At 38.8% G+C, this 688,427-nt stretch carries 572 protein-coding genes, 6 tRNA genes, 2 pseudogenes, 6 riboswitches and 2 other annotated features; of the genes and pseudogenes, 165 read left to right on the top strand and 415 right to left on the bottom strand.

Annotated features, from left to right (window positions below):
* Window positions 1-110 precede the first annotated feature (110 nt).
* From QCD85_RS02980 to QCD85_RS03000, 5 genes are all read left to right on the top strand, one after another.
* Window positions 111-932 carry a hypothetical protein gene (locus QCD85_RS02980; RefSeq protein WP_301261592.1) on the top strand — a complete coding sequence of 274 codons (822 nt, stop codon included), beginning with the start codon at window positions 111-113 and terminating at the stop codon, window positions 930-932.
* A 200-nt stretch (window positions 933-1,132) separates the two neighbouring features.
* Window positions 1,133-1,876: a response regulator transcription factor gene (locus QCD85_RS02985; protein ID WP_273615365.1), complete on the top strand. Its 744-nt coding sequence runs from the start codon at window positions 1,133-1,135 to the stop codon at window positions 1,874-1,876.
* Entirely contained in the window at window positions 1,876-3,237 is a 1,362-nt protein-coding gene (locus QCD85_RS02990; RefSeq protein WP_273615364.1) for a sensor histidine kinase, read from the top strand. The genes QCD85_RS02985 and QCD85_RS02990 overlap by 1 nt, the downstream gene beginning before the upstream one ends.
* 37 nt (window positions 3,238-3,274) lie before the next feature.
* Window positions 3,275-4,303, top strand: coding sequence for an RluA family pseudouridine synthase (locus QCD85_RS02995; protein ID WP_301261593.1), 1,029 nt, complete (start codon window positions 3,275-3,277; stop codon window positions 4,301-4,303).
* Between the two features lie 113 nt (window positions 4,304-4,416).
* Window positions 4,417-4,932 carry a hypothetical protein gene (locus QCD85_RS03000; RefSeq protein ID WP_301261594.1) on the top strand — a complete coding sequence of 172 codons (516 nt, stop codon included), beginning with the start codon at window positions 4,417-4,419 and terminating at the stop codon, window positions 4,930-4,932.
* A gap of 105 nt (window positions 4,933-5,037) precedes the next feature.
* Here the strand turns inward: QCD85_RS03000 and QCD85_RS03005 are convergent, their stop codons facing one another.
* Together QCD85_RS03005 and QCD85_RS03010 are read right to left on the bottom strand one after the other, a co-directional pair.
* Window positions 5,038-7,152: a methyl-accepting chemotaxis protein gene (locus QCD85_RS03005; RefSeq protein WP_301261595.1), complete on the bottom strand. Its 2,115-nt coding sequence runs from the start codon at window positions 7,150-7,152 to the stop codon at window positions 5,038-5,040.
* Window positions 7,153-7,471: 319 nt separating this feature from the next.
* Window positions 7,472-9,586: a methyl-accepting chemotaxis protein gene (locus tag QCD85_RS03010; RefSeq protein WP_301261596.1), complete on the bottom strand. Its 2,115-nt coding sequence runs from the start codon at window positions 9,584-9,586 to the stop codon at window positions 7,472-7,474.
* Window positions 9,587-10,015: 429 nt separating this feature from the next.
* Here QCD85_RS03010 and speD point away from each other — a divergent pair, with 429 nt between their 5' ends.
* Together speD and QCD85_RS03020 are read left to right on the top strand one after the other, a co-directional pair.
* Window positions 10,016-10,837, top strand: a complete 822-nt coding sequence (speD, locus tag QCD85_RS03015) for an adenosylmethionine decarboxylase (RefSeq protein WP_273615359.1) — start codon at window positions 10,016-10,018, stop codon at window positions 10,835-10,837.
* Window positions 10,838-10,842: 5 nt separating this feature from the next.
* Complete coding sequence (locus tag QCD85_RS03020) at window positions 10,843-11,352, top strand: DUF6985 domain-containing protein (protein ID WP_301261597.1); 510 nt, start codon at window positions 10,843-10,845, stop codon at window positions 11,350-11,352.
* Between the two features lie 80 nt (window positions 11,353-11,432).
* On the opposite strand, the gene QCD85_RS03025 is transcribed toward QCD85_RS03020, so the two are convergent.
* From QCD85_RS03025 to QCD85_RS03040, 4 genes are read right to left on the bottom strand one after another with little or no spacing between them, the layout of a single operon-like run.
* Window positions 11,433-12,089: a cyclodeaminase/cyclohydrolase family protein gene (locus QCD85_RS03025; RefSeq protein WP_301261598.1), complete on the bottom strand. Its 657-nt coding sequence runs from the start codon at window positions 12,087-12,089 to the stop codon at window positions 11,433-11,435.
* 38 nt (window positions 12,090-12,127) lie between these two features.
* Window positions 12,128-13,000: a sulfate ABC transporter permease subunit CysW gene (cysW, locus tag QCD85_RS03030; protein WP_301261599.1), complete on the bottom strand. Its 873-nt coding sequence runs from the start codon at window positions 12,998-13,000 to the stop codon at window positions 12,128-12,130.
* 24 nt (window positions 13,001-13,024) lie between these two features.
* Window positions 13,025-13,891, bottom strand: a complete 867-nt coding sequence (gene cysT, locus QCD85_RS03035) for a sulfate ABC transporter permease subunit CysT (protein WP_301261600.1) — start codon at window positions 13,889-13,891, stop codon at window positions 13,025-13,027.
* Window positions 13,891-14,967, bottom strand: a complete 1,077-nt coding sequence (locus QCD85_RS03040) for a sulfate ABC transporter substrate-binding protein (protein WP_274170608.1) — start codon at window positions 14,965-14,967, stop codon at window positions 13,891-13,893. The genes cysT (QCD85_RS03035) and QCD85_RS03040 overlap by 1 nt, the downstream gene beginning before the upstream one ends.
* A 321-nt stretch (window positions 14,968-15,288) precedes the next feature.
* On the opposite strand from QCD85_RS03040, the gene QCD85_RS03045 reads away from it, so the two are divergent.
* Together QCD85_RS03045 and QCD85_RS03050 are read left to right on the top strand one after the other, a co-directional pair.
* On the top strand, window positions 15,289-16,275 hold the full coding sequence (locus QCD85_RS03045) for a Gfo/Idh/MocA family protein (protein WP_274172958.1): 987 nt from the start codon (window positions 15,289-15,291) through the stop codon (window positions 16,273-16,275).
* A gap of 62 nt (window positions 16,276-16,337) precedes the next feature.
* Complete coding sequence (locus QCD85_RS03050; protein ID WP_301261601.1) at window positions 16,338-18,434, top strand: YheC/YheD family protein; 2,097 nt, start codon at window positions 16,338-16,340, stop codon at window positions 18,432-18,434.
* 112 nt (window positions 18,435-18,546) lie between these two features.
* Here QCD85_RS03050 and QCD85_RS03055 read toward each other — a convergent pair whose 3' ends face one another.
* The 4 genes from QCD85_RS03055 to QCD85_RS03070 form a co-directional block, all read right to left on the bottom strand.
* Window positions 18,547-20,412, bottom strand: coding sequence for an S-layer homology domain-containing protein (locus QCD85_RS03055; RefSeq protein ID WP_301261602.1), 1,866 nt, complete (start codon window positions 20,410-20,412; stop codon window positions 18,547-18,549).
* 210 nt (window positions 20,413-20,622) lie between these two features.
* The gene (locus QCD85_RS03060) at window positions 20,623-21,351 is read right to left on the bottom strand and encodes an HAD family hydrolase (RefSeq protein ID WP_301261603.1); all 729 of its coding nucleotides are present in this window, start codon (window positions 21,349-21,351) and stop codon (window positions 20,623-20,625) included.
* On the bottom strand, window positions 21,348-21,785 hold the full coding sequence (locus tag QCD85_RS03065) for an HD domain-containing protein (protein ID WP_273615350.1): 438 nt from the start codon (window positions 21,783-21,785) through the stop codon (window positions 21,348-21,350). The genes QCD85_RS03060 and QCD85_RS03065 overlap by 4 nt, the downstream gene beginning before the upstream one ends.
* Before the next feature lie 101 nt (window positions 21,786-21,886).
* On the bottom strand, window positions 21,887-22,594 hold the full coding sequence (locus QCD85_RS03070) for a DUF4241 domain-containing protein (protein ID WP_273615349.1): 708 nt from the start codon (window positions 22,592-22,594) through the stop codon (window positions 21,887-21,889).
* 460 nt (window positions 22,595-23,054) lie between these two features.
* Here QCD85_RS03070 and QCD85_RS03075 point away from each other — a divergent pair, with 460 nt between their 5' ends.
* Together QCD85_RS03075 and QCD85_RS03080 are read left to right on the top strand one after the other, a co-directional pair.
* Window positions 23,055-23,780, top strand: a complete 726-nt coding sequence (locus QCD85_RS03075; RefSeq protein ID WP_273616257.1) for a threonine/serine exporter family protein — start codon at window positions 23,055-23,057, stop codon at window positions 23,778-23,780.
* A gap of 29 nt (window positions 23,781-23,809) precedes the next feature.
* Window positions 23,810-24,232 carry a threonine/serine exporter family protein gene (locus tag QCD85_RS03080; RefSeq protein WP_273615348.1) on the top strand — a complete coding sequence of 141 codons (423 nt, stop codon included), beginning with the start codon at window positions 23,810-23,812 and terminating at the stop codon, window positions 24,230-24,232.
* Window positions 24,233-24,297: 65 nt separating this feature from the next.
* Here QCD85_RS03080 and QCD85_RS03085 read toward each other — a convergent pair whose 3' ends face one another.
* The 3 genes from QCD85_RS03085 to QCD85_RS03095 are packed head-to-tail and all read right to left on the bottom strand — an operon-like array spanning window position 24,298 to window position 26,172.
* Window positions 24,298-24,669 carry a hypothetical protein gene (locus QCD85_RS03085; protein ID WP_301261604.1) on the bottom strand — a complete coding sequence of 124 codons (372 nt, stop codon included), beginning with the start codon at window positions 24,667-24,669 and terminating at the stop codon, window positions 24,298-24,300.
* 24 nt (window positions 24,670-24,693) lie between these two features.
* On the bottom strand, window positions 24,694-25,194 hold the full coding sequence (locus QCD85_RS03090) for a hypothetical protein (RefSeq protein ID WP_301261605.1): 501 nt from the start codon (window positions 25,192-25,194) through the stop codon (window positions 24,694-24,696).
* Window positions 25,195-25,203: 9 nt separating this feature from the next.
* Window positions 25,204-26,172 carry a DUF4261 domain-containing protein gene (locus tag QCD85_RS03095; protein WP_301261606.1) on the bottom strand — a complete coding sequence of 323 codons (969 nt, stop codon included), beginning with the start codon at window positions 26,170-26,172 and terminating at the stop codon, window positions 25,204-25,206.
* Between the two features lie 220 nt (window positions 26,173-26,392).
* On the opposite strand from QCD85_RS03095, the gene QCD85_RS03100 reads away from it, so the two are divergent.
* A complete protein-coding gene (locus QCD85_RS03100; protein ID WP_301261607.1) occupies window positions 26,393-26,899 on the top strand; it encodes a DinB family protein in 507 nt (168 codons plus the stop codon).
* A gap of 277 nt (window positions 26,900-27,176) precedes the next feature.
* Entirely contained in the window at window positions 27,177-28,265 is a 1,089-nt protein-coding gene (locus QCD85_RS03105; protein WP_301261608.1) for a M24 family metallopeptidase, read from the top strand.
* Window positions 28,266-28,413: 148 nt separating this feature from the next.
* On the opposite strand, the gene QCD85_RS03110 is transcribed toward QCD85_RS03105, so the two are convergent.
* Both QCD85_RS03110 and QCD85_RS03115 read right to left on the bottom strand, forming a co-directional pair.
* Window positions 28,414-29,175, bottom strand: coding sequence for a queuosine precursor transporter (locus QCD85_RS03110; RefSeq protein ID WP_301261609.1), 762 nt, complete (start codon window positions 29,173-29,175; stop codon window positions 28,414-28,416).
* A 301-nt stretch (window positions 29,176-29,476) separates the two neighbouring features.
* The gene (locus tag QCD85_RS03115) at window positions 29,477-30,874 is read right to left on the bottom strand and encodes an L-cystine transporter (RefSeq protein WP_273615341.1); all 1,398 of its coding nucleotides are present in this window, start codon (window positions 30,872-30,874) and stop codon (window positions 29,477-29,479) included.
* A gap of 510 nt (window positions 30,875-31,384) precedes the next feature.
* On the opposite strand from QCD85_RS03115, the gene QCD85_RS03120 reads away from it, so the two are divergent.
* Window positions 31,385-33,076, top strand: a complete 1,692-nt coding sequence (locus QCD85_RS03120) for a methyl-accepting chemotaxis protein (protein WP_273615340.1) — start codon at window positions 31,385-31,387, stop codon at window positions 33,074-33,076.
* Here the strand turns inward: QCD85_RS03120 and QCD85_RS03125 are convergent.
* Window positions 33,044-33,256, bottom strand: coding sequence for a hypothetical protein (locus QCD85_RS03125; RefSeq protein ID WP_301261610.1), 213 nt, complete (start codon window positions 33,254-33,256; stop codon window positions 33,044-33,046). The two genes, QCD85_RS03120 and QCD85_RS03125, sit on opposite strands and share 33 nt — an antisense overlap.
* A gap of 433 nt (window positions 33,257-33,689) precedes the next feature.
* Between QCD85_RS03125 and QCD85_RS03130 the strand changes: the two genes are divergently transcribed.
* Both QCD85_RS03130 and QCD85_RS03135 read left to right on the top strand, forming a co-directional pair.
* Window positions 33,690-34,691: a lipoate--protein ligase gene (locus QCD85_RS03130; RefSeq protein ID WP_274170618.1), complete on the top strand. Its 1,002-nt coding sequence runs from the start codon at window positions 33,690-33,692 to the stop codon at window positions 34,689-34,691.
* Between the two features lie 30 nt (window positions 34,692-34,721).
* On the top strand, window positions 34,722-35,519 hold the full coding sequence (locus QCD85_RS03135) for a Cof-type HAD-IIB family hydrolase (protein ID WP_273615338.1): 798 nt from the start codon (window positions 34,722-34,724) through the stop codon (window positions 35,517-35,519).
* Between the two features lie 130 nt (window positions 35,520-35,649).
* Here the strand turns inward: QCD85_RS03135 and QCD85_RS03140 are convergent, their stop codons facing one another.
* From QCD85_RS03140 to cysT (QCD85_RS03190), 11 genes are all read right to left on the bottom strand, one after another.
* A complete protein-coding gene (locus QCD85_RS03140) occupies window positions 35,650-36,570 on the bottom strand; it encodes a response regulator (RefSeq protein ID WP_273615337.1) in 921 nt (306 codons plus the stop codon).
* Between the two features lies 1 nt (window position 36,571).
* Complete coding sequence (locus QCD85_RS03145) at window positions 36,572-37,912, bottom strand: sensor histidine kinase (RefSeq protein ID WP_301261611.1); 1,341 nt, start codon at window positions 37,910-37,912, stop codon at window positions 36,572-36,574.
* A 184-nt stretch (window positions 37,913-38,096) separates the two neighbouring features.
* A complete protein-coding gene (locus QCD85_RS03150) occupies window positions 38,097-38,747 on the bottom strand; it encodes an amino acid ABC transporter permease (protein WP_069327184.1) in 651 nt (216 codons plus the stop codon).
* Between the two features lie 71 nt (window positions 38,748-38,818).
* Window positions 38,819-39,472 (bottom strand): amino acid ABC transporter permease, encoded by a 654-nt coding sequence (locus QCD85_RS03155; protein WP_273615335.1) that lies wholly within the window; start codon window positions 39,470-39,472, stop codon window positions 38,819-38,821.
* A gap of 114 nt (window positions 39,473-39,586) precedes the next feature.
* Window positions 39,587-40,429: a glutamate ABC transporter substrate-binding protein gene (locus QCD85_RS03160; RefSeq protein WP_273615334.1), complete on the bottom strand. Its 843-nt coding sequence runs from the start codon at window positions 40,427-40,429 to the stop codon at window positions 39,587-39,589.
* A 50-nt stretch (window positions 40,430-40,479) separates the two neighbouring features.
* Complete coding sequence (locus tag QCD85_RS03165) at window positions 40,480-41,208, bottom strand: amino acid ABC transporter ATP-binding protein (protein ID WP_204825180.1); 729 nt, start codon at window positions 41,206-41,208, stop codon at window positions 40,480-40,482.
* A gap of 232 nt (window positions 41,209-41,440) precedes the next feature.
* On the bottom strand, window positions 41,441-42,250 hold the full coding sequence (locus tag QCD85_RS03170; RefSeq protein WP_301261612.1) for an MBL fold metallo-hydrolase: 810 nt from the start codon (window positions 42,248-42,250) through the stop codon (window positions 41,441-41,443).
* Window positions 42,251-42,470: 220 nt separating this feature from the next.
* On the bottom strand, window positions 42,471-43,535 hold the full coding sequence (locus tag QCD85_RS03175; RefSeq protein ID WP_301261956.1) for a sulfate ABC transporter substrate-binding protein: 1,065 nt from the start codon (window positions 43,533-43,535) through the stop codon (window positions 42,471-42,473).
* A gap of 75 nt (window positions 43,536-43,610) precedes the next feature.
* Window positions 43,611-44,675 (bottom strand): sulfate/molybdate ABC transporter ATP-binding protein, encoded by a 1,065-nt coding sequence (locus QCD85_RS03180; RefSeq protein ID WP_273615332.1) that lies wholly within the window; start codon window positions 44,673-44,675, stop codon window positions 43,611-43,613.
* Between the two features lie 2 nt (window positions 44,676-44,677).
* Complete coding sequence (locus QCD85_RS03185; protein WP_301261613.1) at window positions 44,678-45,475, bottom strand: sulfate ABC transporter permease subunit; 798 nt, start codon at window positions 45,473-45,475, stop codon at window positions 44,678-44,680.
* Window positions 45,475-46,290 carry a sulfate ABC transporter permease subunit CysT gene (gene cysT / locus QCD85_RS03190; RefSeq protein WP_273615330.1) on the bottom strand — a complete coding sequence of 272 codons (816 nt, stop codon included), beginning with the start codon at window positions 46,288-46,290 and terminating at the stop codon, window positions 45,475-45,477. Before cysT (QCD85_RS03190) ends, QCD85_RS03185 begins: the two co-directional genes overlap by 1 nt.
* 303 nt (window positions 46,291-46,593) lie before the next feature.
* On the opposite strand from cysT (QCD85_RS03190), the gene QCD85_RS03195 reads away from it, so the two are divergent.
* Entirely contained in the window at window positions 46,594-46,995 is a 402-nt protein-coding gene (locus QCD85_RS03195) for a secondary thiamine-phosphate synthase enzyme YjbQ (protein WP_273615329.1), read from the top strand.
* Window positions 46,996-47,217: 222 nt separating this feature from the next.
* Here QCD85_RS03195 and QCD85_RS03200 read toward each other — a convergent pair whose 3' ends face one another.
* From QCD85_RS03200 to QCD85_RS03210, 3 genes are all read right to left on the bottom strand, one after another.
* Window positions 47,218-47,799 carry a TetR/AcrR family transcriptional regulator gene (locus QCD85_RS03200; RefSeq protein WP_273615328.1) on the bottom strand — a complete coding sequence of 194 codons (582 nt, stop codon included), beginning with the start codon at window positions 47,797-47,799 and terminating at the stop codon, window positions 47,218-47,220.
* 38 nt (window positions 47,800-47,837) lie between these two features.
* Window positions 47,838-48,479 (bottom strand): YigZ family protein, encoded by a 642-nt coding sequence (locus tag QCD85_RS03205; protein WP_273615327.1) that lies wholly within the window; start codon window positions 48,477-48,479, stop codon window positions 47,838-47,840.
* A 191-nt stretch (window positions 48,480-48,670) separates the two neighbouring features.
* On the bottom strand, window positions 48,671-50,026 hold the full coding sequence (locus QCD85_RS03210; RefSeq protein ID WP_301261614.1) for a glucose-6-phosphate isomerase: 1,356 nt from the start codon (window positions 50,024-50,026) through the stop codon (window positions 48,671-48,673).
* A 125-nt stretch (window positions 50,027-50,151) separates the two neighbouring features.
* Here QCD85_RS03210 and QCD85_RS03215 point away from each other — a divergent pair, with 125 nt between their 5' ends.
* Window positions 50,152-51,048 carry an NAD(P)-dependent oxidoreductase gene (locus tag QCD85_RS03215; protein ID WP_273615325.1) on the top strand — a complete coding sequence of 299 codons (897 nt, stop codon included), beginning with the start codon at window positions 50,152-50,154 and terminating at the stop codon, window positions 51,046-51,048.
* Between the two features lie 168 nt (window positions 51,049-51,216).
* On the opposite strand, the gene QCD85_RS03220 is transcribed toward QCD85_RS03215, so the two are convergent.
* The gene (locus QCD85_RS03220; RefSeq protein ID WP_204825190.1) at window positions 51,217-51,528 is read right to left on the bottom strand and encodes a pyrimidine/purine nucleoside phosphorylase; all 312 of its coding nucleotides are present in this window, start codon (window positions 51,526-51,528) and stop codon (window positions 51,217-51,219) included.
* A gap of 112 nt (window positions 51,529-51,640) precedes the next feature.
* Window positions 51,641-53,701, bottom strand: a complete 2,061-nt coding sequence (gene tkt / locus QCD85_RS03225) for a transketolase (protein ID WP_301261615.1) — start codon at window positions 53,699-53,701, stop codon at window positions 51,641-51,643.
* A 470-nt stretch (window positions 53,702-54,171) separates the two neighbouring features.
* Between tkt and QCD85_RS03230 the strand changes: the two genes are divergently transcribed.
* Complete coding sequence (locus QCD85_RS03230; protein WP_301261616.1) at window positions 54,172-54,645, top strand: hypothetical protein; 474 nt, start codon at window positions 54,172-54,174, stop codon at window positions 54,643-54,645.
* 295 nt (window positions 54,646-54,940) lie between these two features.
* On the opposite strand, the gene purU is transcribed toward QCD85_RS03230, so the two are convergent.
* Window positions 54,941-55,840: a formyltetrahydrofolate deformylase gene (gene purU / locus QCD85_RS03235; protein WP_274170625.1), complete on the bottom strand. Its 900-nt coding sequence runs from the start codon at window positions 55,838-55,840 to the stop codon at window positions 54,941-54,943.
* A gap of 153 nt (window positions 55,841-55,993) precedes the next feature.
* On the bottom strand, window positions 55,994-57,112 hold the full coding sequence (locus tag QCD85_RS03240) for a deoxyribonuclease IV (RefSeq protein WP_301261617.1): 1,119 nt from the start codon (window positions 57,110-57,112) through the stop codon (window positions 55,994-55,996).
* 398 nt (window positions 57,113-57,510) lie between these two features.
* Between QCD85_RS03240 and QCD85_RS03245 the strand changes: the two genes are divergently transcribed.
* Window positions 57,511-58,413, top strand: coding sequence for a TIGR01777 family oxidoreductase (locus tag QCD85_RS03245; RefSeq protein WP_301261618.1), 903 nt, complete (start codon window positions 57,511-57,513; stop codon window positions 58,411-58,413).
* A 286-nt stretch (window positions 58,414-58,699) separates the two neighbouring features.
* Here QCD85_RS03245 and QCD85_RS03250 read toward each other — a convergent pair whose 3' ends face one another.
* The 10 genes from QCD85_RS03250 to QCD85_RS03295 all read right to left on the bottom strand — a co-directional run bounded on the left by QCD85_RS03250 (window position 58,700) and on the right by QCD85_RS03295 (window position 69,802).
* The gene (locus QCD85_RS03250) at window positions 58,700-60,562 is read right to left on the bottom strand and encodes a DUF6382 domain-containing protein (protein WP_301261619.1); all 1,863 of its coding nucleotides are present in this window, start codon (window positions 60,560-60,562) and stop codon (window positions 58,700-58,702) included.
* A 110-nt stretch (window positions 60,563-60,672) separates the two neighbouring features.
* Entirely contained in the window at window positions 60,673-61,185 is a 513-nt protein-coding gene (locus QCD85_RS03255) for an A24 family peptidase (RefSeq protein WP_273615318.1), read from the bottom strand.
* 48 nt (window positions 61,186-61,233) lie between these two features.
* Window positions 61,234-62,400: a TadE/TadG family type IV pilus assembly protein gene (locus tag QCD85_RS03260; RefSeq protein ID WP_301261620.1), complete on the bottom strand. Its 1,167-nt coding sequence runs from the start codon at window positions 62,398-62,400 to the stop codon at window positions 61,234-61,236.
* The gene (locus tag QCD85_RS03265) at window positions 62,369-64,651 is read right to left on the bottom strand and encodes a TadE/TadG family type IV pilus assembly protein (RefSeq protein ID WP_301261621.1); all 2,283 of its coding nucleotides are present in this window, start codon (window positions 64,649-64,651) and stop codon (window positions 62,369-62,371) included. Before QCD85_RS03265 ends, QCD85_RS03260 begins: the two co-directional genes overlap by 32 nt.
* Before the next feature lie 19 nt (window positions 64,652-64,670).
* Window positions 64,671-65,342 carry a TadE/TadG family type IV pilus assembly protein gene (locus QCD85_RS03270; protein ID WP_273615315.1) on the bottom strand — a complete coding sequence of 224 codons (672 nt, stop codon included), beginning with the start codon at window positions 65,340-65,342 and terminating at the stop codon, window positions 64,671-64,673.
* A gap of 4 nt (window positions 65,343-65,346) precedes the next feature.
* The gene (locus QCD85_RS03275) at window positions 65,347-65,541 is read right to left on the bottom strand and encodes a Flp1 family type IVb pilin (RefSeq protein WP_301261622.1); all 195 of its coding nucleotides are present in this window, start codon (window positions 65,539-65,541) and stop codon (window positions 65,347-65,349) included.
* Between the two features lie 12 nt (window positions 65,542-65,553).
* Window positions 65,554-66,432, bottom strand: coding sequence for a type II secretion system F family protein (locus QCD85_RS03280; RefSeq protein ID WP_301261623.1), 879 nt, complete (start codon window positions 66,430-66,432; stop codon window positions 65,554-65,556).
* Between the two features lie 43 nt (window positions 66,433-66,475).
* Window positions 66,476-67,348: a type II secretion system F family protein gene (locus QCD85_RS03285; RefSeq protein WP_301261624.1), complete on the bottom strand. Its 873-nt coding sequence runs from the start codon at window positions 67,346-67,348 to the stop codon at window positions 66,476-66,478.
* 49 nt (window positions 67,349-67,397) lie between these two features.
* Complete coding sequence (locus QCD85_RS03290; protein WP_273615311.1) at window positions 67,398-68,666, bottom strand: CpaF family protein; 1,269 nt, start codon at window positions 68,664-68,666, stop codon at window positions 67,398-67,400.
* The gene (locus tag QCD85_RS03295) at window positions 68,663-69,802 is read right to left on the bottom strand and encodes a hypothetical protein (RefSeq protein WP_274170634.1); all 1,140 of its coding nucleotides are present in this window, start codon (window positions 69,800-69,802) and stop codon (window positions 68,663-68,665) included. The genes QCD85_RS03290 and QCD85_RS03295 overlap by 4 nt, the downstream gene beginning before the upstream one ends.
* 419 nt (window positions 69,803-70,221) lie before the next feature.
* Between QCD85_RS03295 and QCD85_RS03300 the strand changes: the two genes are divergently transcribed.
* Window positions 70,222-71,469, top strand: coding sequence for an outer membrane protein assembly factor BamB family protein (locus QCD85_RS03300; protein WP_301261625.1), 1,248 nt, complete (start codon window positions 70,222-70,224; stop codon window positions 71,467-71,469).
* Between the two features lie 102 nt (window positions 71,470-71,571).
* Here the strand turns inward: QCD85_RS03300 and QCD85_RS03305 are convergent, their stop codons facing one another.
* The 3 genes from QCD85_RS03305 to QCD85_RS03315 all read right to left on the bottom strand — a co-directional run bounded on the left by QCD85_RS03305 (window position 71,572) and on the right by QCD85_RS03315 (window position 73,200).
* The gene (locus QCD85_RS03305; protein WP_273615308.1) at window positions 71,572-72,069 is read right to left on the bottom strand and encodes a thiol-disulfide oxidoreductase DCC family protein; all 498 of its coding nucleotides are present in this window, start codon (window positions 72,067-72,069) and stop codon (window positions 71,572-71,574) included.
* Window positions 72,070-72,167: 98 nt separating this feature from the next.
* Entirely contained in the window at window positions 72,168-72,443 is a 276-nt protein-coding gene (locus tag QCD85_RS03310; RefSeq protein WP_273615307.1) for a hypothetical protein, read from the bottom strand.
* A gap of 343 nt (window positions 72,444-72,786) precedes the next feature.
* A complete protein-coding gene (locus tag QCD85_RS03315; protein ID WP_301261626.1) occupies window positions 72,787-73,200 on the bottom strand; it encodes an organic hydroperoxide resistance protein in 414 nt (137 codons plus the stop codon).
* Between the two features lie 163 nt (window positions 73,201-73,363).
* Here QCD85_RS03315 and QCD85_RS03320 point away from each other — a divergent pair, with 163 nt between their 5' ends.
* Window positions 73,364-73,873, top strand: coding sequence for a glutathione peroxidase (locus QCD85_RS03320; protein WP_301261627.1), 510 nt, complete (start codon window positions 73,364-73,366; stop codon window positions 73,871-73,873).
* 129 nt (window positions 73,874-74,002) lie between these two features.
* Here the strand turns inward: QCD85_RS03320 and QCD85_RS03325 are convergent.
* A tRNA-Leu gene (locus QCD85_RS03325) sits at window positions 74,003-74,085 on the bottom strand.
* Between the two features lie 189 nt (window positions 74,086-74,274).
* Window positions 74,275-74,637: a helix-turn-helix domain-containing protein gene (locus tag QCD85_RS03330; RefSeq protein WP_204825209.1), complete on the bottom strand. Its 363-nt coding sequence runs from the start codon at window positions 74,635-74,637 to the stop codon at window positions 74,275-74,277.
* Between the two features lie 215 nt (window positions 74,638-74,852).
* Between QCD85_RS03330 and QCD85_RS03335 the strand changes: the two genes are divergently transcribed.
* The gene (locus QCD85_RS03335; protein WP_273615305.1) at window positions 74,853-75,059 is read left to right on the top strand and encodes a helix-turn-helix domain-containing protein; all 207 of its coding nucleotides are present in this window, start codon (window positions 74,853-74,855) and stop codon (window positions 75,057-75,059) included.
* A gap of 216 nt (window positions 75,060-75,275) precedes the next feature.
* Here QCD85_RS03335 and QCD85_RS03340 read toward each other — a convergent pair.
* The 3 genes from QCD85_RS03340 to QCD85_RS03350 all read right to left on the bottom strand — a co-directional run bounded on the left by QCD85_RS03340 (window position 75,276) and on the right by QCD85_RS03350 (window position 75,558).
* Window positions 75,276-75,358: transfer RNA gene (locus QCD85_RS03340), tRNA-Leu, on the bottom strand.
* Between the two features lie 35 nt (window positions 75,359-75,393).
* Window positions 75,394-75,469, bottom strand: a tRNA-Lys gene (locus QCD85_RS03345).
* Window positions 75,470-75,483: 14 nt separating this feature from the next.
* Window positions 75,484-75,558 (bottom strand) — tRNA-Glu (locus QCD85_RS03350).
* A gap of 159 nt (window positions 75,559-75,717) precedes the next feature.
* Between QCD85_RS03350 and QCD85_RS03355 the strand changes: the two genes are divergently transcribed.
* From QCD85_RS03355 to QCD85_RS03365, 3 genes are all read left to right on the top strand, one after another.
* Window positions 75,718-76,503 carry a DeoR/GlpR family DNA-binding transcription regulator gene (locus tag QCD85_RS03355; protein WP_274170636.1) on the top strand — a complete coding sequence of 262 codons (786 nt, stop codon included), beginning with the start codon at window positions 75,718-75,720 and terminating at the stop codon, window positions 76,501-76,503.
* Window positions 76,500-77,375 (top strand): Cof-type HAD-IIB family hydrolase, encoded by an 876-nt coding sequence (locus QCD85_RS03360; protein ID WP_273615303.1) that lies wholly within the window; start codon window positions 76,500-76,502, stop codon window positions 77,373-77,375. Before QCD85_RS03355 ends, QCD85_RS03360 begins: the two co-directional genes overlap by 4 nt.
* 303 nt (window positions 77,376-77,678) lie before the next feature.
* On the top strand, window positions 77,679-79,196 hold the full coding sequence (locus QCD85_RS03365) for a cohesin domain-containing protein (RefSeq protein ID WP_301261628.1): 1,518 nt from the start codon (window positions 77,679-77,681) through the stop codon (window positions 79,194-79,196).
* Window positions 79,197-79,418: 222 nt separating this feature from the next.
* Here QCD85_RS03365 and QCD85_RS03370 read toward each other — a convergent pair.
* The 3 genes from QCD85_RS03370 to QCD85_RS03380 form a co-directional block, all read right to left on the bottom strand.
* Window positions 79,419-79,510 (bottom strand) — tRNA-Ser (locus QCD85_RS03370).
* Between the two features lie 3 nt (window positions 79,511-79,513).
* Window positions 79,514-79,589, bottom strand: a tRNA-Asn gene (locus QCD85_RS03375).
* A 39-nt stretch (window positions 79,590-79,628) separates the two neighbouring features.
* Window positions 79,629-80,114 carry a SprT family protein gene (locus tag QCD85_RS03380; protein ID WP_273593461.1) on the bottom strand — a complete coding sequence of 162 codons (486 nt, stop codon included), beginning with the start codon at window positions 80,112-80,114 and terminating at the stop codon, window positions 79,629-79,631.
* A 131-nt stretch (window positions 80,115-80,245) separates the two neighbouring features.
* On the opposite strand from QCD85_RS03380, the gene QCD85_RS03385 reads away from it, so the two are divergent.
* Window positions 80,246-80,611 carry a hydrolase/acyltransferase gene (locus QCD85_RS03385; protein ID WP_301261629.1) on the top strand — a complete coding sequence of 122 codons (366 nt, stop codon included), beginning with the start codon at window positions 80,246-80,248 and terminating at the stop codon, window positions 80,609-80,611.
* 245 nt (window positions 80,612-80,856) lie between these two features.
* Here QCD85_RS03385 and QCD85_RS03390 read toward each other — a convergent pair whose 3' ends face one another.
* The 10 genes from QCD85_RS03390 to QCD85_RS03435 all read right to left on the bottom strand — a co-directional run bounded on the left by QCD85_RS03390 (window position 80,857) and on the right by QCD85_RS03435 (window position 91,040).
* Entirely contained in the window at window positions 80,857-83,082 is a 2,226-nt protein-coding gene (locus QCD85_RS03390) for a Tex family protein (protein WP_274170640.1), read from the bottom strand.
* Window positions 83,083-83,275: 193 nt separating this feature from the next.
* Window positions 83,276-83,626 (bottom strand): type II toxin-antitoxin system PemK/MazF family toxin, encoded by a 351-nt coding sequence (locus QCD85_RS03395; protein ID WP_069326106.1) that lies wholly within the window; start codon window positions 83,624-83,626, stop codon window positions 83,276-83,278.
* A 3-nt stretch (window positions 83,627-83,629) separates the two neighbouring features.
* A complete protein-coding gene (locus QCD85_RS03400) occupies window positions 83,630-83,911 on the bottom strand; it encodes a CopG family ribbon-helix-helix protein (protein WP_069326107.1) in 282 nt (93 codons plus the stop codon).
* Window positions 83,912-84,133: 222 nt separating this feature from the next.
* Complete coding sequence (gene alr, locus QCD85_RS03405) at window positions 84,134-85,321, bottom strand: alanine racemase (protein ID WP_441005594.1); 1,188 nt, start codon at window positions 85,319-85,321, stop codon at window positions 84,134-84,136.
* A 248-nt stretch (window positions 85,322-85,569) separates the two neighbouring features.
* The gene (locus QCD85_RS03410; RefSeq protein WP_301261630.1) at window positions 85,570-86,235 is read right to left on the bottom strand and encodes a hypothetical protein; all 666 of its coding nucleotides are present in this window, start codon (window positions 86,233-86,235) and stop codon (window positions 85,570-85,572) included.
* Between the two features lie 67 nt (window positions 86,236-86,302).
* A complete protein-coding gene (locus QCD85_RS03415; RefSeq protein WP_301261631.1) occupies window positions 86,303-87,058 on the bottom strand; it encodes a hypothetical protein in 756 nt (251 codons plus the stop codon).
* Window position 87,059: 1 nt separating this feature from the next.
* Window positions 87,060-88,316 carry an SPFH domain-containing protein gene (locus QCD85_RS03420; RefSeq protein WP_301261632.1) on the bottom strand — a complete coding sequence of 419 codons (1,257 nt, stop codon included), beginning with the start codon at window positions 88,314-88,316 and terminating at the stop codon, window positions 87,060-87,062.
* A 183-nt stretch (window positions 88,317-88,499) separates the two neighbouring features.
* Entirely contained in the window at window positions 88,500-88,991 is a 492-nt protein-coding gene (fur, locus tag QCD85_RS03425; protein ID WP_373461906.1) for a ferric iron uptake transcriptional regulator, read from the bottom strand.
* A 323-nt stretch (window positions 88,992-89,314) separates the two neighbouring features.
* Window positions 89,315-90,388, bottom strand: coding sequence for an SDR family oxidoreductase (locus QCD85_RS03430; RefSeq protein WP_301261633.1), 1,074 nt, complete (start codon window positions 90,386-90,388; stop codon window positions 89,315-89,317).
* A gap of 70 nt (window positions 90,389-90,458) precedes the next feature.
* Window positions 90,459-91,040 carry a TetR/AcrR family transcriptional regulator gene (locus QCD85_RS03435; RefSeq protein ID WP_301261634.1) on the bottom strand — a complete coding sequence of 194 codons (582 nt, stop codon included), beginning with the start codon at window positions 91,038-91,040 and terminating at the stop codon, window positions 90,459-90,461.
* Between the two features lie 249 nt (window positions 91,041-91,289).
* Between QCD85_RS03435 and arfA the strand changes: the two genes are divergently transcribed.
* The 4 genes from arfA (at window position 91,290) to QCD85_RS03455 (ending at window position 96,096) form a co-directional block, all read left to right on the top strand.
* Window positions 91,290-92,777, top strand: coding sequence for an arabinosylfuranosidase ArfA (arfA, locus tag QCD85_RS03440; protein WP_273616253.1), 1,488 nt, complete (start codon window positions 91,290-91,292; stop codon window positions 92,775-92,777).
* A 96-nt stretch (window positions 92,778-92,873) separates the two neighbouring features.
* Window positions 92,874-94,217, top strand: a complete 1,344-nt coding sequence (locus tag QCD85_RS03445) for an ABC transporter substrate-binding protein (RefSeq protein ID WP_273615295.1) — start codon at window positions 92,874-92,876, stop codon at window positions 94,215-94,217.
* Between the two features lie 117 nt (window positions 94,218-94,334).
* Window positions 94,335-95,225: a carbohydrate ABC transporter permease gene (locus QCD85_RS03450; RefSeq protein ID WP_204825221.1), complete on the top strand. Its 891-nt coding sequence runs from the start codon at window positions 94,335-94,337 to the stop codon at window positions 95,223-95,225.
* Window positions 95,226-95,253: 28 nt separating this feature from the next.
* Window positions 95,254-96,096 (top strand): carbohydrate ABC transporter permease, encoded by an 843-nt coding sequence (locus QCD85_RS03455; protein WP_069326116.1) that lies wholly within the window; start codon window positions 95,254-95,256, stop codon window positions 96,094-96,096.
* Window positions 96,097-96,191: 95 nt separating this feature from the next.
* On the opposite strand, the gene QCD85_RS03460 is transcribed toward QCD85_RS03455, so the two are convergent.
* Window positions 96,192-97,145, bottom strand: coding sequence for an ArsR/SmtB family transcription factor (locus QCD85_RS03460; RefSeq protein WP_274170645.1), 954 nt, complete (start codon window positions 97,143-97,145; stop codon window positions 96,192-96,194).
* Window positions 97,146-97,318: 173 nt separating this feature from the next.
* On the opposite strand from QCD85_RS03460, the gene QCD85_RS03465 reads away from it, so the two are divergent.
* From QCD85_RS03465 to QCD85_RS03475, 3 genes are all read left to right on the top strand, one after another.
* Complete coding sequence (locus tag QCD85_RS03465; protein ID WP_301261635.1) at window positions 97,319-98,800, top strand: alpha-N-arabinofuranosidase; 1,482 nt, start codon at window positions 97,319-97,321, stop codon at window positions 98,798-98,800.
* Window positions 98,801-98,819: 19 nt separating this feature from the next.
* A complete protein-coding gene (locus tag QCD85_RS03470; RefSeq protein ID WP_301261636.1) occupies window positions 98,820-99,107 on the top strand; it encodes a hypothetical protein in 288 nt (95 codons plus the stop codon).
* A 79-nt stretch (window positions 99,108-99,186) separates the two neighbouring features.
* Complete coding sequence (locus tag QCD85_RS03475) at window positions 99,187-99,714, top strand: hypothetical protein (RefSeq protein ID WP_273615291.1); 528 nt, start codon at window positions 99,187-99,189, stop codon at window positions 99,712-99,714.
* 123 nt (window positions 99,715-99,837) lie between these two features.
* Here QCD85_RS03475 and QCD85_RS03480 read toward each other — a convergent pair whose 3' ends face one another.
* From QCD85_RS03480 to QCD85_RS03490, 3 genes are all read right to left on the bottom strand, one after another.
* Window positions 99,838-103,113 (bottom strand): S8 family serine peptidase, encoded by a 3,276-nt coding sequence (locus QCD85_RS03480; RefSeq protein WP_301261637.1) that lies wholly within the window; start codon window positions 103,111-103,113, stop codon window positions 99,838-99,840.
* Window positions 103,114-103,507: 394 nt separating this feature from the next.
* Complete coding sequence (locus tag QCD85_RS03485) at window positions 103,508-106,738, bottom strand: S8 family serine peptidase (protein ID WP_301261638.1); 3,231 nt, start codon at window positions 106,736-106,738, stop codon at window positions 103,508-103,510.
* Window positions 106,739-107,058: 320 nt separating this feature from the next.
* Complete coding sequence (locus QCD85_RS03490) at window positions 107,059-107,613, bottom strand: GbsR/MarR family transcriptional regulator (RefSeq protein ID WP_273615288.1); 555 nt, start codon at window positions 107,611-107,613, stop codon at window positions 107,059-107,061.
* A gap of 333 nt (window positions 107,614-107,946) precedes the next feature.
* Between QCD85_RS03490 and QCD85_RS03495 the strand changes: the two genes are divergently transcribed.
* A complete protein-coding gene (locus tag QCD85_RS03495) occupies window positions 107,947-109,149 on the top strand; it encodes a quaternary amine ABC transporter ATP-binding protein (RefSeq protein WP_273615287.1) in 1,203 nt (400 codons plus the stop codon).
* Window positions 109,142-110,977: pseudogene (locus QCD85_RS23990) on the top strand (glycine betaine ABC transporter substrate-binding protein). The gene QCD85_RS03495 and the pseudogene QCD85_RS23990 overlap by 8 nt, the downstream one beginning before the upstream one ends.
* A gap of 132 nt (window positions 110,978-111,109) precedes the next feature.
* Here QCD85_RS23990 and QCD85_RS03510 read toward each other — a convergent pair.
* The 3 genes from QCD85_RS03510 to QCD85_RS03520 form a co-directional block, all read right to left on the bottom strand.
* Window positions 111,110-111,268 (bottom strand): hypothetical protein, encoded by a 159-nt coding sequence (locus QCD85_RS03510; protein ID WP_161594229.1) that lies wholly within the window; start codon window positions 111,266-111,268, stop codon window positions 111,110-111,112.
* Between the two features lie 54 nt (window positions 111,269-111,322).
* Window positions 111,323-111,769 (bottom strand): NucA/NucB deoxyribonuclease domain-containing protein, encoded by a 447-nt coding sequence (locus tag QCD85_RS03515; protein ID WP_204825230.1) that lies wholly within the window; start codon window positions 111,767-111,769, stop codon window positions 111,323-111,325.
* A gap of 192 nt (window positions 111,770-111,961) precedes the next feature.
* Window positions 111,962-113,650: a methyl-accepting chemotaxis protein gene (locus tag QCD85_RS03520; protein WP_301261640.1), complete on the bottom strand. Its 1,689-nt coding sequence runs from the start codon at window positions 113,648-113,650 to the stop codon at window positions 111,962-111,964.
* A gap of 434 nt (window positions 113,651-114,084) precedes the next feature.
* Between QCD85_RS03520 and QCD85_RS03525 the strand changes: the two genes are divergently transcribed.
* Window positions 114,085-114,861: a sporulation protein gene (locus QCD85_RS03525; protein WP_301261641.1), complete on the top strand. Its 777-nt coding sequence runs from the start codon at window positions 114,085-114,087 to the stop codon at window positions 114,859-114,861.
* A 173-nt stretch (window positions 114,862-115,034) separates the two neighbouring features.
* On the opposite strand, the gene QCD85_RS03530 is transcribed toward QCD85_RS03525, so the two are convergent.
* Entirely contained in the window at window positions 115,035-115,796 is a 762-nt protein-coding gene (locus QCD85_RS03530) for an MBL fold metallo-hydrolase (RefSeq protein ID WP_301261642.1), read from the bottom strand.
* Window positions 115,797-115,914: 118 nt separating this feature from the next.
* Between QCD85_RS03530 and QCD85_RS03535 the strand changes: the two genes are divergently transcribed.
* The 3 genes from QCD85_RS03535 (at window position 115,915) to QCD85_RS03545 (ending at window position 117,334) form a co-directional block, all read left to right on the top strand.
* Window positions 115,915-116,325 carry an Lrp/AsnC family transcriptional regulator gene (locus QCD85_RS03535; protein WP_301261643.1) on the top strand — a complete coding sequence of 137 codons (411 nt, stop codon included), beginning with the start codon at window positions 115,915-115,917 and terminating at the stop codon, window positions 116,323-116,325.
* Window positions 116,326-116,396: 71 nt separating this feature from the next.
* Window positions 116,397-116,714: a hypothetical protein gene (locus tag QCD85_RS03540; protein WP_273615279.1), complete on the top strand. Its 318-nt coding sequence runs from the start codon at window positions 116,397-116,399 to the stop codon at window positions 116,712-116,714.
* 14 nt (window positions 116,715-116,728) lie between these two features.
* Window positions 116,729-117,334, top strand: coding sequence for a hypothetical protein (locus QCD85_RS03545; protein ID WP_301261644.1), 606 nt, complete (start codon window positions 116,729-116,731; stop codon window positions 117,332-117,334).
* Window positions 117,335-117,428: 94 nt separating this feature from the next.
* Here the strand turns inward: QCD85_RS03545 and cls (QCD85_RS03550) are convergent, their stop codons facing one another.
* Entirely contained in the window at window positions 117,429-118,883 is a 1,455-nt protein-coding gene (gene cls / locus QCD85_RS03550; protein ID WP_301261645.1) for a cardiolipin synthase, read from the bottom strand.
* A 280-nt stretch (window positions 118,884-119,163) separates the two neighbouring features.
* On the opposite strand from cls (QCD85_RS03550), the gene QCD85_RS03555 reads away from it, so the two are divergent.
* Both QCD85_RS03555 and nagA read left to right on the top strand, forming a co-directional pair.
* On the top strand, window positions 119,164-119,949 hold the full coding sequence (locus QCD85_RS03555) for a DeoR/GlpR family DNA-binding transcription regulator (RefSeq protein ID WP_301261646.1): 786 nt from the start codon (window positions 119,164-119,166) through the stop codon (window positions 119,947-119,949).
* 25 nt (window positions 119,950-119,974) lie between these two features.
* On the top strand, window positions 119,975-121,114 hold the full coding sequence (gene nagA / locus QCD85_RS03560; protein WP_301261647.1) for an N-acetylglucosamine-6-phosphate deacetylase: 1,140 nt from the start codon (window positions 119,975-119,977) through the stop codon (window positions 121,112-121,114).
* Between the two features lie 166 nt (window positions 121,115-121,280).
* Here the strand turns inward: nagA and groL are convergent, their stop codons facing one another.
* From groL to QCD85_RS03605, 9 genes are all read right to left on the bottom strand, one after another.
* Window positions 121,281-122,921 carry a chaperonin GroEL gene (gene groL, locus QCD85_RS03565; protein WP_204825240.1) on the bottom strand — a complete coding sequence of 547 codons (1,641 nt, stop codon included), beginning with the start codon at window positions 122,919-122,921 and terminating at the stop codon, window positions 121,281-121,283.
* Between the two features lie 85 nt (window positions 122,922-123,006).
* Entirely contained in the window at window positions 123,007-123,288 is a 282-nt protein-coding gene (gene groES / locus QCD85_RS03570) for a co-chaperone GroES (protein WP_069326136.1), read from the bottom strand.
* A gap of 290 nt (window positions 123,289-123,578) precedes the next feature.
* Complete coding sequence (locus QCD85_RS03575; protein WP_301261648.1) at window positions 123,579-128,942, bottom strand: diguanylate cyclase; 5,364 nt, start codon at window positions 128,940-128,942, stop codon at window positions 123,579-123,581.
* A complete protein-coding gene (locus tag QCD85_RS03580) occupies window positions 128,942-130,111 on the bottom strand; it encodes a small-conductance mechanosensitive channel (RefSeq protein WP_273615272.1) in 1,170 nt (389 codons plus the stop codon). Before QCD85_RS03580 ends, QCD85_RS03575 begins: the two co-directional genes overlap by 1 nt.
* Before the next feature lie 342 nt (window positions 130,112-130,453).
* On the bottom strand, window positions 130,454-131,221 hold the full coding sequence (gene tatC / locus QCD85_RS03585; RefSeq protein ID WP_273615271.1) for a twin-arginine translocase subunit TatC: 768 nt from the start codon (window positions 131,219-131,221) through the stop codon (window positions 130,454-130,456).
* A 65-nt stretch (window positions 131,222-131,286) separates the two neighbouring features.
* A complete protein-coding gene (gene tatA / locus QCD85_RS03590; protein WP_301261649.1) occupies window positions 131,287-131,520 on the bottom strand; it encodes a twin-arginine translocase TatA/TatE family subunit in 234 nt (77 codons plus the stop codon).
* 173 nt (window positions 131,521-131,693) lie between these two features.
* A complete protein-coding gene (locus QCD85_RS03595; protein ID WP_204825245.1) occupies window positions 131,694-132,191 on the bottom strand; it encodes a MogA/MoaB family molybdenum cofactor biosynthesis protein in 498 nt (165 codons plus the stop codon).
* A 121-nt stretch (window positions 132,192-132,312) separates the two neighbouring features.
* Complete coding sequence (gene moaC / locus QCD85_RS03600; protein ID WP_301261650.1) at window positions 132,313-132,834, bottom strand: cyclic pyranopterin monophosphate synthase MoaC; 522 nt, start codon at window positions 132,832-132,834, stop codon at window positions 132,313-132,315.
* Window positions 132,835-132,886: 52 nt separating this feature from the next.
* Window positions 132,887-133,510 carry a 5-formyltetrahydrofolate cyclo-ligase gene (locus QCD85_RS03605; protein WP_301261651.1) on the bottom strand — a complete coding sequence of 208 codons (624 nt, stop codon included), beginning with the start codon at window positions 133,508-133,510 and terminating at the stop codon, window positions 132,887-132,889.
* A 246-nt stretch (window positions 133,511-133,756) separates the two neighbouring features.
* On the opposite strand from QCD85_RS03605, the gene QCD85_RS03610 reads away from it, so the two are divergent.
* A complete protein-coding gene (locus QCD85_RS03610) occupies window positions 133,757-135,700 on the top strand; it encodes an ABC-F family ATP-binding cassette domain-containing protein (protein WP_301261652.1) in 1,944 nt (647 codons plus the stop codon).
* Window positions 135,701-136,023: 323 nt separating this feature from the next.
* Here QCD85_RS03610 and QCD85_RS03615 read toward each other — a convergent pair whose 3' ends face one another.
* The 12 genes from QCD85_RS03615 to thpR all read right to left on the bottom strand — a co-directional run bounded on the left by QCD85_RS03615 (window position 136,024) and on the right by thpR (window position 152,902).
* The gene (locus QCD85_RS03615; RefSeq protein ID WP_301261653.1) at window positions 136,024-137,628 is read right to left on the bottom strand and encodes a 2-isopropylmalate synthase; all 1,605 of its coding nucleotides are present in this window, start codon (window positions 137,626-137,628) and stop codon (window positions 136,024-136,026) included.
* Window positions 137,629-137,720: 92 nt separating this feature from the next.
* Window positions 137,721-138,007: a binding site (T-box leader), on the bottom strand.
* A gap of 102 nt (window positions 138,008-138,109) precedes the next feature.
* Window positions 138,110-138,397: a binding site (T-box leader), on the bottom strand.
* 63 nt (window positions 138,398-138,460) lie between these two features.
* Window positions 138,461-139,540, bottom strand: a complete 1,080-nt coding sequence (gene tsaD, locus QCD85_RS03620) for a tRNA (adenosine(37)-N6)-threonylcarbamoyltransferase complex transferase subunit TsaD (protein ID WP_273615265.1) — start codon at window positions 139,538-139,540, stop codon at window positions 138,461-138,463.
* A gap of 2 nt (window positions 139,541-139,542) precedes the next feature.
* The gene (rimI, locus tag QCD85_RS03625) at window positions 139,543-140,049 is read right to left on the bottom strand and encodes a ribosomal protein S18-alanine N-acetyltransferase (protein WP_273615264.1); all 507 of its coding nucleotides are present in this window, start codon (window positions 140,047-140,049) and stop codon (window positions 139,543-139,545) included.
* A gap of 15 nt (window positions 140,050-140,064) precedes the next feature.
* Window positions 140,065-140,901, bottom strand: a complete 837-nt coding sequence (gene tsaB, locus QCD85_RS03630; RefSeq protein ID WP_301261654.1) for a tRNA (adenosine(37)-N6)-threonylcarbamoyltransferase complex dimerization subunit type 1 TsaB — start codon at window positions 140,899-140,901, stop codon at window positions 140,065-140,067.
* Window positions 140,898-141,395 (bottom strand): tRNA (adenosine(37)-N6)-threonylcarbamoyltransferase complex ATPase subunit type 1 TsaE, encoded by a 498-nt coding sequence (gene tsaE, locus QCD85_RS03635; RefSeq protein WP_301261655.1) that lies wholly within the window; start codon window positions 141,393-141,395, stop codon window positions 140,898-140,900. The genes tsaB and tsaE overlap by 4 nt, the downstream gene beginning before the upstream one ends.
* A gap of 161 nt (window positions 141,396-141,556) precedes the next feature.
* Window positions 141,557-142,987: a cardiolipin synthase gene (gene cls / locus QCD85_RS03640; RefSeq protein ID WP_301261656.1), complete on the bottom strand. Its 1,431-nt coding sequence runs from the start codon at window positions 142,985-142,987 to the stop codon at window positions 141,557-141,559.
* 220 nt (window positions 142,988-143,207) lie between these two features.
* Window positions 143,208-143,984: an ABC transporter permease gene (locus tag QCD85_RS03645; RefSeq protein WP_301261657.1), complete on the bottom strand. Its 777-nt coding sequence runs from the start codon at window positions 143,982-143,984 to the stop codon at window positions 143,208-143,210.
* Window positions 143,981-144,937, bottom strand: a complete 957-nt coding sequence (locus QCD85_RS03650) for an ABC transporter ATP-binding protein (RefSeq protein ID WP_301261958.1) — start codon at window positions 144,935-144,937, stop codon at window positions 143,981-143,983. Before QCD85_RS03650 ends, QCD85_RS03645 begins: the two co-directional genes overlap by 4 nt.
* A gap of 278 nt (window positions 144,938-145,215) precedes the next feature.
* A complete protein-coding gene (gltB, locus tag QCD85_RS03655; RefSeq protein ID WP_301261658.1) occupies window positions 145,216-149,817 on the bottom strand; it encodes a glutamate synthase large subunit in 4,602 nt (1,533 codons plus the stop codon).
* A 589-nt stretch (window positions 149,818-150,406) separates the two neighbouring features.
* Window positions 150,407-151,093 carry a metal-dependent hydrolase gene (locus QCD85_RS03660; protein ID WP_274170671.1) on the bottom strand — a complete coding sequence of 229 codons (687 nt, stop codon included), beginning with the start codon at window positions 151,091-151,093 and terminating at the stop codon, window positions 150,407-150,409.
* 133 nt (window positions 151,094-151,226) lie between these two features.
* Window positions 151,227-152,054 carry a cell wall hydrolase gene (locus QCD85_RS03665; RefSeq protein ID WP_301261659.1) on the bottom strand — a complete coding sequence of 276 codons (828 nt, stop codon included), beginning with the start codon at window positions 152,052-152,054 and terminating at the stop codon, window positions 151,227-151,229.
* A gap of 275 nt (window positions 152,055-152,329) precedes the next feature.
* A complete protein-coding gene (gene thpR / locus QCD85_RS03670; protein WP_301261660.1) occupies window positions 152,330-152,902 on the bottom strand; it encodes an RNA 2',3'-cyclic phosphodiesterase in 573 nt (190 codons plus the stop codon).
* Window positions 152,903-153,105: 203 nt separating this feature from the next.
* On the opposite strand from thpR, the gene QCD85_RS03675 reads away from it, so the two are divergent.
* Complete coding sequence (locus QCD85_RS03675) at window positions 153,106-154,059, top strand: D-2-hydroxyacid dehydrogenase (RefSeq protein WP_301261661.1); 954 nt, start codon at window positions 153,106-153,108, stop codon at window positions 154,057-154,059.
* Window positions 154,060-154,200: 141 nt separating this feature from the next.
* Here QCD85_RS03675 and QCD85_RS03680 read toward each other — a convergent pair whose 3' ends face one another.
* The 5 genes from QCD85_RS03680 to QCD85_RS03700 all read right to left on the bottom strand — a co-directional run bounded on the left by QCD85_RS03680 (window position 154,201) and on the right by QCD85_RS03700 (window position 160,453).
* The gene (locus tag QCD85_RS03680) at window positions 154,201-155,148 is read right to left on the bottom strand and encodes an MsnO8 family LLM class oxidoreductase (protein ID WP_273615254.1); all 948 of its coding nucleotides are present in this window, start codon (window positions 155,146-155,148) and stop codon (window positions 154,201-154,203) included.
* A 62-nt stretch (window positions 155,149-155,210) separates the two neighbouring features.
* Window positions 155,211-156,623 (bottom strand): deoxyguanosinetriphosphate triphosphohydrolase family protein, encoded by a 1,413-nt coding sequence (locus QCD85_RS03685; protein ID WP_301261662.1) that lies wholly within the window; start codon window positions 156,621-156,623, stop codon window positions 155,211-155,213.
* Between the two features lie 280 nt (window positions 156,624-156,903).
* Entirely contained in the window at window positions 156,904-157,797 is an 894-nt protein-coding gene (locus QCD85_RS03690) for an ABC transporter permease (protein WP_273615252.1), read from the bottom strand.
* A gap of 11 nt (window positions 157,798-157,808) precedes the next feature.
* Window positions 157,809-158,813 carry an ABC transporter permease gene (locus QCD85_RS03695; RefSeq protein WP_273615251.1) on the bottom strand — a complete coding sequence of 335 codons (1,005 nt, stop codon included), beginning with the start codon at window positions 158,811-158,813 and terminating at the stop codon, window positions 157,809-157,811.
* A gap of 20 nt (window positions 158,814-158,833) precedes the next feature.
* Window positions 158,834-160,453 (bottom strand): ABC transporter substrate-binding protein, encoded by a 1,620-nt coding sequence (locus QCD85_RS03700; protein ID WP_301261959.1) that lies wholly within the window; start codon window positions 160,451-160,453, stop codon window positions 158,834-158,836.
* Between the two features lie 484 nt (window positions 160,454-160,937).
* Here QCD85_RS03700 and QCD85_RS03705 point away from each other — a divergent pair, with 484 nt between their 5' ends.
* Window positions 160,938-162,848 (top strand): 5'-nucleotidase C-terminal domain-containing protein, encoded by a 1,911-nt coding sequence (locus QCD85_RS03705; RefSeq protein WP_301261663.1) that lies wholly within the window; start codon window positions 160,938-160,940, stop codon window positions 162,846-162,848.
* Between the two features lie 371 nt (window positions 162,849-163,219).
* Here the strand turns inward: QCD85_RS03705 and QCD85_RS03710 are convergent, their stop codons facing one another.
* From QCD85_RS03710 to QCD85_RS03805, 20 genes and pseudogenes are all read right to left on the bottom strand, one after another.
* Window positions 163,220-163,495 (bottom strand): holin, encoded by a 276-nt coding sequence (locus QCD85_RS03710; RefSeq protein WP_301261664.1) that lies wholly within the window; start codon window positions 163,493-163,495, stop codon window positions 163,220-163,222.
* A gap of 106 nt (window positions 163,496-163,601) precedes the next feature.
* A complete protein-coding gene (locus tag QCD85_RS03715; protein WP_301261665.1) occupies window positions 163,602-164,567 on the bottom strand; it encodes a glycoside hydrolase family 25 protein in 966 nt (321 codons plus the stop codon).
* A gap of 421 nt (window positions 164,568-164,988) precedes the next feature.
* Window positions 164,989-165,396, bottom strand: a pseudogene (locus QCD85_RS03720) (phage holin family protein); the annotation flags it as partial.
* Window positions 165,397-165,500: 104 nt separating this feature from the next.
* Window positions 165,501-165,620: a CD1375 family protein gene (locus tag QCD85_RS03725; protein WP_274170676.1), complete on the bottom strand. Its 120-nt coding sequence runs from the start codon at window positions 165,618-165,620 to the stop codon at window positions 165,501-165,503.
* Between the two features lies 1 nt (window position 165,621).
* Complete coding sequence (locus QCD85_RS03730) at window positions 165,622-166,050, bottom strand: hypothetical protein (protein WP_274170677.1); 429 nt, start codon at window positions 166,048-166,050, stop codon at window positions 165,622-165,624.
* A gap of 15 nt (window positions 166,051-166,065) precedes the next feature.
* The gene (locus QCD85_RS03735; protein ID WP_301261666.1) at window positions 166,066-168,636 is read right to left on the bottom strand and encodes a hypothetical protein; all 2,571 of its coding nucleotides are present in this window, start codon (window positions 168,634-168,636) and stop codon (window positions 166,066-166,068) included.
* Window positions 168,626-169,222 carry a YmfQ family protein gene (locus tag QCD85_RS03740; RefSeq protein ID WP_301261667.1) on the bottom strand — a complete coding sequence of 199 codons (597 nt, stop codon included), beginning with the start codon at window positions 169,220-169,222 and terminating at the stop codon, window positions 168,626-168,628. The genes QCD85_RS03735 and QCD85_RS03740 overlap by 11 nt, the downstream gene beginning before the upstream one ends.
* Window positions 169,215-170,354, bottom strand: coding sequence for a baseplate J/gp47 family protein (locus QCD85_RS03745; protein WP_301261668.1), 1,140 nt, complete (start codon window positions 170,352-170,354; stop codon window positions 169,215-169,217). Before QCD85_RS03745 ends, QCD85_RS03740 begins: the two co-directional genes overlap by 8 nt.
* Before the next feature lies 1 nt (window position 170,355).
* Entirely contained in the window at window positions 170,356-170,814 is a 459-nt protein-coding gene (locus tag QCD85_RS03750) for a DUF2634 domain-containing protein (RefSeq protein WP_273615244.1), read from the bottom strand.
* The gene (locus QCD85_RS03755; protein ID WP_301261960.1) at window positions 170,807-171,178 is read right to left on the bottom strand and encodes a hypothetical protein; all 372 of its coding nucleotides are present in this window, start codon (window positions 171,176-171,178) and stop codon (window positions 170,807-170,809) included. The genes QCD85_RS03750 and QCD85_RS03755 overlap by 8 nt, the downstream gene beginning before the upstream one ends.
* Before the next feature lie 31 nt (window positions 171,179-171,209).
* Window positions 171,210-172,193, bottom strand: a complete 984-nt coding sequence (locus QCD85_RS03760) for an XkdQ/YqbQ family protein (RefSeq protein ID WP_301261669.1) — start codon at window positions 172,191-172,193, stop codon at window positions 171,210-171,212.
* Window positions 172,190-172,834, bottom strand: coding sequence for a LysM peptidoglycan-binding domain-containing protein (locus QCD85_RS03765; protein WP_301261670.1), 645 nt, complete (start codon window positions 172,832-172,834; stop codon window positions 172,190-172,192). The genes QCD85_RS03760 and QCD85_RS03765 overlap by 4 nt, the downstream gene beginning before the upstream one ends.
* Before the next feature lie 38 nt (window positions 172,835-172,872).
* The gene (locus QCD85_RS03770; RefSeq protein WP_301261671.1) at window positions 172,873-174,804 is read right to left on the bottom strand and encodes a hypothetical protein; all 1,932 of its coding nucleotides are present in this window, start codon (window positions 174,802-174,804) and stop codon (window positions 172,873-172,875) included.
* 204 nt (window positions 174,805-175,008) lie between these two features.
* Window positions 175,009-175,443 carry a phage tail assembly chaperone gene (locus tag QCD85_RS03775; RefSeq protein ID WP_273615240.1) on the bottom strand — a complete coding sequence of 145 codons (435 nt, stop codon included), beginning with the start codon at window positions 175,441-175,443 and terminating at the stop codon, window positions 175,009-175,011.
* Between the two features lie 266 nt (window positions 175,444-175,709).
* Window positions 175,710-176,117, bottom strand: coding sequence for a phage tail tube protein (locus QCD85_RS03780; RefSeq protein ID WP_273615239.1), 408 nt, complete (start codon window positions 176,115-176,117; stop codon window positions 175,710-175,712).
* A 94-nt stretch (window positions 176,118-176,211) separates the two neighbouring features.
* Window positions 176,212-177,690 carry a phage tail sheath family protein gene (locus QCD85_RS03785; RefSeq protein WP_273615238.1) on the bottom strand — a complete coding sequence of 493 codons (1,479 nt, stop codon included), beginning with the start codon at window positions 177,688-177,690 and terminating at the stop codon, window positions 176,212-176,214.
* Window position 177,691: 1 nt separating this feature from the next.
* Window positions 177,692-177,946, bottom strand: a complete 255-nt coding sequence (locus QCD85_RS03790; protein WP_301261672.1) for a hypothetical protein — start codon at window positions 177,944-177,946, stop codon at window positions 177,692-177,694.
* Between the two features lie 69 nt (window positions 177,947-178,015).
* A complete protein-coding gene (locus QCD85_RS03795) occupies window positions 178,016-178,942 on the bottom strand; it encodes a hypothetical protein (protein WP_301261673.1) in 927 nt (308 codons plus the stop codon).
* 502 nt (window positions 178,943-179,444) lie between these two features.
* Window positions 179,445-179,597, bottom strand: coding sequence for a hypothetical protein (locus QCD85_RS03800; protein WP_301261674.1), 153 nt, complete (start codon window positions 179,595-179,597; stop codon window positions 179,445-179,447).
* 107 nt (window positions 179,598-179,704) lie between these two features.
* On the bottom strand, window positions 179,705-180,211 hold the full coding sequence (locus QCD85_RS03805) for an ArpU family phage packaging/lysis transcriptional regulator (protein ID WP_273615234.1): 507 nt from the start codon (window positions 180,209-180,211) through the stop codon (window positions 179,705-179,707).
* Window positions 180,212-180,629: 418 nt separating this feature from the next.
* Between QCD85_RS03805 and QCD85_RS03810 the strand changes: the two genes are divergently transcribed.
* Both QCD85_RS03810 and QCD85_RS03815 read left to right on the top strand, forming a co-directional pair.
* A complete protein-coding gene (locus QCD85_RS03810; protein WP_204825285.1) occupies window positions 180,630-181,067 on the top strand; it encodes a helix-turn-helix domain-containing protein in 438 nt (145 codons plus the stop codon).
* Window positions 181,068-181,233: 166 nt separating this feature from the next.
* Window positions 181,234-181,647, top strand: coding sequence for an ImmA/IrrE family metallo-endopeptidase (locus QCD85_RS03815; protein ID WP_204825286.1), 414 nt, complete (start codon window positions 181,234-181,236; stop codon window positions 181,645-181,647).
* A gap of 102 nt (window positions 181,648-181,749) precedes the next feature.
* Here the strand turns inward: QCD85_RS03815 and QCD85_RS03820 are convergent, their stop codons facing one another.
* The gene (locus QCD85_RS03820; RefSeq protein WP_301261675.1) at window positions 181,750-183,177 is read right to left on the bottom strand and encodes an alpha-L-fucosidase; all 1,428 of its coding nucleotides are present in this window, start codon (window positions 183,175-183,177) and stop codon (window positions 181,750-181,752) included.
* 113 nt (window positions 183,178-183,290) lie between these two features.
* Window positions 183,291-184,004, bottom strand: coding sequence for a metal-dependent hydrolase (locus tag QCD85_RS03825; protein ID WP_204825288.1), 714 nt, complete (start codon window positions 184,002-184,004; stop codon window positions 183,291-183,293).
* Between the two features lie 337 nt (window positions 184,005-184,341).
* Here QCD85_RS03825 and QCD85_RS03830 point away from each other — a divergent pair, with 337 nt between their 5' ends.
* Entirely contained in the window at window positions 184,342-185,274 is a 933-nt protein-coding gene (locus QCD85_RS03830) for a M23 family metallopeptidase (protein ID WP_301261676.1), read from the top strand.
* Window positions 185,275-185,410: 136 nt separating this feature from the next.
* On the opposite strand, the gene QCD85_RS03835 is transcribed toward QCD85_RS03830, so the two are convergent.
* On the bottom strand, window positions 185,411-186,259 hold the full coding sequence (locus QCD85_RS03835; RefSeq protein ID WP_273615230.1) for an EcsC family protein: 849 nt from the start codon (window positions 186,257-186,259) through the stop codon (window positions 185,411-185,413).
* A 253-nt stretch (window positions 186,260-186,512) separates the two neighbouring features.
* Window positions 186,513-186,680, bottom strand: a complete 168-nt coding sequence (locus QCD85_RS03840) for a hypothetical protein (RefSeq protein WP_273615229.1) — start codon at window positions 186,678-186,680, stop codon at window positions 186,513-186,515.
* Between the two features lie 246 nt (window positions 186,681-186,926).
* Between QCD85_RS03840 and QCD85_RS03845 the strand changes: the two genes are divergently transcribed.
* Together QCD85_RS03845 and QCD85_RS03850 are read left to right on the top strand one after the other, a co-directional pair.
* A complete protein-coding gene (locus QCD85_RS03845) occupies window positions 186,927-187,340 on the top strand; it encodes a hypothetical protein (protein WP_273615228.1) in 414 nt (137 codons plus the stop codon).
* A gap of 93 nt (window positions 187,341-187,433) precedes the next feature.
* On the top strand, window positions 187,434-188,111 hold the full coding sequence (locus QCD85_RS03850; RefSeq protein ID WP_273616249.1) for an AIM24 family protein: 678 nt from the start codon (window positions 187,434-187,436) through the stop codon (window positions 188,109-188,111).
* A 71-nt stretch (window positions 188,112-188,182) separates the two neighbouring features.
* Here the strand turns inward: QCD85_RS03850 and QCD85_RS03855 are convergent, their stop codons facing one another.
* From QCD85_RS03855 to fosB, 4 genes are all read right to left on the bottom strand, one after another.
* Window positions 188,183-188,782, bottom strand: coding sequence for a hypothetical protein (locus QCD85_RS03855; RefSeq protein ID WP_301261677.1), 600 nt, complete (start codon window positions 188,780-188,782; stop codon window positions 188,183-188,185).
* A 263-nt stretch (window positions 188,783-189,045) separates the two neighbouring features.
* The gene (locus QCD85_RS03860) at window positions 189,046-189,342 is read right to left on the bottom strand and encodes a hypothetical protein (protein ID WP_273615226.1); all 297 of its coding nucleotides are present in this window, start codon (window positions 189,340-189,342) and stop codon (window positions 189,046-189,048) included.
* Between the two features lie 39 nt (window positions 189,343-189,381).
* Window positions 189,382-189,639, bottom strand: a complete 258-nt coding sequence (locus QCD85_RS03865) for a hypothetical protein (protein WP_301261678.1) — start codon at window positions 189,637-189,639, stop codon at window positions 189,382-189,384.
* A gap of 69 nt (window positions 189,640-189,708) precedes the next feature.
* A complete protein-coding gene (gene fosB, locus QCD85_RS03870) occupies window positions 189,709-190,104 on the bottom strand; it encodes a metallothiol transferase FosB (protein ID WP_441005600.1) in 396 nt (131 codons plus the stop codon).
* A gap of 462 nt (window positions 190,105-190,566) precedes the next feature.
* Window positions 190,567-190,610: riboswitch (PreQ1 riboswitch) on the top strand.
* Between the two features lie 228 nt (window positions 190,611-190,838).
* Between fosB and queC the strand changes: the two genes are divergently transcribed.
* From queC to QCD85_RS03910, 8 genes are all read left to right on the top strand, one after another.
* On the top strand, window positions 190,839-191,522 hold the full coding sequence (gene queC / locus QCD85_RS03875; protein ID WP_301261679.1) for a 7-cyano-7-deazaguanine synthase QueC: 684 nt from the start codon (window positions 190,839-190,841) through the stop codon (window positions 191,520-191,522).
* Window positions 191,519-192,007: a 6-carboxytetrahydropterin synthase QueD gene (queD, locus tag QCD85_RS03880; protein WP_301261680.1), complete on the top strand. Its 489-nt coding sequence runs from the start codon at window positions 191,519-191,521 to the stop codon at window positions 192,005-192,007. Before queC ends, queD begins: the two co-directional genes overlap by 4 nt.
* A 158-nt stretch (window positions 192,008-192,165) precedes the next feature.
* Window positions 192,166-192,897, top strand: a complete 732-nt coding sequence (queE, locus tag QCD85_RS03885) for a 7-carboxy-7-deazaguanine synthase QueE (protein ID WP_301261962.1) — start codon at window positions 192,166-192,168, stop codon at window positions 192,895-192,897.
* Between the two features lie 87 nt (window positions 192,898-192,984).
* A complete protein-coding gene (queF, locus tag QCD85_RS03890) occupies window positions 192,985-193,482 on the top strand; it encodes a preQ(1) synthase (RefSeq protein WP_301261681.1) in 498 nt (165 codons plus the stop codon).
* Window positions 193,483-194,164: 682 nt separating this feature from the next.
* Window positions 194,165-195,883, top strand: coding sequence for an acetolactate synthase AlsS (gene alsS / locus QCD85_RS03895; protein ID WP_301261682.1), 1,719 nt, complete (start codon window positions 194,165-194,167; stop codon window positions 195,881-195,883).
* A gap of 83 nt (window positions 195,884-195,966) precedes the next feature.
* Window positions 195,967-196,683: an acetolactate decarboxylase gene (gene budA / locus QCD85_RS03900; RefSeq protein WP_274170696.1), complete on the top strand. Its 717-nt coding sequence runs from the start codon at window positions 195,967-195,969 to the stop codon at window positions 196,681-196,683.
* Window positions 196,684-197,026: 343 nt separating this feature from the next.
* Window positions 197,027-197,989: a S8 family peptidase gene (locus tag QCD85_RS03905; protein WP_301261683.1), complete on the top strand. Its 963-nt coding sequence runs from the start codon at window positions 197,027-197,029 to the stop codon at window positions 197,987-197,989.
* Between the two features lie 387 nt (window positions 197,990-198,376).
* Window positions 198,377-199,633 carry an MFS transporter gene (locus tag QCD85_RS03910; protein ID WP_273615218.1) on the top strand — a complete coding sequence of 419 codons (1,257 nt, stop codon included), beginning with the start codon at window positions 198,377-198,379 and terminating at the stop codon, window positions 199,631-199,633.
* 95 nt (window positions 199,634-199,728) lie between these two features.
* Here the strand turns inward: QCD85_RS03910 and QCD85_RS03915 are convergent, their stop codons facing one another.
* Entirely contained in the window at window positions 199,729-201,315 is a 1,587-nt protein-coding gene (locus QCD85_RS03915; protein WP_301261684.1) for a TolC family protein, read from the bottom strand.
* Window positions 201,316-201,613: 298 nt separating this feature from the next.
* On the bottom strand, window positions 201,614-201,781 hold the full coding sequence (locus QCD85_RS03920; RefSeq protein WP_273615216.1) for a hypothetical protein: 168 nt from the start codon (window positions 201,779-201,781) through the stop codon (window positions 201,614-201,616).
* A 267-nt stretch (window positions 201,782-202,048) separates the two neighbouring features.
* On the opposite strand from QCD85_RS03920, the gene QCD85_RS03925 reads away from it, so the two are divergent.
* From QCD85_RS03925 to QCD85_RS03935, 3 genes are all read left to right on the top strand, one after another.
* Window positions 202,049-203,527, top strand: coding sequence for an efflux RND transporter periplasmic adaptor subunit (locus tag QCD85_RS03925; protein ID WP_301261685.1), 1,479 nt, complete (start codon window positions 202,049-202,051; stop codon window positions 203,525-203,527).
* Window positions 203,524-206,649, top strand: a complete 3,126-nt coding sequence (locus tag QCD85_RS03930; RefSeq protein ID WP_273615214.1) for an efflux RND transporter permease subunit — start codon at window positions 203,524-203,526, stop codon at window positions 206,647-206,649. The genes QCD85_RS03925 and QCD85_RS03930 overlap by 4 nt, the downstream gene beginning before the upstream one ends.
* Window positions 206,650-206,761: 112 nt before the next feature.
* The gene (locus QCD85_RS03935) at window positions 206,762-207,649 is read left to right on the top strand and encodes a TetR/AcrR family transcriptional regulator (RefSeq protein ID WP_301261686.1); all 888 of its coding nucleotides are present in this window, start codon (window positions 206,762-206,764) and stop codon (window positions 207,647-207,649) included.
* A gap of 75 nt (window positions 207,650-207,724) precedes the next feature.
* On the opposite strand, the gene QCD85_RS03940 is transcribed toward QCD85_RS03935, so the two are convergent.
* The 13 genes from QCD85_RS03940 to QCD85_RS04000 form a co-directional block, all read right to left on the bottom strand.
* On the bottom strand, window positions 207,725-208,114 hold the full coding sequence (locus QCD85_RS03940; RefSeq protein ID WP_204825309.1) for a DivIVA domain-containing protein: 390 nt from the start codon (window positions 208,112-208,114) through the stop codon (window positions 207,725-207,727).
* 157 nt (window positions 208,115-208,271) lie between these two features.
* Entirely contained in the window at window positions 208,272-209,846 is a 1,575-nt protein-coding gene (locus tag QCD85_RS03945; RefSeq protein ID WP_301261687.1) for an ABC transporter substrate-binding protein, read from the bottom strand.
* Between the two features lie 20 nt (window positions 209,847-209,866).
* Window positions 209,867-210,772, bottom strand: coding sequence for a carbohydrate ABC transporter permease (locus QCD85_RS03950; RefSeq protein WP_273615211.1), 906 nt, complete (start codon window positions 210,770-210,772; stop codon window positions 209,867-209,869).
* A gap of 16 nt (window positions 210,773-210,788) precedes the next feature.
* Window positions 210,789-211,697 (bottom strand): ABC transporter permease, encoded by a 909-nt coding sequence (locus tag QCD85_RS03955; RefSeq protein WP_204825312.1) that lies wholly within the window; start codon window positions 211,695-211,697, stop codon window positions 210,789-210,791.
* A gap of 826 nt (window positions 211,698-212,523) precedes the next feature.
* Window positions 212,524-213,456, bottom strand: a complete 933-nt coding sequence (locus QCD85_RS03960; protein ID WP_274170702.1) for an alpha/beta hydrolase — start codon at window positions 213,454-213,456, stop codon at window positions 212,524-212,526.
* A gap of 191 nt (window positions 213,457-213,647) precedes the next feature.
* Window positions 213,648-216,776, bottom strand: coding sequence for a beta-galactosidase (locus tag QCD85_RS03965; protein ID WP_301261688.1), 3,129 nt, complete (start codon window positions 216,774-216,776; stop codon window positions 213,648-213,650).
* A gap of 473 nt (window positions 216,777-217,249) precedes the next feature.
* Window positions 217,250-218,581, bottom strand: a complete 1,332-nt coding sequence (locus QCD85_RS03970; RefSeq protein WP_301261689.1) for a glycoside hydrolase family 125 protein — start codon at window positions 218,579-218,581, stop codon at window positions 217,250-217,252.
* The gene (locus QCD85_RS03975; RefSeq protein WP_301261690.1) at window positions 218,575-222,099 is read right to left on the bottom strand and encodes an alpha-mannosidase; all 3,525 of its coding nucleotides are present in this window, start codon (window positions 222,097-222,099) and stop codon (window positions 218,575-218,577) included. The genes QCD85_RS03970 and QCD85_RS03975 overlap by 7 nt, the downstream gene beginning before the upstream one ends.
* 79 nt (window positions 222,100-222,178) lie before the next feature.
* A complete protein-coding gene (locus QCD85_RS03980) occupies window positions 222,179-224,479 on the bottom strand; it encodes a glycoside hydrolase family 3 N-terminal domain-containing protein (protein ID WP_301261691.1) in 2,301 nt (766 codons plus the stop codon).
* 595 nt (window positions 224,480-225,074) lie between these two features.
* The gene (locus QCD85_RS03985; RefSeq protein ID WP_301261692.1) at window positions 225,075-226,589 is read right to left on the bottom strand and encodes an ABC transporter substrate-binding protein; all 1,515 of its coding nucleotides are present in this window, start codon (window positions 226,587-226,589) and stop codon (window positions 225,075-225,077) included.
* A gap of 213 nt (window positions 226,590-226,802) precedes the next feature.
* Complete coding sequence (locus tag QCD85_RS03990) at window positions 226,803-228,671, bottom strand: cache domain-containing sensor histidine kinase (protein WP_301261693.1); 1,869 nt, start codon at window positions 228,669-228,671, stop codon at window positions 226,803-226,805.
* 2 nt (window positions 228,672-228,673) lie between these two features.
* A complete protein-coding gene (locus QCD85_RS03995; RefSeq protein WP_274170709.1) occupies window positions 228,674-229,756 on the bottom strand; it encodes a response regulator in 1,083 nt (360 codons plus the stop codon).
* Window positions 229,757-229,947: 191 nt separating this feature from the next.
* Window positions 229,948-231,162, bottom strand: a complete 1,215-nt coding sequence (locus QCD85_RS04000; RefSeq protein WP_441005601.1) for an aminopeptidase — start codon at window positions 231,160-231,162, stop codon at window positions 229,948-229,950.
* A 312-nt stretch (window positions 231,163-231,474) separates the two neighbouring features.
* Between QCD85_RS04000 and QCD85_RS04005 the strand changes: the two genes are divergently transcribed.
* Complete coding sequence (locus QCD85_RS04005; RefSeq protein ID WP_301261695.1) at window positions 231,475-233,091, top strand: methyl-accepting chemotaxis protein; 1,617 nt, start codon at window positions 231,475-231,477, stop codon at window positions 233,089-233,091.
* 147 nt (window positions 233,092-233,238) lie between these two features.
* Here QCD85_RS04005 and QCD85_RS04010 read toward each other — a convergent pair whose 3' ends face one another.
* Window positions 233,239-234,459 carry a nitrate/nitrite transporter gene (locus QCD85_RS04010; protein WP_274172967.1) on the bottom strand — a complete coding sequence of 407 codons (1,221 nt, stop codon included), beginning with the start codon at window positions 234,457-234,459 and terminating at the stop codon, window positions 233,239-233,241.
* A 437-nt stretch (window positions 234,460-234,896) separates the two neighbouring features.
* Here QCD85_RS04010 and QCD85_RS04015 point away from each other — a divergent pair, with 437 nt between their 5' ends.
* From QCD85_RS04015 to QCD85_RS04035, 5 genes are all read left to right on the top strand, one after another.
* Window positions 234,897-237,203 (top strand): FAD-dependent oxidoreductase, encoded by a 2,307-nt coding sequence (locus QCD85_RS04015; RefSeq protein WP_301261696.1) that lies wholly within the window; start codon window positions 234,897-234,899, stop codon window positions 237,201-237,203.
* Window positions 237,163-239,298 carry an assimilatory nitrate reductase catalytic subunit NasC gene (gene nasC / locus QCD85_RS04020; RefSeq protein ID WP_301261697.1) on the top strand — a complete coding sequence of 712 codons (2,136 nt, stop codon included), beginning with the start codon at window positions 237,163-237,165 and terminating at the stop codon, window positions 239,296-239,298. The genes QCD85_RS04015 and nasC overlap by 41 nt, the downstream gene beginning before the upstream one ends.
* Window positions 239,299-239,484: 186 nt before the next feature.
* Window positions 239,485-240,603, top strand: a complete 1,119-nt coding sequence (locus QCD85_RS04025; protein ID WP_301261698.1) for a GNAT family N-acetyltransferase — start codon at window positions 239,485-239,487, stop codon at window positions 240,601-240,603.
* A 69-nt stretch (window positions 240,604-240,672) separates the two neighbouring features.
* Window positions 240,673-242,412, top strand: coding sequence for an ABC transporter ATP-binding protein (locus QCD85_RS04030; RefSeq protein ID WP_301261699.1), 1,740 nt, complete (start codon window positions 240,673-240,675; stop codon window positions 242,410-242,412).
* Window positions 242,409-244,214 (top strand): ABC transporter ATP-binding protein, encoded by a 1,806-nt coding sequence (locus QCD85_RS04035; protein WP_301261700.1) that lies wholly within the window; start codon window positions 242,409-242,411, stop codon window positions 244,212-244,214. Before QCD85_RS04030 ends, QCD85_RS04035 begins: the two co-directional genes overlap by 4 nt.
* A gap of 106 nt (window positions 244,215-244,320) precedes the next feature.
* On the opposite strand, the gene QCD85_RS04040 is transcribed toward QCD85_RS04035, so the two are convergent.
* The 18 genes from QCD85_RS04040 to QCD85_RS04125 all read right to left on the bottom strand — a co-directional run bounded on the left by QCD85_RS04040 (window position 244,321) and on the right by QCD85_RS04125 (window position 268,227).
* Window positions 244,321-245,688 (bottom strand): hypothetical protein, encoded by a 1,368-nt coding sequence (locus QCD85_RS04040; protein ID WP_301261701.1) that lies wholly within the window; start codon window positions 245,686-245,688, stop codon window positions 244,321-244,323.
* A gap of 262 nt (window positions 245,689-245,950) precedes the next feature.
* Window positions 245,951-246,961, bottom strand: a complete 1,011-nt coding sequence (locus QCD85_RS04045; protein WP_301261702.1) for a hypothetical protein — start codon at window positions 246,959-246,961, stop codon at window positions 245,951-245,953.
* Between the two features lie 165 nt (window positions 246,962-247,126).
* The gene (locus QCD85_RS04050; protein WP_301261703.1) at window positions 247,127-249,988 is read right to left on the bottom strand and encodes a CHASE3 domain-containing protein; all 2,862 of its coding nucleotides are present in this window, start codon (window positions 249,986-249,988) and stop codon (window positions 247,127-247,129) included.
* A gap of 133 nt (window positions 249,989-250,121) precedes the next feature.
* Window positions 250,122-251,690, bottom strand: coding sequence for a response regulator (locus QCD85_RS04055; protein WP_301261704.1), 1,569 nt, complete (start codon window positions 251,688-251,690; stop codon window positions 250,122-250,124).
* Window positions 251,691-251,694: 4 nt separating this feature from the next.
* The gene (locus QCD85_RS04060; protein ID WP_301261705.1) at window positions 251,695-253,437 is read right to left on the bottom strand and encodes a sensor histidine kinase; all 1,743 of its coding nucleotides are present in this window, start codon (window positions 253,435-253,437) and stop codon (window positions 251,695-251,697) included.
* Window positions 253,438-253,827: 390 nt separating this feature from the next.
* Entirely contained in the window at window positions 253,828-255,498 is a 1,671-nt protein-coding gene (locus QCD85_RS04065) for an extracellular solute-binding protein (RefSeq protein WP_274170723.1), read from the bottom strand.
* 90 nt (window positions 255,499-255,588) lie between these two features.
* Window positions 255,589-256,473 carry a carbohydrate ABC transporter permease gene (locus QCD85_RS04070; protein ID WP_373462034.1) on the bottom strand — a complete coding sequence of 295 codons (885 nt, stop codon included), beginning with the start codon at window positions 256,471-256,473 and terminating at the stop codon, window positions 255,589-255,591.
* Between the two features lie 462 nt (window positions 256,474-256,935).
* Entirely contained in the window at window positions 256,936-257,913 is a 978-nt protein-coding gene (locus QCD85_RS04075; protein WP_301261706.1) for an ABC transporter permease, read from the bottom strand.
* A gap of 325 nt (window positions 257,914-258,238) precedes the next feature.
* Window positions 258,239-259,441: a multiple monosaccharide ABC transporter permease gene (mmsB, locus tag QCD85_RS04080; protein WP_273615185.1), complete on the bottom strand. Its 1,203-nt coding sequence runs from the start codon at window positions 259,439-259,441 to the stop codon at window positions 258,239-258,241.
* A 67-nt stretch (window positions 259,442-259,508) separates the two neighbouring features.
* The gene (gene mmsA / locus QCD85_RS04085; protein ID WP_274170724.1) at window positions 259,509-261,041 is read right to left on the bottom strand and encodes a multiple monosaccharide ABC transporter ATP-binding protein; all 1,533 of its coding nucleotides are present in this window, start codon (window positions 261,039-261,041) and stop codon (window positions 259,509-259,511) included.
* A gap of 421 nt (window positions 261,042-261,462) precedes the next feature.
* Window positions 261,463-262,548 (bottom strand): multiple monosaccharide ABC transporter substrate-binding protein, encoded by a 1,086-nt coding sequence (gene chvE / locus QCD85_RS04090; RefSeq protein WP_273615183.1) that lies wholly within the window; start codon window positions 262,546-262,548, stop codon window positions 261,463-261,465.
* A 649-nt stretch (window positions 262,549-263,197) separates the two neighbouring features.
* Window positions 263,198-263,698 carry a toxin-antitoxin system TumE family protein gene (locus tag QCD85_RS04095; RefSeq protein ID WP_273615182.1) on the bottom strand — a complete coding sequence of 167 codons (501 nt, stop codon included), beginning with the start codon at window positions 263,696-263,698 and terminating at the stop codon, window positions 263,198-263,200.
* Window positions 263,695-264,453: a helix-turn-helix domain-containing protein gene (locus QCD85_RS04100; protein WP_301261707.1), complete on the bottom strand. Its 759-nt coding sequence runs from the start codon at window positions 264,451-264,453 to the stop codon at window positions 263,695-263,697. Before QCD85_RS04100 ends, QCD85_RS04095 begins: the two co-directional genes overlap by 4 nt.
* Before the next feature lie 182 nt (window positions 264,454-264,635).
* The gene (locus QCD85_RS04105; RefSeq protein ID WP_301261708.1) at window positions 264,636-264,962 is read right to left on the bottom strand and encodes a helix-turn-helix domain-containing protein; all 327 of its coding nucleotides are present in this window, start codon (window positions 264,960-264,962) and stop codon (window positions 264,636-264,638) included.
* Window positions 264,949-265,440, bottom strand: coding sequence for a hypothetical protein (locus QCD85_RS04110; RefSeq protein ID WP_301261709.1), 492 nt, complete (start codon window positions 265,438-265,440; stop codon window positions 264,949-264,951). Before QCD85_RS04110 ends, QCD85_RS04105 begins: the two co-directional genes overlap by 14 nt.
* Window positions 265,441-265,618: 178 nt before the next feature.
* A complete protein-coding gene (locus QCD85_RS04115) occupies window positions 265,619-266,707 on the bottom strand; it encodes a helix-turn-helix domain-containing protein (protein WP_301261710.1) in 1,089 nt (362 codons plus the stop codon).
* A gap of 183 nt (window positions 266,708-266,890) precedes the next feature.
* Window positions 266,891-267,811 carry a cysteine synthase A gene (cysK, locus tag QCD85_RS04120; RefSeq protein WP_301261711.1) on the bottom strand — a complete coding sequence of 307 codons (921 nt, stop codon included), beginning with the start codon at window positions 267,809-267,811 and terminating at the stop codon, window positions 266,891-266,893.
* A gap of 14 nt (window positions 267,812-267,825) precedes the next feature.
* Window positions 267,826-268,227, bottom strand: coding sequence for a MerR family transcriptional regulator (locus QCD85_RS04125; RefSeq protein WP_301261712.1), 402 nt, complete (start codon window positions 268,225-268,227; stop codon window positions 267,826-267,828).
* Between the two features lie 107 nt (window positions 268,228-268,334).
* Here QCD85_RS04125 and QCD85_RS04130 point away from each other — a divergent pair, with 107 nt between their 5' ends.
* Window positions 268,335-268,721, top strand: a complete 387-nt coding sequence (locus tag QCD85_RS04130) for a carboxymuconolactone decarboxylase family protein (protein ID WP_274170728.1) — start codon at window positions 268,335-268,337, stop codon at window positions 268,719-268,721.
* A 163-nt stretch (window positions 268,722-268,884) separates the two neighbouring features.
* On the opposite strand, the gene mnhG is transcribed toward QCD85_RS04130, so the two are convergent.
* The 8 genes from mnhG to QCD85_RS04170 all read right to left on the bottom strand — a co-directional run bounded on the left by mnhG (window position 268,885) and on the right by QCD85_RS04170 (window position 276,350).
* Window positions 268,885-269,298: a monovalent cation/H(+) antiporter subunit G gene (mnhG, locus tag QCD85_RS04135; RefSeq protein WP_373461903.1), complete on the bottom strand. Its 414-nt coding sequence runs from the start codon at window positions 269,296-269,298 to the stop codon at window positions 268,885-268,887.
* Complete coding sequence (locus tag QCD85_RS04140) at window positions 269,252-269,566, bottom strand: Na(+)/H(+) antiporter subunit F1 (RefSeq protein ID WP_274170729.1); 315 nt, start codon at window positions 269,564-269,566, stop codon at window positions 269,252-269,254. Before QCD85_RS04140 ends, mnhG begins: the two co-directional genes overlap by 47 nt.
* Window positions 269,566-270,042, bottom strand: coding sequence for a Na+/H+ antiporter subunit E (locus QCD85_RS04145; protein WP_301261713.1), 477 nt, complete (start codon window positions 270,040-270,042; stop codon window positions 269,566-269,568). The genes QCD85_RS04140 and QCD85_RS04145 overlap by 1 nt, the downstream gene beginning before the upstream one ends.
* Before the next feature lie 8 nt (window positions 270,043-270,050).
* Window positions 270,051-271,565: a Na+/H+ antiporter subunit D gene (locus QCD85_RS04150; protein WP_274172968.1), complete on the bottom strand. Its 1,515-nt coding sequence runs from the start codon at window positions 271,563-271,565 to the stop codon at window positions 270,051-270,053.
* A gap of 10 nt (window positions 271,566-271,575) precedes the next feature.
* A complete protein-coding gene (locus QCD85_RS04155; RefSeq protein WP_069326639.1) occupies window positions 271,576-271,914 on the bottom strand; it encodes a Na(+)/H(+) antiporter subunit C in 339 nt (112 codons plus the stop codon).
* Window position 271,915: 1 nt separating this feature from the next.
* A complete protein-coding gene (locus QCD85_RS04160; RefSeq protein ID WP_301261714.1) occupies window positions 271,916-274,846 on the bottom strand; it encodes a Na+/H+ antiporter subunit A in 2,931 nt (976 codons plus the stop codon).
* 235 nt (window positions 274,847-275,081) lie between these two features.
* Window positions 275,082-275,249, bottom strand: coding sequence for a hypothetical protein (locus QCD85_RS04165; RefSeq protein ID WP_175425127.1), 168 nt, complete (start codon window positions 275,247-275,249; stop codon window positions 275,082-275,084).
* A gap of 144 nt (window positions 275,250-275,393) precedes the next feature.
* Entirely contained in the window at window positions 275,394-276,350 is a 957-nt protein-coding gene (locus QCD85_RS04170; RefSeq protein WP_301261715.1) for a helix-turn-helix transcriptional regulator, read from the bottom strand.
* A gap of 92 nt (window positions 276,351-276,442) precedes the next feature.
* On the opposite strand from QCD85_RS04170, the gene QCD85_RS04175 reads away from it, so the two are divergent.
* Entirely contained in the window at window positions 276,443-276,880 is a 438-nt protein-coding gene (locus QCD85_RS04175) for a VOC family protein (protein ID WP_301261716.1), read from the top strand.
* Window positions 276,881-277,032: 152 nt separating this feature from the next.
* Here the strand turns inward: QCD85_RS04175 and QCD85_RS04180 are convergent, their stop codons facing one another.
* The 19 genes from QCD85_RS04180 to QCD85_RS04270 form a co-directional block, all read right to left on the bottom strand.
* Window positions 277,033-278,343, bottom strand: coding sequence for a response regulator transcription factor (locus QCD85_RS04180; RefSeq protein WP_301261717.1), 1,311 nt, complete (start codon window positions 278,341-278,343; stop codon window positions 277,033-277,035).
* A gap of 117 nt (window positions 278,344-278,460) precedes the next feature.
* Window positions 278,461-280,335, bottom strand: coding sequence for a cache domain-containing sensor histidine kinase (locus QCD85_RS04185; protein WP_301261718.1), 1,875 nt, complete (start codon window positions 280,333-280,335; stop codon window positions 278,461-278,463).
* Complete coding sequence (locus QCD85_RS04190) at window positions 280,325-281,335, bottom strand: substrate-binding domain-containing protein (protein WP_273615169.1); 1,011 nt, start codon at window positions 281,333-281,335, stop codon at window positions 280,325-280,327. Before QCD85_RS04190 ends, QCD85_RS04185 begins: the two co-directional genes overlap by 11 nt.
* A 691-nt stretch (window positions 281,336-282,026) precedes the next feature.
* Window positions 282,027-282,755, bottom strand: coding sequence for a nucleoside phosphorylase (locus QCD85_RS04195; protein ID WP_273615166.1), 729 nt, complete (start codon window positions 282,753-282,755; stop codon window positions 282,027-282,029).
* 4 nt (window positions 282,756-282,759) lie between these two features.
* Window positions 282,760-283,434 (bottom strand): sulfite oxidase-like oxidoreductase, encoded by a 675-nt coding sequence (locus QCD85_RS04200; protein ID WP_274170739.1) that lies wholly within the window; start codon window positions 283,432-283,434, stop codon window positions 282,760-282,762.
* Window positions 283,435-283,533: 99 nt separating this feature from the next.
* Complete coding sequence (locus QCD85_RS04205; RefSeq protein WP_204825357.1) at window positions 283,534-284,457, bottom strand: ABC transporter permease; 924 nt, start codon at window positions 284,455-284,457, stop codon at window positions 283,534-283,536.
* Entirely contained in the window at window positions 284,457-285,506 is a 1,050-nt protein-coding gene (locus tag QCD85_RS04210) for an ABC transporter permease (protein WP_273615163.1), read from the bottom strand. The genes QCD85_RS04205 and QCD85_RS04210 overlap by 1 nt, the downstream gene beginning before the upstream one ends.
* The gene (locus QCD85_RS04215) at window positions 285,503-287,011 is read right to left on the bottom strand and encodes an ABC transporter ATP-binding protein (protein WP_273615162.1); all 1,509 of its coding nucleotides are present in this window, start codon (window positions 287,009-287,011) and stop codon (window positions 285,503-285,505) included. Before QCD85_RS04215 ends, QCD85_RS04210 begins: the two co-directional genes overlap by 4 nt.
* Window positions 287,012-287,119: 108 nt before the next feature.
* A complete protein-coding gene (locus tag QCD85_RS04220) occupies window positions 287,120-288,166 on the bottom strand; it encodes a BMP family lipoprotein (RefSeq protein ID WP_274170740.1) in 1,047 nt (348 codons plus the stop codon).
* A 361-nt stretch (window positions 288,167-288,527) separates the two neighbouring features.
* A complete protein-coding gene (locus QCD85_RS04225; RefSeq protein ID WP_301261719.1) occupies window positions 288,528-289,565 on the bottom strand; it encodes a pectinesterase family protein in 1,038 nt (345 codons plus the stop codon).
* Between the two features lie 16 nt (window positions 289,566-289,581).
* Entirely contained in the window at window positions 289,582-290,553 is a 972-nt protein-coding gene (locus tag QCD85_RS04230; RefSeq protein ID WP_301261720.1) for a LacI family DNA-binding transcriptional regulator, read from the bottom strand.
* Between the two features lie 116 nt (window positions 290,554-290,669).
* On the bottom strand, window positions 290,670-292,259 hold the full coding sequence (locus QCD85_RS04235; RefSeq protein ID WP_301261721.1) for an extracellular solute-binding protein: 1,590 nt from the start codon (window positions 292,257-292,259) through the stop codon (window positions 290,670-290,672).
* Window positions 292,260-292,327: 68 nt separating this feature from the next.
* Window positions 292,328-293,275 carry a carbohydrate ABC transporter permease gene (locus QCD85_RS04240; protein ID WP_301261722.1) on the bottom strand — a complete coding sequence of 316 codons (948 nt, stop codon included), beginning with the start codon at window positions 293,273-293,275 and terminating at the stop codon, window positions 292,328-292,330.
* A gap of 39 nt (window positions 293,276-293,314) precedes the next feature.
* Complete coding sequence (locus QCD85_RS04245; protein WP_420540661.1) at window positions 293,315-294,208, bottom strand: ABC transporter permease; 894 nt, start codon at window positions 294,206-294,208, stop codon at window positions 293,315-293,317.
* A 327-nt stretch (window positions 294,209-294,535) separates the two neighbouring features.
* Window positions 294,536-295,702, bottom strand: coding sequence for a pectate lyase family protein (locus QCD85_RS04250; protein WP_301261723.1), 1,167 nt, complete (start codon window positions 295,700-295,702; stop codon window positions 294,536-294,538).
* Window positions 295,703-296,093: 391 nt separating this feature from the next.
* Entirely contained in the window at window positions 296,094-297,422 is a 1,329-nt protein-coding gene (locus QCD85_RS04255; RefSeq protein WP_273615154.1) for an AAA family ATPase, read from the bottom strand.
* Window positions 297,423-298,856, bottom strand: coding sequence for an RtcB family protein (locus QCD85_RS04260; RefSeq protein WP_204825365.1), 1,434 nt, complete (start codon window positions 298,854-298,856; stop codon window positions 297,423-297,425).
* 73 nt (window positions 298,857-298,929) lie between these two features.
* Window positions 298,930-299,736 carry a nucleotidyltransferase domain-containing protein gene (locus tag QCD85_RS04265; protein ID WP_301261724.1) on the bottom strand — a complete coding sequence of 269 codons (807 nt, stop codon included), beginning with the start codon at window positions 299,734-299,736 and terminating at the stop codon, window positions 298,930-298,932.
* A gap of 988 nt (window positions 299,737-300,724) precedes the next feature.
* The gene (locus tag QCD85_RS04270; protein WP_273615151.1) at window positions 300,725-300,874 is read right to left on the bottom strand and encodes a hypothetical protein; all 150 of its coding nucleotides are present in this window, start codon (window positions 300,872-300,874) and stop codon (window positions 300,725-300,727) included.
* A gap of 335 nt (window positions 300,875-301,209) precedes the next feature.
* On the opposite strand from QCD85_RS04270, the gene QCD85_RS04275 reads away from it, so the two are divergent.
* Window positions 301,210-301,935 (top strand): GH12 family glycosyl hydrolase domain-containing protein, encoded by a 726-nt coding sequence (locus QCD85_RS04275; RefSeq protein ID WP_441005602.1) that lies wholly within the window; start codon window positions 301,210-301,212, stop codon window positions 301,933-301,935.
* A gap of 70 nt (window positions 301,936-302,005) precedes the next feature.
* Here the strand turns inward: QCD85_RS04275 and QCD85_RS04280 are convergent, their stop codons facing one another.
* Entirely contained in the window at window positions 302,006-302,770 is a 765-nt protein-coding gene (locus QCD85_RS04280) for a class I SAM-dependent DNA methyltransferase (protein ID WP_301261726.1), read from the bottom strand.
* Between the two features lie 116 nt (window positions 302,771-302,886).
* On the opposite strand from QCD85_RS04280, the gene QCD85_RS04285 reads away from it, so the two are divergent.
* Window positions 302,887-304,089, top strand: coding sequence for an acyltransferase (locus tag QCD85_RS04285; RefSeq protein ID WP_301261727.1), 1,203 nt, complete (start codon window positions 302,887-302,889; stop codon window positions 304,087-304,089).
* Between the two features lie 145 nt (window positions 304,090-304,234).
* Here the strand turns inward: QCD85_RS04285 and QCD85_RS04290 are convergent, their stop codons facing one another.
* The 8 genes from QCD85_RS04290 to QCD85_RS04325 all read right to left on the bottom strand — a co-directional run bounded on the left by QCD85_RS04290 (window position 304,235) and on the right by QCD85_RS04325 (window position 311,211).
* Window positions 304,235-305,971, bottom strand: a complete 1,737-nt coding sequence (locus QCD85_RS04290; protein WP_273615148.1) for a sensor histidine kinase — start codon at window positions 305,969-305,971, stop codon at window positions 304,235-304,237.
* 299 nt (window positions 305,972-306,270) lie between these two features.
* The gene (locus QCD85_RS04295; protein WP_301261728.1) at window positions 306,271-306,573 is read right to left on the bottom strand and encodes a hypothetical protein; all 303 of its coding nucleotides are present in this window, start codon (window positions 306,571-306,573) and stop codon (window positions 306,271-306,273) included.
* 11 nt (window positions 306,574-306,584) lie between these two features.
* Entirely contained in the window at window positions 306,585-307,043 is a 459-nt protein-coding gene (locus QCD85_RS04300) for a cupin domain-containing protein (RefSeq protein WP_204825371.1), read from the bottom strand.
* A gap of 40 nt (window positions 307,044-307,083) precedes the next feature.
* Window positions 307,084-307,527, bottom strand: a complete 444-nt coding sequence (locus tag QCD85_RS04305; protein ID WP_273615146.1) for an OsmC family protein — start codon at window positions 307,525-307,527, stop codon at window positions 307,084-307,086.
* Window positions 307,528-307,684: 157 nt separating this feature from the next.
* Window positions 307,685-308,554, bottom strand: coding sequence for an ABC transporter permease subunit (locus tag QCD85_RS04310; RefSeq protein ID WP_301261729.1), 870 nt, complete (start codon window positions 308,552-308,554; stop codon window positions 307,685-307,687).
* A complete protein-coding gene (locus QCD85_RS04315; RefSeq protein WP_301261730.1) occupies window positions 308,554-309,534 on the bottom strand; it encodes an ABC transporter ATP-binding protein in 981 nt (326 codons plus the stop codon). The genes QCD85_RS04310 and QCD85_RS04315 overlap by 1 nt, the downstream gene beginning before the upstream one ends.
* Window positions 309,531-310,679 carry a hypothetical protein gene (locus QCD85_RS04320; protein ID WP_301261731.1) on the bottom strand — a complete coding sequence of 383 codons (1,149 nt, stop codon included), beginning with the start codon at window positions 310,677-310,679 and terminating at the stop codon, window positions 309,531-309,533. The genes QCD85_RS04315 and QCD85_RS04320 overlap by 4 nt, the downstream gene beginning before the upstream one ends.
* Window positions 310,680-310,704: 25 nt before the next feature.
* Window positions 310,705-311,211: a sigma-70 family RNA polymerase sigma factor gene (locus QCD85_RS04325; RefSeq protein ID WP_273615142.1), complete on the bottom strand. Its 507-nt coding sequence runs from the start codon at window positions 311,209-311,211 to the stop codon at window positions 310,705-310,707.
* 283 nt (window positions 311,212-311,494) lie between these two features.
* Between QCD85_RS04325 and QCD85_RS04330 the strand changes: the two genes are divergently transcribed.
* Together QCD85_RS04330 and QCD85_RS04335 are read left to right on the top strand one after the other, a co-directional pair.
* Window positions 311,495-312,517: a hypothetical protein gene (locus QCD85_RS04330; protein WP_301261732.1), complete on the top strand. Its 1,023-nt coding sequence runs from the start codon at window positions 311,495-311,497 to the stop codon at window positions 312,515-312,517.
* Window positions 312,518-312,582: 65 nt separating this feature from the next.
* Window positions 312,583-312,825, top strand: a complete 243-nt coding sequence (locus QCD85_RS04335) for an NHLP leader peptide family RiPP precursor (RefSeq protein ID WP_204825378.1) — start codon at window positions 312,583-312,585, stop codon at window positions 312,823-312,825.
* Window positions 312,826-312,920: 95 nt separating this feature from the next.
* Here QCD85_RS04335 and QCD85_RS04340 read toward each other — a convergent pair whose 3' ends face one another.
* Complete coding sequence (locus QCD85_RS04340) at window positions 312,921-314,816, bottom strand: sensor histidine kinase (RefSeq protein ID WP_301261733.1); 1,896 nt, start codon at window positions 314,814-314,816, stop codon at window positions 312,921-312,923.
* Window positions 314,817-315,155: 339 nt separating this feature from the next.
* On the opposite strand from QCD85_RS04340, the gene QCD85_RS04345 reads away from it, so the two are divergent.
* Window positions 315,156-315,413, top strand: a complete 258-nt coding sequence (locus QCD85_RS04345) for a hypothetical protein (protein ID WP_273615139.1) — start codon at window positions 315,156-315,158, stop codon at window positions 315,411-315,413.
* A gap of 95 nt (window positions 315,414-315,508) precedes the next feature.
* Here the strand turns inward: QCD85_RS04345 and rnhA are convergent, their stop codons facing one another.
* Window positions 315,509-316,177 (bottom strand): ribonuclease H, encoded by a 669-nt coding sequence (gene rnhA / locus QCD85_RS04350; RefSeq protein ID WP_301261734.1) that lies wholly within the window; start codon window positions 316,175-316,177, stop codon window positions 315,509-315,511.
* Between the two features lie 80 nt (window positions 316,178-316,257).
* Entirely contained in the window at window positions 316,258-317,496 is a 1,239-nt protein-coding gene (locus QCD85_RS04355; protein WP_441005595.1) for an MFS transporter, read from the bottom strand.
* A gap of 216 nt (window positions 317,497-317,712) precedes the next feature.
* On the opposite strand from QCD85_RS04355, the gene QCD85_RS04360 reads away from it, so the two are divergent.
* Together QCD85_RS04360 and QCD85_RS04365 are read left to right on the top strand one after the other, a co-directional pair.
* Complete coding sequence (locus QCD85_RS04360; protein ID WP_273615137.1) at window positions 317,713-318,198, top strand: hypothetical protein; 486 nt, start codon at window positions 317,713-317,715, stop codon at window positions 318,196-318,198.
* 24 nt (window positions 318,199-318,222) lie between these two features.
* The gene (locus QCD85_RS04365; RefSeq protein WP_273615136.1) at window positions 318,223-318,432 is read left to right on the top strand and encodes a hypothetical protein; all 210 of its coding nucleotides are present in this window, start codon (window positions 318,223-318,225) and stop codon (window positions 318,430-318,432) included.
* Between the two features lie 64 nt (window positions 318,433-318,496).
* Here the strand turns inward: QCD85_RS04365 and QCD85_RS04370 are convergent, their stop codons facing one another.
* From QCD85_RS04370 to QCD85_RS04385, 4 genes are all read right to left on the bottom strand, one after another.
* On the bottom strand, window positions 318,497-320,566 hold the full coding sequence (locus tag QCD85_RS04370; RefSeq protein ID WP_301261735.1) for a class I SAM-dependent methyltransferase: 2,070 nt from the start codon (window positions 320,564-320,566) through the stop codon (window positions 318,497-318,499).
* Between the two features lie 109 nt (window positions 320,567-320,675).
* Window positions 320,676-321,935, bottom strand: a complete 1,260-nt coding sequence (locus tag QCD85_RS04375) for a pectin acetylesterase-family hydrolase (protein WP_274170760.1) — start codon at window positions 321,933-321,935, stop codon at window positions 320,676-320,678.
* Entirely contained in the window at window positions 321,863-323,227 is a 1,365-nt protein-coding gene (locus QCD85_RS04380; RefSeq protein ID WP_301261736.1) for an N-acyl-D-glucosamine 2-epimerase, read from the bottom strand. Before QCD85_RS04380 ends, QCD85_RS04375 begins: the two co-directional genes overlap by 73 nt.
* Window positions 323,224-323,919 carry a M50 family metallopeptidase gene (locus tag QCD85_RS04385; protein WP_273615132.1) on the bottom strand — a complete coding sequence of 232 codons (696 nt, stop codon included), beginning with the start codon at window positions 323,917-323,919 and terminating at the stop codon, window positions 323,224-323,226. Before QCD85_RS04385 ends, QCD85_RS04380 begins: the two co-directional genes overlap by 4 nt.
* 132 nt (window positions 323,920-324,051) lie before the next feature.
* On the opposite strand from QCD85_RS04385, the gene QCD85_RS04390 reads away from it, so the two are divergent.
* The 5 genes from QCD85_RS04390 to cysC all read left to right on the top strand — a co-directional run bounded on the left by QCD85_RS04390 (window position 324,052) and on the right by cysC (window position 329,901).
* Entirely contained in the window at window positions 324,052-326,025 is a 1,974-nt protein-coding gene (locus QCD85_RS04390; RefSeq protein WP_301261737.1) for a DUF2339 domain-containing protein, read from the top strand.
* A 43-nt stretch (window positions 326,026-326,068) separates the two neighbouring features.
* Window positions 326,069-326,989, top strand: a complete 921-nt coding sequence (locus QCD85_RS04395) for an AEC family transporter (protein WP_273615130.1) — start codon at window positions 326,069-326,071, stop codon at window positions 326,987-326,989.
* Between the two features lie 147 nt (window positions 326,990-327,136).
* On the top strand, window positions 327,137-327,925 hold the full coding sequence (locus QCD85_RS04400; RefSeq protein ID WP_273615129.1) for a peptidylprolyl isomerase: 789 nt from the start codon (window positions 327,137-327,139) through the stop codon (window positions 327,923-327,925).
* 145 nt (window positions 327,926-328,070) lie between these two features.
* Window positions 328,071-328,165: riboswitch (cyclic di-GMP riboswitch) on the top strand.
* A gap of 119 nt (window positions 328,166-328,284) precedes the next feature.
* Window positions 328,285-329,094, top strand: a complete 810-nt coding sequence (locus QCD85_RS04405) for a hypothetical protein (protein WP_301261738.1) — start codon at window positions 328,285-328,287, stop codon at window positions 329,092-329,094.
* A gap of 210 nt (window positions 329,095-329,304) precedes the next feature.
* Entirely contained in the window at window positions 329,305-329,901 is a 597-nt protein-coding gene (cysC, locus tag QCD85_RS04410) for an adenylyl-sulfate kinase (protein WP_301261739.1), read from the top strand.
* 68 nt (window positions 329,902-329,969) lie between these two features.
* On the opposite strand, the gene QCD85_RS04415 is transcribed toward cysC, so the two are convergent.
* From QCD85_RS04415 to QCD85_RS04465, 11 genes are all read right to left on the bottom strand, one after another.
* Window positions 329,970-331,766: an ABC transporter ATP-binding protein gene (locus QCD85_RS04415; protein WP_273615126.1), complete on the bottom strand. Its 1,797-nt coding sequence runs from the start codon at window positions 331,764-331,766 to the stop codon at window positions 329,970-329,972.
* Window positions 331,763-332,962, bottom strand: coding sequence for a nucleotidyltransferase domain-containing protein (locus QCD85_RS04420; protein ID WP_273615125.1), 1,200 nt, complete (start codon window positions 332,960-332,962; stop codon window positions 331,763-331,765). The genes QCD85_RS04415 and QCD85_RS04420 overlap by 4 nt, the downstream gene beginning before the upstream one ends.
* A gap of 138 nt (window positions 332,963-333,100) precedes the next feature.
* On the bottom strand, window positions 333,101-333,541 hold the full coding sequence (locus QCD85_RS04425) for a lasso peptide biosynthesis B2 protein (protein ID WP_307296289.1): 441 nt from the start codon (window positions 333,539-333,541) through the stop codon (window positions 333,101-333,103).
* Window positions 333,531-333,845 (bottom strand): lasso peptide biosynthesis PqqD family chaperone, encoded by a 315-nt coding sequence (locus QCD85_RS04430; RefSeq protein WP_273615124.1) that lies wholly within the window; start codon window positions 333,843-333,845, stop codon window positions 333,531-333,533. The genes QCD85_RS04425 and QCD85_RS04430 overlap by 11 nt, the downstream gene beginning before the upstream one ends.
* A 26-nt stretch (window positions 333,846-333,871) precedes the next feature.
* On the bottom strand, window positions 333,872-334,846 hold the full coding sequence (locus QCD85_RS04435) for an aldolase (RefSeq protein ID WP_273615123.1): 975 nt from the start codon (window positions 334,844-334,846) through the stop codon (window positions 333,872-333,874).
* A 144-nt stretch (window positions 334,847-334,990) separates the two neighbouring features.
* The gene (locus tag QCD85_RS04440; protein WP_137221162.1) at window positions 334,991-335,125 is read right to left on the bottom strand and encodes a paeninodin family lasso peptide; all 135 of its coding nucleotides are present in this window, start codon (window positions 335,123-335,125) and stop codon (window positions 334,991-334,993) included.
* Between the two features lie 47 nt (window positions 335,126-335,172).
* Window positions 335,173-335,307, bottom strand: coding sequence for a paeninodin family lasso peptide (locus QCD85_RS04445; RefSeq protein ID WP_273615122.1), 135 nt, complete (start codon window positions 335,305-335,307; stop codon window positions 335,173-335,175).
* Window positions 335,308-335,351: 44 nt separating this feature from the next.
* A complete protein-coding gene (locus tag QCD85_RS04450) occupies window positions 335,352-335,486 on the bottom strand; it encodes a paeninodin family lasso peptide (RefSeq protein ID WP_273615121.1) in 135 nt (44 codons plus the stop codon).
* 33 nt (window positions 335,487-335,519) lie between these two features.
* A complete protein-coding gene (locus QCD85_RS04455) occupies window positions 335,520-337,463 on the bottom strand; it encodes an asparagine synthase-related protein (RefSeq protein ID WP_301261740.1) in 1,944 nt (647 codons plus the stop codon).
* Window positions 337,460-338,731: a sulfotransferase family protein gene (locus QCD85_RS04460; protein WP_301261741.1), complete on the bottom strand. Its 1,272-nt coding sequence runs from the start codon at window positions 338,729-338,731 to the stop codon at window positions 337,460-337,462. Before QCD85_RS04460 ends, QCD85_RS04455 begins: the two co-directional genes overlap by 4 nt.
* Window positions 338,732-339,170: 439 nt before the next feature.
* Window positions 339,171-343,001, bottom strand: coding sequence for an S-layer homology domain-containing protein (locus tag QCD85_RS04465; RefSeq protein ID WP_301261742.1), 3,831 nt, complete (start codon window positions 342,999-343,001; stop codon window positions 339,171-339,173).
* A gap of 256 nt (window positions 343,002-343,257) precedes the next feature.
* Between QCD85_RS04465 and QCD85_RS04470 the strand changes: the two genes are divergently transcribed.
* Window positions 343,258-343,971 (top strand): expansin EXLX1 family cellulose-binding protein, encoded by a 714-nt coding sequence (locus QCD85_RS04470; RefSeq protein WP_441005596.1) that lies wholly within the window; start codon window positions 343,258-343,260, stop codon window positions 343,969-343,971.
* A gap of 84 nt (window positions 343,972-344,055) precedes the next feature.
* On the opposite strand, the gene QCD85_RS04475 is transcribed toward QCD85_RS04470, so the two are convergent.
* From QCD85_RS04475 to QCD85_RS04485, 3 genes are all read right to left on the bottom strand, one after another.
* On the bottom strand, window positions 344,056-345,036 hold the full coding sequence (locus QCD85_RS04475) for an aldo/keto reductase (RefSeq protein ID WP_274170778.1): 981 nt from the start codon (window positions 345,034-345,036) through the stop codon (window positions 344,056-344,058).
* 181 nt (window positions 345,037-345,217) lie between these two features.
* Window positions 345,218-346,195: a hypothetical protein gene (locus QCD85_RS04480; RefSeq protein ID WP_301261743.1), complete on the bottom strand. Its 978-nt coding sequence runs from the start codon at window positions 346,193-346,195 to the stop codon at window positions 345,218-345,220.
* A gap of 602 nt (window positions 346,196-346,797) precedes the next feature.
* Window positions 346,798-348,312, bottom strand: a complete 1,515-nt coding sequence (locus QCD85_RS04485; protein WP_301261744.1) for a copper amine oxidase N-terminal domain-containing protein — start codon at window positions 348,310-348,312, stop codon at window positions 346,798-346,800.
* A 136-nt stretch (window positions 348,313-348,448) separates the two neighbouring features.
* Here QCD85_RS04485 and infC point away from each other — a divergent pair, with 136 nt between their 5' ends.
* Window positions 348,449-348,928, top strand: coding sequence for a translation initiation factor IF-3 (gene infC / locus QCD85_RS04490; protein ID WP_301261745.1), 480 nt, complete (start codon window positions 348,449-348,451; stop codon window positions 348,926-348,928).
* A 71-nt stretch (window positions 348,929-348,999) separates the two neighbouring features.
* On the opposite strand, the gene QCD85_RS04495 is transcribed toward infC, so the two are convergent.
* The 3 genes from QCD85_RS04495 to QCD85_RS04505 all read right to left on the bottom strand — a co-directional run bounded on the left by QCD85_RS04495 (window position 349,000) and on the right by QCD85_RS04505 (window position 354,724).
* Entirely contained in the window at window positions 349,000-352,512 is a 3,513-nt protein-coding gene (locus QCD85_RS04495; RefSeq protein ID WP_301261746.1) for a PAS domain S-box protein, read from the bottom strand.
* A 30-nt stretch (window positions 352,513-352,542) separates the two neighbouring features.
* Window positions 352,543-353,460 (bottom strand): PD-(D/E)XK nuclease family protein, encoded by a 918-nt coding sequence (locus QCD85_RS04500; protein WP_301261747.1) that lies wholly within the window; start codon window positions 353,458-353,460, stop codon window positions 352,543-352,545.
* A gap of 196 nt (window positions 353,461-353,656) precedes the next feature.
* Window positions 353,657-354,724 (bottom strand): NAD(P)-dependent alcohol dehydrogenase, encoded by a 1,068-nt coding sequence (locus QCD85_RS04505; RefSeq protein WP_301261748.1) that lies wholly within the window; start codon window positions 354,722-354,724, stop codon window positions 353,657-353,659.
* A 234-nt stretch (window positions 354,725-354,958) separates the two neighbouring features.
* Between QCD85_RS04505 and QCD85_RS04510 the strand changes: the two genes are divergently transcribed.
* The 10 genes from QCD85_RS04510 to QCD85_RS04555 all read left to right on the top strand — a co-directional run bounded on the left by QCD85_RS04510 (window position 354,959) and on the right by QCD85_RS04555 (window position 370,500).
* Window positions 354,959-355,969, top strand: coding sequence for a LacI family DNA-binding transcriptional regulator (locus tag QCD85_RS04510; RefSeq protein ID WP_274170784.1), 1,011 nt, complete (start codon window positions 354,959-354,961; stop codon window positions 355,967-355,969).
* Between the two features lie 401 nt (window positions 355,970-356,370).
* Window positions 356,371-357,294 (top strand): aldo/keto reductase, encoded by a 924-nt coding sequence (locus tag QCD85_RS04515; RefSeq protein WP_301261749.1) that lies wholly within the window; start codon window positions 356,371-356,373, stop codon window positions 357,292-357,294.
* Complete coding sequence (locus QCD85_RS04520) at window positions 357,294-358,055, top strand: sugar phosphate isomerase/epimerase family protein (RefSeq protein ID WP_273615106.1); 762 nt, start codon at window positions 357,294-357,296, stop codon at window positions 358,053-358,055. The genes QCD85_RS04515 and QCD85_RS04520 overlap by 1 nt, the downstream gene beginning before the upstream one ends.
* Window positions 358,056-358,112: 57 nt before the next feature.
* On the top strand, window positions 358,113-359,084 hold the full coding sequence (locus QCD85_RS04525) for an ABC transporter permease (RefSeq protein WP_274170787.1): 972 nt from the start codon (window positions 358,113-358,115) through the stop codon (window positions 359,082-359,084).
* 27 nt (window positions 359,085-359,111) lie between these two features.
* Complete coding sequence (locus QCD85_RS04530; RefSeq protein WP_273615104.1) at window positions 359,112-360,842, top strand: extracellular solute-binding protein; 1,731 nt, start codon at window positions 359,112-359,114, stop codon at window positions 360,840-360,842.
* 95 nt (window positions 360,843-360,937) lie between these two features.
* The gene (locus tag QCD85_RS04535; protein ID WP_273615103.1) at window positions 360,938-361,834 is read left to right on the top strand and encodes a carbohydrate ABC transporter permease; all 897 of its coding nucleotides are present in this window, start codon (window positions 360,938-360,940) and stop codon (window positions 361,832-361,834) included.
* Window positions 361,835-361,926: 92 nt separating this feature from the next.
* Entirely contained in the window at window positions 361,927-362,892 is a 966-nt protein-coding gene (locus tag QCD85_RS04540; protein WP_273615102.1) for a carbohydrate kinase family protein, read from the top strand.
* 16 nt (window positions 362,893-362,908) lie between these two features.
* Entirely contained in the window at window positions 362,909-366,079 is a 3,171-nt protein-coding gene (locus QCD85_RS04545; RefSeq protein ID WP_301261750.1) for an alpha-mannosidase, read from the top strand.
* 3 nt (window positions 366,080-366,082) lie between these two features.
* Window positions 366,083-367,393, top strand: a complete 1,311-nt coding sequence (locus QCD85_RS04550) for a glycoside hydrolase family 125 protein (protein ID WP_441005597.1) — start codon at window positions 366,083-366,085, stop codon at window positions 367,391-367,393.
* Complete coding sequence (locus tag QCD85_RS04555) at window positions 367,390-370,500, top strand: glycoside hydrolase family 2 TIM barrel-domain containing protein (RefSeq protein ID WP_301261751.1); 3,111 nt, start codon at window positions 367,390-367,392, stop codon at window positions 370,498-370,500. Before QCD85_RS04550 ends, QCD85_RS04555 begins: the two co-directional genes overlap by 4 nt.
* A gap of 96 nt (window positions 370,501-370,596) precedes the next feature.
* On the opposite strand, the gene QCD85_RS04560 is transcribed toward QCD85_RS04555, so the two are convergent.
* Entirely contained in the window at window positions 370,597-372,786 is a 2,190-nt protein-coding gene (locus QCD85_RS04560) for a glycoside hydrolase family 52 protein (RefSeq protein WP_301261752.1), read from the bottom strand.
* A 160-nt stretch (window positions 372,787-372,946) separates the two neighbouring features.
* Here QCD85_RS04560 and QCD85_RS04565 point away from each other — a divergent pair, with 160 nt between their 5' ends.
* The 3 genes from QCD85_RS04565 to QCD85_RS04575 all read left to right on the top strand — a co-directional run bounded on the left by QCD85_RS04565 (window position 372,947) and on the right by QCD85_RS04575 (window position 376,170).
* Window positions 372,947-373,876, top strand: a complete 930-nt coding sequence (locus tag QCD85_RS04565) for an AraC family transcriptional regulator (protein ID WP_274170793.1) — start codon at window positions 372,947-372,949, stop codon at window positions 373,874-373,876.
* Window positions 373,877-374,006: 130 nt separating this feature from the next.
* A complete protein-coding gene (gene uxuA / locus QCD85_RS04570; RefSeq protein WP_301261753.1) occupies window positions 374,007-375,071 on the top strand; it encodes a mannonate dehydratase in 1,065 nt (354 codons plus the stop codon).
* A gap of 196 nt (window positions 375,072-375,267) precedes the next feature.
* Window positions 375,268-376,170, top strand: a complete 903-nt coding sequence (locus tag QCD85_RS04575) for an SDR family oxidoreductase (protein WP_301261966.1) — start codon at window positions 375,268-375,270, stop codon at window positions 376,168-376,170.
* A 202-nt stretch (window positions 376,171-376,372) separates the two neighbouring features.
* Here QCD85_RS04575 and QCD85_RS04580 read toward each other — a convergent pair whose 3' ends face one another.
* The 7 genes from QCD85_RS04580 to QCD85_RS04610 all read right to left on the bottom strand — a co-directional run bounded on the left by QCD85_RS04580 (window position 376,373) and on the right by QCD85_RS04610 (window position 386,358).
* Window positions 376,373-377,683 (bottom strand): MFS transporter, encoded by a 1,311-nt coding sequence (locus QCD85_RS04580; protein ID WP_301261754.1) that lies wholly within the window; start codon window positions 377,681-377,683, stop codon window positions 376,373-376,375.
* Window positions 377,684-378,051: 368 nt separating this feature from the next.
* Window positions 378,052-379,281: an RtcB family protein gene (locus QCD85_RS04585; RefSeq protein ID WP_301261755.1), complete on the bottom strand. Its 1,230-nt coding sequence runs from the start codon at window positions 379,279-379,281 to the stop codon at window positions 378,052-378,054.
* 66 nt (window positions 379,282-379,347) lie between these two features.
* Window positions 379,348-381,987, bottom strand: a complete 2,640-nt coding sequence (locus QCD85_RS04590) for a polynucleotide kinase-phosphatase (protein ID WP_301261756.1) — start codon at window positions 381,985-381,987, stop codon at window positions 379,348-379,350.
* Complete coding sequence (locus QCD85_RS04595; protein WP_301261757.1) at window positions 381,984-383,447, bottom strand: 3' terminal RNA ribose 2'-O-methyltransferase Hen1; 1,464 nt, start codon at window positions 383,445-383,447, stop codon at window positions 381,984-381,986. Before QCD85_RS04595 ends, QCD85_RS04590 begins: the two co-directional genes overlap by 4 nt.
* A 460-nt stretch (window positions 383,448-383,907) precedes the next feature.
* Window positions 383,908-384,132: a hypothetical protein gene (locus QCD85_RS04600; RefSeq protein WP_273615091.1), complete on the bottom strand. Its 225-nt coding sequence runs from the start codon at window positions 384,130-384,132 to the stop codon at window positions 383,908-383,910.
* A gap of 78 nt (window positions 384,133-384,210) precedes the next feature.
* A complete protein-coding gene (locus QCD85_RS04605) occupies window positions 384,211-385,449 on the bottom strand; it encodes an acyl-CoA dehydrogenase family protein (RefSeq protein ID WP_301261758.1) in 1,239 nt (412 codons plus the stop codon).
* 27 nt (window positions 385,450-385,476) lie between these two features.
* Window positions 385,477-386,358: an AraC family transcriptional regulator gene (locus QCD85_RS04610; protein ID WP_273615087.1), complete on the bottom strand. Its 882-nt coding sequence runs from the start codon at window positions 386,356-386,358 to the stop codon at window positions 385,477-385,479.
* A 248-nt stretch (window positions 386,359-386,606) separates the two neighbouring features.
* Between QCD85_RS04610 and QCD85_RS04615 the strand changes: the two genes are divergently transcribed.
* Genes QCD85_RS04615 through QCD85_RS04625 form a run of 3 tightly spaced genes read left to right on the top strand, consistent with a single transcriptional unit; the run spans window position 386,607 to window position 389,399 of the window.
* Window positions 386,607-387,668 carry a Gfo/Idh/MocA family protein gene (locus QCD85_RS04615; protein ID WP_301261759.1) on the top strand — a complete coding sequence of 354 codons (1,062 nt, stop codon included), beginning with the start codon at window positions 386,607-386,609 and terminating at the stop codon, window positions 387,666-387,668.
* Entirely contained in the window at window positions 387,665-388,522 is an 858-nt protein-coding gene (locus tag QCD85_RS04620) for a sugar phosphate isomerase/epimerase family protein (RefSeq protein WP_301261760.1), read from the top strand. The genes QCD85_RS04615 and QCD85_RS04620 overlap by 4 nt, the downstream gene beginning before the upstream one ends.
* A 4-nt stretch (window positions 388,523-388,526) precedes the next feature.
* On the top strand, window positions 388,527-389,399 hold the full coding sequence (locus QCD85_RS04625) for a sugar phosphate isomerase/epimerase family protein (RefSeq protein WP_301261761.1): 873 nt from the start codon (window positions 388,527-388,529) through the stop codon (window positions 389,397-389,399).
* 174 nt (window positions 389,400-389,573) lie between these two features.
* On the opposite strand, the gene QCD85_RS04630 is transcribed toward QCD85_RS04625, so the two are convergent.
* Window positions 389,574-390,680 (bottom strand): GntR family transcriptional regulator, encoded by a 1,107-nt coding sequence (locus tag QCD85_RS04630; protein ID WP_301261762.1) that lies wholly within the window; start codon window positions 390,678-390,680, stop codon window positions 389,574-389,576.
* A 223-nt stretch (window positions 390,681-390,903) separates the two neighbouring features.
* Here QCD85_RS04630 and QCD85_RS04635 point away from each other — a divergent pair, with 223 nt between their 5' ends.
* From QCD85_RS04635 to QCD85_RS04650, 4 genes are read left to right on the top strand one after another with little or no spacing between them, the layout of a single operon-like run.
* The gene (locus QCD85_RS04635; RefSeq protein ID WP_301261763.1) at window positions 390,904-392,202 is read left to right on the top strand and encodes an ABC transporter substrate-binding protein; all 1,299 of its coding nucleotides are present in this window, start codon (window positions 390,904-390,906) and stop codon (window positions 392,200-392,202) included.
* Window positions 392,203-392,241: 39 nt separating this feature from the next.
* Window positions 392,242-393,099: a carbohydrate ABC transporter permease gene (locus QCD85_RS04640; RefSeq protein ID WP_301261764.1), complete on the top strand. Its 858-nt coding sequence runs from the start codon at window positions 392,242-392,244 to the stop codon at window positions 393,097-393,099.
* Window positions 393,096-393,959: a carbohydrate ABC transporter permease gene (locus QCD85_RS04645; RefSeq protein WP_301261765.1), complete on the top strand. Its 864-nt coding sequence runs from the start codon at window positions 393,096-393,098 to the stop codon at window positions 393,957-393,959. Before QCD85_RS04640 ends, QCD85_RS04645 begins: the two co-directional genes overlap by 4 nt.
* A gap of 52 nt (window positions 393,960-394,011) precedes the next feature.
* Window positions 394,012-394,995 (top strand): glycoside hydrolase family 43 protein, encoded by a 984-nt coding sequence (locus tag QCD85_RS04650; protein ID WP_301261766.1) that lies wholly within the window; start codon window positions 394,012-394,014, stop codon window positions 394,993-394,995.
* Window positions 394,996-395,171: 176 nt separating this feature from the next.
* Here the strand turns inward: QCD85_RS04650 and QCD85_RS04655 are convergent, their stop codons facing one another.
* The gene (locus tag QCD85_RS04655) at window positions 395,172-395,792 is read right to left on the bottom strand and encodes a LysE/ArgO family amino acid transporter (protein WP_301261767.1); all 621 of its coding nucleotides are present in this window, start codon (window positions 395,790-395,792) and stop codon (window positions 395,172-395,174) included.
* Between the two features lie 128 nt (window positions 395,793-395,920).
* Here QCD85_RS04655 and QCD85_RS04660 point away from each other — a divergent pair, with 128 nt between their 5' ends.
* The 3 genes from QCD85_RS04660 to QCD85_RS04670 all read left to right on the top strand — a co-directional run bounded on the left by QCD85_RS04660 (window position 395,921) and on the right by QCD85_RS04670 (window position 399,448).
* Window positions 395,921-397,369, top strand: coding sequence for an aminotransferase-like domain-containing protein (locus tag QCD85_RS04660; protein ID WP_301261768.1), 1,449 nt, complete (start codon window positions 395,921-395,923; stop codon window positions 397,367-397,369).
* A 127-nt stretch (window positions 397,370-397,496) separates the two neighbouring features.
* Window positions 397,497-397,593, top strand: a riboswitch (cyclic di-GMP riboswitch).
* A 63-nt stretch (window positions 397,594-397,656) separates the two neighbouring features.
* Entirely contained in the window at window positions 397,657-398,301 is a 645-nt protein-coding gene (locus QCD85_RS04665; protein ID WP_301261769.1) for a class D sortase, read from the top strand.
* Between the two features lie 90 nt (window positions 398,302-398,391).
* Window positions 398,392-398,476: riboswitch (cyclic di-GMP riboswitch) on the top strand.
* 68 nt (window positions 398,477-398,544) lie between these two features.
* Window positions 398,545-398,622, top strand: a riboswitch (cyclic di-GMP riboswitch).
* Window positions 398,623-398,635: 13 nt separating this feature from the next.
* On the top strand, window positions 398,636-399,448 hold the full coding sequence (locus QCD85_RS04670) for a transglutaminase-like domain-containing protein (protein WP_274170811.1): 813 nt from the start codon (window positions 398,636-398,638) through the stop codon (window positions 399,446-399,448).
* Window positions 399,449-399,597: 149 nt separating this feature from the next.
* On the opposite strand, the gene QCD85_RS04675 is transcribed toward QCD85_RS04670, so the two are convergent.
* On the bottom strand, window positions 399,598-400,167 hold the full coding sequence (locus tag QCD85_RS04675) for a DUF1641 domain-containing protein (RefSeq protein WP_273615074.1): 570 nt from the start codon (window positions 400,165-400,167) through the stop codon (window positions 399,598-399,600).
* Complete coding sequence (fdhF, locus tag QCD85_RS04680) at window positions 400,151-403,144, bottom strand: formate dehydrogenase subunit alpha (protein WP_301261770.1); 2,994 nt, start codon at window positions 403,142-403,144, stop codon at window positions 400,151-400,153. The genes QCD85_RS04675 and fdhF overlap by 17 nt, the downstream gene beginning before the upstream one ends.
* Window positions 403,145-403,596: 452 nt before the next feature.
* On the opposite strand from fdhF, the gene QCD85_RS04685 reads away from it, so the two are divergent.
* The 3 genes from QCD85_RS04685 to QCD85_RS04695 all read left to right on the top strand — a co-directional run bounded on the left by QCD85_RS04685 (window position 403,597) and on the right by QCD85_RS04695 (window position 405,570).
* Window positions 403,597-404,277, top strand: coding sequence for a futalosine hydrolase (locus tag QCD85_RS04685; RefSeq protein WP_301261771.1), 681 nt, complete (start codon window positions 403,597-403,599; stop codon window positions 404,275-404,277).
* A 1-nt stretch (window position 404,278) separates the two neighbouring features.
* Entirely contained in the window at window positions 404,279-405,115 is an 837-nt protein-coding gene (locus QCD85_RS04690; protein WP_273615071.1) for a 1,4-dihydroxy-6-naphthoate synthase, read from the top strand.
* Window positions 405,116-405,405: 290 nt separating this feature from the next.
* Window positions 405,406-405,570, top strand: a complete 165-nt coding sequence (locus tag QCD85_RS04695; RefSeq protein ID WP_204825444.1) for a DUF1540 domain-containing protein — start codon at window positions 405,406-405,408, stop codon at window positions 405,568-405,570.
* Between the two features lie 212 nt (window positions 405,571-405,782).
* On the opposite strand, the gene QCD85_RS04700 is transcribed toward QCD85_RS04695, so the two are convergent.
* From QCD85_RS04700 to nrdI, 16 genes are all read right to left on the bottom strand, one after another.
* A complete protein-coding gene (locus QCD85_RS04700) occupies window positions 405,783-407,534 on the bottom strand; it encodes a methyl-accepting chemotaxis protein (RefSeq protein WP_301261772.1) in 1,752 nt (583 codons plus the stop codon).
* A gap of 262 nt (window positions 407,535-407,796) precedes the next feature.
* Window positions 407,797-410,496: a rhamnogalacturonan lyase family protein gene (locus tag QCD85_RS04705; protein WP_301261773.1), complete on the bottom strand. Its 2,700-nt coding sequence runs from the start codon at window positions 410,494-410,496 to the stop codon at window positions 407,797-407,799.
* A gap of 224 nt (window positions 410,497-410,720) precedes the next feature.
* A complete protein-coding gene (locus QCD85_RS04710; protein WP_301261774.1) occupies window positions 410,721-412,469 on the bottom strand; it encodes a CotH kinase family protein in 1,749 nt (582 codons plus the stop codon).
* A gap of 117 nt (window positions 412,470-412,586) precedes the next feature.
* Entirely contained in the window at window positions 412,587-413,318 is a 732-nt protein-coding gene (locus QCD85_RS04715) for a DUF4956 domain-containing protein (protein ID WP_273615067.1), read from the bottom strand.
* Between the two features lie 3 nt (window positions 413,319-413,321).
* A complete protein-coding gene (locus QCD85_RS04720) occupies window positions 413,322-414,044 on the bottom strand; it encodes a polyphosphate polymerase domain-containing protein (RefSeq protein WP_301261775.1) in 723 nt (240 codons plus the stop codon).
* A 267-nt stretch (window positions 414,045-414,311) separates the two neighbouring features.
* The gene (locus QCD85_RS04725) at window positions 414,312-416,342 is read right to left on the bottom strand and encodes a hypothetical protein (protein WP_301261776.1); all 2,031 of its coding nucleotides are present in this window, start codon (window positions 416,340-416,342) and stop codon (window positions 414,312-414,314) included.
* Window positions 416,317-417,222 (bottom strand): ABC transporter ATP-binding protein, encoded by a 906-nt coding sequence (locus QCD85_RS04730; RefSeq protein ID WP_301261777.1) that lies wholly within the window; start codon window positions 417,220-417,222, stop codon window positions 416,317-416,319. Before QCD85_RS04730 ends, QCD85_RS04725 begins: the two co-directional genes overlap by 26 nt.
* Window positions 417,215-417,604 (bottom strand): GntR family transcriptional regulator, encoded by a 390-nt coding sequence (locus QCD85_RS04735; RefSeq protein ID WP_301261778.1) that lies wholly within the window; start codon window positions 417,602-417,604, stop codon window positions 417,215-417,217. Before QCD85_RS04735 ends, QCD85_RS04730 begins: the two co-directional genes overlap by 8 nt.
* A gap of 214 nt (window positions 417,605-417,818) precedes the next feature.
* Complete coding sequence (locus QCD85_RS04740) at window positions 417,819-418,931, bottom strand: sensor histidine kinase (protein ID WP_301261779.1); 1,113 nt, start codon at window positions 418,929-418,931, stop codon at window positions 417,819-417,821.
* Window positions 418,924-419,622: a response regulator transcription factor gene (locus tag QCD85_RS04745; RefSeq protein WP_273616237.1), complete on the bottom strand. Its 699-nt coding sequence runs from the start codon at window positions 419,620-419,622 to the stop codon at window positions 418,924-418,926. Before QCD85_RS04745 ends, QCD85_RS04740 begins: the two co-directional genes overlap by 8 nt.
* Window positions 419,623-419,743: 121 nt before the next feature.
* A complete protein-coding gene (locus tag QCD85_RS04750) occupies window positions 419,744-420,622 on the bottom strand; it encodes a M15 family metallopeptidase (RefSeq protein ID WP_301261780.1) in 879 nt (292 codons plus the stop codon).
* 168 nt (window positions 420,623-420,790) lie between these two features.
* Window positions 420,791-421,270 carry a hypothetical protein gene (locus tag QCD85_RS04755; protein ID WP_301261781.1) on the bottom strand — a complete coding sequence of 160 codons (480 nt, stop codon included), beginning with the start codon at window positions 421,268-421,270 and terminating at the stop codon, window positions 420,791-420,793.
* Between the two features lie 41 nt (window positions 421,271-421,311).
* Window positions 421,312-421,638 carry a thioredoxin family protein gene (locus QCD85_RS04760; protein ID WP_301261782.1) on the bottom strand — a complete coding sequence of 109 codons (327 nt, stop codon included), beginning with the start codon at window positions 421,636-421,638 and terminating at the stop codon, window positions 421,312-421,314.
* A 550-nt stretch (window positions 421,639-422,188) separates the two neighbouring features.
* Window positions 422,189-423,157, bottom strand: a complete 969-nt coding sequence (nrdF, locus tag QCD85_RS04765; RefSeq protein WP_301261783.1) for a class 1b ribonucleoside-diphosphate reductase subunit beta — start codon at window positions 423,155-423,157, stop codon at window positions 422,189-422,191.
* A gap of 260 nt (window positions 423,158-423,417) precedes the next feature.
* Window positions 423,418-425,502, bottom strand: coding sequence for a class 1b ribonucleoside-diphosphate reductase subunit alpha (gene nrdE / locus QCD85_RS04770; RefSeq protein WP_301261784.1), 2,085 nt, complete (start codon window positions 425,500-425,502; stop codon window positions 423,418-423,420).
* On the bottom strand, window positions 425,489-425,857 hold the full coding sequence (nrdI, locus tag QCD85_RS04775) for a class Ib ribonucleoside-diphosphate reductase assembly flavoprotein NrdI (RefSeq protein WP_273615056.1): 369 nt from the start codon (window positions 425,855-425,857) through the stop codon (window positions 425,489-425,491). Before nrdI ends, nrdE begins: the two co-directional genes overlap by 14 nt.
* Before the next feature lie 649 nt (window positions 425,858-426,506).
* Here nrdI and QCD85_RS04780 point away from each other — a divergent pair.
* Window positions 426,507-427,883, top strand: coding sequence for a glycoside hydrolase family 64 protein (locus tag QCD85_RS04780; RefSeq protein ID WP_367317618.1), 1,377 nt, complete (start codon window positions 426,507-426,509; stop codon window positions 427,881-427,883).
* A gap of 144 nt (window positions 427,884-428,027) precedes the next feature.
* Here the strand turns inward: QCD85_RS04780 and QCD85_RS04785 are convergent, their stop codons facing one another.
* The 3 genes from QCD85_RS04785 to QCD85_RS04795 form a co-directional block, all read right to left on the bottom strand.
* Window positions 428,028-429,326, bottom strand: a complete 1,299-nt coding sequence (locus QCD85_RS04785; RefSeq protein ID WP_301261786.1) for a galactokinase — start codon at window positions 429,324-429,326, stop codon at window positions 428,028-428,030.
* Between the two features lie 221 nt (window positions 429,327-429,547).
* A complete protein-coding gene (locus QCD85_RS04790) occupies window positions 429,548-431,269 on the bottom strand; it encodes a helix-turn-helix domain-containing protein (protein ID WP_274170827.1) in 1,722 nt (573 codons plus the stop codon).
* Between the two features lie 187 nt (window positions 431,270-431,456).
* Entirely contained in the window at window positions 431,457-433,808 is a 2,352-nt protein-coding gene (locus QCD85_RS04795) for a rhamnogalacturonan lyase (protein WP_441005603.1), read from the bottom strand.
* Window positions 433,809-434,395: 587 nt separating this feature from the next.
* Here QCD85_RS04795 and QCD85_RS04800 point away from each other — a divergent pair.
* The 3 genes from QCD85_RS04800 to QCD85_RS04810 all read left to right on the top strand — a co-directional run bounded on the left by QCD85_RS04800 (window position 434,396) and on the right by QCD85_RS04810 (window position 437,976).
* Window positions 434,396-435,721, top strand: a complete 1,326-nt coding sequence (locus QCD85_RS04800; protein WP_301261788.1) for a nucleobase:cation symporter-2 family protein — start codon at window positions 434,396-434,398, stop codon at window positions 435,719-435,721.
* Between the two features lie 267 nt (window positions 435,722-435,988).
* A complete protein-coding gene (locus QCD85_RS04805) occupies window positions 435,989-436,774 on the top strand; it encodes a Cof-type HAD-IIB family hydrolase (RefSeq protein ID WP_273615050.1) in 786 nt (261 codons plus the stop codon).
* Between the two features lie 116 nt (window positions 436,775-436,890).
* On the top strand, window positions 436,891-437,976 hold the full coding sequence (locus QCD85_RS04810; protein ID WP_301261789.1) for a hypothetical protein: 1,086 nt from the start codon (window positions 436,891-436,893) through the stop codon (window positions 437,974-437,976).
* Between the two features lie 87 nt (window positions 437,977-438,063).
* Here the strand turns inward: QCD85_RS04810 and QCD85_RS04815 are convergent, their stop codons facing one another.
* The 10 genes from QCD85_RS04815 to QCD85_RS04860 form a co-directional block, all read right to left on the bottom strand.
* On the bottom strand, window positions 438,064-439,632 hold the full coding sequence (locus QCD85_RS04815; protein ID WP_301261790.1) for a cellulase family glycosylhydrolase: 1,569 nt from the start codon (window positions 439,630-439,632) through the stop codon (window positions 438,064-438,066).
* A 306-nt stretch (window positions 439,633-439,938) separates the two neighbouring features.
* Window positions 439,939-441,225 (bottom strand): MFS transporter, encoded by a 1,287-nt coding sequence (locus QCD85_RS04820; protein WP_274170832.1) that lies wholly within the window; start codon window positions 441,223-441,225, stop codon window positions 439,939-439,941.
* Between the two features lie 249 nt (window positions 441,226-441,474).
* Window positions 441,475-443,919: a restriction endonuclease-like protein gene (locus QCD85_RS04825; RefSeq protein WP_301261791.1), complete on the bottom strand. Its 2,445-nt coding sequence runs from the start codon at window positions 443,917-443,919 to the stop codon at window positions 441,475-441,477.
* Window positions 443,891-446,128: an McrB family protein gene (locus QCD85_RS04830; protein ID WP_301261792.1), complete on the bottom strand. Its 2,238-nt coding sequence runs from the start codon at window positions 446,126-446,128 to the stop codon at window positions 443,891-443,893. The genes QCD85_RS04825 and QCD85_RS04830 overlap by 29 nt, the downstream gene beginning before the upstream one ends.
* Window positions 446,129-446,248: 120 nt before the next feature.
* Window positions 446,249-447,163, bottom strand: coding sequence for a phospholipase D-like domain-containing protein (locus tag QCD85_RS04835; protein ID WP_301261793.1), 915 nt, complete (start codon window positions 447,161-447,163; stop codon window positions 446,249-446,251).
* A gap of 16 nt (window positions 447,164-447,179) precedes the next feature.
* Window positions 447,180-448,952, bottom strand: coding sequence for an ATP-binding protein (locus QCD85_RS04840; protein ID WP_301261794.1), 1,773 nt, complete (start codon window positions 448,950-448,952; stop codon window positions 447,180-447,182).
* Window positions 448,953-448,971: 19 nt separating this feature from the next.
* Window positions 448,972-450,693, bottom strand: a complete 1,722-nt coding sequence (locus QCD85_RS04845; RefSeq protein ID WP_301261795.1) for a DEAD/DEAH box helicase — start codon at window positions 450,691-450,693, stop codon at window positions 448,972-448,974.
* A 173-nt stretch (window positions 450,694-450,866) separates the two neighbouring features.
* Window positions 450,867-451,745, bottom strand: coding sequence for a hypothetical protein (locus tag QCD85_RS04850; RefSeq protein WP_301261796.1), 879 nt, complete (start codon window positions 451,743-451,745; stop codon window positions 450,867-450,869).
* Between the two features lie 5 nt (window positions 451,746-451,750).
* The gene (locus QCD85_RS04855; RefSeq protein WP_301261797.1) at window positions 451,751-455,218 is read right to left on the bottom strand and encodes a hypothetical protein; all 3,468 of its coding nucleotides are present in this window, start codon (window positions 455,216-455,218) and stop codon (window positions 451,751-451,753) included.
* Between the two features lie 2 nt (window positions 455,219-455,220).
* Window positions 455,221-456,108, bottom strand: a complete 888-nt coding sequence (locus QCD85_RS04860) for a DUF4007 family protein (RefSeq protein ID WP_301261798.1) — start codon at window positions 456,106-456,108, stop codon at window positions 455,221-455,223.
* Between the two features lie 278 nt (window positions 456,109-456,386).
* Between QCD85_RS04860 and QCD85_RS04865 the strand changes: the two genes are divergently transcribed.
* Complete coding sequence (locus QCD85_RS04865; RefSeq protein ID WP_301261799.1) at window positions 456,387-456,632, top strand: helix-turn-helix domain-containing protein; 246 nt, start codon at window positions 456,387-456,389, stop codon at window positions 456,630-456,632.
* A 148-nt stretch (window positions 456,633-456,780) separates the two neighbouring features.
* Here the strand turns inward: QCD85_RS04865 and QCD85_RS04870 are convergent, their stop codons facing one another.
* A complete protein-coding gene (locus tag QCD85_RS04870) occupies window positions 456,781-457,245 on the bottom strand; it encodes a hypothetical protein (RefSeq protein WP_301261800.1) in 465 nt (154 codons plus the stop codon).
* A 204-nt stretch (window positions 457,246-457,449) separates the two neighbouring features.
* The gene (locus QCD85_RS04875) at window positions 457,450-457,734 is read right to left on the bottom strand and encodes a hypothetical protein (protein ID WP_301261801.1); all 285 of its coding nucleotides are present in this window, start codon (window positions 457,732-457,734) and stop codon (window positions 457,450-457,452) included.
* Between the two features lie 813 nt (window positions 457,735-458,547).
* On the opposite strand from QCD85_RS04875, the gene QCD85_RS04880 reads away from it, so the two are divergent.
* Both QCD85_RS04880 and QCD85_RS04885 read left to right on the top strand, forming a co-directional pair.
* A complete protein-coding gene (locus tag QCD85_RS04880; protein ID WP_301261802.1) occupies window positions 458,548-459,150 on the top strand; it encodes a biliverdin-producing heme oxygenase in 603 nt (200 codons plus the stop codon).
* A 41-nt stretch (window positions 459,151-459,191) separates the two neighbouring features.
* The gene (locus QCD85_RS04885; RefSeq protein ID WP_301261803.1) at window positions 459,192-461,744 is read left to right on the top strand and encodes a diguanylate cyclase domain-containing protein; all 2,553 of its coding nucleotides are present in this window, start codon (window positions 459,192-459,194) and stop codon (window positions 461,742-461,744) included.
* A gap of 93 nt (window positions 461,745-461,837) precedes the next feature.
* Here the strand turns inward: QCD85_RS04885 and QCD85_RS04890 are convergent, their stop codons facing one another.
* On the bottom strand, window positions 461,838-462,317 hold the full coding sequence (locus QCD85_RS04890; RefSeq protein ID WP_301261804.1) for a hypothetical protein: 480 nt from the start codon (window positions 462,315-462,317) through the stop codon (window positions 461,838-461,840).
* A gap of 274 nt (window positions 462,318-462,591) precedes the next feature.
* Here QCD85_RS04890 and QCD85_RS04895 point away from each other — a divergent pair, with 274 nt between their 5' ends.
* On the top strand, window positions 462,592-463,593 hold the full coding sequence (locus QCD85_RS04895; RefSeq protein WP_301261805.1) for a cation diffusion facilitator family transporter: 1,002 nt from the start codon (window positions 462,592-462,594) through the stop codon (window positions 463,591-463,593).
* Between the two features lie 45 nt (window positions 463,594-463,638).
* On the opposite strand, the gene QCD85_RS04900 is transcribed toward QCD85_RS04895, so the two are convergent.
* A complete protein-coding gene (locus QCD85_RS04900) occupies window positions 463,639-464,532 on the bottom strand; it encodes a LysR family transcriptional regulator (protein WP_301261806.1) in 894 nt (297 codons plus the stop codon).
* Window positions 464,533-464,671: 139 nt separating this feature from the next.
* Here QCD85_RS04900 and QCD85_RS04905 point away from each other — a divergent pair, with 139 nt between their 5' ends.
* Both QCD85_RS04905 and QCD85_RS04910 read left to right on the top strand, forming a co-directional pair.
* The gene (locus QCD85_RS04905) at window positions 464,672-465,856 is read left to right on the top strand and encodes an MFS transporter (RefSeq protein ID WP_301261807.1); all 1,185 of its coding nucleotides are present in this window, start codon (window positions 464,672-464,674) and stop codon (window positions 465,854-465,856) included.
* A gap of 215 nt (window positions 465,857-466,071) precedes the next feature.
* Window positions 466,072-466,245, top strand: coding sequence for a hypothetical protein (locus QCD85_RS04910; RefSeq protein WP_301261808.1), 174 nt, complete (start codon window positions 466,072-466,074; stop codon window positions 466,243-466,245).
* A gap of 113 nt (window positions 466,246-466,358) precedes the next feature.
* On the opposite strand, the gene QCD85_RS04915 is transcribed toward QCD85_RS04910, so the two are convergent.
* Window positions 466,359-467,006: a hypothetical protein gene (locus QCD85_RS04915; RefSeq protein WP_273615025.1), complete on the bottom strand. Its 648-nt coding sequence runs from the start codon at window positions 467,004-467,006 to the stop codon at window positions 466,359-466,361.
* Between the two features lie 161 nt (window positions 467,007-467,167).
* Here QCD85_RS04915 and QCD85_RS04920 point away from each other — a divergent pair, with 161 nt between their 5' ends.
* The 3 genes from QCD85_RS04920 to QCD85_RS04930 all read left to right on the top strand — a co-directional run bounded on the left by QCD85_RS04920 (window position 467,168) and on the right by QCD85_RS04930 (window position 469,910).
* Complete coding sequence (locus QCD85_RS04920; protein ID WP_301261809.1) at window positions 467,168-468,094, top strand: dipeptidase; 927 nt, start codon at window positions 467,168-467,170, stop codon at window positions 468,092-468,094.
* A 117-nt stretch (window positions 468,095-468,211) separates the two neighbouring features.
* Window positions 468,212-468,799 (top strand): sigma-70 family RNA polymerase sigma factor, encoded by a 588-nt coding sequence (locus QCD85_RS04925; protein ID WP_301261810.1) that lies wholly within the window; start codon window positions 468,212-468,214, stop codon window positions 468,797-468,799.
* Window position 468,800: 1 nt separating this feature from the next.
* The gene (locus tag QCD85_RS04930) at window positions 468,801-469,910 is read left to right on the top strand and encodes a hypothetical protein (RefSeq protein WP_301261811.1); all 1,110 of its coding nucleotides are present in this window, start codon (window positions 468,801-468,803) and stop codon (window positions 469,908-469,910) included.
* A 120-nt stretch (window positions 469,911-470,030) separates the two neighbouring features.
* Here QCD85_RS04930 and QCD85_RS04935 read toward each other — a convergent pair whose 3' ends face one another.
* The 5 genes from QCD85_RS04935 to QCD85_RS04955 all read right to left on the bottom strand — a co-directional run bounded on the left by QCD85_RS04935 (window position 470,031) and on the right by QCD85_RS04955 (window position 476,622).
* Window positions 470,031-471,029 (bottom strand): Gfo/Idh/MocA family protein, encoded by a 999-nt coding sequence (locus QCD85_RS04935; RefSeq protein ID WP_301261812.1) that lies wholly within the window; start codon window positions 471,027-471,029, stop codon window positions 470,031-470,033.
* A gap of 326 nt (window positions 471,030-471,355) precedes the next feature.
* Window positions 471,356-472,864 carry an alpha-glucosidase/alpha-galactosidase gene (locus QCD85_RS04940; RefSeq protein ID WP_301261813.1) on the bottom strand — a complete coding sequence of 503 codons (1,509 nt, stop codon included), beginning with the start codon at window positions 472,862-472,864 and terminating at the stop codon, window positions 471,356-471,358.
* 241 nt (window positions 472,865-473,105) lie between these two features.
* Window positions 473,106-474,002, bottom strand: coding sequence for an AraC family transcriptional regulator (locus QCD85_RS04945; protein WP_273616236.1), 897 nt, complete (start codon window positions 474,000-474,002; stop codon window positions 473,106-473,108).
* A 153-nt stretch (window positions 474,003-474,155) separates the two neighbouring features.
* Window positions 474,156-475,562, bottom strand: a complete 1,407-nt coding sequence (locus tag QCD85_RS04950; protein ID WP_301261814.1) for an NAD-dependent malic enzyme — start codon at window positions 475,560-475,562, stop codon at window positions 474,156-474,158.
* Window positions 475,563-475,743: 181 nt separating this feature from the next.
* Window positions 475,744-476,622 (bottom strand): LysR family transcriptional regulator, encoded by an 879-nt coding sequence (locus tag QCD85_RS04955; protein ID WP_301261815.1) that lies wholly within the window; start codon window positions 476,620-476,622, stop codon window positions 475,744-475,746.
* A gap of 163 nt (window positions 476,623-476,785) precedes the next feature.
* Here QCD85_RS04955 and QCD85_RS04960 point away from each other — a divergent pair, with 163 nt between their 5' ends.
* Window positions 476,786-477,748, top strand: a complete 963-nt coding sequence (locus tag QCD85_RS04960) for a DMT family transporter (RefSeq protein WP_301261816.1) — start codon at window positions 476,786-476,788, stop codon at window positions 477,746-477,748.
* A gap of 49 nt (window positions 477,749-477,797) precedes the next feature.
* Here the strand turns inward: QCD85_RS04960 and QCD85_RS04965 are convergent, their stop codons facing one another.
* The 9 genes from QCD85_RS04965 to QCD85_RS05005 form a co-directional block, all read right to left on the bottom strand.
* Window positions 477,798-478,658 (bottom strand): MetQ/NlpA family ABC transporter substrate-binding protein, encoded by an 861-nt coding sequence (locus tag QCD85_RS04965; RefSeq protein WP_273615018.1) that lies wholly within the window; start codon window positions 478,656-478,658, stop codon window positions 477,798-477,800.
* Between the two features lie 44 nt (window positions 478,659-478,702).
* A complete protein-coding gene (locus QCD85_RS04970) occupies window positions 478,703-479,383 on the bottom strand; it encodes a methionine ABC transporter permease (protein WP_301261817.1) in 681 nt (226 codons plus the stop codon).
* Entirely contained in the window at window positions 479,383-480,138 is a 756-nt protein-coding gene (locus QCD85_RS04975) for a methionine ABC transporter ATP-binding protein (protein WP_301261818.1), read from the bottom strand. Before QCD85_RS04975 ends, QCD85_RS04970 begins: the two co-directional genes overlap by 1 nt.
* 280 nt (window positions 480,139-480,418) lie before the next feature.
* Window positions 480,419-482,101, bottom strand: coding sequence for an alpha-keto acid decarboxylase family protein (locus tag QCD85_RS04980; RefSeq protein ID WP_301261819.1), 1,683 nt, complete (start codon window positions 482,099-482,101; stop codon window positions 480,419-480,421).
* Window positions 482,102-482,323: 222 nt separating this feature from the next.
* Complete coding sequence (gene nirD / locus QCD85_RS04985; RefSeq protein WP_301261820.1) at window positions 482,324-482,650, bottom strand: nitrite reductase small subunit NirD; 327 nt, start codon at window positions 482,648-482,650, stop codon at window positions 482,324-482,326.
* Window positions 482,651-482,665: 15 nt separating this feature from the next.
* A complete protein-coding gene (gene nirB / locus QCD85_RS04990) occupies window positions 482,666-485,086 on the bottom strand; it encodes a nitrite reductase large subunit NirB (protein WP_301261821.1) in 2,421 nt (806 codons plus the stop codon).
* A 222-nt stretch (window positions 485,087-485,308) separates the two neighbouring features.
* Complete coding sequence (locus QCD85_RS04995; RefSeq protein WP_301261822.1) at window positions 485,309-486,940, bottom strand: ABC transporter substrate-binding protein; 1,632 nt, start codon at window positions 486,938-486,940, stop codon at window positions 485,309-485,311.
* Window positions 486,941-486,967: 27 nt separating this feature from the next.
* Window positions 486,968-487,882 carry an oligopeptide ABC transporter permease gene (gene opp4C / locus QCD85_RS05000; RefSeq protein ID WP_367317619.1) on the bottom strand — a complete coding sequence of 305 codons (915 nt, stop codon included), beginning with the start codon at window positions 487,880-487,882 and terminating at the stop codon, window positions 486,968-486,970.
* A 60-nt stretch (window positions 487,883-487,942) separates the two neighbouring features.
* A complete protein-coding gene (locus tag QCD85_RS05005; RefSeq protein ID WP_301261823.1) occupies window positions 487,943-488,890 on the bottom strand; it encodes an ABC transporter permease in 948 nt (315 codons plus the stop codon).
* 365 nt (window positions 488,891-489,255) lie between these two features.
* Here QCD85_RS05005 and QCD85_RS05010 point away from each other — a divergent pair, with 365 nt between their 5' ends.
* Complete coding sequence (locus QCD85_RS05010; RefSeq protein ID WP_301261824.1) at window positions 489,256-490,290, top strand: cupin domain-containing protein; 1,035 nt, start codon at window positions 489,256-489,258, stop codon at window positions 490,288-490,290.
* 352 nt (window positions 490,291-490,642) lie between these two features.
* Here the strand turns inward: QCD85_RS05010 and QCD85_RS05015 are convergent, their stop codons facing one another.
* The 12 genes from QCD85_RS05015 to QCD85_RS05070 form a co-directional block, all read right to left on the bottom strand.
* Window positions 490,643-491,116 (bottom strand): DUF523 domain-containing protein, encoded by a 474-nt coding sequence (locus QCD85_RS05015; RefSeq protein WP_301261825.1) that lies wholly within the window; start codon window positions 491,114-491,116, stop codon window positions 490,643-490,645.
* A gap of 39 nt (window positions 491,117-491,155) precedes the next feature.
* Window positions 491,156-491,788, bottom strand: a complete 633-nt coding sequence (locus QCD85_RS05020; RefSeq protein WP_301261968.1) for a DUF1273 domain-containing protein — start codon at window positions 491,786-491,788, stop codon at window positions 491,156-491,158.
* A 327-nt stretch (window positions 491,789-492,115) separates the two neighbouring features.
* Entirely contained in the window at window positions 492,116-492,331 is a 216-nt protein-coding gene (locus QCD85_RS05025; RefSeq protein ID WP_273615007.1) for a hypothetical protein, read from the bottom strand.
* 84 nt (window positions 492,332-492,415) lie between these two features.
* Window positions 492,416-492,961, bottom strand: a complete 546-nt coding sequence (locus QCD85_RS05030) for a histidine phosphatase family protein (RefSeq protein WP_301261826.1) — start codon at window positions 492,959-492,961, stop codon at window positions 492,416-492,418.
* A 79-nt stretch (window positions 492,962-493,040) separates the two neighbouring features.
* Window positions 493,041-494,264 carry a VWA domain-containing protein gene (locus QCD85_RS05035; RefSeq protein ID WP_301261827.1) on the bottom strand — a complete coding sequence of 408 codons (1,224 nt, stop codon included), beginning with the start codon at window positions 494,262-494,264 and terminating at the stop codon, window positions 493,041-493,043.
* 2 nt (window positions 494,265-494,266) lie between these two features.
* Window positions 494,267-496,627: a DUF5682 family protein gene (locus tag QCD85_RS05040; RefSeq protein ID WP_301261828.1), complete on the bottom strand. Its 2,361-nt coding sequence runs from the start codon at window positions 496,625-496,627 to the stop codon at window positions 494,267-494,269.
* Window positions 496,624-497,724 carry an AAA family ATPase gene (locus QCD85_RS05045; RefSeq protein WP_301261829.1) on the bottom strand — a complete coding sequence of 367 codons (1,101 nt, stop codon included), beginning with the start codon at window positions 497,722-497,724 and terminating at the stop codon, window positions 496,624-496,626. The genes QCD85_RS05040 and QCD85_RS05045 overlap by 4 nt, the downstream gene beginning before the upstream one ends.
* The gene (locus QCD85_RS05050; protein ID WP_301261830.1) at window positions 497,724-499,628 is read right to left on the bottom strand and encodes a HEAT repeat domain-containing protein; all 1,905 of its coding nucleotides are present in this window, start codon (window positions 499,626-499,628) and stop codon (window positions 497,724-497,726) included. The genes QCD85_RS05045 and QCD85_RS05050 overlap by 1 nt, the downstream gene beginning before the upstream one ends.
* Window positions 499,629-499,820: 192 nt before the next feature.
* A complete protein-coding gene (locus QCD85_RS05055) occupies window positions 499,821-501,275 on the bottom strand; it encodes an SWIM zinc finger family protein (RefSeq protein WP_301261831.1) in 1,455 nt (484 codons plus the stop codon).
* A 141-nt stretch (window positions 501,276-501,416) separates the two neighbouring features.
* Window positions 501,417-502,172: an SMI1/KNR4 family protein gene (locus tag QCD85_RS05060; RefSeq protein ID WP_301261832.1), complete on the bottom strand. Its 756-nt coding sequence runs from the start codon at window positions 502,170-502,172 to the stop codon at window positions 501,417-501,419.
* Window positions 502,173-502,356: 184 nt separating this feature from the next.
* A complete protein-coding gene (aroD, locus tag QCD85_RS05065; RefSeq protein WP_301261833.1) occupies window positions 502,357-503,136 on the bottom strand; it encodes a type I 3-dehydroquinate dehydratase in 780 nt (259 codons plus the stop codon).
* A gap of 131 nt (window positions 503,137-503,267) precedes the next feature.
* Window positions 503,268-504,284 (bottom strand): potassium channel protein, encoded by a 1,017-nt coding sequence (locus QCD85_RS05070; protein WP_301261834.1) that lies wholly within the window; start codon window positions 504,282-504,284, stop codon window positions 503,268-503,270.
* A 289-nt stretch (window positions 504,285-504,573) separates the two neighbouring features.
* Between QCD85_RS05070 and QCD85_RS05075 the strand changes: the two genes are divergently transcribed.
* Window positions 504,574-505,188 carry a TVP38/TMEM64 family protein gene (locus tag QCD85_RS05075; protein WP_301261835.1) on the top strand — a complete coding sequence of 205 codons (615 nt, stop codon included), beginning with the start codon at window positions 504,574-504,576 and terminating at the stop codon, window positions 505,186-505,188.
* Between the two features lie 106 nt (window positions 505,189-505,294).
* Entirely contained in the window at window positions 505,295-505,936 is a 642-nt protein-coding gene (locus tag QCD85_RS05080; RefSeq protein ID WP_274170869.1) for a TVP38/TMEM64 family protein, read from the top strand.
* A gap of 128 nt (window positions 505,937-506,064) precedes the next feature.
* Here the strand turns inward: QCD85_RS05080 and QCD85_RS05085 are convergent, their stop codons facing one another.
* The 8 genes from QCD85_RS05085 to QCD85_RS05120 all read right to left on the bottom strand — a co-directional run bounded on the left by QCD85_RS05085 (window position 506,065) and on the right by QCD85_RS05120 (window position 515,707).
* On the bottom strand, window positions 506,065-507,678 hold the full coding sequence (locus QCD85_RS05085) for a gamma-glutamyltransferase family protein (RefSeq protein ID WP_301261836.1): 1,614 nt from the start codon (window positions 507,676-507,678) through the stop codon (window positions 506,065-506,067).
* Between the two features lie 535 nt (window positions 507,679-508,213).
* Window positions 508,214-508,783 (bottom strand): type II secretion system protein GspM, encoded by a 570-nt coding sequence (gene gspM / locus QCD85_RS05090; RefSeq protein ID WP_274170871.1) that lies wholly within the window; start codon window positions 508,781-508,783, stop codon window positions 508,214-508,216.
* On the bottom strand, window positions 508,767-510,359 hold the full coding sequence (gene pilM, locus QCD85_RS05095; protein ID WP_301261837.1) for a pilus assembly protein PilM: 1,593 nt from the start codon (window positions 510,357-510,359) through the stop codon (window positions 508,767-508,769). The genes gspM and pilM overlap by 17 nt, the downstream gene beginning before the upstream one ends.
* Before the next feature lie 16 nt (window positions 510,360-510,375).
* The gene (locus QCD85_RS05100; protein WP_301261838.1) at window positions 510,376-511,131 is read right to left on the bottom strand and encodes a prepilin peptidase; all 756 of its coding nucleotides are present in this window, start codon (window positions 511,129-511,131) and stop codon (window positions 510,376-510,378) included.
* Between the two features lie 110 nt (window positions 511,132-511,241).
* Complete coding sequence (locus QCD85_RS05105) at window positions 511,242-511,679, bottom strand: prepilin-type N-terminal cleavage/methylation domain-containing protein (RefSeq protein WP_301261839.1); 438 nt, start codon at window positions 511,677-511,679, stop codon at window positions 511,242-511,244.
* Window positions 511,680-511,730: 51 nt separating this feature from the next.
* The gene (locus tag QCD85_RS05110; RefSeq protein WP_301261840.1) at window positions 511,731-512,936 is read right to left on the bottom strand and encodes a type II secretion system F family protein; all 1,206 of its coding nucleotides are present in this window, start codon (window positions 512,934-512,936) and stop codon (window positions 511,731-511,733) included.
* Window positions 512,936-513,985, bottom strand: a complete 1,050-nt coding sequence (locus QCD85_RS05115; protein ID WP_301261841.1) for a type IV pilus twitching motility protein PilT — start codon at window positions 513,983-513,985, stop codon at window positions 512,936-512,938. The genes QCD85_RS05110 and QCD85_RS05115 overlap by 1 nt, the downstream gene beginning before the upstream one ends.
* A 57-nt stretch (window positions 513,986-514,042) precedes the next feature.
* Window positions 514,043-515,707: a GspE/PulE family protein gene (locus tag QCD85_RS05120; protein ID WP_274170877.1), complete on the bottom strand. Its 1,665-nt coding sequence runs from the start codon at window positions 515,705-515,707 to the stop codon at window positions 514,043-514,045.
* Between the two features lie 212 nt (window positions 515,708-515,919).
* On the opposite strand from QCD85_RS05120, the gene QCD85_RS05125 reads away from it, so the two are divergent.
* On the top strand, window positions 515,920-520,536 hold the full coding sequence (locus QCD85_RS05125; RefSeq protein ID WP_301261842.1) for a DUF5057 domain-containing protein: 4,617 nt from the start codon (window positions 515,920-515,922) through the stop codon (window positions 520,534-520,536).
* 139 nt (window positions 520,537-520,675) lie between these two features.
* Here the strand turns inward: QCD85_RS05125 and QCD85_RS05130 are convergent, their stop codons facing one another.
* From QCD85_RS05130 to QCD85_RS05145, 4 genes are all read right to left on the bottom strand, one after another.
* A complete protein-coding gene (locus QCD85_RS05130; RefSeq protein ID WP_301261843.1) occupies window positions 520,676-522,496 on the bottom strand; it encodes a hypothetical protein in 1,821 nt (606 codons plus the stop codon).
* 49 nt (window positions 522,497-522,545) lie between these two features.
* A complete protein-coding gene (locus QCD85_RS05135; RefSeq protein ID WP_301261844.1) occupies window positions 522,546-523,127 on the bottom strand; it encodes a PulJ/GspJ family protein in 582 nt (193 codons plus the stop codon).
* Window positions 523,111-523,641 (bottom strand): type IV pilus modification PilV family protein, encoded by a 531-nt coding sequence (locus QCD85_RS05140; RefSeq protein ID WP_301261845.1) that lies wholly within the window; start codon window positions 523,639-523,641, stop codon window positions 523,111-523,113. The genes QCD85_RS05135 and QCD85_RS05140 overlap by 17 nt, the downstream gene beginning before the upstream one ends.
* Window positions 523,642-523,953: 312 nt before the next feature.
* On the bottom strand, window positions 523,954-525,078 hold the full coding sequence (locus QCD85_RS05145; RefSeq protein WP_274170882.1) for an FAD-dependent monooxygenase: 1,125 nt from the start codon (window positions 525,076-525,078) through the stop codon (window positions 523,954-523,956).
* 255 nt (window positions 525,079-525,333) lie between these two features.
* Between QCD85_RS05145 and QCD85_RS05150 the strand changes: the two genes are divergently transcribed.
* Both QCD85_RS05150 and QCD85_RS05155 read left to right on the top strand, forming a co-directional pair.
* On the top strand, window positions 525,334-526,029 hold the full coding sequence (locus tag QCD85_RS05150; protein ID WP_301261846.1) for a hypothetical protein: 696 nt from the start codon (window positions 525,334-525,336) through the stop codon (window positions 526,027-526,029).
* 60 nt (window positions 526,030-526,089) lie between these two features.
* Window positions 526,090-526,512 (top strand): VOC family protein, encoded by a 423-nt coding sequence (locus tag QCD85_RS05155; protein ID WP_301261847.1) that lies wholly within the window; start codon window positions 526,090-526,092, stop codon window positions 526,510-526,512.
* A gap of 109 nt (window positions 526,513-526,621) precedes the next feature.
* On the opposite strand, the gene QCD85_RS05160 is transcribed toward QCD85_RS05155, so the two are convergent.
* The 6 genes from QCD85_RS05160 to QCD85_RS05185 all read right to left on the bottom strand — a co-directional run bounded on the left by QCD85_RS05160 (window position 526,622) and on the right by QCD85_RS05185 (window position 531,382).
* On the bottom strand, window positions 526,622-527,296 hold the full coding sequence (locus QCD85_RS05160; protein WP_273614981.1) for a deoxynucleoside kinase: 675 nt from the start codon (window positions 527,294-527,296) through the stop codon (window positions 526,622-526,624).
* Window positions 527,274-527,915 (bottom strand): deoxynucleoside kinase, encoded by a 642-nt coding sequence (locus tag QCD85_RS05165; RefSeq protein ID WP_274170886.1) that lies wholly within the window; start codon window positions 527,913-527,915, stop codon window positions 527,274-527,276. The genes QCD85_RS05160 and QCD85_RS05165 overlap by 23 nt, the downstream gene beginning before the upstream one ends.
* Window positions 527,916-528,000: 85 nt before the next feature.
* Window positions 528,001-528,393 carry a response regulator gene (locus QCD85_RS05170; protein WP_273614979.1) on the bottom strand — a complete coding sequence of 131 codons (393 nt, stop codon included), beginning with the start codon at window positions 528,391-528,393 and terminating at the stop codon, window positions 528,001-528,003.
* Between the two features lie 124 nt (window positions 528,394-528,517).
* Window positions 528,518-529,195, bottom strand: a complete 678-nt coding sequence (locus QCD85_RS05175) for a Na-translocating system protein MpsC family protein (protein ID WP_273614978.1) — start codon at window positions 529,193-529,195, stop codon at window positions 528,518-528,520.
* Window positions 529,196-529,416: 221 nt separating this feature from the next.
* Window positions 529,417-530,097: a DUF2294 domain-containing protein gene (locus QCD85_RS05180; protein ID WP_274170888.1), complete on the bottom strand. Its 681-nt coding sequence runs from the start codon at window positions 530,095-530,097 to the stop codon at window positions 529,417-529,419.
* 514 nt (window positions 530,098-530,611) lie between these two features.
* Window positions 530,612-531,382: an SDR family NAD(P)-dependent oxidoreductase gene (locus tag QCD85_RS05185; RefSeq protein WP_301261848.1), complete on the bottom strand. Its 771-nt coding sequence runs from the start codon at window positions 531,380-531,382 to the stop codon at window positions 530,612-530,614.
* 274 nt (window positions 531,383-531,656) lie between these two features.
* Here QCD85_RS05185 and QCD85_RS05190 point away from each other — a divergent pair, with 274 nt between their 5' ends.
* Window positions 531,657-532,925: a stalk domain-containing protein gene (locus QCD85_RS05190; protein ID WP_441005598.1), complete on the top strand. Its 1,269-nt coding sequence runs from the start codon at window positions 531,657-531,659 to the stop codon at window positions 532,923-532,925.
* Between the two features lie 171 nt (window positions 532,926-533,096).
* Here the strand turns inward: QCD85_RS05190 and QCD85_RS05195 are convergent, their stop codons facing one another.
* The 4 genes from QCD85_RS05195 to QCD85_RS05210 form a co-directional block, all read right to left on the bottom strand.
* Entirely contained in the window at window positions 533,097-533,510 is a 414-nt protein-coding gene (locus tag QCD85_RS05195) for a hypothetical protein (protein WP_301261849.1), read from the bottom strand.
* Window positions 533,511-533,627: 117 nt separating this feature from the next.
* Window positions 533,628-534,812 carry an MFS transporter gene (locus QCD85_RS05200; RefSeq protein WP_273614974.1) on the bottom strand — a complete coding sequence of 395 codons (1,185 nt, stop codon included), beginning with the start codon at window positions 534,810-534,812 and terminating at the stop codon, window positions 533,628-533,630.
* 183 nt (window positions 534,813-534,995) lie between these two features.
* Window positions 534,996-536,027 carry a Gfo/Idh/MocA family protein gene (locus tag QCD85_RS05205; RefSeq protein ID WP_301261850.1) on the bottom strand — a complete coding sequence of 344 codons (1,032 nt, stop codon included), beginning with the start codon at window positions 536,025-536,027 and terminating at the stop codon, window positions 534,996-534,998.
* Between the two features lie 14 nt (window positions 536,028-536,041).
* Window positions 536,042-536,878 (bottom strand): sugar phosphate isomerase/epimerase family protein, encoded by an 837-nt coding sequence (locus QCD85_RS05210; RefSeq protein WP_301261851.1) that lies wholly within the window; start codon window positions 536,876-536,878, stop codon window positions 536,042-536,044.
* A 128-nt stretch (window positions 536,879-537,006) separates the two neighbouring features.
* On the opposite strand from QCD85_RS05210, the gene QCD85_RS05215 reads away from it, so the two are divergent.
* Entirely contained in the window at window positions 537,007-537,924 is a 918-nt protein-coding gene (locus QCD85_RS05215; protein ID WP_274170894.1) for an AraC family transcriptional regulator, read from the top strand.
* A gap of 220 nt (window positions 537,925-538,144) precedes the next feature.
* On the opposite strand, the gene QCD85_RS05220 is transcribed toward QCD85_RS05215, so the two are convergent.
* From QCD85_RS05220 to QCD85_RS05235, 4 genes are all read right to left on the bottom strand, one after another.
* On the bottom strand, window positions 538,145-538,972 hold the full coding sequence (locus tag QCD85_RS05220) for a DUF4261 domain-containing protein (protein WP_301261852.1): 828 nt from the start codon (window positions 538,970-538,972) through the stop codon (window positions 538,145-538,147).
* A gap of 196 nt (window positions 538,973-539,168) precedes the next feature.
* Window positions 539,169-539,435, bottom strand: a complete 267-nt coding sequence (locus tag QCD85_RS05225; protein ID WP_301261853.1) for a NifU N-terminal domain-containing protein — start codon at window positions 539,433-539,435, stop codon at window positions 539,169-539,171.
* 59 nt (window positions 539,436-539,494) lie between these two features.
* Window positions 539,495-539,950, bottom strand: a complete 456-nt coding sequence (locus QCD85_RS05230) for a HEAT repeat domain-containing protein (RefSeq protein ID WP_273614969.1) — start codon at window positions 539,948-539,950, stop codon at window positions 539,495-539,497.
* A 93-nt stretch (window positions 539,951-540,043) separates the two neighbouring features.
* Window positions 540,044-540,220, bottom strand: coding sequence for a DUF3934 family protein (locus QCD85_RS05235; RefSeq protein WP_069326814.1), 177 nt, complete (start codon window positions 540,218-540,220; stop codon window positions 540,044-540,046).
* Between the two features lie 186 nt (window positions 540,221-540,406).
* On the opposite strand from QCD85_RS05235, the gene QCD85_RS05240 reads away from it, so the two are divergent.
* Window positions 540,407-542,653 (top strand): hypothetical protein, encoded by a 2,247-nt coding sequence (locus QCD85_RS05240; RefSeq protein ID WP_301261854.1) that lies wholly within the window; start codon window positions 540,407-540,409, stop codon window positions 542,651-542,653.
* A gap of 99 nt (window positions 542,654-542,752) precedes the next feature.
* On the opposite strand, the gene QCD85_RS05245 is transcribed toward QCD85_RS05240, so the two are convergent.
* The 8 genes from QCD85_RS05245 to htpG all read right to left on the bottom strand — a co-directional run bounded on the left by QCD85_RS05245 (window position 542,753) and on the right by htpG (window position 555,654).
* Complete coding sequence (locus QCD85_RS05245; RefSeq protein ID WP_301261855.1) at window positions 542,753-543,043, bottom strand: hypothetical protein; 291 nt, start codon at window positions 543,041-543,043, stop codon at window positions 542,753-542,755.
* A gap of 117 nt (window positions 543,044-543,160) precedes the next feature.
* Window positions 543,161-543,448 (bottom strand): hypothetical protein, encoded by a 288-nt coding sequence (locus tag QCD85_RS05250; RefSeq protein ID WP_301261856.1) that lies wholly within the window; start codon window positions 543,446-543,448, stop codon window positions 543,161-543,163.
* 416 nt (window positions 543,449-543,864) lie between these two features.
* Entirely contained in the window at window positions 543,865-544,497 is a 633-nt protein-coding gene (locus QCD85_RS05255; RefSeq protein WP_301261857.1) for a hypothetical protein, read from the bottom strand.
* A gap of 24 nt (window positions 544,498-544,521) precedes the next feature.
* Complete coding sequence (locus QCD85_RS05260) at window positions 544,522-550,200, bottom strand: RHS repeat domain-containing protein (RefSeq protein WP_301261858.1); 5,679 nt, start codon at window positions 550,198-550,200, stop codon at window positions 544,522-544,524.
* Window positions 550,201-550,406: 206 nt separating this feature from the next.
* Window positions 550,407-550,646: a hypothetical protein gene (locus QCD85_RS05265; RefSeq protein ID WP_301261859.1), complete on the bottom strand. Its 240-nt coding sequence runs from the start codon at window positions 550,644-550,646 to the stop codon at window positions 550,407-550,409.
* Window positions 550,647-550,883: 237 nt separating this feature from the next.
* Complete coding sequence (locus tag QCD85_RS05270) at window positions 550,884-551,501, bottom strand: DUF6707 family protein (protein ID WP_301261860.1); 618 nt, start codon at window positions 551,499-551,501, stop codon at window positions 550,884-550,886.
* A 184-nt stretch (window positions 551,502-551,685) separates the two neighbouring features.
* Window positions 551,686-553,386 carry a methyl-accepting chemotaxis protein gene (locus QCD85_RS05275; protein ID WP_301261861.1) on the bottom strand — a complete coding sequence of 567 codons (1,701 nt, stop codon included), beginning with the start codon at window positions 553,384-553,386 and terminating at the stop codon, window positions 551,686-551,688.
* Between the two features lie 369 nt (window positions 553,387-553,755).
* On the bottom strand, window positions 553,756-555,654 hold the full coding sequence (gene htpG, locus QCD85_RS05280; protein ID WP_273614961.1) for a molecular chaperone HtpG: 1,899 nt from the start codon (window positions 555,652-555,654) through the stop codon (window positions 553,756-553,758).
* Between the two features lie 203 nt (window positions 555,655-555,857).
* On the opposite strand from htpG, the gene QCD85_RS05285 reads away from it, so the two are divergent.
* Entirely contained in the window at window positions 555,858-556,898 is a 1,041-nt protein-coding gene (locus QCD85_RS05285; RefSeq protein WP_301261862.1) for a BtrH N-terminal domain-containing protein, read from the top strand.
* A 78-nt stretch (window positions 556,899-556,976) separates the two neighbouring features.
* Here QCD85_RS05285 and QCD85_RS05290 read toward each other — a convergent pair whose 3' ends face one another.
* The 3 genes from QCD85_RS05290 to QCD85_RS05300 all read right to left on the bottom strand — a co-directional run bounded on the left by QCD85_RS05290 (window position 556,977) and on the right by QCD85_RS05300 (window position 559,791).
* Window positions 556,977-557,357 (bottom strand): response regulator, encoded by a 381-nt coding sequence (locus QCD85_RS05290; protein ID WP_273614959.1) that lies wholly within the window; start codon window positions 557,355-557,357, stop codon window positions 556,977-556,979.
* 57 nt (window positions 557,358-557,414) lie between these two features.
* Window positions 557,415-558,458: a fatty acid desaturase gene (locus QCD85_RS05295; RefSeq protein WP_273614958.1), complete on the bottom strand. Its 1,044-nt coding sequence runs from the start codon at window positions 558,456-558,458 to the stop codon at window positions 557,415-557,417.
* A 691-nt stretch (window positions 558,459-559,149) separates the two neighbouring features.
* A complete protein-coding gene (locus QCD85_RS05300) occupies window positions 559,150-559,791 on the bottom strand; it encodes a DUF1349 domain-containing protein (RefSeq protein WP_273614957.1) in 642 nt (213 codons plus the stop codon).
* Window positions 559,792-559,918: 127 nt separating this feature from the next.
* Between QCD85_RS05300 and QCD85_RS05305 the strand changes: the two genes are divergently transcribed.
* The 4 genes from QCD85_RS05305 (at window position 559,919) to QCD85_RS05320 (ending at window position 564,352) form a co-directional block, all read left to right on the top strand.
* The gene (locus QCD85_RS05305; RefSeq protein ID WP_301261970.1) at window positions 559,919-561,118 is read left to right on the top strand and encodes an MFS transporter; all 1,200 of its coding nucleotides are present in this window, start codon (window positions 559,919-559,921) and stop codon (window positions 561,116-561,118) included.
* A 116-nt stretch (window positions 561,119-561,234) separates the two neighbouring features.
* Entirely contained in the window at window positions 561,235-562,473 is a 1,239-nt protein-coding gene (locus QCD85_RS05310) for an aspartate aminotransferase family protein (protein ID WP_273614956.1), read from the top strand.
* Between the two features lie 92 nt (window positions 562,474-562,565).
* Entirely contained in the window at window positions 562,566-563,603 is a 1,038-nt protein-coding gene (locus QCD85_RS05315; protein ID WP_274170903.1) for a zinc-dependent alcohol dehydrogenase, read from the top strand.
* Window positions 563,604-563,632: 29 nt separating this feature from the next.
* Complete coding sequence (locus QCD85_RS05320) at window positions 563,633-564,352, top strand: HAD family hydrolase (protein ID WP_301261863.1); 720 nt, start codon at window positions 563,633-563,635, stop codon at window positions 564,350-564,352.
* A gap of 133 nt (window positions 564,353-564,485) precedes the next feature.
* On the opposite strand, the gene QCD85_RS05325 is transcribed toward QCD85_RS05320, so the two are convergent.
* Both QCD85_RS05325 and QCD85_RS05330 read right to left on the bottom strand, forming a co-directional pair.
* Window positions 564,486-565,361, bottom strand: a complete 876-nt coding sequence (locus QCD85_RS05325; RefSeq protein WP_301261864.1) for an aminoglycoside 6-adenylyltransferase — start codon at window positions 565,359-565,361, stop codon at window positions 564,486-564,488.
* A gap of 105 nt (window positions 565,362-565,466) precedes the next feature.
* Window positions 565,467-566,321, bottom strand: coding sequence for an SDR family NAD(P)-dependent oxidoreductase (locus QCD85_RS05330; RefSeq protein ID WP_301261865.1), 855 nt, complete (start codon window positions 566,319-566,321; stop codon window positions 565,467-565,469).
* Window positions 566,322-566,537: 216 nt separating this feature from the next.
* On the opposite strand from QCD85_RS05330, the gene QCD85_RS05335 reads away from it, so the two are divergent.
* Complete coding sequence (locus tag QCD85_RS05335) at window positions 566,538-566,993, top strand: MerR family transcriptional regulator (protein WP_273614951.1); 456 nt, start codon at window positions 566,538-566,540, stop codon at window positions 566,991-566,993.
* Between the two features lie 79 nt (window positions 566,994-567,072).
* Here the strand turns inward: QCD85_RS05335 and QCD85_RS05340 are convergent, their stop codons facing one another.
* Window positions 567,073-570,060 carry an S-layer homology domain-containing protein gene (locus tag QCD85_RS05340; RefSeq protein WP_301261971.1) on the bottom strand — a complete coding sequence of 996 codons (2,988 nt, stop codon included), beginning with the start codon at window positions 570,058-570,060 and terminating at the stop codon, window positions 567,073-567,075.
* A 287-nt stretch (window positions 570,061-570,347) separates the two neighbouring features.
* Between QCD85_RS05340 and QCD85_RS05345 the strand changes: the two genes are divergently transcribed.
* Together QCD85_RS05345 and QCD85_RS05350 are read left to right on the top strand one after the other, a co-directional pair.
* Window positions 570,348-570,950, top strand: a complete 603-nt coding sequence (locus tag QCD85_RS05345; protein ID WP_274170907.1) for a TetR/AcrR family transcriptional regulator — start codon at window positions 570,348-570,350, stop codon at window positions 570,948-570,950.
* A gap of 149 nt (window positions 570,951-571,099) precedes the next feature.
* The gene (locus QCD85_RS05350; RefSeq protein WP_273614949.1) at window positions 571,100-572,290 is read left to right on the top strand and encodes an MFS transporter; all 1,191 of its coding nucleotides are present in this window, start codon (window positions 571,100-571,102) and stop codon (window positions 572,288-572,290) included.
* Window positions 572,291-572,362: 72 nt separating this feature from the next.
* On the opposite strand, the gene QCD85_RS05355 is transcribed toward QCD85_RS05350, so the two are convergent.
* The 6 genes from QCD85_RS05355 to QCD85_RS05380 all read right to left on the bottom strand — a co-directional run bounded on the left by QCD85_RS05355 (window position 572,363) and on the right by QCD85_RS05380 (window position 578,139).
* Entirely contained in the window at window positions 572,363-572,893 is a 531-nt protein-coding gene (locus QCD85_RS05355) for a hypothetical protein (RefSeq protein WP_301261866.1), read from the bottom strand.
* 25 nt (window positions 572,894-572,918) lie between these two features.
* A complete protein-coding gene (locus QCD85_RS05360; protein WP_301261867.1) occupies window positions 572,919-573,443 on the bottom strand; it encodes a GrpB family protein in 525 nt (174 codons plus the stop codon).
* Between the two features lie 150 nt (window positions 573,444-573,593).
* Entirely contained in the window at window positions 573,594-575,108 is a 1,515-nt protein-coding gene (locus QCD85_RS05365) for an efflux RND transporter periplasmic adaptor subunit (RefSeq protein WP_301261868.1), read from the bottom strand.
* A 69-nt stretch (window positions 575,109-575,177) separates the two neighbouring features.
* Window positions 575,178-576,695 (bottom strand): DHA2 family efflux MFS transporter permease subunit, encoded by a 1,518-nt coding sequence (locus tag QCD85_RS05370; RefSeq protein ID WP_273614945.1) that lies wholly within the window; start codon window positions 576,693-576,695, stop codon window positions 575,178-575,180.
* A gap of 12 nt (window positions 576,696-576,707) precedes the next feature.
* Window positions 576,708-577,361: an HlyD family secretion protein gene (locus tag QCD85_RS05375; protein WP_301261869.1), complete on the bottom strand. Its 654-nt coding sequence runs from the start codon at window positions 577,359-577,361 to the stop codon at window positions 576,708-576,710.
* Between the two features lie 160 nt (window positions 577,362-577,521).
* Window positions 577,522-578,139, bottom strand: coding sequence for a TetR/AcrR family transcriptional regulator (locus QCD85_RS05380; RefSeq protein ID WP_273614943.1), 618 nt, complete (start codon window positions 578,137-578,139; stop codon window positions 577,522-577,524).
* 459 nt (window positions 578,140-578,598) lie between these two features.
* Between QCD85_RS05380 and QCD85_RS05385 the strand changes: the two genes are divergently transcribed.
* Window positions 578,599-580,317 (top strand): cellulase family glycosylhydrolase, encoded by a 1,719-nt coding sequence (locus QCD85_RS05385; RefSeq protein WP_301261870.1) that lies wholly within the window; start codon window positions 578,599-578,601, stop codon window positions 580,315-580,317.
* An 83-nt stretch (window positions 580,318-580,400) separates the two neighbouring features.
* On the opposite strand, the gene QCD85_RS05390 is transcribed toward QCD85_RS05385, so the two are convergent.
* The 11 genes from QCD85_RS05390 to QCD85_RS05440 all read right to left on the bottom strand — a co-directional run bounded on the left by QCD85_RS05390 (window position 580,401) and on the right by QCD85_RS05440 (window position 593,103).
* A complete protein-coding gene (locus QCD85_RS05390; protein WP_301261871.1) occupies window positions 580,401-580,769 on the bottom strand; it encodes a hypothetical protein in 369 nt (122 codons plus the stop codon).
* A 223-nt stretch (window positions 580,770-580,992) separates the two neighbouring features.
* A complete protein-coding gene (locus QCD85_RS05395; RefSeq protein WP_301261872.1) occupies window positions 580,993-581,550 on the bottom strand; it encodes a GNAT family N-acetyltransferase in 558 nt (185 codons plus the stop codon).
* Window positions 581,551-581,607: 57 nt separating this feature from the next.
* Window positions 581,608-582,267 (bottom strand): M48 family metallopeptidase, encoded by a 660-nt coding sequence (locus QCD85_RS05400; protein ID WP_273614939.1) that lies wholly within the window; start codon window positions 582,265-582,267, stop codon window positions 581,608-581,610.
* Window positions 582,268-582,455: 188 nt separating this feature from the next.
* On the bottom strand, window positions 582,456-583,352 hold the full coding sequence (locus QCD85_RS05405) for an SDR family oxidoreductase (RefSeq protein ID WP_273614938.1): 897 nt from the start codon (window positions 583,350-583,352) through the stop codon (window positions 582,456-582,458).
* A 169-nt stretch (window positions 583,353-583,521) separates the two neighbouring features.
* Window positions 583,522-584,382, bottom strand: a complete 861-nt coding sequence (locus tag QCD85_RS05410) for a MurR/RpiR family transcriptional regulator (RefSeq protein ID WP_301261873.1) — start codon at window positions 584,380-584,382, stop codon at window positions 583,522-583,524.
* An 83-nt stretch (window positions 584,383-584,465) separates the two neighbouring features.
* Complete coding sequence (locus QCD85_RS05415; protein WP_301261874.1) at window positions 584,466-585,137, bottom strand: hypothetical protein; 672 nt, start codon at window positions 585,135-585,137, stop codon at window positions 584,466-584,468.
* A gap of 13 nt (window positions 585,138-585,150) precedes the next feature.
* On the bottom strand, window positions 585,151-587,295 hold the full coding sequence (locus QCD85_RS05420; RefSeq protein WP_301261875.1) for a hydantoinase/oxoprolinase family protein: 2,145 nt from the start codon (window positions 587,293-587,295) through the stop codon (window positions 585,151-585,153).
* A gap of 67 nt (window positions 587,296-587,362) precedes the next feature.
* Window positions 587,363-588,655, bottom strand: a complete 1,293-nt coding sequence (locus QCD85_RS05425) for a citrate transporter (RefSeq protein ID WP_301261876.1) — start codon at window positions 588,653-588,655, stop codon at window positions 587,363-587,365.
* A gap of 32 nt (window positions 588,656-588,687) precedes the next feature.
* Complete coding sequence (locus QCD85_RS05430) at window positions 588,688-590,037, bottom strand: FAD-dependent oxidoreductase (protein ID WP_301261877.1); 1,350 nt, start codon at window positions 590,035-590,037, stop codon at window positions 588,688-588,690.
* 144 nt (window positions 590,038-590,181) lie between these two features.
* On the bottom strand, window positions 590,182-590,592 hold the full coding sequence (locus QCD85_RS05435) for a helix-turn-helix domain-containing protein (protein ID WP_301261878.1): 411 nt from the start codon (window positions 590,590-590,592) through the stop codon (window positions 590,182-590,184).
* 147 nt (window positions 590,593-590,739) lie between these two features.
* On the bottom strand, window positions 590,740-593,103 hold the full coding sequence (locus QCD85_RS05440; RefSeq protein WP_301261879.1) for a polysaccharide lyase 8 family protein: 2,364 nt from the start codon (window positions 593,101-593,103) through the stop codon (window positions 590,740-590,742).
* A 142-nt stretch (window positions 593,104-593,245) separates the two neighbouring features.
* Between QCD85_RS05440 and QCD85_RS05445 the strand changes: the two genes are divergently transcribed.
* On the top strand, window positions 593,246-596,167 hold the full coding sequence (locus tag QCD85_RS05445; protein ID WP_301261880.1) for a glycoside hydrolase family 9 protein: 2,922 nt from the start codon (window positions 593,246-593,248) through the stop codon (window positions 596,165-596,167).
* Between the two features lie 42 nt (window positions 596,168-596,209).
* Here the strand turns inward: QCD85_RS05445 and QCD85_RS05450 are convergent, their stop codons facing one another.
* The 12 genes from QCD85_RS05450 to QCD85_RS05505 all read right to left on the bottom strand — a co-directional run bounded on the left by QCD85_RS05450 (window position 596,210) and on the right by QCD85_RS05505 (window position 612,295).
* The gene (locus QCD85_RS05450; RefSeq protein ID WP_301261881.1) at window positions 596,210-598,390 is read right to left on the bottom strand and encodes a GH92 family glycosyl hydrolase; all 2,181 of its coding nucleotides are present in this window, start codon (window positions 598,388-598,390) and stop codon (window positions 596,210-596,212) included.
* Between the two features lie 15 nt (window positions 598,391-598,405).
* The gene (locus QCD85_RS05455) at window positions 598,406-599,530 is read right to left on the bottom strand and encodes a glycoside hydrolase family 88 protein (protein ID WP_301261882.1); all 1,125 of its coding nucleotides are present in this window, start codon (window positions 599,528-599,530) and stop codon (window positions 598,406-598,408) included.
* A 33-nt stretch (window positions 599,531-599,563) separates the two neighbouring features.
* The gene (locus tag QCD85_RS05460; protein WP_301261883.1) at window positions 599,564-600,439 is read right to left on the bottom strand and encodes a carbohydrate ABC transporter permease; all 876 of its coding nucleotides are present in this window, start codon (window positions 600,437-600,439) and stop codon (window positions 599,564-599,566) included.
* Between the two features lie 19 nt (window positions 600,440-600,458).
* The gene (locus QCD85_RS05465) at window positions 600,459-601,313 is read right to left on the bottom strand and encodes an ABC transporter permease (RefSeq protein WP_301261972.1); all 855 of its coding nucleotides are present in this window, start codon (window positions 601,311-601,313) and stop codon (window positions 600,459-600,461) included.
* Between the two features lie 190 nt (window positions 601,314-601,503).
* Window positions 601,504-603,126, bottom strand: coding sequence for an extracellular solute-binding protein (locus QCD85_RS05470; RefSeq protein WP_301261884.1), 1,623 nt, complete (start codon window positions 603,124-603,126; stop codon window positions 601,504-601,506).
* Between the two features lie 251 nt (window positions 603,127-603,377).
* A complete protein-coding gene (locus tag QCD85_RS05475) occupies window positions 603,378-605,744 on the bottom strand; it encodes an AraC family transcriptional regulator (RefSeq protein ID WP_301261885.1) in 2,367 nt (788 codons plus the stop codon).
* Window positions 605,745-606,118: 374 nt separating this feature from the next.
* Window positions 606,119-607,489 carry an amino acid permease gene (locus tag QCD85_RS05480; RefSeq protein ID WP_301261886.1) on the bottom strand — a complete coding sequence of 457 codons (1,371 nt, stop codon included), beginning with the start codon at window positions 607,487-607,489 and terminating at the stop codon, window positions 606,119-606,121.
* Between the two features lie 294 nt (window positions 607,490-607,783).
* The gene (gene truA, locus QCD85_RS05485; protein ID WP_301261887.1) at window positions 607,784-608,530 is read right to left on the bottom strand and encodes a tRNA pseudouridine(38-40) synthase TruA; all 747 of its coding nucleotides are present in this window, start codon (window positions 608,528-608,530) and stop codon (window positions 607,784-607,786) included.
* Window positions 608,531-608,731: 201 nt separating this feature from the next.
* Window positions 608,732-608,908, bottom strand: coding sequence for a hypothetical protein (locus tag QCD85_RS05490; RefSeq protein ID WP_301261888.1), 177 nt, complete (start codon window positions 608,906-608,908; stop codon window positions 608,732-608,734).
* Between the two features lie 137 nt (window positions 608,909-609,045).
* Window positions 609,046-609,912, bottom strand: a complete 867-nt coding sequence (locus tag QCD85_RS05495) for an aminoglycoside phosphotransferase family protein (protein ID WP_301261889.1) — start codon at window positions 609,910-609,912, stop codon at window positions 609,046-609,048.
* A gap of 198 nt (window positions 609,913-610,110) precedes the next feature.
* Window positions 610,111-610,713, bottom strand: a complete 603-nt coding sequence (locus QCD85_RS05500; protein ID WP_301261890.1) for a hypothetical protein — start codon at window positions 610,711-610,713, stop codon at window positions 610,111-610,113.
* Window position 610,714: 1 nt separating this feature from the next.
* Window positions 610,715-612,295, bottom strand: coding sequence for a glycosyltransferase family 39 protein (locus QCD85_RS05505; protein WP_301261891.1), 1,581 nt, complete (start codon window positions 612,293-612,295; stop codon window positions 610,715-610,717).
* A 337-nt stretch (window positions 612,296-612,632) separates the two neighbouring features.
* Here QCD85_RS05505 and QCD85_RS05510 point away from each other — a divergent pair, with 337 nt between their 5' ends.
* Entirely contained in the window at window positions 612,633-613,793 is a 1,161-nt protein-coding gene (locus tag QCD85_RS05510) for a leucine-rich repeat domain-containing protein (RefSeq protein ID WP_301261892.1), read from the top strand.
* Window positions 613,794-613,851: 58 nt separating this feature from the next.
* Here QCD85_RS05510 and QCD85_RS05515 read toward each other — a convergent pair whose 3' ends face one another.
* Complete coding sequence (locus tag QCD85_RS05515; RefSeq protein WP_301261893.1) at window positions 613,852-614,208, bottom strand: hypothetical protein; 357 nt, start codon at window positions 614,206-614,208, stop codon at window positions 613,852-613,854.
* Between the two features lie 235 nt (window positions 614,209-614,443).
* Between QCD85_RS05515 and QCD85_RS05520 the strand changes: the two genes are divergently transcribed.
* On the top strand, window positions 614,444-614,959 hold the full coding sequence (locus QCD85_RS05520; RefSeq protein ID WP_301261894.1) for a pyridoxamine 5'-phosphate oxidase family protein: 516 nt from the start codon (window positions 614,444-614,446) through the stop codon (window positions 614,957-614,959).
* A 54-nt stretch (window positions 614,960-615,013) separates the two neighbouring features.
* Here QCD85_RS05520 and QCD85_RS05525 read toward each other — a convergent pair whose 3' ends face one another.
* From QCD85_RS05525 to QCD85_RS05540, 4 genes are all read right to left on the bottom strand, one after another.
* Window positions 615,014-615,283, bottom strand: a complete 270-nt coding sequence (locus tag QCD85_RS05525) for a hypothetical protein (RefSeq protein ID WP_274170924.1) — start codon at window positions 615,281-615,283, stop codon at window positions 615,014-615,016.
* Between the two features lie 42 nt (window positions 615,284-615,325).
* Complete coding sequence (locus QCD85_RS05530; protein ID WP_367317620.1) at window positions 615,326-615,835, bottom strand: DUF4279 domain-containing protein; 510 nt, start codon at window positions 615,833-615,835, stop codon at window positions 615,326-615,328.
* A 241-nt stretch (window positions 615,836-616,076) separates the two neighbouring features.
* Window positions 616,077-616,412 (bottom strand): hypothetical protein, encoded by a 336-nt coding sequence (locus tag QCD85_RS05535; RefSeq protein ID WP_301261895.1) that lies wholly within the window; start codon window positions 616,410-616,412, stop codon window positions 616,077-616,079.
* A 27-nt stretch (window positions 616,413-616,439) separates the two neighbouring features.
* On the bottom strand, window positions 616,440-617,141 hold the full coding sequence (locus QCD85_RS05540; RefSeq protein WP_301261896.1) for a CPCC family cysteine-rich protein: 702 nt from the start codon (window positions 617,139-617,141) through the stop codon (window positions 616,440-616,442).
* Window positions 617,142-617,271: 130 nt separating this feature from the next.
* Between QCD85_RS05540 and QCD85_RS05545 the strand changes: the two genes are divergently transcribed.
* A complete protein-coding gene (locus QCD85_RS05545) occupies window positions 617,272-618,144 on the top strand; it encodes a phosphotransferase (protein WP_301261897.1) in 873 nt (290 codons plus the stop codon).
* A gap of 95 nt (window positions 618,145-618,239) precedes the next feature.
* Here the strand turns inward: QCD85_RS05545 and QCD85_RS05550 are convergent, their stop codons facing one another.
* From QCD85_RS05550 to QCD85_RS05565, 4 genes are all read right to left on the bottom strand, one after another.
* On the bottom strand, window positions 618,240-618,800 hold the full coding sequence (locus QCD85_RS05550) for an SF0329 family protein (protein WP_301261898.1): 561 nt from the start codon (window positions 618,798-618,800) through the stop codon (window positions 618,240-618,242).
* Between the two features lie 130 nt (window positions 618,801-618,930).
* Complete coding sequence (locus QCD85_RS05555) at window positions 618,931-619,911, bottom strand: tRNA dihydrouridine synthase (protein WP_301261899.1); 981 nt, start codon at window positions 619,909-619,911, stop codon at window positions 618,931-618,933.
* 219 nt (window positions 619,912-620,130) lie between these two features.
* The gene (locus QCD85_RS05560) at window positions 620,131-621,111 is read right to left on the bottom strand and encodes a toll/interleukin-1 receptor domain-containing protein (protein ID WP_301261900.1); all 981 of its coding nucleotides are present in this window, start codon (window positions 621,109-621,111) and stop codon (window positions 620,131-620,133) included.
* Between the two features lie 243 nt (window positions 621,112-621,354).
* Window positions 621,355-622,329 (bottom strand): phosphotransferase enzyme family protein, encoded by a 975-nt coding sequence (locus tag QCD85_RS05565; protein ID WP_301261901.1) that lies wholly within the window; start codon window positions 622,327-622,329, stop codon window positions 621,355-621,357.
* A 296-nt stretch (window positions 622,330-622,625) separates the two neighbouring features.
* Between QCD85_RS05565 and QCD85_RS05570 the strand changes: the two genes are divergently transcribed.
* Complete coding sequence (locus QCD85_RS05570; RefSeq protein ID WP_301261902.1) at window positions 622,626-623,663, top strand: S66 peptidase family protein; 1,038 nt, start codon at window positions 622,626-622,628, stop codon at window positions 623,661-623,663.
* Between the two features lie 281 nt (window positions 623,664-623,944).
* Window positions 623,945-624,199, top strand: a complete 255-nt coding sequence (locus QCD85_RS05575) for a hypothetical protein (protein WP_301261903.1) — start codon at window positions 623,945-623,947, stop codon at window positions 624,197-624,199.
* An 814-nt stretch (window positions 624,200-625,013) separates the two neighbouring features.
* Here QCD85_RS05575 and rlmD read toward each other — a convergent pair.
* Window positions 625,014-626,540, bottom strand: a complete 1,527-nt coding sequence (gene rlmD / locus QCD85_RS05580; protein ID WP_301261904.1) for a 23S rRNA (uracil(1939)-C(5))-methyltransferase RlmD — start codon at window positions 626,538-626,540, stop codon at window positions 625,014-625,016.
* Window positions 626,541-627,037: 497 nt separating this feature from the next.
* Here rlmD and QCD85_RS05585 point away from each other — a divergent pair, with 497 nt between their 5' ends.
* Entirely contained in the window at window positions 627,038-627,868 is an 831-nt protein-coding gene (locus QCD85_RS05585) for an alpha/beta fold hydrolase (protein WP_301261905.1), read from the top strand.
* 204 nt (window positions 627,869-628,072) lie between these two features.
* On the opposite strand, the gene QCD85_RS05590 is transcribed toward QCD85_RS05585, so the two are convergent.
* The 7 genes from QCD85_RS05590 to QCD85_RS05620 all read right to left on the bottom strand — a co-directional run bounded on the left by QCD85_RS05590 (window position 628,073) and on the right by QCD85_RS05620 (window position 634,484).
* A complete protein-coding gene (locus QCD85_RS05590; RefSeq protein WP_273614919.1) occupies window positions 628,073-628,966 on the bottom strand; it encodes a diacylglycerol kinase in 894 nt (297 codons plus the stop codon).
* Between the two features lie 23 nt (window positions 628,967-628,989).
* Window positions 628,990-629,757, bottom strand: coding sequence for a sirohydrochlorin chelatase (locus QCD85_RS05595; protein ID WP_301261906.1), 768 nt, complete (start codon window positions 629,755-629,757; stop codon window positions 628,990-628,992).
* Window positions 629,758-629,762: 5 nt separating this feature from the next.
* On the bottom strand, window positions 629,763-630,053 hold the full coding sequence (locus tag QCD85_RS05600) for a YerC/YecD family TrpR-related protein (RefSeq protein ID WP_069327488.1): 291 nt from the start codon (window positions 630,051-630,053) through the stop codon (window positions 629,763-629,765).
* A 119-nt stretch (window positions 630,054-630,172) separates the two neighbouring features.
* The gene (gene corA, locus QCD85_RS05605; RefSeq protein WP_273614917.1) at window positions 630,173-631,138 is read right to left on the bottom strand and encodes a magnesium/cobalt transporter CorA; all 966 of its coding nucleotides are present in this window, start codon (window positions 631,136-631,138) and stop codon (window positions 630,173-630,175) included.
* A 143-nt stretch (window positions 631,139-631,281) separates the two neighbouring features.
* Entirely contained in the window at window positions 631,282-632,283 is a 1,002-nt protein-coding gene (locus QCD85_RS05610; RefSeq protein ID WP_273614916.1) for an inorganic phosphate transporter, read from the bottom strand.
* A 154-nt stretch (window positions 632,284-632,437) separates the two neighbouring features.
* Complete coding sequence (locus QCD85_RS05615; RefSeq protein ID WP_069327490.1) at window positions 632,438-633,052, bottom strand: DUF47 domain-containing protein; 615 nt, start codon at window positions 633,050-633,052, stop codon at window positions 632,438-632,440.
* A gap of 193 nt (window positions 633,053-633,245) precedes the next feature.
* The gene (locus tag QCD85_RS05620) at window positions 633,246-634,484 is read right to left on the bottom strand and encodes a DUF3048 domain-containing protein (protein ID WP_301261907.1); all 1,239 of its coding nucleotides are present in this window, start codon (window positions 634,482-634,484) and stop codon (window positions 633,246-633,248) included.
* 437 nt (window positions 634,485-634,921) lie between these two features.
* Between QCD85_RS05620 and QCD85_RS05625 the strand changes: the two genes are divergently transcribed.
* Window positions 634,922-635,449 (top strand): DoxX family protein, encoded by a 528-nt coding sequence (locus tag QCD85_RS05625; RefSeq protein WP_273616231.1) that lies wholly within the window; start codon window positions 634,922-634,924, stop codon window positions 635,447-635,449.
* 239 nt (window positions 635,450-635,688) lie between these two features.
* Here the strand turns inward: QCD85_RS05625 and thiE are convergent, their stop codons facing one another.
* The 4 genes from thiE to QCD85_RS05645 all read right to left on the bottom strand — a co-directional run bounded on the left by thiE (window position 635,689) and on the right by QCD85_RS05645 (window position 639,210).
* Window positions 635,689-636,360, bottom strand: coding sequence for a thiamine phosphate synthase (thiE, locus tag QCD85_RS05630; protein WP_301261908.1), 672 nt, complete (start codon window positions 636,358-636,360; stop codon window positions 635,689-635,691).
* Window positions 636,344-637,165: a bifunctional hydroxymethylpyrimidine kinase/phosphomethylpyrimidine kinase gene (thiD, locus tag QCD85_RS05635; RefSeq protein ID WP_301261909.1), complete on the bottom strand. Its 822-nt coding sequence runs from the start codon at window positions 637,163-637,165 to the stop codon at window positions 636,344-636,346. Before thiD (QCD85_RS05635) ends, thiE begins: the two co-directional genes overlap by 17 nt.
* Window positions 637,166-637,204: 39 nt before the next feature.
* Window positions 637,205-638,014 (bottom strand): hydroxyethylthiazole kinase, encoded by an 810-nt coding sequence (gene thiM, locus QCD85_RS05640; RefSeq protein ID WP_301261910.1) that lies wholly within the window; start codon window positions 638,012-638,014, stop codon window positions 637,205-637,207.
* 93 nt (window positions 638,015-638,107) lie between these two features.
* Window positions 638,108-638,210: riboswitch (TPP riboswitch) on the bottom strand.
* Between the two features lie 169 nt (window positions 638,211-638,379).
* On the bottom strand, window positions 638,380-639,210 hold the full coding sequence (locus tag QCD85_RS05645; RefSeq protein ID WP_273614912.1) for an alpha/beta hydrolase: 831 nt from the start codon (window positions 639,208-639,210) through the stop codon (window positions 638,380-638,382).
* Between the two features lie 148 nt (window positions 639,211-639,358).
* Between QCD85_RS05645 and QCD85_RS05650 the strand changes: the two genes are divergently transcribed.
* The 3 genes from QCD85_RS05650 to QCD85_RS05660 all read left to right on the top strand — a co-directional run bounded on the left by QCD85_RS05650 (window position 639,359) and on the right by QCD85_RS05660 (window position 641,732).
* Window positions 639,359-640,027 (top strand): DUF1129 family protein, encoded by a 669-nt coding sequence (locus QCD85_RS05650; RefSeq protein ID WP_273614911.1) that lies wholly within the window; start codon window positions 639,359-639,361, stop codon window positions 640,025-640,027.
* Window positions 640,028-640,199: 172 nt separating this feature from the next.
* A complete protein-coding gene (locus QCD85_RS05655) occupies window positions 640,200-640,778 on the top strand; it encodes a TetR/AcrR family transcriptional regulator (protein WP_301261911.1) in 579 nt (192 codons plus the stop codon).
* Between the two features lie 219 nt (window positions 640,779-640,997).
* Window positions 640,998-641,732, top strand: coding sequence for an MBL fold metallo-hydrolase (locus QCD85_RS05660; protein ID WP_301261912.1), 735 nt, complete (start codon window positions 640,998-641,000; stop codon window positions 641,730-641,732).
* Between the two features lie 38 nt (window positions 641,733-641,770).
* Here the strand turns inward: QCD85_RS05660 and QCD85_RS05665 are convergent, their stop codons facing one another.
* Genes QCD85_RS05665 through QCD85_RS05675 form a run of 3 tightly spaced genes read right to left on the bottom strand, consistent with a single transcriptional unit; the run spans window position 641,771 to window position 645,713 of the window.
* Window positions 641,771-642,790 (bottom strand): FecCD family ABC transporter permease, encoded by a 1,020-nt coding sequence (locus QCD85_RS05665; protein ID WP_301261913.1) that lies wholly within the window; start codon window positions 642,788-642,790, stop codon window positions 641,771-641,773.
* Window positions 642,787-643,740 (bottom strand): FecCD family ABC transporter permease, encoded by a 954-nt coding sequence (locus tag QCD85_RS05670; RefSeq protein WP_301261914.1) that lies wholly within the window; start codon window positions 643,738-643,740, stop codon window positions 642,787-642,789. Before QCD85_RS05670 ends, QCD85_RS05665 begins: the two co-directional genes overlap by 4 nt.
* Window positions 643,741-643,778: 38 nt before the next feature.
* Window positions 643,779-645,713 (bottom strand): ABC transporter substrate-binding protein, encoded by a 1,935-nt coding sequence (locus tag QCD85_RS05675; protein WP_301261915.1) that lies wholly within the window; start codon window positions 645,711-645,713, stop codon window positions 643,779-643,781.
* A gap of 267 nt (window positions 645,714-645,980) precedes the next feature.
* Here QCD85_RS05675 and QCD85_RS05680 point away from each other — a divergent pair, with 267 nt between their 5' ends.
* Entirely contained in the window at window positions 645,981-646,988 is a 1,008-nt protein-coding gene (locus QCD85_RS05680) for a hypothetical protein (RefSeq protein WP_301261916.1), read from the top strand.
* Between the two features lie 286 nt (window positions 646,989-647,274).
* Complete coding sequence (locus tag QCD85_RS05685) at window positions 647,275-648,288, top strand: nuclear transport factor 2 family protein (protein ID WP_274170948.1); 1,014 nt, start codon at window positions 647,275-647,277, stop codon at window positions 648,286-648,288.
* A 112-nt stretch (window positions 648,289-648,400) separates the two neighbouring features.
* Here the strand turns inward: QCD85_RS05685 and QCD85_RS05690 are convergent, their stop codons facing one another.
* Window positions 648,401-649,225 carry a copper amine oxidase N-terminal domain-containing protein gene (locus QCD85_RS05690; RefSeq protein WP_301261917.1) on the bottom strand — a complete coding sequence of 275 codons (825 nt, stop codon included), beginning with the start codon at window positions 649,223-649,225 and terminating at the stop codon, window positions 648,401-648,403.
* A 141-nt stretch (window positions 649,226-649,366) separates the two neighbouring features.
* Entirely contained in the window at window positions 649,367-650,467 is a 1,101-nt protein-coding gene (locus QCD85_RS05695) for a glycerol dehydrogenase (protein ID WP_274170951.1), read from the bottom strand.
* A 392-nt stretch (window positions 650,468-650,859) separates the two neighbouring features.
* Here QCD85_RS05695 and QCD85_RS05700 point away from each other — a divergent pair, with 392 nt between their 5' ends.
* The 3 genes from QCD85_RS05700 to ppk1 all read left to right on the top strand — a co-directional run bounded on the left by QCD85_RS05700 (window position 650,860) and on the right by ppk1 (window position 654,486).
* Complete coding sequence (locus tag QCD85_RS05700; RefSeq protein WP_273614898.1) at window positions 650,860-651,795, top strand: polysaccharide deacetylase family protein; 936 nt, start codon at window positions 650,860-650,862, stop codon at window positions 651,793-651,795.
* Window positions 651,796-651,945: 150 nt separating this feature from the next.
* The gene (locus QCD85_RS05705; RefSeq protein ID WP_273614897.1) at window positions 651,946-652,173 is read left to right on the top strand and encodes a hypothetical protein; all 228 of its coding nucleotides are present in this window, start codon (window positions 651,946-651,948) and stop codon (window positions 652,171-652,173) included.
* A gap of 168 nt (window positions 652,174-652,341) precedes the next feature.
* Window positions 652,342-654,486, top strand: a complete 2,145-nt coding sequence (gene ppk1, locus QCD85_RS05710; RefSeq protein ID WP_273614896.1) for a polyphosphate kinase 1 — start codon at window positions 652,342-652,344, stop codon at window positions 654,484-654,486.
* On the opposite strand, the gene QCD85_RS05715 is transcribed toward ppk1, so the two are convergent.
* The 7 genes from QCD85_RS05715 to QCD85_RS05745 form a co-directional block, all read right to left on the bottom strand.
* Entirely contained in the window at window positions 654,419-655,975 is a 1,557-nt protein-coding gene (locus QCD85_RS05715; RefSeq protein WP_274170954.1) for a Ppx/GppA family phosphatase, read from the bottom strand. The two genes, ppk1 and QCD85_RS05715, sit on opposite strands and share 68 nt — an antisense overlap.
* 344 nt (window positions 655,976-656,319) lie before the next feature.
* Window positions 656,320-656,973, bottom strand: a complete 654-nt coding sequence (locus QCD85_RS05720; RefSeq protein WP_301261918.1) for a type 1 glutamine amidotransferase domain-containing protein — start codon at window positions 656,971-656,973, stop codon at window positions 656,320-656,322.
* A 524-nt stretch (window positions 656,974-657,497) separates the two neighbouring features.
* Window positions 657,498-658,322: a bifunctional hydroxymethylpyrimidine kinase/phosphomethylpyrimidine kinase gene (thiD, locus tag QCD85_RS05725; protein WP_301261919.1), complete on the bottom strand. Its 825-nt coding sequence runs from the start codon at window positions 658,320-658,322 to the stop codon at window positions 657,498-657,500.
* A 40-nt stretch (window positions 658,323-658,362) separates the two neighbouring features.
* Window positions 658,363-659,589 carry a thiamine pyridinylase gene (bcmE, locus tag QCD85_RS05730; RefSeq protein WP_301261920.1) on the bottom strand — a complete coding sequence of 409 codons (1,227 nt, stop codon included), beginning with the start codon at window positions 659,587-659,589 and terminating at the stop codon, window positions 658,363-658,365.
* Between the two features lie 43 nt (window positions 659,590-659,632).
* A complete protein-coding gene (locus QCD85_RS05735) occupies window positions 659,633-660,397 on the bottom strand; it encodes a class I SAM-dependent methyltransferase (RefSeq protein WP_274170958.1) in 765 nt (254 codons plus the stop codon).
* Window positions 660,397-661,398: a thymidylate synthase gene (locus QCD85_RS05740; protein ID WP_301261921.1), complete on the bottom strand. Its 1,002-nt coding sequence runs from the start codon at window positions 661,396-661,398 to the stop codon at window positions 660,397-660,399. The genes QCD85_RS05735 and QCD85_RS05740 overlap by 1 nt, the downstream gene beginning before the upstream one ends.
* Window positions 661,388-661,855, bottom strand: a complete 468-nt coding sequence (locus tag QCD85_RS05745) for a nucleoside 2-deoxyribosyltransferase (protein WP_273614888.1) — start codon at window positions 661,853-661,855, stop codon at window positions 661,388-661,390. Before QCD85_RS05745 ends, QCD85_RS05740 begins: the two co-directional genes overlap by 11 nt.
* 165 nt (window positions 661,856-662,020) lie before the next feature.
* Here QCD85_RS05745 and QCD85_RS05750 point away from each other — a divergent pair, with 165 nt between their 5' ends.
* A complete protein-coding gene (locus tag QCD85_RS05750; protein ID WP_301261922.1) occupies window positions 662,021-662,464 on the top strand; it encodes an NUDIX domain-containing protein in 444 nt (147 codons plus the stop codon).
* Window positions 662,465-662,546: 82 nt separating this feature from the next.
* On the opposite strand, the gene QCD85_RS05755 is transcribed toward QCD85_RS05750, so the two are convergent.
* Complete coding sequence (locus QCD85_RS05755) at window positions 662,547-662,978, bottom strand: helix-turn-helix domain-containing protein (RefSeq protein ID WP_301261923.1); 432 nt, start codon at window positions 662,976-662,978, stop codon at window positions 662,547-662,549.
* Complete coding sequence (locus QCD85_RS05760) at window positions 662,965-663,516, bottom strand: DUF6932 family protein (RefSeq protein WP_301261924.1); 552 nt, start codon at window positions 663,514-663,516, stop codon at window positions 662,965-662,967. Before QCD85_RS05760 ends, QCD85_RS05755 begins: the two co-directional genes overlap by 14 nt.
* A 436-nt stretch (window positions 663,517-663,952) precedes the next feature.
* Here QCD85_RS05760 and QCD85_RS05765 point away from each other — a divergent pair, with 436 nt between their 5' ends.
* Window positions 663,953-664,912, top strand: a complete 960-nt coding sequence (locus tag QCD85_RS05765; protein ID WP_274170962.1) for a polysaccharide deacetylase family protein — start codon at window positions 663,953-663,955, stop codon at window positions 664,910-664,912.
* A 105-nt stretch (window positions 664,913-665,017) separates the two neighbouring features.
* Here QCD85_RS05765 and QCD85_RS05770 read toward each other — a convergent pair whose 3' ends face one another.
* From QCD85_RS05770 to QCD85_RS05800, 7 genes are all read right to left on the bottom strand, one after another.
* On the bottom strand, window positions 665,018-665,668 hold the full coding sequence (locus QCD85_RS05770) for an S-layer homology domain-containing protein (protein ID WP_301261925.1): 651 nt from the start codon (window positions 665,666-665,668) through the stop codon (window positions 665,018-665,020).
* Window positions 665,669-665,697: 29 nt separating this feature from the next.
* Window positions 665,698-667,848, bottom strand: a complete 2,151-nt coding sequence (locus tag QCD85_RS05775) for a S8 family serine peptidase (protein WP_301261926.1) — start codon at window positions 667,846-667,848, stop codon at window positions 665,698-665,700.
* A gap of 368 nt (window positions 667,849-668,216) precedes the next feature.
* Entirely contained in the window at window positions 668,217-668,516 is a 300-nt protein-coding gene (locus tag QCD85_RS05780; RefSeq protein ID WP_273614883.1) for a putative quinol monooxygenase, read from the bottom strand.
* Window positions 668,517-668,724: 208 nt separating this feature from the next.
* Complete coding sequence (locus tag QCD85_RS05785) at window positions 668,725-669,024, bottom strand: putative quinol monooxygenase (RefSeq protein ID WP_273614882.1); 300 nt, start codon at window positions 669,022-669,024, stop codon at window positions 668,725-668,727.
* A gap of 94 nt (window positions 669,025-669,118) precedes the next feature.
* Window positions 669,119-670,390, bottom strand: coding sequence for a threonine ammonia-lyase IlvA (gene ilvA, locus QCD85_RS05790; RefSeq protein WP_274170966.1), 1,272 nt, complete (start codon window positions 670,388-670,390; stop codon window positions 669,119-669,121).
* A 230-nt stretch (window positions 670,391-670,620) separates the two neighbouring features.
* Window positions 670,621-671,418, bottom strand: coding sequence for a DeoR/GlpR family DNA-binding transcription regulator (locus tag QCD85_RS05795; RefSeq protein ID WP_204825615.1), 798 nt, complete (start codon window positions 671,416-671,418; stop codon window positions 670,621-670,623).
* 468 nt (window positions 671,419-671,886) lie between these two features.
* On the bottom strand, window positions 671,887-672,810 hold the full coding sequence (locus tag QCD85_RS05800) for a nucleoside hydrolase (protein ID WP_301261927.1): 924 nt from the start codon (window positions 672,808-672,810) through the stop codon (window positions 671,887-671,889).
* 412 nt (window positions 672,811-673,222) lie between these two features.
* On the opposite strand from QCD85_RS05800, the gene QCD85_RS05805 reads away from it, so the two are divergent.
* From QCD85_RS05805 to QCD85_RS05815, 3 genes are all read left to right on the top strand, one after another.
* Entirely contained in the window at window positions 673,223-674,671 is a 1,449-nt protein-coding gene (locus QCD85_RS05805; RefSeq protein WP_273614878.1) for an amino acid ABC transporter substrate-binding protein/permease, read from the top strand.
* Window positions 674,664-675,392, top strand: a complete 729-nt coding sequence (locus QCD85_RS05810) for an amino acid ABC transporter ATP-binding protein (RefSeq protein ID WP_301261928.1) — start codon at window positions 674,664-674,666, stop codon at window positions 675,390-675,392. The genes QCD85_RS05805 and QCD85_RS05810 overlap by 8 nt, the downstream gene beginning before the upstream one ends.
* 206 nt (window positions 675,393-675,598) lie before the next feature.
* Window positions 675,599-675,889, top strand: a complete 291-nt coding sequence (locus QCD85_RS05815; RefSeq protein ID WP_301261929.1) for a DUF5316 family protein — start codon at window positions 675,599-675,601, stop codon at window positions 675,887-675,889.
* A gap of 199 nt (window positions 675,890-676,088) precedes the next feature.
* On the opposite strand, the gene hxlB is transcribed toward QCD85_RS05815, so the two are convergent.
* From hxlB to QCD85_RS05835, 4 genes are all read right to left on the bottom strand, one after another.
* Window positions 676,089-676,655 carry a 6-phospho-3-hexuloisomerase gene (gene hxlB / locus QCD85_RS05820; RefSeq protein ID WP_301261930.1) on the bottom strand — a complete coding sequence of 189 codons (567 nt, stop codon included), beginning with the start codon at window positions 676,653-676,655 and terminating at the stop codon, window positions 676,089-676,091.
* Window positions 676,656-676,679: 24 nt separating this feature from the next.
* Complete coding sequence (gene hxlA / locus QCD85_RS05825; protein ID WP_301261931.1) at window positions 676,680-677,375, bottom strand: 3-hexulose-6-phosphate synthase; 696 nt, start codon at window positions 677,373-677,375, stop codon at window positions 676,680-676,682.
* A gap of 108 nt (window positions 677,376-677,483) precedes the next feature.
* Window positions 677,484-678,782, bottom strand: a complete 1,299-nt coding sequence (locus QCD85_RS05830; RefSeq protein ID WP_301261932.1) for an MFS transporter — start codon at window positions 678,780-678,782, stop codon at window positions 677,484-677,486.
* Between the two features lie 2 nt (window positions 678,783-678,784).
* Entirely contained in the window at window positions 678,785-680,686 is a 1,902-nt protein-coding gene (locus QCD85_RS05835; RefSeq protein WP_301261933.1) for a PfkB family carbohydrate kinase, read from the bottom strand.
* Window positions 680,687-681,012: 326 nt separating this feature from the next.
* On the opposite strand from QCD85_RS05835, the gene QCD85_RS05840 reads away from it, so the two are divergent.
* Window positions 681,013-681,459 (top strand): GNAT family N-acetyltransferase, encoded by a 447-nt coding sequence (locus tag QCD85_RS05840; protein WP_301261974.1) that lies wholly within the window; start codon window positions 681,013-681,015, stop codon window positions 681,457-681,459.
* A 104-nt stretch (window positions 681,460-681,563) separates the two neighbouring features.
* Here the strand turns inward: QCD85_RS05840 and QCD85_RS05845 are convergent, their stop codons facing one another.
* A complete protein-coding gene (locus tag QCD85_RS05845) occupies window positions 681,564-682,589 on the bottom strand; it encodes a LacI family DNA-binding transcriptional regulator (protein ID WP_301261934.1) in 1,026 nt (341 codons plus the stop codon).
* Window positions 682,590-682,789: 200 nt separating this feature from the next.
* Here QCD85_RS05845 and QCD85_RS05850 point away from each other — a divergent pair, with 200 nt between their 5' ends.
* On the top strand, window positions 682,790-683,242 hold the full coding sequence (locus tag QCD85_RS05850) for a MarR family winged helix-turn-helix transcriptional regulator (protein WP_301261935.1): 453 nt from the start codon (window positions 682,790-682,792) through the stop codon (window positions 683,240-683,242).
* 62 nt (window positions 683,243-683,304) lie between these two features.
* Complete coding sequence (locus QCD85_RS05855) at window positions 683,305-684,642, top strand: SCP2 sterol-binding domain-containing protein (RefSeq protein ID WP_301261936.1); 1,338 nt, start codon at window positions 683,305-683,307, stop codon at window positions 684,640-684,642.
* A 144-nt stretch (window positions 684,643-684,786) separates the two neighbouring features.
* Here QCD85_RS05855 and QCD85_RS05860 read toward each other — a convergent pair whose 3' ends face one another.
* From QCD85_RS05860 to QCD85_RS05880, 5 genes are all read right to left on the bottom strand, one after another.
* Window positions 684,787-685,326, bottom strand: a complete 540-nt coding sequence (locus tag QCD85_RS05860) for a GNAT family N-acetyltransferase (protein ID WP_301261937.1) — start codon at window positions 685,324-685,326, stop codon at window positions 684,787-684,789.
* Between the two features lie 92 nt (window positions 685,327-685,418).
* Complete coding sequence (locus tag QCD85_RS05865) at window positions 685,419-685,919, bottom strand: hypothetical protein (RefSeq protein ID WP_301261938.1); 501 nt, start codon at window positions 685,917-685,919, stop codon at window positions 685,419-685,421.
* Window positions 685,920-685,974: 55 nt separating this feature from the next.
* Window positions 685,975-686,439, bottom strand: coding sequence for a hypothetical protein (locus QCD85_RS05870; protein ID WP_301261939.1), 465 nt, complete (start codon window positions 686,437-686,439; stop codon window positions 685,975-685,977).
* A 393-nt stretch (window positions 686,440-686,832) separates the two neighbouring features.
* Window positions 686,833-687,699: an SMI1/KNR4 family protein gene (locus tag QCD85_RS05875; RefSeq protein ID WP_301261940.1), complete on the bottom strand. Its 867-nt coding sequence runs from the start codon at window positions 687,697-687,699 to the stop codon at window positions 686,833-686,835.
* A gap of 413 nt (window positions 687,700-688,112) precedes the next feature.
* Window positions 688,113-688,244: a hypothetical protein gene (locus tag QCD85_RS05880; RefSeq protein WP_301261941.1), complete on the bottom strand. Its 132-nt coding sequence runs from the start codon at window positions 688,242-688,244 to the stop codon at window positions 688,113-688,115.
* Window positions 688,245-688,427: the final 183 nt, after the last annotated feature.

Here is a 688,427-nt window from a genome sequence, read left to right on the forward strand (position 1 = left end):
GTAGAGTTCTTATACTTTTATCATTTCATACACTTTTCACACATCTATTCCATTATTCTCACATAACCTCTTGATAAGATGAATTTACATTCTAAGAAGAGGTGATTCCAATGAAAAAATGGACAAAAAATGCGGCAGTATTATTAACAACAATCAGTGTATTAGGAGGAGCAACAAGCGCTTTTGCAGCTACACCGACAACAGCTACTCCAACCACACAAAAAACGACTACACCTGTAACAGCAACGCATAAAACAACAGCTACTCCAGCTAAAAAAGTAACAATGCCAGCAAAATCGACTGCAAAAACAGCAAAAACGGTTACAGCTAAACACAGAGCAACCAAAGCGAAACATAAAGCTACTAAAGCCGCTCATAAAGTAAAACACAAAGCTACCAAAGCAAAACATAGAGCTACCAAAGCCGCTCATAAAAAAGCGACAACTCACAAAACAGCAGGTACTACACATAAAGTCGTTACTACAACTCCAAAACACAAAGCAGCTCGTCATGTCGCTAAATCAGTAGCTACCAAACACCATGCTAAAAAAACGACTCACAAAAAAGCGACTGCTCATAAAAAAGCAAATACTACACACAAAGTAGTGACTAAAGCTCCAAAACACAAAGCAGCTCGTCATGTCACTAAACCAGTCGTTGCCAAACACAACACTAAAAAAGCTACTGCTACAAAAGCTACAGCCCACAAAAAAGCAGCTACTACACACAAAGTAGTAACTAAAGCTCCAAAACACAAAGCAGCTCGTCATGTGAGTAAACCAGTCGTTGCTAAACACAATGCTAAAAAAGTTACTTACAAAAAAGTAGCTCATAAAAAAGCAGTTGCTCACAAAGCAACAACGAAAACAACTGCTACAAAAGCACCTGTAACTAAAGCAACAACACCTGCAAAAACAACAACACACAAATAAAAGGATCGCTTAGATACATCAAGTTCCTTTTAGCTACAAACGTAAGCTTGCTAAGTTATGACTAAAACTCACTCTTAAAGACGGGACTGCCTAGCAGGTTCCTGTCTTTTTGCTTTAGGCAAACTTTGATATTGGTGACCCTGCTCTGCTACATTAAGATTAGAACGTTTATATCTCTGGAAAGATAAGGAGTTACCGCTATGACCAAACTATTTGTAGTTGATGATGATCCGTCTATTTTGCAATTAATTTCTGAGTATTTACGCAAAGAACAGTATGAAGTATTTTCCTTTGCTCATGGACAACAACTGGTTGAACAGGTACAACATGAACATCCGGATTGTTTGATTTTGGATATTATGATGCCTGGTATTGATGGGCTTACTTTATTAACCGAACTTCGTACATTTACAGGTATTCCTATTATTATGATCTCGGCGAGGGGCGAAGAAGTGGATCGGATCAACGGTTTGGAATTAGGTTGTAATGACTTTTTGAGTAAACCTTTCAATCCTCGTGAATTGGTTGCACGTGTAAAAGCAATGCTTCGCTTAATTGACACTGGTAAGCGTGCAAGCAACCCGATTAGCGTGTCTGCTGTTACAGATACGGCTACACCATCTGTACCTGAAGCTTCTACCTCTTATGTTTATGCAGGTAATTTATCGATCTCGGAAGAATTTCGGCAAGTGCTTATTCAGAATAACGAATTGTATTTTACTTCACGCGAATTTGAATTGTTGTTATTTTTGGCGACCCATTTACAGCGTCCATTCAGTAGAGAACAATTGATTCAGCAAGTATGGAATTATGATTTTTTCGGAGAATTACGAGTTGTAGATGATCTGGTCAAACGGATTCGCAAAAAATTAGTCCAGTATCAATCGACACTGACGATAGACACGGTATGGGGATTCGGCTACAAAGCCGCTATACATGAATAATGAAAACGATTCGTGGCAAAATGTTGCTGTCACTTTGTGTAGGTATGCTGATGACGGTAGCGATTACCGTCTTTTTCTTTGTACAATTAATGGATGATATTTTACTCAATCAAGTCAAACAACAATTATCTGCTCAGACGATCAAAGCAGCCCACATTTTGAAAGACCAAGATATTGATGGACTGGATAGTACAGACTTCCGCTTTTTTATTAAAGATATTTTGTTTTATGCTGATTATTTTGTACTTGATAAAAACAATAAAATTATCACTTCCAGCAATACACAAAACAATGGTAAAATCCTCAAAAACTTTTCCAGTAATCATCAAGGATATATGCAGTTAAACGGCAGTAAAGTGTTATACAGTGAAGCTCAACTCAATCATCAGCCATTTCGCGTGATTCTGTACTCTCCTTTATCATCAGTACGTGCCCTATATATTCCTTTGTTACGAACCACTTTATTATCTATCGGTGCTAGCTTTATCGTTATTTTATTTATTGCTTTATTTGCTGTCTGGCGCATGGTACAACCGCTCAATCGGTTAAAAGAAGCAGTCAGTCGGTATGAACCTCATTTACAACCTAATGAACACTTTTTACAAGCAGATCATACCGAAATAGGGGAATTGATCAGTACGTTTCAATTGATGGCCAACCGATTACAGCGACAACATCAATACCAGATTGAATTTTTGCAAAATGTATCCCATGAACTGAAAACACCACTGATGTCGATTCAAGGGTATGTCTTTGCGATTCAAGATCAGGTCGTCACAACCGATCAAGGATTAGAGATTATTACTACTCAATCGAAGCGCTTGATTCATATGGTCGAGAAATTACTGCAATTATCAAGACTTGAAAGTGTAGATGAAGTCTGGCAACAGACCACGATTGATCTCAAAACGATGGCAGAAGAAGCTATTCATTTACTACAGCCAGCAGCGCAAGAGCGCAATATTCAATTACAAGTCATCGGCCCTTCACTGATTATCGCGATTGCGGCTGAACAAGTTTTTCAAATTTTACTGAATCTGCTTCAAAATGCTGTTCGTCATACTGCAACACAGGTACAGTTGATCATCGAACCGACTTCAGATCAGCAATCATGGTGTATTCATATCGACGATGATGGAGAAGGATTATCAGAGGAAGAACGACAGCAGATTTTTCAACGCTTTTATACAGGCAAAAGTGGAGTCACCGGTCTAGGGCTTGCGATCTGTCAACAAATTGCATCCCATTTGCAAGCAGAGCTTCTATGTACTTCTTCCCCGCTTGGAGGGGCTAGATTTACCTTAATCCTACCCAAAACGACAGAATTAACAAATACGGGTGCAAGATCACTATCTCCATGATATAGTGAAGGGGTTAATTACAGGAGGCTTACAGCTTATGCAAAAGAAAAATTCCCGTTCTCATTCATCTTCAAATCGTTCCAAAACAACGAAATCAGGTCATAAAGGTAAACCGACCGCCCACTCATCCAAAGCGAAAAGCAGCTCATCTCGCAATGGTTCCTATCGTGGCAAACCACTTCCACCTACGGTCTATACAGTGAAGGAAGCGACAGAACTTCTTCCTTTTTTACTGGATAATCTTACACATATCAGCCGTAATTCGGTGAAATCGATATTGGCGCGTGGTCAGGTCATTATTAATGAAAAAACCGTTACAGCGTACAATCATATGCTTCGTCCCGGTCAAGAAGTAATGGTTCACAAAGAACCTCCGGTTGCCGCACCTGCGATGGTCGGTCTATCGATTATGTTTGAAGATGAGCATTTGATTGTGATTCACAAAGATGCTGGACTACTTTCTATCGCATCGGATAAAGAAAAAGATGTCACAGCTTATCGTCAGCTTACCGAGCATGTACGTGCGACTGATCCAGAACAACGTATCTTCGTAGTTCATCGGTTAGATCGAGATACATCCGGTATAATGATGTTCGCCAAATCTCATGAAGTTCAACAACAATTGCAAAATACATGGCGTGAAAGTGTAGAAGAACGTACCTATGTAGCGCTTGTTGAAGGCGAAGTGAAAAAGCCTGAAGGAACGATTTCTTCATGGCTGAAAGAAAGCAAAACACTTAAAATGTTCTCCAATTCACATGATAATGGTGGACAACATGCTATTACTCATTTCAAACGATTACAAAAAACACGCGAATATTCCTTATTAGAAGTTCGCTTAGAAACAGGACGCAAAAATCAGATTCGTGTTCATATGGAAGATCTAGGACATCCTATCGTTGGCGATAAAAAGTACGGCGCTCGTGCTCAAGGTGTAGGTCGTCTTGGTCTACATGCACGTGTACTCTCTTTTATTCATCCTGTTACCGGTGAAACGATGCGCTTTGAAACGGATATTCCTAAAAGCTTCAAACATCCTTTTAAAGATGCGCCTGAATCCATATAAGCGATCATGTATGCTGTTAAGAAAACAGGTGCTGAACTGCACCTGTTTTTTGATGCTTATCTCTTTTTACGTATGTTATAATCACCACTACCCATTATTTATAGGAGGCAATTATGCTTAATTTTGAACAAAAGCTTGAACTGCTACAATCGTATCCACAACTACAACGTAAAGATGTTTCTCTAGGTCGTGTGAACTTCCACTATGAAGACAGTGCCTATGAGAAAAAAATTGTCGCTTTCCATATTCATCCGAACGGTAACGGTTATATTTATGCTGGATTATTGCATAACTACGAAACCGATGATAAAGGATTTGTAAATATCCGCGATTATTCAGAAGAACAGTTACGTACTCTACTTGATGAGACGATCCAAGCGATGTCGTACAACCACAAAGCGGTTGAGTTGAAAGAAAAAGAAGAAGCTAAAGCTTCTTTCAAATTAGCAACGACGACTTCTACAGGCGGTACATGGATCGATGAAGATGGACATATTCTAACGCTAAAATACGAAGATGATATGTGGTGTGTGTATTCCGGTCTGAATTTAGATATGGCTTTTGAATCCCGCAGTGAAGCTGGCGACTATCTCAAAGACGAAGGATTCAAGCCACAGACTCAAGCTTGATTTTTATGGTAAAATTAATCGTTACATCGGTAATCATATAAAAAAAGGTCATCTACTCTCAAACTACAGAGCAGACGACCTTTTTTTTGTGGAATGATATCTATATTAATCGCGCAACTTGAATTTACTTAGATCTTCTTGCAGTTGGGTAGACATATCACTTAATGATTCTGCAGAAGCATTAATTTCTTCCATCGAAGCTAATTGTTGCTCTGTTGCCGCAGCCATTGTCTCTGCTTCGTCCGATGTACGCATTGACACTTCAGACACTTCTACAATAGAAGCTGTTACTTCTTCCATCCCTGCTGATATTTCTTCAGAGGTAGCTGAGACTTCTTGAATCTGTGCACTCACTAACTGGGTAGCATTCAAAATTTCATTTAACGTCTGATGAGCATTCTGAATAGCTTCAATACCGCTCTCTGTTTCTGTCTGTGTCTGTTCCATCGATTGAACGGCTTGTTGAACCAACTGTTCGATATCAGCCACCAGACGGGAGATTAAGCCTACAGATGATTTGGTCTGCTCTGCTAACTTACCTACTTCTCCAGCCACCACAGCGAATCCACGTCCATGCTCTCCTGCACGAGCCGCTTCAATATTCGCATTTAATGATAACAATTGAGTCTGTGCGGCAATATTCATAATCACAGTGACAATCTGTCCAATTTCTTGCGAATGCTCTGCTAACACTTTGACGGTATCGCCGGATTGATGAACCGAATCACGAATACTTTCCATTTGATTGACAGCAGATACCAATTGCTGATCGCCAAATTGAGCACGTCCTGTCGCTTGAATCGAAGATTCAGCAACTTCTGATGCTGATTCAGCAATACGAGCGATACCAACCGACATTTCATTCATTGCATTAGCCGTTTCTTCAGTTGCTTTTTTCTGCGTATCGGTTCCTGAAGAAACACCTTGAATCGCTTCTGCAATTTGTTGCATCGCTTGAGTCGATTCATTAGCGACATCTTTAAGTTGTATAGAAGCGGCGGATGATTGGGCGGCAATATCCTGATTACGACGTAATAATAGATTCAATTCTTGAATGGTCTGATTAAAAGCGTCTCCGACCTGACGAAGCTCATCTTGAGTAGTGAGATGAATATGCTGAGATAAATCGCCTGATGCCATCGCTGTCGCTCCATCACGCAAACGTTGTACAGCTTCACGAACACTCCGGTAAAAAGCAAGATAAAATAAAGTCACTAATAGTAAAGCGAGTATAGTAATTCCGATAATAATGTTTCTGGATTCGGTTAAGCGATGAATTCGTTGTTGCAACAATTCATTCAGCTCATTAGATATACTAGTTGTAAATGTATGTGTAGCCTCTATAGTCTGAGTTGCGGCATCATAAAATGTTGATGGGGTTGTAGCAAACGTTTTATCTGTGATTAGATCATTATTTACAGTTGTAAGGAATTGATCTAATGTTGCAAGTGTTGTTTTCCCTTGTGCACCCAAAATACTTTCTAATTGACTGTTATTTTTATACGCTGTGTCTAGAGAATCAGCAATTCCGTCACGGAGAGATTGCATTTGACCTTTTTCTAGCAAAATATCAACCAATTCAGCTTCTGTTATCTTTTTCTTTTGTAGAATGTTCTGACCTTCTCCACGAAGTTGAGCATTTTTTTCCATAGTCTGAGTTAGTTGATTCACGAAAACATCCATTAAATAATAAGAATCAATCTCTGTATCTAATGACATGCCTGAATCGTCTGCTGTAATCAGTACAAAATTATTCATTTTATTAATAATAGCGGTATGGCGATCAAAGCTGTCTGCATTATTTAATGAGAATTGTTCTGTTTGTAGAGTTTTCCAATCTGCTTGGATCGATTGCCACTGCTTGCTAGAATCAGCAAATTCATTTTGAGCTACAACTTGATCGATCTTTTGGATTTGTGTATCGATTTCTTTTTCTGTACTTTCGATATCTGGTTTGACGTTTGTTAATCCATTGGTATAACTGCTATATAGTGCGCGATGTTCTTGAACCGCTAGAAAAAGAGGAATAATGCTATTTATAGAAGTAATTCCTTTTTGTTCTTGATGAGTAATATCAATTTTTTCTTGATGTGTGTTAAACCAAATGACAAATAGCATAATAATCGGAATACAGAACAAAAAACTAATCAGCATAAATTTTTGTGCGTAATTCAATCTAGATATTACTTTGGTAAAAGGCAACAGAATCTTAGTTGACATTGACATTTTCCACCTTTGTTCGACATTTTTTTCGTTGAATCCACTATTTTTATCGGACAGTTTACACTGTTAAGTAATAGAAAAAATAAAATGATGTTCTATTTTAGGTATCTCATGTCATTCATTATGATGTAATCTTTACTGCTTACGTGTATCTGTGCTGGTATCAATAAAAATATCATTTTGCATTTTACAGTACCGTTAGTAATGATCTATATAACAAAAGATGTAATTCATAAGCTCAATTTGTAATTTCAAAAAAGGCTATCTACTCTGAATGTACAGCACAGATAACCTTTTTTGAGACATACTATCTATATTAATGACGCAATTTGAACTTGCTGAGATCCTCTTGCAATTGGGTAGACATACCACTTAATGATTCTGCGGAAGTATTGATTTCTTCCATAGAAGCTAATTGTTGTTCAGTTGCTGCTGCCATCGTCTCTGCTTCACTCGATGTTTTGGCAGACACATCTGCAACTTCAATCATAGAAGCTGTTACTTGCTCCATACCTGCTGATATTTCTTCAGAGGTAGCAGAGACTTCTTGAATCTGTGCACTTACCACTTGAGTCGATGCCAAAATATCTTTTAACGTCTGATGTGCTTGTTGAACTGCTTGAATCCCTTGCATCGTTTCGTGATCTGTTAGTTGAATGGAAGCGACCGTTTGCGATACTAATTCAGTAATATCACGGACTAACATAGAAATCATTTCTACGGAAGACTTCGTTTGCTCTGCTAACTTACCTACCTCTTCAGCTACTACGCTAAATCCGCGGCCATGTTCACCCGCGCGTGCGGCTTCGATATTTGCATTTAATGATAGCAATTGAGTCTGTGAAGCGATCCCCATAATGACAGTTACAATCTGTCCAATTTCGTTAGAATGTTCGGATAATGTACGGACTTTGTGACCTGATCCATCTACTGACTGACGAATACTTTCCATTTGTGCTACAGCGTCGACCAATTTTTGATCTCCAACATATACCAGTTCTGTTGCTTGGATAGACGACTCTGCTACGCCTGATGCCGCTTCAGCAATCCGTGTAATACCTATCGACATTTCGTTCATCGCATTCGCTGTTTCATTCATTGATTTCTTCTGTCCTTTGTTACCTTCAGAGACGCTTTGAATCGCATCAGCAATTTGTCCCATCGCTAATGTCGATTCAGTCGATACGATTTTCAAATGAGCAGAAGCTGTTGCAGATTGATCGGATACTTGTTGATTACGATGTAACAACTCATTTAGAGACACCATCGTTTGGTTAAATGCATCTCCCACTTGTTTCAGTTCATCTCTAGTCTGAAGAACAATCGTTTGCGAGAGATCCCCTTGTGCCATAGCATCTGCACCATTTTGTAAGCTTCTGACTGATTGCAAGACATTGCGGTAAAAAGCGATATAAAATAGTGCCACAAGTATAAGGACGAATAAAGTAATTCCCAAAATCAGATTGCGCATATACGTTAATTCTTGTATACGTTTGGCAATCAGAACATCTAATTCATTAGCAATAGATTCTGAAAACTGTTGTAAAGACTGAATCGTTTGCGTACCTGCTGCAAAATAATCGTTAGAAGAACCTTTTAAGCTTTCATCATTAATAATTTGATTAGTGACGATATCTACAAATGCATTCATTTGACTGATATTTTCGTTTCCTTTTTCAGCAAATAATTGTTTTAGTTGCGGGTTATTCTCATACGCTGTATTTAAAGAATTAGTGATATCTTCAATCGTTAATTTCATTTTACCTGTATTTTCTGTGATTTTTACAACGGTATCATGATTATTCTGTTTGCTAATCAGTAGCGCTGTTCCTCTACCACGCATTTGTGCTACCATATCTGACGTTTGCGCTAATTGTTTGGTAAAAATACCAGCTAGTGAAGTGGAGTCGATATCGCTATCTAGAGATAATCTCGATTCATTCGCACTTTTTGTAATAAAATTCATCATTTTTTGGATCAATTCACTGTGACGAGTAAAACTATCTTCTGCATTTAAAGAAGATTGTTCTTTTTGTAATGTACTCCAATCTGTTTGAATACCTTGCCAGATTGTAATCGACTGAGGTAATTGTTGCGATTGGATAATAGGATCAATTTTTTTTATTTCTGCGCTAATATCTTGTTCAGTCTGACTCAATTGTGATTGAGCATTGGTATCTCCTGATACATAATTTCCATAAAAAGCACGATGATTCTGCATCAGTAAAATAAGCGGGAAAATGCTATCAATATTAACTATTCCTTTTCGTTCTGAAGATGACATTTGAATTTTAGCTTGTTGATTCTCAAACCAAATACTGGTTAATAAGAGTAAAGGTAGCGCACATAATACACTAATTAATATAAATTTTTGTGCGTATTTGAGCTTAGATATAACAAACGTAAATGGGGATAGCAACCTCTCTATCACGACAATAACCGCCTTTTTTCGACATTTTATAGTTCTTAATACTTATCGTCACTATCGTTATTTTATTTAATAGATAGCGCAAAATTTTTTTGTGGACTATAAAATAGCGCAAAACTCAATATCTTATCTACTCAAATGACCTAGCTGTTGAAGTTGATGTTTTACATTTATAGCTATGGATATTAGGCAAGGCATCTGTTAACATTGAATCGTATGTAACGACCATATTCAGCATTCGATTCGGCATTTTATCATGCTAATACGTACAGCTTAATAGCTGAATGTTTTTGAATAAGTCAATGGGGTATATGAATAGTATTTGCTATTACTAAGTGCTCGGCACTTTAAATATACAACTGTCCGATCCATACTATGTATTGAAGCAACACAACATGGATATCGATATCGACGACAATAGGGGGAATACAGATGGGATTGACACCGCAACAGCGCATTCAGCTTCATAATTTTAACAACTTAACAAAATCTTTGAGCTTCAATATGTACGATATTTGCTATACACGCACGAAAGAAGAGCGTGAAGCCTATCTTGCTTATATTGATGAACAATACAATGCAGATCGTCTAGGGAAAATCTTAACGAATGTATGTGATATTATTGGAGCTCATGTGCTGAATGTGGCGAAGCAAGATTATATTCCACAAGGAGCAAGTGTAACGATGTTGATCTCTGAAGGTCCGGTAGAGACAGCACCTAATGCTTCTTTTGAAGAATCACCTGGTCCATTGCCAGAGCATGTATTGATGCATCTGGATAAAAGTCATATTACCGTGCATACGTATCCTGAATACCATCCTGATGAAGGTATCAGTACATTCCGCGCGGATGTTGATGTGTCTACTTGTGGCGAAATCTCACCACTAAAAGCATTGAACTTCCTTATTCATTCATTTGATACGGATATTATGACAATGGATTATCGGGTACGTGGATTTACTCGTGATATTCAAGGACACAAGCTATTTATCGATCATGATATTAGCTCGATCCAGAACTATATTCCTTCTGAAATCAAAGACACTTACGATATGATCGATGTGAACGTCTATCAAGAAAATATTTTCCATACGAAATGTAAATTAAAAAAATTCGATCTGGATAATTATCTATTCGGCTATACCAAAGAAACATTGACCGAAGAAGATCAAGATCAGATTACACAACGTCTCAAAATGGAAATGGACGAAATTTATTACGCCAAAAATATGAATACAGATCGTTCGGTCTAGTCATCATGAGTGAAGCTATTCTACGAAAAATAGACCGACGCAAAGAAGATTGGGGCGCAGAGTTCTATGCCCCTGTTTTTAATCAATATATGGGCGTCTATGTTGGTGATCCGGACATTTCTACAGAAGCGGTAGAAAAAGTAGTTCAAGCGTTTAATCAGTTGGATCAGGATACCCTTGCTAAATTATTTCAATTTTCATGGGATTACTGCAAAAGCTTCTGCGATTATGTAGGCGACCAAGAGTGTCCGTCTATTCAACAACCAGAAGAAATTTTACAGTATATCGAACCTATTGATATGATGATAGAGATGGATCCCGAACGAACCGAGACGATTATTCGTATAGAGCTAAATTGCGATTGGGAAGTAGAACATGGATTAGAATGGTTGATTCGAGATCAGCAAATTTTGTATGTAGGTAGTTGCGAAGTTCCTGACGCGTGGAAAGAACTATCGTACTATGAGAACTACAGTCTTAACTTTGCTTTTGGTAACAATTACGATAATCTTTAGCAAAAAAAGCTCCAAACCTATTCACTGTGCTTGAGCGTGAATGGTTTGGAGCTTTTTATGTTGTACGATCATTTGAGCTTCTACGCATGATCGTTAGCGATACGTTGTCGAACTTGTGTTAGACATTTTTGTTTTAATGTAGTTACTTTTTGCATAAAGCTATCTGCACGCTGTTGGTAATAATGATGTTGTTCTTCATCTTGCAGAGTCACCAGATTAATTTCTACGGTTAGCAGTAAAGATTGCGCCGAAGCTTCAAATAAAATAATACTGATGCCGACATCCGACAAAACAGTTCGATTGCATATCTCAATCAGCGGTGATGCGCTATACAGACCGTACAGGCAACATTCCATTAACTGTAGCGGAATATCAATCGACTGTAATTTCATCGTCTGTAGCGTTTGTTTGCGTTCCTGCTTTTCTTTGTCAGTATGATGTGGCAGACGTAAAGCTTCAATATATTGTCCAAATGACTCCATATCTTTATTCATCAAATGCTCACAAGCACTTCTGATCTTATCCATATCTTGTAGTGCTTGATTCACTTCTACTTGCACTTCTTCATATCCTTTGCCTTGCGAAAAGTGGGCGGTCATCGAAGTCATCGCCGCACCGAGCGCTGCAACAATTGCAGACACACTACCTCCACCCGGTGTCGGTTCTGCTTCTCCTAATTGCTTCATTACTTCACGCAAAGATTGATCCCAAGATACTGTATTAACTTCTTTATTCACCTGTACGCCCTCCTGATAAAATCATCTTATGATGTATTTTACCCTGTTTGGCGACGATTCATTTGCCATTCCAAAAAAGCTTTGGTCAATAACGTTAAGACCGCTAGAAATACCAGTAACGATGACACTGCAAATGAAGCGGAAAATTGATATTCATTGTACAAAATTTCGATATGCAGTGGTAATGTATTGGTTTCTCCGCGAATATGACCGGATACCACCGATACAGCTCCAAATTCGCCCATAGCGCGTGCATTACACAAAATAATGCCGTACAGTAAGCCCCATTTAATATTGGGCACAGTCACCCGCCAGAAGATTTGCCAGCCTTTCGCTCCAAGACTTGCTGCGGCTTCTTCTTCCTGTACCCCTTGTGCTTGCATAAGTGGAATTAATTCACGCGCTACAAAAGGAACAGTCACAAAAACAGTCGCTAATATAATCCCCGGCAAAGCAAACACAATCTGAATATTATGCTCATCTAACCATGGTCCAAGATATCCTTGAGCACCAAATAACAAAATATAGACTAACCCTGCAATAACAGGCGACACAGCAAAAGGTAAATCGATCAACGTAATCAGCGCATTTTTACCACGAAAACGAAATTTACTAATCGTCCATGCCGCCGCTATACCAAATATCGTATTCAGCGGTACAGCAATCAAAGCGACGACTAATGTTAAGCGTAGTGCTGACAAAGCATCTGAATCTGTAATAGAAGCTTCGTATACACTCCAACCTTTTTTGAAAGCTTCGATAAAGATACAGACTAACGGCAACACCACCATTAATCCTAGAAATAACAGGGCAATACTAATCAATGTCCAGCGTACAATGCCTGATTCATTGATATGCCGAGGACGATCCGCAGATGTGTGCGAAAGGTGTGCAGTAACAGCACCAGCCATATGTCGATCTCCTTTCTTGGCAATCTATCCGCCTTCAATCGTGCGGCGATTTAACCGCCATTGCATAAAATTAATCAGCAATAACAACAAAAACGAAATAATTAACATTACCAATGCAATCGCTGTAGCTCCTGCATAATCATACTGTTCTAATTTGGTCATAATGAGCAGTGGCGCAATCTCTGTTTTGAGTGGCATATTACCGGAAATAAATACAACAGATCCGTATTCCCCTATCCCACGAGCAAATGCCAGTGCAAAGCCTGTCAGTAAAGCAGGCATTAATTGTGGCAATACCACTCGATAAAAAGTTCGCCAGCGATAAGCACCTAACATCACTGCGGCTTCTTCTGTTTCTTGATTCAAGTCTTGCAATACTGGCTGAACCGTACGAACGACAAAAGGAATACCGATAAAGATCAGCGCAATCGTGATACCCAGAGGGGTATAAGCAATTTTCCAACCGAGCGGGGTAAATAAATGCCCTATCCACCCATTCGGTGCATAAATTGTTGTTAATGCGATCCCTGCTACAGCTGTTGGCAAAGCAAACGGCAAATCGATTAAGCTATCGATCACCTTTTTACCTGGAAAACGATAACGCACCAGCACCCATGATAACAGTAGCCCGAATATCAGATTAATGGCTGCCGCGCAAAAAGCAGTGCCAAAACTAATTCGATACGATGCCAATACACGCGGATCAAGAATGGTATGCCAGAACTGTGCCCAACTGAGTTCGGTCGTTTTGATAAAAATACTTGCCAGTGGAATCAAAACAATTAGACTCAAATAAGCAATCGTGAACCCCATCGACAATCCGAACCCCGGCAAAATAGTACGTGCTTTGGATGGACGAAGCTTGGTGGTACGAACAGGTTGAGTAATCATTAAGAACCCGGTGTATAAATCTGATCAAATAATCCACCATCACTGAAATGCTTCTGCTGTGCTTCTCTCCATCCTCCGAAATCTTTATCTATCGTCAATAACTTCATTTCTTTAAATGTATCTTTGTATTTAGCGGCGATCTTTTCATTGATCGGACGGTAGTAATTTTTGGCGGCAATCTCTTGTCCTTCATCAGAATAGAGATACTCCAGATACGCTTTGGCAACATCCTGTGTACCATGTTGCTCGGCTACTTTGTCTACAACAGCAACCGGTGGTTCTGCTAAAATACTGATCGATGGATAGACAATTTCAAATTGATCAGGCCCTAACTCATTAATAGATAGAAAAGCTTCATTTTCCCAGGCTAACAATACATCGCCTAATCCTTTTTCTACAAAAGTAGTCGTAGCTCCTCTGGCTCCAGTATCGAGAACAGGGACATGTTTGAATAATTGAGCAAGATAAGCTTTTGCTTGTTCTTCATCATTGTTGTTTTGTTGTAGTGCATAACCATAAGCGGCAAGATAATTCCAGCGTGCTCCACCGGATGTTTTGGGATTAGGTGTAATAACCTGTACATCGTCTTTGATCAGATCATTCCAGTCTTTAATATTTTTGGGGTTGCCTTTGCGTACAAGAAATACAATCGTGGATGTATACGGAGAACTATTATGTTCAAATTTGGATTGCCAATCTTCAGCAAGCAATCCTTTATCTGCAATCGCATCAATATCATAACCAAGTGCTAAAGTAACCACATCTGCTTTGAGACCATCAATAACAGAACGTGCTTGCTTACCAGAACCGCCATGAGATTGTTTGATCGTAACGTCTTGACCGGACTTCTCTTTCCAATATTTTTGAAAAGCAGTATTGTATTCTTCATACAATTCACGTGTTGGATCATACGATACATTCAGTAGCTCTACCGCATCTTTACTGGAACCTGCATTTCCTTCAGCGTTGTTAGTAGCATTACTATTTCCCCCGCAAGCACTCAGCACAAGTACTAAACTTAACAAAACACTAAATACAGACCATAATTTGTAGCTTCCCTTTTGATTGTCTCTCAATCTCAACACCCCATCATTTCGATTTTTCTACTTAAATTTAATAATTCCTACCTGTTTACTTTGTTATGTAGAAACTTTATCAAGCTTTGTATCGACAATCAATATAACTTTTTATATTTTTGGGTAAAACTGGATAGAAGTTTGTAGCATTTCAAGCGTTCAGATAAAGAACATCTATATCATCTCCAAAATGAATCTTTTTTCTTTTACAAACATGCTTTGTCATATCAAGGGTGACTCGGGTATAATATTGTATATTGAATACATGTATCCGTACATATTTCGGGGTACCCATATATGACGAATAGAGAGGACGATTCCATGATCCGGTTTGGTATTATAGGCACTAATTTTATAACAGAGCGATTTATTGATGCTGCGCAACGGAATGATGATTTGCAGATTACTTCACTGTACTCACGTACACTTGAACGTGCACAACAATTTGGTGGCAAACACAATATTCCACATGTGTTTACAGATATTGCAGAAATGCTAGAAAGCGGGCAAGTAGACGCTATCTATATTGCTAGCCCTAACTCTTTTCATGCAGAGCAAGCGATTCTATGTATGAATCATGGTAAGCATGTATTATGTGAAAAGCCACTGGCTTCTAACGTAACCGAAGTTCGCGCTATGATCGAAGCCGCTAAGCAAAACAACGTTACTTTGATGGAAGCAATGAAATCAACGATGATGCCGAATCATATTGCGATTCATGATAATTTGTATCGGATCGGACAAGTACGTCGTTATTTTGCAAATTACGGGCAATATTCTTCTCGTTATGATGCTTACAAAGAAGGCAATATCCAAAATGCATTTAAACCTGAATTCTCCAATGGCGCTTTGATGGATCTCGGCGTTTATTGTCTGTATCCGCTTGCAGTAATGTTCGGTCGCCCGAATGAAGTGAAAGCTACAGGGGTAATGTTAGAATCCGGTGTCGATGGTGAAGGTAGTATTATTTTGTCTTATGACGAAATGGATGCTGTCGTAATGTATTCCAAAATCACAGACTCCTCCCTCCCTTCTGAAATTCAAGGTGAGTTAGGCAGTGTACGTATTGACAAAATCAGTGAACCTCAACAGATTACGATTACGTATCGTGGCGGATATGAAGAAGAGATTAATGTGAGTCAATCCGAACCACCGATGTATTACGAGATTCGTGAGTTTTTGAATTTGATTATCGAAGGTAGACAACAATCGTCTATCAATTCATGGGAACATTCTTTGATTACATTTGAAATTATGGATGAAGCCCGCCGTCAATTAGGTCTGGTCTTCCCTGCTGATTCTAACTAATCACAGACTAGCAACAGAATAAGCGCTTACGCTTTTCTGGATAAAAGGAGTGTCTATCACCTTTGAGTATTGGTATATATCATGCTACTCATCCTTTGCAGTTGCTTCCTTCTGCACGTATAGAGGCTATGGTGGATGCGGCAGTAGAGCTTCAAGTGCAGATTCTTTTTTTCGATGAAAAAGGACTTGATCTCAAAAACAAACAGGTTACTGCTTCGGTTCCAGACCCTGATCAACCAGGGCAATGGATTATTCAGACACTTCCTTTACCAGATATCGTGATCAACGAAATGGGCAAGCTACCTAAAGAGCGATCTTCGGTAGAACAAAAGTTAAATCGGATGGTCACGTTCACATCCCATCCGATTCATGGCAAATTGCGTATTCAACAATATTTGAGTCAATCGGAATCTCTAGCTCAACTGGTTATTCCTACACAGCCCTGTCGTAATATCCACAGTCTACAAGATTACTTATCACATTATCGTCATGTGATTGTTAAGCCAGATCGTGGACGACAAGGTCAAGGGATTGTAAGTATACGTATGACCGGACAAGAAGAATTTCTATGGCAGACAGCCACAACTGAACAGATTATGACATCTGCTGGATTAGAGAAGTCATTGATGGCGCTGATTGAACATCAAGATTATCTGGTGCAACCGTATATTCATTGTCAGACTACAGATCATCGTCCATTCGATTTTCGTATTCATGTACAACGTAATCATCAAGGAACTTTTCAGATCACAAAAATCTATCCACGGATTGGTGAAGCACATACTGTTGTAAGTAATTACAGTCAGGGTGGAACTACAGCGCTGTGGACATCATGGTTACAAGCACAATTTCCACAGACCGCAGATTATTGGATCGATACTTTACCTGAAATTGGATTGCAATTAGCAGAGTATATTGATGCGATGTATGATTATCCTTTGGATGAGTTAGGAATAGATGTAGCGATTGATCATGAAGAAAAGTTATGGTTCTATGAAGCGAATACAGCTCCACAGACACGTGATCATGAGTATGAACGTGCTATGCATACGATCGGTTATGCTCATTATTTAAATCAGCGTTATCATATATTGGAGCAATTGCCTTCGCTACCTGATGATCAGATTATGATTGGACTGTTAGCCGAACATCATGGCAATGATAGTGATGAGAATTTTATCGAAGCTTGCGCTGCTGTTGCTGCTGTTAATGGAGCTAGATTAGTACGTATCTATGCTGATGATATCTTTTTTCGGCAACAACGACTATTAGGTTATGTATGGGAGCAAGGCGGATTTGTTCCTTATGCTTGTCGTTATCCTGATGTAGTATTTGATCGATTGAAAAAAAGAGGAATTGCTGCTTATTCTCGCATGTATGATGCGCTGGCTTCGATTCCTGCTACTCATGAATTGAAAAGCGGTTCGATGAGTAAAGTGCATATATATCGTCTGCTAGCAGATGCTTCTGAGATCGTATCGGCATCGGTGATTCCTTTTCACGATATGCAACAATCTGATCAAGTGGTGGAATTTATGGAGCAGTATGAAAATACGGTGCTCAAACCTGATACTGGCTCACATGGGCAAAATATATTTAATATTCAGCAACGGGAGTCAGATTATGAAGTGTATGATCAATCGTATCTGCATTACCTAGATGCTACTCAATTGGATCATTTTGTCCGTATGTCATTAGGTAAAGGTTATATTTTTCAACAGTTTGTAGATAGTTCTACTACAGAAGGTCATCCTTTTCATCTACGCACCCATGTGATGAAAGTTGGCGAAGGACAATGGAAAGTTGCTTTTGTACAACCTTTTGTTGCCGTATCCACGTATCGTAAAGTGACTAACCATGCTCAAACGTTACGTTTATCTACCAAATGGGACTGGTTTCTAAATATGGAATACGGCGAAGCGCCCGGACAACAAATGGATCGTCGTGTTCGTCAATTAGCGATCGAGACAGCAACTCATCTTGAGAAACGTCTGGGACGTAACTTCCCTGAAGTGGCGATTGATCTAGGAGTCGATAAGCAACGTAATATTTGGATATTTGAAGCGAATTTTAACCGAATTGGCAATTCATTTCATGCTTTTGAAGCCGCTAAATATGCAGTTCCTTATGCGATCTCTTTGTATAAGCCTTTATCTTAATCAGAAAGTAATCTGTTATGCTTATATACAAAAATAAAACCGGAATATCCTGCTGGTATAGATCAGCAGTGAATATTCCGGTTTTTTGTTGCTTTCTATGCGGTTACGATTATTAATTAAGAAGCCCTGAATCTTGTAGCCATTTCACCAGCATAGTCGCTCCTTCAGACTGGGTCGTAGTTGGAGAAGCTGTTAATGCGGATCCTTTAGCAGATTCTACACCTGTATCATTCCCTGAAGAGATCGCTTGATCTAATTCTGCTTTTGCCCATTGGCTAGATGAATTATTACTAGCGTTCGCCATATTGTTAGCGTTACTGCTTTGATCCAATCCATAAGCAGAAGCGGCTCGTGTTAAAATAACAGCCAGTTGCTCTTTACTAATCGTACGGTTCGGAGCAAATTGAGTAGCTGATATTCCGCGTAATACACCTGCATGATAAAGTGCTTGAATTGCTTTAGCTTCCGATGATGATGGATCAATATCAGTGAATGTTGAAGCTGGAGCACTATTCACATTTATACCGAGTGCATTGACTAGATAGGAAGCCAATTGTCCGCGTGTTAACAATCCATCATTAGCCACTGTAGCTTGATTGCTAACCGGAATAATTTGTTTATCGACTAATTTTTTCAATTCTGGTGAAGCATTGGTCACATTGTTAGAAGGATTGACTTTGACAATAGTAAATGTCCCATTTTCCAGACTATGAATACTGGCTTGACCTTGATTATCAAATACAACAGGAACTACATGCGTACTTCCATCGCTATCGGTAGATAATGCAATATATTGATCATCGCTAGCAGCATTTTCAGGAGCAGCTACACTTAATTGTACATAACGATTGTTGTAATTATTAAGTGTATTGACTGTACCGTCATTATCGATTTGAACACTGACTTGATATGTTCCACCTGCTGTAGTGACCGGATTGCCTGCCCAGTTACTGAACGACGCAGGTGATACTTTTTCAGCTTTGATCGTCCAATTCGCTGTAGTATTATTACTCAGATTGAGATTGCGATTAACATTGGTAAATGCAGATGCTGGCACATAGATGCGAACATCTCCTGTTTGAATCGCTAATCCATTTTGCTTGGCTACTAATGATTGCACCACATTACCTGCAAAATTGAATTGATATTGTTGCTTACCTGTAATCGCATTAGCAGCAATCGTAATCGTTTCTTTCGGCGCGGCGACTTCGGTAGCTGCATGAACACGATCGTAGATCAGATCAAGTACAGCACTATTATCGTCCGACTTGGATAAGGTTGCTGCACCTTTGGTACGTTCACTATTACTACCTGTTGCTGTTCCATTGGTATCTTTTGTCGAATGTACTGCATCAATAGTTACCGGTTGTGCCGCCACAGGTGTAGGTGTAGAAGGCGTAGTTGGTGCTGGTGTTGTCGGTGTATTTGATGAAGGATCTTTATCTTCTTTGTCTTTTTTCACTTCGATTGTTACTGTAGCGACTTCTGATTGATTGTTTTGTGGATCAGTAACGTTATACGTAAAAGTGTATGTTCCGACAACTGTTCCCGAATATTCAAATGTACCTGTAGATGTATTGGTTAATACGACTTTCCCTTGTTGTGGTTGAGTCAGTAAATGATATGTTAGATTGTCGTTAGTTTCTTCATCTGTAGCTTGTAACTGACTGCTAAATACTGTTGATTTTTTGATGATAAAGCTTAAACTTTTCGCGATTGGAGCCGCTCCACTTTCTCCATGTGTCAAAGAAGAAGAGCTACCAAAGAAATTTTGCTCAAAATAAAGCATTGAATTACCATTGTATACGGTAGGTTGGTCTGAAGAAGTCTGATATGAACTGGAAGAAGTAGAAGGCGATGATAGACTTTGTGCTCCTGTTACACTTGGTGATGCGACTAATCCAGTCGCCAGAATAGAAGTACCTGCGATTTGCATAACCTTTTTAACTGTAGAATTCTCTTTGTTTGTATTTTTCATACTTAATGATCCGCCTTCTCCCTAATGAATATAACGTAACGGTTTGAAATACTTAACTTATTAATATATTGTATTTTTATCGGAATGTTATACATTTTTTTGAATAGAATTTTAGCGAATATTGTTAAAATATAAAGAAAAAGCAAAGACTATAGATAGTGTCTTTGCTTTTCTTTATATTTTCTTATTCTAAATTGTAATAATATGATATTAAGATAGTTGTGTAGCGATCATCGTTAGTAGCTGAGTACGAATCTCTGTATAATTGACAGCTTCTGTATCTGGCTGATGATTCGATTCACGAATCGCATGACGAGCATTGAACCAGATCATATGCCAGTGAGCACTAACGGCCCCCACTACATCATTACGCCAGGAATCACCGATAAAGTAGCTATATTCCGGCACTGTATCTGTCTGTCGATTGACATAAGCAAATATAGCAGGATCAGGCTTTTCCAAACCAATCTCCCCTGAAATAAATATTCGATCACGCGCAAATACTTGATCCATATGTAATGCGCAAATCTTTTTCCATTGATGTTCAGCAGGCCCATTGGTTAATAAGCCCACCGTGTAACCTTGATCCATCAATTCATGAATCAATTCGACTACCCCATCATACGGACGAATATCATACTGGCATCCTAAATAAATCTCCTGCATCTGCTTGGCTTGTTGCTCATTGATCTCAATCTCAAATTCCTTCAAAGTCAAAATGAAGCGCTGGTAACGCATTTCTTCTAACGAAAGAGCATGAGGATTCTGAGGCGATACTAACACTTCACTATAATAACGAAAACGTTGATATACATCGCCATACGATAATGACTCCTGTTGGTCTGGAATCACTGTTTGCAATGCTTCAAAGAGCGGTTGCAAATGATCGTATAACGTGTCATCAACGTCAAAAAAGATACCTATTTGTTGTGGATTCAATGGGTCGGATTCTCCTCGGTCATTAATTCATCCAGCGCTTTACCATATTTACTGATACGTTCCATATCTTTGTCTGTTGAGCTCAAAATACGTGACGGGTCCATATTATCTTCAATATCGGCAATTTTGACTGGACGAGCTAATGAATTTTTTTTAGCACGTTTTACAAATTCATGATAATCTTCATCTTCACTACGACTTAATGCTTGGACAGCTTCTACAATTTCATTAGAAAATCCTTCAGCAGATAAATCATGAGCTGTTACATCGGTGTCTTCCAACACATCATGCAAAACAGCAATAATTCGTTCTTCTTCAGTCGTCATTTTTAACATCACGCGCAATGGATGTAAAATGTAAGGTAAGCCTGATTTGTCTGTTTGCCCTGAATGCGCACGGGTCGCTAAAATAATAGCACGATCTAAATTACTCATCTTATTCACATCCTTTGGTTAGAGTGATTATGTTGATACACATGTTATTTATTACACACGTATAGCCGGATGAATCACTTCACCCGGCTGAACGTTATCAATTAATCAGGATATACATTAAAATCAGTTAACAATTGTACACATTGACCATCGCTATCATAACCGATATAACTATGGTAAATACCGTTACCAAAACCGCTAGAAAACAGTGCGATATTATGCCCGTTATCCAGTTCTTGCACCAGCCAGCTTCGTGTATGAAGATAGGACTCTTCTGCTGCTAATTCCCATGCTTCCATTAATTCTTGAGCCACTTCAGGATTTTCTTGTTCTTGTTGAAAAGAAAGCCATGCATATGCTTCGGCATCTAGAAAACTACCTGTGCCAGAATCCACTGCATACCCCCAACGTTCATGTTCATCCATTTGATATAAGCTAGCATCTGGCTGAACTTCACGCTCTGCACCTACCCATCTAGCAACAGGAGCTTGACTAAACGTAATGCGTGCAAAAGCAATCCGTTCATCTACATGATCTTTATGCCGATCTGTTGGATCGGTAATACGAGCAATAGATAATTCTATTGGAAAAGAACCTGTGGGGAAAGTCTGTACAAAAGGTGTAGATTCGATCAAGCTGTATGGATCATCGGCTACAATTTTGCCGGTTATCACACGCAGTTCCCCGATAGACTTGGTATAAAAAGCAAGATTACGTCTCTGGCCTCTCCATAATTTAACTTGTTCTAAGGCAAATCCGTCTTTAAAAACTTCTTCCAGCACCTTACTTTCTTTAAGAACCTCGCCCATCTTCTTTTCCTCCAATCAGATGTAGATTATTTCCCATTATACTCCTATTTAAAGAATACGGTACATGTTATGATCAAAAAGTTTTGAATTTTCACTTAAAATTTTTGGATATTGAGTGCAATATCTGCATTACTCGCATAAACCTCACATTTACCATTGAATGATAGCGTAGAATCAAGCATAATATGATACGATGCTGTAACAAGAGTTCATTCAGAAAATATTGCTTTGCCGCGCTTATAGTTCCAAGCGCTGGATGTAAGATATTTTGCTTTGCAAAAATCGCTTTTGATTTGAATAGAAGAATTCGCGCTTATGGTGCCAAGCGCTAGATGTAAGATATTTTGCTTTGCAAAAATCATTTTTTTATTTTATATGTCGCGCTTATAGTGCTAAGCGCTTAGAACGGAGAATAGCTTTGGATCAACCATCAACGATCAGTCGGGCGATTTTTGAAATTATGGATACTTGTCTGCTGGCCGGTAAAATTATGTTGCAAAGTGGTGCAGAGACTTATCGGGTAGAGGATACGATGATTCGTATTGCAGAGACGCTCGGTATTCCCGGGTCGCACAGTTATGTAACCCCTACAGTGATTATGTTTTCTACCAATGGAACAGATCCTGCTAAATTGATACGTATTGCAGAACGGACAACCGATTTACACAAAATTGCTCAAGTGAATCTGGTGTCACGCCGTATCAGTAGCGGGGAATTGAATGTCAATGAAGCGTATGAGTTATTAAAAGTGATTGAAGCTGCACCAAGTGAATACAGTGTTCGTTTGCGAATTATTGCAGCGGCGATTGCTAGTGGATGTTTTAGCATTATGTTTCAAGGAAGTTGGAGCGACTTTTTGCCTGCTATTGTAGCAGGTGGGGTAGGTTATGCGGCTTCACTTTATTTACACCGCTGGGTACAAGTAAAGTTTTTCGCTGAATTGTCTGCGGCATTTCTGATCGGATTATTAGCGGCTATATTTATTAATTTGGGCTGGGGCGATCAACTGGATAAAATTATTATCGGTTCTATTATGCCACTGGTTCCCGGGCTACTTATCACCAATGCGATTCGTGATCTGATGGCAGGTCATTTGGTATCCGGTATTTCCAAAGGAGCCGATGCGCTTTTAACCGCTTTTGCGACCGGATCAGGAGTAGCGATTGTGTTAACATTTATCTATTGAATTTAGAATGAGAGAAGGTTATATGCATTATGCTGGCGCAATTAATTACCAGCTTTATTGCTTCGGCAGGGTTTGGTATTATTTTCAATGCTCCGCGAGCTTCTTTACTACAATGTGGCATCTCAGGAATGTTAGGCTGGATGGTGTATATATTGCTGTATGAAACATTGACTCCTGTCTCCGCTTCTCTGATCGCAACTGTTATTGTTGGTGGAGTCAGTCAGATTTTTGCTCGTATGTACAAAACACCGGTGATTATCTTTAGTGTAGCCGGTATTATTCCACTTGTTCCTGGAGGACTTGCTTACAACGCTATGCGCAAATTTGTTGAAAACAATTATGCTGTAGCTATGGAATTAGCTGCTCAAGCTGCTATGATATCCGGCGCTATTGCTCTTGGTCTAGTGTTATCCGAAGTTTTGAATCAAATGATACGCCGCGTGATCAAATAGATCCCGGCGTATTTTTTATAGTTTATCTCGGATGCAATGCTATTAACAGGATATTCTATTTATGATTATACGGGCAACCGTTCTGCGCTATAATCTTCAATCAAGCGATCAATAAACTGATCTTCCACTTCTAATATGGAAGCAGTACAGATCATATCGATATCATCACTTACATACGCCGCTAGATCCGAATCTCCGCCACCTTGCATCACCTGTGTAAAAGCTAAGCGGCTCCATTCGGTAATCTGTGCTTGCTCTGCTTCGGTAAGACGATCTCGCTCTAATTTCTGATAAGCACCGATCCACTCGGTATCAAAATCAGCACGATCTCGATACGCCAGGTACGATGCACTGTCTAGTTCTTTGAGCAAAGAAGCAGGCAGTAATGATCCTTGTTGCAATTTTATTTTCAAAGCTTCGATCGATTGCTTATCCATGCGCAACCTCCTTGAATTTTATCACTAGACAATCGTACCTTGTTCTAACCGAATCCATAGATTCACATGATCAAATCCAGCAACGACTGCTTTTAACAAATGCCCCGGATATAAGCTTTCAGCAGGAATCCCTTTTACACAGTCGCCTACATTAATCACACCTAGCGCATCATTCGGTAGACTCAAAATAATGCCTTGCGGATAAATAACTTCAACGATGCCTTTAACATGATCGCCTATTTTAAATGTTTGTTGCGTCTTTTCCCAATCTTTCATATAAGGCTTCATTGCTTCTTGCCATACTTTTTCAAATTCTTCGGCTGAAATATCTTCCCGAATCGCTTGATTCATATCTTGATCAAACTGTTGATCATATAGACAAAAATGTAGCTCTTCATCACGTTGACTGGATACGATCCACCGTTCTTCATCTTCGATCACTTCACGCAATACCGTCTGTTCTTCATTAATTTCAAAATAATAATTCTCATCATTCTCTTCATAGCTCAAACGGTAATATTCCATAACCTTGATCTACTCCTGACTTTGGGAACGACTAGATTCCTGTACTCCTGCATAATAAAGATTACCCGGATTAAGATCGATCACTACTCTACGAGGGGCAATCAATGAAAATTGATGCTCACACGTCCAGCGCTGTTCTTCATCTTGTCCAATCGTTTCTCCATCGGTAATAATATCGCCTTGCTCATATAAATAATGCGCAATATCCATCAAGAAACCAGCCACTTCATTCGGATTCATATCGTAAAAGTGACACTGCACATCCGGCACACCGAGCGCAGCTAACCCACAACTATCCATAACCATCTCTTGACGTTGTTGCTCGGATTGAATATTGTACAATCGAATATTTAGCGCGCCATACAGATCTTGTTCTTCTTGTAGAGCAGCTAAAAAAGCTTCCGGTTGAATCATTTTATCACTGCTACGCCAGTAAATTGCATCACATGGAGCAACTTCAAGTATAGCACGCAACACTTGATTAAAAAGTTTTAGGCGCTGTTGATGAGGTAGCCCGCGTGCCATCATATCGGTCAACATCAATTCATATTGGCATTGCTCAACCACTGCCGAAGCTTCTTGCCAGTGCCATGATTGCTGTAAAGCAGTCGCATAGGATTCCACTTGAATTGGCGTGTCTGAAGGCATAAGCACCGTTTGTACAGGCAAGTCTCCATCTTCATAATTGATGATATGATTGAGATGGAAAAAATGGTAATAATCTTTCGGGTCTACTTCTGTCTCCACATCATCAGTAGGGTTAGCTTCCCATACAGCCAGTGATTCTTGTTCGGTTCCTTCATCATCTACAATGGTATGAAGAGGCCCTGTGTATTCCTGTACTTTGGCATACAGTATATCTCGATCTATAGTGGGTGGTGTACGATATAGCAATTGTGCAGAGTATATATTAAAAAATCCAAAATCCTCATCAGCTTTTTCATTTTGCTCATTATGATCGTGTTCATTCATACTCATAACATATCTTTCCCCTTTCGCTCAATGGCTCGCTTAAGTAGTATTAACCTTTTTTTATGTAGTCGGCGCATTATTCTATGATTTACTGGTAACAGATGTTCGTCTTTTATCATACAATTCCTATGTGTTAACGTAAACCTATGATTTGGTCAGATTGGATTGTAAAGGGTGAAGTATGTTTAAATAGACTTATAGGCTAACAGCCAAGGAGGTCATGAATATGATTCATCCCAATACGATTAAAGTACGTGAAGATATTTGGAATTTTGCAAATGCTATTGATGAAAATGTAATGAATGAACATAGTCAGCCTAATAAATGGACGATAGCACAGGTGTTAGAACATTTGTATCTGATGGAAACGGCAATTACAGCAAGACTAAGATTGAAAGTAGCAGAAAACAATCCAGCTCCTTCTTCTATGCCGTCGACTCCATTTCATCTTACTCTGGATCGCAATCGTCATACGCCTGCACCTGCTGCCCTAGTACCTGCTGATAAGCACTGTACACTGATTGAATTGCAGACAAGGCTGATACGTTCACGCGAACTTTTTGTTGAATTGATCGAAAGTATAGATCCAGTGATGCTGGAAAATCGTACGATGGATCACCCTATTTTCGGCCCACTTACTTTGCAAGAATGGACTGAATTTATTGGACTTCATGAACAACGCCATTTAGAGCAAATGAAAGAAATCGAAGCAGAATTATCACAATATCATTAATAGGCATATCCTTTATCTTAAAGATCACATAGATAATCCTCGATATGAGCAATGATCCAGAAGTAATCCTGCTTTCTAACAAGCCTTCTCTTCTATAAGAGAAGGTTTTTTTAATCTATAATACGTATCAGATCGTTCTATACTATGTAACAGATCGTTAGGATAAATGAGATGATAGAAGTGCTGAATCTTGTACGTATTTGTCCTAACAGCTATTCCACGTTAAAATAGATATAATGTGACAACGTATTCTATAAACGATAAGGGGACTATACACATGGACGACAGAATCGCCAAAATTCGTGGACATATGCAAACAAATGGATTGGACAGCTTACTGATTACCGATCCCAAACATGTATACTATCTTACTGGATTCGCCAGTGATCCACATGAACGCTTTTTAGGGCTTTTTATTCCAGATGGAGACGAAGCCTTTTTACTATTACCTGCACTTGATGAAGACAAAGCTCGGAGCGCTTCTAGCGTCCCACGTATAGAGACACATACGGATACAGACAATCCTTATGTACGGTTGAAACAATGTGTCAAAGGCAGTATTGGCAATCTAGGTATTGAAAAAGAAAATTTATCTGTTGCGAGATATGAACAACTGTCAGAAGTACTCGGGGCGACTTCGTATCAAGATATCGGCAGTATGCTTAATTCGATGAGATCCCACAAATCACCGGACGAAGTGAAACGGATGAAACATTCTATCCAATTGATCGAAGAAGTACTACGTCGTGGTCTATCCAGTGTACGTATTGGAGTAACAGAGATAGAATTAGTCGCAGAACTTGAATACCAGATGAAAAAAGTAGGTGCTGAAAAGCCTGCTTTTGATACGATGGTTCTATCGGGTCCGAATACTGCTCTTCCTCATGGCGTACCGGGTACTCGTAAAATTGCTGCAAATGAATTATTGATGTTTGACCTCGGTCTATTTGCAGATGGATATGCTTCAGATATTACGCGTACATTTGCTATTGGAGAAATCGATGCTGAACTGAATAAAGTCTATCATACGGTGTTAGCTGCTAATGAAGCCGCTATTCAAGCGACTAAGCCAGGAGTAACTTTTGCCTCTATCGACAAAGCTGCTCGTGATGTGATTACAGAAGCTGGATACGGTTCTCGATTTGTCCATCGTCTTGGTCATGGATTAGGTATGGATACTCATGAATATCCTTCTGTACATGGTCAAAATGAAAACCTATTGCAAGAATGTGTATTGTTCACTGTTGAACCAGGTATCTATATTCCAGGTCATGGTGGCGTACGAATCGAAGATGATGTTATTGTGACTGCGGATGGTGTAGAAGTACTAAGTTCATTCCCTAAAGAATTAACAGTTTTAGGTTAATTTGCACCTCTGCATATACTATTTCTGATTAATATTGCTGATTTTGATAGTTTTTATAGCAGTACGTTATATGCTGTTAGTTCATCTCATACAAAAAAGACACGCTCCAGATCAGTTAATCTTTTCTGGATTGCGTGTCTTTTTTATATTATGGCTTGGCTATTTCTTGTGTTTCTGCTTCTTTTTCTTTAGCGATCTGGTAGCTAATCATTAACGGTTTGTCTTCTTCTGCTACTTTCATACCTCGTGCAATGTACAAGAACGGTGTACCTGCTGCAGTAAGTACGAATTTAAGAATATACGTTGTTAAAAATATTTCAATCCAGACTTGCCATTCGTATACACCCAAGAAAGCAATACTACAAAATACCAGTGTATCGACAAATGAACTGATCATTGTACTTCCGTTATTACGTATCCATAATTGATGTGGCGCAGGAAACAATTGGCGCAACCATGTATATAGACGTACATCTAGGAATTGACTAATTAAATACGCTGATAGACTAGCTACCATCAATCTAGGAAGCTGACCAAAAATAGTAATTAGCGCAGACTGTGCTTCACTCATTCCATCGACACCGTAAGCATCGAATTCTAAAACCATTTGCATAATAATCGTCGTCATAATCAATGTGAAAAATCCAAACCAAATCGCTTTCCTTGCTACTTTGGGTCCAAATTTCTCATTCAACAGATCGCTTGCTAAATACATACTCACATACATCGTATTACCAAGTGTCGTCACAACCCCAAACAATTCAATCGTTTTGATCACTTGAACGTTAGCGAGTACTGTAGCAACCCCAATCCAAGCATACATTCCTTTAATTCCAAATAACCGATAACATAACGTAAACAATCCATAATTGACGATAACAAATAAAATGCCCCACCATATATTAAACATACTTTTCCCCCTAGTTTTGATAACGCGGGATGGTTACGAACCGCGGATCAATCACTGAAAACCTGTTTTACTTTATCATACGAGCAAGCAAGCTGCCAACTATTATAACTAATTTTCCCATAAAAGATATGTCATTATAGATATTGATCTTCTTTTGAGCTGAAAATAACAGGCATCATATCCACACTACTACTTTATTGAAACCCAAAAAGTCTACTCTTTATCTATAACGATAAGGAATAGACTTTTTGAATGTTTATCTATTATTGCATGTACGCTAAAATGAATGATTATTTACGAATTAAGAAGCTTCTGCTGTATCCAGATCACGATCAGGTTGATTGTATACCTCTTTATTCTGTTCTTTTAGCAATTTGCTACTAATTACGCCAGATGTCATTGATCCGCTAACATTCAGTGCTGTACGCCCCATATCGATCAATGGTTCTACAGAGATCAATAGACCTGCTAGAGCAACCGGTAGATTCATCGTAGACAATACGATCAATGCTGCAAATGTAGCTCCACCGCCTACACCAGCTACACCTAATGAACTGATCGTAACCACTGCGATCAATGTCAAAATAAACTGCCAATCTAACGGATTGATGCCTGCCATTGGTGCGATCATAATCGCTAGCATAGATGGATAAATACCTGCGCATCCATTTTGCCCGATAGTCGCTCCAAAGCTAGCAGATAAGTTAGCAATCCCTTCGGATACACCTAACTTCTTCGTTTGTGTTTCTACATTCATTGGAATCGTAGCCGCACTTGAACGGGAAGTAAAAGCAAATGTAAGTGTAGGAATAATCTTTTTAACATATTGAACTGGATTCAGACCTGAGATCGCTAAAATAATCAGATGAACAACAAACATTGCGATCAAAGCTACATAAGAAGCCACTACAAAGTTAATCAATTTCAGTATTTCTTGACCACTTGTCGTTGCAACCATTTTAGCAATAAGAGCTAAAATACCGTAAGGCGTTAGGCGCAGAATAATCGTTACCATGCGCATAACTACACCATAGATCGCTCCCATCATACTCTGGAACATCTCACCTTGTTTTGGATTTTTGCGTATAAGACCCAAGGCTGCTACCCCAACAAATGCTGAGAAAATAACAACTGCTAACGTAGAAGAACGACGAGAGCCTGTCATATCTGCAAAAGGATTAGTCGGAATAAATTCTAACAACTGTGCAGGTAACGACATATCTTCGACATCACCTAGACGTTCTTGCAATATCACGCCACGTTGTTGTTCCGCTTCACCAGCAGGAATATCAAGAGCAGTTAGATTGAAGCCAAGTGCTACTGTAATTCCTATCGCTGAAGCAATTGCGGTAGTGAATAGCAATACCCCGATAATCGAACCACTGATTTTACCTAGATTTTGCTTACCACTCAGATTAAGAATCGCCATAATGATCGATACCATAATAAGTGGAATAACGACCATTTGTAACAATCCTACATAGCCACTACCTACAAGATCGAACCATTCCATAGAGTCAGAGATCACTTCTGAATCCGGCGTATAGATCCATTGCAAGACTACTCCGTATGCAATACCAAGGATTAACCCGGCAAATACTCTTTTTGTAAATGAAATATGCTTTTTCTGCATCCAACCGAGAAGAACGATCAGTAAGATCAGAACAGCTATATTCACAATAACTAGCAAAACATTCATTTTGACACCCCTTTTGATATATATGTAGTGACTGAATAGCGAGTCGCATTTCATTTTAGCATAATGTCGAGTAAACAGGTAGGGTTATTTATAAGATATATTCATCATGCTTTTTCTACATTTTTTGCGCTTTTTATAGAAAAAAATTAGTTTTATAGCTAAATAAATGAAAAAATACCTATTCAAACAGTGGTCGATTGATATAATATAGATAATTATTTGTATCTTTTTACTCAGTACTTTAAGCTTATATACGCAATTATTCATGTCATATTTACAGATAAACCTGTTTAAATAGGATGGATATTGAGAGGGGTCGAATAAATATAGTTCTTTTTACTTAAAATATACATAGAATTGTATATTTAGTTTGTTTCACTTGGAATATTTGCGCAATTATCTATGTCACATTTTGTCACGTCACTAGGGGTCCGTTGGAAAAGGTTGTTTAGCTACTTTTTGATGAAAGAAAGAGTAACTGTTTTTAAGTATGGGAAGGGGTAAGTTTGCATGTTCAGAATCAATCAATTTATTAGCCGTAAAATTATGGTGACGTTCGCTTTACTTATTGTAGCAGTCTGTATTGTACTCAGTCTTTTCTTTTTCTTTATGACTCAAAGAATAATCAATCAAAATGTAGTTCCTCAATTCCGTCAGGTGTTGAATATCGCTATGGATGGTATTATCAAAGGAATGGATAATACACAAGCTATGCAAGCAGCACAAGGCAACAGTGGCGAGATCATGAAGATCGAAACATACTTAGAAACTCAACTTCAAGCCTATCAATTGGATAATCTATATCTACTTCGTATTGAAGAAAATAAAGCCGTTGTAGAAGCTGTAGCAAATAGCTCCAAAAATTTTAAAGACAAGCAAGAAGTTCAACTAAGTGACAATATCAATACTGCAATGTCACAAGGCAAGCTTTTGACAGATTTATATCAGACCGATGCTGGTTCTACAGTGACTTATTATTATCGCGTACCGGGTAGTTCAGTAATTGTCGCAGCTAGTATGGATGCTAGTTTTGTAAATGGAATTATTTCTAACTTAATTTGGACAACTGTAATTGTAGCAATTGTGGCTCTTGCCGTATGTCTATGGGTCGCTTACAAATTCAGTCGTAAAATTACTCTTCCTCTTGCCCGTCTGGTTCGTCATACTCGTCTAGTCGCAGAAGGTAATCTACAACAAGAGATCAAAATGACAGGAAATGACGAGATTGCTCAATTGGCTCGCGGATTCCGCCTGATGACCGAGAACTTGCGAACAATGGTTCATCAAGTATTGGATAGTTCAGACAAAGTAGCTGTAGGTACAGAAGCATTAACTACACGCTTAAACAAAATGCAACATATGGTGGATCAATCAGTTCAATCTGTAACCAGTATCGAATCAGGTAGTGAAATGATCGCTAATACCACTTCTGAAAATGCACGTGCGATGGAAGAAATCACTACAGGTATTCAGCATATTGCTTCGTCTACTGCTGAAATTTCAGAACAGATCGGTGATGCTTCAGATAGCGCAATTACCGGTAACCAAATGGCACAACAAGCTGTTACACAAATGGGTTCTGTCGAGCAAGCAGTACAGGATACCAAATTATCTGTACAGACATTAATCGACCGTTCTGAATCAATCAGTCAAATTCTAGTAGCAATGAGCGATATCACTAAACAAATCCGTATGCTTTCCCTAAATGCTTCGATTGAAGCCGCTCGTGCAGGCGAACATGGACGCGGATTCGCTGTTGTTGCTCAAGAAGTAGGTAAGCTTGCTGAGCAATCCCGTCACTCTACTTATGAAATCGAAGAAGCATTAGAATCGATTCGCGAAGAATCTCAAAAATCGACACAATCAATGGATATCGTTAATAACGAAGTCAGATCAGGAACAGAGTTAGTTCAACAAGCAGGCGAAGCTTTCAATCGCTTTGTCGAAATGATGCAAATCGCTAACCAAACTGTTCAATCTGCATCAGCTGCTACCCAAGAAATCTCTGCTGGTTCAGAAGAAGTGAGCGCTTCAGTCGACGAAACTGCCGAAATCACTCACAAATCCCTATCCAACGTCAAAGCCATCGCCAAAAACGCCGAACGTCAATCCGGCGAAATGTTAGCCTATGTGGAAATCATGCGCGAACTCAACAACGAAGCTCTATCTCTACAAAATATCGTGAGCAAATTCAAAATCTAATCCATTTGCCAACCATATACCAAAAAAACTTATATCCACAAATCCTATCCAGACCAGTATAGCCATCAAGCTATACTGGCCTTTTTTTTCAAAACCACCATCACCCTCATCTTTTCTTTCCCCCTCCACCAAATCCCTATTACCCTTTCTTAATATCCCACCATCTATATCTATATCCATTCCCTATACTATTTCCTTTTTCATCTTTCTTGTTCACGTTCTTTTCTATTACACCTCCCCACTTCACTCCCCCCACCTATTTTCATCCCCTACTCCCTGTACCACCTTATCTTTTCTGCCCTTCTCCCCCCGGGTTTAAGCATTTTCTCCCTAGCCGATACCCAGCGGAGGGGATCAATTCTTCTGAAAGAGCGAAGCGCTCGCCTTTGTAAAGAAATCCCGACCGCTAAGCGGTTATTCAAAGGGATTCCTTTACAACAGCGACGACAAGAAGAACTGATCCCCGTAGCCTTCTCAGCTCCCAACCCACCCCCTTTTCAATTCACCTCCCCCTTATATTTTCCTATTGTTTGGTTTACAATAAGAAAGCAGACAATTTACCATACTTTTTGATAAAAATCTGTTAATGATGAGTACAAACGGAGGAAGAATCATGCTTTTTATTGATAATCAGGGAATTCACGATCCAACCATCAATCTGGCAATCGAAGAATTCGTACTTAAACATTTGCCAATGGATGATAGCTACCTGCTTTTTTATATTAATGAACCCTCAATCATTATCGGTAAGCATCAGAACACGATCGAAGAGATTAACGCTGAATATGTAAAAGAAAATCATATTCATGTCGTGCGTCGTCTTTCTGGTGGTGGAGCAGTGTACCATGATCTAGGGAATTTAAGTTTTAGCTTTTTGACCAAAGATGACGGTCAATCGTTCCATAACTTCCGTAAGTTTACTCAACCGGTGGTTGAAGCATTACACCAATTTGGCGTTAATGCTGAATTGTCTGGCCGTAATGATCTTCAAGTCGGTGAACGCAAAATTTCAGGAAATGCACAATTTTCTACACGTGGACGGATGTTCAGCCATGGTACATTGATGTTTGATTCTGAACTGGATAATGTACAATCTGCTCTTAAAGTAAATCCAGAGAAGTTCAAATCCAAAAGTACCAAATCGGTTCGTAGTCGTGTAGCAAATATCACCGAGTTTTTGGAAAAACCGTTAACGATGGAGCAATTCCGCGACGATATTTTGCGCCATATTTTCGGTGTCGAACCTTCCGAAGTCCCTCAATATGTACTGACAGAAGACGATTGGAAAAAAATCCACGAAATCTCTGCCGAACGTTACCGCAACTGGGATTGGAACTATGGTCAATCACCTGAATCCAATATCAAGCATACTCGCAAATTCCCTGTAGGGATTATCGATCTACGTATGGATATCAAAGACGGTCATATTCATGAGATCAAAATCTATGGTGACTTTTTCGGTATAGGCGATGTAGCAGATATTGAAAATAAATTGCGTGGTCAGCGTTATGAAGAAAGTGCAGTACAGACAGCACTTGCTGATACAGATATTAAGCACTACTTTGGTAATATTGAATTAGAGGAATTTGTAGGATTGGTATTTTTGCAAGACTAGAATGAGATAGATAAAAGGAGAGTTACCTACATGTATAAATTAATCGCAATCGATATCGACGATACACTGATCAATGATAATAAAGAAGTAACACCTGCTACACAGACTGCTCTTGAACAAGCTGTAGCCAAAGATGTAGTGGTAACACTCGCTACAGGTCGTGCTTATGCTTCTGCTCAAGCGATCGCTCGTCAAACAGGACTTAATGTACCGATTATTACGTATCAAGGAGCATTAGTTAAAAACTTGATGGATGAAAAAGTATTGTATGAGCGTTATGTACCGATCGAAGCCGCTCGTAAATTATTTGAATATTGCATCGAACACAATTTGCATTTGCAAACCTATATCGATGATAAATTATATGCGCGTGAAGTAAATCAACATTTGATTGATTATGCAACATTGAACGGTACACAGTACCATATCGAACCTGACTTCAACAAATTGATTGAGCAACCTACACCTAAAATGCTGATTATTGATGATCCTGCATTTTTAGATGAACTACAACCTATTTTGCGTGAATTGCTAGGCGACAGTGTTCATATCACCAAGTCCAAACCTCAATTCCTTGAAATTATGCACAAAGAAGGAACCAAAGGGGCTGCACTCACTTTTCTTGCAGATTATTTCAATTGTGATCTAAAAAATGCAATCGCTGTAGGTGATTCTTGGAATGATCATGAAATGTTAGAAGTAGCGGGTCTGGGCGTAGCGATGGGTAATGCGATTCAACCTCTAAAAGATATTGCTGATTACATCTCTGCTAGCAATAATGAAGATGGCGTAAAAGAAGTGATCGAGAAATTTATTTTGAACGCTTAATATAGCTTTCATCTGAAAATCGTATGTAACAAACAAGCACCTTGCCAAGGAGTATAGGATCATCTGCATCATTATGTGCTAGATAATCCTATACTCTTCGGAAGGTGCTTTTTTATGCGTTTTGACTTCATTATCTATTTTTCATCTGGTCGAGTGCTTCTAGATATAACACTTGCAAAAACTTTTTGATACTAACTTTGCTTTTGCCATCGTCTCGCTCTTCATCGATTTCTTTCATTTTGGCACGAATATCTTCAAAGTCGAAATACAGTGGCGCATAATGTTCAAACTTGGGATTACCATAATCGGTTAGCCCTATCGAAGCTAAATGATTCAGCGCTGTTGTCACTGTCCGTCTGATGCGTTGCTCAATCGCTTTGGCTTCTTTATCGACTTCACGTGGAGTATGCTTGTAACGACTCGCTGCGGCTTCGTACAATTGTCGAAGAGGTGGAAATGAACCTGGCTTACCTTGTTGTTCCAAAAGGATCTCCATAATCGCTGTCAAATCACCACACCCTGATTCGCCTACGATCCCTAGATTCATATAAATAGGACGTACCATATCATCGACTGTTCGTGGCTTCACAGATGTAGAAGAAGACGTATGAGGTGATATCTGACTAAGGGTATCCAGTTTGGATAAAGATGATTTGAGTTCATTCAAATAATGCTTAATTTCTGTATGCTCACTCACCCGAGACAGTACTGATTCTACTTCTATCCGGTTGATCGGCTTACGAATAAAAAATTCAATCCCGGATTGATAAGCTTCGCCTACCATTTCTTGATTTTCAATCTGTGAGATCATGACGTATTTACCATGATAGCCCTGACGCTTCAATTGGGTAATCGTTTCTAATCCATCTTGATCCGGCATCAACCAATCGATTAGCACTACATCAGGATGCGTCTCTAAAATAATACGTGTTCCTTCTTCCCCACCGCGTGCTGTACCAATCACTTCGCCAAGCTGACTTTCTTTGATGATATTTTCAAGCATCGCACGAGTTGCTGGATCATCATCTACAATACAAAAAGATAAAGCCATCTTATTCCCCCTTTTTCAACAATAACGTTGGTAATTTCACTTCAAAGACTGTTTTCCATAGTGATGTATCTGCTTCTTGTAATTGAATACGTCCTCCTAGCGAAGATACAATATCATGTACATGGGAAAGCCCTATGCCTGTAGCCGCACTTCCACCTTGAGCAAATTTAGTCGTAAATCCAGGTTCAAAAATCAATTCACGTGCTTGTTGCTCTATTCCTTTACCCGAATCATACACAGTTAGTACCGTATCTTGTCCTTGTTCACATACACTAACCTCAATCGAACCTTTTTCACCCAAAGCTTCGACAGCATTGGATGTCAAATTGTTCAATATCGTCAGCAAAGGAATATATTCAGAAGTACTATAATTCACTTCTAAACGAGCGGTAAATGTTACTTTTTTGTCTAACATGGTGGCATATTTACGATTGCCGCGTATTGTATAATCGAGAATTTCAAACAGTGATAATACTGTTTTTGATTGTTGATCAAATAATTTGAGTAAGCCTGCCGCAATACGTTGTGAGTCTTTTTTGACTTCATGTATTTCCTGGGTAATACTCAGTTGTCGTTGACTGTATTCTGTCAGACCTTCTCGCTTCATATCGGTATACAATCGGTAACTACTACTGGTTAGATGTTCTATCGTATCCATTGATTTGCGTAAATAAAACACTTCACCATATAAGCCTGCATTGACAGCTAACATCTGTTCCATCCGCTTTTTCTGTTCACTATGAAGCGCACGAATCTGACTGACAGCGATACTGCTATATAATCCAGTCGTAAAAAACCCACGAATAACAGCGACTAGAAAAATATAGCCCCATGTAGCTGGAATCATAATATCACTACCTGTAAGTCCCCAGCGACAGATCATTTCGACCGTATTAGAGCCAAAATCGATAAGTGCAGTCACTCCACTTAATAACAGTAGATTCATCTGAGGAAGTCGACTTTGAATAACAAACATTCCAATCGCAAAAGTCATATAGTACAACCCTGCTGAAGTATGCACACGTCCACTTTCCTCGATTGAAAATAAATGAGGTGCCGAAATAAAATCTAACACCATCCGAAATACAACTACAGTCAAAGCAGTAAATATCCCTGTTTTCAAATAAGGCAGACGATTCATCAATAACATTAATAATAGAAAAGCACTACCACCCAGACCAATACGGAACAGATCACCTTGTACCGGATTGATTTTAAATTCCCCTGCTACTGCTGTACCGATTGCTACAGTAAGGATCTGGATTTTTTCATTTTTAAAAAAAGTCGCCATCCGTCCTTCCGCTCCTCTGGAACTGGTTTCTGCTGCGACTTGCTGATTCACTAACGAGTACTTTACCTTTGTCATTAGCTTATAAAAAGTATTTTGAAATTGTTTATATGGTATCATACATTTTCCCTTTCAGGCTGTATACTTTTACAAATTACTTACAAATCTTGATTACACATACCAAAAACCGGCTTCCCTGCGGAAACCGGTGATATAAAGGCACACATAATGATCCATGTTAAGCTGTTTTGGTTTCTAACCGTTTGGAAATTAACGATAACGCATAATTAATCACAAAATAAATAACAGCGATTAATAATAAGATGGGAATCGGGTAATTTGAATTTTGTCCCATAATAATCTGTGCATTGTGTACCAATTCCGCAAGCGAAATAATAACAGCTAACGACGTATCTTTGAGTAGCGAAATAAACTGACTCACTAATGGTGGAACCATTTTGCGTAGTCCTTGTGGTAACACAATATGCCATAACGTTTGCATTTGCGTGAGCCCTGAAGAACGTGCAGCTTCTACTTGTCCTTTGGGAACTGAAGTTAGACCGGCACGTACAATCTCCGAAATCATCGAAGCTTCAAAAGCAGTTAACGCTACAATCGCTCCAAAGGTGATCGTCATTTTGATACCAATCTCTGGCAAGCCAAACTGTACAAACAAAATAATAAGCAATAATGGCAAATTACGCAAGACTTCTACAATAACCATTAAGATCGGTGATAAAATAGGTACTTTAGCGTACCGAATCGTACCGACAATACAGCCGATTACAAAGCTAAGTATAATAGCGATAAAGGCTACAAAAAGTGTTATTTTCAGCCCTTCCATAAGAAAGCGCAAGTTATCCGGTGAATATGCTCCTATGAAATCCATAGATTGCCCTCCTTTGGTTCCTCTGACTCTTACTTTTTATTTCTGTGTTATGAGAGATTCTATCTCAATCGTTATGAATTTTTCGCCCATTTGCGTTCTAATACAGATGCTCCATAACTCATTGGTAAAGTCAGCACAAGATAGAACATCGCTGCAAAAATATAAGTACTGAAGATAACATATGTCTCGCTACTGATTTTGTCTGAAAAATACATCAGATCTAGACCAGCTACGATCGTAAGTACAGAAGAGTTTTTGATCAGATTAATAAATTGATTACTAAGCGGTGGAATAACCAATTTGATCGCTTGTGGCAAAATAACATGAATCATCGTCTGAATATAAGTCATTCCCGCTGAACGTGCTGCTTCAGATTGTCCTTTAGGTACTGATTGAATACCTGCTCGAATCGCTTCTGCTATAAATGCCGACGTATAGACGGTTAAGCCTAATGTACCTGCGGCAAATCCATCTAATTTGACACCGATTGAAGGTAATCCCCAAGAGAAAAACAACACCACGATCAAAATAGGAATATTTCGTATAAATTCAACATAAGCGGTACCGAACCACTGTAATGGCTTTACACCACTAATTCGGAAAATAGCAATAATCGTTCCTAATACAAAGCTACCAATCAATGCCAGTACACTCGCTTTGATCGTATTCAGAAACCCTTCCAAATATAAAGGCAAATAATCGACAAGAATCGAAAAGTCCAACATATATTCTGTACCTCCTTAGCCTGTGTATACATCATCAAACAAAAAGGTAGGCAACGATTGCCTGTTGCCCACCTTCTGTATGTGTTACGAATGATCGCTTCAAGAGATCATGATTTAGGTTGTTGGCTCTTTACCAATCCATTTTTTATAAATTTCATTGTAAGATTTGTCAGCTTTCATATCGGTAAGAGCTTTATTGATCGCTTCAACCAATTTGGTTTCGCCTTTTTTCACAGCGATACCGTAAGGCTCATCTGTAAATGGCTTACCTACTACTTCATAGCCAGGATCTTGCGCAGCCATACCGTACAGAATCGCATCATCTGTTGTTAAAGCATCACCTTTACCTGCTTTGAGTGCGTTGAATGCATCTTGATAATTATCAAATTCCAATACCGTTACACCTGGTACTTTGTCTTCAATATTTTTAATCGAAGTTGCACCTTTAGAAGCAAGTACAGTCGTATCTGCGGTTACATCTTCAATTCCTTTGATCGGGCTACCTTTTTTCACTAATAGAGATTGTCCTGCTTGGAAATACACATCCGAGAAGTCTACTTCTTTTTTACGCTCATCTGTAATCGTCATCGTTGCGATAACCATATCAATATCGCCATTGTTAAGCATAGGGATACGTGTTTTGGATGTCACTTCTTTGAACTCTACTTTGCTCGCATCTCCTAAAATACTTTTGGCTAGCGCATGAGCCATATCAATATCGAATCCTTCTACATCACCTGTAGACGGGTTTTTCAGACCGAATAATTTGGTATCGTATTTTACACCTACGATTAATTTATCGCGTTCTTTAATTTGATCCAGAAGAGCATTTGAACTTGCTGTGGACGAAGAAGTCGGTTTGCTTACGCTACATGCTCCGAGTACTGTAACAATAGCTACCATACACGCTAACAACATCGCTAATTTTTTAACATTGTATCTTTTTTGATTTTTCATAAGTAAATCCCCTTTTCTATGTGTTATTAGTGAACTATAGAGATTAGATATTAGTGATTTAATAAGCGACTCAAGAACAATTGTGCACGCTCTTCTTTTGGATTGGAGAAGAATTCTTCAGGTGTAGCTTCTTCTACAATTTTGCCTTGATCCATAAAAATCACGCGGTCTGCGACTTCGCGAGCAAATCCCATTTCATGAGTAACGACAACCATAGTCATTCCTTCTCTAGCGAGTGCTTTCATAACATCAAGTACTTCACCGACCATCTCAGGGTCTAATGCAGAAGTCGGTTCATCAAATAACATAATTTCAGGTTTGACAGCAAGACCTCTAGCAATCGCGACACGTTGCTGTTGTCCCCCGGATAATTGGGAAGGGTACGCATTCGCTTTTTCTGCTATACCTACTTTTTCTAAATAATACATAGCTGTCTCCGCAGCTTCTGCTTTGGATACACCTAATGCTTTGATAGGAGCCAGTGTAATATTATCGATTACTTTTTTATGGGGATACAAATTAAAATGTTGGAACACCATCCCAATTTTGCGGCGAAGCTTATTAAGATCTGTTTTGCGATCATCTACTCTTACATTGTTGACCGTTAACTGTCCACTACTGGTATCTTCAAGACGATTGATACATCGGAGCATAGTGCTTTTACCAGAACCGGAAGGCCCGAGTACAACAACCACTTCTCCTTGCTTGACATGAAGATTAATTCCAGTCAGCACTTGAAAATCTCCATAGAACTTGTTAACTTCATGGAAGGTAATCATCATATTCCTCCTTAAAATTCCATAAATAGTATATGTTATGTTTCTCTTGTTAGTTATACTTACATTTTATATAATCTTAAGCTACACCTATGTAAAACTACACAATCCTACATTAAATAGTAGTAAATTTCTGTTTTATTCTAAATAATGATCATAAAAATGCAAATAAACCGGTAAACAATCTACCGGTTTATCGTATTTCTCTATATGGTGAATACATTTATTCTTAGTGTTATTCAGATAATAGCGAAGAATAATTGCCTAAATCTACAGTCATGCCTGTGCGAGCGATACTAACACTGGCAGCCAAATTCAAATCTTCACGCAAATCTACTTGATGAGACATATGCGTATAGATCGTTTCAGAAGGAACCACTTCATCTATAAGTTCGGCCGCTTCATACATATCATAGACAGAACGAGTATAATATTCTGCTTCTTCACGAACAAAGCTTGTTCCTAAAATCAACAAATCTAACATATGCATCGGTTTTTTCTGTTCTTTATCAAGTCCAATAGCATCCGAACAATATACCCAGGCAAACTCATTTTTTTCAAACCGATAGGCATAAGAGTATCCGTTATGTCCATGATGTACTTTCCATGGAGTAATACTCCAACCATTCAATTCCATTCCTTGATCATTCGCTATCAATTCAATATAACTACTAATCCACGGAAATTGCTTACCGATCGCATCCAATACTTCTTGTGGAGCAAATAAGCGACCTTTTAACTGTTGCCAGCGACAAGCGTCCGCCCATTCTGGCAAACCTCCAATATGATCAAAGTGTGCATGAGTGACAATAACGTCTGTAATATCTGCACGACGATTGATCATTTCCATCTGTGTTCGCCAATCAGGCCCACAATCTAATAAAAAGTCGCCTTCAATACCTTCTACCAGTACAGAAGATCGTAATCTTCGGTTCGTTCCACCACTACGTGCTTCTTCACATACTTCACACTCACAATATACTCTTGGCACGCCCATTGCATCGCCTGTTCCTAAAAATGTTAATCGATCTACTCGTCCGTTCATGTTTATATTCTCTCCTTGAGCGTTGCCATCTAGTATCATTTATTATATCATTTTCTTGTATCTTTCGACATATGAATCGTGACCTTTGGCTTAGTTAAAAAGGTAAGGTATTTAGGTCTTGTTCTGCTTTTACCCACAAAAAAACTTCTTTAAGCGTGAAATGAGCTTCACGTAAAGAAGTTTTTTAATTTTATGCCCAATAACATCTATTTATGTTATTTTATATCCCAGCTAGCACCTGATACCATATTCCACGACTAGAATATAGATTTTTACGTACTTCACTCCATCCACCCAAATAGTTAATATCAAACAGTCCTTTTGGTGTAGGATACTCACTTACGTGTTTTGCCATCACTTGCTCGTTTACAGGACGGAACCCATGCTTTGCAAATATTTCTTGGGCTTCTGGTGTCCACAAATAAGCAAGAAATGCTTCAGCCACTTTACGTGTTCCATGTTCATCAACATATTTATCGACAACTGCGGCTGGATTTTCGATCAGAATAGTATCGTCAGGTATAACCACTTCGTATTTAGCTCCTTGCGCCATTCGTGCAAGCAATTCATTTTCATACGTTACAATCACATCGCCTACACCGTATTCAAATGCCGCCATAGAAGCACGTCCGCTTTTGTCCAATGACTCCACATTTTGATGCACTGCTTGTAGAAAAGCTTTTGCCGCCGCAGGATCTTTTTGACCTTCATCTCGTTCAGATTGCTTGAGACCTGCACCATAGATCGCATTGATATCCCACTGCGCACCACCGGATGTTTTGGGATTAGGGTATAACACTTTTACCCCTGGCTTGGTGAGATCATTAAAGTTATGAATACCGAGAGGATTGCCTTCACGTGTACCTAATACAACGATAGAACGTGTAATCATGCCTTTATGCGGTTCATCTCTCCATGTATCTTTGACCAGTCCGGCTTTTACTAATTTATCAATATCACCTTCTAGTGATAACAAAGTAACATCAGCTTCAAATCCACCTGCAATTGCTCTAGCTTGCGTACCTGAAGCTTCATACGATTCTTGAAATTTTACATTTTGCCCTGTTTTGGCTTTCCATTCTGCTTGAAACTTGGGTAAAATCTCGCCTACAGCATCTTTGGCGACACTGTATGCACCAATCACTAAAGTAATATCTTTGCCATCATTGGACACAGCACTAGCAGAAGCTGTAGCATCTGTTTCTGTTTGATGACTACAAGCTGACAAGACTACACTCATAACAAGTAGTAAAGCCAGCACTAAACGACTACGGATCATAGACATTCTCAAGCGATTGTTCTTCAAGCCCAATCCCTTCCCTTCCCGCGTTCACAGACCATACTCAGCTTACTTTTGCTGTTAAATAAACATCGATAACGTATCATTTTTCAGGCGGTTTTCAGCGATCCAACTTTCTTGATCATTAAATAGATATGCCCGGTGCACCATCACATGTACCGATTGTCCGATTTCTAATGTTTCTTTTTCCAGTGAACGATAGGTGATCAATGAATTCTGCCCCACCTGTACTTCAACCAACCACTGACTGCCGCGGAAATGAAGATGTTTTACTGTACCTTTCTCGGTAGCAGATAATAATGGAAATTCACTGGCATGACCTACTTCAATATATTCAGGACGAATCAATGCATGAATACCCGGATGAGACTGCTCATGATCGAATCCTTTTAACAGCGATACTTCATCTACAATTGTTGATTCTCCGATAAAGGAAGCGACAAAAGGAGTCGAAGGTTGTTTGTAAATATCCCATGGTGTTCCTTTTTGCTCTAATCGTCCACCGTTAATAATCATAATCTCATCTGCTACTTCAATCGCTTCATCTTGATCATGAGTCACAAAGATCGATGTAATACCGACACGTTCAATCAATTCACGAAGCCATGTACGTAATTCTTGCCGAATCTTAGCATCAATCGCAGCAAATGGCTCATCCAGCAATAACAATTGCGGTTCAGGCGCAAGAGCACGCGCAAAAGCTACCCGTTGTCGTTGTCCGCCTGATAACTGATGCGGATAGCGATGTTCAAATCCTGCTAATCCTGTGAGTTCTACTAATTCCTGTACACGTTCTTTAATCGCAGACTTTTTCATTTTTTTTACGGTTAGACCAAAAGCGATATTATCGAATACGGTCATATGTTTGAACAACGCATAGTTTTGAAAAACAAAGCCGATCTCGCGTTCTTGTGGAGGTAGTTGATTGACTTTTTGTCCATGAAAAATAATATCGCCACTATCCGGTGATTCTAGTCCAGCTAACATACGCAAAATAGATGTTTTTCCTCCGCCACTTGGACCTAATAATCCGATCAGATGACCTTTTTGTACATTGAAGCTAACGTCTTGTACAGCGTGAAATTGTCCAAAATGTTTATCAAGGTTACGAACTTCCAGATGCATACTCAGTGCACTCCCTTTCTCTTCTTGGCGCGTTCCATTAACAATAATAATCCTACAGAAAATACAGCCAACACCAGAGCAACTCCATTAGCAGCAGTGACATTGAAGTTCTCCATATCTTGATACACCAGCGTGGTTGCTGTTTGTGTTTTGTTAATAATATTGCCTGACACTACCAATACCGCTCCAAATTCACCCAAAGAGCGTGCAACTGTCAAAATCGTACCGTAAATCACAGCCCAGCGAATCGAAGGCCAGGTGACTTTCCAAAACGTTGTCCAACTATACGCGCCTAATGTAGAAGCCGCTTCTTCTTGATCGTTTCCTAATTCTTGTAGTACAGGCATGACTTCACGCACCATTAATGGAAATGTAACAAATAGTGTTGCAATAACCATCCCTGGAAAAGCATAAACCACTTTAAATCCAATCTGTTCAAAAAAGGTACCAATCACTGTATCCGGCCCTAGCAATAACACAATCATTAATCCGCCGATTACTGGTGAGACCGCATAAGGTAGATCGACAATACTGTTGAACAGTTGTCTTACTCTACGGCTTAGCCATGTTCCCCGTACCAGATAAATGCCCATCATAATCCCAAAGATTCCATTTAAAATAGTCACCACAATAACGATAAGCCCTGTCATCATCAGTGCATGTCTTGCTTCGGGACGACTTAATGCATCAATAAATCCACTGGTTCCTTTATCAAAAGCTCCGGTTGCCAGTACAGCCAAAGGAATCAAAATCAATATGCTAAAAACGATCCATGTGAGCGGAATCCAATATTTTCTCATTAGCGTGCTCTCCTTGTCTGTACTGCATTAATCAGCCAAAGAATAAGAAACGATAATGTTAATAAAATAACCGATACAGCAGCGGCTCCTGCTTCATTATCACTTTCTACTTCACCAAAAATATATACGGAAGCAGTAAGTGTACGTCCTGGAATATTACCAGCTACCAGAACGACAGCTCCAAATTCAGCCAATGCTCTTGAAAAAGCCAGCATAGCTCCACTCACAATACCCGGTGTCATCGATGGTAAGATCACTCGAAAAAAGGTATCTCGTTTGGAAGCTCCTAGTGTATAAGCCGCTTCTTCAGCCGAATGATCGATTTCTTCTAATAATGGCTGTATCGCCCGAATCACAAATGGAAAGGTGACAAATACCATCGCAATAATAATCGCAGGCTGATGAAATACGAACTGAAAGCCTAGCGTATCTGCTAATTTACCCATCCAACTGTTCGGCCCTAACAAAACGAGAATCATCAATCCGCCTACAGCAGTCGGTAAAGCAAAAGGCAAATCTACAATACTATTTAATAAAGACTTCCCTGCAAAATCATAACGTACCAACACCCATGCAGACATCGTACCGATCAACACATTAATAAGCGTAGCAATCAGCGCTAATTTTAAGGTTAATAGAACAGCTTTCCATGCGATAGGATCACTGATATTCTGTACAAATGCTGCCCAACCTTCTGAAAATGAGTTCACATACACTCCTGCAATCGGTAGTACAATCAATAGTAGAAAATACAATAATACGGTAGAGCGAAATCCCCAAGTCCATCCTTTATGACGCAGCAATGTACTATTCACGATATGACTCCTTTGCTTTAACCTTTATTTCCTATTAGTATACTCGGCTTTAAATCTTAGCAATACTTTAGCAAATTGTTATGCCTACCGTCAATTAAAAGAGTACTTTTTGTCAAAATGGTTAATAGTGTTAAATGTATTGATATGATAAGCATTTCGTGCAAAATGGGTAATACAGAAGTAGATAGTCACTTATTTTGCGATCTGATTTCAGATCAATTTTCGCAATATTTTGTCTATATATGTAAAATAATAATCGTTGAATATCCAATTTGAAAAAAAGCAGAGAAAGAAGGAATAATGATGCTGTATACATTGCCCATTTCAACGAGTAAACGTGATGCAATGAGAGATATTACGCGTGATGTGTCTTCTTTAATTACGCAAAGCGGAGTACAAGAAGGTATTGTCGTGATCTATTGTCCGCATACAACCGCAGGCATAGCGATCAATGAAAATGCTGATCCTGATGTAAAGCATGATGTGATTATGCGATTGGATGAAGTCTATCCGTGGGAACATCCCAAATACCGTCATATGGAAGGCAACACAGCTTCTCATCTAAAATCAATTACAACCGGCCCTTCACAGACCGTGATTATTCAAGAAGGTCGTATGTTACTTGGACGCTGGCAAGGAATTTACTTCTGTGAATTCGATGGTCCTCGCAAGCGTGAATATATGGTCAAAATTATAGCAGGTTAATACAAAAGGCGATCTATCCATATATATATTGTGGATAAATCGCCTTTTGGCATGATACATTGTTACCCCGTCATGTATGTAGTGTCTATAGTGATACATGAATTTACTATAGGGAATTACCGTTTTGACAAGGGAAAGTCTTAAAGTATGCAGATATAATCCCGCTTGCTTTGAATCAGTGACCTGATTCTTATTTGTATAAGCAATCATTGTATTGTCCCTTCACAGTACACGACATAATGTCTTGACATGGGCAATAACAGCTGGCTTAATTTCATCATATCCAACACGATCTTGAATATAATACGAAATAAAACCATGAATCGATAAAAATAAACTCAATGGCACAGTATTCATTGCTTCAGCGGTATGATTGGATGTGTTCATAGATTGACGGATAATAGAAGCAAATAAATCAAAACATCGTGCTTGTTCTGCACGACAATAACTTAACAGCTCTTCATCTCGTGTCATAAACATAATTTCATACTGATGCGCATTGTCCAGCCCGAACCGAATAAATTCGATCAACAAAAGCTCTACTTTGCTCCATTCCCCATGTTCAGGTTTGTCTTTGACTTCTCTAAATAACACACATAGATGATCAAAATCTTCCATCACAATCGCATAAAACAATTCTGCTTTTTCTTTAAAATGATAGTACAACGAACCATGACTATACCCCAAATGTTGACCAATACTACGCATTGAAATTGCCCGATATCCTTTGGTGACGAACAGATGTCTGGCAGCTTCGAGAATTCTTTCTCTGGATAATTCTTGTTCTACCGCTCTTCGTGCCATGATTACGATTCTCCTTCAAGCATTTTGCATAGTCTGATTCAAAATGCAGCTTCGATAAAGTAACGCTGTTCACCTTCAGTGATCACAGATTGTCCCTGCGTAATATCAGTGATCCATGCTTTGAATGCTTCGGCTTCACTTGCAACAGGTAAGCAATTCATAATCACTTTATCGGTAAAATCAGTCTCGGCTGTGCGAATACCGCGATTTCGCAATTCATTTTCTACTTTGCCGAGCCAGGTGTAATCCAATTCTACTGCAACTTCTTGATGAAGTATACGAGTAATTGCTTCCCCTGCTTCAATCGCCGCTACAGCGCCGTCTGTATACGCACGAATCAATCCACCTGCGCCTAACATAATCCCTCCAAAATAGCGAGTGACTACAATCGCTACATCTTGAAGTTGCTGATTTTTGATCACCTCCAAAATTGGCTTACCTGCTGTACCGCTTGGTTCTCCATCATCTGATTGACGTTGTATTTCTGCACGCGAACCAATCAAGTAAGCAGAACAATTATGAGTTGCATTCCAGTGTTGCTTTTTAATTCGTTCTATAAAAGCAATCGCTTCTTCTTCATTTTGTACAGGCATCACATGTCCTAGAAAACGAGATTTTTTGATCACGATTTCTTTGACACCTTCTTGCTTTACTGTACGATACCGTTCAGGCTTATCCATTTTAATCCCCACTTTATTCATTAGACACTGTACTATTCTGCTATAATGCTGGATGTATGTAACGCAGAATAGCGCTTGTGTTTCCAAAGATATAATACACTATATTTAAGTATCAAGAAAGCAGTTCCCTGACATCACTGTCAAAGAACTGCTTTCTCGTATTGATTTATTCTATTTTAACTTAAAGTGACTTATTCGGAAAGTCTTGCTTCAAGTTCTGCTTTTTGTTTTTCAAATCCTGGTTTACCTAGCAATGCAAACATATTCTTTTTGTAAGCTTCTACGCCTTCTTGGTCAAATGGATTTACACCTGACAAGTAACCGCTGATTCCGCAAGCTTTTTCAAAGAAATACACAAGGTATCCGAAAGAATACGGTGTTTGATCTTCGATATTTACAATCAAGTTAGGTACTTGACCATCAGTATGAGCAAGCAATGTACCCTGGAATGCTTTTTTGTTTACAAAATCAAGTGTTTTGCCTGTTAAGAAGTTCAAGCCATCCAAGTCATCTGGATCAGATTCGATCGTAATATGACTAGCTACATTTTCAACTTGTACTACTGTTTCGAAAATGTTACGGCTACCATCTTGGATAAATTGACCCATAGAGTGCAAGTCTGTTGAGAAATCTACAGCTGCTGGGAAGATACCTTTGAAGTCTTTACCTTCACTTTCGCCGAATAGTTGTTTCCACCATTCAGATACAAAGTGTAACGAAGGCTCATAGTTAACTAGAATTTCGATCGCTTTACCTTTACGGTATAGAGCATTACGCACTGCTGCATATTGGTAGCTTTCATTTTCAGCAACATTAGGATTGCTGTATTCTTTCGCTGCGTCTGCTGCACCTTGCATCATTTCTTCAATATTGATACCTGCTGTAGCGATAGGCAACAATCCTACAGGAGTCAATACAGAGTAACGTCCACCAACATCATCAGGAATCACGAATGTTTCGTAACCTTCTGCATCAGCCAATGTTTTCAAAGCGCCTTTTGCACGGTCAGTTGTTGCATAGATGCGTTTTTTCGCTTCTTCTTTACCATATTTTCTCTCAAGTTCTGCGCGGAAAATACGGAAAGCAATCGCTGGCTCTGTTGTTGTACCTGATTTGGAGATAACATTCACAGAGAAATCTTTACCTTCAATATTTTCAAGCAATTGGTTTACATACGTAGAACTGATGTTGTTACCAGCGAAATAAATTTCAGGCGTTTTGCGTTTGTCTTTAGGTAGTGTGTTATAGAACGAATGAGTTAACATTTCGATCGCTGCACGAGCACCTAAGTACGAACCACCAATACCGATAACGATCAATACTTCGGAATCGCTTTGAATTTTTGCTGCTGCTTTTTGAATGCGAGCAAATTCTTCTTTATCGTAAGCTGTAGGCAAATCAATCCATCCTAAGAAATCAGAACCTGCGCCTGTGCCGTTATGCAATTGTTCGTGAGCCAAACGAATCGGCTCTGCAAAATAATCCACTTCGTGTTGAGCGACAAAAGAAAGAGCGTTACTGTAATCAAATTTAACTGTTTTAGCCATAATATTGTTACCCTCCCAAAATAAATTATGATACGGTCCCATACCCAATATGCTAGTGAACATGCTACACTAAATGGATAAGTATAGATGTTCTAACTCACTTACGATATGGAGGAAATCAAGCTATGAAAAAAATCGGATTTATTGGCCTTGGCACGATGGGTCTACCTATGGCAGCCAATTTGCTCAAAGCAGGTTATACCTTAACTGTATACAATCGTACAGCATCCAAAGCAGAATCTCTAGTTCAACAAGGAGCCCATCAAGTACATACTCCGCGTGAAGCCGCTACAGATCAAGATATGGTGATCACGATCATTAGTGATGATGCTTCGATTGTTGATGTGTACGAAGGTGAAGATGGTATTTTAAATGCTGTCCAAAACGGATTAACCGTTATGGATTGCAGTACCATTTCTCCATCACTTGTCAAACAACTAGCTACTTCGATTACAGATAAAGGCGGTCAATTTCTAGATGCTCCTGTAACCGGTAGTGAGCCTGCTGCTATTGATGGAACACTTGTATTTATGGTTGGCGGTGACCCACACGTTATTGATGCTCATCAAGATGTATTTGAGACACTAGGTCGCAAAGTCATTCCAATGGGTGCTAACGGTAGCGGTGCAACTGCCAAACTTGCTCATAATACCATCGTAGGTATTCATACGGTTGCTCTTGCTGAAGCTTTTGCTGTAGCAGCCAAAGGCGGGATCGATCCATCGGCGTTTTATGAACTGGTACGTATGGGCGCAGCCGGCAGTCGCACAGCTGAACTCAAAGGTCAAAAAATTATCGATGGTGATTACACCAACCAATTTTCATTAGCATTAATGCTCAAAGACCTCAAACTTGCCTCTGTGCTTAACGATACCAACGGTGTACCTTCGCCCATGCTAAATCTGGCAAAAAGTATGTTCCAGATCGGTCAAACTAAAGGGTATGGTGATGACGATCTTTCTGTTATCGCTAAATGTTATGAAGAATGGATCGGTCAAACGATCAACGGCAAAGAGCTGTAATCCTATATCCATAGTACAGTATAACGGTATTTCATTGTCTTTCGCATGATGTATCGCACAGGTGATGGATCACTTGATTACGCATGAAAAGGGTAAGTTCTCAGTATAATCTATACTGATGAGCTTGCCTTTTTTTACGATCTACTTTTTGTACTAACTATATTGCTATTAAGCATAAGAGCAACAATAATCAGTAACCACAGCAATTTCAAGTTTGAACTTGGTATGAGCAGGCACTTCAAATGTTGCCTGTCCTTTAATATCTAACCATTCTTCGGTATCTGGTAACAGGACACGAAGTTCACCGGACAGAATTTCCATCGTTTCGTGTTGATCTGTTCCAAATTCATAAGAGCCCGGCAACATAATCCCTAACGTAATTTTGCTACCATCTGGCAAAATCACAGCACGGCTTGTTACTTTGCCTTCATAATAAATATTAGCTTCTTTGATTACTGTAACCTGTTCTAATTGCGTCATAAATTCAGACCGCTCCCCTGCTCATCATTTGAAATACAGACCTAGAAATAGTTATAAAAAGGTGCAGAAATGGCGCTTTGCCAACTTCTGCACCTTTAACAGTACTTTATAATTATTTAGACAATAGACCTTTAACATGTTGAACAACGTTCTCAACAGTAAAGCCATATTCAGCCATTACGCGATCTCCTGGAGCAGAAGCACCGAAAGTTGTAATTCCGATAATTCCACCTTTGTCACCAGTATAACGTTCCCAACCGAAAGTTTGAGCCATTTCGATCGCAAGACGTGGTTTAACATCAGGCAACAATACAGAATCTTTGTAAGCTTGGTCTTGTTGTTCGAACAATTCCCAGCTTGGCATACTGATAACACGTACTTCGATACCTTCAGATGCTAATGCTTCTTGAGCACGAACAGCCAATTGTACTTCAGAACCTGTTGCAATCAATTGTGCTACTGGTTGTCCCGCTTTAGCATCAGATACCACATAAGCACCTTTTTTGATGTTTTGACGAGAATGTTCTACAGTACCTGGCAAGATCGGCAAGTTTTGACGAGTCAATACAAGCGCGATAGGACCTTTTTGGTTTTCCATAGCATGAGCCCAAGCAGCAGAAGTTTCGTTACCATCAGCTGGACGAATCACTGTCAAACCTGGAATGATGCGTAGAGAAGCCAATTGCTCGATCGGTTCGTGGGTAGGACCATCTTCACCAACAGCAATACTATCATGAGTCAATACATACGTTACAGGCAATCCCATAAGAGCAGCCAAACGTACAGCAGGACGCAAGTAATCTGTAAATACGAAGAATGTACCACCAAAGATTTTAACGCCTGTATGAAGAGCAATACCGTTCATTGCCGCAGCCATACCGAATTCACGTACTCCGTAATAGATGTTACGACCAGCATAACTTTGAGGAGTAAAGCTGTCTAGACCATTTAGGTGAGTCATTGTTGAACTCTCAAGGTCAGCAGAACCTCCTGCTAATTGAGGAACACCATTGATTAGACCATTCAAAGCATTACCAGAAGCTACGCGAGTAGAAACTGCTTTGTCTTCTGTAGTGTAATGAGGAAGTTCTTTGTCCCATCCTTCGCTTAATTCGCCAGCGATAACTGTTTCGAATTGAGCAGCTAATTCAGGGTTTGCTTTTTTGTACTCAGCAAATTTCTCGTTCCATGCATTATTCGCTTCTACACCACGCTCTTTTACCTTAGCGAAATATTCACGAACTTCGTCTGGTACGTAGAAATCTTCTTCGTATGTCCACTCGTAAGCTGCTTTAGTCAATTTCGCTTCAGCAGAACCTAGTGGAGAACCGTGAGTACCACCGTGACCGCCGATACCTTGTTTGTTCGGGCTACCGTAACCGATCACTGTTTTTACTTCGATCAATGTTGGACGAGAAAGATCAGCTTTTGCTTCTTCCAAAGCAGCTGCAAGTGCAGGAAGATCGTTACCGTCTTCTACACGAATCACTTGCCATCCATAAGCTTTATAACGGTCTTCTACATTCTCAGAGAAAGAAAGACCTGCTTTACCATCCAATGTAATATCATTGGAATCGTACATCATGATCAATTTACCTAATTTCATATGACCAGCCATAGAAGCTGCTTCACTAGAAACGCCTTCCATCATATCGCCATCACCACAGATAGCGTATGTGAAGTGATCAACAACATTGAAGTTGCCTTTGTTGTAAGTCGCTGCCAAATGAGCTTCAGCAATCGCCATACCTACAGCCATACCTACACCTTGACCTAGAGGTCCAGTAGTAGCATCAACACCAACAGTATGACCAAACTCAGGGTGACCTGGAGTTTTACTGCCCCATTGACGGAACTGTTTGATTTCGTCCATTTCCAAGCCATAGCCGGAAAGGTGTAGCAAGCTGTACAATAGCATAGAACCATGTCCAGCAGAAAGTACAAAACGGTCACGGTTGATCCAAGTAGGATTAGCCGGGTTATGTGTCATTGTTTTAGCAAATAATTGGTAGCCCATTGGTGCAGAACCCATCGGCATACCAGGATGTCCGGAATTAGCTTTCTCGATAGCATCGATAGAAAGCGTACGGATTGTTGAAATCGCCAGATTGTCCACGTTGGAGTTCTCTGATTTACTTATACTTTGTTCTTGCTCTTGTTTCTTGTCAGTCATGTTAATCCTCCTCATTCTTCTTGGTAAAGCGAGGTGCTTGAGATTCTATTTCATCTGAATATCAGATCTTAGCAAAGTCGCAAATGAAATAAATCCTCTTGAGTCTTTCAATTTGACTTATTAGCCTTCAACCATTGTAACACTTGTTTGAGAAGTTTGCCAGAACGTTATTTAACTTCATCCTTATTTATACCCAAACTGGCTATAACGAAAAGGAAGTTACGCATTTAGTTTTAGAAAAACACGTTTTATTTTATCGTTTTTCGCCTGTTATTCCGGCTAGTCTGTTGTTATAGCTGTTAGTAAATATTGTCTGTTATTAACTATTGTGTGTTAGGAACTATTTTTGCTAGTGGTAATAATATACGGATAAGCGATCGTTCAACATAATGTACGTTGCAAAAATTATTATTCATTTTATGACATCCAGTCGCGCCATTAATTTTAAGCGCTAAAGAAATGAGGTTTTCATGATAAAGCAGAATCGGATATGGGTCGTCGAGTTCACGTATGCATTGTTGTTGGGCTTGATTAGCGGGTTTATTTTGGGCTTCTTTTTGAAATGGGTTCAATATGCAACTGGTTCATTGGTTTATACACTTTTATTGAATATCGATTTTATTCCTTTTTTACCGGAACGTTTGCCTGAACCGATTGAATTTGCTTTACATCTTGTGGTGGCGATCATTATTGCCTGGATCTACAGTATATGGATTCGAATTTCTCCGCATCCGTGGAAGTACGGTCTATATATTGGTATTGCCTCTTCTTTTTTATTTATTCCGTTAACATTGATGTCTGATCGAGTGCCAGACATTACCGATATAGTGGCTTACGGGTACTGGTTAGCAGGTCATTTATTATACGGATTGTCTTTAGGGTTACTTGGAACATTATTATTACGCCGAAATAGAGCCGAAATAGAAAAGAACAATAAGCTTTAGTTCCAGATTTCCTTGTATGCAGATTAGTGAATACTATGTAGATCATTTCCACTATTTTTTATGCAATTTGATGTAGCAGGATTACATTTATAAATTTTCTTTGGATAGAGCTGTATCTATATACTCTTTAGCATACTTGATCTGTATTAATACAACATTAACGTAGCAACAAAAAAGCACAAATGATTTTCTGCTAAATAACAGCAAAAGATCATTCGTGCTTTTTACATATTTATAATACAGCTTGTCATATACTGTTATCGATTGAATAAAAAGCGATTATGATGACAAAGGATTAATTAAAAACGACTGTTTTGTTTTGATGTACCAGTACACGATCTTCTGCGTGCCATTGCACTGCACGTGCTAATACTACACGTTCAATCGTACGACCAATACGCTTCAATTCATTTACATTGTCGCTATGACTTACACGTTGTACGTCCTGCTCAATAATCGGGCCGCCATCAAGCTCTTCTGTTACATAGTGAGCTGTTGCACCAATAATTTTAACACCACGATCATACGCTTGCGCATAAGGCTTACCACCTACAAATGCAGGCAAGAACGAATGATGAATATTGATAATCCGATTACGGAAATGCTCGATAAATAACGGCGAAATAATTTGCATATAACGAGCAAGTACAATCAGATCAATATCTGAACCGATCACTTCTAATTGCTTTTGTTCTGCTTCTTTTTTCGTATCCGCAGTCACTGGAATATGATGGAAAGGAATACCAAATGATTCTACATAACTACGCATATCATTATGGTTACTGATCACCATTGCAATATCTGCATCCAGATCACCTGCTTGCCAGTGCCATAACAATTCCACCAGACAATGGTCTTCTTTGGATACAAAAATCGCTAGTCTTTTTTTGCGGCTTACCTGATTAATTGTCCATTCCATTTTGAACTGATCTCCTACTGCTTGAAAATCACTTTCTAGCGCAGGTAGATTTTTACTTAATTCAGGTAGATCAAATTCGACACGCATAAAGAACATACCGCCTGCTGGATTCATCGTATATTGATCGGATTGAACAATATTCGCTCCATGTTCAAATAAAAAGCGTGATACAGTAGCTACGATTCCAGGGCCATCCGGGCAAGAAATCAGCATACGGGCGCGATTTTCTTGTTGTTCTTCTCTTGCAGTTTGATTTCGTTTTACATGTACTTCCATTGAATCTTCGTTCCCCCTTCAAATATCTTATATTACAATCTATGTCATGATGCTAAGAAAGTAAATATATTTATTCAAATTTATTAATATTCATTCAAAAAAATGTTTTTACTTATCCTGATGTGATTAGCTATTCATAGACATTGGGTGCAATTAAAGAATACTTTTCCCTGCAAAGTAAGCAGTTAAGCGGTGATTCAATGCTTCTTCACTCAACTCGCTAAATAACCCTTCAGCAATCACCATATCGTATAGACGTTCCATCGGTTCACGCGGATCTGCTTTACGCGCTTTAGCATCGCTTTTCAGCATATCCCATGTTTCCAAAATATATGGACGTGCTTCAATCTGTTGCCCTTCAAAGAAATGATGTAATTTTTCTACATCTTCCAAGAAACCTGCTCCAAAGCGACCAGTTAGATCACCACGTAGCAAAGCAATTTCAGCTTCATACATCGGACGCTGTGTTTTCGCATCTTTACCGATCCACGGCGTTTCCAAAATAAACGGACGACCTTTCAACTGATCATGATGCACAACACGACTAAGCGCTTCATAACCAATCCAACCTGAACCAAGTGTAGTATGACGGTCTTTGCCTGCGCCTGTAGGATTTTTACTATCGTTCACATGGACAACAGTAAGTCGATCCAATCCGATAAGACGATCAAATTTCTCCAAGACTCCGTCCAAATCATTAACAAGATCATAACCAGCATCATGGGTATGACATGTATCAAAACAAATCGTTAAGCGCTCATTATGAGGAACCATATCAATAATCTGCGCAATTTCTTCAAAGCTACGTCCTACTTCTGTTCCTTTACCAGCCATTGTCTCCAACGCGATATTTACATCCGTTTCGGATACACCGGATAATACTTTTTCCAGACCTTCTGCAATACGTTTGATACCAAATTCAGCATCCATATCTGTAAAAGCACCTGGATGAAGCACGATATTACGCACACCGATTTGATGAGTACGACGAATTTCTTCTTGTAAAAAATCAACTGCCAATTCGTAGATATTTTCTTTGTACGAACCTAAATTAATGATATAAGGTGCATGCACAACGATTTCTTCTACACCCATCGTTTGCATTTTTTGTTTGCCTTCTTCAATAAATAGCGTATCTATAGGTTTACGGCGCGTATTTTGCGGCGCTCCGGTATATATCATAAATGAGCTTGAGCCATATGTATCTGCCTCATTCGCTGCACTGAGTAACCCTTTACTGGAAAGTGATACATGGGAACCGATCTTTAACATAGTGTATTTCCTCCTTATTGTTCCGCTATTCGCGAATCTCACCTATTTTAACGTGAATACCAAAATAAATCTAGAAATAGCTGTGCTTTTCATCGTAAATTCATCGTCTGTTGATCAGATCACCTGTAGCAATTATGGGTAATCATTGAATAGAAGAATAATTAATGCTTAACATCAGTGGAATAAGATTAATCTATCTTATACATGGATAACTATATTGATTATATGACTGGATTCATAGTTTGAATGTACTAATATATTTTCAATAAAGATTATATAGAAAAAGAATGTATAGAATCGGATAAACATAATAAATATTGTTGATGTAAACAGACTCTACTATAGGCGTAACGAACAGGACATAGTGAACTCACTTTAGATTAAATAGGAGGATTTATATGAATATTGTTGTGTGTGGTGGTACAGGTTTAGTAGGTAGTCATTTGGTTCCATTTTGGCTCCAAGAAAATCATGATCTGACTGTAGTGACTCGTAAGCTTCCAGATACATCAAAATCTAATCCAGCAGTAAACTATATCACCTGGAACGATATGGAACAAAATCCTACTCAATTAGAAGGGGCAGACGTGATCGTTAATCTTTCAGGAGAAACGCTAAATCAAAGATGGACAACCAAAACCAAACTTGAATTAGTAGAATCAAGAATGAGAACGGTTAATATCGTTTCCAAAGCGATCGAAGCATTAAAGAAAAAGCCTGAAGTCGTTGTTCAAGCAAGTGCTATGGCAATCTACGGTACTTCAGATACGGAAACATTTGACGAAAATAGCCCTAAAAGAACGATGAATTTTCCTTCTAGCCTTGCAGAACAATGGGAAGCAGTAGCGGATAGTATCAAAGGTGTCCGTCTAATCAAGCTGAGAGTTAGTATTGTACTCGACAAACATAAAGGTGCATACCCGATGATGAGACTCCCTTATATCCTTATGGCTGGGGGTAAATTAGGATCAGGAAAGCAGTGGAACTCATGGATTCATATTGATGATATGGTGAGATTGATCGACTTTTGTGTTAAAAATAAAGCGATTGAAGGCCCGATCAATGCGTCTTCTCCTAATCCTGTACGTTATGCTGATCTGGGCAAAACGATTGCTAAAGTCACGCATCGTCCACACTGGTTCCATGTTCCAAGTATTGCGCTCAAACCAACATTAGGCGAAATGTCAGATATTTTACTAGATGGACAACGTGTTATCCCGAAAAAAGCAATGGACCATGGATTTACGTTTCTTTTCCCTGAGATATATGGAGCTTTAGAACATATCGAAAAAACGCAATAATTAGAGATATTTAGAGATATGATGTAATATGGTATCTTCTAATCATCAACCCGATAATCATATATGTAAAATAATAGACTGTTTGCTTATACTTATTATTTGTACAGGTTGGAAAAAAGAATAAAGGCGATTTCTTTAATATACTCTAAAGAAATCGCCTTTTTGCTGTAGTGTCTTACGTCTTTGTTGTAGCGTCTTACTGCCTGACTCTTTTGCTATAGTATCTTAATTATTTAGCTTTTATCATTTATTAATCACAATGATAGTACATAGCTTTAAAATTATATCAACCTAATCGCAACGTATACACTGCTTGCGCAATAGTAAAAGTATCACCTTCATGTAAAAGATACTCTTTGTACGGTACAATTGGTTCTCCTTTAAGAATTGTTCCATTACGTGAACTTAAATCTTTGATCGTAATTTGTTGGTCACTAATTTCCAATTCTACATGATTACGTGAAGTGCCAGTCGATTTTTCTAAATAATGAACACCTTCCGCAGCTCTACCAATAATAAAGCTTCCTCGTGTTAAGCGGATAGGCTCCATCTGCATCGTTCCATTTTCTCTACGTTCTAAATATCCTGTAAAGGGTTGAACTCCTGAATGATTATAAGCCTGATCATTAGAAGCATCTTGTCCTAACAATACAGTTGCCATATGAGGAGAAAGCATTTCTGTACTATGATGAGATGATTGTTGTGAATAATTGTCTTCATGATAATTAGGTATAGATGAAGCCTGTGCTGAACGACCAAACTCTATAGGTGAACCTGTAGTAGAATAGGAGCCTGACTGTTGTTCATTTCTATTCATCATCGCATTTTGACTACGAATCGATGATTGTTCTGATGTATCAGAACCAAAAATAGCAGCAATATTCTCATCCCGCCAACGCATCGGATCAGGTGCTGGTGTGGAAGGTATCGTTGCTGAAGCTAACCCTCCTCCGCCTGCTAACACAGGATCTGCTTGCCAGCGCCAACTTTCGTTTCCATCTTCCTCTTCTGACTTCTTATTACGAACAAAAGAAGGCATTTGAAGCCCATTTTTTAGTGGTGATTTACCTTTTAATATCATATAAATAACTAAACTGATCGCTACAGTCAAAGCTGTACAGCCATACAACATAAAATCATTGCTGTGCGAAAGGTAGCCAAATTTCCAGATCATAGCTGTTACTAAAGCTCCTCCTGCTAGCAAATAGGTTCGATGAGCTGAAGGCATCGGTTGTACTTCCTGATCTGGTGTCGGTTGTGTTGGTGTAGCTGAACTTTGACCTTTAGACATTTTGGTTGGCTTATGATTGTGCTGGCTTGGCAAAGAAGGCGCTGATACTTCTGATAGATCTGTTCTTTTTTTCTTATTCTGCATATGTTGTAAAATAGGATTGGTTGCAGGTTGAGCTGGAATATTTACTTCTTGTTGGTATCTAGCGTTAGCAGATAACGATTCTTGTGATGGTATAGCATTTGAAAATGACGGAACTTGCTTATTTCGTAATTCTGCCGGATCAATCCATTTTGAAGTAGAAGATTGAGTAGGTTGTGGTGTAAGATCTATCATTTGCTGTGGATTGCCAAGTAATTCAAGCAGTAACATTTTGATGCCTTTGATCGTAAAATCTTCTGCATGACAGTAACGCAAAATGCGCTGAATCTGATTACCGCTTAATTCAGCTACAGAAGTCATCCACCTGGAAGCCAATTGACTCAAAATCATTTGTACAGGTTCTTCATTTAATGTCTCCATAACCGGAATATATGTAAAATGTAATGTGCCCGCTTGTAGTGAACCTTCTACAAAAATATATTCTTCATCCAGTACATAATTGGTCATCGACAACATATGCTGACTACTTTCTTCGAGAGTAGAAACCACTTGTAATAATAGACCTAGATACTCTGCAATGCCCATCATTTCGCCTTGCATACAATGTTTAAGCATTCGTTTGCCTGTAATGTCATAACGTAGTACAGCTTGTAGATCGACTTCTTGTAAATGAAGTTGTAACACTCCGCGAATACGAGAAGCTAGCATCATTCCTGTCTGTGCTTTACTCAGATCACTATTTTGAAAACCTTGCTCACGACCTACAATCATATATGTTTTGCCATCTTGTACAAAATCCTGTGTTAATTTTTGCATGATCATACATGCCCCCTTACTTTCTTTGCCTAATATTAATGTGTATACGACATACTCAAATGACAGCATGTAAATGATTGTTCACTTATGCTGTGTAAGCAGATTTAGTTTTATGTGATAAAAAAATAACAAAAAGCGACTCCTGGTAATACGGCGGTCATAAAAGGGAATGTTAAAAATTGTTGGTGTTCAGCTTCTGTTGAGCGAATCGATTGTTTCCATAACACAGAACCTGCAAGCTTCCAGAATACTCTACGCATACGTACAATCGTTTCACGTCTCCACAGCATAATAAAGAGACCAATGATGCCTGCGAAAATAATAGAATATATCATTACCTGTGCAGTCATTCCCATCCCAAACCATACACCGATCCCACCAAACAATTTCACATCACCTGCGCCTACAGCCTTCATCCAATGAAGAATAAGCATGATACCGAATCCCAATAGAAACCCTTTACCAGCAAAAGCTAGACCATCCCAACCAGACATTACCGCATGATATAGTAATCCACTGACTATAAATAAAATATTCAGTATATTAGGAATTTTGCGCTCTTTGATATCTGTCCAAAATGCCCATAATATAAAAACTCCACCGCCGATAAATATCGTTTCCATTGCTATTCTGTATCCCCTTTTAATATCCAAATAAATATTATAGTTTGATTATGAAGCTGCACTACCAATAACAGGTCGACCATCGTACTCTGCCACTTGGAATACACCTCTAACTTCTTTTCCATCTGCTGTAGTGATTGTGTAGTTCGCCCATCCCGGTGTTGCATTAGAAGGGATTTTCCATGTCCAATTCACATTGCCTTCTGCATCTACTGTCGCCTGACCCAATCCCTGTGCAGTACTGTTTCCACTTTTATATTGAATATTAAGATGAACCGTTGTACCGGGTGGTGCTTTGGCTACAATTGAAATATTTGATTCTGGATGAGCAGGTGAAGGAACCGACACTACAGATACGCCTGTATCTTTAGTGGCTTCTGCGGCTGCATCTTCACCAAATTCTCCAGTATCTCCAATCCACAATCGTTCGGTTGCTCTTGCTTGCAATACAATCGGTTTGAAGATCAAAGGAATTTTGAACGGTAATTCGTAACGGATCTCAATTCCAAAATACGGATGCGTTTTGGCTGTAAGATCAGGTACGGTGACTTGAGTGACATGAATACGTTCATAATCCAATTTATTTTCTGCTGATAGCTTCTGCATCAATGGTTTGATCATTGTATCGAGTGCAGGTGCAGATAACTGATTTTTCATTTCTTGTAACTTGATATCTCCACTACTTGCCGCTTCCATCATCCATGTATTTAGCGGAGCAGGGACAGAATCTTGATATTTGGATGCCAGTTCTGTAAATGTTAATTTGGGTAATCGCATGGATTCAGCTGGCAGAATTTTTTTGGCAACCAAATTGTCTGCGGCTAATTGAACAGGATACATATGAGTAGCGACATATCTGGCTGTATCAGAAGTTACATTTTGCATCGCTGTATATACCAACGTCATTTGCACTAAATAGACTAGAAAAATAGAAATAAACAAAAAAATCGGTAATACCATAGCGGCTTCTAATACGATACTGCCTCGTTCTCCATTTTTAAAAAAAGTACATTTTGCACGACGATTTGGAGGAGGATTTTTGAGTTCATATACATTATTAGAAGGTGAAGATTGGGAATGATAGGTATGATCAGATCGATCATTTGTACTTTTGGAAGAGTAGGTAGCAACAAATCGGGATGCAGTGTTAAACACACCGATTTGCTGAATCCTATTTTTGCTTTTAATAGGAGTAATCTGCTTGTTTATCTGCATAATACACACCCTGTTCTATAGAACTATTCACGCTGGTTGAGTTCACCATTTTGATTACACCTGGTAAAAACCAAATAGGCATCGCTGTTCGTATATGAGCAGACGCATACGTATTTCGTTCTGCTGGATTGATATCTGTTAAAAAGCGAATTAACGCCAACATACGAGACATTTTTTTCTCATTACTAGGTTGCAACAAAAACAAACGCATATAATCTCGATATTCAAATTCTATCGGGAAATACGCCGATAACTTCGTTTTACCTGTATTGAGCAGTTCGATCATGTCTTTGATCGCCATCTCTACTCCATAGGCAACTCCTGCTGCAAGAACAGCTAGTGGATGCCCTAGATTTGCATTTTTAACAAGTCCTTCAGCAGTACGAATCGCAAGTCTCATTCCAAAAATTTCGCTATATGCCGCAGCAATATTAGCAGAAGGATCGTTAATACCGTAAATAATGTATTCAATCTGCTGATTACGTACTCCAGCCTCTTCAAGCGCATCTGTAATTGAGCCTTCTGATAACGTATCTAATAACCCTTGAAGCTGAATAATATCGAACGTATTAAAATACTGAATCGCATATTCATTTTGGAAAAATTCATTTCTACCTGCTAGAAGAGCATCGGATAAACCACCAAATACAACATCCATCGCACCCATAGCGTTTTTGCTTTCTTTATAAGGATCATTATCCATAGTAGAGTCAGAGGTAGCTCCTCCATCTGCACCGTTAAAAGCGATACTTTCTTTGTAATATCCATCTACTTCATCGAATTCTTTAGCTAATAACCTTGCAGCAGCAGCTGCCCCTACGATTTGAGCCAACATTTTTTTAGCTTTTTTCAATTCTTCTTTTGCTTTCGCTTCTGAAGCTGCTTTTGTTTCTGTTCCTGATCTTGCTGCTTTGAGATCATGCTCGATCACACCCATGATTCCGTTAGGCGCTTTGCCTGTATAATTATCAATATATTTTTGTAAAAGCTTAGCGGTACGAATGGTACTGCTTTTTAACGAGTTAGCATCGCCAGTTGTTTTGGTAAGTTGAGCTGTAGCTTCTGTAATTAAGTTGCTAATAGCATACGTAGCTGTCGTGTAATCATCTTTTTGTGTTTTGATCGAACTTTCCATTTTGCCCAGTAGATCATCCGATAAAACAAGTTGTTCTAGATTTTTGCGAAGTTCTGCTAATTTAGCTTCTGATTCTGCATCTCCGGCATTCGATCCACCCGGTATATTTGTATTTCGTACTCGTTCATATGCTTCATTTTGTGTACGTGTTTTGGCTTCTTCAATAATGCGAGCAATTTCTTGATTATATTGTTTGATTTTAACCATAATTTCGTTGGCTTCTTTGTACGTATTTTCGTGAGTATTAATTAGATCTTTGTAATCTCGTGACAAATTAGATAGAAATGTTTTAGATTTACTTTTGTAAGCAGAAATTTTGGCTGTATTGATCGGACTTTTATCTTTTTTCTTACGCTTTTTATCTTCTGCTATCAAAGCTGTATAATTATTGAACTGAGCTGCAATATCGGCGACTGACGTAATCGCTCCTACATTTTTGTTAGCGATAGAATTTTTGACAGGATTCATAATTTTAGTTGTTAATTCTTGAACTTCACCTGCCGTTTTTTTCTGTAAAGCTATTAATTTATCTATTTCTTGTTCACGCTTATCATAAGGCTCGCGTACATCTTCTAGGACATTAACCGTTTGACTTGCTTCTTTTAGTACACCGGACATGCCTTTAAATTTATCTACAATTTCTATGGTGAAATCTATAGGCGCTTTATATTTCATTTCTTCTTGAATCTGGTGATTAAAAACATCATAACTTCCTAAAGGTCGACTTAATTGAATCGAAGTGTTAGCTGCTTTCATTGGAATTAATTTAAAACTATCTGTATTCTCGGTATAATTAAAATTCTCATTTAACGCCGTATCTAACAGTTGTGTAGGATCAGATTCTCCCGCAGCAAATAATCCATATTGTTGTTGGAGATCGGTATCAAACGCAGACATTGCTGAACGAACAGCCGCATGTGCTAATCGCTCGGATTGTACTTCCATCGCTGCTATACGCGAGTAATCGATAAAAACTGCTGTAAATAAAAAAACACCTGCAAGTACAACAATCATAAAAATAGAGACAGCGCCTTGTGTATCTGCTAACTTGCGTAGTAATAACTTTTTCCAATATGTGATTTTTAGTCTTACTTGTGATTTACGTGCTTTTCTCAAAATGATTCACACTCCTGCTTCAACTACCTGCTGCTGTAGAAAACCATTGCAGTACGGTTCCAGCACGTCCCATGTTCATAGCCGTACCATATTTCCCCGTAAATTTGGCTCCGTAATAACGCATTAATTCAATCGTACGAATAAATTCTACTGGTTCCACAACAACTGAACTTGCGCTAACTTCACTTCGTAGTGGTTGACCCAATTCACGTTCTAATGCCCCTAATGAAATAGGTTCACTTAAAGTTGTATTTACATTTCGCATCATCAAATGGTTGTTATACGTTGTATTCCCAGTCATTTTGCCCGGTATCCATGAAGCAGCCGCTGATAATTTAGTTGCTGGCAATGATCCACTACCTCCACCTGGAATAGCAACATTTGCTGTATTGGTAGCTCCTGCCCATCCAAAGAGTGCACTGATCATACTATCATCTGTAATGCGCCAGTACAGACCATCATCTTGACCTTGCGGAAAAGCACCTGTATTGATATCTTTATGACTGTTATCCCATGTATACGCAGCACGCTCTGAAGTTTTGGATGCTGCTTGTTTGAGCATTGTATTTTGATATTGGTACATACACATAAACAGAATCAACAACGTTGTGAACAGGATAATAGGAAAAACGATGGAAGCTTCAAGTGTGAAGCTCCCTTTAGTATTTTTCCAAAAACGTTGGATGTTCACTTTTTTATTTAAATCCTTCACTTTTAGTTTTAACAGTTTCAAGTAATCCATTAACAATATCTGTGATTTGCTTTTTGAATGCTAAAGCAATAATCAAAATAACTGCTACGATAAGTACCATTTCTAATGTCCCAATACCTTCTTCATTACTCCAAAAGTTTTGAACTGCACCCCATGAACCTTTAATTAAATTTGTCATTATATTTTCCTCCTACATATTCATCATCATAAATGCTGGCGTACCGACAAGAACCATAACTACTACAAAAATCAAAACCATAGGAAATACCATTTTAGAAGAAGCTTGTTCTCCTCGTACACGACTTACAGCTTTACGCTTATCCCACAACGTACGTGAAAGATCGCGTAATGCTAATCCAAACTCTCCACCACCCCGACGGAAATTAAGCAGTACTGTTGTTGTAAACACCGAAACTTCCTGAACTCCACATCGTTTACTGAATGACTCTAATCCTTGCTGAAAAGAGTAGCCATTCTCCATTTCACGTACCATACGATATAATTCTTTGTACAATGGATGATCTGCGTCTTCACCTTGTTTACGTTGTACACAACGTACAATCGCTTTTTGGACTGTTTCGCCTGCACCTACAAGAAGTACAATTTTATTCAAAAATTCAGGCAATTCCAGTAAAATATCTTGTTCACGTTCATGAACTTTTTTTTGCAGATCGCGGAATAATCCAACAGGAAGCATTACCGCTAGCCCTACTCCCATAACTAACCATGTCATACTACCGCCCGAGATCGCCGCCATCACAAGTCCACCTGTTAGTAATAACCAGATATATCCCGCCATCTCTGCAATATAAAGCAAGGTCATTTCACCGCTACGATGTACCCCAAAACCTTTTTGAATCGAGCTTTGAATTCGGTAAAATACCCCTGAAAATCGTGATACAAAGCGAATTTTTTCGAGCAATACCAACATAGCTGGTAAAAGTGGTCTTAGCTTAATCACTTCTAATGGTAGCTTGGCAAGCTCTTTATGTAACGTACTGGCACTTTGATTCAGTACGACCCATCCGATCACTAATGCTGTCGCCAACAACCCTTCCAACCATATCAAAAGCAGTTTGTTCACCTCCCTTCCAGCTTATTGTGACACTGGTTTACACTTTGATATTCATAAACTTCCGAATTAACCAGTAACAGAACCCCAATGCCGCCAAACAAATCGTAGAAATCACAATACCAATCGGATTACCATACAATGGCTTCATAAAATCGGCTGCTGTTACATTTAAAAAGATCAGAAAGAAAAAGGGAGTCGCTACAAGCGCATTGGATTCAAATTTTTTCTGCGAAATCATAACAGATATCTCTTGCTGAATATCTAACTTTTCACCGATGGTTGCAGACGTTTTACGTACTACTTCTACCAGATCACCACCAGTACGCTTACACGTCACAAATACATCTGCAAAATTCGTAATATCTTCATTCATCGCTCGATCGCTAAAATCTTGTAATGCTTCTTCTATGGGTTGCCCATACTCCAAGCGTGTAGTAATAATATTCAGTTCTCGAATCATATCGTTATCACCATCTGGATATAACATCCGTAAGTCCTGCGCTGCCTCGCGAAATCCATTTTCCACTGAACGTCCTACAGCTAGTGAAGATGACAATGAATATAACGCTTGTTTGAAATGGGAGCTCAAAGCAGCACGTTTGCGTTCTAGTAAATGTTTGCGAAGTAACTTCGGCATAAACCATGCTCCTATCGCCAATACACTAGCAATAATCCATTGATGGTAAAATAAATAGCCGATCATCATAAACAAAACTGCGCACAATACAATACAGCTTATTCGCTGTAAAGCAGATAAATGATACACCGTATAATCAGCTAACTCTGCGCGCGGCTGTTCAGAACGTGCAAGTGGTGGAAGTGGCGACGAAGATGGATTAGGTACAACAGGATTGACTTGTGCTACAGGTGTAGCTGGTTGCCTTTTTCCTGCTTGATTAGCTTTGAACATATTGTTCTCCTTTCTTCATATGTCTTTACGTAAATGCTGAGTGAATACGTTACACTCTGCTATGTTCCGCAGTAGGTGTATACATCGAAGCTAATTTACGCCATTCTTCGATTCCAGCTGCTCGTAATTTATCTGTATGAATCAATAGATTGCCTGTAGGTACAAGATCGCCGATAATTCGACCTTCTTTTTCGCCAGACTCTTGAAATACGAACAAAGGATTCAAAACTACTTCACCATCTACCATTCCTCGTACTTCGGAAATTTCTACAATACGACGTGAACGATCACGCAAGCGAGCCAAATGAACAAAAATATCAATCGCTGAACTAATCTGCTTACGTACGACTTGCATCGGTAGATCTGCTCCGCTAAGCACCATCGTTTCTAGACGACTGATCATGTCTACAGCGCTGTTAGCATGACCTGTAGATAATGAACCATCATGGCCTGTATTCATCGCTTGTAGCATATCCAGCGCTTCTGAGCCCCTAACCTCACCGACTACAATCCGATTGGGACGCATACGTAGAGAAGAACGAATCAGATCACGTATTGAAATTTCACCTTTTCCTTCAGTATTGGAATTACGTGTCTCCATAGAGACCAGATTAGGAATCGTTTTGATCTGTAATTCCGCCGAATCTTCAATTGTGATTACACGTTCATCCTCAGGAATGTATTGAGAAAGAGCGTTAAGAAAAGTAGTTTTTCCAGAACCCGTACCACCACTGATAAAGATATTAAACTTACTTTGTACAAGCGTCTGTAGCAAGTTAGACGCAACAGGAGCAATTGCGCCCATACGAACCAGATCACTCATCGTCATCGGTTGCTCTGGAAATTTACGAATCGTCATCGTAGGACCTTTAAGCGCAACAGGTGGAAGTACAATATTGACACGTGATCCATCTTTGAGTCTTGCATCAACAATCGGAGAAGATTCATTGACCACCCGGTTAACACCCGATACAATCGTCTGAATGATATCTTCTAATCGATCTCTAGATTCAAAGACTGTAGCATTACGCATCACTTGTCCATTACGTTCAATAAAAATATCGGTATGGCTATTGATCATAATCTCGGTCACACTTTTATCATCTACAAGCGGTTGTAAAATATCTAATCCACGAAATGAGTCAAATACTTGCCGTACTAACCGTCTTTTCTCACCAGCTGTTAAGTTAGGATAACGTTGTTGATCTAATACTTTCTGCTCGATACGTTGCATCAGTTCATCATCATCGATAGTAAATGTTACATCTAATCCAGATCGTACTTCATCCCGTAATGTTATAAATAAGTCTTCGTTCACATTTCCACCCCATTAGTACTGCGAAGATCATATGTACCGGACTGGCATAATTTCAGAATATCTCGTTGAAAAATAGGAGAGCACCATAACAATTCGCTATTCGTCACTTGCTTCCAAGAAGGAACATATGCCAGTGTACCTTCTAATTGCATATCTTCTACCGGCAATACATTCACAATACTGCCGTTAAATTTGTTCATAATAAACGACGTTTTGGCTCGCAATTCCTGATACAAGCTTGCATAATGATTTTCCCAATAAGACATCCAGATCGCTGTTTTGTTCATACAAGGTAGATCATCCGTTAATAGCCATAACACTCGATCACTTTCTTGTAATGCCACCTGTATCCGGTCATGCCAGCTAGATTCTCCATCAATAACGATATGATCGTATTCACCGCTATTTACAAGATAACGAATTAACATTTGCGTTTCTTCTTTTGTCATTCGCAATAATTCATTTAAATTCTCAGGCGGTTCAAAGGTATCAGCTTTCATTTCTTCGGCATACACTGCGTATGAAGAAGGAAGATGAGTAGGCATTTCTTTTTTTTCAGCGAATGCTTGGAGATCATACAATAAGCGTGATAGTCCATTACCTTGTTCTCGTTGCTGATCCCAATGAAGTAACCATGTGCTACTTGCTGATTCTAGATTCAGATAAAATACATGATGCCCGCTCATACTAAGTTGCTTGACCATATTAATTGCAGTGATCGATTTGCCACTACCTGGAACAGCAGAATGTACCATCGTCACAACAGTACGATTATCACGCCGTATTACATCTGTGCTTGCAGGCTTGGTCATTGCACATAATTGTTCTAGCAAACTTTGTAAAGGTTGATATTTCGCAATTGAAGGACCTTCAAGAGTTTTTTCTCCGTATTCATTTAGACAGACCCACCGATGTTTCTGAATATTTTCACTATCTAACCAGCTTTTAAGAAAAGAATCTTCTGCCGCTACCAACCCTGAATGTTCCCCACTATTCATATAGGTGCGAAATGTAGCTATATTCGAAAATGCTCTGATTCTTACTTTAGATCCATATTCACTGTCTCTTACATAGCGCAGTAACAATTCAATATACTGGCTATCTTCAACGCCCAGAACAATTTGTACTGGAGCCATAGACGTTCCCCCTCAAAAATGCAATAAAAAAAGCACCGTTTAAATACCACACAATATACATTGTGCGATGCTTAAACGGTGCTTCCGTTGCATGTGTTATCCAATTAACGATAGAATATCATACATCTTATAGGTCTGCAATACTATTTTACTAAAAAATTCAAAAAAATATTGAATAATATGAATATATAGTCTCACTTTTAGTTAGTATCTTTATGATTTAGTAAAGTATATATACCTATACAGTAGTCTAAATAACTATTTTATAGGTATAATAGATATTTACCATTTGTATAGTACAAGTTTTTAATATAGAGATATTACATTATAGTTACATCTGTTGCATTTAATTAAGATAAGGTTAAATGGATACAGAGTAATCAACTCAGTCTATGCCAATCAGGAGAGGTGGAAAATTTATGTTTCAACGCCCTATTAACACTAAGCCATGGGCAGCTTTGCTTTTGACAGGAGCAATCTGTATGGCTTCACCTTCATTTATGTATGCAGCGGATACCGTTATGCCATTAACGAATCCTTCGTGGACTTCAACGTCCCTGTTCACCGATAAGATGGATAATGCTATCGCGACTCGTGCAACCGATGTACACGCGCTTCCATCTAAAAATCTGGTGTATGTACATACGCAGCAAGATATCCCTAATACAACCGGTCAGACGAAAAATAACTGGTATCTAGATACAGTCAAGGCTTTCGATATCAAAACGGGGAAACTGAAATGGCAATACACTCTACATGAATCTGCGGGGCCTTACACATTAAATACAGATATGATCTATTCAAGTTATGGAACAGTGTATGTGTATGCCGCATATTCTGATGGAACGTACAAACTTCACTCGATCAATTCAACAGGTAAACTCAATTGGGTCAAAACATTAACAGAAGCAAGCAGTATTACAATGCTCAAAGATAGTTCTTTATTAGTCTCTTCTCAAGGAACTGTAAATACAAAAGGTGTTGTCAAATCAACAATCAGTCGTTACGATTCTATGGGGACATTACTGAATACAAAAAATATTCAAGGTACTGTGCTCAAAGCAGAAGGCGATCGTATTATTGTGACTGCTAGTAACTTGCTCAAAAATCAAAATGGTTGGGAAGCTGTTCCTAATCCGAAGATCGATGTATACGGTTTAGCATTAACCAAACTATATTCTTATCAGTTCCCTGCGAATATCAATATTTATGGAGATGGCAGTGACTCGATGTTTGTTCTAAAAGACAGCACCGTCTTAATTCGGACGAATATCGATCGTACCAAAAATAAAATGTTTGCATTCAATGCCAAAGGTAAATTGATGTGGGGACGCAATATTCCAGGTGGTTCACTCACTCAATCTACTGGCACTGGATACGTGGTTTATGATAAGCAAATGATGAAATTATATAACACGTCTTCTAGCAAAGTGATCGCTTCTCGTGAATTGGAAGGTGAACCTTCTGCTGATTATACATGGGTACAAAAAACAAATGATGGCAATCTAGCTGTTAATTTGGATGATCGTACGTATATTTTATATCCAACAAATCTTTCAACTGTGCATGTATTCAAAAATAATGCGTTAAGTGCACCGAATGATTATGTGAACCATACTATTTATTCAGTAGATGAAGATATGCTTGCCAAAATGATATTAAAATAATATTCTCTAGCTTTTGATCTTTAAAATAGTATTCAAAAAGCACCTCTATCCCATAAGGACAAAGGTGCTTTTTAATATATATCTTTTTAGTATACATATAGATTAATCTATAAATCGTCCACGAATCTCTGGACTAGGTAACATGCATTGATCTGATTTGCCAAACCAACGGTAACGGTTTTGAGCTACATAATTATAGACGGCATCACGGAATGGTTTGGGCACAAGCATTAATGCAAACATCATCGGCCACGGAAAACGTAATTTGCGAGCAATACGCAGTGCTCCTGTAGAACGAGTATAATACTTACCATTTTCGATCAATACAAAAGTATCCATCGTATCGGTGCGGATTCCACCGCGTTTGAGCAATTCTTGTCCTATCTCTGATTGAATCGAAGCAAAATGGAATGTTCCTTTAGGATCACGAGCAATAATGATTTTGGTTAAGCCCTGACAAAAGTGACACACTCCATCTACTAGCACAATAGAATGATCCCCATGAATTAATTGTTGTACTTCTGTTGATGTTTTATCTGTTGGATCACCTGGTTTGGATACTGGTGCTTGACTGGTTGCAGGTACATTAGCAGTTACCATTATAGTATTCCTCCTTATAAATTCATAACAGAATATAGAAAAAAGACGCAAGGGTACAAAACCCCCGCGTCTTCAATTTAATGAAAACTATTTACATATTAAGAAAGTGCTTTATCAATCAATTGACGATCTTGAATCTGTTGATTGATTTCGCCTGCAAATGCATCCATACATTTACAAATAAAATCTTTACGGCATACTGGGCAAGGTGTTGTTAACAAACGATTGATGTTTGTCATTTTCCACTCTGGGAAACGATTGTAAAACACACGGCATTGTGTTCCATCAGCAAGTGTCAAAACAAATTCGTACAAACCATCTTTTTCATTGATACCAGCTTTTTGTAATTCCGTAATATTCGGTCTATATGCCATTAATGATCACCCATTATCCTTTAAATTTCGGTCTAAAACAATAGAAATTCACCTATGTCATCTTAAAGAATTTTGCTTTGCCTGTCAACTCATTTTGATTGCGGGGGAGCAACAATATCGTCAAAAAGGCAATCATAGCAATAGATTTGATCATTTTACTTGTACAAATTTATTTTAAAAATACTCTGTTATCTACACTTACCCTTCTCTATCATTTTTAATCTTTTGATTCTAAGATAATGATCATTTTCAACCTAAATTGTATAGATACAGTAAAAAAAGAACCTGAAAATATTCAGGTTCTTTCATCTATTGTGCTTATTTAAAACAAATACAATCGAAATTAGACGATATTCAATTGTACATCAATATTTCCGCGAATTGCTTTGGAGTAAGGACAGAATTCATGTGCTTTTTTAGCAATGTCTGTCGCTTCTTCTTTTGATAGTCCAGGAATATTAATATCCATACGTACGGATAATTTGAATCCACCATCTATATCTTTATCAAGCATAACGTTATTTACAATTGTAGTATCTTTTACATCCACTTTAGCTTGGCGTGCTACGTTTGCTAGTGCACTTTGATAACAAGCACCGTATCCTGCTGCAAATAATTCTTCCGGATTCGTACCTGTACCTCCGCCGCCACCTAATTCTTTAGGCATAACCAAGTCTACATCGAGTCCACCTGTAGTTGATTCCACTTTACCTTGACGTCCACCGTGGACTGTTACTTTTGCTGTATATACTGCCATTTCTTTTCAGCTCCTTGTAATAGGCTATTTTAGACCAACACTATATTTGTAAAGCATTTCTAGCAAAATGAAACGTAAGACACACAATGAACTCTATTTTTTGAAATTAAATTGTATCATGTTATAATAGGTTACCAAACAAAAAAGGTGGTGGAGTATTAGTATGAGTGTCTATGATTACGCTGTTGATAATATTCGTGGAGAAAAAGTACCGTTAGAGAATTACAAAGGCAAACCTATGTTAATCGTCAATACAGCGAGTAAGTGCGGATTCACTCCTCAATTTGCCGGTCTTCAAGACTTATATGATGAGTTTAAAGATCATGATTTCGAAATTTTAGGATTTCCAAGTAATCAATTTGGTCAACAAGATCCTGGTTCTAACGAAGAAATTTCCGAATTTTGTCAGTTGAATTATGGAGTTACTTTTCCTATGTTTGAAAAGCTAGAAGTCAAAGGTTCTTCTGCACATCCACTTTTTCAATATTTAAGCAAAGAAGCTCCCGGGATACTAGGCTCCAAAGCGATTAAATGGAATTTTACCAAATTCTTAATTGATCGTAATGGTAAACCTGTCAAACGATATTCACCTCAAACGACTCCAGACAAAATACAAGCAGATATCCTTGAATTGTTAAAAAATGATACGGATTCTTCATCTACACTATCATAATTTTTTATAACATCCTAAAATTTCATACAAAAAAGCCTTTTAAACCTAGAGACATATAAATATCTCTTACTGTTTAAAAGGCTTTTTGTGTTGAGGAATATGTAACTTTGTATTCGATAAAGCTTATAATGCGGTCGAGAGGACTCGAACCTCCACGGGTATACACCCACTACCCCCTCAAGGTAGCGTGTCTGCCATTCCACCACGACCGCGTACATATCACGTTCTTATAGCGAACCTCCATATTATACTATCCTGAACGTCACTTGTAAACCTTCTTATACTTCCCATACTTAATAAGCAATAAAATGAACACTGTCTACTACGCTTTGTTAACTATAGTACAAATTACTTCATATAAAAAGCCCGTCAATGAACGACGGACTTTGGAATACCTTATATTATTGATCTTGCTTTTTATTTTTGCGATACACTGTGAATTCAATATATTCTTTGATAAAACCTTTTTCCTGTTCTGACAGTATTTCATCTTGGCAATTCAATTGCCCCATTAGTTCAAAAAAATAAGGATCAGTCTGCTCTTTAATTAATTCAGGAAGACGTTCTTGCCCTGTAAGCAACCAATCCAGACTTGTGTTAAAGTAAGCGGCAATTTCTATAAGCTTATGTGTACCGGGTGTCGATTTGCCTCTTTTCCAATCACCAAAATTACCTGTACTGATTTTTAATTGTTCACAAAATGATTTTTTAGTAATCCCTTTATTCTTAATCAATATTTCGATTCGATCATAGATAGATTGCATATTGTACCTCCACTCCCGACGTTATTATCTTTAGATACTCAATTAAGTTATTTTTATTGATTAACAACTTAAAAAAGTATATACTTACTTTAGCGACATTTTTTTACTACTTTCCCTAAATAATTATATCATAGGTTGTTCAATAATGAATTTGAAGCTCTTTATTTACAACCTAAGCATACATCATTTTATGTTAAATTAAGGGGTGATTTCTATTGAATCGTAAGCAGCCCGTTACCCCCTTCGGTTGGGCAATCAAGCAACGTCTAGCAGAATTACAGATGGATCAGAAGACATTTTGCACGCGTTACGGGATTCCTCCTTCCCGCTTATCCAATCTTATTAACGGGACACGCAAAGCAACCAGATATCGTAAACAAGTCGCTGACCTGCTTGATATTCATGATTACTGTAACCACTGATATGCGTACATAGGTCACCTATAGCTCTTGCACTATACAGCAGATCAAGATTGATTCGCATCATATTTATGTATTCAAAGCTCTACTGCGAATATGACGAATAGAAATGAATCACTCGTTATATTCTACCAAAAATAAGCACTCTATTCTATCCTATATTTATAACATTAGAAAAAAAGTCCATGCTATAACAGCTAGGACTTTTTTTACTTTATATGCGGTCGAGAGGACTCGAACCTCCACGGGTATACACCCACTACCCCCTCAAGGTAGCGTGTCTGCCATTCCACCACGACCGCTCAATAATATAACTGAGGACTATTGTTTACAAAAATGGTGAGCCATGAAGGGCTCGAACCTTCGACACCCTGATTAAAAGTCAGGTGCTCTACCGACTGAGCTAATGGCTCTCAATGTAGATAAATGGTGACCCGTAGGGGACTCGAACCCCTGTTACCTCCGTGAAAGGGAGGTGTCTTAACCACTTGACCAACGGGCCATGCTTTTAACAACAGACATGAGTATAACAAGAATCGATATAGATAGCAAGCATTTCATAGTGAAATTATTTTACTTATCATTTACAGAAATGTACTTGTTAAACGACTTAATATTACTTATAATTACTTATATATACTTAATCAAAAGGAGTATTCTTATGTATCAAGAGGAACGAATGCTTCATATTTTGGATTATCTGAAGAATCATCAACGGATTAATATTGAAGATATTTGCCGATTGTTCGATGTATCCAGAGATACCGCTCGGCGTGATCTTGTACGTATGGAAGAGCAAAATTCGATTATTCGTACACGTGGCGGTGCACTGCTTCCTTCTTCCGAAATGATTATCCCCAGTTACCAAGATCGACTAAATACGGTTTCTTCTGAAAAGAAAAGTATCGGTAAAGTCGCTGCTTCACTGATTAGTGATCGTGATCGGGTTATTCTTGATTCTTCGACAACTGTACAAGCTTGTGCTGAATTTCTAGATGCTACCGGTTGTACAATTATTACTAATTCTATCAATCAAGCAGATATTTTATCTGAAAAAGAAGATATTACGATTCATCTCTTAGGCGGACAACTACATACTCAGCATCGTTATGTGTATGGTTCAGCAGCGATTGAACGACTTTCGCATTATTTTGTTCAGCGTGCTTTTATTGGTATTGGTGGCATTTCGGCTAAAGGGCTTACTTCGGTATCTGATGAAGAAGGCATGATTAAGCATAAAATGATGCAACAAGCAGATATCGTTATTGTTTTAGCAGATCAATCCAAATTCGGCAGAGAACTTTTTTATAAGTTTGCAGATTTGTCTGAAATTGATCTTATTATTACAGATCGTGCTCCTACACCAGAAATGGCGGAGTTATTAAAAAAATATGAAATTGAAGTGCATATTGCCAATCAACCTATTTTAAAGGAGATAAGTCTATGACTGTTAAATTAATTGCTATCGATTTGGATGGAACGTTATTAAGCGCCCATACTCATGTAAGTGAAACAAATATTCAAGCGATTCGTACTGCGCAACAAGAAGGGATTTTAGTTACTATTGCTACAGGGCGCGAACATGGTAACGTACGTGAAATCCTGCAAGCATCTGGTCTTCAAACTCCTGTTATTTCTTCAAACGGTTCTGTTATTCATGATGAACAAAAAAAACAACTATTTGCTTTGCCATTGGATCGTCAAGCAGCTAATGAAGTATTGCAATGGTTAGAAAGCAATGAATACTATTATCAGGTGCATAGCGACCGCGGCATTTATACAGTAAACAATAGTCATCAATTATTAGCGATGGAAGTAGATCGCCTGCTGAGTACCGATCCTGATCCAAGCTTGCTCAAGATGCTAGAAGCGATGCAGTTCCACCATGAAAATGCAGGATTTTTACGAATCTCTTCCTTTACTGAAATTCCAGATCAAGCGGATTTGTATAACGTTATGGCATTGTCTTTAGATTCAGAGAAGTTACAAATAGGACGAGACAAATTCTCTAATCGCGATGATATGACGATGGTGATCTCAGGTAGTCATAATTTTGAAATGGAACATAAACAAGCTTCTAAAGGATTTGCTCTGCAACGTCTTGCTGAACATTTCAATATTGCGATTGAAGATACAATGGCTATCGGTGATAACTACAATGATGTATCAATGCTTCAAATCGCAGGCAAAGGTGTAGCGATGGGCAACGCCGATCTAGAAGTCCAATCCTATGCTGATGAAGTTACCAAAAACAATGAAGAAGATGGCGTAGCTCATGCGATTTATAAAGCAATGGGTATGACGATCCCTTCTGTTTAAGCATTTCTATTTTCAATTGTATTGTTGCAATTAGTTACTATAATTCAAGCGAAAGTGAACTCTGAAGATATTCAGGTTCGCTTTTTTTGTTTATTTAAAATAAATACTAAGACAAAAGTTTCACTAAATATTCGACAATACTAGATATATCAGCTTATATTTGACCTTCTTTATACATATTAGCAATAATAAAATAAAACATTAAAATTACATAATCCCATATTTAGTAATAAGTGTTTTGACAATAGGTTCTTTGTTCCTATATGATTTTTTTTGGTAATAAAAACAATTAAGGGGGAAGTTATGAAAAAGAGAATTTTTAGTCAATTAAGTTTATTTTTATCAGTTTTGTTTGTAGCCGTATCCGTACTTACAGCTTTGCCAACAGCAACACAAGCAGCTACACCACCAGTAACATGGAAAAATGGTTCTTTAACTACGCTTTTATCAGGAAATGCAGGGGATACTGAAATTGCCACAGTAGGGAAAACTTCTGGAAAGTGGTATTGGGAAACTACAGTAAATTGGGAAGATTGGACCACTAATTTTACTTACTCTATGATAGGTATATCTACCAATGATAGAAAACAAACTTTCAACTATTATGGAGCTAATGGTAATATTTTAAAAAACTATGGAAGTACACCCTATACTAATACTCCTTATGGAGTAGCTTATAAACAAGGAGACGTCATTTCTGTGGCATTAGATATGGACAACAATACTATCACCTGGTATAAAAATGGCGAATCTCAAAAAACTCTTAGTTATTTGCCAACTGAAATAAGCACTCCTATTTATGCAGAAGTAATGACAGCAACTAGCTCTGGAAATCGTAGATTAATAGCTAATTTTGGTGCAACTCCTTTCAAATATGCAAATATAATTCCAGCTGGTTACTTAGCTTATGATCAAAGTAATGCTATCGTTGTTGGTGCATCTACTTTGAAAGCTACTGCTGGCGATGCTAAAGTTGATCTCACTTGGTCAGAAGCAAATAATGCAACTAGCTATAATGTAAAACGTGCTACAACTACAGGTGGCCCTTATACGAATGTAGCGACTAATGTAACAGGTAACACATATTACACGGATACAACTGCTGTTAATGGCACCCCTTACTTCTATGTAGTCACAGGCGTAAACGGTACTACTGAAGGTGCTGTGTCTAATGAAGTAACGGCTACACCGATCGCAGCGGTGAAACCGAATGAGCAAGCAACACTTGATGTTACGATCGACAAAGAAAAAGTCAAAGTTGGCGAAGGTTTTATCGCTGATTTGTCTTTGAAAAAAGCAACAAATATTTATGCAGAAGATTTTGTTGTGAACTATGATGCTACATTAATGGAATACTTGGGCGCTACTGAAGTTCCGGGTTATAAAGTATATAATGAAACAAACGATAAAAAAGGAACGCTTCGCTTTATCGTAGCTAGCCAAGGTAAAAACTATGGTATTTCCGCAGATACTGTATTTTTGAAATTGAAATTTAAAGCTATTGCTGTCGGAACAGGTAAAGTTGATTCACTATCTGGTCGTATCGCAGATACGGATAACGAATATGATATCGCTCCTGCTAACGCTTTAGAAGATACAATTTTAATTGAAAAGCCAGCTTTTTTGGACGTGAATAGATCTGGTTCTTATACGCTTCTAGATCTATCTATTGATGCATTCTACTTCGGTCAAAATGCAGCAGACACGGATAAAACATTGCATGATGCTGATCAGACTGAAGATGATCAAGTTGGTGACGATGATCTAGTATATATTGTTGGTCAAATGTTGACTAACCCTGATTACACACCTAACAAATAATTCGATTTTAGATGAATAGGCATGAGACACTTTCTATCATAGAAAGAATCTCATGCCTATTTTTTCTACTTCTACTTCTACTTCTACTTCTACTTCTACTTCTACTTCTACTTCTACTTCTACAAATATTATGGTCTATTTTTAAATATAAAAAAGGACCAGCAATTGCTGATCCTTTTGTTGTATGTACCTATGATCTTACTTATTCTACTCATTCTTATATGGCGGAGAGAGAGGGATTCGAACCCTCGCACCGCTAACGCAGTCTAACCCCTTAGCAGAGGGTCCCCTTATAGCCACTTGGGTATCTCTCCATATGGCTCCCCGAACAGGACTCGAACCTGTGACAACTCGATTAACAGTCGAGTGCTCTACCAACTGAGCTATCAGGGAATATCTACAAAGAATAATATAGGTAGTACAAGAAATAATTTACCATGATTCCTGAGGCAAGTCAAGCTGTTCCAAAGTTAATTTACCGCTGCATTTGCCACAACGATATTTGTCTGGATTCATTTTTCGTTTGCGTAAATATTGAGTCTGACATGCAGTACATAATAGTTTGTAACGGTACAATTCTTTGCGTTTTTGTTGTTCTATCGCAGGTGGAGCCTGACAATATCGGCTTCCTCCTACACGTTTGAGCCAGTATTTGAATTCCGCATCACGGTGCCGATAACCCATTCCATGAATATGTAAATGATAATGACACAATTCGTGTTTGATAATCCGTTCTACTTCTTCTATACCAAATGCTTCTAGTTGATGCGGATTGATCTCTATATGATGACTTCGCAAAAAGTAACGTCCACCTGTCGTACGTAATCTAGCATTGAATACAGCACGATGACGAAAAGGCCATTCGAAATGCTCCAGCGACAGTTGTTCCACCCACGTTTGTAATTCTTCGTTAGTCATGGACAATATGGCTCTCCTTTGTATCTGTTTTCCTGTATTTTAATCTCTTCTCTTGAATTTTAACTTTATTGTAAGCTACACTTCAAGTATAAATTATATAACCTATTCGATATCTAAAGGAGAATCTAATGATGACTGCTACAAACATGCGTTATGTGCTATTGCAACAAAATTCACAGCTTTTTTATATAGAAATGCCTGCTGATTATGCTTATCAATTAAGCGCCCTTAACCTTAGATTACATAAAGAAATCAGTAAATTAACAGCCGCAGACATTCCTTCTCTGCCTCGTGCTATTGCAGAATGCAATGATTTAGAACTGTTAGATGAGCATGCTTCGATTACAGGCGGACTGGATTATATTAATAAATTAGAACGTTCTTTTGCAGTGCTCAAAGAAAATCATTATCCTTTGATCTCCTTATTGACCGAAATTAGAGCTTTGCAAGCGCAGTTGGAACAATGGTATGAAGAATACGAAGAGACTCAAATGTAATACTTCTTTTCACTTAGTTATTTTTCTATCGTAAAATTCTATTTCTCAAACATCCGATATCCAGCAAATGAATATTCATCCCTACCTTATATCTGGCTACAGCAAAAAGCGTACATCTCTCGAACGACTATTCGAAGAGTGTACGCTTTTTAGATTACGTTTGGAGTTATTTATCTTTTACGATTTGTACCATGTAATCTCGTATACATAACAAGAATACCTTAGAAAATGCTATTCTAATTGCTTTACGCTTGAGCAGCTTCATCCGCAGAGGATTTGCGCATCGTTAAGCCGACACGACCTTTTTTGTGGTCTATATTCAATACCCACACTGTTACATTATCTCCAACAGACACGACATCCATCGGATGTTTTACAAAGCTGTTGCTCAATTGTGAGATATGCACCAATCCATCATTTTTGATACCGATATCGACAAACGCACCAAAATCAATAACGTTACGAACGGTACCTTGCAATTCCATACCTGGTGATAAATCTTCTATTTTCAAAACATCTGTACGGAAAATAGGCAAAGGTAATTCATCACGTGGATCACGTCCTGGACGTTGTAAGCTATCCAAAATATCGCGTAATGTAGGGACACCGATATCCAATGTTTCTGAAGCTTGTTCTACATCTACATTCGATAACGCTGTTACTGCTTCAGGTGTACCTAATTGTTCCGGTGTAATTTTCAGTGATTTAAGCAATTTGGTTGTCGCTGCATAAGACTCTGGATGAATCGATGTATAATCGAGCGGATTTTCTCCACCATTGATTCGTAAAAAGCCTACACATTGTTGCAAAGATTTCGCACCAAGACGAGGTACTTTTTGCAATTGTTTACGACTTGTAAATTTACCGTTTTCTTCGCGGTATTTTACAATGTTTTTGGCAATCGTCGCATTAACGCCTGCTACATACGATAACAGCGATGGAGAAGCTGTATTCACATCTACTCCAACATGGTTAACTGCGGACTCTACAACGGCTTTTAGACTGCTCTCCAGATGTTTCTGAGACACATCATGCTGGTATTGCCCTACACCGATCGCTTTTGGATCGATTTTGACCAATTCAGCTAGAGGATCTTGAACACGACGAGCGATCGAAGCAGCACTACGTTGAGCTACATCGAGATCTGGGAATTCTTCTTGTGCTAATTTGGAAGCGGAGTATACACTTGCTCCTGCTTCACTAACGATCAAATAAGACAATTCTTGATCTGTAATTTCTTGAATGAGTTCTGCTACGAACTGTTCGGATTCGCGCGAAGCGGTTCCGTTACCGATAACGATCAATTCAATATCATACTGCTTGATCATACGACGGAAGATTTCAGCCGCTTCACGCTTTTTGTTATGCGGTGGAGTTGGATAGGTCACTTCTACTTCAAGCAGTTTACCTGTACCATCTACAGCCGCTAATTTACAGCCTGTACGATAAGCCGGATCGACACCAAGCACACGTTTTTCTTTGATCGGTGCTTGTAGCAATAGATTCCGAAGATTGCCTGCAAAAATAGAAATTGCTTGTTGATCGCCTTTTTCTGTTAGCTCTGCGCGCACTTCACGCTCAATCGATGGTGCAATTAGACGTTTGTATGCATCTTCAATCACTGTAAGCAAAAGATCACGCACTGCCGAAGAACCTTTAACCAGTTGTTTTTCCATATAACGATGGATCGACTCTGGTTGTACTTCAAGCTGTACTTTCAAAATATTCTCACGCTCTCCGCGGTTGATCGCTAAAATACGGTGAGGCGGCATTTTTTTGGCTAATTCACGATAGTTGTAATACATTTCGTATACAGACTCTTCTGTTGGTGCTTTGGCTTCTGTGACCAACATCCCTTGATCTAACGTATATCTTCTAATCCATGCACGTAGATTCGCATCGTCGGATATCGTCTCAGCAATAATATCCATAGCACCTTGTAGTGCTTGATTACTGTCTTCTACGCCTTTATCTGCATCAATATAGCGCTCTGCTTCAACTAATGGCGCAGGGCTTGCATGCTGTTCCATAATCCAGTTAGCAAGGGGTTCTAATCCTTTTTCTTTGGCTACACTGGCACGTGTTTTACGTTTCTGGCGATATGGACGGTACAAATCTTCTACAACCTGCAATTTAGCTGCATTTTGTATCGCTGTTGCTAATTCTTCTGTTAATTTATCTTGTTCACTGATGATACGTAGCACTTCATCTTTACGTTCTTGCAGATTACGCAAATATTGATGGCGTTCTTCGATATCTCGTAATTCATTTTCATCCAATTCGCCTGTCATTTCTTTACGATAACGGGCAATAAACGGAATAGTATTACCTTCTGCAAGTAAATCGATCGTTGTACGAATCTGTTTTAAAGAAATCTGTAATTCGCTTGCGATTTGTTTAATAATTTGTTCACGAACCTGCTGTTCGGTGACTTTGGCTTCTGCTTCTGTAATTACTTTTTGTTCAGACAAATCCTATCCCTCTTTCTCTTCTCCCTACAATGGAGATTCCTCGCATAATACCTTTATTATCTCAGACAACGCTTTTGATTTCCACCTGATTGCATAACTTCTCTCTTAGAGATGCTCCAGAGACACTTTCTTATTCTCTATATCCACACAAAAAAACCCGGTGTCATTCACCGGGTCGGAATTGTGGTCAGGCTTAAAATTCAACTAAGCCCAAACTGATCTGGAGCGCATCATGTACACGACGCATTGTTTCTTCATCCAGATGTGTGATTTTGTCAGTCAGACGCTGTTTATCAATAGTTCGAATCTGTTCCAGCAAAATGACGGAATCTCTATCAAATCCATGAGATTTCGCGTCAATCTCCACATGTGTTGGCAATTTGGCTTTTTGAATCTGTGCCGTAATTGCCGCCACAATAACCGTTGGACTGAAACGGTTGCCGATATCATTCTGGATAACCAGAACCGGCCTCACGCCGCCCTGTTCGGAGCCGACGACGGGCGATAAATCTGCAAAAAATACATCGCCACGTTTTACGATCAATGTCTACACCCCGCTAACTAAACGGTCCAGAGTGATGTCCGCCTCTTCCTCCGCATGAAAAGCTTCGCAAGCAATTCTCAGATTAATTTTGGCCATTTCCATATATCCACGCTGCATCGCTTCACGGATATACCGCTTTTTGCGTTCAGTGAGATAAATTTTTGTGGCTTTTCTGATTAGTTCACTGCGATCGGAATCTTCTAAAGCTGCGATACCATCCACTTCTTGCAGAAGTTGATCCGGCAAACGGATCATAATGCTCTGCGCATTTTGCATGTTGTCCAACTGTCAAGCACCCCCAAAACCTTTTCCAGCTCTACCCCTATAGCGGCTGTATTGGCATCTTTCGTGCACGAATCTAACTTCCTGGTCTTTGCGACACATACGACATATGAGGCAAGTTTGCTGCCATCATTATAAACCAGATCATAGGTGTGCGTACAGACCTTTCTTGATACTTATGTAAGATTCGCCGTAAATAGTTGGTTTCCTTCTGAATTTACAAATTTAATTTGTAAATTGTGTAAGGGGATTCCAAAGGGTGACAATGGCATTATTCCGGTAATAAGCACGCGGAACTCTAGCGGCAATCATGCAAACGACTTCGTAGTGAATCGTACCTAGCTTAGATGCAAGCTCATCAGCAGTAATCACAGCATCTTGCTGTCTGCCAATTAAGACAACCTCTTCGCCGATTTGGATTTCTTCTGCTTCTTCAGCAAAAGATTTAAGTGATACCATGCATTGGTCCATACAAATCGTTCCTACTACAGGGACACGACGACCACGAATCAATACTTCCGCTACTCCCGTTAACATTCGAGAATAACCATCAGCATAGCCAATAGGAAGTGTTGCAATATATTCATCACTTTCGGTAACATACTTACCGCCATAACTTACTTTGGAATGATCAGGAAGTTGTTTGACATATGTTACTTCTGTTTTGAGCGTCAATACTGGAGTTAATTCTATCGCCTGTTCGTTCACTTCAGCTGAAGGATACAGCCCATACAATGCAATACCTATCCGAACCATCTGAGGTGATAGTTCAGGAGTATCAATAGCGGTAGCACTGTTCCCCGTATGTATGATAGGGATAGAGTAACCCAGTTCACGTAATTGCATGTTCACCTGTTGAAAACGTTCATATTGTTCCAATGTATAACTTTTGTCTAACTCATCAGCTTTGGCAAAATGGGTAAACATTCCTTCGATCTCAAGTTGTGGCACCTGGAAAGCTCTTGTAATAAAATCAACTGCCACATTTGTTAAAAGACCAATTCTACCCATTCCACTGTCGATCTTGATATGAGCTTTAAGCTTGCGTTCGGAAGAATCAAGCACAAGTTCAGCTATCGCTTCAAGTACATCCTCCGTGAATACATTAAGAGTAATATCATATTCATAAGCAGCAGATATACCTGCCGGTCCGGTATAGCCCAGAACAAGAATAGGCATACGTATACCTTGCTGACGCAGCTCAATCGCTTCATCCAAAAATGCCACACTCAAATAATCCGTACCTAATCGTTCCAATTCTCGTGAAATTTCAACTGCTCCATGTCCGTATGCATTACCTTTGACACAGCATAACAATTGAGTTTGTGGAGATAATGCTCCACGAAAAGCTTCGTAGTTGGCACGTAATGCATCCAAGTTAATGTCTGCTCTTGTTGCTCGATACTGTTGCACTTGCAGTCACCTTCTAATCCGTTTTTGCCTATAAAGGGCAATAAATATATGTTAATGCGGAAGTAAGATAACTGTCAATTACACTTGGATACATTAACAAGGCAAATATTAAAAAAGACGATGTTCCGTAGTGCAATGATGCCTTGCGGTTTCGTCTTATATCGTAGTATTTACCCGCTTCATGGTCGATAGAAGCGGGATTTTGAGGATTTTGCAAATTTACATTTAAAATTAGAACATTTACTTTTCTATTCATACACAACTGTGTTTCCACAGTATTCACAATCCTTCGTTTCATGCGGTGCAATCGTATAAATCGCTCCACAACCGGAACAATCTACCTTTTTAGGTTGAAGATTAGGAGTAGGTGGTGGAGTGGGTGAAGGATTCATTTGCTGATTACGTTGCTGTTGTTGCCACGATGTATAAGGTGCTGTTTTAGGATCTAATGGATTAAAAATTTTGTAATCGGTTGTTGTCGTACTGTTGCCATTCATATTACTCGTTGTCGTTGTGGTAGATGAATATGATGTTGTCGTATTACTATGATGATTAGGATTCGGCTGACGATGTGGAATATGTTGCATATCTTCGCGATCAATTGTATGAATAGAACCTGATGAATGATTTTGGTGCTGCTGTTGACGCTCATTATGAATTTCATTTTGGCGAGCATACCAATCTTTTTGTGCTTGAATTTTTCGATTATGCAGTTTGATTTGTTTGACACCAAAATAAACAAGTAAAAAACCTGGTAAAAATGTAAATAAGGATACTATAATCCAACTTCCCCAAAGACTACCCATAGGAATAGAAGCTCCTGATGGATCTGGAATAAAAATCCCAATAGATGTTATTCCCCATACTAATAAAAAAGGAATACCAATTATAATCATAATGATACCTAGTGCCATATAATAAACCCCTTTATATGTTTCTCTTTTCTTATTCTTCAAATTACTCTCTTACTATTTATGTGTATCAAGACTTTACAGTAATAAGCTTACGATTACGTTGTTGCAGTACAGTTTGAACTGAATCAAATAATGCTTTTACATTCTGTACTTGCTGAGTAGCTTTGTGTTCATCTTGCATTTGGCTTTGCATCATTTGTTCTTGTAAACGTCTGACTTCATGCATTAACTGCTCTTCTTCTTGCCAAATATCAGGATGAGTCACAGGATCACTAAAGCGTACATTTTCTTCAAGATTAGTGAGTAATTGTTTGAGTTCGCTGCGATAAGGTTCTTGCCAACCTTTTAATTGCAGATTTGATTCGCTAAGTATAGAACGAATTTCTTGAATACCGAGCATTTGTAATCGTTCTTCTTTATCAATGCCACGTTCTGTCTGCATAAACCAGATCAATAACCCACCAATTACAAAAACAGCACCAAACGTAATCAATTGAATCCAGATATACAAGCTAGCCGGTACAGCAATCACTAACCAGAGCACTACAGCATACAGAATTGTTAAAGCTTGATACAAAACAGCTACAACAGCCAATCCCATAAAAGCAGGAACTGTCTTTTTAAATTGTTCTGCTCGTAATGCACCCCAGCCTGCTAAAGACCATACACATGTTTCTGCCAACACAATCGTAGCTAAAGACACCCAGAAGCGAATATCTAATATATGAAAAGAAGCTAACAAAAAAAAGCCAATCACTGTAATCGTCAAAATAACACCGTATAGTAATGTGATGATTTTGAGTCCTAAGCGGTTATCAGTCATATTATTGTTCTCCTTCTGGTGTGACCCGTTGACCACATTCCGGACAGAACTTTTGACCTGGCTGAACAGCATGTCCACAACTACTACATGTCATCACTGCTGAAGCTCCACATTCCGGACAGAATTTGACTCCTGCTTTGAGTGCTGTCCCGCAACTACGACAAGGCTTCGCAAATGCTTGTCCACAGCTTTTACACGCTGTAGCGTTTTCTGGATTATCTGCTCCACAGTGTTCGCAAGAGTGATATTTATCTCCACAATGAGCACAAAATTTGGAACCTGGTGTTAACGGTTGACTGCATTTATCACATGTTTGTGTAGCTGCCGAATGGGATGAGGTAGAACTGTTAAATTGCACATTTCCTGATCCACCATTAATATCCATCACACGTCCAAGACCTGCCATTCCTTGTCCAAAAGCACCACCCAGACCAAAGCCCATCCCCATGCCTAGTCCAGCACCCATCACTCCTGCTTGTGTACTACCTTCATTTTTGGCGGCACCTTCTAATGTATCAAAGCTACGTTCTTGTTGATAGGTATATCCGACAATATCCATTTCAGCTTTGCGTGCTAAAGCTTCTTGCAATCTTTTGACTGATGGATCGTCATCCGGTGTATTCACAGAATCCATATACAGATTAACAATCTCAATCCCAAAGTCTGCGAAAACCGGCATCATTTTTTCTTTCACATGATTAGAAATTTCGCTTATGTAAGCATTAATTTCCAGGATACTGATCTGCTTGTGAACCAGATAAGAAGAAATACTCTCATTGATATTCATTAACAATAGTCCGCGGAAATAACGTGAAATATCTGCCTGATCAAATTGAGATAATGTCCCGACCAATTTCACCAAAAATTTACGTGAATCTTCAATGCGAATACCCATCTGTCCAAAAGCACGTACTGGAATAATAATTTTATACTTAGGGTCTTGTAGTTGAATCGGTGCCGTTGTGCCCCATTTCATATCTAAATTGCTAACTCGATTCACATACCATATTTCTGCTGCAAATGGAGAATGTCCACCAAACGGAATATTAACAATATTATTAAGTAGTGGAATATTGAGCGTGCTCAGTGTATGTCTGCCTGGCCCAAAGGTATCAAATGCTTTACCGCCTTTGTACAATATAGCTTCTTGAGATTCGTTAACGATCAATTGCGTCCATGTGCCTAACTCTTCATTAGGATGTTTCCAAGCATATACATCTGGTGTTCCGTCGTATTTTATTACTTCTACTAATGCCATCTTTCTTCCCCTTTTCTCTATCTTTATATTCGTATTATTACATACGTATGACCTATGAGATAAGTCTCAATTTTGGCAAATGAAGGACAAACTGTTATTTCGCGCTATCCTTTATTTCGGTTGCGTATTTGTGAAAATAAAGATAAACACAAAAAAAAGAGCCATTCATGGCTCTTTCTGGAATTAAGAAACTGCTTTGCATTTGTTGTTTGCTTTATTTTTGTCACGCTCTTTGACCCGACACTCTGTGCAGATGCCCTGAAAATCAAGACGATGATCGGTAACAGTAAATCCATATTCACGTTCAATACGCTTTTCAAGCGGTAGTAACCAATCATCCATAATTTCTTCTACATTTCCACATTCTGTACAGATCAGATGATGATGCAAATGAGGGCTATTTGCTTGACGAAGATCGAATCGAGCTGCTCCATCGCCGAAATTCACTTTCTGAACGACATGAAGTTCGGTCAACAGATCAAGTACACGATACACCGTCGCCATACCAATCTCAGGAAATTGCTCTTTTACTAATAAAAATACTTCTTCCGCACTTAAATGATCTTTTTCATGTTGGAGTAATACACGAATTGTTGTTTCACGTTGAGGTGTTAGTTTGTAGCCTTTTGATTTTAAGCGCTCTTTAATCCGGTTCAATTGTTCTGTCAGTATCATTATGTGTTCACACCTTCCGGTTAAATTTGCAAGATATCTACAGATTCTAAGATGAGCATAATCTGGTTTTCACGATAAATCTATATGTTCTAGCACAACTTGTTATGCAATTATTATAATACGATAACAATATATAGTATTTATACTTAGAATAATTATAATTCTATAATAACTAAAATGTAGATGTCTTGTAAAGCATATTGGATAAAAAAGTAAATTTCTTACGCAAAAAAACGTCAATAAAAAAAGATAAAATCTAAAATCGATTTTCATCCTTTTCTTGACGTTGTTATTACAAGCTATTCTATCTCTATCGTTGTCATTTATATATGAGACTGAAGTTGAAGACGAGCATGTAGATCATGTATCACTTTTTGCAATCCATTAATAGTAATTACAGATTGAATACCATATTTAGCTTCGATCTGGCGTACAGATTCTAATGGATAGTCTTGATTAACAATAAAATCAATAGAAGCTGCTGGCACACCTAACTTTTGCCCGAGCGATGTACCCAGTATATATTTGGCTAAGTAAGGCGGAACAGACCCTATCGGTTGAGGAGCATTCAATTCCGAACTGATTAGCTTCACCAATTGCTTCATGTCATGTGTATGTGCAGGGCGATTTAATAGATAGTATGCTTGCATATGAGGTAGCTGTGAGTGTTGCTGTTCCGATAATAAGCAGATCAGAAAGTCAGCGATATAATCGACATGAACTAAAGGCAACCAATGATGTTTTCCACCCGGTACAATACGCATCTTTCCTTTACGTACAGCATCGACTACGATTCCTAATCCTCCTAATTGCGGAGTGTCTCCTGTTATTGAATCTCCAATCACCACTCCTGGATGAATAACAGACAATGGAAATTGATGTTGTAATGATTGCTTACGAATATAAGCATCGGCTTTGAATTTCATCTGTTCATAAGGGGCTTCATGTTGTAATAACTGATTCAATCGTTCTGGAAACTGTATATGTTCTTCAGTGACCGGGCTTTTGTAACCTACAATATGAATAAATTGCTTTAAAAGTTGTGCTTGATGAATCTGGCTTGCCAACTCTGCAATATGAATAGCACCTTGCATAAAAGCAGACTGGGCTTGATCGGAATGAAGTAAAATATCCATCGGTCCGCCTGCATGAATAATCGTATGAGCTTGCATCGCTAGGCTCCAATCTTCATGAGACAATCCTAAATGTGGAAATCCTAGATCTCCTTCTATCGCAATAATTTGTAAGGTGTCACTCCACTTATGTAATCTTCTCCATTCTTTCCATCGTTGTAAAGAACGAACCAGTACAATGATGCGATAATCGGTTGCTAAACATTTTTTCAAAATTGCCTTTCCAATAAACCCTGTAGCACCTGTCAAAAATAAAGTATCCATATTGTCTCCTTTTGATGTTTATTCACATTTTTATATTAGTACCGATCTGTACTAATATATTCAAAAAAAATTACTTCAGCATCGCTGCCAAAGCAAAAAGTGATGATCGAATCATTTGTGGATTTTGATGAACATGACCTAAAAAAAGTCCTCCTTCTATAGTAGATACGATTAATGAAGCAACGGCTGGTGGTTGCAACGAATCATTAAATTCTTTACGCTGTATCCCTTCAATGATCAATTGTTCTACGACTATCACTTGCTGTTCGAAAAAATGCTTGATCGTATTGCGAATATGTTCTGCTTCAATCGGTGTCTGAGTGTATAACGTCAAAAATGGACAACCTCCCAAACAATAGACTTCTTCCATGATTAGAAGTTCAGTAAATCGTTGCAGACGTTCCCATACAGATTGATCATGCTGATCAGCGATATGTGTAATCTTTTCTGTATACTGTGCAATCAACTGATGAATAATAGCTGCTAACAGTTCTTCTTTACTTGCAAAATGGTAATAAATATTAGTCTTAGAGACTTTGCTTACTGCTACAATCTCATCCATTCCTGTCGCTAAATATCCTTTTTGTAAAAACAATTCTGTGGCTAACTGCATAATCAGATCACGATTTGAGGTTTTATTTTTTTTTGTCATATTTAGTACTATACGGTACTAAAATTAATATAGTCAACTGTTATTGCTTTGTGTAGGCCTATCATTTACATTTTTATTTTAGTTAATGTTTATGTTAATTATTAATATTATTATTGACTGGATAAAAAATATATGCTACATTTGCTTTGTTAAATTATGCAAGAAGTATCCAAATGAAGCGTTATCATTAATGATGATCGATGATAGAAAGGATGAATATTATTGTCACAGTCTAACCTCAAAGCTAAGATGGTCGTGGATAAAGCTTTCCGTATCGCCGAAATTGATAAACGCATTTATGGTTCCTTTATCGAGCACTTAGGTCGTGCCGTATATGGTGGTATATATGATCCTTCTCACGCGTCCGCAGATGAAAGCGGTTTCCGAAATGATGTCAAACAATTGATACAAGAGCTACAAGTGCCTATTATTCGCTATCCTGGCGGTAATTTTGTATCCGGTTACAACTGGGAAGATGGTGTTGGCCCTGTTGCTTCTAGACCGAAACGCTTAGAGCTAGCTTGGAAAACAGTTGAGCCTAATGAAGTCGGTACAAATGAATTTATGAAATGGGCAAAAGAAGCAGGTTCGGAAGTGATGATGGCTGTCAATCTGGGAACACGCGGTATCGATGCTGCTCGTAATCTTATCGAGTATTGCAATCACCCGGGCAACTCTTATTACAGCGATCTACGTAAACAACATGGAGCTAGTGATCCTTACAATATCAAAACATGGTGTCTTGGTAATGAAATGGATGGCCCGTGGCAAATCGGTCACAAAACAGCCGATGAATACGGTCGATTAGCATTAGAAACCGCTAAAGCGATGCGTCAAGTTGATTCTAGTATTGAATTGGTTGCTTGCGGAAGTTCCAATACAGGCATGCCTACATTCCCTGAATGGGAAGCTACAACACTGGATCACACGTATGAAGCGGTTGATTACATTTCACTTCATCAGTATTACGGTAATCCTACCAACAATACAGCAGATTACCTTGCTCGTTCGATGGATATGGATCATTTTATTCATACCGTTATCTCTACATGTGATTATATTAAAGCGAAAAAACGTAGCAAAAAAACAATGAACTTGAGCTTTGACGAATGGAACGTATGGTATCACTCTAATGAAGCAGATAGCAAAATGGACCCTTGGAGTATTGCTCCACCACAATTGGAAGATGTCTATAATTTTGAAGATGCGTTGTTAGTTGGAAGTATGCTACTTACCTTCTTACGTCACGCGGATCGTGTCAAAATGGCTTGTCTGGCTCAATTGGTCAATGTTATCGCTCCGATTATGACTGAAGATGGCGGACGTGTATGGAAACAGACGATTTTCTATCCATATATGCACACTTCTACATTTGGACGCGGTGTATCCCTCAAGCCTGTTGTTGATTCTCCTAAGTATGATGCTAGTGATTATACAGATGTTCCTTACTTAGATAGCGCTGTTGTGTATGACGAAGAGAACGAATACTTAACGATCTTTGCACTGAACCGTCATTTAAGTGAATCGTTAGATTTGAATTGTGATGTACGTTCATTCGAAGGTTACCAGATTGAAGAACATATTGTTCTTGAAAACGATGATCTCAAAGCTGTAAATACAGCAGATGAAGAAAAAGTTGCGCCACATCGTGGTGGTCAATCTCAACTAGATGATGGCATGTTAACCGCTCGCCTTGCTAAAGCTTCGTGGAATGTAATTCGTCTACGTAAAGCGTAAGCTTCGCCTTATTGCCTAAAATCAACAAGGTCATGATTTGAATCTGTACAGTGGTCTATGAATTACTTTTTTGAAATTAAAGGGGAGGTTTAAACTATGTTGCGTCAAAAAAGTTGGCTGATTGTCTTGGCGAGTGTGTTGATGTTGTCTTTGGTGCTTGCAGGCTGTGGAGGTTCTAAAAAGAATTCAGATCCAAATCAATTAACATTTATGTTCCGTGGTGGACCGGATGAGCAAAAAGCATATAATGCGGTAGTCGAAGAATTTAAAAAAGATAATCCTGGAGTTACGGTCAAAGTCATTCAGACGACCGGTGATCAATATGCTACTAAATTACAAGCAGCGATTACAGGAAACAGTATTCCTGATGTATTTTTCTACAATCCTGCTGACCTTAAAGCATATGTAAATAGCAATATCCTATTAGACATTAGCAAGTATATCGAAAACAACAAAGAAGTTGACCTGAAAAACATGTGGGCTGATGGCGTGAATTTCTATCGCTACGATGGTAAAGAAGTGGGCAAAGGCGCACTATACGGACTACCAAAAGATTTGGGTCCTTTCTCCCTCGGCTATAACAAAACCATGTTTGAAAAAGCAGGCATCCCTCTGCCGGACAAAAACAAACCTTATACCTGGGATGAATTTATCAAAGTCAATCAAGAGCTAACCAAAGATACCGATGGCGATGGCAAATTAGATCAATTCGGTACTGGACTTAACGTACAATGGGCGCTGCAAGCGTTCGTATGGAGTAATGGCGCTGATTGGATTGATAGTACACATACGAAAGTGACAATCGATGAACCTAAATTTATCGAAGCTCTTCAATTCTTTGCAGATATGCAGAACAAATACAAAATCACGCCTGCTATTGAGCAAGCACAAACACTGGATACGTACCAACGTTGGATGAGAGGCGAACTTGCATTCTTCCCTGTTGGACCTTGGGATCTAAGCACGTATGATCGCGAATTGAAATTCGATTATGATCTGATTCCTTACCCTGCTGGTTCTACTGGCAAAACAGCAACATGGATCGGAAGTCTAGGTATTGGTGTATCTAGCAAAACAGCTAATCCTGAACTTGCTGCTAAATTAGTAACCTACTTGTCTGCTTCAAAAGAAGGTCAAGAAGCGTTAGTTAAATCTGGCGTACAGATTCCTAACTTGCAAGATATGGCGAAAACATGGGCTGCTGATACATCAACCAAACCAGCTAACAAAGAAGAATTCCTCAAAATCGTAACTGAGTATGGCAGACCATTACCAGGTCAATATACGTACAATGCAGAATGGTATGACCTTTTCTTCACAGATATTCAACCAGTAATCGATGGTAAAATGTCTGCTGCTGATTATGTCAAACAAGAACAACCAAAAATGCAAAAACTACTTGATCGTGCAGTAGAACAAGATCAAAAATCTAAAAAGTAAGCTGTACCTGCTGTAATAAATCAGAGCCATTTTGAATATGGTGAAAATGATGTTAGCTTTCCCTAGATCCAGATGGGACTAACATCATTTTCATTCCAGATGAATTAGGGGTGAATTATGAAAACCAAATCTAATCTGTATCGTAAAGAAAAATATTTTGGTTATTTGTTTATTTTGCCACCCGTTGTCGGTTTCTTACTGTTCACACTTTATCCTGCACTATATTCGGTATATGGATCATTTACCGATTGGAATGGTCTTGGACAGATGAACTTTATCGGGTTGGATAACTTTAAAGATATTTTGACAGATGATTTCTTCTACAAATCAATGTTTAACACCTTATTCTTAATGATCGGTATTCCGATTGGATTGGTTATTTCTTTGCTACTAGCACTTGGACTTAATCGTAAAATTCCAGGTACCACTACATTTCGTGTGATCTATTATGTACCGGTTATCTCTTCACTGGCTGCAATCTCGATCCTTTGGCAGTGGGCATATAATGGGGATTATGGACTTGTGAATCAGTTCCTCGATCTATTTGGTATCAAAGGCCCTAACTGGTTAGCAAATACGACGACTGTCAAGCCAGCGTTGATTATTATGACGATCTGGAAAGGTCTTGGATATTCAATGCTTCTATATCTAGCTGCTCTTCAAAGTGTGTCTCGTAGTTACTATGAAGCAGCTGAATTGGATGGTGCAAGTGGATTCAAAATGTTCCGCCACATTACATGGCCGATGGTGAAACCAGTTACGTTCTTCCTTGTCGTTACGAATATTATCGGGGGATCACAGATCTTTACCGAGATCAATATTATGACACCTACAGGTGGACCGGAGTACTCTTCAGCTACAATCGTATTCTATATCTGGCAAAAAGCTTTTGATAACTTACAAATGGGTTATGCTTCCGCAATGGCTGTTATTTTAGGACTATTTATCTTTATCGTTACATTAATTCAGTTCAAAATGAATGAGCGTTCAAGCTTTGATGTCGATTGATTATTAGCTGTAAAGGAGTGAGTACAGAATGGTTCATACGAAGCAACAAAAGATAAGCAATGCGTTCATTTTTGTTTTACTGTGCATAGGAGCTATTGTTATGATCGCTCCGCTACTTTGGATGGTATCTACTTCCTTCAAAGATAGACAAGATGTATTTGCACTTCCACCTAACTGGATTCCGGCTGTGTTTCATTTTAATAAATACCAAGAAATCTGGACAGCGGGTCCTCTATTAAGCGGTATTATCAACAGTCTTATTGTGGCTTTAACCGTAACGATTATCGGAACGATTACATCCAGTCTGGCAGCTTTTGCTTTTGCCAAACTACGCTTTCCTTACAAAAATCAAATCTTTTTACTATTGCTTTCTTCAATGATGATTCCGTATCCAGCAGTCATGATCTCTCAATTTATTATGTTCTCTGAATGGGGATGGGTAGATACGTTACTACCACTGATTGTACCGGGATTATTCGGTAATATTATTATGATCTTCTTTTTAAGACAGTATCTGTACAGTATTCCTAATGCGATTATTGAAGCTGCCAAAATCGATGGAACATCGTACTTCGGCATTTATGCCCGTATAATTTTCCCGTTGATCAAGCCAGCGATCGCCGCTCAGTTAATCTTATGGTTTATGGGAATCTGGAATGATTACTTACCTCCTATTCTCTATCTGAATTCTCCTGAAATTCAGACGTTACAGATCGTTATTGCTAACTTTAACGCCAACTATGCGATCCAAAGTGATTATCCGTTGATTATGGCGGCATCTGTTGTATCGTTGTTACCAATCTTAATTATTTTCTTGATCTTCCAACGTCAGATTATCGAATCTGTGGCGATCTCAGGGGTAAAAGGATAATCTTTCCCCCCTCCCCATCTGTTCTAACTCAATGTTAACAACACAAAAAAACGGCTAGAGCCTATGCTCTGTAGCCGTTTTTTTGTACGGTTTGATTATGATTGTGGTTCTGCTTCGCGTGCACTTGCATTCGCAGAATGAATTAATTTGTCATAATATAATCGGAACACAATATCTTGATTATAGTTACCAAATCCTCTACCGAACAGTGTTAACCCACCGACATGCTCAGACGAAGGATCTACAGCAATGCGTAATGTCCATTGACGATCACGTACATTGACCTGATCCAGATTTACATCAGACAACTTTTGTCCATCCATATATGTACCATCTCTGGATACAGTCAGATGCTTGAGTAGTCCATATTGATTTACAATATCTGGCCACCACTGTGGATTGTACTTACCACGCTTATCTCCGTAATCGCCTGGACTTGTCCATGTTCCTAATTTCACTTCATTTAAATAAAATGTAATGTCTGAAGGAAAACGGTTATCTGTCAAAGGAGCTTCTGAAGAAATCTCAAGTGAAACTAATAATTCTAAAGGATTTTCGGTAGACAACAAAAAGTTAGGAATCTTATACTCTATAAATCCTTCACTAAACCACAAAATCTTGGCTTGAAAACGTTCTGCATCAAAAAAATAACGGGTATCATCTACTTGCCCGATAAATTTCTCAGCTGACGCTAAACCACAAGTCGGTTCTACTTTGAGGTCTGTATAATGTCCTATCGAAATTTCACTTTCATGGTATTGGCGTAAATGCTCGACTTTGTTCGGAAAGTTAATCTGCGCTTCCTCTACTTGAAGTGAACATATTTTTTGTACGCCACCTTTACCAGGTTGCATACTGGTTGAAATAATTCCTGCTTTTTCTAGCTTTTTTACATGCATAGATACAATGGCACTGGTTAAACTTACTGCTTCCGCTAGTTCACGAATATTCATAGGTCGTATAGCAAGTAATTGAATGATTTTGTGCCTTACACTGCTTGCGAGTGCTTCATACACAGGCAATGATTTATCCGAAATATCCAGATTCATATTCAGGCTCCTCCAATACCAAATGTGTGTAACGTAAACGAATACCTTTCCACTATATCGTTATGTTAATAAAAATACAAACGTTATTCTATTTATGTCGCAAAATTATATTATATATTATCAAAAAACGTGTTATTATCGTCATGTAAGCGATATCAAGGAGGTATATATATATGATTAATATGAATATGAATATTCAAGATATCACAGGGAAAATTAGTCGGCATATCCACGGACAATTTGCTGAACATCTAGGTCGTTGTATTTATGAAGGCATCTGGGTAGGTAAAGATTCACCGATTCCTAATATCGAAGGCATGCGTATTGATGTGATTGAAGCGTTACGAAAACTACATATTCCCGTTCTGCGCTGGCCGGGAGGTTGTTTTGCAGATGAGTATCATTGGAAAGATGGAGTCGGCCCTGTAGACCAACGTGCTCGTATGGTCAATAACAACTGGGGTGGCGTAGAGGAAAATAATCATTTTGGTACACATGAATTTCTACGATTATGTGAGTTACTTGAGACAGAACCTTATATCAGTGGCAATGTAGGTAGTGGTACAGTCCATGAAATGCAGCAATGGGTGGAATATATGACACTGGATGGACAATCTCCAATGGCAGACTGGCGTAAACAGAACGGTCAGGACGAACCGTGGACATTGACTTATTTTGGTGTAGGAAATGAAAATTGGGGTTGTGGTGGTAATATGCGCCCTGAATATTATGCTGATCTCTACAGACACTATTCTACGTATGTTCGTAACTATGGAGACAATCAGATATACAAAATCGCTTGCGGAGCCAATAGTGATGATTACCACTGGACAGAAGTGTTGATGCGCGAAGCAGGACATTTAATGAATGGATTGAGTCTACACTATTACACGCTTCCTTCTGGTGATTGGACATCAAGCAAAGGTTCATCCACTCATTTTACAGAAGAAGAATGGTTTACTACGTTCAAAAATACATTGTATATGGAAGAATTGATTATTAAGCATTCCAAAATTATGGATAAATATGATCCTGAGAAAAAAGTAGGCATGATTATAGATGAGTGGGGAATCTGGACAGATGTAGAGCCAGGAACCAATCCAGGCTTTTTATATCAGCAAAATACATTGCGCGATGCTATCGTCGCTGGAGTGAACTTAAACCTCTTTTACAAATATGCTGATCGGATCAAAATGGCAAATATTGCGCAGATGGTCAACGTACTGCAAGCAATGATTTTGACAGAAGGCGATCAATTGATACTGACTCCAACCTATCATGTATTTAATATGTATCAAGTGCATCAGGATAGTGAGAGAATAGACTTGCAGTATACTAGCCCTAAATATACGATGGGTGCTCAATCGATCGATAAAATCAGCGCAGCGGCTTCAAAAGACCATCTGAATCGTGTTCATCTGACGATCTGTAACTTGAGCCACAATGAGAGTGAATCGTTCTCTTGCCAAATTGAAGGTTTCACCCCTGCTGATATTCAAGGCAAAGTATTAACAGCTTCAGCATTGAACACACATAATACATTTGAACAACCAGAACAGATCGTACCGGTAGGTTTGGATGTTTCTTTTGCCAAAGACGGCACGCTAACTTTTGAGCTTCCAGCGGCTTCTGTCGCAGCGATTACGTTGATCTAACAGAGAGGACGGTCTGCTGATGCCAGCAATCACTCATGGGTGCAAAGGTTGTAACCGTAGCCCTCAATTGTCTGAAGAAAAGATTGAAGTATTGGTCGCTATAGCGATCCAGCACAAACAGCCACATGAGCTAACACCTGAACCTATACAACAAGCACGTATGAATACCTGTCTGTCTTGCCCTTCTTTACAATACGGAACCACCTGCAAACACTGTGGATGTCTTGTTCATATCCGTACACGATTGGCTGCATCTTATTGCCCTTCTCCTTATGGATCACAATGGGAAAAAGAAGATGTGCTATAAGACATTCTAAGGTATAATGCAAACGGGAATGGTTAAGTAATAGAATCACAACCCGTATTGAATTCTTGGAGGTCTGGATATGACAACACATCAAATTGAACAATTATATGTTGAAGGTATTATCAATGACGATACACTAACTGATATTTTGCACCAATGGGCTGTTGTGCCCCTACTGTATGATGATGGTCATGAGATCAAAGTCGAAGATTATTTCAATCATTTGGAACATTCATTGGGTGTAGAAGCTTATGCTGCTGCTCAATCCCTATATGAGCTATCTGTACAAGCTTCTCGCCGTTTTGCAGAACCGGATGTATATGAAGTGTTGCAAGACTGTATCAGCTTACAGGAAGACCTGTGGATGACGAATGTTCTGACATTGGGAGATTGGATTCACTGGATGGAACAAGCGGCTCAAGGGCAATTGAATCTGCCTGTAGTTGATTTCCATAGTCTGTTCGAAGATTTGCCAGAAGGATATATGATTCAAGATTTTCATGATGATCTATTATTTATGCTTGAGCAAGAAGATCATCCTAAATATCAGGAAGCTTTACAGCAACAACAATCCTTGTATCGCCAACTAGGTGTGTCTGCTTCGTAATCAGGCGATTATAATGATACGCTACTCATATTACTTTATAGCAACAAAAAAGACGCTCAGCTAATAGCTAGAGCGTCTTTTTGTTAGATATTACTTATTTGGCGTGTATATGCTGCTTCAATATTACTTTTTAGGAGCAGTAATTTTAACCAAAGCATTTACAGTTACTGTTGCTGTTGGATCAGTCACAGAAGTGATTTGAACTTTCAACTTCGCCATACGTGAACCGGATGCTGGATACTTGATTAATACACCATTGTTATCTACATATTTCGGATCATCGCTAGACAATACTTTGTAATCTACACGATTATCAGTTGGTAATGTAAATACAGATTGTCCAAGGACATTATTACCATCAATGATGTAGTTAAATGGTTTTTTCGCTGTTGCAATACGTGTTTTCTCTGTACCTACAATACGGTATTGAGCAGAAGATGTGTAAATAGAGTTGCTATCTACTGAACCTGTTGGAGATACATTGTAAGCAGCCAATTGCAATTTGTACGTGCCTGGCTCTAATGCTTTAAGAGATACTTTACCATTTTCAGTAGCCATAATTACATTATCAATATCATTGAATTGGTAGTATCCTGGATCAAATAAAGGATAACCGTCTTCTGTTGGAGTCTGTACATATTGAGCCGCTGTTCCTCTAAGCTCATCATCCAGACCGTATACATTCAATTCAATAACATTTGAATTTTTGGATGTTAAGTGGAAACCAATATCCGTTACATCTTGTTTACCATCCAAGCGAATATTCGTGTTGCTTACGGTTACTTCTTGAATACCCAAGCCTGTATCCGGTAATTCAGTACCTACATGAAGTACAAACGGTAAATGCAATGTAGGATATCCGTTCGCTGTTAATACTACTTCGCCTTCATAAGGCCCTGTTGCCGCAGAAGCATTAGGTTTCACAGCTAATGAAAATTCTTTTGTTGAATTGCCGCCTAGCAAGATCGAACCGTTAGCATCCAATCCTTTAAGTGTAGCACTGATATTGCTCACATCCGGTGTTGACGTCGAATTGTAAGGATCAGAAGTTACATCAGAATGCAATTTGATGCTTGCTTTGTAAGACACAGATAATGAAGAAGTGTTTTTCAATTGTAGTTTTTTCGTTTGTTCTGCACTACCTGGTTTTAATACGCCAAATGCAGCAGAAGAACCATAGTTAGTGACTGTTTTCTTATTCAAGTTTTTGTCTAGAATCACGATAGGTTCTACCGTTTCTAGTAAAGCTGGTGAATAGACAGCCGCTGCTACATTCGCACGTCCAGCACCTTGAGAATATACATCATATTGTTGATCATTTTCATCTTTGATCACATCTGCTGTATTCACCAATGCTGCACGAATATCAAATGGTGTCCAATCTGGATGTTCTTGCTTGAGCAATACAGCTAGACCTGCGATATGCGGGCTTGCCATACTTGTTCCGTTTTGACGCGTATATGCTTCTGCATACGAAGCATCTTTGATAAATTTACCATAAGCAGGAATCGTTGATTCAATACTTACACCTGGAGCTACAAGATCTGGCTTGATACCTAGTAATCCATCTTGGTTCGGTCCACGTGAGCTGAAGTCAGCCATCGTATCGCCACGTTTTTCTGTTTTTGGATAACTGCTTCCGAATTTGAATGTTAGCGCATCAGCAGAAGATTTCAATGCTTCTCTTGCAAGAGCACGTCCTTCTTTACCAGCCATATCAAATGTTGGAATGTATTCAAAACCATCACCCAAGAAAGCGCTAGAACCGATCTGTCCGTCACGTCCACTTACACTTTCAGACAAATCAGCTTGCAATGGATCAGACGCTTTAACATTACCGTTGAAAATGATTGCTGCTTTGGCTCCATTTTCTTTGGCTACTTTGATTTTGTCTACGAATGTAGCACTACCACGCGAGATCAGAACCACTTTATCTTTTACATCTTTTCCTACATAATCACCGACTAGACCTAATCCTACATAGACACCGTCTAGTGGAGAAGTACCCAGTATTCTTTGGAAATCTTCATTTCCTGTACGCCAAGCCATCAAGTTCAATCCATACGATTGACCATAAGCATCTGCTGTTACTGTTGTAGTGTCATCAGCATTATGATAATTGACTGCCGCTGCACTCACTGCTTCTGCTGTAGCATCAACTTCAGTTTTGTATACAGATGCTGTTACTGTCGAAGTAAACTGTTTGGTAGGGATTGTAGAAGCTCCTACAGAAATCGCTAGCTGAGACGATGCAGGTGAACCCATAGAATAGTAGTAATATCCTTGTTTGGCTGCATTACCGTTCGCAATAACAGCAACGACACCGCTAAGTACAGCATTGTTGATCGCGATAACGTCCGGTGAGTTTACATCTTTTTCAGCATCAGAACCTAGAGACAAGTTGATAACGTCCATACCGTCTTTAACCGCACGTTCGATACCATCTATTACCTGTGCAGAAGAACCTGAAGAACGTCCTGTTTCTGCGTTACGTCCTAATACTTTGTATACATAAAGGTCTGCATCATAAGCGATCCCTTTTTGTACAATATCACTTGTTTTGTTAGCAGCACGACCTACGATTGTTCCAGATACGTGAGTACCATGCGATGTACCTGCAAATCCTGTACCGTATGGATCATCTTCGATTGCGATTGGTGGTTCTTCATACGGATCGTTATCTTTTTCAAAAGAATCGTATCCGCCTTTATAAGCGCCTTTCAAATCTGGATGCTCATAATCGACACCTGTATCAATAACGCCGACTTTGACACCTTTACCTGTCAAACCTTTTTGCCAAGCTACAGGCGCACCGATTAAGTTCAAAGGTGAAGCATCATATGTAGCAGTTGTTGCTGTCAACGAAGGAGGGTCTTGCACGGGAATTGTGTAATACACACTGTTTTCATAGATAGATTTTACACCTGGCAATTCAGCCAATTTAGGAATTTGATTCGCTGGAATCGAAACTTCCATCCCGTTAAGAACAGTGTTATAGCGATAGTTCACTTTTAACAAAATGCCTTGTTCTTTAGCGGCATTGACGATAGCCGCTTGCTGAGAATCAATCGCTCGTTCTGTTGATTCAGTTGCAAAGCTACGAACGCCTGCTTCAGCTGCATATTGACCTACAGCAACTGGCTGATTGGACAACTGCACAATAACGCGAACCACTTTACTGGAAGTTACATTTAATTTAGGAGAAATAACCGGTGCTTCGTTAGAAGTCTGATTTAGTAAAACACTTGGTAGATTACGTCCTATTTCATAAGGAGAGGATGCTGTGCCTGTGCCTGCTTCAGCTGCGAAAGAAGCAGTCGGCGATAATAAAGTACCTACAGCAAGAACTGCTGCCATGGAGACAACAGAAAATTTACGGATAACGTGTAACTTCGTCAAATGATTTCCCTCATTTCGTTAAGTTAGATAGCGTACTCGATGATTTTTTTACCGAACTTGAAAGTAGCCCCAGAATTAAATCGTTAACATCTTACTTTTTGTGTGAGCTATAGTAACCTCCTTTACGAAGAATGTGAGGAAGATTTTGTAACATAAAATTATATTACCACCTGAATTAACCAGTGGCTAGATATTTTATCCATCTATAGACAAAATTTGCGTTAGTTATAATGAAATAATGATTTTTTATCAATCTTTACCCATTAATTAGATATATATTACATTAAATGGAATAAAAAGAACCTTCCATATCGTACTAACTTACCAGGCGGTTTGTTAGTTTCTATTATGAAAGGTTCTTTTTATAATTATGCGTTCTATTTACATCCTTTGATTATTTTGCAGGTGCTTTGATTTTGATCAATGCTTTGACTGTTGTTTTGACGGTAGGATCTGCTACTGATTGAATCTGAATATTTAATTTGACGATACGCGATCCAGATGTTGGATATTTTAAAAGTGTTCCGTTGTTGTCTACATACTTCGCATCGCTTGAAGATAATACTTTGTAGGTGATGCGATCTGTATCGTTCAGTGCAATGACTGGCTTGCCGATTACCTGTTGCCCATCCAAAATATAACGAAATGGTTGTTCCGCAGTATGAATCCGATCTTTCTCTGTTCCTGTAATCCGATAAGATGAATATGCAGGATGAACCGACTCAGGATCGGTCACACCTTGTGGGCTCACATGATATACAGCTAATTCTAATTTGTATTGTCCCGGTGGCAGTACTTTCAGCGAAGTTCCGTTATTATCAGCTACCATTACTACATTATCGATATTATTAAAGTTATAATATCCTGGCTTGTATAGTGGATATCCTTCATCTGTAACAGGTTGTACGACCTGCGCCAGTGTTCCTTGAGCAACATCGTTCATATCATATACATTCAATTCCATTACATTGGAATCGGTAGCTGTCAAATGAAAACCGACATCTATACTGTCTTGCTTGCCATTCAAACGAACATTTCGATCACTTAATGTCACTTCTTGTATTCCTAGACCAGCATCAGGAAGACTGGTTCCTACATGGAGAACAAATGGTAAATGCAATGTAGGATACCCATTCGCAGTTAATACAACTTCTCCTTCATAATCTCCTGTTACGGCTGTAGCATCCGATTGAACGGCCAGAGCAAACTCTTTTGTTGATTTACCGCTCACTACAATCGAACCGTCTGGATTTGTTCCTTTTAACCTTGTAACGATATGGCTTACATCCGGTGTGGATACAGGTTGATACGGGTCTGAAGTAACGCTTGGATTCATGTGTACACTAGCTTGATATTGAATACTGGTTGTCGATGTATTTTTGATCTGTAATGTTTTGGATTGTTCTGTTCCACCTGCTGTGATTACGCCAAAAGCAGCAGACGAACCATAATTCATCACTGTTTTCTTTTTCAATTCTTTATCCAAAATTGTAATCGGTTCTACCGTTTCAAGAACAGCCGGAGAATAGACAGCATCTACTACATTGACACGTCCACTTCCTTGAGAATAGACATCATATAAAGTACCTTCTGCGTCTTTGAGTGGTGTCGCTGTATTCGCTAGTACTGCTCGAATATCAAAAGGAGTCCAGTCAGGATGTTCTTGTTTTAACAAAGCCGCTAATCCGGCTACATGAGGACTAGCCATACTTGTTCCATTTTGCCGTAAATAAGCTTCTTTGTACGAAGCATCTTTAATAAATTTGCCGTACGCTGGAAATGTGGATTCAATATTGGTACCTGGCGCAACCACATCCGGCTTAATTCCAAGCAATCCATCTTGATTAGGGCCGCGAGAACTAAAATCAGCTATCGTATCTCCTATTGAAGATGTTTTGGGATACTGATTGCCAAATGTAAATGTTAATGGTGTAGCCGGAGATTTCACAACTTTTCTTGCTAATGCACGTCCTGCTTGTCCTGCCATATCAAAGCTCGGAATATAAGGATACCCATCTCCAATATAAGCTCCATTTCCGATATTTCCGTCTCGCCCTGCGATATGTTCGGATAAGTCAGCTACAGTGGAATCATTGACTTGAGCATCACCATTGAAAATAATAACCGCTTTGGCTCCTTTGGATTTGGCAAGTGTGATTTTGTCTGTAAATTTAGAACCTCCGCGTGACATTAACACCACTTTATCTTTTACATCTTTGCCTTTATAATCATCATCCAATCCCAAGCCAACATATACACCTTGATACGAAGCTTCTCCCAAATATTGAGCGAAATCATCTTGTTTGGTGCGCCATGCGATTGCATTTAATGGATAACTTTGTGCATACGTATCTTTACTAACTGTATCCGCACCATATACAGAAGCTGTAACAGTCGCTTGGTATTGAGTACCGGGAACGGTAGAAGCTCCTACAGAAATCGCTAATGGCGAACTAGCTGGAGAACCTAGCGAATAATAGTATGAGCCTGGCGCCGCTGCATTGCCGTTCGCAACCACGACCACGACACCGCTTAATACCGCATTATTAATAGCAATCACATCTGGAGAATTGACGTCTTTGTCTGCATCTGTACCTAACGATAAATTAATAACATCCATATGATCTTTGACAGCATGTTCAATTCCATCGATAATTTGCGCGGTTGTACCTGTAGAGCGTCCAGTCTGCGAATCACGTCCTAATACTTTGTAGACATGCAGTTCAGCATCATAAGCGACTCCTTTTTGCGCAATTTCACTGGTCTGATTCGCCGCTTGACCGACGATTGTACCGGATACATGTGTACCATGCGATGTACCTGCAAATCCTAATCCTTGCGGGTCGTCTTTTACAGATAAAGGAGGATCTTCATAAGGATCATTATCATGATGTACTGAATCATATCCTCCTTTATAAGCGCCTTTCAAATCAGGATGTTCATAATCAATACCTGTATCAATAACACCGACTTTGACCCCTTTACCGGTTAACCCTTTTTGCCAGGCTAACGGCACGCCGATAAGATTAAGCGGTGAAGCATCATATGTAGCACTTGTTGCAGTAAGCGAAGTTGGTTCCTGCACAGGAATGGTGTAATAATTATTATTTTCATAAATCGACTTGATCCCCGGAATTTCAGCCAATGTAGGAATCTGATTGGCAGGTATAGAAATCTCCATTCCATTTAGTACAGTGTTATAGCGATAATTGACAGTCATCTTAATTCCTTTAGCTTGAGCAGCAGCACTAAAATTAGACTGCTGTGAATCTATCGTTGTAGCTGTAGACGCCATTACTTGCTTATCTTCTATAGATGAAGTGGTTAAACTTTGTGTTCCTTTATCAGCTTCATATTGATTGACAGCAACAGGTTCATTATTTAGCTGTACAATCACGCGAATAATCTGACTCGATTTTACATTGATATTAGGCGAAATGATTGGAGCTGAATCAGCAGACGAATGTAGTAATGATCGATTCGCAGTTGACGTTAATTCATACGGAGAAGTGATCGTGCCTACTTCAGTAGCAAAAGAACGGGTCGGCGATAACAAAGTACTTACGGTAAGTAATGCTGTTAGTGTAATCATAGAACAGGTACGCATAGCTTTGACTTTATTCAAATGATATCCCTCTTTTCAGTGACTAACGTTCACTTATTTTTTCCTTACAATCGTTTGACATAAATTAGAAATACGTCACAGCACTTCGCAAATACAGATTTATATGCTTTTTTATTATGCCAATTTTGTAATACAAAGCTATATTACCATCAGATACCATGATCGACCAGACCTAATATATAAATATGTTTAATGTTTTGATAGTTATATTTGGATAATTATATTCTAAGTAAATAAAATAGTGATTACTTATATTAAAACAAAAAACCACCTTTACCTGATCAATAGGTGAAAGTGGTTTTATTTTATAGCTCACTATTCTATTCTTCTTTAGGCACAAAATCGAAAATCTGTCCTTCTTCCATCAGATCAATCAATCGATCTAACCACATATAATAGCGAACCGCTTCTTCCATTTTTTCTTTATCTTTATTCAATACTTCTGTAGCTGGTGACTCGCTATCCAATTCTACAATCAATTTATCGATTTCTTTGATCGATTTGCGTAATACTAAAATATTACTTTCTACCGATTTGCGCCATTTGATTGCAAAGAAATCCGTAAATGTCTGGTACCAATCATATTCGACTTCATATAAGTCTTTGCGTGATCCTTTTTCCCATACTTTATTGACCATACGTAAATCTAATAAATTACGAATACCGGTACTCATACTTGTTTTGCTCATTGCCATTTCTGTTCCCATATCATCTAAAGTCATAGGCTTGTCTGCAAAAAAGAGCATGCCATATAAATGTCCTGTCGATAATGTGACTCCATACAAATCCATATTGCGTCCTATCACTTCAATGACTCGTTTTCTTACTTTCTCTACTGCTTCTTGCTGTGATTCATTTAATTGGTCCAAGCTCATGCTTGCACACTCCTATTCTATATATACAGTTTATTCTTTATGATCTGAATTTTAAGTTTCCTAAATCATTTTAAAAAAGATATTGTCAAAAGTAAAGTTTCAAAATGAATAGCATCGGTGAGTATATGAGAGAATATTAAAGTATTCCATATAAACTTTCTGTACAGTTTTTTCTGTACATACTAAATATACGGGTTTTACGGTTGATTTGCAAACTTATATTTGTTACAATGAATCTCGTTGGTTTGCAAATGATGAAAATAATCATTTATTTTCTGTAAATATAATGTTTTTCATCTTTATCTTCCTACTATATAAAAGGGGTGACAAATAGTGTCTATTTTAGAAATCAAAAATGTAAGTAAGTTGTTCGGTCCTAATGCAGAACAAAATGCCAAATTATTGGATCAAGGCTGGACGAAAGAAAAAATGGCGAAAGAAAAACAGATTACTGTTGGTGTCAATCGTGTAAATATGGAAATTGAAGAAGGCGAGATTTTCGTTATTATGGGATTGTCCGGTAGCGGTAAATCTACATTGGTTCGTATGTTCAATCGTCTGATCGAGCCTACATCCGGTGAAATTCTGGTGAATGGTAAAGACCTTCGCAAAATGAATAAAGAACAACTTCGCAATGTGCGTCGCAAAACAATCAGTATGGTATTTCAAAAATTCGCTTTATTCCCTCATCGTAGTGTTCTCGAAAATGTGGAGTATGGACTTGAAATTCAAAAAGTGGCTAAAGCTGAACGTCGTACCAAAGCAGAGACTTCTCTTGAATTGGTTGGACTTAAAGGCTGGGAAAACAAAATGCCTGATGAATTAAGTGGTGGTATGCAACAACGTGTAGGTCTAGCACGCGCTCTAGCAAATGATCCTGAAGTTCTTTTGATGGATGAAGCATTTAGTGCCCTAGATCCACTGATTCGTCGTGATATGCAAGATGAATTGCTTGAACTGCAAGACAAAATGAAAAAAACAATCATCTTTATTACGCATGATCTGGATGAAGCGCTTCGTATCGGTGATCGTATCGCTCTTATGAAAGACGGAGCTGTTGTACAAATCGGTACACCGGAAGAAATTATGATTCAGCCTGCTAACTCGTATGTAGCACGCTTTGTCGAAGACGTTGATTTGTCTAAAGTATTAACTGCTGCTCATGTCATGCGCAGACCAGAAACGATTACATTGGATCGTGGACCTCGTGTAGCGCTTGAATTGATGCGTGAACGTGGTGTATCTAATCTATTTGTAATAGATCGTTCCAAAAAATTACTCGGTATTATTACCGCAGAAGATGCTGTAACAGCAATGAAAACACAACAAAAACTAGAAGACATCTTAATTCGCGATGTGCCTCAAGTTGAACCGGAACGCATGCTAAATGAGTTGTTTGAATTAGTCAGCACAGCTAAATTGCCTGTTGCTGTAGTAGATGAACGTGATCGCTTAACAGGTGTATTGATTCGTGGAGCCTTACTTGGTGCACTTGCCGGCGAAGTAGATAATGGAGAGGTGAATGAATATGCCTAAGATTCCTTTAGCACAATGGATTCAAACGTTAGTAGATTGGCTGAGCCTGCACTGGGCAGGATTTTTTAAAGGCGTATCTAACATCATTAGTTATGTCGTCGATATTTTTACGTATTTCTTTATGTTGCCACACCCGTTCTTATTCGTCATCATTGTCGGTATACTCGGTTATATCGCGAATAGATGGTCGCTCGCTATATTCTCAGCACTTGGATTTTTACTGATTTACAATCTAGGATATTGGACAGAAACGATGAATACATTAGGTCTTGTTATCACGTCTGCTCTGATCTCCATTATCATCGGTGTTCCACTAGGTATTATGTGTGGTTCTAGCAAATTAGCTGCACAGATCATTACACCGTTACTTGATTTTATGCAGACGATGCCAGCATTCGTATACTTGCTACCGGCTGTAACATTCTTCAGTCTAGGTGTTGTACCTGGTGTAGTTGCATCTGTTATTTTCGCTATTCCACCAACGATTCGCCTGACTCATTTGGGAATCAAACAAGTTTCTGAAGAATTAGTAGAAGCGGCTGACGCATTTGGGTCAACCGGTGGACAGAAATTATTTAAAGTTCAATTGCCATTAGCATTACCAACAATTATGGCAGGTATTAACCAAACGATTATGTTATCTCTATCTATGGTTGTTATCGCATCTATGATCGGTGCTCAAGGTATCGGTGCTGTTGTATACCGTGCTGTAGGACAACTTAAAATCGGTGAAGGTTTTGAAGCAGGTCTAGCTGTTGTTGTACTTGCTATCGTACTTGACCGTCTTTCTCAGAGCTTATTCAAAAGCGGTCGCAAACAACGCGCTTAATAGTAACTCACTAACTACAACAGCAACATTTGAAAATATGAATAAAAGGGGCGAATTATACGCATGAAAAAGCATAAAAACTTGCTGCTTTTCTCCTGTATTATATTGATCATGATCATTTCTGCCTGTAACCCGAACCGTCAACCATTTCCATCGTTCCCGGGCAGTAAAACAACCAATAGCTCCGATGCTATTGGCGATCAAGTCGGTTACCAGATTATCGGTATCGATGCAGGCGCAGGCATAATGAAAGCTACACACAAAGCGATTGAAGATTATAAATTAACAGACTGGACATTGGTTGAAGGTTCTAGTGCAGCGATGACAGCTACACTGGATAAAGCAATCAAAAATGAAGAGCCTATTATTATTACAGGTTGGACACCACACTGGATGTTCAGCAAGTACGATCTTAAATATTTAGATGATCCGAAGAAATCATACGGAGATGCTGAAGAAATTCATACTCTTGCTCGTAAAGGATTGCAAAAAGATGATCCAACAGCTTACCAATTTTTAGACCGTTTCGAATGGAGTTCTGATGAAATGGGTGAAATGATGGTAGCCATTCAAGCAGGTACTGATCCTGCTGTAGCTGCTAAAGATTGGGCTGAAGCTCATGCTGATCGTGTAGACGAATGGACGAAAGGCTTGAAAAAAGCGAATGGTAATACATTAACACTAAGTTATGTAGCTTGGGATTCTGAAATCGCAAGTACCAATCTTATGAAATATATTTTAGAAAATAAATTAGGTTATAAAGTCACTGCTCTACAAGTAGAAGCAGGCCCTATGTTCACTGGTGTTGCTAATGGTGATGCAGATGCTACTGTAGCTGCATGGTTACCACTCACACATGCTGACTATTGGGAAAAATACAAAGCCAAATTGGATGATCTTGGTCCTAATATGACCGGTGTCAAAGTAGGTCTTGTTGTTCCTAAATATGTAAATGTGGATTCGATTGAAGATTTGCAACCTCAAGCTGCTACTAAATAATCTTTACCTTTGATAACATTTACTTTTATAGCATTTAAATAGAAAGACAAAAAAAGCTATCTTTGAAATCGTCAGTGATTTCAAAGATAGCTTTTTTAATGCATTACAATAGCAGTCTATATGGATTGAAGCTTATTCTGGATCATCTTTGGTATCGTTAAGTTTTTTAACCCACAATCCAAAAGCAATACAAGCTACTACTATCATTACTGCATACAATAAAATGTAAGGTGTGTGTGCATTAAATTCCATAAATAAAGGCAACACAGCCGGCAAAATAGAAGTTCCCATCAGGTATTCCTCCTTTATAAATTTTCAATAACGAATTTTTAATCAATCCTTATCTTATTTTACCTCAAATAATACCCTTGTGCCATCTGAATAATTGTCTAATTGGTTACCTATCCATGAACCTGCCCCTCGATTATCCGAAGGTTTGATATAACGAATATCTGCACCCTCTCCACCTTCCTGACACATTGCCATAGGCCACTCATCTCGATCATAGCCTTTTTTGGTAGCTACTCCTCGCAAAGATAGCTGACGATTCGCTTTGGCGCCCCCACGATCTATCGTACAGATCGCAGAATGTCCTTCTGCTATAGCATCTTTAATGTGAGCTGCGGTCTTAGGATAACGATCAGCAGGCACAACAAGGGTATAATCAGCTTGTCCATTTGATGCTTGGTTAGGATTTAGTATCCCGCCTAGATCAACATGTCCATTCACTAGATAAATAACCCCTGCCAGAATCGCAGTAACCACAAATCCCCATATTTTTTTAGAAGACATCAATCGTTCCTCCTGTTGTTCTGATCTCCTTATTATACCCTGTCCTCCAACTAAATAGGAACAGACGTTTCATATATCAAAAAAAACACAAAATTCTTCTATCTAAAAGACGAACTCTGTATCATTAGTTCATCTTCTATACAGAAGAATTTTGTTATCTTTTACTTACTTATTTATCTATTGAATCTAATCTTATACGCGGAACTTCGCAACTTCACTCTGCAATTCCATAGATAGATGGCTTAACGATTCTGCTGCATTGGAGATTTCACGCATAGATTCTAATTGGATCGTTGAAGCTTGTGTTGCTTCTTTAGAATCTGACGTGATTTGTTGAGAAAGATCTGCAATTTGACGCTCAGAATCTAGAATTTTAGACGAACTGGATGAAATTTGATTAGATGCCGCCGACACTTCTTGTACCTGTTCTGTAACAAGCTGGATTGCACTTTGTACATTTTGGAAAATAGTACCCATTTGTTGTACAGCTTGAGTACCACTTTGTACTTCTTTGGCGCCCTCTTCCATTTTACTTACAGCATGAGAAGTTCTTTGAATAATATCTTCGATCTTTTCGTTGATCTGTCTAGCTGAGTCATTTGAATATTCAGAAAGTTTTTTCACTTCACTCGCAACAACAGCGAATCCAAGACCATGTTCTCCTGCACGAGCAGCTTCGATAGAAGCATTCAAAGAAAGCAAGTTAGTCTGTCCAGCGATATCACGAATCACTTGTACAATCGTAGCGATCTCTTTCGATTGCTCTGCTAATTCATAAAGCGCTGTAGCTGTTGCTTGTACAGTCTGATCTACATTTTTCATTTGTAATACAGTTTGCTCTACATTGCTTCCACCATGTTCTACATCACTCAATGCTTTGGAAGAAGAGTCAGCTACTAATGCTACAGATTCAGCAATACGATAAATATTGTTTGTATTTTTTTCTAACAATTGTTGGTTATCCATGACTTGTTGTAATTGACGTCCTGCCGAAGATGAGATTCCTGTTACAGTAGTTGTAGCTTCATCTGCTGTTTTTACAGATTCTTCGGATGTCGCTGTTAATTCTTCTGAAGCCGCAGCCATCTGCTCTGCACTAGAACCGATAACTTGCATCAATCCACGTAGATTATTTTTCATCTCATTAAACGAATTTGCCATTTGTCCCAATTCATCTTTACTTGTAATTTGAAGATCAGCAATCGTTAAATTACCATGAGCGATTTCTTTAGCACCTTCAGCGACAAGAGCAATTGGTTTAGAGAACATACGGATAACGAAGTATGCAATTAGAATACCAACAATCACAGCAATCACACTGATAATCATTAAAGTATACAATGTTACATTTGCACTATTATTCGTTTCGACCTGTGCTTCTTTTAATAGGTTAGCATGATATTCTTCCATTTGTTGTGCTTTATCTGCTAAAGATAATGCCATTGGAACACACTGTTCTTGTACCATTTTTGTATAAGCGGCTACATTATTTTGTTGTTTATATACGATAAGTTGATCTGTAATACCACCATATTGCGTTTCAAGGTCAGATAATTCTTGTAACATTTGCGAAGCTTTGGAATCGTCTGCTAACTTTTGTTGCCATGTAGCGATATCTGCAATTAATTTTTCTTTGTTCTGCTTGAACATGTCTAATTGATTGGTATCCCCTGTAAGTAAATATCCTCTTAAATATTTCGTCTGATCGCCTGCCAAATAACGAAGATCTTTAATCGCTAATATGGTCTGTACTCGTCCATTAAGCAAATTTTGATAATTTTTGCTTGCGGTGTGAACTTCATATCCTCCAATAGCGCCTACAAGCAAAACGATAAGTATCATAATAGAAAAAACCCCTGATAATTTCTGTTTAATATTCATTTTGCATACTCCTCTACTTTCATATCCATTGCCCACAATTTAAAATTACAATTTCAGGAAATCGTTGATAATAATATTATCGGTTTAATCAAGATATGTAACATAAGCATTTGTACCTATTTTTCGATAAAAAACGACATATTGCGCATTTTTATATATTGTTTATTTTTCTTGAAATGCATTTCTAATCCTTTAAAGTTAATGTTTCCAACTTATTGCTCCTTTTCTCAATTAGTAACAAACTTTAAACCTACATCTTAATACCTACATTTATAATAAATGAAACATTATGTTCACTTATATTTGTCGAATACTGTTGGGTATTAAAAGAACAGATCACAACATTTTATAAAAAATAAGAAACGTCTGTATGAATCTGCCGTATATGTTCATATCTGAATCAGCAATTTATTATACAAAAGGGGAAATGTCCAATGTCATTCTTTAACAAAATGCTTGCTCGTGTAGGCGTAGGCGCAGCCAAAATCGATACTATTTTAGAGCGTACAGAGTATTATCCTAACGAAGATATTAACGGAGTGGTTCATATTCAAGGCGGTAACGTCGATCAAGAAGTTGGTAATATCTATATCAAAGTGATGACTGAATATATTCGTGAACATGATGAGAAAAAAGAACATGTACAATATGCGATGGCTCAATACAAAGTGTCTGACGAAATGGTTGTAAAAAAAGGACAAAAGTTAGAAATCCCGTTCTCCTTTATTTTACCGTCTCAGACTCCTATTACTTTTGATCGTCAAAAAGTATGGTTGCATACCGGACTAGATATTGGCATGAGCCTTGATCCGACCGATCACGATTATATTACCGTTCATCCTCACCCTTATATGGATACCGTATTCCATGCTACCGAGTTGTTAGGATTCCATTTCCACAGTTCGTCAGTAGAATATCTATCCCGTTCTCGTTATGGTGTACCGTTCGTACAAGAATTTGAATTTACACCAGGACGCGAATTTAGTAATCGGATTACCGAATTAGAATTAGTGATGCGCCTAGAACCTCATGGACTACAAGTACTGGTTGAAGTGGATCGCCGTGGACGCGGACTAGGTGGATTATTCGCTCAAGCATTTGATATGGACGAGCGTCATGCATGGTTAGAACTGCGTGAAAGTGAATTAAATCGTGGCGCAGAATATATCGCAGACAAATTAGAAAATTTAATTATTAAGCAAAGTCGTTAAAAAGCAGAAATGGCTAAGCATTGATAAAATATAGGCAAACTTAAAAGGACGATCTACGCAAGTTGGTGTAGATCGTCCTTTTTTCACTTGATCGCTTCTAATTTTGATCTAACGTGATTGGACGTATGAATACTTCCAATAGTAAAGTTCCTCTATTCCTATCATTTCTAATCTTATAATGTGTATGATTCTCCATCTTCTGGCACTAATAGTTGAGAAGAGAACTCCTTTTCAGCGGCAAATCTTCTCAATTCTTGTCTGGATAGTCCCCAATGGTTCGCTGCTTCCATATGAACAGCCATGATCGTTGCAGTCGGTGTTGCTTGATGAACTTCATACACATCCTCTTTGTCCATAATGATTGGGCCACCTTGCAAAAGTTGATTGGCTCCTGCATTTACTACAATCACTTCCGGGTTATGAGTATGAATCGTTTCTTCCACGCTCTGGTACCATACCGTATCACCGGCTATATATAATGTTTTCTCCTCGTGATGCTTAAATACTACTCCAGATACATGCCCCATAACGTTCACCAGATCACCTCTACCATGCTCTCCTTTTGTTTTGGTCAATTGAATGCCTTCAAATACAGTATCTTCTTGCAAAACCTCTACATGTTGAAAACCAGCACTTCGAACTTTGTTTGCATCTTCTTCGTTTTGAGTGAACAGTTTTACGTGTTTTGGTAATACTTCTTTGGCAGCATCATCCCAGTGATCCAAATGTAAATGAGTCACAATCACTGCATCGATATGGTCGATAATGTCATTTATAGGCACAGGTAAATTTTGTAACGGATTATGTTGATCTTGTCTTGCTGAATTTGGGAACGGAGGATATGCACCTTTTTCTGCCAAAAAGGGATCAATTAGAAACTTTTTTCCTGCATAGTTGACGATCAATGTGGCGTTGCGTATGAGCTGTATATTCATGTGTGTAACTCCTTTTGTTTGATTTACATACAGTGTATACTATTGAAACATTGCAAATACATGGCATAAATAAAGTGTTTTTGCTGTTTGACTTTATTAATGAAGGGATTTGAAAAAGATGTTGGATAACACAGATAGGCAAATCCTAGAAGAGCTTTCTAAGAACAGTCGAATCTCTATGAAAGAACTAGGAGCAAAAATACATTTAAGCGGACCTGCCGCTTCTGCACGAGTCGAAAAACTAGAAGCTAGTGGAATGATTGAAGGATATACGATCAATATTAATCAGATCAAGATGGGGTATTTTGTTCATGCATTGATTAATATTTACACCAAAAGTACTCATCATCAGCCTTATCTTTCTTTTCTAAAAACACAAGAACTTTATGTGATCCATAATTATAAAATCAGCGGAGATAGCTGCTATATTCTAGAATGTAAATTCCCCTCTAATGAAGAACTGGATAATTTTCTTGTTCAATTAAATGAACATGTCAATTATAAATTATCGATTATTATCAATAAATAAAGAACTTTCGTGTATGCACAGAAATCTATAGCCTATGATAGAATAGTTATAGTATGAAAGGAGCTGATATTATGTCTAAATTTTATATGGTTAGAGAAGAAAAATATTCTAGTTATATTCAAGAGACGTTGAATCAGTTAATCCAAAAAGAACAACTTGCGTTATTAGAAGCAGGTCATCAAACCACTCATCAAGATAAAGTTCTATTGTACTGCTCCACTCATCATGATGAAGAAGATACTCCTTATAAATATATTTATTACTTAAATGAAACGGCTAGAATCATTTTTGAAATCCATAACATTCATCTTACGTATTCAGCAACGATTCCTGAAATCGCTCTTCCCCCTCATTGCTCTAAGTTAATAGAAGCGATACGATCTGTATAAAACAAGCGCACTCCATGTATTGGGGTGCGCTTGTTTTTGTAATATCTAATATAAAAAAGATAATGATTGAACAAATGATTGAATCATTTACGTTGAGTGATAAAGTAACTACTGCCAATAATGAAGTAACTACTGAACAAGCAACAAACTCTGCTGAAACAGTAACAGCTGATATGATGACTGAAGTTGTACCTAATGTGGTAGAAGATGGTGCTCTGGATGATTCTACCTATAACTATATTGTAGACAATTCTAACCTATTTCCTGCAACTACTGCTGCTGACAAAAAGTTAGCTAAAGCTGAAGTTGATTCTACTATTACTTCAAAACACCTTTTTAAAAATATCAATCCTTATTTAGACACTATGGTTTCACTTACTGGTGATATTATACAAGTTCAAGAACAAGAAACCGCTTATGGTACAGTTGCAACGATTCACATCTCTGATGAAAATGATAATTCTATTGTAGGCATTTATAAAGGTTCTACAGGTGACATACTTGATGGAGATAATGTTACGATGAGAGGTGTGCCTACAGCATCTTATTCTTTTGAGAATGTTGGTGGCGGAACAACGAATGCTGTATTATTAACTGTTTCTACTATCCAAAAAAATTAATTATAAGCAAATAAAAGCAATTTCTAGAGGTTATCTAGAGATTGCTTTTTTGTTATACAAACAATATTAATTATCTACACTTGATTGTTATTTTTTACAGAATAGGTGAAAGCAACCTGGAAATACCTTCTTTAAACTTGATGATCCATGATCTATTCTGGTAACGCTCTAATGTAAGTTCACTGCTCACTAGACTGTCTTGATCAAATAAATCATGGAGTTGCTTCGCGATCTGCTCATCGTACACAATCGCATTAATCTCAAAGTTCAACCTAAAGCTACGAGAATCAATATTCATCGTTCCTACAGAAGCCACTTCTTCATCCACCACAATCGTTTTAGCATGTAAAAATCCTTTTTCATACAACAGAATTTTAGCTCCATAATCCAGTAATGTCCCTACATGTGCCCATGTTGCCCAATAGACAAACGGATGATCTGGTTTGTTAGGGATCATAATTTGCAGATCAATCCCTGAGATAAGAGCAATTTTACACGCATCCATAAAACTCGCATCTGGAATAAAATAAGGAGTCTGAATATAGACATTCTTTTTAGCCGATAAAATCAGCTTGATATACATATTTTTGAGATGTTCTGTCTCCGAGTTAGGTCCACTGGACACGATCTGGATCATACTGTGACCATGATGCTTTTCAGAACGGTATTCAAATTCATGATAATCTTCTTTTTGTTCTTTGCGAGCTTGATGCCAATCTAGAATAAATCTGCCTTGAATATGGTTAACTGAATCGCCTTCTATTCTAAAATGGGTGTCTCTCCAATAACCAAATTTTTGATCTAACCCAAGATATTCATCGCCGACATTGAATCCACCAATATACGCAATCGTTCCATCAATAATGCACAGTTTGCGATGATTTCTATTGTTAATACGGAAGTTGATTAATTTGAAAAAGGAAGGGAAAAATACTTCCACTTCTCCACCCGCTAACCGTAGCTCTTTAAAAAAGGAACCTGAGATTTTCTTAGAACCTACTTCATCATAAAGTAATCTTACTTTTACACCTTCTTTAGCTTTTTGAGTTAAAGCATCTCTTAATCTTTTGCCAAGTACATCGGGTTGAATAATATAATATTGGATATTGATTTCTTGAGTAGCTGATTGAATATCTTGGAACAAAGCATCGAACTTAACATGACCATCGTCGAAAATAACGATCTCATTGTCATTCGATAATAAAGCATTGGTTGATCTAAGATTGAGTGTGACTAATTCATCATATTTGGAAGGTATCGGAAATTCATGAGACTGCTTATCTTGCAGTGTGAGTAACTGCTTATCGACTTCAGCTTGTACAAATCCGCGTTCTTCCGCAGAAAGCCCGTAGAAATTTTTCTTTTTAAGATTACGCCCCAGAAAGATATATACCAGAAAACCGACAATCGGAATAAAAAAGAGAATCATCAACCAAGCCCATGTATAGCCAGCATCTCTTTTCTCAAAAAACAGAAATCCGATCGACAACGCAATATTAATGACGGTAACGATTGAAACGATTAGTGTGACTACATTTCCATATTCCATATGTACGTCCCTTCTTATAAAGTCACTTTTACTTCATCTATTAACGTAATAACACGTCTTTGTATGAATGTATAATCCTAATATAGTTAGTTTAAAGCTTCAAGTCATGAATCACAAATAAATATTACATTGTTACATCATAATTACACTATTATGTTAAACATTGATGTACTTTATCATATTAGCACATCCAAAATACTTATAAATCATTAATTATTTTAAAATAATACTTGAATATCATTAAATAAAAACATAATATTACTTAAATGAGGTGATTATAATGTATCAAGAAGAACGATTATTGAAAATACTAGAATATTTAAAACAGCATCAATCGATGAGCGTAGCTGAAATATGTACTGAATTTGAAATATCCAAAGATACAGCTCGTAGAGATATTGTTAGATTAGTGCAAGAAGGAGTCGTTATCCGTACTCATGGAGGAGTATCATTACCTCAATTAAAAAAAGAAATATTATCTTATCAAGATCGCCTGATTGATGAAGCCGAACCTAAAAGAAACATTGGAATGTTAGGCGCTCAACTTATTCAAGATCATGAAACGATTATTTTGGATGTATCCACGACTGTACAATTTGTCGCAGAACAAATTAAAGCTCAACATCTTACCGTTATTACTCACTCTATTGATAATGTAGGTATCTTATCAGATCGAGAAGATATGCAAATTTATTTGCTTGGTGGTTATTTGAATGTAAAAAACCGTTCTTTATTTGGTCCTTCTATTCTTGATAAACTTAGTCAGATTCGCGCAGATAAAGCTTTTATTGGGGCTGTAGCTATCGGTTCAGATGGTATTTACTACTCTTATGAAGAAGATGCCCGGGTGAAGCAGGAAATAGCTAGAAGATCAGATCAAGTCATTGTAGTAGTAGATCATACTAAATTTACAAGTAAATCATTTTATCGATTAGATTTTGATCATGTAGATATTTTAATTACGAATCAGCCTGTTCCTAACCCATTAAAAGAAATACTTAGTCATAATAATATTACGGTTATTACTTATCAAGAGGATGAACATGGAATAGATTATAATGACTAAGTCATATCATAAGGATGATATATCTATGTATACTATTTTGCAAAATGTAGAACTGGTACTTCCAAATGAAACTTTAACCCTTGTTCATGTAGGAATCCAAAATGGAAAAATTGTAAAGATGGATATAGCCCCTATTTCTATACATGGAGAATATCAAAAAATCGATTGTAAAGGACATCGGTTAATCCCTGGCATGATCGATGTTCATATTCATGGAGCCAATGGTTTTGATATGATGGATGGTCGTGAAGAAAGTATACAAGAAGTGTCTCGTATATGTGCTTCTACAGGATGTACCTCGTTTCTTGCTACTTCTGTCAGTTCTACGATTGAAGATCTTTTAGCGATGATCGACAGTGTGAAACGTGTCGTCGGTCATGAAGTAGGCGCTAAGATCGCAGGTATTCACTTAGAAGGGCCTTATTTAAATCCAATACGTAAAGGTATGCAAAATGAAAAGTATTTGCGTCATCCTGATCTAGAAGAAATGAAGATGATCTTTAAAGAAGCCGATTCTCTGATTAAAATGGTGACGATTGCTCCAGAGTTACCGGGAGGGATGGAACTAATCTCATTTCTCAAAGAACAAGGTGTTATTATATCTATTGCTCATTCGGATGCGACTTACGAAGAGGCCAAAAAAGCGTTTGAAGCTGGTGCAAGTCATGTTACACATTGTTTTAACGGGATGCGACCGATCCATCATCGTGATCCAGGAATAGTGGTAGCTGCTTTTGAAGAAGAACATGTTAGCCTTCAAGCGATTGTAGACCATATTCACTTGCATCCTGCTATTATTCGATTAATGCATCGTTCAAAAGGTGCTGAAGGTATCGTTTTGATCACAGATGCTTTACAAGCGATGGGTATGGGAGACGGAGATTATCTGTTTGGAGGTCACCATGTAACGGTAACCAATGGCGTGGCTAGATTACATGATGGAACACTAGCTTCAAGTACAGTTACGATGAATGAAGCACTTCGGTATACGGTTGAAACAGGAATTTCTTTGACAGATGCTGTACAGATGGCATCCACTACGCCAGCACGTATTCTGGGTCTACAGCAAAAAGGAAACATTGCAGTAGGCATGGATGCAGATTTAGTGCTACTGGATGATGACTTTCAAGTACAATGGACTATGATCGATGGTCAAATATTATAATAGTATTCCACTTTATTGCTCTAAATCGTGCAGAACATATGATATATTTAATAGAAATAATAGGTATAAATAATAAAAAGAGGTTGCCCGCAGGTATTAAAACCTGTAGACAACCTCTTTTTTTGAAAGAATAGTTGGATGATATAAAAGATTCAAAAGAATCTTATTACATCATTCCGCCCATTCCCCCCATGCCACCCATACCGCTCATATCAGGAGCGCCACCAGCGCCAGCAGGTTCTGGTTTGTCAGCGATAACTGCTTCTGTTGTTAAGAACATAGCTGCTACAGAAGCTGCATTTTGTAGTGCAGAACGAGTTACTTTCGCCGGGTCAACGATACCCGCTTCGAACATGTTTACCCATTCGCCTGTAGCTGCATTGTAACCAATACCAACTACTTCTTTTTTCAGACGCTCAACGATTACAGAACCTTCTTGTCCAGCATTCGCAGCGATTGTGCGGATAGGCTCTTCAAGAGCACGTAGTACGATGTTTACGCCTGTTTGCTCGTCGCCTGTCACTTGTACAGCAGATACTGCTGCATATACGTTCACAAGCGCTGTACCACCACCAGATACGATACCTTCTTCAACCGCAGCGCGAGTTGCGTTCAAAGCATCTTCGATGCGTAGTTTGCGCTCTTTCAATTCTGTTTCTGTTGCTGCACCGACTTTGATGACTGCAACGCCACCAGCTAATTTAGCTAGACGCTCTTGCAATTTCTCTTTGTCGAACTCGGAAGTTGTTTCTTCCAGTTGGGAACGAATTTGGTTCACACGAGCATCGATATCCGCTTTGTCTCCAAAACCGTCTACGATGATTGTGTTTTCTTTTGTTACACGTACTTGGCGTGCTGTACCCAATTGCTCGATTGTTGCTGTTTTTAGGTCTAGACCCAATTCTTCAGTGATCACTTGACCACCTGTAAGAGCAGCGATATCTTGCAACATAGCTTTACGACGGTCACCGAATCCTGGAGCTTTAACAGCTACAGCATTGAATGTACCACGCAATTTATTTACAACAAGCATAGCTAATGCTTCGCCTTCGATATCTTCAGCAACCAATACCAATGGTTTGCTTTGTTGTACTACTTTTTCAAGCAATGGCAAGATTTCTTGTGTGTTTGTGATTTTTTTGTCTGTGATCAAGATATATGGATTTTCTAGAACAGCTTCCATTTTATCTGTATCTGTAATCATGTATGGAGAAAGATATCCGCGGTCGAATTGCATACCTTCTACGACTTCAAGTTCAGTAGCGAATCCACGAGATTCTTCAACAGTGATAACACCGTCTTTACCTACTTTTTCCATAGCTTCAGCGATCAATTGACCTACTTCTTCGTCAGCCGCAGAAATAGATGCTACTTGAGCGATAGACTGTTTGTCTTCCACATGTCTAGAAATGCTTTGCAATTCTTGAACAGCAGCACGAACAGCTTTTTCAATCCCTTTACGGATAACCATAGGGTTAGCACCAGCAGTTACGTTTTTAAGACCTTCACGAATCATCGCTTGAGCCAAAACAGTAGCTGTTGTTGTACCATCACCAGCAACATCGTTTGTTTTAGTAGCAACTTCTTTTACTAATTGAGCTCCCATGTTTTCGAAAGCATCTTCTAGTTCGATTTCTTTTGCAATCGTTACACCATCATTTGTGATCAATGGGCTACCGAATTTTTTCTCAAGAACAACGTTACGTCCTTTAGGTCCCAATGTAACTTTTACCGCATTTGCAAGAGCATCTACACCACGAAGCATTGCGCGACGAGCATCTTCACTGAATTTAATTTCTTTAGCCATAAGAATAGTTACCTCCTTGATATTTTAAAATCATTATAATGACAGACCGGCGTATGCCGACTGTGTAAATGTATATTCGTTGGTATTAAGATAGAATAGCGTGAATATCGCTTTCTTTCATAATCAAATATTCTTTACCTTCGAATTTAATCTCTGTTCCAGCATATTTGGAGAAAAGGACACGATCGCCTTCTTTTACTTCCAAAGGAATACGCACTCCATCTTTTAATTGACCGCTACCTACAGCAATAATTTTGCCTTCTTGCGGCTTTTCTTTAGCAGAGTCTGGAAGGACAATACCAAATGAAGTTGTTTGTTCCTGTTCGATCGCTTCTACCAATACACGTTCACCTAAAGGTTTGATCATGAAAAATAGCCTCCTTAAAATAATATATTGATTTGTTTCATGTGATGGTTGTTATTTATGTAATTAGCACTCGACACCTTTCAGTGCTAACAACCAACTTTATGATACTCAACTTGAGCGATAATTTCAAGTCTCTTTGTGTAAATTTATAAAAGTTCGGTTCAAAATAAGAAATAACGCACCATACAATCACTCTTACAATTACCCAATCCCAGGGAATAAAACATCATTCTGGTTATAAAAAAAGAAATCAACATGATTTGGATATCTTCACATTGATTTCTTTTGCTTTATAAAACGTTGATTGTAACGCAGTTTCTACCTTTGGTTTTGGAACGATATAACGCTTCATCTGCCAGTCGATAAATCTTTTCTTCAGTCAGTTCATCATCTACCGCGGTCACAACCGCCAGACCTACCGAAACAGTAATATACGGGCTGGCATCATTTTGATTATGAGGAATACGCAATTCTTCGATACAAGCACGCAATGATTCAGCAAATTCATGAGCTTCTTCAATGCCTGTACTAATATGCAAAATAGCAAATTCTTCCCCGCCCAGACGAAAAGCCATATCTGTTCTTTTGCGCATCTGAGCTGTTAGTGTAGAACCGATCATTCGTAATACATGGTCACCTTCATAATGACCATACGTATCGTTGTACTTTTTGTAATGATCGATATCTAACAACATAAAAGCAAGCCCTTTTTGCTCTTTAGCTGCTTTTAAGATTTTGTGCACAATACGATCGTTAAAGTGGCGACGATTATACAAACCTGTTAGATCATCTATAATCGAGATACGTTCAATTTTCTTTTTGTCTGTAATATTATGACCGATAAACGTATACCCGATAATCTGATTATGATTCAAAATAGGCTCGATAATCATAGCTAACCATAACAGACTTTTATCTTTTTTCGGTTGGATCAATTCGCCATTCCATGTATTTTCTTCATTCATCACAAAGATATCATAAGAACCTTCGCGGCGATCTTTAGAATATAAGAAATGGTGCTTGGTACCGATCAATTCTTCGCGTGCATACCCGGTCATAAGACAGAATTCTTCGCTGACCATCGTAATTTCACCCAGCAGATTCGTTTGAACGATAATTACATTTTTATCTACAATGTTAAAGTATTTACTTAGTTCTTCATTTTTGATTGCCAATTCTTCTGTGCGTTCTGCCACCAGGCTCTCCATATTGGCATAAAGACTAGCATTTTCTATAGAATAGACCATATCTCTAGATAATAAATTAATCATTTTTAGGCGCTCATTGGTGAATGCACCTGTCATCAAATTATTTTCCAGATAAATAATAGCAATCAATTTGTTCTGATTGTATAACGGCATACATAATACAGATTTAGGTTGATGTTCTGTAATATACGAATACGCCGCTAGTCCGATTCCAGAGCGAGCATCGCTATGAAGCAACGTTTGTCCACTGTGGGCGACATAATCAATGATTTCCCACGGGAAATGATGATGTTGTTCTCGGTCTTGATCATGGTGCAAGACAATATCCATTTTATTGCCTGCATGATTGTACTCCCCTTCTACCCACAGTGAAAAATTCGATTGCATAATCATACAACCGCGTTCTGCACCTGCATTCATAATCACAACTTCCATGATTTTTTGTAGCAGTTGATCAAGATCAATTTCTTTGGAGATCATCTGTGATGCTTTGAATAACAAATGAATATCGATATTATCGGTGGAAGAAGTGAGTGTAGTCTCTGTATGCGATGGAATCCACTGCACATGATACATCAAGTCTTGATACTGCTTTTCCAGATGTTCTACTTTGGCTTTGGCACCCCAGACCGAATAATAATAAGAAGCTTGCTTGAAAAAATAAGCCGCCAATTCATTTAACGTTCTAGATTTGTAGAAACGGGCAATTTGTTCGCTTGCTATCGCTTTGTAACGCGTAAAATTACCATGTCCACTAGAGGATAACGCAAGATGATAATATTTTTCTGCTTCTTTGTATTTGCGATTGATCCGTAACCATTCAGCTTTCATCATATGTTGCTGGGTTAAAAAGTTATGAGGAAAATGAATTGCCCATTTTTTCATTCTTCGGTACTCTTTGCGCATACGTAGACGGGCAGTCTGCTTCTCTCCTACGCTTAGCTCATCATAACAAGCTGCAATATTCATAAACGTATAAAACGAGAACTCTTCCAAAAATGTTGAACCTGCCAGTGTCCCAACGACTTTGTATGCTTTATCGATATATTCCAGCGCTTGCCGATAATTTTCAAAAATAAAAGCAATCTGGATTTTGTTAATATAATAAATAGCAATTCCCGAGTAATAATTGGCAGCCGTCAACTGCTCCAAATACGCTTGTTCGCTAAAAGAATCATCGTCAAATGAATCGGTCTGCTTCAATTCTCCGGCAAGTACGCGAAACTTCTGACGTGATAGATGGGCGGTTGCTAGCGCTTCTTTGTATTTGGTATTTTCGATCATAGATATCATCTGATCGCTTTCTTGCAGATACTTTTCAATTTCAAGTGCTGGATTCCAGAGATTGATATAATAACAAGCATGTGCCAGATACAACATATCACCAGACAGTATACTAGAATCAATCGCTTGACTATACTGTTCTTCTAACAATTCCCACTCATGACTCCAACTGTAGCAAAATAAGGTATATAACACTTTAACAAGGCTACGCCATTGTAGATCATTGAACTTCTCATTAATATCGATCGCCAGTTTGCCATAATCTTTTGCACCTTTGAGATCGCCCATACCCGATAATAACATCGCATATCCGATATAAGCACCTGCTGATTCAGGTCCATTTCCATATTGGATCGATAGATACGTTTTTTTCAAAACAGCCCATGCAAATAGTGTCTGTTCTCCTGAAATAAAAGCAGGCGGAATAAAACTTACTAACAAGCGCATCACTAATTTGATTTTCTCATCTTGCACTTCAGGGCCATGCAATAATTGATGAGTTGTTTTACCACGAAGCTTGAGTTTGACACGTATAATCTCTTTGCCTACAATCGCCATATTCAGTTTGGTCGGCACAGACATACCAAGACTCGCCAGACCTAATTTACCAGCATCTATCGCTTCTTTCATCATCCCAAGATACATATAATGGTTAGACTGCATTTCATAGATGGTAGCGAGTTCGAGCGCTGTCTGTACATGATTAATTAGTATAAGACTGGCTTGATCTGCCGAATCCAGTTGATGAACAAGATAAGAACATTCGCTATACAGATAATACAGGTCAAATGTAGTCTGATAATCTGTTGTCCAACTGTCCGTATCCAAAAGACTTAACGCCATTTCAAGAAACTGGCATGCAATCTCATAACCAAATGCTTCTTTTGCACGCTTGGCAGCTCGAAGATTGATCTGAATAATTCGCTCACGCTCTTGAGTCGATTGAACTAACGATATTCCTTTGTTCAAATGCCCTGCGATATCCATACTATTTTCACGCACTTTATCGATTGACCAGTGATCTAACAATAACCATCCGATCTGCAGATGTAGACTTTGACGACTCTGTGGATCTAGCATTTGATACAACGCTTGCTGAAGCTTATCATGTCCGAATGCAAATGGAACATCTAACTGCTTCAATTCGATACTTACTTCTTCTACACTGCTTAGCATTTGATAATTGGAATGCAGAGGTGTAATAATATCGTCTTGAACTGCCTGGGTTAAAGACTCTATGATCACTGTAGGGGTGGCATCGCTGACCAGATGAAGAATTTGCCAATCAAAACTACGACCAATAGCAGCAGCTAATCCAAGAATATGTTGCATGTGTACAGGCAATGTTTGCATTTTACTAATCAGATAATCAATCAGATCTTCATTCATCGTCATCTGTGTAACTTGCGCCTGATTCAGATTCCATGTGCCTAATTGATCATCAAAAAAGATCGCTTTATTTTTGTACAAATCTTTTAGAATTTCATGGATAAAAAATGGATTCCCTTTGGTCTGGTGATAGATATTGTCGCGTAAAGGCTCAATAATGGTCGCTGTTGTTGTACCTAATGTATCTTCGATCAGATGTTGTACATGCAGTGCAGATAACGAAGTCAATTCAATATGATGCACCATTGCCTGTGCTTCTATCTCCTGCAACGCTGTCGCTAACGGATGACCAGGATTGACTTCATTAGCACGATACGAACCGATAATAAATAGCTTTTTGAGACTGCTACTTTCCATCAATCGTCCTACCAATTGAATACTGGATACATCTGCCCATTGTAGATCATCTAGAAATAAAACTAATGGTCGTTGTCCTGCGGTTAAACCTTCAAGAAAACGTATAAATGATAAGAAAAAGCGATTGTTTTCTTCTGTAGGATTGAGTGGTTCTAGCATCGGCTGTATACCGAGTATTTGCTCTAATTCAGGCAACCATTTGGTGATAACACCTGCATTGTTACCCAGACAATTACGCAGAGAATGCTGTAGTTGTTGCTTTTCTTCAGGCAGTCCTTTGAGATACTGCACCAGCAATGTACGAAAAGCTTGAATAATAGCACTATACGGAATATTTTTATTATACTGTTCGAATTTTCCTTGAATAAAATAACCACGTTCTTGTGAAATAAAGCTGTGTAGCTCATTTACAAAAGAAGTTTTACCTATTCCTGCTTCTCCAGATACTAATGCCAATTGAACTCGCTCTTGAATCCCTTCGGTCAAAATGCGTTTCATTTTACTTAACTCTTCATCACGTCCATGCAATCGTTGTGGAATATGAAATAGACTTAAACGGTCTTCATGCCCGATCTGAAAATCAGCTTGAGGATCATAGCATTTTCTAAGATCCGCTTTGATCCCGTAGGCACTGCGATAACGATCCTCTGGTGATTTTTCTAACAGCTTCATAATGATATCCGATAATGGACGAGCGATTTCACCATTTGAAAGTTCATACGGTGAGATTGGCTTTTTGGCTATAATCGCATAGATCTGTTCTACAACTGACTCAGCAGGATGTGGCTTTTGTCCGGTAACCATCTCGTACAATACAACACCTAGAGAATAAAAGTCAGAACGGTAATCGATATTACGATTAATCCGTCCTGTTTGTTCAGGTGAAATGTATGATAATGTTCCTTCCATCACGCCTGCATTTTGAAATTCTTGCTTTTCATTGGTGAGTTTGACAGATAGATCAAAGTCGATAATTTGAATCTGATCGCTTTCACGATTCCAGATTAAATTAGCAGGTTTGAGGTCTTTGTGAATAATCTGCTGTTCATGGATACGTCCAACAATATCAACAATTTTGATCGCTAAGCGCAAAATCGTTGATATTTCTAACGGCTCATCCCGGATTATATTGCGTAGCGATTGCCCATCGATATCTTCCAAAGTAAGTACAAAAAAACCACCGCGTTCTTCAAGTTGAATCGGTTGGATTACACCGTCTACTGCACCTTTCAGTTCGGATAGCATTTTGTATTCTTTTTTAATACGCATCACTGCTTCATATGTGGATGCTTTGGCTCCTAGAACCTTGGCAATAACTGTTTGTCCGGAAAGATTATCAATGCAACGATAGATCGCCTTACTTCCATGATCGGCGATCTCTTCAATCACTGTATATTTTTGATCTTTCCATATCATTAGTGTTCCCTCGCTTTATCCCCTGTTCCTACAATTTCAAAATTAGGATCAAATTTAAATACATATGCACCTGTTAGCCAAATAACCCAACAATTGACACCAAAGAATAAATAACCGAAATAGCCCAGAATAGGCATTTCTGAAAAGATATGAATTTTATCTAAATAAGGAACAGAATATTTCCAATAATTCGGATTGACTGGAATCCCCTGATTAAACCATTCACTACCAAAGTTCCACATTTCCCAGAAGAAACCATTCGCTACGGTAGCAATCGCTATTAACAGAAGGGGCGACCAATTACCATTCTTAATCGATGTAAATGGTGTCCAAAAGCCGATTAATCCCATAGCTGCTGATAACATAGGCACCAATGCCACCCATAATACAAAAAACAACTCGAACGGGAAATATCCCATCGCAAAAGCAAGGATCAACCCTACGATATAGAACCCTATAAGCAATGGTTTGTTCAAATGAATTTTAGGTCCATTGCTGTACCTCTTTTTCAAAGCTGGAAACGTCTGCAGCAATAAATACCATTCGATAATCGCTGGTAATACAGTAGTATACGACAATGCAAACCAAAAAATATTACCAAAGTTCGAAAATACATCTTTATTTGGATAATACCAATTTTCCATAACAAAAAAGTTCAAATATTCAAACGCAAACCAACTAAAACAAGAAACAATTGCCAGCAACTGCATTATGTATAGCTTGCTGGATAAAAGAGAAACCCCGTTATTTCTTTTGTATACGATACCATCCAAAATTAAAATAAATGCCCACCATAATGGTACAAAAGTATACGGTTCAAGTAAACTTACAAATCCTGCGCGAGACCATATAATAAACCAACAGATCAATAATATTGGAAAAGCAGCCCAGAACCAGATCGGAAAAGCTACTTTTGATCGGACAACACGTACCGTTTTCTCTTTTTTAAATCCAAACAAACGTGGAAATAACAAAAAAGCAAGTATAAAAGCAGCGATCACACATGCTCCTATAAAATAGATTAAGTTAAATCCAGGATCTTGTACATTATTCTGTACAGGAAATACTCCGTATCCCGGAGGTAATCCGTCCCATTTTGCCAGACTCCCCAGTAATGGCAAAATAAAAATCAACGCAAATGTAGTCAATAAAAACGATATTTTTTTCATGATATTTATCCCCTTTTTCGTTCCTTCCCTTACCATTTTAGTACAACCACTCTGTACAAATACTGAACAAAAGGCGCTCTTTTTTGCTTTATCTATGCTTTTTTGCAGTATTTGTCATATTTTGACGATTATTTTGTTTTCCTTTCTATATTCAAGAATAATTTCTATTTTCTCTCTTCTATTTATAATAGTTGCTCTTCAAAAAAGATAGTGATTTTTTTAGAAAAATGCACATTAAAAAAGAGCATTTTGACTAGCTTTGTCTGATTTGTCAGATCAACGCTATTGCAAAAATGCTCTTTTCTTTTGATTGATATCTTAATATCACTTGTTGAGTTGAAGTTAGTCGTACTTTTGCAGTTCTTCATCGAGCCTTATAGCATCTAAACGTTGTTGTTTACGATAAACGATCCCTGACAAAATAACACTTAACTCATATAAAAATAACAATGGAATAGCAACTAAAATATCCGATACAAAATCCGGTGGGGTAATCACAATAGCTATAAATACGAGTACAAGATAAGCAATTTTTCGTAATTTCCGCAAAAGTGCTGGATTCAAAATACGTAAAGTCGTCAAAAACATAATTAAGATAGGCAATTCAAACAGAGCCGCTACAGGAAACACGATATTGGACATAAACGTAAAGTATTGTACCACTCCATACGTTTCAGCAAGTCCCATATTCCGAGTCACATTGGATGTAAACGTCAGCGCCATTGGAAATACAACATAATAGGCAAATAGAACGCCTAACAAAAACATCATAAATACAAAAGGAACATAACGTAATGCTGCTCGGCGTTCTTTATCTAAAAGTCCCGGACTTACAAATGCCCATATCTGATATACCGTCACTGGTAGAGTTAGCAACAAAGCAACTACCATTGCAATTTTCATATACAATCCGATACCATCCCAAAATGAGAATACATGAAATACGAGATTTCTTGCGGTCTCTGCGGCTACTAAATACTGATAAATCGGTTGAGCTACAAATAGTCCCAAAATCATTCCTAGAAACAATACAGCAATAATAACAATCAATCTACGCCGTAACTCTCCTATATGTTCGATCAAAGACATCTGCTTTTCAGGATTATCCATATGTTCCTCCTATCTCAAAAGAAAATCCCTTCCGTAGGGAAGGGATTCGGAATCGTCTACATTCTTTAACGTTTATCTTCTGGTTGAGCAGGTGGAATCACTTCTGCGGACTGGATCGAGTCGGTACGAGTCTTAGATGTTGTATCTTCATCTTTCATCATATCGCGTGTACCTTCCTTAAATTCACGGAAAGTTCGTCCTACTGCACGTCCTAATTCAGGTAATTTGTTCGGACCAAATAAAATAAGCGCCAATACAATCAACAATATAAATCCAGTAGGTCCTATACTAGTTAGCATTCGGTATTCCTCCTTATTCATGAGACAAAGCGTGCTTTGTCTGTTTCATCATAGCATATCGAAATGTACACTTCATCTTTAGCCCTATTATAAGTTAACGACAAAAAAGCACAATTCTTTAAGCAAAAAAATTGTGGAACATCAATCACTCTGCTGTATACACTTCATCAGTCTCAACGCTCATCGGTATTGCTGTACTGTCCGGTAATCATTAACAACGCTTCAGGTAATTGATCCATAATCGCTGCTAGATGCTCGTGTACACCTTTGGGAGTGCCTGGCAAGTTCACAATCAGACTACGTTCACGAATACCACAGATCCCGCGAAATAGCATTGCCGAACGATTCTTTTTCATTACTGTAGCTCGCATCGCTTCTGCCATACCGGGTACTTCGCGTTGAATGACACGACGTGTGGCTTCAGGGGTTACATCACGCTGAGCTAGTTCTGTTCCTCCTGTGGTTAATACCAAATCAGCATTGAAGTACTCTGTCATTTCAATCAATGCAGCAATGATCTCATCAGGCTCATCAGGCACGACCCGGTATTCAACAATTTCTCCACCTAACTCTTCTTCAATTAATTCGCGAATGACTTGTGCACTGGTGTCTTCTCTTTCTCCTCGTGCACCTTTGTCACTGGCTGTAAGAATAGCTGTTCTCCAAACCATGCTCTCACCCTCCCCGTCTATCTGGCATATTCATCTATCGATTACAACTATTTTCATGTGTTCAGGTGGATCACTATTCTTACTCTATAATATTCGGCTAAATGCTACATATGGATGACTTCTATTCTTCTCTTTTAAAATCTCCACTTTTTCCGCCGCTTTTCGACCACAACATCGTTGGCCCAATCACCATATCTTTTTGTAATGCTTTACACATATCATATACGGTTAAAGCAACCGCTGATGCTGCTGTCAAAGCTTCCATTTCGACGCCGGTTTTGCCTTCTGTTTTGACTTGTACTTTGATCTGAAGTTCATCATGACCGTTATCGTCAAACATAATATTTACACCGGTCAATGGCAACGGATGACACATTGGAATCCAATCGGATGTACGTTTAGCCGCTTGAATACCAGCTACCTGTGCTACAGCGAGTACATCTCCTTTACCAATTTGTCCTGCTTTGATCGCAGACAATGTCGTCGGAAGCATCTTCACTGTTGTTACCGCTATAGCTGTACGTGATGTACTTTCTTTATCTGAAATATCAACCATTCGGGCACGACCTTGCTCATTAAAATGAGTCAATTTCCCTGTCGGTGTTGGTAATCCTTCATACTCTTGATTGTGGTTATCAGTCATGTATATTCATCCCGCCTACGATCTTTACTGGTATTGATACTATCTACTATTTCTATTTATCGATTATCACATATTCAGACGCCATAAACAGCACGTCGATACGGAAATCATGCGATTCCATAGGAATCTTTTCCGTGATTTGCGTGCCAAAAACAAACGCTCCGCATACAGGCAAATCAGATGAATATTGCTGTAATCTGGACATAAAACGATCATAATATCCGCCACCGTAACCGATCCGTCCACCTTGTCGATCATAACCAAGTCCCGGTACAAGCATAAGATCAATCTGATCCCATTGCGATTCTGGTAATGCAGACAAATGATGTCTTGGTTCAGGAATACCATAAGCACCCGGTTCGATATCATGAACACCTGTAATTGGGTATACATGAAATAGTGCATCTTGCTTTGCATCAATTCGTGGAGCAAGTACAGTATCTCCTGCTTGCCAGCATTGATGTAATAATGGCATCGTATCCGGTTCATCTCGATATGCTAGGTAAGTAAATATAGTTAACGCAGATTTCTTTTTCTGTTGACGCAGTTGATTCATATATGATGCAGCAGCAGCACAAATGTCTGCTGATTCTTGTATTCGTTGTTCAGGAGTTAAAGCCATACGCTTACGCTTTAATTCTTGTCGTAAACGTTGTTTATTTGAGATCATTTCCATCGTTTACCTCCTAATACAGACCAGGCTGTCATAGGAATAATAAGCCTGAATGACCATTGCAAATTTCGCAAAAATCCCGATAGTGACAGTGTATCATTCTTCTTTCCAAAAACCAACTTCACCTTCTATTAAAAATGATCATACGGTGCAAATTAACATCCTTTCATGTAAACTAAATACAATAACTCTTTTTATACAAATATATGATTGTCCATTATATAGATGATGTGGAGGCTCGATAAGTCAATGTTACTGCAAGCAAATGGAATTACAAAACGATATGGAATCACCCCTATTTTGGAAGGCTTAAATCTACAAGTCGAAGAAAGAGAACGGATCGGTCTTGTCGGAGTAAATGGCGCAGGCAAATCCACGTTGCTCAAAATTATTGCTGGTGAAATGTCTTACGATAGTGGACAGATTTTCCGCAACAAAGAGATGACGCTTGGTTATCTAGCGCAAAATAGCGGATTGCATCACGGGAGTACGATCGGTGAAGAAATGCGTTCTGTGTATGCGAACTTGATTGATACCGAACAAGAATTACGGACCATGGAACAGCAGATTGCTGATCCTGCTATGATGGAAGATGATAAAGGATATGCCGATCTACTTGCCCGCTATGCTGAACGCTCGGAATGGTTCCGCGAACAAGGTGGATATGAAATGGATACTCGTATTCGTAGTATTCTACATGGTATGGGTTTTGGTGACTTTTCCCAAGATACTACTATTGATACGTTAAGTGGCGGTCAGAAAACAAGACTTGCTTTAGCCCGTATTCTTCTACAAGCGCCTGATCTATTAATGTTGGATGAACCGACCAACCATCTGGATATTGATACATTAACATGGCTAGAAGATTATTTACGCGGTTATTCTGGCTCATTAGTGGTTGTATCGCATGACCGTTATTTTCTAGATCGCTTAGTTACAACGATCGTTGAGATCGAACGTCATCGTTCCAAACGTTATACCGGTAATTACAGTCGCTATATTGATATCAAAGCTGCTGAATACGAAACAGCTATGAAGCAATTCGATAAGCAACAAGGCGAGATTGCTCGTATGGAAGCTTTTGTGCAGAAAAATATTGTAAGAGCTTCTACTACCAAACGTGCTCAAAGTCGTCGTAAAGCACTCGATAAAATGGATCGATTGGATCGACCTGCTGGTGATCTCAAAAAAGCTAACTTCTCATTCGGTGTCTCTGTGGTCTCTGGTAAAGAAGTATTGCGTGTACATCAGCTTACGTTGTCCTATGAAGATAAGCAGAAGCTATTTGAGCCGATTTCATTTGAATTAAGACGTGGAGATATGGTTGCACTTATCGGACCTAACGGAACAGGCAAAACAACTATGCTCAAAGCACTTATTGATGAACATGAACCTGATACAGGCAAGATTGAATGGGGAGCCAAAGTAAAAATTGGTTATTATGATCAAGAACAAGGTCATCTGAATCCAAATAATACAGTGCTTGAAGAAGTATGGAGTAGTTTCTCCCATCTGGAAGAAGTGCGTATTCGTACAGTGCTAGGTAACTTCTTATTTAGCGGTGAAGATGTACTCAAAAAAATATCTGCACTTAGCGGTGGCGAAAAAGCGAGAGTGTCTTTAACCAAGTTGATGTTGCTTGATGCAAATATGTTGATTCTGGATGAACCGACCAACCATCTCGATTTGATGAGTAAAGAAGTATTGGAATCAGCATTGATGGATTATGAAGGCACACTACTATTTATTTCGCATGATCGGTACTTTTTAAATAAAATGGCTGAACGAATCTTAGAACTTCGACCGGAAGGCTTAACTGCTTATCTGGGTAATTTCGATGATTATTTAATCAAAAAGCAAGAATTACTTGAAATAGCGACAGAAAATGCGTTGCTACAATCGAAAAATAATTCGACTTCAACAGCTACCACTGAAGAATCTGTTGCTAACTCTTATGAAGAAAGCAAACAAGCCAAACGAGACGAACGTAACCGTCAACGCCGTACAGAACAATTGGAAAAAGAAATTGCAGATTGGGAAGAACGTATCGGTGAATTAGAGCAACAATTGACGCTACCTGAAGTCTACCAAGACTATGAACAAGTGCAAAAACATCAAGCAGAAATTGCTGATTTGCAACAGTCTTTGGAACAAGCTTATGAAGAGTGGGAGACATTAGCTGTAGAATCATAAGCTATTTTGTCAATACTTGTACACGGAATTGTAAAAGATCAAAACATTTATTAAAATCAAGTAAAAAAGTTTACGAACAAAGTTATCCACAAAAATAACGATTTATTCACTATAAAAAATGACCCATAAGGGTCATTTTTCACTGTTATTATACTATTTTTTGTCCATATCCATATTTATCCACCGAGTTATGCACATTATCCACAGATTTTGAGCAAATAAGGTGATAAACATATCCCCTATTTCATGATTTTGAAAAAGCTTCGTATAATCACTTATTTTGTACTTATGCACAATTTGTAGGGGATATGTGGATAACTTTGTTAACATCTTGACAAATCGCTCTTCATTCTAACGGTTTCTGTAAACGCCTGATTACATGCAGATACAAAAGCAACAGCTGCGGTTTGCAACGAATCTTGTCCAGAAGCCGTACCACGGAATGTTTGTTTCTGGTAACAGATTGTTGCCACAGCATCTGTGTATGCTACTCCGTTTGTATAGAACGATTGCATTTCCATATCTTCCAATTGTATACCTTCTATTTCACCTTCTGTACGTTCTATAATCTCTTGTTCAATATATTGCTGAATTGCTTGTTGAATACTATTCATAATTGATTGCATCGTTCCAATAGCGCTCGATTGAGTTGTATATTGATGATTATGGCTGTTAAGAATAACTTTGGAGGCTATCGTTCCATCTGAATGAGCATTCCACTGAATATCCGCAATCGAAAGTTGAGACTGCGTAATTGCAGTTGAATTTCCTGTCAACATTAATAGCTCTTCATCTGTCACATGATGCTTGTGATCTGCGTATTTTTTAAAATCTTCATACCATTGCTGAAGTTGTTGTTCTTCAGGATAAATATCATATTGTGCTAGACGATTAGATAGAGCATGTCTACCTGAATGCTTCCCTAATATAATCATAGTACGCGGAATACCTAATCGTTCTGGACTCATAATTTCATAAGTCGATAGATCTTTTAACAATCCGTCCTGATGAATTCCTGATTCGTGCCGGAATGCATTTCTACCGATTACTGGCTTGTTATATGCTACTGGAAATCTCATCGCTCGACTAACCTCATGGGAAATCTCATATAATGCATTTGCGCGTATATTCGTTGTTACATCCAGACTATTACGGCGCGTTTCTATTGCCATAACCAATTCTTCCAATGCACAGTTACCTGTACGTTCACCGACTCCATTAACAGTGACTTCTACTTGATCTGCGCCTGCTTGAATAGCTGCTAGACTATTTGCTACTGCTAATCCTAGATCATTATGACAGTGTGCACTCAATTGAACATTATTGGCTCCTCGTGCTCCTTGGCGAACCGCTCTAAACATCTGTCCATATTCGTCGGGTAAAGCATACCCTACGGTGTCAGGCAAATTAATAATAGTAGCACCTGCGGCAATAGCAACCTCTACCATTTCTATCAGATCATCAATAGCTGTTCGAGAAGCATCCATCGCTGTAAATTGCACACGATCTGTAAACTGCTTGGCAAAAGACACCATATCATGTGCAATCTGCACGGTCTCTGCTCTTGTTTTGCGTAATTGATGTTGCAAATGGATATCGGAAGAAGATAAAAATAAGTGGATTCTACGATTAACAGCATCTTCTGTTGCTTTGGCGGCGGCTTCGATATCGATCTTTACTGCTCGTGCAAATCCACAAATCTCAAATTGCTGAAATGTTCTAGCTATTTTCTGTACTGCTTCGAACTCTCCTGGACTGGAAATAGGAAAACCAGGTTCTATCACATCTACACCTAATGCTTGTAGTCGTTCTGCCAATGTTATTTTCTGATTCCATTGTAGTGTCGCTCCCGGCGCTTGTTCTCCATCACGCAAAGTGGTATCCAAAATAGTAATCTTTTTATAGTTTGGCTGATTGATTTGACTCATCACATTCACGCTCCCGAATTGTTTTTTGCGTACATTGATACATACATTTTAAGAAAAAAGAATACAAAAAAAGCCTAACATCTCTCACTAATGTAAGAGACGCCAGACTATGCTGTCGCGGTACCACTCTTGTTGGAATCGTCTTGATTCCCGCTTGATCTGAACAAGTTCATGTACATAGATAAAAAGGATATGTACTTGTCAGCATTGGATGACGGGAATGACCCGTAAGTAAGTACGATGATTACATGAATAATCATGTTCCCTACTTCCGCTCCCAGGCGAGTTCAAAAGACGGCCTACCTTATTGCGTCGCACCTTCCCGCAACTCTCTGATTTTGGTAGCTTTCTTTTTACTACTCCTGTTCTTTGCGTGTGTGTATATGATATTATAAGCATATTTGTGAATTCACATTCGTTATCTATTCCAATAGAGCGATAATATCCTTTTACGAAAATACCAAAAAACCGCCATCTCTGTAAAAGAGACGACGGTTGATCTACCTTCGCGGTACCACTCTTATTGGACGCTGATTAGAATCATTCAAAACGGCGTCCCGCTTTATCCATTAAAATGCATTATATGAAATACACGTTTAATGGTATCCGATGACGGGGATCAACCGTAATGATGTACCTGTCTACTTGCTAGACTTTCCATCATTCCGCTCCCGGGTGAGTTCAGGGCTGCCTTCATACTGCGTTGCACCATCCCGCAGCTCTCTGGATTCAGACTAATCTCCCTACTAATCCCGTTCCAAGCGTTTATTCTATTTAAGATGAAGTTCATTATAGATAACGAATTATTGGTATTATAAAAGCAAGAGTTGTATTAGTCAATACTATTTTCTGTTTGTGGAACAGGTTGATACGTAACTGACCATTTTTCAAGCGAAAAAGAAGGTTCTGCTTTCATATCTAATGCAGTAAATTGTTGATGTTTCCATTTCAGATACGCAGCCGCTCCGATCATAGCAGCATTGTCTGTACAATATTCAAATGGTGGGATCAATAACTGAATCTGTTCTTTTTCACAACGCTCGGTTAGATTCGCTCGTAGTCCACGATTCACAGCTACCCCGCCGCACAATAACAACTGCTTGGCTCCGTACTGTTTGACAGCGCGTACTGCTTTTTCCACCAATACTTCAACCACTGATTCTTGAAATCCACGTGCAATCTCGCCTATCATCGGTTCTTCGCCACGCATCTTTTTCTGATTGACTACATTAAGTACAGCCGACTTCAATCCACTAAGACTGAAATCATATGAATCTGCTTCTAACCATACTCGTGGCAAAGCCACTGCCGATTCTGCTTCCATCGCCAGGTTATCTACATACGGGCCACCAGGATAAGGGAATCCCAAAGCACGAGCTACTTTGTCGTATGCTTCACCTACAGCATCATCACGTGTGCTACCGATCAATTCAAATTGACCTTCTGATTGTAATAACACCAACTCTGTATGTCCACCGGATACGACCAGTGCCATCGAAGGATACTGGATATCTGCGGTTAAATTGTTAGCATAAATATGCCCTGCGATATGATGTGTTCCGATTAATGGTTTGTCCAGCGCAAATGCTAAACTTTTCGCCGCCATAATCCCTACTAATAATGCGCCTACCAGACCAGGTCCTTGTGTAACAGCGATAGCAGAAATATCTTGTAACGATACGCCCGATTCGTTGATCGCTTCTTCGATCATCAATGTGATACTTTCCACATGCTTACGTGAGGCTACCTCCGGTACAACACCACCAAACGCTTTGTGCGTCTCAATCTGACTTGATACGAGATTGGACAGCACGATTTTACCATCTCGCACAATAGACACTGACGTCTCGTCACAGCTCGTCTCTATCGCTAGAATATGGCATCCTTCACTTTGTATATCTTGTTGCATCATGTTTATTCCACGCTTCCTTCCAGCTGATCTTGCGCGTCTGATAGCTCACACCACATAATCATGGCATCTTCATTATTATCAGAATAATATCCTTTGCGAATACCTGCATTGGTAAATCCAAGCTTCATATATAATTGCTGAGCAATCTCATTAGAGACACGTACTTCAAGCGTCATACGTATCATGCCTAATTCTAGCGCCCAGTTCATCAGTTCAATTAACAATCCTTCACCCAGTTTGCGTCCACGATAGGCTTCTCGAATTGCAATATTGGTCACATGCGCTTCATCCATAATCGTCCACATGCCTGCATAACCGATCGTGCGTCCATCGATCACCATCACCATATAACGGGCAAAATGGTTCATCGTCAATTCATTGCGGAACGCTTCTTCTGTCCAGGGCAGTGTGAACGCTTCATGCTCAATCTCCATCACTTCTGGAATATCGTCAATCGTCATTTTACGTAGCACAGGTTGCTGTTGATTCTGCTCGTACAATAATGCCATGAGCACACTTCCTTTCTATTTCGATTGGCGTAGCAAATTCGCTTCTGCTTCTGACAACTGTGTGTAATTAGGCAATAGATGATGCGTCTCATCATATGTTTCAGTGAAAAGAAGACTTGCTCCTATTTCTCCTGCACAACCTGCATCCAATCCACACTCTACTATAGTCACTCTGTCTTTTACTATATCTCGTAGTTGCTCTGCTCGTTCTTGATGATTCGGTGTTTCACCTACGATCAAAATATGATCCGGGCGCTCTTGTTCAGGTAATGCTTGATATTGCTCTGCTATTTGATTCATCCAGTGATCCATTAACATGATGCGATCTTCTTCTAAACGATGGGGTAAAGATAGAGTCTGCTCTGTCTCAGTTATGTGATTAGCTCGAAACTCAAATAACGACGTATATACTTGAGCACGACGACCATCCATCAATGGAATAATCCAGAATGTTGATTCTGCCTCATCTGTTGTTGAAGCTGAATCTGCTGGTACTGTATGGATGTATTCTTGATATCCACTCCAAGCCAGTGCTGCTAGGCTGGAAAAGCCTACTACTGGAATATTTAATGTCCATGCTAATGTTTTGGCTGTCGTTACTGCAATTCGGATACCTGTATATGAACCAGGGCCTACGCCTACAGCAATACCTGTTAATTCATTACGTGCTGTGTTGGACTGCTCCATTAGCTTCTGAATTCCATTGACCAGACCTACCGAATGATTACGATCGGCATAACTATTTTCAGCTACAAGTACTGTGTGGTCTTGCATTACAGCTACATTCTGAGCAGCTGTAGATGTATCCAAAACCAAAAACCGCTTGCGCGGCTGTTCGTTGATTTCACTCATTGATTGTCACTAACTCCATTCTGTATTAACTCACGACACCATGCTGAATAAGGCTCTCCATAACCTGTACAGATGAACTTGCGTGTATCGTCTTCATGGACTGTAATCTCAATCTGCAAACGCTGGGCTGGCACCAAGTCAGGAATAATACTTGCCCATTCAACCAGTGTAGCACCCTGTCCATAAAAGTATTCATCTAACCCCAGATCAGCCGCTTCATCTTCACTAATCCGGTATACATCCATATGATAAAAAGGCATACGTCCTTCATATTCCTTAATAATCGTAAATGTGGGGCTATTCACCAAAGCAGTTACACCTAGATAAGAAGCAAATGATTTGGAAAAATGCGTTTTGCCTGCACCCAAATCTCCATCTAGCGTAATGATCGTGCCCGGTGCAGAACGTTTTGCTAAAAAAGCAGCCAATTGATCGGTATCTTCCAAGCTTTTGCTTATAAATGTATATGATATTACAGGTAATCGTTCAGACATGTGTTCCTCCATATAAAAGGGCAACCGACAGATCATCTATACTTGATACGTATCGTTTGCCAAATCTTTTGATAGAGCGATTATACCATATTCTTGAGCCAGTTCCTTGTTAAGATCACAGACTGTTGCAGAAACATGCAAGTGGATAGATAGGTGCTATTTTATAAAAGAGGTGATAACATTCGTGATAACGTCTCCATCGTTTTTTGCATACGAGATCGCTTGATAAATTGCTCATAATTCAAAAGACGACTATGTTCTAGATCCCGTTCAAAATCTTCCATCAACCGCTCAATCGTAGACTGCTCTGCTAACACAGCAACTAATTCAAAATTGCTATAAAAGCTACGCATATCCATATTAGCGGTACCTACTGAAGCCAATAGATCATCAATGACCATCACTTTAGCATGAACGAATCCTTTTTCATATTGATGAATACGCACTCCTGCACGCATCAATTCTTGCATATACGATAGTGACGCATAATGTACAACCTGTGAATCAGATACTTTAGGAATAATAATATCGACCTGTACACCACTAACAGCGGCTGTTTTGAGTGCAGTATAGATACCTGCGTCTGGAATAAAATAAGGCGTGGTAATACAAATACGTTGCTTCGCTACAGCAATTGCACTAAAACACAACTCTTGAATAGCATCCCAGTTCCGATCAGGTCCACTGGATACAATTAATGCACGTTCATTGCCTGCACATTGATGTTTTGGAAAATAAATTGAATCTGTGATTCGTTGCCCTGAAGCAAATTCCCAATCTTCTAGAAATACCGTTTGCAAAAAGTAAACAATATCTCCGCGTGCCTCCAGATGAGTATCCCGCCAGTATCCAAGCTTAGGATCATAACCCAGATAATCATCCCCTATATTTAATCCACCCATAAATCCTACTTCACCATCAATCACCAAAATTTTGCGATGATTACGATAATTGACTTCACGCTGAATAAACGAAGTAAACGGAGGTAAAAAGAAATAAAACTCAATCCCTGCGGCTTTTAACTGACGTACAAATTTGTATTTCAAATGATAACTTCCTAATCCATCACATAACATTCTAACTTTGACTCCTGCTTGTGCTTTGCGGATTAGAATCTCGGTAAATTCTTTGCCTATCATATCGTCTCGAAAAATATAAAACTGAATATGGATATGATGCTCTGCTTGCTCTAACGCTCGCAACATAGCTGAAAAAGTAACTTTTCCATCTGTTAGCACTTTAATATCATTACAAGCAGTGATTGGATTTTCAGTTAAATGAGACAATAATCCGAATAAACGCTCTTCGTTTTCAAATTTCGGATTACCCATATCTTGTGCATGACGTATTACATGAGATTGTCTCCACAGACGATGACGAACTTCGCGGAAAATAATCGTTCCTTTTTTGCGAATCGTACGACGAATCCGATAATTACGAGCTACAAAATAATAAAGTACAAATCCTAAAAAGGGCACACAATATGAAATAAACATCCACGCAACTGCTTTGGATGGACGACGAAACTCAAGAATTAATATAATCCCTGTTTGAAAAATAAAAATAAGACAAATCAGTACAATCCAAATCATATGATGCTTCCTTTCTATACCACTTTTCTTGAAAACCTATTATCTATCAGCGAAACTACAATATCCTTTAGATTCACTGTTATAGGTTAATCACTTCCTCTATCCTTATAACCAACTCACTATAAGTTGATTCATTCATTTAAATGTAATTATTACCATATCAAAAAACGCTACTCTTCCGCAGAAGAATAGCGCGTATCTTATGATCATGTAATAGCGTTTAAGCTCGAACATCTCTTTTGACAAAAGAAAACCATGTTATTGCAATAAACACAATCATATACACAAGCAATACACCTAAAGAGAATCCTAATGAAGTCACACCAAATGTACCTGTAGGTGAATTAAAATACTGTGTCAGATCCAAATTCGTAGACAGTAAATATTTCACAACTCCACGATCTTCCGGCTCAAGGAATAGTCGGAAAATACCATTCAATGTTCCACCAGAGAAATACAGCAAAATCGAAACCATAATCGCTAACGCTGTAGAACGGAATAACGAGGACAGCATAAAGGCAACAGTGATTAAGACTAAAGCGCGAATATAATTATATACAATCGTCAGTAACAGATCAGGTGTAGGCCCTGATAGAACGCTACTGCCTGTCGTTGGAAATAAAATATAAGCAAAAATCATATTTAAAATAACAAATAGGATTGTAGCTACTAACGAAAATAAAATCACAGCAATATATTTAGATAGTAAAATTTTCCAACGATCCCATGGACGAATCAATAACAGCTTAATCGTTCCTCTTGAAAATTCACTTGATACCGATTCGGAAGCAATAATCAGCGATAACATAATAACAATAAAATACAAAATAAATGATTGATATAGTACACCTGATGCTGTAAAAGGAACATCTACGATTTTAAGAAAAATCGGCACAATCGGTGAACCGATAATCATCAAAATACTCAAAATCCATGTTGACTTTTTAAGTACAATTTTGAGATTTTCATTATGTACCAGTCTCCAGAAATTCATCATAATTGTCCTCCTCGCGTCAATTCTAAGAATTGATCTTCTAAGCTACGTTTGATCGGACGAATCGAATACACAGCTATACCATTTTGCGCAAATAACGTATTCAGTCGTGCTACTTCTTGACGATCAGCTTCAATCGTCCATGTATTGCCTTCCACTTTGCCGGCTGACGCTAATTGAGCTGCTAATTCAGGTTGATCCAGTTCAAATACAACCGTTACTTTCGCTATCAGATCCGCTTCTGCTTCTTGAGTCGTATGAAGTTCACGTACATCTATTAATTTCCCGCCATCAATCACAGCAATCGCATCACACATCAATTCCATTTCAGCAAGCAAATGACTGGATACAAATACAGTCGTTCCTTGTTCACGAGTCAACGCACGTAAATAATCCCGTAGCTCTCGTATCCCCTGCGGATCAAGTCCATTGGTAGGCTCATCCAAAATTAATAACTTGGGACGATGTAGCAATGCTTGTGCGACTCCTAGACGCTGGCGCATACCTAGTGAATAGGTGCTTACTTTTTCATGAATACGTCCTGTTAAGCCGACAAATTGAATTACCTCATCAATTCGTGCTGGATCTACACCAGGCGACATACGAGCATATTGCATTAGATTCTGTCTACCTGTCATATACTTGTACATTTCGGGATTTTCGACAATCGCGCCCACTTTGGCAATAGCTTCTTCAAAATGAGTACGAATACTTTGACCTTCGATCAAAATATCCCCTTCTGTAATGCTCATCAGCCCTACCATCATACGGATCGTCGTCGTTTTCCCTGCACCGTTAGGGCCTAGAAATCCAAATACTTTACCTGCTGGAATATCCAGAGTCAAATGATCGATTAACGTTTTGCCACCGATTACTTTACTTACATTTACAAATTGAACTACAGGTAGATGACCTGCTGCATAAGGGACTTTGATGTCTGTGAGTGGCTCTTTCATATGCTGTTCTGTAGAAGACATGATTGTATCGGAATTGGATTCCATCTGTTTTCCTCCTGCTCTATGTATCAATCTCAATAATAGATACGTACTCCATCTTTTACCCAGTGTATCATAGTTCAAGCTAGACATAAAAAAAGAACCTGTTCACTGGAATATTCCAGTAACAACAGGTTCTTCAATCCATTATTTAGATAACCATTACTTGAGATGCTTTAATCCTTTTCTATTCTATAACATCGAAAAGGGCTAACAACCATCCCAACGATGCTAACATACTACGCACCGGAACGTGCCAGTTCACGCATATTGGCTTCAAAGGCTGCAAGTAATGCTGCTTCGCCTGTTAGACCTGTATCGTGAACTTTTTGAATTTGCTCGGTCATCCGTTTGTAGTCTTTAGGGATAACACGTACAAAGTCTTGAGATTGTTGATTCCAGTCTTGCAATACACGTTGTCCTGCTTGGCTACCTGTATACTCCACATGACGTTCGATCAGAGATCGTACTTCTTCCAGTTCAGCTGCATCTTCAATCGATTCAAGTAGAACCATTTCAAGATTACAACGCTCTACAAAGCTACGATCTGGATCAAGCACATAAGCAATACCGCCAGACATCCCTGCTGCAAAGTTACGTCCTGTACTGCCTAGAACAACAACCCGACCACCCGTCATATATTCACAACCATGATCTCCTACGCCTTCAACGACTACATTTGCGCCAGAGTTACGTACAGCAAATCGCTCACCAGCGATACCATTAATATATGCTTGACCGCTTGTAGCGCCATACAGAGCTGTATTTCCGATAATAATATTATCTTCTGCTACAAATGTAGCTTTGGCATCTGGACGAACGACTAATTTACCACCAGACAATCCTTTACCTACATAGTCATTACAGTCGCCTTCTACTTTGAGCGTCATTCCTTTAGGAACAAATGCGCCAAAGCTCTGACCTGCTGATCCTTTGAAGTTAAATGTGATTGTATCTTCCGGTAAACCTGCTGCGCCATATTTACGTGTGATCTCGCTACCTAAAATGGTACCTGTCGCCCGGTTCACGTTGCAGATCGCAAGGTCAGCTTCTACACGCGTACCATTTTCAAGAGCTGGAGTTGCCAGTGGAACCAATTGTTGCATATCCAATGTCTCTTCCAGTTGGTGATTTTGTCTTTGGATTCTGTAGCGTTCACTACCTTCTGCAAGCTTAGGCTCATGAAGCAATACAGATAGATCCAGACCTTTTTTCTTCCAGTGTTCTGCCGCATCGACAGCGTCCAGACAATCCATACGTCCAACCATTTCTTGAACAGTACGGAAACCAAGTTCAGCCATAATTTCGCGGAAATCTTCAGCTACAAATTTCATAAAGTTTACAACATGATCAGGATCACCTGTAAAGTTTTTACGAAGCTCTGGATTCTGTGTCGCTACACCTACAGGACAAGTATCCATCTGACAGACACGCATCATAATACAACCTAACGCTACAAGTGGTGCTGTAGAGAAACCATATTCTTCTGCGCCCAATAAAGCGGCTACCGCTAGATCACGTCCGCTTAGCATTTTACCATCGGTCTCCAACACAACACGATCACGAAGATTGTTCATAATCAATGTTTGTTGTGTCTCCGCTAGACCGAGTTCCCACGGCAAGCCTGCATGACGAATAGATCCTTGTGGAGATGCACCTGTACCGCCATCATAACCACTTACCAAAATAATATCTGCACGACCTTTAGCAACACCTGCTGCGATCGTACCTACCCCTACTTCAGCTACCAATTTTACATTGATATCTGCGCGTGGATTTGAATTTTTGAGATCATAGATCAATTCAGCCAAATCTTCGATCGAATAAATATCATGATGCGGTGGTGGTGAAATCAGACCTACACCCGGTGTGGAACCTCGAACTTCAGCAACCCACGGGTACACTTTACGTCCTGGTAATTGTCCACCTTCGCCCGGCTTCGCACCCTGCGCCATTTTGATCTGAATTTCATCGGCATTGACCAGATAATTCGATGTAACACCAAAGCGTCCAGAAGCCACCTGTTTGATTGCACTACGACGTGAATCTCCATTCGCGTCTGGAACAAAGCGTGCAGGATCTTCGCCACCTTCACCGGTGTTACTTTTCCCACCGATACGGTTCATCGCAATAGCCAGACTCTCATGCGCTTCTTGACTGATCGAACCGAACGACATTGCGCCTGTTTTGAAGCGCTTGAAGATCGATTCCAGTGGCTCTACTTCTTCCAAAGGAATAGGTGCGCCATTTGGTTTGAATTTGAGCATCGAACGCAATGTCAGACGTTGCTCATTTTCACCTTCAACCAGTGCTGCATATTTTTTGTACAATTTATAATCGCCAGTACGTACAGCATGTTGTAATAAATGGATCGTTTGTGGGTTGAATAAATGTTTCTCCCCGTCATTACGCCATTGATAATCTCCACCAGAATCAAGCACTTTGTCATTGCCATCTTTGTCTGTAAACGCACGATTATGCTGAGATAGACTTTCGGCTGCAACTTCTTCCAAACCAATACCGCCAATACGAGAAGCGGTCCAGGTAAAGTATTGATCGACAAAATCTTGCTTCAATCCTACAGCTTCAAAAATCTGTGCGCCACGATAAGATTGAATCGTCGAAATACCCATTTTAGAAAGAATTTTAGTTACGCCTTTGGTAACACCTTTAACATAGTTTTTCACAGCTTTTTCATGTGAAATTCCACGTAGTAATCCTTGTTTGATCATATCTTGCAACGATTCAAATACCAGATACGGATTGACAGCACTAATACCGTAACCTAATAACAAAGCAAAATGATGCACATCACGAGGTTCACCAGATTCAAGCAACAAACTGACTTTCGTTCTTGTTCCTTGACGAATCAAATGGTGATGCAAACAAGCGACAGCAAGCAATGAAGGAATAGCTGCATTTTCTTTATCTACACCACGATCGGAAAGAATCAAGAAATTATGACCTTTACGAATAACACGATCTGCTGCTGCACATAAATTATCTAATGCTTTACGTAATCCTTCTGCACCTTCTGCTGCTGTATAGAAAATAGGAATAGTCATCGCTTTGAATCCAGGGCGACGAACATGACGGATTTTGGCAAAATCTTCGTTCGACAATACCGGTGTATTCAAAATAATCTGACGACAACTTTCCGGTTGTGGATCTAATAAATTGCGCTCCGGTCCAATCGATGTTGCTGTTGACGTTACAATCTCTTCACGAATCGAATCGATCGGAGGATTGGTTACCTGTGCAAACATCTGCTTGAAATAATTGAATAGTCGTTGCGGACGATCAGACAGTACCGCAAGCGGTGCATCATAACCCATTGAACCAATCGCTTCAGCACCTGTAGATGCCATAGGCTCTAGCACTTTACGCAACTCTTCAAATGTATAACCGAACGATAATTGCAATTGCTCAATATTGCTATGATCCGGTTGAATTGCTTCCGGTGCGTCTGGAATCTCATCCAGATTCATCAAATGCTCTTCAAGCCATTCGCCATACGGTTGCTCGGAAGCAATTTTATCTTTGATTTCTTCGTCTGAAATAATACGACCTTCTGCTGTATCTACCAGCAACATACGTCCTGGACGCAGGCGATCTTTGTACAGAATATCTTCTGCTGGAATATCCAGTACGCCTACTTCAGAAGACAAAATAATACGGTCGTCTTTGGTAACATAATAACGTGCTGGACGTAGACCGTTACGGTCAAGTGTCGCTCCGATCTGAATTCCATCGGTAAATGCCATTGCTGCTGGGCCATCCCATGGTTCCATTAGACAACTGTGATATTCATAAAATGCTTTTTTCTTCGCATCCATGCTGTCATGGTTACTCCACGGTTCAGGAACCATCATCATAGCGACATGCGGCAATGAACGTCCATTCAAATACAAGAACTCTAACGTATTATCAAACATCGCTGTATCAGATCCATCTGGATTGATAACCGGACGAATTTTATCAATATCATCACCGAATACTTCACTCTCGAAGAGTGATTGACGAGCATGCATCCAGTTTACATTTCCACGCATCGTGTTAATCTCACCGTTGTGAATCATAAAACGATAAGGGTGAGCACGATCCCAACTTGGGAATGTATTGGTACTAAAACGAGAGTGAACCAATGCCATAACAGATTCAAACTCTTCATTGCGTAGATCCAAATAAAACTCGCCTACTTGAATCGTGGTTAACATTCCTTTGTAGACCACTTTGCGACAAGACAAACTTGGGATATAGAATGTTTCTCCACCCGGTTCACTTGCAAAGCGAATATGACGTTCTGCTAAACGGCGAATCACATATAATTTACGTTCAAACGATAATTCATCTTGAGATTGTAACTCTGCGCTACGTCCAATAAAAAATTGGCGAACGACTGGCTTCGCATCTTTTGCCGATTTGCCAAGTGTACTGTCATCTGTAGGCACAGTACGTACACCAAGAAGAACTTGTCCTTCTTGCGCAATAATATCTTTCAGCATGTCTTCATGACGGTTACGTAGTTCTTCATCACGGGAGAGGAACACCATCGCTACACCGTACTGACCTTTTTCAGGCAATTCAAAATCAAGTGCTTTTGCTTCTTTAACAAAAAAACGATGAGGAATCTGCACCATAATACCGGCTCCGTCACCGGAATTTGGCTCGCTACCCTGACCGCCACGATGCTCCATATTTTCAAGCATTGTCAGCGCCTGGCTAACGATCTGGTGACTCGGTGTTCCTTTGATGTGTGCAGTAAAACCCATACCACAAGCATCTTTTTCAAATTGAGGATCATAAAGCCCCTGTTTTGGAGGCAAACCAGTAATGTTCATAATACGCAACCTTTCTATTATGAAGTGAGATGTCAAGAGAACAGCCAGTGGACGGCACTACGAGGACGACAGTGAATATCGCAATTTCAGAGATAGGGTATAACAAAACAGGCTGCTCTTCCAATCATCACGACCTGTATACGTAAATTGACGATACAGATGGTTGGAAGCAGCCTATCTGAATATGATATTAGAAATGAATAGTAGAAGTATAATTATCCGAATCTCTGTTAGTAGAGATTATACGTAGCATAAGCATGTTTGCTTTTACCCTGGATTAGTTATCTTATTTTAACACTGACCTGACATCGTGGCAATTCAAAATTTTTATAGTTCTGATAAAATATTATTTTGCGTCAAAGCATTAGTGCAATAACGTATCGCATTAGCTTCTTAACAATATAGTGTATTATTATACATTAAAATTAATAATTTATACATACTTTTTATCTATTATTTTGTTGTTATTTTTGCAAACAAATAAAGCCTACCTTTTTATAGTAAAGGTAGGCTTTTGATTTGGATACTGCTTTATACTATTTATCTAAAGATTCATTCTTTTATTACAAAGTGAATCTGCTGGCACAAATTAGATCTCTACACTTTCACCGATCGCTAATGGCAAACCTTTCATGCCTTCACGCTCTAGCTCTTTTGCAAACGCATCAGCATCTTGTTCGATTGGCGGGAATGTATTGTAATGAATCGGAATCACTTGATCTGCTTTGATCCATTTCGCCGCGATCAATGCATCTTCTGGGCCCATCGTAAAGAAATCTCCGATTGGCAAAGCAGCTACATCAATCGTATTCAATTCACCGATTAATTTCATATCTCCAAATAGCGCTGTGTCTCCTGCATGATATAGCGTTTTACCACCCATCGTTAACAGAATACCGGCAGGCTCTCCAAGATAAATATTTTGACCATTTTCTTCAATCGATGAAGAATGGAACGCTAGCGTGTATTTTACTTTGAACCCGTCGAATTGTTTGCTACCGCCAAGGTTCATGCCTACTGTATTTTCAACACCTTTGCTTGCTGTGTATTGAGCCAATTCTACGACTGCAATCACAGGGCAATTGTTGTTATTAGCAATTTCGACTGTATCTCCAAAATGATCGCCATGACCATGAGTTAAAATAATAGCGTCTACTTTAATATCTTTTGGAGCAACATTTACATGTGGGTTTCCTGATAGAAAAGGGTCAATAATAACTGCTTTTCCATCTTGTTCAACCAGTAAGCAAGACTGACCATAATATGTGATTTTCATAAATAAATGCACCTCCGAAATAAATTAATATACCCGCATTGATTTTATCATTCTCGCCAATGAAAGTATAATTCCTCTACTTCTTATAAACTAGAAAACAGCAAACTAAAACAAACCAGCTTATTTCATGGTTTTATTTAAAGAAAGTATGATGTCCAATTTGTACTACTTTGGTACGGGTACGTTCAATCGTATCATCGGTCGCCAAAGACAATGACACAAAATAATACGTGTTATCAGGCACTTCTTTATGACCGGATAGAGCTGCACTTACTGCTTGAACAGACTCAGCATTAGGTTTCACACGATCAAATCTACCGTTGTTTACAGGCGAAAACTGGTATCTTTGATAAATCACATCTTTGATAGTTTTGGGAAAATTAGCTGACCGTAGCCGGTTTAAGACAACGTTGGCAACTGCCACTTTGCCTTCGTACGGTTCGCCTTCAGCTTCTGCCATAACGATACGTTCTAACAGTAGCCGATCTTTACTAGACATTGCGTAGGTCCAGGTTGCTTCGGATTTCTCCTTCTGGTTAAGTAGCTCGGTCCGAGTAAAGTATAAGTGGGTTGGAGTTGAATGATTAATAGACGAACTTGCCGTTACAATGCCAGACGATGCTTTCGCTTTGGCTGAACGTGCGTTCGCTGCTTTCAATTTTGCTTGTTTCGCCAATTTTTTAGCTTTAAGAGCTTTGGTCTGTGCTGCTGTTGTTTCTGCTTTGACTTGCTTAATCACTTTTTTGGTATGTGTATTATTCCAGGTGACAAAGCTTAGACTTGTCCTTGCTTCAAGCGGAGATGCAGACGCCACTACAGGCTTAGTTCCCCATATCGGCAATTGAGTAAAAGATTCTTCTTTGGTTGTACGGTTATCCATCCAAAAAGGCATAGACATTACAAATATAAAAAGCACGCCTAACAAAGGCGTAATCCATTGGTTGCGTTTAATAAACTCCATTTTTTTCCTCCAATATTGTTAGCTTACTCCATCCTCTATGTAACCTATCCGATTTCAATTGAATACACCAACATTCAAATTTTGAATCATTTTTTCAATTTATGATTCAGTCGAATATACGATTACAAGCCGAAGTTACTAATCTAATTTGAATTTTCTTATTCCCGAAAATTCGATTTCCATCCCGCCTTCAATTACAAAATTGCAGCAGAACGTATAGTAGTATAGTTACTTATCTTTTGTCAAATTGACAAAAAGCCAATATTAGGCATAGGTCACTCTTTCACTAAGGGAAATGTAGTAATATTCTCATATGAGGGTTGATGTCCTATTCGTATTTTGCACAATACGATCTCTGTGACTTGCCATCCTATAGGTGGCAACTGAAAGGTATGATCCAGCTCTGAAAAAGGAATTTCACCTTTATATTTGCGAGCTATTGTAATATGCGGTCGATATGGACGATCATCTATTACATATCCCAACTCTGTACAAGCTTGTCCAATCTGCTGCTGAAGAATATGCAATGATTGAAGATCACCTTCAGGATGTACCCACCACACTCTGGGTGCTTCGATCAGACCAAATGTATCTAATGATCCAATCTGTAATGAAAATGATTGGGTCTGTGCTGCTATTTGAGCAATGGCTTGTTGTAATGGGGGAATCTCTTCTACCCATACATCACCTAGAAACTGAATTGTGATATGTAAATCCTGTGCATGTGTCCATTTGCGAAAATTATATTTCTCATGTAACGAAGCACTCCAATCACTTAAAGATTCTGCTGCTTCTTGTCCGATCCGCAAAGCAACAAACATTCGCTCTTGTCCTGCTTGTGTACCCATGATCCATATAACCTCCTTCATACTAAAATCACTTTTAACGAACACACGTTCTATCATTACTTCCACTTAGTATACACCAAATGATATAAATCTGCAAAACACTACATTCCTTTACTGCTTCTAATTTGGTGTGCGGGTTATTATTTGATATCATTTAAAACAGAAATAAACATTCAAGCTTTACTACTCGAGGAGGGAATCACATGTCTACCATTGTCTTTCTACAAGAACTAGATGAAGCTCAAAAACAACAGATTCAAAAGGCAGCGCCCCATTATGAGTTGAAAGCTGTTCCTGCCAAACAAGCAGATGCTTCCCTTTTTCAAGATGCCGAAATTATTGTAGGATGGTCTAAAAAGCTGGCTGATTATATTCTTGCCGAAGACTGTCCGGTTAAATGGGTTCAAACCTGGTCAGCAGGTGTGGATAATATGCCTTTAGACAAGTTGAGTCATAAGCAAGTTCAATTGACCAGCGCTAACGGTGTACATACCGTTCCAATTTCAGAACAAATTTTTGGATATATGTTGTCATTCTCTCGTAACTTTCATCAAGCGATTCGCAATCAGAGTCAACAGACATGGGATACGAGTGGAACGTTTACCGAACTTAAAGGAAAATCGATTGCTATTGTAGGTGTTGGTAATATTGGACAAGAAACGGCAAGACTTGCTCAAGCATTCGGTATGCATACAATCGGTGTTCGTCGTTCAGGTAAAGCAACAGAACATATCGAAGAGATGTATACGATGGATCAATTAGACGATGCTTTGGCTGAAGCAGATTATGTGGTGAATATTTTGCCACTAACGGATGAGACGAAACAGTTATTTAATCAAGAACGTTTTGCAGCGATGAAGAAAAATGCTATTTTTATAAATGTGGGACGTGGTTCTACAGTGGACACCGATGCATTGGTTCATGCTTTGGAAGATCACGTAATTGCTGGAGCAGGGCTTGATGTGTTTGACCCGGAACCTTTACCTGAAGATCATCCATTATGGAAAATGGATCAAGTGATTATTACCCCTCATATTGCAGGTAGTAATGAACATTATACAGAACGTGTATTAGATATTTTCCTAACGAACTTGAAAGCTTATCAGAACGATCAGACTCTTCCTATCAATCTAGTTGATTATGGTAAAAAATATTAATTAAAACAATAAAAAGACTCGTTCCCAATAAAAGGACGAGTCTTTTTTGTAATGAAAAAGTATGATTTATTCAATAGTTCGTTTATTTATTCAATCGCATTTATCTTTTAAATATAATCTATACTTTTATTTTTTAGCATTTTATAACAACGAAACAGAAGATACCGATTGATTGGCTTCTGCAATTTTTTGATACACATGGATACGTTGATCGTACGTTTGCAATGGACAAATGAGTAGTAGTTCGTCCGCCTTATATTGAGTTTGCAATTGTTGTAACTGCTCTATAATATTTTCGGTGCTTGCTACAATCGGAGCTGGAATTTCGTCAGTACTTCCGCCCGGCGCTTGAGAATGACTTTTCCAATGCTCATATAACTGCTCTGCTTCTGTTTGCGTATCTGCGCAAATAACAGAGATTGCCATCATGACTTTAGGATGAGACTGTAACGATGTAGCTTGATATTGTTCAAGATAATGTTGGATGGCTTTCTGACCATCATTATCACTCATAAAGTAACCAAATACATATCCTGTTCCATATTCAGCGGCTAGACCTGCACTCTTAATATTGGTACCAAGTAACCAGCATTCCGGCTCTTGTGCAGGAATCGGTCTAGCAAAAACTTCTCCGCCTTCAATCTCATATTTATTTTGCAACAAATGAGTAAGGTCTTGCATCAATGTAGGCATCTGAGCCACATGTTCTAAATAATTACCACTGAGTGCAATCGAAGCATGAGCAGATCCACCGGGTGCACGTCCTATACCAAGATCAATTCTGCCTGGATACAGCGCTGATAACATCCGAAACGTTTCTGCGATTTTGAGTGCACTATAATGAGGCAATAATACACCGCCAGAACCTAGACGAATCGTTGACGTGTGCGCTCCAATATAAGTGATTAATATTTCAGGTGCTGTACAAGCAAGCCCTGCCATGTCGTGATGCTCTGATAACCAGAATCGCTCATATCCTTGTTCTTCTGCCATTTGTGCTAATCGTACAGATTGTTGTAATGCTTCTTCAACCGATACGCTTTCTAATACAGGTGACATATCCAGAATGCCAAGGGGTAATGCTTTCATGGTTTCACCTCTTCTATGATGTTTCTTCTATAATATAGTTTTTTGTAAGAACATAAATAATATTAATCGAGATCGTAAATAGACCCGACTTTGAGACCGTATAATTCATTATATATTTTCTCGGCAAATGCGTCGGTCATTCCAGCAATATAATCAATGACCATTCGCTCCCATGTCCATACAGGATTCGGGCTTAATTGATCACGTTCAAATCGTTGCAACCAATCCGAAGGAATAATAGACACAGACGATTCTTGATCAAGAAAAGCATCCCATAAGCGGCGAATAATCCACTCACTGCGTTTTTGTAATCGTTGCACACGTAGATCACGAATCATCGTCACCCATGCAAAACTTTTGAGTACACTTACAGTTCGCAACAAATCTTCGTCTTCTGCTTGATCATTGATAAAAGTGACCTTTTTCCAATCACCATCATCAATCACACCCAGATGACTTACAAAATGACTTACCCAGTACGCTTTGACCTCGCGGCGAGTACGAGAGTAATCATGATCACAAACAGGCAACTTTTCACCCCAAATACGCAAGTATGCTGTTAAGACTTCATCTACTTTAGCTGCTATACTTTCACGACTCCATCCTAACCAGAAACGATCTTCAAGGGTCATAATTTTTTCGATAATTAATTTATGCGTATATGGATCATGCATAAAATGTTCATGGACTTCTATTTTACCTGCTTTGATCCCATCTTCTAAATCGTGAGCCGAATAAGCGATATCATCACACAAGTCCATCAATTGAGCTTCCAGTGTAATTTTACGATCTGGAATTTGCCACTGCTGACGAATCTGGTTAATATATTGCCACTCCCGATGGTACAGTCCTTTTTTATTAACGATTCCGGTATAAGGATATTTGTTAATACCGAGTAGAACAGCATCGCACAGATTGAGTCCATCCAAATTTTCACGTTTTTCCAAAAACATAATCAACCGAAAATTATGAGCATTGCCTTCAAAGTGTTCATATTTTTCTCGCATTTGCTGACGCACAGCTTCCCGTTCAGCAGAAGTTACTTTTTTGCCTTTTAATGCTTTTTGCGTTTTCTCGGTAATTAAATTTTCTAATATACTCTCCAGTACTTCTTCTCCCTTATGTCCAAACGGCGGATGCCCGAAATCATGAGCAATTGAAGCACATTCTACTACTTCAGGATGAATAATCAGCCCGGGATTACTAGCAGATGATTCATCAATTTCAGGATAACGACTAAGTAGACTTTTGGCTGCTTGTCTGGCGATCTGTGCCACTTCCAAAGAATGAGTCAATCGTGTACGGTAATAATCACCTGTCCCTGCTCCAAATACCTGTGATTTTCCTTGTAAACGACGAAACGTTGGAGAATGAATCAATCGCGAATAATCGCGTTCGTAAGCTTCGCGGGAAGCTTCATGTTTGTCCTCTGTGTATTGACGGTGTTCACGCATTGATTTTAAATTATTTTCCATATGGTTTCTCCTATATCTCTATATCTATTGGCTATACATGGTTGGAGTGATTATACACATTTTTGCACACTTCGCAAAGTAACGCATTTTCACAAATACATGCCTAACTAAATGGTAAACTATTTATACCCATTTTACACTGAAAAATATACGTTACAAAATGACTGTATATATAGAAGAAAAAATTTAGAATTCTTATATTGGATATCAAAAAAGAAGATATACGAGCCTACAATCGGTTCGCATATCTTCTTTTCATTTAGTCATAATCATTTCTAGCTTAGCGCTTCATCCTCGGATCAAATGTATCACGTAATCCATCGCCCATTAGATTGAATCCAAGCGACGTCAACAGGATCGATACTCCGGGAAAAATCACTGTCCAGGGAGCGGTCTGAATAAACTGACGCGAATCAGATAACATCTTACCCCATTCAGGTTCAGGTGGTTGAGCACCCATTCCTAGAAAGCCTAGTCCTGCGGCTTCTATAATCGCTGTTGCCACTCCGAGTGTTCCTTGTACAATAATCGGCGTAAGACTGTTCGGCAAAATATGTCTAAATAAAATCCGTACATCTCGAACACCTGTTGCACGAGCAGCTGTAATAAATTCTTCTTGCCGTAGCGAAAGGACACGTGATCGCACCAATCGACCATAGGTTGGAATATTGACGATTGCAATCGCATACAGCGCATTTTGCAGAGAAGGCCCTAATATCGCTACAATCGCAATCGCTAACAGGATAGCTGGAAACGCTAGCAATATATCAAATACACGCGAGATTAACATATCTACCCAGCGACCATAAAATCCTGCCAGTATGCCTAAAAATGTACCGATAATAATAGAACCGATCACAGATACAAAGCCGACCCATAATGATATACGTGCTCCATATAATGTACGAGTCAAAATATCTCTACCAAGATCATCTGTACCAAACCAGTGTTCAGCAGATGGCGCTTGCAGACGTTCTGATAATACTTGTGCTTTGTAATCATAAGGCGAAATCAGTGGTGCGAGTAAAGCCAGTATAATGAAAAATACGACAATTGCTAATCCTACCACAGCTGTTTTGTTACGCATAAATGAACGTATGCCATCACGCCACGGCCCAGACTTTACATGTTTGACGTTGCCACCTGATCCGGTATTCAGGGTTGCTTGTGTCATCAGATCACCTCTTACTTGTACTGGATACGTGGATCGAATAAAGCGTACAGCAGATCCACCAGCAGATTAATAACAACAAAAATGATAGCAATAATTAATATGCCTGATTGGATTACCGGATAATCACGATTGCTAATTGCTTCATAAATATATCTGCCTACACCTGGCCAAGCAAAAATTGTCTCGGTCAGTACAGCTCCACCTAGAAGTGCACCTGTTTGTAGACCAATAACAGTCAAGACTGGAATAAACGCGTTTTTTAGTCCATGTCGATAGACTACATAAAATTGAGATAACCCTTTGGCTTTGGCTGTACGAATATAATCAGACTGCATGACTTCAAGCATACTGGAACGTGTCATTCTTGCGATAACCGCCATCGGAATTGTTCCTAGTGCTACAGAAGGCAAAATAAGATGTTTGATTACTGTCCATAACTGTGCTGTTTGCCCTGAAATAATAGCATCGATTACATAAAATCCAGTTACCGTTTCTAATGGTTCGCGTACATTCACACGCCCGATCGAAGGTAACCAATGCAATTTATTGGCAAAGATCCATTGCTCCATTAATCCTAACCAGAAAATAGGCATAGATACGCCAACCAACGCAATAATCATACAGATATAATCAAACCACGAATTGTGTCTCCAAGCACTGATAATCCCTGCATTGACACCAATCACTATTGCAAATAGCATACTGGCTACAGTGAGTTCCATCGTTGCCGCCAGGTAAGGACCTATTTCTTGCGAAATAGGCTCCTTTGTACGGATCGAACTTCCTAGATCACCTGTTAGCAAATCTCCTAAATAAGCAAAATATTGTTCTAACCACGGACGATCTAATCCTAACTGTTCACGCAAAGCTTGCTTTGACTGTTCTGTTGCTTTTTCCCCTAGAATCGTATCTGCCGGGTCACCTGGAATCGCATGGATAATCGAAAATACAATAATAGTCATACCTAGCAATACGGGAATGAGTACAATCAGGCGTTTAAAAATGTAAGAGCCCATGCTGATCACCTACCATGCTTTTATTGTTCGATGTATACATTGGTGTATGCTTCTGAGCCGGTTGGTGAAGGTACATACCCTTTCAATTCAGCTTTGGCTGCAAGTAATGGCGTAGAATGTACCAATGGAACCCATGGCGCATCTTTTTTCACAATCACTTGAGCTTGTTCATACAATTTACTACGCTCTGCTTGATCGGTTTCTTGTTGAGCTTTGACAATTAGATCATGGAATTCTTCACTATCGTATTGACTATAGTTGTTACCACCAATAGAATCTTTATCAAGTAATGGATAGAAGAAATTGTCAGGATCTCCATTATCACCCGTCCAACCAATAATAAATAGATCGTCTTTTGTACCGTTTTTCAAATCTTCCAAATAAGTTGCCCACTCTGGAGATTCAATTTTTACTTTCACACCAATTTGTTCAAAGCTAGCTTGAATCACTTCAGCTACTTTACGTCCATCTGGCATGTAAGGACGTGGTACAGGCATAGCATAGAACGTTAATTCTTGATCAAGTCCATTCGGGTAACCTGCATCAGCTAGCAATTGCTTAGCTTTCGCTAAATCATACGGATAATCTTCAACCGATTTGTTATATCCCCATAAGGTTGGTGGAATTGGATTGACCGCTGGTTCTGCTTGTCCTGCGAAAAACGCATCAATCAGACCTTTTTTATCAACAGCATAATTTAGTGCTACACGTACTTTAGGATCATCAAATGGTTTTTTGGTGGTATTGAAACCGAGATAAGCGACGTTAAATGGTGGACGGTTGATTTTTTGTAGTGCTGGATTAGCTTCTAATGTAGCTAAATCATCTGGACTTAAATCTTCCATCATATCTATTTCGCCGTTTTGAAGGGCATTGTAACGAGCAGTGTTATCGGGAATAGAGCGGATAATGACTTGATCCATTTTTGGCAATCCTTCTTGCCAGTAGTTAGGATTTTTGTCGAGTGTGATCGAATCGCTACGTTTCCATTCTTTAAATACAAATGGACCTGTACCGACTGGATTGGATTTGAAGTTTGCTTTCTCATCTTCGATTGCTTTTGGACTAGCAATACCGAAGCAAGTCATCGCTAGATTTTGTAGAAATGGAGCTTGTGGTTTATTTAATTTGAAAACAACCGTTGTTGGATCAGTTGCAGTTACACTTGCAATCACGCGATCTTCTTCCGGTCCAAACATGGAATCATAATAATCGAAAGAGTCACCTTCAAATTTGTATTTACTTTTGGTATCGCCCCAGCGGTTGAAGTTAAATACAACTGCATCAGCGTTAAAATCAGTACCATCATGGAATTTGACACCTTCACGTAATTTGAAAGTATACGTTAGTGCATCATCTGAAATCGTCCAACTTTCTGCGAGTGATGGCATAACTTCAGTTGTTCCTTCTTTGTAATCTAACAGTGTATCAAAAACCTGTTGTGCAATTTTGAGCGATTCCCCATCAGTAACGATTGCTGGATCGAGTGCGGCTGAATCTCCACCCCGTCCTACTATTAATGTTCCGCCTCCAGTAGCAGCGGTCTCTTCTGTTCCATTAGCTTCTGGTGCTGTTGTAGCTGATTTGTTTCCGGTACAACCTGCCAACAATAAAACAGACATAAGCATCAACGTAAACATCAACAATAATCCCTTTTTCACAAGCAACAAACTCCCTTCTGAATTAGAAAATCATGGATACGTACTCAATCCTTTTTATCCAGCATATTCTCTTGTATATGTATTTTGAGAATGTTGGCTAAAATTGGAATTGACCACAGGTTGAACTTAATTTACATCATTGTTACTTGTTTGGCAATGTTTTTTCACATAAAACGTTTATTTGTTACAAAAGGCTACATCAAACGACAGTAATATCAAATTATTGCGTTTATATTATATTAAAATCCTTTTATATGCTGTTAAATTGACTTCTCATTATCAATATACTTTGATTTTAAAAATGAATGATATCAATGATTGTTTTAAGATAATGTATATAATGTCATATTAACTAACTTTTCTTAATATTTTTTACAAATAGTTTGCTCAAATCTAGTGACACCGTTAACAATTAACTGATAGAATAAGGAGAATACCAAATAAAAGGGGGCATTTCATTTCTATGTTTACAAAGAAAACGTTTTTATCATTTGCCGCGTCAGCATTGCTGACTCTAAGCTTTTCAAGTGTTCTATCTGCGGCTGCACCTTCCACACTAACGATAGAAGGTATTAATCAGCAGGCTCAACAAGATGCTGGTACTGGAACACATATCACTCTCTTACATACGAATGACGTTCATGCTCATGCTACAGAAGCTACGCCTTATATGGGCTATGCCAAACTTTCTGGAATCGCTAATTTGTATCGTGAAGCGAATCCGAATACGTTGTTGTTAGACGCTGGAGATCAGATTCATGGTACTTCTTTTGCTACATTGGTTAAAGGCGAAAGCGTCATCCAAACGATGAATCTAATGGGTTATGCAGCAATGGAACCCGGTAACCATGAATTTGATTATGGGTATGATCGCTTGCTAGAACTTTCCAAAATGGCTAATTTCCCGATTATTTCTTCTAACATTGTCGAAAAAAATGGAAAGGCTCCTTTTGAACCTTATATTATTCGTGAAGTAGACGGAGTCAAAATCGGTATTTTCGGATTAGAAACGCCTGAGACTGCATACAAAACAAATCCTAAAAATGTAACCAATATTGAATTTACCGATCCTGCGGTAGCTGCTAAAAAAATGGTTGCTGAATTGCAAGGTAAAGTGGATGTCATTGTTGCTCTAGGGCATTTGGGTCTGGATCAATCCAGCACAGATACAAGCTTGAAAGTGGTTAAAGAAGTTCCGGGTATCGATGTATTTATTGATGGTCACAGTCATACATTGCTTGAAAATGGACAGACTGAAAATGGAACACTGATCGCTAGTACAGGCGAATATGGTGAACATATGGGCGTTATCGATCTATGGGTAGACGGCGGTAAAGTAACGAAGAAACAAGCTTATGTATTAGACGAAAAAGCAGCAGCAAATGTTACTCCAGATCCGAAAGTTGCTGCACTGGTTGATTCTATTCAAGAATCACAAAAATCGATCCTTGAAGAAACAGTTGCTGAATCTTCCGTTAAACTAGACGGTGAGCGTACTCAAGTTCGTGCAGGTGAAACGAATCTTGGGGATCTGTTAACAGATGCTATGCGCAAAACAGCAGGTACAGATGTAGCGATTACGAACGGCGGAGGTATTCGTGCTTCAATCGCTGCGGGTAAAGTAACCAAAGGTGATGTGATCACTGTTCTTCCTTTCGGTAATCTAATCGTTTCGATCAATGTAACAGGTGCTGAACTGTTAGCGGCATTGAACAACGGTGCTAGTGATTTCCCGAACGAAAAAGGAGCATTTACTCAAGTATCTGGAATCACGTACAAAATCGATACCGCTAAAGAAAAAGGCAAACGTGTCCACTCGGTAACAGTCGGTGGCAAACCACTTGATTTAAAAGCAACCTATAGTCTTGCAACAAATGACTTTATGGCTGTTGGTGGAGACGAATACACAATGTTCAAAGGTAAAGCGCAAACGGGTATCTATGGTTCATTAGATGAAGCATTGATCGAATATATGCAGTCTCTGGGCAAAGTTAATATCAAAACAGATGGACGGATTGTAGAAGCAGCTACTCCTGCTTCAAGTACAGGTGAAGCGACTACACCTGCGACTCCAGTGAAGCCGGTTCCTGCCAAACCATCTACAACTAAGCCTGCAACACCAGCTAAACCTGTTCCTGCTAAGCCTTCTACAACCAAACCCGCTAAGCCTGCTAAACCAACACCAGCCAAACCGGTTCCAGCAGCAAGCGATGTATATGTAGTTAAAGCCGGGGATACATTGTATTCAATCGCTGTAGACCATGGTACAACTTGGAAAGTACTACGCGATCTGAACGATCTTACGAATGCACACTGGATTTATCCAGGTCAAAAAATCAAACTACCTGCTATGACTGCAACAGCAGCATCTTAAGCTAAGCTCTTGGTAAAGATGCTATAAGAGCAATCAGGTATATGTAAAATAAAGAAGTTATACCATCATGCATAATGGTAACTTTCAATGTAAAAAGTAAAAGGATCTGGATTCTTCCAGATCCTTTTTTTGTTGTCTATCGAGAATGTGTTTGTTATCGATTTGAAAAATGAACAATAGTACATATAGCGACAGTATTCAAGAATGAGTCGAATGTTTTCAATCATACTATTCTTTAAATAGCTCTAGATAAGCCCTTTTTAGCATAGATTAGATTGGTATTACTACGTTACCCATATAGTGATATACAAGTGATCGTTTTCCTATGCGTACACACATTTCTCAGATCATATAATCTTCATAGTTCACTATTACATACTTTTACTGGTGCCTACTTTTGGATTAAAAGCTAATTCAAATAATCCTGTTGCAGACAGTCCAGCAAGCCCACCTGCCCACAGACGAGGAACCAATCCCAATTCTGTAAATGGATAAGCTGCTGCCCCAATGCCTACACCAATAATAATCCCAATCACTGGAATCCAATTTTTCGGTGTAGCGACTGCGGTTTTGAGTGCTTGTACAAGTGCTAATACGATCAGCGACAAGGTAGAAGCAAATGCTAATACATTATTTAATTCTTCCATATCCTAACTCCTCTCTCTTTATCAAAAGTTTATTGGTATCACTTTTATTTTGTTTATTTGGTTATAGCTATTTATTAGTAGATCTATTCATATCATGAAGATGGTATTAAATGAGACCTTTACGATGTAATACGGTGAGCAAACGATAAAAGTCGTAACTGCCACCTTCTGCATCTTGAATTAGACCAGTAGCTAATGCGCTATCCACCGCTTCTTTGGCCCAAGTAGGAATATCCATTTTTTGAGTTTGCTCGATCCGTTGGATACGTGTATCTACTTTCGTAATACTAGTTTTGAGTAGATCACGACTGTCTGTTAATGCAGCAATACGATCTGCTTGTGCTTTGACAGTAGCTTCTAATGCTTGAAAAGCTTTTTTCTCTTCTGCGGTCATCGGTTGTTCTCCCTCCTCTACTGGTTCATGATCTTGCTTGTGACGATAAGTGTCTATTAACTGTGCTAATGTGCCTTTATAAATATTGAGATCTACATTGCCACCGATTCCATTTACATATCCAGAATCTGAGTACTGCCAGAAATCCCATGATTTCCATGCGGTACAATCGTCAGGAATACGGGTGTTACTGTATCTTGCGATCCATAATGAATACTTGCTGAGTGAAGTATCAAAATGAGCAGCAAACGCATTACCTGTGTAGATCATAGGCTGAATGGTAGTTAAGCGTTCTACTTCTTCTAGAAAAGCTTTAGCAATAGCATTAATCGAGCTTTTATTTAATCCACCCGGGTTATTTTCGTAGTCTAGTACAGGTGGAAAATCTAATGCTTTCGCTCCGCCAATCTCTTGCAGTCTTTGGACAAAATGAGTAGCTTCTTTCTGTGCAATACTGGTACTGGTAGCATTTAGAAAATGATACGCACCTACTAATAATCCAGCAGCTTTCGCGCCTTTAATATTCGCAATAAATCTAACATCTTTATTACGCGTACCTTCAGTCGCTTTGATAAAAGCATACTGTTTGCCTGCGGCTTTGACTTTGTTCCAGTCGATATTTCCTTGCCAGTGCGATACATCAATGCCCTGTGCACCATCTGCTGTTTTGGCTTGCAATCGATTCACCTTCTCTCTGGTGTATTTACCAATTTACTTGCGTGTTACGTTACGTCTATTCTGCTATTGCGCAAATAAAACATAGTATCAGGCTCAGCTCTACTTGAAGCGAATACTGAGACGTAGATATGAATGCAATATATTATTCTGGAAAAATGAAGTTTTCTAGCGTGTTTTCTTTGCGTACAAATTGCTGATCTCGTTCTGCTTGTGCCATTGGAGATAGTTCGTCGGTAACTGTTAGATCGTCGTCTTGCTTTGGCTTATCCTCTGCTACTGGATCAGATGGACGATTATTGTTGGATTGGTGAGATTCTGGATTGTTATGGTGATCTGACTCAATCTGTCCATTCGTTGTCGGTAAGATGGTTGCCGAATGGCTTGTTGAGCGTTGAGAAGAAGAGTTAGCGTCTTCATTCGGTTCATCTTCTCCACTATGAGATTCGAAGATTTTGACAGCATGACGTAACACTTTAGGCATAGGTACACCCATACGTCCCATATTTTCAATCACAGATAATAATTCATTCGCTAAATAGAAAAAGATGACAGCATCTTGAAAATAATGCAGATCACCTACCGCTTTATCAATAAAATGAGCGATCGTAACCATAACAAAAATAGCAACTTTGCGAGCAATTCCGCGGTAACCTGTTCGACTTTTTAATTCTCCATTGATCCATGCAGCTGCCCATCCTGTTACCCAATCGACGATGACAAGCATCAATAGTAGATTGATCATTACACTCCACTCCCCGAAAAAGTACCCGATCATGGCCCCCGCACCAGTCGATACCGATTTGACAATGGCTTCAACCTCCCCACCCATGGACCTTTCCTCCTGTTATTGTAGTATGTTGTTTTGTTTAGGTTAAAAAGAGCCCCCAGGCGAAGTGCCGGAGGCTTGAGGACTTGGTTTATCTATACTTGTATTTAGGCTTCTTTGACATTATCCAATAATTGTTGTACCTGATTGCGCATTCCTTGATACGTAGGCACATCTTCTATTGTTTTCAATCCTTTTTGAATGAGACTCACATAAATGGCAGCCATATTATTTGCCACCTCCTTCAATAGAAGTCATACTGGCTAATTGTTCATATAAATCAGCAACAGCTAATTGTAAATTCGTGGTCTCTTGTTGAGAAGCTGTTAACTTTTCGAATGTATCGGTAAGTGCCAGCTGGGTATTCGTAAGTTCTTGCTGCATTTGAGTAATATCTGTTGATGGTGGGCTAGTCGATAATTTTTTTAATTCATCAATCTCTATTTGTGTTAGTCCTTCCACCCATTGATTATGATCCAAATCCCATTTTGGTTGATACAGACCACTTGGAACACCAGTGCCAATAAGATAACTAGTAATCGGAGAATCCGTATCTGATGGATCGGTATAAAAAGGGACGATACCGCTAAAGGTATCGTCCTGAATAACATCTTCGATATATAGACCATTTGCGTCTACTTTAGGTACAGCTTTCATAGAACTAACCTCCTTTTAGTCTAAAGGATAACTAAATCCTTCAAATGAAATATAAAGTTGAGCAGTATTAGTAACAAAAGAGACTCTACCATTAGAAAAGAAATCGATAGCTACTGTTGAACTTGTAGATGCTGTGTATGAGCCAAATGTAGCTGTAAAACCTCTTTTTGTACGATATTGTTCTGGCATTGTAAAAATTAAGCCTGTTGGTGTTGGAGTACCCCCGCGTAAAATACCTTGTAAATAAACCCGATTCCCTTCGATTCGATATCCAAATCCTAATGCACCTTCCCATCCAAGAAATATTGTAGGTGTAATCCAAGTCGAAGTATATTGATTTATTTTTTTATTTTCAACAATAGAAAGACGTGTATTAGATTGTTGTACATCTTTGATCAGTTCTTCTAGTATTGTTTTTTCGTTAAGAGCATAGGACCCTATAAAGTTAGTTAAAGGAGATCTTTCATTAGTAATATAAGTGATTGTATACGTTGCTTTGGGATCATAATTGTTAGAATTGATAGGAATATAAGCATCTCCACCACCTTGCGCTGTAAGACTTTCTCCATGATTACGAATAAGCCAAGCATTATCTTGCTTATTATTTTTATATACTTTTAAAATTCGAGTCGTTTTGTAAAAAAGCGATGAGCCATTTTGGTTAATAAACCAATTATCATTTGGCATATTTGGTTTAGCAGTTTCTCTTAAAATAATACCTGTTCCAACCTCGACTTGATTACTCCTTTCTTTTAAAAGAAGTTCACCTTCTGTAAGAAGCGGTTCAAGATCAGGTTTGTTTAATCTATAGACTAGTTGATATGAATTAACTTCTCTGGATTGCCGATAAACAATTCCACTTGTCTCTGGCTTAACTAAAGGTACAGTAGTAGTAGCACCAGAATAGTTAATATTGTTATAACTAGCTAGTGGAGTCCATGCCTTATTTGTTCCATCTGTACGATTATAAGAAGTATTACCTGAACTATCTGAACTATCATACATTTTCCAACCAAGAAAATAAGCTTTAATCTCATCTGATGTTGGTGTGTAAGTATCACTCCAACCACTGTCTGCTATAGAAATAGATATATAAAGATCTCCTGCTGCTGTAATTGCATTTGTATCAGGAATACTTCCTGTACTTCCTTGTAGTATTAATTTTCCATCAAATTTAATAGAAATACCACTTGCTACTAATGCACCAGTAGTCAATCCTGAAATTTTCACTTGTCTACTTCCATTTGTAGCTTGTGCGTCACCAAGTACCCATTTTTTATCACCATCTAAAATTATCTTTTTCCATTTAGATAATTTAAAATATTGTCCATCTTTTTCAAATACTTCATCTGCATTAGCTCCTGTGACTGGATCAGCATACAGATCTGTTTGTAGTGCTAACATAGAATCTTCTCGAGGGACAAATGCGTTCGCTGTAGTTCCAATATTCAGCATTAGATTAGAAAGATTAACAGCAGTTGTACTTGTTCCTAAGACTCTTACTTCAACTACGTTTACTCCAACCGGTACTTTAAATGTAGCAAATATTGTTCCACTACCTGTACTATCCGCTAAGGCTACAGAGCCGTTTGTATTATATACAAAAATGCGCCCCGTAGAACCACTCGAAACAGCAGACAATGTATACGTAGCGCCTGGCACAACAGCTACAGAATTATGAATAATCTTATTAGTACTACTTACATCAACACTGTACCGATTATTTATAACTGGTGTTCCTTCTGTATTTGACCATTCTTGCAAAGCAGGCAACAAATTTTCACCGTATGCAATCACATATGGATTACGTACAGGCGAAATGCTATCCACATAAGGATAAGCAGAAGCAATTTGTTCGGATGTCATTGTAGCAAGAGTGGCATATTCTGCGTCTGAAATTTCATATAAACGTAATCCGTCTGCATATCCTGCATTTCCAACTGCACTCGCATTAAGTCTTGCAATAGGATAAGCATTGCTCACATTTCCTCCAGCAGTAAATGGAATGTATACAAACTCCCATTTATTTTTAGATGTAGTTACAGGACTTTCGATAGCAGTGTTTTGGATGACTAACTTCATGCTTTGCCCGGTTTCATTGTAAAGGTGTCCTAGAGCAATATATTTTTTTCCGGAAACTAAGTTGATTGCATTTTTACCAAATCCGTCTGCAATACTATTAGCGACAGTTGCTGTAATTTTAAGAGCATTTCCACTTGTTACACTTTTATTATTATCTACACTCAGTGTAGATTGATAATTGATAAATCTTGTTATATTTTTGGTAGGTGTCCAATCAGATCCAGTTAAGTTTAACAAGGTACGACCTTTTAAACCTGTTAATCGAAAAGGTGAAGCTTTCTCAGCATTTATAATTTGTAGCCCTGGCTGTAATGTAATATCTTTGGTTTTCATTGTATTCAAACGTGGTAAAAGATTACCATCTACTTTATTAGCCATGTCTTGAGCATAGGTATCGACTTTGTCCCAATTATCATTTAACATCGTATCAATATTAAAATACTGTTCTCCATCGGCAACTGGATCTACCTTAAGCAATTTCAATTTATCTGTATTACTCGACATTGTGTATACCTCCTGCGAAATCTGACATTTTTTTACCATCTAGTTCTTTAATTTTCATTTGTTGATGAATTTCTTTTATTCTTAAATAACGGAATACATAACGTGCTACTAAATGAGCTGGCTTGATCTGCTCAATCATATTTTGTAAGTCTGATAAATTTGGTGGTACACCAATCGTATCTACAAAAGTAATCGTAAATGCCCATTGTGCAGGTTCAAAAGAAATATTTACTGCACCTCGTTCATAAGCAGCAGCTACATTTTTGACCAGTTTACCTGAAAATTTACCGCCACCACGTAGTTTGGATTCAACCACTGCGCGTCTTTGCTCTAATGGCTTGTTGAGGTTCGTTTCAATACCTAATTCAGCTTCCCAACGGGGTAATCCCCATGTTGCTGTACGGACAAAAAATTGCTGGAAGGTTTCTTCCAGCGCTTGATAGAAATGATCCATTTCATGTCCTTTGGTATTCATATCTGCACGCATGACACGGGATGTCTCATAGTATGCAGGTAAATAAGAAAACAATTCAGCACCTTTTACACTGGAAAAAGAAAAAGGAGCACTACCAGACAGATTACTCATGAACGGTCACCGTCCCGAGTACTGCTACTTGATTAGCGCTCATTTCAATATTTTTGTCACTTGTACCATTCACTGTTAACTGTGCATAATCGATGATCGGTGGAATATCCAATAAAATAGCAGCAATGCGTGTATACCTCACAAGCGAATCTGTAAAAGCCAACTGCTTCAGATAAGCTTTTACTCCTTGTTGAATTAAATTCTTAACTTCGGCGACTGAAGCAGTACTAGCAAGTGTTAATGTAACATCAATATTCATCGGTACTTCTTCAGCTGGCATCACTGTAATAATGGGACCTGCTGGAGCTGTTCCTTCTCCTTGTCCATCTTGCGTAGGGTCGATATAATTTTGTACTGCTCTTACAATATCGGTATTGGCTGCACGCTTATCTGTATCTAACACATAAATGCCCACAGTACCTGGCCCTTTCCATAAAGGACTCACTCGTGCTCCACCCACTCCAGCAATTTCACCAGCCCACTGCATATATTGGGCTTTGTTACCGCTTGTGCCTTGATTACGCACTTTCGCATAAAAACGTTCTAGCAAAGACATATCAGATTCGATATCGGCTCCACCTTTGATCTCTACGGTATTGTTCACACCCGTAACACCATTAAGCGAAGTAGATACAATCGTAATAATACCTGTAGGCACATTGCTTGCTTTGCCTGCAACGACTGCGCGAACAGGCACGGTGGCTTTACCTGTACTATCCAAAGTACCGGCTACAGTTGTCTCATATTCCAATGACGCTTCGCCTGAATTTTCATCTGCTGGCGTAGCAACTACAGTCCCAATAGGGATAGGTTTACCGACTTCACCTGTAAATACAACTGCGCCGGATGCTGCTACTGCTGCTCTACGAGTCACACCATGCTCTGCTGCACGTAAATCTAATTCATCGGAACGAAAATTCTCATCTGTACTGGCTACCGTACTAGCGAATCCACGTCGTAACAATTCTTGTGCCCAAATAGCTGCTTCAGATAACATAAAAGCAACCGGTGCTTCTGCATCCCAAATAAAAGAACCTTCCGACTTGTCTAGATCAGAAGGTACTCGTTCTAGCATACGCTGCATAATATTTTCTTCTGTTTGCTCCGTTAAATACTGAGGAAGTTCTGCCAAGTTAGATCACCTCACTTTCCAAAATTTGTGTATCTTCTTGCACACTTGTAATCCGGCAGGTAAATACACATTGATCGTCTACCCATTTAAAAGTAAACTGATCTACACTTTCTGTGCGCTCATCGGTCAATAATGTTTCGGTAACCATTCGAGTAATCTCACTCTCCATGATTGCATGCCCGTATCCTTGACCTACTAATTCTTCTAATTCACTTCCATAATCACGAGAATAGATCACATGCCGATAACGAGGGGTCAAAATAGCTTTGTGGCACCACTGCACCCATGCTTCTTTCTCATCAGCAATGGCTACTTTACCACTAGGAGTAAGCACAAAATCACCTGCATCATAGTCATAACGCCAACTTTTGCCGAATATGACTTCTGTGCTGTCTGTTGCTGTCGTCTCTTCTTCGTCTCCCCAAATAAAAGCATCCGTATCAGGAAAAAGGTTAGCCATTGCCACTCACCACCTTGCATACGATGACCACATCGTTACCGCTATTTACACGAAGAGCCAGTACTCGATCACCAGCTTTGAGACCTTTGTTCAAGTGAAGCACCGTTTCTTCTACTTCGACTTTATCGAACACAAAATCACTTTTCGTTGCGGTTCCACCGTTCCCACCTTGACCTAAAGGATAAGTACGTCCTACATCAGTACGTTCTGGCATTTCGAACATCCCTGGCAATTCAGCGATCATATAATCTTGAATTTCATGTTTGAAATCATCTAACTTTACTCCTGAGCCAGTCATTGTTCCAAGTACTGCACCTAGACCACTCATCGCTTGTTGGGTATGCTTGGACATCGTAGAGCGCATTAGATCTGCGAAATGTCCATAAGGATCTTTTTTACTCAAGATAATACCTCCTTCTCACATAATCTGCTGTACCTAACTCTAATGTCATTGTTCCAGGATTGCCTAAATCATGACTAGCAGATGTAACCAATAGTTTCATACCGCTTAAAGTTACAGCATCTCCAGCACGAATCGTATTGATATCTGGTGCAGTAATAGTAAATGTCTGTTGAATGCCTGTTAAATAATTTTTAGCAGATTTTTTAGCTGCATCTGCTGTTTTAATCTGATCATCATTAATCATTTTTTGCAGAGTTCCTAATTCTTCAGTTCCTTTTTCCTCAACAGCTAAAACTTTAGAGGGCACTTCTTTATCTCCACTAGATTCTGAAGTTGCTAATATTTTCACTTTAGTTACAGCACCTTCTAGTGTACGCATTTGAGTTAAATCGATAAGACGATCTAGCTCAACAACTTCACTGTTACTTCCAATCTCAAATAAACTCAAACCTTTACTTGTCATTCGTGGATGATACATAGTACCTCCAGATTTAGCTGTTTCTTTAAGGTCTGCAAAAATCATTGAAAATATAGTCTGAGCACGATAAGCTGCTTTTCCCAATTTAACTTTTGTATCTGGTATATCACCTAATCTAATTTGCCAATCTTTTGCATATTTTTTTAAGCGTTGACTAGCTGTCTGATCTTTAGGTAAAAGGTATTCATCTTCCGATTTTTCTAAATAAATCATGCGATCATATACAGTCATAGATAACCTTTTTGTTCCACTATTGGAACTTTCAACTTCCCAAATCACACCTAAATCGAGTATCGGATGATATGCTTTTTGATTAAAAGTAATACCGCTAATCCGAATATCCATCCCTGGAGCAATAGTAGGTAAGCCTAATTTAGAAGATACTGCTAAGCGAACACTAGCTTGATAAGCTATTTGATCTAAAGAATCTTTCATACTTAGTGTTTCTACTAAAGAAGTGATATCATACTTGTCTTTGATAATAACTTTATAGCTCATGTTGGCATCACCAACTTTTGTCCAGGTTTGATTTGATTGGGATTGGCACCAATTAACTTAGTATTTAATTTGTAAATATCATTCCATTTGGAGCTATCACCAAGTTCAAGCTTAGCAATTTTAGAAAGAGAATCTCCAGATTTGACAGTATACGATTTATTGCTAGTTTTAAGATCAGCACGAGAACCAGATTTGTTTGTAGTTTTACCATTCTTACTGGTTTTCTTTTGTTTTACTTTAGCATCACGCCATGTGCGGAAAGTGAGATCAAACGAAATATCACCTGGTTCTCCACCTTTAAAAGAACTATTAAATGAAATTAGATAAATAGGGACATTTATTCCTGTAGTGGTGATCATTAATTGCATAGGATGATCTGAAATAAGAAGTTCATTTAATTTATTGATTGCTATATTTGGTGCAGGAATATTTTTATATTGGCAATATGAAGGATTATATTCTTTTGGAAAAAAAGAAGAAAAACTAATTTCTTTTACTTTATCTCCTTGAACAAAATCAAACTCTCCATATTGCAACATATTTACTGTTTCATATCCCTTTGATCGAGAGATACTTATTTCTTCTGGATTTACAGGAAAATGAAAAAAACGACGTTTACCATCAATCAGAAAAATATCCACAGTAATCCTCCTTTCTTATAAAAATTATAAAGTTTACACTACATAGGTAATGGGGTAGCTTTTGAAGGATTGGGCTTCATATTTTGCATAGATTTACGAAGCTCATTTGCAATACGATGACCAATCTGTAAAGCTAATCCTTCATAATCCAATTCGTTTTCTTTGACTGTTACTTGAACGGCTCCTGTTGGGACAGTAATCGATACTTTATTAACTACTTCAGACTTAAATTCTTTTAGCATGCCTGAAATAGCTCCCATTTGTGTTTCATTGATTTGAACGGCTTTCGTTGCATCTCCACCTGGACCTTTGCTTGCAGGTTTATCAGAATTAGTTGCTGCATTTTTAACTATTTGGGCAGCAGGAGTTGTCATTGCGGGGTTAGCTATATTGGCATTGGTCGCAAGCATCGGGTTGTTAGGTTGTTGAGCTACTTGAGCTACTGCTGGAGTAGCGGCAGCTTCTTGTTTAGCCTTATCTCCACCACCAAACCAACTCATAATTCCATCTTTCAATCCATTGGCTTTGTCTGAAAGATAATCTTTGACACCTGTAATGCCATCACCTACTGCGCTAACAGCAGCTTTACCTAGATCACTACCACCAACCAATCCACCTAATTTCTCCCCAGCCCAACCACCGACCATAGAACCTGCCCAAGTACCAATACCTGGTAAGATAGCTGACCCAATTACAGCCCCCAGAGCTGTTCCTGCGGTACTACCTACAGCGGAACCAACTGCTTCTCCTCTATTTTCCTCTGAAGAAGTAGCGATATTGACCATGTCTGATATAAATCCTAGTGGTTTCAAGATCTTACCGCCACCGTCAGCTAGTCCGCCACCGACCATTTTCAAAAACTTATTATTACTTCCAGATAAATGTTCCGAAAGTTTACCCATGCCTTCTTCCATATTTGGTAATCCGGCTGGACCTGAACCATCCATACTAAAAAAGCCTGATAAAGCACTTTTGATTTTCCCTCTTCTACCGCCTGTAGCAGTATCGTTATCACCATCAGTAGCAGTATCATTTGGATTGGTTCTATGAAGGGTTCTATTCCTAATTGCATCTGTAGTTCTAGCATTTAATACTATTCTACGTTGTGCAGGGTTTGTATTATTGGGCGGATTAGGTGAATCAGCAGCTGGCGAAGGTCCTCCTGTAGAAATTCTTTGATTTCCGAATCGTCCTCTCCTCACCTTTTTACCATTTGCTGCATTATCACGATTTGGATTATTTGCTGCCGGATTAGGTTGATTGATGATACTAGAAGATCCACCAGATCCGCTTTTGTCTGAACAACAGCAAGAACATTTGTCATTGCTTCCGTTTGCAGCAGTGTCACTATTGGAATTACCGTTTGTATCTGTAGGATCTTTTTTCTTACCAGTAATAAAATCGCCAACCCATTTTCTTCCTTTATCTACCGTTTCTTCTCCAAATACATTCTTTATTCCATCCATAATTTTGTTAAACTGATCGACTTTATCTACTGCGTTTTCAAACCATCCTTTAGGTTCTTCTTTTGCTGCTGAGCTAGTCGATTTATTAGTCAGACTATTATTAGAAACATTAATTAAACTAGGACTCATATTAACTGTAGCAGGGGCTACTTTTGAATTGGGTAATTTAAGACCTTTAATCGTAGCATTAATTTGTTGTTGAACCGTAAAGTTACCTGACGCACTAATCATTTGGCTTTTCACACTGCTCAATTTTTTAAGCAATCGATCCAGTGCTGGAGAAGCTTGATCATTCAAACTTACCTGTAGTGTAATTCGAGTACTAGCCAATTTTGAAGCTGCGCGAGAAATATTATCAAAGTAACGAGTAGTAGATTTTAATTCGTTATTCATTTTGATAATATTCTGATATCTTGCACGTCCCAATCGATCAGATGATCGCTGAATCTGATCAAAGTATCTGACTGTTGCTTTCAATTGACTATTATCTATACTTTCTGCCATACATTCACCTCCCTATTTACTCAAAGGAATTACTAGTAAATATCTTTTATCTTCCCATTTGGCTACTGATCGATTGCAGTTCTTCTTGCGAAAAAGCTAACAACAGTGAGCGCTCGCCCTGGGGCAAATTCCAAAACTCTCCGGGACGGAGGTTGTGCCGTACCCACATGTGATACAGCATCGTTGTGATCCCGCCGGAGTGAATTAGTTTTTTAGGTCATCAAGCTCCACACCGAAGCCAGATAGTTCAAGCACTTTGTCTCCGACTGCATCCAATTCACCCGCTAGTAACATACGACGTACCGCTTGTTCGCCACCGGATAATTTCAAACGACTGGTAATACGTGGATCGCCCCAACCGTTTAACTTCAATCCTTTGACTTCCAATTGAACCGTCGCTTCTGAGATCAACAATGCGTTAAATGTTTCGCTATCTACTTTTTCTTCTGTGCGACCTTTGGTCGTTTTGCGAACCGTACAACGTTCACGAATACTGTCTACTTTACTCGAAGTGAGTCCACGCAACGTCATTTGCAAATCCAGACGTTGAATCCCTACTGTTTCTTCTGGCAATTTGTCTGCTGCTTCAAATAGGCTATCCAAGATTTGTTCTTCTGATAAATTTTCGTTCAAACTCATGATTATGTCCTCCTCAGGATCGTCAATAATAGTGTTTTGCTACAAACAGAAAAATGATTTCATATTCAGTCCACGCCAAGTAGCGACAAAAGAAGAAATAGCTAATAAGTTCTTCTCTTGCCGCTTACCCTATAGTGGAATAAGATATAAAAGCTTATAAATATCCAAAACAGTAATAGTAAAAAGTAGCCTTTTTAGCCTTACCTATTCGCATACTAATTTACTCATACACTGTGAAGTTATTGAGTAGTTTATGAATAGTTGAATTAGTTCGCTACGATTGGATCTAACAACTCATATCCTTCAAACGTAAACGCTGTTTCTTCTGGAACCTCTTCACCAGCTGTCCAGTTTGCCAGTTGAATTTTGTCTGGCATGCAACGGATCAAGCGAACACGCTCATGACCATACGATTCAGGATCGTCTAGTTTGGAGATAATATCGAATTTTTGGAAACCACGTACCAACATATCCGAAGTCACTTTATAACCTGTCATTGTACCTGTACCTTTTTTGGAACCATTTTTGTGTACTTTCCATTCGTTACCCACCAGATTCAGCTCACGTTTTTCAATTTCTACGCTTGCTTCCAGTTTGTTGATATGCGTTTGCCATACCCCATCGATGTGCAATTGTCCGTGTGTACCCAGAATAACTCTTGAAGCGTCTAACATATATATTTCCTCCTTTGATTTTCGGTTCTTAGTTTTGTTTGTAAAGGGAATAAGCTATACCTAAATGAATAGATATAGCGCTGACGACGACTATTTATTGCACGTAAAATGTGCCAAACAATTGCTCCATGACATCTGTCAATTTCACATTCCATTGCAAGAATACTTGGTCTGCTTCTGGACGTAAGATTGGAGCTGCGCCATAATAAGCAGGATCTAAGATTACATCGAAGCCAGATGCTTCAATAACACTACTTTGCGCCAAAAGATTCAGATATTCTTTCATGGCACCAATAAGAGCAAGGCGACCTTCTTCAGTGTTATTCACTTTACCGATATAAGAATCTTCTGCCGCACGTTGTAAGTCACCATTGATCGCATCCATAACACGAATCGAACGGATTTTTTTCCAAGCATTATTTTGTCCAGCAGCCGGAATCACAAGACTATTCACCCCACGAAGAGCTTTCACTTGACGACCATCATGGAAGAAAATAAACACACCATTTTTTACAGCTTGTTCTTGCTCAGAACGTGTCCAACGACGAGTCACATCATCGAAAGGCGTAATATGGTACGTTGTCGATTCGTTTAAACGTTGACCTGCAATCAGACCTGCTACATAAGCACTTGTTTGTGCAGAAGTATAATCTGTTGTCCCAATGCGCACACCCGTACCTACATTGATAATACCTTCGTAGTTCAATGAAAGAGAACGTGTTGCTGCAATCGTAGCTGCTTTGGAAGATAGATCATCTGCTGCTGTACCACCGACTACTGCAACCGTATGTTTACCCTCACTACGTACACGTTTGATCCAAGCGGCAAAGCTTTTCAGTAAAGCAGGGTCAGCTGCAAAGTCTAATGCCAACACATCGAATTCTTCGCTTTCCAGTGCTGCTTGTGCTTCAATATAGTCAGCATTAGCTAGACCTGCGTTACCACTTGCGCCCCCTGCAAATGCAGCGTTCGCTACGTTAGCTGGAATACCACCATCTACTAAAGCTTTTGCTGTAATCCATAGATTATCTGTATCTTCGTTAATCGCTTTGGCAAAAGAAGATGCTTTTCCATCTTTGGCTACAAATGTGCGTACCAATTTGGTTCCTTCATATAGACGAATTTCTTGTTGAGTACTGTCTGTTAAGTTCGGCTGAACCGTTACAGTAAAGCCATTACCGCGTGTACCGGTATATTTTGTATCCAATTGAAGCACGTTAGCGCCTGCTGTGCCTTCTGTAGCACCTGCCGCTTTCAATACTAGACTAGAAGATTTAGCTGTATCATCTGCCAAACGGTAAGCCAACAATTTTTTAGGGCCACCTAACAATGCCAAATAGAGTGAATTGTAAGCTGTTGCTCCATTTTCGCTGTCTCCAGAAAAATGTTGTGAGATCGCTGTTTCACTACCAATTTCCACAAACTCTCCTACAGGTCCCCAGTTTCCTTTGACCAAAACAACCACTGTACCACGATTACCTGCTTGAATTGCTGAAGCAGCTGCTGCCTCAAAATTCATATATAAACCCGGAAGTACCGGTTTGTTCGTGCTTTCCCATGTGCCACTTGCCATTTTACTTCACCTTCTCTTTCATAAATTGTTGGATTTTTTGTGTAGCTTCTTCTACTGAAAATAATTTTTCGGAATCATCGTAAAACACACCATGCAATACTTCAGCCTTTACTCCAAAAAGCTCATCTGCATGTTGCAGAAGTTCAGTCAGCGTATATTGAGGCTGACTTGCTTTGGAAGAGGACTGCTCCGTATCTTCATGTACTGGAGTGTTGCTTGTTTTAGCAGTTACACTCTTTTTGCTGACATTTGCCATCAGAACACCTCATTTTCTTAGCATGACTATGAAATGAGTAAGCTTGCACTTATTCGCTTCAGCATACATTTAGTAATCTAAAACAGGTTTGTTGGTCACTTCGCGAATTAACGGTGCATTAGGTAATTCTCGCTGGACACGACGTAACAACGTTAAACGAATCTGTCCATTCAAAAAAGCATCTGCTTGTAAATCTACAGATGCTTCACTTACCATTAAATAACGTCGATCAGCCAGATCGAGTGGGATTCGTGTCTGTGAACTCAGACGTTCTACCAACCCGGTCGCTATTCGCTGTGTTTCTTGTGCATTTCGCCCATAGACATGCCCTATCCATTGCTTGCGTACATCAAAAGCAGAAGTTCCTGCCGCCGCAAAGTTACTTGCAGTCAATCGCCAGAGCACAGCAGGAGCAACATAACCAGCAGGCCACGCTTCCTTATAGATTGTCCACTCATTGCCTAGTTGTTCTTGTGTCCAATCGTGTAAGGCGGTGAGCCATGAATCGGGTTGTCCAGATTCAAGTGTTGCAGACGGATTGGCATCAGCAATGCTGGAAGTCAGAAGCGCATTATTGCTAGTAGATGTATCTAATGGTTCAGGAACATAGATACCGAATCGTATCGCTCGTGTAGCTAATCCACTGAGTGTATCGATTCGGTCACTGTCCGAAGCACCAAGATAGATACATGTAAATGCATGCCCATCTTTATCTTCCAAACGCACATCATGTAATGCTTCAATCAATTGTTGTGTCCAAGCTTCTACTTGTTCAAAGCCGCCATTATTCACCCGGGCGTAAGGCCAGACTTTAACAATCCGGCGATAACCTGCCCAAGATGACTTCTGTACTTCTTCTGCAAAAGTAACGACTGCACAAGAACCTGGCAAAATCAAATCAAGTGGCGGAAGGTCGTAAACCTGACCTTTCCATTCTGGAATAATCTCTGCCAGCTTGGACTTGATCGTAGCTCGCATCTTAGGAATATTGTTCACCTCCTTTATCCAGAAATATAAGCAAAGGAATCATCTCACCGCATGAAAAAAAGACTGAATCTCTAGGATCAGTCTGTACATTAGCGTATGTGCTTTCGGTTGATTGTGTTCCTTTTGCTTCATTTCCGATAATACAATCTTACCTCGTTTTTCTCCTAATGGAGACGGTGTATCGGACGAAAAAAGGACGGTTAATAGATGACTTACGGTGGTAAAAAGAAGAGGTATTGGAAACCCTCTCGATAGGCATGATTTTCGTTGATATAACAGGCTTTATAGCGCTTTTTCTGCCTGATTGAATTCTTTTCTTCTATATAAATGAAGGTTAAAACAATTTAGCCCTATTAGTGAATCAAGCCATATTCGTTTTGTTATTCTCATTATTCCGCTCCATTTCGAATATGATACTGAAATCTATTATGAAAAGCTTCCATAATAAAAACAAAAAAACGTCTGCTTGTAAGCAAACGTTTGGGACGACTTATATATGATTGAATATTACTTATTTCACTGGATGGTTGCCTGTCGATGTATCTACAGCGTTGGGATACGATTGACTGACTACTTTGCGAGAAAGTACAATATCGACTGCACATACTAGCACAGATGCTGTAGCAACTTTGATCCACCATGCAGGTTTTGCTTTTAGGCTCATGATTCTTCCTCATTTCTATTGAGATCTGTCTAAAGGTAACACATTACCATTGGACTCTCTATCTTCCTTACAATGATTATATGAATCTGTGCTTTATCATATAATCATTATGAACTATAAGGAACTTCTGTACTGCGACGGGTACGGTTTTTTTTCGGCATCAATTCATCTAATTTGATCATTCCTGTATCGGCAAGTGCTAACGCCATTTTGTAAAAAGCTTTGGTTCTGACTTTAACATACGTGTCTTTACTGATCGGCGGATCGAACAAATAACTGTACACTTTATAATCGAATACATCATCGTGTTTGAGATAACGCTCTTTAAGCAACAATTGCTCGCGTTCTCCCAAACGCTCTACAATCGCTTCTACTCGTTCACAATAAGCACGACGTGCGGCTGGTGTATCTACATTATAGATCGCAGCATTTGCTGTAGAATCGCTAGTTACATTTGTAGGGCCATGCATCCGTTCTTGATAAGAAGCAGTCATCGACGTTTCACGCATTTCAAATGTGATTGTTTTGTAAATTCGATATTTTTCAAATACCGCTTCGACAGCAGTACGAGTTTGGCGGCGATCTAATTCAGGTAGAGCAGTTAATAAATTCATGAGACAACACTCCTTTAATAGGGTTAGTATAGTTATAAAGTAGAACGGAGCTAACAAAATACAACCACCTGGCAATATTCTTGCTATTTCACCCATTACCTTTTGGCAATACTTTAAACAATAATGACTTTCTCTCATTCTATAAACCGATCAAAAATTCCAATTTATTGATCTTGTTCGTATTTTGTTCGTATTTTATGTTTTTACAATATCATACCGGAGAATATTGGTAAAATCGGAAATAAAGCGATTTTCGCACAAAAAACATATATTATCTCGCTTTTGCTCACAAACCCATACCTTTTGGCAAAGAAATAAAAGAGTGTGTTTACCTAATGGCAATACTAGGGTATATTATAAGTGTTCTTACTTTCATTGAATATTTCGCAAGTGTACCTATAGAAAGGGTGTATTGTCGGTGGATAATCTTTCATTTGGTCTATATTTGAAGCAAATACGTGAGCAAAAACACTGGAGTATTAATCAGTTGGCAGAGATCGCCGGCATCAGCACTTCACAAATTTCGCGGATCGAAAATGGTAGACGTGGTGTGCCTAAGCCACAAACGATCGAAAAACTAGCCAAAGCGCTAGCTATTTCTTATTCCGAAATGATGGATCAAGCAGGATATTTGCGCCCTGAAGAAGCGGAACAAATTCCCGAGTGGGCTAGTTCGCGTGATAAAAGAGATTTTAAAAAGATGTTAGAGGAAGATGGTGAATTAATGTTTGATGGAGTGCCACTGGATGATGAAGATAAGCAACGGATCAAAGATGTATTAACCGGTTTGTTCTGGGAAGCCAAGCAAATGAACAAACGGAAACCTCTTTCTTCTGACGATTCTACATCCAAATAAACACTTTATCTTATATATAGTAAGCAGTTACGTATTCTATAGAAGAAAGGCGCTTTTACTGCCAAGCGCTTGAACGAAAGAAGTTTTGCTTTGTAAAAATCACTTTCTTATCAGACTAGAAGAAGTCGCGCTTATTCGACTAAGCGCTCGGAGGTGGCTTGTAACGATGGAAGAGAACGCAGCTCATCTGGTCCGCAAATATAAAACCAATTGCCCTTTTGAAATTGCTGAAGCGCTCGGCATACATATTCGCTATATGGATCTTGGGAAATCAACCAAGGGATTGTATTACAAAAAATTGAGACGACGCTTTATTATTATTAATGAAGGGCTTTCGGATCAATGGCAGCGATTCGTATGTGCGCACGAACTAGGACATGACCGACTGCATAAAGGCATTAATCGCTTTTTTTTAGAAGAACATTCTTACTTCTGGCCGGGTAAATTAGAAAGACAAGCCAACTATTTTGCGATTACATTACTAACAGTTGGACAAGAACAACGAATAGGAGAAACGACCGAAGCTTTTGCTAAACGAACAGGCATCCCACCAGAGATGTATTATTTTTTTGATTATTAATCGAACATACGTTCTTTTTAACGTTTTTAAGCTTATATTGCCTACAAAAAAAGAGTGGCTTAAGATAACCACTCTTTTTGCTGTACAGATCTAGATTATCTTTTAAGATTGTTGAATACGAAATACATGAGCAATTGGCGCACTTGTTACATCGGTTACAGAGGCAGGCAATTTCACCACAATACCTTCTTCATTTTGTTCAAAGTCTAATCCTTCAATGACTTCTTCGCCTAATAAATCGATACTTGCGATCTGTTCCATATAAGGAATACTGATCGTAGACGGAACCACTATCGCTTCATTCGCATATAAATACGACGCATATACGGTCTGCTGAGCTGCTTTACCTGTAAATGCCCATCCTTGTGTATACACAGGTGCAACACTGCGTGTTCCATATACAGCTTCTCCATACACATTGAGCCAAGCACCCAATCCTTTAATCCGATCGATAGCTCCTTCTGGCAAACGTCCATCCGGTTGTGGCCCTACATTCAGCGCTAGATTACCACCTTTGGCGACAATCTCCATTAACATATGCACTAACTCACGCACTGACTTGTAGTTATCTTCATAGCGGAAAGAAAACGAAGTTCCCATCGTCACACAGCTTTCCCATGGAATCGACATCGCATGTTCTGGAACTGTCTGTTCAGGGGTTACTATATTTTCATAAGCTCCTCCTACAGTACGATCTGCTGACAATAACCACGGTTGCTGTTTACGTGCTTTTTCCACCACTTCACCCAGACGAATATCTTGATTGCCTTTCCCCGGTCTAACCCATCCTGCATCTAACCACAGTACATCAATCCGTCCGTACTTCGTCAACAATTCCAAAATCTGCTCATGTGTAAATTCAACAAACTTTTCCCATAACCATGGATATTGAGCAGGATCATAAGAAGGACCACGCCATGAATTTTGTCCACGTTCCATGCCATCTGCCCAGTAATATGGCGTATGCCAATCCGCTTTGGAGAAATAAGCAGAGATTGCTAATCCTTTTTCCCGAAAAGCATTGAACACATTGCCTACAATATCGGCGTATTTATGTTGATGAAAAGGAGTATCTTTGCCTGTAATACGATAATCGGTTGTGTGCGTATCCCACATACAAAATCCATCATGATGCTTGGTTGTAAAATTTAAATATTTGAATCCACCTTCTGCCGCAAGTTCTGCCCAGACTCCCGGTTGAAAGCGGATCGGATTAAATGTTTTGTTTAGATCAAAATACTCTCTTTTCAATTCTTCTTTGTCCTGTTGCCAATCGATCCCGTCTCTTGACCAATCGCCATCATCATCACTAAGCGCCCAGGATTCGACTACCCCTAGCTGTGAATAAGGCCCCCAATGCATCATCAGCCCTAGCTTCTGATCTTTGAACCATTCTAATCGTTCCAAAATGAACGGATCTTCTGGCTTAACCCAGGATTCCTCACTGCTGTAATTATGTACCCCACCCTGTACTTCCATCAGCTTTTCCATCAATTCACGTTCTTGTTCATTCATCGGTTGCTCACTCATTGCTTTTTCCCCCTGTCGCTTAGTTATAGATTGAAATGCTTACTATATCAATTGGCGATACAGAGGGAACTTCCTGCAAGATTCTTTTATGATTGTGTATACTTTTTTTCGTTCTACCCTGATAACTTCGGTAAAAAGACGATTCCTAGCAAAATAAGTGTCAATACGATACATATATTTTCAAATTTATCGCCTTTTTTGGTTCCTGTGCTCATCAGGTTAAAACGCAATCTCCATTTGAGCGGTGGCAATAATTTTACACCTCGGTTGGTAAGAGAATCCGCTAATAAATGTAGAAAATAAGAAACTCCGCCCGCTATCCAGATACTTTTGCCTAGATGAGCAGTCGTTCCATACAACAATGCTGACCATGCGGCTGTACCATAGATCGTATGAGTTAATCCCCGGTGAGGTAAAAAGGTACAAATAATCAGCAGACTACCTGCCATATAATTCCATGGAGCTATATCTCGGCCATAAATAATCATACCGACTCCAATCATAAACATCACAAATTTGCGCAAAGAACGAACAGGCAAAAAAGCTATAAAGACAACAGCGACTGCGATCCCTATATCCCACGGCATTCCAAAAAGCCCTTTCCACAAAATCCATACGACCGATACCAGCATAATCGTCTGTAATACGCGCAATAGAGGTTCAGATAATGTTTTGGAGACAAGCAGTGAATTAGGCTCATCGATATCGGGTAATAAAGAACTAACAGCCGCTGCAACAACAGCTGCTGATGTCACCGGTATTCCTGCAAGTGTCATCAACGAAACGGTGACGCCGGTACTAATAATAAAATGCGATTTACCCATCATAATAAAAAAATCTTCCTTTCTGCCAAGCACATCCAGTTATTCATGTTGTTTTGTAAATGAAATGTTTGATTTGTTAGATGAATGTTAAATTTTTACTATTCGCCTTTTTATCCTGATTATTCATAGTAAGATAGCTATAAAGACATCATATAAGAATCCAAGCACATTTTCTAACATCTTTTAAAGGAGCGTTCATATGGGAACATTATCAAAATTGCTCCGTATTACATTATATTGTTCACTATTGAGCCTGATGCTTACCAGTTGTAATACAGACCACCTAGCTTCTTCATCTGTAACTAGCAAATCATTCAAGATACAGTCAGGAGAACAAATTATGCATAAAACTTCACAATCTGTGCGTGTCACACCTAGCGATACATCAGAATATCCGATTCATCCCGATCATCTGGCAAATGAATTAGTCAAAGGAAATTATGAGCAAATTTATTCTCAGACATCTCAAGCTTTCAAAGAAGAAGTATCATGGGATACGTTTCTCAAAGTTATTTCTTCGTTTGGTGATGATGCCAAAGGGTTCCAAGCTATATCTGAACTCAAACAAGACCATACGATTCGCAAAGTCTGGGTAGACGAACAACAACGTCGCGGAATCGTTGCTGTGTTCGCTGATCAGCTACCTGATTATCCAGATCATACAATTTTAGGATTACGTGTAAACGAGCTAGAAAAGTATCCTGCTACAGATCATATACAGACTCAAACGATATTCAGTCCACCTGTTCAGCAAAACTGGCAAGTGGTCTGGGGTGGCTCTAATACATTGATCAATTACCATTATGAATATCCGAATCAACGTTATGCTTATGATCTTATCGTTACTCAAAATGGATCTTCTTATCGTGGTAATGCAAAAAAGAACAGTAGTTACTTTGCTTTTGGCCGACCAGTTACTGCACCTGCTGATGGCAAAATCATTAAAGTCGTGAACGATATTGCAGATAATATTCCTGTAGGTTCAACAAATGAACAACAGCCTGCTGGTAATTACGTGATCATTCAACATGCTGATCGTGAATACAGTATGCTTGCTCATTTCCGTCAACATTCGATTACAGTACAAGTCGGTGATACGGTGAAACGTGGACAAGTGATCGGACAATGTGGTAATTCTGGCAATTCCAGCGAACCTCATATTCATTTTCAAGTGATGGATCAAGCCAATTGGGCAGATTCTACTTCGTTACCTGTACAGTTTGTCAATAACATTTCACCTATTCAAGGCGAGGTTATGTACCCCTCATTATAGCACGTATGTTCGCTTTTGTATAAAAGAGAAAGACAAGCGTTATCTCCACGATTACGATGGAGAACGCTTGTCTTTGTTTACAATAATTAGCTATTCAAATATTTCGCATAGAACCTGCTCGATCAGATCTATTCTATTACATTTTTTCTAATGAAGGAGAACTTGATTCAGCTTGTTGTAATTCTTGTAGACGTTCTTGAATACGACGTTTGCGATACAACATTTTACCTGCTTCTGCGACACTTTCAAGTGCAGTATGGTTCGTAAATGCGCCAAAAGCAATCCCGGCAACAGGGATCAATTGAAATAATTTTTTGATCCCAAAATTATCACGATAGGTGGTGATGACTTCATGCCACCCTTTCATTTGTGAAAATACTTCTTTGGATGTATCTGCATGATCAAAATCTGATAACTCTGCTAAAATTGATTTTTTGCCTACTACATCAGAAGAAGCGAATTGCAGACATTTCATAATAAACAAACGCTCTTTCGGATCTTTTGGATCATAACCGTAACATAATGCAATCTCTTGTAGTATTTTGAGCGACATCCCAATCATTGCTGGAATATCTGCCGAAATAGTGAAAATACCGCCTATGCCTGTTGTTGCTCCTTGAAGCGCTGCCCAGTTGGAACGATTTTTGGATAAAGAGTCTGCTGTTTTGTTCATCACTTGCAAAGGTAATTGAGATGCTTGTGATATCGTTAGCTCTTGCTCAGCTTGACCTTGTTCTTTAGCTAGACGTTGCAGGACTGCTTTGGATGAAATTAGATATGTTCCTCCACTTTGAATAAAACGTCCTAACTCATTCAAGACTACTCCTAATTTGTTACGGATCATTTTAGGTGTCATTTTATCGAGGATCATAAAAGGGATACGTCCCAATTTGTCCCAAAACATAAGACCACCTTGATTTTTTTCCCACTTTTTAATCTGTTGTAATGCTTGTTCAAGTTCAGCCTGACTCTCCATAGTGTTCATCGTATTGGGCTCCTTCAATCCATAATTAATGCTCTATTTTACTTATTATAATAGATATTAAGCAGTTACTACACCTATGTTACCTATTTATTTATCAAAAAAAGCCCTATAACCATTTTCTCTATCTACAGAAAAAATAATTATACGGCTTATTGTCTTTGTAGATGCTCCGTACACATAATTTTAGATATAAAAAAGCCGCGGGTCGTGGATCTCCGCGTCTATCGGTGATACTCATTATATTAATGTTTATTTAGATAGAAGATATGGCTTGATGTTGATTCGCTTTATCTGCTTGATTGTCTTCTTCACGTAAAGGTGCATAAGTGACACGATCTAATACCAAACCGTCGCCTACTGGCTCGCCATTTACTGTAATTTGAATCTTTCTGTAATTATGATCAAAGTTAGAATTGTACATTTGTCTTTCACTCCTAGTATAGTTAATCTTCGTATTTGTATGTGGTGGAACTGGAAATTTTTCTTGGCCTGTCTTAGTATTACCCGTATTTAGAAGAAGTTAAACATCTTTCATATGTTTTTGCCGGAAATGTATCTGAGTCATATAGAACAAAATGTATTTTTTCCTATAAACCATGTAATATTAGGGTATATGTATTATGATACATCTTTACACTGAATCTATTGAAAAGAAAGGGGGATCACAATGCCAAAAAGGACTCAACCGTTACGAATATTTTTGGTCGGCTTCATCGTATTATCAGGGCTATTTACAAGCCAGACGATGGCACATGCAGGTTGGTGGGAAGACTACAAAAATGGGATTGAGACTTTTACGAATTTGCCCCAGGAAGTGAATGAACTCAAACAAGGGTACGATCAGGCATTAAATAAACTTGATCAAGCTCAATCGAATATAGAAGCTTATCGTACAGAAAATGCACGTCTGGCTGAACAAAATGCTTTGCTCGCACAAACGGTAGAACAACTCAAACAATCAGAAGCTGATCGTGCACAAAGCGCTCGTTTTTGGAAAGGATTAGTCTTTACTGCTATAGGGATAGTTGTACTTTTCTTTATATCTACCCGTCTGATCCGTTTTGGCTTACGTCGCCGTTAATGATACGATTGACCGAAAAGAAAACAGTGACTATGTTAATTATAAATTTCAGGAGGAACCCTTTTGCACTTGGAATGGCAACAATCAACCAAAATGCCTTCGTCCGGACAAGCGGTAACGATTGTACTAGATGAAGCGGAAAAATTGCATATGCTCCATCCCGGTCAAGTGATAGCATATACCGGCCCTTCTGGAGGACGCAGTGATCGCTTTATGGATGTTAAAGGAATGTACCGCAAACGTAATCTGATTCGAGCAGACTTTACAGGTTCATGCCGATTTATCGCTTCTCTTCCCCCCGGTTTTAATTTGATGCCTATTCCTATTAGTGGGGGTAGTGATCTTCTTTATGATTTCCGACACCTTTTTTATTATACAGACGGCATCAAAATGCAAACCCGACTCTTACAGTTCAAAAATATGTTAATTACCCGTGATGCGATCAAAGTAAAATTTAGCGGTGAAGGTGAAATCGGTATTTTGACCAAAGGTGCTGTTGTTGAAATGAAACTGCATCCTACCGAACCTTTATATGTAGATGCTCGTAGTCTACTTGCTTATCCTGAAAATGCTCAATTAAAGTTAAGCGTCTATGGTAATCATCTGGCTAGCCAGCATATGCATTATCAATGGCAGATGACAGGCAATGGCTCGGTACTGATTCAAAGTGGACATGATAGCGGCGAACTGGAAAAGCATTTGCAAGGCGATGGATTGTTCAAGCGAGTGCTACGTGAAGTAATTCCTTTTGGTGGCATATTTATTAAATAATAAGTTGAATACAACAATGGATCGATTAGCACACCTTGTTATCTCAGGTAGCTATTCGATCCATTTTGCGATTAACCAGCTCCATTATCCCATAATTCAAACTCGGGTTTGATCCATTTGTTAAGCTGTTTGAACTGCTTCTGATCAATATATGCAATCAATAAATGATGATCTTGCGGGCTAGCGACAAATTGTCGTTCTGGATTACGTGTGCGATCCAGCGCAATCATATGATCAAAAAAGCTTTTATCAATCCATTCATTTTTATACTCCAAATTCCATTCTATCCGTTCTCCGTGATAGATAAACGAAAACAGTACATTGCGTTTCTCATGATCGACACAACTGCGAATATGTTTCATTTCAAGGGCGCCATCGGTCATTTGCACCATACGCTCCGCCAGTTGAGTATAAATATCGGTATCTTCTACCGCTTTGAGATCCACATACCAGATATTACTTGTATGATTTGCCCATTCTTCTTCGATCAATGTCTGCCCGCCCAATGCGATCAATAGATGCACATAAGGCTTCTCCTCAAACCAAGCTTTATCTTTACCACTCATTAAATGTTCAAGACTAATTCCTTCATTTACGGTAATGCCTGCTTCTTTCAGACGTGTCCACTGATCAGCTAAAGGAACCGTTTTGTTACGAAAAAAACCAATCATCATACATCTCCCTTCCATATGTGTTGTCTATTATAAGCTACGATGTGTGCAATTATTGCTGCATCAAAATCATGCCGCCTGGAACTCCTACTTTCTCTCATTAGATATATGAATATGGAATAGCTCTTCTTTTGCATATTATCCTATAATAACCCTTTACGCCAAGTGTTATAACTCCATTGTATGTAAAAATAACAAAAAATAGCTAACATCCTGTCTAATGATGACGGATATTAGCTACTTCTTCTTAGGTTGGCTATGATTTATTCGGAAGCAGAGTTTTCTTCATTCGCTTCATAAAAATCCCAAACCGCATCAATAATGCGATCAAACGTATCATCATCTTCACTAATCAGCGTTTCCAGTGCCAGAATTTCTTCTTCTTTACCGGGTTCATTGAGAAAGTGCAAGCTATAATCCCACTCTTTGCCACGTTTGGTGAACAGTGTCACTTCATAAGGTTCTGCATGCCCTTCGACGACTAATTCCACTTTGCCAATATACCCTTTATCCGGTTCAGGCACTTGCTCCAATTGAGCATTACGTATCGTGATATTCATTGTATATTCTCCTTTGTTGATGAAAATCAGTTGTTTGTTTTATTGTAACATGGTTTGATCAATATATTTATACCAACCTATATCGACCACTTCCTGCTTACTCGCTTCTATAATAAATCCATATTTAAATCGAGTCCCTTTTTGATTAGTTAGAAAATCTTCAGGATGATCCCATTCTATTTCACATTCATCACAGTATACAAAGTATTTTTGACTGGAGATTTCTTTAACAACAATAATCCAACCTTGTGAGCATACACAACATTTTCCAACAGGTTGTTCTTTGACAGAACTCATTTATAAACTCCTTACTGAATACTTCTAGGCTCTTTTGATATTAAAATTTTCTTTATTTTAGAATACTAATTATCTGCGATAATAATCCAATCGTTGTTCTAAGGTCCCTGTATGAAATTCCAATAAATGTCCATCAGGATCGCGGAAATAGATAGATTGTCCTTCTCCTTCTGGATTGCGCTGACGACCTTCTTCTATTGTTGCACCTGCTCTTTGAAGCCTAGCTTGTAAAGTTTCTAAATCTTCCTCTTTTACCGAAAAAGCAATATGAGTATATGATTGGTGAATCTCTTGTCTTGGTATATCTTCTTGTACATTCAATGCTAACCAAATACCGGCTATTTCAAAATAAACAGTCTTCGGTTTGACTAATACAGGCTGAACAGCAAATACATTAATATAAAAAGTCATTGCATGCTCGATATTAGCTACAGAAAATGTAATATGTCCTATCCCATGAATAATAGGCTCTTCCTTCTTGTCTGGATCAACATTTATATTTTTTAATTGCATTCTTGCATCCCAATGCTCAGGCTGATTTTGATATGATCCTCTCCATGGGCTTCCATTCTCTAACCAACGTTTGCGATATTCTTCGACACTAACAGGGTAACTCGCTCCATCATCATCAAATCCTGCTTGAAAAAAGCAACAATCACATATTTGATAACTTGGCGAATCACCTTCCCATTGCGGTTCGTCCAATTGATCATATCCACATACAGCACATATGTATTTTTCCATTGATTGCTCCTTTAAAATCTTTATAAATTATTTAGTTCTAATCATGCATCATTGCTTGCAAATATGCTATACTAACGAAGCAGTTTTTTTAAGTTTTATCCTGAACAGAAGATAATCCGTGATGTCCTGCAAAGAACTACTTTCTGCTGATAAAGTAGATAACGTGGTTCTGTACAGAGCAACGCGGGAGAGGTTCGCGAACTCCCTCTATAAAAAACTATCAATCCTGATTAATGCAGCGATTAAAAAAGATCATTTTTGTCTTTTTTAGCATTGATATGAGGTTTGTTTTTTGTTGGACAGGTTCATGGAACTCTCTTCTTCCCGAAGGACGACAAGATGTAGTATGTAGAACACTTTGCTAACTAGAATGATGCAGATCATTTTCTTTTCTAAGCAAGTAATCTTCATTCTAATGTCTTGATATCCCTTTAAGGAAATGGAGAGATTTTTTTATGCTTAAAAATGAAAAAGCGGTCGTCGTTTTCAGTGGTGGCCAAGATAGTACAACCTGTTTGTTCTGGGCAAAAGAACAATTTGCTGAAGTAGAAGTGGTAACGTTCAACTATGGTCAACGTCATAGCGCAGAGATCGAAGTCGCTACTCAAATCGCTAACGAATTAGGTGTACAGCAAACGATTCTCGATATGAGTCTACTCAACCAATTGGCTCCTAATGCGCTAACTCGTTCGGATATTGATATTACGCACGAAGAAGGCGAATTACCAAGTACATTTGTGGATGGACGTAATTTGTTGTTTTTGAGCTTTGCTTCAATTATGGCCAAGCAAAAAGGCGCACGTCATATTATTACCGGTGTCTGTGAAACGGATTTTAGCGGATATCCCGATTGTCGTGATATTTTCGTCAAATCACTTAATGTAACGTTGAATCTATCCATGGATCATCAATTTGTGATTCATACTCCTTTGATGTGGCTTGATAAAGCTCAGACATGGGAAATGGCAGATCAATTAGGTGCTTTTGATTATGTACGTGAAAAAACGTTAACTTGCTACAACGGTATTGTTGGCTCCGGTTGCGGAGAATGCCCTGCTTGCAAATTGCGTCAAGCTGGACTGGATCGTTATCTGGCAGAACGTCAACAAAATAACTCTACTGAAGGTGCACATCGATGAATCAACCGGGCCCTTTCCGTATCGTCGAAAAGTTGCAGCAGTATGGTATAGATATCCAACATGAACAGCTCCGCTACCATCGTAGACGGGTGCTTATCAATAAAGAATTTACATTTGATGCGGCGCATCATTTACATGCCTATGAAGGTAAGTGTATGAATCTGCATGGTCATACGTACCGGGTGATTTTTGGAATTAGTGGTATTCCGAGTGATAATGGAATCGTTGTAGATTTTGGCGATATTAAAGACATTTGGAAAGCACATATCGAACCTTTTCTGGATCACCGTTATTTGAATGAGACACTACCTCCGATGAATACAACGGCTGAAAATATGGTCGTGTGGTTATATGAACAAATGGAATTAGCATTACAAAGTGAGCCTTATGCAGCTCAAGTCGAAGGCGGACGTGTAGAATTTGTACAATTGTATGAGACACCAACCAGTTACGCAGAAGCAAGACGGGAGTGGATGCAAGCATGAGTACAACCTTTAAAGTAAACGCCGAGCAAGTTGCCAAAGCGAACCAGTTAGCCAGTTCAGATGCTAACGACCATCATCATGCTGAACACACCACTCAAGCCAAAGTAGCTCCTATCCCTGTACTGGAGATTTTTGGACCTACTGTACAAGGTGAAGGAATGGTGATCGGGCAGAAAACGATGTTTGTCCGTACAGCTGGTTGCGATTATCGTTGTAGCTGGTGTGATTCTGCTTTTACATGGGATGGCAGTGCCAAAGATCAGATTATGCGTCTTAGTGCTGAAGAAGTATATGCTCAATTGTTTGAAATTGGTGGTAATCGCTTTAACCATGTGACGATCTCAGGCGGAAATCCGGCATTACTTCCTCAATTAGGTGAGCTCGTGAAATTGCTTGCTGAAAAAGGCATTCGTACTGCTGTCGAGACTCAAGGTTCCAAATGGCAAGATTGGTTGACTGATATTAATGAAGTTACGATCTCTCCTAAGCCACCAAGTTCAGGAATGACAACGAATTTTGAAATGCTAGATGATATTATTCGTCGTCTCGAACACAATCAGATTAGTCGCTATACTGCTCAAGCGCAAGAAACGTCTTTATCTTATGCAGGAACATCACAGTTTGCCCATTCGTTTAGCCTTAAAGTGGTTATTTTTGATGAACATGATCTGGCTTATGCAGAGAAAGTACATTTGCGCTATCCGAATGTATTGCTTTATTTACAAACCGGTAATCCGGATGTGACCAGTGCAGACGATCAGATCGCTGCTTCTTTATTGAAGCGTTATGAGTGGCTGATCGATCAAGCGATGGAGATGCCTGCTTTTAACGATGCTCGTATTTTACCGCAACTGCATACACTTGTATGGGGCAATAAGCGCGGAGTGTAGCAGATCATAATATACTCTATTTTTTCACGTAACATGCTAAAAGCAGTAAAATGAAAGTCATTATATATTTAGAGGAGATTTGTTCTTATGTCAGGAAGACAACCAGATGAAATGCAAGATTTAACATTGCTCGGCAATCAAGGCGTCAAATACAATTTTGAATACGATCCAAGTATTCTTGAAAATTTTGATAATAAACATCCTTATCGTGATTACTTCGTCAAATTTAACTGCCCTGAATTTACAAGCCTTTGCCCGATTACAGGACAGCCTGACTTTGCTACAATCTATATCAGTTATATCCCTGATCAAAAAATGGTTGAAAGTAAGTCTCTCAAACTGTACCTGTTCAGTTTCCGCAATCATGGTGATTTCCATGAAGACTGTATGAATATTATTTTGAACGATCTGGTTAAATTAATGGACCCTCGTTATATCGAAGTCTGGGGTAAATTTACGCCACGCGGCGGAATCTCTATCGATCCATATACAAACTACGGCAAGCCAGGTACGAAGTATGAGCAAATGGCAGAGCACCGTATGATGAATCATGATATGTACCCTGAGACGATCGATAATCGTTAATTGTAATATTAAAATGCTCTATAAATAGAATTTTGCTTGAAGCTAACGTGTTATTGCGTTAGCTTTTTTTGTTATTTTTCTATGATAAAGCATATATTATTTTGTCGATTTATGGTGTTCACAAAATATACTAAAAATATTTTATTTCCAAATTATCTTTAAATTCTTTACTTTCTCTACTTCATTTCAACTTCCATAATGATAGAAAAACCTATCCCTATAGTCGGAATAAGCGTATGAACAATCTGGCTAACACCTTATCATTATTCTCTTTTATATATAACAATTTGAATATAAAAGTCACTTATAATTCTTTTTAACAATCCCTCTGCGCTCAATGGTAGCCGTACATATGATCTTATAATGATATTAATTTGTTATTCATTTATTTCCATTAAAATAGACTATTTAAATTCATTTAAAAATCAACAATCTGGTATTTATGATATTTCATATTCAAAAACTATTGTTACGAAAGCGTTATTTTAAATTTCGCTATAATTATATTCTGTGATTTTTAACTATTTTTTGTAGTATTTTCTGGTATCGCTTCCATCAAATATTTAAAATTTTAACAGTTGATTTTACTTTATTTGGGAATAAAATAGGTTATGTACTCTTTTCCATACTTACAAGAAAGTACAGAAAAGAAAATGATTATTTTCATAAACAGAAAAAGGAGATGGACAGATTGAGTACAGAAACCAAAATTAAAACAACCAATCCAACCGACGTAGCGAAAACAAAGGTGACAACAGGTGCTGATGTTGTTGTTGATAGCCTCATCGCTCAAGGAGTTGAATATATCTTCGGAATTCCAGGAGCTAAGATTGATGCAGTATTTGATGTTTTGCAAGATCGAGGTCCACAATTAATCGTGTGTCGTCATGAACAAAACGCTGCTTTTATGGCGGCAGCAATCGGTCGTTTAACAGGGAAACCTGGCGTATGTCTTGTGACTTCAGGTCCAGGCGCATCTAATTTAGTCACAGGGCTTGCAACAGCCAATGCCGAAAGTGATCCAGTAGTTGCTCTTGCAGGTGCAGTCTCCAGAACAGATCGTCTCAAACGTACTCACCAATCGATGGATAATGCAGGATTGTTCGAACCGGTTACCAAATACAGCGTTGAAGTCGAACATCCTAACAATGTAGGCGAAGCAATTACGAATGCGTTCCGTGAAGCTTCTGCTTCTCAACCGGGAGCTGCTTTTGTTAGTTTGCCGATGGATGTACTGGTAAGTGAAGCGAAAAAATTCAATTTCCATACGATGCATACACCACAGCTTGGTACAGCACCTACTCATCTGATTGATGAAGTGGCTACAGCGATTCGCCAAGCCAAATTGCCTGTAATTTTATTAGGTATGAAAGCAAGTAGCCCTGAAGTAACGCAAGCGATTCGTGAATTGATTCGTGATACTGATATTCCAGTAGTCGAAACGTTCCAAGCTGCTGGCGCTATTTCTCGTGATCTCGAAAAACATTTTCTAGGTCGAGTCGGACTGTTCTGTAATCAACCCGGTGATCTACTACTCAAACAATCTGATCTAGTGCTCACTGTGGGTTATGATCCTATCGAGTATGATCCTCATTTATGGAATCAAGAAGGTCAACGACTTGTTTTTCATTTAGATAATCGCAAAGCGGATATTGATCATTATTATCAACCACAAAGCGAATTGATCGGTAATATTGCGCTTAATATAGAAGCTTTGTCTACACAGTTGGAAGGTTTACGACTTTCTTCACAATCGCTTGAAGTGCTTGCACGTTTACATCATAAACTAGAACAAGATGGTCAAGGATTCCATTCTTCGCATCCAGATCTTGTTCATCCGATAGAATTTATGAAAACATTACGCGGTATGATCGGCGATACAGTCACTGTGGCTTGCGACGTTGGCTCCCATTACATCTGGATGGCACGGTACTTCCGTTCTTACGAACCTCGTCGTCTGTTGTTCAGTAACGGTATGCAGACGTTAGGTGTGGCGATGCCTTGGGCAATCGGCGCTTCATTAGTACGTCCGAATGAAAAAGTAATTTCGATTTCTGGTGATGGCGGCTTCTTATTCTCTTCGATGGAACTAGAAACAGCTGTCCGCTTAAATACACCACTGGTGCATATTGTATGGCGTGATGGTGCTTACGATATGGTTGCTTTTCAACAAGTGATGAAATACGGTCGTACCTCTGGTGTCGATTTTGGCAAAGTCGATATTGTAAAATATGCTGAAAGTTTTGGCGCATTAGGGCTACGTGTCAATCGTCCTGAAGAGTTAGAAGATGTACTCCGTCAAGCGATGGCACATCAAGGTCCTGTTGTTGTGGATGTACCTATTGATTATCAAGATAATATCAAATTAGGTGAAAAACTATTGCCTGATGCGATCAACTAATATAGATCTATTGATTTCAACAATCGTATAACAATTATTTATGGATAATATTGGATTTTATTTGAAAAAGGAGTCAGACAGAAATGGGAAATCACGTAATATATCAAGCTTCAACAATGATCGCTTTACTCAGCGGTATGTATGATGGTTCAGTCACATTTGGCGAACTCAAAAAACATGGTGATTTCGGCATTGGTACTTTTCATCAATTGGATGGTGAAATGATCGCTTTTGATGGTAAATTCTATCACCTGTATCCAGACGGTAGTGCTCAGCAAGTAGGTATGCAAGAAAGTACACCGTTCTCGACAGTGACTTTTTTTGAAGAGGAAAAAACATTCCAGATCAATCGCACACTGACTCGTCAACAATTGGAAAAAGTACTGGACGATCTACTGGATAGCCCTAATATTTTTCATGCAATACGTATCGATGGTCAGTTCCGTGAAGTGAATACACGAACTGTACCGCATCAACAAAAGCCGTACAAACCGTTTATCGAAGTAACCAAATCGCAGCCCTCTTTCCATTTCCCTAATACAGGCGGAGTGATTGCAGGCTTCTGGACACCAGCATTTGCTCAAGGAATTGGTGTAGCAGGTTATCATTTACACTTTATTAATGATGAGCGTAATGGTGGTGGTCATGTGCTCGACTTTATTGTGGATCACTGCACGATTTCAATATGCAGTAGTGAAGATTTCCAATTGGCTCTTCCACATGATCAAGAGTATTTACATGCCAATCTTGAAGCTCCTAATCTGGAGCGCGATATTATGACTGCTGAAGGTGCTTATTAAGTCAACACACTTTATAGTGTTTGATGAATATTTTTGATGCTAGACCAGTTATACCCTCCCTATTACTTAACCTACCTTTCTTTTGACGAAGAAGAGGTAGGTTCTTTTTTGTATTGTTTTTCGTCAATTTTTAACAATTTTTGTATATATAAAAGCAAAAGAAGTTCAATATCTAAGGCTATAGCAACTGTGTTGGGCTCTTTATTATTGTTACACTGTACCTATATTCGAATATACACTTTTGTTGATACTTCCATCCTACCTTATCGTTCGTTCATGCAAGTAAGCTTTCAAGCTTTATTGTTGTTGATCTGATCAGATATGATTTAAAGGAGGGTAAAACATGGAACGTAATATGCGTATTATTCCTTACGAAGTGATTGCTCATGCAGAACAAGTTACTGAAACACCAACAGGTGTAGAAATGATTCAAGCTCCGCAAGTCTGGGACACTACCAAAGGTGCAGGTATTACTGTCGCTATACTCGATACAGGCTGTGATACAGACCATCCTGATCTACAAGGTCGTATTACCAAAGGACGTAACTTTACAGATGATGATCAAAGTAACCCTGATATCTATGAAGATTATAATGGTCATGGTACTCATGTAGCAGGTACGATTGCAGCGATCCAAAACAATACAGGTGTAGTCGGTGTAGCTCCAGAAGTGAATTTACTCATTGGTAAAGTTTTAAATAAAGATGGTTCCGGACAAATTGACTGGATTATTAAAGGAATCGAGTATGCTATCGAGCAAAAAGTAGATATTATTTCGATGTCTCTTGGTGGGCCTGATGATGTACCTGAATTACATGAAGCGATTCAAAAAGCAGTCAACAGCAATATTCTAGTGATCTGTGCCGCTGGAAATGAAGGCGATAACGATTCTAATACTGACGAATATGGATATCCTGGTTATTATAATGAAGTCATTAGTGTAGGCGCAATCAATCTTAATCGCCAATCTTCCGAATTTTCGAACTCGAATAATGAAGTTGATCTAGTGGCTCCGGGTGAAAATATATTATCGACATATTTGGATGGTAAATATGCCACACTGAGCGGAACCTCTATGGCTACCCCTCATGTATCCGGTGCGATGGCGTTAATCAAAGTAATCGCGAATCAAAGCTTTGAACGAGAGTTAACAGAGCCTGAACTTTATGCTCAATTGATTAAGCGTACGATTCCTCTCGCTGACTCTCCTCGTCTCGAAGGAAATGGAATGGTCTATCTGACTGCTCAAGAAGAGCTTGCCAAATTATTCAAACCACAGACTATTGCTAGACTGTTAAATATTTAAATGCATCAGATTCTTATTCTGCGTATTTATGTCTACTTTAGTGTAGATGTAGATACGTTTTATTTTTTTCTAGAATGAACCTGTATGTCATTTCTGATATACTGATAAAAAGACAATATCGGTAGATCCGAATTGTACTTTTAGCTTTACAAATAGCTATACAATACATATGTATGTTGGAGGTGTTAGGACTAAGCCAGTGAATGGGTGAATATCCATTTAAGCTGACTTTACATTGTTTTCTGCTCTGATCCTGCTTGGGACCGAGACGGAAAAGATGATCGCCATGTGATTCTTTTTTGGACTCAGTGCCTTTTTAGTGATGAACTAAAAGGTTTTTTTGTGTTACAGCGTGTATATCATACTGAAAAAAGGAGTATTATGAACATGTCGTTGCCATCACTCACCAAAAAGATAAACAATGCTTCTCCAGGTTCTACAGCGAATCAGACAATATTCGGAGTTTTACTTGCAATCTCCCTTGTTCATTTGTTTAACGATTCGATGCAATCAGTCATTCCAGCTATTTTTCCTATTTTGAAAGAAACGATGAATCTTAGTTATACACAAATCGGTTGGATTGCGTTTGCGATTAATTTTACCGCTTCTATTATGCAACCTGTTGTTGGTCTTTTTTCAGATAAGCGCCCTACCCCTTCTCTCCTGCCTATCGGAATGGGATTTACATTTACAGGCATGTTATTACTTGCTTATGCAAGTTCTTATTCGGCAGTGTTGCTAGCTGTAGTATTTGTCGGATTAGGGTCAGCAACTTTTCATCCTGAAGGTTCCAAAGTGTCTCATATGGCGGCCGGGAATCGAAGAGGATTGGCTCAGTCTATTTTTCAGGTGGGTGGTAATGCAGGACAATCACTAGCTCCCCTGCTCACTTCACTGATCTTTGTACCGTATGGTCAATTCGGAGCTATCGGATTTACCGGAGTTGCAGCGGCAGGAATTATTGTTCAAATCTTTATCGCACGCTGGTATGGACGAACGATTCGTAGTGAAAGTTTTGCTAAAAAGCATCGCAATGCTGGAAAAATTCGTCCTGAACTGAAAAATCGAATTGCGTTTGCGATGATTATTTTAATTTCACTTGTTTTTGTACGCTCCTGGTATTCGTCTTCGATTGCAAGTTATTATAGTTTTAATCTAATCGAGGGTTTTGGACTAAGTGTAGGTGATGCACAGATTTACATTTTTCTATTTTTAGCTGCTGGAGCTTTAGGTACTTTTTTCGGTGGTACACTAGCAGATCGTTTTGGAAAACGAAATCTTATTTTTGCATCGATGGCAGGTTCAGCACCTTTAGCTTTGATTTTACCGTATGCTAATTTATTTTGGAGCGGCGTATTGTTAACGATTATCGGATTTATTCTTATTTCTAGCTTTTCAGTCACTGTCGTCTATGCTCAAATGCTTATCCCTGGCAAAATTGGTACTGTATCTGGCTTGATTACAGGATTAGCTTTTGGATTAGGCGGACTTGGAGCCTTAGTCGTAGGTAACTGGATTGATAAAATAGGGATCTCGCCTGTGATGCAGTTATGTAGCTTTTTGCCATTACTTGGAGTCATCACGTTCTTACTTCCTTCTGATCGCAAATTAAGTGAATGGACAGAAGGTGCTTCTGAAGCGTAATCGCTATATAATCGTGCTTTTAGTAAAATCATATATATAGAAAAAAGCCTACCCTTTATACAAAGGATAGGCTTTTTTTGTTGAATAGATAATACTTAACCTGCGCTAGAAGCAGATGAAGCACCGGAAGCAGCAGCACTAGAAGAAGCTGCAATATATCCATTTTCCATAGCTTGTACTTTAGCTTGTTGTACATAAAATTGTAGTTTAGCCAAGTCTTGTTTCACTTGATCTACATGTACTTGATATTGGAATTTATCAAAATCGTATTTTGTCACTACGCCAGCGTTGTAACGAATCTGCATATTAGTATTATCCAGAGTCACATCACTTACTGTACGTTGCGCGGTTACAACACTTTTATATGCTGTATCTGCATCAGTGTAACTTGATTCGATAGATTTAGCCAAATCAATTTTACCTTGAGTCAATTGTTGTCTCGCAATTTCAGTATTTGCTTTGGTTGCTTGCTCATCAAAGCTGTTGGCTGCATTTTTATCTTGGTTATCTTCTTCCCATTGAGCTTGAACAATGCCATTAGCAAGCGTCTGTACTTGGTATGAAGAAGACAAGATTGTATCTACATTTTTCTTTGTGACTGGTTCTACAGTTACATCAATATCTGTTAATTGAATATTTGGATTGTATTCAATACCTAGATCAAATGAAATAGTAATCAATGCTTTTTGGTAAGCATCTTCAAGATTAGTTAAGTTATCTTTTTCTGCTAACAAAGCACGATTTGCTTTATCGATATCTTCTTGTGTACCTGATCCTAGAGATTGTAATGTTTGAGCACGTTGTACATCACGAGTCAATACATCGATATAGTCTTTAGACAATTGAACTTGTTTTTGACTTGCCAACAGTTGTACATATTGACCTGTCATACCAAGTTTGATACCTTCTTTAGCTTCATTGATTTGAAGTTCTGTATTTTCTTTTTGAGTATCCAAGCTGTTAATATTTTTTTCTAGTGTTTTACGAGAAGTTTCAAGTTGTGTGTTTTGAGCGGCTGCACTTTTATTTAGTCCATCCGAAATTTTACCTACAGCATCTTGAAGTTCTTTTAATTGTTGCTCGTAAGCATCACTTGGATCTGGCTTTGATGGTTCAGGGGTAGGAGTAGGTTCTGGTGTAGGATCAGCAGCATCTGTAGCACTAGCAGATCCAGAACCACTATTGTCTGTTGTTGCAGCTGGCGTAGCATCTTCTGCTTGAGCGCTCACTGTATTAGCAGCTTTTAGTGAAGGACTTACTGTAGTTACAGAACCACTTTGTGAATCATCACCATTAACACCAGAATCTGTACCACTATTATTATCAGATGGAACATGCAATACAGGAGAACCATTACCTGCTTGAATATTAAAGCTATTATTCAAGTCAACTAGATTTACACCTAGACTCGCATTTTGTTGATCTAACACTTTATATTTTAATTGAAGAAGTGCAAGGTTATAAGAATCATTTAGTGCTAGATTGATAACTGTATTTAGATCCAAAGTATCAAGCTTTTTCAATTCGCCTGCTCCAGAGATCGTTAATTGTGATGCTGGGGTAGCTGTTGTGTCTGTTACAACTGGAGTCGGTATTGCATCCGCAGCATGAGCCATAGTTAGTGGTTGAGATGCTACAAGTACCATAGCCAGAAGAGAAGCGCCGACCATTCCTTTTTTCATATCCATATTACCTCTTTTCATATATTCAAAAAAATACTTTCACTCGCAAATGAATGCTTCTGCCAAAAACATTTAGTATAGCTAATAAAATTAATTTAGCATTACTAACAAAATAAATCAACTACAATTCAATAAATCATTTATAATTAAAAATAAGTTTGATTTAAAAAATCGTTTCTTCTACTTATATAAATGTATGAATACCCTACCTCTATATTATATACCTTAAATGACATATACGTAATCCTTGTTCAAACATTATTTCAAAATAAAATTATACCTTCAGATATCTCTTTTCTTAAGTCCACTCTAATAAAATGACCACCAGTGCTACCAAAATAGACGCAGCAAGTAAAAGATGTATTTTTTCTCGCACCATAGCAGGCTTTGTATTTATATAATGAAGTTTGTGATTTGGCGTATTATTGTTCCTCTGATCTGGATCATAATGATCTGTCGGTCTCACAATGAATCACCTTCTCTTCCATATATTGTATATATTATGATACTACAATCTTACCATTCGTCACACAATATTCACAATCTTATTCTGCATAAATGAAGCATCCACTTTTAGATTTAATTTATCTTATCCAAATCTACATCCAGAGGTTGAGGTCGGTTCAAATTTAGTTTGATACAATTGACAAGCACCGTAAAAACAATCTATAATTCAGCCATGAACTATAGAGTATAAATTAAACTGGTGAGTTCAGAGGAGGATACTGTAACTATGAAAAAAAGCTGGCCAACGGCCTTTACAGCGATTCTGTTAGCTGTTAGTTTGACAGCATGTTCAACAGAGAAAGCTGCAGTGGAGCCGGCAAGTAGTAGTGTCGAAGTCACAGCCGTCAAAGAAGTAACATTAGATGCGGTCTATGACTTATCAGGCACCCTACAAGCATATGATGAGACCCCTGTTTCTTTTAAAATCGGTGGAACAGTCACTTCAGTGAATGCCGATATTGGAGATCAGGTTACAAAAGGGAAAAATTTAGCCCAACTAGATAGCGCAGATTTACAACTTGATCTCGACAATGCCAACCAAAGTGTTGCCGCAGCTCAAGCATCCCTCAGCAACGCACAAGCTTCTCTTACCAGCGCACAAGCTTCTCTTAGCAATGCGCAAGCCGCCAAACAAGCAGCTCAAGCAGGTATCGCATCTGCGGATGCACAAATTCAAAGTGCGAAAGTTCGTGAGCAAGGCGTAGCCGCTGGAGCTCGTACACAAGAAAAAGCACAATCACAAAATGCAGTGAACAAAGCACAAACTGCTTACAATCAAGCCAAAACAGCAGCTGATCGTGCCAAAACACTATTTCAAAATGGTCTATTAACGCAACAAGAAAATGAACAAGCTCAAACAACTCTTGCTACAGCGCAAGACAGTCTGAATGACGCCAAAGAACAACTTTCTCTTCTATTAGAAGGAGCAAGCGCATCAGATCGTGCAGCAGCTGCTTCTACGGTTAAAGAAGCTGAAGTTGGTCGTCAAAGTGCTGTTGCTAGTGTAGAACAAGCCAATTCAGGAATTGAGCAAGCAAATGCAGGTATCGAACAAGCGAATGCAGGTATTAGCCAGGCACAAGCAAGTTACGAACAAGCTGTTATTGCTAAAGAAACGGCTCAATTGAATTTATCTAGAGTAGGACTTGCTGCTCCTGTATCCGGTGTCGTGTTAGAAAAAACGATTTCTAATGGACAAACGGTAACTGCGGGTACAGCTATGTTTACACTGGGTGAAATTAATAAACTTAAAGTGTTGCTTCCTATTGCAGATAGTGAAATCAGTAAGTGGAAAGTTGGACAACAAGTTAGCTTAAACCTTTATGATGAAGCACGTACAGGTAAAGTCACAAAGCTTTATCCTGCCACTAATGAAAATACAGGTTCTATCAATGCGGAAGTAACGATTGATAACCCTAAATTAGATTGGAAACCCGGTCAGGTTGTCAAAGCTTCTCGTCAAGCTGCTTCATTAAAAGGAATCGCTATTCCTGTAGAAGCGGTTGTAAGTACAGGCTCTGAACCGTATGTATTCAAAAATGTAAATGGTAAAGCTGTCCAAATCCCTGTTGAAATTGGTAATCTATACGACAATCGTTATCAGATTACTAAAGGCTTAAAAGTAGGCGATCAGGTGGTGACTCAAGGAGCCGACCGTTTATTTAATGGAGATGCCCTTACAGTAAGTGAGGCGACCACTAAATGATCAAATATATTGTCAAAAAGCGTAAAATTACGCTTGTCTTCTTTATCATGCTTATCCTTTTCGGTATCGTAAGTGCATTGCAGTTGCCTAAACAATTAATGCCAGATATCGTTGTAAAAACAGCAACAGTTACTACTACTTATCCTGGTGCAACTCCAGAGTTAATGGAACAAACGGTCACCAAAGTGTTAGAGCAGAAGATTAAAGAAGTTACCAATCTGGATACGATCTCTTCTACTTCCAGTAACGGAGTATCCAGTATCGTGATTCAAGCTCTTCCCTCAGCAAACGCTAAAGACACATGGAGTGAGTTACGCCGTAAAGTGCAAGATGCTGAAGGCGAACTTCCTTCTGATGCTAACACGCCTGTCGTTAATGACAATTTAACACAGACATTTGTTCAATCATTTGCTGTATATGGCAAAACCAAAGAAGATATTTATGCTTTAAGTGATCTTATGAATACATGGCGTGACCAACTTCGCTCTGTACCGGGTATTACCGATGTAGCGATTAAAGGCATCCCGGATCAGCAAGTTCGAGTAGACGCTGATATGGCGAAGTTAAAACAGTACAATATTTCGTGGGAATCGGTTATGCAAGCGATCCAGTCTGAAAATAACCGCGTACCTACAGGTGATATTGCCTACCAATCACGTACTTATCAATTAACGGTTGATGAATCTCATGATGTAGATTCCCTCAAAAATATTGTTGTTTTTCAAACAGAAGCCGGTATTCCTGTTTATGTTAAAGACATAGCTAATGTGCAATTGGTAACGGATAAAGAAACGTACTTGGGATATTACAACGGTGTACCTGCAATTTCACTCGATATCAGTAGTGAAACAGGTTCTGATGTACCTACAATGCATGAGCGTGTAGCAGAAAAAATGTCTTCACTTGAAAAAACATTGCCTGCTAACATCAAGATTACTTCCCTATTTGCTCAAAAAAATGAAGTAGATCGTATTTTCAATGATTTGATTCGTGAAATGTTAATTGCGATTTTGGCGGTTATTATTATCTGTATGCTTGGATTGAACTGGTTAACAGCTTCTTTTGTAGCTTTGGCTATTCCAGTCTCAATCGCACTTGGTCTGATCCTTTTGCCCACTCTGGGAATATCGCTGAATCAGATTACGATTGTAGGATTGATTATCGTACTGGGGATACTGGTCGATGATGCGGTTGTTGTGAATGATAACATTGAACGACGATTAACCGTACTCAAAGAAAGCCCAACCGATGCAGCTATAAACGGTACCAAAGAAGTATCGATCTCTATTATTACTGCTACATTAGCAACAATCGCGGCTTTTGCTCCATTAATGTTGCTTGAAGGCGATATGGGATCATTTATTCGTCCGATTCCAACGATTATCTCGTTATGTATGTTAGCTTCGATGATTATGGCATTAACGATCATTCCTATTTTCCGTGAATGGTATGAAGAGCGTCGTAATGAACAAGGTAAAACACATGGCACAGAAAAACCTGCTGGACTATTAGGTAAACAAATCCAATCGTTAACGAATGGCTATGCTAAAAAATTAATGCCTAAAGTGTTAAAACGTCCATTAATTGTCGCTTTAACAGGACTTATTGTGAGTACACTTGCTTACGGGTTAGCTGCTTTTACACCAATCGAGCTATTCCCAAGTTCATCTGATCCTCAGTTAACGATTAATGTATCGTTGCCTACAGGTACTTCTTTACAGAAAACAGATGAAGTCGTACAAGGTGTTGCGAAATGGGTCAAAAAACAGCCAGGTGTTGAAAATATAGCTTATGCTTCTGGTGGCGGTGCACCTCAGTTGTTTACCAACCTTAGTCTAGGTGGCGGCGGTGTAACGACCGGACAGATTCTAGTCACCGGTGAAGAACATAAGCTCGATGTAGCTACAGCGTCAGAACAGTGGTCTGATCAACTTAAAAAAGATTATCCAGGTATCAGTATCTCTGTAAAAGCTACAGATTTGGGTGTCTCTGTAGGTAAAGCAGTATCGATCCGTATTCTAGGTGATGATCTAGAAGAAATTCGTAGTTTGACAGATAAAGTGAAACTTGCGATTGCTGATACACCAGGAACATATGGTATTACTGATAGTATCGGGGTCGAAAATTATGCTTTGAACTTTGTCGTTAATAAACAAGCGATGGATCAATATAAAGTGAGTTATGAGAACTTAACACGCACGCTATTGATGATGGGTAGCGGTATTAGTGTAGGTGACTTTGATAATGGTGAAGACCTAATCGATATCAAGCTTTATATGAAAGATTCTACAAACGCTAGTCCAACAGCACTATTCCAACAAGTCAGTATTACCAACTCTGCTGGAACTCAGATTCCATTATCACAAGTGGTTGAAATGAAACCATCATTTGCGATTCAACAAATTGATCGTTATAACTTAACACGAGTGAATACGATTGAGGCAGATGCGAATGGACGTACCGCTACAGAAGTTATGCAGGAATTAGAACCTAAAATACAACAAATTAATTTCCCAGAAGGATACACATGGGATGTCGGTGGAGCAACGTCTAGTCAAACAGATACCTTTACTGATTTGGGGCAACTGTTTGTAGTCGTTATCTTCCTGATTATTATCTTAATTATGATTCAGTTCTACTCGCTTTCGATTCCGATGATTATTATGACTACAGTCTATCTAGCGGCTGCGGGCGGTATATTAGGATTATTTATTACTCGTACACCAATCGGATTTATGTCAGTCATGGGGATTATAGCACTCGCCGGAATTGTTGTAAGGAACGGTATCGTATTGATCGAATTTATAGAAGATGCAAGGCATGAAGGTATGGAACTAACCGATGCTATTATCTCTGCGGCATCTGCTCGTTTCCGCCCTATTCTTCTTACCTCGTTGACAGCGATTGTGGGTATGATTCCTATCGCTACTGTCGGTGAACTATTGTTCCGACCGCTTGGGGTTACTATTATTTTCGGTCTTGTATTCTCGACGATTTTGACATTGTTTGTAGTGCCTTCCTTATACATGGTTGTTGCTAGACGGAAAGATAAAAAAGCAGCCCGTAAATTAGAACGCAAGCAACAACGTCGTGAAAAGTTGAATTTAAGTAAAAAAGTGTAATCGAATTATTCTGTAGATATGAATGTGTACTGGATAAGAACAGGCTTCTTTTCAAAGAGCCTGTTCTTATTTTATAATGACGTGATGACGTAGCGGTAAAGGAGATGTGCACTTGAAAAACAAAGAAGATGAAATTATTGAAGTAGCACTTCAACTCTTTTCCGTAAAAGGGTATACAGCTACTTCTGTAGATGAGATTGCGAAGGAAAGCGGAATAGCCAAAGCTTCTTTTTATAAATTTTTTCAAAGTAAAGAAGATGTGCTAGTGGCTACCGTAATGATGCATGGACGCAAAATCGATGATGCGATTCGTATCATGTATTCTGATACTCAGCTAGCTTCCGAGCAAAAAATTGCTGAATTTGTCCGTATTTATTTACAAAATTCGTTAGATACCAAATTCCATACGATGATGATGTCGATGCATGATAAAAGTTTATTTCATAGCGAAAAGCTAATCGAAGCTTTTTTGATTGTAGAATTCAAACTAAGCAAATGGACTACCGATTGTCTGGTAGATATCTATGGTGAACAGGTTGAACCTTTTGCTTACGATGTTATTTTTATGATTCGTGGCATGATGATGCAGTACTTGATTTTACCGATGATGGGTCTCAAACCCAATACTACAGATGAAGAATTTGCTGCCCTTCTGGGGAATACAATCGATATATGGATCAAAGGCATGATAAAATACGATTATGTACCGATCTGGGATTGGAAGCAGCTTAAAGTAGATCCTGAACATATTAAAGAAAGCCCTGTTTTTAAAGGAATTATTATTCATGATGCCCTGCTAGACCTCAAAAGATTACTGCATCATCTGCAAGTCTCTGATGAGCAAAAAGAAGATTATCGTCAGGTTCTACACGAGCTAGAACAAGAAATATTAAGTACTCATCAACGAAAAGGAATGCTCAAAGCGATGTTCTCTTTTCTTTCGCAAGAATCTTCACTTGTAGAAAAATGTAATCTTTTGCAATCTGTGTTGGATATCTAATCGTATTGATGCCAAAAAGCTGCTTCCTGTTATGATGACAGAAAGCAGCTTTTTGTTTTATATTCTAGTAATTTATTAGATCATTTTTTTGTTATCACTATCACGCAAGCGAACTTTGAGCTGATCAATCGTTCTCTCCAGTGTTCCAATAGCATCGGTTACAATACTGCGATCTACTGAATCTTCAACCTCTTTCATACGTGCAGAAGCTCGCTCACTTTCATACGTCTGACGACGTTGAAGTTCATTATATTTATCAAGCAAGTCTGTAATGACTTTGTAAAAACGCTCATAATCTAAAATAACATCATCTAGAAAAAAGTCGACTTCTTCTTGAGAATAGCCACGCATTTTGGTCGCAAAATCTTTTTCATGAATCGTAAGTGCATCGAACTTAATCCCCAACTGTTTAAATAAACGCTTTTGATCTTCTAGCTTACGCTGATAATTCTCATCTACAGCCATGATGATGATCCCCCTATTCCCGTAAGAACTTATACTCACATACAGTTCTTTTTTATAAATGTACCATAAACATAGCATAGGGGAAAACAATCTGCTCAAAGATATTTCACCTGAGGATACAGATGATATCGAACTTGTCAGAAGATACGTTATAACATCAAGGCATAGATGATGTTGACGATTGTGCTGCTCTCCACAAATCCAGTTGTTTTTGCTCTTCTGCTATTAAGCGTTCGACGCCTGCTGATTGTAATTTTTGCAAAAAAACAGGCAGTACTTTTTGCGGATTAACAGTTCCATTGATAAGAGGACGATAATACTCTGCCAGTACATTATTAATTGCTACTACTTCTGTAGATACGGGCGCAATATTCATATTAAATCCAAGTGCTGGTGCTGGGATATTGCCACTATTAAATGCTTCGTATTGTTCATACGTATCTTGAGGATACGATTTATCAAAATAAGAAATAAAAATATTGCCCCACATCCAACCATATCCATAATCGTACTTGGGATTCAGCGGATCGATTTCAGGCGCAGGCTCAATATGCTTATCGTCTACTTTGACATAATGAACTCCTTCAATACCATGCTTCAATAGATTAGCAAGATAAGGATCAGTGTATAACAATTCCAAAAACATCATCGCACGTTCAGGCTGCTCAGAAGATCGAGGAATGGCAAAAGCACCACTCTGTACATCGCCTGTCTCAATCACACCCTGCCCGATATTAACATAATCGAGATCATAACCCAATTGACTGCTACGCTCATATACATAGTTAGGCGCATAAGATAGGGCTCCTGCGAATATTTGACCTGTTTTCCAATCATTTTCCGCCTCATACATCGGATCTTTTGGCAAATAGCCTGCTTGATTCCAGCGATACATCGTTTCTACAAAATGCTTAAATTCAGGGGTAGCATACTGATTGAATACGTTAGCATCATCATGCTTAAAAGCAGGTGATTCTCCGATATTGATCGCACCTGGCAAATACCAATCTCCTGCAATATGATTCATTGGAATAGAGCGGTATAACATTTCCGGTGTATCGAGCGGTCGTAATTGAGGTTCATGTTGATGAACGATCTGCAAGAATGGCTCTATATCTTGCCATGTTCGAATATGATTGATCTTCAAATCATATTTATCTACAATGTCTTTGCGCATCAGTATACCGTATTGATGTCCGATTTCTTTGTTAAGAGGTACAGCATACGTCTGATTATCAACCAGCATCCCTTTCCACAAAATAGACGGAATCGATTTTTGCATACCTACACCATATTCTTTTAACAAATGATCCAGCGGCAAAAAAGCTCCTTTAGACACATTGGCCAAATAATTATTTGTCCAAGAGCTGGTGAATACTAGATCGGCTGGCTGACCGGAAGCTAGAATAGCCGGTATTTTCGCTTCAAATTCGGTTGGATTCAACGTAATAATCCGAATGGTGGCATTGATTTTGCGCTTTAGATATTTGTTCACTTCGTCCATCACTTTGGCTTGATCTGGCATTGGATTCGCATAATTGTAAAATACCAGTTCCGCAGGTGGAAGATTGCTTTGCGTGACCTCTTGCCCTGTCTGTGATGATTGTGAAGTCGCTGAATATAAAGTGATATCTGTCTTACCCTGCTTCTGACAACCTGCTCCAATAAACAACAATACAGATACCACCAGAATCAAAACAATTCGGTGATACCTGTATCTGGAATGATTCATAAAATCCTCCTTACTTTGTGTTAGCCTTTGATACCACCAATCGTTAATCCTTTAACAAAGTACTTCTGGAAAAACGGGTATGCACAAAGAATCGGTGTTAACACAATGACCAGAATAGCCATTCGTGCGCCTTCTGCTGGAATCTGTGCCATCAGCATATTGTTGGTGGCTGAAGTCGCGTTACTGGTCACAAAATCAATATTAGACTGCAATTTCATTAACATGTATTGTAGACTGACTAATTTGGGATTGGTGATATACAGTTGTCCAAGAAACCAATCGTTCCAATACGTCACTAAAGTAAACAAACCAACTGTAGCCAGACCTGGCTTGGACAATGGTAGCACGATACGGGCAAAAATATACCACTCTCCTGCTCCATCTATCCTTGCTGCTTCTAAAATTGCTGTTTCGATAGACTGCTGCATAAACGTTCTCAAAATAATAACATTAAAAGCACTCAGTGAATACGGTAAAATCAAAATCCAAAACGTATCTGCCAGATGCAGTACATTTGTATTTACAATATAGGATGGAACCAATCCACCGTTAAATAACATTGTGAAAAATAAGAAAAATGCCATCACATTACGATAACGAAAATCACGTCGTGACAATACATACGAGAATAACGCAGTGACCAGCAAGCTGAATAATGTTCCAATAGCGGTAACTCCGATCGTAACATATGCCGATTGTAGAATCTGATCTCCGTTGCGGAACACATAACGGTACGCATCCAGACTCCATTCAGATGGCAAAAACTGATATCCTTTTGCAGATAAGCTAGCTTCACTGGTGAATGAGATCGCATAAACCAGAATAATTGGAATAATACAGACTACACACAGCACAATCAAAATCAGGTTAAATACAAGATTCCAACTTTTTGGAAGCTGATTGAATTTACTAGATGTTTGCTCCATCGAAATTCCCCCTTTTCTAGAACAGCGCGCTGTCTTTGTCCATTTTTTTGACGATCCAGTTGGTAATAATCACAAGTACGAATCCGACAAACGATTGATATAAGCCTGCTGCTGCCGTCATACCGTAGTTCCCCATCGAAGTTAGACCGTTGTAGACATACGTATCAATAACCTGTGTAACAGGGTACAGAGCGCCCGAGTTATATGTCACCTGATAGAATAATCCAAAGTCAGCGTAGAAAATTTTACCGATACTTAGAATGGTCATAATAATAATGATAGGCTTCAGACAAGGAATCGTAATAAAGCGAATTTGTTGCCATTTACTAGCGCCATCAATCGTAGCGGCTTCATAATACTCTGGTGAAATACCTGTGATCGAAGCAAGATAGATAATACTGCTGTACCCTACACTTTTCCAGAAAAAGACGAAGATCAAAATATACGGCCAGTATGTCGTCTCGGAATAGAAATTAATCGGGTGCATCCCCATGTAGGTGAGTGCTTGATTGATAATCCCTTTGTCTGCGCTAAGAAAAGCGTAAAAGATCAAGGCTACAATCGTCCATGATAAAAAGTAAGGCATAATGAGGATCGTCTGATAGGTTTTGGAAAGGAATCGGTTACGAATCTCATCGAGTACAATCGCTAGGGCGACTGCGAGAATCAGTCCGAAAATAATAAAAACGAAGTTATATAACAATGTATTACGGGTAATCAGCCAAGCATCGCCTTTGAACAAATATTCAAAGTTTTTGAATCCGATCCATGGACTGCCTAGAATCCCATCGTAGAAATTATAATTTTTGAAAGCAAGGATGACTCCGAACATCGGCAAGTAGTTAAACAAAACTAGCAAAATTAATGCAGGTAATGCCATCAAAAAAAGAACTTTGTTTTTACGCAATTCATACAAAAAGGTCATGATTGAAGTCCCCTTTCTCTCCGGTATCTCTCTTATATGCTTATACTTTTATTATGAGCAAGAGACGGTAAGGAAACTACGCTAAGTTCTTTAGGTTATGTGTACTTTTTTTAGGTAAGCGTTATCAAAATAGAATTGTGGGATCAAGAGCAACTTCACTATGTCAGTTATAGTTACATATTTACTGATAGATAATTTAAGTTGATATATTTGTAGACCGCTCCGATAAAGGATTACCCTGTCGATCGCTGGTAAGACTTGGATATCTTGATTTGACCGCTTAACGGTCGATATCCAAATCTTAAAGGCGAACGCTTCGCTTCTATCGGGTAATTCCTTTATCTCCGCTCTGTGCTAGGATCATATTTGGGAGACGATTAATTTAAAAACTTTTGAATAAAGTTAAGCATAATAATGATATGAAAGTAAATGTAGTATGTTGGAAATGGACACAGCATGGGGTTGAAAGTTTGAGGTAAAGAAAAAGGATACTATTTGTAGTAAATAGCATCCTTTTTCTTTATTCTTTATTTAATTCTGACCAGAGTAGATAACCTATACCTATGATCACAAAAATGATAGGTATAGCTAAGTTGTATGGTGTAAGCGTCCAAGTTAGCATCTCTTGTATAGCTGTATTAGACATGCCATTACTATGAAAAGTCATTGCGGTTACTACTATAAAACGTAAACTTTATTGCTCGATGATAATGATTAATCCTAATGATAAAAATATAGTTCCTGTAGCTCTTTTATTCAAAATAATTCATCATGTCTTATAATCTACTTCCTTAGCAGATTATAATTTAGAACCACTTTCAAATTGTTACTTTATACTGTTCATAAAACTTTGCAAATCATCTGCGATAGCTTTGGATTGAGTGTAATGCAGATAATGGGTACCGTCTAATAGAACCACTTTACCATGTACTGAATTTTTGATCTGTTCTTCATGTTGAGTTGTCCAGTTTTTAATATCAGGATCATTTTGGACTAGAAAGAAAATAACAGGCAAGTTTTTAGGGAATTGCAAGCCTTGTACCGCTTTGAAATTGGTAGGTAATAACTGTGCTTCGCTGACAATATCAGGATTCATCAAGTTTTTGAGCGTGATCATTTTAATTTGTTGTTTAGTATTGTCATCTACATCCGGTGTCATGATCTGAGATGGATTCAATTTGACTAATAAACGGTAAAAACCTGATTTTTGCAATAAACTCACCGATTCGGTATCCATCACTTCTGTCGGCTGTGTAGGGAAACTAGAATCAATTCCCGCAAAAGCAGTCACTTCATTAGGATATTTATTGACATAATCTAATCCATAGATTCCTGAAATCGAGTGACCCATCAGAATGTATTTATTGATTTTCAATTGTTGCAATGCTTCATGAATCTCGTTCGTAATATTGTCTACCGTACGCGGTTTATCGGTGACATCACTTAATCCATAACCGAATGGTTCCACAACGACCACTTTGTAATGTGGAGATAGTTGTTCGATTAATGGTTTGAAATCAAGTGCTGGCGATGCTGTACCGAAGCCTGGCAATAACACAATCGTTTGCTTGCCTTCTCCTTGAATCATAACATTCATGTTCTTCCCATCGACCACAACAGATTGTCCGTATGGTTGAATTTTGCTTTGTTCTGACTTGCTAGCTACTACATTAACAACATAGACTGTCGCTAGAAAAATAACAATTAACAACACAATCACTGCGACAGCTTTGAGCATAAACTTAAATACCTTTTTCATAAATTCATTCCTTTAATTCTAATTTGATACATATGTATATCATTATTTAATTATAAAGCATTGTATAACGTTTATCCAACTTCGTGTTATACGAAGTTATTGACATATACTATATACAAAAAGAGATTACCTTTACAGGTAACCTCTTTGCAATCGATATCATCATTATGCTTTTTGATAATTTCTTTAGCTTATTTCGTCACATCAATATTAACTTCTTCCGGGCGATAGATCGTAGTAATCGACCCTTCAATATCAGTGGCAAACATCACCGTACGTTCTGCATCCAATAGAAAATTATAGATTTTGGTGCTAATCGGATCTTTCACTTGAATCTGAGCATTAGCTCCGTATTCAGATACAAAGATATACAGATTGCCTTTGTCGAAAGATAATTTGCGTCCATACACTCCAGATAATTCATCACCTTGTATCCATTCCAATTCAGACGATACGTCTGCTTCAGCTAATGCATATTCGTAGAGGGCAATCTGTGTTTCTGTACGATCGCTTAATTCTACCGGCAATGGACTCCAAATGATTTTACCTTTACCGATATTAACATTTTTCACTTGAGAAATACCTGTTAACGGTGCTTGTTTGACCAATTCAGCAATACGCTTACGACTGAACGATACAGGTAAAATCTCTTCACCTAACTGCAACGCTTCTTCGCGGCGTACATTAGATAAAGGAGCGCTCTCAGTCACTTCACTAAGGCGATCGGTATGTTGCCAGTATTCATCTAATGCTAGTGGACCTGTAAATAGTAAAGTACTGCCATACTCTTCTACATAATCTAACAATTGCTTGAGCGCTGCGCTCTGGAAGTTATGAGGACTGGATACGATAATTAATTTGGGTACATCACCTGTCGTTAATTCGTGTAAATGATATTCACCAAAAGCACGCGCATGTACATTTAATTCATACGATAAGGTACGAATCAATTTGGTAGTCGCATCATGAGCGAATTTACGATTAGACAGATCATTAGAATAAGGGAAAACAACAGCCACTTCTTCCAATTGACGATTTTCAAATAAATCACGAGTCGCCGCCATAAAGCGTCCAAAATCATAAGATACATCGGCTTCTGGCTTTTCTGTGCCATCGGCTCGCACTGCTCCGATATGAGATTCATTCACATTATGCATATAGAAATTAATATTCCAGATCCACTGTACAGCCCCTGCTCCGCCTGTTGAAAAAGCATACGCATATTTGCGTTCTAAAATATATTTCAATTCATTTTCGCTACGTTTAGCTTTACCTTCCGGTGTCTCAATATACATAATGCCTGTTTCTTGAATCAAATTCGGCTTTTGCGGTGTCTTGGTGAAAATGCCGTCCCACACCAGATCATCCATTTCCCACCATGAATGTACCGTTGTATAATCGACTGTCTCTGCATACAGCAATGGCGATGGTCGTTGTCCGGCTAGACCTTCATCTTGTCCAACAGTAACTAATTGCTTGGGCTGAATACTTTGGATCATACGGGTAAGATCCGTCGCCCAGCGGTTATGCATATCCATCGTAAACAAATTATAATCCAGCCAACGGGTTCCTTTTTTCGGATGAATCGATGTAGGATTGTAGCTAATATCATTCACATGAACTGGATATACTGCATCAAAGTTTGGTAATTCTTCTGGTGTCATATTCCAGCGCTCTTGCACTCTAGTAATATCGCTATCATAACGCTTTTCGACCCATTCTTTGTAAGCGGCAATCTCAAATTCATCGTATACCGGTTGTGGGCCTGAAAATGGAATATCTGGATTGAACATCGATGGTTCATTGATCAGATCCCAATGGATATTAGATGTGTGACGATGACGGGTCACAATCGCTGAAATAAAACGCTTCTGCGCTTCTACACTGCGTGGATCAAGATACGGGTTAACCCCTTCCCAGGCTTCCGGTGTAAATGCAAAAAAGTTAAATGTTAATTCATGACCATGCTTTTTACTTGTCAAAATAAACGCATCGATCGCACGCATCACTTCTTCATACGGATGACCATCGACAAACATCACATGGCGCCAAGCGCTCCATACGCCTGTGCGCAGATAGTTAATCCCTGCATGCTTCATCTGTGCCATATCTTTATCCCAGACTGCCGCATTCGGTAAAAATAAAAATTTACGCGCTACATCTGAAGTCATATATGTCATGCCCACAATCGGTAATGGACGACCTTCTTTGCGGAAATAATCACGATCGGCTGTTAACATTTCACCTGTTGCCAAAAAGTCTGCATCAAATCCCCAGAATCCTTGATGAATATTACGAATCTCACCAGACGGAGACGTGATCGTTCCTTCCAGACGGTAATATCCAGCTTCAATTGTGATCTCAACAGGCAAGCGTACAATATCCAGTTCACGCGAAGATGAGATATTGAATTCTTTTGTCCAGACGTCTGTAAATTGACCGGATAAATCCTGATCTTCTTTAGCCACTTGTAGCTTAAATGTCCATTCTCCGCTAATATCTGCACTTGTGGAATGACGTTGTAAAGATTGCAGTTGAATCGTTAGTGTTGGACGTTCTCCTGGTTCATAGCTGGCATAGTTAGGCTTTACCCAGATTTCTGTCACGCCTTTAGCAGCGAATTCGCCCCACCTAGAAATAGCTTCTACTCCTTTTTCCCAGAACGATGCTCCTGCTAGTTGATTGACAAATACCCAGCGTCCACCTGCATAAGCGCCTTTTGTATTTTCGAGCAAAATAGCAGGCGCAGCTACTTCACGTCCGTCTTTGGAGATTCCTTTGAGCAATGGATAAATATGAGCATCCATCGGTCCACTAGAGCCACCCTGTGCAGGATGATCGTTAGCTTTGGTTACATGAAGTGCGAATCCCCATGTGCTCTGACGCTCAAATAAAGATTCTTGTCCTGCAAATAACGGAAAATCTGTACTTGCTTTATAATGATCAATCGGTGTTACTTCTACAGGCAACACTTCATTTATATTCAAAATTTGATGATACGCTGTTTGTTCATGTTCAGCTTGCCATCCATCTGCTGTTTCATTTACAGGATTGCGGAAAGGAATACCGCCCATATGTACAAACCCTTTACTGTCATTCAAATGATTATGAATAGCTGTCCATGCTTGTTTGGGAAAATAACTGCCATGCAGATGAATAAACAAATCTGCTTGCGTAAGCGCTTTAGCAAGTTCGTTCGCATTAACAACCGTACCTTGTTTTTGTAAATGAGTCAGTTGTTGCTCATTCGGACGTTGCCCATCAAATGGAAAAGCAGGATCATAAAAAATAACAGTATGGAGCTTAGAAATTAGAGTCATAACAATCTCCTTCATATACATTGGATTGGAATACAACTGGATTGGAAAGTTTCGGATACTGGGAGTTAGACCGCTATGAGAAGATGAATGTTCTTGTCGCCGCTGTTGGACATGAATCCTAGGTATAACTGCTTTGCAGTAAAGATTCATGTCCAAAGGCGATCATAGTCTATGCTTCCGAAGTACCTTGCGAAAGCTTGTAACTCTTTCAGAACAATCATATTCCCTTCGCTCTATGCTCTTGCATCCTCATTTCTAAATCGGTTTGTTCGTAATGAGGGTGAGTAAAGGGAAGCCTTTTACAGATAAATTTAGTTGAACATAGATACATGATAAAGATTGGTTAGTTATAGCTAAGTGTTGTTATATTCTTTTACTATAACTTTCTTTTACTATAACTGATTTTATTAAGTTACGCATTAAGTAATTTTTGAAATGATTAATTTCAACTTTATTCAACTTTTTAATGTGTTTTAAGATGATGAATGGGTCAGTAAACCTTTTTGCATCGCTTTATAGATTAATTGTGAAAATAAGCTATTCGACCATGCAAACCATGGACGGGTAAAAACAGTCGGATCGTCTGAATGGAATCCTTCGTGCATATAACCTGTATTGGCATCCGTACTTTCTAATAGATGGATCATCTCCAATATTTCAGCATCATTGTTAGCTGTTAAACCTTGCATCGACAATCCCATATGCCAGATATAACCTGCTGGTGTATGAGGACTACCCATTCCTTTAGCCGCTTTCCCTTCAAAATAATACGGATTTTCAGTACTTAAAATAAATTTGCGTGTATTCAGATACATCGGATCGTTCACATCACAATATCCTAGATAAGGCATTGATAATAAGCTCGGTGTACCGGCATCATCAACCAGACAGTAATTGCCAAACCCATCCGTTTCATACGCATACATATTGCCATGTACCGGATGTCGATAAATGCCATACAATTCGATTCCATGCCGAATTTCTTCTTCCATTTCGGCTAATTCTGCGCAAAAAGCTTCATCCCGATAAACAGCTCGTACCATTTCTTGCATTTGGCGTAACGACACGACCGCAAACATATTGGAAGGAATACTATAATGAAATTCGCACGCATCATCGCTTGGACGGAATGCTGACCAGATCATCCCTGTATAGTTCACCGGCATCCCTAACCCTTTGTTCCGAATCGTATCAATAGCCGGACAATTGCGTCTGGTAAAACGGTACGGTGATTCTTCCATATGACGTTGTTCTGTTCGCCATAACTGGAAAATTGTACGCAACCCCTGCTTAAATCCTGCATCAAAAATATCGGTATTCCCGCTTGTTTTCCAATAGTGATACGCTAACCGAATCGTAAAACAGAGTGAATCTAACTCGAACTTGCGCTCCCATACCCACGGACTCATCTCTGTTTCATCTGCAGGGTCCCAGTGCCAATCATTCGCTGTTTCGTTAAAAGAATTCGCATACGGATCAATCTCCAGATAGAACATATGTCGCTTTATCAATCCGCTAATCATACGTTGCAAATCTTTATCTTCTTTACAAAGAGGAACATAGTGTATCAACTGTTCTACTGAATCTCGCAACCACATCGCTGGAATATCTCCTGTAATCACAAAAGTAGTGCCATCATCCATCAATTTGGTAGTCGTCTCTAACGTATTGGGAAAACAATTGCGGAACAGTTCAGCTAACTTGGGACGGTGAGCTAATGTTTGCTCTGCTTCTGCTAGCACATCCTGAACTGCCTGTGGCAGCTCGAATGTGGACATTTGAACATGTTCTAACTTTTCTAGCATGATGATTCCCCCTTATTCCATTTCAACGTTTTGATCTCATACGGTTTGAATGATAGTTCTAGTTGATTATCTATCACAGGTAATGTTCCAACATGATCTTCCAGTATATTGACCAGTGTGATCGCATGATCGTCTGTTATATCAGTCTGTACAGGCCATTGAATACGAGCGGTGCCACGACTACCAGAAGATTCATACAGACGGATAATCGTACCTTGTCCATCTTCTGCTGGCTTGATCGTATCGAGAATAATATGCTCACTATGATAGGAAAATAACGATGTAGATAGCTGATGATCTACAACTGTCGATATTTTTTTATCCATAGTCGATGTGGTTTCAATGATTCTATAAGATGCAGGTTGATTGAGTTCTGCTGCTGCACGTACAATGTGCGCTTCACGCCAATCTCCGCCATGTGGTAATAGTGAATAGGTGAACTCATGATGACCTAGATCGGCACCTTTATCAGGCCATTTGGGTGCGCGTAGTAACGAAAGGCGCATATTGCAATCTTTGATATCATAGCCATATTTACAATCATTAAGCAGACTTACTCCATAATTACCTTCTGAAATATCTGCCCAGCGATGTCCACAGACTTCGTATTGAGCTTTGTCCCAACTCGTATTAGTATTCATCGTGCGTTGCAAAGCACCAAATGGAATCTCATATGTCGCTTGCTCTGCTATCAGATCTACAGGGAACGATACTTTTAGCAACTTATGACTTTCATTCCACTCTATTTCTGTTTTAAAATCGATTCGGCGATTGTCATTATACAGATATATATGTTGGGAAATGATCGACTGTCCGATCTGCCAGCGGAATTGTAATATATCTCCTGTCTGTCCACTCATAATTACCTGAGAAGAAATACACACAGCTGTATCAGCTATCTGATCGGCAAAATGAGGATCAATATCCCACGCATCCCATAGCAACGGGCGATCATGATAAAAGCCAAATACATTACCATGCTGATTTTCTTTTAATACGTTGCGTTCATATTGCTTATCATACAAAGCAGCAATCTCGCCTTGCTCGCTAAACTGAATACGATAAAAAGGAGTTTCCCAAACTGAAGGCACTGCTTTTCCAATTTTTACTTGAGATTGGAACCTTCTATCGGTATCTATACTACTAGCAGATGAAACACTGTGATCACTTTCTGAACGCAACCAGATCACGGTATAACCGAATGCAGGAATCGATGGTATATAGACTCTTAAAGTGTATTTATTTTCCAATTGAGACTCATTTTCTGTGGATAACTTTGTTGCATTTTGCGCTGTAGATAGATCGGTATTGGTTGTATGTCCTGGTAAAACAGGCTTGGCTGATGTAAACAGTAACTGTGGTACTTGAGTTGTTGTAGACGGAATCGATGTGGGTACAGTCTGCTCAACAGTAGCTTGTGAGACCACATCACTGCGCAACACTGTTCCTGCTTGATCATATACATGAACAGCAGCTAACTCGGCGCCACCTTCAATCTCGATCCATTCTCCATGTTCCCAACTTAGACTATTGAACACAGCATACGCTGTACCTTGTTGATCCGACTGTGCTAACTGCTGTCCAATCCATGCTGTCCATGGAGTGAGCGCTTGATCCAGAGCACTTGCCCCAATCTGTAAAATCTGAGCATATTCGACTTCAGACGTATCGTACACTTCTGGAATCGCCGAACCCGGGACAATATCATGAAACTGATTAAGCATAATACCAAGCCATCCATTTTTGAATTGTTGTCTGGTAATTGCTCCATCTTGTTGTTGTTCAAAAAGAGCAGGATGTACTGATAAACCCTTATCCGCAGATTGCTTCGCTAGTACTTTTATACTTTCAGATGTTAATGTGTCATCTTGTTCTATAGATAATTCGGTAGGTTCACTATTCGATAGACTGCTTTGATTAAAATAGATCGTGGTGAGTCTTTCCCATACTTCAGCTTCACGATACAGTAATTCTGCTTTGCGGTTATGACGTTTATTCCATGCTTGCGTCGTATACGTTCCGCGATGTAATTCTAAATACAGATCACCACGCCATACAGGTAGCTCTTCTGCTGATTCCAAAGTCTGTTCAAAAAACTGCTTGGCTGTTCCAAATTCTGCTTGGGGTAATCCCACCATCAACTCGGCATGTTCTACATACTCAATCATTTCATGGGTGACTCCGCCGCCGCCATCTCCATGTCCGTAGAGTAGCATCTGCTGAGGATGTATATCTTTTTGACGGAAATATTCCCAGTGTTCTGCGATGTCTTTAGGTGTAGTCGATTCGTTCACACCATGATTCAGATAAGAAAGGATCGGCGTACCATCAATGCCTACCCAGTGGAACAGATCATACGGAAAAATATTCGTGTCATTCCAATTCAGCTTGGTCGTCATAAAATAATCGATTCCGGCTTGACGCAATAATTGTGGCAATGAAGCACAATAGCCAAATGTATCCGGTAACCATTCGATCGTAGAAGTGATACCAAATTCTTCACGATAAAAGTGCTGTCCATACAATAGCTGACGAGCTAATGACTCCCCACTTGGAATATTCAGATCAGGCTCGACCCACATTCCTCCAACCAATTCCCAGCGACCTTCCGCGATTCGTTCTTTCACTTTGGCATATAGCTCTGGATAATGATCTTTCACATAAGCGAACAATTGCGGTTGACTCTGAGAGTAAATAAAGTCAGGATATTGCTCCATTAACGTACACATGGTTGAAAATGTACGACTGGACTTACGAACAGTCTCCCGCACAGGCCATAACCATGCGATATCAATATGCGATTGTCCGATCATGTACATATAGCCACTTTCGGATGCATCGGGAGCAAATACGACTACCTGTTCTCGTAATATTTCTTCCAGTTGTTGCCACGGTTCTTCCAGTTGCCATGATTCTTCCGGAAGTGCATATGCAGCATGCATTGTTTGTTCTAACGCTTTTTGGATTTCGATTCGGCGCAATTCATTTTCAGGCAAACGGCGCATACTATGTAGCAATATCCGTACACTATACATCAGACTACGCAGTCCACTGTTGATACTGACCAGACTAGCCTGATACCCTCTCAATGGAGCTACATATTCGGGTTGTCCATTTAACGGATCATGAGGTTCAGGAATCGGATCGTATAATTCAATATCAAGCGTTATATCTGTACCGATGTATGACTCTCGCAAAGGAATAAATATATGATTTTTATCCAGCCCATGATAGAACTCGCCATTGATTTTCAGTAATCCTTCTCCACCGCCTGCGTTAAAAACCAAGCCGACAGGATGGGCTGACCATGAAGCTGGAATCTGGATATTGGTTTGTAAAAAGTAGGTGATCCCATACTCTTCTTTCAATCTCATATCACTGTTCTGACGTGGTACTAAAATCTCATAATGATCAGGTGTAATATAACGAGCTTCTTCTACCGTCCATTGATTCAGTTCTTGCGTATCCAACCATTGTTTTGTAGATAAAAGTTTGATAAATCGTTCGATCCGGTACATATACAGCCTCCTCGAGTAATCAATGTTTTGAGATACAATCATACATGTTGATATCAATACTCAGATAACCTATTCCAGACTAGCGTACAGTCAACGTTACAACCTGACCTTCTACTGAATTACTGCCTACTTGTATATGAAAATCTCCTGGTTCTACAATACGGTCTAATTGAGAAGTGACTAATTCTAAATGTTCTGGTGTCAAAGTAAATGTAACAGTTGTAGTCTCTTCAGGTTGTAAAAAGACTTTTTTAAATCCTTTGAGTTCTTTTTCCGGACGAGTAACAGAAGCGAACAGATCAGTCAAATACAATTGAGCGACTTCCCATCCAGCTACCTCTCCTGTATTGGTAATCTGTACACTGACTTGAGCATGCTCGTCCGGTGCAATAACCGCAGGAGTCACTACAGGTGCATCATAAGCAAATGTGGTATAACTTAGCCCATGTCCAAAAGCATACGCAGGTTGCAAATCCATTTCAAGATAACGCTTACCACGTGTACGCTTGCTATTGTAATACACAGGCAATTGTCCCACATGTCTAGGCACAGAGATTGTCAAACGACCGGATGGATTCACATCTCCATACAAAATTTCTGCCAGTGCATGCCCACCTTCTTGCCCCGGATACCATGCTTCTATAATCGCATCCGCATGTTCATCAATCCACGGTTCTGCTACAGGTCGTCCATTGATATAGATAACAATCAACTTTTTGCCAAGCGCATAAATCTGCTGACACAATTCGAGCTGTACACCTGTCAGATTCAGATTAGAACGGTCAATCCCTTCCCCACATTCCATATCACTTTCCTCTGAATCATGCACTAATGATTGACCTGTGCGCAAATCAATCGTTCCTTCGCCAAAATCACGAGCACTTGATCCACCGAGTACTAGAATAACTGTATCTGCTTGCTTGGCGGTATCTAAAGCAAGATCAAATCCTTCGCGGGAGTCGTCTTTGATCCGGCAACCCGGTGCATATAGCAGTTGATCACTATCCGCTCCTAACTTTTGACGTAATCCTTCTAACACGGTTATCACTTTGCCTGCTGGTTGTGGAGAAGTATAATCGCCTAACTGGTTATATGGTTTATTCGCATTTGGGCCAATAACTGCTATTTTGCCTGTTGTTGATGGTTGTAATGGTAATGCGGATGCTTCGTTTTTGAGCAAAATAATTCCTTGTCTAGCGACTTCACGAGCCAATTCAATATGTTCTGGACTATGGATCACACGTGCGGCACGTTCTGGATCGACATAAGGTTGATCAAATAATCCTAACTGAAATTTTACTTTTAGCAGACGACTGACGGCTTGATTCAAATGAGCCTCTTGAGCGATTCCTTGCTCCAAAGCAGATTTGAGGTATTTTCCAAACATATACCCTGACATTTCCAGATCGATTCCTGCTTGGAGCGACAGTGCTGTCGCTTTTTCTCCTGTCTCTGCCACATTATAACCATGCACCAGCATATTCATAGCGCTTGCATCGGTGATAATAAAGCCATCAAATCCCCACTGTTGGCGAAGCACATCATCCAATAAATATTCACTGGATGTACAAGGTACTCCATCAATTTCGTTATACGCAGTCATGACCGAGATGGCTCCGGCTTCAATTGCTTTGCGAAACGGAACTAGATCGATCTCATGCAATTCTTTCATTCCCATATGTACAGGTGCAGCATTGCGTCCACCTTCTGAAGCTCCATAACCGACAAAGTGTTTTAAGGTGGCAATCACTGTATCCGGTGAATCTAATCCTTTGCCTTGCAAACCGATCACAGCAGCAGCGGCAAGTTCTCCTGCGAGGTATGGATCTTCTCCATATGTTTCTTCTGTTCTTCCCCAGCGTGGATCACGCACAATATCGAGTACCGGTGAATAGGTAGCCACGCCCCCTTGACTGCGCGTTTCTATCGCTACCGCTTCACACATTTGTTGATACAAAGCTGGATTCCATGTGCTTGCTGCAAGTAGTGGAACAGGATAGACTGTTGCACCGATTGCCATATGTCCATGTGAACATTCTTCGCCAAACATCAGCGGAATCCCTAATCTGGAATGTTCGATCACAAATCGCTGAATATCATTGAGTGCAGCAGCGCCTTCGGCTGGGGATAAGCCCGTTTCCAGTGTGACTTCTGTCCATGGATCAGCACGTAAAGTGGCATATAAGGAACCGATTTTCCCTTGACGAATGTCTTCTTTAAATTCTTCAGTCAGGGTAACTGTTCCATCTTCATTTTTGGTAAAAGTGCGCCAGCCAAACAATTGGATCAGTTGCCCTACTTTTTCATCCAGTGTCATTTGAGCAAGCAGGTCTTGCACGCGTTCTTCGATAGAAAGTGCTGGATTTTTATAACTAGTCATAGTGATCATCCTTTCGATTGGAGTTGCAGGGTAGGAATAAAGTGGAAAGTTTCTGCACGTCTAGGGACACCGCTGCGGGGGAAGAGTGGCTATTATCGTCGCTGTTGTAAAGGAATCCCTGAATAAACCGCTTAGCGGTAGGGATTTCTTTACAAAGGCGAGCGCTTCGCTCTTTCATAGCCTCTCTTCCCCCTCCGCTCTGTGCTAGGTGCGAATTTCTCACGTTTATTTCTAGCAACTTGGGTGGGCAGTGTAGGGACATGGTAAAGATAGAATAGTAGTGATGATAGGGAAATATGAGTTTTGGTTTGATGTTTTGATTTAGAGTTCATTTTAGGTTTGTTTTATTTTTTTAATTGTTTTGGTTTGGGTGAACGTTTTTATTTTTATTGGTTAGTGTATTGGTAGTTTGATTTTTTTTGATATTTTAGGTTTTAGTTTTTTGAAAAAAATGGGCTATAGTAATTACTTCTGTTCTTGAGGTGGGATACCTGTATGAATTTGTTTATTATTTGATTTGTTTAAAAAGAAAAGGACGGAATTGGGGTTCCGTCCTTTGGTGTTGATATGGAATTGCTGATGGTGCTTTTGGAAATTAGGAACCGGTTTGTTGGGATTTCCATGTGTCGTATTGAGTTTGCATTTCAGCGAGCATGTTGTCTACACCAGCGTCTTTTAATTTCTGAATAAATTTAGGTAAATATTCATCTGGATTGACGGTTCCGGTGACAAGTGGCTTGTAGTATTCGCTAATCACATTATTGATTGCAGCAATCTCGGTCTGTACCGGTGTAGTATCAAAGTTAAATCCTAGTGCCGGAGCAGGGGTATTGTTGTCTTCGAATTTTTTGAATTGTTCTAATGTATCTTTAGGATACGATTGATCATAGTAGAATATATTCACATTTCCCCACATCCAACCATAACCGTAGTCATAATCAGGATTTGCAGCGTCTACACCTTCAGCAGGTTTGATAAATTGATCGTCTACTTTGGTATAATCTTGTCCTTCGATTCCATGTACAAATAAGTTAGCTAAAGTTGGGTCAGTGTATAACAAGTTCAAGAACATCATCGCACGTTCTGGATTTTTGGATGAACGTGGGATTGCATAAGCTCCACCTTGTACATCACTTGTTTCTACTACCCCTTTGCCAAGATTTTGATAATCCAGTTCATAGCCTAATTGAGCGCTACGTTTGTATACATAATTCGGTGCGTATAGTAGAGAACCGGCAAATACTTTACCTGCTTTCCAATCATTTTCACTTTGGTAATCGACATCTTTAGGCGTGTAGCCTGCTTGATTCCATTTGTATGCTGTTTGTACGAACTCTTTAAATTCAGGTGTATCGTATTGGTTGAAAATTTTATCGTCAGAACGTGCATAATAAGGTTTGTCGCCTACATTGATAATTCCCGGCAAATTCCAGTCACCTGACATATGTTGTACAGGGAATGAGCGATACATTCCTTCGGTTCCATCTAATGCTAGAATACTTGGATCTTTTTCATGCAACGTTTTTAAAATAGGCTCCATATCTTTCCATGATTGAATGCCTGCTACATTTAATTTGTATTTATCCACCAAGTCTTTACGGAACAACACGCCTACCTGATGACCAATTTCTTTGTAGATCGGTACAGCGTACAACTCTTTGTTGACTGTCATCCCTTTCCAAAGCGTATCAGGCACTGTCTTTTTCAAATCTTGTCCGTATTGATCAAGTAATGAAGTTAATGGTGTAAATGCTTGCTTGGAGACATTGGATAAGTAGTTATTTGTCCATGAACTGGTAAACACGATATCCATTGGCTGACCTGAAGCCAACATCACAGGTACTTTGGTTTCAAAGTCACTGCCTTCCATCGTAACTACTTTGATCGTAGCATTGATTTTTTTCTTCAAGTATTCGTTTACTTTCTCCATAACTCGATCTTGACCTTTCATCGGTGTTGCATAGTTATAAAAGACCAATTCGACTGGAGCGAGCTGACCATCGGCTGTGGTTCCGTTACTTTCTTTGGAACCGCCACATGCAGACAACACAATAGACAACATCATAATAACAGCTAGACTTAAAGACCATGCTTTTGGTTTACGTAACATAGACCCATCCCCTTTTTCGTTCATGATTCATCTTTACCGACAAATTAGTATTTTCTACGCGTTGTTTAAAGAATAATATGTACTATTTTCTAATGATAGTGTACAGAGATTATTCTTTAGCCACTCCGTAGATTGTATCTTTTGGAATGGCTTAGACTTTGTATCCTTATTATCCGTCAGGCTGTCACAAAGGTGTACCGTATTTTCTTTAGATTAGGTGGATATTTTTTCGGTAAGCGTTCTCTTACTTACTTTATACGGAATAGTGATGACAGATTTCATTACACTATCTGTATAATAAAACCGTAAACCAAACATCTCATCTGCATAATGTAACTTAATTCGTTGATGAATATTACTAATTCCAATTCCATCTGAACTGTGTAATACTTCTTGCTCGCGATCCAAATAATCATTTAATAATTCGGTATCTGCTCCTGGTCCGTTATCTTCTACAATAATTCGTACTACAATTCCATCGGTATAGGCACGCAATACAATGTTGCCATGATCGGCAATCTGTTCAGTTCCATGCAAAATCGCATTTTCAATCAACGGCTGAATAATAAATTTAGGCAACAGATAATCGTATAATTCAGGTTCGATATCATAGCTAATGTCAAAGTTATCTCCATAACGAAGCGATTGAATATTAACGTAATTCTGTACATGTTCAATCTCTTGTCGTAACGGCACTTGTTCATTGGGTTGCTTGATACTGTATCTCAAAATATGAGCCAGTGACGATACCATAGTGACAATGTCTTCTTCATTTTTACTAAGTGCCATCCAATTGATCGAATCCAGTGTATTGTAGATAAAATGAGGATTAATCTGCGCTTGCAAAGCTTTCATTTCTGCTTGTCGTTCTCGTTCACCGCTTTCGATCACATCGTCTACCAATCCGTTGATACGTTTCATTAGATTGTTGAACTGACGATACAATACTCCGACTTCATCTTGCTCTGGTGGTTCGATAAATACATCCATCGTCGAACCGTCTTTTATATTTCTCATCACATTGGCTAATGTAATCACCGGCTTGGCTATGCTGTTGGACAATAATAACGTAAAGCTGATTCCTGCTACAATCACTGCGACGGTAATTCCAACGATAATATCGAAAATAATCGACAAGCGATCTGTAATATCACTGTATGGAATAAGAGCAATCAGATTCCAGCCCCATTTTAAAGGATACGTATCGGCAATATACTGTGTATGGTTGTACTTCAGATCACTGGTTCCACCAATATCGGTATATTGTAATACAGGAGCTAAGTCGGGTGTATGACTAATATCTACTCCTTTGAGCGCAGGATTGTTACTATATAACACTTGATTATTCTGATCCGCTAACAATAATTGCGTTCCCTGCGTCAGCCTTGAGGCTTCGATCTGCTTGCCAAATTCAGCCGTATCAATCGCAATAACTATAACGCCCATTTCATTCGTCGTATTCAGAATTAAAGGATTACGAACTTGCTTGGCAAAATAGACACGATCACGATTTTGATCCGCATAAAAGATATTCAATGTTCCACTTAATTCGACTGTTCGCTTGAACCATTCTTCATTTTCCGCTTCATTGGAATTAAAAAAGCGATTTGATCCTGTACCACCGGGCAATTTATTTAATTGTTCCAATTGAATAGTAGGCAATTCAGCAGCAACTGGAAATGTATTTTTGACAAAAAAGGTAGCCGAATACGTGCTGACTACATTGCTTAGTGGCACATCCAGATATTTAATAAACTGCTGATTGATCGTATTAAGATCCCGATAACTTTCAATATCGTCAAATGTAGTTTTGTTCAGAATATCGGCTATCGTTTTGTCTGTCGAAAAATAATAAGTCGCCTGATCGATGCTATTCTCTACATTTTGCACATTACTACGACTTTGAAGCATAATATTCTGCTGATCTTCCAGCAACTGCTCTCGCATAATGTTCATAAATACAAAGTACAGTATTCCATTAGACAACAGCGCCGATAAAGTAATCAGCACAATAAAAAGAACAGCAATTTTCACTTTTATACTCGCTTTGGGAATCAACGAAATCGATTTGTTTTTGAACAATATTATTTCACCTCAGCATCCGCGCGTACACTATGGTTCAGATACAAGTTACGGTATTCTGAAGGTGTAATACTTTCGACTTTTTTGAATACACGAGCAAAGTAATGCGGATCTTGAAATCCTAATTTCTCTGAAATGCTATAGATCGGCAGTGACGGATCAAGTAACAATTGTCTGGCTTGATCAATACGCTTCTGCGTGATATATACATTTAATTTCACCCCGGTATTCTGGCTAAATACAGCACTTAGATACGCAGGCGAACGCTCCATATGATAAGCAATATCAGCAAGGGATAGATTCACATTATAAATATTATCATGCACATATTGCTTCACATACTGTACTAACGAATGTTGGCGATCTTCCTTTTTCTCTGTTGCCAGTTCATTCACCTGACGGAATAGATCATACGTAAAAGCAATCGCTTCATGACGGGTCTTGAGACTGAACAGATCATCCAGACGGGCAGATTTGGATTGCAACAATGTAGACGCTCGATCCCCACCTACACCTTGATAAAAATCAAACAAAATAGTAAGTAGACGCATACATAATTCTTTGATCTCATTAGCATTGGCTGTCGATAAAGCTAACTCGTGTTCAAATAGCTCTTCGAAAAAAAGCCTATTGCCTGTTTTGAGCGCTTCATAACAATTGATTTCAAGCTGACGGTTAAAAAGCGAAGAATAATGATGAAGCTTTTCATTTTTACGACGAGAGACTTCTTGAATATACGTGGTTAATTGACTGATTTCTTTACGTGCCATCGGCTTGACGATATACGTATCGACACCGTATTGCATCGCTTGACGAGCATAATCGAATTCTTCATGAGCACTAAGTAATACGATCGCTGTATCTGTCATCAATTCACGAATACGACAACATAATTCAAGACCATCCATAATAGGCATTTTGATATCGGTAATGATTAGATCAGGATGTAGACGCAGTGCAATCTCCAACGCATCTTTGCCATTACGTGCTTCTCCAATCACTTCGGCTCCTAATTCCTGCCATGGAATAATATTGCGAAGTCCGCGGGATACTATGACATCATCATCAACAAGTAATACTTTCATGATCCAGCCACCCTCTGTCGAAAATTGTGAAATTGTGTCGTGAGTTATTATGCTTATCTTACCGTTATTCTTTACTTCATGACAAGTCTTCTTACATGTTATTCTCATTTATTTATTTTCATATTTTACCTTTTCAAAATGATAGCGTTACCAAAATTAGGTATTCTAAAAAAAAGAAAAAGAAAAAGGGCTTAAAAAGCCCAATTTCCTTGACGGAATACAGGTTCTACCGTTCCATCTTCCAATTCTCCATCAATATCCAGTTGATCTGAACCAACCATAAAATCTACGTGAGTTAAGCTTACATTTGCACCTTTAGCTTTCAATTCTTCTTTGGTCATTTGTGTACCGCCTTCAAGATTGGTCGGATACGCACTACCAAGAGCGAAGTGACAAGAAGCATTTTCATCTATGCCTGTATTGTAAAAAACACGTTTTAAATGCGAAATAGGTGAATCATATGGCACGAGGGCAATTTCTCCTAAATAAGAAGCCCCTTCATCTGTTTCTAACAATGACGTTAAATGTTCACGTCCAGATGTTGCTTGATAATCTACAACTTTGCCATCTTTAAATGTAAGTTCGATTCCTTCCACCAGACGACCGTTCAAGTTCAGCGGTAATGTACTTCTCACTGTTCCATTTACGCCTGTACGGTGAGGCATGCTATATACTTCTTCGGTCGGCATATTCGCTACAAAGTACACCCCTTTTTCATTTTCTCCACCGCCCCCACGCCATAGATGACCTTCTGGTAATTGGACGTGCAGATCGGTTCCCGGGGCGCGATAATGAAAACTTTTGTATCGTTTGTTATTCAGAAGATCCTGTCTTTTTTTCAAATGATCGATATGTTCTCTCCAAGCAGCTACCGGATTATCTGAACCTACACGATTCATCTGGAATACCGCTTCCCACATCGCAGGTACACGTTCTTCTTCTGGCAAATCAGCAAATACTTTATTTGCCCATGCTTTGGTTGGTGCTTTGACTAATGACCAGCTAATCCGGCTATTACGGGTATACCCTTGATAATTTTCGCGAGCTATAGCCGCGGCTTTGACAGCTGTAGACACTTTCCACGAGTCAATGCCTTTAAATAATTCAGGATCAGGCACTTTGATATGTAAAATCGCTCCGCCTTCTTCTGCAAATTTTTCCAACATATCAGCATGCCATTGTGGATAATAGCCAAACGAATCATCGGTCGCTTTTTCATAACGAATACGAGTTATCTGTTCATCATCCCAATCGACCTGTACATATTTAGCTCCTGCTTCATAAGCTTTGCCTACAATAAGACGGGTCAAATCTACTGTTTCTAGTGGTGCTTGTACAATCAGTACTTGACCAGGTTGAATATTTACACCGACTTTGACTACAAGTTCTGCATATTTTTCTAACATCAATTTGAATTCGCTCAATTTCTTCGCCCCTTATGTGATCTATTTTGAGTAAAGTTACGAACAAGTAATGCCAGAATCAATTAAAACAATTATTTTGTGCTCAATATAATTAAATCTTAATTAATTCTTCATGTTTAAATGTTACAAAATGTGTTGAAATAGACGATATATTACTTAGCTACTTAGCAAGCATGATCCTTTCATCTTGAATCAACGCTATCTATTATACTCTTTATCATTACAAACCACACTATTTTCACCTAATTGATCTTTCGATTACCCATCTTATCTGAATTTAGAGGAGCCCCACACATGTACGCGAAAAATAAAGTTATGAATATGTTATGTTTGATCACTGTTCTTTTATCTTTTATTGTATTTGCTCTACATCAATACACTCATCTTATCCCTGTGGATCGTATGGCAGGTATGGATCACTCTGCAATGAGTCATTCTTCGATGGAACATATCACTATTTTTCGCTATATTTTGTTAGCGGTTCCACTTATCCTTTTAATATGGTCAGCTTCGCTATTTCGTAGTCGGTCAGATCATGCTTATCTTCCTGTCATCAATACGTTGGTACTTACTTTAGGCAGTATTGGCTTGATCGCAGCAGGTAATGGATTGGTTGAATATCACTTTTCTGTTTTTATGGTAGTTGCTTTTGTCGCTTTTTATGATTCGATCGCTTTGGTTTTACTCAGTACTGCTATTTTTGCTTTTCATCATTTAGCTGGCTTTTTCTTATTCCCTGAACTGCTGTGTGGCGAACATGCTTATTCTTTTTCGTTACTTCTGATCCATGCTATCTTTTTGTTATTAACAAGTGGAGCCGCTATCCTGATTATTGTTGCCAAAAAGAATACCACTCAAGCGTTACAATCCCAAAATGACGAAGCTTCCGTACGTAACCAGCAATCGTTAATTAATTTACAGCATACTGAAAAATATATGGAACAATCTGCTGGATCGTTACGACTTCATTCACAATCGTTGGTCTCATTATCTGAACATATTGCTGATGCTGTTCAACTATTACGTACACAAGCAAGCGATGAATTGTTACCTTCGCAACAGGTGAGTGAACAACAGCTCACACAAGTCGCCGATGCTATCTATCAAATAGCCGCTTCTCTGGAACAATTACATCAATCTTCTACGATTACACTTGAACGTGCGCAATTAGGGCAACAATCTCTGACTCAAATAACCGATCAAGTGTCTTCATTACAAGTCGATGTAGACGATATGGCTTCAGGTATTCATGCAATGTCTGATCAATCTTACGAAATCGCTCGCTTTGTCGATATTATTGCTAATTTGGCTGAACAGACCAATTTGCTCGCATTAAATGCTTCTATTGAAGCGGCTCGTGCCGGACAACATGGACAAAGCTTCGCTGTTGTTGCTCAAGAAGTCAAAAAGTTATCTCTGGAGACTAGCTCTGCTCTTAAAATGATCTCAGGTATTATTGCACAATTTAGCTTGTCGACTGCTTCTGCTATTGAATCGTCTGAACGTGGAGCCGCTAAAATGCAAGATACTTTACAAACAGCTACACAGACACATTCAACATTCGGAGTTATTTTGACAGCCACAGAAGAAACCAGTCTTCAGATCGCACATATGTCCAGTCAGGCACAGTCTCTTAATGGTTCTGCTGAAAAAATCAGTCAATCTATGAGCTATGTCACCCATATTATTCAAGATTCGATGAAAAGTCATGAAACGGTAAATCATACTGTTCAACAGCAATTAGAAAAAACACGTCTGGTTAATGAAGAAGCAGATCTTCTCAATCAAATGAGCGATAAATTGGGTCAACTGGTTCACGATCTTGAGCCTGTGGCTGCTAATTTATCTGCTGATTATACACAAGATTCATTCTCTTCTTCTTCAAACCGTACTGTACCTGCTGTAAGTTAATATAACTGTACACAACAAAAAGCACGATCTGCGACTCTTTTATCAAGTCATATGATCGTGCTTTTTGAATATTTGAGAACCGCTGAGAAGATAGTATAGATTATTGCTTAACCTGTATCAAAAATATCATTATCGTTAGCTGGCTTGTTAACTGGCTTGACGTGCTGTTTTGGTCACACTATGACTTAACCAGCTTGTCCGCCATTTCATTTGCATCACAACAAGCAAGCTCAAGCAACATAATACAATAATGCTTAACATAATAAATCCAATCGTATAAGAACCTGTAGCTTTGTACAGATTGCCTAGAATAAGCGGTAACGCGTATCCGCCCAATCCGCCGGCTGCACCTACAATCCCTGTCATTAATCCAATCTCATTACCAAATCGTTGCGGTACTAATTGGAATACCGATCCGTTCCCTGCTCCCAGACACATCATTCCAACGAACAGCAAGCTTACAACAACCGGAAGTGGTGGCAAAAAGGAAACACATGCCAACATAATTCCTGCGCCCGAGTATAGATACATTAACATTTTGGTTCCCCCAATACGGTCTGCCAGAAATCCACCGACTGGACGGAAAAAGCTTCCTGCAATAACACAGATGGTAGCAATATCCGCGGCTTGTACTGCTGTTAATCCATATTGAGTATTAAAGAAAATCGTTAAGTAATTGGCAAGCCCTACAAACCCGCCAAATGTCACACAATAAAATGCACAGAATACCCAAGCATCTCTTTGTTTAAGTACGGTAGCATATTGCGATAACTTTTTAGGTTCAGGACGATTAGGGCTATTTTTGGCAAAAATCGTAAAGAAAATAAATACCAGAATAATCGGAATCATCGCTATTCCAAATACAATTTCCCAGCTACCAAAATGTTGAGCTAACCGATTCGCAAATAAAGTCGCTATTACAGTTCCGCTATTGCCTGCTCCTGCAATCCCCATCGCTAGACCTTGATGTTCTTTGGGATACCATTGTCCTGCAAGTGGCAAAGCCGCCGCAAAAGATGCTCCTGCAATACCTAGCAAGATGGCCACCACATATAATTGCTCTAACGATTGTACCCATTGCCAGCCCAACAGTAGAGGAATTAGAGTAAGAATCATGCCAATCTGCGCGGTTAACTTGGGCCCTATATAATCAGATAAGAACCCTAACACCAATCGCAAAATTGAACCGCCTAATACAGGTAAAGCAACCAGTTGTGCTTTTTGTACAGGGTCCATAGGATAATCCAGTGCAATAATGACACTAAGTGGTCCAATCATCCCCCAGATCATAAAGCTGATATCAAAGTATAAAAAAGAACCGAGTAATGTAGGCTTATGCCCGCTTTGCCAAAAACTTTTTTTGTCCATCATTGTGTATCATCCTCTCCATAGTTGGTTTATTTTTGTCTATAGTTATAATAAAAAGCCGCAATTTGCCCGTATATTACATTCGGGACAAGTTGCGGCTTCATTGCCGTTAGGAAATGGTACACGTCATTGTGTGCCATCTTATAAATGTATGATATTGTTGTGCAGTTGGTTGCCATCACAAATATGAATTTGATTCAAATTATATGAACGACAGACTCATATGTCAATATAATTAACTCAAATTCTAAATATTTTTATTTTATGTTAATTATATTGACATTAAAAGCATCATCTATTAATGTTATTGATAAGATTTCACACAATGGAGTGTGATTACGTAACGGCAATGATGCCCTTTTCCAGAATACGGAGAAGGGCTTTTTCTGTGTAAATGACGATGCACCTTTGAAATAACACCAAAGGAGGAACTTGTTATGCGACAACAATTAGTCGTTATCGGTAACGGCATGGCAGGTGTACGCTGTGTCGAAGAGATCCTAAAGTTAGCACCCGATACATTTGAGATTACGATTTTTGGTACAGAAAAGCATCCAAATTATAACCGCATTTTGCTATCTAAAATGTTACAAGGTGAACATACATTTGAACATATTATTTTGCATGATTGGTCATGGTATGAACAGCAACAGATCCAATTATATACGACAGAAACAGTAACTCATGTTGATCCAGATACTCGAATATTAACTACTGCTTCAGGTCTACAACACACCTATGATATCCTGATTTTTGCTACCGGTTCGATTCCTTTTATTCCTCCTATTCAAGGTGCGGATAAAAAAGGAGTGATTTCTTTTCGTACTGTAGAAGATTGCGAGCAGATGAAAAGATATGCTCAGCATTATCAACAGGCGGCTGTTATCGGCGGAGGATTGCTCGGACTGGAAGCGGCTCGTGGTCTGCTTCATTTGGGAATGGACACTCATGTGATTCATAATGCACCTTACTTGATGAACCGTCAGTTAGATCTACTATCTGCGCAATTGTTACAACAAGAACTAGAACAACAAGGAATGACCTTTCATCTCAATGAGAATACGACTCGCATTACAGGCGCTACTCGTGCTCAAGGGTTACGTTTTGCAAGTGGAGCCAAATTAGCAGTTGATCTTGTAGTATTCGCTGTGGGGATACGACCTCATATTCGTCTAGCAGAGTATGCAGGATTGCATGTTCAGCGTGGAATTGTTGTGAATGATTATATGCAGACCAGTATAGAGGGCATCTATGCGGTGGGAGAATGTGCAGAACATCAAGGTATTACATACGGTCTGGTGGCTCCACTTTACGAACAAGGCAAAGTGCTTGCACAGCATCTTTGTCAGCAAAATCCTTTACCTTATCAAGGCTCGATTCCTTATTCACAGTTAAAAATATCCGGTGTATCGGTATTTTCAGTAGGCGATACAAATGCTTCTGATTGTCAGCAAATCGTACAGCAATATGATGGTGTACGCAAAACGTACAAAAAAGTGAGTGCTGTTGGAGATAGAATTACAGGTGCTATTTTATACGGAGATACCACAGAAGGCATTTCATTATTAGAAATGATCAAGCAAGGCACTTCTGCCCATTCTTATCTTCAGCAGTTACAAGCGGTAGATACTTCAAGTGCCAAACCAATAAACAATCCTACAGATATCGCCGCCGCCAAACTAGAACATACTTCCACCGTTTGCGCTTGTAATGCAGTTACCAAAGCGACCATTTTGCAATCTATACAGACACATGGATTACAGACCGCAGACGAAGTTCAGCAACATACCCAAGCATCCGGCTCATGTGGAGGTTGTCGCCCGATCGTTGAAGCGCTTGTTCGTTATAGCTTATCCGGCACCATCGAGGAAGATCAAGATCATACTCTCGATACTCCTCTCCATGCTTCGCTTGTTACACATCCTGATCATATCCCTGTCTGTTCATCAATATCTTTAACACATACGGCTCTAAAGCAACAAATTCAACAACATTCATGGAGAACAGTTACAGAAGTGCTAACTCAATTGTCATCTACTGATACACCTATTGCATACAGTCCTCTCGATATCCAAGATGCAGATAGCTTTCATGTAGACGATTTGTCTATCTCCGATCAATCAGAGCATGATGGTTGTGACACCTGTATCACAGCAATTCGTTATTATCTACAATTGTATTTAGACAGTTCTTTGGCAATAGATCATGCAAATCTGTTACCTCATCTACAGATATTGTCAGATCGTGAATGGCTAGCAGGGTATCCTGACCATCTTCATACTGTAGATGGGTCAAATGTGATCGAGCAGATACAGCAATGGCAATCTACAGTACAACATCTGATATTACCTTATCCTACACGTATAGCTGTAGCTCAGAATATCTATTCTCCTATTAGTGTTCGTGTGCAAGATATCGGCATATTATATTCACCGGCTGGTTGGGAAATTTATATTGGAGGATGTGCTACAGATCGTATTCAAGAAGCGCATCTGTTGACTACAGTAGATCATTTGCCAGACGCGCTATATCTAATCTATCTGTGTCTGGAATTGTATCGTTATCAAGCATATTACAGTGAACCGATATGGAAGTGGGTACAACGGACAGAAGTATTGCCTTTGCGGGAACAGGTATTATCTTTATTTTACAACAATGCGATAGCAGATGCTTATGATCGAGATCGTAAAGGAGGCAAAACTTATGATGCAGACGCAATGTCCTTTTTGCAGCGTACAATGTAAAATTACTCTTCATTCTTCTGAATCTTCAACGTTGCACCCTACTCTACCTCTCGTGACTTATCAGGCAGAAGGTACACCAAATGCGGCTTCACAAGGTCGTCTATGTATCAAAGGTATGAACGCTCATCAACATGTATTTAATCGCGAACGCTTGAAATATCCTTTACTTCGTCGTCATGGAAAGCTTGTACGTGCTTCGTGGCAAGAAGTTACTGATTATATCGCAGAACATCTACAACAATCTATTGATCAATCAGGGCGTGACTCTATCGGCATCTATGGCGGCGGTTCGCTCACAAATGAGACCGCTTATTTATTGGGCAAATTTGCACGAGTCGCTATCGGTACCAAGTATATTGATTATAATGGGCGCTTTTGTATGTCAGCCGCGGCGTCTGCTGGAAGTAAAACATTCGGAATTGATCGCGGACTCACCTGTCAGTTATCTGATATTCCATTAGCTAAATGTATTATTCTGGCTGGCACTAATATTGCAGAATGTCAGCCTACATTGATGCCTTATTTGAATCAAGCCAAACAAAATGGCGCTCAGATCATAGTCATTGATCCTAGAGTTACCGCTACTGCGGCAATCGCAGATATTCATTTACAGATTCGTCCGGGCACCGATGCTTTGTTAGCCAATACGATACTCAAGATTATGTTAGATCAAGATTGGATCGATCACGACTTTATTGAGCAACGAACCAATGGATACGAGCAATTAGCTGAGCTTGTTCATGATATCGATATCGAACAATCAGCCGTTATCTGTGGTATTCCTGTTGAATTAATCTATCAAGCCGCTCAGGTGTACAGTCAGGCAAGTACAGGTATTATTTTTACTGCTCGTGGCGTTGAACAGCAGACCGATGGACATTTGGCTGTACGCTATTTTCTTAATCTGGTATTAGCTACTGGTAAAATTGGCAGAGCCGGTTGTGGATATGGAGCAGTAACCGGACAGGGCAACGGACAAGGTGGACGCGAACACGGGCAAAAAGCAGATCAATTACCCGGCTATCGCTCAATCGAAAATCTAGCAGATCGTGCGTATATCTCTTCGATCTGGAATATCGATCCCGAAGATTTACCAGATAAAGGCGTGTCTGCTTATGAAATGATGGAACTGATTGATCAACAACAAATCTCCACGTTATTCGTTATGGGTTCTAATCCTGTCGTATCTAATCCAAATATCCCTCTAGTGCGTGCCGGATTGGAAAAGTTAGACATGCTTATTGTTGCAGATCTATTTTTGTCTGAGACCGCGCAATTAGCTGATGTTGTTCTGCCAGTCACAGCTTATTTAGAAAATACAGGCACATTGACCAATCTGGAAGGCCGAGTATTATTGCGAGAAGCAGCCCGTCCGATTCCATATGAAAGTAAACACGATTGGCAGATTCTATGTGAATTAGCACAAGCTCTTGGCAAAAAAACTGGATTTGATTTTGCACAGGCAGAAGATATTTTCAACGAATTGCGGATCGCTAGTCGCGGCGGATTAGCTGATTATTATGGGATTACATATGATCGGTTACGCAACGAAGAAGGCATCTACTGGCCTTGTCCATCTATCGATCATGCGGGTGTGCCGACGATGTTTGAACAGTCTTTCGCCCATCCTGATGGTCGTGCGGTATTTACTTCCATTACAAATGTAGCGATCAAAGATACCATTTCTTCTGCTTATCCACTGATTATGACCAATGGACGTGTGCTTGCTCATTATTTAACAGGTGTACAGACTCGTCGCAGTGCTACACTTACTGCTCGTGAACCAGAGAACTTTATGGAAATTCATTCTCAGACTGCTAAGCAGTATCATATTGAAGATAACGATTGGGTCGAAGTCACTTCTGCTCGCGGTTCATTTACGATTCGTTGTAGGATCAAAGATCATATTCGTACCGATACGATATTTGTCCCGATGCATTGGGGCGGTGAGCAAAATGTAAATCAAGCTACTGATCCTACACTGGATGCTTATTGTAAAATGCCCGGCTTCAAAGTATCTGCTGTACGTATTCGACCTGCGACGATGCACTCGTCATTAGCAACAACTTCTTCTGCTTCACTACATTATCTATAAACGCTAACCTTCTCTAAATCTGATACATTCAGGTTTAGAGATTTTTGCATATGTACATCTAATCTTGCCCTTATGAACCATCGTATTTGCTCTATAACTAATGTATGCTAGAACTATTCAACGATACTTGATAGGTTGCAGATGATTTTACATTTGACTTTATTATTCTCAATAGGAGGACTACATATGCAAATTAGACGTGTGCTTACCGATGAACTGAAACAAGCTGCTTTATTAGCCGAAGATGTATTTTGCGCAGATGGAGATCGATATATGGAATCTTCTTTTCCTGCTCTTTTTCAAGCAGGTATTAGTCATTCGTACGGTGCTTTTACACCGGAAGGTACACTGGTTTCTTTTATGGGAATGGTTCCGGTACAAGTTCAATCAGGCACATTTACTATATCAGCGTATTCAATCGGCGCAGTATGTACACATCCTGATTATCGGGGACAAGGATTGGCAGGACAGCTATTAGAATTATGTAGACAACATGCACGTTCAGCAGGAGCTTCTGTGTTATTTATTTCAGGAGATCGTTCATTATATACACGAGCAGGCAGTGTACCCTTTGGACAAGTCAGTACGTTTAAATTATCTTCAGATATCGCCAAAACATTGCATGATGACAATACACATCTCACATATCGGGATCTATTACCACAGGATATTTTTGCTATAGCTCATCATATCCAAAATCAATATGCTCATATTCAGTGGGGACTTGGAGATCTTCAACAATTTATCGCTTCTCAACCCATCGCTAATATCAACAAACAGCAACAACAGATTCAAGTAGCCGAAAATGCCGATCATCAAGTGGTCGGATTTGTAGCCCTTTCTATACCATACGCTGAAGATTCGTCTGCTGAGCCAATCGGTAGTGTTATTGAGTACGGTGGTGATCCTGAGGTTATTCAGCATTTATGTGTAGAGGCTATGACTCATTATGCCCTGTCTTCACTTACTGTACGTATTCCATGGCAAGATAAAGCGCTGAGCGATTTACTGCTTGAAGAAGACGTTCCTGTAACGATCGAACCAAATAGTGGTACTTTACTGGTATTGGATGATCAGCTTTTATTAGAGCAAACAGGTGTAAAGGCGTTTCTAGCTTCTTATGATATAAAGTTCCAATTAGAAGAGGATTACGTGCTACATACACCATCTGGTTCGTATCCACTGAAAGATGTTTCGGAATTGTATACGCTATTATTCGATCCTGATGCTAAGCTTGCAGACCGTCTAGATTTTTCATTCCCGACTGTTCCTTTACCTTATATGTATGGATTATATTTTATCTGAACTGTTTAACAATCGGAATTCAAGGGTTGTAAAAAGATATACCGTTTAAGAAAGAAGGAACATATAAATATGAAAGATCGGAGTATTCTAACTGATTATGTCCAAAAGCATTGGCGATATTATTTACTCGCTGTCAGTTTGATCATTCTGTCTAATATCGGGCAAGCTGCTATCCCCCGTGTACTGGGACAATTTACAGATGCTCTGCTGAATGGTGGAATACAATATCAAATGATTATTGAATATAGCGTAATTCTGGCTGTGATCGGGATTATGTATAATCTCTTTTTCGGTGCAGGGCAATTCACAGTCATGCGATTAGGACGCAAATTCGAATTTGAAATGCGTCAAAGTCTTTTTAGCAAGTTCTCCACACTCAGTGAATATTACTTCTCCAAGCAAGGAACAGGTAAATTACTAAGTTCGATGACCAATGATGTCAATTCTGTTCGTGAATCGATTTCAAATGGGGTCACGATGACCACCAATGCTATTTTTTTGTTTTTATCGTGTATTGTAATGATGTTACTCAGTCATATTCCATTGTATTTGATACTGGTAAGTGTTATTCCAATGGTAGGGATTCCTTTTCTAGTCATTTACTTTGGGCCACGAATCCGCAAACGTTCGCAAAATGTACAGGAATCATTAGCCGTTATGACTGAATCGGCAGAAGAACAATTGAGTGGTATTCGAGTGACCAAGACATTTGCGATTGAACCTACAGCACGTCAGCGTTTTGGCACAACAGTCAATCATATTCGTGATAACCAGTTACACCTTGTTCGCATGTCTTCTTTATTTCAAGCGGCTGTTCCATTTCTAGGCGCATTATCGCTTGTGATTTCGCTATTATATGGAGGGTACTTAACGATTCAAGGTACGATTACGATCGGTAATTTTATCGCATTAACGTTGTACTTGCGAATTATGTCAGGCCCTCTACAGCAAATTGGTAACGTGATCAATATGATGCAACGTTCAGGGGCTTCGCTGGATCGCGTAAATCGTTTACTTGCTGAAAAGCCAGATATTGAAGATCATCCTAATGCACAACCGTTAGCTTCAACACCTGATCTCAAAATAAAACATTTATCATTTGCTTATCCTGGCAGTGAACGTTATGCGCTGTCTGATATTAATCTGCATATTGAAGCCGGACAAACTGTCGGGATCGTTGGCAAAACAGGTTCTGGCAAAAGCACGTTGGTGAAGCTGTTACTTCGTCTATACGATCCACCTGAAAATACAGTCTGGTTAGGCGGTACAGATATTCGTCAGATCTCACTGCAAAGTCTACGCTCACGTATCGCTTATGTGCCTCAAGATGGATTTTTATTTAGCACGACGATTCGTGACAATATTGCTTTTAGTGATCGGGATACACCGCTTGAAAAAGTAGAAGATCATGCACGTCAGGCGATGATCTATGATCCTATTTCTAATTTTCCAGAAGGATTCGATACCAAATTAGGTGAGCGCGGTATTACTCTATCCGGTGGTCAACGTCAGCGTACCAGTCTTGCACGTGGATTGGTGAAAAAAGGGCCCATCTTGATTCTGGACGATAGTATGAGCGCTGTCGATGCAGTCACCGAGACAGGAATACTAAATAACCTGATTCGTGAACGTAACGATTATACGAACTTGATTATTTCGCATAGGATCAGTGCAGTAAAACATGCTGATCTCATTATTGTGCTGGACGAAGGTACGATCGTACAACAAGGAACCCATCAACAATTGTTGCAACAACAAGGCATCTATTCATCCTTGTATCAATTACAGGAAGAAGGGTTGCGCGCATGAGCAAACTATCATCGACTACCAAATCCAGTACGCCTATCCGCTACGAAGCATTGCGTGCAATCTTAGCCTATGCTCGTCCTCATCGTTGGACATTTGTCGGTATTTTCTTTGCAACGATGCTTGCTATCGCTGCGGATCTATTACAGCCGTATCTGGTCAAAATTGTGATTGATGATCATATTGCTGCCGGACAAAATGGATTGCCTTTTTTAACAGGAATGGCAGCTATTTATCTAGGGTTAGCCGTAGTCAGCTTTCTGTTCTCTTATTTACAAAGCAATCTGTTGCAATATGTCGGTCAACATATTGTCGCCAGTATTCGTAATGATCTATTCTCTCATATTACTAAGCTACCGATGAGCTTTTTTGATCGCTCTAGCAGTGGCGGATTGGTAACAAATGTATCCAGTGATACTGAAACGATCAGCCAATTTTTTACACAGGTATTATTAAGTCTGATTCGTGATGGTATGATGCTTGTGTTTATTATTTACTTTATGTTCCGTCTGGATACTACATTAGCGTGGTATTCGATGATCACTTTACCTGTTATTGCTACACTAGCGATTTTATTTCGTGGTAAATTGCGACAGGTCTATCAGTATACACGCAGTCGCTTATCCAAATTAGTTGGATTTACAGCAGAGAACTTATCCGGTATGGGCTTAATACAGATTTTCCATCAGGAACAAGAACAGAAAAAACGATTCAATGAATACAATGCGGATTACTGGCAAGCCAATGTCGAGCAATTAAAATCAAATGTATTTTTCAATCGTACTTTTGATATTTTAGGCAATATTGCTCTGGTCTTGATGGTCTGGCTTGGAGGCGTAGCTGTATTTAACAAACAGATTGAAGTTGGTGTATTGTATGCTTTTATCAGTTATATCCGTCAATTTTTTCAACCGATTAATCAGATTACGATGCAATGGAATACATTTCAATCTACCACTGTCTCTATGGATCGAATCTGGCGTATTCTCAAACTTCAACCAGAGATTCAAGATCCAACACCTGATCAAGCCGTAACGGTGGATCTAGACAAAGTAAAAGGAAAAGTAGACTTTAACCATATTTCATTCGGATATAATCCAGATCAGACAGTGATTCCGCATCTGGATCTGCATATTGAACCCGGTGAAATGATCGGTGTAGTAGGTACAACCGGAGCAGGCAAAAGTACATTGATTGCTCTACTCAATCGTTTCTATGATGTCGGTCAAGGTTCTGTCGCTATTGATGATATTGATCTACGACAGATGCCCCAAGAAACACTTCATCGTATTGTAGGACTGATTCAGCAAGAACCTTTTTTATTTTCCGGTTCGATTATCGACAATGTACGAATGTTCCAGCCGAACATCACTGATGAGCAAGTCATCGAAGCTTGCCGATTTGTAGGTGCCCATGAGATGATTACACGCTTACCGCAAAAATACGATACTCGTCTATCAGAGCGAGGAAGCGGATTGTCTGCTGGTGAACGTCAATTGATTTCATTTGCCCGTATCGTCGTCTTCCGCCCTAAAGTATTAATACTTGATGAAGCTACCGCTAATCTGGATTCGCATACCGAACAACTGGTGCAACAAGCTCTTGATACGGTATCCGAAGGACGTACAACGATTGTGATCGCTCATCGTCTCTCGACCATTATGCATGCAGATCGTATTCTGGTGATGGAACATGGTGAAATTATTGAACAAGGTACTCATGCTCAGTTAATTGCTCATCATGGCACTTATGCCAAGTTATACCTTCATGCTAGGCAATCCAATCAACACGTTATTCAAGCGTAGAACAAAAAATCCCTTTGGTGCATACTCCTACAGGATAATGGTCGATATTGACCTGATCCAGTATGCATCAAAGGGATTTTTGCATCATTCTATCATACAATACCTCTTACTTCCGAAGTCCAAGTACATTTTTGGTAGATGTACTTGTTGTAGAAGCTGTAGTCGGAGCTGTAGTCGTTGTTGGCGCTGTTGCTGTTGTAGTTGTTGGAACAACAGTAGATGTAGATTTTGGCGTTAACAACGGGCTTGTCACTGATACTAAAGGTGCTGACGTTGTTGATGTTGGTGTAGAAGTTGATGATACCGGAATAGATGTGCTTACGGTAACAACGTTAGGCACAGTGACCGGAATATTAACTGAAGTAGAACTGGTTGTTGTATTGTTACTAGTCGAATTTGTTGTAGTGCTCACCGGTGTACTAATCGTGTTTGTTGTAGATGGTGCTGGTGTTGGTGTACTTGTTGGTACTGGTGTCGGCGTTGTCGCTACTGGCTCTGGTGCTGGCGTACTTGTTGGCACTGGTGTCGGTGTTGTCGCTACTGGCTCTGGTGCTGGCGTACTTGTTGGCACTGGTGTCGGTGTCGACGTTGTTGCTACTGGCTCTGGTGCTGGCGTACTTGTTGGCACTGGTGTCGGCGTTGTCGCTACTGGCTCTGGTGCTGGCGTACTTGTTGGTGCTGGTGTCGGTGTCGGCGTTGTTGCTACCGGCTCTGGTGCTGGTGTACTTGTTGGTACTGGTGTTGGTGTCGGCGTTGTCGCTACTGGCTCTGGTGCTGGCTTAGTTACTTCAGATCCTGGTACAGATGGATTGACTGTTGAAGGGATCGAACCTGTAGCTGTACCTACTGGAGTCAATATCGGCTTCACCATAGAAGCTGGCGGTGAATATACACCTGTTTTGATCATAGATGGATCAGTTTTTGGTTTGGAAATCTGATCTGATACAGGATTCAATTGTCCATAGACAGCTTCTACATATTTATCATATGCATTTTTGCTAATTTCCATTTTCATCTGATGTACTTTGGAAGTCAGCGTCATTTTTTCCTCATTGGAATCCACTTGAAATCCTTTGTTAAACAAACTCTTCATCGTTTCATCCATATTTTCTTTCGTAAGCGCTATCCCATTTTGTGCACCAAGTTGATAAAATCCATTGTTTGTTAATGTCTCATGTACTTGCTTATTTATTTCTTCTTTACGTTGCTGTTGATTATCAAAAAGTTCATCTAATTCTTTATCTCTTGTTTCCTTTTTTTGCAGTTCTTTTTTGTATTCTTTATTGCTTTCTATTTTTTGTTCGGCTGGTGTTTTGTCGGTTCGATTGTTATCAGTAGGTGAAGTAGGATTAGTAGATACTGCATTTTTTCCATTAGTTGTTGTCGATTTATTAGAATCACCAGAGAGTGAGGAGTAGTAGTATGAATTCTGGCTAGCCGTCGAAGAGTAACTCGCATTAGGTGTAATATTCATAAGGCAGTCTCCTTCATAATATTGATATTTAATATCGATCGAATGGCAAATATTCTCTTTCCATCAAAGAAACATAATAGTAATATTTATCCAAATTAGTATAGTAATAATTTACTGTTTAACAACTTAGTTAGCAAGGGTAATTTGAACTATAATTTTTAAAAAATACCATAAAATGGAATCACATTTTGTCGAATATATGTACTTCTACAAAAAAAACTCTTATTCGACATTTCTATCGCATAAGAGTAAATAAAGATATTTATTTCACTAATCCGCCAGTCAAAATAGAGCCGATACCATTTCCATTATTTGATGAGGTATTGCCAGAAGATGAGGTGTTACTTCCAGATGATCCACTTGTAGAAGTTGTAGAACCGCTGGATTGATTCGTACTGGATTGATTAGCTGTGCCTGTAGTAGAACTATTATTATTGCTACTGGTTGTTGGTGTTGTCTGCGTTGGTGTAGCTGCTGGAGAAGGCTGTGAGGTTGATGTGCTATTGTTGGTTGTCGTGGCTGAAGTCGGCTCATTAGTCGATGATTCTGTTTGTGTTGTCTGTGTTGAAGGTGTAGTCGCTGGAGATGAATGAGTTGCACTTACTGGTTCGGATTGTGGCGTAGCTGGTGGTGCAGATTGATGTGTTGTCGAGGATGATGTTGTTGTTGTAGCACTTCCTGTTATCGTATTGCCGGAATGGGCTGGAGCAGGAAATGATGACTGATCTGTATCTGTATCTGTATACTCATCCGCAATTTCTTTACCATATACTGTTTTAACATATTGATCGTATGATTCTTTACTAATTTCTAATTTCAGTTGATGTAGCTTAGAACTAATCGTTAATTTCTGCTCATCTGTATCAATTTGAAATCCTTTGGCAACCAGACTTTTAACAGTATCTCCGTAATTGTCTTTGTTCAATGCTAGCTGGTTGTCTATCCCAATCTGAGCAATTCCTTGATTGGCTAACATCTCATAAGCGATTTTGTCGATCTCTTCTTTATGCTTTTGTTGTTCTTCAAAAAATTGATCAGCTTCTTTCTTTTTTAATTCTTTTTGCTGATCTTCTTTTTTGTATTGCTTGGCTTCTTCCAATTGCTGTTCCTGTGGACTTTTTTCATTAGGCAATATTGTTGCTGGTCTAGCGTCACGATCTTGAGAAGATAATGAATCGGTTGATGTGCTTTTGGCGATTGGATCATTGCTAGCTGATGAATGATATCCCAGATTACTTGTTCCGGCATAGCTTGCAGATGAAGAAATGTTCATACACTGTACTCCTTTTTTGAAATAAATACCCATTTTTTAGTAAGTTAGTTAGCTTTAATAATAGTTCAAATTTACTATTAAATTAAATATTACTCAAGGGTATTAAGACCTAAACGACAAAAAAAGATACTTCCACTAAGGAAAGTATCTTTTTAGGATTTTCATTTATGTTGTAAAATAATCGATCTGCGTTTTGCCTAGCCAGTGTTCGATACGAAGCAATACTTGCTGCATTTCTAGTGGCTTGCTCATATAGTCAGAAGCTCCTGCTTGAATAGCTTTCTCACGGTCTTCTTTCATCGCTTTGGCGGTTAAGACGATAATCGGAACTTGAGCATATCCATACAGATTACGAATTGTACGCATCGTCTCATATCCGTCTAATTGGGGCATCATAATATCCATAAGAATCAGATCAATATCCTGTGTCATATGCAAAATTTCTAAAGCATCCCGTCCATTTTGTGAAATTAGAATATTCACACTATGACGCTCCAACAGACTGGTCAATGCATATACATTTCGAATATCGTCATCTACGATTAGAATTTTTTTGCCGTCTAGACCTTCGTACTGCTCTTCTGTCATCACCTGCTTCACCACATCGGCTACTTGTTCATTGCTAGCTGTTGTCATACGATCCATCTCTGAATACGATGTAGCTAGACGTGACGATTGAATCGATGTGTTGGTATGAAGCTCCGACTCGGTATTTGTTGATGTGAGTTGATCTTTTTCAAAAAAGACAGTATGACTGATCGGTTGCTGAACAGTAAATAGTTCACTTTCATCATTCGGATCTGATTCCAGACAAGGAATATAGAATGTAAATGTACTACCTTCGCCTACTGTACTTTCTAGCGTAATTTCTCCACCTAACAAATGAGCCAATTGGGAGGAGATCGATAAGCCTAATCCTGTACCGCCATATTTGCGAGCTGTCGCCCCATCTGCTTGTCGGAACGCTTCAAAGATCAAGCGGCTATTTTCAGGTGAGATTCCTATACCTGTATCACGAACAGTAAAAGCAATCATCGGTTGATCGGATTGATACTCTTGGGTCTGTACCTGATCTAACTTCTCGATCGTTAACGTGACACCACCGACTTCAGTAAATTTGAACGCATTCGATAATAAGTTACGCAATACTTGCTGTAGACGCATATCATCGGAATAAATCATATCCGGCACATTATCATTGACCTCAATATTGAAATAAAGATCACGTAATGCTGCACCTTCTTTGAAGTAACGTTCCATTTGTTCAGGAATCGCTTGTGTACTAACCGGATCAATCTCGATATGCATTTTGCCTGCTTCTACTTTGGATAGATCTAGAATATCGTTGATCAGATTGAGTAAGTCTTTACCTGAATGATGAATAATAGAAGCATATTCTTGCTCTTTTTCTGTCAACGTATTGGCACTATTTTCAGATAGAATTTGTGAAAGAATCAACATACTATTGAGCGGTGTACGTAATTCATGAGACATATTTGCCAAAAATTCTGATTTGTAACGTGAACTGACTTGTAGCTGTTGAGCATATTTATCAAGTTCAATCGCTGTACTTTCAGCTGCCATCTTGCCTTGTTCCAGACGTTCGTTCAGCATTTGCAATTCTTCTGTCTGCATATGCAGTTCATCGGCTTGTGTCTGAAGTTCTTCCGATTGGACTTGTAATTCCTCGGATTGAACTTGCAACTCATAATTCATATTTTGAGAATCATGATACATTTGCTCAATCTTTTTACGAATCAATAACGAGTTCATCGTAACCGCAAAAATATTTAATAAATGCTCAAACAAATCCGATTGTTCTATTGTCATCGGTTCGATAAAAGCAATTTCAACAACAGCTAATACTTTACCTTCAAACATAATCGGAGCCGCTACTAATGCTTTGGCTTCTGCACTACCTAATCCTGAAGTGATCTGCACATAACCTTTAGGAAGCGGGCTGTACGTTAACATTCTTTTTTCTACAATACATTGTCCAGCTAATCCTTCGCCTTCAGTAATATAAGCTGCCCCTAATTCAATATCTTTGGTATGAGCGGCAAAAGAAGCAGATTTGAGCCAGCCGTCTTCTTCATTTTCGCTATCATAATAGACAACACCATATGAAGCGTCGAACCATTTATTCATTTTTGTTAATAATGCAGAAGATAGCGATTCAATACGATCCGCTTCTTGAAAACGAGTCGATGCAATCGCGATCTGGTCTTTGATCCAATTCTCATGCTGTACATGATCTAACAATTGGTTAGTTGCTGTACCCAACTCTGCAATCTCATCGCGCGTACGAATAACGATCCGTTTGTTCAGATCGCCACCTTCTCCAATATCATGAATCGTATCGGTTACATCACGCAATGTTCTTACAATTTGACGCGCAATCACCCATGCTGTAATCAGAGAGACAATCGCTACTACAATCCATAATGCAACCATAGCTATAAATAGACGCTCATTACTAGCGGCAATACTTTCAATACGTGCATCAGTTAATGCTTTTTCAGTCACACGAAAAGCTTCAAGTTCGCTACGCAAACGATCAATCTGTTCTTTACCAGGATCGACTTTGAAAAATTGTGTAATCCCTGCTTCATTGTTATTACGTCGCATGGAGATAACCGGATCGCCCGCATCTTGAATCCATTTGTTTATGCCTGTCTTGATCGTACCCAAATTGCTACGTTGCAATTCGTTATCTTCAACCAGAGTTACTAATTTGTTATAATCGGATTCCCATTGCAGAACTCCGTTGTTATAAGGAACCAGATAACTATCATCGCCAGTCAAAGCAAACCCGCGCTGCCCTGTTTCCATATCAAGCACATGCTTTTCGATCAGATTGGTTAGATTATGAACTTCCAGATCATGATCGTTAATATATCTATTTTCTTGTTCTAATTGATTCACACGTCCAGACATCATCAGTAACACAACGCCTACGCATAAAATAATGACCACATACCCAGAAATAATTTTGGTGCGAATACTCCAATTTGCACGCTTGGGCAATCATAAAACCTCCAATACCTACTCCATATTCCGTAATTTCATCGGTACTTGCTTCATTATTTTACTGCAAACTTTAATGAAAAGGAATCTATTTCTTGCATATGCAATTATTTTTTATTATTTGCTTTCATAATTAGATCAAAGAGCGCACATTCATTTTGGAACGATACTCCTGCGGGGTAATTCCTTCTAGTTCTCGGAACACTTTTGAAAAGTGACGACTGCTCTCAAATCCTACCTGTTGACTGATTTCGTTTAATCGGTAAGAACTTTCGGTTAGCAATAATTTGGCTTTGGCAATACGTACTTTTTTGAGATAGATAACAAAGCTCTCACCTGTATATGCTTTGAAAGCTTCACTAAAATAAGAGTAATTGAGTGAGACATGATTGCTTACGATTGCCATATTTAACGGACGATCATAATGAGCATGAATAAATTGCACCGCTTCTTTGAGATGTTGAGGCTCAGTATGAATAATGCGCAATTGCCGGATATAATCATCAAGACAGATCAGTACATTTTCTAGATCACGGAAATAGTCTTGAAAATAACGATAATGATTCAGATTGCCTACACGCCGATACAGACGCAACACTTCTACTGAAGCTTCGCCGTAATGTCTAAAAATCTCATCCAACACCTGTTCATTGATACACTGAGCCACTTGCTCAATATAAGCGATTGGCAGATAGATCAATTCATGAATTCTAAAAATCTGATACAATCGCTGCTCAATCTCTGGATCACGATCACTTCCGAGTGTATTGCCTAGCAAGCGAATCTCTTCTTCTGGAATACTCCATGTTGTATAGATCTGCTCCACAACACGATAATGGATAAGATGAATACCAGGATGAAGAAATCCATAATGAAGTGCCTGACAAGCTTCTTGATAATGCTCAGCAATACTTTGCAACTGACTGCCTTGTTCGCTAATTCCGATAAGAAGTCCTTCTACTTCTCGCTGTGCTGCTATCTCTGCTAGGTGTTCTAAATGATGTAATTCAGTAGCAGGTATAATCCAGACCAGCCGATCTTCTTTGTCATACAATTGTGCAGTACACTGAATATTCATCCCTGCACATAATCGCTTCATTAAGACGGTAAGCTCCTGCTGATCGATCAAGATGCCTTTTTTATTTTTGTACTGAAATACACCGATCACATAATGTTCTGGCAACCGCAAACTATCCATTTGTTCCGATAATGCAGTAAGCTCTAATGGATCTGCATACAATAGACTTTGTAATTGCTCTTGATCTTTTTGCAACCGATATTGTTCGACTTCAGCAAGACTACGAGAAACATGATCACGCTTTTGCAATTCTTCTTCTAACCGACGCAAAGCATCAAATAAATCTTCACGTCGAATCGGCTTGAGCAAGTATTCGCTCACCTGATAACGAATAGCTGCTTTGGCATATTCAAAATCATCATATCCACTTAATACGATGACATAGGGTTGGACAGCTAACGTCTTGAGACCACGCATCTGTTCTAAAAACTGCACACCATCCATTACAGGCATCCGTATATCGGTAATCACAATATCAATAGCAGTATTCATCATCTGATCTAAAGCTTCTTGTCCATGACGTGCATGTATATATTGATAATGCGCAGGAAATTCTCGCTCAATCATCACTTGTAATCCTTGTCTGATATTACGTTCATCATCTACGATCATTATTTGAGTCATCTGATCATTCTCCTCCTGTCAGCAGTACTTTCGGAAATCGTAAAGTTACAATCGTTCCTTCTCCCAAAGTACTGGTAATATGTAGCCCGTAATCTTCTCCATAAAATAAAGCAAGTCGTCTCTGTACATTGCGTAGACCTATTCCACCTTTACGTGACTGTTGCTCTTCAGACGCATGGGCAGGATAGCTATTGCTCATATGAGAATGATGAGGTTCATCTGGCATATGAATCCATTGTTGTAACGCTTCTAATTGCGCCTGACTCATTCCACTACCGTTGTCTTGAACCGTTACCGTAATCACTCGATCCGGTTCGGCAACAACCTGAATCATTAAGCATCGTTCTATATATTCATCTTCATTCCAAGCATGTTTAAATGCATTTTCAACTAATGGTTGTAAAGACATTTTTAGGATTTCTAGCTCTAATAATAACGCTGGAATATCAATATGAAGTTGAACCGGCTCTTCAAAACGGATATTCATAACATCGATATAATTATGAATATGACGTATTTCTTCGCTCAATTTCACATATTCACCCGACCATTTGAAGTTATAACGCATCATTCCGCCAAGTGAAGTTAACGCATCCGAGATGTGGCGCTGATCTTCAATCTCCGCTAACATTTTGATATTTTCAAGCGTATTATAGAGAAAATGAGCATCAATCTGACTATATAACGTACGCAGTTCAGCTTCTTTCATCAAAGCTTGCTTGCTGACAGCTTGGGCTATTAATTCATTAATCGTGAGTGTCATCCGATTAAAATGATACGCCAGTTCTCCAATCTCTCCTCCACCATCCACTTTGACCCCATGATGAAGTTCACCACGACGTACTTTTTTCATAGCGGCTGTTAATCGGCGTAGATTTTTAAGAATAATCGTATTCGCAAGATACGTAATAAGAGATACTAACAAAATAAATCCGATATTCAACAGCACAATACCATTACGAGCACGCTTCGTATCTTGTAGTACTTTTTCTAATGAAACGATATGAACCAACTGCGCCCCTAATCGATCGATCCGGGTAGATGTCGCTAAATAAGCATTGCCTTGATCGGTATACCGAATCGAAGACATGTTTTCGTCTGTGGTGTAGTTGTCTACCGACTGATGTTCTACTTGATATGATGGGTTCTTGGCTTGTACTTGATTCTCTTTCAACCATTGTTGTAAAGGAGCAGTATACTTCTTATCCTGAGGAGAAGAAGGGATATATCCACCGCCTGCATCTAACAGCAACATTTGCGATTCATCTTCCTGTAAAGTTCCATACGTACGTGGAGCAAAATTGGATAACAACATATCGACCTGTACAATACCGGCATGATGTCCTTTAGGTAACTGAATTTCGCGTAACAATGATATTTTCGGTGGATCAAGTTCAGGCACTCTCGTACGGTCAGAAGGTCGTGATAAATCTTGCTGTTGCACATACCATCCTTCAAGATCACCTAACATACGCGCAAGCTTGTACCATGGCTGATCCTGTACTCGCTTTTCCTGAAAAAAAATCGGCCAAATCTCATACGTATATTCACTGGCACTATATAAACGAAGATGTAAAATAGTCGGGTTATTAATCTCAATTTGTGCCAGATTGGTATAAAAACTGTTGTTAAACTCTATTAAATCTGACGTAGGTGCACTTTCATTGCCAGCAAGATATTGGATCACTTCTTTGTCTGATAAAGCTAGCTGGGCTGCACGCTCCATCGTTTCAATCTGTGTTAACAAAACCTGCTTCTCATTTTGCAACGCATCTATACTTTTAAGCCGTGTATCTTCAATATACGTTTCATTGACCTGATTATAAAAATATAATGACACTGCTGTAGTCGGTAACAAAATCACAATAATATAGGTGCCGATCAATCGACTTTGTAAAGAAAGAGTGTTCAGCCAATGCAGAAAAGGCTGTATAATTTGACGAAACGTAATCTATTCCTCCCTATCAAACAACTCCAATGATGATCACAACTTATAAATGTAAGCGGTTAAACTATGTATTCTATTGTAACTCAATTAACTGGAAAATTGTGTACAAAAAGGGACTTTTACAGAATAGGCTTCTGCTCAAGTCCCTTTTTATACTATTGTATGCAATCTGTATCGCTATCTGCTCTTTTATTGTGCTTCTAGTTTGGCTTTATTTTTCTCATATTCTGTTTGTTGATATGCTTGTACTTTGGCTAATCCATCTGCTTCACGTTTACTCAAGTATTCGTTAAAGATCTGATCAAATTCACTATCAGAAGAAGCTAACAACAATTTAGGTAATGTTTTACCCCATAGTTGTGAGATCTTGGTGTTGATGATTCCTTCTGGTGAATTACCTGTTGGATTCAATTGATCAAATTCAGACGCACTAACTGTTTTGCCTTTCGTCCATTCTTCCATTTGTTTGAATGGTTCTACACTCTCTGGTTTCCATTGATCGGTGATATTCGTGTTCATTTGCATCCAATATTTATGAGAAGCTCCGTATTTGGTATCAAATTCTGAACGATCACTGTTTAGTGATTTCAATACTTCTGGCTTGAATTGATCTTTGCCATCCACCGTATCGTATGTGACTCCTTTTTCACCTAAATAGAAGTCTTTTTGTCCTTCTTCACTAATCATATATTCAAGGAAACGGATCGCACGTGCTTTGTCTTTGACATTTTTGGAAATTAAGGTTACTGTCCATCCTGAGATGACCGGGCCAGATAAAATAGGTTGATCTAATTTGGAATCAGACGGGCCATCGACTGCGATATAGACTGAATTAGGATCTTTAGCATATAACGCATTTTGTTGTGTATTAAAGTCACTACGTTGATACAACATTGCAAAGTAACGCCCTTGTGCTATTTTCTCTTCCATTTGCGAACGCTTGTCGATAAAGATATCTTTGGATAATAATCCATTTTGATTTGCTTGACGGAACGTTTTAAGCCAGCGTAGATATTCTGGATCGGTTGTACGATCATACAACTTGCCGTCTTTTTCCATCGGGATTGCTAAGAAATTCTGCAAATATCCTTCTAATGAATAGTTCCCGTTTTCCGTAAATTCGTGTAATCCTAGTGGAATTAGCGGCTGTCCATTCACTTCAGGGAATTTCTCTTTTGCCATGTTGAGCGCTTTCAAAAATCCTTCCGGTGTACGCATATCTGGTTTACCTAGTGCTTCATACATGTCTTTGCGTACAACAAACACCTGATTGGACAAATAATTCTTGCCATACTTTGCAAAATCCGCAGGAGAAGAAGACGCATTCGGATATCCATATACATTACCATCTGGCTGAGTGTACCATGCTAATTTGGCTGGATCGGTTACTTTGTAGAAATAAGGATCATACTGGTCTGCTAATTCATTCAGTGGCAAAACCAATTTACCTTCGATCATTTTTTTGACTGCATCTTCACCCCATGCCAGTGTGATAAAGTCAGGCAATTTGCCAGAAGCAATCATTGTATTTAGTTTTTCATTTTCATTACCAGCAGGCACGATAAAGTTTAAGCTAACCCCTGTTTTCTTTGTTACATATTGGCTTGTTGGATCAGTTCCCCAATCACTTCCAGTATACCAGGAGAAGTTCATATACCAGTCAAATGTAATCGGTGATGTATCTACTTTCCAACCCGGTTCATTAGCTGAAGCTGCTTTGACCGGTGTATTATTTTGTTCAGATGCACTTTTACTTCCTCCACCAAAGTAAGAACAAGCTGTAGTGAACATCATCAAGCTGGCTAGTGTTAGCATCAATGCAGGTTTGTGCCATTTGCGATGATTTATATTTCGTTTCATCAGATCAATACCCCTTTTCTATTTGTAATCATTAGTTATTCATATCAAGTGAACAAGCTGTTACCGCTTTGACTAGCAAACGAATCAGACTTAGCCTTTAATCGAACCAATCATCATGCCTTTCACAAAGTATTTTTGTAAAAATGGATAAACGAATACGATTGGCATCGTTGTAACGACCATTGTAGCTAATTTGATCGACTGCGACGTCACTGAACGGGTAATTCCTCCCGGTACCGCAGAAAGCATCTGGTTAGAGCTAGATTCAGCAACAACCCGGTAAAGATACGTCTGGATCGGTTGTAGACTGGTATCATTCATATAGATCATACCTGTAAAATAATCATTCCACTGGAACACTCCATGAAAGAGAGCAATCGTGGCGATAACAGGCATAGACACTGGCAATACAACCCGTAGGAAAATCGACCAATCATTCGCACCATCGATCCGCGCGGCTTCTTCTAGTCCTTCCGGTATTTCACGGAAAAAGGTCATAAAGATAATAAGATCGAAAAAGCTAAACATCGCTGGAATAATATATACCAAAAAGTTATCTAACAACTGTAAATCCTTCATCAATAAAAAGGTAGGAATCAATCCGCCACTGAAAAATAAAGTGATAGTTCCGATCCAGATATAGACTTTGCCTCCGATCAACCCTTTTCGAGACAAGGCGTAAGCTACCATTGCTGTAAAAAATACATGTATGACTGTACCAATCAACGTCTTAGCTACAGTAATCCACATCGCTTGCATAATACCCGGGCTCTGGAATACCGCTTTGAAGCTTTCCAGACTAAATATTCGTGGCCACCAATAAATCCCACCACGCATCGCATCGGTTCCTTCATTCAGTGCATTTACAAGCACATACCAGATCGGATACAGCGTAATAAAACAAATCAAGATCATCAATACTGTATTCAACGTATCAAAAATCGCTTCACCACGCGTCTTACGATCTGCCTTCATACTAATCATCGTCATTCTCCTTTACCATTAGAGTGAGGGGTCTTTCAGGCGCACTTTCTTTTAAAGCATTTTTAGATTAAAGATTAAGAGATTTAAAGATGAATTGCTTTATTTAAGTACAGTGATCTAAGTACAGAGAATTAAACACAAAAATTTAAAAGCAATAGATCAAATTCGGTAGGTCAAGAAATTATGCTTCTTGCAAGAGCTTGGTTGGAGAGTTAGCAGCTTAAAAACTCCTAGCTAAATCATTGAAGCAGTAAAGTCAGTTAAACTAACTAATCTTTCCTGCCCCTCCCCCACCCAGGGTAGCTTTAGCGGCGAGAATAGAGTGTTCTGAAAGAGCGAAGCGCTCGCCTTTAAGGATTAATATTTACTGCTAAAAGCAGTGATCAAAATATTCATCCTTAACAGCGACGACAAGAACACTCTATTCTCAAAGCGCTAACGCTCACCCCCTTTTTAAAAGAGTGAAGTATTATTTAGCTTCTTCGTCACCTGATTAGCAATCACCAGTAAAATCAAAGCGATAATCGATTTGATAAGACCGATAGCTGTTGAGTACGAGAAGCGTCCGGATAATAGACCCGTTTGATAAACATAGATATCGATAACGTTACTAGCACTCTCATTGAGCGAGTTCCGTAAGACGAGAATTTGGTCAAAGTTAGAGTTCAGTACACCGCTGACTGCTAGGATAAATAGAATCGCAATCGTGGCTTGGATACCGGGCAACGTAATGTACCACATTTTTTGAAAACGTCCTGCGCCATCGATCGTAGCCGCTTCATACATTTCTGGAGATACACCTGCCATCGCTGCTAGGTAGATAATCGCTGACCAACCTAGCTCTTTCCATATATCCGAGGTAATCACGATTGTCCAGAAGTATTGCGGTTCCGCTAAGTAAGAGATCGGTTCTTTAATCAGATGAAGTGCCATTAGAACATTATTGATAATACCGACATCGGCTAACCAAGTAGTCAAAATACCGCCAAGAATAACCCATGATAGAAAATGCGGTAAGTAAGAGATCGTTTGAACTGCTTTTTTGAAACGTACTGACCGTAATTCATTTAGAAAAAGAGCAAAAATAATCGGTAGTGGAAATCCGATAAATAGCTTGATTAAGCTGATTCCTAACGTATTACGGATCACATCAGGTAGATTTTCATCATCCATAAATGCTTTAAAGTGCTCCCATCCAACCCACGGTGCATCGGCAATACTTTCAACAATATTAAATTCTTTGAACGCAATAATAATGCCGTACATAGGAATATAGTTGAAAATCAACATCCAGACGACACCAAGCAATGCCATCACCTGCAAATGTCGCTGAGTATACAATCGGCGGAACCAGCGTTTGGTAGGTGAAGTGGTAACTTTATCTTTTGTTTTTCGTGTGGTTTTGGATTCTCTTTTGATATCTGTATCCATAAATAACTCCTCCTTTACGTTCTCTATCGATGTCTGTGTCGCTGTAGTCTCCTATCCTCCGTTTGTGAAATCAATGTTCTCCATCTTCTTTCTTTTTATGTAAGCGATTACATTTAATGAATTAATTATATCGTGCTGATGTTAGATCAGTAATGCTTCATATTTCGTATCAGGTGTATCATTTTTCGGGTGAACACAACTAAAAACCGCCAGAACGTATTGTCCTGACGGTTTGGGATAGTTATTTTGTTAGAATGAATGATTTTAATTCGGTATCATAACCATCTGATTTACATGCTACGTTTACGTTATCGTAGAACTTTTTTTATACAGATGATGTACCTTTGTTTTTGTTATAAATATCAAACGCAACCGCAAGTAGTAATACCAGACCTTTGATTCCTTGTTGCCAGTCGATACCTAGTCCTACAAGAGACATACCGTTATTCAGTACACCCATAACCAGACCACCGATAATCGCTCCGAATACTGTTCCAATACCACCTGAAGCGGAAGCACCACCGATAAAACAAGCTGCAATCGCATCTAGCTCAAAGTTCGTTCCTGCTCTTGGTGTAGCTGCATTTAGGCGAGCTGCGAAGATCAACCCTGATACAGCAGCCAATACGCCCATATTCACAAATACCCAGAATGTTACTTTTTTCGTTTTAACACCGGATAATCCAGCCGCTTTTTCATTACCACCGATCGCATATACATGACGACCCATGACTGTTTTGTTCATTACGAAAGAGTAGATAATAATAAGCAAGAATAACAGTACTAGAATCGTTGGAATCCCTGCATAACTAGCCAGTACAATAGTGAAAGCATTGATAACAGCAACTACCAGAATCATTTTCACAAGGAAGATTGCTTGTGATCCGGTATCAAAGTTATATTTGCGTTGTGCCGAACGATTACGCAGTTCAGTTACAATGTAGAGAATCGATAAAGCAATTCCGGCAAGTACAGCTACAATATTCGTAGCCATATTCGAAAAGTCAGGGATAAAGCCTGAACTGATCTTCTGGAAACCATTCGGGAATGGCGAAATGGACTGCCCTTCCAACACGATCATCGTTAATCCACGGAATAATAACATCCCGGCAAGGGTTACGATAAAGGCGGGTATGCGTACATAAGCAACCCAGAATCCTTGCCATGCACCGATCAGTCCACCGATTACGATCGACAACACAACCGCTAAAATCGGGTTCATTTGCCATTGCACCATAAAGATTGCCGATACCGCACCAACAAACGCTGCGATAGAACCAACCGACAGATCAATATGCCCGGTGATAATAACAAGTACCATCCCGATCGCAAGTACCAGTATGTAACTATTTTGCAAAATCAGGTTGGTAATATTGATCGGTTTGAGTAGCAAACCTCCTGTTAAAACTTCAAATAGTAACATAATAAATAGTAATGCGATAATCATGCCGTACTGACGAATATTTCCTTTAAACATTTTGCCAAGTGTCGATTCTTTTTTTGCCTCTGGCTTGGTTAATGTAGACATACGTTATGCTAACCCCTTTCGTTTGTTAAATAGATTGTATTTAGCTCACCCGATGATCATGATTAATTTATGAGGAACTGCGTGTCATATAAGTCATCAGCTTTTCTTGAGTCGCTTCCTGACGGTTGACTTCCCCTGTAATACGTCCTGCATTCATCACATAAATCCGATCACAAATGCCTAGAATTTCTGGCAATTCTGATGAAATGACAAGCACTGTTTTGCCTTCGTCTGCCAGTCGATTAATAATCGTATAAATTTCATACTTGGCGCCTACATCAATACCACGTGTAGGTTCATCCAGAATTAGAATATCTGGACCGGAAAAGATCCATTTGCCAAGTACGACTTTTTGCTGATTCCCACCGCTGAGATTGCCTGTTTTCTGCAAAATATTCGGTGTTTTGATTTTCATTTGTTTACGCATATCTTCAGCAACCATTACTTCTTCTTGCTCATTGACGACGGTATTTTTGGTGATTTTGCCAAGTCCGGTTAATGAAATATTGCGCTTAATATCATCCATTAGAATCAGACCGTAGTTTTTGCGATCTTCGGTCACATAAGCGAATCCATTATCGATAGCCTGGGTAACGGTATTATTGGTGATCGGCTTACCATTTTTGATCAATGTACCATTGATTTTTTTGCCATACGATTTGCCGAAAATACTCATGACCAGCTCGGTACGACCGGAGCCCATCAATCCAGCAATCCCTACAATCTCACCACGACGTAGATTCAAGTTAGCATTGTGAATCATCTGGCGGTCTGCATGTTGCTCATGGAATACATTCCAATCTTTGACCTCAAGCACCACTTCACCGATCTTCGGTTCACGCTGTGGATAACGATGAGTCAGATCACGTCCTACCATTCCGCTAATAATCCGGTCTTCGGTAATCTCGTCTTTGTGCATATCCAGCGTCTCAATCGTTTGGCCATCTCGCAAAATAGTTACTGAATCCGCGACTTTGGAGATTTCATTTAACTTGTGAGAGATCAGAATACAGGAGATACCTTGACGTTTAAATTCAAGCATCAGTTGAAGCAAATTCTCACTATCATTTTCATTCAAAGCTGCTGTCGGTTCATCCAAAATCAGCAATTTTACTTCTTTGGATAGTGCTTTGGCGATCTCTACCAATTGCTGTTTACCGACTCCGATATTGGTAATCAGCGTATTCGGTGATTCGTTCAAGCCTACTTTGGTCAGCAATTCTTGTGTCCGTTGAAGCGTCTCATTCCAATCGATAATGCCACCTTTTTTACGTTCATTACCGAGAAAAATATTTTCAGCAATCGATAGATAAGGAATCAAAGCTAGTTCTTGATGGATAATAACGATGCCTAGTTCTTCACTTTGCTTAATATCGCGAAATTCGCAGGTTTTACCTTGAAAAATAATATCGCCTTCGTAGGTTCCATATCCGTAGACGCCACTGAGTACTTTCATGAGCGTGGATTTGCCAGCGCCATTTTCGCCACACAGTGCATGGATTTCACCTTGTTTGACTTGCAAGTTTACATTTTCCAATGCTTTTACACCGGGAAATGTTTTGGTGATATTTTTCATTTCTAAAATGATGTTGTTGGACATGGTGGTGCTCCTTTCATTAGATGGTGGGAGTGGAAAAACACTCTTGAGTTGGTGGTGATGGCGTACGGTGATGGGAGACGCTACGGGAGGGGAATCTTCTTGCAGTCGCGGTAAGGATGGGATCCTTACAAGGCGACTTTCAGAATGATTCCTCTCCCTTCGCTCCGTTGGCACGTACGCTGTCCTTTTAAAGATGGGAAAGATTTAGGGATTAGGGATTAGAGATTAAGGGCATGTTTTGTCCACTTGTTGGGTGGGGTTGGCAGTTTTTTTAAGAATAGAGCATTAGTTTGTTTTGAGATTAGGGCTTGGTGAATGGATTCAAGAAGGTACTTTGTATACACATTTCGCTTCAGAATCTTTGTTATAAAAAAACGTATTCTGTTTCTAAAGGATAAAATTCTGCGAAGTGAGGTCTTGATTAGTTACCTTTCACTTCTGCTTCGGTATAGTATCCGCTGTCGATGATGATTTTTTGGACGTTGGATTTGTCTACTGAGATTGGGTCTAGCAAGTATGCTGGCACGACCATAATGTTATTGTTGTATGATTTGGTATCGTTGACTTCGGCTTTTTTGCCTTGCAAGATGCTATCTACCATATCTGCTGTTTTTTCAGCAAGTTGGCGTGTATCTTTGAAAATCGTTTGTGTTTGTTCGCCGGCTACGATCGATTTGATCGATGCTAATTCACCATCTTGTCCGGTGATTACAGGTAACGGTTTCTCTGCTGATCCGTAACCTACACCTTTTAGTGATGAAATAATACCGATACTGATACCATCATAAGGCGAAAGAACAGCATCCAGATTGGCATCGGCGTAATAAGCGCTGACTAGATTATCCATACGAGATTGGGCTAATGCGCCATCCCAGCGTAGGGTTGAAATCTGTGCCATCGTTTTCTGATTACTACGAACAACTAACTTGCCTGAATCGATGTACGGTTGCAGGATAGACATAGCTCCATTGAAAAAGAAGTACGCATTATTATCATCCGGTGAACCGCCAAAAAGCTCGATATTAAAAGGGCCTTTGCCTTTTTTCAGTCCTAACTTATCTTCAATGTACGATGCTTGTAGCACCCCGACTTTGAAATTATCAAAAGTCGCGTAGTAACTTAAGTATCCTGTATTCATAATTAGGCGATCATACGCGATAACTTGAATACCCTGTGCATGTGCTTTGCTAATGACATCGGTTAACGTATTGCCATCTACAGAAGCGATAACGATCACATCGACTTGTTTGGTGATCATATTTTCAATCTGAGAAATCTGATTCTCGACTACATCTTCTGCATATTGCAGATCGGTTTTGTATCCTTTAGATTGGAAAAGCTTCACCATGTTGCTACCATCCGCCACCCAGCGTGCCGATGACTTGGTCGGCATCGAGATGCCGATATATCCCTTTTCCTTACTTCCTGCACTGCTCTCCGCAAGATTACAGGCAGATAAGGTAAACATCATGAGGATGATCAAGGTTAATAACGATCCTCTTTTCATCAGTTATTCTCCTTTCGAGTAGGTGTTCAGTGAACGTCTTTTATTTTGGTAACGCTTTCTTTTATGTATAATAACATGGTAAAGATTGGGAGTCTTTTTGATAAACCGACCTTTTTTATAAAAATCGGACATAGTTTGGTGGGGAAGGTGAAATGAGGGGCTTTCGCTACGGGGAGGGAATCTTCTTGCAGTCGCGGTAAGGATAAATCCTTACAAGGCGACTTTCAGAATGATTCTCTCCCCTTCGCTTGATGCACCTGGATTTCATGGGGTGGGGTGAGCAGGGAAAGATTTACGACATTGAAATCTTAATTCATTTTAGTTGTAGTTGGAATATGAGGATAATATGATGTTGATGCAAGGGTGGCGGAATCTGTTATTTATGAGTAAGGAATTAATGATAGCGTAGTAGAGTTATTGAGGATTTTAATTAAATGATTTCGAAAGGTATATGTTGGTTTTCAACATCTTATATAATTTCTCATCTTTTAAAATTTTTTATAACGTTATTTACCAACTCTATTTTGGTAAGCGATTTATCATTTTACTTTTATTGAAAAATAAAGTACTTTTCTAGTTATTTTATTTACTAATAATTGATTTGAAATACTAAAAAACCTTGTAGTATTAGTACAAGGTTTTTTAGTATTTATCTTTTAGAATCAACTGAGCTAGAGACATCTTTATAGTACACTTCACCTGTTTCAATATAATACGCAATATACATAAAAACTCGATCTAATGTACGAATATAACTACTTTTTCGCTTACTTCGTTGATCAGGATCGTAATGATGATGATGCGGTTCTGTAGTTACCTGTAAATATTGCGGTGTTGTTTCTGGAGGATGAGGATCGTTTCCCCAAGAAGAAATATGACTAAATTGAATGCCCTGAGTAGGAATAATTCGTTTCCAAGAGTAAGAATATAATTCTATCGTTCCTGCATCGTTATATTTCTCATACACATGTAAACCTGTAATCCCATGCACCGGATGTTCTTTGAGAGGAAACAATACTTCAAGACGTTTCTGAGTTCTTTTATAATCAGTAAAAATAGAATGACGCTCACGTAGAGCAGGGTATACTTTTAGCAAATGACCATAATCTTCTAAAATTTGATCGATGTCTGCAGGTAGCAATAGAGTCACTGATCTTTTTTCCCTCCACGCCAACCAAGAATGTCTGTCATTTCTTCTTGTAAGTCTTTCCACCGATAATAATCAGTAGGGTCATCCATATTATCTCCGTTGTACTCACTAAATGCTTCTTGTACTGTCTGTGTTCCATATTTCAATTGTAGATCAGCCAATTCTTGTATCACTTCATGATAGCGATCTTCAGGTGTTTGTTGACGAAGCTTTTTAGATTGAGCAATCTGTTGCATCCGAATGCTATAAATAGGATCTTTCATAATTTCAATTGCATATTTTGGAATCCGTTTGTGTGTCTGATTATCTATATATTCTAAGCCTTGTTTCACATACTTATTTAATGTGACTTTGGATATACCCAGTGCATCAGCCGCAGCTTGTGGTGTTAATAAATAATCTTCTTGATAGACAAATTGGATACTTTCTCCACCTAATTCATAATACCAGTATTCAAAATCTATTTTTAATTTTCCAAATTCTAGTTCTGAATGAAAATCATCTATATCTTTTAAACGTTGAACCCATTTGTTCAAATTCTTTTTGTGTTTATCTGAAAATAAATATTCTTTAGGTAAGATAAACGGTTTAGGATCAACTTTAATACTAGATACTTTATCTGAAAACAAAGTCAGAATGCAAAAAAACAAATTTTTAAAAATCGTATCCGTTTCTTTTTCTAAAATGACTTCACTTTTTTGATCATAAGCTAATTGAATACTAGAAGAAAATTGATCTAGCACATTTTTCTGCATAATAGTGCTCTCCTTTCCTTACTTTATTTAATTATACTTTATAGTTAACGAAAATAAAATATCGAAAACATACTATATAAAATTATCATAAGAAAATATTTAAATGAATAGATAAATGTTCTGATTAAAAATAGAAGATTGTCTACTGACAATCTCCTACTTGATACATATTAATTTAAAACTTAATGTTTGATCAGTTCTGGATTTGTATCTTTTTCTTCAGCATATATAGCTTGAAGATTAACTATTTCTAATATATGAAAAACTTTATTTAATACCTCACTGGTTATATTACTATCTCCTGATTCAATCATTGATATTCGGGCTTGAGTGGTCTGAGCAAGTTTTGCTAATTTCGATTGCGAATAGCCTAGTTGTAATCTTCGAGATAGTACCAAGTGACCAATAGTTACAGAAAAACTATCTAAATAATCTTTAACTTCTGGAATCTCTCTAGCAGTATTCTTTAACTCTGCAAAACTCTGTCCTAATTTTTTACGAGGGCTCATTTGATTCAACCTCCTCTAAATTAATATATTTATTAGGATTCTCTAAGAAATTTGAATATAACAATTCTGACTGCTGTATTATTTTTTCAAATTCTTGAGAATATGTAGTTTTCTTTACGATAGCTTTTGTAAAAATAAGAATTTGAGTATTAGAATAATAATATTCAAAAAATATTGCTCTAAAAGCTCCCAAACCTTTCCAATTCACTCTAAATTCTAATAATGGAACATGATCTCTTAATTCCTTAACAAGTTGTATTGTATATGGTTTACCATCTTCTCTCATATCTACAAAATATTTTTGTGTAGCAACAGGTATTCCATGCTTCTCTAAAAATTCTAGTCCATTCATAATAAATTTAAACATTTGCATTTGATCTACGTTTTGTGAAGCTTCTTGTCTAACTTGATTGATTAGTTCATATACTTCTTGTTTTCCTGTATTAGGATCTTCAATAAACTCAATTATAGTTTTCATTATATCGCACACGATATAAGTTGTAAATTAAAATTCACAGCTTATACATTCTCCTTTTAGATTTTGAAATATTAGTATCGTAAATAAGTATATATTATACACGTAAAAATGCCACTGTTTAAAATCAAAAAAAGACTGACTCTGATAATATCAGTGTCAGCCTATCCTACTTCTGTATTTACACCTCTCCTCTTACCTTCTCAATTAACTCCAAATACTGCCGATCGCCAAGTCCGTAGCGTTGGAATAATTTCAGCATATTGTGTATGACCTCTTCTTTGCTTTCTTTGGGATGACTCCAAATGTAGCGGGTTAGTTCATTATCGTCTTGGTGCAGGTCTAGGTACAATGAAATGCCTTGGTACATCACAGGCATCAACTGAACATCTGGCATTCTCTTATCTAACAACACTTCACGATACACTGACGTATATCCGCCTAATGGTATCTCCGTTTGTTGTACATCGTAAGTCTGCTCCTGTACGGCATTAAAATATATGATTCCTTTGTATCCTTGTTGCTCCAGATAAGCGAGTATGGTCAATAGATTGATCTGGCAGAACATATCTTCTCCGAACCAGAGAACGATACAGCGATAGTCTTTGGTTAATAATGGGGTCAATGGATCAACTACAATCTGTTCATATCCTGTTAATGAGCTATGGTGTCCGTCTGCACGAATTTGGTTGAAGGCGGGGCTGAAAATATCGGCGGTTGCCTCATGGACACACATTGCTTCGTTAAAAGGTACATACTCACTTTTGCCCATTAATTCCTGTGTACGGAATTGTTCAAACATCACTTGCCCGTTCAATACATTAAGAATATCTTGATCGGCAAAAGTGGTTAATTGATTTTGTAATTCGGTAATGACTAATTTTTGAGAAATGTCTAACATCGTGATATCCTCTCCTTGTTCGATATTGAGTTTGAAATACGATTGCCACGGCTTCTGTTGCTTGCGAAAGGTCATGGGGGTTACACCAAATACATCTTTGAACGCTCTAGCAAATGCTTCTTGAGAAGAATAACCATGTTCGATCGCAATATCGAGTATCCGATCTTGGCTGTTTATTAGAGAAACCGATGCTACGTATAATCTCCGAAAGGTACGATAACTTTTAATACTCACTCCTGTGTGATGGCGGAATTTGAATGAACAATAATACGGAGAATAGCCCATTTTCTCGCTCAACCGAAGCAATGAAAAATCTTCAAATAGATGGGCTTCAATCCAATCGATCATCTCTTGAATCCAATCGTTCATGATCACTTCTCCTTTCTGATCTTATTATGTAAGAAGATAAAGATTATTTTTTGATACTGGTTGTGTTCTTTGTTTTTGCTTAATGGTAGAATATACTACTTTTTTTCTGTACTTTACCTATCCAGTCAAAGTAAAACCTACAGCATTCTCATACTGTAGGCTAAATGATTCTATAAATTAACGTTAAAATAAATTCATACTCAAATACCGCTCTCCATTATCCGGAGCAATACATAATACTTTATGACCTGCACCGAGACGCTTCGCTTCTTGTAGTGCTGTCCATACAGTTGCTGCTGAAGAAGGGCCGACCAGAATCCCTTCATATCTCGCCAGATCACGCATCGTCTGAATCGCATCTTCGTCAGACACCTGTACAATTTGATCATAAATAGACGTATTCAAAATCGCCGGTACAAATCCCGGACTGGTGCCGACAAGCTTATGCGGCCCTGGCTGTCCACCAGACAATACAGGCGATCCTTGCGGTTCGACAACCAGAATACGGACATCCGGCAAATGCTGTCTTAATGTCTCGCCTGTGCCTGTGATCGTACCTCCTGTTCCTGCGGAAGCTACAAATGTATCTAATTGATATTCCATCTGCTCCAAAATTTCAATAGCTGTTGTATTGCGGTGAGCATCTGCATTGGCTGGATTATCAAATTGTCTTGGCATATAACTGTTTGGAATTTCAGTCAGCAATTGTTCTGCTTTGCGAATTGCGCCTGGCATTTTCTCGGCAGCAGGTGTTAATACTACTTCGGCTCCATATGCTTGCAATATCTGGATGCGCTCGCGTGACATATTGTCCGGCATGATCATAATCGCTTTGTATCCTTTTGCCGCTGCGTTCATCGCTAGCCCTATTCCTGTGTTCCCACTGGTAGGTTCGATAATGGTACTACCTGCTTGCAATAGCCCCTCTTGCTCCGCACGTACAATCAGGTTTAGTGCCGCTCGATCTTTGACACTACCACTCGGGTTAAAATACTCTAACTTCACATAGACAGCCGCATCTTCTGTATCAGGTAAATGATGCAAACGTACAACAGGTGTATCTCCGACTAATTCGGATATATTTTGAACAACTTTTATATTCATAGGGGTGCCTCTCCTTATTCAGAATCTTTGCCAATTGTTGATAGATCTACTTGTTTTTCTAATTGAGTGTAATGGTTTACTTTGTCAGCAATTTTGTTCAAATGCTGTTGCTGTTGATCGATCTTTGACTGCACCAATTGATAATGACTTTGCAATAATTGTTTTCGTAATGCAACGGTATGATCTCCTTGACTGCGCAGATCAGCAAATGCCTTCATGTCTTGTATCGACATTCCTGTTTCTCTCAAACGCATTAAGAAATCTAACCATAGTATATCTGTGTCTGTATATTGTCGATAACCTTTAGAATCTCTTTGAATATCGTGTATCAGATGAATCTTTTCATAATAGCGTAGTGTATGTGCAGATAATCCTGTAATTTCGGTAATTTGCTGAATCGAATATAATTTGTCCATATCTCTATTATACTACGATCTCCAAAAAAAGATTTGCATTAGAGCGCGCTCTAACGTTTACGATTGCTCTTGTACTTCATAGTCATGAATATAAAGGAGCTGTCTATATGTCTAATGATCGTTATACTCAAGGTTGGAACAAGCTGGTGGAAGTGGATGGCGAAGCAGGGCAACGAGTGATCGATTCTTTGGCTTCGATCGCACCTGATCTTGGCAAATACATTATTGAATTTGCTTTTGGTGATATTTATTCTCGGGATACTCTTACGTTGCAACAACGCGAACTGATCACTATTTCTTCACTGATTACTCAAGGTGATTGTGCTGCGCAGTTAACTGTTCATCTGAACGCTAGTCTAAATGTAGGGATTACACCTACCGAAATTGTAGAAACGATTATTCATTGCTCCCCTTATATTGGATTTCCACGGGTATTAAATGCAATGAATATAGCTAAGGACGTATTTGCACAACGAGGTATTGAACGGCTGTAACTGTTTTTCTTGTTCTCCATACCACTATTAGCAATAATCGCAAAAGCCCACACCTCTACAATAGGATAGAAGGTGTGGGCTTTTGCGATTGAGATATTATCTTGAGCTGTGTTGTCTGGTTATTTGAAGTATAGTGCGATCATCTTAATGACTTATTCTATACTTAATTTAGCGGTTCTTTTTTCGCTTTTTCGCGGTCTATTCCTTTTTCTTTCAATGCTGGTTTTAATTCATCTTTTTCCAGCTTCCATAAAGGGACACCTGTCCGATACGCTGCTCTTGCATTCAAATGTCCGGCTACCGGAGCAGTAATAAATACAAATAAGATTCCCAGTAAAATACGTGCACTTGGATAATGATCATATACCCAAAAAAACAAAAAGGCACTGGATAATACACATAACACACCTAACGTTGCACTTTTGGTAGCAGCATGAGAGCGCAAGTACACATCAGGGAAGCGAATAATACCGAATGCACTCAGTACGCTTAATAGCGCTCCAAGCAACACCAGAATCGATATTACGGGTTCACCGATCCACTGGATCATCTCGATCATCTCTGTCTTCGTCTTCATGTTCGATGACCACCCCTCTTTCGATATACTTGGCAAAAGCAACCGTTCCTAGAAATGCTAAAATTCCTACTAACAGCATAACTTCTAAATACGCTTGTGTATCTAACATCATTGATAATACAGCAATAATTGCAATCAGATTGACACCGATCGTATCCAATGCTGTAATTCGGTCTGCCATAGAAGGGCCTTTTAATACCCGGAACATACAACCCATCACAGCCAGCGATAACAAAATCAAAGCAATCAATAAAGAGATTTGTAACATTATCGGGTCACCTCCTTAATTGCTTGTTCAAAGGTTCCACGAATATGCGCAGACAACTCTTCAGCATCTTGAATATCCATAGCATGAATATATACCAGATGCTGATCACGCGAAATCTCAATCAGAATCGTACCCGGCGTTAACGTAACCAGTGTAGACAATAAGGTCAGTTCCCAATCTGAAGTGAGTTCAGTCTGATACGTCAAAATTCCTGGTTTGAACTTGAGACGTGGGCTGATAATATGTTTGAGCACAACAGCACTCGATACAATCAATTCTTTGATAAACAATATCAATAACTTAATAACCGCCCATATTTTGATCCCATAAAATTCTCTTGGAAAAAAGCGACGCATAATATAAATTAGCAATAACCCGATCAGATAACCAATCACAAAGTTGAGTGTATCCCAAGTCGTATGCAAGGACATCCAGATCAAAGCTATCAACAGATTAAGAATAATTTGAAAAGCCATAGCTTCACCTACTCCTTCAATACGGCTTGGATATACAATGTCGGATCAATCAGTACATCTGTCGCTTGTGCAACAAATGTCTCGATCCAACCTGCACCCAGTCCGATCAGAATCACAAACGCAAATAATACAGAAGATGCTCCAATCAATCGGCGAGGACGGAAAGGCGACCATTCATGATAAACTTCTCGCTTCACTTCAGGGCTATCTTGAAATGCTGCTCGATCATCAATAAGCGGGCGATCTTTGCCCCAGAAGGCTAACATAAAGATACGCATCACTGAATATAACATCAATAGACTGGCTAGCAGACTAATAATCGTCATCGTATACCAGCCGCGCTCCATACCGCCTTGCACAATCAATAATTTTCCGACAAATCCGCTCAGCGGTGGTACTCCAGCCAGTGCAAGCCCTGTAATAAAGAACATCCACCCTGTAAACGGATAACGCTTAATCAGCCCGCTCATATGTTTTAACTCTGTCGTTCCTAATGCGGCAATCATAATACCTGCTAATAAGAACAATAGTGCTTTGACAATCATATCGTGAAGCATATAAAAGATAGCGCCTTCGATGCCTGCACTATTTGCAGTAGCCAATCCAAAAGCGATCAATCCTACACCTGCAACAACATTGTAGACCAGAATTTTATTCACATCTCGATATGCAACCGCTCCAATCACACCTAGTACCATCGAAGCAATTCCCATCCAACCGATCAATGTATATAAAAATCCGGTATCATGATAAAAAATCAATGTAAATGTGCGGATAATAGCGTACAGCCCTACTTTGGTAAGCAGACCTGCAAAAATCGCTGTAATCACAGAAGGTGGAGCAGCATATGAACCCGGTAACCAGAAGAATAAGAATAATCCTGCTTTTAACCCGAATACGATTAAAAATAAAAATGCGATTACACCTAGAATTCCATCTTGTCCGGCTTCAGATACACGCTGTGATAAATGAGCCATATTTAGCGTGCCCACAGCCGCATACAGATAAGCCATCGATGCTACAAACAGAGAAGAAGATACAATATTGATCAAAATGTATTTTAACGTCACTTGCAATTGACGCTTCGTTCCACCCAATACAATCAACGCATACGAAGATACCAACATCACTTCAAAACAAACAAATAAGTTAAATAAATCACCTGTTAGAAATGAACCGTATACTCCCACTAGCAAAAATTGAAAAAATGGATAAAAGTGATGCTTTTCACGTTCTTCTCCGATACTGGCGAAGGCGTAAAATAAACATACAGCACCTAGTATCGATGTAGTTAATACCAGTAAAGCGGCAAACATATCTGCTACAAATACAATCCCGTAAGGAGCCGCCCAGCCACCCATCGCAAGCGTCTGAATACCTTCCATTCGTACACTGATCACAATCCATACGGCTACACCTACATTGGCAATAACAGCAATTCCACCTAACCAGCGCTGGATCGGCACATGACGCATCCCGAATATTTGAAGGACTGCGGCTATCAAAGGAATCAATAGTGGCATAATTAATAAATTATTCGTCACTTTCCATCTTCACCTCCTCCATATCATCGGTCTTCAGCTTAAGATACGAACGATAAGCGAGGACAAAGAAAAATGCAGTTACACCAAAATTAATAACGATCGATGTCAAAATCAACGCTTGTGGTAAAGGATCTACATAAGACCCTGATTCTTCCCCTAATAATGGTGGTGCGCCTGACTTGAGTCTCGACATCGTAAGCAATAATAAATGCACACCATGTGTCAAAATCGACGTTCCTAAAATAATGCGTAGCAGACTGCGCGACAAGATCAGGTATACCGCGACTGCAAATAATATCCCAACAGCAATGGACATCCATACTTCCATATCAGCGATCCTCCCCAATCTGTAAAATAATTGTCATCGTCACACCAAGCACTGTCAGAAACACACCTAGATCAAATAGCGTCGCTGTAGCAAGTTCCGTCTTACCCAATAAAGGCAATTCAAAATAACCAAAAGACTGACTTAAAAATGGAGCATCAAAGAAAAATGAACCGATACCTGTCGCATACGCAATACTTAATCCGACTGCGGTGACTGTGCGATAATCGATAGGCAATATCCGTCTTACCGTTTCTGCATTAAACGCTAAAGCAAGTAAAATCAAAGCCGAAGCTGTCATCAACCCACCGACAAATCCACCACCTGGATTGTTATGACCGGCAAAGAATAGATACAACGCAAATGTTAAAATAATAAATACAATCACTTTCGTGCTTGTTTCCAAAATTACATCGTTACTTTTGAACTGTGTCATATTGCGTTGCACAGTTACCGTTTCTCGACGAGTACGACCGACATCAACACGATGCGTCTGTACATCTTTATTGCGCAAATAATGAATACGAGCGCCGGTATCATTTCCTTTGACCTGAAGCTGAATCAAAGAATAGATACCTAACGAAGCGATAGCCAGTACTGTAATTTCAAGCATCGTATCAAATCCACGGAAATCTACCAGAATAACATTGACGATATTATCGCCACCACCCAGATCATGACTACCTTCTACAAAAAAGGTAGCGATCGAATCGAATGTGCTACTACCGCTGGCCGCTAACGCGATAAAGGTCATCACTATACCGACCCCTACAGACACAATAATATTGATAATACGATACCGTTTCGATACAATTTCACGCCGTAATTCAGGCATATGGTAAAAGCAAAGTAAAAATAAAGATACAGACACAGTCTCCACAATCATCTGAGTCAAAGCCAAATCCGGTGCGCGAAATAGAACAAAAAACAAAGTGACCAGATAACCGACAGCTCCGGTCATAATAATCGCTGTAAGACGTTTACCTGCAAATGGAACAGCGATAGCAGTGACCACCAGACCAATTAACAATACAATTTCATAGATGCTAATCGGTGCCGCTCCTGCTGTAAGTAACGACATTCCATCTGCTCGCCAGAATACAGTGACCATCAAAACAATCATAAATATAAAAATATAAATTAAATAGTTATGCACAGAACCGCTCATATATTGATTGGTTAGTGCTTTAGATCCTTTTTCGCCCCATTTCAGGGTGCTGTCATACAGATGATTCCATGTTAACGTTTGAGGATATTTGCTATAAATCCCTTTCCAGCGTGCTAATAACAGATACATTAGCGTTCCCAACACAATAATGCCTATTGTCATTAGCAAAGCAGGTGTAATACCATGCCAGAATGAAATATGCACTTCAAAATGTTCGCCCGGCGCTACCAGACTTGGTAATACTGCTCTCATAGTAGGTTCGATTATGCTATAAGATAACAGATTCGGGAAAAATCCTAACCCTACTACACACAATCCCAAAATAACCGGTGAGATCAACATGCCAATCGGTGCTTCATGCGGAGTACCGCCTAATTTGTCCGGTTGAAGTGGTCCTCTGAATGTTTTGAACACCAGAATCATACTGTAGACAAATGTAAATACGCTGCCTACAAAAGCAAGAATAGGGAATAAGATGCCCCATGTCTCTAAGTGATATATGTCCATATGGCTTAGTTCTACCATCGCTTCTAGAAATAACTCTTTACTCAAAAAGCCGTTAAACGGCGGAATACCCGCCATTGCAAATGCACTTACACCTGCTAACGTAAATGTAATCGGCATCACATTCATCAATCCACCCAGACGACGCAGATCACGTGTACCTGTTTCATGATCGACAATGCCAGCTACCATAAATAAAGCACCTTTGAATGTCGCATGATTAATCAGATGGAAAATAGCAGCCATCGTCGCTGTTGTATATAGAAGTGACTCATTGCCATATCCATAGTACACAGCAGCAGATCCTGCTCCGAACAAAGACATAATAAGCCCCAATTGCGAGATTGTTGAATAGGCTAGCAATGCTTTGAGATCCGTTTGTTTGACAGCAAGTATCGATCCATAACACATCGTGACAATGCCTACTGTTGATACGATCCAGAACCATTCTGCTTGAACAGCGAAAATTGGACTAAAGCGTGCTACTAGATAGATTCCTGCTTTGACCATCGTAGCTGAATGTAGATACGCACTGACTGGAGTGGGTGCTTCCATCGCATCAGGCAACCAGATATGGAAAGGAAATTGAGCAGATTTGGTAAAAGCGCCCAATAAAATCAGTATCATTGCTGGTAAAAATAAAGATTGTCCTTGAATATCTGTTAATACAGCGATCGTCTCATGAATACTAAAAGTGCCGGTCATATTATGTAGTAATATAAAACCAGCTAACATCGCAAAGCCACCAAGTACAGTAATTAGCATCGACTTGAGTGCTCCATAACGCGAACGATCACGTTCATACCAAAAAGCAATCAGTAAGAACGAAGAAATACTGGTCAATTCCCAGAATGTATACAACACGATCATATTATCTGAAAGCACAATCCCGAGCATAGCGCCCATAAAGATCATTAGATATAAATAAAATCGATGAATCGCTTCTTTGGCAGGATCAAGATAAAAAATAGAATATAAAACGACTAAAGCGCCTATCCCTGTAATCAATAGAGCAAATAATAGACTTAAACCGTCTAAATATACGGTAAAGTTAATTCCTAACGAAGGAACCCAGGGTACACTAATCGTTTCACTGGTATCTGACTGAATCGCAGGTAAATAACGTAGAAAATTTGCAAATAATAAGGTCGGAATAGCTAAAACGATCCAACCTGTATGTACACGCGGCAATCCTTTACGGATCAGAGGCACGAAGATTGCAAATAAAAATGGAATAATAATAGCAGCATGCAATACATACACTCTTGTTGACACCCCCAATTTCTTTATCTATTACTTCCTGTATTCTTCTAATGAATGTATACAAAAAGCTCTTTACCTTTATAGTACCCAAAAACAGTACCTTCTGCCCGTAATTTCATTATTTCAGGTCAAATTAGCTCAAAATAACCCAAAAAACAGCAAAAAGGAGCCTTGGTGACAGGCTCCTCCGTTTTATATACCGTATGATGTTAATTACGAATCCGATCGCATATGTTTATGAGAACATAGGGAAAATATACTTCACTAAGAACCATAACACAATTGCCAAAATAATAATATAAGCAGCATATTTAATAAAAGTAGAAGCGACCATACTTGAATCTGATTTACGTTCTACACGTACCTCTTTTTTGTCCACATCTACGTTACGATTTTCGTCCATTGTCCGTAATCTCCTTTGAGCGCCCTTTGCGGTACGCATTATGATCTTGTGAGCATTATTACACGGAAATTTGATCAGTGAATCGCTATTGATTTGTACTCTTTAAAATTTTAGGCAACTGAATAGACGACCTCTAATAAAGGATTACTCATACTGAGCTAATATCTTTTTGACATATTGCTGATATTCGGTACGCAAAAGTGGTGGCGATACAATTTCAATATGCTGACCAAATCCCAAAAAGTACTCTACTAGAAAAGAAATTTCATGCTCGCCAAAGGTTCCTACAATATAATGCTCTTTATTTTCGTTATCATTTCCTGTGTCCACCTGTTGCAAAGACATATTGGAATATCTTTTTTTATAAAAGTGTTCGATACCTTTTAGATCTACTTTGACTTGAAAAGATAGCGGACGTTGTATATCAAATTGTTGGTTGGCTAACGTATGAATCTGCTCTGCTGTCCACTCGGTGCCTTGCTGATCCGTGATATGTAACTCCTCTATATAATCGCAACGAAAATTCCGAAATTCGTTTTTATTGCGATCCCAGCTCAAACAATACCAGTATCCATCCCATATCGATAAGCGTAGCGGTTGAATAATCCGTTTGTCCTGCTGATACCGATTATATTGAATTTCGATGACCTGCCTGCCAACAATTGCAGCAAATAGTTCTACAATCCATGGCACTTCTTGTTGCTGTTCTACACCAATCCACTGAATCCATTGTTCCGCTTGCGCCATTTGTTGTTTGTGCTTATCCGGTAATGTAGCTAATAATTTAGTTTTGATCTCTTGATAGTTCTGTTGAAAAGGAGTTTTTACTAATCCTTTTAACAATTGTAGCGAAAAGAAAATGGAGTGTAATTCATTGGTATTAAAATAAATCGGTGGTAATAAGGAGTTCGTTAGTACACGATAACCGCCATGACTTCCTTTTTCTGAATACAGCGGAACCCCTAATTGTTCTAACGAAGCGATATCTCGTAAAGCCGTACTTCTAGAAATACCGAATGTTTCGATTAGATCGCTAAGATTAAAATACTTTTTGGTATTGATATAGATCATCTGCTGAATCAGACGTTCATTTTTGTTCATAGGATGCTCCTTTATTTTGGTTTTTTAATAGTGTCATGATTTGACACTATTCTACCATACAATAAAAGTATTCAATCAAAGGAGTGATTACTATGTCTAATTTAACCGTCAGTACTTTTTTATCTCTACATGGTCAAGCCAAAGAAGCGATCTCTTTTTACCAGACTCATCTTCAAGCTCAACTTGTGTTCTGTATTACTAATCAAGAGATTACAGAGAAATTAGATCCCACCTATACGTATCCAGCAAGTGAAAAAGATTGGATCGCTCATTCTGTGTTAACTATTGGCAATAGTGAATTAATGATCGCTGATGAATTGATGAGTGATGCTCCCAATTTGGTCAAAGGGACTAATTTCTCGTTGTGTATCACATCATCGCAAGCAGAGATTACTACATTGTACAATCTGCTTTTGGAACATAATCAGACACGTGTTATCGTTCCACTTGCACCTAATTTATTTTCCAAAGCATATGCGATTGTAGAAGATCCTTATGGAGTAGTTATCCAGTTAGTAACCGAAAAATAAGAATAGGTAGATGATTAATCAATAATAAGTAAAAAAACAAGCAAAAAGACCTTATCGCTCTCGTTAAGGTCTTTTTGCTTATGAAATTGTATTTGTTGTCTAAAAAGTACATCTATTGTGACGGGTGGTGAACATTGTTTTTAGCATATTGCTTACGATTGCTCTACCGTATCTCGACGATATTGATTGGGTGACACACCGATCATTTTTTTAAAAGCTGTACTAAAATAATGCTGTGAATCATAGCCCACTTGTAGCGCAATCTCAAGAATCGATAGCTCGGTTTCTTTCAGTAGATGCACTGCTTTTTGAATCCGAACCTGTACTAATACATGGATAAAAGAATGCCCTAGCTCTCGTTTCATTAAGCGGCTCAGATAGGTTGGAGAGACTTGTAACACATCTGCCAGCTTTTCCAATGTTAATTCTGGATTATGGTAATGGTTCTGGATATAATCACGCGCCCGTCTTACCAGTGGAGATAACCTAGATTGCCCGTCTAATTGCAATTTGGCATGTCGATAAGCAGTAGTCATGACTTGGCTGTAATCTACCTCTTGTTCTAAAGATAGCAAAGGGTCATCAGGTATATCTGTATTGTTGATTTCTTCATCTATACTATTCACCGATTGCAAATGCACTTGCACATGTAGACCTATACAGTCTTTGACCGCACTCATCATTTTATCAGCCTGTTGCTCATTATCATATATAGCAGATGCAGTAGAATGATCGGGCGGACACCATGTACAAATGACTAACAACCCTGATGATTCTCTACAAATCACAAGTGGTGCTGGCTGTAAAAGCTCGGCGGCAATATTACCTATAGCGAACAACATCAATTGCTTATCTTGTTCTTTGAGCATCGGTCGTCCTTCCGCATGACCCGACCAGCGGATTAATGCTAATGTAGATGGCAAGCACACAGGTAAGTGCAAAAACTCTAATTGTTGCTTGATCTCCTCATGATGGAGTCTACCGCTTAACCAATCCAGACAAAATTGTTCTTGTAGTAAAGATGTATTTTTCTGAATCTGATCGGTTGCTAACTTTAAATACTGTTCTTGATGTAGTGTTCCATTCATTTCGGTGCGAATATGGTGCAGTACATCATACAGATGGAGCGGATCAACAGGCTTGAGAATATAATCTTTGACCCCTAATCGAATAGCTTCTTGAGCATATTTGAATTCATCATGTCCGGTAATAATCACAAATCGGCAATGCGGTCGCTCGGTACGTAATCGTTTCATTAAAGAAATACCGTCCAAAAAAGGCATATTCATATCGACCAACAAAATATCGATCTGTTGTTCCAATGCAATCTCTAAAGCTTCTTCTCCATCTTCTGCTTCTGCGGTAACGATCATCCCCAGACTATCCCAGTCGACGCAATCTCGAATTCCTTCGCGAATAATCGGCTCATCATCAGCGATTAATACGTTATATACCGCACTCATTGATATTCGTCTCCTTTACGATCTGGTTTTGCAAAAATCACTTTTTTACTACACTGAGTCGCGCTTATACTGCCAAGCGCTTAATGTAAGATATTTTGCTTTGCAAAAATCATTTTTTCATTCGTTTGGGTCGCGCTTATGGTGCCAAGCGCTTGGCATATTCCATAACAATGGTTGGGTGACCTTGATGGTTGTTCCGCCTTCTGGGCGTGGGTGAATACTTACACCGTAGCTTGTGCCGTAGGCTAGGTGGATACGGGCTTGAATATTTAGCAGACCATAGCTTCCTGTTGGTTCAGGGCCTTGTTGCCCGATCCAATCGAGCGGTTCGGCGAGTTGGTGTTGGATTTGAATCAATCGCTCTTCACTAAATCCTGCACCATCATCGCTAATGGTATACACTAATTTGTCGTCTTGTTGTTGTGCTGCAATATAGATATTACCGGGGCCTCGTCTTGCTTTGATTCCATGATAGATGGCATTTTCTACAATCGGTTGTAGTAGTAATTTCATCACATATACATTGCGGATTGCATCATCGATCTGGATATCGTATTGTAGTCGATCCCTATAACGTGTTTTCTGAATTTGCAAATAACTGACGATATGCTGTTCTTCTTCAGCCAGTGTGATCATATCACTGCCACGACTTAGCCCAATACGGAACAGTTTGGATAATGCATCCACCATACTAGACACATCGTCTGCTCCTTTTTTCTGCGCCATCCAATGAATTGTATCCAGTGTATTGTATAGAAAATGAGGGCGAATATGGGCTTGCAGACTGCGTAATTCAGCTTCTCGCTTTTGCTGTTCTTTTTGCTGATTTAGTGAGATTAGATTACGAATCTCATTCATCATTCGATTAAAGCTACGTCCCAACATCCCTACTTCATCCCGTCTATTGCTAATATAACGAGAAGTCATATCGCCTGATTCTGCTTTTTGCATCAACGAAGATAGTCGGTAGATCGGTCTAGAGATCGAATTGGCTAATCCGTATGAAGCGGTAAGCCCTGTAAAACAGACGCAAAATAGAAAAATAACGATATAAAAGCGAATCGTACGCGCTTCAGCTACTGATTCACTAAATTGGAAAACGCCCACTGTTTTCCAGCCTGTATATGACGATGTGCGATAAATAAATTGTAATTGTTGCCCTTGAATCTCTTCAGTAAATACATTCTCTGATTGCCGAAGCGAAGCGGTTAATTTGGCAGGAATACTTTGCATAAAGGTATCGGACGGTGCGTAAATAACATGCCCCGTAGGATCTGTTACCATCAGATACCCTGTTTTACCGAGTGTCACATCTTTGGCTGCTTGAGCAATCACCCGTAACTTGAGATCGATCAAAATCACACCTTTGACTTCACCTGTGGTCGGATCATTGATCGAACGCACAACCGTTACAACTTCATCTTCTCCATAATTCGCATGGCTTGTAATATTGCGACCGGATGGATGACCAATAATCGTAAAGATTCCTTTTTGCTTGATCGCCTGTTGATACCAATCTTCTTTGGTCAGACTTTGATTGTACCTTGCATACAGTTCATTACTGATATAATCGCCTTTGGTATTAACGATTAAGATGCCGGCAATCTCGGAATAAACAGTTGTAAATCCTTGCAAAAACTGCCGGATCTGATACGTTGATGTATCGGAAGCATCATTTTTGTTTAACGATTGACCGGCTAGAAATTGATCAACATTCCGGTCAAAACTGATTAAATACGTGATGCTTTGCATATTTTCCATATACGTATCTAGCGTTTGGTTGACCTTGCTAATTAATTGCATCGTATTCGCTGTCACCTGACGCTCAATAATCTGATTGGATGTCCAATTCACCATAATTCCCAGTAAAATTGCAGGCAAAATACCTACCATCAAAAACAACACAATCAATTGATGGCGCAAAGGTAAATTTTCAGGATGCCAGTAACGCCAATCTTTTTGCAAAGAGCGACGTATCCATTTATTTCGCATAATAATCAGCCACATTTTCTTGAGTTACCACAGAGATTCCTGTATCTACACGAACAGGTACAGGCGATACAATGCCACTAAGCGAACGGGCAGGAACTGTTAATCCATGATGCAAATGAAACAGATATTGGAGCGACCAATAACCCATATTCCATGTTCCTTGCGCAATCGTTGCATTGATCGTACCGGACTTGATCATATCTAATGTTTCTTTATTGGTATCAAAGCTAATAATGACAGGCTTACTTGCTCCTGTACGTCCGGATTGTTCTACTGCTCGCCCTACTCCATAGCTTCCTGTAGCTTCGGTAATAAAGATACCTTTGAGATCAGGATATTGACGCAATAATCGAGTTGTGATCTGCTCGGCTTTGACTGCATCGCCTTCATGATTTTCGACTGCTACAATATTCATCTGTGGATAACGATTTTTAATTTCTTGCTCAAATCCCTGAGTGCGTTCTTTATGATTTTGCTGATTGGTTAACGTAATAATCGCTATCTTTCCTTGATGCTTGGTTAATGTAGCCATCTGATCTGCCGCGGTCGTACCTGCATTGGTATTATCTGTTGCTAAAAAAGAATACGCTTTGCTACCAGATGCTTCGGCATCGAACATTACGACAGGAATCCCTGCATCTACTGCTTTATTAACCGATTTGACCAATGCTGGTGAATCAATCGCAGATATCGCAATACCGGCTGGCTTTTTAGCAATAATCTGATCTAGCACAAGCGCTTGCTCACGCGCATCATATTGCGTTGCCCCGCGATATTCAACCGATACATTGAGCGCTTCAGCAGCATCTTCGAATCCTTTCAGCCCGCTTTTCCAATATTCCATTCCAGACTGGAAAGTGACCATTACATAATTCTCGTCAATATTCCCCTTTAACCCCTGCTCTGTCCAAGCCGCAGATTTCTCATCTAATCGATATTGCATAATATAAATAATCAAAGCGCCGATCAAAATCATATAGATCAACAACATTTTACGCATACTTCTATATTCCCTCCAGATCATGTCACTGACCACTCTTGATATGATCTAATATAACTCAAATCAAGAGTTAAGAAAACGCTTTAATTGTAAAAGGTGGACGATGGTTGTATGCTTGAAAGCTATTCAGAAGTCGAGTATAATAATAGATATAAAGAACTTTGCATTGGGCAAAGAGCAGCCCACCTTAAAAAATAATAGCCCATGAATTTAATTTTAAAAAGGAGACATTGCTCTCCTTTTTTTTATATTTAAAATATTTTAAAGGATGATATCATTGACCAAACACTCCCCTCGATCCGATCTACAATATTTTAAACTACAACAATTGTCTTCAGCATTTACTCAAGATCATCCTGTACCTAATATGATGGATACACATCAATATAAAGGTCGGGGATATGCTATCACATTATTCCAATATAAAAGTAGAACACGAAAATTTCATTAAAAAGAACTTTATAAAATTTATTGAAAATGATATACGTGCTGTACATAATAAAGATAAAAACGTATTAAAACGTGCTCTATATTCAAAATCCACTTTACCGTATTACCATCATCAACTAGGAATTCACTTGGATATAGAACATGACTAAACAAAAAACCTGCACTCACAATGATTATGAGTACAGGTTTTTTTCTTATCTGATTTTGCATTTATCATAGTTTATCTATTTTTTGTACTTATTTATCCACGTTTTGCAAGTTGTACTGTTGCTTGAATTGCCGCTTCGATCTCACGTTTGACTGCGTTCGCTACAGTATCTGTATTCGGATCATATTCTTCTGCTAGATCAGCATCAGCATAACCATCCAAAGCTACAATTGCTCCTGCACGAATACCGCGAAGCGAAGCGATAATATACAATGCAGAGATTTCCATTTCTACAGCTAAAGCACCAGCTTGTTTATACTTTTTGTGCGGGAATTCTTCTACCCCGTTGAAAAAGACATCCAATGTAACAGTGATTCCTTTTTGCACAATGCCTTCACTTTGACGTGCTGCTTGATATAATGCTTCGGTTACTTCACTATCGGCAACCGCAGGGAATGCTTCTGGAACCAGTTGGCGAGTTAATCCATCGGTACGTACGGCTGCGGTACTGACGATTAAGCTACCTGCTGGATGATCGGCAGAATACGAACCTGCTGTACCGACACGAATAATCGTTTTGACACCTGCACGAATCAATTCTTCAAAACAAACGGCTGCTCCAGGCGAACCTACACCATGACTAACAACAGCCAATTCAATGCCATCACGTGTACCAACAAAACTACGATATTCACGGCTAAATGCTAATTCCCTTGTATTGTCTAACAATGAAGCGATATGAGCCGCACGCTTAGGATCACCGCAGACAATCGCGTATTCAGGTACATCTTCACTATTGATTTGCAAAATAGGCATTAACATTGAATTAATCAAACTCCTTTTTTGTCCATTCATCTTCCGGTATCGGCAAAGCTTCACCAGAGAAACGTTGTTCTGCAAAGGGATCGGCTTCATTATGAAAACCATTTTGTTCCCAGAATCCGGGGCGGTCTTCTTTCATAAATTCAAGCCCTGTAATCCACTTCGCACTTTTCCAAAAGTACAGATGTGGTACCACCAGACGTACAGGATATCCATGCTTGGGTGTCAGTGGCTTATGATCATAATGATACGCTAGCAATACATTGTCAGACAATAGGTCCGCCAGTGGAACATTGGTCTCGTAATCATTACCACCGTGTACCATCACATATTGTGCTTCTGGCTTCACCTGCAATACGTCTAGCAGATCACGAAAGCGTACCCCTTCCCACAGCGTATCAAATTTTGACCAGCGCGTCACACAATGGATATCGCTAGTCATCTGTACTTTAGGCAAATTCAGCAAATCTGCATATGAAAATGTCTGTTCTTGCTCAACCTCACCGAAAATCTTCAACTGCCATGTATCTGTATCTACATCAGGTACATCGCCTTCATGCAATATCGGAAACGTTTCGGTTAAAAATTGTCCTGGTGGTAAACGATCTGCCTGATCGACTCCTAGATTTTTGGATAATGGTACTTTGGCATTTTTGATCCGTTCCGCTTTATTTTTCACTAGATACCCTCCTTTTGATCAGATTAAATTCTCTCTATAGCATTTCTTTGGCTGCATTAATACATACTTCAATCTTAAATACATATTTCAGTCTTACTATTAACGTGAGCTTCCGTTAGCACGTTGAGCATCTTTAAGATAACTGCGATCTTTGAAAAAGAACATCGCCACCAGCGTCACAATATACGGTAACATCTGTGTAAATTGAGCAGGTAACGCAAAGCCTTGCAGACGAATACTAAAGGCATCCATAAAGCCAAATAGCAAGCTAGAAGCGACCACACCAATCGGATTGGATTGCCCTAACATCGTAGCAACTAGAGCGATAAATCCACGACCTGCGGTCATTCCTTCGGTGAACATCGTGACCTGTCCTAGCGATAATTGTGCTCCTGCCAGACCACATAATACTCCTGACATCAATACTGCTCCATATTGAATACGACGCACAGGAATACCCAGACTTTGAGCAGCTACAGGATTTTCACCTGCGGCACGTAAGCGGAATCCACTGACTGTTTTGAATAGATAGATTTGCATCAGAATTGCTGCAAAAAAAGCTAAATAGACAAGCGGTGAATGACCGGATACGATTCCGCCTAATACCGGAATATCTTTGATAACAGGAATATCCCATTTGGGTAAACCCATCATATTTTTATCATAATAAGCGCCTTTTACATCGAAGATCGCTCGCAGACAAAAGGTCGTTAATCCTGCCGCTAAAAAGTTCATCGAGATCCCGACAACAATTACATTTGCCCTCAAATTAATACTAATATATGCAAAGATCAGCGAGAATAACATCACACATAAAATAGCAAAAATAATCGCCAACCATACATTGCCAAGCAAGTGATTTCCTAAAATAGCAGAAAAGGCTCCGATCAATACCAGACCTTCTAACCCTACATTAAACAGTCCAACCCGGGCACAGATCGCTCCACCTAGAGCGGCGAGAAGAATAGGCGTCACAATACGCAACATGGAATTAAATAAAGACACATCGAATAACTGATCCATTATTTCTTCTCCTTTCTGCGTTTGAGGAACGCATAGCCAAATCGTGCCGATACAAATAGTGTCAACACCGCTTGAATCACACTAGCCACCTCTAGCGGTACGTTCGTATTACGTTCTACACCCATCGCCCCTGTTTGTAAGGCGGCTAGTAATATTCCTGCTACGGCTGTTCCTAACGGATTAGACGAGGCTAGCAATGTCGCCATAATACCGCTCCATCCATAATCTGCGGAAGCAAGTGCACCATCTAAATAACGATGCTGTGTACCCAATACCTCGCCAGCACCTGCAAGCCCGGCGAGTGCACCGCTTGTTAACATCGCTACCACCATCATCCGACCTCTTTTCACACCACCATAAGCCGCGAAAAAAGGATTGTTCCCCAGCATCCGAATCTCATAACCGGATACACTTTTTTGAATAAAAATGTACAAAGCAATTGCCGCAACAATCGCTAAAATAAAACCAGCATGTAGACTCATACCGGAAAATAATTTGGGTAACCAGATACTTTTATCAATCATAGGTGTCTGTGCCATAGCAGCTGAACCACTTTGATCTTTTAACGGAAAAGCAACCATATAGCCAGCAAATAGCGAAGCGATATAGTTCAATAATAATGTCGATATCAAAAGGTTAATACCGAACTTGGCATCCATATACCCTGCGAATAATGACCATAGACCACCAATCGCCATTCCTACGACTAGAGACACGATCAATACCATCCAACCCGGTCCCGGTAAATATAGAGCGGTAATTGCCGCCGCAAGTCCTCCTAATACCATCTGTCCGGTTGAACCCATATTAAAGAATCCCGCGCGGAAAGCCAGAGCGACACCTAGTCCTGTCAAAATAATCGGTGTAGCCCGTGTTAATGTATTGGTTAAAAAGTAAAAGCTTCCGAAAGCGCCATTCCACATTTCGCGGTACGTATCAATAACAGAATCGCCTAACAATATAATTGCAATTGCGCCTGCTAGCAATCCAATGATTACCGCTATAATCGGTTGTAGAAGCGCCAAAAGATTTCGTTTCAGTCTGGTCATAGTTTGCGCTTCCCTCCTGCCATCAATAGACTAATCTGTTCTTCGGTCGCTTCTGCCGCAGATAATTCTCCTGCAATGGCACCTTCATACATGACCAGAATCCGATCGGATAATGTAAGAATTTCTGTTAACTCGGAAGAGACTAGCAAAATGCCATCTCCTGCTTTGCATTTAGCAAGCAGTTCACCATGAATCGTCTCCATAGCCCCTACATCGACACCACGTGTAGGCTCAGCTGCAATCAGAAATGGTTTATTTTGAGCAAATTCACGAGCTGCAATTAATTTCTGTAAATTACCACCGGATAGGAATTGTGCTTGCGTATCCAGTGATCCTGTTTTGATTGAAAAGCGCTGTACCCATCCATCTACAACTTTGCGAAGTTTGTGGCGCTGAATTAGACCACCTTTTTTGTATTGGTGTTGATGCCCCATCAGTCCATTATCCAGCACAGTTGCTTCACGCGAAGCTCCCCACATATAGCGATCTTCTGGAATATGTGCCATTCCTTGTTCACGAATTGCACGTACAGACTCTCCAGTTACATCTTTGCCGTTCAGTTCGACAATGCCACTGTCTGGTTGTACAAGCCCTGATATCACCTGTAGTAATTCAGATTGGCCATTGCCTGAAATGCCTGCAATCCCGACAATCTCACCCTGACGTACCGTTAATGTAATATTGTCCAATAACGGCTTGGCGCCTTTAGCTCCTGCAAGTGTTACATTTTGCACATGCATAACAGAGGCTCCCGGTTCATTGGCAACACGACTCATCGGAATCAGATCACGTCCTACCATCAGACGAGAAATTTGCTCTTCATCAGTTGTATTGGATTCCATATGTCCGGTGACTACACCATCTCGTAATACCGTAATTCGATCTGCCGCTTCCATCACTTCGTGTAGCTTATGTGTAATTAAAATAAAGCTTTTGCCCTGCGCTGCTAGACGTTTGATCGATTGTAACAATTCTTTGACTTCACTAGGCGTTAGCACACCTGTAGGCTCATCCAGAATAATCACATCTGCTCCTTGATACAACACTTTCAAAATCTCGGTTCGCTGCTGAATACCTAGCGGACAATCGCCTGCTTTGCGCCACGGATCGACAGGCATTCCATACATTTGCCCTAGTTCGTTCACTTTATCTGCCGCCGCTTTGCGATCAAATAATCCACTTCGCTTTGGCTCTCCACCGATTACGATATTTTCAGCCAGTGTAAAGCTTGGAAATAACATAAAATGTTGATGCACCATGCCAATGCCTTGACGAATGGCTTCGGATGGATCGTGAAAATGAACTTCTTTTCCATTGATCGTAATGCTACCGGAAGTCGGTTCTTCCATGCCATATAACATGCGCATTAAGGTCGTTTTACCTGCACCATTTTCACCGACTAAAGCATGAATTTCACCTTTACGCACATCAAAATTGATATTATGATTCGCCGTAAAATCTCCATACTTTTTGGTTATATTTTTCATTTCTAATAACAACGTCATCGGTATAAACCTCCATTCCAGATTACAATGTACATCAGATAACAACAAAACCGGCTGCTCGGTATAGCAGCCGGTTGATCAACTTGCCGTGCTTATCAATTGTATGTCTTATTTTTGTTCTAACGGGTTTTTGACAACGATTTTGCCAGCGATAATATCGTCACTGATTTTTTTCACTTTATTCACAACTTCTTCTCCGATAAATGGACTAAGCTTCGATGTGCTGTCTGTTGTTACGAAAGTAAGACCTACACCTTTTTCTTTCAATCCATATGCTGTCGTACCGAATTTGAAGTTACCATCTACAAAGTCTTTTACAGTCTCATAAGCAACTGCATCTGTACCTTTTAATTGAGACAATACAACATGATCTGGATCTTCTACAGTGCGATCTGTATCTTGACCAGATGTGTACAAGTTTTTCTCTTTCGCTGCTTCAAATACACCTAGATCACTTGTTGCTGATGCTCCTGCGACAAAGTCAGCACCTTGACCGTATTGTACCAATGCTAATTCTTTCGCTTTAGCTGGATCGTTAAAGCTACCTACATAACCAATCAAAAATTTCGCTTTAGGGTTCACAGATGCTAATCCTTCTTTGAAGCCTTCACTGTATTTTTTAAGCAAAGGTACATCTTGTGCCGCTACCATACCAACAACATTGGTTTTGGTCGCTAGTCCTGCTGCTGCTCCTAATAAATAAGAAGCTTCATATTCACGGAAACCTACACTACGTACGTTAGGAAGATCAACCGTTGTATCAATAATGGCAAATGATTTGTCTGGATTTTCTTCTGCAACTTGCTTCAACACATCTTCAGCTTGGAACGTTGCAGTAATAATCAGATCATAATCTTCGGCTACTGTTGCACGCATATTTTGTTCAAATGCTGTCGGGTCAGAAGATTGGATTGTTTTTGTCTCTACACCAAACTCTTTACCTGCTTTTTGGAAACCTTCGTCCATTTGTACGAAGAACTGATTAACCCCTATTTCTTCTGGAAGAACAAGAGCCATTTTTAACTTTTTACCTGTGCCTTCAGCACTGCTACCATTGGATGCTGATTGTTCGGAATTAGACCCACCAGAACTACATGCTGCTAATAATGCGAACACCATAACCATAGTAATTACGAACATTAAACGCTTCTTCATTCTTTTTTATTCCCCATTCCATCCAAATTTAACGTATGTTTTCACTAATCCTAAGAAATTTGTCGCCTTTTGTCAAACCTTTTTTAGGTAATATGACGAATAAACGATCATTTTATAACAAATTGCTCTTTTATTGCGTCAAATGCGTGCTTAAACTTTTATATTACTTTAATATGGTTAACACCTTTATACAAGGCTTTTTGCTTGTTATTCACTTAAAATCCAATCGAAAAAAAGTCCTGAATATTATCATTCAGGACTTTACGTTATACATTGTAAGCGATTGGACTTGGCAAAAATTATAGTTTTATTAAATGAAGTCGCGCTTTTCCTACCAAGTATAGATACTATAGATTACTAATTATTTGGGTACCCAACCATCGTCTCCTGCCAAAATATGTTCGACAGTATAATCTTCTGCTTCTGTACTATCTAATAAGTAACTCCATGATACTCGATCTTTAATAGAAGCACTTGCACCCTCATTATTATACTCTTGATATACAACCGTAGATTCTGCTTCAGGCTTATTCCAGTTATCCCAACCTGTAGGATGAATATGAGCTCCCATATGACATCTGATCCATGCCACTTTAGCATAATTACGCCACGGTCTACCTAAATAAAAGCTATGTGGTGGTGCATCACCGGTTAACTGGCAATCCAAAAATACATATCCGTATTGCACATCTTCTGGTGTCGAAGCCGCTGTTAACCAGCCATGTATCACTGGTTCATGACTACCCTCCGCACCTATAGATAAGGTAGACAGACTTTCACGCTTTCTAGCAAAAATCTCGCACTCATCAAATACAGCAGTCGCCGAGCCGAAAATAAAATCAATATTTCCTTCTATATAACAGTGCTTATAATATTGCCGTTGATAATGGCGAGGTACACCTTCACGCGGGCCACCAAATGTACTACGATCGATTGGCTGAGGTGGTAATGGACCTGTGAATAATGTATCTTGCTGTCCAATAAACCGACAGTTATAAAAACCAGCTCGATCACTATCCACATACATCGCCAAAGCTTGCCCTACTTGTTCGCCTGCACCTGCGCTGTTGATAAAAGATAGATGTTCTGCTCTAAAATCATCACTACCTACAAATACAGTATAGGAATAAAAAGTATGATAGAGCGATCCGTCAGGAAATGTTTTGCGTGCATAATCATCATACACAATAACAGTGGGTTGATCAGGATCACCGATCAAATGAACAAACGGCTTTTCAATATGAAGCTTTTCGTAATACGTTCCAGCCTGAATATATATAACAGTAGGATATTCACGATGATGTGGTATCTCATCAATAGCACGCTGGATGCTAGTGTAGTCACCGCTCCCATCCAAAGCAACGGTTACTTCCAATAATGAAGCTGGAATATCCCGCACAGTTCACCCTCCTCACTTATGTAGCTTTGTATGAAGCAACTGATTGACGATGATATAACTGTGGCTGGATAATTACAGGATATTGAACCTCTTCTCCTCGAATTAAAGCCACAATCAATTCAGCCGCTTGAATAGCTAGCTCATCTAATGGTGGTCCAATCGTAGTCAACGCTACTTCTGCATATTGCATATCAGGAAGATCATCATAACCAATTAACGAAATATCCGATGGTACTTTATAACCCGCCTCCAGCAAAGCACGCAGAGCACCACGTGTGACCATATTGTTCAATCCGATAAAAGCTGTCGGTGATGTGGAAGTCCACTCATAATTTCGAATCGCAAAATACCCATCTTCCCACGAAGAGTATGCCGGTAATATATAATCTTCATTCCATTTCAATCCTGTACGTTGTAATGCTTCACGATAGCCTTCTAGCTTGATCGGTTGAGAATTACCGATAAATCCAATCTCTGTATGTCCATTGTTTTTAAGATGTTCTACCGCTTTGTAAATACCTTCTTTACGGTCAATTTTGATATATGGAGAATTAGGTGAATCATCGGTTCCTAGTACAAAACAAGGGATTTGAATATTGGCAAATCGTTGCCAGAATGCTGCTCGATCGGTCATTTCATAATCCCAAAAAATACATCCGTCTACTCGTAAATGATCTAATACATCCATACCTTCATCAGCCACTACCAGAATCATTTGATACCCTAATTTTTTTAATTCTGCATGAAGATTACCGGATATGTTGGCAAATAACGGATTATTCAGTTCATCCAATACAAATCCGATTATATTACTTCTGCCTGAAGATAACTGTTGTGCCATAATATTTTTGCGATAATGATGCTTTTCCGCTACAGCCAGTACTTTCTCACGTGTCGTGTGTTTGATACGTGGATCATGATTTAATGCTTTGGACACAGTGCTATAGCTAACTCCTGCTAGCTTAGCGATGTCTTTAATAGTAATCATATAACACCTTCTTTTTCGTAAACGATCAGGAGCAGATGGGCAATACTTTGTTCTTCTTCTATTATATAGGTTGAATGAAATATTTCCCAAATCTCTACCCTATAAATAAGATTACATTATTTTTTCTGAGCTGCTAGATAGCGATCGTACTGAGCTTGTTTGTTAGCAATAACTTGATCAATATTCATACTTTTGAGAGTACTAAGATAACTATCGAATTGATCTAATCCCAGACTACCACTCACAAATTTGAAATTCATTTCTTCTACATACGTAGTAATATCAGGCATCGCCATACTATCTGTACTCGCTTCTTCTGGAAGAGCATATACAAACGGAAAAGGAGCATGGATATACGGTTCTAATTTTTTATCTAATTGCGAATGCCATGCAGGAACTAATGCGTCAGCAGATTCGGCTGATTGAATATTAGGTAGATTCACAGGCCCAATCCCTAGCTTTTGGATATAATCATTATCTCGACCTTTAGCTGTAAACTGTTTTTTGCCATCTTTGTCGGTATACGTATCATCTTTGATACCCCAAGTGTAATACGTCTGTGCTTCTTCGCTAACAGCATAGTCTAGAAATTTAAAAGCTAATGCAGGATTTTTACTATCTCTTGAAATTCCAAAAATTCCACTAACAGGCGTACGCCCAATATAAAATTGATCTCCATTCGGCCCTTTGAGTGGTAAAATTCCTTTGAATATAGGTTCTTTTGGATTGTAATCTTTAAATAATGGACTATAGACCATCGACATATACCAGCTAAAATTAAACGTCGCTCCAGTTACATTTTGTGAAATTCTTGAAGTCACCTGATCGCTGGTCGTACTTGCATAATCGACACCTAATAATCCTTCTTTGTATAGACTGTTCAGGTAAGTTAAGTATTGCTTGTAAGCAGGTTCATTATAACTAAAATGCACTTTTCCTTGATCATCTGCATAAAATTGATTCGACAAATCTAATCCAAATACAGGGCCAAATGCCATTTCTAAAAACTTGGGTTCCATCGACATTGGAATCTCGTCTGCTTTGCCATTTTGATTCGGATCTTTTGTTTTGAATTGACGTAACATCTCTGTAAATTCATCCAGAGTTGTCGGTTCTTGCAGACCTAGAGTTTTTAGCCAACGTTCATTAACCATAAATACAGGCATATAATTTTTGGTAAGTGTCTGTTGAGGTACATAATACATTTTACCATTAGGCGTAGTTAGACTGGCTTTGACATCAGGAGATTGCTCATAGATTGTTTTCAAATTCACTCCGTATTTTTCGTACAGTTCATCGATCGGGATCACAATACCACTATTGATATATTTCATTAATTGATCTTGATCAGGCATATAAATAATGTCTGGTAAGTCTACTCCTGCGGCGAGTCTTGGATTAACAGCATCAGCATAGTTTTGAGGCGGAATCAGATCCCAATTCACTTTAATACCGGCATTATCTGTAATTTGCTGTACGATCTTAGCATGAGCCAAATCCACATTGGTTGTCCAGGCATTCGTCGCAAGTACAGACAATTCGGCATCTTTGATCGCTGTTACAGGTCCTTTCCCTGTATATGTAAAATTCGGCTCTGCTTCGACCGCTGCACTTGTCTGTGATCCATTGCTTCCACTGTTACAACCTGCTAGACTTGCTGCTAACATTGTGACCAATACCAGTTTGCTTACTTTTTTGGCTTTCATCCTGCTTGCCCCCTTTATGATCATACCCAAATCGCATATTTCATCGAATCTCGCATATCACTAGCCACTTATCCTTTTACTGCACCCAACGTAATTCCTTTGACAAAATAACGTTGAATAAAAGGATAGATTGTTACAATTGGCAAAATGCTCACTACAATAGAAACATAACGTACCTGCAAGGTAGATACTGCTAATGCACTGGTAGACATTGATCCGCCCATTTTCTGCATCACTTCAGGCGAAGCCATAATTAACACTCTGCGTAAAAACATCTGTAGCGGTTGCAAATCCTGTTGCCCCAGATATAGGAGAGCCGAGAAAAAGTTATTCCAGTGATAGACTGCATAATAAAGTGTCAATACAGCCAGTGTAGGCTTAATGATCGGAATTGCTAATTTAAATAACATCGTAATATCGTTTGCTCCATCAATGTTAGCGCTCTCAAATATTTCATTCGGTATGCCTTCAAAAGCAGATCGACAGATCATCACATTAAATGTAATCACTAGCACAGGTAACACCATAGCCCAGCGTGTATTGTATAACCCTAACGAAGTAATTAACATATACACAGGGATCAATCCACCGGAAAAGTACATTGTAAACGCGATAAAAAAATTCAATTTGCGACGTAAAAAAAATCGAGGTCTGGATAAAGGAAATGCCGCCAAACAGGTAAATAAAATATTCAGTACAGTCCCTACAACCGTATACCAGAGTGTATTGTAAAAGGAGACCCACAGCTCTTGATACTGCAACACCATTTTGTAACCAGACAATGTAAAGCCTACCGGAAATAAAATGACTTTCTGCTGATCAATCGCTTCTACAGAACTAAATGAAATACTGAGTACATACAAGAATGGATACAAAGTCACTATAATCGCTACAATCGTCATAACATAAATCAATCCGTAAAATGTACGATCGCTTAATGATTTTTTAGGTGTAAATGTATCGCTGTTGATCTTCACATACGACCGATGCGGACTTTCGAGCATAGATTTTTTCATGGGCGTCTCCTTTAGGTACTCTGGCTACCATGTACAAAACTACCAGAGAGACATATTAGTCATACGTCTTGTTATCCGGTTCACTGTGAACACAAGCACAAATGTAATGATAGAATTAAACAAACCGACCGCTGTCGCAAATCCGTAATTTTGCCCTTCTATACCCATACGATATACATAGGTGGATAATACATCTGCTGTCTCATAGGTTGCACCGTTGTAGAGTAGATATACTTTTTCAAAACCGACACTCATAATCCCACCCAGAGATAACAGTAACAAAATAACAATCGTAGGCTTGATACTTGGTAATGTCAGATGCCATAATTCTTGAAATTTGCTAACACCATCAATTTTGCCGGAATCATACATTTCAGGATCGATGCTCATAATAGCAGCGATATAGATAATAGAGCTAAACCCAAAACTTTGCCAGATTTCAGAACTGGTAAAAATCGTTCGAAACCAACCTGCTTCCATCATAAAATTCACTTTTTCAAAACCGAATCTTGCTAACAATGTATTCACAATTCCATCAGCTGGGGATAAAAAATTGATTAACATACCGGCAACGACGACTGTGGATATAAAATGAGGTAAATACGTAATCGTTTGGGCAAATCGTTTAAACACTTGATTTTTGATCTCAACAATACATACCGCGAATAAAATAGGAATACCGAATCCAAAAAGTAGAGGTAAAAAAGCGAGTAAAAACGTATTGCGTAACAACCGCCAGAAGTAAATAGAGTGAACAAATTGAGCAAACCATTGCAACCCTACCCAGTCTCCACCGAAAATGCCATGTCCTGGTGTAAAATTTTTGAAAGCAATCAGTACACCGGGCATAGGAATATACATAAAAATCACATAATACACAAAAACAGGTGCAAACATAATCAACAAGTACTTATCACGCTTGACCAATTTCATAAATGAGATTGCTTTTTGACCCACTATAGACCACTCCCTTTCATTACTTTCATCGGTATATCTTTGAATAGTTTACTTAATTACAACGTTGTAATTTTGATATTAAAATAAAAGGATACGCAAAATATAAAGTGATTGTGATCTATATTATCATTTTAAAAGCAATATAATTAGCACAATTATTCTTTTTATTTTTAATTATCCTTTTTCCTTTTAAAATTACAACGTTGTAAATTTGGTATTTATGAATACGCTTACATTCATTTTTGTTTATTCTAGCAGACTCTTCTGTTTTTGACAATCGTTCTCTTATGAATTACCTGCTTGTTATTTAGGACCTGCATTCGCTTGGACTAGATTCGGTACATTGGCTGCCGGGTCTAACGAATAACTATACGGGAATGATGTTCCATCTGGAAATGCTGCTCCTGTGGCCGATGTTCCTGTAACTGCATTATACACATTGTTGCGTTCATAAAATTTATAAGCATCTCCATTACTGTCTAGACCAATTTGATGGCTGTTATTGGTTTTGTAAAAATAGTTATTTTCCGAAAAAATGTTACCTCCACTACCGATCTGTGCTGCATTATATTGTTGTTGTGAATAACCTTGTGCATTATTGCCTGATGGTGTTGTACTGTTATCAAAGTAGTTATCATACATATGCACATATCCACGTAACAAAGGACGTCCTTTTAGATTAGGCCCGAACCAGTTGTGATGCATAGTCACATGCAATTTGCCACCACCATAAGTATACGAATCATTTTTGTTAGAGCCGATAATCAATGCCAACCGTTCAGAAGCCAAATCTTGATTGCTTCCTACCCAGTTCCAGATTGGATTAGGATTCATTTTTAACCAGCTATCTGTAAAATAAAAGTGACTGTTTGACAAAGTCGCATAATCAGAACCTTGCGAGATCACAAATAGATCATCGCTGATATTATACATAGTGACATGATCTACCAAAATATTGCTTGTACGGCGGAAAGAGACTCCCAAATAGTTGGTGCCTATCCCACCGGGCTGTGTATCTGCTCCACTTAGGTTTTGCAAATCTTTAATATTTCCGTAAAACGTAATATTTTTGATCACTACATTTTCGATATTTGTTCCTGCTGGAAGATTTTCGCCACTAAATTTTAACTGAATATTTTGTAGTACTGCTCCTCCACCGCTTGCCCCTTCGATCGTTGTATTATTCCAATTGGTTGTAGCAAATGTAAGTGTTAATGGTTTGGCTCCACCATAAATATTGCCTTTGATCACAATATGATGTTTACCTGCATTAAAGGCATTTTTCAATTCAGCCAGTGTCGTTACTGTCACAGCGGCTTCATTTGAACCTGTTGTAGTAGCATATCCACCTGTTGATGCTGCATGTGTATAACTCATTGTGAGTCCCGGAAACAACAATGTGGATAACATGATTACACTAAGGAAAGACATCGTCATCCCTGCGAAAGATGTTTTACTTCTTTTGGTCATTGTATACCCTCCTGAATGATTATATTGTGATCGTTATACCCTGTAGACTCCCAAGCCTTTTACTGAACGATACTCCTTTCTATCGCAATCTTTTGTTACTGTTTTGCGATGTATCCAATTATATATTTCTATGTATTTTTATTCCATATACGATTAACGATGTATTTTATGATTCTATTTTCATATCGCATCTAATAAGAAATAGATTATTTAATTCAATAATTACATATAAGAATACCGAAAATTTCATATTTTTCTATTTAGTAGAAAATCATATATATTACTTTTACTAAACACACAAAAAAAGGACTAGAAAAGTAAAAAATTCTACTTTTCCAATCCTTTTATAAAATAATCATTAGAGAACGTTATTACGATCATCATAGGCTACTTAGAAATGAAAACCGACTCGACCTTCACCATTATGAAGCCATACACCTTTGCGACTTTTATCCAATTCACCGCGAAGTCCTTGAATCAATTCTTTCATATCCAATTGACCATCTTCATGCCAGTGCAATGCTGCCGAGATATACAATTCGCCCAGTTGAGCAAAAGTAAATCCTTCTGTTAACTTGGCTGTTTCCTGCACTATATCGTCTCCTGCAAATTCATGCAGACGTTTGCGATAAAAGAATTCTGCTCGTAATTTCTCATCAGGCAAAATAATCTCATACGCGCGATCAAAACGTCCGGCACGATTCATCAAACCAGGATCGATTTTTTCAGGATAGTTAGTCGTTCCGATCAAAAATACACCTTCTTTGGACGTTGCTCCATCCAATGTATTCAAAAAGAACGAACGTGCATCTTTGGGCATCGAATCGATATCTTCGATCACAAGCACCATCGGGGTCATACGCACAGCCGCATCGAACACTTCTTCGATCGATTCACTGCTTGTATACTCTGTAATCTGCCAGTACGCGACAGGTCCCGGTACACTACCAGCAATCGATTTTACCAGTGTTGTTTTACCATTACCGGGATGCCCGTATAGTAAAATACCACGTTTATACGGAATATCATACGTTTTGTAAAAAGAACGATCTTCTGCAAAAAAGCGATCTAACGAACGATAAATATCTTGTTTGATCTCTGGAGCCATAATCACATCATCGCGTGAAACGGCGCGACTCACCGGTTCCATTTGGCGATTGATGCCATGACGTGTATCTGTAAACACCGTCACACGACGCAAACTTTGCTCCCGCTGACGTACACGTACATCCCCCAGAAATTTCAATAATGATTCATCACTTGTTGCAAAAACAAGATCTTCACTGCTGACTCCATGAGGACGGAATACCGGCATACGTGCTAATGCTACACCTGCTTGCGCATACGCAAATACATTATTCATCACTGAAGGATGTACACAATAATCAGGTTCTGTACGATCTCCGTCATAGACAAAAGTACGTTCTTCCAAGCGATCATAGATACGAATAACATGCTCTACATCGGTGCTACTATGACGCAAATCTTCGTCAAGTAATTCCCAATATTCAGTATTCGGATCACTGCTTGAATATAATTTATAAGTCACTCCATAACGCGCTGTTAACGATTCTTCAATTCCTTTAATCACCCGAGCATAATCTGCATATTCGGTAGGTAATTTCTGTTCATCTTTTGTATAAATCACAATTGCTTCAGGAGTGTTTTCACTATCGATCGGTTCCACGTTAGTATGACTTGTCTGAAAAAGTGAATCCATTCATTTAGCCCCCTTGATTGCCGCAAGCGGCTTACATTTAGCGACTACAGAAGCAAGTCCTGCTCCTGTAACACTTTCAATAATCTGATCTACATCTTTATATGCTTGTGGTGACTCATCTAATATCGATTCAAGCGAACGCTGATTAACGACGATCTCATCGGCTGTACCGACTTGAAGTGAACTGGCAAATTGATCGACAGTCACTAATTTTTTGGTCGCTGACCGAGAACGTGCACGTCCTGCACCATGACAGATCGAATAATAATTATCATATCCACCGGGCTGACCCACCATAATATACGATGAAGTGCCCATCGAACCTGGGATCAATGCGGGATGACCTGTAGCGAGATAAGGCTTCGGATTACCTGCATGACCGGCTGGAAGAGCGCGAGTGGCTCCTTTACGATGAATAAATACAGCTCCTTCGTCACGCTCTTCTGCCCACGCATAGTTGTGCATTAGATCATACAATGTACGCATTTCACAGGAACGACCGAATACATCACGGAACGCTTCACGAATACTATAAGCGATCAGATGACGATTCACTGTAGCATAGTTCAGCGCCGAATACATCATATTCACATAATACTGACCTTCAGGATGAGATAAAGGTAGAAAAGCCAGTCTAGGATCGGCTGTTCCTAATCCCAATCGTTGCATCTGAGAAAGCATCACACGATTGCTTTCCTGACTAACACTTCCACCCCATGAACGTGAGCCAGAATGAATCATCACAACAATTTGTCCGTCACTCATGCCCCATGCTTCAGCGATATGACGGTTTTCTTCATCAATTTCAAGCGCTTGAATCTCTGCAAAGTGATTGCCACCACCAAGTGTGCCTAGTTGACGATGCGCTCTACCCCATGTCTGATCTCGAACACCATTTAACACTTCTTCATCAAAAGAAAAACGGCTTTCTTCTACATGAGTCAGCGATGTCGATTTTTTCGGTGTATAGCTATCCGGTACATATTTGCCCGGCAGACCATGTAATCCTTTGCGTACGACATGTTCTAATCGTAAATCTGCAAAATGTCCTCGTTGCTGGGATTCCATCGGTAAATATTTTTCGATAGCTTTGACTAATTTACGGCGTAATTTTACATCTTGCAGATCATCCCGATGCAAATTCGTCAGATGAACACGCATACCACAGCCGATATCGCTACCCACAATCGAAGGCGATACATAACCAGCACTTGCATCCCAGACCGCAGTTGTGCCAATACATGTGCCGATGCCTACATGCACATCAGGTGTATATCCCATATACTGAATACCCGGGATTTGTAAATTATTATTAGCCATATTAAATACTTTATAATCCAATCCTGCAAATAATTCTGGATTGGCATAGACATGTACACTTCCCGCAGGAAGTTTTACTTCATGAATATAAGAAGATGATATTGGAGTACTCATAATCGGTAAAACCTCTTTCAATTCAGCCCCTCTATGTTTAGAGAGGCTTCTTTATTATTGTAAACGAGTCTGCTTACAAAAGCGAAACTTCGTTTGGATACGCATATTGCAGTGTTTCCCGAAACAACTGATCTAATAGCTCATCTTGCAGTTGTTCAGAAGTAGGCATATGCACGACTTGTTGTTCTAAAATATCGATCATATCGGTTAAAAAATTCTGGATCGATGGAATCTGTTGTTCTAAATGTAATTCTTCGCCTGCTTTTTTACGAGTCAGTAGTTGATCAATATCACTACGAAGTTGCCCCGGTGGCAACATTTCGTCAATCAACTCATCAAAGCTTACCGGTGGCATCGTTCCTTTTTCATCGATCCACAGACAAGCCAGTATCGGACGCAAAACGTAAAAATACTTTTTGATTTTGACGGTGTCGCCTTGCAAGTAACCACGGAAGTTCCCTTTCGCCATATGCAGGTAATGATACATGCACGAACGAGGAGAAAAATGGTTTGGTGATACGTTTCGAATTCGCTCAGCAAGTGAACCATTTTCAGCATATAGAATAGGGGAATGCAACCATTCCAATAATGGTGGATTGGATTTGCGGAACAAATTCAATGCTTTACGCAAGTCCCAACCGTTAATATCTAACTGCTCATTAATCGGGTATTCGATAACGTCTCGCCTGTTGAAAATCGACAAATACCATTCTGGAGGATGAACATAAATAAAGCGCACATCATAGTCGCTATCTTGAGAAGGAAATCCCCATGCGCGACTACCGGATTCGCAAGCATATAAAATACGAACTTGTTGTTCTTGTTCAATACGTTTTAATTCAGTCTGAATGATAGAAGTCATGGCTTGAGTAACGGGCATGATCGATCACTCCTTTCATATGAAGGGGATGGGTGAAAATTCACTTTACGTTTTTTTGGATTAGAAACCGCTACAGAAATAAAATGGTTCTTGTCGTCGCTGTTGAAACGGAATCCCTTGATAAGACTGCAAGCAGTCGGGATTCCATTTCAAATGCGAGCGCTGCGCTCTTTCAGAATCCATTTTATTTCTTTCGCTCTGTGCTGGGTGGTACTTTTTCTTTTCAGTAAAAACGATGAGTTAGAGCGTTATTTATTTTCTCCTTTTGGAGGAGATGCAGCAATTAGATTACTGCTTTGATGATTGGTTATTTTGATTTTGTGATTTATATTTGTGTTTTATCTTTTCATTTTTATTGATGTTTGGTGTTTGGATATCAGTGTTGTGTTGATGAATATCAGTGAGCTACAAATATCCTTTTTTTATAATTGCTTGTTCTATAATTTCTTGCTTATGATATTTTTTGACGATCTTATTTTTAATTTATTTGCTGATATGGAATAGTGCATTTTAAGCTTGTTATTCGATTTATAGTTATCGTCTATAGCTATTAGTTCTATATGTTGAAAAGGTTCATTTGAATTGAATATGTCTGTTAAAGATATATTTCATTAGTAAGACGTATTCAATATTGAAATGGTTTTATTTTATGATTTTGATTTATTTGGGTTACATTAATATGTTGTACTTAGTGATTTACACTGATTATAAAAAGGTATTAAAATCCTTTTTATAAACTTTATGGATGTTAAAGACATAAAAAAGCCGCGGACCCCTGTATACGGTCTGCGGCTGGTGGTTTATGAAGCAAATAGGTGTAACGGCACTATTTGCTATCCAATAAACCCTGCATATTTAATTCGGTGCCTAATTGGATCATGGCACAGATTGAACTGGAAATTATTTAGCTAGTTAGCATCGAATATACACAATTATGTATAAAGTAACTGTTCCAATATAAACTAAGCTTTTATTTCCGTATTGCAGTTTATGTCGTCCGTAAGAGATTGAAGAACATGAAGCAAGTGTATGAAGTTTTCAAGCAGCAGTTGATATTACGTTCATCTTGTAATCCTAGATCAATATGCTGATCCGGCTGATACGGGTTCTGAATATTCATATCGTTGCGTAAAATCATGTCCTTCAACCTCCTTCCTTGTTTATAATATAGCCATCATACTCGGTATATTTTGACATTGTCAATTCCATATTTGGAAAATAGGTCTATAGACACAAGCTTTTCAGGGTTATATAAAGACCTATTTTGGTGCGAAAATAACGTATTTCAACATATTTATATGACATATCATTATAGTCGGAAATGGTTATAATTCCATAAAATGACTGGTATAATCGGGTCAGTGTACAGCACACTAATCCCATTATTCAAGGAGGACATTTATGGTTACTCAATGGATTCGTCATCGTCTAGGGTCTCGTTTTTTGGTATTCACGGTTGTATTATCGTTGGTTATGGTTTTACCGCTTCAGGCTTCAGCCGCTTCCTCATCTACAGCCTATGATAAGCTCAATTTTGCTAACAATAAGTACTATGTATTTAACAATGTGTGGGGTCAGGATACGGTTCAAGGATGGTGGCAAACAGTCTATCATAACAGTGATACCGATCTAGGCTGGGTATGGCACTGGCCAAGCACTACATCTTCTGTCAAAGCGTATCCATCGCTTGTTAGCGGATGGCATTGGACAGAAGGATATACACCGAGTAGTGGTTTCCCTACTCGACTTTCCGACAATAAAAATATCAATACCAATGTAGCGTATTCTATCAAAGCAGACGGAACGTACAATGCGGCTTATGATATCTGGTTCCACAATACGAACAAAGCTAGTTGGGATTCTACCCCTACCGATGAAGTAATGATCTGGTTGAATAATACGAATGCAGGGCCACTTGGTTCTTATGTTGAGACCGTCACGATCGGCGGCAGTAGCTGGAAAGTGCACAAAGGTTGGCTTGATGCTGGGAATGGCAAAGGGTGGAATGTGTTTTCTTTTGTACGTACTTCTAATATCTCTAGCGCTTCATTGAATGTGAAAAACTTTACCGATTATCTAGTGAACAGCAAAAAATGGATGGCAAATACGAAATATGTAAGTAGTGTTGAATTTGGTACAGAAATATTCGGTGGTGATGGTCAAATTAATTTTTCGAAATGGAATGTAGCGGTACAATAACATAGCAAAAATAAAGGCTAGTCATACCAAGAATATCCTCTTGTGCGACTAGCCTTTATTGATTTCCTTATTAACATTTACGACAAATAGTTATAATAGAGTTACTTTTACTTTCTAAAGATTGGCAGTTCCACCCTCCATATTGATGCAAAACTTCAAATCCATGTTGATGCAGCATACGCAACAGTTCTTGTGGAAATGTATATTTAATATGTATATATTCTTGAGTGGTTGTGAGCAACTGATTCAACTCATTATCATACACTTCTTTTTGAATAGTACATTCTAATATTTGCGATATAAGATCATACTGTTCATAATGATGTTCAATTACCTTTTGTTGGTTATGATTTATATATTCTTCTGTATATCGATCTATTTCTTTGAGTTCATCCAGCTTTGTCATACGTGTATCAAATATAAATATACCTCCTGTGGATAAGTGTTCATACACTTTTATTAACATTTCATCTTGTTGACTATTTGTTAATATATGCTGAAACGTATTGCCTACCATATACATCATTGAATATGCTTTTTCTAATTGTAAATCGGTTAAATTCATACAATAAAAATTTGGTTTTACCACATACATTTCCGCTTTTTGTTTTGCTAGTTCTAACATTTCTTTACTAAGATCTACGCCATCTACTATTTTGCCTTCGTCCACTAACCGAAATAAAATTCTACCTGTTCCACAACCCAAATCTAATATACGACCCTTTGTACGATTTGCCCATTCTTGTATCAATTCATAATCTTCAACATAAGATCCGTATTTATGGTCATACTCTTTTGCATTTTCATATATACTTTTTTTATTTGAAATTTCCACTGTTTATTTTCCTTTCTACACGCTTTAATTATCTTTAAATTCATCTTCTATTAACAATTGTCTGATATACTGCTTTACTAGTGTAAAGAATGGTTATGGATGATTGAGGTGAATATATGTCTAGAGAACGGATCAATGAATGGGCATTGCTACGTGGGTTTGCCTTTTTAGCGGTTGTGATGCAACATTCGATTGGTGAATATATTTATCGAAGTGGCAGTATACAAGCTGATTCGATAATGTTAGGTATGCTTTATCATTTTACACGATTTGGTACGTTAACGTTTGTCTTTTTAGCCGGAGCTATTTTATTTTATCAATATGGAGATGGACGCAAATACCGTTCGGTTATCTTTAGACGAATTGGCGATATCTATGTTCCTTTTGTTGTATGGACAATCATTTATTGGATCGTCATGCAGTGGATATTTAATGCGCCATTGCTTCGAGCAGATAGTTTGCAAGATATTGTACAACAATTATTCGCACCTACCAATGGATATCATCTCTGGTTTGTAATTATGATTTTTCAATTTTATCTGTTATTTCCGCTTTTCCGCTGGCTCGGTAAGCAATTTCAAACACGATTATTGGACAATCGCTCACTACACGAGCAAAAGCGACATATCGTTATTATGTTAATCGTCATCGGAATCATCTATGGCTGGTTAATGTGGTTATGTTATTATGCTATGCCTACGTGGAATGTACAGGGGATCTGGAAAATTATTTTAGATCATCGTACTAGCGAATTTATGTTTTACTTTTTTTATTTTGTACTGGGTGGAATCTGTGGTTCTGCAATTCAGCGTTGGAGAGCGATGATCATCAAAATACTACCTTGGACGGCTGTATCGTTTTTGATTATGTATATCTGGTTAGGTTATGATCTGTTACGCTTTGATCCTGTAGCTATTAATCTAAATGTATCGACATATCTCAAGCCGACTACCTTTTTGGCGGTCGTGAGTCATATGTTGTTGATGTACGGATTAGCTTTGTACCTTGTAGAACGAAAAGGTGTAATGGTTCGCTTTCTTCAGTGGTGTGGACGTTACTCCTTTGGTGGTTATCTATCTCATGCCCTGATATTGATGGGCGTATCTTACTTTACCCGCCAGATCACAGCGCCTGGACTGAATCTTGTGCTCACAATCCTTACCTTTATGATTGTAGCTCCTACAGCTATCGCACTAACGAGCGGACTCTCTCGCTTACCGGGAGGACAATGGTTAACCGGATCGGCAGGTAAAAAAGGGAAACATTCGATACGCACTCATGCTTCCAGACCGCAATCCACATTGCCTCAAGATTCTTAAATAAATAAAACCGCTATGTTCTCTTGTGACAGAGAATGTAGCGGTTTTATTTGTGCTGTTATCAGCTTATCCCATATGTTACGAACATATAGAGCATGATTACCAAGATTCACTTGATCCATTTCTTGCATTGCATACTTTAGGATTAAAGTGGTAAACGAACAGAGAACTCTGTCCATTCTTCATCACTTTCAACCCGAATAATCCCCCGATGTTTGGACAAAATTTTCTGTACTATCGCCAGACCTAATCCTGAATTTTTGCGGTTAAGCGGCTTGGTACTGAATCCTGCTTCGAAAATTTGTTGTTTTAATTTTTCGGGAATCGGATTGCCATTATTTCCAACTGTGAAGGTTAACTGTTCTCCGCGAACACGTCCGGTCACTTTGACCATTTTATCCGGTTTGTCGGTTTCGCTCACAGCATCAAAAGCGTTATCAATTAGATTACTAACAATCTTAACCAGTTCTGTCGATTTGACTGTCCCAAATTGAACCGATTTGAGATTACTGATATCATATTCGAACTTGATTCGACGGTCATACGCTTGTGTGGTTTTGGCTTGAATCAATGCAGATAATGCAGGCAGATTGATATTGATAATCTGATTCATCGCAATCGATTCCCCTACCAGTTCAGCGGTATACGTCGATAAGTCGTCATATTTTTTCATTTTGACCAATAATTGAATCGTATTCACATGGTTGTTGAAATCATGACGTTGTTCTTTGATCGAGTTAAAAAGGGCGTCTATATTTTCCAAATAGACATTTTGCACACTTTGCGCTGCTGCTTCGGTGCGACGATTCAGAATAGTGATCAATCCTAATACCAACGCAATAATAGCGATTGAACAAGCAGAAATCGTCAGTGTTAATCGGATCAATTGTTCATTAAGTGTCTGCTGAACTTCTGTCAAATCCGATACGACCGTTATAATAGCAGGATACGTTAACTCTACCGGTATAAATGTTTTGAGCACAGGGACATTATCAAATTCATCTGTAATAGATATGGTATTCCCTGATTTATTAACTTGCTTAATATTTGTTTTGTCGGTAGCACTCTTATAAGAGTAATCGTTATATAATGTCTCATTATCAGAGTACCAGATCACACCATGCGAATTGAATTGATTCGCTTGATCGAGAAAGATAGGCGGATTAAAAATAGCAATCCCTAATGTCTGACGACTACGCTCACCATTCAGGATTTCACGAATAATCGCTTCTACGCCTGTTTTTTCTTGAAATTCTCGTACAGACTTATCATTCGTATAGACATTTATCACATAATTCGTTTTGCCATCGTAGTAATAACCCCACTTTTCACCAGCAGAGTTAGCATTATCTACTTTGGAGATCATAGGCGCTCCCCAATAATCAGGTAGCTTCTGTCCAATATCGACAGTAGGCGTTTTGCGAGCAAGCAATTCTTGAACCGCTTTGAGCCAATCTGCTCGCCATTCTTCTTTCACCGATAATTCATTAGGGTCTGAAGAACGTATAGGAACAATATTATTACCTGAAGGAGCTAACAGTGTAATCCGATCTACACCTACTTCTTTGCTCACTTCAGCAAGTTGTTGATTGGTAACTTCATTCATGTCTGACCCAATCTTAGACTGTGCAGCTTGAGCTGCCATTCTCAGGTTCTCGCCTATCAAGTCCTCTACAAAAGCTTCTCCACTTTGAGATAATTTGATAGATGATCTAATCTGATCAGTGATTGCACGCATATTTTGTTCTTGGACCGAAATCAATGCTTTTCGTGTTGTTACATAATAGGTAGTATTCACAATAATCAACACAACTGTCATAACAGCCAAAATATATACAGTCACCGGAAAAGGTTTGGGTACCAGGCTCTTACGTTGTTTCATTTTAGGAAATTAACCCCCATCTATATCAGCCGCACTTGCTCCATGCCTTTTAGCCGTATTAAAAATCTAAATGCCCGAATATCGACAAAATTCGATTCTTTTTTTAGTATCATACCATGAACCGCATAGGACTACACCTTATTTCCATAAAACCGGACTATTAATTTATGGAAAAGATACCTTTATTTATTGTAACGTAGCGGACTGAATAAATCTATAAATAAAGGTCCTGTCAGCACTGTAAATGCTATTCAGGACCTTTTTTTGGATAACTAGACTATACAATTTATAGAAATAGCTTACTTTAAGGAATGTTTACGTTCAGTCCACCATTCCATGTATTGATTTTCGATCATTTCATATTCATGCTGTTCATACTGCTCACGCTCGGAAGAAGAGATCAATCCTTCTTCATCTTCGTACATATGCCATAAGTCGGAAAACAAATAATCTTTGATTTGGACGTATTGTCCTTGCTCTCTACCATTGAACCAAATGATGCCTTTGGTTGTACGCATGATAATACGTGCTTCATCCATAGTACTGGCTTTTTGACCCACACGAATACTAGCGATCATTTGTCCAAACGTATACCATTTCATCTCATTTGGTCCTAGCGTTCAATCAATTTGAAATCATCGTAATGGAATCCCGGTGCCACCACACATGATACAAATACAGGATCATTCCCAAGTGGTCTAGCCATTTGCCATTCTCCTGCTGGAATCAATACTTGTGGTGTCTGTCCAGCTTCGATATCCATACCCAAAATCATTTTTTTGCCTTCTACTGGTTGATCGCCTTTACCACCTAGCGTTAATTCTAGTGGGCTACCGGAATGAATCAACCACAATTCATCAGAGTGAACAACATGCCAATCTGAGATTTCATCACCATGCAGTATAAAATAGATCGATGTTGCTGAGAAACGCGGTCCTGAATATTGTTCTGGTAAAATATCTTTTGGAATTTCAAAAGAAGCTTTCCACATTTCTTTATACCAACCGCCTTCGCGGTGTTCATTCATATCTAGCAATTTAACTAACGGTGATAAAGGTAATTTGGTTCCCATGTATCATGACCTTCTTTCCTCAGAGTTTGGAGTATTTTACTTAGTCAGCAATACTAATTAACGGTTGGGTCGTGATCGTCACATTACCAGCAATCGCACGTGAGATCATACAAGACTGCTCTGCTTTGTGTGCAAGTACAGTTGCTTTTTCAACTTGATCGGCTGATTCGGCACTTAAGACAATTTCAGGTCGATGAATCAATTGTTCGTACGTAAAAATATTATTGGTCACATCTACAATACCTTCAGACTTCATCGTCAGACGTGCAACAGTAATATTGGAACGTTCAAGCATCGCTGCAAGTGTAATAATATAACAAGTTGCGGCTGCTCCTAACAACATCTCATCAGGATTAGTACCTATACCTGGTCCGCCCATAGGTTGCGGAATGGAGATCGCTGTTTTGAGATTGCCTGACTCGATCGTTCCTTCGCTATTACGTCCACCCTGCCAATTAGCATCCAATACAAATTGGTGTTTCATAATACATTCATCTCCTTGCTCTACTTACACATTTCATCTTGAACATTTTACCATATTCTATGGTTAGTATCATTTCCAAAATAAAAACGTTCTTACTAAACGCGTAATTGCGTATAGAAGAACGCTCTGTAAGCAATAGAATCTTCTGTCATATCGTTTAAAAATCTTTTTTATAAAAGCGACGCATTCCCCAGAAGAAGAAAATAACTGTATAAATACCAGCATAAAAAATAAATGTAGCAGATGGTACTTGACCAACTCCCATACCGGCACGCATTTGCTCATCAATATTAAACATCCCTGCTAATTGATCTACATTTAGTATGACCGCTAACATTTTACGCTGGATTGCATCGGCTGGCATCACTAATGAAATCATGCCTGTAATATTATACAGAGAACGAGCCATTTCTGGCTTCAATTCAGCACTACTGGATAATTTCTCTACCATACCACCTAACCAACCTGCTCCATATAACATGGTCATAAATACACCATTTCCCAATGCCGAAAAAAAGGTGGCTCCTAGTAAAGTCACAGTAACCAGTAAAGGTACGGTAAGTGCAAATAATAAAAACGATTGTATATGTACAACAAGACTTTGCGGTACAGTCGCATAGATGTTCGCAATAACAACAATCGCAATATACAAAACTAAAGCATAGGCGATACCAAATAACGTATATCCTAGCCAACGTCCCAGATACCATTTCCAACGCTGAATCGGACGGGTTAACATCGATTGCATCATACTAACTTCGGCTTCTCCAGATATGGAAGAAAACGAGCTGAAAATAATTAAAAAAGCTAAAATAAAACTGCCAAAAAAGAAACCTAATGTCAAAATAGAAGCTCCTGTCATAAACTGGGCTACTAACTGTTGACTTGGTTCTATATCAGATGTTTTTCCGAGAATTCGAGCAATAAATGAAAAAACGATAATAAATAATACGGTCATAATCAGTGTCATTAAAACCACTTTTTTACGCATTAATTCTTTCCAGGTCATACCAATCACTGTTGTCATTATTGCTCCCCCCTGTGACTTAGCCCGGATACGGCATCCATAAACCATTCTTCTAATTTTTCTTTGACCGGTTCTACATTGTATAAGGTCATTCCTTGATTCACGATTAATGTGTTCAACCAACCAATCTGCTCTTCGTTATCTATCGTTGCCTCTAACCAGACAGTCTCTTGTCCTGCAGGCGGTGTGGTCGTTGCAGATGATATCGTTGGTGTAGCATATCGCTCTATCGAAATACCGCTAGTCTCGCTTAACCACGGTAGAATCTCCGGTGTGAATCCACCTACTTTGAATCTCCATTTGGTCTGGGTGTATAAGACCTGACTGACTTGTCCATGACGCAAAATCTGTCCATTATTCAGTAGTGCGATGCGTTCACATAGACTTTCTACTTCTTCTAACAAATGTGAATTTAAAAAGATCGTTTTACCTTCATTTTTTAAATTTTTAAGCAGTTCACGTACTTCTAAGCGTCCAATCGGATCTAAAGCTGAAGATGGTTCATCGAGAAATAAAATAGGTGGATCATTGACTAATGCGCAAGCCATCCCTAGACGTTGTTGCATTCCTTTAGAATAATGTTTGACTCTGTCTGTTCCACGCTTACCAATACCTACTTGATCTAACAATTGCTTGATTCGTGGCTTAATTGTACTCTGATCCATTCCACACAGACGACTATGCAACCGAACAACTTCTTCACCGGTTAACCATTCTTGATAACGATACAGCTCAGGTAGATAACCGATATGTCGCTTGGCTTCTAAAGAACCAATAGGATCACCAAATAATGTAGCACTTCCTGAAGTGGGTGCTGTTAATCCAACTAACATTTTGACCAGTGTACTTTTCCCTGCGCCATTGGGACCGAGGAAGCCAAAGGCTTCCCCTTCTCCCACACTAATCGTTACATTGCGACAACCACGACCATTATCATATTCTTTTGTTAATTGCTGAATATCGATCGCCATTGTACTCATGATTGAATCAACTTCTCGATTTCTTTTGTAAATGATTCGTATGTGGTATAGGCACTTCCACCATCCAATGTAAATAATTCTCCATTATGAATCCATGTTCCACTATAAGATGTTGGATTCTCATTATCTGTATACACTGAGATCAAAACAGGTTCTCCTGCGATAGTCACACGTTCCGTTTTACCGCCTGATTCAATAGGTAATGGCAATGAACCGTTAATAATTTTATCGCTTTGCAATGAGTCTTTAAGTGATTGCGGCAAGAATGGCAGATCAGCAATCGCTTTAAATACTTCATCTGTCGAAACAGAAGCATCAAATTGGACTGTTGGAACTTTAGTTTGGGTTAAAGATGCTATATCTTCACCTTTAAACATCGTGTAGTAAATGCTTTCCGGGAAATACATAGTAATCGGAGTATTGTTCAGCGATTGAGGTAACAATTCTTTCCCTCCTAGACTTTGGATTGCTTTGTTAACCTCATCGACATTCATAATTAATGTCTCTGTTCTTGAACTTTGTACTTGTACCGATTCTTTATCATCTTGAGCAGCTTCTTTCATTAATGTGTAATTTAATAACGCTGCTGCTTTGGAAGGACTAAATTCCCCTTCTAGGTTGCCATACGTTGAATTAAATGTTCCAAACCGACTTTCCATTTCCCCTAATTCATTTTTACTTTTGTATTGATCGAACATATCGGACAATTGCTGACTATCTACGGCTGTTAACGTCTGTACACGGAATTGATCCAATAAGGCAGCCATCGCATTATTGCCAAATGGAGTAGCTATCACTGTTCCAGCGACTACACAAGCAGCAATACCTGTTGTCCATCTTTTGCGAGCGGAACTCATTTTACGACGACGCTTAACGGTTGGTTCTGTTTCTGTTGATGAAGTATATGATTGTTCTTCATTAGATTTTTTCATAGTAATTGCACTCCTTTGAGATTGTTGTAGTTGTGATGATGAATCATCGATTTGAAATAAATGCGGTTCATTAGCCCATTTTTCCCAGTTAGAATGTGGCGTTTCATTAACAAGCTGGCTTTTTAATTTTGCCCATGCTTCATCTGTGGCATTGGATGAATCTACTGGCTCTGTAGGCTGGATGTTATTAGGGTCTTGTGGAAACTTGCTCACGTCTATTCCTCCTTTTGCTCTTTATTTACGTAGAACGTAGCATTTTTTTACGTAATTTATTGGTTGCCCGATGTAGTAATGTACCGACAATAGGTTGCTTTAATTGAAGTTCTTCAGCGATCTCTGCATAACTGTAACCCGAGTATTTCATGAGTAAAGCTTGCCTATCCCGTTGAGGTAATTGTTCTAACCATTCTTGTACCTCTTCTTGTTCCATTTGTTGTATTACGATATCCTCACCCGAAGGTGGAGAGTGTTGAAGATCATAGTATTGCTCTTGTTTATTTTGCAGTCGGCGTTCTCTTGCCTTTTTATCCATATAATCATAAGCAATCCGGGTCAGAACTCTGTGTAGCCAAGCCCCTATCGCTTGCGGATCATCGGGTGGATTGCGATATAGACGGAGAAAGACTTCCTGTGCCAGATCATCGGCTATAGCTTCGTCACGTAACAATGCATGAAGTTTACGTTTGACGATTGGATAATGTTCATAAAATATCTGTTGAAATTGTTCCGGTTCCGGAATGTCCATGTTGTCATGCTCCTTTCCGCTGCAGCTATAAGAAAGACGAGCGGTATTCACTTTTTGTATCTATTCCCTATCAATTTATTTTTTATCATTGTGAATATGTCTATCTACTCAGGCTATATGTATGATTTTCGACAATATCATACATGTATTATTGATAATTTTGTTAGTCAACGTGTATAAAGTTCGATATAATAGCACATGAACATCCAATATATTCAAATGATGTCGTATACTACCTGTAAAAAGTTCTTTGCTTATATAAGAATTTGAGGAGTGGAAGCTAATGCTTTGGTTAAAACCATTTGAACTTCAATTAGATGCTGTCTTTGAGGAAGCGAAGCAAAAAGTAGCCCATTTTCCAAAGCCACTACACGAATTAGGATTAGCCTATCTAGCCAAATTTGATATCCGGCAAAAACATAGCACTAAAAATTATGTCTGTTATTTGTTACCTTTTTGGATAGCTGAAACGATTCAAGTTCATACGGCTAAAGCAGTGAGTCATCCCTCTTCAGCTACTGTTTCTTCCCTTCATCTGCAATCGTTGCCTGAATTATCGCATCGTATGGGTGTTGCTAATATTTTTTGTATGCTTCATTTTTTTATTCAAGATGATCTTATGGATACGCCTAATTTATCAACAGATCAATTACATGATCTGATCCCGCTTAGTCAGTTGTTCTGGAATGAATTTGTAAGTATCTGTGGAGAAAATCTAGGTAACGACTCTTCGTTCTGGCAATACTATAAGCAGTTTTTAGCCGAGTGGGCAAGCGCTGTATACAATGAAGCCGATGCCGATTATTTGTTTGAACAACCACAACAAATTGCAAGTAAAGTGAGTCCATTGAAGATTTCTTTAATTGCGATGTTGCTTCAATTGGACTGTATGTATATGTTACCTGATCTATTACAACAATTGGATCAAGCTTTGATTGTATTACAAATGAATGATGATCTTAGCGATTGGCAAGAAGATATGATCGAACGCAATTACAATTGCTTGCTCGCTTTTATTCGCTATGAGGCAGTCGAGCATCAGCAAGCTTTATTTTCAGATAAAGTTACTGCGGTACAAGTGCAGCAAGCGATCTATGATCAAGAAGTTATTCGTCGTTATGCTCAGTATGCACAATCTTCTTTTACCAGTGCTCCTTCATTATTTGTATCCGACTCTTTAATTGCATTTCGAAATTATTTAATTGAGCAATTGCATGAAGCAGCCACATCTATCCATGAAGCTCGAAATACCCTTTTACAGGGAAGCTTACTATACTTTATTCAAAAAGACCTTACATCTTCATAGATTTTTAGAATTAGACATGATACACTGAATAGGTAATTATAACCATTTAAGGGAGGAAGATTAATATGTCCAGCCAAGCTATTTTTCAAGCACAAGTTATTCAAAAGGCGTGGGAAGACCCTAGTTTTATGGAGATGTTAAAAACCGATCCAAAATCAGCATTGAAAGATGTCTTGGGTATTTCTTTTCCAGAACATGTGCAACTCAAAACAGTTGAAGAAAAAAGCGATGAGTTCTATCTGGTAATTCCTCCAAAGCCTTCATCTATGATGGCTGACGCTAAAGTGAAAGTTGACGCTGGTTGGTAATATTCCCCTTGTATTGTTAATATGGTTTTCTATACTTATACATGTCATACAATCGTACACAAAAAAACTGTTACCACCTTCTGGCAGCGAACCCCTTAGACTTGCGGGTCCGCTGCTGGAAGATGAATAACAGCTTCTGTGCCTACATTCTTTTTACTTTTAAATTCTAATACTCCCCCGAGTGCTTCTATAATGCGAAAAGTCACCATCAGCCCCAGGCCTGTTCCTTTAGTTTTATTCGAAAAGTATGGTTCTCCTAATCGTTTTAACTCTTCTTCTGTCATACCACTTCCGTTATCCTGAATATGAATTTCAATTTCTTTGTCATTTTGTTCTGCCCAGATATGAATCTTACCTTCTTCAGGTAAAGCTTCTATACTATTTTTCACAATATTAATTAAAGCTTGCTTGAACTTGGAAGAATTGCCCCGGATATCAATATTTTCAGGGATATTCATAGTGATCGTTCCTCCTGCTAATGTAGCAAGTGGTCGCATAATCCCTTCGATATGTTGGAATTCTTGTGCCAAATTAAGTGTATTAACTTTATCAAATTCAGGCTTGGCAAATGTTAAAAAGTCTGTAATAATCGCTGATGCGCGGTCGAGTTCTTCTAAGGCAATCTTGAGATGCTCTCGTCCTTTATCATCTGTATTCATTTGTAACAATTGCAAAAATCCACGTGTCACTTGTAACGGATTGCGTACTTCATGAGCTACAGAAGCGGCAAGTTCGCTGATAATGTCCATTTTTTCTGAGCGCTGAAGTTCATTGTTAAATAATTCTAAGCGACTGGAGTAGAGCACCATCTGTTGATGATTTTGAGCAAATCGTCTTGCCATCACAGATATTAGTGAAATCACAAAGATCATTACGCCCCATTTCCAGAGGGTTACACTATAACTTCCAGCTTGAATATAAAACCATGTTAATTCTCCCCCGCTGATCAAAGCGAAAATAGAAAAGCCGGAAGCGAACAAGATCGCATCTTTGTTTTTGCGAAAAGCATACGTTACTGCTACGATCATCAAAATCAATAATTGAAGAATCAGCAGAATACCTAATGTTTTGACAGAAATAAAGTAGTAGACTGCAAAGTATCGTTCATTTGTTAAAATGTTAAAAATCATTGCCATTACACAGATAAACGAATAGGCGTATTGGATTTTTTTCATTTTAGTAATGATGCCTTTGTAACCACTACCAAACACACATTCAAAAAAGTAAAGCAATGCAGGCAATAAGATAAATAAACTCAAATCGAGTAAAACCGAATACAATTTGTAATAAGTCGGATAAAAAGTAAACAAAAATGGCGAGTAAGTTACCACTAATATGCCAAGAGAAAGAATAATGGCTGCTAGACTAAGCCACATTCTTAATTGATCTCGTCGTAAAAATACGGAACAGATCACCATGACCAGAGAGATAAAAATACAAGCACTACCCAGTACCACATCAATCAGATCCGAGCTAACATAAGAAATCAACATATCTTGATAATCGCCAACCATAATGCCTTGCTTCAGACTAATCTGTTCGCGCGCCGATTCTACCCAGATATACAGCAACTTGTAAGAATCTTGTTTGGTTAGTGGTAATAACAATTGATTTTGTTCATATGCATAACTACGTTTCGATTCAAAAATCTTATCTTGATCCAAATACACAATAATATGCTTACCATTCAGTTCCGGAATCAGTACACCGGCTGTATTCCACGATAATTCAGGCAAAGGAATACGAATCCATGCTGATGAACTATTCACCGGTTTGCCATCTTTCATAATTTCAGATGAAATCCAGGGGCTATCTTGATCACTATCCCATGGTTTGGATGTTAACGTATTTTGCGATTGCCATTTAATTTGCCAGTAATTAATAGAATGACCTGTTCGTTTTTCACTTTGAGTTGAAAATAAAGATAACGCCAAGACGACCACTATAACTGCGATTAAAACCCCGATTAAGGCTTTGGACAGAATCTTCATTTCAGCACCTCATTATAAATAAACTATGTAATACATATTCGTTTGGAAAATATACCCACCTTTATCTATTATACTTGCTCTCTTACTTCAGAGATACTATTAATTTTACAATGATACACCATCTACAAAACATTTCAAAATGCTTGCTCTATCGACTGATTTTGCATATTATTCTATATTACTTCACGTATATTTACATCATGCTTCAGTTGTTGATATAGGACACAAATGACTAATAAATAATAAACTTTTATTTATAAAATAATACCGATACCGTTTGGTCAGCGACAGACTAGGGTAAGCACTATTGATATACGGACGTATTGGAGGGATTTACTAATGACAGACGACAAACATTACGATGACGTATTTTGGAAGACACGCAACACGATTTTAAATGATGAAGATTCCCAAACAAATACCGAAGAAGAACTGCCTGAAGATGCTAAAAAGGCTGTAATCTTACCGGAAAAGATGGATAATCCTTTGTTTGGACAGCTTGCTGATGAAGAAGATGCAGGTCCACATCCAAGTGCTGATCCAGAAGATCCTGAATCAGATGCAGCTCATATTAGCAATGATAAGCAAGAAGAATAATATAGGTTAACTCCTATCATTCATACAAAAAGATACCTGTTTTCGCACATATTGTGAAAACAGGTATCTTTTTGATGTTTTTTATTATCCTGATTCTATTTGCGTCCATAATCGGCTTTGATCTCGCCCCAGCTTTTTGTTTCCCATTTCAGAATCTTATTATCATACTTATGTGTACGTAGCCATTGTTCTGCACGATCCACCAAATTCCAAATCTCGGCTGTAGATTCATCACGAACCAGTGTAGAGACTGCCTTTTTTTGTTTTACCCATTTCAGTGCGTTGGCAGAATCACTATAGATTGTTTTGCTACTACCCTGACGATGCAGATAAGCAAGCGCGTGAACAATCGCTAGAAATTCCCCTAGATTATTTGTTCCTTTGGCAATCGGGCCACAAGTGAAAATGACTTTACCTGTCTGTGTATCCACTCCCTGATATTCTACAGGCCCCGGATTACCACGTGTGCCTACATCTACTGATATACTATCGTAGTCTATTAGATCTTTAGAAATGGTTGCTGAAGACGAAGTACGCTTACTATAGCTATTACCGCTAGTTGAACTGCTAGAAGAACTACTTTTGCCTTGTCCCCAGTGCTTTTTCCAGCCTTCTGCATATACTTTTTCAGCTTCAGCAAGCGTTTCATATGATTTATATTTAGCATCTTTGTATCCATTAGTATGTTGCTGACAATCTGCCCAAGAGGTATAGATTCCTGGACGATGTCCTTCCCATACTACATAATATTTTGACTTTGCCATACAGACCTCCATATTGTATTCCATCATTACTATTGATTTAGATTGTAGTATTCTGTTCCTCTGTGTGAACTTAATTGTATTTATGAATGAGGTACTTTACCAATCGATTCAGAGGAATTCTCCAGTACAGGAATTTCCCAGCTACGTCGCTTCACAAAAAGCGCGCAGATCAATAACATAATCCCATTGATCACAAATACCCAGCGAATATCAATCCAGTGTCCGAGCAGACCACCGATAATCGGCCCTGCCATCGTAGCGATCTGGGAAGCAGATTGATTCAATCCAAAAGCTCTACCGCGAAAATCAGACGGTGTGACTTTGACAATTAAAGCATTGATCGATGGTAATACTGCCGCATAAAATAATCCATACGCAAATCGCAATATACCAAATCCCCAGATATTCGTAAAGAAAAATTGTAACAGATTTCCGATACCGCTTCCTAATAAGCCGATAAATAAGATTTTACCGTATCCTATTTTACCACCTACTTTACCCCAGCGTGGAGCCATAATTAATGTAGCTACACCGACAGCGGAGAACACAATTCCTGAACTTAATGAAGCATTATTGTTCGATACTCCCAAACTTTGTACATAGATCGTAATCAGCGGTTCCAAAATCATAATTGAAAAGGTGCTGATGCCCGCCAGTATCAATAGCGCTACAAATATAGGATTCCCTGCGGCTTGCTTGAGATCATCACGAACATGAGAACGCTTAGCTGAACGATTAAAATTATGTTCTTTTGCCCAGAAGGTAGCGATAAGAGCTGCAATCAATACAATTGCTGCTGAAAATAAAAACGTATTACGATTACCAAAATAATAACTCACAACTCCGCCAATCAGCGGGCCTATAATCGTACCTGTTGCGCCTGAGGTTGCCATGACTCCCAGTGCATAACCGGTTTTATTTTCCGGTGTGTTGGTGCCGACAAGAGCAATCGATGCTGGTACAAACCCTGCAAGCAATCCTTGAAAAATACGCACCACCAAAAATAAATAAGGGTCTGTCACAAAATAATTAATCAAGTATAGAGCCGCTAGACTAAAGCCTGAACGAATCAGCATCGGTTTCCGTCCGTATTTATCCGATAATGATCCCCAGAATGGTGAAATTAACGCACTCGCCAAAAAAGTAATCCCAAACGCAATCCCTGACCATATCTCTAAATTGCTTGTTACGCCCAGATCGGCTTTTAGAAAAATAGGTAGAAATGGAATAGAGATAGAGTACGCTGTACTACAAAAGAAGACTCCTAACCACAGTACAACTAAATTCCGTTTCCATGAAAAGTTCTCGATAGCTACCACTTATGCCTGCACGTCCTTTCCATCACACCGCTTAAATATCTTACATTCTACTCTTGTTTAACCCATTCTCCAAATTCATTATCTTTTATAAGGAATGAATAACAATTTATAAGAGAGCGATTGCAATATTATAAATTCGGGTAAAGTACATGTAAGCCAAATCAATACGTAAATTCAAAATAGATATATTTATAACGTTAAGGGAGATGAATGATAATGAACAAACCATTTGATGATAATAGAGATGCTGCGGCGCAGGAATACAATAGATACCGGACGACTGAACCTGTCACTTCGGATGTAGAAGATGAATTGCGTACGATTCCTGAAAACGATCTAGATATTATTAATCCTACAATGCGTGATGAAGAAGGTATTCAACCGATTACAAGTGAAGATGTGGCTGTACGTGAAGCTAATGCAGAACTTGAAGATGAGCATGACGTGTCTCCATACAGTATTGATCTAGATGTAGCTGAGACGCCGATTGATACAGGAAACGACTTGAATAGCGATCCACTTACAGATTTGGAAGATGTTACGATGGATGATGAGTTCCCAGACATTCCAGATGCTGATCTGTTAGATGGAGAGACTCCTGTCGATCCGGCGGCTGTCCCTTTAGAAGATCAAGATGCACATGGAACGGATATCTTAAACGGATCAACAGGCGAAGACGAACCAGACCGTTACGGACGTTAAGATAGTAACAAGGAGGAATCTACGATGAGTACTCATGATAAAGATCAGGATAAAGAAAAGAAAAACCTGGTGACTGAACGCGATAATGATGATGAATTTGGATTGTTCAAAGAAGATTCTTTTCCCGATTCAGCACCGGATGAAATTCAAAAAAGAGTGATCGATAACGAGCTTCCGCATGATAATGAATTACCACGTCATGAAGAAGACAAAGATAAACCTGAAATAGAATAGAGTCTATACACCAAAAAGAACCTTTTCCTTATTGATTACAGGAAAGGTTCTTTTTGATTGTATATTAGGTTTTTTCAATCACGATAATACAGGTACTATCTGGCAAAGGAACAGATTCGCCCCACTCATCTGTTATGTTTACTTTTGGTTGTAATGCTTCGGTATAACCGGCTTGTAAAAAAGATTCTAAATGAACAATATGTGCTTGTGCTCCTAAAGTCTGCTCGATAAAAGTACGATATTGAGAAGGTGTCATATACCCGAACTGCTCCTGTACTTCATGCACATAAGCTTCTTCTCCCCATGTGTACGTATATAGAAATTCCATCGCATCATTTACAAGCATCATCACTTCTTGCTCCCCTGTCACTTCATACTCAATCGAACGACCGACAAAATCTTGAGCATATCGTTCTAATGCGGACAGACCATCATCTTGCAAAAACTGAATCCGGCGCTTCTGCCCTGTCGGTTCGGTCATAATGCCATCCCGAATAATAATGCGTCCACCTGTAGAAAGAACATCATACGCACTGGATAAAGCCGCAGCGACCGTTTCCAGATTGAACTTATGCCCGTTAAATGGAACGTATGAATATAACTCATGTAAAATCGACGAAAATAACACACTATCCACACTGCCAGGTTCAACAATTTCTCGTAATGCTAGCGCATCGCCTTTCATTACTTCCCACGAGCGACCTTCTAATTGCTTTTTACGTTGTAAAGCTTCGATCACATTTTCCGAGATATCGATACCGATTGCACGTTTATCCGACCATTCTTCTTCGATCAAGTCTAGCATCACACCGCCACCTGGCCCGATATCTATAATCGTCTCGCCGACTATATAACGAAGCAATATACGCTTATAATCGACCGTCTGATTCATCATTTCAAGATAACTTTCTTCATTATGAAAACGATCATAAGCATCACGCCGTAATCCAAATAGATCAAATAATAACAAGACAGCTTTCTCATATAGCGGTGACTTTTCTGCTTCGATACAGAATTCAATTAATTTCTCTGCCGCTGGTGAAAAAACAAAGTTAAAAAAGACTGTATCCGCAATATGAGGCTCTTGCACACATTCATAACTCAAATGCGGACTATCTTGTCCCCATGTACCTGTAGACAATTGATCCCAAGAGCACTCTGCCAACACTTTCTCAATCATTCTTTTTTTGTAGACATTTACTTTTTTAATGCCTTTATAATCGTAATACATCGTATTCATTAATCGTTCAAAACTGATATGGCGTACATCTTTAGGAACGATATGACTGATCAATGTAAATATTTTGGCAAACTCTTCAAATGAGAAATCTTGTAATGCCGCTTCTACATACCAGAACGTCTGATGGTCAAGCAATGCAAAAGATTGCTCTAGATTAATCTGTGCATTCAGTTGGTGTAGGCTCTCAACTGTATTTTCTCCTTTATGAATACTGGCAGCCCGTAAGCGAAGTATCCGATCTTCGGTTGTCCAATCTAAAGGTTGCTCTTGGTAGACAATCGGTTGGATCAATGCAAGCACATCATCTTGTACTTGTTGCCATAATTCTGACGAAACGGCTTCTATAATACAGCGGTTCAGTATCAGTAAAGTCGTTTTCATTTCTTCTGGTGATAAAACGCCATGACTGACTTGATCGGTTAACGGGACATTTTCAGCAAAAGGCACTTCTCCACGCAGACATTGACCGATTAGTCCATGTGTCCGAATCAACGTAGTCACTAATTGAGTACGTTCTTGCTGTGGATCAGCAGAAGCATGCATATACAGTTCTGCCGAGCCTTCATTATGTACAAATAAATTAATGCCTTGTTCTTGCCAGCGTATCCGTTCACGCATCGTTCCGCCTTTGGCTGTTTCAGACCATATCAGCACTTCTTCGATCAGCTCTTTTTGCCAGTACGATACTCGCAATTGATCTAGAATGCGTAATGTACGTTCTACATAATCCAGTACAGGATTAGCATTGCTTAATTCTTGCAAAGTCGTTACACGTTCTAGATTGACAATCCGTTCTTCAGCGGATACCAAATAATGTAACCAAAGATACGGATTATCGGCAGATAAATAACCAAGATTACGATAATTGTCTATAGCAGTTAATGAATGTAGCATACGGTCACATCCTTATTTTCTCCAAAGTATAGGGTTATTGTTAGTTTACCCGTTTTGATGTCGATTGATAATAAAAAAGCGTTGAACCTGATGTTCAGCGCTTTTGAGTTTATTTGCCCATAGGAGACTCTACAAATTCTTTTCCTACAGAATACAGTTTATCTTTGTTAATAATATCTCCCAACCAACGGCTTAATTTCACACCACTTTCTTCAGCAGTGTAAAAAACGCGTGATGGTGATAACGTATGCGGTGTACTTCGTTTCTTCGTACCGACCCCATAATCGGTCACAAAGTAATAATAATTGTCTAACTCTTGATCCAATTGTCCGGCAGAATCAAGCATACCTTGAGACCAGCTCTGCGTCATAACATCGTCTCCACTCACTAATCCAATCGTCTGCTGATTCAGTACAGCTTCATAGGAAGGTAAGACTTTATCGTATAACGTATTGGATTGTAGCAAGATCGTATTCGCTGGAAGCTTCTGCGCATTATAACGAAATGCCGCTGCAATAATATCTTCTTCGATCGGATAGCCAAAATGCTGTTCAAATTTGGATTGCCATACTTCATCAATAATATGATGCCACTGATGAGACGATAAATAAGAACCATCTGCATAATGATAAATTTGGGCATTCGGATAATGTTCTGCAATATGAGGAGCCCAGAATGCTGATCCAAATCCGCCTGCACTAGCTCCTGCGATAAATAATTTATCCGGTTCAGTAATATGATCGAATAACCAATCTAATCCTTTTAGCGTATTCGGTCTACCACTATAATGAGCTGTAAAATGAATTTTGCCTTTTCCTTTATACTTCACTTTATTGTTGCCAATATGGAAATCTCCTGTTGCATAAGGGATATAGACAATTGTCCAATCGTAAAAAGGATTATCTTCACGATGATTATCCAGCATACCGCCTAACAGATCGGTTTTGTAAAAAGGAATATTGGCAAAATAATAACCTAACTCCCGATTATGCAATAAGGTACGCAATCCAAATGGCTTGGAAGCGGTATTGCGATCCCAGCTAATCCCTCCACCGGAAAAATAAACGACTACATTTTTACTTTTGCCACGCTTGGTTAGCAAGTAATAAGGTGATCCATCTCCCGCTACTACAATACCGCTTAGATCTACCCGATTCCATTTATACAATGGCGATTCAGCAAAGCTGACTACACGAGTAGGACGCTTAATAACAAATAGAATAACAACGACAACAACCGCTACAATAATCAACCATTCAATGGTAGTCAACACCATTTCGATTCCTCTTTTCCCGCTTACTCTTCCTGTACGATGAATACTTTTGTTTTGCGCGGTGTACGATTCGCCTTTTTGCCTTTCAGTAACCATAGATCAGGGGTATCACTCACATCTTTGATCTCTAATTGAAAAGAGGTATTCGGTAACGACCTCGTGAATCGCAAAAATAACCGATTGCCATCTACAGCCGATTGACTGACTTTCAACTCATATGATTTACCCAATCCGATCGCTGGATATAACGTAACCGTACCAATAGATTGTGGATCAATACGCTTATTATAAATAATCATCACTTCATCAGGCGCTATACGAAGACCCGATGAAGGTAAAGGAGGCTCTGCATACATATACCCACCAATATGGTATTCATAAGCGGTCCAGCTCTGATATCCAAGCGCATAGGCATGATGTTCCAGTTCATCTATCCAACGTCTTCCTTTGATCATACTGGATTTGGAGCCGATATCTGCTTGAATACCAAGAGGTAATTTGGGATATAATGCTCGGATCGGTGCAGCTATACTTTCATAATCGCGTATATAGTTAGAGGGTAGACCACGCTTCATCCAATCCGGCCAATGCGTCTGCAAAATATGCATATCAGGCTTCACCAGATCGATCATCGCCAGCGCATCCAGCCCTTGCCATTCACGTAGCTTTTGGGTGGCTTCAGGATCGCGTACAGCTAATGACCATGTAGCTACTTTAATATCCGGGCGCACATCTCTGGCTCCATGCTCGCCATTAATAATTTCATGAATTAATCCATTGACTGCTTCTACACGCATATCAACCCAGCGCTCATAAATATAAGGAATTTTTGTATAATAATTAGCCGCGGAAGAACGGGTAAAGTTGGGCATATCCATTCCGTATTTGTCGAGAAAAGCTTGCTGTGCAAGCGGTCCAATATCTCCATATACTCCACGTTCGATTCCGTTCCATTCTGGAAAATAAGGTTCTGCAATCTCTATCCCGTCAAAAGGCACATTTGCTACCAGATAAGCGATCACTTCTTTTTTCCATTGAATATATTCGGTTGAAAAGTGAGAAAAGCGCTCAAATCCATCATTGATCGGCTTGAGCAATTCCATCCGCCAGGACGACCATTCTTTAGGCGCAAGTTCTACACTGAATGTGCCATTTCCTAATACAAGCGCCCATACTGCTATTTCTCGCTGTTGCAATGCTTCTACCAGTGCGATATCGACCTGTTGCTCATTCACAACAAAATAATGAACTGTTCGATATCCAGCAAGCGCTAATTCGTCAGCGATACTTTGCGGGGATCGATTAGCATAATACGGAAATAACGGATCGATCTGTATACTTGCGCCATGCATCGCCCACGGACGATTACGCTGTAGCGGTGTACTCATCTGCGCGCTCCTCCTGCTCGGTATACCGGTGGTTTTCGTTTACGCCAAAATAACTGAAGAGAGCGGTGTGCACACCACAATGAAAAGCCTGCAAAAAGCACACCCCATAATACAGCAGGAATCCCGAATTGTTGCGCTAGCCCTGCCGCATCTCCAGCTCCAGCAGGGCTAGTAATACTAAGCCACAGAATCGTAATCGAGGATAGTACGGATTCTTCTAGTGTCAAAAACAGAATTAACAAATAATAACCATTACGTAACCATTCGGGCGCAATCACCATGACACCACTAACAATCACAAATCCAATTAACCAGTACAGACCGAATCCATGATGCACATATAATATCAACATAATCAGCGCAATAATGCCTGTTAACACAATGCCTTCTTTTTGCTTGCGTTTGTGATACAGATAAAATAAAACAATCACAAATATCGAAGAACCCATATATCCTGCTAATCCAATCGGAAGTCCACTCCACATAGAACTTATCGTCGTATATGTCACTCCACTATGGTCTGCATTCAGCTCTATACTACTGACCTGACCGGATGTAATTAACGTAATCATAGCATGTCCAAATTCATGAATCATCGTGTTCAAATTACGAAATAACGATGAAAAAGGGATCAATCGCGTCAATACCGCTGAGGCGATCAATAACAAAATCGTATTTAACCATTTATTCAAAAGGTCACACCCTTACTATTTTAAGTTGCTATCTTAAATATATCGCTTTATAGCCTGTAAATCCATCTTCTACCTTTACAGCTTATGGTATAATTTGTGAATCAAATCATTTGTAAAGGAGTGTCTATTGCTGTGGATCATAACGATAAAGTAGAACAACTGGAACAGCGTATTCTCAGGCTTGAACGCGAAGTCGCTGAATTGAAGCAACTAGAAATGCAACGAAGACAGGCTTCGCCTCCACCCGTATCTCCTAATCGAACAGCTCCGCCCCCACCCTCTGGCTCACCTTTCACTCCGCCTCCGCCAACATCGAACTGGCAAGATGCTTATGTGAATGCACCGCCACCGAAAGGAAATTACAACGCTAGACCACAAGCGCAGCCACAGTCAGGTCCATTTGCTGGTGCACAGCGCCCACCTGTACAAGCGCCTTACACACCGCCTGTTCCCAAGCCACCCAAAGACTGGGAACATCTGATTGCGCGTGTATGGTTGCCGCGTGTTTTTATCGTTGTATTGATTCTCGGGATTGTGTGGGGATTTATAGCTGTGGTCAAAGCAGGCTATTTGTCTGAACCGATTCGCTGTATTCTCGGTGTACTGGTAGCAGCTATCTTATACTGGCTCGGGGAACGTGAGGTCAGTAAAGAACGACCCGCACTGGGCAAAGTATTATTAGGCGGATCGATTGCGATTTTAATTTTGTCGATTGTTGCATCGTATCTGTTATATGACTTGCTTCCGTTTATCTTTGCATTTTTACTGTATATCGGTGCACTTGTATTTGGAGTGTATATAGCATTAAGTCAGCGTTCTCAATCGATTGTTGGGATCACGTTGATCGCAGGTTATCTTGCGCCTGTATTGATTGCTCCTGATGATCCGAATCTATGGATATTTGCTGGATTTGAAACGATTTTCTCAGCAGTCATGTTAGTGGTAGCGATGAAATATTCATTCCGGGTCAGTTATATCCTGGCATTTGCTTTACTACATATTACGCTTGGACTAAGTATGATCTGGTATGGTTTCTCTGTACAAAATGTAGTAGCTGTTTTGATTCAACATGCTGTCATTTTAGCGATTTCTGTATTATGGAAAAAGCGCAGCACCAGTATGCAACTAGGTGTTCTTTTTACGAGCTTCGCCTTTGTCGGTGGATGGCTTACCATTTACTATCTCGATGGTAGTGAGACAGGCGCACGTTGGATGATTGCTATTTTGTCGCTGATGTATAGCATCTTGTATGCTTCCGGTATTCAAAAACGTACTCCTGTCGGCATTGCTTATCCTGCTATGGCGATCTTTGGCTGGTTTTTGTTGTTAAATATGATTCCGAATTTCCCTGCTCGTATGGCTGTTATTTTGGTCGAAGGTACACTAGCGTTCTTACTGGCTCTTCGATTCCGTAACAAATTACAATTGGTTCTCGCTTGTATTGTATATGCGTATGCACTGTTAGCGACATTATTTGTTCCGATCGAACGTTTCTGGTCTGCATCTGCTTTTAACTGGTTAATCTTACTCATTACAATTCCAGCAATCTATCAGATTATTGGAAAATGGGTACATTCAGAAGATAAAGTCTATAGCTCGCTGTATCGCAAACGTTATATTTTGATGTGGGCAGAAGCGATTCTGGGATTGATCTACCTTAGTCAATTGGTACACGTTGCTTCCCGATTCCAAAATGCTGATGTACGCCATCTTAGTCTTTCCAGTGCGTGGATTATCTATGCGATTCTCATTATTGTGATCGGTATGGTTGTTCAAAAATCCAAATTGCGGATTATCGGAATATTGTTTATCTTTTTCACCTTACTCAAAATTATTTTTATCGATCTTCCAGATATTTCGATTGGCGTACGGGCGATCTTGTTTATTATATTAGGTGTGGTTGGACTGGGATTATCGCGTTTATTTTACAAACGTCGGGATAACAATGGACAACCTCCATCACAAGAGCCACCACTAGAAGCTAATATACCAACGAACAATCCTGAACGTTCTTATGAATCTTCAACTGCACCATTAGACAACCGTTCTGCTGATGTACCACCTGCTTCACCCGATAAACCTAAACATAATGATGATCTTTCATAAATGAAAAGATCCAAATGAATGATTAAAGAAAGAAGTGGAGAGATTGATTTTTACGATTTTGTACAGTGTGGTTCTACCGATTTTTGTTTTGATTGCGGTCGGGTCCATATTACAGCGTGTTTTCCAGTTGGATCTGTATACACTCGCCAAAATCAACTTTTACTGTATTACACCTGCGGCTGTTTTTATGAGTCTCTATCATTCCGATATGTCTGCTCAATTACTTGGAAGTGTTATCTTTTTCTATGCTTTGTATGTATTGATCTTGTATATTTTAGGATCAGCCACTTCCAAAGTGATGGGATATACCAAAGGGAAAAAAGCCGCTTTTAACAACAGTATTATGCTCGATAACTCGGGTAACTATGGTTTACCTATTAACGATCTAGTCTTTAAAGGCGATCCACTGGCTGCTTCTATGCAAGCATTGATTATGTCGCTTCAAAGTCTACTCACTTTTACGTATGGAGTCATTTCAATTCAAGGATCACGACTCAACGGTAATTATCGAAGCGTGATTGTTGGATTTCTGAAAATGCCTGTACCGTATGCGCTGTTACTGGGTCTGGTTATGCATGCGTTTGCGATTCCTTTACCAGTGATTCTGGCTCAACCGTTAACGTATGCTCAACAATCGATGGTGGCAATTGCGCTAATCACGCTTGGTGCACAGATTGTAAAGTATCCGCTACGCTTATATCGGAAAGACATTTATCTAAGTATGGCGTTACGCTTATTCGCAGGGCCTGCTATCGGGCTTCTACTGATCTATGTATTAGGTATTCATGGTATTCCTGCTCAAGCACTGCTGATCGCTTCTGCGATGCCTACAGGTGTGAATACATCGATTCTGGCAGAAGAGTACCGGAATGAACCTGACTTTGCTGCTCAAACGGTATTGGTGTCTACATTAGTGAATGTATTTACGATTACTGCTGTTATCGCTTTGTCTCATCATTTATAAAATAAGGATAGAACTTGACGTTAAAGGGAATAGAAATCGTCTTATCCAAACTTGTATCTTGTTCTGTAGACGTTTTATACTAAGAATTGCTGATTTACAAGCGATCATTGATCACTATAAACGACCTCAAAGGAGATGGATATTCAGATGTTGCGTCAATCACGTAAAAATGTAGCCTTTTTGCTTATCTTCACAGCGCTATTTTTGATTATTGCAGGCTGTGGTAACAATGGAACAAGCAGTTCCAGCACCGGACAAACAGGCACTTCAGGTACAACGACTGAAAGCACCTCAACCAGTACTTCAACCGACCAATCCGGTTCTACAACCGAATCAACAGGTACAGACAGCTCAGCAACAACAGGCACAACCGAAGAAGCTTCAGCGACAGACAATTCTGCTGATTTCAAACAAGCCAATGACCCTATCGTCACGATAGAAATGGAAAATGGTAAAAAGATCGAAATTGAATTGTTCCCTAAAGCTGCTCCAAATACAGTGAATAACTTTATTGCTTTGGTGAAATCAGGATTCTATGACGGTTTAACTTTCCACCGCGTCATTCCTGAATTTATGATTCAAGGTGGCGATCCTGATGGTGCAGGTACAGGTGGACCTGGCTACAGCATTGCAGGTGAATTCAAGTCCAACAATGTACAAAATGATCTAAAACATACACGTGGTGTTCTTTCGATGGCACGTGCTGCTGATCCTAATTCCGGCGGTTCCCAATTCTTTATTATGGTAGCTGACTCTCCTCAATTGGATGGAGAATATGCGGCATTTGGTAAAGTGACTAGTGGTATGGATGCTGTCGATGAGATTGTCAATCTTCCAAGAGATGGACAAGACAAGCCTAATACTCCTGCTGTTATGAAAAAGGTAACTGTAGATACTAAAGGCGTTACTTACCCTGAGCCTGAGAAAGTAAAATAAGATGTATTCCAAGCCATTATCTCTGATGTAGATAATGGCTTTTTTGTTGTGAAGTTAGTTACCTATTCACAAGTAACTTTAAGCAACCGATAAACATTGTGTACAATCTTTTTATACAGTACATGTGTAAGTCTATCTACTCTCATATTTAATCAGGCAAATTTACTGAAAAGTAAAGACGCAAAGCCAAAGGGTCTAACACATGAATTGTAGGGCATGTCATGACAGCCGGTTACCGAGGAATACCTGATGCGGTATGAATCGAAGGAGTCCGATTCATCATGAATACGATGATGTCTTTTTGTTATAAAATAGGTCTATTGAGTGTAATGATTTGTCTTTTGCTAGGAGTTAGCAATATGAAATCGATTCATGCGCAATCAATTCAAAAAGCAACATGGTTGTGGAATACAACGCTTATCGTAGATTCGACAGCAGATATTTTACAGTTTGCCGCTTCACAACAGATTAATATGATCTACCTGCAAATCAATAGAGATCTGGATATTTCGCAGTATCAACGTTTTATCGCAGCTGCTTCTGCACAGCACATTACCGTTGAAGCTTTGGATGGTGCGCCTTCCTGGGCATTGGATCAGTATCGCCACAAGTTGCAAGATACGTTGCAATGGATTACTTCATATCAACAAGCCTCTTCGGCTACAGAGCAATTTAGTGGGATTCATATCGATATTGAGCCTTATTTGCTTCCAAATTGGACAACAGAACAAGCGACTATCATTGCACAATGGCAACGTAGTGTACAAATGATTACAACCACTGCTCAAGCGCTTCATCTATCCGCTAGTGCAGATATTCCTTTCTGGTTGTACACATTAAATACGCCTGATGATCATTCTACACTCAGTCAATGGATGATCGATCAATATGATTCATTAACAGTAATGGCATATCGAGATTCAGGAGCAGCTATCTATGATGTAGCTCAAGCCCAATTAAGTGAAGCCGATCATGAAGGTAAAGATATGTATATCGGTGTGGAAACAAATCCATCTGCTGAAGGCGATCATATTAGCTTTTATGGCAAAGGAGCAGATGCACTGACTACAGCATTGAGTCAGGTGACTACACAAGCATCTACTCATTCTTCTTTTGCTGGAATCGCTGTGCATGATTATGTAGGCTGGGGCAAAATACTACAGCATTAATATCGCGGGTAAGAAAGTGATCTCAAATGACTTTCTTACTTAGCGGTATACATACAAAATCATTCAACGATCATCTCTCTTCTCCCATAATACAACTTCCTTATTCAAGTTCCTGTATCTTATGACTATTAATAAAGTCTCTTAGAGATTTAACCTAATTGCTGATATAATTGAATGAATACATATTGTCAGCAAAGGGGCTCAATTCAAATGGAATCTTCACGAAATATTACCTGGCAGTCTTCCAATATCACACGCAAAGAACGTGAGCAACGATACGGACAACGCAGTGTAGTTATCTGGTTAACAGGGCTTTCCGGTTCAGGGAAATCTACACTCGCATTTGCGCTGGAAAAAGAATTATTCGCACGTGAGCGTGCTTGTTATGTACTTGATGGAGATAATATTCGTCATGGACTCAATCGTGACCTGGGATTTTCAGAGCAAGATCGCAAAGAAAATCTGCGTCGTATCGGAGAAGTTGCCAAATTATTTATCGATGCAGGTACGATAGTGATTGCTGCTTTTATTTCTCCTCATGCTCAAGATCGGCAAATGGTGCGTGATTTATTTGATGAAGAAGATTTTATTGAAGTGTATATTGATTGTTCCCTTTCTGCTTGTGAAGAGCGTGATCCTAAAGGATTATACAAAAAAGCTCGTGCAGGTCAGATTCCGAACTTCACAGGGGTTAGTGCTCCTTATGAAGCTCCTCAACAACCTGAATTGACGCTAGATACGGAACACCAGTCTGTAGAACAATGTGTTGCTAAAGTAATGGCTAAATTAGATCAACGGACACTTTAAATAATCCAAAAGAAAAACGGCTGTACAGTGACTTAGCCTCTACTTTTCCAGTGTTGGAATAGTGAGTATTAAGCGTTCTGTAGAGCCGTTTGTTTGGTTAATAATTGATGGAATGTGCCTTTGGTTTCGCGAGATAGCGCTCCAAATTCACCTTGCTGCACGATCTGTCCTTGATCCAATACGACCACTTGATCTGCATCACGAATCGTAGATAAACGGTGAGCAATCACGATCAAAGTCATTTTACCTTTGAGCTTCTCTATCGCCGCTTGGATCTTCGCTTCATTCTCACTATCCAGTGAACTGGTTGCTTCATCCAGTATCAGTACTTCCGGTTGACGCAGAATTGCTCGTGCCAGTACAATCCGTTGACGTTCTCCGCCAGATAGACGCACACCACGATCACCGATTACAGTATCTAATCCTTCAGGCAATTTGCGGACAAAATCTTCACATGCTGCAAAAGATAAGGCTTCCCATAACTGCTCTTCTTTCGCACGTGGATCAACTAATAACAGGTTTTCACGAATACTGCTATGGAATAAGAAAGGTTCTTGCGAAACATACCCGATTGAATTACGCCATGTCTGCAAACGTTCACCGGTTAATGTCTCTCCATCTACAGTGACTTTACCTTCTTGCGGTTCCATCAGTCCCATTAATAGATCAATCAGCGTACTTTTGCCTGCTCCTGAACGTCCTACAATCGCTGTCATTTTACCGATAGGAATAAATAGATTGATATTGTTCAGCGCATTACCTTGATCTTCTAGATAGCGGAAAGATACATTTTCACAGCTAAGTCCCTTGGTCATATGAACTGTTTTTACTTGACCGGGTGCTACTGCTTTGTAAGATTCTTCTGCTTGATCGCATTCTTCTTGTAGTGCTGTTACCGCATGAAAAGCAGGAACAAGCGCACCAATATACTCTAGTGAAGATTGAATACCGCCAAATCTAGGCCATAAGCGAGCAAAAATCAAAATAATCAATATAGAACGCTCTGGTTGTAATTTGAACACTTGAGCAGACAAGACGACAAACATAATAATAAATACAACCGAAATAATTTTATAAATAAATTGAGTTCCTGAATTCAAACGAACCAATTGAATCGCATTTTTTTCTAACTTGCCACACATACTTCTAAACCATTCAAAATGTGAAGCTTCTAACATATTGCTTTTGATATCTTTGATTCCACTTAAATGTTCTTGCATCCCCGAAAAATACTCTTGTGATAAAAAGGTAGTTCGATCCCCCATCTGTTTGGCACGTCGTACAAATTTACGTGAGTACAGGGTTAACAACACTCCGCCGACAATCACTAATAAGGTCATCTGTACCGATAATACCATCGCAAATGCGATTTGGATCACCATAAAAATAAAGGATGTAGATAATTGCATCACTAGATTGGTTCCTTGACTCACACGCGCTAATTCTGAAGTAAGTACATGACTCAAGTCCGATTTGCGTTTACGTAAAAAGAATGTCCAATTCGCACGCAAAATCGAACGATACGTACGAATTCTCAAATTATTAACAAATCCTTGCTGAATCTCTGTTCCCATTACAGCCTGTTTTCGCTGGATCAATCCCTGTACAATCATCAATACACTGTACATGCCAAGTACGACAAATAATGTCATACTCGCTGGAATACGCTGCAACGGCTCAAATAACCAAGCCATAGGCATTGAACCCTGTGTTCCAAATAACCCAACCAGACTAAGCAACGGAACCAGTAGATAAATACTTAATCCATCCAGACAGCTAATCATCAACATCAGGAATACGTAGATATAAAGGCGCTTGCCCGCGAAGTCATGCAGTTGTCGCATATAAGCGCTGATAGCATTCACTGACCCACCTCCCGTTCTAAAGCAGCCCGCCTTTGAATACGACGATGTAATAATAAAAATGGATGTAAAGGATAATAGAGAAAGCGTAGCGATTTAGGTAACGGAAGCGTCTGTGTATCCCATGTATCCGGCACCATTTTCCGAGCTAAAAAAATCGCCTTCTGTCCAGGTGTTCGTAAAGAAAAAAGATAATTACGATAAATCTGAGCCAGTATTTCACTTTCCGGTTCAGGGCATAAGCTAACTTGTTCACGAATAAAAATCAGGACACGACGTGCCAGATCCTGTGGACGATCTGTACTCATCAACAAAGCCATTTCCCGAGAAATCGGTGTATTAAGCATAGCAGCAGACAAAATTAATGCCTGACCGACTAAATGTGTGCATTTGTAACGACGTAGTAAAGCGGTTAACTTGTCCCAGTCGAGCTCCATACGTGCAAGGCGATCAATATCCGCTAACCAGCGCAAACGAAACCATGCATGCCGAGCACCATGTGCTGTAAGATAAAACATCAAATCTTCTTTGCCCAACATATACACATTGGTTCCTGCAAATTCTAATGTCTGACGACGACTCCATAATTCATAAAAACTAGGTTCTGCGCCTGCATCTCCATTTAAACGCCAGTGTAATTCAATTTCTATTCCTGTAGTCGCATGAGTAAATGATTCATGATTTTGACGCCATTTCCAATCGCTTACGATTCGAGAGACTTCTTGTGTTTTGATATATCCTAACTGCTCTAATACTTGTTCTGCTTGTTCAATCTGATCGGGATGAACCAAAATATCCAAATCTTTAGAAGTACGGCGCGATAGACTTCCATAAAGAAATTCTGCTAATGCCGGGCCTTTTAATTGCAAAGCATAGATGCCTTGTTGATCCAAAGCTTCACTAACCTGCGCCATTTTACCGCTTAATTGCAGCATAATCAGTGCATTGCGACTATAATCAACACTAAGCTGTTGTACCATCCCTTTTGGTGCTTGAGACAAAGGCTCTGCGCTAAATTGTTCATGAATAGTAGGGTACACCCGATGATGCCTTGTTAGTGAATAAAATTGTTGCCAGTTAATTCGATGATTCGACCAATCGATTGCAGATGGAGTATCTGTATCTACCGCCATCAGTTCAAGTAAACATTTTAATTCCACAGGAAAATCCTGCACGTCTAAATCCCAATCTATATTCATACCGAACTCCTTTGGATATAAACTGATGTTGATCAATTGTTCAGTTTATAGCGTTCATTCAGTGATTTTCAGATCCATTAAAGTATATACATGTTACTCTAGTATTAACCGAGTGAAATAGTATACTTTGTATTCATGCTAGTTTTTAGCAAATTTCCCCACTACCGTATACTGTTCAATTTCTTCTGCTCCTGTAACATAAAAAGCACCACTTCTAACCCACGCATGTGCAGCTACTTTACCCGCCCGATTGCGACGCATCCCCAGATATAAAGTACTTGGCACTTTACGCCTTGCTAACATTTTCATGGCTGCCATTCCCATCACCATACATTCCGTTTCCCAGAATACATGCCCGCTTACACGATGCAATGCTCTTGAGACCTGTACCCCTTGCCATTTCTGATCTCTGTTTAGATCATATGAAGTCTCTTCCATATAAGAACCTAGCGTCGGAGATACTTTGGCAAAAGGTAACATTTTCAAAAAGCGAGCCCACGCTAAATATACTAACGCTTCTAACATTAATTTACGCATAGGCATCGGGGTACTACGGAATTTGGCGATCTTAGTCCACACGAAGCCCATCCTGTTCAGGAGCCACTTCAATCAGACCTTCTTTAAACATTTGTCCGGCAAATTCACTAACTTGCTCCAGACACACTTCATACGATACATCGTATTCAGCTACTAACGTATTGACAATATTTTGCACAGATACAGGAGAAGAACTAAGCTCCCAGATTCGTCCACCGACCATACCCAAATTATAGTATTTGCCAGATTCTACGTTCATCATTACCGTTTCGCCATTCATATCACTAGCAATATATTGTTTATTTTGTTCAATGACCTGATCGGGTCCGATTAAGCTTGTATTCATTCACATTCTCTCCTTTGATCTGATTTTCAGTTGAAATGTTTTGTAGAATAGATCGTATCCTCTTGCATTTCTTCTTGTTGCACTTTTCTCATAATCTGATTCATCAATTCTGGCGCTGTAAACCCAGAAGTCGGACGTAAAATTTGTAAAGCAAATAACTCTCCCGCTAAAGCGGCTGCACTTGAGAAATGCCATTGTTTGAGTCCTAATCTTGGAATCAAAGCACCACGATACGTGTGTAGCATCATCGCATGTAATCTTTCCAAACGATTCATTTCACGCATAACTACATATTCGCTATCCATTTTGACAAGTTCAAATACGCCTGCTAAAGGAACGGTCTGATTGCGAAATTGCTTGGTAACAGGAATAGCAAATTTGCTGACTTCATCATGAAGAGGTTTGAACTGCTCTTCTGACATTCCAAACAGGTCTAAACTTTCTTTCCATAACTTTTGCTGTGGATATGCAGGATGGACAACAGGCTCTCCATTTTCATAGCTCACAGCGATAACATCATCACTTAGTAATTCAAATCCAGATTGTACAAAAGTAGACGCAAGTGTAGATTTACCTGCACCTGATTCTCCGACAAACGCATATGCTTTATTATTAATTACGACTGCACTTCCATGTAAAGGCAAAATTCCACGTTGTAACAACAATACGCCCATGCAAGTTCCCAACACATATAGACGAATTTTGTCTATATTCGCATCGTGCAACGGATGGATCATAATCCGTTTGCCTTCTTGAATACAAAACAAAGCGGTATCTGGAATTTCAAACACAAATCCAATAGATTGCATCGTAAAATTATTTTCGCGTGTATTAACTACAGATCTCCATTCAGATAAATCCTGAAATTCGATTTTCACATCAGCTTCTTCAATATCTTGGCGTTGCAACAATTCCGACAACAATATCTCACTTTCAAAACGTAACCCAAATGCTTGATAAATCGTCTTATGCATAGTTTTATTTACGGTAAAAATGGTCATTACCTCCCATAGAGCCTATGACTCTGCTTTCTCCGAATATTATTCAAAGGATTGCTTTATTAAAACAGAAAGTCCCTATACTAACTCGTATAAGGACTTTCTGAACAACTGCGTGCTTTTCTATCCCAGTGCTGCTTACAATACTCAGCTAGGGTTATATAGATCAGCGTCTTGCTCAGATACCCAGTCAATTTGCTTATAACCAATACCTGCCATTGTTTCGTTGACATCCAAAACTTCTAATGTTGGAGTCTGCCATTGCATTTTTTGTTCTTTCATTATAGTAGCCTCCTTATAGTAGAATGGTGAATCGTTATGTTAAATGCTCAGCTAGGGTTGTACAAATCAGCATCTTGATCAGATACCCAGTCAATTTGCTTATAACCGATACCTGCCATTGTTTCGTTAACATCCAAAACTTCTAGCGTTGGAGTCTGCCATTGCATTTTCTCTTGGTTCATTAATATAGCCTCCTTTGAATGTTAATTTCGTTTTAAAAAATGCCTCAGCTAGGGTTGTACAAATCAGCGTCTTGATCAGATACCCAGTCAATTTGTCTCCAACCAATACCTGCCATTGTTTCATTGACATCTAAAACTTCCAATGTTGGAGCCTGCCATTGCATTTTTTCTTTGTTCATGTTTTCACCTCCTCTGTAAAATAATATTCGTTGCTATGCTAAGTTGCGGATGAAGCGCCCAACAATCAAGCTTCTCATCAGCATACGGGTAGCCGGATGGGCTGCTGCATTGGCTTGAGGATGTTCGCCTATCTTTTCTAAAGCTTTCATAATCGTAGTCGTATTCATCCATGCTGCCACTTTAGGATCTTTACATAAATCTCTAAGCTCTTCTGTAAAGGAAGACCACTGAGGTTGCATCCGTTGTACCCAATCTGCGGGCTGCATGCCTCTCACTTTTTGATTCAATCTTACTTTATCAGGCAAATCACCAGCAGTAGCCCGTCTGATTAATGCGCGATCCATACCGTCCTGTACATATTGTCCCACAGGAATCGAAAGGCAGAATCGGACTACACGTGCATCGCTTGTCGGATCACGTTCCCAAACACCATAGTGTTCAGAAATTTTAGAAGTCATTGCTCCATTTTTGTTCGCAATTGCTAGATTTTTAAATTTTTCTAGTCTAACGTCAAAAGCATTTTGAACTTCACGACCGACTAACCATTCTTCCTGTTGTTTTACACGTTCCACCATACCGGTCTGACGCGCCATATCGGCATTGATCCAGACCAATGGATTCGGTCTTTCTTTTGAAGCAGCAGCCTGATTCCATTTCGGAAAAGCTTTGCTATGAATGATCGGTAATAACCGGGAACGCCCTACACCTGTTTTGTGACCATACAATTTTAGTTCACGATATAATTTAGTCCATTGGAACTTTTTGAGAAGCACTGCATAATAATCTAATGCAGGTCCCCATGAGATGGTAAAATTACCTCTAGCTCCTGTTAGCAAAACACCTGCACCTTGTTGTTGAGCTTGTTCAAATATTCCTCTAATCCAAAATGAGTTTTCAAAATATTTGTACGGCATTTCCAAAAAGTCTAACCACGAATCTACTTCTGTCAAAGGATTACGATCGGCAAAATCAAGATAATTCCCTTGAACATTACCAATATACTTTAACGTTTCCTCGATATATGGACGCTCATCAGGCACTAAGGTTGCGGACGTCCAATCATCAAAGCCGGCAATCGGTACATAACTATAGGTCTGTAAAGACTTGCCCTGCTCTGCCAAAATTTTGGATGCGTAACTAACAACAGCGCCGGAATCCAGTCCACCACTTAACGTTGATGCTACTCCTAGCCGGGTACGAACTTTAGATTTTACGGCTTGAGTAAAAACATCACGAAAAGCTTCTTCATATTCTCCGTTCGAACGAAGTCGAAGCGGTTCTTCTGGCAATAACGTACCATACTGGAATATATGACTATGCTGCTCTGTGAGGATAATAGCGTGTGCAGGAGGCAACTGTAGAATATCTTCATATACGGTACCTTTAATATCCAAAGATTCTGTCATACCAGCCATAGTCAGAAATTCGGCCATCCAGGGAGTACTCATTTTTTTCTGAATATCACCTGTCTGAAATAAAGGCTCCATCAATGTCGAAAATGCAAATTGAGAAGAGGTGTGATAATAGTAAAGGGTTCGATTGCCTGACCAGTCTCGTGCACCATAAAGCTGATGCTTTTTCGTATCCCAGATCATAAAAGCAAAATCACCAATTAAATATTTGGGAGTATATTCTCCCCACTTTTGATACGCTTTTAAAATCAGTAAGACATCTGACAGTTGACTACCTTCAGCGCGGCTAATTCCGAGCGCTTCAAATAGTTCTTCTCGATTATCGATAATCGCATCTGCTGTAATCACAAGACCACTGATCGGATCGTGATAAGGAACGACTTGATTGACTGATTCCTCGGTAATCCAACGATCATGACAGCCTACAAACATATCTTCATCTTGCCATACAGCAGAAGCATCCGAAGGATAATGTCGCATCTTTTTCATTAATCGTTGACCTTGAAGTGCGAGTGTTTCCGAGCTTTGACGTTGAAAATTCCAAATCCCTACAATCGTACTCATTTTTCGACGCCTTTACGAACAAGATAAGCATTAAATACGCGCCCGAGTGAACGGTTAAACGGAATCAATGATTTAATTTTGTTCATTTTTTGCTTCATATCTTTTACTTCTTTACGTAGACGTTCACTTTCTTGATGGAGACGATCACGTTCAATATAATGTTGCTCCATTCGTTTTTCCAAAGAACGTAATGTCATTCGCATACGTAGCAATTCATCTGCTTCGGCTTTTTCTTTTGATTCTTGAGACAGCGCACTTGCAACTTCTGGTGAAGTTTCAGGTAGAACAGCCGATTGCATCTTATACTCCGGTTCCCAGCGACAGCCGGTAGCCTCGGCGAACTGCTTCGTTTTGGCTTCAATCCACTTCATGTCTGGCTCCTCCTCAAACACAACGCCTGTTAGACGCTGTGCCTCTTCAAGCTCTGCTCCATATCCTAGATCGCGGAATAGTCTCGCACCTAGTATACGGCAGTAAGCTTCGATTTCCCGATGGTCTAGCATGGTACGCCAGTTACCGATAGACTTCATATGTGGTGTACGGTGTTCACTGAGATATGGATCACCTACACCCATGCTATAGAACAGTTCCGACTTGGCAGAATCCATATAATCTCCATACTTTTCGATTCCTTCTTCGTACGAAATATCTAGAAATTCACATACCTTCTGCATCTGTTCTTCTGGATGTGCAGCCATTTGTTCATACTTCAACCAGAAAGCATTGTTGTTGCTTTGTGAAAAATATTGATGATAACGGAATAATCCGATAGTGATATCGACCATCTTCATATTCAACGACGGGTCATTTAGCTGATCTGCCAAATTAAAATTCGGTGCAGATCGCTGATTTACTTTTTTATAAGAAGCCGCTACATCCAGTGGATTACGAAATAATCCGATCCGCTTGGATTGCGGGAATAAACGATCCAAAAATTCAAGAAGATAATAGTAGCGTGGTGATTTGTCTACAACCATATCTGCTTCACTTGTAGATAATAATCCATTATAGACATTCATTCCAAAACTACGACATGCCTCATCATATACACTTTCAGGCAGAACACCATCAAAGAATTGATTTAGAATAGCTGTTCCACCGTATGCACGCTTCTCTGGCTTCTTCAAATCATATAGACTCATAAGAAACCACATTTCTTGTGCCGCATAAATGCGTGTGTGATTTTGTAGCATCACGGTTGCGAGCGAGCTACCACTACGTGGCACACAGAGAAGAAAGATGAGTTTGTTACCATTTCTTTCAATCATCCGGTTTCCCCTGCCTTCCAAACCTCTTTCATAACATGTACCCAAAAGTTATTCGTTTTGAATAACATTAATCAGCTAAGTACATTATATATTTAAAAAGCAGAATTTACATGATAAATTTTCCAATTATGAAAAAAAGTTTAGATAATTAGCTAATATCAAATAGTGTTGGTACGATCATGTTTTGACTGATTCTCAATTTATATTTTTTTGATTATAACTATAATTTATTCCCAAAACCTTATAACCACGCGAAAAAATCTGCATTCTCACTTTTGGCGTGAATGCAGATTTTTTCTTTTTTTTTAAAAATTAAATTGGTAAAAAAATTCAAAAATAATATATTACATTTTGGTTACAAAACCTATTTTTCTGTTACCATTTAGTATATTTATACCATTAAAAGAACATATATTCCCATTTTATAGCATTTTTAATTTTAATTTGCATCATTTATTTTCTGCAATATGCGACTTAATGCGACAATGCTCTCAACTCGTGTAAGCTTTTCCTTTGGTTGGAATTGTTTTAAAGCATTTCCTTTTAATATTCCGGTAGCACTCACATATTGAATCGCAGAACGCGACCATGAAGAAGCTTGCTTCGCATCGCTAAACAAAATCGTCGGTTCAGAGGTTACTGTGGCCTGATTCTGATCAATTAATGATAATGTCCGCTGCAAAATCACAGCTAACTCTTCACGTGTAACTGCCGCTTGTGGACGGAACGTACCGTTAGCATCTCCCAACATCAATCCTGCTTCGACAGCGGTACGTACTGAATTGTTATACCATGCTGTAGAATTCACATCAGCAAATGAAGAAGCTGAGTCTGATGGTGAACGTTCTGCCAAACCTAATGTTCTGGTTAATAAAGTAGCCAGTTCTGCACGGGTAATCGTACGAGCAGGTTCAAATCGATTTTGACCTGTACCTGTGACAATCATTCGGTCAGCAAACTGTTGAATATCTGCTTGTCCCCAGTGACCATATATATCGGTTAATAACGGCTCATTGCGATCCAATACCAGATACGTACTATTGCTACGACTATAGATCGTAACCGCTCCGTTAGAAATAGTAAAAGGAACAGGAGTATACGAAATATTGCCATTACTGTCTGGCTCGGCACGAACTACTGCTAGACGATCTGTTGGATTTGTATTTGGACTGATCACCGAACGTTTAACATATTGATCAAAATACGGAATAGAATGCTTCTGATTCTGATCATCTAACATGTACCAATCAAAATCGACAGCTGTGCGTACATCATAACCTGCTTGCTTGGCTTGAGTGATCGCCGCTGGTGCACTGGCTAGATCAAGAACGAGCTTTTGATTAGAAGATAAGGTCTCTTTTTGGATTGTAGAAACAGACAGTTCATAAGTGCCTATAGGCGTAGATACGATCAGACGATCTATCGCTGTTTGTCCGGTGAACGATTGTTGTACCGAAGCATCCCATTGCAGTTGATATAGAGTAGCATCTGGAACTTCAGGTAAAGAAAGACGTAAAGTATGTGCTCCTTCAGCACGAGCCATTATTTCTTGCAATATAGCTGGTGTTACTGTGCTAGACGCAATCACTGCATGATCAGAGTTACTATTAGATACAACAGGCAGTGTCCAGCTAGCTACTGTACCATTGCTAGATACTCCTTCATATACAGGTGCTGTCGGAAGTGCAGGTACAGATGAAGGATCTGTAGGAAGATTGGTTGTCGGGCTTGATCCACCGCCACCATTATTTCCGTTACCATTTTGTGAACCCGGTCTTGTTCCAGAATCATCGTCTGAATCTTTTTTGGCAAAATCAATTCTAGCTAACAATGGATCATGATCGCTCACTCGTCCATCTGCTTCCATAAAATCAGAATTGATATGCACAATATCCAATTGAGCCCGATTAGCGATATTGGCTGTCATCAGAATATGATCCAATGTCTGCGAATTTCCTTCATATACATAAGAGTAACGTTCATTAGCAGGCAATGTATCGACCAGATTGGTTAATTCTTGTCCTTTCAGAACATTAATCGTATTCGAAAATTGAAAATCGTTAAAATCTCCTAACAATACAACATTAGCCTGACTATTTTGAGATAATGTCTGTTTGACAAATTGATTCAACAATGTCGCTTGCTTCGCACGTTGAATTTCACTACTACGTAGAGGTGGTTGAATACTACCATATAACGCCTGATCTCCACCTTTAGAGTTGAAATGATTGGCAATAACGATAACAGATTCTCCGTTAAATACAAATTGTGCCGCCAACGATTTGCGCGAATTTGCAAAAGCTTCTTCTGTCGGTGCGATTCGTCCCGGGTTGTAGGTCAGTCCATTCGCACCATACGTTGTTGCTGTTACTGAATCACCTGCGCCGTTGGTAGCTACAGGCAGACTCACACGTGCTGGATTATACAAAAATCCTACACGAATATTACCGCCTGGTGCGCCTCCATCTTGCTGATCTTGTGGAGCGATACTGGCATATTGGTATGTCGGACCACCTGCAAGCTGAATATCTTTAATTAATGCTGCGAAGCTCTGACTTGCATCTGTTGTTCCATCGTTAGTCTCACCATTGTTATCCTGTACTTCCATCAATCCCAAAATATCAGGATTGCGAAGATGATTCACTACATCGTCTGCAATGCGTGTTGTTTTTTCTTTATCTTTAGGATTATCCCAGAAGTTCTCTACATTAAAGGAAGCAATCGTTAATTTTTTACTCCCATTTTGCAGAGTGGATACTTCACGTTGTAACCCATGATCGATAATAGGTGGCAATGTTCCTTCAGGTAATATTTTAAAATTGCTATAGCTGTAACTCATAATGCCATGTAATGCTCCTGCAAATTGATCGCCCGTACTTACAGTTTGGGTAGGCTTAGCACTAATTAATAACCTTTTAGCATTCCATTGATTATGATCGATAACAAGCCCTCCTGCCGGAGTGATCAGTGGAGAAGATTTCAGATCGACAGTGACCGGAATCTCATACGTGTATGGCCCGATAATAGAAGCATCATTTAACTGTATACGCATACCTTCCAGACTTTCATAAAAGTCGATACTATAACGATTCGCATCATATCCAGCTAATCCATCACTACTAGCAATCTGATCAGGAATAGCACGACCTTGTTCACCAATGATTGTTGGAGCAGGCAATGGTTGATTGGATGCTTGTAGACGAATTGCTGAAGCGACAATTTCAGTCGTCGTCAGATCAGCCGCATCGGCATACCCTAATTCTTGATATTCTTTAATACTGCCATCGACACTTACTTTATCGCCTACTTTTAGACCATGCGCAGAACGGTAGACTAATATACCTTCAGATGTGCCTTCATCACTATCGACTTGATCATCGGCTTCTTGCAGATAAAAACTTGTTTTGCCTTTGACCATGGTCACGATTCCTTCAACTTGTGCTACTTCTTTCCCTTCATAAGGAGAACGTTGAGCCGCGCCTTGAATATCATGAATACGTAACTGTAATGGAGGCTCGATAACAGGAGGTGTACCTCCCTCTATATCTTTGAGAGTACGTGGAATCAATTCAAACGTATTGTTATAACGAGACATAACTCCTGTGATACGGGTATACGTCTGACCTACTTCTAACCATGGATTAGAGGTATAAATAATAAACGTCTCTTTTGCATCTTTGACAGTGTAATTACTGCCGCTTTTGCTAACAACGGTCACGTTAGGTACACTGATCAATTGAGCTTCATATGTATTACCTGTTACAAAATCAGTACCATTTACTATCCGGGCAACCGGTAGCTGGATCGTAGAATTAGTAATATGGACTGCGCTTGCAGACGCTTCGATTTGTAAAAGCGCTTTATAAGCTGTTAATGTACCCTGAACTTCGACTTCTTGCCCTTCGATGCCAGATACATTTTGCCCGCGTATAACAATGCCTGCGCTTCCATCTTGAATATACAGATTGCTATATCCGTTACCTGTATCTTCTCGATACGTAATCACTCCACGTGTAGATACTGTACTGCTCAAAGACTGACTGCGTACATCGGTGATCGGCATCGTTGTATACACATCTTGACTGACATTCTGAACTATAGAACGGCTAGCTAACGGAGAAGAGGTTACGTTGACGATGGAGTTGGATAGATGTTCACTAGTTTCGGCGGCTGAAGCAATCTGCTCATTAACCGGAAGACCTGACCAGAGTGAAGTAACTAATACACTTGCAGAGATACCTATACTTATTTTCTTTTTCCAATAAGCCATACATTATATTCCCCATTTCATCAATAAAAGTCTATTCTTCATTTAAAGTATCATAAAATGGTAAAAATAAATCCATTTAAATGTAAAATAATCATATTTCTAATAATGATGTTCCTATTTGTATTGTGTTCGTTATTTTTATCTCTCTTTTTATTTGTAACCTTATGGAATATATAGTATATTTATCAAGAACATAACGATATCTATAGTTAAAAATAATATTTATAGGTATCAAAATCTTTAAGGAGGAATATATGTGAAATCAAAACACAGTACACGTAAATGGAGTACAGCAAGCATGTTGATACTACTCGGTCTATTAGTATTTGCTTTGCCTGCTTCAGCAGCATGGAACGATACATATAAAGGGTATGCCACTTACACAGGATCAGGATACTCGGGTGGAGCTGTTTTACTTGATCCTATTCCTGCTAATGCCAAAATTACAGCACTTAATCCGACACAGATGAATTACGGTGGTGTCAAAGCAGCACTTGCAGGCGCTTATCTGGAAGTGCAAGGCCCACTCGGCAAAACCACTGTCTATGTCACTGATCTTTATCCTGAAGGAGCTAACGGAGCATTGGATTTATCTCCAAATGCGTTTGCAGCAATCGGAGATATGTCTAAAGGAAAAATTGATATTCAGTGGAAAGTGGTTAAAGCGCCGATTACAGGTAACTTTAGCTACCGGATCAAAGAAGGAAGCAGTCAATGGTGGGCAGCTATTCAAGTTCGTAATCACAAATACCCTGTGATGAAATTTGAATATGAAAAAGCAGGTCAATGGATCAGCTTGCCCAAAACAGATTATAACCATTTTGTCGGTGAACAAATGGGCAATCAACCTTTAAAAGTACGTATCACTGATATCCGTGGCAAAGTCGTAACCGATACCTTACAACCATTGCCTAGCGAAGCTACATCTAGCCCTTATATTGTAGCCGGCAACGCTCAATTCCCTGATTGATCATCTACAGCAAATAAGCGCTGTAGTGATATCCGGATATGGACATCATTACAGCGCTTATGTTTATACACACTTCTGCTACATTTAAGGCAACAATGTTCCTCGTGCACTTACATATAACGTATACCACTCATCCCGCGTCATTAGACTGGCTTGACGCTCTGCATCTGCACAAGCTTTGATTCGCTCTGGATTGGATGTACCGATAATCGGTTGAATCATCGCCGGGTGATACATTAACCATCCCAGTACAATCGCTTCTGCTGTTGTTTCTTTATCAGCCGCCATTTGTTGTACCAGTTGAGCTGTTTTTTGAATATGTTCAGGTTCATCTTTGATATCTCGTCCAGAGAATTTACCTTGTGCCAGTGGACTCCATGCTTGCAGTTGAATATCTTCTGTACGACAATATTCCATCAACCCTTCAGCAAAATTCACTGCTGTACCTGCTTGTTGGTTCACATGAACGACATGATCTACAAAATGCAGATGATTTAGACTCATTTCTAATTGATTGACCGCAAACGAATCTGGAATCGCTTGTTGTAAAAATTTGATCTGAGACGCGCTCATATTAGATACACCGAAATAACGTACTTTGCCTGACGATTTTAATCGGGCAAAAGCTTCTGCTACTTCTTCTGGTTCTACTAAAGGATCAGGACGATGCAATAACAAAACATCCAAATAATCGATTCCTAATCGCTCTAAATTACCATCTACAGAATCTAGAATATGTTCTTTTGAAAAATTAAAGCGACCTGGTAGATCACCTTCACCTAATTGAATACCACATTTGGACTGAATCACAATCTGTTCCCGTAGATCCGGTCTAGCTTGCAATACACGTCCAAAAACCTGTTCTGCTTTTCCCCGGGTATAAATATCTGCATGATCAAACATCGTTATTCCGATCGACAATGCAGCTTCAACAGCAGCTTCTGCTTCTTTGACATGTTGCTCGGTAAAAGGTTCTGTATCCCAACCTCCACCAAATGGCATACATCCTAGTGCGAGTCGGCTATTTGAAATTCCACGTTTAGCCAGTGGCATTACTTTAGTCATTGAATTACCCTCCTGTCGATGATAGCGCTTTTACCACATCTATACTCTCATACTTGTTAGGCTAAATACAATAGTGAACTCTTAGCATTCACAAGCTTTGGAACAAAAAAAGAAATGATTCTAAAAGCGAATCACTTCTTTTTATTTCAATCTATTTGATTTTGATCAATAACTTATTCTTTTAAAATAATTCAAATTCACTTACAGCGACTGTAGATGGCCCTGAATTACGATCAAAAATCAGTTTGTATGTTTTGTAAGCTTTAGTATTGTCGATTTCATAGACTTTTTTCTGACCAACTTCCCAACGATAAGAAGATTTCACATCATGCAATACTTCTTCCCACTGCTGACCATCGTTACTACCTACAAGTGTCCAGAACGCAGGAGCTGTTGCTTTGTTAGCCAATGTAATTGAATAACCTTTTACTACCTGTGGACTTTCAAAACGATATTGAAGCGAAGCATCCATAAAATTGTCATCATCTGATTGCCAGTAGCTATCTGATGCTGTATTGTGATCAAATGCTTTCCATGCTGTATCTTCATTTGCAGAAGCAGATGCTCCACCAGATGTAGATGTCATTGCATTGGATAATGGAACAAGATTGGTATTATCTCCAAATTCATATAATTCCAATTCGCTAACGGCTACATGGCCGCCGCCGTTATTCGAAGAGATAAACAAAGCATACGCTGTGTAAGCAGTATCATTTGCAATCGTATATGTTCTTTGCTCGCCTGACTTCCAATGAGTCTGATTGATCTGCTCATCGACTACCAACCAGTTTTTGCCGATCTTCCCTGCCAACTGCCATTTTTTTGGTGCTTCAGATGTATCATACGTATCTGCTTGCACTGTATATTGAGTAATTACTTTTTTCGTATTAAATTGATAAATCAGTTGATTAGAAGAACTTGCTGGAGCTTTCCATGAACTTGCTGGAGAGGAATTGTCGTCAAATGCTTTCCATGCTTCATGACCTACTTCTTCCGCACTTGCACTTGCTGTTCCATTTGTTCCTGCATTTGAACTCAATACAGGTACTACATCATTGCTGTAATTCAAAGCATGTGCTGTTCCACCTTGATATACAGTCCCCATCAATAATGCACCAAGTAATACTGCACCCGTTTTTTTCAATGTAAGCAATCCCATTTGTCAATCTCCCCTTTAAAAATATTAGTCTTGCGTTGGGATGGCTAGATGTAGAAATAATCTATTTCGGAATACTGGTAGTACACAGAAGATGATCTGTGCCACATAGAGTACAGTCGTTGTTTAGAATCTACTTCTTTGTTCCCCCAAAAATCATCAATGGACATCTAATTAAGTTACATATTCATAGATCGTTAATAACCGTTTTTCCAAACTTTGACACATTTATCATAAAAAAAGTTTTTATAGTAAAATTTTACTAGGTATAATTTATTAATATTGTGTATATTTTAGACTTAAATTATAATTAACCCTCCTTTCGTACCTACAAAAATAAAGGCGTTACTAAATAGGACGTAGTACTTATGACGTCTAATAAAGGTGATATGTAGTTTGTATATTACTGCTAAATAAGAATAATTTTTACTAATTAACTTATTAAGATGTTGACGCTTTATTCTATAATCAGTTGATCTTCTTTAGCAATACTTTTTTTTGGAAAAAATAGGTATTTGATTCTTTAGACTCATATGGAGGTATGCAAAAAGGGTATTCTACGTGTTGTAGAATACCCTTTTTCTTATAACAATGTATTAATTACCTTATTTGCGTTCTACGACAATATAAGCAGATTCAGATTTTACTGTTGCTCCCAAAATCTCTGCTACCGAACGTACAGGTACATAAGTTACGCCTTTAATTTTAACTACTTTATGAGTCATTGTTTTGGTTTTGCCATCGGTTACTGCTTTGTTAGAATTCAAAGATAATGTTGTCACAGCGCCAGTAATATCATCTGTTAATGTTATTTTTTTAGTCGCTGGGTTCCAAGTAAATTTGGCATCTAACTCTTCAGCAAGTTCTTTGACAGACATTAATAGTACACGATCTTTGGTGATCACATTGTAAGAAGCATACGATGGATCTTTATCAATATAGATCGATTTTTCGGTAATGTGTGCTACATCATGTAATAACAAATATACAGGTGAAGTTTTATCAAAGCTACGCAAGAATGCACCTGGTGTCAAATCTTTTGAAGTGATATCAAGCACACCATTTGGGGTTGCAATTGGATCTGCTACAATATTACCGTCTACATTCCAATTTTCATTTTCTGTGTGTACATTGAACATACTATAAGGCATATATTCTGAACTAGGCAAAGCCACTGTTAAATCTACAATTTGCTTACGAGTATGCATATCTTTATCAAAATAAAGATCTAGGGATAGACGGGTATTTGTACCAAAAACCGTTTTAAATTCAGGCTCTGCTGATATTTCTTTTAGATATTTATCATATTCAGCTAATACATCTTTCAAAAAGGATTGAACCTCTGTATACGATTCATCAACAAATTCTTCTTTAGTCTGATCTAACGTTAAATAAGCCATAGCTTGTTTCTCATCAGCATTCATTTGTGATTCAGCATAAGTGATAAAGTCATATAACGTAGCTAACAGATCACGCCAGCCTGCTTCATCTGTAGAAATACTTGTTAAAAATGGTTTGACCAAAGTGATAAATTCTTCACCCGTTAGCTCAATGTGTAAATGAGTCAGATCCACTGATTCGCCATATACTTCTTGAGTTACCGAATCTACGGTTACATTAGATGGATTAGGTGCATGCTTGAAAAATAAGCTAGCTGATTTGGTAATCAACTCTTTTGCTTGATCTTCAATTTGATTCATGGTTAGATTGCCAGGTAAAAAAGCCATTTGTTCTTCTGTAGTGAGTGGTATGTATAATGGCTTTTGCGCACCAGATAGAGCAATCGTAACTCCTTTCGTATCCATAAACATTTGGAATGGTAACGTCATTCCACTGTAAGCGATACCACCTTCAATCGAAACGTTGCCATTATCTTGAAGTTTGGCATGATCGATATTCAATTGCATACCGTTTAACACTGTTGCTAGTTGGCGTTCTTGTGCCGAAGCTGTTGAAGTAGGTGTTAATTGAACTGCAAGGGATTGCTTGGATTCGATCGATTTGACTTTGAGATCACCAACCATTGCGCTGTTAATGTCTAAATTACCTACAGCCTGACAACCTGACAATAGAACAAGAAGCAGCACCAGTGGTAAAATAACCCATTTTCTATTTTTCATAATGTTCCCCTTTCGATATTAGATTCTTTTTTATTATCCCAGTTAAAGCGATATTTGTAAAACCTCAATATCGTCATTAACTCATGATATTGTATACTAGGAATAAACAATAAATAGGGTGCTGGAGGATAACACAGTGATCAAAAATGAGAAAATCAAAGCGATAGAAGTACATTTAACGGGAATCGATGGAGAAGACTTGGGGATTGTACCTACTGCCGAAGCTTTGCAAATGGCAAAAAAATTAAAAGTTGATCTTGTATGCACTTCTTTATATAGTAGCCCGCCTCCTTGCCAGCTAATCTCAGCAGGAGCTGCCAAGCAAAATAAACAACAATCTAAAAAAAGTGATAAACCTATCAAAATCAAAGAAATTCGCTTAACTGCTAATATTGAAGATCATGATTATGAAACGAAAAAAAATCAGGCTGAACGTATTCTACAATCGCATAATGCTGTATTACTTGTAGTCAAAACACAAGGTAGCAAAGAATCAGCTAAAGCTAAAACGATTATTGAAGAATTGTTGCGTGATCTTCAAGCATCTGGAAAAGCCAAAACAGGTATTCAAGTGAGTGGCAAACAATCTATGGTTCAAGTCGATCCTTTATCTTAATATAGACTGTATTACAAAAAAGCGTATTTCTTCTTTTTGGGAGGAAATACGCTTTTCTTATTAACTGTTACTTATTCGTAGTGATCTTTCTCTAACAGATGATTCGATTCAGCCAGCGACGAAGAATGATGAGGACGATGATGAATATGATTACTCCAATAAGCGAGCACTCGTTGTAGATCGGTATTGATCACAGGCTTACTAATAAAATCGTGCATACCTGCTGTCAAACAACGTTCCCGATCTTCTTTTCTAGCAAAAGCAGTGACCCCCACAATAATTGGCATCTCTTCATGAGCATAATGTTGATGAATCTGTTGAGTAGCTTCGATTCCATTGATCACCGGCATCTGTACATCCATAAAGATAAGATCATATCGATGTTCGATAGCTTGTTGAACTGCCTGTTGCCCATCGGTAACCAGATCAGGATCATAGCCGTATTTGTGTAACATTGCCAGCAGTACTTTTTGATTAGCAACATAATCTTCTGCTACCAGAACACGCATAGGATAGTAATCTTGAACTACGACTACAGGTTCTATTCTCTGGATAGGATGTGACATATCTTCTTTTGCCAAAGACATACCCGGCAGATCATTCAGTTCCGAAGAAACTTCTAATTTCAACACAAAATAAAATTCAGCCCCGCTATTCTCATCACTGGTTACATCAATACTTCCACCCATTAATTCGACTAGCTTTTTACAAATAGATAATCCCAGTCCTGTCCCGCCGTATTTACGGTTTAACACAGGATGCAATTGGGAAAAAGGTTGGAATAACTGGGATTGTTGATGAACTGGAATACCAATCCCTGTGTCTTTGACTGAAAATTCAAGCCATGTATCTTCACAAGTGGCGGATTGTCCTTCTTCTCGTTCTAACGGACGAACCTGTACTGTAATTGAACCTGTATCTGTAAATTTAATCGCATTTCCCACCAGATTGACAAGCACTTGACGAATACGTCCTGCATCTCCTACAAACCACTGCGGTATCGATTCATCTATTTTGAAGATGAAGTCTAACTGTTTGTCTTGGGCTTTAAAAGCAAATAGTTCTTTGACATTATCCAAAATCGCTCGTAAGTTAAATGGCTCTGTATTCAGCGTCATTTTGCCTGCTTCGACTTTACTAAAATCAAGAATTTCATTTAGTAAATGCAGTAGCGTTTCACTACTATTACATACGATATCCAGATACCCTTGCTGTTGTTCATCCAATTCTGTATCAGCCAGCAATCCGCTCATCCCAATAATCCCGTTCATTGGTGTACGTAACTCATGACTCATGACAGACAAAAATTCAGATTTGGCGCGGTCTGCACGTTCTGCTGATTCTTTTGCTCGAATAATCTCTTTTTCTCCAGTAATATCGCGAAATACAATCACTGCACCACGTTGTTCTCCATGATCGATAACAGGCGTTACCTGATAAGCCGCTATAAAGCTAGAACCATCTTTTTTCCAAAATACAGTTTCTTCTTCTTGATTGGGCTTACCTTGACGAATCGCTTGAATAATCGAAGAATTTTCACCAAGCACATCATCATCATGAATGCCCCAATTACGTATTTGATTGGAACGAACAGACTCAAATATATCTTCTTCTTCAATATCCAGACCTAACATCATCGCACCGGCATGGTTAATAAACATCCCTTTGCCTTCACTATTAATACTAAAAATGCCTTCAGAAACCGCATTTAAAATCAATGAATGTTCATTGCTAAGGCGCTCAATCTGATGGATATATTGTTTTAATTCTGTGATTTCTGTGACTATTCCATATAATCCAATTACTTCACCATTGGCTACTATAGGTACATTAGTAATATTCGCAGGAAACAGTGAACCGTCTTGACGATATACATTTAGCTCATACGTCTGCGGGATTCCTTTTTTGGCTAGTCTAGCATGATGAATAATCCGATCCATCTGATTTTCTTCAAATAGAGGCAGTATTGATTGACCGATCAAATCATAACGTGAATATCCTGTAATCTCTTCGAGGCTACTATTCACAGAAATAAAATAACCTTTCAAATCGACAGCACATACTCCAGAAGGATTATTTTCAAATAAAGAACGATAACGATGTTCATTATCTTGCAGTACCATTTCTAAATGTTTACGTTCGGTAATATCTCTTGATACTGCTGTATAACTATACGAATCGGTGTCCTGATTATGCATATACCGACTTGTCGTTTCTAACCAGACATAATGCCCTTTCTGATGACGACAACGAAATACAACAGTTTCTTTCTCATTTTTACGTTCACGTACACCTTGTAGAAAATGAATAAATAAAGGTAAATCTTCTTTATGAATATGGCTATATCCCGGGCTTCCAATCAGTTGTTCTGCTTCATACCCCAGAATAAGCTGACAGGCAGGAGATACATACAAAAATGTAGAATACTCATCATCCGCGTGACGGGAGATCATATCTAGTGAATGTTCGGTAATCATGCGATACTTCTGTTCACTTTCCCGTAACTGTTCACTGATCATATAATGTTCTGTAATATCTTGAGCAAGACCGATTAATTGCAAAGGTTTTTTGGTTTCTTTATCGACAATAGCTTCCCAGTATCCATGAATAACTTTCTGTATATTGCCCGGTAATAGAATACGGTACCTTGCTTCTTCACTCGTTTCCTGATGGATCGCTTTTTCGATACATTGTTTAACCTGCTCTACATCATCAGGATGAATCACAGCCAAATACGAATCTAGATTCTGCTCGACCAATAGTACATTTTTTTCGTAAATACGCCGAATATCTTTGGAAAAGTAAATTATATTTTCTTGCAAATCCCAATTCCAGGCGCCTAATAAAGCCATACGGTGAGCATGAGCAATAATATCTTCTTCTGATTTTTGCTTGGTTACATCCTGAGCAATAGCCAATACTTTTTCAACGTTGCCAAGGTCATCTCGCATTAACTGTGTGAAAATTTCTAACCATATATAATGACCGTCTTTATGTTTCACACGTCGAATAAATGTTTTATCGTCGGCATACATACTGCCCGGTTGATGCATCTCTTGAGCGTCTTCTTCGTGGTAATATTCCATTCGCATTTTAGATACCATTTCAGAAGGTTCATATCCCAGAATCTTTTTGACCGATGGAGATACATATTGGATATTACCATCAGGTTCACTAACAGAAATAATATTGGAAGAATTCCGTACAATCATCGAATGCAAATCTTCTACTTCTCGATCTTTAACCACATTGATATACATCATCATATATTGCAATGTAGATGTATCATCAGCAAAAATATAAGAAACTTGTAACGACAACCAAACAGGTACATGATCTGCATTCATCCAGCGTCTTTCTGCTTTTTCTAATGTGCTGTTTGTGGTATGGTCTAGCCACTCTTCTGCTACTTTCCATGTAGTTAGTACATCTCGTAGTTCAGATTCTTCATACTTTAATATTCGGCACAACGCAGGATTGGCTTGTATGCATATCCCTTGAGCAGAAAATATAGCAATACCCTCGGGAATATTTGCATACATATGTGCCAGTACAGATTCTTCTGGGAAAGAAGCATTAACCACAAACCCATCCTCCTTTAATCATTTATCAATTCATACTGCTCTAAATTCGCAAATCTCGCGAAAATTGCAGTCTTTGCATTTACGTTGTGAAGGCATCGGAGTAAAAAAGGATTCCGGTTTGGGACGATTGTAGTAATCATCATCTAAACAAGACTTCATTTCTTCAATATATCGACCGATACTTTGTTCCACTTTACCGATATCTTCTGTCGTGATGCGGTACTCCTTATGTTCGCCTGTTACCAGATATTCAACACGAATCTGGATTTTATCAAGCGGCATATTATACTTTTCTTGTACATATGAGGCATATAAGTATAACTGATCCGAGAAGTCATCTTCTCGTCCTGTTTTCCAATCTACAATCACCACTGTACCATCTGGTTTGCGGTACAATAAATCCATTTTTACATAGACTTTTGTATCAAACAATATCATCGTATCCCATTTTTCGATTTCCAAAATCTTCATATCACGCCGGGTCACTTCTTTCCATGTGAGCGTGTCATATAAATGCCGTATACACTCTTCTTGCCGTTGCTTAATCGTAGCAATTCGGCTGTTTAGCGTATCGTCACCATAATATATTTCAGAAAGCATCGTATGGTATTTGGGACTGTTGATCCAGGCTTCTACATCTTGAGATTGAATATACGCTTCATTGAGTAATTTGCGCATTTGTTCTAACAAAAATGCTTGTCTTGGAGCTGTTTGAGATTCTTCCCATTGCCGAAGCGCAGATTCACACATCCGGTGAGCCAGATCACCAAACAATAAATAAAAATTACGTAACTGCTTTAAACGGTAAGCGTGTATTTGCTCGTCTGAGCCTAACTTTTCACTCCACCCATTATGTGCAGCATAGTAATGAAAATAATATTTGCGTAAACATTCATCGAACATATTTGCTCGAGATTGAGAATAAGACCATTGCGGGTATTTTGCCATGCTAAACAGCCTTTCTATGACTTTAAACTATAGATTGTCATTATAGTTTAAATTATAACAAATATACGCCCATAACAATGCAATTCTATCTATTTTATTCATAACGATAAGAAAGTATTTCTGTACATAAAAAAATCTGTAGCACCTATAGGCACTACAGATTTTTAAAATGTATACATTATATAATTTATATTATTCACTCATTTGGATAAACAATAATTTTAAGACTTTCATTTTTGTGATGGATAGCTCGTTCCATCGCTTCTTGTGTGCGAGATAATGGATATTTATCTGTAATAATCAGGTTCGCATCTACTTTACCAGACGAGAGAAATTCGATTCCCATCGGGTATGTATTGGCATAGCGAAATACGCCATAAATATCGATCTCATTATCTGCAATTGCAGGTACATTAACAGGAATTTGATCTTGAGGAGGCAACCCGACGATTACTAATTTACCGCCACGTCTAATAGAAGATAATGCACTTTGCAAAGCTTTGGGATTACCAGCCGTTTCCCATGCAACGTCTACACCTCTACCATGAGTTAACTCTTTTATTTTCGCTACAGGATCTTCTTCTTTAACATTTATGACTTCAGTTGCACCCATTTTGCGAGCGGCTTCTAGACGGATAGGTTCTAGATCAGTGACGATAATACGTGTAGCCCCAAAACATTTGGCAGCAGCGACAGCCATCAATCCAACCGGCCCCATTCCCATAATCGCTATCGTTGAACCGGGTTGTAGATGACATCTTCTAGCTGCATGAATCCCTACCGAAAATGGTTCATTCATAGCGGCTTCTTCAAAAGAAAGGTGATCTGGAATAGGAAAAACAAAATCTTGACGCATAACGATATATTGTACAAATGCTCCATCTACAGGCGGTGTCGCCAGAAATTGCACGTCCGGGCATAAATTATATCGTCCCTCTTTGCAATATTCGCAATGTCCACAAGTGACTCCCGGTTCAATTGCTACTCGATCACCGACGTTAAAACGTGATACTTGTTCACCTACACTGACTACAATTCCAGCACATTCATGTCCCAAAATAATTGGCTTTTCTACTACGTATGGACCTATACGTCCATGCTCATAATAGTGTACATCTGATCCGCATACTCCTACAGCAATCACTTGAATTAATACCTCATTAGCCTGTGGTGTAGGAACAGGAATATCTTCGATAATGATCTGACCGGGCTCTGTCATTACTGCTGCTTTCATCGTTGCTGGGATTTCAACATGATTCGACATAAAATTTTTTCCTCCCTCTAGCAATCTGCAAAATTCCATGATATGATAGCGCTTACTTACAGATATAGTTTACCATTTAAAGACTGTAAGTTGAAATAATCGGTCGTACTTTAGCTAACGAATGTCATGGAATGATTGACGAATATGAAGTGATTCGTCAATATATGGTAAAGAGCGATTGTAATGTTTGATACAAACACTCTTACTTTTTTTCCAGTTGAGGGAGTTGGCTATATGACTGTCAAAATTAAAGATGTTGCAAAAAGAGCCGGCGTATCCGTCACCAGTGTATCTAGAGTGTTGAATGGTGAGAAATATGTTAGCGAAGATATACTAGCACGAGTGAATGAAGCGATTGAAGAACTCAAATACTCTCCTAGTCATATTGCTCGTAGTCTCAAAAAACAGAAAACCAATACGATAGGCGTGATTGTGCCTGATTTAACGTCTAACTTCTACTCTACGATTCTGAGTAGTATTGAAGAAAATGCAAGTAAATACGGGTATAACCTGATCGTCTGCAATATTGCTGAGAACTTGAGTAAAGAACTCAAATACCTGTATATTTTTCAGGAAATGAGAGTCGAAGGCATTATTATTATGCATGAAAAAACAAATGATGATATTGTATCGTTTATCCAAAATGCAACGATGCCGATTTTGTTTTCCAGTGTAAAATCGCCTGACCCTACGTTTATGTCAGTATTGATAGATGATTATCAGGCGGCTTTTGATGCTACTGAATATTTGATCGATGCAGGTCATACTGCTATTTCTTATCTGGGTGGCGATCTACAAGATATTACTTCTGGCCAAAGTCGATATAATGGATTTCGTGATGCGTTAATTAAGCATAAAATAGCGATTAATCCTGATTATATTAAATTTGGTGATTATAAGCTTCCTAGTGGACAAGCGTTGATGAAAGAATTGCTTCATCTTCCTAATCGTCCAACCGTTGTATTTGCAGCTAGTGATGATATGGCAGTTGGTGCTTTGAATTGTGCACTGGATCAAGGTCTTAAAGTTCCTGATGATATTTCGATTATTGGCTTTGATGGTAGTACGATTACTAATATTGTTCGCCCGGCTATCACCTCTATGCAGCAACCGATCTATGAAATGGGTCAAATTTCTTTAGAAAGTCTACACAAGTTAATTACTCGTCCCAAAACACAACAAAAAACAGATATCGTTTTGCAACATCAACTGGTAATCAGAGATAGTTGTAAAAAAATAAATTAAACTTATTTCAAATTTATACTTGTTATTTATAAAAGTTACGTAATATAATGTCTCATATCAAAACATTTTCTTTAAAAAAACACTCCTAAGAATACTTCATAAGTTACTTTACCTCACACATTTGTTTATCCTTATCTTATTTATAACTCACAACGTCATCTTTTTACTTTCACTTATCTTTTGTTGTACATGGTATCTTACACTCTATCTACACCAGATGGAGTAACAAGCTCATAATGTGGTATCGATTCCAGATAACAGATATCACATTTTTTGATCTTTATGGAATCGATACCATATTATAGGAATTGATGTCACTTTACTTATTTTTTCACCTGCTTAATCTTATAACATAGCTTATACATCTGTATGGTATCGATTCCATAAAAGGGGGAATACAGTTGAAAAAGATAATTGTTGATAACATCTCCGTCTCACCGCTCATTATAGGCACAGGGGATTTATCCAAAATGAATGGTACATGGATATTGGATGAATTTGTAGCTGCTGGTGGAACAACTATTGATATGGCTTATCAATACACCAATAGTGAGGTCATTATTGGGCAATGGATGAAAGAACAACACAATCGTGAGCAACTTATATTACTTAGTAAATGTGCTCATCCTCTCAAAGGTGAAACTACACCACGAGTACATCCCAAAGCGATTACTCATGATCTACTTATTAGTCTGGAACGATTAGGAACAGATTATATCGACCTTTATGCTTTGCATCGAGATGATGAGTCTGTTGCTGTTGAACCGATTATCGATACACTCAATGAACATGTCTCGAATGGTTTTATTCGTACATTTGGTGCTTCTAACTGGAGTTATCAACGGATACAACAAGCTAATGATTATGCAGAGCAACACGGATTAAAAGGATTTACTTTTAATAGCCCTAATCTTTCTCTTGCTATCGCTTTGGAAGCGCGCTGGCCTGGTTGTGTATCCGCAGATGAGCACACTGTTCAATGGCATCATAACAACCAGCTTCCGCTACTTTCTTGGTCAGCACAAGCCGGTGGATTTTTCTCCGGTGCTTTTGCCCCTGAAGATCGTTCGAACGAAGAAATGGTACGTGTGTATTATAGCGAACCGAACTGGGAACGTTATCGTCGTGCTGTCATACTGGCAGATGAGAAAAAAGTAACCCCTACACAGATCGCTCTTTATTTTGTACTTCATCGTCCATTCCCTACAGCAGCTATTATCGGCCCTCGCTCTTCCGAAGAATTGGCTCAATCGTTTGCGGTATTGTCGCTCGATATTCATGAATCCGATCTACAATGGCTCAATTTGGAAAGGGATGAACGATAATGATCCAAGATAAATTAGCAGCTCAATTGTTTACGGTACGCAACGAACTCAAACAAGACTTTATATATACGCTAAAAGAACTTCGCAAAATGGGCTGGACAGCGGTACAGATTGATGGATTGCATGGTAATGATCCTGCTGAAATCGCAGCAGTAATGAAAGAAATTGGACTTCGTACTGCTGGAATGCATGTAGGTTTAGAACGAATGAAACACGATCTCGATCAAGTCATTATCGAAGCTGATCTTTTTGAGACACCGGATATGATCTGCCACTCTTTACCGGATGAACATAAAAATGAACAAGGTTATCTGTATGTACGACAGGAGCTACGCAAAGTATCTGCTATCGTTTCCCCTCAAGGTTATCGTGTTGGATTTCATAATCATGATTGGGAATTTCATACGATGATGGAAGGCAAATATGCACTTCAATATTTGCTTGAATACGATGAAGCAACACCTGTATATGCTGAGATCGATACGTATTGGGTCAAAAAAGCGAATCTTGATCCGCTACGTATTATTGAATCCTATGCTCACCGAATGCCTATTTTACACTTTAAAGATATGACAGATGATGATCGTCACTATTTTGCAGAAGTGGGTAGTGGTGTTATCGACTTTGCCCCTATCTTACGCTGGGGCGAACAACATGGTGTAGAATGGTACGCTGTTGAACAAGATTATTGTCCGGGATCACCAATGGACAGCCTAGAATCCAGTCTACATTACTTACGTCAGTTAATCACCACTCTGTAAGCTACCCGCATCATTTCGCTATTTATGTGTATTCGCCAGTATGAAAGGAGTAGTGCTATGCAAGCCGAACTTGATTCTGTTCCCAAAAAATCAACGAAAAGCAAAAAAGCATCTTCATCAGGATTATGGAAAACGATTGTTGTGAACCGCTATCTGTACCTGATGTTGCTACCATGTCTTATATTTTTCGTCATCTTCTCCTACCTTCCTATGGCAGGGCTGGTCATGGCATTTAAAGAATTCCGATTCAATGCCGGGATGTTCGGAGGTCCTTGGGTAGGACTTCGCTACTTCAAATTATTTTTCTCTTATCCTGATGCTACTCAATTGATTTTGAATACGTTTATTGTAGGTTTTCTCAAAATTATTGTGTACTTCCCTTTCCCTATCTTACTAGCATTAATGTTAAATGAAGTTCGATCCAAACGATTTAAATCGATAACCCAAACGATCTCCTATCTCCCTTACTTCCTCTCATGGGTTGTTGTTGCCGCTTTTACCAATAAAATCCTTGCTCCTGACGATGGTATTTTCAATCAATTTATGGCTGCTCTCGGTGGCGACGGTAGTATTTTTTACATGATGGATGGCAAGTACTTCTATCTGATTATGTTCCTCACCTATCTCTGGAAAAATATCGGTTGGGGTTCGATCATTTATCTGGCTTCGATGGCAGGAATAGATCCTACTTTATACGAAGCCGCTGAAATGGATGGCGCAAGCAAGTGGCGCAAAATCTGGCATATTACATTGCCTTCGATCCGTCCTACTATCGCGATTTTGTTTATTTTGGATATTGGTAGTCTGTTAACTACAGGGTATGAACAGAACTATTTACTTCGTACTGCAGGTAACTCTGATTACTCCGATATTCTGGATACGTATGTATTGCGAGTAGGTATGATGCAAGGACAATATGGATATGGTGCAGCTGTCGGTTTGTTACAAGGTCTGGTGGGCTTAATTCTCGTTATTGTCACCAATTATCTGGTCAAACGCTTTAGCAAAAATGAAGCAAGTCTCTGGTAGTCCAATAAACCATTTGGAGTGATTTTTGTGAAAACTATTAAACGCCACACTTCACTTACGCTTTGCCTTTTATTGTTTATGGTTGTATTGTTATCTGCTTGTTCTTCAGACAGCAGTGGTAGTGAAGCAACAAGTGACGTTGCCGCTGACGGTCGCAAAAGCGGTGAAGATGGATTTATCGCTAATCGTGATTTAACAGGACGTATTTTTCTTGAAGGCGATGGTGCACAGTTACCCGATGATCAAGTCGGAAATCCGATTGCACTCAAAATCAAAGAAAAAACAGGCATGACAATCAACTGGCAATCTAGCGGTGCGGCTGATGGACTACAAGAGTTAACAGTAGCTCTAGCAACAGGAGATTTACCCGATGTGATCGAAGCGTATCTCGATCATGGGGGTCGCCCGGAAATGAATGTACTTCTCAAAGGTGCTCGTGAAGGTCTATTCACTGATTTGAGCCCTTACCTCAAAAATACCAAAGTACTCAAAAACTATCTTGATCCTGAATTCCTACCTCGTGATACCAAAGAAAATGTTATGTTCCGTCCTGAATTTGGCGGCAAAGTGTACTTTATTCATATGAATATTCCTGCCAAAAATACAACCGATGAAGATCGTCTTCACTATCGTGCAGGACTATGGATTCGTGCAGATATCGCCAAAGCATTAAATGTCGATCCTTCCAAAATCAAAACACAAGATGATCTATACAATCTAGCACTCAAAATCAAAGCTGGAAATTTCAAAGACAATAATGGTAAACCAATCACTGTTATTGGTCCTCGCAAATGGGGCGGTCAGGTTACCAGCACTTTATTCAAAAACTTTGACTTCGGTAATGGTACACAATTTGATGTCGAAAATGGACAAGTCAAACATGTTGCTGAAACCGATTATGCTCTCAAAAGTATCGAATTTGTACAAAAGCTGTTAAAAGACGGTCTGTTGGATAAAGAAGCTTTTAATATGGATGGTGTACGTGCTGAAGAAGCATACAATAACGGCTCTTATGCTATTTCTTCGTATATGAATATCGCTCCAGATTCATTGACAATGTTCGAGAAAACCAAATATCTACCGATGGATCAGATGGAAAATTACAAAGGCGAAACAGACATTTATGAAAAAGAAAAATCCGGTAGTCAAGTGGTAGCCATTCCTTCTACTACCAAAAATCCAGAGCAAATTATTCAATATATGGACTACCTTGCAAGTAAAGAAGGAAAAGCGCTTTGGAACTATGGGATCGAAGGCGAAGATTACAAAATCAATGATAAAGGGCAATATATCTACACTGATAAAGTACTGGATGTAATGAAAAATAATCCAGGCGAAGAACGCAATACCATTCCTTACTTCTGGGGTAGCTTACTTGGCAAAACTGATGTCAATAACAACAAAGACTTTGGTGAATTGATTCGTAGTGCGAATTCCCAGCCAGAACGGTACAAACTGTATTTTGAATTGATGAATTATGGTAATCCAAAATATAAATACTGGGATGGTTACACAGCCGCTTCTTATTTAGCCGAAGTTCCTGATATTGAAGCATCGCTCAAACCTGTACTCGATTCCTACAAAGATGTGTTAGTCCAAGCATTTTTTGCTAAAGATATGACAGAAGCTACGCAAATGTTAAACGATTATCGTCAACAGTTGAAAGATGCAGGTGTCGAGCAATACGAGAAATATTTACAAGATAAATACAATGCCGATCCTTCTTCAGTTGTATTCTATATTGATGCATTTTTCTAAAAATATATGCTGTGATCTAATCGTGATCTACCACTGAACTGCTTAGGGGATGTGTAACCATCCCCTATCAAATTAAAACTGCGGAGGTTATGCAGATGGATAAAGCAGTAGGCAAAGCACCGCTCAATGAGCGCATAGCTATTGCAATCAACTATATGTTACTGGTGGTTTTGTGTCTGGTCATTCTTATGCCACTGGTCAATATTCTGGCGCTTTCTTTGAATGATGGTAAAGATGCTTCACTCGGTGGGATTGCTTTTTGGCCTCGTGTTTTCTCGGTATCTAACTATGTAGAAGTGTTCAAAAATCCAGCGGTACTACAAGGTATGGAAGTGACTTTATTTCGTACGATTTTAGGAACATTTCTAAGTGTATTGCTTACTTCTATGGCAGCCTTTGCACTCAAAAATAAAAATTTACCCGGTGTAGGCATTGCCAGTATATTTATCGTGTTCACGATGTTGTTCAATGGTGGGATTATTCCTTACTTTATGGTTTTGAAAATGTTCCACTTGAACAATACGATCTGGGTATACATTATCCCTACCTTGTATAGCGCATGGAATCTGATTCTGGTTCGTACTTTTTTCCAATCGATAGATCAAAGTATGGAAGAATCGGCTAAGATCGATGGTGCTCATGATTTTCAGGTGTTATTCCGCATTTATATTCCGCTCAGTATGCCGGTATTATCCGTTATCTGTTTGTTTAATGGCGTTATGCACTGGAATGACTGGTTCTCAGGTGCCTTTTATGTCACTGATGAGAAATTAAGACCTTTACAGACTATATTGCAACAGATGTTAACCGCAGCCGAAGCGATGCGCAAAAACTTATCGATGAATGCGATGATGAGCGCGGGCAACTCGGTAACGACCGAATCGATGAAAATGGCGATGGTTATTATTTCAGTCGTGCCGATTGCTACAGTTTATCCGTTTATTCAGAAGTATTTTGTACAGGGTATTATGGTCGGATCGGTCAAAGGATAATTCCACGATCTCTACTGCTGGACGATCACCCTACAGAAATAAAGTACAAAAATCGGGATGCGCTATATCCTTAAATAAATGAGGGATTATCATTGAACGAAAAACAATACGATGTTGTCTCTATCGGTGATGCTAATATTGATCTGATCGTCGCAGGAAGTGATCAGCTACCTCTTCCAGGGCAAGAAGTGTTTGTAAAAAATATGCTTATTCATATTGGTGGAGGGGCTGCTCTATTCTCGATGGCACTTGCCAAAATGGGGCTTAAAGTTGCTTTTAACGGGGTTCTGGGCAGTGATTACTACGGTCGTTTTATTTTGGATGAATTCAGTGAATTGAATATTGATACTTCTTATATTCGTCAGAGTGAAGAAAATAATACAGGCATTTCGATTGCGATCAATCCTGAACATGATCGTTCATTTATCACTTATATGGGCTCTAATGCTGAAGTGCGTATGGAAGACTTGAACGAAAACAGTATGCGATACGGTCGCCATGTTCATTTAACTGGCTATCAAGGTAGTCGTAATCATGATGCTTATCTACAAATGATCAAAAAAATCAAATCGTTTGGTGCTACGATTTCGTTCGATGTTGGTTGGGATGATAGTGGTGAATGGTATAGCGGTATTTTTGAAATTATGAAAGAAGTCGATATTTTCTTTCTTAATGAACTTGAAGCATTACATTACACCGGTTGTACCGAGATTCGTGAATCGATTAACAAAATGTCGCAACATGCGAAACATTTGGTTGTTAAAATGGGCTCACGCGGAGCGGTTTCTGTTCAACAGCATCATATGGTCTACCGTTCTGCGTATACGATTACAGCTGTAGATACGACAGGTGCTGGTGATAGTTTTAATGCAGGGTATATGTATGGCGTATTGACCGGGCACGATAGAGGAGAATGTCTACAATATGGTAACGCTTGTGGAGCACTTTCTGTATCGGCTTATGGTGGCAATACCGGTATACCTGATCAAGCAGGCGTAGAAGATTTTATTGCCAGACAAGCTGGACATATTGCAGACGATTGGGAAGTTATTGTCTGATCAAGGGAGGCACACTATGTTTTTCACAGAAGATAAATTAAAAAAACGTCTACAGCAACTAGAACCGCTTCGTTATCGGGATGCTTTTGAAGTGCCCGAGTATATCGCCATCGAAGATAGTATAGGTGAAAATGGTATGCGTCCTCCAACAGCAACGTTAAACCATCAAAATACAAGCATAAGAACAGGTGATTTTTGGAAAGGCAGAGACCGTTATCTATGGCTCTCTGCCTCTGTTAACGTTCCTGTAGAATGGTGTCATCGAACAGTGGTTGGATTATTTGACTTCGGTATTACAGAAGGCGGTAACAACGGTGGATTTGAATCGTTAGCTTATTGGAATCATCAACCTTATCAAGGTGTAGATAGTAATCATATCGAGATGATTTTACCTGTAGGCTACTCTGGTGAAGCACGACTGGATTTTCGTTTATGGTCAGGGCTTGAAGGTGGTGGCCCTCCGCGCGAAATGAATCATCAGATAAAGCAATCACAGATCGCATGGTTAGATCGCCAAGTCGATACCTTTTTTTATACAGCCAAAGCGATATTACAGACGATTACGATCTTATCTGCCACAGTATATGAGCGTTCCGCATTGCTGCAATGTCTGGATAAAGCTTTTCACCATATCAACTGGTCGAAGCCCGGCTCAGATTCTTTCTATGAATCGGTTTATATCGCTGCCGATCAATTAGATCAACAATTGACTACGATGAAGCAGAATCATCCGGTGACTGTTACAGCTCTTGGTCATACCCATATTGATGTAGCATGGTTATGGCGCTTAAAGCATACCCGCGAAAAAGCAGCTCGTTCCTTTTCGACTGTACTTCGTTTAATGGAACATGATCCTGATTATATTTTTCTTCAGACTCAACCGCAACTGTATGAGTATATTAAGCAAGACTATCCAGATATTTATGAGAAGATCAAAGCACGGATTAGTGAAGGTCGCTGGGAAGCTGGCGGTGGTATGTGGGTAGAAGCGGATTGTAATCTAACCTCTGGCGAATCGTTAGTACGGCAATTTTTATTTGGGACTCGCTTTTTTGAACAAGAATTTGGCGTATCCAGCAGTTATCTATGGTTACCCGACGTATTTGGTTATAGCTGGGCGTTACCGCAGATTTTGAAAAAATCAGGTTTTGATACATTTATGACAACCAAAATCAGTTGGAATCAAGTCAATCGGATGCCTCATGATACTTTTCAATGGCGTGGGATTGATGGATCAGAAGTATTAACTCACTTTATAACCACACCGGATGATTGGGAAGATGGCAATTCTTTCTTTTACACCTATAACGGATTGATCGAAGCTCAGACTGTTCAAGGCATCTGGAATAGTTATCAGGATAAAGAAGTGAATCAGAACCTTCTATTATCGTATGGCTATGGTGATGGCGGCGGTGGGGTTACACGTGAAATGTTAGAACTTCGTCGTCAGTTGGATCGTATACCGGGTGTACCTCAAGTCACTACCGGGCGTGCTGATGACTATTTTGAACAGTTAAATACAACCTTTGATCATACCGATCGTTATGTGCATACATGGGATGGTGAGCTGTATCTTGAATATCACCGGGGAACCTATACCAGTCAAGCCTATAACAAAAAAATGAATCGTAAATTAGAGTTATTATATCGGGAAACAGAATGGCTACAAACGTTCAGTAGTGTACTTGCTACAGACTGGTCGATGTACGCTCAACAGTCAATCAATGAAGGTTGGAAAATTATTTTACGCAATCAATTCCATGATATTATTCCTGGATCTTCAATTGCAGAAGTGTATGAAGATAGTACCAAAGAATATGCCGAAGCGTTACAGATCGGTCAACAAGCTTGGTCAGCTGCTTCCACCACATTAACAACAACCGACGATCATAGTATCACTGTATTTAACAGTTCTTCTTGGGCAGTCTCCCCTGCTGTTCATATTCCATTTGCTTTATGTGGAACAGAAGATTATATCTGGACAGACGATCAACAACATCTACTACAAGCACAACGTACCGATGATTACTGGATTGTACAGACATCGACTATTCCTGCACTTGGTGTAAGTACAATTCATTACAAGACTATAGCTACTTCCGACGATAACGGTATGGTAGATTCTATTCCTTTCTTATATGAAGAAGGTACATTGGTCACTCCTTATTATGAATTAAAGTGGAATGCACAAGGACAACTGATAAGTATTATGGACTTGGAAAATGTACGTCAGGTGCTTGCTCCTGATGCTCGTGGTAATGTGTTTCAATTATTTGAAGATAAGCCTATGAACTTTGACTCCTGGGATATCGATATCTTTTATCAAGAAAAAATGGAAGAAATTAATCATCTCATCTCGGTACGTCTGTTAAGCACAGGTCTATTACAGACTACTGTTGAATTTGTCTGGCAGTATGATGAGACAGTGATTACGCAACAATTAACCGTATATGCTCGCAGTCGCCGGATCGATTTCCAGACACATGTCGATTGGAAAGAACGTCAAAAATTACTCAAAGTTGCATTTCCTGTACAGATTCGTTCTACAGAAGCAACTTACGATATCCAGTTCGGTAATGTAAAACGTCCGACACACTGGAATACCAGTTGGGATTGGGCACGATTCGAAAGTGTAGGTCATCAATGGGCAGACTTATCAGAGCGCAATTATGGAGTGAGTCTGCTGAATGATTGTAAGTATGGCTATGATATTAAAGACAATGTGATGCGTCTATCATTACTAAAATCAGCCATCTATCCTGATCCTCATGCAGATTATGGACAACATGAATTTACGTATTCACTGTATCCTCATGCTGGAGATTGGTTAACCGGTCATACTGTTCAAGAAGCTTGGGCGTTAAATCAACCTTGCCAGATCGCTTCAGGCAAAGCTCAAGTATTCAATACAGATCGTTCATCGTTCTCGATGTTCACTTTATCCGCTTCCCACGTTATGGTGGATGCAGTCAAAAAAGCAGAAGATCACAATCTGATTGTGCTTCGTATTCATGAATACGGTGGTATTCGTTCCCCTCTTCATATTACGAGTGATCTTCTTATCGATAGCTGGCAAGAATGTAATCTGATGGAACAACCGATTGGAGAAATTCATCATACTCCATTATCGCTAGAAATCTCACCTTATGAGATTCGTACTTTTCTTATATCAATTCAAGGGGGATAACCTATGAATACTCAGCCCCCTTTGCCACTGACAACAGCAATGAACGCGTATATTCAGCACATTGAACAACAATTGGAACATCTGCCTGTATTACAGGGGATGTTCCGTCAGTGTTATGCCAATACGTATGAGACGACCTTACAACGATTAGCCGATGGCAGTACATTTGTGATTACAGGCGATATTCCAGCGATGTGGTTACGAGATTCCACAGCTCAAGTACGGCATTATTTGCCTGTCGCTGTGCATGATACTGAAGTGGCTGATATGATCGCAGGTGTAATTCGTCGCCAGATCTTTTATATCGGGATTGATCCTTATGGAAATGCTTTTAATATCGAAGATAATGATCATCGGTATGATATCGATCTGACAGAACTAAACGGCTGGGTATGGGAACGTAAATATGAGATTGATTCCCTTTGTTACCCGATTCAACTTAGCTATTTGTTCTGGAAAGCTACAGGACGTACAGACCTATTTGATGAATCTTTTCGCACCGTGCTCCACCGGATTATCGATCTCTGGCGTTGTGAACAACATCATGATGACCATTCTCCTTATGTATTTATGCGCGAAGATTGCCCTCCTTCGGATACACTTCGTAATCAAGGTAAAGGTATGCCTACTTCATATACAGGTATGACCTGGTCAGGATTTCGCCCTAGTGATGATGCTTGTACATTTGGATATCTGATTCCATCTAATATGTTCGCCTCGGTTGTGCTTGGTTATATGGCAGAAATCGCAATCGACATGTATCATGATGAGCGCCTGGCAACCAAAGCTTTGCGTTTACAAGAAGAAATCGATTTTGGAATCGAAAATTATGGTACTGTGATTCATCCGCAATATGGCAAAATCTATGCCTATGAAACAGATGGACAAGGCAATCATAATCTAATGGATGATGCCAATGTCCCTAGCTTGTTATCTATTCCTTATTTGGGTTATCGTGCTGTCGAGGATACGGTCTATCAGAATACACGTGCATTTGTATTGAGTGAACACAACCCTTATTATTTTACAGGTATAGCCGCAAGTGGAATTGGTAGCCCGCATACACCGACTGATTATATCTGGCATATTGCATTGTCGATGCAAGGACTCACTTCGACCGATCCGTTAGAAATAAAATTAATCCTTGATACTCTGGCTAGCACTCATGCCGATACAGGCTTTATGCATGAAGGATTTCACAAAGACGATCCTACAAAGTTTACCCGCCCGTGGTTTGCATGGGCAAATAGTTTATTTGCTGAATTGGTTAGCCAGTACGCACTTCAATCCAGTAAGGAGCCCTCTTCCCTATGAATACGACCATTCCTAGCTATTGGAAAGACCTGAATGTATTGCAAGTGAATCGTGAACCTGCCCGATCTTATTATATTCCGTATGCAGATATACCAAGCGCACATACTCGTCAACGCGGAAAATCTCCTTTTTACCAGTCTCTAAATGGAGGTTGGCAATTCCGTTATTATGATACGGTGCGAGATGTAGAACATGCTTTTTTTATACCAGAATATGATGTACACGCATGGGATTCTTTGCTTGTTCCTTCTTGCTGGCAGACCAATGGATATGATCAACAACATTATACGAATCTTAGTTATCCGTTTCCTTGTGATCCTCCTTTTATCCCAGATCAGAATCCAGCCGGTGCTTATGTAAAAGAAATCCGCTTGCAACAAGGCTGGCAAGAACGAGAATCGTATATTGTATTTGAAGGTGTTCAATCTTGTATGTACTTGTGGATCAATGGACAGTTTGTCGGATACAGTCAGGGCAGCCGTATGCCTGCTGAATTTCGTGTTACTCCTTATTTACAAGAAGGGCTGAACCGTATCGCTGTACTGGTACTAAAATGGTGTGATGGTTCTTATCTAGAAGATCAAGATATGTGGCGTTATAACGGGATTTTTCGCGATGTTTATCTGCTGACACGTGACTCTCAACATATACGTGATGTGTTTGTACAGCAGTCATTAGATTATGACTATGATCATTACCATCAAGCCCGACTCGATATCCAATTGGAATGTTCTACACTGGTAACAGCGAACGAACATCTGGAAGTGCAAGCGATTCTGCTGGCACCGGATGGCTCCGAATTGTTAACGACAACTGCTTTAGTAGATCAGACTGCAACGGTCACTATGGAGATCACTCATCCGATTCTTTGGAATGCAGAATCTCCTGCACTGTATACTTTGTATATCAAATCCGGTCAAGAAGTTCTGCGATTTGCAGTAGGTTTACGTCAGATTGAGATTACAGAAGATGGTGTATTTCAGATAAATAAACAACCGCTTAAGTTAAAAGGGGTAAATCGTCATGATTCTCACCCTGAGCTTGGACAGACGATTCCTCTTCAACATATGTTGACTGACCTACAGTTAATGAAACAACACAATATTAATACAATTCGTACTTCTCATTACCCTAATGATCCTAAATTTATGGAGTATTGCGATGAATATGGCTTCTATGTTATTGATGAAGTCGATCTAGAATGTCATGGTATCGGTATTCCTGAAGATTTTGCTGATGGGGCTTTTCATCAATTATCGGTCAATCCTGACTGGAAAGAATCTTTTGTTGAACGTGCAGTACGCTTAATCGAACGCGATAAAAATTTCTCTTCTGTAATCATGTGGTCGATGGGCAATGAGTCAGGTTACGATATCAATCATATTGCGATGGCTAGATGGACACGTGAACGCGACCCTTCTCGTCCAGTCCATTATGAAGGTGCGGCTCCTATATACAAAGGGCATGAAGATGTGAGCGTTCTGGATGTAGAGAGTCGTATGTATACTTCGCCTGCTGAAATTATTGCGTATGCTAGTGATAACAACAATACCAAGCCTTTATTTCTTTGTGAATACAGTCATGCTATGGGAAATGGACCCGGTGATCTCAAGCAGTACTGGGATGCTATTTATGCTTATCCCAAATTGATGGGTGGCTGTGTCTGGGAATGGGTCGATCATGGTATTGCTCAAGTAAGTGCAAACGGGCAATCGTATTATGCGTACGGAGGAGATTTTGGAGATAAGCCTAACGATGGTCATTTCTGTATCGATGGTCTGGTGTCGCCTGATCGTAAGCCACATGCAGGATTATTAGAACTCAAACAAATCATCGCTCCTGTGCGTATTGAATCGTTAATTACAGTAGAAGGAAATACACGCTCTGCTATCGGGAATCAATTTAGCATTACCAATCTATACAATTTCACCGATGTATCTCACTTGGTATTACACTGGAAAATCGAAGATGAAGGTCTGCTTATCGAGCAAGGAACTATACTTATGCCTGCTATCGCTCCACAACATTCGGCTACGATCACTGTTCCTACTTCTGCTCTGCAATACAATACTCATCCTCTGCGTTATCTTACATTCTCTGTGCTGACAAATACAGAACAGGTATGGGCGCCGATCGGTTATGAGATTGCATTTGCTCAATTCTATATTCCTGTTGATCCTGTAGCGATAACAGAGTTTTCTACCAAGAACGATTCTGAATATCATCTATTGGTAGATCATCCGTTACAGACTAACGAATCTGATGGACGCTTAGTTATTGAAGGTATAGATTTCCGTTACGTCTATGATCTGGAACGTGGACAATTTACAGAATGGAGCAAATCAGGAGTTCCATTACTTCAACAACCGACAGCATTTACTATCTGGAGAGCACCGATTGATAACGATATGCATATCAAAGAAAAATGGTTAGATAACGGGTACGATCATCTTGCAACCAAAGTGTATAATAGCCATTGGTCATGTGTAGCAGACCAATCAGTGATCATTACTACTTCTTTTTCACTGTCTTCTTATAGTCAATATCCTGTGTTGCGTGGTGAAGCCTGGTGGACGATTCAAAGTGATGGCAGACTAGAGTTCAAAGTCAAAGTCAGTGTACTGGATACCGCTTCATTTCTACCCCGGTTTGGCTTATTATTCGCTATGCCCGCAGGAACAGAATATATAGATTATTTTGGACGTGGCCCGCATGAAAGTTATATAGATAAGCATCACAGTACACGTTTTGGCAAATATAAGAAAACAGTCGATGATCTCTTTTACCATTATATTATGCCTCAGGAAAATGGATCACGCTTTGAAACGCAATGGATGAGTGCTACGCAAGCGATGGGTGCCGGGCTTTATTTTACAGGTTCTCAACCTTTTTCTTTCAATGCTTCTCATTACACGACAACAGACATCATGCAGGCCAAACATACTTATGAACTGATTCGCCGACCAGAAACGTTTATCCATCTGGATTATAAAATGAGTGGCGTTGGCTCAAATTCTTGTGGACCCCAACTGGCTGAAAAGTATCAATTACAGGAAAAAGAGTTTGTTTTTGATATGCAGATTATGCCTTTTTTTAAAGAAGTATAGTAAAAAGGATTAAATCTTAATCCTCTGTGTAGTCTTAACAGAGAAATAGATTTAATCCTTTTTGTATACATAATATTATTAGAAAGACTTTGATTTCTATATCTGAGCTGTTGTTATCGGGTGAGATAAGGCTTCAGGTGTACGCAGTTTACCGTCCCCTTTTTCCCATAACCAGAGGATTGAAGTCACTCCGCGTGGATAGTATTTGCTACCACTAATAATGCCGGATATAATCTGGTCACTCCAACACCAGTAAGAATACTCTGGATGGGTCAGCCATTCTACATGAGCAGCATCTGCTGTAAGTCCCTGTTCATCCCACGTTAATCCCATAATCTCACGTGCTATAAATTGCGACAGATAGATTTTACTAAGCCATGAATTGTTACTTGTCGATGATAATTTCCAAGCGCCATTATCAAACAAACATGTTCCTTTGACCAGTACAGTATTCAAATGAGTATGCAGTGCTTGAAGATAATCTGCAAATTGTCCATCACGTTCAAGCGCTTTGGCACAGCCTGTAAAATAAGGAAATACCAATCCTTCGATCGCTGGAATAATCTGCGAATCATTGCCTTCGCCTATAACTGCTGGGATATACCCTTGCTCATTCAACTGAGCCGTTACTGTTGCAGCGCAGCGATCTGCTTGTGCTCCTGCTTGCTCTGCATATTCCGTCTGCCCTTCCTCAACAAATAATTTTTCTAATGCCAAGTAGACTGCCCAGCATTTACCTGCCAGATAAATATTGTTACGAGATTGACCGAGCGATACATCTAGACTGTCATACGTTGTAATCTCAGCTCCGCCTTGTGTACGATTGCTATCTAATCCCATCAGACCGTTACGTTGCTCTGGATCTGGATGATCCCGGTGAAGCATACTTTGCAATCCATCTTGCAGTATATTCATATATTTTTGCTTAAAATCATGGTCTTTGGTCTGCTCGATATATGTTAATGCACAGCAGAGCCAGTTGATCAATTCTTCATGACTCATATAAGAGAAACAATCATCAATTCCTGCTAATTCATAAGCTGAATACTGTGGACGAGAAAAATGATTGGCTATACCGACATCATGTGTAAAGGATAACCCACCCGGATAGGCTGTCCGATCTTGTGGAAAGCACACTTGATCATAATAACTATATCGCTCCACAAAAAGTTCTAATTCATTACGTACAGTCCATGGATTCATGATCAGCTCGTAATACAATTGATCAGCAGTAAGATCGAGTGTATTCATCATCCGGTATTCACCTTCATTGACGATCCAGAGCGGTTGGTGATCGACTGTCTGTAACAATTGAGTACTGCCATAATAACTATGAATCGATTGTGCCACCATAAAATGCTGATCTGGATTAAGCTTATTACTTTCACCAATCCACTTATTCGCTTGTTCACAAGCATCAATCAACGATTCCCAGTTGTGTAGCGCATATGTACCTACCTCTTCTATACGCTTAAAATAACGGGTGTAATAATAAGAAGTGTCTATTCCTGTAGTCACTATTCCATCTCTATAAAAGCAGACCGCTAACCGGAAAGTACGCTTTTGCCCTGCGGGTACATCCATCAGGAGCGCGCCTACAATCCCTAGACCAAAATATAAATTATTAGCAAATGTTTCTTGCAATACTTTTTCAATACCAAATCCAAGTGCTGGTGTTACCTCTGGATCATCGCATAGAATGGCTGTTTGTCTTCCTTGTCCTACCCCTACATATATATCATTTGCTTGATCATCTGCTCCGCTAATGACACGCATTGAGCGATAAGGATCACTTCCTTCATATCCAAAAAAAGCTCGTCTGCTTGTTTTACCTTCTGTATTATCAATCGTCATTTCGGCAAATACAGCAGGCACGATAGCTGATTGGAGTTCTTCATTACTTGCATGTGCAGGATCAGGAACAGGACGCACAGAAGAATAAATTTTAAAAGTAAGATCGCCAGCTTTCCATGTATCTGTAGCTATATCTAAGGTACGCTCGATTTGTTTGTCTTGATAATGAACTAACGATATTGCTGACGAATCATTTGTCTGTTTTTCCTTTTCTACATCATAACGAGAACTTTCATCTTCCACTTGAGTAAAAAAAGGTAGTGCTTCATACGTAGATCCATCTCTTGATTGTAATCCGATATAGATATTCTCATCCGCTGGTTTGCCAAGTTCGAGACCCAGTCCTCCTTTGGCTCCTTTGAATCCTAATGTAAAGCTAGCAAATGCACCGATTGGAGAATGTTGTACATTATAAAATGAATTTTTTATCATTTCATGTAACCCCTTTCATTTTGATAAGTATCCGTGTATGCTATCAGTAATTACCTTAATAGTTCAGATTTATCCTAACAAACTACATTCTGTAATACCATTTCCAAATCGCTCCACTATTTACCCAAATCAAGCATTATAGTGAGATTGGAGGTTGTCCATGTCTACTTCCTTTATTCCACCCGAATGGGGACAAAGTCTAGCTGAGACCATTTTTCCCGATGTGCAGACAACAATGAATTTGTTCGGTATTCACTTGCGTACTGTCAGTACAGATTGGCAATATCCTATTCACGATCATCCACAATATGAGATTAATTATGTGTTAGAAGGTCAACAATTAATGACTGTTGGCTCTCAAAGTTATGTTCAGCAAAAGGGCGATCTGATGATTCTTCCACCTGGTACTTCTCATTCCAGTCGCACGATCGAAGGACAGTCTTTTACGTATTTTTGTATTCATTTCGATATTGATGATCGCTTATTTCTATCTTTGTTAGAGCGATTGAATCAAGTCATGTTCAAACAATCCAGTGCAGTAGCTCAAGCGATGCAACCATACTTACTCAAAATTGCCAATCCTATCGAACATACAGATGAACATATCATTACGCGTCGAATGCATCTGCAAGCTGCGGTATTTGAATTGTTTGGTGTCCTCTGGGAAGCGATATCTAATGAAGCGGCAGGACTCGCTCCTGCTAGTTATGCTCATGTCGAGATGGCACATCAGATTGCTGCTCGATTACAAGGAATAGCTAATCGAAATATTGCTCAACTGGAAGCGACTTCTGATTCTCATTATGGGATTGATGATATTGCAGCAGAACTAGGTATCAGCCCTTCTCATTGCAATCGAATTTTTCATCAGGTATTTGCGATTTCTCCACGTAGCTACTTATCTAATCTTGTGCTTCACAAATCCAAATTATTATTGTCCGATCAACGAATGTCGATACAAGATATCGCTTCGATTTTGGGGTATCGCGATATTGCTCATTTCAGCAGGCAATTCAAGCGCTGGTCGGGTATATCGCCCAGTCATTATCGCAAAAATCAAATGATGATGCCTTCCGAATGGAAAGCCTAACTATGAACTTGCTCTCCTACTGGCGGGCAAGTTCGTTGTTGTGTAATGAATATTCTTACTTTATTGTTATAGTTATACTTATTTTATACAATTCAGGATATGCACTATAAACGTTGGAGGTGTTATCGTAATGAAAATGGTATTCAGATGGTTCGGCGAGCATAACGATACCGTCACATTAGATCAGATTCGGCAGATCCCCGGAGTCGAAGGCATTGTCTGGGCACTGCATGATGTGCCTGTTGGTGAAGTATGGTCGCAAGAACGGATTCATGAGATTCAGGCGACTGCCAATCGTTATGGTCTACATACGCATGTTGTTGAGAGCGTTAACATTCATGAAGATATCAAGCTTGGATTGCCTTCACGCGATCAGTATATTGCCAATTACAAACAAACGATTATCCATTTGGCTGAAATTGGGGTACAGGTCATTTGCTATAATTTTATGCCTATTTTCGATTGGTTACGTACCGATCTACATCGTCCTGCGGCAGATGGGTCTACTTCTCTTTTTTATGAGAAAAGTAAAATCGAAAATATCGATCCACTGGAATTAGTAGCCCAGATCAATGCCAATTCTGCGTTAACGATGCCCGGCTGGGAACCTGAACGGTTAACCCATTTAACCGAATTGTTCAAAGCTTATGAAGGATTTACCGAAGAGGATTTGTGGAATAATTTACAGTACTTTTTGGATGAGATTATTCCTGTCGCTGAAGCAAATGGTATCCAAATGGCCATTCATCCTGATGATCCACCGTGGTCGATTTTTGGTCTGCCTCGTATTATTCGCAGTCAGGATAATATTCGGCGCTTTTTGAATATGTATAATAGTCCGTCACATGGCATCACATTATGCAGTGGTTCACTTGGAGCTAATCCAGAAAATGATATTGTATCGATGGTACATGAATTTGCAGATCGAATTCCATTTACCCATTTGCGTAATGTCAAAGTGGAAGAGAACGGCGATTTTGCAGAAACGTCTCATCGTACACAAGATGGCACAGTGAATCTAACAGGGATTGTACAGGCATATCAAGAAGAAGGATTTACAGGATATTGCCGACCGGATCATGGCAGACATATCTGGAATGAAGAATGTCGACCGGGTTACGGGTTGTATGACCGCGCTTTGGGTATTATGTATCTATGGGGATTGTGGGATTCATTTCAATATAAGCATTCTTGAACGTTGTAACATCCAAAGAAGCACTATGTGAAAGGAAGGGATACCTTTGAGCCAATCTTTTACAGGAAAAGACGATCATCATAAACCTACTTCAGATGTAGAAACAGATACATTATTCGCTGCCGATGTCCCTCCAACCGCGCCTACCAAGCCTTCAACAGGGAATGCGCTTGTAGACAAAACGTTACGTGAAGTGATTCGTTCTGCTGAAAAAACAGCCGGCGAACCACCTACCGAGACAGAAGCCAGTGAGCTTCCACTACACTCTCATCTTAAAGGCAAAGTGGTCGTAATTACAGGCGGAGCAGGTGTATTATGTCGCACCATGGCTTACGAATTGGGAAGACAAGGATGCAAAATTGCTATCTTAAATCGTACATTAGCCAAAGGTGAAATGGTAGCGGCTGAGATTCGTGATGCTGGTGGAGAAGCGATAGCAGTAGCCTGTGATGTAACCAAAGAGGACAATGTGATTCTAGCAGAAGCTACAGTGATGGCTGAATTTGGAGCATGCGATATTCTTATTAATGGTGCTGGTGGGAATCATCCTGATGCAAATACGACAGAGGAATCTTTTCGAGAAGAGCATCTGAATGATGTCTCCAAGCAGACTTTTTACGATATTGGACTCAATGGATTCCGCGATGTACTTGATCTGAATATGATCGGCACATTGATTCCTACCCAGATTTTCTCACGTAATATGATCCACCGTGAAGGTGCAACAGTGATCAATATTTCGTCCATGAGTGCATATTCACCAATGACCAAAGTACCGGCGTATAGTGCTGCCAAAGCCGCTATCAATAACTTTACACAGTGGTTAGCTGTACATTTTGCCGATGCAGGGATTCGAGTAAATGCGATTGCACCTGGATTTTTCTTAACCGATCAAAATGCGAAAATGCTCAAACACGAAGATGGTTCTTATACTGAACGTGCTGATAAAATTATTAATCATACCCCGATGCGTAGATTCGGTGAACCGTCTGATCTACTGGGTACATTACTCTGGCTTGCCGATTCGCAGGCTTCAGGTTTTGTAACTGGGATTACCGTTCCTGTCGATGGTGGATTTATGGCGTACTCAGGCGTATAACATTGTAACGATTCTTATATAGACTTGAATAAATTCTAGTCATTTCATCATTATACAAAAAAGCCTGTTCATTATTCCCACACGATGCGGAGTAAGAACAGGCTTTTACTTTGTTTGCTAGAGATCATGGTCAATAAACCTTGATAATAGATTATTAGCTTTTCGAACAAAATTAGATCGTTACGATGATGCTACAAATCAATCAATATTTTGAAGTCGCCAACTTTTTATCCTGTAGATAACCTTCATAATCTTCGCGGAAAATAGCACGGCTGACAAAGCCCATAATAATAGCGGCGAGTGTTAAAAGACCTGCGAGTAAATACATATTGCTCATACCGAATGTATCTGCAAACCAGCTTAACAATAACATCGCTATCGCAAATGTAAGATTACTCAGTACACTCCAAGCGGACATCACATTAGGCGTTTCAGCAGGTGTTAAATTTTGCTGAATCAATGTCCGGCGAATCACTCCTGCAATCTGTACAGGTAAGCCGGACAAGCCGATCAATATCAATGCAATCAATGGTACCGTATTATAAGCAAAGAAAATCGTAATAATCACATAAGCCAGTAGGCTGATTAACATCACTGGAAACGCATTTTTTTGTAGCTTTTTCACTCTGGCTACAACAAATATTCCTCCTGCGATCGATCCTACAAAAAAGGAAGCATTCATAAATCCCCACCAGCGTGCATCTTGATGTAACACTTGTACTACAAAAGCAAGTACAAATGCACCAATCCATGCCGCTCCACCAAGTGTATCAATATTATCGATAATCGCTAACATTCGAACACGACGATTGCGCCCCAGTACTCTCCAACCTTCCGATAATTGCTCCCAGCGAGAAGTGGTATTTGCTGGTGATTCAGAGATTACTTCTGTTGCTAGAGTATCTTCGGCTGTAACAGCAATCACTGAAGGCTCTGTACGCGGAGAAGCATAAGGATCGCGGATAAATGCGGTAAACACCATCGCTAACAAATAACAAATTGCTGCTATCCACATCGTTGGAATTGCGCCAATAATCGCTACAATCAGACCACTTAATGCCCAACCAGCACATTTGATAATCTGATCACTAATCGACATAAATCCATTTGCTCTCATAAGTCCTTCATCATACGCTAACCGCGGAATCAAAGCATTGCGCGCTGGGTCTGTCCATCCATCTAGAAAAGACATCCCGAATACGATCAAAAAGATAATCAAATACGCAGGTGTCGTTGTACTATTTAAATAAAAGATCAAACCTGAAAATAATACAAATTGCCCGAATTGCGATACCATTAATATAGAAGTCAGACGGTATTTGGCTAATACTAATGGAGCAATAAGTCCGCTCACGATTTTAGATAACATTCGAAATAATGGAATAAGAATTGTGGTCACAAGCGAACCGGTGGCTGTAAATACGAGCGTAATCAGACTCAGTAAATATACAATATCGGCAATATTCGAAACTGTCTGTGTCCCCCACAACATATAAAATGATTTTCGAATCAATAGCTTCGCTTCCTTTCTTATAATGGAATAATCAATGACAGGCACTTCAACATCATGTACAGGTATAATGTATGTATATTCATTTTTCAGGATAAATTATGTATAAAATAAGTTTTAATTTTTGTGAAAATGCCCATTATTTAGTATATGATTTTCTTTTTCGATTTGTCAATTTTAAGTATCATAATCATATGTTATATTATGCTACATTCGTGAATGAGTTACAAGAATATATTAGACTATTTTACACTTATTATCTATATAAAAATAACGCAATTAAGTAATTAAAAATCAATAAAAAAGACTTTTACTGCTGTGATAGCAGTAAAAGTCTCTTAGGAAAGTGCAGCTATATTCTAAATATGATATTAATCTTTATACGGATCAAATTCATTTGCGCCTGCCATACATACACCGATTGGTCGAAGTACATGCAGAATATCCAATGTTTCTTGATGAGCATCCAGTACAGTCTGTAGCTTACGATATGCAAATGGACTTTCATCGGTATCGGCTCCACGTAATTCTACGCCAAAATCAGCGACTGCCGCTTGCATCTGTTCCGGACTAATCTGTCCACCGGAACGAGTGCGTGTTTTCCAATTCATTTTCCCTGCCGCCTGTGTACGACTCATTACTCGTCCTGCACCATGAACCGTACTATAGAAGGAATCTTTATTTTCAAGACTGTCTTTACCACGTACAATTACTGAGATATCTGCCATACTTCCACCGATAAATCCTAACTGACCGGGTGCAGAAGGCGTAGCGCCTTTACGAATAACGATCGTTTCTTGATCATTATGCAGTTCTTTCCATGCAAAATTATGATGGTTATGCACTTCAAAATCTGCTTCTGCTCCTAACACTTTCAGCACTTCTTGAATGACATAATCACGACCTGCATAAGCATAACGTCCAGCAAGCTTCATCGCGCGGTAATACATATCTCCTAATTCATCATTCATATTTAGCAGTACAGGCGGTTGATCCATATGTTCACCAGGCGCTTTGGCAAGAAATTCTCGTCCTGCGGCTAAATTAAGAAATCCACTGGCTGTTTTGTGTCCGAATCCACGACTTCCAAAGTGATTCCCGATCCATAGCTTGCCACTAACAGGCTCGACAAATAAATCGACATAGTGATTACCACTACCCACTGTTCCTAATTGATTATGAGCTAATTCTTTTAACAGATTATGCGTTTTGAGATCACCTGCTGTTTTGTATACATCCCAATCAGGATCATCGAACAATTCATGATCGACTTTATGTTTGTTATTACGCCCTACTCCAAATGAAATCGTGTTTGCAATCCCATCCATAATCTTGCTGATATTCGGCAATACATCTGCCGCCATCAGATTTGTGCGAACAGCTTTATTTCCGCAAGCAATATCATAACCTACACCTGACGGAGAGATTTGCCCATCATAAGCTACCACTCCACCGATCGGTTGACTATATCCTTTATGATGATCTGCCATTAATAAAGCTTGGACGACATTGCCGGTTTGCGCGCAAGTTACCGCCTGACTTAGTGCGCCTGCATCGGGTTCACCCCAGACACGTACACCATCTATGACTTGAAAAGCCACTGTATTCACGCTCCTTCAGTTATTTTGAGATTATTTTATGCTATAGGTTAGTTCTACAAATGCAATCTATAATCGTGGATCAACAGCATCTGATTCTAACGATAATGCCGCTAATACACATTCATGAATCTGCTCCAGACGATCACGTCTTACAAATCGTTCTACCGATTCTACACTTAATGCAAATTCCATTAGTGCATGACGTTCTTTTTTACGCGTTTTACGTTGTTTGAGACGACTCAAATTATTCGGATGCAAATAATCGATACCATAGATCATATGCAGATATTTGCGTCCTCGCACTTTGATCGCAGGTTGTATTAACTGTTCACGATGATGCATAATCATCTGCTCGGGCTTAATGACTATACCTTCATGGCCATCTTCTGTTAACTGTTGCCACCATGCTATCACTTCTTGTTCACTGGCAGTATCTGTGATCACTTTATACTCTGTCGCCATAAACCAATCACTGTATTGTGCTAATTCTTCTGCATGCTCCATATGCCACTGATGAGTCTGATCCATATGAGATCTCGTACTATGTGCCAAAATATGAAAAGGAGCAATTCGAATCCCATCCATACCATCAGTATCCCAACAATATTGCTGGAACGTTTCGCGGAAAATGGCTGCATTTTGCTGTTTGATTGTCCATTCCTGAATCCATTCATTTACGTCTATACCAGCGCCTTGAGCTTTGCGCAATTGATTCACAATATAATCTCGATCCATCGTAGCCGCTTCAGAGACATGCCCGTATTGAGAAGCAATCAGTTCACGTGCTTTGAGATTCCACGGTACAATCTCAGCATCCATCAATACAAATTCAGTCTCATACTTTGCAAAATAACCGGCTTCTTCTAATTGTTGTTGTAAAGTAATCAAGACTTCACGCTCTAGCTCGGTCTGGAAAAAAGCTCTACCTGTACGTGTATAAATTGTTCCATGAAGCGGCCTACCGATATAAGGTATAGCTGCTTGTTCATTACGGAATAATAACAAAATAGCACGACTACCCATATGTTTTTTCTCGGCAATCATCGTGTCTACTTCATGGGTACGATAATAGTGTATAGCTTCTGCTGGATGTTCTAGATAGTTCTCAGCAACTGCCGCTTGTGGCGGTGGTGTCATCGTTGGTGGAATATAGATCAATTCTTCTAAAGGAATCGTATAATGTGAAGTTGTATCTAATGCTGTTTTGACAAACTCACTTCGTACTTTCACTTCTCCATAGACTTCTGTCTGCACCGTATACCCATCAATCAAGCGTGATAAAGAAGGCGGAGCAAATCGTCCTTCTTCCCAGCGAACAAGTGGGCTATTTGGATCTTGTGCATAATCGGCATACGCTTTGACACTAATAAATGTCTGTTCTGGATAACGATAAGCGGTTAACATCCCACCGAATACAGCACCTTGATCGATATTAATCGTCTGATGGACTGTCGTAGGTTGTGGACGAGGATCATGTCCCCATATAATCCATTCCCCTGAAGTATGATCTACAAACCAGTCTTTACGAATCGGCGTGCCTGCTTCATCGGTTCCTTCAATATCTCCATAACGGCAATAATCATCGATTCGTTTGGAGTTTTTACCGATAAAATCATCTCGAATCCCGGCATGAGTTACAACGACTCGCTGAACACCTTGCTGGGTAAATACAAGATGCGAAGGTGTAGATAACAACATCTGTTTTAGCTTTTCTTTTAACGATAACGTCGCTTCTTCTCCATGTTCCGCTTCGTATTGCTGGAACGCTTCAATAATCTGTTCATCGCCATGATTCATTGTGACCTGTCTGCCTTCTAAATAACGAGCGATCTTCCAGCCATGGTTACTATCGACCATCCATGCTAGGTCTGCATCTAAATGCTTTTGCCAGAAGATCATCGTTTCAAGTGATTTCGGTCCACGGCTCATAATATCGCCAACCGATACTAATTTGCGTCCTTCAGCATGACGATATAATCCTTCCTTATCTACTGCGTAACCCAGACGCTGAATCAATTCGATCATCTCATCATAACAACCATGAATATCACCAATAACATCAATACCTGTCGTGAGTTCGATCAACATCGGATTGGTAGATCGTTGCCACCCTATATCAGCATATTTGTGTTCTTTGATCACATGTACCGCGCCGAATCCTTCACTTCGCAAACCTTTTATTGTTCTTTTAAATTGATGTGCTTGTTGCTTCACACGTTGTCGCCCTCGTGGATGTTCACGATTACGATCACGTTCTATTAAAGTCTGATCTGATATATCAAGTGCAATTAATATTACAGGTACATGATATCGTTTTCCCAATGTGATATAGAGAGCTCGATCTTCTGGCTGTAAATGAGTGGCATCCACTACTGTTAATTTATTTAAGCGACAGCGTGCAATCAATACATCTTGCATCACTTTGAATGCCTGATCCGAAATGCGTTTGTACTGTTGATACATCACTTCGCCTTCTTCACGAGACGGTCGTCGCCAATCAATATAATCGATATCACCAACTATTTTTCTAAATTGATCAGAGGACAGACTTTCATGTTCTGCAATCACTTGTTGTTGTTTGAGTTGCTCAATCAACGTACTTTTTCCACTGTTGGATGCCCCCATTAACAAGACGATGCCTGCATAAGGAATGTGTATAGGAGAAGTAGCTGAATCATTGCGTTGCTCTGTTATTTGCCCTGTCATATCTGCTGTCCTCCTGTTCTGTGAAATACAACCATCTGTGTTGGTTGTCCATACTGTTCATGCTTTTCACCGATTCCTGAGATCGTAAAGGTGTACGGTCTATTTTGTATCCACTGTGTACAATATTGTTCAAATTCTGCACGCGTCCACTCAAAACGGTGATCAGCATGACGAATCTCTTCTGTATCCATATCATAGACTTCGTTATATTCTCGATTCGGTGTTGTAATAATTAAAGTCTGTGGACGGTAATCTGTGAATAACGTGTGGATGACTTGTGGTAATCGCACTTCGTTAATATGCTCGATCACTTCGCATAAAATAATGACGTCTTGATCGATCCAGCGTTCATCTCGATAAAATAATGAACCGGTAGTAATCACAGGAATCACATCATCGGTACGTCCTTCTAACTTGGCAAAGCGATCAATCGCTCGTAATTGAGATTGCATCGAAGGTTCAACCGCCCAGACCTGTTCGACTCCTTCAATCTGCCCAAGACGAACAGATAATTTACCTTCTCCTGCTCCAAAATCTATCACTTGCTTACGCTGTGGCAATAGACTAACTTGTTCGACGATCGCACGATAACGCAATTCGTTCAATCGCACTACAGGCGGTTCAATGGTAGTCTCTAAACCATCGATTATTTCGAGTGGTTCAGCAGATTCTGCTTGCGCTGTAGCATCTTCTACTGAATGTGTTGATATCTCTGTTAATAAAGTATCCATAGATGCATCATTGGCTACTTGTTGTTCATATTCTTTAATTAACGGTGCAAATCGTAGACTGCGCTTAATCATCAAATCATGCTGTGGATGTGTGGATAACCACCCTTCTCCATAACGTCGTAAGCGCTCAATCTCATCTTCATTGATATAATAATGTTTATAATTATCCAGAACTGGTATCAAAATATATACTTGCCGTAGCATCTGTTGCAACGTTTGTTGCCCGCTAATCTGAATATGACGAACTGTACTGCGGTTTTTGAGATCAAATGAATAATCAATCTCCCCGCGCTCCATCTGCACTTCATAACCAAGCGGTTGGAACAACGATTCTACAACATGATCTGGCAAATCAGAAGCCACCGGCCCAAATGTCATTTGTAAATCAAATTGATAATCTACCCAATTCATATAATCTGCTTTGGGCTTACCATTGAGTGCTGTTCCTAATGCCGGACGAATATAACTGCAAAATAAGCTACTAACAGCTAATTCACGATCGTTAATATATTGTGTAATATCATAATGATCTGGAGTGCCTTTGACCAACTCAATAGGATCAGGGGTAACAAATAATATAGCTTCTGTATCGTGTGGCTCAAAAGACGTATACACCAACCGCACTCTAGCGCCTTTTTCGGTACGGTCGTAAAGGTTATGTGGATTTTTAGCTAATAAATGCGAGATCATATTCGCATGTTCTCCGGTTGCTTTGATTGTTAAATACATTTGTATTCCCTCCTTCAAATTCAGCATGATCTGTTTATATCTGCCATTTGTACATAAAAAAAGACCACAGACTTAATCGTCTGCGGTCTCTACAGTGCTATACACACTGGAATCATTATACGGTAAGACACAACTGTATCATTCTACGTTCCTAACATAGAGGATAAGCGGTAATCTATAAGCATATGTATTCTGCAAGCATAAAATCTTGCGAGGTCCGATCAGAATGATAAGTCGTTATAATACGTATCGAATTGCGCTGATGATAATAAGATTGTTCATCTTTCTTTAGATCAAATAGTTGCAAATCGGGATTATAACTCATCTTCTCGTGACCTCCTTTTTTTAGTATATGTGTATTCCTAATGGGTTGATGTATCTAATCATGTTAACTGTCTTGCCTGAATTGTGATCATCATATAACGTTTTTCCAGACACTGTCAACATTATCTTGAATACGTCATCCTATAGCATAAACAACAAAAACCACAATATAAATTACAACCGCCACTCCAAAACTTCGAATCGCCCACTGTATTCTTTTCTTTTTGCGTGCCATATAAGCTTCAATTTCAGCATCATCATTGCGCCTTCTAACACCGATTTCTCCAAATCCACGACTGCTCAAAATAACTGCTAATACCATAAACAATGTTCCAATCCATGCCAGTGTGTTAATCAACAAAATATCTCGTCCTTTACGCAATTACGCTTTATTTTTAGATACATCAATCTACTTCTTTTTATATTACGTATACAGTATTCATTTGGTAGCTATTTCTTTTGTACCTTGTGAACGAATAGCACGTTGTGCCAGTTGAGTAATCGTGACATCATCCATCGGCGGGTTATGCAGACCAAAGCGTACATCACGATAGAGTCGTTGTAGTGGATGGCTCATTGCCAGACTATGAGCACCTACGATACGCATCGCTTGATCGGTCACCGATATTGCCGCTTGAATAGCTACAGTTTTGACGGCTGCGATATCAGGACTATTCCAGTTCTGGTAATCGGATGATGATCCTTTTCCAGCAGACAATCTATTCTGTTGCTCCATATCCCAACGGTTCGCTACTGCATACATAAAATGACGTGCTGTGGTCAGTTCTAGCTCCAGTTGCCCTAATTTCTGCTGAATATGAGGCAAATGAATAATCGGTTCATTCACACTATTCGGTTGATAGGTTGATGCAAAATCAATCGCATGTTGTCTAGCGGCTATCGCTATTCCCAAATAACTAGCAGGAATATTCATCATATATGCACTTAATTCCCATTTACGCGGTTGATCTGGATTAACATTTGGACGTATACCAACACAAGCTTTTGATGGTAAAGTTACATTTTCCAAGACTAGATTATGACTGGCGGTTCCGCGCATCCCTACCATATCCCATACAGGATCGATTGATACTCCTTCTACGTGACGTGGAATTAAGAAATCAGCCACTTTGTTATCCGGCTCGATTGTTGCAGAGATCAGAAAATAATCTAACATCGGTGACATCGTTGTAAATGATTTTCTACCGTTCAGTACATATTGATCTCCTGATAATGTCGCTTTGGTCTGTGGTCTACCTCCACGTGAAGGACTGCCTGTTGCCGCTTCAGAATCCGCACGATTGATTAATGCTCCATGTTCAACCACATCACGACAAAGATCAGCAAAAACATCTTCATCCCAGGCACGACTTTGCGCTAGATTAAACATCGAAATATGATGCCAGCCTATCGCTATCGCTGTCGGTGCATCGACTTGAGCTATCCGTTCCTGACAAAGTAGAAAGTCGGTTAGCGAGATACCTTTCCCGCCATATTCTTTAGGAACTGAAAAGGTATGATACTCAGCGTCTTTGAGCGCCTGAATCAGCTCTGCATTTAAATGATTCTGTTCATCTGCTTCTACTGCTCCATCTGCATAACGATCTGCTATGTCTCCGATCCATTGTACCAATTCCTGTTGCTCCACAGTCACTGCAAAATAATTCTGTATATTCATCGATAAGCACCTCGTGTTCAGATTGTATTATTCCACATTTGCAAATGATGCTCGTATTTCAGTAGGCGAACCGTTACGGTATTTTTTGAATGTTCGACTGAAGTACGAAATATCGTTATATCCTGAAGCCATCGCAATCTCGGCTACGGTCATACTGCTATTCAGCAATAAATATTCGGCTCGATTGATACGCACACGATTGATATATTCGGTCACTGTACGATTGGTCAATTCGTGAAAAAGACGACTAAAATGAAAACGGCTTAATCCTGCCATTCGGGCAAGCGTTTCTACAGGAATCTCATCCCCATAGTGCTGTTCGATATATTGCAAAATAGGAGTAAATCGCTCCAAATTTTTGATTCGACTGTGATGATTTTGCCAGTTGGAATCATCAATTACATAATGACGTACAAGCATAGTAAGCAAGCGATACATATTGGATTTGATCGATAATTCATACCCTAAATGACGTGTTTTGAATTCATGTACAATATCGTTCATACAGCGTTCAAGCGCATCATCTGTTGTAATATAACTTTGAAAAAGAAGCCGATTCTGTGTCATCGGCGTAATAAATTTGGTCTCTACAGCATCTTGAGAAAGACTTTGCAATGAAGAAAGATCAGCAATAAGCGCATAATAGACCAGATGATTACATAGACTGATACCATGATGAAGATCATTACTATTTAACACAATAATATCTCCTGCATGTACATGAATTGGTACTGAATTGCATTCTATAATTGCTTCGCCTTCTTCAAAATACAAAAATTCCATATGAGGATGCCAGTGGTGCGGGAACAAAATCTGTCCGTACTCTGAAGAATGGCAAAAATTCATTTTGATAGGAAAATAAGGATCAGGCATATTCATCGGTTCTTGCAAATCTACAGGCCAGTTCATAGAGAGACTCCTTTGCCAGCAAAATGCACTTTTTATTCTATTTCTTTCTCTATTGTATCATTTCAAATCGCACAATAGTACAAACAAACCGCACACCGCTTCATGACCGTTCTAGCGATACATTATATAATTTCAACAGAGCGATATCTTTCCCAAAGAAATACATATAGGTATATGATTGTATTCCCATTTTTTACCCCAATTCATGTGTACTTTACTTGAAGTAAAGACGCTAAAGGAGACTACGTATGACAGCCAAAATTGGTATAGGTGTGATCGGTGTCGGCAGTATTTCAGAATTCCATTTAAAACCTTATAACAATCATCCAGATGTAGAGATTATCGGTGTCTGTGATCTTAATGCAGAACGTGCACAGACAGTAGCCAAGCAATATGAAGGCGCAATTCCTTATACAGATTATCAAGAACTTCTGAACAATCCAGATATTGATGCTGTCAGTATATGTACATGGAACAATAGTCATGCTGAAATTAGTATTGCGGCGCTTCAAGCAGGCAAACATGTACTGGTAGAGAAACCTCTTTGCCGTACAGTAGAAGAAGCACAACAAGTACAAGCCGCTGTACAAACTACAGGCAAATTATTGCAAGTTGGGTTTGTACGTCGCTATGATTCCAATGCCCAGATGCTTCACCAATTTAGTCAACAAGGCGATTTTGGTGATATCTATTATGCCAAAGCTTCGTATATTCGTCGTCTCGGCAATCCGGGCGGTTGGTTTAGCGATAGCAATCGTTCTGGCGGTGGGCCATTAATTGATATTGGTGTTCATGCTATTGATCTATGCTGGTATCTGATGGGCAGACCTGAACCGTTATCGGTTAGTGGTAATACGTATTATGAGTTAGGCAATCGAGCGAATGTCGAACATTTATCCCGTTATCAAGCCGCTGATTATGATGCCACTCAAAATGATGTAGAAGATATGGCAAATGCTATGATTCGTTTCAAAAATGGAGCTTCCCTGATCGTAGATGTAAGCTTTAGTCTGCATGCCAAACAAAATGAAGGCATGATCAAATTGTATGGAACAAAAGGTGGATTTGAAGTTGACCCAGCTGTTCATATCACTACCGAAAAGTACAATACTGTACTGAATATCGAACCTCAAACGGATCATAAAGATTTTCAATTCGAGCAAGCATTTGATAATGAAATTAAGCACTTTATCGATTGTATTCAGACAGGCAAACAACCGCTAAGTCCGGTGGAAGATGGCGTGCAGATGATGCGTATGCTCACAGCTATCTACGAATCTGCTAAGCTTGGCAAGGAGGTACTATTATGAAGCTCGGACTGAGTACGTATAGTCTACATGGACAATTGAGTTCTGGTGCTATGAGTGTACCGGATGTGATCGACTTTGCAGCAGATCATGGAGCTGTTCATGTAGAGATTGTTCCTCTTAGCTATAATTTGACAGAACAGCCTGAATTGATCGAACAGATTGTTACCCGCGCTCATGAACGTGGGATTGAACTTTCTAACTATGCGATTGGTGCTAATTTTTTGACAGACAGTGATGAAGAATACGAGCGAGAAATTCAGCGTGTGATGGACGAAGTCAATATTGCTCAGCAATTAGGGGTTACATTAATGCGTCATGATGTCGCTTCTTCATCAGATGTATCGATTCAACATTTTCATCAACAATTAAATCGTCTCGCTTCAGCTTGTCGTCGTATCGCTGATCATGCACAACAACATGGAATAACGACCAGTGTCGAAAATCATGGTTTTTTTATTCAACAGGCAGATCGTGTACAGACACTTATTCAGACTGTAGATCGTTCAAATTACAAAACAACACTCGATATCGGTAACTTTCTATGTGCTGATGAAAATCCGGTAGCTGCTGTTGCTCAGAACTTACCTTATGCTTCAATGGTACATGTCAAAGACTTCTATATTCGCCCTGGCTATCGTGCTCCTGGTGAAGGATGGTTTACAAGTACAGCAGGACAATACCTACGTGGAGCGATTATCGGTCAAGGCGATATTGATATGTGGGAAGTACTGCGTATAGTGAAACATTCTGGATATGATGGATATATTTCTGTCGAATTTGAAGGTATGGAAAATGACTTGCTTGGTGCACGAATTGGACTTGCGAATGTACAAAGAATATGGGACGAGGTGTAATCACATGGTCACAACATTAAGCAAAATCGGTGTTATTTCAGATAGCTTCGGTCTGGGTGTGAGAGCAGACTTGCAAAAAGCGAAAGAAGTCGGTGCAGACGGTGTACAGATTTGGGCAACACAAGGCGAAATGGAACCCGATCAACTTGATGCTAAAGCACGCGCTGAACTCAAACAATATCTAGCTGAACTTGGACTGGAAGTATCTGCTCTCTGTGCAGATTATGGTGGAGAAGGATTTCGTAATGAAGCAGATAATGTCTGGAAAATCGAAAAGTCCAAAAAAGTGATGACATTAGCGCTTGAATTAGGCAGTCCGATTGTAACGACTCATATCGGTATTGTGCCTGAAGACGAGAGCGATCCGATCTATAAAGTGATGCAATCTGCTTGTAATGAACTAGCTGCTTTCGCTTCTTCACTTGGAGGATACTTTGCGATAGAGACCGGTCCTGAACCGGCATCACGCCTCAAATCTTTTCTAGATTCTTTAGAAAGTAAAGGCGTTGCTGTCAATTACGATCCTGCTAATATGGTGATGGTTACAGGCGACGATCCTGTACAAGGTGTCTATACGTTACGTGATTACATCGTGCATACTCATGTCAAAGACGGTATTCGTACGCGTGAAGTGAATCCTCATGATGTATATGGTGATCTAAGCCATGAACAGATTGCGGCGATGAATGATGGAAGTATAGGATTTAGCGAAGTACCACTTGGTGAAGGAACCGTTGATTTTCCAGCTTATTTTGCCGCTCTCCAAGATATTGGATATACCGGTTATCTAACGATCGAACGTGAAGTGGGCGACCAACCAGAGCAAGATATTCGCCAAGCTGTTTCGTTTATCCAGCAATACAAATCCACTCTTTAATCATGCTTGATTAGGGTAAATAATAAGCCTTTAAATGATCATGTTCACCTTCATATATAGACGAATATACGATGTCTATATAGAGCGGGGAATGATCTTTTGAAGGCTTTTTTCACCTTATTGGGCTTTTGTTGTACGTCTACTCATTCTTTTACCCTGAGATTGGATCCTATATTAGATCGACTGTTGTACATTCAGACTGACTTCCACTACTTTATGTTGTGGTTCGTAATTTCCTTTGATCTGCGCATGTACTAATTCTACCGCTAACCTCGCAATCGTTCGTTCATCTTGCTTCAAGTAACCAACTCCCGGCAATTCAGGATCATCAAAAGAAATCAGTTCTACTGTCTCCGTCTTTTTCAACTCTACTAATGACGCATAGGTCAATTTCGCAGCTTCGGCGCTCAATGCTAGCACTGCGGTCACTTGCGGATGATGAGTGATGAAATGGGCAATATATTCTTTCCCCTGCTGATTACGCAAAATATCAAGCGGAATATGACACCACAAATTTTTATCAATCGAGATATGATGATCGATATATGCTTTTTCAAACCCAACAGTACGATCTTCAATAACAGTATTCGTACGATCCGGTGAAATTAAAGCAATATGACGATGCTGTTTACTTAATAAATACTCAATCGCTTCATAAGCCGCACTCAAATTATTCGAAGTAATCCGAAACGTCTCGATATTGCGTAGATACCGATCCATAAATACAAAAGGAAATTTATCCAGTGATAACCGCAATAACGACTCATTATACTTTTCATCTTCTGTTGGAAATACGATCATTCCCTGCGCCCCGATCGACAACAAACGATCAATCGCTTCACTTTCATTGCTAGAAGATTCACGCGTAATATGAAGAATCAATTGATAACCCAGTTGACCTGCATAATACTCACTATAATCAATCATTTTCTGGATAACATTGGTTTTCATCGTAGGAATAATAAGCCCGATCAGTGGTAGATTAGCAAGAGGAGTATTTGATAATACACGTGGTTGAGTACCGTATATCGAGTCAGATTGACTTTGATTGATACACTCTTGCTCTTTCCAGCATACAAATGTACCTTTCCCCTGAACACGTATCACTAATCCTTCTTCAGCAAGCCCTATCAATGCATTTTTTACTGTAATTTTACTCACTTGATACTCATCCATCATTTCTTGCTCTGAGGGTACACGATCTTTGTAGCGCAATTCCCCTGAAATAATTTTCTCTTTGATCTGCTGTTTGATTTGCTTATATAGCGGTATTTTTTTCATTTTCAGCATTCACCTCCTGCATGATTTTTTACCATTTTTTATAGCATAACACTTTTAATGTAAACGTATACATTTTGTTTGGAGCAGATTATAGCATACAAATTATATTTTTATATAAAATATATTTTTACTAAATTTATAACCAATTGAGTATATAAATCCTAAATCAGCAAACGTATACTACAGAAATGAAGCGTTTACATTTTGAATTTGGAGGTCATTTATGAAAAAGTCAAGCTTATTGCTTTCTTCTTTGCTACTGGTGACGACCCTTCTATCTGCTTGTGGTAACTCTACTGATTCTTCTTCTGCCTCTAGTGGAAGTGGAGCGAATGACAAAGTGACACTGACCGTAACTCACTATATGGTCGAAAAACCAAAAGTCGATACATTCAAGAAATTAACCGATCGTTTTACAGAATTGAATCCTAATATTACATTCGATGTGCAAGTGATGCCTGTAGACAAATACAACGACAATATCAAAATGAAAGTAGCCGCAAGCGATGTACCGGATATTATTTTCGGTCGTCCACAAGGTATGGTTGATATTACCAAAGCAGGTGCTTTTCTAGACCTTACCAACGAACCTTTTATTCAAAAAGTGAACAAAGACTATCTGCCTAACGTGTCTTATGACGGTAAAGTATACGGATTGCCTACCGATCTTATGACCAATGCAGTGATCTACAACAAAGATTTATTCAAAAAAGCAGGTGTTGAAGTTCCCAAAACATACTCTGAACTTGTAAAAGTAGCGCAAACATTACAATCCAAAAATATCACTCCATTTGCAGCTTCGTGGAAAGATGGGGCTTCATATATGAGCTTTATGTGGCCGGATATGTGGGGAACTTTGCTCAAAGACAATCCTGATTATGCAGGTAAAGTGATGGCAGGCGAGACTACATTTGCAGCGATTCCCGGGTATAAAGATTTCTTAGGACGTGTAAATACATTAAGCTCTTTTGCCAATAAAGATGCCGCTGATATTGATTATGATCGTTCGCTTCAATATTTTGCACAAGGTAAAGCAGCTATGGATATTATGGGTAGCTTCGCTATTGGAACGATCCGTAATTATAGCCCTGATGGTAACTTCGGTGTATTTATGTATCCGGCAACAGATAATCCTGAGAATAATGTAATGACCTATTCAACAGATGATACATGGATGATCGGGGCTCAATCCAAAAATCTAGATGCAGCTAAAAAATTCTTAGAATTTATGGCTTCGGAGGAAGGATCTCAAATCTGGGCAGATGGCGTACAGACATTAAGCGCTATTTCAGCAGATATCAAACCAGCCAAACAAGATCCGATCGCTGAAGAATTTCAAACGATCTTCAAAACAGGCAAAGTGGTCAACAATCAGGTCAAACCACTCTGGTACGGTCAATATGATGATACTTGGCAAAAAGATTTAACCTTCTTCCTTGTCTCTGATCCTGCTACACGTAGTGTCGATGAATTGCTACAAAAATTAGATGCTGACTTCGCTCGTATTAATAAAATGAATTAATCATATGTACCCTATTCTAACTAATGTGGTGGTGATCTCGTGACCCGTAAGTACAAAGACGAACTGCTCAAGTTCACCTTTATCGTTCCTGCATTACTATTCTTTTGCCTTGTCGTTGTATTTCCGTTTTTTCGCGGAGTCAATATCGCTTTCACCAATTGGAACGGTATCGATATGTCTTACGATTATGTCGGTCTGCACAATCTCAAATTATTATTTACCGATACAGAGCTACTAAATCCGATCAAAAACACATTGTTTTTTGCTATCTTTACGACTGTCTTTATTAACGTTATCGGCTTGGGACTTGCTGTTGCACTAAATACCAAGTTCCCGGGTGTTAATTTGCTCAAAAGTTTTATCTTTATGCCAATGGTGATTAGTCTGGTACTGGCTGCTATTATCTGGCGTTATATTTACAGCGATATTTTTCCAACGATTTTCCATACCGATGGAGGATTATTGGGAAATCCGACTACAGTTATGTTAGGTATCTCAATTATTAGTGTCTGGAAAGAAGTCGGACTCGCGATGGTTATCTATTATGCCGGTCTACAGACGATTCCCAAAGATATGTACGAATCTGCGCATATCGATGGAGCCGGTAGCTGGACTCAATTTTCCAAAATCACTGTTCCTTTATTAATGCCTGCATTTACGTATTGTATTCCGCTCTGGATCGGGACTGGATTACGACAATTTGATTACCCGATGGTCGCTACAAAAGGTGGCCCGGGTACATCCTCCGAGACATTAGCGATGTATGTGTACAATTACGAATTCCCTTATTTCAAAGCAGGTTACGGACAGATGGCGGCATTGATGTTATTTTTCTTCATCTTAATCGTCACAGTGTTCGTCACTAACTATTTCCGCAGAAGAGAGGTGGAATATTGAATACTTCGGTTCCGATCGTACAAGTCAAAGAAGCGCCCAATCGTCGTTTTCCCAAATTATTACGAATCATTATGCTGTATATTATCGCTATTTTGTTTTTATTTCCGTTTTATATTGCGATCGTGTATTCGATCAAAACACCTGTAGAAACAGCTCAAAGTCCGCTCGCTTTTCCAACACATATTGCATGGTCCAACTATAGTGATGCGATAGCTGCTTCTAACTTTTTTTTGGCTTTGCGTAATAGTGTGTTAACGACAATCGGTACTGTACTCTTAACGATTACTGTCTGTTCTATGGCGGCTTATATGATCGCTCGTAACAACAATCGGTTTTACAACTTTTTCTACTATCTATTTATGTCTAGCATTATGTTGCCTTTCCAAGTACTAATGTTTCCACTTTACAAAACGTGGACAGAACTGCATTTATTAAATACGATTCCCGGTTTGATTATTGCTTTGACCGGTGTACAGATTGGTTATTTTGCTTTTCTCTATGTAGGCTTTATCAAGACAGTGCCGCGAGAATTAGAAGAATCGGCAACACTTGATGGCGCATCCAGATATCGGACATTTTTCAGTATTATTTTTCCGTTACTCAAGCCAATCAATTCAACAATTCTTGTATTAAGTGCACTTGGAGCATGGAATGACTTTGTCGTATCAATGATTATCGTTCAGAAAAAAGAAGCTTCTACATTACCGCTTGTTCAATTTCAATTTTTCGGAGAATATACATCAGAGATTAATATGGCATTTGCAGCGATTATTTTATCAATGATCCCGATTATGGTGTTCTACCTATTTGCGCAAAAATATATTATCGGCGGTGTAACGGCTGGAGCTGTTAAAGGCTAACCCGTAATTATATTCCTATACTACATGACAGATTATACAAAGGAGTTTTGAGATGGATACTCAATCTTCACCTTCTTCTGCTACGAATACTTATCGCAATCCGATTATTGAACAGCGTGCTGATCCATGGGTGTATCGACATATTGATCAACAATATTATTTTACCGGCTCTGTTCCTTCGTTTGATTATATCGAACTTCGGCGTGCAGCTACGATTCAAAATCTAGCTGATGCAGAACCTGTAATCGTATGGCGTAAGCCAGATAGCGGGCCGATGAGTCATTTAATCTGGGCTCCTGAGCTTCATTATATTCATCAGAAATGGTATATCTATTTTGCTGCCGCCGCTACAGATGAGATTGTCGATGGGCTTTTCCAGCATCGTATGTTTGTACTGGAAAATGATCACCCTGATCCACTACAAGGTTCATGGATCGAAAAAGGACAAATCGTTACTCCATGGGATACATTCGCTCTGGATGCGACAACATTTATACATCAAGATCAACAATATCTGTTATGGGCGCAAAAAGAACCTGAAGTCGATGGTAATTCCAATTTATACTTATCTCTTATGGCAAATCCCTGGACATTAAAAGGGACTCCTACGCGATTAAGTATTCCTGAATTATCATGGGAATGTATCGGATTCAAAGTCAATGAAGGCCCTGCTTTTTTACGCAAACAAGATCAATTATTTATCAGCTATTCTGCCAGTGCTACCGATCATCATTACTGTCTGGGACTACTTACAGCCGATATCCATAGCGATATTCTAAATGCTGGATCATGGCGCAAAAGTGATCAGCCTGTTTTTGGCACAGCAGAAGCTCATTCTCAATATGGCCCCGGGCATAATTGCTTTACAATCTCAGAAGATGGGCAACATGATGTAATAATCTATCATGCTCGTAATTACAAAGAAATTTCAGGCAATCCATTATATGATCCTAACCGTCACATGCGTGCTCAAGTGATCCAATGGAGGTCTGATGGTACACCTGACTTTGGTCGTCCTGTTGCCGATACTGTCTAGATTGACTTCGATCTATCTGTACATCATCTACCAAAAAATAACACTTTTTTTGAATATCTTATCAAATAAAATAAACAAAAAACCTCTGTATCACTGAGATATTTCAGCGATATAGAGGTTTTTTGTTGTGCTTTAGCATAATATATGTAGCATTTGTTCTCACTACAATCTTCATTTTATATAGCTTCATACAGATAACGATATAAAAGAAATAACGCAATCCCCCAGATCATTAATGCTGAACATTTGTTCAATACATTTAACCATCTACCCGAAGAATCAAAACGACCCACCCAATGTCCACTTACTGCCAAGCAGACAAACCATACCCATGAAACAATAATACATGTGAGAGTAAAAATAAATTTATCAATACCTTCATACGGTAATGAACTAATCCCAATTACGCCGATCGTATCTAGCAACGCATGTGGATTGAGTAAGGATACAGATAAAGCAAACACAATCTGCTTGCGTATCGACAATGGTTGTATACTCCCTTGCTCAGAACGAATACTACTTTTCCATGTGATATACCCCATATATAGAAGAAACACGATTCCACCGATCATTAGAACATGCTTAATCCAGGGTAATCCAAGCACTACTAATGACACTCCACCTACAGCCAGACTAATAAGTAAAGTATCGCAAATACCTGCTGTTATCACTACAGGCAGAGTACGCCAGAGTGGTCGCTGCACAATCCCTTGTTGAAAAATAAAAATATTTTGCACCCCTAAAGGTAAAATAAGCCCTAATGCTAATAAAAAAGCATGCATCACAATACCAACCATATCTGTTCTCCTTTCACTTGCATATCTAAGTCTATCTTGAATAGGCTAGTAAAGGTACAGCCAAATGTGTAGTATATAACCCAACCAAATCTATAGGATTCAATCTATTGTACAAAGGAGTACACTCAATGAATTATTGGAAACCTGATCGACAATCCACTCTACCTTTACATAGACAAATCGAGCAACATATTCGTTATAAAATAATCAGTGGTGAATGGCCGATCGGGACTCGCTTGCCTTCACAACGCCAACTAGCTACTGTATTTGAAGTAAATCGTAGTACAATTATGATCGCATTAGATGAATTAAAATCATGGGGCATTATAGAGGGTAATAAAGGTGGAGGCACAACTGTAATCAACAACACATGGAACCTGATAGCTGCTGCTGCTCAACAAACGATAGATTGGCAAGCTTATGTAAATGCCGGCATCCATCAACCCAATCTAAAAACAATTCAAAAAATTAATCATGCTGAATTTGCTCAAGGAATGATTCGTACAGGTACAGGTGAATTAGGCAAAGAGTTAATGCCTCATCGCCAAATATCTTCTATTTTACAACAAGCACCGTCTGAACTGTTTTTAGGATATGAAGAACCAAAAGGCAATTTTGAATTAAGACAGCAGATTGCTCATTATGTAAAGCAATGGGGTATACATTGTAGCCCTGATTCTATTTTGATCGTATCTGGATCTATTCAAGCTCTACAATTAATAGCTGTAGGACTTCTAGCTCGCCCATCCAGTATTGTAGCTGAATCTCCATCTTATATTCGTTCTATTCAAGTCTTTCAATCAGCAGGTGTACCTATTCATTCTGTTTCTCTGGATAAAGAAGGAATTGATCTGAAAGATTTACATGCCACAGTCGCTCAATATCAATCAGGATTACTATATACGATTCCTACTTTTCATAATCCAACAGGTATACTGATGTCTAAGCAACGCCGTAATGATCTTATTGAACAATGTAAAGAATTGAGATTACCTATTATTGAAGATGATGTATATCGTGAATTATGGTTAGATGATCTTCCCCCTGCTCCGCTCAAATCACAAGATTCCAATGGTAATATCGTCTATTTAGGAAGTATGTCCAAAATGATGAGTCCGGGGCTTCGAGTAGGTTGGGTTATCGCACCTGAACCAGTTATCGAACGATTAGCCGATATCAAAATGCAGACCGATTACGGTTCTAGCAATCTTTCTCAATATGTTGCTACCCAATGGTTCGCTCAAGGTTATCACGAACCACATATACAATGGGTACGCGGGCAATTGCGTACGCGTCGTGATCAGATGCTTGAACTATTACAGCAACATTTTAGCGATATAGCCGATTGGCAAATACCTACAGGTGGCTTTTATATCTGGGTAAAGTTAACTGTTACAGTACCTATGCAATTATTGTTTGAGCGCGCTATTCAGGCAAATATTTTAATTAATCCGGGTTATTTATATGAAGACGAAGCCACATCGCATATAAGATTATCATATGCGTATACCTCACCAGAGCATCTACACACTAGCATTATCCAACTCAAAAAATATATTATTTCGTTATGTCGTTAGTTTGAACAATCATTTATTATTTTTTAAGACATTTTGCTGTTTTATTGGTGTTATTATCTCACTTACTTATTTACTGTGCATACTATCAATGATACTATTAGCTGTAGCTTTAACAGACAATTTCATGTATGGAGAAAAGCAAACTATTCGAAAGAATAGGACGCAAAGTGTGGAGTCTAACAAGTATAGATCGAATATACTTTATTGATTGTCCTACCGCCCCGAACAATGATCGGGGTTTTTCTGTTTTTTTTATCGTATACAACAAGAGATACGGAGTGATAACTATGAAAAAGTGGTCTTATTTATTTATTCTGTTAGGCATTATGATTCTAGCTTATCCACAAGTCAGTGAATGGTATGCCGATTGGCAACAAGATCGCTTATTAAATGAAGCTGAAAGTGAAGCAATCGCCCCGTCTACTACTCAACCTGCGAATTTAAAAAGTGGATATGCCAAAGTAAATCATCTTTTAAATGAAGAAAGTGAACAGTCTACTTCTGCTCCAGCACCAGTACAAGGTGACATTTTAGGGATTATTACTATTGATAAGATTGATGTAAAATTACCGATTGTCGAAGGAGCAACACGCGATAATATGCGTAGTGCAGCTGTACACATTTCTGAAACAGATCAATTAGGTCAAGCAGGCAACTTCGCAATTGCTGCGCATCGAGCTCACAAATATGGACGATTATTTAATCGATTAAATGAGGTCAAAATTGGCGATATTGTGAAAATTGAGTCTAGGGGTAAAGTTTTCGAATATAAAGCCGATAATATAAGTATAGTGGAACCTACTGACGTATCAGTATTAGAAAGTCACCCTAATCGTGAAGAAATCACGTTAGTGACTTGCGATCCTCTAGTTAATCCGACTCATAGACTTATTATCCATGCTGAACGAATATCGACAAATATTTCTAGTTGATTTTTCTCAATTTAATGATATTATAGTAAATATGAACAACCAGTAACTTTTAAGGTTTAGGAATTTAGACACTTAACCATAAAAGCTTCTGCACGATAATGGCAAACCTTTCGAAAGACTGGGACGCAAAGCTAAAGGGCCTTACCTCTTATGGGGTTGGTAGCCAGCCACCGAATGAAGAAGCTTTTTTCTATACACTAAATATCCTTTTTATGTCATATATGCAAATTTAAACTAAAATTCAAACGATAACGGCAAACCTGTCGAAAGACTGGGACGCAAAGCTAAAGGGCCTTGACCACATGGCAGCCAGCTACCGAAAGGAATACTAATCATGAAAAAACTTTTGCTAACTTGCTTGACAGCATTCACTCTTATCTCTTTCGCTCCGACGCATACTTATGCAGCTACACCTCCTGCTACTGACTCTTGGTTAGACACTTCAACTGTAAGTGAAGGCTTTATCGCCGTTCATTATAATGCACCAAGTCACACTCGTACTAAATTGATGATTAGCAAAAACGATGTGAACTACACTTACGATCTTAACTCAACTCAAACTGATTCTTCTTTCCCTTTGCAATTAGGTAACGGAACATATAATGTAACGATTCTTGAGAACACATCAGGTAACAGCTACAAAAAAGTCCAAGGTGATTCTCTTGAAATGAACCTTAACAACGAAAATGCTGTCTATCTTGCTTCCACTCAAAATGTAGATTGGAAAAATGCTACTGCTCTTATCAGCAAAGCACAACAATTGACTAAAAATGCAACAACAGATACAGAAAAAGCACAAGCTATCTACGATTATATTACTACTAATGTAAAATACGATTATAAATTTGCTAGTGCATTGCCTGCTGTATATGTACCAGATGCTGCAACTACATTAGTATCTAACAAAGGCATTTGCTACGATTACGCTTCTCTAAATGCAGCAATGCTTCGTAGCGTAGGCGTTCCTACAAAATTGGTAATGGGTACTTCTACAAATGTTAAAGAATACCATGCTTGGAACGAAGTTTTATTGAATGGTCAATGGGTAACAGTAGATACTACAGTTGATGCTACTTTAAAACAAAGCGGTAAAACAACAACATTAGCTAAAGATGCTGCTGAATACAAAGCTGTTAAAACTTACTAATCTCACATTTCAAATATTCATTATATTTGCATATTCATACACAACTCAAAAAGCGAGAATGATCATTAATATGACCATTCTCGCTTTTTTGATTGGATTTATTATTTGTATTTACAGCTATTCTATGACTACCATACACTGCATTTTAATCATTGTGAGCTTTGAGGAGGTTCTTTTTTGCTCAATTCCCCGCCCATTGCTTTGAGAAACTGTAATCCTACTGATAATGAAGATCTAACATCAGGATCGCGCATCATTCCGAGCAATCCAATCATACCTGGCGGATGATCATCAGCATGACTATTCTTTTTCCCGACTTTGGAAGGCTTATCATTCTCATACAATTTCTGTGAAGAATCAGAATGTAGGTCTCCTAGATGATCTAATCCTGCTCCTAAAGCTTTGATTAGCTTTTCTAGTTCTTTTGGATCAAGCTTACCTAATACTTGAATAAGCGTAAACGCATTTTTGATCAATGGGGGCAAATTCATTCCTTCAATCATATCAATGCCTATCGCACTGATTGGAATTCTATTTTTGAGCGCAGCATCTGCAATATCCAGTACGCCTGCTCGATCCAGTTCTTTGACAATCTCTAGCATTTTCAAGATTGATTCTGTATTGTCTGTTAATGCTTTGATTAATAGACCTAGTGATTGAGCTTGAAGCTCCGCTTCTGTCGGAATATGACGTTCTATCTGCTTAATAGGTCTCGCCATGAGACTCACGCTCCTTCTGGATCGTTGTAGCAATCGGTTCATAGTCTGATCGATTCCACTTATCTTCGACTCGTACACTGATCTGAGGACGGCGTGTAGCGAAGCGTGGGTTGACCTGAGGCAAAGGCGACACCTGATGCTCTACTTCATCTACCAACACTTCCATCATCACATTGATTTCTTTGTAACTTGGCGTATGGGTAACTTTATCGGTATAACTACTGGTTAAGCGGTTGATGGCTTCATGTTCATTGGATGTATTCATCGGCAAATACAATTCTTTGCCTTTCACCCGATCTGTTACCAGTACCGACAATTTGACTTTACCAAAAGGAGAAATCAATCGAACTTTGCTACCGTCTTGTACTCCTCGCTCTGCTGCCAATTCTGGTGAGACTTCTAGCCATGTGCCAGGCACTTTATGGCGAATTCCCTCTGCTTTGTACGTCATATTGCCTTCATGGAAATGTTCTAATAACCGTCCGTTATTCAAATGTAGATCATACATCGCTTCTGGCTCATACGGTTGTGTCCATTCTACCGGATATAATTTTGCTTTACCGTTAGGGAAATGGAACTCTTCTTCATACAACAAATGTGTACTGGTTCCGTTTGGATGCACAGGCCACAATTGACTATTCCAGCCTTCTAACAGATCATAATGAACACCTGCAAATAAAGGGGCTAGACTCGCTGCTTCTGCCATAATTTCGCTCGGATGAGTATAATTCCACTGCGCTCCCAAAGCATTAGCAACATCTTGAATAATGCGCCAGTCTGGCTTGGAATCACCTAGAGGGGCAAGCACTTCATGGAACCGCTGAATACGGCGCTCGGTATTGGTAAATGTACCGTCTTTTTCAAGACTTGGAGAAGCTGGCAAAATCACATCAGCATATTGAGCTGTATTGGAGAAGAAAATATCCTGTACAACGAAAAAGTCCAGCTTGCCTAACATCTCTGCGACAAAGTTAGAATTAGAATCGACCAACGCCATATCTTCACCAAATAGATACATGGCTTTTAGCTTACCTTCTTCAATCGCATCAACCATCTGATGATTATCATATCCAGGTTCTGCAGGAAGCTGAACGCCCCATGCTTGCTCATAACGATGGCGCACATCATCATCTGATACTTTTTCATACCCGGGGAAGAAATTCGGCATCGTTCCAAAATCACAAGCGCCTTGTACATTGTTGTGACCACGTAAAGGATAAGCACCTGTGCCCGGACGACCGAAATTACCTGTAGTTAACAACAGATTACATAGCGCTGTAGATGTATCTGTTCCACCGCGATGTTGAGTTACACCCATTGCCCACAACACACATACTGATTTTGCTTGATGAATCATTTCAGCGGTAGCAATTAATTCTGCTTGTGAGATGCCGGATACTTGCTCTGCATATTCTAATGTGTACTGATCGAGTGATTGACGGAACTCTTCGTATCCATCGACACGAGCTGTTAAAAATCCGTTATCTTCCCAGCCTTGATCGATAATATATTTGGTAACCGCAGATACCCAGACCAGATCAGAACCAGGACTTGGATGCAAATGAATATCTGCACGTTCTGCCATTTCATTTTTGCGTAGATCGGATACGATCAGTTTTTGACCATGCAGTTTATGTGCTCTTTTCACTCTTGTAGCTAGCACCGGATGGGATTCAGCAGGGTTCGCTCCTACAATCATAACTAGATCTGCTTGCTGAATATCTTCAATCGTACCGCTATCTCCACCCATACCTACGGTACGCATCAATCCCGATGTAGCTGGAGACTGACAATAACGAGAACAGTTATCTACATTGTTCGTGCCCATAATAGAACGTACAAATTTTTGGAAAATATAATTCTCTTCATTAGAACATTTCGATGAAGCGATATAACCGATCGAATCTGCTCCATACTCATCACGAATACTGCCTAATTTGCCAGCGATCAGATTAAGCGCTTCTTCCCAGCTTGATTCGACAAATCGATCACCTTTACGGATCAAAGGTTTGGTTAGGCGTTCTTCACTATTTACAAAATCCCAACCCCATTTACCTTTAATACACGTCGAAATTCCATTCACCGGTGCATCGATTGAAGGTTCGATTTTGAGAATATCGCGCCCTTTGGTCCATACTTCAAAGCTACAGCCGACTCCACAATATGTGCAGACGGTTTTGGTACGTTTGATCCGCGAACTACGCATAGAAGCTTCGATCTCTGATACTTTAAATATTTCTCGGTATCCCGGTTCGATTTCTTTGGTCAGTTCAATCATTGGTTCCATCACTTGATTATCGATACCTGTTAGGAATCCAGCTTCACCGACCATCGTAGTCTCCATCAACGCATTACAAGGGCATACCGTAACACAATGTCCGCACGATACACAGGAAGACTGATCAACAGGCACATCATCATCCCAGATGACACGCGGCTGATCACGACTCCAATCGATCGTTAATGTCTCATTGACTTGAAGATCCTGACAAGCTTCTACACAGCGTCCACATAAAATACATTGATCTGGATCATATCTATAAAAAGGATTGGTATTATCAATTTGATAAGGTTTGGGTTGAAAAGGATAAGTCTGATGTTCGATCCCTAATTTTTCTGTTGTGTTATGAACGACACAATTTCCATTATTGTTATCGCAGACCGTACAATACAGTTCATGATTTTTGAGAATACGTGACATCGATTCTTGCTGTGCTGCTTTGACCTGTGAAGATTCTGTAGAGATTTGCATGCCTGGACTAACTACCGTGCTACATCCGCGAACCAATTCTCCGTTCACTTCTACCATACATGTATCACATGTCTCGATTGCTCCTAGTTGCTCGTTATAACAAATTTGCGGAATATAAAATTCGTCTTGTCCTTTGGCTGCTTGCACGATAGTTATACCTGGTTCTGTAACGACCGATTGTCCGTTTACTTCAATCACGATCTGTTCTGTATGGCCTGTCTTCATCATCCTGTTCACCTCTACCTTAAAATTAGTCCTAAATAGTCTAGTTGTATGATGCAATAAGCTACTTCTAAATTGATCCTGACATGATGTGTTGCAACGACTTATCACAAAATAATGTATTATAAAATTGAATGAATCATATTTACCCAATCCCTTTTTAAAGTAAGCATCTTTTCCCTTTTATGTGGTGATCTATTATTTCTATTCATACATAATTCATATTAATTTAATTACATATTATATTTGTAGTGTATTTGCAGCTAAATAATGTGTGATCCTATTAGCGCTAGAGTGATACTATTTTAGCGTTTGAATGATTCTTTTGCTTCTTATTTCTGGTGATTGATAATGATGTTATGCTTTAGAGCTGACTTTACTTTATAGCTTAATGAGAGTAACGTTAGAAAGTAGCTTGTAATGAAATGCTTGTAAACCATAAGGAGATACAATCTATGAATACTTCGATTCATTCTCATTCGTCCTCTAAACGAATATTGATTATGACAGCTGTTGAAGCGGAGCGTGAAGCTGTTCTGCAAGGATTGTCTGCACGGGGTGAAGACCGCTTTAGTGTGCAATTAGCTGGTGTAGGCCCTGCTTCAGCAGCAGCGCGAACAACTTCGATTCTTGCTAAAGAATCTTTTGATATGGTGATTAGTGCAGGTATTGGTGGTGGATTCAGTGGCTATGCAGAGATCGGTTCGATTGTACTTGCGAGTCAGATGATTGCAGCAGACCTCGGTTCAGAGACACCGGATCATGGATTTCTTTCGGTAGATGAATTGGGGTTCGGCTCTTCTGTTATTCAGGCGGATACTGTCTATAATGGAAGTCTTGCTTCAGCGATTCAATTAAAAGGTCTTGCTGTGCATATTGGCCCGGTATTAACTGTATCTACCACTACCGGTTCGGCTGAATCAACAGCCAGGTTAGCTGAGCGTATTCCAGGTGCTTCGGCTGAAGGAATGGAAGGTTATGGTGTAGCGCTGGCTTCTCATTATTTTCATCTGCCAGTCCTAGAAATTCGTGCAATCTCTAATCGAGTCGGTCCGCGTGATCGAAGCAGTTGGCGTATTCCTGATGCGTTGCAAGCTTTAACTAAAGCAAGCTCCATATTACCGGAGGTGCTATAATATGAAAATCGCTTTTTCTCCATGTCCTAATGATACATTTGTTTTTCATGCGTGGGTGCACGGTCTTATTCCGAATGCTCCTGAGCTTGATGTAACTTATGCTGATATTGATATTACGAATAACTGGGCAGCTACAGGTGAAGGCCCTGAAGTACTGAAAGTGTCTTATGCAGCATTGCCGTGGTTATTAGAAGATTATGCCCTAATTCCTTGTGGTGGTGCTCTTGGCCGAGGCTGTGGTCCGTTGGTATTAACAGCCAATCCTAATGAAACGAACCCTGCCAGTCTATCCGGTAAAAGAGTCGCTGTACCTAGTGAACGTTCTACCGCTTATATGTTATTCCGTCTATGGGCTGCACAAAATGTTCCCGGCGGTGTTGGGGAAATCGTTGTTATGCCATTTGATGAGATTATGCCTGCGGTTCGAGATGGTCAGATTGATGCAGGTCTGGTTATTCATGAAGCACGATTTACCTATCCTAATTATGGTCTAACACTAATGGAAGATATGGGTAGCTGGTGGGAAGAAGATACTGGATTACCGATTCCATTGGGAGCTATTATTGCTAAACGTTCATTAGATGCGAATCAGATTGCTGATTGGGTACGTTCTTCTGTGGAATATGCTTGGGAACATCCTGAAGCTTCACGTCAATATGTACTGGATTATGCACAAGAAATGGACCCTACAGTAGCAGATTCTCATATTAATCTGTATGTTAATGAATTTACGCGTAATCTAGGGGAAGATGGTTATGGAGCGATCGAAGCGTTGTTAGGACGTGCTGCTAACGAAGGTCTTGTTCCTTCATTTGATCTTTCATTGTTACGTAAATAATGGTCATAGTTGGTTTTTATCATAAAGTATCATAACGACTCATCAAAAAGCCCCAATTCACAATAAATCTACAGTGAATTGGGGCTTTTTTTTGTCTAAATAACATTTTCTTGATTTTTTTGCGGATTTTCTATATATTTGTGAGCAAAAAGTTTGCCAATTGAATTGTTTATCTGGTACACTGGCATTAACGCTACAATATTTGTAGCGAGAAATACAAATAGCCCCTTTTCACAGAAGGAGCTGCTTATTTCTAATTCCTATCATTTTACTATAGGAGGTGAATTACTATGGTACAAAACGTACTTTGTGAAGTGAACTCTTGCACGCACTGGGCTGAAGAAAATAAATGTACTGCTGAATCTATTTTCATCATCAACCATGCTCACAAAAAAGCAACTGAGTCTGAAGAAACAGATTGCCAAACTTTTGATAAAAAAGAAGCAATCAACTAATTGAAAATGTTTTACAACTGAGAAGGGACTTTGCCGAGTTCCTTCTTTCTTTTTATATTCTACCAACAATGATTATTATTATCAAGTAGATTTGAAAAAAAATTATAGATTATCTCACTTTGTCTGTGTTTTGCCTGTAAACATACTGATTGCATTTCTCATTCTCAATACAATCAGTAATTTACAAGTTTTATTCCTTATCACTAGCCGTATTAGATTTTAAATTTAGAAACAGACGCTAATAGTTCATCTATGCCTTGCTTGGACATACTCATACTTTCGATCACTTCGTTCGTTTGCTCTACAATCGTCTCGGTTTTGCCTGCAATGGTAGACGTCCCCGCTGCACTTTCATTAGAAGCCAGCGCAATCTCATGAATCGACTTCACTTGATTTTCTATAGAAGATAATAGCTGTTTGGATGTTGAACTTAGATCTGTCGCAATATCATCTATTCCTTTGGCACTTTCTGCATATTGATCTGTTGAAGTTAGCATCATATGATAATCCTGTTTGATCTCATTGCCAAATAGTTGAAGCAAATCATTCGAATTGGATGAAAGATTGCTAACCGATGTGATTACATTGCGAGTAATCTGATCAATCTGGTCAGCCGCTTGCTTGGAATTGGCTGCTAATTTACTAATCTCACTCGCTACTACTGCAAATCCTTTGCCAGCTTCGCCTGCTCTTGCCGCTTCGATACTTGCATTTAGTGATAACAAATTCGTCTGTGCTGCAATCGTAATAATCGTTGATACCAGTCCATTGATTTTGGAGACCGATTGCGATTCTAGCAGTGCTTGTTCCAGACGTTCTTTTACACCGGTATAGATGCCCAAGCTTTTATTATAAGAAGTGCGGAAATCTTGACTAAGCCCTTGAGCACGATGGGTCAATTCATCAGCAGACTTGGCGCTTTCTTGTGCTTGAACAGCTACAGAATGAACAGCATGTTCCAGATCACGAGCTGTCATATTCATTTCTTCTGTCGATGAAGCTGTCTCTTCTGTGCTTGCCGATAACTGCTCGGTTGTAGCAGAAATATCCTGCACGCTGTCTTCCAAATGAGACATGTTATGATTCACCGTTTGAATATGATTCTGTAAATTAGAGCTCTGTGTAATCACCTGCTCAAATACTTCTCTAAATTGCTTACGTGCTCCACCCATTGCTGCAATAATAAGAGCAAACTCATCTTTTTCTTCTAAATATTTTTCATAGCCTTTGCTATATTTCAGATCAAGTGCTGCTGTTTTGTTGATAATTTCTAATGTGACTTTGGTACGACGGTTCACGTTACGAGCGAAGATTATACATACAATTAAAGAAATCAGCAATACAACAATTGCTGCGATAATTAATGTTTTTGCCAGTTGATTCTGTAGTGTTTGGCTTTCTAGTAAAATCGCTTGATTATAATTGTCCAAAATCTCTTCTGCCTGATTGATATCTTCACGTGCTGCATCAAAGCGTGCAGTGCTTTCAGTTAGATTTGCTACAGTATTGGTATTGATATCAAATTCTTTTTGCCATGCTGCAAAATTAGTATCAAAATCTGCAATCAATTCAAATACGTTCTTGTTAGAATCAGCATGTTGATATTGATTGAATTCTGCTTGATGAGCTTTAAAAATAGCTTCTGCTTTGTGAACACGTTCATACGTTTGTTGTGCATTTTCAGTGTAATCTGCTTTGGCTGCTTCCAAAATGGCAGGGTCTGTCGAACTGGTTAATGTCATTTGCGCTACTAACGATTGATAATAATCACGATCTGCATTCAATAACCAGTAATTTGTCATATACGATTGATCATAAAGTTTGGTAGTTAACGTATGGGCGATCGATTTGGTATGACTTAGTGCAAACACCGTAATTCCGATCAAAGCAATCATAACAATTGCCATCGGTACAAACATTTTCAGCCGTAAATTCCAATTGTTAATATTAAATAGTGTTCTCATAACATGATCTCCCTGCTACACTGTATTGTTCGAATAAATGGCATATTGCATTGTTACGATTACCTATTATTTACATAATATTTATATCGGATTTGAGTACACTTTGTAATAGCACAAATATTCACTTTATGATTACTGGTGTAATCGCTGCTTAACGACAAAAAGACTACTGACGCATTAACGTCAATAATCTTTTGTATTTGTTTTATTTAATTGTTTGATATGAGGATATATTCACTTTAGATCATGATGTGTATTTTATTTATTGTACATAATAAATATCAGGTGCTTGAGGTTGCTTCATCCCTACTCCTATATGAAAACCTGGATGTGGTGGTTGATTGTATCCTGCATTTTGCCATGCGATAGACAAACGATACACTGGATCATGCATTAAGGTACGCAACCGATAATCGGTTATATCTGTCGTCGTATAGATACGTAATTCACTGTTATCATTGGAACGCAAAACCACTTCTTCACGCCAGTCTCCATACAGATCTGCTTGTAGCGCTGGTGTCGCTTTGGTTCCGTTGTTAGAACTACTGCCTGTTGCTGTAAATAGATTGGTCGTCGTGCTGTTAGTATAATCCCATTTATCGATCCGATTGTCATCTAACAATTCTCGCAATAGATCGCCATCCCACCAGATACCAAAATTGGTCGATGAAGGAATAGTTTTGCTAATTAATTCACCTGTAATACTATACAATCCGGTGATTGGAACATGTTGGGCATTAGTAATGGTAGCTGCCCACACTTCTTCTCCGGGAAAACGAGGATCAATATCTGCTGACATACCGCGTCCTGTATCAATCCCTGTTTTGACTCCCCATAGAATTTGTCCGGTATTCGCATCATGAACTTCCATGCCGTATGGAGAATCTTTATGTTCATGCACTCCGAATACTTCAAGCCCTGCTCGATTCGGATTCAGATCACCCAAGTGCTGAGCGTCACCATGTCCAAGCCCTGTAGTATAACGTGGGGTTCCATTATCATCGATCGAAATAGATCCAAAATTAATCTCGTCTTTTCCATCTCCATCGACATCTGCTACATTCAGCGCATGATTACCTTGAGCTGTATACGTAGTCTGATTGCCTACATTGGTATCGTATGTCCAGCGCTTGACGATTTTGCCTTCTCGGAAATCATAAGCTACCAGAACGGTACGTGTGTAATATCCTCGGGTCATTACAAAGCTTGGATGTTGCCCGTCCAAATAAGCAACTCCTGCTAGAAACCGATCGACCCGATTACCATAATTATCTCCCCATGAAGCTACTGTTCCACGAGGCGGGTCATAATTAACGGTGTCTAGCGCCGCTCCTGTGGCTCCTTGAAATACCGTCAAAAACTCGGGACCTGTGAGTACATATCCAGCACTATTGCGATAGTCTGCTTTGATATCGCCAATAACTTTGCCTTGTCCATCAATCGTACCGTCTGCTGTACGCAAAGCCACTTCAGACTTTCCATCTCCATCCAGATCATAGACTACAAATGGAGAATAATGAGCACCTGCACGAATATTAGGCCCCATATTGATCCGCCATAAACGAGTACCATTTAACTTATATGCATCCAGATATACAATGCCTGTATATCCAGATTGTGAATTATCTTTGGCATTAGAAGGTGACCACAACAGTACAATTTCGTACTCTCCGTCTCCATCCAGATCGCCTACACTAGCATCATTTGCACTATACGTATACGATACTCCGTCTTTGGTGACACCGTCAGCAGGCTTTTGCAAAGGAACTGATTTGTATTGCTGTTGCCATACGGATACAGGAGTAGATACCGGTGTTTCTTTACCATTTTGCACTGTAAATAATGTATAGACTGATTTGTCTGTTCCTTGAGAATCCAACAGATTGGTAGCGCCTGTAATCGGTTGACTATTTACCAGCACACCGTCACGGTATACATTAAATGCGATCCCGTCTGGATCAAGTCCTAACATTCTCCACCCTACATAGATCCCATTTTTGCTTTTCACAGCAACCAGTCCACGATTCAACTTTTCCATAGCACGTTGACCGGAAGCAACAGTAGCATTTTCAGTTATCGTTAGATTCTGTACATGTTCTGCTAAAGGAAGATTCAGATCAGCGATTCCTTCTGCTACCAGTCTTGCGATCTGAATAGCTCCGTACTCTTGAAAATGGGTGTTATCTACCACTCCATCTGGAAAATTAGGATAAACACCTGAAGGGACATGTAAAAAGACTTTTTTGGATTCTTCAGCACCGATCGAATTATAATAAGCAACACTGCGAGCGCTAAGATCGATTAAAGGTGTATGGGTCTGAGTAGCGACTTCTTTCATCGCTGTTACATAATTGGGGAAACTGATATTGAATTGCCCTGTTGTCGTATTAAAATCTCTGCGACCTACAGGAGTAACAAGAATCGGAGTGGCTCCATGTGCAAGAGCACCATCAATATATTTCTTGAGGTATACTTTGTAATCAGGTACAGGTGTGTAGCGCTCTGGCTTCGTATCGGCATCATTGTGACCGAACTGGATCATCAGATAATCACCAGGTTGAATCTGGTGCAAGATCGTATCTAATCTTCCTTGTTCGATAAAAGAACGGGAACTACGTCCACCTATCGCTTGATTGCTAATCTTCACTTTGTCGTCCAAATAACGGTCTATCATTTGCCCCCATCCTGCTTGCGGTTGTTTGGATGTTGCATAAGTCTGTACAGTAGAATCCCCTGCGAGATAGACTGTTGGATTCGAGACTATAACAGGCTCATTGCCATACGTATTATTGATTACAGTAGGTGTCTGTTCTTCTTGTTCGATTGTTCCTAAATAAGAAGGATTAGTCGGTTGTTCTTGATCTTCAGCTGCGATAGAGCGGTTCAAAGGCAATCCAGCAAATAACATAACCATTATAAGCACAAGCGATATCCATGGACGATACGAAAATGATCGATTCAAATATACCCCTTCTTCCTCATTTTTTAATAGTGAAGCGCTTACATTAGCATCATACATGGAATGATCATCAGTGGATATTCAATATACAGTGGTGTTTGTGCAATAATCAGACCTGCTGTTGACGTGATTTCGATATGTTTATGTCAAATAACAAAAAAAGGATAGAGTCGTAAGACTTTATCCTTTTTATACTTATATTTCATTGATGACATATAATATAAGGGTTAGACTCGTCGGCGACGGAACCACAATACAATGCCTATCGCTAACACCAGAATGCCTATACTTATTGCTGTATATTTCGCCTGTGCGGCTGTATCAATAGTAGGTGTTATCGGTTCTCCAAATGCTCCACCCGGGCCTCCACCCATTCCACCACCGACACCATCAGGTGGAGCCATCATTCCGCCATTTCTATCATTATCACCGCCTGTTGGAGCTCCTTCAGGTCGTTGACCACGTTGTCCGCCACCCATTCCCATTCCACCGCCCATACCGCCATTTCCAGAACCATCACCTGATGAAGCTATCGTCCCATCTAGTTGTCCTTGTATATTTGCGGTATTGGTCTGATTCCAAGCGATTAATGATTTCACACCTGCTTGATATTCTTCATACGTATAGAAAGAAGTAGGATCGCTTTTTACATCGGCTGCGATCATATCATTCAGCGCATTGACTTTGGCTGTAAAAATATCATTAGCTAAAAAATTCGTAAGCACGTTTTGGATCATCGTATGATATTTTTGTTTGTATTCATCGACTGCTAATAATTTGGCAACCAATGGACGCTCTGCTAAAGCTCCTGATGTAGGTTCATCAATCATCAAAGATGTAGAGCTTGCTTTATTTGCTGTATTCGCATTTCCAGTTGTATCAGTCGTTTGGGCAGTAGGCTTGGTATCTGTTGCGTTAGTGTTGGCTGTATTGGATTGAGGCTGGTTGGTTGTTGGCTCTGTTGTTGCTTTTGTCGTGTTGGTATCTGACTTAGTATTAGCATTTTCACCACCACGACCGCCGAAGCCACCGCCGCCCATGCCTCCTCCCATACCACCCATTCCGCCGAATGCCATGTTATAATCCCATGGAATCATAGAAAATACGCCACCATGTTCGTACAGATAATAGTTCTGCTTATTGCCACCAATGTAACTATCTGTATTGTTGGTCACCACATTTAACGTCAGATATTCAAGGATACTATCTACATCAAGATAATCCGTATATGGCGTTTTACTATCATGATTCAGCTTATCCAGCATATTAATTAACGCGTCTTTGTCCTGACTTTCTGACTTCACATCAAGACCGGTATACGAATCTGCATCATCATCAATCCACTGTAGATCACTACCGCTACCTGTCATCAGACCTTTGTATAATGTGCCTGTTGTATCTTCATAATGAGTCTCTATAAATTGATCGTCTACTTGCTCTACAGCCAGATATAATCCTTTATATGTACCATTAACATAGATACGCACAAAGGAGTGCTTAGGTGTAGGGAGCCCTAACATTTCAGACATTTCATACGCCAAAAATTCACGCATATAAGAAGCATCACTATAGTTGTTATTCAGATTAATTTTGTCTAAGCCGTATAAATTTTGTCCGGAAATGTATTCATCAAAACTCAGCTTAAAGCTATACCGATCCGAATCATCCATCTGGACAACACTGCGTAAGGAAAGATTACCTTTTGTACGGATACCTACATTTGTGATTGTTTTGCCGTTATAATCCACTGTTGCCGAGTGGTATTCTTCATCAGACGCATGATCTAACATATCTTGAAAATCTGAATCAGGAAGCGTTATTTTGACATCGACCACTTTATCTTCTACAAATACATTCGTATCTTGTGCACTTTGTTCTGTCACTGTGCCTGCATGAGCTTCTTCCGTTGATGCCCACGGTATAATAGCCACAAGACATAGTGTACCTGCCAGAACTACTTTTAATATCCACTTCACTTTATCACCACCAATTTTAAAATAAAAAACCTTTGCATAAATCGGTATATTGACTTGTGCAAAGGATTTCTATGAGCTTTCATTTCGATCAATTTCAGCCATGTCTATTCGCTTCTATTATGAAACGTAATCACCGTTGTAGCTAATCAACACAGCATTTTTTACACCTGCAATATTAGAAATTTCATTTACAAATGTAGGCTCATTGTTTTTGATACGTACTTCTAGCGTCAATTCAATATTGTCTGCTGTAATTGTTTTTTGTCTAACCGTATGGCGTTTTACCAGTGAGTTTAGCTTGCTGTTGACTTGTTTCTCTGCATCGTCTCCTTGAGCGTTTACGACCAATAGATAAGGCGTTTCGAAAGAAGAACCTTTGATAAATAAGAACATCACCAAACCTACAATCACAGAACCGATAATCGCCAAGCTATAAAAACCTGCTCCGGTAACAATCCCTGCCGCTGCTGCCCAGAATAAGAAAATTAAATCGGTTGGGTCTTTAATCGGTGTTCTAAAACGAACAATACTAAGTGCACCAACCATACCTAGAGATAGAATCAAGTTCGAGTTAATCGCAATAATCACCATAGAAGTCACTAGCGTCATGCCGATCAGTGAGATATTGAAGCTTTTGGAATATAACACTCCGCTAAATACACGTTTGTACAGGAAGTAGATAAATAGTCCGACCAAAAAAGCAATCCCCATCGTGAGCAAAATATGAGTGATACTGATATCAGAAGTGAAGCTTTCCAGTACAGAATTTTTGACAATATCTGAAAAATTGGTTGTTGCGTCGGTTGTTGTTGCATTTGCCGCGGCTGCGACTGGTGTCGTTGTTGCCATGTGTTATTGATCCTCCCAGGAATTTTCTTTACCGAGTTTACGGCAGATGACGTATTTTGAATTGGATTGACGAACTAATCCTTCGAGTTGTAATGCTGTTTTGATATAATCCGGCAAATATTCATCAAATTTCACTTCAAGTACAAAAAATTTATGATCAATTGCATCGACCATTGCTAGATTCGGGTCAAATATATCGTGATTGTTCAGACCTGTTTTCATATATTTATCAAACGTAATACGGACATTACCTAGCTTAGAGGTATAAGCTTCCCGTACATAATCTACAATCACCTGTGGACGCAATAAAACATTGTTAGCCGCATGATAAATTTCATACAGTAAAGGTTTGTGAGGTAAGTTGAGCACTTCATAATTGCCTTTTAGAATCTCATCATACATGTCACGGGTAATCGATTCTTTGACTTTGGCAATATAATCGTTCATTTTAATTTTCTTTTCAAAATGAATAATTTTATCTTCGTCATTGTAAATACGAATCCGGTACTTCACTCGATCTCGCACACCGCCTAATTTCTCATGCAGTGCCGTATTATTGATATCATCAAAATACAGACTTCGAATCAGATATTCTCCAGCTTCATTGGAATTCGCATCTTGTGTCATCAGCGGACGTAGCCGTTGTCGAATCGTAAAATACTGATGGTAATTCACGTAGTGCTTGAGTTCATGTCGGTATTTCAAATCCAAATTTGGATAATACATTTATTCATCCCCTTTCTTCTTGATCTGCTATCCATGAGATCCATGTTTTACACTCCGTTAACATCACGTTTACATTGTTGATTATATCGAGGGATTTTGAACTTTATATGAACAGATGTTTAAAAAGAGATAAATTAATTAGCACGACAAGTAAAAAATAGTAATTGAATAGTTGTGTCATAATACTTTGATAATAAAAAAGCATCGACATAATCGGAAACAACATTTCTGTTGAATCTGATTATATCGATGCTTTAGATAAATAAATTATTCAGGTAATACTTTGTATATTTCTGGGTTTACTTCTGAGCTAGATAATACGCGATAAGCAATAGACTTATCTTTGAATTTTAATTTGAGCATATAATCTGTATTTTGAAAACTAATTTCTTGTTGACTATGATCTAATAACTCTTTTATTACTTGTGGATTCTGAATAGTTGCTAATTGAGCATTATTAATTTGCTGGTTAAATCTATCACCTAACGCTTGATAACGTTTATTCTTATCTGCGCTTTCTTTAGTGATTACTATTGATTCTATATCTTTGGGCTGTGTTACTACAGTATCCCAATATCCATTGTCTTTGAGCCATGTCGCTATAGGTGCATAAGAAGGATCCAAATAGTAATTTCGTTCCTCTGTATTTAGCCCTTCAGGATCAATTGAAAAATAAATAATAAATGTAGCGCCGCTTCCTATAAGAGGACGACGTAATGGATTTTGAATAGCCAAATGTTCTTGGAAAATCAATTGTTTTAATTCTTTTATTTTAATTGAATTTGTAACTAATTTGGATCTCTTGTTCACGTCTTCATTAGTAATACGAATCTTATTATGATATTTTTGCAAATCATCTAACTTATAATAAACTGTTTTATACTCTGCTGTACTGGTAATTTTCTGTAGATCAGATGCATACATCTGATAAGGCACCGTGTACGATCTATACATCAATTTTCCATTATTTAGTTGATAAGCGATTTGAATAATTTGGTTTACTATCTCTGTATTTCTATAATCAAATTCAGGCTGTTCTTCAACAATCTTAGCTTGTAATGAAATAATAGATTGAATATAGTTAGGATCAGAAGACAATCTACCTTTTTTCAGCTCATATTTACCACTTTTATAATTCTGATCAAATAGTTGTCTTTGTATATCATCTCCTATATATACACTTTGAACGCTAGCTAGCTCGGGCACTCTTTTTTCATAACCTGTAGCATTCGTAATCGGAAGATAAATAATTAAGCCTACAATAATACCATAACTTAACATGCGCTTTATCATTATTCCATCGAATATATACCATGTTTTACGAATAAGCATCTCAGATATAATAAAGCCAATAATGCCTCCTACAATATAAGTAGTTATTGTTAATATATTACTACCAAATAAATATGCTATTCTCCAATACGTTCCTAGTGTCATTGCTGCACAGAACATAACACCGATCCGAAACACCGGATTAAAGTAACGGAAAACGATCGCTTGACTTGCTGCTTCAGAAGGACGTAATTTGTAAAAAATGTAGCTCAAAATAATAAATCCTACAGCTAGGAAAGTATATATCCAACCTTCTCGCTGAGATAGTGCTTCTCCTGATAATGCCCCAATTCGAATAAGTGGAGAAGAATAATCATAATTCGTTACCATCGAACTTTCTTGCATATAACCGTATAAATAAGCGATAAAATGTTGTTGGAAAAACATAATAATTACGGCAGGTAAAAGCAGTAAAATGCCTGTAACGATCATTTGCAAAATAGATTGTCCAATACATATGCCTACAAATAAAGTAAACGCAAAAATAAATAAACTAATTGCAAATACACTTAAACCCCATTGCCATATTTGTATACTTGTATACTCTAAATACATTAGTTTATTTTTGATGATTGCTAATACGAGCATTGTGATAGCGATAGGAATAAGATTTAATAGTATCCCTGCTAATATATGAATACTCAATAATTGTTCACGACGAAATGGTAAGCTATGAAATAAATCAGCAGATTTTTTATTTTGCATATATCTTGTCAAAAATATAGCGATAAATGCCGGAAAAATCATCATACAGAATGGTTGTATTTGTGTGCCCATATAAAATAAATCATCTAATTTCCATATATTATCTAACGAACGAAAATTCATTTCATACTGCTTATCTTCAGTTATTAAGATCCATGGTAACATCAACAAGCCTACTAGATACAATACACTAAGCCATGCACTCTGCCTGAATGCTTGACTCCATAACCCTCGATTAAAGAAGAATCGGTTGAACATCATAACCGGCGTCCCCCATTTCGTAAATAAAGATTTCTTCTAGTGTCATCGGCAAAATATCAAATACGTATGGCGTGTAGACGTTGAATACTTCTTTGATACGCTCGATCTCGCCTTTGATAATATAAATACCTACACTACCTCGTTCTTCCTTATACACCACATCCAGTAGACTGGAGATGGCATGTTCATGACGCTCATCCCGGAAAGCGACTTGTATTTTGTGAGTATCGGCTTTGAGATCGTCCAGTTCTTTTTCCACTAATAATTTGCCTTTGCGCATAATGCCTACATGATCACACAGGTCTTCGATTTCACGCAGATTATGCGACGAAATAATGACGGTCATTTCGCGTTCAGCACTTTCTTGAAATAACAGATTTTTGACTTGTCGTCTCATTACAGGATCTAGTCCATCTATCGGTTCATCCAAGATCAATACATCCGGTCTACAACTCAAAGCTAACCACATAGAGGCTTGGCGCTGCATTCCTTTAGATAAACGGTGTAATTTACGCTTCATATCAATACTTGCGAATGCTGGAGCTAACTGTTGAAAACGCTCCTGACTCCACTGAGGATAAACAGACCGATAAAAAGAAGCCATTTGCTTAATAGAGGTTTGCGGGAAAAAGTAAGGTTGATCGGCTAAAAAAATCATTCGATTTTTGATTTCTGGTTGCTCATATACAGCTTGTCCTTCTAAAATAATCTGTCCTTGATCTGCGCGGTAAATGCCTGCGATTGTTTTGAGCAATGTGGTTTTACCTGCTCCATTGGAGCCGAGTAAGCCAAAAATCGAACCTTTATGTACGTGTAACGACAAATCATCTACTGCTTTTTCACCATCAAAGTATTTGGTGAGTCCTTTAACTTCAATCATGATGATGCCCCCTTTCATGTTCTTGCATCGCTTGTTCATACAATTTGATCAAGTCTTCTCTGGTAAATCCGAGATAGATTGCTTCTGCAAACAATTTTAATAATCGCTCGCGCATATCTTCTTGCTGTTCCTGGGTCGGTTGTTGTTGCTGTGGTGAAACAAAGCTTCCTTTACCTGGCTGAGAATAAATATAGCCTTCTCGCTCCAACTCCCGATACGCTTTTTGAATCGTATTTGGATTAACTGTTAATTGAGTGGAAAGTGAACGCACTGAAGGTAATTGTTCTTCAGGCTTCAATATGCCATACATAATCATCTCTTTGATTTTATCCATCAACTGCTCATAGATTGGCTTCCGACTACGTACATCCAATTCGAACATAAAGAGCCTCCTCTCTGTATTAACTGTACTACTATTATTAGTACAGTTAATACAGATTGTCAATTATTTTTTAGAGCTGATACTACCCAAATAAAAAAAAAGTCATTGCTCCTTCGGTTAATCAAAGGAATCGTGACTTCTTTTGGATTGCGATACATTGTATATCTAGCGGTATCACAAGCGATAAGCGTCTAACCACTGTAGAACATTTTTCTTATGATACATCTATATTCTGAGCCTGATCAGGTAACCGAATTTCAAAACAGGTGCGAATGAGATCACTTTGAACGGTAATGGTTCCTTTATGATGCTCTACAATATTTTTGGCAATAAACAAACCGATGCCCGAACCTCCATCTTTCTGAGTTCGTGCTTTGTCTCCGGTATATAACATTTCAAAAATATGAGGCAACTCTTCTGGCAAAATACGACTGCCGTAATTGATAATCTGAATGACTATCTCTTCGGCTTCTGGATAACTATTCACATCTATATAATGCCCATCTTCCCCATAACGAATAGCATTGGTTAGCAGATTTTCGATAGCACGAGCCAGTTGTTCTCCATCTGCATAAATGGTCATTGATGTCGTGGTTGTAATACGGCTAATTAAATGCTGTTTTTCCAGCGCAGGGTACAATTCTTCGATCAATTGATGGAGAAGTTCATTTACATCTAACCATGATTTTTTAAGAGAAACTGTACCATAATTCATACGAGCAATATCAAATAATTCTTCGATCAATTTTTCCAACCGCTGAGATTTATTATAAGCAACCCCAGCATAATGCATCATTTGTTCTTCAGTCAGTTCGTCTTTTCCTTTTAAAATAAAATCCAAATAACCAAGTACCGACGTAAGCGGTGTACGCAGATCATGTGCTAGATTAAGCACTAATTGTTCTTTGGAATTTTCAGCAAAATCGCCCCGAATCATCGCTTGCTGTAATTTGTGGCTGGCTAGATTAATATCACGAGCAATCTCTTCAAATTCGTCTTTGGACTGTATCTGGAGATCAATATCGAAATCAGCATTCGCCAGTTGGTGTATTCCACTTGTAATCTCTTTAAAATACAACGCATATCTTTTGGTTAGCAAAAAGAAAAAGAAAAAGGATAGTGGAATAAAAAAGATTAAAAAGAAATTTAGATCTCCGATCTCGCGAATAAAATAACGATATTTTGTCCATACATCTTCAAATTTAGTCGTAGAATAAAACCATTGCAATAAACGATATAAAATATAAGTGACTATGCCCGATAACAACATGCTAAGTCCAAACAACATCATCATATTAAAACGAAAGCTTCGAACCTGTTTAGCCATTATACGTATACCCCACGCCCCAGACAGTTTTAATCAATTTGGTTTTGAGCTTGTCTTCCTCTAGCTTTTTGCGCAATGTACGGATATGTACCATCACTGTATTACTTCCTTCGTAATAACTTTCTTTCCAAACAGACTCAAAAATATGTTCTGAGCTGAATACTTTTTTGGGATGACTCACAAGTAAATACAAAATATCAAATTCTTTAGGTGTTAATTCTACAGGCTGATCATAGACAGATACAGTTCGTTGTTCTGGATTAATGACCAATACCCCTGTATTCAAAATAGACGTATTATGTGCTCCTCCGGCAGTATTAAATTGATTGGCACGTCGCAATTGTGCGTTAACCCGCGCTACTAATTCCATCGGATTAAATGGTTTGGTCACATAATCATCAGCACCAGTCACTAGACCTGTAATCTTATCAAGATCAGAAGATTTAGCACTCAAAAAGATAATCGGAATATGATGGGTTTCTCTAATCGTTCGTGCTGCTTCATAACCATCCATACGGGGCATCATAATATCGAGAATAGCCAGATCAATCGAACGGGTTAAAATGATTCGTACTGCTTCTGCACCATCGGTTACTTTGATACATTGATATCCTTCTTTTTGTAAATGCAATTCCAATAAATCGGCAATGGCTTCTTCATCATCTGCGATTAATATCGTTGTCATAGTGATTGTACATCTCCCGAACAAATATAATAGGTTACCACAATTTGATTATACTAGATTAGAATCGTTAGCCCAGTACTACATATACATCATGGTTCATGTAAGCATAGCACGTACAATCGGGTCATTATCGATGCCTTTCGGTAACAATCACTCCATCTACATTATTACCTGAGATTGTATAGTCACCATCGGCAGGAACAGCGATTTTTTTATCATTGAGCATAGGATGATACCGAACATTATAATGCTGACCTTCTATCGTTATAGACAAAGGTTCATCTCTTAACGCTTCATAATACTCTTCTAATACCATATCATGTTCTTCCATAATAGCACTATGAGGTAACCCTATATAACGGAAATGCCAGGGTTCGTATTTGATACTTGTAATCTTTTCTTTGTTTTTGGGATAACGGAGAATGAATCCATACTTCCATGCATTGTCGCGCAGCCAGACGCCTTCCTCTGATTTCTCAATACCACTTTGTGTAGAACCAACATCCAGCGCAAGCCCTAGATTATGTTCGCTGTATCCGGCTGGCATAGCGTATTCTGATCCTTTCTCATCATACAAATTATCTTGTTCTTGATTCGTTCGATATCCACTACTTGCCATAAAATGATCGATTCCTTCTACATTGGCGTCTTTAACCATAGTCAAAAATCGCTCTGCTACATCTTGAGACAATGACAAAGATCGATCCAGTAAAACAATCTGGCTTGCAAAAGTAGAATAATCAACAAGCTTAACAATATCTTGCGCTTCATTCCCATCCACTAACGGATAATCTTTATTAATTAATAACAAATCTCCTTGGTAAATCTGACTTTTGCTCACATCGACTAATATTTCATTTTTACCTGCTACTTCGTCTTTATCATCAATCACCCGCTCTTGTGCAAATCCTCGACCTATTTTGTAATCGAAAGAATCCGGCAAATAGCGAGTGACTAACAATGCAATACCTAACAAAACGACAAGTAAAACCATCCATTTTTTCATTATCATATCCTCCTTGATCTTGATCTGTGATCTCAAAATCATAAAGAAGATTGTTAAAAATAAAAGTAGGCTAAATATAAAGTTTTCCTTAAATATGTAGATTCTATACAAATAAAAATAAACCTATCCGACTAGCGATAGGTTTATTGGATTATTAGACATTTGTTATTACATAATCATAAATACCAAGCCACTTTGATTGGCAAATGCTTTTTCAAAAAGTTCAAATACCGATTCCAGATGAGGAAGCAAGTAACCATCTACTAATTCTTCATAGGTCTCATCACTTTGCATCGGAAAAGCTAACATAATCATTGCCCGTTCATCCAACTGCTCTATGTCCATCTCGGGAATATTTTTCCACTTTTCAAAATCAATCCGTTTGGTTAGATTCTCAGGTTGTTTCAATTCAGGAATTTGCGTTGCAATTTCGGCTACTTTGTCCGCAGATAAGTAAAAAGAACCGTATTCAGTCGCCTGACTATCGACTTTATATTGCTCCCCTACCGGAACCAAAGGAATATCCGGGAACATGTCTACAATCAGACTCCATGTTTTATCAATATCCAGTGTGGGTGGTTGCACATTACCCGCCAAAATATCTTCTAAATTTTTATGTTCCTCATAATAAACGCCTGTAATACCCATATCTAACATCTCCTTTAACAAGCATTACCCGATTATAGGATTTACGATTGCATAAATTCATGATACCGATTGATCTGGTTCGCCAGTTCTTCAAATACAATAAAGCGAGCCGCCCGATATACCTCTTTGCCTTCCATAAATAACAACAATACCGGTGAAGTAAAAATCATATACTCTCCTGCCAATTCAGGCACATCCTCCATATACACAAATCCACCTGCAATATGCTCATACCCTTCTAACAAACGTTCCACCTGCGGCTGAACCGCTTCACATACACTACAATTCTGCGTTTTGAGCATAAGCAATGTCAACGAATGCTGACGAATAAAATCATCTACCTGCTTTTTAGAAAAAAGCTGTTCCATCCCTTTTTCCTCTTTTCCAATATCTCTTCACCATATATTTTTCCACACTTCTATTCTACTCTCTTATACATCCTTATTCTCTTACCCACATCATCCCAACACATAATATCCCAATAATCAAACAAACAGATCAAAATATCAACAGCCAAACCATACCATAAAACAATTAAAACCGAAAAAAGGCTGCCTTTCTGCTTAACACACAGAAAAACACCCTTTACTTCACCCTTTTGAACTCATATATACTCTATATTTATCTCTCTAATTATCTCTATTCTCTCTCTACTATCCCTATCTATCTCTTATCATCTGTAACTCAAGTATCTCCCAAACGATCCCAACCTGCTACCACACCAAATCTAATCTTTTAAAATCCTTGCTTTCCTAACTCCCCCGCCTGAGCGAAGGGAAAGAAATCAATTCGAAAGGAGCGAAGCGTTCGCATTTGTAGATCCATTTTTACCGCATAGCGGTTATTCCAAAAATGGATCTACAACCAGCGACCGACCGAATGATTTCTTTCCCATAGCGGTTTCTCAAGAAAGCTATTTTAAAAATCAAATTTAAAATCATCATCAGTCAAACGCTCAACGTTCATCGCACGCACATATCCATTTCCTTTTTTCGAGAAAAAGTCATGTTGTTTCGTATGTGTGCTGATCCCGTTGAATACAATCGGATTCACTTCTTCTTCAGCAAATACAGGATCAAAGCCCAAATTCATAAACGCTTTGTTTGCATTGTAACGAAGGAAGATTTTTACATCTTCAGTTAGACCGATTGGATCATAAATCTCTTCTGTATACTTTTCTTCATTCGCATGAAGATACGTCAGTAGACCTTCTAAGATTTCGTAAACGTCTTTTTGCTCGTCTTCTTCAAGATCATTGTAGATTTCTTGTGCAAGTACCCCTACATACACACCGTGAATACTTTCATCACGTAAAATCAGATCAATAATCTCACCGCTACACGTCATTTTACCTTGTCCAGCTAGATAAAGCGGATAGAAAAATCCACTGTAGAACAAATAGCTTTCGAGTAATACAGAAGCCGCCATAGCTAAAAATAGCTCTTTTGGCGAATTAATATTCAAGTAGTACTGACGGATCGTTTCTGCTTTGGTCTGTAGACGTGGATTGTCTTCCACCCATTGGAAAATCTTATCGATCTCTTCTGTAGAAGACAATGTTGTAAAGATACTGCTGTATGATTTCGCATGAATCTGCTCCATCATCGCCATAAAGCCTAATACTGCTTTACGTTGCATCCCTTCGACGTGTTCCAATACTTTCGGCATACCTACGCCACCTTGAATTGTATCAAGTAGAGTAAGTCCTCCAAGCACTTTCATATACGTATCACGTTCGATGTCACTCAATTGAATCCATGACATTTTATCATCAGACAATGGAATTTCATCATCCGTCCAAAATTGCATAATATTTTGATTCCAGAACATCATTGTGAAATCATCATCAGGACGGTTCCAGTTCACAGCTTTGATAGGTCCAGTCATAAGTTAAAATTCCTCCTTTTAAACATTGGATACTACTTATTGCACTTTGGTAAAAGAACACAAGTATGTACTCAAACGGTACAGCCTACATATCGCCAAGCGCTTGCTAAAAGATATGGTGTCGGGCAAAAATCATATTTCATTTGAATCCGATCGTGCTGATGTTGCCAAGCACGTAAAGCATACAAAAAAGCCTAAAAAGGCTTTCTTGTATACTGCATAACTATAGATATTATTTTATAATCAACTACCGAAAAATATTATACCGAGCAAGTAATACACTCTTCTACGCTAAGCAATTTGGTACGTGTATAGTAAAGTGATTTTAGACCTTTGTGTGCTGCATACAGGTAATAACGAGCCAATTGACGAGTCGTTACATCGCTACCTACATGAAGTACTGTTGAAATTCCTTGATCGACATGATTTTGGATTTCAGCAATCAGATCCAATACTTTAAATTGATTCATTTGGTAAGCAGATTTGTAGTAGAAATAGTTATCCTGTTGCATATATGGCATTGGGTAGTAAGTCGTTGAGTTCGCATACGTACGAGTCTCAATTTGTTCTACAATCGGCATTACGCTAGATGTTGCATTTTGGATATATGAAATACTTGCTGTTGGCGCAATCGCCAAACGGTAAGCATGATACAGACCATGTTTCATTACATCAGCTTTCAGGTTCTGCCAGTCTGCTGGTGTTGGGATATACATATCGCCAAACAAATCGCTTGCACGTGTTGTTGCTGGACGATAATCGATTTCTAAATAACGATCAAAGTACGTTCCTTTTGCATATTCTGATTTTTCAAAATCAGCAAAAGTCGTTTGACGATCACGAGCAATTTCCATACTTTTCTCTAATGAGTAGAAATTCATCATCATAAAGAAAGTACGAACAAAGTCTCTTGCTTCGTCACTTTCATACGCAATTTTGTTTTTAGCAAGGTAACCATGCAAGTTCATAACACCAAGACCTACAGAGTGCATTTCACGGTTTGCTTTGGCTACACCCGGTGCATTAGCGATATCTGTCATATCACTAACCGATGTTAGACCCATGATTCCTTCATGAACGGATTCACGAATTTTACCAAGTTCCATGACGTTTACCATATTAAGTGAACCTAAGTTACAGCTAATATCACGACGAATAATATCATCTTGACCATAATCTGTAATCTCAGATGTTTCTTGCAATTGGAAAATTTCTGTACACAAGTTAGACATACGAATCGATCCGATATCTTTTAGTGCATGAGCGTTATTCGCATTACTTTTGTTCATAATATACGGATAACCGGATTCTAATTGTACACTTGCGATTTTGGTTAGCATATCACGAGCACTCATGATTGCTTTCTTTTTGACACGATCATCAGCAAGCAATGTATCGTACATTTCATCGATATCTAGATCATCCAGATATTTACCATACGCTTTGTATACACTATAAGGTGCGAATACATGCAATAGTTCATTATCTGCTGCTAATTGGTAAAAGCGATTCGGTACAACAAGACCGATCGACAATGTTTTGAGGCGTGTGCGCTCGTCTGCATTGATTTTTTTGCTATCCAAGAACTCCATAACGTCCCAGCCGAAAATGTTGTAATACGCTGCGCCAGAACCTTTACGTTGACCCATTTGATCTGCATAGGAGAAAGCATCTTCCATCAGTTTCAATACAGGCATAATTCCTTTTGCTGCACCTTCAACACCTTTGATCGGCTCACCGCGTCCACGAAGTTTGGACAAGTTAACCGCTACACCGCCACCAATTTTCGATAATTGCATACAAGTGTTTAGTACATGGTTAATCGAGTTCAAAGAGTCATCCATTTCTAACAAGAAACAAGAGACCATTTCACCACGACGACTTTTACCTGCATTCAAAAATGTTGGTGTTGCTGGTTGTAGACGTTGTTCCATCATGGATTTGGCAAGAGTTTTGGCATTATCCGCATCCCCGCGTCCCAAGTGAAGCGCCACGACTGCGACACGATCCGCATAATGTTCCAAGTATTGACTACGGTCATTCGTTTTCACTGCATAATCTGTGTAGAACTTGGAAGCCGCCATATAAGATGGAAATTGGAAATCATAACTGTGTGTAATCGCATATACTTCTTCTACATCTTGAGAAGTATAGTTTTTGTACATATCTTCATAATAATCGTTATCGATCATATAACGTACTTTTGTTTTGGTGTCCGGGAAGTTGATACTTTTACGAGCTACCTCTTCCATATATTCTACAACTGCTTCTTTATCTTTATCCAAACGGAAAAATCCACTCTCGTCCCGTTGCATCAGTAAGTTGTTCAATTCAATATGCCGCAATTTTATCTACCTCCTGTTGAAATCGTTGTGCGTCTCCTGTTGTACCTGCTAATTCGAACTTGTACACAACCGGTACATTATAACGTTCTGAGATTAGATCAGCACTCCGAGCGAATTTGTCTCCCCAATTGCGATTGCCACTTGCTGCAACTCCGATCAGGCGATTATGATTTCTCTCCAAAAAATGAACTACCTTATCAGGAATCTGACCAAATCCAGTTGTGTACGTTACCAGTACAAAAGGTTCATCCAACGTCAGCGCCTCATCAATCTGTACAGCTTGTACAGCAGGTAATTTTAATTTGTTGATAAATCGTTTTACATTGCCTGTTTTGGAATCATAAGCAATTAGCATGGTTGTGACATCTCCTTCTCGGTTCAATATGTAGTACTGTTCATCCGTTCAATCACTATATAAATACAGATAACAATGATCTAATATCATATAAGTGTTATCTACTCTAGCGCGTATAATTAGCTATAACCTATATATTACCTGCTCAAACATCGTAACCGCAATATATAGAAGGCTTTATCAAAGATATACGCTATATATAGTGTTGTCAATAGGAACTGAAGGTCTACATCTTGGCCCAAACATGCCTTAAAAACGGTCTATTTTTTCAAAATATCAAGTAAAACGGGCACTTCTTTGAACACGTATTTTACATACATCGCGATAATCATTTATAAAAAAATAATTTTCTTGACATACTAGATATAGTACATATCGTTTAACTTTTGCCGAACATTTCCAGATTATGCAGTGAACATAAATTCACTTTAAAATGAACATAAATTCCGGTCTATTTAGACGCTCAAGTATAAAACTTTAGCTGTTATTGAACAAAAAAGCAAATAAAAATTTCTTTAATTTAAGAAATCTTAGCATAGAAATACACAGGAGAATTAGACATGCTTTTTGTATTGTATTTATTACCATATATTGAAATAATTAAAAGCGAACGTGGAATCGCATACAATTTGAATAGGAGGATATGTGTATGAAGAAAATGGGTTACTTCTTGCTTTTATCTATGCTTGTTCTTGTCAGCAGTCTTTTTACACCAGCATCATCTTCGGTATCGGCAGCAGATTATACTCAAGGGGTTACTACATCCGGGACAACAGCCACTATCTGGTTCTCTTCCAACGTAAATACTTCCTGGGTCGATGTGCATTACTCGGTGAACTCGGGTAATCTGCAAAATCTACGAATGACCTATGACAGTGGATCTAAACGTTATGTACAAAATGTCGCCAGTGTATCATCAGGTCAGGTGATCCAATATTCATTTACGTACAATAATGGAACAGCCGCTTATGACACATCGAAATTTAGCTATACGGTCACAACAGGTTCAACCCCACCTCCCAATTCTGGAACAGGTGACAATTCGATCTATAGTATCCCAGCGTCATCTATACCGAACGCTACAGGGAATGGAGCATTATCTTTCAAATTATTAAATGGTACCAAAGGTACTTATGCTGATAATCAGATCTATTGGGGGATTCTAGGAATTAATCCTGCCACCAAACAATGGAGTTATCTTGATAACAATGGTCAATTGAAACCGATCTCGACGGCTCTCAATAATGCGACAGGGCATTTAACCAAGAACGGAGTGAATTACGCTAACATTTATAGCACGATCAGTCAGATCAACTGGGTGAGTATGCCCAAAATTGATTCTGGGCGGATGTTTATCTGCGTAGGCTCTCCATGTTATATCAAAACATATGATGATGGATTCGCAGGACCTGATATTAATAATACGGCTGATCCGAACCGTAATATCTATTTCGACTTTGTTGAATTTACTGTAGACGGTACAGGATATCATGGAAATACTACTCGTGTAGATGGTTTTGGATTTCCTTTACAACACCGCCTTGTCAATCGTGCAGGTAATTATGATCAGACGGTAGGCGAATTGGAATCCGAGACACGTGCAGGTCTATTTAGTAAGTATCGGAGTGAAGTTCCGGCTGCCTTCCAATCTCTTGCCGATGTACAAGCTCCGTATCGTATCGTAGCACCGATTCATGGCGCATTCGGGGTAAATGGTACGCAAGCTAATTATTTTGCTGGATACAGCAATTACAGCACGCAGGAGATCCTACTGTGTAATGGTCGACTGGCAGAGGATTCAGGTACATGTTCAGCGATCAATCGACATGTGTACGACAACCAAGCCAATTGGAACAATCCTGCTCAATATTACAAAGCTGCACCTGCTAATTACTACGCGAAGTTCTGGCATGATCACAGTATCAACCGCTTAGCATATGGATTTGCTTATGATGATTACAATCAACAAGCTTCATATCTTGAAGTGGGTGATCCAAAAGGATTGATTATCCGCGTCGGCTGGTAAACGTATCTATAATTGCGTGATATAAAAAGCCTGCTTCTACGGTCAATGTTAATTTGACGGTGTAGAAGCAGGCTTTTTTTCAGTGATTGGCTTGTAAAATATCAGGTAGGTGATTCTACAATAGATATTACAAAAATGTATTCTTTAATTAAGGTGGTTGTTCAAGCAGATAGATCCATGTTGACGTACATTGATGATATACGTAGATGTGCCTAACGTTTTTTCGATCAATGCTGTGTATTCACTCACTAATGTTTTTGGCAAAATAGTCAAAATAACCCCTGCAAATCCGCCACCATGTACACGACAAGCACCTGCTTGCTTTTGCTTCAAGAAAATCTCAGTGATTGCTAAAGCGATAGAAATACTTTGCTCACGGGTATGAGAATCTTGATATACGTTTTGAAGCCATTTCCATGATGAATTACCAGAGCCTGTAATCAATTCTAAGAAATGATCCCATTCGTTCGATTGTAGTGCTTTCACTTGCTCATCGACACGATCATTTTCTTCTAAGAAATGCAGTGCACGCAATATAGCACGATCCCCTGTTTGTTCCCGAAGGCTTGCTAGATTGCTGTATACTTCTTCCAGCGTAATCTGACGACACACTTCATGACCCAGCGCTTCCGCAACCGCCTTCATTTCTTCCGGTACCGCAGCATAGTCAGCAGTCAGATCGGCATGGTTACCTCCTGTGTTCACGATGACCATCTCATACCCTTGTGCATTGAAATCATACGGTACATGTTGAATCGCAGGTTCTTTGGGATTGATAAAATCGATTGCGATTAATCCGCCATGCGCACAAGCCATTTGATCTAATAATCCAGAGGGTTTGTTCCAGAATTTATTTTCAGCATATTGTCCAATTCGAGCCATATTTACGATATCAACTTGACTATTATTGTAGAACGTATTTAGGATGCTAGTGATTAACATTTCAAAAGAAGCTGAAGAACTAAGCCCGGAAGCTGCTAATACATTGGTAGATACATAAGCATTGAATCCGCCTACATGTAATCCCCATTGAACAAAGCCAGCAACGATTCCGCGAATAAGCGCTAGTGTACCGCCTTCGCCTGCTACAGGCTCTAATTCAGAAGTATGGATTTTGTACACATCTTTATAGCCCTCAGACACAATCGTAATATAAGGTTCATCTACAGGTACAGCAGCACTAATCGTATCTAGATTGATACTTGTTGCCAATACTTTACCGTAGTTATGGTCTGTATGATTACCACCAATTTCACTTCTACCTGGAGAACTGAATAATTGAATATTGCCATCTCCAAATTGTTGATGATAGTTGTTCATAAGTTGTTGATAACGCTTCAACTGATACTGTACTTGTTCTTGTCCATACATTTCTACAAGTAGTTGGTTCATCTTCTCCGTATTGTATTGTTCCAAGTTCTCTGTAACCGTTCTCAATCGCATCCTAAATATCCCCTTTAATATTAAAAATAGTTGTTCCTATGATGGTAGTATTTGTTCCTATATTAATTGTACTGAAATTTTGCGAAATTGTCAGGGGTATTGTTGCAATCATTCTGCACTTTTGGGAATAGTATTGTAGACAGCCATCATTGTAGACAGTGTTATACAGTCTATTCATCTATAATCATGGCTGTAAATGATTTATCTTTTAAACTATTAACTTACTGCATTAAATAACCAACTTGAATATGAAGTTGCCTTTCTAAAGCAAGACCATCATCGTAAGCAAACTCTTCTAATTTCAAGCCATAGATTTGTCCATTTTGTACAGCAGGCAATTGACTCCACATTGGATGTTGTTGCATCATCGATTCCATATTTTCTAACCACTGAGCCGGCGCTACCACAAACATATGATCTGCTGCATAATGTGGCAACAAATGCTCTTCGATAAATTTGAATCCACCTGCTTCAAATACTTCGTGACGAATCGGATACGGCGGATGTAATTTGAGCGATCGATACAGATTATATCCTGCACGTGTACCTTCTCCCCAGATTGCAATCTGATGGTCGCCTCGAATTTCATATAGACCTACTGTCTGCTCTGTAATATGTTCCAATGCTAACTCATGTCTGGCTGTTTCGATTTGATACTGATAACGTTTTATCCATTCTTGCGCTTGCACCTGACGATTTAAGACTTGCCCTAAATAAAGCAATTCATCAATATGATTTCTTCTTCCCCATTCAACGATAAATAAAGGCGCAATCTCTCTTAATTGTGCATACAACTGAGGATGTTCCAACACACAATCCGCTACAATAATAAGATCAGGTTTCGTCTCTTCGGTAATCGTAGCAGGCAACTCAAATTTCCATTCACTTGGCGGTTGATTGTCCCCTTTGTTAATATGCCAGATTGGGACTGACGATAATTCTTCTTCTATTAACATCGAGTATTGATTGATCTCTAGCGCAGTGACTACTGGAGTAATTCCTAACGCTAACAATGTTCCTGCAAATGGAAATGAAGCTACACGAGTTGTTCCTTTACGCGCTCGAAATGTACCGGGTGTCATCCCTGTAAATGAACGGAACTTTTTACTTAAATAAATACCATCACTGTATCCGATCTGCTCGGCGATATGATGCAAAGTATGATCTGTGCATAACAATTGCTCTTTGGCTTTGTTCATACGCCAGATCGCTAGATAATCAGAAAAGGTGTATCCGATTTCTTTTTTGAATACTTCGGAAAAGTAATGCGGATGTAATCGGGTCTGTGCTGCTACATTTTCACGAGTCAGTAGCTGTTCTGATGCATATCTAATATAACTAGCCACCTGTTGCATCGAACGATTTAAGCATTTGTGATGACGATAATCATTCAAACTGCTGAGAAGTTGTAACAATTCATGCAAGATCACATGAGTATGATCGATATCTTGATTCATATATTGAGCGATCTCCTGAATCAACGTAAACAAACGTTCATCCTGAGGATGTACAATCGCTCCATGTTCAGGCAGACTTTCATAACTTAATTCATAACTCATCCGATCGGTATAATCATTCATTAATTCATAACGCTCACAAGTGATGATATGTAAAAAGCCAACTTCACTATAGGAAAGTTGTAGTTCAACATTTGGATGGATGACTAACAAATCACCAGCTTGCAAATACCATGTTTCAGGTTGATCCTTAGATGGAGTATCTACAGTTGCAATAGCTCTAACCGTCAATGTGCCTTTTTCGACAGCAATAATCGTAAAATATTCTGCATATAATGGAGTCATAAATACAGCACGTTTATTCATAACAGCATGCGTAGGAGTAAGATGAAAAGAGTAGATTGATTTGCATATATCTAATATCGGATGTATGGCTGGCTGAATCATAAAAGAATGATCACGCTGGCTACTCTGGTAAATATCCATACTGCAAACCTCCTCTGTAAATGATACCTTTTATCATTTATCTGTTAGCATTATATAATGTGAGAGAACTGTTTGTATAATTTCGGTGATCTTATTAGGAATAAAAAGCCTGCTGCTTTTTAGGGATTAAGTAAAGTCTAATCCATAAAAGCAACAGGCGGTTAACAAATATTTAACTATTTAGAAATTACTTTCTTTTTCCAGCAGTATAAAAGTTCGGTAAAGGCACTTTGGACCAATCGATATCTGAAGCAAAATAAAAGTCTGTATACGTTGGTTGATTGTAAGTTGTATTCTGACGAGCGACTCCTGTACGGTACTGTGTATTATGCAAAAGGGTATACAATTTATGAGTAGTCACTTCTGTACTAAGGTAAATACGGATCGCAGAACTATCTGTCGTACGCACCAGCATTTCTTCGCGCCAGTCACCAAAAATATCCGCTACCAGTGAAGGAGTTCCTTTGGTATCGTTATTGGTAAGCGTTCCGGTTGCTGTAAGCACTGTTCCTTTGCGCCAATCTTGAATCGTAGGGGTCACTTCACGAGCACCATCAATAATCTGTGTCGTCATATCCGCGCCCCATTTGATATTCATATTGGTTCCCGGAATCTTCGTACCGATCAATTGACCATCGGCTGTACGCAGATCCATCGACCATGCTTCTAATCCCGGACGAGATGGATCAATATCTCCGATCATGCCACGTCCAGTGTCTTTCCCACTATAAGCACCGAAAATCACTTTGCCTGTTCTGGCATCACGCATACTGTAGCCGTAAGGTGCATAGGTACCGCCTTCATGTACCATATAGATTTCCATACCCGGACGGTTCGGATCGATATCAGTGACATGCATGGCATCTCCATGTCCCAACCTTGCTATCACACCCGGTGTAGCACTGTTCGCAGGCATGATATCCATCGAACTGTACAACAGGCTACCGTCATCATCTATCGTCGCTGATCCATATACAATCTCATCTCGTCCATCTCCATCCACATCTGCCATCGTGAGTGAATGAGCACCTTGTGTAGTGAGTGTACCCAGCTCTGGATCGGTTCCATTTACACCATGAGGCCCATCGTTAAATGGATTGCTCATCGGTGTCCATCCACTATCGGCATTCCATACTTTTTGCAAATGACGTCCATCCCAATTGTAGGATACCAGTACAGAACGTGTATAATACCCGCGTGCAAATACTGCCGATGGTGTTTTCCCATTTAAATAAGCGACCCCTGCTAGAAAACGATCTACCCGATTACCCGGCTCAATTCGTGACATTGCATAGTCGCCCCACATTAGACCATCATCATGACGATCAGGTTCATAAGCGATCGTTTCTAATTCTTTACCCGATTCCCCTTCAAATACAGACAAATATTCCGGGCCATCCAAAATAAATCCTTCAAAAGTACGCAGATCATTACGCGCACTACGAGCCGGTGCATATACATCCATAAAGTAATCGGTCAATGCTTCAGCATCTACACGAGATAAAGGATAATTATATTTCGGCGCAATTCCAAAACATTCTTCTAATGTCTGAGGCCAGTGACCATTTTTCACTTCTTCTTGATCACGCCATCCTTGAAACATGTTCACTACATGATCATAGTAATCGCTACTGCTTAGTCGGTAATCGTCTGTATTCGCATATCCTGCTTTTTTATCAGCTTTGGGTAGAGTGATGTATTTTTCAGAAGAAATTTTACCGCGTGAATTATAACGAGTGATCTTGGTGCCTGGAGCGGTTTTGAACATCATTTCCGCTTTGCCATCTCCATCAAAATCGTACACCATAAATTGAGTATAATGCGCACCTGAACGGATATTCACTCCTAGATCAATACGGTACAATAATCGTCCATCGAGTTGGTACGCATCTATATACGTATTGCCTGTGTATCCTTTTTGGGAGACATCTTTGGAATTGGAAGGGCTCCATTTAACAAAGTATTCATACGCTCCATCGCCATCAACATCGCCTACACTCATATCATTCGCTGAATACGTATACGCTTCACCCGCAGGTGTCACTCCATCAGCCGGCTTTTGTAAAGGAAGATCGTAATAGGTATCATTCCAGACTGTTGCAGGAGCACTAAGTTTCTTTTTGTCTGGTTTGCGGAGATCGTTTAAATTGTAATCAGTACTATACGTAGTTAACTTGGATTCTTCACTGCCTGTGGTTGAAAATGATTGAGTGTCATAGGCAGATTCAGTCACTGTAGCTGATGAATCTATCGTACGGGGCTTTTTCGGTTTGATCGGTGCTACTGTATATTTAGCAGTGGTTGTTCCTTGCCGATCCAGATAGTTAGTACTATCGGTGACTACGGTTAGAAATGTACCATTACGATATACAGCAAAATCAGTACCTGTGAGTCCTGTCTGCGAATAACCGTTAGCTTCATCTCCAAGCAAGCGCCAACTTAGAAAAATACCATCTGCTGTTTTGGCTGCTACTAGACCTCGATCCAGATACTCTAGTTGTACTCCCTTATTCCCTTTACCTTTGGATGCTGTCATCATTTCATTCGAATCAGCCGCAAATAATCCACTGGTCGGTAACACTAATATAATGCCTAACGCCGCAGCTACAATTTTAGTCGTTAGCGAATATTTCTTTTCTTTCATACCCCTTCACCATCCTTATCATTTTGGTAACGCTTACAAATGTGAATAAGTGAATACTGCTGTGCAGATAATACTCTACAAACTGTACGTTACATTCCTCCTTTTCTAGGATAGAAGCTCACTTTTCTTTCTTTATCCATCCTCTGTGGTAGCTCTTTTATTATAAATTTGTGATGTTCTCAAAGGTGTACACAAATCAGAGTCATCTGTTTAAATAACAGTGCCTTTCGATTCCTATATCTTTTGAGTCTTATCTACTTACTTGATTGAATTCAGCACCTGATTACCCTTTTAAATAAATATATGTGATATTACATAACATATATTTTATAACATTGCATAAATTAAACCCTCTAAATTATATTTTTGCACAAATAGATAGAATACATATCGTCAAAACAGAGAATTAAAAGATATTATTACGGTACATTCTTTATTCGTTAACGTGTGATGTTAAATTATATTCAAAAGGGGCGAATCAAATGGACATCAAACCAACCGGGGGTAAAATTTGGTCTTTGGGATTACAGCATGTACTGGCTATGTATGCAGGAGCTATTCTAGTGCCATTATTAGTTGGACGGGCGCTTAATCTTACCGCAGAGCAATTGTCTTATCTAGTAGCGATTGATCTACTCACTTGTGGGATAGCGACTATGTTACAAGCCTGGAAAAACAAATATCTAGGTATTGGTCTACCGGTTATGCTAGGAAGTTCTTTTGTCGCTATTACTCCTATGATCGGGATCGGTAATCAATATGGACTGAATGCGATCTATGGCGCTATTATAGCTGCTGGATTGTTTGTCTTTTTATTCGCTGGCTTTTTCGGTAAAATCATTCGTTTATTCCCTCCTGTAGTGACCGGCACTGTTGTTACGGTTATCGGTCTTTCACTCATTCCGACAGGGATTCGTAATATGGCTGGTGGTGCGAATAGCCCTGAATTTGGTAGCCTCACGAATTTCCTCCTTTCCTTTGGTGTACTGGCATTGATCTTGATCATCAATCGCTTTTTTACCGGATTCATGCGTTCGTTATCTGTATTGATAGGTATTGTTGCTGGAACGGTTGTTGCTTTTATGATCGGTAAAGTTAATTTTTCCAGTGTAAGCGAAGCGTCATGGTTCCATCTTCCTCAGTTATTTATGTTCGGCATGCCTGAATTTAAGATTGCTCCGATTTTAACTATGATTATTGTATGTATGGTGATCGTGGTTGAATCTACAGGTGTATTTCTAGCATTGGGTAAAGTATGTGATCAGAAATTAACACCACAAGACATGACACGCGGTTATCGTACAGAAGGATTAGCAATTGTTCTTGGCGGTATGTTCAATGCTTTTCCATACAATACATTCGCTCAAAATGTAGGGCTGGTCGAACTGTCCCGCGTCAAAACACGTAATGTGATCGTTGCGGCGGCAAGTATTCTGATTGTACTTGGATTGGTTCCCAAAATCGCTGCACTGGCTACGGTTATTCCTGCCGCTGTTCTAGGGGGTGCTACTGTCGTGCTGTTCGGTATGGTCGTCGCTTCAGGAATTCGGATGCTGACTGAAGTAGACTTCAAAGAACAACGCAACTTGCTAGTTGTCGCTTGCTCGATCTCACTTGGTATTGGCGCAACAGTTGTCCCTGAACTTTTCGCAGGCTTGCCTTCAGCATTACGCATTATTGTCAGTGACGGTACGATCACAGGTAGTTTATCCGCTATTCTATTAAATATATTTTTCAATTTACCCCTCAAATGGAAACGTCCTGCTACTATTCCCGCTCAGGTTGAACCGATCAAACAGCATGGATAGATAGCCAATTCTACGATAGACATACACATTACCGGATAAGTCTTTCTTTTCTATTGTATGTACTGATACGAGAAATACCGATTCATATACTGACATCCAACCTATCCAAAAGCTACTTTTTGTGAGTATTCTTTCTCATAAAAAGTAGCTTTTTGGGTATATAACCATAGAGACTATACTGAAATACAAGACACAACTCTCGATTGACGGTTATAATAGAGTCATACTGTGTACACCAAAAATAGATAACAACGATAGGAGCTACCCATGTCTAATCAAAGTATTATCTTTTTCGACATTGATGGAACGTTATTGGATTTTGATAAAAAATTACCGGAAAGCACTAAAAAAGCTGTATTTGAGCTCAAAGCACGTGGTCATGAAGTGGCCATTGCTACTGGTCGTGCTCCTTTTATGTTTGACGATATTCGCAAAGAACTTGAGATTGATACGTATGTTAGTTACAACGGTCAATATGTTGTTTTGCGTGGCGAAGTGATCTATACCAATCCACTGAACAAAGACGCCTTACTTCAATTGACTCAGACAGCGCTAGAGCAAAATAATCCGCTTGTCTATATGGATGCTGAAGATATGAGAGCCAGCGTGCCGGAAGAAGATGAAATGATCACAACCAGTATTCATACTTTAAAAGTAAGCAAATTTCCGACTTATGATCCGTTATATCATCAAGGTAGAGAGATTTACCAGTGTCTACTATTCTGTATAGGAGATGCGGAGAAAAAGTATGAGCAAGACTTCAAATCATTCGATTTTATCCGCTGGCATCCAATGTCTGTCGATGTTCTTCCAGCAGGTGGTTCCAAAGCACATGGTATAGCCAAAATCACTGAAAAATTAGGATTCCCGCAAGAAAGACAATATGCGTTCGGCGATGGACTGAATGATGTTGAAATGCTCAAACAAATCTATAACAGTGTCGCTATGGGTAATGCTGAACCTGAAGCCAAAGCAGTCGCTCGCCATATTACCAAATCTGTCGATGAAAATGGTATTTTACATGGACTACAAATGGTAGGGCTGTTAGACTAAGCCACTGATATTTTATATCCACTATCTTCATTTCCTCCCCTTATTCTCCGATATTTTAAAAGGATGTAGATTCTGCATCTTTTTATGATATTTAGAGAAAAAGGGGATTTTTCACAATGAACAAAAAATGGTTACGTGTATGGATCTGGATGATGATGTTTGCTATCGTTATACCGGCTCAGACGATTCATGCTGTCAATGTAAAAGGAAGTACATATCAAAGCGTTTCTTTATTTGTAAATGGTAAGTTCCAGATTACCCAGCAATACACCCAGTTCGTGAATAACAACAAGCTATATATTCCTATCAAAATCATGGATCGGATTCCAGGTATTACGATTCAATATGGTAGTCCACTTACAATTACAGGTAACAAAGGTAGTATTACAGTCAACGATTCCAATTCATTTGCTTATGCCGGGGTTACTTATGTGATGTACAAATCGTTATTAGCGATTACTGATTTGGATGGCAAATATGCGTCTAGTGCTCAAGTATTATTTCTATGGAGCGATGATGAAGGTAAGCGCGCATCCAGTGAGATTTTAACAAATATTAGTCAACTGCCTGCGAATTTCGGTTACTTTGTCGGTGAGAAAATATATCCGTTTTATTATCCGGGAGCCTATTGGATTACCGATATTCGTTATGATTCTTCCAGCTTGTATATAACGATTCAAAATAAATCAGGTGATACGTATGAGTTCAATAGTCCAGTATCTGATTTGGATTTCCTTTTAGATAGCGAGCTGACATCATTTAATCAGAACTGGCATGGCAAATATGTCTGGTTCGACAATCGTGCGTATAATGGAAGCGGTCTTAACCATCTGGAAAAGTTAACATTTATCGCTGTGCAAGTAAATGACCAAAATGATGCTTTTGTGACGTTACAAAAATCCAATGGCAAGCAAGTCGGGATCAAACTCAATCGACAATATGATATTGGTACGATGCTAAGTGATATTTTATGGTCCAAAAACCCACGTACTTTATACAATTGGAGCAATAGCGTCTGGACAGCCATCAGCAAAAATAAATTATTAAATAATATGACCCGTGAACAAGTGATATTATCCTGGGGCGAACCGTCTGATAAGAATACGTATCAATCGTCTTCGTTAACGTATGAACAATGGATCTATTCTGGTGCTTATCTGTATTTCTGGAACGGCCGCCTCAATTCAGCGCAAAGTCGATAATACAAAACCAACTACAACAAAAAGAGCTATCACAGTGATAGCTCTTTTTTGCATAAAATATAATCTATTCATACTTATTCAAATCGTTTATGGTGTTGTTCCCCATACCAATGTGCCTTTATTGTAGATACTTGCTTTATTCCAATCGGTTAGCGCACTCTGATTAGCTCCATAAGAGTAATCGTTATCTTCATTGTAGTTACTCCAATCGGCTGGATGAATACGAGCTTGAATATCTCCGCTTTGACCTCCGGCTGGAATCGAACCGGCTCCACTACCAAAACTCAATTCAACATAGCGATTCGCTGTTGTTTTAGATGTTGTCGGTGTACCAAATGCACCGCTAATATGGGTTCCACCTACACTCGCCCAGTCGATAAAAAATTGTTGTTTTTGCTGACTCTCATCACTGTAATAGTAACGAATTTTGAGATCACTTAGATTGACCGCTGTACCACTGTTATTTTTGATATTAAAAACAGGTCGAATCGCATTATCGGTCGGATTGCTATCGCCGTTACGATATTGCAATACCAACTTCCCTTTAGGATCGGTTGGTGTAGTTGTACCTGTATCGCCACCTCCTGTAGTCGGAGGAGATGTATCGGTATCACCGCCTGTCGTTGGAGGTGTTGTTGTATCTGGATCTGTTGTACTGGTGGTTGCTCCAAGACGAGTCTCATCACGTACAAATTTGCCTGAAGCTGTTAAGTTATTCACTGTCCATCCACCTGTTGAACTTGCTCCCGACTGAAGAGCGGCTGACGCTTCATTCTTATCTGAAAGTGACCAGTTCGCCCAACTAATTTTGCGATTAGCTAAGAAGTTAGTCCATACTTTCGATTCACTCAGGAATGGACCTCCGTTACCAGATGCATCGCTTGTACCCCATTCTGTTACAAATACAGGTGCTTTTTTGCTTAACGCATAATCGATGCGATCACGTAAAAATTGTCCATGTGTTCCTGCATAGAAATGTACAGCATACATTGTATTTTTATCAGGCAACTGGTTATCTGCTGCATCGTGTACATCCTGACTCCATGTTCCTGTTCCGACGATAATAATATTGTCTGGATCTTTGGCACGAATCACTTGAGTCACTTCTTGCGCATACGGACGAATCTGTCCATTCCATGTGACTCCGCCATTAGGCTCGTTGGCTAACTCATAAATAACGTTTGGTGAATCTTTGTACAAGCCAGCCATTTCACTAAAAAAGGCTTTGGATTGCGTTTTATAAATATTCGGATCATTATCTGAAAGTATATGCCAATCGATAATCACATAGACACCCAAATCCTGCGCTGCTGCGACCGCTTCTTTCACTTTGTTTTTCAGTGAAGGATTTGAAATATATCCATTCTCTGCGGTATACATTGCTACCCGGAATACAGTAATACCCCAATCATCTCGTAACCATTTCATCGTATCTTTATTCACATAGTTACCGTACCACTGAATGCCATGAGAACTCATACCTTTTAATTGGACAGGGGTACCATTCTTATCCACCAATTGTCCGTTAGCGATCGATAATTGTCCGTGCTTCTGCACTGGTGTTGTAGCTGCATTTGCTTGTGGTACCCAGACAGAAGTGGTTAGCGATAACGTCAATACAGCCGTTAACACAGAAGCACTCCACTTCTTCAACATCGTTTTTCTCATTAATTATCAGCTCACTTTCTTAATTAATGTAAAATTATGTTATTTTTTGGACACTCACCTATTATAGAGTAACTTTTGCAAGAAATATAGTTTTTTGTGTAAAAATGACTAATTAATACCATACTATAGGTGATAGTATGTATTACCTTATGTTAGGTATATGAATCTTATTTAGCTCGATTTTCCTTATTTTTATATCGTACCGGTAACGATTGACATATTAGAAAAAAAGCCAGCATAGTTACGGCAATTGTCCGCATCTATACTGGCTTTATCATTTTTATATTTCGTTTATTAAGAATTGATCGTTCCCTCGGTAGGTGCCAATTCAGTCTGTTCGATCTGCATATTCGATTCTTTGGCATACAATACATAAGTAATCAGACTGAATAAAGCAACAATCGCCATCATCCATTGAACATAAGAAGGAGATAACGTATCTAGCATACGCCCTGCTACAACAGAGAACAATCCTCCACCAATCGCACAACCAGCCATAACGATACTGGTATTACGAGCTATATTTTTGGGCATTAGCTTTTTCATATAGACCAGTGTGACTACATATAGACCTGATAACATCAGACCTAACAATACGATCAAAATATAACTTATTACCGGATTTCGATTCAGTGCAAATAAAGACAGCAATACGATCATACTGCTCCAATGAATAAATAAATAGCGACGATAGCCGATACGTTCTGCTTCATAACCAGCAAACATCCGTCCGACAATCATAGCCGCCCAGAATACTGTAACACTGATCGGCGCTGTGCCTGCATCTGCCATTCCTGTCTCTAACATCAGCGATGGCAAATAATTTACTAACCCGATATCGGTTGCTCCGTATAAGAAAAATAGAAAAACAAACGATGGTAACAACAGACTGCCGCCGACCCATAATCGCTTGAGACGAGCAGAAGGATGATTGGTTGCCGCCGCTGCCACTACAGCACCTACAGGCCCTGAAGAAGCTGCTGTTGCTGGAACGACATGAGGTAGATCGGTCAAATGACGTGGCAAAAATAACGGCTCTACACCTTCAAATCGGCTAAATCGTACGAATAAAGATAAAAAGATACAATACACAGCGATGCCAAGCAACGCATAATTCCATAATCCTGACCGCACCAGCATACCAATCGCTAATGGGAATAATAGTGATCCTACACCAAATGCAATCTCTAAGCGACTCATAGCAATCGCGGCATTGGATTGTAATCCTTCCAAAATAACAGCCGCAATAACCGATTCAATAATACCGCCCAGAAATCCTGCAATAGCGATACCGACAATTAAGATCGACCATGGTGGTAAAAAGGCGATCAAAATATAACAAATAGCTACACCGATTGCGCCTATATGTAACATTGTTTTTTTCGATATTCGATTCGCTAACCACGGCTGAATCAACATCCCGATAATCGATGCTCCAAATTCTATAAAAATCAGTGCTCCAGCATCTGTATAATCCCGATCATATAATGGCAATAATACGGTAACAATCGCTGCCACCGTCACTTTGATAGCACCCATTAATAAATAAAATAAACTTCCCATCCAAATCAAACGTTTCAAGACTGCCTTCCCTCCTTTATAAGTCTGGTTATACTGACCCAGATACAACGCTAACTGCAAGAATTATACTTCTTCTTTTGCACAGATGCATTAGATTTTCACTATTTTTTAAATTTTCATGAAAAGCGTTGTTATTTACTATTTTCTTACATTTATAGACAATACAAAAGTCATCTGCATGCTTAGTGTTACAGCATTAGCAGATGACTTGTATACATTTTTCAATATAGCAAAGATAAGATTAATACATTACTCTTCGTCTATTCTTACATCAAGCACATGTTCAGCTAGATCGACATAATTATTATCAAGCTCCACTTTCACTTTGCCTTGTCTACGCTTTTCGCGCCATGAGGCTAGATCTGCTTCCGATTCTAATCGTAATTCAGCTAATTCTTCTGCACGATCGAACATATATTTACTTGTATATAACAATGTATAAATACCCTGACCTGCTAGTAAAATAGGAATTGTTCGTTCTTCCCAACGTGTCACTGTGAATTTTACATATAAAAGATTCGCTTTCTGCGGATCCGTAGGAATCTCAGTAATATCAGATCGCTTGACGATATCCCATCTGTCTACTTTGCCATAATAGCTTATACCCGTTCTACCGAGGGATTCAAACTTTCGTCTGGATTCACACATTGCTACATACTCTATCTGCGTAATCACCTGTGTATCCACAAAGTTAGCCAGTGGCACATGGTAGAACTGTTCCGCCAGTGCAATCTGAATTTGCTCCGGTCCGCGTACCGATCCCACCAGCATATTTTTATCTAGCAATTTGTTCTGGTAATATGCTTTTGTTCCGCGCGGTGCTGTAGAACGTTCGTAGGCTTTTTCCGGACTATCTTGAATCAATTCATCTAGAAATTGCTCTACCAGCGTAGTCGCATTCGGCAAAAAAGGTAACGCTCCTACATTTAACTTGCGAATACTACGGTAAAAGTGGTGTTCACGAAATTGCTCTTCATCTCCATACGGAAATAATACATACGCGCCAAACATACTGCGTTCATATTTCTCACCAGCAGACGAATGTACAATCGCATCCTGATAACGGTGCATTGTGTTAATATCTTCTTCCTGTGGCCCGGGATGTTGGTACGCAGAAGCATAAGGTGAACCTTCTACAGCGGCGTTCAACTTGTATTTGGCATCGAAAATAAAGCTGTATTCTTTTTTCTGTCCAGCATCTACTTTCATTAAAGAGAGCACATTATCCGGTCGCTGTGGCAACGTCGGTGTAAGTTCTTTGCTCGGTAGACTGTTATAATACAGCACGAATGTCTCGTTATTACGCGGATTCAGATATTCCATACGAGATTGTTGCCCTCGACCTAATGTTACAAATAATCCACTATGGTTGAGCCTGATCAAATTCTGCTTAATTAATGGATATTTACGACTCAGTAATTCGTTTAACTTCAAAAAGCACCAGTATTCATAGATTTCTGCAATATCTTTCATCGAAAGCCGTAATAGATCACTCTGGATCGATAACCCTTTGAGAAGCAAAAGATAATAACGATACATTTCCCGATACCCTGGCGCCATCTGAAGAACCAGACTTGTACTCATTTGCCGTATCGGTGAAATCTGTTGTAGCCATTCTAACGATAATAACTGCTCTAACCGCGAGATCATCTGGCTAACACGCTTTACAAACACAGGATCATACGCCCGACTACGGAAATTCTGCGGTCTGGTTAACTGGCTATACTGTTCTTGTAATTGCTGTAACTTGCTCAATATGCGCTCTAACATCCAGCGTAGAAAACGGTTCTCTGCGGTATCATAAGAGATATGCTTGATCGTATCTAGTAAATGGGTCGGCTGGTAGCGTTCTGCTCCTATCGGTAACCATCCATGCACAGAGTCCTGTTCTAAATACTGCGGATGTCTGGCAAGATACGCATTGTTGCGATTACTTCCCCGCTTGACCCGTGAGGCAGGCTTACGTTCTAAAGATTTGTCCAGCTTATGATGAGGTTGCCGATTAATCCGTTCCATCGCAATCTCCATCTGGTGAAAAAGATGCGTAATCAATGCAAAAAATTCACTCAAACTCTGATGCTGTGTATCTCGAATACGAACCGACTGATATGTCCGCTTGAGAAAATCAAACGATAAGTTGTACACCTGCTCATTCACTTCACGTAGCAACTGGATATAGTCTTGCTTGTAATCCAGCTTGGAAGGGAAAATTTCCAGTTCGATCGTTATCAACCGCTGTCCTCCGCTACGCAATTCCAACTCTGTAAAGCCGACTTCATTTTTAAAATTCAAAATACCAGATAACACCTGCTCACCCTTAGGTGTAACTGCTTCACGAATCGCTAGATTATCATGATGAAATTGAACAGGCAACTGCATATCATCAGACTTAATCAGCACAAATTCATAGTTCTGTTGCTCGTAAAAACAAGGAAAAGACGGTGTAGTCCCGTCCCATCGAATCAATTGATTTGCAGTTGGTGAAAATACAGAGATATCGTCGATCTTTACCTCAGGCGAGAGCGAACGACAGATTAGATGGGCATTGACCCATTCGCCCTGATCGCGATGCAACTGCAATGTCTCCACTACCGGATGATACGGTTTGCCTTTGATATAGATCGTCCCGATACTACACTTCACTTCTAACAGCTCGGTACTCTGATTAAGAAATCCAGTAGGATGTGAATCCATCTTCATCTAACCTCACAATCATATCCACCAGCTTATGCGCTGTCTGCGGATAGGTCGCCTGTGGTGGTGTATTTCCACGATCCCATTGTGCCCAGAAGACATCATCATCTTCCATCGGTGACGGAATACGGACACTATCTTGTAAGCACAGACGTAACAGCTTCACCAATACACGCCGTACTCCAGACTGACTCCCTTGGATACGTGGCAAAATCTTCTGCATGATCTGTAGATCAAAAGCTTCTGCTTCACTCATCAATCCAAAACGTTCATTATAGATCACATAAAAACATACGGCATCTCGTATCCGAAATCCTACATGCGCATGAATATCTTCTAAGATCTCGTTCACCGTCACCAATCGCTCAGTGGTGCGGATGATCAACTCTGCGTAATGGTCATAAGCATCGATCAACTGCAAATAATCTGCGCGTAAAAAAGACTGCTCGACTGGTATAGCTTCTACCACCTGCTGGCTCTCCTCACGCAACTTGGGTAACTGCATCAGATCAATAGAGTTAAACTCTAGCGTATTCGCCCGATCGAGAACCTTTTTGCTAAAGGGATAGGTCGTCTCATCCATATTAACGGTTCCAATCAAATATACATTTTCCGGTATACCCAGATTCCCATATCGCTCTAGATCGATTTCCAATTCTAACGTAGCTGCTGGAATCACCGGATCCGTGACAATATGTCTGCCCTGCCACGATTGGGTCTCCAATAGACTCAAAATATCGCTAAAATAATGCTCGACTCGTGCCAGATTCATTTCATCCAGACAGATAAAATAAGGCTTGTTCCGATTCTCCGGTTGAGCTGCTTCGGCAATCACTGATGTGAGTGGGCCAGGCTTGAAGGTGCCCGACAAATCTTTGTACCCGATCAGATCGGTCGGATCACTCCAATCTGGACGTACAGGAATCAACCGAAATTGCCCATTCAACGCAGTCGCCCCAACCGCTTCAGCGAACAAACGGATCAGCCGCGTCTTCCCTGTGCCAGAGATGCCTGCGAGAATAACAAACGGGCGTGTTTTGAGCGAGAGGTAGAAGTTGTCGATTAAGTGGGCTGGGAAGTAGAATCCACGTTGGGTGATGTAGTCGCGGATATTACTTAGTGTCTCCTGTACATCTCGATCGCGAATCTGTGTAGAAAAATCTTCGTCACCCTCTTCATCCTGTACAACTGTAGTCCAGACTGTATTTGGAGTGATCGCCTGACTCTCTATATAGAACATATAACTATCCATCGCATCCCATAGATCGGTGATCAACTGTTCATTATCGGGCATATGCTCCCGTTCATAGTGGAAATAAGCAATCGTTGACGTCTGGTAATCATCGCCTAATCGTCCGTCATTAAGCTCAATATCATCCGATCGATTCATCCGATTCTCCGGTAACTGCGCACGTATCTCTTTGGTACGTTCTTGTAGAAAGGTTGTACTTTCTGCTCGTCCCAGATGACTACGTGCTTCCCCCAATCCTTGATTCAGTGTCAAATACACATGCTGCATATCAGCAGAAAATAAATATGCCACATATACCCCGCGCTGAATCGTGTCTGTAATCTGCGGATACATTACTGCTAACCACGGAATCGTCGCCCAATTCCCGCGTCCTACCGATCCTTGCACTTTGAAGTGATTGTGGATAAAAGGTAGTGACTTGAGATGTTCTGGTACTGTCTTACGTACATATTCAGCAAGTGGATGCCCAGTAAGCGGTTGAGCTTTGGCTTGAGTGTACGATGACATGATGTTCAATAAGTCTTCGCGGAGAGAAAAATCCGATTGAGGTGGGGCATAATACGTATCTAGTTCATCCAAAGTATAATTGTATAATCCGTCTATAACATCAGGAGTCAATTGATTATAAATTTCTTGTTTAAAGCCTATTGTATAGCCTGAATTAGGATAGTCTAAAATGTGAATCAAAGCTTCAATAGCAGTTACAATAATACTTTGAACTCGATTAACTGTTATATCTGCCCATCTAAATGATATACGAGAAGGCGGAGCATCTACAGGTAATCCTTCTGATTCACGACTCTGATAATATTCTAAAAAACGTTCTTTTATTCGAACTATTGATACTTCGCGTTCATGTTTCTCACGGATTTCATCTATCAAATTAAGAATAAAAACCATTTTATATGATTTGTTTTTATGCAAAAATATACTTTGAAATTCTGTAGGTAAAGTCATTGGCATTCCCCTATTTAATTTAATTTAATTTTATTTTTTATTCTTAAGCTTTGTTAAATTTTTAGAAAATAAAGACTCTTACATTTTTAAGTGTAAGAGTCTTTATGGAGTAATATATCATTATTTAACTTGATTATAAATACGACTTACTCTTTGCGAATAATTAGGTCTATCCACTACAAATTCTTCTATTTCTAGCTCTATAATCCAATTTAGTAAATTTGAAAGAAGTAATTTCACATCTTTTCTATAAGGTCTAGGATCATCAATCAAAACATTATGAAGTAGAGAAGTTAATTCACCAAAATACATTTCTGAAATTATTACTAATTTCAACCACTTATATGCTTTTGAAGAAATAAACTCATTTCTAATATCCTCTATATTATTTAGTTTCGTTTTATTATATAAATTAATATCATGTTCTTCTAAGAAAAATGGTGAACTGCTAAAAGGAAAATCTGTTACCCATAAGACTGATAAATCAGGCTGTAATTCGTCTAATATACTTTTAGGCCAATCCAAACGTGTATTTAAAAGACGAGATTTTGAGAATTCTTCGAAATGTTTTCTCATTTCACAAAATAATTTTTTATCAAGTATTCTAGAATCTTCGAACAATTTATTTATATCAATATACTCTTGTGATGAAATATTACATAAAATAACTGACTCGATATTACCTTCTTCTTTTATTCCAATTCCACTATTTGTTAAATTAGAACTTCCTAAAAGCATATTTTTTTTATCAAATGTATAAATTTTAGAATGTAATTTAAGATTAATATATAGATCCCAACCATTTTTTTGAGCATATTCAAATAACTCTATATCTGTAGCATCATTAATTAAATCTTTTAGTTGAAATCGTACTAAAACTCTTTTTGTTAAATTACTTGAAATTATATTTTCGTCCACAAATTTAAGTGCATTTAACTTTATGAAAGCTGATATAATATCTATACAAATATTTGTATTTATTAAGTTTTCTTTTAAAATATTTTTTATATCAGGGCTATGGACTATTTTTTTCATTATATAACACTCCAAGCTAATCTTTTAAAAGTTCTCTGATATATAAAGTCAATTTATGATTCCATTCATATATAACATTGTCAAAAGCTATTTTTTTTTCATCGTCTATCAATTCATCACGAGCCCTAATTAAAGATGCCAAAAAAAGCTCTAAAGCTGCTTTACTTGAATATTCTGATAATTCTTTAAAATAATTTTGATAATAAGGATGATCCATATTTATAATCAAATTACATATTCCTAAACTTGAGTCGTAATCAAAGAAAGGTGCTCTATTATTACTTTCATAGATTATATTAACTTTATTAAGTAATAATTCATTAATTTGTTCAGCGGTAGGTTCATTAATACCTTTTTGTTCTAAAACTTTTGTTGCTCCTTCAACTAGCTTCTCTTGAGGTAACTCTTTTCTTTTTTCTTCACTCTCAGTTGGATTTATATTTTTATCCTCAAGAGTATTTATAATTTTTTCTGTATTTTTTACAACATCGCATTTAGTTCGTGATCCAGATCTAATTGATTTATTTCTACGAATCATTTCTGATATTGTACTTTTAATTATCTCCTTTAGTTGGAACCAAATAGGTTTAATATCATCATCTGTATAATCTTCTGCTGAAAGTTCTATTAGCTCTACGTGTTGTTTATTATTTGATACTCCAAATACTTCATCTAATTCCGTCTCAAAAGATATCTCACATCCCCACCATCTGTGAGTTGGTTCATTCATTACATCATAAAAATCAAACATTCCAAAGTCTATTTCGCGACCCGCTCTAACGATTGATATTCCTTCAAGCTTTCTAACTTTCTTCCCAATTTCAGTTCTTCCTGGATCACCTTGTAGAGCGTTCTTATTATAAAATTCTTCTCTTACTACGGAAAATTGTAATTTAACTACAGATGTCTTTAAAGAACTTGTCTTTTTATCAAAATAATTAACCTCGTGTTTAACTATGCCATCTTTTATAAATTTATTAGTAAACGGAGTAAAAATAACTTCTTTAAACTTTTCATCTTTATTTTTACTTAAGTTGCCTGGTTCAGATAAAGAACCCAAAAATAGATTGTCTTTCATTAAAAATAATGGATCATTAGGAGATACTCTCTTTTGTTCACTAGCATTCTCCATATTAATAAGATGAATAAATCGTTCATTATTGTGAATCCAATGTCTAAATTTTTGACCTAAAGTAAATTCTAATCTAGAAAACAATGGTGTTACTGTTTTTGGACTAACGTTATCACAGTCTTTCCATATTACTAAAGTACCTGATTCTTTAAAAGAGTAAGTAGTATTATCTATGTTATAATTTAAATATTTTTTATATTCTTCTGGAATTGGAGTACATTCTGGAATTAAAAGTTTGTTTTGAACACCCGATTTAACTTTTTGTATATCTAAATAACTTTTATAACAATCATTATTTTTTTGCCAAGAATATACTTCAATATTAGGACTAACATGAAGAGAAGCTTGTGGTAAGCCTACTCCAAAACGTCCCATGCCTTTACGTTGCTGGCGAGTACCAAATCCAATACCTAGACAAGATTGAAGAACATCGATACTCATTCCTGTGCCATTATCCAAAAATGCTATTTCGCTAACAGATTTTCTACTTTTACTATTGAAACTATTAATAGTGCTTTTTGCAATTATAAATACATTCCTTGCTTCTGCTTCAAAAGAATTATCAACAATTTCTGCTATGGCACTTTCAATATTTTTATAGCCAGTACTTCTTAGTGCATCAGTATATTGTGGAAGGTTAATAATTTCTTTTTCCATTTTCTTCATCTCCTTATATTTAAGACCAGTAAGTATCAAAAAACTGAAAAGCCATAGATTCACTCAAATATTTTTCTAAATTATCTTCTATATCTATTAAAAGACATTCTTCATTGCCACCCATTCTTACACCTCTTAGACCTCTACCAATCATTTGACTATAAAGTACAATAGACTGAGTAGGTCTTGTAATAAATACACATTTTATATTAGTAGAATCAAATCCAGTTGTAAGGACTTCATAATTAATAATAATATTTAAGCTATTATTTCTATCCTTAAATTTATTAATCAAATCAAGCCTAACAGATGAATCCATTTCACCAAATATAAAAGCATTCTCGATACCCTTTATATTTAATATAGAAGATAACAGCCTACCATGTTCTACAGAACATGCAAAAATAATAGTTGGAATATTGTCAAAGTGTAAAGTTTCTATTTTATTAACTATTGCTGTATTTCTTCTTTTATTTAAAGCAATAGTTTCTAAAAATTTTTTTGAAAAATCAATATAGCCATTTGCTTCTATTTTAATTTTAATAATTTGTATTTCTTCTTCAGAAAAATCTCCTTGGTATTCTAACTTTTCTCTTTTAAGAGTTGCTAATATTTTTTGCTGTTGGAAATATTTAATAATATCTTTCTCAGTAGATATATTCTCCATTTCATGAACAGAGTATTTTAATTGCTGAATTAATTTAGTATCAATAGATATAATTCTATTTTCATAAAATTTTACAAGTTCAAAATTTTCTTTTTCTTCCATTGTTCTTCCAGGAGTAGCAGTTAATCCAATAAGTGCTCTGCTTCTATAAGTCTCTTTTTGTTGCATAAGTTCATTTATAAATTTTCTAGTTTCATCTGCGACTGATTTATGTGCCTCATCTACAATAACTAAAGAACAATTCTCACAGATTTTTTGAAATATATCAGGATTAGTTTTCATAAGAGAGATCATCTTTTGATACCCTGCAATAATAATACCTTTATACGAAGAATATTCATCAAATGGAGTATTGTTTCCCCAGAGTTTATATAAATTAATTTCTCCTGAACCTATATGTTTCCAAGTAGTATTAAAAGTTTCATATGCTTGTTGTAACAATTCATTAGTATGTGCTAACCAAATAATTAACCCTTCTTTTTTCAAGTCGAAAACAAAATAATTAATTAAGGTATGCATGGCAGTTTTAGTCTTACCTGTTCCAGTAGGCATTTGAACTAATAATCGAGGTATTACGATATCAGAGTTAATAACATTAAGAATTCTTTGTTTTATAATAAATTGGTAATCTAATAATTCATAAAAAGGATCGGAAGCAATTAATTTTTCGATAGATTCTTCTTGATATCCGTTCTTATTCAAGAAGTTTGGATCTACATTTAGCTGAATCATCAAGTTTTTTGAAATTTTATTATTTCCCCAACTTTTGGTACATAAAATATTTATTAATTCGGGAATAGATTTTAATTGATAGTTTTTATCTATTGATCTAAATGTTTCAATTTTTTTTTCATTTAATTTTTGAAGTACTGATTTGCGAACTTTTTTATCTTTTAAAATATTAAACCCATGAATTTGTAAAATCATTTTAATTAACATTGATTTGGAAATAGCTAACTCATTAACAGGCATCCATTCAATTAATAAATCAACCAAATTCATACCTAAAATTTCTTTTAACTGATAATAAGAAAAATCTTGCAAAATCGAAGGTAATTCACCGAATTTTTCCAAAAAATCTATCTCCCTTTAGTTAATTAAATATAACTCCCAGAAACTAATACATATATTAACATAAAAAGAAATACTATACCAGGACTTTAATACTACAAATAAACCATTAGAACTATAAAATAATAAATTTCATTAAAAAAAGCCCAAAATTAATTTGGGCTTCAAAATTATAGTTATGAAAATGAACATACACAAGGTATATCCGCATCTTCAGTGAAGAGATACTTCTCAATTCCATCAGTTTCTAACTTTTCTCTAAATTCTTTAAGTGTAAAGGGACCTGCATTTTTTTTGAGTATAGATACATCTCTTTGGAAAGATGCTCTAAAGCGTTCTTCCATTTCTTCTTGTTCTTGATAACGTTCAGGCCAAATGGCATATAAGATAGCATAATGCTGAAATCCTCCTCTTACACATCTGCCTGCACAGTTTGCATGAGAGAAACCTTTAATCTTATTCTTAACAAGAATTTTAGCATTTTCATTACCTGATTCTGCTAATTCTTCAGCAATAGTGTACATACGAGGAAGTTTGATACCCCACTCATCTTGGATAATACCTTTAGCATCTAGATCTTCTCTAAACAAATCAATTAGAGGAAATCTTGTTTCAATCGGTTCTAATGGAAAATGGCTATAAAATTCTTTTAGATTGTCTGCTCGATGACTTTCATGAGGGCCAATACCAAAGTATAAAATCGGCTCTATGTTTTGATCAATTCTTAATTCTTCTTCTAAAAAAATAATTGTTTGTCTAACTTTCAATTCTTCTGAACATTTAGCTAAACGTGCATTTCCTAAAAATCTTGTCTCATGAAAAACTTCTTCTGGTGTTCTTCCATCTACACGTTGTGTTAATTCAATACCAATATGATCTGCTACTTCCTGCATAAATCTATAATTGTCTTCATCTTCCCATAAAGTATTTGTGAAAAATAAAATACAATTTTCTTTTCCATAAGTTTGAACCATATGGTTCGCTACATAGGCACTTCCTGCTCCGCCACTAAACATAGCTACATGAACTTTTCTAGGTTCTATATGTTCACTCATTATACTTATCCCACCTCATTAACAAACTTATCAAACAATTTATACATTAAATATTCTAATTCTTGACGAGAAATATTTTTCCCAGAAGAATTTATCATTCTTTCTACATTATCATACACAACTTTAGATTTCACAGATAATTCAACTTTATTAATAAATTTCGTATGATCGCCAACTTTTATAATAATACCATCATTTTTTTGATCTAGATCATTATAAGTTTCCTCTAACTTTTGGTGATCTTGCTGAAGCTGAGTAATTAGTAGATTGTAAGTAATATCTGACCAATCTTCTAACTTAGCTCCCACATACTCTTTGATAAAATTATTAATCCAGTCCTCACCTAAATTATTCTTAACAACATAATTCAAACTTCTCACTAATTTATTTTGGTTACTTGACTCACTGTAATTGGACAACCAATTCTCTATATCAATTATTTTTTGAAGCTGAAGAAGCTCAAATATATCTTTCTGAATTTGTTCTTTTACCATTCCAATATAACTTTCTCCATATGCTTTAAAAGATATTATTTGTTCAAAATTATTTTGGTACTTCTCAAAAATCAAATACATGCTTTCTTGAGGATTAATTTCAGATCGTTTAATACAATCTCTAAACCATTTAAAATCCTCAGCAATATTATTAGAAACTTGAGTAAGTCTAGGTAATCCTCTAACCCATTTCATTAATGTTCCTGCTGTAAATAAGGTTCTAGATTGACCTCTTAATCTATCTTCTAAATATTCAGAAAAGCTCACTTCAATTTTCCCGAAAAACTCAATAAGATCATTATCTATTCTATCGTATTTATAATCGTATTTATCCGCACCGATTTCATTAATAATAGTAAATAACTTATCACCACTTAGTCCAGGAACAAACATTTCATTACTAAACAGCATGAATTCATTCCAACGATCTCTTAACAATGCAACTAATAATACAGGAACAATAGGCTTTCTTATTCCAAATTCATTAGATGTAAATAAATCGATAATATCTTGTAAGCTTCCAGAAGTTTGAGTATCTAATAATTCAATTAATCTATTCCGTAATATAGAATATGGTTCATATTCTATATTTTCATAATTTAAATTATTAATATTTAGATCTAATCTTCCATTATTTTTAAATATAGAAGCATACATTGAGTATTCAGGTCCATTTCCTTCAATCCCAAATTGAGATTGATATGGGTTTTTCAGCATTAGATTAATTAATTTAATTGCGGCGTTCTTTTGCTGTCCTGATACTATAGCTCTATTAAAAGAATCATTTAATATAACTGGAGTGTATCTAAATCTATCATCGCATTCCGTAGATAACCATTCACTAAGTGAAACTTCACTTGCAAATTTGGTTTTTTGTGCGTTAATGTACCAAATTGATTCTTCAGAAAATTTGTTTATTTCATTTAAATAATCGGATATTAAAAAATTAGATTCATTAATCAAAATTCTTATTTCTTCTATAAGTCCTTTATCTTCTGATATCAAATTTTTGTCCTTACTTAATTGATCCAAGAAATATACATCTTTTACATATTCATCAATGACTTTATAAGGATCAGAATGAATAAATACAATATTTTTGTGATCTTCGCTAATTTTCAATGCTTTACTTTCAATATCAGCTATTGAAGATTCTTTATCTTGCAAAACATAATAAATTATAAAATCAGAATTTTTATTTCTTAAACTCATATTTTCTTCAAGAAAGTGGTTTGCCTCAACGATTTCAATTGCAGCAAATCTTGTCATTCCTTTTTCATCATTATATCTTTGAGGAAGATAATATTTTTTCTTTAGATTTTTATATAATATATTAAATTTTGATTGTTGATTTACAATTCCTATTTGTTTTTCTTTTTGTAATCGCTCTTCTAAGTCTACAAAACTACCGGAGAAAACTTCCCAGTAATTATTAACTCTATTGAACCTTAGTATTTTATGTTCAACGAGAATCTTCATCATATCTTCAATTTCATAATAATGTGTATTTAAAGCAAATGCCAAAAAATCATTACTTAAAGCTTGTTCACTTTGAAGATTACATATATTCCATAAAGAAATAAACTTAGTAATATGAATAGCTAAATCTTTACTTTCTAATTCACTTGGAATTCTAGCAATTGCTTTTTTAAAAAATATAAATTGTTCTGAAGTATCTCCACTTCGAATATCATTGAAGTCTGTAAAGAAATAATCAAACAATTGATGAGGTAAATAATAGCTATTGGATTTTGTAATATGATTAATAAGTCCGCCACTATCTTGGCTCTCTAAGAATGTAAATAATGTTCTCTCATTTTGCCCAAAAACACTTGTTAATTGTGGGAGCATAAATAGAGAAATCGGATGAAGTGGATACATTCCTTGAGTAATTAATTCGTCTCTTTCAGTCTGATTTAGACTTGGAAATAAAGTATACTTTTTAAGTTCTTTTTGAGTATGTTCAAATGTACTTTCACTTATTGCAGTTCTCTTTTCAATATTCTCAGATACAATGATTTCAGCAATTCTTAAAAAAGTAGCTTGATCACTTTTGACAAAATATTGTTTGAATCTTTTTTCAATTCTTTGAAATTCACTAGCTATTTCTTCACTAAAATTATTAAAATACTGACGTAATCCTTTATGCGTAATCAATAAAATGTGTAAAGATTCAGAACGATTTGTTAATTCAGCAAGATCTTGAATATCTTGCATTGTTTCATTAAATTTACTAGAAGTTAAAGATTGTAAAAATCGAGCAAATTCATCATATACAATAAATACTCCAAAATTATTTTGTTGTAAAATTCCACTTAAAAACTCTAACTGTGACATAAAACTATAATCATAATTAATATCAAAATTAGCACCTGATGTTAATTTAGGATACAAATCAGAAAAATATCTAATTTCTTGTTCATTTTGCTTTGAAATTTGACTAAGCCACTTTTTAACGTCTTTATTATCTGAATTTAGTTTTGTACAAAAAAGATTATAAGTTTCAGGAAAGTCATTCTCCCATACAGTTATAGTGTCTATAATTTTGGATGTTATACCAGGCAGTGTAATATTTATACCCTGATCTTCTAATGATTTTATTATGCCTGAAAGAATAGATTGTCTAAATCTTCCTTCATTTCCATTTAATAATACAGGTAAGCACTGGCGATTTATCTTACTAAGATTTTTAAAATTTTCTGCCGTTCCTTCATCAACCTTATCAAACTTTAGAGAAATTGATTGAATTTCTTCCTCGCTTACTAAACCTGCCACTATGCTTCCCATAATATTGGCAAGTAATGATTTTCCTGTACCATAAGGACCAATTATAATATGTGCTTTATTAGAATCTTTATTTATAAATCCTTCACTTATACCTTTAAAGGCTTCAGCATGAGAAGGTGTAGCAATATACCTTTTAATAAACTCATTATTACCAATATCAAATTTTATATTTACACTTGTCTTAAAACTCATAATTATACTCTTACCTCCATACCATGCTCCTCTTGTAAAAATTGTATTGCAGAAATAGATGGAACATTTATATAATCTAAATTATTTGTTCTAACATATGTGATTGGATAAATTTCATGATTTGTCAATCTGTTTAATGCCTCTATAATCTTATTTCGAGATAAATTATAAGTCTTACCCCACATATTTTTTTTATTTATAATTTCATCAATACTTAATAAACGAATATCTTCCTTATTACAGTAATCAAGTAACGTATAATATAATGCTTCAACTGAAATATCATTTATAGCAGGTGAAGTTTTATTTATTTTCTCACGTTCACTAGCAGAAGGTTCAATATTTAATAATTTCAGGCGATAAAAAGGACAAAATGTAACATCTTCAGGATCATCTTCATTAGCTTTTTTAGAGTAAAATTGAATAAGACAATCGATATCTCTTTTTAATGATTTATCTGATATCTCTTTTGTCTCTCTCTGAGATACCCATACTTTAAAAGAATTAAGAAGATCATCTTTTTTAAAACTAGTCTCTTTATATACATTAAAAAACCAATCAAATACTGTAGATTGATCATCTGAATTAGTAACAAGATTATAATGCAAAATGGATATAGTACTGTTATACTGTAATACTCTATCGTGATTAAAAATAACTTCGCCTAATTCGGTTAACTTATGGCATTTTTGTCCATCTTGTAATATTTCTTCTATCACTTTAAAAGCAACAAGCCAATATTTTAAAGCTTCTACCATATTTTTCCCTAATCCTATTTTTTCAAATGAATCTTCTATATAAAAGAATCTTTTATTATGTTTTACTGCTCTAAGACCCTTACTAAGCCATTTATCTCTCAGATAAAAACTTTGATGTCTTGCATATGCCATAACAATTACTTCCTTTCAGGTTCCGTCTATTCCTGGTCACTACCTTCCAGGAATGATTATACACCAATTTGAATTCGAAATATACTAATTTATAGGAACGTATATTCTTTTATCATAGAATTGTATTTCCCCTCCTTATAAAATTAAAAAATTCTTATTAAATTCGTAGGTTATAGACAACAAAATAATATCACATTCTATGTTTGTAGGCTATAGCCTATAGAAAATCAATTCATACAAGTTACTATGTATTTAAAAGTATTAAGGGGTTAAAAATATTGAATGATGAAATCAACTCTACTCAAATTCTAGGTGCAATAATTAAAAGAAAAAGAACTCAAATGAATATGAGTCAAGAAACCTTGGCTTTAAATGCTAAGATCGATAGATCTTATTTAAGTGAAGTAGAAAGAGGATTAAAACATCCCACTTTTCCTAAAGTGTTGGCAATATGCGAAGGATTAGAGATGAAAATTTCAGAACTCGTCTTTTTATTCGAAGAAGATTATTACAAAATAAAATAGAAATTATTTTTATTACATAAAAATAAACTTATACACATCATGTGCATAAGTTTATTTGCTTTATCTGAGTTATATTTTTGAAGATTATTGCACTTTAAAATAACATTTATAATAATATATGATTATCCCAATTTTTATAAATAATGTATTAATTATAGTTATTTATCTTTCTCACACTTCTACTTTTTCTCCACAATCTAAACCCAGCCATCATACTACTCAATCCAAGAGCAATTAATAAAGTCCATACATTTAAATAGATAGTATTCGTATGCTCTGCGCTAACTTGTTGCATAGCATCAAGAGACCTTAACATATGACGTACCCATACTATTTCTGCCACAATGGATATACTATTAATGATTGCCGATATGATCAATAATCTCACAGCATTTTTTAATGTCCAATCGATTGTTCGCAAATAAAATAAATATATATGTATACACAAATAGAGTCCTAATAGTATAAAAGGTGGCCAAAATAAATAAGCGACATTCCCATTACCGTTGTTGCGACTCGGAGAAGTAGTCATTTCAGCTATGCCATTAAGCCAGAATAGTTCAACAATGAATAAAACAGAAATTACTATGTACTCTTTCGTCATACTTTTCAAATGAACATCCATTTTTTTAATATAAATAACACAATAAGAGCAACGATTAGAAATATAAAAGATAGGAAAACTGCTAGTGCAAGTGGTCAGGAACAATACTTAGATTTTTATACGAATGAACCTATTTTATCTATGGTTACTTTTCAATTAAAATAATAAATAAAAAGAAAGTGATCTCTTTATGGGATCACTTTCTTTTTGGATTTATTTCAACTCTACGCGATTCTCTCTACGACTCACCATATAAATCGAAAACACCCCCATCATTGGCGCTAATGTACCTACATTTATCGTCCAATCGCGATACATGATTTTCTGTATCATACTCGCTGTAAAGATAACTACACAAAAGATCACCGACAAGAACATAAGCGTGTGTGCAGGGTGCTTGGAACGTTTATAGATCATACGAATAATTCCCCATATAGCTAATCCGTACACCATCACATTAAAGAGTATGACTAATACCAAACCAGATACATCTGACATCATATAACCTCCTTACTGCATATTCTATGTATTTCTTATGGACCTACACTTATCTTTTTACTTATTTTACTATAAAATGAAATAAAGTATAAAAGCAACCATGTAAGGAGGGTCATTATGGCGTGGGGAGCAATTTTGCCGTTTGTGTTGTTTGTGGTAATGCTAGGATTATTCGGGCTGTTTGTGTATGGATTTGTTGTCTTTATTTCTTATCTGAAACGAAAACAATAACAATAACTTTATGCCTACCTGTCTATACCACTTACCTACTCTACAACTACGTACTACTACTTTAAAAAAGCTTACTTCTTGCTCTTTGACCAGAGAAACGAAGCAGGCTTTTTGTTAATCCCTTTCTACTCTTTTAAGCGTAAAATAACTAAAACACATATATCCAATGCTCATATCTATAGAAAAACAAAAAAAATCACCGAAAAGCATCGTTATTTATTTTTGGATCGGTATACCTATATTTCAAATTTTCGACACTTTTAACAGACTATAATTGGTTGATTTCACTTAAACAGCACTTTCATCCAGTACCTACAACATGATAAAATAGATAGAACGACATCAAGCAAATCGTTCGCCATTATATAGAAGAAACCCAATAGCGTGACCCTCAATTTGTTGTATTCATTGCATGCTTGTACTATACTTTAACTCCCCAGCTATCGCACTTTTTCCATTCTGTTGACGTACTATGGTGAGGACCTTCTGGATCACAGCAAGATTTGATATAGATGTTAGGATATATAGCTTCATAACTTATTGTTAAGTAACTTATTAATTGATATTAAGGTGAGATGATAAATGACAATTGAATTACTAGATCGTTTACGCAAAGATACTGCTGTATACCACGAACAGATTGAAGGAAACTTTTATGCTAAAGGTATTATGGCGAAAACGCTCACTTTGGATGAATACCGTACGTATCTTGCCAAGTTCTATGGCTTTTTACAACCGTTAGAACAACAAGCTGTAGAGCATATGAATGCGCTAGAATCTGATTCTGGGTTTGATATGAATGTACGTGCTAAATCGCCGTTGTTGGAACAAGATTTGATTCACTTAGGTATGACAACAGAAGAGATTCAACAATTGCCATTATGTACAGACTTGCCGGATATTTCGACACCTGCACACATGTATGGAGCTTTCTATGTTATTGAAGGGTCTACTCTGGGTGGACAAATTATTACCAAGCAATTAATGAAGTTTTTGCCGGTTGATCCTGAAGGGGGTCTGCATTACTTTAACGCTTATGGTGCAGAGACTCGTGAACAATGGTCGGCTTTCCGCGATCTATTGCTACAAGCTGGTGTAACAGAAGAAAATAAAGAACAAATCATATATACCGCCAAAGAAACATTCAGATTACTTGATCTATGGTTAAGTACCGATCCGAACTAGCACAGTAATGACATCATGATATACAGGAGGCTAACCAACTAATGTCAGTTTCAAAAAACAATGAATATGATTTGCTCAATCGTACGCTTTTAACAGAAGGTAAATTTACCACTCAGGAACCGATCGATCTGACCAATTGCGATAAAGAACCGATTCATATTCCCGGGCAAATTCAACCTCATGGCGTATTGTTAGCCATAACCAAAGATAATGAGCATACGATTGTACAAGCTAGTCGTAATACGATGACTTTATTTGGTATTGAAGCCGAAGAATTGCTAGGTCAGCCACTAGCTTCACTGATCGGTGAAGAACAACTTCTCTCCTTACTTCAATATGATCTTAGTACAGAATCTACTTCTGATCTCCAATATACGCGTCTTATGATTAATCTACAGGATACAAGCACTGAATTTTTTGTGATTTTGCATGAAAGTGAAGGACTGATTATTTTAGAGTTCGAACTGGATGCGATTGATGAATCTACTGTTGTGAATGATTTTGAATGGATTCGTGCCTTTTTCGGACGGGTGAAACAGACCAAAAACCGATTTGAAGCGAGTCAGGTGGCAGCAGAACAGATCAAAGAAATGCTCGGTTATGATCGTGTGATGATCTATGAATTCGATGAGAACTGGAATGGAAAAGTTATTGCTGAAGCGAAAGAGACAGCGCTTGAACCTTTTCTAGGGCATAACTATCCTGCTTCTGATATTCCGAAGCAAGCTCGTGAATTGTATCTGCGTAACTGGTTACGTACGATTGTCGATGTCCATTATACACCGGTAGAAATTATTCCAACTGTACAACCGGTAACAGGCAAGCCACTTAATCTAAGTCTATCGATTCTACGCAGTGTATCGCCTCTTCATATTGAATATTTGCATAATATGGGTGTGGGCGCTACGGTTACGATTTCACTGATTCATGATAATCAGCTATGGGGACTGATTACGTGTCATCATTATTCACCTAAATATATTCCGCATCGTGTACGTAATTTGTGTAATTTTCTAGGTTCGTTCTTCTCTAGTGAATTGTACCAACGTCAGCAGATCGATGATTATGAATCTGAACTAGCTATGCGTCGTCAGGCTTCACGAATAGCGGATGTTTTTATCGGAAATACAAGCTTTGTGCGCGTTATTGAACAACTGCAAGAAGAAGAAACAACGTTGCTTAACCTTATGAGCGCTTCGGGAGCGGCTATTAGTTATCAGGATAAATTATTGTTATACGGACAGACACCTACGGCTGGACAAATTCGTGAATTAGCGGGTTGGTTAGGTAGCAAAGCCAAAAATCATGTCTATGCAAATTCTCGTCTAAGTCTGGACTATGAACCTGCCAAAGCTTACAAAGAAAAAGCATCTGGAGCGCTCTATCTTGCTCTTTCTCCAGGGCAACAAAATTATATTATCTGGTTCCGTCCTGAAGTACTTCAGATAGTAGATTGGGCAGGAGATCCAGTCAAAGCTGTTATTCAAGACGATGATGGTATGCGCCTTTCTCCGCGTAAATCATTTGAGAAATGGAGACAGGTTGTGCAATCTACTTCATTTTCTTGGAAAGCCAAAGAAATTAATATCTTGCCTGAACTCAAAACGATTGTGCATCGGCAAACCGAAAATCAATTGCAACAAGTAGAAGAATTAGCGCTACAAAATGCTCGTATTTTACGGCAAAATGAACAGCGTTATTTGCAATTGATGGAATTGTCTCCTGTCGCTTTTATGACGATTACAAACGGGCAAATTATTTATTCTAATAGTGAAGCAGCCGAATTGTTTGGCGCCAAAACTACACAGGCGTTAATCGGCAAAGAGTTTGCACAATATATCGGTAAGCAGTCTCAAGATGATATGCAAAAAAGTCTGGATGAATTGCAGGAAAATGTTGTTCAATTGATCTCGACCAACGGATTCTTTATCGATGTCGATCAGAATATGATGCAATTGGAAGTCACATTAACTTCGATTACGTATGGTGGTAAACCATCCGTTATGATGATTGCTCGTCTAGTGGCTTCTAATATTGAGCAGGCTGAAGCGTATTCTACCATGTCTGATCAATTGCACAGCTATCTAGCTACTGATCCATTAACAGATATTCCTAACCGACCTGCTTTTGAAAAATCGCTAGAGTTGAACTGGGATACTGCGCTTGCAGAGCAACAATATCTGACTGTATTTTTAATCGATCTGGATGATCTACGAGCTTATAATGCAATTCATGGTCTCAATGGTGGCGATCTGTGTCTACAATGGGTAGCCGATGTATTAGCTATGATAGGTAGTATCCATGATGCTACCATTGCTCGCTTTAGTGGTGGTGCTTTTACAATGATGTTATTAGGATCAGATCAGGTACACGCCAAAAGTCTTGCACAAGAAATCAGCCAGAGTGTGCTCGCTCTACAAATTCCAAGAGACACTTCGAATTCCGGTGAATTTATGACTGTTACAATCGGTGGTGTATCTGTTGTTCCTACTTCTTCTATGCGTCCTTCTGACATGATCGATCAGGCTGAACGATCGTTGATGAGAGCCAAAAATGAAGGAAAAAATCAAATTTTCTGCTGTGATGGTGAATAATCATCTAGCTTAATTACAAAACCCCTTTAGATCTATCCTTGATTCAGTAGGATAGATCACAAAGGGGTTTTTGATATGCAAATTTTGCTGTTATCACAAAGAATGTTGCTTTTGATGAATCGAATATTTACTATCGTCTTGCTCGATCTCACGATATCTTTTTTCATTTTCTGTCCATGAATAGATACCTGCTATAACTCCCAAAGTAACCACAATAATAAGGCTTGCGATTAGTGTCGTAGGGGTCAATAGCAGTACCCATTCGCTCCATACTAATCCATAGCTAAATAGTTGAAATAAAATCACCATGCCTATTAATAAAAGTGCCGCGCGCGCACTTTGCCAGATCATATGAAAAGCAAATCCTCGCTGACGAGCTATATTCCACTTCTGATAAATTTTTTTCTCGTATCGCTTGTAAGCTACTTCTCTATATATTCCTAGCCCCATTAAGCATAGCAACCCTGTATAGTACCAGATAGGATAATAGATATTGGTGAACAAAGGTACTAATAATAACACCAGACTCGTCATCATCGTTCCTATCAATTGTATCTTTCGTTCCCGGTTCATATGTAGGCTCCTTTCTGCTGTATCTTACTTCTGTACGTGCTCTACTCTATTCTATCATTGCTAGTTTGGTGATATCCAATCTATATGTTATTAACGACTTATTGATTATGTTCGCAGTATCATATCGTACATTTCATTGCTTGTATCCTTTGTTTGCAGACGTTATTATACAAAGTGGAAAAGCGTTTCGTCTGTTGAGAAACAGTGTATTAATACAGATTGAAAGGCTTGATCCAAACCATATACATAGACAAGATTAGGGGGCTATCTCGAAGTGGCTGAACAACCAGAAAAAGAAAGTTTGATGTCTTTAGTGAAAAAAGGAAATACCTCTTCGGCTGTAGCGATGATCGGTAATGCTGTGCTGGCGATTTGTAAAGGCGGTGCCTTTTTGGTTAGTGGAAGTGGCGCAATGTTCGCTTCCGCGATGCACTCACTTGCCGATGCGGTCAATCAAGGATTCGTATTTGTAGGTAGTGTATTGTCTGAGAAAAAGCCTACACCTCGCTTCCCTACAGGCTTCGGACGGGTGATTAATATCTTCTGTATGATAGCCGTTATTGTAGTTACGATTATGGCATATGAGACGATTCACGAGGGAATTCACTTGTTGCAACATCCAGTCGCTCATACTGGTGGCGTATGGATCAATATTGCGGTATTGGTACTTAATATTTTGATCGATGGAGCGATTCTGATCAAAGCGATGAAAGAAATTTTGAAAGAAGCTCGCGCACCACAAGCGAAAGGCTTTGCACTGATGCCAGCGGCTTTTAAAAATGTAGGACGTGCGGCTCCACCTACACGCCTTGTCTTTTATGAAGATATTGTAGCAGTACTTGGCGCTCTGTTTGCTCTAATTTCTGTTGTTGTTATTGCTCTAACTAACTTTGCACTTCTTGATGGTATGGTGACTACATTGATCGGTCTATTGATGATCGCAGTTGCTTTCCGCGTCGGATATGACAATATGATCGGGCTGATCGGTGTTGCAGCGCCCAAAGATATCGAAGACAAAGTATCACAGATGATTCTTGCTGATGAACAAGTCGCTGATATTCAGATGATGCGTATTATTCAAGAAGGACGTTATTATCATGTAGAAGGTCTGATTGAACTGCACAAAGGACTTACACTTGCCGATGCTGATGATATCAAGTTGCGTGTTCAACAGCAGTTGATGACTAATCCCGATATTGCTGATGCTTCGATCTCTATTATAGAAGATGATGGTATTCATAGCTGGGGTAACAAGCAAGCCGATGTATTAAAATAAAAAGGTAAGATAGAACCTCTAGTGAACTGTTGAGTGAACAGCGAACTAGAGGTTTTTGGCTTGTTCTGCAAAATGCTTTTCAATTAATGAAATAAACATCGTAGCGGCGGCGCTCATATACCGATCTGTCCGATATAGCAGTTCGATACTTCGTACAGGCGTATGATTTACAATCGGAATCGCGGTCAGTTCATCATCTGACAGAGCCGCAAGTAACGCATGAGGATGAATACTGAATCCGATACCTGCTTTGACCAGTTGTAGCTGAGACGCGGCTGATCCGTTATCCATCATCGTCTGTACTTTCCACCCTTTCGACTGAAAACAATCGTCAAGTAATTTGCGACCGACAAAACCTACAGGATACAAAATTAAAGGTAACTGCAACAGTTCTTCTAATTCGATCTCTACACGTTGAGCCAGTGCATGATTTGCAGGCACAAACAAACTATAACTTTCAGTACCCAAAGGAATCTGTACTAACCTTTGATCCGGTAAAGCAGCCAATCCGATCCCAATATCTACTTTATCTTCAAATACCATATCTTGAATTTCAATTGTAGGTATAATCTCTAAGCGCACATTAGGAAGTAATTGATGAAATGCGATCCAAATCGATCCCATCCGATAATCCAGATCAGACGGCAATACGGCGATTCGTAATGTGCCACGTTGATTAATCTGTAATTCAGCAATCGACATTTTTGCATTTTGTAGATCACGTAACATCTGTGTGCTGTATTGTTGAAGTAATTTGCCTGCTTCTGTAATTCTTATTTTTTTGCCAATCCGATCAAATAAAGGCGTATTCAATTCGTCTTCTAACACTTTGATCTGTTGACTTAATGTCGGTTGAGAGATGCCTAGTCGATCAGCAGCTTTGGTAAAATGTAATTCTTCACATACGGTTATAAAATATTGCAGTTGGCGTAATTCCATCGTCAACCTCCTGAATGGTTCTAATTAAATCATAGCCTTGTACTATCATAATAATAGAAACAATAGTATGGTACAATCGTTATTCTTTTCTTATACTATATCTAATTCTTCATATTTAATATAGATAAGGAGCTTTCCAATGCGTATACGATATTTAACGATTCTTTTATTATTAGCGGCTCTTAACTTGCGCCCTGCGATTACATCGATCTCTCCTTTACTGGAAAATATACGAGCTGATCTTCATATTCAAGGTGTAACTGCCAGTCTTTTAGTAACTTTGCCTGTTTTATGTATGGGATTATTCGCTCCACTTGCTCTATCATGGAGCAAGCGATGGGGATTGGAAAAAGTGATTACTTTTTCCTTATTATTGATAGGACTTGCTACTCTGTTACGTCTGATGGCTGATTCGACTGTGATCTTAATGAGTAGTGCTTTACTCGCAGGGATTGGAATCGGATTAATCGGCCCTTTACTATCTGGATTTATTAAGCAGTATTTCCCTAATCCAGCGGCTATGGTCAGTGTTTATTCGGTATCGCTTGTTATCGGAGCAGCATTAGCAGCAGGTCTAGCAGTGCCTTTACAACAAGTATTACGCGGTTCTTGGCAATACTCTTTATCGTTCTGGGCGATCTTAGCGATTGTCGCAGGATTGAGCTGGTTGCGATTAGCTCGCGTTCCTCAATCTAAAACAATTACAGCTTCGGTGTCTTTACCTTTACGTCAGAAAAAAGCTTGGCTGTTAACGATTTTCTTCGGCTTAATGGCAGCGATATTCTATTCATTGACTACATGGTTATCTCCTATGATGGCACATGCAGGATACAGTAAAATTCAAGCCGGTTATATGATGACTTTATTTACAATTATTCAGATTCCGATCAGTTTTTTAATTCCAATTGGAGTGAGTACATTCGGTAAACGTGCGTGGTGGTTAGTCGGATGTAGTGTTATGGAAATCATCGGACTATTGGCATTACACTTGCCTGTATCTCCCTGGTTAGCGATAGCGATTCTTGGTATTGGTGCAGGTGGATTATTCCCTTTAGCTCTTATGCTACCGATTCAAGAAGCTCATAATGCAGGTGAAGCGAATGCGTGGTCTGCGATGACACAAAGCGGTGGTTATACACTGGGCGCAATCGGCCCATTGATTGTAGGGTTATTATTTGATCACTCTGGAAGCTTTATCACTGCACAATGGGGTCTGGGTATAATGATTGTACTGATGATTATTGTGCAATGTTGTATCGGTAACGGAGCCAAAGATGTAATGAAGCACAAGCCTGTAGTTGCAACTGCCAACAAAAGTGCTTGATAGTGCTTGATTCATAGTAAATGCTATTCTCTTCAGACAAATTTTTTATATCGCATGATTTCGGATAGATATTTCCAATCAAGATGCAGTATCCTATTCAGTTAGATTTTAGGTGATTTTAAGCTATACGATATATCTTGTTCATGGTCGGCTACTATACTGAATATACTATTTAGTCAGTCCTATAGTCACAATTGTGAATGGAGGTTCTACCTATGTTACCTATATTATGGATGATCTTGAGTCTACTATTTGTTATCACAGCGATTTATTTTACAAAGCAACAGGTATTGCAAGGGCGGTATGCTGTCTTATGGCTATCTACCAGTAGTTTTATATTAGGTATAGCATTGCTCAACTTATATCAGACCCCTATTCACTTGCTGTAACATCATTGCCTGGCATCATTATTTGTATAGTAAAAAGGCTTCCTTATCATCATTGCTGATGGTAGGAAGCCTTTTTTTGATGACTATTTTAATATTCTTACAAACAATCACTTTTATCCTCTGTAGAAACTACCTACGATTTTCAAATGCTTGGAGCGCATAATTCGAAAAGGATAAATATAACCATGATTGCCAAGTTTCAACGGACGGGGCCATACATTGATTCCAGATGTAAATAAATACGCTTGATAAATAAATTTCGAACAGTAACTCCGTTCAACCTGATCCAAATTCGTATTCAGACGATACGCTTGGACTTGTTGATAATGCTCTTGTGCCCATAATGCTGCGGCTTGCCCCGCTTGTGGTGATTGTGGACGAAATACGATAAATCGATCTTGATCATAAAATCGCTTGATATACCATTCGACTGAATCTGAAAATACAGGGCCATACGGGTGCACATGATATACTTTGCCGTCTTCCCCTAATATGCCCATATGCCCTGCATAGTACGTAGATTCTGAACTAGGTGTATACAGAATATCGCCTGCTTGCAAAGGCAATTGCCGAATTTGGGATACTGGAAGATCGGCTTGCTGTTGACGGGTAGCTGTCCATTTGCGAGGTTGTTCTACTACTACACGATGTATCGCTCCTACAACAGCAAGATAGATTTCTGCCCAATTTATTTTTTGAAACCATGATTTGGAGGCTGTATTTATTTTATTAAGCTGTAATTTGGCATGTAGATTAATCAAGAGATTCCCACCTTTATTTCAAAGTTACAATGATGACTATCTATCCTATATACGTATCATGTAGCATTTGGTATCACATCATTCTATTATGCAAATAATTAAATCTACTATATGCTTGAAACAACACCAAAGTACAATTTGAACAGCAAAGGATGTTGATGATGAACATTATTGATTTGCATTGTGATGTTTTGTATAAATTTGGGGAAGCCAAAGGAAAATTAAATTTTGCTGATTCGCCTGAACTGGATACTAATCTTGAGCGTCTAATTGAAGGGCAAGTCAAAGTACAAGGATTCGCTGTCTTTGTAGATCCTGAACTTAGAGATCCTGAGAAATTCCAATCCTGCCTTGATCAGATTCATTATTTTTATACCGAAGTGTTGGAAAAAAATCCACAGATGGTGCATATTACGCAATGGTCGCAGATAGAACAATTGCAAGATGATCAGATTGGTGCTTTTCTAACTTTAGAAGGAGTCGATCCGATCGGAAACGATCTGCACAAAATGAATCTGTTGTATCGATTGGGTGTTCTTTCGGTAGGGTTAACATGGAATTATGCTAATCTGGCGGCAGACGGTGCACTGGAGAAGCGGGGAGCGGGACTGACTGCATTTGGTAGAGAATTGATTCAGCTCAATAATAAATATAAGATTTTATCCGATGTCAGTCATTTGTGTGAACGTGCTTTCTGGGATGTGATCGAGATTGCCGATTATCCGATAGCCAGTCATTCCAACGCTAGCCAGATATTTGAGAATCCTCGTAATCTGAAAAACGATCAAGCCAGTGCCTTATTTGCCAAACAGGCTATGATTCATGTCGTCTATTGTCCATATTTTATAAGTGAGCAGGAGATTGTAACGATCCCTGAACTGATCCACCATATCGATCATTTCTGTTCATTAGGTGGAGAAAAGTTGATTGGACTCGGATCAGACTTTGATGGAATCATGTATCATATTCAAGGCTTAGAACATGCCGGGCAAAGCCAGAATCTAATTAATGAGCTGTTGAAGCATTATAGCGAAGAGCAAGTCAAAGGATTTGCTTATCAAAATTTTATGAATTATGTACCGCGATAAAGAGGCTGATCTAAGCCTCTTTTCTTTATGTAGAATATGATATTGATCAAAAATGAACCTTTGGCGAGCATCCAACCAATCTATAGTATAAATAACATCAAGGAGGTGCACACAAAGATGTCTGAGGAAGAATTACAAAGCTGTCTGCAACAAGTTCAACAAGGAGATAAAGAAGCGTTTACCAGAATGTATAGTCAGTATAAAGATCATATTTACCGCATGGTTACTTTTCTAGTCAATGATCGCAATGATACAAATGATGTGGTCAGTGAGGTGTATATTGCTCTATTTCGTTCTTTAGCTAATTATGATGTGCAAAAACCATTTACGGCATGGCTAAATGGATTGATTGTTTTCCAAACGCGTAACTGGAATCGTACCCTATGGCGTAAATTTCGCTTACAGACCAAAACCAAGGATGAAGCTGTACATAGTAAAAATCTAGCAGATAGTGCAGATATAACCTTACTTCAACATGAAGAGCAACATGAAGTACTTCAGATTGTACAGAAACTGCCGTTTAAGCTCAAAAGTGTCGTTTTACTAAGGTATTATCAAGAGTATTCATTTCAGCAAATCGCAGATGTGTTAGAAATACCACTTGGCACAGCGAAGTCACGTCATCACAAAGCCATCCAGCAATTACGAAAGTATGTCGATGTCTTGCCCCTGTCCCACTCCCCTTTGCTCAGAAAGGAGAATTAATATGAGTAAATTACCGATGTCTGAAGCTGAATACACACAACAATTAAAAAAAGATATTCAAAAACAAAGTTTATTGATCTCTTCTCCACCACAGCTAGATCATCGTATTGAACAGCTCTATGATGATTATGCACAATCTTTGAATAAATCTAACGATCCATTTTCTAAGAATATGACTCCAAAATTTAATACCAATAAGAACAAGAATAAGAAATTTAATTTTTTCAAACGTCACAAATGGCTTTCAGCTATAGCAACTATACTTTGTATCCTTGTTTTAAGTAGTGGTGTCTATGCTTCTAATATGGTGTATTCCATTACTACAGGACATACCTTGCTTAGTTATACAACAGATACTAAATATGATGTAACTTTAGAAGAAGGTAAAGAAATAATGAGTATTATTAACCAAGTTCGGGCAAAGCTTGCTCCTGGAGAAGCAGCATATGTGTATAGCACTAAAGTAACTCCACTTGAATATGGTCCTGTAATTAAAGTGAAGCAACCTCATCGTTATGACACGTTAACAGAATGGAAAAAAAAGATTGGAGCTGTTATTCATCAAGTAGCTGTACCACATGAATTGCCTCAAGGATATACTTTTTCTTACGGAACAGATGACTATACGTATGAGGGTGCTTATGAGAATGATAAACATCGCCAAATTAAAATGATCAAAGGTTTACTTGCCAATAAAGTTGAAAATCCGACCGCTGATTACGCATGGATGATTGATGATCGACCAATTGTAAAAAGATACAAAACACCGATGTTATATTACAATCATCAGCAAGCTAATTCTAATTATGAGATCAGATTAAATTACTCTATTGTCGCAACTAATACAACTGGAAATAATAAAATTGATATAGTAGATCCTAGTGATACCAGTCAATCTACTATTTCGTCAAGCAAAGGAAATATGATATATAGTAAAATACAACGTACTCCTACCATAGGAGAGAATAAAGAGTTTGAAGAATTTTCTCAGTATTTGACCTGGAGTGAATATAATGAAAAAACTCATCAATCTATAATGTATACACTAAGTTCGAACACACCACAGATCACTAAAGAAGAATTAGTTCAAATGGCAGAAAGTATCAAATAATAAAACAAAAACTCACCAGATTGCTATTATCGCAATGGTGAGTTTTTTGTCTTTATAGTTGTTTCTTATATGTTAGCTCATGTGATATCAAAAGTACTGATATTGCTCTAAAATACTGTATTAATCTTCAAACGAATACTTGAGTCCCCATTGTCCGCGGATTTGATCGAGTAGACGCATAATATCTAGAGATTCTTCCAGTGAGATAACTTCACTTTCCAGTTCTCCTGCTTGGATCAAACGACCGACTTCTTCGGCTTCAAAAGCATATCCTTCACTTGGACGATCATCTTCGAATTTCTCGACTTCTTCATTGTTAACATATAAAGAAGCCTCGCGGCTGAACAGAAATTGTGGAATACGAATATAACCTTCTGTTCCGTGAATATAGGCTTCATTCGGTAAGTCTACACGAATCGCACCATTCAATGTCGCTGAACGTCCACCTTCATAAGCAAGCAAGATCGAGAACTGTTCATCGACTCCTGTCTCGCCAATACTTGCAGTACTGTATACTTTCTCAGGCTTCGCTCCAAAGATCATCGAAGCAAACGATACCGGATAGATACCTGCATCTAGCAATGCGCCTCCGCCCAATTCTGGATTCAGCAGACGGTGTTCCGGGTCCCAGCCCATACGGAAACCAAATTCAGCTTTGACCAGACGTACTTCGCCGATCTTGCCATCTCTAATCCATTCACGTACACGACGAATCGGTGGTAAAAAGCGTGTCCACATCGCTTCCATCAAGAACAATTTTTTCTCGCGGGCTACAGCGATCATTTCTTCTAATTCAGCCGCATTCATCGTAAATGGTTTTTCGCACAATACATGCTTGCCTGCATTCAAAGCATCGATAACATTAATCTTATGTAAAGGATGCGGAGTACCTACATAGATCACATCTACGTCAGGATCTTGCAACAATTTGTCATAGCTATCATAAGCTTTGGGAATATTATATTTACCTGCAAATTCATCAGCACTTTCCTGATTACGTGAACCCACAGCATAAGCGATACCGTTAGATGTGTGTCCTAGATCAGCGACAAATTTGTTAGAGATCATTCCTGTACCGATAATTCCCCATTTCAACTTACCTTCGTTCGATGTAGACATATAACAATTCCTCCTATCAGTTGATGTTGCCTTTTGCAGTAGTTCGTTATTCTAATACTTCCCCAATAATAGGTTATATTAAGCGTACAAGTTCAGATTTGCGAAGTATAGCAGTATTCTGACCTTTTATAACAGATATTTGTTGTAACATGAATTACTCGCTTAATAGAACATTCGAAATTGGATATAGATGGATATTACAAAGAAAAAGGTGAAAAAACAGAACTATTCTGCTTTTTCACCTGTGAAGATATCGTCTATTGACTTGATTGATTATGATCAAGATAGATGGTTATTCAGATATCAGATGTTATTGATTTTGCGCTCTACGATTGTTGAACTTTTTCCCGATCTTTGCCTTTGTCAGATTCACCTGCATTTTTGTTGGCGGCATCTCGATCTTCTTGCATCTCAGCAACTGTTTTGACTTTTAGACGAGCGGCTCCTGCATACTCACGAGTCGGAATCAGGTGATCTGAAGCCAGTCTTTCTTTGGCAGCAACAATTGCATCTGTGTATTGAGGTAACCATGCTTCTCCAGCTACCAGCATTTCATCGACCATTTGCCAGATTTCTTTGGGATTGCAGACAGCGCCTACTAACGGGTCCATCATAAAAGCTTGACGCAGAAGCAAATCATCTCCTGTAATCGCCGCTTCAACAGCTAGACGTTGTACTGAAATACTGACGTTACAGACAGCCGCAGGACCTAGAGGTAGATTCCCTACATGTGGCATAGAAATCCCATTTCGATCTACATAACCCGGAGCTTCGATAATCGCATCATCGGGTAGATTAGCAATCACACCATTGTTAATTACATTGAAATGCCCGCGATAGACACGTCCTGTCTCCAAACCTTCAATAATATACGAACCATGCTCTTCACCACGCTTTTCCGGTGCAAATTTCATTGGTTCATCTTTCATCCAGTTAGGGAAATCAGTCTCAAACCAATTACGTCCTTCGGTACATACACGCAAATACCCACCTGTCTCTCCATTGATCCAGTTGTTGAGATCGATCCATTCACCGATTTCTTGAGGACGCTTGCGATACCAGGGTACATATTCACTTAAATGCCCGTTCGACTCTGTACTGTAATAACCGAAGCGGCGCATCATATCGATGCGTACTTTCTCAGTACGGCTGTATTCTTCATGATTTTCAAATGCTTCTAAAAGCCCTGCGGTTAAATCTTTCCCTTGATGAGACGCTTGAATATACCATGTCTGATGATTGATACCTGCACAGACGATATCTACATCTTTCTTCTCCAGACCGTAGACTTCAGCGATCTGGTGATGGCCATGCTGTACTCCATGACATAGACCGACAGTATGGACTCCACCATAGACGTTGCACGCCCATGTCATCATTGCCATTGGATTAGAATAATTAAGTAAGAGTACATCTGGCTTCGAAACTTCGCGGATATCTTTGCAAATGTTTAGCATTTCAGCTATGCCACGCTGTCCGTACATAATCCCACCTGCACATAACGTATCGCCGACACATTGATCGACTCCATATTTGAGTGGAATATCGACATCGGTTGCAAAAGCTTCCAGTCCACCTACACGAATTGTACACAATACATACTTGGCATCTTGCAGGGCAGCACGTCGATCTGTTGTCGCTTGAATCTGAATCGATAACCCATTTTCAGTGATATCACGCTGACATAACTGAGTCACCATATCGAGATTGTGTTGACTGATATCGGTAAAAGCAATCTCAATATTATGGAACTCGGCAACAGTTAACAAATCGCGTAACAACCCGCGCGTAAATCCTATACTTCCTGCTCCTACAAAAGCTACTTTAAAAGACATATACATATCCTCCATTCTAAAATACGCTCTACTAGCGCTTACCTATCCAAAGGGTTGATTATGCTTTTATTGTAGCGTGGTTGTACAAGGAAGCGTTACCAAGATCGTGACTACTTTGTCGATTTGTTGTCTAATATCCTAACTTAAGCACTTGAGACTTCAAGTGCGACTGCATGTCAATCAAAAGTGATTTTTGCTAAGCAAAATATCTTATTATAAGCACTTGAGACTTCAAGTGTAGCTATTCTTCAACATATTGCCGATCATAACGAACCACATTCCCGCGGTATTCCGCAGGAGTCTGTCCGGTATGCTTTTTGAAAAGCAAATGAAAATATTGTCTGCTACTCACACCGATATAATCAGCAATTTCTTGAATCGGAATATCGGTCTGCCCTAAAAGCATTCCTGCCTTTTCCATTCGTAAGCGGGTTAAGTAATCGGTAGGTGTAGTATTCATATGCTTTTTGAAAATACGATGAAGATAGCCGGGATGAACATTCACCGCAGAAGCAATATGTTCAACACGAATCGGACGATCATAATTTTGATGAATATATTGAATACTACGCTTCACATACCATTCTGTCTGCGATGTACTATTGATCTGTGTCTCCTGCCACAAGCGGGCTATACGAACCAATAACTGAATAAATAATAAATCCGCCATCGTACCGGAGCGATGTTGTTGATCCAGCTCCAATACCAATGACTTCAGTACATAATAGACTTCTTCTGGATCAGACAGCACAAAGTAATGCTGAGGTTGAGATAACAATTCAGCGAGTGCTACTTCTTCGCCAGCCATCTGAAATAGAGAAGGAAGAGGCAATGATGATGAAGCAAAGCCAAATTCTACATTAAGCATCCGACAAGGAGATTCTCCTTCAACGATCAGACGGTGAGGAACATTCGCATCGATGACAATAAACTGACCTTTTTTCAATTGCACTTGAACTGTAGTCTCAGATACTGGAGATTGGCTTGTATCTGACTGTACCTGCAATTCGATCAAGCAATGTCCAGAGATCATATACATAATTTCAGTCGATGGATGTTGATGATACGCCATACTGTAGTTATGCCATTGCTTGTAATAATACGCATAAAATTCAGGACGATACGGTTCTTCCATCATGCGTTGACCGAATAGACTCCCTGTCCCCTGTGTATACGAATCTGCATCACGATAAGACTGAATCGGCTGAGTCAACGGATTGGCAAAAGGTCGCTCTGACTTGTGCTCCATCGGTGGCATTGTTGTTCTTTCCTCCTCACTTGAGCAAATATCTTAACGGAATTCTGGTGGTGTACGACGTGCTACTCCAGTACGGATAGCGGCTTCTACCACTCCACGACGAACATACTCGACTACTTTTTCATTAAATACCCCAGGAATAATATATAGTTCATTCAATTCATCTTCTTTTACAACAGAAGCGATCGCTTTCGCTGCCGCTACTTTCATTTCTTCATTAATTACACTTGCCCGGCAATCTAGCGCACCACGAAAAATACCCGGGAAGCACAAAACATTATTAATTTGGTTCGGATAATCGCTTCGTCCTGTCGCTAATACACGTACATGTGGCTCAGCCAGTTCAGGTTCAATCTCAGGATTGGGATTCGCCATTGCAAAAACAATCCGATCTTCTGCCATCGATTGAATATGTTCAACAGTTAGCAATCCAGGACGGGATACACCGATAAATACATCCGCTCCTTGAATCACTTCGGTCAGTCCTCCACGTTCTTGATTAGGATTCGTATGTTCTGCGATCCAGTTCCACATATCATGCGGATATTCTTCACCTGATACCAACGCACCACATTGATCAACAGCGATCACATTATGAGCGCCTGCTGACAATAACATTTTGATACAAGCTGATCCGGCTGCGCCTACCCCAAGCAGTACAATTTTGGCATTTTCTAGCGGTTTATCTACAATTCGTAGCGCATTTAATAGACCTGCAAGAACGACTACTGCTGTACCATGCTGATCATCGTGGAATACAGGGATATCTAGTTCTTCTGTCAAACGACGTTCAATTTCAAAACAACGAGGTGACGCAATATCTTCCAGGTTGATTCCTCCAAAAGAAGGAGCCATCCATTTAATCGCATTGATAATTTCTTCGGTATCTTTGGTATCCAGACAGATTGGAAAAGCATCTACGCCGCCCAACTGTTTAAATAACATCGCTTTACCTTCCATAACAGGCATAGCGGCTTCAGGCCCAATATCGCCAAGCCCTAGTACAGCCGTACCGTCAGATACAACAGCGATCATATTCCGTTTGATCGTTAGTGAAAACGCTTTTTGTTTATCTTCGTGTATTGCCATACATACTTTGGCAACGCCCGGTGTATAGACATGAGATAAATCTTCACGGTTTTTAACCGGAAATTTAGGTTGAACTTCGATTTTACCGCCTAAATGCGCAAGGAACGTACGGTCAGATACGTTGACTACTTTAACACCACTTAGTTCTCCAACCGACTTGAGAATACTTTCTCTAACTGTCTCCGGTAGATTAACCGTCAAATCGCGAGTTGTACTTTCAGGGCTAGCATGAATAACGTCAATTGCTACAACGTCTCCACCGGCATCACTAATCGCAGCAGCCACTTCACCAAATGTAACTTGTTTTTTATCCATTTCCAGACGAATGATCATACTTGTTCCGAGCGCCATAAGGATACCTCCTAATAATGTGGGTAAGATGATTTTGCACTATTCATTCTTTTTAGATAACGCTTACATTATAAAGTTCGGACTTATTATAGCACAGTTTACAGGTAAAAAACTTCCAGTTTCTATCGCTCATTATTCATCTGTGATTAGGTAGGAATAATGATGTACTGATCAGCTTGATTTAGCTTTCTTCACGTCTTATCCATTCTCGTATATACTCCAAAAATCGCTTGGTCGCTGGTGAAGCTTGTTTCATGGAATGTACAGCTAATCCTAATGAACGGTAACTCGGATATTCCAGTTCTAACATTTTTACTTTATGATCCCGTCCTTGTAAAACAAGCTCTGGCAAAATGCTAATTCCCAGACTATTTTCGACCATCGCAATAATCGCATAATCATCTCCGACCGAAAATTTGATATCCGGTGTAATCGCAAAGCGTGATAATAACCGTCTCACATCGTAATCTGATCCTTCGCGCGGCATAATAAACGGTTCATTCGCAATCTGTTCTAATGGAAAAGTCTCCAGATGACTGAGTGGATGATCTAGCGCAACAATCGCTAACATCCGATCTTGTTTTAATGGAATCACTTCAAATGAAGCCTGACTAGGAATCGTAATAAATCCACAGTCGATCTGTCCATTAGAGATCCAGTCTTCGATTTCTTGATAATCTCCTTCGACTAATTTGAATTGGATATTGGGATACTCTTGTTGAAAATATTTAATCATTCCTGGAAGCCAATGCACCGATACGCTGGTAAATGTACCCATCCGAATAGTACCTGATTCCAGTCCATGAATCGATGTTACTGTCTGTTTCAATTGCTCATTCCAATTCATAATTTCGGTAATCGGTTGTAATACCTGTTCTCCATTAACCGTTAACCTTACACCTGAACGATCTCGTAACAATAACGGAAAGCCAAATTCAGTCTCCAAACTATGTATAATATGGCTTACACCGGATTGTGTAAATCCTAGCACTTCTGCCGCTCTCGTAAGACTTCCTAGCTCAACGACTTTTAGTAACACTTCAAATTTGTGAATACTCATTGGTGCGCCTTCTTCCCTTATTTTCCGCTCTTGGTGTAGTCTCCAATATCCATTAGTTTTACTCATGTGATCCATAACAAACATTCAGTGTACTTGGGGATATAATCTTACTATACTGAATTTGGAACATTTTGATAATACGTTATTTTGAAGGTGGGACATTGTGAAGCAGTCCAGAGCAGACTTGTTGATTTTACTAGTGACGTTATGCTGGGGATCATCGTATTTATTTATGAAAATGGGGCTAGGTTCTTTATCCGAATACAATCTAATTGCTCTTCGTTTTGGATTAGCTTTTATTTTGACAGGCATTTTATTTTTTAATCATTTACGCCGGATCGATTGGACTACACTTGGATACAGTGCGCTAATCGGACTTGCTTTGTTTGCTGTATTTGTATTTATTATGTTTGGACTCAAAACGACTACCACTTCCAATGCTGGATTTCTAGTCAGTCTTACCGTTATTTTTGTCCCGCTAATTCATTTTATTGTATTTAAAAAGAAACTACGTATGACTCAGACCGCAGGCGTATTGCTTGCGATTGTCGGTATAGGACTACTGACATTAAGTGGCCCTCTCGGTATTCATTCCGGTGATCTTTTGTGCATTTTGGCATCGATCTGCTATGCTGTGTATATTTTGCTTACCAGTGCTGCCGCTAAGATTGTACGCAGTACACTGAATCTAGGTATTTGTCAGCTTGGATTTGCTGGATTGTATGGATTGATCTTTTCATTTATATTCGAATCGCCACATCTTCCTTATACGCTTAATGGTTGGATCGCTGTGTTGGCTTTGAGTGTAGTATGCAGTGCTTTTGGTTTTATTATTCAACCTGTCGCGCAAAAGTACACTACACCTACACGTACCGGGCTGATTTTTTGTATGGAGCCTGTTTTTGCCGCTTTATTCGCTTTTCTTTTTGAACATGAAGTGTTATCTATTCAAGGATATATCGGTGCTGGCGTTGTTCTGCTCGGTGTAGTCGTCTCGGAATGGACATGGAGACCGTATTGGAAAACAAAAAAGAAACATAATATAGAACGTTTACCACAAGCTATTCAACAAACAGACACTCATCATTCAGAGTTAACCAAAAAAGAACCTGTACATCTCTCTTGATAGAGCGATACAGGTTCTTTCTAGTTATCTTAATCATTCCTACATATGCTTAAAAAGCAGGTACAGCGATATCTGCATATTTCTCTTGCAAAAATTTCTTCACTTCAGGCCCTGCCATACGTGCTTTCAATTTCTGAATCGCTTCTGAATCTTTGTTATCTTCACGAGCTACTAGATTAATTGCAAATGTAGAATCTTCTTTCTCGGTAACCAATGCGTCTTTGACAGGCGTCAAGTTCAGAGGCTTCGCATAAGCAGGCGTCATTGCGACTAGATCTGCTTCATCATACATACGTGCTAACATCAATAGATCGACTTCTTTGAATTTAAAGTTTTTGGGATTGGATGTAATATCGGCTTGAATTGCGTTCATGCCAACACCATCTTTGAGTGTAATCATACCCGCTTGAGCAAACATCTGTAATGAACGACCGATATTTGAAGGATCATTTGCTATCGCGATTGTTGCTCCTTCGGGTAAAGCGTTGATGTCTTTATAATTTTTAGAATATGCACCATAGATCGCATTATAAATAGGTTGAATCGCGACTAGATTTGCACCTTTACTTTCATTGTATTGCTTCATATAAGGAGCATGTTGGAAAAAGTTAGCATCGACTTCTTTATTAGCTAAAGCGTCATTAGGCTGAATATTATCAGACAATACGATCACATCAAGATTAATACCATCTTCTTTAAGCAATGGTTTGACAACGTCCAAAATTTCAGTCATTGGTGGAATCAAAGTTGCAATTTTGAGTGTCGTTTCTGTAGACGTACCTTCTGTAGCTGTAGCCGCATCGTTAGATGTCGTTGTTGTTTCTTGCTTCTGACCACATGCTGCTAATAAAAGCATCATAGCGAACATCAAGATCATGATTGATTTGCGAGTCGTTAACACGTTGTTCATAGTTAAAGTTAGCCTCCATTACATGTATAATATCCAAATATCATCTAGCGTTTATCCAATACTCTAGCAATCGTACTTCCTACAAACTGTACAGCCTGTACCAAAATAATCATCAAAATAATCATATAGACCATCACATCAGTCTCAAACCGCTGATACCCGTAACGAATCGCAAAATCTCCAATCCCACCACCGCCAACAATACCGACAACAGTAGAATATGAAATAAAGCTAATCGTTGAAGTGGTCAGTCCCAGTACCAGACCTGATCGTGCTTCTACATATAAAAATTTAAAAATGATCTGCCATCTCGATGCACCCATGGATTGTGCAGATTCAACAACCCCTCGTGGTACATCCAATAAAGACTGTTCAACTAAACGTGAATAATAAGCAATCGCTATAATTGATAACGGTACAGAAGCCGCTTCTGTTCCAATCGCTGTGCCTACTACCAGACGTGTAAAAGGAATCAAAAACACGACCAGTAGCAAAAATGGAAACGAACGAATCACATTGACCAGTGTATTCAGTACGGCTGCTACATACGTATTTTCGTATAACTGCCCTTTTTTGCATAAATACAACATCGTTCCTAACGGTAAACCAAACAGTACCGCGGCTAATAATGAAATGCCTACCATAGAGAACGTTTCACCGATCGCTGACCAAATCTGTGATTGATATAGATCAAGCATTTCGCTAAAAGTACGATCTTGATCCATTAGTTCCCCTCCTTATACCCGAGCAATTGCTCACGATAAGATAAAGTATAGGCAGGAGATGCTGTAAAGCCATCTTGCGCACGTGAAAAGCTTTCGGTGATGATCCCATTTTCCATCACAGACACCGTATCACATAGACTACGTACCACATCCATCTCATGGGTGACAATCACTATCGTTACGCCTAATTGCTGATTAATCTGTCTGAGCACATCCAGAATACCGGAAGTTGTTTTGGGATCAAGAGCAGATGTAGGTTCATCACACAGTAGCACTTGCGGATGATTAGCAATCGCTCTGGCAATCCCGACACGCTGTTTCTGTCCGCCACTGAGCTGTGCAGGATAATCACTGCCTTTATCTAATAAGCCTACCAGTTCCAGACATTCGTACACACGTTGTTGCCTTTGCGACTTCGGTACGCCAGCAAGTTCAAGCGGAATTTCGATATTTTTGCTCACGGTTCGATTGTGAACCAGATTGAATTGCTGAAATACCATACCAATCTGTTGTCTGGCTAGGCGCAATTGATGATCTGTCATTGTAGTTAAACGCTTACCGTTCACAGTAACTACACCTCGATCAGGACGTTCTAATACATTCATCATACGAAGCAATGTAGATTTTCCTGCTCCACTGCTTCCAATAATGCCATGAATCGTTCCACGTTCGATATGCAGACTCACCTCTTGCACTGCGGCATTACTGTTCCCCATCTTGCCAAAATATTTGCTCACGCTTTCCAGCGAAATCATCGTCGTCCCCTCCTCATCTCATAGCCGGTCCGATGAGAACTTTTGATTCAAAGTGTAATACAACTATAGAGAAGCTGTTATACTCGATACTTCTGCTATATTATAAGGAATGTTATATGCTGTGTCACTATTTTTCTCAATAAGATCATTAAATATTCATTTGTTCTCCTATTCTGCTTTATTTAGACAAAAAAACATCCTCTCTATACATAGAGAAGATGTTAGTATCGCTATATTGAACATATTTTATCGCTAGAGATATTTATTGTGACTCTAGATATTATTGTTGCTGTTCTTGTTTTTGTAAAAATTCGCGCGTTTTGCGTAGATATTTCGGTGCATCCATTGGATCTTCAATCATCATTTCAATCAAGCATAGCTTTTGATTCTGTTGTTGTTCTGCTTCTTGAATGGCTTGATCTAGTTGTTGATTGGTATGCACTTGCATTGTATACGCATCTCCACCGAACGCTTCGATTAATTTGGTATAGTGCCATCTAGGAATATCATTGTATACTTGCTTATCTATATCTACTTTGACATTCAGATACTTTTCAATCGTATAACCTTTGTTGTTGAGAACGAAAATAATCGGTTTGCATCCTTGTTCTAACATTGAGCTAATCTCTTGAACCGTTAATTGTAATGAACCGTCTCCTGTAAATAACAACACCCGACGCTGAGGAGCCGCTATACATGCGCCAAATGCCGCTGGAGTAGCATAACCGATACTTTGCCAGCCTGCTTGCCCGATATACGTTGCTCCTTCTGGCAATTGAAGCTGAGAAATCCCATACGTAAATGTACCCGTCTCTGCAATTACGATATCATTTGCCGCTAATAACTGTTGAAAACGCGGGTAGTAATTGCCTGCTTGTAACGGTTGGTCTTTGTCCGCAGATAATAACTGTTCTGTATCATATGGAAATTCTGTAACATTAATCTCTGCCTGACTTCTCCAATCCAGTTGAGCAAGCGCTTCTAGCATATCTTTTGCAACAATATTAGGATACACAGACTCGCCAATTTTGACTTGATCCGGTTGAATATTAATAACTTTTTGGAAATCCAATTCAGCTGTAAAATTGGCTGTATTGAGGTCTGACCAGATTAAGCCTGCCGCAATTACAAAATCTGCATTTTCTATCGTACTACGTACTTCTTCACTACCGAATGTGCCTCCATACATACCGATATAATGCGGATGCCGTTCATCGAATCCACTTTTCCCCATCATCATCGAAGCCGCAGGTATATTCAGATTCTCTGCTACTTGTTGTACCGCTAATTGCAACTGGTAACGAAGAACAGGGCTATCAGATAATAAAACACCATTGTTAGAGGATTGGATTAACTGCTCTGCATGCTTTATGGCTGCTTGAAGCGAATTGGAATGAGTCGATGTTTGAAAAGAAGGCTCAATATGCGTTGTAATCGGTTCTAACACATGATCCAAAGCAACTACTAGATAGACCGGCTTCTTGGTTGTTTTCGCAGTATGAATAGCTTGAGGTATCTCGATCATTGCATTCTCTGGTGTGATCACTGCATTATACGCTGTAATCGGCTCATATGCTTGACGGAACACATCGTAATTGCCATCCAGTAAACTATGATGCATCAATTGATGATCTTGTTGTGCTTGAGATTTGGGAGCACCTACAATATGAATAATTGGTACACTTTCGCTGTAAGCACCAGCAATAGCATTACATGCGCTCATTTCTCCGACACCAAATGTTGTAATCAGTGCAGATAGACCTTTGATTCTAGCGTAACTATCTGCGGCATATCCAGCATTTAACTCATTGCGTCCGGTGATAAATTCAAGCCCTTCATATTCTTCTAACGTATCTAACAATGTAAAATTATAGTCACCAGGGATACCGAACACTTCGGTTAATCCTTCGCGCTTGAGACAATCTAACATATATTGACCTAACGTAATATTGGTTACTGACATTATATTTTCCTCCTGTGTATTGCTATTGATTACGCATAATTTGCCGTTGTACTCTGGTCATATTCTAAGTCTTGCTCTAAAGACATTACCCTATTCTGAAAAAATGACTTCCATTTTCTGATAATTTCTTTGGATAGTTCTCTTTTTTCCTATAATAAGACACCAAAAAGAAGCCTCTATATGCTAGAGACTTCTTTTGTTACTCATATGCTGATGACCGAATTAATAGGAGTACTGCACCCATACTTTACCTGCTTCTAGTTTGGTAGGAAATACTGTTACCTGTCCTTCGTCCGGTGCTTGTACACTTCCTGTTCGTAGATCAATCTGCCAATCATACAGCGGATCATACAAGATATGCCCGGATACGATTCCTTCTGCAATCGGCCCACCTTTCGGATGAGGGCTTTTATTTTCAAGGGCAAATACTTCTTCATTCGAGGTACGGAAAATCGCTAGCTCTACCTGTTGCAATTGTACAACTCGTCCGATCTGTGGCAAAAATTGATCGATTGATCCGATTGGATAAAATGTGTAAGTGTTATTCATTATACTTTTTCTCCTTTAGACTTCCATTTTATGAAAAAGAGCTTCACGAGTAGCAGTATCGTTAATCACTTTTTGCCACGGATCTTCCACCTGAGCAAGCGCAAGATTCACACGTTCGATTAATTGCTGGCGATTCTCTACATTGTTCACTACAGCTTCATAGATAGTAGGTAAGCCGATACGCTCTACCCATTCAGATGTTCTTTCTAAATATTTACCTGTTTCGCGGTAATACTGAATAATCGCTCCGCATAGATCAATCAATTCTTGATCCGTTTTGACTTTGCATAACGAATCTGCCAGACGAGCTTTGATTCCTCCGTTACCACCGATAAAGATTTCCCAGCCCCCATCATTGCCGACAATACCGATATCTTTGGTACATGATTCTGCACAGTTACGAGGACAACCGTTAACTGCCATTTTGAATTTGGCAGGGAAATCCAAGCGTTCAAAACGACGTTCTAGATCTGCTCCCATCCCCATCGAATCCTGTGTACCAAAGCGGCAATATTGAGCGCCTACACATGTTTTGACTGTTCGTAATGATTTGGCATACGCGTAACCAGAAGGCATATCTAATTCTTCCCACACTTTTGGCAAATCTTCTTTGACTACACCGATCAAGTCGATCCGTTGTCCGCCGGTCATTTTGACTGCTTGTACATTATATTTGACCGATACATCTGCGATCCGTTTTAACTCTTCCGGTGTAGTGACTCCGCCATACATACGAGGAACTACTGTATACGTACCATCTTTTTGAATATTAGCGTTCATCCGTTCATTGACAAAACGGGACGATTTCTCATCTTGATATTGTTCTGGATCAAGCATACCTAGATAGTAGTTGATCGCAGGACGACATTTTGAACAGCCTTCAGGTTGTTTCCATTCCAGTACATTCATGACTTCTTTGATCGTTTTAAGACCTTTTGCTTGGATACCTGCTACGACTTCATCACGACTAAGAGGTGTACAGCTACACATTCCTTGACTGGCTCCAATAGTCGCTCCATCACCTAATACATACTGTAGAATCTGTTCTACAACCGGCTTACAACCACCACATGAACGACTAGCTCCTGTACATGCTTTGATCTCATCGACAGTAGTTAATCCTTTTTCTTGAATAGCACTTACAATATCAAGCTTGGTTACACCGTTACAACCACAGACAATTTCGCTATCTGCCATCGTATCGATCGACGATTTCTTTTTGCTATGATTGCATCCGCCTGTACCCATCAATTCTGCATATAATTCATCGGTCATCGGTGCGCTATCACGAATTAATTTTTGCAATGGAGCTGCATCTGTAATATCGCCGAATAGAACAGCACCGACAATTGTCTGATCTTCTAAAATGATTTTTTTATACGTACGTTTCCAATCATCACGTGCTGTAATCACTGATTGGTGTTCATTTTCAATAAATACGCCTGCGGAAAATACATCGACACCTGAAATTTTGAGCTTGGTTGATACGACAGAACCTTCATACGGCTGGGTATCGATACCACATAAATATTTCGCCAAAATCATACCTTGTTCAAATAAAGGCGCAACTAATCCATAACAGTTTTCTCTATGTTGTACACATTCACCGACCGCATAAATATGATCTACCGATGTCTGCAAATAGTCATTAACGATAATGCCCCGACCTGTCTTAATATCACTTTGTATAGCTACAGCAATATTCGGCTTGATTCCAGCTGCCATCACTACGAATTGAGCAGGCAATGTTGTACCATCTTTGAACAATAATTGTTCTACTCGCTCTCCACCTAGCAACTCTACAGTCTGGGTGCCCATCAGGAATTTGATTCCTTGACGTTCTAATTCTTTGCGTAACATCGATGCGGCTACAGAATCGAGTTGACGTTCCATCAGATCATCCATCAAATGAACAACAGTAACATCCATTCCTAGACTAACCAATCCTTTAGCTGCTTCTAAGCCTAACAATCCTCCACCAATCACTGCGGCTTGCGGGTAATGTGCCGCGGCATCGATCATTTGATGACAATCGGCAATATCACGGAAACCGACAACCCCTTGCTTATCATGACCCGGTATAGGCAAAATAAACGATTGTGATCCTGTCGCGATAATCACTTTGTCATAAGGAACTGTCATGCCATTATCGGTATAGATCAGTTGTTGCTCGGCATCAATCCTAGTGACTGTTGTACCTGTATGCAATGTAATTTGATTTTGCTCATACCATTCATGACTATTCAAAATAATATCGTCAATCGTCTGCGTACCTTCCAGTACATAAGACAACATGATCCGATTGTAGTTTGGATGTGGCTCGCTACCGAATACCGTAATATCGTATTGTCCGCCTAATTTGATAATTTGTTCTAACGTTGCAACCCCTGCCATCCCGTTACCGATTAGAATCAGTCGTTCTCTTGTTGTTGTCATATCAAATCCCCCTTTTTTGAATACGTACCTGTATGTGGTTTATGCCATGAGTATGTTATATATAAACAATCTTTAATATCTAAAATTTATTAATTATATTCAGTATATTGATCTTATCGAGTACATGTAGTGATCCAAATCACTACATTGTAACTTTGTAAAAATTAACATAAAGCACAAAAAGAGCTACTGATCAAAATCAGTAGCTCTTTCTAATTTATTTTATTGGCTATCCCATTCATTTACGTGATTAAACATTCCTATATTCAGTGGCTGTCCCACTTTCACTTTTTTCGATACAGCTTGTAGACGTTTCTCCGAATATACCCCAAGGGAAGGAACATCTTCATGTAGAATTCCTTGCACTTGATGGTAAATGATTTTGCGCTTGGCAGGGTCTGATTCTGCACGACCGTCTTTTAATAATTGATCTAACTTCGGATTTCTATACCCAACAATATTATTGGCATTATCGGATTCAAACATATTAAAATAACGGCTTGGGTCTACGTAATAATCGCGTGTAAAGATAGTTATATCATAATCTTTGCTGTCTGTTTTCTGCATCAATGTTGGAAAATCGAATTTTTGAATATCCACTTTGATGCCTACAGCTTCCAAATTCTGCTCCAAAATATCGGCTGCTTGCTCACGTACTTTATTACCAACAGGCACAAGGAAACGAATCGTCTGATTAGCATCCCATCCTGCTTCTTGTAACAAGGCTTGTGCTTTGGCAGGGTCATAGGTGTACTTAGGAATATCGGTAGCCGCATATTGATTACTACTTGGAATCGAACCATCGATTAATTCTGCTTGTCCTTTAAGCAACTGTGTAACAATTTGTTGCCGATTCAGTGCATAGGCTATCGCTTGACGAACTTTAGGATTCTGAATTGTCTCGGTATTGAAAAAGATTTCTACCGGCTCTGTCGTCTGACTGGACGTTAGATTGATATCCGGTAAGCTTTTGACTTTATCATATTCAGTGATTGGAATCAGTCCTACAGGTAGCGAGTTCATCTGAATCTCACCTGTCTGCAACTGAGCAACCAAATTAGTAGCAGGTAATACTTTTACAAAAATCTGATCTAGCTTAGGAACTGAACGATAATATTGATCATTTTTGACCACTTGAAAATATTGATCTTTGAGGAATTTGGCAAATTTGAAAGGCCCTATAGTTACTTCTGGCTTTTGAAAATATTCATTCGTAGCTAGCTGATCAGGTGCTACGTCTTTGAGAATATGTTCAGGTAAAAAGTAAATTTTGGAAGCAAAACTTTCATTAAAGATATCAGGATCAATCGGTGCTTTGGTTTTAATTTTGAAGGTATGATCATCGACAATCGTTAAGCCTGTGATCTTGTTCTGACCTTCTTTTAATTTACCCGTATCATCTAAGCCTTCGATAAAAAAGAGACGTAGTGTCGTTTCGACTTGCGGATTAAGCGCTGTTAATAAGGTGAACTCTACATCTTTGGTCGTAAAAGGTTGTCCATCGCTCCATTTTGCATCTTTATTCAAATGAACGGTATAATTTTGATGATCTGTTGTATCGATTGAATCTGCTAATTTGGGGGTGAATTTTAATTGATCATCTACGTCTAATAAAGAATCATTGATCAAATGCTGAATTGTCGTTGAAGCTGAATCCCCCTGATCGTTGATCTGGTTAAGCGTTACAGGTGAATTGACGATACCAATAGTGACTGTTTTACCGCCCTCTGAAGCGGCTGTAGCTCCTTGGGTAGAAGCGATTTGGGTGCTGTTATTTGTTGCTCCACATGCAGATAGCACCAATAGTACAGCAACGATCATTGTAGCTAATGTAGCGCGGTATCTCATTTTCATAACCTATCCTCCTTGTTAGACTGTATATTATTTAGGATCAAAAGCATCGCGTAATCCATCACCAACAAAGTTAATCGCCAATACAGTAATCAATAACATAATGCCTGCGGGCAACCATAACCACGGTTGATCAGTCAGCAAGCTGAATGACTGTGCATCGGTTAACATATTACCCCAACTAGGAATTGGCGGCTGAATTCCCATGCCTAGAAAGCTAAGTCCTGCCTCACTCAAAATAGCTCCAGCTACACCAAATGTGGCATTTACAATAATAGGTCCCAATGTATTGGGTAAAATTTGCCGGAACAAAATACGTGTTTTGCCCATCCCCATTACGATACTTGCTTGTATATAATCCAGATGCCGAATAGTCATTACACTGCCTCTAACCAATCTTGCAACAGTAGGCCATGAGAACAAGGAGAGTACTAATACAATGGTTCCTAATCCTGAACCGAGTACACTTACAACGACCAGAATAATAATTAGATATGGAAAAGACATGACGACATCTGTTACCCGCATCACAATCATATCGATCCAACCCCCAAAATAACCTGCGACTAAGCCTATCACTGTTCCGATCGTCACATAGATAGCCACAGCTCCAAATCCAACAATCATTGATATGCGAGTAGCATAAATTAAGCGGCTGAGCACATCTCTACCAACCTGATCTGTGCCTAACCAGTGGTTAGCTGAAGGGGGAGCAGAGAATTGATCCATGACCAGACTGGGATTATAAGGAGCTATCCACGGAGCGATGATACTAATGATGATTAATAGCAATGTAACCAGTAGACCTAACAACGCTAATTTGTGTTGAGCAAATCGATACCAAATCTGTACACTATACCTTTCATTTCCCGGTTGCATCGACTCTTTCCAATAGGCTTTGAAGCGATCTCCTTCTGCCTTTAGCCCTTTTTGCCAGAGAAACAATAGTTCTCCTCCTTCCTATACCTGTGTTCTATCTTGCCCATGTTATATGTTCTCTATACGTTATTCATACTGCACACGAGGATCGACCCAACGATATAACAAATCAGTAAATAGATTCACGATCAATACAATCAATGCAGCGACCAAATTCAAGCCCATAATGACAGGATAGTCGCGTGATAAAACCGACTGTATCGTTAACTGTCCAATCCCCGGCCACTGAAAAACTTGCTCTACAATTACACTGCCTCCCAATAACAATGGAACTTCCATACCAAAAACCGTAATGATCGGGATCAGTGCATTACGAAGCGCATGACGATAGATCACAATATAACCGGATAACCCTTTTGCTCGTGCAGTCTGCAAATAATCTTGTTTGAGCACATCTAACATACTGGCACGAACATATCGTACTTTTTTGCCTATAATCGCTACGGATAACACAGTTACAGGCAGAATCATATGTATGACTTTTTGTGCCAAATCTCCTCCTTCTAATGGTTCAATCCCTCCTGTAGGTAGCCATTGTAACTTCAAAGCAAACCAATAAATAAGCGCTAATCCTAGAAAAAATTGCGGTAATGATGTGCCTACAAAAGCCAAACCTGTAATGATGTAATCCCAACGACTATTGCGCTTCACGGCGCTAAAAATGCCGATTGGAATCGAAATCATAATACTCACAATCAAAGAAACAAAAGTAAGTAACAATGTAGGGCCAATACGCTCGCTAATCAATTGAGATACAGGTGCAAATGAACTATACGAATATCCCATATTGCCTTGCAGAAGGCTCACCAGCCATATCCAATATTGAATATAAAAAGGTTGATCTAATCCTAATCGCTCTTTTTTCGCATCAATCATCGCCTGACTGGTATTCGGATCAAGTAACAACTCTGCTGGATTACCTGGTGCAAGATTGATAATAATAAAATTCAAAATTGTAATGCCCAGCAGTACAGGAATCGCAATACCGAGTCTACGAATCACGTAATACAGCATGTCTCCCTTCCTTTCTATTAGGGCTCTATCCAGGACGTATAATGACTATTATTTTTTAATACCAATAAATCTGATTAGTTAAGTCAGAATTAAGTTGTTGCCAAATCATACCTTGTTAACTATGATCTATCAACTGTTTTACTTATAGATATTTTCAATCGGAATATAGAAGAGTTCGAACAGTAGTTCATTTGCCTAACATATCATCTTTTTATCAAATTGGTCATTAGAATAGGTTGGTTTGGAGAGGAAATCGTCTATTTGGAGCTAGAGATGGGCTTATAGTTCCATGGGCAAAAAAGAGTGGCTATGACAAAATACAGATTAGCTAAGAAGATGAATCATATAAGCAATGGAGGGTTATCATGACAAAAACATTCAAATACAGGCTTGAACAACAAACAGCTTATAAACATAGTGGTGGTACAATGCGCGAAGTTTCGGTGACTGACTTTCCTGTATCTACAGCAATGACAGGTGTATCGTTGCGACTAGCTCCAGGCACATTGAGAGAATTACACTGGCATACCAATGCTTCGGAATGGGGATATGTAGTCAGTGGAAGTTGTCGCACAACGGTTTTGCATCCTGATGGCACGACGTACATAGATAACTTTAACAGTGGAGATGTATGGTATTTTCCCAAAGGGTATGGGCATTCGATTCAAGGGATTGGAACAGAGGAATGTCATATTATTCAGATTATGAACAATGGTACGTTTACCGAAAAACATACCTTTAGTATTACAGATTTTATTGCGCAGACTCCTGTCGAGTTGGTTGCTCAAAATTTGGGCATTTCGATTGCAGAAGCACAGCAATTACCGACACAAGAGTCTTATTTTGCCTCTGGACCTGTACCGGATGATTCGACTCTAGATGCTACAGCACGTAGTACAACAGGGCTTACCAGTATGCATCGCTATCCGCTTATGGCTCAAGATCCTAAGCGTGTTCCTGGTGGAGGTACAGAACGGGTAGCTTCGGCACGTCTATTCCCTATTTCTACAAATATGACAGGTGCTATTATCGAGATTCAACCGGGCGCTTTACGAGAAATGCACTGGCATCCCAATACCGATGAATGGCAATATTATATAAGTGGCACAGCACGAATGGCTGTTTTTCTAGGAAAAGGAGAACTGATCGAAGATCAATTTGAAGCAGGCGATGTAGGTTATGTACCTGAAGGTGCAGGGCACTATATTTACAATAATGGAACAGAAGTCTGCCGAATCTTAGTCGGATTCAACAATGGACAACACGAGACGATAGATCTGACCAAATGGATCTCTAGTACACCGGATGATGTGCTGGCAACGAATCTGGAAATCAATCGTGAACAAGTAAGCCAATTACCGCAACGCCACTGGTTTATCGCTCCTTCTCCTTTACAGTAATCGATCATTATCACTTTCTACCTCTACAACTGACACTGTTTTACTATATAGATCCTTACATGTGGATATTTATGCGGTTTATGGAAATAAGCTGATCGATACCATGTATTGAGATTTACTTATGGATATCTACTGAAAATGAATATCTAGCTAATGATCAATTTCATTTGTTCAAAAGCGACTGCACGTATGCTATTTTTATAAAAAAGATCATGTGAATACACCATAACCTACATGAAGATATCCACTAATGGTATCTAGCGTAGAGTGTATAACATGATCTTTTTTATATTACAAGATAGGCTGGTTCATCATATCTGTGGTGATCTAATCTTGTTTTACTGAAGCAAGACTACAGTAGCTTATTTTCCTCTAACAAAAAATCACAGGTATGCTCATCGACCACCTGAATATTGTTTTGCCGAAAAAGAGCTGCGGTTAGACCGGAACCAATGATTTTATTACCGCTAAATGTACCATCATAGACCATCTGACTTCCACACGAAGGGCTATTGGCTTTTAGCACTGCAACAGTAATTTGCGCTTGTTGCGCTTGCTCCAACGCTCTTTTGGCTCCTGCTTGAAACGATTCAGTTACATCTTCGCCTGAAATCGTGATCACTTTTGCGTTGCCTAACCACACATCTTCGGCTGTTCCCCCTACAATCTCTGCTGGTTCGCGTGGTGTAGTCAGACCACCTAACACTTCAGGACAAAAAGCTACTGCTTTGCCTTGCTGAATCAGTTGATCTAACGGTTGTACGAGGTTGCTTCTTCCATCATATCTACAGGCAACACCTGTCAGACACGCGCTAATACCAATCATGCTTCACTCCTCCTTTTTACCTACTTTTTTCCGAGTCGGTCAAATCTCTTCAAAAGGATCAATATTCGGATTGGTTGCATCGATCATATCGACCGGCGATTCTGTAAACGATTCTTCCAATTGCTGATCAAGTTGCTGTTCATCTGCGATACTTTGAATATCTTCCGAACTGATACTGATATATACATATCCATCAGACTGCTGTTTTTTTAACGCTTTTTCTTTGAAAAATCGAGGGCTTCCCTCGCCTCCATCTTCATCATAAACTAACAAAATACCGTCTGTTTTGCGAAATAACAAATCATCCCGAGCAGTAAATTGCCAGATCCCTTGATAGGGCTGCTTGCTCACCAGACCATAATAGTCGACCCCTTTACAAATCTCTTCATAATAGGTCTTTTTATCTTCACTCCACTTTTCTTCTGGATTGGCAAATGCTGAAATAATCGATAATCGTAATTGAGGATATTGTTCTTTGAGTGCAATCACCACTTCACATGCCCACAAATCTACACCATACTGCCCCGGTGTAATCACCCATTCCAATCCTTCCTCGATCAGTGGAATTAATTTGCTACGCAATGCTTGCTGAATAAAAGGAATACCTTCATGCTTTTGTCCAAAAATATTCAGCTCGTGCGCACGATAACCGGTTACCAGTAAATTCTTCATGCCTTGCTGTCCTCCGCTTCTGTTCATGCTCTTCTTCCATCATAACATGAAGCGAAATAAAGCAAAAACTGATCCCTTTTAAATAGAAGAATCAGTAGTTTGTAGCGATCAATAGAAGTATTAACTGGCTGTAGTGACAATACGATTCGGATCACACTATTTCCAATGATGCGGATAACTACCTTATATATAAAACAGATATACAAAATAGATATAAAAAATAAACCTACTCAGTATAGACTGAATAGGTTTACTTCAAGAGATAAGATTGTTTTGGTTATACGGTCTTTGGTAATTGCATCGGGTAGCACTGGTATAAATGTGTGCTTAGGTTCCCATTTTCTTACGTTGGTTATTTACTTTTTTGGTCATCTGGCTTTTCATCTTTTTACCGCCGCCGTCAAATCCATTATTAGAACCTTTACCTGGTTGGTTGGCTTGCTTTTTCATCGCCAACAAACGTTTTGCTGCTTCAGCCTGGCTGACTTTTTGTGCTTGCTTGGATTCTTCTGTTACTTCATTGTGTTCTTGTTCTGTACTCATTGTGTTCACCTCAGTCTCATCATAGCATAAGGGATGGTTCAACTCCACGAATACTTTATCTTTTGGTGCTGTTGAACTCTTCATTTATTGCCAGATCCGTTGTATACGAATCAACTGATATTCATCATCAAATACCAATTGATACACATCAGGATTAGACAAAGCTTGCCAGTGTTCAAATTGGATCTGCTCATCATAATATTTAAGCAATAGGGAGATCAAATTACCATGTGAGACCACTGCAATCTGCTTCGCATCAGTACGTATCGCTTTATCAAATACAGCTATCCCTCGATCCATCGCTTGCCGGCTCGATTCCCCACCGGTATAACACAGATCCAGATCATCAAATGTTAATTTAAGCTTTTCTAACCAATCGGGTAGATTTTCTTGAGACAATACTCGTTCTTGTAGATCAGTATCTGTATGAATTGATAATGATCTTCTACTAGCAAGAGGTTCGATCGTGCGATAAGCTCGTTCATAAGGGCTAGATACAATATAATCGATTGAAAAATCATTCAAAAAATCAGCTAGATATATCGACTGTTCTTGTCCGAGCGTAGTTAACTGTGCATCAGGTGCTTGCCCTTCTGCCTGACAATGACGAATAAGAAAAATAGACTTCATTGATCACAACTCCCTGATTTTGCTTAATCTTTGCTCTATACCAGTTGTAAATATATATGCATCAAAATCAAGCTGTATATTAGTCGATAGCAATCCCCAAACGTTTCACTAGATCACTCAAATCTTGACCTTTAAGCGCACCTTCAACCAGTGCAGGGAGTAGTGCTGGTGTACAAGCAAAGCTCGGCGTACCATCACGGGTAAATTTTTGTGCTAATTGCTTATCATAAAAAGGTTTCCCTTCATCTGATAAAGCTAATAGACATAATGTTTTGACCCCTGCTTCTTTCAGTTCACGCATACGGCGAATCAAACGTGCCTGACTACCACCTTCATATAGATCAGAGATCAAAATAAACAATGTCTTTTTGGGCTCTTCGATAAATTGTTCACAATAAGCAACAGACTTATCAATATTGGTTCCTCCACCTAGCTGTATACCGAACAACATATCTACCGGATCATTGTTGCATTGTTCAGTGAGATCAACAACACTGGTGTCAAAAGCGACTACTCTTGTATCCAGAGCAGGCATACTGGCAAAAATAGAAGCCGTTACTGAAGCCCAAATAATCGAATCTGCCATAGATCCACTCTGGTCAATATCAATAATCACTTTCCATTCGTGACTACGACGTGCTCGATCAAAATAATAAAACTTTTCAGGAATAATCTGACGACGCTCCTGATTATAATGCTTGAGGTTACGTTGAATCGTTCGCTTCCAATCGATTCCGCTTAATGAAGGCAAGGGAGAATGTTGCCTGCGATTTAGCGCCCCTGTCACTGCGCGGCGCATATCTTGTTCCAATCTTTTGACCAAATCATCTACAACCGATTGAATAAGTAAACGTGCCGTTTCTTTGGTTTTCTCTGGAATTTTGCCTTTGAGTGCCATAAGAGTGCCGACAAGCGTAATATCAGGTTTGACCTGTGCTAACACTTCTGGTTCAAATAATAGCTGTTTCCACCCTTTACGTTCCATTGCATCATTTTGAATAATAGATACAACATCTTCTGGAAAAAAAGTACGTACATCTCCCAGCCAGCGTGTTAATGTCGGTGAAGAAGGCCCTTTGCCTGCGCCTTTGCCACCATTTCGGTTGTTACCTGACTGCGCTTCATGACCTGAAGTATCATCATAAATGGCTGCTAATGCTTGATCCATAATTCGCTCTTCTTCTGTCAGTGTTATTCCTTCGATTTCGCTAGAAGTCTGACGTTCTAACTGTTGCTCTGCTTCAGCTCCTAGAATCAATCGCCAACGGGACAATCTTTTCTGTTCATCATGAGTAGGATTCATCGTCAAAAGTCCTCGAACTCAAAATCATTCAGGTCATCGATCATTTTGGCTTCTTCCTCCTTCAATTCTTCGGTCAGGATTTCAGCAGCTTGTTCGGCATTAACGCCCCATAATTCTCCTAATAACTCAGCAATCATATTTTTTTCTGACGGCGAAAAAGTACTGAAAGCACGTCTTAAAAAGACCAATGCACGTATAAAATCATCATCTTCTAACGATTCGATATATTGATGTAACTGTTCCCATAAGCTTGCACGCGATAATAACATATAACGATTACGACTGGATAATCCTTCAAACCAACCTGCTCCCAGATCAGCAGGAACGCCAGGAGATAGTCGGCGTGAGACTTCAGCAGCTAATTGGGTAGCAGATACCTGATTACGCTCAATTAACAGAGAACAAGCAAATCCAGATAATTTAGCATTCAGATCGTCTCGTTCCATCACTTCTGTCAGTTGTTGTAACCACAGCTCATAATCCAATTGCTCGATATGATCAAGTCCAATCGTATGCAGTTCACTGATTGACTTCATCATTTCATGGGCTACATCATCATTACATTGACAACTACTCACCAGAAATAAAGAAGCACGCGTAAATAGCTGTTCTAGTAATGGGATCAAAGGTGTAGTATCTACACGGCGGATATCACCATACTGAATAATTTTGGATAAGCTTCTCGCCGCTAGCGTAATCTGTATCACATCTTGATTGTCAACAGCTAATCGTTGCAAGGTCTGACGACCATTTTCTAACTGCGAGACCATTCCACTTTCACAAGCGATTAAGATCAGGTCAGAGGCTTCGGCAATCGTAGAACAACGATCTAACTTTTGCTGTAAAACATAAGCCGCCGCAATCTCAACTGTTTCTCCAAGCAAAGTCGATTCTACTACTTGAATTTCTACTTCGGGCGACCATTGTATTACCCAGCGTTCTGCCCATGTAGCTTGATCTTGCCCGGTCTGTTGCTGATGTACAAACTGAATATTTAATAAACGCAAACGGTGAAATAAAAAGGAACGATGCAGATCCAGAAAAGCCGCTTCTTTAGATTGAACACGTCGATTTTCACGCAAATCAAGCATCAAATCTTGAGCAATTGTTGTTTTGTATTTTGTTAACTTTAATTGATGTAACAAGCGATTAAGATCATCTTGAATCGGAGTCTGACTAACCCCTTCAGCTAATTGTCCGATCGTTGTTCCTACATTGATCTGTGCTAACGATTCGGCAATGACTGTTAGATCACCATGTCCGAGTAACGTCTGCGCTGCATCTTGCAGATCACGTAAGACTGGAATATGACCACCATGCAGAGCAGACAGAGATTGCGCCATCCGTACCGCTTCAATAACTTCCGCAGTCGAACGATGAGTACCTGATTGACGCAATAAGCGAGCTACAGAAGATAAATACAGATGAGGTAATTCTTCCAATGCTCCTCGGTTCATCTGTTGCCACATCATTTCATAATAATGAGGAGCATGGTTTCCAGCGCCATATCCAGACATGGACGACAACTTATAATAAGAATACGGCATCAAGGTTAGCTTGGTGGAAGAGACCGGAAGACTCTGTAATTCTTGATCTGTCATCGTATCCGATAGATCACTTAATGCGGCTGCATGATACGCACCACAGACTACCATAATCTCGTGTGGTTGATATCCACTTTCTAGCGCTTGCTTGATCTGTCTGCGCATATACGATTCACGAATAGCATTATAAGCATATTCATTGGTAAAAGAGTCTTTTTCTTCTGCTTCTGTTAATTGACGCATCTGCTCTGAAAACTGTAATATCGTTTGCCGATACGCATGTTCATTGAGATTATGTTCATAATTCCGTTCCCAATACATATCATAATCATCTTCACCAGCTAATTGCGCGATCCGATCATACAGCGATTCATGTACCGACTCTGGCAACACTTCTGCTTGAGGAACCGTCTGCTCTGGATCTGGTACAGGTGGAGATTCTATCTGTTGCTGTCGTTCAAGTCGACGTATATCTTGCAGAGCGATCATGACTGACGAAGGCAAATCAATAAATAACGATTGTGCTTTGTGATCTGCTGCCCATTTCATCGCCTGATATTCAGGAGAATAGGAAGCTAGTGGCCATAATGCTGTTCGTACAGGCAATTCTTCTGTAAAAGCAAGAATAGCGATCGGTGGCTTTGTTTTGCGCTGTGTAATATGCTGAATCTCTGAGGTAGCATCAGAAGGCCCTTCAATCAAAACAATTTTGGGCTTTATCCGATTCAGATCGTCCAATAGATGCTTGGAGCCGCCAGGGGAAAGGTGACGCACTCCGAAAATATGCACACCGATACCAAGCTCAAGCTGGCTACTCACTCGTTCATCTCCTTACAAGCTTGATACAGACCACGCCACTGCTCTCCCCGCTTTTTCATTACATTATCCAGATACTCTTTCCAGACAATCCGATCTTTATCGTCGTCTTTGACGATAGCACCTTGCAATCCTGCGGCTAAATCTTCATCGGTCAATTCACCGCTACCAAAGCTTGCTGCTAAAGCCATACTATTCGTTAATAATGAGATCGCTTCTGCGGTAGAAATAACCCCTGCTGGCGATTTTAATTTATCTTTGCGATCCAGTGTCATTCCACTGCGTAATTCGCGGAATATGGTCACGACTTTGAGCAATGCTTCATCTGCCGGTACAGCGGCTTGAAGATCGTAAGCAGAAGCAATTTCGCCTACACGTTTGCGTACGATATCGATCTCGGTCTCCAGACTAGATGGAGCAGGTAACACAATAATATTAAAACGTCGCTTGAGAGCGGCTGACATTTCATTGACTCCACGATCTCGTGTATTCGCTGTTGCAATAATCGAGAACCCTTTGCGAGCATTCATTTCTTTGCCTAATTCGGGTACCGAGATTGTTTTTTCAGACAAAATCGATATCAATGCATCTTGCACTTCTGAAGCGCAACGCGATATTTCTTCAAATCGAGCTATACCACCCAGTTCCATCGCGCGCATAATCGGACTTTGTACCAATGCTTCTGGTGTCGGGCCATTAGCAAGCAACATCGCGTAGTTCCATGAATAACGTACATGTTCTTCACTGGTTCCAGCCGTTCCCTGTACAACCAGATTAGAATGACCATAGATAGCTGCCGCCAAATTTTCAGATAACCATGACTTGGCTGTTCCTGGTTCACCGATTAGCAATAGCGCACGATCAGTTACTAATGTAGCAATCGCCATTTCGACCAAGCGCCGATTACCGATATATTTAGGTGTGATTGTTACTTTGCCTGCTTTTCCACCTGTAATAAATGTCAGTACAGATTGCGGTGACATTTGCCAGCCTGCCGGAACTTTGCCACTATCATGTTGACGTAACGCTTCTAACTCGTGCGCATACAATAATTCTGCCGACTGTCTCATCGTATCTTGTAAAGATTCAGGTGTACTCATTATTTCATCCCTTTCAATGTGTGGACTACGAACTCTAATTGTTCTGCTGCATACCCTCTAAACTTGGGAATCGTTGCTTCTCGATTTTCTGGTAACAAAGCCTCTAATCGCTCTATATCTTCAACAGGAAATTCTAAAAAAGAATGAATAATATAAGGTTCAAACATATATGAATTGGAATTGCGACGATCGTCGATAGCCTGCCACATCAGTTGGCGTTTATCTTCTTTGGAGATACCCAGACGTTCTTCAAGAGCACGTAAAATGAGAGTCGCTGTACGATTACGAAACTCTGGATTGTCCTGCAATTTTTGGCGTAAAAATTCTTCTACTCCTGCAACACCAGGGCGAGCCAGAGCGGCTACCAGTTCAACATCATCTTGCTTCATCGCAAATTCCAACCACCGCTTGTCCCATTTTTGTTCCACTTCAGCTAATGGCAAAATCTTTTGCGTATACACATGTTGTTCTTGATGCCCTAATGAGACACTTTCATATGCATTTTCGAGTAACATCGGTCTCATCGTCGCTATCACTTTGCCAAGACGTTTTTTGGCTTCTTTATTAATTTTGGCTTTCATTTGAGCTACCATACCGCCAATATAATGATCGTACACTTGTTTTGGAGACAACATCTGTAGCGATAGACGGAAAGCAGATGGCACAAAATCAGCATCTTTTTCAGACACTTCATATAATAATTCCAAGTCTTTGGAAGTGCCTACATGTTCGATATAACGAGCCGCATCCCATAATAGATTACGCCAATCTGTAATCTGATGAGAAGCACTCAGATTGTACAAATACGTATAATGTTGCAACATATCCTGATAGCTTTGATGAACCGTTTCATTTTGGCTATGCGTCCACATTTTACCGAATAATAGTAAGCGTTCTGCTATCTTTTCGATTGCTTTGTACTCTACAGATTCTTGATGTTCTGACTGAATAACTTGCTCTACATCGCTAGCAAAAACAGTCGCCAACTGTGCTTCCAAATCTGCTGATACCTCTTGATAACGAACAGCCTCTACAACATATTCCAAATCTTTACCTGCTGATGCTGTCAAAAGACAGGCTATCGCTTCGCTGGAGTCACTACCAGCAAGTGCATAATAAGCAGATGCACGCACTGTTTTCTTTTTCTCTTTGGTCCATGCTATACATTCCGGTACATACTGTTCATGCCCGGATAAAAAGCGAATCGCTGTTGCTCGAATATCATCCGATGCAGATCGAGATAGTTCGCCATACCAATCCAGTAGATCCAATTGGTGCTCTTGGGCAATAGTATGAATCGCTGTGAGCTTACGGACTTCTTTTTTGTCTCCTTGAGGATTGAAAATATCTCTCAAATACGGGAGAATCGCTAATCCATAAGAAGGAACTATCTTATAGATCATCAGTTCTGCAATTTCTGAATACGCATCATATAATCCTTGTATAGCAAGTGGCATTAGTCGAATATCTTGAAATATTCCTTCTTTGAATGCATGATCAATCACTTCAAGACGTCCGCCACCTGTGGTAGACAACGCTTGTACGACAGGAGCTAATTTGCGATAAGAATAGGTTGTAGGTGAACTTAGACTTACATCTTGTGGATGATTCACTCCTAAAGGCTTCAGATCGCCTTCAACCGTTACACTGCCTTGAGTATGAAGCACAGACGATAACAACAAAGTAAGATTCTGCAAACGTTCAGCACTACTAACATCATTATTCTGATCCATTATACTTTCGATCTGATCTCCAAGACGCTTAAAAATAGGTGCTTTCTCGCCTAACTGTTGAAATCGAGGTAACAATTTGCGTAAGCGTATATCTTCTACAGCTAATTCACTGCCTGCAATATAGAGTCGTCTCGTTTCTTGATACAATTCTTGTAATAAAGTTGTACTCATACGTATACCCTCCTAACAATCTATAGGTGCTTTTACACTTTTTGCTACATGGGATGATGAACTTTACAGTTGTTGAATCATATATTTCAGTTGCTCTACTGCCAATCAACAATAGCCAAATAGATTTCTCGATACAATTCCTCTAGTAGCGATGTAATCCGTATAACTTCCTTCTAGCCATCTACTGGTTTATCAATATAACAGGCGCATAATTCCATTCCCATTAATAATAGAAAGTGGTTGAGCGATTAATTGACCTGTATCCATCTGATGTTCAAATACCAACAGCACCGTCACATTTTGCAACGTTTCTTGTGGTAAGTAAGGAAGTAATCCTGTGCTGGTACCAATCGGTAGCGAAATATCAGTAAGTCCTATTGTTTGTCCTTCAGCATCTTGAATCACCAATCGTTGATCATCACTTTGATAAAATTGACTAACTTGAAGCAAAAGTGCCGGATACGGATCAGCCAGTGGATTTTTCAATTGGTTTTTAATGACTTTGATTCCTTCTGCAAAGGAACGATAAGCTTGGGCATGAATAGACTGCACATCTTGCTCGGTCACCGCTCGGGTCGTTAGACTTTCCCAACGGACACGTGGATTAAGATCCCCTGGATATACATAAAGAGGCTTCGGACAAGCAATTTCAGTAAATGTATCTTCTTCCCGAATATGTTTGGCTGCTTTGTACGGACGATATTGCAACGTTCGGCGGATCTGTTGACTGCCTAATTCTAACCAGTATCCCAGATCAACAAATTCCATTCTTCCCGGATCATCATAGCTCGTAAATGCTAATTGAATTAATTCTGCGTTCTCTGTCATACGCTGATATTGTTCCAATTCGCTAAGTTGCCATGCATGCCCTAACCATTCTTCAATCGTAGACTCCGCATCCAAAGCCAACTCTGGATCTTCCAGCTTCGACTGTAAATGAGTCCTGCCTTTACGAATCAACGCATGAATAAGCGTTAATTGTTCTACTGCATATGTATAGTTCGCTTCAGGATTGTTTTTCGGAGATAACAGTCCTGCCAGACGACGCAATTCGACTTGCGCACCGGTGAGGTAATAATTGCCCATTTGTTTGACATGTTCTTGAATGCGCTTAACGACTGTAGCATCGACTGTACTTAGACCGTTGCGGATCAATGATAAGGTGAACTTTTCTAAAATATCCAATCCCTCTAATTGAGTCTGGATTTTCTTTTTCAATGCATTTTTGTTGACTGTTTTCTTTTTTGGTGCCTTTTTCTGTGTAGGATCACTTTCTACAGCAGCAGCTTTTTCTTCCCGCTTTTCGATTTTGGCACGTTTATCTGCGATATCTTCCGGAATTGTAGCGGTTGTAAATGTCTGTCCTGAGACGTAAGCGTACATAAGCGCTAAAGCATGTTTGCATGGAAATTGGCGACTCGGACAACTACATCTGGAAGTTGGTTCTTTATCTGTCTGTATAAAGTCTACAGAACATGCGTAATTGCTTTTGCCACTACCTGCGCACTCTCCAAACAGTAAAGTACCATCCTCTGTTTGATGAAGTTGTACCAATTTATTTTTTTGAATTAATCCTTTAGCATTTTTAATTGCCGCCGCATTAGGTGCAAGTGCATCTACATATCCTTCTGTCAGTTCAATAGTCATATAAATCCTCCTTTAAATAGTAAAAATATAAGATGTATACGTCTCTATAATATATTCAGTATATCCTGTTATCAGAATTATATATCTCATTATAGAACATTTGTTCCTATTTTTAAAGAGGCATCATTGTATATCTTCAAATCAATAAATCTGATATTGTAACAGGAGTTCTACCAATCGTTCCTTTGCTTCTTCATCTGTATCATCATAACAAAGCGCTACTTCATAACCATAAGCATAATTAAAGCGAGCGTACCCTTGAATAGAGCGCCAGAATAACAAACAACTATATGGAGATTCAATCTTCAAATCTGCTGGCATCTGCGTATTAATCTGATCAGCAACCTGTGTTAATTGCTCTGCACTTGAACTGATCGAAAGCAAATTGTTACCTTCTTCAGACGGATGAAATGTCAGCGAGCGATGTTGTTGAGATGGAGTCCATGACTCATAATAACGATGTTGTTGCATCTTCTGAAAAGAATCCCCGTAAGACATCGTCAACCATTGATCCATCATCTCGATCCATGAAGCTTGAGAATCATACTGGCGTACTTCGATCTCAGTAGAATGCCTCGGTAACCATAATAGATCACTCACTTGAGGATGAAGAGCTAAAAAGTCTCCATCAATCGTTGTTCCAATCACGATACATTCAGCCAGCTGTTCATTCGTAATCGGGCTATATTCATCATGTTCCCACAACTGGTATTCTACAAATTCTTGTAACTGCTGAGCGTCTGGATGTTCTATATTCAATACTCCACAATACGTACCTACTCCATATTGCTGTACAAATTCACAATAAGCTTCTGGCAATTGTATATGATGATCTTGCTGAAAACGAAGTAATGTTGCGCGTTCTACAGGTTGTACATGTTCGTTCACCAAATACATACCAATACCCACTTTCTAATCATATTATATTTTTATTGTACAGATAAATAACAGAGGAATAAACATTGGCAGCTAACTCGGAGCGAAAGATTAGATAGACATAGCGAATGATCTTTTTTCCATATTCTTTTGAAATGTAAAAAAAAGTCCCTCTAATTATGCAGAGAGACTTCACAATATTCACTTATAAATTAGCATGTAACATATTCAAAATACTTCGTAATTCAGACACAGGTACTTGTCCGGGAGCGGACGATTTTTGGATAGCACCGAATGTAATAGCTGATCCGAATAATTCTCCTGTTAAGCGGCTAATCATGCCTTTGCCTGCCATCGACATTGTAATCATCGGGCGATCAGCATGTTGTTCTTTCATTGTATTGGTTGCATCCAGTAAAGTGATCACATCGCTACTGCTTTGAGGCATAACAGCGATTTTGGTCATATCTGCACCCAATTGTTGAGCACGACATAGACGTGAGATGATCTCTTCTTTAGATGGTGTCTGATGGAAATCATGGTTGGAAATAATCACAAATGTATCATGTTGATGGGCTGTTACGATCAATTGTTCAATATCGGTTGCTTCATTAAACAGTTCTACATCTATCAGATCGACTTCACCTGTTGAAGCTACAGCCTGATTCAATGCTACATAATCACTACTGCTTAATTCATATTGCCCGCCTTCTTTGGCACTACGGAATGTAAAAATAAGCGGAGTCGATGGAAGAATATCGCGGATACGTTCCAGTGTATGAGTGACCATATCCAGTTGCTCTACTTGCTCAAAAAAATCAACACGCCATTCGACCATATCAATATCAGCTAATTTGAGGGCATGTGCTTCTTCTACTAATTGTTCAGTGGTACTTCCTGTTAAAGATACGCAAATTTTAGGCTTTCCTTCTCCGATTGTAAGGTGTTTGACTCGTACTGGTTTGAATGTATGAGAATTAGACATTTGATTTGAACTCCTTTGCCATACAAAATAAATGAAAATGTCTTGCGATACTGTATCATAATATCTACTATAGTATAGCCCAATTTGAAGCATGCTGACACCGCAGGCTATTGTAATGTACAGGCTTTTTATTAGAATTTATTGATTAGACGAGTATGGGTATCCGGATCACAAATAACAAATAATTTGGCTTCTGCTGGAATATGTTCAGTTAATTTACGATTAATCGTCATATCGTTGCGATCACTGATCAATGTAGCTCCTTGAGACAGCAGTGCTTGAAAAGCTTCACCATACGTATGCCAGCTTGCATCTGTTGGTATATGATAAATATCTTCGCCGTACTGACGATTGAGTAATTGAGCTAATACATCGTTATTGCCTTCATTGAGTGCAGAGCGAACAGCTAGTCGTGAAATCGCATCATGAGACAATACAAATTCATTAACATGTACATGATGGAAGTTTTTGATATGATTTTCTAACATAATTTCAACAGTAGTATGTACATGGGAAGCTAATCGTTCAATACTGGAAGCGACCAACAAAGATTTGCCATCGACTAAAGAAGCATCATCAATTCGGGAATCTGCAAAAATAATCGCCGCACGCGCAGTACTGATCTCGGCTTGTTGTAAGGTCTCGTCTTTGGTTGGATCACCATTAACATAATGGACTTGTGGATGATCGTATGGATGCTTTTCCAATTGGTCGATAATTACGATATCTATTTCTGGATTGCTGGCAAATAGTTCATCGATTGCATAGTGTGCTTTTTTGCTCCAATTGATAATAATGATATGATCTTGTCCTACATATTTCAATTTACCGGCTCCTCTTCTTCGGTTATATTCTCCCATCGAATCTACAATCTTACTAATAATTAAGCTCAGTAGACCAATACCGAAAATATACAAAAATACAGTGAATATTTTACCACCTATACTTTTCATAAAATAATCGCCGTAACCCACAGTCGCCATTGTGGTCAATACCCAGTACAACGCGTTAAACCAGTGAGTAAATGTATCCGGTTCGATCATATACGCTATCGTAGCTGACAATAACACAAATAATAATGTAGTTGTCGCTAATACCGATTTGCGCATTCTTACCATTTTGCGAGAAAGACGAAGAATGATATGCATAATGCTCGAGTGTGCTCCTTTGTTAGAATAATAGCTATTGGTGAAAAATAACTTGAATGTTAAATAATTCGACAACTGTTTGTCATTCGCCTTTTTTGCTAATCTATCCGTTATAATAAAATGAACAGAAAGATATTTTGCGTTGCAAAAATCATGTTTGATTGAATGAGGTCGCGCTTTTAGTGCCAAGCGCTTATTGTAAGATATTTTGCGTTGCAAAAATCATGTTTGATTGAATGAGGTTGCGCTTTTAATGCCAAGCGCTTAACAGAAAGGATTTAGAGAGGTTATGGATATTTCGCAGTGGTTGTCTTATTTGACAGAAGAAAATTTAAAAAGTTGGATGAGTGAATATCGTTCATTGGGTCCGCTTGCTAGTATGTTATTGCCTTTTCTCAAATCCTTTATCCCTCCATTACCTACGATTGTTATTCTGGGTGTAAATGCGGCTGTTTACGGGTTATGGATCGGTTTTCTATATTCGTGGATTGGTATTACAGCAGGGTCACTGACTGCATTCTGGTTGGTGCGTAAGTTGTCAGAACATCGCTACCTGTTACGGCTTGTACATAATCCCAAAGTCGTTACTACAAGACGTTGGATTCGAAATAATGGCTTTAATTATATTTTTTTACTGAGTCTTTTTCCTGTAGGTCCGTTTACATTGTTAAATGTGGCGGCTGGACTAAGCGGGATACGATTTCGTTCTTTTATGATAGCGATTATTTTTGGACGAGGGATTATGGTGTTCGCCGTATCATTTATCGGTGCCGATCTGTCTCGTTATCGTGAGAATCCGTGGAATCTGTTGTTGGTGTTGCTGTTTGTGATTATCTGTTTTATCTGTAGTCGTAGTATTGAAGCATGGTTCGGTCGTCGGGATGAGCTTGCTGAACAACAATAATATATTCCAGTGTAAAAAATAACATAAAGATCATAATAAGCGAGAATTTATAGGCATGATTGGGTAAATAAAGATATAGAATCAATTGAACGAAAGGAACGTGGCTATGGATATTGCACAATTCATGTCTTATCTCCAAGAAGGTGATATCAATCATCTGATGGATCAATATCGTGCTCTCGGTCCATGGTTTAGTATATTGATCGCTTTTCTAATCTCTTTTATTCCTCTATTACCTATTATTGTTGTGATCGGGCTTAATGTGGCGGCTTTTGGATTATGGTGGAGTGTATTGTACTCTTGGATCGGTATAATGAGTGGGGCTATTCTGATGTTCTGGTTAGTGCGTAAGCTTTCCCATTACAAATATATCGATCGCTTTTCTCATAATAAAGCTGTCCAAAAAAGTATACGTTGGATGAAAAATAACGGATTTATGTATATTTTTATGTTTAGTTTGTTACCATTTGGTCCTTTTACATTGCTTCATGTGGCTGCTGGACTCAGTGGCATCAAATTCCGTTCTTTTGTAATTGCCGCAGGTCTGGGTCGGGGCATGATGATCTTTATCATTTCATTTATCGGAGCCGATTGGGCTAGCTATTTCCAGCAACCGTTGAAATTATTATTTGTAGCATTATTCGTTATTATCGGATTTATTTTTATCCGCAAAGTCGAAGCTTGGTTCGGTAAACGAGAAGAATCGGAAATACTAGATATCGAACCCGAACCTCAAGTGTGTAAATAATATGCAAAAGCGCCTGATCTCCACTTGTTTCCTGTGGATCAAGCGCTTTTTTTAGATCGATGTAGATCTATTTCAGTTAGTATCTTGTTCTGCACTGTATAGAATAGTGGCTTTTGATCTCTATCATATTACCAAGCCGCAATTGTACCATCGGTACGCCACTCTGTTCCACCGATCAATACGCCTGTCTCGGGATCATGCAAAATAATCTGTCCACGTCCAAATCCACCAACACTATTAGCACGTACAATATGATGTCCTTTGCGAATCAGACTTTGAGCGAGATGTTCAGGGAAATTCGGTTCAATCTCGATCACTTTGCCTTCTACCCATTGCCAGCGTGGAGCATCCAATGCCGCCTGCGGATGAAGATGGAAATCGATCATATTCATTACCACCTGCACATGACCTTGAGGTTGCATAAATCCACCCATCACTCCAAAAGGACCAAGTGGCTGACCGTCTTTGGTCAAAAAGCCTGGAATAATTGTATGGTATGTCTTTTTCCCCGGTTCTAAGCGATTATCATGCGTAGGATCAAGTGAAAAAGAATGTCCACGATTTTGTAGTCCAATCCCTGTACCGGGAATCACGATTCCTGAGCCAAATCCCATATAGTTACTTTGAATATAAGACACCATATTGCCTTCATGATCTGCGGTGGCTAGATACACTGTTCCACTGGATTTTGGCTTGCCTGCTTCAGGTTGTAATGCACGTTCGCCGATCAACGCTCGCCGTTCCTCTGCATAATGATCAGATAACAAATCTTCTAATTTGGCTGTCATTTTATCGTGTTGAGTAATGTATTTGAGTCCATCGCTAAAGGCTAACTTCATCGCTTCCATCTGCTTATGATGTGTATCTACTGTATCTCTGCCTGCAAATTTATAGCCATTCAACAGATTAAGAGCCATCAATGCAATCAATCCTTGACCGGATGGTGGAATCTCCCAGACTTCATAACCTTTGTAATGGACTCCGATCGGATCAACCCATTCAGGATAATATGCCGCTAGGTCTTCTTTACGCAAAAATCCGCCATACTGACGCGAATAATTATCGATCTGCTCTGCCAGTTCACCACGATAAAACGATTCTGCGCCTGTCTCAGCAATACTTCGTAATGTCTTTGCATGATCTGGTGAACGCCATATTTCACCAATGCGTGGTGCTCTTCCTTTTGGAGCAAACGTTGTAAACCAGTGTTGATACTGCTCTTCTGTCAATATTTTAGCAAAACGTTCATACGCCAGATTCCAGTAATATCCTAACGTTGGGGATACCGGGAATCCTTGTTCTGCATAATCGATTGCGGGTTGAAGCACTTCGGTTAAAGGTAATTTGCCGAATTTTTGCGATAATGCTTGCCATGCAGATGGCGCTCCTGGCACGGTGACTGGAATCCAGCCGTGGGTTGGGATTTTCTCATGCCCTGCTTGCTGAATCGCTTCAATAGAGATACTTTGCGGTGCAGGCCCATTCGCATTTAGCCCATGTAGTTTGCCTTGCGTCCAGACGATTGCAAAAGCATCGCCTCCGATTCCGTTAGACGTTGGTTCAACAACAGTCAAGCAAGCGGCTGTCGCAATTGCCGCATCAATCGCATTGCCACCTTTTTTCAAAATATCTAATCCTGCTTGCGCTGCTAACGGTTGCGAAGTAGCGACCATGCCATTATTTGCATAGACCGGTTGTCGTTCTGAAGCATAAGGATGAGATAACGGATCAAAAGGAATCATAAGTACCTCCATAGGATGAATAGTCAATCAATTATGTATTACTATAGTCTATTTGAAGTCATAATTACATTACATCATCACTTACTAAGTAGAGAGAATGATTATACTTACAATAAAATTAATAATCCCTACGATCATCAGCATAAGGATAGGCGAATACGATTGTTTGGGATTCGGATTCATGCGTGCATCAATACACATACAAAATAAATGGAGCGACAAAGAAAGTGATACCAGCCCTAATATAAATGATCGTGCAGGAAATATAAAACCGATGATTGCACAAACTATAGTAGATACAGCAAATAACCATTTTAATACCTTGATTGCAGACACTTTACTATTCAATTCATTCCACATTCCTTTCTTCAAATGTATAGTCTATTCTAGATAATGACTTCCAAAATTACAAACTCTTTACTTTAATGTAGAAGATAATGTTCTGCCTATACATAGAAAAAAACTCCAAGCATATGATCTACTTAGAGTTTTTCATTATAATCATTGAACCTATTTATTCTTTGCTAACATAAGATCAAGGCGAGTTATAATACGCAGTAAATGACACATTTGCTGTCAAAATCGGACCTGATTTGCCAGGTGTATACGGTTGTTGGAAGCTAAATGAATCGACTGTAATTAAGCGTGGAAGCTTTTGCAATTGATTCATCCATTCCCGAATCTCAGTATATCCGCCTTCCAGTTCAGCATTCATTCGAATCTGTCCTACATTTACACCTAGATTTTCTGCTGTTATGTCACCGCTGTTATTGTTATCTACATTTACAAATTCAATATCTGTAATGCGAGCATAACTGGTCTGATCGACTTGTTGTAATTGAATTAATAACTTCTCACTTGCTACTGTAGCAGGGATAGCCGCTTGAATCGCCTGTTGTGCATCGGTAGGCTGACTGCCTTTTAACTGAGCAATTTTGGTCTGGATCAGGTTGTATTCTTGTTGCATTTGATTGAGCTGTACATCGTACTGCTCGGATTTCTGGGATAAAGGATAGAGTACCCACATGTAAAAAGCTAATAAAATCACAAATAATAAGATAATCCCTAATAAAATGACATTTCGATATTTATTGAGCTGTTCCATTGGATACTCCTCCTTCCTCTGATGATCCAGCAGTAGATGATGGTGCATACGTATCGTTAGTTACACTTGGTTGTTGGAGATCTATAGTGTAGATCACTAGATACAAGGAAGCTTGTCCTTTGGTTGGTCGTACTGCTGAATCGACCGAGTTATCTTTGGTCGCTTTGTTGACTGAAGCCGCTTGAACAAAAGGCATACTCCGTAGCTTCACCAAATAATTAGCCGCATCGTTAAAGTTACGCATACTTGCTGTCACTAATAGATTTGAACTACGATTATAAGAAATATCGCGAATCATCCCACTTTTCGGTAATTGTTTGGTCAAGGAATCCAATATACTAACCACATCTATACGATAATTCATCACAGCATCGACTACAGACTGATTAGCGGCACCTGACGATCCATTGCCATTCCATTTAGACAATTCCAACTGTGCCATTGCATTGCGATCACTCCATTGTTGTATCGCACGTTCTTGTTCGGTAATCGTTCCATTTTGATTAATCATATAAAAAATAGATCCGCACATAGCAAGTATCCATAGGGCTATTAAACCTATAGTCGAATATGAAAATTGCTGTTTTTCTCTTTTTTCTTGAGGCAGTAAATTGATAGGTTTGGTATCTTCTCTACGAAGAGCGGCACCTACAGCTACCCGATAGCTATTCAAATCCGGATCAGTCTGAAATGCATGCTGCGTCGTTTCCAGTTCAACCGCTTCTACTTGAATATCAGATAACGATTGACTCAGTTCATGCGCCAGCAGTTCTCGTTCTTGTGGTAACCCTGTTACAAAAATCTCTTCGATCTTCACAGAGCCGTCATGGAGACTATACTGATAAAAGTTCAACATACGCGAGATTTCAGGAATAATATCATCAATCTGTTGGCGGGATAATGAAGTGTTCAGATCATCCAGAACAGACATATCCTCTAATCCACGAGAAGACTCGATACTACGCATAAACACAGGTTGTCCACTGCGGAACATATAAATATCTAGCAGATGATCTGTAAGATGAATCAACATGGTATTGGAAAAAGAGCGTCCATGCTCGGTCACAATCGTTCTAGCTAATGCTGTAGCCGATAATTCCACAGCCGCTACTTTGATCCCAACATCGCCCAAAAGACTAATATAGTCTTTAATTAACTGACTTGGCGCAGCAAATACAAGCAAGTGTGTATGTTCTTCATCAATCGATGTCACAATATAATCGTAGACTGGATTTTCGAAAGGTAAATGCAATCCGGTCTCGACTTCAAGTTCTACCAATTGACTGACTTGCTTACTATTGGTACTCGGAATACTCATCGCACGAACCAGAATACGAGAAGGCGGAATCGAAAGTGTTACGGATTCTCCTTTTAGCCCTTCCTCGGTCACCCATTTGCGCAATAAATGATTCATACTTTCTGTATCTACGATCTGATTTTCAACAATAATACCTGAAGGGATCGGCAAAAACTTTTTCTTTTCCAATTCCCATTGTTTTTTCTTTTTTAACGATACATAGCGAATCTCTGTCTGTTCCAGCGATAAGCCGACATGAGGTAAATTTCGTTGAAACATAGGAACTACTCTCCTCCTAACCAATAAGCGAAAGATATGCATCAATGATCTGTGATCCGTATACAAAAGAAATCAATGTCCCGGCGGCTAAAAAAGGCCCGAATGGAATCGGTTGTTGCTTGTCTACTTTACCAAGTAGTCTTAATCCAATCCCGATCAGTGTGCCAAGTAAACACGCTATAAAAAGAGCAAGACACACATTAGCCAATCCGATAACCCATCCATACAAAGCAAAAAGCTTTACATCGCCCATCCCCATACCACCGCGACTGATAAAAGCAATCAGCAATAATATACCTCCGCCTGCTATCGCTCCACCTAGATGGGAACCTAGACTAATCGCATCTGGTAACCATGCAATCAGAATTAGAAAAATAGGGGCAAAAAACAGTAATACTTTATTCGGAATCTTCATCACTTGCAGATCAGACAATGTAATAATGACCGACAAGCTAACCAATAACCAACCGACCACTGTATCACTTGTCCAGCCAAAATGCAGAAATATCCATAAAAATAATAGGCCGGTTATCGCTTCACCGATAGGATATTGAATCGATATACGTGTTCGACAATGCCGGCATCGCCCTCTTGTACCGATATAACTGAGCACAGGAATCATATCGAGTGCTGTTAAGCGATGCTGACAATGCGAGCAACTGGACGGAGGATGGATAATCGACTGCCCTTCGGGTACACGCCAGGCGACCACATGAAAAAAGGAGCCTAATACCATGCCTAGTACAACAATATAGATATTAATCCATAACATGATGTCCATCGTGATCTAATCTACTTTCTTATTCATGATTTCAAAAAGACCGGAAACATGGTTCCGATCTTTTGTAGGTTGTTGATAGATTTTATGATTAATGTTGCGTTTTATTTCTTGGCACTAAGAACTTGAGCAGCAGTGTAAAGTCCTGCGGCATTAGACCCTTGACCTGCTGGTGCAATAGTAACACTTTCAAGCTGTCCTGTTGATGAGAAAATTACAGTTGCACTTGTTATTTTGTCTTTAGTACTTGGTAAGTTCAAATCTTTATTTAAATAGCCAGTACCTGTTAAATCTGCAAGCTGAATTGTTTTATTATTTTCAAAATCTCCATTTTTTTCGCCAATCACATATAAACGTGCTGCATTGTATACTTGTGAAGCTGTAGCCAAATCGCCATCTGTTTTAGATCTATTAATAACGTTACCAATTAGTGGTACAGCGATAACTGCGATAATAGCCATAATTACGATAACTGCTAGTAACTCGATCAATGTAAACCCTTTTTCCTCTTTACCCATACGTTTCATCACTTTGCTCATCATTTTGAATTCCTCCAGTTAATTAAATGTAGTGTTATTCCTTGATGCCATTTCTTACAAATTGTTATATAGACTAAACATCGGCAACATAATTGCAGCGACAATAATACCAACAATAGCGGATAAAAAAGTAATCAATAACGGCTCAAGTAATGACTTTAACCGATCTACCGTATTATCGACATCCATCTCATAAAAATCGGCTACTTTACCCAGCATCTGATCCAGAGCACCTGTTTCTTCCCCGATTGCGATCATTTGTGTGACCATTGGTGGAAATACCCACGCTTTTTTGAGCGGTTCAGACAATGGATTTCCTTTGCGTAACGAGTCCCCTGCCTGACGTAAATACCCTTCGATCACTTTGTTACCAGCTACTTCTTCTACAATCGAAAGGGCTTGTAGAATAGGTACAGAACTTGCATATAATGAAGAAAACGTACGGGCAAATTGAGCAATCGACCCTTTTTGATTCAACTTTCCGAAAATAGGCACTTTGAGCTTGGCATAATCGATCCAATACGCTCCTCGTTCAGAACGCTGAACAATAATATATGAAATGATAAGAAGCAGAAGTACCAATACCCAGATATACCACTGCTTTTGCAAACTATTACTTAATGACAACACAATCACCGTAATCGCAGGTAGCTGTGCATTCATCGACGCAAACATATTGACAAACTGTGGAATAATAGCAGCTAGCAGATACACCGTTACCGCAACAGCAAGCAACCCTACCGTTACCGGATAGGTTAATGCTGATTTGATCTTTTCTCGTGTACCATGACGCTTTTCAAAATAAACCGCTAAGCGATCTAATGTACCTTCCAGATCACCGGATTCTTCTCCAGCTCGTAACATGCTGATAAATAGTGCCGGAAATACTTTCCGATGTTCTTGCATCGCTTGTGATAAGGCAATGCCTCGCATCAGGCTAGCATATACATCTTGCAATGTTTTGCGTAACACTTTACTTTCGGTCTGTTCGGCTAGTATTCGAGTAGCATCCAGAATAGTTACACCTGCACGAATCAAGGTGGAGAACTGCCGACAGAAAATAATAAAATGAATCGTTTTGACCGGACTACCAATATAGATCTCTTTGGAAAACAGCGTCATACGCTGTTCATTAAGCGAGAATACCGTTAAGCCACGCTTACGTAATTCTTCCATCGCTGCTGTTTTGTCAGTAGCATTTAAAGTGCCTTTGAGCTGTTTACCACTATTGGTTCGTACCTGATATTCAAATTGAGCCATTATGCATTCACCTCGGAAAGATATGGCTTACCAACCGCTGGCAAAATTTGTCCACGTTGTAACAGTTCACGAATATTCATATCCAGTGTGTGCATGCCTAACATTCGCCCTGTCTGCATCAGACTTTTGATCTGATGTGTTTTTTCGGTTCGGATTAGATTGGCGATTGCAGGCGTCTGAATCAGAATCTCAGTCGCACATACTCGCCCTTGCCCATCAGCTAAAGGTAATAATCGTTGTGAAATGATCGCTGTTAACACAGAAGCTAACTGGATTCGTATCTGTCCTTGCTGGTGAGCAGGAAAGACATCAATAATCCGATCAACGGTCTGTGGTGCATCACTGGTATGCAAAGTTGCGAATACAAGATGCCCTGTTTCAGCCGCGGTTACAGCAGCAGAGATTGTATCCAAATCTCGCATTTCCCCTACCAGTAATACATCAGGATCTTGTCGTAAAGCTGCCCGAATTCCGTTGGCAAAACTTGCTGTATCATGACCCACTTCCCGTTGATTTACCAGTGAATATCCATGTTCATGCAAATACTCAATAGGATCTTCTAGCGTAACGATATGCTTGCGCTGATGTGTATTGATATATCCAATCATTGCCGCCAGTGTAGAGGATTTACCACTACCTGTAGGGCCCGTGACTAATACCAATCCTTGCGGCTTTTCGGTTAATCCTTTGAGCATCGTAGGTAGTCCTAGCGATTCTAATGTAGGAATACGATTAGAAATCGCTCTTGCGGCAATACTGATATGACCTTTTTGCCGAAATACATTGATCCGATAACGTGATCCATTTTCTAGCATATAAGCAAAATCCAACTCGCCTGCTTGTTGAAAAATAGCCCATTGATCGTCTCGTAATAACATTCGAGCCATTTCTTCTGTATCACTAGCAGTAAGAAGTGCTCCTTTGCCTGTATGCAACATACCGTGAACCCGCATAATAGGCGCTGATCCGGTCGATACATGCAGATCAGAAGCTTCTGCATCTCGCATGTTACCAAGTAATTCCTTGATATTCAGACCGATATGAGCCATTCATTTCTTCCCCCCTCTGACTGGAATATGATGTTGTGATGTATTGGGATTGGCTAATTAATAAGCAACCGTTTCACGCATAACTTCTTGAACAGTTGTTATACCTTCTATAACTTTGTGCAATCCGTCATTCATAAGAGTTACCATCTCTTGATCTTTAGCCGCATTTCTAATTTCTTCGATAGCTGCTCCTTCTGTAATGATACGGCGCAACGTTTTATCAATTTTGAGAACTTCTTGAATAGCTACACGTCCGCGATAACCGGTGTTATTACAGTTACCACAACCTTTGCCACGATGTAGCACCTGTACATCTAATCCATGACTTTCTAGCACAATCTTTTCTTGATCTGTCGGTGGATATGATTCTTTGCAATCCGAACAGATACGACGTACTAAGCGCTGAGCGACAATCCCGATCAGTGAAGAAGCGATCAGATAAGGTTCAATGCCCATATCACGTAGACGCATCACTGTGCTTACCGCATCATTCGTATGAATCGTTGATAACACCAGATGACCTGTTAAAGAAGCACGTACAGCAATTTCAGCAGTCTCATCATCACGTATTTCTCCGACCATAACGATATTAGGATCTTGTCTCAAAATCGAACGTAATCCTGATGCAAACGTTAAGCCGATTCCCGGATTGACCTGTACTTGATTGACACCTTCTAATTGATATTCCACCGGATCTTCGATCGTGATGACATTGGCACTTTCGGTATTCAATAGATTAAGCGCCGAGTAAAGAGTGGTTGTTTTTCCGCTACCTGTAGGGCCTGTAATTAACAAGATACCGTAAGGCTGTTCAATCATTTCGCGGAACCAGACTGCATTTTTACGATCAAATCCTAATTGCTCTACAGGCTTTACACCTGTACTTAAATCCAACAGACGAAGAACTATTTTCTCTCCATGCATTGTTGGTAATGAAGATACCCTAATATCGACCATCTTCAGATCAAACTGTAGCTTTATCCGTCCATCTTGTGGCAGACGACGTTCAGCAATATTTAATTTCGCCATAATTTTCAGACGAGCGGTTATAAATCCTTGCATTTGTTTCGGTAAATGACGCTCTGTGCGTAACACTCCATCGATACGATAACGAATGACTACATCATTTTCACCAGGGTCTACATGAATATCTGAAGCTTTTAAGTGAACAGCTTGCTGAATCATCTGATTGACCAGACGTACAATAGGCGAAGCTTCATCGGTAATTTCCGTTTCTTCGATCTCATCTTGACTGGGCAACTCGCCCATCATCAGACTCATCGAATCACGCAACCCATAATAATGAGCAATCGCGCGCTGTAATTCATCCCGACTAGAAATAGCCGGTTCAATCCGAAATCCAGTCGTCATCCGCAAATCTTCGATTGCAAAGTAATCCAGTGGATCAACCATCGCTACCGTTAATTTACTGCCATCTTTCATAAATGGAAGCACCTGATAACGCTTGGCCATACTTTCCGGAATAATCTGTGTGATTGCCGGATCGATCTGATATTTAAAAAGACTCACATGAGGAATACCTAATTGAAGTTCTAACACTTCAATCAATTGTTGCTCTGTGATAAATCCTTGCGCTATTAATACATCCCCAAGCTTGCGTTTGGATTTATTTTGTTCTGTTAGGGCTTGTTGCAATTGTTCTTGCGAAATTAGACCACTTTCAAATAAAAGATCGCCTAATTTTTTTTTCAGCATTTTCATTCATTTCAACTCCATAGCCATGATGATGACGTACTGGTGAGTCTCTATATACCTGTTTGTAAAATAGATGCGATTAGGAACAACAAATTGAGTGAAATGCCTTCGTGAATTAACATCATCAACCGATATAGATATCAGTTACTTCACTTTTATCGGACACTTTTACAAAATTTGTTATATAGCGAAACAAAAATATTAAGGAGAAATTATATATGAAGATGAGAAAGCGCTGGATTCCTTTAGTTATCGTACTTTTATGCCTGATGATTATACCGATCACCCATATGATTGTAGGCGCAGCGGCTGCATATCCTGTGCGAATTTTAGAAATCAGTGATGATGGCACGTCGACTTTAAAAAGCCAGTTGGCTAACGTTTCTAATTTCACAGTGCGCTCGATTCGTATGAAAGAGTTCGTGGCTCAACGCGAAGAGTTAGATGGCAGATATGATGCAATCTATATTGGTAAAGGAATATACAGCACAACAGGCGTTCAAGGAAATAATCACAATACCACTCCTGTGATGAACGATATTACACATCTCAAAGCAGATGATATTGTCAATAGTTATATCAACAAAGGATTGCCGGTTATTTTGCATACGTCTATTTTGAGTCAGACAGCCAATACTTCCAAAGCAACAGCTGATCAACGGATTTTGTATGATACATTTGCCAAATACAATCAGGCGGCTTCCAAAGTGAGCAATGTATTTTTTGTCGATGATAATGGCTTAACAGCACTGGTAACACAGATGAAAAATTCAAGTTCTACTATTAGTAGCTTACTGATGCAGCGTCCTCAGTTTACGGTTACAGCTGCTCCGATAGATTATTCTGTGAATAAGACCAATGTATACAAACAAGGGGATACGATTAATTTTGCATTTAACGTTGATCGTATATCTGATTTTAGTAGTGGTGGAGTTGAAGCGAATCTGTATCTAGGAATCGATAAAGTGATTACGATGGGTAGAGATCAACTGGTAGCGACCACTTCGCTTACTCAATCGAATGGAACATTACAATACAAGTTACCCAAAGCATATTCAGGTCTACTATACTGGAAGCTTGAAATTGTAGATCGTCAAAGTAGCGGACAACTGAAAAACTATACAACAGGCATTATTCGCTATCAGGATGAAAAAACAGTCGTACGTGTATTACAAATCCTGCCGTCTGATGGCACTGCTAGTAGTTTGTTAAATACAGCGAATATGACGCAAAGTTATCTGATGGGAAATGATTACAACCTGAATATTACCGTCAAATCTTTCAGTGATTTTAATACTCCGGCTGTATATAGCACGCTCAACGGAACGTACGATATGCTTGTGTTTGGTTTTCGCGATGAATACAATCAATTCGCTCCGTTAACCGATGCATCTGCTACAGCAGTACAGAAATTTATCGCTTCCGGTCAAGGCGTGATGTTCACGCATGATACGATTTATGATAAAAGTAATACCAATTCTAATCGATGGTTAAGCTACTTCCAGCCTAGCTCCGGTCAGATTGCTCCCAAAACGAATATTGGCTTGAATGCAGTCTCTGCTTCTTCCAGTACAGCCGTTGTTAATGATGGGTTATTGACTCAATTTCCTTTCGATCTGAGTCAAGCTCCGACGAATACCGGTGGATATGTAGGGCAAATCAATCTTACCCATGATCAGTACTATACGTTGAATTTGGAAGATCCAGATGTGGTGTCATGGTACAACATTATTGGTAGTAGTCGTGATGCCGCGGATAGCTGGAATCATTACTATACGTATTCCAAAGGAAATGTAACTTATTCAGGTACAGGACATACTAACAATAAATTCCCTCAATGGGAGCAGAAATTATTTGTAAATACGTTATACCGGGCATTTATCGGTTCTAACCATGCACCTTATATTACAATCAATGCACCAACCGATCAGAGCACCAAGCCTTCTTATCTGAAAGACCTTGTACTGAGTTATATTCCCAACGATCTGGATCTGAAAGATCGTAATCTATATGCCAGTGTCAAATTCAAATCAGGCGGTGTGTACTTGCCTGACCTTGAAATTCCCGAAAAAACAGTGTTATCCGGTCAAAATGTTACCGAAACGTTTAACAATCCTTTACCACAAGGCGGTACACTACAGATCGAAGTAACCGTTCGGGATAAACAAGGTGCTGTGTCTACACAGACCACTACTTTGAATATTGAACAAGCTCGTGCCAATCTATTAACCGATCGCAAAATTGTGTCCGGTGTACAAAATGGAACCATTCAGCGCAACACTCCGCTGACGTTACAGTATTCGGTTACTCCACAACCGATCGATTTCAAAACAGTGAATACACAAGAACAAGGATTCAGTAAGCTTCTTATTTCTAATATTCAATATACAGAGAAGCTTCCACCTAACCTTGAGATTGTCGGTAATCTACCGGAAGGAATCACCAAAGAAGGCACAGTAGCAACAGGTTATACTTTGAAAAAGACGCTAACAGACATTCCATACAGTCTGACAACCAAAAATAATGTTCAATCGTATACACCGGATAATCCAGATCCGCTTACATTTTCTATAGCACTGACTCCGGTTAGTCAGGGAACGTATAATCTGGTTAATGCAAAGCTTGAGTATGCAGATATTCATAATGCTTTTGAAAATATCGGCGATCTTGGAACAGCTGGAGATTACAATATCTTTATGCTTGGCGATATCAATATGAATGCTTCTGGATTTTCAACAGAAGGTCGTGTTGCTGGCGCCGGTACAGTTACACTCTCTAGTGGCTTCAATATCGGAACCAAGCTTACTTCGACGGCTGCTGGAACAGGCGTATTGGTAGCAGGTAAAAATTTAAACTTGGGTCTAGTAGGTGGAACGATCAATTATGGTAATGCTGTCTATGGAGGAACTGTAATCAGTCCTTTCTATATCAAAACAGTAAAAGGTACTCCGATTGACTTCGATGCCGCTAGTGCACAATTACTCAAAAAAACAGATCGGCTAGCCACTGTGACTGCTAATGGCACAACCAAAGTAGAAACGTCAGGAGCAATTACTTTAACAGGTACAGATCCTACTACCAATGTATTCAATGTCTCTGGTGCAGCAGTAAGTAAAGCCAGTTCATTTAATATAAATGTGCCCGCAGGTTCAACTGTACTGGTCAATATTGATGGAACAGTTGTAAGTATGAATGGAGGATTAACATTGAGCAGTGGCGTTAATCCGAAGCAAGTATTATTGAACTTTAGTGGCGCGACTGCTCTTAATCTAGGAAATAGTAGTGTTCAGGGTACCGTACTTGCTCCACGAGCAGCAGTCACATTCAGTGGAGATATTAAAGGAACACTGATCGGAGGATCATTAACAGGTTCAGCGCGTAGTGCTTCCCTGTATCCATTTGCAGGCGATATTCAAGTGCCTACTCCTCCACCGACAGAACGAGTCACTATTGTGTTTCCAGATATTATTTTCTCGTCTGTTGCCCGTATCACCAGCTTGCAATTACCTAATGATACGTTATGGGTAGGCGATCAGAAGACATTAATTCCTATCGTTTTACCTGCTGATGCTAACAATAAAATATTGCAATGGAAATCGGACAATCCTGCTGTTCTGACCGTAACACCTACAGGTGAAAATGGAACCATTACAGCCGTTTCACCGGGAACCGCTCATATTACGATTACAGCAACAGATGGTAGCAATGTATCGACAACAGCCACAGTAGTCGTTACCAATCCCGGCGTGTCGATTGTCGGAGCAGATCAGCTCAAAGTAGGCGATAACACTACATTGCAAGCGATTCTCGTCCCTGCTAATCCTAAAGCAACCGTGACATGGTCATTTAAAAATGCAACTGATAAAGATAAAGCTACACTGACACCTACACTACTTGATCCTTGGAAAGTAGTCGTTCGCGGATATGATTCGGGTACCGTCACTCTTGTTGCTACAGTGACGACTAACGGTGTACCAAGTCGTACCTATACTAGCGAACATCCTATTCTAATCACCAGACCGGTCGAGAAAGTAACGATTCAAGGGCCTGATACGGTAGCTGTAGGTTCTACAATCAATTTACAAGCGATTATTTCTCCAGCGAATGCAGATACACCGAAGTATAGCTGGTCATTTGAAAGTCCAACCAGTTCTACTCTGGCTGGTATCACATCAGGTACAGGAGATACTGCTGTGATTATAGGTAAGCAAAAAGGAACAGTGACTGTTGTCGTCAATGCTGGTGGGATCGAAGTAAAAAAACAAATACAGGTCGTACAACCAGTACAAGGGCTATCTATTATCGGAGCGAACAAAGTTAATATTAGTGAAAGTATTAAATTACAAGCGATATTAACGCCAGCAGATGCAGATATACCTGATTTCAAATGGTCATTCGCTGATCCTACTCAAAGCAGTTATGCTACGATTGTAGGAACAGGCAGTACAGCAGTTGTTACAGGGATACAAAAAGGAACAGTGACGGTCGTAGTTAGCGGAGGCGGGAAACAAGCGCAATTAAATGTAGACGTGATACCTGTGCTAACCGGATTACGACTGCCAAGTGAAATTCAGATTTGGGAAGGCGATTCGATGAATCTGAATTCGGTCTTGTTCTTCACCCCTGCGAATGTCGACTTAACGAACGCTCTGCAAAATGCACTTCAATGGAGTACAACCAATACAGACAATATCACTGTAACCAAAGATGGTATTGTCAAAGGAATTCGTAAAGGAACCGCTGAAGCAACTGTGATCTATACCGATCAAGCATCTATTCGAGCAACGGTGACGATTAAAGTACTCGCCAAAAATACCAATGGTGACCGCTACTAATTCATTTCTACATGTGATAATCATATGACGATACGAAAAAGGCACTTACAATCTGATATCAGATCGTAAGTGCCTTTTGTTATTGTATTAATCATACATTTTCTTTGGAGAGCTAGAGACTGCTTTAACATACCGATAGTTATTTCAGTTCTAACTTGCCTACACGTACATTCACCTGCTGAATCCGTGGTAAGCCTGCTTGTTGATCTGCATAGACACTTTCGTTATACGTGACCCGGAAGCGACTACCTACATTCGAGGAAGGATTGACTTCAATATCACTAGCGCCTCCTACAGCATCACCAACGACTGCATTGACTGTCAGATCGCCTTTAGCAAAAAAGCCACCGTCTAACCAGAATACCGAGCCTACACCGTACAAATCGGCTGCCGCTTCGGTATAAAAGAATCCTTTTATCGTTGTCGGTGTACTGCTGAATGCTTCAATACGATTGAGCAAAATACCACCTTTGGATAATAAAACGACCTCTTTCCCATTCAGACCTTTGATCGTGGCATCTTGTAATACTGTTGTGTAGTCTGTCGCATTGCTTGGTGTTTTCATCACATAGATCGTTGCATCCAAATCAGCTTCTCCATGTATCGTCACATTGCCTGCGGTAAGCATATTAGCACGTATATTGATCGAACTTTGCTGGTAATTATCAATCGTCAAACTCCCATTAAGCAAAAACCATTTACCTGCTTTTTGCGCATAATTCAATTGGTTAAATGTAACACCATCCAGTTCTAGATCCCCGTTGAACACCACAGATTGATCAAGAGTAGCCAGTGTAACTTTGAGCTTTGCCATCTGTTCTTCATAAGACTGCATAGCGGCAACAGCCGCATTATATTGATCCCACTCGGTAGATGGAGCACCCACTGCCGGACGAACAGGAGTAGCTGGCTTCGTAGGCAAGGTCAATTGCTTAATCCCGTAGCGTTTGGCGACATCTGTCATCAGTTGAGCCGGATTCTGATTGGAACTGTTGTACATCGTCTGAATATCATTACGATTCACCGAGACTGCTTCAGCTATTTTATCTATAAATGTCTGATCCATATTGACCTGTACAAATTTCTTTTTGTTTTTGATATTCACTTGTTCCAGTGAAATACCCAGTACACGTCCTAGACTATCGTTGGCAAGTGTAGCATCCATATTGATAGGTGTGTACTGATTCATGACTTTTTCCTCTTGAATCGCATCTAATGATTGTACATAAGCATCACCGTTCAGATGAGGATATTGAGTAGATTGCGTATGATTAGCTGCTTTGTACGTGTAGCGAGCCGTACGACTGGTAAGCAAGCTATTTCCTGCATAGATGTTACCAATAACATTGGGCGCTCCATTCAGAATCAGATTATGTTCTGATCCTAACGCATAACTTAGAAATTCTGGGAACGTATCAATATTCACTTCTTGTACCAGTGTGCGAATGACTCCATTCACATTAGCTTGAGCTGTTAAAGTCAGCGCATAGCGTGTAAGCTGTGAAGTGGTTCCTTTCTCCGGGCCTTTGTATACAATAGACATCAGTCTGGCTTGTGACGGGCCTGCTCCTGATGCTTGTAGATCAGTACTTGTCTTAATATCGGTATTGATCTGATTCTGAACCTGTTGTGTAATATTCAAAATATCGGCATCCAGACTAACCGGATCAATATTTCGCTTTTGATCCAATTGAGCTGTAATATAAGCAACCGTCTCATCCAGTGACTTCTGCGCCAGATGCAGACTTTGTACATCATTTTCACGTGTTTCTGTACGTTTGGCTCCTCCTACTGTTGCACTTAGTACAGCCAGTCCTAACACCGTCAATATCAGTACAACAAACATCACCATTACCAGTGCTGATCCTTGTTCCTGTTTAACAGAATGGCATACCCTGTTGCGATCGGGATGGGTTAGCAGTAACTGAATGTTGCGTTTCCATTTTTGCAATATAGACATGGATAACCTCCTTTTCCAATATCCAAATTAAACATCTGAATATCTATCATCAAAATCCAAAATTGCTTTCAAGCACGAGACTTTTATTTTGACCTTGTACTGTCTGAGAAAGTGCTAATCTGATCTGAATAATGCCGTTCGTATAGACTGTTCGTCCATCCGATTGAATCTGAATCGATGAGCTATCTCCCAATCGAGACTGTATCGCTCTTACCTGATCTTTGGGTTGCACAATCGAAGTAACGGTTGATGAACTACTCACACTCTGCAAGTCACCGATATATAGTGAACCTGCTTGCATATAAATATTTAATACTTCGATCGTTCCTGTTGTGCCACTGGCTATCGCTGGATCACGTTCTAAGCGAATCCCTATATTTTTGCCATTGACTGTTAATTGACGAACACGATCTGGTGAGAAAGTATACAGTTCGGTAATAATCGAAGACATCAATATATCGCCTTCATCCCGCAATGAATTTTCGACTTTGATCTGGTTATAACTACGCATTCCAAAATGAGCCACTCCATAGATCATACTCATGACCATAGCTAATAAAAGCAATGTAGGCAGCATTTCGACTAACGTAAATCCATCTTGACGACGTAAGCGATCAACGAATTTTTTCATCAGTGATATACCCCTCCACAATCGTTCCCACCTGCCCTGATTTTTCTTCTATTCCATGTATGCTAATCTGAATCGGAAGCAGATAGGGAGACTCTTGCCCTTTGATCGTTGCAGTCGTGCCCGTAGAGGATTGCAGTAAATCTTTCTGATATTTAATCGCTACCCGATACTGCACTCCATTCACCACAGGATTCAATACAGCCGCCAGTACAGCAGGTTGTTCTACCAGTGAAGCATAGATACTACAATTGCTGATTGATTCACACTTTTGGCTATCAATACTAGCATTGGATTTAAAATACGTTTTCCATGTATCAAAATCTTGCTTTTCTGCGTATACCAGTGCATTACGAGCAAGATTCACCATTACTGTTTTATTGGCATTGCTTTTGGCGTACGATAAGGAATCACTAAAATAAGACATTAACACCAACGAAACAATCGCCAAAATTACAATAGCCGCCATCACTTCAATCAAGGTAAAGCCTTCTTCATGTTTGTTATACTTTCTCATCGGTAGGCTCCTTTTTCTTTAGCTATATTTATATATGTAGCATCCGATCATTGTAGATAGTTCCTTATCTACTTCTTCGACTAATTACGCTCTGAACTTTATACATCCTTTTCCAATTTCATACATCTACTTTGTAAACGTGACAAAAAATGGGATTATATTCATAGAGGGATCTGATCTATCAGTCAGATGATACGAATAAATTTGCAACAAAAAAGACAAATAAAAAAAGTGCCCGCAAAGGCACTTTTTGATTGATCTATTATCAGTAGTTGATAGTAATGATAGATAGTAATCCAGTTGTATTAGTACTTAATACGCTTTTTCCAATAAAGCATCACACTGCTGGATAATCTCTTGTTGAGAAGATTTGCCAGACATTTCGTTGATTAACAGTTCTTCCGATAACCGTTGCACTTCTCGTGCTCTTGGATATCTTCGATCATAATAAGCAGATAGAGCTTCTGATAAAGAGTGATGTTGAGCAATCTCTTCTGCTAATACAATCGCGTCTTCTATCGCCATCGCTGCACCTTGTGCCAGATTCGGAGCACTGGCATGAGCAGCATCGCCACCGATGACGACACGTTGGCTATACCATTTTTCTTTCAGCACAATCTGACGAATCATATTAAATAGAATAGGACTGTCAGGTTGGAAACAACTGTTCAGGAAATCTTTTTTCCATTGAAAAGGTTCCAACATATGGCGCACAGTGTGATAACGCTGTTCTTTCGGATCGCGATAGTCTTCGTGAACAGGCTTCAGGATAAACATATAACCACTGGTAGCTGTCAGCGGAAAAATACCTACCTTATTGTCTTCATTTAGTAACATATAACTCGTTGTCGTCAATGTACCAGCAGGAAATTCAATCGGCACACGCCATGAACCCATCCCTAAATAAGACGACTGAACCTCACGTTGAAGCATAATATTACGTACTTTCGAACGAATCCCATCAAAACCTACAAGCAGATCCGCTTCTAAAATCGTATCATCTTCAAAATAAACAGTGACTCCATGTTCGTGTTCTTCATATGTTTTCAGCTTTTTATCCCATTTCATCGTAACTCCAAGTGCTAGCGCTTTGGATAACAAAATCTGATTTAATGTAGAACGCCAGATCGAGTTACGTCCAGGTAAATCTTCATTTAGAAACTTTTGATTTACTTCTAACAGGACATGTCCTTCTTTGTTCAAAATCTGCATACTTTCTAATTGTATGCCTTGCTCCAGACATTCTTCATATACACCTAGATCCTTCAATACTTTAAACGTATTCTGAGGTTGTGTAATGCCTGTACCCGCAGGTGCATCATGAGCATTGCCTTCGCATAAAGTAACCTGAAGCCCTATTTTCTGTAACGAAATCGCAGCCGATAATCCTCCGATGCCTGCTCCGATAATAATTACATGTTCTATTGTGTTCGACATAATGCAGCTCCTTCTGTGTAATAAAACAACTTGATGATTGAACAGCATTTTCAACTGCATCTAGAAGAATAGTTAAAAATAAGCTATATCCCATATTTTACATGTAAAATTTATAATATGTAAGATTGTTATTTTTGCAAAAGTATGGACAAAGAAACATATTAATCACTATTTTCAGAATAAAGGAATATACAAAATAGATCATAAAGGTAATATTTATTGCATTGAGTTCGTCTAACTAGAGGAGGTGTTCTTATGAATAAACCAAATCAAAGTCTAGCTATAGCTTCTATCTTATTGCTTACACTTACAATGACGGCCTGTCAAAAGCAAACAAACGCTCCAGCAGCTACAGATTCACAAGCAACGCCAGCAATATCTAGCACTACAGAAAATCAACAGGTGGATGATAATGCAGTAGCAGACAGTGCAGCATCTTCAGATGACGAAGCAACAGCTTCTGTAGTAGAACGTGAACCTACGAAGTCTTTCGATATGGGAATGGGTGATACACGAAAAGCTACGCTTACGAAGAGTAAAGATTATTCATTATACGTGTTTGATGGATATACATTGGACACAGCAACCCATCGTCTTCAATCGACGAACAATCCTAAATACTATGCCGAAATCGAAAAAGTATCTTCTGGTTCCAACTTAGATGAATTGCGTAATCAAGGAATCAAAGAACTAACAGAATATGGCGAAGTCAAAGAGTATAAAGGCGACCAGTTAGCAGAAGGCCCAATGTTCAATGCAAATTTACTTTTACAAGTGTCTGATGAAAAAGGAGTGCATGATTATATCGTCTGGGAAGATCAGCAGAGCAAAGACACTTACATTTTCCGTGCACATGCTCCAGAAGGAAAAGAATCGGACACTTTCTTAACACCCGCACTTACATCGTTATCCAGCATTATGTCTTCCGGGGATCATTTATCAGAAAATTAAATAACAGATTCATGTACAATAGAGATGTAAGTGACATTCTGTATAGGAGGCATCTCTAGTATGATTCAATCTATTGTTCATATTGCATTAGTTGTCAAAGATTATGATGAAGCTATCGCATTTTATACCCAGAAACTTCATTTCCATGTGGTCGAAGATATTTACCAACCTGAACAGGATAAACGTTGGGTTGTGATCTCTCCACCAGGTTCAGCAGGAACGACTATTCTGCTCGCTAGAGCATCTAAGCCTGAACAAGAACCTTTTATCGGGAATCAAACAGGGAACCGAGTATTCCTTTTTCTCAATACAGATGATTTTTGGAGAGACTATCATGATATGATCGCCAATGGAATCGAATTTGTGAGAGAACCCAAAGAACAAGACTATGGCATGGTGGCTGTTTTCAAAGATTTGTACGGCAACTTATGGGACTTATTACAGTTAAATAAAGATCATCCTATTGCAAAGCGTGCACAATAATTGGCTTATTGTGATCTGTAATTCGATTCAACGGATAGATTAGGTATCAAAAAAAGACTCTCGTGATGAGAGTCTTTTATCTTTTGTAGATCAATTTGATCAATATTTACTACGCTTGCTCCACTTGACTCAAGTTTTTACTACGAGACAACTGAATCGCTTTACCTACTTCATGCAAAATAAAATCAACCGAAGCTGGATCATGCACATCATATTGATCGATATTCAGACGCAATACCGGGCATCCTGTAAATTCATTAATCCATGTCGAATACCGTCCATGCATTTGTTCCCAGTAGGAACGTTCTGTCTCGATTTCCATCTGACGACCACGCAGTTCAATTCGGTTCAGAATCGAAGGTAGACTGCCTTCCAAGTAAACCAATACATCTGGATGCGGGAAATAAGGAGTCATCACCATCGCATCAAAAAGACTCGTATACGTCTCATAATCAGTAACAGACATCGTGCCTTTATCTGCGTGCATTTTCGCAAAAATACCGGTATCTTCATAGATCGAGCGATCTTGAACATAACCGCCACCTGCTTCAAAAATCGCTTTCTGCTCTTTAAACCGTTCTGCTAGAAAATAAATTTGCAAATGAAAGCTCCACCGTTCAAAATCATGGTAAAACTTTTCAAGATACGGGTTATGATCTACTTTTTCTAAAGACGTTTTGAAATTCAAACGTTCGGCTAACACCGATGTTAAAGTCGATTTACCGACACCTACTGTTCCAGCAATCGTAATTAAAGCATTATCAGGTATGTTGTATTCGTTCATGTATAAGCTCCTTTAGATCAGAAGCAATCTGTGCGAAATGCTCCTTATTTTCCACAAAATCAATCAAGTTGCCATCAATCGTAATAATCTGTGTCGATGGTTCGTTGATTGCAATCGACGCCATCGCTTCTTCATAATCTAGAATTAATTGCTCCAAATAAGCAGTGTCCATCGATTGTTCGAATACACGCTCTCGCTTTTTGATGCGATATAACAATGTTTCTAGATCAGCACGAATATACAGAATAATATCAGGCTTTGGCAGATCATCCGTTAACAAATGGTAGATTTGACGGTATTTATCCCGCTGTACACCTTTCAGTGTACGTTCCGAAAAAATCAGATTTTTATAAATATGATAATCCGAAATCACAGGTTTGTGATTGGCAATGTACTGAAGTCCGGTGTCTTCCAATTGCTTGTAACGATTGCAGAGAAAAAACATCTCCAACTGAAAACTCCATTCATCGATATTCTCATAAAACTTACCGAGAAACGGATTTTCTTCTACAATTTCTTTGATGAGTGGGATATTCATTTCTTGTGCTAGCATCGTCGCAAGTGTTGTTTTACCAGCACCGATAGCACCCTCTACAGCAATAAACGGGGTTTGTTTCATAGATGTGGATGTCCTTCCTGTTCACAATAATCTTAAAATAGACTTATGTATTGTATCACAAGAAGAACGATTATAGATGCCTATGTTAAGAAGTTTTTTGTTCAATATAAGCTTCTAATAATTTGGAGAACCTTCCGATATGGATAGGCTTCGTAATATATTGTTCAAATCCAGCGTCTTTGCCTTTTCGAATATCTTCTTCCAGTACAAAAGCACTGATTGCCCAGACCGGAATCATAGATGTACGAGGATCTGCTTTTAATTGAGTAATTCCTTCAAAGCCGTTCATTCCCAAAAAATGAATATCAGACAATATCAAAAAAGGTTGTACCTTGATCGCCAGACCAATTCCTTCTTGAATCGTGGAAGCTTCTAATAATTCTACCGAGGGTAACTTCTTTTTAAATAAGTGACGCATCAGTAACATATTCACTCCATCATCTTCAATATACAGAATTTTGATGTTCTTGTGTTCCATAGGATCCTTCCTTTCCGAAAAAAGAAAAAGCCGAAAAAAAGGTAGAACTACCTTTTTTTCGGCTTAATCTCAGCGCATATATAATGTCTGTATTATGACCGTATACTTATATAGTGGAGAATGGTTATTCTTCAAACACGTACACAACCATACTCTGATCACGTTCAAAATTCCAATCAGCATACAAATCGACTAATTTTTTTTGAAGAATTTCTTCTAGATCCACATGCTGTTCCAACAGCCGTTTTTCTAATTTACGTTTTGTCGATTTCAATATATTCTCATAACCCAAATCTATTAATTCTTTTTCAAGGAGTATGGTTATACCCTTTCGAAAGATGATTAACAATCTTGGATGAACCCACCAGGAGTCGATAAAAGCAGGCGTTTTTTGAACTTCAGCGGTGACCTTCATCACTTGACGATGAATCTCATTTTTTCCTTCATAATCTTCTGTCTCCATCCAGCTAGAACCGAACAAGCCAGCGATTACGCCGGAAGAATTGTGTCTACCCCAATCATAGTACATATCGGTTACCTCTAAATTCAGGTGTTCATTTAAAAACACTCTCAGTTCAGGTAACATCGATTTCATAATCAATTCGCGAGTATAACGAAAAGCTTGTTCTTCTTCCTGGCTCAATAGAAATTCTTCTACAGGACTCAAGAAATTCCGCAGATGAATCAAAATGCACCGATCGGATAGAACAATATGTACCGATTCTGGGCCTTTACCAAAACGCTTTCTTAGCATTTTATTAACAAAACTGGTTGCTTGACTCACTGATTCATTGTACTGCATAACTCTGCCTCCATACGAATATACTCCATTTTGCTTTATTATTCACATGGAGCGTAAAGATTACAATACAATAAACTCAAATGTGCATATTCTGTAATGATTATATTTTTATTTCATTTATATAGTTATAACGATACCAAATAAAATCGTAAAAAAAAGATTAACAATGACCTCGCTAGGGTATTATATCATTTTACGTTCTGAACAACTACCTTATTTCGTTATTCTTCGAAAGTGTACATAATCATACTATGATCGTTCTCAAAACTCCAATCTACATAAAGATCAGCGATCTTTTTGTTGAAAAGGGGTTCCAGATTCGTTTCTTGTTCCAAAAGCGCTTTTTCGATCTTTCCTTTGGTCATTCGCAGCATATGTTCATACCCCATACTGATCAATTCTTTTTCAAGCAGAATTGTTGTCCCTTTACGAAGAATAAATAACGTTTTGGAATTGATCCACCAGGAGTCGATCCATGTAGGTGGTTTTTGCAATTCGGTAGTGGCTTTCATAATATACTCATGTAACTGCTCTTTCCCTTTATAATCTTCGGAATGGCTATAAAGGTCATAATCGAGTAATCCCACGATCACACCTGAAGCATTATACATCCCCCAATCATAATAAAGGTCAACCACTTTCAAATCTAATTGTTGCGTGAGAAAATTTCTAAGTTCAGGCAACATCGATTTCATAATTAGTTCACGTGTATATCGAAAAGCTTGTTCTTTTTCTTGACTGAGTAAAAATTTCTCGACTGGACTCAAAAAATTTTTGAGATGTAGAACAATACATTGTTCACATAAATAAATCGATACCGCTTCAGGTCCCTTACCAAAGCGATTTCTTAATAATTTTGTAGTATAACTCGTTGCTTGGTTAATTATTTTTTTACGATTCAATGACTACACTCCCAGTATAATATCCCAATCTATTCACTAGATTCGGTACATTGATGCTTCGTTTATATCGTTTTTCAAAGCTATAACACATCATGGACATTCAATATAAAAGACATCATTTTAACCATACAATCTTTGTTTATACATGCAATCAACCTAAATAAAAATAGACCGAAGAAAAGGTATCTCTACCCGTTCTTCGGCCTAATTACAGCGCATTATCATGTCTGAATCATTACCGATCATTCTTATTTATATCTAGTCATACTCAGTAAATATAAGTAAACGATGATCAAGACCCACATTCTAATCGACACTAATATCTATAACCAGCTTATTAAACCATTGATCTTAGATGCGTATTTTCGGAGTCAGTTGTTCATCATTTAATGTGCTTGTTTGTGTATTATTTTTATCATATCTCACTATTTTTCTCAAGCAATACGGTTATACCCTTTCGAAAAATAGAGTTACTCTAGATGTATATATTATCAACAGATGCTCAGCATACTATTTAAATAGCAGGCATCACATTTCCCCCGGTTACTGGAATATACGCTCCTGTAATATAACTAGCAAGATCAGAAGCCAAAAAAGCGACTACATTAGCAATTTCCTGATCTGTTCCTCTGCGTTGCAAAGGGACATGCTGAATATAGGCACTATCTTGTCGATCAGAGCTGTCTATTCCTAGATCACGCTCACTTAATGTCCAACCGGGTACAACTTGATTCACTGTAATCTGGTGTTCCCCTATTTCTTTTGCCAGAATACGATAAATTCCATCCATTCCACGTTTACCAGCGACATAAGCGGATTGTGTAGGTTCATTTTGCATCGCACATTCGGTATTGATTCCTATCATTCTTCCATATTGTTGCTGGATCATATGAGGAACAAATACTTTGGATAGATGAACAGCCTGAAGAACAGTAGTCTGAAATTGATCTACATAATCCTGCATATTCTGTTCCAATATAGATGTCCACTCATATTGAGAAACAGCATTACCTACAACAATATCAGGCATCTTGAAATTTGTCGATAATGTATCACGCATTTCTATCACATCTGCTAATTGCCCTATATCCGCCTGAATAATAAACACAGAACGTCCTAATTGCCCTAGTTCTTGTTGCAATACAAGAGCTTGTTCCTGATTACGAAAATAGTGAAGTATCACATCAGCACCACTCTGAGCCAGTGTACGTGCCATTACTCTTCCTAGCTGACCTGTAGCTCCTGTGACTAAGGCTGTTTTACCATTCAAATCAATAGCAATCATAAGATGCCTCCATCTATTGTTGTGTGGATCGATATAGATAATAGAGAGTAAGAATATTCAAATATGATATAGATTTGACAAAATTATAGTATAAAAATAGTAACAAGTCCAAATGCAATCTGTAATGTAGCAAAAAATATAGTATATAATTACTTTATTTGGTAAAATAACTAAAGTTATAAAGATACTGAATACAAGGTAATGAGGTGAATACAGGTTACGCGTAGATTGGAATCATTTGTATACATAGCGATATATACTAGGAGGAATATAGTTGAAAACGATCGTCAAACTAACTTTATGTAGTACTTTGTTGATGGGTAGTCTGGTTACACCTGCTTTATCTTGGACATCTTCAGTTGCTCAAGCTGCTACCAGTGGTGGAGTGAGTATTATGTTAGATGGATATGCTTTGCCTTTTCCAGTTCAACCTGTAGCTATTAAAGGAACAACGATGGTTCCGTTCCGTGCTATCTCTGAAGCACTTGGTATTGATGTTCAATGGAACCAAACTTCCAAAACGATTACAGCTACTAAAAAAGAAGCTTCAACTACCAAAAAAGTAATTTTAACTATGGGAAGTACCCAAGCAACAGTCGATAGCAAAAACGTTACATTGGCTCTGGCACCACAGACGATTAGCAACAATACGATGATTCCGCTTAGCTTTTTCAGTCAGCAATTTGGAGCAGGTGTGAAATGGGATCAAGCTTCCAAAACAGTCTCGATCACTTCACCACAAGAAGATTTATACACGATGGGATTTTACGCTTTATCTTCGTATGATGAGCGTGCGATGATTCCTGATTTTGATACGATGGCATTTGGTTGGAGTCGAATTGATCTAAATGGTAAATTCACGATTGCGGATACAGGCAAAGAATATCGCTGGCCTCAATCTGCTGGAGCCGATACACCGGAATCGATTATTCAGAATACCGCTACACAAGGCACTTCTCCTTATCTCATGGTCTATGCTGTTGATGGACATGGAGAATTAACTAAGAATTTGGAAAATCCAACATTACAACAACAAACGATCAAAGGTATTGTCGATACAGCTACTCAAAAAGGATTTAAAGGAATAGTACTTGATTTTGAAGGATTAGGATTAACTGGAGACAAGCTTCAAGCGCAAAAAGACTATAATGCATTTATCCAAAATATAGCCACTCAAGCTCATCAAAAAAATCTTAAATTAACTGTAGTGCTCCACCCGCTTAACAGCTCGTATCAAGGTTACGATTATCGCACATTAGGCACGCTAGCAGACGATATTATTATTATGGCGTATGCATATGATAAAGAGAAAAGCCCTGAACCGCTTGCCAAAGTCGATGAAGCAATCACTTTAGCATTAAAACAGATCAATAAAAACAAACTTATTCTAGGTATCTCATTAGGTAGTGAAAATGCAGATTCCATCAATTCCAAAATCGGTCTAGCGAAGCGCTACGATCTAAAAGGCATCTCAATCTGGAGACTCGGTATTGTAGGCCAAGCCGCATGGAATAGTATGCACGAGTCTGTTGAATTTAAATAAGCTAACAAGTAAATATAATGAAAAAAAGCTCTTTCCTATTGATGTGGGAGAGAGCTTTTTTATGTATGTGTTACATCAAAATCTCTTTTTCTAGCATTCTAATTTTTAAATCTAGTAAATTCATATACAATAATTCTATTTTTTATCATACAAACTCTAAAACAATAATGTTTAATCCGGTACCTCTGTCAAATCGTATATTTCTAACAAATGTGTATTCGCCTGTCTTGCCCATATTTCAACTTCACTTGCTTTTTTCAATTCACTAATATTTATTTCTTCGCGCAATTGAGTAAATTTAAGAGAAGGATCAGCATTAAAATTATTAGTTATTTTAAAGAAATGCGAATTTTTAGTGACTGCAATGATTTGATCATTATCAAGTTGTATAGAATAAAGAACTTTTTCTCCATCAATAGAAGAATTTTCTTTGTTAATGCTAACTATCTTTCCTTTATAAAATTGCTGTTCCGCAGAGGGTGTGTTAGAAGATAACAAATTAGGAACAACTTTATAAAGATAGCCAATAACTGCAATCAGTATGATTCCTATAATGACCCATAATATTAACTTTTTTCTGTTCAAATGCATATCCTCCTTTGATTCATTATTTATACTAACGAAATAATTTCCTAAAAGTTCCAAATCAAAGAAGCAGATCGATCCATAAGGAAACGATACTGCTTCTTTGTTTTTATCTTGTTATTGTTTTCTCCATCTAGCGATACTCCAGACGATCAGCGATAACAGCATAAAGACTCCACCGGATAGACTCACAGCACTCCAACCGCCGATTTTCCACATATAGCTACTCACCGAAGAACCGATCGCTCCACCTACAAATGTACTGACCATCAGTACCGTATTCAGGCGACTGCGAGCACTATCATTGAGCGCATAGATTCGAGCCTGATTGGAGACTTGGGCTCCTTGTACGCCTAGATCCAATAATACGATTCCGATCATCAGACCGATCAATGTACCCCCTAACCAGCCGAAAAAGGCAAATGAAATCAATGTCACCACAATCATCGCGCCGATAATCCATTTGGGTTGTATTCGATCCGCAATGCGTCCAACAATAGGAGCACCTAATGCACCGACGACACCAACCAATCCGAACAGCCCTGCAATCTGGCTACTATAATGATAAGGTTCTCCTTCTAGATAGAAGCTAAGCGATGTCCAGAATACACTAAAGGAAGCAAAATTGAGCGCTCCGATCAATGCCCCTTCACGCAACACCGCATACTGCCGGATCAATCCACCAATAGATATTAACAACTCAGAGTATGTTGATTTCATCAACGGTTCTACATGTGGTAATTTGCGTCGTAACACTAGAAATAAGACAAACATCATTATCGCCGCTATCCCGTACATCCAGCGCCAACCCCATGTCCCGCCGATCAATCCTGAGATCGTTCGAGCGAGCAAAATACCGAATAACAATCCACTCATGACTGTACCGATCACTTTGCCCCGCTGTTCCGGTGTAGCCAATTGCGCGGAAAAAGGAACTAAAATCTGTGGAACTACCGTTGTCAGTCCTATCGCAAAACTGGCAATATACATCCAAACAATATGAGTGGAAGCCGCCGCACCTAATAGCGAAATCGTAACCAAAATAAGCAGTGTTGAGATCAGCTTACGTCGCTCTCTAATATCTCCCAATGGGACAAATAACAACATGCCAAGTGCATATCCAATCTGTGTAAAAGTAGAAATATACCCTGCTTTATCACGACTAATTCCGAAGGAAGTCGCCATATCTGCAAGCAGTGGCTGATTATAATATAAGTTAGCAACAGCTAACCCTGAAGCAATCGCCATGATCCACAGTAGACTCTGGCGTAGAACAAATGGCTGTGACTGTTCTGTATTCATACACGACTCCTTTATATTCATTTGGGCTTTATGATTATACACTACAATTCAAATTATGATATTCAAAATTTGGTATATACCTGCAAATAAAAAAACTATATTCCGATCACTTTATCGACAAAGTGATCTAAATATAGTTCTGACCTATCTATATATGATGAAGCTATTCAAGTTATTGCTGAATTAGATGGTGGTTACAGGAACATTTACTTTTTCACCTGCGCGATCAGCAGATAATATTTCCGCTTCCACCAGTTGTACCGATATCAGTGTACTTTCAGGTGTAGCTTGCGACATCGGTTGACCATCTAACAATCGTTCTACAAAATAACGTAACTGACGATAATATCCCATATCTGATGATAATGGAGCGGTATATCCTTCGCTATCATTAGGATTCACCTGTACACTCCCTTGCTCAAATACAAGATTACCGTGTTCCAAATTCACACGATACGTCATCGCAAATCCATAATCCCCTTGTAGTGTCCAATCTGCTTGAGCATTGATCACTTTGCCATCTGGATATATATAATTAGTCGATACAATATCATACCCACTACCCGGTACAACATTACGTGCTAACGAAGACACCGCTTCGGGTACACCGAATATCCATTGAATAATATCGACATCATGAATATGCATATCAAGCATCGCTCCACCACTGCGCTCTTTTTGGACAAACCAACCTTTAGGCGTCTCTCCACCGCGAAAAAAAGAACCGCTGATCACCTGACCCAATGTCTGATTCATCACTATTTCTCGCAAATATTCATATGCTGGCCAGAAGCGTAGACATTGCCCGATCATCAACTGCTTTTGGTGAGCTTGTGCCGCTTCCACCATCTGTTGCCCGGCAGATGCGCTTATAGCCATCGGCTTTTCACAAAACACATTATATCCACGAGAGAGCAGATCACAAGCGATAGGAGCATGTAAGTATGTTGGTAATGTAAGATCGATAACGTCTAACTGCTCGTGCAACAGCATCGTTTCCAGATTGTCGTACAAATGATACGCAGATAGATCAATTTCGGTAGTATCTGTATCTGTCGCTATATTTCCGGTTACTCTTGTATGCTGTAACTCTTCAATTCGCACATCACAGATCGCTACTAATTGCACATCTAATCCTTCTTTTGCCAGACGAATATAATTTTCTAAATGCATATGCCCCATAAATCCAAATCCCACTAATCCTACTTTTACCATTGTAGATGCCTCCCTTATCCCAAAATACTATCCATAGCATGCGACGTGTTATAAATTAACTGATTCGAATAGTATTTGTAAGCTGGAATCATCTCCGCAGTGACATAGTTGGTATAGCCAATCTCGCGCAGAGCATTAACAACAGCCGGATAATTCACATCACCTGCTAACAAATCTACAAAACCTGCTAGCCCACCTACCTCACGGCGATAATCTTTAAAATGTACTTTTTTGATTCGCTCTCCTAAAATACGAATCCAATGCTCGGGATAACCGGAGTAGACTACATTACCCACGTCAAAATAAGCACCGACATACGCTGAGTGGATATCATCTAAAAAAGATTTCATTTCAAGAGGTGAAAGTAAAAACTTATTCCATACATTTTCGATTCCGATATGCACACCAACTGATTGCGCTTCTGTAGATAATTGGCTTATCGCTTCTAAGGCGCGTTCATATGCAAGATCATAAGCAACGACAGGGTAATCAGGGATAAAATCGACACCGACACCTCCGGGAATCACTAGAATCGCATCCACTTCTAGTGCGGCGGCTACTTCTAATTGTTTACGGCAGATATCGATCGCATGCTGACGGATCTTCTGATCGTCACTGGTCATCGAATATTCCCAGTATAGCCCTGTAGCTAATCCACTAATCTCTAATCCTTGATCGATAACAGTGTTACGAATTGCAATCAGCTCTGATTCAGAACTGTCTAATGCCAGTTCACCTTCTGCTTGTAACGATAATTCGATTCCAGCAAATCCGGCATCACTTGCGATACTGGCACATTCTGCGATACTATAGTTGTCTGCAAATGACCAGATATTAATTCCTTTTTTCACAAAACCGCCTCCTATAGATATAGATTCCGTATAACATTTCAAAGTGATAAATAGATTGATCTATCGCTTAATTAACGTTATTCTATCAGCAATAAAATGAAATAGATTTAGGAAAAGGAGAGATTTTTTTGGACAATTCCGGTTTATTTTCTTTAGAAAAGTATCGCAAGCAACGTCTTGCTCCTATAGAACAATGGTCTCCTAATATTCATTACGCACAGTATCAGAAGTTACCTACAGGTACATTGAACAAACGAATGATTTATGACTTTGAACTGTTATATGTACGCAAAGGAGAAGCTGTAACTCATGTAGCAGAGCAACGTATTGTGATTCCGACAGGGCATTTATTGTTTATTCCAGCAGGGGTATATCACCGCAATGAAGTCACTTCTACCCCTAGTGCACAATTTATAGGGATTCACTTTGACTTTTTCCATGAGCTTCATATTGTGCGTGAAGAAGATTTAATCGTACATCCACACAAAATTACCGAAAGTAAATTTGCTACTGAAGCGATAGCAGAAGGATTTGCTCCTTTATCTACCCGTTGGTTATATATCCCTACTCCATCATGTGTACAATTAATCGAACAACTGGTGCATGAATTTACGATGCGTTCTCCAGGTTATTTACTTATCTGCAAAGCAATCTTGTTACAGATTCTAGGTCTACTGCTACGCTCTCAAAAATCGTACCATCACACCAACCAACCTGTGCATGGAGATCGTATTTTGGAAATGATGAATACGATCGAACAGCATCCCGAGAATCATTGGAATAATCGTCTATTAGCTGAAGAACTCAATATGAATGAAGATCATATGATCAAAGTATTTAAAAAGATGGCAGGTATGCCTCCGGGCGAATATATTCAAATGCTCCGTCATCGTGAAGCAAGGCGATTATTACAAGAGACAGACGCATCGATTGAAGAAATTGGACGACAAGTAGGTTATGCCGATATCCATTATTTCAGCCGTATTTTCCGTAAAAGTGAAGGCATTCCTCCGCGTGCTTATCGTAAGCTATCGCGTATCTTGTAATGCGCAATCCTATAATCCTTATTCGTATCTTATGCTATGTACAGTTGGATCGATTAATACACTCTAGTTGCCTTCTTCTAAATAGAAGCAAATAAAAAAACGACTATCTACTAAGATAGTCGTTGTCTTACATCATACTTATACCTATTATAAGAGCGGCATCGTTATACTGCTTCTATACAATAGTGTATCTATGAGTTTATGTCTGTAATGATTTATATCAATAACCAACCTTAATGCTATCATTCTCTACAGCTATTCCTTGAGATACAGTCAGCGATAGGCGTTGCTCTTCTGAGAAACCTATTGTCTCGCCTTGTTCTAATGAGACATTATAACTAATAACATAGTCGACCACCATCATCGTAAATTCAAATACCTCACTTAACGAATGTTCGGAATGAATCACTTCGATCTCGTATTTGCCAAAACGTTCAAGCCCTCTTGTATAAGAACAACGACCTTGTTCATTTTGATACAATCCGATAAATACCCATAATTGTACAGGTAGTTCTCCTTCTTTGAGCATTTGTGCACTTTCTACATAACTTTCAGCAGATACGACCATCGGAGCCATATGAAAAGCTAATGCTTCGTTGAGCTGCATCATGCTACTGACTACTTGTGTAAATAACAAATGCCCTGCAATTGGATTAGGTGCACCGGATACACTGACAATAACATGAGAACGATGAGTAGCTACCACTTGCTCTGCTTCTGGCCACAACAAATTATATTTACAGCATTCTTCCACTTCACGGTTAGGTATCGGTGCAGGCATATGAGCGACCACCACCTGCATTCCTTCTACTTCAAATAAGATATTTTCTTCATTAGGTTGATTTTCAATCGTAATTTCAGCATCTTTATGTAGATTATCAATAAATGATGACCAATCACAGGTCTCACTGCTTAGTAATGCAAACCCGAGTACCATCGGTACTTCTTGTTGATCAGGTATGGCTGTTGGCATAGGAACAATATGATCGTATGCTGACGTTGAAGTTGATTCTTCTTTAGGTTTACGAAATTTATCAAAAATCCCCATGATATCATTCTCCTTCATTGATCGTATAATTATAATGATTTGTAAAAATAAACCTGTGCATATTGTAGCAGGAATATGAGTAACATTCACTTGTATTCCTTAATTTGATATTCGCTGACGGTCTGTAATATAAAAAAAAGAAGAGCACTTTGCTCTTCTTTTCGGGTAACACTTCAATCCATTTTATAAGCTACAATTATTCAGCGTTCTCAAAAGCTGCTTCTACTTGTGGAATAATATCATCCCAGCTTGCATCAGGTAATTTACTTATCGTTACAAAATCACGCATCCCAAAAATATTATCAACACCGTCGATACTGATCAATGCGTTTGCTAATGGATGGTCTGTGCTATCTCCTGCTTTAAGCGAAGTACTAGCTGGACCTTCAAAAATATGTTGATTGGCATTGATTTTGACCGCGTTCGGGTTAGGTGTGTTCTGGATACTCATTTCGATAGCCATAGGGTAATTCCTCCTGATAGTTGGATTAGGGAGTAGATGTTAGTGCTGATCGGATGATCTTACTTGGTATCGTAAGATTCCCATTTTGCTTTTAACCAGTTGTCGAACTCTTCGCCTTTTTCGCCTTCATACGTGTTATAGATATCCGCACGCATTTTGTGCAATTTCACTTTGAAATCTTCAAAGCTATGGTCTTTCGGCAAGCTCTTTTTGATACGAATTAATGTTTTAGTTAATCCTTTGAACAATTCAGGCTTGGTTTTGGATGGTTGTTGCACATCTTGTCCCAGACCTCGCAATTGCTTGTAGGCTGCATCTTGAACAGCGTATACTGGATCATTATTCATCATATGCGTAAGCAGATCAATAATCGGCTGATGGTTGTATTGTCCTAATTCATTGACAGCGTTTAGACGCTCCTGCCAATTGGATTTGCGGTGAGCCGCTTTTTTTAATTCTTCATAATTTTCTGGTAATTCAAATGACGTACTTTCGAACTGTGATTCTTCTGTCAAAACATTCAATCCCCTTCTATTTTCAAATCCCGTTACTCTTTATTATAATTCAGCTTCTATAGCGATTGAAAGACATTTCGCTGAAAATAACAGTTAATCTGTACTTTTAGTGGTAGGTGTAGACTTGGAATTGCCTTTTTTGTCTTTGTCTGCTCTGGTTGCATAAGGTTTAGGTGCACTTTTGGTTTTTTTAGCGCTAGCTTGCCAGCGATTCCAACCTTTTTTCCCCGTCCCGCGACCTGTTCCACCTTTGCTTTTTGCATTAGCCAAAATATCACTCCGTTAGATGTAATACATAAATCTGCCTGTGCATACAGACATCCCTATGCTTCTTTAGTCTATTGTAACAAACCCTGCCACATATCACCAACTGGAAAAACAATAGTTACTTATGTTAAATTGGATATTGATATGTTGAGGTCGATATTACAGGCTACGGATAGGAGATATAAAGTAATGCGAAAAATAGGTTTGTTGATTTATTTAATTCCTTTAGTCGTGATCAGCATTATTGCGTGGAATGATTATGCGGGTGGAATAGAAGAAGCACGAAACAATCCGGCTGCTGTACATAACGTCTTTTATTTGGATAAAGGTCAAAAATTAATCAGTATTGCGGATGGCGAACAAGGTCTGCAAGGGATGATCTATAATACCAGCAATCATCAACTGGAAAATGATATTCCTCTTGCCTCCAATATATTCAAAGACATCGCTGCCGCTTATCAGAATAAGCAATTGATTGTTGCAACAAAAGATGATAATGATAGGTTATCTGTCCATGCGATCGATGCAACAGGCAATAGTAAAGAACTCAGCAATCATTCGATTATTATCGATGATTATTTGAGAAACAGTACATATATGTGGCGCAACCGTCTTGTATTGGTCAATGATGGTTGGACAAAGCAGAGTAAAGCAGGGCTCTCAGAAATACAGAATGGACAACTGCACTCGATAGACCTAAGTGACAGTTCTGTCTTACCTGCTAGACCGACGAATATAGATAACACTCATAATAGCTTTGAAAGTGATGTAGCGATTCCGATGCTGGTGGCTACGCTGAAAGATGGGCGTTCTGCTTATATCAGTGGCATTTTGGATAAGCAACATCGCCCTGCTGTATATGTTCCTCAGGCTGATTTAGTTGGCTATGAAGCAGAAGAGCAAGCTGAGCAACAATTTGTACAACATTTCCAAGCAGACCCTACCCGTTTGTTACAAGTAGAAAACGATTATCCAAAGCAAGTACGTTTTTATAATCAAACGACAGATCAATTAGGCGCATTACTTCCTACTCCCCAACCTGTCTATCAAGCCCAGATATTGTTGCTTAATGATGAGGAAGCACTGGTAACCGGTTCGACAACCAAAGATGAAGCAGATGGCAAATTAATCGGTTATATCTATAATGAAAAAACTAAACAATTTACAGATATCTCTCCACTGCTTACGAACAAAACATACGATCAGATTACGAAAGATAATTTCACCTTTTATAAAGAAAATACAACTACACCACTGTATTATTCAGAGACCGATAATTCCGCAGGTTGGTTCAATCCACAAGATGGTTCTATCTCTCAGATCACCAACGCTGAAGTCGAGCAATGGCAAGCAAGTGATCCTGCTAAGCAAAAGTCATGGCAAGGATTTCTGGCGTATCTTTTGGAAGGCGGGCCGATTGTATTCAATTTAATTATCTGGTTGATTATCCCTTTTCTTTTGTTAGTCATTCCGTTCGTAATTCACTTCATGTTGCGTAGACGCAAAACCAAACAGCTCCAAAAAGGAGTAGTGACTCAAGCGACTATTATAGCTCGTGCTGAAACGGGAACGTTTATTAATGAACAGCCTCAAGTACGATTTACAGTGCAATTTGAAGATGAAGGTGTATTACGCAAAGTAAATATCAAAAAAGTCGTTTCTTATTTACAGATGCCTTCTATAGGTGACTCAGCGATGATTAGCTATGATCGCCGTAAGCAGACTGCTATTTTTTTAACAACCGAAGATGTTCCGGCGCAACCTCAATCTCACGTATTGTACAATGCAGTCCTGCAAAAAATAGATACGTATGAGCAAGTCAATCGTGGACAAGCTTTGTTGTTACATTTTGAGTTGGATGGTCAGACTTACTCTGTTCCGGTAGTACAACCAAATGGATTCCAATACCGTCTATGGGACAAAGCCAATCTGATCCAAATTGCAGGTATGACACGTCTACTCAGTTATGGCGTATTGACTGACCTCAACAAAAAAGACGAACTCACTTTACAAGGTGAAATTATATCGATTCAACCTTTTGCTGTGCAAATTCATCAGCGTCAATTGATGCTCATGGAAGTACTGGTATCCCAAAACAATCAACGCATTCAGAAAGTGAGCAGTCAATTTGTACCGTCACAATTAGCATTGTCTGTCGGTAATCAACTTCCTGTTACTGTAAAACAACATGAATTCCAGCGTGATCTCCGTCTGATGCAAGGCAAACAAGGGAGCGCCAAAGTCATCGCTGTTGAATTTAACGGCACTACCGGAGAGCGTCCACTTGCACGTATTACTGTTCAGCGTGGTGATGCAGAGTATGTATTGGAACAATCGATCGAACCTGTATACGGTGTCGAAGTAGATGATGAATTATGGATTGCTTATGATGAACAGACACGCGAAGCGATGATTGTAAAGTATGCTTCGATGTAGATCGAATATAGCTAGAGTTGAGCTAAATAGAGCATACACAACAAAAAACCTTCTTATCTGCATCGGCAGAGTGGGAAGGTTTTTTGTTTTTATATAATTTTAACTAAACGTAGCAAAATAAGCTCTGGACAAAAGTAATAATAAGAACATTATAATACTCCCTGCAATATAACCGGATAGCCCAGAAGCACCTTCTTTTTTGAGAAATATGCCACCTATACTCATTATCAACAACCCAAGTGAAGGAATCCCTACAATAAAAGCTAAAATAACTCCATCAAGAAAAAGTATATGTTGAAAATGATCTGTATGTATTAAAATCATAGCCACAAAACATACTATATTTATAATAGCAACGACTGCCCATATTCCTTTAAACCATTTCATCATTATGTATACCTCTATTCGTTGAAATAGATATCATTGATTTACGATTCTACTTTAAACATATTGCTTATTTTAGCAGTTGTCTCATGTTTGATATCCATCGAATGATAAACTATTTTATCAAGTCCATCCAAAATAAGCTTTAGATAAAAACAACATAGCTATCATTACTAAACTACCTATCACATACCCTGTCACTCCTTTAGCTCCTTCTTTTTTCAGAAACAATCCACCTGTTGTCGTTCCTAACAAAAGTACAGCAGGACTTGCGATGATCAATGCTAATAGAATTCCACTAATAGGAAAACCATGTGCGAAATAATGACTCACTTGAATAAACATAAATACAACAGATGCTACATGAAATACTGCTACAACTCCCCACAACCACTTAAACCAAAGTCTCATAGTGTATTTCCCGATTCATTAAACAAAAATTGTTTATTTATTACATATATTTTTACTCATAATTAATTTCGCTCTCTTGTACTATTTGATAGAATTTTCTTGCTAGATATTAACAATAAAAGTATATTTAGGGATTTATATTTTTTTTTTAGTAAGTATATATTGATTAGAGTGAGTAGTTTTCTGGATCTTCATCACTAAAATCGATCCCTTAACCAGTATCAATACTGCTTGCACAATTGCTTTTAGTTTCTTTGCCTATATGTAATTTTAAGATATAGCCTTATATTTTCATTCATTCAAAATAGATTTAACAATTTACGAATTTCTATTTACTCAAGTAGATAGTAGATTTAATTCTAAAGTTAATATAATAAAGATGATCCCTTAATTAAAAAGATCATCTTTATTATCAATCAATTGATTCTTTTCGAAGTGCCTTCAGAAATATTAATCAAAAATTTTTTTGATGGCATTCCTAATTCTTTTTTTGTAGATAACTCGTAATAATTTAAATTGGATGTAGATTTAATTACCGTCCAACTCCAATCGTTTGATCCTTCAGTTCTTCCATCAGATTCACTCATATTAATATCAATAGGAATATACTTTTCTTCTTTAGTTTTTACATTTTTAAAATGTAACTGTTCATACGAATTATATTGTCCTGTATTAATTAAAATCAATTGATATTCATATCTTCCATCTGGTGTTTTCTTAAGAGGATCACTATAAGAATAAGGATATAACCATCCTCTAGTATCTACTCCAAGAAAATTTTGATAAGAGCAAAACAAAAGTGAAAATATTAATACTATACCAATTACATATACAGACATATCAAAAATAACTTTTCTCTTCTTAATTAAAATTCTTAAAGAAATTATACATAAAACAATAGATGAGGTTCCATATACTGATAATGTTATAAAACTTACTAAATCCATAGAACGATTAAAATTTGCAGTACCTCCAATAATTAACCATAAAATAGAAGAAAAATTAAAAATCAAAACTAAAATCCATATACTCTTAAATAGTAGTTTCAACTATTTCACCTCATCCTTAAAATTTTATTTTAAAAGAGGTCTAATATATTGTTTCCAGACATCAATATTAGAATGCATGGCAGAATGTTTTGCAATACTTCCAGATCTTTCAGTTTTAGAATATTTCACTTCAACATTCTGGGTATAATCATTCTCATAAGTTCTTGTATTAGTCGCAAAGGCTGTTCGTATATTGCCACCATTTATTTGTATAGAATCATAATTATTGTATACATGAATATGCTGAATTACACCTGTCTGTAACTGATATTCCTTCCTTACTGGAGTCGCAATAGTAATCAATGTTGTTACATAAATGCCTTTCTTAAGTCTAGATAAATTATTTGTTACTCCTATAGCCACATTTCCACCATGACTATGTCCAATTAATCTAACAGGATTATTTTCATTTCTAGAAATATCTCTCCATTCTTTAATCCTACTAGTCCATTTATCTGCACCCTCTGCTCGAGCCTCAACGCTATTCCCGCCACTCCAGTCAGCAAGATGTATATCTTCACCAGGGAAAACTGTTTTTAAATAATTTATAAACCCAGCAGTCCAAGTTTCGCTGGTACCACCCATACCCAATACTTTTGTACCATGGAATAACCAAACATCAGTACCATTAGGATCTGTATAAAGCAAAGGATTATTATGAACATAAGTATAACTATTTAGACTAAGTGGATTATTCACTTGTCCTTCATACGTATCCTCATTTAAGAAACGACCTATGGCTGGATCATAATATCTTGTATTCAAATGGTATAATCCGGTTTCTGCATCTTGATACTCTCCACTATATTTAAACGGATTATATGTTTTTTCTTGCTCAGTTGTTAGATTGCCAAATTCATCATATTCATAACTATTAGCTACTGTTCCATTATCATACAATAATCCTATAACATCACCATGACCATTATACAAATAATAGCTCAATGTATTACTGCCTGGCTTTTTCTTCAAAAGAACACGATTTTCTTGACCACGAATATATTCTGTATAATCTGTTCCTTTCGCTTCAAAAATCACTTTGCTATTATCGTCATTAATATATTTATAAGCAGTAGTAGTTTTAACACCTTTAGAATCAGTAGTGATTACTTGTTTCTGATATCTTGACCCATCAGGCGCATACCGGAAAGAAGTTGATGTTTGATTTTGATCTACTGTATCTAACTTGTTAAGCGCGTTATAACTATAATTCATATTTTTAAGACTTTCTAATAATCTTTCTTCTGTTAAGCGTGTATCTTCTAATGTTATACGGTTACCACGTAAATCATAAGTATAACTTGATACAATTTTTCCATTTTGAGAGATACTAGATAAGCGATTTAATCCATCATAATCGTAATTTGTAACTACATCTGATTTTCCTTGACGTCTTTCAGTTGCTTTGACAATATTACCGTTTGTATCATAGTCATACAATGAAGCAGATAATTCCACGCTATCCAAACTATTAATGGTAGTCAATACACGATTTAATGCATCATACGTATAATTGGTTTGGAGAACTTTACCATTAGTCATGGTTGGATAAACTATTGATTTCACTTTTCCTTGTGGTGTATACGTATATTTAATATTTTTAGCAGTACCATTTAGTACAACACTAGAAAGCTGTTGTTTTGCATCATAGGAGTAGTTCTGTTGTGTTCCAATTGTAGATGTGCCTGCTTGATAATTAGTTTGACTATTTTCTAGTTGTCCCCATGTATTATATTTTAGATTAATTGTTCCAACATAATCATTAGAACTAGTATACGAATATAAACGAGTTGGACGCTTTAAAGAATCTACAGTTGTTTGCTGTCCAATTTTAGGCAATCCTGTTGTTTGCATAGTCGCTTGGTCTGTTAAAATATTTCCTTTACCAAATGTGTATTGGTATTCCATCGTCTGCGCTTTCGGAGAAGTCATTGTCTTCTTGTATGAAAGGACTTGACCACGTTCATCATACGTATAATTAGTAAACGACCCGTTACGATCTGTATTTGATTGTAATCTCCCTAATGTATCGTACTTATTTTGTGTTTTTTGGTCAGCTGGATCAGTTTTACTTAAAAGCATAGCTGACTCATTAAATTCTTTGCTATAAATAATTGGTGTCGATGCTCCTAAATCATTTTTGAGACTGATGTGAATTAGCTGATTGTTTCCATCATATTGATAGCTAGTAGTCTCATTCATTGCATTTTTCAAACTATTTAGTCGGTTTAAACGATCATATCGATAACTGTTTGTAACACCTTCATTATTCTTATTACCTTTAGGGTCAGTATAAGTTAATACATTTCCAGCAATATCATAAGTATAAAATTCCTGAATTGGATCACTTTTGGCTGCGGCATTCTGATATGCAGAAGTAAGTACTAAATTTCCCCATTGGTCCATTTGTTGTTCTACTGCGTTAACTCTATTGCCATTAGCATCCATTACATAAAGAGATTTACGATATTGTGAATTTTGATTATCATTTTCTGTAATATTTCCTAAAGCATCTTTAGTTTGTTTCGTTTCGCCCCAAGGATCATAAGTAATAGATATATCTGTTACTGGCACATTTACGACTTGTAAAGTGGCTCCGCCATTGGCATATTCATATACTGCACGTTGTTGCTGAACCGGACGTAATTGATCATCGTTAATATAACGAACCATTTGTACAAGTGGTACTGTTCTTTCTTTACGTGGATCAATAGTATATTGAACAACCACATTACCGAAACCATTATACAATTGTATATTTTGATTCATTATTGTTTCTTTCCCAGTAGATTTCTGAGTATAACTACGCCAAGTCACAGCAGATTGCGCAGCAATGGCTGGACTACCATCTTGAGTTTCAACAAAAGCATTATTATACTTATATGAATCTTCCATATTATAAATTTCACCATCAGCATTTGTGATTAATGGATATTGTATACTAGTTACGCGATCCATTACATCATAGGTATAAGAGGTGGTTTTTCCTTCAGTATCTTTCTGCTGGGCAATCAAACCATTACTAACATTATACGTATAACTGTTTTCCGTTTGCTTCACTTCACCATTTGTTGAAGAACGAAAAGATTCGCTTACTTTGGATGGTAAAGAATATCCAGTTTCATTACTATAATCAGTCACTTTTTTAGTTCTCATACCACTGCTTATAGAACGTTCTTCTATCATCTGACTAATAGCCCCAGATTGCTCAGATGTACCAGTATAACTATAAGTGGTCTCTTGATCATTAGAATCTATTTTAGATTGTGGTCTACCATCATTTGTATAATTATAACGTTCGATCAACTGCACATTATCTTGTTGATACGTTATCCTAGTAGATGGTAAATTATAATTAGGTTCGTACGTAAATGTTGTAGAATGTGTACGTTTAAAATTCACATCATTAAATTGTCCCTCAGTCAATGGCATAGTAGTAGCTACTACATTTCCCAAATTATCATATTGATTTTCAGTAAATAAAGTATTACTACCAAAGTTATCTTTCATAGTAGAAGATACTTTTAATGGAGTGAATTTAAACTCATTATGATAAGCAAGAACAGAATCAGTTTTGATATCTCCATTACTTGCAATCGTTTCTGTCGTTAGACGTTGTCCTTTACCATTAAAAGTTGTAATTACTTTCATCCCATTACTCGACGTATTGCTTTGTGAAGTTGCTGTAGAAGAATAATGATATTCTTCAGGTAAATTATCAGGATCTCGATAATCTGGATATCCCGTATAATCACCATTATGTGTATAATTCATTTGATTAAGTCTTATTCCAGAGCCACCATTTTGTTGCTTATATTCATCCCATCTTGACATAACTGGAAATTTTCCAATCATTCCATTAACACCAAGATTTCTAAAAGTTTCAGAATTGTATTCGTAATTTGTTTTTGAACGAGGATAATCTACTGTTTGCAATAGAAAATCTGAATTTAATCCCATTTTAGTTCCGTACTCTTTTGCTTCATAATTGAAATGCTCAATAGCATTTTTATAATTAAATACTATATTCTCTAAATATTCACGTTGTCCTGAAACATTATCATTAATGTAAGATAAAGTATTTAGGGTGGAACCACTATAAGTTTCTTTCTTTTTATAGATAAATGTTTGCTTTTGTTGTTTCATTTCTAGCTTATTCTTTTGATTTCCATTCCGATCAATAACAGAAATCATAATAGAAGTATCAACATCACTACCTAAAGTCCCTTGATAGTTAAACACCAATTTACGTCCAGTAGTATCAGTAATTTGTGAAAAGGTATTTGCATCCTGATTGTATTCAAATGTTATTTTATTACCAAAGCGATCAACAATACCTAACAAACGTCCTCGATCATCAAAATATTCACGTTTTTTATCAGAATGTTCTAAATAGGATGTTGATGTTGATTGACCATTATTAAAACTTGCATTATTATCCTTCATAAACTTCATTAATCGACCTTGATAATTTACTAAGTGAGTAGTTGCCTCTGCACCTGTAGTAGCGTCTAAACTAATTTGGTAGACTGCTCCCTGACCATCATGATAATATTGATAACTTCCTTCTGATTGAACAGATGGAAATTGATAAGACCAACCAATTCCTAATTTGTAACGTTCAAGTAGATAATTAGGTACTCTCCACAAGTCATTTCCTGCATCTGAAGATTCCATACGAACAGGACACTCATACCCTAGAATAGGAATTTCGGGACAGCCTCCATCTGGAGTATGCCATACGTAAAAGTTACCAGTAGCAGCTCCAAATACACTTGCTTGATTAGATTGATACATTAATCCAAGATTCAAATCCAAACCATCGCGACCCGGATAATTTAGAGCACTATATTTTAATGTTAAAGCACCAGTGACAGGATCAATGACCTCACTACTTCCTTGACGATCTGAATACTGTTCTTTTTGGGTTTGATTAATTTGCTGTTGTCCAATCAATCCACGATAAAAAGCAGCTTTTTGCTGATCTTGATCATCATTTCCATTTGAAGATGCAACTGCCATTGTACTCATTTCTTGTGGCTGAATAGAAGAGATATATGTATCTTGATGAACATTAAAACTCATTCCATTTGAACCTGGCTTCAAATCTTGACTTGGTTTAAGAATATATGGAGAAGAAGCTGAATTATAAATATCTTTTGTTACTGATTTATTATTTTCAGCATTATTTAATATCCATTGGTTCCATGTTAATTTGCTTAATTTCTTCTCCTTCAAAATTGATAAAGGATCAATAGCTTTTTTTTGAGCTAATATATGTAACTCGTATATATCTCTTTCATTTGCGCCGTACAACATTAATTCTTCAACTTGTTTGTTTGTTAAAGCAGATTTAGCAACATACGGCTTAATCCAATTTTCATCTTCAATGGCTTCTTTATTCTCGTGATTCGTAAAAGATTGAATACCTAACTTACTTTTTCCAATAATAGAGGGTGATGTTTTAGATTGGTATACATCAGCTATAACTTTATCTAAATCGATAGGGCTTGAAGGTAATATTTCAGGCTCCCTAAAATTATTTTTAATTATTGTCACTCCGGGTAAACTCGGTGTATTTCCCGAGATTCTATTACTAGAAGTAGCTGCAAATACAGAAGGTGTTAATGAATTACTAAAAGATGAAGTCAAAAAAACAACTGCTAAGATTACAGCAGTTATCATACGTAACGGTTTATACATAGCTTTTCTTTATCCCCTTTAAATTCAATGTTAAATTTAATTTATAGATTTAAATAAATGTTTAATATTTTTTTTAGAACATATTAATATCGAGGCTATTAAGAAAATTGATTCCATTATGATTGTTTTCAATCATGTTGCATCTTTATGTATCTTCTTTAATATACCTTTTCTTAAAGATCTAATTATTTAAGTTACCAAAATAATTATTTGGTAATTATTACTGACCTTTTTAACAAATTCCCATTTTTATCATACGTAAATGTAATTTTGTACTTTGAAAAGCTAATTGTAATTAGACGTCCGCTGTTATCATATTCATAAATTTTAGAAGCTGCAGCTTCTAGTAATGACGGATTTTCAATTACACCAACAGTAAGTAGACTAGCAACAATAACGATACGCATAAAAAAACCAACTTTAATTCTCATTATTTTTTTCTTCATTATATATATCTCCTTTCTGCATAATAATTCATAACAAATGTAATTATATCCACAAATATTGTAAATGTCTGTCACTTCTTGTCATGTTATTATGGGTATTTTGTCACTTTATGTAATTGTAAAATAAGAAAATAGTATATAAGCATATGATATATAATTCATATCTTTATATACTATTTTTTTAACAATAGATATGTAACTTTTAGCTCATTTATTTAGTTTATTTGTCTTAATTAGTTATTTGAAAGGTTCCACCTTTTCGATACCGACTTGCTCCACAATCTCGTTAATTCGCTTCATATATTCTGTACTTTCTTGCTCTACTTTCTCATCTGTATAAGGAGGTTGAGCGCCTAATTCTTTGATTTTAAAAAGCTTCATCACATACAATATCCGTTGCTCACATTCCATAGAGGTATCATTTTTCTTGATAGCTGCATCTATCGTTTGGGTACTTAGCGTTTCTCCTTTGACGAACCGGGCTTGCACATTATGTTTAACTTTTACTACCGCTTCTTCGCCAGTATTGAGCGCATCTTCTATCAATTGCATCGATTGATCATACACAGCTTGCTGTTCTTCTTCACGAGCGATACGGGCTTGAAGAACCAGTGCATGTTCTACCCATGTCCAGTAATCATAATTTTCTTCAAAAGGAATTTGTGATAGCTCCTCTAGTAACTCTTTGATCTGTGGCTTCTGATCGCTTTGAGTGATATATAAGAGATAACTTAATTTCACCAATGCCGCCAGATACGCTTTTTGGGTCTTTTTATATTTGGCTGGAATCTGTTCTATGTATGAATGTAGTTCGGCTTTCTTTTCGATACGGGTAAATACTTCTTTTAATTGCATCGTAATCTCCTCCATCTGAAATATAGCTTTATTATATTCTAGTTGCTTCCACTTCTTCATGATCTTAACATAAAGCCACAACCTTTTCTCGAAACAATGTGAGAAGGTTGTGGCTCTATTGGTTGTTATATTTGCTAATTACCGTTGTATGATCTAAAGATAGTATACCTGATCCAGTGGAAAATTATACTTTGCAGAAAGCGATCAATTGTTGTAATTCTTCTGCTAACTGTGATAGATGACGAGCAGATGAAGCTACATCTTCCATCGTAGATAACTGTTCTTCACTAGCAGCATTCATTTCATCAATACCCGCAGAACCTTGCTGTGATAGTGCACTTAAATGTTCCATCGCTTCGGCCACTTTTTGAGTCTCTTGAGTGGCATTATTAATTAACGTATTTGTTGAATTGGTTTGTTGGACAGTCGTATTAATAGATTGCTGAATCGCTTCAAATGCAACTGTGACCCGTTGTCCTCCATCAATACTAGCTTGAACACTGTGTACAGAACCTTTTGCTTTGTCGACAGCACTTTGACTTTCTTGTTGTACATCTTTGATCAAGCTAGTAATTGTAGTGGAAGAGCTAGCTGAACTTTCAGCCAGTTTACGGATTTCATCAGCAACTACTGCAAATCCTCGTCCAGCATCACCTGCACGCGCCGCTTCGATAGAAGCGTTAAGTGCTAATAGATTGGTTTGTTGAGCGATCTGCTGAATAGCGGAAGAAGCAAATCCAATCTGCTCTGATTTCGCATTTAGATTCGTAAGAACATTTAATGTGGAATGAATATCGCTTGATAATTGTTCAATACGATTGGTAATATCTCGTACTTCATCAATTCCTTTTTCAGCAGTTTGTTGCATGTTTTCGGTCATTTCGCCCACTTGTTGGCTCGTATGAGAGATTTGATCCATCTGACGTGCCATCCCATTTACCGAATCTGTCACTTGAATAACTGTTTGGGTCTGGGAGGTAAAGCCAGTTGCTAATTCGCCAGAAGACGTAGCAATATGAGAAGAAGCCTGTGCTGTTTGCTCTGCACTAGCGGTTAACTCTTCCGAAGATGCAGACAGCGTCATTGCACTTTCATCTACACTTTTAATAATTTTACGCATACTTGCTATAAGCGTATTAAAAGCGGTAGCCACCTGACCAATTTCATCTTTTGCCTGGTAATCTGCTACTGTTGTAAGATCCCCTTGAGCCGCTTGATTCATCAATTGTTGAACTTTACGTAATGGACGAGAAATAAGTAATGCAATCCATAAGCCGACCAACAAAGACACGAGCAATCCAATAATAATAAAAGTAATCATAACTATAGTAGACCGACTATACGTATTATCAGCTGTAACTTTACTTTGATTGGCTTCATTTACCATACTGGTACGCAAAGTATCTAAATATTTATTCAAAGTAATACGTGTATTTTCTAAATCAGTGTAATTTGACTGAGCAGTCGTAAGATCGCCTGCACCTACTGCATCTAAAATATTCTGCCGAGCGTCTGAAAATGCTACATTTGTTTCTGTAAGATTGGCTAAATTTTGCTGATTTTCAGGACTAAGAGTCGTTTGTTTAAGCAATTCGTATTGTTTGCCTGTATCCGAAGCTGTTGTAGCCACTTCTTTTATCAATGTTTCTCTTTCCGTCATATCTGTTGTACGCGTAAGTATTAATAGGCGTTTGGCATTGTTACTATAATTAATAATAATCTGATCCATAGCCATCACAGGTTTCATATTTTTCTCGTACATATCTGTTGCAATATTAGACATTTGTTTTGTTGAAGTCGTACCGTTAAAGCCTAAAGCAAGCAATAATAGTAGATTAATAATAATTAAAATTACAATTTTGGTACGAACACTTAGATTCTTCATATTCAATAAACCCCTCTGAAAGTTTTTTAGTTTTTATTAGTAGTAATGCCTGATTGTGTATTACTTCATATCACCAACCTCTATCTATGATGTTTATCTAATTAGGATTTTGAGGTATATCGTTATTCAAACTAATGACTTAGCAGCTTAAATTTTGATCAATTAAGACTTTAGCAATACATTAGCTTCAAATTTAACTATAGTTATATGTCGGTAGTACTAATTTAAATATGTATAGCAAATCCACCATTTGTTGTAAAAAATATTATTTTGTCGTTTATTGACGAATAAAAGCACAAAAAAACTCCTTAATCATAAGGAGTTTTTTTGTATTTTTATATTTTATATTTTATAGATTAACTATTGAATTTAAACCATCACTTTACAAATATCGTTCGTAAATTCTACTGGATCTTGTACTGGCAGACCTTCAATTAACAAGGCTTGATTGTATAACAAGTTTGTATACAGGTTCAGCTTATCTTTATCATTTTCCAGTGCATTTTTAAGTGATTGGAAAACATCATGATTAACGTTGATTTCCAGTACTTTATCTGCTTTTACGCCGCCACCATCTGGCATCGCTTGAAGGATTTTTTCCATTTCAATCGATAGTTCGCCTTCTGTAGACAAGCAGACAGGATGTGATCTTAGACGTTTGGATGCTTTAACATTAGATACTTTACCTGCCAAAGTTGCTTTCATCGCTTCAAACAAATCTTTATTTTCGTTTTCTTCTGCTTCTGTCGTTTGATCTTTTTCGTCTGGCTCGATACCTAGATCGCCACTAGAAACAGATTTGAATGCTTTGTCTTTGTACGTATTGATCATTTTGATAGCAAATTCATCGATATCGTCGGTAAAGTATAGAATTTCATATCCTTTATCAGATACCATTTCTGTTTGCGGTAATTTCTCTATACGTTCGATCGATTCACCTGCTGCATAGTAGATGAACTTCTGATCTTCTGGCATTCTGGATACATATTCATCGAGTGTCACTAATTTTTTCTCATGTGAAGAAGCGAACAATAGAATATCTTGTAGGTCTTCTTTGTGCATACCGTATTCGTTGTACACACCGAATTTTAATTGTCTGCCAAATGATTGGTAGAACTTCTCATAGTTCTCACGCTCATCTTTAAGCATCGACTGCAATTGACCTTTAATTTTGTTTTTAATATTTTTAGCGATTAACTTCAATTGACGATCATGCTGTAGCATTTCGCGTGAGATATTTAGAGACAGGTCTTCAGAGTCGACCATCCCTTTCACAAAGCTAAAGTAATCTGGTAATAGATCGCTACATTTATCCATAATCAATACGCCATTAGAGTACAATTCTAGACCTTTTTCATACTCTTTCGTGTAATAATCAAACGGTGTATTTTCAGGAATAAATAGAATAGCATTATAGACCACTGCACCATCTGCGCTAATATGCACATGTTTTAGCGGTTTATCGAAGCCATACCGTTTTTCGTTATAAAAGTTCTCATAATCAGCATCGGTTAATTCGCTTTTGTTTTTGCGCCAGATCGGAATCATGCTATTTACTGTTTGCTCTTCGGTATATTCTACATATTCTGGCTCTGCATTTTCGTCTGCGTTATCATTTTCAACAGGACGACTACCACTGATATCCATTTTGATTGGATAACGGATAAAGTCAGAATACTTTTTGATGATCGCTTTCAAACGATATTCTTCCAAATATTCATCGTATTGATCATCTTCTGTATTTTCTTTGATTTTGAGTGTAATGATTGTACCTACTGTATCTTTCTCTGTTGGAGTAATAGAATAGCCCTCTGTACCTTCAGAATGCCATTGGAACGCTTGATCGCTTCCTAGTGCCTTACTAATTACAGTCACTTCATCTGCCACCATAAATGCCGCATAGAAGCCTACACCGAATTGACCGATAATATTGTGACCATCTTTTGCTTCATTTTCTTTTTTGAAAGCAAGCGAGCCACTTTTTGCAATAATCCCTAGATTATTTTCAAGGTCTTCCTCAGTCATACCAATCCCTGTATCTGCAATCGTTAACGTTCTAGCCGCTTTGTCCGCAGAGACTTTGATATAATAATCTTCTTTGTGGAATGTTAACGAATCATCTGTTAATGCTTTATAGTAAATTTTATCAATCGCATCACTTGCATTGGAGATTAATTCGCGCAAAAAGATTTCCTTTTGCGTATAGATCGAGTTAATCATCATTTCTAATAATCGTTTGGATTCCGCTTTAAATTGCTTGGTAGTCATGAAAAGTAAGTCTCCCTTCGATTCTGCTTTTTTTAGCACTCAGGCAATACGAGTGCTAATCGCTACCTTTTATATACCATATACTGATTTTGAATGTCAATTCTTATTGGTTAATTTGTGTCTTATATCTGGCAGTAGTATGATAGACAACATACATAAGCTATTTTTACTCTACCTATATGAAGATAAGGAGCGAACGATATATGCCTCCCTTTTCCAACTTGCTTGATTTGAAACCGTTATCTGGATTTGATTGGTCTTGTTTTAACGGAAATATCGCTACCGCTGTGTCTTATTTTGGTGATGATTATTTACAAGCTTTTGCCCATTCATGGACTTTTTCTCAATTTGGAACAGATCCATTTTCGTATGATTTACTTGGTCATGAATCCTATACGTATGAAGATATTTTGAAATATGCTAATACTGATTATACATTACATCGCGAGATTTCTTTACCTGATGCATTGAGCACTATTTATGAGGAACTGGAAGCTGGCAGACCGGTACTGGTCAAATGTGACTCATTCGCCTGTCCCTGGTTCCCTGACAATTATCATGCTCTGCATAACACACACTTTTTTATTATCGTAAACTATGATCCACAAACCGATATGTTTGCTTGCACAGACGTTTCTTATATGACGCACAACTATACTCAAAGTGTAGCTGACTTTAGTCAGGGATTTATGAATGAGATTATGACATTCTCTCCTCGTACTTCTACGTTAGATCTAGAAGATACAGATATGGATCTTCTATTACTGAATATCGCCAAAACAAATCTAGGACTCCAACCGCAAACGTACTCTATTTTTGAAGCTATGCGCGTATTTGCAGATCAATTTGAGCAATGGTATCAACTTGCTGTGATGGAAATGAACCAATTCAATCCAGGTGCTGCGAACAAATTGCATCTTGAATTGTTGTATATTATTCAGTCACGCATGCAATTTTTGAAATTTGTAGAATATCGAGCAGATCTAGAACAGAACAATATGCAATGTATTCGTGCTGCATTTACTCAGTCTATTAAAAGCTGGTCTGTTATTCGCATGATGTACCTCAAATTATATGAACCCAAAGCGAATAAAGAGCACATTTTCAAGACGTTACCTGAAAAAATCAAAGCAGTAGCAGCGATGGAAGAAGATATAGCATATACCATTTTGCATATTGAACAGATGCGTCTATTAAATGACCAGCTATCTCCTCGTCACCGTCATACCTTTTCCACTCTCTAATAGGCACTATATGAAAATCATCAAAAAAAGAACAGCCCTTTGATCGGGCTGTTCTTTTTGTTGTAGACATATCATCTTTTATCGTAAATCTTCCCAATCGCTAAGCGCTTCTTCAATCACTCTTTTTCGCAAAGGTTTACTGATATAGGCGTTCATTTTAGATTCTGAAAGTAAATCTACATTCAGAAGATCTGTAGAACAAGCAATAATATAAGGCTGTTTCTCATGTTCTGAAATAGAAGATCGAATTTGTTGTACAGCTTCGATCCCACCCAATTCGGGCATACGCAAATCCATAAATATCATATCATATGAATATTGAGTAGCTAGTTGTACAGCTTCTTTACCATGCTTTGCCCCTTTGACTTTATGCCCTAATTTTCTCAACATTTCCATTAACACATACCGGTTAATGTCATTGTCATCAGCAATCAAAATCTCAAGGTTTTTTGTTTTCATATATTCGGAAGAATATACCACCTCTCTCGTAAACCTGGTGATGCATCTATCCGATCATTAGCCTGCTTTTTGCTGTTGTTTTTTGTTTTTGACTTTAAGCGAAGTATCAATATCTTTGAATCCGATAAATTTCTTCGTATCTTCGTTCCAAATACGGAAACGTAATGATTGCAAGCTAGTTAATAATGTAATCGTCTGTACATCTTGCAACACCGGACTTGTATTATGCGCGGACTCCAAGAAATAATTGGGTACACGAGAACTTAAATGATGAATATGATGGAAACCGATATTACCCGTAATCCAGTGCAAAATTTTAGGAAGTTTGTAGAACGAGCTACCATGCATAGCCGCTTTGACATAATTCCAATTTTCTTCTTCTTCAAAGTAACTTTCTTCAAACTGATGCTGTACATAAAATAACCAGATACCGCCTACACCAGACATAAAGAAGATTGGACCTTGAATCATTAGAAATGCTTGCCAGCCGATAGCCCAGCAAAGTAAACCGATAATAGCAACAAGTGCTACATTGACCATATATGTGTTCATACGCTCTTTTTTCGGAGCGCCTTTACGGTTAAAACGGTAAATTAATAAAAACGTATAAATCGGACCGATTGTAAACATAATCATTGGATTACGATACATACGGTACACCCAACGGCGTAATGGAGATAATGCTAGATATTCATTTACAGTTAGTGTCCAGATATCGCCTGTTCCGCGTTTATCCAGATTACCATTTGTTGCGTGATGCATAGAGTGGCTATAGCGCCATTGATCATAAGAACATAAAGTCATAATACCTGTAATATTACCTACAATTGTATTTGCTTTACGGTTTTTGAAAAAGGAACGGTGACAACAATCATGAAAAATAATAAAAGTACGAACAAGGAATCCACCAGCAAGTACCATAATAGGAATGGTTAACCAGTAGGATACGGATAAACTAAGATATGCAAGATACCAGAGGCCGAAAAAGGGGACAAGTGTATTAATCAGTTGCCATACACTGTACTTCGTATTTGATTTCTCATAAGGAGCTAAACTTTTGCGCCAATTATCTTGGTCTTTCGTCACACGCGTAGTGGACATATTTAGGTAATTCCTCTCTTGGGATCGATTCGTAACCTACTTCACAATGATTCCACAGTAGTCACTCATGGAATCCCCGAGAAAGATTAAGTTATCACATAGGGCATTTGGGACAATTTTTGAAAACTTAGTACCTGCCTATAACTCTATTGTATTACGTTCTATAGGTGCTTGTAAACCAAGCTAGCTCTTTTCACATGATATCCATACAATATGTCTAAAAACCAAACTTTTCCATATAACCATATATACATAACAAAAAGATTATTCTAAAATGATAGCTATTTTGCCTATCTTCAGAATAATCTTTTTGCTTCATTTGCGAGCTTTTTATTAATTCTCTTTTAGGGAAATTACCTGGGAAATAATTGATACAACGTTGGTTGAAAATCAAAATAGAATAGCCAAACCAAAACCTGATGTTATCACCTTTTGGTTTTTACCTATTCAAATATTTATCTCTGGATTTTTCCACTTACTTTTATAATGTTCATTTCATAAAAAAAGTAAATTTAATACTAATTTTACAATTTTTAATCTCCTAAATACGATATAACGCTTCGCTTTCCTTATTTAATCTTAAATGTATAACCTTACATATTCTTAACTTGACTATTCAAATTTAAGACTCTATAGTTATTTATTGTAATTAAATACATAATTTTTACATTTACTTTCAGCGTCATTTTAACTACTTGTTTTCTTTTTGTAGTGGCTCAATATGCAAGTATTCGAATTCAACATGACAGCCATCTCCTTGAGGGCTACATGCGTACACACCACATTGAAAAGGTGTCTGATCATTTTGATCTTCGAATAAATGAGCGATCCGTATCTGGTTCCATTGGGGCTGTGCAGACTCATCTTTCTCTTGCTCGGCATACTCAATCGTATAATCACCAGCTTCACGACGAATACGGAATAACAATTCGGTCTCACCTGCAACAAAATTTTGCGTAGACCAATCCGAGTAGCCGTTGTTGGTAACAACCGCACCTAACTTGGCATGACCGTCCGTTTCGAATTCAACAGACGTTTTGAGCCAGCAATGTTCTGAAAAACGAATCATCAATCCAGCTTGATCATATTGATGAACTGGATATGTACGCACTTTCGTTGTCATAATGATGTCACCTGTCATTTCAGCAAATAAAAAATGTCCATTGTCCACTCGAAAGTCGTAATGCGTTTTTTGCCAGAAATCTGTTTTGGCGAGTGGTTTAAATGTAAGCACTTGTTTGTCGGAAGATACTTCCCATTCTTCTGGTGGGCAATGCCATTGTAATCGTTCATCCATTGCTTTACCTTGAAAATTTTCTAATAACTGACTCATTCACTATCACTCCTTATAGGCTAAATACATAGATGGCAGTCACTGTACAACGTCTGCCTTCATTCATTATGTTGATCATAGATGGAAATTTCAAGTGTATTTGATTATTTATGGAAGGGTGATGATGTTGAAAAGGATTTTTGGATTAAGTTGTGGCTTTTATTTTTTAATCGGAATTACCAGTGTTTTGTTAGGCGCTTTGCTCCCTGTTATATTGCCGCATTACGGTAAAGATTACAGCGATGGAGGCACACTGTTATTTTTACAGTTTATAGGCTTTCTTGTAGGGGTAATTGTATCGCCATCTTTATCCGCAGGGGTAGGACGTAAGTATATGTTATTGATTGCACTTGGTGCGATTACGATTGCTTACGCGTTGATGGGAACATTGCCTGTATGGGGTTGGATGGTCACAATGACGATTTTTGTTGGCTTTGGTTCAGGAATTATCGAATCTTCGATTGGAGCATTTACTATCGAATTCGCTGAAGCGCAAAAAGCGGTCGCGATGACCAAGTTAGATGTTTATTTTGGCGTAGGTTCATTATTGATTCCTGCTCTTGCCAGTCTGTATATTTTCTTAAATGTATGGCAGCTGTCTTTCTATACGGTTGCATTAGCTACATTATTGCTATTGATATTCTGGATGACGATGCCAGCAGATAGTTCTGCACAGCTTCGCCGTATTCAAGAGCATGATGCCGATCATACCGGCGCTGTCGTGAAACGAAAATACAGTGGCAAACAATTACAATTTCTCAGTATTTTTATTTTGTTCTTCTTCGTATATATGGGTCTTGAATTAGGCGTAATGAATTTCTTACCTTCGATTCTGATCGAAAGTATCTCTATTAGTGATTCAGCCGCTTCGCTCAGTGTCACTTTTTTCTGGGCAGCTATGACGATTGGTCGATTATTTGTCGGACGTATAGCAGAATCGATTCGTTATGTTCCTTTTCTAATAGGTAGTTCACTTGGCATGATGCTAATGATTATTGGACTTGCTCTGGTTTCTCATCCTGTCGCTATGTATATTCTGATTTTTGGTATCGGATTATTTATGTCAGGTCTATTCTCTATTGCTCTTGTATTCGCGAACGTTCTGATTCCGGGCATGACTGAACGTACAACCAGTATTCTGATTGCTGCTGGCGGTATCGGTGGCTCTGTATTGCAATACGTGATCGGTTGGAGCATGGCGAATTGGTCAGTCGGGCCTACCTTGTGGGTATTTGCTGGATTTGCACTGGTGTTGTTAATAAGTATTGCTTTTACTTCTCAATGGAGTTCTTCTCAAGCCAAATTAACATCAAGAGTACAATCATAGAAATCACTCTGTAAAGGAGGTGAGGAACAGCGTTCCAGTAATCGATTGTAGTTGTAGTGCTGACAGTCTATTTTGGCAGATCAAGTCTATTTGAACTTAAAATCAGGAGGCAAAACATGCAAACTTTAACTGAGAATCGGTTTCGTTATGGTAGAGGTATTAAATTAATTGACGATACAGGCACAGAATATATAGACGGTGTATCCGGTACATTCAACCTTTCTCTAGGATATAATCACCCTTATGTTGTAGAAAAAGTACAAGAGCAAGTTGGTAATCTAACGCATATGTCGTCTACTTTTACAGAACCTTATGTAGATGAAGTGTTATCGCATTTGTTAGAATATGCACCTAATGGGATCGATGCAGGCTGGATGCGTGACATCACGGGTTCCACTGCAAACGAATGCGCAACTAAAATCGCTCAAAAATACACCGGTGATACTGATATTGTCAGCCTTTTCTACTCTCATCATGGACAGACTCAATTTGCTACAGGTATTTCGGGTAATGCTTTCCGTCGTAAAGGATTCCCTAATTCATCTGTTCCCAATTCTCTGCATGTCCCTGCACCTTACTGCTATCGTTGCCCATTCGATGCGAACCCTTCCAATTGCGGAATGAAATGTGTAGAAGCACTAGCCGATCAGCTTGAATACGGTGGTTCTGGTTCTACCGCTTGCATGATTATCGAACCGATTCTAGGTAACGGCGGTAATATTATACCTCCACCTGAATATTTCAAAGGCATTCGTCAGTTATGTGATGAGCAAAATATCATCTTAATCGCAGACGAAGTACAGACAGGTATTGGTCGTACCGGTTATATGTTCGCAAGTACATTATTCGATATCAAACCTGATATTATTACGCTAGCTAAAGGGCTTGGTGGAATCGGTGTTCCTGTTGCTGCCGTATTAATGCAATCTCGTCTAAATGTACTTGAAAAACATGAACATTCATTTACGTCTGGTAGCAATCTGATCTCTGTCACCGCAGCTAAATCAACATTGGAAGTTGTGTCTGAACCTGGATTTATGGAAGAAGTACAACGCAAAGGCAAATTGCTTGGCGATTTACTTTTAGATTTGGAAGAGAAATATAGCTGTATCGGTGAAGCTCGTGGTGTTGGTCTTATGTGGGGTCTAGAAATTGTAGATGAATACAATGCTCCAGATACCAACAAAATGAATGCGATTATCAATTTCGCTTTTGCTGATCAACAATTAATTCTACGTGGTTCTCGTTATGGATTTGGTAATGTCGTGAAAGTTCGTCCATCCCTTACAGTTACTGATGAAGAAATTGTAGAGATTATTCGCCGATTGGATCTCGTTTTGTCGTCTTTGGATTAAAGCGCTTTTACTTAATTGCGAATAAAATATGTATATACGTTGTTAGATGAATATAAAAGAATACGCTTATAGTTAATATGAGGAGGAATATTATGTTATCACTTGTCTACAAATCAGCGTGGGATGTTGCTTTAGAAGAAAGACCTCAACCACAAATTACGCAAGACAATCAAGTATTGGTACGGATTCATGCAACAGGTGTATGTGGAACAGACCTCGGTATTGTGAGTGGCAAATATCATGCCAAATCTTCAATCATTCTAGGGCATGAATCGGCTGGAGAAGTCGTACAAGTGGGCGACAGAGTCACTACTCTACAAGTCGGTGATCGAGTTGTGATCGATCCTACCTACTATTGCGGTCAATGTAATATGTGCCGGACAGGAAGGCAGAACCATTGTTTACATAAAAGCACGACCGAGACAGGAGTAAGTAGTGATGGTACATTTACCGACTACTATGTGACTGAGGATCGGTTTCTTTACAAATTAGCAGATCATGTTAGTTATGCAGAAGCGACGCTAACAGAACCGTTGAGCTGTATGCTCACAGGTATCAACCAAATTCAACTACTGCCTAATTTCCGTACGATTATTTTGGGTGCAGGTCCGATCGGAATGTTATACAGCTATGCTCTAGCTTCCAAAGGAGTATCCGGTAGCATTGTTGATATCTCACAAGATCGCTTGCATATTGCGGATGCGATAGCACCGGAACGTTGGGATACACATAACTCATTTGAAAGTGCTCTAGAACACATCTCTCCTTCTGATCGTCAGGTTGATCTGATTGTGGATACAACGGGTGCAGTCGGCACAACTGTATTATCGAACCTTGCTCATGGTGGTTATATGATGCTGGTTGGTTTGCGTGATGGAGTCAGTTCTTTTAATCCTAAAGAAATTGTGGATCGTAGTCTCAAAATTATCGGTTCGATCGATTCTCTAGGTACATTTGCGACAGCTCATTATATGATCGAACGTAATCTGATCCCAGCAAGCAAATTGATTACTCATACTTTTGCACTGCAAGATTATGAAGAAGCGTTCCAGACGCTAGGTTGTAATATCAGCAGTGGAACATTGACACCATCTTCAAATGCGATTAAAGTCGTTTTACAATCTACTTAATAGATCTGAGGAATGGAGGTCAATACCATATGGCATCAAAGCATCTGAATAACGCTTCATCTTCTTTGTGGCAGGACCCACCGATTCAAGCCGTTATTTTTGATATGGATGGCGTTCTGATCGACAGTGAACCGATTTATTTTGAAATTGAAAAAAGTTCTTTTCAGCATCTGGGTGCTATAGTAGAAGAAACGGAACATCATACGTATGTAGGTGTTACGTTGGAATCGATGTTTCAGCAAGTGATGGATAAGCACAAGCTGGATCATGTGATGGAGGAAGTTCTGGCTTTTCATAAAGACAATGTGATGAAAGTGATGCAAGATCATAAGGAATTGCAAGCGTTTGACCATGTAGAACAATGGATCGAATGGTTAGCTGCATCAGGGATAAAACTTGCGGTCGCTTCGTCTTCTCCACGTTCGTTGATCGAATTGATTTTAGAGCGTACAGGATTACTCCGCTTTTTCACAGTGATGGTTAGTGGTGAAGAAGTAGCACATGGTAAGCCTTCACCGGATATCTTTTTGCATGCTGCATCATTATTACAAGTAGAACCACAACACTGTGTCGTAATCGAAGATTCTCGTAATGGTGTACGTGCAGCTAAGCTTGCAGGTATGCGTTGTATTGGTCATCAGAATCCGGGTTCAGGCAATCAAGATTTGAGTGAGGCAGATATGATCGTGGATCATTATGCAGAACTACTGGAATTACGTGATTCTTTCCATATCGGTGTCCGTTTATAATAATTACGTATTAATGTAGAAATATCAAAAGCCTTATTCCTGTATATGGAGTAAGGCTTTTGTTTTGCAAAAATAAATAGACCATTTAGTCAATGAACTTCTGTAATCACTTCTGTATGGACTACTTTATACACTACAAATAAAAATCCTGCGCTTGCGGACTCAATGTACGAATATGTTCTAAGTAGGCACTCACCTGCTGATCTTGTACCCTATCATATTCAAAATGTAATTGTGTTGCTACATCTAAAGCGACATGCCGGAACAAATCACCTGTTTGGTGTAGTGCCTGCCAGATCTGTTCATTATCTGCTTGAGGATATGTTGCTAACAATTGTGTCCATACCGCTGGATCTACATATTGTTGTAAATACTTATGATTTTTGCCTACGCTTACTTGAAAGTCTGTATGAATTCCAACTTGCCATGTGATCATCTGTAGTAACATAGGACGAACATACGTATTGAGATGATCGATCGCATATAGAATTTCTTGTCGCCATAATCCTTTTGCAATATAAGTCGATACCCACCACAATTCATTACAGCAATCTGCATACTGTTGCGCTGTGGGGCATTCAATATGGTAATCTTTATCTGTGGGTGGCGACAGTTCAGGCATTCGCTGATCTTTATCCAGCAATACTTTAATCAACCGATCTTCAGCAATATAAGTCGCTTGAAGAGATAATGGAAATAATCTCAGATCAATCCGATTGCCATCAGCAAGCAACATCAGATAAGCATATCGTCCATCATTATTTTCTAGGAAATCGCCTGTAGCGTCTGGCATTTGCATAATAATCTTCTCACCGAAATAATCTGTCCAATTCGAATCTTCTACAAAAGATGGCACATCCGTCACCAGATACACGATATCGTAATCTTGAAAAATATCAGTCGGCACATTGCGATTCACACGCGAACCATTCATCGCTACTACTCGCACCCGTTCATCCTGATCGGCAAAGTTCAAAATCAAATCCATCATCTGTTGTTGATTACGCATCGCCCATCATCCTTTCTTTAGAAAAGTAAAATGTCTTCGCTCATATAGAAACTTTTTTTGAGTACAAGCTACTTGTGATGGGATATCCAAATAATGATGGTCTATTTATCTTTTATACTCTTGCTCATAGATTCTATGCACCTTCTCACTAATTACAGGTGCAATCTGTTTAAACTTCAATGGAGCTGACTTCCCTTTCACAATATAATCACCTGCTACAAATAACGAATGATTCTCTCCTAAAGCGGCTTCATATAATAAAGATGCTCCACGAGTCGGTGCTGGAAAAAATAATCTAGTTAGAATTTTGATGAAAAATGGAATGCCTGATCGTTTACCCGAACGTAGCGTATTATTGCCCCCAGGATCAACACTTAACAACTTGATTCCTTTCTGATGTTCAAATTCAGAAGCACGTTCAAAAGTCCAAAGCGATAAAGCTAACTTAGCGGTTGCATAGGCTCCAAATAACGGTTTAAATTTTGTCGGATGTTCTAACTGATCAGGATCGAATGTTAACAATGTAGCAAATACAGCACTGGATGTATTGATCACTGTGCGTAGGGTTCCTTGCTGAATCAACCGCTCAAGTTCTTTCAGAATAATATATGGAGCTACAGTCTGTGTATCAAAGTGAAGCTCACGCCCTTGCGGGGAAAAGCTTAATTCAGGATAACTTCCACCTGCATTATTATATAATATATCAATATGGGTTTCTTGGGCTTGAATCTGTGTAAGTGCTGTTCGTAACTGCTCAAAATCAGATACATCAGCCACATAAATACGTAAGCGCTGATCTTGTATAGCTTGCTGAATTTGTATATCATCAGTAGCAAATGAAGATCGAATAATCGCTATCACCTGCCATTGTTGCTCTAGTAATCGTCGAGTCAAAGCAAGACCGATTCCGTGATTAGCTCCAGTAATACATGCAATACGTGCTAAAGATGTAGTATTCATTCTATTTCCTCCTATTTACAAGTGAACAATTGGAAACCCCGTAACAAAGGGTTGAGTTCACTCTACAACTTGGAGTCGAATCGAAGTCAACAGTAAACATAATTCAGCCATTCTATAAAGCAATCGCTACAGGAGATTACAGATAAGTACGTAGATTGACTTGGAGTCGACTCCAAGTTATAAAATAACGTTACAGTCTTAAAGGAGTGATAGGATATGTATTCATCTGAAGAATTTTCAATCAAAGAAGCAGCCAGCCAAAGTGGCTTATCTGAAGATACGATTCGTTACTATGAAAAAATTAAATTACTTCCTTACGCTCAGCGCAAATCTAATCGTCATCGTATATACCATACAATGGATATTGAGAAAATGAAATTAGTGGTATGTTTGAAAAAGACGGGTTTATCTTTAGAAGAAATGAAACCCTATCTAAACCTATCGTTTGATAGTGATCTGACTGATTATCCTGATCTCTACGAAATGCTCCAACAGCATCAACAAACGATTGATAAACATATTCAGTCGCTACAACAGATATCTCATTTTATTGATATCGTGTTAGAACGTACACCCTCTTTGCGTCCTCCTGCAACATCTTGTACAGATGATGCTCAAGATCACCGTGTTCCTTTGAACAGACACAATCTTTTGAAAAGTTCTGTCTCTTAATTATTGTAAACAGAAAGAACAAGTCCAAGGCATTACGCCTAGACTTGTTCTTTTTAGTTTACAGCCTTTTATATACTTTTCAAAAACTGACTAAAGCATGGTTCAGTTCTTCTAAAACAGCAATTTTTTCTTCTGTTGTCGAACTGCTTGTTAATGCATTTTTACGATTTAGAGCCGTTTGCAATGCAGTGATATCTTGTCCAGCCGTAGCAGTATTGATCTTGGATTGAGCTTCTACAGACGCTTGCTCGATCCATGTATTTACTGTAGGAACTTTAACTAAAACAGTCATTTCCAAATCAGCTTCACCTAGAGATAAATGTAATGTCACATTATAATCTGCCGCATAAGCACTTCCATTATATTGAGCTAATCGTATCGTATCTTCTGTATCGGAAGTGGTTAAATACGTATCATCTGTTACACCTACTGGATGACCATCCATGATATGAGGTAATAATTCAATATCAGAAACAAAAGTATTGATATTACTATTAATTGAATTGGATAAGCGCAATGATATATCCTCATCTATTTTGGTATCATAAGACAATTCGCTATATGATGAGATAAGTTCCATTTCCCGTTCTAAGTCAAGCATATCCAAATCTCCTTGATCAGGAGTTTGATGATAAATAGAGATAGGTGGCTTATTAACTAACATATTTTGATCGAAAAAGCTGATTTGATCACGATCTACATTCATATCAAACACATGCCAGTAAGGTTCTTCTCCATCGCCTACAGGGATATGATAAGTTTTCATCGGAAGTCTGTATGCGCCATTATATACTTTTACAGTAGCTGATGATTTTCGCAATGTTGATGCTTCTCCATTATTAGCAGTCGCACTATAATTTTGTACATAAAACGTGTATATGCCATCTACACGTTTATTAATAGTGATCACTTCTGGTCCGTAAGAACTCATATTATCTGTATCTAAAGATACATAATTCTGATTCTGATAATTGTACTGTCTATTTTCGGTAGAAGTATGGAATCCATAGCCATCAGGTGTAGGTCCTAACAAATGAGCATCCTCATCGTAAGGTAATTCATCCCATGTTAACACAATACTAATTTTACCTTCTGTTGGCATTCTGGAAACAATAGCATCTTGTTCATAATTATATTTGTCTGCCAAAGATGTAGCAATCAGATAGGAAGGAATATATCCTTCTTTTTTCAACTCGCCTGTGTATGTACCAGGCGGAAGAGTAGCTATATAATCTCCATATTCATTGGTTGTAACAGTTGCTGCGATTGGTCCCTCTGTCACACCTACTCCACGACGAAAATTAATTGTCATTCCTTCTACATAAGCACTATTTTCTTCTGAAATCCACCCTGTAAATCCATTTATACGTAGATTGCCTTTTGTAGTTATTAATAAACGGCTTGCAGGTGAGGATGGTGTAATTGTAATCTCTAATACTTTATTATAAGCATATTTTAAGTTAAACGGATCGAATTGGATTACGCCTGTCACACTATCATAAATAACATTTGTTAGCGTATAAGGCTTACCATTTAATGTAGCTGTTACTTCCATATCGCTAAGCAATAATTCATTTGTTGGTTGGTTTAGATGTAAGATCGCTTGTCCGTTTCTAACATCCAAACTTTGCACAGGTTGTTGCACAACGACAGGTGTGGACGATTCTTGGTGTTTGTTATCGTCTTTACGAATATTAGTAACCACTTGCTCCCCACCGACCATACCACCTTCAATTCGGGCTGTTACGCCTGCACTGGTTGTTGTCTGGTTAACTCGTGGTGTAATCGTTGTTCCGGCTACATTAATATATGCTTTCTCAATCGTGCCGTTACCACTCACTTTGGCTACACCATTCAAAGTTAATGATTGGATCGAGGAAGATGTTGTCGTGCTGATCTTATTATCTGTCGTTCCTGAAGCTACTGCCAGATTATCTACAGAACCTGTAAGCAATTGAGTTAGCACAGACGATGATGAAATATCCATACTATCAATACGCCCTTTTAGTGAGACCGTTGATCCTGCTGGAATCTGATTAGACAAGACTACATTAGTAAATCCTGAACCTGTAGTTAAACCTTTTTCTTCAAGTAAACCTCCAGATTGAAGGATCATCTGTTGAACACTTGTTGTACCTGTAGTAACTACACGTACATTGCCGTCTTTTTTATTGATTACTGTTGTATTAAGTGTAGAATCTTGCAGATGAATACTGTTGATACCGCCACCATTGATCGTTGTTGTTCCTTTGACAGTAACATGATCTAGAATAGCATCGCCTTCACCAATACCTGCACCCAATAGAAGATCGCCTTCGATCACCATATTGCGCAATGTACTGCCAGCACTATTCAACTGCATATCACCTGTGATCTGTTGTTGACCGGATGCCGGCCCATAGACACCTGCTGTGTTGTATGTAGTCGTAGGCGAATTTGATTTGGACGTATTCGTATTATTCGATGATTGCAAAGAACGTTCTAATACCGTTACAGCTTCCGCGCGTGTTGTTGTATCTTTGGGACGGAATCCTTTTTCATCACCATTCATCAGACCATTGTCGATAACGGCTCCAATAGAACCTTTACTCCAAGAAGGACTATGGACAGTATCTTTCATGCGTGTAGCTGAACTCGATGATTTTAACTTTTTCAATGAAGTCAAAATAACCGCTAATTCTTGACGTGTTACTTTTTGATCGGGATGGAATGTATTGTTTTTGTATCCTTCCATATATCCCTGTGACTTAGCAATGGCTACATCGTGATAGAACCAATCAGAAGGCTGTACATCCTGATAAGCTATTGATCCGGCTTGTGTAAATCCAAATGATTTGTTGATCATAGCGGCTAGTTGCGATCTAGTGACACTTTGATCTGGTTGTAAGCTTCCATCTTGAAATCCGCTGATATAACCTTTATTTTGCCATTGTGTCAGTACATCTTTTGCCCAGTGATTTTGGATATCGCTTGCTTGAGCTGATTCTGTTGCTGTTAACCCCCATGTAGGTAAAGCAATCGCTACGCTCAGTAGTAACATCATCCACTGGCGATTTCTCTTTTTCATGTTCCCCAACATCAATTCCCCCAATGAAATGTAAGTCTAATCCACTTTTTGTACCTTTAGACGTAGGTACATAGACATATTTATTCATATTACTACATATTTTTTGTTTTGGGAATTGATTTTTCCTATAATGGAATTGTATGGATAACGATTAAAACCTTATGTCTGACTTGCCAAACTTATTATTCTCTGTTAACATACTGAACAAACGTTCAGTATTATTTCTTCTATATATAACGCTCTATACTGTATGATTCAGAACACCTCAAGAATCGGAGTGAAAACTCGTGAATAAAAAGCAATTGCAAACCGAACAGACGAAAAAAAGAATGGTGGATGCGGCTCGCGCCCTATTTGTGCAAAAAGGGTTTAAAGCGACATCGATTGAAGATATTGTGGCAGCGACTGGTAGCAGTAAAGGAAATATCTATTACCATTTTAAAAGCAAAGAAGGTCTTTTTCTTTATTTGTTAGATGAATGGAATCGAGATTGGGAAGAGAAATGGTTAGAAAAGGAACATCTTTTTCCAACTACAGTCGAAAAATTGTACGGGCTTGCCGAACATCTGGTACGTGAAGATCTGAGTCATCCACTTACCAAAGCAGCCGATGAATTTTTTAACAGCGATGAGAAAGATAATGATGTCGAAGAACGAGTCTCTACGATGATGGATTCTCATTTAAGCTTTAATCAGCAACTGATCCAACAAGGAATCGACAAAGGTGAGTTCAAAGCCAATGATGCTTCCAAGTTAGCGATTATTATGGAAAGTTTGATTATTGGACTCAGCCAAATGTCCCGTCAATCCAGTATCGAAGAAGCATTAAGTGTATATGAATTAGCTGTACAGGTGTTGCTGTATGGGATTGCACATCCTGCTCCTTCTTAGCGTTTTACAACTATACTACTATAGATAGAATAGTGTGATCTGCTTTATCAATAAAGATGATAAGCAGTAACATATTCTATTAATGTCATATTACAGACCGAACGTTCAGTATTTGAAAATGATGAAAAGAATAGATGGAGGATTTACTCATGTTGTTATTACTTCGTAACAGAGGCGCTATATTACTTCTGATGATTAATATTTTTCTTATTTTTACAGGTGTAGGATTAGTTATTCCTATTATGCCTACCTATATGAATGAACTTCATATTAACGGTAGTATGGTTGGATTACTGGTTGCTGCCTTTTCACTTAGTCAGTTGATCTGTTCTCCGATTGCCGGACGATTATCTGATACATGGGGACGTAAAAAAATGATCGTCTCCGGGATGATTATTTTCGCAGTGTCTGAATGGTTATTTGGGATTGCAAATGATCCTACACTATTGTTCGCTGCTCGTATGTTAGGTGGTATCGGTGCAGCCTTTATTATGCCTGCTGTAATGGCTTATACCGCTGATATCACATCAGATGAAGAACGTGGTAAAGGGATGGGTTATATTAATGCCGCGATCACGACTGGATTTATTATAGGGCCGGGGATTGGTGGCTATATTGCTGAATTTGGTATTCGTGTTCCGTTCTATGCAGCAGGAATCGCCGCGGCTATAGCGGCTATTATTACATTGTTAGTGTTGCCTGAATCATTAACAGCCGAGAAACGTAAAGCGACAATCGCTGAAGCATCTCTAACCAAGCAACCCAATATGTTTTTACAATTGATTCATTCGTATCGTGAATCGTATTTTCTTAGTCTGGTGATTGTATTTGTAATGTCTTTCGGATTAGCCAATTATGAGACTGTATTCGGATTGTTTGTCGATCACAAGTTCGGATTTACACCGAAAGATATTGCCTTTATTATCACCTTCGGTTCGATTGCTGGTGCTGTTGTACAAGTCAGTGCATTTGGCTGGATCGTGAATACATTTGGTGAGAAAAAAGTGATCTCATGGTGTCTTGTGTTTGCATCAGTATTTGTACTGTTAACGTTATTCGTCAATCAATACTGGATGATATTAGTGGTTACTTTTATCGTATTCTTATCGATCGATATTTTGCGACCTGCCATCAGTACACAGTTATCCAAAATTGCTCACAATCAGCAAGGTTATGTCGCTGGTCTGAACTCTGCTTATAGCAGTCTCGGAAATATTGCAGGCCCAATTGTAGCTGGATTATTATTCGATATTAATATCGGTTTCCCTTATATGGCGGCAGCGATAGTATTATTCTTATGCTTTATACTATCCCGTAATACCAAGAAGCTTGATGTATAAATAACATATTCATCATCACCAAAAAGAGTATCTATTCAGCATCTAGCTGTAGATACTCTTTTTGTAGTTTCTTTATCGCCAATCTTCTGCTCTAAAGCAATACCGATCATCTTGCGGCGGATCAATCATTCGATAAGCTAATGGTGTTAAAAAAGGTTCTAATTGTTCTGCGGCAACTACGCTGGTTGCTGTTACTTCTACCGGATGTTCCAGATTCGTGATACTGAGCTTCATACGATCAGGGTACATCCATATAAAAGCTTTTACTCCTGCAATTATCACATGTTTGGGATGTTCTATTTGTGGATATTTCCAATTTGCTGTAGTAGATGTAGAGGAATCAGATGCTAATACAATCGGTATATCTAACTGTTCAAACACTTCATGTAGTTCTTGTTCTGACTGAATCCGAATCGCAATTAAAAGAGAATCGCCATCTCCTACATGCCCTCCATAAGCTCGACAATATCGAAAATATTTCAATCGCTTAGACCATTCTAATAATGTATCCAATGAATGACGTTCAAAAAAATAACGTTCCCATAATTGTTGCTCTGATAAAGGTTTATGAAGTGGTTGTTTGTTCTTTTTTCTACCCCACATTCGCCTCTCCTCCTGCTATGAAAGATTAGGTTACATTTGCTTTGGCTAAAATATTTTCTACAAAATCAGTCTTGAGTAATGTATATTGTTCCCGATCTTCTGTCTGCTTAATAAGCTGTTGCTTCAGTTGTCCGTAAGCGATGACTTCCTCAGGATGTTGACGAAGATAATTGCGAAAAGTAAGATGTCTATGTAATTCTTGATTATCTTCAGCACATACATACACATGCTGTTTCATCCAGACTCGCTGATCTGAATTCCAGGGCACATAATCATCTATTCGTCCAAAAGCTTCTCTTCCTTCGACATCCAAGTCTCCTCGATAATTGTAACCGAGAATATGTAAAGCTGTAATAACACTGGATAATTGCTGTCTACTAGGAATAATGATATCGATATCTAGAATCGGCTTAGCACTTTGTCCTACCACCGAAGTACTCCCTACATGTTCAATACCTATACATTGTCCTGTCAGTTGCTTTGCTAAAATACGTTTAATCTGTTCAAATTGTTCTGCCCACTCTGGCTGGTACGTTTGTATATCTATCATAGCGCGCCTCCTTTATTTGAAGTTAATCAGGTAGACTTTATGTATTCATTATCTATTACCTATAAAAAATAGCACTTCAAACAGAATACTACCTGCTTAAAGCGCTATTGTACTACTTTCTTAAGATCCATGTACAACTCTGTAATCTACTTATTGAGATACTGTAATTGGACTTTTATCTTCTAACAAAGCAAGATTATTGGTTACGATAGTATCTCCATCGTTAATTCCACTGTTGATAAATACTTGTGATCCCGTTGCTTTGCCTAAAGTAACCTGTTTACGGATCGCTACATTTTTTTGTACAACATAGACATACGATTTACCGTCGATCGTTTGGATCGCTTTGGAAGGAACAATAATTCCTTCTTTGGCACTAGCATCTACAAAGCTAATATCTGCTAACATTCCTGATTTGAGCTTATTGTCTGCATTAGAGACGGCAACTTTCACCGGATACCCTTTACCACTCTCATCCATCGGGCTAATATTTTTTACTTTGCCTGTTTTGAGAATATTGGATGAAGTGACTCGCACCTGTACAGGATCACCGATTTTAACATTGTTGATTTGATCTGCTGGAACATAGATCAATGTATTAACTGTACTTAGATTAGCAATAACAAGTGCTGGTGAAGATGTAGATGCCATCTCACCGACTTCTGCATTTTTAGTACCGATAATACCGTTAATTGGAGAAGTGACCACTGCATCATCTAAAGCATCTTGAGCAATATTTACATTCAGTTCAGCTTGTTTTTGCTTTTGCTGACTGGCTTCGATACCTGATGTGCTTTGAGATACTTCCAGTTGTTTCTGTGCATTGCTATAACCGCTGTTAGCATTCTCATAACTGCTGGTTGCATTTTCATAAGCACTTTGAGCTGTATTCAAATTTTTCTTTGCAATAACCAATGCTTTTTGTGCTGCATTTAATTGTTCTTGCGCATTAACCTGTGCATTTTTGGCATTGTCATTCGCTGTTTGCGCTGTTGCTTGAGCGGTCTGTGCTTGTTCTAATTGCGCTTGTGTTGCTAGACCATTTTGAAATAATGATTGCGTACGTGTTAATGTTTTTTGCGCAGCAGACAATGTTTCTGTCGTTTGCTTAATATTATTAGCCGCACTAGAAACGGCTGTTTTAGCTTGTTCTACCGCTGTTGTCGCTTGATTAATCGATCCGTTCGCTTGGTTGATCGAACCTGTTGCTTGATCGATTGCACTTTTAGAAGAAATAATACCGTTTTTGGAACTTACCACTCCAGAATTCGCAGATACCATACCGGATTGTTGTGAATCCTGAGCGGTTTTGACTGCTGCTCCTGCCGCTGCTACATCTGCTTGTGCTTTTGCCAAATTGTTGCGAAGATCATTGTCTTCGAGTTTGAGAAGCACTTGTCCTTTTTTCACTTCTGTTCCGATATCTACCGGTAATGATACAACTTTACCGCCCATTTTTGGCACAATATTAACTGTTTCTGAAGGAGTTACTGTACCTGTATAAATTTCACCTTTGCCGATCAATCCTTTTTGTGCCTGACTGACTTTGACAGTCACATTCATTGCCTGTGTTGTTGCCGCTGCACTATTGGAAGAACAGCCGGATAACACAACCGTTCCAACCAACAACGCTGCTAATGGTAATTCCCACTTTGTTCTTTTCATTCGTGTTCCCTTTCTTTCTATCTATATTGGATGAAAAGCTTTCCTATCTGAAAGCATATCGATATACGATTATTCTTTGATCACTTTGACACCTTTACGTCGACTAATAAACAAGAAAATAAATGGAATCGAACAGAATAGCGGAATAGAAGATACTAAGAATGTATCGGCGATTCCTCTGGAATAAGCATCAAGCGTAATCAATCCTGAAGTAATACTTGCCCATGAGCTTCCCAGTGTGGCTTGAAGCGTTTGTGCTCCATCCAGTGTGATCGATTCTGATATTTGTTGTGAATGTAGTGCTGTACGACTTTGCATTAAGAATGTCAGAATAGCAATCGCCATTGACCCTGCTATCGTACGTACTAGATTCGATGCTGTAGAAGCTTTACCGACTTTTTCCGGTGCCACAGCGTTCATCCCTACTGTAGATAATGGCATCATACAGATTCCGATTCCCATACCGCGGAACATCAATACGACTTGTAGCCATAGATGTGAAGTATCTGGAGTCAGTGTGTGTAGATGATAGGTCATAATGCTCGTTAACGTTAAGCCGAATAACGCAATCGGTACAATCCCGATTTTATCAAATAATTTACCAGCAATCGGCATCATTACCGCCATCGCAATCGCCTGTGGCAACAAGATAATACCGGTGTGTACAGGAGAGACCGATTGAATATTTTGCAAAAATAATGGAGATAAAAATGTTCCTCCGTATAGCCCCATCATAACAAAACTGGAAGTAATAACACTGATCGTAAATTTATAATTTTTAAATAAAGAAATATCGATAACCGGGTTGTCTTTGCCACTTTCGACAAAAATCAAAAATACCAGTGACCAGAAAGCTACAAAAAATAATCCGACAATTTTGAAAGAACTCCAACCATCGCTTGAACCACTGGATAGTGCATATAATAATGTTCCAGCACAGGTAGCCGCTAATAAAAAGCCGGCTAAGTCAAATTTGACGATAGCGCCTTTTGGTGGTTCTTTGATTAACACAATAACCATCAAGATCGCGAACAGCGCAACAGGGATACAGACGATAAACAAAAACCGCCAGTTAAACCATTCGATCAAGTATCCACTAAGTGTTGGCCCGATAGCAGGTGCAGCCATTGCTGCTACCCCCCAGATACCAAGTGCCATCCCAATTTGTTCACGAGGCATAATTTTATATACAATCGTCATACTAAGCGGCATAATTACACCGCCACCTAATCCTGCCAGAATACGTGCAGCGATTAAAGACGAGTCACTCCAAGCAAAAATACAAAATGCTGTTCCCAGTGTAAATACACTCAGTGCAGCGATCAAAAATTTCTTATAACCAATACGCTGCTCCATAAATCCCGTAATCGGAACGATTATTCCTGATGCGAGAGTATAGCCGGTAATCACCCATTGAATTCGTGACGTTGTTGATCCCAAATCGGTGGTCAACTGCGGAATCGCTACATTGATTAGACTGTTATTCAAAATAGCGACAAAGGCTCCTAATATAATCGCTATAAAAGCAAGCCAGCGTTCTCTAGGCGAATCTGCGGGAGGAGCGGCGGCAACGACTGTGTCAGCCACATAAACCTCTCCTTACGATGTATGAATTTTCACAACCACATTTGTTCCAGGAATCAATTTGAGGTCTTTAGGTACATTGAGCGCAATTTCAACAGGAATACGCTGTGTGACTTTGTTAAAGTTACCACTTGTATTGGTAGCTGCAATGGTAGCAAAAACCGAGTTAGACGCTTCACCAATTTTGCGGATTTTACCTTGAATTTTGTAATCTCCATCTGCATCTAACGATACATCGACCACTTGACCTGCTTTGACGCGATTGATATCTGTTTCTTCGATATTCGTAGAGACATATAGATCATTCATATCCGCTACAATCGCTACAGGAGAACTTGGTGTACCGATCTCATGTTCTTTGGAATACACTTTTAAGACTGTTCCATCTATCGGTGAACGTAGAACAGACTTGCTAATCATACTTGAATCTAGACCGGATACATCTTGTTCAGCAATCGGTTCATTGCGTTTTAATACATCGCCTTCTTCAACATCAATATGATTAAGCTCTGCGGTAATCTGTGGCATCACTTTATATTGGGTTGCTGAAATGCGGGCATCTTCTGTTTTGACAAAATGAGTACCTTGATACCAGTAATAATAACCTAACGTGCCACCGCTAATAACTAGTAACACGATGAGAATTGACAATACGATCTTCCTTCTCACTTACTCCACCCCTGTAGTTCAACTTTTTTTATTGTTACAACAAGCACTGTTTAACATACCTGTTATGAACGTCAATATGGCTATAATCATGTGTCCAGTATGCAAACACACAAAGACAAGGAATTAGATGATGTTTATCTCCAAAAGTCACCCAAATTCCTTATACATTTCTACTTAATCCTCGCTTCAACAAATCCAATTCCAACTCGTAATGTTCAATAATGTCGTCTATCGGAACTTCTCTCGCAAAAAAACGAATAAAATTCTGAATCGTGATCGCTACAATAATTTTGGTCAAATGAAGAACTTCTTTCTCATCAGCTACATTCAGACGACTACGATTGATCGAGCGGATAAATTCATCAGTACGTTCTTTTGCCTCTGGATTATTCACATTCAGTGCTAAGCGATGCTCTACTTTGTAACTCATATTCAAAAAGATATTTTGAGCAAAATAGCGATATTCATGATGCTGAAATCGTTCTAACATCATTTTGAAAAATTCATTAAAAGCTATAAAAATATCCCCATCATTTTCTTTGAGAAGCAACAGCACTTTCTCACGATTATGCTTGTTATACTCTTCTAAAATATAAAAGAAAATATCAGCTTTATCGTCAAAATACTGATAAAAACTTCCTCTAGGAATACAAGCTTCTTTGATAATGTTCGAAATCGAAGCATCTGCCAGAGAGGCTCGCGAAAATTCTTTGAAAGCCGCATCGATTAACCCTTTGCGTTTTTCCTTAGGCAAATTAAAAAAAGTCTGAGTAGGCATGGATTCACTCCAAATTAAGCATTTTGTATCATATACTGTTATTTCAATTGTAAAAAATTACATATACAATTATAATGTGACACAGTGTCACATGTCAATAGTCTGGTGCTCCATATCTTCATATTTCTTTCCTTATCTTTATATTTACATTATGTACAGGATAATATTTGTATTTTTCGGCTTTATTTTTATCTCTAAAATAGGTAAAATCACTAATTTTTGTATGAATTTATTACCAATTTTTATGGTATTTACTTTGGATAATCAGTGCTATATTACATTTTAGAAAACGCTTTCATTACTTGTTTATCAGGAGGTGGTCACGCTTACAATATTCTCATATATATGTAACCTGTCAGTGCAACGACTGTTTGTCAAAGGAAACACATGTTGTTTTCAAGATGTACAGCTCATTACGTTTACAGATTGTCCATAACTTTCACAAAGGAGACTTTATTAATGAAACGTAAATCCAAATCTTATCTTTCATTGACTGTGATTGCGGCTCTACTACTTTCTTTATTTTCCTCTTCAATGGCTTCAGCTTCAGATGAAGAACGTTCCGTTTCTACCGCAGCCGCAACAGGGATTCAATCTTATGTTAGTGCAATGCAACCGGGTTGGAACCTGGGGAATTCACTTGATGCGACAGGTGCAGATGAGACTTCATGGGGTAATCCTCGTGTGACCAAAGAATTGATTCAACAAATTGCTAATCAAGGATACAAAAGTATTCGTATTCCTGTAACCTGGGATCAACATACAGGCAGTGCTCCTAACTATACGATTGATGCCGCTTATATGAATCGTGTACAAGAAGTGGTCAATTGGGCGCTGGATGCTAATCTATATGTAATGATCAATATCCATCATGATTCATGGTTATGGACAAGCTATATGGGTCAAAATCATGATCCTGTACTGGCTCGTTATAATGCAGTCTGGACACAAATCGCAGATCGCTTCAAAGGATCTTCGAGTAAGCTGATGTTCGAAAGTATTAATGAACCTCGCTTTACCGAAGGTGGAACTACAGATCCAGCAACAGCTTACAAATTGCTAGATGAACTGAATACGTCTTTTCACAAAATTGTAAGAGCATCCGGTGGTAACAATGCTACCCGCGCTATCGTTCTTCCTACATTAGCAACTTCTTCTACACAAGCAGATTTGGATGCTCTATCTCAGACGATTGCCAAATTAAACGATCCTAACATTATTGCTACGGTTCACTACTATGGCTTCTGGCCGTTCAGTGTAAATATTGCAGGCTATACCAAATTTGAAGCCGATACGCAAAAAGATATCACAGATACGTTTGACCGTGTCTACAATTCATTTGTAGCTAAAGGAATTCCAGTCGTCATCGGTGAATTTGGATTATTGGGATTTGATAAAAATACAGGCGTAATCGAACAAGGTGAAAAGCTGAAATTTTTCGAATTCTTTTCTAACTATGTACGTCAAAAAAATATGACTACGATGTTATGGGACAACGGTCAGCACTTTAGCCGTACTACCTACAAATGGTCTGATCCTGAATTATACAATGTGATGAAAGCAGGCTGGACAGGACGTTCTTCCAACGCAGAAACAGATCTATTGTATTTCAAAAAAGGAGCAACGATTCAGGACAAAACAGTCAAATTGAATTTGAATGGCAATACATTTAGTTCTCTTTCTAACGGCAGTACAACGCTGGTCAAAGGAACAGATTATACGATCAGTGGAGATACACTTGTTATCAAATCCAGTCTATTAACGAAATTGCTTTCTTCTGGTAAATTAGGTGTGAACGCTACACTAACAGCTAAATTTAGCAAAGGAGCCAACTGGAACTTTAATGTAATCTCGTATACTACGCCTACATTAAGTGCTACAACAGGCACAACCAGCTCATTTGCTATTCCGACTACCTTTAATGGTAACCAATTAGCAACAATGGAAGCGACGTATACCAACGGTGGTAATGCAGGTCCACAAAACTGGACTCCTTTCAAAGAATTTGCTACTGCATTTAGCACGGATTACAGTGCAAATGTTATCAAATTAACACCAGACTTTTTCAAAGAAACAAACGATGGTGAAGTATTGCTCAAATTCCACTTCTGGAATGGCGATATCTTGAATTACAAAATCACGAAGAGTGGATCAAGCGTAGTTGGTAAAACATCTTAATTGATTTACCATGTTAGTATAAGATCTATATCCAATAAAAAAGACAAGCTACGGAGCTTATGCCCGTCAGCTTGTCTTTTGATTTACAATAATGGTTGGAGATGTAATTCACTTATGTCTTTCCAATGACCATCTATGTGCTTCCCAAAATTAGCAAAAAAATGTGTATGATAACCTTCTAGTTGCCAGATAATACGACCTGATACTACGATTTCATCATTGCATTTCAAATGATAATATACCGTCTGATGTTCATCTTTCCAATGATCGGTTACTGTTTCGACATGATATCCTCTACGAAACATATCTGCTAATAATTCCTCAGAGTTATGTTCTTTCAAAATATCGATATCTACCCCTACCAAGTGATGTAGTTGCTTCAATACTTTGTAAATGCACTCTTGAAATTGATTAGAAACCTGATCAATGTAAGTTTCCATCAGCTTTTCCAAATTAAACATCTCCCAAACGTCATATTAGTATCCACGCTTCATTATATACTAATTTTATCCATTTTAGATGTTTAATTGAAATTAATAAAGTTATTTTATAAGTTATTAGTTATATCTGTTTCATAATTTAAGTTATTGTTATTTTCAATTAAAATTTACCCGATCAGATCGCTCCAAAATAGAATATATTCTATATGATTATCATTGATAAAGTATTTTCTTATCAATCAGAATGCGTTTGCAAATCGTCTTCGATAATAGCAAATGTAATATGATCTTGCCATACTCCATTGATTTTTACATTTTTACGAGCAGTGCCTTCTTGAGTGAATCCTGATTTCAATAATACTTTGGTCGAACCGATATTGTGTGGCATAACTCCTGCTTCGATACGATGTAATTTTAGTTCCTCAAAAGCATACTTCACTACTGCTTGCACAGCTTCACTCATATATCCTTTACCATTGTAGTCCTGATCCAAAAAGTATCCGATCCAACCACTTTGCAAATTACCACGCACCACTTCAGACAAAATCACTTCACCAATCACTGTCTCTGTATTTTTTAGAAAAATAAGAAAACAATAACCGGTATCTTGTTCGCTAGACTCCAAAAAACGATGTACTCGTTCTGCTTGACCTTCGTATGTATAGAATAATTCATGACGTATGCCAGCAAATGCTTTGAAAAATTCTCTATTTTTCACTTCTAAAGCGAGTAAAGATTCTGCATGTGCTTTAGTAAGTGGCTTTATTGTTAATCGCTCCGAATATATACTCATATGTAAGCTCCTTTAGTTGGGAATATACTTGTTATATTATCCTTTAGTACCTGATTATTACAATGTCATATGACGTCCATGTCGTGCAAGATACTCTTCTTTTTGTTTGTAATCAGGCATAATACTACCTAACCGTCTCCAAAATGAACGATCATGATTCATATGCAGAAGATGGCATAATTCATGTACAATCACATAATCGATCACTTCTACAGGAGCCATAGCGAGACGATAATTAAACGTGATTTTTTTGCTCGAATGACAACTGCCCCATTTGGTTGTAGATTCTTCGATTTCAATACTTTTTGGCTTCACACGTAATTGTTTCTGGTAGCCTTCGATCCGTTCTAATACGATTTTTTTACAACTGGTAAAGTAAAACTTTTTGAGTCTGTGACGTAATTCTTCTTCGTTCGCATCCCCCACTTCAATAAGCTCATGTAGAAAATACTTTTTCCCTAAATACAAAAACTGCCCTTGCTCTTCATATTCTTTTGCTTGAGGAACAGCATTTGCTCTAGCTTGATCTAGCTTACTGGTATTATCCAACAGCCATTGCTTATTGCGCTCCATTACACGTAAAATGTCTGCTTCAGGTGTTCCATTCGGTGCTTTGACCGTAATTAAGCCTATCGTCTCCAACTGAATAGCGATCTTGGTACGCTTGCTATATTGCACATTAAATTCGATTGTTCGCTCATCAAATTGTATTTTCATAACATTCTCTTTTCTATGACATAGGATATACGCTTATGCTCTCGCATCATTTTTATAGCGCATATACATCTATATTGTTTTATTTACTATATTATCATTTTAGATGAAGAAACCAAAAAGAGAGGCATTATGCCTCTCCTTTTATTAATATCATTATTGTATTTAGAAATAAAACCAATACGATCAAGTTATGGACTAACCATACCACCGTTAGCATTGATAGTCTCGCCACTTACATAGCTAGACTCTTGGCTTGCTAAAAATACGTAAGCTGGAGCCATTTCTACTGGCTGTCCTGCACGTCCGAGTGGTGTATTGGAACCGAATTCTTTCAATGCTTCTGTAGGTTGTCCGCCTGCTACTTGTAGAGGTGTCCATACTGGACCCGGCGCTACAACGTTAACACGGATACCTTTTTCACCAACTTGTTGTGCCAGTGCTTTACTGAACACGTTGATCGAACCTTTAGTTGTTGCATAATCGAGCAACCCTGGTGAAGGTGAGTACGCTTGGATAGATGATGTATTAATAATTGAACTACCTGGTTTCATATGCTTGATAGCTGCTTTGCATAACCAGAATAGAGAGTATACATTTGTTTTGAATGTTGCATCAAATTGTTCTGTAGTTAAATCAGCAATCGATTCAACAAACTGCTGTTTACCTGCTACGTTAGCTAGAATATCGATTCCACCTAATTTAGCTACAGAGTCTTCGATCAATTGTTCGCAGTACTTCTCATCTTTAAGATCGCCAGGCATCGCATAAGCTTTTTGACCTGCTTCTTCGATCAATTTTACTACTTCTTGAGCGTCGGCTTCTTCTTCAGGTAAGTAAGAAATTACAACGTCTGCACCTTCACGAGCAAAAGCAATTGCTGCTGCGCGTCCGATACCACTATCTGCTCCTGTTACGAGTGCTTTGCGTCCTGTTAAGCGACCTGTTCCGCGATAACTGGTTTCTCCTGAATCGGGACGTGGAGTCATCTCTGTTTGCAAACCGGGTTCTGGTTGTTTTTGTTGCCAGTCTTCGTTTGCCTTAGGATATTGAGTTGTTGGATCTTGCTTTAGATATTGGTCAGCCATGATTGAATTTCCTCCTCGTAGATGATGTTTATATTGGTCGTTCTGGAAATTAATGAGCTCTTGTTTTATGTAACCGCGATGTCTTCCCTTCAAACAAGTAAACCAAAAGCATCGACCTTTCTGTGACTTCAAATAGAAAGGTCGATGCTTTTTCACCAGTTTATATCTTTTAAATATAACCGCTTTTCCACGGTTGACTGCTTTCGATAATGGTATCGCTATTAAGTTTCTTTTGCATATAACGATTGTCGGAATGAATAAGTGTACCGAAGATCAGATCGATCACAAATAGAAAAGTAATATGTTCGGATAACACAGCATTGTTTTTAACAGACAGCTTGTCTGAAGCTATTAATTTGATATCTGCATACTGTGTGATGGAAGTGGAATTATAGCTAGTGATCGTTAGAATGGTGGCATTATTCTGACTGGCAAGTGATAACGCATCTACAATTTCACTTACAGCACCGGATCGGGTAATTCCGATAATCAGATCATCCGGTGTACAGTTAGAAGCTGATAATTTCATATTGTACGTATCATTCCATGCAAAAGCATTGATACCGACAAGACTTAACTTCTGCTTCAATTCTAGTGCCGCCATCCATGAACTTAATACGCCAAAAATATAAATATTTTTCGCCTGAATAATCGCTTGAACAGCACGCTTAATATCGGATTCGTCGATCAAAGCGGCTGTATTCATAATCAGATCGTTATAGTCAAAAGCAAGCGAATCGGCAAAAGAAATATCGTCTCGTTGTTGCACTTTGGTATTCATATTACGATAGTGTGTATCTTGAGCAATCGCTATTTTAAAATCATGAAATCCTTTAAACCCTACTTTTTTGCAAAAGCGATTGATACTGGTCTCGGATACACCAATTTCTTGGGCAATCGCTGTGATCGTATGTTTTGTCCAAAAGTCAGGATTACTCATTGCAAAGTGCGCAATCTCATTTTCGATAAACGTCAAATTCCCTTTATTGGAAATGATTTTGGCGATGACTGCATTCGCTTGATTGCTCATAGATGCCTCCCTGCTCCACTCTATATTCATTCGTTAAGCTTATCAAAATTCACTCACAAATGATAGATTGAGCAATCTTCTGCTTAGTGCACATCAAGTTCTGTATTCCATTGCTGTACCTGTTGCTCAAAGTCCTGTACAGACCACACATGACTATACATAAAGTGAGCGTAATCCAGCATATTAGGTAGCCAGTTCAGATTCATCCATTCTTTGCAAAAAGCATGTGCTGCTATCTCTGAAGTACGTGTAATCCAAGCTTGTCGCCGAAATCGACCTAATTTAAAAGTATCAATCGGTTCTAATCGCTCATACGTCTGTCCAATCTCATCACATTCTATCGCATGAAAAAGTTCATGGGCTAAATGAATATCAATAATATGCTCAAGCAATAGCGGCTTCTTAGATGGAAGAATAGCTGTACATTGCTGCAATTCTTGTAAAGAAGAACGATACAGTATAATTTTCTTCTCGGTGGTTGACCATTCAAATTGTGCTCGAAATCTTACTTTTCCCAATACCCCTGAAGTTTCTTCCAGTTGAATCTGAATATTGCGATCCTGACATAATGCACGCAGATCATGTTTATAGAGTAGTCTATAGGTTTGAGCTTGCTGTTTGCCAATATTCAGTGCTTGCTCTACATAATAACGTCGCTTGGATACAGGTATTTTGTGAAAAAGTAAATCTCTGGTCAGTTCAGCGTAACCCAGCAGATAATCATCGGGGACAGATGTAATCATGATTGGATTCATCTTGTAACCTCCTCTATTGATACACGACTGCCAATAACTCGCTTTGTTCTTCCAGCAATTGAGTCTCGACTTCCAGAATCGAAAATAACTGTTCTCTTGTCTGCATCCCTGTGAGATCTAACATTTTTTCTTTGTAAAAAACAAATGTTTTGGGGATCGTTGCATTGGCATCCGAATAGATTGTATTTTCATCCAGAAAAGCGGCGAATTGTGTATCCATCTCTTGTTTGGTGAATGCGATATGATACGCGTTTGTTTTTTTGAAACGAACTACACCTTCACGATCCAGTACGCTAATATGATTAAGCTTTTTTTTGAATAGACCGAACCATGACTTTTTCCATTCATTGACTTCAAATAAAAACCAGCGTCCAGAAGCTACTTTGAGTTCAGTCTGATCGGTAGGTTGATTTAAAGCTTCAGCCGCTGTTCGAGTGAGTTCTTCCCGTGGAACTTCACGACTGCTCATATCTTTGGAACGTAACTCTGTCGATCCGGTAGCGATTGCTCTCAAAATATTGCGCTGGGAATCAATTTCAATTGTAATATCTACAGTTGCTTCATTCGCTCCTGAACGTACAATCTTTTCTAAAATTTCAGCTCGAATCTGTTTGATATCTTGTTCGGTGGCTCCGACGACTGTTTTTTCAATTTGCTCTCGCACCATCGCCATGCCAACACCAATCGTTGAGATATAAGGAGCATTGCGAGCTATTCGATATTTCATCTGTTGTTGATCTGCCATCGCGGGTACAAGTACAGCTCCACTACCACCACCGCCTACTAAGGTCACCAGACTGCGATCCAGTTCATAATCCACAATCATTTGATCCACTACATCCATCACTTTACCAATAGCGATAGTCATCACTTGATTTGCCGCTTCTTGGACTGTAATGCCCAAATGATTTGCAAAGGCTTGCCAAGCCATTCGGGCACTTTCCTGTTGTCCATAAGCATAATCTTCCACCGGAACCCAGCCTAAAATATTCGCCGCTCCAGCTAATGTCAGTGCATACTGTTCATTTCCAGCACATTGAACAGTGACATAATCAGGGTCTCCTGTACGGGGACTGATCGTTCCAATTACAGGCTGATCTACATGTTCAGGTGTCACAAAACATTCGTATTCCAATCCTGCAATATGTGCACTTCGAGGCCCCACATCAATAATCTGTTGATTACGAATTTGGATCATACTTCCACCAGCAACAGCAAGCGTACGTACATCCAGTGAACGAAGATACGTTTTGTGACCGCCTACCTGTGCATTTTCGATCATAACTTTGCCGTTTTTGATGACCGAAATATCGACACTGGTTCCGCCGACTTCAAAAAAGATACCATCAGATATTTTCTCATACATCAATGCACCGGCTACACCTGCGGCAAGACCGGATAACATGGTCAAAATAGGACGTTTGCGTACTTCATCAATGCTCATCACGCCTCCATCACAACGCATAATCATCAATTGCGAAGTGATTCCTGCTTCCAGTACAGCTTGTTCGGTCATATTCGCTGTTTCCATCATTTTCGGAATAAGACTGGCATTGACTACTGCTGTACGGGTTCTTGTTTTTAGACCATATAATTGTGAAATTTCGTGTCCACCTGTCGCATAGATCCCTTTCTCACGAGCGACTTCGATCACACGTAATTCATTCGTAGGATCATCGACACTGTAGGCTTCCGAAGCCACAATCACTTCTGCGCCTTCAGCACATAATTCATCTATAGCGCTGTGAATTCGCTCTGTAGTTAATTCTTTGCTATCCATAAAACGATGATACGTATGCAAGTATTTGCCTGTAGCCAGTTCAATCTGCGTCACTTTGGTTTCGGAACGTGCGCTACGTGCATCCATTCCTGTACCCATTCCAATAATACCGACACGGGCTACATCTCCTTCAAGTAACGCATTTGTTGCTTGAGTCGTACCATGTGCGATAAATTTGATATCTTCAGGCACAATCTGATTTGCACTCATAATTTGCTGAATAATCGTAACAATACCACTTGCTACACCGCGTTCATCATGATGAGTGGTTGGTATTTTCACTTTGGATAGTACTTCATAGGTTGTATTATCTATAGCGACTGCATCAGTAAAAGTTCCACCTACATCAATACCGATCCGTACTTGCTGGTTGCTCATTGTGGTTGTGCCTCCTTCTCCTTTTCTTGATTGCATATCTGGATCTCATTTCATTTCAATCTATATGTTAAAAAGCAACCAGACTAGCGATCACCATTGATATTAATACAGCGACAATCATCCATGGCAGTGTTTTACGTAGAATTTCGATAATATCTGTTTTGGTAAAATCAGATACCCATACATTATGTGAATTAGTCGGATCACTTACAGCTTGTAAATTACTAACGATACGCAAAGCTAACATAGCGGCTACAGGCGGCATTCCTCCAGCCACAATCAAAGCCGCTATTCCGCTACCCAATCCCCAGACATTTAAAGGCCCACGATAAATAGCTAACGGTGATAACAATGTGAATATAAGCACATACATTAGAGGACTGGATGGAATAATCCCGGAAATTAACGGCTGAATCAGTAATGCTACTTGCGGAGCGGTTACTGCACTAAGTAAAATCCCGATTCCAATCATCAGACCCAATGCTCCTGCTATATCTTGAATTCCTTCAACAAGCGCACTTGATAATACATGAATTGGACGCTTAGGTGTAGCAAGCAACAAAGTCACGACGGCTCCAATACAGATTGCAGACACTACATCTAATTTGAAAATAAATACCATTAATACGGGTACAAGTGGACTAATCAGTGCAATCGAACGAACATTACGAGAATCTTGACTTTGAAAATCATTTTTGAGTGGCATTGCCCATGCGCGTCTGATTTTGCCATCTTTGCGGGTATAATACACAATCATAATCAGAGCAATCACGATAAGAGGAACAGCGCAGATAAGAGAATACGAAGCGATAACATTAACAGGAATTTGTAGAACATCGGTATAAATCGCCCATGTCGATACATTAAACACAACACCGACTCCATTCGCCAGTAAAACAACCATCCCACTGACAAAAGGCTTGAGTCCAGCAGTTAGCATAATCGGAATAGCAATCGTTCCGACTAGAATAACCATACCTAATCCATTAGCTGCCGAGAAAATAACAGAAGCGGCGAGAAAGAAAATAATAGCGATAGCAAGAGGTTTGTCTCCAGCCAGTTCAGCAGCTTTGCGGATAATCGTTTTGGTGATTCCCACTTTACTCAGAATCTGTCCGAACCAAGCACCAAAGATCAAGCCTGCAATAGCGGTAGATAATTTCATCACTCCACCTGCCAGTACACCGCTGGTAATCGTAAATGTATCTGGATTACTCGATTGAAACGGAATACCTGCAATTGCCGCTAACAAAATAGCCATAATTGGCAATGCTAATAATGTTGTTAATTTGCGTGTCATCATTAAAGCTACAAAGATCACGAAGACAAGCAATATGCCTATAATCTGAACCGTTTGCATGTGGATTCCTCCCCGATTATACAACCATTAATCTAAACTTCCAGATATGCTTTTTGCTGTTGAAGCATCTGTTGTAATTGTTGAATATTCACTTGTTGTACAGGAATATGATGCTGTGCAGCCAAGGCTGCTGCTGTTCCACCTGCCTGACCAATCGCTCCAACCGTTGGTGTTGTTCTTACAGCTGCTTGGGCTTCAAATGTCGCGGACAAACAGCGTCCAACTACGATCAGATTGTCGATTTCATTGGTGATTAATGAGCGATAAGGAATCCCATACATTCCGCCCCATTCCAGTTGATCGGTAGCTGTTCCTTCACCGTCAGGACTATGAATATCAATCGGGTAACCCGAATGAGCAATCACATCATTGAACTTTTTCATCTGTAAAATATCTTGTGCAGTCAGTGTATAGACTCCCTGTATTTGACGAGAACCACGTACACCGATCGAAGGGCCTGTTGAGACGACAATAGATTGCTCGAATCCGGGGATATACTTTTTCATAAATAGCTCTAATTCACGGCATTGCTTGCGTCCTTCAATCTCAGCTTCACTAAGACTATATGCATTGGTGCTGTCTTTACCTAGAATACGGGTCGTATTCATAATCACTTCACCTGGATTGTTCGTTTCAAAAAAAAGAATATCTTCGCGTGGAATACTGATCTCTCCACGTTCTTTGGCTTGTTGAAATTGTCGTTCAAATCCAATCACAGACAATCGTGAAGCAGAATCCATGACTGAAATATCCAGATTCATACGAGGAAATTCTTCACGGTGGGCTTTGATATATTCTTTGACGGCTGTTATATTCACATTACGCATTTTCATTTTGAGTGTCATCGGTTGAGACATTTCATCCGATTCTCGTCCTTTTTGAAAAGGAACTCCTGACCATGTCGCCAGATCGCCGTCGCCTGTAGCATCTACAAATACATCTGCCTGCATCTCACTTAGCCCTGATTTATTGCACAAAATAAGAGAATGTATACGCCGCTGTTCTACTTTTGCTCCGGCTAGCATCGTATGATACAGAACGTTGCCTCCACTTTCTTGCAACATCAGATCCAGCTCATATTTCATAGCTTCTGCATCAAAAGGGGTCACCGAATACGTATAATTTGTTGCATCCGGTATATGACCGGGTGATTTGCCAATCGCTTGAAGACGTTGAATTAATTCATCAATAATGCCTTGTATCGCTTGCTTATGCCCTGCGTGAAAAGTCATCATCGGCCCTACTCCTGCTGATGTGAGCGTTCCCCCCATAAATCCACCGGATTCAATAATAAGTGTGCGTGCTCCTGCTCGTGCAGAAGCAATAGCTGCAATTGATCCCGACACTCCTCCACCTGCTACAATCACTTCATATGCAGACATACTCAACCTCCTTTTTTGGTAGCGATTACATTTTGCAATTTGAGAATAGCACCATTTTCTAAAAACATCAATATATTTGTTTATTTTTTCCTAAAAATACGGATAAAATGATTTATGAGCAAATTAAGATCGAAATTTTGAGAACTATTCCAGATTGGATGTTTGTTGAAGTACATAAGGAATATATGAAAAAGACTCTGACAACGGAAATTGATGACGGTATTCAGTAGGGCTGATACCTGTGTATCGCTTGAACATACGACTGAAATGTTCTGGAGATTCATAGCCGATATCATACGCGATTTCGTCTCTTTTTTTACTTGTTGTTTGGAGTAATTGTTTGGCAGACTCTATACGTAATTCAGTGATATAATCCCATAATTTCTTTTTCATTCTTCGTTTGAAAATTGCACTCATATAACTTGTACTGAAATGAATATCATTGGCGATATCTTGAGCTTGAAGGGTAGAACGATAATAATGTCGATGCACATACGCAAGAATACGTGCAAAAATAATTTGTTCTGTACGATCATCTGTCCATTGTGTATACATCCCTACACTTCCCTTCAGATATACATATATAAGTAAAAAAAGCCGCCTAATCAATATGAAGGCGGCTTAAGAATCATTTCGAATATCGTCTTGGATGATACAAACCTGCTCTAAATTGCTCTTATTGTATGGTTGAAGATTAAGAAATTATTGTAAATCAAAGATCGCTTTAAATGTTTTGCCTTTAGCCGCATTTACATTGACTGAAAATTTGATTGTCGGGCTTAATTGATTGACTGTGATGCCTGCATCTACTGTTGATTTGGTTGCTACTTTATCCAATTCAACCGTAATCGTACCTGTATTCGATTGAGTAGGATCACTAACCGATACATATAATTTGTTGGACTTTTCTTGTACCATTACAGAAGCTTTTTTGTTGACGGTTACTCCTGCAATCGTCTGTATACTATCTGTCCAGAAATTAGCACCTATTAGATTCAACGTGTTTTCTTTGACCGCTTGAATCGTTGCTGAATTGGCCAAAATCGTAACATCCGGTTGAGCCGCATAGCTCGATACTTGGGTTGCTGTTTTTCCAGGCAATACTACGTATTCATAATTTGCTCCACTTGGATTCGTTCCTTGATTGATCCACATCGTCATATAGTTCCGGGTAATAGGTGTAGCTGGTGAACCCGGACGTGTATTGATCTGCTTCCAATTGCCTGTACGTGCTTCTCTTTTGGCTTGTATCGTTGTCGCATTCGGGAAATAATAGCCGATACTTGCGCCGGATATTGAACTTCCAAGATGCGCCCAGCTCACCTGTGAAAGTGTATCTGACCATCCTAAAGTTGAAGAATAGACCTGCCCGTTCACTGTAAGTGCGTTATTACCTTGAGTATTTAATTTGCGATTTTCGACAATCGTCTCAACAGCGACATTATCTGTACTTGTAATATCTGCTCCTAAAGCAACCATTTCATCGTCAAACATAAACCATGATTTTTTGGCTGTTAACGCATGATCTGAATATTTAAGATCCATACCGGATACACCATATTGTTTGTTACTATCTGTTCCTCCTGTCCACGTATTTACACTTTTATGCGTAGTTGCTGGTTGTTGAGAAAGTACAGTGGTTCCTGCTAGTCGATAAGCATCGACTGTCGGCCAGTAGTCTTCGCTATATTGAGCCAAATCGTTATTGTATAGACTTGTCATCCCTGTAGAGGTATACCATGCTTTGCCATTTTCACTATTGATCGCTTCATAACTGGCAATTCGATTAGAATACATCGCTAGACCCCAACTATAAGTTCCACGTTGTTGTACCGCTCGATCCATCGCACTGAACTGCTTGTATAACATCAAATTAGCAGCAGGTGTAATAGCTGAATTATTCATAATAGCTTTGGCACGAACAATCGAAGGTATGGAAGCATCAGCGTAATAAGAAGCATACGTATCTGATGTAATCCATCCTTTGATCATCCGTCGGACATCATTGGCTTGAGCAGTTGGTGCGATCTCAGCAAGTAATAAAATATTTCTGATAACCGCATGACCAGCTACATGATCTTGCTGATAATAACGGGAAATTTCTCGTCCTCGAACCATATCCATGATGGCTCCTTTATACATCAAAGGTTGATACGCGTTGGTGATCCAATCCCATACATTAGCTTGCAATGGATCAGTAACCTGCCACGTAGAGCCCTGCAATAACACCATCAGATCACTCAACGATTTCAACAAATCTATGCCATACCCGCCGGTATACGGGATATTCGCATGTTGAATAAATGAACCATCGGTATAAAATCCATCTCCACTGGTGACATATTTGAAAATAGCGGATAATCCATCCCTTGCATTGGCGATTTTGGCACTATCTTTAACAATCACCCCTCTAACCGCCACAACCATTGCTTTCCATGCTCGGTTCGCTCCGGTTGATGTTACCGTTGGCGAAAAGCGTTCAACCGCATTCATATAATTGGTAATCTGTGTGCTATTCAAATGATCATACATAAGCACAACCGCATCATTGAGTTGTAAAGGAATCCCGATCTGCCAATCCCACCAGTTACTTGTACCACTAGGTGTAGTCGTCACATTTTCGTTGTAGCGTGTGCTGTACATATAATCTAGAGCACTGACAATATCGCTCTGAAGAGTGGTATCTCCATAGACAGACGAACCTACTGTTGAATAGGCTAATGCCATCGTTTTTAACCGTTCATACGTTGTTCGGATTTGAGCCGAGTTACCGACTCCTGAATTGTCTTGCCATAAATAGGTGCGATTAGACGTTTTGTTCATACTTTGCCAGTATCCATTAGCTGTAGTCGTCAACCTGGTAATAGCGTTAGCAATATCAGGATCTGTTGTCGATAGATTGGCACCACCGGTCAGCATCATTCGGTGCTTTTCACGTAATTGATCAAATTCGTCTGCCGCATACGTTTTAGATGTAAAGCCGACTAAGCCGCTACTTAGCAGAACCAGCACGAGCATCACATAACCTATTTGACTTAGTTTACTTTTGACTTTGCATGTATCCATTATTTTCGCTCCTTTTGTTCAGATCATGATCAAACCGTACAGAATACATCACGTAAATGCCCGAATACATCATGGTTTGTCCCAAAATCATCCTCTATGCTGATGATGTAGTTATTTTTATATTTCAAAAGGAGGATTATGGATGTTATTCAAAAAACAGCTTAGACAGCAATGGAAAATAGTCGGGCTATTCAGTCTTATCCTGGTGTTGCTGACAGGTAGCTTGTTCGTAAATGGATGGAGTCCCAAAAAAGCAGAAGCTGAACCCACTATTCAAGTCGTTGTGAGTCAAGCAGGATACAGTGTGAACGATTATAAAAATGCTGTTGTGGTGTCGGATACCGTTCTGTCAGATACGTATTTTCAAGTTGTAAGCGTTACCAGTTCTGTTTATTCGGGTACGATGGTCAATGAAGGTTATCACTGGGGCAAATATGTGTATTCTATTGATTTCTCTAATATTCATACACCTGGAACCAGTTATACTGTGCGTAGCAATGGTATATCTTCTTACACATTCCCGATTGCAACGAATATCTGGGACAATTATAAAGACGAAATGACTGCTTTTTACCGTCTGCTTCGTTCAGGTGTTTCTACAGAAGATGCTTATCCTGATGGATATAGCACTGTTGCTCCTTCTGCCAAGCTTTATCATGAAGCAGGTCATTTAGACGATGCCAAGTCGATAGATGGCACACAGCATTATGATCTTACAGGAAGCTGGTATGATGCTGGTGATTATGGTAAATATGGCGGCAATCAATGGGTAGGTGCGGAGATCGCTTTATCTTATGTCCGCTATGCAAATACAACAGCCGTTCAATATGATTATGACCATAATGGTATTCCTGATCTGATTGATGAAGCGATTTTTGGTAGTGATTATTTGGTCAAATTCGCGAATCAACTGGATGGCGAAATGTACAATTTAAAAAACAATGCAGCTTTTATTCATCCTGAAAAAGCGACCGATAATATCCCCAATACATCCGATGACCGTGTGCTTTCGGATCTTAGTGTAGGAGGTTCTGCCAAATCAGCAGGTACACTTGCGGCAACAGCAAGAGCGCTCCGTACCGCTATCTCTAATGGAACTATTCCTTCTGCTCAACAATCCACATTGAATACATTAGCCAATCAATATCAAGCAGCCGCAATCGTGTTCTACGATTATGTGGTCGCTCATCCTGATGGGCCTGTCGGCTCTTATTCCACCAGAGGCGGCATCCCTAATTCCAAATTATTAGCTGATGTAGAGCTGTATCTATTGACCGGCAATACTACGTACAAAACAGCTGCTACCGCTTTTATTCAAGATTTGGATAGTCTGGATGTGAGCTCGACGAATTATTGGGATATGAGTCCTTTGTCGATGGCTGAATTTTATCCAGTCGCTGACAGCGCTACGCAAAACCATATTCATAGTCTGCTCAAAGAACAAGCAGATTACTTTATGTCCTCAATGGACGATACCCCCTACCATGTACTCAACCAATTTAAAAATTTCGGTGTCAATGAACCTCATGCTTCCTATCTAGGTGATATGATGCGTTATTACGAACTATTCGGTGATCCCGAAGTATTGGATGCGGTGCTCAAAGGAACGTATTGGATTTTTGGTGAAAATCCATGGAATATAAGTTGGGTATCCGGTATTGGTAGCGATTATGTGGACTTTCTGCATACCCGCTTTGATGAACAAGCCAATACAGCTACCGGAACAGGCATTGTATTGCCTGGCGCTATGGTGAGCGGCCCCAATATCAAAGATACCAAAAATAAAAACAGTATCAGCCCATGGTATCAAGATCGTTCTCTATTCAATGACGACGTTAGCCAATGGCGTTATAACGAATTCAGTATTAGTATTCAAGCAGGTCTGCTGTATACGATTATGGGATTAAGTGCTACAGAACGAACACCATCTACAACACAAGATGTCCCTGTTCCATTTACTATTCTTTCTCCTATTATTGGTGATAAAGTTCGTGGTAATGTGACGCTGTTTGCCGATACGGATCCACGTCTGAGTAATCCACAATATGTTGCTGCCGGTGCAAATGCAGGATATCAATCTATGTCTGTTCAAGGAGATGTGTATACAGCAGTGATAGATGAAAGTACCAGCGTTCCTTATTTCAATCGACGAGTAGATATACGTGCTAATGATAATCAGGGGCATCGTACGTATAGTTCGACTCATTATATGGTCGCTCCGCCATTACCTGATCCAGCTTCTCCTCTGTTGTATGATGACTTTGGTGGTGCAGGTTCATGGGGTGGTTCTTCCACCAATGCCACATGGGTGAACTGGTATAATCAGAATCGAGGTACAGGTTCATTTTCCAAAGTGACTGTCGATGGTCGTACCGCTGGCAAGTTCTCACAAGTACCGATCACTGTTGATTCTGCCGCCAAATTTCAGCCATGGCATGATACCGTCGATCTAACAGGGTATCAATACCTGAATGTCACGCTCAAAAATCCGGGTTTTCCTGCTCTACGCACTCGTATTGAAGCATCCGATGGTAACAAAACCTATAATCTAACAGGAGGTTGGGTTACTGTTCCGCAAAACTGGACCAAATTACAATTTAATCTCAATACCTTATCCCCTGCGATTAACAAAAAAGAAGTCAAATTTGCGATCTGGCTCAAGCAAAATACAGTCACTAATGGTGAAATGCTAGTCGATGAAATTAGCGCCAGCAACGTCAAACGTGGTAGTGCCCCTACATTGACTAACGGTACAGTGAATACGACGACTGGTAATCCTCAGACTAATTTCACTTTTGATGTCACTTATACTGATGCTGATAATGATGCACCGCTTGTTACAGAACTCGTATTAGATGGTGTGATTCATGAAATGGTCGCTACAGATCCAGCAGATACAACATACACTGATGGCAAAATATATCGGTATACAAACAAGCTGACTCCAGGTAACCATTCATACTATTTCCACACCACCGATACGTTTACAAATGCAGTTCGTACTACCCTACAGCAAGCGCCACACGTCAGTCATACTTCATCTTCTTTACTGTCTAACGAATAATCTGAATAGCCAAGCAGACAACAGGTACAGCGTGTTTTTCGCCTATGCTGTTGTCTGCTTTTTGTTACGCCATTCTTGTAAAGGAGAAGGCGGCAGATCACTACTTCCCCATGATTGTCGCTCTCTGCTTAGTCGCAGTCTCAATTGACCTCCATGTTGTATTTCATGATGTCGTATCCATGCTCGATCCAATACTCGATCATTAAGCCAAGCTTCAGCAATATAGCGATTCTGTGTTCTATCGCTTACATTTGTATCTCCTTCAACCACTATATTCAAAAAAATCTGCGCTGATTCTGTGCCTAACCGTAACGTGATAGAGTCAAATACAGGCGGAACTAGAAAGTAAATATCCTGTCCCATCAATGGATACAATCCTAGTGCTGAGCAAATAAAGAACGCACTTTGACAACCCATATCTTCATTATCTCCCAGCCCATCACGCGCTACTTTAAAATACGTCTGCATACATTCTCTTACACGCTCTGCTGCTAGATCAGGTCTACCTGCATAAATGTACAGATACGGAATATGAAGCATCGTTTCTTTGGAATAATAATATCCATTATCAAAAAACGTATTTAGATGTTCGACAAATGCTTGATTCCCTCCATGTCGCTCAATAAGCCCTGCAAAATCATGATGCGTACTGAATGACCATTGCCAGCTTGTCCCTTCGTAAAAGTAAGGATCATTCCATGAATCGGTTCGACATACCGCAGGATCAAATGGCTCTACCCATCTCCCATCAGGCAAACGTGGTGCAAAACAACGACGTTCATCGTTCCACAGATTCCATAACTTGGTTGAACTTTGATAATACTGTTCAGCAATCTCAAGCTCACCTAATGATTCAGCCAGACTGCCGATACACCAATCTTGATAGCTATATTCCATATGACGGGATACAGCATTTTTGGGAACATGGGTCGATAGATAACCGAGGGATAGATAGTCTTCCAGATAACGACCATACATCCATGTATCCGGTGAATACACTTCATTGTTTTTACGCATTTGTGCAAGTGCTATTTTATAATTCAGATCAGGCAATCCTTTTAACATCGCTTCATTGAACAAAATATCGGCTGAACTTCCACCTTGAATCATTGCACTATGCCCTGCTATCCACGCATCAGGCAACCATCCTATATGATTGGCAATATCTAATAAACTGTTCAAAATGCCTATTTCTAACTCAGGATCTATTAAAGTAAGCAACGAATTAGCATTACGCACACTATCCCATAATGCATAAAGATCCGTATACTGGCGTACACCAGATACCCAACCATGATATTCATCGTCGATTCCTAGATCAGATGGCATACACCATAGACGGGTCAGTAATGTATACAACAACGTCGTATGTTGTTCACTTCCTCCTTCCACTGTAATTCGGCTTAGCTTTTGCTCCCATACATCACCAGCTTGTTGCCGTATATCGTCAAATCCACCTACAGCTTCACGTTCAATACTGGCTTTGGCTTTGCCTATACTGACGTACGATATGCCTACTTTCACTTCCACTATTTGCTGATCGTCAAAACTGACTGCCGCACGGCAATGCTTTCCATCGACCACATTGTGCTCACGGATCCCGGTATGATCCGCTAATATACATGCTGAAAACGGTTGTTGACATTGAATTGAAAAGTAAATCGAATAAGGATAATCATGCCCCCATCCACCTCGAAAATCCGAACGTCCTACCAACTCTGTTGATGATACTTTTTCCAGATAACCACCGATACATAATCCTGTTGTTGCTCCTGGCTGATCGCCTTCTACTTGAATCACAGCACTGCTATCTATCCATAAATGACCTGATATTCCTTCTGGAAACGTATAACGATGACAACCGGTACGTGCTGTACTTGTCAGTTCTGCTTGAATCCCTTCAGGCATTAAGCGAACATAATAATATCCAGCAGAAGCTTGTTCATGCTCCCGTTCATATCCATCAACTTGTAATCGCATTTCTCCGATAAATGGCGTAATTCCTATATTTCCATATCGCCCACCACCGCCTGTTCCACTAACATGAGTATGACTAAATCGTACAATCGGGCGCTGACTGTCATATCCATGAGAAAGTTGCGGTGGCAATGTATCTGGCGATAAACGCACAATACTGTTCGGTAAATAAGGACCGCATAAGCAATTATTTTCGCCATCCACACCGATAAAAGGATCGACATAATCTATTCTTGCTTTCTCCATCACAGGAATCTCCTTTTACCAGAAAATATGGGTCTCCCCTTTAAGCTTCGCCAATGCTTCCAAAAAGAAATAATCACCATAAATAATCGGTACTTCTACTTCTGCTCGCGCAGGATAGCTTGCTGTACCTTTGATAATAAGAGCTTCTTCGTTATCATTTTGAGGGGTGTAATCTTTAAATAAAGACTCCACCGTTGCGGTTGCATGATCACGATATATAGATGCACGAGAGTCTTGATCTTGTTCTAACAAATAAGCCAATTCCAACATTCCACTAGCTGCACACGCCGCCGCTGTAGAGTCTTTGATATGAAGCTGATCATCTGGTGCACGAAAATCCCAAGGAGGTACTCGATCTTGTTGCGTCTGACTGATCCAGAAATCAGCGACATCCAGAGCGGTCTGCAAATATCGGGAATCACCGGTATACCGATATCCAATAGCGAATCCATAAATCGCCCATGATGTTCCACGTGACCATGCGGAATCAGGATCATATCCCTGACCACCTAATCCTTCTATCAGTTCTCCTGTCTCCGGGTCAAAACGTACAATATGATGTACCGATCCATCTTGCCTTACAAATTGCTGGATCGTCATATCACTATGCGCTTTGGCTATATGACGAAAACGTGGATCACCTGTTGTTTCACTTGCCCAGTACAGTAACGCCAGATTCATCATACAATCGATAATAGCCAACCCTTCACTGCCTTCATGTAACCATGCTCGAATAAAATGTCCCTTGAGATTAAATCGCCCTGCCAGATGACTTGCTGCAATGAGCGCTCTTCTTCGAGATAAGTGATTACCTGTTAACTTGTAATTAGCGACAGACGTTAGACTCCACAAAAATCCATTGTCATGATGCAATTTTTCAAACTCATGCAATAATTCATCCAGTTGTACTTCACAATCTTGTGCGATTTCTTGTGCTTGTCTATCCCCTGTTTCACGAAAATATAACCATAAAATGCCTGGCCAAAAGCCATTAGTCCAGCATTCCAGTTCACGTGCATCGTACTGTCCGTTAAAAGAAGCATTAGGAAAAGTGGCTCCTATTCGTTGACGAGTTCTTTCCAATTTTTGCGTGGTATATTCCCATGCTTGCTCTAGCCATTGCGTATCGGTATAAATCATGTGTATTCTCCTTTTTTATTCACTTTTGGCAGATTAACCTTTGACCGCTCCAATCATGACACCTTTAACGAAATATCGCTGTACAAATGGGTATACACATAAAATCGGTAAAGTAGCGACGACAATCGTTGCATATTGTAGTGTAGCGCTCACCTGTACAATTTGATCTGCGGCTGTGGTGCCTAGCATCAGATCTGTCGAATTCGAAATTAAGATTTCACGCAAAATCAATTGCAATGGAAACAACTGCCGATCTTTGAGAAAAAGAGAAGCATAAAACCAGCCGTTCCATTTCTCTACCGTATAATAAAGTGCCATCACCGCCATTACGGGAAGACTAAGTGGAACAACGATACGGGCAAAAATCGTCGGGTGATTGGCTCCATCAATTTTGGCTGACTCTTCCAGACTATCTGGAATCGCTTGAAAAGAAGTACGCATCACGATCAAATTAAACGTATTGACTGCAAATGGAATAATCAGTGACCAGAGCGAATTCATCAAGCCCATACCTTTAACCACCAGATAAAAAGGGATCAAGCCACCTGTAAAAAACATAGTGAATACAATTAAAAACGTAAACAGGTTGTTCCAGTACACATTTTTGCGAGATAACACATAAGCCGCTAATGCTGTAACCGTCATATTCAATATCACACTGGCTCCTACTACAAATAATGTATTCAGATACCCTTTAATAATTGAAGGATTATCCAGTACTTTCACATAAGCATCTAGATGGAATCCATAAGGTTTGAGCAGTAGACCGGAATGAGCCATCATCCGTGACCCGTCACTAACTGAAGCGACCAGCACATAATAAAGCGGATATGCGGTTAACAGAACAAGCACAATCATGATCCAGATAATCGTCCAATCGAATACTTTTTCCGACCATGAACGCTTCATAACATTCTCCTTTCGCCGCTTACCACAGGCTATTTTGGCTTACTTTGCGACTGATATAATTAGCGGCAAGTAATAATGCTAGATTCAGCACCGAATTGAAAATGCCGACTGCCGCACCAAAGCTCCAATTAAATTCAATCAGACCTTTGCGATATACATATGAAGAAATAATATCTGCTGTATCGTAGATCGACGAATTATAAAGTAAAATGACTTTTTCAAATCCCAGATTAAACAATCCGCCCATTCGCAAAATAAGCATAATCATCACGGTTGGCAATATGCCGGGTAACGTTACACTGATCATCTGTCGCCAGCGTCCTGCGCCGTCTATCCGGGCAGCCTCATACTGTTCCTGATCAATTGAACTCAATGCCGCAATATAAATAATAGATTCCCAACCGAACCGTTGCCAGATTTCAGATACGATATAGATCGGTCGAAAATAAGCGGGATTCTGTAGCATCGAGGTATCTGATCCACCAAGCCATACGATCAACTGTGTAATCAAGCCACCACTATTTGTGAAATCTTTGACCAATCCACAGATAACAATAAGCGAGATAAAATAAGGCATATACGTTACCGATTGTACGACACGCTTAAAGGAACGGCTACGTAATTCATTGATAAGAAGCGCCAATATAATCGGTGCTGGAAATTCAAAAATTAACGTATTTACACTCAAAATAAAGGTGTTTTTGAAAATCCGCCAAAAATATAATCCATTAAAAAAATCTCGAAAATGTGCAAGCCCTACCCATTCACTACCAAGAATCCCGTTAGCTGGCGAGTAGTCTTTGAAAGCAATAATCGTTCCATACATTGGCCCATACTGAAAAATAATATAATACGCCAAGGCAGGCAAAATCATCAGATATAACCAGCGATTCAGCTTGAAATCTTTATGCAGAAATTTAGCGTAGCTCTGTACACCTACCCAACCTTTACGGGTATCGTCTTTTGATGTAGCTACAGGTTTATCCTGCTTGGATCGACGATAACGTTGTGTATCCGATAATCGGCTCATGTGCGTTCGCTCCCTTCTTTTGCATTAGAGCCTATTAACGGCTGTTATACCGATCAAGTGCAGCTTGTTGAATTGATATAGCTTTATCAATATTCAGTACTTTTAACTTCTGGATAAATTCATCGTAAGATTCGATCGGTTCTGTTCCAAGTACGATTTTGATCGTTGTTTCATCGACCAGTGTATTCACTTCATTGATAATTTGAGAAAATTCTGCACTTTCTTCGGCTGTAGGTGAGATCGGTGGTAATTGATACTGATCCACATCCGTTTTCATCCATGTTTGGACTGCTTTTTGTTGTTGTGGCAATGCCGCATATTGTTCATAGTAGCGCTTATCTTGAATCGTTGGCCCTCCGGTTGCACGTGTATACAGTGTTAGATTTTGAGCATAATTATCTTTGATCAGATCGGTATAAGTGGGGTAACCATTTTCCATCGTATAACTAACGCCTTCGGTACCAAAATTGAAAAATAAAGCTCCTTCTTCGCTGTATCCGTAATCAAGCAATTGCACAGCCAGTTCAGGATGCTGACTTTGTGGTGAAATCGCAAAATTACCACCGGAAGGTGCAGAAAAGTCTTTTTGTCCAAATTTTGGTGTATCGCCTTTGTTCAACACAGGATAAGGGACACCAACCAGATCAGCTTTCGGGTCTTGAGCTTGCAAAGCTGCTAACCATTTTCCAATACCTCCACCTGCTAATCCATAAGAAGCTCCCGATTTACCAGAAGTCATATTGGCATCGCGAATTTTACCATCTACTGTTGCAATATCTTTGTCTAACAATCCTTCGGCATACCATTGACGCATCGTAATCAAGAAGTCTTTAAACCCCGGTTCCAATGGCCCGAATTTCACTTGACCATTTTCCATATAGAAATCTCGCTTCACCCCAAAAGCACCATAAAAAGCGCCTGTTTGCAGATCATCAAATAATCGCGGCGTACTGACAAAAGTAAGGGGAGCAGTGGCTCCTTTTTTTTCTTTAAAAGCAGTCAATACAGTGTGCCATTCATCAATCGTGGTTGGCACTTCCAAGCCCAATTCATCTAACCAGTCTTGCCGTACAATCAGACCACCATACGTTTTGAGATAATTATCTCCACGAATAAATGGAAATCCATAATAAGTACCGTCATCGGTTTTGATCTGTTTATCGACTTCAGGATGTTCTTTCAAATACTTGGTTAGATTCGGAGCATACTGAGCAAATAGGTCATTTAATTTGAGAATATTACCGTCTTTGATCGCTTTCTCTGGTCCTCCGGGATAATTCTGAAGAAAGTTCCATTCGATAATATCTGTAAATTCTCCAGAAGCAAACATCATATTCAATTGCTCATTCGCTTGATTCACAGCAGGTAATACATATTTCTCTTGTACGCCTGTGCGCTTCGCTAAATCTTGAACAAATGGAAATTCTTCCATTGTTGACTTGACTGCTAACTGTTGAGCAAATGGAGTTGAATCTGTCCAACGGGTCAGTTCAACATCAGTTTGAATCGGATAAGAACCAATCTTATGCGTTTTGGCGTAATCTTCATCCTTTTCGGCTGATGTTGAAGATTGACCACTTGAACAGCCACCCAATAACAACATGATACAGAACAATCCGAGTAAAGATGTTCGCCCTCTTTTGAATCTATAGCTCATCGTATTGCCTCCTTTATCTATAGAGCACTTACATCTACATCGCATGTGGGTACATATTCAGTTCAGCTCATCCACCTGTGAATAGAAATACAAGCTAAACACAAATCAGCAGAACCAAAGGAACCAACTCAAATGTAAGTGCTTACAAATTTATTCTGCTGTATATTTTCCTTTTTTTCTATCTTCAATATATCCAAAAGCATGTTCAATTTTGTAGATTGTCTCTCTAAAATCTCCAATCTAATCCTCGTTTATAGCGTATTTCGGTATTGCCCTGGAGTCATACCTTCTATTTTTTTGAAAATGCGAATAAACGTATTTAGACTTTGGAATCCAGATTGTCCGGCTATTTCTTCTAATGTTATAGGCTGATCCCGTAATAATGCTTTGGCTTGGTCGATACGCATCCGGTTGATATAGTCCAGTAACCCTTCACCGATATAATCACGAAATAATTTCGATAAGTATGTTGCTTTCATTTCAAAATGTTCGCCGATCATAGATACATTCAGATCGGGATTAGTATAATTGTGATCGACAAATTGTTGTACTTGTTGAATCAGATACTCTAATTCAAGATTGCGGTTTTTTTGTTTATTGTGCTCTTGCCTTGCGGCTGTATGACGACATACATCTTCTAACATGAATAACAGCAGTCCTTTCATTTCTTTGACTGTGCCTGCACGGGTTAATGTCTCAATTGTCTGTTGATGACGGGTAAGAAACACATCTTTACTATCTCCTGACTCCACCATGCTTTTGATAAATGTCCCGACCAGATCAAACATCAGACATTTAGCCAGTTCAATCGGAAGTATCGTTTCATGCAAATTACGTTCGACAATCTCCTCCAACAATTGACGGGCACGTTCAGCATCTCCTACTTTCATATCATTCAGCAATTGCCGTTCGATTGATAAAGGAAAATAATAATCATGACTTTGTTGCAACAGACGCTCTTGATACAACTGTTCATAAATCAACACTTCTGCATGATCCGCTACAAATTTGTATTCTAGCGATATCGTCGCTTCATGATAGGCTATTGCAATGCCATCAATCCCTGTATGCACGCCGCTAATCGCTATCGTCATTTCGGCTCCATATTTATGTTTCAAAAAAACCTGTGCACTTTGCACCAATTCGATAAGTCTGGATAAAGACTGCTGTTCGACAGGTAATTGTACAAGGCAAGCCGTTAATTCATCGACTTCGGATAAATGTATGCGATACGCTACAGCTATCGTTTCTTCTATTACATTGGTGATAATAAAGTGTAGCAATCGGTCTTGACGATGATTGTCCATATCCGCAGTACGTTCATGAAATACAGGGCTAGATTCGATATAAATAAGCAATACGGCAAACTGATCTGCTTCACTACCGATATGAAGAGACTCTAATATTTCTTCTCTAGAAATATCATCCTGCTCATCGACTTTTCCTTTGAATAAACGGGCGATAAAGCCACTGCGAAGCTGATTTTGCTGTTGTTGCATACGCAAGCTGATTCGATCATTTTCAGATAATGTACGTGACAGATGATCTTCTATCCAGGTAAATTCATTACTATCCATACCTGTCTGCTTATTGAGTCGCATATTCAAGATGTCGATCATACGGCGAATCGGCTGATAATTACGGCGCATAAATAAATAAGTCAGTACCAATCCGCCCAGCAGACTGACGCCCACTCCATAATACATAAGTCGTCTGACTTCATTCGCTTCTTTACGTACCAAGCGATCTGGAACAATACTTACATAGGTCAGATCCGAATTGTTGGAGCGGATAAAATAGTAACGTGCTAGTTCTCCACTTTGATTACTTTCTATATATCCTTTCTCTCCCTCAAATTGATTGAACTCAGGCAAAGTCTGCTGTTTCTTCTGATCAGATACCAGAATAGTGCCATCTCCAGCAACAATCAAAGTCTCGCCATCGCTAAAATCTCGTATTCCTGCAAGCGCCTTCAAAATTTGTTGCTGATCCATCATTACGACTGCTGATCCTGTAGGCTGGTTATTCAAATCTACAGGGAAAGGACGAACAAACGTTAAATACTCTTTGGAAAGACGGGATTCATAATGCGCTGTTGTTCGCAAAAAACGCTGTTTGCCTGTAGCACTCACTAATTCTCGCCACTGTGCCAGACTCAGATCGCCTCCACCATACAATTCTTGATACGCCATTTCACCGGGTTGTGAAGTTGAAGGTCGGATCACACTATCACTGGGTGTCCAATAAATATAGAAATCATCCAAAGTAGTATACGTAGAGCGAAACAGCTTCAAGTCCTGCGCGACTTGATACACTTCATAACGATAATCTCCACGGGCAAATGTATTGGAATATAGTAACCTTTGTACATTAACATCTCCATAAATCTGGGTCGTTAATCGCTGAAACGAATCAATCCGATTATCTACAGTCTCTTGCATTTGCTGTAATAATGAATCATGAGCACGTTCGATCTGCTGTTGTAATGCTTTGACTGTCTCATGATAGACCCATGTACTGAGCAAAATAGGCAACAATAACACCACCATATACGACGCAAACCATGCTACAATCACACTGCGCCGCAAGGTACGCCATTTTCTCCATTTTATGTTCACGATACAATCCCCTTTCCATCTTTCTATTCTTGCTCTACGTCTATTCTCTTTGATCTATGAGTCGTCTGTTATTATCTCAAAAGTTCTGTTATATCCTGTACTCAAAATATACAAATCAATCATCATTTTCACCACAACTTACTTGGACAACCATAGAATCGCTAGTATGATGCAAAAGAGAAATGAGTTGACTACACTTCAACCTTTCTTCTATTCACACTACTTTCGTCTATGTGTGCTATAGAAGGTATAAAGATACAGCAAAGATCACTTCACTACAAAAAAGCATCTACCTTTTTCTTATCACATACAAGAAAAGGTAGATGCTTTTTGAATAAGTCTATACATCTATAATTATTTTACAGATTATCCCGTCAATCTATCCGCTGATCCGATTTCTTCCCAATTCGAAATACATAATAACTAACAATCACAATCGCAATAAATACAATCCCAACGATTAATGAGTTATGTGTATCCGGGTTGAACCACATGCCGATCAGCACCAGTGACAAAAAGATAATCACGATATAATTACTAACTGGAAAAAATAACGATTTAAATGGATGTTCGTGAATATCATTTTTCCATTTTTTGCGAAACTTAAATTGACTAAATGCCATCGCTAACCATGGAACCATCCCTGGTAATATACTGGCACTGTAAATGTACAAAAATAATTTGGAATCTGGAAACAGGTAATTAAATAGCACGCCGACCAATAATAAAGCAATCGTCGTCATAATACTGTTGCGAGGCACACCACTTTTTGAAATTCTAGCGAAAAACGGTGGTGCTTGTTTGTTTTGCGCCAGTGTATACAGCATTCGTCCTGCACTATAAATACCACTATTACAACCAGACATCGCTGCTGTTAAAACAACAAAATTAATAATACCTGCCGCCGCTACAATGCCTACTTTGGCAAATGTTAAAACAAACGGGCTTCCTGTTGTACCGACTTCATTCCATGGATAGATCGTCACGATCACAAAGATTGCACCTACATAAAAAATCAATATCCGCCAGACGATATTTTTGATCGATTTTTTCAAAGTCACTTTTGGATTTTCAGCTTCTCCTGCGGTAATCCCGATCATCTCGATGCCCTGATATGCCGCAGTTACAATACATAATGCGAATAAGAATCCTTTTAACCCACCTGCAAAAAATCCGCCGTGGATATACAGATTAGATAAGCCGATAGGCACTCCACCATTGCCAAGTCCAAAAAAGATCATACCTGTGCCGATCACCAGCATCGCACTAATCGCGATCACTTTAATCATCGCAAACCAGAATTCAAATTCTCCATAAAACTTAACCGCCGCTAGATTCGCTGCCGCTATAATGCCGACACCGGCTAACGCTGGAATCCACTGTGGAATCTCCGGGAACCAGTACCCTACATAAATACCTATAGCAGTAACTTCCGCCATCCCCACCGTTACCCATAAAAACCAGTAACTCCATGCTGTTAAGAATCCAGCCAACGGACTAATATACTTATGGGCAAATGTAGCAAATGAACCTGTGACCGGTTCAACGATTAACATTTCGCCCATCATTCGCATCACAAATAACATAATTACACCTGCTACCAAATACGCCAACAGCACAGAAGGCCCTGCCCATTGAATCGTACTGGCTGATCCCATAAATAGACCGACACCTATCGTTCCTCCGAGTGCAATCAGCTCAATATGGCGTGTTTTGAGACCTCTAGTTAATTGTTTCGTTTCCAAACAAAACGCTCCCTTTCAACTGTGTTCATTATGTACAACGATTATAATATAGTTGTAAATGTATTCGCCGTGACATACATTAACGCATTACAGAATTGCTTCAACAAATTGTAAGGGAATATGTAATGAAATACAACTACTATTATCACTTTTAAAGACTTAGTAAATAATTAAAAAAAGTAGACCTTTTCAAGTCTACTTCCTTATTGTTATATAATATTATTTCTGCATTGTTTTATACGATTTTGGTGGAATGTCATATAAAGAAACTTGGTGTGGTTTTTAAATATTTATCTATTCTGACTTGAATTGAATATGCTCTAAATAAAGACCTTCTGCATCTGCCATACCACCAGTTTGTAGCTTTTCTTTCGATAACAAAATTGTAGGAATATCTGTTGCTTGCTTTTCCCCTAATCCTACTTCGATCAATGTACCGACCATTTTGCGTACCATATTGTACAAGAATCCATTTCCAGATACGCGGAATTGTACAAATCCGTCTACTACCTCGACATCTAATGTGTAAATGGTACGTAATGTATCTTTTTTCTTCGACTTAGCATTGGAATAAACTGCAAAATCATGTTCTCCCAAAAAGTGAGCGCAAGCTTCTTTCATCTTGGCGATATCTAGCTTTTTGGCAACATGCATACTGTACTTGCGCATAAACGGATGGCTGTATGCTTCGTTCCATATTTTATAAATATACGTTTTGTTGGTTGCATGATATCGTGCATGGAACCGATCATCGACTTTCGATACTTCTGTAATACTGATATCGGGCGGTAAATAATGATTCAGGAAGTTAAATATTTTAGACTCTGGCAAGTCTTCTTTAATTTTAAAATTAGCCACTTGATACAGCGCATGTACCCCTGCATCGGTACGGCTAGAACCTGTAATTTCGATCGGTTGATCGACCAGTACCGAGATCGCTTTTTCAATCTTGCCTTGAACTGTATTATCGCTATCTCCAAGCCGTTGCCACCCTTTATACCGCCCACCATCGTATTGGATGATTAATTTGTAATTGTTCATGTGTACTCCCTTTGTGTTGGATAAAATAATTACTTTGAAGATATCTACTGTATCATATTATGTATATTTCGTTTGGTTTTTAAATAATCGATTTTTAGTCTTCTATTTTTGTAGGTTCCCATGCGTATTTACAAGTATCACACCTAGAAATAATACCACCCTTTAGTATCATGATAAATCCGAGTAACGCTAATAGCCCGATTAAATAATGATTCCGAACGCTATAGGATGTTCCATTAACTGATGATCCACAAAAGCAGATATACCAAAACAAATTGCTGCACCAGAAAACAATAATGCGCAAGCAATTTCCCATCCTGATCCTGTAGTAACTTTTGCCGAACCGCATCTTGGACAACGTTCCCATTCATAAGCCATACTTCATTCCCCTAACATTGTATAATAGCTCTCCATAAGCGCTTGGCACTATAATGCGATCTAAAGTAATAAAAAAATGATTTTTACAAAGCAAAATATCTTATATTTATCTATTACGACATATGTGGCTGAATATTTTACACATCACAATTCCTTTCTGCCAAAAATGGATTGTTAGCTATGACTTGCTTTATATTCTGCTGCGCTTGTGGTTGTACCGTAATTCCGCCCTGACGAGCAAGTAATATCCACCGTAGACAGGCAAGCGCTTCAAATAATTGTAATTCTTTTTCAGCTATCGGATGTTCTGCTAGATAAGCATCACGAAACACTTGAGCATATCGTTCTGAAATATAGATTTTCTGCAAAGTGATCGACCAGACCGCATCATATCGGGCATCCCCTAATTGTCCATTTGTCCAATCAATAACGCTATACCGATCCTGCTTATTTAAAATATTTCCCAGATGAAAATCACCATGAATAATACAACTCTGCTCTAGCGTAATCATAGGCATAACCTGATATAGAATATCGCTAATATCTGTATACGTTGCTACGTCTGGAAAAAAGTAATCTACAAAATCGTATTTTGGCAGTAAAGCATATTCGCTTTCTGTAATCTCAACATGATGGATAGCAGACAATAAGGTAGCTGTCTGTACAATTTTCTTTTTGTTCATTTTGGTAAGTGCTGTTCCGTCAAATGTTGTTAGCAATACTGGATCTTGATCATCAAGCATCCCCCAACCCATCGGCTTAGAGACAGCGATCCCTTTGACAAAAAGAAACTGTAATAATTGATATTGTGCTCCCACATCCGGCTTCGCCTGTTGATTCCATATTTTCAATACCAAGTCACCTTCAGCATATGACAACTTGATCACTTGTGCTTCAAATCCTTGATCTAACGGATGCTCCGTTATCTCATATGCAGGTTGTAATAACGTATGTAAACTATTGTCTTGTTCATTCCATTGTATCGTGTGCAGAATATTAGCCAACAAGGTTCCTCTTTTCTGGCAATATGTACTACCTGTATTTTACATATATCTTATCATTTCTACAGATAGGATACATCTCAGAATAGGTAGCGATAATAATCTGCTTTAGCATAAGTATGTATCCCGAATTAGATATCTACTTTTTCATACAAAAAAGAGGAGCTTATCACTCCTCTCTTTAGCTATATCAGTTATCCATTACGAGTCCATCACACTGATTTTCTCCACAGTATTCGTATTACCTTTATACCAGATCATCAGAATCTGTCCTGCTTTGAGATTAGATAATTGAAGTGTCGTTGCTGTACGATTATTGTTAGTTTGTGGCATCATCGCTGTGATTTGAGATATGGGTACATTTTCACCTACAGTGATCGTTTTTTTCACTCCTGTACTGCTTATATTAGACGTGTTACCATCTGGTCTAGCTGTCGTAGGAGTAGGGTCGGTATTCGGTGTATTGATATTAGGTATGCTGTTATCAGGCATACGGTTTGAGCGTGGTGCAGTTGCATCAGTTGGGCTAGACATTGTAGCACTATGATCACTCGGAGGCGAAGAACGGCGCTGTGCCTGCTCCATCACATCGATTGTAAGCTGACTACCGTTTACAGACACTACTTTGCCTATCAGATCAGCATTTATCATTCCACGCATGGCATTACGATTGCCCGCGCCGCCCATTCCACTAGCATTTTTCAACGTAATCTGTTGCGCAGTAATCGCACTACAAGATGTTAGGACTATCATTCCACATATTAACAACATAAGAAGAGATACCGAATATTTATTTTTACGCATATTAAGACTCCTCTCGAACAGAAGTACGTAATCGTAAAAAGTCTTGTCGAATCAGCCATTGATACGTATCTTTGAAGCCCATATACGATAAAATAATCAGCAATGGATAGACAGGATAGATATATCTAGACTTAATTTCCCACAAAATATAAAAGCCTACAAATCCTAAAATGACTAGAATCAACGACATTTCATCAAATCGCTTCGCTCGTAGACTACCGATCAGACGAATTAAAATAAAGCAGTACATTAAGAAATTCATTGTATATAAGAGCCATAATATGCCACTACGGTAAGGTGAATTACCTGCAAATAGCTCGGTAGCAAATGTAGGATAACTATACCCACCCATAATAAAGCCTGTACGTGAACCACCTGAAGAGCCGTCGTTCCCTATACCATATCTTTCAATTTGGTACGTTCCTTCTGTCCATGTCCAGATAATTTTTTTATAATACATCGTGACAAGATCTGTTAAGCTTGCTGTCGATAATTTCTGCGCAATCGATTCTTTGAACAACTCTGTGCTTAGCGCTTTGTTATAATCTGCATCTCGCTGGTAAATATTATAACTTTCGCGGTTATCCCAGAATCCAAATGTTTTGAGGTTAATCCCCATATTCAGCCACATATAGATTGGTGCCGCATTGGTCGTAGTTGAAGTCTGCACTTTACCTGTTGCTTGTAACAGTGCATTTTGTGTCCAGCTCGGAATATTGAACAAAACAGCAAACAAACATAACGACAGCATAACCTTTTTCCAACCGATCTGCTTCATATGCAGCAGAAGTGAAATCACCATCGCCAGTAAAAAGATAATGCCTATACTTCTAAAATAGTTACCAATAGTCACTAAAATAGCGGCAAAGATTAAATATTTAACCGACTTTTCTTTCATAAAACGAATCCCAAAATACAGTGCCGACGTAAGCAATGTCGTCGCAATCACATCGTTGTAGATAAAATTGCTCATAAATAAAGCAGGAAGATATGTTGCGGCAAATACCAGTACTCCATAATCATGGCTTCTGGAATTGGGAGTAAGCTGTTTGTAGATTAGATAGATCATCAACGTTGTAATCAGAGCAAAAACAATATTGGCTACCTTAATCGTTACATAATTATCCGGGAACATCGCTAGTAGTGCTTCGATATACAACACAGTCGAATAATTAAATGGGAACATATGCAGATACCCGGTCTGATTAAATGTAGAATAATCGCCTTTATACAGCATATTCATCGCCAGTGAAACAACGGTCTGTGAATCATCTGTAGGCAAACGGGTAAACAGAAAAATAATGACCAACTGAATCGCACATGAACCTAGCAGAACAAGTGGAATCACGATCTGAGGACGATACTTGTTCAACTTTAAGCATAAACGGTACATGATCACACTGAATATCAGGAACCCAATAATCAATAATAGAAATGTACCTAGATGCTGTTGTTGCAACATCGGTGTATCTCCATACACCACATAATTATACTGTGCCCGAATAAAAAACGAAGAGGCAATAAACAAGCTGACAAAGAAAATCAATAAGAAATAAAACGTTTTTTGAATACCTTTCAACATTGAAAAACTCCTTTGCGGTAACATGGTAGTAGGCATACTAAAAATGCCAGCGATATTTCAAAAATTGAATGCAAACTGTTCCCGTTCCATTCGGTGTCATCTATCGCAAGCAAGTCTTATTCCCACTCAAAAATAGTGATATCCGCAATGTCGATCTACTATTTTTTGGTTTATCGGTGCTATTGGTAGCATACTTATTCTCTCTTTAGTTGCTTCTGGAATCTTATTATAAAGGGTCAACCTGAATTATTGATGAAAATTGAAGTCTGCTGTAGACAAATTTTTAAGTGTTCTCTTATAAATACTTATGTATTTTTAATCTTAAGGAGGTTTTAATATGAATTATGAGCAATCCAAACGTCATATTGTAGAACAAGCTAATCTATATATCGCTAATCACCGCCATTATAAATGGTTTCAACATTCCGGTTCGGTCTATGAGTTGGAGACACTTAAGTTATTAGATATTAAAGGCATTACGACTTTTGCTCCTTTAAAAGAATTTCCTTATCTTAAAAGTCTAGAATTCGGTACAACCAATAGCACATTAACAATTCCGGATCTGGTCGGTTTAGAGCAAGCCAGTCATGTAGAACGATTAGCTTTTATCAGCAAAACAAAGATCAAGCATAATATCGAAGTTATCGCCCAGCTCTGCAACTTACAATCGCTAGGATTATACAATGTACAACAGACGTTGCCAGCACATTTGCTATCTGAACTCACTTCTCTGCAATCTGTCAGCTTATCTAAGCACAATTATAATAGTTCAGCTTCTCTTCCTGCTTCTCTAGAAGAGATCAGTATCACTGTAGATGGTCTAGATACATTACCATCTATTCCTCCTGCAACTGGTGTAAAAAAAGTGCTATTAAACGGTAATCGTTGTCAGATCCATACACTTCATTCGTTTGCGATTTTTCCAAATGTGGAAGAAATCAAAATCACTGCTCCCAAAACCTTAACAGACCTTGCATATGTATCGAAGCTTCAGCGACTTAAAGTGTTAGATATTAACTTTGCACCTGTAAGTGATCTCACCGCTCTAGATCAACATCCAGCGATAGAAGAAGTAAGACTACGCGGATCATTGGTAGAACAACTAGATTCAATTACGAGTTGTCCTGCACTCCGAACGTTATATTTAGAAAAATCGAAGTTACAATCTATCGCAAATATACGTACTCAATTCCCCCAATTACAACAATTATGGATATGGGGTACAAAAGTGAAAGATTTAAGCCCTTTGACAGATATGAGTACTCTACAAAATCTAGATGTAACGATGCTCAAACCGAAGTCGTGGGACTTTTTAGCAACATTAACCGGATTAGAGGTATTGGATTTATGCAAAACATCTTTTGCTGATCCTCAGTTGTTGTTGGAACTTCCGAATTTGAAAAAAGTAAGGTTAGCCAATAGTGCTGTAGATGCAGAATCGGATGCTTATCACGCATTGGAACATGTTATTTTGGCGCGAGGTGGGGTTATTACATAAGAAACGAATGTGATGGTTATTCTGCTTCATATGCAGGGATATACATGTATTCAAATAATCAAAGTAAAAAATATAACTCTGGAAATTTGTATTTATAATATTCTGTGCCTTGCTTCTTCAAAAAAATATAAGGTGGTCTATCTGGTGTTTTTCTCGCTTTCATTAATTGGTCTTTGTATACTCCATCTCCATATACGAATTTTTCCATATAATTCGGTCCATAATCAACTGTACCCATGTAAGAAAGTTGATAGCCTCCATAAGCTTTTACTTGTGGTGCATGAGCCATTATTCTTTTTGTATTGGCATACAAACCTACTTTATTATGAGAAGCTAAACTGATTTCGGTACCAACATAGATAACCAATATACAACAAAATCCAAGAATCCATTTTAATTTTCGATATCTTTTCATATATATCTCCATTTCTATTTAATTTTCCTACAATCTTATGGAATTAAACTTGTACATATCAATTTATTTTACAGTATTATACTCTGATTATATTTATATAATAAATTATTTGATCTAATTGTTTATTGAGTATCATTTTAATTGTAACTCTACCGTTTATCTACATCGACTTATGTGTAATGGTTAGCAACGTTGTTTATACACATTTCAACGATTAGGAAAGGTGGGAAATGATATGTCTGAACATTTAACTACAGATCCAGAAGCGATTGAAACGGTCAAAGAACTGATTAAAGATATTGATACCGCTATGCTGACTACAATTTCGGGAGGACGTCTGGTATCCCGTCCGATGAAAACACAAGAAATCGAATTCGATGGCGATCTATGGTTCTTAACGAAAAAAGATACATCCAAATACGAAGATATTTTACAAGACCCTCGTGTTAATGTATCGTATGCGGGCAAGTCTTATGTATCGATTAGCGGTACTGCTGAATTCGTCGATGATCCTGCTCGTAAAAAAGAAATGCTTAATAAAATCATCGAAAAAATTCTGGATACATCTCCAGACGATCCTAACCTAACATTGATCAAAATCTATACCGAAACCGCAGAATACTGGGAAAGTGGCAGTGCGATCAAAATGGTCACTCATTTGCTCAAAAAAGCAGTCGGCAAAACCTCTGATCCAAAATCCGAACCAGGATTGAACGAGACGGTAGATTTGAGTCACGCTCCTAAGAGTTAATAAAGAATAAACAGAGCCACCTTGCAGAAAGTATGCGAAGTGGCTCTTTTTTGCTTATTCTATATTTTTATCATACATGTCAGCAAGAGTTTTAACGTTTAAAGGTGGTTCAGGTCTGTCTGCACAATAACAACAATGATCGTCTCCACATGTTGGCTTGATCCATTGATTACAATAAGGACAGAAGTCATTATCATATTTATCGTAATAAATAACGATTCCTTCACATTCATGACACATCTTATTTGGAACAACTGCTCCACCAATATAGAAATAATTATCAATAATGATTATGCGTTCTTTTTCTTTTGTTCTTATTTTCAACAGATCACCTATAGTACTTTTTATGTGTAAACAAGCACTTTATTATAAATCATTCTCATACGGATTGGCATACAAATCAATAGAAAATTCCGCTCCTATAGCTGAAGCAAACTGAATAACTTCTTTTTCTAAAACCAACCCAGGCGTATAACCTTGTTCTATAATAATAACGATAACAAATATGCACTCCATATTATATCTACTTTTTAGTTCATTTATGTTTGTAGTTTTATCTTTTAATTGGAGAATGATTTGCTGTAATTGTTCGTTAACATCAAAAGATTCCTGATTGCCTGTATCAATTTCCCAACTTGTATTTTTTCTATAGCGAACTGTCGAACGATTAGGGATAACATCACCTTTATTATAAGTTATAGTAGGTATAATATTTAAGTTCTCTGTTACATCATGTACGGAAAAATAGTCACCATACAAACTAAAATAAGTCCTTACTGTAGTTTTGTTTATCTGACTCATTCCTTTTAATAATTTATGTATTTGTCTTATACTCTCCGATCCAAACATCCCCCATTTTAATGCTATACAATACATTTTCATCATTCTTAGATTGTATAATCTCTTGCTTATACGCTTTATTTTGAATGCATTTAACCTCTTTCTCTGTTCTAAATTCTAATGCAATATCTTCATTCAGTTCAGATAATGAATAATAGTCTGCTTCTATCGCAAGTTGCCACTCAAATTTTTGGATATATAATGCTTTTCCATATTGATATACAGGAAAATCTTTTTGAATAGGGCTGAGGTCAAAGGTATGATCATAAAAGTGAAGCTATTCTCGAAAAGCGACAACGATTTGTGAAGAGATAAAGTTAGGATCATATAACCATATTTTCAAATAAAAAGGCTCATTTAGTAACTTCAGTTGCTGATACCAAGATTCGTATACTTCGATCATGGCTCCAAAGATTAATCTAGCATACCAGACTGGTGGATTGCGCTTAGTTAATTGATAAAAAGGATTGATCCATAGCTTTACATAATCTCTATGATGACGTTCCAATTGTTCGATATCTAAATGAATATAGCGTTGTTTCCAATCTTCAATCTGTTTTATTCTACGTTTCCATCCACGAATTTTCTTTTTGTTGTAATCCAAATTAGGCATAAACTCTCCTTGTCTATCTAATTGGTGTTAAAGAGCAAACATTTTAATATCATCCAATGCGGAATCAGCATGACCTCTTACAATTTCACTCTCATCTTGCAATCCAGTATCTACAATAGGCAGTACTAATTCTTTATCTATCATTCCAAATCGTCGTGCCAGATGACCAAAACCTAGTATAGCGACTCCTCTTACATTGTCATGAGGATGCTGACTGTATTGAATCATCGTATCTTGGATAAACTCCGGATCGTCTACATATAACGCTAAAGAAACTAATCCCCTAACAATAGCATCAGGATCATCAGAATAAATGAATGTAAGCAATTCTTTATGATTTTCTAAAATATGATTATCGTACATGCCATGTTTGTAAGAAATACAATTTAATTCTTGTTCAAGCCTATTGATATTTTCCCATATTTGCGAATCCAATTTATTATTTGAAGTTTGCAATTTCTCAAATTCATGAATTGCATCTTTTTTAATACGAAGCTTTGTCTGATTTTTAATGGATTCAGAGTTTGTTTCTCTGTACATTGTATAATTGTTTTTAAAATTATGTCTTGCTTCTGTTAATGAATAATCTCTATTAGGACCGCCTTTTACTTGATCTGCATCCAAATCGTTTTGACCATCATCTTGCCAATTACATAGCCAGCAAATATCGTGTCTTCCTTGTTCGTCTAGTGTAAGATAACCACAACAAGGGCATTGAAATGTATTCATTTTGCACCTACCTTTTAAAGATATAAACATTTTGATGTACTGAAAACATATTCAAATACTTAATGATCAACTATTATACTTTATTTTGAAGCTAACTATATTGATAACAAAATTTTAGGAGGAAATAAAAGTGACACACAAGCAAGCTATAGCTATATATAACATTATGAACCATCTTCATCATCTAAATATCATTGATTCCAGAGCCACACTTGAGGATCGTAAAATGAATGGAACTACAGACGGATTGGTATATATGCTTACTGTTAACGAAGAACCTACATATGTATTAAAACTCGATAACTCTGCAAATATATCTATAGTAAATCAATTTCATTCCACGTACCCAACTAGATCCATTCTACCTAAACTGTATTATACCGATCCTGCTAACGCATTTATCTTATATTCGTATATCAAAGGAACAACTCATTATCATCGGGGTGCAAAAATCAATTGGCTTTCGCTGTTGGTCACAGAGCTTTTGAATCATTATCAACTAGAGGAATCTACTGAAAAATGGGGTAGATTAGTAGATCCTTGTCATTCTTGGCGTGAATTTAATGAGCGAGGTATAGAAGGTGCTCGAAAAAACTTGGACAATCTTTTACCGACAGAAGATTATGATAAGGTACATTCTTTACTTGAAGACACTTCTAATGTGAGTCAGAAATACTTACTACATGGTGATGCTGGTGTACATAATTTTGTATTTGATCAATCTTCACTAACTGGTGTGATCGATCCTTCTCCTGTTGTTGGGCCGATTATCTATGATTTTGCTTACGCCTTTTGCTCATCACCTGACGATCTGAACTTAGAAACGTTATTCACTGCTTTTGATTTGCTACATGATACATCTATCAGCCAATTGAGACTTATTCAGGAAGTGATTCTTCAACTGTATTGTAGAATAGGCATCTGCGCTACCGTTCATCCTCATGATCTGGAAGACTACTTAAAAGCTTGGGACGATTGGAAAGTTCTTATTCCTTCGCTGTAAGTTTTAAAGAGAGGTTTACGTCCTCTCTTTTGCTTTTAATAATACGATATATATTTTGAAATCATTTATTCAGTAACTCTTTTTACATTATTTAATTAAAGGCGCAACTCGTGGAAATACTGCACAATAGGATGCTTTAATTTAACACTGTCTGACATACTCACAATCCGCTTCTTTCCTACTCTTCGATCCACCAAAGCCAAAATGTTTAGTAAGATATCCTGACTTTCCAGACTCTCATCGATCGGTGTGGCTAAGAATTTGGTCGCGGTCGCTGTAAAGTTCGATTTACTAAGTGCAGTCTGCGCGGATAATAGTTCTTTGGCAAGTCCGTTCATTTTGCGATTACGTGCCATGACGTGAAGACGATCTTCGGGAACAGCTCCATTGGTTTCTTTACGAAGGGCTTCGATTTCTTCTATGCTGACAGGAATACGCAGATTGGGATCGTTTTTAATTTCTATTTCACTCTGGTACCAAGTGATTGGACTGGTTTTGTCGTTCATATTAAAGATGTTCTTCTTATCCACCGTGATATAGCAGTTGCCTGACTTGCCGGTTAGATAGCTGTAACTGGTTGCTCGGTATTCTACTTTTCCTTGTAGTGATGGAGCGAGAAAACCTTCTAAATTTTGCTTCAATTTACTCCAGGACATAGTTCCTCCTATATTGTGAAAGCCTGACGACCAGTTGAATGGCTGTCAGGCTTTATTTGTATATCTGTACTACATACTAAAATATGTGCATACGATATTCAAAAAAATCTCTTGCATCATTATATCCCTACTATACTTCCACACTGTCTACTTGCTTTGCTGTAAATTCATCAAGCAACGCCCGCACTTCACTGGTATTCTTGGCGCTCATCAATTCATTTCTTAACTCACTAGCTCCACGAAATCCACGAACATAAATCTTGAAAAAGCGAGGCAGTGGCTTGAACGAACGAGGTTCGATTTCCGAATATTTATCATGTAAATCCATGTGTATTCTTAACAGATCAAGCAATTCTGTACTACTGTGCTCTCTGGATTCCTGTTCAAACGCAAACGGATTACTGAATATTCCACGCCCGATCATCACACCATCTACACCGTACTGCTCCACTAATTTTAAGCCAGCTTCCCGATCAGCGATATCGCCGTTGATCGTAAGTAGCGTATGCGGTGCAATTTCATCGCGTAGCTTTTTGATCTCTGGAATCAGTTCCCAGTGTGCAGGAACTTTGCTCATTTCATCTCTAGTACGTAAATGAATCGACAGATTCACAATATCTTGCTTGAAAATATGGGTAAGCCAATCCCTCCACTCGTCCACTTCTGCAAATCCAAGACGTGTTTTGACACTGACAGGCAGACCACCTGCTTTGGCTGCTTGAATAATCTCTCCTGCGAGTTCAGGACGACAGATCAGCCCGCTTCCTTTTCCATTCTCGGCTACATTCGGTACAGGGCAACCCATATTGATATCGATCCCTTTAAAGCCTTGCTCTGCCATACCTATACTCATCTGCCGAAAAAACTCAGGCTTGTCTCCCCAGATATGAGCCACGATCGGCTGTTCATCCTCGGTAAACATCAACCGTCCACGCACACTATGATGCCCTTCAGGATGACAATAACTCTCCGTATTCGCAAACTCGGTAAAAAACACATCCGGTCTAGCCGCCTTACTCACTACATGACGAAACACCACATCCGTCACATCCTCCATCGGAGCCAGTATAAAAAACGGCTTCGGTAAATCACGCCAAAAATTGTCTGTCATGTTAAAAATCCTTTCGTTCTATATGAGGAATCAGCTTTATCCTATATTGATCAGGAATTCCACCTCAAAATTTCATGTGATAATTAAATAAAAATACGTATTGTGCAACATCATTTTTACGAAATAAGTTCATTAACCTAAAGCTATTATACTAGATTACGTCAAAAAAAGAGAGGTTATTCCTCTCTTTACTATTTTCGAAATAGATTTTTAATTAAATTACCTTAAATGAGGTAAAACATTAGAACTATATATTTCAGTGATTACTTCGCTTAATGTCATATTCTTATTTGATTGCATACTAGTCATTACCATTGGCATAGAAAATGTGAATTTATTATCTTCTGATACCCCTAACAAAATAAAACCGTTAGAACTACTATCATCATTTATATCTAAATAAGTTCCATTATAATATTGAATTGTTTTTATAGAAGAACCAAGAGAAGAACCTAACCATAATTTCAATTGATGAACTAGTTTACCGTTTATATAAAACTCATAAATAATTTTAAATGAATTAATTTTATTTTCTTCAAATTCAAATCCTGTATTTTCTTTACTAAAATTATTAAAGATTTGAGTTAATTGTTTAATAATTTCATGAAATGATTCATTAATGTGTTTATTTTTATCCAAATCACTTACCTTGTTAAGACTAGGTATTTTATAAATAGGATTAGCTTGAACATTCGATCTCTCAGGGACTTTGGGTTGTCTAACTCTCTTTTCTCCAACTTCTCCAATATCATATTTCGGAGTTTTTTGTAAACGATATATTAAGTCATCCAATGAAGATTCAAAATCATCACTTGAAAAATCAATATAATGATATCCTTTCAAATAGAATGGAATCTTTTTAGGACTAATATCAGGTTGTTTCATTACTACTATTATTTTATCTCTATTTTCGTTGATAATTGATAAAAGTAACTCAGTTTCATATCCCACTCCGCCAATAAATTCGTCTGCTTTTTTTGTATAATTTTCTGTAACCACTATAATAATGAAATCATCATTTTGAATGTGTTCAACCATCATACGATTTAAGTTAATCGTTTTTTGCGATGTAATATACTGATCATATGTAGCATTATAGCCTTCATTGCGTAAACGTCTTACTAAATAAGCCACCCATTCCTGATGTTCTTGAGAATCCCAACTATAACTAACGAAGATATTTTCTTTATTTTTTTCCATCTTATATACCTCCATCATTAACTAATTATCAATAAGTAGTTGTTCAAATATAGATTGAATTTATTCGTTCTTATGGAGTTTTTATTTCTTTGATTTTAAAAAAAGACATAGCAAATTTGCACTTATGATAAGTTTTAAAATAGATAAGGTTATTTACACTATGAGATAAATTATTAATCATCTCAAATAAAACAAGATCCACCCAATATAATATCAGGTGGATCTTGTTTTACTTTGCTCCATCTATTCTTGAAATCCATCTCTCAAGCGATCTCTTGCACGAACGAGCTTAATCTTCAGATCATCAAGCCAATGCGGTGCATCTACTATATCCGAGCCTTCTAATGTCCATAACAATTTCGAAAATTGATACAACTTCATAAACCTTTGGAAATACGGAAATGCTGTCACATCCTCATCACTTAGCGGACGGATCGAATGATAACCTTCTAAGAATGACTTCACTAGCGAATGATCCACATTCATATCATCGTCCAAAAAATCATCCAGAGCTGTAACAATATCATGTGCATACCAGCTATATACCGCATCATCAAAATCAATAACATTAAACGAACGGTACTTCTCTTCATAAAACAAGTTGTCTAGCTGAAAATCATAATGAATCAGACCATAATTACTACTTGAAATAGGCAAAGATTGAAGATATGCCGTAAGCGTCTTCAATTCTTGTATAGCTTCTTTCTCATTCGGATAAGATTGTAATATTGTATTTATTTTCTGTAGTATATCCTGCCAGTCCCATTGTCTGTTAGAACTTGAATCATATAATTCAGATAACTGATGCAGAGAAGCAAGTGATTTGCCCCAGTCCTCACATTGCACTGTGGTAATACTTTCATCTAATCCAGCACCTATAGCTGCCTGAAATACAACCGCAAAATATGCTCCTTCTGGATGCTGTACCGTTTCTATATACTTTCCATTAACAGAAACAACAGGAACCACGCAAGGATAGTCATTCGATCTCAAATATTCCATAAATGCAAGCTCATCTGTAATCTGTTCGATCGAACTTTCTTGCTGATCACTGAATCGTAAAAAGTACTTTTCTTGCTTATTCTCAAACGCATATACAAAGTTAGAACTGGCACGCCAGAACATTAAGCTTCCTTCGTCATGCTCCCAATGTTGTATAAGACTTTGGGCAATAGTATCTTCAGACAGACCTCTAACCATATTGCTTAACTTCATCATTTCGTTGTTTTCCTCCCGTTAGATAAGAGAGGACTACACTTCACTAAGAGGCTAGCCTTCTCTTACCTATGTAATTTGGATGATTAACTCTTTTCAAAAATCATCACTCCTTCCATGATTGGAAATAACCTGCACGTATAGGTTACCATAAAATGGAATGAAAAATGAAGCTTCAGGAAATTTAAAAAAGATAACATTTTGATATTATCCACGACTACAAATTTGAAATAAGATTGTTCTTATTAAAGTAGGATTGTATGATAACACTGAGAAATAATATATTGGGAGGAAGAACAATGATAAAACCTAAAAGACTTAGGTCTGGTTCGAAAATAGCGATAATTTCACCTTCAGCTGGTCTACCTTATTTGTTTCCAGAGATTTATGAGCTTGGTATAAAAAATCTTCAAGACCACTTGGGATTAGAAATTATTGAGATGCCAACCGCAAGAATGTCCCCAGATGATTTATACAACAATCCCCAAATTCGTGCAGATGATATAAATAAATGCTTTGAAGATGACAGTATAGATGGCATCATCACTTCAATTGGTGGCTATGAATCGGTTAGAATACTGCCATTTTTAGATACCAAGACAATATTAGCAAACCCCAAATTTATCATGGGTTTTTCAGACGCGACTACTTTTTTAACTTATTTAAACCAATTGGGTATGGTCACTTTTTATGGACCTTCTGTTATGGCAGGTTTAGCCCAAATTAAAAGCCTTCCATCCGAATATACTGAACATTTAAAAGCAATTTTATTTAAAGATAGTTTTCCTTATACATATTCTTCATTTGAGAAATGGACTAATGGATACAAAGATTGGAGCAATTTAGAAACGCTAGGTGAGTGTGAAGAGTTTCATCATAATGAGACTGGATGGACATTTTTACAGGGAAGCTCCACTAAGCAAGGGTATTTGTGGGGTGGATGTATCGAAGTATTGGAATTTACAAAATCAACTATCTATTGGGCTAAGGAATCGTTCTGGGAAGATAAAATCTTGTTTTTCGAAACTTCAGAAGACAAGCCTTCCCCTATGCAAGTTGGTTACATGTTACGGAATTATGGTATGCAAGGAATCTTTTCAAAAATTAAAGGAGTCATTTTTGGAAGAGCGAAAGATTACAGTGAAGAAGAGAAACTAAAACTTAATGAGATAATTGTGGAAATCATACAAGGGGAATTTGGTGCAAGTGATATTCCTATAATCGTTGATTTTGATTTCGGACATACCGACCCCAAATTAATTTTACCGCTGGGGTGTCAAGTAGAGTTAAATCCCATAACAAAAGAAATAATTTTGTTAGAAAGCCCATTCTATTGATAAATGCTAAAGCGAAAAGTTTGCTAAATAATCAGACGACCGCCTGAAATCTACATAGCGGTCGTCTTTTTGTTTAAGATTTAAAATGGTATGTTAAGAGACATAATAAAAAAGGAGTTTAATCGCCCCTCTTTCTTACATCTTCAAATACACAAATGTTAAAAAATATATGATAAAATATGAATCATTAATTAAGATAAGAACATAGCTTTCTAACTTTGCACACCTAGTATATTTATATGCAATTAAATCGCCTTTAAATAACTAAAAGGAGAAATCAAATGACGAATAAAATGCCCCTGATTGATTATAACAATCATGTATTAGTACGTGTAGAACTTGGAGGCAATCCTCTTAAACCAGGACATTTACTTGTAGCGCATGAATTTTGGACAAGTAAAGATGAGTTTGAAGAAAGTTTGAACTTATCAGATGAAGAACTAGCAGAACATGATGGTCCTCCTAAATGTAGAGTAGAGTTAGGAATGACTGATGAAGAAGCTATTACTCTCTTTAAAAAATTAAATGGAATATAAATAATAAACGCTTCGTATAATAACGAAGCGTTTATTATTTAGTCAAACAAAATTCGACAAACAACTTTTGTTAAAAAGCTAATTCTCTTTAAAAGAATTATTCATCTGTTTATCAATCTAAAAATATGAATTGATCTTAAATAATAAGTATATTGTATTTTAACGAACTCCGACCTATAAATTTAATGGATCCTCCTTAATCGACAATATTCATTAATAATTCCTCTTTTCATTATAATAAAAAGGACTCTATTAGCTATATAAGCTAACAAAGTCCTGGACTCTTCCAAATAAAATGAATAGTACTTTCTTTGGCTTTAGTCTCTTGGTTTAACACCTTCCAAATTACAGAAGGTACTCAACCAAAGTACTAAAATCTCATTGTACTATTAAGTAATAGTTTTTCCAAAAAATAATAGAACTATGAAGAAAAACAAAGTACATAGAGCTACACGAAGTATGCTTTTCATTCTGTGAAACACCTCCTTCACCTGAAGAAGTTCTTAATAAGAATACATTGGAAAAAGTAATAAAGCAATATATAAAGTAACTTTCATATACAGTTAAATTTCTTTATAACTTAATTAAGAAAATATATTTTACAATACATATAATTCTTATAGGTTATTTCCAAATCCCACAACAAAGTAGAAACTTTAGTAAAAAAACTCCCTATTATCATAAGGAGTTTTTTTAATTCTTATAATCTTGATCATACTAAAAGCAATATATCAGTATGCGTAGAAAAATAAGCATCATGGTCTAAAGTGTCCTTCTAATTTAGCTATAACTTAAAGCATTTATCTATAAAGATTTAGAAATTTGTGTTATTTTTAACCAACACCGCTACACTCTCCACATGTACAGTATGCGGGAACATATCAACCGGCTGAACTTCCACCGTCACATACCCACCATCTTCCAGTACACGCAAGTCTCTCGCCAGTGTCGCTGGATTACACGACACATACACCACACGCTCCGGCTGCATAGCTAGAATCGTCTCTAACAACCTCGGATCGCATCCTTTGCGTGGTGGATCGACGACGATCACATCTGGTGTAATGCCATTTTCTTTCCAACGTGGAATGACATCTTCCGATGCGCCCACTTCAAATTCTACATTCGTCATTCCGTTCAATACTGCATTAGAACGAGCATCTTCGATCGCTTCTTTCACAATCTCCACCCCATACACTTGCTTCGCATGTTGCGCCAAAAAGAGTGAAATCGTTCCTATACCGCAGTACGCATCAATAACTGTTTCTTTCCCAGTCAGTCCAGCATATTCAACGGTCTTGCTATATAACACATCCGTCTGCACCGGATTCACTTGATAAAAAGAGCGAGCCGATATCGCAAACTTCACATCACCGATATAATCGTGGATCACTTCGCGTCCCCATAATACTTTGGTGGTATCGCCGAAAATAACGTTCGTGGTCTTGGTATTTACATTCTGGCAAATACTGACCACTTGTGGCATTTCGAGACGGATACGGTCGATCCATTCGCTTGGGCGTGGTAGACGTTCTCCGTTAGTAACGAGGACGACCATCATCTCACCTGTACGGAAGCCGACTTTGACGACCACATGGCGCAATAGACCTGTGCCTGACTCTTCATTGTATGCAGATACTCCTAGCTCTTTGCCGATCTGTTTCACTTTAGCGATCAGTTCATCGTTGCGTGTATCTTGAATGAGACAGGTATCCATATCGATAATACGATGACTGCCACGCGCGTAGAAGCCAGCAACCAATTGACCGTTTATTTCACTGATTGGCACCTGCGCTTTATTACGATAACGCCACGGTTCAGTCATTCCTAGTGTTGGCAGTACTTTGATCCCTTTATTTTCGGATTCGTTCTGTGTATCTTCGTTATGATCGAGATCAAGCTGAACCTGCTCGTCTACCGTTACATTCAGCTTACCGATCCGTTGTAAATTATCTATCACATGCTGACGTTTCCATTCCAATTGAGCGTCATAACTCATATGTTGTACCTGACAGCCACCACATTGATTATAGATCGGGCAAGGGGCTTCTACGCGATCTGGGCTCGCTTCTAGGATAGCTGTCATTTTGGCATAACCGTATTGTTTTTTCGTTTTGAGTACTTTGGCTTGAATCTTTTCACCCGGTAGAGCGCCTTGAACGAACAATGTATATCCTTCTGCTCGACCTACGCCTTCTCCGTCGTGATTCATGCCGATAATCTCTAATTCCAACTCGTCATTTTTGGCAACAGGCAAGTTCGCCAGCGCAAGAGCTGTCGCTTGACTCGGTTGTTGCCGGTTGTTGCTATATTTTCTGCCGCCTCTGCGGTCTTTACTCATCTCATTTGGCTCCATTTCTTTATACACATGACTGCATTTCATTAATTGCTCAAGTTTATCCAACATCTCAATTCACAAATACATTGTCCACTACGAATGGACATTCCGAAGAACAATTCCTCTAAAGATTGTATAGAAAATTACCTATACTTACAATAACTATCCGTGTTTTTTCATAGAATATTTAACAGTTCTATCTCAACAAGCTCCAATTAAAAATAGTTCATGTGCACATACCAATTCTATTATAACGCAATAGTACTTCTACAGGAGATGTTAGGTTCATTTTAAAATAACGATTAGAATGTATATTCCCCTTTGATCTTGTCATGTAAAAGTGATCTCTGTTAAAATTTATATAGCATTTAACGGTTATATATACACAAGTTTTAACCGTATTGGCGAACAGATATAGTATAAGCAGATGAAATCATATCTGTTTGTGCGAAGAGTACTTGCTATACATATAACAATAGCTTCGGCAAAAGGAGTACATGATGAAAGCGACGATTAAAGATATTGAACTGGATTACGAAATGTTTGGTGAAGGTACAACGATTTTATTTTTACATGGCAATGCTCTGGATAAAATAAGTATGAAGCATTCGTATGAACCTATTTTTCAAACGATCTCTGGATACCGACGTATCTATGTAGACTTACCCGGTATGGGCGATTCTCACAGTAGTCTGTCGATCAACAGCACTGATGATATGTTAGACATCCTTCTAACCTTCATCCAGCAGGTAATTGGTCATGAAGATATTCTATTATTTGGACATTCCTACGGGGGATATCTAAGTCTGGGCATTATGAATCAACTGCAAGATCGGGTCAAAGGAGCCTACCTTACTTGCCCTGTTGTAATTGGACAATTTGACCAACGGCGAGTTGAGCAGCAAGTTCCTATCATAGAAGAAGAGGTTCATACAGATACAAGCAACAGTGAATATCAGGATTACTTGAGTATGAATATTCGGATTAACCCTAAGACATGGGAGCTGTATCAACAATTGATTGTTCCAGGAGTACGCCGGGCAGATCATGACTTTATGGATCGGATTCAGCGAGAAGGTCAACAATATTATCGTTATGCATTAGAAGAGCAACTTTCTTTGCATGATGACACTGTTCTGCATGTATTGTTAGGCAAAATGGACAATGTGGTTGGTTATCAAGATCAGATTGATTTCTTTACGAAATATCCTTATTCTACCACCACTATCTTAGGAAATAGCGGTCATAATTTGTTTATTGATGTAGCCGAAGATAATCATGAATGGGTTACACATTTTTTGAACAAAGTAAATCAACAATCTTCTAATTAGTATGACGTTCTAAAAGAATCGGAACAAACGATCATTTGCTCTGTAAAAATGAAATGGTATCTGATTATGCTAGGAAAATTAGTACTGGTTTTGTTATCGCGCCCAGCACTTATTATATGAACATAAACGTTATAGCTAATATGTAGCATTCAAAAAAGCGCCTATTTCCCAAAGGAAACAGGCGCTTTTCAACGTTGAGATCGTTTATTTCAGATCCGAGAATACTTGTAATTTCTGTGGCAAAATCTCAAAAATCCCCGGTAATGATCCACCGAGTTCACCGTCTAGATTAATTTGTACATTATTACTAGGCGCTTCAATCTCTAAGCGATTGGTTTGGAAATAAATAATCTTCGGATCGTTAAGATGTTCTCCACGAGCGGCAATAGAGATTAAGCGAATAAATTCGGCGATATTACACTTTTTAACACCTATAAAATCAAATAATCCATCATCTATTCGTGCTCCCGGCGCTAACTTTTCAAATCCACCGACTGAATTGGTATTAGCAACTAGAAAAATCATAAATTCTTCGTGCAGCGGTTCTTGCCCGGCAGCTGTAATTTTTAATTCGGTGGGTGTTAAGTTAACGACTTTCTCGATGCCTTTCATATAATATGCCATCTGTCCGATCATCGTTTTGAGTCGACTGGGTACTTCATAAGTCAGCTCGGTCAATGATCCTCCACCAGCAATATTAATAAAATAGCGATCGTTAAAGCGACCCACATCGATCGGTCTCGCATTCTGACGAATCACCAGATCGCAATAATCTTCCCAATGTCTCGGTACGCCTAAAGCACGCGATAGATCATTGGTTGTACCTAGTGGAAATACGCCAAGTGGCGGTGGATTATCATATTCAGCCATGCCGTTAATGACTTCATAAATCGTACCATCGCCACCAGCGGCAATAATTAATTCATATCCATCTTCGATCGCTTTGGCGGCTGAAATGGTTGCATCGCCTTCACCTGTTGTCGCATGACAGCTGGCTTCGATACCGCCTTTGTCTAACCGATCCAAAATATCCGGCAAACGGCGCTTCATTTCCTCCCGACCTGAAGAAGGATTATATATCAGTCTCGCTCTTTTCATTCCATCATGCCACCTAATATGAATTATGTTGTTATGAGTTGGTTCAACAGTGACTGAATCTGACGCTCCATCCAGTGAGATAACAGTGGATGTGGCAACAATGCTGTACCTGCATATTCATAGCTTAACCCTTCCACACGCCCCGGAATCACTTGATTCAGGAATATCCCTTTGCTTAGAAAAAGTGGCGCAATCAGCACTTTATAGCCGCGTGCTGTCCATTCTTCTGTTTTGGCGCGCAGACTATCTGGATTAAGTAATGCGTAGTCAGTATGAGCCACTTCACTAACCTGTCCTACCCGCTGAGCTAACGAAGAAATACCTTTCTCCCAGCGTTGTCTGAATCCGTCATGAATACTACCGTGACCGACGACTAACACCACTTCATTTTCAGGTGTAACCGATAAATCTTTCACTTGATCCCAGACCATCCGAGCGATATCTTCATCATCGTCGGCTGGATACCCGAAATGAACATTCGCTTGAATCGTAAAAGGTTCCAGATCGGTCTCGCGATCAGGAGTTTCTTTGACACCCAAAGCATACGCAATCTCATCCATATGTGTACTACCAGAGGACACAAATAGCGGAACAACCAAAAGATCGGTTACCCCTTGCGCTTCCAATTCATCGATTCCATCCTGAATAAATCTTCCCGGAACATTGTCCAGGAAGACTGCATTTACAGGTAGATCGCTTGGCAGATGAATATGAGATACCGCTTCATCAATCTGCTCCATCCAAGACGTTTCCGGCGAACCATGACTAATTATTAATACACCGGGCTTCATAGAGATTACCTCCCTAGACGTTCCAATGTCATTTTGTATCCATCATTACCATAATTCAGGCAACGTTTTACACGAGAAATGGTTGCTGTACTTGCACCCGTTTCTGCTTCGATCTGATTATAAGTTGAACCTTTACCTAGCATACGTGCGACTTCAAGACGTTGTGACAGCGACTGAATCTCATTAACTGTACACAAATCATCAAAAAACACATAGCATTCTTCTAAATTTTTTAGTGTCAAAATCGCTTCGAATAATTGATCAACACTTTTATCATCAAGTTTTTTAAGTTGCACGATGTGATCATCCCCTACTACGGTTACTGTACCTACATTGTATAGATTACTGGTTATTTTTTCAAGCATTAACGATGTACAGCATTACAGGATACCAGATTTTGTTTGAGCAAAAACAATTATTTAAACCATCCACGCTTTGTAAAAGCAGTCATCATGCCTGCTCCCAAAGCAAACATCAGCAACAATACACCGAAATAGCCATATTTCCATTTAAGCTCTGGCATATTTTCAAAATTCATACCATAAATTCCGGCTATTAACGTCAGTGGCATAAATATAGTCGTAATCACCGTTAACGTTTTCATAATCGTATTCATTCGATTGGAATTAAGTGAGATATAACTATCCCGTAGATCAGATGTCATTTCACGATTAGATTCAATCATATCAGACAATTTGAGCAAATGATCATAAATATCGCCAAAATATGAGTGATGCTGATCGACTTTCTGAATATGTTGTGAATTAATAACACGATACATCAGATCACGCATCGGAATAATAGTACGTCTTAACTTCAGTAGACGAGAACGTAATACAAATACTTGAGCTAACAGATCATCAACCGGTTCATCTGGTCCTGTATTTTCAAGTTCATTCAATTCATCTTCAATCTCATACACACAGGGGAAATATTCATCAACAATTTTGTCTGTCACGATATAAGCCGCAGCAATAGGGCCGTTCGCCCATTTGGGACGATTGCCTTGCTGACTGTAACTAATAATTCGTTGCCATGCGGATTCGATTTCTCGTAGATCGCTATGATGAAATGATACCAAAAACCGATCACTGACAAACAAATCGACTTCTTCGACCAGTAATGTCTCAGGATGCATCGCATGAAGAACAAGAAATTGCACATCTCCATAGTAATCAATCTTCGGACGTTGAAGCACATGCAGACAATCTTCTACAGCTAATGGATGAAAATGAAAAAAAGTACTTAACAACTTGGACTCTTCTTCAGTAGGCTGATTAAAATCTACCCAGTACCATAAGTAATCGCCAGACTCTATCTCTTCTAACTGTATATTCTGTACAATATCATGTTCTTGAGTAACACCGATAATGCGAATCATTGACCACGTTCACTTCCTTTGTATCAAATATAGACGGATCATCTGCGAGAACGTCCATTGCTATCCCTATTTTACTTAGAATCGCACAAAAAACCGCCGTTCGCAAGAAACGGCGGAAGTGATCTATCATGATCCGATTTATATTAGAACAAATCGAATAATACTTTGAAAATAAGGCCAGATAATACAGCTGCAATTGGAATCGTAACGACCCATGCAATCACGATACGTCCAGCAAGTCCCCATTTTACTTCGCGGAAGCGCTTGGCAGAACCTACACCCAGAATAGCAGATGTAATCGCATGTGTTGTACTTACAGGTAAGTGAGTCAATGTTGCTGTAAAAATAACCGATGCTGCTGAGATATCCGCTGCAAATCCGTTAATAGGCTCGATTTTGAAAATTTTGGTTCCCATTGTTTTGATGATTTTCCAACCACCGACAGAGGTTCCAAGAGCCATCGCAGTTGCCGCTGAAATTTTAACCCATAACGGTACATCCAGATTATCTTGTACACCAGCTGCTACAAGAGCAAATGTAATAATACCCATCGCTTTTTGCGCATCATTTGTACCATGTGTAAATGATTGAATCGCTGCTGTCAAAATTTGCATCGTACGGAATCCTTTGTTAACAGTATGCGGGCTACGTTTGGCAAAAATCCATTTCAGAATCGTCATCACAATATAACCAATCGCAAAGGCAATCAAAGGAGACAAAATCAATCCTTCTACAATCTTGATAAATCCGCTCCAATTCACAGAACTTGAACCTGCTCCAACAAATACAGCTCCTGCTAGTGCACCAATCAAAGCATGTGAAGAAGAAGAAGGAATCCCGAACCACCATGTTGCCAAGTTCCAGATAATTGCAGCAATCAGTGTCGCAATAACGATCTCTATACCGTTATCCAAAGTTGCTGGATCTGCTACACTACCACCTATCGTTTTGGCTACGCCTGTGAACGTGATCGCTCCCAGAAAGTTCATCACTGCCGCCATCAAAATCGCTGTACGTGGCGGTAACGCTCGAGTAGAAACCGATGTAGCAATTGCATTTGCTGTATCATGGAATCCATTAATAAAATCGAACGCTAAAGCCAAAAATACGACGATAGCCAGTATCCATATTGAGGTTTCTACCATATCATTCATCGCCCAGATGGATCTCTTGCACTCCAATCAAGAGAATCTGCGCAATCCTACCTCCTTAGTTATCTGTTACAGATTATTGCATCTCTGCATATTACATCCATCTATACTCAGCAAAATGGATCATATGCGTATCTTGTAAGCAATTTTAGGAATTGCGCATAATAATAGATTCGAGTCTATTCGCTACATCTTCGCAAGCATCAGTCGTTGTTTCCAAACGCTCATATATTTCTTTTTTCTTAATAAGTTCGATCGGGTCTTTTACTGTGGCAAACAAATCTTTAATACAGTTACGCAATACGTCATCACCCTGATTTTCCAGATCGTTCAGACGAATCGTGTGTTCACGAATAGCCAACAGTTTTTTATGAGACAACAAGTGAATAGCTTTTTGAATTTCATAAGCAGATTCACGCAAAATTTCAGCAAATTGAACAATATAGTTATCCGGCTCAGTCATATGATACATATCAAAACGAGAAGCACAAGCTTCCAGACCGTCTAATACATCATCCATCGTTGTCGTCAAATCCATAATATCATCACGCTCAATAGGTGTGATAAATGTTTTGTTCAGTTCGGTAATAATGGTGTGCGTGTAATCATCACATTGATTCTCGTAAATCTTCATTTGCTTCGTAAACTCTGGAATATCCTTCAAGTTAGGTACTTGTTCCGCAAAGTAATCTGCAGCCTGCACAATTGCATCTGCCATGTTCTCCAGCGTTTGAAAAAAGATATCCTTTTTCTTAACACGCATTTCTATAACCCCTTTTCGAAATTTTGCCGAAAAATGTCGTAAATTAGAATTATGAAAACAAAATGATTTCATAACAACCTTTGTTATCTTATCAATCTGTACATAGGTTTGTAAAGATTCTGTTTACATTTATCATACAAAAATCATACAAAAATCGACTTTACTTTCATCATTTTAGCATATTTTTCCTTATTTACCCGTTTTCGCTCAACTTTTTACCATCTATTGTTAAATGATTTTCAAACGACGGGCTATTAGGGACAATATTGTAATACGTTACGCCAGGGACAAGCGGCACTTCTTGACCACTGCTCATAAAGCGAATCACATCACCACTTTTTTTACTCCATTGACCTTTAATCTGTTGACCCTTTTGAAATAAAATAGCTTCTCCGCCAGCGTCCAGATCCAGACTTAATCTACCGATATCATCTAATACTTTGTAATCTCCACCCAGCACGATAACATTGGACGCGGTTAATGGCTTTCCACTGTTCAAATCAATATGAGGTTCATTGTTCATACTGCGAGTATAGACTCCACTTTTGGCATTGTAGTCATAACCTACTTTATAACTTTCCAGCAAAAATTGAAGTTGGATCGATGTTGCTTTGACTCCTGTAGTAGCAGGTGTTGTGCTGGTTGTAGCATTTGTATTATCTGTAGGATCGGTAGCACTCTGGTTAGGAGTAGCACTGTCAGCAGGCTTATCATTATTATCGGCAGAATCGGTATAGTTATCGAGTGATTCTGTATTTGTAGTATCTGTTACTTCTGTTGTAGATTTCAAAAAAGGATATGTTGGAATAGTTACTTCTTGTTTGTAATCTTTTTTGAGTGCACCTTCACGTAACTTCTCTTCATTGGTATACAAATTATGAGGAGCTTTGCGACTGGAGTCTCGCCAGAATGGAGCACTTGCATTAGTAATCTCATCAAGATGTTCTTTGTGTCCTTGTTGCAAGATACTGTACGCTTCAGGGCTACCACCGGCATGAACCAGTAATGCACCGATACTTTCCCCGATTCCGATCAAATACGGACGAATACTTCGCACAGGGCCGATCGTCACATCACCATGATAACTCTGATATACAGCGATTAGACGGGTAATTCCTCCCTCTGCTAGCACTTCATAGACCATATCGGCTTGAGCTAATCCAGATTGCGGACGGGCAGCAGGAGCATTATTGATCATCACTGCAATCGGTCTGGATAGAGAAGGCTGATCAACAGGCAATCCTGTAAGTGGCGCTGTATAGACGACTTCTGCGGGTTTTTCCGGTGTTATCGGTTCTGTCACTTTGGCTGGTTCCGGTTGTTGCTGTGGTGCAGGGGTAGCCACTTCCTCAGAGCCGCAAGCGATCAAGCTCATCGTTAGCACAAGCGGTACTGACCATTTGGTGACTTTCCATAATCGGGATTGATTCATTACAATAGTATCCTCCTCGGTGTTGAACATCATTAGATAGATCAGTAGCTCATTCTGATGTGCACTAGCAGGATACACTCCTACTATAGAACACGCATATGAACTCCAAATGAATTCAATAGTTTCTTTTTTAACGTATGTATGATTCCGAAGATGTTAAACACAGCTTACTATGTATTAAAACATAAGCTTCTTCTATATAGAATACATATAGCGTAATTCACACATTCAAAAGCTCAAAAGTGTTCTCTCAACTATATATACCATATTTTAACAGTACAATAATAAAATATTAAAAATTTATATAAGATTGTGATTTTTATCACATTTAAAAATTTAGTTGTGATTTAAAATAAAGACATGGAAGAGATGATCATCACCAACTCAACAAGTTAACACAGACTTAAAAAAATAATACATTATTCAGGGGAGTGGCAATCATGAACAGATGGCTAAGAGAAAATAGTGTGGCAATGTGGTTATTAACTATCTTACGGGTATACATCGGATTCAAATGGATCACAGGTGGATGGGAAAAATTAAGCAGTGGCGGATTTGATGCTAGTGGATTTTTGACAGGTGCTATCGCTAATACAGGCGGAGAACATCCAAGTGTACAAGCAGGTTGGGGAGCATTCTTACAACACTTTGCTTTACCAAATGTCGGATTATTCAATGTTCTTGTTCCAATCGGTGAATTCCTTGTCGGACTTGGATTGATCTTAGGAGCTTGTACTACACTAGCAGCATTAATGGGAATGGTAATGAACTTTGCGTTCTTATTCTCGGGTACTGTAAGCACTAACCCTTACTTGTTACTTGCTGAAATCTTTATCGTAGTTGCTGGCGCAAACGCTGGTAAAATTGGTCTGGATCGCTGGATTGTTCCTTACCTACGTACTCGCTTCTTCAACCGTCGTAACAAACAACAAGATACCTTGCCTAATCAGCATAAAATAGCTTAACAATACAAATAAACGCATTACTTGGCTTCTACAGAATGATCGATGTTATTCGCAGTAACATACAGATCATCATAAGGATAGCGGAAAGAACCTACTGTTACGTTACACTATACAAACAGAAAATAGTGTTTACCATTCAAAGTCATTCGACACACCGTACTGTAAGCTACGGTATACCGAATGGCTTTTTTTGATGAGATCAACAAACATGTATTCAGCATTACATCATATCGTGGTGATTAGTTCGCAATCAATCGACGGGTAAGCGTATTTAACTGCTGCGTCGCTTGTTCTATATCCGTCTGCCCTGCGATCGCAGAGATCACTGCTATTCCGTCTGCGCCCGCGGTAAAGATCGGCTCGGCATTACCTGCATGAATTCCTCCAATACCGACTAATGGAACCTCAATATGATGGTTCTTAAGTGCTGTAATAGTGCTTGTTCCTTGTACGGCTTGCGCATCAGCTTTAGAGATTGTAGGGTAGATCGGTCCTATGCCTAAATAATCAGCGCCATCTTCAATAGCTTGTCTGGCTTCAGCTACGCTATGAGCAGATACACCAATAATTTTATCATCCCCTAGACGTGCCCGAATCTGATCCGCGGGTGCATCTTCTTGTCCTACATGAATTCCATCCGCATTCAGAGCGATCGCTAACTCTACATCATCATTCACAATAAACGGAATCTGATGAGTGTGGCATATCTGTTGCAGACGTTCTGCCAGCTTATAATACGCTTGCCCTGTTAAAGCTCCAACCCCTTTTTCCCGAAATTGAAAAAGAGTGATCCCTCCTGCAATAGCAGACCTTAATACTTCTTCTGGTGGTCGAGTACAATTGACGCTTCCCATCACTAGATAAAGGCGTAAATACTGACGTATATGCTGAGTATCAGGCTTGGTGATCATAGACTCGGCTCCTTTGCTGATAAGCAAAATGATTGGTAGGCCCATGACCGGAACCGATACCCAATCCATCTTCAATCGCTGCTTGAATAAATTGCTTCGCGGTATGTACAGCTTCATAAATAGTTTTGCCTTTAGCAAGTTCTGCTGTTAATGCCGCTGAAAAAGTACATCCTGTGCCATGAGTATGAGGCGTATCAATCCGCTGACTTTCCAAATAATCAAATTGCTTTCCATCGTATAACAGATCGATTACAGTAGACGTCGATGTATCGTGTCCACCTTTGATCACTACATATGTTACTCCCATTTCTACAAACTGCTTGGCGGCTTGTTCGCGCTGCTGTAGATTGGTAATCGATAGACCTGTTAATAACTCAGCTTCTGGCAAATTAGGCGTGATAATCTCTGCCAGCGGAATCAGATCAGAGATCAGCGCTTGCAACGCTTCTTGTTGTAACAGCACAGAACCTCCTTTAGCGACCATCACCGGATCAATCACTAGATGTTGCCATTGATACTGTTTTACTTTTGCTGCGACATAACGAATAATCTCTGCACTAAATAACATCCCTGTTTTGACAGCGTGGGGTTGTAGATCCGTTCCGATCGAATCCAATTGCTGTACAACACCTTCAATCTGAACCGGATAGACACCTTGTACCCCTGTCGTATTCTGCGCTGTGATAGCGGTAATAACAGACATGCCATAGACACCGAGTTCTTGAAATGTTTTGAGATCGGCCTGAATGCCTGCGCCTCCTCCACTATCTGAACCTGCAATCGTCAATGCTTGATACACGTTCATCTTGTCTCGCTCCTTTATCATATGAATGTATGTTCAATATTAAGCTTTGGATGAAGTGATCTGGGCTCGTGCAGTTACGATCTCCGGGGTGACTAGAGACAATTGATTGATAAATTGCATCTGAAAACTGCCTGTGCCTTGCCCTGCTGTCTGTTCATAGGCAATCTCTGCGGCTATACCGTAAAATGCTAAAGCTTCTGTTACGGCTTCCAGACGTTCTTGAGCTTGTGCAGGATCAGCGACTGCGATAAATGCACCGACTACGGCACTCAGTAGACAACCGCCGCCTGTCACTTGTGTTAATATCTGATGACTGTTAGCAATGGTATAGGTGTTCTGTCCATCGGTTACGACGTCTTTTTCACCGGTGATGGCTACAATGCACTTTAATTTTTGAGCAGCCTGCTCTGCGATCTGGATCATATTGCCTTCGCCTGCTCCTGCATCGACACCTTTGATCTGCCATGATTCGCCGATCACATTAGCCACTTCAGCCACATTGCCACGTAACACATCCACTTGAACATGTTCGATAATTTGCAAAGCCGATTGTGTACGATACGGGGTAGCTCCTGCTCCTACCGGATCAAATACAACAGGCACACCTGATTCATTCGCTGCACGTCCTGCACGTTGAATCGATTCGACGGTGTATGGATCAAGCGTACCGATATTAAGCACAACTGCATTCGCTATAGCTGCCACATCGGCTACTTCTTCATGCGCATATGCCATAAAAGGAAAAGCTCCCAGCGCCAGCAATCCGTTCGCTGTAAAATTAGTCACGACCATATTGGTAATATTGTGAATCAGTGGATGTTGCGCCCGTACTTTGGCTAGAAAAGTCATTGATATTGCCTCCTATAACGTAATAAAGACCCATCCATCTCCAGAAGAGACAAATGGGTCAAACATTCATTCAGGTATATCACAACATGAGTGAAAATTCAGCCTCCACTTCCCTCCGCTAGTATAATCCAGATCAGGTTCCAAGGGTCCGAAATTGAATTTTCGTCTCAGCCAACAGGCTCCCCTAGTGAAATCAGTAACTATTCGATTGTTCTTTCTTACCATACCACTGGTGAATGATCTGGTAAAGGATTACACTAGAAGAAATCGCGCTTATATTGCCAAGCGCTTAATGTAAGATATTTTGCTATGCAAAAATCATGGTTGATTACACTAGAAGAAATCGCGTTTATATTGCCAAACGCTTAAATCATCCAGTGTTGCCAATCGGTCTGAGCGACTTTGCGTTCGGTGAGCCATTGACGGGTTTTGTCCAGCAGTTCCCGGCGGTGGGTTCCATTGGAATACGTGTGATCTGCTTGGAAAATAATTTCTTTATCACAACGTCCTTCTGAACGTGTCCAGAATACTTTTTGATACAAAAAGGCATAATCTACTGGAATCACATCATCCCCTGTACCATGAATCACCAGCACATCGCCACCAAATTGCTTGGCTTCTTGAAACGGTTGGAAATTGCCTAACGAATCAAAGTATACAGGTGTAAACGAGTAACCTAAATGATCGGCTTGTCCTTCGATCACAGCTTGATCGTATTTGTCCCGACCGGTTAATTTGATAATATCGTTAAATGGATGTCCTACTGCTGACCAGAGGACTAGACTTTTGACACGATGATCACGTACAGAAGTAAGAATAGCTACAGCACCACCCAGACTATGACCGATCAATGTGACGCGGGTAGGATCAATGTCACTGCAATTCATTGCATAATCCAGTACAGTACGAGTCTGAGCGACCATTGATTCAAGTCCTTCTTTGCCATAGTCGCCGCCACTTTCACCGCAACCTGCATAATCAAAGCGAACCACCATATAACCGTCAGCCGCCAATTCACGGGCTGTACTAACAAATAGGCGATCCACTCCAATACGGCTGCCAACAAAACCATGGCAGATCACAATTAGCGGTGTACGGCTTTTGCCTCGTCCTGCTGATTGTGGTTCCTGTTCAGGATAATGAATACTAGCTGTCAGATCCAAGTCGTGATGTCGAATGACGATATTGCGTTCCATGATGATTCCTCCTCTTAAATAAACAATTCCGATCAGTTTAATATGCTTTAATCTTGAAACCATATTATCATTAACGCTAGATCATTGTCAACGCAAGGAAAGTATGGCAAAATAGTAGCTTCGAACAACGAGAATGGAGGAATGAATAATGAGCTCAATACGCCAAATGGTTAAAAATATTAACGTCGTACGGGATCAATTAAAACCAGAAAATTTGGATTATTATGATGATGTTATTGTACATGTACGGGATGCACGAATTGATCGTGAAGCAGGCGAAGAATTGCTTTTAGAAATGGGTCATCATTTGCTAGAAGCGCAGAAAAAAGGTAAAACTGCCAAACAGTTATTCGGTAAAGAATCGATAGAGTACGGCAATATATTAATTCGTAATTTACCGGAAAAGAAACAATTGAGCAAGCCGATGTATTACTTGATGATTCCGTGGGTAGCGTTAACATGGGTATTTCTTATTCAAGCATTAATGGGATTGTTCAAAATCAGTATTAGCGATTCTGGCATTGTTGGGCAGATCAATGTAGCGACTCTTATTATTGTAGCGGTAGGTTCGATTGCTCTGGTCGAAATGCTTACAAGATTTACCGATCAGCCTGTTGAACAAAGTGATGCAACAAAGCCAGGTATGCAAATCAATGCACGCGCTATCTTAACGTATCTGGTGATTTTGGTACTGATTTTTGGTGTGGGAATCTTTTTACGTGAAGTGATGCCTGTGATTACGATTGCTCCATGGGTAAGTTTGTTGTTATTTGTGATCGGTGTAGTCGGACAGAAATTTATTTTTATGCGCAAATAAAAAGATCAGCAAGCCTATGTATTATTGAATAAATCAAAATAGAAAGATTGCATTTTATTTTGCTAAAGGTATACCTATCGCTTACAATAAATAAGATTGATGAATATCATTAGCTTATACACAAATCTTATTCATATTCTACGAACAGGTATAGTTAAAGGAGGGTTATGCTTTGCCACCTCGCACCGGGCTTAGTCTTCATTCTATTTTGCAAGCAGCTACAGAAATAGCAGATGAACGTGGATGGAATGAAGTGACACTTACGATATTAGCTCAGAAGCTAGGGGTTCGTTCGCCTTCTTTGTATAATCATGTGAACGGATTACCGGGATTACGTCGTGAAATGGCATTAACAGGATTGGATCAACTCAAAGACGCATTGATGCGGGCTGCGGTAGGACGATCTGAAGATAAAGCGATACGTGAAATGTCGCGCGCTTATCTGGAATTTGCTCGTGCTCATCCCGGATTATATGAAGCTACGTTCTATACATCAGATATAGATGATGCAGAGATCAATGATAGCAAACATCAAATGTTGGAATTATTCATGCAAGTATTAACCGGCTTTGATTTGAATGAAGAAGCCTTGATTCATGCCATACGTGGACTACGCAGTGTTTTGCATGGCTTTAGCTCACTCGAACGTATCGGTGGATTTGGCTTGAATGTCGATATAAATCAAAGTTTTGAATTGATTATTAATACTTTTCTGCAAGGTCTGCATACGGTAGAGTCCAATCATAAATAAGCAAATACACCACTTGTACAGAGATAGTAACGTTTAAATATGTTACTTCTGTCTGTAGAGTGGTGTATTTTTATGCTTTTTGGTAACAGAATCATCGTTAGATTAGTAAAGAAAAACTCTTTCTTTTACAAAAGACTTATAATTTTTTTAGAAATAATTAATATAGTTATTGATTTAACTAATACTATTAGTTTATAGTGTAATCAAGAGGTGATTGATATGAAAATAATTAGCAAGAACAACTTACATCAACTTATTTTTTTACCACGCATATTTCCCGTAAATTGTTATATCGTCGAAGAAGAGTCCAGTGTGACTTTAATTGATGCAGGATTGCCAAATAGTTATAAAGGTATTCAGCACACGATTTCTCAGATCGGCAAACCGTTAGGCGCTATCGTTCTAACTCATATCCATGATGATCATGTCGGTTCATTAGATACATTAAGTCAGCTTTATCCTGATATACCTGTCTATGTATCACAGCGAGATGCACGCTTAATGATCGGTGATATGAGCTTGGATGCGGATGAACCTCAGACTAAGATCAAAGGGAGTGTTCCCAAGCGTCTACAAACTCGCCCTTCTGTTTTGCTTAATGAAGGGGATCGAATAGGTTCTCTTCAAGTCATCGCCACACCGGGTCATACGCCAGGCTCTATTTCGCTGTGGGATACTAGAGATCAATCACTTATAGCTGGTGATGCTTTGCAGACTAGAGGTGGGATCGCTGTGGCAGGTTCAGTACGTCTGACATTTCCTTTCCCTGCTCTGGCGACATGGAGCAAAGAACGATCTCTACAAAGTGCTCGCAAATTAGTAGCATTACAACCAAGTTTACTTGCTGTAGGTCATGGTGCGATGATCACCGATCCGTATCAAGCTATGCAAGATGCTATTCAGCATGCAGAACAACGTTTGCCTTCTTCCTTATCAATCAAACAATCGCTGTAATCGTAAAAGAAACGCCAAAAAACCGCACAGATTTAACTTCATCCTGTACGGTTTTTGCTTTTATACTCACGCCATAATAAAAATAAAAAATACGGTGCTCCAATGACCGAAGTAACCAATCCTACAGGAAACTCCAGAGGTGGCGCCAGAACACGTCCAATCACATCTGCCAGTAACATCATGATCGCCCCGACCAGTGCTGCTACTGGCACAAAATAACGATGACCACCAGATACCAAGCGCCGTGCAATATGAGGGCTCACCAGACCTACAAAGCCTACCATACCTACAACCGCTACCGAACCACTGGCTAATATAACTGTCAGTAGCAGCAATATAGCACGCATCCACTCTATGCATAATCCTAGCCCTTTGGAAGATTCTTCGCTTAATCCGAAAATATCAATAGATTTTGCTAATATCCAGACGATAGGTACAATAATCAGAATAATAGGTGCTAATTGAACCACCTGCTCCCAATTACGTCCCCATAACGAACCATTTAACCATAAAAGAACGGTATTCGTATTCGCAGACGATTGTGTAATCAGTAATTGTACCAGTGTGCTTCCACAAGCACTCACCGCAATCCCAACCAATGCCAGCCGAACAGGATCGACTCCATTTCGATAAGATAATAGATATACGCAAAAAGCACCGAGAGCTCCACCAACAAAAGCTGTTAGCGATGTCAGCCATGTACTCTGTATATCTACAGGCAAAAGAAGTACAGTACAGACTGCTCCTAAAGCAGCTCCTGCCGAAATCCCTAGTGTATCAGGAGCTGCTAAAGGATTACGTAAAATGCTTTGTGCCACCAGACCAGACACTGCAAGCCCGCTACCTACTAAGATCGCCAGTATAATGCGAGGCAATCGATAATGAAAAATAATATAGGCTAGATCAGCATCTCCATACTGTGTAAATGCTCTGCCGATATCTTGCCAGCTTATATCGACAGCACCTACTTGAATACTTATCATGATCAAAACAAAAGTAATCACAATAAGCCCGATCATGATCATAACATTTCGCTTTTTCCCGATAGAATGACTCATAATGAACTCCTGCTCTGCCGTCTAGCTAAATACACAAAATAAGGCGCACCAATTAGAGCTGTTATGATCCCTACAGGCGTCTCTGCTGGAAAATGTACAAACCGAGAACCGATATCTGCAAGCGTTAATAAAATAGCTCCAAACACTCCGGCAAAAGGAATCAACAATCGATAATCTGTTCCGATAAGATAACGTGTAATATGCGGTACGATTAATCCGACAAACCCAATCGGTCCAACAACAGAAACCGATATGCCTGCTAACAAAATAACGATCACACTACCAACCACACGTACTGTCCATATTTTCTGACCGAGTCCGCGTGCGATATCATCACCTAGACTTATCAGAGATAACGAACGGCTAAGACCTATAGCCATGATCAAGCCAATAACGCTTACGATCGCTAATAGTCTGAGTTCGGCCCATTTGACTCCTGCTGCTGATCCGGCAAGCCAGAACAATATTTTGCTAGCCGATTCTTCATTAAAGATCAATAATCCCTGTGTAAACGAAGATAATAATGCTTGAATAACCACACCGATTAATGCCATACGAACTTCGACTTTACCTCCGCGAATCGCAACACTCATTATCAATACGATCATGACTGTTAGCAGTCCACCTGCAAAACCTGCTCCTGCTAGAATCCATCCATTGACAGCAGGTAAAACAATCGTACACAAGACGATCATAAAAGAAGCGCCTGCATTAATTCCAAATATACTAGGAGAAGCTAATGGATTACGGGTCAAAGCTTGCATAATACAGCCAGCAATACTGAGATTAGCACCAATTAGTATTACTGCTATTGTGCGCGGCATTCTTAGAATATGCAAAATAATATGTTCTTTGACTGTCGTAGAATAATGAAATACATAATCGATCACTGTCGGTAAAGTAATCCAGGACGAACCTATCATTAGCGAGAGCATCAACAGTATGATCAAGATTGCTAGACTCCCTGCTACTAAGATCAGCTTTTTGATCATTTAAAATAAGTAGTCGCTTCACTCATAATATGGTTCAATGCCGGGATGCTGCGTTGTCTGGACCATTTGGCTAATTCAACTTCATGCGCTTTGCCTGTTTGCACAGCTTTTAATTGATTCCAGAGTAGATTGTCTTTTTGCCCTGCTAATACAGAGGGATCATCTTCATTAATCAAAATGAGTAGTTGATCAGGATCGATCGCTAATAATTGTTCTGTAGTCATCAGTTGGCTTACTTCTTCTGCATCAGTCAAAGCATAATTCATACCTAACGCTTGAAGAAAGGAAGCATGAAATGCTTGATCTGTCCGTACTTGGAACGAATTGCTTGCTTCTTCATCAGCCGCAATAATAAGCACAGATTGATTACTGTTAATCGATTGCTTTACGTTCTCCAATTGTTGTTGATGTTCTGCTAGCATCGCTGTTGTCGCATCTGCTTTACCCAAAGCTTCACCGATCGCCTGAGTAGAATTTATAATATCGGAATAATTTGCTGTATCATTTTTGAAAACAATTGTAGGTGCAATCGCTGATAATTCTTCATATACATTGCTATGACGACTTGTATCTGCAATAATCAGATCCGGCTCAAGGGTACGTATAACTTCCAAATTCGGCTCCGAGCGTGTACCTACAGATGTATATCCTTCAATATAAGCTAGCGTGTCTTGCGGAAACCGTTCAGGTTTATTATCATCTGCTACACCGACAGGTTTGACTTGTAGTTCTGCCACAGTCTGGGTAAATCCTTGCTCTAATACAACAATACGCTTCGGTTGATCAGGCACTTCGGTACTGCCAAGATCATGAGTGATCGTGCGTGTAGAGCTTTGTGTTGCATTTTCTTCGCTTGCACTTTGCTTACTTGAAGCGGTCTGACTTGTTGAAGAAGCGGGAGCTGAACAAGCACCCAGTAAAAGAGTAAAACTCAGAAGCAGCATCAACACTGCTGAACGTCTTATCGGATTATGCATCATTAAAGAACCTCCACTTACTATAATGTTTTGAGAATCATTATCACTATAGCGGTGTCCATCTAACCCAACAATAGAGAAATCGGACATGTTGGATGTCATATTGAGACTTTGTACGTTCTGGCGATGTTGTTGACGATAACGTATCGGAGACAAGCCCATATACTTTTTGAACATACGACTAAAATAATATCCATCTTGATAGCCCACATTAATCGCAATATCTTGTAAGGTTAGCTCTGTCTGAATCAGCAGTTCACTCGCTTTTTGCATACGAAACTGAATCAGATAATCCGATGGACTTTGACCAATATCACTATTGCGGAATAATCGGGCTAGATGACGTGGACTGCATTCTAATATAGTAGCCAGCGAATCAATCGTAAGCGGCATTTCATAATGCTCGTGAATATAACGAATAGCTTGCGAGACAAGATCTGTAGTTGTGGGCTGATGACCTGCGGTCTGTAACTGTTCCAAAATGTCATATACGATTTGCAAAAAAGAAGTACGGACTTGCAATTGTTGTAATGGATGAACATATGTCCATGCTTGGTGCAATTGTTTGATTTTATCGTGCAACAGAATAGGATGATGTGGTTTAAGTTCATACGCAGTATCTAATACCGAATGATGCTCTAATAACGAGCGGGCAGATGAATTGGAGGTGAATAATTGTGGTCGATATAATATCAGATAGTATTCTAATAACTCGTCATATACTTCAATCTGAAAGATACTTTCTTTCCCACTATGAATAATATGAAATCGTTCTGTTGTGTATGTGTTATCATTGATCGTAATCAACGCATTTCCACGAACAGTATATAAAAATCCGTTTTCCGGTACATAATATGGTAGTGATAATTGCTTAGCTGTCAGTACATGATGCTGAACATCCATGACTTGAACAGAAGCTTGATTCCACAGCTTGATATAATGATCTAGATTCATGATTAACCCCTTTGAACAAACCTATTCTACTTGAATACCTATCTATACTTCTTTCTATTTTAATGATAATCATTATCAATTACAATCCATTTCATACTTTTACATCCTTCTATGATCTCAATCGCGAGCAAAAATGACATTGTATTTACTTTCGGTTCACCTCAGATAAGCAAGGGTAGGGATATACATAAAGCTTTGGTATCGTTATTTTGTTGAATCTGATGTGGATATGTATTTATATTTTTCTATCGAGGAGAATGATTACTAATGAAATTATCCAATCCGATCACTATATCTGCTGTGGCCACATTGCTTGTTTTACAGACGCTAGGATGTAGTCAACAACAGACATCTACGCTCCCTACGACTAATTCTTCATTTGAAAGCACGGCTGAACTTGCATCTCCCGCCAAAAAAAGTACCACTAACCAGGCATCAACATCTTCTTCATCTACAATTACTGTTGCTCATTTCAAAAAAATGCTCACAAGCAGTTCCAAACTTCCCCAAGCAGTCTCTTACCTCAAAAAGAATATTAAAAAAGTGACTCCTTCCACTGGTACTTTACTGGTTCTAACTTTGGAAAATGCTCAAAATAAATATCTGGATGCTTGGACAGATCAATATACCGAATCGATCCAAAAGAAACTGATGAATATGTATGCTTCAACCGGTGTATATGGTGATGAAAAAATAGAAGATATGATCAAACGCACTACCGATCCAGCGCTTAAAAAGTTACTGTCCAACACCAAAAATAGCGGTTATCAAATTATCAATGTCGAAGGCTATTACATGCCTATTATTGACTACGATCAGTATGATGCGTATGACGACTATGTCACCAAAGACATTAATGATTATGTAGATATTATGGCTGAAGAGTCAGATGAGCCAGCGCTGATGGATGCAGGGCTTGTGATCGGATGGGATAAGTTATTAGTACGCACACTGGATATGGAGCAATTTATTTTAAAATATCCTCATTCTAATCGCCTATCAGTTATTCAACAAAATTATAGTTATGCTGTTTATACGGTATTTTATGGTGCAGACAACACTCCACTATTTGATAGCACGTCCAAAACTATCGATCCTGATGCCAAAAAGCAGTATCTCGATTTGTTAAATGATACGGATACCGCAGAAGATTATCCGTCTAGTACACTTCTTAGTGACCTGCATGGATTGATGGATTTGGCGGCACAATCTAATTACAAACTGACATCCAAGCTAGAAGCATACCGAGTACAAGTCGCTCCTCTGGAATTATAGAACTTCCGCCAAAAGTGCAACATAACCTGTGATCTGACCGTCTTTGCTAGTATAGGGAGACGGTTTTTTACTGTTTTGGATCAATCGTGAAAGTTGTCGATTTTGTCATTTTAGGGATATCATAGATAACTATGGGTAATAGAAAAAGGACACCATTCTACCGAATAGGTCTTTGACTTCGCAAAAATCTGTTCTAATTGAAAGTGTCGCATTCTACTAGCATATGCTAAAAGTGATGTTTGCTAAGCAAACGATTCTTCACTATTTATGACAAAGGAGTTTTATGATGAAAAAAATCAGTTTAATCCTAACCAGTATTTTGTTAATGTCTGCTCTTGCAGCATGTAACAGTAATTCCAGTACGACAAATCAACCTGCAACCACGCCTACTACTGAAAATACAGGCACTGGTAATCCATCAGCTACCAATCCAGAAGCAACGACACCGACAGAAGGTAGTACTTCTACTGATCCGGCTAGCACAGAGTCAGCTTCTGCTCAAAATGCTAAAATCGTAGCAAACAAAAAAGTTGTTGCGAGTATGTACCAAGACGTACTCAATGGGCATCAGACCGATAAAATAGATATGTATCTTGCAGACGATTACAAAGAACATGATCCTATGATTGCTACAGGTAAAGAAGCGTTCAAAACGTATATCGCTTCCTTTATCAAAGCGAACCCTGATTACAAAGTCAATGTCAAAGGTATGATCGGTCAAAATGATCTGGTTGCTGTCATGAATTACCCAATGGCTAATCCAGATGATCCCGGTCAAGCGGCTGTAGACATTTTCCGTGTAACCGATGGTAAAATTGTAGAGCACTGGAATACGGTTCAACCAGTAACAGGTGCTTCTAGTATGATCCAAAATCTACTACCAAGTGCGTCTACGAGCGCAGATGTTGCTGCTACCGATAAAGCAGTCGTAGCTTCTAATGCTCAATTTGTAAGCAACTTCTTTAACAGCTTTTTTGTAGAGCATAATACGGATGCGGCTTCAGGCGTTGTGAGTGAATCATTGGTTCAACATAATGTGAAAATGAAAGACGGTATTGAACCATTAGTGAACAACTATCTTGCTCAATTCCGCGCTAACCCGGACAGCACTGCTACTGTAGTTAATATGGTTGCAGAAGGTGACCTTGTATTGATCCAAAGTCAGATGAAAAAGAACGCTGACGATGCCGGTCAATCTGTAGTCCAAATCTTCCGCGTAGAAAATAATGAAATTGCTGAAATGTGGATGCTTTCTCAAGACGTCCCTGCCAAAACAGTGAATGAAAATGGTATGTTTTAAAAATATAACTGTTTCCCTATGATCTTTATAAATATGTAGACAAAAATGCACCTTTCATATCACTGTTAGAAAACCTTGAGGTTAACTAATGGATATGTAAAGGTGCATTTTTTTATTTCACAGCATATGGTTTAACAATGATGTATGCCAAATCAGTATTACCTATTAATGTTCTTGTTTTGGTAATAGACTCACCTGGTTTTACTGCACTATGCTTTTCACGCATATATTTGTATAGTTCTCCTTGCGAATTACCATTAGCAAGCATATACGAAGAATGAATATCTTCTTTTCCTTGCTCGATGGTTTTGCCTGTAACATTTTTAGATGTATAGGTTATGCTACCTTTCCAAATACCTGCTTTTTTATCCGTTGCTCCTAGATTTATTTGATATGAAGTGACTTGGAATGCATTTTGATTTTCATCCAACCCTACTCTGTCTTGAGTTTCTTGGGTTAACTGAGGGGTATTCTTCATATACTTAGGATTATTTAATTCAATTATTTTAGTGTTAGCATTGTAAGCTCCATCTACATCTAAATATTCTAACATTACTTTAAGAGGAATATAAAGAGCATTCCTTTTTTGTACAGGTATAGTATCCATCTGCTCTATATTTTGATCAATAGTCACTTCTTTAGAGCCTGTAGTCAAAACTAAATGATGATTATTAAAGTTAATAGTTGCTTGCTTTTTACCTTTATTATATGCCACATCTGCTCCTAAAAGATCACTCAATGAACGTAAAGGTACAAGTAATCTATTATTTTGATCCACATAAGGTGAAGTTGGATAAGTAAATAAAATATAATACTGATTTATTTTGAGGATAGGTGGTGAAGATGCCTGTACTACTGATTGAGCGTTTACCATTGGCGATATAAGAATCATACATATAAATAGAAAAACTACTGATAACCATTTAAAATACTTCAATATATCATCTCCTTTATTTTATTTATGACGTTATATACATAAAAAAGTTGCTGTCACTTATACTAAAATAAAAAAGAACTCTACCTATTTACTCAGGCAGAGCTCTTTTACATTGCATATATTTCATATCAGAACAATAACTTATTTGTACGTATGAGCAATCGCATTAGCAGCTACAATCGCATTGTAGACATCATCTGGAGTTACAGGGAAAGGCATATGTCCCATTGTATCGTCTGGTGCACAAGCACTTTCAGCAACTTGTCTCCATTCAGCTTCTACAAATTCAGTCATACCTAAATCTTCAAGTGTCAATGGAAGACCTACTGCTTTGATCAAATTGACTACTGTTTCGAACTCTTCTTTAGGCGAGTTTTCTAGCACCAATTGTGCTAACAATCCGAATGTCACTTTTTCACCATGTTGTGCACGGTGGATCGAAGGAACAGCCGTCATTCCGTTATGAATCGCATGAGCAGCAGCAAGTCCGCCAGATTCAGCACCTACACCGCTCAAGTAGATTGTTGCTTCGATCGTATTTTCTACCGCTTTGGTTACTACTTTTTGTTGAACAGCTTTAGTTGCACTGACTGCATTATCAAGCAACATTTCATAGCATAGTTTAGCTAATCCAAGTCCAGTAGCTGTTGGTTTCATAAGAGCCAGATTATCTCCATTAGAAGCATAACACGCACGAGCTTCAAAATAAGTCGCTAACGCATCGCCGACACCCGCAGCGAAGAAACGAACAGGTGCGCCTGCAAGAATACCCATATCGGCAAGCACTGTATCCGGGTTATTAGGTAAGAATAAATATTCATCGAAAGAACCATCTTTTTTATAAATAACAGCAAGTGCTGTACAAGGTGCATCGGTAGACGCAATTGTTGGGAAAATGACTACAGGAAGTTGCTCATAATAAGCAGTCGCTTTCGCTGTATCTAGCGTTTTACCGCCACCAATTCCGACAATAACGTTAGCGCCAGATTGTTTGACCAATTCGCGGTGACGCATTACTTCTTCTTTGGTACATTCATATTCAAATTTCTCAAAATGTGCTTTATGATTAGCTGCTGTAAATGTAGGTTCAGCTTCTGTTTGTGCACGTTCTAATATAAATTCATCACAAATAACATAAGCATGATCACCATAACCACGCGTATAATCATTTAATTTAGATAATAAATGCTGACCTGTAATAAATTTTCTAGGTGAAGTTACGGATCTGACGAAATCTGCCATAATGAACACATCCTTTTGGATAATTACAGTCTACTACATAAAAAAATTGATGTTCCTGACCGACATAGTGACCTTACTTTCTTCGCTTGCAAGACGAGGCGACTACAATCTAGCGCCGTGTGATACTTATCACTACAGACAACTATACTCCTTCATGCATCCAAACCATGTGAGTTTTGTCACTGACAATCTTTTCTAAATGCGCTATGGTGAAGCGTTTGCAGAAGAAATATTAGTTCATTTGGAGAAATAACATAGAACCACAGCACCATAAAATTTTACTTTGCTGAATCCGATATTATATAAGTAAAGATATTTTGCTTTGTAAAATCACTTTTTATTACAGTTTGTCGCGCTTTTACTGCCAAGCGCTTAGAAAGGAGAAAGTAGTTATGCGGGCTCGACATTTATTTGTACTCATGCTCTATATTTCAATCGCATTTGTGATCACATTCTACATACTTAGCTTAAAGTATCCGCATGCCTCAGCTTTTTCTTATAAGACTTGTAAAGCTTCCTATGATACCAAAAATGATTTGTTTGCTAATTTGCTCAATGCTGGTGAAGATAATGTGGCTTCAGCTTCAGAGTCGATCAAAACTGCTCCTAAAGGCAAAGCTGCACGTATTCCTGTATTGATGTACCATTATGTCGTACCTGAGAAATACAATGTAGAAAAGAAAAATAATGCTCGCATGAGCTTAGAATCTTTTACCAAAGGTATGAAATATCTACACGACAATGGCTACAAAACAGCCACTTTGTCCGAGCTAGAGCAATATGTGAATGGAGAAATTCAATTACCTGAAAAGACGGTTGTCATTACATTTGACGATGGATACCAGAATAATGTGGTCTATGCGTATCCCGTATTGAAGAAATATGGATTCCACGCTTCGATCTTTATAGTAGGAACTAAGCTCAAAAGCAAAACACAAAAATTTCTACCTAAAGAAAAAACAACGATTTCGCGTAAAGAAATGAAAGCGACTAAAGATGTATTTGAATACAATAGCCATACGTACAACCTTCACTACAAAAATACGATTCAATGTGGAGATACTGCGGCGGTCGGTCTAGAAAATGATCGTCTTAAAAACGATATTGAATTAATGAAAACCAAAACAAAGATTGATACGCCTTACTTTGCTTATCCTTATGGAGAGTATCAAGATCAGATGATCTATACGTTACGAGAAAATGGATATCGTATGGCGTTCACCGTTAGACCTGGCTTTGTTCATCCGGGTGATGATTTGATGCATTTACCACGACTAAATGTCAATTCGCATACTGAACTAAAACATATTCTTCATCTAAAAGATTAAACACAAATACCTGACATCTACGATGCGTTTGACGCTAATCATGTAGAAATCAGGTATTTTTTTCATACCCACTATATTATCAAAACGAATGTATAAGGGTAATATATATTGAAAGTAAGCTATGTAATTATTCAAAGGAGCCTACACTTGATGACATTAGCAGAATGTTTGAGTCATTTACATCATGATTTATTACTTGTGAATATGCACAAGCCCGGTTATCTTACCCGTTCTGTTGCTGAATTGCAAAAAACGATCCCTCCAGACCAGTTGCATGAGGACGGTTATGAACTGCGTACTCATGGCTTTAACTTTGGACGTACTCAGAAAAAAGCGATTGGCAAAGTAGGCGGTCCTAATTTGTGGAACGAATGGTAATTCGCTTTTACACAGCGTTAACAATTGAACGTTATAATGACTCTATACGAGTTGTTTTGACACCTTATGACAAAAGTATTTGCATACCCAACATTTGGTATTCCGCATACTGCACGTTACACTAGATTAGAGAATATGATTGGATAACAATGATTAAGCGGAGGCATTATGGAAAACAAACATGTAAACCATCCTACTCATTCAAGCTATATTAACCGTGATCTAAGCTGGATCGAATTCAATAGTCGAGTACTGGAAGAAGCGCAAGATTCAGAAGCTCCACTGTTAGAACGTATCAAATTTTTGGGGATTGTATCCCGTAATTTAGACGAATTTATGAGTGTACGTGTTGCTGGGATTCGTAATCAAATCAAAGAAGGCTATCTCAAAAAAGATTTTACCGGCTATACTCCGTCTGGTCTATTCAAGCGTCTGACCAAAAAAGTAGAAAAAATGGTTCATACTCAATATCGTACATACCGCGAACTTATGCGTCTACTTGGCAAGCAGGGCATTACGGTCAATCGTTATACCGATCTTAGTGCCACTCAGCGCAAAGCGGCAGATACGTATTATGAAGATGTAATTTTCCCTGTCCTTACACCGATGGCTGTCGATCAGAGTCGCCCGTTCCCGCTTGTTCATGGACTGAATGTGTATTTGTCTGTCGTGCTTGAACATGGAGGTAGAGAACCGATTACTGAAGATGAGCATGATGCCTTTTATTTTGCAATTGTTCAGATTCCATCCAATCTTCCTAGATTGGTAGCACTACCTCACCGTCAAAATAGTAAAAAACAACAATACATTATGATCGACGAATTAATTTGTCATCATATTCATACATTATTCGGCGGATATCAGCCTGTAGGCGTGAATGCTTTCCGTCTGACACGTAATACAGATCTAGATATCAATGAAGAAGAAGCAGAAGACTTATTAGAAGAAATCGAGAATAAATTACGTAAACGTCGTCGTGGTGCTCCTGTACGTCTTGAAGTGGAGAAAGATTTTCATCCATTTGCTCTTCGAATGTTACAAGAAGAATTCGACGTATCTGAAGCAGTGTACGAAATCGATGGCCCGCTTGATCTTGGATTTTTGTTGCCATTTTCAGATTCGGTGCAAAATCATGAATCGTTACGTTATCCGCCAGAAATTCCGCGTTATGCACCAGAATTTCCAGAAGGTAGCGATACTGACTTTTTCAGCGTCTTAAAAGAACGTGATGTATTGCTGTATCATCCATACGAATCATTTGATGTGATTAGTGATTTTATAGAACAAGCTGCTGAAGATGATGATGTGATGGCGATCAAAATGACATTGTATCGGGTCAGTGGTCGCTCTTCGATTATTCAGGCACTTGCCAAAGCTGCTGAATCTGGCAAACAGGTTACAGTAGTGGTAGAACTGAAAGCAAGATTTGATGAAGAACGTAATATCGCTTGGGCACGCACACTGGAAAAAGCAGGTTGTCATGTGGTCTATGGTCTAGTTGGACTCAAAACACATGCCAAATTAATTCTAGTGGTACGCCGTGAAGCAGATGGGCTCAAACGTTATATCCATATCGGTACAGGTAATTACAATGCTTCTACAGCAAAATCATATACAGATATCGGTCTGTTAACGATGAATCCTCATATTGGTGAAGATGCTTCTGAAGTATTCAACCATATTACAGGATATACAGAAAGCCATGAATGGCAAGCTGTCGCTGTCGCACCGGATACGATGATGAACAAATTTATCGAATTGATCCAGCGTGAAGCCGAACATGCACGTAACGGCAGACCTGCACGCATCATTGCCAAAATGAACTCATTATCTAACCAGCAGATTATTGATGAACTATATATCGCTTCTCAAGCAGGAGTGAATATTGATCTCATTATACGTGGAGTGTGCTGTCTACGTCCGGGTGTAGTTGGTCTAAGTGAGCGAATTACAGTTCGCAGTATCGTCGATCGCTATCTAGAACACTCTCGTATTTACTCTTTTGAAAATGGAGGCGATCTTGAGATCTGGTTATCCAGTGCAGATTGGATGACTCGTAATCTCACTCGTCGTGTTGAACTGATGTGTCCATTATTCGATAAAAGCACAAAAGCCACTATGCAGCGCATTCTGGATCTTATCCTTGCGGATAATATCAAAGCCAGATTGCTACTACCTAGTGGCAGTTATGAGCGATTTGATAACGGAAAACCTCCGTTACGCAGTCAATTCAAAGCGTGGGAAATTAACTCTTGGAAACCATATGTACCACCAGTCTCACTCTCACGTCCCACTCCTTCTCCAAATCTCTAACTGCTTCTGTAATTTCATGTGTTTCCATAGAGGCTTCGGTATGACAGTGAACTGTCAGCTCGAAGTCTCTTCCTTTGCGTACAGCGACCAAGCGATCCACAGGTTGCGTCTCGCTCACATCCATCGCAGCAGCTAATTGCAATACAGCGCCTAAGCGACGAATACGCTCTTCGTCTTTGGGATGAAGAATATCGGCATACTCTGTCGAGATGCGTCTTTTTTTGATTTTGCCTTTGCTACCAAAAATAGCGATAAAAGCAACTAGAACCGTTTCGCGATGATTAAGTCCGGCTACCGCACGAGTGGTCAGCAAATAGCGGGTATGTTCTTCAAAGTCATGATAACCAATTTTCATACCTACCCGATACAGTAACGAAGCGGTACGTAATATTTTGCGATTAGAAACGTCTTCCTGACCTTCTCCAAGCGCTTCATATAGTTCAGAAGATAACTGTTGTACCCAACGTAAATGGCGTTGACGTGGCAAAGGCTCTCCATGTAGAGCTGCACCAATCTCATACTCTAATACATCTTCGACAATCACATTATCTTTACCGCGTTCCCATTCAAAAAACAATCCATCCCGTAACCCTGTTCCACTAATCACATAATGCGAACAATGCATATACCGGAATAATGTATTTAAAATAATAACGCCCGGTACAATAATATCACTGCGTGTTTTGGATAGACCGGCAATACGCTTACGTTGATCATTACTCATCGCAGGAAGCTGTTGATAGTAATAATCCGTATCTTCTGCTTCTAATGTATAATGGTGAATCTGTTCCAGCGAATATTTTAATTTGCGTTGATGCATTTTACCTACAGCACGAATCGTTCCTCCCAGACCGACCATAGGAAGATCAGGATACTGACTGATCCAATCATGCTTTTCTGCGGCATCCAGTACCAGTTGTTGCAGTTCATTAACAGACGATTCATCCCAGCGTCCTGTCGTTTCGTTACCAAATCGCACATTCATATTAACAGCTCCGAAAGGGAAAGACACTGTAGAGACGCGAGCCCGATCGCGGAACAAAGTGACTTCGGTACTTCCGCCACCAATATCAATAATATATCCATCTTCGATATCGATTCGGTTCACTACCCCGATAAATCCATAATGCCCTTCCATTTCACCGGGTAACAACTCGATGGTAATTCCAGTTTCACGATTCAAATATTCAATTACTTCTTCGCCATTACTAGCGTTACGTATAGCCGCTGTAGCGACAGCTCGAATCTCTTCTACTTCATAAGCAGCACTGACATCGGCAAATTGTTTTAAGACAGGCACAATGACACTGACTGCTTCCAGTGGCATATCTCCTTGAGGAGTAACAATAGCACTGAGTCTAGCAGATTCCCGACATTCTTTAAGAACCTGATATCCACCACCATTGCCTGTTTCATAAATAACCAGTCGAATCGAGTTCGATCCTATATCCATAATGCCTACACGGCGACGTTCTTCCTGTTCTTTCATGGTAGCTCCTCCTGACCTGTACAAGCTTCTATTTACAAAATATGAATCATATCTTGATTACAGTTAAAGTCAGTCTATCTTATTTGCATCATTGTCACAATCGTTTTTCGATTAAACCTGTGTACATATTTACTTACGTAGTTATTCAAATTTTGTATGGATAGTATATTTTTTATAGAATATCTTTCTAACCGATAAAATCTAATCCCTATAAATATCCGCAACATATAGTTTGATGTATTAAAATAAAAAAAGCGAAAATCCTCAGATAACAGCCAGAGAACTTTCGCTTTTGTATATTCACTATCTATTATCTACTTAGTAGAACGTATAGCGATTAGAAATTATAGCAATTCAAGCATCGCTTTCGCTGTGCTTTCACTAGAAGCAGGGTTTTGTCCTGTTACTAATTTACCATCAACGATTACATGATCTGCAAAAGCAGAAGCGGCTACAAATGCTGCACCTTGCTCACGCAATTTGCTTTCAAGTAAGAAAGGAACATATTTCGTCAATTTCACCATATCTTCTTCTTCATCAGTGAAACCTGTAATGTTTTTGCCTTGTACATAATAGGTACCGTCTGCTTTTTTCACATCGACAAGAGCACCAACACCATGACATACAGCACCAACTACGCCGTCATGAGCTTCTGTATCATGAATCAATTGAGCGATTACCGGGTTGCTTGCAAAATCGACCATAGGGCCATGTCCACCAGCAAATAATACGCCATCAAAGTCGCTTACATTGACGTCTGCAAGAGCTTTGGTGTCTTCAAGCATATCAGCTACCGATTGCAATTCCGCAGGAATTCCGTCTGGAATAGAGTTTTTATCGATGGTTACTTTACCGCCTTTAACCGATACGATAGTAGGTTCTACGCCTGCATCTTGAAATACATGATAAGGTGCAGCCAATTCTTCTAACCATAGTCCTGTAGGGTGTCCGTTCATTTCTGTAGCACTTGTCGCTACTAACAATACTTTTTTAGTCATATTAATCGACTCCTCTATTTATATTTAGAAAACATCAGTTAATGATTTCTGTTTTAGATTATGAACTTTTATACATAATACATATTTAGTATTATACAACTTTTTTGTGCACAATCAAATTTTCAACAAAAAAATTTTGACTATAAACAACAAACAAGATTACTTTGGCATCTTCGTCCTTTATTACTTTACCCTTAAATCAAAGATGTCAAACGATATACATAAAAATGATTACTTATCATGTTTGTTATTTTATACTTTTTGCTACAAGTCATCCTATCTCCACCAGAAGAACATATCTAATACGCTGTGCAAAAAAGATTCTATTTTTTTCTCTCTTTTTCGCTTAGATCCTTTTGTTTTGCGTCGCATACTTTATTGTCTCCTTATTCGCTTTATATTACTTTTTATTAGGATACAGCTATGGTAGCAAAAAATAAACAGATTAAAGGATATCCCTCTAATCTGTTTATTACTTTCATTGTACTTCATGGGTCAGATATTTCGCTGTCTAACCTTACTTATCAAATCTGCTTGGTGGGATCACTCTGCCGTAGTCCATGTTTATACAAATCATAAAAATGATGTGTAGGTCCCGGACCTGAGCCTATATGAAGTGAATGACGAATCGCTGTCGTTACATAAGCTTTGGCCTGCTTCACCGCTTCGTGCAAATTATCAGTTAAGGCAAGCCCTGCTGCAATAGCAGAAGAATACGTACATCCTGTACCATGCGTATTCAAAGTGTCTATTCGTTTTTCTGTAAAATAATACATCTGCTGACCATCATACAGTATATCTGTGGCTTCATCGCCAAGTGAATGTCCACCTTTAACAAGGACATGACGGACACCTTGATCGGCTATTCGCTTAGCGGCTTCTTCCATATCATGTATCGATTCAATCGTTATCCCAGTGATCCGCTCTGCTTCTGGAATATTAGGCGTCAGTACATCCGCAAATGGTAAAATGTCTCGAATCAATGTACCTACTGCATCTTGTTGCATGAGTGGGCTTCCATTTTTGGCATACATAACAGGATCGATTACAATATGCTTCGGACGATACTGCTTCAGCTTATAAGCAACAGCTTCCATACATTCATGATCGGATAACATCCCAATCTTGACAGCATCTGTTCCAATATCTTCATAGATCGCATCGATCTGATCACTGATTACTTCTGGGGTGATATTCTGAATACTTATGACACGTGCTGTATTCTCAGCCACTACAGATACAATCACACTCATACCGAATACACCATACGCTGAAAATGTTTTGAGATCCGCCTGTATTCCGGCGCCTCCACTACAATCAGAACCTGCAATCGTTAGTAGTTTTTTCATCATCAGTCTCCTAATCTTACTAGAATAGAAGTAGCTTTGGTTACTGAACAGCTACAGTTGCTAATCGATCTGTAATCGTTACTTTGGCTTGTTCAATCCAATTTCTTGCATCCGGCCCCATTTTGAATATTTTGTTATCAGGATGAGTAGCAATCGGGATCAATTGGCTATAAATCGGGAATTGTTGCTGCATTTTTTCGTATACACTATGTCTTGCAGGTAACAAATATTGAGGATACACTTTAGCTTCATTTGGAGAAATAGCATCTACCATCGTTTGACTCGCTGTAATCACATTTGCTAATTTGATCGCAATATCTTGCTTGGCAGGATCTGTAATTGCCGAATTCACACCAACCATATCTCCATAAAAAACAGGAATATCTGTTTTACTCGACATTGAGATGGTTTTAAAATTCACATCATCTGCATAATCGCCCATACTGGACATCGCTTCGGTATATCCAATAAATGCACGACCTATACCACTACGGAACCAATCTGCTCGGATATAAGCATCGTTGTTATCAGGCCAGTACTCAATCTGATCTTTACCGCCCATTTTTTGTAATTGTTTTAGACTTTTAAATGCTTTTGAATTTAACGTATTAGGATCAGGCAAAACAGTATAATCCGTATATTGTTGACGGGTATCTAACAATGCATCCAGATACATGGCTGCTTTGGTAGTACCACCAGACATGTCGATCAGCAATCCTTCGTTATTGTCAGGAATAACGCCTGTTGATTGTCGTTCACCTAAAATGCGATATAAATCCGGTACACTACGGACAGAGGCAAGGGCTGTATCATCTTCCCGATAAAATAATAAATTAGTACACACAATTTGTGGAATACAGTAGGCTGCTCCATTTACTGTGCATCCTTCCATTGCAAAATCAATAATATCTTGACGATCTTGAATTTGATTCTGTGGTATCGCTTTCAAGTATCCTTTGTCTACAAAATGAGATAAAAAGATCGCGTCAAATACAAACACATCTACATTCGCATCTGGATCGGCTTCATATCCATCCCATTTAACAAAATTCAAGCGTACATTGGGTTCAACTTCTGCCCAATTTTTTACGACCGCTTGCTGAAAACGCTCGGGATCAGGAACATAATCGTATAAAGCTACATTGATGACTGTCGGTTGATCGGTTGCTGCTGCATAGCTGTAACTCGCATTCGGAATAATACCAAACATCAGCAAAAACGAAATAAATACCAAAAACCCTTTTTGACAAGCTGTACTATTCCTCATTATCATGATCCCACCTCTTCATAGCAATTTGTCTATCCCATGCTTACACCGATTTGATAGCTTTATAGATCACAAAAGGAGCATGATACTGTTCATCACCCCATTTCGGATGATCATATTGCTCTTCGTACTCGCGCAATTTGCTTACCGAAATATCATCAATACATGGTTCCATGATCTGAATCGAATCAAACCCTGCTTTTTCTAACATCTCTTGATAAAAACGCTTGGACCAGTAAAAATCATTTAAAATTAAATCTGAACTTTCAGGAATCTTGAGAAACTGTTGTTTGCGGTCTCCGTCTGTATATTTCTTTCCTTTTTCTCCATTGCGAAATGTAGTGAACTCATACCCTGTTGCATCTGGATTCGAATCCAATACCAATAATGGCTTGCCCGGCTTCAATACCCGGTAGATTTCTGTAAGCATATGATGAATATGATCTACACTAGAATTATTGATAATCACAAAACAGTTCACAGCACAATCTATCGAATCCGATTCTAAAAAATCCAACTGATTATTGTGAATCAACTGATAATTGATCTGTGGATGTGACCGTTGAGCAGTTGCTATTTTTAGCATATTTTCTGATTCATCTACAGCAATAACTTGATAACGTTCATGTTGCTTTGCTATGCGCTCCGCTACTTTTCCAGGACCACAACCATAATCAAGTACTGTACGAATAGTAGGATCTGAATCCAGAACAGCGAATAAATAGCGGAATCCTAATATATCTTCTAACATATCGTTATACGCGTTGAATTGACTGGATACATTATTTTCTTTCCAAGAAGTATGCATTACGATTCCTCCATTGTGATCGAAAAGTAAGATTCCCACTTCTGCTGGACAAGTATTTGATAAAGTGGAATCAATTCTTGGTAAAGCGTATGATCTACTGCTTGCTTTTGTTGAATCGATTGATACACAGCTAATAACAAAATCACTTGCTTCCAGTAATCGTCTATATCCAAACAAAAAATATCTGCTGGCTCTAGAGTGATTATGCCTGCTCTAAGTTGCTGTTCGTATTCAAAAACAACTTGCAAATCTGACCTATTATCTTTTTGCGGCATATGCGGAAATGGATACGCTGGTACAGCTCCGATCTGCTTAGCTTTGGAAAGTACTGTCTTGGTCTGAGCATAATCTGTTTCGTAAATGTGTACAGAAGCTACATTATGATAATAGGCGCCCACTTCTATTCCAAGCTCAGTAGCCATAAGTTCTTGTAGAAAAGTAAACGAAAACACATCACTCAACATGCCACGATAAGCATCATTTGCACGCATATAACTGCTCATATGCAATTGATTTTCACGGATAAAAAACTGCAATCCAAGTGTACAAGACACATCAATATTTTCTAGCTGAAGTACTTCATTCGGGTCAAAAATAGATAGAAATGCACGTTTAGAATCATGATCTTCACGAAGCACTTCTTTAATACGCTCCCATTGATTTAAGCGCTTATCACCATAAGTAAATAGCTTTGGCCCATAAGCTGTGCCTGTCAGTGTCCGACCATCTGCTGAATATTTACTCATATTGCTGGCATAATAACGGATAAAGTCCAAATCATTACTCCCTGATAAATACCATAACGCTTCTGCAAAATTAAAAATAATATTGGTCTTCCGTTCAGGTACATAACAAATGCGTTCAACTGGCGATTCAATACCATACGTATAATTCAGAATTTCTCGGCTTCGGTTACCACGCGGCTGATTGTAGAATTGGGGCTTATGATACACTTTAGCAAGAGTATACAAATACGCATCATGAAAATGATTAAAGATCATAAGCAATAAGCCTTTCTTGCAATAGCTGTTCCAACTGCTGAATACAATCTTCTTCCGTATGATACGTTACATAATCAACCGGACATACCGTGTGTAAACCTCTAACCAGATAAGCATATTGTTCAAGATCATGATCCAATAGCAAAATCATATTTTTTTGCATAGCAGATGCCCAACCTATTTCTATATGTGTTCCAGGTGAGGCTGGGATACCGGGCAAAGCTACAAATAAATCACATTTCTCAATTTCGTCAAAATCAATTTTGGTACATTGTTCTGGAGGCATAAACTTCTGTCCCCACTGTTCTCTTTTGTGCGCATTATGTACCTCATAACCTCGATGTTCAAAAAACTCAATTAATCTGATCAAAAAATCCTGTGTACCTTTTTCTAAAGTAGAAGTTTCCATATTCATCAGATTTTTAAAAGGAGCTGCTAAAAATAATTTTTTATTCATATTCTATCCTCCAATGATGGATTTAATTCCAATATATACTAAATAATATCATTTAATGTTATTTTAGTAAATAAAGGGTATTTATACAGAAATGTTTTCTACTATGAGGAAAGTGTATAATAGACTCAATATTTAATGATGATATTTCATTTAGGAGGAACTACTTTGTCTGTCGTTATTGATGAACTGTATGCAGGGATTGCTGTTATTATTTTTAATGCCGAGGGTCATGTCTTTTTGCAAAAGCGGCTTGATGTCGGACAATGGGGTATCCCTTCAGGACATGTTGAAAAAGGGGAAACCGTCACACAAGCAGTTGTACGAGAGATCAAAGAAGAAACAGGACTAGACGTAGAAGTGACACGCTTAATCGGAGTTTATTCTGATCCAGATAGCCAGATTTTTGAATACCCTAATGGAAAAAATGTTCATTTTATTACCAATTGTTTTGAAGCGGTAATTATCGGTGGCGAGCTTATCGTTGACCCTAAAGAATCGCTTGATTATCAATTTTTCCCTACCGACCAGTTACCTACCAATTTACTTCGTATGCATCCTAGATGGTTAGCCGATGCACTAGAACAGCGTCCTCAAGCTTTTATTCGCTAACTCTTTTTTATAATCGAAAAAACAATAAAGAAGGCAGACCTTTAACAAGGTTTGCCTTCTTTTTTACTTATTTATTATTTTTTTAAGAAATTAAGCTTAATTCTATATGAATAACTGCAGTCATTTCCATCGCTTTCATTACTCTTTCTAGCTTATCCGTGGTCGCTCCATAATACTCATGACGTTCATCTCTGGAGACTTGTGACTCAGATACATTTAATCTAGTTGCTAACTCAGCTTGTGTCATACCTTTATATATGCGATATGCTATTAGATTTTTTCCAAGATCAGATAGGCTATGAATCGGATTAAATTCTCCTTTTTTGACACGTTCATAGTACGCAACTTCTTCTTGGAGTTGCTCATGAAATGAAATTAATGGCTGAATCGCCATTTCCAACTGTGTACCTTCTAATCCCAAATCAGATAATCGTTGATATTCTTTTTCAATATATTCTTTATCTGTTTCTAGCTTTTGTAGAGATTTTTGATAAGCCATATCATTTTTGATCATGATAATCTACCTCCTTTACAATTTGGATAATACCCTTTGGCAAAAATGTATCTCTTGTTTTACGAAAAGCGGCAGGAAACATTTGTTCATAACCATATTCATCTAGTATTCCACACCCTTGTCCAACGTGCGGATATAATTCTATATGATATTTGTGCCACATGGGTAATTGTAGCTTTGAAGAATTATGATCCGGTATTCTTTCAGACCATGTCCAAATTTGATCTGGTTCTAAACTATTTAGTGCTTCTGTTATTCTTTCCAAATCAAAAGGGTCGACTACAAAGTATCCATCAATATCACTTGGACTTGCTTTATCTTCTACAAAAGAACCATCAATAAAAATTTCTTCAATTCCTACTTGATGAAGCTGGTTAACCATAATTTCTAAATTACTGACTAATAATTTTCTCCATTCTTTATTCCAAGGTTGATCATATGCTGGACCCTGAACCAATAAAGAGTGTTTCAATTGTTCTATAGTCAATTGATAATCTTTAGGCTCCAACACTCCATTTTCGTTGAATTCCAAATACATATGTCTATCTCCCTATCATAACTTTTATATTATCTTAACATATAAGTTAACTTTAGAAAAGAGTATTAGTTTCATGTCTAGCTATTTGTTTTGCCAATTTATTATATGTACTTTTATTATTTTATATATTGTTTCTTTGCTTTTTTCCCCATCCTTTCGAATCCTATTCTCATCTCAAACTTTTATTTCAATTTCCTTACCACCCTTTTTTTACCAACCATAAGCAAAAATATTGTTACTATTTCAAGAAGGTGATGTAACTTTTTATATATTCATTTCGTTTACAATTAAGTGCAGATGTCATGTTTCTGCTTAAATGGATAGCTGGGATTAGCGAATTTATTTTCGTTAATTACTTGTTGCGTCCATTTAAAAAAAGTAGCATTTGTCCGATAATAAGATTTGACCACCAGTATAAAGGAGTACTTAGATACGCATGAAAAAGCATTGGAAGAAATACTCACTTGCCCTAATGGCAGTGTTGCTCGTTGTCTATGTTCTAGGGGTTAATTTCCCCAAATCGTCTGTTCTTGCACACAAAATATGTAGCTCCTGGGTAGCCGCTCAAAACGAATTATTTTACTATGAGCATCATAATGTATTAAATGAACGCAATGTCGCACTAGCCGCAGATTATGTTGTTCCTACAGGTACAGCCGATAAAATCCCTGTACTGATGTACCATTATATTACTCCGCAAAAAGATAATACTGAACCGACAAACAATTCTATTGTGAATTTGGAAGCTTTTGAAGCAGATATGAAATACTTGCACGATAACGGTTATCACACAGCAACACTACAGCAGTTAGAAAAATATGTGGATGAAGAAATATCGTTACCCGAAAAAACAGTGGTGATCTCATTCGATGATGGATATCAAAATAATATTATTTATGCGTATCCTATTCTGAAAAAGTATGGTTTTCATGCCACCCTATTTGTAATTGGTTCACGTATTCAAGCCAAAACAACAGTGTTCGATCCACACAAAACAAGCTATGTGTCCAAAGAAGAAATGGAAGCTTCGAAAGATGTATTTGAGTACAACAGCCATACGTATAACCTGCATTACAAAACATTACTTCACTGTGGCGATGATTATGCCGCAGGTATGAATGAAGCTAGCTTTATCGCTGATGATAAAATTATGCGTTCTGAAGCAGGCATCAATACACCATATTTTGCGTATCCTTTTGGAGATTTCCGGATGCAAATGGTCTATGCACTTAAAGAGTCAGGTTACCGAATGGCATTCACTGTCCATCAAGGATTTGTTCGACCAGGCGATGATCCGTTAACATTGAAGCGATTAACCGTCGTATCCAATACCAATATCGGAGAATTACTGAATATGGATCATGATCCTGACGGCACCTCCCCTGTTGCACCTTAATATAAGAATGATTATTCAATAAAAACAAGCAAAAAAGCGACTTCTGGATAGATATACATCCTATCCGTTGAAGTCGCTTTTTTTGCTTATGAATAATAGAAAAACTTAATTGGCTGTCGGCAATGCAGGAAGGTCGGCTGGATTTGAAGGTTCAGTTGGACGATCAAGCAAACCGCCTACTCCATAATCTGCAAAGTTTTTGATAAACTGCAATGCTTCGGCACGAGTTAATGCTTTGCTTCCTTTGAATGAAGCGATAGATACTTGAGAAGCATCACTACCGTTAGCCAGACCCAAAGCTAACATATATTGAATCGCATTATTACCGCTGTAATTGACACCTTCCGCAGAAGAGATTAACTCCGCCACTTGAGTACGAGTTAGAATTTGATTACGAGTCGATGCATTGGTATAGCTACTCACCGGATAATTCAAAGCTTTGGCACGAACATAATAAGGATTCGCCCAATTGCCTGTTTTGCTACTGGTCACTTCGGGTTCAAACGTACGAATCAACATCGCCAAAAATTCGGCTTCACTGACTGTTTTGTTCGGTTTGAATTGACCGTCTTTGTATCCGTTGACTAAGCCAGCTTCATAACCCCATTGAATCGTATCTTTTGCCCAGTAATTATTCGAAATATCTGAAAAAGGAAGTCCATCTGCCGCTTGTGCTTTAGTAGCAAACATAGTGCCGAACAAAGACACTACCAGACAAAGCGTAAGTCCAATCTGAAATACTGATTTTATTTTCATCGGTGTGCACCTTTCTGATCTGTGTTATTTTAACGTGTTGTAAATTGCAAGATTAGTGGAGTGGTCGATGTGACTTGTTGATCACTATTCGCTGATGGCTTCGCCTGGATACCTTTTTCAATAATGATATTATACGTTTCATTTTTGGCAAATCCACTAGCTGTTGGTGTGATAAAGATACGATTCCATTTGACAGATAGATTCACATTGGTGACTACTTCTCCGTTACTGTTAAGCACGGTGACATGATCAGCTGTAATCGAAGAAGGATCGATATATTTATATTGTTTATTTTTGAGTGCAACTTGCAAGCTGATACTTACCGGAATCGAAGGAGATAATTGTGCTTTGCTTGGCAAGTCTTTAATACCCATAGACTGTTTGATTTGTGCTAGTTGCTTCTGGAAATTAGTATCTGTTACGTTTTTGCCATCCAATTTAGCTTTTAACCAGTCTGCGGCTTTACCTGATGTTTTGGCTGTATTCAGTTGTTGTGTTGCTTGTTGAGTCGGTGTTGGTGTTGGAGCCGCCACAGGGGCAGTAACACTTGTGCTTGGTGTAGATGGTTGGCGTGGAATACCGCCACCACCGCCTCCTCCGCCCCCACCACCTGATGGAACAGCCGCTACCAGATTAGTAGGTGCTGGCGTGGTCACGACGGGTACAGTTACGGCTGGTGTTGGATTCACGACAGGTGTTGGTGCTGGAACGACAGGCTTACTTTCAACAATGGGTGTAGAATCGCTAGGTGTAGATAGTGTCTGACCGGAGATAAATTTGCCTGTGGATTCATTACCTGTTGTATCTACTGTTTTTAATGTAAATGAGTACGTCGTCGATGGAGATAAATCTTCTGCTTGATATACATTTTGAGTAACAGAAGTCACGAATTTGCCTGCATCATTGTAGATATTTACTTTTGCAAAATCTTTGTCTGCCGGGTTTTGCCAATTCAATGTTAAGGAATGAGTAGTTGTGTTACTTACAGTTAAGCCACTCACTTCTGCTGGAGCTGTTTTGTCTACTTTAGGAGCGAATGTAACAAATCCATATCCGTATGAGTTATCTCTTCCTGTTGCTCCTAGATCGACTGTATAATTTTCCAAATCGGTACGTAGATTCGCTATAGATTCGGAAGGATGTTCTTGTTTTAAAATCGCTAGTATACCTGCAATATGAGGAGCTGCTTGAGACGTTCCGCTAGCTACAGCATATTTGCCATTAAGATACGTAGACACAATATCAACCCCAGGTGCAGAGACCTCTACTTTGGGACCTGTAGATGAAAAGTCACCACGATTTAAATTTTTGTCTACTGCTGCAACAGCGATTACACTACTGTATTGTGCAGGGTAATTGACTGTATCTGTGCCTGCTCCACTATTTCCCGCAGAACATACAACCAAAATTCCATTTTTATATGCTTTGTCGACCATATCATGCAATGCTTGTGAATCATATTCGGTTCCCAAAGACATATTGATAATATCCATATGATTTTGGATCGCCCAATCAATACCTTCTAATACATCTTGTAGATTTCCTTTACCATCTGCGCCCAATGCTTTGACACCATATAATTGCACTCCAGGAGCTGTTCCTGTTACAGCACCATCGCCGCTATGAGCTGCAATAATCCCGCTGACATGAGTACCATGTCCATTATCGTCTGCATAAGATGTTGTATAGTCTACAGTCGATACACCACCAGCAATAGTGAGCTCACTATGAGGGGCTACACCAGAATCAATCACAGCAACTTTGATGCCTGATCCGTTATATCCTTTATCCCACATTTGGTTAGGCTGCACTGCTTGATAATTCCATTGTGATTGTTCGGTGGCATTGACTGTCGAACCTAACACTTGAAAATCGGATGAATCGGTGACTTGAAAAGGAACATTACGTTCGATATAAGCAATATTAGGATCTTGCACAAGGTCTTGTAATTCACCTGCACTGACAGTCGCAGAAACCGCAGGCAATGTTTTAAATTCATGCTGTACTTCTACACTTTGATCAATAGCTGCTTCTTTACCCGCTGCATTTTTGTACACAATCACGACTTCTTGATCTGGCCCTGTTGCAGAAGGAACTGATTCTTCCCCGTAGACTAAGCCGGTATGAACTAGAGATAATGTAAGCAACGAAGAAGCTACGATAGCGATATATTTTTTCATTCACTGATTCTCCTTTGATAGATAAAATGAAAGCCTTTGATGCAAGATACTATTTATAGTACGCATATTTTTTCAATTGAGATTACGTAAAATTAAATAGCGAAAAATATAATTTTAGACAGTAAAAAACGACGTTACATTCTACTCAAGTGATGCCTTTTCTACTCTTTCGAGCAATTTCGACATTTACCTTATAGCATTTATCGGATGGCTTTTAGGAATTATGTATACTAAATAACAAAAAAACGTCCTTTCCAATGGAAAGAACGTTTGCTTACGTAACTATTTAGTTATCTATACCAAATGATGCAATACGAAAACGATTGTTGCCACGCAACATATCTATTTTAGCATCGAGATACAGGTAATTAACCTCTTGGTACTTCTGTTGCGTTGAACAGTTTTGCATCCAAAGGTGCACCTGCAAATTCTTGCATATCTTTAACGAATTTTTGGAAATGAGCGCTTGCGTTGTGTTCTTGTACCGCTTGCTCGTCTTTCCATTCTTCAACCATTGTGAACAAGTTCGGTTGGTGAAGATCACGCATTAGTGTGTAACGGATATTACCTGCTTCTGCTTGAGAAGCACTAACCAAACCTTCTGCTTCTACTAAAAATTCTTCTACTCTGTCAGGTTTAATCGTGATATTAGCATGAATAACAAACATATAAGTAAACCTCCTATAAGTATATAATGTAATATGATTTTTTTAATGTTCTAAAAATCTCACTTACTAATTATAACCTATATGATGTCAAAACCCAAATTATATTGTAAACCTACGAAATTCAGCTACGGCTAATAACACATATAGATATACAAAAGGCTACTTCCCGAAAGAAATAGCCTTTGTATAGTACAGACTTATTTACTTATTAAACTACAGGCAACTGCATCACTTCATATACTTTAACGTTCAAAGGTGCAGCCGCCATATCTTTTGTATCATTGATATGCTTCAGAAAATGAGCACTTTGTTCGTGGGCGGTAAGCGCTTCTTGGCTTTCCCATTCTTCAACCATGGTAAATAGGTTGGATTGATGTAAATCCACCATCAGTGTATAACGAATATTGCCTGCTTCTGCTTGTGAAGCACTCACAAAAGGATCAGCAAGTTGTAGAAAAGTTTCTACGTGTTCTGGTTGAATCAATATTTCAGCATGAATTACTAACATTGGGGTAAAGCCTCCTATAAATAATAAACTGGCACGACTTATTAATTATATAGTAATTCCGCTCAAAACCCAACTATAACTCTAAGAATACTCATTAGATAAGCAAATTGAACAAATTCAGATCCCGATTAAGCTCTGTATATTTAATACCATGAGCTTCCATTCGTTCGACCAGTGCACCGTAATCTTCCGGTGTACTAAGTTCGATACCGACTAACGCTGGCCCATTTTCTTTATTATGCTTTTTGGTATATTCAAAGCGAGCGATATCATCATTTGGCCCTAATACTTTTTCCAAAAATTCACGTAGAGCACCTGCACGTTGTGGGAAATTAATCATAAAGTAATGCTTCAATCCTTCATAGATCAGTGAGCGTTCTTTGATCTCTTGCATACGATCAATATCGTTATTACCACCACTGATAATACAGACAACCGTTTTTCCTTTGATCTGCTCGCGGTACATATCAAGCGCCGCAATAGGCAAAGCTCCTGCTGGTTCCGCTACAATCGCATTTTCATTATATAGATCCAGAATCGCCGAACACACTTTACCTTCTGGCACTTTCACGACATCGTTTAACACCTCGCGGCAAATATCGAATGTGAGCTGACCGACACGCTTCACTGCTGCACCATCAATAAATTTATCAATTTCACCGAGTGTGACGACTTCATTACGAGCAATTGCTTCACTCATAGACGCCGCACCTGCTGGTTCGACACCGATCAATTGAGTGGTAGGACTCATCGTATGCATATATTGCCCAACGCCAGCAGCCAGACCACCGCCGCCAATCGTTAGAAAAATATAATCAGCCGGTACATCTAGACTTTCCATAATCTCCATCCCGATCGTACCGTTACCGGCAATAATCTTCGGATCATCAAATGGATGAATAAATGCCATGCCTTGTTCTTCACATGTTTTCATCGCTTCTTCATAAGCATCGTCAAATGTATCACCGACTAGAATTACTTCTACATTTTGACCACCGAACTTTTTCACCATTTTTACTTTTTGGTTCGGTGTTGTGCTTGGCATATAGATTTTGCCATGAATATTAAGCGCATAACATGAAAAGGCTACACCCTGCGCATGGTTACCTGCACTAGCACATACAATGCCTTTGTCCAATTCTGCTTGAGAAAGACTACGAATACGGTTATACGACCCGCGAATTTTGAATGAACGAACGACTTGCATATCTTCACGCTTTAAAAAGATATTGCATTCGTATTTTTCAGATAATGTATTGTCTCGCTGTAACGGGGTACGCACAATTACTTCGCGTAATACATGATGAGCACGGACGATATCTTCCATGCCTACGATTTGCGGATTATATTCACCAGTTGCTGTCATTGATTCTCTCCTCACTCCAAACGCCTCATTGATCTCAACCATCTCTATACGGTTCTCAACGTTTTCTCATTTATCTAAAGTACTCCTAACGTACCCTATTTTCAAGCTTAACCGAAGAATTTGTTGAAAATTAATCTAAAACCAACAAAAATCTTACATTTCTTTCTATATACAAAAAAACCTTTTCCCTAAAGGAAAAGGCTTAAATGCAGGTAGCAACCATCGCCCTATTACTCAACAACGATGACATCGACACCCATATCTTGTAAATCTTGAATCGCTTCTTGAGGCAACTGATCATCGGTTACAAAACGATTCAAATCTTCCATACCCATCAGACGTACTAATGATTTGCGGCGAAACTTCGTACTGTCTGTTAACAGAATCAATTCGTCTGAAATCTCAATAATCTTTTTCTTTAATTGTACATGTGCTTCAGAAGGTTCGGTTAACCCGCGTGTTAGATCAAAGCCATGACAGGAAAATAGAAATTTATCGACATGATAACTTTCGACCATTTTCTCTGCATGAATACCTGTATTCGCCATTGAATCTCGATCCAGGTAACCTCCAATCACAATCACATTGATCTCGGTTTTTTGTACCAATTCGTTAGCAATCGCTAGTGAATATGTCAGTACAGTTAATGATCGATTAGGCAATTGTTTGACCAAATGCAGGCAAGTTGTACTTGCATCCAGCGCAATCACATCACCGGGTTCAATCAAAGATAAGGCATATTCGACAATTGCTTTTTTCTCTTCTAGGTTCTGTGTCTCACGCTGAACAGCAGGAGATTCATATTGTTCCCGATTACGGTTAAATACGGCTCCGCCATGCGTACGAACTACAGCGCCTTCATGTTCCAGACGTTCCAGATCACGTCTTATTGTCTCTTCAGTTACTTGAAAACGGCGACTGAGTCCGGATACCCGCACAGTGCCTTCCGCTTCCAAAATTCGCAGCGTCTCCAGCTTGCGTTGTGCTGCGGATGTAGTGTCTTGTCGCTTTGGATTCTTGCTGCTCATGGAGTTACACCTGGCCTTACTATTGTATATTGTCAAACGTATATAGGTCAGCATCTAGTACAATGCTCATTCGTGTCGAAACGATTCGTGTAAGCGTTTATCAATAGCTTTAGCTATATACTCTAATGATACCGTATTTACCTTACAGTAACAATAAAAAATGAAAGAGAATGTCTACTTTAGTCGTTTATTTGTACAAATAAATTTCAATTTTATAAAAATTTTGTCAATAAGTGACCCTGTTCAGACATCTATTAGCATTATGATCGGATAACAATAATGGCTCACAGATATCTTTTTGTAGATAAAAGTATAAACTATCATCCAACCCACATATGTTGAAATCATCTCTATTGTATTCATAAATTTTGACTAGATATCATTAAAAAAGCCTGTATAACTCAACAAGGATAAACGACCTCCTTATATACGCTACACAGGCTTGGGATTATTTCTATGCAAAAATGCTTACACAATTCGACTTAAAAAATGATTTAAAAAACGTGAAGAATCTACATCTAAAGCAACATCAATATGCGGTAATAAAGTATCGTGTTTGCCTGTTGTATTTCCTAGTGTATCTTGTTCTGTACATTCTACATGTACTGCATATGAAGTTGTGCGCACGATCGTTGGATCAATCGCTACGCCGACAGCTAATGGATCATGTAGAGCACAACCTTTACCACCTGTTACAATCTCATTATATGCACCCATATAAAATTCTGTCATATCTGCTAAAAAAACAGATAACGAACTGTTTTCCCGTCTCCACTCATCCAGATGAACACCGGTTAACAATGTTTTCATCGTGACGTCCAGTCCAACCAATGTAATCGGCATGCCAGAGGTTAACACAAGCGCCGCGGCATCAGGATCAGAATAAATATTGGCTTCAGCATATGGAGTGACATTCCCCGGTACCGTTACCGCTCCTCCCATGATTACTAATCGTTCAATAGTATGTACGATCTCTGGATTGGTCTGAATAGCTTTGGCGATATTGGTTAGAGGGCCTACAGCAACCACAGTCACTTTTCCAGGAAAAGCCATAATTTGCTGAACGATAAAGTCAGATGCACTCATCGTCTCTGCTTGACGCTCAGACGGTTCCCGATACTGATTACCAATACCATCTTCTCCATGAATATGACGGGCAAATGGCTTCGTATATTCTCGACTCATCGGCTTGCTTTCTCCGGCATAGACTGGAATTTCTTCACGCTCTAATTTGTCGAGCACTACCAGTGTATTACGTGTTGCTTCTTCTACTGTAATATTGCCGAATACCGTCGTCACTCCCAAAATATCCAATTCAGGTGAATGAGCCGCGTAGGCTAGCGCTAATGAATCATCGATCCCTGTATCTACATCTAAAATAACTGATTTCATATATCCCGTCCCCTTCTTATATGTTCATTGCATTTTATCATATGTGGTGAAGGTGTAAAGGGATACAAATTGAAATTCATTCTATCTATACAACAGATCACAAAACAACACTGCTGTAAATTAACTATATTTGGTTTTTTAGTATGGTATTATTCATAATTTGTGTAATACCTAACATGAATATTTTAATGATACCGTTTACGTGATACCTATTTAGCTGAAAAGTAGAATGAACTATAGTCAATAGCTTGTTTTTTTTGTAGAATGGGAAGACATGTGATGTAAGATATCAATTTGAGATATCTATTGTAAGCAATACTGATCGTAAGTAGATTTGTTCTAGCTCGATCCAGGTATACGCACTACAACAATTGCTGATGTACATGAAGAAGTCAATGAAATGGAGGATTTTATGAAGAAATCTAGGGTAATGTGGTTAGTAATGGCTCTCCTTCTTTTCTTTGGAGTATCTACAGGAAGCTTTGCCACGACTGCACAAGCACAGGAAGGCAAAACTTATCAAATTGCTACAGATATTACTTTTGCTCCTTTCGAATTCCAAAATTCAAAGGGACAATTTGTAGGAATTGATATGGATCTTATGGCAGCAATCGCCAAAGACCAGAACTTTAGTTATGAAATTAAACCTCTAGGATTTAATGCCGCTGTTCAAGCACTTCAATCTAATCAGGTTGATGGTGTTATTGCAGGTATGAGCATCACCGATGAGCGCAAACAAACATTTGATTTCTCCAAGCCTTATTTTGATTCTGGTGTAGTCATGGCTGTTAAACAAGATAATGACACTGTAAAAACGTATGAAGATTTGCGTGGCAAACGTGTAGCTGTTAAAACAGGAACAGAAGGCTATACTTTTGCTGATTCGATTAAAGATAAGTATGGATTTACTATGGTTCCATTCGATGATTCTTCACAAATGTACGATGATGTAAAAACAGGAAATTCAGTAGCTTGTTTTGATGATTATCCTGTTTTGGCGTATGGTGTTACACAAAATACAGGACTTAAATTAGTTACTGAAAAAGAACCGGGTGGTTCTTATGGATTTGCTGTAAGCAAGGGACAAAATCAAGAACTATTACAAAAGTTTAATGCTGGTCTTGCAAATCTTCGTAGTAATGGAGAATACGATAAGATTTTAGAAAAATATTTAGGTAAAGACGGTAAAGGCGTAGTTACAGAGAAATTAAGTCGGTGGGAATTAATTCAACAATCTTTCCCTTATCTAGTAAATGGCTTATTAAAAACTCTACTTTACACTATTGTTTCTTTATTCTTTGCGTTTATTTTAGGTCTAATCTTTGGATTTATGAAAGTTAGTCATAATCGTATTTTAAGAGGTATTGCAACAGTATTTGTTGATGTATTCCGCGGAGTTCCATTGTTGGTATTAGCATTCTTTATTTATTTTGGTATTCCAGGAGCTTTAGGATTTACAATGCCATTGTTCGTTGCTTCCATTTTGGCATTAAGTCTGAATGCAGGGGCATATGTAACTGAAATTATTCGTGGTGGTATTCAATCAATTGATCGTGGACAAATGGAAGCTGCTCGTTCACTAGGGCTACCTTATCGTACAGCCATGATCAAAATTATTATTCCACAAGCTGTTAAATTAATGATTCCTTCTTTCATTAATCAGTTAGTTATTACATTGAAAGATACATCAATTTTATCTGCAATCGGTTTAGTTGAATTGACTCAATCCGGTAAAATCGTTATTGCTCGTACACTGGATTCATTTACAATCTGGTTAATGGTTGCTCTAATGTACCTGATCGTGATTACCATTCTTACTAAAATCTCTAACCACATCGAAAGGAAGGTCAGCAATGGATAAAATTAAAGTTACCGGTCTGAAAAAAAGCTTTGGTTCCAATCATGTACTGAAAGGTATCGATCTGGAAGTTAAAGAAGGCGAAGTGGTATGTGTTATTGGTCCATCCGGTTCTGGTAAAAGTACCTTCCTTCGTTGTATTAATCGTCTGGAAGATATTACAGCAGGTACCGTTATTGTCGATGATCACAATATCAATGACAAACAAACCGACATCAACAAAGTACGCGAAAATATCGGAATGGTATTCCAGCATTTTAACCTTTTCCCGCATATGAGTGTTATCAAAAATATTATGTTAGCTCCAACTGAACTCAAAAAATCTTCTCCCGCAGAAGCTCGTAAAATTGCGCTGCAATTGTTAGATCGTGTAGGATTAGCAGACAAAGCCGACGCACTACCTAACCAATTATCGGGTGGACAAAAGCAACGTGTGGCAATAGCGCGTGCACTCGCTATGAATCCAGATGTGATGTTATTCGATGAACCGACTTCTGCACTTGACCCTGAAATGGTTGGTGAAGTATTGGGTGTTATGAATTCCCTTGCTAAAGAAGGAATGACCATGATGATCGTAACTCACGAAATGGGCTTTGCTCGCGAAGTGGCAGATCGTGTAATCTTTATGGATGGCGGTTATGTGGTCGAAGATGGTTCACCTGAAGAAGTATTTGGCAATCCTAAGCATGAACGTACGATTAGCTTTTTAGAAAAAGTACTTTAAGTTATAAAGCAACATGGTAGCATTAGCATTATGATGTTCGATTGTAGAAATCTGATTGATCTTAGTTGTTAGGTATAATGTCAAACGTTTAATTGATATAATAGACAAAAGACTGCGAATAGATTATTCGACAGTCTTTTGTTTTATCATCGTAGATTGTAGATGGATCATAGCTCCCAATACATAGTAGAAAGGTGTAGATCGATATGAAAAAATCAGGTTTGCTGTTAGGATCGGGCGTTCTTTTTCTAGGATTATTGTATTTGATTCATTTTCTATTACCCTACGACTTTAATGATATTCTTAGAGTCGTCACCATCATTTTAATTATTGCTACACTAGCTCTTTCAGGTACAATGGTCAGTGGAGATCGAATGCGTGCGAATCAAGCAATCGATCCTAGTTCCAGAGATCGCAATATGGTGAACTCATGGAGTATGTTGTTGTTCAGTTTACCTGTCTATATAGTAATGATCGTCTCGTATCTTTGGGGATAAATTGATTAATAAGTAGTGTTTTATTATTGTAGATTTATCTTACTAGCTATTTACTCATAACAAATAACACACTAAAAACCCTGCTCAATTGATGGATAAGCACTTTTCACTACAAAGTGTTCTGTATCCAAAAATGGTGTGCAGGGTTTTTGATATTTATCATATTCCTATCTATTCTATCAGTAATAAATGTAATTACTTATTCGACATTGCTATGTTTAGCAAATACATCATCATGTTGAACTTGCTTAAGCTGTCCGTAATTCAAGCAGACTGCGTCCAGTAATACATGTGTACATTGATCAAATAAAGATCCTAAAGGCTGAATACTTGGTGCTTCGCCTTCTCGTCTATACTTGGTCGCTGCTGGAATATGCAAGATTGTATCTGCTAGAGTACCTAGTGGCGATGATTCGTCGGTAGTCACCGCCACAATATGGCATCCTAACTCTTTGGCTTTGTCTGCGGTCCATACAGCCGCTTTGGTTGTGCCTGATCCAGATACAGCGATTAGTAGATCACCCGCAGCAAGTGCAGGTGTGACTGTTTCTCCAATCACATGGGAATCTGCACCTAGATGCATCAACCGCATTGCGAATGATTTAGCCATAAAGCCAGACCGTCCTTCACCGGTTACAAAAATACGCTGACTATTTACTAATTGGGTAGCTAGCTGTTGGATCGTTTCTTGTGGAACCTGCGTGATCACCTGACTAATCTCAGCAATAATCTGCTCTGCTGTTGCTGTCGATTGAACTTGGTTCATTGAATATCACTCCCTGTTATATAGTTATAAAGAAGCTAAAGGGTTAACGTTCTGGATAGCAAATTGGTTAATCTGTTCTCGAATCTGTTGCGCCGCTTGTTGAGGTTGAGCAGCTTGAGTAATCGCAGAACCCACAATAATCACAGACGGGGATTGCTGTAAAATTTTCGGTAATGTCGTTAACGTAATGCCGCCTGCTACCGCAATCTGAGGTGTTGCATGGTTAGCATTAGAAGTAGCATGAGCTTCATGTCTATTTGATTGCCCGACCTTTTGTCCGTTATGCTCTTGCTCGTCTTTGCTAACATGATGGCATAATACAGCATCTGTATAGCGCTCAAGATCTTGAATTCGATCAGGCGATACGCTGAGCAGATCAATCATTGTCTGCCCCTGATAGCGATGTGCTGTCTGCATACATAATTCTAATGTAGCATCTGGCGCCGCTCCCATAACAGTAGCGACATCTGCTCCTGCTTCAAAACAAAGCTCAAATTCGTATTTCGCATTATCAAATGTTTTGATATCCGCAACGATAATTTTATGTGGAAAAGCCTGCTTCATCTGACGTACACTTTCGATGCCAAATTCTTTGATTAGGGATGTACCCACTTCGATCCAATCAACATGTTGCTCTACTTGTTTGGCCATCGTTATCGCTTCTTGGATAGTCATTCGATCTAGCGCTAATTGCACACGTACTGGTTGTTGTTCACTCATACTCCTTCACTCCTTTACCAAATATAGAATATATTTTTTACATTATTAGATATAAAAGAATTACGCTGTTATATGTTGTGTTATTTTATGTGTTCACTACTCTTTGCATTACGTCGCACTGACTTTGCGTTTCCATTCGGGAGAAGTCTGAGGTTTCTGCGTCTGTGGCTTGCGTACCATCATTGTTAAGATCGCCGACAGAAGCAGTGATCCCGCCATAAACATATACGACGCATCGAACCCACCTGTCAGATCATTGAGATACCCTACAATATAAGAACCGGCAAATGAACCTAATGCTCCCATACTGTTAATCAATGCCATAGCTCCACCGGCTACATTACGTGGCAATACTTCTGGTACAATCGCAAAAAACGGACCATACGGCGCATACATCGCTCCACCAGCAATCACCAGTAGCACAAATGAAATCCAGAAATGATTTGGTCCAATGAGATAGGAACCGTAAAAAGCAAGCGCACCAATCAATAAGAACGGCCAGACAAAGTTTTTGCGACTTTGCATTTTATCAGAAAAGAATGAAGTCACTAGCATCAAAATGACAGCCAGTACGTACGGAACAGCCGCTAACCAGCCTGTTGATACCATATCCATATTCGGTGCTTTGGCAATAATAGATGGCAACCACATCACAAATCCGTACACCCCAATACTCCAGAAAAAGTATTGCAGACTTAACTTAATAACCGTAGGCGAACGAAAAGCTTCGCGGTAATTTTTTACTTGCTTCATTCCTGCTTGTTCACGTTCTAATTCATCTTCTAATGCTTGTTTTTCCGCATCGGTTAACCATTTGGCTTCTGAAGGCTTATCTTGTACTACTTTCCACCATACAAATGCCCAGATAATAGCTGGCATCCCTTCTATAATAAACATCCAACGCCAACCAACTGCGGTCACTAGATAACCGGAAATAATCGACATCCACAAAACAGTTGCAGGATTACCTAAAATCAGAAAAGTATTTGCACGTGAACGTTCTTTGTTCGTAAACCAGTGTGCATTAAAAACAAGCATCGCTGGCATGACCGCGCTTTCAACAACTCCAAGTGCGAACCGGATGACGATCAACAGATTGACATTGGTGATCATCCCTGTAGCGGATGCAAGTCCACCCCATAGAATTAATGACCAGAAAATCAGTTTTTTCGCACTTTTTTTCTCTGCATAATGAGCACCTGGAATTTGGAAAAAGAAATAACCTAGAAAGAAAAGAGCACCCAGTAACGATGACATCGCTGCTGAAATATTCAGATCATGTGCCATACCTGATGCCGCGCCAAAGCTATAATTCGCTCGATCCAGATAAGCGAGGCTATACGTAATAAAAATAACCGGAATCAGTCTTAACCAACGAGAAGCAGGTAATGCTGTCTTTTCTTGCATGTTTATTTCACTCCTTCCAAAGATGGGTCATAACGAGTAACGTCCTCAACAACTATATCTGTTGCTGGATATCTGGGATGATGTTCAATCATATATTGTAATTCATTTTCCAAAGGGTATCCTTCATGATCGCCGATCGATTGGACTGCTAAAGCTCCAATGGCACATCCTCTGGTAATCGCTTCTTCTATTGTCAGTCCAGCTAACCAACCACTAACAGTTCCAACAGCAAATCCATCCCCTGCACCTACCGTATCAATCACGTGCTCGACGATAAAACCAGGTACTGTGCCTGATTGTTCCAGCGTGCGATAATAAGCACCAGCCGGGCCTAATTTAACGACAACGGCTTTGACTCCTTGCTGCAAGTAAAATTCAGCAATTTCTTCAGGTATTGATGATCCTGTTAATATCTGTCCTTCTTCAATACCTGGCAACACGATATCAGCTTGAATAGCAAAATGGTTGATCGTCTCAATCATTTCAGTATGACTGCTCCACAATGCAGGACGCAGATTAGGATCAAATGAAATACTTCGATGGTGAGCACGCATCTGCTGAATTACATGCTGTGCAAATACACGATTACGATCTGATAATGCTAATGGAATACCTGTCATATGCAAATGACGTGCTGAGCTAAAATAAGTAGCATCCAGATCAGCTATACTCATCTGACTTGCTGCTGATCCACGACGGAAATATTGAACTTGCGGATCACCGCTGATGACTTTGGACTTGAGCTGAAATCCTGTAGGACGTTCTGTATCTATCTGTACATGATCTAGATTCACATGTTCACTCGCTAACTTATGTTGGACAAAAGTTCCAAATGCATCGGCACCGACTTTACTTGCCCAACCCGATCGAAGACCGAGACGTGCAAATCCAATCGCTGCATTGGCTTCAGCTCCTGCTAATCGTTTACTAAATAAAGCCACCTCATGCAGATCGCCTACTTCTTCAGCTACAAACATAGTCATTGCTTCGCCAAATGTCACAATGTCCAGTAATGTATTATCACTTTCTACAGGTAAGTTGGATGATGGTAAAAGCTTATTTCCATTTACTCTAGAGGTATCTGTTGTATGATCCATCGCAATGTTGCTCCTTCCTGCTGTGCTTAGTACATGGTTGTAATATTTAATCTCTGCATCATCAGATAAAGTAAATTCGATCGCCCGCCATGCTTGATTCGGAAGAAGTTCGATGACTTGTCGCCATAATGCTTTTTCCTCTATCGGTAAAGGAAGCGTTAGATATCTATTCTCTTGCTGAACCGAATGCTTCGCATGAATATAAGTCACATAAGGTGATAAACATTGCGCTGCTTCCAGTGCATCTTGTCCTGCATACAACCAGTTACCGATATCGAATGTCATTCCGATCGAATACCATTGCGAATGCGCTTGCAAAGTATCTAATTGTTCAAAAAATGAAAGTATATGTGCAGGATCTCCCCCGTATGTTGTCTGATCGTTTTCTATCCATAGATGAATTGGAGATACCGATGACTGTTCAGCAAAAAATTGATCCAAACTTGTAAGCAATACATCTATAGAAGATTGCACATGATCATAATGACCAAGTGATAACTTGACTGCATCTGCTCCTAATCGCTGTGCTTCTGTGAAAGAACGATATACTATTTCTTGATTCAGTCTATGATTCTTTTGCCATAACGATGAAGGTACAGAATAGACGGTATATAAAAGATTAGCTTGTTGAATCGCTTGTCTACACTGTTCTAAAGGCAAACTATCGTCTGACTCTACAAAAAGTTCACGACGAATCTCTATGCCCTGTGCTCCAAGATCAGCAATACGTGTAGTCACTTGTGATTGTGCAACTTCTCCATTAACGACATCTGCAAAAACAGAAGTAGGAATAATAGTAATCGACATTGATAATCTCCTTTCAACTACAAAGTAGAGCATTACTATCTATTTCATCTGCTCAATTCATATGAAAATGTTCAAAACAATAAGTTAATTTCAACTTAATAAATCGGTTTAGTAAATCGGTTTATGAGGTCAGTATAATGCAACTATTTTATAAATACAAGTCTTTTTGTAAACGTTATCTGTATTTATATGGTAAAAGGTACTTTGGACCCATTCTGAAATAAATAACTAATAATTAACTAATAAATATAAATTTATTTGCATTTAAATACATAATTATGTATATTTATTTTTTACATATAAAGGAGATGATGTTTTTGGAAACTGTGCCGACAGTGATTCGTCAAGCAACTACAGCAGATGTCGAAGCGTTGATAACTATTATGAATGAATATATTGGAGACTTTTATCAAAAGCCCAAACCATCTGTAGAAAAGCTACATCATCTGATTACGACGTTATTGGATCTGCAATTAGGGGTACAATTTGTAGTCGAGCAAAATGATCAGACTGTAGGATTTGCCACATTGTACTTTTCATTCAGCTCGATCAAAGCTGATAAAGTCACGATTATGAACGATCTTTATCTGCAAGAGCATTTGCGTGATACCGAAGTGGAAGTTCAATTGTTTAAGCATTGCCAGACGTATACTCAAGATCATGGATTTGCTCATATGAGCTGGGTAGCTGCACCGCATAATACACGTGCGCATCGCTTTTTTGATCGAATGGGATGTACGAGAGTCGATTGGGTCGATTATATGATTGTATAGCACCAAAAAAGACCGTCTAACATCAAATTGATCAGATGTTGGACGGTCTTTTTTTGATCACAAACGTATAGTTCTATCTTCATTCTGATAATCAAGTATTCATTTTATTGTATATTCATCGGTTGTGCCGAAGATTCGCGGATCATTAATGTACAAGTAAATTGCTTTTCTTGTATAGCTGGTTGTTCTTGTTGTGTACTCTGTGCAGAAATCGAAGCAAGTAACATTTCTGCGGCTTGTATGCCCATGTCATGCGAAGGTTGAACAATCGTAGACAATGTAGGGGTTAGCAATTCAGCAAACGGTATATTATCAAATACGATTAATGCCATATCTTGCGGAATCTGCAATTGATATTCTTTGAGAAAAGCAAGAACTTCAAGCAATACCAGATCATTACCTGCAATAATTGCTGTTGGTAATTGCTGTTGCTGTGCCCAGGTGCTTAATGTATGACGTAATTGCTTAACTTCATCCGATAATATCATCGGTGTGATCTGTGGTAATAGATCCTCCATCGCACGTGTATATCCATGTACTCGCTCTACACGAGTAGAAATAGACAGCGGTGCTGTAAGCATTGCAATATGTTGGTGCCCCGTATGGATCAGATGTTCTGTCGCTTTATACGCAGCTTGTTCATTATCTACAACGACACGACTTACCTGTACCCCTTCCAGCTTCCGATCTACAAATACTAATGGGAAGCCTTCTTGAACTAGCTTCTGATACAAAGGAGTTAATTGACCGGACGGAAAAGCAATCACGCCATCTACTTGCTTGGAGCGCAACAATTCCAAATCTTCACGTTCTCTTGCTTCATCTTCATCGGTATTGCATAGAATTACGCTAATGCCCTGTTCCCGACAATAACTCTCAATCCCCCGACAGATTTCCAAAGAAAATTGATGCAACATATTTGCAACGATTACGCCAATCGTAAACGTACGTTTTTGTTTGAGACTGCGTGCTAGTACATTCGGACGATAATCCAATGCCTGAATCGCCGCAGCTATTTTATCTTTTGTATTACTGCTCATATATTCATAACGCCCGTTAAGATATTGGGAGACTGTACTTTTGGATACTCCTGCTTCACGAGCTACATCTGCCATTGTCATTTTCGCCATAGTTACTGCCCTTTCTCTATGATCCGAGTGTAGTTACAGATGCTCATACGGATATGGTTGATCTGTGTTTGAATATTATCATAGCGTAAGGACTCATTGTAGCACAAATGGCTATTTTTGAAGAATATCTCATCTGGTTGCTACGCTGTAAAACAAGCATAAAGATTGACATCAACAAATATGTGTATATACTCATATTTATGAGAAACGATAATTCTAATCTGCCCAAAACAATCGATTACACAGCAGAGTGCGCCTGCTTAAATTTTAGAAAAGCGTCACGTTTTATTACTAGCCTATATGATGAGTATTTAAGACCTGTAGGGCTTCGAGCGACCCAGTTATCATTACTGATGGCACTTGAACAAGCAGGCTCGGTCACTATTACGACTCTTGCTGAATTACTTTTGATGGATCGGACTACACTGCCACGCGATCTAAAGCCACTTGAACGAAATGGATGGGTATCAATTACACCAGGAGAGGATCGTAGAAAACGTTTTATTGCTTTGACACCTGACGGTCAGCACCTTCTCAACACAGCATTACCATTATGGGAACAAGCACAAGTTCGTGTACAAGAGTATATGGGCGAAGATCGTTATAGAGGTTTACTTGGACAATTATCTGATATTGTGAAGCTAAATAGATAAAATTAATTTTTTTTGATCAATTAGGTGTATATACACTTATTTTAGAAAGGATCGATATATACATGGCTGATATGAAAAAACATCCTACTGTTCTTCGTTATTATGAATCGGTTGCGCAATCTACCCCTGTCAAAAATGAAATTCTTGATTATGATTGGATACGTGAATTATGTCTGGACGCTGGAGCAGATGATGTCGGAGTGATTTCTATGGAACGTTCCGAATTGGATGATCAACGTGAAGATATTCTATCTGTATTTCCACATGCTAAAACGATGATTAGCTTTGTTGCTAAAATGAACCGAGAACCGATCCGTACCCCTGCTCGCTCACTTGCTAATATTGAATTTCATCATACAGGGGATAGGGTAGCAGATATATCTCATAATATCGTATCTACATTAGAAGCACGAGGCATACGGGCTTTGAATGCAGCTATGGGGTTCCCGATGGAAATGGATAAGTTTCCCGGCAAAGCATGGGTCGTTTCACTTAAACCTGTAGCGGTTGCAGCAGGCTTAGGTAAGATAGGGATTCATCGCAATGTCATCCATCCCAAATTCGGTAATTTTATTCTACTAGGCGCTATTATACTAGATGCTCCGGTTAGCAAAGAAGACCGTCCAATCGACTATAATCCTTGTCTGGAATGTAAACTTTGCGTAGCCGCCTGCCCGGTAGGTGCAATCGGTGCGGATGGACAATTCAATTTCTCATCTTGTGCTACACATAATTATCGGGAATTTATGGGGGGTTTTAGCGATTTTGTAGAGACGGTAGTAGAGAGCAAAAATACGAAAGAATTTCGGAGCGAAGTACCGGCAACTGAAGCGGCTTCGTGGTGGCAAAGTTTGAGTTTTGGTGCTAATTATAAAGCGGCTTATTGCTTATCTGTTTGTCCGGCAGGCGATGATGTAATCGGGCCATTTCTAGAAGATCGCAAAGGATTTATGAAAGATATAGTAAAACCGTTGCAAGCAAAAGAAGAGACTATTTATGTGATACCGAATTCAGATGCAGAAGCACATGTCAAAAAACGTTTTCCTCATAAAACGATCAAACGCGTTGGTAATGGACTGATACCCAATTCGATCGGTCTTCTGGTGACTCTTATGCCTCATGTATTTCAGCCAAATCAGTCAGCAGACTTAAACTGCACGTATCACTTTACGTTCACAGGCAATGAAAATAGACAAACCACGTTCGATATTCGCGATAAAAAGCTTCAGGTACAAGATGGTCTACAGGGTACACCCGACATCCAGATTACAGTAGACAGCAAAACATGGCTTAAAATCGTAGCGAAAGAAAAAAATGTAGGCGTAGCCTTACTCACAGGAAAACTACGGCTCAAAGGTAATCCTAAATTGCTGATGAAATTTGAAAAGTGCTTTGCCTAATAGCAAACGTAACATAATACTAGAGTACATTTTTATTTTGTAATTGATATGAAAAAGAAACCCTGATAAGTGATACTTTGCAGGGTTTCTTTTTTAGTTTAGCATGTAATAACAGAGACATATCCCTATATAAGCTAATATCACTTATGATTTGGAGCGAGCTGTATATTCTTTTGCAAGTATAGAATACAGAGAAGAATCATGAAATTCGCCTTTATAATACCAGTGTTCACGCATAATGCCTTCGCGTGTCATTCCAATCTTCTGCATCACTTTCTCTGAAGCGATATTAGCGGGGCGACAGGTAGCATAGATTCGATGTACATCCAATGTCTCAAATCCATAAGCCAATATAGCACGCGCAGCTTCTGTTACATAACCGTTGCCCTGGTAATCAGGATTCAGCACATAACCTATTTCAGCATTAGTGTTGTGGACATGGATACCAATCCCACCCATCAATACCCCTTCATCTTTCAAGCAAATAGCGAATTCATAATCTTGACGAGAAGATTGCTGTTGCTGAGCGATGGCCTCTTCAACATACCCCTTAGTATCTGCTTCAGTATTAGGCCCCCACGCAGTATGTTGGGTCACCTCTGGCAATTGCGTATAAGTATGAATCGCTTCCCAATCACTATGTTGTATTTCACGAATAAGCAGTCGCTGTGTTTCCAGTTGCATATATAATTCCTCCGTTTTATTGTTATTGTATTGAGATATTATAGTTATATGTAGTACAACTATCTATGTTGATGATCTTATAGAAATCTTATCTAGCTTGTGTGTACAAATAAATTTTGCCCATCTACTATCCAATACCAATATTTCTCAGGGATATCTTCAACAGAATTTTTATAATATCCAATCCATCCGTCGGGTACATATAATTCGTAAGAGGCAGGTTCAGGATAGTAAGATATCAATTCTTTGTGATCGAAATTTACATATAAAGAAGGATACATATCTGAAATATCTATATAGGTGTCTTGATATGTGGTTTGCTTCAATATATGTTTGAGTTCTTCTACTTCAACTTCGTCGTCTGCAATGTACTCCAAAAATGCTTTTGCTGTATCTTCGTTAACTACAGGAATATTAAATCTTTCTGAATAATCATTTGGATTTGGAACATGAAACCCCTTCTCAACATAAGCAACAATTAATTTTTTGAAATCTAAAAACCATATCTCCTTATCTGTCACAAACCATCGGTAAGAATCCATATATTGAACTAAAACGATTATATTTTCTGCATACTTCGGCTGCGTCTTCAATTTTTCTTCTCCTTTGTCTAACATGTGCTTTTCGTTAGTTTTCATTTACAACATATTATTGATCGGATAGCATAAAATGCGATTTTATTTTACTCTCAATAATCCTATCCATACCATAGATTTCAAAATAGGAAGTATCAAATGGTCGAATTTCGGCTTCAGGATGCTGTAATCCTTCATTTTCTTCTGTATCTGGTAACCTATCAAAGTTCCATTCTACATGTTTGCCTTTCTTGATCCCTATAAATACTCCTGAATAGAACTGAATAACCCCACTTGCCTTTTGAATCAATTCGTCTGTACTTAGAAATTCCGAATAGGCATTTGAAAATAATTCTACAAATGCTCGGTCACTACTCCCAAATACATCGAATGCAAACCAAATAAGATCAGAAGTTTCCTCTCTAATACAATTTATGATTTCAACAAGTTGTTCTCCTAAACAAGTAATCTCATTTTTAAAATGCCTTTCATGGAGTCTAAGTAGAAATGTGGATTTTTTTAAATCATTATCATTCAACTTACTCACTCCTTTTGATAACTTTATGCGTCATTTTGAAAGACTGAAAGCAAAGAACGACTTGTGATTTCAATCCAAAGTAAATCTTTTCTTTTTTTAAGACTCAAATGTTGATCGATTGGGAAATTGTCCATTTTCTCAAAAAAAATGTATTGATTTTTTTGAGCAGTAAAACAAATGATGCTATTATCGACTCCCCGTATACTATTTTATAACCTAAAAAATTCGAGTATAAAAAGAGGAAAATTTGAAAGATCTAAATCTATCAAAGTTTCCTCTTTCTCATATTTAATAATTTATTACTTTTAGAAGGGAGCTTTTTAATGAAATACTTTTCTATATTCTATAAGTTACTCCAATAAAGTAAATACTTTGAATATAAATTCCAGCTGATTATAATCTAATACTACTATTAAATTTTCTCAAACTATTCATAAAATCATCAAAATTTTCTGCTATTCGATATATTCCGTCTTCACTTTCTGGTTCTTCCCTAAATTCATTTTTCATAAAATAAATCCCTTTGGAAAAACCAGTATTCAGCAAAATTTTACTATTATCTCCGCTCTCACCTATAACTAAATAATGGGATGGAATTTCATCTTGATCTTTATTCCATATTTCTAAACTCATAGAGGATTCTACTTCAATTCCGTATAAAGCTTCTAGAGGGACTGCTTCATTCAGTTCTTCTACAACAAATAACCAATAATGCGTTAGTACAGTCCCACCATTATTATTTTTCAAAAAATTTTTATAGTCTTCTGGAAGAGAAACTTTATGAGAATCTATAAATTTTTGAATTTTAGATTCTGTAGCTTGACCAAATCTTCTTAATTTAGGATTTAAACCATCATTTATGATTTGTAAATAATGATCATATTCCTGTATAAATTTTAATATTTCATCATCTACAATTGGATATGGGCTAAAAACCCATCTTATGCAATTCAATCGATTTTCGAGTTTCATCTTATCCCATTGAAAAGGCGGTCGTTGCAATAAATAAGATAAAGAACGTCTCCATATCCATGGCTTTTTTTTCTCAAGCCAACTCTTCCAACTTTTTAATTTAGAAGGTTCCTTTTCACACTGCAGAGCAATAATTTTTTCTAAAGTAGTGTTAGCTAAATTTGCAGTAAAAGGACTAGCACTTACACGGTCATCTACTAAATGTGGCGTGAATTTAGTTTCGAATAAAATACGATGTAATGCAAGAAGATCAGTCTCTTCTTCAATAACTACTTGATGTTTATTCATTTAAAAATCATTCTCCTTCACTTTAAAATCTGCATTATTATTTTTATTTATAATATATTCAATACTATTTTGTTTTAAAAGAATAACTTTTAGATTGATCACATATTTCTTTGTCGTTCCATTAACAGTCATCGACATGCGATAATTTTCGTTATCGTATCTGCAGTGAAAAAAATAGTTTCTATCAGACGGTTACGTGCATTGAAGGTATAATTTTTCATGTTTTTAGATAGTATATTTATTGATCGTTATAATTTTATCAATTTGTGAATTAACATAAAAAAGTAGATGACTTATATTCTATAAATTATTTGATAACATTCAACTGCTTCATTATCATCTTCTGATCCAGTAATTGGAGCCAAAAATAAATCTAGTAAATCAGAATTTATAGTAATCACTAATAAGACACCTCACCATTTCTTAATTAACGTATAGTTTTGTATTTGTCCTGCAAGTGGGCCAACCAGCATATTACCTTCGGCATCATATTTCACCGCTTGGCTATTAACTGTAGCCAGACGATTGGCTGCACGATAAGTCATTGGTCTTGTCGCCTGTACCGTATACATCTGCAAATTCAATAGTTAATACTATAGTAGGATAAGAAAAATATTTAAATAAAAAAGAAATCTTGAAAGGAACAATCTTTCAAGATTTCTTTTATTTTTTAAAACAAACCGTTATAATTCTACTGGTTGTCCATTTTGACCTAACATCCCCATTAC

The sequence above is a fragment of the Paenibacillus sp. PsM32 genome (genome assembly GCF_030433815.1).
In the GTDB taxonomy this organism is placed as follows: domain Bacteria; phylum Bacillota; class Bacilli; order Paenibacillales; family Paenibacillaceae; genus Saccharibacillus; species Saccharibacillus kyungheensis.

What these genes read in the sequence shown, in the direction of transcription:
- QCD85_RS03530 (WP_301261642.1), bottom strand. Translation starts at nt 115,796, where the DNA reads ATGAATATACAGCTCATACGCAACGCCACATTGATCGTCAACTATGCA.
- QCD85_RS04210 (WP_273615163.1), bottom strand. Translation starts at nt 285,506, where the DNA reads ATGACCAGACTGAAACGAAATCTTTTGGCGCTTCTACAACCGATTATA.
- QCD85_RS04930 (WP_301261811.1), top strand. Translation starts at nt 468,801, where the DNA reads ATGAGTAAATTACCGATGTCTGAAGCTGAATACACACAACAATTAAAA.
- QCD85_RS03675 (WP_301261661.1), top strand. Translation starts at nt 153,106, where the DNA reads ATGTCTACCATTGTCTTTCTACAAGAACTAGATGAAGCTCAAAAACAA.
- QCD85_RS05120 (WP_274170877.1), bottom strand. Translation starts at nt 515,707, where the DNA reads ATGAAAATGCTGAAAAAAAAATTAGGCGATCTTTTATTTGAAAGTGGT.
- QCD85_RS04935 (WP_301261812.1), bottom strand. Translation starts at nt 471,029, where the DNA reads ATGTCTACATCGAACGAAGGTAAGTTGAAATGGGGAATTATCGGTACA.
- QCD85_RS05410 (WP_301261873.1), bottom strand. Translation starts at nt 584,382, where the DNA reads ATGAGCAATCAAGCGAATGCAGTCATCGCCAAAATCATTTCCAATAAA.
- QCD85_RS05435 (WP_301261878.1), bottom strand. Translation starts at nt 590,592, where the DNA reads ATGTATACACAATGGACAGATGATCGTACAGAACAAATTATTTTTGCA.
- QCD85_RS03330 (WP_204825209.1), bottom strand. Translation starts at nt 74,637, where the DNA reads ATGCAATCTATCTATGATCGAATCGAAATATTGATTAAGAATAAAGGG.
- QCD85_RS04735 (WP_301261778.1), bottom strand. Translation starts at nt 417,604, where the DNA reads ATGTTCGAATTGGATGTACGTAGTCGGAAGCCAATCTATGAGCAGTTG.
- QCD85_RS04310 (WP_301261729.1), bottom strand. Translation starts at nt 308,554, where the DNA reads ATGACAACAGTGATTGGTATGACCTGGAAAGAATTAATGCGTAAAAAA.
- QCD85_RS03760 (WP_301261669.1), bottom strand. Translation starts at nt 172,193, where the DNA reads ATGAGCTATAAAGTTATTATCAAAGACAAGTATGATATCACTTCTTTA.
- QCD85_RS03080 (WP_273615348.1), top strand. Translation starts at nt 23,810, where the DNA reads ATGCTGGCGCAATTAATTACCAGCTTTATTGCTTCGGCAGGGTTTGGT.
- rimI (WP_273615264.1), bottom strand. Translation starts at nt 140,049, where the DNA reads ATGGCATTATTGTACGAGCAGAATCAACAGCAACCTGTGCTACGTAAA.
- QCD85_RS03115 (WP_273615341.1), bottom strand. Translation starts at nt 30,874, where the DNA reads ATGAATGTTTTGCTAGTTATTGTGAATATAGCTGTTCTGATCTTACTG.
- QCD85_RS03120 (WP_273615340.1), top strand. Translation starts at nt 31,385, where the DNA reads ATGTTCAGAATCAATCAATTTATTAGCCGTAAAATTATGGTGACGTTC.
- QCD85_RS04630 (WP_301261762.1), bottom strand. Translation starts at nt 390,680, where the DNA reads ATGAAAAAAATACCGCTATATAAGCAAATCAAACAGCAGATCAAAGAG.
- QCD85_RS05615 (WP_069327490.1), bottom strand. Translation starts at nt 633,052, where the DNA reads ATGCGTGTTAAGAAAAAGGATATCTTTTTTCAAACGCTGGAGAACATG.
- QCD85_RS05595 (WP_301261906.1), bottom strand. Translation starts at nt 629,757, where the DNA reads ATGAAGCCCGGTGTATTAATAATTAGTCATGGTTCGCCGGAAACGTCT.
- QCD85_RS04590 (WP_301261756.1), bottom strand. Translation starts at nt 381,987, where the DNA reads ATGACAGGGCAAATAACAGAGCAACGCAATGATTCAGCTACTTCTCCT.
- QCD85_RS04455 (WP_301261740.1), bottom strand. Translation starts at nt 337,463, where the DNA reads ATGAGTACGATTGTAGGGATTTGGAATTTTCAACGTCAAAGCTCGGAA.
- QCD85_RS04900 (WP_301261806.1), bottom strand. Translation starts at nt 464,532, where the DNA reads ATGGAATTACGCCAACTGCAATATTTTATAACCGTATGTGAAGAATTA.
- QCD85_RS05685 (WP_274170948.1), top strand. Translation starts at nt 647,275, where the DNA reads ATGAAAAAAATCAGTTTAATCCTAACCAGTATTTTGTTAATGTCTGCT.
- QCD85_RS05010 (WP_301261824.1), top strand. Translation starts at nt 489,256, where the DNA reads ATGACAAAAACATTCAAATACAGGCTTGAACAACAAACAGCTTATAAA.
- QCD85_RS04505 (WP_301261748.1), bottom strand. Translation starts at nt 354,724, where the DNA reads ATGTCGAATCATGTTGAAATCCCAGCAACGATGAAAGCAGCAGTAATG.
- queD (WP_301261680.1), top strand. Translation starts at nt 191,519, where the DNA reads ATGAATCAACCGGGCCCTTTCCGTATCGTCGAAAAGTTGCAGCAGTAT.
- QCD85_RS03555 (WP_301261646.1), top strand. Translation starts at nt 119,164, where the DNA reads ATGTATCAAGAAGAACGATTATTGAAAATACTAGAATATTTAAAACAG.
- QCD85_RS05285 (WP_301261862.1), top strand. Translation starts at nt 555,858, where the DNA reads ATGCCTCCCTTTTCCAACTTGCTTGATTTGAAACCGTTATCTGGATTT.
- QCD85_RS04105 (WP_301261708.1), bottom strand. Translation starts at nt 264,962, where the DNA reads ATGAGCCCTCGTAAAAAATTAGGACAGAGTTTTGCAGAGTTAAAGAAT.
- QCD85_RS03925 (WP_301261685.1), top strand. Translation starts at nt 202,049, where the DNA reads ATGAAAAAAAGCTGGCCAACGGCCTTTACAGCGATTCTGTTAGCTGTT.
- QCD85_RS03020 (WP_301261597.1), top strand. Translation starts at nt 10,843, where the DNA reads ATGAGTGAAGCTATTCTACGAAAAATAGACCGACGCAAAGAAGATTGG.
- QCD85_RS03820 (WP_301261675.1), bottom strand. Translation starts at nt 183,177, where the DNA reads ATGAGTGAGCAACCGATGAATGAACAAGAACGTGAATTGATGGAAAAG.
- QCD85_RS04855 (WP_301261797.1), bottom strand. Translation starts at nt 455,218, where the DNA reads ATGAGTTTTAAGACAAGTGTAAATATAAAATTTGATATTGGTAATAAT.
- QCD85_RS04275 (WP_441005602.1), top strand. Translation starts at nt 301,210, where the DNA reads ATGGTTTTACCGCTTCAGGCTTCAGCCGCTTCCTCATCTACAGCCTAT.
- QCD85_RS04000 (WP_441005601.1), bottom strand. Translation starts at nt 231,162, where the DNA reads ATGTTAGAAAAATATGCAGAACTTGTAGTCAAAGTCGGTGTAAATATT.
- QCD85_RS04335 (WP_204825378.1), top strand. Translation starts at nt 312,583, where the DNA reads ATGTCCAGCCAAGCTATTTTTCAAGCACAAGTTATTCAAAAGGCGTGG.
- QCD85_RS05205 (WP_301261850.1), bottom strand. Translation starts at nt 536,027, where the DNA reads ATGGTAAAAGTAGGATTAGTGGGATTTGGATTTATGGGGCATATGCAT.
- QCD85_RS04805 (WP_273615050.1), top strand. Translation starts at nt 435,989, where the DNA reads ATGTCTAATCAAAGTATTATCTTTTTCGACATTGATGGAACGTTATTG.
- QCD85_RS05680 (WP_301261916.1), top strand. Translation starts at nt 645,981, where the DNA reads ATGAAATTATCCAATCCGATCACTATATCTGCTGTGGCCACATTGCTT.
- queC (WP_301261679.1), top strand. Translation starts at nt 190,839, where the DNA reads ATGCTTAAAAATGAAAAAGCGGTCGTCGTTTTCAGTGGTGGCCAAGAT.
- nirB (WP_301261821.1), bottom strand. Translation starts at nt 485,086, where the DNA reads ATGACAACAACAAGAGAACGACTGATTCTAATCGGTAACGGGATGGCA.
- QCD85_RS04405 (WP_301261738.1), top strand. Translation starts at nt 328,285, where the DNA reads ATGAAATCGATTCATGCGCAATCAATTCAAAAAGCAACATGGTTGTGG.
- QCD85_RS05140 (WP_301261845.1), bottom strand. Translation starts at nt 523,641, where the DNA reads ATGAGAAAGTATAACAAACATGAAGAAGGCTTTACCTTGATTGAAGTG.
- QCD85_RS03445 (WP_273615295.1), top strand. Translation starts at nt 92,874, where the DNA reads ATGTTGCGTCAAAAAAGTTGGCTGATTGTCTTGGCGAGTGTGTTGATG.
- QCD85_RS04340 (WP_301261733.1), bottom strand. Translation starts at nt 314,816, where the DNA reads ATGAAGATTCTGTCCAAAGCCTTAATCGGGGTTTTAATCGCAGTTATA.
- QCD85_RS03165 (WP_204825180.1), bottom strand. Translation starts at nt 41,208, where the DNA reads ATGATTACCTTCCATGAAGTTAACAAGTTCTATGGAGATTTTCAAGTG.
- QCD85_RS03315 (WP_301261626.1), bottom strand. Translation starts at nt 73,200, where the DNA reads ATGGCAGTATATACAGCAAAAGTAACAGTCCACGGTGGACGTCAAGGT.
- QCD85_RS03860 (WP_273615226.1), bottom strand. Translation starts at nt 189,342, where the DNA reads ATGAATATCACGATACGTAATGCTCAATTGGAGCAAGTGCCTGAACCG.
- QCD85_RS05650 (WP_273614911.1), top strand. Translation starts at nt 639,359, where the DNA reads ATGAGCTCAATACGCCAAATGGTTAAAAATATTAACGTCGTACGGGAT.
- QCD85_RS04615 (WP_301261759.1), top strand. Translation starts at nt 386,607, where the DNA reads ATGACAGCCAAAATTGGTATAGGTGTGATCGGTGTCGGCAGTATTTCA.
- QCD85_RS04605 (WP_301261758.1), bottom strand. Translation starts at nt 385,449, where the DNA reads ATGAATATACAGAATTATTTTGCAGTGACTGTGGAGCAACAGGAATTG.
- QCD85_RS04665 (WP_301261769.1), top strand. Translation starts at nt 397,657, where the DNA reads ATGAAAAAGTGGTCTTATTTATTTATTCTGTTAGGCATTATGATTCTA.
- QCD85_RS04260 (WP_204825365.1), bottom strand. Translation starts at nt 298,856, where the DNA reads ATGAGTACTCCAATATCATCTTCTTATATTCATGAAGTAAAACTTCCT.
- QCD85_RS03510 (WP_161594229.1), bottom strand. Translation starts at nt 111,268, where the DNA reads ATGGGAACTTCTATTTTGCCGGCTGTGTTGCCTTTATTTATGGAATTT.
- QCD85_RS03615 (WP_301261653.1), bottom strand. Translation starts at nt 137,628, where the DNA reads ATGAGTCAAATCAATCAGCCAAACTATAAAAAGATTACTATTTTGGAT.
- tsaD (WP_273615265.1), bottom strand. Translation starts at nt 139,540, where the DNA reads ATGATGCAACAAGATATACAAAGTGAAGGATGCCATATTCTAGCGATA.
- QCD85_RS03140 (WP_273615337.1), bottom strand. Translation starts at nt 36,570, where the DNA reads ATGGCTTTATCTTTTTGTATTGTAGATGATGATCCAGCAACTCGTGCG.
- QCD85_RS04130 (WP_274170728.1), top strand. Translation starts at nt 268,335, where the DNA reads ATGTCTAATGATCGTTATACTCAAGGTTGGAACAAGCTGGTGGAAGTG.
- QCD85_RS05330 (WP_301261865.1), bottom strand. Translation starts at nt 566,321, where the DNA reads ATGAATACTACATCTTTAGCACGTATTGCATGTATTACTGGAGCTAAT.
- QCD85_RS04110 (WP_301261709.1), bottom strand. Translation starts at nt 265,440, where the DNA reads ATGAAAACTATAATTGAGTTTATTGAAGATCCTAATACAGGAAAACAA.
- QCD85_RS04485 (WP_301261744.1), bottom strand. Translation starts at nt 348,312, where the DNA reads ATGAAAAATAGAAAATGGGTTATTTTACCACTGGTGCTGCTTCTTGTT.
- QCD85_RS03075 (WP_273616257.1), top strand. Translation starts at nt 23,055, where the DNA reads ATGGATACTTGTCTGCTGGCCGGTAAAATTATGTTGCAAAGTGGTGCA.
- QCD85_RS05125 (WP_301261842.1), top strand. Translation starts at nt 515,920, where the DNA reads ATGAAGATGAGAAAGCGCTGGATTCCTTTAGTTATCGTACTTTTATGC.
- QCD85_RS04325 (WP_273615142.1), bottom strand. Translation starts at nt 311,211, where the DNA reads ATGGACATTCCGGAACCGGAACAATTTCAACAGATATTTTATGAACAT.
- speD (WP_273615359.1), top strand. Translation starts at nt 10,016, where the DNA reads ATGGGATTGACACCGCAACAGCGCATTCAGCTTCATAATTTTAACAAC.
- QCD85_RS05660 (WP_301261912.1), top strand. Translation starts at nt 640,998, where the DNA reads ATGAAAATAATTAGCAAGAACAACTTACATCAACTTATTTTTTTACCA.
- htpG (WP_273614961.1), bottom strand. Translation starts at nt 555,654, where the DNA reads ATGACTACCAAGCAATTTAAAGCGGAATCCAAACGATTATTAGAAATG.
- cls (WP_301261645.1), bottom strand. Translation starts at nt 118,883, where the DNA reads ATGGAATATGGAAATGTAGTCACACTAATCGTTTCAATCGTTACCGTC.
- QCD85_RS05395 (WP_301261872.1), bottom strand. Translation starts at nt 581,550, where the DNA reads ATGAGTATATATTCGGAGCGATTAACAATAAAGCCACTTACTAAAGCA.
- QCD85_RS04535 (WP_273615103.1), top strand. Translation starts at nt 360,938, where the DNA reads ATGGATAAAGCAGTAGGCAAAGCACCGCTCAATGAGCGCATAGCTATT.
- QCD85_RS05530 (WP_367317620.1), bottom strand. Translation starts at nt 615,835, where the DNA reads ATGTATTGTATAGCATTAAAATGGGGGATGTTTGGATCGGAGAGTATA.
- QCD85_RS03610 (WP_301261652.1), top strand. Translation starts at nt 133,757, where the DNA reads ATGTTACTGCAAGCAAATGGAATTACAAAACGATATGGAATCACCCCT.
- QCD85_RS04360 (WP_273615137.1), top strand. Translation starts at nt 317,713, where the DNA reads ATGAACAAACCATTTGATGATAATAGAGATGCTGCGGCGCAGGAATAC.
- QCD85_RS05055 (WP_301261831.1), bottom strand. Translation starts at nt 501,275, where the DNA reads ATGACTATTGAACTGACAGAAGGATATGTAGATGCACTTGCACCTAAT.
- QCD85_RS05745 (WP_273614888.1), bottom strand. Translation starts at nt 661,855, where the DNA reads ATGAATAAAAAATTATTTTTAGCAGCTCCTTTTAAAAATCTGATGAAT.
- QCD85_RS04825 (WP_301261791.1), bottom strand. Translation starts at nt 443,919, where the DNA reads ATGGATTCACATCCTACTGGATTTCTTAATCAGAGTACCGAGCTGTTA.
- QCD85_RS03230 (WP_301261616.1), top strand. Translation starts at nt 54,172, where the DNA reads ATGATAAAGCAGAATCGGATATGGGTCGTCGAGTTCACGTATGCATTG.
- QCD85_RS05450 (WP_301261881.1), bottom strand. Translation starts at nt 598,390, where the DNA reads ATGGAGAAAGCAAGAATAGATTATGTCGATCCTTTTATCGGTGTGGAT.
- QCD85_RS02980 (WP_301261592.1), top strand. Translation starts at nt 111, where the DNA reads ATGAAAAAATGGACAAAAAATGCGGCAGTATTATTAACAACAATCAGT.
- QCD85_RS04370 (WP_301261735.1), bottom strand. Translation starts at nt 320,566, where the DNA reads ATGCTACATTCATTAACTGCTATAGACAATTATCGTAATCTTGGTTAT.
- QCD85_RS04950 (WP_301261814.1), bottom strand. Translation starts at nt 475,562, where the DNA reads ATGGCGCTCGGAACAAGTATGATCATTCGTCTGGAAATGGATAAAAAA.
- QCD85_RS04305 (WP_273615146.1), bottom strand. Translation starts at nt 307,527, where the DNA reads ATGAAACACCAATTTGTATTGGATGCTAATTGGCAGGGTGGACGTAAT.
- QCD85_RS04655 (WP_301261767.1), bottom strand. Translation starts at nt 395,792, where the DNA reads ATGGTTGGTATTGTGATGCATGCTTTTTTATTAGCATTAGGGCTTATT.
- QCD85_RS03695 (WP_273615251.1), bottom strand. Translation starts at nt 158,813, where the DNA reads ATGGGCTCTTACATTTTTAAACGCCTGATTGTACTCATTCCCGTATTG.
- QCD85_RS03515 (WP_204825230.1), bottom strand. Translation starts at nt 111,769, where the DNA reads ATGTCTTCTAAAAAAATATGGGGATTTGTGGTTACTGCGATTCTGGCA.
- QCD85_RS05015 (WP_301261825.1), bottom strand. Translation starts at nt 491,116, where the DNA reads ATGATTGGTATTAGCGCGTGTCTGACAGGTGTTGCCTGTAGATATGAT.
- QCD85_RS05135 (WP_301261844.1), bottom strand. Translation starts at nt 523,127, where the DNA reads ATGAAAAAATTCGTTGATCGCTTACGTCGTCAAGATGGATTTACGTTA.
- QCD85_RS03205 (WP_273615327.1), bottom strand. Translation starts at nt 48,479, where the DNA reads ATGGATAAGCCTGAACGGTATCGTACAGTAAAGCAAGAAGGTGTCAAA.
- QCD85_RS04480 (WP_301261743.1), bottom strand. Translation starts at nt 346,195, where the DNA reads ATGGGATTGCTTACATTGAAAAAAACGGGTGCAGTATTACTTGGTGCA.
- moaC (WP_301261650.1), bottom strand. Translation starts at nt 132,834, where the DNA reads ATGACTGATAACCACAATCAAGAGTATGAAGGATTACCAACACCGACA.
- QCD85_RS04660 (WP_301261768.1), top strand. Translation starts at nt 395,921, where the DNA reads ATGAATTATTGGAAACCTGATCGACAATCCACTCTACCTTTACATAGA.
- QCD85_RS05810 (WP_301261928.1), top strand. Translation starts at nt 674,664, where the DNA reads ATGGATAAAATTAAAGTTACCGGTCTGAAAAAAAGCTTTGGTTCCAAT.
- QCD85_RS04440 (WP_137221162.1), bottom strand. Translation starts at nt 335,125, where the DNA reads ATGAAAGAACAAAAAATGCAATGGCAGACTCCAACATTAGAAGTTTTG.
- QCD85_RS05695 (WP_274170951.1), bottom strand. Translation starts at nt 650,467, where the DNA reads ATGGCAGATTTCGTCAGATCCGTAACTTCACCTAGAAAATTTATTACA.
- nagA (WP_301261647.1), top strand. Translation starts at nt 119,975, where the DNA reads ATGTATACTATTTTGCAAAATGTAGAACTGGTACTTCCAAATGAAACT.
- QCD85_RS03930 (WP_273615214.1), top strand. Translation starts at nt 203,524, where the DNA reads ATGATCAAATATATTGTCAAAAAGCGTAAAATTACGCTTGTCTTCTTT.
- QCD85_RS03055 (WP_301261602.1), bottom strand. Translation starts at nt 20,412, where the DNA reads ATGAAAAATACAAACAAAGAGAATTCTACAGTTAAAAAGGTTATGCAA.
- aroD (WP_301261833.1), bottom strand. Translation starts at nt 503,136, where the DNA reads ATGTCTAATTCTCATACATTCAAACCAGTACGAGTCAAACACCTTACA.
- QCD85_RS04925 (WP_301261810.1), top strand. Translation starts at nt 468,212, where the DNA reads ATGTCTGAGGAAGAATTACAAAGCTGTCTGCAACAAGTTCAACAAGGA.
- QCD85_RS05025 (WP_273615007.1), bottom strand. Translation starts at nt 492,331, where the DNA reads ATGAGTACAGAACAAGAACACAATGAAGTAACAGAAGAATCCAAGCAA.
- QCD85_RS05735 (WP_274170958.1), bottom strand. Translation starts at nt 660,397, where the DNA reads ATGCATACTTCTTGGAAAGAAAATAATGTATCCAGTCAATTCAACGCG.
- QCD85_RS03285 (WP_301261624.1), bottom strand. Translation starts at nt 67,348, where the DNA reads ATGTTCAAAGCTAATCAAGCAGGAAAAAGGCAACCAGCTACACCTGTA.
- QCD85_RS04760 (WP_301261782.1), bottom strand. Translation starts at nt 421,638, where the DNA reads ATGGAACAGCTTTTTTCTAAAAAGCAGGTAGATGATTTTATTCGTCAG.
- QCD85_RS03255 (WP_273615318.1), bottom strand. Translation starts at nt 61,185, where the DNA reads ATGGAAACGATATTTATCGGCGGTGGAGTTTTTATATTATGGGCATTT.
- QCD85_RS03545 (WP_301261644.1), top strand. Translation starts at nt 116,729, where the DNA reads ATGTATTGGGGTGCGCTTGTTTTTGTAATATCTAATATAAAAAAGATA.
- QCD85_RS03905 (WP_301261683.1), top strand. Translation starts at nt 197,027, where the DNA reads ATGGAACGTAATATGCGTATTATTCCTTACGAAGTGATTGCTCATGCA.
- QCD85_RS03160 (WP_273615334.1), bottom strand. Translation starts at nt 40,429, where the DNA reads ATGAAAAATCAAAAAAGATACAATGTTAAAAAATTAGCGATGTTGTTA.
- QCD85_RS05760 (WP_301261924.1), bottom strand. Translation starts at nt 663,516, where the DNA reads ATGTATTTGGAATTCAACGAAAATGGAGTGTTGGAGCCTAAAGATTAT.
- QCD85_RS05185 (WP_301261848.1), bottom strand. Translation starts at nt 531,382, where the DNA reads ATGATTGCTATTGATTTGAATGGTAAAACAGCCTTAGTCACAGGAGCT.
- QCD85_RS05470 (WP_301261884.1), bottom strand. Translation starts at nt 603,126, where the DNA reads ATGAGCTATAGATTCAAAAGAGGGCGAACATCTTTACTCGGATTGTTC.
- QCD85_RS05815 (WP_301261929.1), top strand. Translation starts at nt 675,599, where the DNA reads ATGAAAAAATCAGGTTTGCTGTTAGGATCGGGCGTTCTTTTTCTAGGA.
- QCD85_RS04055 (WP_301261704.1), bottom strand. Translation starts at nt 251,690, where the DNA reads ATGACTCAAATAATGATCGTAGATGATGAACGTAATATCAGACAAGGA.
- QCD85_RS04190 (WP_273615169.1), bottom strand. Translation starts at nt 281,335, where the DNA reads ATGCGTAAAATGTTGTTGATCTATATGATTTTGATCGGCGCTTTGATT.
- QCD85_RS05550 (WP_301261898.1), bottom strand. Translation starts at nt 618,800, where the DNA reads ATGTCCTGGAGTAAATTGAAGCAAAATTTAGAAGGTTTTCTCGCTCCA.
- QCD85_RS05645 (WP_273614912.1), bottom strand. Translation starts at nt 639,210, where the DNA reads ATGGAACGCAATATCGTCATTCGACATCACGACTTGGATCTGACAGCT.
- tsaE (WP_301261655.1), bottom strand. Translation starts at nt 141,395, where the DNA reads ATGTCTGAACGATTACCTGTAATATCATATACATTTATAAGCAAAAGC.
- QCD85_RS03790 (WP_301261672.1), bottom strand. Translation starts at nt 177,946, where the DNA reads ATGGCAAATGTCAGCAAAAAGAGTGTAACTGCTAAAACAAGCAACACT.
- QCD85_RS05785 (WP_273614882.1), bottom strand. Translation starts at nt 669,024, where the DNA reads ATGTTAGTAATTCATGCTGAAATATTGATTCAACCAGAACACGTAGAA.
- QCD85_RS04240 (WP_301261722.1), bottom strand. Translation starts at nt 293,275, where the DNA reads ATGAAAAAATCTATGCTCGAAAGTCCGCATCGGTCGTATGTGAAGATC.
- QCD85_RS05520 (WP_301261894.1), top strand. Translation starts at nt 614,444, where the DNA reads ATGTCTGAACATTTAACTACAGATCCAGAAGCGATTGAAACGGTCAAA.
- QCD85_RS03965 (WP_301261688.1), bottom strand. Translation starts at nt 216,776, where the DNA reads ATGACTCTAATTTCTAAGCTCCATACTGTTATTTTTTATGATCCTGCT.
- QCD85_RS05130 (WP_301261843.1), bottom strand. Translation starts at nt 522,496, where the DNA reads ATGTCTATATTGCAAAAATGGAAACGCAACATTCAGTTACTGCTAACC.
- QCD85_RS03950 (WP_273615211.1), bottom strand. Translation starts at nt 210,772, where the DNA reads ATGGAGCAAACATCTAGTAAATTCAATCAGCTTCCAAAAAGTTGGAAT.
- QCD85_RS04700 (WP_301261772.1), bottom strand. Translation starts at nt 407,534, where the DNA reads ATGAGAACACTATTTAATATTAACAATTGGAATTTACGGCTGAAAATG.
- QCD85_RS03780 (WP_273615239.1), bottom strand. Translation starts at nt 176,117, where the DNA reads ATGTTAGACGCTTCAAGAGTTATTCTGGGTACACACGGACAATTGCAC.
- QCD85_RS04285 (WP_301261727.1), top strand. Translation starts at nt 302,887, where the DNA reads ATGTCTAGAGAACGGATCAATGAATGGGCATTGCTACGTGGGTTTGCC.
- QCD85_RS04695 (WP_204825444.1), top strand. Translation starts at nt 405,406, where the DNA reads ATGGTACAAAACGTACTTTGTGAAGTGAACTCTTGCACGCACTGGGCT.
- QCD85_RS04690 (WP_273615071.1), top strand. Translation starts at nt 404,279, where the DNA reads ATGAAAATCGCTTTTTCTCCATGTCCTAATGATACATTTGTTTTTCAT.
- QCD85_RS04510 (WP_274170784.1), top strand. Translation starts at nt 354,959, where the DNA reads ATGACTGTCAAAATTAAAGATGTTGCAAAAAGAGCCGGCGTATCCGTC.
- QCD85_RS04270 (WP_273615151.1), bottom strand. Translation starts at nt 300,874, where the DNA reads ATGATTTTACGCAACGATATGAATATTCAGAACCCGTATCAGCCGGAT.
- QCD85_RS04400 (WP_273615129.1), top strand. Translation starts at nt 327,137, where the DNA reads ATGTTGCGTCAATCACGTAAAAATGTAGCCTTTTTGCTTATCTTCACA.
- QCD85_RS05075 (WP_301261835.1), top strand. Translation starts at nt 504,574, where the DNA reads ATGGATATTTCGCAGTGGTTGTCTTATTTGACAGAAGAAAATTTAAAA.
- QCD85_RS04620 (WP_301261760.1), top strand. Translation starts at nt 387,665, where the DNA reads ATGAAGCTCGGACTGAGTACGTATAGTCTACATGGACAATTGAGTTCT.
- QCD85_RS05060 (WP_301261832.1), bottom strand. Translation starts at nt 502,172, where the DNA reads ATGTATTTGGTGAACGAACATGTACAACCTGTAGAACGCGCAACATTA.
- QCD85_RS05460 (WP_301261883.1), bottom strand. Translation starts at nt 600,439, where the DNA reads ATGAAGCGTTCATGGTCGGAAAAAGTATTCGATTGGACGATTATCTGG.
- QCD85_RS04790 (WP_274170827.1), bottom strand. Translation starts at nt 431,269, where the DNA reads ATGGATATTTACCAGAGTAGCCAGCGTGATCATTCTTTTATGATTCAG.
- QCD85_RS04145 (WP_301261713.1), bottom strand. Translation starts at nt 270,042, where the DNA reads ATGGCTTTTCAAATTATTCTTAATCTGTTGATAGCTTTGATCTGGATG.
- QCD85_RS03295 (WP_274170634.1), bottom strand. Translation starts at nt 69,802, where the DNA reads ATGGCTCCAGTACAAATTGTTCTGGGCGTTGAAGATAGCCAGTATATT.
- QCD85_RS05105 (WP_301261839.1), bottom strand. Translation starts at nt 511,679, where the DNA reads ATGATGAGCAAAGTGATGAAACGTATGGGTAAAGAGGAAAAAGGGTTT.
- QCD85_RS05250 (WP_301261856.1), bottom strand. Translation starts at nt 543,448, where the DNA reads ATGAGACTTTGGTTTAAGTGGTTGTGGGGAGTTGTAGCAGTATTTCAT.
- QCD85_RS03975 (WP_301261690.1), bottom strand. Translation starts at nt 222,099, where the DNA reads ATGTACCGGATCGAACGATTTATCAAACTTTTATCTACAAAACAATGG.
- QCD85_RS03245 (WP_301261618.1), top strand. Translation starts at nt 57,511, where the DNA reads ATGAATATTGTTGTGTGTGGTGGTACAGGTTTAGTAGGTAGTCATTTG.
- QCD85_RS04430 (WP_273615124.1), bottom strand. Translation starts at nt 333,845, where the DNA reads ATGAATACAAGCTTAATCGGACCCGATCAGGTCATTGAACAAAATAAA.
- QCD85_RS04550 (WP_441005597.1), top strand. Translation starts at nt 366,083, where the DNA reads ATGAATACTCAGCCCCCTTTGCCACTGACAACAGCAATGAACGCGTAT.
- cls (WP_301261656.1), bottom strand. Translation starts at nt 142,987, where the DNA reads ATGATTTGGATTGTACTGATTTGTCTTATTTTTATTTTTCAAACAGGG.
- QCD85_RS04725 (WP_301261776.1), bottom strand. Translation starts at nt 416,342, where the DNA reads ATGATGTTCAACCGATTCTTCTTTAATCGAGGGTTATGGAGTCAAGCA.
- QCD85_RS04465 (WP_301261742.1), bottom strand. Translation starts at nt 343,001, where the DNA reads ATGGCTTATTGGAAAAAGAAAATAAGTATAGGTATCTCTGCAAGTGTA.
- QCD85_RS04965 (WP_273615018.1), bottom strand. Translation starts at nt 478,658, where the DNA reads ATGAACAACGTGTTAACGACTCGCAAATCAATCATGATCTTGATGTTC.
- QCD85_RS05590 (WP_273614919.1), bottom strand. Translation starts at nt 628,966, where the DNA reads ATGAAAAGAGCGAGACTGATATATAATCCTTCTTCAGGTCGGGAGGAA.
- QCD85_RS03170 (WP_301261612.1), bottom strand. Translation starts at nt 42,250, where the DNA reads ATGAACGGACGAGTAGATCGATTAACATTTTTAGGAACAGGCGATGCA.
- QCD85_RS03665 (WP_301261659.1), bottom strand. Translation starts at nt 152,054, where the DNA reads ATGGAGTTTATTAAACGCAACCAATGGATTACGCCTTTGTTAGGCGTG.
- QCD85_RS05145 (WP_274170882.1), bottom strand. Translation starts at nt 525,078, where the DNA reads ATGTCGAACACAATAGAACATGTAATTATTATCGGAGCAGGCATCGGA.
- groES (WP_069326136.1), bottom strand. Translation starts at nt 123,288, where the DNA reads ATGATCAAACCTTTAGGTGAACGTGTATTGGTAGAAGCGATCGAACAG.
- QCD85_RS05585 (WP_301261905.1), top strand. Translation starts at nt 627,038, where the DNA reads ATGAAAGCGACGATTAAAGATATTGAACTGGATTACGAAATGTTTGGT.
- QCD85_RS04625 (WP_301261761.1), top strand. Translation starts at nt 388,527, where the DNA reads ATGGTCACAACATTAAGCAAAATCGGTGTTATTTCAGATAGCTTCGGT.
- QCD85_RS03520 (WP_301261640.1), bottom strand. Translation starts at nt 113,650, where the DNA reads ATGAATATTAAACAGAAATTATCAGGGGTTTTTTCTATTATGATACTT.
- QCD85_RS04875 (WP_301261801.1), bottom strand. Translation starts at nt 457,734, where the DNA reads ATGTCAGATGTATCTGGTTTGGTATTAGTCATACTCTTTAATGTGATG.
- QCD85_RS05425 (WP_301261876.1), bottom strand. Translation starts at nt 588,655, where the DNA reads ATGCAAACGGTTCAGATTATAGGCATATTGCTTGTCTTCGTGATCTTT.
- thiM (WP_301261910.1), bottom strand. Translation starts at nt 638,014, where the DNA reads ATGACTTTTCTAGCCAAAGTACGGGCGCAACATCCACTGATTCACAAT.
- QCD85_RS04500 (WP_301261747.1), bottom strand. Translation starts at nt 353,460, where the DNA reads ATGGCAAAATACCCGCAATGGTCTTATTCTCAATCTCGAGCAAATATG.
- budA (WP_274170696.1), top strand. Translation starts at nt 195,967, where the DNA reads ATGGGAAATCACGTAATATATCAAGCTTCAACAATGATCGCTTTACTC.
- QCD85_RS05400 (WP_273614939.1), bottom strand. Translation starts at nt 582,267, where the DNA reads ATGAAAATACAATTTGATGAGCGAACAATCGAATTTAATGTGCAATAT.
- thpR (WP_301261660.1), bottom strand. Translation starts at nt 152,902, where the DNA reads ATGGGTACACAAGCAGGACAAGAGCGAATGTTTGTTGCTTTGCGGATC.
- QCD85_RS04720 (WP_301261775.1), bottom strand. Translation starts at nt 414,044, where the DNA reads ATGTATTATCCAAATTTGGATTTGAAATACCGACATGAACTCAAGCAC.
- QCD85_RS05240 (WP_301261854.1), top strand. Translation starts at nt 540,407, where the DNA reads ATGCGAAAAATAGGTTTGTTGATTTATTTAATTCCTTTAGTCGTGATC.
- QCD85_RS05740 (WP_301261921.1), bottom strand. Translation starts at nt 661,398, where the DNA reads ATGATCTTTAATCATTTTCATGATGCGTATTTGTATACTCTTGCTAAA.
- QCD85_RS03260 (WP_301261620.1), bottom strand. Translation starts at nt 62,400, where the DNA reads ATGCAGATAAACAAGCAGATTACTCCTATTAAAAGCAAAAATAGGATT.
- QCD85_RS04730 (WP_301261777.1), bottom strand. Translation starts at nt 417,222, where the DNA reads ATGATTGAAGTTAAAGGACTCACCAAATACTTTGATGGTGAAAAAGCA.
- queE (WP_301261962.1), top strand. Translation starts at nt 192,166, where the DNA reads ATGGTGATCGGGCAGAAAACGATGTTTGTCCGTACAGCTGGTTGCGAT.
- QCD85_RS03320 (WP_301261627.1), top strand. Translation starts at nt 73,364, where the DNA reads ATGAGTGTCTATGATTACGCTGTTGATAATATTCGTGGAGAAAAAGTA.
- QCD85_RS05385 (WP_301261870.1), top strand. Translation starts at nt 578,599, where the DNA reads ATGAAACGTAAATCCAAATCTTATCTTTCATTGACTGTGATTGCGGCT.
- QCD85_RS03700 (WP_301261959.1), bottom strand. Translation starts at nt 160,453, where the DNA reads ATGTTTACGTTGATGCTTATGTCTGTTTTATTGTTGGCAGGTTGTACC.
- QCD85_RS05350 (WP_273614949.1), top strand. Translation starts at nt 571,100, where the DNA reads ATGTTGTTATTACTTCGTAACAGAGGCGCTATATTACTTCTGATGATT.
- QCD85_RS05665 (WP_301261913.1), bottom strand. Translation starts at nt 642,790, where the DNA reads ATGAGTCATTCTATCGGGAAAAAGCGAAATGTTATGATCATGATCGGG.
- QCD85_RS05175 (WP_273614978.1), bottom strand. Translation starts at nt 529,195, where the DNA reads ATGCAGTACAATGAATCAGTGAGTCAAGCAACCAGTTTTGTTAATAAA.
- QCD85_RS03090 (WP_301261605.1), bottom strand. Translation starts at nt 25,194, where the DNA reads ATGGAATATTACCGTTTGAGCTATGAAGAGAATGATGAGAATTATTAT.
- QCD85_RS03385 (WP_301261629.1), top strand. Translation starts at nt 80,246, where the DNA reads ATGACTGCTACAAACATGCGTTATGTGCTATTGCAACAAAATTCACAG.
- ilvA (WP_274170966.1), bottom strand. Translation starts at nt 670,390, where the DNA reads ATGACAGCAACTGGTGAATATAATCCGCAAATCGTAGGCATGGAAGAT.
- QCD85_RS04140 (WP_274170729.1), bottom strand. Translation starts at nt 269,566, where the DNA reads ATGTTACAAATCTCTTTATTGATTGCTTTGATTTTGTTATCGCTGGCT.
- QCD85_RS04815 (WP_301261790.1), bottom strand. Translation starts at nt 439,632, where the DNA reads ATGTTGAAGAAGTGGAGTGCTTCTGTGTTAACGGCTGTATTGACGTTA.
- hxlB (WP_301261930.1), bottom strand. Translation starts at nt 676,655, where the DNA reads ATGAACCAAGTTCAATCGACAGCAACAGCAGAGCAGATTATTGCTGAG.
- QCD85_RS05035 (WP_301261827.1), bottom strand. Translation starts at nt 494,264, where the DNA reads ATGAATCCTACTCATGATGAACAGAAAAGATTGTCCCGTTGGCGATTG.
- QCD85_RS05770 (WP_301261925.1), bottom strand. Translation starts at nt 665,668, where the DNA reads ATGAAAATAAAATCAGTATTTCAGATTGGACTTACGCTTTGTCTGGTA.
- QCD85_RS05405 (WP_273614938.1), bottom strand. Translation starts at nt 583,352, where the DNA reads ATGGCTGACCAATATCTAAAGCAAGATCCAACAACTCAATATCCTAAG.
- QCD85_RS05150 (WP_301261846.1), top strand. Translation starts at nt 525,334, where the DNA reads ATGAATAAACCAAATCAAAGTCTAGCTATAGCTTCTATCTTATTGCTT.
- QCD85_RS03125 (WP_301261610.1), bottom strand. Translation starts at nt 33,256, where the DNA reads ATGGATATAGATATAGATGGTGGGATATTAAGAAAGGGTAATAGGGAT.
- QCD85_RS03110 (WP_301261609.1), bottom strand. Translation starts at nt 29,175, where the DNA reads ATGTTTAATATATGGTGGGGCATTTTATTTGTTATCGTCAATTATGGA.
- QCD85_RS05340 (WP_301261971.1), bottom strand. Translation starts at nt 570,060, where the DNA reads ATGAAAAAGAGAAATCGCCAGTGGATGATGTTACTACTGAGCGTAGCG.
- QCD85_RS05800 (WP_301261927.1), bottom strand. Translation starts at nt 672,810, where the DNA reads ATGAAATCAGTTATTTTAGATGTAGATACAGGGATCGATGATTCATTA.
- QCD85_RS03130 (WP_274170618.1), top strand. Translation starts at nt 33,690, where the DNA reads ATGCTTTTTATTGATAATCAGGGAATTCACGATCCAACCATCAATCTG.
- QCD85_RS05070 (WP_301261834.1), bottom strand. Translation starts at nt 504,284, where the DNA reads ATGCATATCATTCTTCGTCTTTCTCGCAAAATGGTAAGAATGCGCAAA.
- QCD85_RS04330 (WP_301261732.1), top strand. Translation starts at nt 311,495, where the DNA reads ATGCTTTGGTTAAAACCATTTGAACTTCAATTAGATGCTGTCTTTGAG.
- rlmD (WP_301261904.1), bottom strand. Translation starts at nt 626,540, where the DNA reads ATGAGTAAAGACCGCAGAGGCGGCAGAAAATATAGCAACAACCGGCAA.
- QCD85_RS03960 (WP_274170702.1), bottom strand. Translation starts at nt 213,456, where the DNA reads ATGAAAAAGGTATTTAAGTTTATGCTCAAAGCTGTCGCAGTGATTGTG.
- QCD85_RS04970 (WP_301261817.1), bottom strand. Translation starts at nt 479,383, where the DNA reads ATGGATCAAGATCGTACTTTTAGCGAAATGCTTGATCTATATCAATCA.
- gltB (WP_301261658.1), bottom strand. Translation starts at nt 149,817, where the DNA reads ATGAACATTACTGGTTTGCCTCCAAAACAGGGGCTTTATGATCCTCAA.
- QCD85_RS05045 (WP_301261829.1), bottom strand. Translation starts at nt 497,724, where the DNA reads ATGAGTACACCTGAATCTTTACAAGATACGATGAGACAGTCGGCAGAA.
- QCD85_RS04165 (WP_175425127.1), bottom strand. Translation starts at nt 275,249, where the DNA reads ATGGACGAAAATCGTAACGTAGATGTGGACAAAAAAGAGGTACGTGTA.
- QCD85_RS03460 (WP_274170645.1), bottom strand. Translation starts at nt 97,145, where the DNA reads ATGAATCTGGATATTTCGGATAAATCATTGCCTGTGTATGAAGCACTC.
- QCD85_RS04045 (WP_301261702.1), bottom strand. Translation starts at nt 246,961, where the DNA reads ATGAACATTTCTTCATCTGCAAGCTATGCCGGAACAAGTAATCTGGGA.
- QCD85_RS03575 (WP_301261648.1), bottom strand. Translation starts at nt 128,942, where the DNA reads ATGATATGGAAAGATCAAAAATATACAGTGATTGAAGAGATCGCCGAT.
- QCD85_RS03710 (WP_301261664.1), bottom strand. Translation starts at nt 163,495, where the DNA reads ATGGAAGAATTAAATAATGTATTAGCATTTGCTTCTACCTTGTCGCTG.
- QCD85_RS04755 (WP_301261781.1), bottom strand. Translation starts at nt 421,270, where the DNA reads ATGGGTATTACAGGCGTTTATTATGAGGAACATAAAAATTTAGAAGAT.
- QCD85_RS05775 (WP_301261926.1), bottom strand. Translation starts at nt 667,848, where the DNA reads ATGAAAAAATATATCGCTATCGTAGCTTCTTCGTTGCTTACATTATCT.
- groL (WP_204825240.1), bottom strand. Translation starts at nt 122,921, where the DNA reads ATGGCTAAAGAAATTAAATTCAGTGAAGATGCTCGTCGCGCAATGCTT.
- QCD85_RS03850 (WP_273616249.1), top strand. Translation starts at nt 187,434, where the DNA reads ATGCCTTCGTCCGGACAAGCGGTAACGATTGTACTAGATGAAGCGGAA.
- QCD85_RS03805 (WP_273615234.1), bottom strand. Translation starts at nt 180,211, where the DNA reads ATGAATTTATTAACTGCTCTACCTGAATTAGATCGCCGCCAAACTCGT.
- QCD85_RS03355 (WP_274170636.1), top strand. Translation starts at nt 75,718, where the DNA reads ATGTATCAAGAGGAACGAATGCTTCATATTTTGGATTATCTGAAGAAT.
- QCD85_RS05420 (WP_301261875.1), bottom strand. Translation starts at nt 587,295, where the DNA reads ATGAGCAACCAGCAAGTACGGATCGGTATTGATGTAGGTGGAACTTTT.
- QCD85_RS04910 (WP_301261808.1), top strand. Translation starts at nt 466,072, where the DNA reads ATGTTACCTATATTATGGATGATCTTGAGTCTACTATTTGTTATCACA.
- QCD85_RS03915 (WP_301261684.1), bottom strand. Translation starts at nt 201,315, where the DNA reads ATGAAAAAAGGAATGGTCGGCGCTTCTCTTCTGGCTATGGTACTTGTA.
- QCD85_RS03155 (WP_273615335.1), bottom strand. Translation starts at nt 39,472, where the DNA reads ATGTTGGACTTTTCGATTCTTGTCGATTATTTGCCTTTATATTTGGAA.
- QCD85_RS04075 (WP_301261706.1), bottom strand. Translation starts at nt 257,913, where the DNA reads ATGGATACAGATATCAAAAGAGAATCCAAAACCACACGAAAAACAAAA.
- QCD85_RS04525 (WP_274170787.1), top strand. Translation starts at nt 358,113, where the DNA reads ATGCAAGCCGAACTTGATTCTGTTCCCAAAAAATCAACGAAAAGCAAA.
- QCD85_RS05290 (WP_273614959.1), bottom strand. Translation starts at nt 557,357, where the DNA reads ATGAAAACAAAAAACCTTGAGATTTTGATTGCTGATGACAATGACATT.
- QCD85_RS03580 (WP_273615272.1), bottom strand. Translation starts at nt 130,111, where the DNA reads ATGAAAAAAATATCGTTTTTATTGACTACATTTGCGTTGATTTTTATT.
- QCD85_RS04840 (WP_301261794.1), bottom strand. Translation starts at nt 448,952, where the DNA reads ATGGAAAAAGAAATTATTAACCTTCCACAATATACTGATGCACTAAGA.
- QCD85_RS04365 (WP_273615136.1), top strand. Translation starts at nt 318,223, where the DNA reads ATGAGTACTCATGATAAAGATCAGGATAAAGAAAAGAAAAACCTGGTG.
- QCD85_RS04940 (WP_301261813.1), bottom strand. Translation starts at nt 472,864, where the DNA reads ATGTCTTTTAAAGTAGCTTTTGTAGGAGCAGGAAGTATAGGATTTACG.
- QCD85_RS03065 (WP_273615350.1), bottom strand. Translation starts at nt 21,785, where the DNA reads ATGAGTAATTTAGATCGTGCTATTATTTTAGCGACCCGTGCGCATTCA.
- QCD85_RS05535 (WP_301261895.1), bottom strand. Translation starts at nt 616,412, where the DNA reads ATGCCTAATTTGGATTACAACAAAAAGAAAATTCGTGGATGGAAACGT.
- QCD85_RS04175 (WP_301261716.1), top strand. Translation starts at nt 276,443, where the DNA reads ATGTCTAATTTAACCGTCAGTACTTTTTTATCTCTACATGGTCAAGCC.
- QCD85_RS03725 (WP_274170676.1), bottom strand. Translation starts at nt 165,620, where the DNA reads ATGGCTGCCATTTATGTGAGTCTCATTCAAAAAGGATTGAAAACAATA.
- QCD85_RS03000 (WP_301261594.1), top strand. Translation starts at nt 4,417, where the DNA reads ATGCTTAATTTTGAACAAAAGCTTGAACTGCTACAATCGTATCCACAA.
- QCD85_RS04265 (WP_301261724.1), bottom strand. Translation starts at nt 299,736, where the DNA reads ATGCCCGTTACTCAAGCCATGACTTCTATCATTCAGACTGAATTAAAA.
- QCD85_RS05835 (WP_301261933.1), bottom strand. Translation starts at nt 680,686, where the DNA reads ATGTCGATTACTATTATTCCTACTTCTGTTTTTGCAGATGTCGTTAAT.
- QCD85_RS03835 (WP_273615230.1), bottom strand. Translation starts at nt 186,259, where the DNA reads ATGAACACTATGGAGAGTCAGGCTGAACTTGAACAAGCATTACAACAG.
- QCD85_RS05335 (WP_273614951.1), top strand. Translation starts at nt 566,538, where the DNA reads ATGTATTCATCTGAAGAATTTTCAATCAAAGAAGCAGCCAGCCAAAGT.
- QCD85_RS03455 (WP_069326116.1), top strand. Translation starts at nt 95,254, where the DNA reads ATGGTTCATACGAAGCAACAAAAGATAAGCAATGCGTTCATTTTTGTT.
- QCD85_RS05455 (WP_301261882.1), bottom strand. Translation starts at nt 599,530, where the DNA reads ATGATTTATACCGATACGCAATGGCTAGAGCAAGCATGGGAATATACC.
- corA (WP_273614917.1), bottom strand. Translation starts at nt 631,138, where the DNA reads ATGATTCGCATTATCGGTGTTACTCAAGAACATGATATTGTACAGAAT.
- QCD85_RS05845 (WP_301261934.1), bottom strand. Translation starts at nt 682,589, where the DNA reads ATGGCGAAAATGACAATGGCAGATGTAGCTCGTGAAGCAGGAGTATCC.
- QCD85_RS04785 (WP_301261786.1), bottom strand. Translation starts at nt 429,326, where the DNA reads ATGCGATTGAGAACGGTTACAGAGAACTTGGAACAATACAATACGGAG.
- mmsB (WP_273615185.1), bottom strand. Translation starts at nt 259,441, where the DNA reads ATGTCTACATTAACCAAGCCAGAGGCAAAAAAAGAATCGACACTTGGC.
- QCD85_RS04290 (WP_273615148.1), bottom strand. Translation starts at nt 305,971, where the DNA reads ATGAAACAACGTAAGAGCCTGGTACCCAAACCTTTTCCGGTGACTGTA.
- QCD85_RS05220 (WP_301261852.1), bottom strand. Translation starts at nt 538,972, where the DNA reads ATGGGGATTTTTGATAAATTTCGTAAACCTAAAGAAGAATCAACTTCA.
- QCD85_RS03830 (WP_301261676.1), top strand. Translation starts at nt 184,342, where the DNA reads ATGCATAAAACTTCACAATCTGTGCGTGTCACACCTAGCGATACATCA.
- QCD85_RS05325 (WP_301261864.1), bottom strand. Translation starts at nt 565,361, where the DNA reads ATGCGTAATCAACAACAGATGATGGATTTGATTTTGAACTTTGCCGAT.
- QCD85_RS04375 (WP_274170760.1), bottom strand. Translation starts at nt 321,935, where the DNA reads ATGGTTACTGAAAGGCAAAAAGGCGAATCGTACACCGCGCAAAACAAA.
- QCD85_RS04975 (WP_301261818.1), bottom strand. Translation starts at nt 480,138, where the DNA reads ATGATTTCGCTGGAAAGCGTGAGCAAATATTTTGGCAAGATGGGGAAC.
- purU (WP_274170625.1), bottom strand. Translation starts at nt 55,840, where the DNA reads ATGGAAGTACATGTAAAACGAAATCAAACTGCAAGAGAAGAACAACAA.
- QCD85_RS03380 (WP_273593461.1), bottom strand. Translation starts at nt 80,114, where the DNA reads ATGACTAACGAAGAATTACAAACGTGGGTGGAACAACTGTCGCTGGAG.
- QCD85_RS04235 (WP_301261721.1), bottom strand. Translation starts at nt 292,259, where the DNA reads ATGAAAGCCAAAAAAGTAAGCAAACTGGTATTGGTCACAATGTTAGCA.
- QCD85_RS04830 (WP_301261792.1), bottom strand. Translation starts at nt 446,128, where the DNA reads ATGACTTTACCTACAGAATTTCAAAGTATATTTTTGCATAAAAACAAA.
- rnhA (WP_301261734.1), bottom strand. Translation starts at nt 316,177, where the DNA reads ATGGCAAAGTCAAAATATTATGTAGTATGGGAAGGACATCGTCCAGGA.
- QCD85_RS04750 (WP_301261780.1), bottom strand. Translation starts at nt 420,622, where the DNA reads ATGAAAAAATGGATGGTTTTACTTGTCGTTTTGTTAGGTATTGCATTG.
- QCD85_RS05005 (WP_301261823.1), bottom strand. Translation starts at nt 488,890, where the DNA reads ATGCTGTATTACGTGATTCGTAGACTCGGTATTGCGATTCCTGTACTG.
- QCD85_RS05860 (WP_301261937.1), bottom strand. Translation starts at nt 685,326, where the DNA reads ATGCAACTGGAAACACAGCGACTGCTTATTCGTGAAATACAACATAGT.
- QCD85_RS05225 (WP_301261853.1), bottom strand. Translation starts at nt 539,435, where the DNA reads ATGGCTATCGAAATGAGTATCCAGAACACACCTAACCCGAACGCGGTC.
- QCD85_RS03690 (WP_273615252.1), bottom strand. Translation starts at nt 157,797, where the DNA reads ATGACACAAGCAACCCTGAATACCGGATCAGGTGGCAACGTCAAACAT.
- nirD (WP_301261820.1), bottom strand. Translation starts at nt 482,650, where the DNA reads ATGAATAACACTTACACATTTTATCCAATCGGATCAATCGATCAATTT.
- QCD85_RS03200 (WP_273615328.1), bottom strand. Translation starts at nt 47,799, where the DNA reads ATGGCACGAAGAGCGGTAGAACAAGAATTATCCAGAGAAAGAATTCTC.
- QCD85_RS04100 (WP_301261707.1), bottom strand. Translation starts at nt 264,453, where the DNA reads ATGCAGAAAAATGTGCTAGATCAATTTTCTTCTAGTATTCAATTAGCT.
- QCD85_RS04740 (WP_301261779.1), bottom strand. Translation starts at nt 418,931, where the DNA reads ATGGCTAAACAGGTTCGAAGCTTTCGTTTTAATATGATGATGTTGTTT.
- QCD85_RS04980 (WP_301261819.1), bottom strand. Translation starts at nt 482,101, where the DNA reads ATGTCAGTAACCAATATTACGTTAGGTCAATATATGTTAGATTGTCTC.
- QCD85_RS03070 (WP_273615349.1), bottom strand. Translation starts at nt 22,594, where the DNA reads ATGGGCGAGGTTCTTAAAGAAAGTAAGGTGCTGGAAGAAGTTTTTAAA.
- QCD85_RS03360 (WP_273615303.1), top strand. Translation starts at nt 76,500, where the DNA reads ATGACTGTTAAATTAATTGCTATCGATTTGGATGGAACGTTATTAAGC.
- QCD85_RS05715 (WP_274170954.1), bottom strand. Translation starts at nt 655,975, where the DNA reads ATGAAAGAACAGGAAGAACGTCGCCGTGTAGGCATTATGGATATAGGA.
- QCD85_RS04170 (WP_301261715.1), bottom strand. Translation starts at nt 276,350, where the DNA reads ATGAACAAAAATGAACGTCTGATTCAGCAGATGATCTATATCAATACC.
- QCD85_RS03135 (WP_273615338.1), top strand. Translation starts at nt 34,722, where the DNA reads ATGTATAAATTAATCGCAATCGATATCGACGATACACTGATCAATGAT.
- QCD85_RS03430 (WP_301261633.1), bottom strand. Translation starts at nt 90,388, where the DNA reads ATGGATACTTTATTTTTGACAGGTGCTACAGGGTTTATTGGAAAGGCA.
- QCD85_RS03450 (WP_204825221.1), top strand. Translation starts at nt 94,335, where the DNA reads ATGAAAACCAAATCTAATCTGTATCGTAAAGAAAAATATTTTGGTTAT.
- QCD85_RS04030 (WP_301261699.1), top strand. Translation starts at nt 240,673, where the DNA reads ATGAAAGATCGGAGTATTCTAACTGATTATGTCCAAAAGCATTGGCGA.
- QCD85_RS03940 (WP_204825309.1), bottom strand. Translation starts at nt 208,114, where the DNA reads ATGGCTGTAGATGAGAATTATCAGCGTAAGCTAGAAGATCAAAAGCGT.
- mmsA (WP_274170724.1), bottom strand. Translation starts at nt 261,041, where the DNA reads ATGTCCAACAACATCATTTTAGAAATGAAAAATATCACCAAAACATTT.
- QCD85_RS03660 (WP_274170671.1), bottom strand. Translation starts at nt 151,093, where the DNA reads ATGAAAATCACATATTATGGTCAGTCTTGCTTACTGGTTGAACAAGAT.
- nasC (WP_301261697.1), top strand. Translation starts at nt 237,163, where the DNA reads ATGATGCAGACGCAATGTCCTTTTTGCAGCGTACAATGTAAAATTACT.
- QCD85_RS03800 (WP_301261674.1), bottom strand. Translation starts at nt 179,597, where the DNA reads ATGAGCCTAAAAGCAAAACCTGCATGGTGGATCAAAGTTGCTACAGCA.
- tatA (WP_301261649.1), bottom strand. Translation starts at nt 131,520, where the DNA reads ATGCTAACTAGTATAGGACCTACTGGATTTATATTGTTGATTGTATTG.
- QCD85_RS04195 (WP_273615166.1), bottom strand. Translation starts at nt 282,755, where the DNA reads ATGTTAATGCCTATTTTGCAAATCAATAGTGAAGATGTACCTGAATAC.
- QCD85_RS03735 (WP_301261666.1), bottom strand. Translation starts at nt 168,636, where the DNA reads ATGTCGAGTAATACAGATAAATTGAAATTGCTTAAGGTAGATCCAGTT.
- QCD85_RS04610 (WP_273615087.1), bottom strand. Translation starts at nt 386,358, where the DNA reads ATGAACTGGCCTGTAGATTTGCAAGAACCGATGAATATGCCTGATCCT.
- nrdF (WP_301261783.1), bottom strand. Translation starts at nt 423,157, where the DNA reads ATGACTGGACCTATCAAAGCTGTGAACTGGAACCGTCCTGATGATGAT.
- QCD85_RS03540 (WP_273615279.1), top strand. Translation starts at nt 116,397, where the DNA reads ATGTCTAAATTTTATATGGTTAGAGAAGAAAAATATTCTAGTTATATT.
- QCD85_RS03100 (WP_301261607.1), top strand. Translation starts at nt 26,393, where the DNA reads ATGATTCATCCCAATACGATTAAAGTACGTGAAGATATTTGGAATTTT.
- pilM (WP_301261837.1), bottom strand. Translation starts at nt 510,359, where the DNA reads ATGTTTCAACGAAATTTACCTCATGTCGGCTTATCGCTGGAACAGACA.
- QCD85_RS03490 (WP_273615288.1), bottom strand. Translation starts at nt 107,613, where the DNA reads ATGAGCTTGGACCAATTAAATGAATCACAGCAAGAAGCAGTAGAGAAA.
- uxuA (WP_301261753.1), top strand. Translation starts at nt 374,007, where the DNA reads ATGAAAATGGTATTCAGATGGTTCGGCGAGCATAACGATACCGTCACA.
- QCD85_RS04810 (WP_301261789.1), top strand. Translation starts at nt 436,891, where the DNA reads ATGAACAAAAAATGGTTACGTGTATGGATCTGGATGATGATGTTTGCT.
- QCD85_RS04890 (WP_301261804.1), bottom strand. Translation starts at nt 462,317, where the DNA reads ATGAACCGGGAACGAAAGATACAATTGATAGGAACGATGATGACGAGT.
- QCD85_RS05855 (WP_301261936.1), top strand. Translation starts at nt 683,305, where the DNA reads ATGGCTGATATGAAAAAACATCCTACTGTTCTTCGTTATTATGAATCG.
- QCD85_RS04230 (WP_301261720.1), bottom strand. Translation starts at nt 290,553, where the DNA reads ATGATTACTATTAAAGACATCGCTAAGCTAGCAGGAGTTAGCTATAGC.
- QCD85_RS03645 (WP_301261657.1), bottom strand. Translation starts at nt 143,984, where the DNA reads ATGATGAATTTCTGGAGACTGGTACATAATGAAAATCTCAAAATTGTA.
- QCD85_RS04035 (WP_301261700.1), top strand. Translation starts at nt 242,409, where the DNA reads ATGAGCAAACTATCATCGACTACCAAATCCAGTACGCCTATCCGCTAC.
- ppk1 (WP_273614896.1), top strand. Translation starts at nt 652,342, where the DNA reads ATGGAAAACAAACATGTAAACCATCCTACTCATTCAAGCTATATTAAC.
- gspM (WP_274170871.1), bottom strand. Translation starts at nt 508,783, where the DNA reads ATGGAACAGCTCAATAAATATCGAAATGTCATTTTATTAGGGATTATC.
- QCD85_RS03755 (WP_301261960.1), bottom strand. Translation starts at nt 171,178, where the DNA reads ATGCGCTCTACGATGTCCAAGCATACCCAACAAGCGATGAGTGGTCTA.
- QCD85_RS03305 (WP_273615308.1), bottom strand. Translation starts at nt 72,069, where the DNA reads ATGGTAACTGCTAATGTACCTGCAACCAGTCAAGCACCAGTATCCAAA.
- QCD85_RS03605 (WP_301261651.1), bottom strand. Translation starts at nt 133,510, where the DNA reads ATGGAAATGATCTCAAATAAACAACGTTTACGACAAGAATTAAAGCGT.
- QCD85_RS05465 (WP_301261972.1), bottom strand. Translation starts at nt 601,313, where the DNA reads ATGATTTTGCCTGCCTTGGCGTATTATATTATTTTTCAGTATGGGCCA.
- QCD85_RS05355 (WP_301261866.1), bottom strand. Translation starts at nt 572,893, where the DNA reads ATGTGGGGTAGAAAAAAGAACAAACAACCACTTCATAAACCTTTATCA.
- QCD85_RS04445 (WP_273615122.1), bottom strand. Translation starts at nt 335,307, where the DNA reads ATGAACCAAGAGAAAATGCAATGGCAGACTCCAACGCTAGAAGTTTTG.
- QCD85_RS04380 (WP_301261736.1), bottom strand. Translation starts at nt 323,227, where the DNA reads ATGAGTACACCGCTACAGCGTAATCGTCCGTGGGCGATGCATGGCGCA.
- QCD85_RS04675 (WP_273615074.1), bottom strand. Translation starts at nt 400,167, where the DNA reads ATGGCGAGACCTATTAAGCAGATAGAACGTCATATTCCGACAGAAGCG.
- QCD85_RS04245 (WP_420540661.1), bottom strand. Translation starts at nt 294,208, where the DNA reads ATGAAATTGGTCAAGCGTGATAAGTACTTGTTGATTATGTTTGCACCT.
- QCD85_RS05380 (WP_273614943.1), bottom strand. Translation starts at nt 578,139, where the DNA reads ATGCCTACTCAGACTTTTTTTAATTTGCCTAAGGAAAAACGCAAAGGG.
- QCD85_RS04150 (WP_274172968.1), bottom strand. Translation starts at nt 271,565, where the DNA reads ATGCCACTATTGATTCCTTTGATAGCCGCAGTCCTTCAAATATTCGGG.
- QCD85_RS04555 (WP_301261751.1), top strand. Translation starts at nt 367,390, where the DNA reads ATGAATACGACCATTCCTAGCTATTGGAAAGACCTGAATGTATTGCAA.
- QCD85_RS03855 (WP_301261677.1), bottom strand. Translation starts at nt 188,782, where the DNA reads ATGATTGGTTTTTTTCGTAACAAAACGGTTCCTTTAGCTGATCAGTGG.
- QCD85_RS04955 (WP_301261815.1), bottom strand. Translation starts at nt 476,622, where the DNA reads ATGAGTATTCACAAATTTGAAGTGTTACTAAAAGTCGTTGAGCTAGGA.
- fur (WP_373461906.1), bottom strand. Translation starts at nt 88,991, where the DNA reads ATGATACTGACAGAACAATTGAACCGGATTAAAGAGCGCTTAAAATCA.
- QCD85_RS03525 (WP_301261641.1), top strand. Translation starts at nt 114,085, where the DNA reads ATGTCATTCTTTAACAAAATGCTTGCTCGTGTAGGCGTAGGCGCAGCC.
- QCD85_RS05170 (WP_273614979.1), bottom strand. Translation starts at nt 528,393, where the DNA reads ATGGAACACAAGAACATCAAAATTCTGTATATTGAAGATGATGGAGTG.
- alsS (WP_301261682.1), top strand. Translation starts at nt 194,165, where the DNA reads ATGGACAGATTGAGTACAGAAACCAAAATTAAAACAACCAATCCAACC.
- QCD85_RS04835 (WP_301261793.1), bottom strand. Translation starts at nt 447,163, where the DNA reads ATGAAAAAAATAGTCCATAGCCCTGATATAAAAAATATTTTAAAAGAA.
- QCD85_RS03970 (WP_301261689.1), bottom strand. Translation starts at nt 218,581, where the DNA reads ATGCTAGAAAAGTTAGAACATGTTCAAATGTCCACATTCGAGCTGCCA.
- cysC (WP_301261739.1), top strand. Translation starts at nt 329,305, where the DNA reads ATGGAATCTTCACGAAATATTACCTGGCAGTCTTCCAATATCACACGC.
- QCD85_RS04205 (WP_204825357.1), bottom strand. Translation starts at nt 284,457, where the DNA reads ATGGATCAGTTATTCGATGTGTCTTTATTTAATTCCATGTTGCGTATT.
- QCD85_RS05245 (WP_301261855.1), bottom strand. Translation starts at nt 543,043, where the DNA reads ATGATGAAATGGTTTAAAGGAATATGGGCAGTCGTTGCTATTATAAAT.
- QCD85_RS04650 (WP_301261766.1), top strand. Translation starts at nt 394,012, where the DNA reads ATGGATACTCAATCTTCACCTTCTTCTGCTACGAATACTTATCGCAAT.
- thiE (WP_301261908.1), bottom strand. Translation starts at nt 636,360, where the DNA reads ATGATCACCAAGCCTGATACTCAGCATATACGTCAGTATTTACGCCTT.
- QCD85_RS05445 (WP_301261880.1), top strand. Translation starts at nt 593,246, where the DNA reads ATGTTATTCAAAAAACAGCTTAGACAGCAATGGAAAATAGTCGGGCTA.
- QCD85_RS04010 (WP_274172967.1), bottom strand. Translation starts at nt 234,459, where the DNA reads ATGGACAAAAAAAGTTTTTGGCAAAGCGGGCATAAGCCTACATTACTC.
- QCD85_RS05115 (WP_301261841.1), bottom strand. Translation starts at nt 513,985, where the DNA reads ATGGCTCATATCGGTCTGAATATCAAGGAATTACTTGGTAACATGCGA.
- QCD85_RS03845 (WP_273615228.1), top strand. Translation starts at nt 186,927, where the DNA reads ATGCCAAAAAGGACTCAACCGTTACGAATATTTTTGGTCGGCTTCATC.
- QCD85_RS05265 (WP_301261859.1), bottom strand. Translation starts at nt 550,646, where the DNA reads ATGAAGAAAAAAATAATGAGAATTAAAGTTGGTTTTTTTATGCGTATC.
- tsaB (WP_301261654.1), bottom strand. Translation starts at nt 140,901, where the DNA reads ATGAGTGAAATCAACGAACAGCCGCGCAAGCGGTTTTTGGTTTTGGAT.
- QCD85_RS04545 (WP_301261750.1), top strand. Translation starts at nt 362,909, where the DNA reads ATGTTTTTCACAGAAGATAAATTAAAAAAACGTCTACAGCAACTAGAA.
- QCD85_RS05310 (WP_273614956.1), top strand. Translation starts at nt 561,235, where the DNA reads ATGCAAACTTTAACTGAGAATCGGTTTCGTTATGGTAGAGGTATTAAA.
- thiD (WP_301261919.1), bottom strand. Translation starts at nt 658,322, where the DNA reads ATGAAAAAACTACTAACGATTGCAGGTTCTGATTGTAGTGGAGGCGCC.
- QCD85_RS03220 (WP_204825190.1), bottom strand. Translation starts at nt 51,528, where the DNA reads ATGACGCAATTAGAACAGGTTACAGTAATCAAAGAAGCTAATATTTAT.
- QCD85_RS03175 (WP_301261956.1), bottom strand. Translation starts at nt 43,535, where the DNA reads ATGTCTATGATCCGTAGTCGTTTAGTGCTGGCTTTACTACTTGTTATG.
- QCD85_RS04005 (WP_301261695.1), top strand. Translation starts at nt 231,475, where the DNA reads ATGTACGCGAAAAATAAAGTTATGAATATGTTATGTTTGATCACTGTT.
- QCD85_RS04880 (WP_301261802.1), top strand. Translation starts at nt 458,548, where the DNA reads ATGACAATTGAATTACTAGATCGTTTACGCAAAGATACTGCTGTATAC.
- QCD85_RS05085 (WP_301261836.1), bottom strand. Translation starts at nt 507,678, where the DNA reads ATGATTCCTTTTGATCCGTTATCTCATCCTTATGCTTCAGAACGACAA.
- QCD85_RS05515 (WP_301261893.1), bottom strand. Translation starts at nt 614,208, where the DNA reads ATGAAAAGATATCGAAAATTAAAATGGATTCTTGGATTTTGTTGTATA.
- QCD85_RS03210 (WP_301261614.1), bottom strand. Translation starts at nt 50,026, where the DNA reads ATGGCTAAAACAGTTAAATTTGATTACAGTAACGCTCTTTCTTTTGTC.
- truA (WP_301261887.1), bottom strand. Translation starts at nt 608,530, where the DNA reads ATGAACAATTACAAATTAATCATCCAATACGATGGTGGGCGGTATAAA.
- QCD85_RS04065 (WP_274170723.1), bottom strand. Translation starts at nt 255,498, where the DNA reads ATGAAACGAAATATAAATCATCGCAAATGGCACAAACCTGCATTGATG.
- QCD85_RS03740 (WP_301261667.1), bottom strand. Translation starts at nt 169,222, where the DNA reads ATGAGTAATCTGTCTGGTAGTGCTCCTTTTTCTTTTTCCAGTGTAAAA.
- QCD85_RS03410 (WP_301261630.1), bottom strand. Translation starts at nt 86,235, where the DNA reads ATGGCACTAGGTATCATTATGATTATAATTGGTATTCCTTTTTTATTA.
- QCD85_RS05880 (WP_301261941.1), bottom strand. Translation starts at nt 688,244, where the DNA reads ATGACTTATCGTGCAGCCAATCGTCTGGCTACAGTTAATAGCCAAGCG.
- QCD85_RS03415 (WP_301261631.1), bottom strand. Translation starts at nt 87,058, where the DNA reads ATGACTGATAACCGCTTAGGACTCAAAATCATCACATTACTATACGGT.
- QCD85_RS03980 (WP_301261691.1), bottom strand. Translation starts at nt 224,479, where the DNA reads ATGACTAGTTATAAAAATCCAGCACTTTCTATCGAAGAACGCGTGCAA.
- QCD85_RS04345 (WP_273615139.1), top strand. Translation starts at nt 315,156, where the DNA reads ATGACAGACGACAAACATTACGATGACGTATTTTGGAAGACACGCAAC.
- QCD85_RS03535 (WP_301261643.1), top strand. Translation starts at nt 115,915, where the DNA reads ATGTTGGATAACACAGATAGGCAAATCCTAGAAGAGCTTTCTAAGAAC.
- QCD85_RS05300 (WP_273614957.1), bottom strand. Translation starts at nt 559,791, where the DNA reads ATGAGTCAGTTATTAGAAAATTTTCAAGGTAAAGCAATGGATGAACGA.
- QCD85_RS03300 (WP_301261625.1), top strand. Translation starts at nt 70,222, where the DNA reads ATGTTTCAACGCCCTATTAACACTAAGCCATGGGCAGCTTTGCTTTTG.
- queF (WP_301261681.1), top strand. Translation starts at nt 192,985, where the DNA reads ATGTCAGGAAGACAACCAGATGAAATGCAAGATTTAACATTGCTCGGC.
- QCD85_RS04125 (WP_301261712.1), bottom strand. Translation starts at nt 268,227, where the DNA reads ATGGACAAATTATATTCGATTCAGCAAATTACCGAAATTACAGGATTA.
- QCD85_RS05565 (WP_301261901.1), bottom strand. Translation starts at nt 622,329, where the DNA reads ATGATGAAGTTAAGCAATATGGTTAGAGGTCTGTCTGAAGATACTATT.
- QCD85_RS02985 (WP_273615365.1), top strand. Translation starts at nt 1,133, where the DNA reads ATGACCAAACTATTTGTAGTTGATGATGATCCGTCTATTTTGCAATTA.
- bcmE (WP_301261920.1), bottom strand. Translation starts at nt 659,589, where the DNA reads ATGAGGAATAGTACAGCTTGTCAAAAAGGGTTTTTGGTATTTATTTCG.
- QCD85_RS05260 (WP_301261858.1), bottom strand. Translation starts at nt 550,200, where the DNA reads ATGTATAAACCGTTACGTATGATAACTGCTGTAATCTTAGCAGTTGTT.
- QCD85_RS04250 (WP_301261723.1), bottom strand. Translation starts at nt 295,702, where the DNA reads ATGACCAAAAGAAGTAAAACATCTTTCGCAGGGATGACGATGTCTTTC.
- QCD85_RS05110 (WP_301261840.1), bottom strand. Translation starts at nt 512,936, where the DNA reads ATGGCTCAATTTGAATATCAGGTACGAACCAATAGTGGTAAACAGCTC.
- QCD85_RS05440 (WP_301261879.1), bottom strand. Translation starts at nt 593,103, where the DNA reads ATGGATACATGCAAAGTCAAAAGTAAACTAAGTCAAATAGGTTATGTG.
- QCD85_RS03420 (WP_301261632.1), bottom strand. Translation starts at nt 88,316, where the DNA reads ATGGCATTAGTAGAAGTAATAAAATACGACGGAACACCAGATGTATAT.
- QCD85_RS05020 (WP_301261968.1), bottom strand. Translation starts at nt 491,788, where the DNA reads ATGAAGAATTTACTGGTAACCGGTTATCGTGCGCACGAGCTGAATATT.
- QCD85_RS05155 (WP_301261847.1), top strand. Translation starts at nt 526,090, where the DNA reads ATGATTCAATCTATTGTTCATATTGCATTAGTTGTCAAAGATTATGAT.
- QCD85_RS04460 (WP_301261741.1), bottom strand. Translation starts at nt 338,731, where the DNA reads ATGATTGAAAGAAATGGTAACAAACTCATCTTTCTTCTCTGTGTGCCA.
- QCD85_RS04850 (WP_301261796.1), bottom strand. Translation starts at nt 451,745, where the DNA reads ATGAGTGAACATATAGAACCTAGAAAAGTTCATGTAGCTATGTTTAGT.
- QCD85_RS03045 (WP_274172958.1), top strand. Translation starts at nt 15,289, where the DNA reads ATGATCCGGTTTGGTATTATAGGCACTAATTTTATAACAGAGCGATTT.
- QCD85_RS05160 (WP_273614981.1), bottom strand. Translation starts at nt 527,296, where the DNA reads ATGAACGAATACAACATACCTGATAATGCTTTAATTACGATTGCTGGA.
- QCD85_RS05875 (WP_301261940.1), bottom strand. Translation starts at nt 687,699, where the DNA reads ATGAATAAACATCAAGTAGTTATTGAAGAAGAGACTGATCTTCTTGCA.
- QCD85_RS05500 (WP_301261890.1), bottom strand. Translation starts at nt 610,713, where the DNA reads ATGCGTAAAAATAAATATTCGGTATCTCTTCTTATGTTGTTAATATGT.
- tkt (WP_301261615.1), bottom strand. Translation starts at nt 53,701, where the DNA reads ATGACTGACAAGAAACAAGAGCAAGAACAAAGTATAAGTAAATCAGAG.
- QCD85_RS03840 (WP_273615229.1), bottom strand. Translation starts at nt 186,680, where the DNA reads ATGTACAATTCTAACTTTGATCATAATTACAGAAAGATTCAAATTACA.
- QCD85_RS03215 (WP_273615325.1), top strand. Translation starts at nt 50,152, where the DNA reads ATGAAAAAAATCGGATTTATTGGCCTTGGCACGATGGGTCTACCTATG.
- QCD85_RS05510 (WP_301261892.1), top strand. Translation starts at nt 612,633, where the DNA reads ATGAATTATGAGCAATCCAAACGTCATATTGTAGAACAAGCTAATCTA.
- QCD85_RS03770 (WP_301261671.1), bottom strand. Translation starts at nt 174,804, where the DNA reads ATGGCAGAAAGTATAGATAATAGTCAATTGAAAGCAACAGTCAGATAC.
- QCD85_RS02990 (WP_273615364.1), top strand. Translation starts at nt 1,876, where the DNA reads ATGAAAACGATTCGTGGCAAAATGTTGCTGTCACTTTGTGTAGGTATG.
- QCD85_RS04420 (WP_273615125.1), bottom strand. Translation starts at nt 332,962, where the DNA reads ATGAATATAGATTGGGATTTAGACGTGCAGGATTTTCCTGTGGAATTA.
- QCD85_RS04685 (WP_301261771.1), top strand. Translation starts at nt 403,597, where the DNA reads ATGAATACTTCGATTCATTCTCATTCGTCCTCTAAACGAATATTGATT.
- QCD85_RS03815 (WP_204825286.1), top strand. Translation starts at nt 181,234, where the DNA reads ATGGAAGAGAACGCAGCTCATCTGGTCCGCAAATATAAAACCAATTGC.
- QCD85_RS05805 (WP_273614878.1), top strand. Translation starts at nt 673,223, where the DNA reads ATGAAGAAATCTAGGGTAATGTGGTTAGTAATGGCTCTCCTTCTTTTC.
- QCD85_RS05270 (WP_301261860.1), bottom strand. Translation starts at nt 551,501, where the DNA reads ATGCAATTAAAAGAAGTATTTACCCGTATCGAAAAGAAAGCCGAACTA.
- cysW (WP_301261599.1), bottom strand. Translation starts at nt 13,000, where the DNA reads ATGGCTGGTGCTGTTACTGCACACCTTTCGCACACATCTGCGGATCGT.
- QCD85_RS04905 (WP_301261807.1), top strand. Translation starts at nt 464,672, where the DNA reads ATGCGTATACGATATTTAACGATTCTTTTATTATTAGCGGCTCTTAAC.
- QCD85_RS03995 (WP_274170709.1), bottom strand. Translation starts at nt 229,756, where the DNA reads ATGAAAGTATTACTTGTTGATGATGATGTCATAGTATCCCGCGGACTT.
- QCD85_RS03005 (WP_301261595.1), bottom strand. Translation starts at nt 7,152, where the DNA reads ATGTCAACTAAGATTCTGTTGCCTTTTACCAAAGTAATATCTAGATTG.
- QCD85_RS05365 (WP_301261868.1), bottom strand. Translation starts at nt 575,108, where the DNA reads ATGAAAAGAACAAAGTGGGAATTACCATTAGCAGCGTTGTTGGTTGGA.
- QCD85_RS03095 (WP_301261606.1), bottom strand. Translation starts at nt 26,172, where the DNA reads ATGAGTATGAATGAACACGATCATAATGAGCAAAATGAAAAAGCTGAT.
- QCD85_RS05700 (WP_273614898.1), top strand. Translation starts at nt 650,860, where the DNA reads ATGCGGGCTCGACATTTATTTGTACTCATGCTCTATATTTCAATCGCA.
- QCD85_RS05415 (WP_301261874.1), bottom strand. Translation starts at nt 585,137, where the DNA reads ATGAATCCAATCATGATTACATCTGTCCCCGATGATTATCTGCTGGGT.
- QCD85_RS03470 (WP_301261636.1), top strand. Translation starts at nt 98,820, where the DNA reads ATGCCAGCAATCACTCATGGGTGCAAAGGTTGTAACCGTAGCCCTCAA.
- QCD85_RS03825 (WP_204825288.1), bottom strand. Translation starts at nt 184,004, where the DNA reads ATGATGGGTAAATCGCATTTTATTATTAGTACCGGCGTCACCGTTTCG.
- QCD85_RS04520 (WP_273615106.1), top strand. Translation starts at nt 357,294, where the DNA reads ATGATCCAAGATAAATTAGCAGCTCAATTGTTTACGGTACGCAACGAA.
- QCD85_RS05540 (WP_301261896.1), bottom strand. Translation starts at nt 617,141, where the DNA reads ATGAATACATTTCAATGCCCTTGTTGTGGTTATCTTACACTAGACGAA.
- QCD85_RS05490 (WP_301261888.1), bottom strand. Translation starts at nt 608,908, where the DNA reads ATGGCTTATGAATGGGAACGTTGTCCAAGATGCGGTTCGGCAAAAGTT.
- QCD85_RS04715 (WP_273615067.1), bottom strand. Translation starts at nt 413,318, where the DNA reads ATGGCAACAACGACACCAGTCGCAGCCGCGGCAAATGCAACAACAACC.
- QCD85_RS03105 (WP_301261608.1), top strand. Translation starts at nt 27,177, where the DNA reads ATGGACGACAGAATCGCCAAAATTCGTGGACATATGCAAACAAATGGA.
- QCD85_RS03275 (WP_301261622.1), bottom strand. Translation starts at nt 65,541, where the DNA reads ATGACAAATTTAATTAAAGGTTCATGGGGTGCAGTTCAAAACTTTTGG.
- QCD85_RS04025 (WP_301261698.1), top strand. Translation starts at nt 239,485, where the DNA reads ATGCAAATTAGACGTGTGCTTACCGATGAACTGAAACAAGCTGCTTTA.
- QCD85_RS03595 (WP_204825245.1), bottom strand. Translation starts at nt 132,191, where the DNA reads ATGGTTTGGAGAACAGCTATTCTTACAGCCAGTGACAAAGGTGCACGA.
- QCD85_RS04040 (WP_301261701.1), bottom strand. Translation starts at nt 245,688, where the DNA reads ATGAATATTACACCTAATGCGAGTTACTCTTCGACGGCTAGCCAGAAT.
- QCD85_RS05100 (WP_301261838.1), bottom strand. Translation starts at nt 511,131, where the DNA reads ATGTTATGGATTAATATCTATATTGTTGTACTAGGCATGGTATTAGGC.
- QCD85_RS04215 (WP_273615162.1), bottom strand. Translation starts at nt 287,011, where the DNA reads ATGACGTTGTTATTAGAAATGAAAAATATAACCAAAAAGTATGGAGAT.
- QCD85_RS04315 (WP_301261730.1), bottom strand. Translation starts at nt 309,534, where the DNA reads ATGAGTACAATGGCGATCGATATTCAGCAATTAACAAAAGAATATGAT.
- QCD85_RS05755 (WP_301261923.1), bottom strand. Translation starts at nt 662,978, where the DNA reads ATGATCAAAAATGATATGGCTTATCAAAAATCTCTACAAAAGCTAGAA.
- QCD85_RS05320 (WP_301261863.1), top strand. Translation starts at nt 563,633, where the DNA reads ATGGCATCAAAGCATCTGAATAACGCTTCATCTTCTTTGTGGCAGGAC.
- QCD85_RS04995 (WP_301261822.1), bottom strand. Translation starts at nt 486,940, where the DNA reads ATGAAAATGAGATACCGCGCTACATTAGCTACAATGATCGTTGCTGTA.
- QCD85_RS03685 (WP_301261662.1), bottom strand. Translation starts at nt 156,623, where the DNA reads ATGGAAAATAATTTAAAATCAATGCGTGAACACCGTCAATACACAGAG.
- QCD85_RS04800 (WP_301261788.1), top strand. Translation starts at nt 434,396, where the DNA reads ATGGACATCAAACCAACCGGGGGTAAAATTTGGTCTTTGGGATTACAG.
- QCD85_RS05765 (WP_274170962.1), top strand. Translation starts at nt 663,953, where the DNA reads ATGAAAAAGCATTGGAAGAAATACTCACTTGCCCTAATGGCAGTGTTG.
- QCD85_RS02995 (WP_301261593.1), top strand. Translation starts at nt 3,275, where the DNA reads ATGCAAAAGAAAAATTCCCGTTCTCATTCATCTTCAAATCGTTCCAAA.
- QCD85_RS03985 (WP_301261692.1), bottom strand. Translation starts at nt 226,589, where the DNA reads ATGTTACGTAAACCAAAAGCATGGTCTTTAAGTCTAGCTGTTATTATG.
- QCD85_RS04255 (WP_273615154.1), bottom strand. Translation starts at nt 297,422, where the DNA reads ATGGATTCACTTTTTCAGACAAGTCATACTAACGTGGAACCGATCGAT.
- QCD85_RS04295 (WP_301261728.1), bottom strand. Translation starts at nt 306,573, where the DNA reads ATGAAATGGTATACGTTTGGACAAATGATCGCTAGTATTCGTGTGGGT.
- QCD85_RS04015 (WP_301261696.1), top strand. Translation starts at nt 234,897, where the DNA reads ATGCGACAACAATTAGTCGTTATCGGTAACGGCATGGCAGGTGTACGC.
- cysT (WP_301261600.1), bottom strand. Translation starts at nt 13,891, where the DNA reads ATGATTACTCAACCTGTTCGTACCACCAAGCTTCGTCCATCCAAAGCA.
- QCD85_RS03310 (WP_273615307.1), bottom strand. Translation starts at nt 72,443, where the DNA reads ATGGCATATAGACCGAATATTACGGAATTACAAAAAGCTGGTATCAAT.
- QCD85_RS03240 (WP_301261617.1), bottom strand. Translation starts at nt 57,112, where the DNA reads ATGTTAAAGATCGGTTCCCATGTATCACTTTCCAGTAAAGGGTTACTC.
- QCD85_RS05200 (WP_273614974.1), bottom strand. Translation starts at nt 534,812, where the DNA reads ATGAATACAGAACAGTCACAGCCATTTGTTCTACGCCAGAGTCTACTG.
- QCD85_RS03365 (WP_301261628.1), top strand. Translation starts at nt 77,679, where the DNA reads ATGAAAAAGAGAATTTTTAGTCAATTAAGTTTATTTTTATCAGTTTTG.
- QCD85_RS04565 (WP_274170793.1), top strand. Translation starts at nt 372,947, where the DNA reads ATGTCTACTTCCTTTATTCCACCCGAATGGGGACAAAGTCTAGCTGAG.
- QCD85_RS04635 (WP_301261763.1), top strand. Translation starts at nt 390,904, where the DNA reads ATGAAAAAGTCAAGCTTATTGCTTTCTTCTTTGCTACTGGTGACGACC.
- QCD85_RS03865 (WP_301261678.1), bottom strand. Translation starts at nt 189,639, where the DNA reads ATGAGTTCTGTCAAAGAACAACCTGTTGGAAAATGTTGTGTATGCTCA.
- mnhG (WP_373461903.1), bottom strand. Translation starts at nt 269,298, where the DNA reads ATGAAGACGAAGACAGAGATGATCGAGATGATCCAGTGGATCGGTGAA.
- QCD85_RS03785 (WP_273615238.1), bottom strand. Translation starts at nt 177,690, where the DNA reads ATGGCAAGTGGCACATGGGAAAGCACGAACAAACCGGTACTTCCGGGT.
- QCD85_RS05830 (WP_301261932.1), bottom strand. Translation starts at nt 678,782, where the DNA reads ATGCAAGAAAAGACAGCATTACCTGCTTCTCGTTGGTTAAGACTGATT.
- QCD85_RS03650 (WP_301261958.1), bottom strand. Translation starts at nt 144,937, where the DNA reads ATGAAAGAGCCACTCACAGACATCAAAGTCCCTTATGCAGCAGGTCAT.
- QCD85_RS05675 (WP_301261915.1), bottom strand. Translation starts at nt 645,713, where the DNA reads ATGAATCTAGATCATTATATCAAGCTGTGGAATCAAGCTTCTGTTCAA.
- QCD85_RS04475 (WP_274170778.1), bottom strand. Translation starts at nt 345,036, where the DNA reads ATGACTAAAGTAATGCCACTGGCTAAACGTGGAATTTCAAATAGCCGA.
- arfA (WP_273616253.1), top strand. Translation starts at nt 91,290, where the DNA reads ATGGTCGTGGATAAAGCTTTCCGTATCGCCGAAATTGATAAACGCATT.
- QCD85_RS04595 (WP_301261757.1), bottom strand. Translation starts at nt 383,447, where the DNA reads ATGTATTTAACAATCAAAGCAACCGGAGAACATGCGAATATGATCTCG.
- QCD85_RS05030 (WP_301261826.1), bottom strand. Translation starts at nt 492,961, where the DNA reads ATGAAGTCTATTTTTCTTATTCGTCATTGTCAGGCAGAAGGGCAAGCA.
- QCD85_RS05315 (WP_274170903.1), top strand. Translation starts at nt 562,566, where the DNA reads ATGTTATCACTTGTCTACAAATCAGCGTGGGATGTTGCTTTAGAAGAA.
- QCD85_RS05780 (WP_273614883.1), bottom strand. Translation starts at nt 668,516, where the DNA reads ATGTTTGTTATTCATGCTAATATCACGATTAAACCTGACAGAGTAGAA.
- QCD85_RS05560 (WP_301261900.1), bottom strand. Translation starts at nt 621,111, where the DNA reads ATGGAAAAAAATAAAGAAAATATCTTCGTTAGTTATAGTTGGGATTCT.
- QCD85_RS05850 (WP_301261935.1), top strand. Translation starts at nt 682,790, where the DNA reads ATGAGAAACGATAATTCTAATCTGCCCAAAACAATCGATTACACAGCA.
- QCD85_RS04780 (WP_367317618.1), top strand. Translation starts at nt 426,507, where the DNA reads ATGAAGAAAATGGGTTACTTCTTGCTTTTATCTATGCTTGTTCTTGTC.
- QCD85_RS05620 (WP_301261907.1), bottom strand. Translation starts at nt 634,484, where the DNA reads ATGAATCAATCCCGATTATGGAAAGTCACCAAATGGTCAGTACCGCTT.
- QCD85_RS03435 (WP_301261634.1), bottom strand. Translation starts at nt 91,040, where the DNA reads ATGACAAAAAAAAATAAAACCTCAAATCGTGATCTGATTATGCAGTTA.
- QCD85_RS04180 (WP_301261717.1), bottom strand. Translation starts at nt 278,343, where the DNA reads ATGAGTGCGGTATATAACGTATTAATCGCTGATGATGAGCCGATTATT.
- thiD (WP_301261909.1), bottom strand. Translation starts at nt 637,165, where the DNA reads ATGAACGTGTATCAAGCATTGACGATTGCAGGTTCAGATAGTGGAGGA.
- QCD85_RS05360 (WP_301261867.1), bottom strand. Translation starts at nt 573,443, where the DNA reads ATGATAGATATACAAACGTACCAGCCAGAGTGGGCAGAACAATTTGAA.
- QCD85_RS03150 (WP_069327184.1), bottom strand. Translation starts at nt 38,747, where the DNA reads ATGGATTTCATAGGAGCATATTCACCGGATAACTTGCGCTTTCTTATG.
- QCD85_RS05610 (WP_273614916.1), bottom strand. Translation starts at nt 632,283, where the DNA reads ATGGTAGAAACCTCAATATGGATACTGGCTATCGTCGTATTTTTGGCT.
- QCD85_RS05705 (WP_273614897.1), top strand. Translation starts at nt 651,946, where the DNA reads ATGACATTAGCAGAATGTTTGAGTCATTTACATCATGATTTATTACTT.
- QCD85_RS04920 (WP_301261809.1), top strand. Translation starts at nt 467,168, where the DNA reads ATGAACATTATTGATTTGCATTGTGATGTTTTGTATAAATTTGGGGAA.
- QCD85_RS03955 (WP_204825312.1), bottom strand. Translation starts at nt 211,697, where the DNA reads ATGACCTTTTTGTATGAATTGCGTAAAAACAAAGTTCTTTTTTTGATG.
- QCD85_RS03195 (WP_273615329.1), top strand. Translation starts at nt 46,594, where the DNA reads ATGCTGTATACATTGCCCATTTCAACGAGTAAACGTGATGCAATGAGA.
- QCD85_RS05795 (WP_204825615.1), bottom strand. Translation starts at nt 671,418, where the DNA reads ATGAGCAGCAAGAATCCAAAGCGACAAGACACTACATCCGCAGCACAA.
- QCD85_RS03680 (WP_273615254.1), bottom strand. Translation starts at nt 155,148, where the DNA reads ATGAAAGCATTACCCCTTGGCATTCTGGATATGTCACCTGTATTAGAA.
- hxlA (WP_301261931.1), bottom strand. Translation starts at nt 677,375, where the DNA reads ATGAGTGAACAACAACCAGTACGTGTGCAATTAGCGCTAGATCGAATG.
- QCD85_RS04155 (WP_069326639.1), bottom strand. Translation starts at nt 271,914, where the DNA reads ATGGAAGTATGGATGTCCATTGCTGTTGGGATATTATTTGCAGTCGCG.
- QCD85_RS04450 (WP_273615121.1), bottom strand. Translation starts at nt 335,486, where the DNA reads ATGAACAAAGAAAAAATGCAATGGCAGGCTCCAACATTGGAAGTTTTA.
- QCD85_RS05570 (WP_301261902.1), top strand. Translation starts at nt 622,626, where the DNA reads ATGATAAAACCTAAAAGACTTAGGTCTGGTTCGAAAATAGCGATAATT.
- QCD85_RS04885 (WP_301261803.1), top strand. Translation starts at nt 459,192, where the DNA reads ATGTCAGTTTCAAAAAACAATGAATATGATTTGCTCAATCGTACGCTT.
- QCD85_RS05505 (WP_301261891.1), bottom strand. Translation starts at nt 612,295, where the DNA reads ATGTTGAAAGGTATTCAAAAAACGTTTTATTTCTTATTGATTTTCTTT.
- QCD85_RS03705 (WP_301261663.1), top strand. Translation starts at nt 160,938, where the DNA reads ATGTTTACAAAGAAAACGTTTTTATCATTTGCCGCGTCAGCATTGCTG.
- fdhF (WP_301261770.1), bottom strand. Translation starts at nt 403,144, where the DNA reads ATGAAGACAGGCCATACAGAACAGATCGTGATTGAAGTAAACGGACAA.
- QCD85_RS03945 (WP_301261687.1), bottom strand. Translation starts at nt 209,846, where the DNA reads ATGAATCATTCCAGATACAGGTATCACCGAATTGTTTTGATTCTGGTG.
- QCD85_RS04560 (WP_301261752.1), bottom strand. Translation starts at nt 372,786, where the DNA reads ATGATAAAAAATTCATTTTATAATGTACAACATTCTCCAATCGGTGCA.
- chvE (WP_273615183.1), bottom strand. Translation starts at nt 262,548, where the DNA reads ATGAAAAGAGGATCGTTATTAACCTTGATCATCCTCATGATGTTTACC.
- QCD85_RS04795 (WP_441005603.1), bottom strand. Translation starts at nt 433,808, where the DNA reads ATGATGACAGCATCCAAAGGTAAAGGGAATAAGGGAGTACAACTAGAG.
- QCD85_RS05555 (WP_301261899.1), bottom strand. Translation starts at nt 619,911, where the DNA reads ATGACAGACAATTTTTGGCGTGATTTACCGAAGCCGTTTTTTATACTG.
- QCD85_RS03750 (WP_273615244.1), bottom strand. Translation starts at nt 170,814, where the DNA reads ATGGCTAACCTTTTTCCTGATACGGATGCTTTTATTTGGGGAGACGAA.
- nrdI (WP_273615056.1), bottom strand. Translation starts at nt 425,857, where the DNA reads ATGCTAATTGCTTATGATTCCAAAACAGGCAATGTAAAACGATTTATC.
- QCD85_RS04070 (WP_373462034.1), bottom strand. Translation starts at nt 256,473, where the DNA reads ATGAAGGCAGATCGTAAGACGCGTGGTGAAGCGATTTTTGATACGTTG.
- QCD85_RS03180 (WP_273615332.1), bottom strand. Translation starts at nt 44,675, where the DNA reads ATGCATCTGGAAGTTCGTAACCTTGATAAACATTTTGGACAATTTCAC.
- QCD85_RS05050 (WP_301261830.1), bottom strand. Translation starts at nt 499,628, where the DNA reads ATGAGTACAACTTTATTACAAGAATTGTATCAAGAAACGAGACGACTC.
- QCD85_RS04220 (WP_274170740.1), bottom strand. Translation starts at nt 288,166, where the DNA reads ATGAAGAAGCGTTTAATGTTCGTAATTACTATGGTTATGGTGTTCGCA.
- QCD85_RS03910 (WP_273615218.1), top strand. Translation starts at nt 198,377, where the DNA reads ATGTCGTTGCCATCACTCACCAAAAAGATAAACAATGCTTCTCCAGGT.
- tatC (WP_273615271.1), bottom strand. Translation starts at nt 131,221, where the DNA reads ATGGATAATCCTGAAAAGCAGATGTCTTTGATCGAACATATAGGAGAG.
- QCD85_RS05080 (WP_274170869.1), top strand. Translation starts at nt 505,295, where the DNA reads ATGGATATTGCACAATTCATGTCTTATCTCCAAGAAGGTGATATCAAT.
- QCD85_RS05165 (WP_274170886.1), bottom strand. Translation starts at nt 527,915, where the DNA reads ATGAAACAAACCCCGTTTATTGCTGTAGAGGGTGCTATCGGTGCTGGT.
- QCD85_RS04300 (WP_204825371.1), bottom strand. Translation starts at nt 307,043, where the DNA reads ATGGGAACCAAATTACCTTTATCACCGTTAGTTAAATTGCTAGATATG.
- QCD85_RS03730 (WP_274170677.1), bottom strand. Translation starts at nt 166,050, where the DNA reads ATGAAAGCTGTACCTAAAGTAGACGCAAATGGTCTATATATCGAAGAT.
- QCD85_RS05275 (WP_301261861.1), bottom strand. Translation starts at nt 553,386, where the DNA reads ATGAAGAATCTAAGTGTTCGTACCAAAATTGTAATTTTAATTATTATT.
- QCD85_RS05430 (WP_301261877.1), bottom strand. Translation starts at nt 590,037, where the DNA reads ATGTCTGCATATGAAGTGATTGTAGCAGGTGGAGGAGTGTCGGGATCA.
- QCD85_RS05295 (WP_273614958.1), bottom strand. Translation starts at nt 558,458, where the DNA reads ATGTCCACTACGCGTGTGACGAAAGACCAAGATAATTGGCGCAAAAGT.
- QCD85_RS03185 (WP_301261613.1), bottom strand. Translation starts at nt 45,475, where the DNA reads ATGAGAAAATATTGGATTCCGCTCACATGGATCGTTTTTAGCATATTG.
- cysK (WP_301261711.1), bottom strand. Translation starts at nt 267,811, where the DNA reads ATGAATATAAAAGTTGTTCAAAATATATCCGAATTAGTCGGAGATACA.
- QCD85_RS04435 (WP_273615123.1), bottom strand. Translation starts at nt 334,846, where the DNA reads ATGACCATTTTTACCGTAAATAAAACTATGCATAAGACGATTTATCAA.
- QCD85_RS05720 (WP_301261918.1), bottom strand. Translation starts at nt 656,973, where the DNA reads ATGACTAAAAAAGTATTGTTAGTAGCGACAAGTGCTACAGAAATGAAC.
- QCD85_RS03775 (WP_273615240.1), bottom strand. Translation starts at nt 175,443, where the DNA reads ATGAGTTTGAACGAAAATTTATCAGAAGAACAAATCTTGGATAGCCTA.
- QCD85_RS03085 (WP_301261604.1), bottom strand. Translation starts at nt 24,669, where the DNA reads ATGGATAAGCAATCGATCGAAGCTTTGAAAATAAAATTGCAACAAGGA.
- QCD85_RS04860 (WP_301261798.1), bottom strand. Translation starts at nt 456,108, where the DNA reads ATGGCATATGCAAGACATCAAAGTTTTTATCTGAGAGATAAATGGCTT.
- QCD85_RS04945 (WP_273616236.1), bottom strand. Translation starts at nt 474,002, where the DNA reads ATGATGGAAGAACCGTATCGTCCTGAATTTTATGCGTATTATTACAAG.
- QCD85_RS03465 (WP_301261635.1), top strand. Translation starts at nt 97,319, where the DNA reads ATGATTAATATGAATATGAATATTCAAGATATCACAGGGAAAATTAGT.
- QCD85_RS05575 (WP_301261903.1), top strand. Translation starts at nt 623,945, where the DNA reads ATGACGAATAAAATGCCCCTGATTGATTATAACAATCATGTATTAGTA.
- QCD85_RS04670 (WP_274170811.1), top strand. Translation starts at nt 398,636, where the DNA reads ATGAAAAAACTTTTGCTAACTTGCTTGACAGCATTCACTCTTATCTCT.
- QCD85_RS04115 (WP_301261710.1), bottom strand. Translation starts at nt 266,707, where the DNA reads ATGAACGATTGGATTCAAGAGATGATCGATTGGATTGAAGCCCATCTA.
- QCD85_RS04185 (WP_301261718.1), bottom strand. Translation starts at nt 280,335, where the DNA reads ATGCGAAATAAATGGATACGTCGCTCTTTGCAAAAAGATTGGCGTTAC.
- QCD85_RS03475 (WP_273615291.1), top strand. Translation starts at nt 99,187, where the DNA reads ATGACAACACATCAAATTGAACAATTATATGTTGAAGGTATTATCAAT.
- QCD85_RS03250 (WP_301261619.1), bottom strand. Translation starts at nt 60,562, where the DNA reads ATGCAAAAATTAACACAGGATTTTGTACAAGATGGCAAAACATATATG.